At 57.6% G+C, this 835,961-nt stretch carries 758 protein-coding genes, 12 tRNA genes, 3 rRNA genes and 73 pseudogenes (1 of these 846 only partly in view); 411 read left to right on the top strand and 435 right to left on the bottom strand.

The window, feature by feature from the left end; translation table 11 throughout:
* Positions 1 to 14: 14 nt before the first annotated feature.
* The 8 genes and pseudogenes from RBB80_RS33420 to RBB80_RS33385 form a co-directional block, all read right to left on the bottom strand.
* Positions 15 to 1,586 carry a CRTAC1 family protein gene (locus RBB80_RS33420; protein ID WP_433966351.1) on the bottom strand — a complete coding sequence of 524 codons (1,572 nt, stop codon included), beginning with the start codon at positions 1,584 to 1,586 and terminating at the stop codon, positions 15 to 17.
* 65 nt (positions 1,587 to 1,651) lie between these two features.
* Positions 1,652 to 1,900, bottom strand: coding sequence for a hypothetical protein (locus tag RBB80_RS33415; protein ID WP_433966350.1), 249 nt, complete (start codon positions 1,898 to 1,900; stop codon positions 1,652 to 1,654).
* Between the two features lie 144 nt (positions 1,901 to 2,044).
* Entirely contained in the window at positions 2,045 to 3,658 is a 1,614-nt protein-coding gene (locus RBB80_RS33410) for a CRTAC1 family protein (protein ID WP_433966349.1), read from the bottom strand.
* 121 nt (positions 3,659 to 3,779) lie between these two features.
* Positions 3,780 to 4,907 (bottom strand): CRTAC1 family protein, encoded by a 1,128-nt coding sequence (locus tag RBB80_RS33405; protein ID WP_433966348.1) that lies wholly within the window; start codon positions 4,905 to 4,907, stop codon positions 3,780 to 3,782.
* A 237-nt stretch (positions 4,908 to 5,144) separates the two neighbouring features.
* Positions 5,145 to 5,306: pseudogene (locus RBB80_RS33400) on the bottom strand (FG-GAP repeat domain-containing protein); the annotation flags it as partial.
* 59 nt (positions 5,307 to 5,365) lie between these two features.
* Positions 5,366 to 5,668: a hypothetical protein gene (locus RBB80_RS33395; protein WP_433966347.1), complete on the bottom strand. Its 303-nt coding sequence runs from the start codon at positions 5,666 to 5,668 to the stop codon at positions 5,366 to 5,368.
* 171 nt (positions 5,669 to 5,839) lie between these two features.
* Positions 5,840 to 7,669, bottom strand: coding sequence for a tetratricopeptide repeat protein (locus RBB80_RS33390; RefSeq protein ID WP_433966346.1), 1,830 nt, complete (start codon positions 7,667 to 7,669; stop codon positions 5,840 to 5,842).
* A gap of 16 nt (positions 7,670 to 7,685) precedes the next feature.
* A complete protein-coding gene (locus RBB80_RS33385) occupies positions 7,686 to 8,057 on the bottom strand; it encodes a hypothetical protein (protein WP_433966345.1) in 372 nt (123 codons plus the stop codon).
* A 299-nt stretch (positions 8,058 to 8,356) separates the two neighbouring features.
* On the opposite strand from RBB80_RS33385, the gene RBB80_RS33380 reads away from it, so the two are divergent.
* Together RBB80_RS33380 and RBB80_RS33375 are read left to right on the top strand one after the other, a co-directional pair.
* Entirely contained in the window at positions 8,357 to 10,717 is a 2,361-nt protein-coding gene (locus RBB80_RS33380; RefSeq protein ID WP_433966344.1) for an amylo-alpha-1,6-glucosidase, read from the top strand.
* A 14-nt stretch (positions 10,718 to 10,731) separates the two neighbouring features.
* Positions 10,732 to 10,872: a hypothetical protein gene (locus tag RBB80_RS33375; RefSeq protein WP_433966343.1), complete on the top strand. Its 141-nt coding sequence runs from the start codon at positions 10,732 to 10,734 to the stop codon at positions 10,870 to 10,872.
* Between the two features lie 335 nt (positions 10,873 to 11,207).
* Here the strand turns inward: RBB80_RS33375 and RBB80_RS33370 are convergent, their stop codons facing one another.
* The 9 genes and pseudogenes from RBB80_RS33370 to RBB80_RS33330 form a co-directional block, all read right to left on the bottom strand.
* Positions 11,208 to 12,080 (bottom strand): GNAT family N-acetyltransferase, encoded by an 873-nt coding sequence (locus tag RBB80_RS33370; RefSeq protein ID WP_433966342.1) that lies wholly within the window; start codon positions 12,078 to 12,080, stop codon positions 11,208 to 11,210.
* 266 nt (positions 12,081 to 12,346) lie between these two features.
* On the bottom strand, positions 12,347 to 12,976 hold the full coding sequence (locus RBB80_RS33365; RefSeq protein ID WP_433970013.1) for an SDR family oxidoreductase: 630 nt from the start codon (positions 12,974 to 12,976) through the stop codon (positions 12,347 to 12,349).
* Positions 12,973 to 13,101: an NAD-dependent epimerase/dehydratase family protein gene (locus tag RBB80_RS33360; protein ID WP_433966341.1), complete on the bottom strand. Its 129-nt coding sequence runs from the start codon at positions 13,099 to 13,101 to the stop codon at positions 12,973 to 12,975. The genes RBB80_RS33365 and RBB80_RS33360 overlap by 4 nt, the downstream gene beginning before the upstream one ends.
* 160 nt (positions 13,102 to 13,261) lie before the next feature.
* Positions 13,262 to 13,549: a hypothetical protein gene (locus RBB80_RS33355; RefSeq protein ID WP_433970121.1), complete on the bottom strand. Its 288-nt coding sequence runs from the start codon at positions 13,547 to 13,549 to the stop codon at positions 13,262 to 13,264.
* A 176-nt stretch (positions 13,550 to 13,725) separates the two neighbouring features.
* Positions 13,726 to 14,073 (bottom strand): annotated as a pseudogene (locus RBB80_RS33350) (sigma factor); the annotation flags it as partial.
* Between the two features lie 285 nt (positions 14,074 to 14,358).
* Complete coding sequence (locus tag RBB80_RS33345) at positions 14,359 to 14,610, bottom strand: hypothetical protein (protein ID WP_433966340.1); 252 nt, start codon at positions 14,608 to 14,610, stop codon at positions 14,359 to 14,361.
* A complete protein-coding gene (locus tag RBB80_RS33340) occupies positions 14,532 to 16,154 on the bottom strand; it encodes an alpha-amylase family glycosyl hydrolase (protein WP_433966339.1) in 1,623 nt (540 codons plus the stop codon). Before RBB80_RS33340 ends, RBB80_RS33345 begins: the two co-directional genes overlap by 79 nt.
* Before the next feature lie 27 nt (positions 16,155 to 16,181).
* A complete protein-coding gene (locus RBB80_RS33335; protein ID WP_433970012.1) occupies positions 16,182 to 17,882 on the bottom strand; it encodes a glycoside hydrolase family 13 protein in 1,701 nt (566 codons plus the stop codon).
* Between the two features lie 288 nt (positions 17,883 to 18,170).
* Positions 18,171 to 19,376 (bottom strand): GntR family transcriptional regulator, encoded by a 1,206-nt coding sequence (locus RBB80_RS33330; protein WP_433966338.1) that lies wholly within the window; start codon positions 19,374 to 19,376, stop codon positions 18,171 to 18,173.
* A 502-nt stretch (positions 19,377 to 19,878) separates the two neighbouring features.
* Between RBB80_RS33330 and RBB80_RS33325 the strand changes: the two genes are divergently transcribed.
* The 6 genes from RBB80_RS33325 (at position 19,879) to RBB80_RS33300 (ending at position 30,326) form a co-directional block, all read left to right on the top strand.
* Complete coding sequence (locus tag RBB80_RS33325; protein ID WP_433966337.1) at positions 19,879 to 23,535, top strand: TonB-dependent receptor domain-containing protein; 3,657 nt, start codon at positions 19,879 to 19,881, stop codon at positions 23,533 to 23,535.
* Between the two features lie 254 nt (positions 23,536 to 23,789).
* Complete coding sequence (locus RBB80_RS33320) at positions 23,790 to 24,707, top strand: tetratricopeptide repeat protein (protein WP_433966336.1); 918 nt, start codon at positions 23,790 to 23,792, stop codon at positions 24,705 to 24,707.
* A 261-nt stretch (positions 24,708 to 24,968) separates the two neighbouring features.
* Positions 24,969 to 26,714, top strand: coding sequence for a tetratricopeptide repeat protein (locus RBB80_RS33315; protein WP_433966335.1), 1,746 nt, complete (start codon positions 24,969 to 24,971; stop codon positions 26,712 to 26,714).
* A gap of 357 nt (positions 26,715 to 27,071) precedes the next feature.
* A complete protein-coding gene (locus RBB80_RS33310; protein ID WP_433970010.1) occupies positions 27,072 to 28,754 on the top strand; it encodes a CRTAC1 family protein in 1,683 nt (560 codons plus the stop codon).
* 57 nt (positions 28,755 to 28,811) lie between these two features.
* Positions 28,812 to 29,393, top strand: a complete 582-nt coding sequence (locus RBB80_RS33305) for a YceI family protein (protein ID WP_433966334.1) — start codon at positions 28,812 to 28,814, stop codon at positions 29,391 to 29,393.
* Between the two features lie 108 nt (positions 29,394 to 29,501).
* The gene (locus RBB80_RS33300) at positions 29,502 to 30,326 is read left to right on the top strand and encodes a hypothetical protein (protein ID WP_433966333.1); all 825 of its coding nucleotides are present in this window, start codon (positions 29,502 to 29,504) and stop codon (positions 30,324 to 30,326) included.
* A gap of 55 nt (positions 30,327 to 30,381) precedes the next feature.
* Here RBB80_RS33300 and RBB80_RS33295 read toward each other — a convergent pair whose 3' ends face one another.
* The 8 genes from RBB80_RS33295 to RBB80_RS33260 all read right to left on the bottom strand — a co-directional run bounded on the left by RBB80_RS33295 (position 30,382) and on the right by RBB80_RS33260 (position 34,183).
* Entirely contained in the window at positions 30,382 to 30,558 is a 177-nt protein-coding gene (locus RBB80_RS33295) for a hypothetical protein (protein WP_433966332.1), read from the bottom strand.
* A gap of 41 nt (positions 30,559 to 30,599) precedes the next feature.
* Entirely contained in the window at positions 30,600 to 31,142 is a 543-nt protein-coding gene (locus RBB80_RS33290; protein WP_433966331.1) for a hypothetical protein, read from the bottom strand.
* A 152-nt stretch (positions 31,143 to 31,294) separates the two neighbouring features.
* The gene (locus RBB80_RS33285; protein ID WP_433966330.1) at positions 31,295 to 31,639 is read right to left on the bottom strand and encodes a GlsB/YeaQ/YmgE family stress response membrane protein; all 345 of its coding nucleotides are present in this window, start codon (positions 31,637 to 31,639) and stop codon (positions 31,295 to 31,297) included.
* Positions 31,640 to 31,641: 2 nt separating this feature from the next.
* Positions 31,642 to 31,767, bottom strand: coding sequence for a hypothetical protein (locus RBB80_RS33280; protein WP_433966329.1), 126 nt, complete (start codon positions 31,765 to 31,767; stop codon positions 31,642 to 31,644).
* Between the two features lie 89 nt (positions 31,768 to 31,856).
* Complete coding sequence (locus RBB80_RS33275; protein WP_433966328.1) at positions 31,857 to 32,915, bottom strand: hypothetical protein; 1,059 nt, start codon at positions 32,913 to 32,915, stop codon at positions 31,857 to 31,859.
* Positions 32,916 to 33,025: 110 nt separating this feature from the next.
* Positions 33,026 to 33,181: a hypothetical protein gene (locus tag RBB80_RS33270; RefSeq protein WP_433966327.1), complete on the bottom strand. Its 156-nt coding sequence runs from the start codon at positions 33,179 to 33,181 to the stop codon at positions 33,026 to 33,028.
* A gap of 19 nt (positions 33,182 to 33,200) precedes the next feature.
* Positions 33,201 to 33,749 carry a hypothetical protein gene (locus RBB80_RS33265; protein WP_433966326.1) on the bottom strand — a complete coding sequence of 183 codons (549 nt, stop codon included), beginning with the start codon at positions 33,747 to 33,749 and terminating at the stop codon, positions 33,201 to 33,203.
* Positions 33,750 to 33,823: 74 nt separating this feature from the next.
* Positions 33,824 to 34,183 (bottom strand): hypothetical protein, encoded by a 360-nt coding sequence (locus RBB80_RS33260; protein WP_433966325.1) that lies wholly within the window; start codon positions 34,181 to 34,183, stop codon positions 33,824 to 33,826.
* A gap of 763 nt (positions 34,184 to 34,946) precedes the next feature.
* Between RBB80_RS33260 and RBB80_RS33255 the strand changes: the two genes are divergently transcribed.
* Complete coding sequence (locus tag RBB80_RS33255) at positions 34,947 to 36,215, top strand: hypothetical protein (RefSeq protein ID WP_433966324.1); 1,269 nt, start codon at positions 34,947 to 34,949, stop codon at positions 36,213 to 36,215.
* A gap of 913 nt (positions 36,216 to 37,128) precedes the next feature.
* Here RBB80_RS33255 and RBB80_RS33250 read toward each other — a convergent pair.
* Together RBB80_RS33250 and RBB80_RS33245 are read right to left on the bottom strand one after the other, a co-directional pair.
* A complete protein-coding gene (locus RBB80_RS33250) occupies positions 37,129 to 38,088 on the bottom strand; it encodes an IS5 family transposase (RefSeq protein WP_433964127.1) in 960 nt (319 codons plus the stop codon).
* Between the two features lie 210 nt (positions 38,089 to 38,298).
* A complete protein-coding gene (locus tag RBB80_RS33245; RefSeq protein ID WP_433966323.1) occupies positions 38,299 to 38,865 on the bottom strand; it encodes a cupredoxin domain-containing protein in 567 nt (188 codons plus the stop codon).
* Between the two features lie 215 nt (positions 38,866 to 39,080).
* Here RBB80_RS33245 and RBB80_RS33240 point away from each other — a divergent pair, with 215 nt between their 5' ends.
* From RBB80_RS33240 to RBB80_RS33225, 4 genes and pseudogenes are all read left to right on the top strand, one after another.
* A complete protein-coding gene (locus tag RBB80_RS33240; protein ID WP_433966322.1) occupies positions 39,081 to 41,024 on the top strand; it encodes a winged helix-turn-helix domain-containing protein in 1,944 nt (647 codons plus the stop codon).
* 361 nt (positions 41,025 to 41,385) lie between these two features.
* Complete coding sequence (locus RBB80_RS33235) at positions 41,386 to 41,583, top strand: hypothetical protein (protein ID WP_433966321.1); 198 nt, start codon at positions 41,386 to 41,388, stop codon at positions 41,581 to 41,583.
* A gap of 418 nt (positions 41,584 to 42,001) precedes the next feature.
* The gene (locus RBB80_RS33230; RefSeq protein WP_433965123.1) at positions 42,002 to 42,859 is read left to right on the top strand and encodes a tyrosine-type recombinase/integrase; all 858 of its coding nucleotides are present in this window, start codon (positions 42,002 to 42,004) and stop codon (positions 42,857 to 42,859) included.
* A pseudogene (locus RBB80_RS33225) lies at positions 42,856 to 44,030 on the top strand (IS91 family transposase). Before RBB80_RS33230 ends, RBB80_RS33225 begins: the two are co-directional and overlap by 4 nt.
* Positions 44,031 to 44,477: 447 nt before the next feature.
* Here RBB80_RS33225 and RBB80_RS33220 read toward each other — a convergent pair.
* Both RBB80_RS33220 and RBB80_RS33215 read right to left on the bottom strand, forming a co-directional pair.
* On the bottom strand, positions 44,478 to 44,753 hold the full coding sequence (locus tag RBB80_RS33220; protein ID WP_433966320.1) for a hypothetical protein: 276 nt from the start codon (positions 44,751 to 44,753) through the stop codon (positions 44,478 to 44,480).
* 732 nt (positions 44,754 to 45,485) lie between these two features.
* A complete protein-coding gene (locus RBB80_RS33215) occupies positions 45,486 to 45,749 on the bottom strand; it encodes a hypothetical protein (protein WP_433966319.1) in 264 nt (87 codons plus the stop codon).
* Between the two features lie 609 nt (positions 45,750 to 46,358).
* On the opposite strand from RBB80_RS33215, the gene RBB80_RS33210 reads away from it, so the two are divergent.
* From RBB80_RS33210 to RBB80_RS33200, 3 genes and pseudogenes are all read left to right on the top strand, one after another.
* Positions 46,359 to 48,014: a S53 family peptidase gene (locus RBB80_RS33210; RefSeq protein ID WP_433966318.1), complete on the top strand. Its 1,656-nt coding sequence runs from the start codon at positions 46,359 to 46,361 to the stop codon at positions 48,012 to 48,014.
* Complete coding sequence (locus RBB80_RS33205; RefSeq protein WP_433966317.1) at positions 47,972 to 49,942, top strand: Ig-like domain repeat protein; 1,971 nt, start codon at positions 47,972 to 47,974, stop codon at positions 49,940 to 49,942. Before RBB80_RS33210 ends, RBB80_RS33205 begins: the two co-directional genes overlap by 43 nt.
* A gap of 171 nt (positions 49,943 to 50,113) precedes the next feature.
* Positions 50,114 to 50,811, top strand: a pseudogene (locus RBB80_RS33200) (IS6 family transposase).
* A gap of 2,131 nt (positions 50,812 to 52,942) precedes the next feature.
* Here RBB80_RS33200 and RBB80_RS33195 read toward each other — a convergent pair.
* On the bottom strand, positions 52,943 to 53,968 hold the full coding sequence (locus RBB80_RS33195; RefSeq protein WP_433966316.1) for an IS110 family transposase: 1,026 nt from the start codon (positions 53,966 to 53,968) through the stop codon (positions 52,943 to 52,945).
* 877 nt (positions 53,969 to 54,845) lie between these two features.
* On the opposite strand from RBB80_RS33195, the gene RBB80_RS33190 reads away from it, so the two are divergent.
* Positions 54,846 to 56,513, top strand: a complete 1,668-nt coding sequence (locus RBB80_RS33190; protein WP_433966315.1) for a peroxidase family protein — start codon at positions 54,846 to 54,848, stop codon at positions 56,511 to 56,513.
* A 191-nt stretch (positions 56,514 to 56,704) separates the two neighbouring features.
* Here the strand turns inward: RBB80_RS33190 and RBB80_RS33185 are convergent, their stop codons facing one another.
* Positions 56,705 to 58,828, bottom strand: coding sequence for a hypothetical protein (locus RBB80_RS33185; RefSeq protein ID WP_433966314.1), 2,124 nt, complete (start codon positions 58,826 to 58,828; stop codon positions 56,705 to 56,707).
* Positions 58,829 to 59,012: 184 nt separating this feature from the next.
* Between RBB80_RS33185 and RBB80_RS33180 the strand changes: the two genes are divergently transcribed.
* The 3 genes from RBB80_RS33180 (at position 59,013) to RBB80_RS33170 (ending at position 62,941) form a co-directional block, all read left to right on the top strand.
* Positions 59,013 to 59,645, top strand: coding sequence for a hypothetical protein (locus RBB80_RS33180; protein ID WP_433966313.1), 633 nt, complete (start codon positions 59,013 to 59,015; stop codon positions 59,643 to 59,645).
* Between the two features lie 324 nt (positions 59,646 to 59,969).
* A complete protein-coding gene (locus RBB80_RS33175) occupies positions 59,970 to 61,100 on the top strand; it encodes a TIGR03118 family protein (protein ID WP_433966312.1) in 1,131 nt (376 codons plus the stop codon).
* Between the two features lie 569 nt (positions 61,101 to 61,669).
* Positions 61,670 to 62,941, top strand: coding sequence for a carboxypeptidase regulatory-like domain-containing protein (locus RBB80_RS33170; RefSeq protein WP_433966311.1), 1,272 nt, complete (start codon positions 61,670 to 61,672; stop codon positions 62,939 to 62,941).
* 123 nt (positions 62,942 to 63,064) lie between these two features.
* On the opposite strand, the pseudogene RBB80_RS33165 reads toward RBB80_RS33170, so the two are convergent.
* Both RBB80_RS33165 and RBB80_RS33160 read right to left on the bottom strand, forming a co-directional pair.
* Positions 63,065 to 64,009, bottom strand: a pseudogene (locus tag RBB80_RS33165) (IS30 family transposase); the annotation flags it as partial.
* A gap of 295 nt (positions 64,010 to 64,304) precedes the next feature.
* Positions 64,305 to 65,357 (bottom strand): IS110 family transposase, encoded by a 1,053-nt coding sequence (locus RBB80_RS33160; protein ID WP_433968409.1) that lies wholly within the window; start codon positions 65,355 to 65,357, stop codon positions 64,305 to 64,307.
* Positions 65,358 to 65,869: 512 nt separating this feature from the next.
* Between RBB80_RS33160 and RBB80_RS33155 the strand changes: the two genes are divergently transcribed.
* Positions 65,870 to 66,571, top strand: coding sequence for a hypothetical protein (locus tag RBB80_RS33155; protein WP_433966310.1), 702 nt, complete (start codon positions 65,870 to 65,872; stop codon positions 66,569 to 66,571).
* A gap of 234 nt (positions 66,572 to 66,805) precedes the next feature.
* On the opposite strand, the gene RBB80_RS33150 is transcribed toward RBB80_RS33155, so the two are convergent.
* The gene (locus RBB80_RS33150) at positions 66,806 to 68,863 is read right to left on the bottom strand and encodes a phospholipid carrier-dependent glycosyltransferase (protein ID WP_433966309.1); all 2,058 of its coding nucleotides are present in this window, start codon (positions 68,861 to 68,863) and stop codon (positions 66,806 to 66,808) included.
* Between the two features lie 1,073 nt (positions 68,864 to 69,936).
* On the opposite strand from RBB80_RS33150, the gene RBB80_RS33145 reads away from it, so the two are divergent.
* The 5 genes from RBB80_RS33145 to RBB80_RS33125 all read left to right on the top strand — a co-directional run bounded on the left by RBB80_RS33145 (position 69,937) and on the right by RBB80_RS33125 (position 75,342).
* Positions 69,937 to 72,024, top strand: a complete 2,088-nt coding sequence (locus tag RBB80_RS33145; protein ID WP_433966308.1) for an alpha,alpha-trehalose-phosphate synthase (UDP-forming) — start codon at positions 69,937 to 69,939, stop codon at positions 72,022 to 72,024.
* Position 72,025: 1 nt separating this feature from the next.
* Positions 72,026 to 72,817 (top strand): trehalose-phosphatase, encoded by a 792-nt coding sequence (gene otsB / locus RBB80_RS33140; protein ID WP_433966307.1) that lies wholly within the window; start codon positions 72,026 to 72,028, stop codon positions 72,815 to 72,817.
* Between the two features lie 299 nt (positions 72,818 to 73,116).
* Complete coding sequence (locus RBB80_RS33135) at positions 73,117 to 73,863, top strand: hypothetical protein (RefSeq protein WP_433966306.1); 747 nt, start codon at positions 73,117 to 73,119, stop codon at positions 73,861 to 73,863.
* Positions 73,864 to 74,038: 175 nt separating this feature from the next.
* Positions 74,039 to 75,013 (top strand): SpoIIE family protein phosphatase, encoded by a 975-nt coding sequence (locus RBB80_RS33130; RefSeq protein ID WP_433966305.1) that lies wholly within the window; start codon positions 74,039 to 74,041, stop codon positions 75,011 to 75,013.
* A gap of 107 nt (positions 75,014 to 75,120) precedes the next feature.
* Entirely contained in the window at positions 75,121 to 75,342 is a 222-nt protein-coding gene (locus RBB80_RS33125) for a hypothetical protein (protein WP_433966304.1), read from the top strand.
* Between the two features lie 671 nt (positions 75,343 to 76,013).
* Here RBB80_RS33125 and RBB80_RS33120 read toward each other — a convergent pair.
* Entirely contained in the window at positions 76,014 to 77,039 is a 1,026-nt protein-coding gene (locus RBB80_RS33120; protein ID WP_433970009.1) for an IS110 family transposase, read from the bottom strand.
* Positions 77,040 to 77,842: 803 nt separating this feature from the next.
* Here RBB80_RS33120 and RBB80_RS33115 point away from each other — a divergent pair.
* The 5 genes from RBB80_RS33115 to RBB80_RS33095 all read left to right on the top strand — a co-directional run bounded on the left by RBB80_RS33115 (position 77,843) and on the right by RBB80_RS33095 (position 80,663).
* Positions 77,843 to 78,613, top strand: coding sequence for a PAS domain-containing protein (locus tag RBB80_RS33115; protein WP_433966303.1), 771 nt, complete (start codon positions 77,843 to 77,845; stop codon positions 78,611 to 78,613).
* 314 nt (positions 78,614 to 78,927) lie between these two features.
* A complete protein-coding gene (locus tag RBB80_RS33110; protein WP_433966302.1) occupies positions 78,928 to 79,161 on the top strand; it encodes a hypothetical protein in 234 nt (77 codons plus the stop codon).
* Complete coding sequence (locus RBB80_RS33105; RefSeq protein WP_433966301.1) at positions 79,143 to 79,364, top strand: PAS domain-containing protein; 222 nt, start codon at positions 79,143 to 79,145, stop codon at positions 79,362 to 79,364. Before RBB80_RS33110 ends, RBB80_RS33105 begins: the two co-directional genes overlap by 19 nt.
* A complete protein-coding gene (locus tag RBB80_RS33100) occupies positions 79,361 to 79,792 on the top strand; it encodes a PAS domain-containing protein (RefSeq protein ID WP_433966300.1) in 432 nt (143 codons plus the stop codon). The genes RBB80_RS33105 and RBB80_RS33100 overlap by 4 nt, the downstream gene beginning before the upstream one ends.
* 319 nt (positions 79,793 to 80,111) lie before the next feature.
* Positions 80,112 to 80,663, top strand: a complete 552-nt coding sequence (locus tag RBB80_RS33095; protein WP_433966299.1) for a tyrosine-type recombinase/integrase — start codon at positions 80,112 to 80,114, stop codon at positions 80,661 to 80,663.
* A gap of 318 nt (positions 80,664 to 80,981) precedes the next feature.
* Here RBB80_RS33095 and RBB80_RS33090 read toward each other — a convergent pair.
* The 7 genes and pseudogenes from RBB80_RS33090 to RBB80_RS33060 all read right to left on the bottom strand — a co-directional run bounded on the left by RBB80_RS33090 (position 80,982) and on the right by RBB80_RS33060 (position 86,673).
* Positions 80,982 to 81,574: pseudogene (locus tag RBB80_RS33090) on the bottom strand (enolase C-terminal domain-like protein).
* A gap of 444 nt (positions 81,575 to 82,018) precedes the next feature.
* Positions 82,019 to 82,585, bottom strand: coding sequence for an FtsX-like permease family protein (locus RBB80_RS33085; RefSeq protein WP_433966298.1), 567 nt, complete (start codon positions 82,583 to 82,585; stop codon positions 82,019 to 82,021).
* Positions 82,549 to 83,865 (bottom strand): FtsX-like permease family protein, encoded by a 1,317-nt coding sequence (locus RBB80_RS33080; RefSeq protein ID WP_433970008.1) that lies wholly within the window; start codon positions 83,863 to 83,865, stop codon positions 82,549 to 82,551. The genes RBB80_RS33085 and RBB80_RS33080 overlap by 37 nt, the downstream gene beginning before the upstream one ends.
* Complete coding sequence (locus RBB80_RS33075; protein WP_433966297.1) at positions 83,826 to 84,665, bottom strand: ABC transporter permease; 840 nt, start codon at positions 84,663 to 84,665, stop codon at positions 83,826 to 83,828. The genes RBB80_RS33080 and RBB80_RS33075 overlap by 40 nt, the downstream gene beginning before the upstream one ends.
* Positions 84,666 to 84,673: 8 nt before the next feature.
* Positions 84,674 to 85,024 (bottom strand): PadR family transcriptional regulator, encoded by a 351-nt coding sequence (locus RBB80_RS33070; RefSeq protein ID WP_433966296.1) that lies wholly within the window; start codon positions 85,022 to 85,024, stop codon positions 84,674 to 84,676.
* Positions 85,025 to 85,468: 444 nt separating this feature from the next.
* Complete coding sequence (locus RBB80_RS33065) at positions 85,469 to 86,248, bottom strand: hypothetical protein (protein ID WP_433966295.1); 780 nt, start codon at positions 86,246 to 86,248, stop codon at positions 85,469 to 85,471.
* A complete protein-coding gene (locus tag RBB80_RS33060; RefSeq protein WP_433966294.1) occupies positions 86,239 to 86,673 on the bottom strand; it encodes a hypothetical protein in 435 nt (144 codons plus the stop codon). The genes RBB80_RS33065 and RBB80_RS33060 overlap by 10 nt, the downstream gene beginning before the upstream one ends.
* 439 nt (positions 86,674 to 87,112) lie before the next feature.
* Here RBB80_RS33060 and RBB80_RS33055 point away from each other — a divergent pair, with 439 nt between their 5' ends.
* Complete coding sequence (locus RBB80_RS33055) at positions 87,113 to 87,409, top strand: hypothetical protein (protein WP_433966293.1); 297 nt, start codon at positions 87,113 to 87,115, stop codon at positions 87,407 to 87,409.
* A 333-nt stretch (positions 87,410 to 87,742) separates the two neighbouring features.
* Here RBB80_RS33055 and RBB80_RS33050 read toward each other — a convergent pair.
* From RBB80_RS33050 to RBB80_RS33035, 4 genes and pseudogenes are all read right to left on the bottom strand, one after another.
* Positions 87,743 to 88,233 (bottom strand): annotated as a pseudogene (locus RBB80_RS33050) (SIS domain-containing protein); the annotation flags it as partial.
* 204 nt (positions 88,234 to 88,437) lie between these two features.
* Positions 88,438 to 89,916 (bottom strand): annotated as a pseudogene (locus tag RBB80_RS33045) (glutamine--fructose-6-phosphate aminotransferase); the annotation flags it as partial.
* Complete coding sequence (locus RBB80_RS33040; protein WP_433966292.1) at positions 89,808 to 90,716, bottom strand: FkbM family methyltransferase; 909 nt, start codon at positions 90,714 to 90,716, stop codon at positions 89,808 to 89,810. The pseudogene RBB80_RS33045 and the gene RBB80_RS33040, both read right to left, overlap by 109 nt.
* On the bottom strand, positions 90,713 to 91,921 hold the full coding sequence (locus tag RBB80_RS33035; protein WP_433966291.1) for an O-antigen ligase family protein: 1,209 nt from the start codon (positions 91,919 to 91,921) through the stop codon (positions 90,713 to 90,715). The genes RBB80_RS33040 and RBB80_RS33035 overlap by 4 nt, the downstream gene beginning before the upstream one ends.
* A 258-nt stretch (positions 91,922 to 92,179) precedes the next feature.
* On the opposite strand from RBB80_RS33035, the pseudogene RBB80_RS33030 reads away from it, so the two are divergent.
* Positions 92,180 to 93,378 (top strand): annotated as a pseudogene (locus tag RBB80_RS33030) (acetate/propionate family kinase).
* A gap of 68 nt (positions 93,379 to 93,446) precedes the next feature.
* Complete coding sequence (locus RBB80_RS33025) at positions 93,447 to 95,864, top strand: phosphoketolase family protein (RefSeq protein ID WP_433966290.1); 2,418 nt, start codon at positions 93,447 to 93,449, stop codon at positions 95,862 to 95,864.
* A 70-nt stretch (positions 95,865 to 95,934) separates the two neighbouring features.
* Here the strand turns inward: RBB80_RS33025 and RBB80_RS33020 are convergent, their stop codons facing one another.
* Together RBB80_RS33020 and RBB80_RS33015 are read right to left on the bottom strand one after the other, a co-directional pair.
* The gene (locus tag RBB80_RS33020) at positions 95,935 to 97,632 is read right to left on the bottom strand and encodes a hypothetical protein (protein WP_433966289.1); all 1,698 of its coding nucleotides are present in this window, start codon (positions 97,630 to 97,632) and stop codon (positions 95,935 to 95,937) included.
* A 1,265-nt stretch (positions 97,633 to 98,897) separates the two neighbouring features.
* Positions 98,898 to 99,233 (bottom strand): annotated as a pseudogene (locus RBB80_RS33015) (carboxypeptidase-like regulatory domain-containing protein); the annotation flags it as partial.
* A gap of 552 nt (positions 99,234 to 99,785) precedes the next feature.
* Between RBB80_RS33015 and fabF the strand changes: the two are divergent.
* Positions 99,786 to 101,038: pseudogene (gene fabF, locus RBB80_RS33010) on the top strand (beta-ketoacyl-ACP synthase II).
* 2 nt (positions 101,039 to 101,040) lie between these two features.
* Here the strand turns inward: fabF and RBB80_RS33005 are convergent.
* Positions 101,041 to 101,859, bottom strand: a complete 819-nt coding sequence (locus RBB80_RS33005; RefSeq protein ID WP_433966288.1) for a glycosyltransferase family 2 protein — start codon at positions 101,857 to 101,859, stop codon at positions 101,041 to 101,043.
* A gap of 237 nt (positions 101,860 to 102,096) precedes the next feature.
* Between RBB80_RS33005 and RBB80_RS33000 the strand changes: the two are divergent.
* A pseudogene (locus RBB80_RS33000) lies at positions 102,097 to 103,643 on the top strand (MFS transporter).
* 12 nt (positions 103,644 to 103,655) lie between these two features.
* Here RBB80_RS33000 and RBB80_RS32995 read toward each other — a convergent pair.
* Entirely contained in the window at positions 103,656 to 104,891 is a 1,236-nt protein-coding gene (locus RBB80_RS32995) for a beta-ketoacyl-[acyl-carrier-protein] synthase family protein (RefSeq protein WP_433966287.1), read from the bottom strand.
* Between the two features lie 397 nt (positions 104,892 to 105,288).
* Entirely contained in the window at positions 105,289 to 105,969 is a 681-nt protein-coding gene (locus RBB80_RS32990; protein ID WP_433966286.1) for a VOC family protein, read from the bottom strand.
* Positions 105,970 to 106,281: 312 nt separating this feature from the next.
* Between RBB80_RS32990 and RBB80_RS32985 the strand changes: the two genes are divergently transcribed.
* Entirely contained in the window at positions 106,282 to 107,178 is an 897-nt protein-coding gene (locus RBB80_RS32985) for a class I SAM-dependent methyltransferase (RefSeq protein ID WP_433970006.1), read from the top strand.
* Between the two features lie 244 nt (positions 107,179 to 107,422).
* On the opposite strand, the gene RBB80_RS32980 is transcribed toward RBB80_RS32985, so the two are convergent.
* From RBB80_RS32980 to RBB80_RS32960, 5 genes are all read right to left on the bottom strand, one after another.
* Positions 107,423 to 108,838: a PP2C family protein-serine/threonine phosphatase gene (locus tag RBB80_RS32980; protein WP_433966285.1), complete on the bottom strand. Its 1,416-nt coding sequence runs from the start codon at positions 108,836 to 108,838 to the stop codon at positions 107,423 to 107,425.
* A 121-nt stretch (positions 108,839 to 108,959) separates the two neighbouring features.
* Positions 108,960 to 109,220, bottom strand: a complete 261-nt coding sequence (locus RBB80_RS32975; protein ID WP_433966284.1) for an acyl carrier protein — start codon at positions 109,218 to 109,220, stop codon at positions 108,960 to 108,962.
* Between the two features lie 89 nt (positions 109,221 to 109,309).
* Positions 109,310 to 110,500, bottom strand: a complete 1,191-nt coding sequence (locus RBB80_RS32970; RefSeq protein ID WP_433966283.1) for an NAD(P)/FAD-dependent oxidoreductase — start codon at positions 110,498 to 110,500, stop codon at positions 109,310 to 109,312.
* A 45-nt stretch (positions 110,501 to 110,545) separates the two neighbouring features.
* Positions 110,546 to 111,622, bottom strand: a complete 1,077-nt coding sequence (locus tag RBB80_RS32965; RefSeq protein WP_183764215.1) for a type III polyketide synthase — start codon at positions 111,620 to 111,622, stop codon at positions 110,546 to 110,548.
* 164 nt (positions 111,623 to 111,786) lie between these two features.
* Positions 111,787 to 112,461 carry a hypothetical protein gene (locus tag RBB80_RS32960; RefSeq protein ID WP_433966282.1) on the bottom strand — a complete coding sequence of 225 codons (675 nt, stop codon included), beginning with the start codon at positions 112,459 to 112,461 and terminating at the stop codon, positions 111,787 to 111,789.
* Positions 112,462 to 112,475: 14 nt separating this feature from the next.
* Here RBB80_RS32960 and RBB80_RS32955 point away from each other — a divergent pair, with 14 nt between their 5' ends.
* From RBB80_RS32955 to RBB80_RS32945, 3 genes are all read left to right on the top strand, one after another.
* On the top strand, positions 112,476 to 112,712 hold the full coding sequence (locus tag RBB80_RS32955; protein ID WP_433966281.1) for a hypothetical protein: 237 nt from the start codon (positions 112,476 to 112,478) through the stop codon (positions 112,710 to 112,712).
* A 432-nt stretch (positions 112,713 to 113,144) separates the two neighbouring features.
* The gene (locus RBB80_RS32950) at positions 113,145 to 113,570 is read left to right on the top strand and encodes a hypothetical protein (protein WP_433966280.1); all 426 of its coding nucleotides are present in this window, start codon (positions 113,145 to 113,147) and stop codon (positions 113,568 to 113,570) included.
* Positions 113,571 to 113,575: 5 nt separating this feature from the next.
* Positions 113,576 to 113,860 carry a PEP-CTERM sorting domain-containing protein gene (locus RBB80_RS32945; RefSeq protein WP_433966279.1) on the top strand — a complete coding sequence of 95 codons (285 nt, stop codon included), beginning with the start codon at positions 113,576 to 113,578 and terminating at the stop codon, positions 113,858 to 113,860.
* Positions 113,861 to 113,956: 96 nt separating this feature from the next.
* Here RBB80_RS32945 and RBB80_RS32940 read toward each other — a convergent pair whose 3' ends face one another.
* Positions 113,957 to 114,928 carry an SDR family oxidoreductase gene (locus tag RBB80_RS32940; RefSeq protein ID WP_433970004.1) on the bottom strand — a complete coding sequence of 324 codons (972 nt, stop codon included), beginning with the start codon at positions 114,926 to 114,928 and terminating at the stop codon, positions 113,957 to 113,959.
* Positions 114,929 to 115,321: 393 nt separating this feature from the next.
* Between RBB80_RS32940 and RBB80_RS32935 the strand changes: the two genes are divergently transcribed.
* Positions 115,322 to 116,689: a nucleotide sugar dehydrogenase gene (locus RBB80_RS32935; protein ID WP_433970003.1), complete on the top strand. Its 1,368-nt coding sequence runs from the start codon at positions 115,322 to 115,324 to the stop codon at positions 116,687 to 116,689.
* Positions 116,690 to 116,802: 113 nt separating this feature from the next.
* Here RBB80_RS32935 and RBB80_RS32930 read toward each other — a convergent pair whose 3' ends face one another.
* On the bottom strand, positions 116,803 to 117,714 hold the full coding sequence (locus RBB80_RS32930) for a hypothetical protein (protein WP_433966278.1): 912 nt from the start codon (positions 117,712 to 117,714) through the stop codon (positions 116,803 to 116,805).
* 360 nt (positions 117,715 to 118,074) lie between these two features.
* Between RBB80_RS32930 and RBB80_RS32925 the strand changes: the two genes are divergently transcribed.
* Positions 118,075 to 118,971, top strand: coding sequence for a glycosyltransferase family A protein (locus tag RBB80_RS32925; protein ID WP_433966277.1), 897 nt, complete (start codon positions 118,075 to 118,077; stop codon positions 118,969 to 118,971).
* Positions 118,972 to 118,981: 10 nt separating this feature from the next.
* Here RBB80_RS32925 and RBB80_RS32920 read toward each other — a convergent pair whose 3' ends face one another.
* From RBB80_RS32920 to RBB80_RS32840, 17 genes and pseudogenes are all read right to left on the bottom strand, one after another.
* Positions 118,982 to 119,857, bottom strand: coding sequence for an FkbM family methyltransferase (locus RBB80_RS32920; RefSeq protein WP_433966276.1), 876 nt, complete (start codon positions 119,855 to 119,857; stop codon positions 118,982 to 118,984).
* A gap of 313 nt (positions 119,858 to 120,170) precedes the next feature.
* Entirely contained in the window at positions 120,171 to 121,664 is a 1,494-nt protein-coding gene (locus RBB80_RS32915; protein ID WP_433966275.1) for a hypothetical protein, read from the bottom strand.
* Positions 121,661 to 123,136: a hypothetical protein gene (locus RBB80_RS32910; RefSeq protein ID WP_433966274.1), complete on the bottom strand. Its 1,476-nt coding sequence runs from the start codon at positions 123,134 to 123,136 to the stop codon at positions 121,661 to 121,663. Before RBB80_RS32910 ends, RBB80_RS32915 begins: the two co-directional genes overlap by 4 nt.
* Before the next feature lie 332 nt (positions 123,137 to 123,468).
* Positions 123,469 to 124,701: pseudogene (locus RBB80_RS32905) on the bottom strand (putative Ig domain-containing protein); the annotation flags it as partial.
* On the bottom strand, positions 124,602 to 125,144 hold the full coding sequence (locus RBB80_RS32900; RefSeq protein ID WP_433966273.1) for an Ig domain-containing protein: 543 nt from the start codon (positions 125,142 to 125,144) through the stop codon (positions 124,602 to 124,604). The pseudogene RBB80_RS32905 and the gene RBB80_RS32900, both read right to left, overlap by 100 nt.
* Positions 125,145 to 125,159: 15 nt before the next feature.
* Positions 125,160 to 125,549 (bottom strand): annotated as a pseudogene (locus RBB80_RS32895) (Ig domain-containing protein); the annotation flags it as partial.
* Positions 125,456 to 128,443 (bottom strand): beta strand repeat-containing protein, encoded by a 2,988-nt coding sequence (locus tag RBB80_RS32890; protein ID WP_433966272.1) that lies wholly within the window; start codon positions 128,441 to 128,443, stop codon positions 125,456 to 125,458. The pseudogene RBB80_RS32895 and the gene RBB80_RS32890, both read right to left, overlap by 94 nt.
* 873 nt (positions 128,444 to 129,316) lie before the next feature.
* Complete coding sequence (locus RBB80_RS32885; protein ID WP_433966271.1) at positions 129,317 to 130,030, bottom strand: hypothetical protein; 714 nt, start codon at positions 130,028 to 130,030, stop codon at positions 129,317 to 129,319.
* 274 nt (positions 130,031 to 130,304) lie between these two features.
* The gene (locus RBB80_RS32880; RefSeq protein WP_433966270.1) at positions 130,305 to 131,471 is read right to left on the bottom strand and encodes an Ig domain-containing protein; all 1,167 of its coding nucleotides are present in this window, start codon (positions 131,469 to 131,471) and stop codon (positions 130,305 to 130,307) included.
* Positions 131,472 to 132,036: 565 nt separating this feature from the next.
* On the bottom strand, positions 132,037 to 132,771 hold the full coding sequence (locus RBB80_RS32875) for a glycosyltransferase family 4 protein (protein ID WP_433966269.1): 735 nt from the start codon (positions 132,769 to 132,771) through the stop codon (positions 132,037 to 132,039).
* Between the two features lie 274 nt (positions 132,772 to 133,045).
* Positions 133,046 to 133,240: a hypothetical protein gene (locus RBB80_RS32870; RefSeq protein WP_433966268.1), complete on the bottom strand. Its 195-nt coding sequence runs from the start codon at positions 133,238 to 133,240 to the stop codon at positions 133,046 to 133,048.
* 99 nt (positions 133,241 to 133,339) lie between these two features.
* Complete coding sequence (locus tag RBB80_RS32865) at positions 133,340 to 134,401, bottom strand: glycosyltransferase family 4 protein (protein ID WP_433966267.1); 1,062 nt, start codon at positions 134,399 to 134,401, stop codon at positions 133,340 to 133,342.
* Positions 134,379 to 135,167, bottom strand: coding sequence for a polysaccharide deacetylase family protein (locus RBB80_RS32860; RefSeq protein WP_433966266.1), 789 nt, complete (start codon positions 135,165 to 135,167; stop codon positions 134,379 to 134,381). The genes RBB80_RS32865 and RBB80_RS32860 overlap by 23 nt, the downstream gene beginning before the upstream one ends.
* A gap of 84 nt (positions 135,168 to 135,251) precedes the next feature.
* Positions 135,252 to 135,680: a VOC family protein gene (locus RBB80_RS32855; protein WP_433966265.1), complete on the bottom strand. Its 429-nt coding sequence runs from the start codon at positions 135,678 to 135,680 to the stop codon at positions 135,252 to 135,254.
* Positions 135,677 to 135,925, bottom strand: coding sequence for an acyl carrier protein (locus RBB80_RS32850; protein WP_183789654.1), 249 nt, complete (start codon positions 135,923 to 135,925; stop codon positions 135,677 to 135,679). The genes RBB80_RS32855 and RBB80_RS32850 overlap by 4 nt, the downstream gene beginning before the upstream one ends.
* Before the next feature lie 402 nt (positions 135,926 to 136,327).
* A complete protein-coding gene (locus RBB80_RS32845; RefSeq protein WP_433966264.1) occupies positions 136,328 to 137,200 on the bottom strand; it encodes an HAD-IIIC family phosphatase in 873 nt (290 codons plus the stop codon).
* Positions 137,201 to 137,850: 650 nt separating this feature from the next.
* Positions 137,851 to 138,402 carry a serine O-acetyltransferase gene (locus RBB80_RS32840; protein WP_433966263.1) on the bottom strand — a complete coding sequence of 184 codons (552 nt, stop codon included), beginning with the start codon at positions 138,400 to 138,402 and terminating at the stop codon, positions 137,851 to 137,853.
* Between the two features lie 342 nt (positions 138,403 to 138,744).
* Between RBB80_RS32840 and RBB80_RS32835 the strand changes: the two genes are divergently transcribed.
* Positions 138,745 to 139,902, top strand: coding sequence for a glycosyltransferase (locus RBB80_RS32835; protein ID WP_433966262.1), 1,158 nt, complete (start codon positions 138,745 to 138,747; stop codon positions 139,900 to 139,902).
* A 56-nt stretch (positions 139,903 to 139,958) separates the two neighbouring features.
* Positions 139,959 to 140,927 carry a glycosyltransferase gene (locus tag RBB80_RS32830; protein WP_433966261.1) on the top strand — a complete coding sequence of 323 codons (969 nt, stop codon included), beginning with the start codon at positions 139,959 to 139,961 and terminating at the stop codon, positions 140,925 to 140,927.
* Between the two features lie 65 nt (positions 140,928 to 140,992).
* On the opposite strand, the gene RBB80_RS32825 is transcribed toward RBB80_RS32830, so the two are convergent.
* Both RBB80_RS32825 and RBB80_RS32820 read right to left on the bottom strand, forming a co-directional pair.
* A complete protein-coding gene (locus RBB80_RS32825) occupies positions 140,993 to 142,177 on the bottom strand; it encodes an oligosaccharide flippase family protein (RefSeq protein WP_433966260.1) in 1,185 nt (394 codons plus the stop codon).
* Positions 142,153 to 142,518 carry a hypothetical protein gene (locus RBB80_RS32820; protein ID WP_433966259.1) on the bottom strand — a complete coding sequence of 122 codons (366 nt, stop codon included), beginning with the start codon at positions 142,516 to 142,518 and terminating at the stop codon, positions 142,153 to 142,155. The genes RBB80_RS32825 and RBB80_RS32820 overlap by 25 nt, the downstream gene beginning before the upstream one ends.
* Before the next feature lie 481 nt (positions 142,519 to 142,999).
* On the opposite strand from RBB80_RS32820, the gene RBB80_RS32815 reads away from it, so the two are divergent.
* The 4 genes from RBB80_RS32815 (at position 143,000) to RBB80_RS32800 (ending at position 146,757) form a co-directional block, all read left to right on the top strand.
* Positions 143,000 to 143,671, top strand: a complete 672-nt coding sequence (locus RBB80_RS32815) for a glycosyltransferase (RefSeq protein ID WP_433966258.1) — start codon at positions 143,000 to 143,002, stop codon at positions 143,669 to 143,671.
* The gene (locus RBB80_RS32810; protein WP_433966257.1) at positions 143,668 to 144,114 is read left to right on the top strand and encodes a hypothetical protein; all 447 of its coding nucleotides are present in this window, start codon (positions 143,668 to 143,670) and stop codon (positions 144,112 to 144,114) included. Before RBB80_RS32815 ends, RBB80_RS32810 begins: the two co-directional genes overlap by 4 nt.
* Before the next feature lie 65 nt (positions 144,115 to 144,179).
* Positions 144,180 to 145,523 (top strand): O-antigen ligase family protein, encoded by a 1,344-nt coding sequence (locus RBB80_RS32805; RefSeq protein ID WP_433966256.1) that lies wholly within the window; start codon positions 144,180 to 144,182, stop codon positions 145,521 to 145,523.
* 61 nt (positions 145,524 to 145,584) lie between these two features.
* Positions 145,585 to 146,757, top strand: a complete 1,173-nt coding sequence (locus RBB80_RS32800) for a glycosyltransferase family 4 protein (RefSeq protein WP_433966255.1) — start codon at positions 145,585 to 145,587, stop codon at positions 146,755 to 146,757.
* 51 nt (positions 146,758 to 146,808) lie between these two features.
* Here RBB80_RS32800 and RBB80_RS32795 read toward each other — a convergent pair whose 3' ends face one another.
* The 5 genes and pseudogenes from RBB80_RS32795 to RBB80_RS32775 form a co-directional block, all read right to left on the bottom strand.
* The gene (locus RBB80_RS32795) at positions 146,809 to 148,419 is read right to left on the bottom strand and encodes a tetratricopeptide repeat protein (protein ID WP_433966254.1); all 1,611 of its coding nucleotides are present in this window, start codon (positions 148,417 to 148,419) and stop codon (positions 146,809 to 146,811) included.
* Between the two features lie 30 nt (positions 148,420 to 148,449).
* A pseudogene (locus tag RBB80_RS32790) lies at positions 148,450 to 148,503 on the bottom strand (hypothetical protein); the annotation flags it as partial.
* Positions 148,504 to 148,513: 10 nt separating this feature from the next.
* Positions 148,514 to 149,104: a tetratricopeptide repeat protein gene (locus RBB80_RS32785; protein WP_433966253.1), complete on the bottom strand. Its 591-nt coding sequence runs from the start codon at positions 149,102 to 149,104 to the stop codon at positions 148,514 to 148,516.
* Between the two features lie 120 nt (positions 149,105 to 149,224).
* Positions 149,225 to 149,890, bottom strand: coding sequence for an exosortase C-terminal domain/associated protein EpsI (locus tag RBB80_RS32780; RefSeq protein ID WP_433966252.1), 666 nt, complete (start codon positions 149,888 to 149,890; stop codon positions 149,225 to 149,227).
* Positions 149,887 to 150,797: pseudogene (locus tag RBB80_RS32775) on the bottom strand (exosortase/archaeosortase family protein). Before RBB80_RS32775 ends, RBB80_RS32780 begins: the two are co-directional and overlap by 4 nt.
* 673 nt (positions 150,798 to 151,470) lie before the next feature.
* Between RBB80_RS32775 and RBB80_RS32770 the strand changes: the two are divergent.
* The 6 genes and pseudogenes from RBB80_RS32770 to RBB80_RS32745 all read left to right on the top strand — a co-directional run.
* Positions 151,471 to 151,635 (top strand): annotated as a pseudogene (locus RBB80_RS32770) (polysaccharide biosynthesis/export family protein); the annotation flags it as partial.
* 328 nt (positions 151,636 to 151,963) lie between these two features.
* Positions 151,964 to 153,301, top strand: coding sequence for a hypothetical protein (locus tag RBB80_RS32765; protein WP_433970120.1), 1,338 nt, complete (start codon positions 151,964 to 151,966; stop codon positions 153,299 to 153,301).
* 9 nt (positions 153,302 to 153,310) lie between these two features.
* Positions 153,311 to 154,492 (top strand): GumC family protein, encoded by a 1,182-nt coding sequence (locus RBB80_RS32760; RefSeq protein WP_433966251.1) that lies wholly within the window; start codon positions 153,311 to 153,313, stop codon positions 154,490 to 154,492.
* Positions 154,493 to 154,550: 58 nt separating this feature from the next.
* A complete protein-coding gene (locus RBB80_RS32755; protein WP_433966250.1) occupies positions 154,551 to 155,849 on the top strand; it encodes an AAA family ATPase in 1,299 nt (432 codons plus the stop codon).
* Positions 155,767 to 156,717 carry a CpsD/CapB family tyrosine-protein kinase gene (locus RBB80_RS32750; RefSeq protein WP_433966249.1) on the top strand — a complete coding sequence of 317 codons (951 nt, stop codon included), beginning with the start codon at positions 155,767 to 155,769 and terminating at the stop codon, positions 156,715 to 156,717. The genes RBB80_RS32755 and RBB80_RS32750 overlap by 83 nt, the downstream gene beginning before the upstream one ends.
* Positions 156,718 to 156,788: 71 nt before the next feature.
* Complete coding sequence (locus tag RBB80_RS32745) at positions 156,789 to 158,111, top strand: TIGR03013 family XrtA/PEP-CTERM system glycosyltransferase (protein WP_433966248.1); 1,323 nt, start codon at positions 156,789 to 156,791, stop codon at positions 158,109 to 158,111.
* 165 nt (positions 158,112 to 158,276) lie between these two features.
* Here the strand turns inward: RBB80_RS32745 and RBB80_RS32740 are convergent, their stop codons facing one another.
* Entirely contained in the window at positions 158,277 to 159,200 is a 924-nt protein-coding gene (locus RBB80_RS32740; protein ID WP_433966247.1) for a sigma 54-interacting transcriptional regulator, read from the bottom strand.
* Positions 159,143 to 159,289: a sigma 54-interacting transcriptional regulator gene (locus RBB80_RS32735; RefSeq protein WP_433970002.1), complete on the bottom strand. Its 147-nt coding sequence runs from the start codon at positions 159,287 to 159,289 to the stop codon at positions 159,143 to 159,145. The genes RBB80_RS32740 and RBB80_RS32735 overlap by 58 nt, the downstream gene beginning before the upstream one ends.
* 581 nt (positions 159,290 to 159,870) lie before the next feature.
* Here RBB80_RS32735 and RBB80_RS32730 point away from each other — a divergent pair.
* From RBB80_RS32730 to RBB80_RS32710, 5 genes are all read left to right on the top strand, one after another.
* A complete protein-coding gene (locus tag RBB80_RS32730; protein WP_433966246.1) occupies positions 159,871 to 161,316 on the top strand; it encodes a sigma 54-interacting transcriptional regulator in 1,446 nt (481 codons plus the stop codon).
* Positions 161,211 to 161,822, top strand: a complete 612-nt coding sequence (locus tag RBB80_RS32725; protein WP_433966245.1) for a DUF6982 domain-containing protein — start codon at positions 161,211 to 161,213, stop codon at positions 161,820 to 161,822. The genes RBB80_RS32730 and RBB80_RS32725 overlap by 106 nt, the downstream gene beginning before the upstream one ends.
* A 31-nt stretch (positions 161,823 to 161,853) precedes the next feature.
* Positions 161,854 to 162,210 carry a cupin domain-containing protein gene (locus tag RBB80_RS32720; RefSeq protein WP_433966244.1) on the top strand — a complete coding sequence of 119 codons (357 nt, stop codon included), beginning with the start codon at positions 161,854 to 161,856 and terminating at the stop codon, positions 162,208 to 162,210.
* 363 nt (positions 162,211 to 162,573) lie between these two features.
* Complete coding sequence (locus RBB80_RS32715; RefSeq protein WP_433966243.1) at positions 162,574 to 163,854, top strand: alginate export family protein; 1,281 nt, start codon at positions 162,574 to 162,576, stop codon at positions 163,852 to 163,854.
* 144 nt (positions 163,855 to 163,998) lie between these two features.
* Positions 163,999 to 165,252, top strand: a complete 1,254-nt coding sequence (locus RBB80_RS32710; RefSeq protein ID WP_433966242.1) for a cupin domain-containing protein — start codon at positions 163,999 to 164,001, stop codon at positions 165,250 to 165,252.
* A gap of 77 nt (positions 165,253 to 165,329) precedes the next feature.
* On the opposite strand, the gene RBB80_RS32705 is transcribed toward RBB80_RS32710, so the two are convergent.
* Positions 165,330 to 166,271, bottom strand: a complete 942-nt coding sequence (locus tag RBB80_RS32705; protein WP_183789622.1) for a branched-chain amino acid transaminase — start codon at positions 166,269 to 166,271, stop codon at positions 165,330 to 165,332.
* A gap of 64 nt (positions 166,272 to 166,335) precedes the next feature.
* On the opposite strand from RBB80_RS32705, the gene RBB80_RS32700 reads away from it, so the two are divergent.
* From RBB80_RS32700 to RBB80_RS32685, 4 genes are all read left to right on the top strand, one after another.
* Positions 166,336 to 167,013 carry a MarC family protein gene (locus RBB80_RS32700; protein ID WP_433966241.1) on the top strand — a complete coding sequence of 226 codons (678 nt, stop codon included), beginning with the start codon at positions 166,336 to 166,338 and terminating at the stop codon, positions 167,011 to 167,013.
* 140 nt (positions 167,014 to 167,153) lie between these two features.
* Positions 167,154 to 167,513 carry a DinB family protein gene (locus tag RBB80_RS32695; RefSeq protein WP_433966240.1) on the top strand — a complete coding sequence of 120 codons (360 nt, stop codon included), beginning with the start codon at positions 167,154 to 167,156 and terminating at the stop codon, positions 167,511 to 167,513.
* Between the two features lie 334 nt (positions 167,514 to 167,847).
* Positions 167,848 to 168,015 (top strand): hypothetical protein, encoded by a 168-nt coding sequence (locus tag RBB80_RS32690; RefSeq protein WP_433970001.1) that lies wholly within the window; start codon positions 167,848 to 167,850, stop codon positions 168,013 to 168,015.
* Entirely contained in the window at positions 168,012 to 168,560 is a 549-nt protein-coding gene (locus RBB80_RS32685; RefSeq protein WP_433966239.1) for an SUMF1/EgtB/PvdO family nonheme iron enzyme, read from the top strand. Before RBB80_RS32690 ends, RBB80_RS32685 begins: the two co-directional genes overlap by 4 nt.
* A gap of 17 nt (positions 168,561 to 168,577) precedes the next feature.
* Here RBB80_RS32685 and RBB80_RS32680 read toward each other — a convergent pair whose 3' ends face one another.
* Positions 168,578 to 170,110 carry a glycoside hydrolase family 1 protein gene (locus RBB80_RS32680; RefSeq protein WP_433966238.1) on the bottom strand — a complete coding sequence of 511 codons (1,533 nt, stop codon included), beginning with the start codon at positions 170,108 to 170,110 and terminating at the stop codon, positions 168,578 to 168,580.
* A gap of 93 nt (positions 170,111 to 170,203) precedes the next feature.
* On the opposite strand from RBB80_RS32680, the gene RBB80_RS32675 reads away from it, so the two are divergent.
* Positions 170,204 to 170,374, top strand: a complete 171-nt coding sequence (locus RBB80_RS32675) for a DUF5522 domain-containing protein (protein WP_433966237.1) — start codon at positions 170,204 to 170,206, stop codon at positions 170,372 to 170,374.
* Positions 170,375 to 170,386: 12 nt separating this feature from the next.
* Here RBB80_RS32675 and RBB80_RS32670 read toward each other — a convergent pair whose 3' ends face one another.
* The 6 genes from RBB80_RS32670 to RBB80_RS32645 all read right to left on the bottom strand — a co-directional run bounded on the left by RBB80_RS32670 (position 170,387) and on the right by RBB80_RS32645 (position 177,961).
* Positions 170,387 to 171,298, bottom strand: coding sequence for a tetratricopeptide repeat protein (locus tag RBB80_RS32670; RefSeq protein ID WP_433966236.1), 912 nt, complete (start codon positions 171,296 to 171,298; stop codon positions 170,387 to 170,389).
* 65 nt (positions 171,299 to 171,363) lie between these two features.
* A complete protein-coding gene (locus RBB80_RS32665; protein WP_433966235.1) occupies positions 171,364 to 173,574 on the bottom strand; it encodes a VWA domain-containing protein in 2,211 nt (736 codons plus the stop codon).
* Positions 173,575 to 173,591: 17 nt separating this feature from the next.
* Complete coding sequence (locus tag RBB80_RS32660) at positions 173,592 to 173,786, bottom strand: hypothetical protein (protein WP_433966234.1); 195 nt, start codon at positions 173,784 to 173,786, stop codon at positions 173,592 to 173,594.
* A gap of 172 nt (positions 173,787 to 173,958) precedes the next feature.
* Positions 173,959 to 177,111 carry a TonB-dependent receptor gene (locus RBB80_RS32655; RefSeq protein WP_433966233.1) on the bottom strand — a complete coding sequence of 1,051 codons (3,153 nt, stop codon included), beginning with the start codon at positions 177,109 to 177,111 and terminating at the stop codon, positions 173,959 to 173,961.
* Positions 177,112 to 177,134: 23 nt separating this feature from the next.
* Positions 177,135 to 177,275 (bottom strand): hypothetical protein, encoded by a 141-nt coding sequence (locus tag RBB80_RS32650; RefSeq protein ID WP_433966232.1) that lies wholly within the window; start codon positions 177,273 to 177,275, stop codon positions 177,135 to 177,137.
* A gap of 8 nt (positions 177,276 to 177,283) precedes the next feature.
* Positions 177,284 to 177,961 carry a hypothetical protein gene (locus RBB80_RS32645; protein ID WP_433966231.1) on the bottom strand — a complete coding sequence of 226 codons (678 nt, stop codon included), beginning with the start codon at positions 177,959 to 177,961 and terminating at the stop codon, positions 177,284 to 177,286.
* 73 nt (positions 177,962 to 178,034) lie between these two features.
* Here RBB80_RS32645 and RBB80_RS32640 point away from each other — a divergent pair, with 73 nt between their 5' ends.
* Positions 178,035 to 178,850, top strand: a complete 816-nt coding sequence (locus RBB80_RS32640; RefSeq protein WP_433966230.1) for a VIT1/CCC1 transporter family protein — start codon at positions 178,035 to 178,037, stop codon at positions 178,848 to 178,850.
* Positions 178,851 to 179,295: 445 nt separating this feature from the next.
* Here the strand turns inward: RBB80_RS32640 and RBB80_RS32635 are convergent, their stop codons facing one another.
* Positions 179,296 to 179,847 carry a DUF4337 domain-containing protein gene (locus RBB80_RS32635; protein ID WP_433966229.1) on the bottom strand — a complete coding sequence of 184 codons (552 nt, stop codon included), beginning with the start codon at positions 179,845 to 179,847 and terminating at the stop codon, positions 179,296 to 179,298.
* 940 nt (positions 179,848 to 180,787) lie between these two features.
* On the opposite strand from RBB80_RS32635, the gene RBB80_RS32630 reads away from it, so the two are divergent.
* The 5 genes from RBB80_RS32630 (at position 180,788) to rrf (ending at position 186,399) form a co-directional block, all read left to right on the top strand.
* Positions 180,788 to 182,283: ribosomal RNA gene (locus RBB80_RS32630) — 16S ribosomal RNA — on the top strand.
* Between the two features lie 317 nt (positions 182,284 to 182,600).
* Positions 182,601 to 182,677 (top strand) — tRNA-Ile (locus RBB80_RS32625).
* Positions 182,678 to 182,712: 35 nt separating this feature from the next.
* Positions 182,713 to 182,788 (top strand) — tRNA-Ala (locus tag RBB80_RS32620).
* Between the two features lie 389 nt (positions 182,789 to 183,177).
* Positions 183,178 to 186,126 (top strand): 23S ribosomal RNA (locus RBB80_RS32615).
* A 156-nt stretch (positions 186,127 to 186,282) separates the two neighbouring features.
* A 5S ribosomal RNA gene (gene rrf / locus RBB80_RS32610) occupies positions 186,283 to 186,399 on the top strand.
* The 16S, 23S and 5S rRNA genes sit together here with 2 tRNA genes alongside, the layout of an rRNA operon.
* A 537-nt stretch (positions 186,400 to 186,936) precedes the next feature.
* Here the strand turns inward: rrf and RBB80_RS32605 are convergent.
* From RBB80_RS32605 to RBB80_RS32595, 3 genes are all read right to left on the bottom strand, one after another.
* Entirely contained in the window at positions 186,937 to 187,317 is a 381-nt protein-coding gene (locus RBB80_RS32605) for an MGMT family protein (protein WP_433966228.1), read from the bottom strand.
* A gap of 72 nt (positions 187,318 to 187,389) precedes the next feature.
* Complete coding sequence (locus RBB80_RS32600; protein ID WP_433966227.1) at positions 187,390 to 188,115, bottom strand: DUF899 family protein; 726 nt, start codon at positions 188,113 to 188,115, stop codon at positions 187,390 to 187,392.
* 387 nt (positions 188,116 to 188,502) lie between these two features.
* Complete coding sequence (locus RBB80_RS32595; protein WP_433966226.1) at positions 188,503 to 190,347, bottom strand: gamma-glutamyltransferase family protein; 1,845 nt, start codon at positions 190,345 to 190,347, stop codon at positions 188,503 to 188,505.
* A 326-nt stretch (positions 190,348 to 190,673) separates the two neighbouring features.
* Here RBB80_RS32595 and RBB80_RS32590 point away from each other — a divergent pair, with 326 nt between their 5' ends.
* Positions 190,674 to 191,732: an SAM hydrolase/SAM-dependent halogenase family protein gene (locus RBB80_RS32590; RefSeq protein ID WP_433969999.1), complete on the top strand. Its 1,059-nt coding sequence runs from the start codon at positions 190,674 to 190,676 to the stop codon at positions 191,730 to 191,732.
* A gap of 118 nt (positions 191,733 to 191,850) precedes the next feature.
* Here the strand turns inward: RBB80_RS32590 and RBB80_RS32585 are convergent.
* From RBB80_RS32585 to RBB80_RS32550, 8 genes and pseudogenes are all read right to left on the bottom strand, one after another.
* Positions 191,851 to 192,054, bottom strand: a pseudogene (locus tag RBB80_RS32585) (DUF4097 family beta strand repeat-containing protein); the annotation flags it as partial.
* Positions 192,055 to 192,089: 35 nt separating this feature from the next.
* A complete protein-coding gene (locus RBB80_RS32580) occupies positions 192,090 to 193,301 on the bottom strand; it encodes a LiaI-LiaF-like domain-containing protein (protein ID WP_433966225.1) in 1,212 nt (403 codons plus the stop codon).
* Between the two features lie 3 nt (positions 193,302 to 193,304).
* Complete coding sequence (locus RBB80_RS32575) at positions 193,305 to 193,571, bottom strand: LiaI-LiaF-like domain-containing protein (protein WP_433966224.1); 267 nt, start codon at positions 193,569 to 193,571, stop codon at positions 193,305 to 193,307.
* Positions 193,572 to 193,755: 184 nt separating this feature from the next.
* A complete protein-coding gene (locus RBB80_RS32570) occupies positions 193,756 to 194,553 on the bottom strand; it encodes a B-box zinc finger protein (RefSeq protein WP_433966223.1) in 798 nt (265 codons plus the stop codon).
* On the bottom strand, positions 194,531 to 195,547 hold the full coding sequence (locus RBB80_RS32565) for an anti-sigma factor family protein (protein ID WP_433966222.1): 1,017 nt from the start codon (positions 195,545 to 195,547) through the stop codon (positions 194,531 to 194,533). The genes RBB80_RS32570 and RBB80_RS32565 overlap by 23 nt, the downstream gene beginning before the upstream one ends.
* Position 195,548: 1 nt before the next feature.
* Positions 195,549 to 195,671, bottom strand: coding sequence for an RNA polymerase sigma factor (locus RBB80_RS32560; RefSeq protein WP_433966221.1), 123 nt, complete (start codon positions 195,669 to 195,671; stop codon positions 195,549 to 195,551).
* On the bottom strand, positions 195,620 to 196,168 hold the full coding sequence (locus tag RBB80_RS32555) for an RNA polymerase sigma factor (protein WP_433966220.1): 549 nt from the start codon (positions 196,166 to 196,168) through the stop codon (positions 195,620 to 195,622). The genes RBB80_RS32560 and RBB80_RS32555 overlap by 52 nt, the downstream gene beginning before the upstream one ends.
* A 7-nt stretch (positions 196,169 to 196,175) precedes the next feature.
* The gene (locus RBB80_RS32550; protein ID WP_433966219.1) at positions 196,176 to 196,958 is read right to left on the bottom strand and encodes a superoxide dismutase family protein; all 783 of its coding nucleotides are present in this window, start codon (positions 196,956 to 196,958) and stop codon (positions 196,176 to 196,178) included.
* Positions 196,959 to 197,282: 324 nt separating this feature from the next.
* Here RBB80_RS32550 and RBB80_RS32545 point away from each other — a divergent pair, with 324 nt between their 5' ends.
* Positions 197,283 to 197,741 (top strand): S10 family serine carboxypeptidase-like protein, encoded by a 459-nt coding sequence (locus RBB80_RS32545; protein ID WP_433966218.1) that lies wholly within the window; start codon positions 197,283 to 197,285, stop codon positions 197,739 to 197,741.
* 32 nt (positions 197,742 to 197,773) lie between these two features.
* The gene (locus RBB80_RS32540; protein ID WP_433966217.1) at positions 197,774 to 198,595 is read left to right on the top strand and encodes a hypothetical protein; all 822 of its coding nucleotides are present in this window, start codon (positions 197,774 to 197,776) and stop codon (positions 198,593 to 198,595) included.
* 133 nt (positions 198,596 to 198,728) lie between these two features.
* Here RBB80_RS32540 and RBB80_RS32535 read toward each other — a convergent pair whose 3' ends face one another.
* A complete protein-coding gene (locus RBB80_RS32535; RefSeq protein WP_433966216.1) occupies positions 198,729 to 199,331 on the bottom strand; it encodes a thymidine kinase in 603 nt (200 codons plus the stop codon).
* A gap of 417 nt (positions 199,332 to 199,748) precedes the next feature.
* On the opposite strand from RBB80_RS32535, the gene RBB80_RS32530 reads away from it, so the two are divergent.
* The 3 genes from RBB80_RS32530 (at position 199,749) to RBB80_RS32520 (ending at position 203,689) form a co-directional block, all read left to right on the top strand.
* Positions 199,749 to 201,308 (top strand): S53 family peptidase, encoded by a 1,560-nt coding sequence (locus tag RBB80_RS32530; protein WP_433966215.1) that lies wholly within the window; start codon positions 199,749 to 199,751, stop codon positions 201,306 to 201,308.
* A 32-nt stretch (positions 201,309 to 201,340) separates the two neighbouring features.
* The gene (locus RBB80_RS32525; protein ID WP_433966214.1) at positions 201,341 to 201,835 is read left to right on the top strand and encodes a hypothetical protein; all 495 of its coding nucleotides are present in this window, start codon (positions 201,341 to 201,343) and stop codon (positions 201,833 to 201,835) included.
* A gap of 117 nt (positions 201,836 to 201,952) precedes the next feature.
* Positions 201,953 to 203,689, top strand: coding sequence for a hypothetical protein (locus RBB80_RS32520; RefSeq protein WP_433966213.1), 1,737 nt, complete (start codon positions 201,953 to 201,955; stop codon positions 203,687 to 203,689).
* A gap of 75 nt (positions 203,690 to 203,764) precedes the next feature.
* Here RBB80_RS32520 and RBB80_RS32515 read toward each other — a convergent pair whose 3' ends face one another.
* The 3 genes from RBB80_RS32515 to RBB80_RS32505 all read right to left on the bottom strand — a co-directional run bounded on the left by RBB80_RS32515 (position 203,765) and on the right by RBB80_RS32505 (position 205,038).
* Positions 203,765 to 204,034 carry a hypothetical protein gene (locus RBB80_RS32515; RefSeq protein ID WP_433966212.1) on the bottom strand — a complete coding sequence of 90 codons (270 nt, stop codon included), beginning with the start codon at positions 204,032 to 204,034 and terminating at the stop codon, positions 203,765 to 203,767.
* A gap of 128 nt (positions 204,035 to 204,162) precedes the next feature.
* Positions 204,163 to 204,600 (bottom strand): VOC family protein, encoded by a 438-nt coding sequence (locus RBB80_RS32510; protein WP_433966211.1) that lies wholly within the window; start codon positions 204,598 to 204,600, stop codon positions 204,163 to 204,165.
* An 18-nt stretch (positions 204,601 to 204,618) separates the two neighbouring features.
* Entirely contained in the window at positions 204,619 to 205,038 is a 420-nt protein-coding gene (locus RBB80_RS32505) for a VOC family protein (protein ID WP_433966210.1), read from the bottom strand.
* Between the two features lie 243 nt (positions 205,039 to 205,281).
* Between RBB80_RS32505 and RBB80_RS32500 the strand changes: the two genes are divergently transcribed.
* The gene (locus RBB80_RS32500) at positions 205,282 to 206,373 is read left to right on the top strand and encodes a methyltransferase domain-containing protein (RefSeq protein WP_433966209.1); all 1,092 of its coding nucleotides are present in this window, start codon (positions 205,282 to 205,284) and stop codon (positions 206,371 to 206,373) included.
* Positions 206,374 to 206,416: 43 nt separating this feature from the next.
* Here RBB80_RS32500 and RBB80_RS32495 read toward each other — a convergent pair whose 3' ends face one another.
* From RBB80_RS32495 to trpD, 4 genes and pseudogenes are all read right to left on the bottom strand, one after another.
* Positions 206,417 to 206,776 (bottom strand): YbjQ family protein, encoded by a 360-nt coding sequence (locus RBB80_RS32495; RefSeq protein ID WP_433966208.1) that lies wholly within the window; start codon positions 206,774 to 206,776, stop codon positions 206,417 to 206,419.
* Between the two features lie 84 nt (positions 206,777 to 206,860).
* Positions 206,861 to 207,205 (bottom strand): L-rhamnose mutarotase, encoded by a 345-nt coding sequence (locus tag RBB80_RS32490; RefSeq protein WP_433966207.1) that lies wholly within the window; start codon positions 207,203 to 207,205, stop codon positions 206,861 to 206,863.
* 25 nt (positions 207,206 to 207,230) lie between these two features.
* Positions 207,231 to 207,527: a hypothetical protein gene (locus RBB80_RS32485; protein ID WP_433969998.1), complete on the bottom strand. Its 297-nt coding sequence runs from the start codon at positions 207,525 to 207,527 to the stop codon at positions 207,231 to 207,233.
* Positions 207,528 to 207,631: 104 nt separating this feature from the next.
* Positions 207,632 to 208,189: pseudogene (gene trpD / locus RBB80_RS32480) on the bottom strand (anthranilate phosphoribosyltransferase); the annotation flags it as partial.
* 100 nt (positions 208,190 to 208,289) lie between these two features.
* Here trpD and RBB80_RS32475 point away from each other — a divergent pair.
* Entirely contained in the window at positions 208,290 to 208,538 is a 249-nt protein-coding gene (locus RBB80_RS32475; RefSeq protein ID WP_433966206.1) for a hypothetical protein, read from the top strand.
* A gap of 103 nt (positions 208,539 to 208,641) precedes the next feature.
* Here RBB80_RS32475 and RBB80_RS32470 read toward each other — a convergent pair whose 3' ends face one another.
* From RBB80_RS32470 to RBB80_RS32460, 3 genes are all read right to left on the bottom strand, one after another.
* Positions 208,642 to 211,320, bottom strand: coding sequence for a protein kinase domain-containing protein (locus RBB80_RS32470; protein WP_433966205.1), 2,679 nt, complete (start codon positions 211,318 to 211,320; stop codon positions 208,642 to 208,644).
* A 386-nt stretch (positions 211,321 to 211,706) separates the two neighbouring features.
* Positions 211,707 to 212,078, bottom strand: coding sequence for a hypothetical protein (locus RBB80_RS32465; RefSeq protein WP_433966204.1), 372 nt, complete (start codon positions 212,076 to 212,078; stop codon positions 211,707 to 211,709).
* Positions 212,075 to 213,319 (bottom strand): B12-binding domain-containing radical SAM protein, encoded by a 1,245-nt coding sequence (locus RBB80_RS32460; RefSeq protein WP_433966203.1) that lies wholly within the window; start codon positions 213,317 to 213,319, stop codon positions 212,075 to 212,077. Before RBB80_RS32460 ends, RBB80_RS32465 begins: the two co-directional genes overlap by 4 nt.
* 264 nt (positions 213,320 to 213,583) lie before the next feature.
* Between RBB80_RS32460 and sucC the strand changes: the two genes are divergently transcribed.
* From sucC to RBB80_RS32445, 3 genes are all read left to right on the top strand, one after another.
* Positions 213,584 to 214,762: an ADP-forming succinate--CoA ligase subunit beta gene (gene sucC / locus RBB80_RS32455; protein ID WP_183789571.1), complete on the top strand. Its 1,179-nt coding sequence runs from the start codon at positions 213,584 to 213,586 to the stop codon at positions 214,760 to 214,762.
* The gene (sucD, locus tag RBB80_RS32450) at positions 214,762 to 215,652 is read left to right on the top strand and encodes a succinate--CoA ligase subunit alpha (RefSeq protein WP_433966202.1); all 891 of its coding nucleotides are present in this window, start codon (positions 214,762 to 214,764) and stop codon (positions 215,650 to 215,652) included. Before sucC ends, sucD begins: the two co-directional genes overlap by 1 nt.
* 190 nt (positions 215,653 to 215,842) lie before the next feature.
* Positions 215,843 to 216,088, top strand: coding sequence for a hypothetical protein (locus RBB80_RS32445; protein ID WP_433966201.1), 246 nt, complete (start codon positions 215,843 to 215,845; stop codon positions 216,086 to 216,088).
* Positions 216,089 to 216,175: 87 nt separating this feature from the next.
* On the opposite strand, the gene RBB80_RS32440 is transcribed toward RBB80_RS32445, so the two are convergent.
* Positions 216,176 to 216,529: a hypothetical protein gene (locus tag RBB80_RS32440; protein ID WP_433966200.1), complete on the bottom strand. Its 354-nt coding sequence runs from the start codon at positions 216,527 to 216,529 to the stop codon at positions 216,176 to 216,178.
* Positions 216,412 to 219,015 (bottom strand): M16 family metallopeptidase, encoded by a 2,604-nt coding sequence (locus RBB80_RS32435; RefSeq protein ID WP_433966199.1) that lies wholly within the window; start codon positions 219,013 to 219,015, stop codon positions 216,412 to 216,414. The genes RBB80_RS32440 and RBB80_RS32435 overlap by 118 nt, the downstream gene beginning before the upstream one ends.
* A 333-nt stretch (positions 219,016 to 219,348) precedes the next feature.
* On the opposite strand from RBB80_RS32435, the gene RBB80_RS32430 reads away from it, so the two are divergent.
* Entirely contained in the window at positions 219,349 to 220,911 is a 1,563-nt protein-coding gene (locus RBB80_RS32430; protein ID WP_433966198.1) for a hypothetical protein, read from the top strand.
* Between the two features lie 214 nt (positions 220,912 to 221,125).
* Positions 221,126 to 222,160 carry an L-histidine N(alpha)-methyltransferase gene (egtD, locus tag RBB80_RS32425; protein WP_433966197.1) on the top strand — a complete coding sequence of 345 codons (1,035 nt, stop codon included), beginning with the start codon at positions 221,126 to 221,128 and terminating at the stop codon, positions 222,158 to 222,160.
* A 1-nt stretch (position 222,161) separates the two neighbouring features.
* Here egtD and moaC read toward each other — a convergent pair whose 3' ends face one another.
* From moaC to RBB80_RS32365, 12 genes are all read right to left on the bottom strand, one after another.
* On the bottom strand, positions 222,162 to 222,722 hold the full coding sequence (moaC, locus tag RBB80_RS32420; protein ID WP_433966196.1) for a cyclic pyranopterin monophosphate synthase MoaC: 561 nt from the start codon (positions 222,720 to 222,722) through the stop codon (positions 222,162 to 222,164).
* Positions 222,723 to 222,731: 9 nt separating this feature from the next.
* Complete coding sequence (locus RBB80_RS32415; RefSeq protein WP_433966195.1) at positions 222,732 to 223,967, bottom strand: molybdopterin molybdotransferase MoeA; 1,236 nt, start codon at positions 223,965 to 223,967, stop codon at positions 222,732 to 222,734.
* A gap of 81 nt (positions 223,968 to 224,048) precedes the next feature.
* Complete coding sequence (locus tag RBB80_RS32410; protein ID WP_433966194.1) at positions 224,049 to 225,242, bottom strand: tetratricopeptide repeat protein; 1,194 nt, start codon at positions 225,240 to 225,242, stop codon at positions 224,049 to 224,051.
* 92 nt (positions 225,243 to 225,334) lie between these two features.
* Positions 225,335 to 226,030, bottom strand: coding sequence for a 7-cyano-7-deazaguanine synthase QueC (gene queC, locus RBB80_RS32405; protein WP_433966193.1), 696 nt, complete (start codon positions 226,028 to 226,030; stop codon positions 225,335 to 225,337).
* Positions 226,017 to 226,322 (bottom strand): DUF2007 domain-containing protein, encoded by a 306-nt coding sequence (locus RBB80_RS32400; protein WP_433966192.1) that lies wholly within the window; start codon positions 226,320 to 226,322, stop codon positions 226,017 to 226,019. Before RBB80_RS32400 ends, queC begins: the two co-directional genes overlap by 14 nt.
* An 18-nt stretch (positions 226,323 to 226,340) precedes the next feature.
* On the bottom strand, positions 226,341 to 226,682 hold the full coding sequence (locus tag RBB80_RS32395; RefSeq protein ID WP_433966191.1) for a DUF3108 domain-containing protein: 342 nt from the start codon (positions 226,680 to 226,682) through the stop codon (positions 226,341 to 226,343).
* Positions 226,658 to 227,170 carry a DUF3108 domain-containing protein gene (locus RBB80_RS32390; RefSeq protein ID WP_433966190.1) on the bottom strand — a complete coding sequence of 171 codons (513 nt, stop codon included), beginning with the start codon at positions 227,168 to 227,170 and terminating at the stop codon, positions 226,658 to 226,660. The genes RBB80_RS32395 and RBB80_RS32390 overlap by 25 nt, the downstream gene beginning before the upstream one ends.
* A 42-nt stretch (positions 227,171 to 227,212) precedes the next feature.
* Positions 227,213 to 227,662 carry a methyltransferase family protein gene (locus tag RBB80_RS32385; RefSeq protein ID WP_433966189.1) on the bottom strand — a complete coding sequence of 150 codons (450 nt, stop codon included), beginning with the start codon at positions 227,660 to 227,662 and terminating at the stop codon, positions 227,213 to 227,215.
* Positions 227,663 to 227,801: 139 nt separating this feature from the next.
* Complete coding sequence (locus RBB80_RS32380; protein ID WP_433969996.1) at positions 227,802 to 228,215, bottom strand: glycosyltransferase family 9 protein; 414 nt, start codon at positions 228,213 to 228,215, stop codon at positions 227,802 to 227,804.
* Positions 228,185 to 228,952, bottom strand: a complete 768-nt coding sequence (locus RBB80_RS32375; protein WP_433966188.1) for a glycosyltransferase family 9 protein — start codon at positions 228,950 to 228,952, stop codon at positions 228,185 to 228,187. Before RBB80_RS32375 ends, RBB80_RS32380 begins: the two co-directional genes overlap by 31 nt.
* Positions 228,953 to 228,982: 30 nt before the next feature.
* On the bottom strand, positions 228,983 to 230,020 hold the full coding sequence (gene lpxK, locus RBB80_RS32370; protein WP_433966187.1) for a tetraacyldisaccharide 4'-kinase: 1,038 nt from the start codon (positions 230,018 to 230,020) through the stop codon (positions 228,983 to 228,985).
* On the bottom strand, positions 230,017 to 231,303 hold the full coding sequence (locus tag RBB80_RS32365) for a 3-deoxy-D-manno-octulosonic acid transferase (protein WP_433966186.1): 1,287 nt from the start codon (positions 231,301 to 231,303) through the stop codon (positions 230,017 to 230,019). The genes lpxK and RBB80_RS32365 overlap by 4 nt, the downstream gene beginning before the upstream one ends.
* Positions 231,304 to 231,373: 70 nt before the next feature.
* Between RBB80_RS32365 and RBB80_RS32360 the strand changes: the two genes are divergently transcribed.
* From RBB80_RS32360 to RBB80_RS32345, 4 genes are all read left to right on the top strand, one after another.
* Positions 231,374 to 232,096: a hypothetical protein gene (locus tag RBB80_RS32360; protein WP_433966185.1), complete on the top strand. Its 723-nt coding sequence runs from the start codon at positions 231,374 to 231,376 to the stop codon at positions 232,094 to 232,096.
* A gap of 7 nt (positions 232,097 to 232,103) precedes the next feature.
* On the top strand, positions 232,104 to 232,628 hold the full coding sequence (locus RBB80_RS32355) for an N-acetyltransferase family protein (protein WP_433966184.1): 525 nt from the start codon (positions 232,104 to 232,106) through the stop codon (positions 232,626 to 232,628).
* A gap of 83 nt (positions 232,629 to 232,711) precedes the next feature.
* A complete protein-coding gene (gene trmFO, locus RBB80_RS32350) occupies positions 232,712 to 234,061 on the top strand; it encodes a methylenetetrahydrofolate--tRNA-(uracil(54)-C(5))-methyltransferase (FADH(2)-oxidizing) TrmFO (RefSeq protein ID WP_433966183.1) in 1,350 nt (449 codons plus the stop codon).
* 158 nt (positions 234,062 to 234,219) lie between these two features.
* Complete coding sequence (locus RBB80_RS32345) at positions 234,220 to 234,378, top strand: hypothetical protein (protein ID WP_433966182.1); 159 nt, start codon at positions 234,220 to 234,222, stop codon at positions 234,376 to 234,378.
* A 12-nt stretch (positions 234,379 to 234,390) separates the two neighbouring features.
* On the opposite strand, the gene der is transcribed toward RBB80_RS32345, so the two are convergent.
* The gene (gene der, locus RBB80_RS32340; RefSeq protein ID WP_433966181.1) at positions 234,391 to 236,142 is read right to left on the bottom strand and encodes a ribosome biogenesis GTPase Der; all 1,752 of its coding nucleotides are present in this window, start codon (positions 236,140 to 236,142) and stop codon (positions 234,391 to 234,393) included.
* Between the two features lie 289 nt (positions 236,143 to 236,431).
* On the opposite strand from der, the pseudogene RBB80_RS32335 reads away from it, so the two are divergent.
* The 9 genes and pseudogenes from RBB80_RS32335 (at position 236,432) to RBB80_RS32295 (ending at position 245,602) form a co-directional block, all read left to right on the top strand.
* Positions 236,432 to 238,478, top strand: a pseudogene (locus RBB80_RS32335) (ATP-dependent DNA helicase).
* A 148-nt stretch (positions 238,479 to 238,626) separates the two neighbouring features.
* Positions 238,627 to 239,022: a BON domain-containing protein gene (locus RBB80_RS32330; RefSeq protein ID WP_433966180.1), complete on the top strand. Its 396-nt coding sequence runs from the start codon at positions 238,627 to 238,629 to the stop codon at positions 239,020 to 239,022.
* Between the two features lie 87 nt (positions 239,023 to 239,109).
* Positions 239,110 to 239,769: a DUF3341 domain-containing protein gene (locus RBB80_RS32325; protein WP_433966179.1), complete on the top strand. Its 660-nt coding sequence runs from the start codon at positions 239,110 to 239,112 to the stop codon at positions 239,767 to 239,769.
* An 81-nt stretch (positions 239,770 to 239,850) separates the two neighbouring features.
* A complete protein-coding gene (locus tag RBB80_RS32320; RefSeq protein WP_433966178.1) occupies positions 239,851 to 241,689 on the top strand; it encodes a glycoside hydrolase family 13 protein in 1,839 nt (612 codons plus the stop codon).
* Between the two features lie 48 nt (positions 241,690 to 241,737).
* On the top strand, positions 241,738 to 241,983 hold the full coding sequence (locus RBB80_RS32315; RefSeq protein WP_433966177.1) for a hypothetical protein: 246 nt from the start codon (positions 241,738 to 241,740) through the stop codon (positions 241,981 to 241,983).
* Between the two features lie 143 nt (positions 241,984 to 242,126).
* A complete protein-coding gene (queD, locus tag RBB80_RS32310) occupies positions 242,127 to 242,507 on the top strand; it encodes a 6-carboxytetrahydropterin synthase QueD (RefSeq protein ID WP_183789534.1) in 381 nt (126 codons plus the stop codon).
* A gap of 127 nt (positions 242,508 to 242,634) precedes the next feature.
* The gene (locus tag RBB80_RS32305; RefSeq protein ID WP_433966176.1) at positions 242,635 to 243,318 is read left to right on the top strand and encodes a 7-carboxy-7-deazaguanine synthase QueE; all 684 of its coding nucleotides are present in this window, start codon (positions 242,635 to 242,637) and stop codon (positions 243,316 to 243,318) included.
* A 356-nt stretch (positions 243,319 to 243,674) separates the two neighbouring features.
* Positions 243,675 to 244,796 (top strand): purine nucleoside permease, encoded by a 1,122-nt coding sequence (locus tag RBB80_RS32300; RefSeq protein ID WP_433966175.1) that lies wholly within the window; start codon positions 243,675 to 243,677, stop codon positions 244,794 to 244,796.
* A gap of 80 nt (positions 244,797 to 244,876) precedes the next feature.
* Positions 244,877 to 245,602 carry a hypothetical protein gene (locus RBB80_RS32295; RefSeq protein ID WP_433966174.1) on the top strand — a complete coding sequence of 242 codons (726 nt, stop codon included), beginning with the start codon at positions 244,877 to 244,879 and terminating at the stop codon, positions 245,600 to 245,602.
* 54 nt (positions 245,603 to 245,656) lie between these two features.
* On the opposite strand, the gene RBB80_RS32290 is transcribed toward RBB80_RS32295, so the two are convergent.
* From RBB80_RS32290 to RBB80_RS32275, 4 genes are all read right to left on the bottom strand, one after another.
* On the bottom strand, positions 245,657 to 246,136 hold the full coding sequence (locus tag RBB80_RS32290) for a DUF1440 domain-containing protein (protein ID WP_433966173.1): 480 nt from the start codon (positions 246,134 to 246,136) through the stop codon (positions 245,657 to 245,659).
* Positions 246,137 to 246,320: 184 nt separating this feature from the next.
* Positions 246,321 to 247,310 carry a tagatose 1,6-diphosphate aldolase gene (locus tag RBB80_RS32285; protein ID WP_433969994.1) on the bottom strand — a complete coding sequence of 330 codons (990 nt, stop codon included), beginning with the start codon at positions 247,308 to 247,310 and terminating at the stop codon, positions 246,321 to 246,323.
* A 53-nt stretch (positions 247,311 to 247,363) separates the two neighbouring features.
* On the bottom strand, positions 247,364 to 247,774 hold the full coding sequence (locus RBB80_RS32280; protein WP_433966172.1) for a hypothetical protein: 411 nt from the start codon (positions 247,772 to 247,774) through the stop codon (positions 247,364 to 247,366).
* Between the two features lie 451 nt (positions 247,775 to 248,225).
* The gene (locus tag RBB80_RS32275) at positions 248,226 to 249,563 is read right to left on the bottom strand and encodes a sugar MFS transporter (RefSeq protein ID WP_433966171.1); all 1,338 of its coding nucleotides are present in this window, start codon (positions 249,561 to 249,563) and stop codon (positions 248,226 to 248,228) included.
* 213 nt (positions 249,564 to 249,776) lie between these two features.
* Between RBB80_RS32275 and RBB80_RS32270 the strand changes: the two genes are divergently transcribed.
* Complete coding sequence (locus tag RBB80_RS32270; protein ID WP_433966170.1) at positions 249,777 to 250,853, top strand: hypothetical protein; 1,077 nt, start codon at positions 249,777 to 249,779, stop codon at positions 250,851 to 250,853.
* 110 nt (positions 250,854 to 250,963) lie between these two features.
* Here the strand turns inward: RBB80_RS32270 and rph are convergent.
* Positions 250,964 to 251,692: pseudogene (rph, locus tag RBB80_RS32265) on the bottom strand (ribonuclease PH); the annotation flags it as partial.
* A 345-nt stretch (positions 251,693 to 252,037) separates the two neighbouring features.
* Here rph and RBB80_RS32260 point away from each other — a divergent pair.
* The 10 genes and pseudogenes from RBB80_RS32260 to RBB80_RS32215 all read left to right on the top strand — a co-directional run bounded on the left by RBB80_RS32260 (position 252,038) and on the right by RBB80_RS32215 (position 259,784).
* The gene (locus RBB80_RS32260) at positions 252,038 to 252,988 is read left to right on the top strand and encodes a sensor histidine kinase (RefSeq protein ID WP_433966169.1); all 951 of its coding nucleotides are present in this window, start codon (positions 252,038 to 252,040) and stop codon (positions 252,986 to 252,988) included.
* Positions 252,989 to 253,044: 56 nt separating this feature from the next.
* Positions 253,045 to 254,586, top strand: a complete 1,542-nt coding sequence (locus RBB80_RS32255) for a sigma-54-dependent transcriptional regulator (protein WP_433966168.1) — start codon at positions 253,045 to 253,047, stop codon at positions 254,584 to 254,586.
* A gap of 266 nt (positions 254,587 to 254,852) precedes the next feature.
* On the top strand, positions 254,853 to 255,113 hold the full coding sequence (locus tag RBB80_RS32250) for a ubiquitin carboxyl-terminal hydrolase 14 (protein WP_433966167.1): 261 nt from the start codon (positions 254,853 to 254,855) through the stop codon (positions 255,111 to 255,113).
* A gap of 198 nt (positions 255,114 to 255,311) precedes the next feature.
* Positions 255,312 to 255,443 (top strand): CDGSH iron-sulfur domain-containing protein, encoded by a 132-nt coding sequence (locus tag RBB80_RS32245; RefSeq protein ID WP_433966166.1) that lies wholly within the window; start codon positions 255,312 to 255,314, stop codon positions 255,441 to 255,443.
* Between the two features lie 114 nt (positions 255,444 to 255,557).
* Positions 255,558 to 256,400 (top strand): annotated as a pseudogene (locus tag RBB80_RS32240) (CocE/NonD family hydrolase); the annotation flags it as partial.
* Between the two features lie 220 nt (positions 256,401 to 256,620).
* Positions 256,621 to 256,791, top strand: a pseudogene (locus RBB80_RS32235) (CocE/NonD family hydrolase); the annotation flags it as partial.
* Positions 256,792 to 256,944: a hypothetical protein gene (locus RBB80_RS32230; protein ID WP_433970119.1), complete on the top strand. Its 153-nt coding sequence runs from the start codon at positions 256,792 to 256,794 to the stop codon at positions 256,942 to 256,944.
* Positions 256,928 to 257,734 (top strand): CocE/NonD family hydrolase, encoded by an 807-nt coding sequence (locus RBB80_RS32225; protein WP_433966165.1) that lies wholly within the window; start codon positions 256,928 to 256,930, stop codon positions 257,732 to 257,734. Before RBB80_RS32230 ends, RBB80_RS32225 begins: the two co-directional genes overlap by 17 nt.
* A 20-nt stretch (positions 257,735 to 257,754) precedes the next feature.
* A complete protein-coding gene (locus RBB80_RS32220; protein WP_433966164.1) occupies positions 257,755 to 258,318 on the top strand; it encodes an NUDIX domain-containing protein in 564 nt (187 codons plus the stop codon).
* Between the two features lie 74 nt (positions 258,319 to 258,392).
* A complete protein-coding gene (locus RBB80_RS32215) occupies positions 258,393 to 259,784 on the top strand; it encodes an amidohydrolase family protein (RefSeq protein ID WP_433966163.1) in 1,392 nt (463 codons plus the stop codon).
* A 6-nt stretch (positions 259,785 to 259,790) separates the two neighbouring features.
* On the opposite strand, the gene RBB80_RS32210 is transcribed toward RBB80_RS32215, so the two are convergent.
* Together RBB80_RS32210 and RBB80_RS32205 are read right to left on the bottom strand one after the other, a co-directional pair.
* On the bottom strand, positions 259,791 to 260,264 hold the full coding sequence (locus RBB80_RS32210; protein WP_433966162.1) for a hypothetical protein: 474 nt from the start codon (positions 260,262 to 260,264) through the stop codon (positions 259,791 to 259,793).
* A 113-nt stretch (positions 260,265 to 260,377) separates the two neighbouring features.
* Positions 260,378 to 260,668 (bottom strand): hypothetical protein, encoded by a 291-nt coding sequence (locus RBB80_RS32205; RefSeq protein WP_433966161.1) that lies wholly within the window; start codon positions 260,666 to 260,668, stop codon positions 260,378 to 260,380.
* A gap of 41 nt (positions 260,669 to 260,709) precedes the next feature.
* On the opposite strand from RBB80_RS32205, the gene RBB80_RS32200 reads away from it, so the two are divergent.
* From RBB80_RS32200 to RBB80_RS32190, 3 genes are all read left to right on the top strand, one after another.
* Positions 260,710 to 260,850: a hypothetical protein gene (locus RBB80_RS32200; protein WP_433966160.1), complete on the top strand. Its 141-nt coding sequence runs from the start codon at positions 260,710 to 260,712 to the stop codon at positions 260,848 to 260,850.
* A gap of 213 nt (positions 260,851 to 261,063) precedes the next feature.
* Entirely contained in the window at positions 261,064 to 262,533 is a 1,470-nt protein-coding gene (locus RBB80_RS32195) for a hypothetical protein (RefSeq protein WP_433966159.1), read from the top strand.
* Complete coding sequence (locus RBB80_RS32190; RefSeq protein WP_433966158.1) at positions 262,527 to 262,676, top strand: hypothetical protein; 150 nt, start codon at positions 262,527 to 262,529, stop codon at positions 262,674 to 262,676. Before RBB80_RS32195 ends, RBB80_RS32190 begins: the two co-directional genes overlap by 7 nt.
* 38 nt (positions 262,677 to 262,714) lie before the next feature.
* Here the strand turns inward: RBB80_RS32190 and RBB80_RS32185 are convergent, their stop codons facing one another.
* The 4 genes from RBB80_RS32185 to RBB80_RS32170 all read right to left on the bottom strand — a co-directional run bounded on the left by RBB80_RS32185 (position 262,715) and on the right by RBB80_RS32170 (position 266,457).
* Positions 262,715 to 263,959 carry a vWA domain-containing protein gene (locus RBB80_RS32185; protein WP_433966157.1) on the bottom strand — a complete coding sequence of 415 codons (1,245 nt, stop codon included), beginning with the start codon at positions 263,957 to 263,959 and terminating at the stop codon, positions 262,715 to 262,717.
* Between the two features lie 113 nt (positions 263,960 to 264,072).
* Positions 264,073 to 264,450 (bottom strand): hypothetical protein, encoded by a 378-nt coding sequence (locus RBB80_RS32180; RefSeq protein WP_433966156.1) that lies wholly within the window; start codon positions 264,448 to 264,450, stop codon positions 264,073 to 264,075.
* Positions 264,451 to 264,479: 29 nt separating this feature from the next.
* Positions 264,480 to 266,027, bottom strand: a complete 1,548-nt coding sequence (locus RBB80_RS32175; RefSeq protein WP_433966155.1) for a sigma 54-interacting transcriptional regulator — start codon at positions 266,025 to 266,027, stop codon at positions 264,480 to 264,482.
* 118 nt (positions 266,028 to 266,145) lie between these two features.
* On the bottom strand, positions 266,146 to 266,457 hold the full coding sequence (locus RBB80_RS32170; RefSeq protein WP_433966154.1) for a tetratricopeptide repeat protein: 312 nt from the start codon (positions 266,455 to 266,457) through the stop codon (positions 266,146 to 266,148).
* A 144-nt stretch (positions 266,458 to 266,601) separates the two neighbouring features.
* Here RBB80_RS32170 and RBB80_RS32165 point away from each other — a divergent pair, with 144 nt between their 5' ends.
* From RBB80_RS32165 to dnaJ, 5 genes and pseudogenes are all read left to right on the top strand, one after another.
* Entirely contained in the window at positions 266,602 to 267,123 is a 522-nt protein-coding gene (locus RBB80_RS32165; protein ID WP_179581726.1) for an acyl-CoA thioesterase, read from the top strand.
* Positions 267,124 to 267,223: 100 nt separating this feature from the next.
* Positions 267,224 to 268,056 (top strand): annotated as a pseudogene (locus RBB80_RS32160) (Mrp/NBP35 family ATP-binding protein).
* Positions 268,057 to 268,270: 214 nt separating this feature from the next.
* Positions 268,271 to 269,347, top strand: a complete 1,077-nt coding sequence (hrcA, locus tag RBB80_RS32155) for a heat-inducible transcriptional repressor HrcA (protein ID WP_433966153.1) — start codon at positions 268,271 to 268,273, stop codon at positions 269,345 to 269,347.
* A 330-nt stretch (positions 269,348 to 269,677) separates the two neighbouring features.
* On the top strand, positions 269,678 to 270,247 hold the full coding sequence (locus RBB80_RS32150; protein WP_433966152.1) for a nucleotide exchange factor GrpE: 570 nt from the start codon (positions 269,678 to 269,680) through the stop codon (positions 270,245 to 270,247).
* A 351-nt stretch (positions 270,248 to 270,598) separates the two neighbouring features.
* The gene (gene dnaJ, locus RBB80_RS32145; RefSeq protein ID WP_433966151.1) at positions 270,599 to 271,747 is read left to right on the top strand and encodes a molecular chaperone DnaJ; all 1,149 of its coding nucleotides are present in this window, start codon (positions 270,599 to 270,601) and stop codon (positions 271,745 to 271,747) included.
* Positions 271,748 to 271,948: 201 nt separating this feature from the next.
* On the opposite strand, the gene RBB80_RS32140 is transcribed toward dnaJ, so the two are convergent.
* From RBB80_RS32140 to RBB80_RS32095, 10 genes and pseudogenes are all read right to left on the bottom strand, one after another.
* On the bottom strand, positions 271,949 to 272,422 hold the full coding sequence (locus tag RBB80_RS32140) for a methyltransferase family protein (RefSeq protein ID WP_433966150.1): 474 nt from the start codon (positions 272,420 to 272,422) through the stop codon (positions 271,949 to 271,951).
* A gap of 106 nt (positions 272,423 to 272,528) precedes the next feature.
* Positions 272,529 to 273,335, bottom strand: coding sequence for an RsmE family RNA methyltransferase (locus RBB80_RS32135; RefSeq protein WP_433966149.1), 807 nt, complete (start codon positions 273,333 to 273,335; stop codon positions 272,529 to 272,531).
* Between the two features lie 273 nt (positions 273,336 to 273,608).
* On the bottom strand, positions 273,609 to 274,214 hold the full coding sequence (locus tag RBB80_RS32130; RefSeq protein WP_433966148.1) for a hypothetical protein: 606 nt from the start codon (positions 274,212 to 274,214) through the stop codon (positions 273,609 to 273,611).
* Positions 274,215 to 274,350: 136 nt separating this feature from the next.
* On the bottom strand, positions 274,351 to 274,872 hold the full coding sequence (locus tag RBB80_RS32125) for an AI-2E family transporter (RefSeq protein WP_433966147.1): 522 nt from the start codon (positions 274,870 to 274,872) through the stop codon (positions 274,351 to 274,353).
* A gap of 704 nt (positions 274,873 to 275,576) precedes the next feature.
* Entirely contained in the window at positions 275,577 to 276,173 is a 597-nt protein-coding gene (locus RBB80_RS32120; RefSeq protein WP_433966146.1) for a shikimate kinase, read from the bottom strand.
* 766 nt (positions 276,174 to 276,939) lie between these two features.
* On the bottom strand, positions 276,940 to 277,263 hold the full coding sequence (locus RBB80_RS32115) for a GIY-YIG nuclease family protein (RefSeq protein ID WP_433966145.1): 324 nt from the start codon (positions 277,261 to 277,263) through the stop codon (positions 276,940 to 276,942).
* Between the two features lie 607 nt (positions 277,264 to 277,870).
* Entirely contained in the window at positions 277,871 to 280,309 is a 2,439-nt protein-coding gene (locus RBB80_RS32110; RefSeq protein ID WP_433966144.1) for an ABC transporter permease, read from the bottom strand.
* A 302-nt stretch (positions 280,310 to 280,611) separates the two neighbouring features.
* Positions 280,612 to 280,920 (bottom strand): hypothetical protein, encoded by a 309-nt coding sequence (locus RBB80_RS32105; protein WP_433966143.1) that lies wholly within the window; start codon positions 280,918 to 280,920, stop codon positions 280,612 to 280,614.
* Positions 280,917 to 281,581: pseudogene (locus tag RBB80_RS32100) on the bottom strand (RNA polymerase sigma factor). The gene RBB80_RS32105 and the pseudogene RBB80_RS32100 overlap by 4 nt, the downstream one beginning before the upstream one ends.
* 173 nt (positions 281,582 to 281,754) lie before the next feature.
* Positions 281,755 to 282,849, bottom strand: coding sequence for a ThiF family adenylyltransferase (locus RBB80_RS32095; protein ID WP_433969992.1), 1,095 nt, complete (start codon positions 282,847 to 282,849; stop codon positions 281,755 to 281,757).
* A gap of 353 nt (positions 282,850 to 283,202) precedes the next feature.
* Between RBB80_RS32095 and RBB80_RS32090 the strand changes: the two genes are divergently transcribed.
* The 7 genes from RBB80_RS32090 (at position 283,203) to RBB80_RS32060 (ending at position 293,435) form a co-directional block, all read left to right on the top strand.
* The gene (locus RBB80_RS32090; protein WP_433966142.1) at positions 283,203 to 285,554 is read left to right on the top strand and encodes a POTRA domain-containing protein; all 2,352 of its coding nucleotides are present in this window, start codon (positions 283,203 to 283,205) and stop codon (positions 285,552 to 285,554) included.
* On the top strand, positions 285,551 to 286,420 hold the full coding sequence (locus RBB80_RS32085; protein WP_433966141.1) for a BamA/TamA family outer membrane protein: 870 nt from the start codon (positions 285,551 to 285,553) through the stop codon (positions 286,418 to 286,420). Before RBB80_RS32090 ends, RBB80_RS32085 begins: the two co-directional genes overlap by 4 nt.
* Entirely contained in the window at positions 286,421 to 287,215 is a 795-nt protein-coding gene (locus tag RBB80_RS32080; protein ID WP_433966140.1) for a peptidylprolyl isomerase, read from the top strand. It abuts the gene before it with no gap.
* Complete coding sequence (locus RBB80_RS32075) at positions 287,212 to 288,837, top strand: hypothetical protein (protein ID WP_433966139.1); 1,626 nt, start codon at positions 287,212 to 287,214, stop codon at positions 288,835 to 288,837. Before RBB80_RS32080 ends, RBB80_RS32075 begins: the two co-directional genes overlap by 4 nt.
* Before the next feature lie 14 nt (positions 288,838 to 288,851).
* The gene (locus RBB80_RS32070; RefSeq protein WP_433966138.1) at positions 288,852 to 291,608 is read left to right on the top strand and encodes a translocation/assembly module TamB domain-containing protein; all 2,757 of its coding nucleotides are present in this window, start codon (positions 288,852 to 288,854) and stop codon (positions 291,606 to 291,608) included.
* 95 nt (positions 291,609 to 291,703) lie between these two features.
* On the top strand, positions 291,704 to 292,501 hold the full coding sequence (locus tag RBB80_RS32065) for a BON domain-containing protein (protein ID WP_433966137.1): 798 nt from the start codon (positions 291,704 to 291,706) through the stop codon (positions 292,499 to 292,501).
* Between the two features lie 67 nt (positions 292,502 to 292,568).
* Positions 292,569 to 293,435, top strand: a complete 867-nt coding sequence (locus tag RBB80_RS32060; RefSeq protein WP_433966136.1) for a UbiA-like polyprenyltransferase — start codon at positions 292,569 to 292,571, stop codon at positions 293,433 to 293,435.
* Positions 293,436 to 293,479: 44 nt separating this feature from the next.
* On the opposite strand, the gene RBB80_RS32055 is transcribed toward RBB80_RS32060, so the two are convergent.
* Both RBB80_RS32055 and RBB80_RS32050 read right to left on the bottom strand, forming a co-directional pair.
* Positions 293,480 to 293,815: a CsbD family protein gene (locus tag RBB80_RS32055; protein WP_433966135.1), complete on the bottom strand. Its 336-nt coding sequence runs from the start codon at positions 293,813 to 293,815 to the stop codon at positions 293,480 to 293,482.
* Between the two features lie 56 nt (positions 293,816 to 293,871).
* On the bottom strand, positions 293,872 to 294,021 hold the full coding sequence (locus RBB80_RS32050; protein WP_433966134.1) for a lmo0937 family membrane protein: 150 nt from the start codon (positions 294,019 to 294,021) through the stop codon (positions 293,872 to 293,874).
* Between the two features lie 165 nt (positions 294,022 to 294,186).
* Here RBB80_RS32050 and RBB80_RS32045 point away from each other — a divergent pair, with 165 nt between their 5' ends.
* The 5 genes from RBB80_RS32045 to RBB80_RS32025 all read left to right on the top strand — a co-directional run bounded on the left by RBB80_RS32045 (position 294,187) and on the right by RBB80_RS32025 (position 300,611).
* Positions 294,187 to 295,008 carry a prephenate dehydratase gene (locus tag RBB80_RS32045; RefSeq protein ID WP_433966133.1) on the top strand — a complete coding sequence of 274 codons (822 nt, stop codon included), beginning with the start codon at positions 294,187 to 294,189 and terminating at the stop codon, positions 295,006 to 295,008.
* Between the two features lie 369 nt (positions 295,009 to 295,377).
* Positions 295,378 to 297,828 carry an endopeptidase La gene (gene lon, locus RBB80_RS32040; RefSeq protein ID WP_433966132.1) on the top strand — a complete coding sequence of 817 codons (2,451 nt, stop codon included), beginning with the start codon at positions 295,378 to 295,380 and terminating at the stop codon, positions 297,826 to 297,828.
* Positions 297,829 to 298,048: 220 nt separating this feature from the next.
* Positions 298,049 to 298,624 (top strand): DUF488 domain-containing protein, encoded by a 576-nt coding sequence (locus RBB80_RS32035; protein ID WP_433966131.1) that lies wholly within the window; start codon positions 298,049 to 298,051, stop codon positions 298,622 to 298,624.
* 449 nt (positions 298,625 to 299,073) lie between these two features.
* On the top strand, positions 299,074 to 299,457 hold the full coding sequence (locus RBB80_RS32030) for a VOC family protein (protein ID WP_433966130.1): 384 nt from the start codon (positions 299,074 to 299,076) through the stop codon (positions 299,455 to 299,457).
* A gap of 359 nt (positions 299,458 to 299,816) precedes the next feature.
* The gene (locus RBB80_RS32025) at positions 299,817 to 300,611 is read left to right on the top strand and encodes a VOC family protein (protein ID WP_433966129.1); all 795 of its coding nucleotides are present in this window, start codon (positions 299,817 to 299,819) and stop codon (positions 300,609 to 300,611) included.
* 1,397 nt (positions 300,612 to 302,008) lie between these two features.
* Here RBB80_RS32025 and RBB80_RS32020 read toward each other — a convergent pair.
* From RBB80_RS32020 to RBB80_RS32005, 4 genes are all read right to left on the bottom strand, one after another.
* Positions 302,009 to 303,034, bottom strand: coding sequence for a GGDEF domain-containing protein (locus RBB80_RS32020; RefSeq protein ID WP_433966128.1), 1,026 nt, complete (start codon positions 303,032 to 303,034; stop codon positions 302,009 to 302,011).
* 176 nt (positions 303,035 to 303,210) lie between these two features.
* The gene (locus RBB80_RS32015; protein ID WP_433966127.1) at positions 303,211 to 303,453 is read right to left on the bottom strand and encodes a helix-turn-helix domain-containing protein; all 243 of its coding nucleotides are present in this window, start codon (positions 303,451 to 303,453) and stop codon (positions 303,211 to 303,213) included.
* Positions 303,450 to 303,650 carry a hypothetical protein gene (locus tag RBB80_RS32010; RefSeq protein WP_433966126.1) on the bottom strand — a complete coding sequence of 67 codons (201 nt, stop codon included), beginning with the start codon at positions 303,648 to 303,650 and terminating at the stop codon, positions 303,450 to 303,452. Before RBB80_RS32010 ends, RBB80_RS32015 begins: the two co-directional genes overlap by 4 nt.
* 65 nt (positions 303,651 to 303,715) lie before the next feature.
* The gene (locus RBB80_RS32005; RefSeq protein ID WP_433966125.1) at positions 303,716 to 304,168 is read right to left on the bottom strand and encodes a DJ-1/PfpI family protein; all 453 of its coding nucleotides are present in this window, start codon (positions 304,166 to 304,168) and stop codon (positions 303,716 to 303,718) included.
* Positions 304,169 to 304,342: 174 nt separating this feature from the next.
* On the opposite strand from RBB80_RS32005, the gene RBB80_RS32000 reads away from it, so the two are divergent.
* From RBB80_RS32000 to RBB80_RS31975, 6 genes are all read left to right on the top strand, one after another.
* The gene (locus tag RBB80_RS32000) at positions 304,343 to 304,576 is read left to right on the top strand and encodes a hypothetical protein (RefSeq protein ID WP_433966124.1); all 234 of its coding nucleotides are present in this window, start codon (positions 304,343 to 304,345) and stop codon (positions 304,574 to 304,576) included.
* Between the two features lie 248 nt (positions 304,577 to 304,824).
* Positions 304,825 to 305,175 carry an HD domain-containing protein gene (locus tag RBB80_RS31995; protein WP_433966123.1) on the top strand — a complete coding sequence of 117 codons (351 nt, stop codon included), beginning with the start codon at positions 304,825 to 304,827 and terminating at the stop codon, positions 305,173 to 305,175.
* Complete coding sequence (locus RBB80_RS31990; RefSeq protein WP_433966122.1) at positions 305,172 to 305,480, top strand: hypothetical protein; 309 nt, start codon at positions 305,172 to 305,174, stop codon at positions 305,478 to 305,480. Before RBB80_RS31995 ends, RBB80_RS31990 begins: the two co-directional genes overlap by 4 nt.
* 93 nt (positions 305,481 to 305,573) lie before the next feature.
* Positions 305,574 to 305,813, top strand: a complete 240-nt coding sequence (locus tag RBB80_RS31985) for a MoaD/ThiS family protein (protein WP_433966121.1) — start codon at positions 305,574 to 305,576, stop codon at positions 305,811 to 305,813.
* A gap of 260 nt (positions 305,814 to 306,073) precedes the next feature.
* A complete protein-coding gene (locus tag RBB80_RS31980; protein ID WP_433966120.1) occupies positions 306,074 to 306,724 on the top strand; it encodes a molybdenum cofactor biosynthesis protein MoaE in 651 nt (216 codons plus the stop codon).
* On the top strand, positions 306,721 to 307,800 hold the full coding sequence (locus RBB80_RS31975) for a VWA domain-containing protein (RefSeq protein WP_433966119.1): 1,080 nt from the start codon (positions 306,721 to 306,723) through the stop codon (positions 307,798 to 307,800). Before RBB80_RS31980 ends, RBB80_RS31975 begins: the two co-directional genes overlap by 4 nt.
* A 3-nt stretch (positions 307,801 to 307,803) precedes the next feature.
* Here RBB80_RS31975 and RBB80_RS31970 read toward each other — a convergent pair whose 3' ends face one another.
* A complete protein-coding gene (locus RBB80_RS31970) occupies positions 307,804 to 308,079 on the bottom strand; it encodes a DUF4242 domain-containing protein (RefSeq protein ID WP_433966118.1) in 276 nt (91 codons plus the stop codon).
* Between the two features lie 93 nt (positions 308,080 to 308,172).
* Between RBB80_RS31970 and RBB80_RS31965 the strand changes: the two are divergent.
* From RBB80_RS31965 to RBB80_RS31955, 3 genes and pseudogenes are all read left to right on the top strand, one after another.
* Positions 308,173 to 309,056 (top strand): annotated as a pseudogene (locus tag RBB80_RS31965) (inositol monophosphatase family protein).
* A 1-nt stretch (position 309,057) separates the two neighbouring features.
* Positions 309,058 to 309,504: an NUDIX domain-containing protein gene (locus RBB80_RS31960; protein WP_433966117.1), complete on the top strand. Its 447-nt coding sequence runs from the start codon at positions 309,058 to 309,060 to the stop codon at positions 309,502 to 309,504.
* Between the two features lie 154 nt (positions 309,505 to 309,658).
* A complete protein-coding gene (locus RBB80_RS31955) occupies positions 309,659 to 309,919 on the top strand; it encodes a 4Fe-4S dicluster domain-containing protein (RefSeq protein ID WP_179581765.1) in 261 nt (86 codons plus the stop codon).
* Positions 309,920 to 310,008: 89 nt separating this feature from the next.
* Here the strand turns inward: RBB80_RS31955 and RBB80_RS31950 are convergent, their stop codons facing one another.
* Positions 310,009 to 310,371 (bottom strand): hypothetical protein, encoded by a 363-nt coding sequence (locus tag RBB80_RS31950; RefSeq protein WP_433966116.1) that lies wholly within the window; start codon positions 310,369 to 310,371, stop codon positions 310,009 to 310,011.
* Between the two features lie 170 nt (positions 310,372 to 310,541).
* Here RBB80_RS31950 and RBB80_RS31945 point away from each other — a divergent pair, with 170 nt between their 5' ends.
* Both RBB80_RS31945 and recO read left to right on the top strand, forming a co-directional pair.
* The gene (locus RBB80_RS31945; protein WP_433966115.1) at positions 310,542 to 311,366 is read left to right on the top strand and encodes an oxidoreductase; all 825 of its coding nucleotides are present in this window, start codon (positions 310,542 to 310,544) and stop codon (positions 311,364 to 311,366) included.
* Between the two features lie 61 nt (positions 311,367 to 311,427).
* Positions 311,428 to 312,165, top strand: a complete 738-nt coding sequence (gene recO / locus RBB80_RS31940; protein WP_433966114.1) for a DNA repair protein RecO — start codon at positions 311,428 to 311,430, stop codon at positions 312,163 to 312,165.
* 110 nt (positions 312,166 to 312,275) lie between these two features.
* Here recO and RBB80_RS31935 read toward each other — a convergent pair.
* Positions 312,276 to 312,983 (bottom strand): annotated as a pseudogene (locus RBB80_RS31935) (IS30 family transposase); the annotation flags it as partial.
* A gap of 318 nt (positions 312,984 to 313,301) precedes the next feature.
* On the opposite strand from RBB80_RS31935, the gene RBB80_RS31930 reads away from it, so the two are divergent.
* On the top strand, positions 313,302 to 314,030 hold the full coding sequence (locus RBB80_RS31930) for a DUF2971 domain-containing protein (RefSeq protein WP_433966113.1): 729 nt from the start codon (positions 313,302 to 313,304) through the stop codon (positions 314,028 to 314,030).
* Between the two features lie 69 nt (positions 314,031 to 314,099).
* Here the strand turns inward: RBB80_RS31930 and RBB80_RS31925 are convergent, their stop codons facing one another.
* The 5 genes and pseudogenes from RBB80_RS31925 to RBB80_RS31905 all read right to left on the bottom strand — a co-directional run bounded on the left by RBB80_RS31925 (position 314,100) and on the right by RBB80_RS31905 (position 317,470).
* Positions 314,100 to 314,531, bottom strand: a complete 432-nt coding sequence (locus RBB80_RS31925) for a hypothetical protein (RefSeq protein WP_433966112.1) — start codon at positions 314,529 to 314,531, stop codon at positions 314,100 to 314,102.
* Between the two features lie 98 nt (positions 314,532 to 314,629).
* Positions 314,630 to 315,328, bottom strand: a complete 699-nt coding sequence (locus tag RBB80_RS31920; RefSeq protein ID WP_433969718.1) for an IS30 family transposase — start codon at positions 315,326 to 315,328, stop codon at positions 314,630 to 314,632.
* 215 nt (positions 315,329 to 315,543) lie between these two features.
* Positions 315,544 to 315,741, bottom strand: a pseudogene (locus RBB80_RS31915) (IS30 family transposase); the annotation flags it as partial.
* Positions 315,742 to 315,908: 167 nt separating this feature from the next.
* A complete protein-coding gene (locus tag RBB80_RS31910) occupies positions 315,909 to 316,604 on the bottom strand; it encodes a hypothetical protein (RefSeq protein ID WP_433966111.1) in 696 nt (231 codons plus the stop codon).
* A gap of 89 nt (positions 316,605 to 316,693) precedes the next feature.
* A complete protein-coding gene (locus RBB80_RS31905; protein WP_433966110.1) occupies positions 316,694 to 317,470 on the bottom strand; it encodes an SDR family oxidoreductase in 777 nt (258 codons plus the stop codon).
* 116 nt (positions 317,471 to 317,586) lie between these two features.
* On the opposite strand from RBB80_RS31905, the gene RBB80_RS31900 reads away from it, so the two are divergent.
* The 3 genes from RBB80_RS31900 to RBB80_RS31890 all read left to right on the top strand — a co-directional run bounded on the left by RBB80_RS31900 (position 317,587) and on the right by RBB80_RS31890 (position 319,158).
* A complete protein-coding gene (locus tag RBB80_RS31900) occupies positions 317,587 to 318,018 on the top strand; it encodes a winged helix-turn-helix transcriptional regulator (RefSeq protein WP_433966109.1) in 432 nt (143 codons plus the stop codon).
* Between the two features lie 127 nt (positions 318,019 to 318,145).
* The gene (locus RBB80_RS31895; protein WP_433966108.1) at positions 318,146 to 318,916 is read left to right on the top strand and encodes a hypothetical protein; all 771 of its coding nucleotides are present in this window, start codon (positions 318,146 to 318,148) and stop codon (positions 318,914 to 318,916) included.
* Between the two features lie 8 nt (positions 318,917 to 318,924).
* A complete protein-coding gene (locus RBB80_RS31890) occupies positions 318,925 to 319,158 on the top strand; it encodes a hypothetical protein (RefSeq protein ID WP_433966107.1) in 234 nt (77 codons plus the stop codon).
* An 82-nt stretch (positions 319,159 to 319,240) separates the two neighbouring features.
* Here the strand turns inward: RBB80_RS31890 and RBB80_RS31885 are convergent, their stop codons facing one another.
* Positions 319,241 to 320,896: a DUF6600 domain-containing protein gene (locus RBB80_RS31885; protein WP_433966106.1), complete on the bottom strand. Its 1,656-nt coding sequence runs from the start codon at positions 320,894 to 320,896 to the stop codon at positions 319,241 to 319,243.
* 995 nt (positions 320,897 to 321,891) lie between these two features.
* Between RBB80_RS31885 and RBB80_RS31880 the strand changes: the two genes are divergently transcribed.
* Positions 321,892 to 322,860, top strand: coding sequence for a glycine--tRNA ligase subunit alpha (locus RBB80_RS31880; RefSeq protein ID WP_433966105.1), 969 nt, complete (start codon positions 321,892 to 321,894; stop codon positions 322,858 to 322,860).
* Between the two features lie 118 nt (positions 322,861 to 322,978).
* A complete protein-coding gene (gene glyS / locus RBB80_RS31875) occupies positions 322,979 to 325,090 on the top strand; it encodes a glycine--tRNA ligase subunit beta (RefSeq protein ID WP_433969991.1) in 2,112 nt (703 codons plus the stop codon).
* Here glyS and RBB80_RS31870 read toward each other — a convergent pair.
* The 3 genes from RBB80_RS31870 to RBB80_RS31860 form a co-directional block, all read right to left on the bottom strand.
* Positions 325,087 to 325,263, bottom strand: a complete 177-nt coding sequence (locus RBB80_RS31870) for a hypothetical protein (protein WP_433966104.1) — start codon at positions 325,261 to 325,263, stop codon at positions 325,087 to 325,089. The genes glyS and RBB80_RS31870 overlap by 4 nt on opposite strands.
* 221 nt (positions 325,264 to 325,484) lie before the next feature.
* Positions 325,485 to 326,177, bottom strand: coding sequence for a GNAT family N-acetyltransferase (locus RBB80_RS31865; protein WP_433966103.1), 693 nt, complete (start codon positions 326,175 to 326,177; stop codon positions 325,485 to 325,487).
* Positions 326,178 to 326,264: 87 nt separating this feature from the next.
* Positions 326,265 to 326,489 carry a hypothetical protein gene (locus RBB80_RS31860; protein WP_158943198.1) on the bottom strand — a complete coding sequence of 75 codons (225 nt, stop codon included), beginning with the start codon at positions 326,487 to 326,489 and terminating at the stop codon, positions 326,265 to 326,267.
* Between the two features lie 268 nt (positions 326,490 to 326,757).
* Here RBB80_RS31860 and opgC (RBB80_RS31855) point away from each other — a divergent pair, with 268 nt between their 5' ends.
* Positions 326,758 to 327,591 carry an OpgC domain-containing protein gene (opgC, locus tag RBB80_RS31855; RefSeq protein ID WP_433966102.1) on the top strand — a complete coding sequence of 278 codons (834 nt, stop codon included), beginning with the start codon at positions 326,758 to 326,760 and terminating at the stop codon, positions 327,589 to 327,591.
* Positions 327,585 to 327,824 (top strand): annotated as a pseudogene (gene opgC, locus RBB80_RS31850) (OpgC domain-containing protein); the annotation flags it as partial. The gene opgC (RBB80_RS31855) and the pseudogene opgC (RBB80_RS31850), both read left to right, overlap by 7 nt.
* 21 nt (positions 327,825 to 327,845) lie before the next feature.
* On the opposite strand, the gene RBB80_RS31845 reads toward opgC (RBB80_RS31850), so the two are convergent.
* The gene (locus RBB80_RS31845; RefSeq protein ID WP_433966101.1) at positions 327,846 to 328,667 is read right to left on the bottom strand and encodes a hypothetical protein; all 822 of its coding nucleotides are present in this window, start codon (positions 328,665 to 328,667) and stop codon (positions 327,846 to 327,848) included.
* 251 nt (positions 328,668 to 328,918) lie between these two features.
* Here RBB80_RS31845 and RBB80_RS31840 point away from each other — a divergent pair, with 251 nt between their 5' ends.
* The 11 genes and pseudogenes from RBB80_RS31840 (at position 328,919) to RBB80_RS31790 (ending at position 340,556) form a co-directional block, all read left to right on the top strand.
* Complete coding sequence (locus RBB80_RS31840; protein WP_433966100.1) at positions 328,919 to 330,427, top strand: hypothetical protein; 1,509 nt, start codon at positions 328,919 to 328,921, stop codon at positions 330,425 to 330,427.
* Positions 330,367 to 331,422 (top strand): LptA/OstA family protein, encoded by a 1,056-nt coding sequence (locus RBB80_RS31835; protein ID WP_433966099.1) that lies wholly within the window; start codon positions 330,367 to 330,369, stop codon positions 331,420 to 331,422. Before RBB80_RS31840 ends, RBB80_RS31835 begins: the two co-directional genes overlap by 61 nt.
* Positions 331,422 to 332,149 (top strand): annotated as a pseudogene (lptB, locus tag RBB80_RS31830) (LPS export ABC transporter ATP-binding protein). Before RBB80_RS31835 ends, lptB begins: the two are co-directional and overlap by 1 nt.
* Positions 332,150 to 332,375: 226 nt before the next feature.
* Positions 332,376 to 334,112 carry an RNA polymerase factor sigma-54 gene (gene rpoN / locus RBB80_RS31825; RefSeq protein ID WP_433966098.1) on the top strand — a complete coding sequence of 579 codons (1,737 nt, stop codon included), beginning with the start codon at positions 332,376 to 332,378 and terminating at the stop codon, positions 334,110 to 334,112.
* A gap of 45 nt (positions 334,113 to 334,157) precedes the next feature.
* Complete coding sequence (gene hpf / locus RBB80_RS31820) at positions 334,158 to 334,781, top strand: ribosome hibernation-promoting factor, HPF/YfiA family (RefSeq protein ID WP_433966097.1); 624 nt, start codon at positions 334,158 to 334,160, stop codon at positions 334,779 to 334,781.
* 37 nt (positions 334,782 to 334,818) lie between these two features.
* Positions 334,819 to 335,757, top strand: coding sequence for an RNase adapter RapZ (gene rapZ, locus RBB80_RS31815; protein ID WP_433966096.1), 939 nt, complete (start codon positions 334,819 to 334,821; stop codon positions 335,755 to 335,757).
* A 73-nt stretch (positions 335,758 to 335,830) separates the two neighbouring features.
* A complete protein-coding gene (locus RBB80_RS31810) occupies positions 335,831 to 337,708 on the top strand; it encodes an ABC transporter ATP-binding protein (RefSeq protein ID WP_433966095.1) in 1,878 nt (625 codons plus the stop codon).
* 14 nt (positions 337,709 to 337,722) lie between these two features.
* Positions 337,723 to 338,610, top strand: coding sequence for a YicC/YloC family endoribonuclease (locus RBB80_RS31805; protein WP_433966094.1), 888 nt, complete (start codon positions 337,723 to 337,725; stop codon positions 338,608 to 338,610).
* A gap of 58 nt (positions 338,611 to 338,668) precedes the next feature.
* On the top strand, positions 338,669 to 339,328 hold the full coding sequence (gmk, locus tag RBB80_RS31800; RefSeq protein WP_433966093.1) for a guanylate kinase: 660 nt from the start codon (positions 338,669 to 338,671) through the stop codon (positions 339,326 to 339,328).
* Between the two features lie 76 nt (positions 339,329 to 339,404).
* The gene (gene rpoZ, locus RBB80_RS31795; RefSeq protein WP_433966092.1) at positions 339,405 to 339,617 is read left to right on the top strand and encodes a DNA-directed RNA polymerase subunit omega; all 213 of its coding nucleotides are present in this window, start codon (positions 339,405 to 339,407) and stop codon (positions 339,615 to 339,617) included.
* A gap of 18 nt (positions 339,618 to 339,635) precedes the next feature.
* On the top strand, positions 339,636 to 340,556 hold the full coding sequence (locus tag RBB80_RS31790; protein ID WP_433966091.1) for a uracil-DNA glycosylase: 921 nt from the start codon (positions 339,636 to 339,638) through the stop codon (positions 340,554 to 340,556).
* Between the two features lie 443 nt (positions 340,557 to 340,999).
* Here RBB80_RS31790 and RBB80_RS31785 read toward each other — a convergent pair whose 3' ends face one another.
* The gene (locus RBB80_RS31785; RefSeq protein ID WP_433966090.1) at positions 341,000 to 341,548 is read right to left on the bottom strand and encodes a DUF4199 domain-containing protein; all 549 of its coding nucleotides are present in this window, start codon (positions 341,546 to 341,548) and stop codon (positions 341,000 to 341,002) included.
* A 763-nt stretch (positions 341,549 to 342,311) separates the two neighbouring features.
* Between RBB80_RS31785 and RBB80_RS31780 the strand changes: the two genes are divergently transcribed.
* Entirely contained in the window at positions 342,312 to 343,391 is a 1,080-nt protein-coding gene (locus RBB80_RS31780) for a hypothetical protein (protein WP_433966089.1), read from the top strand.
* Positions 343,392 to 343,517: 126 nt separating this feature from the next.
* Here the strand turns inward: RBB80_RS31780 and RBB80_RS31775 are convergent, their stop codons facing one another.
* Both RBB80_RS31775 and RBB80_RS31770 read right to left on the bottom strand, forming a co-directional pair.
* Complete coding sequence (locus RBB80_RS31775) at positions 343,518 to 343,853, bottom strand: response regulator transcription factor (protein ID WP_433966088.1); 336 nt, start codon at positions 343,851 to 343,853, stop codon at positions 343,518 to 343,520.
* An 86-nt stretch (positions 343,854 to 343,939) separates the two neighbouring features.
* Positions 343,940 to 344,614 (bottom strand): ribonuclease T2 family protein, encoded by a 675-nt coding sequence (locus RBB80_RS31770; RefSeq protein ID WP_433966087.1) that lies wholly within the window; start codon positions 344,612 to 344,614, stop codon positions 343,940 to 343,942.
* Positions 344,615 to 344,849: 235 nt separating this feature from the next.
* Between RBB80_RS31770 and RBB80_RS31765 the strand changes: the two genes are divergently transcribed.
* Entirely contained in the window at positions 344,850 to 345,911 is a 1,062-nt protein-coding gene (locus RBB80_RS31765; RefSeq protein ID WP_433966086.1) for an NAD(P)-dependent alcohol dehydrogenase, read from the top strand.
* 6 nt (positions 345,912 to 345,917) lie between these two features.
* Complete coding sequence (locus RBB80_RS31760; RefSeq protein WP_433966085.1) at positions 345,918 to 346,943, top strand: AraC family transcriptional regulator; 1,026 nt, start codon at positions 345,918 to 345,920, stop codon at positions 346,941 to 346,943.
* A gap of 2 nt (positions 346,944 to 346,945) precedes the next feature.
* Here RBB80_RS31760 and RBB80_RS31755 read toward each other — a convergent pair whose 3' ends face one another.
* Positions 346,946 to 347,587, bottom strand: coding sequence for an acyloxyacyl hydrolase (locus RBB80_RS31755; protein ID WP_433966084.1), 642 nt, complete (start codon positions 347,585 to 347,587; stop codon positions 346,946 to 346,948).
* Between the two features lie 304 nt (positions 347,588 to 347,891).
* On the opposite strand from RBB80_RS31755, the pseudogene priA reads away from it, so the two are divergent.
* Positions 347,892 to 350,395, top strand: a pseudogene (gene priA, locus RBB80_RS31750) (replication restart helicase PriA).
* A gap of 80 nt (positions 350,396 to 350,475) precedes the next feature.
* Here the strand turns inward: priA and RBB80_RS31745 are convergent.
* The gene (locus RBB80_RS31745; protein WP_158943184.1) at positions 350,476 to 350,745 is read right to left on the bottom strand and encodes an HU family DNA-binding protein; all 270 of its coding nucleotides are present in this window, start codon (positions 350,743 to 350,745) and stop codon (positions 350,476 to 350,478) included.
* A gap of 246 nt (positions 350,746 to 350,991) precedes the next feature.
* Here RBB80_RS31745 and dcd point away from each other — a divergent pair, with 246 nt between their 5' ends.
* From dcd to RBB80_RS31710, 7 genes and pseudogenes are all read left to right on the top strand, one after another.
* Positions 350,992 to 351,546, top strand: a complete 555-nt coding sequence (dcd, locus tag RBB80_RS31740; protein ID WP_183980989.1) for a dCTP deaminase — start codon at positions 350,992 to 350,994, stop codon at positions 351,544 to 351,546.
* Between the two features lie 84 nt (positions 351,547 to 351,630).
* Complete coding sequence (locus RBB80_RS31735) at positions 351,631 to 352,305, top strand: response regulator transcription factor (protein ID WP_433966083.1); 675 nt, start codon at positions 351,631 to 351,633, stop codon at positions 352,303 to 352,305.
* A 422-nt stretch (positions 352,306 to 352,727) separates the two neighbouring features.
* Entirely contained in the window at positions 352,728 to 353,429 is a 702-nt protein-coding gene (locus RBB80_RS31730) for a lipid-binding SYLF domain-containing protein (RefSeq protein WP_433966082.1), read from the top strand.
* Positions 353,430 to 353,614: 185 nt separating this feature from the next.
* Positions 353,615 to 354,464 (top strand): annotated as a pseudogene (locus RBB80_RS31725) (lysophospholipid acyltransferase family protein).
* Positions 354,465 to 354,489: 25 nt separating this feature from the next.
* The gene (gene lpxD / locus RBB80_RS31720) at positions 354,490 to 355,419 is read left to right on the top strand and encodes a UDP-3-O-(3-hydroxymyristoyl)glucosamine N-acyltransferase (RefSeq protein ID WP_433966081.1); all 930 of its coding nucleotides are present in this window, start codon (positions 354,490 to 354,492) and stop codon (positions 355,417 to 355,419) included.
* Between the two features lie 211 nt (positions 355,420 to 355,630).
* Positions 355,631 to 356,098: a hypothetical protein gene (locus tag RBB80_RS31715; RefSeq protein WP_433966080.1), complete on the top strand. Its 468-nt coding sequence runs from the start codon at positions 355,631 to 355,633 to the stop codon at positions 356,096 to 356,098.
* Positions 356,089 to 356,250, top strand: a complete 162-nt coding sequence (locus RBB80_RS31710) for a hypothetical protein (protein WP_433966079.1) — start codon at positions 356,089 to 356,091, stop codon at positions 356,248 to 356,250. The genes RBB80_RS31715 and RBB80_RS31710 overlap by 10 nt, the downstream gene beginning before the upstream one ends.
* 73 nt (positions 356,251 to 356,323) lie before the next feature.
* Here the strand turns inward: RBB80_RS31710 and RBB80_RS31705 are convergent, their stop codons facing one another.
* The 4 genes from RBB80_RS31705 to RBB80_RS31690 form a co-directional block, all read right to left on the bottom strand.
* Positions 356,324 to 357,346, bottom strand: a complete 1,023-nt coding sequence (locus RBB80_RS31705) for a ferritin-like domain-containing protein (RefSeq protein WP_433966078.1) — start codon at positions 357,344 to 357,346, stop codon at positions 356,324 to 356,326.
* Positions 357,347 to 357,359: 13 nt separating this feature from the next.
* Entirely contained in the window at positions 357,360 to 358,289 is a 930-nt protein-coding gene (locus tag RBB80_RS31700; RefSeq protein WP_433966077.1) for a ferritin-like domain-containing protein, read from the bottom strand.
* Positions 358,290 to 358,385: 96 nt separating this feature from the next.
* A complete protein-coding gene (gene bshB1, locus RBB80_RS31695; RefSeq protein ID WP_433966076.1) occupies positions 358,386 to 359,099 on the bottom strand; it encodes a bacillithiol biosynthesis deacetylase BshB1 in 714 nt (237 codons plus the stop codon).
* A gap of 116 nt (positions 359,100 to 359,215) precedes the next feature.
* Positions 359,216 to 360,769 (bottom strand): hypothetical protein, encoded by a 1,554-nt coding sequence (locus RBB80_RS31690; RefSeq protein ID WP_433966075.1) that lies wholly within the window; start codon positions 360,767 to 360,769, stop codon positions 359,216 to 359,218.
* Positions 360,770 to 360,949: 180 nt separating this feature from the next.
* On the opposite strand from RBB80_RS31690, the gene RBB80_RS31685 reads away from it, so the two are divergent.
* The 4 genes from RBB80_RS31685 to RBB80_RS31670 all read left to right on the top strand — a co-directional run bounded on the left by RBB80_RS31685 (position 360,950) and on the right by RBB80_RS31670 (position 365,966).
* On the top strand, positions 360,950 to 362,902 hold the full coding sequence (locus tag RBB80_RS31685) for a bifunctional homocysteine S-methyltransferase/methylenetetrahydrofolate reductase (protein ID WP_433966074.1): 1,953 nt from the start codon (positions 360,950 to 360,952) through the stop codon (positions 362,900 to 362,902).
* Complete coding sequence (locus RBB80_RS31680; protein ID WP_433966073.1) at positions 362,902 to 363,135, top strand: exodeoxyribonuclease VII small subunit; 234 nt, start codon at positions 362,902 to 362,904, stop codon at positions 363,133 to 363,135. The genes RBB80_RS31685 and RBB80_RS31680 overlap by 1 nt, the downstream gene beginning before the upstream one ends.
* A gap of 298 nt (positions 363,136 to 363,433) precedes the next feature.
* The gene (locus RBB80_RS31675; protein WP_433966072.1) at positions 363,434 to 364,564 is read left to right on the top strand and encodes a glycoside hydrolase family protein; all 1,131 of its coding nucleotides are present in this window, start codon (positions 363,434 to 363,436) and stop codon (positions 364,562 to 364,564) included.
* A gap of 181 nt (positions 364,565 to 364,745) precedes the next feature.
* The gene (locus tag RBB80_RS31670) at positions 364,746 to 365,966 is read left to right on the top strand and encodes a beta-1,3-glucanase family protein (RefSeq protein ID WP_433966071.1); all 1,221 of its coding nucleotides are present in this window, start codon (positions 364,746 to 364,748) and stop codon (positions 365,964 to 365,966) included.
* Between the two features lie 60 nt (positions 365,967 to 366,026).
* On the opposite strand, the gene RBB80_RS31665 is transcribed toward RBB80_RS31670, so the two are convergent.
* The 3 genes from RBB80_RS31665 to RBB80_RS31655 form a co-directional block, all read right to left on the bottom strand.
* Entirely contained in the window at positions 366,027 to 367,031 is a 1,005-nt protein-coding gene (locus RBB80_RS31665; RefSeq protein ID WP_433966070.1) for a polyprenyl synthetase family protein, read from the bottom strand.
* A 133-nt stretch (positions 367,032 to 367,164) separates the two neighbouring features.
* Positions 367,165 to 367,665, bottom strand: a complete 501-nt coding sequence (locus RBB80_RS31660; protein WP_183763702.1) for a YajQ family cyclic di-GMP-binding protein — start codon at positions 367,663 to 367,665, stop codon at positions 367,165 to 367,167.
* Between the two features lie 42 nt (positions 367,666 to 367,707).
* Positions 367,708 to 368,574 (bottom strand): TatD family hydrolase, encoded by an 867-nt coding sequence (locus RBB80_RS31655; protein ID WP_433966069.1) that lies wholly within the window; start codon positions 368,572 to 368,574, stop codon positions 367,708 to 367,710.
* 96 nt (positions 368,575 to 368,670) lie between these two features.
* On the opposite strand from RBB80_RS31655, the gene RBB80_RS31650 reads away from it, so the two are divergent.
* A complete protein-coding gene (locus RBB80_RS31650; RefSeq protein WP_433966068.1) occupies positions 368,671 to 369,135 on the top strand; it encodes a cupin domain-containing protein in 465 nt (154 codons plus the stop codon).
* 15 nt (positions 369,136 to 369,150) lie between these two features.
* Here RBB80_RS31650 and RBB80_RS31645 read toward each other — a convergent pair whose 3' ends face one another.
* The 4 genes and pseudogenes from RBB80_RS31645 to RBB80_RS31630 form a co-directional block, all read right to left on the bottom strand.
* Positions 369,151 to 369,702, bottom strand: a complete 552-nt coding sequence (locus RBB80_RS31645) for a PEP-CTERM sorting domain-containing protein (RefSeq protein ID WP_433966067.1) — start codon at positions 369,700 to 369,702, stop codon at positions 369,151 to 369,153.
* Between the two features lie 73 nt (positions 369,703 to 369,775).
* Positions 369,776 to 372,102, bottom strand: a pseudogene (gene metG, locus RBB80_RS31640) (methionine--tRNA ligase subunit beta).
* Between the two features lie 254 nt (positions 372,103 to 372,356).
* Entirely contained in the window at positions 372,357 to 372,935 is a 579-nt protein-coding gene (locus tag RBB80_RS31635) for a FadR/GntR family transcriptional regulator (RefSeq protein ID WP_433966066.1), read from the bottom strand.
* Positions 372,936 to 373,275: 340 nt separating this feature from the next.
* Positions 373,276 to 374,485: pseudogene (locus RBB80_RS31630) on the bottom strand (MFS transporter).
* Between the two features lie 414 nt (positions 374,486 to 374,899).
* Here RBB80_RS31630 and meaB point away from each other — a divergent pair.
* From meaB to RBB80_RS31570, 12 genes and pseudogenes are all read left to right on the top strand, one after another.
* The gene (meaB, locus tag RBB80_RS31625; protein ID WP_433966065.1) at positions 374,900 to 375,808 is read left to right on the top strand and encodes a methylmalonyl Co-A mutase-associated GTPase MeaB; all 909 of its coding nucleotides are present in this window, start codon (positions 374,900 to 374,902) and stop codon (positions 375,806 to 375,808) included.
* Positions 375,732 to 376,577 (top strand): tRNA (adenosine(37)-N6)-threonylcarbamoyltransferase complex dimerization subunit type 1 TsaB, encoded by an 846-nt coding sequence (gene tsaB, locus RBB80_RS31620; protein ID WP_433966064.1) that lies wholly within the window; start codon positions 375,732 to 375,734, stop codon positions 376,575 to 376,577. The genes meaB and tsaB overlap by 77 nt, the downstream gene beginning before the upstream one ends.
* A complete protein-coding gene (locus RBB80_RS31615) occupies positions 376,559 to 376,828 on the top strand; it encodes a hypothetical protein (RefSeq protein WP_433966063.1) in 270 nt (89 codons plus the stop codon). Before tsaB ends, RBB80_RS31615 begins: the two co-directional genes overlap by 19 nt.
* The gene (locus tag RBB80_RS31610; protein WP_433966062.1) at positions 376,825 to 377,322 is read left to right on the top strand and encodes a GNAT family N-acetyltransferase; all 498 of its coding nucleotides are present in this window, start codon (positions 376,825 to 376,827) and stop codon (positions 377,320 to 377,322) included. The genes RBB80_RS31615 and RBB80_RS31610 overlap by 4 nt, the downstream gene beginning before the upstream one ends.
* 82 nt (positions 377,323 to 377,404) lie before the next feature.
* The gene (locus RBB80_RS31605; protein ID WP_433966061.1) at positions 377,405 to 377,623 is read left to right on the top strand and encodes a DUF465 domain-containing protein; all 219 of its coding nucleotides are present in this window, start codon (positions 377,405 to 377,407) and stop codon (positions 377,621 to 377,623) included.
* A 94-nt stretch (positions 377,624 to 377,717) separates the two neighbouring features.
* Positions 377,718 to 378,368: a phosphatidylserine decarboxylase gene (locus RBB80_RS31600; protein ID WP_433966060.1), complete on the top strand. Its 651-nt coding sequence runs from the start codon at positions 377,718 to 377,720 to the stop codon at positions 378,366 to 378,368.
* On the top strand, positions 378,368 to 379,207 hold the full coding sequence (gene pssA, locus RBB80_RS31595; RefSeq protein ID WP_433966059.1) for a CDP-diacylglycerol--serine O-phosphatidyltransferase: 840 nt from the start codon (positions 378,368 to 378,370) through the stop codon (positions 379,205 to 379,207). Before RBB80_RS31600 ends, pssA begins: the two co-directional genes overlap by 1 nt.
* Before the next feature lie 75 nt (positions 379,208 to 379,282).
* Entirely contained in the window at positions 379,283 to 379,519 is a 237-nt protein-coding gene (locus RBB80_RS31590) for a hypothetical protein (protein ID WP_433966058.1), read from the top strand.
* A 10-nt stretch (positions 379,520 to 379,529) separates the two neighbouring features.
* The gene (locus RBB80_RS31585; RefSeq protein WP_433966057.1) at positions 379,530 to 380,336 is read left to right on the top strand and encodes an Asd/ArgC dimerization domain-containing protein; all 807 of its coding nucleotides are present in this window, start codon (positions 379,530 to 379,532) and stop codon (positions 380,334 to 380,336) included.
* A 51-nt stretch (positions 380,337 to 380,387) separates the two neighbouring features.
* Positions 380,388 to 381,307: pseudogene (mak, locus tag RBB80_RS31580) on the top strand (fructokinase).
* Between the two features lie 129 nt (positions 381,308 to 381,436).
* Positions 381,437 to 381,521, top strand: a tRNA-Leu gene (locus RBB80_RS31575).
* 803 nt (positions 381,522 to 382,324) lie between these two features.
* Positions 382,325 to 382,642 carry a hypothetical protein gene (locus RBB80_RS31570; RefSeq protein WP_433966056.1) on the top strand — a complete coding sequence of 106 codons (318 nt, stop codon included), beginning with the start codon at positions 382,325 to 382,327 and terminating at the stop codon, positions 382,640 to 382,642.
* Between the two features lie 265 nt (positions 382,643 to 382,907).
* On the opposite strand, the gene RBB80_RS31565 is transcribed toward RBB80_RS31570, so the two are convergent.
* The 3 genes from RBB80_RS31565 to RBB80_RS31555 form a co-directional block, all read right to left on the bottom strand.
* Positions 382,908 to 383,069, bottom strand: a complete 162-nt coding sequence (locus RBB80_RS31565; RefSeq protein WP_433969989.1) for a hypothetical protein — start codon at positions 383,067 to 383,069, stop codon at positions 382,908 to 382,910.
* A complete protein-coding gene (locus tag RBB80_RS31560) occupies positions 383,006 to 383,905 on the bottom strand; it encodes an aldo/keto reductase (protein ID WP_433966055.1) in 900 nt (299 codons plus the stop codon). Before RBB80_RS31560 ends, RBB80_RS31565 begins: the two co-directional genes overlap by 64 nt.
* Before the next feature lie 62 nt (positions 383,906 to 383,967).
* Positions 383,968 to 384,156 (bottom strand): hypothetical protein, encoded by a 189-nt coding sequence (locus tag RBB80_RS31555; protein WP_433966054.1) that lies wholly within the window; start codon positions 384,154 to 384,156, stop codon positions 383,968 to 383,970.
* A 154-nt stretch (positions 384,157 to 384,310) separates the two neighbouring features.
* Here RBB80_RS31555 and RBB80_RS31550 point away from each other — a divergent pair, with 154 nt between their 5' ends.
* Positions 384,311 to 384,646 carry an AraC family transcriptional regulator gene (locus RBB80_RS31550; protein ID WP_433966053.1) on the top strand — a complete coding sequence of 112 codons (336 nt, stop codon included), beginning with the start codon at positions 384,311 to 384,313 and terminating at the stop codon, positions 384,644 to 384,646.
* Between the two features lie 1,501 nt (positions 384,647 to 386,147).
* Here the strand turns inward: RBB80_RS31550 and RBB80_RS31545 are convergent.
* The 3 genes from RBB80_RS31545 to RBB80_RS31535 all read right to left on the bottom strand — a co-directional run bounded on the left by RBB80_RS31545 (position 386,148) and on the right by RBB80_RS31535 (position 388,841).
* On the bottom strand, positions 386,148 to 387,599 hold the full coding sequence (locus RBB80_RS31545) for a hypothetical protein (RefSeq protein WP_433966052.1): 1,452 nt from the start codon (positions 387,597 to 387,599) through the stop codon (positions 386,148 to 386,150).
* Positions 387,600 to 388,061: 462 nt separating this feature from the next.
* Positions 388,062 to 388,137 (bottom strand) — tRNA-Cys (locus tag RBB80_RS31540).
* Between the two features lie 47 nt (positions 388,138 to 388,184).
* Positions 388,185 to 388,841, bottom strand: coding sequence for a peroxiredoxin (locus RBB80_RS31535; RefSeq protein ID WP_433969987.1), 657 nt, complete (start codon positions 388,839 to 388,841; stop codon positions 388,185 to 388,187).
* Between the two features lie 319 nt (positions 388,842 to 389,160).
* Here RBB80_RS31535 and RBB80_RS31530 point away from each other — a divergent pair, with 319 nt between their 5' ends.
* Both RBB80_RS31530 and RBB80_RS31525 read left to right on the top strand, forming a co-directional pair.
* Entirely contained in the window at positions 389,161 to 390,135 is a 975-nt protein-coding gene (locus tag RBB80_RS31530) for a PhzF family phenazine biosynthesis protein (protein WP_433966051.1), read from the top strand.
* A 658-nt stretch (positions 390,136 to 390,793) separates the two neighbouring features.
* Positions 390,794 to 391,243: a response regulator gene (locus RBB80_RS31525; RefSeq protein ID WP_433966050.1), complete on the top strand. Its 450-nt coding sequence runs from the start codon at positions 390,794 to 390,796 to the stop codon at positions 391,241 to 391,243.
* A gap of 52 nt (positions 391,244 to 391,295) precedes the next feature.
* Here RBB80_RS31525 and recG read toward each other — a convergent pair.
* Positions 391,296 to 393,737: pseudogene (gene recG, locus RBB80_RS31520) on the bottom strand (ATP-dependent DNA helicase RecG).
* A 109-nt stretch (positions 393,738 to 393,846) separates the two neighbouring features.
* Here recG and RBB80_RS31515 point away from each other — a divergent pair.
* The 3 genes from RBB80_RS31515 (at position 393,847) to RBB80_RS31505 (ending at position 397,296) form a co-directional block, all read left to right on the top strand.
* Positions 393,847 to 394,986, top strand: a complete 1,140-nt coding sequence (locus tag RBB80_RS31515; RefSeq protein WP_433966049.1) for an MFS transporter — start codon at positions 393,847 to 393,849, stop codon at positions 394,984 to 394,986.
* 140 nt (positions 394,987 to 395,126) lie between these two features.
* Complete coding sequence (locus RBB80_RS31510) at positions 395,127 to 396,059, top strand: ABC transporter ATP-binding protein (RefSeq protein WP_433966048.1); 933 nt, start codon at positions 395,127 to 395,129, stop codon at positions 396,057 to 396,059.
* Complete coding sequence (locus RBB80_RS31505; RefSeq protein ID WP_433966047.1) at positions 396,052 to 397,296, top strand: ABC transporter permease; 1,245 nt, start codon at positions 396,052 to 396,054, stop codon at positions 397,294 to 397,296. Before RBB80_RS31510 ends, RBB80_RS31505 begins: the two co-directional genes overlap by 8 nt.
* Positions 397,297 to 397,374: 78 nt before the next feature.
* On the opposite strand, the gene RBB80_RS31500 is transcribed toward RBB80_RS31505, so the two are convergent.
* Positions 397,375 to 398,868 (bottom strand): porin, encoded by a 1,494-nt coding sequence (locus RBB80_RS31500; RefSeq protein WP_433966046.1) that lies wholly within the window; start codon positions 398,866 to 398,868, stop codon positions 397,375 to 397,377.
* 343 nt (positions 398,869 to 399,211) lie between these two features.
* Between RBB80_RS31500 and RBB80_RS31495 the strand changes: the two genes are divergently transcribed.
* From RBB80_RS31495 to polA, 3 genes and pseudogenes are all read left to right on the top strand, one after another.
* The gene (locus RBB80_RS31495; protein WP_433966045.1) at positions 399,212 to 400,012 is read left to right on the top strand and encodes a lysophospholipid acyltransferase family protein; all 801 of its coding nucleotides are present in this window, start codon (positions 399,212 to 399,214) and stop codon (positions 400,010 to 400,012) included.
* Positions 399,970 to 401,063 (top strand): annotated as a pseudogene (queA, locus tag RBB80_RS31490) (tRNA preQ1(34) S-adenosylmethionine ribosyltransferase-isomerase QueA). Before RBB80_RS31495 ends, queA begins: the two are co-directional and overlap by 43 nt.
* 76 nt (positions 401,064 to 401,139) lie before the next feature.
* Positions 401,140 to 403,986, top strand: coding sequence for a DNA polymerase I (polA, locus tag RBB80_RS31485; RefSeq protein WP_433966044.1), 2,847 nt, complete (start codon positions 401,140 to 401,142; stop codon positions 403,984 to 403,986).
* 332 nt (positions 403,987 to 404,318) lie between these two features.
* Here polA and RBB80_RS31480 read toward each other — a convergent pair whose 3' ends face one another.
* Positions 404,319 to 405,374 carry an AI-2E family transporter gene (locus RBB80_RS31480; RefSeq protein WP_433966043.1) on the bottom strand — a complete coding sequence of 352 codons (1,056 nt, stop codon included), beginning with the start codon at positions 405,372 to 405,374 and terminating at the stop codon, positions 404,319 to 404,321.
* A gap of 108 nt (positions 405,375 to 405,482) precedes the next feature.
* On the opposite strand from RBB80_RS31480, the gene RBB80_RS31475 reads away from it, so the two are divergent.
* Positions 405,483 to 405,770 carry a hypothetical protein gene (locus tag RBB80_RS31475; protein WP_433966042.1) on the top strand — a complete coding sequence of 96 codons (288 nt, stop codon included), beginning with the start codon at positions 405,483 to 405,485 and terminating at the stop codon, positions 405,768 to 405,770.
* A 79-nt stretch (positions 405,771 to 405,849) separates the two neighbouring features.
* Here RBB80_RS31475 and RBB80_RS31470 read toward each other — a convergent pair whose 3' ends face one another.
* The 5 genes and pseudogenes from RBB80_RS31470 to RBB80_RS31450 all read right to left on the bottom strand — a co-directional run bounded on the left by RBB80_RS31470 (position 405,850) and on the right by RBB80_RS31450 (position 407,687).
* On the bottom strand, positions 405,850 to 406,131 hold the full coding sequence (locus RBB80_RS31470) for a zinc finger domain-containing protein (RefSeq protein WP_433969986.1): 282 nt from the start codon (positions 406,129 to 406,131) through the stop codon (positions 405,850 to 405,852).
* Between the two features lie 42 nt (positions 406,132 to 406,173).
* Positions 406,174 to 406,350, bottom strand: a pseudogene (locus RBB80_RS31465) (formamidopyrimidine-DNA glycosylase); the annotation flags it as partial.
* A complete protein-coding gene (locus RBB80_RS31460) occupies positions 406,284 to 406,748 on the bottom strand; it encodes a DNA-formamidopyrimidine glycosylase family protein (RefSeq protein ID WP_433966041.1) in 465 nt (154 codons plus the stop codon). The gene RBB80_RS31460 and the pseudogene RBB80_RS31465, both read right to left, overlap by 67 nt.
* 64 nt (positions 406,749 to 406,812) lie before the next feature.
* Entirely contained in the window at positions 406,813 to 407,109 is a 297-nt protein-coding gene (locus RBB80_RS31455) for a sulfurtransferase (RefSeq protein WP_433966040.1), read from the bottom strand.
* Positions 407,110 to 407,120: 11 nt separating this feature from the next.
* On the bottom strand, positions 407,121 to 407,687 hold the full coding sequence (locus RBB80_RS31450; protein ID WP_433966039.1) for a sulfurtransferase: 567 nt from the start codon (positions 407,685 to 407,687) through the stop codon (positions 407,121 to 407,123).
* Between the two features lie 154 nt (positions 407,688 to 407,841).
* On the opposite strand from RBB80_RS31450, the gene RBB80_RS31445 reads away from it, so the two are divergent.
* Positions 407,842 to 408,300: a DsrE family protein gene (locus RBB80_RS31445; RefSeq protein WP_433966038.1), complete on the top strand. Its 459-nt coding sequence runs from the start codon at positions 407,842 to 407,844 to the stop codon at positions 408,298 to 408,300.
* 81 nt (positions 408,301 to 408,381) lie between these two features.
* On the opposite strand, the pseudogene holA reads toward RBB80_RS31445, so the two are convergent.
* The 3 genes and pseudogenes from holA to RBB80_RS31430 form a co-directional block, all read right to left on the bottom strand.
* Positions 408,382 to 409,644, bottom strand: a pseudogene (holA, locus tag RBB80_RS31440) (DNA polymerase III subunit delta).
* Positions 409,645 to 409,669: 25 nt separating this feature from the next.
* Positions 409,670 to 410,152, bottom strand: coding sequence for an LPS assembly lipoprotein LptE (gene lptE / locus RBB80_RS31435; protein ID WP_433966037.1), 483 nt, complete (start codon positions 410,150 to 410,152; stop codon positions 409,670 to 409,672).
* 215 nt (positions 410,153 to 410,367) lie between these two features.
* Complete coding sequence (locus tag RBB80_RS31430) at positions 410,368 to 410,727, bottom strand: DUF4260 domain-containing protein (protein ID WP_433966036.1); 360 nt, start codon at positions 410,725 to 410,727, stop codon at positions 410,368 to 410,370.
* Between the two features lie 149 nt (positions 410,728 to 410,876).
* On the opposite strand from RBB80_RS31430, the gene RBB80_RS31425 reads away from it, so the two are divergent.
* Positions 410,877 to 411,749 carry a manganese catalase family protein gene (locus RBB80_RS31425; RefSeq protein WP_433966035.1) on the top strand — a complete coding sequence of 291 codons (873 nt, stop codon included), beginning with the start codon at positions 410,877 to 410,879 and terminating at the stop codon, positions 411,747 to 411,749.
* Positions 411,750 to 411,911: 162 nt separating this feature from the next.
* Here RBB80_RS31425 and ftsH read toward each other — a convergent pair whose 3' ends face one another.
* Positions 411,912 to 413,831 carry an ATP-dependent zinc metalloprotease FtsH gene (gene ftsH, locus RBB80_RS31420; protein WP_433966034.1) on the bottom strand — a complete coding sequence of 640 codons (1,920 nt, stop codon included), beginning with the start codon at positions 413,829 to 413,831 and terminating at the stop codon, positions 411,912 to 411,914.
* A 471-nt stretch (positions 413,832 to 414,302) separates the two neighbouring features.
* Complete coding sequence (gene tilS / locus RBB80_RS31415) at positions 414,303 to 415,613, bottom strand: tRNA lysidine(34) synthetase TilS (protein ID WP_433966033.1); 1,311 nt, start codon at positions 415,611 to 415,613, stop codon at positions 414,303 to 414,305.
* Between the two features lie 245 nt (positions 415,614 to 415,858).
* Between tilS and RBB80_RS31410 the strand changes: the two genes are divergently transcribed.
* The 3 genes and pseudogenes from RBB80_RS31410 to ispF all read left to right on the top strand — a co-directional run bounded on the left by RBB80_RS31410 (position 415,859) and on the right by ispF (position 417,724).
* Positions 415,859 to 416,302: a GNAT family N-acetyltransferase gene (locus RBB80_RS31410; protein ID WP_433966032.1), complete on the top strand. Its 444-nt coding sequence runs from the start codon at positions 415,859 to 415,861 to the stop codon at positions 416,300 to 416,302.
* Between the two features lie 29 nt (positions 416,303 to 416,331).
* Positions 416,332 to 417,047 (top strand): annotated as a pseudogene (gene ispD / locus RBB80_RS31405) (2-C-methyl-D-erythritol 4-phosphate cytidylyltransferase).
* A 59-nt stretch (positions 417,048 to 417,106) separates the two neighbouring features.
* Positions 417,107 to 417,724 carry a 2-C-methyl-D-erythritol 2,4-cyclodiphosphate synthase gene (gene ispF / locus RBB80_RS31400; protein ID WP_433966031.1) on the top strand — a complete coding sequence of 206 codons (618 nt, stop codon included), beginning with the start codon at positions 417,107 to 417,109 and terminating at the stop codon, positions 417,722 to 417,724.
* A gap of 170 nt (positions 417,725 to 417,894) precedes the next feature.
* Here the strand turns inward: ispF and RBB80_RS31395 are convergent, their stop codons facing one another.
* The gene (locus RBB80_RS31395; protein WP_433966030.1) at positions 417,895 to 418,764 is read right to left on the bottom strand and encodes an O-methyltransferase; all 870 of its coding nucleotides are present in this window, start codon (positions 418,762 to 418,764) and stop codon (positions 417,895 to 417,897) included.
* A gap of 269 nt (positions 418,765 to 419,033) precedes the next feature.
* Here RBB80_RS31395 and RBB80_RS31390 point away from each other — a divergent pair, with 269 nt between their 5' ends.
* The 5 genes from RBB80_RS31390 (at position 419,034) to RBB80_RS31370 (ending at position 423,436) form a co-directional block, all read left to right on the top strand.
* Positions 419,034 to 419,723 (top strand): M14 family zinc carboxypeptidase, encoded by a 690-nt coding sequence (locus tag RBB80_RS31390; RefSeq protein ID WP_433966029.1) that lies wholly within the window; start codon positions 419,034 to 419,036, stop codon positions 419,721 to 419,723.
* Positions 419,708 to 420,901, top strand: coding sequence for a hypothetical protein (locus RBB80_RS31385; RefSeq protein ID WP_433966028.1), 1,194 nt, complete (start codon positions 419,708 to 419,710; stop codon positions 420,899 to 420,901). The genes RBB80_RS31390 and RBB80_RS31385 overlap by 16 nt, the downstream gene beginning before the upstream one ends.
* A gap of 76 nt (positions 420,902 to 420,977) precedes the next feature.
* Positions 420,978 to 421,409: a hypothetical protein gene (locus RBB80_RS31380; RefSeq protein WP_433966027.1), complete on the top strand. Its 432-nt coding sequence runs from the start codon at positions 420,978 to 420,980 to the stop codon at positions 421,407 to 421,409.
* 114 nt (positions 421,410 to 421,523) lie between these two features.
* Positions 421,524 to 422,231, top strand: coding sequence for a CocE/NonD family hydrolase (locus RBB80_RS31375; protein ID WP_433966026.1), 708 nt, complete (start codon positions 421,524 to 421,526; stop codon positions 422,229 to 422,231).
* Complete coding sequence (locus RBB80_RS31370; RefSeq protein WP_433966025.1) at positions 422,198 to 423,436, top strand: CocE/NonD family hydrolase; 1,239 nt, start codon at positions 422,198 to 422,200, stop codon at positions 423,434 to 423,436. The genes RBB80_RS31375 and RBB80_RS31370 overlap by 34 nt, the downstream gene beginning before the upstream one ends.
* A 62-nt stretch (positions 423,437 to 423,498) precedes the next feature.
* On the opposite strand, the pseudogene RBB80_RS31365 reads toward RBB80_RS31370, so the two are convergent.
* Positions 423,499 to 424,271: pseudogene (locus RBB80_RS31365) on the bottom strand (SDR family oxidoreductase).
* Here RBB80_RS31365 and RBB80_RS31360 point away from each other — a divergent pair.
* Together RBB80_RS31360 and RBB80_RS31355 are read left to right on the top strand one after the other, a co-directional pair.
* Positions 424,203 to 424,418 (top strand): hypothetical protein, encoded by a 216-nt coding sequence (locus tag RBB80_RS31360; protein ID WP_433970117.1) that lies wholly within the window; start codon positions 424,203 to 424,205, stop codon positions 424,416 to 424,418. The pseudogene RBB80_RS31365 and the gene RBB80_RS31360 sit on opposite strands and share 69 nt — an antisense overlap.
* Before the next feature lie 11 nt (positions 424,419 to 424,429).
* Positions 424,430 to 424,984, top strand: coding sequence for a TetR/AcrR family transcriptional regulator (locus tag RBB80_RS31355; RefSeq protein WP_433966024.1), 555 nt, complete (start codon positions 424,430 to 424,432; stop codon positions 424,982 to 424,984).
* A 179-nt stretch (positions 424,985 to 425,163) separates the two neighbouring features.
* On the opposite strand, the gene RBB80_RS31350 is transcribed toward RBB80_RS31355, so the two are convergent.
* Positions 425,164 to 426,462: a M24 family metallopeptidase gene (locus tag RBB80_RS31350; RefSeq protein WP_433966023.1), complete on the bottom strand. Its 1,299-nt coding sequence runs from the start codon at positions 426,460 to 426,462 to the stop codon at positions 425,164 to 425,166.
* A 478-nt stretch (positions 426,463 to 426,940) separates the two neighbouring features.
* Here RBB80_RS31350 and fbp point away from each other — a divergent pair.
* The 3 genes and pseudogenes from fbp (at position 426,941) to RBB80_RS31335 (ending at position 428,423) form a co-directional block, all read left to right on the top strand.
* Positions 426,941 to 427,977, top strand: a pseudogene (fbp, locus tag RBB80_RS31345) (class 1 fructose-bisphosphatase).
* Positions 427,974 to 428,237 (top strand): hypothetical protein, encoded by a 264-nt coding sequence (locus RBB80_RS31340; RefSeq protein WP_433966022.1) that lies wholly within the window; start codon positions 427,974 to 427,976, stop codon positions 428,235 to 428,237. The pseudogene fbp and the gene RBB80_RS31340 overlap by 4 nt, the downstream one beginning before the upstream one ends.
* A 110-nt stretch (positions 428,238 to 428,347) precedes the next feature.
* Positions 428,348 to 428,423 (top strand) — tRNA-Ala (locus RBB80_RS31335).
* A gap of 160 nt (positions 428,424 to 428,583) precedes the next feature.
* Here RBB80_RS31335 and RBB80_RS31330 read toward each other — a convergent pair.
* A pseudogene (locus RBB80_RS31330) lies at positions 428,584 to 429,195 on the bottom strand (tyrosine-type recombinase/integrase); the annotation flags it as partial.
* Here RBB80_RS31330 and RBB80_RS31325 point away from each other — a divergent pair.
* From RBB80_RS31325 to RBB80_RS31310, 4 genes are all read left to right on the top strand, one after another.
* Positions 429,175 to 429,678: a hypothetical protein gene (locus tag RBB80_RS31325; protein ID WP_433966021.1), complete on the top strand. Its 504-nt coding sequence runs from the start codon at positions 429,175 to 429,177 to the stop codon at positions 429,676 to 429,678. The pseudogene RBB80_RS31330 and the gene RBB80_RS31325 sit on opposite strands and share 21 nt — an antisense overlap.
* A 13-nt stretch (positions 429,679 to 429,691) precedes the next feature.
* Entirely contained in the window at positions 429,692 to 430,186 is a 495-nt protein-coding gene (locus tag RBB80_RS31320; protein ID WP_433966020.1) for a hypothetical protein, read from the top strand.
* A gap of 218 nt (positions 430,187 to 430,404) precedes the next feature.
* A complete protein-coding gene (locus RBB80_RS31315; RefSeq protein WP_433966019.1) occupies positions 430,405 to 430,617 on the top strand; it encodes a helix-turn-helix domain-containing protein in 213 nt (70 codons plus the stop codon).
* Between the two features lie 14 nt (positions 430,618 to 430,631).
* On the top strand, positions 430,632 to 430,799 hold the full coding sequence (locus RBB80_RS31310; protein ID WP_433966018.1) for a helix-turn-helix domain-containing protein: 168 nt from the start codon (positions 430,632 to 430,634) through the stop codon (positions 430,797 to 430,799).
* A 120-nt stretch (positions 430,800 to 430,919) separates the two neighbouring features.
* Here the strand turns inward: RBB80_RS31310 and RBB80_RS31305 are convergent, their stop codons facing one another.
* Entirely contained in the window at positions 430,920 to 431,408 is a 489-nt protein-coding gene (locus RBB80_RS31305; RefSeq protein WP_433966017.1) for a hypothetical protein, read from the bottom strand.
* A gap of 117 nt (positions 431,409 to 431,525) precedes the next feature.
* Between RBB80_RS31305 and RBB80_RS31300 the strand changes: the two genes are divergently transcribed.
* The 3 genes from RBB80_RS31300 to RBB80_RS31290 all read left to right on the top strand — a co-directional run bounded on the left by RBB80_RS31300 (position 431,526) and on the right by RBB80_RS31290 (position 434,010).
* Positions 431,526 to 432,416 carry a hypothetical protein gene (locus tag RBB80_RS31300; RefSeq protein WP_433966016.1) on the top strand — a complete coding sequence of 297 codons (891 nt, stop codon included), beginning with the start codon at positions 431,526 to 431,528 and terminating at the stop codon, positions 432,414 to 432,416.
* 284 nt (positions 432,417 to 432,700) lie between these two features.
* Complete coding sequence (locus RBB80_RS31295; RefSeq protein WP_433966015.1) at positions 432,701 to 433,405, top strand: hypothetical protein; 705 nt, start codon at positions 432,701 to 432,703, stop codon at positions 433,403 to 433,405.
* Positions 433,402 to 434,010 (top strand): hypothetical protein, encoded by a 609-nt coding sequence (locus tag RBB80_RS31290; protein ID WP_433966014.1) that lies wholly within the window; start codon positions 433,402 to 433,404, stop codon positions 434,008 to 434,010. The genes RBB80_RS31295 and RBB80_RS31290 overlap by 4 nt, the downstream gene beginning before the upstream one ends.
* A gap of 100 nt (positions 434,011 to 434,110) precedes the next feature.
* Here RBB80_RS31290 and RBB80_RS31285 read toward each other — a convergent pair whose 3' ends face one another.
* Positions 434,111 to 434,266, bottom strand: a complete 156-nt coding sequence (locus RBB80_RS31285; protein ID WP_433966013.1) for a hypothetical protein — start codon at positions 434,264 to 434,266, stop codon at positions 434,111 to 434,113.
* 32 nt (positions 434,267 to 434,298) lie between these two features.
* On the bottom strand, positions 434,299 to 435,378 hold the full coding sequence (locus RBB80_RS31280; RefSeq protein ID WP_433966012.1) for a tyrosine-type recombinase/integrase: 1,080 nt from the start codon (positions 435,376 to 435,378) through the stop codon (positions 434,299 to 434,301).
* 383 nt (positions 435,379 to 435,761) lie between these two features.
* On the opposite strand from RBB80_RS31280, the gene RBB80_RS31275 reads away from it, so the two are divergent.
* Positions 435,762 to 436,049 carry a hypothetical protein gene (locus tag RBB80_RS31275; protein WP_433966011.1) on the top strand — a complete coding sequence of 96 codons (288 nt, stop codon included), beginning with the start codon at positions 435,762 to 435,764 and terminating at the stop codon, positions 436,047 to 436,049.
* Between the two features lie 651 nt (positions 436,050 to 436,700).
* Here RBB80_RS31275 and RBB80_RS31270 read toward each other — a convergent pair.
* The 4 genes from RBB80_RS31270 to RBB80_RS31255 form a co-directional block, all read right to left on the bottom strand.
* Positions 436,701 to 436,919 carry a hypothetical protein gene (locus RBB80_RS31270; RefSeq protein WP_433966010.1) on the bottom strand — a complete coding sequence of 73 codons (219 nt, stop codon included), beginning with the start codon at positions 436,917 to 436,919 and terminating at the stop codon, positions 436,701 to 436,703.
* 397 nt (positions 436,920 to 437,316) lie between these two features.
* The gene (locus RBB80_RS31265) at positions 437,317 to 437,487 is read right to left on the bottom strand and encodes a hypothetical protein (protein WP_433966009.1); all 171 of its coding nucleotides are present in this window, start codon (positions 437,485 to 437,487) and stop codon (positions 437,317 to 437,319) included.
* Positions 437,488 to 437,511: 24 nt separating this feature from the next.
* A complete protein-coding gene (locus RBB80_RS31260) occupies positions 437,512 to 437,886 on the bottom strand; it encodes a hypothetical protein (RefSeq protein WP_433966008.1) in 375 nt (124 codons plus the stop codon).
* Between the two features lie 40 nt (positions 437,887 to 437,926).
* Complete coding sequence (locus tag RBB80_RS31255) at positions 437,927 to 438,454, bottom strand: hypothetical protein (RefSeq protein ID WP_433966007.1); 528 nt, start codon at positions 438,452 to 438,454, stop codon at positions 437,927 to 437,929.
* Positions 438,455 to 438,947: 493 nt separating this feature from the next.
* Here RBB80_RS31255 and RBB80_RS31250 point away from each other — a divergent pair, with 493 nt between their 5' ends.
* Both RBB80_RS31250 and RBB80_RS31245 read left to right on the top strand, forming a co-directional pair.
* Positions 438,948 to 439,406 carry a helix-turn-helix domain-containing protein gene (locus tag RBB80_RS31250; RefSeq protein WP_433966006.1) on the top strand — a complete coding sequence of 153 codons (459 nt, stop codon included), beginning with the start codon at positions 438,948 to 438,950 and terminating at the stop codon, positions 439,404 to 439,406.
* Positions 439,403 to 440,023: a PIN domain-containing protein gene (locus RBB80_RS31245; RefSeq protein ID WP_433966005.1), complete on the top strand. Its 621-nt coding sequence runs from the start codon at positions 439,403 to 439,405 to the stop codon at positions 440,021 to 440,023. The genes RBB80_RS31250 and RBB80_RS31245 overlap by 4 nt, the downstream gene beginning before the upstream one ends.
* A gap of 353 nt (positions 440,024 to 440,376) precedes the next feature.
* Here RBB80_RS31245 and RBB80_RS31240 read toward each other — a convergent pair whose 3' ends face one another.
* Entirely contained in the window at positions 440,377 to 441,000 is a 624-nt protein-coding gene (locus tag RBB80_RS31240) for a hypothetical protein (RefSeq protein WP_433966004.1), read from the bottom strand.
* Positions 441,001 to 441,327: 327 nt separating this feature from the next.
* On the opposite strand from RBB80_RS31240, the gene RBB80_RS31235 reads away from it, so the two are divergent.
* Positions 441,328 to 441,606, top strand: a complete 279-nt coding sequence (locus tag RBB80_RS31235) for a hypothetical protein (protein WP_433966003.1) — start codon at positions 441,328 to 441,330, stop codon at positions 441,604 to 441,606.
* 18 nt (positions 441,607 to 441,624) lie between these two features.
* Here RBB80_RS31235 and RBB80_RS31230 read toward each other — a convergent pair whose 3' ends face one another.
* From RBB80_RS31230 to RBB80_RS31195, 8 genes are all read right to left on the bottom strand, one after another.
* Positions 441,625 to 441,897, bottom strand: a complete 273-nt coding sequence (locus RBB80_RS31230) for an SOS response-associated peptidase family protein (protein ID WP_433966002.1) — start codon at positions 441,895 to 441,897, stop codon at positions 441,625 to 441,627.
* Complete coding sequence (locus RBB80_RS31225) at positions 441,822 to 442,100, bottom strand: hypothetical protein (RefSeq protein ID WP_433966001.1); 279 nt, start codon at positions 442,098 to 442,100, stop codon at positions 441,822 to 441,824. Before RBB80_RS31225 ends, RBB80_RS31230 begins: the two co-directional genes overlap by 76 nt.
* The gene (locus tag RBB80_RS31220) at positions 442,078 to 443,088 is read right to left on the bottom strand and encodes a hypothetical protein (protein ID WP_433966000.1); all 1,011 of its coding nucleotides are present in this window, start codon (positions 443,086 to 443,088) and stop codon (positions 442,078 to 442,080) included. The genes RBB80_RS31225 and RBB80_RS31220 overlap by 23 nt, the downstream gene beginning before the upstream one ends.
* Complete coding sequence (locus RBB80_RS31215; RefSeq protein ID WP_433965999.1) at positions 443,085 to 444,056, bottom strand: hypothetical protein; 972 nt, start codon at positions 444,054 to 444,056, stop codon at positions 443,085 to 443,087. Before RBB80_RS31215 ends, RBB80_RS31220 begins: the two co-directional genes overlap by 4 nt.
* Positions 444,057 to 444,109: 53 nt before the next feature.
* Entirely contained in the window at positions 444,110 to 445,348 is a 1,239-nt protein-coding gene (locus tag RBB80_RS31210; RefSeq protein ID WP_433965998.1) for a hypothetical protein, read from the bottom strand.
* The gene (locus RBB80_RS31205; protein WP_433965997.1) at positions 445,345 to 446,604 is read right to left on the bottom strand and encodes a hypothetical protein; all 1,260 of its coding nucleotides are present in this window, start codon (positions 446,602 to 446,604) and stop codon (positions 445,345 to 445,347) included. The genes RBB80_RS31210 and RBB80_RS31205 overlap by 4 nt, the downstream gene beginning before the upstream one ends.
* Positions 446,605 to 446,750: 146 nt before the next feature.
* On the bottom strand, positions 446,751 to 447,041 hold the full coding sequence (locus RBB80_RS31200; protein WP_433965996.1) for a hypothetical protein: 291 nt from the start codon (positions 447,039 to 447,041) through the stop codon (positions 446,751 to 446,753).
* Positions 447,041 to 447,220 (bottom strand): hypothetical protein, encoded by a 180-nt coding sequence (locus RBB80_RS31195; RefSeq protein ID WP_433965995.1) that lies wholly within the window; start codon positions 447,218 to 447,220, stop codon positions 447,041 to 447,043. The genes RBB80_RS31200 and RBB80_RS31195 overlap by 1 nt, the downstream gene beginning before the upstream one ends.
* A gap of 824 nt (positions 447,221 to 448,044) precedes the next feature.
* Between RBB80_RS31195 and RBB80_RS31190 the strand changes: the two genes are divergently transcribed.
* Positions 448,045 to 448,278: a hypothetical protein gene (locus tag RBB80_RS31190; protein ID WP_433965994.1), complete on the top strand. Its 234-nt coding sequence runs from the start codon at positions 448,045 to 448,047 to the stop codon at positions 448,276 to 448,278.
* A gap of 111 nt (positions 448,279 to 448,389) precedes the next feature.
* The gene (locus RBB80_RS31185) at positions 448,390 to 448,602 is read left to right on the top strand and encodes a hypothetical protein (RefSeq protein ID WP_433965993.1); all 213 of its coding nucleotides are present in this window, start codon (positions 448,390 to 448,392) and stop codon (positions 448,600 to 448,602) included.
* Positions 448,603 to 449,014: 412 nt separating this feature from the next.
* Here the strand turns inward: RBB80_RS31185 and RBB80_RS31180 are convergent, their stop codons facing one another.
* Entirely contained in the window at positions 449,015 to 450,181 is a 1,167-nt protein-coding gene (locus RBB80_RS31180; protein WP_433965992.1) for a tyrosine-type recombinase/integrase, read from the bottom strand.
* Positions 450,178 to 450,450: a helix-turn-helix domain-containing protein gene (locus tag RBB80_RS31175; RefSeq protein ID WP_433965991.1), complete on the bottom strand. Its 273-nt coding sequence runs from the start codon at positions 450,448 to 450,450 to the stop codon at positions 450,178 to 450,180. The genes RBB80_RS31180 and RBB80_RS31175 overlap by 4 nt, the downstream gene beginning before the upstream one ends.
* A 1,513-nt stretch (positions 450,451 to 451,963) precedes the next feature.
* On the opposite strand from RBB80_RS31175, the gene RBB80_RS31170 reads away from it, so the two are divergent.
* Positions 451,964 to 452,809 (top strand): FRG domain-containing protein, encoded by an 846-nt coding sequence (locus RBB80_RS31170; RefSeq protein ID WP_433965990.1) that lies wholly within the window; start codon positions 451,964 to 451,966, stop codon positions 452,807 to 452,809.
* Between the two features lie 1,264 nt (positions 452,810 to 454,073).
* On the opposite strand, the gene RBB80_RS31165 is transcribed toward RBB80_RS31170, so the two are convergent.
* The 8 genes from RBB80_RS31165 to RBB80_RS31130 form a co-directional block, all read right to left on the bottom strand.
* Entirely contained in the window at positions 454,074 to 454,346 is a 273-nt protein-coding gene (locus RBB80_RS31165) for a hypothetical protein (RefSeq protein WP_433965989.1), read from the bottom strand.
* A 98-nt stretch (positions 454,347 to 454,444) separates the two neighbouring features.
* Positions 454,445 to 454,723 carry a hypothetical protein gene (locus RBB80_RS31160; protein ID WP_433965988.1) on the bottom strand — a complete coding sequence of 93 codons (279 nt, stop codon included), beginning with the start codon at positions 454,721 to 454,723 and terminating at the stop codon, positions 454,445 to 454,447.
* A gap of 78 nt (positions 454,724 to 454,801) precedes the next feature.
* Positions 454,802 to 455,227, bottom strand: a complete 426-nt coding sequence (locus tag RBB80_RS31155) for a hypothetical protein (RefSeq protein ID WP_433965987.1) — start codon at positions 455,225 to 455,227, stop codon at positions 454,802 to 454,804.
* 498 nt (positions 455,228 to 455,725) lie between these two features.
* Positions 455,726 to 456,358 carry a hypothetical protein gene (locus RBB80_RS31150; RefSeq protein ID WP_433965986.1) on the bottom strand — a complete coding sequence of 211 codons (633 nt, stop codon included), beginning with the start codon at positions 456,356 to 456,358 and terminating at the stop codon, positions 455,726 to 455,728.
* Entirely contained in the window at positions 456,355 to 456,927 is a 573-nt protein-coding gene (locus RBB80_RS31145) for a hypothetical protein (RefSeq protein WP_433965985.1), read from the bottom strand. Before RBB80_RS31145 ends, RBB80_RS31150 begins: the two co-directional genes overlap by 4 nt.
* 1,070 nt (positions 456,928 to 457,997) lie before the next feature.
* Positions 457,998 to 458,462 carry an Ig-like domain-containing protein gene (locus RBB80_RS31140; protein WP_433965984.1) on the bottom strand — a complete coding sequence of 155 codons (465 nt, stop codon included), beginning with the start codon at positions 458,460 to 458,462 and terminating at the stop codon, positions 457,998 to 458,000.
* A gap of 245 nt (positions 458,463 to 458,707) precedes the next feature.
* The gene (locus tag RBB80_RS31135) at positions 458,708 to 459,373 is read right to left on the bottom strand and encodes a hypothetical protein (protein ID WP_433965983.1); all 666 of its coding nucleotides are present in this window, start codon (positions 459,371 to 459,373) and stop codon (positions 458,708 to 458,710) included.
* A 508-nt stretch (positions 459,374 to 459,881) separates the two neighbouring features.
* Entirely contained in the window at positions 459,882 to 460,952 is a 1,071-nt protein-coding gene (locus RBB80_RS31130) for an AAA family ATPase (RefSeq protein ID WP_433965982.1), read from the bottom strand.
* A gap of 854 nt (positions 460,953 to 461,806) precedes the next feature.
* On the opposite strand from RBB80_RS31130, the gene RBB80_RS31125 reads away from it, so the two are divergent.
* Complete coding sequence (locus tag RBB80_RS31125) at positions 461,807 to 462,250, top strand: hypothetical protein (protein WP_433965981.1); 444 nt, start codon at positions 461,807 to 461,809, stop codon at positions 462,248 to 462,250.
* An 18-nt stretch (positions 462,251 to 462,268) separates the two neighbouring features.
* On the opposite strand, the gene RBB80_RS31120 is transcribed toward RBB80_RS31125, so the two are convergent.
* The 3 genes from RBB80_RS31120 to RBB80_RS31110 form a co-directional block, all read right to left on the bottom strand.
* Positions 462,269 to 462,550 (bottom strand): hypothetical protein, encoded by a 282-nt coding sequence (locus RBB80_RS31120; RefSeq protein WP_433965980.1) that lies wholly within the window; start codon positions 462,548 to 462,550, stop codon positions 462,269 to 462,271.
* Complete coding sequence (locus RBB80_RS31115; protein ID WP_433965979.1) at positions 462,525 to 462,875, bottom strand: hypothetical protein; 351 nt, start codon at positions 462,873 to 462,875, stop codon at positions 462,525 to 462,527. Before RBB80_RS31115 ends, RBB80_RS31120 begins: the two co-directional genes overlap by 26 nt.
* Positions 462,876 to 463,337: 462 nt before the next feature.
* Entirely contained in the window at positions 463,338 to 463,961 is a 624-nt protein-coding gene (locus RBB80_RS31110) for a recombinase family protein (protein ID WP_433969984.1), read from the bottom strand.
* A 277-nt stretch (positions 463,962 to 464,238) separates the two neighbouring features.
* Between RBB80_RS31110 and RBB80_RS31105 the strand changes: the two genes are divergently transcribed.
* The 3 genes from RBB80_RS31105 (at position 464,239) to RBB80_RS31095 (ending at position 466,490) form a co-directional block, all read left to right on the top strand.
* Positions 464,239 to 464,886 carry a hypothetical protein gene (locus RBB80_RS31105; RefSeq protein WP_433965978.1) on the top strand — a complete coding sequence of 216 codons (648 nt, stop codon included), beginning with the start codon at positions 464,239 to 464,241 and terminating at the stop codon, positions 464,884 to 464,886.
* A gap of 66 nt (positions 464,887 to 464,952) precedes the next feature.
* Positions 464,953 to 465,699, top strand: a complete 747-nt coding sequence (locus tag RBB80_RS31100; protein ID WP_433965977.1) for an RNA-binding domain-containing protein — start codon at positions 464,953 to 464,955, stop codon at positions 465,697 to 465,699.
* Between the two features lie 521 nt (positions 465,700 to 466,220).
* On the top strand, positions 466,221 to 466,490 hold the full coding sequence (locus tag RBB80_RS31095; RefSeq protein WP_433965976.1) for a hypothetical protein: 270 nt from the start codon (positions 466,221 to 466,223) through the stop codon (positions 466,488 to 466,490).
* Between the two features lie 648 nt (positions 466,491 to 467,138).
* On the opposite strand, the gene RBB80_RS31090 is transcribed toward RBB80_RS31095, so the two are convergent.
* The 10 genes and pseudogenes from RBB80_RS31090 to dinB all read right to left on the bottom strand — a co-directional run bounded on the left by RBB80_RS31090 (position 467,139) and on the right by dinB (position 476,620).
* Entirely contained in the window at positions 467,139 to 467,969 is an 831-nt protein-coding gene (locus RBB80_RS31090; RefSeq protein ID WP_433965975.1) for a cytochrome c oxidase assembly protein, read from the bottom strand.
* 21 nt (positions 467,970 to 467,990) lie between these two features.
* Positions 467,991 to 468,365, bottom strand: a complete 375-nt coding sequence (locus RBB80_RS31085) for a c-type cytochrome (RefSeq protein ID WP_433969982.1) — start codon at positions 468,363 to 468,365, stop codon at positions 467,991 to 467,993.
* 369 nt (positions 468,366 to 468,734) lie between these two features.
* Positions 468,735 to 469,408, bottom strand: a pseudogene (locus RBB80_RS31080) (cytochrome b); the annotation flags it as partial.
* A gap of 68 nt (positions 469,409 to 469,476) precedes the next feature.
* Positions 469,477 to 470,178: a ubiquinol-cytochrome c reductase iron-sulfur subunit gene (locus tag RBB80_RS31075; protein WP_433965974.1), complete on the bottom strand. Its 702-nt coding sequence runs from the start codon at positions 470,176 to 470,178 to the stop codon at positions 469,477 to 469,479.
* A gap of 66 nt (positions 470,179 to 470,244) precedes the next feature.
* Complete coding sequence (locus tag RBB80_RS31070; protein ID WP_433965973.1) at positions 470,245 to 470,988, bottom strand: c-type cytochrome; 744 nt, start codon at positions 470,986 to 470,988, stop codon at positions 470,245 to 470,247.
* Positions 470,989 to 470,999: 11 nt separating this feature from the next.
* Positions 471,000 to 471,869, bottom strand: coding sequence for a hypothetical protein (locus tag RBB80_RS31065; RefSeq protein ID WP_433965972.1), 870 nt, complete (start codon positions 471,867 to 471,869; stop codon positions 471,000 to 471,002).
* Between the two features lie 21 nt (positions 471,870 to 471,890).
* On the bottom strand, positions 471,891 to 472,502 hold the full coding sequence (locus tag RBB80_RS31060; protein ID WP_433965971.1) for a cytochrome c oxidase subunit 3: 612 nt from the start codon (positions 472,500 to 472,502) through the stop codon (positions 471,891 to 471,893).
* The gene (gene ctaD / locus RBB80_RS31055) at positions 472,502 to 474,184 is read right to left on the bottom strand and encodes a cytochrome c oxidase subunit I (protein WP_433965970.1); all 1,683 of its coding nucleotides are present in this window, start codon (positions 474,182 to 474,184) and stop codon (positions 472,502 to 472,504) included. Before ctaD ends, RBB80_RS31060 begins: the two co-directional genes overlap by 1 nt.
* Positions 474,185 to 474,208: 24 nt before the next feature.
* On the bottom strand, positions 474,209 to 475,237 hold the full coding sequence (coxB, locus tag RBB80_RS31050; RefSeq protein ID WP_433965969.1) for a cytochrome c oxidase subunit II: 1,029 nt from the start codon (positions 475,235 to 475,237) through the stop codon (positions 474,209 to 474,211).
* A gap of 352 nt (positions 475,238 to 475,589) precedes the next feature.
* Positions 475,590 to 476,620: pseudogene (dinB, locus tag RBB80_RS31045) on the bottom strand (DNA polymerase IV).
* A gap of 442 nt (positions 476,621 to 477,062) precedes the next feature.
* Between dinB and RBB80_RS31040 the strand changes: the two are divergent.
* The 5 genes and pseudogenes from RBB80_RS31040 to RBB80_RS31020 form a co-directional block, all read left to right on the top strand.
* Positions 477,063 to 477,581, top strand: a complete 519-nt coding sequence (locus RBB80_RS31040) for a phage integrase SAM-like domain-containing protein (RefSeq protein ID WP_433965968.1) — start codon at positions 477,063 to 477,065, stop codon at positions 477,579 to 477,581.
* Positions 477,559 to 477,891, top strand: a complete 333-nt coding sequence (locus tag RBB80_RS31035; protein ID WP_433970116.1) for a hypothetical protein — start codon at positions 477,559 to 477,561, stop codon at positions 477,889 to 477,891. Before RBB80_RS31040 ends, RBB80_RS31035 begins: the two co-directional genes overlap by 23 nt.
* A 221-nt stretch (positions 477,892 to 478,112) precedes the next feature.
* A complete protein-coding gene (locus RBB80_RS31030; RefSeq protein WP_433965967.1) occupies positions 478,113 to 478,388 on the top strand; it encodes a ParB/RepB/Spo0J family partition protein in 276 nt (91 codons plus the stop codon).
* Between the two features lie 18 nt (positions 478,389 to 478,406).
* Entirely contained in the window at positions 478,407 to 478,559 is a 153-nt protein-coding gene (locus RBB80_RS31025; RefSeq protein ID WP_433965966.1) for a hypothetical protein, read from the top strand.
* 289 nt (positions 478,560 to 478,848) lie between these two features.
* Positions 478,849 to 479,043, top strand: a pseudogene (locus RBB80_RS31020) (LytTR family DNA-binding domain-containing protein); the annotation flags it as partial.
* A 46-nt stretch (positions 479,044 to 479,089) separates the two neighbouring features.
* Here RBB80_RS31020 and RBB80_RS31015 read toward each other — a convergent pair.
* Together RBB80_RS31015 and RBB80_RS31010 are read right to left on the bottom strand one after the other, a co-directional pair.
* On the bottom strand, positions 479,090 to 480,352 hold the full coding sequence (locus tag RBB80_RS31015) for an epoxide hydrolase family protein (RefSeq protein WP_433965965.1): 1,263 nt from the start codon (positions 480,350 to 480,352) through the stop codon (positions 479,090 to 479,092).
* Between the two features lie 552 nt (positions 480,353 to 480,904).
* On the bottom strand, positions 480,905 to 482,188 hold the full coding sequence (locus tag RBB80_RS31010) for a hypothetical protein (protein ID WP_433965964.1): 1,284 nt from the start codon (positions 482,186 to 482,188) through the stop codon (positions 480,905 to 480,907).
* A 321-nt stretch (positions 482,189 to 482,509) separates the two neighbouring features.
* Here RBB80_RS31010 and RBB80_RS31005 point away from each other — a divergent pair, with 321 nt between their 5' ends.
* From RBB80_RS31005 to RBB80_RS30995, 3 genes are read left to right on the top strand one after another with little or no spacing between them, the layout of a single operon-like run.
* Positions 482,510 to 483,640 (top strand): sensor histidine kinase, encoded by a 1,131-nt coding sequence (locus tag RBB80_RS31005; RefSeq protein WP_433965963.1) that lies wholly within the window; start codon positions 482,510 to 482,512, stop codon positions 483,638 to 483,640.
* Positions 483,628 to 484,386 carry a LytR/AlgR family response regulator transcription factor gene (locus RBB80_RS31000; protein ID WP_433965962.1) on the top strand — a complete coding sequence of 253 codons (759 nt, stop codon included), beginning with the start codon at positions 483,628 to 483,630 and terminating at the stop codon, positions 484,384 to 484,386. Before RBB80_RS31005 ends, RBB80_RS31000 begins: the two co-directional genes overlap by 13 nt.
* Before the next feature lie 41 nt (positions 484,387 to 484,427).
* Positions 484,428 to 484,604 carry a hypothetical protein gene (locus RBB80_RS30995; protein ID WP_433965961.1) on the top strand — a complete coding sequence of 59 codons (177 nt, stop codon included), beginning with the start codon at positions 484,428 to 484,430 and terminating at the stop codon, positions 484,602 to 484,604.
* Between the two features lie 8 nt (positions 484,605 to 484,612).
* Here RBB80_RS30995 and RBB80_RS30990 read toward each other — a convergent pair whose 3' ends face one another.
* Positions 484,613 to 484,774, bottom strand: a complete 162-nt coding sequence (locus RBB80_RS30990) for a ParB N-terminal domain-containing protein (RefSeq protein WP_433965960.1) — start codon at positions 484,772 to 484,774, stop codon at positions 484,613 to 484,615.
* Here RBB80_RS30990 and RBB80_RS30985 point away from each other — a divergent pair.
* The 3 genes from RBB80_RS30985 to RBB80_RS30975 all read left to right on the top strand — a co-directional run bounded on the left by RBB80_RS30985 (position 484,742) and on the right by RBB80_RS30975 (position 485,617).
* Positions 484,742 to 484,909, top strand: coding sequence for a helix-turn-helix domain-containing protein (locus tag RBB80_RS30985; protein WP_433965959.1), 168 nt, complete (start codon positions 484,742 to 484,744; stop codon positions 484,907 to 484,909). The genes RBB80_RS30990 and RBB80_RS30985 overlap by 33 nt on opposite strands.
* 142 nt (positions 484,910 to 485,051) lie before the next feature.
* Positions 485,052 to 485,300, top strand: a complete 249-nt coding sequence (locus tag RBB80_RS30980; protein WP_433965958.1) for a hypothetical protein — start codon at positions 485,052 to 485,054, stop codon at positions 485,298 to 485,300.
* The gene (locus RBB80_RS30975; protein WP_433965957.1) at positions 485,297 to 485,617 is read left to right on the top strand and encodes an integrase core domain-containing protein; all 321 of its coding nucleotides are present in this window, start codon (positions 485,297 to 485,299) and stop codon (positions 485,615 to 485,617) included. The genes RBB80_RS30980 and RBB80_RS30975 overlap by 4 nt, the downstream gene beginning before the upstream one ends.
* A gap of 639 nt (positions 485,618 to 486,256) precedes the next feature.
* Here RBB80_RS30975 and RBB80_RS30970 read toward each other — a convergent pair.
* The 4 genes from RBB80_RS30970 to RBB80_RS30955 form a co-directional block, all read right to left on the bottom strand.
* Positions 486,257 to 486,493: a hypothetical protein gene (locus tag RBB80_RS30970; RefSeq protein ID WP_433965956.1), complete on the bottom strand. Its 237-nt coding sequence runs from the start codon at positions 486,491 to 486,493 to the stop codon at positions 486,257 to 486,259.
* A gap of 491 nt (positions 486,494 to 486,984) precedes the next feature.
* Positions 486,985 to 487,176, bottom strand: coding sequence for a winged helix-turn-helix domain-containing protein (locus tag RBB80_RS30965; protein WP_433969980.1), 192 nt, complete (start codon positions 487,174 to 487,176; stop codon positions 486,985 to 486,987).
* Positions 487,176 to 487,679 (bottom strand): response regulator transcription factor, encoded by a 504-nt coding sequence (locus RBB80_RS30960; protein WP_433965955.1) that lies wholly within the window; start codon positions 487,677 to 487,679, stop codon positions 487,176 to 487,178. Before RBB80_RS30960 ends, RBB80_RS30965 begins: the two co-directional genes overlap by 1 nt.
* Positions 487,676 to 489,121 carry a sensor histidine kinase gene (locus RBB80_RS30955; protein ID WP_433965954.1) on the bottom strand — a complete coding sequence of 482 codons (1,446 nt, stop codon included), beginning with the start codon at positions 489,119 to 489,121 and terminating at the stop codon, positions 487,676 to 487,678. The genes RBB80_RS30960 and RBB80_RS30955 overlap by 4 nt, the downstream gene beginning before the upstream one ends.
* A 240-nt stretch (positions 489,122 to 489,361) precedes the next feature.
* On the opposite strand from RBB80_RS30955, the gene RBB80_RS30950 reads away from it, so the two are divergent.
* Entirely contained in the window at positions 489,362 to 492,781 is a 3,420-nt protein-coding gene (locus RBB80_RS30950) for a carboxypeptidase regulatory-like domain-containing protein (protein WP_433965953.1), read from the top strand.
* 523 nt (positions 492,782 to 493,304) lie between these two features.
* On the opposite strand, the gene RBB80_RS30945 is transcribed toward RBB80_RS30950, so the two are convergent.
* The 7 genes from RBB80_RS30945 to RBB80_RS30915 all read right to left on the bottom strand — a co-directional run bounded on the left by RBB80_RS30945 (position 493,305) and on the right by RBB80_RS30915 (position 500,056).
* Positions 493,305 to 493,586 carry a metal-sensing transcriptional repressor gene (locus tag RBB80_RS30945; protein ID WP_433965952.1) on the bottom strand — a complete coding sequence of 94 codons (282 nt, stop codon included), beginning with the start codon at positions 493,584 to 493,586 and terminating at the stop codon, positions 493,305 to 493,307.
* A 4-nt stretch (positions 493,587 to 493,590) separates the two neighbouring features.
* Positions 493,591 to 494,301 (bottom strand): MgtC/SapB family protein, encoded by a 711-nt coding sequence (locus RBB80_RS30940; protein WP_433965951.1) that lies wholly within the window; start codon positions 494,299 to 494,301, stop codon positions 493,591 to 493,593.
* Positions 494,302 to 494,359: 58 nt separating this feature from the next.
* Positions 494,360 to 497,833 (bottom strand): carboxypeptidase regulatory-like domain-containing protein, encoded by a 3,474-nt coding sequence (locus tag RBB80_RS30935; protein WP_433965950.1) that lies wholly within the window; start codon positions 497,831 to 497,833, stop codon positions 494,360 to 494,362.
* 502 nt (positions 497,834 to 498,335) lie between these two features.
* The gene (locus RBB80_RS30930; protein ID WP_433965949.1) at positions 498,336 to 498,533 is read right to left on the bottom strand and encodes a hypothetical protein; all 198 of its coding nucleotides are present in this window, start codon (positions 498,531 to 498,533) and stop codon (positions 498,336 to 498,338) included.
* Positions 498,534 to 498,547: 14 nt separating this feature from the next.
* Positions 498,548 to 498,808, bottom strand: a complete 261-nt coding sequence (locus RBB80_RS30925; protein ID WP_433965948.1) for a hypothetical protein — start codon at positions 498,806 to 498,808, stop codon at positions 498,548 to 498,550.
* A complete protein-coding gene (locus RBB80_RS30920; protein ID WP_433965947.1) occupies positions 498,802 to 499,848 on the bottom strand; it encodes an Nramp family divalent metal transporter in 1,047 nt (348 codons plus the stop codon). Before RBB80_RS30920 ends, RBB80_RS30925 begins: the two co-directional genes overlap by 7 nt.
* A 31-nt stretch (positions 499,849 to 499,879) precedes the next feature.
* Positions 499,880 to 500,056 carry a hypothetical protein gene (locus RBB80_RS30915; protein WP_433965946.1) on the bottom strand — a complete coding sequence of 59 codons (177 nt, stop codon included), beginning with the start codon at positions 500,054 to 500,056 and terminating at the stop codon, positions 499,880 to 499,882.
* 200 nt (positions 500,057 to 500,256) lie between these two features.
* Between RBB80_RS30915 and RBB80_RS30910 the strand changes: the two genes are divergently transcribed.
* Positions 500,257 to 500,649: a metal/formaldehyde-sensitive transcriptional repressor gene (locus tag RBB80_RS30910; RefSeq protein ID WP_433965945.1), complete on the top strand. Its 393-nt coding sequence runs from the start codon at positions 500,257 to 500,259 to the stop codon at positions 500,647 to 500,649.
* An 87-nt stretch (positions 500,650 to 500,736) separates the two neighbouring features.
* Here RBB80_RS30910 and RBB80_RS30905 read toward each other — a convergent pair whose 3' ends face one another.
* Positions 500,737 to 501,009, bottom strand: coding sequence for a hypothetical protein (locus tag RBB80_RS30905; RefSeq protein ID WP_433965944.1), 273 nt, complete (start codon positions 501,007 to 501,009; stop codon positions 500,737 to 500,739).
* Positions 501,010 to 501,114: 105 nt separating this feature from the next.
* On the opposite strand from RBB80_RS30905, the gene RBB80_RS30900 reads away from it, so the two are divergent.
* Complete coding sequence (locus tag RBB80_RS30900; RefSeq protein ID WP_433965943.1) at positions 501,115 to 502,308, top strand: VIT1/CCC1 transporter family protein; 1,194 nt, start codon at positions 501,115 to 501,117, stop codon at positions 502,306 to 502,308.
* A gap of 202 nt (positions 502,309 to 502,510) precedes the next feature.
* Here the strand turns inward: RBB80_RS30900 and RBB80_RS30895 are convergent, their stop codons facing one another.
* The 11 genes and pseudogenes from RBB80_RS30895 to arsM all read right to left on the bottom strand — a co-directional run bounded on the left by RBB80_RS30895 (position 502,511) and on the right by arsM (position 508,094).
* The gene (locus RBB80_RS30895; RefSeq protein ID WP_433965942.1) at positions 502,511 to 502,843 is read right to left on the bottom strand and encodes a hypothetical protein; all 333 of its coding nucleotides are present in this window, start codon (positions 502,841 to 502,843) and stop codon (positions 502,511 to 502,513) included.
* Positions 502,844 to 503,032: 189 nt separating this feature from the next.
* Positions 503,033 to 503,380 (bottom strand): LysR substrate-binding domain-containing protein, encoded by a 348-nt coding sequence (locus RBB80_RS30890; RefSeq protein ID WP_433969979.1) that lies wholly within the window; start codon positions 503,378 to 503,380, stop codon positions 503,033 to 503,035.
* Entirely contained in the window at positions 503,302 to 503,595 is a 294-nt protein-coding gene (locus RBB80_RS30885) for a LysR substrate-binding domain-containing protein (RefSeq protein WP_433965941.1), read from the bottom strand. The genes RBB80_RS30890 and RBB80_RS30885 overlap by 79 nt, the downstream gene beginning before the upstream one ends.
* A 39-nt stretch (positions 503,596 to 503,634) precedes the next feature.
* Entirely contained in the window at positions 503,635 to 503,805 is a 171-nt protein-coding gene (locus RBB80_RS30880) for a LysR family transcriptional regulator (protein WP_433969977.1), read from the bottom strand.
* A gap of 59 nt (positions 503,806 to 503,864) precedes the next feature.
* The gene (locus tag RBB80_RS30875) at positions 503,865 to 504,563 is read right to left on the bottom strand and encodes an IS30 family transposase (RefSeq protein WP_433969976.1); all 699 of its coding nucleotides are present in this window, start codon (positions 504,561 to 504,563) and stop codon (positions 503,865 to 503,867) included.
* Between the two features lie 215 nt (positions 504,564 to 504,778).
* Positions 504,779 to 504,976 (bottom strand): annotated as a pseudogene (locus RBB80_RS30870) (IS30 family transposase); the annotation flags it as partial.
* Positions 504,977 to 505,448: 472 nt separating this feature from the next.
* A complete protein-coding gene (locus RBB80_RS30865) occupies positions 505,449 to 505,859 on the bottom strand; it encodes an arsenate reductase ArsC (protein ID WP_433965940.1) in 411 nt (136 codons plus the stop codon).
* A gap of 52 nt (positions 505,860 to 505,911) precedes the next feature.
* The gene (locus RBB80_RS30860) at positions 505,912 to 506,097 is read right to left on the bottom strand and encodes a hypothetical protein (protein ID WP_433965939.1); all 186 of its coding nucleotides are present in this window, start codon (positions 506,095 to 506,097) and stop codon (positions 505,912 to 505,914) included.
* A 99-nt stretch (positions 506,098 to 506,196) separates the two neighbouring features.
* Positions 506,197 to 506,382, bottom strand: a complete 186-nt coding sequence (locus RBB80_RS30855; protein WP_433965938.1) for a hypothetical protein — start codon at positions 506,380 to 506,382, stop codon at positions 506,197 to 506,199.
* Between the two features lie 21 nt (positions 506,383 to 506,403).
* Positions 506,404 to 507,201 (bottom strand): PP2C family protein-serine/threonine phosphatase, encoded by a 798-nt coding sequence (locus RBB80_RS30850; RefSeq protein ID WP_433965937.1) that lies wholly within the window; start codon positions 507,199 to 507,201, stop codon positions 506,404 to 506,406.
* The gene (arsM, locus tag RBB80_RS30845; protein WP_433965936.1) at positions 507,159 to 508,094 is read right to left on the bottom strand and encodes an arsenite methyltransferase; all 936 of its coding nucleotides are present in this window, start codon (positions 508,092 to 508,094) and stop codon (positions 507,159 to 507,161) included. The genes RBB80_RS30850 and arsM overlap by 43 nt, the downstream gene beginning before the upstream one ends.
* Positions 508,095 to 508,166: 72 nt before the next feature.
* On the opposite strand from arsM, the gene RBB80_RS30840 reads away from it, so the two are divergent.
* The 4 genes from RBB80_RS30840 to RBB80_RS30825 all read left to right on the top strand — a co-directional run bounded on the left by RBB80_RS30840 (position 508,167) and on the right by RBB80_RS30825 (position 510,750).
* Positions 508,167 to 508,580: an ArsR/SmtB family transcription factor gene (locus tag RBB80_RS30840; RefSeq protein ID WP_433965935.1), complete on the top strand. Its 414-nt coding sequence runs from the start codon at positions 508,167 to 508,169 to the stop codon at positions 508,578 to 508,580.
* Positions 508,580 to 509,701: an ACR3 family arsenite efflux transporter gene (gene arsB, locus RBB80_RS30835; protein WP_433965934.1), complete on the top strand. Its 1,122-nt coding sequence runs from the start codon at positions 508,580 to 508,582 to the stop codon at positions 509,699 to 509,701. Before RBB80_RS30840 ends, arsB begins: the two co-directional genes overlap by 1 nt.
* A gap of 274 nt (positions 509,702 to 509,975) precedes the next feature.
* Entirely contained in the window at positions 509,976 to 510,122 is a 147-nt protein-coding gene (locus RBB80_RS30830) for an efflux RND transporter permease subunit (RefSeq protein WP_433965933.1), read from the top strand.
* A complete protein-coding gene (locus RBB80_RS30825) occupies positions 510,112 to 510,750 on the top strand; it encodes a cation transporter (RefSeq protein ID WP_433965932.1) in 639 nt (212 codons plus the stop codon). Before RBB80_RS30830 ends, RBB80_RS30825 begins: the two co-directional genes overlap by 11 nt.
* Here RBB80_RS30825 and RBB80_RS30820 read toward each other — a convergent pair.
* The 6 genes from RBB80_RS30820 to RBB80_RS30795 all read right to left on the bottom strand — a co-directional run bounded on the left by RBB80_RS30820 (position 510,747) and on the right by RBB80_RS30795 (position 516,302).
* Positions 510,747 to 511,928, bottom strand: coding sequence for a permease (locus RBB80_RS30820; RefSeq protein ID WP_433965931.1), 1,182 nt, complete (start codon positions 511,926 to 511,928; stop codon positions 510,747 to 510,749). The genes RBB80_RS30825 and RBB80_RS30820 overlap by 4 nt on opposite strands.
* 314 nt (positions 511,929 to 512,242) lie before the next feature.
* A complete protein-coding gene (locus tag RBB80_RS30815; RefSeq protein ID WP_433965930.1) occupies positions 512,243 to 514,804 on the bottom strand; it encodes an efflux RND transporter permease subunit in 2,562 nt (853 codons plus the stop codon).
* Between the two features lie 2 nt (positions 514,805 to 514,806).
* Entirely contained in the window at positions 514,807 to 515,388 is a 582-nt protein-coding gene (locus RBB80_RS30810) for a TolC family protein (protein ID WP_433965929.1), read from the bottom strand.
* A 97-nt stretch (positions 515,389 to 515,485) separates the two neighbouring features.
* Positions 515,486 to 515,857, bottom strand: a complete 372-nt coding sequence (locus RBB80_RS30805; RefSeq protein ID WP_433965928.1) for a hypothetical protein — start codon at positions 515,855 to 515,857, stop codon at positions 515,486 to 515,488.
* 75 nt (positions 515,858 to 515,932) lie between these two features.
* Positions 515,933 to 516,133 carry a cation transporter gene (locus tag RBB80_RS30800; protein ID WP_433965927.1) on the bottom strand — a complete coding sequence of 67 codons (201 nt, stop codon included), beginning with the start codon at positions 516,131 to 516,133 and terminating at the stop codon, positions 515,933 to 515,935.
* Positions 516,036 to 516,302 (bottom strand): mercuric transporter MerT family protein, encoded by a 267-nt coding sequence (locus tag RBB80_RS30795; protein WP_433965926.1) that lies wholly within the window; start codon positions 516,300 to 516,302, stop codon positions 516,036 to 516,038. The genes RBB80_RS30800 and RBB80_RS30795 overlap by 98 nt, the downstream gene beginning before the upstream one ends.
* A gap of 209 nt (positions 516,303 to 516,511) precedes the next feature.
* Here RBB80_RS30795 and RBB80_RS30790 point away from each other — a divergent pair, with 209 nt between their 5' ends.
* From RBB80_RS30790 to RBB80_RS30780, 3 genes are all read left to right on the top strand, one after another.
* Positions 516,512 to 517,408, top strand: a complete 897-nt coding sequence (locus tag RBB80_RS30790; RefSeq protein ID WP_433965925.1) for an IS110 family transposase — start codon at positions 516,512 to 516,514, stop codon at positions 517,406 to 517,408.
* Between the two features lie 304 nt (positions 517,409 to 517,712).
* Positions 517,713 to 518,948, top strand: coding sequence for an MFS transporter (locus RBB80_RS30785; RefSeq protein ID WP_433965924.1), 1,236 nt, complete (start codon positions 517,713 to 517,715; stop codon positions 518,946 to 518,948).
* 24 nt (positions 518,949 to 518,972) lie between these two features.
* Complete coding sequence (locus RBB80_RS30780) at positions 518,973 to 519,791, top strand: methyltransferase domain-containing protein (protein ID WP_433965923.1); 819 nt, start codon at positions 518,973 to 518,975, stop codon at positions 519,789 to 519,791.
* 462 nt (positions 519,792 to 520,253) lie between these two features.
* Here the strand turns inward: RBB80_RS30780 and RBB80_RS30775 are convergent.
* The 6 genes and pseudogenes from RBB80_RS30775 to RBB80_RS30750 form a co-directional block, all read right to left on the bottom strand.
* A pseudogene (locus tag RBB80_RS30775) lies at positions 520,254 to 521,848 on the bottom strand (carboxylesterase/lipase family protein).
* A 243-nt stretch (positions 521,849 to 522,091) separates the two neighbouring features.
* Positions 522,092 to 522,745 (bottom strand): DUF305 domain-containing protein, encoded by a 654-nt coding sequence (locus RBB80_RS30770; RefSeq protein WP_433965922.1) that lies wholly within the window; start codon positions 522,743 to 522,745, stop codon positions 522,092 to 522,094.
* 163 nt (positions 522,746 to 522,908) lie between these two features.
* Positions 522,909 to 523,229, bottom strand: coding sequence for a hypothetical protein (locus tag RBB80_RS30765; protein WP_433970114.1), 321 nt, complete (start codon positions 523,227 to 523,229; stop codon positions 522,909 to 522,911).
* On the bottom strand, positions 523,141 to 523,467 hold the full coding sequence (locus RBB80_RS30760; RefSeq protein WP_433965921.1) for a hypothetical protein: 327 nt from the start codon (positions 523,465 to 523,467) through the stop codon (positions 523,141 to 523,143). The genes RBB80_RS30765 and RBB80_RS30760 overlap by 89 nt, the downstream gene beginning before the upstream one ends.
* Before the next feature lie 118 nt (positions 523,468 to 523,585).
* Positions 523,586 to 524,017: pseudogene (locus RBB80_RS30755) on the bottom strand (hypothetical protein).
* A gap of 19 nt (positions 524,018 to 524,036) precedes the next feature.
* The gene (locus RBB80_RS30750) at positions 524,037 to 524,198 is read right to left on the bottom strand and encodes a hypothetical protein (protein WP_433965920.1); all 162 of its coding nucleotides are present in this window, start codon (positions 524,196 to 524,198) and stop codon (positions 524,037 to 524,039) included.
* Between the two features lie 301 nt (positions 524,199 to 524,499).
* Here RBB80_RS30750 and RBB80_RS30745 point away from each other — a divergent pair, with 301 nt between their 5' ends.
* The 3 genes from RBB80_RS30745 (at position 524,500) to RBB80_RS30735 (ending at position 525,836) form a co-directional block, all read left to right on the top strand.
* The gene (locus RBB80_RS30745) at positions 524,500 to 524,814 is read left to right on the top strand and encodes a hypothetical protein (protein WP_433965919.1); all 315 of its coding nucleotides are present in this window, start codon (positions 524,500 to 524,502) and stop codon (positions 524,812 to 524,814) included.
* Between the two features lie 236 nt (positions 524,815 to 525,050).
* Positions 525,051 to 525,521, top strand: coding sequence for a hypothetical protein (locus RBB80_RS30740; RefSeq protein ID WP_433965918.1), 471 nt, complete (start codon positions 525,051 to 525,053; stop codon positions 525,519 to 525,521).
* Positions 525,522 to 525,761: 240 nt separating this feature from the next.
* Positions 525,762 to 525,836 (top strand) — tRNA-Gly (locus tag RBB80_RS30735).
* A gap of 325 nt (positions 525,837 to 526,161) precedes the next feature.
* Here the strand turns inward: RBB80_RS30735 and RBB80_RS30730 are convergent.
* On the bottom strand, positions 526,162 to 527,775 hold the full coding sequence (locus RBB80_RS30730; protein ID WP_433965917.1) for a S41 family peptidase: 1,614 nt from the start codon (positions 527,773 to 527,775) through the stop codon (positions 526,162 to 526,164).
* 276 nt (positions 527,776 to 528,051) lie between these two features.
* On the opposite strand from RBB80_RS30730, the gene RBB80_RS30725 reads away from it, so the two are divergent.
* The 3 genes from RBB80_RS30725 to RBB80_RS30715 all read left to right on the top strand — a co-directional run bounded on the left by RBB80_RS30725 (position 528,052) and on the right by RBB80_RS30715 (position 531,075).
* Positions 528,052 to 528,951 (top strand): peptidylprolyl isomerase, encoded by a 900-nt coding sequence (locus RBB80_RS30725; protein WP_433965916.1) that lies wholly within the window; start codon positions 528,052 to 528,054, stop codon positions 528,949 to 528,951.
* A 2-nt stretch (positions 528,952 to 528,953) separates the two neighbouring features.
* Positions 528,954 to 529,763, top strand: a complete 810-nt coding sequence (locus RBB80_RS30720; RefSeq protein WP_433965915.1) for a hypothetical protein — start codon at positions 528,954 to 528,956, stop codon at positions 529,761 to 529,763.
* Positions 529,764 to 530,016: 253 nt separating this feature from the next.
* Positions 530,017 to 531,075 carry a 3'-5' exoribonuclease YhaM family protein gene (locus tag RBB80_RS30715; protein WP_433965914.1) on the top strand — a complete coding sequence of 353 codons (1,059 nt, stop codon included), beginning with the start codon at positions 530,017 to 530,019 and terminating at the stop codon, positions 531,073 to 531,075.
* A 245-nt stretch (positions 531,076 to 531,320) separates the two neighbouring features.
* Here RBB80_RS30715 and RBB80_RS30710 read toward each other — a convergent pair whose 3' ends face one another.
* From RBB80_RS30710 to RBB80_RS30695, 4 genes are all read right to left on the bottom strand, one after another.
* Positions 531,321 to 532,046, bottom strand: coding sequence for a 3-keto-5-aminohexanoate cleavage protein (locus RBB80_RS30710; protein ID WP_433965913.1), 726 nt, complete (start codon positions 532,044 to 532,046; stop codon positions 531,321 to 531,323).
* Between the two features lie 281 nt (positions 532,047 to 532,327).
* Complete coding sequence (locus tag RBB80_RS30705; RefSeq protein ID WP_433965912.1) at positions 532,328 to 533,134, bottom strand: hypothetical protein; 807 nt, start codon at positions 533,132 to 533,134, stop codon at positions 532,328 to 532,330.
* 282 nt (positions 533,135 to 533,416) lie between these two features.
* Positions 533,417 to 533,722 carry a putative quinol monooxygenase gene (locus RBB80_RS30700; protein WP_433965911.1) on the bottom strand — a complete coding sequence of 102 codons (306 nt, stop codon included), beginning with the start codon at positions 533,720 to 533,722 and terminating at the stop codon, positions 533,417 to 533,419.
* A gap of 413 nt (positions 533,723 to 534,135) precedes the next feature.
* On the bottom strand, positions 534,136 to 534,720 hold the full coding sequence (locus RBB80_RS30695) for a CGNR zinc finger domain-containing protein (protein ID WP_433965910.1): 585 nt from the start codon (positions 534,718 to 534,720) through the stop codon (positions 534,136 to 534,138).
* Between the two features lie 379 nt (positions 534,721 to 535,099).
* On the opposite strand from RBB80_RS30695, the gene RBB80_RS30690 reads away from it, so the two are divergent.
* The 9 genes from RBB80_RS30690 (at position 535,100) to RBB80_RS30650 (ending at position 541,197) form a co-directional block, all read left to right on the top strand.
* On the top strand, positions 535,100 to 535,828 hold the full coding sequence (locus tag RBB80_RS30690) for an SDR family NAD(P)-dependent oxidoreductase (protein ID WP_433965909.1): 729 nt from the start codon (positions 535,100 to 535,102) through the stop codon (positions 535,826 to 535,828).
* Positions 535,822 to 536,310, top strand: a complete 489-nt coding sequence (locus tag RBB80_RS30685) for a RidA family protein (protein ID WP_433965908.1) — start codon at positions 535,822 to 535,824, stop codon at positions 536,308 to 536,310. The genes RBB80_RS30690 and RBB80_RS30685 overlap by 7 nt, the downstream gene beginning before the upstream one ends.
* A gap of 35 nt (positions 536,311 to 536,345) precedes the next feature.
* Positions 536,346 to 537,500, top strand: a complete 1,155-nt coding sequence (locus RBB80_RS30680; protein ID WP_433965907.1) for an NAD(P)H-dependent flavin oxidoreductase — start codon at positions 536,346 to 536,348, stop codon at positions 537,498 to 537,500.
* Between the two features lie 179 nt (positions 537,501 to 537,679).
* A complete protein-coding gene (locus RBB80_RS30675; protein ID WP_433965906.1) occupies positions 537,680 to 538,468 on the top strand; it encodes a helix-turn-helix domain-containing protein in 789 nt (262 codons plus the stop codon).
* A gap of 234 nt (positions 538,469 to 538,702) precedes the next feature.
* Positions 538,703 to 538,936, top strand: coding sequence for a hypothetical protein (locus RBB80_RS30670; RefSeq protein WP_433965905.1), 234 nt, complete (start codon positions 538,703 to 538,705; stop codon positions 538,934 to 538,936).
* A 2-nt stretch (positions 538,937 to 538,938) separates the two neighbouring features.
* The gene (locus RBB80_RS30665) at positions 538,939 to 539,187 is read left to right on the top strand and encodes a hypothetical protein (protein ID WP_433965904.1); all 249 of its coding nucleotides are present in this window, start codon (positions 538,939 to 538,941) and stop codon (positions 539,185 to 539,187) included.
* Between the two features lie 125 nt (positions 539,188 to 539,312).
* Positions 539,313 to 539,774 (top strand): organic hydroperoxide resistance protein, encoded by a 462-nt coding sequence (locus RBB80_RS30660; RefSeq protein ID WP_433965903.1) that lies wholly within the window; start codon positions 539,313 to 539,315, stop codon positions 539,772 to 539,774.
* A gap of 278 nt (positions 539,775 to 540,052) precedes the next feature.
* Positions 540,053 to 540,682, top strand: coding sequence for an alpha/beta hydrolase (locus tag RBB80_RS30655; RefSeq protein ID WP_433965902.1), 630 nt, complete (start codon positions 540,053 to 540,055; stop codon positions 540,680 to 540,682).
* 83 nt (positions 540,683 to 540,765) lie between these two features.
* Positions 540,766 to 541,197 carry a hypothetical protein gene (locus RBB80_RS30650; protein ID WP_433965901.1) on the top strand — a complete coding sequence of 144 codons (432 nt, stop codon included), beginning with the start codon at positions 540,766 to 540,768 and terminating at the stop codon, positions 541,195 to 541,197.
* Positions 541,198 to 541,428: 231 nt separating this feature from the next.
* On the opposite strand, the gene RBB80_RS30645 is transcribed toward RBB80_RS30650, so the two are convergent.
* Positions 541,429 to 542,283 (bottom strand): SDR family NAD(P)-dependent oxidoreductase, encoded by an 855-nt coding sequence (locus tag RBB80_RS30645; RefSeq protein WP_433965900.1) that lies wholly within the window; start codon positions 542,281 to 542,283, stop codon positions 541,429 to 541,431.
* 407 nt (positions 542,284 to 542,690) lie between these two features.
* Here RBB80_RS30645 and RBB80_RS30640 point away from each other — a divergent pair, with 407 nt between their 5' ends.
* From RBB80_RS30640 to RBB80_RS30615, 6 genes and pseudogenes are all read left to right on the top strand, one after another.
* On the top strand, positions 542,691 to 543,290 hold the full coding sequence (locus RBB80_RS30640) for a DUF3455 domain-containing protein (protein ID WP_433965899.1): 600 nt from the start codon (positions 542,691 to 542,693) through the stop codon (positions 543,288 to 543,290).
* 473 nt (positions 543,291 to 543,763) lie between these two features.
* Positions 543,764 to 545,038, top strand: coding sequence for a glycosyltransferase (locus RBB80_RS30635; RefSeq protein WP_433965898.1), 1,275 nt, complete (start codon positions 543,764 to 543,766; stop codon positions 545,036 to 545,038).
* An 86-nt stretch (positions 545,039 to 545,124) separates the two neighbouring features.
* Positions 545,125 to 546,372, top strand: coding sequence for a phthiocerol/phthiodiolone dimycocerosyl transferase family protein (locus RBB80_RS30630; protein WP_433965897.1), 1,248 nt, complete (start codon positions 545,125 to 545,127; stop codon positions 546,370 to 546,372).
* A 603-nt stretch (positions 546,373 to 546,975) separates the two neighbouring features.
* The gene (locus RBB80_RS30625; RefSeq protein ID WP_433965896.1) at positions 546,976 to 547,542 is read left to right on the top strand and encodes a sigma-70 family RNA polymerase sigma factor; all 567 of its coding nucleotides are present in this window, start codon (positions 546,976 to 546,978) and stop codon (positions 547,540 to 547,542) included.
* Positions 547,539 to 547,640 (top strand): annotated as a pseudogene (locus tag RBB80_RS30620) (zf-HC2 domain-containing protein); the annotation flags it as partial. The gene RBB80_RS30625 and the pseudogene RBB80_RS30620, both read left to right, overlap by 4 nt.
* 108 nt (positions 547,641 to 547,748) lie before the next feature.
* Positions 547,749 to 548,264: a hypothetical protein gene (locus RBB80_RS30615; protein ID WP_433970112.1), complete on the top strand. Its 516-nt coding sequence runs from the start codon at positions 547,749 to 547,751 to the stop codon at positions 548,262 to 548,264.
* 508 nt (positions 548,265 to 548,772) lie between these two features.
* Here the strand turns inward: RBB80_RS30615 and RBB80_RS30610 are convergent.
* Positions 548,773 to 549,471: a response regulator transcription factor gene (locus RBB80_RS30610; RefSeq protein WP_433965895.1), complete on the bottom strand. Its 699-nt coding sequence runs from the start codon at positions 549,469 to 549,471 to the stop codon at positions 548,773 to 548,775.
* 3 nt (positions 549,472 to 549,474) lie between these two features.
* Positions 549,475 to 550,929: a sensor histidine kinase gene (locus tag RBB80_RS30605; RefSeq protein ID WP_433965894.1), complete on the bottom strand. Its 1,455-nt coding sequence runs from the start codon at positions 550,927 to 550,929 to the stop codon at positions 549,475 to 549,477.
* 367 nt (positions 550,930 to 551,296) lie between these two features.
* On the opposite strand from RBB80_RS30605, the gene RBB80_RS30600 reads away from it, so the two are divergent.
* Together RBB80_RS30600 and RBB80_RS30595 are read left to right on the top strand one after the other, a co-directional pair.
* Positions 551,297 to 554,551, top strand: a complete 3,255-nt coding sequence (locus RBB80_RS30600) for a carboxypeptidase regulatory-like domain-containing protein (RefSeq protein ID WP_433965893.1) — start codon at positions 551,297 to 551,299, stop codon at positions 554,549 to 554,551.
* A 240-nt stretch (positions 554,552 to 554,791) separates the two neighbouring features.
* Complete coding sequence (locus RBB80_RS30595) at positions 554,792 to 555,091, top strand: hypothetical protein (RefSeq protein ID WP_433965892.1); 300 nt, start codon at positions 554,792 to 554,794, stop codon at positions 555,089 to 555,091.
* Positions 555,092 to 555,356: 265 nt separating this feature from the next.
* On the opposite strand, the gene RBB80_RS30590 is transcribed toward RBB80_RS30595, so the two are convergent.
* Complete coding sequence (locus tag RBB80_RS30590) at positions 555,357 to 555,818, bottom strand: MarR family winged helix-turn-helix transcriptional regulator (RefSeq protein WP_433965891.1); 462 nt, start codon at positions 555,816 to 555,818, stop codon at positions 555,357 to 555,359.
* Positions 555,819 to 555,972: 154 nt separating this feature from the next.
* On the opposite strand from RBB80_RS30590, the gene RBB80_RS30585 reads away from it, so the two are divergent.
* Positions 555,973 to 556,338, top strand: coding sequence for a nuclear transport factor 2 family protein (locus RBB80_RS30585; RefSeq protein ID WP_433965890.1), 366 nt, complete (start codon positions 555,973 to 555,975; stop codon positions 556,336 to 556,338).
* 77 nt (positions 556,339 to 556,415) lie between these two features.
* Positions 556,416 to 556,952, top strand: a complete 537-nt coding sequence (locus RBB80_RS30580; RefSeq protein ID WP_433965889.1) for a cupin domain-containing protein — start codon at positions 556,416 to 556,418, stop codon at positions 556,950 to 556,952.
* 183 nt (positions 556,953 to 557,135) lie between these two features.
* On the opposite strand, the gene RBB80_RS30575 is transcribed toward RBB80_RS30580, so the two are convergent.
* Complete coding sequence (locus RBB80_RS30575; protein WP_433965888.1) at positions 557,136 to 559,877, bottom strand: MGH1-like glycoside hydrolase domain-containing protein; 2,742 nt, start codon at positions 559,875 to 559,877, stop codon at positions 557,136 to 557,138.
* Positions 559,878 to 560,459: 582 nt separating this feature from the next.
* Complete coding sequence (locus tag RBB80_RS30570; RefSeq protein ID WP_433965887.1) at positions 560,460 to 561,149, bottom strand: hypothetical protein; 690 nt, start codon at positions 561,147 to 561,149, stop codon at positions 560,460 to 560,462.
* 294 nt (positions 561,150 to 561,443) lie between these two features.
* Here RBB80_RS30570 and RBB80_RS30565 point away from each other — a divergent pair, with 294 nt between their 5' ends.
* Together RBB80_RS30565 and RBB80_RS30560 are read left to right on the top strand one after the other, a co-directional pair.
* Complete coding sequence (locus RBB80_RS30565) at positions 561,444 to 563,378, top strand: winged helix-turn-helix domain-containing tetratricopeptide repeat protein (RefSeq protein WP_433965886.1); 1,935 nt, start codon at positions 561,444 to 561,446, stop codon at positions 563,376 to 563,378.
* Positions 563,379 to 563,950: 572 nt separating this feature from the next.
* Positions 563,951 to 564,745, top strand: a complete 795-nt coding sequence (locus tag RBB80_RS30560) for a hypothetical protein (protein ID WP_433965885.1) — start codon at positions 563,951 to 563,953, stop codon at positions 564,743 to 564,745.
* Positions 564,746 to 565,319: 574 nt separating this feature from the next.
* Here the strand turns inward: RBB80_RS30560 and RBB80_RS30555 are convergent.
* Positions 565,320 to 566,075 (bottom strand): hypothetical protein, encoded by a 756-nt coding sequence (locus tag RBB80_RS30555; RefSeq protein ID WP_433965884.1) that lies wholly within the window; start codon positions 566,073 to 566,075, stop codon positions 565,320 to 565,322.
* A 378-nt stretch (positions 566,076 to 566,453) separates the two neighbouring features.
* Positions 566,454 to 568,469: a DnaJ domain-containing protein gene (locus RBB80_RS30550; RefSeq protein WP_433969975.1), complete on the bottom strand. Its 2,016-nt coding sequence runs from the start codon at positions 568,467 to 568,469 to the stop codon at positions 566,454 to 566,456.
* Positions 568,470 to 569,174: 705 nt separating this feature from the next.
* Between RBB80_RS30550 and RBB80_RS30545 the strand changes: the two genes are divergently transcribed.
* Complete coding sequence (locus RBB80_RS30545) at positions 569,175 to 570,143, top strand: MBL fold metallo-hydrolase (RefSeq protein WP_433965883.1); 969 nt, start codon at positions 569,175 to 569,177, stop codon at positions 570,141 to 570,143.
* A gap of 11 nt (positions 570,144 to 570,154) precedes the next feature.
* Here the strand turns inward: RBB80_RS30545 and RBB80_RS30540 are convergent, their stop codons facing one another.
* On the bottom strand, positions 570,155 to 570,979 hold the full coding sequence (locus tag RBB80_RS30540; protein WP_433965882.1) for an alpha/beta fold hydrolase: 825 nt from the start codon (positions 570,977 to 570,979) through the stop codon (positions 570,155 to 570,157).
* 158 nt (positions 570,980 to 571,137) lie between these two features.
* Here RBB80_RS30540 and RBB80_RS30535 point away from each other — a divergent pair, with 158 nt between their 5' ends.
* Positions 571,138 to 572,097 (top strand): IS5 family transposase, encoded by a 960-nt coding sequence (locus tag RBB80_RS30535; protein ID WP_433964127.1) that lies wholly within the window; start codon positions 571,138 to 571,140, stop codon positions 572,095 to 572,097.
* 408 nt (positions 572,098 to 572,505) lie between these two features.
* On the opposite strand, the gene RBB80_RS30530 is transcribed toward RBB80_RS30535, so the two are convergent.
* Positions 572,506 to 572,940: a YgjP-like metallopeptidase domain-containing protein gene (locus tag RBB80_RS30530; protein ID WP_433965881.1), complete on the bottom strand. Its 435-nt coding sequence runs from the start codon at positions 572,938 to 572,940 to the stop codon at positions 572,506 to 572,508.
* Here RBB80_RS30530 and RBB80_RS30525 point away from each other — a divergent pair.
* The gene (locus RBB80_RS30525) at positions 572,892 to 573,149 is read left to right on the top strand and encodes an integrase core domain-containing protein (protein ID WP_433965880.1); all 258 of its coding nucleotides are present in this window, start codon (positions 572,892 to 572,894) and stop codon (positions 573,147 to 573,149) included. The two genes, RBB80_RS30530 and RBB80_RS30525, sit on opposite strands and share 49 nt — an antisense overlap.
* Positions 573,150 to 573,196: 47 nt before the next feature.
* On the opposite strand, the gene RBB80_RS30520 is transcribed toward RBB80_RS30525, so the two are convergent.
* Complete coding sequence (locus tag RBB80_RS30520; protein WP_433965879.1) at positions 573,197 to 573,493, bottom strand: hypothetical protein; 297 nt, start codon at positions 573,491 to 573,493, stop codon at positions 573,197 to 573,199.
* A gap of 645 nt (positions 573,494 to 574,138) precedes the next feature.
* Between RBB80_RS30520 and RBB80_RS30515 the strand changes: the two genes are divergently transcribed.
* A complete protein-coding gene (locus tag RBB80_RS30515; RefSeq protein WP_433965878.1) occupies positions 574,139 to 574,348 on the top strand; it encodes a hypothetical protein in 210 nt (69 codons plus the stop codon).
* Complete coding sequence (locus RBB80_RS30510) at positions 574,345 to 575,220, top strand: hypothetical protein (protein ID WP_433965877.1); 876 nt, start codon at positions 574,345 to 574,347, stop codon at positions 575,218 to 575,220. The genes RBB80_RS30515 and RBB80_RS30510 overlap by 4 nt, the downstream gene beginning before the upstream one ends.
* A 552-nt stretch (positions 575,221 to 575,772) precedes the next feature.
* On the opposite strand, the gene RBB80_RS30505 is transcribed toward RBB80_RS30510, so the two are convergent.
* On the bottom strand, positions 575,773 to 576,147 hold the full coding sequence (locus RBB80_RS30505; protein WP_433965876.1) for a hypothetical protein: 375 nt from the start codon (positions 576,145 to 576,147) through the stop codon (positions 575,773 to 575,775).
* A gap of 611 nt (positions 576,148 to 576,758) precedes the next feature.
* On the opposite strand from RBB80_RS30505, the gene RBB80_RS30500 reads away from it, so the two are divergent.
* Positions 576,759 to 579,020 carry a winged helix-turn-helix domain-containing protein gene (locus tag RBB80_RS30500; RefSeq protein WP_433965875.1) on the top strand — a complete coding sequence of 754 codons (2,262 nt, stop codon included), beginning with the start codon at positions 576,759 to 576,761 and terminating at the stop codon, positions 579,018 to 579,020.
* Positions 579,021 to 579,282: 262 nt separating this feature from the next.
* Here RBB80_RS30500 and RBB80_RS30495 read toward each other — a convergent pair.
* Positions 579,283 to 579,542 (bottom strand): annotated as a pseudogene (locus RBB80_RS30495) (winged helix-turn-helix transcriptional regulator).
* Between the two features lie 201 nt (positions 579,543 to 579,743).
* Between RBB80_RS30495 and RBB80_RS30490 the strand changes: the two are divergent.
* Both RBB80_RS30490 and RBB80_RS30485 read left to right on the top strand, forming a co-directional pair.
* Positions 579,744 to 580,439, top strand: coding sequence for a DsbA family oxidoreductase (locus RBB80_RS30490; RefSeq protein WP_433965874.1), 696 nt, complete (start codon positions 579,744 to 579,746; stop codon positions 580,437 to 580,439).
* A gap of 11 nt (positions 580,440 to 580,450) precedes the next feature.
* On the top strand, positions 580,451 to 581,557 hold the full coding sequence (locus RBB80_RS30485; RefSeq protein ID WP_433965873.1) for an FAD-dependent monooxygenase: 1,107 nt from the start codon (positions 580,451 to 580,453) through the stop codon (positions 581,555 to 581,557).
* 370 nt (positions 581,558 to 581,927) lie between these two features.
* On the opposite strand, the gene RBB80_RS30480 is transcribed toward RBB80_RS30485, so the two are convergent.
* The 4 genes from RBB80_RS30480 to RBB80_RS30465 form a co-directional block, all read right to left on the bottom strand.
* Positions 581,928 to 583,172, bottom strand: coding sequence for an MFS transporter (locus RBB80_RS30480; RefSeq protein ID WP_433965872.1), 1,245 nt, complete (start codon positions 583,170 to 583,172; stop codon positions 581,928 to 581,930).
* 340 nt (positions 583,173 to 583,512) lie between these two features.
* On the bottom strand, positions 583,513 to 584,646 hold the full coding sequence (locus RBB80_RS30475) for a hypothetical protein (RefSeq protein WP_433965871.1): 1,134 nt from the start codon (positions 584,644 to 584,646) through the stop codon (positions 583,513 to 583,515).
* A 2-nt stretch (positions 584,647 to 584,648) separates the two neighbouring features.
* Positions 584,649 to 586,619 carry a hypothetical protein gene (locus tag RBB80_RS30470; protein WP_433965870.1) on the bottom strand — a complete coding sequence of 657 codons (1,971 nt, stop codon included), beginning with the start codon at positions 586,617 to 586,619 and terminating at the stop codon, positions 584,649 to 584,651.
* Positions 586,620 to 586,660: 41 nt separating this feature from the next.
* Complete coding sequence (locus tag RBB80_RS30465) at positions 586,661 to 586,948, bottom strand: carboxypeptidase-like regulatory domain-containing protein (RefSeq protein ID WP_433969973.1); 288 nt, start codon at positions 586,946 to 586,948, stop codon at positions 586,661 to 586,663.
* 181 nt (positions 586,949 to 587,129) lie between these two features.
* On the opposite strand from RBB80_RS30465, the gene RBB80_RS30460 reads away from it, so the two are divergent.
* Positions 587,130 to 587,816, top strand: a complete 687-nt coding sequence (locus RBB80_RS30460; RefSeq protein ID WP_433965869.1) for a metal-dependent transcriptional regulator — start codon at positions 587,130 to 587,132, stop codon at positions 587,814 to 587,816.
* 279 nt (positions 587,817 to 588,095) lie between these two features.
* Here the strand turns inward: RBB80_RS30460 and RBB80_RS30455 are convergent, their stop codons facing one another.
* From RBB80_RS30455 to RBB80_RS30440, 4 genes are all read right to left on the bottom strand, one after another.
* Positions 588,096 to 588,665 (bottom strand): hypothetical protein, encoded by a 570-nt coding sequence (locus RBB80_RS30455; protein WP_433965868.1) that lies wholly within the window; start codon positions 588,663 to 588,665, stop codon positions 588,096 to 588,098.
* A gap of 551 nt (positions 588,666 to 589,216) precedes the next feature.
* The gene (locus tag RBB80_RS30450) at positions 589,217 to 590,005 is read right to left on the bottom strand and encodes a hypothetical protein (protein ID WP_433965867.1); all 789 of its coding nucleotides are present in this window, start codon (positions 590,003 to 590,005) and stop codon (positions 589,217 to 589,219) included.
* 248 nt (positions 590,006 to 590,253) lie between these two features.
* Positions 590,254 to 591,123 carry a cysteine hydrolase gene (locus RBB80_RS30445; protein WP_433965866.1) on the bottom strand — a complete coding sequence of 290 codons (870 nt, stop codon included), beginning with the start codon at positions 591,121 to 591,123 and terminating at the stop codon, positions 590,254 to 590,256.
* Between the two features lie 353 nt (positions 591,124 to 591,476).
* The gene (locus RBB80_RS30440) at positions 591,477 to 592,100 is read right to left on the bottom strand and encodes a DinB family protein (RefSeq protein ID WP_433965865.1); all 624 of its coding nucleotides are present in this window, start codon (positions 592,098 to 592,100) and stop codon (positions 591,477 to 591,479) included.
* Between the two features lie 66 nt (positions 592,101 to 592,166).
* Between RBB80_RS30440 and RBB80_RS30435 the strand changes: the two genes are divergently transcribed.
* The 5 genes from RBB80_RS30435 to RBB80_RS30415 all read left to right on the top strand — a co-directional run bounded on the left by RBB80_RS30435 (position 592,167) and on the right by RBB80_RS30415 (position 595,543).
* A complete protein-coding gene (locus RBB80_RS30435; RefSeq protein WP_433965864.1) occupies positions 592,167 to 592,784 on the top strand; it encodes a TetR/AcrR family transcriptional regulator in 618 nt (205 codons plus the stop codon).
* 44 nt (positions 592,785 to 592,828) lie between these two features.
* On the top strand, positions 592,829 to 593,314 hold the full coding sequence (locus RBB80_RS30430; protein ID WP_433965863.1) for a tetratricopeptide repeat protein: 486 nt from the start codon (positions 592,829 to 592,831) through the stop codon (positions 593,312 to 593,314).
* Positions 593,315 to 593,510: 196 nt separating this feature from the next.
* Positions 593,511 to 594,035 carry an IS110 family transposase gene (locus tag RBB80_RS30425; protein ID WP_433964100.1) on the top strand — a complete coding sequence of 175 codons (525 nt, stop codon included), beginning with the start codon at positions 593,511 to 593,513 and terminating at the stop codon, positions 594,033 to 594,035.
* Positions 594,036 to 594,058: 23 nt separating this feature from the next.
* The gene (locus tag RBB80_RS30420) at positions 594,059 to 594,493 is read left to right on the top strand and encodes a transposase (RefSeq protein WP_433964099.1); all 435 of its coding nucleotides are present in this window, start codon (positions 594,059 to 594,061) and stop codon (positions 594,491 to 594,493) included.
* A gap of 678 nt (positions 594,494 to 595,171) precedes the next feature.
* A complete protein-coding gene (locus RBB80_RS30415; protein ID WP_433965862.1) occupies positions 595,172 to 595,543 on the top strand; it encodes a hypothetical protein in 372 nt (123 codons plus the stop codon).
* Between the two features lie 264 nt (positions 595,544 to 595,807).
* Here the strand turns inward: RBB80_RS30415 and RBB80_RS30410 are convergent, their stop codons facing one another.
* A complete protein-coding gene (locus RBB80_RS30410) occupies positions 595,808 to 596,008 on the bottom strand; it encodes a hypothetical protein (protein ID WP_433965861.1) in 201 nt (66 codons plus the stop codon).
* A gap of 176 nt (positions 596,009 to 596,184) precedes the next feature.
* Positions 596,185 to 598,245 (bottom strand): P-loop ATPase, Sll1717 family, encoded by a 2,061-nt coding sequence (locus RBB80_RS30405; protein WP_433965860.1) that lies wholly within the window; start codon positions 598,243 to 598,245, stop codon positions 596,185 to 596,187.
* A gap of 699 nt (positions 598,246 to 598,944) precedes the next feature.
* On the opposite strand from RBB80_RS30405, the pseudogene RBB80_RS30400 reads away from it, so the two are divergent.
* Positions 598,945 to 599,865, top strand: a pseudogene (locus RBB80_RS30400) (recombinase family protein); the annotation flags it as partial.
* Positions 599,866 to 600,367: 502 nt separating this feature from the next.
* Here the strand turns inward: RBB80_RS30400 and RBB80_RS30395 are convergent.
* From RBB80_RS30395 to RBB80_RS30380, 4 genes are all read right to left on the bottom strand, one after another.
* Positions 600,368 to 600,444: transfer RNA gene (locus RBB80_RS30395), tRNA-Pro, on the bottom strand.
* Positions 600,445 to 600,820: 376 nt separating this feature from the next.
* Positions 600,821 to 602,461, bottom strand: a complete 1,641-nt coding sequence (locus tag RBB80_RS30390; RefSeq protein ID WP_433965859.1) for a hypothetical protein — start codon at positions 602,459 to 602,461, stop codon at positions 600,821 to 600,823.
* A 91-nt stretch (positions 602,462 to 602,552) separates the two neighbouring features.
* On the bottom strand, positions 602,553 to 605,375 hold the full coding sequence (locus RBB80_RS30385; protein WP_433965858.1) for a beta strand repeat-containing protein: 2,823 nt from the start codon (positions 605,373 to 605,375) through the stop codon (positions 602,553 to 602,555).
* Complete coding sequence (locus RBB80_RS30380) at positions 605,372 to 607,789, bottom strand: hypothetical protein (RefSeq protein ID WP_433965857.1); 2,418 nt, start codon at positions 607,787 to 607,789, stop codon at positions 605,372 to 605,374. Before RBB80_RS30380 ends, RBB80_RS30385 begins: the two co-directional genes overlap by 4 nt.
* A 430-nt stretch (positions 607,790 to 608,219) precedes the next feature.
* Here RBB80_RS30380 and RBB80_RS30375 point away from each other — a divergent pair, with 430 nt between their 5' ends.
* From RBB80_RS30375 to RBB80_RS30365, 3 genes are read left to right on the top strand one after another with little or no spacing between them, the layout of a single operon-like run.
* Positions 608,220 to 608,513, top strand: coding sequence for an XdhC family protein (locus RBB80_RS30375; protein ID WP_433965856.1), 294 nt, complete (start codon positions 608,220 to 608,222; stop codon positions 608,511 to 608,513).
* A complete protein-coding gene (locus RBB80_RS30370) occupies positions 608,498 to 609,343 on the top strand; it encodes an XdhC family protein (RefSeq protein ID WP_433965855.1) in 846 nt (281 codons plus the stop codon). The genes RBB80_RS30375 and RBB80_RS30370 overlap by 16 nt, the downstream gene beginning before the upstream one ends.
* Positions 609,340 to 609,897: a nucleotidyltransferase family protein gene (locus tag RBB80_RS30365; RefSeq protein ID WP_433965854.1), complete on the top strand. Its 558-nt coding sequence runs from the start codon at positions 609,340 to 609,342 to the stop codon at positions 609,895 to 609,897. Before RBB80_RS30370 ends, RBB80_RS30365 begins: the two co-directional genes overlap by 4 nt.
* An 18-nt stretch (positions 609,898 to 609,915) precedes the next feature.
* Here RBB80_RS30365 and RBB80_RS30360 read toward each other — a convergent pair whose 3' ends face one another.
* The 5 genes and pseudogenes from RBB80_RS30360 to RBB80_RS30340 all read right to left on the bottom strand — a co-directional run.
* Positions 609,916 to 610,773, bottom strand: coding sequence for an FAD binding domain-containing protein (locus tag RBB80_RS30360; protein WP_433965853.1), 858 nt, complete (start codon positions 610,771 to 610,773; stop codon positions 609,916 to 609,918).
* Entirely contained in the window at positions 610,773 to 610,928 is a 156-nt protein-coding gene (locus RBB80_RS30355; RefSeq protein ID WP_433965852.1) for a 2Fe-2S iron-sulfur cluster-binding protein, read from the bottom strand. The genes RBB80_RS30360 and RBB80_RS30355 overlap by 1 nt, the downstream gene beginning before the upstream one ends.
* Complete coding sequence (locus RBB80_RS30350) at positions 610,925 to 611,242, bottom strand: (2Fe-2S)-binding protein (RefSeq protein WP_433965851.1); 318 nt, start codon at positions 611,240 to 611,242, stop codon at positions 610,925 to 610,927. The genes RBB80_RS30355 and RBB80_RS30350 overlap by 4 nt, the downstream gene beginning before the upstream one ends.
* Positions 611,239 to 613,083 (bottom strand): xanthine dehydrogenase family protein molybdopterin-binding subunit, encoded by a 1,845-nt coding sequence (locus tag RBB80_RS30345; protein WP_433965850.1) that lies wholly within the window; start codon positions 613,081 to 613,083, stop codon positions 611,239 to 611,241. Before RBB80_RS30345 ends, RBB80_RS30350 begins: the two co-directional genes overlap by 4 nt.
* A 146-nt stretch (positions 613,084 to 613,229) precedes the next feature.
* Positions 613,230 to 613,445 (bottom strand): annotated as a pseudogene (locus RBB80_RS30340) (hypothetical protein); the annotation flags it as partial.
* 639 nt (positions 613,446 to 614,084) lie between these two features.
* On the opposite strand from RBB80_RS30340, the gene RBB80_RS30335 reads away from it, so the two are divergent.
* The gene (locus tag RBB80_RS30335; protein WP_433965849.1) at positions 614,085 to 614,399 is read left to right on the top strand and encodes a carboxymuconolactone decarboxylase family protein; all 315 of its coding nucleotides are present in this window, start codon (positions 614,085 to 614,087) and stop codon (positions 614,397 to 614,399) included.
* A gap of 332 nt (positions 614,400 to 614,731) precedes the next feature.
* Here the strand turns inward: RBB80_RS30335 and RBB80_RS30330 are convergent, their stop codons facing one another.
* Entirely contained in the window at positions 614,732 to 615,616 is an 885-nt protein-coding gene (locus RBB80_RS30330; RefSeq protein WP_433965848.1) for a hypothetical protein, read from the bottom strand.
* Between the two features lie 587 nt (positions 615,617 to 616,203).
* Here RBB80_RS30330 and RBB80_RS30325 point away from each other — a divergent pair.
* The 3 genes from RBB80_RS30325 to RBB80_RS30315 all read left to right on the top strand — a co-directional run bounded on the left by RBB80_RS30325 (position 616,204) and on the right by RBB80_RS30315 (position 618,346).
* Positions 616,204 to 617,310, top strand: a complete 1,107-nt coding sequence (locus RBB80_RS30325) for a hypothetical protein (protein ID WP_433965847.1) — start codon at positions 616,204 to 616,206, stop codon at positions 617,308 to 617,310.
* 173 nt (positions 617,311 to 617,483) lie between these two features.
* Positions 617,484 to 617,855 (top strand): SnoaL-like domain-containing protein, encoded by a 372-nt coding sequence (locus tag RBB80_RS30320; protein WP_433965846.1) that lies wholly within the window; start codon positions 617,484 to 617,486, stop codon positions 617,853 to 617,855.
* A 20-nt stretch (positions 617,856 to 617,875) separates the two neighbouring features.
* Complete coding sequence (locus RBB80_RS30315) at positions 617,876 to 618,346, top strand: hypothetical protein (RefSeq protein WP_433965845.1); 471 nt, start codon at positions 617,876 to 617,878, stop codon at positions 618,344 to 618,346.
* Here the strand turns inward: RBB80_RS30315 and RBB80_RS30310 are convergent.
* Together RBB80_RS30310 and RBB80_RS30305 are read right to left on the bottom strand one after the other, a co-directional pair.
* On the bottom strand, positions 618,265 to 619,671 hold the full coding sequence (locus tag RBB80_RS30310; RefSeq protein ID WP_433965844.1) for a S53 family peptidase: 1,407 nt from the start codon (positions 619,669 to 619,671) through the stop codon (positions 618,265 to 618,267). The two genes, RBB80_RS30315 and RBB80_RS30310, sit on opposite strands and share 82 nt — an antisense overlap.
* Before the next feature lie 440 nt (positions 619,672 to 620,111).
* The gene (locus RBB80_RS30305; protein WP_433965843.1) at positions 620,112 to 620,339 is read right to left on the bottom strand and encodes a hypothetical protein; all 228 of its coding nucleotides are present in this window, start codon (positions 620,337 to 620,339) and stop codon (positions 620,112 to 620,114) included.
* On the opposite strand from RBB80_RS30305, the gene RBB80_RS30300 reads away from it, so the two are divergent.
* Positions 620,325 to 620,807 (top strand): hypothetical protein, encoded by a 483-nt coding sequence (locus RBB80_RS30300; protein ID WP_433965842.1) that lies wholly within the window; start codon positions 620,325 to 620,327, stop codon positions 620,805 to 620,807. The two genes, RBB80_RS30305 and RBB80_RS30300, sit on opposite strands and share 15 nt — an antisense overlap.
* A 240-nt stretch (positions 620,808 to 621,047) precedes the next feature.
* Here the strand turns inward: RBB80_RS30300 and RBB80_RS30295 are convergent, their stop codons facing one another.
* Both RBB80_RS30295 and RBB80_RS30290 read right to left on the bottom strand, forming a co-directional pair.
* On the bottom strand, positions 621,048 to 621,545 hold the full coding sequence (locus RBB80_RS30295; RefSeq protein ID WP_433965841.1) for a hypothetical protein: 498 nt from the start codon (positions 621,543 to 621,545) through the stop codon (positions 621,048 to 621,050).
* Entirely contained in the window at positions 621,491 to 622,144 is a 654-nt protein-coding gene (locus RBB80_RS30290) for a hypothetical protein (protein ID WP_433965840.1), read from the bottom strand. The genes RBB80_RS30295 and RBB80_RS30290 overlap by 55 nt, the downstream gene beginning before the upstream one ends.
* A 297-nt stretch (positions 622,145 to 622,441) precedes the next feature.
* Here RBB80_RS30290 and RBB80_RS30285 point away from each other — a divergent pair, with 297 nt between their 5' ends.
* From RBB80_RS30285 to RBB80_RS30255, 7 genes are all read left to right on the top strand, one after another.
* A complete protein-coding gene (locus RBB80_RS30285; protein WP_433965839.1) occupies positions 622,442 to 622,834 on the top strand; it encodes a trehalase-like domain-containing protein in 393 nt (130 codons plus the stop codon).
* Entirely contained in the window at positions 622,825 to 624,399 is a 1,575-nt protein-coding gene (locus RBB80_RS30280; RefSeq protein WP_433965838.1) for a glycoside hydrolase family 15 protein, read from the top strand. Before RBB80_RS30285 ends, RBB80_RS30280 begins: the two co-directional genes overlap by 10 nt.
* Before the next feature lie 188 nt (positions 624,400 to 624,587).
* A complete protein-coding gene (gene treY / locus RBB80_RS30275; RefSeq protein ID WP_433965837.1) occupies positions 624,588 to 627,278 on the top strand; it encodes a malto-oligosyltrehalose synthase in 2,691 nt (896 codons plus the stop codon).
* Positions 627,278 to 629,029 (top strand): malto-oligosyltrehalose trehalohydrolase, encoded by a 1,752-nt coding sequence (gene treZ / locus RBB80_RS30270; protein ID WP_433965836.1) that lies wholly within the window; start codon positions 627,278 to 627,280, stop codon positions 629,027 to 629,029. The genes treY and treZ overlap by 1 nt, the downstream gene beginning before the upstream one ends.
* A gap of 328 nt (positions 629,030 to 629,357) precedes the next feature.
* Positions 629,358 to 630,527 carry a hypothetical protein gene (locus tag RBB80_RS30265; protein ID WP_433965835.1) on the top strand — a complete coding sequence of 390 codons (1,170 nt, stop codon included), beginning with the start codon at positions 629,358 to 629,360 and terminating at the stop codon, positions 630,525 to 630,527.
* A gap of 105 nt (positions 630,528 to 630,632) precedes the next feature.
* Positions 630,633 to 632,993: a carboxypeptidase regulatory-like domain-containing protein gene (locus tag RBB80_RS30260; RefSeq protein ID WP_433965834.1), complete on the top strand. Its 2,361-nt coding sequence runs from the start codon at positions 630,633 to 630,635 to the stop codon at positions 632,991 to 632,993.
* Positions 632,966 to 633,424 (top strand): hypothetical protein, encoded by a 459-nt coding sequence (locus RBB80_RS30255; RefSeq protein ID WP_433965833.1) that lies wholly within the window; start codon positions 632,966 to 632,968, stop codon positions 633,422 to 633,424. The genes RBB80_RS30260 and RBB80_RS30255 overlap by 28 nt, the downstream gene beginning before the upstream one ends.
* A 243-nt stretch (positions 633,425 to 633,667) precedes the next feature.
* On the opposite strand, the pseudogene RBB80_RS30250 reads toward RBB80_RS30255, so the two are convergent.
* From RBB80_RS30250 to RBB80_RS30195, 12 genes and pseudogenes are all read right to left on the bottom strand, one after another.
* A pseudogene (locus RBB80_RS30250) lies at positions 633,668 to 634,083 on the bottom strand (homogentisate 1,2-dioxygenase domain-containing protein).
* The gene (locus tag RBB80_RS30245; RefSeq protein ID WP_433965832.1) at positions 634,032 to 634,958 is read right to left on the bottom strand and encodes a homogentisate 1,2-dioxygenase; all 927 of its coding nucleotides are present in this window, start codon (positions 634,956 to 634,958) and stop codon (positions 634,032 to 634,034) included. The pseudogene RBB80_RS30250 and the gene RBB80_RS30245 overlap by 52 nt, the downstream one beginning before the upstream one ends.
* A 368-nt stretch (positions 634,959 to 635,326) precedes the next feature.
* Positions 635,327 to 636,762 (bottom strand): annotated as a pseudogene (locus RBB80_RS30240) (NAD-dependent succinate-semialdehyde dehydrogenase).
* A gap of 13 nt (positions 636,763 to 636,775) precedes the next feature.
* Positions 636,776 to 638,035, bottom strand: a complete 1,260-nt coding sequence (locus RBB80_RS30235) for a M20 family metallo-hydrolase (RefSeq protein WP_433965831.1) — start codon at positions 638,033 to 638,035, stop codon at positions 636,776 to 636,778.
* Between the two features lie 38 nt (positions 638,036 to 638,073).
* On the bottom strand, positions 638,074 to 638,706 hold the full coding sequence (gene allE, locus RBB80_RS30230) for a (S)-ureidoglycine aminohydrolase (RefSeq protein WP_433969971.1): 633 nt from the start codon (positions 638,704 to 638,706) through the stop codon (positions 638,074 to 638,076).
* On the bottom strand, positions 638,625 to 638,807 hold the full coding sequence (locus RBB80_RS30225) for a hypothetical protein (RefSeq protein WP_433965830.1): 183 nt from the start codon (positions 638,805 to 638,807) through the stop codon (positions 638,625 to 638,627). Before RBB80_RS30225 ends, allE begins: the two co-directional genes overlap by 82 nt.
* Positions 638,800 to 640,050, bottom strand: a complete 1,251-nt coding sequence (locus RBB80_RS30220) for an allantoate amidohydrolase (protein ID WP_433965829.1) — start codon at positions 640,048 to 640,050, stop codon at positions 638,800 to 638,802. The genes RBB80_RS30225 and RBB80_RS30220 overlap by 8 nt, the downstream gene beginning before the upstream one ends.
* Positions 640,051 to 640,069: 19 nt before the next feature.
* Positions 640,070 to 640,918, bottom strand: a complete 849-nt coding sequence (pucL, locus tag RBB80_RS30215) for a factor-independent urate hydroxylase (RefSeq protein ID WP_433965828.1) — start codon at positions 640,916 to 640,918, stop codon at positions 640,070 to 640,072.
* A gap of 4 nt (positions 640,919 to 640,922) precedes the next feature.
* Positions 640,923 to 641,261, bottom strand: coding sequence for a hydroxyisourate hydrolase (gene uraH, locus RBB80_RS30210; RefSeq protein WP_433965827.1), 339 nt, complete (start codon positions 641,259 to 641,261; stop codon positions 640,923 to 640,925).
* Positions 641,262 to 641,263: 2 nt separating this feature from the next.
* The gene (gene uraD, locus RBB80_RS30205) at positions 641,264 to 641,779 is read right to left on the bottom strand and encodes a 2-oxo-4-hydroxy-4-carboxy-5-ureidoimidazoline decarboxylase (RefSeq protein WP_433965826.1); all 516 of its coding nucleotides are present in this window, start codon (positions 641,777 to 641,779) and stop codon (positions 641,264 to 641,266) included.
* A gap of 96 nt (positions 641,780 to 641,875) precedes the next feature.
* The gene (locus RBB80_RS30200; protein ID WP_433965825.1) at positions 641,876 to 642,220 is read right to left on the bottom strand and encodes a hypothetical protein; all 345 of its coding nucleotides are present in this window, start codon (positions 642,218 to 642,220) and stop codon (positions 641,876 to 641,878) included.
* A 250-nt stretch (positions 642,221 to 642,470) separates the two neighbouring features.
* Positions 642,471 to 643,136: an amidohydrolase family protein gene (locus RBB80_RS30195; protein ID WP_433965824.1), complete on the bottom strand. Its 666-nt coding sequence runs from the start codon at positions 643,134 to 643,136 to the stop codon at positions 642,471 to 642,473.
* 58 nt (positions 643,137 to 643,194) lie between these two features.
* On the opposite strand from RBB80_RS30195, the gene RBB80_RS30190 reads away from it, so the two are divergent.
* Genes RBB80_RS30190 through RBB80_RS30180 form a run of 3 tightly spaced genes read left to right on the top strand, consistent with a single transcriptional unit; the run spans position 643,195 to position 644,973 of the window.
* Positions 643,195 to 643,668, top strand: a complete 474-nt coding sequence (locus tag RBB80_RS30190; protein WP_433965823.1) for a nucleoside deaminase — start codon at positions 643,195 to 643,197, stop codon at positions 643,666 to 643,668.
* A gap of 47 nt (positions 643,669 to 643,715) precedes the next feature.
* Complete coding sequence (locus RBB80_RS30185) at positions 643,716 to 644,693, top strand: homoserine dehydrogenase (protein ID WP_433965822.1); 978 nt, start codon at positions 643,716 to 643,718, stop codon at positions 644,691 to 644,693.
* A 25-nt stretch (positions 644,694 to 644,718) separates the two neighbouring features.
* Positions 644,719 to 644,973, top strand: coding sequence for an ACT domain-containing protein (locus tag RBB80_RS30180; RefSeq protein ID WP_433969969.1), 255 nt, complete (start codon positions 644,719 to 644,721; stop codon positions 644,971 to 644,973).
* Positions 644,974 to 645,020: 47 nt separating this feature from the next.
* Here the strand turns inward: RBB80_RS30180 and moeB are convergent, their stop codons facing one another.
* The 6 genes and pseudogenes from moeB to RBB80_RS30150 all read right to left on the bottom strand — a co-directional run bounded on the left by moeB (position 645,021) and on the right by RBB80_RS30150 (position 650,603).
* Entirely contained in the window at positions 645,021 to 646,244 is a 1,224-nt protein-coding gene (moeB, locus tag RBB80_RS30175; RefSeq protein ID WP_433965821.1) for a molybdopterin-synthase adenylyltransferase MoeB, read from the bottom strand.
* A 93-nt stretch (positions 646,245 to 646,337) separates the two neighbouring features.
* Positions 646,338 to 646,625: a MoaD/ThiS family protein gene (locus RBB80_RS30170; RefSeq protein WP_433965820.1), complete on the bottom strand. Its 288-nt coding sequence runs from the start codon at positions 646,623 to 646,625 to the stop codon at positions 646,338 to 646,340.
* Positions 646,622 to 647,125 (bottom strand): Mov34/MPN/PAD-1 family protein, encoded by a 504-nt coding sequence (locus RBB80_RS30165; RefSeq protein ID WP_433965819.1) that lies wholly within the window; start codon positions 647,123 to 647,125, stop codon positions 646,622 to 646,624. The genes RBB80_RS30170 and RBB80_RS30165 overlap by 4 nt, the downstream gene beginning before the upstream one ends.
* A 4-nt stretch (positions 647,126 to 647,129) precedes the next feature.
* Positions 647,130 to 648,064, bottom strand: a pseudogene (locus RBB80_RS30160) (PLP-dependent cysteine synthase family protein).
* Positions 648,065 to 648,613: 549 nt separating this feature from the next.
* Positions 648,614 to 649,497, bottom strand: a pseudogene (rsmI, locus tag RBB80_RS30155) (16S rRNA (cytidine(1402)-2'-O)-methyltransferase).
* On the bottom strand, positions 649,497 to 650,603 hold the full coding sequence (locus tag RBB80_RS30150) for a CBS domain-containing protein (protein ID WP_433965818.1): 1,107 nt from the start codon (positions 650,601 to 650,603) through the stop codon (positions 649,497 to 649,499). Before RBB80_RS30150 ends, rsmI begins: the two are co-directional and overlap by 1 nt.
* A 62-nt stretch (positions 650,604 to 650,665) precedes the next feature.
* On the opposite strand from RBB80_RS30150, the gene rsmD reads away from it, so the two are divergent.
* Entirely contained in the window at positions 650,666 to 651,265 is a 600-nt protein-coding gene (gene rsmD, locus RBB80_RS30145) for a 16S rRNA (guanine(966)-N(2))-methyltransferase RsmD (protein WP_433965817.1), read from the top strand.
* On the opposite strand, the gene RBB80_RS30140 is transcribed toward rsmD, so the two are convergent.
* Genes RBB80_RS30140 through thiL form a run of 3 tightly spaced genes read right to left on the bottom strand, consistent with a single transcriptional unit; the run spans position 651,207 to position 654,031 of the window.
* A complete protein-coding gene (locus RBB80_RS30140; protein ID WP_433965816.1) occupies positions 651,207 to 651,821 on the bottom strand; it encodes a hypothetical protein in 615 nt (204 codons plus the stop codon). The two genes, rsmD and RBB80_RS30140, sit on opposite strands and share 59 nt — an antisense overlap.
* Positions 651,821 to 652,957 (bottom strand): cystathionine gamma-lyase, encoded by a 1,137-nt coding sequence (locus tag RBB80_RS30135; RefSeq protein ID WP_433965815.1) that lies wholly within the window; start codon positions 652,955 to 652,957, stop codon positions 651,821 to 651,823. Before RBB80_RS30135 ends, RBB80_RS30140 begins: the two co-directional genes overlap by 1 nt.
* Before the next feature lie 45 nt (positions 652,958 to 653,002).
* Complete coding sequence (thiL, locus tag RBB80_RS30130; protein WP_433969967.1) at positions 653,003 to 654,031, bottom strand: thiamine-phosphate kinase; 1,029 nt, start codon at positions 654,029 to 654,031, stop codon at positions 653,003 to 653,005.
* A gap of 283 nt (positions 654,032 to 654,314) precedes the next feature.
* On the opposite strand from thiL, the gene RBB80_RS30125 reads away from it, so the two are divergent.
* The 3 genes from RBB80_RS30125 to RBB80_RS30115 all read left to right on the top strand — a co-directional run bounded on the left by RBB80_RS30125 (position 654,315) and on the right by RBB80_RS30115 (position 657,125).
* Complete coding sequence (locus tag RBB80_RS30125; RefSeq protein WP_433965814.1) at positions 654,315 to 655,349, top strand: M23 family metallopeptidase; 1,035 nt, start codon at positions 654,315 to 654,317, stop codon at positions 655,347 to 655,349.
* A gap of 277 nt (positions 655,350 to 655,626) precedes the next feature.
* The gene (locus tag RBB80_RS30120; protein WP_433965813.1) at positions 655,627 to 656,688 is read left to right on the top strand and encodes an HD-GYP domain-containing protein; all 1,062 of its coding nucleotides are present in this window, start codon (positions 655,627 to 655,629) and stop codon (positions 656,686 to 656,688) included.
* Positions 656,580 to 657,125, top strand: coding sequence for an HD-GYP domain-containing protein (locus RBB80_RS30115; protein ID WP_433965812.1), 546 nt, complete (start codon positions 656,580 to 656,582; stop codon positions 657,123 to 657,125). The genes RBB80_RS30120 and RBB80_RS30115 overlap by 109 nt, the downstream gene beginning before the upstream one ends.
* An 86-nt stretch (positions 657,126 to 657,211) precedes the next feature.
* Here RBB80_RS30115 and RBB80_RS30110 read toward each other — a convergent pair whose 3' ends face one another.
* The 4 genes from RBB80_RS30110 to RBB80_RS30095 form a co-directional block, all read right to left on the bottom strand.
* Positions 657,212 to 658,531, bottom strand: coding sequence for a PQQ-dependent sugar dehydrogenase (locus RBB80_RS30110; RefSeq protein ID WP_433965811.1), 1,320 nt, complete (start codon positions 658,529 to 658,531; stop codon positions 657,212 to 657,214).
* Positions 658,524 to 659,201, bottom strand: a complete 678-nt coding sequence (locus tag RBB80_RS30105) for a histidine phosphatase family protein (RefSeq protein ID WP_433965810.1) — start codon at positions 659,199 to 659,201, stop codon at positions 658,524 to 658,526. Before RBB80_RS30105 ends, RBB80_RS30110 begins: the two co-directional genes overlap by 8 nt.
* The gene (locus tag RBB80_RS30100; protein ID WP_433965809.1) at positions 659,198 to 660,199 is read right to left on the bottom strand and encodes a hypothetical protein; all 1,002 of its coding nucleotides are present in this window, start codon (positions 660,197 to 660,199) and stop codon (positions 659,198 to 659,200) included. Before RBB80_RS30100 ends, RBB80_RS30105 begins: the two co-directional genes overlap by 4 nt.
* Before the next feature lie 158 nt (positions 660,200 to 660,357).
* The gene (locus RBB80_RS30095; protein ID WP_433965808.1) at positions 660,358 to 661,056 is read right to left on the bottom strand and encodes a hypothetical protein; all 699 of its coding nucleotides are present in this window, start codon (positions 661,054 to 661,056) and stop codon (positions 660,358 to 660,360) included.
* Between the two features lie 365 nt (positions 661,057 to 661,421).
* Here RBB80_RS30095 and RBB80_RS30090 point away from each other — a divergent pair.
* The 13 genes from RBB80_RS30090 to rplK all read left to right on the top strand — a co-directional run bounded on the left by RBB80_RS30090 (position 661,422) and on the right by rplK (position 666,818).
* Positions 661,422 to 661,497, top strand: a tRNA-Thr gene (locus tag RBB80_RS30090).
* A 178-nt stretch (positions 661,498 to 661,675) separates the two neighbouring features.
* Positions 661,676 to 661,762, top strand: a tRNA-Tyr gene (locus RBB80_RS30085).
* 34 nt (positions 661,763 to 661,796) lie between these two features.
* Complete coding sequence (locus RBB80_RS30080; RefSeq protein WP_183792551.1) at positions 661,797 to 661,979, top strand: hypothetical protein; 183 nt, start codon at positions 661,797 to 661,799, stop codon at positions 661,977 to 661,979.
* A gap of 22 nt (positions 661,980 to 662,001) precedes the next feature.
* Positions 662,002 to 662,076, top strand: a tRNA-Thr gene (locus tag RBB80_RS30075).
* Positions 662,077 to 662,147: 71 nt separating this feature from the next.
* Positions 662,148 to 662,222, top strand: a tRNA-Gly gene (locus tag RBB80_RS30070).
* 47 nt (positions 662,223 to 662,269) lie between these two features.
* Positions 662,270 to 662,587 carry a hypothetical protein gene (locus tag RBB80_RS30065; RefSeq protein WP_433965807.1) on the top strand — a complete coding sequence of 106 codons (318 nt, stop codon included), beginning with the start codon at positions 662,270 to 662,272 and terminating at the stop codon, positions 662,585 to 662,587.
* 6 nt (positions 662,588 to 662,593) lie between these two features.
* On the top strand, positions 662,594 to 662,962 hold the full coding sequence (locus tag RBB80_RS30060) for a hypothetical protein (RefSeq protein ID WP_433965806.1): 369 nt from the start codon (positions 662,594 to 662,596) through the stop codon (positions 662,960 to 662,962).
* A complete protein-coding gene (locus RBB80_RS30055; RefSeq protein ID WP_433965805.1) occupies positions 662,962 to 663,516 on the top strand; it encodes a hypothetical protein in 555 nt (184 codons plus the stop codon). Before RBB80_RS30060 ends, RBB80_RS30055 begins: the two co-directional genes overlap by 1 nt.
* A gap of 33 nt (positions 663,517 to 663,549) precedes the next feature.
* The gene (gene tuf, locus RBB80_RS30050) at positions 663,550 to 664,737 is read left to right on the top strand and encodes an elongation factor Tu (protein ID WP_433965804.1); all 1,188 of its coding nucleotides are present in this window, start codon (positions 663,550 to 663,552) and stop codon (positions 664,735 to 664,737) included.
* Positions 664,738 to 665,017: 280 nt separating this feature from the next.
* Entirely contained in the window at positions 665,018 to 665,167 is a 150-nt protein-coding gene (rpmG, locus tag RBB80_RS30045) for a 50S ribosomal protein L33 (RefSeq protein WP_013579310.1), read from the top strand.
* A gap of 188 nt (positions 665,168 to 665,355) precedes the next feature.
* Complete coding sequence (gene secE, locus RBB80_RS30040; RefSeq protein ID WP_433965803.1) at positions 665,356 to 665,616, top strand: preprotein translocase subunit SecE; 261 nt, start codon at positions 665,356 to 665,358, stop codon at positions 665,614 to 665,616.
* A 42-nt stretch (positions 665,617 to 665,658) separates the two neighbouring features.
* Positions 665,659 to 666,297, top strand: coding sequence for a transcription termination/antitermination protein NusG (nusG, locus tag RBB80_RS30035; protein ID WP_433965802.1), 639 nt, complete (start codon positions 665,659 to 665,661; stop codon positions 666,295 to 666,297).
* An 86-nt stretch (positions 666,298 to 666,383) separates the two neighbouring features.
* Positions 666,384 to 666,818, top strand: coding sequence for a 50S ribosomal protein L11 (gene rplK, locus RBB80_RS30030; protein ID WP_179585113.1), 435 nt, complete (start codon positions 666,384 to 666,386; stop codon positions 666,816 to 666,818).
* Positions 666,819 to 666,948: 130 nt separating this feature from the next.
* On the opposite strand, the gene RBB80_RS30025 is transcribed toward rplK, so the two are convergent.
* Positions 666,949 to 668,046, bottom strand: coding sequence for an SPL family radical SAM protein (locus RBB80_RS30025; protein ID WP_433965801.1), 1,098 nt, complete (start codon positions 668,044 to 668,046; stop codon positions 666,949 to 666,951).
* A gap of 376 nt (positions 668,047 to 668,422) precedes the next feature.
* Between RBB80_RS30025 and RBB80_RS30020 the strand changes: the two genes are divergently transcribed.
* The 8 genes and pseudogenes from RBB80_RS30020 (at position 668,423) to RBB80_RS29985 (ending at position 682,604) form a co-directional block, all read left to right on the top strand.
* Positions 668,423 to 668,719 carry a hypothetical protein gene (locus RBB80_RS30020; protein WP_433965800.1) on the top strand — a complete coding sequence of 99 codons (297 nt, stop codon included), beginning with the start codon at positions 668,423 to 668,425 and terminating at the stop codon, positions 668,717 to 668,719.
* A gap of 162 nt (positions 668,720 to 668,881) precedes the next feature.
* Positions 668,882 to 669,592, top strand: coding sequence for a 50S ribosomal protein L1 (rplA, locus tag RBB80_RS30015; RefSeq protein WP_179585107.1), 711 nt, complete (start codon positions 668,882 to 668,884; stop codon positions 669,590 to 669,592).
* A 78-nt stretch (positions 669,593 to 669,670) separates the two neighbouring features.
* The gene (gene rplJ / locus RBB80_RS30010; RefSeq protein ID WP_433965799.1) at positions 669,671 to 670,384 is read left to right on the top strand and encodes a 50S ribosomal protein L10; all 714 of its coding nucleotides are present in this window, start codon (positions 669,671 to 669,673) and stop codon (positions 670,382 to 670,384) included.
* A 138-nt stretch (positions 670,385 to 670,522) separates the two neighbouring features.
* Positions 670,523 to 670,897, top strand: a complete 375-nt coding sequence (gene rplL, locus RBB80_RS30005; protein ID WP_179585103.1) for a 50S ribosomal protein L7/L12 — start codon at positions 670,523 to 670,525, stop codon at positions 670,895 to 670,897.
* 635 nt (positions 670,898 to 671,532) lie between these two features.
* A pseudogene (gene rpoB, locus RBB80_RS30000) lies at positions 671,533 to 676,019 on the top strand (DNA-directed RNA polymerase subunit beta).
* Positions 676,020 to 676,216: 197 nt separating this feature from the next.
* A pseudogene (gene rpoC / locus RBB80_RS29995) lies at positions 676,217 to 680,406 on the top strand (DNA-directed RNA polymerase subunit beta').
* Between the two features lie 670 nt (positions 680,407 to 681,076).
* Positions 681,077 to 682,036 (top strand): IS5 family transposase, encoded by a 960-nt coding sequence (locus tag RBB80_RS29990; protein ID WP_433964127.1) that lies wholly within the window; start codon positions 681,077 to 681,079, stop codon positions 682,034 to 682,036.
* 172 nt (positions 682,037 to 682,208) lie between these two features.
* Positions 682,209 to 682,604, top strand: coding sequence for a hypothetical protein (locus tag RBB80_RS29985; protein WP_433965798.1), 396 nt, complete (start codon positions 682,209 to 682,211; stop codon positions 682,602 to 682,604).
* Positions 682,605 to 682,638: 34 nt separating this feature from the next.
* Here the strand turns inward: RBB80_RS29985 and RBB80_RS29980 are convergent, their stop codons facing one another.
* The 6 genes from RBB80_RS29980 to RBB80_RS29955 form a co-directional block, all read right to left on the bottom strand.
* A complete protein-coding gene (locus tag RBB80_RS29980) occupies positions 682,639 to 682,962 on the bottom strand; it encodes a hypothetical protein (RefSeq protein ID WP_433965797.1) in 324 nt (107 codons plus the stop codon).
* A gap of 516 nt (positions 682,963 to 683,478) precedes the next feature.
* Positions 683,479 to 683,964 carry a hypothetical protein gene (locus RBB80_RS29975; RefSeq protein ID WP_433965796.1) on the bottom strand — a complete coding sequence of 162 codons (486 nt, stop codon included), beginning with the start codon at positions 683,962 to 683,964 and terminating at the stop codon, positions 683,479 to 683,481.
* 553 nt (positions 683,965 to 684,517) lie between these two features.
* Complete coding sequence (locus RBB80_RS29970) at positions 684,518 to 685,084, bottom strand: DUF417 family protein (RefSeq protein ID WP_433965795.1); 567 nt, start codon at positions 685,082 to 685,084, stop codon at positions 684,518 to 684,520.
* A 42-nt stretch (positions 685,085 to 685,126) separates the two neighbouring features.
* A complete protein-coding gene (locus RBB80_RS29965; RefSeq protein WP_433965794.1) occupies positions 685,127 to 686,014 on the bottom strand; it encodes a class II fructose-bisphosphate aldolase in 888 nt (295 codons plus the stop codon).
* Between the two features lie 137 nt (positions 686,015 to 686,151).
* Positions 686,152 to 686,733, bottom strand: a complete 582-nt coding sequence (locus RBB80_RS29960) for a PEP-CTERM sorting domain-containing protein (protein WP_433965793.1) — start codon at positions 686,731 to 686,733, stop codon at positions 686,152 to 686,154.
* 110 nt (positions 686,734 to 686,843) lie between these two features.
* Positions 686,844 to 687,875: an alcohol dehydrogenase gene (locus RBB80_RS29955; protein WP_433965792.1), complete on the bottom strand. Its 1,032-nt coding sequence runs from the start codon at positions 687,873 to 687,875 to the stop codon at positions 686,844 to 686,846.
* Between the two features lie 244 nt (positions 687,876 to 688,119).
* Here RBB80_RS29955 and RBB80_RS29950 point away from each other — a divergent pair, with 244 nt between their 5' ends.
* The 5 genes from RBB80_RS29950 to RBB80_RS29930 all read left to right on the top strand — a co-directional run bounded on the left by RBB80_RS29950 (position 688,120) and on the right by RBB80_RS29930 (position 691,775).
* Positions 688,120 to 688,650 carry an SRPBCC family protein gene (locus tag RBB80_RS29950; RefSeq protein WP_433965791.1) on the top strand — a complete coding sequence of 177 codons (531 nt, stop codon included), beginning with the start codon at positions 688,120 to 688,122 and terminating at the stop codon, positions 688,648 to 688,650.
* Between the two features lie 433 nt (positions 688,651 to 689,083).
* Positions 689,084 to 690,583, top strand: coding sequence for a vanadium-dependent haloperoxidase (locus RBB80_RS29945; protein ID WP_433965790.1), 1,500 nt, complete (start codon positions 689,084 to 689,086; stop codon positions 690,581 to 690,583).
* Between the two features lie 78 nt (positions 690,584 to 690,661).
* On the top strand, positions 690,662 to 690,871 hold the full coding sequence (locus tag RBB80_RS29940; RefSeq protein WP_433965789.1) for a hypothetical protein: 210 nt from the start codon (positions 690,662 to 690,664) through the stop codon (positions 690,869 to 690,871).
* 104 nt (positions 690,872 to 690,975) lie between these two features.
* Positions 690,976 to 691,314: an ArsR/SmtB family transcription factor gene (locus RBB80_RS29935; protein WP_433965788.1), complete on the top strand. Its 339-nt coding sequence runs from the start codon at positions 690,976 to 690,978 to the stop codon at positions 691,312 to 691,314.
* Positions 691,311 to 691,775, top strand: a complete 465-nt coding sequence (locus RBB80_RS29930) for an SRPBCC domain-containing protein (RefSeq protein WP_433965787.1) — start codon at positions 691,311 to 691,313, stop codon at positions 691,773 to 691,775. Before RBB80_RS29935 ends, RBB80_RS29930 begins: the two co-directional genes overlap by 4 nt.
* Positions 691,776 to 691,855: 80 nt before the next feature.
* Here RBB80_RS29930 and RBB80_RS29925 read toward each other — a convergent pair whose 3' ends face one another.
* The 4 genes from RBB80_RS29925 to RBB80_RS29910 form a co-directional block, all read right to left on the bottom strand.
* Positions 691,856 to 692,446 (bottom strand): DinB family protein, encoded by a 591-nt coding sequence (locus RBB80_RS29925; protein WP_433965786.1) that lies wholly within the window; start codon positions 692,444 to 692,446, stop codon positions 691,856 to 691,858.
* A 2-nt stretch (positions 692,447 to 692,448) separates the two neighbouring features.
* On the bottom strand, positions 692,449 to 693,006 hold the full coding sequence (locus RBB80_RS29920; RefSeq protein ID WP_433969965.1) for a DUF418 domain-containing protein: 558 nt from the start codon (positions 693,004 to 693,006) through the stop codon (positions 692,449 to 692,451).
* 206 nt (positions 693,007 to 693,212) lie between these two features.
* A complete protein-coding gene (locus RBB80_RS29915; RefSeq protein WP_433965785.1) occupies positions 693,213 to 693,950 on the bottom strand; it encodes a DUF418 domain-containing protein in 738 nt (245 codons plus the stop codon).
* A 647-nt stretch (positions 693,951 to 694,597) separates the two neighbouring features.
* On the bottom strand, positions 694,598 to 695,059 hold the full coding sequence (locus tag RBB80_RS29910; RefSeq protein ID WP_433965784.1) for a TonB family protein: 462 nt from the start codon (positions 695,057 to 695,059) through the stop codon (positions 694,598 to 694,600).
* Between the two features lie 721 nt (positions 695,060 to 695,780).
* On the opposite strand from RBB80_RS29910, the gene RBB80_RS29905 reads away from it, so the two are divergent.
* From RBB80_RS29905 to RBB80_RS29895, 3 genes are all read left to right on the top strand, one after another.
* Positions 695,781 to 696,389 (top strand): ROK family protein, encoded by a 609-nt coding sequence (locus RBB80_RS29905; RefSeq protein ID WP_433965783.1) that lies wholly within the window; start codon positions 695,781 to 695,783, stop codon positions 696,387 to 696,389.
* 133 nt (positions 696,390 to 696,522) lie between these two features.
* The gene (locus RBB80_RS29900; protein WP_433965782.1) at positions 696,523 to 696,912 is read left to right on the top strand and encodes a DUF6979 family protein; all 390 of its coding nucleotides are present in this window, start codon (positions 696,523 to 696,525) and stop codon (positions 696,910 to 696,912) included.
* A 307-nt stretch (positions 696,913 to 697,219) separates the two neighbouring features.
* Positions 697,220 to 697,480: a GlsB/YeaQ/YmgE family stress response membrane protein gene (locus RBB80_RS29895; protein WP_179585077.1), complete on the top strand. Its 261-nt coding sequence runs from the start codon at positions 697,220 to 697,222 to the stop codon at positions 697,478 to 697,480.
* Between the two features lie 82 nt (positions 697,481 to 697,562).
* Here the strand turns inward: RBB80_RS29895 and RBB80_RS29890 are convergent, their stop codons facing one another.
* From RBB80_RS29890 to RBB80_RS29880, 3 genes are all read right to left on the bottom strand, one after another.
* The gene (locus RBB80_RS29890; RefSeq protein WP_433965781.1) at positions 697,563 to 699,929 is read right to left on the bottom strand and encodes an EAL domain-containing protein; all 2,367 of its coding nucleotides are present in this window, start codon (positions 699,927 to 699,929) and stop codon (positions 697,563 to 697,565) included.
* Positions 699,930 to 700,175: 246 nt separating this feature from the next.
* A complete protein-coding gene (locus RBB80_RS29885) occupies positions 700,176 to 701,135 on the bottom strand; it encodes an alpha/beta hydrolase (protein ID WP_433965780.1) in 960 nt (319 codons plus the stop codon).
* 67 nt (positions 701,136 to 701,202) lie between these two features.
* Positions 701,203 to 702,648: a diguanylate cyclase gene (locus RBB80_RS29880; RefSeq protein ID WP_433969963.1), complete on the bottom strand. Its 1,446-nt coding sequence runs from the start codon at positions 702,646 to 702,648 to the stop codon at positions 701,203 to 701,205.
* A 695-nt stretch (positions 702,649 to 703,343) separates the two neighbouring features.
* On the opposite strand from RBB80_RS29880, the gene RBB80_RS29875 reads away from it, so the two are divergent.
* The 7 genes and pseudogenes from RBB80_RS29875 to pyk all read left to right on the top strand — a co-directional run bounded on the left by RBB80_RS29875 (position 703,344) and on the right by pyk (position 707,442).
* The gene (locus RBB80_RS29875; RefSeq protein WP_433965779.1) at positions 703,344 to 703,706 is read left to right on the top strand and encodes a VWA domain-containing protein; all 363 of its coding nucleotides are present in this window, start codon (positions 703,344 to 703,346) and stop codon (positions 703,704 to 703,706) included.
* Entirely contained in the window at positions 703,706 to 704,077 is a 372-nt protein-coding gene (locus tag RBB80_RS29870; RefSeq protein WP_433965778.1) for a hypothetical protein, read from the top strand. Before RBB80_RS29875 ends, RBB80_RS29870 begins: the two co-directional genes overlap by 1 nt.
* Positions 704,041 to 704,259, top strand: a complete 219-nt coding sequence (locus RBB80_RS29865) for a hypothetical protein (RefSeq protein WP_433965777.1) — start codon at positions 704,041 to 704,043, stop codon at positions 704,257 to 704,259. The genes RBB80_RS29870 and RBB80_RS29865 overlap by 37 nt, the downstream gene beginning before the upstream one ends.
* A 134-nt stretch (positions 704,260 to 704,393) precedes the next feature.
* Positions 704,394 to 704,882, top strand: coding sequence for a thioredoxin family protein (locus RBB80_RS29860; RefSeq protein ID WP_433965776.1), 489 nt, complete (start codon positions 704,394 to 704,396; stop codon positions 704,880 to 704,882).
* 30 nt (positions 704,883 to 704,912) lie between these two features.
* The gene (locus tag RBB80_RS29855) at positions 704,913 to 705,197 is read left to right on the top strand and encodes a hypothetical protein (RefSeq protein ID WP_433965775.1); all 285 of its coding nucleotides are present in this window, start codon (positions 704,913 to 704,915) and stop codon (positions 705,195 to 705,197) included.
* Positions 705,095 to 705,811 carry a YihY/virulence factor BrkB family protein gene (locus RBB80_RS29850; RefSeq protein WP_433969961.1) on the top strand — a complete coding sequence of 239 codons (717 nt, stop codon included), beginning with the start codon at positions 705,095 to 705,097 and terminating at the stop codon, positions 705,809 to 705,811. Before RBB80_RS29855 ends, RBB80_RS29850 begins: the two co-directional genes overlap by 103 nt.
* A 129-nt stretch (positions 705,812 to 705,940) precedes the next feature.
* Positions 705,941 to 707,442 (top strand): annotated as a pseudogene (gene pyk / locus RBB80_RS29845) (pyruvate kinase).
* 76 nt (positions 707,443 to 707,518) lie between these two features.
* Here the strand turns inward: pyk and RBB80_RS29840 are convergent.
* A complete protein-coding gene (locus RBB80_RS29840) occupies positions 707,519 to 708,046 on the bottom strand; it encodes a PEP-CTERM sorting domain-containing protein (RefSeq protein ID WP_433965774.1) in 528 nt (175 codons plus the stop codon).
* A gap of 289 nt (positions 708,047 to 708,335) precedes the next feature.
* Here RBB80_RS29840 and mutL point away from each other — a divergent pair, with 289 nt between their 5' ends.
* The 6 genes from mutL (at position 708,336) to RBB80_RS29810 (ending at position 715,328) form a co-directional block, all read left to right on the top strand.
* Positions 708,336 to 710,393 (top strand): DNA mismatch repair endonuclease MutL, encoded by a 2,058-nt coding sequence (gene mutL / locus RBB80_RS29835; RefSeq protein ID WP_433965773.1) that lies wholly within the window; start codon positions 708,336 to 708,338, stop codon positions 710,391 to 710,393.
* A 97-nt stretch (positions 710,394 to 710,490) separates the two neighbouring features.
* Entirely contained in the window at positions 710,491 to 711,591 is a 1,101-nt protein-coding gene (pstS, locus tag RBB80_RS29830) for a phosphate ABC transporter substrate-binding protein PstS (RefSeq protein ID WP_433965772.1), read from the top strand.
* Positions 711,592 to 711,852: 261 nt separating this feature from the next.
* A complete protein-coding gene (locus RBB80_RS29825) occupies positions 711,853 to 714,063 on the top strand; it encodes a hypothetical protein (RefSeq protein ID WP_433965771.1) in 2,211 nt (736 codons plus the stop codon).
* The gene (cmk, locus tag RBB80_RS29820) at positions 714,047 to 714,718 is read left to right on the top strand and encodes a (d)CMP kinase (protein ID WP_433965770.1); all 672 of its coding nucleotides are present in this window, start codon (positions 714,047 to 714,049) and stop codon (positions 714,716 to 714,718) included. The genes RBB80_RS29825 and cmk overlap by 17 nt, the downstream gene beginning before the upstream one ends.
* A complete protein-coding gene (locus tag RBB80_RS29815) occupies positions 714,715 to 714,864 on the top strand; it encodes a (d)CMP kinase (protein WP_433965769.1) in 150 nt (49 codons plus the stop codon). Before cmk ends, RBB80_RS29815 begins: the two co-directional genes overlap by 4 nt.
* Positions 714,865 to 715,127: 263 nt before the next feature.
* The gene (locus RBB80_RS29810) at positions 715,128 to 715,328 is read left to right on the top strand and encodes a cold-shock protein (RefSeq protein ID WP_013581125.1); all 201 of its coding nucleotides are present in this window, start codon (positions 715,128 to 715,130) and stop codon (positions 715,326 to 715,328) included.
* A 140-nt stretch (positions 715,329 to 715,468) separates the two neighbouring features.
* Here RBB80_RS29810 and RBB80_RS29805 read toward each other — a convergent pair whose 3' ends face one another.
* Positions 715,469 to 716,422 carry a hypothetical protein gene (locus RBB80_RS29805; RefSeq protein WP_433965768.1) on the bottom strand — a complete coding sequence of 318 codons (954 nt, stop codon included), beginning with the start codon at positions 716,420 to 716,422 and terminating at the stop codon, positions 715,469 to 715,471.
* 373 nt (positions 716,423 to 716,795) lie between these two features.
* Between RBB80_RS29805 and RBB80_RS29800 the strand changes: the two genes are divergently transcribed.
* Positions 716,796 to 719,339, top strand: a complete 2,544-nt coding sequence (locus tag RBB80_RS29800) for a 2-oxoglutarate dehydrogenase E1 component (protein ID WP_433965767.1) — start codon at positions 716,796 to 716,798, stop codon at positions 719,337 to 719,339.
* A gap of 7 nt (positions 719,340 to 719,346) precedes the next feature.
* On the opposite strand, the gene RBB80_RS29795 is transcribed toward RBB80_RS29800, so the two are convergent.
* The 3 genes from RBB80_RS29795 to RBB80_RS29785 all read right to left on the bottom strand — a co-directional run bounded on the left by RBB80_RS29795 (position 719,347) and on the right by RBB80_RS29785 (position 722,672).
* Positions 719,347 to 719,586, bottom strand: a complete 240-nt coding sequence (locus RBB80_RS29795) for a hypothetical protein (protein WP_433965766.1) — start codon at positions 719,584 to 719,586, stop codon at positions 719,347 to 719,349.
* A gap of 356 nt (positions 719,587 to 719,942) precedes the next feature.
* Positions 719,943 to 721,637 carry an MFS transporter gene (locus RBB80_RS29790; RefSeq protein ID WP_433965765.1) on the bottom strand — a complete coding sequence of 565 codons (1,695 nt, stop codon included), beginning with the start codon at positions 721,635 to 721,637 and terminating at the stop codon, positions 719,943 to 719,945.
* A 228-nt stretch (positions 721,638 to 721,865) separates the two neighbouring features.
* Positions 721,866 to 722,672, bottom strand: coding sequence for a HugZ family protein (locus tag RBB80_RS29785; RefSeq protein ID WP_433965764.1), 807 nt, complete (start codon positions 722,670 to 722,672; stop codon positions 721,866 to 721,868).
* A 582-nt stretch (positions 722,673 to 723,254) separates the two neighbouring features.
* Here RBB80_RS29785 and RBB80_RS29780 point away from each other — a divergent pair.
* A complete protein-coding gene (locus tag RBB80_RS29780; RefSeq protein WP_433965763.1) occupies positions 723,255 to 723,389 on the top strand; it encodes a hypothetical protein in 135 nt (44 codons plus the stop codon).
* A 49-nt stretch (positions 723,390 to 723,438) separates the two neighbouring features.
* Positions 723,439 to 723,573, top strand: a complete 135-nt coding sequence (locus RBB80_RS29775; protein WP_433965762.1) for a hypothetical protein — start codon at positions 723,439 to 723,441, stop codon at positions 723,571 to 723,573.
* A 495-nt stretch (positions 723,574 to 724,068) separates the two neighbouring features.
* Here the strand turns inward: RBB80_RS29775 and RBB80_RS29770 are convergent, their stop codons facing one another.
* The 4 genes and pseudogenes from RBB80_RS29770 to RBB80_RS29755 all read right to left on the bottom strand — a co-directional run.
* Entirely contained in the window at positions 724,069 to 724,671 is a 603-nt protein-coding gene (locus RBB80_RS29770; RefSeq protein WP_433965761.1) for a hypothetical protein, read from the bottom strand.
* A gap of 183 nt (positions 724,672 to 724,854) precedes the next feature.
* Positions 724,855 to 725,816 (bottom strand): annotated as a pseudogene (locus RBB80_RS29765) (phosphoenolpyruvate carboxykinase domain-containing protein).
* On the bottom strand, positions 725,753 to 725,986 hold the full coding sequence (locus RBB80_RS29760) for a phosphoenolpyruvate carboxykinase domain-containing protein (RefSeq protein ID WP_433969959.1): 234 nt from the start codon (positions 725,984 to 725,986) through the stop codon (positions 725,753 to 725,755). The pseudogene RBB80_RS29765 and the gene RBB80_RS29760 overlap by 64 nt, the downstream one beginning before the upstream one ends.
* A gap of 84 nt (positions 725,987 to 726,070) precedes the next feature.
* Positions 726,071 to 726,660, bottom strand: a pseudogene (locus RBB80_RS29755) (phosphoenolpyruvate carboxykinase (GTP)); the annotation flags it as partial.
* A gap of 403 nt (positions 726,661 to 727,063) precedes the next feature.
* On the opposite strand from RBB80_RS29755, the gene RBB80_RS29750 reads away from it, so the two are divergent.
* Complete coding sequence (locus tag RBB80_RS29750) at positions 727,064 to 727,795, top strand: tetratricopeptide repeat protein (RefSeq protein ID WP_433965760.1); 732 nt, start codon at positions 727,064 to 727,066, stop codon at positions 727,793 to 727,795.
* A gap of 76 nt (positions 727,796 to 727,871) precedes the next feature.
* Here the strand turns inward: RBB80_RS29750 and RBB80_RS29745 are convergent, their stop codons facing one another.
* A complete protein-coding gene (locus RBB80_RS29745) occupies positions 727,872 to 729,062 on the bottom strand; it encodes a potassium channel family protein (RefSeq protein WP_433965759.1) in 1,191 nt (396 codons plus the stop codon).
* 271 nt (positions 729,063 to 729,333) lie between these two features.
* Between RBB80_RS29745 and RBB80_RS29740 the strand changes: the two genes are divergently transcribed.
* From RBB80_RS29740 to zwf, 7 genes are all read left to right on the top strand, one after another.
* Complete coding sequence (locus RBB80_RS29740; protein ID WP_433965758.1) at positions 729,334 to 729,705, top strand: response regulator; 372 nt, start codon at positions 729,334 to 729,336, stop codon at positions 729,703 to 729,705.
* Between the two features lie 13 nt (positions 729,706 to 729,718).
* The gene (locus RBB80_RS29735; RefSeq protein WP_433965757.1) at positions 729,719 to 729,943 is read left to right on the top strand and encodes a DUF2905 domain-containing protein; all 225 of its coding nucleotides are present in this window, start codon (positions 729,719 to 729,721) and stop codon (positions 729,941 to 729,943) included.
* A 291-nt stretch (positions 729,944 to 730,234) separates the two neighbouring features.
* Positions 730,235 to 731,629: an exodeoxyribonuclease VII large subunit gene (xseA, locus tag RBB80_RS29730; RefSeq protein WP_433965756.1), complete on the top strand. Its 1,395-nt coding sequence runs from the start codon at positions 730,235 to 730,237 to the stop codon at positions 731,627 to 731,629.
* On the top strand, positions 731,626 to 732,972 hold the full coding sequence (gene glmM / locus RBB80_RS29725) for a phosphoglucosamine mutase (protein WP_433965755.1): 1,347 nt from the start codon (positions 731,626 to 731,628) through the stop codon (positions 732,970 to 732,972). Before xseA ends, glmM begins: the two co-directional genes overlap by 4 nt.
* Positions 732,973 to 733,314: 342 nt before the next feature.
* On the top strand, positions 733,315 to 734,949 hold the full coding sequence (pgi, locus tag RBB80_RS29720; protein WP_433965754.1) for a glucose-6-phosphate isomerase: 1,635 nt from the start codon (positions 733,315 to 733,317) through the stop codon (positions 734,947 to 734,949).
* An 80-nt stretch (positions 734,950 to 735,029) separates the two neighbouring features.
* Complete coding sequence (gnd, locus tag RBB80_RS29715) at positions 735,030 to 736,052, top strand: phosphogluconate dehydrogenase (NAD(+)-dependent, decarboxylating) (RefSeq protein ID WP_433965753.1); 1,023 nt, start codon at positions 735,030 to 735,032, stop codon at positions 736,050 to 736,052.
* Positions 736,053 to 736,077: 25 nt separating this feature from the next.
* Positions 736,078 to 737,481, top strand: a complete 1,404-nt coding sequence (zwf, locus tag RBB80_RS29710) for a glucose-6-phosphate dehydrogenase (RefSeq protein ID WP_433965752.1) — start codon at positions 736,078 to 736,080, stop codon at positions 737,479 to 737,481.
* Here the strand turns inward: zwf and RBB80_RS29705 are convergent.
* Positions 737,376 to 738,290, bottom strand: a complete 915-nt coding sequence (locus RBB80_RS29705; protein ID WP_433965751.1) for a DeoR/GlpR family DNA-binding transcription regulator — start codon at positions 738,288 to 738,290, stop codon at positions 737,376 to 737,378. The genes zwf and RBB80_RS29705 overlap by 106 nt on opposite strands.
* Positions 738,291 to 738,335: 45 nt before the next feature.
* Between RBB80_RS29705 and RBB80_RS29700 the strand changes: the two are divergent.
* From RBB80_RS29700 to RBB80_RS29685, 4 genes and pseudogenes are all read left to right on the top strand, one after another.
* Positions 738,336 to 738,746, top strand: a pseudogene (locus tag RBB80_RS29700) (hypothetical protein); the annotation flags it as partial.
* A gap of 35 nt (positions 738,747 to 738,781) precedes the next feature.
* On the top strand, positions 738,782 to 738,967 hold the full coding sequence (locus RBB80_RS29695; protein ID WP_433970110.1) for a hypothetical protein: 186 nt from the start codon (positions 738,782 to 738,784) through the stop codon (positions 738,965 to 738,967).
* 76 nt (positions 738,968 to 739,043) lie between these two features.
* A complete protein-coding gene (adh, locus tag RBB80_RS29690; protein ID WP_433965750.1) occupies positions 739,044 to 740,573 on the top strand; it encodes an aldehyde dehydrogenase in 1,530 nt (509 codons plus the stop codon).
* Positions 740,574 to 740,792: 219 nt separating this feature from the next.
* Positions 740,793 to 741,107 (top strand): DUF779 domain-containing protein, encoded by a 315-nt coding sequence (locus tag RBB80_RS29685; protein ID WP_433965749.1) that lies wholly within the window; start codon positions 740,793 to 740,795, stop codon positions 741,105 to 741,107.
* Positions 741,108 to 741,188: 81 nt separating this feature from the next.
* On the opposite strand, the gene RBB80_RS29680 is transcribed toward RBB80_RS29685, so the two are convergent.
* From RBB80_RS29680 to RBB80_RS29670, 3 genes are all read right to left on the bottom strand, one after another.
* Complete coding sequence (locus RBB80_RS29680) at positions 741,189 to 741,428, bottom strand: anti-sigma factor family protein (RefSeq protein WP_183762834.1); 240 nt, start codon at positions 741,426 to 741,428, stop codon at positions 741,189 to 741,191.
* Positions 741,425 to 742,051, bottom strand: coding sequence for an RNA polymerase sigma factor (locus RBB80_RS29675; RefSeq protein WP_433965748.1), 627 nt, complete (start codon positions 742,049 to 742,051; stop codon positions 741,425 to 741,427). Before RBB80_RS29675 ends, RBB80_RS29680 begins: the two co-directional genes overlap by 4 nt.
* Before the next feature lie 207 nt (positions 742,052 to 742,258).
* Positions 742,259 to 742,897 (bottom strand): PEP-CTERM sorting domain-containing protein, encoded by a 639-nt coding sequence (locus tag RBB80_RS29670; protein WP_433965747.1) that lies wholly within the window; start codon positions 742,895 to 742,897, stop codon positions 742,259 to 742,261.
* A gap of 2,215 nt (positions 742,898 to 745,112) precedes the next feature.
* Between RBB80_RS29670 and RBB80_RS29665 the strand changes: the two genes are divergently transcribed.
* Together RBB80_RS29665 and RBB80_RS29660 are read left to right on the top strand one after the other, a co-directional pair.
* Positions 745,113 to 745,640 (top strand): lytic transglycosylase domain-containing protein, encoded by a 528-nt coding sequence (locus RBB80_RS29665; RefSeq protein WP_433965746.1) that lies wholly within the window; start codon positions 745,113 to 745,115, stop codon positions 745,638 to 745,640.
* 213 nt (positions 745,641 to 745,853) lie between these two features.
* Entirely contained in the window at positions 745,854 to 746,117 is a 264-nt protein-coding gene (locus RBB80_RS29660; RefSeq protein WP_183787614.1) for a hypothetical protein, read from the top strand.
* 138 nt (positions 746,118 to 746,255) lie between these two features.
* On the opposite strand, the gene RBB80_RS29655 is transcribed toward RBB80_RS29660, so the two are convergent.
* Genes RBB80_RS29655 through RBB80_RS29640 form a run of 4 tightly spaced genes read right to left on the bottom strand, consistent with a single transcriptional unit; the run spans position 746,256 to position 748,748 of the window.
* Complete coding sequence (locus RBB80_RS29655; protein WP_433965745.1) at positions 746,256 to 746,879, bottom strand: ABC transporter permease; 624 nt, start codon at positions 746,877 to 746,879, stop codon at positions 746,256 to 746,258.
* Positions 746,876 to 747,229: an ABC transporter permease gene (locus RBB80_RS29650; RefSeq protein ID WP_433969957.1), complete on the bottom strand. Its 354-nt coding sequence runs from the start codon at positions 747,227 to 747,229 to the stop codon at positions 746,876 to 746,878. Before RBB80_RS29650 ends, RBB80_RS29655 begins: the two co-directional genes overlap by 4 nt.
* Before the next feature lie 38 nt (positions 747,230 to 747,267).
* On the bottom strand, positions 747,268 to 747,510 hold the full coding sequence (locus RBB80_RS29645; protein ID WP_433965744.1) for an ABC transporter permease: 243 nt from the start codon (positions 747,508 to 747,510) through the stop codon (positions 747,268 to 747,270).
* Positions 747,511 to 747,512: 2 nt separating this feature from the next.
* On the bottom strand, positions 747,513 to 748,748 hold the full coding sequence (locus RBB80_RS29640) for an ABC transporter permease (protein WP_433965743.1): 1,236 nt from the start codon (positions 748,746 to 748,748) through the stop codon (positions 747,513 to 747,515).
* 151 nt (positions 748,749 to 748,899) lie between these two features.
* On the opposite strand from RBB80_RS29640, the gene RBB80_RS29635 reads away from it, so the two are divergent.
* From RBB80_RS29635 to RBB80_RS29610, 6 genes and pseudogenes are all read left to right on the top strand, one after another.
* A tRNA-Leu gene (locus tag RBB80_RS29635) sits at positions 748,900 to 748,987 on the top strand.
* Positions 748,988 to 749,652: 665 nt separating this feature from the next.
* Positions 749,653 to 750,609 carry a carboxypeptidase regulatory-like domain-containing protein gene (locus RBB80_RS29630; protein ID WP_433965742.1) on the top strand — a complete coding sequence of 319 codons (957 nt, stop codon included), beginning with the start codon at positions 749,653 to 749,655 and terminating at the stop codon, positions 750,607 to 750,609.
* Positions 750,522 to 753,134: a hypothetical protein gene (locus tag RBB80_RS29625; protein ID WP_433965741.1), complete on the top strand. Its 2,613-nt coding sequence runs from the start codon at positions 750,522 to 750,524 to the stop codon at positions 753,132 to 753,134. Before RBB80_RS29630 ends, RBB80_RS29625 begins: the two co-directional genes overlap by 88 nt.
* Positions 753,135 to 753,387: 253 nt before the next feature.
* Positions 753,388 to 755,141, top strand: a pseudogene (locus RBB80_RS29620) (glycoside hydrolase family 3 protein); the annotation flags it as partial.
* Positions 755,115 to 755,564: a fibronectin type III-like domain-contianing protein gene (locus RBB80_RS29615; RefSeq protein ID WP_433969955.1), complete on the top strand. Its 450-nt coding sequence runs from the start codon at positions 755,115 to 755,117 to the stop codon at positions 755,562 to 755,564. The pseudogene RBB80_RS29620 and the gene RBB80_RS29615, both read left to right, overlap by 27 nt.
* 42 nt (positions 755,565 to 755,606) lie before the next feature.
* Entirely contained in the window at positions 755,607 to 757,985 is a 2,379-nt protein-coding gene (locus tag RBB80_RS29610) for a TIM-barrel domain-containing protein (RefSeq protein WP_433965740.1), read from the top strand.
* Between the two features lie 38 nt (positions 757,986 to 758,023).
* Here RBB80_RS29610 and RBB80_RS29605 read toward each other — a convergent pair whose 3' ends face one another.
* From RBB80_RS29605 to RBB80_RS29575, 7 genes and pseudogenes are all read right to left on the bottom strand, one after another.
* The gene (locus RBB80_RS29605) at positions 758,024 to 758,287 is read right to left on the bottom strand and encodes a glycoside hydrolase family 95-like protein (RefSeq protein WP_433969953.1); all 264 of its coding nucleotides are present in this window, start codon (positions 758,285 to 758,287) and stop codon (positions 758,024 to 758,026) included.
* Positions 758,288 to 758,293: 6 nt separating this feature from the next.
* Positions 758,294 to 760,297, bottom strand: a pseudogene (locus tag RBB80_RS29600) (glycosyl hydrolase family 95 catalytic domain-containing protein); the annotation flags it as partial.
* Positions 760,298 to 760,435: 138 nt separating this feature from the next.
* The gene (locus RBB80_RS29595) at positions 760,436 to 762,511 is read right to left on the bottom strand and encodes a beta-galactosidase (protein WP_433965739.1); all 2,076 of its coding nucleotides are present in this window, start codon (positions 762,509 to 762,511) and stop codon (positions 760,436 to 760,438) included.
* Positions 762,512 to 762,572: 61 nt separating this feature from the next.
* A complete protein-coding gene (locus tag RBB80_RS29590; protein WP_433965738.1) occupies positions 762,573 to 762,881 on the bottom strand; it encodes a hypothetical protein in 309 nt (102 codons plus the stop codon).
* Entirely contained in the window at positions 762,878 to 763,888 is a 1,011-nt protein-coding gene (locus RBB80_RS29585) for a xylose isomerase (RefSeq protein WP_433965737.1), read from the bottom strand. The genes RBB80_RS29590 and RBB80_RS29585 overlap by 4 nt, the downstream gene beginning before the upstream one ends.
* Positions 763,889 to 763,936: 48 nt before the next feature.
* Complete coding sequence (locus RBB80_RS29580; protein WP_433965736.1) at positions 763,937 to 764,191, bottom strand: hypothetical protein; 255 nt, start codon at positions 764,189 to 764,191, stop codon at positions 763,937 to 763,939.
* A 22-nt stretch (positions 764,192 to 764,213) separates the two neighbouring features.
* Positions 764,214 to 765,902 carry a sodium:solute symporter family protein gene (locus RBB80_RS29575; RefSeq protein WP_433965735.1) on the bottom strand — a complete coding sequence of 563 codons (1,689 nt, stop codon included), beginning with the start codon at positions 765,900 to 765,902 and terminating at the stop codon, positions 764,214 to 764,216.
* Positions 765,903 to 766,330: 428 nt separating this feature from the next.
* Here RBB80_RS29575 and RBB80_RS29570 point away from each other — a divergent pair, with 428 nt between their 5' ends.
* The 3 genes from RBB80_RS29570 to RBB80_RS29560 all read left to right on the top strand — a co-directional run bounded on the left by RBB80_RS29570 (position 766,331) and on the right by RBB80_RS29560 (position 770,916).
* Positions 766,331 to 767,599: an ROK family protein gene (locus tag RBB80_RS29570; RefSeq protein WP_433965734.1), complete on the top strand. Its 1,269-nt coding sequence runs from the start codon at positions 766,331 to 766,333 to the stop codon at positions 767,597 to 767,599.
* A gap of 37 nt (positions 767,600 to 767,636) precedes the next feature.
* On the top strand, positions 767,637 to 769,118 hold the full coding sequence (gene xylB / locus RBB80_RS29565; RefSeq protein WP_433965733.1) for a xylulokinase: 1,482 nt from the start codon (positions 767,637 to 767,639) through the stop codon (positions 769,116 to 769,118).
* Between the two features lie 730 nt (positions 769,119 to 769,848).
* Positions 769,849 to 770,916, top strand: a complete 1,068-nt coding sequence (locus RBB80_RS29560) for an ATP-dependent DNA ligase (RefSeq protein ID WP_433965732.1) — start codon at positions 769,849 to 769,851, stop codon at positions 770,914 to 770,916.
* Positions 770,917 to 771,085: 169 nt separating this feature from the next.
* On the opposite strand, the gene ligD is transcribed toward RBB80_RS29560, so the two are convergent.
* The 5 genes from ligD to RBB80_RS29535 form a co-directional block, all read right to left on the bottom strand.
* On the bottom strand, positions 771,086 to 772,207 hold the full coding sequence (gene ligD / locus RBB80_RS29555; protein ID WP_433965731.1) for a non-homologous end-joining DNA ligase: 1,122 nt from the start codon (positions 772,205 to 772,207) through the stop codon (positions 771,086 to 771,088).
* 869 nt (positions 772,208 to 773,076) lie between these two features.
* Positions 773,077 to 774,444 carry a TolC family protein gene (locus tag RBB80_RS29550; RefSeq protein ID WP_433965730.1) on the bottom strand — a complete coding sequence of 456 codons (1,368 nt, stop codon included), beginning with the start codon at positions 774,442 to 774,444 and terminating at the stop codon, positions 773,077 to 773,079.
* Positions 774,445 to 774,579: 135 nt separating this feature from the next.
* Positions 774,580 to 775,089, bottom strand: coding sequence for a hypothetical protein (locus RBB80_RS29545; RefSeq protein ID WP_433965729.1), 510 nt, complete (start codon positions 775,087 to 775,089; stop codon positions 774,580 to 774,582).
* Positions 775,090 to 775,097: 8 nt separating this feature from the next.
* Positions 775,098 to 776,252: an HlyD family secretion protein gene (locus tag RBB80_RS29540; RefSeq protein ID WP_433965728.1), complete on the bottom strand. Its 1,155-nt coding sequence runs from the start codon at positions 776,250 to 776,252 to the stop codon at positions 775,098 to 775,100.
* Positions 776,253 to 776,471: 219 nt separating this feature from the next.
* Positions 776,472 to 778,127 carry a hypothetical protein gene (locus RBB80_RS29535; RefSeq protein ID WP_433965727.1) on the bottom strand — a complete coding sequence of 552 codons (1,656 nt, stop codon included), beginning with the start codon at positions 778,125 to 778,127 and terminating at the stop codon, positions 776,472 to 776,474.
* A gap of 276 nt (positions 778,128 to 778,403) precedes the next feature.
* Between RBB80_RS29535 and RBB80_RS29530 the strand changes: the two genes are divergently transcribed.
* From RBB80_RS29530 to RBB80_RS29510, 5 genes are all read left to right on the top strand, one after another.
* A complete protein-coding gene (locus RBB80_RS29530; RefSeq protein ID WP_433965726.1) occupies positions 778,404 to 778,796 on the top strand; it encodes a hypothetical protein in 393 nt (130 codons plus the stop codon).
* A 167-nt stretch (positions 778,797 to 778,963) separates the two neighbouring features.
* The gene (locus tag RBB80_RS29525) at positions 778,964 to 779,746 is read left to right on the top strand and encodes a hypothetical protein (protein WP_433965725.1); all 783 of its coding nucleotides are present in this window, start codon (positions 778,964 to 778,966) and stop codon (positions 779,744 to 779,746) included.
* Entirely contained in the window at positions 779,736 to 780,299 is a 564-nt protein-coding gene (locus RBB80_RS29520) for a tetratricopeptide repeat protein (protein ID WP_433965724.1), read from the top strand. The genes RBB80_RS29525 and RBB80_RS29520 overlap by 11 nt, the downstream gene beginning before the upstream one ends.
* Complete coding sequence (locus RBB80_RS29515) at positions 780,182 to 780,541, top strand: tetratricopeptide repeat protein (protein ID WP_433969951.1); 360 nt, start codon at positions 780,182 to 780,184, stop codon at positions 780,539 to 780,541. The genes RBB80_RS29520 and RBB80_RS29515 overlap by 118 nt, the downstream gene beginning before the upstream one ends.
* A gap of 135 nt (positions 780,542 to 780,676) precedes the next feature.
* The gene (locus RBB80_RS29510; RefSeq protein WP_433965723.1) at positions 780,677 to 781,795 is read left to right on the top strand and encodes a hypothetical protein; all 1,119 of its coding nucleotides are present in this window, start codon (positions 780,677 to 780,679) and stop codon (positions 781,793 to 781,795) included.
* Positions 781,796 to 782,055: 260 nt separating this feature from the next.
* On the opposite strand, the gene RBB80_RS29505 is transcribed toward RBB80_RS29510, so the two are convergent.
* A complete protein-coding gene (locus RBB80_RS29505) occupies positions 782,056 to 782,697 on the bottom strand; it encodes a TetR/AcrR family transcriptional regulator (RefSeq protein ID WP_433965722.1) in 642 nt (213 codons plus the stop codon).
* A gap of 120 nt (positions 782,698 to 782,817) precedes the next feature.
* On the opposite strand from RBB80_RS29505, the gene RBB80_RS29500 reads away from it, so the two are divergent.
* Positions 782,818 to 783,597 carry a VOC family protein gene (locus RBB80_RS29500; protein ID WP_433965721.1) on the top strand — a complete coding sequence of 260 codons (780 nt, stop codon included), beginning with the start codon at positions 782,818 to 782,820 and terminating at the stop codon, positions 783,595 to 783,597.
* A 543-nt stretch (positions 783,598 to 784,140) separates the two neighbouring features.
* Here RBB80_RS29500 and RBB80_RS29495 read toward each other — a convergent pair.
* Entirely contained in the window at positions 784,141 to 785,907 is a 1,767-nt protein-coding gene (locus tag RBB80_RS29495) for an ABC transporter ATP-binding protein (protein ID WP_433965720.1), read from the bottom strand.
* 32 nt (positions 785,908 to 785,939) lie between these two features.
* Positions 785,940 to 786,641 (bottom strand): FKBP-type peptidyl-prolyl cis-trans isomerase, encoded by a 702-nt coding sequence (locus RBB80_RS29490; protein ID WP_433965719.1) that lies wholly within the window; start codon positions 786,639 to 786,641, stop codon positions 785,940 to 785,942.
* Between the two features lie 153 nt (positions 786,642 to 786,794).
* Between RBB80_RS29490 and RBB80_RS29485 the strand changes: the two genes are divergently transcribed.
* The gene (locus RBB80_RS29485) at positions 786,795 to 787,157 is read left to right on the top strand and encodes an ArsR/SmtB family transcription factor (protein ID WP_433965718.1); all 363 of its coding nucleotides are present in this window, start codon (positions 786,795 to 786,797) and stop codon (positions 787,155 to 787,157) included.
* Complete coding sequence (locus tag RBB80_RS29480; protein WP_433965717.1) at positions 787,111 to 787,629, top strand: SRPBCC family protein; 519 nt, start codon at positions 787,111 to 787,113, stop codon at positions 787,627 to 787,629. The genes RBB80_RS29485 and RBB80_RS29480 overlap by 47 nt, the downstream gene beginning before the upstream one ends.
* A 104-nt stretch (positions 787,630 to 787,733) precedes the next feature.
* On the opposite strand, the gene RBB80_RS29475 is transcribed toward RBB80_RS29480, so the two are convergent.
* Both RBB80_RS29475 and lptF read right to left on the bottom strand, forming a co-directional pair.
* Positions 787,734 to 787,856: a hypothetical protein gene (locus RBB80_RS29475; RefSeq protein ID WP_433969949.1), complete on the bottom strand. Its 123-nt coding sequence runs from the start codon at positions 787,854 to 787,856 to the stop codon at positions 787,734 to 787,736.
* 122 nt (positions 787,857 to 787,978) lie between these two features.
* A pseudogene (gene lptF / locus RBB80_RS29470) lies at positions 787,979 to 790,120 on the bottom strand (LPS export ABC transporter permease LptF); the annotation flags it as partial.
* Positions 790,121 to 790,362: 242 nt separating this feature from the next.
* Between lptF and RBB80_RS29465 the strand changes: the two are divergent.
* Positions 790,363 to 790,803 (top strand): response regulator, encoded by a 441-nt coding sequence (locus RBB80_RS29465; RefSeq protein WP_433965716.1) that lies wholly within the window; start codon positions 790,363 to 790,365, stop codon positions 790,801 to 790,803.
* A 33-nt stretch (positions 790,804 to 790,836) separates the two neighbouring features.
* Here the strand turns inward: RBB80_RS29465 and RBB80_RS29460 are convergent, their stop codons facing one another.
* The 10 genes and pseudogenes from RBB80_RS29460 to RBB80_RS29415 form a co-directional block, all read right to left on the bottom strand.
* A complete protein-coding gene (locus RBB80_RS29460) occupies positions 790,837 to 791,364 on the bottom strand; it encodes a GNAT family N-acetyltransferase (protein ID WP_433965715.1) in 528 nt (175 codons plus the stop codon).
* 108 nt (positions 791,365 to 791,472) lie between these two features.
* A complete protein-coding gene (locus RBB80_RS29455) occupies positions 791,473 to 792,228 on the bottom strand; it encodes a response regulator transcription factor (RefSeq protein ID WP_433965714.1) in 756 nt (251 codons plus the stop codon).
* 46 nt (positions 792,229 to 792,274) lie between these two features.
* Positions 792,275 to 792,958, bottom strand: a complete 684-nt coding sequence (locus RBB80_RS29450; protein WP_433965713.1) for a MarC family protein — start codon at positions 792,956 to 792,958, stop codon at positions 792,275 to 792,277.
* Between the two features lie 100 nt (positions 792,959 to 793,058).
* A complete protein-coding gene (locus RBB80_RS29445) occupies positions 793,059 to 793,985 on the bottom strand; it encodes a sensor histidine kinase (protein ID WP_433965712.1) in 927 nt (308 codons plus the stop codon).
* Positions 793,986 to 794,013: 28 nt separating this feature from the next.
* The gene (locus tag RBB80_RS29440) at positions 794,014 to 794,394 is read right to left on the bottom strand and encodes a DUF3037 domain-containing protein (protein WP_433965711.1); all 381 of its coding nucleotides are present in this window, start codon (positions 794,392 to 794,394) and stop codon (positions 794,014 to 794,016) included.
* Positions 794,372 to 795,148 carry a HipA family kinase gene (locus RBB80_RS29435; protein ID WP_433965710.1) on the bottom strand — a complete coding sequence of 259 codons (777 nt, stop codon included), beginning with the start codon at positions 795,146 to 795,148 and terminating at the stop codon, positions 794,372 to 794,374. Before RBB80_RS29435 ends, RBB80_RS29440 begins: the two co-directional genes overlap by 23 nt.
* A 62-nt stretch (positions 795,149 to 795,210) precedes the next feature.
* Positions 795,211 to 795,708: a DUF3011 domain-containing protein gene (locus RBB80_RS29430; RefSeq protein ID WP_433965709.1), complete on the bottom strand. Its 498-nt coding sequence runs from the start codon at positions 795,706 to 795,708 to the stop codon at positions 795,211 to 795,213.
* 186 nt (positions 795,709 to 795,894) lie between these two features.
* Positions 795,895 to 796,329 carry a DUF3011 domain-containing protein gene (locus RBB80_RS29425; RefSeq protein WP_433969947.1) on the bottom strand — a complete coding sequence of 145 codons (435 nt, stop codon included), beginning with the start codon at positions 796,327 to 796,329 and terminating at the stop codon, positions 795,895 to 795,897.
* Positions 796,326 to 796,586 (bottom strand): annotated as a pseudogene (locus RBB80_RS29420) (DUF3011 domain-containing protein); the annotation flags it as partial. The pseudogene RBB80_RS29420 and the gene RBB80_RS29425, both read right to left, overlap by 4 nt.
* 160 nt (positions 796,587 to 796,746) lie before the next feature.
* Complete coding sequence (locus tag RBB80_RS29415; protein ID WP_433965708.1) at positions 796,747 to 797,736, bottom strand: acyl-CoA desaturase; 990 nt, start codon at positions 797,734 to 797,736, stop codon at positions 796,747 to 796,749.
* Between the two features lie 128 nt (positions 797,737 to 797,864).
* Here RBB80_RS29415 and RBB80_RS29410 point away from each other — a divergent pair, with 128 nt between their 5' ends.
* Genes RBB80_RS29410 through RBB80_RS29400 form a run of 3 tightly spaced genes read left to right on the top strand, consistent with a single transcriptional unit; the run spans position 797,865 to position 799,353 of the window.
* On the top strand, positions 797,865 to 798,776 hold the full coding sequence (locus RBB80_RS29410; RefSeq protein WP_433965707.1) for a type I phosphomannose isomerase catalytic subunit: 912 nt from the start codon (positions 797,865 to 797,867) through the stop codon (positions 798,774 to 798,776).
* 9 nt (positions 798,777 to 798,785) lie between these two features.
* Positions 798,786 to 799,235, top strand: a complete 450-nt coding sequence (locus RBB80_RS29405; protein ID WP_433965706.1) for a DUF1697 domain-containing protein — start codon at positions 798,786 to 798,788, stop codon at positions 799,233 to 799,235.
* Positions 799,222 to 799,353, top strand: a complete 132-nt coding sequence (locus RBB80_RS29400; RefSeq protein ID WP_433965705.1) for a hypothetical protein — start codon at positions 799,222 to 799,224, stop codon at positions 799,351 to 799,353. Before RBB80_RS29405 ends, RBB80_RS29400 begins: the two co-directional genes overlap by 14 nt.
* Positions 799,354 to 799,380: 27 nt before the next feature.
* Here the strand turns inward: RBB80_RS29400 and RBB80_RS29395 are convergent, their stop codons facing one another.
* The 4 genes from RBB80_RS29395 to RBB80_RS29380 form a co-directional block, all read right to left on the bottom strand.
* Positions 799,381 to 800,244, bottom strand: a complete 864-nt coding sequence (locus RBB80_RS29395; protein ID WP_433965704.1) for an IclR family transcriptional regulator domain-containing protein — start codon at positions 800,242 to 800,244, stop codon at positions 799,381 to 799,383.
* A 154-nt stretch (positions 800,245 to 800,398) separates the two neighbouring features.
* On the bottom strand, positions 800,399 to 801,088 hold the full coding sequence (locus RBB80_RS29390) for a peroxiredoxin family protein (protein ID WP_433965703.1): 690 nt from the start codon (positions 801,086 to 801,088) through the stop codon (positions 800,399 to 800,401).
* Positions 801,089 to 801,090: 2 nt separating this feature from the next.
* Positions 801,091 to 802,035, bottom strand: a complete 945-nt coding sequence (locus RBB80_RS29385; RefSeq protein WP_433965702.1) for a dienelactone hydrolase family protein — start codon at positions 802,033 to 802,035, stop codon at positions 801,091 to 801,093.
* 54 nt (positions 802,036 to 802,089) lie between these two features.
* Positions 802,090 to 803,091: an NAD-dependent epimerase/dehydratase family protein gene (locus RBB80_RS29380; protein WP_433965701.1), complete on the bottom strand. Its 1,002-nt coding sequence runs from the start codon at positions 803,089 to 803,091 to the stop codon at positions 802,090 to 802,092.
* Positions 803,092 to 803,226: 135 nt separating this feature from the next.
* Here RBB80_RS29380 and RBB80_RS29375 point away from each other — a divergent pair, with 135 nt between their 5' ends.
* Positions 803,227 to 803,808 carry a GNAT family N-acetyltransferase gene (locus RBB80_RS29375; RefSeq protein WP_433965700.1) on the top strand — a complete coding sequence of 194 codons (582 nt, stop codon included), beginning with the start codon at positions 803,227 to 803,229 and terminating at the stop codon, positions 803,806 to 803,808.
* A 52-nt stretch (positions 803,809 to 803,860) separates the two neighbouring features.
* Positions 803,861 to 805,367, top strand: a pseudogene (locus tag RBB80_RS29370) (helicase HerA-like C-terminal domain-containing protein).
* Positions 805,368 to 805,504: 137 nt separating this feature from the next.
* On the opposite strand, the pseudogene RBB80_RS29365 reads toward RBB80_RS29370, so the two are convergent.
* From RBB80_RS29365 to RBB80_RS29355, 3 genes and pseudogenes are all read right to left on the bottom strand, one after another.
* A pseudogene (locus RBB80_RS29365) lies at positions 805,505 to 805,759 on the bottom strand (Fur family transcriptional regulator); the annotation flags it as partial.
* A gap of 104 nt (positions 805,760 to 805,863) precedes the next feature.
* Positions 805,864 to 806,007: a DUF3309 family protein gene (locus tag RBB80_RS29360; protein WP_433965699.1), complete on the bottom strand. Its 144-nt coding sequence runs from the start codon at positions 806,005 to 806,007 to the stop codon at positions 805,864 to 805,866.
* A 431-nt stretch (positions 806,008 to 806,438) separates the two neighbouring features.
* Positions 806,439 to 806,720, bottom strand: coding sequence for a hypothetical protein (locus RBB80_RS29355; protein ID WP_433965698.1), 282 nt, complete (start codon positions 806,718 to 806,720; stop codon positions 806,439 to 806,441).
* 240 nt (positions 806,721 to 806,960) lie between these two features.
* Between RBB80_RS29355 and RBB80_RS29350 the strand changes: the two genes are divergently transcribed.
* The gene (locus tag RBB80_RS29350; RefSeq protein ID WP_433965697.1) at positions 806,961 to 807,497 is read left to right on the top strand and encodes a cytochrome P460 family protein; all 537 of its coding nucleotides are present in this window, start codon (positions 806,961 to 806,963) and stop codon (positions 807,495 to 807,497) included.
* 64 nt (positions 807,498 to 807,561) lie between these two features.
* Here the strand turns inward: RBB80_RS29350 and RBB80_RS29345 are convergent, their stop codons facing one another.
* From RBB80_RS29345 to RBB80_RS29320, 6 genes and pseudogenes are all read right to left on the bottom strand, one after another.
* Positions 807,562 to 808,050, bottom strand: coding sequence for a GNAT family N-acetyltransferase (locus RBB80_RS29345; RefSeq protein WP_433965696.1), 489 nt, complete (start codon positions 808,048 to 808,050; stop codon positions 807,562 to 807,564).
* Positions 808,051 to 808,146: 96 nt separating this feature from the next.
* A complete protein-coding gene (locus RBB80_RS29340) occupies positions 808,147 to 808,470 on the bottom strand; it encodes a transposase (protein ID WP_433965695.1) in 324 nt (107 codons plus the stop codon).
* Between the two features lie 2 nt (positions 808,471 to 808,472).
* On the bottom strand, positions 808,473 to 808,679 hold the full coding sequence (locus RBB80_RS29335; RefSeq protein WP_433965694.1) for a hypothetical protein: 207 nt from the start codon (positions 808,677 to 808,679) through the stop codon (positions 808,473 to 808,475).
* Between the two features lie 201 nt (positions 808,680 to 808,880).
* Entirely contained in the window at positions 808,881 to 809,969 is a 1,089-nt protein-coding gene (locus RBB80_RS29330) for an acyltransferase family protein (protein ID WP_433965693.1), read from the bottom strand.
* A 48-nt stretch (positions 809,970 to 810,017) separates the two neighbouring features.
* A pseudogene (ffh, locus tag RBB80_RS29325) lies at positions 810,018 to 811,399 on the bottom strand (signal recognition particle protein).
* A 204-nt stretch (positions 811,400 to 811,603) separates the two neighbouring features.
* The gene (locus RBB80_RS29320; RefSeq protein ID WP_433965692.1) at positions 811,604 to 812,890 is read right to left on the bottom strand and encodes a POTRA domain-containing protein; all 1,287 of its coding nucleotides are present in this window, start codon (positions 812,888 to 812,890) and stop codon (positions 811,604 to 811,606) included.
* 364 nt (positions 812,891 to 813,254) lie between these two features.
* Here RBB80_RS29320 and RBB80_RS29315 point away from each other — a divergent pair, with 364 nt between their 5' ends.
* Together RBB80_RS29315 and RBB80_RS29310 are read left to right on the top strand one after the other, a co-directional pair.
* The gene (locus RBB80_RS29315) at positions 813,255 to 814,211 is read left to right on the top strand and encodes a site-specific tyrosine recombinase (protein WP_433965691.1); all 957 of its coding nucleotides are present in this window, start codon (positions 813,255 to 813,257) and stop codon (positions 814,209 to 814,211) included.
* A 175-nt stretch (positions 814,212 to 814,386) separates the two neighbouring features.
* Positions 814,387 to 815,430 (top strand): tyrosine-type recombinase/integrase, encoded by a 1,044-nt coding sequence (locus tag RBB80_RS29310; protein ID WP_433965690.1) that lies wholly within the window; start codon positions 814,387 to 814,389, stop codon positions 815,428 to 815,430.
* A 315-nt stretch (positions 815,431 to 815,745) separates the two neighbouring features.
* On the opposite strand, the gene RBB80_RS29305 is transcribed toward RBB80_RS29310, so the two are convergent.
* Positions 815,746 to 816,423, bottom strand: a complete 678-nt coding sequence (locus RBB80_RS29305) for a class I SAM-dependent methyltransferase (RefSeq protein ID WP_433965689.1) — start codon at positions 816,421 to 816,423, stop codon at positions 815,746 to 815,748.
* Between the two features lie 302 nt (positions 816,424 to 816,725).
* On the opposite strand from RBB80_RS29305, the gene RBB80_RS29300 reads away from it, so the two are divergent.
* The gene (locus tag RBB80_RS29300; protein WP_433965688.1) at positions 816,726 to 817,304 is read left to right on the top strand and encodes a hypothetical protein; all 579 of its coding nucleotides are present in this window, start codon (positions 816,726 to 816,728) and stop codon (positions 817,302 to 817,304) included.
* A gap of 16 nt (positions 817,305 to 817,320) precedes the next feature.
* Here RBB80_RS29300 and RBB80_RS29295 read toward each other — a convergent pair whose 3' ends face one another.
* Positions 817,321 to 818,091 carry a hypothetical protein gene (locus RBB80_RS29295; protein ID WP_433965687.1) on the bottom strand — a complete coding sequence of 257 codons (771 nt, stop codon included), beginning with the start codon at positions 818,089 to 818,091 and terminating at the stop codon, positions 817,321 to 817,323.
* Between the two features lie 18 nt (positions 818,092 to 818,109).
* Here RBB80_RS29295 and RBB80_RS29290 point away from each other — a divergent pair, with 18 nt between their 5' ends.
* Positions 818,110 to 818,331 carry a hypothetical protein gene (locus RBB80_RS29290; protein WP_433965686.1) on the top strand — a complete coding sequence of 74 codons (222 nt, stop codon included), beginning with the start codon at positions 818,110 to 818,112 and terminating at the stop codon, positions 818,329 to 818,331.
* 66 nt (positions 818,332 to 818,397) lie between these two features.
* Here the strand turns inward: RBB80_RS29290 and RBB80_RS29285 are convergent.
* Positions 818,398 to 818,610 (bottom strand): annotated as a pseudogene (locus RBB80_RS29285) (rhodanese-like domain-containing protein); the annotation flags it as partial.
* A 329-nt stretch (positions 818,611 to 818,939) separates the two neighbouring features.
* Between RBB80_RS29285 and RBB80_RS29280 the strand changes: the two are divergent.
* From RBB80_RS29280 to RBB80_RS29250, 7 genes are all read left to right on the top strand, one after another.
* Positions 818,940 to 820,205 carry a sigma-54-dependent transcriptional regulator gene (locus RBB80_RS29280; RefSeq protein ID WP_433965685.1) on the top strand — a complete coding sequence of 422 codons (1,266 nt, stop codon included), beginning with the start codon at positions 818,940 to 818,942 and terminating at the stop codon, positions 820,203 to 820,205.
* The gene (locus RBB80_RS29275) at positions 820,198 to 820,389 is read left to right on the top strand and encodes a helix-turn-helix domain-containing protein (protein WP_433965684.1); all 192 of its coding nucleotides are present in this window, start codon (positions 820,198 to 820,200) and stop codon (positions 820,387 to 820,389) included. Before RBB80_RS29280 ends, RBB80_RS29275 begins: the two co-directional genes overlap by 8 nt.
* Before the next feature lie 2 nt (positions 820,390 to 820,391).
* Entirely contained in the window at positions 820,392 to 821,147 is a 756-nt protein-coding gene (locus tag RBB80_RS29270; protein ID WP_433965683.1) for a hypothetical protein, read from the top strand.
* Positions 821,135 to 821,434, top strand: coding sequence for a hypothetical protein (locus tag RBB80_RS29265; protein WP_433965682.1), 300 nt, complete (start codon positions 821,135 to 821,137; stop codon positions 821,432 to 821,434). Before RBB80_RS29270 ends, RBB80_RS29265 begins: the two co-directional genes overlap by 13 nt.
* A complete protein-coding gene (locus tag RBB80_RS29260) occupies positions 821,431 to 822,342 on the top strand; it encodes a sensor histidine kinase (RefSeq protein WP_433965681.1) in 912 nt (303 codons plus the stop codon). Before RBB80_RS29265 ends, RBB80_RS29260 begins: the two co-directional genes overlap by 4 nt.
* Complete coding sequence (locus RBB80_RS29255; RefSeq protein WP_433965680.1) at positions 822,339 to 822,917, top strand: hypothetical protein; 579 nt, start codon at positions 822,339 to 822,341, stop codon at positions 822,915 to 822,917. Before RBB80_RS29260 ends, RBB80_RS29255 begins: the two co-directional genes overlap by 4 nt.
* Positions 822,918 to 823,090: 173 nt before the next feature.
* On the top strand, positions 823,091 to 824,095 hold the full coding sequence (locus RBB80_RS29250; protein WP_433965679.1) for a cupredoxin domain-containing protein: 1,005 nt from the start codon (positions 823,091 to 823,093) through the stop codon (positions 824,093 to 824,095).
* 121 nt (positions 824,096 to 824,216) lie between these two features.
* Here the strand turns inward: RBB80_RS29250 and secA are convergent, their stop codons facing one another.
* Both secA and RBB80_RS29240 read right to left on the bottom strand, forming a co-directional pair.
* Positions 824,217 to 827,264 (bottom strand): preprotein translocase subunit SecA, encoded by a 3,048-nt coding sequence (gene secA / locus RBB80_RS29245; protein ID WP_433965678.1) that lies wholly within the window; start codon positions 827,262 to 827,264, stop codon positions 824,217 to 824,219.
* A 115-nt stretch (positions 827,265 to 827,379) separates the two neighbouring features.
* A complete protein-coding gene (locus RBB80_RS29240; protein ID WP_433965677.1) occupies positions 827,380 to 827,934 on the bottom strand; it encodes a DUF4232 domain-containing protein in 555 nt (184 codons plus the stop codon).
* Positions 827,935 to 828,063: 129 nt separating this feature from the next.
* Between RBB80_RS29240 and RBB80_RS29235 the strand changes: the two genes are divergently transcribed.
* Both RBB80_RS29235 and RBB80_RS29230 read left to right on the top strand, forming a co-directional pair.
* Positions 828,064 to 828,942 carry a lysostaphin resistance A-like protein gene (locus RBB80_RS29235; protein ID WP_433965676.1) on the top strand — a complete coding sequence of 293 codons (879 nt, stop codon included), beginning with the start codon at positions 828,064 to 828,066 and terminating at the stop codon, positions 828,940 to 828,942.
* A gap of 89 nt (positions 828,943 to 829,031) precedes the next feature.
* A complete protein-coding gene (locus RBB80_RS29230; RefSeq protein WP_433965675.1) occupies positions 829,032 to 829,799 on the top strand; it encodes a DUF4239 domain-containing protein in 768 nt (255 codons plus the stop codon).
* A 122-nt stretch (positions 829,800 to 829,921) separates the two neighbouring features.
* On the opposite strand, the pseudogene RBB80_RS29225 reads toward RBB80_RS29230, so the two are convergent.
* Positions 829,922 to 831,552: pseudogene (locus tag RBB80_RS29225) on the bottom strand (DHA2 family efflux MFS transporter permease subunit).
* A 42-nt stretch (positions 831,553 to 831,594) separates the two neighbouring features.
* On the opposite strand from RBB80_RS29225, the gene RBB80_RS29220 reads away from it, so the two are divergent.
* Positions 831,595 to 832,008: a MarR family winged helix-turn-helix transcriptional regulator gene (locus RBB80_RS29220; RefSeq protein WP_433965674.1), complete on the top strand. Its 414-nt coding sequence runs from the start codon at positions 831,595 to 831,597 to the stop codon at positions 832,006 to 832,008.
* Between the two features lie 104 nt (positions 832,009 to 832,112).
* Here the strand turns inward: RBB80_RS29220 and RBB80_RS29215 are convergent, their stop codons facing one another.
* The 4 genes from RBB80_RS29215 to RBB80_RS29200 all read right to left on the bottom strand — a co-directional run bounded on the left by RBB80_RS29215 (position 832,113) and on the right by RBB80_RS29200 (position 834,780).
* Positions 832,113 to 832,937: a hypothetical protein gene (locus RBB80_RS29215; protein WP_433965673.1), complete on the bottom strand. Its 825-nt coding sequence runs from the start codon at positions 832,935 to 832,937 to the stop codon at positions 832,113 to 832,115.
* A 149-nt stretch (positions 832,938 to 833,086) separates the two neighbouring features.
* The gene (locus RBB80_RS29210) at positions 833,087 to 833,824 is read right to left on the bottom strand and encodes a class I SAM-dependent methyltransferase (protein ID WP_433969945.1); all 738 of its coding nucleotides are present in this window, start codon (positions 833,822 to 833,824) and stop codon (positions 833,087 to 833,089) included.
* A 157-nt stretch (positions 833,825 to 833,981) separates the two neighbouring features.
* Positions 833,982 to 834,344 carry a DUF488 domain-containing protein gene (locus RBB80_RS29205; protein ID WP_433965672.1) on the bottom strand — a complete coding sequence of 121 codons (363 nt, stop codon included), beginning with the start codon at positions 834,342 to 834,344 and terminating at the stop codon, positions 833,982 to 833,984.
* Positions 834,345 to 834,372: 28 nt separating this feature from the next.
* The gene (locus RBB80_RS29200; RefSeq protein WP_433965671.1) at positions 834,373 to 834,780 is read right to left on the bottom strand and encodes a cupin domain-containing protein; all 408 of its coding nucleotides are present in this window, start codon (positions 834,778 to 834,780) and stop codon (positions 834,373 to 834,375) included.
* Between the two features lie 156 nt (positions 834,781 to 834,936).
* Between RBB80_RS29200 and RBB80_RS29195 the strand changes: the two are divergent.
* Positions 834,937 to 835,961 (top strand): annotated as a pseudogene (locus RBB80_RS29195) (dipeptidase) (it continues 376 nt past the right edge of the window).

Genomic DNA, 835,961 nt, shown 5'->3' with positions numbered 1-835,961 from the left:
AAAATTGAAACCCGTTAGAATCTCGTTCCATTACCTTCTATCAGAGTGACGATCTGGTCAACTTTGGCGATGGCGAATCTTTCCTTTGTGCCGCTGGGCCAGTGAACTTCGATTGAGTCGATGGTCGTGACGTCCCCGAGCCCGAAGTGAACACGAGGGTCGTGAGTGGAGGCGAAGCTGCCTCCTGAAGTAACGTCTCCGCGCTGTTTCTGGCCGCCCGCGGTGAGATAGACCGTGGAACCGATGGCGTCTCTGGGACTCTTTGGACCTCCTACAAGTTTCAGTTCGATCCAATGATGATGGTCTGGGTAGACGTTGCGGAGCAGGCCAGGGTGACCGTCCAGGCCATTGATGACAACATCCAGTTTGCCGTCGTTGAAGAGGTCGCCGACGGCCATGCCGCGGCCGACGTAAAGGTTTGCGAGAGCTGTGCCTTCGACGGCGGGCTCGAGATCAAATTTTTTGCCTTCGATATTGTGAAAGAGGAGTGGGCGTTGCGCCCAACTGGTTCCCCAGGATGTGTGGTCGACCTGCGGATAGACGTGGCCGTTCGCGATGATGAGATCCTTCCATCCGTCATTGTCGAAGTCAAAGAACGCTGTGCCCCATCCCAGGAATGGAATTGTAGGCTCGGCAATTCCCATCTGGTAGCTGATATCGGTGAAGTTGGCGTCGCCATCGTTGCGGTAGAGCGGGTTGTAATCGTCCGAAAATGTTGTGTTGTAGATATCGAGCAGGCCGTTGTTTCGATAGTCGCCGACTGCGATGCCCATCGAGGCTGTTTCGCGGCCGTTCTCGTTGAGAGCGTATCCGGAGGCGTAACTTGCGTCTTCGAACGTGCCGTCTCCCTTATTGATGTAGAGATAGTTTGGAGTCGAATCGTTTGCGACAAGAAGGTCCGGCTTGCCGTCGTTATTGATATCAACGAAGACAGAGGCGAATCCGTAGTAGCCGTTCTTGTCGGAGACTCCGGCTTTTTCGCTCACGTCGGTGAAGGTGCCGTCGCCGTTGTTGTGGAAGAGGTGATCCGGTTCGCCTTTGAGACCACGTGGGCCGCACATGACTTTTTCGCCGCGAAACTGGCAGAAGCTGTAGGAAACTTCTTTGCCGCCGGATCCGGGCTGATTCGCGAGGTCGTAATGAACGTAGCCGGGAACGAAGAGATCCAGCCGTCCATCGCCGTCGTAGTCACCCCAGGTGGCGCCGGTGGACCAGTTGCCGAGAGTGACCCCGGCTTTCTCGGCGACGTCAGTGAAGGTTCCGTCGTGGTTGTTGTGGTAGAGGCGGTTCCTGCCGAAGTTGGTAACGTAGATGTCGGGCCAGCCGTCGTTGTCGTAGTCGGCTATGGCGACGCCGATTCCCCAGCGGTCATTGGTGACGTGTGCCTTCGCGGCGACGTCGGTGAAAGTTCCGTCGTGGTTGTTGTGGAAGAGCGCAGCATGGGGCGGTGTTGCTTTGCCACTCATGGCGTCATAGGTTGAACCGTTGACGAGGTAGATGTCGAGCCAGCCGTCGTTGTCATAGTCGATGAGTCCGACGCCAGATCCGTTTGTTTCGATAATGAATTTCTTTTCCGGAGTTCCCATTGCGTGGGTCCATGTGGTTAGTCCGGCTCTTCCCGCAATGTCCTGAAAGATGATGGGACCACTCTTTACGAAACCTCCAGCGGTGATGGGCCTTTTCTCTTCATCGAGGACTGCGGGGTGGGCGCCTGCGGTGTTGGCTCCCCCATTGCTGACGCCTGGCCGCCCTCTTGAGGCTTGTCAGACTGTGTGTCGGTTGAACGGGAGTTTGGGGCGGTGGATTGTGCGACCGATGCCGCAGTGTTGCAGAAGAGCGTTGCGGAGAGAGCAGCGACGACAGACAGCGAACCGAAACGGGAGCGATGAGGAAGGGTCACTAGCGTGTCCTTGAAGTTCAGATTACGAGTTCGCAGGAGTGAGGTGCAGGTATTCATCGATTTCCCGGAAGGTTGCAGCCTCATGTTTACCATACGAACCCGTAGACGTGATTGAGAGTGTTGTTTGCACTGACGCTACTCTGTTTAATTTGCTGGTGACGAGGATCGGCCCTTTCCTTCGGTGAGGTCGAGGATGCGATCGACTGAGGCAGGAGGGTCGAAGAGTTCCGTCTGACCGTTGGGCCAGCGAATCTGAATGCTCGTGAGGTGCGTCTCCTGGCCGAGGCCGAAGTGGAGACGGAGATCGCTTGACGAGTTATAGCTGGAGCCGTCGCGAACCTCGTCGACCCAGAGACGTTTTGCAGATTTCATGGTGACGCGAGCGCCGATGGCATCGCGATTGGAGGATGTACCGATGAGATGAAGGCCGAGCCAGTGGTCCTGATTTTGCGCGAGGTTGACTAGAAGCATCGGTCGGTCGCTGAGGTTGTTGATTACGGCTTCGAGGCGTCCGTCGTTGAAGAGATCCGCGATTGCAAGTCCGCGGCTGGAGCGTGGCTCGACGAGCCCGGGGCCTGAGATCTTGCTGATGTCGCGGAACTTGCCGTTGCCTAGATTGTTGTAGAGGAAACGAGGTTCGCGGTAGGAGGAACCTAGTTTGGCGGAGTCGACCTCGGGATAGACATGGCCGTTGGCGATGAGAAGGTCCGGCCATCCGTCGTTGTCGATGTCGGCGAACATAGCTCCCCAGCCGAGAGCATCGGTGTTGATGCCGAGTCCAGCGGCGAAGGTCATGTCGGTATAGGTGCCGTCGCCATTGTTGCGATAGAGGGTGGAGGTGTCGTCGGAGAAGTTGGTTTTGAAGAGGTCAAGCTTGCCGTCGCCGTCGTAGTCGGCGGTGGTTGAGCCCATGCCGGCCTGTTCGCGGCCGTCTTCGTTGAAGGCTACACCGGCGTCGGCGGCGGTGTCCTTGAAGGTTCCATCATGGTTGTTTCGATAGAGGATGGCGGGGGTGGAGTCGCAGGCGACGTAGAGGTCGGGCCAGCCGTCGTCATCGTAGTCGAGTGTGGTGATGGAGAAGCAGTAGTGGCCTTGAGTGCGCTCGAATCCGCTGGGCTTGCTGACGTCTTCAAACTTTCCGCCACCGAGGTTGTGGTAGAGGATGTTGGGTGCGCTCTCGAGACCGCGAGGGCCGCACATGACGGGGACTCCCTTCCAGATGCATCCCGAGGTCTGGCCGGGTGTTGGGGTGCGAGCGAGGTCGAAGTGCACGTAGTTGGCGACAGCCAGGTCCAACTTGCCGTCGCGATCGTAGTCGATGAAGGCGCAGCCGGTGCCCCACTCTTTGCCTGTACCGGCGACGCCTGACTGCTCCGCCACCTCCTTGAACGTCCCATTGCCCTGGTTGTGGAAGAGGCGGTTTTTGCCATAGCCGGTGACGTAGATGTCGTCGAATCCATCGTTGTCATAATCTCCAACGCATGCTCCCTGGCCCCATCCTGTGGAAACCAGGCCAGCCTTTACGGTGACGTCGGTGAAGGTTCCGTCGTGATTGTTATGAAAGAGATGATTGGTGGGCTTTGCCTGGCCGGCTGCGGAGGTTGTGCCAGGCAGATTGGTGCCGTTGACGAGAAAGATGTCGGGCCAGCCGTCGTTGTCGTAGTCGAGGATGGCAACGCCGGAGCCGGTAGCCTCGATGATGTAACGCTTGGATTCAACGCTTCCGTTGACATCGCGAACCGTAATGCCAGCCTTCAAGGCGACATCCACAAACCACGCCGGGGGCGGATGATCGGTCGTTGGTGGATAGGGCTGCTGCGCTCCGAATGCGGTCGAAGCAAAGAGGATGATGACCGCGTTTCGAAGAAGGAGCTAAACTTCATGGCTTTGGGGCCGTCGCCGGAGTGGTCGACGCTTTAGATTGCGAAGAGGTTCCCATGGCAACTGTCTTCAGAATCTTTCCACCCTCTTGAATGACATAAAGATGGTTTGCGGGGAGGTCAGTAAGTCTGTCTGTCGTGCCGGACGGCCACTTGATTTCCACCGAATCTGCTTTGGCAGAGTGATCGAGGCCGAAGTGGATTCGGAGATCGTTCTGCGAGTAGTAACTGCCGCCGCTTCGAACTTCGTCGATTTGAATAAAGGGTTTGGCGTTGTCTGGTATCGGCGTTGTGACGCTGATCTTTGCGCCGATGCCAGAGCGGTTGGATTTTGTACCGACGGTGCGGATCTTGATCCAGTTGCGGCCCGTCGTCGATTCGCAGCGGAGCAGCTGGGGAAGGCTATTGATGCAGTTGACGACGACGTCCACTACGCCGTCGTTGTCGTAGTCGCCGAAGGCGCAACCTCTGCCGGGGGCGGGTGTTGTGATGCCGGGCCCACCTTGCGCGGTCACCTCTTCGAACTGCCCATTGCGCAGATTGCGGTAGAGGTACTTGTGTTCGGCGTAAGGCGCGTCGATGGCGGTTCCGTCGACTTCAGGATAGACGTGTCCGTTACAGATGAAGATGTCGGGCCAGCCGTCGTTGTCCATGTCGAAGAAGCCGACGCCCCAGCCGAGATAGCGGGTATTGACGCCGAGTCCGGACATGTAGGTATGGTCGTCGAAGTTTCCGTCGCCGAGATTGACGTAGAGCGAATCGGTGTCGCCGGCGAAGTTTGTTTTGACGATGTCGAAGCGGCCGTCGCGATTGAAATCGCCAATGGATACACCCATACCGGCTTGCGGCTTGCCGTCAGGAGAGTATGCGATGCCAGCCTCGATGGCTACATCTTTGAAGGTGCCGTCTTTTTGGTTTTGGTAGAAGGTGGCAGCGGTGGAGTCGTTGGCGACGTAGATGTCGGGCCAGCCGTCGCCGTCGATGTCGGAGACAGCTACGGAGAGTCCGTAGGTGCCGATGGTGTCCCACATGCCGGATTTTTGTGAGACGTCTGTGAAGGTGCCGTCGCCGTTGTTGCGGTAGAGAATGTTTTTGCCGCCCTGGAGGCCGGGAGGACCGCATGCCACCTGAATTCCCTTATAGGCGCAGCCGGCGGCTTCGGGGAGAGGAGCTGTTTTGATGTCGAAGTCGATGTAGTTGGCGACAAAGAGGTCGAGATGGCCGTCGCGGTCGTAGTCAAGAAAGGCACAGCCGGAGTTCCAGCGCGTCTTTGACTGGAGCAGGCCAGCCTTCTCTGTAACGTCGGTGAAGGTGCCGTTGCCATTGTTGCGATAGAGGACGTTCTGCCCGTAGTAGCTGACGAAGAGGTCGTTCCAGCCGTCATTGTTGTAGTCACCAACACAGCAGCCCTGTCCCCATCCGGCGCGACCAACCCCGGCTTTGAGGGTGACGTCGGTGAAGGTGCCGTCACGATTATTTTTGAAGAGGCGGGAGAGGGGCTCCTGACCTTTGGGGAAGCCTTCCAGTCGAGTGCCGTTGACAAGGAAGATGTCGATCCAGTCATCGTGATCGTAGTCGTAGAAGGCTACGCCGCAGCCGGTGGTTTCGAGCAGGTATCGATTTTTGTGTTCGCCGCCGTAGATCGTCTTTGCGTTGAGTCCGGACTGGCGTGCGACGTCGATGAAGCTGATGTCGAGAGGAGTGCCTGTGACGGGAGAGGAAGTCCCTTAGGGGCAGGACGGGGCACGGCGTCATAGGTGGGGCGCGATCCCATCTGCTGGGCCGTCTGAGAGGTCTGCGGCGAGGCCAGAGCCAGAACGTCGTCAAACGAAAGAACCAGTGCAGTGGTGGAGAGCGAGGTAAGAAAGTTACGGCGAGACCAATTCAAATGGACACTCCTAAGGCAATGGCCCGGCACTGACGTTCGAGACTCTCTTCGCCGTGGTAATTGTAATCACAAAATTGGAATGGGTTGAAGTAGTCTCGAAATCGGTACACGGTGTAGAGAAACCTGACCTCCAGAGATAAAAACGGCTCGAACGCACTGTAGTCCCGCCATCTATGGATGAGCGGAAGGAACATCTGCTGCGGTGGAAGTATTCGAGAGAAGCTTCTTAGCTTTTTGTCGTTCGAGAGCGGCATCGGCGCCTCGTCCTTGTCTGTCGAGAGCGTCGGCCAACGCGGAGTGTGCCTCGCTGTAGTTTGGGTCTGCTTCAACTGCAGTTTGCAATTGAAATATCGCATCGGCCGTCTTGCCTTGCTTCAGGAGGGCCTTGCCGCTATCGAGGGCAAAGTTGGCACGTTGTCGACTGACAGCGATACGGCTGAGGGATGCGGCCTTTTTGCGTTCGGCGGCGGCGCCTTCAGAGTCTCCCTGCTGAATGAGGATTGCGGCAAGGCTGATGTGTGGACTTGGTTGGTTGGGTATAAGATCGATGGCACGTCGCAGGGCTGATGCGGCCTTTTCGGGCTCGTTATTATTTTTGTAGACATTGCCAAGTAGGGCCCAGGCCTCGCCGTTGTTGGGGCGTAGTGCGGTGGCGTTCTCAAGTTCGGCCTGGGATTCTGCGAAACGTCCGAGCTGCATGTAGAGTACGCCAAGTGTGTAGGGCGGATCAGGCAAACTGGGATCTAATCGCTCCGCGCGGAGGAACTCCGCGACCGCTGCGGTTGGATCGTCTTTCAACTTCAGGGCCAGTCCGAGATCGTAGTGGAGATGTGAGTTATCAGGTTCGATCAGGAGACCTGCACGAAATTGCTCTATGGCGTGGTTGAGATCGCTCTGCTGAAGATATGCGACGCCGAGGTCTTGCCGCAGGGTAGGATTGTCCGCGTCCAGCGCGAGGGCTCGCAGGTAGAAGATGATGGCTCCCTTTGCGTCGCCCGTTTGTACGAGAGCGAGTCCGAGGTTCGTGAGTACGGCAGAGTCCTGGGGTCGCGCGGCGACGACCTGTTGAAAGAGAGGTATAGCTTCACGAGGGTTGTCGTTCGCTTGCAGGGTGAGGGCGATTTCGTATTTGATGTCCGTCGATCCAGGATCAATGACCAGCGCATGTCGCAGTACCGTAAGTGCCATCTCTTCCTGCTCGTTCGCGCGCAGGGCACGACCAAGTTGCAGCGCATACTCCACGTTTTCTTTGACCAGGTCATTCGCTTTGGTGAGTTCGCTGACCGCGTCTGCGAGGTCCCCGTGATTTAGAAAGACGGAGCCGAGGTGATAGTGCGCGGATGCTAGTGACGGCTCTAGTGAGATAGCACGTTGAAATTGGACTGAGGCGTCACTGTAAGTCTGTTGTTGTGCGAGGATCGTGCCCAGACTATCGTGCAGAGCGGCATTGTCAGGCGAATTGGAGAGAGCTAACTCCAACTGCTTTTGTGCGGTGGCCGGCTCTCCTGTTGCTGCGAGGGCGGCAGCGTAGGCGATGGAGGCCTGGGGCGTGAGTGGCTGTGATGCATCGCTCTTCGTTTCGTCGAGCAGTTGAAACATTTGCACCGATTTCTGATATTCGCGAAGCTGAGAGTACACGATCGCCAAGTTGAGTATGGCGTCTGAATTCTGCGGATCGAGTTTGTGGGCCAGTTCGAGTTGGTCCGCAGCGTATGCGAGATCTCCCTCAGCGAGTAGTACAGTGCCAAAGGCACTGTGGCCTGCGGCAACCTCGGGGGCTAGTTTTACGACTTTTGCAAATTGAATGTGTGCGGAAAGTAGATCATTCTGACGATACGCTACGGAACCGGCCCGAAACGCTTCGTCGGCTTCCTTTACTCTGTCGGGTGTAGCGGTCTGTGAAGAAGCTGCTGGCATGGAGGCAGTTTGTGCCTGCGCTAGCGGAGTGATCGTCGTAAGGACGCTGCACAGCAGAAGCGAACGTGTCTGGAAGAGTTGCATGTCAGCACGATTGTAATCATGGATGGAGGGGATGGGGATTGCTCGTCTGAGCTGGGGCCTGCGCAAAGTCCACATAGTCGCGGCCGATGTAGAGTCGATATCTGGTGGTGTAGGGACCTGGCAAGATCTGCAGAGGAGTTGGACGGCGGAGGGTGACGTCTTTGGCGGAGTGGACGGAGAGGAGATCGTGGCCTCCGATGTCCATGACGACGAAGGTATTGCCAGCCACGAAGCCGCAACCGTATGCACCTGGTTGTAGCCTATGCCCTTCGATGTCGATGGATTCCTCAGTGATTAGATAAGCCTGATATTTCTCCTGGACCGAACTGGAGTAGCCTGCCGTATCCACCAGGGCGACTAGAAGGAGCGCGTCCTTCGTGAATTGCACTCCCCGGAGTTTCTGGCTTGAACTGGCGCACTCTGACCTCGGAAAAAGACCGTTGTCGGCAGGAACTTCGTTGCTTCAGTGGCGGTCAGAACTCTCGTTCCGATCACAGGCGCCGAATCGATCTGATATGGTCCGAGGGCTGGAGCCGCTGCGTGTAAAGAAGGAGTTGCAATGGTGAACAGCAGGATGGAGCGCAACGATTTACGGATCATGAGCGGCATCTTATCAGCCGCATCGGACTTCGTCGTGAGAGCGGGTGTCAGCATGTAGACTGGTGATCTTTTGGAGAGGGAGATACCATGCGGGCTGCTTTTTCTTTGGTCGCAATGCTTGGCGGGATCGCGGCCGCCCAGACTGGAGCGCTGCGGCCAGTCGATGCTTTTCCGGTGAGCGAAGACGGGCCGGCGATTCGACGTCATGTTGAAGCAGGAAAGCCATTTACTGTCGCGGGATCGCGCGGCGTCATGCCTGGACAGCAGGAGGGGACATTTGAGGCGTGGGTGTTGCCCGTGAAATTGCTCAGCCACTTCGCGATTCGGGCGAATGTGGAAGGCTATGCGGTGCCGATCGACCTGAACGCGGATGCAGCGGAGATCGAGGTGTTCCCCGATCACACGGTGATTACTTATTCGCATATCGCCTTCACCGTGAGGCAGATTATGTTTTCGCCTGATGATGCAGAAGACGGTACAGGTGCGGTTGTTTTGTTCCAGATCGATTCGACGCGGCCGATGGATCTGACGTTCAGCTTTACGCCGGAGATGCGGCCGATGTGGCCACAGCGTAGCCAGGGCGTTCCATCCGCGGAGTGGGTTAAGCGACAGGATGGCGGGTTTTATGTGCTTCATACCGACTTCCCTGACTTGGCGGGAGCTGTGGCGATGCCGAATACACAGCCGGGAGTTTTGGCTCCGTATCAGGAGAAGCCGAAGTTCTATCCGCTGGAGCTGAGGCTGCAGTACGATCCCAAGCGAGATACGAACCGGTATTTTCCGCTGCTGATGGCGATGGGAAACACCGTCGAGATGGCGACCAACACGGTGCTGCAAGGCAAGCTGGAACGTCTGAATGCTGAGTTGCCGCAGATCTATGCGAAGCACGCTGAGCGATATCGGCAAATGAGGGATAGTTTGACGGCGATTCGCACTCCAGATGCTGGGTTGAACGATGACTTCGGTTGGGCCGCAATGTCGATTGAGCAGTTGCGGGCGAAGGCGCAACCTAGCGGCGAGATTGGGTTGGTTGCGGGATATTACTCGTCTGGCGATTCGGCTCGGCCTGGATTTGGCTGGTACTTTGGGCGCGACAGCTTGTATACGCTTTATGCGGTGAATGGCTTTGGCGACTTCGGATTGGTCCGCGACGAGCTTGAGTTCCTGATGAAGAGGCAGCGTGATGATGGGAAGATCATGCACGAGTATCCGCAGACTGCGGCTTATTTCGAGTGGAAGAACTTCTCTTACGCTTATGCTGCTGCTGATTCGACGCCGTTGTTTCTGACTGCAATGCTGGACTACGTTCGGACCAGCGGCGATGTCGATTTTCTACGGAAACATCGAGAGATTGTTGAAAAAGCCTGGCGTTTTGAGACGACCCATGACACCGATGGTGACGGGATCTACGACAATTCGCAGGGGACTGGGTGGGTGGAGAGTTGGCCGAGCGGGATGCCGCATCAGGAGGTCTATCTTGCGCTGCTTGATCAGCAGGCTTCGGCTGCGATGTCGAAGCTGGCTGGGTTGCTGGAGGATAAGGCTACGGCTGATGCTGCCAGCGCTCGTGCTGCGGATCTGGCGAAGAAGATTGAGGCTGAGTATTACGATTCGGCGCGACAGGCTTATGCGTTTAGCCGGAACGCTGATGGGACTCTTGATCGTACTGCTACGGTTTATCCGGCGATTGCGTGGTGGAACGGCGGAGAAGGGCTGGCTCATCCGCAGGCGAGCTTTCGGCGGTGGGATTCGCATGATTTTTCTACCGACTGGGGGCTAAGGGATGTGGCTGAGAGCGATCCTTTCTATGATCCGATCAGTTATCACCAGGGGTCGGTCTGGCCTTTGTTTACCGGGTGGGCGTCGGTGGCGGAGTACCGTGCGGGACGCCCGCTGGCTGGCTATGCGCACCTGATGCAGAATGCGGATTTGACCACGGCGCAGGATCTGGGCGCGGTGACGGAGTTGCTGTCGGGTGCGTTCTTTCAGCCGTTCGGGAGGAGTACCAGCCATCAGCTGTGGTCATCAGCGATGGTGATTACTCCGGCGTTGCGTGGATTGTTTGGTGTTGATATCGATGGACTCGCGAGCTCGGTTCATCTTGATCCGCATCTGCCTGCCGATTGGGATCATGCTTCGGTTGAGCGGCTTCATGTGGGCGCTTCTGTTTGCTCGCTGGAGTATCAGCGTGAGGTGCGTGGTCTGGTAGTGAAGCTGAGTACGCTTTCCGGTCCGACGGTTCGGCTGGAGAGTGTCGTGAAAGATTCGCGGGTTTTGGCGGATGGTTCGTCGGTTGTTTTTGCATTGCCGGCGGTTGAAGTCGCGGTGCCGCATGGGTTGCCGCTGCCGGGAGCGCGGACGTCGCAGATGAAGGTGCTGAGCGAGGTCTCGGAGAAGCACTCGCTGAGGCTGGAGCTTGAGGCAGAGGGGGCACGGTCGTTGAACTGATCGTTCGGCGGAATGTGGCAAAGCTGAATCTCCATGTTGAAGGTGGAACGCTTGCGGGTACGGCAGCAGGCAAGGGCACCGGGTTGGAGAGGCTGGTGGTGAAGTTTCCGCAGGGCACTGGCTATCAACAGAGTCTTGTCATTTTGAGCTGGTAGGAGGGGTCCCGCCCCCGGGGGTACCCTCCTTGAAGCCTTTTATTATGAGTTATATAGAAAAATTTCCTCTTGTAAATATTTCATACTAAAGGGGTTATAGGTAAAAATTTCTTTCTAAAGGGTTTATGGGTTAAAGGGAAAGATCCCGCTGTGGAAGCGGGATCTTTCGCTGTATCTAAGTATAGCTTCCCGGGTGGAACTAATGCGCCACGCGTAACTGCTTGCGTTGGAGGTAGTTGAGTGCTTCAGAGGCTTGACAGGTTTTTCGTCCGTTCCCAAGGCGATTCTTTGGTGCGCCAGCGTTCTCGGTGGATCGTGCTAGTGCTGGGTGGAAGTTAGAACAGGATTGAAGGCAACCACGCGCCGACAGGATCGTTATACAGCCCGGTGCTCATTAGGGTCATGGGTTGAACAACGCGGAGTCCATTCTGCAGGCACCACCGCAGTAAAGCGCTGTTGCGTGAGGGGACGAGGATTCCGGGGCCGGCAAAGGAATCTACGGAAGCGATCAGCGCCTGCATATCCAGATTCGTCTCCGACGTGGAGTGGCCAAAAAAGGCGAGATGGGTTGTATATCCGGTAACGCGTTCTCCTCGTTCAACCACCAGGGCTGTGCCATCTGAGATAGCTTGTTCTAACTCGATGGCACAGTCAAAGCCATGAACGCGGCGAGAGAGTGAGTTGCAGGCGTCCAGGTCGGCTGGTGAAGCGGGCCGCACGTGGCATCCGGGAACGCTTCGTTCGCGAGTCCGTCCCTGCAGGCAGCAGAGCGGCTCACGGACGTCGAAGCCGAAAGAGGTGTAAAGCGAGAGGGAGCGATTGTGAAAGGCCGCCTGGACCAAGCGTACTCCGGCGGCGCCACGATCACGGGCGCGATCCATCACGTTCTGCATCAGCAGACGGCCAACCCCCGTGTTCTGTACCGCAGGGTCAATCGTGATCGGTCCAACTCCGCGGATGACGGAGCTTTCGTCAAGGATGTTGCTGCCGACAACCCGGCCGCCGATCTCTGCCACTACGCAATAACAGTCAGGGTCTGAGAACAGCGAGGAGATGAGAGCTATGGTCACCTCAGGTTGGGGGAAGTCGGGTGGAAAACCGTGAGCAGTGTTGATGGCCGTGAAGGCGTCGTAGCAGATTTGCCCACAGGTTGCGGCGTCCTCTGATCTGGCAGATCTGATAACGACAGGTGTATCTTTCGATGGCATCGGAAACGCTTCCTCCTGTTGAGTGCAAGAAGTCTACCAATGCGGCATCGGAGCGTACGGGCAAGCGGAGCAAGCTCGTAGTTGCTCAATCGCCGATTTACGCGAGGTGGCGACCTGAAAGCCCGGCTGCGAACGTCGGCTGCGGCGCCGCAGTCACATGGACTGCGGCGACAGCGGTCCGTCAGGAATCGATCTGCTCGCCGGGCTTTCAGGCTCGCATCCATGATTGCAGAACACGGATTGCAGAACACGCGGTTTCAGCGAGTCTAACGAGCTTGCGCCTGGGAGTGAACCAACCAATCGGAGAAACGTACTGCTCCCAACAGATCAGGGTGGTCGGGAACGAGGGCATTTTCAGACACTTGTCCTCCGTAGTAACCGAGACTCGGATCGGTCTCGACCTGGCGCGGATCGTTTCTTGCTTTGAGAAACTCTCTTGCCAACTCATCCTGCCGCAGACGATCCGGCCCGGCCACGTTGATGTAGCCGTTCTTGGGCGGCTGGACAGCAACCTTCGCGACAGCCGCTGCAATGTCCTCGGCTGCGATCGGTTGCATGAGCACATCGGATATGCGAACGGTTTTTCCCGAGGTCGCGGTATCAACTAGGGGGCCGACGAACTCGAAGAACTGCGTTGCGCGCACAATGGTGTACGGAATTCCCGAAGATTTGATTGCGTTTTCCTGCGCGACCTTGGCTCGCATATAACCGATGTTCCCCATACGGTCCACGCCTACTATGGAAAGCGCAATGTGATGCTGGACCCCTGCTGCGGCCTCCGCGGGGAATAGATTGCGCGCGGAGGTCTCAAAGAAGTTGAGCACCGCGGAGTCTTCGAAGGATGGTGAGTTTGTGAGATCAACGACTACCTGGGCGCCTCGTAAAGCTTCGGTCAGCCCCTGCCGGTCAGCAGGTCAACGGTGCTGGCCGAGGCTGCAAGTACGTCATGATCTTGTTTTTGAAGGATACGAACAACTTTGCTTCCGATGAGGCCGGTACCGCCTAACACTACTATCTTCATTGGTGTGTCCTTTCCTTATTCGCCGTGGCGAATCGTTCGACTTGCGTCACTCCGTGACGTCAGCGGCTTGTGTAAGCAAGGACAAGATAGGGACACGATCTGTGACACGGCACTGCTCTTTTTCTGTCTGGAGGGGACAAACGCCGGGAAAATCAGTGATTTACAGTGGGGGCGTGATCCGAGCAGAGATCGAAGCCAGCTTGGCGGGGTTGATCACCCACATGATCTGCTCGATCTCCGCAGCCGACGCATCGCCGGATACGAGTCCATAAGCCCGGCCTTGCCGGGAGACGAGCGCGGCGACACTTCCGTTCGCCTCGACCCAGGTGATGGTCGCGCCCGTCCACCAATGCGAGGCAAACGAGGCAATGAACTTCGCCACCTTTGCACGGCCGCGGATGGGTGCCAGCGCGGCTCGCACTGCTCCGCCGCCGTCGGAGGTTGACACCGCATCCGAGCCGAGAAGCTGTTCCAGGGCGGACAACTCCCCTGCTGGGCGGCGGTGAGGAACGCGCGCAGCAGGCGCTCCTGCTCGGCTTTCGTGGCCGGCGCTCTCCGTTCGTCCGCGATGTGTTTGCGAGCACGCGTCACGATCTGGCGAACGTTGCTCTCGGTCACGTCGAGCACTGCGGCAATCTGGCGGTGGGAGTACTCGAAGGCCTCCCGGAGCACATAGGCAGCCCGCTCGGTTGGCCGCAATTTCTCCATCAGAAGCAGGACGGCGAGTTCAAGAGCTTCGCCGCGTTCCGCTCCAAGGGTCGGGTCGGCGCTGGTATCCACCGGCTCCGGAAGCCATGGTCCGATGTAGGTTTCGCGCCGGGAACGCGCCGACTGAGCGATGTTGATCGCTATCCTGGTCGCCACGGAGACGAGGTATGCCACGGGTTCGAGCACAGCCGACCGATCGGTGGTCTGCCACCGCAACCAGGTCTCCTGCACCACGTCTTCGGCTTCTGCCACGGTGCCGAGCATACGATACGCAACGCCAAATAATCGCGAACGCGAGCCGAGGAACACCGCTGTGGCGCTGTCCAGACTGCTGACGTCGGAGGAGTGTTCTGGCGGCATGTTGATATTTTAGGACTCCGTGGTTGCGCGGTGTCAGGCATAGCGAGTCTGGATCGGGCAGGTCAGTGCCGGGGAACGCGCTTTTCGTCAGGAATGGTTCTGGATTGACGCGAAATCGCCGATGCACTCGTTGAACAGTTCGGGATAACCAGTGCACCGGTGCGTGCCGGTAAGGATTAGGGTCAGTGTTTACTGGACTTCTGCAATCCAGGTTGCGTAGGGGGCTAAGGTGATTGGTTTGGTTAGCGGTGCATGGTTGAGGGATGGGTCGTTGGTTTCGAGTGTAGTGGTTGCGCCTTTGGTGAGGCCTAGCGCGGCGTAGTCGTATTTGAGTGTTTGGGGCTGGCCGGAGAAGTTGAGCGCTACGAGGACGGAGGGTTTGCCGGCGGAACCTTTGCGCAGGTAGGAGACGACGTTTTCGTTTGGGTTGAGCATCTGCATGCTGCCTTGGTAGAGGGCAGGGTTGGTGCGGCGGAGCTCGATGAGGCGCTTGTACCAGTTGAGCATGGACTCGTGGTCGGGCGACTCGATGGCGACGTTGACGGTCTTGTAGTCGGGGGCGACGGGAAGCCAGGTTGTGATGGAGGTGCTGAAGCCTGCGTTCTTCGAGTCATTCCACTGCATGGGGTGCGTTCTCCGTCGCGGCCCTTTTGTTTTGGCCAGCCGGTGATGCCCTCGGGGTCTCGCACGTCTTCGATGCGTGTGGGGGTGGTGGTGACCATGCCGATCTCGTCGCCGTAGTACATCTGCGGGGTGGCGCGCGAGGTGAGAAGGAGGGCAGCCATCATGCGAGCGATGCGCGCTTTCATGGCTGGGTCGCTGACTCCGATGCTGTAGCGGTCCCAGATGCGGTCCTGATCGTGATTGCCGAAGAAGAAGTAGGGCTGGCCGTGAGCAGGGTTGTCTTCGACCTCGTCGAGAAGCTGGCGGAACTTGGGTGCGTTGAGTTCGTTGACGTCGGCTACCTGGAAGTCCATGGGGAGCTGGACCTCGTCGTTGTTGGCGCCGTACATCTTGGCGAGCTCGAAGATGTTGGGCTCGTCGGCTTCACTGATGAGGACGGGATTGCCGGGGTACTCGTCGACGACTTTGCGCATCTCGCGCAGCATGTCGTGAACCTCGGGGAGGTTGTCGGTGTACTTGTGCTGGATGTTGGGGTCGCCGAAGGCGTTGAGGCCGGGCTGGATGGGATCGTCGTGGAGGTTGGGATCTTCGAAGAGGCGTGAGACGGCGTCGATGCGGAAGCCGTTGACGCCTTTATTCATCCAGAAGCGAAGGACGTCCATCATGGCCTTCACGACTTCGGGGTTGCGCCAATTGAGGTCGGGTTGCTGGACGTAGAAGTGGTGGTAGTAGAACTGCTTCGTGGTTGCGTCCCACTCCCATGCGGAATGACCGAACCAACTTTGCCAGTTGTTTGGCGGGATTGGTTTGCCGTCGGCGGTGAAGCCCTTGGGATCGCGCCAGATGTACCAGTCACGTTTGGGATTGTCGCGGGAGGAGCGTGACTCTTTGAACCATGCGCTCTGGTCGGAGGTGTGGTTGGGGACGTAGTCCATGATGACGCGGATGTTGCGGCCCTTCGCTTCTGCGGTCATGTGCTCGAAGTCGGCCATGGTGCCGTATTGAGGATCGATGGCTTCGTAGTCGGCGATGTCGTAGCCGAAGTCGATCTGGGGCGAGGGGTACATGGGGGTGATCCAGATGGCGTCGATGCCGAGTTGCTTGATGTAGTCGAGGTGTGAGGTGATGCCTTTGATGTCGCCGATGCCGTCGCCGTCGGTGTCCTGAAAGCTGCGCGGGTAGATCTCGTAGATGACGCCGTGCTTCCACCATGGGTCGGCGGCGGTGTTTTTCTGATCTGCGGCGGGCGGGATTTGAGTTGCGGTCTGCGCGAAGGCGCTCGGTACGGCGATACCGAACGCCAGGGCTGCGCAGATGAGATGTTTCGCAAGAGTTAAGGTGCGATTCTGTGTCTCTTTCACGAGCTTTCCTCTTTGCGTCACACGTTTCTATTTGATGGACCCGACCCATGAAGCATAGGGCGGCAGCGTGATGTTCTGCAGGCTGCTTGCCTGCCTGAGAGCGGGTGCGTTGGTAAGCAGGGTGTTCACCGTTTTGCCGGTGGCGTTTGCTTTGCTGGGGTCAAGTGAGATTGTCTGCGGCTGATCGGTGAAGTTGAGCGCCACAACGATTGCAGGATGGCCAGCGACACCTTCGCGAACGTAGGAGAGGACCGACGGGTTTGACTCATCGAGCATGACCTGTTTTCCATCGCGGAGTGTGGGGTCGTCCCTGCGCATCGCAATTAGCTGTTTGTGCCAGTTGAGGAGCGAGTCGGGTTCGTTCTCTTCAGCCTTGACGTTGATGGTTGAGTAGTTGGATGGGACAGGTAGCCATGTGGTGGATGATTCGCTGAATCCGGCGTTCTTGGAGTCGTCCCATTGCATGGATGTGCGCTCGCCGTCTCGGCCCTTCTCCTTGGGCCAGCCGGTGACGCCGATGGGATCCTTTACGTCTTCTTTGCGTGTGGGCGTGGAGGTGACCATGCCTAGCTCTTCGCCGTAGTACATGAGGGCTGTGGCGCGTGAGGTGAGAAGCACGGTGGCGAGAAGTCTTGCGATGGCCTGATCGTGCTCACCGTCGCTGTAGCGATTCCAGCTGCGGACGTTGTCATGATTATCGAAGACGAAGAGCGGCTGCGAGCCGTTGAGCTGGGTCTCTGCTTCGTTGATGAATTTGCGAAAGCTCGTGGCGTCCAGTTTGTCGTGGTCACCGTGGAAGCCGAGGAGCATATCCATGGGGAGTTGCAGCTCATCGTGCCTGGTGCCTCCGTACCATTCGTTGAGCGCTGCGGTGTTGGGGAGATAAGTCTCGCCGATGAGGACGCGGTTGCCGGGGTATTTTTCTACCATGGCGCGCATGCGACGGATGACGCCGTGGACCTCGGAGAGGTTGCTGGTGTAGATGTCTTTGAGGTTGGGGTCACCCTGGGCGTTTATGCCGCCTGCGTCGGGCTCGTTGCGGAGTTGGGGGTCTTCGAAGAGGGTGGGGATGGCGTCGAGGCGGAAGCCGGCTACGCCACGGTCGAGCCAGAAGCGCATGGCGTCGAAGCAGGCTTTCTCGACGGCGGGGTTGCGCCAGTTGAGGTCGGGCTGCTGCTTGTAGAACTTGTGATAGTAGAACTGGTGAACGGCGGGGACCCACTCCCATGCGGAGCCGCCGAAGCCGGAGATCCAGTTATTGGGCGGTACACGGCCTTCATGCTCGAAGCGCTTTTGATATGCGGTGACGTTGGGTCCGTTGGCGGGGACGCCGTCGTTCCAGACGTACCAGTCATGCTTGGGGTTGGTGCGGGAGCTGGCGGAGTCGATGAACCACTGGTGTTTGTCTGAGGTGTGGTTGAGGACCATGTCCAGAACGACGCGAATGTTGCGCTGTTTGCCTTCGGCGATGAGATGGTCCATATCGGCGAGGGTGCCATACTGCGGGTCTACGGCCTGGTAGTCGGAGATGTCGTAACCGAAGTCGACCTGAGGCGAGGGGTACATGGGCGCGATCCAGATGGCGTCGACGCCGAGGCTTTTGAGGTAGTCGAGTCGCTGGGAGATGCCGTTGAGGTCGCCGATGCCATCGCCGTTGGAGTCCTGGAAGCTGCGGGGATAGATCTCGTAGAGGACGGCATGCTTCCACCAGGGACCGTCGTTCTGCATGGCGCCGGTTGTGGTCGATGGCTGCGGCGTCTGACTCAGTGCGATGCTTCCGGAGGTCCAGAGCGCGCTGGCGGCAAGGATTGCGAGGGTGGCGGGGAGACGCAGCCAGCTTAAAGACGAGGCGTTGCGATGATGAAACTTGTTGGTCAAAACAGCCTCCGGGGAGTTCGCAACACTATAGCATTTGGGATACCAGTTGCGACTGATCGTCATGGCATTACGGTGGGTTGAGGAGTGGAGAATTTCGCGGCATGGGTGTAGCGCGTCCATGTTTGCCTGACGGGATATCTATGTGAGTTTGTGAGTTGATGAGGTATGCGTTCCGCAAGAGCTGCGAAGAACCGTTTTTGTTTGCAAAAGGATGTCGCGTGTGGGGAGATCGGGTTTCTCCAGCCGCTGGAGCATTGTTGCAATGGCCATGGCGCCGATGTCGGCACAGTTCTGATGCTGTGTGGTGAGAGGCACGGGCAGGAGGCTCGCGTATTTCACGTCGTCGATTCCGACGATGCGGATCTCATCCGGGACGCGTATTCCGCGAGCGGCGAGGCCCTGCATGATGCGGGCTGCGGTGATGTCGTTGGCGCAGACGATTGCGTCGGGCTGGCAGTCTTTGAGCAGAGTCTGAAGGAAATGAGGATCCTCCGGATCGCCGAGGCGTACGAGATCCTGTTGCAGGTGGACTCCGCGAGCGAGGAGAGCCTCTCGGTAGCCGGCGATTCGTCCGTGAACGGTGGAGGCAGAGAGGCGTCTGGCGACAAAGACGATGCGTCTGGCTCCGTGAAGGAGCAGATGCTGGGTGATGAGGAAGCCTGCACTGCGATTGTCGATGCCGACGAGGTCATATTTTGAACGTAAGGGATAGGGCGCGAAACACCGGTCCAGCAGCACGACCGGGATGCCTGCGCGGTCGAACGCGGATGCGATGCGCCGGTTGACGATGTCTTTTTCCGGAGTGAATTCGAGTGGCGCGAAGAAGACGCCGGAGACTTTTTGCGCGATGTACTTGTGGCAGAGTTCCTCGGCCTCTTTCTGCTGCTGGGTGAGTTCGCCCATGGCGTGTCCCCATAGGAGAGAGTGGGGTTTGGAGAGAGGCGACCGCATCATGCCGTTGCAGATGGGCTCGAAGATCTCGGTTCTCCCGAGATCGGGAATCAGTAGACCGAATACATGATCGGTCGAGGCGATGGGAGCGAGCACGTGGGTGCCTGAGCCGGGTCGTCGCGATACGAGACCCTGTAGCTGGAGTTCATGGACGGCTTTGGCCACGGTGATACGTGAGGTGTTGTAGCGCTTTCCTAGCTCGGCTTCGCTTGGAAGGCGTTCGCCTCGACGAAGAGTTCCGGCTTTGATTGCGGAATGCAGATCTTCAAGGACCTGCCGGTACTTTGGCGTGACGGGATGAGCGGGAGAATCTTTTCTGCTGCGGGGGCTTGCTTGCGAATCGGCGGCTGTCGATGATCTGGTCTCGGTTCGGCGGCCCTGGGCCTTCTTCATGTAATCCATCCCGGGTGAAGATCTGTCGATAATGTATAGACAAATCTTTCATCTCACGAATGGACGCTTGATTCGCTGATTAGTAGGTGGTCAACCTTTTGGTTGAGATTCAGCTGCACCTCCGGGATCGTTTGATTTTCGGTTAAATCGAATAAGTGCTTATTTATCTATATTTTGACAGTTGGTGTCACAAAAGTAGGCGGGCTGGCTCTGGGTAATAGGTCGGACCACTTTTGGCATTTTTGTCTCGACCGTTGCCGGAGAGTCGCTATGTCAATAACTTGCAAATATTAACCGATCAAACTCGTTGACATCTTCTAGAGCTCTCGAGTACTTTTCGTTGCGATTCAAAGGGCCAACTATTTCGGATTTGTACACAGGCGATGTTTACCTGGTGTCCGTTAAAGATTTATGCCGCTAGCGAGTTGAAGCGATGTTTGGCAGCACTTAGAGATGATTGCCAACAGTAAGCAAACGTGAAGCACTTTTTTGGAGGTTTGCGATGAGATTTGTGACGCGCGTACTAGTTGGGTTGCTATTTGCCATATGTGCACTGGCGTTTTCGCCGATTGCGTATGGCCAAGCGGTTTATGGTTCGATCTTTGGATCGACCCTCGACACCACGGGTGCGGCCGTTCCAGGCGCGACGATTACTGTGACCGACGATGCGAAAGGAACGTCGGTCAATGTGCAATCAAACGCGAGCGGCGAATTTACTGTTGAACATCTCATCCCAGACCTTTACGACGTGAAGGTGAGCGCGGCGGGTTTCAAGGGGTTTGAGCAGAAGGGCATCCGGGTTACTGCAGACACGTCTATCAAGGTTGAGGCGGCTCTGACGGTCGGAGGATCCGATCAAACCATTGAAGTGGACGCAGACGCGATTCCCCAGTTGAAGACGGACCGAGCGGATGTGTCCACGACATTCGGGTCGAAGGAGATTACAGACCTTCCTATTCCGGACAGGAACTTTACGAATCTGCAGCTGCTGTTGCCAGGCGCTCAACTGCTTGGGTGGAGTCATGCGGCGAGTGAGAATCCGCAGGGTTCGAAGCAGATCGAAGTGGACGGCCAGGCGTTTGCCGGAGTCGCGTTTCAGTTGGATGGAACTGACAATCAAGACCCGATCCTAGGAATTATTGTGGTCAACCCTAACTCCGACTCGCTGTCCGAGACGAAGATTACGACACAGAACTTCGACGCCGAGTTTGGCAAGGCAGTGTCTTCAGTGGTGACGGCGCAGACGAAGTCGGGGTCTAACAGCTGGCACGGATCAGCATTCGACTACCGCGAAAGTAACGCGAACCTTGCACGCGAGCCCTTCTCGCAGGGTTCCGGCCAGCTTTCGGCGACCAACCCGTTCCCTCAGGGCTTGAAGAATCAGTTTGGCGGATCGATTGGTGGAAAGATCATCAAGGATAAGTTGTTCTTCTTTGGAGATTATCAGGGAGTAAGACAGAAGGTTGGTATCGCGAACGTGCAGACCGTTCCGACGGCGCACCTCGTCTCGACCTGCATTGGACAGGCCACAACCGTAACTGGACAGGCCGGATGCGATTTCAGCGAATATACTCCGGCAGTCGGACAGCTCTACCACCAAGTGAACGGCCAGTCTGTTGCGTACGCGAGCAATGTTATCCCCGCGTCGGACGTGTCTGTGCCGGCGCGGAACTTCCTCAAGCTTCTAGCGCCTTACGCTCCGAATACGCCTGGCTCTCCTGTGGGCCCCCCGGGACAGCAAGTCACCGGACTCAAGAACAATTATGCGGGTAGCGGGACCGGCGGCTTCAACAGCGATCAGTGGGACGTTCGAGGTGACTGGACGGCGAACGACCGGGTACACGTCTTTGGACGCTTTAGCCGCTTCACGGATACACTCACTGGTAAGACGATCTTTGGCAATGCTGGAGGATCGGGGTTTGGCCTGGGTGGTTATGGTGGCACCTCGCAGGGCGCAAACGACAGCGCAGCGGCGGGCGTAGACATCGCCGTGAATTCGAAGTTGGTTACCGACGTTCGCCTTGGGTACTTCCGCTACAACATTGGGACATCGAAGTACGACGCGGGTACAAATCTGGCTACAACCATTGGCGCACCGGGTTTGAATCTGGGAGATCCCATCACGAGTGGTTCACCGTCGTTTCAGCTAACGGAAGTCGCCAGCTTTGGACCGCCGAACAACAGCCAAACTCAGGGACCGCAATACGGTGCCGGGTTGAACGTGGACCGTTGCAACTGCCCGCTGATCGAACGCGAGGACCAGTATCAGCTTGCGAACAATTGGACCAAGACCATAGGCAACCACAGCGTTAAGTTTGGCATGGACCTGCGTTATGCACGCAACCTGCGGGTGCCAAGCGACAACGACCGCACTGGCCTTTTGTTCTTCGGTACCGGTCCGTCGGCGGCGAACGGGGCCACCGGAAAAACTGGCCTGGGATTTGCATCGTTCGTACTCGGCAGCCCAACTGAGTTTGAGCGGTATGTGAGTACGACGACGAATGCCAAGGAGTTTCAGAAACGAGACTTCTTCTACGCCCAGGATACGTGGCGTGTTACTTCGAAGCTGACGGTCAACCTGGGCTTACGCTATGAGCTGTACTTCCCGGAGAGTGTGAACGCCAAGGGAAATGGAGCGCTACTGAACCCCACCACCGGTTACCTCCAGGTGGCGGGTTATGGCAACATTGGCAGCAACATGAACTACAACCGCCCGGGTAACGCCTATAACCCACGCATCGGCGTTGCGTATCAGGCGACTCCTTTGACTGTGATCCGGGCAGGATACGGACGCAGCTTCGACATCGGTGTATTCGGTTCGATCTTCGGTCATGCGGCAACGCAGAACCTTCCAGTGCTGCAGAACCAGGCCATCACGGCCAGCGGGACGGCCTCTGCATTCGACCTGGCAGTGGGACCACCTTTGGCGACGCCGGTCGCAGTACCAGCGAGTGGTCTGCTGCCGAACCCGGGTTATCAGGTGACTTCGCGCGCGCGGCCGACGACCCTTCGTCTGCCAACTCTCGATGCCTGGAATTTGAGTGTGCAACAGTCGTTCTCACCCACATTGTCCATGACGGTCGCGTATGTCGGCAATAAAGGTACTCATACCTTCGGCGATATTTCGAGTAATACGACCAACCCGAACGAGGCCGCAATCGCTTTGCCCTCAGATCAGAGCTTTAATGGTGAGGCATTGCACTGGGATCCGAATCTGCCCACCATTGGCGGTCTGAGTCAGTATGTCAATGGTGTCGGCCCGGGTGGCGCTGTCAACAACCAGAACCTGCTGCGACGGTATTACGGCGGTAAACTGGCGGCCTGTGCCGATCCGAACTATTCGCAACCGACTGGGCAAGGGCTCGCACCAGGCGCTTGCGGATGGACGAACGATATAACGGATTTCTCTGACAATCTCGATACTCACTACAACGCGCTGCAGGTAACGGTTGCGAAGACCTATGCGCATGGTATTTCGCTCAATGCCAACTATGCCTGGCAGCAAGCGCTAAGCGACTCGGTAAACTACTCGTCGTGGGACAAGCATATCGTTGCGGGCCGTGACGGGGCGCTACGTCAGCAGCAGATTATCGTCTACGGACTGTTCGAGTTACCGTTTGGCAGGAACAAGCTGCTGCTTTCGAACGCGAACCGAGTGGTCAATCAGATCGTGAGCGGGATCCAGATCAGTCCGGTGATCAACTACTCCAGCGGCTTGCCGTTCACCTTGACCTATTCGACCTGCAGCCAGCAGGTCCCGTCTGATGCGCCCTGTCGAGTGAACGGCGATACTCGCCGTTTCCACTCCCAGGAGACAGGAATCCCGGGTAATAACCTGTTGTTTTACCAGTCTTACAATATCGATAGTGGCAACGGGCCTTTCACGCGACCGGGTCTCGACCAGATCGGCAATGTGGGACGGAACACAGTCTTCGGGCCGCATTTCTTCAACGCTGATCTGTCAATCCAGAAAAACTTCCTTATTCGTGAGAAGGTAACCTTCCAGTTGCGAGCGGATGGCTTCAACGCCTTCAACCATATCAACTGGGGCTCACCTGGCGGCAACGTGGACCAGGGAGGCTCGATTACGAACGGACCCTTCCCGAACAACTCGGCTAATCCGAGGCAATTACAGTTCTCGGGGCGTTTCCAGTTCTAGAGCTACCAGGGATGTAAAAAAGGGGGAGCTACGGCTCTCCCTTTTGTTTCGGTTACACTCGGTCCAGATCTTCTATGCGTCACGTGCTTAAAGTAGTGCTATCGGGCTGCCTGTCTTTCTTTGCGGCGCTATCCCTGCCATTTGGATTTGCACAAAGCCCGACTGAAACTTTACCTGCAGCACCGGGCCCACTGGTGTCCTCTCCGGGAGCTGCCGCTGTTGAAGCTACGCCAAGTCTCAAGCAGCTGCGAGCGATGATCGATCGTGGGCTTGCCGTAGATGCTTTGAAGCAACTGGATGTGCTGGCTGCGCAACGTCCGGTGCCGACGGGCGTCAATCGGTTGCGCGGTCTTGCTCTGTACACGACCAATGACTTTACGGATGCGGATGTGGCGTTGGCGAGTGCGTTGAAGCAGGATCCTCACGATGAAGAGTCGGCGCAGCTGCGAGGGCTGACGTTGTTTCGGATGGGGAGACCAGCGGCGGCGATCCCATTTCTTGAGTCTGCGTCTAACTGGACGTCGCAGACCAGAGTCGATCCCAATTATGTGCTCGCTCTTTGTTACGTCGATACCAACCAGTACGACAACGCACGCCGGGCGTTTGCGACTCAGTATGGTTTTGCAGCCGATTCAGCTCCGGCCTATCTGCTGGCTGCGCGAATGCTGCTGCGTCGGGACTATTTGATAGTGGCGCAGCAGTTCGCTACCAAAGCGCTGGAACTGGAGCCGCAGTTGCCGCTTGCACATTCCTTGCTTGGCGAAGTTGCGCTTGCTGGCGAGCACCTGGACACGGCGATTGCAGAGTTTGAGAAGGAACGGCTTCGTAATCCGCTCGATGGGAGCATCTACGACAGGCTGGGTGACGCTTACAGCCGAGCAGGAGACTATACGAAGGCACAGCAATCGCTGCAGCGTGCGTTGCTGCTCGAACCGACCACGACGGGGCCGTATATTCTGCTGGGGAAAGTATTGCTGAAGCGGCAAGACCCGGCGAGCGCGGTGATGTACCTGGAACGGGCCGAAAAGATGGACTCCAGCAACTACATCACACACAGTCTCTTGGGACAGGCGTACCGGTCGCTAGGCAGGGCAGAGGACGCGAGTCGAGAGACCGAGGTCTCGCACAAGATCCAGGCAGCGAATGAACCCAAACTCGAAACGCTTCATTGAAGTTGGAGCATACTTCTCAGGAACCACGCCACGGTGACTTCGTCGCGGCAAGTTCTCGTCTCTTTCCCGGGTCCTGGTCCTCAGCATTCAGGGACGACGGTGAATCTGGTGCCTCTCTGATTGCGATGCGAATCCGTTTCTGCGTTCGAACATTATTCGATCTGGTAGTTCAGCACTAAGAAGGACAAGTGGGTCTTCGAAGAGATAAGATCGGGTCGCCACAAATCCATGGATAAGCTTCCACAAGACGAGCTTTTTGTTGTGAAGGCGATATTGATTTTCTGGATGGCTCTCTCGAAGATCGCGTTTTCGCAAGAGCCTTCGGCGGCGCTGAGGAAGGCAGATGCGGCGTATCGTGCAGGTCAGGCTGCCTTGGCTCAAAAGGATTTGAGTGCGGCACAGGCTGACTTCGAGCAGGTAGTCCAGTTGGCTCCGCAGGCTGAGCAGGGGCACAGCGCGCTCGGAGCGGTTCTAGTAAGTCGCGGACGTGTGAAGGAAGGCATCCACGAGCTTGAAAAAGCGCTTGCGATAAAGAACAGTGACAGCACCGCGCAGATGAATCTCGCGATGGCGTATGAGGAGATCGGTTCGCCAGAGAAGGCGATTCCGTTATTTTCCAGATGGGAAGCGGAGGCGCGTCTCGAGAAGCGCATGCTGGCTTCGTATGTACTCGCCGCATATGCACGTTCTCTTGCGGCGAATCATCAGATAGTGCTTGCGGTCACAAAGATGAAAGCTGCGCTTGCAACAGATTCGCAGAACGCGGGGCTGCACGATGAGCTGGGTTCGCTTTATGCGCAGCAGAAGGATTGGACGGGTGCACGCGGGGAGTTTGCGACGGCCATTCGACTGAACCAGAATTTAGCGATTGCGCATTTGCATCTTGGCCTGGTGATGCAGGCCCAGGGTGAGAAGGACGGGATGACCGAGCTGATGCAGGCAGCGCAACTGGCTCCGCAGGACGCGATGATTGCGCTTGAGTTCGGCAAAGCGCTCGTGGCAGATGGGAAGGACGAGCAGGCGATTCCGGTCTTCCAGCACGCGCTGGAGTTGGAGCCAAACTCTATCGCAGCTTCGTATCAACTTGCTCTCGCTTTACAGCGATCGAACAGGGCCCCGGAAGCGATTCTGCTGTTGAAAAAAGTAGTTACCGCCGAGCCGAATAATGCCGAAGCCATGACTAATCTTGGGATGGCGCTTTGCCAGGCGCAACAGGCTAAAGATGCAGTGCCGTTGCTGCAGCGTTCCATTGCGCTCAACCCGGCGAGTGTGACGACGCATCAAAACTTAGCGGCGGCCTACGTTCAATTGAGCCAGTTTGGCGATGCGGTGGTGGAACTGCGTCGGGCGCTCAAACTGGAGCCTGACGCGCCTCAACTGCACTACAACCTGGGTCTCGCGTTCAAGCTGCAGGATGATGCAGTGGGCGCTATCCCGGAGTTAGAGACCGCTCAGAGGCTTGATCCGTCGGCGCCCGAGGCTCCTTATCTTCTGGGCGTGCTCTACATGCAAACCGGGCGGTATGAGGATGCGGCGCGTGAGATGAATATCTCGCTGAAACTTCGTCCTGGGAATGGAGACGGGTGGGCGACGTTGGGTAGTGTTTACGACAAGTTGAACAAATTACCCGAAGCCACGTCGGCGCTGCGGGAGGCTATCCGGCAACTTCCAGGTCAGCCTGATCCGCACCTAACGTTGGCGGCTGTGCTCGTAAAGCAGAACCAGCCGGGAGAGGCCTCAGCAGAACGCAGGAAAGCAGCTGAGCTTATGCGGAGCAACATGAACCGTCAGCGCGCGGAGGTCGCTACGAACGCTGGAAACTCTGCGCTGAGAAACAACGACGTGGAGAGCTCCATTACACAGTTTCAGGATGCACTGAGCTACGACGCGAATTACGCGGAGGCACATCTTGGTCTTGCAGCGGCACTGGACAGGCAGGGTAAGATCGCAGAGGCGGCGGCGGAGCGTCAGAAAGCTGAGGCAGTGAAGACCTTGGGAAATCCCTAGCCGCAAACCAAGAAATCGGCACAGAGCAGATATCAAAAGACGACGAACAGGTTGTGTACAGTGGATTGAAGCGTTCGCTATAATTCAGCGCACAGATGTAGGGATCACTCACTAAGTCTCACCTTTCATGGGACCAGGGCAACCTTGAGAAGAAAATTCACTGACTTGAATCGCCGTAAGTTCATTCGATCTCTTAGTCGCACTGCTCTTGTGCTGCCGTTCGCAGATATCCTGGCGCTGGCTTCGCCGTTGCAGCAGCAGGCGCCCCCAGCACCGAAAGGCATAGGCCCGCAGGAACGCAGCTACGATGCGAAGGCCGCTCCGCCTCCGCCTGGGGAGAAGTCTCCGATAGAAGATATGCCGCTGGGCGTGAGTTTTCTCGACGTCGCGAAGGAAGCCGGCCTTACAAGCAAGACTATCTATGGCGGGGAAGCAAAGAATAAGTATCTGTTGGAGACGACGGGTTGCGGGCTGGCTTTTTACGACTACGACAATGACGGCTGGCTTGATTTGTTTCTTGTCAATGGGTGGCGACTGGAGGGTTTCCCCGCGGGACAGGAGCCGCGATGCCATCTCTTCAAGAACAATCGAGATGGCACCTTTACTGACGTAACGGCTGGCTCCGGCCTGGAGCATAAGACCGGTTGGGGGCAGGCCTGCTGCGTGGGTGACTACAACAATGACGGCAACGATGATTTGTTTGTAACTTATTACGGGCAGAATGTACTGTATCGCAATAACGGTAAAGGAACCTTCACGGACGTGACACAACAGGCTGGCCTTATACAGCCTGGCCCGAAGGTGCGCTGGAATACGGGATGCACGTTTGTTGATTACGACCGCGACGGGCATCTTGATCTGTTCGTCGCCAATTACGTCGATTTCGATCTGAAGACAGCACCTTTGCCGGAGGATGGGCCGTGTACGTATAAGGGGATACTGGTAGCGTGCGGTCCGCCGGGACTGGCTGGCGGCAGGAATATTCTGTATCACAATAACGGCGACGGGACTTTCAGCGACGTCAGCGAGAAATCTGGTATGTGGACCGCCGTGGGGACCTATGGGCTAAGTGTTGCCGCGTCGGATCTGGACAATGATGGCTGGCCTGATATCTATGTTGCGAATGATTCTGCGCCAGCCACTCTCTATTTGAACCAGAAGGATGGAACCTTCCGCGATATCGCGATAGAAGCCGGAGCGGCGCTTTCGGCCGAGGCCAAACCGCAGGCAGGGATGGGAGTTTCGATCGGAGACTATAACCACAGCGGAAATCTCGACATTGTGAAGACTAACTTTGCGGGCGATACGGATTCGCTTTACACCAACATGGGGGATGCGACGTTTGAAGACCACACTTATCCCAGCGGATTGGGCGAGAACACGCGACTGCTTGGATGGGGTGTCGGCTTTTTTGATATGGATAACGATGGGTGGCTCGATATCCTGATGTCGAATGGCCATGTTTATCCTGAGGTGGATAAGTCGAAGGCCGATCTTAAGTACGCAGAACATAAATATCTGTACCGCAATCTGCGTAATGGCCGCTTCCAGGATGTCACTAATAAAGGTGGCCCAGGGATTCTTGAGGATGTGCCCGCTCGCGGATGTGCCTTTGGCGATTACGATAACGATGGTGATTTGGATATCGTCGTGAACTGTATTAACGCAGGGCCACAGCTTCTGCGCTGCGATTCGACATTGAATCGTAACTGGATCAAGATCAAATTAGTGGGAGTGAAGTCGAACCGTTCCGGAATTGGTAGCAGGGTGATTGTTACTGCCACAACGACACCTGATGCGACCAAGCCCTCGAGACAGCTTGATGAACTACGGAGCGGAGGTAGCTATTTTTCGCAAAACGATATGCGTATGCACTTCGGACTGGATCAAGCCAAGAAGGTAGACCTGGTGGAGATTCGGTGGCTCAGCGGTCAGGTAGATCAACTCAAGAATCTTGAAGTGAACCAGCTGTATGTCGTGCAGGAGGGTGGAAAGATCCTGAAGGCTGGTCCTCTGAAGGCAGCGGCGCGTAAGAGCTAGCATTCGCGCTTTCTTTCTATTTGACATGGCAGCGAAGAAAGTTGACACTCAAGCTCCATGCGACTAGCCCTTCTCACTCTTTTGACATTCGCCTTAATGCCGCTACCGATCCGCGCGCAGGTTCCCGTCTTTAAAACAACTCCGGAGGAAAGCAGCATCAAGTTCTTCGTGAAGGCCTCGGTCGCTCTCGTGGGGGACTTCGACAAGTGGAAGGCATCTCTGACCTTTTCTTCTCCAGATGTGACTACCGCCGTTCTGGATATCCAGATCCAAGCAGCGACGGTAAACACGGGAAGCGGAATGAAGGACAAGAAACTGAAGAGTGCGGATTTTTTTGATGTCGAGCAGGCACCCTACATTACGTTTCACTCAACAAAGATTGTGCAGACTGGACCCGAATCGTTTGACGTCCTGGGAAACTTTTCCATACGAGGTGTCTCCAAACCCGAGACGTTGAAGCTGACGGTTTCAGGCAAGGGTACGGGAACGGGTGTCATCAAAGGGATGATGGCGTTTGATCGCAAAGAGTATGGGATGACGAGCGGGATTCCCTTTGTGAAGATCGCAGACCGGGTTGAAGTGGATGTTGATCTGAAGGTAGAACAGGTTAGCGGACCACGGTTGGTCTATAAAGAATAGCCGTCTGCATCGAGCTACTGCTGCTTGCTGATAGCCCCCTTTGACATTTTGCACGTGGCTATGTGGAACCTTGCTGAGGTGGAGCTGTTCGTGGACGACGAATCGTGAATGAATGGATACGGCCATCTTCGATGGCCATGGATAGCCGTGACGGAGGTTGCGATGTTCACCATTCGTTCGATGTTTTCGGCGGCGCTGCTGGTGGAAGCTGCTTTGCTGGTGACTTTACCCGGGCGCGGATTGCAACAGGCGCAGGGGAAAGGCAACATGGCTGGCATGGACATGAGCGGGGACAAGATGGGTGACATGGCTGACATGAGGAGCATGGGGCCGAGCATGGCAGCCATGGCTGGCCACATGTCCGTCACGGCGGTGTGGCCAAAGCAGCCCGGCGATGAGGCGAAGGCGAGGGAAGTGGTTGCCGAAGCGAAGGCGACCATGGAGCGATATAAGGACTACCGCAAGGCTCTGGCGGACGGATACGTTATTGCGAACCCTAAGTTGGAACAGCCGCAGTATCACTTCAACAACGAGGCCAATGCCCGGGCGTCCGATCTACACTTTGATCCAAGCAAGCCGACTTCCTTGCTCTACCGGCACACCGAGTACAAGCAGTACAGGCTGGAGGGGGTGATGTACACGGCGCGACCGAACTCGACGGAAGAGGAGTTGAACGAGCGGATCCCACTCAGCGTGGCGCGGTGGCATGAGCACACCAACTTCTGCGAGGCTCCAGCAGATCGCATGAAAGACTATCAGGCTGCTCATCCAAAGTTCGGCATGTTTGGATCGATCCACACCAAAGATGCCTGCGAGGCCGAGGGCGGAATCTTCCATCCTTACATGTTCACCTGGATGATCCACGTCTTTCCGTATGAGGACGACTTCAAGGATGTCTTCTCGATGAATGACGACGTGGCTCATGTGCATTGATCGAGTCTCGAACCAATGATGACCAATGATGATCGTTCTTCAGGCGGTGTGAGTGCTATTCGTTGGCGATCATCTCGCGAACGTCGGCCAGGTGCTGCTTGAGCTGGGAGATCTTGTGGGGCCAGGAGCCTTCGGGGTCGGGATAAGGCTCTCCGGCGGCGTATCTGCGTTCGGCCTCGGCGAGGCCCTGGGTGATGTGGGCCAGGCGGTCTTGCAGGGTGGGGCCACTCATGATGAGAAGCCTATCACTTTGGAGGAACGGTTATGAGAGTTCTATCTTGAGAGGACCAGGGATTTGAGGTGGCTTCCGTCGTAGTAGAACTGGTTTGCGGGGCCTACTAGTTTTTCGTAGACGAACGACTCCCGTGAGATGGTCACTTTTTTGGAGCCGTATAGGTCCTGGTAGCCACCGGGGTGGAGTTTCCAGACGACCATTGGGGCTGCAACCTGGGTGGGAGGGACAACGATCAGGGTAATCGGGTTGTCTTTTTTGAGGTAGACGAGAGTGAGCTTTTCGAGCTGGTTGCTCTGCTCGCTTCCCTGTGTGGGCTCACGCCGAATGAGGGCCACGAGGTATGAGGTCTTGCCTTTGGGGTAGAAGTTTCCAGAGGTTAGTCCAGGGCATTCGCCGGGGTGATTGCCCTTCCATCTTTGAGGGTCGGTGCCTGCAAGGTCCTGCGGTTGCAGGATGGTCCAGTTGTCCTGCTCGACGGCGGAGCGGATGGATGCGGGAAGATTGTTCAGGCAGTCCTCTGCATGGACGTGCGCTGCGAGGGAGATAACGATTGCGAGGAGGATGCCTTTCCATGGGCTCATGGTACTAGCTTCGTCTGCTCTGAGGTGTTTAGCGATACGACCTTTAGGGGAGGGAGACGACAGCGCGCTTCGGACGAATGCCCATATCTCTGAATTGAGACATGGGCATGTGCGGGGTTGACCGGAAAACGTATCCGTTCGAACCAGTTGGCTTAGAGGTTTCGGGCTCTGTTGCCAGTGACGAGGCGAAGGAGCAAGGTGAGAAGGACCGCACCGACGATGGCGACGATGACTGTATAGATAAGGCCGCCGGATCCTGCATAGCCGAGCTTCTGCATAATGAAGCCGCCTACGATGGCTCCGACGATGCCGATGACGATGTCTCCGATTGCGCCATAGCCACTGCCCTTCATGAGCTTTCCGGTGAGAAGGCGCAGGGCCTGGGCTCCGTGGGGTGTGAGGACGCCGGGCTCGGTTGGCCACGCGGGCCATGGTTGCGCATTGTAGGCACCGGAGCGGGTCTCACTCTCGATTGGAGCTCGGACGCCGTGGCGCATGATCACATGACGGCTCGAAGATCGCTTTGGTCCTGTAACGGAGAGGTCTGGGCTATGGCCGTGTTGCCGCAGAGCGCGGTAAGTAGAAGGCCGAGGAGCATATATCGTTGACGTGCTACGAAGATCATCCACTCTCCCATGGGACCGTTGTTGCAGGAAGTACTGGAGCCTGGGTGGTGGATCGGACGCAGGCTCCAGCGGCAGGCTGTCGAAACGACTACTTGTCAGACTTTGCGGACGCTGCGGGGCGAAGCTCTTTCGCCTCCTGTTTCAGATACGGAGCCAGCGCTTCGTATTGATTCGTCGCGATGAAGTTGACACCGGCTGCGATCGCGGCCTTCCAGCGTAGAACAACAGCTTCGCGCGAGCCGAAGTTATAAGCAGATCCCCATCCCTGGTCGTCGGCGGGAGCAAAGCCGTCGAGTGCGTAGAAGCGTACCCAGTAGCCCATCTTGTGGGCGTGGTCGACGAGCGCATGAAGCCGCATGTTATCGGCTGGAGTCCAGTCGCCTGCGCGTGGCTCACCACCCTCCTCCACGGTGTACCAGGAGCTGTTCCACCAGCGACGGTAGTTTGTAGGCGGCTCGCTGAGGAGCTCCTCCGGTTTAACAGTGACGGCCAGATGCATGAGTTGCTCGATCGGCATGTCTTTGGGCGTGGCGTGCTCGTGCGCCGAGCCAAACAGACGCAGACGCGCACCAACGGGGAGGTCGTCATAAAAGACCTTCTGCTGTTCATCGGACTCTTCCGTGACGACGAGGATGGGTTTTTTGTCGATCGGCGAGAGGGTGGCTGTATCGTTCGTCTTTACGGCAGTCGAAAGCCAATCCTGATGCTCGCCGAGGATCTGCCAGACGGCCTGGAGCAGCGGCGTCTGATTATCCTTGAAGTCAAAGTGCAGGACGATGACCGGCCACTGGCTCCGCTTGTTTTCTCCGATAGCTTTTTCAACGACCGGGCGCACCTGCTTGAAGAAATAATCTTCAAGCGTAGGCTCATTGCCCGTTGTGTGCGGAGTATGCGAGACGACGACGCGACCCTTGCCGGCGGGATCAACATACCATGCGAGGTCCTGCTCAATTGAGACCGGATAGCCCGAGGCGAGTGCCCGCTGAATACGGTCGTTCCAGTGCCCTTCGTAGGGATAGCAGTTGTGCGCGTCCAGAAGCGGCTGATTGTGATTAAGAAAGTCCAGATCCGGGCTCTGTGCATGGGCAGGCAGAACGGAAAGGCCGAAGAGCAAGAGAGTGAAGACTGAGTGGGCCTTGGGACGCATGCTGAATTTTCCTTTGTCCTATTTTCTGCTACGTGGCGTCACTATGGCAGCCACAGAAATAGCCCGCTGGACCTCTTTGTCTTTTTGAGGTCCAGCAGCCGGTGAGGAGATTAGAAAGATAGGCGAAGCGCGAACTGCATGATGCGCGGATCGCCTGCGAGCGAGGTGATGGTGCCGACACTGCTGTCCAGAAGACCTGAGTCGGGTTGCGCGAAGAGCACACTGTTGGTGAGATTGAAGACCTCCCAACGGAATTGGAGCTTCATCTTCTCGTGTAGAGAGAAGTCACGCATCAGAGCGAAGTCGAAGACGTTCGTGTGGCCCGCGCAGGTTGTTGATGCCGCCGTTGCCGTAGGGATTCGCCGTCGTCGGGAGGACGTAGGGATCCGTGGTGTTGGGCGAAAGCGCCGGGCAGCTCTTATTGCGAGAGGTGTAGAACCAGCAGTTGACCTTGCCAACGATCTTCTGCGGGCCTGTGACGTTGGGGAGCGACGTGGCGTTTCCGTAGATATCGATGTCGTTGCTGAAGTTGCCGCCCGAAGTGACAGTGAACGGGAGTCCCGACGAGTAGGTATAGACTCCCGAGGTGCGCCAGCCACCCAGTAACGCTGCAGCAGGTCCGGAGTGCAAGAACGCCTTGTTGTGTCCGAAGGGCAGCTCGTACAAGTAGGACACCACCACCCGCTGGGGAATGTCGGATCCGCTGAGGGCATTGCTGGAGGTCTGCTTGTAGGTGGTGCCGGTGTTCTTGGACCAGGTGTAGGCGGCCTCGAACGACAGTCCGCCACTGAAGCGACGCTGCACGGAGGTCTCAAGCCCACTGTAGTTGCCCACTCCGTTTGCCTGCGAATACTCGAGATAGCCGAATTTGGGATAGGGGAAGGTTGTCGTGCCGGGGACAAACTGGTTCAGATCGCGGATGATGTCAGATTTGAGGATTTGGTGCCGACATAATCCATCGTAAGTACCATGCGTGCCGGGAGCTCCCGTTGGAAGCCGATGCTCCACTCCTGGGTGGACGGGGTGGGCGAGTTGGCCTGCATAGCGTGAATATGAAGAGTGGACAGGCTTACGTTGGCTGGGTTCAGTGTGTTCGTCGGAAAACCATTCTGAAGGAATAAGGCCGGCTTGTTGCCATTTGGATTGGTCTGGTTGTCGATGACAGTCCCTATGGAGGCATCGTCGCGCGAGAGTTGGGGGCCAGCCTCGGTACGGTATCGATAACAACACCTTCTCTGAGAATCTGCAGGAGCTCTCCGCTTCGGCATCTCGTCCCTCCGTTGACGTAATCAGCGAGTTCAAGGTCATTAGCAGCGCCTACACTGCTATGTACGGTCGCAGCCCCGGCGCACAGGTCGACGTCACAACCAAAGGCGGCACAAACAACATTCACGGCCTGCTCTTCGATTGAGTGTAACCTCTAGCAGGCCCGGCGGATTGAGGGCAAGCTGGTCCTCGCTGCCGGCACGCTTGAACAGGAGATAACAATCAGTGACGAGTCCGGACAGCGACGCGACACCTGCCTGTGAGAAGACAGCTCGTGGCAGAAGAAAAGAAAACAGCGCGAGCGCAAGAAGGCGAAAACGAAAAGAGTTCATAAGGCCAACCTGAAAATGGGATCGGAACTGTTCTTGAAACACGGCCCGCAAACGCAGAGTATGTTGCACTGCGGAACATAGGACGGAGAGTATTGGGCCGACGGCGACCGTACAAGTGATGGCCATGTGTAAACACCTCTTCTCCGCGCAGTAAATCGAATCAGAGAGGCGATTACTTCAGGAGTTAGTCTCTATGTGAAATCTCGTGACATAGAGACCGGATGGGTCTGCACTCCTCAATCGCATGGATGTGTATTCCTGCAAAACCGGTGTATACACCTCCCAATTGATGCAGGACGATGAATTTCATTCACGCACCATTCACAGCCAGGATCTAGGATCAGGCTACGCAATGCCGTTGCCATAGCGTTCAATCTCGATGGCAGGAACCTTCATCTCAACGTCTGACATGACTATTGTTGCCGCGTCCCCAATGAGCGAGGAATATGCAGCAGTAGAGCGCATCGTCGGAAGCCGGCATTTTGCAAAATCTCCATTGCTATCGTCATTTCTGACGTACGCCTCTCGTCGTGCGCTCGAAGACGGCATGGTGCGCATCTCGGAGCATGAGATTGGATTGAACGTCTTCCAGCGAAGCGCTAGCTTCGATCCGCGAGAGGACAATATTGTTCGCACTTACGCCCGGCACCTGCGGAAGCGGTTGCAGGAGTACTACGAGACGGACGGCGAGAACGATCTAATCCGCGTAGAGATTCCGAAGGGGACCTACGTTCCGGTCTTCCGGACCATTGAGGCGCCTGCGGAGTTTGAAGTAGCCGTGGCGGATTCCCTGCCGGAAAAAGGGGCGTCACAGGCAAACTTTCCAGTGGCTCGCTCGCGTTGGCGGCAGGCCTGGATGCTGTGGGCTGCAGCCCTCCTGCTTGCGGTATATTCGACCACACTATTTTGGGCAGGCCGCTGGACCGTGCATCCTCAGACGGCCACAGAACACCGGAACACGCTGCATCCACTGTGGACCCAGCTCTTTCGTCCCGACCGCGATACATTCGTCATTCCAGGGGATGTCGGGTTTGTGATCTTCCAACAAGAGAACCACCGCACCTTCTCTTTGGAGGAATATCTGAACTGGTTCTCGTCGCCAGCTTCAAACAGTCTCCTCTCCATGTCTTACCTGAGGGATCGAACCTATACGAGTATGCAGAATCTCGCCATCGTGTCGAGCCTTCAACGATTGCCCGAGACGCTTCCCGACCGCTTCATCGTTCGTGCCGCGAAAGATGTACGCTTCGACGACCTGCGCGACGGGAATGCGATTTTACTAGGGTCAAACTTCAGCAATCCATGGGATGAGATCTTTGGCGAGAAGCTAAACTTTCATTTCGTAGATCGTCCGAATGAGGATCGCGATTGGATCGTTAACCGTCACCCTGTCGAAGGAGAAGCCAGCATTTACGAGCCGACGACGACGAATACTACGCATCGAACCAATGCTGTCGTCGCCTTTGTTCAGAATCTGGACAAGAACGGTCACGTCTTACTGTTACAGGGTCTCGATGCAGCCGGCACGCAGGCTGCGGCGGACATGCTCCTCAATAGCGAAGAGATGCAAAGAGTCATCCAGGCGGCCATGAATCGCTATGGCGCAGCAGTGAGCTTCGAGTTGTTGATCGAGGCAAACAGCCTGGATGCAAACTCACATGCAACGAGCAGTCGAATTGTTGCCAGCAGATTCCACGAGTGACCCAGAACTGCCTTGGAATCATTTGAGCATCATCCCTCCGGCCAGAGTGGCTTCCTGACGATCTGTCTGACCGCAGCAAAAATGATGACTCTGGTGGTTGAAGTTCAGACTTTTTTGGAGGGTGAGTTTGTGGTGTTTTGTTGGGGTTTTTGAGAAATTGGGGTGTTTTGATGTGGTGATTTTGTGATGTGGCTGTGGTGTTTTGCGTGGTGGATGTGGTGTTTAAGTAGTCATGGTTTGTGGTGATTAAACATGTGACACGGATTCTGGGTTTATTTTTTGGGCTTCCCGTTTTTGGGAATGAAGATATGGGGTTCCCGGGTCACTCCGGAATTCTGAAGTCGTAGACCCTTCGGCGGCGGCGCCTCCCGACCTGGCTCCTCCTGTGGAACGTCAACACTGCGAAATCTGTGGGGATGTTTTTGTAGTTGTCTTTGCGTTTTCTCGAGGACAGAGCGAGCACCAGCCGGGGCAGTTTTAGGCGACGATTGATCAGTCTGATATTCGCGGGTCGGAACCGCATAATCACGATCCGTCGGGAGCTGCCTCTGACTGTTATCGCGAGTCCGGCCGAGCCTGTCGCATAGGGCAAACGAGGATTCTTCTTCGTGCTTGCCTCGGCTGCTGCTGGCTCTGTGCTCGAGATTCGCGACGATGTTCATCGATTGGGTCGTCTTTGTTTTTCACTCTTAGGATGTTTTTGCTTTTGACTTTTCTTTTGTCAGGCCGCGATCCGGAGACTCAATTGGCTGAAAAGGAAGCGTGACGACGACTTAGGGAACCTCTGCGTAGGCGTCTGACTTTCTGGGGTCAGGGAGTGGGCATGGAAGATGCGCGGGTTTTGGTTGGTTTGATGCTGTTGGAGGGCTAATTGGAACGCGCATCCGCCCGTTTTCCGGGGCTTCCAGGCGCACTACTGCCCAAGGACTGCCAGACGTTTGCGGTGCAGGTACAGGTTCACCAGCGCGAAGTTCGCGCACAGGCGGTGATGGTTCTTCGCGATGCCTCTGTATCTCACTTTGTCGAAGCCGAAGATGCGCTTCAGGATCCGGAACGGATGTTCTACCTTGGCCCGCACCCTCGACTTACTCCGGTTCTTCTTTTTCTGTAACTCGTCGACATAGTTTTTGAACTTCGTCCGCTTGCAGGTCATGTCCTGTGCCTTCGGAGCGGCCTCTTGGATGGCGTCGGTCTGGCCCTGATAGCCGCCGTCGCCCCACACCTTACGCTCTTGGCCGTGCAGCAGTTCCGGTAACATGTGGCAGTCCGCCACGCTGGCTGCGCTCGTCGCCACAGAGTGGACGATGCCCTCCCTCGCGTCCACGCCGATATGCGCCTTCAGGCCGAAGTACCACTGGTTGCCCTTCCTGGTCTGGTGCATCGCCGGGTCGCGCTCGCCACTCGCGTTCTGGGTCGACGAAGGCGCATGCAGGATGGTCGCATCGACAATCGTGCCCGTCGCGATCCGGATGCCCCTGGCATCCAGATGCACGTTCACCGCATCCAGCATCAACCCGCCCAGCTCGTGCCTCTCCAGCAGATGACGGAACCGCAGGATGGTCGTCTCATCCGGCGCAGGCGCAATCCCAAGGTCCACGCCAACGAACCGCCGCAGCGCCGCAGACTCGTACAACGCCTCTTCCACCCCAGGGTCCGACAGATTGAACCACTGCTGCACAAAGTAAGTCCGCAGCATGATCGCCAACCCTACCGGCTGCCGTCCCTTGCCCGCCTTCGCATAGTGCGGTCGTACCAGGGCTTCCAGCGCAGACCATGGAACCACCTGCTCCATCTCGTCCAGAAACAACTCCCGCCGACTCTTCCGCCCGTACTTCTCAAACACACCCTGACTCGACAGACTCTGCTGCTTCATCGCAATCTCCTCGCAGCTATCAGATTAATCAATCAGGCAAGCGATGCAGAACTTGTGCAGACTCTCCCTAGACGGCGTCACGCTGTGCTCGCGCGCTCTCCAACATATGCAGGAAGGGAAGTGCCAATTCACGGATCCAGTAGTGCTGGCGACGCTTCAATGCGTCCAGAGGTGAAGGGAGGGCTCTGAATGTTCTCGTCTACGACCGGATCATTTTACAATGACTGTCATGCGCATCCAAGGATGGATGCAGCACTGAAAGTGATGTACGCCCTTCGAAAGACCAGCGACTTGGAGCTGGCTGCCTTGAAGGATGCGTGTTCTGGCTACGGCAACACTCGAAAAACCCGCAGCACACTCGGGAGCCGCGTTTTGTCCCCCATTGAGCGGCGGTATGAACCCACCTCCGAAGTTCGCAACTTCAGTGTAAGTGTGGGGCTCGCCGCCCTGGTTCACCGCGATAATCGGGGTTCCTTCGTCCACAGTGAGCTTGTCGGGTTCGAAGTCCCACTTCGGGTCGGGGTGTCCAGAAGCGGCTTCTGCGAACAATGTAGAAAACGTCGTGGTGTAGCCCAGCCCGGTGAAGCCAAGCGCGACGTTCTTGCAGAAACCCGGCCCCACATTGCCTGGGAGATTGAAAGTCGCTGGATCGCATTCGTCCAACGCCACGACCTGTGCGGGGGTTGCGTGCTGGTCAGAGTCATGGTCATGCATCATTCCAGCAAATAGAAGAAGACAACCACCGGCTAAACCAATCTTCACGAGTGCATTCGTCATGTTCCTCTCCTTAACCGATCCGCCCGAGAATCCAGCCACGGATTCCAGGTGCGCTGAGTTCGCAAGCTGCAAAGTGATGGGCACTCTCTCATTTGCGCAGGAAGGGATCAATCCCTGCGGCCTCCTTCTCTCCCCAAAGTTTTCTCCATCCCTAACCTATTGAAGAAGAATGGCTTTCTCGCCATAGCAAAACTCTTCGCCAGCCAAAAGGAGATGTGATAGACTTTGCGAACTTTGCGGGCGTTGATATGGCCGCCTCCACACCAACCGATCGCGTACTGCGTTTCGGCGATTTCGAGCTGGATGTTTGCGCAGGTCAGCTGCGGAAACACGGTGTAAAGCTACGGCTGCAGGGCCAACCGTTGCAGGTCCTGGCCGTTTTACTCAAACATGCCGGCGATGTGGTCACTCGAGACGAACTCCGCTCGCAGATCTGGTCCGCAGACACCTTCGTCGATTTCGACCACAGTCTCCACAACGCGATTGCCCGCCTTCGCGAGACCCTCGGCGACTCAGCCGAGACTCCGCGCTACATCGAAACTCTTCCGCGGCGCGGATACAGGTTTATCGCGCCAGTGGAAAAGGAAGAGGCGCCGGATCCATCTGGTTCCGCCAACGAAGCGCCGCCCCGCGAAGTCCCTGTCGTCGCAGCACGCAGCATGCCCCGCGTATTCCTGGTCACCAGCGTCGTGGCCCTCCTCGTTGGAACGCCGGCTTTCTGGCTGGTGCGCACGGGTGCTCATCCTACGAGTGCCGCCCCTCGCCTGAATTCCATCGCGGTTCTACCCCTCGATAATTTGTCCGGTGATCCGTCAGAGGAATTCTTCGCGGATGGCTTGACCGACCAGTTGATTACCGACCTCGCGAGGGTCGGCTCGCTGCGCGTCATCTCGCGAACTTCGGTTCTGCGCTACAAGGGCACAAAAGAAGGCCTTCCTGAAATTGCACGGGAGTTGAACGTAGACGCCATCGTGGAGGGATCGGTCGTTCGTTCGGGTCAGCGAGTGCGCGTTACCGCACAACTTCTTGAGGCATCCACCGACCAACACCTCTGGGCCGAGACCTATGATCGCGATGTTGGCGATGTGCTGAAGTTACAGGGCGAGGTAGCCGGCGCCATCGCGCAACAAGTCCGTGCACAACTTACTCCGCAGCAGCAAGCTCAACTTCGCTCGGCCCAGGCGGTGAACCCTGCGGCATACGATGCCTATCTCAGGGGGCGTCTTTACTTCGTCAACGAGTTCACCAAACCTGATTCACTGAAGAAGGCGCAACAGGACTTCGAAGATTCTATCCAAAAGGATTCGAACTTCGCTCTTGCTTACGCGGGCCTGGCTGACACTTATGTCTATTTAGCCTTCACGGGAGCCCTGCAAAAGGAATCCGCCTACCGCTCTGCCAAGCAAGCGCTCGCCAAAGCACTGCAGCTGGACGACAGCATCGGCGAAGCCCACGACACCCTTGGTGTCCTGAGTTGGCGATTTGACTGGGACTGGGACGCTGCCGACCGGGAATTCAATCGCGCCATCGCTCTGGCACCGAGCTACAGTTGCGCACATGAGGATCGCGCCATATTTCTCGCATTTGCCGGCCGGCGTGCCGAAGCTCTCGCCGAGATCGCCAACATCAACCAGCTGGACTACGGCGTCAGCTCGGCTATGGCCGAATCGGCAACCTATTACGAGCTGCGTGATTATCCGGGCCTGATGGAAGCAAGCAAAAGAGCCTTGCTTTTGGACCCCAAGGATTGGTTCCAACATTACTTTCTTGGTGTCGGGTACGAAGCTACCGGCAAACTTCCGGAAGCGATCTCAGAGTATCGGAAAGCGATGGAGTTGTCGGATGGTTCCCCGATCACCGCCGTTGCGCTTGCACATGCCTATTCCGCTGCAGGCAGAAAAGCGCAAGCCAATAAGATTCTTCGCGATTTGGAGCGTAAATCAAAAGAGAGTTCTGTTCCGCCGTACACGATGGCCACCATCTACGTCGGCCTCGGCGAAAACGACAAAGCTTTCGAGTACCTCGAGAAAGCCTGCTCGGAGAAGTCTTTAGACGTCTCCATGTTCCTAAAATCCGACTTCCTCCTCGATGACCTCCGTCCCGATCCCCGTTTCCAGAACCTTCTTCACCGCATGTCTCTGCCGGCTAAACCGAAATAGCAAACCTAGATCACTGCGCCGAACTATCCAACTTTCCCTGTGCCTGGGCATCTTTATCCGGCGCTGTACAGCAGTGCCGATTCAACCCTGCGCATCTGTTCGCTCCGTGAGTACAAAATCGCCAATTCACTCATCGACAATGGAATGCGAGACGCGTGCCCGAATTGTTTGAATGTTAAGTCAGCGAGGAGCACGTGGTGTTGCATAGGCTGAACTCAGCGGCGACACTGATTCAGAGAACCCCCACGGAGGCTCCTCGAGGACATATCAAGAAGAGCATCAGTTACTGCGTGAAGGATGTGAGTGGCCGGACCAACAGGAAGGCAAGGTTGTATCGGCCCGACGCGAGCTGGACTGCTGGATGAAGACGCTACCCCAGCCGTGGACCGTGGCGATGGAGGCGACGATCTTCAGCGGCTGGATCTACGATCATCTGCTTCCGCACGCCACCCAGATCAAGGTGGCTCACCCATCGATGCTGCGAGCGAACGGATGGCAAAAGTATCTTTATGCCGAGCGTCACGTCAGAAAACAAACCGGTGATACTCAATGTCAATGAGGCGGGCAAGGCTGAGATAGTTCTGGAGGGTGACGCGAATACTAGTTTTGAGTGGCTGCTTCAGTCTCGTGACGGGCGCTATGGGATCTTGGAGGAGGAGGTGCCTGGCGAAAACAATGTCTGGATGGTCGAACAATTCTGAACAGGGTTCGCAAAGCTGGATGACCAACCTCAGACGGCTCCGCATTCGACGGGTTGATCAGTAACGAGAAAGGAGCTTTTCGTGATTGAGGGCGCAAGTCCCGTGTTGTCGGCCACTCGGACATTACCCCTCCTTGGCGGTAATTTCCGTATAGCCCGGTCAGGACTAAGCCGCTGGCGCGGCGGATGGATCGTGGTGGTGTGACGAGAGGAGAACGGCGGGGCTAGCGTTGTTGGTTATAGGAAGGAGGATCCTATGACCCCACTCCGTCGACGCATGCTGGACGATCTCCTGCGGCGCAACTATTCCCCTGATACGATCCGCGGCTACATCCGTGCTGTGCAGCAGTTTGCCGAGTACTTTCACCGTTCGCCCGAACAGATGGGTGGCGAAGAACTGCGCCGCTATCAGCTTTACCTGCTTCACGAGAGGAAGTTTGCGCTCGGCACGGTGGAGAACAACATCTCGGCTCTGCGGTTTCTTTACAAGAAGACGCTGAAGCGGCGCGATTTGGCTTTCGACGATCTGCCTTTTCCCAAGCAGCCGCGCACCTTGCCAACCGTGCTCAGCCAGGACGAGGTGACGCGACTGATCGAGGCGGCGGCGAACCGCATGCATCGCATGCTCCTGATGCTGCTCTACGCCACCGGCATGCGCCGCACCGAAGCGTCTCTGCTGAAGGTGAGCGACATCGACAGCCAGCGCATGGTCATCCACATCCACCGGGGCAAGGGCATGCGCGACCGCGATGTGCCGCTGACGCCGAAGATGCTCGAAGCGCTGCGCGACTACTGGCGCTGGAAGAAGCCCCGCGTCTATCTGTTCCCCAGCAAGAGGAGCGCAGCCGGCAGCGATCAGCCTATCTCCGATAAGACGGTGTGGAACGTCTGCCGGGCGGCGGCCACCCGCGCGGGCATTCAGAAGAAGCTTGGCCCCCATACGCTCCGGCATTGCTTCGCCACGCATCTGCTGGAAGGCGGAGCCGACCTGCGTACCATCCAGTTGCTGATGGGGCATGAGCGACTGGAAGACACGACCATCTATCTGCACCTGTCCCAGCGGCATCTGCATGCCGCCATCAACCCGCTTGACCAACTCACGATCCGCAACATGCAGGAGAAGCGACTGGGATGACGCGGCCACCTTTCGAGGTGGCCGATGTGATCCGTACAGCAGGCAGCAGGTTTCGAGAACGTGCGTCGTTGACATGGCCGCAGGCGAAGGTGCTCGACGCCATCGCCCGTTGCCGCACGGCCGCGCTCGGGGGACATCGCGATCAGTGCTCCAACTGCGGCCATCAGGCCATCTCTTACAACTCATGCCGCAACCGGCACTGCCCCAAGTGCCAGACCAACGCTCGCGAACAGTGGCTCGCCAAGCGCCAGCAGGAGCTGCTGCCCGTGGGCTACTATCACCTGGTCTTCAGTGTGCCGCACGCGCTCGTGCCGCTGATGTGGCAGAACCAGCGGCGGCTCTTCGCTCTGCTGTTCGAAGCCAGCGCAGCCACGCTGCTCGAAGTCGCAGCCGATCCGAAGCATCTCGGCGCTCAAGCCGGTTTACTCGCCGTGCTGCATACCTGGGGACAGACCCTGCAGCCTCACCCGCATGTCCACTGTGTCGTGCCCGGCGGCGGTCTGTCGCCGGATCACAGCCACTGGATCTCTTCGCGCCCTCACTTCTTTCTGCCCGTCAAGGTCCTCAGCCACGTCTTCCGCGGCAAGTTCCTTGCTGGACTACGACGCGCTTTTCATCGCGATCAGTTGCGATTCTACGGCGAGTGCTTGCCGCTGACAGAAGAGAAGAACTTCGCCGCTTTTCTGCGTACTCTGTTCCAGCAGGACTGGGTCGTCTATGCCAAGCCGCCCTTCGGCGGGCCGGAGCACGTCCTTCACTACCTGGCCCGCTATACCCACCGCGTCGCCATCTCCAACCACCGCCTGCTCTCGGTCTCAGATGCCGCGATCAGCTTCCGCTGGAAGGACTACGCGCATGGCAGCAAGCATCGCACCTTGACGCTCTCGCCGGAGGAGTTCCTGCGCCGCTTCCTCCAGCATGTGCTGCCCAGAGGCTTCCCCGCATCCGCTACTTCGGCTGGCTGACCAACCGCTCCCGTGGAAGTCTGCTTCCGCTCTGCCGCTACCTGCTCCACCAGCCGCCGCCGGCAACAGATGCGCCCTCCTCCACCCAGCCAGCCACATGGCCGTGCCCTCGCTGCCAAGGCCCCATGTATCTTATCGAGCGACTTACTGCCGCTCAGATCTTCTTCGCCGAAACTCGACCTGTAGGTGCCTATGACACGTCCTGACCTCATGTTTAACCGGACCCTTGCACCTGCCTCTGGCGATGCTCCCTGGACGTGTGTTCCACGCCTCGGACAAGGCCGTCTTGCCAGGGCGACCAACCGTACTCTGTCGCCTGCATGCCTATCGGATGCCCACTCTCCATGCCCCCGGCTCGCTATCTGCATCGCTTCTCATCAGCCACTCCAATCAGCAGCGCGATTGAAAACCCATAGCCCCAAACATCCTGCCCCGACCCCACCACCGGCTTCCTCCTCACGGCTCTATCCGAACCGCTCCCCGAAGAGGCCGTCTCGCCTTGGATCATGTGCAGGTGGAGTGGTTCCGATAGAGTCCTACCGTGATACGGCAAGAATAGATAAGTTATCGGGCCGACTGAAGGTTTGTCCGGTGCGCTTTAGGCGTTTGCTGCTCGGACGGAAAAGTGATCTTACAGAGAGCCGCGAGGTGGGTTATTCCGGCGAATCGGTGTGAAGAATGCCGAGCTTCTGTGCCTCATTCTGGCTAATTTCCAGAGACGACGCGTGGCCGTTGTGCACTTCGTCCAAAGCCTCTCTCGACCGATCAATTTTTACGCCGGCAGCCTCGAGCGCGGTTGCCATTGCTCCTTCGCTGGCGAAGCTACGTGTCAGTCCGCTAAAGCCCTCCAGGTCGGGTTGAACGGGGCATGAGGCGATCCATGGACCGTCTGGAGATTCGTGACGGAAATGGAGAGAGAATGTATGCATAAATCCTCCTGATTACTGTCATTATGATGCGTAGGAAAAGATAGGAGAATACTTAACGGAACGAACGGAACGAACTATCCGGGCTTTCCTGCTCTCTGTCCAGACTGCATTTGTGAGGGCGGCTGGCTTGTCGGGTGACATAAGCTGCTCCTTCGTACGCACGCCGTCGGGTATTGGCCGAGGGTCCTGGGGGAGACCGATGAATCCACTTTGGAACATTCCAAGAAGAGCGGTCTTGCTCAGAAATGAACTGAGGGTCTCCATAAGGCCGCTCACAGGGGGGACGTTCTGCTCTACGATTGCATTTCACCCTGGAGGACAAGAGCCGGCATCCGAATCAAACGGGAATGACGCCGGTGAATTCTGAAAGAATACGCTTATCTTCAGCCTTCGTGTCAAGCGCTCCAGGAAGTCCAGTTTTCAGTATTGGCCCACCGAATTGAAGGGAGAGCGTGGGAGTAACCGTCACCCGGCGTAACTCACCTAGATCACCGAGTTGAGAATTTTGAAGCGCCATTCCGCATGTGCTTGCGCCGCAATATGTCTGGTGGTCGCGCGCGATATTGAAGTCAGATCGAACCGAGCTCTTCGCGCCCCTGCATGAGTTGGGGCGCCGATGCAGCACTGTCCAGCCGGATTGTCGGCCACTCTTCAATAACCGGATTGGAAGAGTAGACCGTGATCCTCCCTCAATCTTCGACGAAGCGCGCTGAGGGTTGAATTTCTCTGGAATCAAAATTGAAAGACGACTGGCAGATATGGCATGAAATCCGCAATCTCTTTGCGCCAGCTGCCGTCGAATTCAATTTCGAGGAGAGATTCTTCTCCATCGTGCGATGAAAGAATTCCACTCTTGACCATGCTCTGAGACGCGGTGGAGCGAAGTGGCACGGGGGTAGTCAGAGTTAAGTTAGTGATCTCACGAATGCCAATCGGATGCTCTACAAACCGCTGTTCACGATCCAACCGTCGCATGAATCCCAGGTAGATCCACATCGGCTCCTCAACTCGGAGGATGAATGACCAAACCGCACCTTACTCTCCTGAACTCGAACGGACACCGTCCTGATCGAACCGAAACCGCGGCACCGCATCCAGACGGAGTCTGAATTCCTGACGAGTGAGAGAAACAACTCAACATCTCTAAACCTATCGGCAGGTGAAGCGTAAGCGTCCGCCAAGCACCGTGTTGACGTCATGCGAAGAGTCCTCTACCAGCTTCATGTAATAGGCCGCAGTTGCGCGCCGTGTCTATTATCACGACAAATTGTTACTGCAGATTCAAGAAATATGAGGGCGCTGCTATGCGTCTAGCGTTTCGCTTTCCCTGAGTGCCAATCTTCCGGTTTTTTCTCGCGCTAATTCGCCAGGTCCATGCATAGATTTCGTACTCCCTGATGCGCATGGACCAACCCTTAATCTACCCACGCACTCCCCCGAGGTCAGTTGATGAAAGTTAGTTCTTGTAAAGTAACGAAATTCGTTACCGGTATGGCCGGTGTTTTGCTTACTCTTGCATCTTTCGCACATGCCCAGATCAAGCCGAAGATTATGCAAGCGGTTGATCCCTCTCAGAGAAAGACGTTAGCCGGCACGGTACATCCCATGGCCAATACCGCAAGCGATCAAGGCAGAGTAGATGCGAGTTTGGCGATGAAAGACATGCTGCTCACGCTGCGGCCGTCGGCTGATCAGGCAGCTGCGCTAAAGAAATACGTTGATGATCTGCACAATCCCGACTCCCCGAACTTCCACAAGTGGATTACTCCTGCACTCTATGCAGAACAGTTTGGCGCCAACGCTGCGGACGTCGAGATAGTGAGCAGCTGGCTTACTTCGAATGGATTTTCGGTGGACGAAGTTTCACACGGCAAGAACTGGATCCGGTTCAGCGGCAATGCAGCGCAGGTCGAGAATGCATTCCAGACACAGATCCATCAATATTCCATCAGTGGCTTAAAGAAATACGCCAATGCCACGAATCTGTCGATTCCCGCTGCGCTCGAGCCTGCTGTCACCGGAGTGGTCAGCATAAACAATTTTCTCTCCAGCCCGCAGCACACACCTCCAGGCAAGGTCGCGCGCAATCAGGCGGGGAAATTGGTGCGCATGGCCGACACCAGCGCAGGGCAAACGCCATTCTCCTCGGAGTTTACGAATCCCACCCAGACCGAAGCATTCCTCATGCCGGGTGACTTTTCGAAGATCTACGATGCACAGAGTGTAGTCGCGAATGGCATCGATGGATCTGGGGTCTCGATCGCGGTCGTGGGTCGCTCCGATATCAGCATGTCGGATGTCGAAGCCTTCCGCACCATCGCAGGCTTGCCCTTTAATGACCCCACAGTGATTTACGCAACAACAGATCCCGGCGTGGTTTCGGGCGACGATGTGGAGGCCTCGCTCGACCTGGAATGGGCGGGCGCGATCGCTCCCAAAGCTAAAATCGCTTACGTCGTTGGCGCTACCACCAGCACCACGGACGGTGTAGATATATCAGCGGCCTACATCGTCGATAAGGCGCTTGCGCCCATTATGACCGTGAGCTTCGGCTTGTGCGAAGCCGATATGACGGATTCGCAAATTGGGTTCTACCATCTGCTCTGGCAGCAGGCAGCGGCGGAGGGCATTACGGTATTTGTCTCCTCAGGCGATGCCGGATCCAGCATGTGCAATAACCCATCCAATTTGAGCACGGTCTATAGCTTTGGCGTCAGCGGCCTTGCCTCTACGCCCTACAACGTTGCTGTCGGTGGCACGGAATTCAACGACGTCAACCTCGCCACCTATTGGAACGCGAGCAATACAAACGACCTATCCTCCGCCAAGGGCTACATCCCGGAAGCAGTGTGGAACGAATCCTGTGCGTTCGGCCTCCCGCAGAGCATCACCAACTGTAACTTCGCATTCCATGGCTCCTCATTTGCGGGCGGTGGTGGCGTCAGTTCCTGTGCAAGCCGTACTACAGACGATACCGAAACGGAGTTCTGTGCGGCCGGTTATGCCAAGCCCTCGTGGCAGGCAGGCCCGGGCGTTCCGCAGGACGGAGTGCGCGATCTCCCGGACGTTTCTCTTGCAGCCGCCGGTGGACATGACGGCTACATCATCTGTGTCGAAGGTAGCTGCCAGTGGACCAAGAACAGCGACGGCTCCATTACCCTGCAACAGGCCTCAATCGTCGGTGGCACCTCGGCGGCCTCCCCTCCATGGCCAGCATCATGGCTCTCATTGAGCAGAAGCACGGTCAGTTCCAGGGCGTAGCCAACTACCAGCTCTATCAGTTGGCAGCCGCAGACAAGGATCAAAGCTGCGACTCAAGCCAACTCACCAGCCCGACGCAACCCACCACCTGCATCTTCCACGACATCACCCTCGGATCGAATGCGGTGCCGTGCCTTCACGGTGCGCCAGATTGCCAGGGGCCCGATTCGCCTGTACCGGTTGGTAGATCTCTTCCGCCGGCGAAGTTCCTTCCCAACAGTTTTACGGACGGCTACGCTTCGACAGGAGGCTATGACCTTGGAACTGGCCTCGGATCGGTGGACGTCGCCAACCTCGTAGAGGGATGGGGTAAGCGCAGAACCTTCCATTCGAAGACCACGCTAAACCTCTCTCAAACCACCTTCCCGCACGGCACGTCCGTTACTCTTTCCGGTATGGTCACCGGAGCCCGCGGCGGAACTCCTTCCGGAGAAGTACTCCTTACTGCGAACACCACCACCGGAGCGCCTCAGAGTACGCCCCTGGTCTCCGGAGCTTATAGTGCAAGCACCATCAATCTGCCGGGCGGGCAATACACTCTCACTGCGGAGTACTCCGGCGACAGCGTCTTTGGCGCCAGTTCCTCGCGACCCGTCTTCGTTACAGTGACTCCCGAAAACAGCGTTCTAACCGGGACGAGCTTCGCCCAGAGAGTTCTTCTCAGACATTTTTCTCCGATCGTGGTTCCATCGACCACTGGTCTACTTGGGGAGCCGTTCTGGCTGCAGTTCCAGGTGAATGGGGTATCGGGCTCAACGGACGGGACCGGCACGATCAAGTTGTCTCAGGGAAACAAGGTAATTGGCACGTATCCCGTGAGCAGCAGCGGCCAGATCTATGTCCAGTGCGGACCTAACACACCATGCGATTACGGGCTCGGAACGTATACCTTCAAGGCAGACTATTCCGGCGGCAGCAGCTTCAACCCAAGCAGCACCACGCTCGCCTTCGAGATCGTCCCGGGCTTCGTGTTTGCCGATACCAGGGCCAACACCATTACTCCGGTTGCGGGCAGCCGGGATATCGCTTTCGTCACGTTCCGTGGCCCATTGGGGCCCACGACCATTCAGCCTACCGGAGTGGTCACTCTCACTCGCGACGATACCGGCGCCGTTCTGGGCACGGGCACGATTGACAACACCGGTACGGCAACGATTCCGTTCAACTCGCCCGCAGGAGAGTACTTCCTGACTCCGAACTACGCCGGCGATGCAAACTACATCGTTGTATACCCGGGTTCTTTGCAGTCGATCCGAACAACCGATGGCAACAGCGGAACCCAACCGGTGAACATCAGCGTCAACCTGGGTAAACCATCGTTTTCGTTGGGCGAACGGAGCTCGTTCTCTGTTGCCGTAGCGCCGGCAACTAAGGGCGGCACGGCTCTCCCCACAGGCACCGTCACGCTGTTTTCAAACAACGGCCAGCTCAGCGGCCAGGTTGTACTCGCTGGGGGCAAGGCGACTGGCATAGTCGAGTGGGACGCTGTCGGAACACAGGGCGTTTATGCGGTCTATGCGGGTGATACCAACTTTGCCGTTGGCAGCAGCGCACCAGTATCCGTCAACGTGGCGCAGGGTGTGCCAACGGTTACGGTACAACCCAGGGATAACGTTGTGGGGGTTCGGGAGGAAACAAGCATCACCGCTTTGTTGACCAGCTCCGCGGCCTCGACAAATGTCAAGGCGCCTACCGGCACCATTCAATTATTCGATGCCGAGGACGGCGGTAGACCTCGTGCGATCGGCTTCCCACAGGTCGTGATAGGTGAAAATGGCGCACTGGGTGCAACATTCGCCACCACGTTGCCGAAAGGCGTGAATGTCATCACTGCGGTCTATTCCGGTGATGCGAATTGGAAGAGTGTTGTCTCCGCTCCCTGGGTTATCGACGTCAAGAGACATAGGGGGTCAGACGACGACCAATAATCGGCGGGGCCGGCACTCGCCAGCCCTCAACAAGAAAGGTGGCAGCCCTCAAAGGGCTGCCACTTTTTTGGCTCTGGTGCAAATAGCGAGAGTGTGTGAGATGGAAGCGGTCGAGCGATTCGGCTGACCTGGCATTGTCAACTTGCGCACGAAACCTGAAACACTGGTGCCATGAAGAGTGATTGCTTTCGTTACTCCGGCTATGGTTTCCCTTCCCAGATCATCAGCTATGCGGTGTGGGCTTATCACCGCTTCTGCCTGAGTTTCCGGGATGTCGAAGATCTTCTCGCCGAGCGCGGCATCATCGTATCCTATGAAACGATCCGGCAGTGGTGTGAGAAGTTCGGTCTCGACTATGCTCGGCGGTTGAAGCGACGAGAGGGACGGCTGGGCGACCACTGGCATTTGGATGAAGTCTTCATTCGAATCAACGGCCAACAGCGGTATTTGTGGCGCGCCGTGGATCAGGACGGCGACGTGATCGACATTCTGGTCCAGCCGCATCGTGATCAGCGCGCCGCAGAGCGATTTTTTCGAAAACTCGTGCGTGGCCAGGGTTCGGAACCACTGCAGATCATCACCGACAAATTGAGAAGCTACTCCGCTGCCATGCGAAGCATCTTCAGCAACGCGACTCACAGGGTGGAGCGGTAGGCCAACAATCGCGTCGAAGCCTCGCATCAGCCGACGCGCCAACGGGAACGGCAAATGCGCCGATTCAAATCCGACAGGCACGCACAACGTTTTCTCTCCCTCCATGATGCCGTCCGAAATCTGTTCCGAGTGGGCCGACACTTATGAGGTCTAGCAATCACCGGCTCCTGCGATCGCGGTCATTCGCGGTCTGGCAGGAAGTGACCGTGGCCTAAGCCAGCGCAAGACCCGCAGCGTTCCCAGCTCAGAATGTCCCTCAACGTCTTAAGTTGACAATGCCCTGACGCAACATGAAAGGCTCCGTATCATCTGGGATAGGATCAACCCCGGTCACTTCAGCCTCAGCCACTACGTCGCGTTTTGGAAACATTACATCCTTCGTCGATTTCATCTCAAACCTCTTTGCAGCTGTCGCAGCCCTCGCCATGCTCGACGAGCGCCATGTAGCAGGCAGTTGTGTCTGTGATGCGGTCTGACGGCTCCTCGGTGCCTCGGCGGTTGACTTCCTTCACCAGAACTGATCAGGAACGCCTGAACCAGCATCGTTCCTCCGCGGAAAGCCTGTCCCGTTTTCCTTGTGTCATAAACACCACCTTTAGAAAAATGATTCATATCAGATGGTGTTGCATCGACCCGTTGGACCGCCGGACTTTGCAGGCACAACAAGATCCAACTTGACGTCTCGGCGTCACTTCCCCGTCAGCCATTGAACCGAAGAATTATACTTTTGGCGGTATGAACCCACGTCTCAGAATTGCCTTAAAGTCGCTGCTGGTGTTGCCTGTGCTGGTGGTCAACATGTTCGCGGCAATGGTGACGATGGAATTCTCTACATTGCTAGACCGTTCACTGATCGCAAGGGTCTCCACACTCGGCTTCAGGCATTCCACGCCGTTACTTCTACGGCCATTGCATCTGCTAGTTATGCTGGTTGTAGCGCTGTTGTTGGTGTTGCCTTCCACGCTAGTTGTCGGTCTTGCTCTTCGCGTTCGCCCGAGGGTGTGTTTGCCTTGGGGTTTCTCAACTGCGGCGCTATCGACTGCCATCTTCGTCTGGTTTGTGTCGCCTGGCGGAAGTCAACCCATAGCTCGGTGGGTCGCTGGTGACGTTGTCGCCGTAGTGATTGGCGGCATTGCCATTGCGCTTCTAACATCGCAGAGACCCCGAGCGCACGCTATCGCGAACGTTCTGGGAATCCTTATGTTGTTTGTCCCATCGCTTAGTGCGCTCGCACATTCCAAAAAGTACCCTCCCGAAGCACAAAAAGTATGGTCCACGGTTCTACAGGAACAGACATGGCAGGGCGTGAACACAGGATCGGAATATGCCGCAACGCGCCACGTCGTTTTTGCGGGAGACCGAGTGTTGGCAGTCTTTGATTCAGGTTCGGCAGGGTACGAAGGAAAGTGGCCCCTGTCTAACTACCGTCTTCTGTCCTTAGATCTGAGGACGGGGACAAAGAAGAACGAGATAAATTTCGCGGGGCGCTGGGGCACAATGCCGTACATCTACGCGACAAATGATGATCGCATAGATGTACAAAGCAGCCCGCCGCGCGTACTCAATCCGGACCTTAGTTCCGCTAATGGGTCTGCGTCTGCATCCGCCCCAAGTACTTCGAGCACAGACGCAACGGGGCTGAAAGCGCTTGGCAGATGCGAATTTAGTCCAGGGATTTCAGCGAAAGTAAAAAGCTGGCAGTTCGGATGCAGCACCATAAAGATCGTGGATCGCGACGGTAGGGTGTTGGCGGAACAGCCTGTAGTTGATGGATTTGGTGGGTTTGCTGGCGCAAGTAGGGACGGCAGCCGATTCGCACTTGAATCCAGCGAAGCGGAGGGTGACCCTTCGTTTCTTCTGTACGAGCACTTCACAATTTATGACGGCAACACGGCTAATGCTGTTGCGATGGTACCGATCACTAATCTTCCAGAGCGTCGGTCGTGGTCCGCATTCTCGCCCGATGGGAAGTATTTTGCAGTTGGGAATCCCAATAGTCTGAGCTTGTATCGGGTTCCATAGCGATTATTTTTGCCCTCTCCCAAAACAGGTGGTGTAGCTCACGATAAACGGGGTTTCTATGAGCAGGTCACTGGCGTCAAGTGTTTTTTGTTTTTCCCTTCATAGCGTCTTTGCCTTTGTTGATGTTTGTTGTGGTTGTTCCGCGTTGTTATTCTCCGCCGTGTTTCTATTCGCACTTTGAGTGAGCCGTTCGTGGCTCTGTGTCGGGTTGGGGTCAGAAGGAGAAGTCGATGCTGCCAGTTTTCGGCCGGCCTTGTGAAGGCCCAACCCGACACGCAGTCATCGGGACGCGGGGTTTAGCAACAGGGCACATAATTCGGATACTCAGGCAGCTACTGCATAGAACGGGATGTACGGCTCTTGCGTGACCCAGATGCGATGAAGCAGTACTGCGAGCTTGCGAGCGACGGCGACGATGGCTCGATTCCGAGACTGCTTGCTTCCACGCGATGCCAGATGCAGGCCCCACTGCCGCAGGGTTGAGTCCCGTCCATGCGGCCCGAGCACATGGTTGGCGCACTCGACTAGCAGAGACCTGAGGTAGATATTGCCAGCCTTGGTGATGCCGAGCTGCGGGTCGTGGTTCCCGGACTGCCTGCGTCTCGGCCGCAGGCCGAGATAACAGCCCACATCGCGACTTCGCGCGAAGCGTTCCTTGCTGCCCAGCGTCAGAACGTACGTCAGTGCTGTGAGCTGGCCGACGCCATAGACTTTGATCAGCGCCTGCGTCTCCGGGTACTCCGTCTCCGTCAGCTGTTGGATCAGATGGTCATAGTGCTTGATCTTTACCGTCATGGTGGCGATCTGTTCGAGCACTGGGCCGAGTGCCAGAGCCAGACCCGGGGGCAGCACGGCCATGCACCGCTTGGCGAAGCACAAGGTGGAAGAGGCTGGTAGGCGATAGCCGCAGGGCTTAGCCAACCCGCGCACCGAGTTCACCGCCGCCGTCCGCAGCCGAACGATCAGGTTGCGGGCACGGATCAAGGTCAGTGCTTCCTGCTGAGCGACCGTACGATGGGCAATCGGACGCAGGATCTTCGGATCGAGCCGCGCGTATCGAGCCAGCTTCTCCGCATCCACCTGATCGCTCTTCCGATCGCTGTGCGAGATCGCACGCAGTTCGCGCACGTTCGCAACGATCACTTCGTGACCCAGTTCCTGAAGCTGTTCGCTGATCCAGATCGAATGCGTACCAGCTTCCATCGCGATCCGCACCGGAGGCAGATCGGTAAACCACTTCTCGACTCCCGATGGGCTGGTACGAAATCGGCCCCGGCCCACAACTTCTCCATCTTCGTTGAGCGTGCAGTAATGGCTCCAGACATCCCCAAGGTCGATCCCGATCGTCATCCCGACCCTGGAGCTTCTGCGTGGTACTTCCGCGACAAGGTGCTGCGTAGGATTTTTCATGGGCAATAGTCTCTCCGATTCGCTAGACCTGCTCATCCCATTTTTCGGAAACTACGTCTTCCGGGCCCACTGGGGTGACTTGCCGAAAACTGGGATTTGTCGGGACAGTCTAGTCGGAGAAGCCAGCTGCGCTTACAGCATTCTTTGCGTGGCCTCAGGGGCCGCTCTGCCCTGCGCTCGTTGGATATTTCTACCGCATTTGTGCCGTTCATGGGGGTAATTTTTCTTCCTTCTACGAACTTTCTTCGCTAACGCTCAATGTTCCATTTTGTATATGGTCGCATCTTGTTATTTGGGATGAACTTATCTGGCGATTGCGTTTGGCTGTGTGATTGCACTGACCGCTACATTCCGAAACTCGATTGTGAGACAACTCAGAGACAGGTTGAGGCTCAGCAGAGTCGCGGCCTCGCTCTATATTCTGGACTGCATGTCTATTCAAGCAGTCCAGTCGCTTCAATGCCCTGAACGACGTTCAGGCTGCCTTATAGAGACGATTGGCTCACGTGGCCATTGAGACACTCATACGCCAGGTGGGAGATTTCAGACGATTCGAACTCCTGTGTGTTTATGGTCGCATCGCGTTCCAGAGTTTCTCCGCGTATGCACACCTTCGAACCCTTATTAGATGCCGTGGTACACGGGCAGCATCGAGCGTCTGGCGGTTGTTCCTCCACCACGCACGCTTTGATCAACTGCGCCACCACAACGCGCCAAGGATGCCTCGCGCCCTTCATGCCTTCCTCAATGTTCGTCTGACGTGCATGCAGGTCCTTAAAGCCACCGCTAACCGATTTTTGAGAGGTTGGAAATTGCCATGTCGATTAATATCCGTATTATCTATATCGCGTTCTTTTTATTATTTGCCGCAGCTGCGGATGGATTCACACAGGTTCAGCCTGCCCAACAGGGAGTTCAGACTGAGTTATTAAGCGAATTTCGGCCCATAGGGGGCATCGGAAATAACATCGTGCACTCTCGCCTGAATGCCGTTCCCAATTCGCCGGAGCTCGCACTCGCGCCTTTGAACTTCGCTCGCCGAACAAAGAACGGACTTGCCCCCGCACCCAATCCTCGCACTGTTAGCAACGTTATCGCCGGTGGTACCGGTGCGAATGGTCAAAATGCCGAGACTGAAGATCCCACTGCTTCCGCGTGGCTCTATGTCTTCGGACAGTTTGTCGATCATGACCTCGATCTCGAAGAGACGCCATTGACTTCTGCACCAATCAACATCATCGTGCCACCAGGAGATCCCGTGTTTACTGCTGGAACGACCATCGCAATGACCCGGGACACGCGAAGCCCGATCACGAACACGATCATCAATACTGTCGCCGGATACCTCGATCTTTCCCAGCTCTATGGTTCAACGACGGCGGTTGCAGCGAGCCTGATGAATGCGGACGGAACGTTAAAGAGCTCCAACAACGGACAAGCTCTTCCGATCGTGAACGATTCCTTCGTTACGGGAGATCCGCGCGTGATGGAGAATCCTGAGCTAACTGCACTCACGACTCTCTTCATGCGCGAACACAATTTCTGGGTCGGCTCCCTTAGAGCGACGCACCCTAATTGGACCGGGCAGCAGATATACAACATGGCAAAAGCGATTACAACTGCGGAGTACCAGAACATTGTGTATCAGGAGTTTGTGCCTCTTGTTGTCGGCACAGCTGTCGGACCTTACAAGGGATATGATTCGACGGTGAACGCACAGGTGACGCAGGAATTTTCGACAGCGGCCTTCCGTATGGGGCACTCGGAGGTATCCGACACCCAGGAGGGGATCGACAATAACGGGAATCTTGTCTTTAGCGAGTCCCTGGCGGAAGCGTTCTTCAACACGCCGGAGATCGATGAGGCAAACGGAATAGACCCACTGATACGCTCCATAGGAACGGACTTTTCACAAGCGACCGATGTGTACTCCGTAGGAGCTCTCCGCAACCTGTTGTTTGCTGGTTTGGTGGGCGGGGAGGTAGATCAGATGGACCTGATCGCGATCGATATTCGACGCGAGAGCGATGTAGGCCTCGGGACGCTCAACCAGACTCGGCGTGCGATCGGGTTGGCGCCCTACACCTCCTTCGCTCAACTGACCAGCGATCCGGTCCTCCAGAGGAACTTCCAGACTGTCTACGGAAATATCGGAAACGTCGACTTGTTCATGGGAGGCTTAGCCGAGAAGCACGCCGCCGGAGCCGTGGTGGGGTCTACCTTCCAGGCGATCATTGCGGACCAATTTGAAGCGCTCAGGGACGGAGATCGTTTCTTCTGGTTGAATCAAGGGTTTAATCAACAGTTGGCCGCTGCGATATCGCATACGACCCTTAGTGCGATCATCAAGCGAAACACCGACACGACGGCCACGCTCCAGCAAAATGTCTTCATCCAGAAGGCGCTTGGAACGTACGTCCATCAGCACGTCAATCCACCGAGCCATATTGATACGCATGGGCGCAAACCAGCTTTCCAAGACTGATTGACCAGAGAGGGAGGTGCGTTGTTCTAGGAACCCCGTGTCACTCGCTTTCCTGGAAGGCCTATTCGGAGTTGATCCGCTAGGCCTTCTCGGACACCTGCCCTTGGACTGCCCACGATTCGCCAGTCTGAGAGAATCTATTTTTGTGCGATGGCAGGGTTAGCATGACTGTCTGCCGGCATAAAGCAGTGCTAGAAGCGATCAAAATACATCCCACGTTTTCCCATGGTGAAGCACTCAAACCCAACCGTATTCGGCACTATCTTCGATTCAATGCCGCTCTCAAGAGACAGCATCCAGAGGCCCGGCTCGGTGGTCTTTGTATAGAAAATTTGTCTGCCGTCCGGCGACTCAAGCGCAATGGCCCCGTCATTCTTCGTCAGTCTCGTGGCTGGTCCTCCGCTTGCCGGCATTCTCCAGATCTGTTCTCCGCCTTCCCTTTCGGAACCGAAGTAGATCCACTCGCCATCATGCGACCAGCTAGGCATGTAGTTCTCTGTGAGCCCGGTGGTAAGTTGCCGGTAAGCTCCGGTTTCAACATTCACGATGTACAGATTGGCGTTCCCAGCCGGGCGGGAATGAAAGACAATCTCCTTGCCGTTTGGCGACCAATGTGCCCCCGCACTGATTGCTGCATGCAACCGGGTCAACTGGCGTTCGCCTGAGCCATCGCTGTTGGCAAGCCAAATCTCGGGATCACCCGAGCGATCGGATGTGAAGGCGATCAACCTCCCATCTGGCGAAAGCTGCGGTTGGCCGTCGGCGCGAGTTGAAGCTATGAGCCGGGTAGGCGCGGCGCTGTGATTCGGTGTCGGGGCGGAAGACGTCGAGTCGAGGCTGATGCGCCAGATGTTCAAGTCGGAAGCGCCGTTGGAATACACAAGGCGACTACTCGTCGCAGAAAACGCAATGGACCTACTGCCCTCTCCAACGCTCTCGACGAGCCGGGCGTCTGTATTGTGAAACGCCGCGATTCTCCAGATCCTCGATCCGGTGCCCGCTTCCTTTCTGATGAACAGGATTTCCTGCCCGTCCGCAGACCAGACCGGGTTTCTGGACCATCGGTTCCAGTGAGTCAGTTGCCGTGCTTCAACCCTTTCGCCCTCTTCGTTCGGAAGTTCGAGCACAAAGATATCCGCTACCGCCGGGCTGATGTACCGTGTAAAGGCCAGGTAACGTCCATCAGGAGAGAAAGATGGCTCAGCATCTGCGTCAAATTTGGAGGGCTCATAATTCAGGTTCTGCTTTAGGCCTGTCTTTACTGAGATCAGAATCAGCCGGTACATCGCCGAGAAATTGACATCCGTGGTGGCAATCCAGTTCCCATCGGGCGACCACGACACCCAGGTAGTATCCGTGTGGAGGAGATTAACTGCGATGGAGGCGAGTTTCCGCTCGTTTCCGCCTGAAGAGGGAATAATCATGACCGATGCCTCGGTCCCGGAACTGAGGCGAATGAATGCGATGCTCTCGCCGTCAGGGGACCAGGAGGGACTCATGTCGTTATACGACGCGGACGTCAGTCGAACCGCCTGTTCGGAACCGATCGCCTTCACCCAAATGTGATAGTGGCCCGCGTCTCCTTCGTTAAACGCATATGCCACCTGGTCTCCGTCGGGTGAAAAGCTGGGCTGTATCTCGTCGCCAGGATCGCTTGTCAGCGGAACCGCCGCAGGCGATGGTGATCCGAATCCGGCTGATTGGTTGCCGTAGCCTGTTCCGGCCCGAACCAGAGAACCAGACTCAGGCGAAGGTTTACGGCGAGCTTGCCATCCCCCGTAATGCAACAATGCCGCCCCTATCAGGAGAACGAATCCGGCAACAACGGCGACCCTTGCCCAGACTCGCGACTTGGTCCGCACGCTGACCTTTGCTGGCGGGTCCTCCGGCCCGTGGTCACCTCGCCGCGGGAGCATCCAGAGCAGAGAGGCAGTTAGGCGAAGCCTGAGAGATTCTCCCCATGACTTTGGGCCTGAACAGCTGGAAGGTGACTCGTAGTTTTCCTTCTCAGGTTCGGCTTCGGCTGCCACATTCGAAAAAGGTTCGCCAGCACCATTGACGCCATGTGATCCGAGATGGGATCTGGATTCCAACCAGGCGTCCAATTGGCTGGCGTATGCATAAACCGAGCCGCGCTGTTCGTGGAGCAGGCGATGAACGGGTAAGCCCTCTTTTTCCTCCCATCGCCGGACCGTCTTTTCGCTGCGATTGAGATATGAGGCGATTTCCTTCCAGGAATCCAGCCGTCTGCCGAGGGGCTCGCCGGACGAAGTTGCGTTTGAAGGATTCGATCGAGGCTGCTCGGTGTATGCCATTTCCCCATCCCCGAACAGGGGAAAGTATACATGCAAGAACGGTCATTAGCGGTCAAACGCGGTATGACCGCTTTTATCCGTTGCCGACGGCTCCATCTCCAAGTACAAACAAGCAGCTTCAAACGAGGGTATCCGTTGCCGTGTCCCTCGCCACCGGGTAGAGGCATTTTCAAAGGAGGGCACTATGAGAATCACAAAACTCAGGAAACAAATCCTAGTCAGTTTAGCGTTGATAGCGCTGTCGATCCTGGCTGTTCCTGCTGTGAAAGCCCAATGCGGGGCCTCGGCGCGTAAGGGCACTGCATTGGCTCCGGAACTGAAGAGCCTTCAAGAGCCGGCCGCACAGAATGAAGAAGATCTTTCAGACCGAGCGGGCTCACCCGAGGCGCGAACTGAGGAAAAGAACGATTCGATCGTTAGTATCCTCGGCTTTTGGAAGATAGTCGCCTACTCAGGCGGAGTGCTGAATGATGTTGGTTTCGAGCAGTTCAGTGCCGGCGGTACAGAGCTCGTAAACGATGTGGGTGCATTTAACGCGGGCAACAACTTTTGCATGGGTGCGTGGAAACAGGTTGGGCCGCGGAGCTACGACATTGTGCATCCGTTCTTTCTCTTCGACGGGACGAATGCCATCGGCGTTTCCATAGAAAAAGCACATATCGTCGTGAGCCGGGACGGTAAGAGGTTCAAGGGAACCTGGACTCAGGATAACTATGACCTCTCCGGCAATCTCACCCCGGGGACCCATTTTGATGGCACAATAACGGGCACGCGAATTGCCCCCGGATCCGAATATCCGTTCCCGTTGCCATTGTAAGACCGGGTGCGCTAAATAACACCCACATCTCAGAATCGAGATATGGGGCACCCGGCATTCTCCGGCATCCCTGCCAAAACCGGACGAAAACGGTCAAATGCGCGCCGTCCCTTTCTGTCCGTTGACGGTGGTCTCGGCAGGGGAGTAAAAAACAGCTTCATAGGTACCTTCCTCTGCGACGCCTATGGCCTTTCCCAAAAAGGGCTCGCGATTGTGCAGCAGTAATCAAGCCCTCTCCACCCCGACGGCCCGCTCAGGAAGGCTCTTTGTTGGAATCGGTTCCAACGACCGCGCGGTGAAAATCCAAAATGAAAGGAAAGCGCGATGAGAGACTCCATAACTTCGTTAGTTCTGGCGGTTGCTTTGACCGGCACGCTGACAGTGGGCGCGAAGCCCACCAACGCACAGTACAAACAGAAGAACCTGGTTTCAAATGCAGAAGGGCATGCAATCCACACCGATCCAAACTTAATCAATGGTTGGGGACTAGCGTTCTTTCCTCATGGTCCATTCTGGGTTGCGGACAATGGCACCGGAGTGTCCACCATTTACGGACGCCATGGCAAACCGAACCCCTTGGTAGTAACGATTCCTGCTGCGCCGGGTCTGGCTATCGGTTCGCCTACGGGCATAATGGCGAATCCGACCTCCGAGTTCGTCATTTCAAAAAACGGCAAGTCGGCCCCTGCACTGTTCATCTTCGACAGCGTTGACGGTACCATCAGCGGTTGGAATCCTGCAGTCGACCCCGACAATGCTGTTATCGTAGTCGACTTCTCGAAGACGAAACCGAAGAGGCGCTTTCCCGCGGCCTACTACGGCCTCACAGTTGGCACAAACGGCAAAGGACAGACGATTCTCTATGCTGCCGACGGAGGTATCAGCCTCGACATCAACAACGACGAGATTGATATGTTCGACGGCAACTTCAACTATCTAGGTTCCTTCACTGATCCGCACCCTCCTGACCAAATGGCCGTGTACGGCGTGCAAAACGTTCGCGGGAAACTCTATGTCCCGTTTGCTGGCTTCGGCCAGAATCAGGGCGGGGCAGTCGATGTTTTTGATACAGACGGCATACTACATCGACGTTTCGCAGAAAACTCTTCCGAAGGCCCATTGCAGGCACCCTGGGGTGTGGTGCTCGCTCCCCATGATTTTGGAATTTTCAGTAATGATTTGCTTATTAGCAATGTTCAGGGCGGCCGAATTAATGCCTTCGACCCGAAGACCGGTGCATTCCTCGGCGAGATGCGAAACAGGCGCGGCGACCCTATCGAGATCGATGGTGTTTGGGCGCTGGTATTCGGCACAGATCAGCACGAAAACGGCAGAACCAATCAACTCTTCTTCACTGCAGGTCCGGCCTTTCCTCCTCATACCGCGGAGTATGCTGACGGCTTGTTTGGCGTCATAACCGCCGTGGGTGATGATGACGATGATGATCGCGAGTAATGGCCGTAATTTGAAAATCTTCCGGACTCTGCTGCGTCTGCAGACCGGTTCTCCGCGAGATAGGCCTCAACCACATAATTGGCAGGGGCAGACATTCCTCACGGAGTGCTTCCGCGATTTAGCAACAGTTGAGAAGCCGGATGAACTTCCCATGTAGCAAGAGTGAGTATCGGTCCTAGCCCTGCGGACAGTACCAATAGTTGAGGTTGGAAGGCGGGGTGGAGTTGTTGGCGACCGGAGCATAGAGTCTAGAACTAGTGCAAAATCGCCACTGCAATTGTCGGAGGGTCAATCACGACCGACAAGTCGGCCAGTGTTTACAAATCCAGTCCACTTGGACGTAAAACCGGCTATCCGGAAAGGTGAACCGAACTGCGCGAAAACTCCGGCGTTTTCCGGGAACTAAGGGAGAGGCACTATACCCAGGCGCGACGAATTCAAAGCCTTCGATTGACCAGATGCAGCCTGAGAAACCCGACCTGGTCGGCACGAATCTCGAGAGCATTCTGCACTCGCCTCCGCTTAACCTTCCGTCTTGCGCTTCGCATGCAAGGACTTGATACTTTGCTATGAGCGCTCCGAGGATTCCTTGGGCTGGTTGCTTCGCCTGGATCGTAGCTGCGGCTCTGCTATGGTCATCGTCGTTCGCACACGCACAACAGAGCACGCCGGTGGCGACCGGTGGCACTGTGACGGGTCACGTCATCTGTGGGGATTCGCAGAGGCCTGCGAGGTTCGCGACGGTAGTGCTCTTCGGCGTTCCTGCAGAGATCACGCCTGCACCAAAGTCGGGAGCCACATCGGACGCCCGGATCAAGGATTCGGAAAAGGCAATGGGCGCCACTAGTATGGTGCAGTCACAAACAGACGTCGATGGAAATTTTTCCGCAGGTGGAGTCGCTCCAGGAGACTACTACGTGCTCGCCTCCGTGCCGGGATACGTGCAGCCGAAGAATATCCTACTGGCTGCGTACGAGGCTGGCGCAGATTTACGCAAGCCTATGCCCGGGATCACTGTTGTGCATGTTGTCTCGGAACGGCCTGTGCAGGCGAACTTGACCGTTGAGCGCGGCGCTGCTCTCTCAGGCAGGGTGATGTGGGATGACAGCAGCCCAGCTGCGCGGGTGCTCGTCTCCATCGTCCCAGCGAAGGCGAAGAATCAAGAGCTTCCGCCGCAGTTCGAAATGATTTCGTTTAGCGGCAGCCTAGAGGGGCTGCTCGCAGTCACCGACGACCTCGGACACTTCCGGATTGCGGGTATGCTATCGGGCGAATATTTCGTGAAAGGAACGCTACAGACAAATTCACGGATCGCGATACAGAAGGGTGTGATGAACCTGAAAGGGATGGAGTCGGACTCGCCGCTGACTGTCTTTGCGCCCGCCGCGTTTCATCTGGCCGACGCGAAGTCAGTCACCCTGCATACGGCAGAAGACCGCAACGATTTGGAGTTAACCATCAATCTCAGCGACATGCATACGGTGAGCGGGCGAGTAGCCTCAATCGAAGACCACCACGGCATCAACTCGGCAACAGTGAAGATCGAGGCGGCCCAGGATAAAGATTTTTCGCGCTATACCACTGTCGACGCTAACGGGAACTTCACCGTGACATTCGTCCCTCCGGGTACCTACAACCTTCTGGTGACCAACGCGACGGATGCGGAGCCTTCGAGAAATCAGCCCGCAGGGCCGCTCAAGGTTGCCTCAGACGCCTCGGTGCACAGCTATCAGGATGGCACGCTGGCTGTGATCGTAACCGACAGCAATTTGACGGGACAGGATTTGGAGCTCGTTCCAGCGAAGACGAGAAAGCCCGACTCCGATGACTTGAACCAGTGATAGCAGTGAAAGTACCTACGCCTATTGCAGACGCCGCTATGGTCAAAACGCAGGCTACTAGATTAGCTCGCTTCCAGTCGTCGGCAGTTTCGGTATCTGAACTGCCTGCAAAGTCAGGCGGTCTCAACCGGTCGGTGCAACCCTGGCTTGCAGTTTACTCGCCGGAGTTTCAAAGCCCAAAGTTTGTCGCGGGCGTTGATTGAGGCGCAGGGCTACCTTGTTGAGATCGGCTTGAGAGTGGACGGACAAGTCGGTCTTCTTGGGGAAGTACTGTCTTAATAGTCCGTTGGTATTTTCATTGGTGCCGCGCTGCCAAGGGCTCTGCGGATCACAGAAGTAGACCTTTACATTCGTGTCCACCGTGAAGCTCTTGTGTTTGGCCATCTCGTGGCCTCGGTCCCAGGTCAAGGAGCGCCGCAGGGTGGAGGGCAGTTTGAGCACGTGCTTGCTCAGCGCGGCGACGACCGTCGTTGTGTCTTTGCTGGGCACTTTGATGAGCATGGTAAAACGCGAATGTCGTTCCACCAGGGTTGCGATATGACTGTTTTTGCTGCCTGCGAGCAGATCGCCCTCCCAATGACCGGGAATAGCGCGGTCTTCAACCTCGGCAGGTCTTTGGCTAATAGAGATGGCATCGACGATCTGACCTCGATACTGTCCCGCAGCCCGCGAGTGCCGTGAGCGACGTATAAGCCGCTTGGACCTGAGGTGCTCAACCAGCTCTTTTTTCAGCACTCCGCGGGCCTGGATGAATAAGCTGCGGTAGATGGTTTCGTGGGACACACGCATGCTCTCGTTGCTGGAATAGTGGACCTTCAGCCATTTCGAAATCTGTTCCGGCGACCAGTCCAGGATCAGTTTACTGGCCACGATCGTCCGCAATGTCTCATGGTTCGCAAGAAGACACACCTTGGGTCGCAGAGCCGACTCCCAGGCCTGACGATCGGCTTCACTGGCTCGATAGAGTGGCCGGCCACCGTGACGCGACACCTCCCGGCTCACTGTCGACACAGCCCGTTGCAACCCGTTGGCTATCTCCCGAATCGACGAACCGGAATGTATGGTCCGCCGCCTTGTCGCAAGTGAAAAGTGAGAGTGACAGGTTGGTCTGCGCAAATGTATGCGGCCTTCGTTGGAGCAGTAGCTCCTGGCCAGGATGGAATGCGCTGCGCTCTTGTCCCCATTAGTAATGCAGCCTTGAAGGGCTTCTTCCGGTTACGGGTTTTTAGAGCGCCGGGTTCGACCGTTGTGCCATCTCATTGTTCGCCAGCAGACCTGGCAGGAAAATATAAGTGCGTAGTAGTAGCTGGGCTGGGGTTGTGGGAATCGCATACGCGATTTCCAAGCCAGGTTTAGCCGGGCGTCATCTGCAGGCCAGAGGAGCTGAACCGCTGCCGGCAAGCAAAGGAGGCCGATAGACTTCGCCCTTCGCAAGCACGGCCCACGCCATGCGCGCCAGCTTGTTCGCCAAAGCGACACCTGCGACGTTGTAGTGAGTGCGCGAAGTAAGCTGTGCCAACCACGCACTCAGGCCAGGAGACTGCTTGTCTCGAAACTGCAGGACTGCTCGTGCCCCTTGTACAAACAACCGTCGCAAATAGGAGTTCCCGCGCTTGCTAATACCGAGTAGCTTTTGCTTGCCGCCAGTTGAGTGCTCGCGCGGAACTAATCCAACCCAGGCTGCGAACTCACGACCCTTGCGAAAAGCTGCCCCGTTGCCAATGGCTGCGATGAGCGCCGTTGCTGTAAGCGGGCCGATACCGGGAATCGCATCGAGACGTCGGCAGACTTCGCTCTCCTGCGCAGTCTTCTCAACCAGCACCTCGGCCTCTTCCAGCCGTATAGCTAACTGATCCAATTCCAGCTTCAGTTGAGCCAACAGCAACCGCACTGAGCCCGACAGCTTCATCGAGGCGTCTTCCAGGAGTCCTGGCAACATGGCATCCAGATGGCACCGTCCCTTCCGCACCGTGATCCCGCGTTCCAGCAGCAAGCCGCGAATCTGATTGACGACTGCCGTGCGACGCATCACCCATCGCTCCCGCACCCGATGCAGGGACTGAAGATCCAACTGATCATCGGTCTTGATCGGCACGAACCGCATCCTGGGTCGACCCACTGCCTCGGCAATCGCCTCGGCATCGATATAGTCGCTCTTGTTCGTCTTCACGTACGGCTTCACATACTGCGCCGGGATTAGCCGAACTTCATGCCCCTGCTCTCGTAAGGCGCGGCCTAGAAAATGGGAACCACCGCAGGCTTCCATGCCGATTCGTTCCACTCGTAGGTTCGCGGTGAAGTGCAGTAGTTGCTTGCGGGAAAACTTCTTGCGCACCACAACCTCGCCGCGCAGGTTAAGGCCAACAAGATGAAATACCGTCTTGCCGAGGTCAATGCCAATCGTGTGTAGTTCCATGGGACGCCTCCTCCGTGTGCCTCTTATATCCCAACTGCTTGCTGGGTAATGGCGGCGGACCATCCCATTAGCAATCCCTCGTGAGATGTCTTCCCGCTCGGCCAGCGTCAGCGTTCGCGGTGAGCGCCGACGAGCAGCAGGAACGATACCTCCGCGCTGCGTCAACAGGAACCGAATGGAACCATGCCCCTTACCGAAGGCGCGCCCAATCTCATGCAACGACTCGCCCGACTTCCAACGGCGCCACATGTCGATCCGCTGCTCAGTGGAAAGCCTGTTCCGTTTTCCTTGTGCCATAAACACCACCTTTAGAAAATGAATTCATATCAAATGGTGTTGCACCGACCGGTTGAGACCGCCCCGGTTTCCGGCAAGTTCACCTGGCCAAAAGGTTCGGTGCGTCGAACTTGGTGAAAACCCCGTTTTCAGGGACCAGCCTCGGCTATACACTTTTCGGGGGTACTCGTTTGCAAGAAGAAGTAAGAAGAAATTGGGGCCGAGAGGCTGCAGGCGTGCTGATCTGCCTTGGCATCGGGTGGGGTGTCTACACAGAAGCTCTCAGTCTTGTGTCATGGCACTTCGCACGCATCACCGCTGACGCTCATCCAAATCTTTCGGTGATTCCACAACCAGTTCCGGATACATCCATCGTGAAGTTAGATGGTGTTCGAGTAGCTCGCTTCGGCTTTTCATTTCAAGTCCCATGGAAAGATGTTGATCAAGACCGGTCGGCAAAAGGTACCGCTGCAGTGGTGACCTTCCGAGACGGAGGAGGACTGCTCGTCTTCAACCCAGCAACTCAAACTGACAGCGCTAAGATCATGCGCGGAGCTTCGCTCAGTCAAAGGAAGATGATGGAGGAAATCTTCGGAGCACGGGCGCTCAGGTCGAACTATGAACTGATGGCAGCAGAGGTGGAGACTACGCCGAATCAGATAGCCTGGTGGAGTACGCGAAAGCAGAACACCCGAAATGCCATCCTCCTCGTTGATAAATCGGGAGACTTGCGCGATGCACATGAGATTTACAAACTCGCGTCTGGGGAACTACGGGGATTTCAGTTTGGAAGTCCGACTGTTGAGCCTTACATCGTCCAGCTTGATCTATTCGATCCGTCAGATCACCACTACCGCATACTGGTCACGCCCTCCAAGCAGAAGAAGCCCGTGATATCGCAGGCACAGATCAATGCCGTCGTGTCATCAATGCGTTAGCAATGCAGGACGATCGACCTCCCAGAAAGTCGGCTTTGCGGCAAGTTCAGATCCAAGTTTCTCAAACCCGTTTTCCGGACCTGTGCCGTCAGCACGGTTGCCCATCACTTTCGCTAAGCTGACTTATCGGTACGCGCACCCGAAGCTGTTAATTACATGACGGACGGTTTTAGGAACTTTGAAGACATATGGAACGCTCTCGCGCCAAGCCGAGTCGGTAAACTCATTCCGCGATTAGTGCGAGGCATGGGCAGTAGTCGCGAGGCCGGCACGAATCTCGGCTCTCTGAAGGAAATACCATTCCGGTTGGGAAGCCGCGATTGTCTCGGCTTGCTGGTATTCCTGATGGGCCTGATCATTCAGGCCGACTCCAGCCAACGCATTTGCAAGCGTCAGGTGTGCAAAAGCGCTAGTGGGCATCTCATGCGCTGCGGCTCTAGCTGGTCCGAGTGCCTGAGAAAACTGTTTCTCGCCATTCAGGCTCATCGCTTCAGCGAGTTGGTTGATGGCGATCACTCTGCTCATATCAAATGTCCCGGTGTAAACCATGTCCGCCCCGCCAATGACGGCGCGCGGCTTGGCTTTCTGAAACACCTCGTACGGGTTCAGATCAGGACGCTCCCACTCGATGCCGGACCAGCTAAGCCCGCTGATAATGAAGGTTCCGGACTGGACCCCGGACAACTGGGCTTCGCCCTTATCTCCATTTAGCTCGAAAAGGTTGGCGATGATGCGATTACAACCGATACCTGAATGGTTTGGCCTTGCGAAGCCGTCGTAGGCGAACGAGCAATCGGTGACTCGATTGTCTTTCAACCACGTCGCGACCTGCGGGAGAGCCTGCCCCCAATCGTTGTTTGAATCCGTGAGTAGATTGTGGTTGTTTGAAACTCCTCCAAAGATTTCGTTGCCATAAGCGAGCTCATTTGGAAATGCAGCAAGCGATGAAGCGACATGCGCCACTAACAATACTGCGATAGCGGAACGAACGAAACGCCCGTTTGTTGTTCGCCAAAGATGGACGATCGCCGCCCCTATGAGGCAACAGAGAGGTGCGATCACAGGTAGGATGTGGCGATATCCGATGTTCAGTGTGCTGACCATGCCCGCAAGTAGCCACACTAAGCTGGGAGCCAAAAAGTAGAAGGGCCGTATGTCGAAGCTGTGTTTTCTGAACGCAAGAAGAGAAAGGAGAGCGAGGCCGATCATTCCAAGCGTGGTTTTGATCAGGATGACGGAGGGGAAGTACTGGGGGACACCGTGGGGATACAGATGCCCGAACAGAAATGCAGATTGGCCAGGGTCGGAAATGCTGAGGACATCAACCAAGCCGTAGAGATACGCCTCTGGGAGTAGATGGTGATGCGCAAGAAATGGGATGGTCTTGAGGATGACGCTGTGATTTTCCTTAGCTCGTGTGTCGGCGATGAAGTCGTTCAGGGACGTGGTCATCTGGGCCCCATCTGGTCTGGCCGCATAGCGAAAGTGATACGTTGCCCAAAGAACCCCGAAGCCTAAGAAAAGAATGAAAAGGACGGCCGATGCTTCCTTCAATACTTTGCTGGTTCGCGACTGCTCACCGCTGTTCCAATCAAACGTGAGCTCCGCGATCGCCAAGAGTAGGAGTGTCGGGACGATCAGAACGCCAGAGTGCTTTACGGAGAGCGCCAAGCCACAGGAAAGACCTGCAAGAAGAAGTCCCTGAAGGGTGCGCCGCCGATGAAACAGGAAAAATGACGCCACCGCGAGAAGGCTCGTTGCTGAAAGCGCCATGTCCGTGGTGACGAGCGAGCCGTGTGCTATGAGGGTCGGCTCGAAAGCGATGAGCGCGAGGCTTACCAGAGCGCTGGGGTCACCGAACATTCTTCGGGTGAAGAAGAAGGCTGTCAGCGCCAGAAGCAACGCAAATGTCACCATCCCGCGACGCGCGAGTGGAATTACTCGATCGATCTTCGCGGCCGCACTCGGACCAGTGGAGCCGTAAAGCCACTCGGCTGAATCTGCATACCCTGAACCCTTAGCGGTGGAGACTACCGGACAAGGTCCACTCGGAGCCGGGATCTTCGCGATTCGAAGCCCCAAGCCGGCCATCATCTTCGCAAGGGGAGGGTGCTCTGGATTCACTCCAAAATCGGCGCATTGCCAGTAGCGATACCCTGCATAGGTGTGAAACCCTTCATCGTTGGTAATGACTTCCCGGTTGGTGACCGCGAGCATCTGCCAGAGAAAGGCACCCGTGAGAACCGCCGCGAGCAGCCAGATAACAGCCGGAAAAGTAGTTATTCTTGTCAATGCAGCGGACTCCAGTTCGGATAGCAATGGTACGACATCCTTCGATGGCAGGCTCTCCCGGACGAGGATTGCGGAAAACGAAACAGTATTCAGAGATGGACACTCGACTGAGGTGGTGCGCGTTCCCGTTCCTACTTGGGTTAAAAGGTATGTGGTCGGGCCACTCGTGATTCAAATACTGAGAGCCGGAACGTCCGTGGTTCTCGACTTCGGTGGAAATACCCAAGCGCAACGGAAGTGGGTCCGTTCGCTCTTTGAAGAAGCGCAAGTGAAACATGATTGCACTACTTGGACGTTCCTGAAGATGAGTGTTTGGCACGGCTAAAAATCCGGAACGAAACAAAGCCAGAAGAACTCTTTTGCGACTACATCAGAAGAAGAGTTCTCAGCTATAGCTCGCTGGTTCCAGCCTCCGGTCCCAGAAGAGGGTTTCACGTTTCCCCCGACTGATGGTCTATTCGGAAGCGACCTCAACTTCTTGTTAGCCGACCAACCGGGAGTTATCGGTGGTATCTCGAATCGGCCTGCCGGATGCGCCACTTCGCGTACGGCCTCCTCTCCACAGGACGGCAATCTTTGTAAGCGTCTGCGATTCAAGTGGTATGGTGCAGGTAAATCCTTCTCTTGAATGCCCTTTGCGGAAAGGTACCCGCGTGAAGTAATGGAGGCCGTACTGAGAACGTGCGAAGCACAACGCCCGCAGACTTCTTTGGATAAGCGATAATGATTCAGATGGGTTGATCTACGGGCTCCCTGACTGGCGACTGCAGGGCAGGTAGAGAGATTTACGGCGGCTACCTTAAAGGCTCCCCGCCGATTCTGCGACATTTGGTTTCTTAGTTTTCTGCAGAAAGACTGGCGCGCCGTCTTGTGAAGATCCTAAGCTTACGATTGATAGTTGCGTTGATCATTGGCGTGACTTTAGTTTCGCTGGCTTCGTCCTGGTACGAAGTGAGGACGACAAAGGATGCGTTGCGCCGGGATCTCGAAAGCAAAGCTGAGACACTCGGCCAAAGCTTAGCCGCAGGTACAGAGGCCCCCTGCAGGCCGGAGACACTGCCAGGCTGGAACTGATGGTACGGCGCTCCACCAACCACGACCATCTGCTGGGTATTGGCATCTATGGCAGCGACGGCGTTCCGCTGGTCCTAACCCCAGACCTGGGTTCTCTCATATCGGGCGCGCCGAAGTTCATGACGGACGCACTTCACGGCAATCGCACTGTAAGTGAATTTGTACGATCGCGCTCGAAGCGGATCCACATGCTGGTCGCTCCCATACGCGCGCCGGACAATAAAGTAATCGGGGAAGTGATCGTCGTTCATGACGCGACGTACATACGAATCGAGATCTTTCGTGCCTGGAGCCGATTCTTCCTTCGTATTGCGGTCCAGGTACTGGTGATCGCGATTATCACTCTGTTGGTTCTGCGCTGGAGCCTGACTGGCCCGATTGCGCGCATGGCACAGTGGATGAAGGCACTTCGTACAGGACGACATGCCGTTCAACCTCCGGCAGAAGATCTGAATTTTCTTTCACCTTTCGCGAATGAGTTGGCGCCGCTGGCGGAGAGCATGCGGCAGGCACGTGCAGCGGCCGAGGCAGAAGCCAGATTGCGCAACATCAACGAATCTCAGTGGACCGCCCAGCGGCTCGCCGATCATGTGCGCAACAGGTTAAACGGCAGCAATCTTTTTGTGGTCTCGAATCGCGAACCCTACCGGCACGTGCGGCAGGACAAGAAGGTAAAAGTCACGGTCCCGGCCAGTGGTCTGGTCACGGCAATTGAACCGATCCTTCGAGCGTGCCACGGAACCTGGGTGGCTCATGGAAGCGGCAATGCGGACGCAGATACCGTTGACACACATGACCGCCTCCAGGTCCCGCCAGACGATCCACGCTATACGCTTCGTCGGGTCTGGCTCAGCGGGGAGGAAGAAGATGGCTACTACAACGGATTCTCGAACGAAGGCCTGTGGCCACTCTGCCACATCGCTCATACGCGTCCGACCTTTCGCACATCAGACTGGGAGTACTACAACAAGGTCAACGAGAAGTTCGCCGATGCAGTAGCGGAAGAGATAGCGGGCGAGGAACATCCTGTGGTGCTGATCCAGGATTACCACTTCGCCCTCTTACCGCGCCTGCTCAAGGACCGGCTGCCCCACGCAAGAGTCGCTATCTTCTGGCACATTCCGTGGCCGAATGCCGAGTCATTCAGCATCTGTCCGTGGCAACGCGAGCTGCTCGACGGTTTGCTGGGAGCCGACCTGATTGGCTTTCACACCCAGGCCCATTGCAACAATTTCCTGAATACAGTGCACAACGTACTCGAGGCGAAAGTTGACTGGGAACACTTCTCTATCGAGCGCAACCAACATCGATCCTCCATCCTCCCATTCCCGATCAGTGTTGAACTCGTTGACGATCGTTCCCTGGACCGGACAGGGATGACTGCTGAGGAGGAACGTAGTGCACTGCTTCAGGAGCTGGGTCTCGAGGCGACATACCTCGGCGTAGGCGTCGACCGCGTGGACTATACCAAAGGGATACTCGAACGATTCCAGGCTGTTGAGTCGTTTCTCGAACGCTATCCAAAGTATCAGGGCAAATTCACCTTCATTCAGATTGGTGCGCCGACCCGCAGCCGTATCAAGCGCTATGCCGACTTTCAGGCCGAGGTTAAGTCTGAGGCCGAAAGGATCAATAACCGCTTCAAACGGGGAAAGTGGAAAGCTATCGTCTTTCTGAATCGAGAGCACACGCATGAGGAGGTACAGCGGTACTATCGAGCCGCTCATCTGTGCATGGTCACATCCCTGCATGACGGCATGAACCTTGTGTCAAAAGAGTACGTTGCAGCGCGACAGGACGAGCGTGGCGTATTAATCCTGAGTCGCTTCACTGGCGCCGCGAGAGAGCTGCATGACGCCCTCATCGTGAATCCGTACGACATCGAGTCGACGGCCGAGGCAATTGCGCAGGCGCTCGAGATGAATGTGAGCGAGATGGTCGATCGAATGAGGCGAATGAGACGATCCGTCAGGGAAAGAAACATCTATTGGTGGGCGGGCACTCTCATCGGCGAGCTCTGTGAACTGCGTCTGAAGAAGGGATACTCAAATGTCTCTGTCATACGCAGGGCGAAGGCGGAGAAATAGCTTGCGCGACAGCGTGACGACAAGTTTGCTCGATGCTTTTCTGCAACGGCTCAAGACAGCCCCGTCATCGGCGCTGCTGCTGGACTATGACGGCACCCTGGCGCCGTTCCACGTCGACCGCAACCGAGCCTTCCCTTATCCCGGAGCCATTTCGATTTTGGAGAAAATCGCCCAGTCCGGCAGGACAAAGGTCATCATCATCTCGGGGCGGCCCATCGTGGAGCTGCGCGCACTCCTCGCTCCGATGAACAACCTCGAAATGTGGGGGACACATGGCCTGGAGCGCCACTTGAGCAATGGAAGTTATAGTTGCATCCCGATCAACGAGGAAGACGCTGTGGCCCTAGCAAAGGCGCAGGAGTGGATCGTCACGGCAGGACTGTTGTCCAGAGCGGAGGTCAAACTCGGTGGCATCGCTATCCACTGGCGAGGACTATCCCCTGCAGAAGCGAAGAGCGTGCAATCACTCACTCTCGATGGCTGGACTAAGATAGCCGAGCAATCGCGACTCAAGCTGCTCCAATTTGAAGCGGGACTGGAGCTACGTGTCTCGCATCCTGACAAGGGCGATGCAGTCACGTCGATCCTTGCGGACCTCGAGCCGCGCGCGCCTGTCGCATATATGGGTGACGACCTGACGGATGAAGACGCTTTCTGTGTTCTAAACGGACATGGACTTACGGTGCTCGTGAGAGATACCTATCGTGAGACCAACGCAGACACGTGGATCAGACCACTGCAGGAATTGATCGATCTTCTCGAACGATGGCTAATTAATATTTCTTCGAAGTGATCTCTATCACAGCCGTTTACTGGTGACGGGCAATCCGGACGTTTATCGGGACCGGATTGGAGAAGGGGTGCCGACGATCCGGGAGTTAAGTGACGAGAACCGCATTTGTCGGAACTGATCACGCAAGGCGAATTGGTGTCACTCCTGGGAGAGCAATACCTGTCTCCCTTCCGTTGCCGATCTCCACCATCAACTCACGCCACCCTTTGGCAGCCCGTTTACAATAACCAGTGACGGCCAACCCCGCCGGACCTCCTCCGACCCGGCCCGCCCCCGGAACACCCGAGGACCATCCCCCGATGCAGCCGCCCCTTCCCACCAGCGTCCCTACACTCACCGCTCCCCGCTTCTATATCACCGGCCGCCAGCCGCTCCGCCCCGAAGCCATCCTGCTCGCTATCGTAGCCGCCGTCGCGGCGCTCTCCTCGGTCCTCTATGCTCTGGGTCACACCGAACGTGCATATCTCACCTCCGGCAGCTCCGGCGCTGCCCGTCCCGCCAGCGCCACATCTGGAGCCGCCTCGGCTGCCGACGAGAAAGATGATCCATCCCAAATCGACACCATCGTGCTCGGTGATCCTGCCGATGCTCCTGTCCCCGCCCGCCGGGGAGACCACGTCAGCCCCGTTCACCCCACCATCCTCGTTCGCCTGCCCCGCTTTGGCGACCAGGTGGGCCTCATCCCTGACACCCCCGCTGGCCGCCTCCTGTACGGCTGGCTCGCCGCCTTCAACCAGTCAAGCTACCCGGCGCTTGGCAACGCTCTGCCCAATGTCGCGCTCGCCTCCGCGGCGGCTGCACAGATCGAACTCCGGCGGCAGACCGGCGGCTTCAACCTGCTCTCTGCCAAAGAGATCCAGCCCGGCGTCCTCGTCTTCCGACTCCGCGACCAGACCCCCGCGGCGATCGAGGCCCTCGGCACCCTCCAGGTGCGTCCGAACTCCAACCCCGCCGCAATCGCGAGCTTCAGCCTCCGCGCCGTTCCCAGGCTCCGCCAGGACGCCACCACTGGGGCTGCCCCACTCTCGGCAGCCTCACCGCGATGAGTCGGCAATCGCACGCAAGCCCGACCCTCACCCCGCTGCACGTGAGCTCACACCCGGCAGTTGGTCAGTTTGAATTTATCGATTGAACTTATCCGCGCAGTGCACCGGATAAACGCGCATCGAAAACAGGCGTGGCAGAATCTAACAGCGGACACTTCGACTGAGGGAGATTCTCATGGCCACGCTGGAAGCTAGTTTCCTGCAAGGTCAACTGGAGGAGCGCAAACGCCGGTTGGAAGTTGCGGTTGCATCTGCGCCGCGAAACTCCAGCCTGGCCGGCCTCTTGCGCGAAGTAGATTCGGCGCTGGACCGGATGACCGAAGGCACCTACGGCCTATGTCTGGAGTGTCACGACTCGGTGGAACGGGACCGTTTGCTCGCGGATCCATTGGTGCGCTACTGTCTGGACCATCTGACCCAACCGCAACGCGCCGCGCTACAACGGGACCTCGACCTGGCTTCCCAGGTGCAGCGTAATTTGTTGCCGCAAAAGGGCCTGCGCGTGGGCTGCTGGGAGACGAGCTATCATTTCGCGCCTGTCGGCGCCGTCAGCGGCGACTACTGCGACTTGATCCCGTCCGATGGGCGCCTTCTCTTCCTATTGGGCGACGTCTCCGGCAAGGGCGTGGCCGCTTCCATGCTGATGGCACAGCTCCATGCATTGTTCCGCAGCCTGACCGGCATGTCCCTGCCGCTCGGCCAAATTGTCACCTACGTCAACCGCTTTTTCTGCGAATGTGCGTTGGCGGGACAGTACGCCACGCTGGTGTGCGGGCTGGCCAAGCCGACCGGAGAGATAGAGCTCCATAACGCCGGACACTGCCCCGCAATCGTCGTTGGGTGCGGCGGCGTATCTTGTATTGAACCTAACGGTTTGCCTCTGGGGATGTTCCTCGAAACAGAGTTTTCCGCCACGCCCGTGCAACTGGAAGCCGGCGACACGCTCTTCCTTTACACGGACGGTCTTTCAGAAGCCAGCAACGAGAGTGGTGAGTACGGCGTGGACCGCGTCATGACATTGGTGCACCAGCAGGCTGCGCGGCAACCTGCCGAGTTGATCGACGCTTGCCTTGACGATGTGCGGGCGTTTACCAACGGCGTCCCAAGCTTCGACGACATGACTGTGTTGGCCCTTCGGCGCTGCGACTAAGCGGATTCGTACCGAGATGTCGACTGTGGGTAGTCATGTGAATTGCTGGGGAGATGTTGCTGTTGCGCGGCAGAGGTTTTGGTTAAGATTTGCCGGTCCGGACTGTGATGTTGGACGAGCAAGACCCGCGAGATCAAAACGGCAATGTCCTCTACGACAGTGGAGGGACTTTGCTCGATACATGGAGACAATGGAAAGTCTCGTTGACGGCGACTGGTGCCGGTCCATTGCCGTCAGGCTTCAACGTCAAGCGAATTCTCGGAAAAGGTGATCTCTGGATCACGGAATACACCATCCCCTACCAGGGGGCGAACAACATACACAGTTAGCATTATGGAGTTCCGCAACGGTAAGGTTGTGCACGAGACACAGTATTTCGCGGATCCCTTCGAGGCGCCGGCCTGGCAAAGCCAATGGGTTCAGCTGATCGCATGACGCCGAATTGAGATCCAATTAGTACCGGCAAGTCGGCATAGCGGAAGTGATCGCCGGTTCGGCCCTCGAACTACCTAGTTCCTCCCGAACAACGAGCAATCGGGAAGTAACCCTCAACTGTCGAGACGAGGTCAACGCGCTCATTGAGCGCCCCTGGTCTCCTTCTTGGCCAGAACCACTTGAGTGAATAACCGGCTATCCGTTGAAGTGTTTGTGACGTAGTTCAGGGCTCCCAACTGTACGAGATGCCGACTTCCATGATAAGTCTTTGTCAAGTGGGGCAAGGCTTTCCCGTGGCGCTCAGGAGAGCGCCTGGTTGTTTCACTGAGCGTGTTCATCACTTCGCGGTTGTGCCTCTCGGCGCGGTTCCTGCGCGTGATGCAGCACCAGACATCCATTCGCTGTATCGGGCTGTTGAGACCGTCACAGAAGATTGAGTGAGTGTTTCCTGCCAGTCCCGAAACATTTCGAAGGAGGCATTGGGAGCTTAGCTCCGTCGCCCAGTCGGCTTCTGCGGGACCTGGCAGGTTGCGTTCGATGAATCTGCTCGTTCTTCGTAGCGGCTTCAGGCCGCTGCTCTTCGTTCTCCTGCCACTACGAACTCTCGTCCACTGCGGTCCACCGCAAGCAGATAGGCTACAAGCTTCCGGGCGACCGCAATCGGGGCTCGATTGGCATGGCCCTTCTGCTTTTCCGTGTCATAGACCAACGCCAGTTCGGGGCTCAAGCGCGGGGCCAGCTTAGCTGCTTCGATAAGCACCGATTGAAGATGTTTATTCCTCTGCTTGGAGATCGGCATGCGCTTGATCGTCTCCGCTGAACTTCGCTCTGCACCGCACAGACCGCAGTAACTGACAGCTTGCTTGACCGAGTGAAAGCGAGCTACATCGTCGACCTCAAGCACCCAGGTCAGAGCGGTGATCGGCCCGGCCGCAGGGATCGTCATCAGGCGTTCGACACGAGCATGAAGCAGCGGGTCACGGCGCAGGGAACGAATCAATGCACTCTCGGTCTTGCCGATCCGCACGATGGTCTCGCGGCAGATCGCCAGCAGCGGCTTCAGCTCGCAGCTGATATCCGGGTTGGTCTCCATCAGTTCCTTGAAGTAGCCGACCTTATGGAGCTTCTGCTTGTTGTAAACCACGCCTGACTCCATCAGCATCTGTGAGACCTTGTTGCGCAACTGTACGTTCTGCCGGACCAGTAGCTTGCGATAGCGTAGCGTCCTACGTCGCTCCCGAACCTCGGCGGAGACCATGTGGCACTCGGGCAGGAAATCACATCGAAGACAGTCGCAGATCTTGCTCGCATCGATGCGATCGTTCTTCTTCTTGGCCGCTGCGATCGCCCGCAGCATCAGCGGATGCGCCACCTTCACGGCTGCAGCATGAGGCAGAAGATGGTCATAGATCCATCCGGTAAACATGGTTGCTTCCATGGCCACGGTCCACGGAACTGGTAACGTCTTCACCCAATCGTCGAGCTGTGCTCTAGTCGCAGCAACGGTGCCTTCAGAAAGAACCGTACCACTCACGTCCTTCACGCAATAGCTGATCGTCTCCTTGTGGATGTCTAACCCGATGAAGTGCATACTGGTCACGAGGAGCCTCCTTGGATGTCTCTGAATCAGCAAGTAATCGCTGAGTTCAGCCCTTGTACACCAAGTCCTCCTCAACTCCGCGACTTATCCATCCAAACAATTCGTTCATGTGGAAAGTCACCCACTGGAAATCAGTAAACATTTCGTCCAAGTGGAAGTCACCCGCTGGAAATCAGCAAACACTAGCGCGTTTTTCAGGACCAATCTCACCGATTTCGCGTAAATAGCTGTCTATGAGCGGTTTGGGTTGATATCGCCAGCTGAAAGTGAACATCTATCAAGTCGACCTCCTGTGTGTCTGGTCAAAACCCGTCGTGCAGCTGTGAACGCCCTACCTTTCCCACACCAACTCCAAGAAGGTTGGAATTTGACAATCAGTTCGTGCCCGAGCGCCGGCGCTTCGCAGTCCACTCTGATCGGTACCTCGGCGGCAATGCTGCGCACGAGGCCATCGCGCTCATGTCCACGGAGTGTAGAAGTGAGTAATTTTTTGGCTCGCATCTTCCACGCGTTCCAATAATCGGGAAAGCGCAGCGGACCTTCCGACGTCAGTTCACTCAATGCCCCAGAGACTCCATACCGATGACGCCGAAGATCGGCTTTCGACGAGGATTGGCCTTTCTGCCGTTGACATTTTGGGGTCTGGAGAATTAGAAGGATCTGGACGGTTTATCATGTCCCCATGGCGAAAGTTGATCCAATTTCGGTCGACGATCAGAGCCTATTCATTCGCCAAATTGTCGAGATCGGTCGTATGTGCGGTCCCGGATGATCGTTCGAGTTGAGCGCGGCTTATGGCTGACATCACGAAAATTGGCGATTTTTTCCAAAGTTCTCCGCACCCCGCGTGGTTGGCAACAAGTCGGGGCGAATGTTTATTTGTCAACCCGGCGCTGGTGCGTCTCACTGGCCTCAAATCTGATCAGATCCAAGTTGACTGGCGCAGTTTCGTGCTGGAGGAGGATCGAGCCGCCGCTTCGGCGTCCTGGCAAAGATCTCTCGCATCAGGCACTCCCTATAGCACGCGCGTTCACCTGCGAGGATTCGACGGTGTTCCTGCAACCGTCGAACTGACCGCTTTCGGACACAAACACAATGACGGGACGGAACTCTGGTTGTTTACCGGTTCACACGTGCATCGCACCACTCAACAGTACCCACGGCTCGAAGCACAATTGCAAGCCACTCTCAATGTGATTCCGGCACATACCTGGTACGCCCTTCCGTCCGGTGCGCTCACATTCGTGAATGAACGGACCGGGGACTACCTTGGTCTGCCGAAAGACCATCCCCTTCGATTCGGCATCGACACAGGCCCAGAGTGGGATGCCCATATTCCCTTGCTGCATCCCGATGACCAAGAAGAGTCACGCAGGGTATGGTCAATCTGTCTACAAACGGGCTCCGCTAGGGAAAGCAGTATCCGAGTCCGCAACGCTGAAGGAGGATACCGCTGGTTTCAAACTCAGGTCGAACCACTCCGGGCGAGCGATGGAACCCTTCTGTATTGGATCGGGGTGAATCTCGACATTGACGAACGGAAGCGGGGCGAAGGCAGCTCGTAAAGAGCCGCCCAGGAGTTGCAGAGAAGCGAAGCCTACCTGGCCGAAGCCCAAAGACTCAGTCACACGGGCAGCTTTGGTTGGAAGCCAGGCTGCGAAGAGCATGTGTGGTCGGACGAAACCTACCGCATCTTCGAATACTCGCCGAGGGACAAGGTCACGCTCGATATGATCGTGGAACGCGTTCACCCTGAAGATCGCAACTTCGTGCTTGAGACTATAGAACGAGCTTCTATCAGCGGCGGCGCCATCGATACGAGTATCGCTTGCTCTTCCCCGACGATCGGGTCAAGAATGTTCACGTTCTGGCGCGACCATTGGAAACCAATTCCGATGACCTCGAGTTCGCAGGGGCGGTCATCGATATTACTGAGGCAAAGCGGGGAGAAGAGAAAATCCGGCTCAGCGAGAAGGAGCTTCAGATTCTCGTTGAGGCGATTCCTGCCTATGTAGGTACCAATCTGCCGGATGGATCGCTCGACTTCATCACCAAAGTTGGTTGGACTACACGGGCCTCTCCAGAGAACAGTGGATGGGCTGGGGTTGGGTGAGCACAATACACCCCGAAGACGTTGATCGAGTGGTGGCCAACTGGCAGGCCGCATTGGCCACAGGAGCGCCCGTCGAATATCAACTACGCTGCCGGGGCGCGGATGGAATCTATCACTGGTTCTTGTATCGCGGCGTCCCTTTCTGTGATGAAGGAGGAAAGTTGTTAAGTGGTACGGGACCGTCACGAACATCGACGTATTGAAGGAGACTGAAAGCGCTCTTCAAACGAGAGAGCACGAACTTGGCATTATCGAAACAATCCCCTCAATGCTTTGGTCATTGTGGCCGAACGGAGAACCAAGTCATCTCTCTAAAAGATTCCTTGATTATTTTGGCGCTCCCTTCGAAGAATTCCTTAATTGGGGGTGGGTGAAAATCATTCATCCCGATGATCGAGAGGAGACGGGGAAGCTATTCGCCCGTGCACTCGAAACTGGAGGATTATTCAACGTAATAAACCGCTGGCGACGCGCAGATGGAGAGTACAGATGGCATCACACGATGGGCGAACCTTTACGTGATCCCGACGGCAAGATCATTCAGTGGTACGGCCTCTCGGTGGACATCGATGAGTGGAAGCGAGCAGAGGAGACAGTCCGGAAGAGCGAGAGAGCTTCGGACCCTCATTGATGTAATGCCGGCCTATGTGGGGACCGCTTTGCCTGACGGAACGGCCGATTTTTTCAGCCAGCGTTGGTTGGACTACTTCGGCCAGACCAGAGTAGAAGCACGCGATTGATGAGTTTGTTGCCTGGTACTGCTCTGAACCACGACTGGCATTCAACAAAACAGTAGTTTTGCGGTATCGGTTTTATTTGGAGGAACGCGATCTTGCGCCCGGGACGATCAACGTGCGCATGGCTGCTGTGCGTCGGCTTGCTTATGAGGCAGCAGATTCTGGTCTCTTGAGTCCCGAACTCGCTGTCGGCATCCATCGAGTCAAAGGTGTTTGGGTAACTGGTTAACGGCGAGTGAGGCATTGGCGTTCTGGCAGTCGCCCGATAGCCGGACTCTTACTGGCAAGCGCAATCGAGCGATGTTGGCTATCTTGCTCGGTTGCGGGCTGCGGCGTCGCGAACTCGCTGAATTGACACTCGAGAGCCTGCAGCGCCGTGAGGAACGTTGGGCCATCGTGGATCTCGTTGGCAAAGGAAGACACATCCGAACCGTCCCCGTACCGAATTGGGTGAAAGAAACGCTTGATGCATGGTTAGCGGCTGCTGGCATCAGTAATGGTCCATTATTTCGATGTGTCTGTCGAGCAGGTAAGCTCTGGGGGCACGGCATTTCAGAAAAGACAGTCTGGCACGTCGTCAAGAAGGCTGCCACGAATATGAATATTGCACAGCTTGCGCCACGATCTTCGAAGATCATGTGCACGATTGTGCCACGACGCTGGTGGAGAGCTAGAACAGATCCAGTTCCTTCTTGGACATGTCTCAGTGCAAACGACAGAACGCTACATTGGCTGCAAGCAACATTTGAGGATCGCTGTGAATGACACGCTTGGCATAGAACCAGGCTGAGCATCTGGTCCGCGATCTGCGTGATGGCACCTCCACTCCACCCGGCTTTGACCACGCACTTCACAACGCTCGTATCATCGAGGCTATAGGCGTGCTGCCGAACGGGGCGAGCGGCAAAAGATCACACGTGTGCAAGAGACAGATCTGCGAGAGGAGCTTCTAACAAATCTGCTCAATGGTTTTTGACCGCTATGGTGTGGTCCCGATGTGTTGTGTCTGAGGAACGTGCCCGTTCCGGAGCCGCAAGATGGGGATGTCTTGATCCGGGTCGGCTGTGCGGGTACATCCGGCTACTATGCGCCGAACCGTTCCACTGCTTTCTCGTTCCAAACCACGCCTGTTCCTACAACCCCGTCGACAATGGCCATTCCGCCTGCGATCTGCAGCGGTTCGGCAACAACCGGATTCCACCAGTCTGCGTACTCGAGGAAATGGGCCGTTGGTGTTGCACACATGAGCTGTGCGCTAATCTCGGGCCAGAGATGATTCGAAAGCGGAATACTGGAAGCCTCTCCGAGGGCCGCAGCCCGAACCCATCCCGTCACACCGCCAATCTTCATCACATCCGGCATCATGTAATCTGAAGCGCGTGCTTCGATTGCCTGACACATTTCATGCGATCCCCACCAGTTCTCCCCACACTGGATCGGGGTCTTGATCTCGCGTGCTACCAGCGCGTGGCCTTGGTAGTCATGTGCCAAGACTGGCTCTTCCACCCAAGTGAGTCCTTCCTCATCAAGCACTCGGAGACGCCGTACTGCTTCTGGTGGCGTAAGGGACTGGTGTAATCCACCATGATCGCCATCTCATTACCGGTGGCCTTCCGCATCGCCCGCACTACTTCAAGGTCTTCCTCTACCGTTGCGTAGCCGATTTTCGCTTTCACTCCTTTGAAGCCACGCTTTGTCCAAGCTTCGGCCCCCTGCGCCGAACCTGCGACGCGTCGAACCCCACCGCTCCATATGCGTCCGCGAAGATGTCGGTCAAAACCAGCGGAGATTCGGAGATTATTCCACTCGCCGTCTTATGTGGCTGCACCATCGGCACGCGCACGGCACGAACGCAAAACTCGCGAATCTTCGGATAGGAAGCGAACAATTTCGCACTGGCACAAGACATATTGTAAAGATTTTCCAGTTGGCGAGTGACCGCCTAATCGGAATTAATCCACTTAGCCGTGAAACCGGCAAGTGTCCAAGTTGCCGACTATACGGCCATGTGGCTCGCGTTCCATTCGATGAGTGCGTTGGCGATTATGCAACAACTGAGAAAGGGCTGGATCTTCGCCTGCGATCCGGGTCCGGATTGCAAATTTCCCGGTGGAGCAGGATTAGTCTTCGCGCAGAAGGATCAGCGGATCCACCGACAGCGCGCGCTGCGCCGGAATCCATGTAGCCAGCAGACCGAGCAGGGCCATCGCGAGCACTACGCCGGCCAGGACGAGCGGATCGCGCGGCGTTGCCTGATAGACGATGAAGGCGAGAACGCGGGTCGCCAAGATCCCGAGGCCTAGGCCCGCGGCCGAACCAATCGCCAGCAGCTTCGCGGCGCGTCCCAGAGCGGCCTGCAGGACTTCTTTACGCTGCGCGCCGAGAGCGACGCGAATGCCCAGCTCCCGGAGGCGCTTGCTAACCGAGTAAGCGGCCATGCCGAAGATACCGGTAATCGAGAGCACCGCGCCCATGATGCCCAGCACACCCAGCGACACTGTCGCCACATGAGAAGGAAACAGTGCGAGGGCCAGTCCATCGGTCCACATCTGCAGGGTGAAGGGCAGGCCGGAATCGAGGCTCCGCAGCCTGCTCCTGATGTCTGTTGCCAGTTCTTGCGGATCGCGATCGGAGCGCACGACCAGATCGGTCAGGTGGGTAGGCCTCTGCAGCAACGGGAGAAACATCGCGGGTCGCGGATCCTCAGTGAGAAGGCCATACTTGCCGTCTTCCACAACGCCGACAACCTGAACGCGGGTTCCATCCCCCTCTTGTAGTAGCTGCCGATAGCGTTATTGACGGAACCGAAGATCCTGCGCGCAAAAGTCGCGTTTATGACGGCCACGGGCGGCGTACTCGTGGTGTTCTGCCACGAGAAGTTTCCGCCGGTCACCAGAGGTGTGCCTGCCGCACGGAAGTAATCGGGAGATACGCTGAACACCGCTACGTTAGCAGCGGCGACTTTCGATGGGCTGAGGTCTGTGGTCTGGCTGGTGAAAACATCATCGGTCGACCCACCCCCTCCAAGGGGAATCTGACTGATGTATCCGACGGACTTTACGCCGGGGATGGTCTCCAGCGTGTCGATCATGCGCCTTTGCATGGCGGGCACTCCGTCCCCGCTGTAACCGGCCATGCTGAGATCGGTGTTGACCAGCATCGAATTGCGGGGATCGAAACCGAAGCTGCTGTGGATGGAGCGTTCCAGACCGCGCAGAGCAACGAACGAAGAGGTCACCAGCACGGCGCAGATGGCAATCTGCACGGCAAGCAACACATCACGAAGAGTTATGCGGCGCCCGGTATGGCTCGCAAGGATGCCAGCCGCCCCAGCCTTGACCACCTCGTAAGGATTGGTGCGGAGTATCTGGCGAACGGGGACTGCGCCAAAGAGAAAGCCGCTAACGAGAGCCAACACCATTGCGACCAGGTAGACTTTTGCGTCGGGATAGACGGGCACATGCATGGGATATTGGGGAACCGGATGCCATACGCTCAGTTGCCGCAGGAGCGGGACGCTGCCTAACAGGCCCAAAGCGCCACCGCAGAGCGAGATCAGTACTGCTTCGGTGAACAGCGCCCGCAGGATGCGGCGGCGCGTCGATCCGAGGGCGAGGCGCAGAGCGACTTCTCGGGAGCGGTCGGCGGCACGCGCGGAAAAGAGGCTGCCCAGGTTAGCGCATGCGGCCAGGAGAATCAAAACAGCAAGCAGCATCATTCCGGTCATGAAGCCCCGCACCCCGGGACCGAGCAAGTCCCCGGCCAGACTCGGGCGGGCCAGCAAATAGGTCATCCATGCATCGTCTTTGGGGTAGGTCTTTTCGAGGTACGAGCCAACCGAGTTGAGATCGGCGATGGCCTGTGCCTGAGTCACTCCGGGCTTCAAATGCCCCAGCACCATGAAAATGTCGCGTTTCCCGCGATCGTTCAGAACATCGAATCCCTGTATCTGCTCCTGCTGCACCATGGGCACCCAGAAATCCGGAAAGAAGAAGAGCAGGGTTCCGTTGAAATCAGGGGGGCCACTCCGAGGATGGTGAACGGATGCCTGTTCACCTGAACAACGCGACCCACGATGCCGCGATCGTCCTGAAAATGGCTGTGCCAATACGCCCAGGAAAGGACTAAGTATGGAGCACTGTTGGGGCCATGCTCATCCGCGACGCTAAAGAAGCGTCCAAGATAAGGCCGAACCTCCATGGCTTCGAAATAGTTTCCTGCTACCTCGTAGCCCCAGATCTGAGATGGATTTTTGCCGGTGTCCAGACCCGCCGGAACGAGGATATAGGCTGTGAGAGCTTCGAAGGTGCGGTTTCGATCACGCAGGTCGAGATAGTCGGGATACGAGGTTGCCTGGTCTTTATCGCCTCCTCGCTCGATGGTGAAGAGGCTTTGCGGCCGAGGCACATTCAGCGGCCGAAGAATGAGGGCATTCAATACGCCAAACACCACGGCGTTGGCGCCGATGGCGAGGGCCAGCGTCAGGACGGCGGCTACGGTGAATACGGGAGAACGGCGCAGCTGGCGGAGCGCCAAACGCACGTCGGCCCAGATCGACTCGAGGGTAGGCCACTGCCACACTTCGCGGCTGCGCTCCTCAATCACAGCTTGATTGCCGAAGGCGATGCGCGCCTGCCGTTGGGCCCCCTGCGGGCTTAGGCCCTCTTGCATCAGCCGCTCCACAAGCTCATCAAGATGCAGGCGCATTTCTTCGGAGAGTTCGTCGAAGAGGCGGCGGCGACGGAAGATGCCCGGTATCCAGTTCATAGGTCCTCCTAACTGGCTGGAGATTTACCCGGATCGAGAACCAGCGTAATGCCCTCAAACATGCGCTCGAAGCTGGAGATCTGCTGCTCGAGATGGCGGAGGCCCGCAGGCCTGATCCGGTAGGTGCGCACGCGGCGATTCGTGGAGGAGACGCCCCACTCCGCCTTGACCAACTTTGCCTTGAGCAGCCTCTGGAGGGCTGGATAGAGCGAGCCCTCTTCCACCTGGAGCAGGTTGTTCGAGCGCTGCTGAATATGCTGAACGAGAGCATAGCCATGGGCCGGCTGGCGGCGGAGGGACTCGAGGATCATCATTTCGAGCGCCCCAGGAAACAGATCGCGAGCAGAAGCTTCTGGCATAGGCATGTTTGCTTCAGGCCTAGAGTAAACAGGGATCAAAGAATTTTGTCAAGTAGGATTTCTGGGCCTGCACACGTCTCACGTCCGTCGGCGCTTCGATCCGCATCCAGGCCAACTCACGCATTGAGCGATTTAGATCGATGAGCGTCTTCGGCAAGTTGCCGTAAAACCGGCTTTGCGGTGATGTGGCATACGGCTACGTCGGCAACGGATTCCAGGCGGGCACGTGTACGAGATGCCGACTTTACGCCTCACGTGGCGGCCCCGCGAGGCTGAAATCGAAGCCGCGTCAGATTATAGGGATTGGGGAGTTTGCCAGCATGCAGGCTTAATCGCCATGGTACCCGGACGTTTTACCCTACAACTTGGCGGAAGCAAGTGAACATTCAACGAGTCTCCACGCCAGTCAAGTGTGTTTGCTAATCGCTTCGGTTATCTGCTTCGTCATCTCCAATGCCAAGCCCCTGCTGACGCGTCACCGATCAATGCTGCGATGAATTCGAACTTCGGTACCAGTGGGATGTTTTCACCGACTTCCTTTGCCTTCTTGCTTTTTTCCCAGCCACGATAAGGAAAAACCAACAGCTCCTGCACACGTTTCTGACCGATGAGGTAGGGAAGCTCATTTAGCAGTATCGAGATTACAAGAACGATCGCGACGAATTTGGGGTCGCCAACCGCAAAGCCTCGCTGACCCAACAAAAACCACTCAAGAATGCCGAAAGCAAGCAATAGCGCAGTATTTAGCATTGCGTCGAAGAAAAACATCTTACGATATTCGGTCAGAATGCATCCCCAATCGCTCGCAGAAGGTAATCCAGTCCTTAGATCATCTGGGTGGAGCACCGGCAGGAGCAGCACTGGATCGCCCATCCGAATGCAGGACGAAAGCAAAAATCCAATCACAACCATTCCAGCTAAACCGAATACGCAGCTTAAGCAGATTGTGACAACTGCCAGAGGCCTGGAGAAATCTACTCCTAAGACCCAACAGCACAAGAGGCCCATCAGGGTTCCAACAGGGAGAGCCGAGTATATGGCTGACTCTCCAATAAAGTATCTGCGCATGAGCGCCAGGTGCGATTTAACCAGGTTCTTCGCTGATTCGTCTGCCTCGCGCGAGCCTGGAGATTCATCCCATTCGCGAGAAAGCCTCGCACCGATTGAGTCATGAAGCAGTTCTATGCCGTGTCCTCCTACAGAAAGCAGGAAGATTAAAAGCACCGCACATAGAGTCCATCGATGAAAAAAGGGAGGCGGAGTATGATTTTCGCAAAAAGAGTAAGGGTCAATCCTAAGACGGCCACCTCCAGCGCGATACTCAGTCGGTAGCGCGTGCGGAACGCCAATTTGGAGGCCAGCGGAAGCATTGAGACTACGGCACTCGCAGCGCAAATCCAAAAGCGCAATTGCCAGTTGACAGAGCGATTGTCCGGGAAAAACTTCAGCAACGAAAGACCGGCAAAGAGCAGTAGCATTGCCGTCGCGCCGATGTATATCAAGATAGGCCAAAACTCTTTGAAAAGGCGGCGCAGTTGAATCGTCCCGTGGTTCTTCCATTCCCTCCAAAGGGCACTAACGAGCGTCAGGAGCAAGTTCCCCAATTTATTGGGTGAGGTTGAAAGAGTCAGGATGTCGGGAAATGGCACTTGTAGATTGCTCCTTTCCACAGTTGCATATCGAGCCAATGACATCGAGGGATTGCATTAGAGTCTACAAGACAGGAATACGCAACGCTTCTGGGAAAATGATCCAAGTGGACGAGTAACCGGCTAATCGGAGAGTGAGCTTCCCTCTCGAATGAGCTACTATTTGGCAATCTAAATTTCGCTGATCTAACTATCTACCGCAGCAGAATAAATAACCCATAAGCTGGCCATTTGGCCAAATTATGGGTTATTTTTCAAAGCACACCCAATTTTTCCGGTCAAGTTGTCATCGGCATCAGGATGTAGCGACACTTCACATCTCCGAGAGCCTCGTTCCAATGCCAATCTGGCACATCCAAGAGGATGACTTCTCTCGAATTAGCGTCAGAACAAACACTGATGACGTATAGTTTTCGAAGAAATGGAACGGGAGGTCTCGATGCCGAGTCAAAAGGAATTGAATCGCATCTTCCTGAGTGCGTTCACTGACGGGATGACCCGTGCGGGTTTGTTCGTTCGTCTACGTATGCCGGGCGCTGCGCTTGACCCCAACGATAGCCAATTCATTGAAATGTTTGCGCAGGAAAAAGACCCGGTGGCGGCTATTCACGCCTATGAGGAGGGACGACGGCTATCTTATCGGTATGCGATGGCTGGCCTTACAACGGGCACAGCGGCGTTCCTCAGTGCTCTCGGGATCTTCACTTTCTTGGCGACGCGCGCGGCAGGGCACTGAGTGCTGAGGTGCGATAACTCATCAGTTAATCATCTAAGCCAGACTGCTTTGATGTGAAGATGGATTCGCGATCGGCAGCATATGCGGTGAGAATTCGAATGCAGTGTGCCAGCAGCTACTGACAGCTTCAGTTCTGGGATATTTGTCACAAATATCCGTAATCACATTGAAATTGTCTGTCCACGACGGACTGCGATATGTAGCGAATCTGGACAATTTTAAATATCCACAATATTAGTCAATTCACGCACGGCGGCTCAGTATCAAACTCTATTGTCGAGTATCAAACTTTATTGTTCGTTCACACCACCACGGTTCCTATGTTTATGTTCGCTACTCCACTGTCACGCTCTTGGCTAGGTTTCTGGGTTGGTCTACGTCGCAGCCTCGGCGGACGGCTATGTGGTAGGCGAGGAGTTGGAGGGGGACTACTTCGAGGATGGGGAGGAGTAGTTCGGGGGCCTGGGGGATGTAGATGGTCTGCTCGACGAGCTGGCTGATCTCGGTGTCGCCTTCGATGGCGATGGCGATGACGCGGCCAGAACGGGCGGTGACCTCTTGTATGTTGCTGAGGGTTTTTCGTACTTGAGGACGCTGGAGGGATCGTTGGGGTCCTTGGTGGCGATGCAGACGACGGGGAGGGATTCGTCGATGAGGGCGTTGGGGCCGTGCTTCATCTCGCCGGCGGGGTAGCCTTCGGCGTGGATGTAGGAGATCTCCTTGAGCTTGAGTGCGCCTTCGAGGGCGATGGGGTAGTGGATGCCGCGGCCGAGGAAGAGGAAGTCGTCGGAGGTGTGGAAGAGGCGGGCGAGCTCTTCGCACTGGGCGGAGAGGGGTGGGCGGGTGGTGGCGCGGCGGTCGGGTGCTGCCCAGGACGATGCCGATGCGGAGGCAAAATGCGGGGGTTTCTCCACTCCGGCGCTTTGCGCCTCCGGTCGAAATGACACATTTTTGTTATGACCAGCATTTCGGGCGTGGCCGGAGGGGCGGCGACGCCTTCGGAGGAGCCGGGGGAGTCGGGGGAGTGGATGTTGAGCAGGGAGGCGAGCTTGCCGGGGAGTTTGGAGAGCTCGGTGACGAGGTGGAGGGATTCGGCGTCGGAGATGGTGCCGCGGACCTGCGCGAGATGGAGGGCCAAGACGAAGAGGGCGGTGAGCTGGGCGGTGAAGGCCTTGGTGGAGGCGACGCCGATCTCGGGGCCGGCGTTGGTGGTGAGGGTGCCCTGGGCTTTGCGGGTGATGGCGGCGCCGACGACGTTGCAGATGGCGAGGGTTTTACTTCCTTTGGCGGCTAGTTCGGCCTGGGCGGCGAGGGTGTCGGCGGTTTCGCCGGACTGGGTGATGAGGAGGCCGATGGCGCGGGGGTCGGCGATGGGGTCGCGGTAGCGGTACTCGCTGGCGTAGTCGACTTCGACGGGGAGGCGGGCGAGGCGCTCGATCATGAACTTGCCGGCGAGGCCAGCGTGCCAGGAGGTTCCGCAGGCGGCGATGGTGATCTGGCTGGCGTTGCGGAGGTCTTCGTCGGAGATCTGCATGGCTTCGAGGAAGACTTTTCCGGTGTCGAGGGAGACGCGGCCGAGGGTGGTGTCGCGGATGGCGCGGGGCTGCTCGTTGATTTCTTTGAGCATGAAGTGCTTGTAGCCGGCTTTTTCGGCCTGGATGGGGTCCCAGGTGATGCGCTGGACTTTCAGGGCAAGGCTGCGCCTTGGAAATCCGTCAGCGAGACGCCTTCTTTGGTGAGGATGGCGAGTTCGCCGTCGGCGAGGAAGTGGATGTTGCGGGTGTGGTGGAGGATGCCGGGGACGTCGGAGGCGAGGAAGAATTCGCCGTCGCCGATGCCGATGACGGCGGGCGGGCCCATGCGGGCGGCGACGAGCTTGTTGGGCTCGAGTGCGGAGAGGACGCCGATGGCGAAGGCTCCGGTGATGCGTTTGACGGCGATGCGGACGGCCTCTTCGAGGGACATGATGGGGAGGGTGCCGTCGGGGTGGAGTGTGGTGAGTACGGCTTCGGACTCGTTGGCGGATTCGCTGGCGGTGTAGGGGCTGGCGGATTGAGCGCGGCCGTTTCCGATAAATTGCGGGCGGCCGCCTTCATAGGCGTCCTGGATGAGGTGGGCGATGATCTCTGTGTCGGTCTCGGAGACGAACTTGTGGCCCTTGGCGATGAGTTCTTTTTGAGAGCGAGGTAGTTTTCAACGATGCCGTTGTGGACGACGACGAGGGTGCCGGAGCCGTCGCGGTGGGGGTGGGCGTTTTCTTCGGTGGGGCGGCCGTGGGTGGCCCAGCGGGTGTGGCCGATTCCGAAGGTGCCGTGGATGGGGGAGTCGTGGATGACGTTTTCGAGGTTGCGGAGTTTGCCGGGGGCGCGGCGGAGTTCGAGGCCGCTGGGGCCTCCGGCTACGGCGATGCCGGCGGAGTCGTAACCGCGGTACTCGAGGCGGCGAAGGCCTTCAATAATGACGGGGACGACAGACTGAGGACCAATGTATCCAACGATTCCACACATGGATTGAGTTTAGATGGCGGCGGCGAATTTTGCGCGGGGAACGGGCTAGGACTTTTGGGGGAGGGTCTTATGCGATTGCTGTGTCGCGGACGAAGATGCCGTCGACTTGAAGGAGTCTGCCGTTGGCGGGGTCGCGGAAGGAGGGTTCGAGATCCCAGAGCTGGAAGCCGCGCTCGCACATGGCCGCGGACATCTCGGGCATCAGGGTTTCGCCCTGGTAGAGGGGAGGAGAGACATTTCCAGTTGTACGGCGAGGGCTTGCGAGAGGATTTTGGGGGCTCCGGTGAGGACCTGGAGCTCGAAGCCCTGGACGTCGAGTTTGAGGAGCGCGCGGCTGGTGAAGGCGGGGGAGGGAGGACGTCGTCGAGTCGACGGATGGAGACTTTTTCTTTGTGGAGGTAGCCGGAACGAGGGGCGGCGGATAGGTGCGAGTCGAGCATGGGGAGGATGGAGCTGCAGAAGGAGTCGGCGGAGACGTTGATCTCGGTCTCGCCGGTGGTGGCTCCGAGGGCGATGCCAGCTACGGTCCAGAGCGGATCGGAAGAGGCAGCGGCGAGAAGCTTTTGATAAGCGGTGCTGCTGGGTTCGAAGGAGAGGATGTTGCCGCGGTAGCCGATGGTTCGGCAGAGGGTTGCGAATTGGCCTGCGTTGGCGCCTACATCGAGGATGAGATTGAGATCGAGGAGAGAGAAGAGGCGACGGTAGCGGAGTTTTTGAGAGCTGTAGACGTCGGTCTTCCGAATCTGGTGGCCGGTGGCTTCTACTGCGGAGCGGATGGAGCGTCTTATGGAATGTGTCATGTGGTTGAAGTCTCGAAGAGTGCTGTCTCTGCTGGCTGAGATTGGGGAGTGCGGATTGAAAGCAGGATGGAGAGAATGGTCATCAGCCAGAGAGGAAGTGAGAGATCGTAGATCTGGGTGTCGGTGAGGCCTCGGACGAAAGCGAAGACGAGAATTGCGCTGGCGAGCGCTTTGAGATGAGATGCGGGGGCACGGCGAACCTGGCGGAAGAAGGCCCAATAAAGGGCTATCGTAAGCAGGGCGCCGACGGCTCCGAAGGCGAAGAACTGCTGAAGGAGTTCGTTGTGGGCTTGCTGGGCTTCGAAGAGTCCGAAGGGTGGGACGACGAATCGGTAGGAGTAGAAGCCATTGCCGAAGAAGGGCTTCTTGATGGCGTACTCGATGGACATGGCCCAGATGATGGTTCGGCCGGTAAGGGTTTCGGGATCGGTGCCTGCGGCGTAGGTGGCGAAGTAGGCCTCGAGAAGACCGGAGAGAGAGACAAGGACGGCCGCGGCGGCGATGCCGATTCTGATCCTTATTTTGCGGGAGAGGGTGGAATCCCGGAGGAGGTAGAAGCAGAAGGCCATGAGGAAGGCGAAGATTGCGCTTTTGCTGATGGTGCGCAGGAGGGTTGTCGCGAGGAAGAGAGCGGGCCATCGCCAGAGCCTGGTCTCGTGCGCGAGGTGGACTGCCAGCAGCGTGGCGATGGAGAAGAGAAAGCCGAGAGCGTTCGGATGCAGGAAGATCTCATCGCCGAGGCGCAGGTCGTCTCGTGCGGGGATCATCCAGGCGACGATGGCCACGATGCAGGCTCCGCAGACGAAACCTTTCATGATGGCGGCTGCCTTGATCTCGGGGTCGCCGTCACGCAGGAGAACCCAGACGGTGGCGACGTCTGCGGCCCAGGAGAGCCAGTAACCGGCGGCTGCATCGAGCGGTGCCTGGGACCAGAAGATACTCGCGAAGCTGAGGCCGAGGAGGGCGGCGGCCCAACGTATGGGTGTTGTGCGATAGGACGCCGTGGAGTTGGGTGCGCTGCCTATGGTGAAGAGCGCCGCGAGTGAGAGAAGAATCAGGCTTAGCACCAGCCAGACGATGGTTCCTGACTGAGGCTCATCCTGAAACCATAGGAAGGTTAGCGACACTCTGAAGGCGAAGACGAAGCCAGTTGCGGCGGATAGAAGAGGGAGCTCGTCGCGGGTTTTGTCGACTGTCGATGCCATAAACACTGGAGCGCGGGTGGATGCTGTGGGAACAGGTTGTGGGATGCGGTGGCCCGCTCCGTTTTCTCTGCTGTGAGTTTATGGCTTGCCGGAGGCTGCAGGTCGAGGCGGATGTGAGTGCACGCAATCTTTTTACAACAACGAGACAAATGTTCGACATCGGGCGTCCTCTATTGAAGGGAAACGCTTAGAGAGAGAATTTACGGGCCTGTGATGGGTTGGGTGTAACGTAGGGAAGGGTTTTGCGACAGGGGTGCTGTGCACATACTCGTTATCAATAGCGGATCTTCGTCGATAAAGTTTTCCCTCTTTGAAGCTCAGGGAGAGGAGCCTCGGTCGCTGTTTGAGGGTGAGGTGACCGGGATTGGCGGGGGGACGGCGAGTTTCAAATTTCGCGACGCAGGTGGGCGGGATGTGAGCGGCGGGCGTACAGAGGTGAAAGCTCTGACGGCGGTGGAGGCGATCGGGCTGGTTGTTGATGCGGTGAGTGGGCAGGGTCTGCCGAAGGTGGACGCGGTGGGATATCGGGTCGTGCATCCTGGGGCGAAGCTCGACCGACATCAGCGGATTACCGAGGAAGTGATGAAGGATCTTGAGGAGGCAGTGGTGTTTGCGCCGCTGCATGATCCTGCGGTGATTGAAGTGATCAAAGACATGATGGTGAAGTTTCCTGATGTGGCGCACTACGCCTGCTTTGATACGGTGTTTCACCAGACGATGCCCGAGGCCGCTACGACGTACCCGATTCCGGTTGAGTATCGGGAGCGAGGAGTTCGCCGGTACGGGTTTCATGGGTTGAGCTGCGAGTCGATTGTGAAGCAGCTGCGAGCGAAGAAAGAGATTTCGTTTCCGAAACGGATGGCGATTGCCCATCTGGGAAGCGGATGCAGTGTTACGGCGTTGGTGGATGGATGTTCGATCGATACGACGATGGGTTTGACGCCGACGGGTGGGGTGGTGATGGGAACGCGGCCAGGAGATCTCGATCCAGGGCTGGTGCTTTATCTGCTGCGGCAGATGAAGGGCGATCAGGTAGGGGCGTTGGAGAAGATGCTGAATCGTGATGCGGGGATGGTGGCGCTTTCCGGAATGCCGAACGATATGAAGGCCGTGCGGGATGCAGTGGGGAAAGGCGACGCACGGGCAAGCCTGGCAGTGGAGATTTTTACGCGGAGTGTGAAGAAGGCTTTGGGCGGCTTTATTGCGCTGATGGGCGGAATTGATGCTGTCGTGTTTGCGGGGGAATCGGGGAGCATGATACGCGGTCTCGGTCGGAGATACTCGCCGGGATGGCTGGTTTGGGTGTTTCAGTTAATTCTGAGTTGAACGCGGCTAAGGGCGACGCCGTACGACAGATAAGTGCATCTGACTCCGTAACGGCGGTGCTTGTCGTTCCGGCTAAAGAAGATTGGATGATCGCGATGCATGTTCATCGAATGACCCAATCTGCAAAATAGCTCTTTTCGGGTTACATATATTTCACAGTTACTTCCGGCCTTAGTGACTACGGCTGACGGAGATATTTATGAGCAACGTATCTAAGGAACTGGTTAGAGATAAGAGTCAAGGTGGTAAGCCGCTTTCGGCCGACGAGCTGCGGAAGATGGATGCCTACTGGCGGGCTTGTAACTATCTTTGTGTTGGAATGCTTTACTTGCGGGCGAATCCGCTGTTGCGGGAGCCGTTGAAGGTGGAGCATATCAAGAACCGGCTGTTAGGGCACTGGGGATCGGACCCGGGACAGACGTTTGTTTGGGTGCACCTGAATCGGCTGATTAAAAAATACGATTTGGATCTCATCTACCTTTCAGGCCCAGGACACGGAGCGCCGGCGACGCTGTCGAACAGTTATCTTGAAGGCGTGTATTCGGAGGTGTATCCAGACAAGAGCGAAGACGTTACGGGAATGCAGAAATTCTTCAAGCAATTTTCGTTTCCGGGTGGTATTGGGAGTCACTGCACGCCGGAGACGCCGGGGTCGATTCATGAAGGGGGCGAGCTGGGATACAGCTTGTCGCATGGGTTTGGCGCGGCGTTCGATAATCCTGACTTGATCGTGACCGTGGTGGTGGGAGATGGAGAGGCTGAGACAGGGCCGCTGGCTACTTCGTGGCATTCGAACAAATTCCTGAATCCGGTGCACGACGGTGCGGTTCTGCCGATACTGCACCTTAACGGTTACAAAATAGCGAATCCTACAGTGTTGGCGCGCATTTCTCCCGAAGAGCTGGAGTGGATGTTCAAGGGATATGGCTGGGAGCCGCGTGTCGTCGAAGGAGACGATCCGGCGACGATGCACCAGTTGATGGCGGGAGTGATGGAGGATTGCGTGAAGGAGATTCGCGCGATTCAGAAGAAGGCCAGGAGCGCTCCTAAGGGAACATCGCCTGAGCGGCCGCGTTGGCCGATGATTATTTTGCGCTCGCCGAAGGGATGGACTTGCCCGAAGGAGATTGATGGACACAAGCTGGAGGGATCGTGGAGAGCGCACCAGATGCCGGTTCTTGATCCGGTGACGAATCCGAAACACTTGAAGCTGGTTGAGAAGTGGATGAAGAGTTATAAACCTGAAGAATTGTTTGATGAATCGGGCAAGCTGATCGTGGAGTTGAGGGAGATGGCTCCGGTCGGGCAGCGAAGAATTACTGCGAATCCGCACGCGAATGGCGGGCTGCTGCGGATGCCGATGGAACTGCCGGACTTTCGCGACTATGCGGTGAAGGTCGACAAACCGGGGCAGTTAGAGGTTTCGCCGACTGATGTCTTGGCGCATTTTTTGCGCGATGCGATGAAAATGAATATGACGAGCTTCCGCGTCTTCGGGCCGGACGAGACGGCATCTAACAAGTTGCAGGCTATTTATGAGGCGAGTGGGAAGACGTGGATGGCGAAGCTGCTGCCGGAGGACGCTGACGGCGGGGACCTCGCGCGAGACGGTCGCGTGATGGAGATCTTGAGCGAGCATACGCTGGAGGGTTGGTTCGAGGGCTATGTGCTGACGGGGCGGCATGGCTTCTTTTCAACGTATGAGTCCTTTGTGCACATCATCGACTCAATGTTCAACCAGCATGCGAAGTGGCTGGAGAAGAGCAAGCTGGAGTTGAGGTGGCGAGCGCCGATTTCATCGATCAACCTGCTAATTACTTCGTTGGTTTGGCGGCAGGATCACAATGGATTTACGCATCAGGACCCGGGATTCCTGGATGTTGTGACGAATAAGAGTCCGGAGGTGACGCGGATCTATCTGCCGCCGGATGCGAATTGTCTGTTGAGTGTTGGGGATCACTGTCTGCGCAGTTCCAACTATGTGAATGTGATTGTTGCGGACAAGGCGCCGCATCTGCAGTACCTGAATATGGATGACGCGGTGAAGCATTGCACGAAGGGAATTGGGATATGGGACTTTGCGAGTAATGACGCGGGAGACGAGCCGGATGCGGTGCTTGCGTGTGCGGGAGATATTCCTACTGAGGAGGCACTGGCGGCGGTTTCGATTCTGCGCGAGCGATGTCCAGATGTGAAGATTCGGTTTGTGAATGTGGTGGATTTGTTCCGGTTGATGCCGGAGACGGAGCATCCGCATGGGCTTTCGGAGAAGGAGTTCGATAGCTTGTTTACGAGGAACAAACCGGTGATCTTCAACTTCCATGCGTATGCTTCCCTGGTTCACAAGCTGACGTACAAGCGGACGAACCATAAGAACTTTCATGTTCGCGGGTATAAGGAGAAGGGCAACATCAATACTCCGCTGGAGCTGGCGATCTTGAATCAGATCGATCGGTTTGATCTGGCTATCGATGTGATTGATCGAGTTCCGCGGCTGCAGATGACGGCGGCGCATACAAAGGAGTGGCTGAAGGGGCAGATCATCGAAGCGGTGAACTACGCACACGAGAACGGGATTGATAGTAAGGAGATTCGGGAGTGGAAGTGGCCTTTGTAGGGTGAACAGGCGGACGTGAAAAGCCCCATCCGGCGATGCTCTGCGGGATGGGGCTTTTTGTTGGTTTGGGTTAGAAGATGATTTTTCCACCGAATTGAGTGTTGAAGGCTTCGCCGGCTCCGATGCCGGGTGCGCCGTTGTAGTCGCCGATGGTGTCGCTGAGTTGTGAACTGCCACCGACGGAGGCGGAAGGAGGAGCGAAGTTATTTCGGTTGAGGAGGTTGAACATCTCTGCGCGCAACTGGATTGTGAGACGCTCGCCGATCTTCGTGTTTTTGAAGACGGAGAGATCGACGTCACTGTAGCCGGGAGCGTAGAAGGAATTGCGGCGTACGGTGCCGAACGTACCGGGAGTGGGATTCTCGAAGGCGCTGAGATCGATCCAGTTTGCGGTTGTGGACTGGCCTTGATAGCCCACGCGTGCCGGAGCGATTTGAACTGCGCGATCATTGCCTTCATTGGTTCCGCTGATGTCACCTGAGGCGTGAACGGTGAAGGGTTGGCCACCATGGAAGGTGAGCAGACCGTTGACCTGCCAGCCACCGGTGAGGCCCTTCAGGTGCTGCGAACCGGGAACATCGTAGCTCATGAAGCTCACGAAGGTGTTCCTGGTATCGAAGTCTGAGTTGCCGTAGTCGCCTTTGAAGTTAGTGCTGTCTTGCGGAAGGGCGCCGCGGTAGGCGGTGACTTCGTCAAGGGCGTGAGACCAGGTGTAGATGGTTTGTGTTGAGAAGTGATGCCAGTTGGTAATGCGAATTTGTGCTTGAAGCGAGTTGTAGTTCGCGGTGCCGATGCTCTCGAGCTGGTTGATGTTGCCGTACTGCTGATAGGGGCCGAAGAAGGGGCGGGTCTGCTGGCGTTGAATGTCAGCGCTATAGATGCCGGGGAGCGCCTGGTTGATGTCGAGAAGACTGAGGAGATGACGGGCTGAGGAGCCTACGTAGCCCAGTTGCAAGATCACGCTGGGTGCCAAGGTGTGCTCGAGATTGACGTTGTAGTTCTCGTTGTAAGACGGACGGAAGTTGGGGTTGACGGAGAAGACGCCGCAGGGTGATGTCGCAACGCAGGGATACCCGACCGAGGAGGGGAAGATCGGAACTCCCTGCACGATGGTGGTGTTTGATCCTCCGTTAGCAGCTGAGACCGAATAGACAGGATTCGGACCGCCTGGATTGCCTTCAACGCCGTTCGGAGCTGCGTTGCCGGGGCGGTTATCGAGGAAGGGATTCAGGTTTGGGGTGTCAGCGTACCAGCCGTAGCCGGCACGGAGGACGGTGTTGGAATCGACTGCATAGCTGAGGCCGACGCGGGGGCTGAAGTTTTTATAGTACTTGGGGTAAAGCGAGGCGATTTCGCTGCCCTGGAAGGCGAGGCCGTTGGTGGAGGTAAGACCGGGACGGAAGACCGACATATCCTTGTACGAGTTGTGGAGCGGCCCCTCGTAGTCGTAGCGGATTCCGTAGTTGACGTTGAGCTTTGGCGAGAGTTGCCATGAATCACCGGCGTTGAGGAACCAGGTGTTAACGAAGACCTGACGTTCGGGGTCTCCGATGGTGATGCTGGCGGCGGATGTTGTTCCGGCCAAAAAGTCAGCCAGGGAGTAGCGGTAACCGTCCAGACCGTCGGCATTGGGCGTTGGTGCAACGCCTCCGTTTCTGGCCGTAGCGACCGCAGTCGTCTGAGTTCCGTCGAAGGTGAAGGAGCCGGTGGCATGGCGGTGATAGAACTCATCGAGTTGCGCTTGACGATATTCTCCGCCGAAGCGCATCTGGTGCTTTCCTTTGGTCCAGGAGAGCTGGTCTGTGAGGTGGCCAGTGATGTCGTTGCGACCTTCGGGGGAGTCAGGCCGACGGGATCGAAGTTGCTGCTTGCGGCGGTTGTGCCTCCGCCTGTGGTGGCGGGCCTGCCGATGGTGATGTTCGGAGCGTTCGGGAAGGTGGCGCCGGTGATGAAGCCGAGGCTTTGAACATCCTGGCCGGTCTCGTTGTCGTTGAAGACCTGATTGAAGTAGTTGACTCCGGCGAGAACCTGGTTAGAGATGCTGGAAGATATGACCCGGTTGTAGACGACGGCGATGTTCTGTACGTGAATTGGTGCTACTTCGTAGTAAGCGAGGAGTTGGGAGCCAACGGGCGCAACCTGACTGCCTTGACCGACGAACCAGTGAGCACTGAGGTTGTCTTTGTCGCTTAGGCGATAGTCGACCTTACCTAGACCGTTCCAGCTGTAACCGTACTCGGGGTCGCTGGAATGGAAGTTGTTTACGGTCCCCACGGTGTCTTGCGCGAGGACATTTGCACCCCAGAGTCTGTTGAGTACGCTCTGCATGACGGGGTTTACTGCAAGTCCGTTTTGAGCGAGGATTGCTGCGGCTTGACTCTGCCAGCCCACGGAGGGCTCGGTTGCGTTTCCGGATTGGCCGATGGTGAAGCGCTGGTGTTCAAAGGTGGCGAAGCCGAAGAGCTTGTCCTTGAGGAAGGGGCCGCCGACGGAGAAGCCGGTGTTGTAGTTGCGAACCTTTTGTTTAACAGACGAGAAAGGGCTCTTGGCGCCGAAGAGTTCATTGCGGTTGAAGTAGTATGCGGTACCGTGAAGTTGATTGGTGCCGGAACGCAGAGTCAGGTTGACGGTACCACCTGGGTTTCGGCCGCCTTCCGGGCCCGACTGTGTCTGCGCGGAGAACTGATCGACCGCGTCCAACGGAAGGATGATGCCGGCGATACCGGAGACGCCACCCTGATTGACGGCGGGGATGTTGTGCCAGAGGTCATTGTTGTCGACACCGTCGATCTGCCAGTTCATCTGGTTGGCGCGGGTGCCGTTGAGGGAGCCGTATCCGCCGCCACTGTATCCGGCATATCCAGGCGTGAGCGAGATCATCTGGGTGAAGTCGCGGCCGTTAAGCGGGAGGTCTGCGACGACCTTGGCGTCAAGGACGGTGGTCTGCGTGGTGGTTGTTGTGTCGAGAGCTACGGCTGCTGCATCGACCTCTACAGTTGTGGCGGAACTCGAGAGTGGAAGGGAGACCGGCAGAGTGAAGATGACGCCGGCCTGGACTGCGATCTTGTCGGTCTTGACAGTCTGGAAGCCGGAGAAGCTGACGGTGACGCTGTAGTTGCCGAGGGGGAGATCCTGGAAGAGGAACTCGCCACCACTGGAGCTGGTGGCTGTGTGCTTGATGTCTGTGTCGGTTTGGACGGCGACAACGGTTGCGTTAGCGATGGCAGCGCCGGTGCGGTCCGTTACGGTGCCGTTGATTCCGCCACGGAAGGTCTGGGCGTTTGCAAACGATGTTCCGAGAATGGTTAGCAGAATGGCGGCGAGACTGTAGAGCACAGCCTGTAAGGGTCTTACCGATTGCCTACGCATAGAACCTCCGGAAAAAAGACAAAGAATCCCTGTGATCGCTTTGAAGCGATTTTTTTGGTCGTTTTAGACAACAAGCCGGCGTCGCAGCGGAATGCTGCGAATACGTCACTGTGTTCCAAGGGCCAAGCGGCTGCTAGAAGTGTGGCGAAAACGGCAAATTAAGAAAGAGTGAGCCAACCTTAAATGGCTTCTGCGAATATTGCAAGAATTTTTTGAGATATTACGCAATGCGAAGCGAGCGGCTGATATGGCCGGAAATCAGGCGCAGCCCGAAATTTGTAACTTTGAGAGTTCTGAGGGAGTCTTATTGCGGAACGATTCCGGTACGTTTCGCGTCGGGATCTGGAAGGTATGAGTCGAGAGAATTTTGCGGCGGCGATTCAAGCTTTGTGCGACGCAGCTCTCGCATATCAGGCGTTGCAGAAATAAATTATGATTGTCATGTAACTGGTGTTTCCAGGAAGTGAGCCTCTTTCCAAGGTAGGCGTTCGTCGTGGCGAGGTAATGCAGCCGTCGCGAAATAGAGGGAGCCGGATGACTTCGAGGTCAGATATGAGAGAGCAGTTTCGCGTTGTGGTGACCGGTGTCGGGCTGGTGAGTCCGGTAGGGGTTGGTACGGAGGTGACCTGGGCCGCGCTGCAGAGGGGGACTCCGGGATCGATAGAATTTCACTCTTCGATCCGGAGAGATTCAGCTGCCAGTTTGCCGGTGAGGTAAAGGGATTTGTTCCTGAGAACTTTGTTGATCGCAAAGATGTGAAGAAGATGGGGCGCTTCATTCAGTTTGCGATGGCTGCGGCGCAGTTAGCGATGGAGCAGTCGGGACTGGATATGTCGGCTGAGGATGCGGAGCGCGTGGGCGTGTACGTCGGCAGCGGGATTGGTGCGTTCGAGGTGATCGAGCGGGAGCATACGAAGCTGCAGAACGGAGGGCCTGACAGAATATCGCCGTTCTTCATTACGGCGACGATCGCAAATCTGGCGGCTGGCCAGATCTCGATACGTTACGGGGCTACCGGACCCAATCTGACGTGTGCCACCGCGTGTACGACCGGAGCGCATGGAGTCGGGGAGGCGTTTCGGATACTTCAGAGAGGCGATGCGGATGTGATGATCTGCGGCGGCAGTGAAGCAGCTGTTACGCCCCTTTCGGTGGGCGGGTTTGGCGCGATGCGGGCTCTGTCGACGCGGAATGACGATCCTGCGCGGGCGTCGCGGCCGTGGGATCGCGGGCGCGATGGGTTCGTTGTAGGCGAGGGCGCGGGGATTCTTATGCTTGAAGAGCGGGAGCATGCGCTGCGGCGTGGCGCGACGATTTTGGCTGAGGTCGTGGGCTACGCGGCGAACTCGGATGCATTTCATACCAATGCTCCGCCGGAAGATGGGCGCGGGGTTCGCCGGGTGATGCAGTTGGCGCTCAAGGATGCCGGGCTCGAGCCGAGTGCGATTCAGTATTTGAATGCGCATGCTACCTCTACTCCGCTTGGTGACAGAGCGGAGGCGACGGCGATTAGCGAGACGTTTGGCGATCATGCGTTGAGTCTTCTGGTGAGTTCGACGAAGTCGATGACGGGGCATCTGCTGGGTGGCGCGGGGAGTCTCGAGGCGGGCATTACGGTGCTGGCCTTGCGGGATCAGGTCGCTCCGCCGACCACGAACATCGAAGATCTGGATGAGTTATGTCAGTTCGGATTAGTGAGGGACCGAGCTGTCAGCGTGCGGATGGAGTATGCCATGTCGAACTCGTTCGGATTTGGAGGGACTAACGCGTCGCTGATCTTCCGGGTACATCATCCTGATGTGTGAGGCTATGCTCCGCCACGGCGAAGCTCTTTGGTCTTGAGAACGATGAGGTACTCGTAAAAAGCCTGCAGGGTGGCGTAGGTGAGGCCGGCGGCGCCATCGAGTATTGCGCCACGGAAGAAGACCATGTAGAGCCACTTGATGAGGGGACGGCCGGGAAGGCGGTAGAAGATAGCCTTCTGATGGAGGCGACGAGTGTGGAAGTCGGGGTCGCGAAGAGCTGTGCGGAAAGAAGGCTTCTGCAGGCCCTGGTTGCGGACGATCAGTTCGGCCTCCATGGTGGAGTAGAGGTTGTGCTTTTCGACCCAGCGAGCGATGCCTTTGGAAAAGGGGTAGTGATCAAGTGGGTAGCTAAGTTCAGCTACGGGGCCGTCGATCTCAAGAACTTCGTTGATGGCGCGGGTGTAGCGGGCGTGCTCTGGACGGACGAGGCGGATGTAAAAGGGTGAGATCTGGGCGTGCTTGAGCCAGGTGTCGAAGAGGAAGTCGCGGCGGCGCACGCGGAAGGCTGCGGTCTGGTCGGGGGCGGCGAGGGCGAGTTGTTGCATCTCGCGGGAGAGTTCCGGTGTGGGTCGCTCGTCGGCATCGAGGAGGAAGAGCCACGTGTGTTTGAAGGGGATGGTGGTGAGGGCGGCGTTGCGGTGCGTGGCGTAATCGTCGAAGGTGCGGGTGTGGATGTGGGCGCCGGCGGCTTTGGCAATCTCTACGGTGTTGTCCGTGGAGTGGGAGTCGAAGACGTGAATGTCGTCGGACCAGGAGACGGAGGACAGGCAGGCGGGGAGGTCGCGCTGTTCGTTGCGGGTGAGGATGAGAACGGAGATCATCTATCGGGTATGGTATCGCGATGATCTCGGGTTGAGGCTAGAAGCGTATGACGAGGCCGGTGGTGAGGCTCTGCGGGTGGCGGGTGACGCCTTGCTGAGAGATTCCGGCGGGGCAGAGGTGGCAGTCGGTGATGCGCCAGTCGAGATCGGCTGGACGGTGGTATCCAAGACTCCTGCCAGCGGTCGGGCATCGTTATTGATAGCTGGTATGATCGGCGGCTGTGAGAGTAGAGAACCATGCCAAATTTGCCTTGTGAAGAAGGTGCGATGCGCAGCGCGGCCGCTGCACCGGAGAAGACGCGAGGAGGGGTTTGGGTGCTCGCGGCTACGATCCTCGGTTCGAGCATGGTGTTCATTGATGGGACCGTGGTAAATGTTGCTCTGCCGGCGTTGCAGAGCGCTCTCAATGCGACCGTGACTGATGTGCAGTGGGTGGTTGAGGCTTACGCGTTGTTTTTGGCGGCGCTGCTGCTGGTGGGTGGGTCGCTGGGTGATCTTTATGGCCGACGGAAGATTTTCCTGGTAGGCGTGGTACTGTTTGCTGGAGCTTCGGGGTGGTGTGGGTTTGCTTCCGATGTGCGTGCGCTGATTGTTGCGCGGGGATTGCAGGGAGTGGGCGGGGCATTGCTGATACCGGGCAGCCTTGCGTTGATCAGTTCATCGTTCTGCGCGGAGGAGAGAGGAGCGCGATTGGGACCTGGTCGGGTTTTACCGCGATTACTACGGCAGTGGGACCTGTGTTGGGTGGTTGGTTGATCGAGCATCTCTCGTGGCGTTGGGTGTTCTTTATCAATCTGCCTTTGGCTGTGTTGGTTGTGCTGATTTCTTTAGTGAGGGTGCCGGAGAGCCGCGATGAGGAGATGGTTCAGAGGCTGGATGGGTGGGGCGCAGCCTTGGCTACGGCGGGATTGTGCGGGATCACGTTCGCTTTGATTGAGGCTGGTAGCGGCGGAAGGCGAGCGTGGCTCGCTGGTGTGATTGGGGTGGTGGCTCTTGTAGTTTTCTTTGTAGTGGAGTCGCGGTCCGAGGCTCCGATGCTGCCGCTGGGTCTATTTCGATCACGGACCTTCAGTGGGGCGAATCTGATGACGTTGTTTCTGTACGCGGCGTTGGGTGGGGTGTTGTTTTTTCTGCCGCTGGATCTGATTCAGGTGCAGCACTACTCGGCCACGCAGGCGGGTGGGGCGCTGCTTCCGCTGATTCTGCTGATCTTCGTGCTGTCGCGGTGGTCGGGTGGGCTGATCGTGAAGTATGGGGCGCGGCTGCCACTTATCGTTGGGCCGTTGATTGCGGGGGTGGGATTTGGTTTATTTCGGCGGGGTGGGGTGGGTGGGTCATACTGGTCGACCGTGTTTCCGGCGGTGATTGTGCTTGGGCTGGGGCTGGCGGTGAGCGTGGCTCCGTTGACGACTACGGTGATGAGCTCGATCGATCAGAGCCGGGCGGGTGTGGCTTCGGGGATCAATAATGCGGTGTCGCGCGTGGCTGGGTTGCTGGCGGTTGCGGTGATGGGGCTGGTGTTTTCGATGACCTTCAACGGGCGGTTGGGGCGGGGGCTGGATGGGCTGGGTCTGCCTGTGGCGGAGCGGCAGAGTGTGGAGGGCCAGAGGGCGAAGCTGGCGGCTGCGAGGAGCGATGATGTGCGGGTGCAGCGGTTGATTGGGGAGTCGTTTGTGAGTGCTTATGGGGTGGTGCTGTGGATTGCAGTGGGGCTGTCGGTGGCGAGTGCTTTGAGTGCGGCTTTGCTGATTGAGGGCAGGCCTACGCCGGCGCGCGTTGCGTGAGTTTGCGTCGGATTATTCGATAGGGCGGAAGGCGAGGACCGCGTTCAGACCTCCGAAGGCCAGGGAGTTGGAGAGGGCCAGCTTTGGAGAGGCATTGCGGGGGGCGCCGAGGATGATGTCGAGGTCGATCGCCGGGTCGATCTGCGTGATGCCCGTGTTGGCGGGGAGGAGACTTTCCTTCAAGGCGAGGATGGTGGCCAGGGCTTCGAGGGCTCCACTGGCTCCGATGGAGTGGCCATGCAGGGACTTGGTGGAGCTGACGGGAATCTTGGCGGCGTTGGGGCCAAAGACCTGATGGATGGCGGCGGCTTCGGTGGTGTCGTTGACCTGGGTGCCGGTGCCGTGTGCGCTGATGTAACCTACCTCGTCGGGTGAGGCGTTGGCGTCGCGGAGGGCGCTGCGCATGGCGGCGGCTGCGCCGTCGGGGTGGGGCTGGGTGACGTGGCTGGCGTCGGCGGTGCTGCCGGTGCCGACGATTTCGGCGTAGATGTGGGCGTTGCGCGCGCGGGCGGATTCGAGGGTTTCGAGGGTGAACATGGCGGCACCTTCGCCGAGGGTCATGCCGTCGCGGTCGGCGGAGAAGGGGCGGCACTGGGTGGGGGAGACGACGCGCATCGAGTCCCAGGCGCGGAGGAAGCCGAAGGTGAGCGGAGCTTCGTGGCCGCCGGTGATGGCGGCATCGATCATGCCGGAGCGGATCATCTGGAAGGCCAGGCCGATGGCGTGGGCACCGGAGGAGCAGGCGGTGGAGATGTTGAGGGCGGGGCCGGTGATCTTGAGGTCGATGGAGATGTTGCTGGCTCCGGCGGACGCCATGGTGCGGACGACGGTGAGGGGATGGACGCGGGCATCGCGGGTGTAGAGTTTGGCGGTCTCGGTCTCTTCGGCCTGACGGCCACCGCAGGCGCAGCCGACCACGATGGCGATTTTTTCCGGTGCGTAGTGGTTGGTTAGCTGGGACTCTGCGGCGGCCTGGCGGGCGGCTACGACGGCGAAGTGTACGGTGCGGTCGGTGGCGGTGAGGATGCCGGAGTCGAGGTGCTGGGTGGCGTCGAAGTCTTTGACTGCGGCGGTGCGGGTGAAGCGGAGGCCCTGTGACTTGTCGTGCGCTTCGCGGGCGGGGGCTTCGGGGTAGGGCGGGAAGGGGGCAATGCCTGTGGTGCCGGCGAAGAGGGAGGTGCGGAAGTCCGCGACGGTGTTGCCGATGGGGGTGATACATCCGAGGCCGGTGACAACGACACGATTCACTTCTTCTCCTGATGGTGCTCTGGTGATTGTAGATTCTTCGAGGGTCGGGGGACTCCCCCTCCCCTGGGTATTCTGCGGCTAAATTACTTGTTTTGAATAGGTTGCAGACGGTTGCTGTCTGTAAAATATTGCATCGAAAGGGTTTACTTGCAAAGTATTCCATCCAAGGGAGTTACGCCGCAATAAAATTGAAAAGCCCCTGTTGGCTCCAGGGGCTTTCGTATTCTGCTTCTATTATATCTGTCTGAACGGAACTCCTGCGCCACGCTAATGTGCTGGATTGACGCGGAGTTTGATGATTTCAGGGGTTGACAGGATTTTATGGGCAGGACTGGGCGTGCTGGTCATTTGTAACCGTCCGTTGTTCCGTCCGCATGCTTCACGGCGTTGTAGTCCGTTATTGCGGGGGCTCTTTGCCGGATTGCTCGCGCACCATGTACTCGGCGTACCAGTCAGGCCAGTTCTCGTCGTGCTGCCCGCCGGTGCGCTTTTCGTGCTCGCCGTGGGCGGCTCCGGCACGGCGAAGTGCTTGCGCCAGGTCGCTAGCCGACGCGTAGGTCGTGTCGCCGGTGACCCGGCCCGGAAGCCGCGTCGTGATCTCCTGCAAGAGCCAGCCGTTGCCGTCGGGATCATGGAATGGGGCGAACGAGCGGTAGCTGCGATGCTCGGGATCCGGACCGCTGACCCTGCTCCGCCCAAACAGGTAGGGCTCGTCCAGGCCAGCGTACACGCCGCCGGCGTCGTGGAACGCATCGCTGATCTCGACGCCGCGACGGAGCATCTCGTTGCGGGCGGCCGCGATGTCGGAGACGATCAGATAAAGGCCCTGGGCGGAGCCGGGTGCTGCCGCAGTGACGTTCTTGCCGAAGATAACCGAGCATCCGGAGCCGGGCGGCGTGAACTGGATTACGCGGAAGTCGGCACCGTTGTCGTAGTCGGCGTCGAGCCGCCACCCGAGCTTTCCGTAGAACTCCTTCGCGCGGTTTACATCGGAGACGGGGATGACGATTATCTCGAGCTTCGTGTCGACTCTCGCGACCCTGGCCGCGTCGTTAATGGGGACTTCGTCCGTGTTCATGGCTGCCTCCTATGTTGCGCGGGATGAAATGGTATTACGACATTTAATTGTTGATCAAGCGAGCTTGCGCATCTGAATGTTGTTACGGATGCGATTGATTCCGAAAAAAGGGAAAGATTCCATTCGACGAAGGTATCGACCCTTAGAGCCAGATGCGCTCATTGAGCCGGAATCCTGGGTTCGGTGTGTTGTTGGGGGTGGTCGGTAATGCGGAAACTCGCCGACTACGGTAGATCGGGGTTATAACCTGATGTGGAAGGCAACAGGAGACGTTTTCTTGCTTAGGAATGGAGCTTCCGACCGTTGATCGATGTGTTCGAGCGCCTTGTCTGGCAGTTGGAGAATGAGCCGTCGCTGCTGGAGCCAGGTCAGCTTCGCCAACGTCTGGAGGCGCTTGACCGGCTGGATGCTTATTTGCCGGATATTCCTCAAACGGATTTTGGGACTGGGCCTAACGACGCAGGGCTCTATCGCCGAGCGAGAGCAATTTGCGGCAGGCTGGAGGCTGTGAATTCTGAACTTTACGAAGCCATTCGATGTGAGATTCAGCGCGGGGAGCGGCCTGAGACTTTGCTTCGGTGGATCGATTCCTCATCGGTGGTGGAAGAAGCGGCGAGGCCCGGCAGTGGGGCGGCGGGCGGCCCCGGCGGCGGCATGGGTTATGACTACATGGATGAGCTGGTCAGTGGAGTGTTTCAGTTCGAAGACCCGGGTGTTGAGGATGTTCGACGGGAGGCAGAGATGGTGTTTTATCAGCCGACCCCAGCGCGTCATATCTTCAGTCTTATAGGCCTGACTGCGCTCAATGACACCGACGTTCTAGTCGATCTTGGCTCTGGATTGGGCCATGTCCCGTTGCTGGTCTCTGCCTGCACCCGTGCGCGTGGCATAGGGATCGAGTTGGAGGCGGCCTACGTCGAACGTGCCCAGCAATGTGCACAGAGGCTGAATCTGAATATGGTCACGTTCCTTCAGCAGGATGCGCGAGCGGCGGATTTGTCCACTGGCACGGTCTTCTATCTTTACACTCCTTTTGTGGGGTCCATCCTGAGCGAGGTGCTCAACCGGCTGAGGCGTGAAGCGGCTACTCGTCGAATTCGAATCTGCACGTATGGCCCTTGTACGTCTGTCGTCGCTGAAGAGCTGTGGCTTGAGGCTGCCGCAGCGCCAGAGATGGATCGGATTGTGCTCTTTCGCTCTCGCGGTTAGAGCGGATGGTCAGGAGGATGGCCTCTACCCCAGCGGGAAAGATAGTCCTGCCGGACGGGCCTCCTGCGCGGAGGGCGGTCACTTCGTGACTTGTATACCCCTTCGGCTGGTCCTCCCGTTGGTCGGGGGAAAGTTGATTTCGACCAACGGGAGAACCGTCGAGATTCATCCTGCTGTGACCGGTACACGCGTCGCGAAGTGACCGTCCCACGCGCAGTGGGCCCGTCCGGCAGGATCTTTTTCTTTAGAGTCGCGGTTGAGAGTTGTTTGCAGAGAGATAGTCGCAGACGAGGAGGGTGAGGTCGTCGTTCTGGGACCTGGACGACCACTGTTCGAGAGACGAGAGGATGCGGGCGGCTGCGTCTTCAGCGCGGAGGTTGGCGGCTTCTTTGAGGAGAGTGTGGAGGCGGCTTGATCCGAACTCTTCTCCTTGTGCGTTGGTGGCTTCGAGGATGCCGTCGGTGTAGAGAAGGAGGCGATCGCCGGGTTCGAGCGGGTGGATGGCGGTGGTGTAAGTGGCGAAGGAAAAGGCTGCGAGCATCAGGCCGTTTTCGGTGAGTTCGATGACGTCTCCCCCGCGCAGCAGCAACATGGGGGGATGGGCTGCGGCGGAGTATCGCAGGGTGGAGGACTCTGCGTCGAGATAGACGTAGGCGGCGGTGACGAACTGCTCCTGCGTGTTGCCGCAGAGGACGGAGTTCATTCCAGCGAGGAGAAGGGCGGGATCGGCTGCGTTGGCGCGCTGGGAGGTGGCAGCGAGTTTGACCATGGAGGCGATCAGTGCGGCGGGAACGCCGTGGCCGGAGACGTCGGCGATGAGGAGGCCAGCCTGGGCCTGATCGGCAACGAGGAAGTCGTAGAAGTCTCCGGCTACGGCGGTCATGGGAACGTAGCGGGCGGCTACGTGGAAGTTGGCGGATTGAGGATAGGCTGGCGGCAGAATTGAGGTTTGGATACGGCGTGCGATCTCCAGTTCCTTTTGCAGGTCGCTGAACTGCTGGTCGCGATGGAGGCTGCGCTTTGCGGCTACGTAGCCGAGGGTTGCGAGGAAGAAGGTGAAGCCTAGTGGCTCTATGAACTCACGGTGTCCCAGGGCTCCGGCGATGTTATCGAAGAGTGCGAAGAGGACGAAGACGATGATGCCGCGGCGAGCGATGACGAAGTCTTTGTCTGTCTCCTTCCGCGTGAAAGATTGGATGATGAGTGCGAACAGACTGGCGATGATGACCAGATTGTTTGTGAGCTGAAAGGCGGTTCGTTCACCGAATAACATCGTTGCGACGGCGAGACCCAGGAAGACGGCGGTGAGAACGACGGCGATCTTACGACCAGAGCGACCCAGGAAGCCTGCTGCTTCGAAGTAGAAGAATGCGGGAATTGGCACCAGATAGTTGCCTATAGCGCGCAGGTTGTCGAAGAAATGCGAGGGAGGGATGATGAGGGTCAGAAGACCTAACTGGAGCCAAAGTCTTTGACCGTAGAAGATGGCGAAGAGAGCGAGCCAGAAGAGCATGGCGTCGAACTTGCGACCGAGGAAGGCGAATGCTATCGAGACGAGCCCGACGGCGGTGAATGCGGCTCCCAGGAAGAGGTACAGCTCGTCGTGATGAAAGGTCCGCAGGACCTGACTGGCCGTCAGCTGAGGATCGCTTACGTACATACGAGCGAATGATACACGGGAGCGGGAGGGACGCTACGACGGCTGGTTTGCGGGTGGTGAGTTGCCGTTGCTGCGAGACCGTGCTGAATGATGAAGTTTTTGTCTAGTATTGGCCGGATAGTTAGCGGGTTGGGATGGGGGAAGGGGTGGCGGTGGTGAGTTTGGCGACGCCTTCGACCATGTCGCCTACGGTGCGGAGGGTACTGAGGGCTTCGTCGGGGATCTCGATGTTGAAGGCCTCTTCGACCTCGAAGGAGATGTTGATCTTGTCGAGGGAGTCGATGTTGAGCTCGTCGAAGGTGTTGGCGAGAGAGATGGAGTCCGCGGGGATGTTTTTGGATTTAGCGATGATGTCAATGCAGCGTGTGGCGATATCGTTCATGGAACTCCGGCGTCCTCGGGGATAGCCTCAACTTACAGGGAGGCGAGTACCGCTGTAAAGTTCGTTGAGACCGCCGTCCTGAATCTAGTTTAGCTTGTCAGCATGTGTAGTCCGCTTGCCAGTAGTTCGTCAATACCCGGGAAGATGCAGGCGCGGTGGTCGATGTGTACCTCGAGGAGACGCTGGAAGAGGATGGGGTAGCGCTCGAAGGCGTTGAGGACGCGGGCGCGAAGGCGGGGAGAGCGGTCCATCAGGAGCAGGCTGCGGGAGATGAGGTTGGGAAGAAGCTGGATGTCGCGATGGGCGCGCTGGTAGAGGGCGAGGTTGTCTGCGTCGAGGGCTGTGGCGAGCGCGGAGGCCTGGCGGAAGGAGAGGCAGAGGCCTTCGCCGGTGACTGCATCGACGGAGCCTGAGGCGTCGCCGATGAGGGCGATGTTGTTGGTTGTAACTCGGCGGAGGGTGCGGCCAAGGGTGATGGAGCCGCGCTGCACGCTGCTGAGGGCTGCTGTTCCGATCTGGCGTTGGAGGGTAGGGAAGTGGGTGAGGGCCTTGTCGGCGGCGGGGATTTTTTCATTTGAGATAAATGCTATGCAGACCTCGCCGGAGGAGGTTGGGGTGACGTAGGCCTGGCCGTAGTTGCTCCAGTAGACTTCGACGAAGTTGGTCCAGGGTTCCACTTCGAAGTGCTGGCGGAGGCCGATGCGGCGGGAGTGGATGGTGGCGTCGGTGAGGCCGGCCCAGGTGGCGATGCGGGAGTGGTGGCCGTCGGCGCCGATGAGGTAGCGGGTGCGGAGGGTTTGACGGTTAGTGCGGAGGAGGTGGCCGGTGGAGGTCGGCTCGGTGCTTTGGACGGAGTTTTCCCAGTGGAAGCGGACGCCGAGGGTGTGGGCACGGTCGAGCAGAAGCTGGTGGAGGATGGTGCGGCGAATGCCCCGCCCGGGACCGTCGGGGAAGGTCGCCTCCGTGGTGGTGGGGGATTCCAGTTGCCCGTCTTCGAGTCGCTGGTTTTGGAGTGGCTCGTTGAGGAAGCGGATGCCGCTTAGGGGGTGATTCTCCGAACGGCGAAGATCGCGATTGAGATCGAAGCCGAGGACAGCAAGGGCTTCGAGCGCGTCCGGCATGAGGCCTTCGCCGCAGGCCTTGTCGACGGGAGGCTGCATGGCGTCGATGACTTCGACGTGGAGACCCTTCGTTGCGGCGGCGATGGCGGCGGCGAGGCCGGCTGGGCCCGCGCCAACGACGAGAACCTCCGCGGCAGGCTGGCTGCTACGGAGGTTCACCGGGTGCTGCTTTCGTTTTGAGTCACGGCGCTGCAGAGGCGGCTGTTACCACTGCAGGAGAACGAGCTCCGAACAGAAGGCCGGGCCCATGGCAGCGAGGATGCTGTAGGTGCCGGGTTTGCCGGGTGCGTTGACGAGAACGTCTTCGAGGACGGCGAGGACAGAGGCTGCGGAGAGATTGCCGACCTCACGCAGGCTGCGCCACGAAGGTTCGAGGGCGTTGTCTGGGAGGTTGAGGGTGGTTTCCATTGCTTCGAGAACTTTGGGGCCGCCGGAGTGGAAGATGTAGCTCGAAATGTCATCGAGTGTTAGACCGTTGTCGGTGAGAAAAGACTCAACGTTTCCGCGGAGATGCTCGTTGACGACCTTGGGGACGTCGGGGGAGAGGACGATCTTGAAGCCCATGTCGCCGATGTCCCAGCCCATGATGTGTTCTGTGTGTCGATAGAATGTCGAGCGCGTGTCAAGGATTTTGGGGCCGGAGATGCAGGTGGCACAGGTGCGCTTGGCGAGAGCGGTCTCGGAGCCCGCGATGATGACGGCGGCGGCGCCGTCGCCGAAGAGGCCGCAGGAGATGAGGTTGGCGATGGACTGGTCGTTGTCCTGCCAGGTAAGGGAGCAGAGTTCGACGGAGAGGAGCAGAGCGTACTGGTTGGGGAAGGCGCGGACGTAGTCGGAGGCGCGGGAGATGCCAGCAGCACCGGCGACGCATCCGAGGCCGAAGATGGGCGTGCGCTTGATGCTGGTGGGGAAGGGCATGCGGTTGATGAGGCGCGCGTCGATGGTGGGGCTGGCGATGCCGGTCACGGAGGCGAAGAAGATAGCGGAGATGTCGGCGGGGGTGAGGCCTACGCGGGCGAGGGCGGTGTCGATGGCTTTTTCGCCGAGTTCGACGGCGGCTACGATCCAGGCATCGTTGGTGGGGCCGAATCCGGATAGGTTCTCATAGACGTCCAAAGGGAATACGAGATTGCGGAAGTCGACACCGCAGTTGACGAAGAGCCGGTTGATGAGCCGGGGCTCTTCCATGCGGTCCTGCCAGCGCGCCGTAAGTGCTTCTGAGATTTGTGCCTGGGAGTAGCGATGAGGTGGATAGGCGGTGCCGACAGATGCAATGCGCATGCTTATGAAAACCCTTTGTAGTAACGAAAATTGAACTGCGTTTTGTTGACGGTGCGTGGTAGTTGAGAGTTGCACGCCTGCGATCGTCTCTGGAGGCGTGGGCTGGAGCGATAGCTTAAGGGTACACGCTGAGAGAGATTCAGTGTTGAATTTCGACCGGGGGGCTAATGAAGGCGGGCGATCTGGCGCTGGTAGAGGGTGTTCTGGGGGAACTCCTGCGAGAGGCCGATGAGAATCTGTTTGCCTGACTGGGTACGGCCATCGCGAAGCTCACCGACGGCGAGCATGAGGCGGGCGAAGGGGGCGAGATAGTGGCCCTGTTCGGCTGTGAGTTTGAGGAGGCGGACGCCTTCGGCCTTGTTGGTGCCGGCGCCGGCCATGCCGAGGAACCAGCGGATGGGCGCGGCCTTGAGGCTTAGCATGTAGTTTTCAATGCCTACGGCGAGGTTGGCGTCGTAGAGAGTTGGATTTACGGCGAGTGCCTGTCTGGCGTATTTGCTGGCGAGTTCGCTGTATTTGAAGGCTCCATACTCGTGGCGGTCGATGAGGGAGGCCCAGTCGGCCTGCATGCCGGAGGTGACGGCCTTGCAGTAGAGGGCGTTCGAGTCGTTGGGGTTGTGCTGGAGGGCGGTGTCGGCGAGGCGATTGGACTGGTCGATGCGGTTGCTGAAGCCCTGTTTGAGCGCCGGGTCAACGGGGGGCGGGTGCGGGAGGTGAATCGGTTGTCGTCGGCGAAGAGCTCGATGTCGAGGACGCCGAGGATATTGAATTCGTTGAAGATGTAGGCGGCGGCGTCTGAGGCTGAGCCAAGGCAGTCTTCCGGGTGGGCGTTCATCCACTGACCGAAGTGGGCGTGAGCGGCGTTGAAGTCCAGGTTGTAGAGGGCGTAGTAGCCGTCGTTGAGGGGGTGCCGGTTAGCGGCGCGCTGAAGGCTAGTACGGGAGCTGCCAGGAGAAGCAGCAAGAGATATCCGGAGAGCGCGATGCGCCGAGTGATTCTGGCTGAGGCTGGGGCGGTCGGGGTTGCCGGAGACATAACATGCATTCTCTTCTTTTACCTCATTGGCTTGAAAGCGCGGTTTCGGATTTAGAGCTTTGCGAAAGGAATTTTGCCCCAAGTGACAGCGTTTGCAGCGGTTCCGTTTACTGAGATGCGAATCAAGAGGGCAGTTGGCAGGGGTGCAATCGTTACGGAATCCATTCTTAGATTCGGACGCTAGAGAGATTTGAGAGGTTCAACGCTGATGTGCAATTTCCGGCAGGCAAGTGGCAAAGATTGTCACATTCGTGGTGTGACTATGCAAATTTTTGCCGTTTGATTCTCCGTTGCGCCAATAAATGTTTGATTCTAAGCACCTCTCGTTTGGGCGCCAAGCTGCATCCAGGGTTGCATGATCGCCTTTCAGAACCGCCGCTAAATCGGCCGGCCAAATAAAAGGCAGTGACAGGCGCGCATGTACGAGATCGTGGCAGACCACGGTTCAGGATTAGCCGCGTTTAGCGGAATTCAGGAGGCCCTTTTCATGAAACTGATTTTGAAACTCTCTGCTTTGGGAGTGGTGTTCGTGGTCGCAACTACGTTCGCCTCTGCCGATACTCTGTCTCTGGGAAGCTACGGTCAGGATGCGGGCAATGGTGGCAACAATAACTCTGCTTTAGCTGTGATCGCGCCGCCGAGCTATGCGTATAGCGATGGATTACCTGACTTCACAGCACCGGTAGATCCTTTGATTGGTACACAATATCTTCCCATTACCAATAGCGCGGTGTGGAGTCTGCCGATCGGTGATTCGAGCTGGGTGTCGTATGCGCAGACCAGTCCGGAGTCGAGTCCATTCGTCAGCACGCCGAATGGCAATTATTTTTTACCAGCACGTTTGATATTGAGACCAAAGATCCATCCGACTACAGTGGTTCGATCTCAGTCCTGGCAGACGACACGGCGATAGTGTTTTTGAACGGGCAGATCTTGAACGTCCCGACGGGATCGTCTTATCCGCATTGTTCGAACGGAACGCCAACGTGCACAGGCTCTGGCACGTTGATGTACCTTCCGTCGAGTGATTTCGTAGATGGGGTCAATACGCTGACGTTCCAGGTCGTTCAGGCTGGAGGAGCGGACTTTGGAGTCGACTTCTACGGAACAGTCTCCTCGGTTCCTGAGCCCAGCTCGCTTTTACTTCTTGGGACGGGCTTGATTGGCTCTGCAGGTGTGCTGATGCTGCGGATGCGCGCGTAGGTTTCGGGCTGACTCCCCGCGAGAGGAATCGGTCTCGAACGAAGTGGTACCGATGCGTTGCTTCGATGGCTGCCAGATACTCTGGCAGCCGTTTTATCAGGCTCTGAGAGCCGTGACTTCTCTTTTCTGCTTCTCTTCGAGGTACCAGGCGACGGTCTTCTTCAGGCCTTCGTGGAAGTGTGCTTTTGGCTGGTATCCGAGCTCCTGGGTGGCGCGGGTGATGTCGGCCAGGGAGTGCTGGATGTCGCCTGCCCTGGGAGGGCCATAGATTGGCTGGGCGGTGAAGCCGAGTTGTTCGGCGATGGCGGCGTAGACCTCGTTGAGGGTGTGGCTTCTGCCGGTGCCGATGTTGAAGACGCGGCCAGTGGCTACTTCGCTGGGCGCGAGGCAGGCGAGAAGGTTGGCGCTGACGGCGTTGTCGATGTAGTTGAAGTCGCGGCTGGTGAGGCCATCGCCGAAGATGGTGGGGGTGATGCCCTCCATCATCTTGAAGGTGAACTGGGCGATGACGCCGGAGTAGGGCGAGTCGGCTGCCTGGCGGGGGCCGAAGATGTTGAAGTAGCGCAGGCAGACGCCTTCGAGGCCATAGGCGCGGTAGAAGGACTGGATGTAGTACTCGCAGGTGAGCTTCTGGACGGCGTAGGGAGAGAGCGGACGCGGCAGCATGTCTTCCTGCTTGGGCTGGGTGGGCTGGTCGCCGTAGGCAGAGGAAGAGGCCGCGTAGACGATGCGGCGAACCTTGGCGTCGCGCGCGGCGATGAGAAGGTTGAGGGTGCCGTTGATGTTGGACTCGTGCGAGGTGAGGGGATCTTTGACGGAACGAGGGACCGAGGCGAGGGCTCCCTGATGGAGGATATAGTCGACGCCTTCGCAGGCGGATTTGATGCCGGCGGCGTCCTGGAGGTCCATCTCCTGGAAGTCGATGGAGTGGCGGATATCTGCGAGGTTGTCGAGGTCTCCGGTGGAGAGATTGTCGATGCCGCGTACGTCGTGTCCCTGCTCGACGAGAGCGTGGGCCAGCGATGAACCGATGAAGCCTGCAATTCCGGTGATGAGATAACGGGCCATCATTCCTCCCCCAGACGTACCGTGCTGGGATGTTCAAAAGATGTTTCGTGACGTTATGCCTCCCTTATTATCAGGGTTTGCAGGACGAAAGCTAGTGCCGAGGGTAAATGGACGGCATGATTTAAATTTTGATGAGCGAGAAGATGCAAGTCAATGCGACTTTCGTGCGACCTGGACGACCGAAGAGGACTGATCCATTGGTATGGTGATGAGTTAGAAACTAAGAACAGTACTTTTTGAGGTTTTCGGGTGAAACTGACCTGATTGTTGCACGGGGTTTCAGTGCGGAGTAGGCAGCCAGGTCGCGAAGGCGATTAATTGATGAGGAATTCGATTGTTTTGGTCGAGTTTCTGGAGATGGAAGTGCAGAAGGTGGATGCGATAATCGAGACTATGTCTACACAAAGCCAGGTTGTTCTACCAAAGATTGCACAAGTGCGCATGGCGCGTCTGGAGAACCGTACCGCGAAGATCGGAGTGATCGGGCTCGGGTATGTGGGGTTGCCGTTGTCTCTGCTTCTGTCGGAGGCGGGTTTCAAGGTGACAGGATTTGATATTGATACTAAAAAAGTTACAGATCTCGAAGCGGGCCGGTCTTATATTTTCCGGATCGCTGCGGAGGAGATTCAGAGCGCGCGGAAGCAAGGCTTCAAGGCTACGGCGGACTTTGCGGGGCTTTCGGATCAGGATGCCATCATCATGTGTGTGCCGACGCCGCTGACCGAACATCGCGAGCCGGACCTGAGCTACGTGGAGAATACGGCGAAGGCCGCCGCCCCGTGGTTGCAGGAGGGGCAGCTGGTGGTGCTGGAGAGTACGACGTACCCGGGGACGACAGAGGATCTGATGATCCCGATCCTCGAGGCGCACAACCGCAACGGGCTGAAGGTGCAGGGCCAGGGAGCGGTGGCGGAGCGTGGAGTGTTCTATGTTGCCTTCTCGCCTGAGCGCGAAGATCCGGGCAATACTACCGTGGCGCGCCACAATATTCCGAAGGTCGTCGGCGGCCATGAAGAGATTGCTACGGAGCTGGCGGCGGTGATGTATGAGGGTATCTTTACGCGGTCGGTTAGGGTGTCGTCGACGCGCGCGGCCGAGATGACCAAGCTATTGGAGAATATCTATCGCTGCGTGAATATTGCGTTGGTGAATGAATTGAAGGTGCTGGCGCTGAAGATGGGGATGGATATCTGGGAGGTGATCGACGCTGCGGCGACGAAGCCCTTCGGCTTTCATCCGTTTTATCCGGGCCCGGGGCTGGGTGGACACTGCATTCCGATCGATCCGTTTTATTTGAGTTGGAAGGCTAAGGAGTACGACTTCAATACGCGCTTCATTGAACTGGCGGGAGAGGTGAATGAGGCGATGCCTGCGCATGTGGTGCAGTATGTCGCGAAGGGGCTGAACCAGAATAAGAAGGCTGTGAACGGGTCGCGCATTCTGATGCTGGGCATGGCTTACAAGAAGGACATCGATGACCTTCGGGAGTCGCCATCGCTGACCGTGATCGAGTTGCTTCGGGAGCAGGGGGCGGAGGTGCAGTACAACGATCCGTACTTCCCGACGGTGGGCAGAGGGCGGCACTACAACCTGAATATGACCTGTACGCCGCTCGATGATCTGGGGCAGTATGACTGCGTTCTGATCATGACGGACCACACGGACTACGACTACAAGGAAATTGTAAGCAAGTCGAAGGTGGTGGTGGACTCGCGGAATGCGACGAAGGGGATCAAGTCGGACAAGATCGTTCGTTGCTAGATGGGGCTAACGGAGGCGCGTCCTGCCGGACGGGCCCACTACGCGTGGGGCGGTCACTTCGTGACTTGTATGTCTTGACTGGTGAACTGCGTAGATCCTCCCGTTGGTCGGAGTCAGGCGGGGGCTAAAGACGCGATCGCTTTCTTTGCTTTCCTCAGGTAGAAGCCTTTGGAGAAGCGATAGGGGCCGATGAAGTGGATGAAGGCGGAGTCTTCGTAGGGGACGTCGGGGTGGGCCCAGTAGGAGAGGTACTTCGGGGCTGGAAGAGGTTTGGCTCCGCCTGAGTTTGCGATCAGGAGATTCGAGGTAAGCTGCTCGCTACCCCAGTCATTCCACTGATCCTTTGCAAGGCGCCGCATGAGTTCGGAGAACCACTCCACTTTTTCACGGTTGATCGATCCTTTGGCGAAACCGTTGAAGCCGGCGTTGCCGCGAATGTACAGAAGGGATTCGCTTTCGGGAAGCTGGTCGAAGTTTCGTTCGCAGACTGCCTGCACCATGGGATGGAGGTTGGTCTTCGAGCGCAGGCAGGCATCGGTCATGGGTTCCACCTCGGGGAAGGAACGGTCGCCGAGGAGAGTGAAGCTGCGGTTTGCGTCGATGCACTGCTGCACTTCGACGATGGAACCTGTTGTGAGGGTGTCGGAGTCGAGCTGAACGACGAAGGTGTCGGCTACGAGGTCGCTGATGAGAAGAAGACGCTCCCAGCAGCTTCCTTTCGGTGTGTTGGCCGGGGCTACTTCAGAGATGGAAACGATCTTTGCTGCAGGTATGTGTTTGCGGATCGTTGTATAGTCGGATTCGGTAAATGATCCGTCATTAAGCACGACGACCTGCGGATTTCTTCCGAGTTGATTGCAGAAGGACTTTGCGGCGAGCAGGTACATGAGGACCTCGCCGTGACAGACCATCGAGACGAGGGTCAGCGAGGGGTCACTGGAGGCGATGGGAGATGTTTTGAGGAGAGACCGACAGTTGAGATCAAACCAGGCCCTTTGAAGCGCCCGTCGTGCGCGAAAAAACATGCTGAGCCTCTCCCAATCCGTTTATTGGAGTTTATTGTTTCGTGGTTCCGATTGTTGGGCAAGTATCTTTTGGGTAGTAGCTATTCTGGGGTAGATCCTATTAGATGAATGGTGACTTAGGTTACGTCAGCCATAGGGATTTCGACGAAGCATTCCGTGACTTTCTTTGTTGTGATTCAAATCGGAAGGTACTTATTTGGATCGAGGCGAAAAGAGAGCAAACATGTATCAACCGTCTGTAATACTGCGCATATCAGGCTTTCAAGTCCTTGTGAGATCGCCGTGGCAGAATAGATCCTGAGTTTGCCGATGCAATTCGGGTTGTACGAGGCGAGCCGCTTAAGAAGAGAGATTGTGGTAATGGCGACAGTTGACATTATTGTACCGACGTACAACACCGCAAAATATCTGCCGATTGCACTTGATAGCGTTCTGGCGCAGACCTTCGAAGACTGGAGGATTCTGCTGATAGATGACGGCAGCACGGACAATACTGCCGATATCGTCGCTTCTTACCAGAAGCGATTGGGCCCTAAACTTGTGTACATCAAACAGAGCAATGGCGGGGTGTCGGCAGCGCGGAACAACGGAATACGCCACGCGACTGCGGAGTTTCTGGCGCTGCTGGATGCGGATGATGTCTGGCTGCCCTGGCGTCTGGCCGAATCGCTGCGATGTTTTGAGGACCGTCCGGAGGTTGGACTCGCGTATGGGCTCATCTCTCGTATCGATTCGGAGGGTTCGGTGATTGATACGTTTAAGGGCAATCGACGAAACGCCAAGGGAAAGATTGCCCCGTACATTTACATGAGGAGTGTGCAGCTTCCTACGTCTTCGATGATGTTTCGCAAAGCGTGTACAGATAAAGTTGGCGTGTTCGATGAGACCTTGAAGCAGACCGAGGACCGCGATCTCTGGCTCCGTATGGCGTTTCACTATGAGGTTGGGTTTGCGCCGAGAGTGATCTCTCTCTACAGAACCTCAGACGACTCGCTGACAACTGATTCCGACGGAATGCTGAAGGCTCAACTGCGATTCATTGAAAAGCATTATGGGGCTCCTGGGTGCGGGATGAAAGCTCGTCGGATCGCCTTGAGCCACATCTATCGCCAGCGAGCCGAGGCCTTTGGGCTTAGGAAACAGATGCAGGGAGCGGTACAGAGTTCGCTGCGTGCGTTGGCACTCTATCCGCTCGACTTGAGCAACGTGCGGACGGCGGGGTCGTTTCTACTGCGGTATGCGGGGCTTTACCGATGATCGGTGCGTCTCAGGATTTGGCCATCACGATCTCTTCGCGAAGAGGCTGGGCTGTCGTTGCGTCCTGACCAGCAACCTGGAAGAGGAGGAGATTCTCGCCTCGAAGGACGACATCGAAGTTATTTTCGCCGAGCCGCTTGAAGAAGTTTTTGCTGGTGCCCTGTGCCGGCATGAGCCAGTCGTGCAGTTCGATGATCAGCACCGCGGTGAGTTTCAGCCACTCCGCGGAGTCCTGAAAGACCTGCGCTTCGCCTCCCTCGATATCCATCTTTACCAGGAAGAGGCGGTTCTTCTCGGCGCGTTGAAGAACCTCGAGAACGGTGTAGGCGCGCAGCACGCTGGACGATGAGGAGTCTGAAGGGGCCGATGTCTCCTGCAGACGAAACGACGCGCTTCCGCCGAGCGGATTCTGAATCTCCAGATGGCACGGCTTGTTCCATACGCCGCCGTTCAGGCAGGTTACGTTTGGATAGGACGCGGTGTTTTGCTGGAGAAGGGCGAAGTTGCTCTTGTCGGGTTCAACGCAGTAGAGCGCAGCGTCCGGATAATGGGAGGCAAACCATACGGAGGAGAGGCCGATGTGACCGCCGCAGTCAACGATGACGGGCTGGTTGCCTTGGGACAGAATCTTCTTGTAAGTGTCCCTCACGCGCTGGGCTTGGGGTAACGATTCGAAGTCGTTCTCTTTCATGACCAGGATCTGCCAAAAGATGGGCAGGTCCTGTTGGCGGAGGTGGATTGGTGCTGGAAGGTTTGGAAGATGAAGTTGAATTAAGCCGGACTTGCGATTCGTTTGGCTGAGTAGAGAAAACCAGAGACGGATGCCCGCTGCGATGCCAAATACTCGAATGAATTTCAGGAGTTGGCGCAGACGAGATTCAGGCATGACCTAGTATGCCTGACCGCAGAAATGCTCCGCAACTACGCAAATGGGCCATTGAAGATTCCCGCGCGAACGATTTGGCGATGGTCAGTGTTGGCTGGCGCCTATGTCGTAGTTGCCGGTGGGGGCCGGGGCTTTCCTTCGTAGTCGGATTGGACCTCGGGGATGCGTACTCCGTTACCGCGGGCGGGGCTCGAGGGTGAAAGGTGAAAGTTGAAGTCGTCGAGATCTTTTTCAGAGGAGAAGTGGGGCTGTGAGACGAACTGCGGATTTTCACACTTCTCGCCAGTGTGTCCGGTCGGGCAGCGAAGCCCTCTTAGTCCATAGAAGATATTGTTGCTGCGAACGATGTGCCCGATGGTTTTTGGAAGTAGAAGCCGCCTGGGCCCTCGGGTTTTCCGCCGAGGTTGTAGGTTTTGGGATTGTCATATCCGAGGACGATGTTGTTCTTGAAGGTGAGAGTGCTATCGGAGCAGCTTGGGTCCCAGCAGTCGATGTCGAAGGTGGTGGGGGCATAGGAGACGATGGTGTTGTTGGCGAATAGAACCGTGCCACCCTGACGAAAATCGAATGGGAGAGCATCTTCGGCGCGACAAAAGTCTGCCAGGTGAGCGTTGAAGGTGACGGGCTGGCCGGGAATCGGTTCAGACATTCGGACGCAGTTTCCGATCGCGATGTTGTTGGTGAAGACGGCGGGATTCTCGTTGCCGCCCCACTTGAACGAGCCTCCTCCGTTACCGTACGCGATGGAGTTGGTGATGGTGAGCGGGCAGTCTGTTCCTTTGTCGCCGTGTCCCAGATCGAGTCCATCCTGGGTGTTGTAGATGAACTTTGAGTGATCGATATTTGTGGCGAGACACATGCCCATCGGGGTTCCGACGCCGTCTCCATATCCTCCGTTGCTCTGGCCGTAGCAGGAGATTGCGCCGGGGCCGGGATAGGCCTGATTGCAGCCGTTCCACTCGATAGTGGAGTAGTTGAAGTTCCAGGTGGCGTGAACGCTGGGGGTGCCGTTGCCGTCGTCGAAGTCCCAGCCTGCGCCACCGTTGTAGGCGATATCGCAGCGGGTGCAGGTGACGAGTCCTCCGATTGGCCCTTTGATGCCGCGACCGACGTGTCCGTGAATCCACATATCCTGCAGAAGAAGGTCGTGGGTGTGGACGTCGGTAACGACGCCGTCGGAGTCGTAGTCGTCTTTGGGGCCGCCTCGATTGCAGGGAGCGGGGACGGGGGGATCACCGAAGAAGACGCATTGCGAATGACGCGCGACGTCGATGCACTCGATATCGACGTACTGAGCGCCTTGCAGATTGAGCGGAGTCCACACTCCAAATCCGCCGAAGATCTGGGTGAGTTTTGATTTGTCGGTGGCCTCCGGGGTTCCGCAATTTGCGTAGTTTTCGCCCAGGATGCGGGTGTGCTTAGCGGGTGTTCCGGAGGGGATGGGTGGATTGCTGCAGCCAGAGGTTCCACCGCCCAGACACCAGGTGTATCCGGCGCCCTTGCCGGTTGCGGCGTCCCAGCCTACTCGCCAGGGGCCGTCGTGGATGATGACGGTGTCACCGCCGGCGATGACCCACGCGTCGCTGTTGTAGGTCTGGTCGTCCCAGAGATAACGGTAGTCGCTAAAGGCGCAATGCTGGCCTGAGCCTTTGCGATAGGGGGCGTCTGTTTTGCCGTCACACTGCCCTGAGTGTTCTTTTGAGGAGCGGGTGCCTCCATCGTGACGGATGTACCAGGTTTCTCCTGACAGTGGCAGCGAAGCTAGTAGAGCAAAGAACAAAAACAGGGCGGTGCGGCGAAGGATCATGGTTCAACGGCTCCCATGGAAGGCGGATTCGGACGGCTGACACCGTTGTAGTCGGTGGCCGGAACGCCAGTATAGGTTATTCCGGTTCCTGCTGCCGCGCTTCCAGAGGAGATGTTGAAGTTGAAGTTATCGAGTTCGGACGCGGTGAAGGTGCTGCCGGTCCCTGTGGCTTGATTGATGAAGTCCGGGGTGACGCACTTCTCGCTGGCGTAGCCGGTGGGGCAGGTGAAGCCGTGTCCCATGCCGTAGTAGATATTGTTGCTGCGGTTGATGGTGCCTATGACTGTGCCAGAGGTACTTCCACTGGGGGCCGGTTCCTGGAAGTACCAGGCTCCGGGGCCGCCTTGTTGTCCGCCGAGGTTGTAGGTTGCGGGGTTGTCGTATCCGACGACGATATTGTCGTGGAAGTTGAGCGTTGCTCCGCCGCATCCATTGCCGTTTGCTCCCTGGACGCCTGGAGCATCCCAGCAGGAGATGTCGAAGATGGTGGGCGAGTAGGTCACGATGGTGTTATTGGAGATGGTGAATTGGCTATTCTGGCGGAAGTCGAAGGGGAAGGTGTCGTCGGCGCGGCAGAAGTCGGCCAGGTTGGCGTTGTAGGTGCTCGGCGCTCCTGTAATCGGAGCGGACAGCCTCATGCAGTCTCCGATGGCGACGTTGTTGGTGATCATCGCGGTGCCGAAGTTGCCACCGATCTTGAAGCTGCCTCCGCTGTTGGAGTATGCGATGGAGTTGGTGATGCTGAGGGTATAGGGTCCGCCGGTGTCGATATGACCAAGGTCAAGTCCATCCTGAGTGTTGTAGATGAACTTGGAGTGGTCGATGGTGGCGGAGAGACCGGTGCCGTGCGGAGTTCCTACACCGTCGCCATAACCGCCATCGCTCTGGCCATAACAGGAGACGACGGGGATGGCGTGAACAGCGGGGTACTCCTGGTTGCATCCGCTCCACTCGATGGTGGAGTAGAGGAAGTGCCAGTCGCCGTTGACCATGGGAGTGGCGCTGCCATCGTCGAAGTCCCATCCTGCGCCGCCGTTAAAGGCTATGTCGCATCTGAGACAGGTGACCAGACCGCCGATGGGTCCCTTAATGCCGCGGCCGATGTGCCCGTGGATCCAAAGATCCTGCATGAGCAGATCGTGGGTGGTGTTGTCGGTGTGGATGCCGTCGGAGTCGTAGTCGTCTGCCGAGCCACTGACGCAGCCGGCAGGAACGGCGGGGCTTCCGAAGGCGATGCACTGCGAGTGTCGGGTTACTTCGAGGCACTCTACGTCGACGTACTTCGCGCCGGTGAGGTTGAGGGCTTCGGTGACGCCGAATCCGCCGAAGATCTGCGTGAGCTGCGAGCGATTGGTAACGCCGCCACTGTTGCAGGAGGCGTAGTTCTCGCCCAGGATGCGGGTGTGCTGACTGGCCGTTCCTGCCGGGATCGGGGGTTGTAGCAGCCGTAGTTGCCGCCGCCGCCGAAGCACCAGGTGTAGCCTGCGCCGCAGCCTGCGCCGCTGCAACTGCCGGGAGCCTTGTCGAAGCCGATGCGCCATGGGCCGCCGCGAAGGATGACAGTGTCGCCGCCGGCGATGACCCAGGCGTTGTTGCCGTAGCTCTGGTCATCCCAGAGATAGCGGGGATCCTTGAAGGCGCAGTGCTGGTTGGTGCCGCTGCCGGAGTACGCTACATCGGCCTTGCCATCGCACTGGCCTGCTGTCACACGCGAAGAGTAGCGAGTACCACCGTCGGGGCGGATGTACCAGGTGGTGCCAGGGTTCGGCGGTGCCGCAGCTGCGATGGTGATTGCGGCTGAAGCGGATTGGGTTTGTGCGGGGCTGCTGTTGTCGGTGACGGTTGCGGTGAAGCTGGAGGTGCCGGTGGCCGACGGCGTACCGGAGATGATGCCGGTGGTTGCGGCCAGCGTGAGGCCCGCGGGTAGAGTGCCGGAGGTGATCGACCAGGTGTAGGCCGGAGTGCCGCCAGTCGCTGTCATCGGTGCCGAGTAGGCAGTGCCGTCGGTGCCGGAGGTTAGCGTCCCGGTGGTGATCGTGAGCGCCGGAGTCGCGATGGTGAACGAGACGGATGAAGACTTCGTCTGTGCGGGGCTGGACGAGTCGGTGACTGTGACGGTGAGATTGACGGTTGCGGCTGCGGTTGGTGTGCCGGAGAGGATGCCCGTACTGGCTGCGAGGCTGAGGCCGGAGGGCAAGCTTCCCGTCGTGATGGACCAGCTGTAGGGAGTCGTGCCGCCAGTTGCGGTGAGGGTGGCGCTGTACGCCTTGTTCGTCGTGCCTGAGGCGAGAGTGGAGGAAGAGGTGATCGCGAGTGCAGGAGTACCCGCCGCGATGGTGAGTGAGAGAGTCGCAGTTGCAGTCTGCTGGGTGGAGCTTGAGTCTTTGACCGCTACGGTAACGGAGAAGCTGCCGCTGGCTGTGGGTGTACCGGAGATAATGCCGGTGCTGGCCGAGAGGCTGAGTCCCGCCGGAAGGCTGCCGGAGACGATGGACCAAGCGTAAGGGACTGTGCCGCCGGTTGCGGTGAGGGTCGAGCTGTAGGCCTTGTTCGCCGTGCCGGAGGCAAGCGTGGAGGAAGAGGTGATTGCGAGTGCAGGTGGAGCGACGGCGAGTGAGAGAGTAGCGGTGGCAGTCTGTTGGGTAGAGCTCGAGTCTTTGACCGCTACCGTGATGGAGAAGCTGCCGCTGGCTGTGGGCGTGCCGGAGATAATGCCGGTGCTGGCCGAGATGGTGAGGCCGGCCGGGAGGCTTCCCGAGGAGATCGACCAACTATAGGGAGCTGTGCCGCCTGTCGCGGTAAGGGTAGAGCTGTAGGCCTTGTTCGTCGTACCTGAGGCGAGAGTGGACGATGAGGTGATGATCAGTGCAGGCGGAGCGATGGTGAATGTGAAGGCACCGTTTGCAGTCTGCTGGGTGGAGCTTGAATCTTTGACCGCTACGGTAACGGAGAAGCTGCCGCTGGCTGTGGGCGTGCCGGAGAGGATGCCGGTGGTAGCGGAAAGGCTGAGTCCGGCGGGAAGGCTTCCAGAGACGATCGACCAGCTATAGGGGCTGTGCCGCCTGTCGCAGTGAGTGTCTTCGAGTAGCTCGTGTTTTGGGTTCCGGCGGGTAAGGATGGGGTGGTAAGCAGCAGGGCTGGAGGTGCTATGACGAGTGAGACTGCGACGGATTTTGATTGAGCAGGGTTCGATGCGTCGGTGACGGTTGCTGTGATGTTGGAGGTTCCATTTGCTGTGGGAGTACCGGAGATGACGCCCGTGCCGGCGGAGAGGCTAAGTCCTGCGGGTAAGCTGCCGGAGGTGATCGACCAGCTGTAGGGTGTGGTTCCGCCGGTCGCCAGCAGGGCGGTCGAATAGGTTGTGCCCTGAGTTCCCGAAGGCACCGACGTGGTGGTGATGGCGAGGGCAGGAGGAGCGATGACGAGTGAGAGTGCGGCAGACTTCGTCTGTGCGGGATTTGACGCGTCCGCAACGGTCACGGTGATGCTGAAGGTTCCATTTGCTGTGGGAGTACCGGAGATGAGGCCGGTACTGGAGGAGAGGCTCAGTCCGGCGGGTAAGCTGCCGGCGGTGATCGACCAGCTGTAGGGTGTGGTTCCGCCGGATGCGGCTAGGGCGTTTGAATAGGCTGCGCCTTGAGTGCCGGAGGAGAGGGCTGAGGTGTTGATGACCAGGACCGGCGCTGCGATGACGATCGACGCGGATGCAGACCTGGACTGAGCGGGGTTCTCTGCGTCGGTGACTGTGGCGGTGAAGTTGAAGGTTCCGCTGGCAGTTGGGGTGCCGGAGATCAGGCCCGTGCTGGTAGAGAGGCTGAGACCGGCAGGAAGGCTGCCGGTGCTGATCGACCAGGCATACGGCGCGGTGCCACCGGTTGCGAGCAGGGAGGCGGAGTAGGCGGTGCCTTGAGTGCCTGTAGCGAAGGACGAGGTCGTGATCGCCAGCGCAGGGGTGTGATAACGATGGAGAGCGCGACGGACTTGGTCTGTGCTGGGCTCTCCGCGTCGGTGACGGTGGCAGTGATGTTGAATATTCCGCTCGCGGTCGGGGTGCCGGAGACCAGGGCGGTGGATGTACCCAGGCTGAGTCCGGCTGGCAGAGCGCCTGAGGTGACCGACCAGCTATAGGGTGCGGTTCCTCCGGTTGCCTGGACGCCGGTTGAATAGGCCGAACCCTGTGTTCCGTAGGGCAGGGACGAGGTGATGATTGCCAGAGCCGGAGGTGCGATGGCAAACGAGATTGGGGCGGATTGTGTCTGAGCAGGACTGGAGGCGTCGGAGACGGTGGCGGTGAAGCTGACTGTGCCGCTGGCTGTCGGTGTGCCGGAGATAGTGCCGTTGGATGCGAGGGTGAACGCGCTGGGGAGGCTGCCGCCTGTGATGGACCAGCTGTAAGGAGCTGTGCCGCCGGTGGCGTTGAGAGTGGCGGTGTAGGGGGTGTTCGTTGTACCGGAGTGCAGCGTGCCGGAGGTGATCGCGAGCGGCGATCCGGCGGCGACCACAGAGAGAGGCAAGGTTACAGTTGCCGTCTGCGCTGTACTGGCTGAGTCCTTGACCATCACGGTGACGCTAAAGCTGCCGCTTGCTGTGGGTGTGCCGGAGACGATGCCGGTTGTCGCGCCAAGAGAAAGTCCGGCAGGCAGGCTGCCTCCCGTGATCGACCAGCTGAAGGGCGCGGTGCCTCCGTTGGTGCGCAATGTGCTCGAGTAGCTCGATCCTTGAGTGGCAGAGGGAAGCGTCGATGTGAGGATGTTGAGCGTTGCGGGAGCGATGGTGAGTGAAACTGTTGCGGACTTGCTCTGCGCTGGGCTGGCTGCGTCAGAGACGCTGGCGGTGAAGGTGAAGCTTCCGCTGGCGGTGGGTGTGCCGGAGACTACGCCGGTGGTTGAGCCGAGGGTGAGACCGGCCGGTAGGGCGCCTGCAGTGACCGTCCAGGTGTAGGGAGCGGTGCCTCCCGACGCCTCGAGTGCGTTGGAATAACCTGAACCGTTCGTTCCGGAGGGGAGGGTGGAAGAGGTGATTGCCAGCGTTGCCGGGGCAATGGTGAGAGAGACGGCGACGGACTTGCTCTGCGCAGGGCTGGCTGCGTCGGTGACGGTGGCGGTGAAGTTGAAGGTGCCGCTTGCGGTTGGCGTTCCGGAGACGATGCCGGTGGAGGAGACAAAGATCAGCCCTGAAGGCAGGCTTCCTGAGGAGATCGACCAGGTGTAGGGGCTCGTGCCTCCCTGCGCCTGGATGGCGACCGAATAGCCCGCGCCGACTGTTCCAGAGGGAAGGTTGGAAGAGGTGATGGCCAGTGTTGCGGGGGCGATGTTGAGCGAGACCGGAACAGACTTGCTTTGTGCGGGACTGCTCGCGTCGGTGACGGTGGCGGTGAAGTTAAAGGTTCCGGTGGTGGTGGGTGTGCCCAGGACTGAGCCGCTGGTTGCGAGGCTGAGTCCTGCGGGGAGACTGCCTGAGGAGACCGACCAGACATAAGGTGCGCTGCCTCCGGCCGCCTGAAGGGATTGAGAGTAACTTGAACCGATCGTTCCGGGCGGCAGGGTCGAGGACGTGATGGTCAACTGCGTGGGCGCGATGGTGAGCGTGACTGCGGCATGCGCCGTTTGGGTTGGACTCGAGGAGTCAGTCACGGTGACGTTGAAGGGGAAGGTCCCGCTGGTGGTCGGCGTACCTGAGATCGATCCGTTGGAGGCCAGGCTGAGTCCTGCGGGTAGAGAGCTGCCGGCGGACCAGGTGTAAGGTGCGGTGCCTCCCGCTGCGTTGAGGGCGGCGCTGTAGGGCTGGGTTGCTGCCGCTGCAGGCAGCGTGCTTGAGGTAATTGAGAGCGGTGATCCTGCGGCTACGATCGAGAGGTATAACGAGACGGTCGTGTTCTGCGGAGTTGAGGAGGAGTCTTGAACGGTTATGGTGATGGGGAAGTTGCCGCTCGTCATGGGGGTGCCGGAGATCAGGCCGCTGCCTCCGAGGGTGAGGCCAGTGGGTAAGCTGCCTCCCGTGATCGACCAGAGGTAAGGTGCGGTGCCTCCATTGGCCTGCAGAAGACCTGAATAAGACGAGCCGCTGGTGCCGGTGGGCAGAGCCGAAGAGGTAATGGTCAGGGGAGGCGTTGGCGGAACGACCGGAGCAGCTGCGGCCACCGACAGCGAGATCGTAGCGGTGGCCGATTGTGTGGGTGAACTGGAGTCGGTCACCGATAGGACAAAGGAGTAGCTGCCGCTGGTCGTTGGAGTGCCGGAGAGAGTGCCGGTGCTTGCGGATAGGCTGAGACCTGCGGGGATGTTTCCCGAAACGAAACTCCAAATGTAGGGAGAGGTTCCTCCCGTCGCCGAAAGAGTTGCAGAGTACGCGGTGCCGGAAGTAGCCAGAGGTAAGGAGTTCGCCGTGATTGCGAGGGGCGTGAGGGAGTTGCCGGTCGCGGTCGCCGAGACAACGACGGGAATGGTCTGCGACTCTGCTCTCGTGTCCTGGTTCTGCACCTGAAGCTTGGCAGTGGAGGGCGTGGCGAGATTGCTGCTCCCGATGGTGCCGGTCAGAGTTGTGGAGTTGACCAGGGAGGTGTTGAGTGGGGAGCCATTCCAGAGAATGACGGCGGCGCTGGTGAAATTGGCGCCTGTGACCTTGAGGGTCTGACTTTGAGAGCCTGCGGGGATCGTCTGCGGAGTGACCTGGCTGATGCTGGGAGCTGCCGGTCCGGTGATGCCCGATCCGCAACCGAGGCACAAGATGATGAGGGTGATGCTTAGACTCGCCGCGATCGTCTTAATTACTTTTCCCAAATTGCACCCCGAAAAATCAAACGTGTTATCCGTATAACGGCATCATTGGTAGCCAGGTTGAGGCTCTCGAGATGAACGTTATAGGTTAAAAGTGGTGACTACAGTTACCCAATGGGAGATCTGAGCTGCCACTTCCGTGTGAGTGGGCGGTATTGCTAACCGACTCATTCAGGCTTGCTTGCAGAAGAGTTGCAAAAGGAGACAGGCAATCAGGGGCGCAGTTAAAGTCGTAAATTGCACACAACAGTAACCACTTTGAAAAAGTATGGGACTCCGTGCCAAAAGGGAACATCCCACTTCTGTGGTATGTAGAGCGAAGTGTGTGTGGGCCAAACAGGAAATGGCGTATCCCTTTTGAGAGACACGCCATAGTTAGTTCCGAAATTTGTTCAGTTCGTGTTGCTTTTACGCTAGGTCGCGGGCTTGGTAGAGACTCGGGCCTGACGGCTGATGATTTGGAACGGGTGGTCGAATTGCTCCAACCACCCGTTCCGCCATCGTTGCATAATATGTAACTTGCTCGTGCTGTCGACCGTCGCCCGATACAACAGAGATCGTTGCCAGGGGCGACGGTCACGCAGAGACTTGCGATTTATGGTTCGACAGCTCCCATGGAGGGCGGGTTCGGACGACTGACTCCGTTGTAGTCAGTCGCCGGAACGCCAGAGTAGGTAACTCCAGTTCCCGCTGCCGGGCTTCCTGAGGAGATGTTGAAGTTGAAGTTGTCGAGTTCGGTAGGGGTGAAGCTCGTACCGTTTCCAGTGGGCTGCTTGTCGAAGTCTGGGTTGACGCACTTCTCGTTGGCGTAGCCGGTGGGGCAGGTGAAGCCGTGTCCGATACCGTAGTAGACGTTGTTGCTGCGGTTGATGGTGCCTATGACCGTGCCGGACTTGCTACCGCTCGGGGCTGCTTCCTGGAAGTACCAGGCTCCGGGTCCGCCCTGCTGACTGCCCAGGGGTAGGTGGCGGGGTTGTCGTATCCGACGACGATGTTGTCGTGGAAGTTGAGCGTTGCTCCGCCGCATCCATTGCCGTTTGCTCCCTGGACGCCTGGAGCATCCCAGCAGGAGATGTCGAAGATGGTGGGTGCGTAGGTCACGATGGTGTTGTTGGCGATGGTGAAGTTGCTGTTCTGGCGGAAGTCGAAGGGGAAGGCATCGCTTGCCCGGCAGAAGTCGGCCAGATTGGCGTTGTAGGTGCTTGGAGCTCCGTTGATCGGGTAAGCCATTCTGTCGCAGTCCCCGATGGCCACATTGTTGGTGATCACCGCGGTACCGAAGTTGCCTCCGATCTTGAAGGTTCCCCCGCTATTGGAGTAGGCGATGGAGTTGGTGATGCTGAGTGTGTAGGGTCCACCGGTGTCGATATGACCAAGGTCAAGTCCATCCTGAGTGTTGTAGATGAACTTGGAGTGGTCGATGGTGGCGGAGAGACCGGTGCCGTGCGGAGTTCCTACACCGTCGCCATAACCGCCATCGCTCTGGCCGTAGCAGGAGACGACGGGGATGGCGTGAACAGCGGGATACTCCTGGTTGCATCCGCTCCACTCGATGGTGGAGTAGAGGAAGTGCCAGTCGCCGTTGACCATGGGAGTGGCGCTGCCATCGTCGAAGTCCCATCCTGCGCCGCCGTTAAAGGCTATGTCGCATCTGAGACAGGTGACCAGACCGCCGATGGGTCCTTAATGCCGCGGCCGATGTGGCCGTGGATCCAAAGATCCTGCATGAGCAGATCGTGGGTGGTGTTGTCGGTGTGGATGCCGTCGGAGTCGTAGTCGTCTGCCGAGCCACTGACGCAGCCGGCAGGAACGGCGGGGCTTCCGAAGGCGATGCACTGCGAGTGTCGGGTTACTTCGAGGCACTCTACGTCGACGTACTTCGCGCCGGTGAGGTTGAGGGCTTCGGTGACGCCGAATCCGCCGAAGATCTGCGTGAGCTGCGAGCGATTGGTAACTCCGCCACTGTTGCAGGAGGCGTAGTTCTCGCCCAGGATACGGGTGTGCTGGCTGGCCGTTCCTGCCGGGATCGGGGGTTGTAGCAGCCGTAGTTGCCGCCGCCTCCGAAGCACCAGGTGTAGCCTGCGCCGCAGCCTGCGCCGCTGCAGCTGCCGGGAGCCTTGTCGAAGCCGATGCGCCATGGGCCGCCGCGAAGGATGACAGTGTCGCCGCCGGCGATGACCCAGGCGTTGTTGCCGTAGCTCTGGTCATCCCAGAGATAGCGGGGATCCTTGAAGGCGCAGTGCTGGTTGGTGCCGCTGCCGGAGTACGCTACATCGGCCTTGCCATCGCACTGGCCTGTTGTAGCCTTTGCGGAGTAACGCGATCCGCCGTCGGGGCGGATATACCAGGTCGTGCCAGGGCCGCTCTGCTGCGGTGCTTCCGTGGCAACGGCGATGGAGGTCGCAGCGGACTTGCTCTGATCTGGTTTGCTGTTGTCGGTAACGGTTGCGGTGAAGTTGGAGGTGCCGGCGACGGTTGGGGTGCCGGAGATCATGCCGGTAGTCGCAGCCAGGGTGAGTCCTGCGGGCAGTTTGCCGGAGGTGATCGACCAGGTGTAGGCGGGAGTGCCGCCACTGGCCTTCAACTGCGAGGAGTACGCAGTGCCGTCGGTGCCCGCGGCTAGCGTCGCTGAGGTGATCGAGAGTGACGACGGCGAGGAGTTGGATGTTGCGATAACAACGGTGAGGTTGACGGTCTTGGTCTGGGCTGGTTTGGAGGAGTCCGTCACAGAGAAGGTAAGCGGATACGATCCGCTCTTCACGGGTTTGCCGTAAAACCGGCCCTGGCCGGCGTCTAGAGCGAACCCTGAGGGATGAGCGCCTGCGACGACCTTCCAATTGTAGCGCCCCGTGCCGCCGCTGGCCTTGAGCAAGGTGCTATAGGTATCCCCCACTGTTGCCTGAGGCAGTGACGTGGTGCTGATGGCAAGCGCAGTGGCGGCGTTCGCTGTCTGTGACGGGGAGGTCGACTCCAGACAGAAGAAGATAAGTGCGAGAGTGATGGTTACGAGGGTTCTGAATACTTTTCGCAAAATATGCTCCGTATAAAGAGGAAATTGGTTAGTCAAATCACGCTGCCTGAGCCGAAAGTAAATCGGAGCCCGGACATCCGGATGAATATTTTGTTTTGAAATGGTTACTACAGTTACCCTCTAAAAGAAACCCGGGGCCCACTTCGTCCTATCGCGAGGCAAAGTCTCTCGTCTGCATGTCCAGCTTGGTTTGCATGCAGCGAGTTCGCAAATGACACAAAAAACAGAGCTTGGACAATCAAGGATTAATTACTAAAGTAACTTATTAGTGCAGTACATGCTATTCAGGCCGGTAGCACTATCCCACGTTCGTTGTATGCAGGACTTAACGCTCGACGAGGCAGGCGTCGTTATGTCCGTGGCAGGTCTTGAGGCCAACGAACCGAGTCCAGCGCAGCGCATGGTGGTGGTGAACAGGGAGGATGCGAATTTATAAGCTCTATGTCGAATCGGTCTTGCCCGCCTGAGAAAGATTGCTCTTGAGAGAGCGATCTCCTAACACATCAGAACCGGCAGATAGAAAGAGCGACGACTTACAGCGACGAACGCTTCAAAAAGAGATTACTTAATTTTTATACCATAGCTCGACAGGATCAACGAATTTGTAACACTCAATTGTTTGACTCGCAATTGACAACCAGGATTCATCGCCAAAGCTCATTTTCCGCACATTTTCTGCAAGTCGTTCTCGTAGAAGAGCATTTTTTAGGAGCTCAATGAGCGCGTTAGCCAGTTCGACTGGTTCTTGGGGGTTGAAGAATAATGCATTTTCGCGGTCGGTGAGCAGTTCGCGAAAGACGGGGAGATCGCTGGCAACGATAGTTTTGCCTAAGGCCAGTCCGGTTGCGAGCGCTCCGCTGGTCGTAATCGCGCGATACGGATAGACGACGATGTCTGCGGCTCGATAAAGGGCTACGAGCTCTTCCGTGGAGATGAAACGTGGGTGAAGCTGGACACGCTGGAGTTTCAGGCTGCGAATTTGTTCGCGAATCTGATCAAGTAGATCTGTTGGTCCTGTGCCTACGATCAGCAGATGGACATCCTCTACGGTTGCTTCAACCTTGTGCCAAGCCTCGAGAAGGAGATCGATTCCTTTGTAGGGAGAGATGATGCCTTGCCATAGCACGAACATCTCTCGCGGATCGAGTTCGAAGCTCTGCAATGTTTGTTCGGCAGTGGGAGGAAGGTCATAGAAAAACGGACCATGAGGGATGACCGCGACTTTTTCTCCTTTTACTAAGAACTCAACCGCAAGCCTGTCTCGGATGCTCTCTGAGTGACAAATGATGCGGTCGACCATTTGATAGAGATCGAGGAAGATCTGCTTGTGACTCTCGCCCGTGTTGTGGGGAGAAGATCGTGGACCGTTAACACGATCTTAGAGCCGCGTCGGCGGCAGAACTGAACGAACCAGAGATCAAGCGGGAGGCGCGCGGTCACCATCGGGAGAAACTGTATGTGAACGATGTCTGGACGGGAGACGAGGAAGCGCACCGATAGCGCAGCGAGATTGAGGAGTGATTCAAGGAGCTTCAGAACTCTGCGTGGGAGTCGCGGCAATCGGAACTTGCCGACTACGTCCATGAGTCCCGGTCGACCTTGACTCCTCGATTTGAAAAGCAGCCGCGGTCGAGATAATAGGAGATAGAGCCGACCATGAGATTGATGCGTTTCTTCAGGAGCGCCCTCGACAGATATGCCGTGTAATAGGGCACAGTGGCCCAGAGATCCATCATGAAAACGGTTGGTCGCCGGGTACCTTCGCTCACTTGGTCTTTCCTTGGGGGCGGCGGAGGAAACTGAGGGAGTAGGCGCGGTCTGCTTCTTGCTTGCGATCGCTTGTTCGTAGACGCGGAGATAGTCCGCTGTCATCCGCTGGGCTGAAAACTCTTTTTCAATAAGTTTTTTGCCGCGCTCCCGAGGCTCTGTCGACGCGTTTGGTTGGGCAGAAGTTTTATGATCTCCGACGCCAGGATTTCGACGTTTTCCGCGGCAATGAGCACTCCCGTGCGCCCATCGAAAACTAGAGTCGGCACGGCGCCTACCGCGGTTGCAATGATTGGCAGGCCGCTTGCCATGCCCTCAAGAATGGCAATCGGCAGACCCTCCTGTCGTGACGCGGAGACCATGATGTCGAGCGAGGCGTAGACGGAGGGCATGTCGTCTCGACGTCCGAGCATGGAGACGCTACTACTAATTTGTAACTCGTCGATGAGCAATTCAAGTTGTTCGCGATCCGGTCCCTCGCCGACTACGACGAACTTGGTTGATGGAAGCTCCACGAGGACACGCGCTGCCGCTCGAAGAAAGATGTCTACACCCTTTTCCGTGGCTAGTCTGCCAACTAGTCCGACGATGGGAGGCTGATCCAGCGAAGAGATACTTCGGAGAGAAGGAGGTGCTTTGTCAAAGGGGCGGAGGTCGATGCCATTTCGGATGATATGAATCTTCTCTCTGCAGACTCCCGCCTTAAGCAGTCGCTGTCTCACCTCTTCGGACACTGCAACTACCGCCGCGTAGCTCCGGAGCACGAAGCGGTCCGCCATACCGTACAGGGAGACTGTGAGATCGTTGTCGTACCAGGTGTGGCAGGTGGAGACCCGCGGAACGACGGATTGGCGTAAGGCGAAGTAGGAGTAGATGTCGGCCTTGTAGCCGTGGGCATGGACGATATCCGCGTTGCTGCGGGCGGCAAGGTCTCGAATGCTCGTCGACACGGTGCGGTCGATCTGCCCAGTGCAGGAGATCAGATGCGATTCGATGCCCTGGGCGGTAGCGATTTTGTGAAGCTGAAGATTCGGGTTTGCTGAGTTCGAAAAGACGCCGAGAATGCTCGAATGCGTACTCTCATTGAGAGTGCGCGACATGTTCAAGATCACGGCCTCTGCGCCGTACATTCCTCCGCTACTAATGATGTGCAGGATCTTCATGAGTAGCAGCTTCTCCGTTGTTGGTATCCGGCTCTTGTCGATTGAGGAGAGCCCAAAGTTTTTCGTAGAGTCGGTCGCCCAGCAGAGTCTTTGCGGTAGCCTTGATGTTGTGTTGTCGTTTGAGGCTGGTCAAAACGCCGCTCTCCGGTTCGAAGAGTTTTGCAATCCACTCCAGCGTCATGTCACCGCGGATGTTCAGACGGCCTATGGTCATTCCCGCTGGCTGTGGTTCTGCTTTTGGGATTGAGGTGAAAACCTTAGTGTATCCAGCCTCGCGACAAGCTTCGAGAACGCGTTGATTCGACCTTCCGCCGGGCAGTGACATCGCGGTGACGGGCCCTCCGAGCTTGTCTTCGAGAGTGAGTCGCGTTTCGACCAGCTCTTTATGTAACTGTGACGGGTCGCAATGTGTGAGAAGTGCGTGAGACCATCCGTGTGCGCCGATGTGTTGGCCTGCTCGCTGCAGTTCGCGCAACTCCTGCCATCCCATGTAGCCTGGCCTTTGGCCTGTCCAGCCTGTCGTAATGAAGAACCATGCTTCGATGGCGCGCGATTGCAGGATAGGCAAAGCGAACTCGAAGTTTGAGATGTGCCCGTCGTCGAAGGTGATCTCGGGATAGAAGCCGGGCGGCTGCCGTTTTCGAAGTTCGAGAAAAAGATTGACGTGCTTCTCAAACTGCTCTGTCTCGACGACGTAGGAGTACTCGCTTCGGCTGGGCCGCAGTTCGTGATAGAGAAGGTAGAGTCTGTCGGGCGGCTTGGTCACCGGATTTGTCTCGATTCAACGAGCAATGATTTTCTCTCAAAGAGATTGGGAAGCATTGGCTGAATCATACATAGATTACGTTGGCTAGACTGAAGCTTCGACGAGTTCGAAGAGTTGACGGGAGCGGGTGTAGATCCAGGCGATTCTGCGGCCGCTGAAGGCGACGGCGGGGACTGGTGGGCTGACGATGATGCAGCCATTATTTTTTGCGTGAGCCACAGCCTGCTCGATGTCGCTGGTCTCGAAGCAGAGGTGGTAGGCCGCGCCGCCGCCCTTGGCAAGCATCGGAGTGATGGGAGAATCTTCGCTGAGAGGCGCTATGAGCTCGATCTCGGCTACGTCGCTGTCGGACGTGGCGAGGAAGTTCACGCTGACCTTCTGGATCGGGTCGTCGAATGGGCCCGAAACGACCTTGTAACCGAACAGAGCTTCGAGCGCGTCCGTGGTTGGCCCAAGTTTGGGAACCGCTACTCCTACGTGGCGGAGTTTGAAGCCGAGATCCTCAGCGTTCAAAGTGTCGCTCCCTTGGCGACCAGCTCTGCCTGGATCAGCGAGACTGTGGTCAGCTCCGCGATGCGGGAGGGGTCGAACTGAACGCCGTACTCGCCTTCGATGGCGAGGATCGCTTGCAGATGACGGAAGGAGTCCCAGTTGTCGATGGTGCCGACACCAAGCTCAGGGGTGACCTCTTCGGGCGAAATTTCCAGGACGTCCGCGAGAATGTCACGAAGCGACGACGGCACTTGCTGAGAACTCATTCGATTCATTTCCTTCCAGGGTTAGCCACTTGGGGCTTTCGAGAGCTGCAGTGGTCAGATCAAGTTGATAAGAGGTGGAGTCAGGCGATCCATCTTTCGATGGGACATCTTTGACAAAGCCGTGATCGAGATAAAAGTCTGCGCAGGGAGCGTTTTTCTTCGTCGGAATGAATTCTCCTACCAGACGTGTGGCCCCTGCTCTGATGGCGTTCGCTCCAAGGTGCGCCAAGAGCGCGGTTTCGATGCCGCGCCCGATCACTCGACACGATAGCAGCAGGGAATCGATGGAGCAGGTATCACCTTCTGTGCGTGCGAGCGCGAGCCCTACAACGCCTGCGTCGCCGAAACGATCGCGTACGCGAACGGCGATTGCCTGGCCTGCTGCTGCGGAGGCGAACTCTTCTACCTCTGCGGCTGAGTGGCGTCGCGTGGTGAGATTGAACTGGTTTGTCTTGGCCAGGAGCTGAACCGAACGTGCGAGGGGGCGTCCAAAGCGCTGAGGAAGGTGCAGACGATCTCGAGGGAGGCGAGAAACTCATCGCGATTGCCCGCTGTACTGGCGAGCTCTGCACGTTGAGCCTGCGCTTTGTACTCGTTCAGGCGATTGACGTCGTCGTCAGTTATGACAGCGGCGTCGAAGAATGGCTGCGACGAGAGAAGCTCAAGCAGCTTCCAGGGTTCATCAATTGGCGCAGCGATGACCGCTACTTCCGGTAGTTGTTGGCGGATAGCTTCGCACTCGACTGGGTTGTCATCGACGAAGACGAAGGAGTCAAGACCGAGGGAGAGCTCTTCCGCGAGTTCACGAATAGAGGTCGCCTTTTCGTTCCAGCTGATCTTCGTTGCAACGAAGTTGTCCAGGGTTAGTCCGAGGTCGGCGGCGCGGATTTGAAATGCCTCGCGAACATCTGCGTCGTTGTTCTTTGAGACGATGGCGAGCAGGATACCGCGAGCCGATAGTTGCTTGAGATACCTCTGATACTCGAGGTAGCAGTTGCCGGGGAAAGCGCTTCCTGTTGCGATTCCCTCCGGTCCTTCTTCTCCCAGAACTCCACCCCACAGAGTGTTATCGAGGTCCGTACATAGGACCTTGCGGGGAGCGCGGAAGAGGGGGAGAACGAGCGAACCAGGCCGCGCGAATATGCTCCGAAGGAGGCCGAGGATACGGGAAGACGAGATGCCAAAAACATTCGAGCGTCGCGCCAGTTTGCACGTCCGTGACGGGCTGCAAGATGATCCACATCGAAGAAGACGCAGTCCGAGATCGTGCGGCACAAGGCGGCGAGCCTTTGGTTCAGCTGGTAGACCGCGTTGGTCAAACTGTGGGGCAGGTTCGCCTCTCCGACATCCCCAAGTGAAGATTGGTCGGGAACAACACAGCCTTGAAAGAGGATGCGCGCCGAGCTGCCGGAGCGAAAGTTTCTCAGCAGCTGTGCCACCCGCGTGACTGATTCTTCGACCTCCGCTTCAACTGCGTCGCCGACGCCACCGGCACACAGGTCTGGCAGACTGCCCGCGATGTCTTCGAGATCCAACAGGATGAAGAGGAGGTCGGGCTTGAACCTGGCGAGGGCGCTTTGAGGATTCAGCAACTCATCGACGTAGGAGCCGTAGCCACCGACGTTCAGATCGAGAACATAGTTTGACAGCACCGCTTCGGTCGTCAGGAAGGGAAGGATTGGCTCGATCGTTACGGACCGGACGATGTGAGTTTTGAGTCGTCTGGCTTGCAGTTGACTCGTAAGAGGCTTGGCGAGGCCTGTAAACGCCGAGGCGCAGAACATAACGTCGGCGGGTTTGCTGGACGTAGCGAGAAGCTTTCGCGCAACACCTACCGCGGTTGCTGCATCCTGCGCCGCCGCGGCCTCCTTGATAGCGCGGCGTAGTTCCTGTCGCTCTGTTTCATTTTGCATCTGTGGTCTCCGCTACCGGGGATGCGGGGATTCGACAGCCTTTGGCGCTCGCATGATGATGCGACCGGGTACACCCATGACCGTCGCACCGTCTGGAATATTACTCATGACGAGCGTGTTGGCTGCGATCTTCGCGCCATTGCCTACCTTGATCTTTCCCACCAGCGTCGCGCCCGTGCCGATGTAGACCCGGTCGCCAAGGACCGGCGCGCCTTTGCGGCCCATTGCCGAGGCCCCGATGGTGACGCGATGAGCGATGTCGCAGTTGCTCCCGATGACCGCCTGCGGGTTGATGTGAACGCCACCGATGTGGGCGATATAGAGGCCGCCGCCGATCGTAGCCTGAGGATCGAGACACATCTCCATGACGACCTCGGAGAACATGTAGGCGAAGAAGTAGACGATCTTCAGGGGAATCCGAATCAGGACGAAGGGGTTCGCAGAGTAGAGCCAATTACCAAACCGATAGATCGTGATCGCCCAGATCGCCGGGTTCAGCCAAAGCTGTTTCCCGCTATGGCCCATGGATCGGTAACGTGCGATATCTTCAGAGAATTTATTCATCGTCAATGCCCTGAAAAGTGGGCTTAGCTATCTATTTGCCGTACGGTACAGCGATCTTATCAGCCCTTTATCCTTACGAGGCAAACGATCTTCTCGCGTAATTATTACTGGTTGATCTTCGGTGAGATTGCGGAGAGGTGACCCAATTTGTCACAGTTCTACGGCAGAACCCACGGAACCCCGAATATTTTGTGGAGTTCGGACAACGAGTGCAATCACCTTGGCTGTATCAATGGCCCCGGCGTCCCCACACTCCCCAAAAGTACCAGCGATTGATACGAGATTGCCGAGATATCGATGTATCTTTTGTGGCCATCCTCGTAGGATTGGAGATGAGGATACATGCGAGGCGCAGATTCCAATGTGGTTGGGGCTGAAAAGCCAACAATCGCTCATTTTCTCCCATGGGACGGCATCGGAGGAGTCGAGATTGCGACTCTCCGACTCATAGGGGCGACGCGGGATCAGTTTCGTCACGTGGCGTTTTGTAAGCCAGCCGCGCTAAAGTTGAAGGAAGCCTGTGAAATAGCGGGAGTGGTAGTGGTGTCGTACATTCCGCCGGAGCCAAGCGTTCGGCATGCACTTCGTTACTTCCAACAGTCTCTGGCTGTGGCGCGAGAGATGAGGCGGCTTGGAGTAAATCTGGCCCATTGTTCGGAGACGAAGGCGACGTACCACAACAGTCTCGCCGGCTTTCTGGCTCGAGTGCCGATGATTACCCATGTGCGATCGAGATATCCGGAGATGAGCCTGCGCGATCGGCTCGGCTTTCTCGGAGTCGCAGGATATGTTTTTGTTTCGCAGGACTCAAGACGGCAGTTCGCGCTGAAGATTCCCGATGCGAAGGCGCGAGTCCTTTATGACGCAGTGGATATTACCGAACCACAAGAGGCATCTGTCAGCAAAGCTCTCCGCAGGGAATTAGGTGTGGCTGACGGCGCGACCCTGGTGGGAATGATAGCCAGGGTGAATCCACAGAAGGACTATGACACCTTGGCTGCTGCAGCGGCTGCGGTTCTTGCTCGCCGGCCTGACGTACAGTTCCTGGTGGTCGGGGACAACTCTGCAGTGGAGATGAATCGAGAGCATTATCAACATGTGAATCAGCGTCTGGTTGACTTGGGTATCGCCGATCGGTTTATCTTTACAGGCTTTCGATCGGATGTGCCGCGTATTGTTTCGGCGCTGGATCTCTTTGTGCTTTGCACTCACAGAGAGGGTCTGCCGCTCTCAATCCTCGAGGCGATGGCTTTAGGCAAGACCGTCATCGCAACCAGCGTTGATGGAATTCCTGAGGTGATAAATGATGGTGTCACGGGATATCTCCACGGGCATGAGAAGAGCGACGAGTTGGCCAAGGCAATCCTCAAATGCATCGAGCATCCTGAATTGGCGAAGAAAGTTGGAGATGCGGCACGCGAACATTGCAGGCGCACCTACAACTCTCAAGTGTTTACAGCCAATGTGGCCCAAATCTATCGTGACTTTCTTCCGAGCTGACTGATGACCGAAAGAACCTCGTCGCATAACTCCATTCGTTTTAGATCGGAACTTTCATGAGCGAACCACTCGTCACTCTGCTGATGCCAGTTCTGAACGGCATGCCGTTCCTGCCGGATACCCTGGAATCCATGGAGCGTCAGGATTATAAAAATTGGGAGATTCTTGTCTGGGACAACGGTTCGACCGATGGGACACTTGAGGAGCTACATCGCTGGATTCCGTCACGGCTCCCCGGACGAATCATCTCGGGGGAACCGCTGAAGCTTGGTCCTTCTCTGGCACGACTCGTTCTCGAGGCGAAGACGGAGCTGTGTGCCAGGATCGATGCAGATGACGTCATGTATCCACGTCGCCTCGGGATGCAAGTTGCCTTTATGCAACAACATCCTGAAGCGGGAGTTTTAGGTACCGAGGTCGAATTTATAGATTCGAAGGGTGCGATACGCCCACATCTCACACCCTATTCGACACAGGACGCAGACCTTCGCTGGCTGGTGCGGTGGCTTAATCCTATTTGCCATCCGACCGTGATGTTTCGACGCAGCATCATTTTGAAAGCTGGAAACTATCGGGATCTGAAGCCTTTTGAGGATCACGATCTATGGTTTCGCGTCAGTTTAATCTCGGAGCTGGCGAATCTGCCAGAGATACTTCTTAAGTACAGGCAGCACTCCGCAAGTACGATGGGACAGGCCAACTCGAAGTACCACACCTACTTCGATGCCATGGCGGAGCTGAATGCGGATCTCCTCTTCATCGGCTTCTCTCCGGAAAATGCGATGGATCTGAGGCGGAAAGCTATTCGCGACTCCGGTGTGAGAGTGACTTTAGCCGACTTGGCGTCCTATCGAAGAGCCGCCGTCATCACCGCGGTTGCTGCAGGCAAACCGAAGACGTACTTTCGCTCAACGAAGGCTTACGGAATGTTTCACAAAGAGATGGTACGGAATTACCTGCTGCAATATGGTCTCGTAAACACGATCATGACTGCCCGGCATAGGAGGCTGTCTAAGTCCGAATGACGGAAGTTGTCGCGCCTATCGCCCGCATTGGCGAGCTGGCGTGTCTCCAACCGGTTCCAAAAGGATCAGTGCGCGCTCGTAAACAACACAGAACGTATTCGCGGCACGACCTGCTGACGAACATAGCCTCGGAAGATAAAGGCTACAGCGAGAAAGTAGATCGGCAACGTAGCTAGAACCTGGATGAAAAAGATGGTCAAGTTATGGACCGGGAAGGCTGCCATAGCATAAGAGGCGATGACGAAGGGTACTCCCGCAAGAAACATGGGAGCCCAGACATTCCATATGACCTCAAAAGCGCTGAGTCCGACCAGCTTTGAGATGTAGCGCGGCCAGAAGACCACATGAACGATCAAGCTAGGAATCATGGTTCCGAGAGCTACGCCATAGATGCCGTACCAACGAACCAGGACGACGCTCAGCACCAGGTTTGTGACTCCCTCCGAGATGGCCCAGAGAGCCGATGCTTTATGTTTTTCTACTCCGTAAGCAATCGATGCTGCGGTTCTGTTCGCGAAAGAGAAGAAAAGCGCGGTGCAAAGAATGATCAGAACCGTTCCGGAGCTCTGCGCGTATTGCGGTCCCATCCAAAGCCCGATGAAGGTGCGACCGCGAACGACAAGGGTGATGAGTATCGGCAGGGAGACCATGATCGTCGCTCGCGTCCCGTTCCTGAAGAGCGCAAGCAGTCCGGCCGTGTCGCCAGCCGCTTCATAGGTGCTCGCTGCCGGAACGAAGGATCCTCCGATCGAGCCTACGATCTGACTGGCGTAGCGGCACAGGGAGTTGCCGATGGCATAGTACGTGACCGCAGTCGCGGAGACAAAGGCACCGACAACCAGGTTGTCCGCCTGATAGACCAACTGGACCGCAATGGTCGTCAGAAAGGCGTAAGAGCTGTAGACCCAGAGCTTCCGCAGGGTCTCCTTCTTCGGTTTTTGCAGCTTCACTCTCAACTCAGGGTAGAGACGGTGCGCGGTAAACAGCAGAAGGGCGCTGCTGACGATAATCGCGATCAGCTCGCAGAAAGCAATGGAGATAATCCCGTGCCCGGTGCGTAGTGCGTAGACAACTCCCAGAACTCGGATCGCAGTCTGCGTGAGACCGACATAATTTTGGAGATCGTAACGATTGAGCGCAGAAAGAACAGCGGAAGCGACACCGAATGTCATCCCAATGACGGTAGTTAGCCCAATCAACAGAATGGCCTTGCGAGCATCGCTAGCTAGTGCGGGGGAACTTTGAACCACAACGGGAAGATGACAGCGAGGCCGAAACTCAGCACCAGGCAGACTGCGCCTATCTGTAATCGCACCCAGAGCGCTGCTGAGATTGCTTCAGATGACCCCTGATGGTCTCCGGTCGTGTGGCCCTTTGAGACGAACCTCAACACAGAACTTTGCAGGCCCAGGTCCATCAGGCCCAGATAGCCTACGACCGAGATTGCCAGCACCCATACTCCGTAGGCGGCGTCTCCGAGGCGATGCAGAATAAATGGCGCAAAAAAGAATCCGACTGCCATATTGGCGAGTGTTCCCAGCCAATTGAACAGTACGTTCCGAGCAATGTGTCGTACACGCAACTGCGGCAAGGTAAGGCTCCAGAATGGACGTGTGGCTTGAAAGCAGAGGAACTTCGTGATGCTGATGAACTCAGAGCCCCGAAAGTCGTCGCCTCATTGAATATCGGCTACGTTACGGCCGTCGATGACTTTCGACGACCAGTTTATATCAGCAAGATGTGTTCCTCTCGGGAGTTCGGCCATGCGATCTGGCCGAATGAGACTATCGTTCACCAGAAAGCCCAGTGTGAACTTTGCGGGCAACCCTAAAGGCTTTTTACGCGATTCGAGCGAGTCCGCCAATACCACTTCGGTGTAAATCAAATTGTTGTCTGGTATGAAGATAGCAGCGTATCGTAGACCTGTGAGTCATCACATCTTTCGGTTTGTCAATGTATGTAGCCGTTGAGTTCTCGGATCAGCCAATGAGACTTCTTGAGTCCGAATCTGCGCCGTTTGTTAGCCTTAGCGTACTCCCGAGACAGTTCCACGCTTTCCGGAAGTAGAGAGTATGACAAAACTGATCTTCTGGTGCTGCTTCGCGCTGACGGTCTACGCGTATCTCGGCTATGCGATCTGGCTTTGGTTTTGTGTCCGTCTCCGCAAACGTCGTATTCCCGAAACTCTCTCCGCTGCTCCGCGCGTCTCCATCATCATGGCAGCGCGTAACGAAGAGGCTAATCTGCCAGCCAAGCTGGAGAATCTTCGTCGGTTGACCTTCCCGCGAGACCGGCTTCAGATCGTCATCGTCTCAGACGGGTCTACGGACCGCACAGCCGAAATTCTGCAGGAGCACGCGTCCGACGTCTTGCCGGTCATCCTCGAGCGATCCAGCGGCAAAGCTGCCTCCTTGAACGAGGCCGTGAGGCTGGCGCAAGGCGAAATCCTGGTATTTTTAGACGCGCGCCAGACTGTCGAGGAAGACGCCGTCTCGGAGTTGGTCGCATGCTTTGACGATCCGACGATTGGCGCGGTGAGTGGTGAGCTTTTGCTCGAAACACCTTCTGGTGCTGCCAGCGAAGAGGGGCTCGGAATCTATTGGAAGATCGAGAAAACGGTGCGCAAGCTCGAGTCTGCGTCAGGCTCCGTCGTGGGGGTTACAGGAGCGATCTACGCACTCCGGCGCGAACTGTACACGGAGATCCCCCTGGGACGATTCTTGATGACGTCTTTGTACCAATGAATGTGGCGCGGAGGGGGAAGCGGATCGTCTTTCAGCCTTCTGCGATTGCGAGAGACCGGATCTTCAATAAGAAAGGAAAGGAGTTTTCGCGCAAGGTTCGTACGTTGACAGGGAACTACCAGCTACTTCGGATTGCTCCGTGGCTGATTTCGCCGTCGAATCCTCTGCTCTTCCGCTTCGTCAGCCACAAGCTTCTGCGGCTGCTCGTTCCTTTTTTGATGGTTTTGATGCTCGTGTCCTCGGCGTTGGCCAAGGGACCCTTGTATGCGGCAATCTTCTGGATCCAGATCGTGTTTTATATCTCAGCCGCGTTTGGAATGCTTATTCCATCGGCCACAAAATTTAGACCAATCGCGATCGCCAGTACTTTCGTAATGCTTAATACTGCCGCCGCACTCGCGTTCTACAATTTCATCGTAGGGCGGAAGGAAGTTTGGAATTAGGAGATTAGGGAGTCGATCTATCAGTCGCCGGGTTAGTTCTTTATAGATCGATGACGTGAGACTGCATGTTGGGAACAGGAATTGGACATTACATTCCGTTGGTCGCTTATCTGGGCTTCTGCGTCATGATCATCGTGTCGTTGCTCAAAAGGCCTCTCTACGGGCTTTATTACATGATTCCGTTCCTGCCCTATCGCACCATGCGCGATCACTTCCTGGACTATCCACTTGGCGGCAATATGCTTACCATATTGGTAATCGCTGTGATTGTGGGGGCCCTGACAAAAGGGAAACGTCTACCCAAGGGAAAGGGAAAACTCTACCTGATCTGGCTGATCTTTGCGATCTATCTCTATCTCTCTATGTGGCTCGGCGTAGCGATGGGAAATGCGCCACCACCGATCTGGCTGCAGGACGTCAACTTCGTTACGTGGAAAGACTACATGCTGATTCCTCTAGTCTTTCTCGCGGCAGGTCTCGTTGTTGAAGACAGAAAGTCGGTGAGGATCATAATTTTTCTCACCGCATTTTCGGTAGTCGCCATTGACCGAAGCTGTTTGATGGACAGCATGTCCAGAAGTTGGTCCAACTTCGATGAAAACAAGCGCGGGGGCGGTCCCCTGGGCTTCGGATCAAATCAGACTGCCGCGTACCTCGCTCAATTTTCGATGTTCTTCTGGGGCTTTGCACAGTTTCTAAAAAGGAAGAAACTGCAGATGATCTCTTACGGAATAGTCGCTCTGACTATCTTTACGGACATGTACACTTTTTCGCGCGGCTCGTATCTTGCGATCATCTTTTCGGTCATTGTTCTCGGGTTCTTGAAGGATAGGAAACTCCTTGTAGTCGCTGCCCTCTTTTTAGTGACCTGGCAGGCCATCGTTCCGACTGCCGTTCGTGAAAGAGTCAACATGACTGAGAACTCGAATGGCCACCTTGAGTCTTCGGCCAACGAGCGCGTGAGATTGTGGCAGGATGCTGAGGATGCCATCGCAGCCGACCCGATCTTCGGGGCAGGCTTCGCCACCTATCAACTGACAGCCCACGTCGACAACCTGAGGGACACGCATAACTGGTATATCAAGGTGCTGGTGGAGACCGGCGTCGTCGGAATGCTGATTGTGCTTGCAATGCTTCAGCAGATGCTTGCGGCGGCCTATCGCCTCTTCAAAATTGCGGTAGACCCTCTTTATCGCGGTCTGGGGCTTGGGCTCTTCCTGGCGATCTGTGCCTGTCTCGTAGCGAACTGCTTTGGCGATCGATGGACGTATATTGAAATTACCTCGCCGCTGTGGCTGCTAGTCGGAACTACGCTGCGCGCCATTGAATTCACTGAGGCCGCACCGGTGACGGAGGCGGCCGCTTCGAATGCAACGATCAGTCCCAATCCCTTTCTCGCCTACAGGTAATCTGAGGGTGCGTTGAGTGTGCTGTTCTTTGTTCCTTACATGCTGCTCGGAAGATTCCTGAATGAGTATGATTAGGGCGCTACATCTGGAGGAATCGAGCGGCAGGGACGCGGCGTATTCCGAATTGCCTCACGTGCTGCTCGTGCTCGATCAGTTTCCTAAGACACTTGGCGGCGGAGAACGCATAGTACTCAGGCTCGCCGCTCTCCTTCCACAGTATGGATACCGGGTCTCGATCCTGACGTTTTCAGCCGATCCGGCAAGCGCTGGCCTTCAGTCGCCGCCATGCTCTGTGTACCTGTTGCCTTTGCGGCGAACCTACGATCTGACGGCAATGCGAGGCAGTCTTGAGCTGAGGAAGTTTCTCAAGGAGCAGCGAGTCCGGATCGTTCAGACTTTCTTTGAGAGCTCGGACATCTGGGCAGGATTCGTAACGAAAGCGATGTCCAGTGCAAAGCTCATCTGGAGTCGAAGAGATATGGGCATCCTTCGAACCGGCAAGCATCATGCAGCCTACCGCCTGATGGCAGGAGCTCCAGATAAGGTATTTGCCGTCTCCGAACAAGTGCGTCGGCATTGTATTGAGGTGGACGGCATCGATCCGTCGCGCGTGCAGACGGTCTACAACGGGCTTGATCTGGCAGACTGGAACATGGACTCAAGATCAGTAAAACGCGCTGGAGAGACTATCGTGGCGACGGTCGGCAATATTCGCCGGGTAAAAGGGCACGATGTTTTTATACGGGCCGCCGCCTCTGTCGCAGAAAAGTTTCCCCACACGTCGTTCCGTATCGCCGGCGATGTTCTGGAGCCGGAGTATTTTGCGGAATTGCAGGCACTGGTCAGCGAACTGAAACTGTCCGGCCGCTTTCACTTCGTTGGAGGCGTGGCCGATCTCCGAGATTACCTCTCCGCAGCCGAGGTCTTCGTGTTGCCATCACGGAGCGAAGGATTTTCGAATGCGATCGTCGAGGCAATGGCTGCGGCCCTTCCCGTGGTTGCCACCGACGTAGGCGGTAACGCAGAGGCAGTTCAGGATGGCGTGAGCGGAATCATCGTTCCTCCCGAGGACTCTGATGCTTTGGCGTCTGCGATCATCAGTCTGCTTTCCGATGCCGCAAAGGCGAAGCAGATGGGAGCAGAGGGAAAGAGGCTGGCCGCCGAGAAGTTCACGACCGAGGCCATGATGGGCCAGATCACCAGTGTCTACGCTAGTCTGATCCGGGGAGAGTAATTCCCATAAGCCGTTCGGAGCCGATCCAGTATTGAAGCCTCGCAAGGACGGCTAGCCGAGCAGAGCGAGTTCCTTGTCGGCGTCCTTTGCGGTCTGGGTGTTCGGCGCCAGAGCAACCGCTTTCTTCAAGTGAATCATCGCATCGGCTGTGTTGGACAGCTTGGTGTACGTCATGCCCAGATGATAGTGAATGGACGCACTGTTAGGAGCCGTCTTGACGGCATCCTCAAGTAGATCGCGCGCAGAAGCGAAGTTGCCCTTTTGATAGTAGATCCAAGCCAGAGTGTCCGCTGTATTAGGCGAAGATGGCAGGGCGCGCCGTGCTACCTGAGCCAGAGAGAGGGCAACGTCGAGGTTTTGTCCGGTGTCCACCATCAGGTACGCGAGATTATTGGCCGCAATGGGTTGTTCAGGCTGGACGGCCAGAGCCTTCTTGTAGCTGGCCATGGCTCCGTTTCGATCGCCCTGCGACTCCTGCATGGTACCCAGCATGGTCAATCCCTGAGCATCGGTGGGATGATCCGTGGTCCACTGTTGCCATTTGGCCACGGCCTTGGCGGGATCGCCAGCTGTAACTTCGGCCCGGGTGTAGGTGATGACCGCCGAATTGTCATTCGGGTTCAGCTGCATCGCTTTTTCTGACGAGGTGAGCGCATCTTTGGCGTCGCCAGTGCTCAATTGCAACTCAGCCAGCAGGTTGTACATGTCGGCGTTCTGCGGAGACTTCGTGATCTGGTCCTGCACCCGGCTGATCGCCTTAGCCGGCTCCTTCTCAAACATGAGAGCGGAGGCAAGCAGACGCAGAGCGCGGGAGGAGTTGGGGTTCAGCTCGAGCGATTGTTCGAGCAAGGTCTTGGCTTCGGGAATCTTCTGTTGGAAGAGGCGAAGCTGCGCAAGTTCCAGGTAGCCGGTGGGGCCCTTCGGATCCAGCTTGATGGCCTGATGGAAGTCCGCATCTGCCTTGTCGTACTCCTTCTGGCTGCCTTCGGCGATGCCGCGCCAGATGTAGGGTCCGGCAATCTGTGGGTTGATAGAGATGGCCGTATCGGCTACCTGATGGAGCGTGCTGAAGTCGTGGGTATCGATCGAGACTTCTGCAAGGCCAGCCTGCGCCTCCAAGCTTCCGGGACTGAGTTTTGCGGCATCGCGGAAGCTCTGCTGCGCAACGGCCATGTCGCCTTTCGCGCGGGCTGCCCGGCCGAACCAGAGTTTCACAACCAGATTGTCAGGATTGGCCTTGGCGGCCTTTTGCAGCGTGGCGAAGGCATCGGCGGTCTTGCCATCGTTGAGCAGCAGCATGCCGTTGAGAACGGCAACCTCCGGAATATTGCTGTCGGTTTTGGCTAACTCCGCTCCAACGGTCCTCGCTTTGGGCAGATCCTTGTTCAGAATCAAGAGTCGCAGATAAGCGATCTTGAGCGCCGCACTCTTTGGATGTTTGGAGACAAGGTCCGCGTAGGCGGTCTCGCCCTGGGGAAGCTGGTTGGTGCGGATGTAGTAGGTAGCAAGCATGCCTGCACCACTCTCGGAGTCCGAAAGATCCTCCGACGCCTGGTGAAGAGTCTGCTCAGCCTTGGCAGTGTCCTTTTGATGCATGTAGAGATCCGCGAGGCTGGCGCGCGCCATCACGCTCTTCGGGTCGGCCGCGACGGCTGCCTTCATCTGATCCTCTGCACCCTGAAGATCTCCCTTCTTCTGCAGAAGCGAGGCAAGGACCACACGCGCTGTTACATTCTTCCCGTCCAGCGAAACAGCTTTACGTAGCTGGTCTTCCCCGCGGCGGCGGTGGCTGGATCGTTGCTCTGCAACAGGCCGAGCGAAGCATGGAATGCGGCCCTATTCGGGTCGGCCGCGAGAGCCTGTTGAATCTGCGCCAGTGCCTCGATGCGATCCCCTTGGCTGCGGCGATGCTGGAGAGCAGAGCATGAGCGTCGGCGTTATTGTTGTCGATGGCGAGGACAGCGGTGGCCTGTGCGGTGGCGCGATCGATCTGTTTGCCGGCCAGCAGGATGTTGCCCAGATCAATGCGCGCCTGCAGGTTGCCAGGCTGCAGATCGACCGTGCGCATCAGCTCACCATACGCGGGCATAACCGATCCTTGTTTCAGGAAGACCTTAGAGAGCTGGTAGTGAGCATCGGCGTAGTTGCGGTCCACCTTGAGGGCGTTGGCGAACTGAATCGTCGCTTCCTTCAGCTTGCCCTGGTCGGCATAGCGTTTGCCGCTTTCGAGATAGCGCAACTTCTGCTTGTTGGGATCGCGATGACAGCCCGCGGTGAGTCCAATGGCAAGCGAGACTGCCAGCACTGTTGCGATTTGACGGGCTGCCTGGGAGAGGGTGGTTCGCATCGCGCATTTCCTCAACTGTTCTTCAAACGATCTTGTCATTCTCGCACTGTAATTGATACTGTCGGGGCCCGACGTGGCTCTGCGATATACAACTTAGGTGAAAGTTCGGTCTGCCGGTTCTCAGTCGGGAATAAACCGGGGCAGATTTGGCGCCATCAGCTGGGTGAATTGCGTAGCCCGTTCCCTGGCGCTGTCTAACGACTCCGACGGCAGAACCTGAGTGATGACCCGAACCAGGGCTCCATCGGTGCGGTTCATGCGAATGGCATCGGCGACCATGTAGAGCTTGGCCCTGTACTCGTTGGGGATGCTGCGGCCATGCGCCTGATACCAATAAATAACAAACTGTTTGACGTCTCCGTTGCTGATAACGTATTCGCCAACCTTATACTGCTTGCCGTTAATGTCCTGCAGGCCAGTGTATCTCTGCGAGTCGAAGGTCCAACCCGCGCCCGGCAGGCAGTTTTGCGGAGAGTGCATGGTCTGGCCCGTGCGTTGGCTGGCAAAGTAGCCAATAAAGAGGCTGACGGGGGCGAGTTTGGTCGTCGAGCTAGTGGTTGCCGCTGGCTGGCCCGTATAGATCCGATTCAGGAAGTCGCCTTTGCCTAGAACAGCAAGGGTGTCGTCGGTAAGCGGAACATCCTGCGCGGTCCAGCCACCGAAGTGTTCTGGCATCTGACTGAGCGGCTGGCTGATGGGTATGCGGTCCGCGTCGCCTCGGCTTTGGAGAATAAAGACCGTCGAGGCGAGCAGAACGATCACAAGCCAGAAGCGTGGGGATCTCATGTGGTTTGTGCCTTTACGGGGGAGATCAACTGCATGGCCCGATGAACCAGGTAGAGGCAGGCGAGAGAGATCACGAACATGACCCACCCGGAGAACTCGTGGAAGAATCCCAACGCTTTCTGCGGGTCCCAATACTGGACGCATAGGCCGGTGCCTACAATGCGCGCAACATTGGCCGCGACGGCGATGGGAATGCTTGCAAGGGCCAGAAGGACGCGCCGCCGGTTGGTCCGCTCCAGAAAATAGCCATAGAAGACCGCGAGCGTGAACAGGCTCATCAGCGAGCGGATGCCGCTGCAGGCCTCGGCGACCTCCAGCTTCATCACCGGCAACTCGATCACGTTGCCTTCGTGGAGCGTCGGCACCCCAAGCAGCGGAAGAATGTCACTGGCGATCCGCGAGGCCAACAACTGCAGCGGGAAGGTGATCTGGTTGAAGAGGATGGCGGGAAAGGGAATTGCCAGGACAAGCACAAGCAGGGGAAACGAAGCGCACGTAACATCGCCCAGCCGAAGAAGGTCCAGATCAGGCCGGTCATCAGGAATAGAAAGGACATACGCGACGTAAACAGTTCGACGCCATACACACCCAGGATTAGCACGGCGATCGAGAAGACGATCAGAGGAACTCCAAACCAGCTCTGGCGGATCGGGGTTGCCTGGAGCACCTTCCTCTTATCCCAGATTAAAAAGGCTGCGAAAACGGGAACCAGAAAGCCATGAGAGTAATCCGGAATGGTGGACCAGTCGTATACCAGTTTGATAGCGACGCGGTAGTACAGAACGACGACCAGCAGGGCAATCGAAGCGTAGGGAAGCCAGCCAAGCCGGGCGGGGGCGCCGGCAGGAGAGGTAAGCGGCAGCCCCGGGTTGGCCTCCTTTGCGTTTAAGTCCACTGCGTAGGGCATGGTGTGAGTTGTCCCCGGTATCGCTCGTATGACGTTATACTTCACCTGATCCCTGTAAGCAATTCACTTGCCTCTTCCTGAAACCCGGTGCCTTCGCCGGCTAAGAGTCTATCGACACAAAAGTGGTAGCAAAGATACCTCCTATGGGAAAAAGTTTTCACACTGGCACTGATAATCTGCATACCACAGGGAGGGCAGCGCGGTAGTTTTCGAAAGAATACTTATATTTTTCGGTTTTCTTGGGAAAAAAAGGACAAATGGTGAGTTTTGGCCCTCGCGTTGCAAGAAACGTCATATTTCGCCGATAGAACATTCGGGATCTTCACTCCGATCCTGAGGCGATGGGGTGACAGAGAGTATCCTCGGGCGTGATCTTCTAAATGGATTTCGAGGCGAAGTACTCTCGCGCGCAAGGGGATGCGTCAGAATAAAGGAGTCAATCCACGCAAACGCGCAAGGTGAAGGTTGAGGGCAATTTGATGAAGCGGTTTTGTTCCATGGGCACCATGCTGCTGCTATTACCAGTCGCGGCCAGGCCACTCGCAGCACAAGTCACGCCAGACCCTGCGGCCACAACAGGCGCAGCACCGAACGCGGCGCCAGCAAGTCAACAGACCCCGCTCCCGACACGCCGAAGGCTCCCCCAACGGCGAGTGCGAGCTATGCAGGTCCGATGGATGCAACTCGTTACGTTATCGGACCGGAAGATTCCTTGCAGATAACCGTCTGGAAGGAGCCTACGCTCTCCGGTACGATCCCGGTGCGACCAGACGGAATGATCTCCATGGTGTTGGTGGGAGATATCCCGGCGGCGGGAATGACGCCGACCGCTCTGTCGACCGATATCAGCCAGCGACTCAAAAAGTACATCCAGGATCCCGTCGTCACGGTAGTGGTTCTTGGAGTCAACAGTCAGCGAATCTTTCTTGTAGGCGAGGTGGGTAAGGTCGGTCCCGTCGCCATGTCTCCGGGAATGACCCCGCTGCAGGCGATTGTCACCGGCGGCGGTCTGACGCAGTTTGCGAACTCGAAGCGCATTTACATCCTTCGAACGGTCGGCGGCAAACAGCAGAAGATCCCGTTCAACTACAAGCAAGCGCTCAAGGGCGAAAATGCGGGGTCTCGCTTCTTCCCGGAGACACGATCGTCGTCCCATGAAGGAAGGTATGAAGATTCAAACACTGATTCTGGCCTTGTTGCTGTCGATGGTCGTCTCCATCGCCCAGGGCCAGGCCTTGCCGACCGCAGAGTCGTCGATGGCCTCCGCCTTAGGTCCAAACCTGCCCAATCTCGATGGAGTCTTTCACTACGCTCTCAGCGCATCGGAGGTTATTCAGTACGGATACTACGGGTCTGGGGAGACCTCTTACGCAACCGATCTCTCCGGAAATGCTGCTTACACCTCGCGGAGTACGGTCCGACCGTTCAGTGTGCTCTTTGCCGGGGGTGTCATCCTTGGGAACCAAGGTGGACAAGGAACCACCAGCTTCTGGAACATCGCGGCGTCACAGGGGTATGTGACTCGTCACTGGATATTCAATATCTCCGACTCGTTCAGCTTCCTTCCGCAGTCGCCCACGACAGGTCTATCAGGAATTCCAGGAGTGGGAGATCTGGGCGCGGTTCCAGTTCAGGGGCCCACCGCCGGTCCGAGCGGCGGCATCCTAACGACTACCGGCGAGCGTATCGGAAATTCAGTGTCCGGAAGTGTCGAGCGGCAGCTAGCCCGAACGACTTCCATCAGCGGCTCTGGTTCGTGGAGTGTGTTGCACTATCTTGGTTCCTCTGCTGACGGCGAAAACCTGGATAGCGCAGATGTAACAGGGGTGGTCTCTTTGAACCACCGGCTTGATGCCTTAAGCTCGGTAAGCGTCAGTGCGGTTTATTCGTCGTACTACTTCACTGGCAACAGCTCGAACCTAGACCTGCCGAGCTTTCAAACCCGCGGAATTAACATATCTTATCAGCGAGTCTTGAGCAGATCCCTCAGTGTCAACGCTACGGTTGGTCCTCAGTGGATCTCCAGCTCCAATAGTGCTCTCATTCCCAATTCAACCGACGTAGCAGTGAGCGGTGGACTCTCCTATCTCTACCGGAACACTATCCACTTCTCTGCGAGTTACTCGCGGGGTGCAACGCAGGGTTCGGGCGTTGTGCCGGGTGCATTCTCCAATGGAGTCGTTGGCTCCGCCAGTCGTGCCTACGGTCGAGACTGGGTCGTCTCTCTCTCTGGCGCGTACACCCGGACTTCGAGCCTGGCAACGTTCACGCCCGCAAATTCTCTGTTCTCTGCGACTGGCAACTACTCCACGGTCTATGGCGGTGCGCAGGTCACCCGCCGTCTCAGCACACACTTCTCCGGTTATGCCAGCTATACCGCTCAAAATCAATCTCAAGACCAATTGAGCGGGCCTTCAGCAGCAAACGTTCTGAACGGCACCTCTCAGACGTTTGGATTTGGAGTTACCTTCACTCCCCGTTCCACGAATCTGGGGCAATTTTAAGGAGACATCATGCTTGGCCATCGCGCATTGACCGTGCAGGATTACATCACCATTCTGAAACGAAGATGGTGGATGATTGCAATTCCGGCGGTCATCTTTCCCATCGTCGGATACGGTCTCACCTTCCTGGTGCAGCCACAGTATGTCTCCCAAACCCTGGTATTGGTGGAACAGCAGAAGGTCCCGGAGTCCTATGTCAAGGCTGTTGTGACCGAAGATCTGAGCGGAAGACTGGCCTCGATGAAGGAGCAGATTTTGAGCCGGTCGCGGCTGCAACCGATCATCGAACGCTTCAACCTCTTTGCCAGCGGCAAGTTGTCGATGGACGAGCGCATCGATCTGACGCGTAAAAACATCGGCATTACGCCGATTCAGTCAGAGATTGCGCGAACCAACGGGTTGCCGGGATTCTTTATCTCGTTCAAGGCGAATGACGCGCGCACGGCGCAGTTGGTCTGCGGCGAGATTCAGTCGCTCTTCGTGAGTGAAAACCTCAGCGATCGGGCGGCCTCGGCTGCAGGAACGACCGAGTTTCTAAAGAGTCAGCTGGCCGATGCCAAGGCCAAGCTGGATGAACAGGACGCAAGACTCGCCAAGTTCCAGCAGACTTACATGGGCAAGCTGCCGGCCGCGGAGGCGTCCAACATGAACATGTTGACGAGCCTGAACACGCAGCTGGAGGCCGCGACTCAGGCGCTTGCACGCATGGAGCAGGATAAGAGTTATGCGGAATCGATCCTGTCGATGCAGCAGGCGCAGCAGCCACAGACCACAGAGCGAGGCGGGGGACCGGTGGCTCCTCAGGCCCAGCAGCTTGAACTGCAGCAGCTTCAGTCTCAACTGGCGGATTTGAAGGCGCGTTACACCGACGACTATCCAGACGTGGTCAGCACGCAGAGAAAGATCAATGAGTTGGAACGCAAACTTGCCCAAGCCCCCCAACCGCGGTTGCGTCGACTTCCGCTCCGAAACCGACCGACTCCCTCAGCGTGCAGCAGACGCGTGCCCAGGTTCGTGCGATGGAACAAGGCATCGCGCAGAAGAAGCGCGACCAGGCGGCAATTCAGGCCGAGCTTCGCACCTATCAGGATCGCGTCGCCGCCAGCCCCGCCGTGGAGGAGGAGTACAAGAGCATCACACGCGACACGAGCACGGCGCAGGCCTTCTACGACGATCTACTCAACAAGTTGAATCAGTCGAAGATGGCGACTGACCTGGAGAAGCGCCAGCAGGGGAGCAGTTCCGGGTAATGGATGAGCCCAACCTTCCCGAGTCGCCCTTCTCTCCCAAGCGCTCGGTCTTCATCATCGGAGGCTTTGCCGCAGGGATGGCACTGGGCTTGTTCATCGTGGCGCTGCTCGAATATCTGGATACGGCCGTTCGTAGCGAGCGCGATATCTGGGCATTCACCAAGCTGCCCACCCTTGGCGTCATCGGTTTTACCGGCGAACCGGAGCCGGTGGCCACCAAGCGGAACCTCTTTGGCCGTCGTAGCCCTGACATAACCGCGGGCGGTAAGCCGCTGATGAATGCGGGGGCTGAGATGTATAAAACCTTTTTCAAGCTACAGAGCAGTCCGTTCGGAACCAGTCCCGACCCCCGGTTCCTCTACATGATGCCCCACACGCGCGAGGCCCTGGCCTGCCTGGAGTACGGAATCTCGGCACGAAAGGGGTTCACGGTTCTGACAGGCGAGGTGGGCACCGGCAAGACGACACTGCTCCGCCGGGCGTTGAGCTCCTTCAGCGGCCGCAAAGTCTCGACGTCGTTCGTCTTCAATCCACGCCTCGATGTGCTCGACTTCCTGGAGTTTGTGTTGACCGACTTCGGCATTGTGCCGGCGAACCGAACCAAGTCGGGCATGTTGCTGCAGTTGAATCGCTGGCTGATCGAACGCTTCCGTATGGAAGAGACCTGCGTGGTAGTTGTCGACGAGGCCCAGAATCTCTCCTGGGAGCTGTTGGAAGAGATTCGCCTGCTGACCAACCTTGAAACCTCGTCGGAGAAGCTGTTGCAGATTGTGCTATCTGGACAGCCCGAGCTCGAAGAGAAGCTGCGCCATCCGAGCGTCAGGCAGCTCCGGCAGCGCGTCTCTCTCTGGTGCCGCACGCAGGCCTTAACCGAGAGCCAGACCCATGCTTACGTCGCCGAGCGCCTGAGAATAGCCGGAGCAAGCTGGCCACTGTTCTCGATTGAGGCGCTGGACCTGGTTCATCGTGCCAGCCGCGGAATTCCGCGCATCATCAATCTGCTGTGCGAGCACTCGCTCATCGTGGCCTATGTCGAACAGGTGCAGCAGGTGACTGCGACGATCGTCGAGGGCGTGGCGGCAGAGCTTGAGCTGGAGGTGTTGCCGTTTATGCTCTCGTCTGCCGTGATTGGTAACAGCGACAAAGAGCCCGCTTTAACTCGAAAGAAGACAATTTCATGGCAGCTTTCAATAGAGAGCCGGGAAGGCACGACCGATGAGCCGCATTTACGAAGCACTCCAGAAAGCAGAGTCCGAGCGCAGATTGGAGCGGCGCGAGCCGGAGCCGCGAACTCCTGAGGAGCCATTCAACTCAGCGATTTATGCAACCGCCGTTGCCACAGCCGAGGAAGAGCAGGCAAGCTCTACCCTGGTCGCTGAGCCTTATGTCGAGCCGTCTGTCGTTCGGGTAGACCCAAACGCTCTCGATGTCAGCAAGATTTCCGTCCGTCCCTGGGCGTTATCTCTAGAGCACCTGCCGTCACTGCTTGAGCGAGGACCTGCGGTCGAGCAGTTTCGAAGCCTCCGTTCCCGGATCTTCGAGCTTCGCGACATCGCCCCGCTCAAGAGCATCATGGTGACCAGCGGGCTGCCGCAGGAGGGCAAAAGCTTCATCTCAACCAATCTAGCCATGAGCCTCGCCCGCCACAAAAACAGCAAGGTGCTGCTGATTGACGGCGACATGCGGCGCTACACCATCCATCAACTTCTTGGCTGCGAGTCGCATCCTGGCCTCGCGGACTATCTCGCCGGCAAGGCGAGCCTGGTCGAGGTGATGCAGCGGTCAGAAACATTTGAGGGAATGACCGCAGGAACTGCCGCGGTTGCGAACAACCTGACCTTTATCGCAGGCGGCAACGGCGGCGATAAGGCAGCCGATCTCTCCGGCAGTCCGCGCTTTGGCGAACTGATCCGGCTGGCGGCGCCACACTTCGACTGGATCATCATCGACTCTTCGCCCGTACTGCCTGTCTCCGATGCCGTTAACCTGGCCCGTGCCTGCGACGGCGTCCTCCTGGTGGCACGCAGCGGACAGACTAAATTCCCCGTTGCGCAGCGTGCACAGAGTGAGCTCAAAGCCTCGAACATTCTGGGGTTTGTCTTGAACGCCGTGCAGGAAGCGCCCCAGGTCGGCAGCTACTATGGGTACGACGCCGCCAAACCGTAAGAGGGAGCGATTGACCAGATGATCCGGCTTTTCAACGTGTACTATCCCACGCGTACAATCGTTCTCCTGCTGTGCGAGGCGCTGATTGTAAGCGGCTGCTTCCTGCTGGCGACGATTCTACTGCTGGGGCCGGATACCTATCTCGTGCTGAACTACGAGAATGGGGGCTGAAGATTCTCGGCCTTACGATCCTGACGCTGCTCTGCTCGTACTACTTCGATCTCTACGAGCCGCAGCGCATCTCCGCAAACTGGGAGATCTACTTTCGCCTGCTGCTGGTTCTCGGGTTTCTGTCGTTCCTGCTCTCGGCCATCATCTATCTCTTTCCCGCCGCCGACATCGCTCACTATGTTCTTCTGCTCGGTCTCATCTTTCTCACCCTGGCGCTGGTTGCATGGCGCAGTGCATACGAATGGATCATCGGCCGTGAGATGTTCCGCGAGCGGGTCTATGTCCTGGGCGCGGGCGACCGTGCGCAGACGATCGTCAACCTGCTCGAAGCACGCAAGGATGCGGGCATGGAGGTCCTGGGATGGGATGGCGTCGTTGCCGACCGGGACCAGCGCAAAGAGGCGATCCATGCTGCGTTGGAGAGATTCTCCGTACCCAAGCCGCCCGTCGACCGCGTCATCGTCGCCATCGAGGACCGTCGCGGCGAGTTTCCCGTGCGAGAGCTACTCAAGCTGCGGTTCAACGGAGTTGTCATCGAAGATGCCGGAACCCTTCTGGAGAGGCTTACCGGCAAGTTGCATCTCGATGGCCTTCATCCCAGCAGCTTTATCTACAGCGAAGGATTTCGCGTAAAACCATCCCAGCAGATCGCGCGGCGGATCGTCTCGACCTTGACGGCCGCGGTGGGTTTGCTTCTGTTCCTGCCATTCTTCCCGATCGTCTTGCTGATGGTTCGGCTGTCCTCCCCGGGGCCAATCTTCTTCCGGCAGACGCGGGTAGGTCTTGGTGGAAAGAACTTCACGGTCTATAAATTCCGTACGATGCGAACCGATGCAGAAGTCGCTGGAGCAAAGTGGGCGACCAAGAACGATCCCCGCGTGACCCGTGTCGGCATGTTTATGCGCAAGACCAGGCTCGACGAGGTGCCCCAGCTCTGGAATGTGCTGCGCGGCGATATGGGCTTCGTCGGTCCACGCCCGGAGCGGCCCGAGTTTGTGCCGTGGCTTACCGAGCAGATCCCCTACTTCAACCTTCGTCACATGATTCGCCCAGGCCTCACAGGTTGGGCGCAGGTGCGTTACGGCTACGGAGCGACGCTGGCGGAGAGCCGCGAAAAACTGGAGTTTGATCTCTACTACATCAAGCACATGACCCTTGGGCTTGATCTGTTGATCATGTTCGAGACGATAAAGACAATCATCCGGCGGCAGGGCGCGCAGTAGTCCTGCCACAGATAACAAGTCTCATTTTCTTTCCGACCAACGGGAGGGCGGGTAATGCCTATCCCGCCGAAAAAGGTATACAAGTCACGAAGTGACCGCTCCACGCGAAGTGGGCCCGTCCGGCAGGACATTTCTTTCGAACTCAACCGAATCAGTAGATGCAGCTCAGTAGATACGCGTCCGCGAGGACAGTGCAGGCTTCAACGTCCGCTCTTCCTTCTTCACCAGATGAGGTATCCGGAGAGGCCGGGGTGGCACCTCAGGCATACCGACCTCACTCAGCTTGTAGAGTAGTGACCGATAGCTGATCTGAAGCCACTTCGCTGTCTTTTGACGATTCCAGCTATTCTCCTGCAGCACTTTCAAGATGATCTGCCGCTCGAGATCCTGGGTCGCCTTTTTGGTAATGTGCTTCAGCGAGACTGGCTCGCTGAGGTCGATATCTGTAGTAATGCCACCGCGCGAGGTCTCAGGCATAAGTTCCGCGACGAGCGCCTCCTCGCTGCCGATCAACACGTAGCTGCGGATAAGGTTCTCCAGCTGGCGGATGTTTCCCGGCCAGTGATAGTTCTGCATCAGGCGGACCGCGCTCTTGGAGAGTAATTCCGGTGCACTGTGGAAAATCTTTGCATAGTGGTCGATGAAGTAATCGATCAGGATGGGGAGGTCGGCGATCCGTTGGCGCAACGGCGGCAGGTTAATAGTGACTGCATTGATGCGGAAGAGGAAGTCCAGACGGAAGGACCCATCCTCGACCTGGCTGCGAAGATCTGTATTAGAAGCCGAAACCAATCGGGTAACGATGCTCCTTGGTTCGTGCCCGCCCACGCGAACGAAGGTTCCATCCTGCAACACTTGAAGAAGCTTCGATTGGACTCCAAGGTCGAGGCTGCCCACCTCATCCAGAAACAGCGTGCCGTTGTGCGATTGTTCTACACGTCCCAGTTTCGTGGACATAGCGCCTGTAAAAGCGCCTTTTTCATAGCCAAACAGCTCTGTTTCGATTAGCGAATGTGGTATCGCCGGACAGCTTACTTTGACCAGAGAACCCCGAGCCCGCAGGAGAAAGCGTGCAACAGGCGCACGCATATCTCCTTGCCGGTACCGCTTTCGCCCTGGATCAGAACAGGGACGTCAGTCTCGGCAACTCGTTCCAACTTGTTTCGAACCGCCTGCATAACTGCTGTCTTGCCAAAGAAGATCTCGAGGGGCGGCAGATTGAGTGAGGAGGCGGACTCGACGTGGTGATCTAAGGTCATTTTTTCCTATCGGCGCTGGGCAGAAACCGCAAGTTTGCAATACTCATCACACTGCACGTCAAGCGCCATTTCCGGGATATCCGGGCAAAGAAATGAGGATTTCATGGTCTCAATCATGAAACCCAATACACGAACAAAGGCCAAAATTAGATCGAAGTCTCGCTTTTACTTTGGATTTTGAGGTCACCAAGCTCGCTTTCACCAAAGTAACCCGCAAAAAAAGATGGCATTTTTTAGTTTCACTCGTGCCAGTACCATGTAAGCTAGGCCTACTCGATAGGAGAGTGGTAAACGTTTATCTCTTTTGTCGGCAAAGTTCGTAACATTTTTGTGTAAAACGTTGTACCGGACGAGCTAGAATTTGCTGGCGCAGGGGCAGGACGCTCCCGCCGCTTTTGCAACTGTCTGGATCGAGTACAGCCTGTCCCTGGGGGGCCTACCGGGTTCAGGATCACCGCGGGTTTGGAAAACAGTCCAAACCTCAATTTGAGGTACTTCGTATGTCAGCTGCGCTTTCGTATCCCGTTCCTGCCTTGAAGTCCATTACGCGGGCGCGCGCCCAGATTCTGATTCTGGAACCGGATCTCGCCGTTCTGGATTATCTTCGATCGACGCTCGGCTCCCGGTACTCGCTCAGTCTCTTTTCGGACGAGCAGACCCTGCTCGAGCGTTTGGAGAAGGCGGAACAGCCGGATCTGCTATTGCTTGCCCTGCACACCAACCGCGACCCATTGCCCCTCTTAACACATATCCGGTGCACCAAGCCGAATCTTGCAGTGGTCGTCCTTTCCTGCTCCGCCGAACTCCGCGACCTGGAGATGGTGATCCGTCTGGGTGTCCGCGCTATCGTGATGAAGCCGTTTACCGGCAGCGATGTCGAGCAGGCCATCGAGGAGCACCTCGCCTCTGCAGAGAAAAAGGTTCCCGTCGCCGATGCGCTGAAAGAGATCCCTCTCAACGAGACTCACTCCTTTGTGAGATCCAGCAAGAGAATGCGTGAACTGGAAGCTCAGGCTGCCCTGGTAGCCCGCGCCGACATTCCACTCCTCATACTTGGAGAGAGCGGAACCGGCAAGGAGATCCTCGCCCTCTACACCCACAAGATGTCTGCCCGCAGCCAGAACATTTTCCTCAAGGTCAACTGCGCTGCAGTCCCAGCCGACCTGTTGGAGAGTGAACTCTTCGGATACGAGCAAGGAGCGTTTACCGGAGCGGTGAAGACCAAGCCCGGCAAGTTCGAAGTCTGTACCGGTGGAACAATCTTTCTCGATGAGATCGGCGAGATGCCCGCCATTCTTCAGGCCAAGCTGCTGCAGGTCTTGCAGGATGGAACTTTTTCTCGTCTGGGCAGCCGCTCGCCGATGAAGGTGGACGTGCGCGTGATCGCCGCCACCAACATCAATATGAAGGAGGCGATGGCCAACAAGACCTTCCGCGAGGACCTCTACTACCGTCTCAACGGGTTTACCCTCAGCATTCCGCCGCTGCGGGAACGCCGCGAGGAGATTCCGGTGCTGTCGGAGTACTTTATGCGCAAGGGCGCTAAGCGGTATGGCCGCGATCCTCTCCCCTTCTCGCAAAACCTGCTGAACGCGCTATCCGAGCACTCCTGGCCGGGCAACTTGCGCGAGTTGGAAAATGTAGTCAACCGTTATCTGGTGCTTGGCGAAGAAAGATCCATCGTCGACGAACTCTCCCCATCCACGGTCTATCAGGGAGGAGCAGCAACAACGACAACAGCCCAGGAGGTGCCAAATGGCGCTGGGCTCAAGGCGATGGTCCGCAACCTGAAGGGCGATGCGGAGTCGACAGCAATTGCACAGGTACTGGAGGGAACTGGATGGAACAGGAAGGCCGCGGCAAACGATCTGCAAATCAGCTACAAGGCGCTCCTGTACAAGATCAAGCAGTACGACCTGTCACCGCGGAACAACCACGCATCGTAAGGTCTCAGGCCAAATCCCAGGTCGCCGAAAAAGAGCTGTCCGAGGCGTATCGAGTCGTAGTCCGTTACGAGAATCATGCCGTTCGCGGGCTTGCTGAGCCCCATGAGCTTGGTTCGATCGAACAGCTTCTGCGCAACGATCCCATCTATCCGCTGGACTCTATCCGGTTGAAACTCCTGGACTCCGGCACTGTGGAAGATGTACCCACCAGGGACGCCAAGGCAGTCTTCTTCGTCAAAACCTTCGATGGCGATCTTCGCCACCGGGCTCTTCACTTTCACGAGCATGCACCTGTCGTGCAGGGCTTGTGGGTGCGCGTCTACTTCTACGACGGAGAGATGATCGAAGGCATTATCAGCAACACCCGGGACTTCGTGCTCGAGTCAGGCTTCTTCTTGCGACCAACCGATCCGAATGGAAACAACACTTTGGTCTACGTGCTCAAGGGCGGACTCAAGGACTTCCACGTCCTCGGAATGCGAAATGTTCCCAAAAGCCCCAACTAGTCAGCGAACGAAGAGCGGAACGATCCTCCCGATGACACAGATCATCAGCCCGCAGACGGCCGAGCATTACAAATGGGGTGGTCCTCAAGGAGAGGACTGCGACGGCTGGCATCTCGTCAGGACTCCAGATCTCAGCGTCATCGAAGAACTCATGCCGCCAGGTACGAGTGAGGTCCCACATCTCCACCTCCATTCGCGTCAGTTCTTCTACGTTCTCGCGGGAGAGTTGACCATTGACGTGGAGCAGCACAGCTTCGTTCTTCACGCCGGTGCGGGCCTCGAGGTCTCTCCCGGCCAGCGTCATCAGGTGTTCAATCGCGGCTCGGACCCTACGCGCATACTTGTCACGAGTCAACCTCCCAGCCATGGCGACAGGATCAACACCTGACTGGCAACAACCGACAACGGGAGGGGCGGCACCAGGGTTCTTCTAGACCACTGAGGCCTTCGCGCCTTCGCCTACATTCCTTCCCGTGTTGTCTTAGCCCAGAGAATTGACTGATTCCTGCTGCTGCTGATGCCGATCTATTGATTGACGCATGTTAGTCAGATTGAGTACCTTTAGGGTCCGATTGGGAATAGTTATTCGCATATCAGATCTTGCGAGAGTGAGTGGTCTTACAGTTGAGTGGAATCCTGTTGGACATTTTTTACGCGATCCGCCAGACCCGCTTCGCAAAGATTGGCCTTAGCCCTGGGGTTGTTCGCTGTTTTGTCTCAAGGAACACTGGCGTCAGCGCAAGAGGCCGCCGTGCGCTACATCGAGTATCCGCAGCTTCAGGGCGAGGTGCAGCCCTTGCAGTTGAAAGCCGTGCCGAAGTGGGCCACCATCGACTTTCAGCTTCGCGGACGATTTGAGAATCAGTCTTCGGACGACTATATCTCCGGCAACGGGCAGTCGTATCTTCTGACTCGGGTCTATGGCGGGCTGGAGATTCGTCCGACAAAATGGCTCACGGGATACATCCAGTTTATAGACACGCATGCTTTGGGACTTCCGTTGAAGTATGTAATGCCGAATCAGCGGGACGTCTTCGATGACCGACAGGCGTACCTTGAATTCCAGTTCAAGCAGGCAAAGATCCTCGCCGGACGGCAGGAGTTGAAGTATGGCGGCGAGCGACTGGTCGGTATCAGCGACTGGACCAACAACAGCCGCACCTGGGACGGCTTCCTCGGACGCTATGGAGATAAGAATCGGATCGACTTCTTCACCACCTCGGTTGTAACTGTCCATGCCTCGTCGCTCGACAACCACGGAGCGGGCCTGACCTTCCACGGCGCGGTCGGCACTATCGGAACGTGGGTACCCCATGTAGTGATTCAACCGTTTGTCTTCATCAAGGCATTTCCGCGCGTACAGGGTGCAAACAGCGTCTTCGGCACCCAGACGACAGTGACGCCGGGTGCGGAAGTCGCTGGGAACTACCGCGGATTCGACTTCGACGTCCTCGGAGCGCTGCAGCGCGGCAGCTACTCGAATGAGTCGATCGAAGCCGCTGCCGGCTACGTCAAGGCCGGTTACAGTGCCGCTCACCTCAAGTGGGAGCCGCGTCTGCAAGCAGAGTATGACTACGCCTCGGGAGACCCCCATACGAATCCCTTTCGTATGGGCACCTTCGATCAGCAGTATCCCAGCAATCACAACGCGTTTGGCCTGACCGATCTGTTCGGATACCAAAACATCAAGCAGGAGCGGATCAATCTGGACCTGACTCCGGCCAAACATCTGTCCCTGTTGATTCAGGAGGAGTCCTTGCAGGTTGCGTCCAGGTTTGACAACGTCTACAGCGGCAGCGCAGGGACCACCATCGAAGCGCCCACCGCTGGATTTCGCAGCGGAGATCTAGGACACGAGTTTGATGCCTCCGGCAAGTATGTCTTTCGTGACTATCTGGTGCTGAACGTTGGCGTTGGCCACCTATCTTCAGGCACGCTGCTGCGGGAGAATTCGCATGGAGCCCCCTTAACGCTCGCCTACTTCGGATTGACCTATCGATTCAAGGTGGATCACAAGAGTGTCGCTCCGTAGTGGGCGCCGCCCAAGGAAAACTTCGGAGCATAAAGTGTGAAGACCTGAGAATTGTTTCTCTGCCTTCAGTTATGTTTAGGTATCTAATATCTTCAAACGGCAGCACCGACTAACCCCGGGATTCGATAGCAGAGAGGATTCAAAGTGGAAGAGGAAAAAGACCAGTCAAAGGTAAGCCGGCGCAGGTTTCTCGAAGCCAGCTCGGCGATGTTGGTGGCAGCCGCAGGCATGCAGGTCGCTCAGGGGCAGGAAAAATCTGCAACTACTACCCCAAACCACCCTGGCGTCAACGAGAGCCAGCCGCTCCCCATCAACAAGGCTCTTGACGATCAGAATCCATCGTCGGTGTGGGCTCCGGAGACCGATTCCGGCGGTCAGCCTCCCTTCAAGTATCCATTTTCGTTTGCCCACAAGCGTATCGAGGAGGGCGGCTGGACCAGACAGGTGACAGTGCGCGACCTGCCGATCTCGAAGAAGATGGCCGGTGTGCAGATGCGGCTCATCAAGGGTGGCATTCGCGAACTGCATTGGCACGTCGGCTCAGAGTGGGCGTTCATGATCTCCGGCACCGCCCGCATCACCGCTGTGGACCAGCAGGGGCGCGCATTCGTAGAGGACGTAAACGCCGGTGACCTGTGGCTCTTCCCCGGTGGCATTCCTCACTCGATTCAAGGCGTCGGAGAAGATGGCGCGACCTTCCTGCTCGTCTTCGATGATGGAAACTTCAACGAGTTTCAGACGTTCCTGCTGACCGACTGGCTGACCCACACCCCGAAGGAGGTTCTGGCGAAGAACTTCGATGTGCCGGAATCCACCTTCGACAGGGTACCGAAGAAAGAGCTGTTCATCTTCGAGCGCCCGTTGCCCCGGCCGCTCGAGGAGGAGAAGCACGAAGCTTCCGCTGGCACCGGGATGGTGCCAAATACATTTGCCTTCTTTACCGGAAAGATGCAGCCGACCAAGGTTTCCAAGGGTGGTGAGGTCAAGATCGTCGATCAGAAAAACTTCCCGGCAACAAACATCGCTGCCGCGATCGTTACACTGAAGCCGGGTGGCCTGCGCGAACTCCACTGGCACCCCAATGAAGACGAGTGGCAGTACTACGTTAAAGGAAGAGGAAGAATGACCGTCTTCTCCGCCGGAGGTCATGCTCGGACGATGGACTTCGAGGAGGGAGACGTGGGCTACATCGATCGGTCTGCCCCGCACTACATCGAGAACACCGGCGACTCGGATCTCGTCTTCCTTGAGGTCTTTCCGACCGCTCACTACGAAGACATCTCTCTGGCGGAGTGGTTGGCGCATACTCCCGCGCGTCTGGTCGACCAGCACATCGCCACCGGCGAGGATTTTCTCCGGAAGATCCCGAAGAAGGAGACCGTCGTTACTCCCGAGTAAACGCGAGGGAACTCGCACTCACAAGAAAGAGGCAGCCGCCAGGGCTGCCTCTCTTCTTTTGTGACCAATTCAGTTGCTTATACGCCGACCGGTTCGCCAACCTTCACATTTACAGGCGTCAGCCAGTTGTGGCGGTCGGGAAGTGTGCCATGGACGATGCCGAAGAACTCATCGTGCAGCGCTTTGGTGATCGGGCCCATCGTGCCGTCGCCAACCATGATGCGGTCTACCGAGCGGAGATGGGTCACCTCGGCAGCTGTTCCGGTGAAGAACGCCTCATCACAGATGTAGAGCATCTCGCGGGGAAGAGCCTGCTCGACCACTTCGATGCCAAGCTGCTTCGCCAGGGTAAGAACGGAGCTGCGGGTGATGCCGTTGAGCACCGAGTTCGCCAGCGGAGTGGTGTAGAGCACGCCGCCGCGCACCAGGAAAAGGTTCTCGCCCGATCCTTCGGAGAGGTAGCCATTGGTATCGAGGCCAATGCCTTCGGAGTAGCCGTTGATCTCGGCCTCCATGCGAATTAGCTGCGAGTTCATGTAGTTTGCACCGGCCTTGGCGAGCGTCGGCATCGTGTTCGGGGCGAGCCGGCTCCAGCTCGACACGCAGACATCGGCCCCGGAGGTGCCGGGAACATATTTGCCCCAGGGGTAATTTGCGATGTAAACCTCAACCGGCGACTTCAGCGGATTAACCCCAAGCTCACCATACCCACGAAACGCGATCGGGCGAATATAGCAAGGGGCGACGCCATTGGCCTCCACCACATCGATGACCGCCGCCGAGAGCTGTTCCACGTTGTAGGGAAGCGGCATCCGATAGATCTTGGCCGAATCGACCAGCCGAGCCATATGCTCCGGCAGACGGAAGATGCTTGCAGCGTTGGGCTGGGCGTAACAGCGGATGCCCTCAAAGACGGAAGAACCGTAGTGGACGACGTGGGACATAACGTGGATCTGAGCTTTGTCCCAGGGGATGAGGCTACCGTTGTGCCAGATGTTCGTGGTGGTCTGTATGGGCATTCGTACGCTCCTAAGCGCTGAAGAACCATTATAACGGCTCGCCGTCATGGGAGAATAGAGAGTGATGTTCGATCCCCATGCCGTCAGTCTCGCGAGGCTGGAGCACTCAGCGTACGTGCAGTTTTCTGTTCTCGCGCTCAGCTCCATCTTCTTTCTCGTCGACCCGTTTGCCGCTCTGCCCACCTTTCTCGCGGTGACGGCAGGTGCGGACGCGCCGCGTCGACGAAAGATGGCGTGGAAGGCCTCCGTTACGGCATTGGTTGTTCTCAGCGCATTCGCCGTGGCCGGGCAGTACATCTTCAAGATGTTTGGCATCACCCTTCCCGCCTTCGAGATTGCGGGAGGCGTCATCCTTCTGCTCATCGGTCTGGATATGCTCGAAGCGAAACGCTCGCCCACGCAGGAGTCAACCGAGGAGACCACGGAGGCCGCTCAGAAAGAAGATGCAGGCATCGTACCGCTCGGAATTCCGATGCTGGCCGGTCCAGGCTCCATCACCAGCGTGATGGTTCTTGTCGGCCAAGCGCAGACCCGCTGGCAGATGATCGCGATTCTAGTGTCGATCTTCATCACGGCCTCCATCTGCTACCTCGTCCTCGGCAACTCCGACCGCGTCGCTCGCGCCTTGGGAGAGACCGGTGTCAGAATCCTCGTACGCATCATGGGCCTGCTGCTGGTCGCCCTTGCGGTGCAATACTTTGTCAACGGCATGGTCGATCTCGGCGTTATCACCAAACCTTAACAAACCTTAACCGTTTTTTGAGCTGTCTCTAAAGGCTGTTTGCGCATATGCTGACTTCAAGGGCCTGGTAGCCTTTCGGCAACTTTGACCTCTAACCGGGCATCACATCTCCGTCCTCGATCTCACGAAGCGAGAAGAATATGGCCCAGACCGCGCAAGCTCCCGCCGCAGCAACATCACTCCTCGCTCGCTACAAAGCCGTTCGTCAGGCGAGCAGACATCTTTGTCGTCCCTTATCCCCGGAGGACATGATGGTGCAGTCCTCTCCGGAAGCCAGCCCGGTCAAGTGGCATCTCGCCCATACCAGCTGGTTCTTCGAGACCTTTGTTCTCCGCGAGTTCGCTGCCGGCTACCAGCCCTTCCATCCCGACTTCCATTGGCTCTTCAACAGCTACTACAACTCGCTCGGCGATATGCCCGAGAAAAACTCCGCGCCTCGTTCTCCCGCCCTCCCCTCGACTCGATCCTCGCTTACCGGACTCACGTCGACGCCGCTATGACTGGCCTGATGCAGCATCCCCTCGAAGACGAAGCTGGCCGCCGCATCGCCCTCGGCCTCGAGCACGAGCAACAGCATCAGGAACTCATCGCCACTGACGTCAAGCACGCTCTCTTCACCAACCCGCTGCATCCTCCCTATCTCGAATCACCCGCAAAGCAGAAGCTTGACACCATCGCGCCGCCTCTGGACTGGATCGACTTCGCCGGCGGGCTCACCGAGATCGGTTTCAAAATCGACCCCGCCGATCCCATTCAATCCATCTCCGCCTTCGCCTTTGACAACGAGACCCCCGTCACCCGGTCTATCTTGCCCCCTACCGCCTCGCCACACGTCTGGTCACCTGCGCCGAGTACCTGGCCTTCATCGACCAGAACGGCTACAACCGCTCCGAGCTCTGGCTCTCCGAGGGCTGGACCACCAATCGCGCCGAAGGCTGGCAGGCTCCCTCTACTGGCGTCGCGACGAAGAGACAAACTCCGGCTGGTCCATCTACACCATGAACGGCTTTCGCTCGCTCGACGACCTTAGCGAAACCCCCGTCTGCCACCTCAGCTTCTTCGAGGCCGACGCCTACGCTCGCTGGGCCGGCCACCGCCTCCCAACCGAGTTCGAGTGGGAGCATGCCGCCAGCCAACTCGGTCTCCTGCGTAAAGAAGTTGAGTCACAACCCGCGGTCCTCACCTACCAGCCGGACCCCGCGCAGAAGCTCGCCGCAATTCCCGCCGTTCAAGCCAACCTCTTCGAAACCGGCAACCTCCACCCAACTCCAGCTTCGGGGCTCTCCGGCCTCCAGCAGATGTTCGGCGACGCCTGGGAGTGGACCGCCAGCGGCTACACCGGCTATCCCGGCTACAAGCCGCTTCCGGGCGCACTCGGCGAGTACAACGGCAAGTTCATGTCCTCGCAGGTCATTCTTCGCGGAGGCTCCTGCGTTACGCCAACCACCCACATCCGCCCCACCTATCGAAATTTCTTTTCGCCATCCACGCGCTGGCAGTTCTCCGGTCTCCGCCTCGCACAGGACGCCTCAAATAACACCGCATAACCACATCGACTTGCCGATCAGGTAAGCCGATTCGAACCCGCAACCCGCCCATACCAAAGTCCCGAATCCTTCACGATCCGCCTCTGATCGCGGAAGTCGACATAAGTCAATCCATATCGCTGGGTATACCCGTCCGCCCATTCGAAGTTATCAAGCAAACTCCAGGCGTGATACGCGCGAACCTGCGCTCCGTCTGCGATAGCCCGCGCCAACTCCGCCAGTATCTCCCGATGAAAGGCAATCCGCCGCGCATCAGGAACTCGCCCGCTATCATCAGGCCCATCCAGATAGCAGCAGCCATTCTCGCTGATCTCGATGATCGGATGATTGAACTCCCGCGAAATCTGCGTCACCAGGTCATAGATGCCGCGCGGCCATATCTCCAACCCGGCCTCAGTCAGCGGCCCCTCGGTCGGCATCTCTACATGCATCTGCGTCAGCGGGTCACGCGCTGCGCCTCCTCCCTCGCCCTCGGTCTCCGTGCCGAAGTGTCCTCCCACCCCCGCACTCCCGCTGGCATTTGATACGACTCGCCGCGTGTAGTAATGAAACCCAACCCAATCCAGCGGCACTTTCATGATCTTCTCATCGCCCGCTCTGAATCCCATCGCCTCATACGGCGTCGCGCCAACGAACGCCTTGGGATACTCCCCGTGCATCGCAGGATTTAGAAAGTAGAGATTATTCATGGCGTGATACCGCGCCGTAGCCGCCCGATCCGCCTCGCTGTCGGTCTTCGGATATGCCGGAGCCATCCCATAAGCGCTCCCCACCGTAGCCTTCGACGACGCAGCCTTGATCGCGCGAAACGCCTCACCCTGCGCCAGGTTCACCGTATGCGCAGCCTTCAGAAACTGATTGAAGTCAACCTTGCAAGGAGGAAAAACTCCCACGCCATACCCGTAGTAAGTAAACGTCCACGGCATATTAAACGGCGCCCATGTCGTTATCCGGTCGCCCAGATGCTTCGCAAGAATCCCCGCAAAATCCGCATAGTACGACGCCAGATCGCGGTTTGGCCACCCTCCGCGGTCTTCAAGCGCCTGCGGCAGATCCCAGTGATAGATCGTGCAGAAGGGGCGAATTCCAGCTTCCATCAACGCATCGACAAGCCGACTGTAGTGGTCGATACCCTTCTGATTTACCGGTCCCGTCCCACTTGGTTGCACCCGAGACCACGACGTAGAAAACCGATAGCTCTTCTGATTGAGCCGCTTCAGAATCGCGATGTCGTCTTTGTAGAGGTGGTATTGGTCGCAGGCAATATCTGCCGTTGCCCCGCCCTTCACCTTTCCAACCGTGTGCGCGAACCGGTCCCAGTTCGATTCGCCCTTCCCATCGACGTTCCACGCGCCCTCCACCTGGTACGCCGCCGAAGCCATCCCCCACAAAAATCCATCCGGGAAGCGCGCACCTTCGATCGCAGATTCTGTTATCGACCCCGGAACACGATCCTGCCGCATCGCCGAACTCGCCGCCAGTCCACGGCTAGAAAACAGGGCAGAGCTTGCAACGGCAAAGGAACTCCTCAAGAAAGTACGACGATCCATCCCAGACCCTCTTTGGAAAATGAGCACCGCAGTCGCCCCACCCGCAGGTCTCAAACTGATCTAGGATTATGTCAGCAATGCAGGCCTCCAGCAATGCAGGATTCCATCAAACCCGTTGTCATCCCACCCTCTGAAGACGTCTCTCCGGAGCTCCTGCCCGAAGACTTCTACTATGAAGGCCCATACCTCGTATTCACCGCCGCCTACCACCTCAAGCGGGGCTACTGTTGTAACTCAGGTTGTCGTCACTGCCCCTACAAATAGGTCAATCGCAACTCAATTAGGGATCTGTGGCAGCAGTGGCGGAACACCACCGTTGCGCGCATCGGCAACCGAGGTCTTCTGATTCCGCAGAGCAATCGCGTTCCGCACCAGGCTTATCACGCGCGGATCTTTGCGGTACTTCGCCAGCACCTCATCCGAATTCATCGATCCCAACACGTCGAATCCACCCTCACTGGAAAGCGTAAGGTAGCGAAGCATATTCTCTTCATCGCCGCGATGAGCATAGAGCCTCGCTATCTCGAAGCAGTAATGCGCATGATCCGCCGGCGAGAGCATGTGAGCCTCTATTCCGCTCGCCCCGTGGTGTTGCATCATGTCCGGATCCAGCGTCAGAGCGATATCGAACTGCTGCCGCGCCTTCTCGAAGTTCTTCTCTTCAAAATAAGCGGTCCCAAGATTGGAGTGATAGATCGCCGACTTCTTATCCAGTTTGATCGCTTTTCCGTAATCAGAGATAGCGTTTCCGTAGCGTCCTTCCACATACTCGGCCGCTCCAAGGTTGTTCCATCCCTGCGCGTTCTTCTTCTGCAGATGGACCACCCGCAGAAAATAATTGCGCGCAACCTCTATGTGTCGCAGATCAAGTTCAGTCACGCCCATTCGAATTAATAGTTCCTGTTCCGGGCCGCCGCGCTGCAGCGCATAGCCGTAATAGACCAGGGCATCTTCCGGAAAACGCCGGGCGCGCAGAACGTCTCCCGCTATTTCCAGTTTTTGCGGGCTCGCAGTCGCCGGATCGGGGAGATGGGGCTCGATTGCAAACCAGTCTGCGCTTTGATGTCGTAAGTCGCGAGCCGCGTCGGGGGTAGCGGGTGTCGCAAGCTTCTGCGACGTCAGGGGAGAGTTGGAAAGCACCAAACCGAGAACAGGGAGGAGTAGAGTCAAGCGAAGTTGCGGTCTCATACCAGGACCTCACTAATTCGCCATCATCATCGGCCTCGTAATTATCACTGTCAATAGCCACTTCGTCAGGGTTTCATAGGACCACCAGAGGTAACCGGCGCGGCAGCAGCGGCTGCGGGAGCCACCACCGGCGCGGTCCCCGGCTCCACCCTCATCGCCATCCGGGGAAAGCTGAAGCTCCCTCCGGCATCGTCGATCACATTCACCTGGCACACATAGGTTCCGGGTTTCAGCGGTGTCAACGGCACATCGAACTGGAACGCCACCGCACTCCGGTCGGGGATGTTGACAGTTTTGGCCTCAACTAGCGGCGTTTCATACACTTTCACGCCGCCAATCAGAAATTCAATGCTGGTCAGGACCCGAACCGGCCCGCCCTCACGCCGCGTCAAACCCGGAGAACTGGCGGCTGCAGGCACACCCTTCTCCTTCGCCGGGTCATACACCTCGTACAGAAAGTAGAGATGCTGGTCCTGCCGAAACACATGGGGCACATTCGGAATCCACTCCATCCCGTCCCGCACCAGCGGACTCGCGGCCTTTTTGGCGGTGTTCGGCACTCGCTGGCTCGACAGCACAATCGAACTCAGCTTCAGCGGAATCTTCTTCAGATCCGGCACCTGGAGGTCGGTCTCGAAGCTTCCCATCGCTCCCGTCTGGTTCTCCCGCACCACAAACTTCAGGTGGTACTTTCCTGGAGCCAGCGTGAATCCGGTCGAATACTGGATCTTCTTCTGCTGAACCTGCTGCGCCGCATCCAGCGCCAGCTTCACCGTATCGCGCACGTTACCGACAACGATTCCCTCAGCGTTCTTCACCTGCCCAATGATGTCGATATTTGCCTTGTCCCGGTCGCCGTTCTTCACAATATGAATCTGCGACCCCGGCACAATCAGCGATACCGGAACAAAGAACTTGTTGTCGCCCATCCGGAAGTACAGCGCCTGCAGATAGATCGCGACATCGGTCGCCGGGAGATCGCTTCGCAACTCCTCCATCAGAGCCTGCTCCCGATCCTCTGTCTTCTGGTGCTGAAAGTCGGCAGGCGCGTAGTAGCCCGGCCGGTAGTCGAGCTTCACATCGTTGCGATTCAGCTTCACCGTCAGGTGTCGGAAGCTTCCATCCCGCGCCGTATTGGTCGAGCGGAACCCGACGATGTAGTAAGCCTCCGTGTCATGCTGCACCTGCTGAAACGCGGGCGCAAAATCATTCGAATCAAAGAAAGCCTTCCCGCCCGTGTCGGACGAGAGCGTCGCCAGCGTCTCCTGCGAGCCGAAGTTCGCATCGAGCATGCTCTGCATCGCGCCGCCGCTGTAAGCCGCAGTCCCGCGCAGGCTTCCGGTCGAGGCATTTCCCACCGGCGGCAGGGCCTCCAGCCCGCGGGAGTCCACACTGTAGATCGCCATGTTCGCCTTCACAGCCTCATTCGTGGCAGCCCGCATGCTCGCCTGGTTTTCGATACCCTGTCGCGTCAGCCCACCGCTGAAGTACAACAGACTCTTCCGCTGATCCACCCTCTCAAGACTCTTCGCAATCGTCCGGATCGCATACAACTCACGATCCGTATTCAGCGCGTTGTACTCGCTGTCGTCCGAAGTAAAGCTCGAAGCATCATCCGCCGTCCCACCCGAGTTGCCCCCTTCATTCCCGTTCGCAAACCCCATGCCTTCGGTCCCGTTGTACTTGCCCAACCCCTTCAGCAGGGCCACCTTATCCGACGTAAAGTCCTGATCCATGCTCAGCCCGGTAGACATGCTCACCAGCGCAACCAGGTCCGCCGCCTGCATCTTCTTGTTCACATAGGCCTGAGCCGACTCCACCGCCCGGTCGATGTCCTCCGGCTGCATGCTGCTCAGGTCAAAGAACATCACAATCAGCCGGTGATCCCGCAGCGTAGCCGGATTCGCCGCAAACTCCCCATTCACCAGATCCGCGATCGTAGCCTTCCCGATCACGGTCGACTTCTCCCGTAGCACCGCAGCTTCATCGACATTCTGATAGTCAAAACTCTCAATCTTCTGCGGCTTGCCATTCTCCAGAATCGTGAAGTCGCTCGCCTTCAGCCCCTTCACCACCTCGCCAGTCTTCTTGTCTCGCACCACAACATTGGTCAGCACAATATCGCTCTGCACCTTCAACGTGAAGCCACCCGAAGCGTCAGGCCGCTGCGCCCGTCCAGCCACGGGCATCCCTGCAATCACACCCACCAGCATCGCAGCCAACGCCCGTCGCAAACCCAACGCTCGTCGCAAACCCAACGCCACTCGCAGACCCATGGCCTCGCTCCTCACAATCAAAACCGGTACCGCGCCAGTACCGTCAACCGCCGCATCGCCGCCGCCGAAGTTACCTGCCCGAACGTCTGCGAGTTCAACGTCGTATCAATCCCCGAGTACTGCACCGTGTTGAAGACATTGTTCGCCGTCACCCTCATCTCAAACGACCGAGTCTCCCCCAGCGCCACCGTCCGCGACAGCGAAGCATCCACCGCCACGATCCCCGGCCCTTCAATCGACCCACGCGACGCCGTCCCATACCCATTCGCGGGCGCAGTAAAAGCCGCGGTATTGAACCAGTTCAGAATATTCCCCTCCCCGGAATCGGCTGCGAAAACACCCTGTCCGGTCGCAGCGTATTGTTGGTCCCCGTAGCCGTCTCCGCTACCGTCGAAACATAGTGCGGCGTAAAGTAAGTCCCCGAAGCGAACGTAAAATCGCCCGACAGCGAAAACCCATCCAGCGCCCTCGACCAGAATCCCCCTTCGACAAGAAGGCCCGATTCGGCCCAAACGGCAGCTCCAGCACCCAGTTTCCCGTCACCTGGTGCCGCACATCAAATGAACTATTCCCCTCCTCCGCATTCAAATCCATATCGTTCTGCGCCGGAACCACCGTCGTCCCACCAATTGACGAAGCATTATCAATCGAGTGCCCATAGTGATACGTCGCCTGCAGCGAAACTCCCTTCTGCAGCCGCTTCCGCACATTCACGCTCAACTGCTGAAACCGCGAAAACCCCAGCGAATCCTCATAGTTGAACGGCTGCGCCCCAGGATTCAGCACGCCCGTCGCAGTCCGGTTCGGCGCCCGCACAATATCCAGCTCTCCACCCTTCGCCCTGTTGTATCCAACGTTCGCCACAATCCCCAGCGGAAACGTCCGTTGAATATCCACGTTCCAAACCTGTACATGCCCCAGCCTGTAGTCCAAATTCGCCGCATAGTTGTTCTGCACTGCCGTCGTCGAGCAGCCAAAACCATTCGCCAGCGTCAGCGTCCCCGGCGTGCATCCCGTCTGCCCCACCACGTTTGTCTGCGTCAGCGCAAACGGCACCTGCGCCGAAAGGTTCCTCGCCAACGTCGCATACTGCCCCGTGTTGAAGTTGATCCCATACCCTCCGCGCACCACCGTGTCCTTGAAGATCTTAAGCTTCGGCCGATAAGCAAACCCCACCCGCGGCGAGTACATATTCCTGTCCGGATTTACCAGCGATCGCACCGACCCCGTCCCACATGCTCCCGCAATCGCCACCGGACACACCGGCGCCACCACCGAGAAGTCCGCATTGTGATCCAGGTTCACCAGCCGATTATCCTTCTCCACATAAGGCGAAAAGTACTCATAGCGAATCCCATAGTTCAACGTCAGATTCGAAAGCACCCGCCAATCGTCCTGTGCATACCAATCGAAGACATTCGCGCGCAGATACGTCTTCTGCGTCGCCGCCTGAATCGCCGACTGCTGCGGCAGACCCAGCAGAAGATCAGCCAACCCATATCCACTCGGCGGTACCACCGGGCAATTCACCGTAGACGATGGCGTACACGCGCTCGCCGGATTCACCGTCGCATACCCGGTAAACGTAAACGACCCCACGACATTCGTCCCACCCACCGTGTCCGCATGCACTCGCCGAATATCCACTCCATAGCGCATATTGTGCTTCTTGTATCTGTAACTGACAAAGTCCGAGAACGAGATCGTCTGATTCACCGCATCGCTCGGCAGTGCCTGCGTCAACCCGGTAAAGTTCGACACGCTCACGCCAGGCAGCCCGTTGTAGATTCCCGTATCGCCGCCAATCACCGGCTTCGGAATGCTGATCCCTGTGCCGTCCAGCGGATCGCTGACATTCGTAAAGTAATTTCGCGCTGTAGCATGCGACCGGTTCCAGTTGATCGATGCGTTGTTGGTCAGGTTGCCATATCCGATCGTGTAACCAGCAGTCACGCCATACCCTGTCGTCTCCGTGGCGCCACCCAGCGGCAGAAAGATATTCCGGTTATCTGCAGCCGTGTGCGAGTAACTCCCATTGAAGTTGATATTCTGCCGCAACGTCGCTGGCCCGTTACCCTGTTGTTGCCTGCGTCCCCCTCCAAAGGTATTGTTCTGCCCAAAGTTCCGCACATATCGCAGCGCCGCTGTCGTAGCGTTGTTTCCCGCAGTCGTAATCGTCTGGTAGTTGTAACCTTGTCGTCCGGTAGCCGAGATGTTCGGCGCGGGATAATACTTCAACAGAGCCGCAGCCTGCGGAGTCACAGCCACCTGATTATTCACAAACGGCTGGCCAGTCGCAGGGTTATACAACGTCACCGGTGTCGTCACTCCACCCACTGTCTCTGTCAGTCCGGAAAAATCTCCGTTCCGCTCCGCCAGCGTCGGCACCGTGCCGTACAGATTCGAGGGGGTAATATTCCGCTGCCCCGTCACGTTGAAGAAGACGAACTGCTTTGTGCTCGCCTTCACCACTCCCGGAATAAACGGCGACCCTGTAAAGCTCACACCAAATCTGTTCGAGCTATAACTCGGCTTCACCACCGGAGCGCCCGTCAGTGAAAAGTTCGTTGCATCCAGCGCACCGTTGCCGCCCTGATAGAAAATCGCTCCATGCGGCTGCGTAGGATTGAATCCTCGAAACCCGCCGCCACCGCCGCCTCCTCGGCCGCCACCGCCGCCTCCTAGGTAGACCTGATTGCCGCCCCCTCCTCCACCAGGTCCGCCGCCACCCGGACCGCCAAATCCTCCACCACCCATCATCCCGCCCAGCATCCCCACTACTACATTCGCCATATCCCCGACCGCCCCACCCTGCCGTTGCGCCTGCGCAATTGCGTCCTGCACCCGCGCCCGAATATCGTCTTCGCTGTATCCCGCAAGACCATTCGTCTGTCCCACAGCGCCATTCACTGTCACCGAATCGCTCGCCGCCGCTTCACTTCCGCCAAGCCCTGACAAGGATGGAAGTTGCGCCCCCGCGTTCCCTCCACCCGCCGTCGCATCCGCAGATCCCGATGCATCTCCCGTCACACTCAACGCCTGTAGTCCCCGCGCAACACCGGCACTTGTCGCCGCCGCCTGCCGTTCCTCCTCCTGCTGCACCCGCGAAGCCAGCTGCAACCCAAACTCTGCAACCTGCGCAGGCTTGCCGCCAGTCTGTCCAGCGGCGTTGATCAGAACCTCCTTCGTCTCCGTTGCAAACGCCGCAAGCTCAGCCTTCACCACGTAGCGTCCATTGCGTGGAACCGTCATGGCAAACGCGCCATTCGCGTCCGTCGTCGTCGCATACTTCTTTCCGGTCAGCGTATTGCTCGCAGTTACGGCAACTCCGGGCAGTGGCACCGCTCCAGCCTTCACCGTTCCACTAATGGTCCCGCCACTCGCTTCAACCGCAGCAGGCGCCACCCCATTCTGAGTCACCGGCGGCGTAGCCGGTTGAGTCGGCGTCACAGTCTGCCCCCACGCGCTCCCAACCAACGCCAGACCCAACGCCATCGATCGAATTGATCCCTGCACCTTTACCTCGCCTCGCTCCATCGCCCGACAACTCATGGCTCGCATTACTGAGGAACCGCGCCGGTCTTTGCCGGAGCAGCAGCCCCAGTCGGAGTCCCTGCAGACCCGCTTCCCTCAAGCTCCCGTCTTCGCCTCCGCGCCACCGACGCAGCATCCGACACGCCAAGCTCCGTGGGAACAAACAATCCATTCTTCAGCGCCCCCGTCCGGCGACCGCATCTCCAACCTTCACATCCGCGAGCGTAATACTCTCCCCGGCTGCCCTATCTCCGGAGCCCCCTCCAGCACCGCTCCCTCTTCCACCTGGCCCCAGCTCGGTCACTCCCGCACCGCTCGCGAGAATCCCCATTCCGCGGCCGCCGCGTTTGAACGAGGTCTGCTCGTCTACGCCAATCACCTGGCTTACACCGTCCGGACGCAACACCGTCAGCTTCAACGCGTCCATATCAACCGCCGTCACCCTCCCGGTGATGTAGACCTTACCCATACCCTCCCGCGCCTTCTTCACCTGTTCGGCATCCATCACGCCGACAAACACAGCATGTACCGTCTTGGTCGCAGGGTCGAGCACACCCATCGCCCCCACACCATCGCCAGCCTTGATATCTGCAACCTTCACCGGCTGCCTGTCCTTACTCACTCTTGTATTTGCTGAGAAAACAACCTGGTACACCTCGCCCGCCTCTGTCTTCACCGTCAGATGGTCGGCGGTCGCGGCCGTAACGGTCCCGCGCACCATCTGCCCTCCCGCAAACACAGGACCGTCCCCGGGGTCGTCATTCCCCTGCTGAGCGCGCACTTGGGACGGTAGAACTGCCGCAACCATCAGCAGCATCACCGCGCCGCAACACCCAAGCCGCTGCTGTCTCATCTCGCGCCGCCCGCCTCGCCTCTTATCTCGAGTCCAATGCTCATACAGACGGTCTCCCAGCACGAAAGACTCTATGCTTCCTGCAAAACATCCGACACAACCGCCCAAGCTCTGGGGTATTCTTCCTGAGCGAAGGCTGCACTACACTACCCAAATGCATGAGGTAGCTCACCCACCCCACACCCACGCCCCCCACATCGAAGGCCACTTCGAATCCTCCGAGGCCGTTCGCGATATCGTCATCGGCTTATCCGACGGCCTCACAGTACCGTTCGCTCTCGCCGCCGGGCTCTCCGGTGCAGTCGCCTCCTCGCACATCGTTGTCCTCGCCGGTCTCGCTGAAATAGCCGCCGGCTCCATCGCCATGGGCCTCGGCGGATACCTCGCCGCCCGCGGAGATGCCGAACACTACGTCTCCGAACGCCGTCGCGAAGAGCACGAGATCGTCGAACGCACCCGCGACGAAGAAGAAGAGATCTACGAGATCTTCGAGCAATACTCGGTGAGCCGCGCCAGCGCAGAACCCGTCCTCAGTGCGCTCAAACAGAACCCAACCGCCTGGGTCGACTTCATGATGCGCTTCGAATTGGGACTCGAAGAGCCCGCAGCAAACCGCGCTCACCGCTCAGCGCTCACCATCGCAATCTCCTACATCGCCGGCGGCTTCATCCCTCTGCTGCCTTACATGCTCGTTGCAGACAATCTCACCGCACTCAAACTCTCCGTCGTCATCACGCTCATAGCTCTTGCAGTCTTCGGAGCCTTGAAGGGGAAGTTGGTAGGCACCGGGTGGCTCCGCAGCGCCCTCCAGACCGTCCTGATCGGCGGAGCCGCAGCCGCGGTCGCCTACACGCTGGCGCGTCTTCTCAACGCTCGTTCAACCGCATAGAACACGTCGTCTCGACCGAAGCAACGAACAGCTTCACAGTTCCTTGCGCAGCGGAGAGATCCCTGCATCTCGCTCTCGGCCAATACCCAGCTCGGCGCCTTCTCCCAGTGAGCCGCCCAACGCAAGTTCTAACCCTGTCAAGCCCCTCCAGACCATAAGTCCCATCCGGTCATCAACATCCACGTGGCGTACCAGTTATCACCGAACCGTTATAATGGAATTGGAAAATAAGAAAAAGCCCCGACAGCCATCGGGGTTTTTCTGCATCACCTGTAACTGCTTTAGAAAGAAGAATTTGCCAGTAAGTCTTTTGGAATGACCATTTTGCAATTTTGTGAAAAATGTAAGTAGCTGAAAATAAAAAGTTTATGGGAAAATATCCCCCGGGGGGGTGCTTCACTGTCGGAAAGCTCATGACGCTAATCAAGCTCTCGACGAGGCAAATTTAGTGAACCAACAGCCCAGACATAGCGACGATGATCCCACCTACCCCGAGTGAGAGCCCAAGAAGAAAATAGGCCCGTTTGCGGGTGAACAGCGTAATCGAGCAGAGAACCACAGCAATCTGCAACAACGCCTCTCCGAGATCGTAATGAGAGGCCTTGGCCTCAGCCCGCGTCACCTCAGCTTCGAACTCACGAGCCTTGGCCTGCTCCTCGGAGAGGTCTTCCTTCCACTTCTCGATGTGAGCCTCATACTCCTTACGCTTTGCCTCAGTAGCAGTAGCGTTGACCGTAGGCTCCATCGCAAGAAGATCCAGCGTGACCGCCAGATTATCCATGCGAATCTTCTTCGCCTGATACTCATTCCACTGATCGCCCGCGCGCGACTGCATCAGCACTGCCTCGGTGTGAGTGCGATGCCCAAGCACAGTGACCATCGCAACCAATACCGCGAGAATCGAGATGCCAAGCGAGATGCTCTTCAGCGACTCCCCACCGGACTCTCCCGATTCCTTCATCTGATTGGCAAATTCCGACACTTCATTGGCTTCCATAGTGGAACGATTCTAGACCGTGGGCCCCCGCCCTGACATTGATAAACAAAGCTCGAGGCGCAATCGCAGTCAACCCACAAATAAAATGAACATTTCTTCCCCCGTCTTTACAGGACGAAAACGACTTTTCTACAGGAAACGCAGATTATTCACAGCCTTGAGCTTGCGCTGAGGCCGAGTCGCTGATAATCTCAGGAAGTCGCAAAGAGACATACGGCAAGAAACGAAGTGGAAAGCATCAAGCTTGCACGGAAACGAAAAGCACGATACTCTAGGTGAGAAGTAAAGCAACACTGCTTCGCACCTTGGCTCTGGAATACAAGAGCAGTCAACAAGGGATGACGGAGCGCAGTCCAAGCGTTTGATATCGGTTTAGAGCCTGAGGGCCTACCGGCAATCCAAACCCAAGCCACTGCAGTTGATTTGAGATTCACCAGGAGCTAAGTGCTCCGCGCTCATTTTCGAGCGTTACGATGTTTTGACATTTTGTGCTGAGTGAATGATTGTCAACCTGTTTTCGAGGTCTTCGGGTAGAAGTAAAGCTTGAAGAAAATGAAAATAGAAGTTGACAGCCGAGATAAAGATTGATAATCTCAGAAAGTTCGCTAAAACGTCACGCGCTACTGAAGTGCTCCTCGAATGGCTGAAGTAAGGCCGTAAAAGTACCGAGAGAGATAGAGTAAGTAGCAAATACAGACGACAACAGCGCATCAAGTTCGAGGACACGAATATGGCTTATGCCGATTCAGTCCTTGATCCAAAGCTGCCCGCTTAGGTGGATGCAGTTCGGATCTTTGACAACATAGTTGAACGTGCCAGTCGTGAGATGATACGAAATTTGGTTTAGTCATTCTCACTAGTTATAAACCTCCGGTCTTTCGAGCACCGGGGGCGCTTGATCCGCACCGACCCCTGTCGATGTGCGGCAAGCAAACCAAGATTAAACGAGAGTTTGATCCTGGCTCAGAATCAACGCTGGCGGCGTGCCTAACACATGCAAGTCGCACGAGAAAGGGTAGCAATACCTGAGTAAAGTGGCGCACGGGTGAGTAACACGTGACTAATCTACCCTCGAGTGGGGAATAACTGAGAGAAATCTTAGCTAATACCGCATAACACTTACGAGTCAAAGCAGCAATGCGCTTGGGGAGGAGGTCGCGGCCGATTAGCTAGTTGGCGGGGTAATGGCCCACCAAGGCGATGATCGGTATCCGGCCTGAGAGGGCGCACGGACACACTGGAACTGAAACACGGTCCAGACTCCTACGGGAGGCAGCAGTGGGGAATTTTGCGCAATGGGGAAACCCTGACGCAGCAACGCCGCGTGGAGGATGAAATATCTTGGTATGTAAACTCCTTTCGATGGGGAAGATTATGACGGTACCCATAGAAGAAGCCCCGGCTAACTTCGTGCCAGCAGCCGCGGTAATACGAGGGGGCAAGCGTTGTTCGGATTTATTGGGCGTAAAGGGTGCGTAGGCGGTTTGATAAGTCTGATGTGAAATCTATGGGCTCAACCCATAGTCTGCATTAGAAACTGTCGGGCTTGAGTATGGGAGAGGTGAGTGGAATTTCCGGTGTAGCGGTGAAATGCGTAGATATCGGAAGGAACACCTGTGGCGAAAGCGGCTCACTGGACCATAACTGACGCTGATGCACGAAAGCTAGGGGAGCAAACAGGATTAGATACCCTGGTAGTCCTAGCCCTAAACGATGATTGCTTGATGTGGCAGGTACCCAATCCTGCCGTGTCGAAGCTAACGCGATAAGCAATCCGCCTGGGGAGTACGGTCGCAAGGCTGAAACTCAAAGGAATTGACGGGGGCCCGCACAAGCGGTGGAGCATGTGGTTTAATTCGACGCAACGCGAAGAACCTTACCTGGGCTCGAAATGTAGTGGAATCCGGCAGAAACGTCGGCGTCTAGCAATAGACCGCTATATAGGTGCTGCATGGCTGTCGTCAGCTCGTGTCGTGAGATGTTGGGTTAAGTCCCGCAACGAGCGCAACCCTTATCTTCAGTTGCTACCATTTAGTTGAGCACTCTGACGAAACCGCCTCGGATAACGGGGAGGAAGGTGGGGATGACGTCAAGTCCTCATGGCCTTTATGTCCAGGGCTACACACGTGCTACAATGGCCGGTACAAACCGCTGCAAACCCGCGAGGGGGAGCTAATCGGAAAAAGCCGGCCTCAGTTCGGATTGAGTCTGCAACTCGACTCCATGAAGCTGGAATCGCTAGTAATCGTGGATCAGCATGCCACGGTGAATACGTTCCCGGGCCTTGTACACACCGCCCGTCACATCACGAAAGTGGGTTGCACTAGAAGTCGGTGCGCTAACCGCAAGGAGCAGCCGCCCAAGGTGTAATTCATGATTGGGGTGAAGTCGTAACAAGGTAGCCGTAGGAGAACCTGCGGCTGGATCACCTCCTTTCTAAAAGAGAACGCCTCGACACACTTCAGCGCCCTGCGATTGCAGGCAACTTGGTTTTGCGACTAAGTTGAGCTTAGAGTGACGTTGTCGAGAACCATCTTGATGAGCTTCGGCAAATCTCGATGAGCCTGAACTAAACCTTCTTTTTTCGCTATCTGTCAACACCGATGGTCAATGGCGGCGTAGCTGCCATGCACGTTCAACTGTGTCCTCGAAACCTTTCGAGAGAGCTCGATTCTTGATTCTTCGGAGTCAACAACAGAGCAGCCTGCGCATCAGGCTCCTTGCTGATAAGCTGGGTCTGGTGCTGTAGAGTCGGGCCTGTAGCTCAGTTGGTTAGAGCGCACCCCTGATAAGGGTGAGGTCGGTAGTTCGAATCTACCCAGGCCCACCACCTTTATCCCGATGATCATGTAATCTGATCTTCAAGGGGCTGTAGCTCAGTTGGGAGAGCACCTGCTTTGCAAGCAGGGGGTCAACGGTTCGATCCCGTTCAGCTCCACCATAACTTCTCGATTGGCAAGTTCGATATGTAAAGCAAGCGATGTCTGCTTGAGGTTGAGTCTCTGCGCCGCAGAGGTTGAACCTTGAGCAGGAATGCTCAAGCCGCCTGAGGGCGCGAAGTGATGACGCAGCAATGCGAATCGCTCCATGATTTTTGACAACTGAATAGATTGGGTAAATATAACTACAAGGCTGAGCAGCTAGCTCTCAGGTTGTTTCTGATTGCGACGCTGTCGTCAGTATTGAGTGTCTTTAGAATAATTTTCGTGTTACCGACCTGATTCTCGCAAGTTGAGATGACGGTTGTACGACACAGGCGTGGACTATATCAAACGTAGATAGCTCTATGTTGCAGAGGTTGTCACTCTGCTGCGTGCGAGTAAATTCTATGGTCAAGCTACTAAGGGCGCACGGTGGATGCCTTGGCAGAAACAGGCGATGAAGGACGCGGCAAGCTGCGATAAGCTTCGGGGAGCGGCACACACGCGTTGATCCGGAGATTTCCGAATGGGGAAACCCACCCAGGTAAAACCTGGGTATGTCCAACTGAATTCATAGGTTGGAACAGGCGAACGGAGGGAAGTGAACCATCTCAGTACCTCCAGGAGGAGAAAGAAACCTCGATTCCGATAGTAGTGGCGAGCGAAATCGGAACAGCCCAAACCCGTACTATTTCGGTAGTTCGGGGGTTGTAGGGCCTGCAAAAGTAGAGTTACCAATCTGGTTGCTAGTCGAATCTTCTGGAAAGGAGATCCAAAGAGGGTGACAGACCCGTAGACGAAAGCGATCCAGACTCGAAGCAGGTACCTGAGTAAGGCGGGGCACGAGAAACCCTGCTTGAATCCACGGGGACCATCCCGTAAGGCTAAATACTCGTTTCTGACCGATAGTGAACCAGTACCGTGAGGGAAAGGCGAAAAGCACCCCATTGAGGGGAGTGAAAAGTACCTGAAACCGTGTGCCTACAAGCAGTGGGAGGACTATGCCCGTAAGGGAATGTCTGACCGCGTGCCTATTGCATAATGAGCCGGCTAGTTATTCTTGTCAGCAAGGTTAAGCGTGAGCGAGCCGCAGCGAAAGCGAGTCTGAATAGGGCGATAAGTTGGCAGGAATAGACGCGAAGCGGGATGATCTACCCTTGGCCAGGTTGAAGGTGAGGTAACACTCACTGGAGGACCGAACCGGTGTTTGTTGAAAAAGCTCGGATGAGCTGAGGGTAGGGGTGAAAGGCTAATCAAATTCCGTTATAGCTCGTTCTCTCCGAAATAGCTTTAGGGCTAGCCTCGGGTGATTTGGATCGGTGGTAGAGACATGGATAGACTAGGGGCTTTCCGGCTTACTGAATCTAATCAAACTTCGAATGCCGATCACAACCAGCCCGGGAGTCAGACTGTGGGGGCTAAGCTTCACAGTCGAGAGGAAAACAGTCCAGACCGCCTGCTAAGGTCCCAAAATTACAGTTAAGTGGGAAAGGAAGTCGGAACGCTCAGACAGCCAGGAGGTTGGCTTAGAAGCAGCCATCCTTTAAAGAAAGCGTAATAGCTCACTGGTCAAGCGGTCCGGTGCCGACAATACAACGGGGCTAAAACTGTATACCGAAGCAGCGGATGCACACCATTAGGTGTGCGTGGTAGGAGAGCATTCTGTCGTGGATGAAGCGCAACTGGGAAGATGCGTGGACATTACAGAAGAGACCCTGCCGGCATAAGTAGCGATAATGAAGGTGAGAACCCTTCACGCCGAAAGTCTAAGGTTTCCTGAGGAAGGTTAATCCGCTCAGGGTTAGGCGGTCCCTAAGCTGAGGCCGAAAGGCGTAAGCGATGGAAATCCGGTTAATATTCCGGACCTCCCAGTTTTTCGTTATCACGATGGGGTGACGCATAAGGATAGGCAGGACATTATATGGCTATGGTGTTCGATACGCGTAAGCTGGATTCTCTAGGCAAATCCGGAGAGTCTTAACAGTGAGGCGTAAAGCAGTAAGCCGAATGGCTGAAAGCTGCTGATTTCATGGTGCCAAGAAAAACCTCTAAGGAGAGAGATTGGGAACCGTACCACAAACCGACACAGGTAGACGAGGAGAATATCCAAAGGCGCTCGAGTGAAAGCTTGTTAAGGAACTCGGCAAATTAGACCCGTAACTTCGGGAGAAGGGTCGCCCTTCAGGGTGCAAGCCCAGAGGGGCCGCAGTGAAACGCGAACGGCGACTGTTTAACAAAAACACAGGTCTCTGCAAAGTCAAAAACGACGTATAGGGGCTGACTCCTGCCCGGTGCCGGAAGGTTAAAGGGAGAGGTTAGGGCGCAAGCTCGAAGCTTTGAACTGAAGCCCCGGTGAACGGCGGCCGTAACTATAACGGTCCTAAGGTAGCGAAATTCCTTGTCGGGTAAGTTCCGACCTGCACGAATGGAGTAACGATCGTTCGACTGTCTTAACGAGTTGCTCGGCGAACTTGTAGTACCGGTGAAGATGCCGGTTACCCGCAGCTAGACGAAAAGACCCCGTGCACCTTTACTATACTTTTACTATGAGTTACGGCCACTGCTGCGCAGGATAGGTGGGAGGCTTTGATACCGGACTTTTGGGTTCGGTGGAGCCAACGGTGAGATACCACCCTGCGGTTGTTGTGATTCTAACCTGCTCCCGTAATCCGGGAGAGGGACATAGTAAGACGGGTAGTTTGACTGGGGCGGTCGCCTCCTAAATTGTAACGGAGGCGCGCGAAGCTACACTCAGGTCGTTTGGAAATCGACCGTCGAGTGCAAAGGCATAAGTGTGGTTAACTGCGAGACCTACAAGTCGAGCAGATGCGAAAGCAGGCCTTAGTGATCCGGTGGTTCTGTATGGAAGGGCCATCGCTCAACGGATAAAAGGTACGCCGGGGATAACAGGCTGATCGAAGCCAAGAGTTCATATCGACGCTTCGGTTTGGCACCTCGATGTCGGCTCATCACATCCTGGAGCTGTAGAAGGTTCCAAGGGTTCGGCTGTTCGCCGATTAAAGTGGTACGTGAGCTGGGTTCAGAACGTCGCGAGACAGTTCGGTCTCTATCTGCTGTGGGCGTAGGAGATTTGAAGAGGGCTGTCCTTAGTACGAGAGGACCGGGATGGACGAACCTCTTGTGTTCCAGTTGTCTTGCCAAAGGCACGGCTGGGTAGCGAAGTTCGGTTGTGATAACCGCTGAATGCATATAAGCGGGAAGCACGCTCTGAGATGAGATCTCCCAACCCAAAAGGGAAATGAAGGGCCCTAGAAGACCACTAGGTTGATAGGCTGGAGGTTGAAGTGCAGTAATGCATGTAGCTTACCAGTACTAATCGCCCGTTCGGCTTGTCCATAGAATTTACTCTGCGCAGTGAGAAAGTCCACTGTTCTGGAGTCATTCAATACAAGCTTTGTAGTTATATCTTTTGGAAACTACGCAACAAGTAACAAACGTCTAATCCCAATCTATTCAGTTGTGGAAGATCGCGAGAGCGATATTTCTAAAGTTTGCCGGTGAGTTTACCGCGAGGGTCACACCCGTTCCCATCCCGAACACGGAAGTTAAGCCTCGTTGGGCCGATGGTACTGCACGCGTAAGTGTGTGGGAGATTAGGTGATCGCCGGCATAATACAAGAGCCCCATCCTTTCGAGGATGGGGCTTTTTACTGCCCGGGGCAGTCCTTTTAGGTCGCCTCCCATGCTTCTGAGGGGCCGGAAAGTCAAGAGCGGAGGACAGACCACTTGCCTGTGGATAAAACAGGTCGTAGGGGTTTGTGGTGAGTTGTGGTTGATTTTTGGTTTTAGCGGAGTCCGTTTAGGCTTTTGGGGTTGATTTGTCTGGATTTCTGAGACGAAGATTGCGGTTTAAGTGTATTAGAACGTGGTCATTAGCGTGGTATTTCGTTGGTGATTGAGTGCATTTCGGTGGTCATCTGTGGTCATTCTTTCGCTCACTGGAGAATCGGTCGCGGCTGTAAGAGCGGTTTGCGGCAATTGGACGCCTAGACGGCTTTTGGACGCCGTTCTTCAATTTCCAAGGGTGAGGGTGAGCAGCAAGAAGCTCATTAACCGAGAGGGAAGCGGGGAACCGTTCCTTCAACCGGCGGGGTAAGCCAGAGGTGGTGTCAGGGTCGTGAGAACCTCGGGCGGAGATTCTGGGGCGCTAGTCGAAGGTGTCCCAACTGCGGAGGGTGTGTTCGTAGATTTGCATGTTGACGCGCTTGCCTCGAAACTTTACGCCCTCCATGCTGAGGCGAAGGCGTTGTTCTGCTGCGCCTTCGCCTCTCAGTTTGATCTCGCCGCCTGCACCTACTACGCGTTGCCAGGGTAGTCCGTGAAGCGTGGCGCTGTGTAACAACTTGGCTACCGCTCGGTGGTAGAGCGGATAGCCTGCTGCCGCAGCAACTTTGCCGTAGGTCGAGACTTTGCCTTTGGGGATGGAACGAATGATGCGGCGAAAGGCCGCGTCCCGCGGCTCATCTTTGCGAAGCGCATCTTTCAGGATCCGTCGCTTGAGATTCTGCGGGGCGGCCGGGGTACGCATGAGCCGACTTTATCAGAGCCTGATGGCTTTCAGGAGAGCTGAAGCCATCAGGACCTAGTCATGCTTATGGACTTATCTGATCGATGTCAGTTGAGCCGGTGTGTACTCGAGTTTTGGATACCAGTCGGTGCCGCGGCCTTCGGGGTTAAGGTCGAGGAATGTCCATAGTGGGTCGATCTCCGGGGCGCCGCGGGGATCCTGGCCGAGGTCGGCCATCTCGCCGCTTATCTCGCCGCTCCAGAAGTGCCGGATGGTGCCATCGCGGCGAGTAAAGACGTTCAACCCGGGAAAATCCCCGTCGTCAGCATTGACGTATGTGCGGGTATAGTCGCCGCTCATGTCCGAGTACAGTCGCAGGTTCTGCCAGCCTCGCTCTTTACTGAATTCGAGAAGCCGCTGGATGGGGGAACGTGCGAATACAGCCAGGGCGACGCGTTCCCGGAGACTCCTCGCGGTTCCATCCCACGCGGAGAGAAAAGAGGTGCATACCGGACATGCGCGTTGGCGTTGTGGGCCGAACATCATGCTGTAGATGATCAGGGTTTGCTTGTCGCCGAAGAGTTGCGAGAGATGGACTGTTCCCTTTTCGCTTTCGAGTGTGTAGTCCTTTTCGAGTGTGCCCCCAGGCGGTAAGGCACGGCGCAGCTCAGCAACGCGTTCGATGTGTCGCCTGAGTTCGATCTCTTCGGCGAGCAGGGCATTGCGCGCCTTCCTGTATTCGGGGCTTTCATTGGGGAAGTGTGATTTGTTGTTTGCTGCAAGTTCAGTTGCCGGGATGAGAGTGGTGCTGGCGGCCATTCAGTTCTCCTTTGAGGGTCGAGCTGAGACATGGTCCTGCGGGCCCCCTGGTGAGGTGCTCGTCCTCAACAGCATATCGAGAGTTGGACGCGGGTGCCTGCGATTGGTTGGATAGGTGGACGAGTTGTTGGAGGTTGGGTGAAGGGTTCAAGCTTCCTTAGAATGCCCACTCATGTAGTGAAACTGCATGAGCGGAACAGAACCAGATCCTGCGCCTGCGGCGAAGCACGACAACAAATAGACAGAGACAAGAATGCGGGGTCTCTCCACTACGCTACAGACGATGAGTCTGTCTGTAGCTCCGGTCGAGATGACGTGTGGGTAGGAGATGTCTTTGGAAAGCTGCAACTGAATAGTAGCTTGAACTTTCGCCGCTTAGTTTCTCCGCTAGTAGGCGAGGGCGCAGCCGTCGGCGCGCATCTCTGAGGCGGCGGAGTAGAAGCGGTCGGTTCCGCTCATGCGGTGTTCGATGCATTCGTAGCGGCCGTAGCCTCCGTCGGATGGACCCATCGGCCAACCGAGGGCTATGAGGGCCTGGCGGGTGGATGGGGGGACTCCGGCTTCGAGGCGAACGATACCTTTTGAGTCGAGGTTTGGCGGATCTTCTCCCATGCTTTGGGAGGAGCCTTCGTGATGCCAGCGGGGGCTGTCTCCAGCGGCCTGGATGTCGAGTCCGTAGTCGACGCGGTTGATGATGATCTGCGCTTGTCCTTGCGGCTGCATGTCGCCGCCCATGACACCGAAGGACATCCAGGGCTTCCCGTCTTTGGTGGAGAAGCCGGGAATGATGGTCTGGAAGGGGCGCTTGCCGGGAGCGTAGATGTTTGGATGACCGTCCTCGAGCGAGAAGAGCTGGCCGCGGTCCTGGAACATGAAGCCTAAGCCGTCGGCTACCAGGCCGGAGCCCATGCCGCGGAAGTTCGATTGAATCTGCGAGATCATGAGGCCGTCTTTGTCGGCGACGGTGAAGTAGGTGGTGTCTCCGTGGCTCGGCGCGTGGCCGGGATGAACTGGTGTGAGGATACTGTCGAGCTTGATGAGTTTTGCTCGTTCGGCGGCGTAGGACTTGGAGTTGAGCCAGTCGATTGGGATCTTCGCGAAGTGAGGGTCTGCGTAGTAGCGCGCCCGATCTTCATACGCGAGGCGTTTGGCTTCGATCTGTACGTGGAGCGATGGAGCGGATTGAAAGCCCATGTTGCGCAGGTCGAAGTTCTCTGCGATGTTGAGCAACTGGAGGGTGGCGAGACCCTGGGTGTTGGCGGCCATTCCGTAGACCTCGACGCCACGGTAGGTGGTTACGAGCGGATCGCTCCACTCGGCGTGCTGGTCGCGGAGATCTTCTGCGGAGAGCCAGCCGCCGATGCGCTTGAAGTAGGCGTCGATGGTTTTGGCGATGGGGCCATCGTAGTAGGCGTCGCGACCGCCCTCGGCGATGAGGCGGTAGGTCCGGGCGAGATCAGGGTTGCGGAAGACGTCGCCTTCGCCTGGAGCTTTACCGTTTGGAGCCCAGGTGTGAAGTGCGTTCGTGGTCTCTTCCACTCCGGAGCCTGGGCGCGTGAAGGCGGCGAGGTTTCGCTTGATGTAGTACCCGATGATTTGGGGGACAGGGACACCGGATTCGGCGAGGTGAATGGCCGGTTCGAAGAGCTCGGCCCATTTGAGTTTGCCGTAGCGTTGGTGAAGCGTCCACCAGGCATCGAGGGCGCCGGGTGTGGAGACGGTTACTGCTCCGAGGGGAGGGAGTGCTCCGTTTTTGGCTCGGGCGCGTGCTGTTTCCAAGGTGAGTGACCTGGGGGAGCGGCCGGAGCCAGCCAGTCCGACGACCTTGGAGAGCTTTGGGTCCCAGATCATGGCGTAGCAGTCGCCGCCGATGCCTGAACTGGTGGGTTCGAGAAAGCCGAGACAGGCGTTGGCAGCTACGGCGGCGTCGATGGCTGAGCCGCCTTTCTTCAGAATCTCGATTGCGGTCAGGGTGGCGAGGGGATGCGCGGTGCCGGCTGCACCCGAGCAGCCCATGACGGCGGATCGGCTGGCAAAGCTGGCTCCTGAGACGCGATCGCCTGCGTGGACATCCGGACGGAGGAAACGCTCGTCGCCTGCGGGCTGAAATTTGGGAGTGGAAGCTTCCTCAGGTTTGTTGGAAGGGCTTTGACCGAGGAAAGGCGATGGATTGGAGGAGAGAGAGCCGGCAGCAGCCAACGGAAGAGAAGCGAGGAAGGAGCGACGTCGCACAGTGGTTCTCCTGAAGGGAGGTTAAGAGAAACAGAGCAGATGATGTTTAAAGTCATCTGTCGAGATATCCAATATATCAACACAGAGCATTCATATTCAGATAAGGGGCATCGCAGGATCGCTACCTCGCAGGTATCAGACCGCAGACTGGGTATGATTGAAGAGATCCCTAATTTCTTTCCGTGAGGCTGTTGGTGAGACGACCTGATTTGTTCAAGAAGATTTGTGTTCTGTTGCTGATTGCGGGCTTCTCATGGACGAGTCTTGTCCGCGAAGGGTCGGCCCAAAGCGCCTCCAATGGAAATGCGCTGCGGACGATCGGTTTCATGACGGACTTCGACGTGAAGGACGATGCTGTGGGGATTTGTAAGGCGGTGATGAATGGAGTGGCGCCCGGGGTACAGATCATTGACATCACGCATCAGGCGACGCCGTATGACATTGCGGAGGGCGCTCGATTCCTTGCAGGATCTTCGCCCTATTTTCCGAAGGATGCGGTCTTTGTTGTGGTGATCGACCCTACGGTCGGAAGTACGCGCAGGGCCATCATCGCTCATTCCAGGACGGGGCAGTATTTTGTCCTGCCGGATAACGGCCTGCTGACGTTGATTCAGGATCGGGACGGAATTGAGGGAGTGAGACAGATCACCAATCCGGAGTGGATGATCGGGGCGAAGACCTCTTCGACCTTTCACGGAAGAGATATTTTTTCGCCCGCAGGTGCGCATCTTGCGCGAGGAGATGACTGGACAAAGGCTGGTCCGGCGGTGGAGGTGGCGAGCCTGGTGAGGCTCAATCTTCGAAGCGCCGTGGTAGATGCGTCGGGCCTGCATGGCGAGGTGATTGGGACCGACGGGCCGTTTGGAAACCTGGTGCTGAACGTGCCGTCTGAGACGTTTGCGAGGCTGGGATATCACCTGGGCGATACGGTGCCGGTGCAGGTGGGCGATCATCTTTACCAGCTGCCGTTTGTAAAGACGTTCAGCGACGTCGCGGTCGGAAAGCCTTTGGCTTATATCGATTCGCGAGGGAGGCTAAGTCTCGGCATTAATCAGAATAGCTTTGCCGATACCTACGGAGTCCGGGCGTCGACTCAATCTCGATTGTTGCGAAGAGATGATGCGGCTTGCAGGGAGGTGGTGTGGGTGTCGCTGACAGTCACCCACACTATTGGTTCTGATCCTTCTGCTGTTTGGCCTCGCGCTTGGCTTCGTCGGCAGCTTGTTTGGCTTCACGCTTGGATTCGTCTGCTTCGCGTTTGGCTTCTTCGGCAGCCTGCTTTGCTTCGCGCTTCCCCTCGTCGGCAGCCTGCTTGCCTTCACGAACGGCTTCCCGCGCCTGCTCCTTCGCGTCTTGAATCGCCTGCCGCGCATCTTCCGGCATAACGGTGATTTTTGGCGGCATGGGAGGCAGAGGAGGCAGCGGCATGATGCTCCCCTTCTTCAAGGAGATATCTCCCTGGCTTGTGGAGATGTGGAGCAGGGGACCGCCTTTGCCTGCAGTGCCGTTGATGGTCTTCTTTTGCAGGCCGCCGTCGGGGATTTGAATCTCCGAAAAGTCGCTCTCGATGTCTCCGTTGGTGGCGTCGAGTTGATAGGCGAAGTTGGACTGCTCGGGCAGGGTGAGGTTGACGGAGCCGTTGCGATTTTCGACGGTGACATTGCCGAGAGGCGGCGCGCTGGTGAGATCCACTGAACCGTTGCGATTGGTTACGGTGACATCGCCGGCGACACGCTCGAGGGTTACGTTGCGGTTGCCTGCCGTGAGTGTAAGGGGCCGACGGCCTCACTGGCGGTGATGTCGGAGTGGCTGATATCGATCTCGCCGTCGAGTCGGGCAAATTGGAGATCGGTGCGGCTGGTGTGGAACTTGATGGGACCGCGAATGCGTTCGAAGTGTGTGGTACCGAAGAAGTCTCCGCTCATGGTGACGGGGCCGGTGAGGTCGGAGAGTGTTGTGTCATGACCGCGGCCTTGAATGGTGAGGGGGCCGGAGACGCTGTGGGCAGAGAGGTCGGAGTCGCTGTTGTTGACGTGCGTGATGACGGGCCCGGTGATGCCGGTGAGCTCGATGTTGCCGTGGTTGGCGGTGACCTGAAGCGGAGCCTTGAGTGCGCTTACGTGGATGTCTCCGTGATTGGCCGAGACAACTACAGGTGCAGTAGCCGGCAGGGTGATCGTAAGGTCGGCGCGGGTGCCGTCGATGGCCGGGATGGAGAGAGCCAGGTTGCCTCCGGTGTTAGTCAGATTCGGGCTAAGTTTTTGCGCTTTGCTGTCGGCGTCTGAGTCGGAACGGGTGTAGACCTCTTTGTGGACGGAGATGTGAATCTGGTTGTCGTCGCTGGTGCCGGAGATCGAGACGTCGCCGCGAGGGTTGTCGACGGTGAAACCACTGCTGGCCGGAAAGGCTTGCGAGAGCATCTGGTCGCTCTCATGTTTATCGCCGAGAAATTCGTCGAGGTTATCTTGACTGAGGTTGAGGCCATTAAGCATGTTGTGACCGTTGCCGTTGCGTACGCTGCTGAAGACAATTCCGGTGATGCCCAGGATCAGAAGCAGGGCGAAGACCCCGCCTCCGAGACGGCGACGATAGCGAGGCTGGGTGTCGTCGGACTGCATGTGCTGGTCGTAGGCCCACTCCAGGAGCATGATGACTCCGGCACCGACGAGCAGGATGGGCCAGAAGCGGGCGTACCAGTCCCAGAGAGCATGGGCTTGCAGGCGTCCGGTCTGTACGAGCAAGAAGAGGATGCCGATGGTGATCAGCAGCAGAGGTCCGAGGATGGAGCTGCGACGGAGGCTGCGTGCCTGGTAGCGGTAGGCGTCACGCTGGGCACGGGCCATGTCGCGCTGGGCACGGGCCTGCTCTTTGAGGACGCGGCGCTGATACTTCCAGTCGCCTCCGTAGGGCGGGCCGGGCGGTGGCGGGTAGGGCGGAGGAGGATAGCTTCCCATGGCCTAGCTCCCTTCCTGATCGTGCTGGCTGGAGGGGACGATGCTGGTGCTCGTCGTGGCCGGGGACGGTGGCGGGGTGACAGGGGAGGACGGAGGAACCCCATAAGGGTAGGCTACGGCTGCGGCAGATTTGAAGGACGTGTGCTGAAAGAGTGCCATGAGGCCGGCGACGACGATGAAGAGCGGCCAGCTGTGGGACCAGGACAGGATGTCGAAGGAGTCCAGCAGGAACAGGACGCCGACGAGAATGACCCAGATGGAGCCGCGCAACGCGCTGAAGAGCCGGTATTGGTAGGCGGGGTTCCGTCATCCGAGAGGCCGTTGCCTGTGCCGGTCATCTTGTGGACGAAGAGCCAGACGCCGAGGCCGATAAGGAAGAAGGGCACGATTCGGTGGATGGGAAACTGGTGGAAGAGGCCGGCGTTGCCGATCAGGAAGATGCAGCCAAGGCCAATCAACCAGAGGGCGCCGGCGGGAAAGCGGTTACGCGGTGGCGTGAGGCTGGGATCCAGCGGGTAGGCGGGAGAGCCGTAAGGCGGAATTGGGGGTACGGGTGGAGCGTAGTTCTCCCAGGGAGATCCCCAGGCGGCAGAAGGCGGCTGTTGGGGCGGATAGCCTGAGGGCGGCGGGGTGTAGGGGTGCTCGGCGGGGAGTTTGGGATGTCGGATGTGGGCGCGGTTCCTTGCGGAACGAAGGGGGCGGCTGAGCCTGATTGGCCTGCGCCGGGCCAGGATCTCCCGAAGCCGAGGCGTTCGCCGAGATCGTTGAGGCCGAAGGGATTGGGGAGCGGGGTGCCGTCTCGCCGGGCTTTGGCGGTATGGTAGGCCTCGATGACCTGGTAGCACACCCAGCCGGCGATAAAGAGCCCGAAGATACCGTGCTCGTCGGCGAGGCTGACGAGGATCGCGAAGACGACCAGATGCACGACACCTTTGGCATATTGGCCGTTGTACATTGCACCTACGCCGGGGATAAAGCCTAAGAGTGCGGCGAGGCCGGGGTTTGGTGCTCCGGGAGGGATGGGGGGCGGAATGACTCCGCTGGCAGAGTAGTTAACGCCGGCTTCGGATCCGCTATAGGCGTAAGAGCCGGCAGCGGGGGCTGGGGCTCCGGCACCTGAGAGTTTGGCGGCGAGGCAGGGTTCGCAGAAGACAGCAGAGCCAACGGTGCGGGTGCACTCCTGGCAGAGTGGCTTGCCGCAGTTCTGGCAGAAAGCAACACGTTCACGATCAGGATGGTTTGCGCAAGTCATACCAATCCCCCTTCCGACTTAATGAAACTGGGAGTAAAGACAACAAAATTCTGAGACTGGAAGGGGAGAGGGCCCGGGTGCTGAGAGACGCTACTAACTGGACATTTCCGCCGGGAGTCTCGCGACGGCTGGAGCCAGGGTTAGGTTTGGGGCTGTTCTGCTTCTGGTCATTTTTCTGGCCGGGCTTCTGATCTTTTGGATCATTCGGCTGGGTGCCAGCTGGCTTGTTTGGCTGGGACGAATCGTTGGTTGGGGTGCTGCTCGTTCCGGCAGATCCCTCATCGTCGGACGAGCGCTGCAGATCGCGGACGCGGGACTCAAGTTCGTAGACGACGCGGAGGTTGTCGGAGTAGCGGACTACTTTCGCCTTGGCCTCGTAGCAACTGCGCATGATGCTGGACGGTTTGAGGTCGCTGGCGTGAAGCTGACTGAGGCGGACCCCGGTGAGGTTCATGGTGAGGGCGATGGAGAAGAAGGCCATGGCAGCAGTCATTGCGAGACGCGGCTGCAGCATGGTCTGGCCGAAGGAGCGGAGCCCGGAGGTGACACGAGTGCGGAAGGGAAGGACCTTGGCAGAGGCAAATGGATTGGTTGCGAGGTTTCCTGTTGCGGGAAGCAGAGTCGGATGGCCGAGGAGAGTATTCGGCGTGCGAAGGTAGTCGGTTCGGCCGAGGACGATGGGGGGCTGGTCGTCTTTGGCCGGGCCGAGGGTGGTTTTGCCACTCGTTTGGGCCAGAATGCTCTCAAAAAGGGTGGCGGGAGGCTCGGGCCGGGGAGACTTGAGCATCTCCATCCAGGCGGCTCCGCGCTGGGCGTCGGCGAGCAGACCAGCGCAACTGGGGCAGCCGATCATATGGGTGTCGAAGGTGGCCTGATCTGCTGCAGAGAGCGTGCCGTCGAGTGCGTCCAGGAGCATTGCCTCGCATTGCGCGCAGTGCTGAGGATCGCCGGGTGCGCCGGGTTTGACGCTGCCGAATTGGTTGAAGTCTGCCACTTTAAACCACCTGCCCTTCTATACGTTGCAGAAGCCTTGCTAGTTCCCCGCGACCACGGCTGATGCGGCTTTTTACCGTACCTTCGGGTATGCGGAGAACCTGCGATATCTCTTTGTAATCCATATCCTCGAGATCGCGCAGGATAACAGCTTCGCGAAGCTCGGGGAGAGCTGTTTTAGCGCATTCTGGACGCGAACTTTGAGCTCGAGACCGGCCACATGATGTTCTTGAGAGGGCCGGGGGTCGGCGAGCCGATCGGCCATGGTGGGACCGTCTTCTTCGCCGTCAAAGGTGGCGTCGAGGGACTCGGAGGCGCGCTCGAGGCGGGTGCGGCGGAAGTGGTCTACCAGGAGATTGCGGGCCAGCGTGGTGATCCAGGTCTGAAAGCTGCCCTTTTGGGTGTCGAAGCTGGAGAGATTCTTGTAGAGCTTGAGGAAGACCTCCTGCGTCAGGTCTTCGGCGTCTGTACCCGAACCGGTGAAACGATAGCAGATGGCGTAGATGCGGCGATGCTGCGAGGCAACCAGCTGCTGCCAGGCCTGCGAGTCGCCGGCCATGCACTGGCGCACCAGTTTGGCGACTGCTTCCTGCGCTGCTTCCTGTTCGGGGGTACGCTCCAACTTCGCCTCAAGTGATTTTGTCGGTGGGAGAAGTGTACCGCGTGGAACGGGCGCTGGATTGATTTGTTGCTGTTGGATATGTGGGTTCTCGAGGGCCTTCGGGGCAGGCTGAGAGACATACTGGGGGGTGATTCTGGGCAGACGGCGCACCGAAAGTTTGAGCCCTGTGTGCCGGCTCACGGTGGGAATCGCCATGTGTAAAACGCCCATGCATTTGTATACGCATGGGCGTTCCGGTTTGTTCAAAGATGGACAGTGGATGTGGGTTAGGGGTAGGAGCCGAGATGACGCCGCAGGCGATCCTGTTGCCGGAGTTGCCTGCAGGGTCGGTTTTCATGTCATCCGCCTTTTCGTGAATGACGATGGAGGTTCCACCGTTGGCGAGGATGCTGTTGGCGGCGGCGGGGTCCATCGAAAGATAGTCGACGTTGAAGGTGGCATGGCCGAGATGGCCTTCGCCGATGGTGACATTGGTCGGCAGGTCGCCAGCGTGATGGCCCATCGGGTTCTGGAAGCCGTGCTGCTTATTGTCGGGGTTGAAGTGGCCGCCTGCGGTCTTGAAATCGGGTGCGTCGCAGAGCGGTTTGGCGTGGATGTGGACGCCATGCTCGCCGACGGGCAGGTTCTTGAGGTCGAGCTTGATGTGGACACCCTTCTTCGAAGGGGTGAAGGTTGCGGTACCTGCATCTTCGCCGGTGCCGGTCTTGATTGGGACGACAACATCTTTTGGTTTGGCGAAGGCTGGAACGACGAGAAGACTGAGAGTGACGGCGGCGAGGATGCTGCGCATGGCTGGTTCTCCGAATTACCTACACTTGAGAATAGCGAAGTATTTGTTTGGGTTGCGCGCTATTTCGAAACATCTATGTAAAATTTGACTCATGATTTCAGCGCGGTCCTCGATCTTGACGAAGTTGCTTGTTTTTTCGGTCCTTCCAACGATTTTTTCTGCTGCGGTTCCTGTCTCTGCGGCCGCGCAGGCTGCGCCGGATACCAAGCCAGTGGATGCGAAACCTGCAGCTACTCCTGGACTTTCGGTTACACTGCCGCCCCTGCCCGCGGATGCTCACGTGGAGCAGACGATGCAGTTTGAGGAAAGACGCTGCACTACACCGTGACTGTGGGTACGCTGCCGGTGCGGGATAGTAAAGGCGCTCTGAGCGGGGAGGTGGTCTATACCTCGTACGTTGTCGAGGGGAAGGACCGTCCGGTGACGTTTGCGTTCAATGGTGGACCCGGCGCGGCTTCGGTGTATCTGAATCTGGGTGCGATTGGGCCGAAACGCGTTGCGTTTGGTGCGGAGGGGCAGAGTGCGTCGGATCCAGCTACTCTGATGGACAATCCGGGGACGTGGCTGGACTTTACGGACCTGGTGTTTATCGACCCGATTGGGACGGGGTTTTCGCGTTCGCTGGTGTCCGAAGAGGAGTCGAAGAAGCAGTTTTATGGCCCGGACCAGGACATTGCTTACCTGTCGCGGAACATCTACGACTGGCTGGTGAAGAATGGCCGGCTGCAGTCTCGCAAGTACATTGTGGGCGAGAGCTACGGGGGTATCGCGGACCCAGGCTGACGGCTTACCTGCAGTCGCAGACGGGAGTTGCGGTGAATGGGTTGGTGCTGGTTTCGCCAGCTCTTGCTCCGCAGGCTGGCTCGCAGGATATCTCGCCGGTTCCATGGATGATCACGCTGCCTTCGATCGTTGCGGCGAACTATGAGCGGCAAGGTAAGCTCACGAACGAGAGTATGGTCGCGGTGATCGATTACACGCGCGGCGAGTATGCGGTGGACCTGATGAAGGGCAACAGCGATCCGGCTGCGACACCTCGTTTGGTGAAGAAGGTGACGGAGCTGACAGGGCTTGATCCGACGTTCGTGAAGCAGTCGGGTGGGCGGCTGGAGACGCAGGCGTTTTTGCGGGAAGAGTTTCGTGAGACGGGCAAGCTGGGCAGCAGGTACGATCCGAATGTCACGGCGTATGATCCGTTTCCGTACAACCCGACGCAGGAGACTCAGGACCCGATTTTGTTGAGCATTATTGCGCCGACGACTACGGCTATGGTGGATTTTGTGACTCGCACGGTTGGTTGGAAGACAGATGCGGGCTATAACGCGCTGTCGTTCGACGTGAACAGAATGTGGGATAACAGTGGGCGGAATGGCGCGTTTTCAGGGTCGGCTTCTGCGACAGATCTGAGGGTTGCGGTGGCTACCGATCCGAAGTTGCGCGTGGTGATTGCGCATGGATGGGCGGATCTTTCGTGTCCGTTTATGGGGTCGGTTTTGACGGTGAGCCAGATTCCGCCGATGGGTGATCCGACGCGGGTACAGGTGCATGAGTATCCCGGTGGGCACATGTACTATGCGCGGCCGGCTAGCTCGCTGGCGCTGCGCAAGGATGTGATGGAGATGGTTTCGAAGCACTGAGAGGGTCCTGCCGGACGGGCCGCCTGCGCGGCGGGCGGCCACTTCGTGGCTTGTGTACCTTGTTATGGCTGGGTGGAGGCTGTGGGCCTCGCGTTGCTCGGCGTCTTCGTTCTGGTGGCGTCTGCGTTCTGATCTAGATGGAGAGAAGTTCGAGTTGTTCGGTGTGTTGCTCGTCGAGGAAGGGCTCGAAGTGGGTGCGGCAGCGGGCTTCGTAGAGGCCGGCGGCGCCGACCAGGACGAGCTCCTGGCTCTGGCCGAGGCGCTGGGTGTGGATGGCGGGGGCACCGCAGACCATGCAGACGGCGGAGAGTTTGGTGACTTCGTCGGCGATGGCCATGAGGGCGGGAATGGGGCCGAAGGGCTCGGCGTTGAAGGTGGTGTCGAGGCCGGCGAGGATGATGCGTTTGCCGAGGTGAACGAGCTCCACGGTGAGGGGGAGGATGGTGTCGTCGAAGAACTGAGCCTCGTCGATACCGATGACGTCGATGTCGTTTAACTGCGGGAGTAGCGCGGCCTTCAGGTGTTCTACGTTGGTGACGGTGGTGGCTTCGTGGGTTTGGGAGCTGTGGCTGGCGATGGAGGTGCGGTGGTAGCGAAGATCGATGTCGGGTTTGTAGCAGGCGACGCGCTGGCGGGCGATGCGGGCGCGTTTGAGGCGGCGGATGAGTTCCTCGGATTTTCCGGAGAACATTGGGCCTACGATGGTTTCGATTCTGCCGGGGATGGGGTGGGTCATTGTGCGGAAGCCTTAGTGTGGGGGTCTGTGGCTATCCTAAACGCGGGTTGCGGTGGATTTCCGGGGAGTAATTTTTTTGCCCGAAAGAGATGTGGTTTTTGCTGGGGGTTTTGGGGAAAACGGCATTTTGAGCGTGGTTTTTTGGTGGTGAGAACGTGGTGAATTGTGTGGTGGACGAGGTGATTTGGCAGCGTGTTTTTCTGCTCTGAAAGATGTGACAGGTTGTTGGAGTTTTTTTGCCTCACGCAAAAAAGATTTTGACGCTTGACCGCAGCCTTGGGGCGACCGTAGTATCCATCCACCAACGACACAGACATCAACGACGCAGTCTCGCAATCCAACTTTGGTTGTACCCTCTTGTGCTTCTCCCACAACTGCTCCAGACAGTAAAAAACCAATTCAACGAGGATTTTTGCTATGACGCAGCACTATTTTCGTAATTATGTCTCTCCTCGCCTTACCATCGCCGCTGCGCTTGGAGTTCTGGCGCTGACGGCGGGTTCGGCATTCGCTGCCACGGCTGGCCAGACGAACCTGGGCCCAGAAGACGAGTCCAAGCAGATTTCGGTGACCGTCTGGCTGAACCCGCATAACAAGGCCGCTTTGGATACGGCGGTTCAGCAGATGTATGACAAGGAGTCAGCGAGCTATCATCACTTTCTGACGCTGAAGCAGTTCAACGAGCAGTACGCGCCGACTGCGAAGGAAGCTGGCGTGGTTCGCGATTATCTGACGGCCCACAATCTGAAGGTCACTTCGACGGAGAAGAACAACCGCTTCGTCGTGGCACAGGGCAAAGTGGGGGATGCGCAGGCTGCGTTCAATACGAAGATCAACCGCGTGATGGTGAATGGAGAGGTTCACCATGCCAACACGGCGCAGGCTTCGGTTACCGGAGAAGCGGCTCCGCTGGTGGCTACGGTGCAGGGGCTGAGCGATCTCAAATATCGAGCGCTGGTAAAGCCTTCCGTTAACCCTGAGAGCGGCGTGCCTTATGAGGGCGTTTCTCCATCCGCAGCTGGCTCCGATGGACTGTTCTTCAGCGCGGACTGTCTCCGTGGGGCTGCGTCGAAGGTTTTCAAGACGGACGGCGGATTTCCGGAGGCGTTCTACGCGGGCAACCTGTATGGGGCGAGCATTACCAATGCCAAACCGCCTAACCTGCCGCCGTGCGGCTACGATGCGGCTGAGATCCAAGAGGCGTACGGCCTGAAGCCGCTTTATAAGAAGGGCCTGGATGGGACCGGGCAGACCATCGTCATCGTCGATGCCTTTGGCTCGAACAGTATCGTGTCCGATGCCAACCTGTTTTCTCAACTGAATGGACTACCTGCGCTCACGCCATCGAACTTCCAGATTGTGGAGCCGACTGGGCCCGCGACCTGCACAGCTACGAACGGGTGCATCGCAGGAAACTGGCAGTTCGAGACGACGCTGGACGTGGAATGGGCACACGCGATTGCGCCAAATGCCAAGATCGTTCTGGTGTTGGGAGCAGACAACTCATTTACCAACCTCGATCTTTCCAACCTTGCTGCGATCCAGAATGGATTCGGCAACGTGATTTCGAACAGCTTCGGGATTTCAGAGATAGCGCTGAAGGAGCTAGATCCGTCGGAGCTGGTGGTAGAGAACGGGATTGCGCAGATCGCTGCGGCATTGGGCATCTCGCTGAACGTATCCACCGGCGACAGCGGGGATGAACTGATCACGAATAATGCCGACTTCGGCATCAACGCGGTCTCCGTCAATGCAAATGCCGACTCTCCGTATGCGACGGCGATTGGCGGTACGAGTACGTTTCTCGACGCCCACAACAACATCAAATTGCAGACGGGATGGGGTTTGAACCTTGCACGAATCGCCAACGCGAATCCGAATCCTCCGGTGATTCCTCCACTCCTCTTTGGTTTCCAGTCCGGTTCGGGGGAGGCACCAGCGTTGTCTATGCCAAGCCCAAGTTCCAAAAGAGCCTGAAGGGCAAGTTCCGCCTGCTGCCGGATATCTCTATGAATGCGGATCCGCAGACCGGCAACGAGGTCGTTGTTTCACCCGACGGCAATCCCGCGAATGTAACGGTGTTGGTATTCGGGGGTACGAGCCTTTCTTGTCCGATGTTCTCTGGCTACTGGGCGATTGCGAACCAGGCTGCCGGAGGAGGGTCGCTCGGACAGGCGGCGCCGATTCTTTATGAGTTGTCTGAGGGCGCGATCATAGACGTCAATGTGACACCAGTCGATACGCTGCTGAACGTATCGGGACTTATCATCGATCCGCCGAACAGTCCGATCTTTGAGAGTCAGTCTGCTCTGGCACAACCGTTGGAGAACACGAAGCTGTTTGTGAGTGCGTTGTACAACAGCCCGAGTTCGACTCGCTGGGATGTGTTGACGTTCGGAACGGACTCATCGCTGGTTACGGGCCCCGGTTGGGACAACGTGACTGGACTGGGTACGCCGAATGGAGCGACGTTCATCAACGACGTTGTTAAGGCTGTGCAGTAGAAACAGAATCAGATCGTTCAGGGTCGGTTTTATCTGGCCGGAGTTCTCAGGCGAAACGATCCGCCTGAGGCTCCGGCCGGAAGCACGTCCATCTTTGAATCATCAATGAGGACATTTATGAACACTTCCCGTTTGTTATCCTGGGCGATCTCTGCCCCGTTTGTCATCACACCGTTGGTACACGCCACCCAACAGAAGCACATCGATGTACACAAGAAAGGAACGACCAGTATGGCCCAGGCCAGAGCACTGGTTGAGGCCCCTGAGACTTCCGCTCTCTATTCGATGAAGCCGAGGGCGATGCGGAAGCAGATGCCGAAGCCGTCGTTGGGCAGATTGCACGCGGAACTGAATCAAGCGACGAGCGCCGGTCTGGTATTTGGCGGCTTTCCTATAGTGGCTCCCGATAAGACGTTTACCGGCTTCGACGCTCTGGATTCGAGAGACTCGGGTATAGCCAATGGATTTGTTGTGGAACCACCGGACCAGGGTCTCGCAACCAATGGCGAAGAAATTCTGGAGCCGGTGAATCTGGCGCTGCGGGTGTTTACGAAGACGGGAGCCGCGTTGACTCCGCCCGTGAGTCTGAATGCGTTCTTCGGCGTGCCGACGGCACCGAACCCGGACGGTACGACGGACCAGTTGTCGGATCCGCGTGCGTTTTACGACTGGGAGTCGAAGCGCTGGTTTGTGACGATCGTGGAGTACGCCACCACGCCTGCGGGTAACTTGAGTGGAGGGTCGGAGGTGCTGGTTGCGGTCAGCGATACGAGCGATGTTCTGGGCAGCTTCACGGTGCAGTCGGTCGATGTGTCGGACGCAAACTTTGGTCAGTGCCCGTGCCTGGGAGACCAGCCGTTGCTGGGCTTGAACAAAGATGGGGTGTATCTGAATACGAATGAGTATTCGAACAAGACGGGGTTCTTTCAGACGGCACTGCTAATCGCGCTGAGCAAGCGGGACCTGATCGCGGGTTCGTCGAGCGTCTCCGCTGCGGGCTTCGATGGTCTGCCGCTGGCCGAGGGGCAGGCGTTTTCGATTCAGCCTTCGTTCCCCTCGCCGGGGACGGTGACGACGGAGAATCGCGGGACGGAGTTGCTTGTCAGTTCGCTCGACTTCAACGGCACGGTGGACAATCGCCTGGCGGTGTGGTCTCTGACTAATACTCAGAGTTTGAATGAGAGTGTGCCCAACCTGAATCTGCAGGTGACGGTTATTCCGACGCAGGAGTATGGACAACCGGTTCCGGCGGTACAGAGAGCTGGAAGCTATCCGCTGGGTCAATCGCTGGGAGAGCCGGAGGAGGCGATCGACACGGGCGACGACCGCATGATGCAGGTGTTTTACTCGCAGGGCAAACTTTACGCGGCATTGAATACGGTCCTTCTCGATCCGAAGGGAGGCGGACCGCGTACGGGTGCTGCCTGGTTTGCGATCGAGCTGAATGCCACGTTCAGTTCTGTTTCGGCGAAGATCTGGAAGCAAGGATTGATCGGGATCGCTAACGGTACAGTGATGTATCCCGCGTTCGCGGTGAACGCCGAAGGCAACGGTGTGATCGCCTTTAGCTTTACGGGCGAGAACTACTTCCCCAGCGCGGGTTACGTGGATTTCAGCAAGGGGAGCGTTTCGCCCAAGGTGCATCTGGCCGGGATTGGTCAGACACCGGACGATGGGTTCTCCGGCTACCCGGAGTTTGGGGGCGGAGGAGTGGGTCGCTGGGGCGATTATTCCGCGGCGATGGTGAGTCCGAACGGAGACCTCTGGATGGCTGCGGAGTATATCCCGAATACGTTCTCTCGCCCACGGACCACCTTCACCAACTGGGGTACGTTCATCTACCAAGTGCATTGAGACGAGTGCGGGCGTTCTGACGGGCGCCCGCACTTTTATATTTTGGTGGGGTTTCGTTGAGAGTTTCGGATGCTGCTATTCGTGAGGCTGATGGCGGTCTTCCGGCGAGGCGTAGTGAGTCGCGATGTCAGACGCGGTGATATCGATTCTGGAGCTTGCCGTGATGGTGTGTGCGATCTGCTGATCGGTGTGCCCCTGCTTGCGGAGAGTTTCAATCTCATCACTGATCATGCCGACGAAAGACTGGATGGGAAACATCTCGGCTCCTAATCCTGCGAGTTTACGGAGCGCGTTCTGGGCGCGGAGGGCTTCTTCGATTGGGTAGCTCTTGCTTTCGACGGGCATGGGATCTCCTTCGGTTGGATTCGTTCGGGGACCAGGAAGGGCGGGCTTGTCCTGATCAGTATGGCCCGATCAGATGCAGGCGGAGGCCTTAGAGGGGCGGGTTTCGCACGATGTCAATTCTGAGGTTGCTACTTTTCGATGGGATGGAGGGATTCTTCCGGGGCGTCGGTGGGGCTCTCGAAGTCTAATTTGTAACCGTCGGGGTCCGGGAGGATGGTGACCCACATCGCGTTACCAACGAAGGGGCGTTGGGGCTGAAGACCTTGTGAGAGCGCTGCGTGGTAGATGGCGAGCGCGTCTTTGCATTGGAAGCAAAGGGAGACGCCCTCGCCTAGTTTGCCGGATGGACGTCTTTCGGGGCTGAACTGCTGGAGCATGAGGGCTGCGCCTTCGAGTTGAAGCCAGCACCAGCGCAGCTTGCCGTCGTCGATCCACTCTTTCGTCTTTTCAAAGCCCAGGCCGTCGACGTAGAAGCGGAGGGACGCTTCGAGGTTCGAGACCCAGAGGAAGGGAACTACCTGCTGGATGTTGGGAGCGAGTTTTTCCGGATAGGTTTCGACGGTCATAGGGGAGGCTCCTGTTGGTTATGCGGGAGGCTCTTCTTTCTTTTCGACGGCGAGGAGGGGTTGCCAGAGTTCGATGCGATTGCCTTCGGGGTCGGTGATCCAGGCGAAGCGGCCGTAGTCGGAGTCCTCGCGATGGGGGTCGATGGGGATGTTCTCTGCTGCGAGTTGGGCGAGGAGTTCGTCCAGGTTATCGACGCGATAGTTGACCATGGCTTGCTGTTGGCCTTTCTCGTTGCCCTTGCCGAAGTAGGGGGTGTCTTCGGGAAAGAGAGACCAGATGGTCATTCCGGTGGTGGCGGGGACCTCGTCGGTCCAGAGGAGGGTGGCGCCACCGTATTCGGAGAGGGTGAGGCCGAGGTGTTTGGCGTACCAGGCGGAGAGGGTTTTGGGATCGCGTGCACGAAGGAAGATGCCTCCAACGCCGGTGACTCGGGCCATGCTGTTGCCTCCTTGATTTGAAGACGAGTATATACATGGGAATTCCGGGGATGCGAGATGGAGGGACCAATTCGCCGAATGTTGACGCTGGGGAGAGTGTCCGAGTATGCTCCTCGCAAGTTGATGGGCCCGGGAATCTGCGCGACATCATGTGTCGGCTCGTGTGCTTGCTCTCGACTACTCCTGCGCACAACTTAGAGATGCTGTCGCGAATCCCGAATCATTTTTTCCGAGGAGATTGCGATGGCTACAACACAGCAGGCGACCCCACACGGGCGAGAGATTAATCCAGATATGTTGAATGCGCTTCTGGGGCGTGTGGTTCAGGATATGGGCGCGGCGATGCAGGCCCCGCTGATTCTGATTGGCGACAAACTTGGACTCTATCGTGCGATGGGGGATGGAAAGCCGGTGACTCCGGCGGAGTTGGCGAAGAAGACAGGCACCGCGGAGCGCTATGTGCGCGAGTGGCTGAACGGGAATGCGGCTGGAAAGCTGGTGGAGTTTGACGCTGCGAAGGGCGAGTATTTTATGACACCCGAGCAGGCGCTGGTGCTGGCGCTGGATGACACGCCGGTGCATCTGCCGGGGTTTTATCACATGCTGGCTTCGCTGATGAAGGATGAAGAGAAGCTGACGGAGATCTATCGCACGGGCAAGGGGATGGGTTGGCACGAGCATGAGAAGGGCTTGTTTGAAGGGTGTGAGCGGTTTTTTCGACCGACCTATCTTGCGAATCTTGTTTCCAGCTGGATCCCTGCTCTTGAGGGAGTGGAAGCGAAGCTGAAGGCGGGGGCGCGGGTTGCGGATATTGGCTGTGGACATGGAGCTTCGACGCTGCTGATGGCGAAGTCTTATCCAGCTTCGAAATTTTTCGGGTTTGATTATCATGGGGCGTCGATAGAGACGGCTCGTGCAAAGGCAGAGGCCGCGGGGCTCGCGGATCGGGTTACGTTTGAGGTGGCTTCTGCGAAGGCGTTTCCGGGGAAGGACTATGATCTGGTGGCTTTCTTCGATTGCCTGCACGATATGGGTGATCCGGTGGGGGCGGCCAAGCATGTGAAGACGACGCTGGCACCGGGTGGGACGTGGATGATTGTGGAGCCGTTTTCCAATGACGATGCGGCGGCGAATCATAATCCGGTGGGGCGGATCTACTACTCCGCTTCTGCGACGGTCTGCGTGCCTTGCTCGCTGGCGCAGGAGGTTGGGCTGGGGCTGGGGGCGCAGGCGGGTCCGGCGAGGATCGAGAAGGTTGTGCGGGAGGGAGGGCTTACGCACTTCCGTAAGGCTGCGGAGACGCCGTTCAATATGGTGTTTGAGGCGCGAGGTTGATGGGGAGGGCTGACGGCTTTTACTGCTTTTCTTTTGTCTTACTTTACTGCTTTTCTACGACGACCGCGGTGCCGTAGGCGAGGACTTCGGTGACGCCGTTCATGAGCTCGTTGGCGTCGTAACGGAAGGCGATGACGGCGTTGGCACCGAGCTGGGCGGCGTGGAGAGTCATCATGGCGTAGGAGTCCTGACGGGTCTTCTCGCAGAGTTCGGTGAAGAGAGTGATGTCGCCGCCGACGATCGTCTGGAGGCCCGCGCCGATGGTGGCGACGATGTTGCGCGAGCGTACGACGATGCCGCGGACGATGCCGAGGTTCTGGACGATGTTGTAGCCGGGGAGCTCGAGGGCGGAGGTGACGAAGGCCGGGTTGATGGAGTTCGCGGGGGGCGGGTAGGTCGACATTTGAAGCAGGCTCCTGAGTTGCTGGAGAAGATACGGATTGAGGTTGGATTTGGTTCCGGATCTGCCAGTCGATGGGGATGCTGACTAGTCGATGTGGAAGAGCTCGTCGATTGGCGACATGAGCTGATCGGGGTCTTTGCCGCTGGTCGCGACGAAGAAGTCTTTCATCTCAGATTGCCAGAGGGCGTTGATGGGTTCGTCGCGCATTCTGGTCTGGGCCAGCTGGAAGTTTTCGGTTTCGAGGTAGCCGATGAGCTGGCCGGTGGGCGTGAGGAAGAGGGAGTAGTTGTGCCAGCCGGTACGCTGGAGAGCGGCGATCATGTCGGGCCAGACGGCTGCGTGGCGGCGGCGGTACTCTTCGAGGCGGTCGGGATTGATTTGGAGGAGGAAACAGACTCTTTGTTTGCGGGGCTGGTCTTGTGCGTTCAAGGATTACTCCCGGTTTGTTTTCCGTTCAGGCTCGGAGGTTGGCGACGAGTTTGGTGACGGCTCCCGAGTCGATGGTTCTGGCGGCGAGGGCGATGCCGTTGGGGAGGTCGAGGGCGAGGTCTGCGGCGACGAGGACGGCGGCGGCGTTGAGCAGGACGATGTCGCGACGGGGCCCGAGTTCGCCGGAGAAGATGGCGGTGAGGATGGCGGCGTTGGTTTGTGCGTTGCCGCCCTGGAGAGTTTCGATTGGGGAACGCTGGAGGCCGAGGTCTTCGGGGGTGAGGGTGGCGATGGTGATGGCGCCGTTGTGGACTTCGGCCAGCTGGGTGGGGCCGCTGATGGAGACCTCGTCCAGGCCTTTTCGCGGAGGGTGTTGCCGTGGACGACGAAGGCGTGATGAGTGCCGAGCAGAGACATGGCTTCGGCGACGATGGGCACGAGATGCGCGGCGTATACGCCCATGACCTGCGCGGAGGCTCCTGCGGGGTTGGTGAGGGGGCCGAGGATGTTGAAGATGGTGCGGACTCCAAGAGCGCGGCGGACTGGCATGACGGCCTTCATCGCTGGATGAAGGCTGGGGGCGTGGAGGAAGGCGAAGTGATGGGTGCGCAGGGCGGTTGCGGCTTGTTCGGGGCTTAGATCGACGGGGATCCCGAGGGCCTCGAGGACGTCGGCGGAGCCGGTCTGGGAGGTGACGGCGCGGTTGCCGTGTTTGGCTACCATGAGGTTTGCGTCTGGGGTGGCTGCTGCGACCAGGGCGGCGGCGGTGGAGATGTTGAAGGTACCGCTGGCGTCGCCGCCGGTGCCGCAGGTGTCGACTAGATTGCTGCGCTCGGCGTTGGTGAGGGGGATGGGGGTGACGGCGGTGCGCATGACGTCGACGAAGCCGGCGATCTCGGAGGCGGTTTCGCCGCGGGCTGCGAGTGCTCCGAGGAGTGCGGCGATCTCGAGGTCGGTGAGGTCGCCGGCGAGGATCTGCTGCATGAGTTCGCGGGCTTGTTCGCGGGTGAGTGGGGAACGGGCTTCGATGATCTGCTTGAGATGGGGCTGGGGCGGCATCGGTTTAAAGCGTAGCAGGTGGGTGGTGACTCGCGGGCTTGATTGTTGGTCCTGGGCGATCGATGTTCTTGGTTTGCTGGCCGAGAACATCCGGGGTGAACATGATGTTGAGAAAGCCGCGGTTTCAGGGAACTACGAGGCTAAGTTTGGATCGCTGGTCGGCAAGATTGTCTCAGAATTGCCGAACTCGTTCGGAATCATCTATGCGCTGACACCGATTGGCTCACGAACTTCAGTTGCCACAGGCAAGGCTCTCGGTCATACAGCCATCTGAATTTGAAGGAGAGACGACGAGGCTGGTTTGAGGCCAGATTCGAAGCTCGCGAAATTGCCACTCGCGGCAGTCCAAGAGCGAAGCGAAGGACGGGGATTCGAGCTCACTTCATGAGCACTGTCAGGGGAGCGGCTCCGACAGACGGCATCGAGTTGATCAGGAAGCGATTTCCATCGCGGGAGACGGCATATTGGAACAGCACGATACGCGGTGCGATGATTCGCGTCTGGAAAAGGACGTGGGGAACGCCTACCACCGGCTCGTCATGCGAGGTGTCGATTGCTACCGCCATAAGCTTTTTGTCCATGGTGATATAGAAGAGTTCTTTCCCATCCGCACGCCAGCGCGGTTGTGAGCCGCCATGATTGGATATCTGGATTCGCCGGCCGGGCCTGGGGAATCGGCCTACATACACTTCAGAATCCTCCCCAGAGCCCGACGACCCAAGTCCGGTGAAGGCGATCCATTTCCCATCGGGAGAAAACTGGGCTTCTGCACCCGGTGCGTAGGCTCTCTGCGAATGGTTACTGAAGTCAAGAAAATCCAGCTCCGGCCCAATATCCTGAAAATTCATGTAGACGAGAAAACGCCCGTCCGCCGACCAGTCGTTGGGAATCAGAAAGTCGGACGCCGCGAGTCGCTCCAGTTTGCCCGAACCATCGGTAGCCGCAACGTCGATGTACTGGGAAGTCCTGGCATTGTTTCCTACATATGCCACCCTTTTGCCGTCAGGCGAGAAAACCGGAAATACTTCTGTCCCTCCATCTGAGACGCGGGTGCTTGTACCCCTGGCGAAATCGTAAATATGGATGTAATGCTTGCCGTTGCGATCATCGTCGGAGGAGATTGCGAGCAGAGCGCCATTGCGGGAGAGAGCAGGATCGCGGTACCCGGTTCTGGGTAGTTCTTCCAGTTCTTTACCAGTACGGTCAAACCAGGAGAGCCTGGAAACGCTTTCGGTTGCTGACTGGAAGACCACTACACCGTCGTTCGAGATGGAGAATCCCGCGCGGGAAAAGGCTGGTGACTGTTCCAGTTCCTGTCGCGAGACAGCCTCCGGCGGACCCGTAGTCTGCAGCCGTTTGAGATTGAACGGCTGCGCCATGAGGCTGCGGTCACGGACGTAGTAGAGGCGCGAGGACGCGAACTGAGTATTCCCGACGATCTCGGAAGAGATCAATTTGGTTTCATGCGTAGTTAGAGAGCCCACATAGATTCCCTGCTTTTGAAGGGAGTTAGAGCTCCCGAGCATGAAATATATAAAGTGGTCTCCATCCGGAAGAGCGGACGGCCAAAATATCGTGCCCTCCGGCGCGCTACCCATGGTGACCGGCTGCGGTTCTCCACCCAAGGCTGATACCTTCGAAATTCCAAGGATGGACCCACCGCCGGACGTGTTCCGATATCCAGCGAAGATAATCGTGCCCCGATTGTTCCATGCCCCGCCAGCCCCACCGGGTGCGTCGCATAGGATCTGGACGGCGCCGCTGCTCGGATCAACGCTCTTCAGTTTGGACGCCTGGAAGAAGCCTACCTGACGACTATCCGGTGACCAGAATGGGAACGTGGCGCCTTCCGTGCCAGTCAATTGCTGCGCAGCTCCAGCGGCCAGGGATCGGATCCATAAAGCGGTGCCGCCATCCAGTGCGGCAGCCACGAAGGCGAGTCGCCGGCCGTCGGGCGAGATGGAGAAATTGTAAGGAACGAACGAAGTAGAGAGCGGCGGAAGCAATGAAAGGTGAAGATGCCGACTCTCCGCCGACTGCAAGCTGCGCCAATGGGCAACTCCGAGCCAGGTCAGCAGGGCGATACACAGAGCCGCCAGTCCCCACGCAAATCGTTCGCGGCGACGCGGCGCGGGTTCAGGCGCTTTGGATAGGCCCCCTCCTCCGGAGATCCACTTCAGCTCTCTCGACAAATCTCGCGAGCTTTGCCAGCGCTCTTCAGGGTCTTTCATCAGGCAACGAAGCACCACATGTTCGAGCGCAACCGGAGTGAGAGACTGCAAACTGGCCAAGGGCTGCGGATCTTTTTCCAGAATGGCAGCCACGATACTAAGTCTTGATTCGCCGTTAAAAGCTCGCCTGCCCGATACCATCTCGTACAGTACGCAGCCAAAACTGAAGATGTCACTTCGGAAATCTGCTGGTCGGCCTTCAATCGACTCCGGAGCCATATACAAGAGTGTTCCCACGATTGTGCCGTGCTCAGTGAAAGAGGCGTAAGGCAAGGTTTGAGTGGACGCGTTCACCGTTGGGGGAGCCTGAGAGGGGATCGGCGCTGGAGTAACGCCACGTAATGTTGTGGTGACAGGCTTGGCCAGACCGAAGTCCATCAGCTTTGCGCCAGATTTGGTGAGCATGATGTTGCCAGGCTTCAAATCGCGATGGATGATTCCCTCGCGGTGAGCTTTGTCGAGAGCATCGGCGATCTCCACGCCTATCTTCAGGGACAACGGCAAGGGCAGAGGGCCAGCGCTCAATCGAACAGCGAGGGTTTCACCCTCCAAATATTCCATGACGATGAAATCGGTCCCGTCCTGAGAGCCGATGTCGTACAGACAGCAAATATTGGGATGTGTGAGCAAGCAGACGGCTCGCGCTTCGCGCTCAAAGCGTTGTTTCAGACCAGGATCGAAAGAAAGGTGAGTTGAAAGAATTTTGACGGCGACGTCTCGTCCAAGGCGCGTGTCCCGGGCGCGATACACCTCCCCCATTCCACCAGCACCGACCGGTGCGAGGATTTCGTACGGACCGAGTCTGGTGCCGGAGGTCAAGGCCATAATCTGCGAATGTGGATTATATCCTCAGGTCCAGATGAGATGCGCATGCGTTTTGGTGTTGTTGCGTGTCCCGTCGCTCTCAGGAAGTCCTTACCCCTCAACGAAAAGTCGGCTGCATGCCCGAGTGATCTCTTTGCAGACCATTGGCGGCGCCTCGCGGGGTGCTCCAATTAACGATCTGTTCGGAACCATTCGGTTATGCCCGTAAAGTCTGTGTTCTCGGAAACTTCGGTCATTCCTTCTCAACTGACCTACGACCCAGAACCCCGTTGCGTGTGGAACATTCCCTCAGCGACTGAAGCCGTATGGAGAGGATTGGGTCTTATGGCGTGGCTGAAGCCACGCCCCCTCCAAAGCCACGGCACTTCCAGTTTCAATGTTCTTCTTCAGGATTTTGAGATGACGGTGAAGGGGCTGGGTTCGTTTTGGGGGCCGAGGAAGGCTGGGCGACGAAGATTGGTGGAGGAGAAGGCGTGTGCCCATGCAGGGGATTGGAGTTCGGGCATGGGTTTGGCGGCGAAGAGTTTGCGGCATTGTTTCGCGGTCCAGCGAGCCCAGGTTTTGGATTTCTTGCGGCGGGCGCTGTCGGTGGAGATGCCGGTGCCTGCGTACATCTGGGGGTAGAGCTTGGAGAGAAACATGAAGGCTACGCGGGCACGGAGGGTGGGGGTGCAGGCGCTGCGCTGCCAGATGGAGGACCAGTCGTAGAAGCGGTCCCAGACTTTTTGGGTGCGCTGGCTGATCTCGGCGGAGCTCATGGAGGGGTGTGGGGTGAACATCTTGGGGCGGATGGCGGTGGGAATGAGCCAGTAGCGGGTGATGGGGATGTCGCCGGTTGGTGTTGCGACGACTTCGGGAGCCTTGGCTTGCTCTTTTCCCAGCGGGCGAAGTCGACGGTGCCGGGGAAGGGCGTCATCATGACGAACTGGGCGAAGGTGACGCCGGCTTTGAGGGCCATCTCGACGGTGGCGTCGAATGTGGCGGGCTTGTCGGTGGGGAGGCCGAAGATGAAGGAGCCGAGGACGTGGACGCCGTGCTTTTTGAAGGTTTGGAGCTGGCGGGCTAACGCTTCGCCGGAGTAGTTGAAGTCTTTGAAGACGGCCTTGAGGCCTTCGGGGGTGACGGCTTCTACGCCTACGAGTGCGCCTTTGATGTTGGCTTTGCGCATGGCGTCGAGGTACTCGCCGTCTTCGCCGGCTTCCATGGTGATTTGGGTGAAGAAGACCATGTCTTTGGGGAGCTTTGCGAGCTCGGCCATGAGGTGGAAGCGTTCGGCGCGGATGGCGGTGAGCTCTTCGAGCTTGGCGATGTTGTTCTGCTCGCGTGCGAGGCGGAGGTCGGTGAGGGTGACGGGGTAGAAGTTGTCGTCGGCGAGGGCAATGAAGCGGAAGCCGATCTGGCGGAGGTTGACGATCTCGTCGATGACGGACTGGAAGGGGCGCTGGCGGGGTTGCTGGCCGTCGGTGCGCCAGACGCTGCAGAAGGAGCAGTGCTTGGGGCAGCCACGGATGGTCTGGACGGAGGCCCACATGTACTTGTCGCGGGGCATGAGATCCCAGCGGGCGGCGAGGAAGTCGGTGCCGCTGATGCGGCCGCCCTCGTAGATGGGCTGGGTGGGGGCGCCGGCGAGGCAGTCGGTGACGACTTTGCCCCAGGCGATGTCGCCATCACCTTTGACGACGGCGTGAGCCTGGCCGCGTTCGAAGGCCTCTTCGGGAAAGAGGGTGGCGTGGATGCCGCCGTAGATGACCCAGGCTCCTCGCTCGCGGGCGATGCGACCGACCTCGTAGCCACGGAGGGCGTTGCCGGTGTGAACGCTGATGCCGACGATGTCGCCGGACTGGATGGATTCGGGGAGGATTTGTTCAATGGACTCGTCGATGAGGATGGGGTCGCCTGCGAGGGAGGGTGTGGCAGCGGCGAGGACGAAGAGCCAACGAGGGGTGATTACAGCGGTCCCAAAGGAGTTGTCGCTGGGATTTACGAGATGAACACTCAAGAATCCAACCTTTTCGTGCGCGTGGGTTCACACAGTGTTTGAGAGTGGAACGAATCAGCGCGTAGCTGCGGCTGGGCCCTGAGTGCCGGCCGGGAAGATTCCCGCCGGACTATGTTGTCTACCATACAGACGCGATGTAGCTGCTAAGGATAGCTTTAGCCGAAGCATTGAGTTCGATAAACGCACGGATGTGCGAGTTTGCGATTGCGGGTGATTGTTGGAGTCCGCTACACTTCTCGCGCGAGCGTAATTTCAAAGGCATTCATGAAAATTCACGAGTATCAGGCAAAAGAGATTCTGCGGAAGTACAGTGTGCCGGTTCCGGGCGGCGAGATGGCGACAACCCTGGAGCAGGCAGATACGGCTGCGAAGAGCTTGTTTGGCGCGGGGAACAAGGTCGTCGTGGTGAAGGCGCAGATTCATGCCGGTGGACGAGGCAAGGGCGGCGGCGTGAAGCTGGCGAGGACGCTCGAAGAGGCGAATGCGGCTTCGAAGGCGATTCTCGGGATGCAGCTTGTGACGCATCAGACGGGGCCTGCCGGGCAGAAGGTGCAGCGGCTGCTGATTGAAGAGGGATCGGCGATCGAGCGGGAGCTTTATCTCGGGTTGGTGCTGGACCGGGCTTCGGCGAAGGTGGTGTTTATGGCCTCGCAGTCGGGTGGGATGGAGATTGAAGAGGTGGCGCATGCTACTCCGGAGCTGATCTATAAGGAGTACATCGATCCGGCGGTGGGTTTCGCGCCTTATCAGGCGAGGAAGCTGGCGTTCAAGCTGGGGTTGAAGACGACGCAGATCAATGATGCCGTGAAGTTTATGACCGGCTTGTATAAGGCGTTTGTCGAGACGGATTCGACGTTGATGGAGATCAATCCGTTTATAACGACGAAGGATGACAAGCTGCTGGCGCTGGATTGCAAGATCAACTTTGATGACAATGCGATGTTCAGGCATAAGGATTTGAAGGAACTGCGGGATCTGGCGGAGGAGGATCCGCTGGAGGTTGAGGCGAGCAAGTTTGCGCTGAACTACATCAAGCTGGATGGCACGATCGCGTGCATGGTGAACGGCGCCGGACTGGCGATGGCGACTATGGACATCATTCAGTACGCGGGTGGGAGTGCGGCGAACTTCCTCGATGTAGGTGGCGGCGCGAACCAAGAGCAGATTGAGAATGCGTTCGGGATTTTGTTGAGTGATCCGAATGTGAAGGCGATCTTCATCAATATCTTCGGTGGGATTCTGCGCGTGGATGTGCTGGCCCAGGGCGTGGTGAATGCCGCGAAGAAGCTGGGCGTGAAGATACCGATCATTCTGCGGCTGGAAGGTACGAACGTGGAAGAGGGCCGGAAGATTCTGGCGGACTCGGGATTGAATTTTCAGGTGGGAACGACGATGAAGGAAGCCGCGGATCTTGCTGTGGCTGCTGCGAAAGGTGGCAAGTAATGGCGGTTTTGGTTGATAAGAATACGCGGCTGATTGTGCAGGGGATTACAGGGCGTGAGGGGACTTTTCACGCGAAGGGCTGCGCGGAGTATGGGACGAAGGTGGTGGGTGGGGTTACGCCGGGTAAGGGTGGGACCACGCATGAAGGCTGGCCGGTGTTCAACACCGTGGAAGAGGCGGTGAAGGAGACGGGCGCGAATGTGTCGGTGATCTTTGTGCCGCCGCCGTTTGCTGCGGATGGGATTCTGGAGGCTTCGGCTGCGGGTGTTCCCCTGGTGATCTGTATTACTGAGGGGATTCCTGTTCTCGATATGGTGAAGGTGTGGGAGTTTGTGAAGGCAGCTGCAGCAAACGGCAAGGGGACGCGGCTGATTGGTCCGAACTGCCCGGGAGTTATTTCGCCGGGTAAGGCTAAGGTCGGGATTATGCCGGGGCGGATTCATAAGGAAGGCTCGGTGGGGATCGTTTCGAAGTCGGGCACGCTGACGTATGAGGCGGTGTACCAGTTGACGACGCGGGGGATTGGGCAGTCTACGGCGATTGGGATTGGGGGCGACCCGATTATTGGGACGACTCATATCGATGCGCTGAAGCTGCTGAATGAGGATCCGGAGACTGAGGCGATCATCATGATTGGTGAGATCGGCGGGTCGGCGGAGGAGGCTGCGGCGAAGTACATCAAGGAGCATGTGAAGAAGCCGGTGGTTGGGTTTATTGCCGGGCAGACGGCTCCTCCGGGACGACGAATGGGTCATGCTGGTGCGATTATCTCTGGTGGCGAAGGGACGGCCGCGGAGAAGATGAAGGCGATGACCGAGGCGGGGATTACGGTGGTGAAGTCGCCGTCGGAGATTGGCGAGGCTATGGCGAAGGTGCTGGGGAAGGCTTAGCGTCTTCGTTTGCGATTGCAGATGTGGCAGGGAGGAGAAGCCCCTTCTGCCGCAGTTGATTTAGAGACCCAAGGCTTTGGGGTCCCTAGATGCAGAGGCGACTGCAACGGCAACTGCAAATGCAAATGCAAAATACAGGGATCTCTCCACTGCGCTGCTCACGATGAGACTGTGAGCAGCTTCGGTCGAGATGACGCGGTTTATGGTTTGCAGGAAGAAAGCAACAGCAACAGCAAAAGCAACAGCAACAGCAACAGCAAAAGCAAAAGCAACAGCAAAAGCAACGGCAACGGCAACAGCAACGGCAAAAGCAAAAGCAACAGCAAAAGCAACGGCAACGGCAACAGCAACGGCAACAGCAACGGCAACAGCAACGGCAAAGGCACAGGCAAAGGCAGGAGTTCTTCGCTCTGCTCAGAATGGCGAGATTTTATAGGGTGTCGAGAGAGATGAAAGCCGCAGAGGGAATGCTCTGCGGCCTTTCTTGTTGGTGAGTGCTGATCACTTCTTTGCTAGGGGAGTGCTATTTGACTGGATTGCCGGTGGTGTCGCGGTACTCGATGGGGCCGAGGTTGAGTTTCTTGAGGCCGGGTTCGATTTTTGCGCGGTCGCCTACGGCCATCAGGATGAGCTGGTCGGGGTGGACGTCGGTTTGGGCGGCCTTCGATACTTCGGCGGGTGTGACGGCTTCGTACCTGGCTGGTAGCTTGGCGAAGTAGTCGAGGGGGAGGCTGTAGACGAAGAGTTGACGGAGACCACCTATGGAGGCCTTGGTGGTTTCAAAGTCTCCGGGGAGTGAGTGGAGGAGCGAATCTTTTGCCAGTTTGAGTTCGGCTTCGGTGGGTGGCTCGGTGCGGATGCGGTTGAGCTCGAGCATGAGTTGCTTGGCAGCGGGTGCGGTGACGTCGGTGCGGACCTGGGCTCCGCTGTAGAAGGGCCCCCGGTGCGGTACATCATGAAGCCTGAGCTGGCGCCGTAGGTGTAGCCGTGTTCTTCGCGCAGGTTCATGTTGATGCGGCTGGCGAAGAGGCCGCCGAGTACATTGTTCATGATCATGACGGCGGGGTAGTCGGGCGTGGTGCGGGGAAGGCCGAGGCCGATGGCGAAGAGTGCGGTTTGGGGTGCGCCGGGCTTGTCGACGATGACGATCTTCAGTCCGGGCGGGGCTGGGGCGGGTGGGACTGTGGTGGTTGTGGCTGCGGAGCCGGACCAGGGAGCGAAGTATTTGTCGGTGAGGTGTTTGATTTCGGACTCGGTGACGTCGCCGGCGAGGACGAGCGCGGAGTCCTTGGGGCCGTAGTGGGCTTGCCAGAAGCTGGTGATGTCGTCGTGGGTGATGGATTTGATTCCGTCGGTGTTGCCGATGGAGCGGATGCCGTAGGGGTGGTCGCCGTAGAGGGTGCGGAAGCCTACGCGCAGGACGGAGGCTACAGGCTGGTCGCCTTCCTGGAGGATGGCGACGAGGCGTTGCTTGCGGATGCGCTCGACCTCGTCGGGGGCAAAGGCGGGGTGCTCGATGACGTCCGAGAGGAGGTCGAGGCCGGCTTCGGTGTTGTTGCTGAGCGCGCTGAGGCTGGCGTTGGCGCTGTCGACGTCGGCCGCGGAGGTGAGGGTGGTGCCGATCTGCTCGGCGTTGTCGGCGAGTGTGGTGGCGGAGCGCTGGGTGGTTCCTTCGGTGAGGAGGCGGGCGGTGAAGCCGGCGAGACCAGCTTTGGCCTGGGTGTCGGACTCGCTGCCGGCGCGGGCTACGACTGCGGCGCTGAAGACGGGGAGGGAGTGATCTTCGAGTAAGTAAACCTGAAGGCCGTTAGCGAGGGTGAAGATTTTGGGTACAGGGAGGTGGAAGGCGGTGGTTGGGCCGGGGGCGGGTGCGGTCTTGCGCCAGTTTTGTTGATCTTCGAACTGCGCGGTGTAGGGGGCGGTGAGTTTGACGTCGGCGTCGGTGTTGTCGGGACTGCGGGGGACGTCGTCGACTACCTTTTTGCCGGGGACGCAGTTTACGACGACGCTCTGATCTTTGCCGAGGTACTGCGTGGCGGCTTGCTTGACTGAGGCAACGGTTGCGGCCTGATAGCGGGCGATGTCTTTGGGGAGATAGCCGGGGTCGTCCAGGAACTGGTTGTAGCGGTCGAGGGTGTCGGCTACACCGCCGAAGCCTCCGAGACGCTGGAGACCGGTGATCTTGCCGGTGACGTCGACCGTGCGGGCCCGGTCAAGTTCGGCTTGAGTGGGGCCGTCCGATTGCAGGCTGGCTATTTCTTTCCAGAGCGCGGCTTCGAGGGTGTCGAGGGAGACGCCGGGTTTTGCGGTGATGTCACAGTCGGCGATGGAGCCTAGCTTGAGGGCGTTGAGATTGCAGGTGACGGTTTGGGCGACCTGCTGCTCGTAGACGAGCTTGCGGTAGAGACGGCTGGCTTTGCCTCCGCCGAGGATGTGAACGAGGAGATCGGTTTCGGCATCTCCCGAAGTGAAGACGGGAGGGGTGAGCCAGGCTACGGAGAGGCGCGGGAGCTGGACGGTGTCGGTGACGGTTGCGCGCTTTTGGGCAGTGATGGGTGGGGTTTTGGTGGTGACTGGCTCGACGGCCGGACCCTGCGGGATGGGGCCGAAGTACTTGGTGAGGAGTGCCTTGAGCTTTGCGGGATCGAAGTCGCCGGCGATGGCTATGCTGGCATTGTTCGGCGTGTAGAAGTGCTGGTGGAAGTCGCGGATGTCGTTGATGCGGGCGGCTTCGATGTCGGCGTGGGAGCCGATTACGGAGGCGTAGTAGGGGTGCTCGTGGGGGAAGAGCATGTGATAGGCCTGCTCGTCGGCGAGTGCGTAGGGTGTGCCTTCACCCTGGCGGCGCTCGTTGCGGACGACATCGCGTTGGTTGGTCAGCTTGATGCGGTCGAGGCCTTCGAGGAGGAAGCCCATGCGGTCGCTTTCGAGCCAGAGGCCGAGCTCGAGCTGGTTGCTGGGGAGGGTCTCGAAGTAGTTGGTGCGGTCGAAGTCGGTGGTGCCGTTGATGTCGGTGGCGCCTGCGCCTTCAAGGTATTTAATGTGGGCTTTTTCGCCGACGTGCTCGGAGCCTTCGAACATCATGTGCTCGAAGAGGTGGGCGAAGCCGGTGCGGCCTGCGCGCTCGTTAAGCGGGCCGACGTGGTACCAGAGATCGATGGCGACGAGGGGGAGGCGGTGGTCTTCGTGGGTGAGAATGACGAGGCCGTTGGGGAGAGTGTACTTTTCGTACTTGAGCTCGGGGAGTTTTAACGGCTTGGCGGCCGGCAGATTGTCGGCAGCGACTGCCATTGACGCGGTTGCGAGGCCGCAAAGAATCGCTGCTGCGGCAGTTTTCTTGAATGCGAACAGGGGTGCTTTCATCTTTTCTCCACGAAGGCTCGGCCAGGTCTTTGAGAGAGCGCCTGCTAACTCAGATTGCGACGGTGAAAGGATGATATCAACCTGGTGGGCAGATGACCTGAAGATATTGCGGTGTGGCGGCTTCCGGGTTTGTATACTGCCGCAATGCGTCTCCTTTCGATCCCTTGCGTGCTAACGTTGGCTGCTGTGTGTGTGTGTTTGAATCCTGAGGCCGGGAATGCTCAGACTGGTGTCCAGGCGGTTTCGGTTTCTTTTCCTGCTGCGCGGTCCGCAAAGCCGCTGGATGGGCGAATGTTGCTGCTGTTGTCGAATGACCCGTCGGAGGAGCCGCGGATGCAGATCGACGACACGCCGCGAAGCCAGATGGTGTTTGGCGTTACGGTGGATGCGCTGAAGCCTGGCGAGAGCGTTGTGGTGGACGAGAAGGCGGCGGGATATCCCATCAGGAGTTTGAAGGACGTGCCGGCGGGGGATTACACGGTGCAGGCGGTGCTCGATGTTTATGAGACGTTCCATCGTGCGGACGGGAGGACGATCAAGCTGTCACCGGATCGTGGTGAAGGGAAGCATTGGAATCTGGCGCCGGGGAATTTGTATAGCAAGCCGGTGAAGGTGCACGTGGGTCAGGGTGGTGCGCCGATTGCGATCTCGCTGGATCAGGTGATTCCGCCAATTGTGCCTGAAGCGGATACAAAATATGTTCGACATATACGGATTCAGAGTGTGTTGCTGACGAAGTTCTGGGGGACGCCGACGTATCTGAGTGCGGTTGTGCTGGTGCCGGAGGGGTTTGATGAACATGTAGAGGCGCACTATCCGTTGATGATCTTTCATGATCACTTTGTGACGGGGTTCGACGATTTTCGAACGACACCTCCGGATCCGAACTTGAAGCCAAATTATTCGGAGCGGTTTCATCTTGCGGGGTATAACCGGATTCAGCAGGAGGAAGCTTACAGGGAGTATCAGCAGTGGACCAGTCCGAAGTTTCCCCGCGTTTTGATTATGAAGATCCAACATGCGAATCCTTACTATGACGACTCGTATGCGGTGAACTCGGCGAACCTGGGGCCGTATGGCGACGCTATTGAGACCGAGCTGGTTCCTGCGGTGGAGAAGCAGTTTCGCGGGATCGGACAGAGCTGGGCGCGGTTTATGTATGGCGGCTCGACGGGCGGATGGGAGTCACTGGCGGTGCAGATCTTTTATCCGGACCACTACAACGGGGCGTTTGTAGCATGCCCGGACCCGGTGGACTTTCATGCCTACATGACGCGGGATCTTTATAAAGACGAAAACATGTTTTATCTGCAGGGAGCGAACAAGCGAGTGGAACAGCCGGCGATGCGGGACTATCTGGGGCATACGCTGATCTCGATGAGGGACAACATTGCGTATGAGGCAGCGCTGGGGGATCATGGGCGGTCGGGCGAACAGTTTGATATCTGGCAGGCGGTGTATTCGCCGCAGGGGAAGGATGGGTATCCGGAGCCGATCTTCGATAAGGAGACGGGAGAGATCGACCATAAGGTCGCAGAGTATTGGAAGGAACATTACGATCTGAATGCGAAGCTGCAGCGGGATTGGGAGACGCTGGGGCCTAAGCTGCAGGGAAAAATCCACCTGTTTGTGGGCAGCGACGACACCTATTTTTTGAACGATGCGGTTTATCTGATGGAGGACTTTCTGAAGACGACTGGGACGTCTGGGCATGGCGTGGCCTATGGGGGCGAGGTGCTTTATGGGCCGAGAGCCGAGCACTGCTGGAACGGGGATCCGACGCTGCCGAATGCGTTGTCGCGGCTGCATTACAACACGATGTACCTGCCGAAGATCATGGATCGCATCGAGAAGACGGCACCGGCGGGGGCCGATGTCAGGAGTTGGCGGTATTAGGATCGAGAATACGTTTTTGCAAACTTAGCTTTGAAATCAGCAAAGAAGTCGGGATTTTTTCTGTTTCGATTGCTTTCAGGCTGCGCAGTATTCAGGTCAACGAAGATTAAAATGCACAGAAGTCGGCTCACATGCATCCAATTGAGGCAGCGGTGGAGATCGATTCTTGAGGCACGCCTTCCACTAAGCTATCCAATACGCCGGGGGACAAGACGTGCCACCAACCATCTTCGCTCCAGACGCACCGCTGATCAGTACTACTGATGCAGTCGCCTTCGAAGCACGCGTAGGGCTGACTGCCACACCTAAAACCCTCTCCCCGTGGCTCTTCTACGACGAGGCAGGATCGCGTCTTTTCGAACAGATCACGGAGCTGCCGGAGTACTATCTGACCCGGACTGAGCGTGGCATCTTTGCGGCCAATGCCGATGAGATCCTTTGCGAGGCTGCGCTTGGGCAGGGGCCGAGCGGAAAGCTTACCTTGATCGAGCTAGGTGCTGGAACTGCAACCAAAACCGGCATACTTCTGGCGGAAGCCGTTCGCCAACAGGGGAGTGTGGTCTACCAGCCTGTGGATGTGTCCGAGACGGCTCTTGCCGAGGCTAGTGAAAATATTCTCGCCAATATTCCTGGGGTTACCGTCCGCTCTCAGGTCGCTGACTATACTCGTGAGGCCCTTCCGCTCAACCGTCTCCCCGAGACGCGGACGCTGGCTCTTTACATTGGATCGAGTATTGGCAATTTCATGCCGGAGGATGCAAGGGATGTTCTTCGGAATCTTCGTGCCCAGTTGCTTCCCGGCGATACTCTTTTGCTGGGCACGGATTTGGCGCCCAACGGTGGCCCAAATGGGAATAAGACCGCAGCTACTCTGCTTGCCGCTTATGACGACGCCGCTGGAGTGACTGCGGCTTTCAATCTGAACGTGCTTACGCGGCTCAATCGTGACTTGAAGGCAGATTTCGCGTTGGCAAACTTCAAGCATCGGGTTTGTTGGAATCCCACTCAGTCACGCATTGAGATGCACCTGGAGTCGGTGATCGCTCAGCGGGTGCACATTCCTGCCAACTCCAGCGGTCCTGCGTTCGTGGTGGACTTCGCACGCGGCGAGACTATTCACACCGAAAACAGTTACAAATTCAACTCGGCTGCGGTGGAAGAGCTTCTATCATCGGCGAACTTCAAGAAGACCAAGTCCTGGGAGGATCCGCAGCATCTGTTTGCGGTCACGTTGGCGACTGCGGTCTGACTCAGAGGCTTCCGCGCCTGTACTCGCCGCTCTTCCCGCCGGTTTTGCGCATCAGTACCACTTCGCGGATTCGTATTCCTTTGTCGAGCGCCTTGGTCATGTCGTAGACGGTTAGCGCTGCGATTGAGGCTGCCACCATCGCTTCCATCTCGACGCCTGTCCCTGCGACTGTCGCTGCTGTGGCTTCGATCGCGACGCCACCTTCGACGATCTTTGTCTGTACGTCTACAAGGCTCAGGGCGATTTGATGGCACATCGGGATCAGGGTGGAGGTTTGTTTTGCCGCTTGAATTCCCGCGAACCGCGCTACTTCGAGGGGATTTCCTTTGGGATTTCGGGGCAGCGCCTCGAGCACCGTGTCGGACAGCTCGACGAACGCTGATGCCACGGCCTCGCGTCTTGTTGCCAACTTGTCGCTGACATCCACCATTTGCGCTTCGCCGGCCTGATCGTAGTGCGAGAGATGCAGCGGCACGGGCGAGCGGGGGAAGTCCGCATCGTTGCCGAGAGGTTCGGGGGCGTCATCCATGAGCTGTTCGGAGGTGTAATCAACGTCGTCCATCCCACAAGCCTACCGCAGGAGAATAGTAATGACATCCCCGGTCGCAAACTGATCTTTGTCAGGTGGGAGCACCGCATAGCAGTTCGCCCGCGCATTCGCGGCCAGGTCGCCTGACCCCTGCCACCCCACGAGCCGTACTTCTGGCCGGATCCGGTCCGGGGTCCATTTGGCGGGGAGCACACGCATCAGGCCAGCCTTTCCAGCAACCTCCTCTGCCAGCGTCGCTTGAAGAAAGCGCGGGCCTTGTACTCCGGCTCCGCCCATCGCACGGAGCATCGGTTCGACGAAACAATGGAAGGTCACTTGAGTCGAGACAGGGTTTCCGGGCAGGCCGAAGAAAAATTGCGCGGGGAATTGGTCGTTGGCTGGTAACCGTCCGAAGACGAGGGGTTTGCCCGGCTGCATCTTTACGCCAGTGAAGAAAAACTCTGCGCCGAGTCCTTGCAGCACCTCCTCCCCCAGGTCGTACTTGCCCATGGAAACGCCTCCGGAGAGCAGCAGAAGTTCACAATGGCGTGCCGAGCGAATGGTTTGTTCCAGATCAGGTCGCCGGTCCGGAGCAATCGGAAGCTGGATAGGTTCTCCGCCAGCTCGCCTGATCAGCTCGGCCAGACCGTAGCTATTCGAGTTTCTGATCTGGTGCGGCCCGGGCGTCGCTGCGAGGTCCACAAGCTCGTCTCCGGTTGCGACGATGGCTACTTTCGGCCTGCGAAAGATCTGTAGTTCTGCGTATCCACAGGAGGCGGCGAGAGCTATCTCCGCGCCCTCGATCCTAGAGCCAGAGGCCAATATTGTTTGGCCGGCCCGGGCCTCGCTTCCCTGGGGAACGATGTTGTCTCCGCTTCGAATCGTGTGTCCAGCAAGTAGGCGAATCGAGTTGTTGGTGCGTTCCACATGTTCGATCATCACGACAGCGTCGGCGCCTGCTGGAACTGGTGCGCCGGTCATGATTTCAATCGCGGCATTTCGTTCGAGCGTGTCGCCCTGCCACTGCTCACCGGCCCTAACCTGGCCGACTACCTTCAATGGGCCGAACGTGTCGGACGCCCGCACAGCAAACCCGTCCCGGGTTGACCGATTGAACGGCGGCTGATCGCGATCCGCGAGCACGGGCTCGGCCAGTACGCGGTCTCCGCAAGCCAGCAGCGCGAGCGGTTCGCCTGGCGGACGTGGAAGATCGGTTGCGTGTTGAAGCACCTTCGTCAGAGCCTCATCGAAACCGAGAACTGCGGCCGCTGACTGCATCCTCTTCTCCTTCAGCTATCAGCGTGACAAACGGAAAGGCCCCGAGCAGCGTCGCCCGGGGCCTTCCGCGTTTTCCGGCGATTATTTCTTTCCAGCTTTGAAGGTCGACTTTACCGGTGCACCGATGCCTTCGAGGATGCCCTTCACGTCCGCAGCATGCGATCCGTCCGGAGCCAGTTCAAGATACTGCTGATAGGCTTCGATGCAACCCGGAGGCGCTACGATCTTTTGGGTCTTGGGGTCGACGGTTGCCTGTGGAATGAGCGCCTGCCCCTTGATGTAATAAGCATCAGCTTTCTTCGGGTCAGCTGCAATTGCCTTGTCGGCAGCAGCACCTGCCTCGGTCAGTTTGCCTGAGTTGTAGAGGGTTGCGGCCTCGTTGAAGTAGTACATTCCGGCCTTTTCCGGTTGGGCCTTGGCAGCCTGCTCGTAGGCGTCGGAGGAGGCCTTGGCGTCACCCAGGCGGGCCTCTGCCTGTCCCAACTGGTTGTAAGCCACGCCGGCGGTTTCCGGGTTGGGCTTCTTGGCGGCAGCGTTCAGATCCGCAGCCTTCTTGTAGGAGGCAGCTGCGTCGGTGTACTTCTGCAGAATGGCCGGATCAGTCGGCGAGGTGCCAGCCGCTTTGGCTGCTTTTGCTGCGGTCTCTCCGCTACCAAGTTGAGCATCGCCAAGGGTGACCCACAGGATTCCCTCGTCTGGCTTGGTTTCGGTGGCCTGCTTCATGGCGGTGATTGCGGAGTCGTAGTTGCCTGCCTTATTGTCGGCGCGCGCCTGAGTTAGAAGAGCATTGAGGTTTTGAATCTTCGCGTTGCCGGCGACTACTTCTGCATTCTTCTTCTTGTACTCTTCGAGCGCCTTGCGATCTTCCGGGCTCATCTTGCTGAGGTACTCCGCGCGCGACATGTCGAAGTCGAGCAGCTTGTCCTCGTCCTTCGCAATCGGAACATTCTCGTTGAAGTCCAAGCTCTTATCTTCCTGGAAGACGAATACGACATAGGTCCCCGCGACGATGCCGGTTCCCTTGTAGTTTCCATCTTGATCGATCGGAAATTTGTAAGGGTACTTTCGATCCTTGGCGTCTGACGAACGATCCGTCGTGAGCCTGACTTCGCCCTTTGTAATGGGGAGGCCGGCGGGATTGAGAATGTGGCCGTGAATACTTGAGGTTCCCACTGGCGGAGCTGCTTGTGCTTTCAAGCGTGTGGGCTGCGCCATCGCCAGGATCGCCAGCAGAGAGGCTGCCAGGGTGCTTATCTTCCATCCGATACGTTTCATGCTCTTATCTTCTCCTGGCCCATTGATGCGGGCGTAAGTCTTCGTTGCAAAACAGGTCTTGCTTCCTCAAAATTTGATGCAAAATGCAGCGGTCACGCGACCGCATACGGTATGGGATCGACCGCTCCGGCCTCACGAAATGCCCGCAGTCGCAGAACGCAGCTCTCGCAAACGCCGCAAGCTTCGGTCTCGCCGGAATAGCATGACCAACTTACATGGAACGGTGCACCGAGTTCAACTCCCAACCGGACGATCTCGCTCTTGCGCATCTGGATCAGAGGTGTCACGACCTGAATCTGTCCGTCTTTGGTGCCCATCCTGATTAACTGATTGAACGCTTCATAGTAGGCTGGGCGGCAGTCAGGATACCCCGAACTGTCCTGTTCGACCGCCCCGATAAAGACCTTTTCCGCGCCCAGAACCTCGGCCCAGCTTACCGCGGCGGAGAGAAAATGCGCATTTCGGAAGGGAACATAAGTGATTGGGACTTCGTTTCCGATCGTCGCTTCCTTGCCCGCCGCCGGTACGGCAATTGAGGCATCGGTCAGCGCCGATCCTCCGATCCGGCGAAACAGGTCGATCTTGAGATGCAGAAGCTCTTTCACTCCGACGATGCGGGCTACATCCTGGGCGGAGTGCAGTTCCCTTGATTCCGTCCTCTGGCCGTAGCTGAAGTGGACGGCGAAGACGTCGTAGTCCCGGGCTGTGAGCGCGGCGCAGACGCTGGAGTCCATTCCGCCTGACAGGCAGAGTACGGCACGCGGGCGGCTCGGTTCAGCCTTCGTCATCGCCCGCCTCCAACTCGTGCTGTTCCGCTGGGGTCAGTTCATCCCCGGTCAACTCGCCGACGGACTCGCCGAGAATCTCCCTTGCGGTTTCTTCGTCCTGCTTGTGCACCAGTAAACGAGCTCGGAACGCGAGTGCGAGCAGGCTGTTCGCGTTCTCCCCTTGCAGGAAACATTCGATTCCCGCCGACTCGAGCATCCCTTTTGCCATCTGGGCGTTTACGGGCTCGAGAAACTTGCCTACCGTAACGAACTTGTCCGGATCGATTGCTGCATCGTGCTTTGAATCTGCCATCAAAAGCCGTCTTTCTTCTTACTTCGTATCGTACGACTGTAGGTGGAAGGTGATCGTTCCCCAGAACAGTCGTGCCTGAATCTGCACCGGCATGTGGCGTGCGTCGTCGGTATACCAGACCCAGATGTGTCCGCGATTTTTTACGATGCCCTCATCCGCGGTTGGCTCTACTTTTAGCGTCTGGAAGGTTCCGGCTGGAGTCTTGATCTCTTCTTTGGATTCAACCTTCATTGCCACTGTTACGGTACGCATTGAGTCCGCCAGGGGGAACGGGATACTTTGGCCGACCGCCATTGGCTGCGACGCCGCATAAAAGATTGCGGAGAGGGAGTCGGTTACGCAGGCCGGAATCGAGGCCATTTGTTCTTTCGAGGTTCCCTTGACCAGATTTTTTCGATCTGTTTCTGCTTGCCCTGGGAGTAGTCGAAGCTCAGCTCGCTGGAGACTTTTCGACGCCCCTCCTGCAATTGTTTGCTGAATCCGGTGGAGCAGCCGGTCTTCGTGTCGAACCCGGCCTCGAATTTGTCTACGACGGGGAAGAGCATGGTTACGGCGCCGGTTGAGTCCGCGGTGGCTGTAATCTTTTGCACGGTTCCTTGTTTCTCGAGCTGAAACACTGCTGTGCCCGCCGTAAAGACACGCCAGTCAACGGTAAAGGTCAGAGTCTGTTTTTCGGGGAAGGTAAAACCGGGCTGCGGAGTTTGCAGGGTTGGGATGACCACCGGCGCTGGCTTTGCGCCTAACCCCAGAAGCTGCGCACTCGCCGTCAGCGAACCTATGGAACACGACATCAGGAAGAAAAGTGCGAGAAAAACCGTTCCGGCTTCAGCAAAGGGCAGCACTCTCACGAGTTGAAGTTTGTGGGCGATTCCGCCCCAGCCTCCACGCCTTCAGCGCAGACCACCTGTCACCTCGCGGTGATGGAGAAAAAGCCGGACCGCCAGCGCCAGATAGATGGCGCCGGCACCCATTAAAGCATTGTACTCGCGGTGGTGTTGCCACTGCTGCCAGGAGAATCTACCCCCGCTGGCGTTCTGGTTCGCCGGAAATGTCGCAGGGGTCAGTCGTGGCAACAGACGCGGCACCTTGGCGGAGTAGTCGTTGAAGTCTGCAAAGTGTTCTCGCAGATAGGCTTCCTCGCTGAAAATTGTCGGTATGTAGATGGCCGCAAAGAGTGCGGTCAGCGCAATCAGGATCACCCAATTGCTTGCTGCTGCCGCGAATCCGAAGGCGATGAGCATCGAGCCCAGGTAGAGGGGATTTCGCGTGTAGGCGTAGGGGCCGGTGAAGGTCAGCTCAGCGTTTTTGCGTACGTAGCCGGCCGCGTAGGCTCGAGCCACACGCCCGGCACTACGAGCAGGAGGCTGAACAGCATGGTTTTACCGGTCGGTCGGGCTAGCCACAGGAATACTGCGGCAAAGGCGAATCCCAGCGGTACGCGAATCCGTCGCGCGATCTTTTGCCATGTTGTTCGTTCGCTCACAGCTTTACCTTATCTTGTCCGCTGCGGAGTAGCTCCAGCGCTGCTTCCACAACTTCTTCCGTTGATATCTGCATAAGCCCGGGCTCCGTCTCTGCGTGCCGGGAGTGATCTGTTCGGCTGGACTCGTGTCGCAACACTCGCGCTTTTGAATTGTCGCCTATGTAGGGGCCGTTTCGGGAGGGGTCGGTGGGTCCGTATAAACCGACGATCGGACGCTCCAGCGTGGCTGCGAGGTGCAGTGGTCCGGTATCTCCGGCTATTACCAATCCGGCTCGGCGTATAAGCGCAATCATCTGCTCGACGGAGCAGGGAACGGAGATCGCAAAACCTTCACTTGCGTCAACGACTGCATCTGCAAATCGATGGCCGGGAGCTTCGTTCACAAGCGAGCGATACCCGGCACGGCCCAGATCTGCAGCGACGGCGGCGTATCTCTCCGCGGGCCATTGCTTGGCCCCCAGCCGGCTGTAGGAGCGAGGAAGGCGAATCTGTCTCTGATCAATGAGGTCTGGGCTAGAAGTCTGTTACACCATAACTCCGCCTTCGGGTCTACAGGAAGCGTTACTGCTGCTGGCTTCAGAATTTCGCCCACTGCGGCGCCTAGCAGCTCGCACGCCTGCTCCACTACATGTGTAGAGGTGGTTGCTATCCGATGTCGATAGAGCCAGCTCGCAGGTGTCTCCCTGGGCTTCGCTGGGCCGGAGAAGACCGGTGTGGCTGCCATTCGCCCCACGAGTGCGGACTTCATCGACCCCTGCATGTCGACGCAGACGTCGTACCGGGCTCTTCGGAGTTCACGACGCGTCGTATTGATCTCCGACAGGGTGGAGAGAGCAAAGGGGCGGTTGCTCCAAGCTTTGGCAGGCACGGGGTGCCATCGATCGATCAATGGCTTGCTCTCGGTGCGTCCGGTTTTGTGGGGGATACGGTTGAAGTCCGTTGAAGCCTGCAGTAATCCACTCCAGGCCGGCTCGATCGCCCAACCGATAAGCCACTCGGGATGCTTCTCACGCAACGCAGCGACCGCGGGCATCGCGTGAAGCACATCTCCCATCGCCCCGATTCGAACGATCAGGACGCTTCGCGAATAATCCGACGCGTGGGATCCTACATTGCGCGACGGTGAGGGCGTGAGTTCGGTAGCCAAGGCTTCATTTTCTCACGCAGGATTCGATTTCTAGCGACCCTGGCGTCGGCGGCGATCCAGCCGTCCCACCATCGCTACCAATTGCTCCAGAGCCTGCTTCTCGTCCAGCAGTTCGACGCAGAGACGCGCCACGACAATGGGGCCTACTGTTTCCAGCCGGTCTCGCAAGATCGGTGTGAGCTTCACGGCGTCCTTCTCCGTGGTTACGAATCCATTGGCTTCAACAGCGCGCGCCTGCTGCATCAGACGCGTAATATCATCTTCGTTGTAGGCATGGTGATCTTCAAAGGCCAAGGTCTTCATGGCCTCATAACCCTGTGCCGCAAGCATTCGGGTAAAGTTGTCAGGTCTTGCAATTCCGCAAAAAGCAAAGGGCATTGTTGGCAGCGCCACCTCGCCACCCTCCCCCAGGCTCAACCTCCTGCGAATGACCCAGATTGAGGGCCTGCCCTTGGAGTGGCTCAGTCCGTTGACTACGCTTCTGAGTGTGTCCGCCTCGTCCTCCCGGAGAACCACAACATCCGCCTGCGCTATCGCCTCGAGCGGTTCTCTTAGGTTCCCCGCCGGCAGCAACGTGTCCTCGACATCTTCCTGGGTCAGCAAAACGATATCTATGTCGCGGGCGAGTCGTCTGTGCTGGAATCCGTCATCGAGCAGATGAACTACCAATTTTTCCGAGGGCTCACCCTGCTCCGCCATTATGCCGGCCTGATAGCGGTCTGCTCCCACGTACACCGGCACTCCGGAGCGCTGTGCCAGCAGGACGGGTTCATCACCATGCCAGCGGGCATCGTCGAAGGGTTCGACCCTTGCAATCATCTCCGAGCTACGCTTATACCCTCGCGTAAGGATTCGGACCGCGTAGCCGCGGTGGCGCAGAATGCCAGCCAGCATTAACACAACGGGTGTTTTGCCTGCGCCGCCCGCCGAGACGCTGCCTACGCTGATCACGGTGCTCTCGAGATGATTGCGCTTCAACCAGCCCCAGGCAAACAGCTGCTTTTTGAGCGCAAGCGCAGCCCCGTACAGGGGAGCCATCGGAAGCAGCCATGGTCGTCGCACACTCATCGCGCGGTCCTCACCCTCTCCTCCAACAGTGAGACGACGGCCTGTGCCGTTCGTGCTATTGCTCCCGCCTGAGCTTCAAACACTGCTCGTCCGCGTTCCCCAAGCGCCCGAGAGTCGTCCTTCTCCCGCAACATACTGATCAGCGTCTCAGCCAGCCTGTCCTCTCCGACGATACGAATCGCTTCTGCTTCCTGCATGGTCTTCACGATCTCACGAAAGTTCTCAAAGGAAGACCCCATCAGCACCGGCACCCCGAACTGCGCCGGTTCCAGCGGGTTATGTCCACCCTTTGGAACCAGACTGCCTCCAATGAAGGCCACTGACGCCAATCCGTAGACCGATGCAAGATCTCCGATCGTGTCAAGCAGAAGAATCGTTCCGCCGACAATGGGCTTAGGATTCTGCGTGAGCTGGCTGCACCGGAAGAATGGAGTTCCACTTCTTCGAATCAGCTGCAAAACTTCCTCAAAGCGGTCCTTATGCCGCGGAGCTATCAGGAGCGACGCATCTGGAATAGCCTGCCGGATCGAAAGCCATGCAGCGAGGAGGATCTCCTCTTCGCCGGCAAGGGTGCTGCCGACGACCATCAGTCTTGTGCCGGACAGCTTCGACGCGATCAGCCTTGTCATCTCGTTGTCGGTCCTTGCCTGCACGTCATACTTCAGATTCCCGGTTACCCGTACACTGGTCTCGGGAGCGCCAATTTTTATTAACCTGTCAGCGGTCTCGGTGCTCTGCGCAAGAAACAGAGCAATCATCTCCAGGAATGGCCGCCAAAGGCGCCGGAGTCGCATGTACCGCGGAAACGATCGATCCGAGATTCGCGCATTCACCACTACAACTGGTATTCCATCCCTTGTGCACTCCACGATCAGCCGCGGCCACAGTTCGCTCTCCATAAGCACCAGCATCTGCGGCCGCAGTACGTGCAGATACCTCCTTACGGAAAATTTGAGGTCCAGCGGCAGATAAAACACCGGCGAATCGGGCAGTCTCTCCTTTGCAAGCCTCTGCCCTGTCTCTGTGGTCGTCGAAACCGCCAGCAGCCAACCCGGCAGCCTCTCCTTCAGTTCGCCTATCAACCGCGTTGCGGCCATAACCTCACCCACGCTGACCGCATGCACCCAGACCACACTTCGTCCGGCCGCCTCCGCGTGCAACCCGTTCGGCACCAGTCCCAGTCGTTCCCGCAGCCCTGCCCTGTATCGCCCGATGGTTGCCATTCGCACCAGCCAGTAAGGAGCGCCGACCACAAGCACGGCCAGCAGCAACGAGCTATACATCACCATCATCACTGTCGCCGAGCCCTCGCTTTACGTTGTACGCCAGCGGAGATGATAATCAACCTTGGCTATGAAGTCCCACCGGTTCTCCACAACTTCGATCCTACTAGTAACCATTTTCTGCTTTCTGGCCGCGAATGCCAGGGCCGCCGACAAGAAAGCGCCTCCTGTAAAACCCGCTGACCAATATGCAGCGTTTGAGGCGCATCCGAATGAAAAGGTCACCGTTGCGGCTGAACCTTGCGACGATCCCAAAGACTGCGACTTCTTTCGTCTCCCCTACCTACAGCACGGCTTCGTCGCGATCCGTGTGATCTTCACCAACGAAAGCGACGCTGCGATTTCTCTCGATGACGCCCGCATCCAGTTCATCTCCATCAATAATGACAAGATTCCTGCCGCTACCGACGATGATCTTCAGCGCCGACTCTTTTCCACCAAAGGCGCAGCCGGCCGGAAGATTCCGCTTCCGCTTCCCTTGCCACCTGTCACCGTCCACGATAAACCTGTCGATAAACAGATCACTAAAGACGACAACGACTTCGGGTTTAACGGGACGACGGTCAACCCCCACAGCACTCTCGCTGGCTATCTCTTCTACGACGTTCGTCAGCTACCCGACCGGCCACTGAAGGGCGCCGAACTCTACGTCAAGATGGTCCACACCCTGGATGGCAAGAAACAGCTCTTCGACTTCAATATTCCTTTCGACAAATGGCTCTCCGCTCAACCGGGAGCGAAGTCGGCTGAGAAGTCCTCCGATAGCGCGCCTAAACTACGAGCACAGGAATAATTCAGCGATGATCGATCCACTCCGGAACCGCAACCACGAGCTCAATCTGCGCGCTGCTACGCCTGCCGACGTTTCGCAGATTCTCGAGTTCATCCGCGACCTCGCGACTTATGAACGCGAACCGGATGCCGTTCTTACTACGGAAGCCGATCTGCTCCGCGACGGTTTCGGAACTGACAAACGTTTCGATTGCATCATCGCCGAGTTGACCGATGGAGACACGACGGCCGCTGCAGGCTTTGCACTGTATTTCTACAACTACTCGACCTGGCGCGGACACGCCGGGATCTATCTCGAAGATCTTTACGTCAGCCCGGAGCATCGAGGGAAGGGAATTGGGAAAGCTCTACTCACTCGCGTCGCTGCAATCGCTGTGTCCGAAGGGTGTCCTCGGTTTGAGTGGAGCGTGTTGGATTGGAACACTCCATCGATCGACTTCTACCATCAACTGGGAGCCGTCATGAAGTCCGAGTGGAAGGGCATGCAGGTCTCCGGCGAAGCCCTTGCTGCTCTCGCCGCACAATCCAAATAGATTGGAAAAGTCTGTGAGCCGCTAGCAAGCATAGCTCCCTTGCGACAAAAGAGTTCTGCAACTTCCTCTATGCTGGAAGGAGCATGAAAAAGATAAGAATAATCGGTGGCGGGTTGGCCGGCCCCGAAGCAGCACTTCAGGCGGCAAAACGTGGCTGCGAGGTCGATCTTTACGAGATGCGGCCGACGCGTTCCACTGAAGCTCATCAAACTTCTGACTTTGCCGAACTCGTCTGCTCCAACTCACTAAAGTCCGAGTCTGAAAATTCCGCTCCCTGGTTGCTCAAGCAGGAGATGCGTCGAGCAGGCAGCATCCTTCTGGCTGAGGCGGATGCTACCGCTGTCCCTGCGGGACACGCCCTTGCGGTTGACCGCGTCGAATTCTCCAAACGCGTCGCCGAACGAATTGAGTCACAGCCTCGGATTCGTGTTCATCGTGAGGAAGTGACTACTCTCAACGAGGCCGATCCTGACACTCTCACAATCCTCGCGTCAGGTCCGCTGACCAGCGCGGCGCTTGCTGGCGAACTCCAGCGTCTGACCGGGTCCGACCATCTAGCTTTCTACGACTCCATCTCTCCAATTGTTGACGCGTCAACCATCGATATGTCGAAGGTCTACTTCGCAGCGCGATATGACAAAGGCACCGCCGACTACATCAACTGTCCCTTCACCAAAGAAGAGTACGAGCGTTTTATGGAGGCTCTGAGTACAGCCGAGGCTGTGGAATCGAAGGACTGGGAAAGGTTTCCTGTCAGCGGTACAGCCGAAAAGCTTCAGTACTTCGAAGGCTGCCTCCCGATCGAAGAGACAGCACGTCGCGGCCGCGACACGCTTCGCTTCGGTCCCATGAAGCCCGTCGGCCTCACTGATCCGAAGACAGGCCGTTGGCCTTATGCGGTGGTCCAGCTCCGCCAGGAAAACCTTCGCGCGGACTCCTACAATCTTGTTGGCTTCCAGAATCACCTCAAGTACGGCGAACAGAATCGCATCCTCAAACTCATCCCTGGCCTTGAGAACGCAACGTTTCTGCGTTATGGTCAAATTCACCGCAACACTTACATTCACGCGCCCTCATTGCTCAGCGGGACTCTCCAACTCAAGGCTCAACCCTGCATCTTAATCGCGGGTCAGCTCAGCGGTGTTGAGGGCTATACAGAGTCGATGGCCTCGGGCATGCTGGCGGGGATCTACGCCGCATCTATCGCGAAAGGCAACACACCTGCAATCGCACCGCGCTTGAGTGCGAACGGATCTCTCATCCACTACATCACCCATGCTGATACGAAGAAGTTCCAACCGGCCAATATTACCTTCGACCTTCTGCCACCTCTGGAAGAAGATCTTCGCAAAAAAATCCGCGACAAAAAAGAGCGTCACAAGCTCCAGTGTGACCGTGCACTCGCGGCCTGGACGGAGTGGCTCGCCCCATAAATTAGTGAAGGCGACTGATAATTCGATTCTGAAATTGAGAGAGCTAAGATACCCTCATCGCATCCATCTATGCGAATACTCTCAGCCACCGAAGCTATCACGCCCGCTATCGAACGCGCAGCCTCGGGCTACTCGGCTGGATCTTCTTCGCGTGTCTTATGCTTTCGGTCATTTGTATCGTAGGGGCGATACTCGTCTTCTATCAGCCCTACGCGCTCTATTTCCTCGGCGGACGTATTTCTGCGGTGGGAGATCTGCTGGAGCCACCGCCTCCTCCGTTCCCGGAAGCGGCTCCCCAGCCGTTCAGTCCAATCTAGCTTTCGCCAGGCTTATTCCGTCTTTTTCTTGTTTCGAGCTTTGATCTTGAACCAGATCGGGCTTCCGATAAACCCGAAGTTCTCCCGGATCTGGTTGCCCAGAAATCGCTCGAACGAGAAGTGCATCTTCACATCCTTGTCAGTGAAAAGCACAAACGTCGGAGGAGCAACCGCAGCCTGCGTCATGTAGTAGATCCGAACGCGCTTGTTCATAGGCACACTCGCCTTTTGGAAGTCCACCTTCTCCAGAAAACGGTTCATCTGGCCGGTGGTCACACGCTTGCGTCTCTCACGCGCGACCAGCTCTACTTTTTTGAACACGGATTCTATATTCTTTCCATCGGCTGCAGAGATAAACAGTAGCGGCGCGTAGTCGAGGTACTTCAACTTATCCCGAACGTCCTGCTCATAGAGCTTTTGATCGGCCGGCGGCTTACCATCGTAGAGGCGCATGCCATCCTTGCCGGTGCGAGTCATTAGATCCCACTTGTTGACGACGATAATTACACTACGGCCGCTCTCGTGTGCATAGCCGCCGATATTTGCGTCGAGTGCAGCAACGCCTTCCGCTGCGTCGATGATCAGCAAAGAAACGTCTGCAGCCTCTAAATGCTTTCGGGCCATGATGACTGAGAGCTTTTCGGCCATCAACTTGGTCTTGCCTTTTCGGCGAATTCCAGCCGTATCGACGAAGCGGAACGCGTGGCCACCGCGCTCTACCACTTCATCGACTGCATCGCGAGTGGTTCCAGCGATTGGAGAGACGATGGCTCGCTGGGTTCCTGTGAGGGCGTTCAGGAGCGTACTCTTGCCGACGTTGGGGCGGCCGATGATCGCGATCTTCGTCTCACGACTCTCGTACTCGCCGTGTGATCGAAGCATCCGCGGGCGTTTCGGTGTTGCGACCTCTGAGCTCTCCGTCGAGAGGGTGGCACCGGGAGAGACGGAAAAGTCCGGGCCCGTTTCATCTTCTTGAGCTTCGTCGTTTTCTGTGAGCATCACCTCAGGCTCTTCGATTATCTCCGCCGACTCGGGGAGTATCTCGAATACCGCATCCAGCAGATCGCCCATTCCTGAACCGTGTTCCGCCGAGATGGGGAGCACATTCCTGAATCCGAGCCGACGGAAGTTCTCCGCCTGTGACTGCATTGCGTCCGTATCCATTTTGTTTACGGCGAGAAACACTGGCTTTCCGCCGCGTAACAGCAATCGCGCAAGTTCCAGATCAGGCGAGGCGAGCTCAGTGCGACCATCGACGACCATCACAATTGCATCGGCCTCTTCCAATCCAACCTTCGCCTGCCGGAAGATCTCCGCTGGAATCAGAGCCTCGTCGTCGGGTACCACGCCCCCGGTGTCGACGATTCTCGCCGCACGGTTCATCCACTCGATCTCGCCGTAGATGCGGTCGCGTGTGATTCCCGGCTCATCGCCTACGATCGATCGGCGCGAACCGGTCAGCCGGTTGAAGAGGGTGCTCTTACCCACGTTGGGCCGACCACAGATCGCAATCAACGGCAGTTCACGCGCATCGGCGCTTACCGTTTCGGTGACCATCTGGGACGCCAGCAGCTCGATGTCCCGCCAATCGTCCTCAATTCGTTCGCGCCCTGCGACATTCTCCGAACGCGGCGTCTGCCGTCCGACAATGCCGTCGGTGGGTCTCTCCAGCTTTGGGCGAACTGCGGTCGCGGGTTTCCTGGGAGGTGGCCCGTCGGGGCGGATCGCCTTTCGCTTCTCCCGTTCCGGAGACTGCTTTGTCACTCGCGAAGCTCTGTCGACGGCAGCGCGCTTGCTCGAAAGGATTTTCCTCTTCCGCGGATCTACCGCACCTGTTGTCGGGGTAGATTTCGGAGCTCGGCCTTTTTAGGCCGCGTGCTGGCCTGCCTGTGCTTTTTGCCTAACCGCTTTCTATCGTCTTTCTGAGCCACGGACGTCCAACTTTCTCCCGCGCACGCATCAGGCGGCCAGGCTTATTACGCTAATTCTTCGCTTCCCCCTCTATTATAGAAATTGCAAAGCCTCTGTGCCGCCGATCCTCAAGCAAATCACCTTGTCTACGACCGCTCCCATCTCGATTACGCCCGCGAAGCCAGAGAATCTACCGAATCTCCATGATTTCTTCGCTCCTGGTGGCATTCTTTCCCGGTCCGCGCTGGCTTTTGAGCATCGTCGAGGGCAGTACGACATGGCACGGGCCATTGAGTCCGCTCTCAGGAGAAGCGTCATCTCATCGTTGAAGCAGGTACGGGGACGGGGAAGACGCTTGCGTACCTTCTGCCTGCCCTTCGCCTTGCCCGTGAGCGAAACCAACGCGTCATCATCTCCACCGGCACGAAGAATTTGCAGGAGCAGCTTTATTTCAAAGATGTTCCTTTCCTTGAATCTCTTCTGGGTCCGCTCAAGGTTTGTTACATGAAGGGCCGTGCCAACTACCTTTGCCGGCACAAGCTCTATGCGCTCCGCGACAACCCTCTTCTCAATGGCCTCGAAGAGATCGATCAGTTTCATCAGATTGCTAAGTGGGAGAAGACGACTGAAACCGGAGATCGCGCTGAACTCGATCATCTTCCGGAGTCGTCCGCTTTGTGGCACAAGCTCGATGCCCGAACCGAGGTGTGCCTGGGCCAGACTTGCCCGGACTGGGAGCGCTGCTTCGTCACAGCGATGCGACGCAAGGCTCTCGAGTCGGACATTGTCATCGTGAACCATCATCTTTTCTTCGCGGACCTGAACATCAAACAGCAGGCAGCGGGCGCGCCCGATGCAGGCATCCTGCCCGAGGCTGCGTGTGTGATCTTTGACGAGGCTCACGAGTTGGAAGAGGTTGCCTCCAACTACTTTGGCATCGGCCTCTCCACTCAACGGGTCGACGAACTCGCGCGAGATGTCGAAATGATGCTCAAGGCGAAACAAGCGAGCACGTCAGCGATCGAGAGCGCCTGCGCTACTCTCAAAGACCGCTCTCGTCTGTTTTTCTCTGTTCTTCCGACCGATCCCATGGGGATGCCGAATGGCGGAGGACGCATGCCCTTCCTTCATCGCGAAGCCTTTCTGGAGGAGAGCGGCGATACCTATACTGCTACCCTCAATGCTCTTACTCGACTTGAAAGCGAACTCGATTATCTGAAGAACGTCGAAGAGGCATCTGGGCTTCGTAAACGTGCAGCCGACATTCGGGCTCATCTGGCTTTTTTGCTTGAATCGACGGATCGCAACACGGTGTTCTGGATTGAGCGGCGCATCGCAGGTGGAGTACGGAACTTCGCGCGGGGAGCCGGGAACGCGAGCTTTCACACGCATCTGCAAGCGACCCCTATCGACGTCTCCGAGCTACTGACAACCTCGCTCTTCGATAGCTATAGCTCTGTGATTCTCACCTCTGCGACCCTTACCGTATCCGGAGGCTTCGACCACATCCGCAAGCGCCTCGGCCTTACTACCGCTCGAGAACTGATCGTTCCGTCTCACTTTAATTACGAAAAGCAGGCGCTTCTCTACCTTCCGCCCAATATGCCGGATCCGCGCGAGCCGGATTTTCCCGAGCGGGCGGCAGAGCGTATCCGCCGCGTGCTCGAGATCACCAAGGGTCGCGCGTTCTGTCTTTTTACCAGCCACTCACAGATGCGCAACACGTACGAACGACTGCTCGCGGAACTCCCCTACCCACTGTTATTGCACGGCACCGCGCCCCGCCACGTTCTGTTGCAACAGTTTCGCGATACGCCTCATGCCGTTCTCTTCGGGACCTCGAGCTTCTGGCAGGGGTAGACGTCCAGGGCGAACAACTATCGTGTGTCATCATCGACCGTCTGCCGTTTGCTGTTCCTTCCGATCCGATCGTCGAAGCGCGTATGGAGGCTATCGAAGCCCTTGGTGGCAAGCCCTTCTTCGATTATCAGATTCCCAACGCCGTTATTACCCTCAAGCAGGGTTTCGGCCGGCTCATCCGATCGCTCAATGACCGCGGAGTTCTCATGCTGCTCGACCCCCGCATTCAACGGCAGCGCTACGGCCGCATCTTCCTAGAGTCCCTGCCCCCATATCGCCTGACGCAAGAGATCGCCGACGTCGAGAGCTTCTTCAAAGAGCTTGCGTGACATCGCAAAGATCGTGATGCGTTGAACAACTAAGCGGCGACCGATCCCATCTGACCTTCTGACTGCGTATGTACGAACGGCTTCGATGCCACGCAATCATGCGGCCCTGCCTTCAAATTGTGGTTACCGCAGAAAGGGATCCTCCCCCATGAGAGCTTTACGTTTCACCTTCTTAGCCCCGGCCGCGCTCGCCTGTGCTTTTCTCACAACTACCCTTCCCACGTGTCGGGCTATTGCGCAATCGTCAGATCAGACGACACCGCCCGATAACTCCAAACAAAACAAAGCCCAGCAACCGACTGCTGACAACCAGACCCACGGCGGCACCTCGGACAGGCAGACGACTGCTCAGATTCGCAAGGCGATCATCGCCGACAAATCTCTATCAACCTACGCCCACAACGTCAAAATCGTCACTGTCAACGGCGCTGTCACCCTAAAGGGTCCAGTTTCATCCGACGACGAGAAGCAGAAAGTAGCTTCCGCAGCGGCAAGCGTGGTCTCTGCCGACAAGGTGACGAACGACCTCACCGTCAAGCAGTAAGCCACCGTAGGAACAAGTCAAGAAGACCAAACGACTAAACCTTCCACTCACTTCACTAGTGCTGCGTTCCGCAGCAAAGGAGCATTCATGTCCAGCAAAAACACCGCAGTCTTCGGTATCTACGCGACACCAAATACCGCCGAATCCGCAGTCGATCACATACTCGCCAAGGGTTTCCAGAATTCGGCGATCTCTGTTCTTCTTCCCGATGACGAGAGCACACGCGCGTTCGCTCACGAGAAGCATACGAAGGCTCCCGAAGGCACGGCCACGGGCGTAACGGCTGGAGGCGTCATCGGCGGATCCCTTGGCCTGCTAGCCGGTATCGGAGCACTCGCCATCCCCGGCGTAGGCCCGCTCATCGCCGCTGGCCCCATCATGGCGTCGCTCGCCGGTCTCGGCATTGGCGGAGCCGTAGGTGGGCTCGTCGGAGCCCTCGTCGGCATGGGCATCCCTGAATACGAAGCCAAGCGTTACGAAGGCGCCGTCAAAGGCGGAGGAACACTGCTCTCCATCCACTGCGAAACCTCTGACCAGATCGACACCGCCAAAGCTGCCCTCAAGGAGACCGGCGCAACGGACATCTCTTCTACCGGCGAAGCAGGGTCGAAGGATACAACCGGCGGCCGCGGCACCTTCGGCAACCTTTCTGACAGGGAGCCGATTGCTACACGCACAATCGACGACGAGCCGGTTGATCGAGAACGCGACCTCGTAACCGGGGACCGAACTGTCACAAAGTACTGACTTCTCTTCTGATGGATGGTTGAACCGAAGAGCCTGTGTCCACTCGATACAGGCTCTCTTTTTGTGTGATCGTGGAGTGGCTTGCTTGACGCGCGAGAGGCTTCCGTAGACGATAGTGCGGTGAAGCCATCTACCCTCATCGCGGCTCTTGCTCTGGCGTATCTCGCTCCCTGCGTCCCGCTCCAGTCACAAACCGCCGCCCCTCCTCAAGCAGCTCTGGTCAATGGCTATCAGCCCACCTGGTGGAAGGAGGCCGTCGTCTATCAGGTCTACCCTCGCTCCTTTAAAGACTCCAACGGCGACGGCATCGGCGACATTCCTGGCATCACTTCCAAGCTCGACTATCTCCAGAAGCTCGGCGTCAATGTCATCTGGCTCAGCCCCCACTATGACTCCCCCAACGCCGACAACGGTTACGACATCCGCGATTACCGCAAAGTTATGGCCGAGTTCGGCACAATGGCCGATTTCGACGCCATGCTTGCCGGCATCAAGCAGCGCCACATGCGGCTTATCATCGACCTCGTCGTCAATCACACCTCCGACGAGCATCACTGGTTCGTCGAAAGCAGAAAATCAAAAGAGAATCCGTACCGCGACTACTACTTTTGGCGTGACGGCAAGCCCGGTCCCGCGGGCCCTGACGGCAAACCCACCACGCTGCCGCCCAACAACGATCCATCGTTCTTCTCCGGTTCGGCATGGCAGTTCGACCCCAATACCAGCCAATACTACCTCCACTATTTCGCCGTAAAGCAGCCCGACCTCAACTGGGACAATCCCAAGGTTCGCGAAGAGGTCTATAGCCTCATGCGCTTCTGGCTCGACAAGGGGGTCGACGGCTTCCGCATGGACGTTATTCCCCTCATCTCGAAGAATCCGACCTTCCCCGAACTGACGCCTGACCAACTTCACAACTACGGCAATGCCTACGCCAACGGCCCCCACATGCATGATTATCTCCAGGAGATGAACCGTAACGTCATGGCGAAGTACGATGTCATGACTGTCGGCGAGGCTCTCGGCATCTCCCTCGAACAAACCCCGCTTATTGTCGGCGAGAACCGCCGCGAGCTGAACATGATCTTCAACTTTGACGCCATCCGCTCCAACCGCGACGGCATCAAGCTCAAGCCCTTCGACCTTGCCACTATCAAATCTATCTATACCCGCCACTCCGAAGTGCTTGGCACCCACGACTGGGATACCATCTTTCTCTCCAACCACGACAACCCCCGCCTTGTCTCCACGTTCGGCGACGACTCGCCCGAGTTCCGAATCCCCTCTGCCAAGCTTCTCGCCACGATGCTCCTCACTCTCCGTGGCACGCCCTTCCTCTATCAGGGCGACGAACTCGGCATGACCAACTACCCCTTCAAAAGCATCGCCGACTTCGACGACATTGAAGTAAAGAACGCCTACAAGGCGGAGGTTCTCACCGGGAAGATCCCCGAGGACACCTTTATCGCCAACCTCCGCCACACCAGTCGCGACAACTCGCGCACTCCCATGCAGTGGGACACCTCCGCTAACGGAGGCTTCACCACCGCAACCAAGCCCTGGCTAGCCGAAAACCCCAACTACGCGCAGATCAACGCCGCCGCTGAGGTCGCCGATCCGAACTCGATCTACAACTACACCAGCAAGCTGATCGCACTCCGCCACGCCCACCAGGTCTTTGTCTACGGGGACTATAAGGACCTTGACCCTGAGAACAAATCCATCTTCGTCTATACCCGGACTCTTGGCTCTGAGCGTTATCTCGTCGTCCTCAACTTCAGCTCAGGCCCAGTCGCGTATACCCTGCCAGCCGGCGTCAAAGTTGATTCGCTCATCATGTCGAACATCGGCACCACCGATCTCGTCACCGCCACTCTCAACCTTGCCGGCTGGGAGGCCCGTATCTACAAGCTGAAGTAAAGCTGAAGTCCGTTCGGATGCTACTCGCCGTAAAATAAGACCATCCGCATGGGCCGCAACCTTTACATCCTCGCCAGCAGCCTCATCGTCTTCGCACTCATATCCTGCGGTGTCGCCTACACCAACATTGCCCAGCAGCCCGGCTCACCCGGCGACGCCGCCCTATGGCGCACTATGGGTCTCGGACTGTTCGTCGTCGGCCTTCTCGTAGCCCTTGCAGGTGTTCTCTCTTCGCTCTTCGAGCAGGCAGAGCGTCGCAACGAAGAGGCGCGCAGGGCAAAACGCCGACACTAGCCCCGCGAGCCGTTTCCACCGCAAAACGGTACAATCAAAGCAGGCTGCTGCCGCGTCCGCGAGCCCACCCACACCCAATCCAGACGCGGCCCGATCTTTTCGAAGTATCGAACGATCGAACTACCGAAGGGACTTCCAGACTCATGTTCGAAGTAACCGTAGAAGCCGGCTTCTCCTCCGGCCACTACCTCCGCAACTATCGCGGCAAGTGCGAGAACCCGCACGGCCACAACTACAAAGTCTTCGTGACACTTATCGGCGAAGAGCTCGACGAAGCCGGCATGCTCCTCGACTTCAAACTTCTAAAGCAAGTCATGCGCCCCACCGTCGACTACCTCGACCACTTTATGATCAACGACCTTCCGCCCTTCGACAAAGAGATGAATCCCAGCGCCGAAAACCTCGCCAAATACTTCTACGATCAGACCAGCGCCCAACTCCACGAGATGACCAGCGGCCGCGTCCGGGTCAAAGACTGCACCCTTTACGAGACCGACACCAGCTTCGCCCGTTACTACAAGTAGGGGCCGCAGCTGGCCGGCTGCGCTCTGTACAGGGTCTGGTGGAGGGTTTCCTGTTTAGAACACAGCTATTTTGACCGAAGCGGCGAACGGTTCCGTCCTGACGTCCTTTTCGTTAGCGAGATAAAAAATGCATCTAATCGAGCTCTACAAATCTGTCCAGGGTGAGTCGTCCTTCGCCGGCCTCCCCTGCATCTTCGTCCGCCTTGCGGGTTGCAATCTGCGCTGCGCATGGTGTGACTCTGAGTACACCTTTGCCGGTGGTAAGGCGCACACCTCCGATGAGATCGTCGCGCAAATTGAGGCCCTCGCCCCGTGCCGTCTCATCGAATTCACCGGCGGTGAGCCGATGCTTCAGGCCAAGGAACTCTTGCCGCTGATGGAGCGACTGCTGGCGGACGACTACACCTTGATGATGGAAACCAGTGGAGAGCGTCCTTTGGCGGAAGTTCCCAAACTTGTCCACAAGATTGTCGACGTCAAATGCCCCGGCGCCGGCAGTGCAGCCAACAGCTTTCGCATGGAAAACCTCGAAGCGCTCACTAAGAATGATGAGGTGAAGTTCGTTATCTCGCATCGCGAAGACTATGATTTTGCGCGCGACTTTATCCGTGCCCATGCGCTCCACGAGAAGGCTGGTCAAGTCCTGCTGAGTCCAGCCTTCAACAAAGCTCCTAGCGTGCTGCGAACAACCGACAACGCCCTCCTCGACCCTCGCGTGCTCGTTGAGTGGATGATGGCCGATGGAATCGACGCTCGTTTGTCTCTCCAGATCCACAAGTTCATCTGGGAGCCGGTGAAGAAGGGTGTCTAGCTCGAATTAGTTCAGCAGGCCCAGAGAGCAGACAGACGCGACCATCGTAATCAACACGACCGCCTCGTAACCTCGCCCTTTTTTTCGTGCACTTTAGGTTTCATCTCGACGACCCGGCGACCCTTGCTTTGTCGTTCACGTTCTGGTTGTTTTCGCATAGCCCGTCCACAACATTCGACTAAAGGAATCCAAGCGGCCATCACGACAAAGAATGCGATGGTCACTGCAACTGCAGCAGTATCTTCAGACATGTCAGTCTCCTTTCTTGACTTTGCGCATATAGTGCTGGCGTTCGCTCACGCGTTACAGAGTTTTCGGCTGCCGCTACGCTACCATTGCCTATGCGCCTCTTTTTTATGCTTCTCGTGTTCGCTGTGTCGAGCGTGGCTGCAAATGCCTGTTGTCCGCCTCCCCTCGCGCCAATCTCCAGCGTCGACCGGCACCTGACTGATCTCACCGGCGCTTCGGACAAGACTTCCAAGCCGATCGAGATCAAAGTCGTGGTGATCAATATGTTTGAAGTAGGAGCTGATATCGGCGATGCACCAGGTGAGTATCAGTATTGGGTTGAGCGAGAACACCTCGACACGGTTATCCCTTTTGCCGCGGGCTATCACGAGCTCCGACTCAATGAAGAAAAAGGGATTCTCGGCGTGCTTACTGGCGTGGGGACCGCCCGCACTGCCGCCACTATGATGGCGCTGGGCCTCGATCCGCGATTCGACCTTACACATGCCTACTTTCTCGTTGCTGGTATCGGCGGCATCGACCCTCGCATGGGCTCGCTCGGCTCTGCAGTCTGGTCCGATTACATCGTCGACGGAGACCTTGCTCATGAGATCGATGCGCGCGAAATTCCCAAAGACTGGTCGACGGGATACGTGCCACTTGGCAAGTCCACTCCGTATGAGCAGCCCCGAGCTGCCAGGTTTGGCGACGACGGCAACATCTATCACCTCAACACCTCTCTTGTTGACTGGGCGTTCGCACTTACCAAGGACACGCCGCTTCCCGATACACCAGCAATGGCGACTCGCCGCCAGCAGTACGCCGAAGAAGCGGCTCACCACCCTCCCTTCGTTCTGCGGGGTGATAATCTCTCCGCCTCAACCTTCTGGCACGGCAAGCTCCTCAACCAATGGGCCCGCGACTGGGTGAAGTATCAGACCGATGGCCATGGCACCTACGCGATCTGTGGCATGGAGGATACCGGCACCATGCAGTCCCTCACCTGGCTTGCGCACGCGCATCGGCTCGATATCAACCGTGTCCTTGTACTCCGAACGGCGTCCAACTTCGATCAGCAGCGCCCAGGCGCTACCGCCGCCGAAAGCCTCGGCGAAACGAAAATTCGGCAGTACAGCGCGTACCTTCCGGCACTCGATGCTGCTTATCGCGTTGGCCACCTGGTCGTGGATCACTTGGTTGCGAACTGGCCCCAGACCCGCGACCACATCCCGTCGGCGCCGCCCCGGTAAAATAGGCTCTGGAGCCCACACTGAAGATCCTCATTCTCTCCCCGCACCGCGATGATGCTGCCTTCTCCCTCGCGCTTGCCATGACTCACTGGCTTACTGCCCGCCACACGGTTACGCTTCTCAACGTCTTCACCCGAAGCCGCTACGCTCCCTACTCAGACGCTGCGTTCGTTCACGAAAACGACGAGCTTTCGTATGTCTCGGCCATGCGTTTGCGTGAAGATGAGCTGTTTCTCCAGCGGATGAAAGAGTCTTTGCCGAAGGGTCTCAAGAATAATCTGCAGATGCTTGACCTGAACCTCAAAGATGCGCCCATTCGTCGTAGAGTGCCGATTGATCAGCTTTACAGCACACCCGTCAACTCCCTCGACCCCTCGCTCGAAAAGATCCGCAGAGCCCTCACGCGCCAATCGGAGCTAGGAACGATGGAGGCAATGGTCGTTCCTGCCGGACTGGGCAATCATGTTGACCACCTGACCGTCCGGGAAGCCTCCATACCTTTTACCGCGTCGCTGCCCACCGCCTTCTATGAAGATCTTCCAGAGGTGGCTATCCATTCCTCGGCTTCCGCCGACCTCGAGGTTCTGAACTCGTCTGCCGCCGAACGAAACGATCCACTCACTGAGATCGTCTGCCGCACCGACGAGCCCGCAGCAGATGCCATTGTTCGCAAGCGCAGACTGGTTCTCAACTATGCATCGCAGATTGACGAAGACGCTGGTGTTCTCATCAGTAACTTCGCTAACCGATACGAAGGCGGAGAACGTCTGTGGGCAAACAAACTGTGGCACTCCTCCTTCTCTTAGTCCATTTAGAGACCAAGGGAGAGTGCCACGGTTCTGACAAATCGTGCGTGGTCTCTATCCCAATATCTTTCTTACGGTCCGACGGACGGTCTCTGTGACCATTCCGTAGACTACGTGGGTGGCCAGCTCGCTGGTACGTTCGCGGGTTGTCTGCTCTTCTGGCTCTGCCGAAATACCAAGCGCAGGAAGTGTTGTTCCATGGGTCAGGGAAGATAGTGCCATTCCGAATCCCGCACCATCCTTGGCCGTGGCTTGCGGATAGTACTCTGCCAACGCTCCATAAGCAGCGCCAGCCGCAGCTCCGAATCCCCAGTGAAGTGTCTCCGTCGCGATGACCCTTTCGGTTCCCACAAGCTCGTGCCCGACGAGCTTCTCCGCCAGCACTGTGAATGGTTCTGGTTCTCCGTGAGTACGCGGCGGATAGATCTTTTCTGCAAGTGTCTTTGCTGCTGTTGCCACCAAGCCACCAATTAACCCTGCCAGCAGGCCCTTCGCCAGCGACCTTGTAACTGTCTTCCCTTGCGACCGATTCATTTTGTTCAACCCTTTTCTCAATTTATCTAGCTTACGATGCGGCCCAGCGTCCTTAGGGTGTTTGCACGAAAGCCGTTTTACGATAGGGCGAGTCTGTTGTCACTAAGGTTTAGTGAACAATTTTGTTGTCAATGAAAAGGCGCTGCACGAATGCAGCGCCTTTATTGTTGTCACGGGCGGAGGTCTATTTGGATTCGACCTTGGCGTGCCAGGAGTGGGCGGATTTGAGGGCGTTGTTGACGTTGGTGATGTTTTCTACGCCGGTGGTGTTGAGCCAGTCTTCGAAGGCTTTGGGGCCTTGCTTGGCGTAGATGGGGATGCCGTCTTTCCAGGTGGCGCGGCCGCAGAGAACGCCGTTGAAGGTGGTTCCGGACTCGACCGCCAATTCGAGGGTCTCGATGAAGACGGGGTTGGAGACGCCGGCTGAGAGATAGATGAAGGGCTTGTGGGTCATGGTGGCGGCGTCGCGGAAGTGTTGCAGGGCCTCGGCGCGGGTGTAGGCTTTCTCGCCCTTGAAGGACTTGGTGCCTTCGACGAAGGCCATCTCTACGGGGACTTCGACCTTGAGGACGTCGACGTTGTAGTGTGCCTTGCCGAACTCGGCCATGGAGCCGGAGACGATCTCGGGCTTTTTCTTGGCGTAGGCAACCGACTTCTCATCACCGCCCTCGGCGTCGTAGCCGACGAACTCGAGGAAGAAGGGGATGTCGTTAGCGACGCACTCGGCGCCGATGCGTTCGATCCAGGCTTGTTTGAGATCGTTGACCGGGGTCTTCTCGAAAGGGGTGTAGTAGAGGAGAATTTTGATACAGTCGGCTCCGGCCTCTTTCAAGCGGCGGACGCTCCACACGTCGAGGAGATCGGGCAGGCGGCCGGGGGTGGTGGCGTCGTATCCGGTCTTCTCGTAGGCGAGCAGGAGGCCCTTGCCGTTGCGGTGCTTGGAGGCTGGGAGGCCGAACTCGGGGTCGAGGAGGATGGCGGAGGCGTGTTTGGTGAGGACGGAGGTGACGAGGGTCTTGAACTCCTCGAGGTCGTGGGCGTCGGCGGCTGCTCCGCGCTCCTTAGCGAGGGACTTCTGGAGGGATCCGCGCTGGTCCATGGCGGCGGCGGCGATCACGCCACGATGGTCGGAGACGGCTTTGAGGCCGGCTAGCTTTCCTGGTGTCAACTTGATCATGGGGTGCTTGTCTCCTGATACGGTTTGAGTGATGGAAGGACTACGAAGGGTCATTTTACACAGCGGACGATACGTTCGGTGTGAAGTGGGTGGATGGGTTGAGGGGAGGTGCCGGGCTGAGGATGAGATGCGGCGCTGTTGCGTTTGGCGTCAGGCGGTGCGGCGGCTTCGAGGAGCGAGGCATTGCCCGAGGCCATCTGCAGTGCGGTGAGCAGTTGTCCGGCGCGCCTGGTGCAGAGCTCTCCGTTGGCGAGGGCGGTGATGACGAGAGACAGAGCGGACTGAACGGACCTGCGGTCTGGCACGGGCGGCAGCTTGAAGTTGCGGTTGGTGCTGGATAGGGCCGGCCGGCGGCGCTGGTGGAGGTGTTGATGGAAGTAGCACCAGACTTTGCCGGTGAGGGCTGGCGACTGGCACCGGCTTCCGGTGGACTTGAGGTGACGGCAGGTGGGGTATGGCATGTGTCCTCCGGGGGGACCCCCTCCTATTACCCGCGTGTAAGTTGCGTCTTTTGCTGGAGATACGGGGTGTAGGGGGAGGTAAAAATAAGCTGGCAAAGGGGTTAGCTGCAGATTCCTCTTAACAAAGGAGTTAGGGTTGAGGTTTAAATAGAAAAAGCCCCGGGTGCGCCCCGAGGCTTTGTGTTTCTGATGCTCTTTCTAGTTTATCAAATGCGAGGAAACTCATACGCCACGTGTAAGTTGTTGTGCGGTTTTGGTTTAGCTGGAATTGGCACTTGACAGGATCTTTCTGGTTTTCCCTTTGGGGGGTCCTTCGCGGCGGCGAAAGGCTGAGATCCATCTCTCCCACCCATTGCAGAGAACGCGATGGATGGGGCACCCGATCGGTTTGGGTTGGGTGAGGGAGAACGGGCTCAGGGCTGGTCAGTGTTTCACTTTGCGAGTATGTCTGCTAGTGACCGGCTGCGGTGTGGGAGGGGTGCCTGGGGTCCTGGTCGATGTCTTTACGGCGTGATGCGAGGAAGCCGAAGACTGCGATGTAGATGTAGCACACGGCGGGAATGATGAAGGCGTGCTGAACTCCTACGCGGTCGGCGAGATGTCCTTCGGCGAGCGGGAGGATGGCGCCGCCTACGATGGCCTGGACGAGGAGGCTTGAGCCTTTGCTGGTGAGCTCGCCTAGTCCGGCGAGCCCGAGGCTGAAGATGCTGGGGAACATGATGGAGTTGAAGAAGCCGATGGCGAGGACGGTGTAGAGGGCGACTGGACCTCCTGTGGCCATGGTGGTGAGGACGAGGCAGAAGGCGATGAAGGCTGCTGCTGCCAGGGCTTTTCCGGTGCTGACGTAACGCAGAACGTAGGAGCCGATGAAACGGCCGATCATGGCTCCGCCCCAGTAGAAGGAGACGTAGTGGGCGGCGGTGCGCTCGGGGAAGCTCATGATGTGGGGCAGGCCGAGATAGTTGATGAGGAAGCTGCCGATGGAGACCTCGGCGCCTACGTAGACGAAGATGCCGAGAGTTGCCATTAGAAGATACGGCTGATGCCAGATGCTGCCGGCGGGGCGGCTGGCGAGCTCTCCTGGGCGGAAGTCTCGGGTGAAGTCGGTGGTCGGAAGCTTGATGAGGCCGATGGCTACGGCGAGGACGAGAAGGGTGAGAGCGATGCCGAGATAGGGCAGGCGGACCGAGGAGGCCTGCTGCTCACGGTAGGTCTGGAGGGCTGCGGTGGAGAAGGATTTGAGCGTCTCGGGAGAGGCCTGGATGGCGCCGAGGATGAGCGCTCCGCCGAAGAAGGGAGCGATGGTGGTTCCGAAGGAGTTGAAGGCCTGAGCGAGGTTGAGGCGGCTGGCGGCGGTGGCCTGCGGGCCCAGGTTGGTGACGTAAGGGTTGGCCGATACCTGAAGGCAGGTGATTCCGGCAGCCAGGATTACGAGCGCGGAGAGGAAGAGGGGAAAGGATGCAGTGCTGGCGGCAGGAAGAAAGAGCAGTGCTCCGGCGGCCATGACGATGAGGCCGATGACCATGGCTTGTTTGTAACCGCGCCAGTCGACGAGTTTGCCGGAGGGCATTGCGAAGATGAAGTAGGACGAGAAGAAGGCGAACTGGACGAGCAGGGCCTGGCCGTAGTTGAGACTGAAGATGCCTTTGAGATGGGGGATGAGGATGTCGTTGAGGCAGGTGAGGAAGCCCCACATGAAGAAGAGCACGGTGGCGATGCTCATGGCGCGAACGTCAGTGGCCTGGGGGTCGCGGGTGGAGGCGGTCTGCTGGGTCGTGGTTATGTTCAAAGGATTTCCCTGCCTCTGCAAGCTAGTTAATGTCAGCGTCACAGATTCTACAGGTTTGGAGTGCGGGCTTGAGCATCTGGTTGCAAGAGAGGTGTTATCTGTTGCAACCCGTAGTAAGGATCGGGTCATCGTAGGAGGTGATTGCGGCCGAACGGGGGCTGCACATTCCCTTGCCGAAAGCCAGTGGCATGCGGTTTTTGACGAGGTGAGCCTATGTCCAGGCACAAGCGACTTTATCTGATGGTGGTGTATGTCTTCGCGACTGTGCAGTTTGTGTGGTGCTATCTATGGCTGGCAAGGCCCTATGTGAACACTCTGCTATACGAAGAGGGCCGGGAGCGGATGCCGTTCCAGGGTCGAAGCCTGATGATGCTGCCGCTGCGGTGGGCTCATGAGAGCAGCATCCTTGGGTGGTTAGCGAGACCGCTGTCGAAGTCACACTTCTGGTTTCCTAAACCGGTGTCTCCTGAGGTGCTGGTGCAGGCGGGGATCAATGTGGGCTGCCTGCTGGTGGCCGGATATATGACGACGAAGATCTACCAGGCGAGTTCGCGGAGGCGGCTGCTGACGCCGATGGTCTATCCGCTGCTGCTGGCAGCCTGTGCCGCGACCTATGTGATGCATACGGTGCAGAACTTTCGATTCGTCTACGATCTGCCGAGCCTGGCGTTCTTCGCGACGGCGATGTACCTGATGTACTTTCGGCGGCACTGGATTTATTTTGCGGGACTGTTTGTGATCGCGACGCTGAACCGGGAGACGACGCTGCTGTTGCTGCCGTTGTTTTTGCTGAATGAAGCGGTGGAGGGTGGGCGGCTGCGATGGTCTCGAATGCTGCGCGTACAGAGTCTGGGCGTAGTCGTGCCGTTAGCTTTATTTTGGGCGGGGTGGCAGATCTTTCTTCGGCATGTGTTCGCGGGAAATGTGTCGGAATTCTATCCGCGGATCGACTGGAATGTGAAGTCGCTGCTGTTTCCGCAGGCGTGGCCGCAGTTGATGAGCGCCTGCGGATATCTGCTGGTGTTCGTGGTGGTGATGCGGCGGAGGATTCGCGATCCGCGGCTGGAGACTTGGCTGTGGCTTCTGCCTGTCTGGTTCGGGTTCATGTTCGTGTATGGGATTTTGGTCGAGACGAGGGTGTTTGGCGAATTGATTCCGCTGATTGTGTGTGCGACGGTTTTGATCGTTGAAGAGGGTCTGCTGGTGCAGATGATGATGGCGAATAGGCAGCCTGCGCTGGAGTTGGCGGCCTCGGCTGGTACTTCGATGGGAGCTCGTGAGGCGGCTTGATGCGGGCGGTCCTGCCGGACGGGCTCCCTGCGCGGGAGGCGGTCACTTCGTGACTCTTGTACCGGTCCTGGCTGGGTAGAGCCCGGGTCCTCCCGTTGGTCGGGGCGGGCTTAGACGGCTTGGTCGAGGATGGTTCGCTGCGCGGCGAGGAGCTCGTGAATGCCCTTTTCGGCGAAGTCGAGCATCTGGCCAAGCTGGGCGCGGGTGTAGGAGTCGTGCTCAGCGGTGGCCTGGGTCTCGACGAGGCCTCCGTTGGCAAGCATCACGACGTTCATGTCGACGGCGGCGCGGGAGTCTTCTTCGTAGGCGAGGTCGAGCAGGACGTTGCCGTCGACGATGCCGACGGAGGTGGCGGCTACCATTTGCTTGAGTGGGGATGTCTTGAGGGTGCCGGCTTTGACTAGCTTGCCGAGAGCGAGCGCCAGGGCAACGCAGGCTCCGGTGATGGCTGCGGTACGGGTTCCGCCGTCGGCCTGGAGGACGTCGCAGTCGAGGATGATGGTGCGCTCGCCGAGAGCCTTCATGTCCACCACGCTGCGGAGGCTGCGGCCGATGAGGCGCTGGATCTCGTGGGTGCGGCCGCCTACCTTGCCGCGTTCGCTCTCGCGTGCGGTGCGGGTGAGGGTGGCTCGGGGGAGCATGCCATACTCGGCTGTGACCCAGCCACGGCCGGAGTTGCGGAGCCAGCCGGGAACGCCCTGCTCGATGGTGGCGTTGCAGAGGACGCGGGTGTTGCCAGACTCCATGAGGACGGAGCCCTCGGCCATAGCGACGTAGTGCGGGGTGATGCGGATGGTGCGGAGGGCGTCGGCGGGGCGGTGGTCGGGGCGGAAGAGCTGGGGGAGGGTGTGGCGGTGGTTACTGACATGAGGGAATTATAGTTGTGGGGTTCCGGGAGCGATGGGTTGGGTGTTATGTGAGCCATTTGTGGGAGTGTTCCGAAATGGGACTTGTCCCACAATGGGAAGACTGATTTGAATTGGTGTTTTGTTGAGGGTTTTGTGGGAGCGGCTTGATCTTGGTTCCATATTGGGACTGTGTCCGAATTGGGCGGGGAGGTGAATTGGAGGAGTTTTCGCTTGATGTGTAATCACTTAGGGAGGGAGTTCCAGTTTGGCACTTGAAGTGATTACAGAAGTGCACCTGCTGTAAGTTACTAAGCAGGAGAATGGTGGATTTACGGAATGCAGGCAATGCAGAGTGGTACTGCCTCGGGGCCAGAGATTTATTCAGGGAAGTTTGCGGCACTTCGCCATGTGACCCGCCAGAGGGGTCTTGGTGGCTCGGCGATGCCGACGGTGCGGACGACGGCGGATGCGCCTGCTGCCGAGGTGGCGGCGATTGCGGGGGTGGCAGAGGGTGCGGGGCTGGCGCATGATGCGGGGAATTTGCTGGGGGCGCTGAGTCTTTACTCTGATCTGCTGGCCTTGCCTGGAGTGCTTCATGAAGAGCACAAGGAATATGCCAACGAGCTTAGGATGTTGAGCGATCGCAGCTGGGCGATGATTGACCGGCTGGTGAATCATGCGCGTGCTGGAAGGTCGACGAAGGTTCAGGGAGAGTTTGCTGTGCTGCCGGATGTGGTGGATCGGTGCAGGGGCCTGCTGAGCCGGGTGGCCGGGCGCACTGTTGAGATCTCATATGGCGTGGGGGCGTTTCAGGCGGTGAAGGTGCCGGTGGAGTCGGTGGAGCGGATACTGACGAACCTCGTGAAGAATGCAGCAGAGGCGACGCCGTGGGTGGGAGCGATCTCGATCCATGTGGAGGGCGTGCTGCAGCAGGTGGAGAACGAAGGCGAGGATGTGCGGCGCAAAGTGGTGATGACGGTGACCGACCGCGGCTGCGGGATGGATCAGGCGGCGGTGCGACGGTTGATGCAGACCGGTGGGATCTCCTCTTCGAATGGGCGCGGGCTTGGCTTTCGCGTGGTGCGGGAGCTGGTGGCTATCTCGGGCGGATGTCTGAATGTTGAGAGCCAGCCGGAGGTGGGGACGAGCATCTCGGTGGAGTGGAGCGCGATGAAACGGTTGGACGCGGTGGTCGAGCTGGAGGAGTTGGAGATGGAGAGGACGAGAATGAACGATTCCGGAGTGAAGATGGTCGTACGGGGAGAAGCAGGATGGATCGCATGCTAAGGATCACGGGTTTTGAAACAGCGGGAACGAGAACGAACGGTGCAGGAGGTGTTTCTGTGTTGAACGAGGGAGTGAATGGTGAGCGGAGGAGCGGGGAAGGAGGCGGGGACTCGCCGTCGGGAGTGCTGGTGGGCTTGTCGCCGGTCTTTGCGCCGCACGCGGTGAGCTCTGCGGAACATCTGGGGCTGCTGCATGTGCTGGTGGTCGATGACGATGAGGCGGTGCGGAAGGCTTGCTGCCAGATCGCCGCGGGGATGGGGTTTGAAGTGGTTGGCGCTGAGAGTGCGACGGCAGCGCGGACCATATTGAAGCAGAGGCGGATCGATCTGTTGCTGCTGGACCTGAAGTTGCCGGGTGGCGGTGGTCTGCCGTTGTTGGAGCAGGTGAAGGCGCTGCATCCGGACACGGCGGTGATTGTGATGACGGCGTTTGCGACGGTGTCGTCTGCGGTAGAGGCGATGCGGATTGGTGCGGGAGATTATCTGACCAAGCCGTTTGCGCTGGAGGAGTTGACGGCGGTGCTGGAGCGGACGGGGCAGCAACTGCATATGGACGTACAGAGCCGACAGCTGCGCGAAAGGCTGCGGACGCAGCAGGGCCTGGGCGGGTTGGTAGGCCGTTCTCCTGAGATGGAGAAGCTGTATCGGATTCTGTCGAAGGTGGCTTTTTCGACGCATCCGGTTTTGATCCTGGGAGAGAGCGGGACGGGCAAGGAGCTGGTGGCGCGATCGATTCACTTCAATGGGCCGAACGCGGCGAAGCCGTTTGTGCCGGTGGACTGCGGATCGCTGGTGCCGACGCTGATTGAGAGCGAGTTGTTCGGGCATGTGAAGGGCGCTTTCACGGGCGCTGATCGAGCGAAGGAAGGGCTGCTGGCCTCGGCTGAAGGCGGGACAGTTTTTCTGGACGAGATTGGTGAACTGCCGCTGGATCTGCAGGCGAAGCTGCTGCGAGCGCTCCAGGAGAAGGAGGTTCGGCCAGTGGGAGCGACGCAGGCTAGACCGATCTCGGCGAGGGTGCTGGCGGCGACCAATCGTGACCTTTCGACGATGGTGGAGCAGGGACGGTTTCGCAAGGATCTCTACTTCCGCTTGAACGTGGTGAACCTGCGGATTCCTCCATTGCGGGATCGGCGAGAGGACATTGCTGTTCTGGCGACGCACTTTCTGAAGCAGATGGAGAAGGAGACAGGCGTGGAGCGCAGCTTCTCGGACTCGATGCTGCGGACGATGGCAGAGTATGACTGGCCGGGCAATGTTCGTGAGCTTGAGAATGCGATCGAGCGAGCGTGTGCGCTGTCGTCGGGGCCGGTGCTGCATCTGGGCGACCTGCCGACACAGTTACAGAACTTTCGCATGCAGCAGGGACCGGCGATCCACGCAGCTGAGGAAGATGGGGTGGAACGGGGTGAGACGATGAGCGCGTCGCAGGGCGGCGGGATCGTTTCGATTGCGGAGATGGAGAAGCACGCCATTCTTGGGACGATCCGGCAGCTGAAGGGCGATAAGCTGATGGCGGCGAAGCTGCTTGGGATCGGCAAGACTACGCTTTATCGGAAGCTGAAGGAGTACGGGATTACGGAGGGGATGGGGGATTAGAAGACCAGTCCTGCCGGACGGGCCTCCTGCGCGGAGGGCGGTCACTTCGTGACTTGTGTACCTTGTGGTGGTTAGTGAACGACGATGGTCCTCCCGCTGGTCGGAAGAGAGATGATGCCGACCAGCGGGAGGACCTTTGCTGAATGACGGTGACACGACCGGTATACGCGTCACGAAGTGACCGCCCTCCGCGCAGGAGGCCCGTCCGGCAGGACAGTTTCCAAGCAGCCTCCTAGAGATAGAATCAGGCGAAGGCAGGTGCGCGAATGGAATGTACTCATCTGGATCAGATTCGTAAGGTGAAGCCGTCGGCGAAGGGCTGCGAAGAGTGCTTGAAGATTGGCAGTACCTGGGTGCATCTGCGGATGTGCCTTGAATGTGGGCATGTGGGGTGCTGCGATTCTTCTCTGCACAAGCACGCGACTAAGCACTTTCATAAGACACAGCATGCGATTATGCGATCCATTGAGCCTGGGGAGAGCTGGGGGTGGTGCTATGTGGATGAGATGGAAGTCGATGCTGTGTGATTGATATTGGAAGAGAGGCAGCCGACAAATGAAGTTGGCTCGTACTCCGATCATTCTGATTTTGCTATGCTGAACGCATCCTTAGCAAAAGAGAGAGTAATTAACGATGTCAGAAGAGGCAGTAAAGATTACAGTTCGGCCTAATGGTCCGCTACGGGTTGAGGGTCACATCCTTTTGAAGGACGCGGATGGCAAGGAGTGGGATCTGACGGGAAACCGGCGATTTCGCTTTGCCGGTGCGGGGCCAGCGAGAAGCGTCCGTTTTGCGACGGGTCGCACAATCGAGTGGGTTTCCAGTGTGTGGCTAGCCCTGAAGTAATTCTTACCTAAGAAGGAGACCGCAGATTTCATAGACAGAGAGGGGCCCTGAGTACTACTCAACCCGTTTCTTCTTGAGTACCTGCGGTCTCTTTTGTTTCACGGCGTGATGATTCAACTGTGAGGATGAGCTTGATGAAGATTAGCGGCTGCTGCGCGATGATTCTCTCCGGATGGTTGACGGCTTCGGTGGCTGTGCTGGGTGCGCAGGAGGCTCAGGCCGCGCACAAGCTGCATGCGATTACGCTTTCCGCCGGGGCGCTTGACGAGTATGTGGGACAGTATCGGGATGAGGCGGAGCCGGATGTGCTGAGTTCGGTCTATCGTGAGGGCGACAGACTCTACATCGAAGGCGAGCGCTCACCGCGATATGAGTTGCAGGCTGAGTCGGCCGATCACTTCTTTGCGCACCAGCTTCGGGTTGTTTTTGTGCGGGACGCCGCGGGGAAGGTCTCCGGATTGGCGAGCACGTTTGGCGAACGGGGCGAGCCAGGCGTCGAGAGCAAGGAAGGTCGCGTCAGCCTGGTGGGAGAGCGGCTGAATCACTTTCGGGAGTACACACGTAGCGAGGCGATGATTCCGATGCGTGACGGGGTGAAGCTGCATGTTGTGATTCTGCGGCCGGCGGGGTCAGAGACGAGTGGGGAGGCGTTGCCGTTTTTGATGCAGAGGACGCCGTATGGGACTTCGTGGGTTTCGTCGGCAGCGGTAAACGGCAGTAAGCCGGAGCTGGCGGCGAGTGGGTACGTCTTTGTGTTTGGAGATATTCGCGGGCGGTATGTGTCGGAGGGAAGGTTTGTGATGAACCGACCGATCGTGGCGCATACGACGAAGAATGATGTGGACGAGACGACCGATACGCGGGACACGATCGACTGGCTGCTGAAGAATGTTCCGAATAATAACGGCAAGGTGGGAGTGCTGGGGGTGTCGTATCCGGGATTTCTGGCGATGTCGGCTGGGATTGATGCGCACCCGGCGGTGAAGGCGATCTCGCCGCAGGCTCCGATGACGAATGTGTGGATGGGGGATGATTTTTTCATAATGGCGCGTTCCGCGAGACGTATGGCTTTGACTATGTGCAACAGTTGGAGGCACAAAAGACGGATGCGCGGGTGGAGAGTAAAGAAGACACCTTCGATTTTTTCTGCGCAATGTGAACTTCGCCGGGGCTGCGGATGCGGCGAAGATGGAGGATCTGCCGACGGCGAAGATATTTCTGACGCAGCCTGCTTATACGAAGTTCTGGCAGGATATGGCGGTGGAGAAACATCTGACGAAGGTGGAGGTGCCGACGCTCGAGGTGGGTGGATGGTGGGACCAGGAGGACCTGTGGGGAACGCAGGCCGAGTATGCTGCGTTGAAGCCACATGACTCGCAGAACCAAACGTTTATGGTGCTGGGGCCGTGGAATCATGGTGGGTGGGGACCGACGACGCGGCATCTTGGCGTGCTCGACTTTGGAGCGGCGACTGGGGATCAGTACAGGAAGACGATTGAAGCTTCTTTTTGAGAAGTACCTGAAGGGGCGGGCTGGTTTCGATTTGACTGGCGTGGCGAGCTTCAGGACTGGCGTGAACAGGTGGGAGCGGTATGAGGCGTGGCCTCCGAAGAAGGGATTCAAAGAGTCGAAGCTATTTCTGACGACGGATGGCGGATTGGGGATGACCGCACCTGCAGCAGGCGGGAAGGCGGCGGTTAGTTATAGTGCAGATCCCGCGAATCCGGTGCCGTATCGGAATCGGCCGATTCAGTCGACGTATGGCGATGGGTCGAAGTGGCGGACGTGGCTGGTGGAGGATCAGAGGTTTGTGAGTGGGCGGAAGGATTTGGCGAACTTTTCATCGTCGGTGCTGGAGAAGGATGTCACTGTGACGGGAGACGTCGTTGCGGATCTGTTTGCTTCTACGACGGGTACAGATGGGGACTTTGTCGTAAAGCTGATCGATGTTTATCCGGACGACACGCCGGCGCCGATGGCGGGGTACCAGCTGATGATTGTGGATGAGATCTTTCGCGGACGATACCAGAAGAGTTTTGAGGTACCCGAGGCGTTGACGCCGGGGAAGGTGACTGAGTACAAGTGGAGTTTGCATGGAGCGGATCATACGTTTCTGAAGGGACACCGGATGATGGTGGAGGTGCAGTCGAGCTGGTTTCCGCTGTACGACCGGAATCCGCAGACGTTTGTGCCGAATATCATGACGGCTCCAACGGGGGCGTACCAGGAACAGACGGTGTCGATCTATGGGTCGGAGAAGTATCCGTCGCATCTTGAATTTCTGGTTCCTGACGGGGATTGAGTGGTGGAGGACGCTGGGTTGTGAAGATCAAAACGATTAGCAGTCGGGAAGTCTATCGGAATCCATGGACGAGCGTGCGCGAAGATGTGATCGAGCGCGCGAACGGCAAGCGCGGGATTTATGGGGTTGTCGACAAGCATCCGGCTTGTATTGTTATTCCGCTGGAGGCGGGAGCGGATGGCGAGTTTGTTTATCTGATTGAGCAGTTCCGGTATACGGTGGGGGCGCGCCACTGGGAGTTTCCGCAGGGCGGGTGGGAGCTGGCGGAGGTAGCGCCGGAGGAGTTGGCGCGGGGAGAGCTGCGGGAGGAGACGGGGTTGACGGCGGAGCGTTTGACGCTTCTGTCGACGCTGAAGATCGCGTATGGAGTGATGAATCAGATGCAGCATGTGTTTCTGGCTGAGGGGCTGACGATGGGGAAGCCAGAACCGGATGCAGAGGAGAGCGATCTGGTGGTGAGGCGGGTGAGTGTGGGGGCGTTCGAGGAGATGATTCTCGACGGGACGATCGTGGACAACTGCTCGGTGGCGGCGTGGGGGTTGTACCGGCTTTGGCGGGAGCGTGGGCAGGTGGTTTCGCGGTAATAGGCGCCTTGCTGACAGGTTGCTGTCGTCGTAGCTGGTTTCCTGGTGGAGCGTTCTGCATCTAAGGATGGCATATGGCACTGCGGTGGAACCTCGTTCTGATCACGATCCTTCTCGGCGGCTCCCTTGCTCGGGCGCAGAATGCGGCGGTGCAGCAGGTGCCAGGGCGGCAGACGCCTGTGCAACAAGTCGTTGTGTTGCGGAATGCGCGGGTGATTGATGGTACGGGTGCGCCGCCGCAGGAGCATGTTTCGTTGCTGCTGCGTAACGGAAGGATTGAGCAGGTTGGCGGGGCGGAGACGGCAGCGCCGGCGGGAGCGCAGGTTCGTGATTTGACGGGAAAGACGGTGATTCCAGGGTTGATCAGCGCGCACTCGCATCTGGGTTTACTTGTGGATGATGCTGAGTCTTCCGCGACGGGGTATACACGGGAGAATGTGACCGCGCAGCTGATGCAGTATGAGCGATATGGCGTGACGACGATCTTGTCGCTGGGATTGAATCGCGATCTTGTGTTTGTGCTGCGTGATGAGCAACAGGCGGGTCGCCTGGGTGGGGCTTCTATCTTTACGGCGGGGAGGGGGATCGGAGTGCCGGACGGCGCGCCTCCTCTGCTTGCGGCGGCGGATCAGATCTATCGTCCAACGACGGAGAAGGACGCGAGGCGCGATGTGAATGAGATGGCGGCGCAGCGCGTGGACATCATCAAGATCTGGGTGGACAAACTGCATGGCAAGGTGCCGGAGATGACACCGGAGATCTACAAAGCCGTGATCGACGAGGCGCATAAACGGCATGTGCGAGTCGCGGCGCATGAGTATGCGCTGGAGGATGCGAAGCAACTGGTGGCGGACGGGGTGGATGTGCTGGCGCATTCGGTGCGGGACCAAGTGGTGGATGATGCTTTTGTGCGGTCGATGAAGCAGCACCATGTCTGGTATGTGCCGACGTTTACGGTGGACGAGTCGGCGTACATTTACGCGCAGAATGCTGCGTTCATGCAGACTCCTTTCTTTCAGCAGGCCGCGGGTCCGAAGTTGATGGCGAAGTTTAGCGCGCCTGGGTATGCGGAGAAGATCATGCAGGATCCACAGACAGCGCAGCATCAGAAAGACTTCGAAGTGGGTCAACAGAATTTGAAGAAGCTGTTTGATGCGGGCGTGAGCGTTGGGTTCGGAACCGACTCGGGCGCTTTGCCCGGACGCATCCCAGGGTTTGCCGAGCATCACGAGCTTACGTTGATGGTGAGGGCGGGACTTACTCCGTTGCAGGCGATTACAGTGGCGACGGGAGAGAATGCGAAGCTGCTGCACGCGGGTGATCGTGGAACCATTGCGGCTGGGAAGCGAGCGGATCTGTTGATACTGGACGCCGATCCGTTGGTTGACATCGGCAACACGCAGAGGATCTTTGCGGTGTACCACGATGGACATAACATCGTCGGTCTGCCGGGCCGTACGAAATAGCAGGTCTCACTGCGCGGGTGAGTTCTCTTCAAAGACGACGGTGCAGGTTTCTTTGTCAGGCGCGGCGAGACGGTTGCAGTTTTTGAGCGCGTCTTTGCGTGCATCCTCTGAGGTCATCTGCGCTACGGAGGATGCGTAGTGATGGGCAGAGATCGCGAAGGCCTTGTGCGGGCCGAGGGTGAGATAGCTGCGGAAGGCTTGCTGGCCGCGGTCGGAGAGGTCTGTAGGGGGTGGGATGTCGGGCGGATTTACGTCGGGAAGTGGTTGCGGCAGAAGCACAAGGTCGTGGGCTTTGAGGAAGTCGTCGACCATAGGCGACCAGATGGGAATGCCGTGGCTGAAGAGAGTATGCCCGTCTTCGCCGAAGGCTGGTGCGTGGAGGAACTGGTCTTGACCTCCAGTGGAGCGAAAGGCGGTGTCGAACTGTTGAGCGATCTCTGGCCAGAAGTACCTGTCGTTATCGGCATAGATCCAGAGCATGGGTGTGCGCGAGTGGCTGCCGAAGTCGCGAAAGGCGGCAATAAGAGCGTCGGAGTTGCAGATCTCGTGATCGGCGTTTGAGCCGCGCCCTCCTGCGAAGTTGATGGCTGCGGCTAGATTTTGGGAGCCTCGGCGGTGAGTGCGACGGTGGCCATGCCGCCTGTGGAGATGCCGACCGCGAGGACACGGGTTGGATCGACCTGGGGGAGCCTGCTGCCGAAGGTGATGGCGATGCGAAGATCTTCGGCGGATTTGCGGGCTGCACCCTCGTAGTCGGTGTGGGGCAGCGGCCGTTGCCGAGGTAGTCGGGCTTGCCGCTGGAGGAGCCGTAGCCGCGGCGCACGACGACGAGCGCAACGAAGCCGCGACGCGCGAACCAACGTGCCTGGGGAAGAAACAGCCAAGGGGTGACGTTGTTGCGCGGTTCGAGCTCGCGGGAGGTCCCGTGGGTGATGACGACGAGAGGATGTTTGCCGGGAAGGTCAGCGTAGACGAGAAGAGCGCTAAGACCATTGGGCGTTGCCTGAGCCCAGGGAATGCGCGTGGGTTCCTCGTGCATCTGCACGGCGTGAACAGTAAGCGGTAGCAAAAGGAGCAGGATACCGACGATAATGTGTGGCTTTGGCGACACGGATAAACGTAACTCAATCTCTGATGTATGAGTATTTTTTGTTTACAAGCGCTCTTTGGCGGACGGAGTTGACCGCGCTGGGTTGCCTTCATTTGGTCATTGCCCCGTAACCGTCTTGCAGCTTTTTGGCATCAAAAAAATAGCACTGAAGTTGTGAATGACGAAAACATGAACGAAACAATAAGTGACTTGAAGACTCCGAAGCATCGTGGTGTGTGGGGTTGGATTTTGGTCTCTTTGCTGATTGCGGTCGTTGTTCTCGTGGTGATCGGCGGGATCGTGGTGCATCGGGCCATGCCGATTTTGAAGGGGCGCGTGATCGAGACGCTGAGTACTCGCTTTGACAGCAGGGTGGAGATGGATGGGTTTTCTGTTTCAGTGCGGAAGGGGTTTGAGGTCTCTGGAGAGGGGCTGCGCATCTATCCCGAGGACGAGGTGATTGCGGCAGGGGCGCAAGATCCTCTGATTGCGCTTGATCATTTTTCGTTTCATGCGAATTGGTCGGGTTTGTTTGTGAAGCCGATGCGCGTTGGGGCGGTACATGTCACCGGTATGGCGATTCACATTCCGCCTCGGGAGATGCGACAGCAGGCGCCGAAGGGACGCAGGCATCTGGGCAAGATCAAGATTGTGGTGGATGAGATTGTGTTCGACGATTCGAAGCTGATCATCGGGACGCTCAAGCCGGGTAAGGAGCCGAAGGACTTCGAGATGAGCCGCATTGTGATGCGGAATGTTGGGCCGGATGCGCCGTGGAGGTATGACGCAACGCTGGTCAATGCAATTCCGAAGGGCGATATCCATGCGACGGGAACGTTCGGGCCGTGGAATAACGAGAGCCCGGGCGACTCGACAGTGACGGGGAACTACACGTTCGATCATGTGGACCTGAATACGATCAAGGGTATTGGTGGGATGCTGACTTCAGTGGGAGAGTTTAGCGGGCAATTGAACAAGATTGTTGTGGATGGGACGACGGAGACGCCGAATTTTTCGCTCGATACGGCAGATCATCCTGTGCCGTTGCATACGAAGTTTCACGCGATTGTGGATGGGACCAGCGGAGATACGTATCTACAGCCGGTGCAGGCGCGGTTGGGTAGATCGGAGTTTATCTGCAGTGGAGCCGTGATGAATGTGAAGGGCAAGGGGCACGTCATCGACTTGGATGTTAACGTACCCGCGGGAGAGATTCAGGACTTTCTGCAGCTTGCCGTGAAGACGAAGCCAGTGGTGATGACGGGGCGGCTGCAGATGAGGACGAAGCTGCATATTCGCCCGGGACCGGAGAGCGTGTCGAAGAAGATTGGATTGAAGGGGGAACTTACGTTGCAGCAGATTCATTTCACCAATCCCGAGGTGGAGGATAAGGTGGATATGTTGAGTCTGCGGGCGCAGGGTGATCCTAAGGCTGCGAAGCCTGGTGCGGAAGATGTGCAGTCCCAGATGGCGGGACAGTTTGTGCTGGATGGGGGACGGCTAAGTTTCAGTAAGCTTAACTACACTTTGCCGGGAGCCGATGTGATGCTCGCGGGGAGTACACGCTGGATAGAGAGCGCTTCGAGTTCGAAGGAAAGATACGGACCGAAGCGAAGGTGTCACAGATGGTGGCTTCGAGGTGGAAGTCGATTTTGCTGAAGCCTGTCGATCCGTTCTTCAAGAAAGATGGTGCCGGCGCGGTGATTCCGGTGAAGGTGAGTGGGACGAAGTCTGCGCCGAAGTTTGGGCTGGATCTTGGGCACAAGGGAAAGAAGGACGAGGAAGATCAGGGCGGCAAGTAGGTTTGCCGCGGGCGTGAAAATTCAGCAGCGTTGCCGGTTCAGTGTACGGTTTTCATTCGGCGGGACATGAAGTCCATGAGGAGATAGTTGCCGAGGTTTTGTGGTGTGGTGAAGTATGCTTTGCCACGGCACATCGCGCTGACCTGCTGGACGAACTGCATGAGGGAGAAGTCGCTGGCGAGCATGAAGGTGTTGATCATGATGTTGGAGCGCTTACAGCGGGCGACTTCTTCGAGGGTTTCGGAGATGACGAGCGGGTCGAGGCCGAAGGCGTTCTTGTAGATGCGGCCGTCGGGGAGGGTGAGGGCTGAGGGCTTGCCGTCGGTGATCATGACGATCTGCTTCATGTCTTTGTTCTGGCGGGCGAGGATGCGTTGCGCCATGCGGAGGCCTTCGCGGGTGTTGGTGTAGTGCGGGCCGACTTTGACGCGGGAGAGTTGAGAGACGGGGATCTCTTCGGCGGTGTCGTGGAAGAGGACGAGGTTGAGGGTGTCGCCGGGGAACTGGGTGCGGATGAGATGCGAGAGGGCCATGGCGACGCGCTTGGCGGGGGTGAAGCGGTCTTCGCCGTAGAGGATCATGGAGTGGGAGCAGTCGAGCAGGACCACGGTCGCGCAGGAGGATTGGTAGTCGGACTGGTGGACGTGGACGTCGGAGTACTCGATGTTGAGCGGCGTGTGCTCTTCGCCTTCGATGGCGGTGCGGATGCCCTCGCGGGCGAAGACGCTGGAGAGGGTGGCGGTGATGTCGAGGTTGAGGGTGTCGCCGAACTCGTAGAGCTTGCTGCTGCCGTTGGTCTCGACCCCGGCGGCTTCGTGGCGAGTGTCGTGGCGGCCGAGGTTGGATTTGCCGAGCGGGCCGAGGAGTTCGCGGAGGGCTTTGTAACCGAGGAAGTCCATGCCCTTGTCGGTGACCTCGAAGCGGGCTTCGGTGTTGCTGCCATCCTGGTGTCCCTGCCCTTGTTCGGGCATCTCGGCGTTGATGAAGTTCTGCTCCTGCATCTTCTGGATGATCTGATCGATGAGTTCTTCGACTTGGTCTTCGGAGAGGGCTTCGTACTTTTCCTGGGCTTCGTCGTCGAAGAGTTCGCCGGAGTCGAGAGCCTGGCGGATGGCTTCGCGGAGGTTCTCCATGGTCTGATCGCCGTCGAACTCCTGAAAGCGGGACATGGGGTCGTTGAAGCCGGAGTCGAGCAGGAAGTCGGAGAGGGCTTGCATGAGGTCTTCGAGGCCGAAGGAGGAGGCGAGGTCGCCGGTGAACTTTGTGTATCGGACGCGCTTCATAGTGTGGACCTAGTGGACCCAGCGGGTGTTGACGACGGTGAGTTTCGGGCAGCCGGCCTTGGCTGCGAGCTGTTTGTCGGTGAGAACTGGTGCTTGTGATTGTTGTCTGATCGTCAATTGGAACGACTTGATGTCGTCGAAGCGGAAGACCTGGCAGCCGCGGAGGAAGTCGACGACTTCGCCGGAGGTGGGGTCGATGGAGTACATGCGGACGAGGTGGGCTTTTTGTAGATGCCGATGGAGTCGAAGCCGTCGTCGGTGTCTGGATGCATGGGGTCGAGAGTGTAGTCTGGGTCGCTCATGGGCCAGCCTTCGTCGTGGGCGAGGATGGTGGCGATGTCATTGAGCTGGTCTGCGGGGATGTGCGAGCGCGGCTTCCCGGGGATGGCGGCAAGGGCGAGCAGCGCGAGAGTGGAGGTCAGGAGCATAGAAGTCAGGCTGTAATAACGGATTCCTTCCCCTTCGGCTTCGCTCAGGGTGCGGAATGACAACAAAAATGCAACTCGATGCCCGGCGCAGGTTAGTTGAAGCCGCGACGGGTACGGCTTTTGGCGTAGTCGTCGCGTTCGATCTCGCGTTCGCGCATCTTCTCGGCGTATTGCGAGGCCTGATCGTTGCGGGATTTCTTTTCGGCGGCGCTGAAGGCGCGCTCTTCGGTTCGGCTGAGGCGCTTGTGGGCGTACATTCCTTCGAGGAGAAACTCCGCGGCGCTCACGGCGATCTCGGGTTTGGACTTTGAGTTGATCTCGAGCGGTGAGAGTTTTTCAATGAGGCCCTGGATCTGTTTCAGCTCTTCGAGGGATCCGCTGGAGGGTTGCTCGTCGTTGAGTTGTACGGTGCCGCCGAGGTTGAACCACTGCTCGATCTGTTGGGTGTTGGTAGAGGCGAAGTATTTGTCGAAGACGTTCGCTACGCTTGCGCGAATGATCTCGCGGATGACGGTGTCGGCTCCACGCATCTCGCCTTCGTACTCGAGTTCGATCTTGCCGCTGATGCCTGGGAGTGCGGTGTAGATATCGCCTACGCGGGGAACGGCCACTGCTTCGTCGTGGAGCAGGGCGCGACGTTCGGCGTTTGAAAGAACCAACTCCATGGTGCTGATGGGGAGTCGCTGGGAGACCCCGCTGCGCTTGTCGACCTTCTTGTCTTCGCGTGCAGTGAAGGCGATTTGCTCAACGATCTGGCGGATGTAGTGGGGGATTTCGATTTTGGAGGCTGGACGAGTGGACCAGGCTTCCTGCGCGGTGATCGCTATGCCTTCTTCTACGTTCTCTGGATAGTGGGTGCGAATCTCACTGCCGATGCGGTCTTTGAGCGGTGTTACGATCTTGCCGCGGGCGGTGTAGTCCTCGGGGTTGGCGGAGAAGACGATGGCCACGTCGAGAGGCAGACGGACGGGATAGCCCTTAATCTGTACGTCGCCTTCCTGCATGATGTTGAAGAGAGCGACCTGAATTTTGCCGGCGAGGTCGGGAATTTCGTTAATGGCGAAGATGCCGCGGTTGGCGCGGGGAAGCAAGCCGTAGTGCATGGTGAGCTCGCTGCCGAGGTCCTGGTTGCTGCGTGCGGCCTTGATGGGGTCGATGTCGCCGACCAGATCGGCTACGGTGACGTCAGGGGTGGCGAGCTTTTCGACGAAGCGGTCGTCGGGGGTCATCCAGGCGATGGGGGTGTCGTCGCCCATCTTCGCGATGAGGTCGCGGCTGAACTTGGAGATGGGGGCGTAGGGGTTGTCGCGGATCTCGGAGCCGGCGATGTAGGGGCAGTGCGGGTCGAGGAGGGTGGTGAGGGAGCGCAGGATGCGGGATTTTGCCTGACCGCGGAGGCCGAGGAGGATGAAGTTGTGCTTCGAGAGGACGGCGTTGACGATCTGGGGGACTACCGTGTCCTCGTAGCCAACGATGCCGGGGAAGAGTGGCGCTTTGTTGCCGTCCTTGGATTGGGCGGAGGCGCGAAGTTTGGCGATCAGATTTTCGCGGAGCTCGTCTTTTACGCTGCGAGCGAGCCGGGCTGGAGTGAATTCGCTGGCGCGGAGAGAGCCTAGGGTGGTCGGGAGTAAGGTCGCCATGTCTAAGTATAGATGTTTGGCGGCGACGAAGGGTTCGGAGAGAGGCCCGCGTGTAGGTGGAGTTGAAACTAATCCCGATATTTTTCAGTATCAAATGCGGATTCGTTTGGACGCAACTCTAGGTTGTGAGGTCGTCGCGGAGGGCCTCCATCTCGGCGAGGGCGTGCTGGTTGTTGGTGCGGTTTGCGGTGGCGATGCCGTGATGGAGGCGATCGAGGGCTTCCTCGGTGCGGCCTAGTTTGGCCAGTGTCTGGGCGGACATCTGGTAGGCGGGGACGTAGTCGGGGCTGTGCTGGATGAGGGCGGTGAATTCGGTGAGGGCGGTGTCGGTGTTGCCCTGGCTGACGTGTTCCATGGCGAGGCCGTAGCGGGCGAAGGCGTTGGTGGGGTCGGCGGTGAGGATTTCGGTGAGAGCGGCGATCTTGTCCATGAATCGATGGTGCGTTGTTCGGGGTTGCGTTGGCAAGTTTTTGCGATTCGTTGACGCGAGAGTTTGCAGTCGATCTGACAGTGCTGTGGTGTTGCAGGTGTCTGCGTTCGGCACGTGGCTTTGTGGCGATTTAGACTTGTAGGAATGAGTGATTTGGTTTTGGAACGGACGGTGGCTGAGTCGCAGTCGGAGCGGAGCGAGATTGTGTTGCCGGCAGACTCGAACGCGCTGGGAAGCCTGTTTGGCGGGCGTTTGATGCAGTACATCGATCTGGTTGGCGCTATGGCTGCCAGCCGGCATGCGCGGGCGTTTACGGTGACGGCGAGTATGGATCATCTGGATTTTGTGGCTCCCGTGCGGGTTGGAGAGTTGCTGATTTTGAAGGCGAGCGTGAACCGTGCGTTTCGGACTTCGATGGAGATTGGTGTACGGGTGATGGTAGAGGATGTGCGGGAGCAGAGACTGCGGCATGTCTCTTCGGCTTATCTGACGTTTGTGGCGGTGGATCGCGAGGGGAATAGGCTGGTTGTGCCGCAGGTGGTGCCGGAGACTGAGCATCAGAAGCGCAGGTTTGAAGATGCCGGGCGGCGGCGCGAGATGCGAGCGGGAGAGACGCAGAGGAAGAAAGAGATGCGGGCGGCGCTGGGAGCAGGCTGGCACGTTTAGCGCTCCGCGGAGTAGCAAATTGCGAAGCTCGGGGTGAGATGCGGGTCTCTTCGCTGCGCTCGGAATGACAATGAATGGATTAGTCAGATAGGAGAAGGTTATGGGACACACAGGAGCAGGAGTACCGCAGGGGCCGCAGCCTTTGCCGGGTGTGGCGCATGTAGTGGCTATTGGGAGCGGTAAGGGTGGTGTGGGGAAGACGACCGTTGCGGTGAATCTGGCGGTTGCGCTGGGGAAGCTGGGATATCGGGTCGGGCTGATCGACGCGGACATCTATGGGCCGAATGTACCGATGATGCTGGGCGTGACGCGGCAGCCGAATATTGTGGGGGAGAACCGGATCGAGCCGATTCTGTCGCATGGGGTGAAGTTTATTTCGGTGGGTCTGATCTCGCCGGGGGACAAGCCCATGGTGATGCGTGGGCCGATGTTGCACCAGATCATCCGGCAGTTTTTGCAGCAGGTGGAGTGGGGGAGCTTGATTATCTGATTGTCGATCTGCCTCCGGGGACGGGCGATGTAGTGATTTCGCTGGTGCAGACGGTGCCTTTGACGGGGGCGGTGGTGGTTTCGACGGGGTCGGGCGTGGCGCTGCAGGATGCGCGGAAGGCGCTGGAGATGTTCCACCAGGTGAAGGTGGAGGTGATTGGGCTGGTGGAGAATATGTCGCAGATGACGCTGCCGGATGGTCAGGTGATCGACGTGTTTGGGGCGGGTGGAACGGAGAGGACAGCGGCGCAGTTTGGGCTCGCGTTTCTTGGGGCGGTGGAGCTTGATCCGCAGATTCGCGAGGGTGGAGATAAGGGCCTGCCGGTGGCGTTGGCGGGGCCGGATTCGAAGTTGGCGAAGGATTTCTACCTGATCGCGGCTAGGGTGGCGGAGAAGGCGAAGGAGATTGCCTCGAAAAGTGAGGATGTGTTGGAGATCTCGTAAGTGGTTGTCCTGCCGGACGGGCCCGCTGCGCGCGGGGCGGTCACTTCGTGACTTGTGTACCTTTGTCTCGGCTGGTTATCGGCCGGTGCTGCTGGATGGGCAAGGACAGGTATACGCGTCACGAAGTGACCGCCCTCCGCGCAGGAGGCCCGTCCGGCAGGACATGGGGTTGGGTGCTTGACGGCTGGCGTAGAGTTAATGGTGGAGGGGACGAATGGCGGATGCGGAGCGGGTCACGGCGCGGCAGAGAGCTATTCTGACCGCCATCATTGAGAGCTATATCGAGACGGGCGAGCCGGTCGGTTCGGGCACGATTGCACGGTTGCAAAGTGGTGAGGGTGCTGGGCTTAGTCCTGCAACCGTGCGGAACGAGATGGTGGAGTTGGCTGATGCGGGGCTGCTGGAACAGCCTCATACGTCGGCAGGGCGGGTGCCTACGGCGCGGGCGTTTCGGATGTTTGTGGAGCAGTTGAGCGGCGGGGCTAATCCGCGAATCGATGCGGCGCGGCTGTCGGCGCGGTCACGGTCGCAGATTGATTCGAGTTTTGTTGGAGTTGCGGGGACGCAGGCGGTGTTGGAGCGAACGTCGCATGTGCTGGCTACGCTGTCGAGTGGGGTAGGGGTTGCGATTGCTGCGGCGGCGGATGGAGACATGCTGGAGCACGTGCATTTTTCGCGTCTGGCTCCGGCGAGGGTGCTGGCCGTGGTGGTGACACGGAGCGGGCTGGTACGGGACCGGGTGTTGGCGCTTGATAAAGACTTGACGGTGCGGGAGTTAGAGGTTGCGGCGAATTTCCTGAATGAGAACTTTCGTGGGTGGAGCGTTGAGCGAGTGCGGGCGGAGATTGCCCGGTTGGTGGAGCGGGAGAAGAGTGAATATCAGCGGTTGCTGAACTCTGTGCACCAGCTTTGGGTGAAGGCGGTGCCGGAGTCTGGAGTGCCGGTGCAGACGGTCTATGTCGATGGAGTGGCGAATCTCGTTGGTTCTCAAGAGGATAGGGAGAGATTGCGGGAGGTTTTGACGGCGCTCGAGGCGAAGCAGAGGTTGGTGGAGTTGCTGAATGCCTACATCGATGCGCGGCAGGAGAGTGTGCGGGTGGTGTTTGACCTGGAGGAGCAAGCTCCTGAAATGGCGGGACTTGTGCTGATTGCGGCTCCGGCGCGGATGGGTGGGGAGAATCGCGGGACGGTGGGGGTAATTGGGCCGAAGCGGATGCACTACGAGAACACGATGAATGCGGTGAGCTATATCGCGCAGGTTTTTGACCGGATGCTGCATCCGGAGGATTGATTTTGGGGGGCGAATTTTTTCTGGACGTGGTGAGGTGTGGTTTTTGTTGGGGTTTTTGAGAAAATAGGGTGTTGGGGCGTGGCGAATTTGTGGTGTGGATGTGGTGATTTGCGTGGTGGATGTGGTGTTTTGGATGTCGTTTTTCGGGGCGCAAAACATACGCCAAGTTTTTGAGATTTATTTTTCCAGGAGTGAGCGGGGTGGGACTTTGGGAGTTCGAGAGGGTGGGACGTTCGGAGTTGGGACGGCAGCAAGAGGATTTTCGCGATGAACGCCAGGGAGCAGTTCGCGCGATGGGCCCGGATGGGCAACAATAGAAGAGGTAACACAATGAGGAGTTCTAAAGAGATGCAGGATGAGATGAACGGGCAAGGAGTTGTTGACCCGGAGGTGGTTGTGGGTTCTGACATTGAGCCGATAAATGAGATGAGCCCCGCACAGGCGGAGCTGGAGCAGGTGAAGGGCGAGCGGGACCAGTTGCTGGACCGTCTGGTACGACTGCAGGCCGAGTTCGATAACGCGCGGAAGCGTGAGGCGAAGGAGCGGGCTGATTCGCGGGACTATACGATCTCGAATACGGTTGAGCCGTTTCTGGGCGTGATGGATAACTTTCAGCTGGCTTTGAAGGCAAACGGCACGGCGGAGCAGCTGAGGGGTGGCGTGGAGTTGATTCTGAAGCAGATGGAAGACGCGCTGAAGGGGTTGAATGTTCAGGCGGTCGAGACGGTTGGGACGCAGTTCGACCCTCGAATCCATGAGGCTCTGGGAAGCATCGAAACTAAGGAGTTCCCTGACCATCAGGTGCTGGAGGAGATTCGGCGGGGTTACAAGATCCGCGAGAAATTGTTGCGGCCGGCGCTGGTGAGGATTGCGGCGAATCCGGATCAGGTTGCGGATTGATGGTTTTGGCTGATTGGCCGTGTGGTTTTCGTCCACTGCACACCAAGTGCTCCACCTCCGGTCGAGATATCGGCAAAAGTGTTGGGTACAGATTTACGAGGAGATGCAAGGTCTGAAGCAGATGCGAGGCGAAGGCGAAATACGGGGGTCTCTCCACTGCGCCGTTCACGATGAGACCGTGAACGGCTTCGGTCGAGATGACGTTTTCTTCTTTGTATGAAACTTGCTTTGTATGAAACTTGCTTTGTTGTTTGAACGTAGCTTTGTGGGTTGAAGGTCGTCGTTTTTGAGGTTCAACCGAAGTGGAAGACGGATTTTTGAAGTAAGGATTCAGAAAGAGATTTCAGGGATATGGCGACGGCAAACGTGACGAAGGTTGACTACTACGAAGTATTGAGTGTTTCGCGGGATGCGAGCGACCAGGAGTTGAAGACGGCGTATCGCAAGCTTGCGATGCAGTATCACCCGGACCGGAACCCGAACGATCCTGCTGCGGAGGAGAAGTTCAAGGAGTGCGGCGAGGCCTACTCGGTGCTGAGCGATGCGGAGAAGCGCGCGGCGTACGACCGGTATGGACATGCGGCGTTTCAGAACGGCGGCGGCGCTGGTGGTCCATTTGGGGGCGGGTTCAGCGGCAATCCGCAGGACCTGGGGGATATCTTCGGCGATCTGTTCGGCGAGATGTTCAACATGGGCGGCAATGGGCGTCAGCAGGCTTCGCGCGTGCAGCGTGGGCGCGATCTGCGGTACGACATGAAGCTCGAGTTTGAGGAAGCGGTCTTCGGCAAGGAGAAGGAGATCACGATTCGGCGCATGGAGAACTGCATCGATTGCAGGGGTACGGGCGCGGCGAAGGGCAAGGCTCCGGTGACTTGTACGCAGTGCGGCGGGCGGGGGCAGCAGAGATTCCAGCAAGGGTTCTTTTCGGTGGCTCGGAGCTGCTCGGTGTGCGGAGGGACGGGGACGCTGATCGTTGACCCGTGCCAGACGTGCAAGGGGGAGACGCGGGTACAGCGTGAGCACACGATTATGGTGAAGGTGCCGGCTGGCGTGGAGCAGGATACGCGGATTCGCTACTCGGGCGAGGGTGAGGCGGGCAAGTTTGCCGGGCCTGCTGGTGATCTGTACGTTGTGTTGAGTGTGAAGGCGCACAAGTTCTTTGAGCGCGATGGCGATGACCTGCATTGCGTGATGCCGATCTCGTTTCCGCAGGCGGCGCTGGGGACGGAGCTGGAGATTCAGACGCTGGAGGGTGCGGCGACGATCAAGGTTCCCGAAGGAACGCAGAATGGGAAGGCGTTCAAGCTGAAGGGCAAGGGCGTGCCGCATCTGAACTCGCATGGGAAGGGCGATCTGATCGTGGAGATTCGGGTGCAGACGCCGGGCAAGCTGAATAAGCAACAGCGGGAGTTGTTGAAGCAGTTGAGCGAGACGATGGTGGTGGAGAATACGCCTACGTCGCGTGGGCTGTTCGATAAGGTGAAGGATATGTTCAGCTAGTGCTGCCGGACGGGCGCCCTGCGCGGGCGGCGGTCACTTCGTGACGCGTGTACCTTGTCTGGGTTGGACTAACTCTTGGGGCCTTCCGTTGGTCGGCGCGGATTTTTGCTTGCGACCAACGGGAGCACCTTGCGCAGCGATTTACATGTCACGAAGTGACCGCCCCACGCGTAGTGGGCCCGTCCGGCAGGACTATCAGGTCTAAAGATAGCGGCTGACTCGAGTGCAGTATTCGGAGTATTGCTGGCCGTAGTGACCTCTCAGGTATTGTTCTTCACGTGATACCTGGCGGTGGAAGAGCCAGATGGCGGCGAGCAGATAGACCAGGAGAATCCAGTTTGAGAAGAGCAGGAACTGGCCCATCAGGACCGACGCAAAGGCCACGTAGATTGGGTTGCGGCTGAAGGCAAAGATGCCGGTGGTTACGAGCTTGTCCGGGTGGGTCTGGTCAATGCCGACGCGGAAGCTCCTGCCGAAGGAGATGAGACTCAGGAGCAGCAGGAGCAGACCTGCCAGACAAAGCAGAACTCCAGCCCAGGAGGCTATTCGGGAGTGAAAGAGTTCTTGCCTGCTTACGGTCGGAAGATGGAATGCAGCGGCAAAGACGAGGTAGAAGTAGAAGAAGGCGAACGGCGGAATCAGGTAGTCCTTTTTGTCGATTTTGCCGAAGTTCATCGCTTTGATTCCTCTGCTTCTCAACAGCAGGACGCGGCTCCCTACCAGGCCAAGCAGAAGCACAATGGTCAGAGGTCCGAAGTACTTTTGCATGGAGGTCGTCCGTTCAGGTGATATGGGTGGAGGCGATGGCGATGGCGGCGATGGCGGCGGTTTCGGCGCGGAGGATGCGGGGGCCGAGGGTTACGGGCTGCCATTGATGGGTGGTGAAGAGGCTCATCTCTTCGGGGGTCCAGCCGCCTTCGGGGCCTATGGCGAGGGCGTGGGTGGTTTGGATTGAGGAGGGGTCTTCATCCCGCGCTTCGCGATGAGACTGCGAAGGATGGGGCACCCGGTCTTTCGTGGTTGATTGGGAGTCCTCTAAGGCGTCGGTAAGGGTGGTGGATTGTTCGGTTTCGCTTAAGAGGATGCGGGTGGGAGAGCTTTCTTCGGCGAGGGCCTGCTTGAGTGGGATGGGGTCGGCGATGTTGGGGATGTCGGTGCGGCGGGATTGCTTGCTGGCTTCGAGGGCTATGCGGCGCCAGCGTTCGGCACGTTTGAGGGCGGATTGGGCGAGGTGCTTTTCGGTGCGGCGCGCGAGGACGGGGGTGATCTTCGCGATGCCTAGTTCGGTGGCTTTTTCGATGGCCCACTCCATGTGGTCGAACTTGAAGACGGCGAGGAGGAGATGGAGGGGAAGGGCGGCGTCGGAGGAGAGCTCTTCGTGGAGGGTGAAGAGGACTTCGTTGTCTTGATCGTTGGCCCCGGCGGTGACGTGGGTGATCTCGGCGCGGTGGAGGAAGCCGTTGGCGACGACGTCGTAGATCTGGCCGGGTTCGGCGCGGAGGACGCGGGCGAGGTGGGCGGCCTGGTCGCCGGTGAGAGATGCGGTGGTGGCGGTCCAGGCGTCGGCGATCCAGCGGCGGCGGGTCATGGAGTTAGTTTACGGGTTGGTGGAGGGTGGATTCTCACGGAGGCTTGGGCGCTTCGGGCGAAATGCGGGGGTCCCTCCACTGCCCCTTCGACTCGCTTTGCTCGCTCAGGACCCGGTCGGGATGACGGGATTTGTGGTTGGTTTCAAGAGCACGTCATCGATTTGTGTTGCGTCCGGGACGTGAGTCGTCGATTCGGGGGTGCGGCCGAAGGTCAGTTGAGTCGGTTGAGCGCGTCCCAAAAGTTTGTGGGCTGCGTCTCAGGGTCAGTTGAATCAGTTGGCGAGTTTGGAAGCGGGGGTAGGGACGGCTTCGCTGGCACGGCTGATCATGACGCCTTGTTGACCCTGGTGGTAGAGGTCGACGTTGAGAATGGCGGTGCGGCGGTGATCCCACACGGCCTGGGTGACGGGGAAGTGGAGGAGGATCATGCCTTCGGCGGACTGGCCGGGGTTGATCATGGTCTCGCGGAGGAGGGGTTCGGAGGCGAGGGGCTTGAGCGCGGGGAAGGTGGTGTAGAGGTTGGCGAAGTCGTCTTTTTCTACGGCGCTGGTGGTGATCTCCTGACCGTCGCCGGTGGTGAGGGTGGCGGTGAAGTCTTTGAGGAAGAGGGGGAGACGGAGGCCGTCGGTGATGCGGAGGGTGGTGAGGACGTAGAGGTCGTCCTGGCCCTGATCGTGGCCGACGAGGATGGACTCGCCTTTGAAGACGGTGTGGGCGGGGTAGACGGCGGTGTGGAGGATGTCGAGGTCGGCTGTTCTGTGCGGTGTGAAGCGCATGACCAGGGCGAGCGTGATGCCAAGGATCAGAAACGCCAGGAGGACCGGTGCCAGTAGGTTGCTGCGAGCGGGTTGGGCAAACTTTAGGTCGGACACTGGCATGAGAATAGCAAGGGTGATTGGTTTTCAGAAGGTTAAAAAAGCTGAAATTTAACGCAATCGATTGCCCGCTGGGATTTGTAAGCATTGGTAGAGGTGAAAATGCGGGTTCCGGGAAGAGGGAGCTGGAGGCGGTGAATCATTCTTTCTGGACGGCGTACTCCTGGAGGAGGACGGTGATGAGGGCGGCGGTGGGGACTGAGACGAGGGCGCCGACGATGCCGGCCAAGGCAGTGCCCAGAAGCAGGGCTACGAGCACGGTGAGGCCCATGAGATTGACGCTGGAACGCATGATGCGCGGGGTGAGGATGGCGTTTTCGATGTTGATGTAGATGGCGTAGAAGATGAGGACGCCGGCCATCTTGGTCCAGGAGTCGAGCGCGGCGACCCCGGCGGCGACGACGATGGTGATGACTCCGCCGGCGATGGGGATGATGTTGAAGAGGCCCATGAGGAAGCCGAGGAGGAGAAAGTATCGGACGTGAAGGAGGCCGAAGACGATGGTGCTGCAGACTCCGAGGATCAGCATGAGGAGTCCCTGGCCGACGAGCCACTTGCTGATCTTGCGCTCGGCTTTTTTGAGAGTGTTGTTGAGGCGGTGACGTTCGGCGTCGGGGAAGAGGGAGAGGAAGAAGTGATAGGCGTGCTCGCCTTCGAGCATGAAGTAGATGCAGAGGAAGGCGGCGGTGAGGATGTCGAAGAGATGGGAGAGCCAGAGGGGAGGGAGGTGAAGAGATAGGTGGCGGTGGCGTCGAAGGCTCCGGCGGCGCGCTGGGCGAGAGAGTCGATGCCGAACTTGTCGGCGAGGGGGAGCTTCTTGATGCGGGCGACGACCTCGGGGATGCGCTGGGGGAGTTCGGCGGAGAAGTTACGAAGGTCGCTGAGGACAGGGGGAGGCCGGTGGTGAAGAAGATGCCGAGGATTCCAGCGACGGCGGCTATGAGGATGACGATCGCGACGCCGCGGGAGGGCTGGTAGTTGCGGATCTTCAACTGGCGGATGCGCGCGACTGCGGGCATGAGGACGACGGCGAAGAGACCGCTGACGTAGATGATCAGCAACTCTTTCTGAAGGGTCCAGGCGAGGGCGAGCAGGACAATGACGACGAAGAAGAAGACGATGTTGCCGCGGACCTGGGCGCGGTTTTTTTCTCGTACGGGGTGAGGTCGTCGGGTGTGGGGTTGGTCAGCCGATTTCTCCTGGGGTGCTGACGTTGAGATGCAGATAGTGTGCGCTTCCACTGCTTAGGGGCGGGAGTGCGGAGTTTGAGTCTCGGGTGTGGGGCGCGGGTTTCTGCGCTACGGCGGCGGATGCGCCAGCCCGTTCGACTTCGCGCAGGGTCGAGGTGACGGTTTTTTGCGGCTATTACGTTTTTCTGTCAGCCAGGGCCAGAAGGAGGGCTTCTACGGTTTGAGCTGGGGTTTGGTTCGAGGTGGCGATGGTGAGGCCGGCCATGCGGCGGTAGAGGGGGTGGCGGCGCTCGAAGCGGAGTTGGGCGGCGGCGGGGTCCTCGAGGACGGGGCGGGCTATGTCCTGCAGCATGCAGCGGTCGAAGAGGGTGGGGAAGGGTGCGTCGAGGAAGATGGTGAAGGTGGCTGGGGTTTGTTCGAGGAGGAGGCGGTTGGTGAGGTCTTCGGGGGTTCCTCCGCCGAGGGCGAGGACGATGTTGCTGTAGCCGAGGGCAGAGGCGAGGGCGGTGGACTCGAGGCGGCGGAAGCGGGCTTCTCCGTGCTGCTCGAAGAGCTGGGGGATGGTGGCGCTGGTGCGGGCTTCGAGGTGGGCGTCGAGGTCGAGGAAGTTCCAGCCGATGCGGGCGGCGAGGAGGCGGCCGATGGTGGATTTGCCTGCTCCCATGAAGCCGGTGAGGACGAGACGTTTGAGGTGGGCTGGGGCTTGAGTCATGGTTTCTGTTTGGGTCTTGATTTGGGTCTGGGATTCGGTTTGGGGTTCGGTGGACGTCATTGCCTCTCCTTAGTGTGCCTGTAAACGTGTGCAGAAGACGAAAGAGCCGCAACCTGGTGTGGGTTGCGGCTCGGGAAGGTCGAAGACTCTGAAGTTTTTTAGGTGTTTTCAGAGATGCATGCGAGGACTCCACTGGCCGCGGGGTGGCGCCAATAGGAGCAGGTAAAAAAGCGAACTGGAAGCGGCTCGACATGCTGGTACGACGATACACCGGGGGTTTGGGGGATTGCAAGGGGGTCAGTTAGTTGGGTCTTGACGATGGCGGAGCGAGCGAGACCAGCAGATTGCAAATCCCACAGCGACTGCTAAACCTAAAATGCGCTCGAGAAGATTTGCAGATAAGGAATACTCGAATGGATTGAGGGAATTCATAAGAAAGAAGACAAAGCCGAATCCAAAAAGCCAAAGGCGTACTACCCGGCGAATCTCAGCCATCCTCTGGACGCTCACGTTGTGATGTTCTCACCTCTATTACGACCGTACAAGCTCTCCAACGGTTCATTGGTGGTTCAATTTGACGAACAGAAGAACAGGCACAGCAAAAGCGAAATGCGGGAGTCTCTCCACTGCGCGACGGACGATGAGACTGTCCGTCGCTTCGGTCGAGATGACGATTTTTTGGGGGTGTTATGACGCTTCGGCCGCGATGATGAGTTCTGGGGGTGTTATGACGCTTCGGTCGAGATGACGATTTCTGGGGTGTTAGGACGCTTCGGTCGAGTGATGATTTCTGAGGGTGTTCTGATGGTATTCGGTGTTCTGGGTGTTATGTAGTTGGTTCGGTGAAGGGTGCGATGGGTTTGCCCCATTCCTCGCTTAGATCTTTCCAGGTTGGATTTTGCGCGACAATCAGGCGGATCTTCTTGATGCGAGACCAGCGTTTGAGCTGTTTCTCTCGTGCAATGGCGGCGGTGATTTCAGTGTAGCGCTCGAAGTAGACGAGTTTGTCGATCTTGTACTTCGAGGTAAAGCTGCTTTCGTACCTTCCTGCTTTGTGTTGGGTGGTACGGAGTTCGATTTGTGTCGTCACGCCTATGTAGAGTTTTTGAAAGGTGCTGGAGAGGATGTACACGTAGGCTTGCTCGAGCATAGCGGGATTATTGCAGGGTTCGATGGAGAACAGACAACAACAAAGGCAAATGCGGGGGTCTCTCCACTTCGCGACGGACGATGAGACCGTCCGTCGCTTCGGTCGAGATGACGATTTCTGGGGGTGGACGCTTCGGTCGAGAGGACGATTTCTTGGGGGGTGTAATGGCGCTGTGGTCAAGATGACGATTTTTGGGGTGTTAGGACGCTTCGGTCGAGAGGATGATTTTTGCGGAGGGGCGGAGCTGGTTTCGGATCTGGTGGTAGAGGGCTTGAGGATGGCCTTTCCGCGATGCGACCGCGTAGACCTGTGAGGGCTTTGGGACGAAGACAAAATGCGGGGGTCTCTCCACTGCGCGACGGACGATGAGACTGTCCGTCGCTTCGGTCGAGATGACGATTCTTTGGGGGGTGTAATGGCGCTGTGGTCAAGATGACGATTTTTGGGGTGTTAGGACGCTTCGGTCGAGATGACGATTTCTGGGGGTGGACGCTTCGGTCGAGATGACGATTTTTGCGGAGGGGCGGGGCTGGTTTCGGATCTGGTTTGGTAGTGGGTTTGAGGATGGCGTTTCCGATTCGGACAGTGGTAAGGTGCCGTGGGCGGGTTACTCGTAGCGCAGTGCCTCCATCGGTTCTATTCGCGTGGCGCGGCGGGCTGGGATGCCGCTGGCGATGAGGACGACCGATGCGAGGATCGCGATGGCGCAGAGCAGTGGACCAGAACTCTGGATGGTTACGGTTGCCCAGTGCGCCAACCCTCTTTGAAGCAGAATCGTGAGCAAGACGCCGAGCGCTACACCCGCGCAGACGCTGGTGGTCGCTGAGCGAGCGACTAATTCGAGGACGCTGCTGCGAGGCGCACCGAGTGCCATCCGAATGCCGAACTCGTTGGTTCGCTGATTGACGGTGTAGGAGACGACGCTGTAGAGGCCGACTGCCGCGAGGAGAAGAGCAAGCAAAGCGAACGAGGTGAAGAGCCAGGAGAGGAGCTGGCCCAGCGCGTATTCGGGTTGGGTGCTGACCCAGTGTTCGAGGTCTCGAACCTCTCCGCCTATCTGTTGATCTGGATCGACGGAGGCGAGCTTCTGGGCGATGGTGTGGGTCATTGCGGTGGGCGCTCCGTCGGTACGGATCAGGAATTGGGTGTAAGCCCACATTGCCATCGTGTAAGGGATAAATACCTCGGGTACCACTGGATTTCTAAGGCCATCGTCGAGCTTGTCTTCAACGACGCCGATGATCTGAAGCCAATCACCTGCTCCGGGTTGAGTGGTTACATAGGGAGGGACATTTTTGAGGACCGTCATTTGAATGGAGTGGCCGACTGCATCTCCGTTGGGGAAGTATTTGCGGGCGAGCGAGTCATTGATGACTGCGACATGGTTGGCGTTGTGGTTTTCGGCTACTGTCCAGATTCTGCCCTTCAACAGAGGAATCCTGAGCAACGGGAAGTACCCCTCGCTCACAAAGTTGAGCCGAGCTGTTCTGTCGTTGGACGAAGGTTGACCCAAGAGCTCAATCGGCGAGTTGAGGCCGTTGTTTGGTGGAGTGGCGTTCGCAGAGAGGGCTGCCATGTTGACGCCGGGGATCTCTGCAATCTTGTTGCGGAGCAGTTCGGCATAGGCGATGCGCGCGGCGAGGGAGGGGTAGGCTGACTCCCGCAGTGGAACGCCGATCGACATGCTGTTGTGCGGATCGTATCCGAGGTGAGTGTGGGCGAGCTTGAGAAAACTTTGAACGGCTGCTGTAGCGGCGGACAAGAGCAGAAGCGTTAGAGCGATTTGACCTGCGATGAGGGTGTTGTGGAGCATTCGGCCGCTGACTGTGCCGGCGACTTTGCGCGCGCCGGTTTGCATGGCTTCGCGGACATCGGGCCGGGAGAGTCGGAGCGCGGGCCACAGACCGAAGAGGATGCCAGTCAGCAAAGCGACTGCGACAGAGAAGGACAGTACGGGAAGGTTAATCGCGAAGGAGGCTTCGTGGGGAAACGCGTCCTTTGGCAGCAGCGCGACGATTCCGGCCAGTAGTTTGTAAGCGAGGAGCACTCCAAGTCCGGCGCCGGTGACTGAGATCAGCAGGGCTTCGGTAAGGAGCTGACGGATGATGCGCGCGCGGGAGGCACCGATGGCTGCGCGCACGGCAAACTCATGCTCCCGCGCGACGCCACGTGCGAGGAGAAGGATCGACACGTTTCCGCAACCTATGGCGAGGAGCAGGAGTACGGCGCCGAAGAGGAGCGCGAGTGAGGGGCCGATCGCTTTCAGGAACTGTTCGTTCAGGCCGATGATGGTCAAAGGCCCTGGTTTGAGCGGAAAGTTACGAGGCGTGTCTTTTTCGAACTGTGCGATGAGGCTTTGCATCTGCTGTTCGGCGAGATGGTGGCTGACTCCTGGTTTCAAGCGTGCTTCCAGTGCGTAGGCGTCGGCGCCTGAGGTTGTCTTGAGGGGGAGATAGACGTCTGCGTCGTTCCAGACGAATCGCTTTGCGGCAACGCCTACTACGTTGTACGGCTGGTGATCAAATTGAATGGTTTTGCCGATGATGGCGGGGTCACCGTTGAAGCGGCGCTGCCAGAACTTGTAGCCGAGCACGACGACTGGTTGCGGGTCGTGGCCTTCGATGGCGTCGGACGGTAGAATCACACGGCCGAGCAGTGCGGGTACGCCGAAGAAGTTGAAGGCATTAGAAGTCATCTGGGTGCCCTGGACGTCTTCGGGCAGGTCGCTGCCAGTGATGGTCATGCGTTTAAAGCTCAGGAGGATCGAGTCCTCTATGGCTGGGAGCTGGCGCAGTTGTTGCCATTGCGCTGCTGTGATCGCTAAGCCGTTGTAGCCGCCGGCGGTGGTGCCTCCTAGGGCGAAGTGCACCATGCGGTCGGGGGCGGCGTAGGGATAGGGGTTCATCACTACTCCCCAGACCACGCTAAAGACGGCGGAGGTCGCTGCGATTCCACAGGCGAGAGAGAGGATGGATGTGATCGCGAAGCCGGGGCTCTTCAGGAGCTGGCGTAGGGCGTAGCGCAGGTCTTGGACGAGAGATCTCATGCAGACTCCGGGGGAGCAGCGATTGAATCTATCGGTATTGGAGCATGTGGGTGCCCAAATCGTGGAGGCGATTTTGAGTCAACGATCTGGCTGTGTTTGTCGGTTTTGGGATTTTGCGGTGCGTGATTTGCCGGAGACTGTGTCCGCAAATGGACGCGAGAGTCCACGGATGTACACCTTACCGGGTGTGCGTGAGGGTTGAGCGGGGGATTGGGGTTCTTTTTCGAGGCTCGACTGTCGAAGTGAAATCGCCCAGCTCGCTTGTCGTGCGGAGGCTGGGCTATTCGAGTTGATGCTATGGGCTAGACGGTATTTCGAATCGGGAGGTCGTCTTTTCCGGCGGCGCCCTGCTTGAGCTTGTTCTGGATGTTGCTCCAGACAGCGTCGCTGGGGTCCTGGTCCTCGGTGGGTTCGAAGAGGCTGCGGGCCTGGTCGGCGATGGCTTCGAGATCGCGAACGAGGGCGGCGCAGTCGGGGTTGTTCTTGAGAAAGGTTTGGAGGCGAGGATCGGTGCTGACGTGGCCGTCTCCGTTGGCAAAGAACTCAGGCAGATAAGTCTCGAAGTCAGCTGGAGTCATGGCGTCGAAGTCAAGAGATTTGAACTCAGTCATACCGCTACCTCCTTGAGGCCGTTTGGCTGGGCAGCTGGGTCGGGCTGGCGGAGGAGTTCGCGGAGTTTGAGGCGGGCCTTGTGGAGCTGCGACTTGCTGTTTCCGGTGGAGCACTCGAGCATGGTGGCGATCTCGTTGTGTTCGAAGCCTTCGACATCGTGGAGGACAAAGACCATGCGATAGCCGGGGGCAGGGAGGCTACGGCACGCTCGAGGGCTACGCGATCGACTGAGCCGGTGAGTGCAAGGTCGCGGCTGCCGAAGTCGCGCTTGGGTGCGTCTTCTTCCGAGGGGTTGATGGTCTCTTCGAGAGAGACGAGGTTAAGACCTTTCTTGCGCAGGTGCATGAGCACCAAGTTTACCGTGAGTCTGTGAAGCCAGGTGGAGAAGGCGGACTCTCCGCGGAAGCTGCCGATCTTGCGGAAGAGATGCAGGAACGCCTCCTGAGTCATGTCTTCGGCTTCTGAGACGTTGCCGAGCATGCGGAGGCAGAGGGTGTAGACGCGGCGTTTATGGAGGGCATAGAGGCGGGAGAACGCTTCTGCATCTCCATTCTTCGCTGCTTCGATGGCTTCGGCTTCGCCTGCGATGGGCGGGTTGCGCTTGAAAACGCCGGGAGTAGGTGGTGTTGGTTGGGTCATTCGTAAGCCTTGGACGTCCATAGCTAGACTCCGGATTAAATAAATCATTCACCGTTAAGTTTTCGCCTGCATCGAGCCTACCGCAAACGGAGATTAAGTTCTGTACAGCTAACTTGGATGGAAGATAGGTGGGAAGGGTTGTGTGAGTGGAAGACGTGAGTGATGAGAGGTTTGGCGCTGGGAGAAGCCGATGATTATGAGCCGATGAAGCGGGCGTAGAGGGAGCGTGCGAGGGTGATGTCGGTGGTGCCCTGAATGAGGGCGCGGCCGTCGGGAAAGAGAGTGAAGGTGTGTGGGCCGCGTTTGAAGCGGAGGAGAAGTTCGTTGAAGCGGAGGTCGTGAATATCGGCGTGAGGCGCGAGGCGGTCGCGCATGGCGGCGAAGTCTACGGGGCGGTGATGCTCGTGGATCTGCACGGAGTTGCGGCCGCAGAGAGTGATGTGGGGGCGGCCTTCGCCGGCGAGGTGGGTGAAGATGCGCTGGCCGCAGACGGTGCAGGAGGGGTTGGGTTTGGTGGCGGTGATCTCGGTGCGCTCATTGGACCAGAGGTCGTGGGAGAGAAGAGTACGGCGCATCAGGTGGGGCTGGTTGGTGAGGAGTTTGAGGGCTTCGGTGGTTTGGATGGAGGCGGCGAGGTTGACGGCGGTGGAGAGGATGCCGGCGGTATCGCAGGTCTCGACGGGGCCGGTGGGGGGCTTGGGGAAGATGCAGGCCAGGCAGGCGGTCGGGGCGTAGTTGTCTGTTGCCGGTTCTCCGTTGTCAGTATCAGCTTGCATGCGACGCGGGAGGATGTTCATGGTGGCGGCGTAGGCACCTATGGCGGCGGCGTAGATCCAGGGTTTGGATTGCTGGACGCAGTAGTCGTTGAGAAGGTAGCGGGTCTCGAAGTTGTCGGTGGCGTCGAGGATGAGATGGGCGGGTGCGAGGAGCTCGTGGATGTTGGCAGGGATGAGGTCTGCGATGTGAGAGTGAACGGTGACGTTGGAGTTGAAGAGGGAGATTTTGCGTCGGGCAGCCTCGGCTTTTGGAAGAGAGTCGCGGGCGTCGGCCTCGTCGAAGAGGATTTGGCGCTGGAGGTTGGAGGGCTCGACGAAGTCGCGGTCGATGAGGGTGAGGGTGGCGACGCCGGCACGGGCGAGGAGCGAGGCGGTGGCGGCTCCGGTGGCTCCGACGCCGATGATGGCGACGTGGGCGGAGGCGAGGAGACGCTGGCCGGAGGCTCCTATGCCAGGGAAGAGAATTTGGCGGGAGTAGCGGTCGGTATCGAGAATGCCGGGATCTGAAGCGATGTGATCGGGAGTGGCTCGGTTAGGGGTGTCGGTTTTGAAGGGCGCGTCCCTGGGGGTGCCGATGTGGATGCTCGCGGTCGGTTCTTCGAAGGGGGTGCTGGATGCTTTGACATGATGGAGGTCGCACCGTCAAAAAAAGGCGGCTGTTTCGTAGTATAGGGAAGGACGGATGTGCAGGGAACCGGCTGACAAGCCATTGGCTTTCGGCATCCTACGGTAGAACGGGTTTGCGGGCTGGATGCGGGCTTGCTGCACATCATGAAAGACTTGCTGGGCTCCTCAAAATTAGATAAGGAATGATGGGTGGTTTTTTGGGTCAGGTGCTTCGAGGTCGCGCGCGAATACCACGGTGGATGAGGTACGGGTGTGTCGTTGCGGCGGTGTGGGTCGGGTTGTCGCTGATGGCGGGTGCGGCCCTGGGGCAGGAGGTGCCGGCTGCGTCAACTCCGGCGCGTACGCCGGGTACAGTGCAGAGTGGAGCGACGCCCGCGCAGGGTCAGCAGACCAAGCCAGTTGAGGAGAAGCCGGATTCGGTTGACGAAAAGAATGCGGGGCTGACGACTTCGGTGTGGAAGTGGAAGGGGCTGATCGTCGAGAAGATTCTGTTTGAGGGTGTGAGGTTCGATGCAACGGATACGCTGCCGAAGGAGTTGACGCAGAAGGTGGGCGTGCCGCTGGATCCGCAGGAGGTGCGGGCGAGTCTGCGGCGGCTCTATGCAAGCGGGCGATATCGGGATATTGCGGTTCGAGGGATTCGGCAGGGCGACCAGGTGACGCTGATCTTTGCGGGGACGGCTCGGTACTATGTGGGACGGGTGACGATTGCGGGGGTGAAGAGCGAACGGCTGACCTCGCTGCTGGAGTTTGCCACGAAGCTTTCTCCGGGGACCGCGTTTACCGATTCGCAGATACCGGCGGGGACGGCAGGAATCAAGGAGATTCTGCAGCAGCAGGGGTTCTACGAGCCGACGGTCGCGGTGAAGTCGGAGGTGGATGAAGCAGGCGATCAGGTTAATGTAACGTATACGGTTGCAATTGGACCGCAGGCTCGCGTGGGACAGATAAAGCTGGTGGGTGACGATACAGGGTTGACGACGGAAGAGTTTCGCAAGAAGTCGAAGCTGAAAGAGAACAGCAAGATAAGGCGGGATACGACGAGCAACGCGCTCGATCGATTGCGGAAGCTGTATCAGAAGAAGAACCGGCTGGAGGCGACGGTTACGCTGCAGAAACAGACGTACGACGATGCGCGGGACAAGGTGGACTACGAATTTCATGCTAACCAGGGACCGGAGGTGAAGGTGTCGGTGGAGGGGGCGAAGATTTCTACGAGCCGTCTGCATCTCCTGGTTCCGATCTTCGAAGAAGGCACGATTGATAACGACCTGCTGAACGAGGGTGTGTTCAATATTCGCGACTTCGAACAGCAGCAGGGATTCTTCGACGCGAAGGTGGATGTGAGGGTAGTGGGGAACGGTACGACGGCGGAGCAGGTGGTGTTTACTGTGGATCGCGGGGTGAAGCATAAGGTAGTGGCGGTGGACTTGAAGGGCAACAAGTACTTCACAGATGATCTGCTGCGGGAGCGGATGCGTGTGCAGAAGTCGAATGCGTACCAGCGGAGTGGGCGGTACAGTCCGGCGCTGGTGTCGGGCGATGTGAGTGCGATTCAGGCGCTCTATCGGGCGAATGGCTTTGATCAAGCCAAAGTGACGACGGATGTGAAGGATGTTACGACTGCGAAGAACGGCAAGACGATGAAGGTGGGGGAGATTGCGGTGACCTTCACTATTGTCGAGGGGCCGCAGCAGAAGTTTGGCAAGGTGGACCTGACGGGTGTGAATGCGAGCCGCGTGCAGGATGTGCGGGGATTGATGAATGCGCAGGCTGGCCAGCCGTTTTCGTTGGTAACGGTATCCGGCGACCGCGACACGGTTCTGCAGTACTACCTGGCGCATGGGTTCGACCAGGTGAAGGTGGAGATAAGGCAGACGAAGGAGACGGCGGACGCGGATAAGACGGATGTGTCGCTGAACGTGACCGAGGGGCAGCAGGTGTTCGTCAATCGCGTGCTGCTATCGGGAGTGGAGAAGACGAGGCCGAGTGTTGTCGCATCGCAGATTCTGGTGCATGCGGGGGACCCGCTGGATCAGACGGCGTTGCTGCAGACGCAGAGGAATTTGTACAACATTGCTTTGTTCAATGAGGTTGTGGCGGCGGTACAGAACCCTGCGGGAGACGCACCGCAGAAGAATGTGGTGCTGCAGTTGACGGAGGCGAAGCGGTGGAACGTTACGTATGGGTTCGGGTTTGAGGCACAGACTGGAACGCCGCAACAAGGCATGATCTCGGAGGCCTCGTGCATCCAGTTGATGCTGAACCCATGCAACCAGTTGACGCAGGAGGGGAGGGCTGGAGTGAGCCCGCGGGTGTCGCTGGATGTGTCGCGAATTAATCTGCGGGGGTCGGAGGATTCGCTGACGCTGCACACGTCGTATGGATTATTGGAGCAGGTGGCGATTTTGACGCTGCAGAATCCTCATGTGCATGGGAGCAAGAACTTCAGTGCGGCGATTTCAGGTGGCTACTCGAACATCCAGGACATTTCGACGTTTCAGGCGTCGACGCTGCAGGGGACTTTCGAATTACGGAAAAGCTACGGCGGCGGGATACGTTTATCTACGACTTTCTGTATCGCCGGGTGAAGGTGAACCCGAACAGCCTGCAGGTCTCGGCGGATTTGATTCCGTTGCTGTCTCAGCCTGTGCGCGTAGGCGGGCCGAGCGTTACGTGGTTTCACGATACGCGGTCGCCGGGGCCGCTGAACGCGGTGAAGGGACAGTACTCGACGGTGCAGGGCTTTGTCGCTTCGTCGAAGTTTGGGTCGCAGACGGACTTCTGGAAGCTGGATGGAACGAACTCGACGTACTACCAGTTCGGCAAGCTGAAGTACGTGTTGGCACGCGAGACTCGGATTGGCTACGAGCGTGCGTCGGGTGTGAATCCAAACGTAGGAAACGAAGCGTGCCTTGGAGTGTTGCTTACGACGAATCCCAGCTGCAATGCGATTCCGCTGCCGGAGCGGCTGTATGCAGGCGGCGCGAATTCGCATCGCGGATTTCCGATCAACGGAGCCGGGCCCAGGGACTTGCAGACCGGCTTTCCTGTGGGCGGGTCGGCGGCGTTCGTGAATACGCTTGAGATGAGGCTACCGCCGCAGACTTTGCCGTTAGTGGGGAATAGCGTGAACTTCGTGATCTTTCACGATATGGGCAATGTGTTTCAGAATGCGAGTGATATGTTTCCGAGTTTTACGCGGTTCCATCAGCCGAACAAGCAGACTTGCGCGAACGTTTCGGGGATAATCGGGACCTGCAACTTCAATTATTTTTCACACGCGGTTGGGCTTGGCGCGCGCTACAGGACGCCGGTTGGACCGATTCGTGTGGACTTCAGCTATAACCTTAATCCGCCGGTGTATCCGATCATTTACGACTTCAACAACAGTCCTCCGCATGAGGGGCAGGCTTCGCACTTCAACTTTTTCTTTAGCATCGGAGAGAGCTTTTAGATGCGTTGGATAACGCACAATACGTGCTTGTTGCTGGTTGCGCTTGCGTTGACGCCTGCGTGGCCAAGCGGGCAGGTTTTGGCTGCTTTGCAATCGCCTGCCGGGCAGAAGACGACACCACCGGTTGGTGCTGCAAGTTCCGCGCCTGAGGCTACGCCTGGTTCGGTTGCCCAGCAGGGTGTGGTGCTGGATCGCCTGGTCGCGGTGGTGAATGGCGATGTGATTCTGGAGAGCGATGTCGATGAAGAACGGCGATTTGAGGACATTCAACCTTATCGCAGGACTGCAGGGGACCGTTCGAGGGACAGTACGATCGAACGATTGATCGATCGCGATTTGATCTTGCAGCAGGCGGAACTGGAGCCGGAAGATGCTATCTCCGATAAGGCGTTGGATGACCAGTTGACGATGCTGCGGAAGGATATTCCGGACTGCAAAGAGTATCACTGCGAGTCGGATGAGGGCTGGAAGAAGTATCTCGGCGACCATGGATTTACGGTGGAGGAGTTCCGCGAGCGGTGGCGGCTGCGGATGCAACTGCTGAGGTTTATTGAGGTGCGGTTCCGGAATGGAATCAAGGTTTCGGACGCTGAGATCAAAGAGTTTTACGAGAAGAGAATGGCGCCGGAGTATGCGAAGCGAAATGTAACTCCGCCCAAGCTGGATACGATCTCGAAGAGGATTGAAGAGGTGCTGCTGCAGCAGCAGGTGGGGACGCTGCTGGTGGATTGGTTGAAGTCGCTGCGGGTGCAGGGCAGCGTGAAGATTATGAATCCAGGTGAGGTGGCGCCATGAGCGACCTGGAGAAAAAACTTAGTGACAAAAAAGACGAGCTCGAGGCGAAAGTTGCCGGTGAGATTGCGAAGGTGAAGAGGTCGCTGGCGAAGCGGATGATGATCTGGATCGGCTGGACTGTGGCCGCGTTGCTGGTGCTGGTGGTGGTGCTGTTTGTGGCGTTCGCCTGGTATTCGAAGACGAACGACTTCAATCGTCGCGTGGGGAAGGAGGTTGTTAAAGTTCTGGAGGACGCCACTGGCGGAAGAGTGGAGCTGGCGAAGATCAGCTTCGATCTTTGGCACCTTGCCGTAGAGGCCGATGGGCTGGTGATCCATGGGCTTGAAGGACCGGGAGAGGCTCCTTATCTCGCGGTGGATAAGGTTCTGCTTCGTGTAGAGATCTTCGACTTCTTCACGCATGTAACGGGCAGCGGGATTTCTTCGCATGTGAGGTTGAACTACCTGGGAGTGGAGCATCCTCAGTTCCATTTGATCGTTGATAAAGATGGAAAGACGAATCAACCGGTGCCGAAGCATCCTAGTACGAGCAAGGAGTCGGTTACAGATACGCTACTGGACCTGAAGGCGCAGGAGGTGGTGCTGTCGAATGGAGTGGCGGTGGTGAATAACCGGGCGATTCCGTTCAACGTTGCTGCGCGAGATCTGGATGCGGAGGTACATTACCTTGCTGCGACGGACCGGTATGGCGCAACGGTCGACATGAAGGATCTTCGGACGAAGATGGGGAAGCAGGCGGAGGCGCAGTCGGCGTTGAGCCTTACGCTGGAGTTGGGAAGAGACACGATTGAGTTGCAGCGGCTGAACTTCACTACAGGCAAGAGTTCCAAGCTGGATGCGACCGGGAGCTTGAAGAACTTCGCTAAACCAGAGTGGCAGGCGACCGTGAAGGGAACGGTCGAGATAAAGCAGATTTCGGTGCTGGCCGATGTGGACGGTCTGAATGCAGGCACGGTGGATCTGGATTTGAATGGGCACAACTGCACGACCTCACCCTCGGTGGCGCAGAAGCATCCGCCGTTCTGGCGACGAAGCCATCCTGCGGAGACTGCGAAGCCTCCGCGGCCGCTGCCTCCTGATCCGGATTGTGTGGCTGGATATCTTCTGGTGGGGACGGCGAAGATTCACAAGGCGGCTTACAGGGATGAGAATGTTCGATTGCACGATATCGATGGCGGCGGGACGTTGCATGTGACGCCTACGGAGTTGTTGTTGACTGCGCTGACGGGATATCTGCCTGGCGGAGGCAGCGCGGCGGGTGAGTTGCGAATTGCGAACTGGCTAGGGGAGGTACCGCCGCAGGATGTTGCGGTGAGTTCGTCTTCGACCAAGGCTGCGATCACAACGGCGAATACCACTGCAAAGACGATCGGGGCGAAGGCTCCGATTACGGAGCCGGTGAAGGTGCCGCCGGTGCAGGTTGCGCACGCCTATTTGACTGCGACGGTTACGAAGATTCCGCTGCGAACGATTATGGACGTGACGGCACCGGAGGACTATGGCGATCTGGGATTTGATACGGCTGTGAGCGGGCCGGTGAAGGTGGAGTGGGGCGGCCCGGCGAAGAATATCTCCGATACGGTGGAGGTAGATGGAAATTTGACGTTTGCTCCGACGGGGTGAAACGGCGTGGCGCGTTGAACGATGTTCCCGTGACGGGGCAGACTCAGGCTCACTACACGGGTCGTAACGAGACGGTGATGATTCAGCGGATTTCGTTGCAGATGCCCGAGACGAACTTTGAGGCGTCTGGAGTTTTGGGAGTGAATCAAGGTGATCCACTGACGGATCTGCGGGTGGACATGACGGTGCGGGATCTGTCGGAGTACAACCAGCTGCTGACGACACTGGATCTTGAAGGAAATGGAAAGAAGGGTACCGCCGCAATCCCTGTTGTGTTGCATGGCGCAATGCAGTTCAACGGTACAGCGAAGGGGAAGATTGCGGATCTTGATGTGAAGGGGCATCTGCAGGCTGCGAATGCGGAGTTCGCACTGGGAACGACCGATGTGTTGATCGATTCTCTCGTGACGGATGCGGAGTATTCGCCGAACACCGGGGTGGTGGTGGCGAGTTCGACGATCAAGCGAGGGACTGCGGTGCTGAATGTTGAGGGCAAGATTGCGCCGCGGAAGGTGGTGTCGCGACGTGGTGTGCTGACTTATTTGTGGGACGACGGGATGGCTCTGGACGCGAAGGTGCAGCTCGCCAATGCGCAGGTCGTCGATGTATTGCAGATTGCAGGGCAGCAGGAGAAGGTTTCACTGACAGGAACGGTGGCGCTGAACGGACATGCGGTGGGGACACTGAGGAGTCTGAGTGGAGGAGGACATCTTTCGTTGATGAACGGTGTGGCCTACGGGGAGCCGTATGAGTCGGCGGTGGCGGATTTGACGGTACAGGGGAGGGATGTGGAGGCGAACAATGTCGTGCTGCGGCTGCACGGGATGCAGATTGCGGGCAATGGTGGGTATGACATGAGCACGGATCGCCTGCATGGGCATATAGAAGGGCATGACATTCTGCTGTCGAAGTTTGAGACGGTGAAGAAGGCGAAGAACGATGTCGATGGAAGGGTGACCCTGGTTGCGGATGCGAATGGGACGGTGACGCAGCCCGGGTTGAAGGCGAATGTGACGTTGAGCGGCGTCTCTTATCGGGGGCAGATGATTGGCGACGCGACGGTGGAGGCGCATAGTCAGGGAGAAGTGATGTACTTCACCGCCAACTCGACGCTGGTGGGATCGAAGTTGAATGCTTCGGGACAGACGCGGTTAACGGGTGACTATCAGACAGAGGCGAAGATGACCGTAGCGGATCTTGATATCGGCAAGCCGCTAGCGATGTTTGGGCCGGGAACCATGAAGGCGCAGTCGGCGATTAATGGCAGTGCGACTGTGAGCGGGCCGCTGAAGACACCGAAGGCGTTGCGAGGTGAGGCGGAGTTCAGCCAGGTCGATATAAAGCTGCAGGGGGTGGAACTGAAAGCTGCTGAACCCTTGCGGGTGGGACTGCGCGATGGTTTGGCTACGCTCGAGCAAGTTCACATCACGGGGCAGGATACAGATATGCGTGCGAGTGGGACGGCGCAGTTGTTTGGAGCGACGGACCCGAAGGGAGGCAAGCTGGATGTGAAAGCGACCGGGAGCGTGAGCACGACGCTGCTGCATACCTTCGACTCGGATGTTATTTCGACCGGCAAGGTGGAGTTCACCGTGGGCGCCGGCGGGTATGTGACGAATCCGGAGCTGACGGGAAAGGTTCAGTTTGACAAGGTGAATGTTGCGATCGATGGCGTGCCGAATGGGTTGAGCAATATGAACGGCACACTGGTGTTCAACGGCGACCGGCTGCAGGTGCAGAGTCTAACTGCGACGACTGGTGGAGGAACACTGAAGATCGGCGGGTTCATTCGCTACAAAAATGGTTTGTATGCGGACCTGTCGGCGACGGGCGACGTGGTGAGGGTGCGGCTGTACGGGCTAAGTGCGACGGCGAACGCGAATCTGAAGTTGCAGGGAGGGCCGGAGAGCTCGCTGTTCAGTGGAACAATCTTGATTACTCGATTCGGCGTGGGGGCTGATGTGGATTTTGCAGCGTTCGGTTCTGCAGGAGGAGTGAGTCCGCCTCCCGATCCGAATGCGCCGGCGAACAAGATTCGTTTGGATGTGCATGTGACAAGTGCGCCACAGCTCGATTTTCAGAACTCGTATGCAAAGCTGGCGGGGACCGTTGATTTGCAGATTCGCGGGACGGCTGCGGTGCCTTCCATGCTGGGACGGATTGAGATCAATGAGGGAAGCGCGACGTTTGCGGGGACGAAGTATCAATTGCAGCGGGGTGAGATCTACTTTACGAACCCAGTGCGCATTGATCCGATCATCGACCTGGATGCGACGGCGCAGGTGGAGAACTACGACATTACGATTGGGCTGCATGGGACTTCGACGAATTTGAAGCCGACGTATCGGTCGGAGCCGCCACTGAGCGAGTCGGATGTGTTTGCCCTGCTGGCGCTGGGACGGACGCAGGAGGAGGCGCAGCTCTACCAGGAGCGGCAGGTGCAGCAGGGGACCGATCCGACGACGAGCGCGTTGTTGGGTGGAGCGTTGAATGCTACGGTGAGCAATCGCGTGGAGAAGTTGTTTGGCGTGGGCAGCGTGAAGATCGATCCGGCGTTTGTGGGGACGCTGGGTGGCTCGTCGGCGAGGATCACGGTGCAGCAACAGTTGTCTCGGCAGATTACGGCTACGTTTGCGACGAATGTGAATACTTCGGCGCAGCAGTTAATCCAGGTGCAGTATGACCTGAACCATGACAACTCGATTGTGGTGGCGCGTGACGAGTCGGGCGTATTCAGCATTGTCTACAAGCTGCGGAGGAGATATCGTTAGCGCGCTGAGACAGATGTTGCATCGTACTAAGTGCGGATGACGGTGCTTCGCGCGGTTACGCGACGCAATATTTTCGGAGGAAAGATATGAGCAGGATGAAAAATTTTGCACGCGTCGGCGTGTTGGGTTTTGCTGGTCTGGTGATGTTGGGCGGGACATCGAACGGTGTGGCCCAGAGCGCGACCAGCAATGTCGGATCGGGGACAAACGATGCGCAGATTCAGGCGGATGTAACGAAGGCGCTGGATAACAAGCGATTCAAAGATGTGAAGAGTTCGGTGCAGAATGGCGTGGTGACGCTGACGGGTACCGTTGAGCTTTACAGCGCGAAGGTCGACGCGGATGATCGCGCGCACCACCGCAAGAATGTGAAGGGCGTTGAAAATCAGATTGAGGTTGCGGGGCCGGAGGTCGATGACGTGATGCTTCGGAACAAGCTGGCGGAAAAGCTGGCGTATGACCGGGTTGGGTATGGAACGACGGCGTTCAATGCGTTTACGATCGGCGTCGAGAAGGGCGTCGTGACGCTCGGCGGAACTGCGTATGGTCCCACGGATAAAGATTCAGGGTTGAGCCTGGTTGAGAACTATCCGGGTGTAAAGGATGTAATTGACAATGTGGAGGTGGCGCCGGTGTCGCCGATCGATGACCGGATTCGATTGGCAGAGGCGCGGTCGATCTATGGGTTTCCGCAGTTGAACAAGTACGCGATTGATCCGGCAAAGCCGATTCGGATCACGGTGGTGAATGGGAATGTGACCCTGTCGGGTGTGGTGGACAGCCAGTCGGATAAGGATGTGGCGAATATACGGGCTAATGCGGTTTCGGGAGTGTTCAAGGTGGTGAACAACCTGGAGGTGGTTGGTGGTGAGGCGGAGAAATCGGCTAAATAGAGCTTGTTTTGGGCGTTTAGACCGCTCCGGTTAGGTCGGCGGGGCTCAGGTCTTTTACGATGGAAGGATGGCATCGTTGTGGAAGAGTACGGTTGTAACACTTGAGATGATCAAGTGGGAGCATTCGGTGTTTGCGCTGCCGTTTGCGTTGACGGGAGCTGTGCTGGCTGCGGGTGGCTGGCCGACACTGCGAGTTCTGAGCTGGATTATTGTCTGCATGGTAGCGGCGCGGTCTGCGGCGATGGCCTTCAACCGGCTGGCGGATGCACAGTTGGATGCAGCCAACCCGCGTACGGCGATGAGGGCACTGCCTGCGGGGACGCTGAGTAATGGGTTCGTCGCAGGATTTGTGGTGGTGTCGATCGCGCTGTTCATGCTGGGTGCGGCGATGTTGAACCGGTTGACGCTGGAACTTGCTCCTGTGGCGCTGGCGGTCGTGCTGGCCTATAGCTACATGAAGCGAGTGACGCGGTGGTCGCATGTTGTGCTGGGGCTGGCCTTGGGAATTGCGCCTTCAGCGGCGTGGATTGCGGTGAGGGGATCGCTCGATATCAGGATTGTGGTGCTAACGGCGGCGGTGCTTTTGTGGGTCGGCGGTTTCGATGTGTTGTACGCGTGTCAGGATTTCGAGCACGACCGCAAGGTGGGTTTGAACAGTGTGCCGCAGGCTTTTGGCATAACCGCGGCGTTCTGGATTGCGCGCGCAATGCATGTGGGAATGCTGCTTATGCTGTGCTGGCTGATGGAGTTGTTTGGACTGGGAAGGGTCGCCATGTTGGGGGTTGGACTGGTTGCGATCCTGTTGCTGTATGAGCACTCGATTGTTTCGCCCAAGGATCTACGGCGCATGAACGCAGCGTTCTTTACGTTGAACGGGGTGATCTCAGTGGTGTTCTTTGGGTTTGTGGCAGCGGATGTGTTGTTGCGCAAATAAAAAGGCCCGCTCGATGGCGGACCTTTGATGGCTTGCAGGTTGGTTTAGCTGCGGTGCTCTCTTTTGAAATTGTCCAGCTTTTCGTTCACGCTGTCCTTTACATTGTGGGCTGCGTTCGCGATCCTCTCACGCATGTTGTGGGCGGTGTCTTGCGCGCCGGCTTTGAAGTTTTCGCTATTGACGTCGGCGCGAGCGCGGACATCATCATTTGCAACCGCCGCGGCATCTTTGGCGTGGCCCCAGGTCTCTTTAGCGGCACCTTTTACCTGATCCGCAACGCCTGAGTTGGCGAGTTTTTGATTGCCGACAGCTTCGCCGACGCTCTGCTTGATCTTCCCTGCTACCTGGTCAAACTTACCTTCTGCTTTTTCGGTGTTCATGGGTTGCTCCTTACTTACAAGTGAAGCGGGAGGGCTGCGCTTGAATTGTGGATTGGTTAGAGTGCTCGTCTACCGGACATCAGGTTGAAGATGAGCACGATGATGGCGAGGACCAGAAGGATGTGAATCCATCCACCGAGGGTGTAGCTGCTAACAAGACCAACGATCCAGAGGATGAAAAGAATAATTGTGATTGTCCAAAGCATTTCGTTCTCCTAAACGATTGCCGGTCTTGCGTCTCCGGTTCGCTGTGATGGTATTCAAACTCAGGCCCTTCTTGTGGTTAAGTTGCCGGGTTCGCCGAGGGGGTTGCCAATGAGCATAAAATATGAACCTGATGAGAACGAATATGCGGGGTGTATGGATTGAAGGTGGCAATTCAAGGAGAGTTGGGCTCGAATAGCCACATGGCGGCAGTCGAGATGCTTGGGAGTCCTAAGGATTTAGACATAGTTGCGTGTACCGTGTCCGCCCACGTGTTGGCGAAGGTCATCGCGGGTGAGGTTGACGCGGCTGTGCTGCCGATTGAGAACAGCCTTCACGGATCGGTTGCTGAACACTACGATCTGTTGCTGGATCTGCCGGTGCACATAGAGCGGGAGAGCCTGCTGAGAATTCGACACAATGTAATTACGATGCCTGGGGTGAAGCTGCAGGAGGTGAAGAGAGTGATGTCACATCCCGTTGCGTTGTCGCAGTGCAGGAGATTTCTGGCCTCGCATCCGGAGTGGGAGGTAGTCCCCTTCTACGATACGGCGGGAAGTGTGAAGCGTCTGATGGCTGAAGGTTTGCGGGATGTGGCTGGGATCGCTCCTGCGCTTGCCGCCTCGGAGTACGATGCTGAAGTGGCGGTGGCTGGCGTCGAGGACCATGCGGAAAACTACACAAGGTTTCACCTGGTTCGTCGAGACGGCAGGGTTTCGGGTGAAGCCGGAGCGGACGAGAACAAGATGAGTCTCGCCTTTGCCATCGAGCATCGCCCCGGAACGCTGGTAGCGGCTTTGCAGCGACTGGCTGAGGCGGGGGTGGATCTGACTAAGATTGAATCGAGGCCGGTCCCGGGCAGCCCGTGGGAGTATGTCTTCTATGTGGATGTGCGGTTCAATTCACCGGAGCAGGCCAAGACTGCTTTGATTGCGCTGCGCGAACACTGCCGGATGGTCAAGGTGCTGGGGCGGTACCGGGCGGCTTAGGCGGTAGCGCCGGGGGCAGCGATGCAGGAACTGTGCGGCTTTTAGCCTTGGGGGCAGTGGCCAAGTGGCAGGTGGAGGCGTAATATGCCGAGTACTGTGAGCCGTTGGGCGGTCTCGCCATGGCGGTCTGTGGGCCAGGGTCTGCGTCGACATAGGGCGAATGATGGTTTGGCGGCGCTCCGGCGCGACCTCTCCTATTTGGAACTGAGCCTCGCATTCTCTCTATTAGATAGTTACTCACTGATGTGAAGGGGGTTATGGCCGATGACGGAGTGTGAAGAGACACGTTTTCCGGAGAGGGGCCATAGTTTGCGACCAGACGAAGACTTGCTGCATCGAATAGTGGATAATCTGATAGAGGTACACTCAATGCCAAGCGACTTTGTAAGTGTGATTCAACCGACCTCAACCAAGGGTAGCGAAGGACCAGGCGCGGAGGTGGTTGGAAAACGTCCTGTTCCGGTGTTGCCGGTGCGGGATACCGTTCTGTTTCCTCATGCAGTGCTTCCCCTAACGGTGGGACGCGATAGCTCGATCCAGTTGATTCAATCTCTGGGTGAGGAGAAGACCATTCTGGTTGTGGCGCAACGGGATGCGCGGCAGGATGCTCCGCAGGCTGCAGATCTGTTTGCGACTGGCACCAGAGCTACAGTGCACAAGGTCGTCAAGATGCCGAACCAGAGCCTGTTTGTGTTCACCGAGGGCAATGAGCGGGTACATCTTGGCGATTTTGCGCAGATGACGCCCTTTATGACGGCCGAATATGAGGCCATTCCCGACGTGGATCCGCAGCAGACACCAGAGGCGGAGGCGCTGCAACGGAATGTGGTCAGCCAGTTCCAGCAGATTGTGACCTCGTCTCCTACGCTGAGCGACGATCTGCAGACCATTGCGATCAACATCGACGAACCCGGGCGGTTGGCGGACTTTATCGCCTCCTCGCTTCCGTTTTTGACGACGACTGACAAGCAGGAGCTACTGGAGACGCCAGATGTTTCGGCGCGTCTGGAGCGAATCAACAAGCACCTCGCGAAGGAGCTTGAGGTGCAGCAACTGCGCAACAAGATCCAGACCGAGGTTCAGGATTCGGTGCAGTCGTCGCAGCGGGACTACTACCTGCGCGAGCAGTTGAAGGCGATTCAGAAGGAACTGGGTGACCAGGACGACACTCAGAAGGACATCGCTGAACTAAGGGAAAAGATCGAAACCGCTGGGATGCCGGAGGATGTGAAGAAGGATGCGCTGAAGGAGCTTGGCCGTTTGAGCCGGATGAATCCTGCGGCGGCGGACTACTCGCTGACCCGGAATTATGTGGAGTGGCTGGCGGTGCTGCCGTGGTCGAAGACTTCTTCCGGTGGAGTGGACATTTTGAAGGCGAAGGCGATTCTCGACGAGGATCACTATGGCTTGAAGAAGGTGAAGGATCGCATCCTGGACTACCTTTCGGTGCGGCGTTTGAAGCCTGATATGAAGGGCCCGATTCTCTGCTTCGTTGGGCCTCCTGGCGTGGGTAAGACCTCGCTGGGACGTTCGATCGCGAAGGCACTCGATCGGAAGTTCTCACGCATCTCGCTGGGCGGTATGCATGATGAGGCGGAGATTCGCGGACATCGGAGGACGTACATCGGCGCGCTGCCTGGGCAGATTATTCAGCATCTGAAGCGGGTTGAGGTGAAGGACCCGGTGTTCATGCTGGATGAGATCGATAAGCTGGGGCGCGATTTTAGAGGCGATCCTGCTAGCGCGTTGCTTGAGACGCTTGATCCGGAGCAGAACAATACGTTCCGCGACAACTATCTCGATCAGCCGTTTGATCTGAGCAAGGTGCTGTTTATCTGTACCGCGAACCAACTGGATACGATTCCCGGGCCGCTGCTTGATCGTATGGAGATCATTGAACTGACCGGTTATACGGAAGAGGAGAAGGTGAACATCGCCATCAAATACCTCATTCCGCGGCAGATCAAAGAGAACGGAATTACAGAAGAGCAAATTGAATTTCCGAAGGACAGCGTGCATCTGATCGCGCGGCACTACACGCGGGAGGCTGGTGTTCGTAGGCTTGAGCAGCAGATTGGTACCGTTTGCCGTAAGGTCGCGCGCAAGATTGCGGAGGGTCAGACAGAGAAGGTTGTGATTACTCCTGAGATCGTGCACGAGTTTCTTGGTGGCATCAAGGTGCGCGTGGACACCGAGATTGCAGAGCGGACAAAACGCGCTGGCGTTGCAGTTGGGCTTGCCTGGACACCGGCGGGCGGCGATGTTTTGTTCATCGAAGCGAACCGGATGAAGGGTAAAGGCGGGTTCACGATCACTGGTCAGATTGGCGATGTGATGAAGGAGAGCATGCAGGCTGCGTTGACCTGGGTGCGCTCGAATGCCGCGTCGTTAGGGCTCGAGGAGGACTTTACCAAGGATATGGACCTGCACATTCACGTGCCTGCGGGTGCGATTCCGAAGGATGGTCCTTCGGCTGGCGTGACGATGGCGACTGCGCTGGTGAGCCTGTTGACGGACACTCCGGTGCATCCGCTGACGGCGATGACGGGCGAGATTACGCTGAGCGGCAATGTGCTGCCGGTTGGCGGAATCAAGGAGAAGTTCCTTGCGGCGAAACGGGCCGGCGTGCGCGATGTGATTCTGCCGACGGACTGCAAACAGCAGGTAGATGAGGACTTAACGCCGGATCAGATAGAGGGCGTGACGCTTCATTACGCTGCTCGGATTGAGGATGTGTTGGCGGTTGCGCTGCCTAAGACTCGAGAAGAGAAGGTCGAGGACGAGGTGGTTCGCGAAGAGGTTCTTCACGCTGCGGTGTAGGTTGGAGCGGGAAAGAAGGGCGGTTCGGCGGTTGCCGGATCGCCTTTTTTTGTTTTTGCGGAGAGATTTTTTTGTTTTGTGGTGGAGGGCGTTTTTGCAGGGGTTTTTGCAGAAAATGGGTGTTTTAGTGTGGTGTTTTTGTGGTGAGGATGTGGTGATTTGCGTGGCTGGTGTGGTGATTTAGCGGTCGTGTTTTGAGCGTCTAAAAATGTGACACGTTTTGGAACTTTATTTTCGGGTGGTGGCTGGGATGATGACGGTTGGACATTCGACGCTGGAGTTGGAGGCGTTTCTGGGGGCGCTCGCCGAGAATGGCTGCTCGACGCTGGTGGATGTGAGGCGGTATCCGGGGTCGAAGAGGCATCCGCAGTTTGGGCAGGAGAGGTTGTTCGGTTCGCTTGCGGGGGTTGGAATTCGCGGAGTGGGGAGGGTGGGGTTGGGTGGGCGGAGGGCGGCGAAGAAGGACAGCGTGAATACCGGCTGGCGAAATGAGAGTTTCCGGGGGTACGCGGACTATATGCAGACTCCTGAGTTTGCTGCGGAGATTGACTGGTTGATGGGGTTGCCGGATCTGAAGACTGCGGTGGTGATGTGTGCGGAGGCGGTGCCCTGGCGGTGTCATCGGTCGCTGATTGGGGATGCGGTGCTTGCTCGAGGCGGGGAGGTGGAGGATATCTTTGTGACTCCTGATGGCCGAAGCTCACGGAAGCCACATCAGATGATCGAGTTTGCGCGGGTGGAAGGTGGAAGGGTGTGGTATCCGAGGGCGGCGGATGTCAGGTTGTTGTTCGATTAGGTGGTTCGTTTCCGGCTTTCTTGAATGCAGCCAGGCAAACTCGGGTTTCTTGCGCGAGGCCAAGGGCGAGATATATTTTGACATCCACATGAGGGGACATTTACAAGATGTTTAGTGCTGTAGGGCGCAACGAACCTTCGGGCCGAACGGGCTACGCTCGCCTACGATCTCAATCGACGCGCGCCCTATGCCCAATCTCGAAAATCTTAGAAAGCAAGCGAAGCTCTACCTGCGTTGGCATCGTGAGGGTTATTTCCCGGTCGCGGCGCAGATTCGAGCGGTGCTGCCGCGCTTCCTGCATTTGACCGATCGGGCTGTGCTTGCGCACAGCTTCAGGCTGTCTGACGCTCAAGAGTTGATTGCGAAAAAGGCCGGATTCGAGAGTTGGGAGGCGTTCCTTAAAGGAATCAGGGGGGCCACAAAGGAGTTCAAACGAAGGGGTCGACACGATGCAAGAGCTAAACGCCGAAACCTTATCCAGACCAACAATTCTCGCCGCCGAACCTCAGCTCTTTGTCGCGGATGTTGAAGCCTCGTGTGAGTTCTACACGAAAAAGCTGGGGTTCCAGGTTGCTTTCACCTACGGGGCGCCACCCTTCTATGGGCAAGTGTTCCGCGATGGAGCGAGTTTGAATCTCCGGCATGTCGACGAACCAGCAATGAATACGGAGCTTCGGGACAGAGAACACCTACTCTCAGCATGCATCACGGTCGATGAGGCAAAGCTGCTCTTTCTTGAATTTCAAGCTGCGGGCGTGGCATTTCATCAGGCGCTGAAGACAGAACCGTGGGGGCGCGCACCCTCATCCTTCGTGACCCTGACGGCAATCTGATTCTTTTTGCCGGGCGAGGGCGGTAGTACGAGGAAGGTTAGCTGGCTCAGGCCCGCCGACACGGGCCGATGCTGCTACACGGTGTGGTGATCTGACGGTCGAGGCGGCAAGGTTGCCGAAGCTCGTGGGGCGATTTGTGTCAGGAGATGGCAGGTGAGTCCTGAAGACAGGTTGACCAAGTACCAACCGGTGGGTAGGGTGATCTGTCAGAATTTCTTCGCCGAATATTTTTGCATTTTCGTAAGTGAACTTGATTGGTTCTGCAGAGCGGCGGGTGCTTGCTGGATGATTTTCGGCCGGGCCGGTGTTGCGGCGGCCGTAGAGATGCTTTCTGTTCGATCAACCTAAGGAGGAAGACGATGACGCTAGAGAATGGGAAGGGCGGGCCCTCGAACTTTGTCTGGTATGAACTGGTGACTTCGGATGCGAAAGCTGCTGAGGCCTTCTATCGCGGCGTGGTGGGATGGGAGGCGGATGTGCAGGCAGGCGTGACTTCGGGAGAGCCCTACACGATTTTGAAGGCAGGAAAGGTGCCGGTGGCGGGGATGATGGCGATGCCGAAGGAGTTCTTTACCGGTGAAACCAAGCCGGGATGGATTGGCTACATCGGCGTGGAGGATGTGGAGGCGTACACGAAGCGAGTGCAGGAGGCGGGCGGGAAGGTGCACCGGCCTGTGCGGGAGATTCCAGAGGTTGGGCGTTTTTCTGTGGTGGCCGATCCGCAGGGGACGGTGTTTGTGCTGTTTCAGGCGAAGGAGGGAGCGGAGAGGCCGCCTGAGCCGGCGGTGGGAACACCGGGTTATGCGAGTTGGCATGAACTGCATGCGGTGGATGGGAAGTCGGCGTTCGAGTTTTATTCGGGGATGTTCGGCTGGAAGAAGACTGAGGCGATGGATATGGGGCCGATGGGGGTGTATCAGATGTTTGCGACGGATGGGCCTCCGATCGGCGGGATGATGACTGCTGAGAATCAGGCGAATCGTCCGGGTTGGATTTATTACTTCAACGTGGAGAGCGCGGATGCGGCGGCGGGAAGAATAGGGGAGAGGGGCGGCAAGGTTCTGATGGGGCCGCATGAGGTTCCCGGTGGGAGCTGGATTGTGCAGGGGTTTGATCCGCAGGGGGCACTGTTTGCGGTGGTGGGGCCTAAGTAGTTTCTGCCCTTGGAAGAGAGCGAAGACGAGGGCAGATTTTGCGCAGTGACAGAAAGAAAGATAAAGGCAAAAGCAAAGACGAAATGCGGGGTTTCTCCGCTGCGCTGCTCACGATGAGACCGTGAGCAGCTTCGGTCGAAATGACGTTTTTTGTTGATTGGAAGAGAGCGGAGACGACGGCAGATTTTGCGGGAGTGACAGAAAGAAAGATAAAGGCAAAAGCAAAGACGAAACGCGGGGGTTTCTCCGCTGCGCTGCTCACGATGAGACCGTGAGCAGCTTCGGTCGAAATGACGTTTTTTGTTGGTTGGAAGAGGGCGGAGACGAGGGCAGATTTGCGGAGTGACAGAAAGAAAGATAAAGGCAAAAGCAAAGACGAAACGCGGGGTTTCTCCGCTGCGCTGCTCACGATGAGACCGTGAGCAGCTTCGGTCGAAATGACGTTTTTTGTTGGTTGGAAGAGGGCGGAGACGAGGGCAGATTTGCGGAGTGACAGAAAGAAAGATAAAGGCAAAAGCAAAGACGAAACGCGGGGGTTTCTCCGCTGCGCTGCTCACGATGAGACCCGTGAGCAGCTTCGGTCGAAATGACGTTTTTTGTTGGTTGGAAGAGAGCGAAGACGAGGGCAGATTTGCGGAGTGACAGAAAGAAAGATAAAGGCAAAAGCAAAGACGAAACGCGGGGGTTTCTCCGCTGCGCTGCTCACGATGAGACCCCCGTGAGCAGCTTCGGTCGAAATGACGTTTTTTGTTGGTTGGAAGAGAGCGAAGACGAGGGCAGATTTGCGGAGTGACAGAAAGAAAGATAAAGGCAAAAGCAAAGACGAAACGCGGGGTTTCTCCGCTGCGCTGCTCACGATGAGACCCCCGTGAGCAGCTTCGGTCGAAATGACGTTTTTTGTTGGTTGGAAGAGGGCGGAGACGAGGGCAGATTTGCGGAGTGACAGAAAGAAAGATAAAGGCAAAAGCAAAGACGAAACGCGGGGGTTTCTCCGCTGCGCTGCTCACGATGAGACCCCCGTGAGCAGCTTCGGTCGAAATGACGTTTTTTGTTGGTTGGAAGAGAGCGAAGACGAGGGCAGATTTGCGGAGTGACAGAAAGAAAGATAAAGGCAAAAGCAAAGACCAAACGCGGGAGTTTCTCCGCTGCGCTGCTCACGATGAGACCCGTGAGCAGCTTCGGTCGAAATGACGTTTTTTGTTGGTTGGAAGAGAGCGAAGACGAGGGCAGATTTGCGCAGGAGGGAAGACGATGTTCGAAGGGCTGGAGAAGAAGTTGAAGTTGAAGCTGACCAAACATCGCGTGTTTGGGAATGGGTGTGTGCTGCTGCATTTATGAGCCGGTGCGTGGGTGAGCCGGTGAAACTTGAGCCGGCGACGTGATGGCTGCTATTGCATTTATTGCGTTGCTGAGACGACGGTAAATCTCGAGCCAAGTGGTCTTCCAGAAGATTCGAAGGCGTGGCAGATGCGATTACGGCCGGTAGCTTTGGCGGAGTAGAGCGCTTCGTCGGCGATCTCTATCAGGTCTTCGGAGGTCTCCTTCCATCCAAAGGCGGTGGCGATGCCGATGCTGATGGTGGGGGAGTTGATGGGTCTTCCTTCGTACGTAACCGTTGTTGACTGGACTGCTGCGCGGAGAAGTTCGGCGACGGCCCATGCCTCACTTGATGCGGACTGAGGGAGGATAATCAGAAACTCCTCTCCGCCGTATCGTCCGATGTATCTGGAGTCGGGGATGATGTGTGCGATGACGCGGCCGAGTTCTTTGAGGACGATGTCTCCGGCGCGGTGGCCGAAGGTGTCGTTGATGGTTTTGAAGTTGTCGATGTCGATGAGGAGGATGGAGAAGGGTGAGTTGTGGTCGCTGGAGAGCTGGCACTGCGCATCGAGAAGCGCCATGATGTGACGGCGGTTGAAGAGTTCGGTGACGGGATCGACGATGGCTGCAAACTCGAGAGCCGCAATCTTCGAGAGGTCTTTGGCGGTGTGAAGGGCCAGGGTGCATACAGTGACGACGAAGATGGATGCGGCGAGGAAGACCAGGCTGACCAGCCAATCTTCGTAGTGGTTTGGGCCTTCTGTGCTGTTGATGTGCAGGAACACGGCGACGCCTGCGGCAGAGAGAAGGATGAGTATGCTCATGGAGCGCCAGGTGGAACGTGCGCGGCCGAGAGGAAGCATCGCGCAGATCCACTGGATGGGGAAGAGAGCCGAGAGAAGTAATGCGACGGAGATGCTTAGTATGAGTTGAACTATCAGGTTTGGGATAGATGGAATGGTCATGGCCGGTGCGGCGGGGTTGATGTTGGTTTGATGCTGAAAGGCGCATGGATGTTGGTCCATCTGGCTTTGTTTGAACGGTCTGTGGGCAAGTGACGCTATCGCAGCGGTTACGGAGAGATCGACGAAATGTGTAGACAAAGGCCGCTTCTGACTTGAACTGTGGCTGGTGCAATTTGCGCACTGCTGGGATTGATGGAGTCAATGGCGATAAATGCGGAAGAAACCTGTTGCGAGTGAAGCGATTCTCACTGGTGGAGGGTTTGTGATGCCAAATGAAGAGAAGAGTGATGTGAAGAAGAGAGCGGCGAAGAAGGCTAGCTCGAAGTCCATGCCGGCGAAGGGGAAGGATCCGAAGGGCGGACTGGGGTGGGGCGTTTGAAGCGGTGGATGTATTCGGTGGGGGTGATGCCGAGGATGCGGGAGAAGGTGCGGCGCATGGCGTCTGCGGTGCTGAAGCCGGTGGCATCGGCTATTTCTTTGAGGCCCATGTTGGAGCTGTCGATCATCTGCTGAGCGGCTTCGACGCGCATGCGATCGACGAACTGGCCTGGGTTCATGCGGGTTTCGCGGAGGCATATGCGGGTGAAGTGGCGGGGCTGACGCCCATGCGTTCGGCCAGGCTGTCGACGGTGAGATGATCGCGGAGGTGTTCGAGCATCCAGACCTGTAGCTCGCGCAGGGGCTGTGAGGCTACGGACTGGTGGGAGAGCATGTGGCTGTATTGGGCCTGGCCTCCGGGGCGGACCAGGAACATGACGAGCTTGCGGGCGATGGCGAGGGCAGTGGCGTGGCCGTGGTCTTCTTCGACGAGGGCGAGGGCTAGGTCGATGCCGGCGGTGATGCCGGCGGAGGTGTAGACGGAGCCGTCGCGGAGGTAAATGGGGTCGGGCTTGACGTGGACGGCGGGGAACTCGCGGGCGAGACGGTCGCAGAAGTCCCAGTGGGTGACGGCCTGGCGGTTGTTGAGGAGGCCGGCGGCGGCGAGGGGAAGGCTCCGGTGCAGATGGAGGCGACGCGGCGGGAGCGGGTGGAGGCTTCGGCGATCCAGGTGAGGTAGGCGGGGTCGTAGGTGCCGGACTCGGCTCCGGGGCCGCCGGTGACGAGGAGGGTGTCGATCTTGCCGGTGATTTGGTTGAGGGGGACGGCGTTGGTGAGGGCGAAGCCTCGGTTGGTCTGGAGGAGGTGGGTGGTGTCGGGTGTTGCGATGGTGATGTTGTAGCCGGGGGAGTGGGCGAAGACCTCGAGGGGGCCGGCGATGTCGAGGATCTGCACGGGGGAGGGCCGGTGATGACGATCTTTCGCATGCGTTTCAGGGTACGACAAGTGCAAAGGCGAGATGCGGGGTCTCTCCACTGCGCTGCTCACGATGAACCGTGAGCAACTTCGGTCGAGATGACGATGTTTTTCTGGAGGGTGGGAGCTGCTGGGCAACGGACGAAGGCAAAAATGCGGGGTCTCTCCACTACGCGACGGACGGTGAAGCTGTCCGTCGCTTCGGTCGAGATGACGATGTTCTTGCGGAGGGTGGGAGCTGCTGGGCAACGGACGAAGGCAAATGCGGGGTCTCTCCACTGCGCGACGGACGATGAAACTGTCCGCCGCTTCGGTCGAGATGACGATGTTTTTTGCGGAGGGTGGGAGATGCTGGGCAACGGACGATGGCGAGATGCGGGGTCTTGACGGATACCGCAACATGAATCGGTTCGCTGCAACTGAGGGCTGTGGCCGCAATCCACTGCGCGACGGACGGTGAGGCTGTCCGCCGCTTCGGTCGAGATGACGATGTTTTTCTATGGCCGAAAGCCAAGCAAAGACGAGCTGGTGGAGTGCGGTGGGGATGTCCGAATTTGCTGTATCTGTGTCGTGGCGGTGCGGGCGGGGAGGCGGAGGATTAAAGCTGTGAGTAAGTAATTCAAAAGGAGAGTGCCATGAGCCTTACGATTTCTGCTACTGCGATTCCTGATACCAAGCTTGCCAAAGAGGCTACCGCTATTTTGCGTGAGCAGGGTACGGATCTGTTGTTCAACCATTCGAACCGGGTTTATTTGTTTGCTGCTGAGCTGGGGCGGCAGAAGAAGCTGCGATTCGATCCTGAGCTGCTGTATGTGAGCGCGGCGTTTCACGATCTTGGGCTGGTGAAGAAATACATCAGTGAGACGGAGCGGTTTGAAGTGGATGGTGCGAATGCGGTGCGGCAGTTTTTGACTGCGCATAACGTGCCGGAGGAGGAGGTGCAGACGGCCTGGACGGCGATCGCGCTGCATACGACTCCGGGGTGACGCAGTACATGAAGCCGGAGGTGGCGCTGCTGTTTTCGGGCGTTGGGCTGGATGTGCTGGGGGAGGGATTTGAGAGTTTTCCGGCGGACGTTCGTGAGGCGATTGTGGCGGAGTATCCGCGGGTGAACTTCAAGGACGGGATTGTGAAGGCTTTCTTTGGCGGGTTTGAGCAGAAGCCGGGGACGACGTGGGGGACGGTGAAGGCGGATGTCTGCGAGAGGTTTATTGCTGGTTATAAGAGCCCGAACTTCTGCGATTTGATTGCGAATTCTCCGTTTCCGGACTCGGTTTCGCGGAAGGGTTGATGCTTAGAAGGGCGACGTTGCTCCTTTAAAGGTGATGTTGAGGTTGGCTGGACGTCAAAGACTCGTGCTCGCGTATTCTGATTGGATATGCGGGTGCGAGTTCTTTATTTTGGCGTGCTGAAGGATGTCTTTGGCGGGAGTGGTGAGGACGTGGAGCTGGCGGATAAGGCCTCTGTGGCGGATTTGATTTCGGTCTGCCGAGGGCGTGCTGCGGGCGCTGCGGGAGTTTGGGATTCGATGGCTGTGGCGGTGAATCAGGAGTATGCGCGGGGCGTGGATGTGTTGAAGGATGGTGATGAGGTGGCTTTGTTGCCGCCGGTGAGTGGCGGTTGATTAGGCGGTGAGCGAGGGCAGGAGGAAGATACTGCAACCGCAGATCCCCTTCGGGGATGACAACCAAAAGGAGGCAACGGCAAAAGCAACCGCAGATCCCCTTAGGGGATGACAAACAAAAAGGACAGGCAACGGCAAAAGCAACCGCAGATCCCCTTCGGGGATGACAACAAGAAATGCAAGGGCAAGGGCAGAAGCAACGGCAACGGCGAGAGCAAAAGCAGGTAAAGGCGACAGTGAGGGTTGGGAGACGAAAGCCGATGCGGGTTGAGATTACAGATGATGTGATTGAGGCGGCGGAGATTGCGGCAGAGATCAAGGGCGGCGCGGATGGCGCGGTGTGCGTGTTCGATGGAATCGTACGGGATAATACGCGGGGACGGAAGACGCTGTATCTCGACTATGAGGCCTATCGGGAGATTGCGCTGGAGAAGATGCGCGGGCTGGCGGGTGAGGCGGTGGAGCGGTTCGGCGTGAGGGATGTGGCGCTGGTGCACAGGCTGGGGCGGCTGATGGTGGGCGAGACGAGCGTGCTGATTGTGGTGGCTTCGGCGCATCGGGGTGCGGCGTTCGATGCTTGCCGGTGGCTGATCGATACGTTAAAGAAGACGGTGCCGATATGGAAGAAGGAGCAGTTTGTGGATGGGGCGATCTGGGCAGATGGGGAGCCGTTTCCGGAGGCTGTGGCGTTGGGTTTGAGGGATGGGGAGGACGGTGGTCGTCCTTTGGACGATGCCCACATCTCAGAATCGAGACATGGGGCACCCGGCGAGAAGGGGGATCTTTCTGAGGCTTTGAATTCGGGAGGTGGGAAGAAGAGCGGTCATGCTGCGCATGATGCCCCTACATCAGAAGCGATGGATGGGGCACACGGTTCTTTGGCGAAGGTTGAAGGCGGAGGCGGTCGGTGAGATTGCTGGTCGGGGCTCTGGTTGGATTGCTGATGGTGCAGGGTGATCTGCTCTCGCAGGCTCCGGTGGTGCGGCAACCTCCTCCTGCGGTCGGGGCGCAGGCTCCTGAGGATCCGGATGATGTGCAGAGTCCGCCGGTGGCTGATGCGCAGACGAATGGGTCTGGCGGTAAGACGAATGGCACTTCCGCGAATGGTGGTTCTGCAGGAACTCCAACGGGTGGGTTTCCTACGATCAAGGTGGAGACGCGGCTGGTGAATGTGGCGTTGAACGTGGTGGATGCGAAGGGGTCGCCTGTGGGTGGATTGGGGCGGGAGGACTTCGAGATCCTTGAGGATGGGAAGCTGCAGAAGATCGCTGTTTTTGAGAAGGAGGCTACGACGCCGCTGTCGATCGTGCTTGCCATTGATGCGAGCGAGACCGTGTTGAGCAGTGAGCGGCTGGAGAAGGAGGCGGCGAAACACTTTGTGCGGGCGCTGCTGCGGGAGCAGGATGAGCTGGACCTGATGGAATTTTCGGATGTGGTGCGGGAGATTGTGCCGTTTACGAATCAGCCGAAGAGGATTGAGAGTGGGTTGAACGCGATTCAGCATGGAGACGCTACGGCGTTGTATGACGCGATTTACCTGGCGTCGGATCGGCTTGCAGGGACCTCGGCTGCGAATGGGCGGAGGCGCGTGATTGTGCTGATTACTGATGGTGGAGATACGGTGAAGGGGGCGCGTTATACCCAGGCGCTGGAGGAGGCGCAGAGGGCGGGTGCGATGGTGTACTCGATCATCATCGTGCCGATCTATGCGGATGCGGGCAGGAATACGGGTGGGGAGCATGCGCTGATTCAGATGGCGGAAGATACTGGCGGGAAGTACTACTACGTGGTGGACCCGAAGGATCTGGAGCCGGCGTTTGCGCATGTGTCGGATGATCTGAGGACGCAGTATCTGCTGGGGTACTATGCGCCGAAGCGGGGGCCGGATAGTTCGTTTCGGCAGATCAAGGTGCGTTTGACGGATGCGGAGTTGAAGGGGAAGTACGATCTTCGCTACAGGTCTGGGTACTATGCGGATGCGAGGTAGGGATCATGCGTCGGCGAAGCTGGGGTCGATGGTGGATTGGATGAGGGTGATGACGTTGGCGGGGAAGCCGCCTTCGAAGGCGTTGCGGCGGATCACCTCTGCGTCGGGGGCGATGTAGATGCAGAAGATCTTGTCGGCGGTGACGAAGGAGGTGATCCACTTCACTTCGGGATCGATGCCGCGGAGAGTGGAGCAGGAACTCCTGGAGATGGCGAGGAGTTGCTCGGGTGTGAACTGACCAGCGCCGGGGATATCGCGTTCGATCAGAAACTTGGGCATGACTGACCTCGAGAGGAGTGGAGTTTCGAGCAGGCTCGGCGTGGCGCAGGATACTCTGGAGGACAACGATAGCACTGGAGACAGCTGCGGTCGATGGAGGTTACCGTGAAGAAGTTTGAGTTTGCGCATCTTGCTGAAGGGATCGCACGGCAGGCGGGGGCGTTGCTGCGTGGGTTTTATGCGAAGGGGTGGCGACCGAGTACAAGGGCGATGTGGACCTGGTGACCGAGGCTGATCGTGCGAGCGAGCAGTTGATTACGGAGAAGCTGAAGGTGGCGTTTCCAGCGCATGGGGTGTATGGCGAGGAGGGGACGCGGAGTGGGCTGGAGAGCGAGTACCGGTGGTATGTCGATCCGCTGGATGGGACGACGAACTTTGCGCATGGGTTTCCGGCGTTTTGCGTGGTGCTGGGGCTGGAGAGGCGTTCGGCTGGGCTGTCTGCGGATGCTGATGGCGAGATGATGGCTGGAGTGATCTACGATCCGCTGCGGGATGAGATGTTTTCTGCGGAGCGGGGTAAAGGCGCGTGGCTGAATGGACGGAAGATTTCGGTGTCGAAGACGGCTTCGTTGCAGGAGTCGCTGACGGCTACGGGGTTTCCGAGCAGGAAGAGGCATGAGAGCCCGAACATTCACTTTTATAACGAGATCACGCTGCGGTCGCATGGGGTGCGGCGGGCGGGGAGTGCGGCGTTGGATATGGCCTATGTGGCGGCGGGGCGGTTGGATGGATTTTGGGAGTTCAATCTAAATCCCTGGGATACTTCGGCTGGGTATCTGCTGGTGGAGGAGGCTGGGGGAACGGTGACCCACTTCGATGGAGGGAAGTTCACGCTGGATAGTCGCGAGGTGTTGGCGACGAATGGGTTGATCAAGCAGGAGATTGTGCATTTGTTTACGGAGATGTTTGCGGGGCGGGAGATCGATGCGATTCCTACACCGGCGGAGTTTGCGGCTAGGCGGATGGCGGGGAAGTAGCGTGCGGAAGAGGCGGACGGCTCGGGTGATGTTGTTTGATGAGGCTGGAGAGGTTTTGCTTATTCGATTTGTGGTGCCGCGGGGGGATGGGGAGTTTGTCTTCTGGGCTTTGCCGGGTGGAGAGATCGAGACTGGTGAGACGGAGGCTGAGGCGGCGGCGCGCGAGGTGAGGGAGGAGCTGGGGCTTGAGCTGGCGGTGACGGGGCCGGTGTATTGCGACAGGAATCAGTTTCTGCATCAAGGGGAGATGCAGGACAATACGGATTTTCTCTTCAGGGCGAGGTGTGGGCGCGAGGAGCCTCAACTGATGGGAGTTACGGCTGATGAGAAGGAGATTATGAAGGAGATTCGCTGGTGGAGTGAAGATGAGATTGCGGAATCGCGGGAGAGAATCTTTCCCGAAAACCTGGCGGAGCGGGTGCGGGAACAGAGCGGCGTAGTGAAGTAAATCGAGCCTGACGCGGTCGTAGTTGCATTGGGCGGCGAGTTGCGAAGGAGTGTGGTTGTGCTGCTAGAATCTGGGTACGAGCTTATTTTTGCGCGGCGAATTTAGACGGTGAATTTAGACGTGACTTTACACGTAAATAAGGGAGATTTTTGAGATGGCTTATGTGATTGCGGAACCGTGCATCGGGACGAAGGATTCGGCTTGCGTGGATGCCTGCCCGGTGGACTGTATCCATCCGAAGAAGGATGAGTCCGGGTTCGGCGAGTCGGAGCAGTTGTTTATCGATCCGGTGGAGTGCATTGACTGTGGCGCGTGCGTGCCTGTGTGCCCGGTGTCGGCGATCTATGCCGGCGATGATCTGCCTGAGAAGTGGGCGGAGTATCAGACGAAGAATGCGGCTCACTTCGGGCGGTAAGTTTAGTGGGTGTGATGGACGCGCGGCTTCAGGGCTGCGCGTTTTTCTTTGGTTGGCGGCTCAGTTCAGTTGAAGATGAGGCTGGCCGCTCATCTTGTGATGGTGTCGATGACCAGGCCGTGCGAGCCGTTTCTTGCGTAGTCCTTGCCGGTGATTGTGACGTGCTCTCCGGCGTAGGGCAGTAGTTTGGTGTTCTGCGATGCGGAGGGTGTGTTGCTGTCGATCGGCAGATAGATGGTTCCGTCATCCTGCAGAATGACCAGAGGCGAACCGTTTTTGGCGCAGGCTTTCGCGCACGCCACTCCGATGGGTTTGCTCAAACCCTTGGTGTACGCACATGCTGAGTCGATGACCCAGCCAGTGACTTTGATGCTTGACCCGGGTTCTTCTGCCATTGCGATTAAGGAAACCGTCATTGCGGCTGCGACAAAGAATCGTTGTGTCGTGTTCACGCTATTCCTCCAGGAGTGTTGCTGGCGGCTGAGGGTTTGCTCGCCGAACGCAATCCTACACCTCGCATGGCCGGAACACAGGTTTTTTCGAAACCTCATTCGGTCAATTGAATCAATTACACGGGCGAGCATTTCGGGAAGCTGGCGATTTGTCCGTCCGGAGAGGTTTTATGTCGAAGGTTTGGTTGATTACGGGGAGTTCTCGAGGGCTTGGCCGCGCGTTTGTTGAAGCGGCGCTTGAAGCGGGGGATCGGGTGGTTGCGACGGCGCGGAATCGGGCGCATCTTGCCGATCTCGGGGAGAAGTATGGGGATCGGGTTCGTGCGGTCTCTCTGGATGTGACGAGCGAGGCACAGGCGAAGAGCGCTGTGGATGCGGCGGTGGAGAGCTTCGGGGGACTGGATGTGCTCGTCAATAATGCGGGATACGGGAATGTGAGCCCGGTGGAAGATACGACGCTCGAGGAGTTTCGTGCTCAGATCGAGACGAATCTGTTTGGCGTGATCATCATGACGAAGGCTGTTATTCCTTACTTTCGAGAGCGCAGGGCTGGACATATCGTTCAGGTGACTTCGATCGCTGGACGGCTCGGACCCGTTGGGCGTGCGCCGTACGCGGCGGCGAAGTTTGGGGTGGAGGGGTTTTCGGAGTCGCTATCGCGAGAGCTTGGACCGCTTGGAGTGAAGGTGACGATTGTGGAACCGGGTGGATTTCGCACAGACTTCGCGGGTTCGTCGACTGAGCTTCGGGAGGGTCGCGTGGAGTATGACTCCACCGTTGGGGCTACGGTGCGGTTTCAGCGAGAGTACAGCGGGAAGCAGCCGGGTGATCCGGCGAAGGCGGCTAAGGCTCTTTTGCAGCTTGTGTCGCTGCCGGAGCCTCCGTTGCGGCTTTTGCTGGGAAGCGATTGCTATGCGGCGGCTGAGAAGAGCGCTCTTTCGACGCTTGAGTCCGATAGGAGATGGAAGGATCTCAGCGTCTCGACTGACTTCTAGAGATCAGGTTGTGCGCATGGATGGGCGCGACGGATGTTGCGCGTGGATTAGTCTTGGAGGGATGACAGAGCGGCAGGGAGAGGCGATCGTGTTGCGGGTGTGGCCGTTCCAGGAGGCTGATCTGCTGGTGAGCCTGTTTACGCGGGAGCAGGGGCGGGTGAAGGGGGTGGCCCGTCATGCGATGCGGTCGCGGCGGCGGTTTGGCGGGGCTCTGGAGCCGATGACCTATGTGCGGGCGACGTATGCGGAGAGGCCTAAGCAGGAGCTGGTGCGGCTGGATGCGTTTGAGATTTTGAGTTCGCCCCTGTCGCGGCCGATTGATTATGCGCGGACGGCGGCTCTGCAGTTTGTTGCGGAGGTGGTGGAGGAGGCACTGCCGGAGCAGGCTCCTGAGGATGCGGTGTTTCGGCTGGTGCTGGCGGTGCTCGACCAGATACAGGTGGGAAGGGTGTGGATGCCGGTGACTTACTTTTCGTTGTGGATGAGCAGGCTGATGGGGTGGATGCCGGAGCTGGGGCATTGTGTTGTTTGTGGCCTGGATCTGCGCGGGGGGACAGTTTGGTATTCGGCGACGAGCGATGGGGTGACCTGCGAGGATGACCGGCGGCCGGGGAGTGTGGCGCTGTCGGCGGTTTCGGTGGGGGAGGCGGTTAGGATCTTTCGCGGGACCGTGGGGGAGCTGGCGAAGGAGGATTGGCCTAAGGGGCGGGCGGTGGATCTGCGGAGGTTTGCGGTGGAGACGCTGGAGAGGCATCTGGAAAGGAGATTGGTGAGTGCGAGGGCTTTGGGGCGAGCTTAAGAGTTAGTTAGGGAAGGCGGTTCGCGCGTGGCGCGAATGCCCACATCTCAGAATCGAGATATGGGGCACCCGGCTGTCTGACCATGACGTTTCCGAAAATCCCGGCGGGCTCAACCGGTCGATGCAACACTGGCTTGCAGTTTACTCGCCGGAGTTTCAAAGCCCAAAGTTTGTCGCGGGCGTTGATTGAGGCGCAGGGCTACCTTGTTGAGATCGGCTTGAGAGTAGACGGACAAGTCGGTCTTCTTGGGGAAGTACTGCCTTAGTAGGCCGTTGGTATTTTCATTGGTGCCGCGCTGCCAGGGGCTCTGCGGATCACAGAAGTAGACCTTTACATTCGTGTCTACCGTGAAGCTCTTGTGTTTGGCCATCTCGTGGCCTCGGTCCCAGGTCAAGGAGCGCCGCAGCGTCGCAGGGAGTTTGAGCACGTGCTTGCTCAGCGCGGCGACGACCGTCGTAGTGTCTTTGCTGGGCACTATGATGAGCATGGTGAAACGCGAGTGTCGTTCCACCAGGGTTGCGATATGACTATTTTTGCTGCCTGCGAGCAGGTCCCCCTCCCAATGACCGGGAATAGCGCGGTCTTCAACCTCGGCAGGTCTTTGGCGAATAGAGATGGCATCGACGATCTGACCTCGAGACTGTCCCGCAGCGCGCGAGTGCCGTGAGCGACGTATAAGCCGCTTGGACCTGAGGTGCTCAACCAGCTCTTTTTCAGTACTCCGCGGGCCTGGATGAATAAGCTGCGGTAGAGATTTCGAAATCTGTTCCGGCGACCAGTCCAGGATCAGTTTACTGGCCACGATCGTCCGCAACTTCTCTTCGATCCTGAGAAAGTTCACTGAAAGATAGCGTCCGCGCACTCATGTGACAAACCTGTTGCTTCCCGTCAAGTTCGAACGCAGCCAGCGAAGTACATTCACACAAAAGCCCAACGATTCCTGTGCTCCCTTGCCAACGGGCCGAACCCTATAATTCCGTTGTACTCAATTCAGCTCGAAAGGTCGTAGATGAGCACGGAACAGCCGACGGTCCCGGAGTGGATGCTAGACCCCGTTATCTACCACTACACCACGCTGGATGCACTGCTCTCGATTGTGCAACATAGCGCCCTTTGGGCAACCCACATCCGTTACATGAACGACACTAGTGAGCAGAATGTTCTGTGGGATCGTTTGCGCGAGACAGCGGAATTACGCCTCAAAAATGAGCATGGCCCCAATCGAGAGTGGCTGTCCGAGGTGCTGCAAGCAACAGAAGACCCTGAACAAACAGAGGTCTTTGCTGTGTGCTTTTCTGCGGATGGTGGCAATCGGTTGAGCCAATGGAGGGGATATTCTCAGGGCCGTGGAGTCTCCATTGGATTCAATATTGACACGTTAAAACGGTGCTGTAGTGCATTCACTGCGCGTTGGTACTTATCAGCTCCTGAAAGAGCGCATGGCGGGGCCATGCTCCTTCCCGTCATTTATGTAGGACCCGAAGCCGAAGCCCATCTCGACAGTGTGATTGAAGGCTTTCTTGGAGGGCGATCCTCCATTGGGGATGATAGGCATCAGTCACTGAGTAAGAATGTTTCGTTCTTTGCGGCGAACACGAAACACCCGGCCTTCGTTGAAGAGAAGGAGTGGCGCATCATGCTATTTGACCATGTTGCCCCACAGCCGATGAAGTTCAGGACTCGCGGGTCGATGGTTGTCCCTTATCGCGAACTCGATTTCCAACCCTCAATAGTTCCCGCAATCCACAACATCATCGTTGGTCCCAGTCCACATCAGAGGAAGAATCGAGAAAGCATCAAGAGGTTGACCGGACTTTCTGATGAGCAGATTCTACTGTCAGACACCCCATATCGCGATTGGTAGCAGTTGCGAGGTAGTGCGGCTTGCTGATGCAATGGAGCCGTTTTGGTTAGTTCAACCGTGGCTCTAGTCTCAGCTACAAGCGTTATACGGCATGAGTAGGAGTAGCCGTACAGGCATCTCCTGGGCGGGTGGGCATGTCGCCTCACCACCCTGCCACCTCAACGGTCGCTGCGGATCATACAGATGTAAGTAGGCCGCGAACCTGAGCGGTCCCGTTCCGTGAACGCAGTTCATCTTTCGCTGGATCAGCGTCTCGCCGTCAATCGAGAGTAGACCCTCGTCGTACCCCACTTGCATGCGCTTCGGATCATCGGGAAACTCGGCCTGCATTTGTCCAAACGCGCCCATTTGAAAGGGCCCGTCTAAACCCTCGACCAATGCCTCGATCAACACGAGCTTTTCGAAGTGTTCCCTCGTATATGCCTCATCGTTGGTCACTTGAAATTGCTCTTGCCAAGTCTCCGCGCTGATCTGCGGCTGATACACACCAATTATCGTCAACTTCTGTCCTGTCATCTGATCAATATAGCCGTGGGCCCCCTATAGACCGAGCCGTATCAAGGGAACGCGAGACGCAACTCCCGCAAAGTCAGGCGGGCTCAACCGGTCGATGCAACACTGGCTTGCAGTTTACTCGCCGGAGTTTCAAAGCCCAAGGTCTTTCGCGGGCGTTGATTGAGGCGCAGGGCTACCTTGTTGAGATCGGCTTGAGAGTGGACGGACAAGTCGGTCTTCTTGGGGAAGTACTGTCTTAATAGTCCGTTGGTATTTTCATTGGTGCCGCGCTGCCAGGGGCTCTGCGGATCACAGAAGTAGACCTTTACATTCGTGTCTACCGTGAAGCTCTTGTGTTTGGCCATCTCGTGCCCCCGGTCCCAGGTCAAGGAGCGCCGCAGGGTGGAGGGCAGTTTGAGCACGTGCTTGCTCAGCGCGGCGACGACCGTCGTTGTGTCTTTGCTGGGCACTTTGACCAGCATGGTGAAACACGAATGTCGTTCCACCAGGGTTGCGATATGACTGTTTTTGCTGCCTGCGAGCAGATCGCCCTCCCAATGACCGGGAATAGCGCGGTCTTCAACCTCGGCAGGTCTTTCGCTAATAGAGATGGCATCGACGATCTGACCTCGAGACTGTCCCGCAGCGCGCGAGTGCCGTGAGCGACGTATAAGCCGCTTGGACCTGAGGTGCTCAACCAGCTCTTTTTCAGCACTCCGCGGGCCTGGATGAATAAGCTGCGGTAGATGGTTTCGTGGGACACACGCATGCTCTCGTTGCTGGGATAGTGGACCTTCAGCCATTTCGAAATCTGTTCCGGCGACCAGTCCAGGATCAGTTTACTGGCCACGATCGTCCGCAACTTCTCTTCGATGGCAAGAAGGCACACCTTGGGTCGCAGAGCCGACTCCCAGGCCTGACGATCGGCTTCACTGGCTCGATAGAGTGGCCGCCCGCCATGACGCACCACCTCCCGGCTCACTGTCGACACAGCCCGTTGCAACCCGCTGGCTATCTCCCGAATCGACGAACCGGATGCAATTCCACGTGAGATGTCTTCCCGCTCGGCCAGCGTCAACGTTCGCGGTGAGCGCCGACGAGCAGCAGGAACGATCCCGCCGCGCTGCGTCAACAGGAACCGAATGGAACCATGCCCCTTACCGAAGGCACGCCCAATCTCATGCAACGACTCGCCCGACTTCCAGCGGCGCCACATCTCCGTCCGCTGCTCAGTGGAAAGCCTGTTCCGTTTTCCTTGTGCCATAAACACCACCTTTAGAAAATGAATTCATATCAGATGGTGTTGCACCGACCGGTTGAGACCGCCTGACTTATCGGAAAGTTCGATTGCATTGCTGCGCAGTGGCCATTTTGCGGTTTTGATCAGGGTTGTTTGAAGTTGAGCCAGGCTAGGTTCATGTTGCCTCCGGTGAGGATGTGGATGGTGAGGAGGCTTTTGCCGGCGGGTAGGTTGAGTTTGACGAGGTTTGGGGCGAGGTTCCAGTGGTGCCATTGGCGCCAGGCTAGTGGGTCGGCTTTGTTGAAGGTGGATTGGATGGTGAGGGGGCCGGTGGCGGGTTTGCCGTTGAGGTCGATGGAGATGGTTCCTCCGCGGTTGGAGGTGTAGAGGAGATCGGCGGGGTAGAGGCCGGCGTGGGCGACTTCGACGGTGATGTTGAACCACTCGCCGGGCTCGGTCCAGCCGACGTAGAGTTGGTCTTCGGGCGGCAGGACGAGGGAGTACGGGCTGTTGTCGGTGGGGTCGGGCGTCGAGTGGAACTTGGTGTAGGAGGTGTCGACGCCCTCGTGGATGCGGAACTCGTGGAGGTAGGAGCCGTCGGCGGGGTTGAGTTCGCCGGAGCCGTGGTTGACGGGGTCGGTGTCGTGGTAGGCGATTCCTTCGCCGCCGCTGTCGTAGAAGGCGCACTCGACTTTGCCCGGGATGGACTGCGGCGCGTTTTTGCGGCGGTCGTCGTGGTAGGGCGTGCCCTTGTAGTCGCTGGGCAGGTTGTTTTGAAAGGCGAAGGCGGTGGTGGTGAGGAGCGTGGCGAGGAGGGCTGCGAGCGATCTTCTGGGCAAGAGGATGGTGCCTTTCGGGGAAGGGTTCGGTGTGAGAGACGAGATGATGGTACACCGACCCTTCGTGGGGATTGTTTAGTGACGGCGGGTTAGTGGGGGTTTGCAGCCATGGCGTCGTTGAACTGCTTGAAGAAGGCGGTGTATTTTTCGGGGCCGTTTTGTTCGGAGAAGCGGAGGGGCTTGACGCGTTCGACGAGGACTTCGGTGACGTCCGGTTGGGTTTTGAGGATTTCGATGGTTTCGTTGAGGTAATCGGCGAGTGGCATGGCGCGGGGGTCTGAGGCTTGCTGGCTGCCCATAAGCTCGGTCTGGACGTAGGGTGGGATTAGTTCGATGACTTGAATGTTGGTCGATTTGAGTTGATAGCGCAGGGCCTGGGTGTAGGAGTGAATCGCGGCCTTGGTGGCGTTGTAGGTGGGCGTCATCGCCAAGGGGATGAAGGCGAGGCCGGAGGAGACGGTGAGGATGGCGGCGTTGGGTTGCTTTTGAAGGTGAGGGAGCAGAGCTGCGGTGAGGCGGATGGGGCCGAGGAGGTTGGTGGTGATGATGGCCTCGGCGTCGGGGAGGTCTTCTGGTTGAGCGAGAAGGTTTTCGGGGCGCATGATGCCGGCGTTGTGGATGACGGCGTTGAGGGCGGGGAAGTCGGCGATGAGTTTTGTGGCGAAGGCGCGAATGCTGGCGGCGTTTTCGATGTCGAGTACGGCGGAGGACATGCCGGGGTTGGCGGCGACGGTTTCGTCGAGGACTTGTTTGCGGCGGCCGGCGATGATGACGTGGTTGCCGAGTTTGTGAAAGGCCTCTGCCAGGCCGCGGCCGATTCCGGAGCCGCCGCCGGTGATGAGGATCGTGTTTCCAGTGGTATTCATGGTGTTGAGTTCTCCTGAATTAATAGTGATTGTCTGTATCTATTGGGAAGTAGGCACCTGAAATATCTATACTTACCTTAAGGAGAGTGGCAAAATTTATGGGAAAAATGAAGGTTATGGTTAAGAGACCCGTTCGGAAGTCGGCGACGAAGGAGAGGGTGAAGTATGCGGCAGAGAACGATCCGAAGGTCGAGGCGCTGGTGCGAGAGATTATTGCACGCGTGGCGGACAAGTGGACGATGCTGGTGCTGGAGGTTTTGGAGGAGCATGGCGTGGTGCGGTTCACGCGGCTGGGTGAGTTGGTGGGCGGTGTGAGCCAGAAGATGCTGACCAAGACGGTGCGGCAGATGGAGAGAGACGGGCTGGTAACGCGGAAGGTGCATCCTGTGATTCCGCCGCGAGTGGAGTATGAGTTGACGTCGCTTGGTTCGAGCCTTGGGGCGGCGTTTTGCGGGGTGTGGATGTGGGCGGAGAAACATGGTGAGGAGATCGAGCGGGCGCGGGTCGCGTTCGAGAAAGACGCGGTCAAACGACAGGATTCCGTATAGATGATTGTTGCCAACTAAGTTCTGGCATACTGCTGGGATGACGAGAGCGGGTGGGTTCGCGTTTGGGTGGGGTACGGTGGGCCGGTTTGCAAAAGTGTGTGTCTGGATATTCGTCTGGACTTTGTGGATGGCGGGGTGGGGACAGGGCTTGCCGGTCAGGGCACAGGATGCGGATATACCAACGTTGCATGTTTATGCGAATACGATTCAGATCCCAGTGCTGGTGCTGGGGGAGGATCGGAAGAAGATTGCGCCGATCGCGCCGAACAGGTTCAGCGTGAGCTTTGACGGAGGACCGCCGTTCCGCGTGTCGCATGTTCGTCTGGAGGGGGATGATCCGATCTCTCTTGCGATTTTGCTGGATATGAGTGGGGCGGAGGCGGAGTTATCGTCGAAGCTTGAGGATGCGATTGCGGGGCTTTCGCCGTTGTCTCTGCGTGCCCAGGATCATGTCTCGGTCTACGGGCTGGATTGCGAGCTTACTCGCTATGTGAGTGACGTGCCGGCCGACCAGGCGCATTTGAAGAAGTTGGTCCATGAAGCGCTACAGTCATGGGTCGACCGGAGGCGCGATAAACAAGGGTCGAAGTGCGAACAGCAGGTGCAGCTATGGGACGCGCTGGCCTTCGCTACCCATCAACTGTCGGCGCTTCCTGGCCGGCGAGTGATTCTTGCGGTAACCGATGGGAAGGATAAGGGAAGCAAGCATCGATGGAACGAGGTGAGGGTGTTTGCGCAGGCTAATGCGGTTGCGGTCTTTGGCATGACGTATGTGCCCTGGCTTCCGGTTGGATCCCCCAGCGTGGGCAACGCATTAGAAGATCCCTTTCGTTCGATCTGTGAGTTGAGTGGGGGTTGGTGTTTTCGGCGAACAGAAGTGATGTGGCGAAGAGGTTGAAAGGGTTTATGGAACTGGTGAGAGGACGCTACATCCTGGAGTTTCCTCGACCGTACAACTCGACGGTGGGACAACACGAGCTGGTGGTGGCTATCGATAAGAGTAAGGCGTTTATTCGCTCGACGGGGATCTCGGTACCTGTGCAGGATGCGAAGGTGCTGGCCGATCCGACGACGGTACATACGGATCCTGCATTAGCCCCGGAGGTGGGGACGCATCATATTCTGACGCCGCCGCAGTGATGTCGTGAAGGCGATGAGGCCGATGTAAACCTACCCCGCACCTCTTGAGGTGGTGCGGGGTAGGTTTGAAGGAGAGTGGTGCCTATTTGGGAGGCGGCTGCTTCGACTCTGGTTTGGGTTGTGGGGGATGGGCGACTGGATGAGGAATAGGCTCGGGCTGCTCATGTGGACCGGCTGGTCGTCCGTTGCGGAGATTTTCGACCTGCTGCGGACCAAGAGGCCGGCCGGGATCGGTCTTCTGGATGGCCTGTCGCTGCTGGACGAAGGTGGGTTGCGCGGGCGGGGGCTCGCTTCGGTTGATGAGCGGACGAGGTTGATCGACGGGGCGTGGCTGCGGCTTTGGCTGTGCCGCTTGCGCTGGAGGTTCGGGCCTTGGCTGGTTGACCGGAGCGGTAGGTTGAGGTCTTGGCTGGCTAACCGGAGCTGGCGGCTGTGGTCTAGGTTGTGCTGCTTGCGCTGGAGGTTCGGGCCTTGGCTGGTTGACCGGAGCGGTAGGTTGAGGTCTTGGCTGGCTAACCGGAGCTGGCGGCTGTGGTCTAGGTTGTGCTGCTTGCGCTGGAGGTTCGGGCTTTGGTTGGTTGATGGGAGCCACGGGTTGCGGCTTCGGCTGGATGACAGGAGACGGCGGCTGCGGCTTTGGTTGAGCGGCTTGCGCCGGAGGTTCGGGCCTTGGCTGGTTGACGGGAACCGGTTGCTGCGGTTTTGGTTGGATGACAGGAGATGGGGGCTGCGGTTTTGGTTGGGCCACTTGCACCGGAGGCTCGGGCTTTGGTTGGTTGATGGGAGCTACCGGTTGAGGCCGTGCCGGATTGGACTGGGCTGTTGGCTGGACGGGTTGTGCTGGAACGGGGCGCGCGGGCTGGTTTGGAGTGGGGGTGGGTCGTTCTACGATTGCTTGTCGTTGAACGGGTGCGGGTGCGGGCTGCTGGATCGGTTTCTGGCCGCCGGGCAGAGGTTGAAGTTTGACTGCCTGCTGCTGTTGCGGCGTGAGGGTATGGACTGGGACGGGGTGGGCCTGCGCTCCGGGTACAGCCTGCGCGAGGCCGGTGCGGGTTTGCAGGACGGGCCGTGCGAGGTTGACGGGAACGGCCCGGGCGTGCACCGGAGCCACAATCTCGTGGGTGGGCGTGATCATGGGGTGAGGCATGACCTGGGCCTGGACGAGCTGCTTCGGATCTACGTGGACGGCTGATGACGCTACCGGGCGTCCGGCAGCGAAGGCGCGCTGGGGAACGACGGTGGTGGCGACGGTGCGGTTGACGTAGGTAATGTTGTTGACGGTTGTGTTGTTGATGTAGGTGTTGCTGGTGCGGTTGTTGTAGATGTTGCGGATCTCGGTGTCGTTGCGGCTATAGATGTTGGTGACGTTGACGCGGTTCACGTAGCCGGGGCTCGCGTGATACCAGGGAACGTAGGTTTCGCGGGGACCGAGTGGGAACCATGCGGCGAGGCCTCCCCCGTTGCCAACGCTAATGGAGAGGCTGGATCCTCCGACGAAGGCTACGAGTGCGGGAGAGTAGACCGGGCGGACGATGGTGGGTCCGGGGATCCATCCCCAGCGTCCGTTGAAGCTGGCCCAGCGGCCGTAGTGGAAGGGCGCGAATCCCCAGGGCTCGGCTTCAACCCAGGTCCAGCCCCAGGGGGCGATCCAGGCCCAGTGACCGTTGTGGTAGGGGTCCAGCCGGCGTCGACGTTGCGGGGATACCAGACCTGACCGTAGTCCGATTGAGAGGACCATTCGCCGTACTCTTGAAGGTCGCTGTATCCGATCATGTCGGGGTTGACATACTGCTGCTGGGCGGCGCGGTCAGCCGTCTGGCGGCGGTCGCGATCCTGATCGAAGCGGTCGAGGTTGTCGCCTGGGGCGAGTTCAACGTATTCGACGTAGATGGGGTTGGAACCGGTGAGGCGGAGGGCCTGGCCGGGATTGATGGCTTGAGAGAGATTGGGGCCAGTGGCTTCGGCCTCTCCGGAGTTAACGGTGACGACGGTGGTGTCGTCCTGGGGGTAGCTGTCGATGCGTACGTCGCCTGGCCGGACGATGGTGATGGTGCCGTTGGGGGTGTCAATTTCGATGGTGGCACCGTTCTGGAGGTTCCAGCTGCGGATGTGGATTGAGCCCTGGGCAAGGCCGAGTTGGGCGACCTGGTCGGTCATGCTGGTGAGGGAGAGGTCGGCGCCGAGACCCATGCGGATGGCGAGGGCATCGCTTTGGAGTTCGGCGAAGCTGGAGTTGTCGACGTAGATGCGGTCGCCGTTGGTGAGGGGATAGTTGGGCTCGGCCTGACTGAACTGATCGACGCGGGCGGGCTGGAGGGAGACGTTGCCTTGAAGGATGCTGAGGCGGGCGACGCGCTCCGGCGGATCTGCGTCCTGGGGATAGCTCTGGGCGTGCAGGGGGAGGGTGTTGAGGAGGGAGAAGGCGAATGAGGCGATGATGCTCTTCTTAAAGAAGCCCCTGATGGCGGTGGGTGTGAGTGGGGTTTTCATGGTCGTTCCTCGGTACTAGGTTGTATGAACCCGGCTTTTCCCGGATGGTGTTGGCAAAGGCTGAATTTGTGTTCGTGCAGCCCCGGTCATCATAGAGGGAAAGGTCGCCGGGAGGGGGAAGAAAGACGCAGGAGTTGTTTGCGAGGTGTGATTCGGGCAAGATGTCGGGTTGCGTGGGTATCTTGAGGCTGGGCCATTGGTTCCGTTTAGAATCGAATGATTGCCGTTTGTGAAGAGAGATGCATGACTGAGATAGCTGGAAAGAAGCGTGCGCTGACGTTTCAGGAGCTTTTGTTTACGCTGCAGCGTTTTTGGGCGGATCGGGGTTGCGTGCTGCAGCAGCCTTACGATGTTGAGGTTGGTGCGGGGACGATGTCTCCGGATACGTTTCTGCGGGTGCTGGGTCCGAAGCCGGTGCGCATTGCGTATGCGCAGCCCTCGCGGAGGCCGGCGGATGGCCGGTATGGAGAGAATCCGAATCGGCTGTTTCGTCATACGCAGCTGCAGGTGATTCTGAAGCCGCCACCGGTGAGGATTCAGGAGATGTATCTCGAGTCACTGGCGGCGATTGGGATAGATCTGAAGGAACATGACATCAAGTTCGAAGAGGACAACTGGGAGTGGCCGGTGGGCGGCGCCTGGGGCGTGGGCTGGCAGGTGATGCTGGATGGGCTGGAGATTACGCAGTTCACTTACTTTCAGCAGTGCGGCGGAATGGATCTGGATCCGATCTGTGGAGAGATTACGTATGGGCTGGAGCGGATCGCTGGGTTCCTGCAGGATGTGGATTCGATCTACGACATTGTGTGGGCGGTGGAGCCGGATACCGGGCGCAAGGTGACCTATGGAGAGATGCGGCTGGCCGAGGAGGAGCAGTTTTCGGCTTACAGCTTCGACTATGCGGATGTGGGGAAGCTCTGGGAGCATTTGAATTTGTATGAGAGTGAGTGTTTGGGGCTGCTCGCGCAGGTGAAGGACTTTGGCGAGATGGATGAGTTGAAGCTGAAGCGGTTTCCGGTGATGGGGGCCTATGAGCTGGCGTTGAAGTGCTCGCATCTGTTCAATCTGCTGGATGCTCGCGGTGCGATCTCTGTGACCGAGCGGGTTGGTGTGATGGCGCGGATTCGGACGCTGGTGGTGGGAGTGGCGAAGGCGTATGCGGCGCAGGGCGAGACGTTGGCTGGCGCGAACGAGGAAGTTGTGGCGGGTTGAGTCTGCGTTCCCCAATCTTCGTTGATGTGGTGGCGATGGTTGGGAGTCCAGTTTTGTTTCGGTTCAGGTACAGATTTGAGTGCGATGCGCCTTTGCGGCGGGATTTGAGTTGAGGACGATGGCTGAGTTTTTGTTCGAGATTGGATTGGAAGAGGTTCCGGCGCGGATGATTGCGGGAGCGCAGGCGGAGCTGGAGCAGCGCGTGGTGAAGATGCTGGAGCGCGAGCGGCTGGTGCGGTCGGGTGCGGTAACGAAGAGTTTTGCTACGCCGCGACGGCTGGCGGTGTGGGTTGAAGGCGTTGCAGAGCAGCAGGAGGATGTGGCGGAGGAGTTGGTGGGTCCTTCCGTGAAGGTGGCTTACAAGGATGGGGTGGCGACTCCGGCGGCGGCGGCGTTTGCGAAGAAGGCTGGCGTGGACCTCTCAGCGCTCAAGACGATCACGAATGCCAAGGGGGAGTATCTTGCGGCGACTTTGGTGAAGGCGGGGCGTGGTGCGGCGGAGGTGATTGCTGCGGAGATGCCGAAGGAACTGGCGGGGATCTATTGGGCGAAGAATATGTACTGGCGTGCGGGGAGGCCGGAGCGGTTTGTGAGGCCGGTGCGGTGGATGGTGGCGATGCTGGGGGAGAAGACGGTCCCGGTGGAGTTCGGCGGATATGTCGCTGGGGGTGTTACGTATGGGCACCGGGTTTTGTTTGGGGAGCAGGCGATTGAGCTGAAGGCCCCTGCGGACTATGAGGATGCGCTGCTGGGCGGCTATGTGATTGCGAATGTGGAGGTGCGGAGGCAGCGGATTCGGAAGGCTTTGGATAAGGTGACGCGGGCTGGTGATCCCCAGGGGTCGGGGCTGCGGTGGCGTGAGGACCATGAGTTGGTGGACAAGCTGACGCAGCTGACGGAGTGGCCTTCGGTGCTGCTGGGTGGGTTTGAGAAAGAGTATCTGGCGCTGCCGGAGGAGGTTCTGGTGACGGTGATGCGCGATCATCAGAACTACTTTGCAGTGGAGGAAAGAGACGGGAAGCTTGCTCCGTATTTTCTGGCGGTGCTGAATACTGAGGCCGATGAGGCTGGGGTTGCGGTGATTCGGCATGGCAATGAGCGCGTGCTGAGAGCGCGGTTTAATGATGCTCGGTTCTTCTGGGAGTTTGATCAGCGAGTCTCTCTAAACGAGCGGTTTATGTTGCTCGAAAATGTGACCTTTCAGAAAGACCTGGGAAGTTATGCTGTCAAGACAGGTAAAGTACGGAAGGTTGCGGCCGCGCTTGCGGGACGCGTTGTGGAACGCGGCTTGGAAGTGGATGTTTTAGCACTGGATGACGCGGCGCGATTAGCGAAAGCGGACCTCACGGCAGAGCTGGTGAAGGAGTTTACGGAACTGCAGGGCGTGGTGGGCGGCCTCTATGCGCGGGCTCAGGAGTTTCCTACATCTGTGGGAGATGCCATCTATGACCAGTACAAGCCTGAGTCGATGGAAGATGGCGTACCTCGGACAACGGAAGGTGCGCTGCTGGCGATAGCAGATAAGACGGATACGATTGCGGGAATGTTCGGGTTGGGATTGGAGCCTACGGGGTCGAAGGATCCATTTGCGCTGCGACGGGCGGCGAATGGGATTGTGAAGATTCTGGCCGAGACGAAGGTGACGCTGCCGTTGAAGCTGGATGAGATCGCGGAGATGGGTAGCTACGATTCTGCGGTGGTTGCGAAGGTGCGAGGATTTTTTGTCGAGCGGCTAGAGTTTTATCTGCGCGAGGCACGCGGGCAGGCTTATGACGTCGTGAAGGCGGTGTTGGCGGCTGGGGCAAGCGATGTGCGGGATTCGGTTGCCCGGGCGGAGGCTGTTACTGCGATGCGTGGGTCGGATGACTTTGTTGCTGTGATTTCGGCGTTCAAGCGGATGAAGAATATTCTTGCGCAGGCCAGGGAGAAGGGGATTGCGGCGGGAGTTGCTATGAACGCTGCGCTGCTGACGGAGCCTACAGAAAAAGCGCTGGCGGATCGGTCGGCGGAGTTGGCTGATCGCGTTTACACGCTGCGGGCGGAGAAGAGCTACAAGGCAGCGCTGGAGCAGATTGCTACGCTGCGGCCGCAGGTGGATGCGTTCTTCGAGGCGGTGATGGTGATGGCGCCCGATAAGGCAGTGCGGGCAAACCGGTTGGCGCTGCTCGAAAAGGTGCTCGGGGATTTCTCCGGAATCGCTGACTTTTCGGAGATTGTGATTGCCGGCTAGGTGGTGATGAGCATGACGCCGAGCATAAAGAGAAAGACCGCGAAGAGGGAGGCCAGTGGGATGAGGACGCCTTCGCAGAGGCTGTTCCAGCGGCTGCGGCAGAGCAGGCCATCTTCAGCGCGAGAGTTGGATTGGAAGGTTGGTGCTATGTCTTTCGATTCGATGTAGTTCATCTTGTTTTCCTGGGCGATGTGTCGCTAAGCATCCGGCAAACATTTGTGCAGGTGCTGCTTTGGTTCTGCTACGCATAGGATGCTGGATGTGAAGGAGGCAAGGGGGTGACATCCCTTGCCGGCCGTTGTTTTGTTGTTCGTCATCATGCATGACGAAAACTGTTGACGGCAAGGGTAACGTGAGGGAGCGGTGCCTTGAATGACACTTCCTGGTGAGGCGTTCAGAGCTGAAGTTGTACCAGCTCTGAGTGTTGCTGTAGCAGGAAGGGGTCGTTCTGCGGCTTGTCTCGCGAGGCGGGAAGCTCGCCGAGGGCCATCGCGGTCTCGTCGCAGGCGTTGCGGCGGGCGCAGTGGGAGCAATCTTTTAGCACCTTGTCGTTGAAAGCGTGACGCTCGGCAACGTAGAAGTGAAAGTGCTTGAAGAAGGATGGGATGCGAGTGAAGAGGCAGACGCATGTGATGCCACGGGCGTTGGCCTGACGCAGGAGCTCGTGGACGAGCTGGCCTCCTGCTCCGCAGCCTTTTATGTCGGGACGGACGACGATGGAACGAATCTCGGCGAGGTGCGGTCCGTAGATGTGGAGGGCAGCACAGCCGAGGAACTGGTGGGTGTGGGTTTCGACGACGGTGAAGGTGCGGATGTTGGCGCAGATTTCAGCGTACGAGCGGGGAAGAAGAGTGCCGTCGTGGGAGAAGCTGTCGATCAGCTGATGGATGGAGCGAGCGTCCTGCAGCTGCGCCTTACGTGTTCGCAGGAAGATTGCTTTGGGTTCGTTGGGGAGGGTGGCGGAGCAGGCTTGCGATGGGGCGATGCGGGGCTTCGGGAAGAGGGGTGAGGCTGTGGGGGTGATCGGTGTTGTCGGTAAGAAGGGGAACGGGGAGGCCGGAGGTTCTAGTACAGGGGACAATGCCATAGGACACTGCGCTTTTCTCTCTTTGAGGATCGTGGGCCGGGGGCCGGTTGGTGGAGGTTTCGGATGGACTTTTGACGGGAAGATGGCTTAGCTGCCGTAGTGGCGGCCTTCGCTGGAGGACTCCCATGGAATAGGGGCGAAGGTGCGCTGGAAGAAGGTGTTGTCGACGATGTAACGCTCGCGGTTTTCGCCTTCGATGATCCAGTCGCCGGGATAGGCTTTGCGCTGGCCTGAGTCGGTGAGGATGAGGGTGGGGTGGAGGCACTGAGTGGCGTTTACCAGGAGCGGTCTGCGGGTGCGAAAGGTGTTCATCTAACTCTCCTGTCGGTCATTGCTTTCAGCCGACTTTTCTATTTCAGCACTGCATTCGTAAAGAAGGCATAAGAGATTTCAATGAAGTTCGTAAAGACGCTTCGTCTTTGTTTTCTGCGTTTCCTGGTGGCTTCCGGGGTTTGAGAGTCGGTCTGGAATCTTCGGCGCGGCTGCAGCGGATCTGTTGTTCGGGACGTCTGTAGTAGTGGAGAGGGCCTTTAATGCTTGTCCCTGGGGAGCGAATCGCGACACCGTTGCTGGTGGCTTTGTGGCCTATGCTGAAGGTGCGCCTTTTCCAGCGAAGGGATTACCGGTGACGCTCAGTAGTCCAAAGACGCAGAGGAGACCGGAGCTGGATGCTCTGCGTGGGCTGTTTCTGGTGTGGATGACGTTCACCCACATGCCGACGCACTTCAGCGACTTCGTGAATCAGCCGGTTGGATTTGTGTCTTCGGCGGAGGGGTTTGTGTTTTTGTCGGCGATGCTGGTAGGCCAGCTGTACCTGCGGGACGCGTTGCAGGATGTATCTGGCGTGATTGTGAGGCTGTGGCGACGAACGCTGAAGATTTATGGTTATCACCTGTTGATGGTGGCGTTCGCGTTTACCATCGCAGCTGCCCTTGCGGCGAAGACTCACCGGTCGGCGATCTACAACCTGATCAACTTCTACCTGGGTCATCCGAAGGTGGCGATACTTGGCGGAGTGCTGCTGATCTACTGTCCTCCGCTGCTGGATATCCTGCCGATGTATGTGATCTTCATGTTTCTGACGCCGGTTGCGCTGGCGGTGGGTGTGCGTTATGGGTGGAGATGGGTGCTCGGCGGTAGCGCTGTACTTTGGGTTTGGGCACAGTTTGGATTGCGGGAGCTGGTGCATGCGTGGATTGTGCGGGTGACGCATCTGCCGATTCCGCTGCAGGAGACGGGTGCGTTCAACCTGTTTGCGTGGCAGGGAGTGTGGATTGCGGGGCTGTGGCTGGGGGCAAAGAGCGCTCAGCAGGAGATGCCGTTGAAGCGGGTTCCGGGGTATGTCGTGGCAGGGTGCGGGACGGTGTGCCTGTTTTTCTTGGGGTGCGGCATCATTGGCTGGGGCCGATGTTGACGCAGGAGTCGCTGGGGATTGGGCTGGATAAGTGGCAGATTGGACCGATGCGGTTGGTGAATCTGGCGGCGTTTCTAGTCGTCGGCTACTGGATGCGGCGGTATCTGGTGAAGCTAATCTCGGTTGAGCCGTTTCTGACGCTGGGAAAGGCCTCGTTGCAGGTTTTTTGCGCGCACGTCTTCTTTGTGTTCGTCGGACTGACGCTGTTGTACGAAGATACTCCGCAGCTGCATGGTGCTCGAGCGTATGGGGTGCTATCGCTGACCTTTGCGGGGCTGATGCTGGTGGCGATGAGGGAGGCGAGGTTGCGCAGAGAGGCGAGGGCGGCTGCGAAGGCGACGGGTCAAGGCGAGAGGGCTGTGAGTGAAAGCGCTAGTTGACGCGCTGCAGGCGGTCGATGAGCTTCTGGGCGAGGGGCTCGCCGGATTCGGTCCAGAGGAGACGGCTGCTGATGCCGCAGTTTTTTCCACGGAGAGGGTGAAGGCTAAGAGCATCTCTACGTTCTGCTGGATGTGTTTTGTGGCGGCCTCGTCGAGTTGCTCGTCCTCGAGGGTCTCGGCGAGCCAAGGTGTGTCTAGACCGAAGTCGATGCGGATGTGGCCGTTCTGGTCGAAGCTGGCGTCGTCGAACTTGGGGCCGAAGCCGAGGATGCGGACGGTGGCGGGCTGGAGCTTCCAGAGAGGATCGAGGGCGGCGGACTCGTACTCGGGGTCGATGTCGGAGTCGGGATCGATGTCGGGATTAGGGTAGTTGGGGTCGACCTCTGGGGACCAGAGCTTCCAACGCATCTCGAACTCGTAGGCCATGTCGTCGTGGAGCTGTTCGGTGGCTTCGGCGACAGCGTTTTCGATGATGGAGCCAGAGGTGTCCTGATTTTCTTCGGCGCGGTCGTCGTTGACGTAGATGCGCTGGTAGGTGGGAGCTTCGGTGAAGCTGATGGGATAGACGCTGGCTGCCGCGACGCGCTTTTCTCCGCTGATGAGCGCGAACTGACGCATGACCGAGACCATGGTCGCCGGGAGGGTTTCGAAGCGGAAGTTGGGGAACCAGAGACTGAGGTAGAGCTGATCGGCCATGGTTCTAGTTTAGACCTTTTGGTTCGATGACTGGTCCTGCCGGACGGGCCCACTGCGCGTGGGGCGGGCGTTCGCACGCCTTTTTAGAGCTTCGCGTGGTCCTCCCGTTGGTCGGTGGAAGATGATTCCGACCAACGGGAGGATCTGTGCTGCTCATCTTGCCGAGACCGGTATACGCGTCACGAAGTGACCGCCCCACGCGCAGTGGGCCCGTCTGGGAGGACAGGTCGGGATGAGAAGATAGAAGGGGAATGAACGTTTCGGTAGAACGGCTGCGGGTCTGGTTGCTGGCGGGTGCTGGCTTGCTGGTGATCGTGATCGCCTCTTTTCTGGGATATGCCCACTACCGGGCGCATCGGTTTCTGACGAATCTGCCGAAGAAGCTGGGGGTGAATGTTCGGCGGGAGACCAACGGGTTTACTTACTCGCAGTCGGTGCAGGGGCGGACGATCTATACGGTTCATGCGGCCAAGGCAGTGGAACGTGCTGATGGCAAGGTGACGCTGCACGATGTGGGGATTGTGCTCTATGGACGCAAGGAGGATCGGGCCGACAGGATCTACGGGAAAGAGTTTGAGTATGACCAGAAGAACCAGGTGATCCGTGCGGATGGGGAGGTGCACATCGACCTGCAGGCACCGGAGGCAGCGGATGCGAGCGCAAAGATGGACTATGCCGCAGGAAAAGATCTGCATGCCGCGGGAGCGGCTGAGACTAAGGATGTGCGACTGATCCATGTGACGACCAGTGGGCTGGTGTTTTTGCAGAAGCTGGGAGTGGCGGCGACGGATAACGAGATTGAGTTCGAGTCTGGTGGGCTGACAGGACATGCGGTGGGGGCGGATTACAGCGCGGATACAGGCGTAGTGGTGCTGCATTCGGCCGTGCGGGTGAATGGGCTGGAGCATGACCGGCCGGTGATGTTGACGGCGTCGCGGGCGGAGTTGGATCGGCAGAATCAAAGAGCGGTGCTGACTCAGGCGAAGTATGTGGCGGTGGGCGGCAACGGAGGCGCGGGACAGACCGCGCAGGCGAGAGATGTTGTCGTGCACCTAAGGCCGGATGGAACGGCTGAGCGGATTGAGGCGGAAGGAGAGGTAACGCTGACCAATGGATTGGGCGGGACGGTGGCGGCTCCGCGAGGTGAGATGACGTTGAATGCGCAGAATCAGCCGTCGTCGGCGGTGATGCAGGGCGGGGTGAAGTACTCGGTGGATGAGCCGCTGCGACAGGCCAAGGGCGAGGCATTGGAGGCGCGGGCGACGTTCGATAAGGCGGGGCGACCGGAGCATGTGGTGACGAAGGGCGCGGTGCATTTGAGCGAGCGAGTTCGGACAGATGCGTCGTTTGAAGCCTGGGGAGAGCGTGAGTTGAACGCCGGGCAGATGGAGGTGGCCTTGTCTGCAGATCGCACTGGGAGGGCACAGTTGCGCGATGCGAAGGCTATGGGGGATGCGCGGCTTAAGGTGATCAATCCGGCTGTCAAGGGTGGGGGGACGACCAGCAGTGCGTTAGCGGGGGATGTCTTGACGGCACACTTTATGCGTGTGGGGAACGCAGACCATCTTGCGGAGGTGCATGGCGATGGGCACACGTCGATGCGTCGGGTGAATGGAAAGGAGTCGTCGATACGAGTTCGGGGGATTCGTTGGTTGCACATTTTCGGCCTGGTGCGGGAGTGGCGCACGGTTCGAACGCTGTGGGCAAAGGGCAAGGGGCGGATGAGATTACGAGTGCAATCGAGCAGGGGCATGTGGTGATGACAGAGTTACCGGTGAAGAAGCCGGGCGATTCTGCTGCGCCGGTAGAGGAGCGAGTGACAGCGGAGCGAGCTGCTTATGACGGCGAATTGGAACGGACTACGTTGACAGGCAATGTTCAGGTAAGTAATGGGACGAGTGTGTTGTGGGCGGATCGGGTGGTGACTGAGCAGCAGACGGGAGATGCTACGGCGGACGGCTCGGTGAAGGCGAGCTTTAGTCAGCTGGGCAGTGAGGCTGAGCCCGTGCATGTGCTTGCGTCGCGTGCGGAGCTGAAACATGATTCGCAGGTAGCGATATTTTATGGAGCGAGGTCTCGGGCTGAGAGTACGCCGGCACGGTTGTGGCAGGGTGCTTCGCAGGTGGATGCTCCAGTGATTGAATTTGAACAGAAGCAGAAGAGGCTGCGGGCGCATGGCGAGGGACAGGGCGCTCCCGCCGCTGTTCGTACTGTGCTGGTGAGTGTCGGGACTGGTACCAAAACGGATTTAGTAAAGAAGGGCAAGCAGGTGGGCGGCGGTAAGACCAGCGTGGTGCGGGTGATCAGCCGTGAGCTGGTTTATTCGGATGAGGCACGCAAGGCGGACTTTACGGGTGGGGTTCAGGTGGATAGTACGGATGGAAGTATGCGAGGACAGCAGGCGGTCGTTTATCTGCAGGCGGCTCCGACTAATGGCGCGAAGAAACCTGATGGTGCGGCCGGCGGATTTATGGGCGGCAGCGTGGAGAGGGTCGTGGCGAGTGGGCATATTGAGATGCAACAGCCGGGCCGACATGCGAGCGGGGAGCAGCTGGTGTACACCGCGAGTAATGGCATGTTTGTTTTGACTGGGACGACGGGGGCGTTACCGAAGGTTGTGGACGATCAGCGGGGGACCGTGACTGGTACGTCTCTGCAATTCCACACCGGAGATGAGAACGTCGTGGTTTCTAATGAAGGAGAGAGTGGCGCGGGACAACGAGTGCGCACGGAGACGCGGGTGAAGAACAAGTAATGAAGACCTTATCGACGGAGGAGATTGGCAAGTCGTACGGCGGCCGCCAGGTGGTGAAGGAGGTCAGCCTGGAGATCGAACAGGGTGAGGTGGTTGGGCTGCTGGGGCCGAACGGCGCGGGGAAGACGACGAGTTTCTACATGATTGTTGGGCTGGTGCGTCCGGATACGGGGCGCGTGCTTGCGGATGGGCATGACATTAGCCGGCTGCCGATGTATCTGCGGGCGAGGAACTATGGCATCAGTTATCTACCGCAGGAGCCTTCGGTGTTTCGCAAGCTGACGGTGCAGGACAATATCCTGGCGGTGCTGGAGGCGCAGCAGTTGAGCTGGGAGAGCCGTCGGACGCGCACGGAAAAGCTGATTGAACAGCTGAACCTGGGGCATGTGCGGAAGACTCGAGGCTATGCGTTGAGCGGGGAGAACGCAGGCGCGTGGAGATTGCGCGGTGCCTGGCGATCGAACCGGCGTTCATCCTGCTGGACGAGCCGTTTTCGGGTATCGATCCGATTGCGGTGTTGGATCTCCAGGAGATTATCTTCGGATTGAAGAAGAGCGGGATCGGAGTGCTGATTACGGACCACAATGTGAGAGAGACTTTGTCCGTGACAGATAGGGCCTATATCATCGCCGAAGGGAAGATTTTTAAGACGGGAACGCCGGGTGAACTGGGGCGCGATCCCGAGGTACGGCGAATCTACCTGGGCGAGAACTTCTCGATGGGCTGAGGATCCGCAACGTTACAACTTCTGTTGTAAGACGGAGATGCTATCTGTGCAGGGCGCGCAGCTTTTGACAGCGTTAGACTTACAGCGAGATCGAGGCAGGGCGTGTAGACTGTGGCCAAGCAAGGGATTGGCATTCTGTTTGTAATTAATTGCACAATGAGCACGAGACGTGCCAAACGGCACATCTACACCAAAGTTAAAGTAATCGAGTCGTGAGGGAATAAACGTGCTGCTGCAACCGAAGCTGAACTTGAAAGTCTCGCAACGACAGGTATTGACGCCTGGCCTGGTGCAGATGGTCAGCGTGCTGGCGCTGAACAAGCTCGAGCTGAGAGAGATGATCAACACCGAGATGGTGGAGAATCCGGTCCTTGAGGAGTTGGAAGAGTCGGTTGCCACGCTGGATGAAAGAGCGGGCCTTGAAGGGGATCGGGAGCGTTCTGCGGAAGATGTCGCTGCGGAGAGCGAGAGGGTAGAAAAGGACCCGTTCGATGAGATCGACTTCGGCAGCTACTTTCAGGATTATCTCGATCCTGGTTTTCGTACGGCCTCCAATTTTGAAGAGTACGACAAGCCATCGTTCGAGAACTTTCTTTCGCAACCGAGCACGCTGAGCGATCATCTGGCGTGGCAGTTGGGTTCGCTGACGCTGAGCCCGGAGGTTCGAGCCGCTGCGGACTTGGTGGTGGGAAATCTGAATGAGAATGGTTATCTGACGGCGAGCGATGAGGAGCTGGTGGCGGCCCTGATGCAGATGCAGGAGCCGGAGCGGTCGGAGCCGATTCCATTTGAACGGGGGACCAAGAGCCGGTCTGCGCATGTGTGGGATCTTCCGGAGACGAGCGAGGGAGAAGACGGCTCGGTGCAGGGTGAGTCGCTGGATTTAGCGGCTGCATCCGATGAGGCCGTCGGGGTGTTTTTGGCCGCGGTCCGCGAGGCGCGGAAGGTGGTGAATTTTCTTGACCCGGTGGGAGTGGGGTCGAGGGATTTGCGTGAGTGTCTACTGATTCAGATTTGCGCGCAGCAGGGTGAGGCGGCGATAGTGCTTCGACGCCATCAGATGCACGCTGCAGAGGCAGCTGCAAAAAATGGTACCGCCAGCGACGAAGATTATGGTGCAGTAGAGGTGGTTGCAACCTCCGATCATCCGGTGCGCGAAGATGTCTTTAGTATCGCGACGCACATTGTGACGAACTGTCTGCCGCTGTTGCAGAAGAAGGATATGCGCGAACTGACGCGGAGCTGCGGGCGCACGGCAGATGAAGTGAATGCGGCGGTGGACTTTATCCGCACGTTGGATCCGCGGCCGGGGCAGCGATATAACCACAGCGAAACGCGGCTGATTGAGCCGGATGTGGCGTTTGTAAAGCGCGATGATGTTTATGTCGTGTTGATGAACGAAGAGGATATGCCGACGCTTCGGTTGAATCAGGGTTATCGCAAGATGCTGCAGCAGAAGCAGACGGAAAAGGAAGTCAAAGAGTATGTGAAGGAGCGGTACAAGTCGGCGATTCAGCTGCTGCGGAATATCGAGCAGAGGAAGAACACGATTGTGCGGACTTGCGAGGTGATCGTCAGGCGGCAGCAGGAGTTTCTGGAACATGGCGTCAATGCATTGAAGCCGATGATGATCAAAGAGGTTGCAGAGGAGATTGGGGTGCATCCTTCCACGGTGAGTCGGGCGGTCGCGAACAAGTACGTTCATACCTCGCAGGGCGTGTTCGAGCTGCGGTTTTTCTTCTCTGAGGGAGTAAACGGGCCGGAGGGTGGCGATTTGCCGTTGGTGCTGCTGAAGCGCAAGGTGAAGAAGCTGATCGAGGAAGAGGATGAGCGGAAGCCGCTGACGGACGATCAACTGGCTGCTGAGTTGCAGCGGCAGGGTATTCAGGTGACCCGAAGGACGGTGGCGAAGTACCGGGAAGATATGCAGATTCCAAGCACGCACCAGCGTCGTGTACGCTGATCGTCTGCGAAAGATCCGAACCGATCGCGGGGACGAGGTGAACGTATGGACGTGGAGTACACCGGCAGACAGACAACGATTACAAAAAAACTGAAGTCACAGACCGAGGAAGGCGTGGAGGCGATTGCGAAGATCGTCGGCAACGCCGGCAGCGTGCATGTGATTTTATCCACGGACAAGTATCGACAGATCGCTGAGGTGACGGTGCAGACCAGGCATCAGAAGATGGTGGCACGGTGCGAGGCTACGGATATGATCGTCGCGTTGCACGATGCGCTGGCGAAGATTGAACAGCAGGCGATCCGGCACAAGAAGAGATACGGGACGATCAAGCGGCATCCTAAGTCAGGTTTGAAGGGAGCTGCGGCCGAGGTTGCGGCACCTGCGGCACGGAAGACTGCCGCGGTGAAGGTGGCGGCGAAGAGCAGCGCTGGCCGTAAAGCAGTGCCGATGCTGGTGCACTCTTTTCCGTCGCATTCGCCGCTTGCGGAGCCGCATGTGGTGCGCTCGAATGATTCAGTCGCGCTGCGGCCGATGTCGATCGAAGAGGCCGTGAAGGAGGCTGCATTCCGAGACCGCGAGGTGTTTGTATTTCGCGACCATGGGGGGCAGGCGATGGTGCTCTATCGTAAGCGTGACGGAAAGATGGAACTGATCGAAGTTCCTTAGAGTGAGGATCCTTAGGCCGGGGTGCTAGGATTTCTGCATGAGGAAGCAGGTCACGAAGAGTTCTGTGAAGTCATCCACTAAGACGCGCAGGAAGAGAGTCGTGGAGGTCGTGCTTCCGGAGCATCGGGGCGAACTGGTCATTTTGACTGGACTCTCGGGGTCGGGGAAGTTGTCGGCGCTGAAGGCGTTTGAGGATTTGGGGTATTACTCAGTCGATAATTTGCCGCTGGAGCTGGTGCCGAGTTTTGCGGATCTTGTGCGACAGTCCGCGGAGATCGAACGTGCGGCGCTGGTGGTCGACGTGCGCGAGGGGATGCGGCTGGACGAGTTTCCGGCGATTCTGAAGAAGGTTCGCAAGGTGCTTCCGACGCGGGTGGTATTTTTGGAGGCGAGTGAGGATGCACTGATTCGGCGTTTCTCCGAGACGCGGCGGCCTCATCCGATGGGACGCAGCGATACAGTGGTGAAGTCGATTCGAGCGGAGCGCAAGCGACTGGATCCGATTCGTAATGTCGCCGACATCGTGTTGGATACGACAAAGTTCAACGTGCACGATCTGCGGGCGCACATCAACTCACAGTTCGAGCGCGAGGAGAGCGGACGGGCTCTGATGATCTCGTCAAATAGTTTTGGGTTCAAGAATGGCGTACCTACCGAGGCTGATCTGGTGTTCGATGTGCGCTTTCTGCCGAATCCTCACTTTGTGCCGGAGTTTCGCAAACTGACTGGCAAGCATCCTAAGGTCGCGAAGTATGTTCTTCAATTCCCGCAGACGAAAGAGTTTTTGGATAAGACGGCGGAGATGTTGAAGTTTCTTCTGCCTCATTACATCAAGGAAGGGAAGAGCTATCTGACGGTGGCGTTTGGATGCACCGGAGGGCAACATCGGTCGGTCTTTATCGCGGAAGAGATGAAGAAGCGGCTGGCGGAAGAGGGATATCGGGTGAAGACCGCTCACAGGGATATGCCGAAGTAGCTGCCGCGCGCGGTCTGGCGCAATAGAATAGTAAGATGCGCAATGCGATGGAAACAACCGGGAGAGTGACGGCTTGAAGCGCATCTGGCGGTTGCTGCTGTACGTTCGTCCGTACGCGCTGTACTCAATGGCGTCGGTCGTACTGATGGCGGTGGTGGGCGCGATGGCGGCGTTTCGCGTGCTGCTGGTCAAGCCTATCTTCGACAATGTGCTGAGTCCCGATGCCTATACGCATGACGTGCTGGTGTTCCCTCATGTGCCTATTCTTGGAAGGCCGTCGAACCTTCACTTTCTGGTTCCGAGCTCCCTTCATAATGCGTGGACGGTGGTGGCGTATGCGCTGGTGGTCTCTGCGCTGGTGAAGTCGGTATGCGACTACGCGGGGACGTATCTCGTGAACTACGCAGGCTTCGGAATGATTACCGATCTGCGGAACGACCTGTACAACGCCGTGCTGCGACGTTCGGTCGGCTTCTTTCAGAAGCATACGACGGGGACTTTGTTGTCGACGCTGATCAACGATATCGAACGGGTGCAGACGGCGATGTCTAGTGTGCTGGGGGAGTTTCTGCAGCAAATCTTCACGCTGATTTTCATGATCGGTGTGGCGATTTTTTACGGTGGGAAGCTGGCCTGGGTGCTTCTACTGTTCGTTCCTGTGGTGATTTCTTCGGCGCGGCGTATTGGGCGAAGGGTACGGCAGACGACGCGCAAGGGACAGGACAAGCTGGCAGAGATACAGAACATTCTTCACGAGACCATCACGGGCAATCGAATCGTCAAGGCTTTTGGGATGGAGTTGTGGGAGATGAATCGCTTTCGCCGCGCGGCGCGGAGGTTGTTCAGCGCGAATCTGCGGTCGGTTAGCGTTCAGGCGATCAGTTCCCCTTTGATGGACGGGCTCGGCTCGGTTGCGATTGCTTTACTGTTGCTGCTTGGCCGCGACCGCATCAAGAGCGGTTCGATGACGATCGGCTCGTTTATTTCTTTCCTGATCGCGGTGTTTACGCTGTACGATCCCGTTCGGAAATTTGCGTTGTTTTACAACAGCTTTCAGCAAGCGCTCGGAGCGAGCGAAGAGATCTTCAAGTTTATGGACGCGCAGGACGATGTTCAGGAGAAGAAGCGTGCGTTTGTGTTGAAGGGGTTCAGGGAGGAGATCCGTTTTGAAGAGGTAGGCTTTGCTTATGAGAGTGACGGCGAGGTGAGGCAGGTTCTGCATGGAATCAATTTGAACGTGCGGCCCGGTGAGGTCATTGCGTTCGTAGGTCCGAGCGGCGCGGGCAAGTCTTCTCTAGTGAACCTGATTCCTCGTTTTTTTGATGTGAATGAAGGAAGGATCCTGCTGGATGGGCATGATCTGCGCGACGTGACGATCGCTTCTCTGCGACAGCAGATCGGGAAGGTGACGCAGGAGACGGTGCTGTTCAACGATACGGTACGGAACAACATCGCTTACGGTCAGCCGGATGTTCCGATGAGTAAGGTGGAGGAGGCGGCGCGGATGGCGCTGGCGCATGAGTTCATTCTCAACATGCCCGACGGGTATAACACAATGATAGGCGAGAAGGGGACTCGGCTGAGCGGGGGAGAACGTCAGAGGCTGGCAATTGCGCGGGCGATTTTGAAGAACGCCCCGATCTTGATTTTGGATGAGGCGACATCGGCGCTCGATATGGAGAGCGAACAGTTTGTGCAGGCCGCGTTGGCGAATTTGATGCAGGGCCGGACGGTGTTTGTGATCGCTCATCGACTGTCGACAGTGCGGCGAGCCTCTCGGATCGCGGTGATCGAAGGTGGGCGGATCACGGAGATCGGCACGCACGACGAGCTGATGCAGCACTCGGGGACCTATCGGCGGCTTTACAACATGCAGTTCAGTGAGGACGATGTTGTGCCGGTGGGTAGCAACGAAACTGCGCTACCGGTGGGGCTGGAGGGGATCGCGTGAGGAGTATTTATTCGATGACTGGGTACGCCAGTCTTCGCGGTGCAGTGCGCGATAGCATCTCTTTCACTTTGACGATGAAGAGCGTGAACCATCGGTTTCTCGATCTGCATCTGCGGTTGCCAGCGTCCTGCGATGGGCTGGAGGTGCAGATGCGGAGGATGTTGAAGGAGAATCTGAGGCGGGGGCATATCGAGGTAACGCTACAGTTGGAGCGCAGGGCGAATGTTGAGATCCAACTGAACACGGGATTGCTGGAGGCTTATGTGCAGGCGTTTCGCGAGGCTGCTTTGACGCATGGCGTGTCGAGCGATCCGGACTTGAATGCGATGCTGCGCATACCGGGTGTGATGAGTACTGAGAGCGTCGCGGGTCCGGCTGATATTGAGGGGCTTGATGCAGCGGTGCTCTCGCAGATCGTGCCGCTTGTAGCGAAGCTGAATGAAGGGCGGGCTCAGGAAGGAGCGATGTTGTCTGCTGAACTCGAGGCTTCGATGCTGCGGCTGCAGGCTTTTGGGGAAGAGATGGCTGGGCTAAGGAACGGCGTGCGCGAGGTGCAGTTCGAGCGGCTGCGGAGTCGGCTGATGGAACTGACGCAGGGCGTTCCGGTGAGCGAGGAGCGGCTGCTGACTGAGGCAGCGGTGCTGGCGGAGAAGAGCGATATCGAGGAGGAGATTGTTCGGTTACGGACGCATGTGGAGCGCTTTGTGGCGATGCTGGAGGAGGGCGGAGAGTTGGGCAAGCGGTTGGACTTTCTGCTGCAGGAGCTGAACCGCGAGGCGAATACGATGTTGTCGAAGACCAGTGGAGCAGCGGGCGAGAATAGCTTGCGGATTACGGAGTTGGGACTCGAGATGAAGGCTGAGATCGAGAAGGCTCGGGAGCAGGTTCAGAACATCGAGTAGTTCTTGTGAGTTCGGTTGTTAGACTGGCAGAGACAAATTGATTAGGTGATTGAGGCGCATGGCAGGAATTCTTTTTATCATTTCGGCGCCTTCGGGTTCGGGGAAGTCGACGCTGGTGAGTCAGCTTCGGACGTTGGTGGAGGGGTTGGACTTTTCGATTTCGTATACGACGCGGGCGCCACGGGGGTCGGAGACGGATGGCCGGGAGTACCACTTCACTACCCGGGAGGAGTTCGAGCGGATGATCGCAGCGGGTGACTTTCTGGAGTGGGCGGAGGTCTTTGGCAACTACTACGGGACGGCGATGTCGGCGCTGGGACATGCGAAGGACGCGGGTAAGGACCTGTTGCTGGACATCGATGTGCAGGGCGCGGTGCAAGTGATGAAGAAGATGCCGCAGGCTGTGTCTATCTTCATTCTGCCGCCAAGTCCGCAGGTTTTGGAGATGCGGCTGCGCAACCGAAGCGAGGCCGAGCATGTTACCTCTGAGAAGGTGATTCAGAGTCGGCTGGCGGAGGCTCGGACTGAGTTGAAGCAGATGTGGGACTACAAGTATGCGCTGGTGAACGATGTGCTGGACCAGGCTGTGGCGGAGTTGCGGGCGATTGTTTTGTGCGAGCGCGGCGAGCGGGATGGGGTGCAGGTGCTGGCTTCGAGCTGCAGAACCGATGCTGCTTCACCTCGTCTGAAGAACGCATTGAGTACCTTTCACGATTAAGGACGTTTTATTCACTACGAATTGTGTATGGCTTTTCGCCGGGGTGAGTTATAACTTCTGCATCGGGGTGAAACGCATGACGATTGAGAATGCTTTCCACAATAAATACAGTCTGGTCAAAGGTGCGGCGCGACGTGCGCGGCAGCTACAGTCTGGCGCCTCTCCTCTGATCGTGGCCAAGTCGATGAAGGCTTGTCGCGTGGCGCAGGACGAGATCAAGCAGGGACACGTGAAGTTTGTTCTGCCGGAGAAGGTTGTAGAGCCTGCTCTTGATGTTCCTGTGCACTAAGCGCGATACCATAGAGCCATGGCAGGTGAAGCAGAGCAGCAGCTGCGGGCTTACGTGGAATATCTTCGCGATATGGGCGTCCATGACTTCTATCGTCAGGGCGAGCCGGTGTATGCCGAGGCTGCTTCGTTCGCCGCTGTCGACGCTGTCACTGTCGTCGAGGATGTAGTTGCAACGCAATCGTTGCCGACGAAGCCGTCTGTTGTGGAGCGTCAAGTTGCTTCTGTTCCAATTGCTGTTCCGGTTGCGCCTGGTCCAACTGCCTCTGTCCCAAGTCGACCACAATTTCTGGAGCCCCCTATCGCGAAGCTTGTGAGTTTCGATGATCTTGTTCCCCTGCCTGCGACCCGGGTGGACGCGGCGCATAAGGCTGAGGCGCTGATTGGAATCAAAGCTGAGATTGGCGATTGCACGCGGTGTCCGCTGGCGTATGCGGGCCGGCGGACGATCGTGTTCGGCGATGGCGATGCCAATGCGCGGTTGATGTTTGTTGGCGAGGGGCCGGGGGCGGATGAAGACGCCTCGGGGATTCCGTTCGTCGGGAAGGCCGGGCAGCTGCTCAACAACATGATCCAGGCGATGGGCCTCAAGCGCGAGGAGGTTTACATCGCCAACATCGTGAAGTGCAGGCCGCCGGCGAACCGGGTTCCTGAGCCGGTGGAGGCCAATACCTGCGACGAGTTCCTGCTGCAGCAGATCGATGTGGTGCAGCCGCAGGTGATCGTAGCGCTGGGGTCTACGGCGGCGATGTACCTGCTCGGGGTGAAGCAGTCCCTGAGCGCTCTGCGGGGCAGGTGGCATAGCTGCAGAGGGGCGAAGCTGGCGGTGACCTACCATCCGGCGTTTCTGCTGCGGGATCCGCGGATGAAGGGTGACGCGTGGAAGGATCTGCAGATGGTGATGGGGGAGATGGGGTTGAAGGGCGCGACGCGAGGCTGACAAAGCTGTAATCCTTTGGGAAGTGTGGGGGCACCCCCCTGGGGGGTATCTCCGCGCAAGTTGTTTATTTATAAGTACTTGAATTTTTAGGCCTCTTCCAAAATTGTCTAAACAAAAGGGTTACGGGTAAATTCGTCTTTGCAAAGGGCTTACGGATTTAATGGCGAAAAGCCCGGCTGCATGCCGGGCCTTTTTTCTTCTCTTTCTTTATTTTACCGGATTAGGGATAACTCATACGCCACACGCATCTCGTTGATTGTGGATGGTTTTGGCTGTTTCGGGGCTTGACAGCGAATTTCTGGACTCTTGTGACCTTCTCCGCTGAGCGTTGATGAGATACCGGGATCTCTTGACCGGGCAACGAACGATGATGCTGTGCGCTACTCAGGTCGAGATGGTGTGGTGTATGAGCTGAGGCTTGTACGCATTCAACGCAAAGCTTTTCAAGCTGTCGGTTGAAGTGAAGTGGGTTGGGGTTGGGGCTTCCTGCGGAGGGTGGCGGCGGAGATCAGGGTGATGACGAGGCCGACGGGGAAGGGTTCTATGAAGGTGTAGAGGGCGTTGACGAAGGGATTCTCGTAGAGCTGCTGCGAGTGGCGGATGGCGGCGACTTTGGCCTGGATGGCTTCGGGGGTGCCGGGTGTGGATTGAACCTTCTGGATTTGGTGAGCGAAGTAGCTGTCCATGAAGCCGTGGAGAAAGTTGAAGTAGATGATCTCCCACGTGACGACGTAGAAGACGCAGGAGATGAGGGTGATGCCGATGCCGATGGTGAAGGCGCGGCCGAAGGTGATGGCGCCGTTGGCGAGGTTATCCCGGTAGGAGCGGATGCCGAAGAAGACAAGGAGGAAGGAGAGGATGATGGCGGTGTAGCCGAGGTAATAGCCTTTGTTGCCGTGGTTGAGGTCGCGGAGGAAGGGGACGGTGCCGCACATCATGACGGAGGAGAGAACGCCGGAGATGATGCCGAAGGTGAGGATGGTCTTCTTCATTGGAAGGCTCCTGTGGGGTGACTTGGAGACACTTTGCAAGGTGGAGGCTGTGTTTGTCGTCATGCTTTTGGGTGATTTTGGGGTGGGTAGGGGAAATCATGTTTTGGGGTGAGGGTTTAGAGCAGTTTCACTGTCACTACGGCCAATCCTAAGGTATGCGAGTGTCGTTTTGTTTGGGAAACTGTAGTGAGTCAGTTTGATGTGAACGACTCAACTTGCCGAAAGCCGACTTTGTAGGCACAACGGGATAGTTTCCGGATAGCCGGTAAGAAGTGCCTCCCATCGTGAAGATCGGCACCCTTGTCGATGATCGAATGCGCCCGGCTTTAAGGATTGCGTATCGCCCCAGCCATTTGCAGACCTTATACTCCTGAGTTAAGGGACGTATGTCTAAGCTGAAGCTCGCGGTGCCGGCTCTCCTTTTCGTCGGGTTTCTTCTTCCGTCTTTTGCGCAAGACGCACCTGCATCCATGTTTGCCAGGCAGGTGGAGCACGATATTGTGGCTCTGTCGTCTCAGCCATCCGTGGGTGCATGGCAAGAGCTCCACCCCGACGAGAAGCTCGAACTGATGCATTACAACGGTAGCAAGGATCACTATGCAGACGATCTTCGCCTGGATTTTGACAGTTGGTGCGCAGCGTCGCCTAGCCGGTCGCCTTCAACTTTCGGACGCGTCGCCTTGTTTTTTTGCCCAGCGTGAAGGCAGGCGCGTTGCCGCCCCTGCCCAGCCCTGGACACGCGTCCATCAAGGAAGGCTGCCGGATGCAGGCGCTCCATTACACCGCTTCGCCTGAAATCCCGGCGGAGGACCTTGTTCGCGAACTCTCCTCTGTATGGGGCACACCAGATCGAAGCCAAGCCAGTTCGGGGAAAGAATACGGTCATCCGGAGAACATCTACGGTGACTTTGCCGTTTGGAAACATGATGGGGTAAGTGCTCGATTGAGCTACTTATATACGCTGGAAGGAGTAAGCGCACAGCGAACCGGCATAATGCTCTATGTGAAACGTGACGCGCTTCCAGCCGCACCATGCTCTGAATGCACGAGTTCTTTAATGTATTCGCTGAATAGCGATCTGACTCCGTTTTTGCAGAAAGCCGCTCAGATTGCCGCCCAAGATCCTGCGCTTACCCGGCAGATTGTCGCATGGGCGGGTCAGATGCACAATCCAAAATGGGTGGTGGACCCTGCTCTTGCGCGTAACAATCTCGGGAAATGGTTGGAAGTGGCCAAGCAGCGATCTCCTCATCAGAGAGCGGCTGCGTTGCTGCTCGCAGACCTCTATGTGGAAGGCACCCATTTGGATTATGTTGCGAAGCCTGATGGGCCTATTGACCAACATCCCGAATTCTACAAGGGGCTTGGAGCGGAGTATGACAAACAAGGAAACTACCTTAACAATTTCATTAAACAGGCAGAGAAGATGGATCAAGGCGGAGAAGTGAGCGAGCTGGCGGCCCTCTGGACCGTGAGTGGAGAGTGTCCCGGTTTCGACAAGCGTCCCTGGCCCGATCTTGCGACTGAACACGTTGAAAGCTTTCTCTCGCGTTTTCCTTCGGACCAGTGGACTCCCTATGTCAACTTCGCGCTCGCCAGGGCTCATAGTGCAAAGCTGCTCTGGACCTACCCAGGTGGGAGCACAGATGATTATAGTACCGAGGGTTCCCCGCTCTCACCCGCGGGGAAAGAGCACGAGCGCGCCGCCGCTATTCAATACTTCAAGGCGTTCATTGACGCCAGGCCTGGCGGTCGTGAGGGCGCGTTCGCATGGCTGGAAGCGTGGCGGTTACTCGCGGGCCTTCCACCGAGCAGGATTGGTTGGGGTTGCACTGGTGAGTAGAACGTAAACGAACGCCGATGCACCTCCGCGCAGGTTAACTGGCCGATGCCTGACTGCTCTTCCTGATTGCCTACCGAAAACGGCCATTGCACCTGAAGCCTAGGGTACAGCGAGAGTGAGACGGCTCTAGGGGAGGAGGCCTAGTTGTTTGCCTAGCTGGACGGCCTGGGTGCGGCGCCGGGCGCCGAGTTTGTCGAAGGCTCGGCTGCAGTGGGTTTTGACGGTGTTCTCGCTGACGAAGAGGCGGTCGGCGATCTCGCGGTTGCTGAGGCCCTGAGCGATGAGGGTGAGGATTTCGAGCTCGCGGGGGTGATGCCGAGGGCGTCGAGCTGGACCTGGTTGAGGGTGAAGGTGGCCGGTGGGGCTGGTTCGTCTGGCGCGGCTGGTTCGGCTGGCGCGGGCGATGAGGACGCCGCCGACGAGGCCGAGAATGAGGACATGGCTGAGGACGTGGAGCTTCATGGGGGTTGGGTGGATTTTACTGCGGTGGCCGATTCGAGGGAGAGTCGCGATGCGGGACCCGGGGGACCAATGCCTTGCGGGGGCATTTACGGTGGGGTGATGCGGACGGCGTTGGCTCGGCAGGAGCGGATGGGGCCGCATGGGGTTGGGTGGGCGCTTTTGTCGAGGCAGACCTCTACGGCGGTGAGGTAGTTGTTGCCGCAGCTGATGGCGAGGCTGGCGGCGGGTATGCGGGGGTTCGCGGTCTGGAAGGAGTCGATGAGCTGGGCGGGTGTGAGCGAGATGGGGTGATCGAGTTGGGCTAGCGTCGGCGGGATGGTGACGGCGTGGTATGCGGTGCGGGCGAGGGTGAAGAAGGCGTCGGGAGAGAGGCCGGAGCAGGTGCCGTGGGTGCGCCACTCGTGACGAAGGAGGCCGGGGTCGGGATAGATGTCGCTGTAGGCTGAGGGGTCGCGTGGGCCGGAGGCGGTGGAGCAGTTTTGCGGGTAGCCGCCGCTGGTGTTCTGGGGCCAAAGGCCGTGGAGGACGAAGGCGGGGTGCTGGGCGCACTCGGTTGCGTTGGGATGCGAGTGGCAGAACTCGGGGGACCAGGAGAGGTTGAGGAGGTAGTAGTCGAAGGGCTGGGTGGCGGTCGCAGGTTCGATCGTCTGCGCACCTGCTGCGGTGGGGCGAGGGGTAGGCTCAGGCGTTGGCCGAGGGGGCGGATTGCAGGCGGCGAGGAGAAGAAGGATCAGAAGCGAGGGTGCGGCTTTCTTCTTCATAGTGGGAGAAGGATAGCGTTTGCGGAGGGATGACGCCAGAGAACATTGGCCGTGCTTGTTTCGTCATTGGAAGGGCACAGCGGAGCACCTTGTGATTGTGCGTCTTTAGTGATCATTGACGCGTTCGACTGTGGTTAGCCAAATATTTTTGAATCGAAATGTGTGGGCGTATTCTGCATAGAGAATGGCGTGTTTTGCATATCAGAGAGACATGACGACGGTCTACATTTGAACCATGTACAACGCAAAAGCATTCTCTGCTGCCAGTGCGTCATCGCCGCTTGCATCCACTACGATCGCGCGGCGCGATCCAACCGAAACAGACGTGCAGATCGAGATTCTCTTCTGTGGAATCTGTCACTCTGATCTGCACCAGGCCCGTAATGAGTGGAGCGGTGTGATGCCCACGGTCTACCCCTGCGTTCCGGGCCACGAGATTGTAGGGCGTGTGACCAAGACCGGCTCCGCTGTAAAGAAGTTCAAGACCGGCGACGTTGTGGCTGTGGGCTGCATGGTCGACTCCGATGGCACGTGCGAGGAGTGCAAGGCGGGCCTGGAGCAGTTCTGCCCAAATCTAACGCTCACTTATAACTTTCCAGACAAGCACACCGGCGGAGTCACGTATGGCGGCTACTCGGATAGTGTTGTTGTGGACGAGAGATTTGTTCTGAAGGTTCCGAGCAATCTTGATCCTGCGGGGGCTGCTCCTCTGCTCTGCGCCGGCATTACCACCTACTCGCCGATGCATCACTGGGGCGTGACGAAGGGCAAGAAGGTTGGTGTTGTGGGCCTTGGCGGTCTTGGCCACATGGGAGTGAAGTTCGCTCATGCGCTGGGTGCGCACGTGGTGCTGTTTACGACTTCGCCGAACAAGAAGGACGACGCTCTTCGCCTGGGAGCGGATGAGGTTGTGATCTCTCGCAACGCCGATGAGATGGCGAAGCATGCGGGTAGCTTTGACTTCATCCTCGATGCGGTGTCGGCTGATCACGACATCAATGCGTATTTGAATCTGCTGCGCCGGGATGGGAATCTCTGCCTGGTGGGCGCGCCGGAGAAGCCATTGTCTGTGGCTGCGTTCGGCCTGTTGTTCGGTCGCAAGAGCCTGTCGGGTTCGCCGATCGGAGGCGTTGCGGAGACACAGGAGATGCTTGATTTCTGTGGCAAACATAACATCACCTCCGAAGTGGAGATCATTCCGATTCAGAAGGTGAATGACGCTTACGAGAGGTTGTTGAAGGCGGATGTGAAGTATCGATTCGTCATCGATATGGCCTCTCTGAAAGGTGCAGCGTAGTTTTCGATGAGTAAGCATTTTCGAGTTTCCGGCCATCTGTCAACGAAGTTGAACGAGTCGGGAGTTCGTGTGTCTTCTGTGTTGGAACGTGCGGGGTTGCCTTCGGGACTGCTCGATCAACCTCGAATTCTCGTAACGACAGAGGAGTTCTTTGCGCTGTGGCGGGGGATTGGGCAGGTGAGCCCAGATCCCGCCATTGGGCTCGTGTTGGGTACGGCGGCGAAGTCGGAGCACTTCGATCCTATGGTGCTTGCGGCTCTTTCGACGGGCAGCTTTGGTGACGCGATGCGGCAGCTCGCCCGGTACAAACAACTCTCCTGCCCGGAGGAGGTTGTGCTTGAGCGGGATGATGCAGAGTGGGCGATTCAGTTTCGATGGCTGCTGGCGAACGAGGTTGAGCCTGCGGTGCTGACCGATCTGTGCTTCGCGTGGGTGCTTTCGATTGCGCGGCATGGGACGGGGATGCGGATCTCGCCGGTGCGTCTTGAACTGCAGCGACCGCGTGCGAATGCAAGGATTCTCGAGCGGCACTTTGGCTGTCCAGTTGTGTTTGGCGCGGCGCGGAATGCGATTGTGTTTCGTGCGTCGGATGCTGAGCTTCGCTTTGTGACTCGCAACGCGGAGTTGCTGGCGATGCTGGCGCCGCAACTGGATGAGGAGTTGAAGCAGTACAAAGGCGAGGAGAGTTTTACTGAGGGTGTTCGCGCGACGATCCAGCGGAAGCTAACGGGGAGCCGTCCGAAGATGCAGGAGATCGCGCGTGAGCTTCATATCAGCTCTCGTACCCTGCAGCGGCGGTTGCAGGATGCGGGCTCGAGTTTTCAGAAGGCTCTGGAAGAGGCGCGGCATCAACTGGCGCGGCACTATTTGACCAATTCGCTGCTGGAATTGAGTGAGACGGCGCATCTGTTGGGGTATGAGGATTCGAACTCGTTTGTGCGGGCGTTTCGGATCTGGGAGGGTGTTCCGCCGGCACATTGGCGGGGGCGCAGCGGGAGAAGGCGGCGTCGTAGATATCGAAGTTCCATGTAAGGCTAGCGGCCAAAGGCAAACGTAACCTGGAAAAGTCCACTATCGATGCCCGGGTTGGATGTTGCGGTGAAGGCATTCGAGATGTGGTGATATCGGTACTCGGTGCGGAGGGAACGGTTGCCGAAGATGCTGCCGGAGCTCGTCCGTTGCCGATAGAGTTCCAGCCCCGCCCCGAACTCTAAGGTGAAGTTGAACGAGCCCGCAGTCGGAATGGGAATCGGACGCGTCGAGAACATATATCCGGCGGCCATGATGAACACAGGTTGCAGGCGATGGTGCGGGAAGAGATTGACCTTTAATCCGAGTGGACTGAGTCCCTGGCCATAGGTCCACCTTCGGCTGCAGGTATAGGTGAAGACGGCGGTGAACGGCGAACCGGCGTAAGGTCCGCTCGAATACGTTCCATTCAAAGTGAATGGTTTTGTGGGACAGGGCGATATGTAGACAGTGCTGAAGGAGAGGGTGGTATCTGCAGGCGGTCCAAAGTAGTTTTGGGTTGTATTTGTAACTGGGTCGCTCACCAATAGCACAGGACGGACTTCCGCCAGATATTGCATATCTACGGAGTGATTCAGAGTGATCCTATGGTTGTAGGTCGCGCCGAGAGTTGCCAGCTTGCGGTTTCTGGCGTTCCCGATAAGCATGTGGCTTGAGTCGTTGGAGGATTCGGTGAAGATGCCGAAGCTGTTTTTCGGCTGAAGTAGAGGCTACCGCCGTCAGACGACGCGACTGTTTGTGCGTGAAGAGCGAGGAACGCGTGCGTCAGAAGGATGCACAGGGAAGCGCAGCGAAGCCCGATCATTGCAACCGACTCTAACACACGCCGCATGCGCGCTCTGCGTCTGGCAGATGAGTGCTCGCGGCAAGCGGTGGCTGGTTCTCTGTTCAGGTGGAGGAGCCACGCGATGCGGTAAAGATCCGTCGTAGCGAATCCGCTAAGCTGGTGGGATGGCTTTGTTTTGTGATGTTGCTTTGCCGGTGCCGCTGGACAGGACGTTTACCTATTCGGTGAATGGAGCTATGCCTGGAGATGGTCCAGTGGTGGGGGCGCGGGTGCTGGTGCCGTTCAGTGGGCAGAGGCTGATGGGTGTGGTGGTGAGGGTGCATGAGGATGCTCCGGGGAGGAGTTTGAGATCAAGCCGGTGCAGCAGGTGTTGGATGAGGCTGCGCTGCTGCCGGAGGAGTTGATGAAGCTGGCGGCGTGGATCGCGCAATATTATGTCGCGCCTTTGGGTGAGGTGTTGCGTGGGATGCTGCCGCTGGCGGCGGAGGTGAAGCGGCATTTTTCTTATCGGATCGCTGAGGCTGGGAGGAAGGTGTTGTATGAGGGCGCGGTGAAGGGGTCTTCGCGGCGATCGAAGCTGACGGTGGAGGAGCAGAATCGCGAGTACGCGGTGCTGAATTATCTGGAGGGTGGCGAGGCGGCGAAGATGTCTGCGCTGCGGTCGGCAACGGGGGCGAATAAGGGGCTGCTGGAGGGGATGGTCAAGAAGAAGTGGCTGGTGCGCGAGGCGGTGGCGGAAGAGAGAGACGCGCGGCGGTTGGAGAAGGTGGCGGTGCTGGTGGTGGAGGCTCGGCTGCCGAAGCTGAATGAGAATCAGACGGCGATTCTGGCGGAGCTTGCGGCGGTGGGCGGGCGGATGCGGGTGCGGGATCTGCGGCTTAGCCTGACGCGCGCTGAAGTGCCGGAGTCTACGCTGGGGACTCTGGTGAAGCGTGGGCTGGTGAGGATTGAAGAGGTTGCGGAGGAGTTTCATCTGGGTGGTGTGGGCGCGGAGGGAAAGAAGCATGCGCATGAACATGCTTTGAATGAAGCGCAGATGGAGGCGCTGGGTACCATTGCGGCGGCGATGGAGAAGGGTGGGTTTCGGCCGCATCTGTTGTACGGGATTACGGGAAGCGGGAAGACTTCGGTTTATTTTGCCGCGATGCAGAGGGCGCTGGACGCGGGGAAGAGCGCGTTGCTGCTGGTGCCGGAGATTGGGTTGACGCCGGCGATGGCAGGGCAGATGGTGGCGGCGTTTGGAGGTGAGGTGGCGCTGCTGCACTCGCAGTTGACGCCGGATGAGCGGGCAGAGCAGTGGCACAGGATCCGGCGAGGGGAGGCGAGGATCGTGGTGGGGACGCGGTCGGCGGTGTTTGCGCCGATGGTGGATCTGGGACTGATCATCGTGGATGAGGAGCATGACTCGAGCTACAAGCAGGAGGAGACGCCGCGGTATCACGGGCGCGATGTGGCGGTGATGCGGGCGAAGTTCAATGAGGCGGTGGTGGTTTTGGGGTCGGCGACGCCGTCGCTCGAGAGCTGGGCGAATGCGGAGAAGGGGCGGTATACGCGGATCGAGATGCGCGCTCGCGTGGCGGACAGGCCGATGCCTCTGGTGGAACTGGTGGATATGCGGGAGGAGTTTCGCGAGACCGGGCAGGAGCAGATCTTTTCGCGAAGGCTGATGGAGGAGACGCAGGCTACGCTGGATCGTGGGGAGCAGGTGATTTTGCTGCTGAATCGGCGGGGGTACTCGTCTACCGTGCTTTGCCGGAGCTGCGGGGAGAAGATTGAGTGCGAGAACTGCGCGGTGTCGATGACTTATCACAAGCCGGTGAGTGGGAACGATGCGATTGCGCAGCCGGGACAGCGATTGGAGTGTCACTACTGCGGGTCGCGACGGTCAGTGCCGACAAAGTGCCCGAAGTGCGAGAGTGAGCATCTTTATTTTCTTGGGGTGGGCTCGCAGCAAGGTGAGGAGAGGCTGCAGGAGCTTTTTCCGACGGCGCGGATTGGGCGTATGGATCGGGATACCGTGCGCGGGCGCTCAGATATGGAACGGTTGCTGGCGCGGCTGCATGGGGGCGAGATCAACCTTTTGGTGGGGACCCAGATGATCGCGAAGGGACATGACATTCATGGGGTGACGCTGGTTGGAGTGATTGGGGCGGACTTCCAACTCGGGCTGCCTGATTTTCGCGCGGCGGAGAGGGTGTTTCAGTTGCTGACGCAGGTGTCGGGCAGGGCGGGGCGCGGAGATCTGATTGGGAAGGTGCTGGTGCAGACGTATCATCCGGATCACTACGCGATTCAGTTCGCGGCGAAGCATGACTATCCGGGGTTTGTGGCGAAGGAGATGCAGTATCGGCGGTGGATGCACTACCCGCCGTTTGCGGTGCTGGCTAATGTGGTGATTCAGAGCGAGAAGTTGGAGGAGGCTACGGGGTGGGCAGGGACGCTGGGGCGATGGTTTCAGAAGTCCCGGCTGGATAAGGTGCGCGTGCTGGGACCGGCGGCGGCACCGATTGTGCGGTTGAAGCGGATCTACCGCTACCATTTCGTGCTGAAGGCGGAGCGGCGGCAGACGCTGGGCGAGACGCTGCGGGCGATGCTTGCCTATGCGGAGACGCAAGGGATTTTGCGCCGGAACCTGGTGGTCGACGTGGACGCGGTGCACCTGATGTGACGCATCGTTGGCGAGAAATGCTGGGGAGGATGTTGCAAACAAGTCGCGACTGCTGGTGCGTCAAGACTTAGTCAAATGCTCTAGTCGAGCAGGTGAAGCTCTTTGCCTGGCTTGAAGCGAACTGCTTTGCCTGGGGCAATGGTGACTTCGGCGCCGGTCCTGGGATTGCGGCCGATTCCGGTTTTGCGCGGCTTGACGGTAAATACACCAAATCCGCGGAGTTCAATGCGGTCGCCCGCGATGAGAGTAGCTTTCATGCTTTCAAAGATCGCATCGACAGCCGACTCTGCTTTTGTCCTTGGAAGGCCGGTTCTTTCTACCACCCTCTGTATGAGATCCTGCTTAATCATCTGGGCCGCCGTCCTTGGGCTGTAATTTTTAGAAAACTGGTGCTGACCTGGTAGTACGGTGATGTTAGAAACTCGAACTCAGATTGTCAACGAAAGAACGCTACCGTAAGATGAAGAATCTAATGATGCAATGGGACCTGGGACACTACCGCACCCAATTTACACCCTTCTGCGACAATTAGGGATATCACCTTCTGCGAGAATTGAAGAAATTTCAAAAAAGCAGTACCAAAGGGGAACACCAGAGTGGCAATAAAAAGCGACCGTTGGATTCGCCAACAGGCGAACGAACACGGAATGATCTCTCCGTTTAGCGAAAAACAGGTTCGAGAGGGTGTTATTTCGTATGGACTCTCCTCTTATGGCTACGATCTGCGGGTCTCGGACGAGTTCAAGATCTTTACCAACGTCAACAGCGCCATCATCGATCCCAAGGCTTTCGACGAGCGCTCGTTTGTGACCGTGCAGGCCGATAGCGTGATCGTTCCGCCGAACTCTTTTGCGCTGGCGCGGTCGATTGAGTACTTCAAGATTCCTCGCGATGTGCTGACGATCTGCGTAGGCAAATCGACGTATGCGCGGTGCGGGATTATTGTGAACGTGACGCCGTTCGAGCCGGAGTGGGAGGGTTTTGTGACTCTCGAGATCTCGAACACAACGCCTCTGCCGGCGCGGGTGTATGCCAATGAAGGGCTCTGCCAGATCCTGTTCTTCCAGTCCGACGAGGTCTGTGAGGTCAGCTACGCGGATCGTAAAGGAAAGTATCAGAATCAACAGGGGATCGTTCTGCCGAAGTTGTAGATTCGTGGCGGGTGTCATGATTTTCTGAAGCGCTTAAGTCGGCCTACTAAATGCACGATGCTGAGTAAAGGGGCTGCGCAGGCGATGAAGGATGCAAAAGACAAGAAGGCTAAGAAGGTCAAGGGATCTGTGCGCGTTGGTCTGGTGGCCGCGGATCCGTTACGGATTCTGGGATTGCAGACGATTTTTCCTGACGGCGGACCGGTGGAAGTTGTTCCTCTGTCGGTTCCGGGTGCGCTGGATGCGTCGGGGGTGTCGTTGATCCTGATCGATTCGGCGTGTACGGAACATATCTTTGAGCTGCTGGCGACGTTTCGCAGAACCCGTCCGCGGTTTCGGCTGATGGTGCTTGGGCTTGAGGAGGACCACGATCACATCCAGCGCATTATCGGCGCGGGAGCGAAGGGCTACCTGGCGCACTCGGCGAAGGAGAGTGAGATTCGAATGGCGATCGAGGTCGTGCAGGATGGGTCGGTGTGGGCTCCGCGCAAGGTATTGGCGCGGTTGCTTGAGTCGACTTCAGTTGGAGCGGAGACGGCGACCAAACCAGCCAAGGAGCCGAAGTTCACGAAACGGGAGCTGCAGGTGCTGCGCCTGCTGGCTGCTGGACATCCTAATCCGGCGATCGGCCGGGAACTTGGCATAGACGTGGGCACGGTGAAGAAGCACGTGGGCAACCTGATGCGGAAGGTGGGGGTTGATAACCGCATTGCGCTGTCTGTTCAGGCCGTCAACCAAAAGCTGTTGATGAAGCGGTAACGTCAGATTTGATACAGAATTCAGGGCGACGAAAACCGGCTGCTTGTCCCAACCCGGAACATCTGATGATAGAGATGGATTTAGCTCGCCTTCATTCGCCAAAATGTGTTAACTACTAAGTTAGCAAAAACTGCTCAAAGGTATACCCACCTTCGTACCGTTGTGAGCGAAGGTAATGTGGAGCAAAGTACTACCAAGCAACACAGACCTGGGAGAGGGGTTGTAGAGATAGCGTCGGAGTTCTGCCGACATTATCTCTACAACCCCCATTTTTGGTGTGTGGGCCGTATCGGCAAATGCGGTTCCCGTTTTATTGGCGGGACAACTTAGATCGGTTTCCCTCCATCTTATATAGTGTTGGAAATAGGCAGCTTGCTGAGTCCTCTCCAAATACATATAAGAACTCGAAAGGGATAACGAAAATGTTGAAGAAGATTTCAGTTGCTCTGTGCGGTTTGGCGATGATCGCCGGTTCTCTGTCGGCACGGGCCGAGGGTGATAAGGCGAAGATTGGAGAACGATTTTCGGCTGCCGGCCTGGTACTCAACGAGATTATGGCGACACCCGATAAAGGCATTCCAAGCGGTATTCTGTCGGGCGCATCGTGCGTGGTCGTGATTCCGAGCTTTAAGAAGGGCGCCTTTGTTGTGGGAGCACAGTATGGGCAGGGCGTCGCGACCTGTCGTACGCCCAGCGGGAAGTGGAGCGCTCCGGTTTGCGTTCAACTGGCCGGAGGCAGCTTCGGGTTCCAGATTGGCGGACAGGCGACGGATCTTGTGTTGATCGCGATGAATCAGCAGGGTCTGCAGTCCATGCTAAAGAACAAGTTCAAGCTGGGAGCAGATGCAGCAGCCTCTGCCGGCCCGGTGGGACGCAATGCCCAGGCTGGGACGGACTGGAAGTTGAATGCAGAGTTCCTGAGCTACTCGCGTAGCAAAGGGCTGTTCGCCGGCATCGATCTCGATGGCACCGTGCTGTCACAGAATCAGGAGGACACCCGCGCGCTGTATGGTTCCGATATTCAGTTCGAACAGATTCTTGGTGGCAAGGAAGTGACGCCGGTTGAGGCTCGTCCGTTTGTGCGGACGGTGGCGAAGTATTTTGTGGTTGCCAAGAACCAGTAGTCGCATCGTTGTTTGATCGTGAAAGGGCGGGCTGATTTTGCCGCCCTTTCTGATTTTAAGGCGACGAGGGTTGAAATCGGTAGACTAGAGGCTTGAGCCAGGTTCCACAAAAAGAGGCAGTTGACGCGGAGGTGAGCTTCCGCGAACGAGTTGAGTTTGCCGTTGTGTGGTTGGCGGTTCACGGGATGGGTTTGCTTCCGCGGGGATTGGCCAGAGCGGCGGGCAAGGGAATTGCGGCAATTGCGCTTTACGGGTTGGGACGGCTGCGTGCGGTCGGCGTACGAAACTTGAAGCTTGCTTTTCCTGAGATGCCGGAGCTGGAGCGGGAGAGGATTCTACGATCCTTGTACCGGAATCTGGGTTGGTTACTGGCTGAGTTTTGCCTGATGCCGGCATATACGCAGGCGGAAGCCAGCCAATTTATACGTTATGACGGGTTGGAAAACTATCTGGCGGCTCGCGAGCGCGGAAAGGGTGTGCTGGTGTTGACCGGACATCTGGGAGCGTGGGAGTTGTCGAGCTTCTACCACTCGCTGATGGGCATGCCGATGGGGATGGTGATACGCCGGCTGGATAACCCGCTGGTGGACGAGTTTGTAAACCGCATTCGGTGCCTGCATGGAAATCGAGTGATTCATAAGGACGATTTTGCGCGGGGGTTGATTGCGTCGATGCGCGGGGGAGACGGTTGGGATTCTGATGGACACGAACATGACTCCGCCTCAGGGTGTGTTTGTGCCGTTCTTTGGAGTGCAGGCGTGCACGGCCTCGGGGATGGCCCGGATTGCGGGGAAGACCGGAGCGGCGGTGGTGCCGGGGTTTCTTCTGTGGGAGGAGAGCGAGCAGAAGTATGTGCTTCGCTTCGGCAGAGAGCTTGAGGTGACGCATACGGGAGATTCTGAAACCGACGCGGTTACAAATACGGCGGCGTTCACGGCGGCGATTGAAGCAACGATTCGGCAGTATCCTGATCAGTGGCTGTGGATGCATCGACGATGGAAGACGCGGCCTCCGGGGGAAGAGGGGATCTATTGATGGCGGGGATCTACGGATGACAACGATGAGTACGATAGCGGACTGGGTTGGGGTGAGCGCGCCTCTGTTGGAGGTGGAGGTAACGTCGGTGTCGAGTATCGAGGACGCTGGGGAGAACTCGGTTGTGTTTGCGGTCGATGGGGAGGCGCTGGGCAGGGCGCTGCGGTCGAGGGCTGGGGTGATTCTGGCGAACAGGAAGCTGGAGTCGGCAGAACTGCCGCCCAATCGGACGCCGGACCCGCGGGTTTTGTGGGTGGCCGATGCGAAGTATGCGTTTGCTCTGGTGGCGCGGAGGTTGAGCGTCGACGAGGTTCGGGCGGGAGTGCATGCCTCGGCCGTGGTGGGGCAGAAGGTGGCGATTGGCGTGGGGTCTGCGGTTGGGCCGGGTGCTGTGCTCGGCGACGGTGTGGTGATTGGGAGTGGATGTGAGATTGGGGCGCGAGTGACGATTTACGCGGGGACGCTCCTGGGGGACCGCGTGGTGGTGCAGGCGGGGGCGGTGCTGGGGTCGACGGGGTTTGGGTATGTGCGGAGTGCCGAGACGGGAGAGTATCTGATCTTTCCTCAGCAGGGGCGGCTGGTGGTGGAGGATGATGTCGAGATTGGCGCGAATACGACGATCGATCGCGGTGCGCTGGGGGAGACACGGATCGGGCGCGGGACGAAGATCGATAACCTCGTGCATATCGGCCATAACTGCGTGATTGGGAAGAACGTGATTATTGCGGCGCAGACGGGGATCTCGGGTTCGAGTGTGGTGGAGGATGGCGCGATTCTGGGTGGGCAGGTGGGGATTGGAGAGCACGCGACGGTGGGGGCGGGTGTGATTCTTGGTGGTGGGGCTGGAGTGCTGAGTGGGAAGAAGATGCGAGGGGCTGGGGAGGTGTTCTGGGGGCGGCCGGCTCGGCCTTTGAAGGAGTATCTGCGGGATCTTGCCAGGTTGAAGCGGCTCTGAGGGGTGTCCTGCCGGACGGGCCCACTGCGCGTGGGGCGGTCACTTCGTGACTTGTATACCGCTTCGCATGGCGCTCCCGTTGGTCGCGAAGGAAGATGATTCCGACCAACGGGAGGACCACGCGAAGCTCTAAAATGGCGTGCGAACGCCCGCCCCACGCGCAGTGGGCTCGTCCGGCAGGACTAAAATCAGTGGGAATGTGCGGTGAGTGATGGCGATTGTGGTGGTTGGCGGACACACGAGAAATATCGGAAAGACCAGTGTGGTGGCCGGGCTGATCGCGGCGATGCCGGAGATGCATTGGACCGCGTTCAAAATTACGCAGTTCGGGCATGGGATGTGCTCGGCCAATGGTGAGCCCTGCGACTGCGAGACGGCCGAACATGCGGTCGCGGTCAGTGAGGAGCGGGTGGGGGGCGATGCTACGACGGATTCGGGAAGATACTTGGCAGCAGGGGCGGTGCGGTCGTTCTGGGTGAGGACGCGCCAGGGCGATCTGTCGGAGGCGATGCCGCGCATTCGGAAGGAGATGGAGCGAGCGGAGAATGTGGTGATCGAGTCGAACAGCATCCTGCGGTTTCTGAGGCCAGATCTTTATCTGAGCGTGCTCGATCCGGAGACTGCAGACTTCAAAGATTCGGCTAAGTATTTTTGGATCGCGCGGACGCCGTGCTGGTAGCAGATGGTGTGTTGCGAAGGCCGGAGTGGAAGGGAGTCTCGCTGAAGCTGGTGGAGGGGACGCCGGTGCTTGCGATGCAGCCGCCCGTCTATGTGACGGAGGAGGTTGTGGAGTTCGTGAGGGGGAGGCTTCGAGCGGGGGCCGCCGTTTGATGAATCGGTTCCAGATGGAAAGAGCCGCAGGCTGAATCGCCTGCGGCTCTTTTTGATGCGGGGTAGTTGAAGTTTATGCGATGTTGCCGTTGAGGCCACTGGGGAAGAAGCCTCCCTGAAAGGACGTGGCGGTCGCGGGGTTTCCGGTGACGATTGCCAGGATCTGGGTCGAGTTGCGCGACCAGCCCAGAGCGTTGAGGTCAGTATTAGCGATGGTGGACGACGGGAAGGTGGTTGTCGTGCTGCTGCTGTTGAGACCGACCGCCGCGCTTTGTACCCCTAGATCGTCTGCTGTTGTTCCTGCAAACGTGGTGAAGGGGACGGTGATGGCGTTCTTGGGATCGGGATCGGGATTCGCCAGCTTGGAGCGTGCCGCCGAGATCGCCTGGGTCATCGTGCTGAGAGGTCCTGTGCTGACGCCGTTATCAAAAACGCTGATTACGGTGCGGACCAGACCAGCGTGGTAGGCTTCGACCGCATGAATCCCCACAGCCGCTGGGAGGACATTTGTCTTGTCTGTGATGAGAGGAGCAGCGCCGTGGTAGGCCGAGACTCCAACGTCTTCGAAGATGTATGCGCCGATGAGGAAGTTCGCGTCACTGGCGAAGGGATCGAAGGCGGTGCCGATGTTTGCAAGGGCTGCGAGCGCATTGAAGGAGGTGAACAGATCGATGTCGGGCATCGAGACTGCGACCTTGCCCAGGGTCTTCTGCAGGAAGATGACATGCTTGCCTTCTTCGATGGCCGTCTCCGCAGCATAGGCCGCTACGATGGACGATGCGAATGGTACCTTGGCGAAGCTGGGCTTGAGTGTGACGCTACCGGCGGTTCCTCCGTTGACAGCGACGGGAATCGGTGTCGGGAGTTGGTCGATGGTGACGCCGGAGACTGCGAGGTTGTAGTACTGTGCTTCGAGGTACTCGAGGTTGAGAGCGAAGTTGAGGATGTCCTGGTCGCCAGTGGTGGTCGACTGCGCCTCTGCTTTGGTTGTACCGCCGAAGGCGAGCGCAGCGAGTGCAGCGCCTCCCATGGTGAGCATCTTACGGCGGGTATTTACGATGATTTCGTCAAGCTGCTGTGTCTCTAAAGTTGCCATGATCTCTCCGTCCTTAGGATGCCGTTGTTGTGATGGTGCCATTTAGACCATTGGGGAAGAAGCCGCCTTTGGACAGGCCTGCACCCAGAGCGCCGTAGACAATATGCAGAACCTGATCGGTTGTGCGGCCGAAGGCGATGGCGTAAGTGGGATCAGCAGCAACGATGCTGGAGATGCTGAGTTGGGTCTCTTTTCCTCCGCCAAGCATAGCGCGCACTGCGGAGATCTTGTTCGCGTCGTTGAGGAAGGTTGCGTCGCCGGAGTTGGCCGCACCACCTGCGATGAGGGTGCGGATGGCGGCTGCATGATAGGCCTCAGCGGCCTGGAGGCCTGCCGCGCCCGAGAGGATGATATTGCTGGCGAGCAAGGGAGCCGCACCGCCGTAAGCGGTCACGCCCACATCCTCAAACGTGAAGGCGCCGACGAGGAAGCTGTTGGGGTCTGCAAACGGGTTGAATGGCGTGGTGATGCCGGCGGCCACCCCGAGAGGACCGAAGGCGGTTAGATCGATCGTGGGGCGCGGAACGGGGGTGCCACTGTTTTTTCCGATCACAGCCTGGAGATAGCGAACGTGATCCAGTTCTGTCTGGGCGAGCTCTGCGGCGAATTGTGCCTGGGCTGGAGTCGTCCAGGGAACGGCCGCGATGTTGGCCGGGACCTTGGTGGTTCCTGCGCCTGTCAGCGCATCGGCTGTGGAGAGGCCAGATCCGGTGGCGGCATACAGATAGAACTCGGCCTCAAGATATTCGAGGTTGAGGGCGAAGTTCAGAATGTCGTTGTCGGGAATGTCGAGCGGTGTTGGCGTTGGTGTCGGTGTCGGGGAGGGTGTGGTTGTACTGTTGTTGCACCCAACTACGAGGGCTGCAGCTGCTGTCGTTCCTCCTGCCAGAAACTGGCGGCGGGACAGAGCCTTGTCTATAAGGTCGTTTAGCTTTTTCTCCACAATTAACCTCTCCTTGAAACGCATTGCGAACAACATCTATAGTTTTGGTGACGTACCGAGGAGTGTAATGGATTTATCGAATCTTGAAAACATTACTTATATCGACTGAACCGGAAGAAGTACGAGGTCATCGATCAGGCCGACTTCTTTTTGAACGAAGGGCTCTGCATAGCGGACGCCAGCCAGCAAACCATAGTGACGCGCAGTGGCGAAGGTTCGCTCGCGAATCTCATCTTCGGGAACGAAGAGGCCGGTGCCCTCGGGTTGCGTGCCGTATTGGGATCGATAGGCCAGCAGAGACTGCAGGCGCTGCTCGGCGAAGGGTGTGATGTCGACGACGAAGGTGGGGCGCACATCAGCGTAGAGGCTTGCGTAGAGGATCTTGTAGGGCCGATGCGGTGGGTGGGGATCGCCGGGAGTTACGACCTTGGCGAGGCCGCTGACGAAGCAGGCTTCATAGCCTAACGTGGCCGAGGTGTAGTGGTCGGGGTGACGACCTTGCCAATAAGGAAGGATGACCACGCGGGGCCGCAGGCGGCGAAGGACGGCGGCGAGCTTGAGACGGTTGGCGAAGGTGTTCTCTACGTTGCCGTCGGGAAGGTCGAGAGCCTCGCGATGGGCTACGTTGAGTATGCGGGCTGCGGCGGTGGCTTCGGCTTCGCGGTCGGCTGCGGTGCCGCGGGTGCCGGACTCTCCCTGGGTGAGATCGAGGATGCCTGTGGTCCAGCCGCGAGCGTGCATGGCAAGGAGAGTGCCGCCGCAGGTCTGTTCGACGTCGTCGCGATGGGCTGCAATGGCGAGGATATCCAAAGGGGCGGCTCCTGGTGCAGCTCTTAGCTGTTAGCTCTTAGCCTTTAGCTAAGGGCGAGATCAAAACATACTTCGTTGAGACTGCTTGCTTTTGCTTCTGGCTAAGAGCTAAGAGCTTAGTTGGCTGCGTCGGTGACGGCGTCCATGTAGGCAACATCGAGGGCTGTGCCCTGAACGGTGATGTTCGCGTTGTTGATCTCGGAGCCGTCTGCAGTGTTGAAGGCATGGACCTGTCCACCGTAGGCGGTGTAGACCTTGTGGAAGCCCTGGACCCAGCAGAGTCCTGTCAGGTCGCCATAGTAGAACTGGTTCTGGTTCGTGTTTGGATAAGCGACGACGACGGGCGACGTTGTACTTTGCGTGACGGCAGGAATGACCGATGCGCTGGGGCCGGTTGAACCTGAAGGAAGAGCAACGCGGGTGAGGCAGTTGTAGTTGGCGCTTTGGTCAGTGGGCTGGCCTGCTGCGATCTGCTGCGCTGCGCGGGCTGCGCGTTCGCCGGTGGCGCAGAACTGAGAGCCGATCCACAGAGTGTTGTCGTCGGCGAAGAGGATCTTGGTGTGAGTGCCGTCGGAGATGGAGGTGGTGCTGGTGACGGCATTGGTCGCGAGGCTGATGATGGAGAGATTGCCCGCGAAGAGGCCGTCGGGTTGTCGCTGCTGGCCGGCGACGTAGAGATTATTTCCATCGGAGACCGCCGTTGTGACGCCTCCTGTAACCGGGAGATTCGAGAGGAAGGCGTTCGGGTTCTGTTGTGCAGGCACGGTGCTGTTGGTGTAGCTGTTGACTTGAAGCGCACCCGGCGAGAGATAGGTGACGCTGGAGGTGTTTCCACCGCACTCTGCGCCACAGTTGAGAACGTAGACGGTGTTGCCGTCTAGGGAGAAGTAGGCACCGGTGGGGCGGTCGAAGGCGTTTGCGTTGGTTCCGGTGTTGACCGGGACGACGCAGTAGATGGGAAGGTTGAAGGGCTGACAGTCCACCGCGGCGATGGCGGCGATGGCGGCGGTCGAGGTGAGGTACTGGTTGGCGTTCAGCCTGATGAGTCGGTAGATCGCGTTGGAGTTGCGGACCATCGCAAGTATGACGGTGTCGCCCTGGTTGACGACGACCTGGAAGACGTTCGGGAGGTTGAGCGGGAGTGTCAGTCCAGTGGTGTTGTCTTTGACGCCGAGCAGACCGGCGCCCTCCTCGGCGGAGTAGACGTGGGCGAAGGTCGGAGGGACAGCGACGCTGGTGGACTTGGCCGGGAAGGCTGCGGCAGAGCCGGTGGCAGATTCGGTACCGTAGTTGATGATCTGCACGTCGCCCAACGTGTTGGAGTAGACGTAGCCGGTGATCTCAGAGGGGAAGTTGAGGATGAGATTGGGAAAACCGGAGGAGTATCCGCTGATGGAGAACGAAGTCTTGGTGTTCTGAACGTTGTTGCGGAGGTCGCGAAACGCATCGAGGATCTGCAGGCTGCCGGTGGTGCCGCCGTTGGCAGTGACGCCAACCATAACCCGTTGGGCGAGCCTGCTGGGCGGAATGGGCCGGTTGGCGAAGGTAAACTGGGGAAACTTGTAGAAGTGCGTGCTGCAGGCTGTGAGGCCCAGCGTGACAGCGGCGATCAGGAAGCCGCAGAAGATCTGGGCACGGAGAGACTGGGTAAAGAGACTTCGATTCGTCAACGGTAACTAACTCCAACCTGAGCGCTGCGGCATGATTTTGGCGGCCACGGCTATCTGCCGAGTATAACAAAGGACTCGGCCAGACCACGGTTTGGGAGCAGTCAGCAAAGGGTTGAATTTTATTGGTTTGGAGCGGATCCGCCGGGTGGCTTAAGATGGTGAGAACACTTGGAGACGGATATGGCGGATGGTGTAGGTGGTGCGGAATTGGTGTCTGTTGCAGGATATGCTGCGGCCGACCGGCTGTTTGACGGCGGGACTGTGCTGTGCGATGGAGCCATGGGCACGATGCTGTACGCGCGCGGCGTCTTCATCAACCGGTGTTACGACGAACTGAACCTGTCGCAGCCGGAGTTGGTGCGGGAGATTCATGCGGAGTACCTGCAGGCGGGTGCGGAGGTCGTCGAGACCAATACCTTTGGGGGAAACAGGTTTCGCCTGGGCCAGCATGGGTTGCAGGATCAGGTGCGCGCGGTCAACGTGGCGGGCGTCAAGCTGGCGCGGGAGTGCGTGAACCAGATCCAGGAGAAGCAGGCCTGCGAGGCGTTTGTGGCGGGGTCGATCGGGCCGCTGGGCGTAAGGCTGGAACCGCTGGGCAAGGTTGGACTCGAAGAGGCGCAGGAGGCCTTTGCGGAGCAGATTCGTGCGCTGGTAGAGGGTGGGCCGGGCGTAGGCGTGGATCTGCTGATCGTAGAGACAATGACGTCGCTGACCGAGGCGGAGCAGGCGATTCTGGCGGCGCGCAGTGTGGCTCCCGGAGTTCGCGTCGTCGTGATGATGACTGTCGATGAAGATGGGAACTGCCTGGATGGTGCATCGGCGGAGACTGCCGCAATTAAGCTGACGGAGTGGGGCGCGGACGCTGTGGGATGCAACTGCAGCGCGGGTCCGGCAACGGTGTTGAGCGTGATCGAGCGTATGCGTCCGGTGACGACGCTGCCGCTGGCTGCGATGCCGAACGCGGGAATTCCACGGGCCGTCGAGGGGCGCACGATCTACCTCACCTCGCCAGAGTACATGGCCAGCTTCACACGCAAGCTGGTGAAGGCGGGCGCGAGCATCGTTGGCGGATGTTGCGGAACTACTCCGAGCTACACGCGGGCGATGAAGAGTTCGCTGCGGGCGTTGGGAGCGATGGAGGGCGGCATCGAGGTGATGCAGCGCAACGGTACAGGCAAAGCCACGACCATCAAGGAGAGCAAGGTTTCGCCGCCCCCGCTGGCCGAACGATCGAAGATTGGCTCGATGGTAGCGGCGGGCGAGTTTGTCACGATGGTGGAGATCGTGCCGCCCAAGGGGATTGATTGCAGCAAGGAACTCGATGGCGCAGCGCAGTTGCACCGGCTGGGCGTTGACGCGATCAATGTGCCGGATTCGCCGCGGGCCAGCGCCAGGATGAGCGCGCAGAGCCTGTGCGTACAGATTCAGCAGCACGTCGGCATCGAGACGATTCTGCACTACACCTGCCGCGACAGGAACGTGCTGAGCATTCAGAGCGATCTGCTGGGCGCGTCGTCGATCGGGCTGAAGAATATTCTTTGCCTGACGGGCGATCCGCCGAAGCTAGGTAACTATCCGAACGCGACGGCGGTGTTTGACGTCGATGCGATCGGTCTGGTGAATGTGGTGAGGAACCTGAACTACGGACTCGACATCGGCAACAACTCCATCGGCGAGTCGACGGGCTTCTCCATCGCGGTGGCTGCGAACCCTGGAGTGCAGGATATGGATCAGGAGGTTCGCCGGTTCGCGTTCAAGGTAGAGGCCGGGGCGGAGTACGCCATCACGCAACCCGTCTTCGATATGCGCGTGCTCGAAGAGTTTTTGCGCCGGATCGAAGGCTTCCGGATTCCGGTGATTGCAGGCATCTGGCCGTTGACTAGTCTGCGCAACGCAGAGTTTATGAAGAACGATCTGCGCGTGAGTATGCCGGATGAGATTATGGCGCGGATGGCCACGGCGTTGACGCCTGAGGCAGGCAGGCTGGAGGGCGTCAAGATCGCGCAGGAGATGCTGGCCGAGGCAAAGCCGATGGTGCAGGGCGTGCAGGTGAGCGCGCCGTTTGGACGCTACGGCGTCGCCGCGGACGTGCTGGGTCTGAGTGGGGATGACGAGGAAGGTCTGGTCGCATAATGGCAAATTTTGAAGAGCAGTTAACGGCGCTGGAGAGTGTGGTCGAAAAGCTGGAGCGCGGAGACCTCTCGCTCGACGAGTCGGTGCATTTGTTCGAGGAGGGTCTGAAGCTCTCAAACGCCTGCAAGAAGGAGTTGGAGGCGGCAGAGGGTAGGATCCAGGTGCTGGTCGAACAGGGCAGAAATGCGATGCGGGTGGTGGACCTGGATGTGGAAACGAGTGGGGAAGAGTAGAAGCTGCCGAGACCGGTCGGACTGCGGCTTCGCGCTGCGCCATAGGACGTAAGCTCATAAAAATAAAGAGGCCGAAGAACTTTGCGCCTGCAACTTCCGAGTCAGTGACCCGGAGGAGATGGCGTGATTTTCTAAAGTCGCGGGCTTGAATCGGGAAGCCGCGACCAGTGGCGAAGCCGCATGGTGTGAATGCCTTGCTGTCGGGTGCATTGATCCGTAAAGCAATGGAATCGGGAAGTGCAATTAGATCGGTGATCGCTCTCGTTTTTTGAACAGGAAACTTTCAAGAGGAGGAGTTTTGAAGGCTCTGCGTGTGCCTGTACGGATTAATCGCGCAATGATGTTGCTTGCGCGTAGCGCTAGTCTTGCTGCCTGCGGTTGCGGCGGCGGGAGAGCTGCGACGCTTGCATCCACAAGTGATCCGAACTCTGGTTCGCCGACGACCCCGACTCCGACGCCATCGCCAACTCCCACACCAACACCTGATCCCACTCCTACTCCTGCACCAACCCCAACTCCTCCACCGACTCCCACCCCGACACCGACACCTATTCCTACCCCGCCCCCAACACCCACTCCCACTCCAACACCAACACCCACACCCACACCCACTCCAACTCCAACTCCTACACCGACACCACCACCAACGGCGTCGAAGAGCGCAAAGCGAGGAATCGCTTATGATCTGGCATCGGCGACCGATCTGTCTGCGCTCTCGGCGGGTGTGAGCTGGTGGTACAACTGGAGCCCGAGTCCGAACGCGGCCGTGCCGACCGACTATGCGACGCGCTACGGGATGGACTTCTATCCCATGCTCTGGAATGGAAGCTTCAACGCGGCCGATGTTGTGACGTACTTGAAGGCAAATCCAGGGATCAAATACATGCTGGTCTTGAATGAACCGAACCTGGTGAGCCAGTCGAATCTGACGCCGCAACAGGCCGCTCAGCTGTGGCCGCAGTACGAGGCAGTCGCCGCGCAGACTGGTGTGAAGATCGTGGGGCCTGCTATCACCTGGGGGACGATGACGAACTACGAAGACCCAGTCCTGTGGCTCGATGCGTTCTACGCCGCCTATGAAGCGGCGAACAGCAACCGCGCGCCGCAGATCGACTACCTCGCCTTCCACTGGTATGACTACGGTCTGGATGCGCAACTCGATCGGCTGACAAAGTACAACAAGCCGTTCTGGGTAACGGAGTTTGCGAATTGGCACAGCCAGCATGACGGCGCACAGATCGACACGCTGGCAAAACAGGAGGCGCAGATGACCAGCATGGTCGCAACCTGCGAGAGCCGCGCGGATGTCTTTCGCTATGCATGGTTCACGGGACGCGTGAGCCCCGACCCACACTTCTCAAGCCTGCTGGGTGCGACCGGCGTGCTGACCGATCTGGGGACGCTGTATTTGTCGTTGCCCGTGCAGTGACGACGTTGTTTCAAGTGATGTGCGACTTCGGTCGCGAGCGGTTTTGTTGTGCAGTTCCGTAGTAGGCGTATCGGTTTGAACCGTTGTAAGACTGACGAATTGATATTGGTAAAGCTGCATCAACTCTAACCGGTGGAATCGTTGCCTTCGTGCATTCGCCGAACTCTTACAGGAACTTGAGATGACAATTTTTTCCAGAGCTGCAATCTCTCTTTTGCTTGTGCCGGGAATCTTTCTCTTCGGCTGCGGATCCGGCGGGACCGCTCCGGTTTCAATCGTGTCGCCCACTACACCACCTGTCACCACCCCTACGCCTCCGCCAACTTCCACGCCGACACCGCCTTCAAGTCCGACGCCGCCCACACCGCCCGTCACCACCCCGACCCCGCCTTCAACTCCGGCACCTCCCACACCGCCCGTTACCACCCCGACACCGCCTTCAACTCCGACTCCGCCCGCACCGCCTCCATCCACGCCTACGCCTCCGACCACTCCGGTCGATTTCCCTCCCGGGTTCTGGGTTCCGAGTACCGATATACCGCCTGCTCAGAATGTAATGATGTTCAAGTTTCTCAATCGGACCAATGGCAAGTATCCTGACAGCCAGGTCTGGTGGAAGGTCAGCATCAACGGAGTCAACACCGTTCATTCGATTGCAGAGCAGGATACCTTCGATATGCCTGCCAACAACTCAGGAAGGATCTACGTTTATCTCGGGCCCTACACTGACGCCACCGCGACGACCAGCCCATACTACGACTTCATGGAGTACACCATCGGCAACGATCCACCTGCGTTCCACGGCAACACGACACGCGTCGATGCCTTCGGAATCAAGCTCACGATGCAAATGCTGTGTGCCGATGGCTACCAGGCGACGGTGGGCGAAAACGCAGCAACCTTCGCGGAGGATCGTTCGGTAACCTTTCAGCGATTCCTTGCGCAGGTTCCGGCGGAGTATCAGCATCTCGCGCAGCCGCCCTACGCTCCCTATAGGATCGTCAGTCCGGATGCGGCGTTTAATACGGGCGGCCAGTATGCGAACTACTACCAGAGCTACATCGACCAGATCTGGCAGGAGAATGGGCTGACGATTACGAAGGCGGGGTCGAATGGGTCAGGGTTGGGGAGTTATCCCGATCTCTCGGCGGCTATCTACAGGCACGTCGCCGTGGCGGGGATGTTCCAGCCTGACGGGAAACTGGTCGATCCGAAGTTCTGGTCAAAGACGCCGAGCTCGTCGTTTTACCAGAGTGCTCCGGCAAACTACTACGCGCAGTTCTGGCACCAGAACGCGCTCAACGGCCAGGCCTATGGGTTTCCCTATGACGATGTAGGCGGATATTCCACCTATATCTCGCACAATAATCCGCTGTACATCCAGATCGCGATCGGCTGGTAAGGAGCCTGGTAAGAGACAGCGCGTGCTTCTACAGTGAGCGTAGTTTTTCTTCGACTAGCTTTAGCGGTCGCGCGAGGTGACGAAGCCGGGGACCCAGAGCAGGGCGCGCTTGGCTTCGGAGTCGGGCAGGTCGGCGATGGTGAGGCGGGCTGCTTCGGCGTAGGCGCAGGCTGTGTCCATGGCGTAGTCGATGGAACCGTGGCGCTGCAGAATCTCGAGGATCTGAGGGTGAGAGACGCGGGTGAAGCTGCGGTCTGCGAGGACGGTGCGGATGGCCTCGCGGTCGGCTCCTGTGCCGCGCTCGAGCGCGTGGATGACGGCGAGGGTGGCTTTGCCTTCGCGGAGGTCTGAGGCGACGGGTTTGCCAAGGATATCTTCGGCTGCGGTCAGGTCGAGGACGTCGTCGACGATCTGGAAGGCGAGGCCCAGGTTGCGACCGTACTCGCCAAGCTGAGCCTCAAGTTCCTCCGGCCCGCCGAAGCCGTGAACAGGCGTGATTGCGGCGCCGAGCTGCATGGAGACCTTGAAGAGGCAGGCTGTCTTGCGGAAGATGAGATCGAAGTACTCCTCTTCGTTGATGAGGTGGCCGAGCTTTTCAATCTGGAGGAGCTCGCCTTCGACCATCTGCTGGGTGAGCGAGATGAGCAGTTCCAGAACCCGAAAGTTGCGCTCCTCAAGAGCCGTCGAGAACGACTGCATGTAGAGCCAGTCGCCGGCGAGGACGCACTTGGCGTTTCCCCAGGTGGTGTTGGAAGATGGCCGCCCGCGCCGTGTATCGGCTTCGTCGATGATGTCGTCGTGGACAAGGGTTGCGGTGTGAAGCATCTCGACTACGGCACCGAGACGGATCCGGCTCTCGCTGGTGCAGCCCAGAGCCTTGGCCGAGAGCAGCAGCAGAAGAGGTCGAATGCGCTTGCCACCACCCGCGATCAGGTACCGCGCGATGTCGGTGATGACCTCGACGTTCGAGGCCGACTGGCGGGAGAACTCCTGCTCGATGGCGGCTAGATCGTCACGGAGGAGGTCGAACACCTCGGCTGCGGTCGCGATGGAGAGCGTGCTCACTTAGTAGTCAGAGTATCAGGATGTGGATTTGGCTTCAGAATAGGCTCGAAAAAGTGAGTCAGAATTTTGATCGCAGCAATGGTTTGGTGAGGCGGCAGCGAAACGCGGCTCTCCGCCGCCTGGAGGATGCAGGTTAGTTGGAGCGGAAGTTGGTGAACTGAAGCTCGACGCCGATGTCTTTACCTTTCAGAAGCGCCATGACCTCCTGCAGAACGTCGCGGTCCTTGCTGACGACGCGGACGGTGTCGCCCTGAATGCTGGCCTGCGCCTTCTTCTTGGAGTCCTTGATGGCGGCAACGATGATCTTGGCCTTCTCGGAGGGGATCCCCTGCACGAGCTTGATCTTCTGCCGCACACTGGAGTTTGCGGCCGGCTCGATCTTCTCGAACTCGAGGTTCTTGAGCGAGACGCCACGCTTGACCAACTTCTGCGAAAGGATCTCGGTCACCGCCTGCAGCTTGTACTCGTCCTGCGAGGCGAGCTGGATGGTGTCGGTGCCTTCGAGCTCGATCTTCGACTTCGAGTCCTTGAGGTCGAAGCGGGCATGAACCTCTTTCGAGGCCTGATCGATGGCGTTCTTCACTTCCTGAATCTCTACTTTGCTCACTACGTCGAAGCTGTTATCGGATGCCATGGGTGTGTTCCTTCTTGTGTAACTTTGTCGCTCTCTATTATGTCAGCGCTTGAGAGTTTCGCGGGTTGTGGGGAACAGATTTTTGAAGTTCTCTGTCGTCCGGGTGGCGAGTTCTTCTGGTGAGATGCCGCGAAGTTCCGCCAGGGCTGCCGCCGTATGCGTGACAAAAGCGGGCTCGTTGCGTTGGCCACGAAGCGGGATCGGAGCAAGAAACGGCGCATCGGTTTCGACCAAGATGCGGTCGCTCGGAGCGGCAATGGAAGCATCGCGGATCGCCTGTGCCTTCGGATACGTCAGGTTGCCCGCGAAGGAGAGATAAAAGCCTGCGGCGAGAGACCGTTCCGCCTGATCGACGGTGCCGGAGAAGCAGTGCATGATGCCGCCCAGCGCATAAGGCGTCCAGTGCTCATCGATCAGCGCAAGAAGGTCCTCCCAGGCGTCAGCCTCTCCAAACTTCTCCTTGGCCTGCGGTGTTGCCAGCTCGCTGGTGCGGCAGTGGATCAGGATTGGCTTCCGTATCTTCGCCGCGAGTCGCATCTGGGCGATGAAAACTTGCTTCTGCGTAGCGGTGTCCGGGTTGTCGAAGTGGTAGTAGTCGAGCCCGATTTCGCCGACAGCGATGCATCGTTCGTGTGCACCCAGCGTGGCCAGCTTGTCGAGTGCCTCGGGGGTAGCGTGAGCAGCCTCCTGCGGGTGAATCCCTGCGCTAGCGTAGACCTGCGGAAACCCAGCGCCTGCGGTCGAAGTGGCGATCTCGAGCGCCTGGTGCATGGTCGCAGGGCCATCGCCGATGCCGATCGCGAGGATGGCATGGACCCCCGCGGCATAGGCACGGCGCAGCACTTCATCGCGCTCTGTTGGGGTCTCGTTGTAGAAGTCGAGGTGGGCGTGAGAGTCGATCAGAGACATCTCTTTCAGGGTATCCCATCGGGCGCGACACAAGGTGGCGAGGGATGTGGAGAAGAGTGCGTGACTGGTATAGTTCGGACCGCGTAGTATGTCGGCATGAAAAATCTCAACCGGCGTGATCTTTGTGTAGCGCTCTCGGCCTTTGCGGCGATGGGCAATGGGATGGCAGAAGGCCAGAGCGGGACGGGAACCACGGAGCCGGTGCTTGCGCACTCTGAGATCTTCTCCTTCGACAAGCTGCCGGTGCACGCCTCAGCCAACGGAGGCGCCAGCCGCGCAGTGATTCAGGGCCGTCTGGCCACGGGCGAGTTTGTGGAGGTGCACGAGACCGCGCTGCCGCCGGGTCAGATGCCGCATCAGCCCCATCGCCACACGCACTCCGAGTTTCTGATGATTCGCGAAGGGAAGCTCGAAGTGACCAGTGACGGCAAGACCGGCATCGTCGAACCCGGCGGGGTCATCTTCACGGCATCGGGCGTGCTGCATGGACTGAAGAACGTCGGCGATGTGATGGCAAACTACTTCGTCGTCGCCATCGGCGTGCAGAAGGCAATCATTTAGGGAAGGCGGATTCTCTCAGAGCGACACTCTGCCTCTTTTGCTTCGCACAAAACCAATCAGCCCCAGCATGCCTGTGCCTAACAGGCCAAGAGTTGATGGTTCAGGTGTGGAGGAGATGGTGCTTCCGGGCGTGATCTGTAAGGTGTAATCCAGAAAGGGCGGACCTTCCCCGAGGTTGCGTGCGTACAGTTGATATGTGCCGAGGAGGAACGTCGGTGTCGCCGCGTTGGGTGTGAACAGCACATTCCCGTAGAGTCGTCCTGGATTATCGCCAATGCTGACTCCGCCAGCAAAGCGCCCCGTGGGGAATGCAAGACTGTCTTCGCTGGTAACGCCATTGATCGTCACCAGCGTAGTGAGATAGAAAGCTGTCTCAGAACCCGGAAGGCAGGCGCTGATGATGTTTGGTGGGCAAGTACTCTCATTGCCGGGAGGCGAGGCAGGGAGGGAGAAGGTAAGATCGAGGCCGTTGCCGGTCACGACAAAGTCGTCGATCCCATCGGCTCGGGCAGTTGAAGGCAAAATGAAGGCAGAGCAGAGAAGAAAAGGTAAAACAAGACCTTTCATCGGTAGGGCCATCCTTCCGTAGGTCTAAATCAAGGTAAGGATGGGCCGCCCTGAGAGTATTGTCAAGCCAATCTTATTTCAGCCGCGAGCCGACAGCGATCTCTTCGCCGAAGGTCGCAAGCACCGGTTTGCCGTCTTCGCCGTGCGATGCGGCGAGGAGCATGCCGTGCGATTCGAGGCCGCGCATCTTGCGCGGGGCGAGGTTGGCGATGACGACGATTTTTTTGCCGAGGAGTTCTTCGGGGTGTACCACTCGGCGATGCCGGAGAGGATCTGGCGCTTCTCGTAGCCGAGATCGACCTCGAGGCGGAGGAGTTTGTCGGCTTTCGGGATGCGTTCGGCGACGGTGATCTGGGCGACGCGAAGGTCGATCTTGACGAAGTCGTCGATGGCGATCTGCGGAGTGTCGGGCGCAGTGCCGGAGATGTTCGACTGCGCGGCAGAGTTGGCGAAGATGCCCGAGGCGGGGGCTTGGGTGTGCGAGGGCGTGCTGGTGCGCTCGGTGCTTATCGCGTGGCTTCCACCGACGGTGGTGCCGGGGGCGGCTTCGGCGAGGTAGGAGGTGCGAGGGGCGGCGGCGGGATCGGTTGGGTCGATTGGGGCGGCGGAGGTGTGGGTGGTGGTCTCGTCGACAAACTTGGAGGGCTTCGGGTGCTCGGGCTTCTGAGAAGTAGAGTTGGGATTTTCCATGTCAATCATGATCTGCGCGAGTCCTTTGTCTGCTCGGGGGAAGATGGGGGCAAGGGGGCCTAATTCTGTCTCTGTCCATTTGGGTTCGGTTCCCGGGAGTCTTTCGGAGGGAATTCCTAGCTGAGCGAATACCTTAGCCGCTGTGAATGGCAGAACTGGCTCAATAAAACTGGTAACTATTCGAATGGATTCGAGCGCAGTGTACAAAACATCTCTTAGCTCTTCAGTTTGCGAGTCATCTGCGGCGATTTTCCATGGTGCCGAAGCCGTGATGTATTGATCTGCCGCGCGGATCATGTTCGACACATTATGAAGAACACTGGAAAAATCATATTCCTGATAGTTGTTCGGGATCGCGGCGTTACCCAGTAGGATTCCGGAACCAACATGTCCGTCCATTTTCCCAAATGGAATGCGACCGTCGAAGTACTTTTGAACCATGCTCAATGTGCGGCTGACTAGGTTGCCGTAGCCGTTTGCGAGATCCGCGTTGTACCGGGTGATCATTGCGTCGAAGCTGAAGCTGCCGTCTTGCCCGAAGGGAATCTCGCGGAGAAGGAAGTAACGGAGAACATCGGCGGCGAAGAGGTCTTGTTCCTTCTTCGTGCTGTCTGGGAACTGCTTCTTGTAGACTTCGGTGCCGAAGGCGTCGAGGATGGTCTCGGTGCGAACGATGTTGCCTTTGGACTTCGACATCTTGCTGTCGTCGAAGAGCAGCCAGCCGTGGGCGGTGACGGCTTTGGGCAGCATCTTGCGATTCCACTCGTCCTGCGCGATCTCGCTTGGTTTGAGCGCGAGGAGGAAGGCGGGCCAGTAGATGCAGTGCTGGCGGGTGATCTCCTTGGCCATGAGGTGGAGGTCGGCGGGCCAGTAGCGCTCGAACTTTGCGATGTCTTCGGGGGCGTCGCTGCCATAGCCGATGGCGGTCATGTAGTTGGCGAGGGCGTCCAGCCAGACGTAGATGACGTGTTTTTGCTGCGTCTCGGAGGCGGCGGGCTCGGGGACGGGGATGCCCCAGGTGAAGCTGGAACGGGAGACCGAGAGATCGCGAAGATTGCCGGGGACATAGGACTTGCCCTGCGCCGAAAGGGCGATGACTTCGTCGCGATCGGTGGCTTCAGCGACGTTGCCGCGAAGGAAGCTGAGGATCTCGTTCTTGCGGGAATCGGGCTGGATGTGGAAGGTGTCGGACTCGATGAGGTCGATGAGGGGGAGCTGATATTGGCTGAGGCGGAAGAAGAAGTTCTCTTCAGTGACGGTCTCGGTGGGCTTGCCGTCGGGGCCGAGGACGCCCGGAGGTCCATCGACGAAGATCTCCTCCCCGATGGAGTATTGGCCGGTGTAGGAGCTGAGGTAGATCTGCCCGCGCTGGTGGAGGTCGGCGAAGAGACGCTGGGCGCCGCGCTGGTGGCGGGGTTCGGTGGTGCGGATGTAGTCGTCATAGGTAAGGCCCATGCGGTCCCAGAGGGTGCGGAACTCGGCGGAGACCTGGTCGGTGAACTGCTGGGGCGGAATGCCGGCTGCTGCGGCGCTGCGCTCGATCTTCTGGCCGTGCTCGTCGGTACCTGTGAGGAAGAAGGTGTCTTCCCCAAGCAGGCGATGGCGGCGCGCGACGACGTCGGCCGCAATGGTCGAGTACGCATGGCCGATGTGGGGGCGTGCGTTGACGTAGTAGATAGGGGTAGTGAGATAGAACTTTTGCTCGGGCATGGGCCAGAGCCCAGTTTAGCAGGGTGGCGAGGGCTGTCTCCTGCCGGCAATCGCATTCACGAGGCCGCCGCCCAAAAATAAATCTCGAAAAGTTGGCGTATCTTTCGCAGCTGAAAAGATCACTGCTGAAACACCACGTTCACCACGCAGATCACCACAGTCACACCATCAAAAAACCACGTCCAGAACAGGTTTTTTGCCAAAAACCCCGCAAAAGCCCCGCTCCACCACAGATTTAAAAATCAGGGGAAAGTCTACCGATCCGGATGGGTCGCCTCGGCGAAAGCAGGTGGAGTCTGCTCGGCGGGAGACTGAGCAGGCTGGCTTTCGGCGGCTTGAGCGATGCGGGCGAGGTTGAGGTGCTGCTCCATGGAGCGGCGAGCCTGCGCGGGGTTGTGGGAGCGGATGGCGCGATAGATCTCGCGGTGCATCTCGGAGGATTCTTTTAGATCTACGGCGTTTTGGATGGTCTTGCTGCGGATCTCATAGAGATTGGCGATAAGCGTCTCCATGATGGCGGCCAGGATGGGGTTGGCTGCTGCGCGGGCGATGGCGCGATGGAAGCGGACGTCATGGATGAGGTACTCGTGGGGATCGTCGAGCGCGGCGTACATCTCGGCGACCTCTTCGGCCAGCTCTGTGACCTGTTCCTCGGTGGCGCGTTCGGCGGCGAGAGCGGCGAGGTTGGATTCAATGATGATGCGGGCTTCGAACATCTGTCCGGGAAGGAAGCCGTGGAGAGCACCGAGGACAGAGAAAGAGCTGGAGTCGAACGAAGGGGGCCCGGAGGCGACGAAGGTGCCTGCGCCGTGACGGCTTTTGAGGACCCCCATGGCTGCGAGAAAGCCGATGCCGGAGCGCAGACTGGAGCGGCTGATCTTGAGCTGGCGGGCCAGGTCGCGCTCCGGGGGAGACGGTCGCCGGGCCGAACCTCTCCTGAGCTGATGAGCGAGCGGATGTGTTCAACGACCTGCATGGTGAGGTGGCTGTGGCTGGAGACGTCGTCGAACTGTTCTTTGGCCTCTTTTTTCATGCTGAACGAAGCTCCCTTGCGCCTGATTTGATGAAGGGTAACACGGCTGTGTGGCGCGTGTTCCAGTGGATCAAGAAGAGGAGCGATACGTTTCTGACTCTGTTCGAAGCTGCTGGTTTTTGTGACCTAGAAGACTGGATTCAGGCGGTTTGTCGGCCGCCGAGACGTGGCACCAAAAGCTGGAAGATCAAGAGGGCGGTGACGTAGGCTAGGCCTCCCATGGTGAAGATCAGCAGAGGGTGGAGGGAGAAGTAGTGAGAGACAAGCCAGGTGAAGCACGCGCCGCCGAGGGCTCCGGCAGCGCCACCGATGCCGACGACGGTGCTGACGCTGGTCGAGGGAAACATGTCTGTTGGCGTGGAGAAGAGGTTGGCAGACCAGCCTTGATGCGCGGCGGTGGCGAGACAGAAGAGCGCGATAGCGGGCCAGGCGTTGTATGGGGAGATGGAGTGCATGTGCGGGACGAGCATGATGGGAAGAACGCAAAGGGCACAGATGAGAAGGGCGAACTTGCGACCGGAGTTGACGCTGTGGCCGTGTTTCATGCGGAAGCCGGAGAGCCAGCCACCGGCGATGGAACCGATGCTCGCGGCGGTGTAGATGACGATCAACGGATACTTTACGTGGCTCAGGTTGAGGCCGTAGTTATCGTTGAGGAACTTAGGGAGATAGAAGAGATAGAACCACCAGATGGGGTCCGTGATGCCTTTGGCGATGCAGAAGGCCCAAAAGCCGCGGTGGCGGAGGAGGATCGGGTAGATGGAGCCGCCCTGGGTAATGGGGGCCAGGTCAGCCTGGGTCTGGGTGGCGGCGCGGCGGAGTTTGTTGTAAGGAAAAAAGCCAGATGACCGCCCAGACGAGCCCCATGGAGCCGGTACAGATAAAGGCTGCGTGCCATCCCCAACGGGCGGCGACAGCTGCGATGAGAACTGGTGCGATAAAGGCGGAGGCGTTGGAGCCAGAGTTGAAGAGTCCGGTGGCGAGAGCGCGCTCTTCGGAGGGGAACCATTCGGTGGTGGCCTTGATGGCGGCGGGGAAGTTGCCGGATTCGCCGAGGCCGAGGAAGACGCGGGCGATACAGAAGCCGGCAACGCTGGCCACCATGGAGTGGCTGATCGAGGCACAACCCCAGATCAGGATGGCGAGGGCGTATCCGGTTTTGGTTCCGAGCTTGTCGATGATGCGGCCGGCGAAGAGGAAGCCCACGCCATAGGCGATCTGGAAGCAGATGAGGACTCGGCCGTAGTTGATGTTGTAGGCGGTCTGATGAGCGGCATCGACGCCAGGAATCCAACCCATGAAGTCGAGATGAAGGAGCGGCTCGATCAGAGAGAAGACCGAGCGGTCCATGTAGTTAATGGTGGTGGCGAGGAAGAGAAGACCGCATACGAGCCAGCGGACGTTGGACTTCTCCGGGGCGGCGGTGGTGAAGCCCGAGTCAGGGAGGCTGGCAGTGTTGATCGACATTAGTTGCAACTCCAGCGTAAATGTTGGTCTGACGAATGCCCCGGATTGAGCCTGATGCGGCAGATTCGGGGCAAGGGGTGTCGAGGATGAGGATAGTCTGTGCCGGGCAGTAGGTGTCAAGAGCCATCTCCGATGATCTGGAAAGAACATTTTTGATTACAAAATGAATGCGTCGGAGTGTTCGCAAATGAAGGAAGGTGGGCGACCGGGTTTTGAGGACGGTCCATTTGTAGAGTTCAAGCTCAAGAATGCTGAGGGCGCTTTGCCGGGAAGGAAGTTGGGCATGGGAGATGCGAGATGGAGCACGATATCATCGCTGACGTGACTAAGGATTTCAGGACGAATGAGGTTGAAGTTGCCCAGATGATGGCGCGGGTGCAGACGGGCGATGTTCGTGCTCTGGCTCGGGCCTTATCTCTCGTGGAGGATGGCGGGGGAGCGGAGGTGCTTGCGGCTTGCCGGGAGTTTGTGGGCAGAGCGCTGCGGGTGGGAGTAACGGGGCCTCCCGGGGCGGGGAAGAGCACGCTGGTGGACCAGATGGTGAGGTGGCTTCGGCAGGAGGGGCAGAGGGTGGGGGTGGTGGCGGTCGATCCGTCGAGTCCTTACACGGGTGGGGCGTTGCTGGGGGACAGGATTCGGATGCAGGCCTTTGCCGGGGATGATGGCGTGTTTATTCGCAGCATGGCTTCGCGTGGGGCGATGGGAGGCGTTGCGCGTGCGGCTGCTGATGTCTGCCTGGTGATGGAGGCCGCGGGGCGGGGAACAATCGTCATTGAGACGGTGGGTGTGGGACAGGATGAGGTGGATGTGGTTGGCCTGGCGGATGTTACGGTGCTGGTGCTTGTACCCGGAATGGGCGATGAGGTGCAGAGTCTGAAGGCTGGCGTGATGGAGGTCGCGGATGTGTTTGTTGTGAACAAGAGCGACCGTGGAGGCGCGGAGCTGGTGGAGCAGGAGATTGTTGCGATGCAGGGTTTGGCGCTTGCGCGGGGTGAGTGGGTACCTCCTGTTGTGCGGACGGTCGCGACGACGGGGAGGGGTGCAGGAGTTGATGGAAACGGTGAGACGATGTGCAGTGGAGAAGGGTTCGCGAAGAATAATGATCGAGGACTCTGCTCGGGCGGATTTGATGGGGCAGAGCGGGCTGCGGCTGGATCATCTGGGTGTCGCGGTGAAGAGCATTGCGGGGGCGCGTGGATTTTATGAGGCGCTGGGGTTGGTGGTGAGTCATGAAGAGACCGTGGAGCATGAGCAGGTGAAGACGGCGATGTTGCCGCTGGGAGAAAGCCGGATCGAGTTGTTGGAGGCGACCGAGGCAGATTCCACGATTGGGAGATTTTTAGCGAAGCGAGGTGAAGGACTGCATCATATCGCTGTCCATGTGGATGGGATCGACGCGATGTTTGCGCGGCTGACAAAGCAAGGGGTGAAGTTGGCGAGCGATGCGGTGAGAGTGGGTGCCGGGGGCATCGCTATTTCTTTGTGCATCCGGCCAGCACGGGGGCGTGCTACTGGAGATTGTTGGAGACGCTGTCGAGCCGCGGGAGGCTCGGGCGTAATGCGGTTTCTGATGATTCATACGGCGGGTGGAGAGGGAAGCGTTGCGCTGGCGGATAGTGAGATGGCGCCAGCGATCGTTGCGGCTGAGGTGTTGCCGGGAAGGAGTTCGTCGGAGCTGCTGGTCCCGACTGTGCGGCGGCTGATGGCGGCGAGTGGATGGCTGTCGAGCGAGTTGGCGGCCGTCGTAGTGGTGCACGGACCGGGATCGTTTACAGGGGTACGTGTGGGGGTGAGTGCGGCGAAGGGGCTGAGCGAGGCCTGGGCTGTGCCGTTGATTGCGTTGTCGCGACTGGCGCTGCTTGCTGGCGCCGTCGATGGCGGGGAGCAGATGGTGCATGCAGTTCTGGATGCCGGTCGGGGGAGTTTTATTACGGGGAGTATATGGGGAAGAGATGCGTGCGGGAGACCCTGGTAAGCGCGCAGGATGTGAGAGTCGCGGCTTCGGGCGGGCTGGTGGTGGTGTGTGAATTGAAGGTGGCGGAGGCTTTGCCGGAGTTGGGTCCGAAGTTGGTGGATGAGCCGTTGGCTGGGGATGCTCTGCCGTTTGCGGTAGAGCGGGTTGTGTCGGGGCGATTTGAGGATGCGGCTGCGCTGGATGCGAATTATCTGAGACGAACAGACGCAGAGATATTTGCTAAGCCTGTTGCTCCGCGAGCCGTTGGATGAGTTTCGCCAAGTATCGGATTCGCGCGGGTCGGACTGAGGATCTTATTGGTGTGATGCTGCTTGAGAGGGCCACGCCTGAGGCTCCGCATTGGGCAGAGTCGGCGTATGCGGCGATTGTGAATGTGGATGGAAGCGTTGAGGTTGCGGTGAGGCGGTGCTTGTACGTTGCGGAGTCAGAGGCTGGGTTGTTGGGTTTTGCCGTCGGGAAGCTTCTTGTTTCTGGCGCAGTGAGGCTGGCGGAGCTTGAAAGCGTGGCGGTGAATGCGTTGGCGCGACGAATGGGTCTGGGACGGGCATTGTGCGCGGCGGTGATCCGTTGGTGCAGCGAGGAGGGTGGGGAGGAGATGGAACTCGAGGTGAGGGCGGGGAGTGCAGGGGCAGTTGCGCTTTATAGTGGGTTAGGGTTCGCCGTCGTTGGACAGCGCGATAACTACTACCGCGATCCGACAGAGGATGCGTTGCTGATGCAGTTGAGGTTAGCGGTAGACAAGTAATCCACATTGCCGGTGTTGATTGAGCTGTGATAGCTTGTCGGCCATCAGTGCGAATGTCGTCTGTTGCTGGAGGTACTCTCACGTGCAAACTGGCAAGTTCACCGAGCTGCCCCATCCTGCGTCGTTTCCTTCCATTCAACAACTAATGCAAGAACATAGCCTTTACGATCGCAGGCTGGACACGCTGCGGTCCAAGTTATTTCTTACCGATTCGGAACAGTTGGAAGAGGTGAGACTGAAGAAGCTGAAGCTCAGTTTGAAGGATGAGATCGAGCGGCTTCGACGCTTGGGGGTCTCCTGAGGCCAAGCCGCAAGGTTTGATGGCAGGGAATCAAAGGCCAGAGTGACGCTGCGCTCAGGTCTGAGGTGTGCGTGGCCTTATAATCGAGTCACTTATGGTGCGAGACGGGTTTTTCTATGCCTTAGGGCTTGGGTTTGTGGCGGCGGCGCTTTGGTATCTAAATATGCCGATTGCGTTGGTGGCGCTGCCGGTGATTCTGGCGGTCTTCTTTTTGTGGTTTTTTCGTGATCCGAACAGAACGATTCCGCAGGCGCCGGGACAGATTGTGTCTCCTGGGGACGGTGTAGTTACAGAAGCTGAGTGGATCGAGACCATTAGCGGGAGCCGATTGCGGCTTAGCATCTTTTTAAATGTTTTTGATGTACATGTGAACCGGTCGCCGGTGGGCGGAGTCGTGAAGGTGTGCGAGTTTCGCAAGGGCGAATTCATGAATGCGATGAAGCCGGAGTCGGTGTTGAACAATGAGCAGACTCTGATTACGATCGACGCCGGTGGCTATGAAGTCAGCTTCAAACAGATAGCAGGTCTGCTGGCTCGGCGTATTGTCTGCAACCTGAAAGTAGGTGACCGCGTGGAGCGTGGACAGAGGATCGGCCTCATCAAATTTGGGTCGCGGGTGGATGTGCTGATGCCGGCGGCGGCGAATCTGAAGGTGAAGACAGGGGCTCGCGTGAAGGGTGGGTCGACCGTGCTGGCCGTGCTTCCCGAGCAGTCGCTAATTGACGCAACCGCAGTGGTGGCCTAATGGAGGATTCGCAGATCGGGACCGACGAGAAGGTGAGGCGTCAACCTAGTCGGGGGATGTACGTGCTGCCGTCGCTATTTACAGCGGGAAACATGGCCGCTGGATACTACGCAATTACGCAGAGTATTCAGGGGTCGGTGACGGATCAGAGCCACTTCGATCGAGCTGCGCTGGCGCTTGGGATTGCCGTCTTGTTCGATGGTCTCGATGGCATCATCGCACGGCTGACCCACACGACGAGCGACTTTGGAAAAGAGCTCGACTCGCTGGCGGACGTGATTACCTTTGGTGTGGCGCCGAGTCTGCTGGCGTATATCTGGGGTTTCCGGATGCTACCGTTGATGGCACATCCGGAGGCGCGACAGCAAATTGTGCATATCGGGGTATTTGTCTGCTTCATCTTTTTGATATGCGGCGCCAGTCGGCTGGCGAGATTTAATATCAGCATCAATCCGCAGCCTCGCAACCCGGGGCGGCCGGGCAAGAAGTATTTTGTCGGCATGCCGATTCCGGCAGGCGCGGGCGTGATCAGCTCGGTGATTCATTTTCAGCATGGATCGCCGATCGACAGTCCATGGATAGCGCTGGTGTGGCTTTGTCTCCTGCTATTCACCAGCTTCTTGATGGTGAGCAACTGGCGGTTCTGGAGTGCGAAGGAGATCACGCTTGGTAAGCGTCATCCGTTTCAACTGGTGGCAGTGATAGCGTTTGTAGGAGCGCTGATTGTGCTCTATTCGGAGTACATGTTGATCATCCTGGCAATGGCGTATCTGGTGTCTGGCGTGGTGGCTCGGCTTGCGTACTCTTGGGGTAGAGAGCGGCGGCACTCCGCTGTGTAGTCAGTGGTGCGCAATGAACAGATAAGATAATAATCTGGCGCTCAGACCTTATGTCTCGACGACTTTCAGGAAAATATGGCAGAAAGAATGTATCGAATCGGGATCGTAGGGGCGTCTTCGCTCGCGGGGAAAGAGCTGAGCGAGGAATTGGGCGAGTCGTCGCTGGGGGCATCGGACTTCGTACTGCTCGACGAAGAAGAAGCCGCAGGACAAGTGACTGCCGCTGGCGATGAGGTTGCTTTCATACAACGGTTGGAGGCATCTTCCTTCGATCGAATGGACTTTGTTTTTTTGCGGGCAGTGCAGCGGTGACGAAGAAGTATTGGCAGGCCGCACGCCGCGCGGGGCGAGCATTGTCGACCTGACGTATGCGTTGGAAGGCGAGAAGGATGTTCTGGTGCGGGCGCCGTGGGTGGCTGAGGTGCTTGCAGATAAGAGCGAGCGCGGTGGCGTGGAGCCAGATTTGAAGACGCCTGCTCTTGTAGCTGCGCATCCGGTCGCTGTGATGCTTGCCCTGGTCGCTGGAAGACTTCAGGCGAAGATGGCTCTGAAGAGCGTTGCTGCGACGGTTATGGAACCGGCGTCGGAGTATGGCCGCGCCGCGATGGACGAGTTGCATCAGCAGACCGTTACTCTACTTTCGTTTCAAACGCTGCCACGGGAACAGTACGATGCGCAGGTGGCATTTAATTTGTTGCCTTCGCTGGGTGATGCCGCGAAGGTGAAGTTGAGCACCACGCAACGGCGCATCGGCCAACACTATGCTGGGCTTGCTGACTTGCTGCTACCTGAGCTGGCACTGCTGGTCATTCAGGCTCCGGTGTTTCATGGATATGTCGTTTCGATGCTGGTGGATCTCGATGCTGAAGCGACGCAGGAGGAAGTAGAGTCAGCCCTTGTCGGGGAACATATAGACGTCGTAAATGAGGGCTCCGACCCGCCGAGCAACCTGAGTGCGGCAGGGCAGGAAGACATCATGGTACGAGTGAACGGAGACTTCGGTCAGAGTGCGCGAGGAAGACGCTTCTGGCTTTGGCTCGCTGCGGACAACCTGAAGCTTGCTGCGCTGAACGCGATTGCATGCGGCGCGGAACTTCGCAGGTTGCGTCCCCGCGGCAAGGTGCAGTAGGTTCGGTGTGGCCACTTTTTTGAATGGCAAGTGAAAGGACTGGAAGGCTCAATGACGGAGATGGAGATGCGCATCGGGATTGATCTTGGTGGGACAAAAATCGAGGCACTCGCTATCGATGATCGCGGTACAGAGTTGGCTCGGCATCGTGTCGATACTCCGCGGGACGATTATGAAGCGACGGTCAAGGCAATTGTTGCGCTGGTTCACCGCCTAGAGACGGAGACTGGAAAGACAGGCACTGTGGGTGCCGGTATTCCAGGTACCATCTCGAGAATTACCGGGCTAGTTAAAAACGCCAATTCAACGTGGTTGAATGGCAAACCATTTCATAGAGATCTGATCGCGACGCTTGGTCGCGAAGTACGGGTCGCCAACGATGCAAATTGCCTTGCGGTATCAGAGGCAACAGACGGCGCGGCCGCCGGTGTGCGTTTTGTGTATGGCGTCATTCTAGGTACCGGATGTGGAGGCGGAGTCGCCTTGGAGGGGCGTGTCCACGACGGGCCGAATGGAGTTGCGGGCGAATGGGGTCACAATCCGCTGCCGTGGCCGAAGCCGGAGGAATCCCCTGGACCCGCCTGCTACTGCGGGAAGAGAGGGTGCATGGAGATGTGGGTCTCGGGCACGGGAATTGCGCGGGATTACAAAAATGTGACCGGCAGAGCGCGGACTACGCGCGAGATAATTGCTGACTTCGCCGCGGGAGATCGGGTGGCCGCGGAGACCGTGGAGCGGTTCGAAGATCGCTTAGCGCGCGGTTTGGCTAACGTGATCAACATACTGGATCCAGATGTCATTGTGGTTGGTGGGGGGTATCAAGAGTGGAGCATATCTACGAGGCACTGCCTAAGTTGCTGCCGAAATATGTCTTTGGAGGGGAGGCATCCACGCCCGTAGTGAAAGCAAAATATGGAGACTCCAGTGGTGTCCGCGGCGCGGCGTGGCTTTGGCCTAATAAGCGAATTTGATAGGATGCGAGTCAGCAAATGCTATGCGATACTTAAAACAAAGCCGCTGATTCGATCATCGATCTCAGTGCGCCGGTATTTGCGATTTGACTACTGGCGAAGTGGAATAGCCTCTGCTTGCAAGTAAAAGCCGGGATGGCGGAACTGGCAGACGCAGCGGACTCAAAATCCGCCGAGGGCAACCTCGTGGGGGTTCGACCCCCTCCCGGCACCATAATGAAAGAAGTGTAAGTCGAGTTAAATTATGGGTTTAGAGCGGACGAATCGTGGCAGCGAATTCGCCGCGATCCACTCGAAAATCGCTGTACCGCTCGCCCTTCGGTACAATTTCGGTACACTGCCAGTCTCAGGAAACTGTACCGGAGACATATGGCAACCCTCGTAAAGACACCATCTTCCACCTGGAAAGCAGTCATTCGTAAGGCGGGATGGCCCACAACGGCAAAGACGTTCCGCACAAAGCGGGATGCTGAAGATTGGTCACGGCGTCCCGAAGATGAAATGGGTTCGGGGTGCCTATATTCAGGGGCTACCGCAGACCGCATGACTGTTGAGGTCGCACTCAGCGCTATTTCGCCGAGATCGTTCCGACCAAGCGACCAACATCTCAGATTGCAGATATAAAAGCGCGCGACAATCCTGACTAAGCATCAAGGCAAATACTCGTAGCTGCCCTAACGCCTGAGATTGTGGCGAAGTTTCGTGATGCGCGTTTGGCAGGTGATGACCGCAAGAACCTGAAGGTAAACCACAGCCGCGAGCAAACAATACATTTCGACTGGATCTTGCGCTTCTGGGCCATCTTTTCACCGTGGCAAGCAAGGAATGGGGCGTAGGTCTCCCTCGAATCCGGTAATGAACATACGAAGACCAGCTCCAGGTTCGGGACGCAACCGTCGAATAACGGCAGAAAAGGAACACAGCATTCTGGCACTGTTGATCGGCATTCCAACCCGATGCTCGGTTGGATCGTACCGGACACAGCAGAGATCAGATCAGAAGATGTACACATGGATAGTGAACGTCAAGCGCAGGATGATTTCGGCAGAACTGAAACAAACAAAAACGGCTATCAGGACCGAAAACATCCCTTGGCAGGAAAAACGCTCACGGTTATCAGAGGCTGTTGCGCGATCTGTTATGGAGCAAAGGGTCGTGAAATCTGAAGTAATGCGTGACCGTCTGAGCCAGAAGGCTTTGACTTATCAGGAGTGGGTCATTCGCGAGGCTCAAGCTGGCGACCTAGCCGCCGCATCTCAGATCCGAGGTTGGCGCTACACGGATCAACGGAATGTGAATACAGCCGACTTGCAGGAAGTTGATTGCTGGCGGTGATCGATGATCACAGGATAACAGTGGGATAAGTTCTGGATACGTTAGATATCATGCGCTGTTCAGCGTCTCTGGACCGTTATTGCGAACATTCCCAACTAGCCTATTCGCCGGCGTCATCGTCATCCCATCTGACTCATATCCCCATCGTCCCGGTTATGCTCAACGGCCACGGCCCGTACGAGTTCATGCTCGATAGCCGGTTATTCGTCCATGTGAAAGGACGATTAATAAACAGAAGCCGGCCTTACCGGGAGTAATCACATCCCTATCGATACGTCATGCGCTCAAGGTCCGGAGGATAGCGGTCGCCCTCGACGGTAATCTTCGCGGTCGCGCTATCCAGTTCCTGAAGATCGTTCGCTGTCAGTTCGACGAGAGTCGACCCGATGTTCTCCTCCAGTCGGTGCAGTTTTGTAGTGCCTGGAATGGGGACGATCCAAGGTTTCTGGGCAAGCAGCCAGGCGAGAGCGATCTGAGCGGGGGCGCGTGTTTCTGCGCCGCGAATGTTTGAATAATATCCACCAAACCACGATTCGCCTTTATAGACTGCGGAGAGAACCGTGGGAACGTGCCACGGTTGTCGCCCGCATCGAACTTCGTGTTCTCCGTAATTGTTCCGGCGAGATAGCCTTTTCCCAGAGGGCTGTAAGGAACGAGACCGATGCCCAGTTCCTCCAGCGTCGGGATAATCTCTTCCTCGGGACGTTTCCACCATAGCGAATACTCGCTCTGCAGCGCGGTAACCGGCTGAACTGCATGTGCTCGTCGGATGGTCTGCGCGCCGGCTTCAGAGAGCCCAAAATGTTTGACCTTACCCTGCTGGATCAGATCACGTACCGCTCCGGCAACCTCTTCAATCGGCACATCTGGGTCAACGCGGTGCTGATAGAGTAAGTCGATCGCGTCGACTCGGAGTCTCTTGAGTGAACCTTCTACGGTAAGCCGGACGTATTCAGGGCGGCTACACAACCCCTGCGACTTGGAGTCTGCCTCCGGCCCAAAGTCGAAGCCAAACTTGGTTGCGAGGACCACCTGGTCCCGCAACGGGGCAAGCGCTTCGCCAACAAGTTCTTCGTTCACGAACGGACCGTACACCTGAGCCGTGTCGAAAAAGGTGATGCCAAGTTCGACAGATGTTCGAAGGAGCGCAATCATCTCCTCTTTAGTTGCCGCGACTTCTCCGTGACCAGCGCTCATGCGCATGCACCCCAGCCCGATAGCTGAGACCTCGAGCCCACTACTTCCTAGCACTCTTGTTTGCATTGTGTTCTTCTCCCCGGGGCTACCGGTACCGCCCGTCCTTCAGCTCTTGATGGGTTCGATCTTCACTGTTGCGGAACGGCTAGCGATTGCACGCGAACGGAACCCGTAAATCGTTTGGGGGAGCCGGTAATAACGTTTTGCGCAGCGGTCGGCGTGATCGTGATCTGCGGAGCGCTCGTCTGGGCAGCAGTAACGTCATTCATCACTGCAGAAGCCAGCAAGAGTGCTGAAACGGTAATCGCGTTTCGCATGTTCAAACCTTTCCTCCTATTTATTCAAAGGTAGTGAGGTTAGCTGTGTCGCCGCTTTCCCGATCCTGCCAATTCTTTGCACGATCCTGTCTGCTTCTTGGATTTCGTGCACATGTTTGGTTGCCTGGAGTTACGCTATTTTTGGAGGCAAAGGATGCTGAAGCCAAAAAGAGACGCGGGATCGCCAGATTTGGCCGTGGTCGAAATGAGACGCTCCCTTGCGCAAAGAATTAGAGAGCTTGCACAGAAGCCTGGAGAACATCTGACGCCGATTCCGGGACTGTCGCTCTATCACCGGACGAGTCCAACCCATTGCTTCCGGGCTTCATATGAGCCGGGTCTAAGCATCTTTGCCCAGGGACGGAAGCGCATCCTGCTCGGCGGAACGGAGTACCTATGCGACAGCTCCTCGTTCCTGCTCTCGTCCATTGACGTATCCGAACAACTAAACGACCATCGCGTGCAGGCGCTTGCATTGAAAACGATTTGATTTTCAGCCCTTAACTAATGTCGCGCGCGCCCGCGCGCGTACTGCTCCGCTAATAATTAATACCGTTTATTTTCAGTGACTTAGGAGCCAAAAAAGGGAAACTTATCCCGCGCGGGATATGGATTGAATTTCGTTTGATTGACTGGAGGCAAATTCAGATGCAGTCAGTTATCCGCGTTCTCTCACGCTGGTCACCTCGGTTGCCCAAAATAAGGCATTTTCAACCGCACTAGAGACTTACCGCTCCGGACTTCGCGCCCACCGGAGAAGATCCAGAGCTAGTCAAAGAGGCTATCGACGGGGCTGCGGAAGGACTCGTTTAACCGCAAGATATGCGGACTCGGCTAAGAAAATGGTGTAGAAACCAAGGACAATAATTGCAGATACTGATCGCTTAATAATGGCGTGCTCCAGCCCCGATCCTGCTCATTGGGGAATCGTTCTTAGTACTGAAAATCCTGCCAGTGATCGTGAGCTTCCTGTTCGTCGCAGTGATAGCCCCAATAGTCCTTTATACCAGTCTTCTGTGAAGAACCTCCTGAGACATTCCGTACTTTTCACGCAGCCTTACGATCTTGGCACCGAATGTCTGCTGAATGGTCACAACTCAGGATCACTTCTGGAGTGGTTTTGCGCCATAGCCCATAGGCCAAGTTTTAAAACGTCAGGAATGCAGCGGCCAACAGAGGAAGTCTGTCGGCCCACGTCTATATATCCCCGTCTGCAACCAACTGATGGCAGACTCTGAAACATTTGCCGCTAGTCAGAGAATTGGAGGCTTACGTAGACTCGGAGTGCATGGCGAAATTGCTTCAAAGGTTCTCCGTAAAGCAAGGCCTATCTAACCCAAGGGGATGCACGGGCGGACCTACCAACGCCACATGGAACGGCAGGAAGCGGAATCTGGATCGTTTCCGCCCTGGCTCTTGAGGCGCCTTAATTTACTCTGACCGCCTTTCGGCGGCCAACTCTTCGGTGATGCGCAGTCTTGATCTTTGCCAGCATCGTCAAGGATGTGAACGTGGTCTCCTACATGACCGTCTTTCTCGAATCCGAACTTTAGAGTTTATCGCCGGAACCAATACTTGAACAGGGTTCTCAGGGATGAGAGCACTGGACGCGCAAAGATGCAGACTCCCACCAGCAGGATAAACAATACGTTGAGGTTCACTCCATCGAGCCAAGATAGATCAAATGCTGGCGGGGGTAGGTCTGGATGTTCCATTACGAAGCAATCGCCTGCTGATACTTCCTTGCCTCTTCCTGGTCGCAGAACCATTCGAACGAGCTCTGACGGAACATCTCCTCTTTGGGTTTGACAGAGTCACGCAGAGAGCAATTTCGGTATCCCATGAATCGCTTCCATCTCTCGATAATAGTCATGCTTCACAACCTCATAAGTCCATTTTTACCGATTGGTTTGTTCAGTCAAGCTGACCATCGCGAGGGACTGCTGACTGCATCATAAATTGCATCCAGATGGCTGTTATACAAACGGAATTCACTTCATAGTCACGGGATAATTTGCTCTTTTTCGACTCCTACGGCAATGAAAATAAGAGGGATTAATCATTTGTGGAGCAGTACGCGCGGGGGATCCATAACAACACGTGAATGGGAGTTTGAACCTAGTCGGCCATATCACAGAGGTTGCAGGAGCAGAGTCTGATTCCTCGCGAAATCTTACCGGTGGGCTTTTGCGCCAGGAGTGCGACGGCCCCAGAACTGATAGCGCGAGCGAGATGTAGTTCCCAACTGTGTAGCCACCAAATCGGAATTCGTCGGGGCGTGAGTGGGGAAGGTGCCAGCTAAGGGCATAGAAGGCAACAAACAGGACGGTCGCTGTGTGGGTTTGCCAGACGTGGGTGCGGGATGCCCGTTGGCATTCGTCCGCCTCGCGTTGGGATGGATCAGATTGACGAATGTTTTCAATCATCATCAAGAGCAAAGCGATGGCGAATACGCCGATGTAAACCCAACGACCCCAATCAATCGTCATGTAAAAGAGCACGCCGGTTGCACATATGGTTAGGGCGGTCATCGAGAGCAATATCTTCAGCAAGGGTCTGCCTGCTTTCCATCTCCAAAGCGTGGCGAATGCCATGATCAATGGCACAAAAGCCACAAACGTGTAGACCAGATATCGACGGGTGTAATGCAACAGCGGATGCTCATAACGAGCCTCGGCACGCTCTTCCTGGAGGGTCAGACCGATCTGCGCTATTTCGCCCTTGCATGGTGCAGGGAGGATTAGCTGTTCGACGTTGTAGCCCAAAGATCCGCAAACCCGCTTTGCGGTGTTTGAGTCGCCATGATGCGTTAGCGTCAACGCCAGCATGCAGAACATGCAGATGAGAGGACATATCAAGACGTTGAGCAAGCGCCGGTTGAGCCCGAATCCAATGGCGAGCGCGGCTAGGACCAATCCGCCGTAGAGTATGGGCGCGTCATGGCTGAGAATGCAGATGGCGACGAAGACTGTCGTGTATGCGCTGATCCACGCGTCACATATTGAACTGCGGAGGAGGGCGAGAATGAGTAGGCCAAGACCACCGAGGAAGATGGTTTCCTTTCGGAAGCCGCTTTGATACTCCAACAACTGAAAGGCCAATGTCGCCGGTGAGACGAGTACCAGTATTGTCCAGAGCTTAGGGCGCAGGCCGCTCAACAAGCGATAGAAAGAGTAAAACATCGCTGCGTAGCACGCGAGCTGCATGATGAGAACGAAGACGTCCGGCGACACGTGCATCATTCGCCCTAGACGAAAAGCTGCTTCGCCAGGTAGCCCTCGACGCACGAAGCCGCCTTGATAGTTGACCAGCCAGTCGCCCATGGACCAGATGTTTCTCTCGCGCATCTGCCTGATTCCGACGAGGATGGTTGCCATGGCCATCACAGTGATGTAGAGAGAAACCCACGGGCGAAATCGTTCAGATGGGCGGAGCCTATTCACGTAATCCTCACAGGTCGCGAGCCAAGCTGAAGCAACGATTGATGCTCGAGAAACTCTAGTCTAATTCAAGTAATCCTCACAGCTCGCGAGCCAAGCTGAAGCAACGATTGATAGTCGAGAAACTGTAGTCTAGCGGAATGCAAGGCGCGAGAAATGATCGGAGATGGTGCTGCGATGGCTCAAGAGTGATCTTGGCTCTGTGAGTGTGTTGGCCTGTGGCGCCAACTGCACTGAAGTTGCCGATAACCCGGCGTTCGAGGAATCGTGCTGGCGATGATCACCCACTGTCCGGGCCACCATTTCCGCTTGGAAAGGCAAGTCTTAAGTTGTCTTGGGCGGTTCGTGGGCAAGTCGCATTCAGCAGAGCAGGGCAGAGCCGCAGAATAGGGTGGCACTCGCTACAGTTTCCGCTACAGTAGTCTATTCCACATGCCTGAATTGGCCTTTAAGCTGTTGAGTTTTTGGAGCACCGAATGGGATTTGAACCCATGAATACTGGTTTTGCAGACCAGCGCGTTAGCCACTTCGCCATCGGTGCCCGTGTTCGCCGCGAAACAGAAGTGTAGCGGCAACCTCGGTCTCACTCTACTCGGGTTGTGCCACCGTACGCAGATACGGCTTCACCGTTTTGTAACCGGGGAAGATCTTATCTGCATCTTCATTGGAGACCGCTCCGGTGATGATGACATCATCGCCTTGCTTCCAGTTGGCTGGTGTCGCCACCTTATGCTTGGTCGTTAGCTGCATCGAGTCAAGCACGCGAATGATCTCATCGAAGTTGCGCCCTGTCGTCATCGGATAAGCAAGCGTCAGTTTGATCCTCTTATCTGGTCCAATCACAAAGACAGTTCGCACCGGCGCGTTGTTCGCCGGCGTCCGTCCTTCTGAACTCTCGCCCGCATCGGCCGCAAGCATGTCATAGAGCTTCGCAATCTTCAACTCGGGATCGCCAATCATTGGATAGGTCACCTTCGCGCCTCCGACCTCTTCAATATCCACCGCCCACTTCTGGTGGTTGACGACCGGGTCCACGCTGAGCCCAATCACCTTGGCGCCGCGCTTTGCGAAGTCGCTCTCCAGGTTCGCTACCGCACCGAGTTCGGTTGTACACACCGGAGTAAAATCCTTCGGGTGCGAGAAGAGAACAGCCCAGTTGTCGCCAATCCAGTCATGGAAATGAATCGTGCCCTGGGTAGTTTCGGCAGTGAAATCGGGAGCAATATCATTGATGCGGAGTGACATGGTCGATTCGCCTTCTTTGGGGTTCACCCAATCTTCCTTTACACAAAATAATTGCGCGTCCAACTTTGACTCGAGTTGCCGGGCTCAACGTAGAAAACCCACCCGGCTCGTTCGCTCTGGGTGGGTATCTGTGCTGCTCGAAGATGTCTGCTTCGATTAGCTCATCCACACACAGGGCTACAGCAACAGCAGCAGAGTGTGGACATCGTGTTGGGCATCATCTTCATAGCTGAATGTTGTGTACCGCAGCCAGCTAAGCTAGCATGAGGCCGGTTTGCCCCATCGCGGTCTTTTCAAACCATACTTCCGAGGAGCCTCTATGTCAAATGACGATCCCATCGCCGCCCCTGCAGCCTTCGCCGCAGACCAGCCCGCGTCCTCTCGCATCTACGACTTCGCTCAGGTGGACGTCTTCGCAGAACGCCCTCTTGAAGGCAACGCACTCGCCATCTTTACGGACGCTCGCGGCCTTTCCACCCACGAGATGCAAGCCCTTGCACGCGAGACGAACCTGAGTGAAACCACCTTCATCTTTCCCCGCGACCCGCAGATCGAGCGCGAACGTGGTATTCAGGTACGCATCTTCCTCACCACCGAAGAGGTTCCCTTCGCTGGCCACCCAACCCTCGGCACCGCCAGCTGGCTCTACTTCAATCATCCAATCTTCCGTGGCGCGGAGCAGATCACTCTTGATCTCGGCATCGGTCCAATCCCGGTTCGCTTCCAGACTCCCCCGCCTCAAGCGATCGGAGTCTTCGGCACCATGCGGCAGAACGATCCCATCTTCGGCGAAGTGATCAGCAGCCCCGACGATCGCACAGCTCTGGCCAACGCGCTCAGCCTCTCCGTCGACGACCTGGACCCGCATCTACCCGCGCAGGTCGTCTCCACCGGCATGGCGTTCTGCATAGTGCCCTTGCGATCGCTCGAGGTCGCGAGCCGGCTCCGTATTACTGCGCAAAACTCCCGTCCATTTCTTGACCGAGTCGGCGCCAAATTTTTTCACTGCATTACTCCTGCTAATGAGAACTCAACAGCGCAATGGCACGCACGCATGCAGTTCGACTCGGGTGAAGATCCTGCGACCGGCTCTGCCTCTGGTTGCACGATCGCCTACCTCGTCCGTCATGGCCTCATTGCGACTGGACAGCAGATCATCATTGAACAGGGAATCGAGATGTTTCGTCCTAGTCGCATTCATGTCAGTGCGTCAGAGGAAAACGGAATCGTCACAAAAGTGTTCGTCGGCGGCCGCACCATTCCTGTTGCAATGGGACGCTTTTTCCTGCCGTGATGCACTCGATTTCAACAGGGGCCCGTCGTGAATCGTCAATGAATACGGCGCCTTCCGCGCGTCGGTGGATGTGCAAGCTCTAATATTGTCAGTCTTCGCTCAAACTTCGCCGCTTGCCAAGTGACCGGCTCGTTCGTACTGTTGGAAAGCGTTGACGACGACCTTGCATGGAATATGTAGCGTTGTTGGAGATGAGTGCTTTCGCCTGTTATCTGACAATTTGAGTTGAGAGAAGCTCGACTGCCTCGCAGTCGCGACTCCCAGCGCAGTCTCGCTGTCTGCACACGCAGTGAGGCCGATGCGGCATCCCCGTCGTCGGCACTCACAGTATCCGCAACAGAAGGATCTCTTGCGTTCCTGGAGTCGCGTGGCAACCTGCGGCGGCCGACAGCCTCTCTCGCACCCCGCGGTTCGGCAGCTTAGCTCGCTGGACAGTTGGCCCTGATCCCGAGTGGAGAAGACAGGAGAGCCTTGCTCATTCCGTCTTCTCCGCTCCGGGAGCAGCGGACCCACTACGCGCCGAAGAGCCGCATCCGGCTGGACCACGGGGAAGTTTTAAACATCACCAGACTAGCGGACCTGCAAACCAGCAGACACGCCAGACTGGCCCATCAGCCGCGAGCCACCAGAAGGTGGTGTCCGGCAGAAGCGAGACTGCATGCGACCCAAGAAGACGATTCTCTGTGTAGATGACAACGAACAAGTACTCTCCGTCCGCACCTTCCTGCTCGAAACCCGTGGCTATCGGGTCGTCGCTGCCCACAGCGCACAGCAGGCGCTGACCATCCTCGATCAATATCTCCCCGGCACGCTGGATCTCATCCTCTGCGATCTCATCATGCCGCAGATGGACGGCAACGAGTTGGTCCGCCGCGCCAAACAACTCCATCCCGGTTTGCCCGCGATGATCGTCTCCGGCACCGTCAATGCCTTCGATCGTGCAGTCCATGCCGACGTCTTCCTCCCCAAAGGAGCTTCGTCCCCAGCGGAGATGATCGAACGTATTCGCGTCCTCGTAGCCCGGAAACGTGGCCCGAAGAAGGCCCTCATTGCGTCGCCATCTCAGACACCGCAGCTTGGTTCTTTTACCCACGCCACAGCAAGCTGAAACCGCCCGCAACGGGGAGCGTTATCTGGATTCGCATTCAGGTCAAGGAAAGTCAAGCTTCGACTAGCCCATACTTTCTCTGCCACTGCATCTTCAGCCGCCCCCACACCGCTTGCTTCTCTTCACTTGAAACGGCTGGATCGGGCTCTGATGCAAAGCGGGCTGCTTCTGTCTTCGCCAACTCCAACAGCGCACGATCGCGTATCAGATTCGCGACACGAAACTCCGGCATTCCGGCCTGGCGTGTTCCAAAGAACTCTCCTGGCCCGCGCTGCTGAAGATCGAGCTCTGCCAGCTCAAACCCATTCTGAGTGCGAACCATTGCATCCAGCCGAGCCTCAGCCTGCTCACTCACCGTTCCGCCTGTCATCAACACGCAAAAACTCTTCGCCGCGCCGCGTCCAACACGTCCGCGCAGCTGATGCATCTGCGCCAACCCAAACCGCTCGGCATGCTCGATCACCATCACAGAAGCATTGGGCACATCGACGCCCACTTCAATAACGGTGGTAGCGATCAATACATCGAGGTCGCCTCGCTGAAACCGCCGCATGGTTACGTCCTTGTCGTCCGCGCTCAAGCGTCCATGCAGTAGTCCAAGGCGAAGTCCACCCAGTGGACCCGTCCGCAACTCCTCATACATATCTGTAGCAGCTCGGAGCGCCCTCTTCGGTTCAAACAGCTTCTCCATCTTCAGAGAGGTCTTTGCTCCCTTGGCTTTCGAACTTCCATCCTTCAAAACTCTCGTCTTCTTTCCCGACGTTTTTTGCTGTCATTCCGCAGCGTAGCGGTGGAATCGGTTTTTGCTTTCAAGCTTGCCTCACCCGCGGCCGGTTCAACATCCTGCGGAAAATCCAGCTCCGGCTGATCGTCCTTCGCACCTTCAATCACCGGATACACGATGTAAGCCTGCCGGCCCGCCTCGACTTGCTTGCGTACAAAAGCCCACACATCCTCTGCCCGTTCCTCGGTCGTTCGCCTGGTCACAATCGGAGTTCGTCCGGGCGGCAACTCATCGATCACGCTCGCCTCGAGATCGCCGTACAACGTCAGAGCAAGCGTTCGCGGAATCGGCGTAGCCGTCATCACCAGCACATCCGGATCGAGCGCTCCCGGCTTCTTCATCAATCGAAATCGCTGCTGCACGCCGAACCTGTGCTGCTCATCAACGATCACGAGGCCAAGGTTTTCAAAGTCGACTTTATCCTCAATCAGCGCGTGAGTCCCAATCGCAAGATCGGTCTCGCCGCGAAAAATTCTCCCGCGCGCCTCCCGTTTCGTCGCCTCATCGAGCGATCCGGTCAAAAGCGTCACCCGATACGGCCTTCCGGTTCGCTGCGACAGTACATCGCCCAGCAATTTTCGCGCAGAAAGATAATGTTGGGTCGCCAGGATCTCCGTCGGAACCATCAGAGCCGTCTGGTAACCATTCTCAATCGCCACCAGCGCAGCCTGCATCGCGACGATCGTCTTGCCCGATCCCACGTCACCCTGCAACAATCGCCGCATTGGTTGTGGCCTGCGCATATCACTCGCAATCTCGCCCAGCACGCGCTTCTGCGCCGCAGTCGGATGGAAGGGAAGCACCTGCTTGATCGCCTCTCGAACCTTTACATTTGTCACGAACGCAGTGCCCTGCCGCTCCCGCATTCGGCGTCTCTTCAACTCCAGCCCCAGCTCAAGATAAAAAACTCCTCGAAGATCAACCGCCGATGTCCAGGCGTCGTCGCCGACATCAATTCCACCATCGGCGTTCCAGCCTCAGGAAAATGCACAGCCTTCAGGGCCTTCAACCGCTCCGGAAACGAATGCCTGTTGAGCATCGACGCGGGAAGAGTTTCGGTCTGTTGCTGCGGTGTAGTATTTTGCTTTTCACTCGGCGGCTTTTGCTTGCTATTCCGCAGCGCAGCGGCTTTTAGCTTCTCCCCGCCCTCCAACTCTTCAAAGAGAGCCCAAATCACACGCCGGAGCCACTTCGATCCAAGCTTTGCGCCCCACGCCGTAGTACCCCCAGCGATTCATACACTGGCACAATCCGCCCGACTTCAAGCATGGAAAACTCACTATCCGCCGCACCACCTGAAGGCAGCACTTCAAACTGCGGCTGAATCATCTTGAACCTTCCCGCGCTGCTGCGTGACGGTTCAAGCTTTCCATACAGCGCAACCATCTGCCCTACGTGAAATTTGTCTCTCAAATATGTCCCGCGAAACCACATGCACTTCACCGTGCTGAGTCCCTGTCCCACCGTCATCTCAAACAGCGGCATGCTCCGCGTCTGGAGCAGCACCGTCCCCCTCACCTCACCGATCACCGACGCCATCGTCCCCGCCTTCAGTTCACTCATTGGAACCGGGTTCAGCCGGTCTTCGTAGCGAAATGGCAGGTGGTACAGCAGATCCTCGACGGTCTCGACGCCGCGTTTGGCCAACTCGACCGCAATCCGCTCCCCAACGAGCTTCACAAACTTGATAGGTGTAGAAAGTTCCAGCACAGACCGATGCTACCAAGAACCGGCCGTGGCCAATTGCCGCCGCACTTCCACTACAGCCTTTCAGTATTGACTGCAGATATGTTGCAATAAAAGAATGCCTGCCTTGGAAGTGAACTCAGCAACGACCGCCGAGCGCAAAAACATCCTGCGGCACACGCCCCTCATGGCGCTTGCGGTAGCCGCCTTCGGAATCGGCACCTCCGAGTTCATCATCATGGGCCTGCTGCCCAACCTTGCCGACGACTTCCACGTCAGCATCCCCAAAGCCGGCGTCCTCGTCACCGGGTACGCGCTCTCGGTCACCATCGGTGCTCCCATCGTGGCCATCGCGACCGCCCGTCTCGAGCGCAAACTCGCTCTCCTTCTCCTCATGGGCGTCTTTACTCTCGGTAACCTGGCCTGCGCCATAGCTCCGACCTATAACCTCCTCTTCGCCGCCCGCGTCCTCACCGCCCTCTGTCACGGAGCCTTCTTCGGCATCGGCAGCGTCGTCGCTGCAAATCTCGTTCCCCGCAACCAGCGCGCCCAGGCTATCGCGCTCATGTTCTCCGGCCTGACGCTCGCCAATGTCCTCGGAGTCCCAGCTGGAACCGCACTAGGCCAGGCCTACGGCTGGAGATTCGCCTTCTGGGCCATCGTCCCGATCGGCCTCCTGGCCGCCACCGCCGTCTTCTTCCTTGTTCCCAAACAAGCCCCAGGCTCAGGCGGTCTGCTCCACGAGTTCCGCGTCCTCCGCAAGCCACAGGTCCTGCTCGTCCTCGCCATGAGCGTCCTCACCTCAGCATCGCTCTTCTGCGTCTTCACCTACATCGCCCCAACCCTCGAAGCCGTCACGCTCGTCTCTCCGCACACCGTCACTCTCACGCTCCTGCTCTTCGGAGTCGGCATCACCGCAGGCAACTTCCTAGGCGGCACCCTCAGCGATTGGCGCCCCATGGCCTTCCTCATCGGGGCACTCTTCACCCTGCTGGCCTCCCTCTGCGCTCTCTACTACGCCGAACCCCACGTCATCCCCGCCATCACTATGATCCTCCTCTGGGGAGCCATCCAGTTCGCTGCCGGAGCCCTGCTCCAATCCCGCATCGTCGACCAGGCCGCCGCCGCACCCAACCTCGCCTCTACCCTCAACCAGGGCGCCTTCAACTTCGGCAACGCCACCGGAGCCTCTCTCGGCGGCATGATGCTCACCGCCGGCTACACCTACCGCCAACTCCCCTCGCCAGCATCATCGTCACCCTCGTCACCCTGATCCTCGCCATCTTCTCCGCTCGTCTCGATCGCAAACATCGCGACGCGCGCATCGCCGAGGAGCTATCCGTACTTTGACGCCACACAAACCACCCACAAACCCCCTGATAAACTGGCCTTGACACAACAACACGAGAACCCATGCCCATCGTAGAACTGCAACATGTCCGCAAGGCCTACGACACCAAGATCGCCGTAGCAGACCTCAGCTTCATCATCGAGCCTGGCAGCATGTTCGGCCTCCTCGGCCCCAACGGCTCCGGCAAAACCTCCTCCATCCGCATGATGATCGGCATCACGGTCCCCGACTCCGGCACCGTCAGCCTCTTCGGTCAGCCCTTCAACCGCGACCTCCTCAAGCGCGTCGGCTATCTCCCCGAAGAGCGCGGCCTCTACAAGAAGATGAAAGTCATGGATCAGCTCATCTTCCTCGGCCAGCTCCGCGGACTCGACGCCACCACCGCATCCAGGCGCGCACACGACTGGTGCGACCGCCTCGGAATCACCCCATCCATCGACAAGAAGACCGAAGAGCTCTCCAAGGGCATGCAGCAGAAGATCCAGTTCATCTCCACGCTCCTCCACGAGCCCGAGCTCATCATCATGGACGAGCCCTTCAGCGGCCTCGATCCCGTCAACGCCGTCCTCCTCATGGACACTCTCGTCGACCTCCGCAAACAAGGCCGCACCATCCTCTTCTCCACCCATCGCATGGACCAGGTTGAAAAGATCTGCGACAACATCTGCCTCATCCATAACAGCCACCTCGTCCTCTCCGGCTCCATGCGCGAGATCAAATCCCGCTACCCCGTCAACCGCGTCCTCATCAACTTCACCGGCAACGACTCCTTCCTCAACCACCCCACCATCCACTCTGCGAAGAACTACGGAGGCCACGCCGAAATCCGCCTCAACGAAGGAGCCGACGCTCAGGCCCTCCTCGCCGACGCCATACGCACCGGTGCCCGTATCACCCGCTTCGAAGTCATGGAGCCGACACTCGAAGAGATCTTCATCGAGAAAGTTACCGAAGAATCTACCGGCGTCCCGGGTGGAGAAAAAGTTCATGCATAACATCTGGCTCATCGCCAAACGCGAGTACCTCGAACGCATCCGCACCAAGGCTTTCCTCATCGCCACCATTCTCATTCCGCTTTTTATGGGAGCCTTCGTCTTCGGCAGCGGCTATCTCGCCTCTCGCACAAAATCTTCGGCCCACCTCGCCATACTCTCGACCGACACCTCCTTCTCCGCCGACCTCAAGCACGAACTCCAGACCGGAAAAAACAGCGGCATGACCGTTGAAGTTCTTGCACCGACCTCTCCATCCAACAACGACGAGATCCGCGACAACCTCGACCGAAATCTGCACAGCAAGTCAGGAGACCTCACCGGCTATCTCGTCGTCACGCCTGCCGCACAGGCGAACGCACGTCCCACCTTCGCCTACGTTCCACGCTCAGCCGGCGACATCAGCACCGAAGACACCCTCTCCACCGCCATCCAGAACGTGCTCACCCGCGAAGGCCTCACGCATCAGGGCATGGGGCCGTCTGACATCGCGGCCCTCATGGCTCCCGTCGCCATCGACACCAGCAAGACCGGCGACAGCCGCGCCGCCTTTGGCGCTGCCTATCTCCTCTTCTTCCTCATGTACATGGTCATCATGCTCTACGGCATGAACACCGCGCGCTCCATCATCGAAGAAAAGACCAGCCGAGTCTTCGAGGTGATGCTCTCCACCATCAAGCCCGACGAGATGCTCGCCGGCAAGATCCTCGGCGTCGGCGCAGTCGGCATTACGCAAGTAGGTGTCTGGATGCTGGCCGCCGCCGCCCTCGGTTCAACCTCGCTCGCAACCGGCCTGATCGGCAGCGGCCACGCGTTCATCAGCGCCACGCAGATCGTCTTCTTCGTCGCCTACTTCATCTTCGGCTTTCTGGTCTACTCCAGCATCGCCGCCGCTCTCGGCGCCATGACGAACTCCGAGCAGGAACTCCAGCAGCTCAACATGTTCCTCGTCATTCCGCTCGCCTTCTGTTTCCTCATGATCTTCGTCATCGTGCGCGCACCGAACTCCACCCTCGCGCAGATCGTCTCGCTCATCCCCTTCTGCAGCCCCTTGCTGATGAACTTCCGCATCTCCCTCACCACGGTTCCGCCCTGGCAGATTGGCCTCTCCTTCGTGCTCATGAGCCTGACCATCTTCGCCATCCTCTGGGTTGCGAGCCGGATCTATCGCGTCGGCATTCTCATGTACGGCAAAAAACCCAACCTCCCCGAGATCCTCCGCTGGCTCAAGTACAGTTAGCTTCGCCGAGAAAAGGTACACACGTCACGAAGTGACCGCCCCACGCGAAGTGGACCCGTCCGGCAGGACAGGAGCATCTCACCAAGGCCCCTGCTTCCCGCCAACCCACCACACCATTCCCACGGTCAGCGTAGGCTGATCCGACGACAGCACTCCAGGCTTATTCGTCAAAAAGAACGGAACGTTGCTCCAGTCTCTGCGATACTCCAAACGCGTCAAAAAGCCCTCGCCAAACTTGTACTCATAGGTCCCGGTGAACTCCTTCAAAGCCTGCGTGGTTCCGGTGAAGAGCCCTCCGCGATCCGATAGATACTCGAAGCGCCCGCCCAGCGCCATCTTCGGCGTCAGCTGATAGCGCGCGTAGGCCGCACCTCCGTCGACGTGCGAAGGCGCAGAAGACTCGGCAGGAGCCGCATTGGCCCACTCCCGCGAGATCACATAATCCCCCTCCAGCGATAACGTCAGCTTCGGCGTCGCGTTCCACGTCACGTAGCTGTCGAAGATATGCTGCTTGCCATCTGGCGCAGGACGGATAGCCTGCAGACACAGCCCAGGCTGCACCGGAGCAGTGCAGTTCGTTGCCGGCGCAGCATCCGGATGGTCCTGCCCCAGGTAGTAGTTGAAGTTCCAAAGAAGGCTCTTCGCAGGCTGCGCCGTAAATCCAAATAGCTCGTCCTTGAACGAGTTCGTAGGCTCCGACTGATTGGTTCCATTCACCAGCCAGTAGTTCACCGCCAGCTTGTCGTTCACCTTGTAGCTGGTCCGAACGCCCGCATGGTAAAACGGCAGATAGTCGAAGAAGAACGACCGCGAGTAGTTCACCTGATCCTTTGTATAGTTGCCTTCGATCCCGAGCGAACTCGCCCACTTGCCCATGTCCACCGTCAGTCCCTTGCCCAAGGGAACGACATACGTCCCATACACCTGAAAGATATTCCGGTAGATATCCGGTCGAGGCTCATTCTGCGGATTGCCTTGCAGTGTCTCTGTCGCCTGCCCAAACTGCAGATCCAGCCGAACTCCATACCGCCTACCCGCCGCGACATCAGGGTCCAGCGCAAACACGACATCGGCCTGATTGATGCTGAACGCGTTGCTCAGCACATCGTAGGCCCGCAGATACTGCACGCGCCCAATGGGATGATTGAAGTCGTAGTCGTAGTAACCGTCAAAGGTGTAGTTAATCGTAGCGCCGCCGGACAGTTGTGTCGGCAGAATCGAAGCCACAGGAGAACTCGGCGTTGACGTGACCTGCTGACTCACAGCCGCCGATGCCGGAACAGACGCGACGCTACTGCTCGACACAGCTTCCACGCTGCTTCGGATCTCCGGTCCCGGTGCTGTCAGCACAGCCGGCTTCAGACTCGCCATCTCCGTGGTCGAGACAGGGCGTTCCTTGTGCAGCTCGGCCTCCAGCGCGCTTACCCTCAGTGCCAGATCGCGCACCGTCTGCCTCAGCTCTTGAACGTCGGCATTCGTAGGCGCAGTCGCCATTGTCTGCGCGGCGCCTTCAAACCCGGAGAACACAACAAGGAAAAGAGAGAAAAGGAGGAGTCGATTGAAGCAACGCATAGGGCACGCCTCTCGCGAACGCAGTACGCAAATCACGTTTGCAGTAGATTCATCGTAAAGGGCAGAACTTCTTCTCGAGTCTTTTTCTGAAGATCTGTCCTGCCGGACGGGCCTCCTGCGCGGAGGGCGGTCACTTCGTGACTCGTATACCTTTCTTGCAGCCGACGATCTGCGGTGGCCCTCCCGTTGGTCGGGATCCTCTTCCTTCCGACCAGCGGGAGGACCTATGCTGCTCGCGTGCCCAGACCGGTACACCCGTCACGAAGTGACCGCTCCACGCGCAGTGGGCCCGTCCGGCAGGACAGATGGCCTGTCAACGCGCCTGATAGGTAAACTGAATTAAGTGGCCTCCACCTACACCCTGAAGCAACGGCTCGTACTCGCTATCGTCCCGCGCCTCGCGAGCGCGACCATCCGCATCCTCGGCATGACCCTCCGCTTCGAAGAGGTTCGTGATCCAGGTGCTCACCTGGCCTTCGACTCGCCTCCGCCAGCCGTCTACGCCTTCTGGCACCGCTGCCTTCTCACCAGCGCCTGGCACTTTCGCAACCACGACATCGCCATCCTCATCAGCCCCAGCTTCGATGGCGAACTGATCGCCCGCACCGTAGAACGCCTTGGCTACATGGCTATTCGAGGCTCCAGCTCGCGGTCAGGATCTTTCGGTCTGCGCAACATGCATCGCGCCTATCTGGACGGTCACTACTGTGCCATCACCGCCGACGGCCCCCGCGGCCCTGCCATGGTCGCCAAACCCGGCGTCACCCAGCTCGCCCAGCTCGTCGACAGCCCCGTCGGAACCTTCTACGTCCTACCCGAGCGAGCCTGGCAGCTTCGCTCCTGGGACCGCTTCCTCATCCCCAAGCCCTTCTCAAGAGTCTTCATAGGCTGGCCACTCTTGACAGCCGCTAACGAGGAAGCAGTTCAGGCCGCCCTCAATCGCGCCGTCGAGCTGGCCGAATCCCGAATCAGCAGACTACGAAAAAAAGTTGAAAAACGTGGCGTATTTTTCAGCGCCAAAATCAACCACGCAAAACGCCACATCATCACCACGTTTCACCACACAACTCACCACGATTTCACCACTAAAATTGACATAGATTGCTCGTATCCGACTTCAATTTCGACCTCCCCGAAGAGCTGATAGCCCAGTCCCCACCGGCGATTCGCGGCTCCAGCCGCATGCTGCTCTTCGATCGCGCCACCGGCCGGTACCACGACAATTTTTTCGCAACCTCCCACAAATTCTCAAACCCGGCGATCTTCTTATCCTCAATGACAGCCGTGTTTTACCCGCCCGCCTCTACGCCACCCGCGCCCGCAGCCAACAAACGCAGCACAACTCGCCCGATCCCACAGGCCGCATTGAAGTTCTTCTAACCCAGCAACTTGCCGCCAACGACTGGACCGCATTGGTACGCCCGAGCCGCAAGATTCAACCTGGCGAACGCCTCCTCTTCCACGCCCCCAGCGAAGAAAAACCTCTGCTGGAAGCAGAAATCATCGCAGCCTCCCAGTTCGGCGAACGCACCCTCCGCTTCTCTCCCACTAATGATTTCCACGCGATCCTAAACAAAATAGGCCACATGCCGCTCCCTCCGTACATCCACCGCGAGGACAGCGAAGCCGACCGCGATCGCTACCAGACCGTTTTCTCACAACAACCCGGCAGCGCCGCTGCTCCGACCGCGGGTCTCCACTTCACCCCCGAAATCCTGACTCAACTCAAGCAAAACGGAATCCAGATTGAGACCATCACCCTCCACGTGGGACTCGGCACCTTCCAGCCAGTAAGAGCGGAAAAGCTTGAAGACATTCGCCTCCATGCCGAACATTACACGCTGCCTCCCGCAACTGCTCAAGCTATCAACAACGCGCTGAAGGAGGGTCGCAGAATCCTCGCAGCCGGCACCACGACCACCCGTACGCTCGAACACTGTGCCGAGGTATCTGCGGGCAATTCTCTTGAGCCTCACTCTGGCCAGACCTCCATCTTCATTAGCCCGGGTTATAGGTTTAGGATCGTGACCGGTCTCCTAACAAACTTCCATCTTCCACAATCCACGTTGCTTATGCTAGTCAGCGCATTTGCAGGAAGTGAAAACGGAAAAGAATTAATGCTGTCCGCCTATGCTCACGCCATTCGGGAAAAATACCAATTCTTCAGCTATGGTGACTGCGTGCTTCTCCTCTAAAAATAGAGTTCCGCAGTCACCGCGTCTCCTTGGTCGAACTCGTACCACCCGCGCACGCGCTACCATCTAACAAGACATGTCGAACTCAACAAATCAAGAAAAATCAGCCACATCGCCCGAAAATAAGCCTCCTGTTTACTTGCTTGATAGCATGGCGTTCATCTTTCGCGCATACCACGCAATGCAGCGCCAGCGTCCGATGTCCACGCGGACCGGCATTCCTACTGCGGCGACGTATGTGTTCGTCAACATGATCAACAAGCTTCGCAAGGATTTTTCTCCACACTATCTCGCAGCAATCTACGACCTATCCGGTCCCGTTTTTCGTGATGAGCGTGCTCGCGAGATGAAGTCGGTCAAGAAATTCAACATTAAGACCCAGCAGTTCGAAGAGATCGACTACCTCGGTTACAAAGCCAACCGAACTGAGATGCCGGCCGACCTCACACAACAGCTTCCCTTCATTCGCCGCGCCCTTGAGGCCTTTCGCATTCCGATTCTTAGTTACGAGGGGTTCGAGGCGGACGACGTAATCGGAACGCTATCTTGTAAGCTCTCTGCTCTGGGCCACAAGGTCTACGTAGTCTCTTCCGACAAGGATATGATGCAGCTCGTCAACGAAGATGTGTTCATTCTCAATCCAACGAAGGACAACCTAATTCTCAACAGCGCCGGAGTAGAAGCTGCGCTCGGTGTCCCGCCCGAACGCGTCATTGATGTGATGGCCCTCCGCGGCGATTCCATCGATAACATTCCCGGCGCTCCAGGCATCGGCGATAAGGGATCCGTCGAACTCATTCAGCAATTTGGCACCGTCGAGGCCGCGCTCGACCGCGCCGATGAGGTAAAACGTAAAACGTATCGCGAATCGTTGCAAAACAATCGCGACAATATTCTCCTTTCAAAAGAACTCGTCACGATCCACACAGGCGTGCCTATCGACTTCGAGCTAGACGACATGCTTACCCAGCCCTCCGATAATGCTGCGTGTCGTGAACTCTTCTCGGAGTTGGAGTTTACAACTTTGCTGAAGGAACTTGCTCCTTCTACCGCCAACACTCCGATCACATACAATCTGCTACCGACATCAGAGCAAATAGATGAATTGCTGGCCAACGCCCGCTCGGTCGATCTTTCTGGAGAGATCAAGGGACTAACTATAGCCGTCTTTGAAGATGCCCGTGCTCTCGCGGAAGAGGTCTGCGCGGACGCGCCCACGGAGGAAGACGCTGAGTTCGAGCCATCGCCATCCACGTCCATGTCCCTCTTCGCAACCCAGGAACCGGAGCCGCCAGAGCAGCGGAGACCAGCTGCCTCGACGGCTCTTCAGATCGGCCTAACTACGTCTGCGACCTCGGCGACGGTCGTATCCCTTCAGGCGCACGGCCTAAGAGAGGCGCTTGAAGACGCAACACTTCCCAAGCACGTTCATGATCTCAAAGCGGTCCTCCGTGCGTTCGAGCCTCATCAGATCAACTTGGCTGGCGTTCGCGACGATGTCATGCTCTACAGCTATCTCATCAACCCGACGCATGGCTCTCACATTCTTCCTGACGTTACAGCCCGCTTCACCGACCGCGCCCTTCCTCACGCTTCAAAGACGCCTAGCGATGCCGAGATTTCCAATCTCCTTCCTGAAGCCGCGAATGCAGTCCATCGCCTCTCCGGCATCCTTCGCAGCCAGATCGAATCCGCTCACCTCACACATATCTACGAGACGATGGATCTTCCGCTGGTTCCTGTGCTATTGCGGATGGAGCAGGCTGGTGTTCGGATTGACTCCGCTGTTCTGGGCGAGATGTCCACTCGACTCGCTGTTGATATGGATAATCTCGCCGATCGGATTTATACGGATTCGGGCCATCGGTTCAATATCAACTCGCCTAAACAGCTCGGCGACGTTCTCTTCAACAAGATGCTCCTTCCTAAGCCGATGAAGTATGGCAAGGGCAAAGTCGTTTCTACGGCTCAGGATGTGCTTGAGGAACTTGCCGAACATCATGCCGTTCCAGCATTGGTGCTCGAATACCGCCAGCTCGCGAAGCTGAAGTCCACTTACATCGACTCGCTTCCGCAGCTTACGGATGCTATGGGCCGTGTCCACACCACCTTCAACCAAGTCGGCACAGCGACTGGTCGCCTTTCCAGCACGAATCCGAATCTGCAGAACATTCCGGTCCGTACCGCACTTGGTCGCGAGATTCGCGCCGCATTTATTCCTGCTCCAGGTAATGTTCTGATGTCTGCGGACTACTCGCAGATCGAGTTGCGCTTGATGGCACACTTCTCGCAAGACCCTTTGTTACTCGATGCTTACCGAACGGGCAAAGACATTCATACGTTGACCGCAAGCGAGGTCTTCGGCGTCGACGCTGCCACCATGGATAAAGAGACCCGTGCTCGGGCCAAGGCTGTTAATTTCGGGATCGTATATGGCATCAGTCCGTTTGGACTGGCGGCGCAGTTGAGCATCGATCAAAGAACGGCCAAAACCTACATTGAGACCTATTTTGAGCGCTACAAAGGTGTCCAGCGCTTCATTGAGGAGACGCTCGGGACAGTGCGTCGGGATCAGTCTGTGAAGACTTATTTTGGCCGCATCCGGCCAATCCCGGATATTCAATCCCGCAACCCCAACATGCGCGGTTTTGCGGAGCGGACTGCGATCAATACTCCTTTACAAGGTACCGCTGCCGATCTCATCAAACTGGCCATGCTCAGAATCGACCAGCTTATCCGCGATCGCAAACTCAAATCGCAGATGACTCTGCAGGTTCACGACGAGCTGCTGTTTGACGTCGTGCCGGAAGAGGTTGAAGAGCTTCAGAAACTTGTGAAACACGAGATGGAGCATGTCGCCGAGTTCTCCATTCCAATCGTCGCTGAGGTGGGCGTCGGGCAAAACTGGCGTGACATAAAGTAGTCAATAGGCTACCGGTAGGCACGAGGTATAGGGGTCCCCTGGGAGTATACCATGCTTAAGTTGTCTGTAATCATATACTTGCAAATTTAGGCGCTTGCAAAATCGTCTTAACAAAGGGGTTACGGGCAAAATCGTCATTTCAAAAGAGTTATGTTCGTTCGCGGTTACAAGGGAAACGCCTCGCTGCTGCGAGGCGTTTTTCTGTTCATTGATCTAAGTCTAAAGGACCGAGCAGAACTTATGCGCAACGTGAATTCCCGCGAATGACGCGGGTTTCAGGAGTTTGGGGGCTTGACATGTGATTTTGCAGGGAAATTTAACGTTTTTGGAGGTTAAATTTGCGTCGTGATGCCGGACGTGCGCGCGTGCCAGATGTCCAGCAGGGTGGATGCGATGGTGAAGATGACGGGGCCGAGGATGATGCCGAGGGGACCGAAGACTGCGATGCCTCCGAGGATGGTGAGGAGGATGATGGCGGTGTGGGCGCGAAGGTGACCGCCGATGAGGATGGGGTAGAGGATGTTGTCGATGGTGCTGACGATGAATCCACCCCAGATGACGAGCAGGGCTGCCTTGCCCCAGTGGCCGTTGAGACCGAGGTAGATGGCGACTGGTCCCCAGACGAGGAAGGCTCCAAAAGCGGGGATCATGGCGAAGGCGGTGAGGGTGATGGACCAGAGGATGATGCCGGGGACGCCGAGAACCCAGAAGGCGAGACCAGCGAGGACTCCCTGTACGAGAGCGATGGCGAGCCTTCCGAGGAAGGTGGCGTAGATGGTGTCGTCGATGCGTTCGAGGAGTTCGCTGGTCTCGTCTTCGCGAAGGGGGATGATGGAGCGGAGCGCCGCGAGGGCCAGCTGGCGGTCGCGAAAGAGAAAGAAGAGAAGGAAGAGCATCACGACCATCTCGGTGATGAGATGGACGGAGTTCCCGAGGATCATTGCGGCTTTGCTGCCTACGTAGGCGGCGGTGGTGCGGGCGGCGTTGTTGATGTCAATGGAGGCGGAGAAGGCTTCGATGCGATTGGCGATGGCGGGATGATTGCCGATGTAGTCGGTAATCATGTTCTGCGCGTTGGGATTGCGGAGGGAGACGATGGCCTTGAGTGCTTGCTCGCCGAGTTCCTGCGCCAGGAAGAAGCCGGGGACGATGACGGCGAGGATGACGAGAATGAGAGCTACGGTGGCGCAGGTGGTGCGGTGGAGGATGCGGGTGGAGAGCCAGTTATACGGGATCTCGGTGACGACCGCGAGCACGATAGCACCGACGATAGCGGAGAAGAAGGGCTGAAGGATGAAGGCGCAAAGGATGAGGACGGCGAGGGTGAGAAGGTAGAGGGTGATCTGTCTCCAGGGCGGGAGTTCTCGGTCGTCTCGGCCTTCTTGCATGAGGTAAGCGCTCCGGTGGTTGGGTTAGATGCGAATGTATCTGGTATTGGCTGAGATTAGAATACGTGTTCGATTGAGGAATCGATTCGTGTTCGAGGAGGTTGGCTGATGGCGCATCTTGAACCCTGGCTGGCAGTTGGGGTGTTGTTGTCCACCGCTGCTACGGATGCTGTATACGTGATGTTCAACGCGGCGGTTTCTTCGCAGCGGCGGGTGCCGGCGGCTACGTGGAGCAGCGTCTGGTATCTGCTGTCGGCGTTTGCCGTGATTAGTTATACGAAGAACTGGGTTTATGTTTGCTTCGCGGCAGTGGGGTCGTGGATTGGGGCTTATGTGTCGATGACGGTGTTGCGGCGGGCGAAGGGGCCTCGGGGGCCGGAGGCTGTTTCGTCGTGAGAGTGCAAAGCTGAAGGCAGACCCATTTGGGGATGACAACAGGAGAGGCAACGGCGAAGACGCTTGAACTAGTCACGGGTCAGCGTTTTTTGAGGGCTTCGAGTTCGTCGAGGGTGCGGGGCCAGTCTTTGCCGAGGAGGCGGGAGAGGCTGCGGTCGGCGAGGACTTTGCCGCCGGTCTGGCATTGGGCGCAGTAGTTGGTTTCGTTGTCGGCGTAGCGGATGCGTTGGATGGGTTGGCCGCAAGTGGGGCAGGGCTGGGCGAAGCGTCCGTGGACGGCCATGTCTTTGCGGAAGGCTGTCACTTTTTCGGGGAAGGCTTGTGCGGCTTCAGAGTTGAGGCGGTCGATCCAGAGTTGCATGGTGTCGCGGGTGGCGTTGTGGAGGCGCTGCCATTGCTCGGTAGTGAGTTTGTGGGTCTGCAGGATGGGCGAGAGTTGGGCGGCGTGGAGGATCTCGTCGGAGTAGGCGTTGCCGATGCCGGAGAGAATGCGTGGGTCGGTGAGGGCTCGCTTTAGGGTGCGGTTTTCTGCGGTAAGGGCGGCGCGGAAGCCGTCGAGGTCGGTGGTGAAGACGTCGATTCCGCCGGGGTCGATTTCCTGAGCGAAGGCTTCGTTGGCGAAGAGGTGAAGGAGGCTCGGCGCTTGGAGCCGGCTTCGGTTAGGACGAGGGAACCAGTGGGGAAGTCGAAGGCGGCGAGGTTGTTTCGTCCGCCGAGTTTGGCTTCGAGGGGCCGCCAGTGGAGACGTCCGGCGATCATGAGGTGAAGGACGAGCCAGAGGCCGTTGTCGAACTCGAAGGCGATGCGTTTGCCGATGCGGTGGAGGGCGGTTACGGTGTGGTTTTCGATCTCTTCGATAGATGGCCGGGCCGTGCGCAGGAGGAATGGGCTGGCGATGCGGAGGTGGGTTAGCGGCTGGCCGAGGATGCGTGGCTCGAGTGCAGAGAGGTAGGCCGAGATGTCGGGGAGTTCGGGCATGGGTCTCAGCCTCGGATGAATTGTAGCGGAGGAGAGCGGTCGTCCTTCGGACGATTCCCACATCTCAAAGTCGAGATATTGGGCGCACCCGGGCCCGGCAACGGTCAGTTTTTTCGATGATGGAGTCGGGTTGCTGAGCGTACTCGGACCAGGAGCCGTCGTAGAGGCTTACGTCTTTTGCGCCGGCGAGTTCGAGGCCGAGGGCGATGACGGCAGCGGTGACGCCGGAGCCGCAGGTGGTGGTGATTGGCTGTTGCAGGTCTATCTTTTTTGCGGCGAAATGTTCCTGAAGTTTGTCTGCGGGTTTTAGGCGGCCGTCTTCTACAAGTTCGGTGAAGGGGACGCTGGTGGCTCCGGGCATGTGGCCGGAGCTTAGGCCTGGGCGCGGCTCGGGCGCTGTGCCGTTGAAGCGGGGGTGGAGCGGGCGTCGAGGATTTGTTGGTGGGTGGTGATCTTTTCTTTGATTTGGGTGAGGTCTGCTACGGCTTCGTGGTTGAGCTTGGTATGGAAGCTGGCCGGGGCGTGATGGACGGGGCCGGATTCGATGGGGAGGTTGGAGTCGGTCCAGGCGCGGAGGCCTCCGTCGAGGAGGTAGACGTTTTCTGCGCCCATGGTGCGGAGCATCCACCATGCTCGCGGGGCGGAGAAGACTCCTTGCTGCTCGTAGACGATGATGGTGGCGGTGTCGGAGACGCCGAGGGCGGACATGCTGCGGGAGAAGGCTTCGGCTGTGGGCAGCATATGAGGGAGTGGGGTGGAGTGGTCGGAGAGGTCTTCGATGTCGAAGAAGATGGCGCCGGGGATGTGCTTGTCGAGGTAGCGGGCGTGGGTGTCGATGGGTGGGGTGACTCCTACGGGAGGGAGGGTGGCGTCGAGGATGATGGTGTTGGAATTGTGGAGGCGGGCGGACAGCCATGAGGGGGTGACTAGGGGGTTCATGTGACTAGATTACTGCGTGCGTGGTTGAGAGAAGCTGGAGGCAAGTGCGGTCGTCCTTTGGACGATGTCCGCATTTGGAGAATCGAGATTTGGGCACCTAGCTAATGCTGTCGACGAGGGTTAGGTATAAGATTCTCCGCCAAAGGAGAAACTCATGGTGCGTCGACTCTTCCTGTCACGATTTGCGCAATTGGCAGCTATGCCCTTCGCATTGGGTGGTGGTTCTCTTGGGGGCCAAGTTTCGCACAAGACGCTGAAGATCATGATGAAGAGCGCGTGGGGTTCCGACGATCCGACCAAGGCGGCGTTTCCGTTTCTGCATGGGCTGGCGCTTGCGGAAGCTGGACACGAGGTGCAGTTTTTCCTGCTTGGAGAGGCAGTTGGACTAATGCGAAAGACGCTTGCGAATGCGGTTACGCCAGTCGGATGGCCGCCCGTGGGGGAGACGCTGGATAAGCTTGCTGCGAAGCATATTCAGATCTACGCTTGTGGGGCGTGCTCCCGTGCCAGAGGAGTGATTGAGGCGGATCTGAATAACTATGGGGCGAAGTTTGGTAACCCGACGATATTTGTATCGCTGGTTGAGTGGGCGGATCGGGTGATCACGGAGTAGTGTTAATGCGGTCGTCCTTCGGACGATGCCCACATCTCAAAATCGAGATATGGGGCACCCTACTCTGTGGGGCGTTAGAGCTTAGAGTTCCATGGCGAATTGGTGGGTGGGGTCGTAAGGGGTGGGTTTGGGTTCGGTGGAGAGGTCGAGGATGAGGCGCTCGAGGACTAGCAGTTTGTTCGCGGGGGAGCTGCGAAGTTCGAGGTCGGCGCGGGCTACGAGGCGGATGGCGCGGGTTAGTTCGCGGCGGGATTTGTAGCGGCGGGCTTGTTTGATGAGGTCTTCGGCGGCGAAGGGAGGCATGCGGAAGCCCTGCCATAGGACCTGCCAGATGGCGCGGGGGTCGCGCACGTTTTTTTCGGAGATGATGAGCATCTGGCGGAAGGTGCGGGCGAGCATGTAGAGATGGCCGATGGCGGCGTCTTCGCCACCGTCGGAGGCGTTGAGGAGGCCGTGTAGGAGGAGGAGAGCGCGGGGGCGGTCCTTGGCGGAGATGGCGTCGGTGAGCTCGTAGAGGAGCGCTGCTTGGCGGCGAGGACCATGGTTTCGACGTCGCCGAGGGTGACGCGGTTTTTGGTGAGGAGGTTTGTGTTTGTTTCCGGTGAGGTTCGTCGCGCTTCGGACGAAATACGGGGTCCCTCCACTGCGCGCTGCGCTCTTCGGTCGGGATGACGCCTTCTGTTGGCTGGACGGCGGGGGCGGAGACGTAGAGGAGGAGTTTTTCGAACTCGCTGGCGATGAGCATCATGTCGGCGCCGAGGGAGTCGACGAGCTCGCGGGCGGCGTCGGGGTCGAACTTTATGTTGCGGGATTCGGCGGTGGTGGTGACCCACTTGATGGCGTCGTTTTCGTCGACGCGGGCCAGCTCGACGGTGCCGCACCAGTCGCCTAGAGTTTCCCGGATTTTTTCGAAACGCTCTTTGTCCTGGTAGTCCATCTTGCGGAGGTCGGTGGGGATGCGGAGATGGTCGGCGACGAAGAGAATGAGGGCCGAGGGGTTGGGCGAGCGGAAGTAGGCGTCGATGGCGGCGAACTCTTCTTTTTGCTGCCGCGGCCGTAGAGGGTTTTGAGGTTGCGGACGAAGAGGACTTGGAAGGGCGCCATCAGGGAGGGGGTCTGGGCGCGGTCGAGGACCTCGAAGATGCTGGTCTCGGCGAGGTCGAGATCGTGGAGGCAGAAGTCGCGGGTGTCCTCGGGGGCGAGGGTGGCGAGGACGGCTTTGCGGGAGCGGTCGTAGAGGAACACCTCATCGCCGACGAGGACGTAGGCGGGGCGGAGGGTAGCTGGGGAGGCGATCTCTGTGATGAAGCGATCGACGGAGGCGAAGGACTTGAGAGGGGCCATTAGAACGACTCCAGCATATCGCTTACTACGGCCTGGGCGAAGTCTTTTGCGACACGGTTGACGGCGTGGTTATCTTCCTGGATGAAGCCGCTGAGGTCCTGAGTGGATTGGTACTGCTCGCGGTAGACGAAGGCGTCGTTGCGGTAGAGGGTGTGGCCGTCGTGGGCGGTGAGGAGGACTTTGGCGGTGATGGTGATGAGGTAGCTGGAGGACTGGCCGGTGGCTCCGTCGTAGGTGAGGGGGCGACGGTCTGGGTGAGGATGGTGCCGTGGAGGGTGGCGTCGGCGGAGTCAGAGTCGGAGGTGAGGATGTGGTATTTGGTGCGGGTGTTGAGTTCGCGGATGGTGGCCTGGGTGAAGGCCGTCTCGGTGCGGAAGGCCTGCGCGTTGGTGGCGAAGACGGGGACGGCGAGGGTGCGGACGCTGGCGGGGATGTTGGTTGCGGAGCCAGCTTGATGGTAGCCACAGCCGGTGAGCGTGAGGAGGAGGATCGGGGTGAGGAGGCGCATGCGTCTGTCTTCTATTGTCGCATTGGCGGGTGGGGATTTTTCGGGGGGGGTGGTGGGGTGAAAAAGGCGGTTTTTATTGGGGGTTTGTGAAAAAAATGGGTGTCTGGACGTGGTGTTTTGCTGGTGAGAACGTGGTGGGATGCGTGGTGAATGTGGTGTTTTGGATGGTGAGTTTTGAGGGGCGAAAGATGTGACAGGTTTTTGAACTTTATTTTTCAGGGGATGTGCTGGAGGTGGGTGTCCTTGAAGAAGGTTGGGTATTTGAGTCCGAAGCCGAGGAGGCGATCCATCGCGATATGTGCGATCCAGATGAGGGCGATGGCTGGGGCCGCTTGCCAGTGCAGGAGATAGCCTGCGAATAAAAGGGCGATGGGGAGCCAGAGGCTGTGGACGAGGTTATAGGTTGTCGAGCCGAGGCGCGGGTTGAGAAGGTAGCCGAGCATGAAGAGATCGGGAGCGAGGAAGAAGATGGCAAAGAGAAGCCAGCTGTAGTGCAGGTGTTGATAGAGGAAGAGGGCGAGCAGGAGGAGAGCTGCTTCTTCGATGCGGAGAAGGATGGATGGGCGGGTCAGCATGATAAGGACATCGTATGACATCGACAAATAGGGGGAACGAAGTTTGTGGAGCGTGAAGTTCTCAGAGGGAGCGTTCGAGGGCCGAACGATTGCATCTTACGGAAGGTACGCAGAACGGAAGAACGATAAATCTGAGTCAAGGACTTCCTATGTACCACCATGTCAAGAAGCTGATGTATACGGTCAATATCGGGGAACCGGATGTGAAGTTCGGGAACATGCTGCTGGAGCAGTTTGGCGGCGCGAACGGAGAGCTTGCGGCTGCGATGCAGTACACGATTCAAGGGTGGAACTGTGTCGACGATCTGGGGCGGAGAGATCTGTTGTTGGATATCGGGACGGAGGAGTTGAGCCATCTTGAGGTAGTAGGGGCGCTGATTCGAATGCACCTGAAGCCGATGAAGACGAATCGAGAGGCGGCCGAGGCCGATCCGCTGGTAACGATTGCCGGCGGTGGAGGAGTTGGGCTTTTTGATTCGATGGGAAATGCGTGGACGGCGAACTATCTGAAGGTGACCGGCGAGCTGGATGTGGATCTGCGAAGCAATATTGCTGCAGAGGCTCGGGCGAAGATTGTGTATGAGAGGCTGATTGACCATACGGACGATCCCGGGACGATCGATACACTGCAGTTCCTGATGACACGTGAGATTACGCATATGAAGGCGTTTCAAGCGGCGCTGGACAGCATGGAGAAGTCGCCGTTCTCGGTTGGATTGCTGAAGCCTACGCCGGGAATCGTGGATGAATATTTCAACGGATCGACTGGAGATGGGAACGAGGGAGACACGGATATGCGCGGGCCGTGGACTTCTTCGTTTGGACTGCATCCGGTGGAGTCGCAGATGAATGGCGGCAAAGGGCTGTCTGTTGGCGACGTCAATGGCAAGATCAACGGCGAGGATCGGGGCAAGCAGGATGAGGCTCAGAAGGCTACGACGTCGGTGGCTGACGAGTCGCTTGGGAAGCAACTGGCTGGGGTCGGGAGTAACGGGCATCACTCCGGCTCGCGGAGCCGGTAAGACAAAAGCAACGGCGTGCTGCGCGCACGGCGCGATCTGCCATCGAGGCAGACGCGCCTTCGGCGCCATTTTCGCGGTGAGGGTGACAAACAAAAATGGCAGCCTTTGCGGCTGCCATTTTCTTGTTGTGTCTGCTGACTTGCTAACTAGCTGACTTGCTGCTTAAGCGGGGCTCGGTTGACCTTCGCCGAAGCCGGGCTTGCGACCGCTTTCGGGTTTGAGGATCTTCTGGGTTTCGCCGCCGTTGCCTGGGTCTACGCCGGAGAGCGCGGACTTGGCTGCGGGGAGTTCCTTGCCTTCGATGATCAGCTTGATCTCGGCGGCATCCAGGGTCTCGCGCTCGAGCAGGGCGGCTGCCATGCGGTGCATGATGTCCTGATTCGACTCGAGGATGGTGTAGGCAGACTTGTAGCCGGCGTCGACGAAGAAGCGAACCTCAGCGTCGATCTGCTTGGCGGTGTCGTCGGAGAAGTCGCGGTGCTGAGCGATCTCGCGGCCGAGGAAGATCTGCTCTTCCTTCTTGCCGAAGGTCATGGGACCCATCTTGGACATACCGAACTCGCAGACCATCTTGCGGGCGAGCTCCGTGGCGCGCTCGATGTCGTTGCCGGCACCGGTGGTCATCTGCTTGAGGAAGATCTCTTCGGCGCAGCGTCCGCCCATGAGGGTGGCCATGCGGGTTTCGAGATAGTCCTTGGTGACGGTGTGCTGGTCTTCCTCGGGGAGGTACACGGTGACTCCGAGGGCCATTCCGCGGGGGATGATGGTGACCTTGTGGAGCGGGTCGGAGTGTTCGCGCAACGCGGAGACGAGCGTATGACCGGCTTCGTGATAGGCGGTGACGCGCTTTTCTTCGTCGGTGAGGAGCATGGATTTGCGCTCGGCACCCATCATGACCTTGTCCTTGGCTACTTCGAAGTCATACATGTGGACTGACTTTCTGTTGTAGCGGGCGGCGGTGAGGGCGGCCTCGTTGACCATGTTGGCCAGGTCGGCGCCGGAGAAGCCAGGGGTTCCTCGAGCGAGGATGTTGAGGTTCACATCTTCGGCCATGGGGACCTTCTTGGAGTGGACCTTGAGGACTTCTTCGCGGCCACGGATATCGGGACGATCGACGATGACGCGACGATCGAAGCGGCCGGGGCGAAGGAGAGCTGGGTCGAGAACGTCGGGGCGGTTGGTTGCGGCGACGAGGATGACGCCGTCGTTGGACTCGAAGCCGTCCATCTCGACGAGAAGCTGGTTGAGGGTCTGCTCGCGCTCGTCGTGTCCGCCGCCGAGGCCTGCGCCGCGGTGACGACCGACTGCGTCGATTTCGTCGATGAAGATGATGCAGGGGGCGTTCTTCTTGCCCTGCTCGAAGAGGTCGCGAACGCGGCTTGCGCCGACGCCGACGAACATCTCAACGAAGTCAGAACCGGAGATGGAGAAGAAGGGGACGTTGGCTTCGCCGGCTACTGCGCGGGCGAGAAGAGTCTTGCCGGTTCCCGGAGGTCCGACGAGGAGAACGCCCTTGGGGATGCGGCCACCGAGGCGCTGGAACTTCTGCGCTTCGCGGAGGAACTCGATGATCTCTTTGAGCTCTTCCTTGGCTTCATCAACACCGGCGACATCTTTGAAGGTGATCTTCTTCTGCTGCATGGAGAGCAGACGGGCGCGCGACTTGCCGAAGCTCATGGCCTTGTTTCCACCGGACTGCATCTGGCGAAGCAGGAAGAACCAGAGGCCGAGGAGGAGGGCGAAGGGCGCGATCGAGATCAACAGGCTGAGCCACTGGTTGGGGCTCTGATCCTTGATGGTGATGTTGACGCCGTGATCGCGGAGCGTCTTGTACATGTCGGGGTAGTTGCCCGGGATGGTGGTGTGGAACTGATTCTTGTCGTCACGGTAGTGGCCGGTGACTTCAGCGCCGTTGACCACGACGTCCTGGATCTTGCCCTGGTCGGCGTCGTTGAGCAACTGGGTCAGGCTGATGTTCTTCTCCTGAGTTCCGCCAGTTGTTTTTACGACGACCTGCCAGAGGAAGACTAAGCAGGTGATCATGAAGACCCAGATCAGAATTTGTTTGACGGTCGAGTTCAATCGAATTTCCTCATTTTTCTAGTCTGCAGCGGCCTCGAAATCGACTGGCGCTTGTCAGATCCTGGCCTTCGCAAGCGAAGGCCGTACTACGGTTAGACGACGACGGTGAGGGAAGGTTCTGTGCTGTGGGGTCACCCTGATTGTCAGCAAAAAGCCCTGCCTCGGTCAAGTAGTTAGATTCTACTCTTGGTCCGATGGATTCGTGGGTTCGGAGCAGGAAATAATGATGTGACTTTAGGGTGATGGGAGGAGGCGGGGTTTGGGGGTGTTCGTGCCTGATTGCCTCGTTCGGGCGAGGGGCGCAGATGGGGGCAACTGCTTGGAGGGTTTGGGGATAGGGTTTTGTTGTGTCCTTTGCGGGTGATGGAAAGGTGAAACAGGCGGCTACGAAGTGCAGGGTTCCTTCCCCTTCGACTTTGCCTGGGGTCAGGATGACGACGTAAAAAGACAGCGGCGGAAGATGTAAGGCGGTCAACGGCGAAGGCGTAAAACGGGCAACAGCAAATGCGAAATGCGGGGGTCTCTCCACTCCGCCGTGCGATAAAACCGCACGGCTCCGGTCGAGATGACGCATTTCAGGGGCCGCGATGACGCAATTGAGGGGCCGCGATGACGCAATTGAGGGGTCGAAAATGACGCATTGTAGGGGGCGAGATGACGCAATTGAGGGGGTCGAGATGACGCATTGTAGAGGTGGAGATAACGCGTTGTTCGGGGGAGATGACTACACCTGGCGGTAGAGGCGGAGCTCGCGGGGGAGCGGTCGGCGCGGAGGCCGCTGGGCAGGTGCAGGATTGAGCCGGTGCGGGCGGCTACGGTTGGATCGGGACGAAAGCCGCAGAGAGCGAGGAGGCGTGCGGTCTCGTCGAAGGTGAGGCGGGCGCCTAGTTGACGGGCGGCGGCGCGGAGGACTCGGCGGCGGAGGGCTGGGTCGAGGGTGCGGAGGCGGTCGAGTTCGATGGAGACGGCGGATTGGGATTGGCCGGGGGTGGTGCTGACGGCTCGGCCTCCGCCTCGGACGGGTTTGCCGGGGAGGAGGAGTTGGGGGAGGAGACGGTTGAGTTCGGCTTGCCAGCGCGTCTCTTCTTCGCGGGCGAGCTCGGCCATATTGGCGAGGGTCTGGTCGAGATTCGGATTGTAGGTGCGGAGCTGGGGCAGGAGTTCGTGGCGGATTTTGTTTCGGGTGTAGGTGGTGTCGGTGTTGGTGGAGTCGTTGCGCCAGGTTTGGTTGAGTTGGGTGAGGTAGGCTTCGATTTCGGCGCGGCGGGTGTTGAGGAAGGGGCGGAGGATCTTCCCTTTTGCGAGGGTGATGGTGGGGTGGATGGCGCTGAGGCCTTCGGTCCATGCTCCTCGGAGGAGTTTCATGAGGACGGTCTCGGCCTGATCGTCGAGGGTGTGGGCGGTGAGGATGGCGTCGGCGTGGCCGGAGGTGAGGAGGGTGGTGAAGAACTCGTAGCGGAGGTTGCGGGCGGCCTCTTCGATGGTTTCGGTGTTGCCTGCGGCGCGGGAGTCCGCTACGCGGTTCGGGACGCTGGCCTGGTGGAGATGCAGGGGGATGTCGTGGGCGATGCAGAGGTCTTCGACGAAGCGCTGGTCGGCGTCGGCTTCGGCGCCGCGGAGGCCGTGGTGGACGTGGACTGCGGAGAGGCCGATGCCGAGGGACTCGCGTGTGGCGTGGAGGGTGAGGAGGAGGGCTACGGAGTCTGCTCCGCCGGAGAGGGCTGCGCAGAGACGATCGCCGGGTTGGATTTGGGTGCGGTCGAAGGGGAGCGTGGGGGGCATTGTGTCTATGTTAGTTGCCTGAAGGAACCATGTCCTGCGGGACAGGCCCACTGCGCGTGGGGCGGCCACTTCGTGGCGTGTATACCGGTCTGGGCTGGGCTAATCGCATGCGACCTCCCGCTGGTCGGCTTGATCTTCCTCTTCTTGCGCTGGGCAGGACCGTTTACTTGCCACAATGGGGGAGACGAGCTGCGAAGTGATCGCTCCGCGCGTCTTTATATACTGATTTGATGTTCGAGACGAGATTGGCTACGGTTGAGGATGCGGAGTTGATTGCCCGGCATCGACGGCAGATGTTTGTGGATGCGGGACAGGCGGAGGATGCGGGACTGCAGGCTATGATGGAGAACTTTGTTGCGTGGGTTCGGCCGCGGTTGAACGATGGCAGCTACGTTGGGTGGATGGTGGAGGAAGAGGGCCGCGTGGTGGCCGGGGCGGGGATGTGGATGATGGATTTTCCTCCGCACTGGATGGATGCGAAACCGATGCGGGCTTATCTGCTTAACTTTTATGTCGATCCCGCGTTTCGAGGGTGTGGGCTGGCTTATCGGCTGTTGAAGATGTCGGTGGAGGAGGCGCGTGGTCGCGGGGTGAAGGTGGTCTCACTGCATGCTTCGAAGTTCGGCAGACCGATTTATGAGCGGAATGGATTTGAGCAGTCGACGGAGATGATGCTGCGTCTGGAGTAGGTGCGCGTATCTTGTATACTTCGCAGGTTATGCGAGTCTTTGTGATTCTTCCAGCAGCAGGTATCGGGACGCGGATGGCCGCGGGGGTGCGTCGACGGCGGCGCCGAAACAGTTTCTTGCGATTGGCGGAGTGCCGGTGCTGGTCCGGTCGGTGCGGGCGTTTCTTGCTGTGCCAAGAGTGGATGCGGTTTGCGTGGCGGTGCGGGCCCATGAGCGGGAGCGGATGGAGGCTCAGATGGTTGAATACAAGCTGGGGCCGCGGGTGCATCTGGTGGAGGGCGGAGACGATCGGCAGCATTCGGTGGGGAATGCGCTGGCCGCGCTGGAGTGCGATGCGGATGATGTGGTGCTGGTGCATGATGCGGTGAGACCGCTGATCGATCCGGCGACGATTGAGCGGACGATTGATGCAGTCGTGAAGCACGGCGCGGCGATTGTTGGGTTGCCGGCGGTGGATACGATCAAACAGGTGGAGCGGACGGCGGATGGGGCAATTGTGACGGCGACGATTCCAAGAGAGCGGATTGTGCAGGCGCAGACGCCTCAGGGTGCGCGGTTTGGGTTGCTGAGGGCGGCGTTTGTGGAGGCCGAGGCGGATGGGTTTTCGGGGACCGATGAGGCTAGTCTGCTGGAGCGGGCCGGGGTGGAGGTGGCCGTGGTGCAGGGGTCGGCGAGAAACTTCAAGATTACGCAGCCGGGAGATATTGAACTGGCGGAGTTTTACCTGGGGCAGACGAAGGCTTGATGGATTTGCACGGTACACGTGGCCGCTCCGCGATTGATGGAAGCATGGGAAGATAGCTTATGGGTATGAGGATTGGTTACGGATTCGACTCGCACTCGTTTAAGGCGGGCGTGCCGCTGGTGATTGGCGGACTTGCGATTGAACATCCTGAGGGGCTGGCTGGGCACTCGGATGGCGATGTATTGCTGCATGCGATTACGGATGCGCTGCTGGGTGCGGTGAGCGCGGGGGATATTGGCACGTTTTTTCCGCCGAGCGATCCGCGGTGGAAGGGTGCGGCTTCGAGTGTGTTTCTGCAGACGGCGCTGGAAGAGGTGGCGACGGCTGGATACAAGATCGTGAATATCGATACGGTGCTGGTGATGGCGAAGCCGAAGATTGTGCCGATTGCGGGGGAGTTGCGGGAGAGTGTCGCTGCGCTGCTGGGCGTGAAGCCGGGTGAGGTGGGGATCAAGGCGAAGACGCCGGAGGGATTGGACCAGGACCATGTTGCGGTGGCCCATGCGACGGTGCTTTTGGAGAGCCTGGGAATTCCGGAGCCTGTTGGCGCGATGGCTGCTACGGCTGAGGTTGATGATGAGATTGATGTGGTGGTGAAGACGCTGGTGGGGGATTCGCGCGATGTTTCGGCGCTGGGGCGGAAGGTGACTCCTTTTGATACGGATGATCTTACTTAGCTGCTGATCGAGAGAAGAGTGCGTCCTGCCGGACGGGCCCACTGCGCTCAGTCACCCCGCAAACCAAGACCTGTTTGCGGGGACCCCGATCCGGGCGGTCACTTCGTGACTTGTTTACCTTTGTATTGGTCCTCCCGTTGGTCGGGTGGATCTCTTCAGTCAACGCGTGGCTATTCGTTGACTATCGCGATGGCGAATCCGTCGTAGCCTCTGCTGCCGACGGTCTGGAGTGCGGTCGCGTCGAGGCGGGGATGGGTGCCGAGGCGCTCGACGAATGTGCGCGTGCCTGAGACGACGGGGTCGGTACTGTTTGGATCGAGGATGGCGCCGTCGCGAATTACGTTGTCTCCGATGATGACCGTGCCGGGACGCGAGAGTTTGATCGCCCACTCGAGGTAGACGGGATTGTTGGGTTTGTCGGCGTCGAGAAAGATGAGGTCGAAGGGGAAGGCGTGCTCTTCGTGGAGGCTGGCCAGCGACTCGAGCGCAGGGCCTACTCTAATGTCGACCAGTGAAGACAGGCCCGCGCGGTTGATGTTCGCCGCGGCTACCTGGGCGTGGGTGGGGTTGAGTTCGAGGGTGACGAGTTTACCGTCCGGCGGCAGAGCACGCGCCAGCCAGATGGTGCTGTATCCGCCGAGGGTTCCTACTTCCAGGATGCGCTTCGCTTTATGGATACGGGCGACCAGATGAAGCAGCTTGCCCTGATTGGGAGCGACGTCGATCGCGGGAAGTCCGGCGTCTCTGTTTGCGCGCATCGCTTCGTCGAGCGCTTGATCGGGATGAATGAGCGTGTCAGTGAGGAAGCGGTCGACTGATGTCCAGAGATCCTGGTTCATATGGAGATGAGGATAATGGCGCGTGGCTGGAGGGGCAAGTTGGGTGCGGAGTCCGGTAGTGGTGCAGTTTGAAACTTGGGCTTGCGCCTCTCCCAATGGCCTGAGACGATGAATTGTCATGGCGAGATGGCCAAAGTCTAGAGGCGTACAGACGACAATCGCTGCTGTTGTCGCGCTTCTCGCTGCAATCTGTGTGTTCATACAGATCGCGATGACATCTTTCAATAACTTCTACTTCGGTCCTCATAAAGCATACCCATACCCCTACCCTGACTCTCATACTGCTCAAATGGCGCTTTACCGTGATTGTGGCCTAACCATGCTCGGCGTTTTTGTCGTCGTGTTTACGATCCAGCGCGTGTTCACTGCGTCACATCGCAGCTAATCAAAACTGCACCATTACCCAAGTCCGGTTGCTTCGCGGGAATGTTAGCGTGTTCGTAGAGAGTTGATCGTACGAGGAGTCCTAGATGCGAATTGGTTCCAGCTTTGGTCTGGTTTTTATGGCGGCTTTGGTATGGGGTGGAGTGGTTAACGGGCAGACGGTGGGGGACGTTAGTTTGCAGCCGCATGCAGTGGGTAGTGTGCCGTGCGTTCCCAGCGGCGATGCAGCGTGGATGACGCCGGCGGAGAAGAGTTGCTATGCGACGACTCCGGATTATGCGGAGACGATGGCTTATCTGAATCGCGTGCAGGGTGCGGCGCCGGGGCAGGTGAAGATTGAAGGGTTTGGAAAGACAGGTGAGGGGCGCGAGTTGGATGTGGTGGTGGTTTCGCGGGATGGGGTGTTCGATCCGGCGGCGATTCATGCGGCGAAGAGGCCGATTGTGTTGGTGCAGAACTCGATTCATGCGGGGGAGATGGACGGGAAGGATGCCTGCCTTGCGCTGCTGCGGGATATGGTGATCTCGAAGACAAAGGCGAGCTTGCTGGAGCGGGCGGTGTTTGTGTTCATTCCGATCTACAACGCGGATGGGCATGAGCGGAGGAGCGCTTATAACCGCATCAACCAGGCTGGACCCGCACAGATGGGCTGGCGCGGCAATGGGACGAATCTGAATTTGAACCGCGATTACTTGAAGCTGGATACGCCGGAGGCCCGGGCGTTTATGGCGATGTTTCATCACTGGCTGCCGGATTTTTTGTGGACGATCATGTGACCGATGGCGCGGACTATCAGTATGACGTGACGTTTACGATTGATGATGGGCCGAATGTGCCGAAGGGAACGGCGAAGTGGGTAGATGAGGTTGCCACACCGACGCTTGAGAAGTACGTGGACTCGCATGGGCATCTGGCTTCGCCTACCTATATCAATTTTGTGAATGATAATGATCCGGCAGATGGGCTTGGGTTCAATGATGATCCGCCACGATTTTCGACGGGGTATGTGATTCTTGAGGGCCGGCCCGGGATGCTGGTCGAGCTGCATATGTTGAAGGACTATAAGACGCGGGTTACGGGAAACTATGAGATTCTTGCCGGGCTGATGGAGTTGATGAATCGCGATGCGGACAAGGTGATTGCGCTGAATGCTGCGGCGGATAAGGAGGCAGAGACGCTGGGCGCGCATCCGCTTGGGAATGTCACGTATCCGCTGGCGCTGGGATGGAGTGGGGAAACGACACCGTTTCTGTTTCGCGGGTACAAGTACACGCGGGAGTTGAGTGAGGTTTCGGGGGCGATGCGGGTGGAGTATACGCATGAGCCCTGGAATGTTTCGCTGCCGTTCCAGACGGGCTTCAAGGTGAAGGCAGAGACGAGGGTGCCGGCTGCTTACATTGTTCCCGCGCAGTGGGTGAAGGTGATTGATGTGCTGACGGCGCATCAGGTGGACATTGAGCGAACGACGGCGGCGTGGACGGGGGATGTGGAGACGTATCAGTGCGCGGGGATGGCCTGGCAGGAGCCTCCTTTCGAAGGACGTCATCCGACGTTCAATGGCGAAGCGATGCATGATGCGGGCAAGTATGGGAGCTGTGTGCTGGTGCGGGAGAAGAGGAGCTTTCCGGCGGGGTCGGCGGTGGTGCGGCTGAATCAGCGGCTGTCGAAGGTAGCGCTCGAGTGGCTGGAGCCGGCGGCGCCTGACTCTGCGCTTCAATGGGGATTCTTCGATTCGATCTTTGAGCAGAAGGAGTATGGCGAGGCATATGTGCTGGAGTCGCTGGCGCGGGAGATGATGGCGAAGGACCCGAAGCTGAAGACGGAGTTCGAGAAGAAGGTGGCGAGTGATCCGGTGTTTGCGGGGAACCCATATACCCGGTTGGAGTTTTTTATGAGCGGACGCCGTGGTTTGCGGCTAATCAGGTGGGACAGTATCCGGTGGGGCGTTTGCTGAGCGTTGAGGGAGTCCCGCTGGGGCGATAGCCGGGGCGATGTTCTATGATGGTGGGCTTCCGAAGAGAGGGTGAGCTATGCACGATCTTGTCGTCGATCTTATGGCTGTTGCTGTGTGCGGAGCGCTGGGCGGCTTCGTCAATGTGTTCATCGGTGACTCGGGACTTCACCTGCCGGTGATAGAGCAAGGGGTCTTTCGTCCGGGCTACATCGGCGTGGTGATAGTGGGCATCGTTGCGTCGGTTGGGGCGTGGCTTGCGACGCAGACGTCGGTGCTTATGGGGAATTTTGCGGCGTCGCCACCGGTTACGTTGAGGCTGTCTGAGTTGAGTACGGCGATTCTTGTCGGTTTCGGCGGGGCGCGGTGGTTCAAGTCGGAGGTCGAGACGACGATCTTTCGCAAGACGGCGACTGTCGCTGCGAGCAAGTCGGCGGATAGTGAAGCGGCTGCCACCATCGCTGCGGGAACGCCTATTCAGGCACTAACGGCGGCGAACAAGATGCGGTGAATGGCATAGGTGGAAGGCTCTTTGAACGTTCCCACGGATGGCGTGAAATATCGTATGTCAGCAACGGCCTGGTCGCGATAGACTTCCACTATTCCGTTTTCCCCTCGAGGTTAGATGAAAAGTAAGATCGCGTTTGTGCTGTGTTTGCTGACGATGGTTGGTGGTGGAGTTCTGGCGCAGGCTCCAGCGGCGAGCCAGGAAGAGTTCATCAAGACCCATTATGCGAAGTTTGAATATCGCATTCCAATGCGGGATGGGGTGAAGCTGTTTGTGTCGGTGTATACGCCACAGGCGGGAGCGTTCAAGGATGCGGGGCCATATCCATTTCTGATGACACGGACGCCGTACAGCTGCGGCCCCTATGGTGAGGACAAGATGCCAACGCGGCTGGGTGCGAGCCAGGAGTTATTGGAGTCGGGCTACATCTTTGTGTGTGGCGATGCTCGCGGGCGGTATGAGAGCGAGGGTGTGTTTCAGGAGATGAGTCCGCATATCGACGATAAGAAATCGAATAGAGATGTGGATGAGTCGACGGATACGTACGACACGGTGGAGTTTCTGCTGAAGCATGTAGAGAACAATAATGGCAGGGTGGGGATTACGGGGATTTCGTATCCGGGATTCTATACGTCGGCCAGCATTATTGACTCGCATCCGGCGATCAAGGCGGCTAGTCCGCAAGCTCCGATGACGAATTTGTTTTTCAACGATGATGGGTACCACGGCGGCGCGTTTATGTTGTCGGCCAACTATGGGTTTTACATCCTTTTAAGCCACAGAAAACTCCTGTGCTGCCTGAGAAGCGGGCTACGTACGACTTAGGTGTTCCAGATAGTTACAAATTTTATTTGAAGGCCGGATCAACGGAGAGTTTGGATAAGGCTTTCGACGGATCGAACTTCTTGTTTCACGATCAATTGGTGCATACAACGTATGACGACTACTGGAAGAAGCGTGATCTTTCGCGGCATATGAAGAACGTTCATGCGGCGGTGATGACGGTGGGTGGATGGTTCGATGCGGAGGATCTGTCGGGGCCGTTCAAGACGTTTCACGCGATCGATGAGTTCAATCCCGGTGCGGTGAATACGCTGGTGGTGGGACCGTGGACACATGGCGGTTGGTCTCGCAACGACGGCGATCGTCTTGGCGATGTGACGTTCAATTCGAAGACTTCGCTGTTCTATCGGGAGAACATCGAGTATCCGTTTTTTGAGCATTATTTGAAGGAGCGTGATGGCGGAGTGCTGCCAAAGGCCTATGTGTTCGAGACAGGAAGTAATGTTTGGAAGAAGTATGACGCGTGGCCTCCAAAGGCTGCGGCGGCAAGGATGCTCTATTTTCATGCGGAGGGTAAGCTCAGCTTCGATGCTCCTAACGAGAAGGCTGGTGTGGATGAGTATGTGAGTGATCCGGCGCATCCTGTGCCGTTTGTGGATTACACAACGGACACGGTGCCGCAACGGTATATGGATGACGATCAGCGATTTGCTTCGCGGCGGCCTGATGTGTTGACGTATGAGACGGAGCCGCTAACGGAGGATGTGACGATTGCAGGGCCGGTGCGGCCGAAGCTAAAGGTGTCTTCCAGCGGGACGGACGCGGATTTTGTGGTGAAGCTAATTGATGTTTACCCGGATGATTATCCTGATCCTCCAAGCGACGCTATGGGTAAGCGAGTGGTTGGTGCTGCGCCGGTTCTGATGGGTGGGTATGAGCAGCTGGTGCGGGGAGAGCCGATGCGAGCGAAGTTTCGTGATAGCTGGGAGAAGCCTACTGCGCTTACGCCGGGAAAGATGGTGGAGGTGAATGCGGAGATGCCGGATATCAATCACACGTTCCGCGCGGGGCATCGGATTATGGTTCAGGTGCAGAGCTCGTGGTTTCCGTTGGTGGACAGGAATCCGCAGACGTTTGTGGATATACCGTTTGCGAAGCCTGAGCAGTTCGTGAAGGCGACGGAGAGTGTTTACCGAAACGCGGGCGCGGCTAGTGGGGTTGAGGTGCTGGTTGTGCCGCAGCACTAATCCTCTGTGATGACAAAGAAGGTGCGGGCGATCATGAGTAAGTTCGCGATCGCCCGTAGTGTTTAGCCGCGGAAGGCTGGTCCGCCGAAGGGTGTGCCTACGGCGCCGCCGTCGACGAAGAACTCGATTGCGTTGACGTAGGAGGAGTCGTCGGAGGCGAGGAAGATGACGGCTTTTGCAAGCTCCTCCGCTTCACCGAAGCGGCCTAGCGGAATTGTGGAGGCGATGCGTTTTGCCAGTCCGTCGTTCTCTTCGGCGGTGCGGGTGCCACGGCTCCAGATGGGGGTGTTGATTGGGCCGGGCGCGACGATGTTGACGCGAATGCCGCGAGGGGCGAGATCGGCGGCCATGGAGCGGGACAGACCACGGAGGCCGGCTTTGCTTGCGGCGTACGCGGCGTAGCCTGGCTGGCCGAGCGATCCGATGACGGAGCCGTTGAAGATGACGGAAGAGCCGTCTTTGAGGATGGGGAGAGCCTCTTGGACCGTGAAGAAGGCGCCGGTGAGGTTGATGCGGATGATGTTCTCGAAGGTCGCTTCGTCGGTGTTGCCAGTGGGTGTTTGTCCGGCGATGCCTGCGTTGGCAAAGACGATGTCGAGATGGCCGAAGTCTTTTTGATTTTGGCGAAGAGGTCTTTGCGGGCAGCGGAGTCGGTGACGTCGGCGCGATAGGCGGTTGCGTTTGAGCCGAGGAGGTTGGCGGCTTCGTCGAGGGTCTTCTGGTCGCGACCCGTGATGGCGACTTGTGCGCCTTCCTTGACAAAGAGTTGGGCGGTGGCGAGTCCGATGCCGCTGTTGCCGCCGGTGATGAGAGCTTTTTTGCCTTCGAGTTTCATGTTGTTTTCCTCTTGTCGTGCTCGCTGTTTTTGATTGCGGACTGCCTGGGTTGGGAGCAGCCTTTATGCGTCAAATACTTTAAGCATGATGATTGTCATGCTCACTCTTGTTTAAGCATGATGTGTATCATGTATAAAGTCAAGTGAGGGTTTTTGGGATGAGATATCCGGCAGCAGAGACGGCGGAGAAGCATCGGCGGATTCTGGAAGAGGCGTCGCGCCTATTTCGCGAGAAGGGATTTTCCGGGGTGAGTGTCAGCGAGATTATGAAGGCGACGGGTTTGACGCATGGGCCTTTTTATAATCACTTCGACTCGAAGGAAGAGTTGATGGCGGAGAGTGTGCTGCATGGTTTCAAGAACACGCTGGACGGCTTGCATGCGACGGAGGGGACTGCCAAAGGCAGAGCGGAGTATGTGAAGAGATATTTGAGCGCGGCCCATCGCGATGCTCCCGGTGCGGGATGCACGATGGCCGGGCTGGCTTCAGAGATTCGGCATGAGTCGCAGGTACGGGGACCGTTTTCGGACCGGCTGAAGGCTGTGATTGAGGCGGTGGCGACTCACTTTCCGTGGCCGTCAAAGCGGTCGGCACGGGGAGATGCGATTCGGATGACGGCTTCGATGGTGGGGGCAATGATTCTGGCGCGTGCGGTGGAGGATGAGAGATTTTCGGACGAGATTTTGAGTGAGGTGCGGAAGGGGCTGGTGTAGAGGTTTCCGCGGCTTCGGAATTGTCGGAGACGGAATGCGTAAGGGAGTTGGGTGGGGACGGGTTGAAGAAGAGGCAACGGCAAGTGCGAGAGCGAAATACAGGGATCCTTCACTCTGTTCAGGATGACGACGTAAAACAAACAACAACAAGACTTTGATTTTTTAGAGAGATTTCAGGCTTATGCGAAGGGGTGTTCGAGGCTGGGGCTTTGCGCGGTGAACATCTTGCCGCCGTCTTCGGTGACGTGCCAGTCGTCTTCGAGACGTACGCCGAACTCGCCGGGGAGGTAGATGCCGGGTTCGTCGGAGAAGCACATGCCTGCGGCTAGTGGTGTGGTATTGCCGCGGACGAGATAGGGCCACTCGTGGCCATCCATACCGATGCCGTGGCCGAGGCGGTGGGTGAAGTGTTTGTAGTCGGGGCCATAGCCTGCGGCGGTGATGAGGTCGCGTGCGGCGGCGTCGATGGTGTGGCAGGGTGCTCCGGGATGGGCTGCGGCTAGAGCTGCGGATTGGGCTTTGAGGACGATGTCGAAGACCTTGCGGGCTTTGTCGAGTTTGGGGATGGTGGGATCGCCGAGGACGAAGGTGCGGGAGATGTCGGATTGATAGCCTTCGACGGTGCAGCCGTCGTCGATGAGGATGATCTGGCCTTCGCGGATGACTTGCGGTTGGAGGGAGCCGTGGGGGAGCGCGGAGTACTCGCCTACCTGACAACTGGCGTCGCCGGTGACGCCGGAGCGGGTGTAGGCGAGGTCGACCATCTGGCTGAACTGGCGGTTGGTCATGCCGGGTTGCGCGGATTGGTAGCAGGCTTTATAGACCGCTAGGGTGATGTTGTTGGCTAGCTGCATGAGGGCCAGTTCGGCGGGGGATTTGATGGCGCGACAGCCGAAGGTGACAGGAGTTGCGCTGGTGGTGGTGAGGGCGGGGCTGGCGTGGGCAATTCCGTCTGCGAAGACGAACTGGGTGCGCTCCTCGATGCCGATCTTTCCGGTGGCGAGGCCGGATTCGTTGAGTGCTTTGGCGAGGAGCTGGTAGGGATCTTCGTCTTCGTTCCAGGTGTAGACGTGGGTGGTGGAGGCGGAGGGGAGGGAGGCGGGTTTGGCTTCCATGCGTTCGCGTACGCGGCCCTCTTCGAAGACGGGGCAGACGATGAAGGGGGCGCCGGTGGCGGGGAGGGTCCAGGCGAAGAGGCGCTCGGACTGGCCCCAGCGGAGGCCGGTGAAGTAGGTGAGGGAGGTGCCGGTGGTGATGACGATGGCGTCGATGCTGTTCTGGTGCATGAGGGCACGGGCGCGTTCGAGGCGGTGTTCGCGCTCGGCGAGGGTGATGGGGACAGCTTCGGCGCGGCGGTTGGTGAGGGCGGCGATGGCAGGTGGGAGTTTTTCGGTTGGGGATTGTGCTGCGAGGGTAAGGGATGGGGCGGCGGCTGCGGCGGCGGCTGAGGACAGGAGAAAGCGGCGGCGGGTGGGCATGAGTGGAGTGATTGTAACTTGAAGCGACGAGCGATTTGTAGAGTTGCTCCTCAATAACCAGGATGGGAAAGTCAAAAGCGCAAAGCGTTTCGAAGTCCGAGAAGGCCAGAGACTAGAAGAAAAAGTCCTGCCGCGATTGCACAAACGGCTCCCAAAGTATCGATAGAGATCAGATCTCCGTTGCGGATCGAGTTGATTGCCCACGTTTCAAAGAGTAGGCCCGACGAGAAAAAACAAACGAAATTATTGCGAAGCCGATTCGCTGCGCCCAAGTCAGGTTGTGGCCGTTCTTCAGCCATTGGGAATAGAAAGTATGGCTTTCCCGCCAGCTCTTGCGCATCGGATCGTAGTCTGGAACGTGCGTCATTCCAGTCATCCTTTCACACGCGCCAGCGTAACCACAAAGTGTTCGACTAATGGCTTCGGATTGATTAGCTACTGACCCTGCATAGCAATCGATGGTTAGAGGATATGATTAATGGGTTCCATGGAGAGCGCGATGGCGATGATTACGACGGTTCAGCAGCATATTTTGCAGGAGCAGCAGGCTGCCTTGAAGGCTACGGGGCGGGAGGCTTCGGGGACGTTCAGCTGGTTGCTGAGCGGGATTACGCTGGCCGCGAAGATGGTGGAGGCGAAGATTCGCTCGGCTGGGTTGAGCGATGTGTATGGCGCGTTTGGCGCGGAGAATGTGCAGGGGAGCAGCAGCAGAAGCTGGATGTTTATGCGAATCAGGCGCTGCTGCATTGCCTGGGGCTGCGCGATAGCGTTGCGGCGCTGGTGAGCGAAGAGGATGAGGAGCCGGTGACGTTCAACCGCGATGCGGAGACGGGGAAGTACATTATTGTTTTTGATCCGCTGGATGGGTCGAGCAACATTGACGTGAATGTGAATGTGGGGACGATCTTCAGTGTGCTGCGGAGGATGCCGGCGGAGTTGGGGACGCTGGAGGAATCGATTCTGCAGCCGGGGTTTCGGCAGGTGGCGGCGGGGTATGTGGTGTATGGGCCGTCGACGGTGCTGGTGTATACGACGGGTAATGGCGTGCATGGATTTACGCTCGATCCGACGATTGGAGCGTTTGTGCTGAGCAACGAGAAGATGAGGATGCCGGAGCAGGGAAGCTACTACTCGGTGAATGAGGCGAATGCGGCGGGATGGCCGGAGGAGTATCGCGCGTATGTGGAGATGCTACGCACAGGTGGATTGCAGAAGGAGTATAGCTCGCGGTATATCGGGAGTTTGGTTGCGGACTTTCATCGGACGCTGCTGAAGGGCGGGGTGTTTTTGTATCCGCCTACGCTGAAGCAGCCGAAGGGGAAGCTGCGGCTGCTGTATGAGGCGAACCCGCTGGCGTTTATTGCGGAGCAGGCGGGTGGGATGGCTGCGCATGGTGCTGGACGGATTCTGGATATCAAGCCGGAGGGGATCCATCAGCGGACGCCGTTTTGTGTGGGGAGCAGGCGGGAGATGGAGGCGCTGGTGGCGGCGGTGAGTCCGGCGGTGGTGCGGTGAGTTCATTTGCTGCTGAGGTGATTGATATTCGCGAGGAGTCTCGCGTGGCAGGGCGTCAGCGATGGCAGATGGCTCTGGATCGGACTGAGTTTGCGGCTGGGGACGTTGGCGTGCTGGAGGCGGTGGCTCGGAGTGGGGCGCGGCTGGTGGTTCCGGTGCTTGGGGTGGTGATGGATGGGGGCGAGGTGTGGCATGTGGTGGAGAAGCCGCTGGCTGCGGGGACGGCGGTAACGGGGCGGGTGGGCGTGCCGGTGGAGTGATGCAGATCGGAGGCTCAAGGTTGAGTCGGAGTGTGGTTGCTGGTACACTCGGAGATGTTGTTTCGGCTGCGTTGGGCCTGCGAAAGCGGTGCGCGATGCGGGTTTGGTGGGGGGCTGTAGCTCAGTTGGGAGAGCGCCTCGTTCGCAACGAGGAGGTCAGCGGTTCGATCCCGCTCAGCTCCACCATAGAAACAGCAACTTGCGGCATACCTTCCATCTCCTCACTCAGTTTTGTGTCGTTGTTTGTGTCGTAACCCTTCGATGTGCCCTCCGAATCGCTCCGTTTTCCGCTTCCCATCGTCAGGGCGTCCAGCGCGGTTCTCTTGGCGTCCAGCCGAACGTGCGAGTAGTGGGCCAGCATCTTTCGTGAGACATGCCCCGCAATCGACATGATCGTTTGGTCGCTGGCTTTCGACTCGGCAAGCTCTGTGATTGCCTGATGCCGGAGGTCATGGAAGCGGAAGCCCTCAAACGGACTCTTGAGCTTCGCAATGCTGGCGTCGCAACCTGTACAGGTCTCGCCGGGATTCTGGAGCAGACCACACCCGGCACACTGTACGGCCCGCGTCAGCCGCCGCCATGCTGTCCGCCAGCTCTTAATGCCGCGCGTGGGGTCGAAATGGGCTGTTTCGCAAGCGGGGAAGAGGAAATGGCTCGGCTCGCTCGCCACGAGGTCCCGAGAGCGTCTGTAAAGCTCCAGAATCACAGCCCAGGCATCCGCGTTCAAAGGGATCACGCGCTCCCCGGCCTCCGTCTTGCTCTTCCGCACCGTCAGCGAGCGCCCCATCATGTCCACGTCGCGCCAGCGCATTTCCTTGATCTCGCACCCACGCATTGTTGTGTTCAAGGCGAGCCGTGCGGCACACGCGACCGTTTGCCACTCAGGGCGGGCAGCGGCCCTGTGTAGCAGCTTTACTTTCTCCTCATAAGTCAGCGCTTGCCCGATGCTCTGGCGCACGGGCAAAGGGTGAATCTCCTCTGCGAAGTGGTGCCAGCGCTTGGCCCTCTTGAGAACACCGCGGATAATGTCCAGTTCACGGTTGATCGTCGCATTCGCCCTTCCTGCTGTCTTGCGTTCGCGGATGTAGCCGACAACCTGCGCGGGAGTCATGCGCCACACGGCAACCACTCCGAGACTCTTGTTGATTGGCTTCACACGCTCCCGCTCCGTTTGAATGCTGCGAGGCGCAAGGTGCGGGATGCGATCCGCGAGGAACCGCTCCGCCGCCTCGGAGAAGGGAAGCCGGGAGAAGTCGTCTTTGGTGGCAGCGAGCTTGCCAGCTTTCGCCTCTCCGATCAGCACACGTTCCTTGCGTTGCGCTTCGCGCCAGTCGCTAGTGTCGAGAGAGAATCGGAACCGCTCGCCGTCCACAAAGAAATGCGTGTGCCAGGTGCTACCGCGCTTTTTGAGTGCCATGCTTTCTCCTCGTGGTCTCTTTAACCTTTCCATTCCGATGCTGCTGATAACGTTCCTTGTCCTTCTTTCGTCGCTCGGCCTTGAACTCTTCAGAGGACTGGTGCTCTTTCACGCGACATTTCACGCCGCAATGGCGGTTATCGCTCCTCTTGGGCACGAAGAACATCCCACACGCACACTCGCGCACATCATCGATTTGGCTCCGATCCGCGAGTTGAAGTGCGCACATCAACGCCGCAATCTCGCTCTGCGCATCCGGTCGGACGTTTGCCTGACTTGGACGGAAATAGAGCAGGGGACCATCGCCAACGGGATGGATCTGGGGTACCAAAGTGTAGCGGCTGAGCATGTCATTCAACTCACTGTTGCACTTGAGGAGGCTGGTGAAGTAAACGTCCGCGAGCACGCCATCCGGGTCGCTGCCCATGAACTGCGACCCGTATCCTCTCTGAAATCGAAGAAGCCGAATGATCGTTTCGACGCGGACTCTACCCTCACCGGCCAGTGCTTCGCCATTCAACAATTCAACTAGCAGCTCAGGCAGCGACGGTAAGCGGCCCTCTTTCGCAATCCGTTCTGACCATTCGGGAATAGTCGCGTGGACTGCCCAGAGTCCGTCGTCCCTTCCTCTCCGCATACGGTTCGTCGCCATCTTCACCACCTACATTTCCGGTTCGTCCTGCACAATACGTACTATTCTTACGTAATACTAATAACAAACGCAAGTGTTATCGTATTAGGAGTGACGGAATGCCAATAGATACAACATCGCTGGAGACACTCTACTCGGTGCAGGAAGCCGCCAGAAAGCTGGGAGGCGTTTCAAAATTCACGGTCTACGCATGGATGAGGCGGGGGATGTTGGAACGGACGCGCGTTGGTGGCCGCGTTATGGTTCGAGAATCGTCGCTTCTGAAGCTGCTTGAACAGAGCGCCGCCAAGACTCACAGGGGTGCCCAGTGAACACAGAGCGGCTAATGACATTGGAAGAAGTTGCCGATGCGCTCAGACTCTCCAAGCACACGGTCAGGGCATTCGTGAAAAGAGGCAAGCTCTCGCCGGTGAGAATCTGCCGACGACTCCTCTTCCGTCCGTCCGACCTTCAATTGCTCATCACGGCGAGCTGCACAACGGAGCAGCGGTAATGACCATCGCTTCGCTGACAGCCCTCGGTGTCGTTGCAAATGAGAAAGCCCACATTGCAGTGTGGGCCAAGGAAGGGATACCGTTTTGCCTGATCGAAGTGTAGCAGAAAATTTCCCAGCCTACGTCGGGTCCATCGATTCGGACACCCGCACAGAGAAGCACGCGGGCCCGGCGAGCATCTGGCCATACGAAGAGCCGGCGAGGCCGGATGGGTGGCCGGAGCCGGAGAAGCTTGGCGAAGAACTGCCCCCGTTCCGCCCAAGGCGCGCAGGCCCCGCGCAATCCAGTCTGCGTTGAGTGACGACCGGCCGAAGGTTCTGCTTCCTGGAGACAACCGGCTCCTGTCCGACGTAGCGGCGGATTGCGGCCACTTCCTGCGGGAGGCGTTCTTCTATCGGAATGGTGAAGCGCTTCTCGTCGATGACGGCGACGCGAAGCGGATCAGCGCGCAGCAGTTCCGAACGGAGGCAGAGCGGCACCTTGTTTTCTTCCGGCAAAAGCACACCAGTAACGGGGCCATCCACGCGGACGCCACCATGTACGAGTCGGAGGCCCGGGGAATTATGGCAGCAACGCAATTTACCGAGAAACTCCGCCAGCTCGAGCAAATCTCCTCCCCACGCTTGCCTGTGCTCCGCGGCAATGGGTCCATCGAACTGCTTCCTAAGGGATACGATCCGGAGACAAAGATTCTCACTCTCGGCAGTCCTGAATTTCGGGAGGATATGAGTCTCGACGAGGGTCGCGCTGTTCTCGGCAACCTCTTTGGCGAGTTCGAATTTGCCGACGACGGACGTAGCTTGGCCGTCTCTGTCGCCGCACTAGTGGGGATGGTGGGATTTCGCCTGATGCCGAGAGCCAGCCTGAGACCGGCGTTCGTTATCACGAAGAATGCCGAAGGGAGCGGCGCCAGCACCTTGGCGGACTGCATCGTTTGGCCGCTTCTCGGAAGCGCTCCCAAGCTAACGCTGCCCGAAGACGACGCCGAGACAAGAAAGATCCTGCTCACGGTGGTGCGCGATGCCCGAGCGGCGATCATCTTCGACAACGTAAAGCACGTAATCGGAGGCGCGTCCCTTGAGGCTTTTATTTCGTCAGCCGTCTACGAAGGCAGATTGCTAGGCGCCAATCAATCGCTCGCGGGCCCGAACTACACAACTGTCATTTGCACCGCGAACGGCGGGCGCGTGAGCCCCGACATGCGCCGCAGGTCTCTTTTAGTCGTGCTACATCTTAACGTCGAGCGCGCCGAGGACCGCCAGTTTAAGCGACCAATCAGCGGCTCGGTTCTGGCCGAATTGCGTCCAAGGGTTCTCGCGGCGGTGTGGGCATTGATTCGCCATTGGGAAGGTTTGGGCAGGCCGGGGCCAAGTCGCTCGCATTCTGCCTTCCCTGAATGGGCTCATACCGTTGGCGGCATCGTCGAGCACGCGGGATATCGGTGCCCGTTCGAGACTCCGCGGATCGTCGAGTCAGTCGATGCGGACGCGGAAGCTATGCGCAGCATGGTGGCCGCGATGGAGCCGGGACGGAGGTACACCAACCGCGAGCTTATGGATCTGGCCCGACACGAGGAGCTTTTCCGGGACTTGTCGGACGCTCCGACGATGAAATGACCACTTCCCATCGAAGTACCTGGGGGAGGATGCTCTCCAGGTATCACGACCGCAGCATTGGCGAGCACCGCTTCTTTTCCGATGGGAAGGAACACAAAAAGCGCTTTTGGGCGGAGGGAATCCGTGGATAGCAACATGGTTGCATGGTCCAACATGGTTTTTCACTCCGTTCAGATATATATACGCGTAACCCTCAACCTACTGAAAGACCATGCAGACCATGCGACCATGTCAGGTTCTTGCTTAAAGGATTTCCCACGAAGGGCTAACCAGGAAAGGACTATATGGGCACAGATGTAACGCTGACGCTAGCTGAAGAAACTACATTCGCTGAGTTGGAAGCCGTTGTCGAACGGAACCGCTGGGCATTCGTTCAAGCGGGCCTTGCGCTGGCGGAGATTCACCTCCGGCGACTATACCGCGTCACGCATGCCACCTTCGGGAGTTACTGCCAAGAACGATGGGGGTTCAAGCGCAGTACGGCTTATGCCTATCTGGAAGCTTCGACCGTAGCCGTGAATGTCCACTCAAGTGGACAAACTCCACCATCTCTAACGCAGGCCCGCGAGCTTGCTGTCCTGGAGCCTGAGCAACAGCGCGCTGTCGCCGCCACAACCGACTTTGCCCACACAACGGTGAAACAACTAAAGGGGCGCATCGACGGGGTGCGCAATCCGAAGGCAAAGCGAGCGGCTGGAAATGTCCACTCAAGTGCACAAAATCCACGTGGAGAAATTCTTCCGCCTGCCAATGAAGCTCCAAGGCCGGAGCCCGGTATGTCCATGGTCCGGGCAGACGCCCTGTGCCTGATGTGCCGGGAACGGCTTTTTCCGCAGGAAGCTCCTAAGCAGGATTCCGCAGTCGACGTTGAGCCCACGCCAATTCAAACCCCCGTCGTGGAGCGCAAGTATGTCGCCGATGATGCTGTCCCCGTCGATGCTTATGGCGATGAGCACTGGCCGCCAGCCGATGAGGAGATTGTCTTTTGAGCACGGATGAGATGGTCGACACTATTCGGAAGTTGGGAGGCGTCCTGAAACTCGAAGGCGCCAATGTGCGGTGCTCGCTTCCCGCGGCCGCTGCGCATCTTGCCGGTGAGCTGCGGGAGCGCAAGCCAGAATTGATATCGCTGCTCAAGGCGCGGGGCGGCCGGATTGCGAACCTTCCTCACTGCCCGACTTGCGCCAGTTACGCGCTCTATCGGGGGCGGCATCGGCGCCTACGAGTGCCTCACCTGCGGACTGCTGGAGATCGAAGAGACAACGGCCCGGAGGCTGGTATGAATAACATCGAAGTAATGATGAGGGAGTTTGTGAGGTCATCGGTGCATCTGAAGCGCAAGCTCTATCGCAGGGATGAGGCAGCATCAACGACTCCGGAAGGCATGGAAGGCCCGCGCATCGCAGTCCACACCTGCCGTCTCTGTAACCGTGCCGCCGCTGGAGACGGGGCGCAGGTGCGTCACAAAGCCGATTGCCCGCTCCCAAGGCTACAGAAGGCGCAGACGGCTCTTCGTGAGGCATGGCCTGAGCTGTTCGCGGGGAAATCGGCTCCGGAGAAGAAGGCAGCAGCACAAGTGCGCGCACGCACCTGAGCAGAACGGGCCAGCGAGTCAGTCCTCGGCTTGGTTCCCGGCTTTCTTTCCACCACCACCACCATGCTCGAAGGAGGGGATCGTCCTCGGGCGGGACGGCCTACGGGGACTCAGCCGGTCGCGTTCTCTTCGGACTCAGCAGCGCGCCGAGTGCATCGGCTGCCGCCATGTCGTCAGCGTCTACTGCGTGAATGTAATGCTCTGATGTCACATCAGAGCCGATGGAGTGGCCGACGCGGTGCTGGATGGTTTTCATGGGCACTCCGATCCGAGACATGGTGGTTATATTCATGTGGCGGAAGGCGTAGTTACCGCACCGGACACCGAGCGCTTCCACCTTGGCACGGATGCCAAGCTCGTCGAGGATCGGGTTGAGCACGCGCTGACGGAAGTTGTCCATCGAGAGCGGCTTTCCCCCGTGTTGCGCTTGCGTCCCGGCTCCGTGACGAACACTAGACCGTAGCTGTTCGGCTCCGACTCGGCGATGAGCTGCCGAACCTCTTCCGCCAGCGATCCGCTGATGGCGAACGTCCGGGTAGCGTTGACCGTCTTCGGTGTCTGCACCTGCTGTTGCCACACCGACTGAGCAACCCGCAGAGTCTGCACGCCGACGTCTTCGACCCTCAACCCCGCCAGCTCCCCCGGCCGCATCCCCGTCTCAGCCAGGATGCGGAAGAACGTCTTCCATCTCCCCTGCGCCTTGTCGATGATCGCCAGGGCCTCCTCCACGGTGAAGTGATACGTCTTGCCCTTCACGATCATCGGCAGCTTCAGGAGCAGGTGCCCATTCGTACCGCGCGGGAAAGGGTTGTGCTGCGCGTAGCCCCAAGCCCTTGCCATGTCCCACATCACTATAAGCACCGAAACCGCGTTCTTGACCGTCTTCGGCGATTTTTCCGAAGTGTTCACGAACCGCTGAATCATCTCCAGGTTGATGTTCCGCAGTTGGTGCTCCCCGAAGAACGGCACCAGCTGGACGTTGATGACGCTCTTCTCGCTGCTCCGGGACGATGGCTTGTGGTGGATCATGATCTCCTTCATCCACTTCTCTGCGAACAGCCCAAAGCTGACCATGGACGTGGGCCGGTACTCCACGTTGTTGATGGGCTCCAGGCGCTTCGCCAAAGCACGCTCTGCCAGTTTCTTTGTCGGCAGGTCCGTAACGGTTCCAATAACCTGTTTTTTGTGTATGCGTTTCACTTCGCCCGATGGAAGGGCGACGTCTTCCCGCCAGCGAGCGATCCAACGGTCTCCATCCCTTGTGAGAGAGCCGTGCTGATAGCGACGACGAGCCATTGAGTGGAACCGTCCCCACTCGCCTATAGAGTTCGCTTGATCGTTCGCGAATCCATCTTTGGATTGCACCACAAGCGCGTCCTTGTTGGAGTTTGTACGCCGCATATGCAGCAGATCATAACGGTGCCGGCAGGCAAGAGGTTGGTCTTTCTGAAGGAAAGTACGGTCTGCATCCGGAAAATTATCAGGGTAATTTTCACGATTCAGTGGAGGGATTTCAGATTGACATCGTGCCACATCGTGGCACCTTGCGGATGTCCTTCCGCACGCTCGGCCACAGCAAGTGAGCAAGGTTCAGACGCACCTTTGCCTCGCCACGAATGTAACTAAGCTACATCGTTCCCGAGTAGTGTTTAGCCGGCTCGTCAAAGCAGCCACCCCAGAACATAAAGTGGGCTTTTCTCTTGCGTCTTCATTTTTTGAGGGAGAGTATGGCGGACAGGAGAATTCCACCGATGGGCAAGTTGGCGTTTCTGCTGGTTGTTGTGGTGATCCTGTACTTCGTCTTCAGAGGTGACGATCCCAAGCCCGTTGCACCATCACCTTCGGTTTCATCCGAAGCAGCTACCCCTGAGCCTTCCTATTCGGGTTCGAGCGATCAGGGTAGTGGCCATCAGGCCGGATACGATTGGGCCGAGGAAAAGGGCATAGACGATGAGGATGCCTGTGACGAGGCGGGAGACCATTCAAACTCGCCTTCGTTCGCGGAGGGCTGCAAAGCCTACGTGGAAGAGCAGCGGTAGATTGGTTTGCCAAGGTATTTATTGCTCATCGCTCGCTGGGTAGAATGCTGAAATCCGTGAATAACTTCAGAAAGGTTGTTCCTATGAATTGGAAGCTGATACTGGCTGTAACTGCAGGAGTGATCCTTGGGGTACTTGTTGCGCCACGCCTGGGAGGGGTCGTACAGGCAGCGCCTCTAACATCGGGAGCACGCTACCAGATCCAAGGCGCCACGGCAGATGAGACGAGCGAGGATGGCCGGGCGATGGTAGCTCACGAAGTATTCTTGGTAGATACCGAAGGCGGAAGAGTGTGGGAGTTTCAAGGAACTGTGAAAGTCAAGCAGGACGACGGGAAAACAACTTACCTCCCAGCGTCATTCGAGCCAATAGGGATCTCCAGAGTCTTACCTCCACAGCCATGACAGAGCCGGACATTGCATCGACAAAGGTAAATAGACTTACCCATCGTTTCTAAGTGCGTGCGCGCACCTGTGTCTTTCTGCCTTGGCGATAGCTGCGTCCGATTTGTGAAGGGGCGTCAGGATGTCGAGCAGTTTAGAACGATCATTGCCTCATCGTCTCGGGCGTTTCTCCCGCTACGGCAAATGAGCCGCACTCTGGAAAATGACGCCATAAAGTGTACGAAGTTGCGAGAAACATCAGGGGAAGTTATGAAACCACTGTGCCAGTTGCGAGAAACATCAGGTTGAAGTGATGAAACCACTGTGCGGTTTTCTGGAGTTGGTTTGTGCCCATCTTTCCTGCTGAATAGGCAAAAACAATCTGAGACGTTTGGGGATCGAGCATGGCGATACTAGCGCTCGTTTCTCCAAGGGCGCGCCGCTGGGCGGCACCGGCAGCATATCCCTGTTGCATGACATTCCGCACGCTTGCGCCTGGAGTATCACCCGTTGCGTTGCCGATACCGACATTCGTATTGCTGTTATTGACCAGGCAATAAATACGTTGGCTAACCCAAATTGCTACCTGTCCGGCACATCCCGCTGAATTCGCTGAACATCAAGCTGTCCCCGCTTCCATGATCGCTCCACAGGCGCGCGGAAGCAGCTCTGCAAGGTAGCCGACTGACATCGGACCAACCTTGCAGAGGTCGAAAAACCACGGGTTTAGCAGCTGCTATCAGGTCTTCTGTTATGAATGGCTTGAGGTTGTCAGCACTCAAGAATAGGGGCAGTTCGAAGCTGCTAGCTGTGGGGTCTAGTGGCACTGCGCTAGTCCGTGCGCGACCCGTCCGTCCGAGTGCCCTCAAGTCCAAAAAAGTGGCCTAGGACTGGCCCTCTTCGGGGACGTACTTGTATCTCGTATGCGGAGAAGGCTTCTCGCTTTTGGCTTGAGCGAGCTTATCCTGGATTTGCTTTGGAGAAGCAGAGAGGACGGAAGCCAAAGCCTTCGTAAACTTCTCGTGCTCTAGAGACGATAGATTGCTTTTCTTCATTGGTTATGCCCGCATCCGCAATCTCTACGCGTTTACAAACATACGGTCTGTTATACGTTGGACACTCTCGGCTTCACGCTGAAGCTCAAGTTCGTATGCGCTCTGCCAGCTGCGAGCAAGGGAGGGTTCACGCAATTCTCCGCCAAACAACCGCTTGCGCTCAGCGTGGACCAGTTTTTCAGCTTCATTCAAACCTGCCGGGCATGGCCCGACTGTTACCTTGCCGGTGATCACCTTGAAAAGGAGACTGAAGACTGACAACACCGCAAGCACAGGCGACAAGACTGCAACGATAGCAAATGCTAAGCGGTCACGCGTACCTAATCGGAACACTGTCCAAACAATACCGGTTACGAATAGAAACAGGACAACGATGATATCGATAGCTGTATGGCTCATGGTAAGACTCGATTCCAATTCAATTAGACACCAAATTGCATCAAACGTTTGCTAAAACCTTGGCAATCCAAGCAAGCCAGCGAATCGTCAGTACAATCTGAATCAGGTACAAAAGCGCCGCAAGAGCTATATGGCGGGTTTGAATGAGGCGAATGTTAGCGTCGGCAGGTTGAAGTTCCAACTCGCCCTGAAGAGGGTTAGAAGAGGTCGACCTGAGTCGAACATTTGAGGCTGCCTGCCAACTACGGACATTATCATTCGTCCATTTCGCAAGAACATGGACACAGATTGCGACAAACACGCCGATGCCAACGGTAACCGCGAGGTCCATCGGTACATGTGGGGAACCGGCGAACCAGCGGCGAAAGGCACCGCCAGAGGTAGCAAAATCTCCGAGCAATAGACCGAGAGAGACATAGACTAAATCCTCAGGAATCGACAGGAAAGCTGACCTTTGAGCTTCTCCATCTCCACATAGCCGGAGAATCCCTAGCTTCATCGGCACTAAAACAACCGCCAGCAGAACAATCAGGTTGTGCTGTAGAAATCCGCTTACACTCTCAATCATTATCGGTCGCAAGTGTACGCGGCGAAATGTTTCTTGTCACAAAATTCGTGCACTTTAGTGTCATGGGGCAGAATTACTCCGCGTGGCCCCTTGGAACTGACATTGGGTTAGCCAACGTATTTATTGCCGTTAGGTTCTTGTAGTTCTCTTATTCCTCGTAGTCGGTGACGCCGGCGCCGGTGGATAAAAGTCCAGAGCGAAACAAACAACGACAGATGCTTCTCTGAGACGGCGGTGCCTGGGGGCTGCCGAATGGTGCGGACCGACGGATTCATAACCCGTCGGTCCATGAATCGGCTATTTGAAGGTGACGGTCAGACCGAGCGCCGCCACATTCCCGTCAGACTTGATCCGAAAAGACGATCTGTTGCAAATAATAGACTTACCTTTGTTCAGTGTTACTACTGAACAAAGACGTGATTCGTTTATTTCGTTTGGAGCGTCAAATCCATGTATAAAGGTGACGCGCATCCGCGTACCCAGAGGAGTTCCCATGGCCACGTCGACGCTTGATCCAGTCACACTTCCACACGCCCAAGAGGAGCAGGTTAGCGAGCTCCACGAGCTTCTCCAGAAGCAGGGCAGCGCTCGTCTTGTTGGGAAGGGCGGTGAACCCGCGATGTTGTTGCCGGATGCTATCTATGGCATGCTCCTGCAGATTCTTGATCTCATGCAACAAGGCAAGGCTGTTTCGATCGTTCCTGTGACTCAGGAACTCACGACCCAACAGGCGGCAGAGCTTGTCGGTGTCTCTCGTCCCTTTTTAGTGAAGCTTCTCGAGAATGGAAAGATCCCCTATCACAGCGCCGGCACTCACCGGCGTGTCTATCTAAAGGATCTGCTCGAATACAAGCAGCAACGTGATGAAGATCGCCACGCAGCCCTGGACCGTATGGCCCAAGAAGCGCAGGACGCCGGGTTGTACGATAAGGTGATCCTTCCCGACGAATGACCTCTGGCTACCAAGCTGTTCTTGATGCATGTGTCCTCGTAAACGCTGCTCTTCGCGATACTCTGCTGCGGCTAGCCGAACCGCCTCATTTATTCCTGCCGCGCTGGTCGAGCAACATCATGGAAGAGACGACGCGAACGATGGAGCTCAAGCTTGGATATACGCGCGAGCAAACCCAACACCTGGAAGAAGAGCTGCGCAAACACTTCGAAGATGCGTGGGTCGAAGGGTACGAGCCGCTGATTCCTGCGATGACAAATCACCCCAAAGACTGGCATGTGGTGGCGGCCGCGGTGAAGACTGGTGCTCAAACGATCGTCACCTTCAACCTTAAGGACTTTCGGAAAGAAGCCCTCGCGCCGTGGGATATACAGGCCCAGACCCCGGACGCCTTCCTGATCGATCAGTATCACCTCGATCCAACAGTGGTAGTCGCTAAACTCGAAGAGCAATGCTCCAAGATCCACAACGGGGATCTCTCTCAATTGTTGAGCATTCACGATAAAACGGTCCCTGACTTTGTCGCCATTGTGCGCAAGCATCTCGCAGCACGAGCGGTCGAGACTGTAACGGAAGACCAACAGATCTCGCTTTTACGTGGGTCGGATCCTCAGTAGGTCGAGTGCTAGACTTCGGCCTATGGAAGCCAAAACCGAACACGCAGAGTATCTCTTCCGCGCGTCAGAATACAGCGATGGAACTGCCTTCATCTCAACCGAGTTGATCAGATCGCCGGGACTGACGGTCCTGCCAGGAGGATCCTTTCTCTCATTTTAGCTGTACGACAATTCTCTAGAAAACGTCGAACGATTCGCTAAATTGCTCAACGAATACATCAAAAACACCGGCGTTACCGCCTTTCCGGGGCATCCGATGTTTACCCAAATGCGAGGTCAAAAAGGCTAAAGGGGCAGTGAGGATTCGAACCCCCAAAATGGGAAGCCCATGGACATCCGCTGGCCGTCGAGCTTCATAGTCGACGCTCCTTACCCCTCTTCAGCCACCACCAATGCCTCAGACGGTCCCGGATCGGCAGGGATCTTATGAGGTCGGGGTGGTAGGCGGGAATCGCGAGTTTAGGGTCAAGGACCGTCCATCCAGGTCGAGTAATCGCAGCTCCTTGTTTTACGACGTGGTTGTTGGTGACCACACCGGAGGAAGAATCGACGGTGACATAGGTGAGGATCTCGTCGCGGTTGGCAGTGGAGTTATAAGAGAGAACGAGGCCCCTATGCCAATCGAGGCCGGCCTGCAGTATGCCCTCCTCTTGTGCCGCAATAATGTTTGTTCTGTAGGCCCGCCACCGCTCAGGTAACACGTTGTCGCGCCACCTGAAGTTGAGCGCCGATCCGTTCCCCTTGTTCACGAAGCCCATGTCGCAAGCCGCCGCGAGCTGCTCCGTTCCGATCACCTCGATGATAGGTCGGAAGGTCTCGGTTGTCGTCGATATCGAAGCTTCAGTCTGACGCTTCAATGCCTTCAAGGACGACACTGCGTAGATGAGAGCGGCGGCGGCAATCACCACGCTCCCGATGGCTGCGATTGCCTGCGTAAGGGCGGCGTGCGCCTCAATAGCCTTCAACAAAGAGTGCATCAAATCCCTCCGGTTCAACCCTGGACCCCAACGGGCTCGTTTCCGGAAACCGGAAATCTGAACCCACGCCGACGACGGAGAAAATGTGCCTCGCGCGCGTGTTCCATTACTCTCTGTTTTTGGTGAGTACTGACATCTTCTGTTTGTTCCTATGGAGAAATCGTCGCGGCCACCCCAAAGGCGCATCCCCCTTACCCCTTCGCCAGATTCTAACAAGGGCCAATTTTCCACTGAGAACAGTGGGAGGAACAGTGAAGACCGCAGCTTTGAGAGCACCCAGCTCTGAGGTCGAATCAATTGATTATTCGAAGGTGATAGCCTTCGGAAATGCTCTACCGGCTGGCTTTCAACATCACGGATGATGGATATCTTCGAGTGACGGCGGTCGCCAAAGAATTGCCTCCGGTCTCTGCGATTCATCTGAACGATGAAGTTTTCGCGGCGGCAGTCAAAGTGGCTAAGATGGCACCATTTCAAATGATCCGAATATTGGAAGCGGCAAGAGAGGCGAGGCGTCACCCGACAGTTGAGATCTGCTGTGAAGCCATCGAACTTACACAGGGAGAGGTTGATGCGATGTATCTCCGGAGAGACGAACTGGCCTGATGCAGACTTTCTAATCTTCTAGGCGCTATTTAGCATCTCGGGCCCATTGTTCCGGACATTCCCCACGGCCCGATTTGCTGGTGTCATGCGCATGCCCTCCGATTCGTAAGGGCGCAGCAGATCGAGCGGCGGTCGGGCCTCGTCGTAGTCGTTGAGCCAGCGATCGTAGTCGCGCGGGTGCAAGATCACCGGCATGCGATCGTGGATTGGGTCCGTCAGTTCGTTGGCTTCGGTGGTGACGATGGAGAAGGTATCCAGGGAGGGTGCGTGCTTCCCGTCCGCGGGCGCCACTCTGAGAACAAGCCGGCGAGGGCGTACGGCGCTCCATCAGGCATCTCAAACTTGTAAACAGGTCTGGACCCTGCCTTTGGCTTAGCCGGTTGTTTCGGCTTCGCCTGGATGTCACCGAACAACCCATGCTCTCCCGGCTCTATCGGCGGCGGCTGTGGGAGGCTGGGGCGCTGCAGCCACTCATAGAAGCCGTCGACCGGCACGAGACAGCGGATTACTCAATCGAGAAATCTTCGCACGGGGACTTGAATTGAGTCTTCCATTCCCCGCATCGTTCGAGAAATGAGCCAACTGATACGGTGGGCCAATTTCATCTCTGGAATCAAAATTTACTGCATGATTGTTACTCATTTCCGCAAATTGATTTTCATCCTGCAGCAATAGTGACTCCAATTTTTCGACGCCAATATTCGGATAAGCCAACTTTGAATTTATCGAGTTCATAGCGATAGATTCCGCCGGTGTTGGCTGAACTGGGGCTGGAAATCCATTTACCTGAATGAAGTTTCTACAACTTCCGGATGATACTTGCTGAATCATTCCCTCTGGGATGTCGAGCCTCGGCGAGTCCGTAAAGTCTCGGATAGCTTGACCATGAGATTGAATGATTCGCTCCTTGTAAATGTGAGCATTTTTACCTGTTTTGAAAATCACAAAGAGTGAGCCGATCTCCCCGTCGGGCTCTGAGGAAGAGTTGCGAACATGCGACTGAGCATCAATGAGTTCTCTTCCCCAACCACGCATAGCCTGATCGATGTCCGCAGGTGTCGAGCTTTTCGTCAAACTTGCGAGCCACCTTTTACCACTGTTTTGCGCACCCCATCTGCCATTTTCACTTTGAACTTCTATTAACCCCGTAGTGGAAGCAAGCATATTGGCTGTAGGAGACCAAACTTTGCACTCTGAAATTCTTTGTGAAAGATGGGTGTAAATACTGGAAACACCTCGGTTCATAGTTTGTATGACGGCGCTGTCTATGACGAATGCCAAGTTCTCGCCGTTCGCAACGGCAATGGCACAAGTCCCGTGCGATGTCGAATCGAGGACCTCTGCATTTGCTGGGATCTGCCAGTTCTGATAGTGCGAGGGAGGGACATTCAAGCCAAGGTTCGGCGTGTTGGTGATCTGCGCCGAGAGAGGCGTGACAAGAATACTGCCGAGGAGCCAACGGATTACTTGACTTCGTCTCATATTTTAGTCACCCAAGCCGTACCGTTACAGAAAGTGGAGTGACCATCCTGCGAGAAGACCCATTCGACCACTGTACAAGCACCACTTGGTGCTGTAGCTACCCCCGTAATAGGAGCCGTTATTAGCGCGGCCTTGACCGTACCGAGACCGTTGCCTATGGTCGTGGTATCGAAGCTGAAGCTTCCGGCAGTCGTCGAACTGATGCAGCCAACGGGAGTAGGAGCCGGCGAGGAGTTAAGGGAGAAGAGACTGGACGACGTGTAGCAGTAGCCCTCGCCCGCGCCGTTGACCAACGCACTGCCTAGGTTCATCGTTCCGCCCAGACTGATAACTTCGTTGAACGCGGGGGTTGGATGCGGAGATAGCTGATCGTTCACCACTCCGGCTGAGCTAGAGCAAGTGCCTAGGTTAGTAAACCCACTTGGCCCACCCGCGATCTGGTAGTTGTAGATCGTTGCCGTGGTTCCTGTTGGTAATGCGCTGCACGATATCTGGTTGAAGTTGGATGTGCTCAGCGTGGCATTGCCGGTGAAGATGTCAGTAATTGGACCCCACGTTGTCGTTCCGTTAGGGTTATTCACCTGCATGAAGTAGACATAGTGCGTAGAGCCCGGAGTCCCTACCTGTGTGATCACCAACGGAGTCACGAAATAGTTATCAAAACACACGCTGCCCGAGGGGTCTTTTATAGAGCACTCCCTGAAGGTAGTTTGAGGAGTGGGTACAAAAGTGGAGGGATTTGTTCCCGACAAAATCAACGAAGCCGGCGAGAAGGGTTCGACCGTAGCCACTTGGCTGTTGCTGATAGTCAAAAGGTTCTTCCCGTTACTCCCCACGAACGACCATTGGCCGCCGTCGATAGTGTTATCGAAGTGGAGGAAATTAATACCATTGTTGATGCTGAGTGGGTTGAAGTTCTGCATTCCCGGACTGCTGAACGCCGAACCGCCCCAGCAGATACCGCACACGACCGGCTGCACATTTGAATTTAGGTTTGTGTTGAAAATTCCAATTGCATCCATCAAGTCGGCGGGGATTTGGTTTCCCCGGTGCCAATTGAACCAAAGTTGTCTACAGTTGAAGGAAAATTTTGGACCGTTATGGATGCATTACCGAACGCCGAATATCCCAAATTCGAGATAACGAGAGCACCGATACTGCTTGGTTGACCTATCGCTTGCTGTAGGTTGAGTGAATCTCCCATAGCTGCGTAATTAGTGGGAAGGGCGAGATTATCACCAACGTGAAACATCGGCTGGTAGGAACCAATAAAATGTCCGTTGGCAAGCATGGCATTCGGCAAGACGCCAGGGGTGTGGTCAGATACATCATAAATTTCAGATGCCCACTGCACGCTCGCCTGAAGATTACGAACGGGAAGCCTAAGAACCGCACCACTGGAGCATGTGGTATCAGGTCCAGTCTGTGATGCCGTGAAGGTGCCTCCATCGGTAAATATTACCCCCGCTCCACCGATACCCGTGTTCACGCTTGAATCAGAGCACCCAGACACGGTAACTACGAAAGTATTAACAAGAGAAAACTTGTTCTCGTCTCCATCAATGGTTCCGGTAAGGACGTTATTGGTTCTGCTGACGTTGGTGGCCTGAAACGATCCCGGCGCTACGCCTACGTTCGGCACCCCAAAGATAGCCTCGGTTCTCGCCGAACTTCCCGGTGCTACGGCAGAACTCCATAACTGGCTGGAATTGTAGTGTGCGTAGCCAACCGTATGCGGACTTGGGGAAACAATGACGGGAATCACAGAACCGTTTAATGTGCCATCTGACTTAGTATCCCCATTCAAACTAACGACAGTACCGCAAGCACCACCCTGCGCGGCCATTGTCGGATTAGAACCTACGCCCAAGGCATGGACGCTACGATGAGCCATCAGTGTTAATATTTGGTTCCCACTGCCATCCTTGGCTGTTGCACTCAATACCTGAGCACCGAAGATCATATTTCCACCGGTATTCTGAGCTGCACAGAATAGCCCCTGATCTCCTCCTGGGCCTGCTCCCGTAGCGGTAAAAGTTCCGGTTGTTGCGTGGACTGTGCACATAGTCTGGGCTACAGTGCCTTCCTGAATCGGCACAACGCAATCATTGACTAAGCTACCCTGCGCATAGCTGACCGGAAGTGCGGGAGTGGAAGCATCGAATACTACGGTTCCATAGAAGGGGGCTGTATTGGTTGGTGAAAAGATATTCGCCATCAACTGTAGGGACAAAAGAGGAGTTGCCGTCCGGTCTATCATGTACCGTCCGACGCCCTGAGTATTTGCCGAGGCCGTCTGATTGGCGACAAAGTGGCTAGGATCAGTAAGAGAGGTAATTGTTCCTTGCCAATCTGCTGGTGTTGAGATGTTCGACTCTCCAAGTCCGTGTATACCTTCGTCGGAAGCTGAGATTGCACCCCGGCATAGAGATTATTAAAGTGCATCACGCTGGCATCACCTATGCCCGTGAAATTATTGGTTTGCCCCCAGATTCCACGAACACCAGCACCTGGGAAGAAGTTATTCTGTGTCAGGACATTCTGGATCTGCCACTGAGCCGTGCTTGTATACCCGGCAGAGGGACAGTTGAAGGGGCATCCCTCTCCGCTGGTCACATAACCAGGATTGATAAAGAGGGCCTGCTCAAACCGCATGTCCTGCTCTGCGCCCTGGATAGCGCTCTTACTTCCTGTGGTGTAGGCAGTTTCTGCGGGGAAGCCTGACTGAATCACAAAGTTGAATCCGAACCCACTTGGCAGAGGGTTGGTGTTGTACATCCCGAAGGCGTTGTAGCGGAAGTCGAATAGCGCTGAGGAATTGGTGGTGGAATTTCCAGCCTGATTGATTCCGATAGAAGTATCGGTCGACGTTGAAGGGGTTCCAGCAGCGCAAGACAGGGCATTGCAACTTGAACTGGCGAAGAAGTTAGGGATTCCGTTGTTTCCCGCGCCAGTAATAAAAGTGTCAGTCAAGGGGAATGGACCGCCCCCACCGCCCGTAGAGTTGATGGTTACGGTGCCTAGCCCGTCGGTGGGGGAGAGCGTTACACCTGTTCCCGCAATAATCTGCGCTACACCGCCCCCGCTAAACTGGAATCCAGGGAATCCTCCCGTCACCAGAGGAACAGGCGAGGAGTAGGTGTTGGGAGCTACACCGCCACTGCCAACCACGTCGTATCCCTGATTGACCGCCACCCAGAACGTCCACTGCCCCGACGTCAAGCTGCTCGACGCATTTGCGGTGAAGGGGTTCGACAGAGGCGTACCGTTCGTATCCGCGAAGAGCGTAGCCTTCGTCTGCGTCCCCGTCAGGAACACGGTCACAGTACACGACGGAATGATGGTCTGCTGGAAGTTGGTCGACTTCATCCCAGAGACCGACGCCTGTGTGCCGCCATGATTGCAATAGCCGGTCAGTGCCGCCGTCTGTGCAAACGCCGCGAGCGGCAACACGAGAAGGCCGAGGAACACCAGTGCGGCCAGTTTAGCGACATTCCTACAGACATTCTTTCGCATAAGTCTTCTTCCCCCTTGCAGGTTCTGAAGACCCTCGCGACATTCGCCTTACAGGCGACTCAACAGGTGTTCTCCGATTGCCTAAATCAAATCACCCCGAAAAACTACGCTCCGCAGCCTAACTGGAACGCTGGTGTACTCATATCTTATCCTCCCGTATCCGCCAGATAGTCCGCAGCGGATCGGCTTCCTCTCAGGTGCGCGCACGCACTCAGAAAGTGATCGGCGGCATTTGGCAGACCGGGCGCCATCTCGACAGGTGCGCGGCAAAGCTCGCCGGCCAGCACCAGAGTCATCCGGGAGGGATTGCGCTTGCCGGAGAGCCAATGGGCCACGGTCACATGGGACACGCCAAAGCTCGCGCCGATTGCCTTCAGCGTTTCGCCTGCATCCCGGCGTGCCTGCAACCATGCCGCGAATTGGGAGGGAGTGAGCATTACACGGTCCAGGGTTCCAACTGCCAACGCAAGATAACTGCCATCGTCTCGCTGCTCATCGTGCCTTCTTTCTCGATTCTGGCAAGGTTGCTCGGGGGAATGCCGATGCGTTCGGCCGCTCCGCGAATGCTCAGTTGGTGATGGTGACGCCATGCTGTGAGCAGTTCTGCAATTATCACGTCCTCACCTCTCCGTCTGGCGATTGGAACGTTCCACCACCACCACCATGATGCTCATTCGCTCTCAACTGGCGAGATCGGGGCGAACCCGCTTTGCGGTCCACTTCGAGTCTGCGCCTCATCGCCCAACTCATACCGCACCCCATCGCTTCGCCTTCGCTGCGAAGCGCATCCACAAGCTCGGATGGCAATCGAACCGATATGTGCTCCATGCGCGCCATGTCTGCATAGTTCCACACTGTCACACGCAAGGCAATAGATTGTCCCACACTTATCCTGTCTTTTCTCGGCTGCCTATTGGCGAAAAGGAGTCTTAGACTCCACCGACAACCCCTTAGCGACAACTAAGTCAACGCGAGAGAGCGGCGCACAGTGGGGTTGCAAGCCGACAGCGGACGCTGAGGCTGTCTGTTGCGCAGCGGTGCTCTGGAGGGCGATTCTGCGCGATTGCTGGCAGTTGTGGCGAGCCGAGTGCAGAGGGGGAAGAGAGGGAAGAGAGGGAAGAGAATGAGACGATGAGGGTGGCCACGAAAGAGACAAAACTTACCTCAAATATTTCCTCTTGACAACGTAGTGCGATTGCACTACAGTTACATTCATGAACGCACCTACCAGCTTTCGGTTGAGCGATACCGCTCTTACTCTTCTGGGTAGTCTCTGCTCCGCGTTGGGGCTGAAGCGATCCGGAGTGATGGAGTTGGCACTTCGTGAACTGGCAAAGAAACATAACGTGCGGGGGTAATGTTCCCGTAAAACCACAACGCGCCCGCTAGGTGCTGAAACACCAGACGAGCGCTAACCTGATCGCCTTATAAGGAGACGATATGGCTACCACTAAGAATACTCGCAAATCCACCCGCAAGGCCACTCACCGTAACGGCGCAGCCGCCCTGGCTGACTTTAAGAAGTTCGCGGCCACCATCGAAGATGAGGAAATCGCTTCCTCTGGCGCCCTGTCCCTCATGGCCTGGATCGCGTCCCTGTGCAAAGAGAGCGCGCGTGAGGAGATGGCTCGCGTCGATGCCGAAATCCGCTACCTGGATCCCTCAGCAGCATAAGACCATTCTGTCCTGGGGCGGTGCCAAACGGGGCCGCCCTGCAACTTTCAGCGCGCCCGCCAGGTGCTGCTAACAGGCGGGCGCGCACCTGACCGTCTTAAGGAGACGACAATGAATGCTAATCAGAATGCCCTCGTTGTAATCGGTGACTCGATTTCCACTTCTTCACTCAACTCTGACCATGTCCGCGAACTGATGCAGTTCTCACGGGCAACGGGATACTCCCTATCCACGATCCTGAACCGGGCTGCCGAGAACTGGCTTGCCATCGAAGCTCCCGTCTATCTGGCCCATGCAAGAGAGGCCCAGAGCCAACGGGTCTAGCGCACCAAAAACCGAACCGGCACCGAGGGCGGCTCCAGAGCGGGCCGCCCTTTCCGTTGCTGGGCGGGAGACGTGCGGGCCCAGGTGCGCGCACGCACTTACTGGAGGTCGAGCGTTTGTGTCGTAGTTTGTGTCCTAACCCTGCCGTCCCTGCTCGTGTCGTTCCGTCTCGCTCTGTATCGCTCGGCAACACATGAAAAGCAGTGAACATACCTCAAACCCGCATGAACACTGCCTCTCCGTGTCACTTCGTATCGTTCGGTGTCTTGCCGTCATACTTCACCCGCTGAATTCGCAACGAGGAGGTCAGCGGTTCGATCCCGCTCAGCTCCACCATAGAAATCAAATACTTAGCTCGAATCCAAGGGAACAATAAGCAAGTATAAAGATGCGAAGGAACAATAAGGGAACATTAGGCAGCGTTCCCTCCTTGCAAGACAAGCAGAGCGACCTTTGCCCCTGCTTCTCGTTTCTCATCTCCAACTGTCTGTGCGTATGTGCCTAGCGTCATCTCTGGTGTGGAGTGCCGCATCAGCTCCATGCTTACGCGCAGACTTGCTCCGCTGGAAAGAAGAAGGGAAGCGTAAGAACGACGCAACGTGTGCCATCCGAGTTTAGGCTTGGTGATCCCTGCTCGGGTGATCGCTGGCGTTACGTTCCTCTGCCAGAGGGTTCCAGGCCAGAGCGGTTGCTTGCCGAAGTGGTACTCGGACGCAAACACCCAATCGTCGGCATGGGAGAACAGGGTCTTACCCTTCCATGCTGTCAGTGCTTTAACGACTGGCGGCGGAATGGGAAGTGGACGGCGTGAGGACTCCGTCTTAGGTGGTCCCACGACACCATCCACATACGACCGTCGAACGTGCAGAAAAGCACGCTCCAGGTCTATGTCTGCCCACTTGAGGCCGAAGATTTCTCCTCGTCTCATTCCCATCACAGCAGCGATTAGGAAGGCCGTCCGTACAGGCTCGACTCCCTCCAACTCATTCATGATTGCCATGATTTCAGCGGGTTCGAGGATTTCAGGATCGATTGTCCGCTTTCGTACCTGTCGAACGTTGGCGATGGGGTTGATTGGATACAGCTCATACCGCATCGCATGACGAAACGCAGCTCCGAACACCTCTCGCACTTTGGCCTTTGACCCGTTAGCCAGAGGCAGGGTCTTGAGCCAATCTTCGACAGCAACCGCCTTCACTGCTTTGAGTGGGAGAGTACCCCACTTCGGAATGATGTAGTTGGCGAAGATGTACAGGTACGCCTTACGGGGCTTTGTTGCTTTGCCAGAGCTGTCTCCAAGTTCGCGCTCTGTGTAGTGCTCAACTAGTTGCGCTACGGTCAGGTCACCGTTTGTGACGAGCGGTTCTGGAGCATTCGCCCGCCCACGGTATTCCTCTGCCTTTCGTTGGGCCTGTGTCTTGGTCAGTTTGTTGACTGGTCCGATTGTGACTTTGCGCTGTTTAGTCCTACCGTGCGTCGAAGGTTCACGCCAGCGGAAAATCCAGACCTTACCATTGGTTCTCTCTTCGATTGTCAAAGAGCCGTTTTGTAAGCGTATGCGCTTGTGTTTCAGGTTCATGCCGCCTTCCTTTCTTCAGGTGAGGCGACACAGCTAACTGGCTCAGTGTATGCGTAAACCGAATTGGAAGCGAGCCATGCATTGATCTCGCTCGGAAGAAATATGATTTTGCGGGCGCTTAGGCGTCGGTGTGGGATGCGACCTTCCCGCGCCCATCTGAGAATGGTGACGGGGTGCAAAGGGACTAGGCGCGATAGTTCTTGCGCGGTTACAGGTGTTTCGATTGAAGACGTACGGAATACGGTTGGTTCAGTTGTAGTGATGTCCAACGTTGGACCTTATGTGCCTGGGCATTCACAGGCTTGCGCTCATCCGCGATGATGCCGCCCCGTGCTTCCTGACGCGGTAACCATGTTGTGTGATGAGGTCAAAGACTCAACCGTGAAGGGCGAACTATGACCTATTGAGTCTATCTTCTAGAGGCTGCGGGGTAAAGGGAAATAGTAATGCAGACATCGCAAGTGGAGAAGAGGCTGGGCACCGTAGGTGACAGCAAGACAGATAGGTTAATCATCTAGGTTCCACTGGAAAGGAGATATCGAAGTGCAAGCAGGTACCTATGAGTGCCTATGAGTACCTACGAGTGTGTATGAGTACATCTCGTTTCGTAAGAGCCAAGCTTGCAATCGACTCAATCTAGTTTCTAGGCGAATATTGGACTTGTCTCTTACGCAGCGATGCCCTATTCTCTGGACTAGGAGAAGTCCTATAGTCCAATCGGATAGGGCATCGTGCTACTGAGGCTGTCGGGCCGAGGTAATGCTTCCACGGAGATGCAGGTTCAAGTCCTGCTAGTGGCTTCTCCATAATCTTTATCAACCTACGTCATCTAGCTACGGTAGGTTGTTGCGGTGACTAACCCCGCCCAATGTCAACAAATCAATTGCTGTATAGCTGCTGACAAAATGTTAGTACGACGACGAGTGTAAACACTTGTGTGCCATTATTCAACAAAATTATTGGATACCCTTGCTTGCATTAATTACGTGCAGCTTGCTAAGCGTTACCCTTGGGGTCATGCTACGACAACCATTGCGGTAAATAATTTTGATCAAATTAATACGGTAGTGCTTCCTATGTCCATTTTCTGGACGATTACGAACTGATCATCCCCGCAAACGCCTGCACTTCCAGCGGGAAAAGCGGGTAATAACAACATGGACTTTTCCCGAGCAGGTCTTCGAACTGTCTAGCGCAACGCTGGCAGTACCGATCAGGATCAGAGCATTGAGTTTCTGAAAAATTAGGGATTCGAGGTTGGATATGGTTCGTCATGGTGCCGCAGACTATACCAATAAAGGGACGGCTCATGGCTTGCTCTATATTCGGTGAGTTATCTATCTAGAGTCCTAGTACGACTTCGCTTATCCGAACAGTCCGAGTTGGGGCGGTTCGGGTTTGCCTTCTGGCGTTGGGCCGAGCGGTTCAATCTCCAGGTCTTCGTCAGGGAGAATCCGCAACAGGTGAAGAGGTGGTCTTTCCCTCTCCTTCAACCATTCCATATACTCACGCGGCTCTAAAATGACAGCCTGTCTTTCGTGAATCCTGCCAAGCTCTCTTTTGCTCGAACGAAACATAACATGTCTCACAGGGGGCTTGCACTTGTCACAGTACCGCTCTCCTCGTATGTGAGGAGGTGGCAAGAGATTCTTGCAGGAACAGCAAATCTCTCCAGCCAGCCTTTTTTCTGTTGTCGATCCGCGCTCCCTGCCCATAGGCGAATAATAAGCGAAAATAAACGCAGTGTCATTCCACAGAAAAAGATTGAGCTACAGTGGACCTATGGCCAACACTCTGGACGAATACTTGTCGCAAATTGCGTTTTTGCGCGACGACCATTGGGACGTAGATGATCACAAAGAGCTGTGGTTTCGGGCGGAAGATGAGGCTCACCATGCGACACATCTCCAGCCTGGTTTATATCGACCACGCGACGGGGCCGCACTGAAACCGATCAAAGAATTGTTAGCACTCGAAAACGATCTTTACGAAGAATTCAATAGATGCGCTCCTCAGTTGAGCGACAGACCAATCGGCGAAGACTGGGATGCTTACTTCCTCATGCAGCATCACGGAGTTCCAACACGCCTTCTCGACTGGACGGATGGGGCATTGATCGCATTGCATTTTGCGGTGAAGAATAAGACACCACCGTTTAAGTCAGGTGCAGTAATTCATGTAATGGACCCGCACTGGCTTGTAGACCGACTGAACAAGAATCCCGAGAGAAAAGATATAGAGAAGCGATGGGCTGCCTTCAACAAGAAACACCCTTTCGACACCGATGAGTTTACGTGGGAAAATCTATACCTACCTGAAGACGAGTGGGATGCAAGTACAAAGAAATTACGCACCCCAAAGATACCCTTGCTCTGGGATTCTCCTCACGTATCTCGCCGAATCGCCGCTCAGCGAAGTCGATTCATGATCTTCGGCTCGGACCCGCTTTGGCTATCTAAACTAGCCGCGAAAAAATCCTCCCGAATTCACACGATTAACATTCCAGCCTCCGCATTGGGCCAAATGAAAAGTGCGCTTCGTGATGCAGGCATAACCGAGTCTGTCATCTTTCCTGATTTGGATGGGCTTGGGCGAGAACTGAGGCAGGTTTGGGACGCTCGCCACTGAGTAACTAGGGCAGTGGAAAGGCGTGGCTGGACAAGGGGTATTCAAACGGATACCAGGAGCATCTAGCTTGGTACGAACGTGAAAAGATTTCGAGCTTGGAGGGAGACAATTAGGACAGAAAAGATGCGGCCCAGGTAAGGGCCGTACGAGAGAACATTATGAATGATCAGAGATGGGAAAGTCAGAGAGAAAGGCTGCACCAAATCGCGCTCCAAACGTATCCAGACGGACGCGGAGTCATCGTTGGCACTCAGCATAAACCCGTGGCGATGTCGGTTTGGGTACTAGATTCGATTGGCCAACCCATTTGCGGATTTCCTCAAGCAACCGCTTTAGTCGAGATAGAGCAGATGAGTGATGAACGCATTGTCGCGCGGTTTAGAGAAGGCCAACGCCCCACTGGGCAAATATAAACGCGCAGTAGAACGTAAGCGTTATTTGCTGCCCAGAAGGTCGTGTGCGAACTTCGTAGCCTCATAGCCCAGACCGCCCAGGCCAAGAGTCTTCGCAGCGTTGCCGATGAATTTGTTACGGTTCGCGATTCGTTTGCGCTGTCAGATACCTGACGCGAGAAGCGAGAGAGTGAAGTTTTTGGGAGAACTGCCGACAGGTTTGCTATGACACTCTCACTTAAAGAGATATCCAAATACGCAGGTATTTTATCGATTTCTTTCTTTGCATTTGCGCTGCTGATACAACCACCCAATTACGGACACATGCCATGGTCCCGTGCATTTCCCTGATCTCGATTGCCTTTGGGACTCACAGTGCTCTGCAAGATCGAAGGGGCTGATATTTTTCCTTCGGTGAATCAATTTTGGCGCTATGGATTTCTCGCGTACGGCTTTTCTTTCTATGCAGAGGGTGAGAACCGCGAAGACTAATTCAGTAGGCTGAAGGATATGGCGAACAGCGCCATATCAGTCGGAAAAAGTGGGTATGAGCAGCAAGGGCTTTTCCCCTCAGACATTCAAGCCCCTTGCGCATCGTTGGCAGTAGCTGTCAGCGGTTGAACATTCATATTCGATGTAATCGGGGTTTAGCGGTGAGATAGTGTTCGTCATAGTGTGTCGAACTCTACCATTTTCGGGAACCGTTTACTGAACAGAGCGGGCCTTGCGTTGCTGATGATGGTTCGTTCCCCCAAAGTTACCAACCCTGGTTCGTATCTCGTATAGCAAGATCAAGGGACGGAGACGCTCAATTAACGGTTGGACAGCCCTTAAGGGCTGCGTCTCTTTGTCAAACACGTAGGCAAAATGCTCTATTGACCAGCGAATAACTGGTGGTACTGAAATTCTTCTATCTCTTTGGTAAGGATATAGCCGCCTTTATCTTCGAGCGAGGTTTCGACTTCGGACCAGTCCATGCCTCCGAACGCGGACTGAATCTTGTAGTGGAGTTCCACTAAGCTTTCTACACCTGTCCACTTCGATTTCGTTGTTCCAAACTGGTGGACCTGAGCAATGTACCGATCACCCAAGGCGGAATCGACAAATTCTCGTTGAACTTTAAATATGTAAAGCGTGACATTCATACAGAAGACGTCCTAACGTGAGCAATTTTACGAAAGACGATTGGACGCGATGTCTCCATGATATCGCGTCCAATCCAGACGGAATGAAAATCAAACAATCAACTCAAAGGCTTTCTGCTTAAAAGATCTGTCAAGAAATCAATCGAGTTTTGCTTAATCTCTTCTCTCATTTTTTTCTGTCGTGAGAAGTTGCCAAGATCACGCTCTAGGATACGTTTATCGTTCGCATTAGTGCACAACTGAATATCGGTTTCTAAGCCCGTTGTTACTCTATCGAGTTCTTCGATTTGCTTTTCATCTCCAGCAATGGAGTTTTCTAGCATCTTTACGAATAGCAGGTTTGGAAGCTCACGCATTTCTGCAATCAAATCGTCCATGAAATTCAGCTTACCATTTCAGAGCACTCAGGCGGCGTAGTGAAGCCATGCAGGACACTGTCCTTAAATAGCAAATGTTTAGTTCTTTTGGTCCCAGGCCACGACGACATCGTCGTCCAAGGTGATTCGGAGACGATAGCGGTTCCTGCCACTGGGATGATACTTCCATACTTCGCGCTTTCTCGTCTTGAGCAGGTTGTCATCCTTTGACGGAGGATTCCCTAACGAGTCTCGCAACTGCTCCGTCGTCTGTCCCGCCCAAAAGTTGCGGCGCATTATCTTCTGTACAACGTCTTCATTCTGGTATTTAGCACGCAGATACGACAGACGGGCGGCTCTCTTCCAAATGAGATAGAAGGTAATCAACGCCACAATGCCCACGACCCCCGCAACAAGAGCACCAGAGCCAACGCTATCCGATAATTTTGAAATGATCCAGATTGGCACGCCTACCAAAATCAGCAGTGCAATCCCTCTAGCTTCGATCTGAGTCTTCCTTGCCATGCGAGGATTTTACTGTTGACGGGGGCAGGATTGCGCCTGTTGTCGGTACACGATGGTGGTATTGCGAGATGACACGCTCAGGTCTGCTTAAACAACAAATGCCCCAGCCGATGCGCGGGTGAGCAAAGGGCTGGAGCATAGGTCTTTCTAATTTTAGAAAGTGATTCACCAAAGGTCGAATTGACTTTGCGAATAGGTCTGTTAAGTTTTCAGTCGGCCCACAACTTCGCCTTCCCCTGCAAGTAGAGAGAAGGGTCGGAGCGGAGCCATCCCTTAACAAGAGGAGGTAAGGGGGAAAGGACACCAAATGAGACTACCTCAGACGGCGTTGGACTACACCTTGAAAGCACTTCAGATTTTAGAAGCTGTCGTAAAGCTGTGGCCCATCGTTAAGACTGCGTTCGCATACCTATTCAATTAGGAAACGCAGTTTTGTCCCTCGTCGTAGCAGCTAACTATGACGAGGGACTTTTATCCGATGGTCAAATGTCTTTATGATTACCAGTGTCTACGCACAATGGCCCGATCTTCGGGACGCAACCGAGTGAACCGCTTGAAATCTTCTGAAGACATCCTGTCAACTTCGTAACGACTGAGAGTCTTTGGTTCACCTGTCTGCAAGTCGAACCCTTCATACTGTTCTGGCTTAGGCTCGGCTTCATTGACCTGTACAGGTGCGAGAGCGGGTTCACGGACGGGTTCGGGTTTGGGTGGTTCTGGCAACATGCCAACATCCCGCATTCGATCTACTACAGCCTTAATCATGGAGGCGGTAACAAGGTTCAAACCGTTCTTAGAGAAGTAACGCCCCAACAGTTCAACAAGCTCGGGGCACCAGTAGACATCGGGATTCGCGCTTATGAATAACGCGGCCTGTCGTTGGGTGAACTCTTTCAGTTCGGAATGCGGGATAGTGATTCCAGGCTTCACGACATCGTCAATGAATCTATCAGAATCGGGCACCTCACCTGAAAGCCTTGCCCGTTCCATCTTTGCTATCTCCCTATGCGTGGCGTTCAATTTCGCCTCAAGCTCTCGGATGGGACGCTCACGCACCTCACGCTTTCGTTCTTCTTCCGCTGCATACTCCTCACGAAACTTTTTCAATTCACGGCGTTCTCTATCTCTCATCGCAATCTCTTTCCCGCAAGTAACATCCCCGAACGATTCAGACGGAATGTCCTCGCGTATTCGTCTCCGCTCATCCTGTCCACCTCGAATCGTGAGAACTCTCTGGGTTGACCCGTTGCGATATCCCAGCCCGCGAACGTTTCAGCGTTTGGTTGTGCGGTGACAACCGTTGTCGATATTTCTGTCGGTGATGGCGCTGGTGTGGTTTGTATGACGGGCGGTTGAGGGACTGAACGCTCTTTCAAAAATCCAAACCTTTGCATCCGCTTCGCTGCCGACTCTAGCAGTTCACGGGTTATCGAATGGGAGCGACCATTCCGCGTAACATAGTCCGTCAATAGCTTCGCGTTATAGGGATGCTCGTAAAACCAAGGGTTATAGATCAAAAACCACTCGGTCTCACGTTCACCAGTGACCAACGCCTCCAACTCGGTCAGGGTTGGGTCTTCAACGTGATTGACAATCTCTGGGTCACGCCCATGTAACAGCCGTTCGGCCTGTATAGCGGCCTCCTGTGCCGCGTGTGCTTCACGGAACTCACGGAGGCTAATTCTGTCTCTTTCTCTCATCCTCTCCTCAACTTTTCCTTCTGTGCATCCATGTAATCTAGGTAACTGCGCAATCCGTCAGGGTCCACATCGCGGAAATCTGCCTCCGTGAGTTCACGTTGAACTTGTTGCTGTCTCCGCAAGTCCTCTGTGTATTGCCTTGCGTTGGCCGTGTCGAACGAACGAATGGCCATCACTCTCTGCCCTGCACTCCCGCTGGGTGACGGGGTCTGACGGGTGATTTACCACATGAGACATTGGGACATTTGAAACTACCGTTCACCAATGCGGTGTGTTGTGCAATGCCAGAGGTGCCACATCGACATTTGAAATGCCACGCTAAGGTTGGAGTTCGTCGTGCGATTTGTGAAATTTTGACCGTGCCGAAGGTGCGACCAGTTAGATCAAGAAACGTATCGTTTGCGTACATCAATTCAATCTCCAACGGTCTTCAGAGTCCGCATCGCTGTCTCGCGGGAACAATGTGTTGCCGACCACTGTTATAGGTTTAAGGTGCTCCAGGCTGATTTTCCCTTCTGTTAGAGGAAGAAGGGCTGCTGTTCGTTTATGTCCGCAGGCCAACAGGACAGTCGCGCCATTTACCTCTGTTACTCGCCGCAAGACACCGCACCCAGCTACAGGACAGAAGAGCCGAGAACGGATGTTCACTGGCATCCGTCCTCCCTGCGTCGTCCTCTGCGAATAGTCCTGAAGTAAAGGGCTGGGTCCAGGTCTCGTTTTCTGTAGACTTCACTTGCGAGAGTGATAACTTGCCGTGCAGTGTGCTCGTCTACGTCGGCATCTTCCGTCACAAGTTGAAACCATGCCAGTTGTAGAGCGGCTTGGGTGTGTCCCTTGAAAGCGAACGCATTTGCGTGATCTACATCCGTCGCAAATTCAATACTGGTGAACGTCAATCGTTTGTTGGGCGGCGAGTCTCGGTCAGGGTTTGATGCAGCTAGGGGGTGTGAGCTGCGCGCGGCTCGGTAGGCTTTGGTTACTGCGTCAAACAAGTCTTTCTGGTAACGAAACTCGGTGAAATTTGATGTACTCATGACTCCTTTCGATTTGGATTTGTTACTTTTCTGGCATTAGCCCAACAACGATTCTGGAATGTTTTTCCAACCGTTGCTCCACAAGTTCGCACCAGGCCAGTTTTCGGCTTCAGCTACGTCAGTTGCACCTTGCGACTGTGCCTGGCTGTAGATCGTGACAGCGGGTGTGGCTAGGACGGTGACCGTTGCGGTTGCGCGGATGGTGTCGCCGTTAGTGTTATTTGCAAAGGGATAGGCCACGGAGATACTGACCTGACCCCCAGGGTTCAAGACATTCGGGTCACTCGGCGTGTACGCGGTCACAAGTCCGTTCGCGTCCACCGTGGCCAATGACGCGTTTGAAGTTGACCATGCAAACGGATACAGGGGATTTTGCTTTGCTCCCGTTACATCGGTCAGGATGGCAGTGAGTTGTAACGTTCCACCGAGTGAAAGTGTTTCACTGGCAGGCGTGATGGAGATGTTGACGGGAAGTCCTACCCCGCTAGGTTGAATTGGCATTATGAATCCTCGGACGTACAAAGTGCGGACGTATAGATGCGCACGGCTCCCACGGCCATGCTGGCAGGTGTGTCAGTGAGGTGCTGATGCCGTTGGCACTCGGGTTCGTGACTCACTGCGACTCTTGGTGCATGGCCGCTCCACATACCACCAACGATGCGGACTGTGCCGCGTGGCCTTTGGCTCGTTCGTGTGGTGGTGTGGATGGGTGCTCTGTTGTATAGAGCGTGGCGTGGGACGGAGGGTTACGTCACGAACGTGGCGTTGTGTGCGAATGAATCTGGCTCTAACAACGATGCGCGTTCTGCTGCCAATTCTTCATCTGACATCACTTCACACTTCAACTCACCACCTTGATTCAGGTGTTTCGTGAGTGAATTAAGACGGCGTTGATTGCGTGTGTTGTGGTAAAACCAGCAATGCCGTTTTACGAGCGCGTAGACTCGGGTGGACAACTTAGCGGTTCCGCTTTTGTTCAAAGCGTGTGCTTTCGAGAAAATCAAGTTTGTAATTTCCCAAAACACGTCATGGTGTTGTGTCGCACGATCTTCCACTGAGGTCATCCACAGATTGTCATTAATTGCTCCGTGAATGATTCGACTGTGCTCATGAAGAATGGCCTCGGTTATCCGATGACGTTGCGCTTCTTTCATCACCCAGCGTCTTGCCCATCGCACAAAAGGTTCATCAGTTGACGGACCTTCGTACTTGTAAAGATTTGCGCGTAGTCGATTGAGGATGTGGTCTACATCGAACGTGTACAGGTCGCGGTGCGCCTTATACATCGCGGCGGTGAGTGTGGCTTGATGGTCTGATACTAGCTGGCTAAGCTTGGTCATGCGGTTGTGAGAGTCGATATTCGCAGGGGTTCCGCTGGCCCTCTGCAAGGCGTCGAAGTTGCTATGTTCCATTGTTCCTTTCTCTAGATTTGTGGTGTAGTCCTATGCTGCGCCGTCAATCTTTCGGCTATCCACAACGCACGGCGGTTCTCAATCTCCCGTTCCGTAAGGTGGAACGTCACGCGGGTACTTCGTTGCAAGAGAGAAACGAAGTGTTCCAACCTCTCACCGCTGGCATCTTGGCCGATGAAGTCGGTGAAGAATTTTAGCGTTTCTTGCGTGGGTGCCGTTCCGAAGACTGCCGTCCAGCAATGATTAAGCTGATTGTGATTCATGCTCTGTTCTCCAGGGTGTTCTACTCTCGCGCTCACGGGTAATCCGATTCATCACGGACGAAGCAAATTTGAGCATGTAGGTGTGATCCATCTCCCCTTGCAGGCGTTGGTACTTTGCCGCAAGTTCGCATAGACCCTTCCTGACGGTTAGCCCGTTATGCCTTATGAGCCACAAAGCCCATTGATCGTCGGTTGGCGACGGCACCCGTGGGAAGAGTGCCTGCCAGGTTTCTTTAACTTCATCGTCAGTTAGGTGTGACGTACTCATTAATCATCTCCTCCGCTTCTCTCTGTGCGGTTGGCAAAGTTTCTGCTTGTACTGACGGTGGGTGCGTATCATCTAGCGGTCTGAGGAAGTATTTGAGTGGGTCACCTTTGACTCCCCTGCCTGTCCTGTAGATCAACCCGTCGATTGTGGCGAGGAGTTGTAAGAGATGCGCCTTAGACATGGCCAGTTTGACCATGATCTCCTCCGTTTCCGAACCAGGATTTACTTCGAGAAACTTCAACAGACGTTGGATGTCACTCTCACGCTTTGCCCGTTTGTTCCCACTCTCCAATTCGGCGAACGATTGGCCAAGGGAAAGGGTGCCATCTGCATTCCGTTCGATTACGGTTTCATCAAGTTCACCCCACGGCGCTTCACGCTCAGTTTGATCGGACATGATGGTGTACTTCTGTTCGCGCCGATACTGAGTCAACATGAGTAACGTTGAGAAGCTACCCCGTTGTCCCGTGCTGCCGAGAACATCGTCAAAGGGCTGGTCTGGGTTAGTGGCTTTACGGCCATGTATGGCTACAACGAGTGCGCCTTCATAGGCCACTTGGTTCAAAGCGTCCTGTAACGCATTAATGCCGTCAAGCGTAGCTTTGTAATCGTTGGCATTCGTGGCGCAAACGAACTGCCAGAGCAGGTCAATAACAATGAGGTGAGGTTTCGCGTCAGTGATTCTTGACTTGAGCCAGTCCAGACGGTCTTGAAATGATCCACTCGGGAGGTCTTCCGCTACCATGAGATGAAGGCGCGATACCTCATCTGGGGACGTAATGCCCAAGGTCTTCAGTTCGGCGACAACCCGTGCGGGTTTGTCCTTACGGTCAAGGTGTACGTATAGGACACGTCCACCAGACTCGGGGACGTTTACGGGTCTACCCAGGAATGGGCGAGACTTTACGACAGATGCAATGAGGTTGCGAATCGCTGTGCTCTTGCCAGCTTTAGGCTTGCCGCAGAGTGCGGAGTATCCGTCGGCTGGTAGTAGACCATCAACAAGCCATTTCACAGGCGTGTGAGGAATCAGGTGCCAATCGTTCACTAGTTTACTTTTCGTTCATTAGGTCAGCTTTGTGCTGACAGGTTGCTCTTGCTGGGGCAACCGATCCAGTTTCCTCGTCAGTCCTAGCCGCTGAGTAGTGCGGGCAGTCTACGACTCGACAAAATCCATATTATCAAAATTGCTTGAATGTGTCAACCATCTCCAGGTCTTCCAGTCCAAAGGAGATTCTGTTCGGCGGCTTCGATCTACACAGTGCTGTCACGTATGCATTCGCAATCTCGGTCCTCAAGCCCACACTCAAGAAAACGGAAACCGGAAACGGCTTGATTGCATTCTCCGTTTTATATATATAGATTTTTACTTCAAGGGACTTCTCTTTATTCCGTTTCCGTTTTCTGTTTTTCTGCTTGTGTTGATCTCCCGAAGGAGTGACCGCGCAAGTAAGCGGAAGCAGAGTTTGAACTCAAGTGTAGATCGAAGCCCACTGACACGATGTAGCTACGGAGGCACGGTGCGGGGTAAGCGGTCACGCATCACATTTTGCCAATTTGTCAAAATATCCTGGCGAATTATTTGTAACCACACAGCGCACATAATTCGTTTGAATATCGTGTGGATATCCTGCAAGTCTAGCTCCATCAGAGGGTTACAAGGGGTATTCTCCTGAGTAGATTTTGATGTTACGGTCTCAGCAATGGCAACTGCCAGGTGAGGAGATGAGTGATGACGGCAACGAAAACGAAGCGGATGGATCGATTTGACTACATGTACATCTGCTGTGCAGAAGTGCTTGCCCAGAGAGGTGATGATCAAACTCCCCGCGATTTTGCTGGGAACTTTACCAAGGATTCGAGCAGGACGTCCAGGACGAAGTGACCCGTATGGTGGATGAGATGTTTGAGCGTTCAACATTCGGTTGCTTCACGACTGGCATTGAATCCTTAACTCAGAAGCAAAGCCGCATCGCGGAGAGGACTGACATCCGACACAGTGAGAAGATGGACCTCATAGGTCCTATCAGGTCCGCGCATAAAGCCACCATCGACAAGCGATATACAACGCAACAGACCGCACACATCAAACGCCTAGCCGCTATCCAAGCCGCTAAGACTCCAGAGCAACGTGCCGAGGAGAGGCGAAAGAGAGAACGTGACGTACAAAGAGATGACAGATTTCGTCAGTCCTATGTGAAGCTGCTGACTGAGACGGCGCTTCTGTTGGACTCTCACCCTGTCATCACACCAGAGAAAGTTGAGGTGATAGAACGGCCTTTCGAGGAGCACATCACCAAAGACGATGCTGAGTGGATGAGGGGGCTAAACATTCGCATCGACTGATGCGTATCGGATGCGGGGTCAACCCCACACGTCACGCAAACCAGTTGGAGGCCGTGACACTTTGCCTATGCGCGGCCTCTCTCTCTTCACCAGGTAGGTGCGGGTTCCCCACGGCGGCAACACTCGCTCTAAGAGTTCGGACGGTTCCTCACCGCGAAGCGGATTCGTATCTGGCAACAACTGTTGAATCTCTCGGATGGCAGCTTCGCGGATGTAGTCGGGGCGTGACAGGTCAACAATCACCGCGAGACGGTTCAATAATTTTGTTTGATGTTCACTCTGTTGCGTCGGCGCCGTCATTGGTCTTCTCCTTCGGGTTCATGAACCGACTAAACATCTCTCGCGTCCGTTCATCGGCTTCTTTCTCTGACGTTGATACCTGCTCTGTAATAGCCCGTTCCTGCAACCGCTGGGCTTCTGCCAAGGATTCGGCTTGTACTTTCAACCTACGTAGTTCTATGCGGTCTTGTCTCCTTAGTGCCTCTTGTTCGGCCAGTTCGTGACGCGCATAAATTCCATCCAGACGCTCGGCGGCCTGCATTCGGACTCGTTCAGATTTGGCAGTGGCCATCATCTCGCGTAAGAACTTTATCAACGCGTCATATTTCCTTCGATTCAATTTCATGCAAACTCCTTTCTGCATGTATAGAGCGTGGCGTGTCCGTAGCTTGCACAGAAAGGGGCACGTTTCTGGTACGGAGCACGTACGCAACGTGTACAGAGGAACGAAGGCGGGAGGTAAAGGAGGTAGGGCGTATACGATACAGGCGAATCAGGGGCGGGAGGTAGGGACTCCTAGAAGGGGTACCTACAGGGAGAGGAAAGGAGAGGGGGAGGTGGGGACTCCTAGCATTATCGGGTCGCTGGCCGCACCAGCATCGGCGGCGGGCGGGTAGGGTACGGAGACTCTGCCGCCCTGGCTTCTGAGAGGGTTGGTTTGACCCCCTAGTTATGGTACCTAGAACGCGATCTCTCGCCGAGACCCGTTACCCAGAGCACTAGCCTGTTACCCCTAGCTGCTACCAGTCGAGTTGAGACCGAACTCAGGGTTGACGACGGTCAGAAGTAGCATAGGACGGCTCCCCGATTACTGCGGACCTTCTGCCGTTTCTAACGCGTTGTAGACCGTCATGCGCGTGACGCCATACTCAGCAGCAAGCGCAGACTTCTTCGCACCAGCAGCAACGCGCTTGCGAATGTCCGCGATGCTCTCTGCGGTTAATGAAGGCTTGCGCCCTTTGTAGACGCCATTTTTCTTCGCAATAGCAATACCCTCACGCTGACGCTCCTTGATAAGTTCGCGCTCGAACTCCGCAAAAGCACCCATCACGTTCAGCAACAGCTTCGCCATCGCGCTGTCTTCCCCTGAGAAGGTCAAAGCCTCTTTGAGGAACTGAACATGCACTCCGCGACCCGTCAGGTCGTTGACAAGCTTGCGTAGATCGTCCAGGTTGCGTCCAAGTCGGTCCAATGAATGAACGACAACCGTATCTCCCTCGCGTACGTGCTTGAGGAGTGCAGCAAGCTGCGGACGGTTCATGTCTTTGCCTGACAGTTTGTCCTCGAACACGCGGTCCAGTTCGATTCCCTCAAGCTGTCTGCTGGTGTTCTGATCCAGCGTGGAAACCCTACAATACCCGATGACTTGCCCGTGTGCTGTTGCGCGTCTGACCATCCCGACCTCCAATGTATAAATAGAGTCTAAGACCATCACGCGAGAATGTCAAACAAATAATTTATCAACCCTATTTATACGCAAATAGTGTCAACACGCGCGGTAAATCAGGAGTGCACCTCAGATTTACATAGCATTCGTTGGCAAACCACTGGCTAAGCAAAAGTTATCCCATTTTCAGTGGGTACATATGATTATTGGTATTTATTTTGCATTAGCAAGAGCAGAGGCGGGATCGGCCTAGCCTACTCTTCCCTGACAGAGAGCTAACGTATTTGATACGCACATGAGTTGGGGATACGCTGACGAAGGTATGTCGAACCGTAAACCTAATCCCCTTTGTCCCGTCCTTGGTTGTGACACCGATAAACCTCACACTGATGATCCCGTAGTTCTCGCCATGCTCCAGGTGTTCTCTCAGCCTAAAGACTTAGCGTACTGGTCTCTTGCTGCGATGGTGGACCTGCGTAACTCAATGATCGCCGACATGGATGCCAACAGGCTATTTGCATGGCAAACGCGTCTGCGTCAGGTGGAGGAGATTTACATCCGTGCTCTGTACGTTCTATTCATCGCTGAATCTACGGAGCTGCCTCACATCATCTCAGGAGAGCTACCCAACAGCATTGTTCGTCTATACCGTGAAGTGAACAGCCTGGTTTTCGAGGGTCGGGGAAACTGGGAAACACCTCAGCAGGGAGAGGCTGTCGGTCAATACACCCCTCTACAGTTCCTTCATAGCAGTGCTCACGCCTCATACAGCGCTATGCATACTGCCATCTTGTTTGCTCGGTACCCTGAAGAAACCCAGAATAATGACGGTTACCTAAAGCATCTGGACACGTACTGTGATCGGTTGCATTACATGCATGAGATGTTCAAGGCGGGAAAGAGTAAAGAGGATGTGCTGGGCGGGATGATATCGATGCATAGACCAGCAAGCTACTGGACGAACCTCTGACGGGCTGTGACGTTTCTATACGCTAAGCTGGAATACAGATGTACCGAACGCGGCACGAAAGAGAATATGCTCCCTCTAAATCTTGACCAACTTGCTCATACCGATATTCAACGTCTGATCGATTCTGAAGTGGCTGAAAGTCTCACCCTTGAGTACAAAGAGAAATTGCCTAGTGGTCAGAGTGAAGAGAAGCGCGAATTTCTCTATGATGTTGCAGCAATGGCGAACGAGGCAGGTGGAGATATTGTTTACGGAATCATCGACCGCCGAGCAGGAGTAAGCAATCAGGCGACGGGCATTGCTGACCGATTAGCGGGGATGAAAATCGACAGTTTGCAAGCTGAGATCACTCGCCTTTCTAATTACATCAGAGACGGAATTAGTCCCCGAATTGTTGGGGTAAGGATGCAGGCCATCGTGTCTCCAGAGGGCGACACCCTAGTCATCCGTGTTCCGAGAAGCTGGAACAAGCCTCACATGGTCATCTTTGGCGGAGCGGACAGATTTTACGGGAGAAGTAGCACGGGGAAATTTCCAATGAATGTTGAGCAGATTGGCAGAGCTTTTTCTGAAGAGCAGGAATTGAGTGAAAAAATTAAGAGTTGGAGGGAACATAGGGCGGAACTGATCGAAGAGAAGCGGGGTCCAGTCGCAGTCACAGGTCCAGTGACAATGCTATTTCACGTCATTCCTGCATCCGCTTTTTTAGACAGAATCTTCGTACGAGTTGGGTTGTCTCTGACAATGACCAACTCCATTTGTACGTACCACATGAGCGCACCAATTTTCGTTATAACGCGGATGGTGGCTTAGGTTTATCTGGCTACGGGCCTGAATCAGCGAACGGTTATACCCAATTATTTAGATCAGGTTCGATTGAGTATGCCGATAGTGGCTGTTTCAGGGCAGTCTCCAACGACGGTCCGAAACTGATTCTCGGCCAATTGCTAGAGAGAGAAATGGTTAATTGTTTTTCTCATGCATTGCAGTTTCTTCGTAATCGTGCAGAAGTCGAAGCGGTGTATGTAGGGTTTTCGCTGATAGGCGTTAAGGACAAAGAGTTCTTCACGACCACAATGAATTACTATCCGACCCTTCAAAATCCGATCAAGGACAACGTCTTCACTTCGCCTGAAGTCTTCGTAAACATCAACGAAACTGAAGAATCCCCATATCCCGCTAGTTTACTGCCTCTCGTTGACACAATGTGGCAGGTAGCGGGACGCAAAGGTTCGCCATTCTATTTGGGAGATGTCTGGAGTCCGTTCCGTAATTATTAGCTGCTCCGATGTGTGTTGCATTGACCTTTGTCTGAAGCCGACAGGAGAATCAGTTTGGAGACCACGAGAGTGAAAACACGGAAGAGCACCGAAGAGCAACTCGAAGATGCAATTAAGCAGGTTCAAGTAGCGGTCCTCGGTTCTGAAATGTTGCACTTAACCCATGGATTCACGGGTGACCCAGGCCAATATGGGTTGGTGTCCTGCTTTGTGGTTCTACCCGACGCCGAAGTAGAAGAGCTAAGAGGAAGGCTTGACGTTGAGATTGCACGGTTCATGGAGGAGAAGGGGCATCAGATACTTACCGATCCGCCCGTGCAATAGTCGTTCCGTCGGTAGTTTCGCCTTTACTGAACTCGGCTCTCTACGATGAAGCTCTCCAGCGTCTCACGGGGGATTCGCAGAACGCGATATCGCCGCTTGAAGTGTGACTCTGAACTGCCCAGGTCGAATACGCCTTTGCGTCTCTCGAATCGTCGGATGGCTGTATCGAGGGATACGCGCAGAATGGCTGCGACCTCTTGTGAGGTGAGGTATTCAGGTATGTGCATAGGCGGGACGGTATCACAAACTTGGTGAGCAGATTTGAAGAGAGTGAATGCTGGCTGTTAGCTGTGTCGCGGGGAACAAGATGCCAGCAATTCAGATTTGAGGGAACAATAAGGGAACATTGAGGGAACAATAAGGATTTTCATCCGTTGTATCCCGCTGTTTTGAGCCTTTGTTTGCTTTACTAAATTGTTGAAAGTTCGTCTCGCAGCATTTTCGCAACGAGGAGGTCAGCGGTTCGATCCCGCTCAGCTCCACCATAGAAATGATCCCACAGACACTTTTTGATTTTTCTAAGGCAGATGTCCTGCCGGACGGGCCCGCTGCGCGCGGGGCGGTCACTTCGTGACTTGTATACCTTGTCTTGGCTAGATGAGCTTCTGGTCCTCCCGTTGGTCGGAGACGCGCTTAGGTGCGCTTCACCTAAGAAGGGCGTGTCTTCTCTTGGTGGAGGAGGCGGAAGGTTACGAAGACCGCGGGGACAAGGAAGATAAGCGATCCTAGAACCCACATGATGACGGCTCCTGCGCGCTGGTCGGCGATGGGGTCGATGTGGAAGGGATTTGGACGCTCGAGGTAGTAGATGTATACGGGACGGTCGCAGAAGGCGAGGAAGGCGGAGAGTGCGGTGTTGACGATGTCTGCCAGGACCAGGTAGGGCAGCATGATCCAACCGGGGTAGCGGGAGGTGGTGGGCCAGGGGCGGATGAGCGGCCACCAGAAGAGGATCGACGTGGCGAGGAAGCAGATGTGCTCGAACTCGTGCCAATGCTCGTGCTCCAGGGCGAAGTCGTAGGCGGCGGGGATGTGCCAGAGGAGGAAGGTGAGGTTCATTGCGAGCCACGCTACGACGGGGCGGATGAGGAAATGGCCAAGGGTGCGGAGCCACTTCATGCGCAGGAATGGGGCGAGCAGGTTGACGGTGAATGCGTGCGGGAGACCGCGGAGGAGAGGGACTTGCGGGTAGCCGAGGAGGAGCAATGGCGGGACGAAGGACATCAGGAGGAGATGCTCAACCATGTGGGCGCTTAGTAGGGCGTCAGCGAAGCCGTCCATGGGGGAGGCGATGGCGAGCCAGATGGTTGCGATGCCGAGGTTGAAGCAGACGAGGCGCCAGGTGGGGAAGAGCGCGGGCCTTGTCTTGCGGATGGCGTACCAACCGCGGGTGTAGAGAATGACGCTGAGGAGCAGCGCCGTGGTGAGAAAGAGCGGAGGGGACCATTCGTCGAAGATGGCCCTGTATTCAGGCGGCATTAGGATCGAGTATCTGCGTTTTTAGTGTCCGCGGGTGGTTGCTGACGTTCCTTCGCCGGTAAGGGCCAGGTGGCGTGAGGCATCGACGGCGGGCTGCTGGTCATTGCCGCGAAGGGTGGTGAGGAACTTGACGAGAGCGGTGGTCTCGGAGGGGTTGAGGGCGTTGCCGTAGGCGGGCATGTTGCCGCCTCCCTGCAGGACCTGGCGGATGATCTGGTCTTCAGTCATGTGCGAGGCTACGGCGTCGAGTGCCGGGCCGCGAAGACCGCCTTCGCCGCCGATGGAGTGGCAGTTGCGGCACTGTTTGTTCTGGAGGACGAGAGCGCCTTCGCGTTCGAGCGGGGTGCGGTTGTGCAGGTAGGACACAGGGATGGGATCGCTGGTCCAGGCGTTCATGATGGGGCTCCACGGCGTGTAGGTACCGAGGTGGGTGAAGACGCCGAGCGCGACGGCGAGGACGGTTACGATCAGAACCGCTGCGGGTCGGCGGGAGACATGCTTTTCGCCTTCACCGGAGAGGAGCGGGAGCAGGATGAGAGCCGCGATGCCGACGACCGGCATGATGAAGAGGACGGGAGTTTCAAGGGCAGGCGGGAGATAGGCGAGGACGGCGTAGAGCCAGAGGAAGAAGTAGTCGGGCTTGGGGGCGGTCTCGATGATAGTGGGGTCGGGCTGGCCGGAAGGGCCGAAGGGGCCAAACCAGAGGGCGCAGGCGATGACGGCGAGCATGATGGCTGCAGCGAAGGCGGCGTCTTTCCAGGCGGCGTCGGGGACGAAGGGGATGCCGGTCTTCTTTTCGAGCTCGTGGTACTCGCGCTGGTAAGTCGATTTTTTGACGAGGCGGCCTGGCATGGGCCAATCGTTGATGCCGAGACGAAGGACCATCCACACGTGCATGCCGACTAACGCAAGCAGGATGCCGGGGATGACGAAGACGTGGAGGGCGAAGAAGCGGGAGAGGGTGTTGCCGGCGATGATGGGACCGCCGAGCATGAGGCCGACGAGTGGCCCGCCGATGAGAGGACGCGGCTGAGGATGGAGGCGCCGATTCCGAGGCCCCAGTAGGCGTCCTGGTCGAAGCGCAGGACCTGGCCGGTGAAGGCCATGCCGAGGGTGAGTAGAAGGAGGAAGACGCCGATGATCCAGGTGAGTTCGCGGGGGAACTTGTAGGCTCCGAAGAGGAAGACCTGCACCATGTGGATGAGGACGATGGCGACCATGAAGTCCGAGCCCCAGCCGTGCATGGCGCGCAGGAACCAGCCGAGCTTGACGTTGTGGTCGAGGAACTGGAGGCTGTTCCAGGCGTTGCTGGCGGTGGGGGCGTAGACGAGCGCGAGGAGAACGCCTGTCATGATCTGGAGGATGAGGATGACGGTGGCGGCGCTGCCGAAGACGTACCACCAGCTGGCGGTGTTCGAGGGGACTTCGTGCTCGGCCATTTCGATGACGGGTGTTCCGAGTCCGAGACGGGATTCGAACCAGTTGTAGACCTCGAGGCTGCGTTGCTTTAGGTCTGGCATGAGCTGCACCTCGGCTGGGGTTGGTCGGTGGTTTTGAGGCGGGCGGCGATCCGGGCTGCGGAGCCACCATCGATCTGGGTTTCGATTTGGGTTAGGGGAGTGACGGCCTTTGCTTCGTTGGCCAGGGTTGGCATTCTGCCGGCGCTGATCAGGAGGGTGCCGTTGGAGACTTTGTGGTCGTACTCGAATAGGCCGCGCTCGGGTGGGCCGGAGGCGCGGGCGCCATCGGCGTAGTAGGCACCGCCGTGGCAGGGGCAGAGGAAGAGCTTGGACTGGGCGAACCAGCGGACGGGGCAGCCGAGGTGGGCGCAGTTGATGGCGAAGACCTGGAAGGTGTTGCCGGAGACGCGGCGGACCCAGCAGGGAATGTCGCCTGTCTGGCCGTCCCACTCGTTGGTGATGGGGTTGCGGTAGTTGACGAGGCGTGTCTCGCCTTCGGGGAAGTCGGAGAGTGGGCCGAGGTTGATCCACGAGTTGTCGGCGGAGGTCTTTTTGAGCGCGGGGCCGAGGAGGTAGCCGACGATTGGGATGGCAAGAACGAAGCCGACCACTCCGTTGACCGCGAGGGCGAGTTTGAAGAGGAAGACGCGGCGCGAGTGGCCCGCGGCGATGCTCGGGTCTTTGACTGAGTCGGGGTTCGGCTCGGTTAGAGTTTGATCGGTTGGTGGGAGCTGCTCACTCGGTATCATTGCTTCCTGCTCCTGCGGTGCGCTTCGTTTTCACTGTCTGAGGTGTTGCGTGTTTAGAGCGCTGGGTTAGTGATATGGCTGGCCAGGTTCGGCGGTGCGCTTGGAGGCCAGCCAGGCGACGATGTCGGTGATCTGTTGATCGGTGAGTGGCTGCGTGGCGTCAGAACGCCAATCGGGCATGCCCTGGTCTGGACGGCCCGCGATGACGATGCTGCGCAGGTCCTGGTTGCTGATGAGTGCGAGATAAGCGGGGTTGACGATGGAGCCGAGTTTGCCGGCGCCGGTCTTTGGATCGCCGGGATTGCCTTCTCCGTCCTCTCCGTGGCATCGCGCACAGGCCGTGGCGTAGGCTTGCTGGCCGCGGTTGGCATCGGCCGGTAGTGTAGCTGCGTAGGGTGGGGGATTTGTTCCGGCGAGCAGGTTTGGGGTGCTCCACTGCTGCATGATGCCTTGGGCCAGGAGGGTGACCTGCTTCTCGGTGAGTGCTCCGCCAGAGGTTCGGGCGAAGGCGGGCATGAGGCCGCCGGGAACTCCTTTGGTGATGGTCTGCTGGATGGTCTGCTCGCCGGCTACTGCGGGATAGACTGGGTTGGCGAGCGAGATAGCTGCACCGTTCTTGCCGTTGCTTCCGTGGCAGGCCGCGCAGTTCTCTTTGTAGAGAGTCGCGAAGTCGAAAACTTCATCGGGGCGAATGACTTCGGGTCCTGGTCCGGGGCGGCCGGGGATGCGACTGCAGCCGAAGGTGGCGATGCAGGCAGCCGACAGCATGAGAGTGCCGAACACTGCGAGTCTGTGAGGGGCTGATCTCATTGTTTCTTTGCTCATTGTTCGTCGTCTTTCGTGAGAGGTACATCGCTGTGGATACCGGCGCGAACAGCGAAGGGCAGAGATCGAAACTGCGGAGTGCGCACCTTGACCTGGAGGTTAACGATGAAGCCGCAGACGAGGCCGAAGGCGATCTGTGAGATGACAAACCACAGCCAGTTGATCCGGGCGTTGAGGACAGGACTGATGATTCCGAGCGCCGAATAGAGGAGGCCGGTCCAGAGCAAAGGAGCGACGAAGCCGGCGGTGAGGATCGGCTTTCTAGGGAACATCGGCAGCATGGCTCCGTAGAGAAGACCGATCAGGAGGGAGGTGAAGATGTGGATGCCGGTTGCAGCGAGAAGGCCTTCGAGGTGAAACTGGGCGAGGAAGGCGGTGCTTTCTCCACCCCAGCTGACGAAGCCGCCCGCAGCCAGAAGGTTCACAGCGTACCAGATGCTGTGATATTTGAGGAGGCCGAAGAGAGCTGCGGGAACAATCATAGCGATGCCGCCTCCGATGCCGCCCTTGATACCGGAGGTGATGCTGAAGGTTTCGACCGGCAGCAGCGTGCGATGCCTTGCGCTGACAGGAAGCTGCTCGCGGGTGGTGCGGGTGCTCGAGATCTTCATGACGCCGGTTTGAACCGGGACCGCGACGTGAAGCTCGTGCGGGAAGATATCGAAGAACCATCCGAAGATGGATCGTAGCGTGAGGAGGAGACCTAACAGGCTCATGACCCAGTGCGTGACCATTCCGGTGATCACTAGTGAGAGACCGAGCGCGAGGACCATGGGCCAGGGTGTCGGTGCCGGGAGGATGACGGTGTCGGACCGGTGCTCGTGCTGGTGGCCTTGTGCGGATTGCGTGAATTGTTCTTCCTGCATCGTGCTCCTCCTTTCCGGAAGTTATCTGCCTATGACGTAGACGACGAGAAATACGACGACCCAGACTGCGTCGACGAAGTGCCAGTAGAGGGAGAGGACTTCGAGCTTCTCCGAGTGCTCTTCTCTTACGTGGCCGGTTAGCGAGAGCCCGAGGGTGAGAGAGAGCATGATGAGGCCCACGACTACGTGGGTCGCGTGCAGGCCGACCAGGGAGTAGTAGGTGGTGCCGAAGAGATTGGTCTTGATGGTGAGACCTTCGTCGTGAATGAGGTGATACCACTCCTGGGCGGTGGTGGCGAGAAAGATGGTTCCCAGGAGAACGGTGATCGCGAGATGGAGGGTGCAGCCTCGAAGGTTATCTTTGCGCAGATTGCTTACGGCGAAGTGAACGAAGATGCTGCTGGAGAGCAGACAGATGGTGCCGAAGATGGGTAGCTCGAGTACCTGCGCGGGGGTTGGGCCGCTGAGGCTCTTGCCGATGTAGTAGATGTAGGCGACGACAAAGATGATGAAGATCGCGGACTCGGCGATGATGAGGCAGGCCATGCCGACGTTGCCGCGATAGGGCAGCTTCCACGGGGTTTCGATCGCGCCATCGATTGGGATTCTGCTTGCTGTCGTGATGGTTGTCATTATTCGTAGTCCGTGTCTGGATCTTCAGGGTGCTTCAGATCCCATAGGGGCCGGCGGCTGTTGACGGTGGGCTCGATGGCGAAGTTATAGGACGGCGGCGGCGAAGGGACGGACCATTCGAGGGTCCAGGCGTCCCATGGATCGTGGCCGGCCTCTTTGCCTTTGAAGTAGGAGTGGATCATGTTGTAGACCAAGATCAGAGTGCCTATGGCCTGGAAGATTGCGCCGATGCCGATGATGAGGTTCAAGGTATTCCAGCCGCGGCCATCTTCGTAGGTGTAGATACGTCGGGGCATGCCCAGCAGGCCCGGAACGTGCATGAAGTCGAAGGTGAGGTGGAAGCCGATGAGGAAGAGCCAGAAGTGCCACTTGCCGAGAGTTTCGTCCATCATCTTACCGGTGACCTTGGGGTACCAGAAGTAGAAGGCGCCAAAGAGAGAGAAGACGATCGCTCCGACCAGAACGTAGTGGAAGTGTGCGACGACAAAGTAAGAGGCGCTGAGCTGCCAGTTGAATGGAGCCGCCGCCAGCATGATGCCGGTAAGGCCAGCGATGAGGAATTGGAAGAGAAAGCCAATCATGAAAATCATGGGAACGGCGAAGATGATTTTTCCGCCCCATATGGTCGCAAGCCAATTGAAGATCTTGATGCCGGTCGGCACCGAGATGACCATGGTGGCGAAGACGAAGAAGGTGTTACCCGCGGGACCGAGCCCAACGGTGAACATATGGTGCGCCCAGACGCTGAGGCTGATGAAGCCGATGGAGACTGAGGCCGCCACCATTGCGGGGTAGCCGAACATGGCCTTGCGGGAGAAGACGGGGATGATCTCGTTGGCGAAGGCGAAGGCTGGCAGGACGAGGACGTAGACTTCGGGGTGGCCGAAGATCCAGAAGAAGTGCATCCACAATATTGCGGAGCCGCCGGCTTGTGTGTCGAAGAAGTGTGCGCCGAGGTAGCGGTCGAGCGTGAGCATGATCTGCGCTGCGGTGAGCGGGCTGACGGCAACGAAGACGATGCCGGCCATGACGAGGTACAGCCAGGGCAGCAGAGGCATGCGGCTCATCTTCATGCCCTTGCAACGCATGCAGAGGATGGTGGTGACGATGTTGAGTGCAGTGCCGATGCTGCCTACCCCGCTGAGAAAGACGGCGAGGGTCCAGTAGTCAGTGCTGTGGCCGGGCGAGAAGACCCTTGAGGTGAGAGGGGCGTAGGCGAACCATCCAACATCGGGCGCAGAGCCGGCGGCGCAGAGGCCGCTGCCGCCGATGTAACTGAAGTAAAGCAGGAAGCCGGCGAAGGCGGAGATCCAGAAGCTGAAGGCGTTCAGCCGCGGGAAAGCCATGTCGCGCGCGCCGATCATGAGGGGAACAAGATAGTTTCCCATGCCGAAGAGTATGGGCATTCCCATGAAGAAGACCATGGTGGTGCCGTGCATGGTGAAGAGCTGGTTGAAGACCTGGGGTGAGACGAAGTGGTTGTTGGGAACGGCGAGCTGAATTCGCATCAGGATCGCTTCGAAGCCAGCGATGACCAGAAAGATGAGGGCGTAGACGATATACATCAGCCCGATCTTTTTATGATCGACCGTTGTCAGCCACTCGTAGATGACGTTGAGCGGCGGGCGGGCCTGCGTCTCCAGTGTCTCGTCGATTGCTTCCAATACAGGAGTTGTGGTCATGCTTCGCTTCTTTCCGGTAAAGGGTTAGTGAAGCTGAGAGAGATAAGCGGTGATGACGTCGAGATCGTGATCATTCAAATGCATTGCCGGCATTAATGAGCCGGGCTTCATGGAGTTCGGGTCTTCTACCCACTTCCTTAGATTCTCCGGCGTGTTTTGAATCGGCCCGGAGGCGATAGTGTCCCGGCTGGCGAGGTGGGTCAGGTCTGGGCCGAATCGGCCGGTGGCGACGGTTCCTTTGATGGCGTGGCAGTTGATGCAGGCGTTTTTCATGAAGACGGTCTGGCCCTCAACTGCGGCAGCGTTGCCGGGGAAGTCCTGCTGGGCGGGCTTGTTCTGCTGCTCGATCCATGCGGCGAAGTCCTGCGGGGATTGGGCGTAGACGCGGAGGAGCATCTTTGCGTGCTGGGTTCCGCAGTATTGGGCGCACTGGCCGAGGTAGAGGCCAGCCGCTTCAGGGTCGATCCACATGGTGTTGACGCGGTTTGGAATCAGGTCCGTCTTGCCGGCCAGACGAGGCACCCAGAAGCTGTGGGAGACGTCGGCGGAGGACATGGTGAGATAGGTTGGGGTCGGCGATGCGGGATCGCTGATGGGGACGTGGAGCTCGTTGGCGGTGACGACGCCGGACTTGGGATAGCGATACTCCCACCAGAACTGATGGCCGATGATGGTTATGTCCATGGCGCTTGCTGGCTTGGGAATTGCCTCGGTCCCGAGGATGACGCGCGTGGTGGTGAGGAAGAGCGTTACGACGATCAGAATGGGGATGACGGTCCAAGAGAGTTCGATCTGGTTGCTGCCGTAAATCTGGGCGGGTTCACGATTTGAGTCGGTCGGGCGATGTCGGAAACGTATCAACGCGTAGAGCAAAAGGCCGGCTACGATGAGAAATATGACCAGCGTGATGGAAAGAACCAGCATCGACAGGCCAAAGGCAGAGCGCGCCGGGGTGCCGGCAGGATCGAAGATGTTGGTCGGGGATTGGGCGCAGGCTGTGCCGGCAACCAAAGACACGCTGCACACCGCGCTGCTTAAGATCCAGGCAGGCATGGTCCTGCTTTCAGGGATGTCTGCCGGCGACGGTTTGGTAAAAGGAGACAAGGCGGTATGACCTCGATACGCAACAGGTTGAAGGAGCATCACTAGGGCCAAGGGTCTGAGTAGGATGTTAAACCAATCTGGCCATTGTTGATTGACCTTGCGAAACATTTTCTTTCGTTTATGACATTCACCGCGTTAGATGGAGATGACATTCAAATGGCGGCAGGTTTATAGGAAGAAATTTTTGTAGATTCAACCCTGCCGCTGCGGGTACTATATGGCAGCTAAGTGAAGCCTGGTTAGGAGAACGCTGCCGTCCATAGCCACAGCCACAGCCACGCTTCCTTCGATTGAGAAGGCTCTACTCGAACAGGGGAGATTGCAGGCCTTCGGGGTCTCGAAAGTTACTGAGGCCGACCCCCACCAAACGAAAGCGCTGGCCGGGTTCGAGGTTTATACGCTCTCTGAGGAATAGAGCGATTGCGGTGAGTTCCTCGCACGATTCGGGAGGCTTGGACGGAGTGTGGCTGCGCGTGAGGATGTTAAACTCACTCGTTTTCAGTTTCAAAACCACGGTGCGAGCGACGCGGCCGTCCTTGCGGGAGGCCGTCCACACTTTTTCTGCGAGGCGTCGGACCAACTCGTCGGTTTGGGACAGTGGGATATCGCGCTCGAAGGTGTCCTCGGCAGAGATGGATTTTGTTGGCCGGTCTGGAATGACCTTGCTGTGATCGATTCCTCGGCCGAGCTCGTAGAGGCGTATTCCGTAGCGTCCGAAGTGTGCTTCAAGTTGGCTCGACTCCAAAGCCTGCAGGTCAGCGATGGTGAGAACAGCGATCTGTTTGAGCCGGGCTTCGGTGACCTTTCCGACGCCGGGAATACGTGCGACGGGGAGTGGTGGCAGGAAGGTTTGAACCTCTTTGGGTTGGATGACGAAGAGACCGTTCGGTTTGCGCCAGTCGGAGGCGATCTTGGCGAGGAACTTATTCTGCGCCACGCCGGCGGATGCGGTCAGGTGTAACTCGTCGTGAATCTGCTGCCGAATGGTAATTGCTACTCGCGTTGCGGTGGGCAGGCCCGTCTTGTTTTCGGTGACGTCGAGATAGGCTTCGTCGAGGAGAGAGGCTCGATCAAATCGGTGTGTCGCTGGAAGATGTCGCGGACCGCCCGTGAGACGGCACGGTAACGAGTGAAGTCCGGTGGTACGAAGATGGCATCCGGGCATAGTCGCTCGGCGCGGGTGGCGGGCATTGCAGAGTGGACTCCGAAGCGTCGCGCCTCGTAGGAGGCGGCACATACTACCGACCGGTTGCCGCGCCATGCTACGACGACGGGTCTTCCGCGCAGCCCCGGCTCGTCACGCTGCTCGACTGAAGCATAGAACGCGTCCATATCTACGTGAACGATCTTGCGAATCATGATTCAGTTTCCATGATAGGCCTCGATCTTGAGATCGACGAGGTCGTGCGAACCAGCGACCTCTTGATGAATCCCGAGAGGTGGGTCATCTCTGTGCTTTGTGCAGTTGATTGTGAGAGGGGGACGGATGCCCGGACGTCTTGCGTAAATCTTTTGCGCTTGATGGAACCCGATGCGGGAGTAGTTCAGTGGCAGATCGTCAGCTTCCCAAATCCCAAAAAACCATCCCTTTATTTTCAACAATTTAGATGTTTTTTACCCCCCTTACTGTCCACGTAAGCAGTCGAGGTGGACAGTATGGCGAGCAAGACGTACTCAGAGCGCGTCAACATCATCAAGTACGTCAAGGCCAACCAAAGGTTGGCGCTTTGCCCCGGTCGTAAAGCGTCCGAATGGGAGCATTCGTTGGGATCATGTGCTGATCGGTGGAAGAGCTCAGGCCCATCCCGAAGGCAAATACTTCATCGAGTGGCGTGAGGATGGAGTTCGCAGACGCAGGAGTGTGGGAATCATTCCATCCGACATTCTGGCCGACGCCCAACGGCAACGTGCCCTACTCATTGCAAAGGCAGCGGCCGTTGAAATTGCGGAATCTGAATCCAAGCCAGCGACGCGGCAGCTCCTAGTCGCTGACGCGGCGGAGCGATTTCTCCGCGACACCAAGATGAACAAGGAACCATCTACGTTCAGTCATTACAGCCATTGCCTCCGACTCTTCAAACAATCGCTGACCAAGGCCTCCATAGATGCCATCGACCGAGACGACATGATGGACTTTCAGGCCTATCTCTACAAGCTCGGGCTATCGCCGAGGACCGTGAAACACAAGACTGTGATCGTGATGTCATTCCTGAAAGTGAATGGCGTAGGTACCCTTTTCGATCGCAAAGGACATCAAGCGGCGCAAGCAGATGAAGTACGGACGGTTGCTTAAAGGGCCGCTCATGCTCACTCCGAAGGAGTTCAACGAGACGGTTCTGGGTGACGGGATCGGCTTCAAAACCACCGAAGCCAAGGAGATGATGCGGATACCGTTGCAAGCCGAGGCGCAACACATTCAACTGATGGGCGACACCGGGGCCGGCAAGACGACACTCATCCACCTATACAACGGCAACGCGGCACTCCTCACCGAGAGCCTTGAAGTGATTCAGAAAACCTCAGCCGTCATCCTCTCCGCGCTCGAAAACCCCGCCGAGATCGCCGCAAACGCAACAGAACCCGAACTGGCGCAAGCCAGCTAACGCTCTCTATGGGCGAACGGCCTCACGCCGTTCGCTCAAACGCCCCCGAACGCCCAACAGCAGAAGGAGAATCACCATGAACCCGAACACCGCCACAGAGTACCGCAACCTTCCCCTCAACGTACTTAAAGAGTCCACCACCAACCCGCGCCGAATCTTCGAGGATGCAGCCCTCAAGGAGCTTGCCGAATTAATTCGAGTCCAAGGGCGTTCTATCGCCCTTGCTCGTTCGTCCTCTCACCGGGCAAAGCTTCGAGATCGTGGCCGGAGCGAGACGCTATCGCGCCGCACAGATGGCCGAAGCCGCAACCGTTCCCGTTCGCATCGTCAACCTCACGGATGCCGAGGCGATGGAGGCCACTTTGATCAAAAACCTGCAACGCCGCGACGTTCATCCGCTGGAGGAGGCGCAGGGCTTTCATGCGCTCTTGAATCTGGAGGAGCCAAAGTACAGCATCGAGCGGATCGGCGCGAAGGTCGGCAAGGCACCCGCCTAGGCCGCCAGCCGCGCCCGATTGGCGGAACTAATCCCGCCAGCCGTCGAGGCTTTCTACGCTGAAGAGATTGGCGTCGGCCACGCCTTACTTCTGGCGAAGCTCCAGCCAGCCCAACAGGAAGCGGCCCTCAATAACTGTTTCCGCGAGGAGTGGAGCAGCCCGGCTGTATAGGCCTGTGCGGCCTTGTTTGCAATAGCCTGCGCCTGCAGCCAGTTCACAGAGAGACTCGCCAACTTGTAGTAGTTACCAAGAGTCCCGGTCAGCGTGCAAATTGCTAGGTATGGTTCCAACTCAGTGAACTGCAACACCGACGCGGGAGAATAATGTGGATGCAATCTTGTTCCCCGGGAAGATCGCGGTCACACTCTTCTGCCTCGCTGCTGCTGGTAGCGAAACAGCGCAGCATAGCGTGGAAGCTGCGGGTATCTGATAAGGGAACCTCTCTCAAAGCGTTGCTGAGAAACTTAGTGCGTTTGGATTGGTACGGATTCATCGCAGTGTTGTTGTGAACGTAGCTCATATCGAAGAAATTAGGCGATGTGTCACCGGCGTGTACTTGGTTCGAGTCAGTGGCGGCAAGAAGTACACGATAACCCGCACCTACAAAAACAATCTGAGATTTCTTGCGGACATATGGCTTGGCACCGAGATTTAGACGGCCAATCTGTCTCGTATGCATTTCGTATCGGGTCAATTTCGGCTTACTTCTGATCAAGCTTTGCAAAGAACTTCCGTATATCGGCAACCAAGAGATCGGGCTGCTCCAGAGCCGCGAAGTGTCCGCCCTTCGGCATGTCAGTTTTTTGTACTATGTTGTGTGTTTGAGTAATCCAGCTAAACGGCGGGACAGCCACCTCCTTCGGAAAATCCGCATACCCCACAGGAGTCTCCAGGCGTGGCGTTGGCACCATTTCCTCTATGGTGAGCCGGTTCTCACGATAAATTCGCATGGCGGAGCCGATCGTGCCGGTCGCCCAATAGAGCGTAACATCGGTTAAAAATGTGTCGCGATCCACAGCCGTAAGAAAATCGCCGTTGTTGTCAGTAAGCAGTTGAAATTTGCCAATCATCCAGGCCAGCCACCCCACTGCGGAGTCAGTAAGGGCGTATGCAAGAGTCTGCGGTTCACTGGCCTGGAGGAAAAAGAAGCTGCTCTCTTCCCGGTCAAAGTAGGAATACCGCTTCCGCTCAGCATCGCTCATTTTCGCAACGGCTTCATGGTTCGGCGGTGGCACGTAAATCAGGTTCAGATGCAACCCGATCACGTGCGTGGGCGCCTGGTAAGCCATGTCTTGGGCTATTGCCGAACCCCAGTCACCACCCTGTATGCCGTACTTGGAATAGCCCAAACGATCCATCAGAACAACTAAAGCCTTCGCCATACGCTGTGGGCCCCAGCCACGGGTTGTGGTGGGTCCGGAATATCCAAAGCCAGGAAGCGAAGGAATAATGACGTCAAATGCCGGACTATTTTTGTCCTTGGGATGGGTGAGCGGCGCGATGAGCTTCTCAAATTCCAAAATCGACCCGGGCCATCCGTGAATCAGCATCAACGGTACGGCGTCCGCGCGGGGAGAGCGCTGATGGATAAAATAAATCTGCTGTCCATCAATTTCGGTTGTGAACTGGTCAAACTGATTGATCTTCGCTTCTTGCGCACGCCAGTTGTAGCCGTTCTGCCAATAGTCCGCGAGTTCCCGAACTTTCTTGATGTCGACGCCGTACTCCCACGTCGTGCCCGGAAGTTGATCGGGCCATTTGGCTTCCGCCAAACGGCGGCGAAGATCGATTAGAACTCGGTCGGGAACATGCATCTTAAACGGCCGGATTGGAGAAGGTTCAAGCTTCTTCGTCGCTTGAATTTGTCCAAGTGCAATTACTGAGTGTAAAAGCAACGCGGCCAGCAGTAGCTTCTCACACTGCCAACCTGTCCTTTTCGTTTTCTCGAATCCAGTTTTCATCATGCTCTTGCTTCACTCAATGATTTTGAGGTTGCTCTCAAATGGCCATCCTTAAATCTGATGCGACGTTCCATCCCACGACGCGCCGGTGAGAATGACGAAGATCCATCGGTTCTGGCTTATCTAGGAGCTGTGAACCGAAATATAGGCGTGGTCGAGAACTTAGACGAGACATAGATTTATGTCGTATGTCGGATTTGCACCAGATATTGCGCCACGCATGACCCGACGTTCGGTTGTTGGCGATTCAGGGTTAGGTCGATATTCGACGTGACCCATCTTGTCCCGCACATTCTCCGGCCTTGCGCCTTCGCGCGGCATACAGTTGAAATGCAAGGTCCGAAGGTGTCTTTAGCCCGTGGTTGGCGGAGTCCGACGTTTCCTCGACAACAGCTGCTGGCGAGCATTCGCGGGCATCGTCGGTGCGGTCATTGAAAAGCCGTGAGGCGTGCCGTTTGACACGTCTCACGGGCTCGTGTTCCCACCCCTGCGTGCCGTCGCGTCTGGGGGTAAACCTGGGAGAGTTCAGACACATACGCAAGGGAAAGAATGCCTTTATCGTTGGAGTCGGGCAGGTCCGAATCTCTGCGAGGAGTGATTGCAAGCATTCGCGGGTAAAGCAGAATGCGGGTGTGTACGTGCGTAATCTGCCATCGAGGCGCCGATGCGTATGTCTGCCGGTGTCAAAAGGAAGGCATGAATTTCGCCCTTATGGGGGCCGTTTTGCACCGTTGCCATGCCTGAGATTTGTCCGAGCTCATTGATATTGCTAGCTGCGATTATGAGGAGGTTGGAATCGTCGGGAATTACCGCATTAAGGTCGGTGATCACATCGTCCTGCCAGATGAAGCCGTGGGACCAGTCGCCATTCGAGTCAAAGGTGCTTCCCACCACCTGGCCCCGGTTGTTGATGCCGGTGGCAAAGGCGGCAGAATCTCCCGGAAGAAGTTTGAGGCTTTTGACTTCGCCATCTGCGCCCTGCGGCCAAACTGCGGCAAAGTAGCCCGCAGCACTGCCGATTTGCCCGACGATCTGACCGCTGTTGTTAATGGCGTATGCGGAACTGAAAACTCCGTAATCCTTAAGCGGGAAGACAGTCTTGTCTTTCCACACTACGGCGTGAGCCTCGTTGCAGTTTCCGGAGTAGCCTACGGCGTGGCCTCGTTCGTTAATCCCGTTTGCAAAACCGTCTACATCGCTTCTACTTGCCAGAGGAAGAGCTTTGACGTTGCCTCTTTCCCATAACGCCGGCAACGTAATTCGATTGTTCTTCACGGTGTCTCCGCATGTGGAGTCCAGGGCACCGTCTTCTGAAAATCCGACGATTTGTTCGCGGTTATTGATGGCGTTGGCCCACCCATTAATTCCGCCGAGCGTGGGAAGAGCACTCATGTGGCCTTCTCGCCAAAGAAACGGAACGCACTCAAGATGTGTGCCAAAGCCGCAAAGGTCTTCGCCGTTCGGATCCGTCTCAGCTGTTTCGGAGAAACCAACGGCTTCCCCGAGGTCGTTGATCCCGCCATAGTCAGTCCAACTGTTGGCGTCGGGTTTTCCAAGCGTGCCCAGGTCGATGTTGAATCCGTAGATGCTGATCACGGCGCGGCCACTTGCAATTGTCGTAGACGTACTTGTCTCAGGAGGGTTCACGATCCCATCCATGTTCTCCGCCCAACCTAGATTGTTGAGGCCCATGACCATGGCGAAGTTGTTCGTGTTCTTGTTATTGCCCAAGTCGGTCATTTTGTAGCTCTGTTGAGCGAACGCATTGCCGAAGCAGGCCAAAGCAATCGTTGTCACCCACAGTGTCCGGAAATTCCGCAACTGTATAAGCATGTTCATATCTCCTTTTTCCTCCAGTAAAGTTGTGTTGCCGAGATGATTGGCGTATTACGTCAGGTACCAGTCGGCGCTCTGACAGTTAGCGTGCAATTGACAGCAGAATTGGCTCACAACTGCACGGATTCCTGTTGAGTGAGAAGTGCATGTGTGTTCCACGTTCAGAACAATTACGTGAGACTACAGGCCCAGCTCTTCAGAGTCCGAAAACGACTGGCGAACTAACAACCTCGTTCAAATTGTGTTCAGAGCCTAGCTCAATGAAGTTGATAAGCCAGGCCTAATCTGCTCGGCGATTGAGAAATGCGATGAGCCGAGGGTTTCGTGCGTCAGGCCGTGGAATGCCGATTCACACTTTTAGCTAAAATGCTATGCATGAATCGAGAGAATGTCCTGAACTTGCGGTCGTTCTGGCAAATCCAGATCATTGGATGGTGCTGCTTTTATCTTTTCCACCTTCTGGAATCCATTCATGCGTTCTTGACTAAGCGTGTGTTCTTCCGTGAAGAGACGGTGCCTGTCTTCTTCATGTTCCTGGGAAGTTTTGTCCTCCGCCCTTTTTGCCGTTGGCTGCTGCGACAATCGCGGTCCTGGATCGCTTTTGAATTGAAAGCAGCCGCGGCGGCCATGGTCACATCCATTCCCGTAGCCTGCGCAGCCGGCCTCATTTTGCAGAATTTCAATCATGTGCCCTGGCACGCTTTGGTTACAGTTTGGGCGTGGTCTTTTTTCATGCTCTTCATGTGGTGCAGTCTGTACTTCAGCATTAAGCAATGGCAGCAATCGAGCATGGAGAAGGAGCGGCTACTTCGCGCCGAGTCTGAGCTGAGAGAGGCGCGCCTGCTTGCACTTCGCTATCAGTTGAATCCACACTTCCTATTCAATTCGCTCAATGCCGTCTCCACTCTCGTTCTGGATGGAAATGCGCCTGCGGCCACGCGGATGCTGGCACAGATCGGAGATCTTCTCCGCACAAGCCTGGATTCCGAAGTCACAGCAGAGGTGACGCTTTCTCAGGAACTGGCCTTTACCGAAGGGTACCTGGCGATCGAGCAAACAAGGCTGGGGGAGCGGCTAAAAATCGATATGGCTGTTCCATTGGAAACGCGGGATGCCCTAGTGCCGAACATGTTGCTGCAACCGCTCGTTGAGAACGCAGTGCGCTACGGAGTGGCGCCATTGATCGAAGGTGGGTGGATTGCGATCAAGAGCGCGCTCGATGCCGACAGGTTGCGAATTGTCATCGGGAACTCCGGACGGCGTGGTGAGGGTGAGCAGAAGAAGAATGGAAATGGAATCGGACTCGGAAACACGGCGGAGCGCCTGAAAACACTTTACGGGGCGAATTTTGAGTTCTCGCTTGGTTGGCCTGAAGCGGGCGGTTGCGAGGTCGTGCTGGAATTGCCGTTACGCAGGACTCGGAACCTGCTGGAGGCTTCGCCGTGCGCGCTCTAATCGTCGACGACGAGCCCTTGGCGCGTCGTGGCGTCGTTCTCAGGCTACGCAAATTCAGGGATGTCGAGATTGTTGGGGAATGCGCAGATGGGCATTCCGCAGTGGAAAGAATTCTGGAACGATCTCCCGATGTTGTGTTCCTCGACATCCAGATGCCCGGAATGGACGGTTTTGAGGTGCTGCGGGCGTTGCCTGGAGAAAGGCTGCCCGCATTCATTTTTCTGACAGCGTATGAGCAACATGTTTTGCGGGCATTCGATGTTCATGCGCTGCATTACTTGTTGAAACCGGTGGACGACACACGCTTCGCGGCAGCGGTTAGTCGAGCTCGTGATCTGGTCGACTCCGCATTAAAGGCCGACATGGCACAGCGGGTCATGAAAATGCTGGACCGCACCTCAGGTGGATTCGCGTCCCGGTTTACGGTGCAAGCTGGATCCCGCATTCAAATCGTCATTGCGGAGGATGTTGAGTGGATTGGGGCTGCTGGTGACTATGTTGAACTCCACGTCAACGGTCGTTCTTGCCTGTTACGCGAGACGATGGCGTCTCTCGAACAGAGGCTCGACCCGGCAAAGTTTATCCGCATACACCGCTCCCGAATTGTGCAGTCCAAAGGCATACTGGAGCTGCGATCCATCGAGAACCGCGAGTTCACGGTGAAGCTTTCGGACGGCTCGGAGCATCGCTCGAGCCGCACCTACGCGGATCGACTTGAGCGCTGGTTGTCATCAGGTAGGATCTGACAAAAATAGGCTAACTCTGAGTCGACTGTCCAACGGCAGCGATGGGACGTCACGACTACCGGGATAAGCTCCGTCAATCGGGCGCGGCTGGCGGCATAGGCGGGTGCCTTGCCGACCTTCGCGCCGATCCGCTCGATGCTGTACTTTGGCTCCTCCAGATTCAAGAGCGCATGAAAGCCCTGCGCCTCCTCCAGCGGATGAACGTCGCGGCGTTGTAGGTTTTCGATCAAAGGGCCTCCATCGCCTCGGCATCCGTGAGGTTGACGATGCGAACGGGAACGGTTGCGGCTTCGGCCATCTGCGCGGCGCGATAGCGTCTCGCTCCGGCCACGATCTCGAAGCTCTGCTCGGTTGTATGCCCTGGAAAGAGAGTCGCATATTGGATCAACGTCTGCAGTTTTTGGCGAGTTATCAGAAAGAACAGATGTCGGTAGCAGACCTGTTTCGCGCGTATGGAATCTCGCGTTCTACGGCCTACCGCTGGATCAATCGCTACAACAGAAGGGGCCGGAAGGGCCCGTAGATCGGAGTCGCCGGCCACATAGCTGTTCCCATGCGACGTTGGAGCCGATTGAAAACGCGATTCTCGCGCTGCGAGCCAACCATCCATCCTGGGGCGCACGAAAGCTCAAGGCAAGATTGGAGATGTTACAGCCCGAGGCAGTGTGGCCTGCGGCCAGTACCTTTGGCAATATCGTGAGTCGTTCAGGATTGACCAGTCCGCAGAGGAAGAGAAACGCACCGCGCCGTGTTCAGAGCCGTTCTCGCTGGTCACGGGTCCGAATCAGCTATGGTGCATGGACTTCAAAGGCTACTTCGCCACTGGCGACGGTGAGCGCTGCGATCCATTCACCATCACCGATGCGTACAGTCGTTATTTGATTCGCTGCCAGACGTCTCGCGCATGGATGTGAGTCAGGTCCGGGCGATCTGCGAAGCAGCCATCCGCGAGTACGGAGTGCCCGCAAGGATCAGAACCGACAACGGCGCGCCTTTCGCGGGTACCGGGCTACTAGGACTGTCGAAGCTCTCGCTCGGCTGGATGAAGCTCGGGATCGTGCATGAGCGCATTCAAGCAGGCCGACCGCAACAAAACGGCCGCCATGAGCGGATGCATCGGACACTGAAGGAGGACACGACGAAACCGCCTGCGCATCGCTTCGCGCACAGCGGAGCCGCTTCGATAACTTTCGCTACGTGTTCAACAATGAGCGACCGCATGAGGGCCTAAATAACCAGGTCCCAGCGAGTCTCTACCACCACAGCTCCGTCCGACTGCCACGCAAGTTGCCGGAGTTCGCGTACTCGAAGGGTTTCCTTCTGCGACGGGTGAACAATAGTGGAGACATCAGCTGGCGCAAAAACAGAGTCTTCATCAGCGAGGTATTCCGCTTCGAAGAGTTGGCGTTCGAATTGATCACGCCAGGGTTTTATAGAGTCTTCTTTCGAGACATGGAGATCGGAGAACTCAATGTAGAAGAGCTTCGTTTTAGAGTTGCGCGGCGAGTGGTCTGAAGTTGCCGCTGGACACGACCATTCCGCACCCCTGACCCTTATATAGCCAACGAATGCAATGTAATGCCCTCGGCTGAGTGCTCACAATCGCAACCACGCTAGTGCGTGTGTGTGGCACTAACTTGCCTCAAACAACGGCCTTCGTGCACTGCTACAACTGGCCGTTCGAACTAGCCCGAACCAGACAGCTCCGGACGGTTCGCAATCGATCCGGAACTCACAGGGCTCTCGGCTCAGGACTCAATAAGTGAATTGGCCTGATAGCGCCATAAGCGCTCAACTCGACGGAAACCGGCTTTGCAGGCAATTCGACAGTCGCTCCCGATAGCCTTCTAAGGCATCCGGAGGGTGTCTGTCACGTTGTTGAATTTCTGCTCCAACCGGACAACCGGTACAAAAATGATATTAGGGTTTCCAAAAAGTCATGATCAAATCCGCCAACCACAACAAAGGCTCCGCCAAGATAAATCGGCTTCGTCGGTGATTGATGAAATTGCAGTTTCGCCATGATTTGAGCGACAAGAAAGAACAGCACAACGTAGATGTCAAGGAGCTTTCCGAAATCAACGGTGGTCTCAATGGGTCGACGCAACACTCCAGCTCAGACCCACATTCATTGAAAACAAAATCTGAAAGCGCTGGCTAGGGTTAGATCAGCCGGAACCTTACCCTGGCTAGGTTTGGCCACATCAGCCAAACAGATCGATTCTTCAGGGTAAGCATTTGTGGATCAGCTGATTAGATAGTGTTGCATCGACCGGTTGAGCTGGCAACCGTTGGAAGAGTTGAGAAACAAGCTGTAGCACACTAGGACTGCCGCGCCCACAAGAAACCACCCGGCGCGTCTCATTCCTGAGGCATGGTAAAGACCAGATTGAAAACATGCATCGCCCTGGACCTCGAGATACGCTGCGAGGGCAAGAACTGCGAATGTACCGGCAGGGGTGGAGACCATCTGGTAAGTTGATTCATTCTGCTCCTTGGAAACCGCTGTTTGATGTCTCTGTATCACCTGGATGAAGTGACATTACCAATCGACTCGCTGCCGTTTGCCTTCTCGCGTCAACATAGACATCGGGTTAGTTATTCTTCACGGAAGCGATAGCCGATATGGCTCTCGGTCAAGATATAAACGGGGCGAGCAGGATCGTCTTCAATTTTCTTTCGCAATTGATTGATGACAACTCGCAGATATTCACGCTCGTTGCCATAAGGCGGTCCCCAAATGGATCGCAGTAGATTTTCATGCCTGACGGGTCTACCGGCATGCTCCATCAAACAACGGAGGGTCTCGTATTCTTTTGGAGCGAGGTGGATCTGTTCACCTTTTTCTCAACGAGGCGGCGATTGGCGTCGAGCGTGATGTCGCCCACGATTCTGATTAGATCTGTTTCTCCCATCGGTGCGTGGCGACGCCGGATGACTGATCGTAACCTTGCGGTGAGCTCACGAATCTGAAACGGCTTCGTGACATAGTCAAATGCGCCCGCGTCCAACGACTCGACGATATCCTCTTCATCGTCATGAACAGTGAGCATAACGATTGGCAGTCCGGGAAAGGTATGACAGATTCTTCGACACGTCTCCTTGCCTCCCATACCTGGCATGTTGATATCGAGGAGAACCGCGTCATAGCTGACCATGCGCAGTTGCACGAGGGCCTCTTCCCCGTTGTGAGCTTCCCCGACCGCAAATCCTAGCGCTCCCAACGTTTCGAACAGACTCTGACGTATTCCTGCATCGTCTTCAACGACGAGCACCTTGCTTTTCTGATTCACGCTTTCTCCTTTGCCATGCGGGGTAGTGCGATAGCGAAGGTGGTTCCATTCACTTGATCGCTTTCAACCCAGGTTCGCCCGCTATGCGCTTCAGCGATGCGCCTAACTACGGAGAGACCGATCCCGGTGCCTGAGATCGTCTTCACAGACCCAGAGCAACGATAAAAACGTTGAAATACCTTCTCTTTTTCGTCATCCGGAATAAACGAGCCTTCGTTTTTAATCCTGATAACCAGTTCCGCTTCTTCTTCCTGAACCGCGATGGCCACCTGAGAGTTGGGACGACCATACTTTGCAGCATTGTCGAGGACCTGAAAGAGTGCCATTTGAAGAAGCTTTACATCTCCATATACGGCGTTGTGCCCCGAGCTCATCTGGAAGTCAATCGAATGCCCATCCAGTTCCTGTGATGATCCCGTGATGGCGCGTTCGATCAACTGAGCTACGTCGACTTGCTCACGCTTGACCTTCAGATCGCCACCATCCAGCTTCGCAGTAAGGAGAAGATGATTGGAGAGGTCGCTAAGGTGTCCCGCATGGCGGTCAATCAAGCCGACCAGTTTTTCTTCAGTGCCCGACAGGGTGTTCATCGCGAGGAGGCCGGAGCTTGAGGCTCTGATCGTCGTAAGCGGGCTCTTGAAAGCATGTGCGAGGCCATCCAATATGGCGGAGCGCAGTTGCTCACTTTGTTTTGCCGCTACTGCATTTGCTTCGGTTGAAAACGAGCGCGCCCTTTCGATTGCAACTGCGGTAAGCGAAGAGGCTGCGTCAATTGAGACTGGGTCGAGCGAATGCCCGCAGAGGATGAGAGATCCTATAGGCCGGGTCCCTAGCCGAAGGACGCGCTTGGAAATACCAGTGCTCAAGTCATCCTCATTTGTTTCGAGCAAGTAAGCGGAGCGAGCCTCGTCATCTGAGATATCACAATCTCCACTCTGCCACTGATGCACCTCATGGGCCTTCCAAAGGGCTATTCCTCTCACCCCTAGGCTTGAACGTAAGAGGTCGACGAGTTGTTGATCGACCGCTGCTTCCCGATTGAGGAGCAGAATATGCTGACTGAGTTCGTAAAGCTTCTGCTGTTGAGCTTGACGCCGCTCTAACTCGCGAGCGTGGTGGCTCACTCGGTCTGAGAGGCTGCTGACGATCAGGGCCGTTGCTTCAAAGATGAGGAGAGCGATCCAATCGTGTGAATCTGTGATGTAGAAGTGGAACAAAGGTTGGGTGAAGAAGTAGTCGAGGCAGGCAACGGACAGAATTGAAACGACGCTCGCTTCGAATAAGCCCCAACGAAGCGCGATGACCACCACTAGAAAAAGGTGGATGGAGGTGGCTGCGGAGAGATTAAAGTGAAGGCGGTAGGAGAGAAGCGTCAACAGCATTCCAGCGGCACAGCCGCCCGCAATCCTGCGTAGGACCAACTGGATTGGTCTGGCAATCATTCGGTCGCCCCTGCCGGAACTATAGCGATTCAGGCATAAACAAACCGTTAAGAAGAACCTTATGCATTGCTAACGATGTACACGGTTCACTGAAAGTGTCGCTCTTTTCCGACATATGAGGTGATTCGACATGAACTTACTTAGAGGCCTTCTTTCACTAGACAGAGCAGCACGTACGTCCCTTGTAGAGGATATGGTCGTGTCCCTTCAACAGCAGAACGAGGGCCAGCACACTCACAGGTGGGGGGACAGAGCGTCCTGGGATCTGTTTTATCTAGCGTCATCTGCCCAATCATGTGCGGTCTGTTGCTGGTTGCGGGGCAGTTGGCCCATGCCCAGTCGACGTTTGGGAGCGTCAGAGGCAACGTCTTAGACGCTAGCGGAGCGGCGATTCCAGACGCGCAGATCGTGCTGCACAGCACAGATGAAAATACGGAACGCAGAGTCGATACGGATGCTTCAGGAGCCTTCATCTTTGAGAACGTGAAGGCCGGCAAGTACACGCTACGTGCCTATCGCGATGGCTTTGCCGACACAGTCGTGTCGGGAATTTCAGTGGAAGCGCGACAGGATTTGAGACTTGGAGCTACACTCAACGTCGCGGCACAGTCGACAACTGTGGAAGTATCGGGCGCAGCCGACCAAATCAATACGGAAAATGGAACGATCAGCGATTCGAAAACTAATATCGAAATGGCGCAGCTGCCCCTGAATAACCGTGCGACTACTACAAGTCCGCTCGGCGCGCTTGGCCTGTCTCCCAACGTTCAGACGGATAGCTCCGGCAATATCGCTCTGGGCGGAGCGAGCTCCTCGATGGTGAATTTCTCCGTCGATGGTATTTCAACTGCCAACGTGCGGCAGAATGGAGCGCTTCAGGACGCCTATCCATCGCAGGAAGGAATTGCTGGGGTTAGAGTTACCGCATTCAACAATAGTGCGGAGTTCTCCCAGGTTGGCGATGTAACATTCACCACCAAGAACGGGACAAGCCAATATCACGGGAGTGTCTTCGAGTATTTGCAAAACCAAGCGTTGGATGCCGATCCATATGGCTCCAGCGGGAAAGCCCCCAAGAAATTCAATACGTTTGGCTTCTCGTTGAGCGGGCCGATTGTGATTCCACATGTCTATGACGGGCACAACAAGACGTTTTTCTTTGCGGACTATGAAGGCAATCGGCGTAGCACTGCGGTGTTTCAGCAATATGTCGTTCCAACGGTCGCGGATAGGAACGGCAACCTCTCAGATATAGGTGGTCCTACGATTCCATCTACCCAGATTAGCCAGACTGCCAGGGCGCTGCTCGCTTACTATCCATTGCCAAACGTGGCAGGGGCCCTTAACCAGACGCAGGCCATCAACTACCAGAACTTTCAAGCGACTCCTGCCCGCACCGACGGTGCGGACATCCGGGTTGATCAGACGATCTCGTCCAAGCAATCGATTTACGCGCGCTTCAGCCGCAAGAACATCACCACGGACTTCGCGAACCTCTTTCTGCCGGATGACTCGGATTCCATTCACAATCGGAGCCTGTTGATTTCGCATACCTACACGATTACCCAGAAGCTACTGAATGAGTTTCGCTACGGCTTCACGAATGTTACGACCAGTGTCGACTTCCCGATTCAAGGTTCCACTGCGCTGAGCCAGTTGGATCTTACTGGAGTGGATATCAGTCAGCACCCACTAACCCACGCATTCCCCACCTTCAATTTCAGCGCGGGAACCCCGTTTCCAGTGATTGGAAGAGATAAGGCAGGAGTCACGCAATCGAAGACGACGCAGTTCAGCGATAACCTGACTTACAGCTTCGGCAAGCACACGGTGAAGGGTGGGATCGATATCCGTCGTGTTCGGTACTTCGATCTGGAGAGCTTTGCCCCACAGTTTGCCTCAGATGATTTCGGGGCCTTCATATTTCAACCATCGTATGGGAACGCCCAAGGTGATCAGTTTACGGGCAATGCCTTTGGCGACTTCCTCGAAGGCGCGCCGACCACACTTTACTTCGCTGTTTCCAGCCCTGATGTCGGAGGAACCGCCAAGCAATATAGTTTCTTCGCACAGGATGAGTTCCAGGTAAACGATCGTTTGACGCTCAGCTATGGTCTTCGCTGGCAGGTTCTCCCCGGCTTTCAGGAGGACGGCGGTAATCTGGCAAACTTCGATCAACGGAATAACTCGATCGTTGTTCCTGATGCTTTGGCTGGATACCTGACCAGCCAGAACATTACCTCTTCCAATGTCGCTTTCCAGCAGTCCTTCAATGCGTGCCCGTCCGGCACGGCTGCGGGGTCGACCATTCACGGGATACCGTGCACTGGATATATCACGGCCAGCCAGGATGGATTGCCGCAGAGTCTGCGCCAGACCTATAAAGGAGACTTCCAGCCGCGCATCGCGATTGCCTATCGCCCGTTCAATGACACAAAGACGGTGGTGCGTGCCGGATTTGGCATCTATACGATGACCAACCTGGGACCGCTTTCGTTCAACAACAGCGGCAACCCAACCTCGAATCTGCACATTTATTCCAACTCCAACACGGCGGGGCCTAACACTCCACAGATCGTTTTCCCAAATACTGCGCCTGCCACTTCCGGCGGCCCGACCTTTGGCGGTGGCGGATTGGATCAAGGAGTCGATCCCACATACCGCGATCCCCAGTCGAACCAGTGGAACGTGACTGTGGAGCGGCAACTGTCAAATGCTACATCGCTTCGTGCTAGCTACGTCGGGATGCACACCTACCGGTTGAACATTACCGAGGATCTTAACCAGATTCTCGCCAGCACGACTCCGTACAACACGGGAGCGACGGCTGGAGCTTTCGTGGATTCCCGCGCGCCATATCAGAATTGGACTACGCTGCTCAGCACGTTCAATGCAGGTGAGGCAAACTATCACGCGTTCGAACTGCAGGCGACGCATCGTTTGGAGCGTGGACTCTATGTGGATGCAAACTACACCTACGCAAAAAGTGAGGCTGACAATCAGGGTGATGCGCCAAGCGCGTTCGCCGGTGAGGTCAATTACGGACTTCCCATTGCCGATCGGTTTCATATCAAGCAAAACCTCGGCAATGTTTCCGGCACACGTCGCAACCGCATGTTGCTCACGGGTATGTATCAGCTGCCTTTTGGCAAGGGCCGACAGTACATGAATACCAGCACAGTCAAGGACCTATTTCTGGGTGGCTGGGATCTGACAACTATAACACTGCTTGAGACGGGCCCCTGGCTTACTCCCAGCATCAGCGGCTCTGCCGATCAGTCGAACACGAACGTCGTCAATCGCAGCGCTGTGCTGCGTCCGGATAGGGTACCGAAGGGGACGGCCGGAGCTGTGACCTACAACAACCTTTCTTTCCTGGCGACCCCGGCAGGAGCAGGTCGCTTCGGAAATGCAGGAGTTGGGATCATTCAAGGTCCTGGCACAGCTACGGTTAGTCTTGGTGTAGCGAAGCGGTTCGCTGTCACCGAGAAGATCCATGCGCGGTTCGAGACAACCTTCACGAATGTTCTGAACCACACAAACCTTGCGCCACCCGTTACGGCGATCGACAACTCGCTATTTGGGCAGCTGACTGGACCGCAAACGGCGGAGAACGCGGGAAATCGGACGGGACAGGCGGCGTTCAGAATCGATTTTTAATTGGATTGCCGCTTAGGGAGGCGTAGAGATTCTTATCGTCTCCCATTTATTCATATCCAGCATTTGCCGCGCGAAAAGCAGGCCACGGAAATGATAGAGCGTGGAAAGCATGGAAAGCCATAAGACGGCTTCCCACCCTTTCCACACTCTTTGGAAATCCCTTCGGGATTCCCACATTCCCACGGCCTCGACGCCGGGATATATGTTTTGTCGTACTCCTCAGCTCGAATCATCGGCAGCGCAAGGGGCCAGGAACGGATGTCTCAGGTCCACAACGTAACGCATGTCCCGGTACACTCACCCCTTAGCGTTTTGTCCTACTCGGCGTTGCGGGGAGGGTGGACCGCCCCGCAGAGATTCGCTCTCAATTTGCAAGACTTTTCTCTTTAGGGGGCACAGAGGGGATATTTCTCTTTTGCTTGTTGGGACTCTTCGGCGTTTCAGAGTAGCGACGTGTGACCGCGCTAAACGCTAAAAACACACAGCACCTAGGAGCTGGTGAAACGTCAGATCGCGAACAGGATCAGATGAGATAACCGTGGACGATATCGATCATCTCTGCAACTTCGGCACGAGCCTCGTCGCTCTCGGCGATCACCTGAAGGCTGCGCAGACGTTCCTCCATGAGGTCTGCTATCAAACCGCTCATTGCCCCCCGAGCCGCGGCCGCTCTTTGAAGGAGAACAGTAAACTCCGGCTCCTTTGCAAGGGAGCGCTCCAGCGCGACGATCTGCCCCTGGATACGGCGCAGCCGCGCGGAAATACGTTGATTGCGGCGCTCAATGGGTGAAGATGTTCCATTCATTCGCTTACTCCATTGCCGATTCAATGATCGACCAGCTCAGGGTTGAGACGTCATCTTCGATAGAGAGGCGCATCACCACCTGTTCAATAGCTTCGTTGTTCCGGCCTGCTGTCGTTATCTCGGCGCGGATGTGTGCTTGCTCGTTCGTGTCGTTTGGTTCCCCATGGATGGAATGCAACATAACGGGGAGCGGCGTGATGGTGGAAAGTAGTAAAGCGCGGATGTGGGCGGCAGCGGAAACTTTGCAGTCAAGCTTCAACTCATAGAGCGTCTCGGCAGGAATTGCTTCGGGGAGGACGGGGTGGAGGCGATAGGCCAGCGGCCGGAGGATCATATTGGTGAAGAGAACCGCGAAGGCAAGCACAAGCGCCAGATGAAAAGAACCGAGCCCAGTAAGTGCGCCAATGGCGGCGGAACACCAGATCGTGGCAGCCGTATTGAGCCCACGCACGCTTGCGCCATCCTTGAAGATGACCCCTGCGCCGAGAAAGCCCACTCCCGATACGATGTAAGAGACGATCCGTCCACGCGCGGAAGGATCATTGTCGAGCAGGAGTCCGCACATGACGAAAGCCGCAGCTCCTGCGGCAACGAGCGCGTTGGTGCGTGTGCCAGCCATGCGCTGCCGCCATTGCCGTTCCAAACCAACCGTCGCGCCCATTGCAATTGCGAGCAACAAGCGAATGGCAAACTGAAGTGTACTGATTCCGATCATGTCTTTCTCCGTTCAGGTGGCATGAAAGACGAGGGAGGCTGTCAGTCTCCCTCATCCACTAAAACCGGAACTTTGCTGCGATCTGACCGATACGCGGATCGGCTGCTTTGGTGACGAAACCAAAAGTACTGCCCTGGTTGCCGATGTTCCCGTCAACCGAGTTGCCCCCGAAAAACTGCGCGTGGTTGAAGACATTGAACATCTCCAAACGAAGCTCCAACGAGCGGGCCTCGGTGAGGTTCGTCACTTTGTGGAGAGCCATGTCGAAGTTGTCGATGCCGGGGCCGTAGAAGTCGCGGCGTTTGGAGTTGCCCTGCGTTCCGAGTGCATTTGGGGTGAAGGCCAGATTGTTGAAGAACGGCTTGCCGCTCCGTGGGTCGCGATTGATCTTGTAGCCGGTGCCGTCGTAGTTCGGCATGTCGATGCTCGTCGCATTGACGCTGTTGTTCTGCACTTGTACCAGGTAGTTGTCACCGAAGCTGGCAAACGTCACCGGCACGCCAGTAGCGAAACGAGTAATGCCGGACAGTGCCCATCCGCTGGTCAGCCGATTCGGATGCCACAGACGAGCAACAGGAAGATCGTAGTTGTAGCTGACGACGAAGTTATGTTTCAGATCGAAGGCGGATATTCCATCCAACCGGTGATAGTCATACGGATCGACTTGCTCCTGGATGCTTGAGGTCTGATCGTAAGACTTAGAGTAGGTGTAGCTGGCGAGTAAGGACAGTGGTCCTGCGGTTCGCTTGAGGGTCAGCTCAAGCCCGTTGTAGTGCGAGTTGCCCATGTTCTCGTAGTACGCATCGGTTCCGATCTGATTCGGAAAGGGGCCGCGCGTTCCATTGACCACTGTGCCATCAGCTCGCGTGTAGACGAGATTCTCTCCAAGCGGTCCGCAGGTTGGCGAACCAGGCGCGACCTCCGATGGCTGACTCAGGCTGAGGCAGAGGCCAGGACTGCCGGGATTGGCTCCATGTACGGTCAACAGGTGCCTCCCAAGCGAACCGACGTAGGCAATGCTGAAGAGGGTGTTCGCACTCATCTGCCGGTCGATGGAGAGGGTGTACTGCATCGAGTAGCTGGTTTTGTTTTTGTAGTACACGCTGCCGGCTCCGCTGATGGGGAAGTAACGGTTCCAATCAACAGCGTTGTCGGGATTGCGGGTTGAGACGTTGTACGAAGGCACATTTACAGGAAACTGTTGGAGATACTGCGTGCCCGAGAGAGAGCCAATGAAGGGTGTCTCCATGACCGGCGATTCCGGGCTGGTGTAGGTCAGGCCGTAAGGAGGATTCCCCGTTGGGTAGGCGACAGTGAGTCCCTGAGGCGAAGTGAAGAACCGGCCACCTCCGACTCGGATGCTGGTCTTGCCTGGGCCACCGGTCAATTTACCGATCAGCCCATCCGAAAAGTTCGGGGAGTAGGCTAGTCCAAATCGTGGAGAAAAGTTATTGAGCGGTGTAGGTGCAATCGCGTTCGGAATCTTACCCCCGCCTGGAAGCGGATCTCCCGGCACGAGATAACCCAATGGCGCGCCCGGGAACGTAGCCGACTCTACGCCTGCCACGAAGGTCGTCGTCTGGTGATATTTCTCTGCCCAGGGAGTTACATAATCCCAGCGCAGGCCGTAGTTGAGAGTAAGATTCGGGCGGATACGAAAGCTGTCCTGAGCGAACAAGTCACCATCGGCCGCACTCTCGTAAAACACCGGCGTGGACTGCTGCGAATAGAAGTCAGGCGTACCCAGGAGGAAGTCGGCGAAGCCGTTTCCAGTTGTCTGGTTGCCGGTGCCAAAGAAAGAGAACGTCCCGTTCGCGACCAGGTTGGGGTTCTGTTTGACCTTGTACCAGATGTAGCGTCCGCCCACCTTGAGGGTATGGTTGCCGATGGTCCGCGAGAGACTGTCTCCCAGATCGTATGTGGTGTTCACCTGAGCGATGGAGAACGGATTCGTTCCTACCGAAAAGCTGTTGAAGAACATCTCTTCAACGCCGGCCTGCTGCGGGAAGCCCTGGACGATACCTTGGCCGCCCGCCTGAATGCCCTGATCGGCAAGCGTGACCCCGACTCCGCCCTGGGGTGTTCCAATGTGGTTGTCAAGACGAGTGATGCCGAACCGGGCCTCATTGACGGTATTCACGCCGAAGGTATGGATGTTGCTAAAGATGACAGTCTGGCCTACGCCTACCGAGGTCACATCGTAAGCGAAGCCGTTGCCGGGTAGAGTGGCGCCCCCAAGGCCGCTCGGATATGGATCGTCGAGGTTGTAGCGGTCGTTGAAGTAGTAGATAGAGGATGTCCCGAATCGATTGGAGCTAAAGTCGAGACGGCCACCGAACTTGTTGTCATTGATGCCGCGTTTATAGGCGCCGGAAGAGAAGGTTCCATCCGCGATGTTGCCCGTGGGAATGTATTGCAGCATGCGTTTCGGCGCCGTGCCCCACGCACTCATGGGTATGATCGCGTTTGGAAAGACGCATTGACTCGAAGTTGTGCAGCCGTTTGTATAGAAGGATTCGTTCAGCCTGACCTGATAGCCGAGGCGCTGGCTCAGAGTCTGCGCAAGGTAGGGTCCGTTCACAGTCCCAGTGAGGCTGTCTGCGGAATCCGTGAAATCCCCATTGCGATTCGCGTTCGTGGGAACGCTGACGGAGCCGGTCTCAATGCCCTGGATGAAGCGTTGGCCCTGATAGTCGCCGAAGAAGAAGATCTTGTCCTTACGAATCGGTCCACCGATGGTGCCACCGTCCTGGTTTTGATGGAAGGCCGCGCGCTCGGGCGAGAAGTAGTTCCGTGCGTCCAGATGCGTGTTGCGAAAGAATTCGAATAGATTTCCATGAAAGGTATTGGACCCGGACTTCGTCACCAGGTTGATGATGCCACCCGTGAAGCTACCGTACTCTGCATCCACATTGCTCGATAGAATGCGGAACTCGGCAATCGAATCAAGGTTCGGGATGATCCCGGCCTGCTGGCCGATGGTCTCCTGAACGCTTGCGCCGTTGAGGTAGTAGGCGTTATCGGATTCACGCTGCCCATGAATGGAGAACTGGCCTGTGTTGGTCTCGCCTGCGGCAGGTACTGTCCCAAAGCCGCCGCCAGAACTTGTGTTGGCCGCACCACTGGTCGTAATCGGGGAGACACCGGCCTGAACCGCGAGCAGGTCCGTGTAGCTCCGCCCGTTGAGTGGAATATCGACCACCTGCTTGCTCTCGATGGTCTGGCCTATCTGCGTGTCAGTGGTGCGGACCTCAGCGGTGTTCTCAGTGACTGTGACGACTGAAGATGCCTGTGCAATCTGCAACGGAACATCAATCGCGAGGGCCGTGTTCACATCGATCTTGATCTTGCTCGTCTGTTTGTACGGGGTGAATCCGTCCGCCGTTACATCAAGCTCGTATTGACCAACCGGGACCACAGGAAAGGCGAATACACCCTCTCCATTGCTGATCGTCTTCTGCGTTACTCCAGTCGCAGTGTTGATCAGAGACACGCTGCTGCCGGAGATGAGGGCACCGCTCGCATCTTTCACCGATCCGGTTATCCTTCCGCTTCCTGTTTGAGCACGAGCAGAATGACTCATCAATAAGGAAAGCTGGACTAGAGCAAGAATGAATCCGACTGGAATCAAAAGGGTATCCAACAGAGCTCTCCACCCACGGGGCGGCTGCAGCCCATCCTCAGCGCGGATATTTGCGTTATACGTCCAGGTATCATTAATCAGTTTGCGATGGTTCATCGTAGCCTCCGATGTAGCGTGTCCCAGCCATTGATGCCGGCACACGTCTACCGTTCTGGACGGAGCAGGCATTCGGCTCGCCAGTGAGTCTTTCGTCTGCGTCTGTCTAATACGCAGGCACTCAGTTGTTACGGAGCTTTGTTCTATAAGCTCGCGCAGTGGGCGGAGATCCCCTGCTGCGAGCGGAGAGCATCATGCGATGTCGTGCTCAGAGAGGATTGCCGCTGGCCTCCGGCTATGCGGAGGCTCACTTGGAACCGGGTCGTCCATACTTCCTCCTTCGTATTGCGAGCGCTTAGTGGATCTTGTGCAGAAGACCCGAGAGATCGAGGACGTGGTAGCTGAGCATCAGCGTCATCAAAATCAGGTAGGCCCGCAGGAACCCAAGCGAAACACGCACCGCCCGCGTCATGCGAATCTTGCCAAGCCCTTCCGTAGAACACTTCTGCTCTGCAACGTCATCCAGGGGATGGATAACGCGGAATCCGTTCATATCAGGGGATACTCCTATAGTTGCCATGACTCACCTCTACTGAAAAAGTTCGGAAGAATCACCTGCGCCGCAAGCAGCAGCGACAGGGCAAAAAGGACGACGATGATCGTCCAGTTGATGTAGTTGTTCCATGGCCGGTTAACCCAGCGATCGCCGAGCAACTCCCGATCATTGAGCAGTAGTTGGAGAAAGATGATGGCGGAGGGCAGGATGAGTCCTGCGAACACCTGCACGCTGATAATGACTAGTTGCAGCGGCACATGAGGAATCAGCACGATGGCCGCAGCAGCTCCGACACACAGGATGTAAGTTGCATAGAACCCGGGGCTTCCCATAATTTCTTGTGCAACGAGTGCTCCCAACCCTTTACCTCGCCATAGGCCCATGCGCTCGCGAGTGAGATGGCCGTCGTTCCCAGCACGGCAGCGTTGACCATCAGCAGCAGAACCCCATTGCGAACGAAGGTGCCGGCAATCGGGCCGAGTGCCAGGGCGATCTGTGCCGGGTCTTGGAAAACGATCTTGTGTTCAAAGCCGTAGTTCCCAACCAGCATCATCGCGCCGGCGACACAGACGGTAAAGGTTGCTCCAATGAGAGTGTCCAGTCGTGCCCACTTCAGGTCGGCAAACCGAAGCCGTTTCTCGGCAACGCAACTCTGCTGAAAGAAGAGCTGCCAGGGGGCGATGGTTGTACCGACGATAGCGATCACCAGGAATACCAAGCTATTTGTGATGCCCCCTGCTGGCATCGTCGGAACGACGGAGTGGTGAGCAGCAGTCTCCCAATGCGGATGCACCATGAAGGCGAGGACGAACCAGGTCAGATCCATCAGGCACAGGGCAATTACGATTCGCTCCCAACGGAGGTAGCTTCCGGTCACAACCATCAACGTCAAGCCGACGGCGGAGACGGGCACAGAGATGTAAGGGCTTATTCCGAGCGCGCTAAGAGCGAGCGAGATAGCGGCAAACTCCGTGATGAGCGTGAGGAAGTTGACTGCGAGCAGGTCAAGCAGTGAAAAGTGCCCCCACCACTTGCCGAACCGCTCATAGATCATTGCGGCATGGCCTTTACCCGTCGCAATGCCCAGCCGGGCAACCATCTCTTGGATGAAGTAGCAGATGGGCAAGAGTACGACTAGCAGCCAAAGCAAATGCAGGCCGTACTGACCACCGGCCTGCATATAGGTGGACACAGCCCCAGCGTCATTGTCCGCTTCCATGACGATCAGGCCGGGGCCAAAGACCATCAGGAAGGTCACAATGCGCCGCTGCCACGCACTTCGGACCACGACCCCCGCTGCGGGAGTGGTCACGGCATCCTCTGGTTCCATCACGCGCATAGGCCTAATCCCCTATTTCGTCGCTTGATGCGTCGACGGGACTTGAACGCAGTCTTGCGGTGTCGGCCTGCACCCAGATTCCTACCAGGGGCATTCCGGGATCACCGGTGGAACGCCATACACGGACGAGAGGGCTCGGCCTGCGGACAGCAAGAATCTTGTTGTTCTGGATCTTGTTCATGATTCCTCCTTGCGCGATTCATGCAAGAGTCGGCGATGGCCGCGCGGAAGCGCAGCCATCGAAAGCTCTTTCGGATCGTCGGTTCGGGAGGTGTGAGGTTGGCCCTATAGGCCACAGTCTCACGCGCTCAAATCTCAAGTCGTATGCTGAGATGAGCGGTGAGAAATCGCCGATAGCGAAGGCTAAAAGCGGGTTCCAGAATGCTCATCGCAGCACAAGCGGGCTCTCCGAATACTTGGAGGCTCTTGTGCGGAATTTATACTCATAGGGTGTTCTGTTTCTCCTGCGAGAATGGAATCTCTCGTTTAAATTTTCTATCATACCCCCATAGGATATACAAGGAGATTATGTCTCACATCGACAAAGAAAAGCAGAAGCTCGTTGCCCGTATCAAACGCATTCGAGGGCAGGTCGATTCCATCGAACGTTCGCTCACTGCAGAGGACGATTGTGCGGATGTTCTTATGCTTCTTGCGAACGTCCGCGGCGGTGTCAACAGCCTTATGGCTGAAGTGCTTGAAGACCACATACGGCATCACTTGCTCTCCCGGAGCGTAGTGCCGCTCCACCACACGAACTTGCCGAAGACATGATTGATTTGGTGCGGGCGTATCTGAAATAAATGGTCAGAAACGATAGGTGCATAAATCTTCGTGCGATGCGCCACACGGCCCCAGCTTTTAGCCGTGCGCCACGACCGCCTCCCGGCCGGCAACGTTCGTCTTCTCGCGTCGTGGAAGCAGGCGCGTTGAGTTGAGAATGAAGGTTAACTCCGAGGCGACGTGAATGAACGTGGCTAGCAGCGGGTTGAGAATACCGGCTGCGGCCATGCGAGATAGGCGAGTTATGTCGAGCGCCAGTCTGAATTTGGATTCGGAAGTGATTGTGGCCGATACCATCAAAGGAACACCGCTGGCGGGAGAGGACTCATTCTGCTTTGTGACCAAGGCCAAGCTAGGCGACTCAGTTGTGATCAAAAGGGTAGCCCATATCAAGTTAAGTTCGGTACGCTAGCCGACCGCACGCGGCATCGGTCCAACAATCGAAAGGCACAAGAGATGACGAGTTCCGACAATAAGAGGCTGCTCGCTGCACTGGCGGCCAACTGGCAAGCTGAGATGGAGGGTTACTACACCTACACAGCCTTTGCCAAAGACGAAGTCGATCCGCAACGCAGGAACGCTTTGCGTGGTCTAGCCGCTGCCGAGAAACATCATGCCGCTCTGTGGGCTGGACGTATCCAAGAGCTAGGCGCACCGGTACCCCAGTACGTCGGCGATCCATCGGGTGAGGCACACTCGTTGGCGAATCGAGTGGGCGGGGCTGATCTGGCCCTGCGCCGACTCGAGATCGACGAAGGCCGAGATATCGCCAAGTATGGAAAGCAGTTGAAAGCTCTTGGCGACCAATCTAGCGTTGCAATCCTGAAAGAGGTCATTGCCGACGAGCGGGAACACTATCAGACGCTAGGCAATCTGATTCGTTCGCGCCGACCTCTGCCGACAATGCCTCCCGAGCAGGCGCAGGAGGCGCTCGACGATCTGCTGACCGCCCGCGACAAGGGTCACACGCAAGCGGCAGCTTGGGTTGGGGACGCAATCTACGGCGTCAATGATGGACTGGGGTCGATCTTCGGCATCGTCTCCGGTGTCTCGGGAGCAACACTGGGCAATAGCCACTTTGTTCTCATTGCAGGCTTGGCCGGTATGGTTGCCAGTGCATTATCGATGGGCTCAGGAGCGTATCTTGCTGCGAAAAGCGAACGAGAGATATTTGAGGCAGAGTTTGCAAGGGAGCGGGAAGCCGTAGAGGACAACGAAGCCGAAGCTCGTGAGGTGCTCTCCCTCAGCTTTCAAATCCGAGGCCTTCCGGAAGAAGACGCCGAGCGTTTCGCCGATCACCTCGCCAGAGACAAAGAACAACTCGTCAAAGCACTCGCGCGGGAGCGTCTCAGCACGACAGAAGAGGGGTTGAGTAAACCCATAGTCTCCGCCGTCTCCGGAGCCGTGTCCACAGCCATTGGGGCCCTAATCCCGATCGTTCCCTTCTTCTTTATGACAGGTATCCCAGCAGTGATTACCGCCGCCATCGTCTCCCTCATCGCGCATTTCGCCGTAGGAGCCGCAAAGTCCCTCATCACCATCCGCTCATGGTGGAGCAGCGGATTCGAGATGACTTGGATTGGTGCACTCGAAGGAGCGGTCACCTACATCATCGGTATCGGTCTGGGGCGAATTGGAGGAGCCTCATAAGCTTCGTCGGGACGACCTGCTGAGGCCTTTTCCTGCTGAGGCCTTTTCCTGCTGAGAAGATGCGGGCTGGGAAGGCGAACTCTCCTGTCGGGAATGTACGGAATGATGAGGAGCCCTGTTGGTCTGCGACGATGCGCCGACGCTCTGGGGTTGAGAAGACATTGAGCGGGGTCTGCCGTTAGGCAAACCCCGCCCCCGCTAGCTAGGCAGATTTCTTCGCCTTCGCTGCTGCTGGCTTCGCCTCGACTTTCTGCGGCAACTTGGCTTTGGCTTTCGCGGCGAACTCATGCTTTACCTTGAGTGCAATCGCATCGGTGTCCACTTTGTAGGCCTGGGCTGCTGCGCGGAGAACCTTGCCTCCATCATTCTGCGTTCTTGCTGAAAGCAGGATGACGGTTTCAACGATCAGCCTCCCGATGAGGACTTCCTCGGCCTTGCGGAGAAAGGCGGTTAGCAGCTTGGCTGCAGTTTCGCCTGCCTTCGCCCTGATGCCTCGGTTCCGTGCGACTATCTCGACGCGCTTCTCGTCAAGCAATCTGTGACTGCAACCGAGATCGTTGCCTGGTGGACGTCCATGCCGACATACTTCTCTTGGCTCATAAACGACGCTCCTTTTCGGTAAGTGGTGATGCCAATAACCACAACCTACCGCAAAGTGGCGCCTTTTATATTGCGTGGATTGGCCTGTTGGCGACAGTCGTGAATGCCGCACGCGCGTGAGTATTTAATTTTCTACCGAGAATTGCTGGCGAATGATCCTGAGAAATGCTTCTGCCACTGGGGATTGGAAATCGCGACGGATGCCAATGTCGACAGATGTTCTGTGCGTCGAACGCAAGCGCTTGTAAACGACGTTGGGCGTTGCAAGGCTTGCAACACATGCCGGCGCGATGGAGACGCCAAGTCCGGCAGCGATTAAGCGGACGGCCGTGGGCCATTGTTGCGTGTCCTGCACGATTCTTGGCCGAAACCCATCCGTTTCGCAGCGTGCGATCATGCTTTCTCGCGTAGAAGACGAACGGCTCCTCTCGCAGATCGGCGGGACGCAACGAAGTTCTGGCGGCGAGTGGATGCTGTTTTTGGCAGAATGGCCACGAACCGCTCGCTCAGCAGGGGTTCAATCGTAATTGCACTGTCCGGTTCTCCATCGCGCATGAATCCCAGATCGAGCGCTCCCTCCCTCAACGCGCACATCAGTTCCGTAGTCACGAGTTCTTGCAATTGCAATTCAACCTTCGGGTGCAGGCGCCTGTAGCGCTTGATTAGGAACGGCAGCCGGGTGAACATGATTCAGCCCGAGAAGCCGACGGAAAGGACACCCTCCTGTCATCTACCGAGACGGCGTGCCATTTCGACGTCCTGGTCGACCCGTTCCAGTGTTTTACGCGCACGCTCCGGCAGGTACTGACCCACGCCAGTCAAGCGGACCCCGCGAGTGGTCCTGTCGAACAAGCGATATCCAACAATATTTTCCAGCGTTTTAATCTGCTGGCTCAGGACGGGTTTTCGGCAACTTCAACCTGTCGGCCCCGAACTTTCCGATGACGTGGGCGGGCTCAACCGGTCGATGCAACACTGGCTTGCAGTTTACTCGCCGGAGTTTCAAAGCCCAAAGTTTGTCGCGGGCGTTGATTGAGGCGCAGAGCTACCTTGTTGAGATCGGCTTGAGAGTGGACGGACAAGTCGGTCTTCTTGGGGAAGTACTGTCTTAGTAGGCCGTTGGTATTTTCATTGGTGCCGCGCTGCCAAGGGCTCTGCGGATCACAGAAGTAGACCTTTACATTGGTGTCTACCGTGAAGCTCTTGTGTTTTGCCATCTCGTGCCCCCGGTCCCAGGTCAAGGAGCGCCGCAGGGTCGCGGGGAGTTTAAGCACATGCTTGCTCAGCGCGGCGACGACCGTCGCGGTGTCTTTGCTGGGCACTTTGACCAGCATGGTGAAACGCGAATGCCGTTCCACCAGGGTTGCGATATGACTGTTTTTGCTGCCTGCGAGCAGATCGCCCTCCCAATGACCGGGAATAGCGCGGTCTTCAACCTCGGCAGGTCTTTCGCTAATAGAGATGGCATCGACGATCTGACCTCGATACTGTCCCGCAGCCCGCGAGTGCCGTGAGCGACGTATAAGCCGCTTGGACCTGAGGTGCTCAACCAGCTCTTTTTCAGCACTCCGCGGGCCTGGATGAATAAGCTGCGGTAGATGGTTTCGTGGGACACACGCATGCTCTCGTTGCTGGAATAGTGGACCTTCAGCCATTTCGAAATCTGTTCCGGCGACCAGTCCAGGATCAGTTTACTGGCCACGATCGTCCGCAACTTCTCTTCGATGGCAAGAAGGCACACCTTGGGTCGCAGAGCCGACTCCCAGGCCTGACGATCGGCTTCACTGGCTCGATAGAGTGGCCGCCCGCCATGACGCACCACCTCCCGGCTCACTGTCGACACAGGCCGTTGCAACCCGCTGGCTATCTCCCGAATCGACGAACCGGATGCAATTCCACGTGAGATGTCTTCCCGCTCGGCCAGCGTCAACGTTCGCGGTGAGCGCCGACGAGCAGCAGGAACGATCCCGCCGCGCTGCGTCAACAGGAACCGAATGGAACCATGCCCCTTACCGAAGGCACGCCCAATCTCATGCAACGACTCGCCCGACTTCCAGCGGCGCCACATCTCCGTCCGCTGCTCAGTGGAAAGCCTGTTCCGTTTTCCTTGTGCCATAAACACCACCTTTAGAAAATGAATTCATATCAGATGGTGTTGCACCGACCGGTTGAGACCGCCAGCGTTCCAGCCACAGCAAGGAAATACCGTAAATGGCAGAGTTCGATTCTGCCTTTTCATATCACATTCATCTCAATCTATCGACTGGGCCTACTGGCTCAAACCGAACCTCGTATCCAAATCGTTCTGCAACTCCATTTGCCCAGTCTTCAAACTCAGCCCGTTTCCACTCAAAGCGGTGGTCGCCATGTCGGAACTCGTGTAGGTTGGCGGAAAAAGTGTCTGTTACAGCCGTTGATTTATCCCAATTTGGGAGTGCCCAAAACACTCCTCTGGCAATTGTGGCGGAATTTGTGCGGTGAATCCCACGGATTGGCGCAGAAGTTGTCACTTCATCATCGCGGCGTAGCTGGGTGGACAGTCACGCTGCCTCCTTTTCCAATCCCTCAGCTTGAATGAGTTCTGCAACACGAACCTTGATATCGTCGCGCACTGCACGAACCTCATCCATGGGACGGCCTTTTGGATCGGACAATGGCCAGTCATCTCGGCGAAGGCCCGGAACGTAGGGACATTTGTCGCCGCAACCCATTGTGATGAGCAGGGCCGCATCGTTTGCAAGCTCCTGGGTCAGCTTTTGTGGTGTGGCGGCGCTGAGATCAATGCCAATCTCCTGCATGACGGCAAGAACCTCTGGATGCACTCTCAAACCTGGCTCGGTGCCTGCGGAGACAGCTTCAGCCTTGGTTCGGTCGGCAAGCTGGTTGAAGAAAGCTGCGGCCATCTGTGAACGGCCAGCATTGTGTACGCAGGCGAAAATTACCTTAAGCATCGTGTCTCCCGGTTGTAATCGTGTTGAGTAGGTGAAATCGCATCGCGAGCGTCTACCGCTTCCCAATGTTGTCGATTTCCTTCTGCAAAGAGAATGTGTCGAGCGTCGCGAGCGGAAGACAGAGAAAAAGGCTAATACGTCGGTCGAGCATGGTGAAAGCCTGACTAAAAGCATGTTCGATCTCTTCTGGCGTTCCTTGGACGGCGGCGGGGTCGGGGATTCCCCAGTGCGCCGTCATGGGCTGACCAGGCCACAAAGGACAGACCTCGTTCGCTGCGTTATCGCAGACTGTGAAGACGAAATCAAGCGAGGCGGAATCCGGTTTAGAGAACTCATTTCAGGACTTGCTGCGGAAATTCTCAGCGCTCAAACCCGCGTTCTCGATCTGGCTGAGAGCCTCGGGACGCACAGAACCGGAAGGGTGACTTCCGGCACTGTAGGCGGTGAAGGTCGGCATCCCTTTCCGATTCATGATTGCCTCGGCCATGATCGATCGTGCGGAATTTCCTGTGCAGAGGAACAAGACATTGTAGTGTGGTATTGTTCAAATTCCTTTCGGCGACCAGCGAAGCGCAAGCATTGTGCGGTCATCGCTTGGTTGCGCACCGTTGGTATAACGACCGATGGTGCGTTGGATCGTTTCCACAACCGCAGTTGGGGGCAGATTTCTCGATTGAAGGAGTGTCTTGGAAAGGCGGTTCTGGTCAAACTCATTTCCGGACTCATTGGTCGATTCTGTAATTCCGTCCGAGTACAAGAACAGCGTGCTCTCCGGGCTAACCCTTCGCCTTACGCTTGCGAACTCGGTCGAGCAAAACATCCCGAGCGGAAGGCTCGCAGCCCCAATAACCTCAACTTCAGCGCCTTCGACAAGTAGCACCGGGTTATGGCCGGCGTTGACCAACTCCACATTCCCGCTACGATCTGCTTTGCCCAACACTAATGTCGCAAATTGGGCAGGAAGTGCGCTCTGACAAAAGGTGCTGCTCGCGATGGTCACTACTTCTTCAATCGTCCGGTTTGAAGGTAGCAAAGTCCGCAGCGTGGCATGCAGATGAGACATCAGCATCGACGCTGCCACTCCTTTGCCCGACACATCGCCGAGAGCAAAATAGAACGCGTCGGCTCCCGCCGGAATCAAATCGACATAGTCGCCGCTTACAAATCCAGCAGATTCGTAAGAAAACGCTACCTCCCAGTCGCTAAGGCAGCAGCGCCGGTCCGGAAGTAAGCGCAGCTGAACCTGCCGGGCCAGTTCCAACTGAGCTTGCAATCCGACGTCGATTTGAGGGGCGATAGTCACAGTGCCGCCGTTGGAGCGCAGCAGGTCGGGCCACAGCAAGCCGCTTGAGCGTTCTTGACCGGCTTTATGGCATATACCTTGACGCTGGCGGCCGCGGCGTTCACGTCATATTGCGAGAGAAGCGTCGTCAACTCTTCGTGCAACGATGGCTCGCTGGCTGCTGGGGTGCAGCAAGCCGCCTCGATCACTTGGAACGGACTGCCAGCTTCCATGCTGGGAGAGCAGCAAGCCGCCTGATTTTCAACCTTTGCGTATGCGTTTAGGTCTGCCCCACTATCCACGATCTCGACGTGCTGAAATCCTGCTCCAAGCAGCCCTGCGCGGTAGTCGTCTATGAGGATGGCCCCTGCGATACAGCCGACGTACGCCGCCATGCTTTGAGCAACGGCTTCTGGCAACTCATGTTTCAGTGCAATATCACTGAGGGCGACACGGCCACCTGGCTTCAGGACGCGCGCGATCTCGCGGAAGACAGCAGGCTTGTCCGGCGCCAGATTCACGACGCAGTTCGAAATGACGCAATCGACGGAAGCATCCGGGAGCGGAATCTGGTCGATGGTGGACTGGTAGAACTCCACATTGGTGTAGTCGCCCTGCTGCGCGTTCTCACGCGAGCGCTCGATCATCGCGGTGGTCATATCGATGCCGATCGCGCGGCCCTCTGGCCCAACCATCTTCGACGCTAGAAAAACGTCAAGACCGCCGCCTGAGCCAAGATCCACCACAACCTCTCCGGCTCTCAGGTGGGCTGTAGCTGTGGGATTGCCGCAGGAGAGGCCCATATTAGCCCCTGCCGGAATGGAAGTGAGCTCTTCGGCGCTGTAACCAAACGCCTCCGCAACCGACTTCACACCCGCGTGGTCGTTCGATAAGGTGCTCTCCGCAACCGCTCCGTACTTCGACTTCACCGAATCTAATAGCTGCTCTGACATATTCCCTCCAAACATTCGCTTAGGCGACTATATGGCTTGCTTTCGCATACGTCAAGGCGTATACATAAATATATGGCAGCGAAGCAGACCTTCAACGTGGAACGGTTCTTTCAGGCTCTCGGGGATAACACCCGGCTCCGGATCCTGAATCTCATTGGCGATCAGGAGATTTGTGTTTGCTATTTTGTTGAGATCCTGGGCGGACCTCAACCGAAGATCTCTCGTCACCTGGCTTACCTCCGCAGCGCCGGTATCGTCGCTGTGCGACGGGAGGGGAAGTGGATGCATTATCGGATCGTCATGCCTCCGCATATCGGAGCGGCACAGATCCTGCGCCAGACGCTCGGCTGGCTGAAAGAAGAAAAGACAATGCAGGCCGACAGGGCGCGGCTAACAAAGGCCTGTTGCTCCCCGGCGAAGTACGCCCTCCTCGAAGGCGCTCCATTACCCACAACGATCCAGGAAACATCCTGCGAGGCCTGCTAATGTCCACCGCCCCCGTTACTCAAGGTCGTGTCTGTGCCCCTGCCGTTCGAAAGAAGCTCTCGTTTCTCGACCGATTTCTGACGGTGTGGATCTTTCTTGCTATGGCGATCGGCGTTGCCATCGGCCACTTCATTCCGTCGTCTGCCGGCTTCGTCAACCATTTTCAGACTGGGACAACAAACATCCCTATCGCAATCGGCCTCATCATCATGATGTTTCCGCCTCTGGCGAAGGTGCGATACGAAAAGCTGGGAGAGGTATTCCGCAACAAGCGCGTTCTCGGGCTGTCGCTCGTGCAGAACTGGCTTATTGGCCCGGTGCTGATGTTCCTCTTGGCGATAGTTTTCCTCCGGGACGAGCCCGCCTATATGCGCGGGCTGATCCTGATCGGCATAGCCCGCTGCATCGCAATGGTGCTGGTCTGGAATGAACTCGCGGAAGGCGACACGGATTATGTTGCTGGACTCGTTGCCATCAACAGCGTCTTTCAGGTGCTCTTCTACAGCCTCTATGCCTGGGTCTTCCTGACGGTCCTGCCGAAATGGTTCGGGCTTGAGGGAAGCATTGTTCCTATTGGCATCGGCCAGATTGCGAAGAGTGTGGGACTTTATCTGGGCGTGCCGTTTGTCGCTGGGTTCATAACTCGCTACGTTCTAATCCGCGTGAAGGGAGAGGAGTGGTATCGGACTCGCTTCATTCCTCGCATCAGCCCTCTGACCCTCGTTGCGCTGCTGTTCACGATTCTCGTTATGTTTTCCCTCAAGGGCGATTTGATTGTGCGACTCCCGCTCGATGTGGTCAAGATAGCGATCCCGCTTGTCATCTACTTCCTCGTCATGTTCATGGTCAGTTTTTGGATGGGCAAGAAGCTGGGCGCGGACTACGCACAATCGGCAACTCTATCCTTCACAGCAGCCGGCAACAATTTCGAGCTGGCGATAGCGGTGGCAGTGGCCGTCTTCGGATTGAAATCCGGCGAGGCCTTCGTCGGTGTCGTCGGGCCGCTGATAGAAGTTCCGGCACTCATCGGGCTGGTCAATGTGGCCTTCTGGATGAGGCGGCGGTACTTCAGCTCAGAGATGAAGGAGTTCCACGTTCATCCGGTCGAGGACGCGCCATAGCCGAATCAGTGCCGCTCATCTTGCGAACTGGGAAGGGAAGCCAACTGCTGCAGTTGATTTCATGGTGGCATCCGGTATTGTCTTCGCATCGTCGAAAACTCAATGACCGGAGATGGAATGTGGCAAGATAGATCGTTCTGCTGAAATACATTCGGGAACTGCGACAGAAGGGATCGCCGATTGAAACGGCTGTCGAACAGGGTGTTGAAACACGTTTGCCGTTGCCAGTTTGGGATCCATCCCTATGGCTGTCTCTCATGGAGCTGGTGCGGAAGTGCAGCGTCCTCTCGCAACAGTTGTCATCGGCGGGCTGGTGACATCGACGCTGCTGACCCTGCTCGTTCTTCCTGCGCTTTACCAATGGATAGAAAAGCGGCGAGAGAGGTCTGTTGGGGCTAAGAAGGAGAGTTATGGAGACTAGCCAACGGATCGCTGGAAGCAATGATTACGGCTGCACTCCTCCAGGCAGGGTGCCTACAGCCGTCGTGTGGCTCCAAGGCATCACACTCGTCTGGATGCTGGTGGAAACCGCTGTGTCTCTCTATTCCGCTCAGCAGGCCAGGAGTGTAGCACTTCTGGCCTTCGGGTCCGACAGTTTAGTGGAATTGCTTTCCGCGAGTGTGGTGCTCCTATCATTCACCCCTACCGTTACGTTCAGTAAAGAGCGTGCTGAGCGATGGGCCGGAATTTTACTCTTTGTATTGGCGGGAGTCGTCACGTTGATCGCGGCAGGGGCGCTGCTCTTCCGCGTTCAACCAGAACCAAGTTGCCTCGGACTTGGAATCACGGTGGCTGCCCTCTTCGTCATGCCTCTGCTCGCCTGGGGCAAGCGCCGCGTTGCGAAGGCCACCAGTAACCGACCACTGGCGGCAGACGCGGTGCAGTCCGCGACCTGCGCTTACCTCGCTGCCTTGACCATCGCAGGGCTTGGCATCAATGCCCTTTTTCATATCCATTGGGTAGATTCAGCAGCAGCGCTGGCCGCGGTCCCCATTCTGATCGTTGAAGGGCGAAGAGCGATGCGCGGTGAAGGCTGCGGTTGCCACTAAGTGTGACCGTGATGCCGGTGGGCATCTTCTGCATGACCATGTTCTTGCTGACCGGCACCGCTCATCATGCGCAGCATAGCGGGACCTCCGGTTCGTAGAAAGCGAATGACCAGAAGCATCGCAAGAGCAAGAAAAACGATGTTGAGGATCGTGGTGTAATTCCAACGAACAGCCTCCTCCACGATCTGCGCTTTTCGCTGCTGTGGAACCAGATGCAATGCTCCAAAGAGGAATTCCACCGCAAGCGCGGCTAACGCCATCGAGATATAGAAGATTAGGAGCAAAAACCCGCTGATCTTCAGCCCATAATATTTGCGATAGATATTCAGGATGGGCAGCACAATAAGATCTGCAAAAAGGAATGCAAGCACTCCGCCAAAGCTGATGCCGCCATTCCAGAGAACCGCAGCTAGCGGAACATTTCCCACCGAGCATACAAAGGAGAGGATGGCGACGATCGGTCCCACAACGGGTCCCCATAACTTCGTCAGAATCGGATGTTCCTGCAGGAAGAATGCCTGCCAAAAGTGATTCGGCACCCAAGCTGCCAGTGCTCCAGCGATCAGCAAGCCCGCTCCGATATCGATCCAAATAGCGACCCAGTCCATCACGAAGAAGTGGCTGATGGCCGTCCGGCCCTTGTCTGAAGTCATTCGCTGCCAGATCGTGCCTTCATGGACGGACATATCCATTGCGGCATGCCCTTCCATGCGTCCCTGAAGACCTTTCTCCGCTTGTTGTCGTGTCGCTTCGACGATCCGGGGCGTAAGGAATGCTTTGAAGAGCAGCACCATGATGACGATCATGAGTGGCCCTCCAGTAAATTCAGCCAGGGTGAACTGCCACCCCATGAGCACGACGAGCAAGATGCCCAGTTCGAGAACAAGATTGGTGGAGGCGAATTGAAAAGCCATTGCCGCCGTAAAGTTCGCTCCTTTGCGAAACATCGAGCGAGCGAGGGCGACGGCAGCGTAGGAGCAGGAAGACGATGCAGCTCCCAGGCCACATGCCACGGCAATGGTCCTGGGCGAGTCGTCGGGCAGCAAACGGCTCATCTCTTCCTTGGACACCACGGCCTGGATGATTGCCGAAAGCCAAAACCCGAGAATCAGCGCCCAAAGAATCTCCCAGGCCATCGTGAACGACATCATCAGAGCGTGACCGATCGCTGCCACCATACCGAACGTCTCCTCGCGACTCTTTACTATTTGGATGCTGTGATGGAATTCACTGAAATTGTTGTGCCGGATTCCTCGCCTTTCACAACTTCTCCCCAGCGAATCTGTCGAACTGTGTTTTGTTTCCCTTCAAGGTGTAGACCTTACTTCCGCTGACCAAAGCGAAGTCAGAGCCTTGTTTGACGCATTCCCGTGTGCATTGAGCTGGCGTCGCGTCCTTCATCATATGGTGAGCTCCGCACAGGGCGTCGCTCACCGTTCCGGTAATGGTTTGCGACGCTTGGGCGAAGAGGCCTGTGCGCCCAGGGATCTCCTTAAAACGAATGTTGAACAACTGAGTCGTTGCTGGTTGAGGCGGAGTCCTTGTCCCGCGGAACGAGTGTTCCACGCTTCAGTGCCCGTTCCTTCATCATTACGAAGAAGACAGGCACCAGAATCAGGACGTGGATAGTGGAAGTAATCATGCCGCCAACGATAGGCGCGGCAATTGGCTTCATTACATCGGACCCGATACCGGATTCCCATAGAATCGGGACCAGGCTGGCAAGCACAGCGCAGACCGTCATCAGCTTTGGCCGCAAACGATGAACAGCGCCTTCAATGGCTGCCTCTTCAACGTCGGCATTCGTCAACGCTTTTCCACTTTGTAGCTTGTGTTCGAGAGCTTCATGGAGATAAACGACCATGACGACGCCCGTCTCTACAGCGATTCCAAAGAGCGCAATGTAACCGACCGCCACGGCGACGCTGAAGTTATAGTGAAGAAACCATTGCAGGAGCAATCCTCCACTCATCGCATAGATGGTTGGAAAGATGAGAACAAGCGCTTCGGCAACTGAGTGGAAGACCAGATAGAGCAAGAGGAAAATCACGAAGAAGACAACCGGAAGAATCAGTTCCAACCGCTGTTTAGCACGCAGTTCGAGCTCATATTCTCCCGACCACTGGAAGGTGTAGTTTGCAGGCAGTGCAAGCTTCTCATGAATGAGTTTGTTTGCCTGTGCAACGAAGCCGCCATAATCGGAGTTTTTGAGATCGATGTAGATGTATCCCGTCAGCGCACCGTCTTCATCCCGGATCATGGCCGGACCATGCGTGAAGGAGATCTTCGCTACTTGTGCCAGCGGAATCTGCGCGCCAGATGAAGTGCCGATCAGCACCCCGCGCATTTTCTCGACATTGTCGCGGAAATCTCTCTGGTAGCGAACATTGATCGGATAGCGCTCGCGGCCCTCAATGTTTTCGGCGACGTTCTGTCCGCCGATGCCGGATGAAACAGCAGTCTGAATATCCGCGATCGTCAGACCGTAGCGCGCCGCCTCCTCTCGCTTGACTTCGACATTGACATAGAAACCCTGCGCGACCTTCTCAGCAAAGACAGATCGCACCTGCGGAAGTCCGGAGAGAACAGTCTGAAGCTGCGAAGCCAATTGCTGGATACCATCGACATTCGGCCCCTGCACCTTCATGCCCAGCGGTGTCTTGATGCCGGTCAATTCCATGTCCAGGCGGTTTTCGACCGGACTTGTCCAGGTATTCGAGAGTCCCGGAAATTGGAGCTTCTCATCCATTTGCTGAATGAGCTTTTCGTAGGTCATCCCGGCAGGCCATTGCTCGCGCGGCTTGAGCATGACCGTGGTGTCGTACATATCGAGCGGTGCGTTGTCGGTTGCGCTGTCTGACCGCCCAACCGCGCCGAATACGCTGGCAACTTCCGGAAAGCTGCGCAGAACGCGGTCCTGCTGCTGGAGAAGCACCTTCGCCTGTTCAATGGAGATGCCGGGAAGAGCTGTCGGCATGTAGAGAGTGGAGCCTTCAAAGAGAGCGGGCATAAACTGGCTGCCCAAACGTGTTGCAAGCGGGAACGTGACCAACAGAAAGATCAGGTTGACCACAATGGTGAGCCAGCGGTGTCGCAGGCAGAATTTTAGGATAGGCAGGTAAATCGCCTGCGTGATGCGCGAGATTGGATTGGCACGCTCCGGCCGTAGACGGCCTCGAATCAGCATCACCATCAGGACCGGCACAAGGGTGATCGCAAGAATGGAGGAAGAGCCAACCGCAAGGGTCTTCGTCCATGCCAGCGGGCGGAACATGCGTCCTTCCTGCGCTTCGAGCAGGAAGACCGGCATGAATGAAACGACGATGATAATCAGTGAAAAGAAGAGCGCAGGGCCAACCTGCTTGGCTGCGTTGATAAGGATGGTGTGCCGCTCCGGTTCCGATACCGGGCTGGCATCCTTATCCTGCCGCTCCGACAGATGGCGGTAGCCATTTTCTACCATCACAATGGAGGCATCGACGAGCACACCTATTGCCAGTGCGATGCCGCCCAGCGACATAATGTTTGAACTCACTCCCAGCCAGTACATCGGGATGAAAGACATCAACACCGCAATGGGCAAGGCCAGGATGGCAATGAGCGCGGATCGAAAATGGAACAGGAAGACGATGATTACCAGGCTGACGATGATCGCTTCTTCGATCAGATCGCGCTGCAGGGTTTTGATCGACGCATCGATCAAATCAGAACGATCGTACCCTGTCATGATCTGGACGCCGGGCGGTAGAGAGGGTGCGATCTCGTGGAGCTTCTGCTTGACTCCATTGATGACATTCAGCGCATTCATGCCCTGACGCATGACGATGATTCCACCGACGGTTTCTCCGTCTCCATGCCACTCTGCAACCCCTTCGCGGATATCCGGGCCAAAGCTCACCGTTCCCAAATCGCGCACCAGGATAGGTGTCCCATTTTTGCTGCCGACGGCAACCGTAGCGAGATCATCGAGCGAGCGCAGATAGCCGAGACCACGGATCATGTAGTCCGCGCCGCTCAAGTTAAGAACGCGGCCACCAACTTCATTCGTGCTCATCTTTACTTTGTCGATGACGGTAGAAAGCGGGATGCCAAGACATCCTGCTGCATTCCCTGTCCGACTTGATAATGGGCCGTTGCATCCTGAATGAGCTGGTGAAGAACCGATTCGTTTTGCCGCAGGATTCCAAGCGTCTGTTGCAGGTAGGCCAACTGAAGATAGTCGGCTTTTACCGCGTCAGCGATGCTGGTTTTCGTGACTTCAACCTCAGCTTGCTTCGTGTCGGCATCGCGCTCGGCGACTTCTCCGCGCGCCCGTAACTTCCCAGGATAGGGAAGCTCCAGTGACGCCCCGATGCCAATGTAGGCAAAGTCGCTGTTGGTATATCCCGCAAACGGATTCGGGCTGCCTGCACTTAACTGTTGGTAGGTGAACTTGGGGTCCGGCAATGTAGTCACCTGCGGTGCCATTTGCCGAGCAGCCCGCACGCCGTAATTGGCTGCGGAGATTTGTGGGTTGTTCCCCCCGGCCTCAGTCAAAAGCTGGGACAAGGGCGTGGGCGTACTCGCCGCCGGCGTCTGCCCGAAAGCAGAAAACACGGTGACCAGCACGAGCGCGGCGGTCAAAGAGACCATGCTCATACGGAAACTCCAATCTCAAAGGCAGTTCAAGGCATTTGCCAGAGCACGCAGACACGCGCTTGCATTCGACAAAAGAAGAGTGTGAGAGAGGAGCTGACTAGATTCTTAGGATTGAAATGGTCGAAGGAGGAGACTTCAGAGGCGAGTAGTCGGGGCGTTCAACCCATCCAGTGATGGCGGAGGTTGGATTCACCAGCTCTAAGGCAGCCAACCAGATAATCGGAACCACTACCGGGTGGAAGGTCATTGACTTAGTGTCAAGCGCGCTATCGTGAACGCTTGCCGAGGTCTTCTGGCAGCAGCCATGTGACGCCGGCATCTCCATCTGCCCGCACTGGTTCTTCATCATGCGGCAGCAGGCACGCTCTTGAGTGCTCATCTCCGCACTCGGAACCATGCAGGCCATCGCCGGGGCCAGGCACGACACCAGGAGCAGGACCAGCACACCGAATTGGCGGAGAACACGCATTCCTGTAGTTAGACTACGTCTCCCTGACGAATGGAGCAAACGCCGATTCAGTGAGTATGAATGAATCAGTGCTGCTCATCTTGCGATCTGGGAAGGGAAGCCAACTGCCGCAGTTGATTTCATGATGGCATCCGTTGTTGTCTTCACATCGTCGAACGACACAATAAGTTCTTTCCTCTCATAACGAACCGTGACATTCGCAACGCCTTGTTCCTTCATCAATGCCTTCTTGATGGTGATGGGGCAGGTTGGGCAGGTCATCCCCGGTACGGCCAAGGTCACGGACTTGGCGGTAGGGTTCCAAGGCCGATAGGCTTCCGATCCATGTACCGCTGAAACCCATCATTACGAGAATAAGTGGGCCCAGGCAGCAGGAAGATGCGAGGACGGCGGCAACACCGCCGACTGCAAGAAATCCCGAACTGCTTGCTGGTTTTGAGTTCATGCGCTTCTTCTTTCACGCGCTGCCTGTTGAATGAGGCCGACGGGAGGCAGGCCGGACCGCCTTCCCTCGTCATCGGAGTACGTGCGGCAACCAAACCCGAATGTTTTTATCTCCCGGGCACCTGGCTCCACGTCAATCCCGTCGATACGAAGACTTGGCGATCCGAGAAATGGAATGAGCAGGTCTTCCAGAAGTAGGAGACTGTTCTCATGAAAAAACCAGCGCAGCACCTCATTGCAGAAGTCCCGCGCAGACAGGCCAGGGTGGAGATGACGATTGGCATCGACCTTGGCGATGTTTGGAGCCATTACTGCACCCTTAACCGGGACGGCGAAGTAGTCGACCGAGGCCGATTCCGAACTACACCGAAGGCGATCGAGAAGTGGTTTACAGATGTTCCGCAGGCTCGCGTGGCGATGGAAGCTGGGACCCATTCGATCTGGATCAGCGAGCAGCTACAGGAGCTTGGGCACGAAGTGATCGTTGCGAACGTCCGGGAGCTGCGGGCGATCTCGCACAGTGATCGGAAGAGCGATCAGATCGATGCTGAGAAGCTGGCACGCTACGCTTGCCTTGACCCGGAGATCCTACGTCCCATCGCGCACCGCACCGTTGAACAGCAGGAAGCCCTCACACTGATCCGCGCTCGCGATCTCATGGTCCGACTGCGTACAGCGGCGGTGAACGCGGTGCGCGGGCTGACGAAGTCCTGCGGCCACCGCATGCCGGCCTCAACGACGAGCTGCTTTGCCAAGCGGAGCCTGGCTGTGATGCCGCCAGGGCTAGCGCAGGCACTCGGTCCGGTGCTCGAACAGATCGCGGCGATGACGCTCAAGATCAAGCACTACGACCAGCAGATCCAGCAGCTCGGTCGAGCCAAGTATCCAGAGACACAAGCTTTGTTGAAGGTCCACGGAGTGGGCCACATCACCGCCCTGACCTTTGTTCTCACTCTAGGGAACAAGGAGCGATTTGGACGAAGTCGCGATGTCGGCTGCTACCTCGGCCTGAGACCGCGACGCAGTCAGTCAGGTGATCGTGATCCGCAACTCCGCATTACCAAGGCCGGCAACGTTTATCTCCGAAGTCTGCTGATCGAAGGCTAGTCCCGAGAAGCTGCTAATTGGCTGCGAAGGAGGTCTTCTTTCTACAGGTGGCCGACCACACTTCCTACCCCCACGGGAAACGGCGCTCGACAGGGGATTGAATTGACAACTGGGTGGTCCCAGGGCTAGACATCACCCAGCCCCGATTCCCGAGTCAGTTTGACGCAACGCCGGGCAATCGCGGCGCACTACTCCACATATGCTAAGGGAAGCGATCCCCGGTGCTCCTCGCCTCACGCCGATCCAGTGGCTGACCTGTGCTGTCGCCTGTCTTGGTTTTGCCTTTGATCTTTACGAAACTTTGATGCTGGCTCTTATTGTGCGGCCTGCGCTGACCAGTCTCGGAGACCTGAAACCGGGGACTTCAGCGTTCAACCTCTGGGTTGGGCTGTTGTTCTTTATTCCCGTTGCGATTGGTGGCGTCTTCGGGCTCCTCGGTGGTTATCTGGCAGACCTTGTTGGCCGCCGCCGCGTGCTGGTCTGGAGCATCTTGCTGTATGCCTTCTCGGCGAGCGCGGCAAGTTATGCCACTTCGGTGCCGGAGCTCGTGGTCTTTCGCTGCACTACGATGATCGGCGTGAGCGTCGAATATGTGGCAGCGCTCGCGTGGCTGGCGGAGCTGTTTCCGTATCCCAAACAGCGAGAGTCCGTCCTGGCCTACACCCAGTCCTTCTACGCATTAGGAGGCCTGTTGGTAGTAGGCGCCTATTACCTCGCCGTCACCTACGCGGAACGATTCCCCACCATCCGCGGAGGCCATGAGGCCTGGCGTTACACTCTGCTCTCCGGAATCATTCCTGCGATTCCGCTGATCTTCGTTCGGCCATTCCTGCCCGAATCGCCGGTCTGGCGAGAGAAGAAATCCCAGGGAACTTTAAAGCGGCCCCGCATCCGGGAGCTCTTCCGCCCCGCACTCCGAAGGACCACCCTGATCACGACATTATTGGTGGCGTGTACGATTGCCCTGGGGTATGGGGCGCTACAGCATACCGTTCGCATTGTCCCCGGGCTTGCCGAAGTGCGAAATCTCGCACCGCGACAGGTAGAGCAAACGGTCAGCAATGTGCAAATGTTTCAAGAGCTCGGCAGCTTGACTGGCCGCGCGATCTTCGCCCTGCTGGTCGTCCGAATCGTGACGCAACGCCGTCGTCTGCGCATCTGCTTTGGGCCAATGCTGATTGCTATCTGGTGGCTTTTTTCTATGCGGCAACCCACAGCCTGGCTTTACTCCGACTTGGAGTTTTCCTCGCCACCCTGCTCTTTTAACGGACTCCACAGCTTTTGGGGAAACTATTTGCCCAGAGTTTATCCAACACATTTGCGAGGCACAGGCGAGAGTTTCGCCGTGAACATCGGAGGCAAAACGATCGGGGTCTCTGCCGCCCTCCTCACAACCCAGCTCGCCAACGTAATGCCCGGCTCAGGCGCAGGCGTTCGTCTTTCCCATGCAGCCGGCACAGTCGCTCTGCTTGCCTGCGTGGCTGGTTTGATTGGGAGTTTCTGGTTGCCTGAGCCTGAAGGTGAGCAACTGCCCGACTGACGCGGCCAATCTAATGGAGTACCTATGGAACATAACGAATCAGGTGGCACAGGATGTCCTGCAGGCCAGACCTACCTGCTGGACAATGCCGGTAAAGAGGCCTCGGCGCGATTCGCCGCGCTAGCAGCGATTTTTGATCCGGGAACTATTCGTCATCTGGAGGAGCGCGGCCTCACCTCCGGTTGGCACTGCTTGGAGGTCGGCGGCGGTGGCGGCTCCATCGCTGCGTGGCTCGCGGCCCGCGTGGGTTCTACCGGACGCGTCCTTGTTACCGATATTGACCCGCGCTTTCTTGAATCCTTACAGGTCACCAACCTCGAGGTGCGCCGCCACAATATCGTCAACGATGCCTTGCCCGAAGCCGCCTTCGATCTCGTGCATTCACGCCTGGTGTTGCTGCACCTTCCCGAACGCGAAAGAGCCCTGGCGCGCATGGTCGCCGCTCTGAAGCCCGGAGGCTGGCTCGTCGACGAAGAGTTCGACAGCTCCATCGATCTGGTTTCCTCTGCAAATCCCGGAGAGGTTTATTCAAAGACCTACGTTGCGATGGCGCGGACCATGGATAGCCGTGGAGTCGATCGGAGATTCGGACGCCGGCTCTTTGGACGGCTGCGCGCCCATGGATTTGTTGACGTAGCTGCAGAGGGACGCACTTTCATGTGGCATAGCGGATCCCCGGGCGTCTCTCTTCTGCGCTCGAACTATGAACAGCTTCGCAGTGCGATGATCGATGCAGGTTACATCACTGAGCGTGAGTTTAATGAAGACCTCGCGGGTCTGGACGATCCAGGCTTCATGATGCCATCGCCGATCCTCTGGACCGTCTGGGGACGTCGGCCTTAACGCTCGCCATACCTCATGCGGGGGCAGGATGGCTCTACCGTGTCTCTGTTCCCTTCGCTCTCGGGCCTGCGTCTGTCGCAAATCGTCTTCACATGGATTGAAGCTACGTCGAGAATTCCCTCGCCTAGGAGGACATCTCGGGCTACTCAGCCGTTCGGTCCCGAGTGACGGGCAAACCAGGAGTTATTCACTTGGAATTAAAACCGGCTAACCTGAAACGTGGATCCCAGCGTTGGTCTGGCTGGCAGGTGTCCGACAAGCCCACAATCCGACCGGAACTCAGAAAACAGAAAGAGCCCGGCTCGATTGGCACGTCGGTCTCTACTCGGCAATGGAGAACGACCCGCGTTCAATTGCTCAGAAAACCCGAACCAGGGCACAACTGAAGTAGAGCCTCATCACATTGCAAGGTGCGGCACCGATCGCGATAGCGGAGTTCTTGATGCTGTACCCCGATGCCAATCAACGTTCGCGGCTTTTGTACAACTGATCAATAAGGTCAAAGGCCCCCGGGTGCAGAGACACTGATGCGTGGATCGGCTCTCCGATTTCCAGATATGAGCCCCTGGCTGCATCGTACCCGGGCCACTTGGGTTGGTCCGGCACGTTTGGATCTCCGGTCTTTGCAAACTGAATCCAATACTGGCGCATTGCTCGAGCCAAGGCGTCCCCCGATTTATTCCTGGGGATGCCCGGTGTATCAAACAACAGGGTTAGGTCGCTGCCGTGGAACGCTCCCCACCGAGCGCCGCCGGGGCTGTCGAAGCTGAAGGTAGAGTGGTAAAGATAGGCTTTGCTCTTCTTGTTGCTCATCGATTGCGCGAGCCACCGAGCAGGAGCAGTAAAGTCCAGGTCGCTCCCGGCGCGGATGAATTCGGCGGAGGCGTCGCCGGTGCCGGGTGCCGGGTAAACGCGCAAGCCTTCCTCGGCCAGCGAACCGAGAGTGTCTTTGATCCAGCTACGGTACGCATTGGCGGAGAGGTCCGGGTTGAAACTGATCAGGTTTGCCATTTCCCGTTCAGTGCTGCCCACGATAACCGGAATGTCCAGCTCCCGCCCGCGCGCAAATAGCGCAAGCGGTTGATCGGTAACCACCCAGCCATCGACGATGGTGTCCGACGACATGTTTGTATTGATCAGCTTTTCAGCCGGGATGGAGCGCAGTTTGGCGAGCGTGTCGGTACCGTCGGCCCCGAGAGAACGGGCAACTTTTACCCCGGACTCTTCAGCGGACGCCAGATTTCCGTACGAATCATGAAGCCGCGGTTGCGGGTCAAAGGGCACGCCGCTTTGCAGGATTGCCCGATGAAACAGCCCGCGCGCTAACGGCGAAATCATTAAGATGCCTACGTAATAGCCCCCGAGGAATGTCCCCAGATCGTGACGTTATTGGGATCGCCTCCGAATTGCGCGATGTTGCGACGCACCCACTGCAAAGCAGCGATCTGGTCCAGCAGGCCATAGTTGCCGGAGGAGTGGTGTTCCGATTCAGCCGTGAGCGCAGGATGGGAGAGCCATCCCAACGCGCCGATTCGGTAATTGATGGTGACGACCACGACTTGGCCGGTTGCGGCCAGTGAGGCTCCGCCGTCATCGCCGCGGCCAATGGTCCCGCTGCCGCCGTGGATGTAGAACATGACGGGAAGGCGTTGGCTTGAACCAGGATGGGGCGTCATCACGTTCAGATAGAGACAGTCTTCGCTTGTCTTATCCGCGGGCCGAGCTTTGGATGGGTCGCCTCCCAGTTGGCTGAGCAGTCGCTGGCGAATCCTGAACCATGTGTCCGATTGCGGGCAGGCTGGACTGAGTTCCTCTGCTTTGCGAACGCCCGCCCATCGGGCCAGCGGTTGCGGAGGTCTCCATCGGAGATCTCCGACTGGCGGAGTCGCATACGGGATGCCACGGAAAAAAATCAAATTGGGATACTCAGGAGATTGAGCCCCTTGGACGATGCCGCCTTCGATTGCAACAACGAGATCGCGTGATGGTGTCTGAGCTGACGCGAGCACGCAAGTGGAAGCACAAGCAAGAGCAATGATTTTGACTAGACGGATCATTTCCGCTCCGTTCGCTCAAGAGACCTGTCCCAATTTAGGGCCTCAGTATATGCGCGACATGCTGCGCCTGGACAACTCCAGAACAGTTGGATCGACAAAACGCCTATATCCGGCTGTGATCAGACGGGATTGTCCAGGCTGGTGATGTCTACATCGAAGCAATTCGGCATACCGGACGGATTACCGGCAAGTGTCCCAGTTGGCGACTTTTCGGCCAAGTGGAGTCAACCTCTGCCGTGACCGTTATGCAATGTGACCCTGATGGTGCGGCACCATCATCGCGACGAAATCGCGGTCGATATTGCCGGTCGGCTTGATCGTCATGTCATTCATCATCTTCGTCATCGCGGCAGCGTTCCCTGCCAGGAAGGGCCGCTCCGTCTTGAGGGACGGGGATACATTGTCCGCTGGTATGGGTGAAGAGAAACCTGGTCCCGCCGCGGTGCCCGCGAAGTTCGCCGCAAGCGTTGCCTCCGTCGGCGTCAGCTTCTCGCCCGAGGCGGCGCGCATCGCCGCGATCTCCTGGAGCTCCTCAACAACAATGTCCTGGGCAATGCGGATAAGTTGCTCGTTGTGGCCGTAGCGGAGCTCCGCTTCGGACATGTCGATAGCGCCTTGATGATGCGGCGCCATCATCGCTACGAAGTCATGGTCGACATCAATCGTGGGCTTCACGGCCATGTCATTCATCATTTTTGTCATGGCGGCGTCGTTCTCTTTCAGGAACGCGACTTCCGTAGCGCTGGGCCGTCGCGATAGGTTCTGGGCCGAAGCTAGAGAGGCCGAACCGATGGCGAACGCCGCGGCTGTGATCGCGGCGGCCGCAACAAGCGAAGTGAGTAATTCCTTTCTGCTTTTCAAAATCGGGGCTTTTGAATCTAGCCATTTGAATCTCATTTGTTTCTCCTTCCAAAATCGCGCTGACGGGGAGCCGCCCCCAAGCACCGTGGAGCCGTTGATCGCAGGCGGGCGGCCGTTCGTCATTGGACCTGCACCTGCACCGGAGCGCCAAGCTCCGTATCGTTTGCTGGCACGATCGCCAGATAGCGACGCTGTGCTTTCACATCGCTCTCCACGAGCTGCCGGATCGGACCGATGGCGTTGACGATCGCCGCGCCAGCGGGTTCGCCTTGAAGGGTTGCAGCGGCTGCAGCGCGCCTGTGTCATCCGGGTTCTCGGCGAGGACAAGCTCGTAGGACTGCTTCGGCTGCAATCCGGACACCGCAGCTTCCAGCACCTGGATCAGCCCCTGATTGAACAGAGAGATGGTGGTGGGCGCATTGCCTGCCTCCTCAGCGGAAGCGGCGAGCGAAAGATGTGCGACTGGCCTGCGACGCCGAGCGGTTCCAGGTTCTGCGTTCCGGGCCCGACGGCACCGCATCGGACGCATAGGTGAGAGCTTGGGGTGCCTGACCGGTGGGAATCGTCGCGATCACCTTGTTGGTAAGCGTATCGATGGCAGCGACGCCGTCGCCGTTCTCAAGCCCAACATAAATGCGGCTGCCGTCGCCAGACGGCCACAGCCCAAAACGAAGTGAAAGTCTTCCGGACCATCGATTTCTCGCAAGTGGCCACCATTCCGGTTGGCGGTGGTGGCGACTCAGCGGCAACGCTTTCATGTCGATGATGTGCGTGGAGAAAAATGAATACCAGAACGATCGCGATCAGCAGACAAGGCACGAGGATGTTTAGGCGCCTGGAGCGCATGGGATTTCTTTCTTCTAAACAGGGTGGTTTTTAGAGGCGAGACCGGCCATCCCACGGCTCCACTTGGCTGTCGTGGGCGCCCGAAGTCCGGGGCGCCCGATTTCTGTCGGCGGCCACCAATGTCAACAGATCTTGTAGCCGTACCGTCCCCGAGATTGTAAGCGAGACATAGGGAGACTCGCCCCATTCAGGGAAATTGTCGTCAAGCTGTGATCCCTTCAATTCGACCGCGTAGCCAAGCGGCTCAAACAGACGCCTCACCAAATCCTCACCGCCCCGAGCGGAGCCGTCAACGGAATCGCCATCTCCGCAAGTTCAGGGCGATCTTTTACTCCGACCGCTTATTGCCGTGCTGAATATCCGCCCCAGTGCGACGCTAAGGAACGAGTTTGCGGCGTAGGGACGGTCATTCACATACTGCTCAAGCTGCCCACCTTCACCCGCAGGTCCTCGACCCCGCACGAGAGCAACCGGGTCAATCTCAACCAGCAGAGCCGCGTGCAATGGTCAACAGAGGCTTCGGGATAGAAGACATAGGCTTTGCCGAACGAAAGCTCTCCGTTTGGAGGCGCGCCGGATTCTTGTGCAACAAATAGCTGAGGTCAGTGGCGGGTTGGTGAGTTGTGGAAATGGTGAGGAGCATCAGCCGTCTAGTTGATTCGACGCGACGTACCGTTGGGGCGAGAGAAGGCGTTGTCTCTGCATATCTCCTGTTCGCGCGTTCACTCGGCCACCGGTTCGGTGCAGGAGTTGCGCCCTTCGGCTCTGCGTTCAAAACTCGCGTATCGCGCCCTTCGGCTGTTGGACTCCTCCCCCTCGCAGGCTCCGGTCCCTTTCCAAAAACTTCTGCCCTTGGCAACGCGGCCATGCCGCGACTTGGGAGCAGCGCACCTTCGCGCCCTTTGGGATGTGTCCCGATTGACCGGGCAAAAAGGAGAAACACCATGCAGAACCAATCCATCACCTTCTTCGGCACCGTCAGCAACTCAGCCACCAGCCGCACTTCCAAGACCGGACGGAGGTACACCGCTTTCGGAGTCTCCATCATCTCTGACCGCGACCATCAGGCCTTTCACTACAACGTCGTTGCCTTCGGCAAGCAGGGCCACTTTGCCCCGCAGCTCCAGGCAGGCACCCGCATCAAGCTAGTCGTCCAAGCGCAGTCGCAGCCAGACAACATTGCCAGCATCCCACTCCTCACCGCAACCTTCGTGCGACCGGTTCATCCGGTCGCAGTTGCACCGTTAGCGGGGTTGTAGCTTTCGTCCCTTTGAGGTATGTCTATGGATGTTCTCTTGGCGACACACCGAACCGACGTTGCTCGGCAGTTCGTCAGCGGTGCTCTCCGCGAGGGCCTGCTCAACAGTGCTGAGGCAAGCAGCCTTCGGAGATCCATTACCCGGACTTCATCTGCACCTTCACAATCAACGAACGGAAGCCAGGTGAAGGTATTTGAAACCGCAAGCAGTTGAACGCCTCGAAAAGACATTAGCCCGTGTCGCCAAAGAGCAGGGAGTGGCGCAGGAGCGTCTTCGTCGGTTGGGTTTCGTTTCTGGCGCTCTGCGGCGTTCCCGAACGGGCGGTGAGCGAGGGCATTCTAGACAGCTACGACCTGAAAGGCGGCGTCGCCCTAGAACTCAGGTTCGCGGAGGGAGCACGAGCCACCAAGGATATCGACATCGGTGTACCGGTCGAACCGACGAAGCGGTTGCGAGTATTTCAGGATGCAGTTGCGCTCGGCTTCGATGACTTCACCTTTCTCTTGAAAGGAAGCCAATTGAACATGGACAAGGTGGCCGCAGTTCGACTGGAACTTGCCATCCGATACCGAACCGCGCGTGGCAAACCATCGACGTTGATCTGGGACCGTCTGGCCGGGGTGCGGTGGAACTTGTGGTGCCAACTATTCGAGGACTTGCCACGATGGGGTTGCGCGTCCCGGCACCCGTCCGATGCCTCAATCTGAGCGAACAGATTGCCCAAAAGCTGCACGCCTGCACCGGGCCCTACTCGGCAGGCCATGCCTTTCCGCCGGTCGTCCGGATCGCGACGGAGTGGCAACCGGAACTTGAAGTGCTAGCGAAGGAACCTGGCTACCCGACGACTTCGGCTACGGAGATCGAGGCAAGGTTTCGGGCCTTCGTTGAGTCGCTGGCGAAAGCATCGGTCGATTCGCCTTGGTTCGCGGGGTATAATTACGAACGAAGCGGGAGTAGCTCAATGGTAGAGTAGCGGCTTCCCAAGCCGTTGGTTGCGGGTTCGATCCCCGTCTCCCGCTCCAGATTTTGAAGCAAATTACACAACTTCCCCCACTGAAAAACTCACAGCATTCTTCAAAATGCCATACTGTCCATACTGTCCATACTGTCCAAAACCGACTGAAAACGTGGAACAGTATATGCAAAACGCCGGAGTATATGCACTCTGGTCAATCGCTCCATACTGGTGATAAGGAACGATTTACGGCATGAATAGTTAATTTGAAAAGAGATCGATCGGTCAGCTTCCCGGTTCGATCCCGGTCTCCCGCTCCAGAGTTTTGAAGCATAGAAAAGGCGCTCAAGCTGATGCTTGAACGCCTTTTTCTATTTGTGATGAGTTGAAGTTCAGCGGCTGGCGGTGTTCTTCTGGGCCAGTTTGGAGTGATCTTCGAGCGTCTGGGCTTCGGGCAGGAAGGTAACAGCTTTGGCGATCTGCGGATCCCACTCGGCGCGCACCTTGAGGCCTTCGAGTTGACCGAACTGCGAGGTGAAGAGTTCGCTCTTGATGCTCTCTCTGACCCAGTCGTTGACTCCTGCGATGTCGGAGTCGGTGTAGTCGATCTGATTGTCCTTCAGGAAGGCCTTGAACTGCTGAAGGACTGCATCGTCGACCGCGAAGTCTTTGGTGACGGTGTGGCTGGCGAGATAGTGCTTGCTGAAGTTGAAGAAGGCGTAGTGGATGAGGAGATTGTCCTGGAAGTGGTTTAGCTTCTGGTTGTCGATCTTCTCGTCTGGGGTGATGCCGCCGCCGCCGTATACGGTACGTCCGGAGTCGGTGAGTTTGACCTCAAGGTTGTTCTTGTTCTTCGCTTTGTCGGAGTCCTCGCGCACATAGTAGTAGTCATAGAGCGAGACGTGGTCGTAGTTGCGCTGGATGAGACGGCCCGAGGGCGTGTAGTAGTGATACGTGGTGAGGGCGAGGCCGGTGTTCTCGGTGATCTGAAAGACAGTCTGCACGAGTCCCTTTCCGAAGGTGGTCTCGCCGACGATCAAGGCGCGGTCGTGATCCTGGAGAGCGCCGGAGACGATCTCAGCGGCTGAAGCGGTGTTGCGGTTGACCAAAACGACGATGGGGAACTTCGGACCTTCTTCGCCGCGGGTGGCGCGGTAGACCTGGTCAGGGAAGGCGCGACCGCGTTGGGAGACGACGATCTGTCCCTTTTGCAGGAATTTGTCGGACATGTTGACGGCTTCGTTGAGCAGGCCGCCGGGGTTGCCGCGCAGGTCGAGGACCAGACCGTGGATGTCGCCGAACTTGTCGAGCGCGTCGCCGACCTCGTGGCTGGTGGTTTCGATGAAGCTGGAGACGTGGATGTAGCCGACGCCTGGGCTCAGCAGGAAGGCTAGATCGACCGATGGACGGGGGATCTCATCGCGGACGAGATCGAAGACCAGGGGACGGGCGGCGCCTTCGCGAATCATGGTGACTGAGACGTGGGTTCCGCGCGCGCCTTTGAGGAGGGTGGCGACTGCGGCGGAGTCCATCCCTTCGGTGGATTTTCCGTCGACGGTGAGGATCTCGTCGCCGGGGCGGATGCCGGCCTTATAGGAGGGAGTTCCTTCGAAGGGATAGAGGACGACGATCTTGGTCTTGCCGCTGGTAGTTGGCTGGGGCTGGATGGTCATGCCGACGCCGTAGTACTTGCCGTGCTGGTCCTCGCGCATCTGGGCGAAGGCCTTGGGGTCGTAAAAATTAGAGTGGGGATCGAGGACGTGGAGCATGCCGGGAATTGCGCCGTCGTAGATGGCCTTGTCGGTCTTGTCGGTGTTGAGGGGCTCGGCGTAGTTCTGCTCGACCAGGGAGTAGACGTTGGTGAAGGAGTGAAGCGAGTCGCGCAGGGTGGACTCATCGCTGGCGGACTGGGCGGCAACTTTCTGGTTGATGAAGGAGCCGATGACGGCGCAGGTGGCCAGAAAGACGGTAGCAGAGAAGAGGGCGCGGCGGGTACGGGGAGCCATGGGCTTGGGTTACCTCAAAAGGGTGGAGACGGCGCTTAAGGATGCGCTGGGACAGATGTCCTATCTTGGACGGAGTATAGCATCCTAGGGTGAGCCTGGGCTTCGCGCGAAAGAGGGATTCGCTTGTTCGGGGCATGGCAGTTAGAATTGGGTACGGATACCGTCCAATCTTGGGTTGAGTCTAAAAAGCCGGGGCGGACGTGTTGGCGCTAAGGGTTCGGACCCGGGATGTGGCTGGGATTTGAAGTTGGGATGTTGATAAAGATACGAGTGACGATGACCTTGAGAATTTCGCAGTTTGCGGTGGTGTGCGGCCTAGGTTTGCTGACACTACCGGGAGTGGTGCAAGCACAAGCGCCGCGGTACCAGAGCCCTTTGAGCGTTCCGAACGCGCCGCAACCTGTGCTGACGCTGCCAGTTACCCAGCCCATTACGCCGAATGGAACAGTGGTGGAGGATGTGGTCGTGCATGTCAACGACCAGATCATCAGCCGGAGCGACGTGGAGCGGGCGGAACAACAGCTTGCGGAAGAGGCCCGGCAAACGGGGCCAGGCGCCGCTGACATTGCCGAGAGGCAGAAGAACCTGCTGCGCGACATGATCGACAAGCAGTTGCTGCTCTCGCGAGGCAAGGAACTGGGGATCAACGCGGACGCTGACGTGATTCGGCGGTTGGACGAGATTCGCAAACAGAATCACATGGATACGATGGAGGACCTGGAGAAGGCGGCGCGGCAACAGGGGGTCTCCTTCGAGGACTTCAAGGCGGGGATTCGCGATAGCGTGATTACCCAGCAGGTGGTGCGGGACGAGGTAGGCCGCCGACTGCAGATCACGCAGGGTCAGGAGCAGGCTTACTACGACGCGCACAAGCAGGAGTTCACCCAGCCGGAGCAGATAAAACTCAGCGAGATTTTGATTCCGACACCCGCGGATGCAGATGACGCTGCGGTCGCCCAGGCGAAGGCGAAGGCGGACTCAGTTGAGGCGAAGCTGAAAGCAGGCAGTAAGTTCGAGGATTTGGCTGAGGCTTATTCGGGTGGGCCCACGGCGGATAAGGGTGGGGATCTGGGACTTTACAAGCGCGGTGCGCTGGCGAAGGTGTTAGAAGACCAGACGTTCGATCTGAAGGCGGGGAGTGGACGGCACCGATTCGGACACGACAGGGATTTGTGATTTTGAAGGTCACCGACCATGTATCTCCCGGTGTGCCGCCGCTGAAGCAGGTAGAGCCGCAGATACAAGAGGCGATGTATTCGGAGCAGATGCAACCTGCGTTGCGCGCGTACCTGACGAAGCTGCGGGAAGAGGCTTATATCGACATTCGCGCTGGGTATGTGGATTCGGGCGCGAGCGCGAAGCAGACCAAGCCGGTGTTTACGGCGTACGCTCCGCCAGTCGCGAAGAAGAAGGCGGTTCAGCAGAAGAAGAGATTTGATCGAGGTACGAAGTTCTCCACTGCCGCGAAGACGACGGCGGCGCCGGTGGCTACGCCGGTTGCGGCGGTAACGGCTCCGACGACGACTACCACGACGAAGAAAGGCAAGGCTGTTAAACCGGCGAAGGTGAAACGGGAGAAGGTCCGGTTTGGTCAGGCTCCGCGCAACTCTTTGCCGGCAGGCCCCGAGGAGACGGCTTCGGGATCCGATGTAGGTGCTGGCGCGGCGTCGGCATCAGCTGCCCCTGCGCAGGCCGCTGCTCCCGGAACGGCGATTGCACCACTGGACACGGGTGCGCAGGAGTCGAGCTCCGATACGGGGCCGAATCCCCTGGTAGCAACTGCGCCGGTGGTTGGTAAGACCCGCATGAGTGACCGCGCGAAGGTTGATGCGGCGGCGAAGAAGACGGCAAAGGTGAAGAAGGTGAAGGAGAAGGCGGCAGCTGCGCCTGCCCCTGCGAGTGCCGAAGAGAAGGCGACTCAGCAGACTCAGGCTGCACCTCTGGGACTGAACGGAGATACAGCCAAGAAGAAGAAAAGAAGAAGGTGAAGGGCGCGAAGAAGGAGCGGCTTCAGGATAAGCCTGCTGCGCCGAAGCCTGCCGCGCCAGAGGAGACGCCGTCGAAGGCTCCTGACCGAGGTACTCCGTTGGAGGGAGTTCATGGGACGGGCACACCTGCCCCGAAGGCGAGTGATAAGACGACGCTGCCTCCGGCGGCTGCGCCTCCGACCAGTAATCCTCCAGACGGGGGCAGCCTCCGGCTACGCCGGGATCGCCGATTCCGACCCCGCCTCCTCAGTAGATGGGTGGGTTGCTTTATAGCGCGAGGGCTCCGGCTCTCGCGCTTCTGTTTGCGGCGGTGCGCGGTATTCTGGTTGAGATGAAAGACTTTTTTATTGAAGATGCGGCGCGGTTCGATAACGCGACAGTGACGACTTACTTTGTTCTGACGTCGATGCAGGTGAGAGATAAGAAGCAGGGTGGACAGTTCCTTGCGTTGACGGTGAGTGATAAGACGGGGACGCTCGAAGCGCGTATGTGGGATGACGTGACGGAGGCGATAGCGACCTGCGATGAAGGTTGCTATGTGAAGGTGCAGGGGGATATCTCCAAGTATCAAGGGAAGTTTCAGATCACGCTGAAGAAGCTGCGGCTGGCTGCGGAGTCGGAGGTCGATCCGAAGGATTTTCAGCCTTCGACAAAGTTCGATGTGGAGCAGATGTGGGGGGAGTTGCGCGGGTATGTCTCTGCTTTCAAGAACGTGGAGTTGCGGCGGCTGGTGTTTTCGTTTCTTGATGATGAGCAGATTGGGCCTGCGTTCAAAGCGGCTCCTGCGGCGAAGCGGCTGCATCATGCGTGGCTGGGAGGGTTGCTGGAGCATGTGGTGACACTGGTGAGAGTGTGTCTGGGGACGGCTCCGTTTTATCCTGAGGTCGATGCGGATCTGCTGGTTACGGGCGCGATTTTGCACGATATTGGGAAGATTCGCGAGCTGGAGTGGAGGTCAAGCTTCAGCTATACGCTGGAGGGCCAGATGATTGGGCATATCAGCATTGCGCAGGGGATGCTGCGAGAGAAAGTGCAGCAGCTGGCGCCGTTTCCGGAGAAGCTGCGGGTGTTGGTCGAGCATATGATCTTGAGTCACCATGGGAAGTATGAATTTGGTTCGCCGAAGTTGCCGATGACGCCGGAGGCTATTGTTTTGAGCGCTTTGGATGATCTTGAGGCGAAGATGCAGGCGATGCGGAATGAGTTTGCGGCGGCGGTGGCGAGTGGGAAGAGCAGCGGTGAGGTGACTGATTGGGTGAGGAGTATGGACCGGCCGCTACTTAATACGCAGGGGTATTTGAAGGACGAGTAGGTGGTTTTTTAGATTTGAATCGGGAAAAAATATGGCACGTGGCGGAGAGGCGTTTTTGCTAGGTTTTTTGCGAGAAATGGGTGTTTTGGTGGTGGTAAATCGTGGTGTGGTTGTGGTGGATTGCGGGTAAGAACGTGGTGTTCCGCAGTCATTTTTTCGGGTCTGAAAAATACGCCACGGTTTGGGAGATTATTTTTCGTCAGGATCGGTCGCGCGATGGATTTAGCGCTGCTCGCATTCGCGATCTATCGCAGGCGCGCAGTTGCAATCATTGCGACAGCGATCCTGACCAATTGCGCGTTGCTCTCGGCCGCGCGGCCGTCCGGGAGTACGGCGACGTCCTCCAGGCCCGTGCGAATCCCATATCCTCTGGTGATGGCCCGTTGATTGACCGCCCAGCACGCGATGCCGTATCCGTGATGAACCTGTTCCAACGTAATCCCTGCGGCCAATACGATGTCTTCCATCTCGGCCGCATGACGGACCGCTTGATTTGGATCAGCATCGAGCGGTTCGATAAGCACCCGGCGCCAGCGAAGATGAGTTGGTGCAGCAACAAACTTTCCAGCATCACTAACGCTCAACAGGCCCGCTTCGATCTCCACTCCGCGCGACATTAGCACCTCGCACAGCTGGATGATGCCTTCCTCGCCCTGATTTGCGGTAACTAAGTCAGGTAATTCGGTCCAGGACGAGATGATCGCCAGACGCTTCGCCGGGTCCTCTACTATCGCCGCAGATGTCGTGAGTGATATCGGGATGCCGGGGCATTGACGCCGAGTGGCACGCAGCGCTCTGGCGCAAGCATCGCTATCAAGTGTCTCAGCGCCATGGTCATTGAAGGCGTGAATGTGAACAGATTGAGCTCCCGCGGCGGCGGCAGCCTTGGCGTCCTGCGCAATCTGGTTGGCCGTGCGTGGGACCGCCGGATGCTTGCTGTCGCCATTGAGGGCAGCCTGGATGAATAACATGCTCACGACTCCACTCCAACCAGGACGGCTGCTTTGCGCTACAGAGTATCAGCTGGAACAGTCGCTAATCATTAGCCTGCAATTTTGATGTCTGGTGTGGTGAGCCCTGTGTCTCTCTAGAACTTGTAGAGGGACTCGACGTTTTTGTGGAGGACCATGTTGGCTGGTTCGGTTGGCCAGTTCGGTGGCGCGGGTGTCTGTGATCTCGTTGCCGCGGAGCATGAGAAGGAGCGGAATGATAAGTCAATGACTGATCCGTACTAAGATGTGGTGCCGGCAGACTATGAGCGCGGGGTTCCTGGGAGCCCGCGCGCCTGTAGCCATTCCTTCACTTTGGTTTTGTCTGCTGGGATGACACGACACAGCCTCCGGCTGTTACCTGGTATCTCCCGAGGGGGTCCGCCGATCACGAGGATCATATACGTGGTGAGCGTGCCGTCCGCTTGTTTATCGGTCTTCGCGTAGGCCGTCTCTCCCGCCGCTAGTTGAACCTCGCCGGGAACAACACTTACGACCGCAACGTTTGCCGGCACAGAAATGGTCTGTGCTCCATCCTGATAGTGAACGACCAGTGTTGTTCCACTCCCCTTCTGCACGACGCCGTTGGTCATTCGAGACTGTGACTCAGCCGGGCGCCGCAAGGAAACAGATCCGTTGGTCATCCAATTCTGAGTCGCAGCGCCGGGCTGCGCATCCATGACAACGCTGCCTTCCACGGCGCCTCGGAGTTCCGACGGAAATATGAAGATCTGCTTTGCCACCTCCGTTCCGTCCGGCAGCTCCGTTGATGCGACACCAATGTATGCATTGTCCGCGATGTGGTTCAGGTCCGAGGGAACTACCTTATACGTTGTGAGAGGCTGCGTGATGTCGATATGGAAAAGCCCCGATTTGTTCTGGATTGTGATCGAGTGATCCCCGACAGACTGAACCTGCCCCAGGGCACCCGAGATAGGTGGTGCAACATCCTGAGCGCGAGCTCCCGAGTTGAATCCAAAAGCGACTGCCTGTAGAGCGACCATCGCAAGAGGAAACATGCGCTGACGGCTTGCGCCGAGCGGATGTTGATTCGTGGTTTTGACACTCATTGACCCAGAGTGTCCGTTTGCATTGGAAAGAAGCGTGGCGCTTCCTTGCTTTTTATTGCGAACCGTGACGTATGACACTTCATATCTCCTTGTTGTTCCGGCAATCAAGCATCAGTTGATCCTGGCCGGTGGGTTGACGTTGTTGAGCGCGCGGCATTCTCCGCGCGAATTCGTCGGGTTTTTAGCGAAATCACGCCGAGGCCAAGAACGATTGGCGCAGGTCTTCTAAGTGGCGGGCACGAATACCGCAATCAACGGAGTTGCGATTCGAATTGCTCCCACCTAGTTCTTCAAAGGTGTGCTTGCAAGGATCTCGACTTTATCGACCTGCGGGGGAGTGGCGAACAATTCGTTGGCCCGCGCCCCCAATGCCTTCGCAATCTCGCCAGTCAGGTGGGCATGGCGGCCCGCTTCATTTGCAAAGGTGTCGAAGATGCCGTACTTCCCCGGCCCAAGCTTGATCGCATACCACTTCAGGGTGCCATTTTCATTGAGCGCGAGGGACTGAGCCGACTTTAGAAATGCTTCGGCATCAGCCTCCTTACCCGGACGTGCTTCGAGCTTCACTAACAATCCAATTGCTTCCATTGGGTTACGCTCCTGTGTTGAGTTGTTCCCGACCGATTGGAACCGACCTCTGCTCACAATTGTGAGTAAACTGCACATCGCATACGGAGTTGTGCGGGTTTCTGCTGGGATGGTCGGAATCTTGCGACATTCATGCACCCAGAGGCAGAACTCCAACGACTTGCAACCAGGTTTGCAGGCTTGTTTGGTGCGGGGAATTTCTATGTAGCTTTCGGGGGAGGAGATCTCTCCGGTGCATTGAATGCACTTACGGACGATGTGGTGTTGGACACGTGACCGTTCGCTCTCAACGAGCGAGAAAAGGCTCTCAAGTGGACTGAGCCGATAGACGGTTCCCGCATTGGTAAGCGGAAGCTAGTAACGTGCCGTCCTTGGCGAATGCGTCCGGCATCTACCGGATCAATATGAAGTAATCAGATTTTGCTCGCTCTCGCTCGAAACGCAGCTACTTTGGCTCGATTCCCGCAACCTGTCGACGTGCACCATCTTCTGCGGTGGCCTTTCGTACGGTCATAGAACCACATGACACAAGCGTTGCCTTCGCAATGCCGGACGAAGTTGAAGTCACCATCCGCCAGCAAGTCTGCGACCGCTTCCGCGACCGGAGCCAGGAACGCCTCTACTGTCTCTTTGCCGTAGACACGAGTGACGCGAATGTTCCTCGTATCGTCTGTCGTAAGCACCGCATGACTCGGCGCGTCCGCCAGGAATCTGTTGAGCGCGGCCAGCGAGGGTTTCTTCCCGGACTTTCGATCCTGAACGGCCGCGAGCGCGATCTCACGAAGTTGTCTTGTCCGTTTGAGTAGCACACCGTCGCTGAAAGGAAGTGATCCTGTCGTGACGGGGACTTCGAGCCTCCTGAGCCAGGCTTTGACGTCGCTGTCGCTCTGCAGTGTGTCTGTCAGTTGCCCCTCGACCATTCGACGAGTGTTGATGAAGTTGATCGCCAGATTGTCGCCCACAAAATCGAGATGGTTCTCGTTCGTCGTGTCTTTCATGGCCCTCTCCAGTCGTAACCGCAGACCTCGCGTTTACACGTTACTTTGATTCTCTTCTATGTGAACCCGATTCAACCTGTCGTTTTGAGAAATCCCTGCCTTCCACACGGAGTCCATTCAGTTTCGAGGCAGACCAAAGTTGATCTGAAGTACTATCGTCCGAAGCTGATTGCCAACACCAAGTTGTCAGCTGCGCCTGGGAGGGCCCTCAAGGACAACGATGTCATCTTTAGGTTTTGTGTAACGTTTTATGAATCGTTTATCTAGTTACCACAATCTATTTTGATGTAACGAAGACCAAGCAACACACGTTACGCGGCAAGGCTCGCAGATCGTTTTTGATTCGCAGTCACCCGCACATAAGCAATAGGAGCTATATATGGCAAGCAATCAAAAGACGGTAATCGTGACGGGCGCTTCCCAGGGAATCGGCGCTGCAGTAGTAAAAGCCTTTCTGGAACGTGGCTATAACGTAGTAGGCACCTCTCGCAGCGCGACAAAGTCGGCTGAGTTGAAGGCTTCCGACAAGCTTGCGTTGGTGGATGGAGACATCGGCCAGGCGGCCACTGCGCAGAAGGTGGTCGACACCGCTGTTCAGAAGTTTGGCTCGATTGATGTCGTTGTCAACAACGCTGGCATCTTCTCGGTGAAGCCCTTCACTGACTACAGCGCTGATGATTTCCGTGCCCTCGTATCGACGAATCTCGAAGGCTACATCTACATCACCCAACTTGCGGTGAAGCAGATGCTCGCTCAGAAGTCGGGCGGAAGCGTTGTGGGCATTACGTCATCGCTGGTTGCAAACCCCAACGGTGGTTTGCCGGTGTCCCTGCCGATGATTACGAAGGGCGGTATCGAGGCCATCACGCGTAGCCTGGCCGCGGAGTATGCGAAGGAGCACATCCGCTTCAATACGGTCGCGCCTGGCGTTGTTGACACTCCTCTTCACAAGGACAACCCAAAAGACTTCCTGAAGACCTTGTCGCCGATGGGCACGATCTCCACTTCGGAGGACATTGCAAGCGCGGTGGTCTATCTCGCCGAATCGCGCCAGATCACCGGGGAGGTGCTGCACGTGGACGGCGGTGCGCACAACGGCAAATGGTAAGCCCGAGCAGTTCGCAGCATGCCAGCGCGGAGCGTCGGCTGCAGGATCTCGGGATCGTGCTCCCCAACGCTCCCCATCCGCTTGGCGCATACGTCGAGGCAGTGCAATCAGGCAGCCTGCTCTTCCTCAGTGGAATGTTGCCGATCAAGGATGGCAAGCCTCAATACGTCGGGCGTCTGGGCAAGGAACTCGATGCAGATGCTGGCCGTGATGCTCTGCGAACCGCGACCCTGAATGCTCTATCCGCTGCGAAGGAGCACATCGGTTCTCTGGATCGCGTGAGTAAGGTCGTCCGCGTTGGAGTCTATCTGGCTACGTATGGAGACTTCTACAACCAGCCCATCGTCGCGGACGCAGCATCGGAGCTTCTTCGGGATGTATTCGGAGAGAGCAAGACGTCCGTGCGGTCCGTCTTCGGAGTAGCCAGCTTGCCACTCGGCCTACCGGTCATGCTAGAGGTGACGTTCGAAGTCAATAACTGAGAAGGAGGGGCGATGCTCCCTCCTTTTTAGAACACATGGGGATCACGATGACAAAACAAGCGGGCTCACAATCGTGGAGAGAAAATCGACTGACTTCTCGTTTGGGACTCCAATATCCAATCATTCAAGGCCCGCTCGGAGGCTTGTCTTCGCAGCGGCTTACGGCAGATGTTTCGAACTATGGGGGACTCGGGTCGTTCGGTGCTCATGGACTCAAACCGGAGGCTATCCGCAAAGTCATTCGCGAGATCAAGGACCTCACGTCAAAGCCATTTGCGATGAACCTATGGGTTTCCATGGAAGAGGAAGGAGCCTTTACCTCGACGGAAGAGGCGTTCCATCGCAGCCTCTCTCCTCTGGCAAAGCATATTGAAAGCGTCGGAGGAGCCAAGCCCTCCTACCGCCCCTACGAACCGATTCGTTTCGAAGATCAGGCAGGGGCTCTCCTGGAGGAGGGGATTTCCGTATTCAGCTTTATTTATGGCGTTCCCTCCAAAGAGATTTTGGATGAGTTTCGCCGCCAGGGAACCGTGCTGATTGGAACGGCGACCACCGTGGACGAAGCGATTGCCTTGGAGCAAGCGGGCGTCGACGTGATTGCGGCCTCCGGCTTTGAGGCAGGCGGCCATCGCGGCTCCTTTCTGCAGCCGCCCGAAGATTCTCTGACTGGAACGATGGCACTGGTGCCGCAGGTCGTCGATGCCGTGAGGCTCCCGGTTGTCGCCGCAGGAGGAATTGGAGACGCGCGCGGAATCGTGGCAGCCTTCGCCCTGGGAGCGGAAGGCGTGCAGATGGGTACCGCCTTTCTTGCGTGCGAGGAGTCGGGAGCGAACTCGCTTCATCGTAAGGCGCTCCTGAGCGGTCAAGCTAAGCAGACTGCTCTTACGCGCGGGTTCACTGGAAGACTTGCTCGCGGCATCAAGAACCGCCTGCTCGACGAACTCAACCAAAAGGATATAGAGATCCTGCCTTACCCACTTCAACGTGCACTCGTGCGGCACTTATCGATTCCGGCCGAGAAGGCAGGGAGACCCGAATTCCTTCCTCTCTGGGCGGGACAGAGTGCCAACCTATCGCGGTGTACAGACGTGCACGCACTGCTCGACACGCTTGTAAACGAAGTTTCTGAGATCGGCGGTGCTGTACAGAGTTGGAGCGCACATCGTCAGCCCACGAACACGCAAGAGTGATTGATCCGCTAACAAGAGAAAGCAGATGGAAAACAGGGTGAGACGAATGCATCGCGGATCCCAAGGTCTAATTGGGTCGTTTCGGTGCGTGCGGTTTTATTCACACCACGAAGACATGGAGTACAAGAATGAGAGTTGAACTTTTTCCACCCGACTCTGACACGGGGCCGCGTCACTGGGTGCGGCATGATCAGGCTTTCGCGATGATGTGGGGGCCCGGCTCAATCGAGTGGGGCTCAAAGCGTTCCGCGCTGGAAAAGTTCGACTACACGGCGGGCGACTTAGCACTGTGCCATCGTCATGAGGGGGAGTGGGTTGGACTTATGAACGTACCGCATCTGCAAATCGGTATTTCCGATGCGGCCCTGATGGCCAGCTCTGACGGAGCTTACGGCGAGGTAGAACTGCGCCCTTCACGCAAGTTTGCTGACTCTCGCCTGAGTGCGCTGGTTGCGGCCGCTCGTGCGGAGATGGTTGCTGGCTTTCCGAGCGGGCGGCTGTTTCTAGATTCTGTCGAACAGGCGATGGCCGTAGCGCTGGTCAATGGTCATGCAGTAAGGCACCGTCCTGTGCAGGTATCCCGAGGCGGACTGGGCTCAGCGCGCTTGCGAAGGATTAAAGAGTTGGTCCATGCGCAGATGGAAGACGACCTGAGTCTCGACGAGATGGCGCAATCGGTAGGATTGAGCACAGCTCATTTCGCGCGGATGTTTCGCAAGTCAACGGGCGAGACCCCGCATCAATTTGTTCTGCGCCAAAGGGTCGAGCGTGCTAAAGCGATGTTGCGTGCTCCGGGTGCGCGAGTATTGGACGTGGCCGTGGCCTGTGGCTTCAAAACTCAGCAGCACTTTGCGCAGGTCTTTTGTGACGTGTGTGGAGTTAGTCCGACCCAGTATCGCCAGGATTTTCTGAACTCCGAAGTGATTTGGGCTTCGGAAACCCATTCCGAAGATGCGCTACGCCTGTGATTTGGAGTTCTGCCTCTGTGTGCATGAATTAGCAAGATTCCGACCATCCCAGCAGAAATCCGCACAACTCCTTATACGATGTGCAGTTTACTGATAGTTGTGAGCAGAGGTCGGTGCCAATCGGTCGGAACTTACGCAACACAGAACACTCTTAAAAGGCTGAGTGTGAGGTTCCAGGAATTCTATGAGCCGCATAGACTCGCGAGACTAAATCACGAGCAAAAGGAGAATCACATGAGTCAAACAGCCAGTAGCTTTAGGCAACAGAAGTATGACGCCGGTGTAACGAGAGTCGCCATGAACCTGGAGGCCGACGTCATCCCCGTGTCTGACGTCGAGCGATCCAAGCAGTTCTACCAACTCTTGGGTTGGAGGCTCGACGCGGATGACGCCCCGGCAAAGAACGTTCGCATCGTCCAGTTCACGCCCCCGGCTCTGGGTGCTCGGTTACCTTCGGCAATGGACTAACGGTGGCAGCGCCCGGCTCGGCCGCGGCGGCGCTGATTGTCTCCGACATCGAAGCGGTTCATGTCGAACTCATCCGCCGTGGCATCGACGCGAGTGAGATGTGGCACGGCGCGCCGTTCTCGCCGGAGGCACGGCTTCCCGGCCCCGATCCCAAGCACACGAGCTACGGGTCGTTCTTCTCCTTCAATGATCCCGACGGTAATACGTGGCTGGTCCAGGAGGTCACAACGCGGCACCCCGGTCGAATCTGATACGGCATTCGCATCGACGGCACACCAAGTGACTCAGGGCGTTCTGGCTCGATAATCCTTCAACATATGAAACTTTCATTCACTACACCTGCCGGTTTTGGACCGGCGTACGGAGAAAAATAAGGATGACCACTTCTCAAACAATCAACGCAGTGGCTGGTTCAACCCAGGAAGGCACGAAGGTGCAGTACACCGCCAAGACCCATACTGCGGGCGGTCGGCGCGGCGGCGTTTCGCGCAGTAATGATGGCCGCTTAGACGTTAAATTCTCGTCTCCCATAGTCCCGGGAACTGGTACGAATCCGGAGCAGTTGTTTGCTGCTGGTTGGTCAGCCTGTTTCATTAGCGCGATGGGGGTTGTGGCCAGCAAGATGAAGGTCAAACTTCCGGCTGAAGTAGCCGTAGACGCCGAAATAGACCTGTGCAATTCTGGCGACGTTTACTTCCTCCGAGCACGGCTTGACGTCAGCCTGCCGGGCTTGGAGCGCGAAGTCGCCCAGGCCATTGTGGACGCCACGCACGGCGAGACATGTGCCTATTCCAACGCTACTCGGGGCAACATCGACGTGACGATCAACGTGGTGTAAGCCGGACCTGTAGCAGACCGTTTTACAAGGACTGCGTCGGCTCTTGCGGGCTGTGATTGCTGCAAGAGCGTGACGAACTATGACTTCAATCTTGATGCAACGAAGGAGAAAAATATGAAACTGTCGCAAACATACCGAACGGCTTTGATCGCAATTGCAGGATTCCTACTGACACCGATGTTTTACAGGGAGCGGTTGCCCAGACGAACTCCCCTCAAGGGGCTAGAAACATTGTCATTGTTCACGGCGCGTGGGCCGATGGATCAAGCTGGTCCAAGGTGATTCCGCTGCTTCAAGCCAAGGGATTGCATGTGGTCGCCGTGCAGAACCCATTGACCTCGCTGACTGACGACGTCGCCGCCACCAAGCGCGCCATCGCATTGCAGGATGGCCCTGTACTGCTAGTGGGCCATTCCTATGGGGGAGTGGTTATCACGGAAGCAGGAAACGATCCCAAGGTAGTCGGGTTGGTCTATGTGGCTGCGCTTCCGCCTTCGGATGGTGAGTCGGTTGCTTCGATCTCCAAGCCGTATCCGCCGACTCCGCTAGGCAGCGAAATTCATGCGGATGCTGATGGCTTTCTGACGCTGACTCCAAAGGGAATCGCTGAAGACTTAGCCCAGGATCTGCCAGACAAGGAGAAGCAGCTGTTGATGGCGACACAGGGTCCTACGGCAGCAGCTGTTTTTGGGGCCACAATCACGACCGCCGCGTGGAAGACCAAGCCATCGTGGAGCGTGATTGCCACCAACGATCGCGCTGTTTCTCCGGAGCTTGAGAAGGCCGGAGCGGCTGCAATGAAGGCTACCTCGATCACTGTTTCATCCAGTCACGTGCCAATGCTTTCTCAGCCGAAAGCAGTCGCAGACCTGATCGAGCAAGCTGCAGCAAAAGCCGGGAGCCGATGATCCCCGTTCATGAAGACGCAGAAATGAGTACTGCCACTCGCGGAGCATTAGCCGGTTCGAGGTGGTCAAGGAGGCACGATTTTATGGCTAAAAAACTAGCTCTACTGGCAATTCGCCTGTTTGTATCCGTGAACCTTTTGTATGCAGCCATCTTTCTCAAGTTTGCAGGGGTGCCAGGTTCGGTGGCCCTGTTCACGCAGATGTCGCGAGCGGTCCACGGGTTAGTATCTCAGCCGGTGTTCCGGCTAGGGTCGGGGGTATTCGAGACGGTTGTGGCGGCTCTACTCCTGATTCCAAAGACAGCCAGATTGGGAGCGGGATTGACTGTTGTGTGGATGAGTGCCGTAATTCTTAGTCACATTTTCGTGTTGGGATATGGCTGGTTCTTTGTCGATGCTCTCATGGTGATGGTACTGGCTGTCATTTATCTCATGCTGACACGTAGGCACCCCCATTGGGGAGAACCCGAATTTTTTCCGAAAACAAAAGGCAATAACACAAGGAGTGTCTTATGAGCAGTTCCAGCACAGGATCGACACAGAGCCGCCGCTCGTTCTGAGATAGATAAGGATGTGCCAGTATCTCCTTCTGAACGGGATGAGCATCCTTGCGCGATAAGGACTGATCTCATCTCAGTTCCACCGAGTCCGAGATGGGTCGAAGAGGGTAAATCGCCGTTGCTTGATTTGAGAGAGGTCGACTCTGGAAACGTGCTACGGCCTGTTAGCGACATTCGAGATCATTAGTCATCGAAGATCAGCGAGACCCACTCGCCATTTCTGATCGCGGGCATTCTGAAGGAGTTTGTCGCCGGCGGGTTGCGTCACGTATGGGCGCTGTGCGGTGAGACCGCCGTCAAGGGTCAAGGACTGTCCTGTGTAATAAGACGATCGGTCCGAAAATAGCCATGCCACTGCATCGGCGATCTCCTCCGGGCGTCCAATCCGGCCAATGGGATGCACCGCACTCATTTCGTCGAGCGCCTCTTGAGTGCCAAATACGTCGAGCAACATGTCAGTTCTAATCGCACCAGGACTCACTGCGTTAACCCGAATACCATATCTCCCGCATTCGATCGCGGCAGTCTTGGTCAAGCCGAGCACAGCGTGTTTGCTGGCCACGTAGGGTCCAGCGGTTGGAAATGCTAGCAGGCCGCCAACTGAGGCAGTATTGACGATTGAGCCCCCATGCCCTTGCGCCATCATCTGTTTGACCTCATCCTGAAGCAGCAGAAACAGGGCTTTTACATTCACAGCGAAGATGCGGTCAAAACTTTTCTCGGTCTGATCTGTGAGCAGCCGGTTTTCACCGGAGATCCCGGCATTGTTAAATACGTAGTCGAGCCGTCCGAAGGCTTCGAGAGCGAACGGTACGATACGCTTCACCTGCTCGGGTTGGCTGAGATCTGCCTGGATGAACGCCGCAGATCCGCTGTTGCGTTTGATGTCATTGACGAGCAGTCGCCCCTCGCTTTGCCGCCTTCCCGTGAGGACTACCTGAGCGCCTAGTTCAGCTACACGCCTTGCAGCAGCAGCGCCAATGCCACTGTTTCCACCGGTGATGAGTGCCACCTTTCCAGCAAATTCCAACTTGTTTCCCATTTTCTTGTCTAACACTCCTCGAACTTGTTTTTCATTTGGCGCCAAGTGACAGATGGGCATGTCGGGGCGGATGATTGTCGTCGACCAAGGCAAACTTCAATGCCGAATGGCCCTTCGTTCAACGATCCACCTCTGGCTTGATGGATATCGTCTGCAGCATCTGCAGCAATCGGAATAACACGCAGGAAGAAGATTTATTCCCACATCCAGGCTGGACACAAGGAACGCATCTTGCGAAGCGAGGTAATAGGGCGACGGAGCGACGCTCACAAGAACGAGGTGTAATTATTTAGGACTATTCCGGTATATCGCGGAATAAGCCGCTTGTGACGGTGTTCTGCTTCCAAGAGGCCGGCCCTGCTCTTCGCTCAAATGCGTGCTGGCCGGTCGTCACGGACGGTGTAACCATGTTTCTCGATGTACTTCTCATGCCAGCGACGCAGCCTCTTGGAAATATCAACCCCTCTCGAGATGTCGGGAATGGCCGAAAAACATCCGATAAAACTCAGTCTCCTTATGCCAAGCGATTGGGGATGGTTGCGTTGGTCCTCGCCGTTGCGTGTATGGCCCGAGACTCTATTGCCCAAACGGGGAAAGAGTCGATCGATGTGCCTCCGCACTCCAGGCTTCTGCTACGGGCCGTCGGAAGTGGAGATCAAGTTTACGGCTGCGTCAATGGCCGTTGGGCATTGGAGGCCCCGGATGCCAGGCTCCTCAATCAGGAGGGATCTGTCATTGGACGACACTTTGCAGGTCCTACGTGGCAGCTCAATGATGGTAGTTGGGTAAAGGGAAGGGCCGTCGCCAAACAGATTGCTTCCGATGCGACCGCGGTGCCGTGGTTGTTGCTTGAGTCGGTCGGCGGTGCAGGGAGGTTGGGGGCGGTACGATTTATCCAGCGTACTGGGACACACGGGGGAAATGCGCCTGACGGTAGTTGCAGCCAGAGCGCAATGCGCAGAGTTCCTTACACAGCGACATATTTTTTCTATGAAGCGGGGCAATGATCAAAAAAATGGCGCTCATAGCTACAAAGGACACGGCATCGGCAACGGCCTCCATCGGGAATGAGATTCAGAGTCGTCGAAGCTATTTATTCGCACGGGAATAAAAACAGTGCCGCCGTGTTCTTTCTTATAGGGAAGCCAGTGAGGCTCCTCTCCGCTCTTCGCGGAAACGACGTATGTCGGGTCTACAACTTAGATCAAAAACCTTCCGCTGCAGGAACGTCACTGGAAATCGGGTATCCCCCGTGCGGATCGAAACTCAAAGCATTTCACCTTCGCAGAGGAATTTATTCGCGAGCGCAATGGATCAAGTGGTATTTCGAGGACAAATAACTTCCCCAATTTGAATGGACTTCGCCTATGAGTCAGCTGCTGTTGTTTGTTTTGTTTCTCGTCGTTCGGGCCGCTTGTATCGCTGACCCGCCCCTCCAGAAACCTGCTTCAATTTCTCTCGCTAACCGACGAAAGGTTTTATGAAAATTCTTATCGCTTGTATACCGGCACCCGGACACCTCAATCCACTTCTGTCCATTGCCTCGCTCTTGGTGGAGTTCGGCCACGAGGTCGCCGTCCAGGTCAACGAAGAGCTGCGTCCCGCCGTCGAAGCCGCCGGCCATGGCTTTCTCTCAGAGATTCCCAACGCTCAAACCTCAGGAGGCTATTACTTCGAGACGCACCCCGAGCGTATGCAGAAGTCGCCCGGTATGGAGATGACCGGTTACGATCTCGTCCACTTCTTTGCCCGCAACATCGCCGCTCAGTCCGCCAGCCTCAAGATGGCGCTTTACGACTTCCAAGCCGATCTCATTCTCGCTGACTCCCTCTACTGGGGTACGCTCCCCATGCTCGTCGGCCCCCGCGACAAACGCCCGGCCATCGCGCACCTTGGGGTCACCGTCATCAATATCGGCAGCGGTAAGAACATTCCCATGCGTCCCGACGAGACTCCGGAGGAACGCGATGCAGAACTGCAACTCCGGGAGAGCTTGATACTTCAGCCCGCGCAGCAGGCAGTCAATGCCGCCCTCGCCAATCTTGGTTATCCCGCGCTTCCATGGCCCATTCTCGAAGCCATGACCACACTACCCGATCTCTATCTGCACCCTGGCATCGAGAGCTTCGAGTATCCTGACTTCAAGTCGAAGGTGCAATACATCGGCGCGTTGCCCATGCCGGCGGGCCAGCCCAAACTGCCCGAGTGGTGGCAGCAGATCGACCGCACCAAACGCCTTGTATTGGTCACGCAGGGCACCGTTGCCAACCGCGACTTCGGCCAGGTCATCGCCCCGGCGCTCGTCGCGCTCGGTGGCAGGGAAGACGTGACCATCATCGTTACCACGGGTGGGCAGCCAGTCGAGTCCATTCCTGTTGCCATCCCCTCCAACGCCCGCATCGCCTCGTTCCTGCCCTACGCGCAGATCATGCCGGAGATCGACCTCCTTATCACTAACGGTGGCTACGGCACTGTAAACATGGCGATCTCGCACGGCATTCCGATTATCTCCGCTGGCCTCACCGAAGATAAGGAAGAGGTATCCGCTCACGTCCAGTGGTCCGGCGCAGGGATCGATCTGCGCACCAACCAGGCGACCCCTGAGGCCATCAGGCACGCGGTCGACGAGATCTTCACGCAGCCTGGTTACCGTGAACGCGCTCAGCAACTCTCGCTCGAGTTCGCCAGCCACGACCTCGAAGCCGAACTGCTCAGCCTTATCGAGGAGTGCGTCCGCGACACCGTCAGCGCGTAACTCCACGCCAGACGCGCCCTCGTCGCTGCACAACTTCCCGTGCAGAGCGAGTCTCCATCTCTTGCCTCGAACCTAGAAAGGAAAGCATGATGTCTTCGACCTCCCTTGAGCTTCAGCCTCTCGAACTCCCGCGCTGCGATCTACTCCGTCCCCTCGGCGCTTTTGAAGAGCTCTTCTGCCTCTTCGACCAGAGCTTTCCCACTAATGGCGCACTTGCGGCCCAGATCACCGGCCACACAACCGTCGAGCAGTGGCACGATGCGCTCGACGCAGTACAGCGACGCCACCCACTGCTCTCTGCCTGCATCGACACCAACTTCAACCGCGTCCCTCACTTCCGTCGCGTCGCCGGCCAGCGTATCCCGCTCCGCGTGGTTAGATCGCCCAATGCCCGGTGGCAGCGGGAGATTGCCGAAGAAGTAAACGAACCATTCACTCCCGATCAGGCTCCTCTCTTCCGTGCTGTACTGCTCCATCAGGAGACGCACTGCACCTTCATCCTCTCCTCTCATCACGCTGTCTGCGACGGCTCCTCCCGTATCTTTCTCCTGCGTGATACGCTCCTCGCTCTCAACGGACATGTGCTCGAGGCTTTGCCACTGGCGCCTTCTCGCGAAACTCTCTTCGGGGCTCAACAGCGTATCTCCACCGAACCCGGCCTGCCATCCTTCGCCGCTCAGCGCCCTCTCCTACCGCATGTGGAAGGAATTAAGCTCGCGCCAGAACAGACCACCGCACTCCAGCGCCGTGCTCGCGAGGAAGGCGTCACCATCCACGCCGCCATCTCCGTCGCGCTTGCTATCGCGGGCAGAGCCGTCGATGAAAGCTGGCGCAATAACCCGGTACGCATCATGTCGCCGGCTGAGATCCGCGACATGCTCGGCCTCAAAGATCAATGTATGGTCTCCTTCGGCGGCGGTGAGATCTCCATCGCGCCAAGCGCCTCGATGACCTTCTGGGAACTCGCACGGTTCGCGAAAGATGGCCTCTCTGCCGTCAAGAGCAGAGAGAATATATCCAGGATGATCGATCTCCAATCCAGAGCCGTTTCCTCCAACCTCACCGTCGAACAGGCGTTTCAACTCAAACGAAATGCGTTCAACGCACAGGTCATGTTCTCCAACCTCGGACGTCTACCATTCGACAGCAATTTCGGACCGCTAAAACTTGAGACCCTCTGGGCACCGTGTGCACTCCGTGGCGTCGAAGGAGAGCAGACCCTTGGAGCAGTCAGCGTCAACGGCTCGCTGCACCTTACGCACACCAGCCCCGCGCCAATCCCCGGCCTGCTAGCTGGCCTGGAAGAGGTACTCCGCAAAGCCTGCGTAGTCTAACCCGATTCCCAAACATGACATCGGTAGTAGATCAAGCCGTTACGTCTGCCTAGGATGCGATATATCTATGCAATCAATGACGATTGACCATCTATGATGCGGACCCCGAATTTCCAGGAACGACCCATCCTCGACGGACTATTTCCAACGAAGAGAGAGAGTGAGAGACGTATCAGTGCACCTTTTAATGAAGCTATCCGGCGTATCGTGGCATCTGCAATTATTAGCAATTAATCCCGGCTTCTTGATTTGCGGAGAGCAGAGAGTGGAATGTCGAACGGTATCGTGCAGGATAGAAGGTCTGTGAAACACCTTTGTCGCGAAGAAATGAAGATGTGATCAACACCGCCTTCGAGCACACGGAGCGCGGTCACCGTTTCACCTCCCCTCTCTGTTAAAGCGAGTCTCGCGAATACATCCATTTACCGCCTCTGGCCCAGCAAATTATGTTCCTGGCCCATCTCCGAACTAGTTCTTAGAGGGCTCAGCAAACTGAGATGGGCGCACTCGAGGAAATACAGAAATTGTGTATGACGCTGACGAACAGTTCCTCCGGATGGGAATAGATTCTGCGGTTTGGTGTTTAGTAGAGAGTGAACAAATATGTCATGGAATCACGACGGTATAGACCAGGCCGACACAGCCGGCATCGAGCATCTCGACGGGCTGTACAGCTACGCGCGGGTCTTGACCCGCAATCACGCAGAAGCAGAGGATCTGGTACAGGAAACATACGTTCGCGCCATGCAGGCAATGGGGAGACTACGAGCGGATAGCAACATGAAGAGCTGGCTTTTCACTATCTTGAGAAACGTCTGGTTTAACAAGTTGAGGAAATGGCGAAATGGTCCGCAAATGGTCGAGATCGAAGTTGAGGATGGCGTCTCCAACGGCATCGTAGAGCCTTCCAAAAATGCCTACGATCTTTACGTTAGCAAGTTGGAGACCGCGCAAGTGCGAGCGGCGATTCAGGAGCTGCCAGTAGAATTTCGCGAGATTATCCTACTGCGGGAATATGAAGATCTCTCTTATCTGGAGATTGCGAGTGTATTGGACTGTCCGGTCGGAACAGTGATGTCGCGTTTAGGGAGAGCGCGCGCAAAGCTTCGTACCTTGCTTTCAGAAACGCTGAAAGGGTCTGATTCGCCGCCACTGAGAGGTGCAAAATGACGGGTTGCAATGATTACGGCGCTAACGTTCAGCTCTTCCATGACAGGGAATTGAGCGGTCGGGAGCTTGAAGAGTTTCGAGCTCATCTAGAAGAATGCGAAAACTGCAGGGCAGAGCTTGAAGCGGTAGAGGAGTTGTCCCATCTCCTCCATCGGTCTCGGCCGCTGTACAGTGCTTCGGACGATCTGCGCAGGCGGGTTATGCAAATGAAGGAACTGCTCCCTGCTTCAGCACCTAACGCATCTCCCCGCCTCCGAAAGCGTGTCTTGAAGCTTTTAGCGCATCCATTGCAACCTGCCGGGCGTAGCGTTCTCCGTTGGCCGATGTTGGTGGCTGCAATTCTTCTCATTGTTGCAGGACTTCTGCCAATACCAGGCATTCTGCGGCAGGCGAGCGCTAACAGTTACATCGAAGCGGCAGTTGCGGCCCACCGCAGTTCTCTGAACGGCAGTCTCCCACTTGAGATCAAGTCCGAATCGCCCAACTCAGTCACCGCATGGTTTGCGGGTAAAGTGCCTTTCAACTTTCGGCTTCCCGAGGCCGCGGAGGAAGTGGGACACGAGCAGGTCTACCGGCTAACCGGAGGACGCCTGGTCAACTACAAAGACGGATATGCTGCGCTGGTTTCTTATCAGATGCAGCAGCAAAGGATCAGCCTTCTGGTTTCCTCAAGCAAATCTGCCACAGCTGCCGGGGGGAAGAAGTCCATTCCGGTGGAATAGTTTTCCACTACAGCAAGCAGATGGGCTTTGCTGTCATTACCTGGAGCACTCACGGGCTCACGTACGCTCTTGTGTCGTCTTTACCTGGCTCTGGACGGCAGTCCTGCATGGTGTGCCACCAAAATATGGCGAGTGGCGATCACTTTTAGCGCGCATTATTGTGTCGTTCGAGGGCTACCGGCGCTATGTATGGGAGTACCATCTGCTGGAGTATATCCAGGCTGGGTCAAAACCGCTCTTGGCTCGGACGCGGCGCGCCTTTTCGTGCACGAGAGCATCTATCGAGTTCTACGGAAGCACTGATATCGTGTGCTCAACGTCAGAAACTCGGCGATGGGTTTGATCCCGAGACCACCCCGGCCCCTAACACACCCCTTGGCCAGCGGGGACATAGGTCTCGAAAATCCATGTGGTCTCGAATTGCGCCATGCTATATCGGTAAACGCAGTAAGACCTGCAGCCTTTATGTGAAGGCTTTGCCGGCATGAATTAATGGCCACCCCACTGGCTATGGCTCGCGAAAGCGGTAACCGATGTAGCTGTCAGTCAGAATGTAAATTGGGTTGGCAGCGTCGTCTTCGAGTTTCTTGCGGATCTGACCGATCAGAACCCGAAGGTAGGCGCGTTCGTTTCCAAAGCCAGAACCTCGCAGAGCACAGAGCAGTCGAGCATACGTAATCGGCCTGCCAGCATGCGTCATCAGAAGCTGCACAGCATCAAATTCGCGCGGCGTCAGGTGTATCTCGACCCCAGCCCGTTCGACGCGCCGCCGGACCGGATCGAGCATGATGGCGCCGTTCGAGATAGGCATCTCGGCGGGAGTTTCCGGGGCGCGAAATCGTCGAACAGCAGCACGGATTCTGGCCGTTAGCTCACGTGTCTGAAACGGCTTGGTCACGTAGTCGTCGGCACCAGCCTCCAATGCCTCGACTTTGTCATCTTCACTGTCGCGGACCGTGAGCATAAGAATCGGCAGTTTTGTGTAGATGCGCCTGATGCGCCGGCAGGTTTCTATCCCTCCGATTCCAGGCATATTAATATCGAGCAGGACTGCCTCATAGTCAACCATGCGGAGCCGGACGAGGCTATCCTCTCCGTTGCTGGCCTCACCTACATCGAATCCTAGGAGATCAAGGGTCGTGCGCAAACTGCGCCGCAACGGGGAGTCATCTTCTACAATCAGCAATCGTCCTTGTGAGTCGTCCATATGTCAGGCTTCCTTGTGTATGCGTGGCAGCGCGAAAAAGAACGTTGTACTTGCCTCCAAATCGCTCTCAACCCACACTCTGCCGGTGTGAGCTTCAGCAATTCGTTTGGCCACTGAGAGGCCGATGCCGGTTCCAGGAGCTTTATGTTGAGAGCCGGGAGACCGATAGAAGCGCTGAAAGATCCGTAATCTTTCTTCAGGTGCAATGTAAGAACCCTCATTTTGTATGTTGAACACGACCTCTGCATCGTTCGATGTGACGCGCAGCGTGATTGGCGAACTGGGGCTTGCATATTTCGAAGCATTATCGAGCAGCTGTAAAAGAGCCATCTCCAGCAAACGGCGATCCGCCCATACGTAGTTATCTGAGGTCTCGTCAACCACGCGCAAAGGATGGTCCGTCAAAGTATCAGCGGCCTCCGCTCGACAGAACTGGAACAATCGATCCAGGCCAATCCTTTCGTGATCTACCTCAAGTTGGCACTGGTCCAAATCTGCAGTCCGGAGTACCAGATTGGTCAGCTTGGCCAGACGCGTCGCTTGTTGATCGATCAGTGACACGAGTTCTTTCGCTGGATATTCAAGACGGCTGATTTCCAGCAATCCCGAGCTTGCACTTTGGATAGTTGCCAGGGGCGTTTTGAAGGCGTGGGCCAGTCCATCGAGAACAGTGGACCGGAGTTGTTCGCTCCGTTTCGCAGCCTCCGCATTACTCTCCGCGGCAAAAGAATGCGCTCTCTCCAGGGCCATGGCCGAAAGGGAAGCGATCGCGTCCATAGAACGAGCATCCAGGCTGCCGTGGGGAGCATGACCTGCAATGCAGATCGAGCCGACAGGTCTTGTTCCTAGTCTCAAGACACGCTTGAATTTGCAAGCTACCAGATCGTTCTCAGAAAGCTCATGAAAATAAGTTGCGCGAACTTCATCGTCAGGGATGGCACCTTCTCCCGCCTTGTCCATTCGTACCTCGCGTGCGTCCCAAAGGGACACGGCATCAACTTGAAAAGTGTCAGCAATCAACCTTGTCAGTTGCGCACCCACTTCGTCGCGCCGGTCCAGCATGAGGATGTCGCGGCTTGTCAAATAGAGCTTCTCCAGTCTCATCCGTTCGCTCTCGGTCTGAATTGCTTTTCTTTTAATGCGGTCCGCGAAGTGACCCGCCGTCAAAGCGACCGTCGCAAATATTCCTGATGAGATCCAGTCCTGCGGGTCCCGCTCGTAAAGAGAGAAGATCGGCGCCATGTAGAAATAGTCCAGGCATGCGACGGCCAATAGGGAGGCGACCACCGCTTCAGGAAACCCCCATCGGAACGCGATGAGCATCACGAGAACCATTTCGGTGAGGCCCGCGGTCAATGCTTTGCCGTGGCTCAGATAGATGGTGCCTGTGAGTAGTGGAACAACGGGAACGATGGCGACGATTTGCAGCAGGCGCCTGGTCACATGCGAGTACTTCATCTCTAAACATTAGGATACTGCTGATTTATCGATGATTCGCCTCGGCACTCTATCTGGAATCAAGAAAGTTGTAAGCAAACCATAAATGTTTTGTACGTAGTTAGGCCCCAGTTATCGGAAGTGATCTTTCATGAGACATGGCAGCCGTTGTGCTGACAGATTGGAGAACAACCATGGCCTCTCACGGAGGAACCATACGTCCCGCTTCACCCTTAGCTTCACCTATTTCGGAGACCTTGCTTTCGCTTGAGCATCAAACTGCCGCATCGTTTCAGAAAAACAGTGAATTCTTTTTTCACATCGTTCGCAAACTTTCCGGAGCCGTTATCTTTCCGGTGCGATTGCTGTCTTATTTGTGCTGTTCTCCTTGAGCGGCCTTCGCCTCGACGCGCAATCTACGTTTGGAAGCATTCGCGGAACGGTCGAGGATAGCTCAGGCGCTGCTATCCCGGATACGCAGATTACGCTGCACAGCATCGACGAAAATACCGACCGCACGGTGACGTCGGATGCAACAGGTAGCTATGGTTTTGAAAACGTACTAGCGAACAGGTACAGCATCCGGGCGCGGCACGACGGATTCGCCGAGACTGTGGTTGGTGGAATCACCCTGGCAGCCAGGCAGGATCTCCGGTACACCGTCCAGATGAAAATCTCCGAACAGGCGACCACCGTAGAGGTGACCTCTTCTGCGAATCAGATCAACACAGAGAATGGCGTTATCGGAGACTCGAAGGGAACGGGCGATATCGGCCAATTGCCGCTTAATTTTCGTGCTTCGACCACCAGCCCCCTTGCTGCACTGGCCACTTCTTCAAACGTGCAACAGGATAGTCAGGGAAATATCGCCATTGGCGGCGCAACCTCAAATATGATCGGCTTCTCGGTCGACGGCATCTCAACGACGAATGTCTTCAACAGCGCCGCTGGTGCGAATCCGTATCCTTCTCCCGAGGGAATCGCGGAACTGAAAGTTACAGCATTCAACAACAATGCTGAGTTTGCGCAGGTCGGTGATGTCACATTCACGACCAGGGGCGGAACGAACAACTTTCATGGAAGCCTCTTCGAATATCTTCAGAACGATGCACTCGATGCTCGCGTGTTGAACTTTGCGGAGAAGGCGCCGAAACATTTCAATACATTTGGCGGCAGCATCGGTGGTCCGGTAGTTATTCCGCATCTCTATAACGGCCACGACAAAACATTCTTCTTCCTTGACTACGAGGGTAATAGGAGACGGACATCGCAAGCAGAGCAATACACGGTACCGACTCCACTCGAAAGAACTGGAAACTTAGGTGAGCTTGCGTCCACTCTTCCAAACGGGGTTTTGACTAACCCGTCCACTGGACAGCCGTACCAGAACTTCACCATTCCGAATATCAGCCCATTCGCAACGGCGCTGCTCAATAAGTATTACCCGCTTCCGAACGCCACTCTCAGCGGCGGCGCCAACTACCAGACACTGGTTCCGATTCCATCGAATACAGATGGGTTTGACGCTCGTCTTGACCAGGTTCTTACGTCGAAGCAGCAGGTATATGCGCGCTTCAACCGAAAGAATCTTACTGTCAACGTTGTAAATCCGCTATTGCCAAACGATGTGGATAGCGAACATGATCGTAGCTTCCTCATCTCCCACAACTATGTGATCAGCGGTCGATTTCTGAATGAGTTTCGCTATGGCTTCACGGACACGATTCTATCCCCGAACTTCGGAATTGAAGGTGCGGCAGCTCTTCAAAGCCTGAATCTTCAGGTGGGTGGTGCCCAGGGCGTAAACGTTTCCAACCATCCGACAGATCAGGGATTCCCCAGCATCGTCTTCTCCGACGGAACTAATTTCACTCCAATCGGCAGAGACCACGTCGGACCCACTCAGTCTACGACCAAACAAATTGCGGACAATTTCACTTACAGCCGTGGCAGGCACACCATTCGTGCCGGTGTGGATGTTCGTTGGGTGCGCTTCGCTGTGCCTGAGATCGAGACGCCCTCTGATGATTATGGTCTATTCACCTTCAATCAAAAGACGTTTACCGGAAGCTCCTTTGGTGATCTTCTGCTTGGCGCTCCCAACACCACCTACTTCGCAGTAACTGGGCCGAGAGATGATGCAGGCGGCGCTCAGACGGGCATCTATGGGCAGGATCAGTGGCAGGTGAATGATCGCTTGACGCTTAGCTTCGGCCTGCGGTGGGAATTGCTTCCTCCCTTTGTCGACAAGAATGGTATCCAGGCCAACTTCGATCCCAACTACAAGGGGAAGGGCGCGAACGGTCAGGGTGCGGTCGTCGTCAATAACATCTTGCTGAACGGGCTTAAGCCGGCTCCCGACTTTCTGGCTTCGTTCAACGCCTGTGGTTTGGCCGGTATCAATCCCAACTACAACGCGACTACTTGTACTCCTGTGGTGACCAATGGGCAGGACGGGGTGTCGACAGGGCTTCGGCAGACTTATCTCCGTAACTTCGACCCGCGTGTGAGCCTTGCTTATCGTCCATTCAAGGACAATAAGACGGTAGTTCGCGCCGGCTTCGGGATATTCACTGTGACTGCTCTGGGGCAGCTCCAAAACAATAATGAGAGCAACCCGCAGGCTGCAGTGAACACCTGGCAAAACAACAACAACGGCGTGCCGCTCTTCACCCTTCCCCAGGTCACGCCACCGGGCGCAGGGCTGCAGTTTGGCGGCGGAACACTCGAGCAGGCTACGAATCCCCGCTATCGCGATGCACAGTCTGCACAGTGGAACCTCACGGTGGAACGGGAGATTACCTCCAACACCTCGGTGCGTGTCAGTTACGTGGGCATGAACTCCTACCGGCTCAACGTTTCGGAGAACCTGAATCAGACCAGACCCAGCACCACAACCTATAACCCCGCCAACGCTCCATTCCAGAATTGGGGAGTCATCTTCTCGACGAATAACCTTGGCGGCCAGAACTACCAGGGGCTTGAGTTGGAAGCTACTCACCGAATGGGAAGGGGGCTGTCTTATCAGGCCAACTACGCCTGGACCCACAATATCAGCGACGCTCAGGGCGATGCTCCTACCGCGTTCCAGGGCGAGACTCGCTATGGTCTTGCGGATCTCAATCGCTTCGACATCAGTGCAAACCGTGGCAATGTTGTCGGAACGCGGCGTCAGCGTCTTCTTGTAGTAGGGACCCACGAGCTGCCATTCGGCAAGGGACGACAGTGGTTGAACTCTTCACCCGTTGTCGGCGGCATCCTCGGCGGTTGGAATCTCAACACAATCACGCTGCTGCAAACAGGGCCGTACCTGACTCCAACCGACAGCATTTCCGCTGACCAGACCAACACCGATCCGGCAGGAGATGGATCGATTGTCCGCCCTGATAGGGTCGGCAATCCAATTCCCGCCAATCGGTCTGCGAGTAATTATTTCAACTTCAGTGCGTTTGCCCACACGCCGCTCAATGCGGGACGGGTTGGCAACGCTGGTGTCGGTACTCTCGAGGCGCCCGGAACGATCGCAGTCAGCGCTGGCCTGGCCAAGCTGATCGCTGTCAGAGACAACTGGCGTCTGCGCTTCGAATCGACGTTTACCAATGTGCTGAACCGCACGAACTATGCCCCCCACCGACGAACATAAGCAACGGAACGTCCTTTGGCGTGCTCGGTGTTAATGGTCCTCAGACGGCGGAAAACGCTGGTAACCGTACGGGTCAGATCGCACTGCGGGTTGAATTCTAGTTATCGATTGGAGGCAAAGCCAGTCGTCATCGGGCAGGGCGGAGCATCACGATACTCCGCCCTGCCTGAGGCCGCCCCTCCCAAAAGTGGAGTTCGCATTCTGGATGGATCGAACTGCCCAAATCAATCGAGGTAAACCGTGGTTTTGTTATGGAAGGGAGTATGCCGGATATATTTTACCGGTTTTGAAGACGCCCCTTTGTTTTGGTCGGTTGATAACGGAGACAGGGGCACGAAGATCAAATGTCAGCGCGTAGTGATGGCAGGAAGCTTTGAGACCGTTGTGGTGCCTGAGCAACAAGCGCAGCCGCGTGCCTGGCTTTCCTTTAAGAGGGCGAACGTCTACAAGCAAAACGACGGAGTTGTTGTGGTGATCGACTGGACACCGGCGGCTTTGCGTAATCGGGAACTGCATGGAGCATTTGCAGGAGAACTCTAGATGACAACGACAGGCCTTATATGAAGCATGTTTGAACGTCGAAGCGCTTTCGGGCAACTCGGAAGTTGAGTCTTGGTTGGTGATAAGGGGCTTTGCACTCATCTGAACCGGTTATCGAGAGAAGCACGTGGGCGGAACCCGCACGGTAGCAAATAGCACCGATTGTGCCAGTTTTTCGGACTAATCCGACTTCTAAGCCCTTTACTGCTAATAAAATACGTGTGGAGCGGACATACGGTGTGGGTGTGGGTTCTAAAAACCGGCCCTAACGGTGGCCCTCTCGTCCGCCCAATTCTTCGGCACGTCTTCCGATTCTCTTGAGCACCTCTTCCATCTGGCGCTGCTCCTCGGGCGAGACATCCTGAAATGCACGTTTGATGAGAACTGCGTGTTGGCGGAAGATCGGAGCGAATACTCGGCGTCCCTTCTCCGTAAGCGAAACCGTGCGAACGCGGCGATCGCTCTCGCTCTCCACACGACTGACCAACCCCTTCTTGTACAGTCGATCGACTGCTACGCTGACGGATCCGGGGTTGAGGTCTACCTCCGGGCCAAGGGCGTTGACGGGCATTGGCCCTTTGTCCAGTAGAACGTCAAGGACCCGGAAATCCGAGTCCCCCAAGCCCTGCTCGAGGATGGGAGGGAGAGCCAGGTAACGGATCGCCCGTAAAGCCTTCAACATCATGGACCAGGTGTGAACCGCTTCCGGCGTTTTTCTGCGTTGCATAAAAATGAATCCCTTCTCAGTATAGTCGACATCATATATATCGACATCGATAGAAACGACATCGATAGTGACGCCTTTGAAGAGCGCAAATCGATGGCGACTTTACTTCGTATCAGATTCAGAAGCGACAGGTGACCGCGGAAGGAGCTGGGCTATGTCGGACAAAATTCATGAACTGCTAAACCGCAACCTCCAGGAGGTTTTCGGTGAAGGCGACGCCGCCCGCCGTCGTGCGGCAATCGAGGAGCTCTACACCGATGACTGCGTCCTCTATGTGCCTCCCGGCGTTTTCGTCGGGCACAACGCATTGGACAAGTTCGCGGGCGACCTGCGTGCGACTCACCCTCACTTCGTGTACTCGCCTCACGGCGAACCGCAGGCGCTCCATAACGCCGGCCGTCTGGCGTGGGGATCTGGTCCGCGTGGCGAGAAGCCCGACTACGCCGGCCTGGACGTGATCATCGTGCGCGACGACAAGATCGCTGCGCTCTATGTGTTCCTCGATTCGGTGCCATCATGACACAGCGGAGTGTTCTCGCTGGGCTCGACCAGGTCGGACAGCTAGAGCATTCCTCAATTTCAAACAAGGAGCAGAAGATGTCTACGATATCAGACACGGTAGCGATTCCGGCCGACGACCCACGACGGAATCTAGTGGTTGCCAACTCCGATAACAGCAATGCCCTGCATCTCGCACTCGCTGGCGACACCTACACGATCCTGCTGTCCGGAATGGATACTGCAGGGCGATTCACTTTGATCGATATGCATGTTCCTCCCGGAGGCGGCCCTCCCCCGCACCGCCATGATTTCGAGGAAACCTTTATTCTTCTCGACGGTGAACTGCAAGCGACCTTCCGAGGAGAGAAGCGTGTTGTTCGCGCTGGAGAAACGATCCATATTCCAGCGAACGCTCCACATCAATTCCATAACTCCTCGTCGGAGCCGGTGAGGATGCTTTGCATCTGCTCGCCGGCAGGGCAGGAGGAGTTCTTCAAAGAGTTGGGAACCGTGGTTGCAACGCGTACCACTCCGCCTCCCAAGGTTGATGCAGCGCAGGAAGCAACGTTAATCAAGAAAGTGATGGAACTAGCTCCGAAGTACCGAACCGAGCTACTCAAAGAGGCAAAGTAGGCCGTTTCGAGGGGAAGCACCGGCCTGAAATCGACCAGTGCTCGCCCAGGTGCCCAAGGGACTAAAGTATGTACCCGACGAATCGGCTTGCTTAGATGTTGGTGTTATCTTTCGTTGTGAGAAGTGGGTTGTCATACAAAAGGTAGTCGATAAGAGGACTCCAGAAGGCAATCCGCCTTTATTTCACCGCACCGTTTCTTTCAGACGATGCATCTTCTCCATGCAGGTGGCTGCCAATGCCGTCCAACCCGTCTGATGACTCGCTCCGGTACCTCGACCGCTGTCACCACAGAAGTATTCACTGAAGAGCACGAGGTTTTTCCAGTGTGGGTCATCAATGTAACGTTGTTCGTTGCCATGGGATGGGCGACGACCGTCGGCATCACGCAAAAAGAGGCCGACCAGCCTGCGCGCTATCTCTTCCTGGACTTCCTGCAGCGTGAGCATTTTCCCGCTTCCAGTGGGACACTCCACTGTGAAGTCGTCGCCATAGACAGCGTGATAAGACGACAGGGAATTCAAGAGCAAGATGTTCATGGGGAACCAGACGGGTCCGCGCCAGTTACTGTTTCCGCCGAACATGCCACTGTCTCCTTCTCCCGGAACATACTTGACTACCAGAGTCTTTCCGGCTAATTCGACCTGATACGGATTGCCTTCATGGTATCTGGAAAGGCCCCGGACGCCATGGTCTGAGAGAAATGCAGTTTCATCGAGAAGCCGTGTGAAGATCCGTAAAAGACGTTCCTTGGGAACAAGAGCAATAAATTTAGAGCCAGCGAGTAATGGATCCGAGGTCTCTACGTCGGAAACATGTTTCGCAAGTTCAGGCTTGTTTGCAAGAAACCATTGCATCCGCTTGCGAAACCCCGGTAGCCGATCAACATCTTCTTTGTGAAGGATGCAGATGGCATACAGAGGAACGATGCCAACGATCGAGTGGACCTTGAGCGCCCTCGGCGGCTGATTCGCCGTAGTTAATTGGTCGAAGTAGAAGCCCTCCTCTTCGTTCCACAGGCCGGTTCCGCCAAGTCCATTGATGGCATCGATGATGGCAATATAGTGCTCAAAAAATTTGCTGGCGATGTCTTCGTACGCAGGGCGAGTCTGTGCGAGTTCGAGTGCGATGAGCAGCATAGATGAGCAGTAAAGTCCCATCCATGCCGTGCCGTCTGCCTGATTGAGGCTGGTTCCATCGGGCATCTTGATCGAACGATCGAAAACCCCGATGTTATCCAATCCGAGAAATCCGCCGCCAAAGAGATTGTGACCCTTCTGATCGTTACGATTGACCCACCAGGTAAAGTTCAACAGCAACTTCTGGAAGGCACGTTCCAAAAACTCAATGTCCTTCACTCCTTCATTCCGCCGAGCGTCTATCAAGTAAACGTGCATTACGGCCCATGCATGTACAGGCGGATTGACGTCTCCAAAAGCAAACTCGTAAGCGGGCATCTGACCGTTCGGATGCATGTACCACTCACGCAAAAGGACAAGAAGCTGGTTTTTTGCGAAAACTGGATCGATCTCCGCCATGGGAATCATATGGAATGCAGTGTCCCATGCAGCGAACCATGGATACTCCCACTTGTCTGGCATAGAGAGGATGTCGCGGCAGTATAGATGCCGCCAATCAGCATTCTTGCCCATGAGGCGTTCTTTTGGAGGAGCCGGCTGAGCAGGGTCTCCTTCAAGCCAGCGCTCTGAGATGTAGTAATAGAACTGCTTCGTCCAGAGCAGTCCCGCGTAGGCCTGGCGCGAGACGTTGCGTTCATCATCGGTAAAGCTCTCCGGAATACGCTCTGCGTAAAATGCGTCCGCTTCTCTCTGACGCGCGGCGAAAACTTCATCGAACGCTAACTGGTTGATATAGGACGGCTCTTCGTTGTCTTCACGAACTAGCCGTAGCCGCAGCACAGAAGAGTCCCCCGCACCCAGCCGCAGACGATATACGAATGCCGACTTTGTACCTTTCAATTCTTTATTGACGGCCTCCATCTCTCCTCCGACCAAATACCGATCGAAGCCGTCTTTCGAATATCGGGGTGAGCCCTGATAATTCGAAACAAGTCGATGAAAGTTGGTGTCATTTTCCGTAAAGATGACCTCTTCCATCTTTGGTCCAGATCCATCAATCGCACAAAAGCGAAATCTACCAAGTATCTTGTGATTCGCAATCACGATACGGTCGCTCCCCTCCTGCATGCGCATCCAAGGGCGTGTCTCTTCGCCCGGTTCCAAGTTGCGCCATGACCAGTTATTTCGAAAGGTAAGGGTGGGTGCGATAGTAAGGTCAGCCGCAGCGGGGCCGCGGTTCGAAATTGTCAGTTTGATAAATGTATCTTCGGGGCCGGCCTTCGCATACTCCACTTGTATGTCGAAGTAGCGTTCCTGATCGAAGATGCCTGTATCCAAAAGCTCGTACTCCGGCTGATCATATCCGCGCTTGCGATTGGTCTCGACGAGGTCATCGTAAGGAAAAGCCCGTTGAGGATATTTATATAGACCCTTGCAGTAGGAGTGCGTTGGTGTGGCGTCAAGATAGTAATATTGCTCCTTGACGTCCTCGCCGTGGTTACCCTCAGGATTTCCCAGGCCGAAGAGACGTTCCTTCAGGATGGGGTCGTTTCCGTTCCATAGCGACGTGGCAAAGCATAGCCGACACTCACGATCGGTCCAACCGAGGATTCCATCTTCGCCCCACCGATAGGCACGATATCTCGCCATGTCATGAGTAAAGTTCCATGCATTTCCATCGGGCGAATAGTCCTCCCGGACGGTGCCCCATTGCCGCTCTGGAAGATAGGTTCCCCAACGCTGCCAGTTCTCCTCGCGAGAATTGGATTTCGCAAGTCTCGCATCTTCTGTCGTGCCCGGTAATTGACTGAATGCTCGCTGCTGTTTTGACGTCGCACTATCAGTCATGATCTTCACACCGTTTCGCTTGAAGTCTGAATGCTGAAAAATAAACGATTCTGAATTTTGCGGTACTTCATCAAAGCAGGCTATCTAATAATCCAAAGGCTGTGCCCAGCTACTCATAATGTAGCGCACAACGCTTCCCATGCCAGTTGCTCATCTTACTCCTGATACAAAAATTCCAGCACTCGGGCGCGGTGTCGCCTCCAGTCGCGAAATGCGGCGGGTGGGATAGAAGAGTCGGCGATTGGGACCAGATCAGGGAATGCCGATCCGAGGTGACCCACAAAGGAATGCAGAGAGATGTCGATGCATCCCCAGTCAATTCTGGGCCTTCCTCTGACTTGCAACCCGCCCTGCGTCGTTCCGTCCCAGGGCACCTCGCCACTATTGTTGACAGCGCGGATATCCACGAATGGCAAAGGTACACCTTGCCCGGCACCGAAGCTGGGCCATTTCCAGGAACTCTCGACTGTTCCGGATCGGCGAATATATTCACTGTCGTTGCTTCTTACGCGTGAAATAGGTGCCCTCAAAGGAAGAGCGGGCCGCATTGAATGCAGCCCGCTCCCAACTGCAGGCCTGGGTCTAGGGATTGCAACTACCCGGATGAGAGTCATCGGGATCGGTGCAGAGCGGGCCCAACTGTGTTTTCTGATCCGGCACACTGATCATCGCGAAGGGGCCAGCCTTGTGTTCGCCGTTGAACGGAGTGAACTTGGTGGGGTCGTTGGCGGGGAAACCACAGGCGGCAGCGTCTTGAGGATTGTTGAACCAGAACCCTACGTGGAAGGTGTTCGTAGGTGGAAGCGATGCATCCGGATCGAAGCCGAAGATCTGATCGAGCAGGATTGTCTTGATGCGAACATGGCCGTCGTCGCTGTGATTTCCGATCTGAATGTCCGACTGATACCACGCGAGGCCGAAGCTGCCCTTGAAGTTCGGATCGGGCAATTTATCCGACAGGAACGGACTACGTTGTACCGTGAAGAGGTCGAAGGCAAGGCCCGGCTTGAATCCATCGAGGTCCAGAATCATAGTGTCATTGAGTTTGCCGCGAATCACCGTAGCCCGGGCCTTGGGCTCTTCATACGAGGACTTGCGAAGGCAATCGACAAACTTTGGATTTGCCACCAGATCAAAACTGATTTCATCTTTCTTGTCCTGTGCGGAAGCTGCGATCGGAGCGACAACTGCCCCCATGACGGTCGCCAAAGCAAAGATGATCGTGCCCGACTCCAGATACCTGCAGCACTGCGCGAACTTGTCGTTTTTCATTGCATCTTCTCCATTTCATTTAGAATTAGACCGAACCACGAGGCTCGACCGGTTCGCCCTCTTTGATGGGAGGGGGATGATTGAACGCGGGTCGTGGTAGACGGAGATCCACTGGCAACGAGGAAGTTGTGATCGACCACTTCCAGACTTTCGCCGCCCGGGCCCTGCAACGCGACCAGCAATGTGATCACACTACGGAATCGGGGTTCGCGCGTCCCTAAGGTTCATCAAGAGTTTTGCAAGGAATTTCCAAAGGATATGCAAATCCAGCTAAGGCCTTTGGAGGTCAATCACTTGTACCAATTCTGCACATTCCGCTTCGACCCCGAAAATCACTTGCTGGAGAGTGAAGGGAATCCTATTTCGCTTACTCCGAAGGCGTTTGAAGTTCTTTTGGTGCTGGTGCAGAACGGCAGTCGCCTAACAACCAAAGAAGAACTCATGCGTAAGGTCTGGCCCGACAGCTTTGTGGAAGAGGCCAACCTGACGGTCAACATATCTGCACTCCGCAGGCATCTGGGTGAAACCCCGAGTGGTCAACAATATATAGAGACCGTGCCGAAAAAGGGCTACCGCTTTGCGGTGCCGGTGTCGCAACTGTCGGTGAACAATCACGCAGACTGCCCGCCGCTCGTTCCCGCGGCCAACCCACTACACGTGGCTTCGGTTCCGCGTACAGATCCTTTCGCCGGGAACCTGCCGATATCCGGCAACGCCCGCGAAGATCGGAGACGGTTTCGCTCAACCGTCATGATGCTAGGCCTGATAGCAATTTTTGTGTTGGCCGCGCTGGGCTATCGGGCTTATCGGAACAAGTCCAATCCTCGACAACTCTCGCAGGTCCCCCGCCGTCTTGCGGTCCTTCCATTCCAAAACCTGCAGGAAAATGTAAATACGGACTATCTTGGATTCTCACTCGCCGACGCCATCATCACAAAACTCGGTTACGTCAGTGAACTCACGGTTCGTCCTTCCTATGCTGTTCAGAAATATAGGTCTCAGACGATCGACATTGCGAAAGTGGCCGCGGAGCTGAATGTGGATACGCTGCTCACCGGAACTTTTCTCCGCGAAGGTGACGATCTTCGAATTGCGTGTCAATTGATCGATGTCAAGACGGAGAACCTTCTTTGGAAGGGAGCGCTCGATCTCAAATACGACAAACTTCTCTCAGTTCAGGACCAGGTGGCCCAGCAGATCATTCGAGGACTGGAAGTGACGCTTTCCGCCTCCGAAGCCGGGCGATTGAAGGCCGATGAAACTGTTAGTCCGCTTGCCTACGAATATTACTTGCGCGGAGTTGACCTCTACTCGAAAGGCGACTTCCCCATGGCCATCAAGATGTTGGAGAAGTCGACCCAGCTCGCGCAGCAATTCGCCCTTGCCTGGGCCCATCTCGGCAGGTCTTATACCGCGAATGCTTCGTTTCAGTTTGGCGGCGCGGAGCACTACCGCAAGGCTGAGGCGGCCTTTGCGAAAGCCCTTTCTCTGCAACCCGATGAGATCGATGCTCGGATCTACTTGGCCAACATGTACACCGACACGGGCAGAGTGGAAAAGGCCGTTCCACTCTTGCGCGAAGCTCTCAAAACAAATCCAAATCAGGCGGAGATTCACTGGGAATTAGGCTATGCCTATCGGTTCGCAGGCATGTTGTCCGAATCTGTCTCCGAGTGTGAACGGGCCAGGCAACTCGACCCGGGCGTGAAGCTCAACAGCTCCACTCCGAATGGCTATCTCTATCTCGGACAATACGACCAGTTTCTACAAAGTCTTCCCAAGACCGAGGATGCGGCTCTCATTGTTTTCTACCGTGGTCTCGGCGAGTACTACAAGAAGAACCTGGAGCAGGCAAAAGCGAATTTCGATCATGCGTTTGAGCTTGATCACACTCTACTCCAAGCGGAAGTTGGAAGGGCCCTTAGCTTTGGAATTCAGCAACAAAATTTCGAGGCCGTTAGAGTTCTCCATGCATTGGAAGCCAAGATCAACGAACATGGCGTGGTCGATCCCGAGGCGATGTACAAGATCGCTCAAGCATATGCATTGACCGGGGACAAACCTTCAGCACTTCGAGTCTTGCGTCACAGCATTGAGAATGGATTTTTCCCTTATCCCTACTTTGCGACCGATCCGCTTCTCGATTCGCTTCGCAGCGAAGCGGAATTTTCTAAACTTATGGACGCGGCACGCCAACGCCACGAAGAGTTCAAGCGCAGATTCCTATAGTGCGTTCGGCTCGAATGAATGTAGATAACGCTCTTGGGCACAAACCGGCACGGGTGGATAACTGAAATACATTTTCTATACAGTCAGTAACTCGAACTTTCAGACCTTTTCTGCCTTATCAATTGGCGAAAAATCCAGAGGCACGCGCCGCTAGGCTTTCCTTCAAAACGAACGCATCAAGAGAGTCGCTCGTGAGGAGTCAGAAATAAAAATGGGTTCTGCTGTAAGCAGCTAAAAACAGAGGAACTAAAGAATGGTCGGCCCTGTTGGACGATTTTAGAACTTTTTATGCCTCTGGTCTGGCTGACGAGGCCCCTCTATCTGTCCCCCAACAAAGGCTGGTTGCTGACTGCCCGAAACCTGACGAATTTCCAGTTGGAATCGAGCGGGAAGACGCGAGTGCGCAGCCGGTCGCACCTGACGAAAAGCAAACTAATATTCATTCGGGCCCGCTACCTTCGTCCCTAAGCCCCCGGCGACGACGTGGCAAGTCGATTCAGGCGGCGAATTGCTCAAGATCCCAGCATTCAGTGAGGATAGATCAGTCCGATTCCGATGCGGCGAGTGAGCTAATGACGGTCAGAATTAGCGAAGCATGGTCGTCGGACGAAACGCCTATTATCAATGGCGTACTGCCTATCGAGGGAGGGGGCAAGCGGACGGATTTTGCTCAACCGGAGGACGGAGCGGATCAGGAGACAATCGGTGCGGCCCCAGACACCCCGGTTACCGCCGCACACCTGCCCAAGCCTGAACTGGCGTTGTCGCAGAGCTTGAAAGACGCAGCTTCTGAGCCTCTCGAGCTATCGCATCGTGCGGAGACCAGCCAGGCACCTATGCCGAGAAAGATCCCTGCCTTCGAGGAATCTCCGCAGGTGTCCCCTCTTCTCGTGGCCCGTTACGATCGCGAGAAATTGTACGAAAAGGTCTGGACCGTGACTATGCAGAAGGCCGCTAGAGAGTATGGGGTGTCCGACGTGGCACTCGGCAAGATATGCAGAAAGCTCTATATTCCAGTCCCAGGTAGAGGCTATTGGAACAAAAAGGTCGCGAATCAGCCTGTGGGGCCTCGACCTTCCCTCCCCGTGATTCGCATCAGGTCGCAGCAGCGTAAGGAGAGCCCTCACCGGGCGGTTGCAAAGACTGCTTCCACTGAAATCCCTCAGCCCGCCCAGGTGGAGTTGCAACACGTCGAAGGCACAAGGGGTAACAACCAAATTGCAGTACATCGCGCCGGAACCAATCAGGCACCAAAGCCAAGCACGCCTCCTGTTGTCGAGAAATCCCAGCAGGTCTCCCTTTTCTCATGGCCCGTTACGATCGCGAGAAATTGTACGAAAAGGTGTGGACGATGCCTGTCCGGTTAGCTGCCAGAGAGTACGGCGTATCCGATGTCGCAATCGCCAAGACATGCAGAAAGCTCAACATTCCAGTCCCAGGCAGAGGGTACTGGGCGAAGAAAGCAGCCAACCGGCCTGTGGAGCCTCGCCCGCCGTTACCCCAGCTTCCCGCCCGAATTTAATGTGCATCAGCGTGGGACATCTTCTGGATTCACTGATGCCCTTTCATCGGTGATATGGCGCAATGCAACCGTGATGCGCCGGTAAGGTGACCAGATCGGCGTTTCCCGGTACCGATCCGTGGGCGGTTGCTGAAAGTTAACTTCCGAATAAGCGACCATAAGATCGATCCCTTCCGGTTCCAGATGGGGAGCCACCCATTAAGGCGGGGCCGGTGGTGGAGCTTCGCCACGCAGTCTTATTAGGAATCCAGCGACAAGACATACGAGATGGCGCATTCCCTAGTGGCACTCCGAGAAGCTATGAAGGCGTCGATTGCCGCATTTCCGACTAGCGCTGCAGCAGGCCCCGCCAACGCGATTAGATGTGGCCAGGATAGTGCGCCAAAAAGCGTCAGTCCTACGGCTCCAACCGGCATAGTTCAGACCGCCGTCCACGCTCCCTTTGCAAGGGAGCCGAAAAGTGTCTCTCCGATTCCTTCAAGCTTTTTCCTGTAAGTTGTCGCGGCTGGCACAATCTCTGTCGTTACTATCTTCGAGACCGCCGCGTTGTAGTCATCGTCTGGTTTTATCGCACCCTGCTTCGCCTGGAGAACCGATAGGTGTTCGAGAAATTCCTCCCGAGCATTTGTCGAGTCCCTTCTATAACTGATCACTTCGGGAATGGTCATCTCCATGAGCACTTCCGAGGGAATCAATTCGTCAAAGACCCTGAAACTGAGATCAGTCAACTGGACTGCCGGAACTGACTTGTAGGCTGCCGAAATAGCCCGGTGGTATTTGGTGCCGAGAAGTTCACCGAAGGGCGGTGCATCGGCAAACGGTGTCATTCCGTTCTTACTGCTTGCTTGGAGAGCAACGTTGATATTGACCGAGCACCTGGCAGCAGAGTGAACCAACACTCTGGCCTTCTCGACTGCGGTCCTAGTTTTAAATGCTTGCACCGTTCCGTCGATCAACAAAGCCATTGCATTCTCATGCTGACTTAGGCCTTCAGCTAGGTTTAGGTCGACGAGAGTCTGAACCAAGTCTTCCTGCATTCCCGATTCACCATAGTTGCCCGGTGTTATCTCAATGTCGCGAAAATTAATGGATGTCCCCAATCCCGTTTGGAAACGCGACAGAAATGTCGAATCGTTTATGTCTGCGGCGACCTGTTCAAGTATTTCGGTGGGCAACTTCGTATTCGGGGCTCCATGGACAAAAAGGGCACGCCATTTTCGCGGAAACTTGCTTCATACGAACGAAGCGGCGATGCGCATCCGATCGTCATGATTTGACCTTGACCGCCCCCGCCAAAAGAGTATGAGGCTCGATCGACGAAGTGAAGTTCATCGAAGAACAAAATTGCCTTCTTCAAGGTCACTTCGGACGAAATCATGTCGGGGTAATAGAACGCGTTCACCGGTATTCTCATCTGGGTTCCTCAAATCACAGTGTATTTTCGGATCTGAACGTATCACCGCCTATGGGGAAATTACTACTCGATTAATGCTTTGCCCAAGCAAAAGCGAGATGACCCACACGAAGTCGGCTTATCGTCAGCTATCGTCGCGTCACCACCACGGTGGTAGGCCTTCGATCACAGCACGATGGATCCGGGTCTCAACACATAAGCCGCGGCTTCCATAGAAAACTCTACGTATAGGATCTTTGGTTACAATGTCCCCGAGTTCACGACCGTCCGGGGAAAACCATCGGAAAGACTTCGATTGTAAGAGACCAAAACCGTTATGCGTGACGACGATCCGTCCTTGATCGAATACATCCACAAGGGCTAGCAGGCGATCTTCCTGAAGAACGTAGAGACGGGTGGGCGTCAGAATGTAAAGATGCGATGGCGTTTCAGTGATCTGCGTCGGAACTGTGCCAACGTCGTAAACGCGCACCGGGCGACCTCGAGGATCGACCTTTACCACCCTACCGCTATATCCCGCCAAGAAGGAGCCGCAACCTTCATAGGCAAAGTTCGCAGCATAAATCCAGTCGGTGCCGAATGAACCGCCGACTTGAAGAGATATGGTGAAGGTCACAGATTGGCCATTTTTCAAAGGCACGGTAACGCGATGGAGCATCTGTTCATACGACGATGTCTCGATCTCCGACCTTGAGAGCCGCGACAGGTCCATCCCCGTAAGCATCTCCATGGCTGCATTGAGATCTTGAAACTTGCGAGTGAATTCAGGTAACTGTTGGTTTTTGTCGGGATGCCATTGCTTCGCTAACGTTTTGTACTGACGAGTCACTTCTTCGGGACTCACCGGCAACCTCAGTTCCATTAGATCCAGAGCTGCATATATCTCGGAGCTGACTCCAGAACGTCCTGAGCGTTCAGTGGCCACTTCGCTCCAGCCTTCCTTGCTCGGGAACCTCAGACCCCAGATTGGCTTGCCAGTCTCCACGTCGTAACACCAGGCTTCATCAACGATAGTGACCAGGAATCTTGTCCTGTCCGCGGAAAGCGCGACGCAGCGGGTGTGATTCTTCAGCTGTGTTTCCGAGATGCCAAACCTCTTGGCCTGAGCTTCGTATTCGGGCAAAGACGACACTTGATCGATAAACATGGTTTCCAGCGTGCCGGAGTAGGCATGCAACAACCCATCGCTGGACATGAAGACCATTCCCGAACCATCACTGTTTACATCGGAACGGTAGACGTCAAACGGAAGGGCCTGTTCTGCAATCTTCCGTCCATCCCGTCCGGTGGTCATAACAATGCTGCGTGCCTCAGGAAAATCTTCCCGTCTTCCTTTGCGGTCTAACCAGACCGTAGAGCCGCCCGTCGGAAACATCGTCCGATAGGCAGGGTTGGGCTTCTCTCCTGGGGTCAGTTTTTGCTCCTCCAGAATCCGCCAGCCGGTAGAGGAGACTGCGAAACGTTGCTGAGTCGCTCGGTCGCTGTCATCATCGGAGCTAGACAGAGCCCGTTCCCCCAAATCGTTTGGTTGTGCTTTTTCCTCCCACGAGGGTGGCGCTTTGGGTAGGCGAACATACGGAAGGTTGTTCAGTTCCAGCTTGGTGGCATGACTAGCTGATCGAGCGGACCGTCTTCTCGCGGTCGGTACATGCAACGATGTCGAAGTCTGACCGGTCAATTGTTGTGGCTGGCTCTCTCTAGGTGGAGCATCGATGAACAACGCATAGGTCGGAGGCCGGCTGACCCGATGAAGCCGTCCGCCTTTGTCGAGCCACGAGACCAGGGTGCTGAGCCGTCGGCCATCCCCATCAACGAATCGTTTCAGTTCATTTTGCTTGACGCCCGGATTGGCGGTGACTGCTGCTAAGACAGCTTTGACCGATCTCAGATCACTTTCCGCTTGATCAGCGCTTTCCAGCCATTTATGCAGGTCAACAGTCTTGTCCAGAGTTTGCCGCAGTTCGCTAATTCCCTCAGCATCTTCCATAACGGCCATCAATGTACCGCCCGTATGAATCGCGTGCGATGTTGCGATGTCAAACCTTCCGAACTCTTTCTTCATCTGTGCGACGACCGCTGGCATCAACGGGAAGCTGTTTCGTGCGGCTCGGACGGCCTTCTTGTAGTCACCTGCAGCTTTTGCGGATTCGATCACCGCGCTCAATTTGAAATACTCGTCAACGGCGGCACGTCCAGACAGAGCTCTATCCTTCGGTCGCACGGGATCTGCAGCCTTCGCGCGATCTTGTTGCTTCTCAGGCACCCGACGGACGGGTTCTGCGGCCGGAACCTTGATTGCGGGGCTGGTGGCGCTTCGCGTCGAACCACCGAACACTCTTCGCAAGAACTCAAACATTGGGGCTCTTCTATCGGAATGATTGCTATTGGGAACTCAACCATTATCGACCAGGATCACTAGGCCCGCTAGGTGAAAGAACACTCCGGAATGGTCTCTTCCATATCACCGACCGTCACATCTCGGCAGAATCGTCGGTCGGCTTCGTGAAATTGAAGCCCATACGTCTCGGAGCGGTCGTATCAGAGCACGTCTTCGGCCGCACTTTAGCCGGGAAGCCTCATTAACAAAGTTGGTTCATGGTCTGTGAATTACACAAGCGGGCGACCGCGCCCAGTTTGATCGGCTGCGTTCGTCGATCCGTAAGAGAGCTGAGGGCTGCGCGGGTTCTGGGCAGGAGACCTTCTTCGTTGACCATCCTGATATGTCGGCCAGTGTCCGCCGAATCGGATTGCGCATGATTCTCGATTGGAGAGATCAGACAATAATTTTGTTTTCAGATTTAGACCAAAGGCCAAAGATGTGGACTAAACTCAAGGCGAAAAGCGACAGGAGAATCTTAGGATGGTTCCCGAAGCGTCACTCGACATTTCACGTCGTCAGTTTCTCGTTGCCGGAGGTCTGACGCTCGCCGCAGCTTGCTTTGCTCCAAGTTACCTGATGGCCCAGACAGAAGGCATCGTTGTAGGAGCGTTCAAAGAAGCCGCCACAGCGAAAGTCACGGTTCAAAACCTTCGCCGCAACATCAGCGTCCTCTTAGGTCCTGGCGGAAATATCGCCGTTCTCACTGGCCCTGACGGAAAGCTGCTGGTTGATGCGGAAATCATTACCGCACGTCCGCACGTCTCTGGAGCCCTCGCGAGCATCAACGCAGATCCCATCAAACAATTGATCAACACCCACTGGCATTTCGACCACACCGGCGGCAACGAGTGGGTCCATGAAGCCGGAGCCAGTATCCTGGCGCACGAGAACACGCGTAAACATCTTTCCCAGGCCACGCGCGTCGAAGGCAACTTTAGGTACACTTTCCAAGCCGCGCCGGCGGGTGCGATCCCCTCCACCGTCTTTAAAGACGAACACACTCTACATGCCAACAACACCACTCTGATGCTGAAGCACTACCAGCCTGCCCACACAGACTCTGATATCTCCGTGCACTTTGTTGAGGACGACATTCTCCACACCGGAGACACCTTCTGGAACCGCGATTACCCTTTTATCGACTACTGGACGGGAGGCAGCATCGACGGCCAGATACGCGCGGCAGAAGCGAACATTGCAAAAGTGTCCGACAAGACGATCGTCATTCCCGGGCACGGAGCCGTGGGCGGCAAAGCCGATCTGATTCTATTCCGAGATGTATTGGTTGAGATCCGCGACAAGGTTGCAGCCCTCAAAAACAGGGTAAGTCCTTGCCTGAAGTTGTCGCGGTTAAGCCTGGGGCGCGATATGACGCAGTATGGGGCAACCTGTTCCAGAACCCGAGTAACTTTGTTGCACTCGGGTACCAGGGCGTTTGAGACCATCTAGAAGCTATATCTTCAGCTCTTGAGGAATGCCAGCAGGTCCGCATTGATCTTCTCCGCATGCGTAGTAGGCATCCCATGCGGAAAATCCTTGTATGTAATCAGCGTCCCATTCTTCAGCAGCTTTGCCGACTTCGGCCCCGCCGCAACATACGGAACAATCTGGTCGTCCTCGCTATGCATCACCAGCACCGGAATTGTGATCTTCTTCAGGTCCTCAGTGAAGTCGGTCTGCGAGAAGGCCACAATCCCGTCATAATGCGCCTTGGCCCCGCCTATCATCCCCTGCCGCCACCAGTTCGCAATCACCGCCTCCGAGGACTTCGCCCCCGGGCGGTTATATCCATAGAAAGGCCCCTCCGGCACGTCGCGATAGAACTTCGACCGATTAGCCGCAAGCTGCGCCTGCAGGTCATCGAACGCGGACTTTGGTAGTCCCTCCGGATTGGCCGCCGTCTTCACCATCAGCGGCGGTACCGCGCTGATAATCGCAGCCTTGTACACATCTTGTTGCCCACGACGAGCCAGATAGTGCACTACCTCACCGCCGCCCGTCGAGTGCCCCACATGGATCGCGTCCTTCAATCCGAGATGCGCCGTAAGCGCGGCCAGATCATCCGCATAATGATCCATATCGTGCCCGTCCGCCACCTGCGACGAGCGCCCATGCCCACGCCGGTCATGCGCTATCACGCGATAGCCTTTATCCAGAAAGAACAGCATCTGGTTGTCCCAGTCATCGGCCGAAAGCGGCCATCCATGGCTGAACACAATCGGCTGCCCCGAACCCCAGTCCTTGTAAAAGATCTCAACGCCGTCTTTGGTTGTGATGGTGGGCATACGGACTCTCCTTTGACAATTGGCAGTTAACGCCCGCCAATTAGATCACAATTCGCGTCCTTATGGCTGCCGTTTCCAAAGCACACTCTAAGGAGAGTCTGCACAAGTTCTGCATCGCTTGCCTGATTGATTAATCTGATAGCTGCGAGGAGATTGCGATGAAGCAGCAGAGTCTGTCGAGTCAGGGTGTGTTTGAGAAGTACGGGCGGAAGAGTCGGCGGGAGTTGTTTCTGGACGAGATGGAGCAGGTGGTTCCATGGTCTGCGCTGGAAGCCCTGGTACGACCGCACTATGCGAAGGCGGGCAAGGGACGGCAGCCGGTAGGGTTGGCGATCATGCTGCGGACTTACTTTGTGCAGCAGTGGTTCAATCTGTCGGACCCTGGGGTGGAAGAGGCGTTGTACGAGTCTGCGGCGCTGCGGCGGTTCGTTGGCGTGGACCTTGGGATTGCGCCTGCGCCGGATGAGACGACCATCCTGCGGTTCCGTCATCTGCTGGAGAGGCACGAGCTGGGCGGGTTGATGCTGGATGCGGTGAACGTGCATCTGGATGCCAGGGGCATCCGGATCGCGACGGGCACGATTGTCGATGCGACCATCCTGCATGCGCCTTCGTCGACCCAGAACGCGAGTGGCGAGCGCGACCCGGCGATGCACCAGACCAGGAAGGGCAACCAGTGGTACTTCGGCCTGAAGGCGCATATCGGCGTGGACGCGAGGGAGGGCATCGTCCACTCTGTGGCGACGAGCGCAGCCAGCGTGGCGGACTGCCACATGTTACCGGAACTGCTGCACGGCCAAGAGCGTAAGGTGTGGGGCGACGGCGGCTATCAGGGCCAGACCGACGCCATCCAAGAGGCCGCTCCGAAGGCACAGGACATGACCTGCAAGCGGACGAAGTTCAAAAACTATGTCGACGAGTTACAGAAAAAGAAGAACCGGAGTAAGTCGAGGGTGCGGGCCAAGGTAGAACATCCGTTCCGGATCCTGAAGCGCATCTTCGGCTTCGACAAAGTGAGATACAGAGGCATCGCGAAGAACCATCACCGCCTGTGCGCGAACTTCGCGCTGGTGAACCTGTACCTGCACCGCAAACGTCTGGCAGTCCTTGGGCAGTAGTGCGCCTGGAAGCCCCGGAAAACGGGCGGATGCGCGTTCCAATTAGCCCTCCAACAGCATCAAACCAACCAAAACCCGCGCATCTTCCATGCCCACTCCCTGACCCCAGAAAGTCAGACGCCTACGCAGAGGTTCCCTAAGTCCCGAGTCACGGGCATTCAGGAAGCAACCCCTGAATGGTGCGCTAACAGGGCTCATTCAGGGCGTGTGAATTGCCGCCTGTCACTTTGCACCTTCGCCGTCCGGCGTCCAATACCAAACCGATCTCCCGGAGTTCCAACACACGCCCGGTGATCCTGTTCACTGGCATTGCATTTGAGCGTCGAGTTCCGCGCGTTTGTGACATCCGGGAAGAACCGTAGCCTGTCGAGATCCGCTTTCTGCCTTCCGATGAGTCGATGATTTCTTTTAAAGGATGGAAGTTGACTCCAAATGTTTCTTCGCAAGTTCCCAGTCCGGAATCGATCGTGTCAGGAGCCTCCAAAACTTTCTACTATGGTCGTGGAAGCTCAGGTGACATATCTCATGCACGATCACATAGTCGATGCACCGGATGGGAGCCTGAACTAAAGACGTATTCAGGACGATGAGATTCTGATTGGCACAGCTTCCCCACCGACGTATCATGCGTTGAACGCGAAGAGTCGGTTTAGATGGTAATTGTCCTTTTGTCTCGTCGTATATGGTGTCTAGACGGCTACCAAACACCGCCTTAGCTCTTTCCTGGTACCACTGTCTGATCAGGGACTCAACCGCGCCCGCATTCTTGGGATCGGGAAGGTAGACCATAACGAATGGACGACTCAGGTGGACTCGCCGTTCCTTGCAAGAGACAATCTTCAAGCGATACTGACGTCCCAGATACCGACGGAACCCTGCGAAGTGAATGTCTGAATATCCACTGGTTCCTCGATTTGAAGGAGGCAAGACACCTGATCGAAGCATGGCGGCAGGAATATAATGAGAGTCGTCCTCACGCATCTCTCGATGACAGGACGCCGAGCGAGTTCGCCAGCCAGATCGCGGCTAGCCGCGATCTGGCTGGAACCTAAACAGGTCGAAGACTAACTCTGACCTTGGTACAGGAAAATTAGGCCCTTCAACCTCCCCGCAACGCCTCGATCTCTTGGATCTGTTGTTCGAGCAGCTTCTCATAGGCCACCACTCGCTGCTCGTCGACGGAACCAGCAACGAAATCATCTGTGAGCCGCAGGATCGCCTCGCCTCGCACGCATACTTCCTGTAGGGCCGTTACGCAACGCGCTAGTTCTTCCGCAACGGCGGTGTCGGTTCCTACCATCCTTTTGTTAAGGAATCTCGTAAAATATGTGGACAGAATCTCCGCGACCTTTGCTAGCAACGTAAACACGTCGTCGGTCTCCTTAGCTGAACTCATTCGAGGGTATCAGCGCTGGGTTAGCGTCGGCAATCTGTCCGGGGCGAAGCAACCTAATAAGCTGTTGCTAGGTTACACATAGCCCGACCCTGGGATCCCATCTGATGTCTCCCGCACAAGCGCCGACTGCCACGTCGGCACAGTTCTGGTATCAGTTCGCGAATCCGGTGCGACTGGATACGACGGCGTCACCGGTTCTTGGCACGTCTCCCTCGCTCGTTTGCGATGGCAGCACCCTCTCAAGTCCCCTCGGCCAATTTTCCGGCATCGAAGGTCTTTGCATCAGAAAATCTGCGTACACCCAAATCGTCGCCTGATCATAAAGCCTCACCAGCGGCTCCTTCGCTTCTCCTGCCTTATCCCAGGGCTGAAGGTCGGAATCTGCTTCACAAAACGCGAAGCGATCAACTCCCTGCTTTTGAAGCTTCAGGCCTTCGAGCCAGCTGTGGACATGACGTTCGAACCCTGCTAAACGCCGTTCTCTTCACCAAGCTCCTGTGTCATCGGCAAACCGCACCTTACTCTCCAGCGCCTGACTCCGACCGCGTCCTGTGGACCCGGAATCGCCTGAACCATCGAAGTTGCCGATAACCCGGGCGGTCTCAACCGGTCGATGCAACACCATCTGATGTGAAGGTGGTGATTATGAGACAAGGCAGACGGTACGGGCTTTCTGCGGCGCAGAGTATTGACATCTGGCGCCTTTGGAAGGCGGGCGAGTCGTTGCATGAGATTGGCCGGGCCTTCGGCAAGTTGCCAAATGACCCGACATTTCAGGAGGTAGACTGGCATCGCATATGGAAGGGTGAATTCGGAATGCCGACGACGAAGGTAAAGAAGAGAAAAAGCAAATGACTGCAATTGAACCATTCCTGAACAGATTGATAGATTACGCGGGGCTCTTTCCTCCCGCAGGCCTCGATATGCTAACGTCGACCCGGAACTATGCCAGTTACCGCTCTGGTAAATATGCATGGGCTCTGGGACGCTTGATCGTCCCAGTTGCGAGGCTGACAGAATTCAGCGCGGCATTGATGGAGGTTGGCAGCGACGAGCAGCTGACACCATGGCTCCTGGGCGCACTCAGCACGGGCAATGCGCAGCAAGATGCTCGCCTGATATCTGGGCTCGATAAGAGGGTCGCAGTTGTTGACGTCCTCGAGTCCAAGGCTGCAAATCTGGCTGAGGTGCATAAGCTGCTCTCAGCCACACCCCCAAAGACAACTCTCTACGTCGAATTTCCCCTGAAGAATTGCAGGCAAATGATTCCTGCACTGAAGGAAGGTAACGCCCGCGCAAAGATTCGCACCGGAGGAGTTACTGCCGATGCCATCCCCAGCGTCGAGCAGGTCGCGGAATTTCTCGCGGCCTGCGCCGAAGCAAAGGTTCCCTTCAAGGCAACGGCTGGACTGCATCATCCTTTGCGTTCCGTTCAACAGCTCACGTATGAACCGGGGAGCGCATCCGCTCTGATGAACGGTTTCATCAATGTCTTCGTCGCGGCAATCATCGCCTATTACGGAGCAACAGAAGAGAAGGTTTTAGCGGTGTTAAATGAACACGATCCTACGGCCTTTCGCTGGAGCAGGCACGCTCTTGCATGGCGTGATCAGGAACTATCCGCGGAACAAATCAGAGAAGCGCGAGAGAACGTCGCTATCGGCTTCGGCTCCTGTTCGTTTACTGAACCTATCGCCGACCTTTTGGATCTCGGATGGCTCTCATGAAACAAAAACGAGCTGGGTTGAATCAACTAACAAACCGCGTTATCTGCTTGGCCATATGTCAGTTCAGACAACGGAGCGTTACCTAGGGTGCAAGCTGCGGATTCATAATGCCGTGAATGATCGAATTGGCCTCGAGCAATCGAAGTCTGCTGTTCTGAATAGCCGACCTCTCCAAGTTCCCAGCGAACCTATGAACATGCGATGACCGGTCACTCTGTTTGGTCATTCACTTCCGGGTCGTCGGCAAACCTTCCGTTACGCGCCCGAACGGCCAACGACGGGTAAGGTGCGGGTTGCCCGTAATTCGCCCAGAACTCAGAAATCTGCAAAGTCTCGTGTCCGCACGGCTCGGTGAGTGAGTTGGCGATTTACCACTCATCGAGAAGGACACTCAGGGTTTCGCGAGCATGCTCTGGAAACCCTAAGCTTCCCACATCGGTCAGGTCTTCTAGTGTTACCAGCGACCTTCCAGGAATTGCTTCCTGTAAATATAGGTCTCAATCTCCCCTGGGTCTGTAGCGATGGTCCGAAGCTCTAACCCGTCGTCGTCAATCACAAGGTCATCGTGTGCTGTAACACCCAAGGAGACACGTTGCGTGTCATGGAGCCTGTACAGTCCGGATTCACCGTATACGTGCCTTCAATGGTTACATTTACGATGTTTCCGTTTGCGTTTATTGTCGCGGTTGCGGTTGTATGCCCATTCCCGTCGAAGGTTTGCCTACCGATCTCACCAAAAGGACCGGCGAGTGCGGCCGGGACAGCGGTAGGGAGAAGAGTGCCTGTGGCGGTGTATCCAAAGCTGCCGCGCAGGGTAGCGTTTGAGCAAACTTTATTCTCACCAGCCTGAGCCCTGGGCGCGATGCCCAGAACGAACACGATGGCGAAAGCAATGAAGAGTCTCGTCGGTGCAATGCTGCGTTTCATAACCGCCTCCTTGAGGCATCCAGTGGGCTCTCATTGGAAGGGCAACCAATCCGAACGTCTTCCAACTCGAGGCAATGCAAAAGCGATGCGACGCAAATCTGGGCTGGTCCATCGACCGTCTGCCAAAAGTGAAGCCTCCCTGTCTTAATCCATTCCCGGATCTGTTCCGCCGTAAACGGGTCGGCCAGGCTGTCGCTGTCGAGCGTGATGACCTCAACTTCGGTACGGCACTCTGGACATAAGGCCAAAGCTACCTTTGCCCGTCGAATGATCATGAGGGTCTCAGTCTCGACAGTGATTCTTGTTGTCTTCACGGCAACGGCACTCCCATGCGTCGATCGTTTTTGAGTTACGACTGGCCGCATCCTGCGCGCAATCCGGATTACAAGTCTTTAGAGAGCGCTGTAATACTTCTTACAAAATCTTTCATCCTTTGTTCTGAGTGAAAGCGAAGGGTTTACGAGACGCTCCAGCCAGCGCGTGGCCCATTCAGTTCTCACCCATGAGTGGTAGAATCGCTGCCAAATCGAAGATGCACTCGGTACATATAGGTTGAGAACGCCGCCGATGCCTACATCCAGCCCGAAACGGCGTTCAAGATCGGTCGAGGCATGGCAACCGGACTCAAAGTACTCTACGAATTCGGCCCCTTTCAGGTCGACCCCGATAGACAGGTCCTACTGCGCGAAAATCAACCCGTCGCGATCACCCCTAAGGCCTTCGAAACGCTGCTCATCCTTGTTCGCCACAGCCGGGAGGTCGTCTCCAAGGACGAACTGATGAAGGCGGTATGGCCGGATTCCTTCGTCGAGGAAGCGAACCTGAGCCAGAACATCTTCAGGATTCGCAAGGCGCTGGGTGTCGCCCCCGGAGACGAGCGATACATCGTGACGCTTCCTGGACGCGGGTATCGTTTCGCTGCGCAAGTGCGCGAAGTTGTGCTGGACGGCGAGGACCTGATCATAGACACCCGCTCCCTCACGCAGATCGTGGTTGAGCAGACGGACTTAGTGCCAAATGGCACCCCAGACAAATTTCCGGACGCGTCGCTGGATACACTCCTATCCGGTCCGCCGCGCAAATCAATCTGGAAGTATCCGTTGCTAATTGCCGCAGTCGTCTTGGTTACCACCGTCGCCGCCGGGGTCTACTTTTTCTACTCCGGAAGCAGAAGAGCCCATCAGGCTGGGCTAAAGTTCACGCAGCTCACCGATTTCACGGATTCCGCGACGGCTCCCGCCTTGTCGAGGGACGGTCGCATGCTTGCGTTCATTCGCGGCAGCAGCGGTTTCCTTACGGCCGATCAAATCTACGTGAAAGTGCTCCCCAACGGCGAAGCCAAGCGCCTGACTGACGACCCGCGGCCGAAATACAATTTGGCCTTCTCCCCGGATGGGTCCCAGATCGCCTACACCGTGCTGGAAGTTCCCACTTTTGCAACCTACACTGTCTCGGTACTGGGAGGCGACTCCCATCTTTTCCTGCGCAACGCGGCTGGGCTTACCTGGCTGGACGAACGCCAATTGCTCTTCTCCGAAATCCGCTCGGGTCTGCATATGGGGATCGTTACCGGAACGATTACGCGCGGGAACTTCCGCGAACTATATTTTCCGTTACCGGAACGGGCGATGGCGCATTATTCCTTCGCTTCTCCCGATCGCAGATCGGCTTTGGTGGCCGAGATGGACGAAACAGGGGCGTGGGTCTCTTGTCGGCTCATCTCTCTCGACGGCCGCTCTGAGACTCGATCCATAGGGCCGACGGGCGCGTGCAAATCCGCAGGCTGGTCTTCCGATGGTTCATGGATGTATTTCACCGCGGCGGTCGAAGGGCAGAGTCATCTGTGGCGCCAGCGTTTTCCGAACGGGCAGCCGGAGCAAGTCACTTTTGGCCCCACCGAGGAGGAAGGAGTGGCTGTGGAGCAGGATGGCCGGTCTGTCATCACCTCAATGGGAGTTCATGAAAGCGCCATCTGGATTCATGACACCGATGGAGATCGATCTTTGTCTTCGGAAGGAGAAATAGTCGAGGACATTAGCACCTTGCCGACGCCTACCGGTGGCCTTTCACCTCCCTCCTTTAGCGCGGACGGCAAGACCCTTTACTACCTTCTGCGGCGGCATCAACCGGCGGGCTCGGGCCCGGAGCTTTGGCGCCTGATAGTTGAGTCTGGCAAAAGTGAAGCGGTGTTCCCCGGCGTTTCTATGCTTGCCTACGATGTATCGCCGGATGGTAAACAAGCAGTCTATGCCACCGCGGCGTCCGCCGGAAAATCCCAATTGTGGCTAGCTCCTATCGACAGAAGCTCCCCGGCCAAACGAATCGGTCATTCGGGCGACACGTCGCCGCATTTTGGCCCGCGGGGGCAAATCTTGTTTCAATTCACGGAGGGGAACGTCAACTACATGGGGCAGATGAACCAGGACGGTTCTGGGCGTTCGAGAGCCGTCCCATACCCGATTAGTGTTGTCCAAGGCATCTCGCCCGGCCGGCGATGGGTTATGGCAGTTGCTCCCCTTCCAGATGGCACAAGCGTAAGACCCATGGCGATTCCAATCGACGGTGGACCTCCGCGGATCATGTGCGATGGCCCTTGCACTCCAACATGGTCGTCGAACGGAAAGTTCCTTTTCATCTCCGTCGAAGCGCCGTCGCGCACGAGCACCGGACGAAGTCTGGCGATCCCGGTTGGCCCGGGAGAAAGCTTGCCGAGATTTCCGCCGAGAGGAATCAGGCCGTTCGCAGACCCGAGCGTCGTGCCAGGCTCGCGATCAGTCAACCGCGCCGGGCTTGTGCCTGGCTCGGACCTCTCGCATTTCGCATACGTGAATACCACGGTGCACCGAAATTTGTATCGAATCTCGTTCCCCTGAGGGTCCTGTTTCCTTCACGACGGCCTCACGCTAACGCGCCCAGGCCGCCGGAGAGTTCCAGGAAAACTCTGGACAAGGCCGGATCGTGATCCGAGATCCCAAACGAAGCCAGGTGCATTTGTATAGACAGAATCTCGATAAGCGATAACAGGGCGATGCGCTCATTGAGCCGGAATTTTGGGGGTTCTCTCTGTCCTGGGTGGTTGGTCGGCCATCCGGAAGTTGCCGGTCCTCTATTCACAGTTGGTGCTAGATCGACTACTCAGTGAGTGCCTCTGGCGGCAACCTGCTTGAGCAAAGCCTTATTCTGCACGGCCCATTCGCAGAGCAATGCGACGGCTTCGGCGAACTTGTTGCCGGCTGGCGTGAGGCTGTAGTCAACATGAGGGGGACAACTGGATGAACCAGTCGGTTGAGCAGTCCGCGTTTCTCCAACTTCCGCAGCGTCTGAGTGAGCATCTTTTTGGAGATGTCTGGGATCGAACGCTGCAGCTCGTTGAAACGACGCGTGCGGCCTCTCATGCAAAACAGGACGATTGGGGTCCAGGTATCGGCGATGATCTGCAACACCTGTCTGGCTGGGTACTGCGGATCGTAAAGCGGTTCTGCGACTTCTGATCGGGTCTTTGTTTTCATAGTCCTTCGACAGTCACCTTTTAGTGACTACTTGTTTGCTGGTTACTTAGTCTCTAGAGTAAATGAAGATGCGCGGGAGCGCCCTTTATGAATGATGTCTTGGAGACAGGTACACAGCAGACAAATTCGTTGGTGGTTGATATGGTGTCCGATTTGATCTGTCCATGGTGCTTTGTGGCGAAGCGGCGGGTAGAGAAAGCGGCGGCGATCCTTGGGGAAAAGGTCGAGATGCATTGGCTTCCCTTCGAGCTGAATGCCGATATGCCAGTCGATGGCCTCGACCGGCGAGTGTACCGCTCGGCGAAGTTCGGCAGTTGGGAGCAATCACGGCGGCTCGATGCACAAGTCGCGGCTGCCGGCGCGGAGGTTGGAATCACCTTCCGTCACGACCGAATGAAGCGGACACCGAACACTTTTCGCGGTCATGTCCTGCTTGCGGCGGCCCTGAAACAGGGTTTGGAGATGCAGGGCAAAGTCGCGGAGCGGTTGTTCCAAGCCTACTTCGTCAATGGTGAGGACGTGGGCGATCCGGCGGTGCTGCTAAGCATTGCTCGCGAGTTCGGCGTCTCGGCGATCTCGCGCGTGGAAGACTTCGACAGCTCGGAGTTGGTGGCCGAGGTCAAGGCTGCCGAGCGCCAAGTCTCCGCCGGCGTCCAGGGAGTTCCTCAGATCTCTTTTAGTGGACGAGTTCTTGCGAGCGGTGCACAACATGAAGAGCTGCTAGCGTCAGCAATTCAGAAGATTCAGGGTGGTCAATGTGAGAACGGCGTCTGCACGGTCTGATGGAGAGCACGATGAAACGAGCGACGGTTGTTGGAGGCTCGCTTACCGGTTTGGCTGCAGGAATCCTGCTTCGGAAGATCGGATGGGAGGTCAATATCTTCGAGCGGAGCCCGCAAAGCCTTTCCGATCGCGGAGCCGGGATCGTTCTGCAACAGGAGACGTTAGAACTACTTCAGCTCTGCGGAGCCAAGGGCGATGTCGGCGTCGCGCTCAACTATCGTAAGTATCTTGATGCAAGCGGATCGGCTGCCTCGTCTGACAGGATGCCGCAGTTGATGACATCCTGGGGCCTCCTCTACTCATGGTTTGAGCGGAGCTTCCCGGCTGAGCACTATCACCTGGGAAATGAGTTCGACAGTATGCGGCAAGATGGCTCCTCCGTCACCTCACATTTCAAGGGTGGCATGGAAAGCAAAGCCGATCTTCTTGTCGCCGCCGATGGCTTCCGGTCGAGCATCCGAGGTCTACTCTTGCCGGAAGTTCAACCGGAGTATGCGGGCTACGTCGCTTGGCGGGGCGTGGTCCAAGAGAGTGACCTTTCGCCTGATGTCCTCAAAGTCTTCGAGGACAACTTCACCTTTTTCAGGATGGCAGAGAGCCATATCCTCTGTTATCTGATCCCCAGCGAAACGGGAGATACGGGCGTTGGACAACGCCGTCTGAACTGGGTGTGGTACTGGAACCTGACTGAAGCCGGGCTCGATTCGGTGCTTACGGACGCGAATGGCGTTCGCCGAGCCTACGCGATTCCGCCCGGGGCACTCCATCCTGAGCAGGAAAGTAGGCAGCGCAAGATCGCGGAGCGGGTATTGCCGCCTGCCTTCAAGGAATTGCTAAGGGCGACGAAGGAGCCGTTTGTGCAGGCAATCATGGACTTGGCCTGTCCGCAGTTGGTCTTCAACCGCACGATCCTGATGGGAGATGCTTCTTTCGTGATCCGGCCACACACGGCGGCAAGCACCTCGAAGGGCATTGCGAACGCCTTCGCGCTTGTGGGAGAACTGGCCGGAAAGCAGGAATTATCCGAATCGCTCGATCATTGGCAGCGGTCGGAGTTGAATCGAGGCCAGCGACTGATGAGCTATGGGCAAGGTCTCGGTAGGTCGCAAGGGCGCTAAACAATCAAAAGAAACGGGAGATCGATCCAACGGCACCTGCTTTCGCCCCACGCTCCAAGTGTGTCTGGACTTGGACAGATTAGTGCTGACAAATGAACATCTCGTCATTCACTTCTGGATTGTCGGCAACCCTTCCGTTACACGCCCGAACGGCCAACGACGGGTAAGGTGCGGGTTGCCCGTGATCCGCTCGGAACTGCGGCACTTGATTTCGCTTTTTGAGGATCAGACCTCGCGAAGCCCTGAACTAGGCTTGTGACTGCGGGCTTCTGCAGGACAAGCCCGTCATAACTCCTGAACGAGAATCCCCGCGATAGACTGCACCTTTCTGCCGATGGACCGGCAATTCCTTCAGGCGGGTTTTCATACCTTATTGCGATAATCGATGTGATGGAGAATGGACCAGGAGAGCCGTAACTACAATCGCAAAGACAAGGAGATTTCCGGCGGCGTCCGTCCAAAGCAGGCCGTGTGCGCCGAAATAGTGGTACATCTGGCCTTCCAGCCAGATCATGGACACGACTGCCATCACACTAAGGGCGGTGAGGGCGCTGAACCAGGTGCTTGCATCACCGATGTCGTTCCCTACCACATCCAGCGTGAGCGCTACAGCCCGGGCCTGACAGAAGCCGGCGGTCAGGAGGTAGATCAAACTCCCCGCGAAATAGGAGGACGGGCGGCTGGGAGCGAGCAGAACCATCGCGCCCACTGCGTTGGTTAGCCCCGCGCCCACGTAGGTGAGACGGCGGTCCCAATCGCCTGGGACGAGGAGACCTAACAAGGAACCGGCAGCGAGCAGTATTCCGCCCGCAACGCCGTTATTCCAGAGTACGCCCTGGGCGTCTACTCCATAGCGGGAGGCAAGAGCGGGAAGCAAAGGTTGCGCGGCGCAGGTGCAAGCAGGCGAAATCATCAGCAAAATACTCCACCGCCTGCGCGGCGACCGGAGCACGGCCCGCGCTTCCCGACCCATCTCCGCAAACCGGCCGCGAAACCAGTACGACGAGATGGGCGGCGGTTCGGAGATGGTTAAGGCAAGTAGCGCGGGCAGCAGCATCAGGGCTGCCATGGCAATTCCTATCGAGGGCAGGGAGACTCGTTGAGCCAGCCACAACACCAGGGCTGCCCCGAGTACGCCGCCGCCGAAGTTTCCTGCCTGATTCCAGGCCGCCGCCTTTCCTTGGCCCGTGGCCGAAAGGGTTGTCGCCATTAATCCGCCGCAACTGGCATAGACCAAAGCGAGCACAGCGCCGCTAAGGAAGAGAAGCACAACTAGCACGTTGAAATTGGAAGCGCCTATAAGCGGGCATGCGATGAAGACGAGAGCAGCGGCGCTCAGTGCTGCCAGCACCAGCCAGGTACGGCGGCGCAACCTGACGTCGACGACGGGTGTCCAGAGGAACATCAACATTGGTGGAATCTGCAGAATCGCCGCCATTCGCGAAATCTGTTCAACGCTGACGCCGGACTTGCTCAGTAGAAACGGCAGAGCCGTCCAGATGAAGCCGATGAACATTCCCAACGGGAGGATGAGCACGCCAAATGCCCACGGAGCCGGCCATCTTCGTTCCGTGGAAAGTTCATTCTGGTGTCCCCCGTTGGCAAGGTCGTTCATCGCTAATCCGCACTCCCGGCCGGATTTTGCAATCTTATCTCGATTTGTGCCCGTTCCTAGCGCACGCGGTTAAGCGTGTGAATGCGTCGATTCATCCATTTCCCAAATTCTACCTTGCATCTATATTTGTTGGCGGTTTGTCGGCAAACCTTCCGTCACGCGCCCGAACGGCCAACGACGGGTAAAGTGCGGGTTGCCCTTCATCCGGGAGGTTTAGGCTATTCGGCACATCTGAAGTGTTCACTGAGTAATCGGCGATCGTGCGCTCGTTGACTGTCATTTCTCCCAGTGACGCTCATAAAGGAGAGGATTAAACGAACCCGACCATGTCGGGCTGTTTTTAGAATTCGATCCGTCCTTGAAATGCGATCATCCGCGGTGAGCTATCGCCACCAAGACCTACACCAAGTAAGCCTGTGGGCGGGGAGATGGTGCTTTGAAGAGTTCCGAACCGAGCCGGGATTGAACCGCCAGGCACGCCGGCTTCGGCCTGGCTGGGCAGTGCGAAGTTGGGATGGTTGAAAGCATTGAACATCTGTGCGTCCAGGCGGAACGTTATGCCCTCTCGAATGGGGAACGTCTTGGTGATGTAGATGTCCGAGCTTGTGTAGTGCGGCCCGCGAACGGAGTTGCGTCCCGAGTCGCCGAACTGACAGTTCACTGGCGAGTCTCCTCCAGTGCACGCTCCGGTTGCGGGATCGACTACAGAGACGAACGCATTGGGATTGAGCCATTGTTTCGTGCCTGCCACGGTCACGCCTGTGACCGCATTTTTGCTGTATACGGATACGCCGGGCAACCGGTTGGCGTAAGCAGGCGCGTTGAACTGGACTGTGCTCGCTCCATTTGCCTGGAAGACGCCGTTACCATTTGCGATGTAAGGCTGGCTTAGTACGCTGAACGGTAGCCCGGAGTGCAGGAAGGCAGTCTCGGAGAAGGACCAGCCTCCGAAGATCTGCCGCAAAACAGCGCGGCTGGAATGGAACGGCACCTGGTAAAGGCCAAAAGCCGAGACATTGTGTCGCACATCATAGTCACAATTTGCGTACTGCCGACGCAGCTCTCCAGGCAGAGGGGACAAGAGGCCCTGTGTGGAGAACGCAAGCAAACCGCCATTCGACACCTCATCGAGACAATGGCTGAGCGTGTAATTGCCGCGCAGAGTCAGGCCGCCCCACTGCTGGGTATAGACGGTCTGCAAGCCTGCATAGCTGCTGTTGGCATCGGTGCGGAACTCGTTCACATTGCCGGAGCGCTGGTCGAGCGGTTGCTGGTAAGGAAAGGGCGCGAAGCATCCATCGCAGACCGTTTGATAGCCGTTGAGTTGCACCTGGAAAGGCTCATGCAGTCCGCGGGTGCCAACGAAATCTGCACGCAGATTGCCGCGTGTCCCGATCTGCTGCTCGATGCCAAGGTTGTACTGATAGTAGTACGGGGTCTTGAGCGTTCCACTTGGGAAGGTGTTGAGACTCACCGCTAGCGGACAGGTGGGAGCACCAGGCTGAATGCCAACACAGGAGCCCCGCCGGAGCGGAAGGTTGTCTGAAAGGAGTTGTTGGCATTTATGGCGGCATCAATGGCGCTTCCTGGAACACCGGGCGCAATAGCGATGCCACCGACCTGTCCGCCGATGCCACCCACAAACGTAGGATCGTTGGGAGCGTTCATCGCCGCAAGATCGGCGATCTGCATGGGAATGATGTCATTGAAGACTCCAAACCCACCATGAACAGCAGTATGGGAGAGAAGCTGGTAGGCAAAGGACACCCTTGGCTGGTAAACAAACAGCGGCGTTCCCGGAAACAGGTTGTGAACATTACCGAGGACTACCTGATTGAGCGGTGTATTGGTTTCATGCGACGTATCAAGAAAGGACCCGGCTGTTCGGGAGAAGAGATCCTTTGCGCTGGTGACGTTGGTGTTCCAGGTTACGCGCATTCCAGCGGTGAGCGTTGCTTTCGGCGACGGTTTGTACGTGTCCATCGCGTAGTATTCGAGGTTTCCTGACGAAACTCTCTCTTTCAGCGAAACCGGAAAGCTCCGACTGGCTGTATAGGCAGCGCCATAGGTGAACTGCGCAAGATCGTTGTAGGTCACAGTCGGCACGGTGCCTTCACCAAGGTCATAGTTGCTTACGTCGAGGCGGCGAGTGTTGATGCCGAACTTCCACGTGTGCTTCCCATGAGTCCAGGTCAGGTTGTCATTGATCTGCCACTGGGTGACCTTGCGGCCTTGTGGGTACGTATTGTTATTGCCGCCGATCGTTGTGAAAGGGACGCTACTGCTCCCGGATGCGAGCACGATGGGAAAGGTCTGCTGCACCTCAGAGTAGTTGTTTGGCTCGAAGATGCTGGCATACCAGCTTGCACCGGGATTGAACTGGTTCACTAGCCTAGGGCTGAACAGATGGGTGTAGCCGACGACCAGGGTGCGCTGTGGCTGGGGCGAATAGGAGTTGAAGATAGGGTTGATCGGATCGGTGTACGCCGCCTGAAGTCCTGTGTCCTGCTGGAAGCGATACCAGATGCTGTCCTTCGCGCTAATCGTATGGTCGATCTTTACCACGATGAGGTTCTCACCGTCGCTGTTGTTGAGTGATGCCTGGCGCTGGCTGGCGCATCCGTCACCGTTGGTTCCGAGGGGGCATCCGACGATGGGCACGGGTGACCCGCCCTGCGCCGGCAACAGAGAAAACATCTTCTGATAGAACGGAATCTCTGATGGCTGCGCCGGAAGAGAAGTCCCCGTGACCGGATCGGTTCCACCAATGGCTAGTTGCCTCAGGACATACTGCTGATAGGCGGGAGTTGGCAGAGTGATCTGGGAGACGATCGGCAAGGCGATGCGGATGCCTTCATAATGTCCGAAGAAGAAGAGCTTGTCTCTGCGAATCGGCCCACCGACACTGACGCCAAACTCATTTACTGTGGACCGGGGCTTTTTGGCGATGTTGTCTGCCGTGTCGTTTGCGTGAAGGAAGTAGTTCTCAGCATTGAACAGCGACCCGTTCCATATCTCGTACGCATCCCCATGAAATGCGTTCGTGCCGGACTTTGTGAAGTAGTTGACCTGGGCCACGGCATAGCGCCCCTGATCGACGGAGAAGGAGTTCGTGTTCACCGTCGCTTCCTGGACCGCGTCCAAGCCGATGACAAGATTGGTTGAGAGCCCTATGTTCAGTCCGAGCCAGGGATCGTTCGTATCGTAGCCATCGAGAATGTACCCGTTCGATGTCGCGGGCAAACCATTGAATTCGACATTGCCATACCCACCCGCAGCCTTGGCATCGTTCGATGACCCTGCTGTATTCATTAGTGCACCCTGCGCAAACTGGGCCAGATAAGTCAGATCCTGTCCGGGGTTGGGCAGGTTCTTGATTGTCTTAGCGTCGATAGTAGTGGTGGTATTTGGATTGTCGAGGCTGAGTAGGCCCTGCTGAGCCGTCACTTCGACGGTCTGACCATTTGATTGAATCCGAAGCGAGAAGTTCAGCGTGACCGTTCGACCAACACCGACAGGAGTAGGTTCCGATTTGGAAATTGCGAAGCCGTTGGACTCGACCGTGACCTGATAGGTGCCGGGATTAACTTGGGAAAAAGAAAATGGCCGACTGCGTCCGTTCCGCCGGTGCGAGTCGCCTTCGTGTTCACGTCGGTAGCAGTGACCGTCGCATTGGGCACTGCAGCGCCACTCGCATCTGTCACCCCGCCGGAGAGGGCACTGCTGGTTCCGCTCTGCGCTTGAAGCAAGCATGGGTTAATCGCTGTTAATACCATCAAGAGAATGAGGTTGTTGTATCTCCATTCTCGAATTGCACGCATATCGGTCTCCGGTTGTCCTGGTGGGGCCTTGGAGGAATTCAGGAAGCACATTCTTCGACAGTAATTTAGGCCTACCTAAATATATTAGGTACGCCTAAAATAGAACCATGTCAAACCGAAAACGGGAAATTGAGGCATGACAACTCGTCGCGTCAACTTGAACACGGAGTCTGTGGACAACTATCTGAAGGCGATCTTTGCGATAGGCGGGCAAGAAGAGGAGCGAGTGACGAGCAACGCACTGGCGGAGCGGCTTGGGGTCGCCCCAGCGTCGATTACTAATATGCTGCAAAAGCTAGCGGCCTCTTCTCCTCCCCTCGTGGAATACGAGCGGCATAGAGGTGTTCGCCTATCGGCTGCGGGCAGACGGCGAGCGCTTGAGGTGCTGCGCCATCATCGCTTGCTCGAAACATTCCTCTACGAAGTCCTGGAGTACCCTCTCGAAGAGGTCCACGACGAAGCTGAGCGCCTGGAACATTTCATCTCAGAGCGGTTCGAAGAACGCATTGCCGCAAAGCTTGGTCACCCAAAGTTTGATCCCCACGGGCATTGCATTCCTGAGATGGACGGCAGAATGCCAAAGCAAGTATCTAGACCGTTGACAGACATTGAACAAGACGGGAAGTTTCTTGTGGACAGCGTTTCGGATCAGGACCCACTTTTATTGAAGCAACTAAAGGCTCATGGCATCACTCCAGGCGCGCGTTTACAGGTCACTAGTCTGTCCCAGGAAGAATTTGTTCTACGCGCAGGCAACAATTCGAGGGCCTTACGCCTCTCTCGTACTCTCGCGGGTGCGGTCCGAATCCGTTCCGCGGATTAAAGAAGCCAAGCGGGATTTATGTCTTTCAATAGACGCTTGATTCCAACAATCAAACGTGAATTGTTGTAAACAGGACAATGCGCGCCCATTGAGACGGACTCTGCCCTTGATGTCCGAATTCTGGGCGGATGGTCGGCAACCCTTCCGTTACTCGCCCCGAACGGCCAACGACGGGTTAAGGTGCGGTTTGCCCGTAATTCGACCCCAATTGGCCTGTTCACCGTGGAAGGAGATGCCATGAACCTTCATGGTCGGACGAGACTTGTCATCGCCGAATCGCTATCGGGCCTTTGCGAGTATGCCGGCGATCATCTTTCCCAAGTCAAATTTAAAACCGAAGAACCCTGGTTTCATTTCGACGTACTCCCTCATCCAAGACCATTCCCTTTCAATCTCTGATTCGTCGAGCCTATCCAGTGCGTAGCTCGCCTTGTTCGAGTGGAGGGCCGCAAGCAGCTTGCCGAAAAAGATGGAGATGTCGTTGTGTTTTTTATAAATCTCCCTCAGAGGGAAGATCATGACTTTTGCCTGATCTAACCCGTTAGGCGTTTTAATTGCTGTCGGCAGCGCATCAGTCACGACAATCGCTGGTAGGAAAGTGCTCTTCCAATCGTCAGGGACGTCGAACGAACGAGAGTAGAGTGCAGCAGATTCAAAGGAATCTCGGAATGCGGTTGCATCATAGCCCCGAACCACCAAAATGTCGGGTCCAGCTTCCTTACCTAGCGTCATGAAGTACTTGTCGATCTGTTCGCGGATCGCATCACCAAAAGGACCCTCAAGAAGGACGATGTACCAATCGAATCCAATCGTAGGAACTGTTCCGATCTTGCTCGCACACATTGTCATGACAGATCTCCTGGGATATCAAACTCCGAGGTGAGGGGCGGTCTTTAGGCCCGAATCGAGCCGACCAACGGATCGGAGCCAAGTTCCCCTGCCCCTCGGGCCACCTTTGCTCGATACGCCCATGCAGCCGGCATGAACGTGTTTACTGGGAATTATAGTCGGCTGAATAGTTGCCACACGTCAACGCGAAGGAGTAGTAGGAGGCAACGCGGCCAACCGGGTGGGCTATCGGTCCGAAGCAGCCTTCTCCATCGCATTCAAGCGTTGGGCCGGGATCTCGCCCAGCGGATATCGCCGCAGGATGCTTCGTGCTGAAGCGTGAGAACCTGCGAGCACCCGCTCAGTACTTCGTGTGAACTGAAGCGGCGCCGGTCTTGCCAACTCCCGGATGGTCGGCTACACGGAAATAACCAGATGGTGGCGAGGCACAAGATGTTCTTTGGAAGGTCGAAGAGTGTAAGGTGCGGATTGCCCGTGACTCGGGAGATGGACCGCGAACTTATATCTGGCATCGGCCAGCCGGCAACGCCAAAAGCACAGGAGGCCCAACACTAAATGCGCGAAGGACGCGGGATGCCCAGAAGATGGGTAAGGTGTCCGGCTTGGCCGCGAACTCCAATGCGATCGGCTTTCCAATCGTAGTCATCGAAACCTTGCGTCATTGCCAACATCTCTGTGACCGTGTACGCGCGGCATGCGGATACCAGACCATCCCACCAGCATGTGAGCGGAATCAAGGGAACCACATAGGTCCAGAGCAAGCGCTTCCATCGGAATGGTCGTATGAACGGCGTCGCCAATGCGACAAAAATCGGCGTGAATAGGAACGGGACCATCATGAGTAAGCTGCGTTCCGGAATTTCAAATATGCCGACTGGCTGTCGCGCTTGAACTGCGCTCTCCAGCACCAGCCGGGCTGACCTCGGTGCAAAGTGATGGAACGCGTTGAACATGGTACGCAGCCCCACTAGGTTCTTTGGCACGTTTGTGGCATCGACCGGATCAGCGATGTATCGAATGCCAGATGGGTACTTCGAGGAAAGGCGCTGAAACGCAGTGATATTGGGGAATTTGTCAGTCAATGTGAATTGCACATGGATTTCTTCCGCAGCCAGAGCTTCGTATATGGCCAGCACAGGGCCGCCTGCGCCCGTACACAGATCCACTATGCATGATGTCTTCGAGTTTTCGAGCATCGTCCGCAGCAGGGGAACGACTGGCTTGTGCAGAGCGAAGCGGGTCTCCATAAACTGGAGATAGTCTGTCGCAAGGTCCCGGATCGTATGCGGGAACCAGGTCAGATCTTCAAGTTCTACCAGTTGCAAGCGCGGCAGGGGCATGCTCCTCAGATCCTCGTAGATTCGGCGACGAACTCAACATACAGCACTGGCGATCCATTGCGAACGTATTGTAGGCAACCCTTCCGTTACGCGCCCGAACGGCCAACGACGGGTAAGGTGCGGGTTGCCCGTTATCCGCCCGCAACTCGGAAAGTCGGGGGATTTCTCCAAACGTGGTAGTCGATGAGTGAATAGGCGATTTTTCGCCAACTATGCTCTAACCGCGCACAAATCGGCTGCCGCTCATACTAAGGCGCGACCGCTTGCGGTTGAACGGCTGTCATAAATTGCTCCGACTTTGAGACCCAACCGAAATACGCTTCCGCGAGTACGAGCGAGGCATCGTGATTACTTCCCGGCACGCCATGGGGAGGCGTGGGTTGGCTCATGCAATCCTCCAGCAAGACACACGAATAATCTCTATACATAGCGTCTCGGACCGTCGCCTCAACGCAGACACTCGTAGTGCAGCCCGCGATGATGAGGTATTGGATTCCCAGCTTTCTGAGCGTGGCATCCAGATCGGTCTGATAAAAACCGCTGAATCTATGTTTGTAGATGGCTAGGTCATCGGCCTGAGGCTTGAGCTCGTCAACGATATCCGTATTCCATGTGTCGCGGATCAGAATCCGACTTTCCCTACCGTCAGGCGCGGGAGTGATCTTCCCGACGAACGGCGGGTGTTTCAAGCGATTCGGAGAATCGGAAGCACCGAAATCCGAGAGGTCCGGACGAAACGCCATTTTGAGATAAACAATCTTGATGCCCGCATGGCGAGCTGAGGCTAGTACTTTTGCGATTGGGGCGATCGCCTTTCGAATGCCCGAAATGTCAACTCCTGCCAAGTCGAGCATGCCACCCTTAGAACCAAAATCGTTTTGCATATCTACGACAATTACCGCAGTCTTGCTAGTATCTATCGCAATTGTCTCAGGCTTCGCATCGATTCTGACAATCCGGCTGTTCGCGTTCTGAGTCTGTGCCGAGGCTGATTCTGCGCCGCGGCCTCCTACCAATGACGCGGCTGCTGTTGCGCCAAGCAGCCCGAGCACTTCCCGGCGGCCAAAATTGTGCGCTTGCGTCGGTTCTCTTTCAGTGTTTTGAATGTCCCGCGTCATAGCACCTCCGATGGCCTGCCCGCTGAGTGTCTCACAATCAGCCCCCATGTCGTGGAACTCTCAATTGTGTGGTTGACCGGCTCCTCGGAAGGCGAACTGTTGTAAACAGGCGATTACACTCAAAACCCCGCCGACTGGGGGTCGATGAGTGACTTGGCGATTTAGCGACAATTGACACCCCGAGAAAGCACCTCACCCCGATGACTGAAGTGAGGGCCATTTTCGGTGCAATTCGGCGGCACAACGTTAGACTGCGAGACCCACGTCCGTTTTGATGACGGTGACAATCATTTAACGCTGGAATCGCGTGAGGCAAGCTATTTGCACTTCCTACGGAGATTTCAGACTGCGCATCAATTCCTGTGGCTCGAACTGTCTAGAGTATTTTCTACCCGGGAGCGTTCGCCTGCCGCGCCCTCCGCAGCACGACGCACGCGCCAAGCTTGCCACATGTGGCGCCTCTCGTGAGCGGTGATAACGTGAAGTCCGGTGGCCAGGCTAAACCGGATGCCGGGTACCAACGGATTCGGGAATCGAATCCCCGCAAGGTCTAGGTCGGCGTTAGTACGGAGGTAGTCCCGTATTTCGTCCTGTGATGTCGCGAAGCGGGCGAAAGCATCAGCGAGCGAAGGCGACGTTCCCGGCTTGATGTTTCGCGGCGCCTTCATCTTGAACGATGCCTTGACGGGCGGCTCCATCTTTGTCGCAAACCATCGGCCCACGAATCCGGGAAGCGCCGGGCGTCGCCTCAACCGACCTGCCGCGCGGGCACGGATCGCAGGTTCTTTCATCGCACGCAGGTAGACCTGGTTCGTTGTAGCCAGGTGGTCGAGGCATTGCGCCACGCTCCACGAATTTACTTCAGCACGCCAGCACCCTCGCTCTTCGGCGAGGTTTTCCACGAGCAACCGTGCGTCGCGCTCCGCTGCGTCGAGTTGGTCGCGCAGATTTCCGATGTCCGGCAACAATTCTGTCATGGCTCCATACTGTAGGGTATGGAAACGGAGACTGTCAATACTCTTGCGTATGGGAAAATGTCTACTATGGTGCGCAAGGGTACTGGTGCGAAGCGACTCGACGAGCCTACTCTAACTTCATCCGACTGGGTGGAGGGTGCGCTTCAACTCATATCGGAGGCCGGTCTGCGGGCACTTACAGTAGAGGCGCTCGCCGCTCGTCTAGGGGTCACCAAGGGCAGCTTTTATTGGCATTTCAAGGGCCGGTCAGAGCTCTTAGCTGATGCGCTCAGGCGCTGGGAGCATCGCGCCACAACGGAGGCCATCGTAGGATTGTCGGCAGTCACCGACGCTCGTCAGCGGCTCATTCTCATGTTGGAGGCTGCCGCCCAGCCACCAAGGTCACGCTCCCTATATGCAGCGCTTGCCGAGGCCGCAGACGATCCGATTGTGAGACGCGTGCTGAACCGCGTGGCTTCAGCACGAATTGGATTCCTAGAAACTTGTTACCGCGAGCTTGGGCTCCCGGTATCACAGGCTAAAGCGAAGGCTGTGCTTGCGTACGCGGCATACCGTGGGCTTCTGCAGTTGGCGCACGAGGTACCGGCCGTGCTATCTGATGACTGGTCCTCATATGCCGAGGCAGTCCTCCAAGCTCTGGGCCCGGCACCGCGCGTGAAACGCAGGCCCCGACAGCCCGGCTAATTTGGTTCTGCCCCGGTCCGGGGAGTTTTCCGGAAGACACCATTGTGCAGTTCAACTATCTGCCGAGCGTCCGCGGAAAGCTCGCACTCAACAAGGGAGATGCTTCCGGCGCCATTGCGAGTCTTGCGGCCGCCGCACCTTATGAGCTTGGGGCGACGAGAGCCATTGGTTTGGATTGGACGCCTATGTTTCCAGTCTTTGTGCGTGGCGAAGCCTATCTGGCTGCGCGCCGGGGTAGCGAGGCTGCTGCCGAGTTCCAGAAGATCCTCGATCATCGAGGCCTCGTCCTGAACCAACCCATCGGTGCGCTTGCCCATCTTGGCCTCGGTCGCGCTTATGTGTTGCAGGGCGACACCGTCAAGGCTAAGGCGGCTTATCAGGATTTCCTTACTCTATGGAAGGACGCTGACCAGGATATTCCTGTACTGCAGCAGGCCAAAGCTGAGTACGCGAAAATTGCAGCAACAAAGGATTTCGCATCAAACGTTGGGCTTTATCGCTTGTCGCGCCGAAAGTCGCACTGTCGATAACCCCTGACTTAGATTCTCACTCCATATCAGGGCTTAGCACGCAATATAAAAGGCGCCCACTTTGCTGTAGGTTGTGGTTATTCGTATCACCACCTACCGAAAGGAGCGGCGTTATGAGCCAAGAGAAATATATCGGCATGGACGTCCACCAAGCAACGATCTCGGCTGCAGTCACAGATTCCCGGGGAAGTTGATCATGGAAAGTATTCTGGAGACGAAAGCGGCCACGATCCTTGAGTTCCTCCAAGGGCTACACGGAAGTTTATCGGTGACCTTCGAAGAAGGAGTCTCTGCGGCCTGGTTACATGACCTGCTGAAACCTCACGTCACCCATCTCGTGGTCTGCGATCCGCGCAAGAACGCCCTGTTGAAAGACGGCAGCAAGAGTGACCGAATCGATGCGCGAAAGCTGGCGGAGCTGCTGCGTGGCAACCAGCTCACGTCGGTTTACCATGGCGAGCACGGGATGCGCACCATAAAAGAATTAGGTCGCAGCTACCTAACCATTACGAAGGATCTCACACGAGTCATGAATCGGATCAAAGCCCTCTACCGAAGCTGGGCCATTCCCTGTAGCGGTACCAGCGTCTATGCACCGCGGCATCGCACAGAATGGTTAGACAAGATCCGGAACCCGGAGTTCGTCTCCGGGCCGAACGGCTCTATCAGCAACTGGATCTGCTGCAACCAGTGCGTCAGCAAGCGCGACGCGACTTGCTGACCGAGAGCCGCAAGCATCATGCCGTGAAATTGCTTCGCCAGATTCCTTCGATCGGTCCGATTCGTGCAGCCTTGCTGGTTGCGCAGCTGCAGACGCCCCACCGTTTCCGTAGCAAGCGCCAGCTGTGGGCTTACAGTGGTTTCGCGCTGGAGACCCACGACAGCGGCGAGTATCGCTACGTCCGAGGGAAACTGCAACGAAACCGGGAGCGCATGACCGTGCGTGGCCTGAGTAACAACCATAATCCCGATGTGAAGAATCTCTTCAAAGGGGCTGCGATCTCCGCTAGCACTCACCCTGGCCCCCTGTACGATTTCTATGTTGCTCTTCTTGAAAAAGGAATGCGACCGACGATGGCGCGTCTCACCCTGGCACGCAAGATTGCCAGCATCACTCTAACGATTTGGAAGAAAGGAGTGGATTTCGACGCCACACAATTGCATCGGCAAGAAGCTTGAGCGTCTCTGATAAGGAGGCCTTTCCATCTCCGGCCATTCTCTTAGGTGGTGGTCGGTCGGGTTCTCGAGACGCTCGGTTCGAGGTGAGTATCAGTCAATGAGTTCGGCCTTGTGTGCTTCGGCACCGAGTCACTAATGCACGCTATGCCTCCTCGGATAACCAGAAATAGCGATAGGCCACGAGCCTCAAATAGAACCATGGTTGACATTCAAATACCAGGTCCGCTTGCCCAAGTCTAAGACTCGATTGGCGTCGTCACCACCGGAAGATGCAAGCCACGGAATGGCAAACAAGCCAAGACAAACCTCTCGAGCGAATCGAGGGGCACGTTCACAGGCAGTGGGCTGGATCTCGAGACAAAAATCTTCTCGGCGTCCGGTCGAGGGAGAAACTTTTTCTTGACATCCCTTTTTATAGAACTCATTGAGCAGAGTCTACTGCCATACATTTCGCGTTCTGTCCGGTTGGTCGGCCACTCGTCAATAACCCGTCTGCTAACCCCTCCGGACCGATTCGAATCGGAAGACGACCGGTAAGGTGCGGGTGGCCCGTCATCCGCCCGCACTGCTTGATGAGTGATTCGGCGATTTGCAGTTATTGGGATGTATCATTGCACTTCACGAGCATCTGCATGGTTCCGAAACCTGACTCTCTGATTTCCACTTGAGGTAACAAAGATGGAGGACAAAGACTGGATCAACGCGGCGACGCAAGTCCAGGGGCTCGTCATGACGTTGTGGACTGTTTATGTCGCTATTGTGGGTGCCACATTGGCCTTTGTTACGTCTGGCCGAATAATGCTTCAGCGGCCTCATGTAAGATTGTTGGTCATCGCGGCTTATTGGATTGCATCTTCCGTAAACCTCTGGGCTATGTTGAACTTGCGGAAACAGCACGACCTAATGGCTTTTTCGATCAAGGATTCTTCACTCTCTACCCTCAAGCACTATATGTTGCGCCCAAAGCCGCGGGTGTACATCGCAATTCATCTGGGCGTCGATATCGGGATGACAGTTGTAGCTTGGAATCTGCCCAGATTTCCTGCCTAGCTATCGCCAGGGTCGATAGATCGCGCTCTCGTTTAGAAAACAGATGTAAAGTAGCCGCTTGGTCGCAAGATCGACATCTCCCACAGGCGGCTTCAACTTGGCTAAACAAGCCGAGTCCCTAATCGAGCCGCGATATTGCCCTCTCGTTCCCCGCCCGTGGTGGATCGCCGGTAATCCGGAAGTTGACCGGAGCGAAATCAACGTGCTGGGCACGACCACATGGCGCGGAGCCGGGTCGCTTCCGGATGGTCGGCAAACCGCACCTTACTCTCCATCGCCTGACTCCGACCACGTCCTGATCGAACTGCGGCTGCGCCACCGCACGCCTTCGGCGTGGATGAGATTTTGGACACCCTTTGGTAATCGCCGAAGGTGGCAGCATTCCGTTGCAATGGGTGTCAGCATAGCTAGACTCACAGCGCCGCTGATTCCTGCCACGAGGAATGTGACCGTTTGAGTCTGCATTCTTCACTCCTTGACGTGTCCCTGCACCATTGTACGATTAGAAGTAATCTCTCTCATCAAGCTCGGCATCATCTGCCCGAAGAGCAAGCAACGATATTGCGGGATCGATGAGTGATTCGGCGACAGTGCGCTGATTGAGATTCAATCCCAAACCAAAACTGATTAGAGCGACAGTGTCACGAAATCTCGCGGACGGTTCTGTCGAAGATGTCCTGCAAGTGCCCTTCACTCTTCTTACCGTTCAGCGCCTGCCGAAGGAAAATTTCTAAATCTCGCTCGCCGAGCAAGAGTACGATTCCCCGCTTTTCGCTGCTGATGCGTCGGATATGCTCCAGATAAGTCCTCTTAAGCTCTGAGCCGCCACGATGAATCAAGAGCGCAGCTCTTCCAATCTTGTCGTTCATGTAGTACGAGACCTGATGGAAATCATCAGAGGTCAAATCCTTGTAGTTCTTGCACTCGCAAATGATCTGCGTCGCCCCATACTGCTGTCGAAGCATCTGCCAGAACGGGATACTCGAGTGATTGGCGACAATGATGTCGCGGATAACTTTGCCGGAAACGTCGCGGGATTTCGCTTCGAGGTTGGTGAGCGCCTTGTAGAAGCAGAGCCGTAGAATGTCTTCAACAAGCTTTTCGTAGTCGGCTGCACCCTTATCGCCATATTCCAATTCTCGGAGCTTCGTTTGTAGGACAGCCAACTTGGCGTTGTAAACACCAAGCGATGTGGATTCCGGTAATTCCGCAACGATGCCTGACTGCCTTAAGAGAACGTCATCCCCAATTCGGTTGACCAGTGCGCTTTGGAGGCCCAGCGCGTCCACGTAAGTCGGATGAATCACTATAATGCTGTCGTCGGCGATTGTTGGCATCATCGCCAACGGCGATTCGCTGGATTTGAACACGACCCCGTCAGCTCTCTTGAGACCCGCGAAACCCAAATTATAGAGAAGCCTGATAAGGAGTTCCGGCGAACTGTAGCTATAGATCCAACTTTGACAGCTGTCCTTAATCTCACCGTCCAGAAGCAATCGTTTGGTCAGGTCGTCGATCGCCGCAACCGTATATTCAGTGCCAAGCCCATAGAATTTGGACAAAACGATTCCTAGTCGTGGATAGTTGTCTGAATACTCGTCGGAAAGATCCTTGAGCCGCCCTTCCGAAAACTTCTTCTTAGCTGCCTGCAAATCCTGGTACGAGATTCGCGAACGCAGGTGCGCTTGAGGCGACTCCAGGGCAGAGGCCACGTAGATCAACACGTCACGGGGTCGGTACTGACAATAGCCGAAAACCTCGTCCTCGCTAGTTCCGGTTGAGGGCTCTTCGAAGAACACGTTCCACGTTGGTCCCCCGAGTGCTGGCTTTGCGAGCAGATTGCGATTCAGGCGGCGCTCGATGAACTCTCGCAGCATTTCCCGAGTCCATTCCAGCGAGACAACTGCGGTTTCTAACCTGGCCGACTCGCGGTCCATATTCCGAACTTTCTCGAAGACATTCTCGCGGATAAATACTAGTGGTCGCACGCAGCAAACTGTGGCGTTTAGCTCCAGACATGCGTGCATCAAAGCCATCACGAGTACCGCAGCCTTATCGGACCCATTCCATGAATCGTCAAGGCGATCAATCAGTACCGTGACCTCATGACGTTGTGTGGTCGCCTCCTCTGCCATCTCGTCAGCAAGTTGCTTGGACCTGGCAACAAACTTCAGCCACTCCTTGGGCTTGCCTTCCAGACATTCGAATCCTTCAGAAATGAAGTTCAGCAACCTGAGATCGAAGTCGTACTGCTCAACGTCATTCCTCTCCCGAGTGATGGCCGTTGTTGAGCGGAAACGGTATAGGCTCTGCTTAAACCACACCGCAAGAACCTCATCGAGAATCGCGCGTTTGAAGCTGCACACGAGAGTCTTGAAAGGCTGTTGATGCACATCTGGTGACCAATCAGTCGGGATGTACTCGTCGGCTGCCGCAAGGAGCTGGGGAATTAGCAAAAGTGTGTTTTTCGAGTTCTTGGATTGCAGATAGAAGGTAATCGCCGTCTTTCCGGTGCCTCGCCGACCCACAAAGAACGACTTTGGCCGATTCGGGTCCAGTGCCGCCCGCATTGCGGGAGTTTCGACAAACAGGGAGGGGTGCGCCCGGATGAGATCGTATTCAGCAAAGGACTGCCCGACGCTTGCCTTCTTAAGTGCATCCTTAGGGAGTTGGAATGGGGCATTGGACTGTCCTTTCGCCACGTCGACCTCGAATCTTGGAATATCGCCAACGTAACCCCCTTGGCGACTCGCAACAGTTTGCTCTAGCGTCCAGCGTAACAGGCCGCCGAATCAATGCGATGCACCCTTTCGGTGTAAGTACAGTTCTGATTGCTCGACCACTCGCAGGTGTAATCGCCATATGCTCGATCCGACAAGGACATTGTGGGACCCGAAACGGAGCGAGACGTCAAGATCGGGGAGCGCGGGAACGCATCCGAGCGCGTCGAGGCTCTTACGTAACTCATAAAGATCCCGCCTCGACGCCGGGGAGTTGTGAGACATCCAACTTCGCGGCATGCTCGGCAGTCCCGGTTGTTGCAATGTAGTATCTGCCCATACGGTGGAGAGGAGCCAACCCAAGTTACATAAGTAGTTGAACAGCGAGCCTTTTGATGGTCACCGAGAATGCCAGGTTGCTGCGGTCCGGTGCCGTGCGGGGTTTCGCCTGACAAACGTGGGTCTTTACTGTGGTTCCAGAGGGCGGCGGATCTCGGCTACTCGGCGGAGGACCGATCGATTTCATGAACTGAGAGCTGATGTGTTATGTAAAACGGCGTTTTACGGCAAGTATCGGCTAGAGTCTGTCGGAGAGATAATAGGCTGGAGCGGTCGCGCTTCGGGCACCGACTCCCCGGCTGGAGTTCATCAGCACCGTTCAAAGCCTCATTGGAGACAAGTATGAAAGACGCCGCAATCTATACCCGTGTATCGAGCCGCGAGCAGGAGCAGGAGGGCTTCTCGCTCGGAGCGCAAGCGAGAGGGCTGCGCGAGTACGCCGAACGCAACGGGTTCAAAATCATCAGGTCATTCGAGGATGTGGAAACTGCGAAGGCGTCGGGAAGAACACAGTTTTCGGCGATGATGACGTGGTTTCGACGGAACCGGTCTTGTCGCATCCTGCTGGTCGAAAAGACAGACCGGCTCTACCGGAACCTTCGGGATGCCGTGACGTTAGAGGATTTGGATATCGAGACCCATCTGGTCAAGGAAGGGCAGATCATCTCGAAGGATGCTAAGTCCCAGGCGAAACTGATCCATGGAATTCACCTCGTCATGGCGAAGAACTACTCAGAGAACCTTCGCGAAGAGGTCAAGAAGGGTTTGCGCGAGAAGGCGCTCACAGGAGTCTATCCGGGTAATCCGCCGTTCGGTTACAAGGTCAACAAAGCCGAGCGAATCGTCGAAGTACACCCTGTGAAATCGGCGATCGTGTCTCGCATGTTTGAGCTGTACGCAACGGGAACACATTCTACGAAGTCCCTCTCCAAAGCTATCCATCTTGAAACCGGAATTCGCATCTGCAAAGGGAACATCCACCACATCCTGCGGAATTCTTTCTATGTGGGGTCGTTCACATGGTCCGGATACAGCTATTCGGGCACACATCCCCTTTTCTTGCGGCCCGGTCTTTTTGAGCGAGTCCAATCTGTTCTGAACGGCCACAATCGAGGACACCACACGAAGCGTGATCTGGCGTTTCGTGGCCTGATGAAGTGCGCCTATGACGGCTGTGTGGTGACTGCGGAGATCAAAAAGGAGAAATACGTCTACTACCGATGCTCGGGATATCGCGGCAAGTGCGACCTTCCCCGGTTCCGGGAGGAAGACATCGCAAACCGGTTAGGCGAGCCGCTCAAAGGGCTCCAGGTGCCGCCGGAGGTGGTTTCTGACATTGTCGCCACGCTACGCGACGACCAGAAGCAAGCGGCAGGCAAGGTCAGCGCCGATCGGACGGCCCTTGAGTCAAAGTTGACCGGCATCCGCAATCGGATGGACGCGGCATATGCGGACAAACTGGACGGCAAGATCCCAGAAGACTTCTGGGAACGCAGGATGAGCGACTGGCGAATGGAAGAGCAGCAAGTCAAAATGGCAATCCAAGGCTTGAGCGGAGTGGAAACCGGCGACTTGGCGCTGAACGCGCAACAGACTTTAGAACTCGCGAATAACGCCTATTTACGGTATCTTTCGCATAATTTCGCCGAAAAGGCCAAATTGTTGAAAATGGTGCTTTGGAACTGCTCCGTCAACGCCGTAAGTGTAACGCCTATATACAGAAAGCCCTTTGACATGATTGCTGAAAGGGCCAAAACTGAAAAATTGGTCGGGGCGAGAGGATTCGAACCTCCGACCCCCTGGTCCCGAACCAGGTGCGCTACCAGACTGCGCTACGCCCCGAATGTGCTGCGGTGAGATGTCGATTAGAGTGCTTTCCATAAGGCTCAGGCGCGCGGGTGCACCTGCAGGATCGCTGTACCGACTCAGGTAGTTTAGCAGATTTGGCGGCGGGGTGGCGAAGGAGCCGGGAGGGATTTTAGCTGTGCTCGGTTCGAAGTGAGTTGTGGCGTATGGAAGAGAGGGAGCAACGAAGGAGAAGACAAGACGCGGGCGCTGAATTGCGCAGTCAGGCGATGATATTGAGCTGGTACGGTCGAGATGAGTATGCTCGAGGGTGCGCTGGCGAATGGGCGTCAGGTTTACCAGGGGCGGATTAAGGAGGAGTCTGGAGCTCCTCCTCTCAGGGTTGAGACAAAGCTGATCGGGTTCGTAACTGTCAGTGATTCATAGGGGCTTTTGGCTTGGCGTAAGGTTGGCCCTCCCGTTTCACGGAGTTTGCGTCGAAGGTAGCGGTGTCGCCGGGGGTAAATGAGGCTCCGTCGGGAACGAGTGTGTTGTCGAGGCGGCGGCCAGGTTGGCCGCTGGTGCGCATCGAGATGCGTGCTGGGTCGATCCCTTTTTCGTCGATGAGGTACTGCTCTACGTTGAGGTCACGCTGGGCTGCGGCATCAGGCGTTTCATCCTCGGAGTGTCTGCCGACGATTACGAGTTTTGAGGTGGTGTCGCGGTTCAGGGTGAGGGCAATCTCGTCCAGGCAAGCCTTTCCTTCGTTGTCGACGCGTACGGGACGCTTCAGATCGCGCTCAAACGAGACGCTGCAGAGGGGGCGTACCTGCGGGACTGGTGGAGGTGGAGGGGTGACGATTGTGACTGTGGTGTCGGCGGAGGCGTGTTTGCCGAGATCATCGACAACGTTGCAGGTGACGGTGACGACACCTGACGGAGCGCCGCTGGTAACGAGCATGGCGGTAGGTGTGGTTCCGGAGATCTGGCCGGCGGAGGCGGAGTAGGAGTAACTGAGGGTGAGTCCCTCCAGACTGCTCGCGACGGCGGTGATGGTCGAGGGGTCACCGGGCATAACTGTGCTGGGGTTGGCGGAGCAGGCGATGGTGGGTGGAGCGGGGTTATGGATGCGGAAGCCGGCGGTGCAGTTCGCGCTCTCGCCGGGGCGTTTACCTTCGCTGACGCGGCCGGAGACGGTGTAGTCGCCTGGTGCGAGGCCTGTCGTGTTGATGTTGGCTGTTGCATCGTTGTTCGTGAGTTCACCACCGCTGGCGGTCCAGGTGTACGAGAGCTTCTTCTTCGCTTCGAGGTTTGTCGCAGTGGCGGTGACGGTTACGGGGTCGCCAGGGAAGATGTTGGTTGGTTGAGCGGTGCAGCCTAGTTGGACAGGTGGTGGAGGCGTCTGCTGGCCGAAGCGCAGAACCACGCCAGCGGAGAGGCGGTAGGCAGTGATGTCCCCGACGCCTCCGGTTACCTGGGCCGGGTCGACTGGACCGTAGTCGACGTGGGAGTAGTTGAAGTCGGCTTGGACTATGCGAAGGGCGACGTGATTGTTGAAAACTGGGAGGACGAGGTCGAGACCTGCTCCGGCGGTGACGCCCCAGCCCCAGGTGCAGGGTTGGAAGGCTGGTCCGCCTGCTTTGGCTCCGCCGCCGAGAACGTGGGCGAAGGGGATGAAACGGCCTTTTTGATAGCGGAGGACAGGGCCGGCCTGGGCTGTGTAATAGCAATCGTTGGTACCGTTCGGGAAGAAGCTGCCCTCGGCTTGGACACCTAAGTAACGATTGAAATAGGCAGTGGCACTTGCAACCGCACCGGCATTGATGGGCTGATAGACGAAGGGGGTAATTTCGCTGTTGAAGGGATGGAAGTAGGCGTAGCCGCCGTAGAGGTCGAGGCGCGAAAAATCGGGTGGGGGCGTGGAGGCGGTTTTGACCGCCTGCGCTAAAACGGACCATGGCGAGGCTGCAATGCACAGGGCGACCAGGAGTTTGGTCACGGAATCGAGTAGGGCACGCGTGAGGCGCACGGTGTGAGAGCTCAATCTATCGGGGCTCACGGGGCGGAGATGCATAAGGATGAAACCTCCAACTACGGTGCTTCCTGATTTTTCTTGACTCCCATATGCTCCGTGAGACTGCCCGGACATACGGGTGGCATCGCTACTACTTCCCGACGGACAGAAAGACCGAGGTGGATTGAGCCGGCGTCGTGAAGTTGACGCTGGTGCCGGTGACGCTGACGGTGTAGGTCTGGAATGTGGTGTTGAAGCAGCAACCCGCCAGGCCAAGGATACCGAAGGAAAGGAGGAGAAATGTGAGAAGACGAATCTCTTGAGTACCTAGCTTCCTGCGACGTCGGAGACCGGCAAAGAAGATGCCAAGTCCGGTGAGTTCGACCGGGAAGACGGCGGCAGCGGTGATCGGCGTGAGATCCGTGAGTTTGAGATTGGGGATTGATGGATTGCTTAGTTTGGCATCGGCCGAAGTAGTGTTGATGGTCAGCGCGACGGTAGCGGTGCCTCCGGCGGTGAGTGTCGGGTTGCTGGCGAAGGCGCATGTAGCGTCCGCAGGAAGGCCAGAGCAGGAGAGATTGATCTGTCCGGCGAAGGCTCCGACTGAAGTGAGTACAACCTGATAGTTCGTTGCACCGGGACCGCGAATGAGCTGAGTGGGAGGCGTGGCGGAGATCGTGAAGCTGCCCACGGGAGCGTTGATGACCTGGGTGAGGGTAGCCGAGCTGGTGGAAAAGTTTGTGTTGGCCTGGAAGATGGCGGTGATGGTGTGGCTGCCTGAGGTGAGAGCGCTGGTGGCGAATGTGGCGACACCGCTGCTGTTCAGGGTGCCGGTACCGAGGAGATTGCCGCCATCAGAGAAGTTGACGGTGCCGGTGGGCGTGCCGGTTGTGGTGGTGACCGTGGCGGTGAAGGTGACGGTGGCGCCAGCGGCTGCGGGCGAACCGGAGCTTGTAATCGTGGTGACGGTGTCGATGGGACTGACGGCGAGCGTGCCTGGATGGATGGTTGCGATGTAGTTGGCGGCGGAGGTTCCCGAGACGCTTGCGCCGATGGGATATTGGCCCGCTGGGGACGCGGGGGTTGCGACGGTCGTATAGCTGACGACTACGTCGTCGCCGGGGACGATACCGGTGACCGTTCCGGAGAAGGCGGGGTTGGGTGCTCCGTAGAGACGGCTAGCGCTATTGACGTTGATAACGAGAGCTGCCTGAATTTGGGTGATAGTGAGCGAGCCGTTGACGAGGTTCACGGAATAGTTGGAGAGAGCCGCACCGGAGACCGTGGGAATGATCGGGTAGGTGCCCACAGGGGAGTTCAGAACGGCGGAACTGGTGAAGGCGGTGGCGACAGAGTCGCCTTTGAGCAGGCCGGTGGTCGTTCCGGTGAAGACAGGGTTCGCTGTGTCGTAGGTGCGAGTGGCATTCGTCGCCGTGACGGTAAGTGTGGCTGGGGTGACGGTGAGAGTTCCGTTTGTCGTTGTGATGGTGCTGTAGTTGGCGGCGGCAGCGCCGGAGACCGAGGGGATGATCGTGTAGGTGCCGATCGGCGATGTCGCTGTCCCCGTGGTGGTGTAGGTAATTGTGAAAGTATCGCCGTTGAGCGTGCCGCTGACCGTGCTGGTGAAAGTAGGATCGGTTGCGCCGTAGCTGCGTGTGGCATTGTTAGCCGCCACATTGACAGCGATGGAAGTCTGAGTGATCACGAGAGTGCCGGGAGTGACCTGGACTGTGTAGTTGGAGGCTGCAGGACCGCCGACTGCGTCGTTAATGGGGTAGGAGCCGACCGGTGATGCCACAGTTGCTATGGTCGAGTAAGAGTTTGTGAAGGTGTCTCCGTTGAGCGCGCCACTGACGGTGCTGCTGAAGATAGGGTTGGCTGCTCCGTAGATCCTGGTCGCGTTGTTGACCGTGATGGTGAGGACTGCGGGCGTGACGGTGAGGGTCCCGGCGGTGATGGTGATGGCGTAGTTGCCGGCGTTTGCTCCGGTTACGGTCGCGTTGATGGGATAGGTCCCAGCTGGCGAGGTGACGGTGGCTGGTGAGGAGTAGGTGATTGTAAGTACGTCGCCGTTGAAGGTTCCCCCACTGACGGTATTGCCGTTCAGAATGCCAAGGGTGGTGCTGTTGAAGATAGGATTGGCTTGGCCGTACTGACGGCTTGGGTTGAGAACTGTAACGCCGATGGGAGCCTGAGTGATGGTGAGGGTTCCGGGTGTGTTCGTCACCGTGTAGTTCGAAAGGTTCGTGGTTCCGGCTGTGGTGAGAGTCGCGATGATCGGGTAGGTGTTTACAGGAGAGGTGGCGGTGGCAGTGCTGGAGTAGGCGACGAGAATAGTGTCGCCTGAGGCAACTCCGGTCAGTAAGCCGGTGAAGGTGGGGTTCGGCGCTCCGTACAGGCGGGTGAAGTTATTGACGGCGACGGTGAGCGGAGCTGGAGTGACCGTGAGGTTCACGTTACCGGTGGCGGGCGAGTAGTTGGCGTCGCCGGAGTAGTTGAAGGTGACTCCATAGCTGCCGACGGCAAGGCCGCTGTTGGGAGCGCTGCAGATGGAACCAACTCCGAGGGTCGCACTGACGGTGCAAAGAGTCCGTGCACCGACGCTGAAGGTGATGGTGCCAGTTGGCGCAGGGCTGCCATTGGTGACATTGACGGTTTGAGAGAAGGGTTGACCGTAAACTTCAGTTTCGACTGGCAACGTGAACTGAAGCGGCGCAATGACCTTTCCGGTTCCGGTAAGAGTGATTGTCTGAGGGCTGTTGTAGGAGTTGGAGATGATGGTGACGGCGGCGGTCAGCGAGCCCTTGGCAGTTGGAGTGAAGACGAAGCCCAGGTTGCAGGTGGAGCCTGAGATGATCGTGGTGCCGCAGGTGGTAGTGCCCGGATCGATCGTGAAGTGAGGATCGGAAGTGATAATAGCACCGTTGAGGGTGAAGGGAGCTGAGCCAAAGTTGCTTAGGCTTTGCTGGATCACCTGTGAGCTTTGGCCCACCAGGACGTTACCGAAGGCGAGGGTGGGATTGGGATAGGTGATCTCGCGGAGGGAGTTGTTGCCGTTGTCGACCTCGAAGAGATCGCTCTTGCCTTCAACGGCGATGCTGAGAGGATTGTTGATCTGGGCGAGGTTGGCGAAGCCGCCGTCGCCTGAGCTTCCTGCGGTCCCGGTGCCAAGGGTGGTGGAGATATTGCTACCGCTGCTCGTGGTGGAGACGAAGACGGTGTAGACGGTGTTGGCAGTAGCATCGGCGATGTAAAGGTCTCCGGCCGCATCGAAGGCGAGGAGGACGGAGAGATGATGGCGGTGCCCGTGGCTTGGCCAGGAACTGTTGTAGTCGCGGTTCCGTTTCCGGCGACCTGGTGAATGATGCCGAACTTATCGACTGCGTAGACGAGGTGGCCGCCTGTGTCGGCGATGTAAAGGATGCCAGTGGCGTCGAGAATAAGGCCGCCAGGCGATACGAAACTGGCAGTGGTGGCGAGGACGCCGTCGGCCGAGGAGTTGTTTCCGCTTCCTGCAATGGTTCGGCTGCCGCCGCCGGCAAAGACCTCAATCACATTGTGAGTCGAGCCAGCCTGGGCGATGAAGAGATTGTCGAAGCCATCTACGTAGATAGAGGTTGGCGTATCAAGGCCGGTCACATAGCCGGTGTTCAGGCTGCCGTCGACGCCAAAGCGGGAGACGGTGCCGTGAACGGCGTCTGTGATGAAGTAATTTCCGGTGGAGTCAATCGTGATGGCTGAGGAGGTGAGCAGACCTGAACCTCCTGGAATGATGGGAGAAGGCGATCCGCCGCCAACAGGAAGCTTTAGGAGGTTGCCCGAGCCGGGAGTTGCGCCAGTTTCGAGGATGTACGCGTTGCCGGCTGGGTCTACCGTTACAGCAGAAGGGGCGGAAAGTGAACTCACCACAGTCTTGACGATGCCGGGGGTGAAAACACCGAGCGAGCCGGTTGCCCTGCCTTCGAGCCCTTGGGAGATGCTGTTTCCGGAGACCGAGTCAGCGAGCTTGATAGGAGCGCTGCGCAATCCGAGAAGAGTCGGTGTGAAGCGGACAAAGACCTGGCAGGTGACAGGCGGGGTGCCTGGAGTGGAAGGGGTAAGGACACCGGTGCAGGTGTTTGTGATGATGTTGAAGTCTGGCCCTGAAATAACAGACAGATTTACCTTTTGGTTGACGACGAAGGTGACCGGAAGGCCGGCGCTGAGACTGCCGACTGGGGTCGGCGGGAAGATGATGTTGCTGCTGAGTTTGCGAAGGATGCTGTTGCTGGAGTCGGCGAGGGAGAAGTTGCCTAGGCTATCGACGGCGATTCCGCGAGGGCCGTTGAGAGGGAAGTTGAGGGCGGAAGTTCCGTCCTGAACCGGGCTGTAAGAGCCGGAGGCGCCATTGGGAAGGCCCGCGGTGATAGTCACGCTGGACGAGCCAAGGACATAACTGACTACGACGTCGGGACTGGTCTCCGTGATATAGATCGACTGCGTGGGCGAGAAGGCCAAACCGTACGGCTTGTTCAGTGCCGTCGCGAGCGTGCCTGAGTTGTCATTGGAGCACTGTCCCACGGCTGTTTGAAACGTTGAGAGACCAACGACCTGGCGGACGCAGTTGTTGCCGGTATCTGCGATAAAGAGATCCCCCGCTCCATTGATTGCGAGACCTGAGGGGGCGTTCAGCGTGACATTGCCGGTGATGCCGGGGCAGGTTGTAGGAACGAGTGCGGACGGTGCACCGGCCAGGACGCAGAGGCTCGAGGAGGGAGCCTGAAGCAGGACCTGATAGGTACTGAGAGCGGCGGGGACTTCAGTATCTTGAATGGCGATGTAGAGGTTGTTGCTGGCGTCAAGGACGAGGCCGTTGGGGTTCGGCGTCGCTGACATGGCCGAGCCGCAGGTGCCTGCGACGGTAGTGAGCGAGGCAACTCCAGAGGCTCCTGCGGCGAGTTTGCGGACGCAGTTATGACTGCTGTCTGCAATGTAGAGGTTGTTGGAGCTGTCCACCGCGAGACCCGTGGGTTGATATAGACCCTGGGAGGGGGTTGGGGTGCTGTTAGAAGAAGTGGAACAGGTGTCTCCCTTGCCGGAGACGGCGAGTCCGACCAGGGTACTCATCGAACCCGAGCTATCGATCTTGCGGACGCAGTTGTTCAAGGTATCCGAAAGATATTGGTTGCCGTTCGAATCAAAGACGATATAGGATGGAGTGTTAAGGCTGACCGTTGTCGCGGGTCCGAAGTCTCCGTTGAAGCCTGGAGTAATGGTTCCGGCATATCGGGTGCCGCTCTGCACCAAAGTAAGAGCCTGGGCGGGTGAGAGAGACGGAACGAGGGCGAATGCAACGAGAACGACCACGGCAGAGAGGATCTGGACACCAGAGATACGGCTGAGATGCATGGGTGAAGCTCCTAGGTTCGTGCTACAAAGTGAATCAGGACGGACGCGCAAGTGCCGGGGAAGCGGTTCTGCGGAGTTGTAACGCTCCATTAAAGGTAGGTATCCGGTCTCCTGCGCCAAAAGTATTGCATATAGAGGATTTGGGGGAACTACCTATAAAGTGGCAGTTGCAAACGCCTCAGGACGATTGAGTTTTTGAGAGATTCGAGCAATCTTCGCGTAGGAGTACGTGAACGCGCGCGCACTGTAGGAGGAAGTGTGCCTCTATCCGGAGATACCTAATGTCTTCGCGGCGGCCAACCCTATTTGTAGCGGCATCTCTCATGACTTGGGTCCGATTCCCGAGTCTCTGGCGTCTGCCGTTTCGATAGACAGATGAGACTCCGGGCGCGGAGAATGGAGTCAGGGTTGATGGAGACATACTTCCGGCATGAAAGAAATTCGACAGATTGTTCGGATGTGGCGGCAAGGAGGAGCAGCTGCGATGGTGACGCTCGTGCGGGCCGAGGGATCGAGTTATCGACGGCCTGGAGCTCGCCTACTGCTCGGCAAGCAAGGTGAATACACCGGGACAATTAGTGGAGGGTGCCTGGAGGCCGAGGTCGTGCGCAAGGCAGCGTGGCTGGTTCGGGAGGGCGCCGTAGTGGAACGGTACTCGACGATGTTTGATGACACGGCCGAAGTGCCTTTGGGTTGGGGTGCGGGGGCGTGGTCGATCTGCTGATCGAACCGATCGATACTCCCGAGTGCCGAGCTTTACTTGCGGCACTGAACGCTGCGCTTGCCGGGATTGAGGTGACGGTGCTGACCTGGCTACCGCGGGCGGGAAAGAGCCTGGAACGCGCCGTGCTTGCGGCGAGTGGGGATTTTACGTTTGCTACCGCGGGGCTGAGAGAGCCTGAACTAATGGAGGCGAGGGCAGCCGTACTACTTCGAGGCGTTGTTGCGAACATGCCCCCTGATGTTTTTGTGGAGCGAATCACGGCTCCGCAGCGATTGTTCGTTTTGGGCGCTGGCGATGATGCGAAACCAGTGGTGAGTATGGCGGCGTTGCTGGGTTGGAGCGTTTCGGTGATGGATGGACGAGCGCAGATGGCTCGTGCGGATCGATTCCCCGAGGCGGAGCGGGTGATCGTGGCGTCTGCTGCGTCGAGCGAGGTTCTGGCGATTCGTCCTGACGATGCAGTAGTGCTGATGACACACAGTTATGAGCAGGACAGGGATCTGCTCGCGGCGGTGCTTCCGTTGCATCCCAGGTACCTCGGTCTGCTGGGGGCGCGGCACCGGAGTTCGCTGCTGGTAAGCGAGGCGGCAGCGATGTTGGGATGGACTATAGATGCGTGCTGCGACCGGATCTATGCGCCGGTGGGATTGGACCTTGGTGGGGACGGCCCTGAGGCGATTGCCCTCGCAGTTATCGCCGAAGCGCAAGCGTGCTGCATGGGGAAGTTGGGAGCTTCGCGCAGGTTGACGCCGCAGGATGTTGAGAGACACCTGCAAGAGGGTAGCGCGGCGCGATATCTGCAACAACAATGTGCGCTGGATCTTGCGTGAGGCGAATTGGTGCGGTGATTCTCGCGGCCGGGGCTTCGAGGCGGTTGGGGCAGCCGAAGCAACTGGTGAAGGTAGGAGCGGAAAATCTGTTGGAACGATCGGTGAGGGTTGCTCATGAGGCTGGATTCTCGCCGGTGATCGTGGTGTTGGGGGCTTCGGCGGAATCGATCGAGGCGGCGTGTGAGTTGGGTGACGCTGGTGTTTTGATAAATGAAAGCTGGAGCGAGGGGATGGGTGCTTCTGTGCGCGTCGGAGTGGGGGCGCTGCGAGACGTGGACGGTTGCGTGTTGATGACTTGCGATATGCCGGGTGTGACTGCTGCGCATCTGCGGAACTTGTCGGCTTCGGGAGAGGTTGCAGGGTCTGCGTATGATGGGCGGCGAGGAGTGCCGGCTTATTTTCCGGCGTCATTATTTAAGGATCTGATGGAGTTGCGGGGCGATGCGGGGGCAAAAGATTTGTTGCGGTCGGCACAGTGCGTAGCGTTGGCTGGTGGGCAATTGGATGTGGACACGATGGAAGATCTGGAACGTGCGCGTACATTGTTTGGGTAAAGGTTCCCGTCCATGGTGCTAGAGGGTGTGCAGAAATTCTTCGAGGAGATTGGCGGCAACTGCGGCGCGGTATTTTGCGGTGCTGCGGATGTCGTCGATGGGAAGGGTCTCGCTCAATAAAGCGCCGCGGGCGGCGGCGATAGTAGCGGGCGTTACCGGTTGGTTGAGGAGAGACTGTTCCGTGGCTACGAGGCGGGCAGGAGTCTCGCGCAGGCTGGCGGCTCCGATGCGGATAGCTTCGATCACGCCGTGTCTGGTACGGGCGATTGCGGCGATAGCGACCTTCGAGATGGCCTGGGCGTTTCGAGTCCCTACCTTGCGGATGTAGGTTTTGTAACCGATCACGTTACGTGAGAGTGTGATGCTGTGGAGGAGCTCGTCAGGGGCGAGAGCGGTTTTCTTGTAGCTGAGGTGGAAGTCGCGGTAAGGAATTGTGCGACTGCCGCGAGTTGAGACCAGGGTGACGGTGGCGTCGTAAGCGAGAAGGGCTGGAGGGGAGTCGGCGGCGGGGCTGGCATTGACGATGTTGCCGCCGAGGGTGCCGCGGTTCTGGTTCGCAATGGAGCCGGTCCAGCTGGCGGCCTGAGGGAGGAGGCAGAGTTCGCTTGCAATGGTGGGGTGATTGCGAACATCAGTGAAAGTAGTGCCGGCACCGATGCGGATTGCGTCAGGAGTGACTTCAATGAAACGCAGCTCGTCGAGGTTCCAAAGAGATAGGAGCTTTTTGGGCTGAAGACGCCCAGCGCCTAGAGCCACCATTAACTCGGTGCCGCCGGCGATGGGGCTATAGCGGTCGGGCGAGTCTGCGAGGATTTGAAGAACGACGTCGAGCGATTTTGGGGCGATGAGATCGTATTCCGTTATGTTGGAGCGCATTATTCGGCGGCTCCGACGAGAGCTGCGGCCTGGACAGCGTTGAAGATGCGAATGTAGCCAGTGCAGCGGCACAGATTGCCGGAGAGACCCTCCTGAATTTGTAACAGTGTTGGTTTCGGATATTTTTCAAGCAGATGATGCGTGGCGAGAATCATGCCCGGGGTGCAGATGCCGCACTGTGCCCCCCGTTCTCGAGGAAGCATTGCTGGATTGGGTGAAGTTTTTCGTTGATTGCGACGCCTTCGATCGTGGTAATCTCCGCCCCTTCTACTTGCAGGATAGGAATGAGGCATGAGTTGACCAGGTCGCCGTTCATCAGGACCGAACAGGAGCCGCATTCGCCCTCACCGCAGCCTTCCTTTGCTCCCGTTAGGCCGAGGTCTTCGCGGAGAACGTCGAGGAGTCGCTTCATCGGCGGGGCTTCGATGGTCTTTGACTGTCCGTTGATAGTAAGTTGAATCGTGGTCACGCGGTGGCCTCGCTGAAGATTGGGCCAGCGACCGCAGGATCGAGGGATTCGCTGCCTGCTTGGGGCGCGCGGGTCATTCGCTCGAACATGTCTTCGGGAAGGAGCGGGATTTCTGTGAAGGCGATGCCGGTGGCGTGCTCGGTGGCGTTGAGGATAGCGGGTGCGGGCCCGTCCATCGGGAGTTCGCCAATGCCTTTTGCCCCGAAGGCTCCGTGGGGAGACGGAATTTCTTCGAAGGTGACATGGATAGGCGGCACATCGGCGCTGGTGGGCATGATGTAGTTCGTCATCTGGTTGTTCGCGAAATGGCCGTTTTGCCAGAGACATTTCTCGTAGAGGGCGTAACCGATGCCCTGAGCGACTCCACCTTCGATCTGGCCGGCGGCGAGGATCGGGTGAAGAACTTTGCCTACTTCCTGCAGGGCGTAGAAGTTTGTCACGCTTGCGGAGTAGGTGGTGGTATCGACGGCAACTTCGGCTACGTAGACGGCCCAGGCGTAGGCGGGATAGGCTTCGCCTCGGTAGTTGTCGTCATCCCAGAAGATGTCGCCGGGGGATTGGTAGCGGGCCTCGGACTTGAGGGAGCCGCGCTCGGCAAGGTAGAGGAGCGCGGCGCGGCGGAAGTCTTCAGGGGTGTAGTCAGGCGCGAGATAGCCGCTGTGGACGAGGGTGCCGCAGAGAGTCTGCGCGGCACGTTCGACGAGTTTGCCGACGACCATGGCGGTGCGGCTGGCAACGGTGGGGCCGGAGTTGGGGACGTGACCGGTGTCGGGTTGGGCGATGAAGATCTGATCGTAAGGGAGTCGGAGGGTTTGGGCGGCGATCTGGCAGAGGATGGTGTTGGTGCCTTGGCCGAACTCGGTGGAGGAGACGAGGAGGCGCGGATGGCCTTCGGGTGTGAGCTCGATTTCGACCAGGGAGTTGAGGCGGCGCTCTCCGGATCCGGTGAAGCCTGCGCCGTGGAAGAAGGTGGCGAAGCCGATACCGCGCTTGATGATGCTGGTTGGATTCTCGCGGTCGAATTGCTCGCGTTTGGAGTAATAGTCGGACTGGTAAAGAGCTCGGGTGAGTAGGTGCTGCATGTCGACGGGATCTTTGAGGAGTTGGCCGGTTGCGGTGTGGTCGCCGGTGGCGAGGAAGTTGCGGCGGCGGAACTCTTCGGGGCTGAGGCCGACAACCCTGGCGATCTTGTCCATGTGACGTTCGAGGGCGAAGATGCTTTGCGGTGCGCCGAAACCTCGGAAGGCCCCGTGGGGCGGAATATTTGTCGCCATTGCTTTAGCTCGGACGGTGAGGTGGGGCCAGAGGTAGGGGCCGGGGGCGTGGATGGTTCCGCGGGAGAGGACGACCGGTGAGAGGGTGGCGTAGGCTCCGCCGTCGATGGCGAAGTCTATCTCACCCGCGAGGAGCTTGCCGTCCTTGCTGACGGCTGTGCGGTGGCGGGTGCGTGATGGGTGACGCTTGGTGGTGGCGGCCATGTCTTCGGCGCGGTCGTAGCAGAGCTTGACCGGGTGGCCTGACTTCATGGCCAGGAGTGCGGCGTGGCTGCCGATGACGGAGGGGAAGTCCTCCTTGCCACCGAAGGCTCCGCCGGTCTCGGTCTGGATGACTCGGCACTTTTCGGAGGGGAGGTTGAAGACTAGTTCGAGAGCGTGGACGAGGTAGTACGGGCACTGCATGGAGCCGCGGACTGTGACTCCGGCTTCGGGCGAGTATTCGGCGATGACTCCGTTGTTCTCGATGTAGAGCTGCTCCTGGGCTCCGGTGCGGTACTCGCCTTCGACGATGTAGTCGGCGGTCTGCCAGATCTCGTCGGGGATCGGCTTTTGATCCTTCTGCATGAGGTAGGTCTTGAAGGTGTTGGCGTTCTCACCTTCGCCCCAAATGATCTGCTCTTTTTTTCGGAGTCTTCGATGGTGTAGATGGCGGGGAGTTCTTCGTAGGTGATGTGGACCGCGGCTACGGCGGCAGGGAGTACGGCCCGGTCGGGGTGGGCGAGGAGGAGGATGGGTTCTTCGCAGTGGTTGACGTGGGTGACGGCGAGGCAGGGGTGGTCTTTGGTGAGGTGGACGATGCAGTTTTCGCCGGGGATGTCGGTGGCCGAGACGATGGTGTATTCGTGCCAGGGGATGGCGGGGTCGAAGGCGATTGAGGTGATGCGGCCGCGAGGGATGGTGCTGCGGACGGTGGCTCCGAACCACATGCCGGGGAGGCTGATGTCATCGACGTACTGGGCGCGGCCCATGACCTTGTCTCTGCCCTCTTTGCGGATGGGCGAGCTACCAACGATCTGGGGATGGCTGGTCATGGAGGTGTTGCATAAGAATAGACGAAGTCTGGCGGATTTCGACGAATCATTGGGGTTCGGGGTACCCCTCCCCTCGGGGTATTTTGGGAGCAAGTCGTTTTATTTGAGCGGTTTGCAGACGGATACTGGCTGCAAAAAATTCAATACAAAGGGGTTGCGTACAAAATACTTGTTTTCAATAGGATGCTAGGCGGTTCCGGTTGCGCCGGGAGAATAGCAGCCCGTACTGCCTTTCATCTTGACTCTCCGTATTCAGTATAGAAGGTTGAGAGTAACTCATGCGCCACGCGATTCCGCTGGATTGACGCGGGGTTTTGCGATTAAGGGGCTTGACAGAGATTTTCGTGGCAGGTTCGCGTTGGTTTCTGAATCGACTTGTCAGGCGACCGGTTTCTGGTCGAAGGCACGACCTACGGTTGACGATATTGGGTTGCGAGCTGACACTGGCTAAGACTCGAGTGACAGTCAAATGGGGCCAACTGTGGACGGAGGTATTCCGGTCGGCAGATATTTCAAAGAATAGGAGAGTATGCGATGTATGACATGGCGAATTTGAAGAAGCTGAGCTCACTTGGGGATGGGGCTTCGGAGGCAACGAAGGCTTTCTGGGCGTTCGATAAGGCAGCGATGGCTGAGGGGGCTATTCCTAAAAAGTACAAAGAGTTGATTGCGGTGGCGGTGGCGTTGACGACGCAGTGTCCTTACTGTCTGGAGGTGCACCGCTCCGGGGCGCAGGCTGCGGGGGCGAGTCAGGAGGAGCTGGCTGAGACGGCGTTGGTTGCTGCTGCGCTTCGTGCGGGTGCGGCGATTACGCATGCGGCTCATGTGATGGGCGGGGCGAAGAGTTAGGTGCTGCGGGTGCTCGTTGTGTGAGGCGCCGGGGTGTGGGGTGAAGCTGAACGGAAAGCGGGTTTCGACTGCGGTCGAAATGACAGTGTTCAAGAGGCTCTGTGATGGATGCGCTGAGTCTTAACGCCTTGTGGCGGGCGTGTTGGGTTGAACGGTGTCAGGGCGACCGCAGATTCCTCCGCTGCGCTGCGGAATGACAACAAAAGGACAGGCAACGACAAGGGTCACAGCGACGACAACGGCAACAAGGACACGGACCTTCGCAGCAGCAACAGCTAGGACGAGGACGACTACAGCGGAAGGGCAACGGTTCTTGGCGGGTTCTTGGTGGGTTAGTGGTGGGTGACGGTGGCGAGGGCTTGATGGGTGAAGCTGTCGTAGAAGAGTTTGTAGCCGGATTCGTTGCCGCCTTGAACCTGGAAGAGTAACTCGGAGTGCCCTTCGTGGGCGAAGTCTGCGGCGCCGGCGAGGTGCATGAGGCGGCCGAGGTGGTGAACTTCGCCCATGGGGGAGATGGCGAACCAATGGTTGACCCAGGCGTTGTCGGGTGGGCCGTCGCAGAGGTAGCCGTTGAGCGTGACCTCAAGGATGCGCCAGTTTTTGTTCGAGACGAAGGAGGAGCCGGGGGCGATCTGGTCGTCTGCGATGGTGGAGTCGTGGTAGTTCGATGGTGAGTTGCTGGTGGTTTGCGTGCAGTTCTTTGGGTGAGGGTAGAGTTTGTGGAAGGCCTGCCGGACGTTGGTGAGGTCGAGCGGGAATGGAGAGGCGGGTTGCCAGTTGTCGGGGTCGGTGAGGGTGGGGAGGGTGGTGGCGAGGATGGTGTGGGGTGGGTCGGGGCGGTCGGGCGTGGGGCGGGGTTCGAGGTGGAGTACGGCGGCGGGGTTAGTGATGGCCTGCACGCCGATCTCGGAGTAGAAGTGGTAGGCGGCGGGCGTGGTGGCGGCTACTTTCGCGACGGGTTTGCCTTGTTTGATGAGGGTCCAGGTGGTGACCAGAGGATACGCGTGGACGACGGTTTTGAGGCAGGCTTCGTCCTGACAGTTGGCGTTGTAGGAGCGCCACTCCCGGCCGGATTGGTGGAAGAGGACACGGACTCCGGGCTGGCCCTGGTTGTCGCCTCTGCCGGAGGAGGTGGACTCGAAGATGCCGATGAGGGGTCTTTGTGCTGAGGCTGTGAGGGTGGAGAGAAGCAGGAGGGTGAGGGCTGGGGGCTTCATGGTGGGGTTAGTTTACTCATGAGAGGAGACTGCGCTGCGGTCGGAATGAGGATTTTTGGGTGGTCGTGGGAGTTGGGGGAGTGGCTTAGCGAACCTGGAAGCGAGGGGTAAGAGAAGAAGCAATAGGAAGCAGCAATCGCAAAAGCAACGACAACTGCGAAACGAACCATGACGCAAAAGCAACCGCAGATCCCCTTCGGGGATGACAACAAAAGGGCAAACAACGGCAAGTGCAACCGGACAGCAAGCTCGACTGCAACCGCAGATCCCCCTCGGGGATTACAACAAAAGGGCAAACAACGGCAAGTGCAACTGCACACAGCAAGTTCGACTGCAACCGCGATCCCCTTCGGGGATGACAACAAGAACTGCGGAAGCAGCGGTGACAATAGGACTGCAAAAGCGACGGCAAGGAGGGAACGCGCGGCGGAAGGGCGGCGACATTTGCACAATCTCGTGAGGACTACACGGGTCACGAAGAATTCATCTGGCAGTCATACTGCGTTGCATTCTTCGGAGGAGTATCGCCTTGAACCTAGTTAGTTCTGTTTTAGCCAACTCTTCCGCCCAGTTCAGGAGGTTTCACCATGTCGACCGCACTGTTTCCAGTGATCTCGCGCAATGCTCTTGTTGCGTCCGCTGCCATGCTGTTCAGCGTTGCACCGGCGTTTGGCCAGGCCAGCACGCCTACCGCTGTTGATGGTTATCACGTCAGCGTCTTCGCAAGAGGGTACAAGGGGAAGTTCACAGCTCCCGACTCGATCGCCGTATACAAGGATCATGTTTATATCGGCTACGGCGATGGGAATGATCCGACGGGCGACGATGGGAAGTCGAACATGATCGTCGAATATAACCGGGCGGGGCAGATGGTTTATAGCTTTACGGTGAAGGGACACAATGATGGTCTGAAGTTGAACCCCTACACGCACAAGCTTTGGGTGATGCAGAATGAGGATGCAAATCCTAGTCTGGTGATCTTCGATCCGGATACTCGGGTGAAACAGACGGTTCCGTTTGCGGCTGCGCCCGCGGCGGGAGGCGGATATGACGACATCACGTTTCTGAAGGGCAAGACCTATCTGAGCGCTTCGAATCCGGCTCATAATCCGAACGCGGAGCCAGCGATCGTCGAGGCCAAGATTGAAGGCGGCCAGGTGGTGGTGACGCCTGTGTTGGAAGGCAATTCGACGGCAAAGAACGTCCTGACCGGGCAGCCTGTGACGTTGAACCTGCAGGATCCGGACTCGATGACGACATCGCCGACCGGAGATATCGTGCTGGATAGCCAGGGCGACTCTGAGTTGATCTTGGTGCGATATCCCGGGAGCGCGGCCCAGAGTGCACTGCAGATTCCGTTGAGCTCTCCGTATGGGCAGCCGCAGGTGGATGACACGCTGTTCGCGCCGTCGGCCGATGGATTCCTGCTGGTGTCGGATGAGCCTGCCAACGTCATCTATAAAATCACCAAGGATGTTTTTATTCCGGGCGCCGCTTACTCGGCGGGAGTTGCGGGTGCAAGCTCTGCTCCGGGATTTGTGGGACGGCTGGACCTGGAGTTTGGGCAGCTGACTCCGATTGTGAGCGGCATGCAGAGTCCGCATGGGCTTGGTTTTGTGAGCACGAATGATAAAGAAGACGAGACGAAGCTGGAGGAGATGAAGGAAGCCTGCCAGATTCTGCTTGCTAACTAGCGGGTCGGGGCGGGTTGTTGCATGGTGATGGAGGCCGCTCGGGATGATTGTGATCTGGATCCTGGCCGGACTCGCGTAGCAGGAAAATTGGCCAGAGTTTGGCAGAACAGCCGTGTGCCTTTTGCCTTATGCTGGTGGCGGCTGGAATACACAGTTTAGAAAAGGAGACGCAGATGACGACGCAGGAATTGGCCGAGAAGTTGGTGAAGATGTGCCGGGAGGGCAAATTCAAGGAGGCAACGGAGAGCCTGTACTCCGAGGAGATCGTGAGCATGGAGGCGGGAGCGCCGCCGGGACAGTCGCGCGAATCAAAGGGACTGGAGGCGGTCAAGGCAAAGGGCGAGTGGTGGGCGGCCAATCATGAGGTTCATGCGGCTACGGTGGAGGGCCCGCTGGTCGCGGGCTCCCATTTTGCATGCACCTTCAAACTGGATGTCACGTTCAAACCGGAGAACCGGCGCTTCACCCTGGAAGAGGTTGCGGTGTACAAGGTCGTAGATGGCAAGGTCGTCTACGAGGAGTTCTTCTACAACATGGGCGCTTAGCTCCTCCTGCGGCTTTGGTGTTGGTCGCTTCGCGGCGGCTGGTTAGACTATCGACGTTTGCCAGCCGCAGCTTTTCCACGGTTGGCTGCCGCTTGAGTCTTGCGGGCGGGCCGAGTGCGGGTGGGTTTCTTCTTGCTGCCCTTGCTCTTTCCACCTTTGGACGCGCCGGCGGAGGTGGAGGGGTTGACGATGGTGATGACCCTGGTGCCGATGGGGGAGCCGAGGCCGGTGCAGGCGTCCCACCCGGGGCCGGCGGTGAAGCCGGTGGGAGAGCCGGAGTAGTTGGTGCCGGAGGTGATGTCGTTGAATGCGGCTTTGCCTTTGGCGGCGTAGATGGCGGGTTGTATGAAGCCGGCGGAGGTTCCATTCTGTGCGTTGGCTACGGCGATGAGGCCGGCCCAGAGAGGCGCTACGGCGCTGGTGCCGCCGATGGGCAGGGTCTTGCCGTCGACGCGGATGATGTAGCCGGTGGAGGGGTCGGCGTCGCCTGAGACATCGGGGACGCCTCGGCCTCCGGCTGAGTTGGTGGGCGCGGGAACTCCTGCGTTGGCTTGCCACGAGGGCAGGGGAAGAAGTTGCTGACGCCGCCTCCGGTTGCGCCTTCGTTGTTGGCGATTTCGTTCCAGACGACCTCGGAGGTGATGGACGAGCCGGTGCCGATGAGCTTGGTTCCTCCACAGGCGAGGACGTGGGGGCTGGAGGCGGGGAAGTCGACGTGGTTGCTGCCGTCGGTGAGGCCGTCGGTGGAGCCGTTGTCTCCTGAGGCTACCGTGATGGTGATGCCGAGGGCGGCGGCGGACTGGCAGGCGGCGTCGAGGGCGTTGAGGGATTGGGTGGTCCAACTGGATTCTGGACCGCCCCAGCTGATGGAGATGACGCTGGGTTTGTTGGTGGTGTCGTGGACGGCGGTGGCGATGGCGTCGATGAAGCCCTGGTCGGTGTTGGGGGCGAAGTAGACGACGATGTTTGCGCCGGGGGCGACGGAGGCGGCGACCTCGATGTCGAGCATGACTTCGCCGTCGGCGCTGTTGGCGTTGCTGGGGCTGTTCTTGCCGCCGTCGACGGAGACGGTTTTGACGCTGGGCGTTTTCTGCCCGAGGGTTTTGAAGTAGGCGGTAAGGTCGGCGGTTTTGTAGCCTCCGCCTAGCTCGACGATGCCGATGGTTTGGCCTGCGGCGGAGGCGTTGGGTGGGAACTGGTAGAGCGCGGCGATTTGAGGTGGCGTGTAGGAGATGCTGGTGCCGGAGGCGTGGGGATGGGCGAAGCCTCCGGCCTGGGCGATGTTGGCGGTGAGGTCGCCGGCTTCGCCTGCGATGCGAAAGTGGGGCTGGGCCTGGGGGCGGTTGTCGAGGCCGAGGACGGCTTCGACGGGGCCGACGAGGTCGGTGGGGAGGGTGATACTGCCCTCGCGGACGCGGTAGGTGGTGCCGTCGTGAGTTTTGTGGACGAGGGTGACGCCGAAGGCCTTCTGCATGGCGGCTACGGTGCCGGTGAGCTTGATGGTGCGGCGTTCGGGGCCGGGCGTATCGGGCGCGACGGTGAGGCCGAACTCTTTGGCAAAGGTACGGACGAGTTTGACGGCGGCGGGGTCGGCTCCGTGAGTCTTTCTGTATTGCGCGTGGGTGAGGCGCTGCTTGCCGAGGCGGTTGGCGACTTTGAGGGGGTCTTGCGGCGGACGACGACCGAGACGGTGATCCTTGCCCCGGAGGGCGCGGCCTTTTCGCCGGCGGTTTGCACGAAGGCAGATTTTTCGCTGCCCGGAAGGACGGTGCGGGGGAGGCTGAGATGTGCGGAGTGGATGTTTTTTGGTTGCCATTGAGTGGTCCTCGAAATTTGGGGATGAATTTGTGTGAGGGGGCCGGATTAGTTAGGGAGTCTCGCGAAGACCAATAGTATGCCTGCTCCGTGGAGGAAGGAAGCTGTTGGAGATGAAAATTCGCGATGCCTGCGGGATAGTGCGCAGAGGCGAAGGATCGTATCGCCGTCTTCGCACGAGCGCGTGCGGGGGTGTCGCTCGATTGAGCTGGACAAATTTCGAGTTGATGTAGAGATACCGAACGGAGGGCAAAAGCAGATTCCTCCCCTTCGACTTCGCTCAGGGTGCGGAATGACAACAAAAGGGCAAGCAGGGGCAAGTGCGAGTGCGACCGCAGCTGCAACCGCAACCGCAACCGCAACCGCAAATTCCTCCGCTTCGCTGCGGAATGACAACAAAAATGCGCGGTAGAACACCTCTATCGCAACAGGAAATTTGCTTTAGAAGTGACGCAGGGGCTCAGAGGGTGTTGAGGATTTGTAGTCGGGATCGCCCGGGATGGGGTCGAGGTTGGAGCGTAGGTCGGCGCTGCGTTCGAGGGAGCGGCTGACGATGTCTCGGGAGCCCAGGCCGACAGCGAGGGCGAGGGTGAGGACAATGCCGCCGAACAGAATTCCGAAGGCGAGTTCGACGACGGCGCCGCCGATCTGCAGATGGTCGAGGACCATGGCGGCGGTGAGGACCAGGACGAGCCACTTGATGCCGAGAGAGAGAAAGCGGGCGTACTGGAGTTTGGCGTTGACGGCTCCGATGAGGACGGAGCGCTCGAGGAAGCGGGCGATGAGGGTGCCGGCGATCAGGAGGAGGACGGCTCCGATGGAGTGGGTGAGATAGGGGAGGACGAAGATGGAGATCTGGGATTCGCCGGGGAAGGCAGCGTCGAAGGCGGAGATGCCGATGAAGCAGCCGATGGCGACGCAGCCCCAGAAGACGACGCGGGCGAGGAGCGCTGTCGGGCTATGGGCGGGGACCAGTCGGAGATGGTGGCCGAGGAGTTGCGGGCGAGTCGCTCGTCGAACTTGGCGGCGGTGAGTGAGCGGCGAAGGAGTGCGGCGAGGCCCATTCCGATCGCCGTCATGATGACGAGGGCGAGTAGAAGTGCTATGAGTGCCGGGAGAAAGCTCGCCAGCTTATAGAGGACCTGCTGGGCGGATTGGCGGAGTGCCTGTTCGACTTGTTGCCACATGAGAGGGTCTCCTTACGGGTTTGCTGGCCTATTTTGATTTGCCGCTGCTCAGTAGAGATTTTGCTGAAGAGCTTTTCTCTAGGGATTGAAGCGGTCGGGCCAGCGCCAGCGCGATACGAGATAGGGTTTGTCGGTTTCAAAGGCTACGGCGAGATCCTGAATGTGCTTTTCGGGGGCGTGCCCGCGCTGATCAAGGTGAGATGAGAGGCAACCCATGCGAGATAGAGCGGGGTGAGCGCCCCGAGAAGGTGACCGCGGTTGATGGTGCGGAGGCGGTAGGCGAGGATGAAGTCGTAGACGATGCGTGCCCAGAGATTGTCGGGCATGCGGAAGTTTTCCGGTTGGAGCACGGAGAGTTTTTGAGGCCAAGGAGCGAGTTGGGCGGAAGCACGAGAGACCAGATCTCGTGAAGGTTCGTGTAGGCGAGACGGAAGGCATCAAGCATGGAGGCGGTTTCGGGTGGCTCGGCGAGGTGAGGGGTTTGCGGAAGGGCCTGTGCGGGTTGGGTGCCGCGGGCACGCTGCCAGAAGGAGGCCTTGGCGTCGACGTCGGCGAAGAGGGAGCTGGCGATGAGGGCGAGTAGGCTGTTGAGGTCGCGATTCGCGGGTTGAGGAATGGTGCGAGGGGCGACCTCTACCTCGGCGATGGTGAAGTTGGCGGTTGCTGCTTCTGCGAGCGGCCAGAGCAAGGAGTCGTCTTGTGATGTTGCAGTAAAACGTTGAGCAGTGGCGGCGAGTCGACCGGCCATTCGAAGGGAGAGGCCGAGGTCGACGGCGAGGGGTAGCGCGGGCGGGTACCGAAGAGGGCGCGGTTGACTGGGTAGAGGATTGCGGAGTTGACGAGACCTTCGCGGGGGCCAAGATCGTAGTGCGCGACGGAGAGGTCGTTGGTGAGTGTGGATTGTGCCAGAGCGCGGATGGTTTCGGGATGCAGAGACTGGCACTCGGCGCCGAGGAGAAGGCAGCTGGTGGCGCGGTTTTCCTGCGCGAGTTTATAGGTGTTGAGATAGTCGGCTGCGGTGAGGACCCAGGGGGTCGCAGAGACGGCGGTGGGGGTGTAGGGGATGAGGCGTAAGGGGCTGCCGGGTGGGAGTTGAGGCGCGGTGTCCGGGGTGGCGACCAGGACCGTGTCGTTTGGAAAAGCGAGGGCAAGGTTTGAGAGGGTGGTTTCGAAGGCCTCTTGAGAGAGGGGAACGAGGCTGACGAGCATGCTGCTGGTTGCGGTCGTCGCGGGCGTCGGGTTCATGGCGTTGGAGGTGAGGTCGATATTTGTCTGCGCGGAGGCCATCGTGCGATGTGGACTTTCTCGGTTCGGTTAGCGGCGGCTCGGGTTGTGGATATCCGCCGGAAGGTACTTATTGCCTGAAGAGGCGTTCCTGCCGTGAGTGTACTGCCGATTCTGACGCTGCGCGAGAGCAAGGGTGGCAGCGGCGAAAGATTTTTCATGGGCTCAGTTGCTCGAAGAGTAATTTCGCTGGCATACTTCATTGCCTTGCCCCGGAGTCGCGGTGTTGTGCATCTGATGGGATAAATCCATTCCTGAAAGAGATGCCGGATGTGGCGTAAGTGGTTGCAGGCGGGCTGAATGCACCGGGAAGTTGGAGGCTTTGTGGCGAAGGCGAAGAAGAAAGTCGCGGGTGACTTGCATGGGGCTGTAGACGGGGCGGCGCACGGGGCCTTACAGGGGGCGTTGCACGGATCGTTACATGGGGCGTTACATGGATCAAGGATTGAAGACTACGCCATGATCGGGGACTGCGAGACTGCGGCGCTGGTGTCGAAAGAGGGGTCGATCGACTGGTTGTGCTGGCCCACATTTTCGGGTGCCGCTTGCTTTGCTGCGCTGCTGGGGACGCGTGATCACGGCTTCTGGCAGATCGCTCCGAAGGGTAAGGTGAAGGCGACGAGGCGGGAGTATGAAGGGCACACGTTGATCGTTGAGACTACTTTTGAGACGAGAGAGGGGAGGTGTGCCTGATCGACTTTATGCCGCCGCGCGAGACGCACTCTCATGTTGTGCGGATCGTGCGTGGTATTCGCGGCAGGGTGTCGATGCAGATGGATCTGGCGATCCGGTTTGACTACGGAAGGACGATTCCCTGGGTGACGCGCACCGAGGATGGGGTGCGGGCGATCGCCGGCATGGACATGGTGACGCTGAGAACGAAGGCGCGATTGCGTGGGGAGGGGATGACGACGCGGAGCGAGTTTACGGTGCGGAAGGGCGAGACGATGAGTTTTACGCTGACTAGTTCTTCGTCTCTCGAGAAGAGTCCACCTGAACTCTCGGTGGATAAAGCGCTTGCGGAGACGCAGAGGTTCTGGAGCAAGTGGAGCCGGAAGAACGCGTACACCGGGCCTTACGCGGAGGCGGTGGAGCGTTCGCTGATTACTTTGAAGGCGATGACGTATAGACCGTCCGGGGGAATTGTGGCGGCTGTAACGACCTCTTTGCCGGAGAGGATTGGCGGGGAGCGCAACTGGGACTATCGCTATTGCTGGCTGCGGGATACGGCTTTCACTTTATTGATCCTGATGCAGGCCGGTTATGTTGAGGAGGCGGTGGAGTGGCGGAAGTGGCTGCTGCGCGCCATCGCTGGGGCACCCGATCAGGTGCAGACGATCTATGGCATCTGCGGCGAGCGACAGTTGGTGGAGTGGCAGGCAGATTGGCTGCCGGGCTATGAGAATTCGAGTCCGGTTCGGATAGGGAATGCGGCGGTGGACCAGTTTCAGTTGGACGTTTTTGGCGAGGTTTCCACTGCTCTGTCCAGGGTTCCGCAGGCTGAAGATGAGATACGTGTGTCGGCGGCTTCGGTGCAGGCGGCGCTGACCGACCATCTGTGCAAGGTGTGGCCGAACCCGGATGAAGGGATCTGGGAGGTACGCGGCGGCGCGGAGCACTTTACGCACTCGAAGGTGATGGCGTGGGTGGCTCTTGATCAGGCGATCAGGCACCACGAACAGTTTCGCGGCAAGGGTGATGTCAAGCGATGGAAGAAGAACCGCGAGATGTTGCATCGCGAGATCTGCAGGAAGGGGTTCGATAAGAAGTTGAACAGCTTTGTGCAGTCGTATGGATCAAAACAGCTCGACGCGTCGTGTCTGCGAATTGGGCTGGTGGGATTTTTGCCGATGGACGATCCGCGGATTGTTGGCACGGTGGAGGCGATCGAGAGACGGTTAATGAAGAATGGTTTTGTGGAACGGTACGAGACGAAGAAGACCAAGGATGGGCTTGCTGGAACTGAAGGAGCATTTCTGGCTTGCAGCTTCTGGCTGGTTACGAACTTGTGGCTGATCGGGCGAAAGGAAGATGCGAAGGCGATGTTTGAACGACTGCTTGCGCTGCGCAATGATGTCGGTCTCTTGTCGGAGGAGTACGATCCTGTTGGAAGGCGTATGGTGGGAAATTTCCCCCAGGCGTTCTCGCATATTGCGTTGGTTCATTCCGCTTTCGCGATGTCGGGTTTGTGGTCGCCTGAGCGGCAGGTCGCGAAAAAGGTGGATCGCCTCGAAAGAAGTAGATTGAGCTTCGTATAACGCCTATAGCCACCAGCATTCTCGCGATTTTCCAGTAGCCGGAGCTGGCTGGATCGTTCGGTTGGCGATTGGAATGCAACCTACGAGAGCTTCTGTGTCTCTAACGAGTTACCTGGATTTTTTTGTGCGGGATATCTGCGTGATTTTTACTGCCTCGTTTTCTGAACGCTACTTTCGATTGGTTGATAATGCTACGAATTCCAGGTTCTACTTACAGACTGCAACTGCATAAAGACTTCACCTTCGACGATGCGGCGAAGATAGCCGAATATCTGCATGAACTCGGGATCTCGCATGTGTACAGCTCTCCTTATCTTCAGGCTGCGCCGGGGAGTATGCATGGATATGACGTGGTCGATCATCAGAAGGTGAATAAAGAGCTGGGTGGCGCGGCGGCGCATGAACGCTTTTGCAGGAGGCTGGGTGAGGCGGGGTTGGGGCAGGTGCTGGATATCGTGCCGAACCATATGTCGCTCGGCAAGGAGAACCGCTTCTGGTGGGATGTGCTGGAGAACGGGACGTCGAGCCGGTACGCTTCGTTCTTCGATATCGACTGGCAGCCGCAGGAGGAGCGGCTGCGGGACAAGGTGCTGGTGCCGATCCTGGGAGACCAGTATGGGCGGGTGTTGCAGGCAGGCGGCATCAAGGTGGTGAGACGTGGAGTGAAGTTTCAGGTGGAGTGTTCGGGGCAGTCGCTGCCGGTGTCTCCGCAGTCGTTGCCGGTGATTTTGACTCGAGCGGCGGAGTATGCGAAGTCGGATACGCTGAGCTTTCTTGCCGCTTCGTTTGGCCGTTTGCCCGCGCCCGAATATGTAGATCGTAGGACGATTCTGGCTCGCCATCGCGACAAGGTGGTGCTATTTACGCTGCTGGAACGGCTATGCAAGGAGGAGCCGGGAGTCTTCGATGCCATGGACCGGGCTATGGCGGATTTGAATGAGAACCTGGATGCTCTGGATGATTTTTTGAATCAGCAGAACTACCGGTTGGCCTATTGGAAGACGGCGGATCAGCAGCTGAGCTATCGGCGATTCTTTGATGTGAACACACTGATTGGTCTGCGGGTGGAGCGCGAGTATGTGTTCGAAGAGACGCATGCGCTGGTGGTGGATTGGTTGAAGCGCGGTGTATTGGATGGTTTGCGGGTGGATCATCCGGATGGTTTGCGTGATCCGAAGGAGTACTTCAAACGGCTGCGAGAGCATGCTCCGGATGCGTGGGTGATCGGAGAAAAGATTCTTGAGCCCGGCGAGTTTCTGCGGGAAGACTGGCCGATTGAAGGCACCAGTGGCTATGACTTTTTGAATGTTGTTGCGGGTGTGCTGGTGGCTCCCGAGGGGATGATGGAGTTGAGTTCGGTGTATGCGGATTTTACGGAGCAGCCCACGGACTTTCATGCGATTGCGCATGAGAAGAAGATCAACGTTTCGCAGGAGGCCCTGGGCAGCGATGTAAATCGGCTGACGTCGATCTTCGTGGAGATATGCGAGGCGAATCGTGACCGGCGCGACTACACGAGGGCCGAGGTGAGGCGCGCGATTCGCGAGGTGGCGGCGTGCTTTGCGATCTATCGGACGTATGTTGTGCCGGAGCGCGAGGAGATTACGGAGGAAGATCGCGAGTACATTACGCAGGCTGCGGAGTGCGCGAAGGAGAAGCGGCAGGATATCGATGGAGGGCTCTTCGACTTTCTTCGGGATGTGTTGACGATGGAGGTGAAGGGGAAGCTGGAGAGCGAGTTCTTGCTGAGGTTCCAGCAGTTCACGGGGCCGGTGATGGCGAAGGGCGTGGAGGACACGGCGTTTTATTGCTTCAACCGGTTGACGGGAATGAATGAGGTGGGGAGTGATCCGGGGCGCAATGGATTGAGCGTTGAGGAGTTTCATTCGTATTGCAGGAAGATGCAGGAGACGCATCCTTGCACGATGACTACGCTGTCGACGCATGACACCAAGCGCAGCGATGATGTGAGGGCGCGGTTGGCGGTGCTGTCGGAGATACCGGGAAAGTTTGGTGCGGCGATACAGCGCTGGTCACGGATGAACAATGCGTTTCGCGCACGCAAGCCTGGGGTGGATCCTTTGCCGGACCGGAATACGGAGTACTTCTACTATCAGACATTGATTGGAGCCTGGCCGCTCCCGATGGATCGCGCGCAGGCCTATATGTTGAAGGCGATGCGCGAGGCGAAGCAGCAGACGACCTGGGTGGCGAACAATAAAGAGTTTGAAGACGCGCTGAATTTATTCATTGAATTTACTTATAGCTATGCTCCGTTTCAGCGAGAGTTGCAGCAGTTTGTGGAGAGGATTCTGGAAGCAGGCCGCGTGAATTCGCTGGTGCAGACGCTGTTGAAGTACACCGCTCCGGGTGTGCCGGATCTTTACCAGGGAACAGAGATCTGGGATTTGAGCCTTGTGGATCCGGATAATCGGAGGCCGGTGGACTATGCGTTGCGGCAGCGGTTGCTGCATGAGTTGAAACAGATGAACGGCAGCGATGCGGCGGCGCAGGTGATGGCAAAGGCTGAGGAAGGGCTGCCGAAGATGTGGACAATCCATAAGGCGCTTCAACTGAGACGTGAGAGGCCGAAGTCGTTTGGTGCGGAGGCCGACTATGTACCGTTGATGGTGGATGGAGCGAAGCATGACCACGTGATTGCGTATCTGCGGGGCGAGGATGTGGTGACGATGGCGCCGCGGCTGACTTTGAAGCTCGACGGAGCATGGAAGGACACAGTGGTGACATTGCCGGAAGGACGATGGAGAAATCGTCTGACGGGAGTGACTGTCGAGGGTGGCGAGATCGAAATCAAAGGGTTGCTGAAGGATTTTCCGGTGGCGCTACTGGCGCGCGAAGATGTCGGGGGAGAGCGCTGATGCATGAGTTCACGGTTTGGGCGCCTGGGGCGTCGAAGATTGGCGTGAAGATTGGTGATGTTACGCACCCAATGAACGGGCCTGACGAGCGCGGATGGTGGCGTGCTTCCGTGGAGCAGGCGGGACCGGGGACCGATTATGGGTTTGTGATCGGAGACGATCCAAAGGCCTGGCCTGATCCGAGGTCGGAGTGGCAGCCGGATGGAGTGCATGGACTGTCGCGGGTGTATGACCAGAGAGCTTTCAAGTGGAGTGATAGAGGGTGGAATTCGCTTGCGCTTGCGCATGCAGTGATCTATGAGCTGCATGTGGGAACGTTTACGCCGCAGGGGACTTTCGATTCGGCGATAGAGAAGCTTGGATATTTAGTGGAGCTTGGCATTACGCATGTGGAGTTGATGCCGGTGGCTGCGTTTCCCGGTGGGCAGGGGTGGGGGTACGACGGGGCTGCGCTGTTTGCGGTGACCGAACAGTATGGTGGGCCGGATGGGTTGAAGCGGCTGGTGGATGCCTGCCATGCGCGTGGGCTCGCGGTGTTGCTGGATGTGGTTTATAACCACTTTGGACCGGTGGGGAACTACTCGGGAAAGTATGGACCGTACATCACCGAGAGACACCACACTCCCTGGGGAGGGGCGATCAACTTTGAAGGCGAAGGAAGCGACGAGGTGCGGAGGTTTTTCTGCGACAACGCGCTGATGTGGATGAGGGATTATCACATCGATGGACTTCGTCTGGATGCGGTGCATGAGTATGTCGACCGGTCGGCGATTCATTTTATGGAGCAGCTGTCGTCTGAGGTGAAGACGTTGTCTGCGAAGGTGGGACGACGGCTTGTGTTGATTGCCGAGAGTGATCTGAACGATCCCCGAGTTGTTACTCCTGCGAGCAACGGCGGATACGGGATGGATGCGCAGTGGAGCGATGATTTTCATCATGCGTTGTTTACGGTGCTGACGAACGAAGGAACGGGGAAGGGATACTACTCGGACTTCGGCACGTTGGAGAAGCTGGCGAAGTCTCTCGCGAAGAACTTTGTACAGGACGGGAGCTACTCGAAGTATCGGAGGCGATCGCATGGGCGCCCGGCCGATGAGTTGTCGCCGCATCATTTTTTGGGATACATCCAGAATCACGACCAGGTGGGCAATCGGGCGGTTGGCGACAGGGTAGATCAGACGGTCGGATTCGACCGCGCGAAGGTGGCGGCGTCGATCGTGATGACGGCGCCATTTATTCCGATGATCTTTCAAGGCGAGGAGTATGCCGCGTCGACTCCGTTTCAATACTTCGCGGACCATGAGGATCCAGAGATGGCGAAGTCGGTAAAGAACGGGCGTCGAGGCGAGTTTGCGGCGTTCGGATGGAACCCGGAGGACATTCCTGATCCGGAAGATGTTGAGACGTTTCTGCGTTCGAAGTTGAATTGGGAGGAGGTTGAGCAAGGGCGCCATGGGGAGATGTTGGATTGGTACCGGAGACTGATTCAGTTGCGGCACGGATCTGTGGCGTTGAACGACGGCGCGGTGGGACACGTGAAGGCGACCTTCGATGAGAAGCGGCGTTGGCTGATGTTCGAGCGGGGCGTGGTGATGGTGATGTGCAATTTGGGATCGGAGAAGGTGGAGCTTCCGTGTGTAAAGAGGGCTGCCTTGTTGCTGGCTTCGAAGGATGGGGTCGTGGTCAGGGGTGGTTCTGTGGAGTTGCCTGCGGAGAGCGCGGCGATCCTCTCGAGTGAGACGATCAGGTAGCCGTCCTAGAGGGAGCTTGTTCCGTTCGATCCTGGATTTGAATCGGATCCGTTAGGTGCGGAGGTCTTCGCCATGAGTGTTATTGTCCCAAGTTGAGTCACTTATGAGAGACTGACGGGCGATAGTTCCGCGGGCAGGGAACCACAAAGCGTTTAGCATGGAGCAGTGGGTGGGAGCCGGTTTGCTCGGGTCCGCCTTCTTCTAGACAGGGCTTTTCCCAGGAAACTTTTGCGCTGCTAACTCGTCTTCCTTAGTGGATGGCGACCTGGAGGAGTAAATGCCAGGCGACCGACGAGAATATGGCGGTATTTCACTTGAGGAAGAGACCATGCTGAAAAATTCTGGGGTTTTCCGGGCAGTTGTATTGGGTGCCGGTTTGATCGTTCCGATCGCCGCATTGTCTGGCGGGGACTTCGCTGCTTTGGCGCAGAATGCGGCTGCGGCGTCTGCAGCTGTGCGGCAGATTGGCACGGTGAAGGCGATAGCGGGGAACAGCCTGACGCTGACGACGGATGCGGGGCAGGAGGTTGTCGTGAGTGTGGCCGATGGGGCTCGCATTCTGCAACTGACGCCGGGAAGCACCGATTTGAAGACGGCACAGACGATTACGCTGGCTGATATTGCGGCAGGGGACCGGGTGCTGGTGAGTGGCAAGGCTGGCGATGCCGGTGTGGGGCTTACGGCGTCGCGCGTGATTCTGATGAAGTCGTCGGATATTGCGCAGAAGCACGTGGCGGAGCAGGGTGACTGGCAGAAGCGGGGGATGGGCGGGATTGTGAGCGCGGTGGATGCAGGAAGCGGTGCGGTGACGGTGTCTCAAGGCGTCAGGAAGATCGTGGTGAATACTTCGAGTACGACGAAGTATCGCCGGTATGCGGGGGACTCGGTGAAGTTTGAAGATGCGAAGGCGGGGACGCTGGCACAGATACAGGTGGGAGATCAGCTGCGTGTGCGCGGCGCGACGTCCGATGATGGGTCGTCGATCCAGGCGGAAGAGGTGGTGAGCGGCTCGTTCAGGAATCTCGCTGGTCTGATCGCAACGATCGATGCGGCTGGCGGAACGCTGACGCTGAAGGACCTGGCGACCAAGAAGACGGTGACGGTGAAGATTACAGACAACTCCAGCCTGAAAGCGTGGCCGGCTCAGGCTGCAGCAAGATTTGCGGCTCGTGCAAAGGGCGGGGGCGGCGACACGCAGGCTCCTGCGCAGGGTGCAGGACAGGCTGCAAGCGGCGGGGAGCGGGCGAGCGGTACGGGCCACTCTGCAGGAACGGATCTCTCTCAACTGGTGAGCCGGCTGCCGAGCCAGGGGGTTGCCGATCTCAAGGTTGGAGATGCGGTGATGATCGTCGCATCGCAGCCGGAGGCGGGCAATAGCAATGTGACGTGTGTGACTTTGCTCTCGGGGGTAGAACCGATTCTGGCGGCAACTCCTAGCGGTGGGCCGGCGTTGACGCTGTCTCCGTGGAGCCTCGGCTCTGATGGCAGCGCGCAGTAACTCGATCGCGAGTTGCAACGATGGAAATTTTTTAGGAGAAGGAATGTCATTCCGCGCAGGGTTGAAGTTTGTTTTGCTTTTTTTATCGCATTGATGCCGGTGGTTTTGAGCGCACAGCAGACGGGTGCGATCGTGCATGGGGTGGTAGCGGATCCTGAAAGTGCTGTGATTCCAGGGGCGACGGTGACGCTCACTCCGGCTTCTGGCAAGGCTTTGATCACGCAGTCGCAGAGTGATGGAAGCTATGTGCTGCGCGGTGTTCCTGCGGGGACCTATTCCCTGACGGTGACGATTTCGGGATTCGCGTCGTACGTAAAGCTGGGGGTGAGAATTGCGGCGGGGCAGAGTCTGACTATGGATGCAAAGATGGCGATCCAGGAACAGAAGCAGGAGGTGAACGTCAACGCGCAGGGGGCACAGGTGAGCGTGGACTCCGACAGTAATGCTAGTAGCACTGTCATCAAGGGGAAGGATCTGGATGCGCTTTCGGATGACCCGGATGAGTTGTCTTCGGAGTTGACCGCGTTGGCGGGCCCCGCTGCTGGACCGAACGGCGGGCAAATTTATGTGGATGGGTTTACCGGCGGGCAGCTTCCTCCAAAGTCTTCGATTCGCGAGATTCGCATCAATCAGAATCCGTTTTCGGCGCAGTACGACAAGCTTGGCTATGGACGCGTTGAGGTCTTTACGAAGCCGGGCACGGACAAGTATCACGGCAGCCTGAGTGTGCAGGGCGGGGATAATGCCTTCAATACTTCAAACCCGTTCCTGGGGTCGTCGAACACGCAGCCTCCGTACCACACAATCTTTATTCTGGGGAGCGTGAGTGGCCCTATCAGCCGGATCGCGTCGTTTACGGTCGGCGGATCGCACCGGACGATTCAAGACAACAATATCGTCAATCCGAGCGGGTTTTATGCAAGTTCTGCAGATTCGACTACGCCTTGCCCGCCCGGGGTTTTGACGATCTCCTCCTGCTCGTATTTTTCTTCTTACCCGGAGTCGGCGCGCGCTGTGTCGCATCCGCAGACACGGAGTGATGTGAGCCCGCGCGTGGACCTTGCGCTGGGAGAGAAGAACACGCTGACTGTGCGGTACCAGTACAACGTGAATGGGCAGCAGAACAACGGCATCGGAAATACGAATCTTCCGACCGCGGGCTACAACACGGAGACTACGGAGAATACGGTTCAGATCAGCGATACGCAGATTTTGAGTCCTCGCGTAATCAATGAGACGCGGTTCGAGTATCAACGGGACTATTCGACGCAGGATCCGTTGAGCACCGACCCGACGGTGTCTGTGCAGGGAATCTTTACGTCGGGTGGATCGAGCCAGGGGACGCAGAGGAGCACCAGCACTCACTTTGAGGTGCAGAACTACAGTTCGATTGCGCTGGCGAAGAACTTCATCCGCTTTGGCGGCAGGCTGCGTACGACGAACGAATCGCTCTTGTCGAATGCGGGATCGAATGGGACCTTTACTTACTCTTATCTGCTCGATCCTTGTTTCGATTCAAATCCTGGTATCAAGCGGCCGAGCACTTGTAATCCTGCGGCGACCAGGCCGTGCGATGCGCTGAATGCAGGGATTTCGTCGTACCAGTGTGGGCTGCCAGGGCAGTATGCGGAGACGGCGATCAATAAGCTGCAGGTGGCTGGACGCCTGACCGATGTTGGGTTTTATGCGGAGGATGACTGGAAGCCCAGGGGAAACCTGACCATTACCTATGGCCTTCGTTTGGAGGCGCAGAACGTTATCAATAGTGGGCATGATTTTGCGCCGCGTATATCGTTCGCGTATGGGATTCCGCGTGGAGGCAATAAGGCGCCGGTGACGGTGGTGCGAGGCGGATTCGGCATCTTTTATGATCGCTTTACGCTGGCGAATTATCTGACGACGCTGCAGGAGAATGGCTTCAATCAGGTGACCTCGACGGTCATCACTCCCGGGGCTGTGTGCACGCCGGATAATCCTGGGAACTGCGGCGCGTCGGTCGCGAACAAAATTACAACTTACGGACTCGGCGATGGGATACGGAGCTCGTACACGATGCAGGAGGCAGTTGGGGTCGATCAGCAGCTTGGGCGGGCGGCCACGATGTCGGTGAACTACCTTTATGCGCGTGGCGATCATCAGTATCTGAGCAGAAACTTTATTGTCGATACGGGCTTCGATCAGCAGTTTCAGTCGGGCGGCGTCTATAAAGAAAATCAGTTGTTGATCAACGGCAACGCTCGATTGAAGAAGCTCACGCTATTTGGTTTTTATTCGCTGAATCTTGCAGACGCGAATACTTCGGGGCGGGATTCTTTCCGACCAGCAATACGGATACGAAGGTGGACTACGGCCGCGCTTCGTTCAGCCATGCGAGCTTTGCGGTTGTCGGTGGGAGCTGGCAGCTTCCGTATAGTTTCTCTGCGAGTCCGTTCATTATCGTGCAGTCGGGAACGCCGTATAACCTGACGACCGGTCTCGATCCTACGGGCTCCTCGATCTATAACCAGCGGCCTTTCTTTACGAGCGGAGATAGCGGGAGTTGCAGGGTTTCGGGTGACTTCAGCTCTACGCAGAGTGGAAGCCTGACGCCTGTGCCGATCAACTACTGTAACGGCCCTGCGAACTTTACGTTCAATCTTCGCGCTTCGCGGACGTTTGGGTTTGGGGAGCGTACCGGCGGGTCCAATGCTCAGGAAGCGGTTCGGGGCGCAATAACGGCGCTGGCGGTGGTCCTGGAGGCCCTGGTGGTGGTACTCGTGCCGGTGGGCCGGGTGGTGTTCGTGGAGGGTTCGGGCCACAGGGCGCAAGTTCGGGTCATCGGTATACGTTTACCCTGGGAGCGCAGGCCTTCAACTTGTTCAACGTCATTCCCTATGGGACGCCGACGAGTAGCTTGAGTTCGCCACGGTTCGGTCAGTTCACTACTTTGGCTGCAGGGCCATTCAGCTCTACCACGGCTTCGCGTCGGATTACGTTGCAGGCTACGTTCAACTTTTAGGAGCCGGAAGAGACGTCCTGCCGGACGGGCCCACTTCGCGTGGCGCGGTCACTTCGTGACTTGTATACCTTTTTTGGGCGCGTAAAATTCTTCGTCCTCCCGTTGGTCGGAGGTTGGATGTGGTTTTCGGCTTGCGTGTGTGCTACGGTTTGAAGTTTTTCTTCAGGGTCTGCCAGCAGGTGTAGTACTCGTGCTGGCGGGCCGCGGTATCCATCGCGAACTTCGTGGGTCGGCAGACGAAGCGGGTCTCGAACATGAAGGCGAGGGTGCCTTCTAGTTTAACGGGCTTGAGATCTGCTTTGCTGGCGCGGTCGAAGGTTTCGGCGTCGGGGCCGTGGCCGCTCATGCAGTTGTGCAGGCTGGCTCCGCCGGGGACGAAACCCTCGGCCTTGGCGTCGTACTCGCCGGTGACGAGGCCCATGAACTCGTTCATGAAGTTGCGGTGGAACCAGGGTGGGCGGAAGGTGTGCTCGGCGACGATCCAACGTGGGGGAAGATGGCGAAGTCTACATTTGCTGTGCCGGGGATCTCGCTGGGCGAGGTGAGGACGGTGTAGATGGAGGGGTCAGGGTGGTCGAAGCTGACGGAGTTGATGCAGTTGAAGCGGGCGAGGTCATACTTGCAGGGGGCGTAGTTGCCGTGCCAGGCGACGACGTCGAGGGGGAGTGGTCGAAGTCGGAGGCCCAGAGGTTGCCCTGGAACTTCGCGACGACCTGGAAGGTGGCGTTGTCACGGTCGTCGTAGGCGGCGTGCGGGGTGAGGAAGTCGCGGCTGTTGGCGAGGCCGTTGGCGCCGATTGCACCGAGCTCTGGCAGGCGGAAGCTGGCGCCGTAGTTTTCGAGAAGGTAGCCGCGGGCTTGCGGGTCGAGCAGCTCGACGCGGAACTTGATGCCGCGGGGGATGAGAGCAATTTCGCCTGGGGTGAGGTCGAGGATGCCTAGTTCGGTGTGGAGCATGAGGCGACCGAGTTGGGGGACGAAGAGAAGCTCGCCGTCAGCGGAGTAGAAGAAGCGATCGGTCATGCTTTTGGTTGCGGCGTAGATGTGGATGGCGACGCCGGAGTGCATGCTGAGGTCGCCGTTGCCGGCCAGGGTGGTGAGGCCGTCTACAAAGTCGACTGATGTTGAAGGCAGAGGTAACGGGTCCCAGCGGAGTTGGCTGGGTGTGGTCTCAACTTCGTTGAAGGGAGTGGAACGGACCATGCCGTTTGCGATGCGCTCATAGGGTTTGTGCATGACGGAGGGGCGGATGCGGTAGGTCCAGGTGCGGCGGTTGAGCAGGCGCGGCGCGGTGAAGGGGCTGCCGCTGAGCTGCTCGGTGTAGAGGCCGAGCGGGGCCTTTTGTGGGGCGTTCTGGCCGACGGGGAGGGCGCCGGGATGGGCCTCGGTAGCAAACTCATTTCCGAAGCCGCTGGAGTACTTGAGATCGGGCATGGTGATCCTTTGGTAAAAGTGTGTCTGGTCGGCGAGGGCTTCACGACGAGCGGAGACGGCTTCTCGACGACACAGAAGCTTAGCCGAAAACGGGTGTCTCGTGTTGGGGGAGGGAAGCGCTGGTGTTTTGAATCTGAAGTTCACGACAGACGAACTGCGTCCATCAGTATCTTGCACGTGGGCGATAAGGAACAGAGAACGGCGTGAAGAGGATGGGTGGAAAGGGACGAGAGGTCTGGGCAGCACGGAGGTCGTCGGGATCCTTCGCTGCGCTCAGGATGACAGCAAAGACCAAATGCGCCAGGATGACAGCAAAGACCTAATGCACCAGGATGACGGCAAATGCCTAAATATAGGGCTTCGCCAGGCTAGCGGGTGGGGGTGGGGTCGGCGGTAGAGACCAGGTATGGCTTGTTGGCGGGTTCGTTGGGGGTGGTTGCGGAGGATATGACGACGGTCTTCGCATTGAGGAACTCGCGCATGCCCGCGGCGGAGAGTTCGCGGCCGTAGCCGGAGCGCTTGATGCCGCCGAAGGGCAGGCGCGGGTCGCTGGCGACCATGGCGTTGAGGAAGACGCCGCCGCACTGCAGCTCGGAGATGAAGCGCTGCTGCTCGGCGGGGTCGCGAGTCCAGGCGGAGGCGCTGAGGCCGAAGGGGGTGTCGTTGGCGATCTCGATGGCCTCGGCGATGTCCTGTACGCGGAAGAGCATGGCGACGGGGCCGAAGAGCTCTTCGCGATAGACGGCGGAGGTGCGCGGAACGCCGGTGAGGACGGTGGGTTCGAAGTAGTTGCCTGTGCCGAGCATGCGCTCGCCGCCGGTGAGGATACGTGCTCCGACGCGGGTGGCGGCCTGCACTTGTTGTTCGAGCAGGTCGACGGCGCGGGCGGTGGCGAGCGGGCCGATGTCGGTGCCGTCTTTCATGGGGTCGCCTACGCGCATGGCTTCCATGCCTGCGACGAAGCGGGATTCGAAGACGTCGTAGATCTCGTCGGCGACGATGAAGCGTTTGGCTGCGATGCAGGATTGTCCGGAGTTGACGCAGCGGGCGCGGACTGCGGTTTCGATGGCGGCGTCGAGATCGGCGGAGGGCGTGATGATAAAGGGATCGCTGCCGCCGAGTTCGAGGACGGATTTTTTGATGAGCCATCCGGCCTGTGCGCCGATGGCTCGACCTGCGGTCTCGCTGCCGGTGACGGTTACCGCGGCTACGCGCTCGTCGCCAAGGACTGTTTCTACTTGATGGATTTCGAGGAGAAGGCTTTGAAAGGTGCCGCGGGGAAGCCGGCGCGACGGACGAGGGATTCGATGGCGAGCGCGCACTGGGGGACATTGTTGGCGTGCTTGAGGAGAGCGACGTTGCCGGCCATGAGCGCGGGTGCAAGGAAGCGGAAGACCTGCCAGAAGGGAAAGTTCCACGGCATGACGGCCAGTACGATACCGATCGGATCCCACCGCACATAGCTGTAGTTGTCTTCGGTGGGGATGGACTCGGGTGCGAGGATGCGTGCGGCGTGCTCGGCGTAGTAGCGGCAGGCGTCGGCACATTTGAGGATCTCGAAGCGTGCGGCCTCGAGGGGCTTGCCCATCTCCTGGGTGATGAGGATGGAGAGGTCGTCGATTTCGTGTTCGAGGATCGATGCGAGCTTGCGCATCCACAGGGCGCGGTGTTCTAGCGGTACGAGAGAGTAGGTGCGAAACGAGTCGGCGGCAAGAGCGATCTTCTGGCGCGCGGCTTCGTCGGTGAGCGGGTCGAAGCTGCGCAACAGCTTGCCGGTGGCGGGATTGATGGACTCGATGGCCATGCCGAATGCGGAGTTACTCTGACGCTAGTTTAGCAAGGACTGAGGCAAGCACCTGTACCCCGAGAGTGGTATCCGCCGGGGTGGCGTATTCGTCCGGTCTGTGGCTTACGCCGTTGCGGCAGGGGATGAAGAGCATGGCGATGGGGGCGATGCGGGCCATGAAGAGCGAGTCGTGATAGGCACGGCTGACCATCTTTTTGGCGGAGATGCCGTTGCTGGCGCAAACCTCTTCGAGGACGTTGACGATGTGTGGCGAGGATTGTGCCGGGGCATCGGCATTGACTAGTTGCTCGATGATGGTGACGCTGCGGCGTTGGCGAAGCTCTTCGATGTCGCGACGGACGGCTTGCATGACGGACTCGCGGCGGGCGGGGTCGGTGTCGCGTATATCGAGTTGGAGGACGACGCGGCTGGGGACGCTGTTGACCGCGCCGGGATGGACGTCGCAGGTGCCGACGGTGGCGACGGTGTCGATGGCATGTGTGGCGAGGGTGTGTTTTTCGATAGAGAGAATAAGTTCGGCTGCGGCGCAGAGTGCGTCTTTGCGGTCGGGCATCAGGAGAGCACCTGCGTGACCGCCGAGGCCACTGATGGTGAAGCGATATCCAGCGGGTGCGGCGATGCTCGTGACGATGCCGAGAGGTATGCCTTCGCGTTCGAGGAGCGGGCCTTGTTCGATGTGGAGTTCTAGCCAGGCGTGGTAGTGGTTCGGCTGGAGTTGCACTGAGGCAAGTGAGCCAGAGTAACCGGCGGCGGTGCGGACCGCGGCGAGGGTCGCTTCGTCTTTGTCCTGCATGGCGTCGGCGCGAACGGGGTCGAGGGTTCCGGAGATCAATCTGCTGCCGAGACAGCCGATGCCGAAGCGGGTGGGCTCTTCGGAGGTGAACATGACGAGCTCGATGGAGCGGCGAGGATGCAGGCCGCTGCTTTTGAGCGCGCGCATCGCTTCGAGGCCGCCGAGGACGCCGACGGTGCCGTCGTACATGCCGGCGTGAGGGATGGCGTCGGTGTGTGAGCCGGTGGCGACGGCGGGTAAGTCAGGTTCAGTGCCTGTCCAGCGGATGAAGATGTTGCCTACGGCGTCGTCGCGGACCTCGAAGCCTTCGGCGGTGGCTAATCCTTTCAGCCATGCGCGGGCGCGGAGATCGTCCGGGGAGAAGACGACGCGGGTGACCGATGTGCCGTTGCTGACAGGCTCGGCGTTGGTGAAGGTGGCGAGAGTTTGGAGTTCGCTCATCAGTCTCGCCTGATCGATCTGAATCTGATCTGTCAAAACTCCTGCCTCCAGTGAGTCGAGTGTGGCCGTGAATGTTAGACCAGTGGGTGACGGTTCCAGTCTTTGTAGATGAGGTACTTTGCGGGACGTTTTCCGATGGCTCCAAACCACTGCGGACAGAAGGGTCCCATCCAGATGAAGTCGCCGGCTGTGACTGGATACCAGCTTTCGCCCAGGCGGTAGATGCCGCCGCCTTCGAGCATCAACAGGCCGTGCTCCATGATGTGGACCTCGACCATGCTGAGCGCGGCGCCGGGCTGGTAGGTCATCGTGTTCACGGCGAAGTCAAAGGATGCTAAGCCGGGAAGCAGGCTGCGAACCTGGAGGTCGGGATCGTCGTTGAGGGGTACTGAGAGCGTCTTGTCTTCGTGGCCTGTGAGTAGCTCTGGTGGAGGGACGGAGGCGATTGCGTCGTAGGGCTTTTCGATGATGGCGAGCCGCGTGGCCTGTTGTGCGGTGAGGGTGTGTGCGGCGTCTTCGGGGATGTAAGCGAAGCTCCCCGGCATGAGCGATTGAAACGTGGTGTTGGTGGCGAGATCGGCTGCGCCTTCGAGGGTGTAGATGAAACGCTGGTTGGAGGTGGGCCCTAGCTTGCCGCCGGGTTCGAGCTCTGCTGTGTACTGGGTGAAGGCCGCGCCTGCTGCGGGGAGATGTGGACGATAGCGGATGCGAGTTCCATGCCGGGGAGCACCGTGCGGACGAAGGTGTCCGGGGTGTGGAGAAGATGATCGCGCTGATTGGTACTGCGGGTGTGTCCCAGCTTATGCATGTCTGTCCTTGGTTTTATCATTACTCAGGAGCGCGAGGAACTCCATTGCGGTTACGAGTGCGGCTTCGACATCCTGCGGAAGTACTGCCTCGTTGGGGTGGTGGCTGAGGCCACCGGGGCTGCGGAGGAAGAGCATAGTGGACGGGATGGTTGGGGCGAGAATCATCGCATCGTGACCGGCTCCGCTGGTCATTCTGTTGCTGTGGAAGCCAGCTTTCGTGGCGGCGGTTTGCAGTAAGGCGGTGAGGTGCAGATCGAGCGGGACGGCGGATTGTTCCATCTCGGTGCGGAGGGTGAGGGTTACGCCTCGTTTGGTGGCTGCGGTCTTTGCGATTTGCGTTAGCGCGTCGACTGCAGCGTGGCGGATGTTGTCGTCTGCGTGGCGAATGTCGAGCGACGTCTTTACTCTGCCGGCGATGACGTTTCCAGCGCCGGGTGAGGCCTCCAGCTTGCCGACGGTTGCAACGAGGCCTTGGTGGGAGTTGGCGTACTCTTCGACGGCGACGATCCATTCGGCAGCGGCAGCCATCGCGTCGTGTCGGAGGAGCATTGGCGTGGTCCCGGCGTGGTTCGACTGGCCGCCAAAGAGGAGTTGCATGCGGGTCTGTCCCACGAGTGCCTCGACGATCCCTAGCGATGCTCGCTCGCTCTCGAGTATGGGGCCCTGTTCGATATGAAACTCGAGATAAGCGAAGGCGTCGCGCGATAGGAGTGCTGCGGGGAGCTGCGCAGGGTCGAGGCCGTAGTTGCCTATGGCTTCTGCGATGCTTATGCCATGCTCATCGGTGAGCTGCAGTGTCTCAGAATCTAGCTTTCCCACAACGGCGAGGCTGCCGAGGAAGGCTTTGCTGAAGCGGACACCTTCCTCTTCTGAAAAGCCGATGACTTCGATGGAGAAGGGAAGTTGGCGCTGCTGTAACTGTTCGACAACGGCGACGCCAAGGATAACTCCGAGGATGCCGTCGAAGGCTCCGGCGTTGGGTACGGTGTCGAGATGCGAGCCGATGATCAGGCGGGGGGCGTTCGGGATCCCGGAGAGCCAAAGTCCGCGAAGATTGCCGATGGCGTCGACCTGTACCGTCATTCCGGCAGCCTCCATCCACTGACGCAGCAACGAGTGGACGGCGTGCATGGGAGGGGTAAGGAAGCGGCGCGTGATCTCGCCGGGGACTTCGGTGTGAGTGGCGATCTCACGGCAGCGGGCGATGATGCGGGTGGCGCCATCTCTTTTTGTGCCTGTCATGGTTGCTTATTTGCCGTGCTCATGATTTGCGGCGGACGCGCGCCTCGATGTATCCGTGGGGTTCGTCGGTTGGGACGAAGATCTCGTTTGGATTGTCCTGGCCAAAGCGTGATAAGTCGACGAGGAGGCAGTGCTTGTTGGGCATGGTGATCTCAATCTCGTCGATGTCGAGTACGTCCGTAAGTGCACTCTCGGCCATGGCGTAGAGAGTCTGCTGTACGGACTTGCTGTCGTGATTGGCGAAGGTGCGCAACATCGTCTCACGAAGCTTTGTGCGTACCGCGTCGAAGTCGAGGTCAGTTGAGGTGTAGCGCCACTTGGCAGTGACGGCGGTTCCGAAGAGGCGGTCTTTGGTCTCGGGCAATGTGGTGAGCGAGTCTTTGATGTAGCCTTCGAAGCCGGAGTTTGCAGTCTTGAGCAGGACGAGGTTGTCGAGGCCCGACAGGATGTGAAAGCTCGCGCTCTGCGCACGTTCTACGGTGGTTGTTTGAAGTTCGCCGCTGCCACGCATGAAGGCATTTGGGTGTGGTTCGCCGTCTACCGTGAGGCGTTTCCACATGGTGCTTTCGACGCGAACGGAGGCAGAGGAGACTTGCGAATTTCTTCCCAGGAGAAAGTCGACCAACTCTTTGGCGTAGTCCTCCATGGCGGTTGCCTTTGAAGTTCGTGCGAGGGAGTAGACGGTGTTCTTCATCGTGTCTGTCGGCAGGATCCTGCTGTTGTCTCCGTCAAGGTGAGCGGCGTCGAAGTCGCCTTTCAGTAAGACTTGAACCGTCCATTCGCGCAGGTCGTGGCCATGAGCGTGGCGAGTCACCTTCATCAAGCGGACTCGGGATTTTCCGTAACGATTTTCAGCCAGCTCAATCATCGGGTCAGCTTCCTCGATAGGTGGTGTAGCCGTTCGCAGTCAGGAGTAGCGGGATATGGTAGTGCTGTTCGCCTTCGGCGACTGTAAAGACGATTTCGATATACGGGTACAGGCCGCGCAGCTGATGTTGGTTGTAGTAGGCGATGGTTTCGAAGTGAACGCGATATGTGCCCTGCTGCAGGGCTTCGGTTGCAGGCAGGAGATGTTTGCAGCGACCGTCTGAATCGGTGATTGCTTCGTTGAGAGAGGACCATTGTCCATTCGTCATGCGAGCGAGCGTGACGGGTACGCCTGTGGCCGGACGCCCGAGCGCCGTGTCGAGAATATGTGTGGAGATGCCCATGGTTACTCCGACTCCAGCCAGCGATGAAGGCGAAGCTGTGTGATCTGGCGTTGTTGTTCGGCTGCTTCATGTAGCTCTGTGGTCGCGTCGTTTTGAATCCGGCGTTTGAGGATGGCGAGGATCTCCGCGGATGTCTTGCCTGTGGCGCAGACGATGAAGATTCTGCCGAAGCGCTGTTCGTAGAGGAGATTCGCGGCGTCGAGAGCTAGTTTGGCGGCTTGGTCGTCGGAGCGGGCTGCGCGTTGCTCCTGTGCCGACCAGCGTAGAGACTCTTCGGTTGCCAGGCTCTGTGCATGCTTTTGGCCGATGCGGGGATGGCTGTCGAAAGCCTCCTGCCATGCCTGCTCCGGAAGATTAAGCCAGATGGAAGCGGAGGTTTCGAGGAGGGAAGTTTCGTCGGCGATGGGGCGCGCGGAGGCCAGCGCCTCTGACCATGCATGCGAGCCGCAGCAGGGAAGTGCCTCGCGGGCGGCGGTGGCGAGGTCGAGCGAGTTCCATCGGGCCAGAACTTTGTTCATGCGTGTCTGCCTACTATAACTTGACCTCACGGCCCTGAGGCGTTGGGGCGAAGGTGCCTTCGAGGTAGGCTGGTTCCCCTCGAAGATAGGTGGCCTTTACAAGGCCGCGCAGCGTCTCCCCATGTACGGTGAAATGGTGTGTCGATAGTGTAGTTTGTCGGGAGTTACGGTGAACTCTGCCTCGGTGTCGAAGACAACGAAGTTGGCGTCACGGTCGGATTGGAGTGAGCCCGCCTCATTCGCCAGGCCTGCGAGAGTTGCAGGGGCTGTGCTCATCCAGCGCGCGATGTCTTCGAGCGTATGGCCGCGAAGAGCTGCCTCGGTGTGGATGACAGGGAGCGCAAGGGAGAGGCTGGCGATGCCTCCCCAGGCTTGATCAAAGCGGCCGGTGTCTGTGCGCTTCATGTCGGGTGGGCAAGGGGAGTGGTCGGTGACGATCATGTCGATGGTTCCGTCATTTAGTCCGCGCCAGAGCCCTCGTTGATTTTCCTTACTGCGAATGGGGGCGCGCACTTGAGCAGGGTGTTACCGTCCGGGATCTCTTCCGCTGCGAAGTGCAGATAGTGCGGGCAGGTCTCGACCGTGATTGGAAGGCCTTCTTTGCGAGCGGATTTCAACTCGGCGAGAGCTAGCGCAGTAGAGAGGTGAACAATGTGCAGACGGAAGCTGTATTGACGACAGAGGCGGATCATCAAACGGATGGCCTGGAGTTCGGCTTGGTCGGGGCGGGATGCGAGATAGGTTTGGTATTGACGCCAGTCCGCGTTGCGCAGTGATTGGGTCGCAGCGTCGATCGGGGCAGCCAACTCGGCGTGTACAAGAAGGGGAGGCCGGACTGCGCGATGGACGGGAGAGCGGCTTCCAGTTGCTGTTGGTCGATCATGGTGAAACCGTCGCAGCCGGGATAGATGAGAAAGCATTTGAAGCCACGGACTCCGGCTTGCGCCAGGGGCAGGATGTGCTGCTGATTGTTGGCGACTGCTCCACCCCAGGGGGCCCAATCGACGAAACACTCGCCGTTGGCGGCCTCTCGCTTCTGTTCGAGCGCGGCTACGGTGGTGGTCTCGGGGAGACAATTGAGCGGCATGTCGATCAGGGTGGTGTAGCCTCCCGCTGCTGCTGCACGGGTCGCGGTGCGGAAGCCCTCCCATTCGGTGCGTCCCGGCTGGTTGATGTGTACGTGTGTGTCGACGAGCCCGGGAAGGAGAGCATCGTTGCCGCAGTCGTGAACGATGGCGTCAGTGGGTACCTCGGCCTGGCGGCAGACGGCATGTATGGTTCCGTCCTCTACGAGGAGTGCGCCGGGCTGTGTGCCCTGCGGGGTGACGATGCGTTTGGAGAGAAAGGCATGTGCCATAATCTGATTATTCCGTTACTTCCGCCGCACAGATTGTTCCATAAGGATACCGAGCCGAATGCAGGGCAACCCAATCTTCATGCAGAGAGCGATCGCGCTGGCGACGGAGAACGTCACGTCGGGCCGCGGAGGACCGTTTGGCGCGGTGATTGTTCGCGATGATGAGATCGTCGCTACGGGCGCGAATCTTGTCACTGCGACGAACGATCCAACGGCGCACGGCGAGATTGTAGCAATCCGCAACGCTTGTACGGCGCTTGCGAGCTATCAGCTGACAGGATGCCATATCTATACCAGCTGCGAGCCTTGCCCAATGTGCCTCGCCGCGATCTACTGGGCGCGTTGCGAGGCGATCTTTTACGGGAGTAGCGCCGCCGATGCTGCAGCGGCTGGTTTTGACGATGCTTTTCTCTACGAGGAGATGAAGCTGCCGCTCGACCAGCGGAAGATGCCTATGGTAAATCTTCTGCCGGAACAGGCGATTTCGAGCTTTGAGGCCTGGCGCGAGCACGCCGGCAGAATCGACTATTGAGACATGGCGACAAAACAACAAACCAAAAAACAAAGGCGGATCCTGTTGTGAAGGTTGCTCTGCTTGGATTTGGCACGGTTGGGGGATCGGTGGCGCGGGTGCTTGCTGCGTCGAGGTTTCCCGGTGTGCAGTTGACACATATCTTCAATCGCAATGTGGATCGGAAGCGTAGTTCTGAAGCCGCAAAGTTGGTGCCGGCTTCGGTGGTGTGGACCGATAGCATCGATGTGATTCTGCGGTCGGATGTTGATGTTGTTGTTGAGTTGATGGGTGGCCTGAACCCGGTGGAGGGTTGGTTGCGCAAGGCTCTGGTCGCAGGCAAGTCGGTGGTGACGGCGAATAAGCAGCTCATCGCGTATCGAGGCACAGGTCTGGCGAAGCTTGCCGCGCAGCATGACGTTCATTTGCTGCATGGAGCTGCCGTTGCAGGAGGCGTGCCGGTGATTCCCGGGATGCTGCAGGGGTTGTGCAGTGACCAGGTAACGAGGCTCAGCGGCATCGTGAACGGCACTTGCAACTACATTCTAAGCCGGATGGAAGCAGGGGCCGACTACGCGACCGTTCTGGAGGATGCGCAGCAGCTCGGCTATGCGGAGTCTGATCCGTCTGCCGATGTTGACGGTTACGATGCGCGGGCGAAGCTCTGTATCCTGTCGCGCATCGCGATGCATGCTGAGTTAGACCCGGATGCGGTTGCAATACAGACCATCTCGGCGATTGAGGCAATCGATTTTTCTTACGCGAAGGAGTTGAACTGCACCATTCGACAGGTTTCGCGCGCGGAGCTTGATGGAAGGCTTGTGCATGCGCGGGTGGCGCCGATGCTGGTCCCGCTGGTCTCGCCGATGGCCTGGTCGCACGGCACTCAGAATATGGTGGTGGTGAGTGGAAGGTTTGGCGGAGATGTTGTTTTTCGGGACACGGCGCGGGTGGCGAGCCGACGGCGGTTGCGGTTGTGTCGGATCTGCTGGCCGTTGCGCAGGATTGTAAGACGGTTCAGCTGCCGGTGCGCAAGCGCGAGGTGACAGGAGATTTTTTGCGCCGCACTATCTGCGATTTGTTGTCGACGACAAGCCGGGGATTGTCTCAGCGATTTCAGGGGCGCTTTCGAAGGTGGGCGCTAATATCGATTCGCTGCTGCAGCGGAGGGGATATCCGAAGCATCGGCTGCCCTTTGTAGTGACGACTGAGCCTTGCCTGAGCTCGACGATTGAGCGGGCGTTGGCTTCGGTGGCTCGCATGGATTGCATGCTCGAGAAGCCTTTGTGTTTGCAGATGCTTGAGGTGGAAGACAAGGCGGAATAAAGAAGCGGCGCATGAGGTGTGCGCCGCTTCTGTCGTTGCTGGTTGGTTTAGTACTTTGGCAGGGAGGGATCGATCTTCTCGGCCCAGGCGAGGATGCCGCCGGTTAGATTCGACACGTTAGTGAAGCCGGCTTGCTTGAGGGCAAGGGCCGCTCTCTGGCTGCGTGCGCCGGACTTGCAGTGGACGACGATCTCGCGATCTTTCTTGTCGGCCAGTTCGGCGGTGCGAAGCGCGATCTCGCCGACGGGGATGAGTGGCGCGCCGAGATTTACGATCTTGTATTCGTGCGGTTCGCGAACGTCGAGGACGAAGACGTCTTCCTTCGCATCGAGCTTGCGCTTCAACTCCTGGACAGATATTTGAGGGATGCCATCGACCACGGGAAGATCGCTGACAGCTTTGTCGCGCGCGACTTCGAGTGGGCCGACGTCGCTCGGCGGGGTGATGCCGCAGAACTGGTCGTAGTCGATAAGTTCAGTGACTGTCGGGTTGGGACCGCAGACCGGGCACCCGGGATTTTTGCGCAGCTTCAGGGTGCGGAAGCTCATGCCGAGAGCGTCGACCAGGAGCAGACGGCCGATGAGCGGCTCGCCGATGCCAAGGATCAGCTTGATGGTCTCGGTCGCCTGAATAACTCCCACGAGGCCAGGGAGAATGCCGAGCACGCCGCCTTCTGCGCAGGAGGGAACGAGGCCAGGCGGTGGCGGCTCGGGGTAAAGGCAGCGGTAGCATGGGCCTTCCTTGGTGCCAAACACGCTGGCCTGACCCTCGAAGCGGAAGATGGAGCCGTAGGCATTGGGCTTACCGAGCAGAACGCAAGCGTCGTTGACGAGGTAGCGGGTCTGGAAGTTGTCGGTGCCATCGGCGATGACGTCGTAGTCTTTCAAGATCTCGAGCGCGTTGGCGCTGGTGAGCATGGTGTTGTGTTTGATCACGTTGACGGTGGGGTTGAGCCCCTTGAGCATGATCTCGGCGGAGTCGACCTTGAGCTTGCCGACGGTCGCGGTGGAGTGAATGATCTGGCGCTGCAGGTTGCTGGCGTCGACGGTGTCGAAATCGACGAGGCCGATGGTGCCTACACCTGCGGCAGCAAGATAAAGCGCTAGGGGCGCGCCAAGACCGCCGGTGCCGACGCAGAGCACCTTCGCGGCTTTGAGCTTCTGCTGGCCCTCCATTCCGACCTCGGGGAGTATGAGGTGCCGGGAGTAACGAGCGATCTCATCGTTGGAGAGCTTTGGGAGTTCTACTGTCTCTTCTATAGCTGCTGGCATTGTCTTTTCCTCTGCCTCGCATGGAGGCGTCAAAATCTTCATCTCGTGAAACCGCGTTCAAAGCTTCCTCAGACGGTTACAAATAGGAAAATTTTAGAGTCGACAGTTCGTTCCGCCGGCGATGGACGGAATGATGGTGAGCTCGTCAGTAGCTTTGGCCGCGGTCTCCTCCTTGTTCGGGAGGTAGCGGATGTCGTCATCGTTCAAATAGACGTTGACGAACGAGCGCAGCTTGCCTTCCGGGGTAAACAGGTGCGGCTTCAGTTCGGGGTATTGGACGGTGAGCTGCTGAAACACGCTGCTGACGGTTGTTCCCGCGACGCTGACGGTCTCGAGTCCGCCTGTATAGGCGCGCAGCGGGGTGGGAATGTGAATGTTCATGCCGGACCTTTCTGGGTTTGCGCCGCTGCTTCGGCGACGTTGGGGGCGATGTCGATCTGGATTGGTTCGTCCTCGAAGGTTTTGTCCTCTTCCATCGTCCCGCTCAGCAGGAAAGAGTTTGTCAGCGAAGCTTTGCCTTGTTGGACGCTGGTGATGATGTAAGAGCAACCGAGCCAGTGGGCTTCGGCGAAGTCGGTCTTCGACCATTGTGCAGGGTGGTCGGGATGCGAGTGGTAGAAGCCGACGATGTCCAGGCCGAGGCCGCGCGCCTGCCGCTGAATCTTGACGAGTTCCTGCGGGGCGATGTGGTAGCGGTTGTGAGCGGAGTCGGTGCGGGTGTTGCCGGCGCGGACGATTTGCTGGACGTGATTGACCGCCGCAGGGTCATTGCCCTCACCGGCGATGTTCTTGCCGAGCAGCACACCGCAGCACTCGTTCGGGTAGGTCTCTTCGCCGTGCGCGCGTAGGGCTTCATAGTCAGCGTAGTGGATGCGAAGCATCTGGTTAGCCCTCCTGCCAGAAGCGTTCGCTCATGTATTTTTCTGCGGAGTCGCACAGGATGGTAACGATGACAGCCTCGCGGCCGGCGTTGGCCTCCTGCTCGCCAACTTTAAGCGATGCTGCGACGGCTGCGGCAGCGGAGATTCCGACGAGCAGGCCCTGACTGCGGGCTAGATTTTTTACCATGTCGTACGCGGTTTCAGTAGGCATGTCGATGTTCGCGTCAGCGAGTGAGGGTCGTAGATGCGCGGAACGATTGCGGTTGCCATGTGCTTGAGGCCTTCGAGGCCGTTGAAGGGCGAGTCCGGCTGCATGGAGATGCATCGGATCGACGGGTTCAGCTCCTTGAGGCGGCGGGTTGTTCCCATGAAGGTGCCGCTGGTTCCGAGACCCGCGACGAAGTGGGTTACCTGGCCTTCGGTCTGCTCCCAGATCTCGTTTGCGGTGGTGCGGTAGTGCGCCTTCCAGTTCTCGTCGTTGGAGTACTGGTCGGCGTAGTAGTACTTGTCGGGCTCGGCTGCGGCCAGCTCTCTGGCTTTGCGAATTGCGCCGTCGGAGCCGTTGGCGGGATCGGTCCAGAAGACCTCTGCTCCGTAGGCCGCGAGATAACGTTTGCGCTCTGGCGAGACGTTGGACGGCATGCAGAGGGTGACGCGGAAGCCCAATGCAGCGCCGAGCATGGCGTAGGCGATGCCGGTGTTGCCGCTGGTTGCATCGAGCAGGCCGCGACCGTCGTTGAGGAGACCTCTCCGCTGCGCGTCGGTGACGATGGCGGAGGCCGCACGATCTTTAACGGAGCCGCCGGGGTTCGCCCATTCGGCTTTGCCTAAGATTTGGATTCCGGGCAGATGGGCGCTGAGGCGGTCGAGCCTCACCAGGGGAGTGTGGCCGACGCGCTCGAGGATGGTTGTTCCAAACGATTTGACGGTGGTAATCATGCAGTTTCCATCTTCTTTTGATTCATTTGAATCGTTCTGCGCCGCGATGATTGAAGGACTTCCGCGGATGTGCGACAGTTAATCGAGTCTAACGTACTGCACTTATGGCGAAAAAGATCCCACAACGAAGCTTCAATGACGTTCTTGGCCTCCTTGGGGGCAGAGATTCGATGTTGCCCCGGCTCAGGAGGGTGCAAAGCGAACGCCAAATGCTGTTCAGGTAAGGAAATACGGCTGTGCGGCTGAGATTGCCGCGGCGCCGGATGGAACGGTTGAGATCCTTGCCCGTCCGGGCTGGCTGCTGAATGGCGAGATCGCGCGCCTGCTCGACCGGGGATACCAGAAGTTCATCAAGACGAGCAAGCTGGAGATTCCAGCGTCGGCGGATCATCTGCGGGCGATCCATGAGTTCACCGCAGAGTTGAACGAGGCGATTGGCGCGACCAGCCTTTATAACCAGGCCCTGGGAACTACCAGCAACGTTTATCACTACGATCGGGTCAAGGGGCGGGATTAGGTTTGGGTGGGGAACGGCGGGGCGGACGAGGCTTAGCGTCGCCGGTTCTGCTCGCGCTGCAGCTCGCGATAGGCTTCGCTTTTGCCGATGCCGCGTTCGCGAGCGACTCGCTTCAGTGCGTCCATCTCGTTGATTCCGTCTGCCTTCATCATGGCGGCGACCTCGGCGGCGAGAGTGCTTTTCTTGTCTGCGGAGGTGCCCTCGAGTGCGGCGGGCGCGAGCAGCAGCACGATCTCTCCACGGACACTTGCGCGCGCGATTAGCTGGGACCGCAGATCGGCGACCGCGCCACGCAAAAACTCTTCATGCAGCTTTGTCAGTTCGCGCGCGATGACGATGTTCTGCTCGGAGCCGAAGACGGCGTCGATGTCGGCTAACGTGTCGAGGATACGGTGCGGGGCTTCGTAGAAGACGTGGGTTACATCGCCTCGTACCAGGTCTTCGAGAGCGGTCTTCCGCTGGCCTGCCTTGGCGGGGAGGAAGCCGTGGAAGGTGAATCGCTCGGTAGCTAGGCCGCTCGCGATCAGCGCGCTGATTGCGGCGTTGGCGCCGGGGATGGGGAAGACATCAATCCCGGCGGCGAGGGCGGCGGCGACGACCTGTCCTCCGGGGTCGGCGATGCCGGGAGTTCCGGCGTCGCTGACGACTGCGATGCGTGCACCGTTTTTTAGTTCGGCTATGAGCTCTTCGGTTCGCGACCCCTCGTTGTGCATGTGATAGCTGACGGTCGGGGTGCGGATCTCGAAGTGATTGAGGAGCTTTGCGTCTGACGCGTGTCTTCGCAGGCGATGCGGTCTGCCTGGCGCAGTACTCGCAGTGCACGCAGCGTGATGTCTTCGAGGTTGCCGATGGGTGTGGCTACGAGATAAAGCCCCGGCGCCAGCGGCCGGTCGTCATTGTCGTGGAGTGCGGCCATTATTCCGGTTGGCGCAGCTTACGGCGCTGGTTCAGCATTCCCATCGACAGGGCGAGATTCTGAGGTGTAATGATGCCGACGATACGGTCGCCTTCGAGGACCGGAACCATCTGCGCGCCCTGGCCGGCCATGATACGACGGAGAGTCTTGACGAGCGAATCGTCGGGCTGGGCGGTTTGGAAGGAGCGCGTCATCACGCCTTGTACGTAGCCGTTGCCGTCACTTTGCAGGGCATCGACGATGCTTTGCCGAGATACCGCACCGACCAGGTTTGCTCCGCGCACTACGGGAAAGACATCCTGCAGGGTGTGGACCGAGCGTTGCAGTGCGTCTTCGAGGGTATCCGAGGCTGAAAGCATGCTGAACTGCGTCAGCATGACGTCGCGCATCCGCACCGCGTCCACATCGGTTTGCAGCAGAAGGCCCTGATCTTCCATGTGGGCGCCGATCATGAGGAAGGCTCCGATCATCACCAGCCACATGTTCGGGACAAGAAGGCCGGCGACTATGAGCGCAATGGCAATGAACTGCCCCAGTCCGGCGGCGGCTCGAGAACTCTTCATGACGCCTTTAGTCTTGGCGAACTCGCCGCGAAAGACACGGCCACCGTCAAGCGGCGATGCTGGCAGCAGGTTCACGACACCCAGCAGGATGTTCATCCATACCGCCGCCCTCAGCAGATGCGCAGGCGACATCCAGGGGCGTTCGAGGAGATTGACCTCGGGCGCGATGGTTAATGTCATCGCGGCCAGCAGCAGGCCGAATCCGATGTTTGCGCTCGGCCCGATGACGGCCATGCGCTTCTGCATCTCCGGCGTTGTAGCTTTTTCGGTCGCCTCGCTGCTTGCATAACTCATCAGGCCGCCTACGGGGAGAAGAAGCACACTGCGGAGTTCAAGCCCGAACCACGCGGCGCCGATGGCGCGAGCTACCTCGCGAACGACGACTGCGAGAAGGAGGAGCAACCAGAGTGCAAATCCTCGGCCCCCGGTTGCTCCCGTCATCGAGGCATAGCTGATTGACAACCCAAGAATGAGGAGGAAGAAGGTGTGGATGCGGACATCCACGCCGAGAAATCTGCCGATCGGAAAAGACCACCCACGCATATCCTCCATTGTATGCGCTGCGGTTTACCAATTCGCGCGCCTGCGGCTTACCATAGGAAAAGATGCGCGTCATTGCAGGTACTTACCGCTCCCGTCAGCTCTTAGCTCCACCCGGTTTGAAGACGCGTCCGACCAGCGACCGTCTGCGCGAGACACTCTTCAACATCCTCGCGCCTCGGCTGGGCGGCTGCCGGTTCGTCGATCTCTACGCCGGTACCGGCGCGGTTGGAATCGAAGCGATAAGTCGCGGCGCCGCGTACGTATGGTTTGCTGAGAACGCCGAACCGGCCCTGACTTCGCTGCGGCAGAATCTTGCCTCGTTGAAGATCGGTCGCGGATTCACCTTGGAGGATCGTGGTGTGGGAGCGATGCTGCAGCGGCTCGGCAAACTGCCACAGCCGGTGGATATCGTCTATCTTGACCCACCGTACGAGGCTGAGGACGAATACTCGGGCACGCTCAATTTTTTCGGAAGCGTACGTGGTCGTGCGATCCTCAGCGCGAATGCCCTGGTCATCGCCGAACATGGGAGTAAGTCGAAGCTTGCTTCGCGCTATGGCGTGCTCGAACACACTCGGCTCTTGAAGCAGGGCGATGCTGCACTCAGCTTTTTTGTGGCTGCGACGGCTGAGCGAACCCTCCACCCTGATGGTGACCAGTAAGAAGATCTACCTGGAAGGCAACCTCGCGATCGGTCAGCAGGTTCCAGCCCATGCCGTGCAGCGTGTTGCCTTCAACGCCGGTGACACGCACGCCTTCCCAGCTAAGCCGCGCCGTCTCCCACGCTATCCCGCTTGCGCTCCAGGCGATCATCGAGTGAAAGCCAACAAATAAGAGGAGTCCCTGCGCAACGATGGGGCGCACCTCGACTACCGGCTTCATTTCGATGTGAGTGCAACGCTCAGGTTGAATGGTATCGACGATATAGGCGTAGCCGCCGGCGACCGCGCACATCTGCTGCAGGTTGGGACAGGCGAAGACACCAGTCGGCATCGTGGAGTTTGTAAAGCCCAGGGCGCAGGTTGCTAGGAAGGTGTCTCCGCCGGTGGGATGAACCATCAACTGCAACGCGCCCCGAGCCAATGTGTCTTCTTCGCCTGCAATCCGTTGTGGATAGATAAACTGCCGGGTGGGCGCGATCAATGGAGGCGTCTTCAGGATCTCAGCAGTCCAGTTCTGAGCAAATTTTCCGGTGTCATTTGTCGACGGATCAAGCATTATCGAATCGCGTCCAAAGCCTGCGCCATATCTTCGAGGAGGTCCTCGATAGCTTCGCAGCCGGCGCTCATGCGGATGAACCCATCGGAGACTATATCGCCGCCCCACTTCGCTCGCCGCTCCGCGGTCGTTGTCACACCGCCGAAGCTGGTCGCTTCCGTTAGCAGGATCGACTTGGAGAGAAACGTGTCGGCGGATCCCTTATCTCGCAAGACGAAGCTCAACACCGGGCCGAAGTAGCGCATCTGCTTCTTCGCGATCGTGTGGCCGGGATGCGATGGTAAGCCGGGATAGAAGACGCTTGTCACCTCTTTCCTTGACGTGAGAAATTCGGCGATACGTTGAGCGTTCTCGCAGGAGCGCTCGAGGCGCAGGGGCAGTGTTGCAATGGAACGAAGCGCGAGCCAGGCCTCCATTGGGCCCAGGGCGGCTCCGGTAAGGGTGCGCCATTGGTCGATCTTTGCACGCAGTTCCGGGTCTCGCACTGCGACGTGACCGAGCAGGAGATCGCTGTGCCCGGTCATTGATTTCGTGTCCGAGGAGACGGAAAAGTCTGCGCCGAGCGCCAGGGGAAGCTGTCCCAGGGGTGTCGGCGTGGTGTTGTCTACCGCGACCAGAGCACCTGCGCGATGTGCCGCTTCGCTCAACAGGGCGACGTCGCATATCTCCATGCCGGGATTGCTTGGCGACTCCAGCCAGAGAAGTCGTGCGCCTTCGAGCAGCTCGGCCTGCGCGTTACCGGCGGTGGGCGACATGCGCAGCGTGATCCCCATGGGAGCGAAGTACTCCTGCAAAAGCACGCGCGCGGTGTAGTAGGCGTTCGAAGGAAGAACGACTATATCTCCGGGTCGCAACACCGCTCCAAAGACGGCGGCACATGCGGCCATGCCGGAGGCGAAGACTAACGCGTTTGCCCGGTAGCTTTCGCCTGTAGCGAGCTGCCCCGACTCCATCTGACCGATAGCCTTTTCGAGTGCGGTCCAGGTTGGATTATGCGAGCGTGCGTAGGTGTAGGGAGTATCCGATGGGTCGCCAGGCGTGTGATACGGCGCTGCGAATACTGGACCCGTGTGCAGCGGCTCGCCGGGGACGGTCCCGCTCAGCGTGGAACGAATGATTCTGGTGGAGTCGCGCATAGTTTCAAGGTGCTCATCGGACTGAACCGATTGATGGTAGCAGGCTCAGCGGGGTGTCTTTTTTGGTGTCTTCTTTTCTGTCCTGGAGGGTTTGGAGAAGTGTTCCCATCCGCCCGGTTTCAACTCCGTACGGCTGCCGTCTGGTGCCAGCAGAGTCATCAGAGGGTGCCCGGTGCGGCGAGGTTTGAGAGTTCCGATTCGCGTAAGTGGTACTCCTGCGAGAGAGGATGGCATTCGGCCTGATGGCGCGGCGAAGAGTAACTCGTAGTCCTCACCCCCGTGCAGCGCTGCATGCAGGGCGGATCGCGCACCCAGTCTGGCGGCGAGGGGATGGATTGGCAGCGCCTCCTGTTCGATCTCCGCGTTCACTCCGGAGGCCCGGCAAAGGTGGGCGAGGTCAGTGGACAGGCCGTCGCTGATATCGAGACACGCCGTGGCCAGACCCCGCCTCTGGAGAGCTTCGCCCACATCCAGACGCGGTTCGGGAAACATGTGGGGATGGTCTTCGCTGGTCTTTACGTTGAGGATTCGTTTTCTTCGCGCCAGCAAAGTGGTCAACTCCGCCGCGGCGCCGCCGAGTTGGCCGGTGACATAGAGGGCGTCTCCCGGGGAGGCTCCAGAGCGTTGCAGAGCTTTGCCCCTTGGGGCGGAGCCGATCAAAACGATGTCGGCGAGGATCAGGGCCTGTTTACCGCCCGGCGACTCCGAGGTGTCTCCGCCCGCGAGCGGTACGTCGTGCAACTCCGCTAGCGAACGCAGGCCGGCAAAGAAGCGTGTCGTCCAGGCTCGGCCAGCGGCCTCAGTAAGCATGGTCGAAGGAAGCGCCAGGGAGAGGAAGGCCGCCAGTGGGGTCGCGCCCATGGCTGCGAGGTCGCTCAGTCCGCGAGCGAGGCAGCGATGGCCAACCGATTCCGGCGGATGAGAGTCGCGCCGGAAGTGGCGGTCTTCAAGTGTAAAGTCTGTGGTCACAAGGACTTCACATCCGGACGGAGGCCGCAGAATCGCGCAATCGTCGCCAATACCGAGCTTGACGGCCCTGTTGTTTGTGGCGAAATCGCGGCGGATATGCTCGATCAGGCCTAGCTCTCCGAAGGATGAGGGAGTTTTTTCATGTTGATGGCAGCATAAACGGTAAGCACAATGTGACTCTTTTGTGGTAGTTACGGGATGAAGATCAGGACTATGCTCGTTTGCACGGCGGGTAACTGCTTTGGTACCCTCTAAGAGGAAGCTCAAGAGAGATGTTCAATTGGAAATGGCGATTGTTGAAGTCGATTTACATCGCGTAATTCATTTGACTGCAATCTCTCCGAGCCGCGATTTCGCTTCGCGGTCAAATCTGGGCCAGGGATTCTGATTGAAGCTGAAAAAACGCCATTACATCATGCTCGTCAGCCGCGACGAAGAAGGCAACCTTAGCAAGGTACCTGTTCCTCTGCACTACGCTTATCTGTTTGTGGCTGCTGCGATTATCGGCATGTTTACCATCACTGGGCTGGCCGGGTCCTACTCCCGGATGTTGATCAAGACCGCCCGATTCAATCAGCTGCGGCAGGACCACAACTCGCTCCAGAAGGACTACGCGCACCTAGAGAAGGCAGCGCATGAAAAAGACATTCAGGCGGCTTCACTGGGTTCGCTCGCGAGCGAAGTATCCGTACTGTACGGTCTGACGGCGAGCAAACTGGCGTCTCCCATGGGTAAAGTCAGCGGCGGCCATCACGGCAAGTCGTCGGGAGTGGCTGAAGCGATCGCTACAACGCCGGTGGCCGGCGGCTCGGATTCTTCAGATACGTCGGAGCAGGCCTACTACAGGTCTATCGATGCCTTCTACTCGCTCCGCAGCTCTGCGATGAGCGGAACGGCGACCCGGGCGATCTCGAGTCTCAACGGTCCTGGATTCGTCACCACCGATCTGCTGGGAGCCAGCAGCCTGGAAGTCGCGTCGTATGTCCCGACGCTCTGGCCGATCATGGGGCCGATCACCAGCAGCTTTGGTCAGCGCGAAGATCCCGTCCTGGGTAACGGAGAAGGTGAGTTCCACACCGGCATCGATATCAGCGCTCCAAACGGAATACCCATTCGTGCAACCGGGGACGGCATCGTGAAGCAGGCCGAGATGTCCAATGGCTACGGCCGGGAGGTTGTGATCGACCATGGGCATGGGGTTGAGACAGTCTATGGACACATGTCCGGCTTCGCCTGCGTCGCGGGGCAGACGGTGGTTCGCGGCCAGGTGATCGGCTACGTCGGTCACAGCGGCCGCACCACAGGCTCACACCTGCACTACGAGGTTCGCATCAGGAATACCCCGGTGAATCCGCACAAATATCTGCGGACGACGTTGGCGGATCTGGGCACGGAGTCAGCGACGGGGCAGAAGGGGCAATAGAACAAAAGGAAATCCAGACGGCAGGGCTGATGCGGGTGGTCGGCTCTGCCGTTTTTTTGCGTCCTGAAACAGGGTGGGATGAACCGGCATTCAAAGGTCCATTCCCGTAACGGGAGAACGCTTTGGTCGATTCCTCCTGTGCACCATTTGGGTAATATCAACCGATCTTTGCCGCCGATATATTCACCATGAACACTGAAGTTCTGCTATAGATCGCGTCTGTCAGCCCTGGAAAAGACACTATTCCAATCTGGCTTTACGAGAGAACGAGACCCACATGGCGCAGACCTCGGCTGCTTTTCGACGTAACACGCAGGACTTTGACGGATCCATCTCCCTGTCGGAGATTATTTCGGCGCTCTCCTACGCGCTCGACCTGACCGAGGGCGCGGTCCATGGGCATGCGCTCCGCAGCTGCCTGCTGGGCATGCGCATCGCCGAAGAGGTGAACCTTCCGACCGACCAGACCAGCAGCCTCTACTTTGCACTCCTGTTGAAAGATATCGGCTGCAGCCGCAGCGCCGGCCGGGTCAGCCAAATTATCGGCGGAGATGATCACGCGGCAAGCGCAGCGCTGACTCTTGAAGACTGGAGCAAACCGCACAAGCCGAGTCTCTCGACCCTGAAGCTCCTCTGGAGCCAGGTTCTTCCCGATGCGGGTCGGGTCGTCAGGGCCGCCAGATCCTTCAAGAACGGAATCACACGTCACCACAATAGTTTAGACAGGATCGGACCTCGTTACGACCGGGGAGCCAGCATTCTCAACGAGCTCGGCATGGGACCTATCGCTGCCGAGGCCGTCCGCAGCGTGGACGAACGATGGGACGGGAGCGGCTATCCGGACAGCCTGAAGGGAGAGCAGATTCCCCTGTTGGCCCGCATCTGCGCCATTGCGCAGCACCTGGATCTTACCTCTGCGGCAGCCGGGATGAAGAGTGCGATCGACACCCTTGATGAGCGGAGCGGCACCTGGTTCGATCCGCAGCTGGTGCGCATCGCACGATCGCTCGATCGCCGTGGGGAGCTCTGGAACAATTGTTCCCCCGCCGATGCGGAGCAGGACACGCGACAGGCTGTTCTCGACCTGGACTCCGGCAAGCGGCACCAATTGGAGTCAAACCAGATCGACCGGATCTGCGAGGCCTTCGCAGGCGTGGTTGACGCCAAGTCTCACTTTACCTTTCGCCACTCGCAGGGGTTGCGGACGCCGCCTTCGGCATCGCGCAGGCTATGGGCCTCGCGGCAGACCGCGCACAGCTGGTTCGCCGGGCCGCGTTGCTGCATGACATCGGCAAACTCGGTGTCGCCAACGCCATCCTCGACAAGAAGAGCCAGTTGAGCCCGGAGGAGTGGAAGGCGGTCTACGAGCATCCGCGCATTACACGACGCATCCTGGAGCGGATTGCGCCCTTCCACGAGATGGCCGTTATAGCAGGGGAGCACCATGAAAAGCTTGATGGTTCGGGTTACCCGGATCATCTGAAGGGTTCCGATCTATCGATTGAGTCTCGCATCGTCGCGGTTGCGGATGTGTACGCGGCGCTCTCGGAAGATCGTCCCTATCGGGCTGGTATCGAGCTCGATGAGACTCTGTCGATCATGTCGAAGTTGATTCCTGTACAGCTCGACGCTGACTGCTTCGAGGCGTTGGTCTCGGTGGTTTCGAGCAGGCGCGATGACGCCACGGCGCCGATGCCACAGATTATTGGTTCGCCGCTTGGCTATTCGTTCAAAAACAGGGGCTTCAAAAGTGCCGCCTTTGAAAGCGCTCTCTGACACAACAGCTCAGAGATGCCTACAAAACAAGAACGGCCGAAGATCTCGGCCGTTCTTTTTATTTTGAGGCAGATGTTGAGACGGTCCTACTTCCCGGTGTAGCTGACGTGCCAGACCGTATTCGAGCCATCGTCCGTTACGAAGAGTGAACCGTCCTTCGCCACGGTGACGCCGACAGGCCTGCCCCAGACCTTGCCGTCAGAGGTGACGAATCCGGTCAGGAAATCCTCATACTCGCCGGTCGCCTGGCCGTCGTGCATGGGGATGCGGATGACCTCGTAGCCGGAGCGGTGGGCGCGATTCCAGGAGCCGTGTTCGGCTGCAAATCCGTCACCCTCATACGCCGAGGGGAACTGCTTGCCGGTGTAGAAGGTCATTTCGAGCGACGCAAAGTGCGACTGCAGGAGGACGTCGGGCGTGATGACCTTGTTCTTCAGCTCCGGGTGGGTGCCCATCAGACGCGGGTCCTGATGGCCGCCCATGTAGTACCAGGGCCAGCCGTAAAAGCCGTCCTCCTTCACGCTGGTGATGTAGTCGGGGACGAGGTTGTCGCCGAGGCGGTCACGCTCGTTGGTGGAGCACCAGAGCTGGCCGGTCGTCGGGTTGATGGCCTCGCCGACGCAGTTGCGAATGCCGCTCGCGAAGATCTTCACGAACTTGCCTTCAGGAGAAAACTCAAGGACATCGGCGCGGTGCAACTCGTTGGGGTGCGTGTCCGGATCGTCAGCGTTAGAGGCCGAACCGACGGAGATGAACATCCGCTTGCCGTCCTGCGAGAAAGCGACGTCGCGTGTCCAGTGGCCGCCGCCGCGGAGCTGCGCGTAACCTGGAAGTACTGGCACAATGACCGCAGGCGCAGCGCTCGCCTTCAGATCGCCGTCTTTGTAGGCGAAGCGGACGACGCTCGTCGTGTTAGCGACGTAAACCCACTTCGGGTGCTCTCCCAGGGGATAGAAGGCGATGCCGAAGGGGTGGTCGAGTCCGGTGGCGAAGACCTCGGTGGTAGTTGCTTTTCCGTCGGCTCCGACGCCGCGCAGCACCTTCACCTGGCCCGCCTTGCTATCGGCGAGAAAGAGATCGCCATTCGGTGCGGTGCGGATCAGGCGTGGCTCAGTAAAGCCCTGCGCGTACATTTCGACCTTGAAGCCTGTGGGCGCGACTGGCCATGCACCCTCAGGCCGCGGAACGACGCTGGGCCCATTGTCGACCGACTCGTCGGGCTTTGGCTCCGGCAGGTCGGCAAGGGTGATCTTGCGGCGGACCCCGGGGTGCTCCTGCGTGTAGTCGGCGAAGGCTGCCTGCCCGGTGATGACTGCGCCAGATTGCGCGAACGCAGAGGACGGCAGTATCGACACCATGGAGGCAAGAGCCAGGACTCGAAGAACGGAGGGACTTGAGCTATGCATGAGACGTTTCTCCTTGGAGCGTGAAAGCGGTTAGATGCTGCTGCCCGATCATTAGAAGTTGACTGTTGACCACCTCGAGTTCGACTGCATCGAGGTTTTTAATAAAGTTGACGAAATGAAACCGCCGAAAGTTTGACATCAGCTGCTGATCGGTTGCATTGGGGAAGAGTAAGAGAATGCGAATGGCCTGCATGAAGAAGCCGTGGGTGAAGACGGCGATGCATCCTTCTGATTTCAATTGGGCAAGTCGTTTGATTACGTTGCGGGCGCGCCTGACAAAATCGCTGAATGATTCAGCGCCGGGTCCGTCGGAGTAGGACGGATCGTCCCGCTCCCAGAACCCTAGAATGTGCGGCATCTGCTGCTCTTCGCTTGTACCGTTGTGTTGTGCAGGGTTTAGATAGTGGAACTCCTGGATCGGCCACTCTTCAATTGGCACCTCGGGATAGCGTTGGCGCAGCGGTACCGAGGTCTGCTGAGCACGGAGATAAGGCGATAGGAGAAACAGTGTCGGCGCGCAGGGGAAGCCGTCGGCGAAGGCCTTCGCCTGGGCGCGGCCCAGTTCCGTCAGGGGATTTGTGATGTGGTCTGGTGGAATGCCGCCTGCATTCGCAACGCTCTGGCCGTGGCGAATGAGCAGGATCCGGGTGGGCGGGTGCGGGTCAGTCATGGCTGGAGATCGGGGTTTGGCGCTGCGAGCTGCTTGACCAGTTCAAGCGGAATGTTCGCCGTTAGAACGGCACGATCTTTACGCTGTTCGATCTTCGTCGAGTCGGTCAATTCGCGGAATGCGGCATCGGTAGTGGGGTGAGGCTGGATCTGTGCCTGCGCCAGTTGAACGGACTTCATCAGCGTGAGCAGCGACGTAAGAGTTTCGGTCGCGCGAGCTGCGTCTGCATCGGTGGGGGCGATCTGTTCGAGGCGCAGGTGAATCGTGCCGAGATAGCGCAGGCTGGCGACGAAGGTAGAGTCCTCCGGCAGAGGGAGTTGCAAGCCGAAGATGCTGATCGAGCCTCGCTCGGAGAACGGAAGACCGATGTGGCCGATCGCCCAGGCGCTCGAAAATGCGGGCACATCCCGATAGCGTGCGGATAAGAGCGACGAGCCTGAAAACGGCGAGGCCGCGGAGCGATGCCGATCGAGAATGGAGTGAATCTGCTCGGCCGTAGGCATGTTCGAGGCGGCGATGGTGTCGTAGCCGAGCTGCGAAATCCGCAAGGGCCGCGTAGCCTTCTCGTCGCCGACGCGGACGGTAAAGATATCGTGGTCCGCGTAGGTCTCCTTCGCCGTAGCGATCGAGGCGAGGTAGCGTGCCAGGCGATCACCATCAAAACGGCCCTCGAAGACCTCGGAGTAGCCGACCGGGCCATTGGGACCCGTTGGGTCGTCCATGCGGTGCAGAGCGAAGGCGACAGAATCGAGATCGCGCTCGGGCATGATGCCGGTTGCGTCGATAAACTGCTGATACTCCGGGGTGCGATCTACCGGCGAACGATCAAAGTGAGTGGCAGCCCGCAGCGGTTTCAGGTTGGCGTAGACGATCGCGTCGGACTCGGGGAGCAGTCGCGCGACCTCCGGCGGAGCGGCCTTTCGCAGCACCAGCGCGACAACCAGCGCAGCCATCAAGGCCAGCATCAGCAACAAAGAGTAGCGTGTGCGCCTACGCATCAGGGATATAGCCGTTCGGGCAAAGTGTCAGCATGGTCAGTACGATTCACGAACTGCAGCGCCTCAAGCAATAAGCATAGCCCATCTTGGGCCAAAGACTTCGGTTATGGCTCGTCCTCGCGCGAGTTGAAGAAGAGTCGCGAGGCCGCGACGCGAATTTATTCCACGATTGCGAAGGTGTAGATCTTTCCGCCGTTGGTGACGTTGCCCGTGCCGGGTGGCAGAATGCCGAACTCGCCGCCCGCGACCTTGTTTTCCACGGTAAATTCGTAGGTGCGCGGGGCAGTTCGCACCGGCTTGAAGGGGACCTCGTCTCGGTCCGCTCCTCCGCTGGAGTGGAAGACGCCGCCAGTAAAGATGCGGAACTCACGGTTGCTGGAGTTGAGGCGGAAGCGAACGAAGGTGTATTCGCTGGCAGCGACGCCCTCCGGCGTATAGAGCAGAATTTCTATCGGACGCTTCAGCTCGAGCGCCGATTCACGGCCATTAACGCGGCCGTTCCGATCCTGCTTGATAATGCCGTTGGTCACGGTTGACTTGATGAATCCGCCGGACTTGATATGAACGATCTCTGGATCGATCGCGGTCCACTTTCCTGCGCGATCCTTGTAATAGACGCCAATCTCGTTGACGTCGGAGAGCACGACGGGCTTTTCGGTCTCCGCCACATTGGTAATCTGCCGTCGGCTTTTGTTCATCATCGCGGCGATGACGCGGTCGGAGAGACCGGCGGTCTTGAGCGTGACCAGGGCATCAGCATCGGTGATGTATTTCCCAGGCTGAGTGTTGATGGTCTGAAGGATCAGGTCATCCCCGAGGCCCGCCTTCACCATCTTCACCACCGAATCATTGTTCATGATTGCGGACCTGGGCGACGCAGTTGTCTGCGAAGTTGTCTGGGGGCCTTCAATCAACTGGGGGCGTCGCCTGTGCTCTGCGCCACTACCGGCAAGGTGCTGAAGAGAAGAGAGAGTAGAAGCAAAAAGCGCATGAATTTGATCCGACCTGGGTCCCGGGAGTGAAACTGAAAACGCTCGCATAGCCTAGCACGGAGGCGATGTTTGGACGCATATTCCGATGGCCCAGTAAGCTGAGGAAATCGCGGGCTGCAACCCATTGCTCCCATGTGTCCGCTATGCTAAAGTTAGGTCTGCGGCGCACTCTGCGCGGGCACTGCTGCGCGTCGGGCGGCTGAGCTTACAGAGAGCAAATTGCTGTTTGGGCTGGCGTAGCTCAGCTGGTAGAGCATCTGATTTGTAATCAGAGGGTCGGGGGTTCAAGTCCCTTCGCCAGCTCCAGTTTCAAGCAGCAGGAAAAAGAAAGATGGTTTTGGTTGTACTGCTTGCCGTTCTGGCTTTGCAGAACCTCCTGGTCATTCCTTCAAGGGTGAGTACCCGCCCGATTCGCGGTTAGAATCGAAGTGCGGGCTTGACAGGCTTGAGATGAGGGCTGCGCGCTGGAGTTCAAGCAGGATGTGCACAGGTGGCCGAGTGGTTAATGGCAGCAGACTGTAAATCTGCCACTCTTCGAGTTACGGAGGTTCGAATCCTCCCCTGTGCACCACTTATTTTGCAGGGCGGTTTGGTTGCAGGAGTTGGTGAGTGTTGTGGATCTAAGCCCGGCAGGCAGCGGAAGGATGGTTATTGCGCTGGTTGTGCTGGGATTGCTGGCGGTAGCTGTCTGGCAGACGATGGAGCCGGGCAAGTACCAACAGTTGACTTGGATCCTGTTAGGTTTTTTTGCCTTCCGTGTCATACTCGGACGGCTGCGTTCGCGGTAAGATTGGTAGGTTGGTTTTATAGGCTGGCGTAGCTCAGTGGTAGAGCACTCCCTTGGTAAGGGAGAGGTCGAGAGTTCAAGCCTCTCCGTCAGCTCCAGAGATTGATTGCAGGGCAGTTGTCCTTCGATGCCCGTAGTAGGAAGTAAAAGGGCTCGGCCCTGCAGGGTAGCGGGAGTAACTCAGTGGTAGAGTCACAGCCTTCCAAGCTGTTGGTCGCGGGTCCGATTCCCGTCTCCCGCTCCAAAGATTGATAGACGCGGTCAGGCAGTGAGAGATCGCAGGAGAGTGTGTTGAGCAGTCTGTATCAGCAACCCGTACTTACCGTCTCTGATCCCGAGATCTTCAACAAGGTGAAGTCAGCAGTTGAGGTTTCGTTCTCTTCCAGCCGGGTCGCGGACTTCCTGAAGTCGCTGGAGCGGTCGAAGCTGCGAATTCGCGACTTCGAGTCGGTTCTCGGCAAAGGGAACCTCGGAGCTGCCACAGAGGCGGAGTACAACAAGATGGGCAACTCCGACCAGGGCCAGATTCGCGAACTGTATCTCGCCAGCCTGGAGCAGATCGCGCCGGAGCTGCGAGAGAAGTTTTTCAAGCTGTACGCGTATTACTGAGAAGAAATGGCACTAGACGAGAAACAAAAAGCAAGACTGCTGCTTGCTGAGCGATTGCTGGAATTGGCGGAACACTCCTCCGAAATCGAGATGCGAAACTCGCTTTCACGAATTTATTATGCGGTTTACCATGTGGCTATCGTACTTGTGGGAAATATGTCACACGGGGAGATTCCGTCAGCTTTAGAGAAACAAGAAAGAGGATTGGGTGGACGCTTTCGAAGGCTCCTTGAACTCCGGCAGGGAGCAGACTACAACCTGAATTTCGTAAAGAGTGAGTTCGACGGACTAGAGAATTTCAAAGTTCAGTTCCCACAGGAAATAGAAAGTGCTAGGGGACTCTACGAGCGGCTTTTGCAAATGAGTACGGTGTAATGATGAGTGTGGAGCAGGTACAACTCGAGATGAAAGATCAGTTCGCGCGTGCCGGACTGTTGCCTTTCCTTATTGAGGAGTCATCCCAAGTGCTCGATCTTGGAGACGAATTTTTTGCAGAGGTAGTGCTTTCAGATAGGGCAAAATTGGGCGAAGCTAATGACTTGATGAGGGAAATCCTCTCTAGTTCCGCTTTAGGTGGTAAGAGTTATACGCTTGTTGTAAGGTCGAAATGGTTGGTCGAAAGCGTTGGTGATCCCGCTCCGGCCTATGGGCAGGATGGAGGCTTGAGAGCCGCTGTTCTTATTCCGATCATCTTGCAAAGTGGCAGCGAGCGGACACCTGTTACGGTGGCCGTCACCAAGTTGGCTGAGATGGAGTTTGATCGAATCTTAGGGCGGAAGACGGATCTTAAGCAGGTTGCGAAGCTTGTAATAGACAGTGCGTTGCGTCGGGGTGGCCGGAGTTTTTGGGATCCTACCACGGAGAATTATTTGGAAGTGGCGTCGGGTGCAGTAGCTAATATCAGCCGCCTGCTGAAGCAGACGGCCTAACGAGATTGTAGTTAGAACAGGAGACGAGCAGTCATGGGCAAGGAAAAGTTTGACCGGTCAAAGCCGCACGTAAACATCGGGACGATCGGGCACATCGATCATGGCAAGACGACGCTGACGGCGGCGATTACGAAGGTGTTGTCGAAGCACAACCCGAAGAACACGTTCCGTTCGTTCGACACGATCGACAACGCACCAGAGGAGCGCGAGCGCGGTATTACGATTGCGACCTCGCACGTTGAGTATGAGACCCCGAACCGTCACTATGCGCACGTCGACTGCCCGGGTCACGCGGACTACATCAAGAACATGATCACCGGTGCAGCGCAGATGGACGGCGCGATCCTGGTGGTTGCAGCGACCGACGGCCCGATGCCCCAGACCAAGGAGCACGTGCTGCTGGCGCGTCAGGTTGGCGTTCCCTTCATCGTGGTGTTTTTGAATAAGTGCGATGCAGTGGAAGACGCCGAGCTGATCGAGTTGGTTGAGATGGAGGTTCGCGAGCTGTTGTCGAAGTACGACTACCCTGGCGACGACACTCCGATCATCCGCGGCTCTGCGCTGGGCGCGCTCAACGGCGAAGCTCAGTGGGAGACCAAGATCGACGAGCTGATGGAGGCGGTGGACAAGTACATTCCGCAGCCTGAGCGTGCGGTGGACCAGCCGTTCCTGATGCCGATCGAAGACATCTTCTCGATCTCTGGTCGTGGAACCGTGGTGACGGGCCGTATCGAGCGTGGCAAGGTGAAGGTCGGCGAGGCCTGCGAGATCGTGGGCTTCCGCGAGACCCGTCAGACGGTCTGCACTGGCGTCGAGATGTTCAAGAAGCAGCTGGACGAAGGTCTGGCGGGCGATAACGCGGGGCTTCTGCTGCGCGGTATTGCGAAGGAAGATGTGGAGCGCGGGATGGTGTTGGCCAAGCCTGGTTCGATCAAGCCCCACACCGACTTCAAGGGCGAGGTTTACGTGCTCTCGAAGGAAGAGGGCGGACGTCACACTCCGTTCTTCAACGGCTACCGTCCCCAGTTCTACTTCCGCACGACGGACGTGACGGGTTCGGCGAAGCTTCCTGCGGGCACCGAGATGTGCATGCCCGGCGACAACATCCAGCTGGAGATCACGCTGCACACGCCAGTGGCGATGGAGAAGGGTCTGCGCTTCGCTATCCGCGAAGGCGGACGCACCGTCGGAGCCGGCACCATCAGCGAGATCATCAAGTAAAGAACGGTTGGCGGCGGGAATGATTCCCTGCCGCCTTCGTTTTCTGGGTTTTGCCGTTTCATTGTTCTACTTTGGCGACCATCGTTCTGGCACCTTAGAGCTATGGCTTTCCCGAAACACTGTTTTAAGAGATAATTTTGAGAGGACGAGCGTGCCTGACCGCTTTTCTTCCGTCTCACAATCAGGATTTGGTTGCAGGGGCCATTGCCCTGTGTCGCGGCGTGTCACTACGCTGCTTGCCAGCCGAGGTGGCTGGCCACGTTAGAAGGAGAAATCAACAATGCGCGAGATCATTACTCTTCAGTGCCCGGAGTGCAAGAACCGGAACTACTCCACCACGAAGAACAAGAAGACGACCACGGGCCGTCTCGAGTTCTCAAAGTTCTGCAACACCTGCCGGAAGCATACGGACCACAAGGAAACGAAGTAGTCTCCAGCCGGATTCTGGAGTGAGGCGACAAGTCTCACTCCGCACCACGGGGAGTAAGCTCAACGGTTAAACTGTCGGTCTCCAAAACCGAACTTCTCGGTTCGAATCCGAGCTCCCCCGCCAGTTTGCCCGGTCCCTCAAGTCCGGGAACAGACAACATAACGCAACACGAAGACTGAGGCAGCATTATGGCCAAGACAATAGCGGTAACCGAACAGCCCAGCACCGGATTGCAGCAGTTGAAGTCGCAGCCAGCACGTCTCGGCGAGTTCCTAAAAGATGTTCGCAGCGAGATGCGTAAGGTGATCTCGCCCTCGCGCGCCGAGGTTCAGTCGACTACGATCGTTGTCCTCATCACCGTCTTCATCTTCGCCGCCTACTTCTGGCTGATCGACAGCATCATCGGCCGGGCGATCGAAGCCCTGCTACACCGGCTGACCCAGCACTAAAAGATTCGACTCCGAGTAAAGAGCGGTAGAGAGAAGTACACGATGCGTGAAAAAGGCACAACGATGGCGGCAGAAGAGCAAAATCCGGAAGAGCAGAATCCTCAGGGAGAACACTCTGAGCAGCTCGCTCCACCGGTCAATGAGAACTTCAAGTGGTACATCATTCACGCCTACTCGGGCTTTGAGCGCAAGGTGCGCGAGTCCCTCGAGAGCCGTATCACTGCCTTCGGTCTGCAGAACCGCATCGGCCGCATCATGATCCCGACCGAGCCGGTCACCGAGCTGCGCAACGGCAAGAAGTATACCATCGAGCGCGTCTTCCTTCCTGGCTACGTGCTGGTCGAGATGGATCTCGATAACGACCTGTGGCACGTGATCAAGAACACGCCACGCGTCACCGGATTTTTGGGCACGGGCGACAACCCGGTAGCGCTCTCCGAGCAGGAAGTCAGCTCCATCCTCTTCCGTACCGAGACCGCAGGCAACAAGCCGACCATGAAGGTCAAGTACGAGAAGGGCGAGCAGGTTCGCATCAACGAGGGCCCCTTCGCCAACTTCACCGGTGCGGTCGACGATATCAACGAGGACAAGCAGACCCTCAAGGTCATGGTCAGCATCTTTGGTCGTTCCACCCCGGTCGAGATTGAGTTTTCCAAGGTCGACAAGGTTGTCGACGAGTAGTTTGAGAGTTTTGAAATAACATTAAGCAGCAGGCGTTCGGAGGTAACAACGCCCGCCGCTGGAAGAGTAAAGAGGATTTACCCCGAATGGCACCGAAGAAGATCACTGGATACGTCAAGCTTCAGATTATGGCCGGCAAGGCCACCCCTGCACCTCCGGTCGGCCCCGCGCTCGGCCAGGCTCAGGTCAACATCATGGAGTTCTGCAAGCAGTTCAACGAGCGCACCAAGGCGCCTGACATGGCCGGACTCACCATCCCCGTTGTCATCAGCGTCTACGCGGACCGCACCTTCAGCTTCATCACCAAGACTCCTCCGGCTCCAGTCCTCCTGCTCAAGGCCGCTGGCATTGAGAAGGGCTCCGGTACTCCGAACAAGGAGAAGAAGGGCAAGGTGACCGAGAAGCAGATCATCGCAATCGCCACCCAAAAGATGCCCGACATGAACGCAACCACGGTCGAGGCCGCAGCGAAGACCATTCGCGGCACTGCACGTTCGATGGGCATTGAAGTAGTAGGCTAACTCAGGGCTGTTCGCAACTTTCTTCAAGCGAGGACGCAAGGAACTCATCACCGACACTGTCTGTCGATGATGAGTTCCGGGCGTCCTCTGTCAGCGTTAACCGGGCCTTTGGCCTGGCCTTCCTTGTGGCCTAAGCAAATAGTCTTTGCTGTCTCGAAGTCGTGCGCGAACTTTGGACCGGTCTCCTGCCTCCGCCCTCTTCGTCCCGAGTGAGCAGGGCATCGCTCGAACGCTTCCCCAGGCCGTATCTCCGGCAGGCACCGTCGACCATCTTCGCCAACCGCTCTCGATACTCTCTTCCGGCAAAGTCCGCGGTGGCGAAGCGTTTGGCGTAGTCGGCCTGAAGGGCAGGGAAGTGCTCACGAACGAAGCTCAGGTAAGTAGGACGTGAGCACGGCTTGAGGAAGAGTGGGTGCGCGGCGAAGAAGCTCGCTCCCACTGCCGCGGAGCGACGAGCCATGTTGTCCAGCGCCTCTTGGTTATCCGTGATGCCAGGCAGGAGCGGCGAGCCGAAGACTCCGGCGACGATCCCCGCCTCCCGCAGTCGCTTGACCGCCTGAAAGCGTAGATCAGGCCGGGGCGCGCGCGGCTCCAGCAGACGCGCCAGCGCCGCATCCGGTGTCGTAATCGTCACGTGCACCACCAAGGTATTGCGTCGAGCAACCTCTACCAGCAGATCGATATCGCGTTCGATCAGGCGCGACTTCGTCACAATCCCAAGGCGGTAACCCTCTTTTCGCGCAAACACCTCCAGAAGACTGCGTGTGATCCTCGCCCGCCGCTCGATCGGCTGGTAGGGATCGGTGGCGGTACCCAGTGCGACTTCGTCCGCCGGATCGATCTTCTTCAACTCCTGCTCCAGCAGCCACGCTGCGTTCTGCTTCAGGAAGATCATTCGCTCGAACGCCAACGGATCTCGCAAATCCATCGCGTTCGTCGCGACCGCTGGGCTCGTCTCAGCCGCAGTTTTTGGAGCCATAAACTCATGCGTATACCGTGCATAGCAGTACTTGCAGCCGAACTCGCACCCGCGGTACGGGTTGATGCTGTAGGCCAGTGACAGCTGTCTCTTCGACACCGATTTATTCAGGATGCTTCGCACTTCCAGCGTCTTGAATTCGATCTGGTGGCCGTCATCGGCGTGCTTTGCCTGAGCCGCCATACGAGCGATCCCCACAGGGCTCGGGGGAAGAATCGGGAACAACGACGCGCCATTTATTTTCGCCATTTATTCGCCTAATGGTGTTGACAATAGGCGCACATTCCGAATCCGTCAAGGGCCAATTAGTAGGTGCTTAACTCTGTGAAGAAATTGTTGAGGTGCGCAATGAAAATGCCGCACAATTAGCTCGGGAGTTGTCCATGAAAATCAATTGTTTGCCGCTCTTAGCTCTTCTCTTCACAGGGATCGTAGGAGCACAGGATCTTCGAACCACTTCAGCAGCCCAGGCAGCCTGTGGACCTTCGGACACTAAGTTCACAACAAATTTGGTCTCACCGACTCCGACCTCACCTTCACCCGATAAAGCGCTAATTTACATAACGCAGATTAGCGATTTGACGGCCATTGCCTTGGCCGTTGCGGGCCGCTCAGCAAGGTGGGAATGGATGCCAAGTGGGTTGGCGCAACTCAAGGCAACTCCTTTTTGGTTTTCCCAGTAATGCCTGGAGTTCATCATTTGTGTGCTGCTTGGGATTCGAATGATCAAAAGCTGTCTAAACTCGTTGCGCTGAATCTTCTAACAGCTGAACCTAACAAGGTTTACTTCTTTGCTCTCGATACACTTAGCAGCTCCGTGCAAGGCGGAGGGTCCGTACAGTTTTCCCTGACGGCTATCAATGAGGATGAGGGGCGGATGTTAATCGCTGCATATCCGGAGAGTCACGCGACGACGAAGTAAGCCGTTCCGAATATTTTGACCACCAGAACTATAAATGTGGCTTATTGTTGACGTTTCCTTGAGTTCTAGGCATACTCATAAGAGTGCCTCAATGTCCAGTTGGGGCCAGTCGATAACCACGCCCGGAGAGATCAGCTCCAGAGGGGTGGGAGACGAGGGAAAATGGCAAGGAAACTCTCTAAGAATCTAGTAAAGGCGCGTGCGCTCGTAGAGCCCCGTCCTTATCTGTTGGCGGACGCAGTTCCGCTCCTGCAAAAAGCAAAGTATGCGAAGTTCGACGAGACCGTCGACCTGACGATGCGCCTCGGGGTTGATCCCCGCCACGCGGACCAGATGGTTCGTGGCACCGTGGTCCTCCCGCACGGCCTTGGCAAGTCCAAGATTGTTGCCGTCATCACCTCGGGCGATCGCATCAAGGAAGCAGAGGCCGCTGGCGCTGAGTTCTTCGGTGGCGAAGAGCTGGTTGAGAAGATTCAGAAAGAAGGCTGGACCGCCTTCGATGCTCTGATTGCAACCCCCGACATGATGCGTTCGGTCGGACGTCTCGGCAAGGTGCTCGGCCCCAAGGGTCTGATGCCGAACCCGAAGACGGGCACGGTCACCACCGACGTTGCTGCTGCCGTCAAGGAGATCAAGGCCGGTAAGATCGAGTTCCGCACCGACAAGACAGCTTTGGTGCACGTTCCGGTTGGCAAGCTCTCGTTCGATCCGCAGAAGCTGGTCGACAACGCGATGACCGTCATTACGAGCGTTGTGAAAGCCAAGCCGTCGGCCGCCAAGGGCAAGTACATCAAGGGCGTCACGCTGAGCTCGTCGATGGGTCCCGGCATCCAGCTCGACTACGCCGCTGCCGAACTGGCAGGCAAGGCCTAATTAATTTTAGTTAGCAGGAAACCCCCTCTGGCCGCGGAAGCGAGGAGCAGGGGGAGCGAAAGCGAAGAGGATTCAGTCATGGCATTGTCCAGAGCATCAAAAACGGAGAAGGTGAAGCAGCTCGCGACCGAGCTCGAGCACTCGACCTCCGCTATCATCGGCACCTTCAAGGGCCTCACCGCCGCGAAGGACTTCGAGCTGCGTAAGACTGTTCGCGCGGCCGGCGGAAACTACCACGTCGTCAAGAATAAGCTGGCTGCACGCGCCAGCGAAGGCACCAAGATCGAGTCGGCGCTGCAGGGGCTCAAGGGCGTATCGGCTGTCGCCTACACCTCGGGCGACCCGGTTGCTCTGGCCAAGGCCCTTTCGACCTGGGTCAAGGACAACGCCGAGTTCACCTTCAAGTTGGGCATCGTTGACGGCAAGGTGATCGACGTCCGCGAGATTGGCGATCTTGCCACCATGCCAGGCAAGGAAGAGCTCTTCTCGAAGCTTCTCTTCCTCATTCAGTCGCCTGCGCAGCGTTTGGCCACAGTTATCAACGCCACCGGCCGCGATCTCGCCGTTGTCATCAACCAGGGCGTCGAGAAGGGCAAGTTCGCCGGCGCAGCCGCTCCGGCAGCTGCAGTCGAAGTGCCCAAGGCAGAAGCCGCGGTTGCCGAAGCACCCGCCGCTGAAGGTCAGCTCGTTGCCGAGGCCCACGTTGTTGAAGCTGCAGCCACTGAGCAGCCCGAGAACTCCACCGCGTCGCAGGGTGGGGAAGCCGCGACCACGGACCCGGTCGAAGGCTAAAACAAGTTTCGCCTGGTCTTCCCGGGGGCGCTGGTCTGGGCGCAACGGAAACCCTGGAAGGCATAGGCAGCCGAAGCGCAGTCAGGCTTTGGAAGAGCAATAAGCACCACAAAGTTCAGTTCTAATTGGAGAAATAACATGGCAGACATCCAGCAGTTGGAAGATTCAATCGTTAGCCTCAGCCTCCTCGAGGCTTCGGCTCTGGTCAAGAAGCTCGAAGAGCGTCTCGGCGTTTCGGCAGCAGCAGCAGTTGCAGCCCCGGCAGCGGGCGGCGGCGCAGCGGCAGCGGCTCCGGTCGAAGAGAAGACCGAATTCACCGTCATCCTCAAGGATGCGGGCGCGAATAAGATCAACACCATCAAGGCTGTACGCGAAGTCACCGCTCTTGGGCTGAAGGAAGCCAAGGACCTGGTCGATGCCGCTCCCAAGCCCTTGAAGGAGAACATTTCGAAGGATGATGCAGCAGCCATCGCCAAGAAGTTCGAAGGCGTTGCCACTATCGAAATCAAGTAGTTAACTGTTAGCTTGCACTATAAGGCGGAACGCGATATTCTTGACGTTAGAGAAAATTCGTTCCGCCTTGACGTGCTCGTAGGCGGTCAGCGGTATCCCGAAAAAACTTCGTTGTACCCGGATCATCCTGTCTTCACAGGTTAAGGAACCGGCCACTATACGCTTCGAGCGGCGGATGCGCATAGTGCAATAAGAATCATGCGAGCGGCACAACTTTGGGGTAGGCGAACCTCAATGGCGGCAGGCATTACTAGTACTCATATAGAAACAGTGCACAAGTCGACCTTTGCGCTCATGGGGCATGCTGTCCCCGCGAGCGCTTTGCCGTGTTTATCGGCATTGTCTCCGCTATAGGAGCCAACAGTACGCTGCACGCGTTCTTTATAGCAGCTTCGAACGCCGGCAGGTAGTAAAAGTTTCAAGATTTATCCGCGCCGCGGACCATTACGGCAAGACATTTTGCGCACGGGACTCGCTGCCATCGAGGACAGCAAGACCCGAAGATCTTCAAGACTGCGCGATCAGAACCAAACCCGGAGGGCCTGACCGATGCCCTCCCCTAACGAGTGAAGCCAGCAATAGGATGCAGGCAGACACACTCGGGAGGCCTCGAAGGTCAGTTTTCAGGAGAGAGCATGTCTGGCGAGTCCAACAACAGCGAAATGCGCGCGATCCGTAGTCGTCTTGATTTTTCGAAGATCCCCACATCCATTCAGATCCCCAACCTCATCGAAGTGCAGCGCCGCAGCTACGAGCGCTTCCTGCAGATGGACAAGCTCCCGCAGGAACGCGAGGACAATGGCCTGCAGTCGGTCTTTACCTCGGTCTTCCCCATCACAGACTTCCGTAACGTCTCCGAGCTAGAGTTCGTCGACTTCTCCATCGGCAACTGGGAGTGCAAGTGCGGCTACCTCAAGGGCCTCAACCACCTGCGCACCGCCTGCACCAACTGCGGCCACATGGTCATCACCGACCCCTTCCACCCGGGCGATGTGCTCTGCAACTTCTGCGGAACCTACAACAAGAACACCCCTGACTTCTGCACCAAGTGCGGCGACCCTGTCGGCCTGCAGCTGAAGTACGACCAGGCAGAGTGCGAAGAGCGCGGCATGACCTACTCTGCCCCTCTCAAGGTCACCATCCGCCTGAAGATCTACGACAAGGACCCCGAGACCGGCGTCAAGAGCCTCCGCGACATGAAGGAGCAGGAGGTCTTCTTCGGCGACATTCCGCTGATGAGCCAGAACGGCACCTTCATCGTCAACGGTACCGAGCGCGTCATCGTCTCGCAGCTCCATCGTTCGCCCGGCGTCTTCTTCGAGACCGCGAACAACCGCACCTACTTCCTCGGTAAGATCATTCCGTACCGCGGCAGCTGGGTCGAGTTCGAGTACGACCAGAAAAACACCCTTTACGTCCGCATCGACCGCAAGCGCAAGTTCCTCGGCACCATCTTCCTGCGCGCGCTCGGCCTGCGCACCGACGAGGAGATCCTCAAGACCTTCTACACCGTCGACACCATCAACGTAGCCGACGGCAAACTTCATTGGAAGGTCGCTCCCGAGGGTCAGCTCAGCAACCTGCAGGGCACCCGTCCGGCCCACGCCGTCACCGTCAAGGGTGAAGAGATCGCACCGGCCACACGCAAGATCTCCGCTCACACGATGAAGGGTCTGCGCAGCCACAAGATCGACGCAGTGGAAGTCGAGACCAGCGAGTTTGACGGTGCCATGACTGCCGCCGACGTCGTTGATCTCACCACAGGCGAGCTGCTCTACGAAGCCAACCAGGAGCTGACCGCCGACAAGCTGCACAAGATCATCCAGTCCGGCGTCACCAACCTCGAGGTCTTCTTCCCCGAGCGCGACGACGTGGGCAACATCATCACCAACACCCTTCGCCGCGACTCTGTGCGCAAGCCCGAAGAAGCTCTCATCGAGATCTACCGCAAGCTGCGTCCCGGCGATCCACCGACCCTCGACACCGCGACGGCGCTCTTTGAAGGTATGTTCTTCGATCCGCGCAAGTACGACTTCTCGCGTGTCGGCCGCCTCAAGTTCAACATCAAGCTCTACGAGAACCAGGATCCCTCTGGCCTCGACAAGCGCACGTTGACCCTCGAGGACTTCTACGGCACCATTCGCTACCTGCTCAAGCTGCGCAAGAACATCGGCGTAGTTGACGATATCGATCACCTTGGCAACCGCCGCGTCCGCGCCGTCGGTGAACTGATGGAGAATCAGTTCCGCATCGGCCTCGTCCGTATGGAGCGCGCCATCAAGGAAAAGATGTCGGTCTATCAGGAGATGTCGACCGCGATGCCGCACGACCTCATCAACGCCAAGCCAGTCATGGCCGCGATTCGTGAGTTCTTCGGCTCCTCGCAGCTCTCGCAGTTCATGGACCAGACCAACCCCCTGTCGGAGATCACGCACAAGCGCCGCCTCTCCGCCCTTGGGCCCGGTGGTCTGTCCCGTGAGCGCGCAGGCTTCGAAGTCCGCGACGTGCACCCCACTCACTACGGCCGCATCTGCCCGATTGAGACGCCCGAAGGCCCGAACATCGGTCTTATCTCGTCACTCTCCTGCTTTGCACGCATCAACGAGTACGGCTTCATCGAGTCTCCCTACCGCCGCGTGAAGGATGGCCGTGCGCTCGACTATGTCTCTGTCTCGAACGCCGGCGAGTCCGGTCTGCGTCAAGGTGACTACCTCGAGATCGAAGAGGCCCGTGCCAAGAATGCAGAGCTGAAAAGGGCCGGCAAGCGAACCATGGACCTCGCCCCCTTCAGCTTCTACCTCTCGGCCTGGGAAGAAGATCGCCACACGATCGCGCAGGCGAACATCGAGCTCGATGAGAAGTTGAACATCGTGCAGGATGTCGTCGACGCTCGTCGTCAGGGCAACTTCGTCCTCGTCAACAAGTCTGAAGTGGACTACGTCGACGTCTCGCCGAAGCAGCTCGTCTCGGTCGCCGCAAGCTTGGTTCCGTTCCTCGAGCACGACGACGCCAACCGCGCACTGATGGGCGCCAACATGCAACGGCAGTCGGTTCCTCTGCTCGTCGCTGAGGCTCCGTTCGTCGGTACCGGTATGGAGGGCGTCACCGCCCGCGACTCCGGCGCCGTCATTCTGGCCAAGCGTAACGGCATCATCGACTCGGTCGACTCTGAGCGCATCATCGTGCGCGTAGAAGGCGAGCATCACCCCACGCAGCTCTCGCGTGAGGTTGGCTCGGACATCTACCAGCTCACGAAGTTCAAGCGCTCCAACCAGAACACCTGCATCAACCAGAAGCCGATCGTCCGCAAGGGTGATCGCGTGGTCAAGGGTCAGGTTATCGCCGACGGTCCTTGCACCGAGCAGGGCGAACTCGGCCTCGGCCGTAACGTCCTGGTCGCCTTCATGCCGTGGCGCGGTTACAACTTCGAGGACGCGATCCTCATCTCGGAGAAGCTGGTCCGCGAGGACTACTACACCTCGATCCACATCGAGGAGTTCGAGATCGAAGCCCGCGACACGAAGCTTGGGCCGGAAGAGATCACGCGCGATATCCCCAACGTCAGCGAGCACGCACTCCGCGATCTCGACGACTCGGGCATCATCCGCATCGGCGCGAAGATCGGTCACAACGACATCCTCGTCGGCAAGGTAACGCCGAAGGGTGAAACTCAACTGACGCCGGAAGAGAAGCTCCTCCGCGCCATCTTCGGCGAAAAAGCCGGCGATGTTCGCGACGCTTCGCTCACGTGCCCTCCGGGTATCGAAGGCACCGTCGTCGACGTCCGCATCTTCTCTCGCAAGGGTCAGGAGAAGGACGAGCGCGCCAAGCAGATCGAGCAGGAGATGATCGAGAAGCTCGAGCGCAATCTTGCGGATGAAATCCGCATTTTGACGGATGAACGCCTCAAGCGCCTCGAAGCGATCCTCGGAGCGAAGGAAGTTCTCGCCGACCTCCACGACGAGCGCACCAACAAGAAGCTGCTCAACAAGGGCGACGTCCTCGACCGCGACGCCATCGAGCTCATCAGCACTCGTAACCTCAAGCGCATCCGCTACGCCGACAAGGACCCCGCGTCAACGAGCAGATCGATGAGATCGAGGAGATGACCTCACGCCAGATCGATGTTCTCCGCAAGATCACCAACGAGAAGATCGGCAAGATGCAGAAGGGCGACGAGCTCTCGCCTGGCGTCATCAAGATGGTCAAGGTCTACATCGCCATGAAGCGCAAGCTCTCTGTCGGTGACAAGATGGCCGGCCGCCACGGCAACAAGGGTGTTATCGCACGTATCCTCCCTGAGGAAGACATGCCGTACCTCCCCGATGGAACCCCGGTCGAGATCGTCCTCAACCCGCTCGGTGTGCCTTCGCGTATGAACGTCGGTCAGATCCTCGAGACACACCTTGGCTGGGCTGCACATGAGCTTGGTCAGCAGGTCGCCGAACTCGCCGCAACCATGCAGTCGGCCAACGAAGTACGCGAGCTCTTCAAGGCGCGCTTCGCCGGTACCGCCGCACTCAACCAGCTTCTTGACCTCGACGACGAGCAGACCCTGCGCGTTGCCGCCGGCATGAAGCGTGGTATCTGGTTCGGCACGGCAGTCTTCGACGGCGCACGCGAGACCGAGATCAAGGCGCTTCTCAAGGCCGCTGGTCTTCCCAGCTCGGGCAAGTCGCAGCTCTACGATGGAATGGTCGGAGAACCCTTCGAGCAGCCCGCCACCGTTGGCTACATCTACATGCTCAAGCTGTCGCACCTTGTCGACGACAAGATCCACGCTCGTTCCATCGGACCGTACTCGCTCATCACTCAGCAGCCGCTGGGCGGTAAGGCGCAGTTCGGCGGACAGCGCTTCGGTGAGATGGAGGTCTGGGCCCTTGAAGCTTACGGCGCCGCCTACATCCTGCAGGAGCTGCTCACCGCCAAGTCCGACGACGTCTTCGGCCGTACCAAGATCTACGAAGCCATCGTCAAGGGCGAAGCTGCCATCGAGCCGGGTGTTCCCGAGTCGTTCAACGTTCTTATCCGCGAACTGCAGTCCCTCTGCCTCGACGTCGAACTGATCAAACAGGCCGACCAGAAGAAGCAGCCGCTGCCAGCCATCGCCGCAGCAGATTAGTCGATACCGCTCCACCCCAGGCACGGTCCTTCTGAATGAGGCTCACGCTCAACATTCACGAAGGGCCGGCCGAAGGGAAGAGCAATAAAGAGAAGCAGGCGACGGACCTAACCACCCACCGCCCAGCAGAAGTAAAGCAGCAGTAACCAGCAGCAAGGCGCAACAAACGCCAGACACTGCATACGGAGACGTCAAATATGTTTCGCTCCAGCCCATTTGAACTGACCGGACCCATCGCCGACTTCGACGCCATCAAGATCCAGCTCGCCAGCCCCGAGAAGATCCGCAGCTGGTCGCATGGCGAGGTCACCAAGCCGGAAACCATCAACTACCGCACCTTCAAGCCCGAGCGCGACGGCCTCTTCTGCGCCCGCATCTTTGGCCCCATCACCGACTGGGAGTGCCTCTGCGGCAAGTACAAGCGCATGAAGCACCGCGGCGTCATCTGCGACAAGTGCGGCGTCGAAGTCACCCTCTCGAAGGTCCGCCGCGAGCGCCTCGGCCACATCGAGCTCGCCAGCCCTGCTCGCACGTCTGGTTCTTCAAGGGCCTTCCCTCGCGTATCGGCCACCTGCTCGACATCAGCCTGCGTGAGCTCGAAGCCGTCCTCTACTTCGAGTCCTACGTCGTCGTCGATCCAGGCGACGCGCCCGTCAAAGAGCGTGAAGTCATCAAGGACGAGACCAAGTTCCGCGAGCTCGACCAGCAGTACCGCCCCTCCGGCTTCAAGGCCATGATGGGCGCCGAGGCCATCAAGGAACTCCTCAAGCGCGTTGAAGTCACCGAGCTCGCCATTGAGCTGCGCGAGCGCATGAAGACCGAGACCTCGCTGCAGAAGAAGCTCAAGTACTCCAAGCGTCTCAAGATCGTCGAAGCCTTCCGCAAGTCCGACAACCTGCCGCAGTGGATGATCCTCGACGTGATCCCCGTGATCCCGCCAGAGCTTCGTCCCCTCGTTCCGCTCGACGGCGGCCGCTTCGCCACGTCCGACTTGAACGACCTCTATCGCCGCGTCATCAACCGCAACAACCGCCTCAAGAAGCTGATGGACCTTCACGCACCTGAGGTCATCGTCCGCAATGAGAAGCGCATGTTGCAGGAAGCCGTCGATGCTCTCTTCGACAACGGCCGTCGTGGTCGCGTGCTCCGTGGCGCGAACAACCGTCCGCTGAAGTCGCTCTCCGACACCCTCAAGGGCAAGCAGGGACGCTTCCGTCAGAACCTCCTCGGCAAGCGCGTCGACTACTCCGGCCGTTCGGTCATCGTCGTTGGTCCCGAACTCAAGCTGCACCAGTGCGGTCTTCCCAAGAAGATGGCGCTCGAGCTCTTCAAGCCCTTCATCTATCACCGTCTCGAGCAGACCGGCCACTGCACCACCATCAAGCAGGCCAAAGAGATGGTCGAGATGCAGGAGCCCATCGTCTGGGACATCCTCGAAGAGGTCATCAAGGATCACCCGGTCCTTCTAAACCGCGCCCCGACTCTTCACCGTCTCGGCATCCAGGCCTTCGAGCCCGTGCTCGTCGAAGGTAAGGCGATCAAGATTCATCCGCTCGTCTGCACCGCCTTCAACGCGGACTTCGACGGCGACCAGATGGCCGTTCACATCCCGCTCTCGCCCGAGGCCCAGATCGAAGCCAGCGTTCTCATGCTCGCTTCGCACAACATCTTGTCCCCGGCGTCTGGGCAACCGATCACCGTCCCGACGCAGGACCTCGTCCTCGGCCTCTACTACCTCACCAAGGCGAAGGTTAACGCCAAGGGTGAAGGCCGCGTCTTCGCCAACATCGAAGAGGTCTTCATGGCTCTCGAAGCGAAGCAGGTCGAGACCCTCACCCCGATCCGTCTGCGCTACACCGGCCCTGTCCTCGACATGACCACCGCGTACGACGATCAGGACCTCACCCACACCGAGCCGGTCGAGTTCAACAAGCAGTACATCAACACGACCGTCGGCCGCGCCATCCTCAACGATGCGCTCCCCGAGGGCATGCCTTACGTCAACGGCCTGCTCAAGAAGAAGGGCATCGGCCAGCTCATCAACTACTGCTACCTGAACCTCGGCCTCGAAGTCACCGTCAAGACCCTCGACCGCGTCAAGGATCTCGGCTTCACCTATGCCACGCGCTCCGGCCTCTCTGTGGGCTTGGACGACATGGTCATCCCCGACTCCAAGTACACCGTCGTGGGCGAAGCCGAAAAGCAGGTTCTCGCCATGCAGCAGCAGTACCTCGACGGAGCCATCACCAACGGTGAGCGCTCCAACAAGGTCATCCAGATGTGGTCCGGAGTCACCGAGCGCGTCGCCGACGAGATGTTCAACAACATGAAGCGTGCCGACAAGGAAGGAGCCATGAACCCGATCTACATCATGGCCGACTCCGGTGCTCGTGGATCCAAACAGCAGATCCGCCAGCTCTCCGGCATGCGTGGTTTGATGGCCAAGCCCTCCGGCGAGATCATCGAAACCCCCATCACGGCGAACTTCCGCGAAGGCCTCACCGTGCTGCAGTACTTCATCTCGACGCACGGCGCACGTAAGGGCCTCGCCGACACCGCACTCAAGACCGCCGACTCGGGTTACCTCACCCGCCGTCTGGTCGACGTTGCGCAGGATGTCATCATCTCGCACAACGACTGCGGCACCGTCGAAGGCATCTACGTCACCCCCATCATCGAAGCCGGCGAGACCATCGAGCCTCTGCGCGACCGCATCATCGGCCGCGTCTCGCTCGAGAAGCTCAAGGACTTCGAGGGCAAGACCATCGTCGACGTCAACCAGGAGATCGACGAAGATCTCGCCAGCGCCGTTCAGGCCGCGGGTATCGAGCGCGTCAAGATCCGCTCGGTCCTCACCTGCGAATCCAAGCGCGGCGTCTGCATCCTCTGCTACGGCCGTAACCTCGGCTCCGGCAAGATGGTCGAGATGGGCGAAGCCGTCGGCGTCATCGCGGCGCAGTCCATCGGCGAGCCCGGCACCCAGCTCACCATGCGTACCTTCCACATCGGCGGTACGGCATCGCGCGTATCCGACGCCTCGCACCTCGAGGCCAAGAACATCGGCACCGTGCGCTTCATCAACCTCGTCACCGTTCGCTCCAAGGACGGCGGCCTGGTCGCCTTCAACCGCAACGGTTCGCTCGCCATTGTTGACGAGAAGGGCCGCGAGAAGGAGCGTTACGCTGTCGTCTACGGCGCCAAGCTCAAGGTCGAAGAGGGCCAGCAGGTACAGCAGGGCACGCGCCTCGGCGAGTGGGATCCCTACACCTTCTCCCTCCTCACCGAGATCGCTGGAACCGTCCAGTTCAAGGACCTCCAGGAAGGCCTCACGCTCAACGAAGAAGTCGACGAAGTCACCGGCCTCAGCCGTCTTGTCGTCACCGACTCCTCCGACGAGAAGCGTCAGCCCGCGATCATCATCAAGTCCGCTCACGGCAACAAGCGTTACCTCATGCCTTCACGCGCTCACCTCATGGTGGCCGACGGCGACGAGATCTACCCCGGCGACATCCTTGCCAAGATCCCACGCGAAACAACGCGTACCAAGGACATCACCGGCGGTCTCCCACGCGTCGTCGAACTCTTCGAGGCCCGCAAGCCGCGCGACCCGGCAATCATCAGCAAGATCGATGGTGTCGTTCGCTTCGGCGAAGTTTCGAAGGGCCAGCGCAAGGTCTACGTCACTGCCGACAACGGTCAGGAAGAGGAGTACAGCGTTCCCCGCGGTACGTACGTCAACGTGCAGGAAGGCGAACGCCTCCGTGCCGGTGATGCACTCATCGACGGTCCTCGCAACCCGCACGACATTCTGGAAGTTCTCGGCGAGCGCGCACTCCAGCAGTACCTCGTCAACGAAATCCAGGAAGTCTACCGGCTCCAGGGCGTTACCATCTCCGACAAGCACATCGAAACCATCGTTCGTCAGATGCTTCGCTGGGTCAAGATCGAAGAAGTCGGTGACACCAGCTTCCTCGTCGATCAGCAGACCGACCGCTTCCGCTTCAACGCCGAGAACCAGCGCGTGTTGATGTCCGGCGGCAAGCCTGCCATCGGTCGTTCGCTCCTCCTCGGCATCACCAAGGCGTCGCTCTCGACCGACAGCTTCATCTCGGCCGCCAGCTTCCAGGAGACCACCCGCGTACTCACGGAAGCCAGCATCAACGGCTCCATCGACACGCTCCGTGGCCTCAAGGAAAACGTCATCGTAGGCCGCCTCATCCCCGCCGGCACGGGCATGGAGTACTACCGCAACGTCCAGCTCTCACCAGAGCTGGAAGAAGCGGCAGCCCAGGTCCAGCAGGAAGTGGCATCCGCCATCGAAGCCGAAGAGCGCGAGCTAGAGCAGATGCGCATGGAAGGCGAACAAGAAGAACTAGCCGCCGAGTAACTTCGCGTTATGGCGAAACGCGCTTCGCCCAAAAACAAACAACGGCAGAGCTTCGGCTCTGCCGTTGTTTGTTGGAAATTATCCTTTGAACATGAATTGTCATCCGGTACAAATTAGGGATGAGTTTTTGGAAAGTTGTCCAAAATATAGTCACTCTTGGTGGTAGGGGCCCCCTTGACAAGGCAAAGAGCCGTTTCGACGTTTGTAAGTCAGCATATGATCAAGGGATTTACCAACTAAATGAGGCCAACTCTGACATTGAAGCGACCATAGAACGTCTGAGAGTCGCGTTTGATAGAACCAAGAAGCAGCTTTGGATTGCACATAATATGCTTTATCCACAGTGCCTGAGCACTCGGACTCCCAAAGAAATTGAACATGACGCAGTTTCGCCCCGAAGTGTATCTACGTTTGCCTTATCTAAGCAGGAGTCGAAGCTTGACATAGGCTCCGCCGGATACACGTTGATAGGTGCTTCCGCCGGAGCGTCAGCTGCGATCCTCGCATGGCAGGGAGTTCAGATTTTAGGTATCGCATCGACAGGCACAGCCATCTACGGCATTTCCGGCGCAGCTGCTTCAAATGCAGGGTGGGCGGCTTTAGGGAGAGTCTGCACAAGTTCTGCATCGCTTGCCTGATTGATTAATCTGATAGCTGCGAGGAGATTGCGATGAAGCAGCAGAGTCTGTCGAGTCAGGGTGTGTTTGAGAAGTACGGGCGGAAGAGTCGGCGGGAGTTGTTTCTGGACGAGATGGAGCAGGTGGTTCCATGGTCTGCGCTGGAAGCCCTGGTACGACCGCACTATGCGAAGGCGGGCAAGGGACGGCAGCCGGTAGGGTTGGCGATCATGCTGCGGACTTACTTTGTGCAGCAGTGGTTCAATCTGTCGGACCCTGGGGTGGAAGAGGCGTTGTACGAGTCTGCGGCGCTGCGGCGGTTCGTTGGCGTGGACCTTGGGATTGCGCCTGCGCCGGATGAGACGACCATCCTGCGGTTCCGTCATCTGCTGGAGAGGCACGAGCTGGGCGGGTTGATGCTGGATGCGGTGAACGTGCATCTGGATGCCAGGGGCATCCGGATCGCGACGGGCACGATTGTCGATGCGACCATCCTGCATGCGCCTTCGTCGACCCAGAACGCGAGTGGCGAGCGCGACCCGGCGATGCACCAGACCAGGAAGGGCAACCAGTGGTACTTCGGCCTGAAGGCGCATATCGGCGTGGACGCGAGGGAGGGCATCGTCCACTCTGTGGCGACGAGCGCAGCCAGCGTGGCGGACTGCCACATGTTACCGGAACTGCTGCACGGCCAAGAGCGTAAGGTGTGGGGCGACGGCGGCTATCAGGGCCAGACCGACGCCATCCAAGAGGCCGCTCCGAAGGCACAGGACATGACCTGCAAGCGGACGAAGTTCAAAAACTATGTCGACGAGTTACAGAAAAAGAAGAACCGGAGTAAGTCGAGGGTGCGGGCCAAGGTAGAACATCCGTTCCGGATCCTGAAGCGCATCTTCGGCTTCGACAAAGTGAGATACAGAGGCATCGCGAAGAACCATCACCGCCTGTGCGCGAACTTCGCGCTGGTGAACCTGTACCTGCACCGCAAACGTCTGGCAGTCCTTGGGCAGTAGTGCGCCTGGAAGCCCCGGAAAACGGGCGGATGCGCGTTCCAATTAGCCCTCCAACAGCATCAAACCAACCAAAACCCGCGCATCTTCCATGCCCACTCCCTGACCCCAGAAAGTCAGACGCCTACGCAGAGGTTCCTTAGGCGGTGGATCGCTTGCTACAGGAGGCGGCGGCATGGCCCTTGGCCATCTTGTTCTTCCGGGTGTGGGCATTCTAGTCGCAATTGGTATAGGTGCCTACGCAACCTATTCCAAAGCCTCCGAGATCAATAGGGTATGTGATGAAATAGATGAAGCCGCAAAGAAGAATGAGACGGCATTGGTCGCCATAAATAAAAATAAAAGGAAACTAGACCAAGCCAAAGAATTGTTCATCACTGCAGATGCTGAACTTAATGTGGAAATCCAAATAGCGACGCGAAAACTTCGCGGATTTGGTTGGCTTAGCGACTTATATCGCTATCTTAGATTCAAAATTAATGGTGTCTACTACACTTCAAGTGACCAGATTTATGTTCAACAACTCGAAGGTGCGGTAGATCAATTTATGAGCAAGTTCGGTACGCGCTAAATCAAGCGCAACGTTCGAGATTCCAGACTTTAAGTCAGACTTTGTTTTGTACACCGATAACCACGATTGTGATTCCACGGTTCCACTTCTCTAGATCAGAATCGCTGCGCAATTGTGGAATCATCTCCATCGCTCTTTGCGAATTTAGTTCGAAGATTGACCACTTCTCGCCAGTCACAAAAAAAGAGATCAGGCCCTCTTTCTGTCGTAGCAGGAGTGATTTTCTAATTCCATCACGAAGCACGCCGCCCTTTCCCGACGATCCGTAACCGTGAATTAGCTTTAGGGCTACTGGAGTGCTGCTCTCAAACTTCAGCACTTGCGCCAGTCGTACACGAGCCTCTTCAAGGGTAGGCATGCCCTCTTCTAGATTCAATGTTTTGATAGAACTCGGCATTTGGGAACTTTACCAAATTATTTGGAGCGACTATCTAATTTTCGGGCCCCTGACCCATACATGAAAACTCCAATGACGGGTGCCCCGTATCTCGATTTTGAGATGTGGGCATTCGCGCCACGCGCCGAACCCTCTTGGCTCAGTGCGCAGATCGTTCATCCTTCGCGCACTTTGCGAAGGGTGGGAGTGTAGTCAGTTCAAGAACCCAAGGCGGGTGGCCCATATCTGAATCTGCCGGGTGCCCCATATCTCGATTTTGAGATGTGGGCATTCGCGCCACGCGCGAACCGTTTCCGCCGCAAAAGTAGCCGAGATCTTGAGCAGATCAAGTTTCTGCTGGGCACTTCTTGATCCGGACGACCAAATGCTACCTTCGTTCCGAGCGAGCGATTGCGATTGCTTGGCGAGTGATTCGCCCTGCATAAAGTTGGAATCTAGCGAGTTCGCTCGAAAGACGGCAATGACTAACGTCGGCGATTACTCGACTTTGTTAAATACGGTGGAGACCGCGTCTGAGTTGAGTATCATGTGTATCTCCGTGCCATGCTTGACCACCACGAAGAAGAGATTAAGCGGAACAGGGCTATTGGGGGTATTCACCGTAGCCATTCCAGTGCAATCCGAATTGACGGTGTATGTTCCACGGGCTGGCGTCCAGCCTGGGCCTGCGGGCGTACCGTTGATAACGGTGTGCTCCATCCACGTCAGATTGCCCCTGCCATCGAAACGAGTCATCTGCACGCTTCTAAACTGCAGGACAACCCCGGGTGCAGGGAGCAACACACCTTGGCTGGCAGATCCGTAAGCGCCAAAGATCGATCGATTCGAGCAGTCCCGGTCGCCTGACTGTGTCTTGGCGGACTCAGTATCAGCAGATTGAGCGATGGCAGACGAGCCTGAAATCACTCCGAAGCAAATTGTAACTACGGGAATCGTGAGCATCGAAATTAGGCGGTGTTTCATAGAGACCTCCTTGTAGGTCTGAGCCAAGCCTGTAGGTTTTCCGGCGGATCGCTTACGAACTGCCAGCAATTCGCAGGAGTGAATGACAAGCGGTCACGGGCACCGTGAGCCGAGGCACTATCTCGGAGCCAAGTCCAGAATGCTTCACTAATCAAGGATGGGACACAGCTTGGATTGGAGCAATTCCAATTGACCGTTGAGGCCCAAACTGCGCACTTGGTGACGCAAGCATCACCTCCAGAGGGCCCGGTGCAGGAACAGATTGTCGTGTCACGGTAATCAAACAGGACGCTGAGGCAGATGATGTTGCTCCAGCTCACTCAAAAATGTCAACGAAATAACGTCGGCGGGTGGCTAATACATGAAGTTCCAATGCACTCGGGTGCCCCATTCATACACTCTCATTGCATGAACGGGCACTCGCGCCAAGCGGCGGGTGGCCCATATCTGAATCTGCCGGGCGCCCCATATCTCGATTTTGAGATGTGGGCATTCGCGCAGTGCGCGAACCTCCGCGTCACGAGTTATAGAACAGATTGTTCCCCGCAGACCATCATCTCTGATTCTCAGCCGCGATCGCTTTCCGGCCATAGTAGCTGATCAGATAGAACGCAACTCCGAAAGAGATAATGTCCTTGAAGAGAAACAGGCCAAGATTGTTCATGTAATGGATGCCGTGAACCACGACGGTGTCATCCGGAGTCGTGATCAACATGGAGCTTGTGGTGAAGAACATGCCGACCAGAATGATCCCGGCCACGATGCCTGCTTTCGGTTTAAAGTAGCCAATGATCAGGAGTATTGCCGCCGTCCATTCCGTGGCCCCGATCATATCCCCCAGAACATATGGTCCAAAGACCTTGAACTGCCAACTGGTAAGTGGGCTGTTACTGACGAGCGGGATGATGCCCTCTGCTCCAGGTGCTGTCATCTTGAACTTGCCTGCCCACAGCAGCATCACGATCATTCCAATGCTGCAGACAAGGAAAGGGATATTTCGCTCTGCGACAAACGCCGCAATCTTCGTTAGAACACTCTTCGCCTGCAGTTCGTTACCTGTGTTCGCTTGAGATCCGCGCACACCATCGCCCGACGCCCCAGCGGATGTGGTTTCAGTCATAAATGGACTCCTTCATGGGATGATCAATCCTTAAGATGCGAGCTACGCCCTTTGACCAACTGGGGCAGCGCTATTGAACAGCACCATGCGAGAGCTAGCCACTTCCTTCACCGCCTCAATCACCGGCGGAAGGATCTTATAGGGAACGACCTCGTCTGGTTTTTTGGCCAGACTGGCCTCGAGGCCGCGTCTCCAGGCAACGCGCAACTCCGTATTGATATGGATGATGTTGATCCCGGCGACAATGGCCTTGCGAAAATCGTCATCATCCGTTCCTGAGCCGCCGTGCAGGGTCAAGGGCACCTGTGTCGCTTTTTTGATGGCGGCAATTCTCTCGATATCCAGCCGTTTCTTCACCTCTCCCCGAACCATACTGCTTATCATTCCGTGCATGTTGCCGACGGCGGGGGCCAAAATATCGACGCCTGTCTCCTCGACGAATTGCTTTGCCTGTTCCGGGCTTGTCAGCCCTTTGGACAGGTCAGGCACCGATTCGTGGATCTCAGAGCCTGTACCGATATCGCCAATCTCTCCTTCAATAAGGATCGAAGGATTGATTGCTTTCAGCGCGGCGACAGCCTCCCGGGTTTGGCGCACATTCTCTTCCCAGGGCAATGCGGAGAGGTCGAAGACGATTGAATCGAACCCCGCCCGTGCCACCTCCTCCGCGTGAGCGAGGGAGTGCGTATGATCCGCGTTCAGAAAGATTGGCACATCAAATTCGTCACGCAGGCTGCTTACCAGAGCCACGATCTGGTGAACTCCCATAAAGGCGCGCTCGCCCTCGGAAGCACCAACGATCACGGGAACACTCAGCTCTTGCGCCGCGGCGAAGACCGCCTTCAACAGAACCAGGTCGGAGACATTGAAGTGACCGATCGCCACTCCGCGTTGTCGCGCCTGCTGTAGAACCTTCTCTAGTGTCTGCATGGAATGCACACCTCTTTCATGGTCGAGACTGGCCGGTGCCCCATATCTCGATTTTGAGATGTGGGCATTCGCGCCATAGCGCGAACCGTCTTCCGCCGCAAAAGTGTGTAAGCTCTCGTCAAAGGGCATGCGCCCCGCTACGAAGCCCTCCGGGCAGCTCGCATGCGGCAGAAGCCAATTTGCAAGAAACCGGCAAGCCCAGTGCCGAGCAGGACAAGACTCGACGGCTCAGGTGTGGCCGCGTCTCCCGTCACCACGTATTCGAGCGAGTCAATTCCCACGACCTCCGAATGGGGGTCCCCGCCGCCGCCGAAGCTATCGTAAACGCCGCCACCGTGGCAGGTCGTTGTTACGAAGGTTGGTACCGCCCCGGTGTCGTTGAGAGGAGGGATGTTCTGGCAGCTGTCGTCGATGATGAAATCGTAAATGAAATTTGGTTCACTGCTGAAGGCGATGGATCCGCTAAAGAAATCTACTGTGGCGAAGCTGCCCCCGTCCGAAAATATGGGAGACTGAATGAGGGGGTAAATGAAATCGAACTGAAAGTTCGGTTGGGGATAGAAGAACACCTTGTCGGGATCGAACGAGAACGTAGTCGAGCCCGTATCGTCACCGAAGTGGAAAATATAGTTGACGGTAACCGTCACCAGAGGATCGGCTCGGGCCGCCAGGTAAGAACCAAAGAGCAGAAGACACAGAAGACAAAGGGATCGACGCATGAACGCCTCCTAAATTCCTCTTCTAAGGCACGCTTACTCTAGACCCGAAACGGCGCCGGGTCAATCTATAAGTTCACGACATCTATCCCGCCAGACCCCCTGGTTCGCAGTCACATCGTTAAAACCACGCGGAACTGTGCGTTCCCGCTCATCATCCGCGCATAAGCCTCGGCTGCTTTTTCGAGCGGATAAGTTTCGATCATAGGACGCACGCCAGTCAGTTCCGCGAAGCGCAGTGTGTCCTCGGAGTCCGTCGGTATCCCCGAAGCCCAGCCTTGAATCGTTCGAGCTCCAGTGATCAGCTGTATCGGTGTCACCTCAATGGGGTCGAACGATGCGCCGATCACCACAAGCTTACCGTTCGGTCCCAGGCCGTTGATCAGCTCGGACATCGCCTTTGAGCTTGGCGCTGTCGCCAGAATAACCTTTGCCCCGCCCAGCTTCTGCAACTCCTCGGCCGCGTTCGTCGCTTTGCTGTCAATGAACACATTTGCCCCGAGCTTCTTCGCGAGCGCCGCGTTCTCCGGCCCGCGCCCGATCGCTGCAACGTTATAACCAAATTTGCTTGCGAACTGGATTCCAAGATGACCCAGACCACCGATACCCTGCACCGCAACCAGGTCACTAGGGAGCGCACCGCTGTGCCGCAGCGCGTTGAACGTAGTAATTCCAGCGCAGAGCAACGGTGCCGCTTCAACGTCACTCAGACTATCCGGCATCGCCACCAGAGCCTCCACGGGAGCCACCATGTATTGCTGGTATCCGCCGTCATAACTGATGCCCGGAATCTTCATATTCTGGCAGTTGTTGTAGTCTCCCCGCCGACACGAGAGACACGTCCCGTCATGGCCGCCATGCCAGCCGACACCCACGCGCTGCCCCTTCTTCCACTCCGATACACCCGCCCCCACCTCATCAATAACGCCGGCCACCTCGTGTCCCGGTACGCGCGGATACTGAATTCCAGGCCACGCACCTTCTTTCGTCAGCGCGTCACTATGACACACACCACAGGCAAGCACCTTGATTCGCACATGTCCCGCATCTGGGTTAGGAATTGTGCGCTCCACGATTTGGAAGTCACCGCCGGGCGCGGGAACCTCAGCCACCTTCATCGTTGCTACTGCGACTGCTGCTGCCATAAATCCTCCTGTAAGCTCTCATCACAAAAACGCTTTGCTGGGGATGCGACGGAATCCGCTCGCCCATAGTGCCGCCTTCGCGCGAACAGATCATCAAACAAAAACTTCGATGCTACGGCCGACATTCGCGGATCGAAAAAATTCCGACAAATTGGTCCTCCCCCAGCCCCCCACGGAAGTAGGCATTCGCTGGCGCAAACCATCTTCGCGCCCCTATACTGGCGGCTCACTCCCAGGAGCCACTATGTTCAAAGCAATTGGCCTCATCGTCGTTCTGGCTGTCGCTGCGATCCTTCTCCTCACGTTTACCAGGCCGAGCAGCTTCCGAGTCGAGCGCTCCACCACCATCGCCGCTCCGCCCGAAAAGATCTCCGCACTCATCGACGACTTCCATCAATGGAACGCCTGGTCGCCCTGGGCGCACCTCGATCCCGACATGAAGACCACCTACTCTGGCCCATCCAGTGCCGTCGGTTCCGTCTACGAGTGGGAAGGGAACAGCAAAGTAGGCAAGGGCCGCATGGAGATCCTCGCCATCGAACCCGCAAAAACCACCATCAAAATCGACTTCCTCAAACCCTTCGAAAGCCACAGCACAGCCGACTTCGTGCTCGAACCGCAAGGCTCCGACACCCGCGTCAACTGGATCATGAACGGCCCGATGAGGTTCTTCCCCGGCAGAGTGATGAGCGTCTTCACCTCGATGGACAAGGTGGTAGGCCCCGACTTCGACAAAGGTCTCGCCAACATGAAAGCCGCGGCGGAACACCCATAATCAGCAGCAGCTTCAGATAGGACTAGCCCCAATGTCTGACAAGATCCGCTCAGCTCAGCTGCTCTGATCGCGCAGCGCCATTTTTTGGTGCAACTCTGTTTTTTCGATTGTGCCTTACCCGAGCCGGTGCTACAACGTCGCATGCATGACACACCTGTTATCCCGCCTCCCTTACAGGACCTCGCGTCCTCGCATGCCAACTCTCAACCCAACCTCAACCAACATAACCGCCGCAAGTTTCTGAGCCAGATCGGGGGAACACTGGCCGCCGGGGCGCTCGCATCCCCTGTCTTTGCGTCGGCGCAGTCCGGCTCCGAAGAGTCTCCCACATCAGCGAAGGTCCAGACTACGTCGAACACCTTCGGCATACCAGGCAATCCGCGCGTTCAAGCGTCGTTCGCAATCCGTCTTAAGGCGGCGATCGCTCAGGCTCTTGTTCCGCTCCTCCCATCAAACCAACGGCGATCAGCACCTTTATTCCGATGCCTCGGCAACCTACACCAAAGTTGTCCTTCAGGATTCGATCGGCCTGGTAAATCCCGCCGCATATCGAACCTTCACGACCGCTCTGGCCAGCGGCAAACCATCGGACTTCGAGAACATCATCATCGGAGGAACCCGCCCCCTGAACGGGCCGCAGGGCGGATTAGCCTTCACGCTCGAGGGAACCGACTCGCATCAGTTTGGCAGTTCGCCCTCTCCTCACAACCAGGAGACTCAAGTCGTCGTCCCAGCTCCACCTGCCTTCTCCAGCCCTGCCTGGGGTACAGAGCTTGCCGAACTCTACTGGTGTTCGCTGCTGCGCGACACAGCATTCACCGACTACCCCACAAGCCCCATAGCCGCCGCGGCCTGCGCCGAGCTGACCAGCATGCCCAGCTATGCGGGCCCACGAACCCATTCCGGTCAGGTCACTCCGAATCTACTCTTCCGCGGCCACTATCCGGGCGAGACACTTGGGCCTTACATCTCGCAGCTCATCATCACGCCCAGCTTCTTCGGAGCGATGCCACTTACCAATCAGTTCATCACCTATCAGGCCGGTCTCAACTACATGCTGGACCCTGTTTCATTCCTGCAAGTCCAGAATGGGATCACTACCGGCTTGTCCAATCAGCCCGACCCCACCCTGCGTTTCCTGCACGATGGCCGCGGACTCTGTGCCTGGACGCGCGTTGACGTACTCTTCCAGGCATACTTCATCGCGTTTCTCGTAATGAACACACTCGGTGTGCCACTGAACCCGGGCAATCCCTACGTAACCTCCCGCACCCAGACCGGATTCGACACCCTCGGCGGACCAGACATCTCCGCAACCATCGGCGAAGTCTCGGCGCGTGTTCTCGACACCGTCTGGTATCAAAAGTGGTTCGTTCATCTGCGTCCACGGCCTGAGTCCAGCGGTGGCATCGCCTACCTCACCAAGACCGACCAGTTGGGCAGCATTCAGGCTCGACTCAACAACAACTTCCTCAACTCGCAGGCGCTCAAAGCCAGCTATGACGCCAACAACAGCTGGTTTCTCTCGCAGCCCTTCCCCGAGGGAGCACCCGCTCATCCCGCCTACCCCACCGGTCACGGCGTGGTCGCCGGAGCCTGCATCACCGTTCTGAAGTTCTTCTACGATGGACACTTCGTCATTCCCAATCCGCTGGTGCCTGCACCCGACGGTCTTTCCGTCAACCCCTACACCGGCCCTGACGCAGGCAGTCTCACCATCAACGGTGAGCTCAACAAACTCGCGCACAACATCAGCTTCGGCCACGGCATTCACGCCGGCATCCACTGGCGCAGCGATAGCGATGACTCCATCCTCCTCGGAGAGGCCTTCGCCATCAGCTTCCTGCAGGACAAGATCCGCGTCTATAACGAAAAACTAACAGTGCACTTCACCAAGCTGGACGGATCCATCGCCACCATCTCCAATCAATAGGCGGGTCCGCGAAGACAACGCCGATTTGCATCCCGTAGCATCACAAGCCACTGAGTTAGAACAATCAGAGAGGATGCTATGGCCACTGCGTCAGGAACAAACATCGTGCTTGTTCACCGCACATTCGCGGACGCATCGAGCTGGTCGAAGGTCATCCCGCTCCCGCACGAGACGGGCTATCACACCGTCGCGGTACAGAATCCGATGACCTCACTGCCCGACGAAACGGCCTTCTCCAAAAGAATCATCGCGCTGCAGGCACACCGCAGCACCGTCACCTCGATTTGAAATTCGTCCTCCCTCCAAAATCTAAAGATTGTGCAATCACGCGAGCTCAAACTTTTCAAAACTCGCACTATACAATAAGTAACCTATTATATAAGCTATTACCTATGCAAGAACTCGACACAAAATTCGCGGCCCTGGCGGATCCAACGCGTCGAGCGATTCTGGCGAGACTCTCGCAGGGCGAGGCGACCGTCAACGAACTGGCACGACCCTTCGAGATGACGCAGCCGGCGATCTCACAACATCTCAAAGTGCTCGAAGATGCCGGGCTGATCACCCAACGGGTGGAAGGCACCAGGCGCCCGCGTCGCCTCGCAAAGCAGGGAATCGAGGCCATGGATCAGTGGCTCGGAATGCTTCGCACCGCGTTTGAGAAGAACTACGACCGGCTGGACGGAGTTCTGGCCGACATAACCAAACAGAAGAAAGGAAGAAAACGATGAGCAAAATGACGTTGACCACCGAAGGCGACACCCATGTAATCGTGACAAGGCGCTTCGCTGCGCCGCCGGAAGCCTTGTATCGCGCACACACCGATCCCGAGTTGATCCGGAAATGGCTGCTCGGCCCTGAAGGCTGGAGCATGCCCGTCTGCATCAACGAAGCCAGGCCCGGAGGGAAGTTCCGTTACGAATGGACGAACGGCAAAGGCGCCGGATTCCATATCACTGGCGAGCTTCTTGAAATGAACCCCTACAGCAGAATCGTCCATGTCGAGCGTATGCATCTGCCGGATCCGACGCCGGACAACCACGTCGAAACCACCTTCGACCGAGACGGCGAAGGAACCTTGATGAAGATGCGGATGACTCTGCCTGACGAGAAAACGCGAGCCATGATGCTTGCGACCGGCATGGAGAGCGGGATGGAAGCGAGCTACGTGCGCCTCGACGCAATGATCTAGTGTGCTTGCTGCGCGAACCCACGGGCAAGGAACAAAACGAGCTTCCCAGTCCCGTGGGGATACGCGTTTCTGCCCTGGGTCTATAACCCAAACAAGCAGGTCGCACAGCCACTTGAACTAACCCCGCAGCCGGGACCTCCAGGCGACCCGCACTCTCTCCAAAGCTTCTCCCAGTTCCAGATCCCATCCGACACCCCGTGCGTCAACGGAAATCCGAGCTGATGCGCCAGCATGCAAACCTGCCCGCGGTGATGAGCTTCATGAGCGATCATGTAGCAAAGCATCTCCACGCCAACCGGCCACGCCGGAGCCCACCCGTCCCTGCGAAACTTCTCGATGCGGCCGCCCTCACCACCCAGCGCTTCGGCCAGCATCTCCTCGCAACGTGCCGCGCTCTCGGCCAATCCCTCACGCGCCTGCTGGGGTGTGCAGTGCGCGCGGTTCAGCTGCAGTGGAACCTTCAGATGCGGAGCCGTAAGCCTCACCCACTTGCAGCGGACGTTATGCATGTGCGTGAAAATCGCCACAAGAGTGCGAGTCTTGGCAGGAGGCTTGGCCCTCCACGCCGCAGGATCAAGATGTTCGATCAGCATCTGGTTCATGCGATCGTTGGCCGCAAAGATCTGCACCGGCGCCCGGCCAGGCTGTGTGTGAACTTCGTGTTCACGCATGGTCAAACAACTGCGTTCGCGACCGCCGGTGCCGGAGTCGCCGCACGGATCCGCATCGGCTGCCGCTTCCAGTACGTCAGCGAACGCCACACCCACTCCATCGGGCCAAACTCGAAGTACCGCAGCCAGATCGAGCTGAATGCCATATTGAAGATCCACATTCCCAGCACTGCATAGTAGATCTTGTAGTACTCCACATAGCCGTACCAGTGCCAGGTGCCCCACACGAAGATCGTCTTCATCGTGAGGCTCGTCAGCAGATAGTTCGACAACGCCATCTGCCCCACCGACGCAACCCGCGCCAGCAGCCACTTGAACACTCCCGTCTTCAACAAAATCAGCAGCAGCGCCGCATTCCCCAATGCTCCTACAATCCTCCCTATGTCATACGGAGCCTGCATCCAGATCAAAGTTTTGAACATGTCGAAGTGTCCCGCCCAGGCCCTCCATGCGCCTATCCCCGTCACAGCCCATCCCACCCCAAGTCCGATCACAGCGATCCACGCGTAGGTCTTGATGCTCAAGCGGCCAGGCAAAAATCCATTCTTGTACAGAGCCATGCCGAGAAGCATCAACCCAACCCAGTCGCCGAATCCGAAGTACGCTCCCTTCAACTCGCCCATCAAAACGTTGCCGGCCACGTGCCCCTGCGCCTTCCAATACCCCTTCTGCATCGCGGCGATATCTTCGTACTTCTTCTTGTCAGGTGCACGCCATCTGTCCTGCGTACTCTGCCACTTCTTCAGATCGCCGATCTCGTCCTCGGTCAGCGTCTGGTGTTGCGCCAGCTTCGCATTGGCCTTCGCCGCCGCCTGCTTCGCACTATACGAGCTGCCATACTGCCCCCCATCATCAACACGGAGTTGAGAAACAGAATGATTCCCGCCGTCCACATCAGCCGCTTCACCCGAACATTGCGGAAGGGGAACAGGAACAGCAGCGCCGCCACGCCGTAGTAAAACAGGATGTCGCCGTCCCAGATCAAATATCCGTGCAGCATCCCAATCAGCACCAGCCATATGTTCCGCCGCGTAAAGATGTCTGCCGCCTTGATCCCCGCCCCACGCGCCAAAGCCCGCTCCGTCAACAGGATTACACCGGCGCCGAACAGCATCGAAAACAGCGCACGCATCTTGCCCTCGGCAAAGATCCAGCGCAGAAACCACACGGCGGTGTTGATCTTCCAGTGTGGCCCACTGAAGACAGGCTTCACCGTGCTCAGAGGATACGCATAGTTATGAAATCCATAAGCGAATTCACAGATGTTCATCACCAAAATGCCCATCAGCGAAAAGCCCCGCAGCACATCCATGCTGCTGATCCGCTCCCCACGCGCTACGGGCCTCGTCGCGCTTAGCTCAGCGTGCGCCGGGCCAGCCAACTCCTCGGCAGCCCCGGGAGCAATCATGCCCTCATCAACACCCACTCCAGCAACACTCGCCATGCTTCCCTCCGGGAGCACTCGCAGTTCCTCTCGGCCCAGGCCGCGCGCGCGTCGATTCATCGCATTTTCACCCGAAGTATCCCACCCCGCCCCCGCCAATCAAGCGAAAAATCGCTTGCAAGAGCCCCTCAAACCCGCGATTTCAGGCACGGAACCACCGAGAAGCCTCTCGCCACCAACGAAGCGCAACCGGTTCGCACCACCAATCAATAGAAGAAAATACATTCGAAAAACTGGCGTATTTTTCATCTGCCTTTTTGATGGCGTTTATTCACCACGTTTACCACGCATTCCACCACGATTACGCCATCAAAAAACCACACTCAGCCGCCACGTTTTCGCAAAAACCCCCGCAAAATACACTCTTTCAGCTCCATAAAAAAATCGCTGACCGCCACATTTTGCATCCAACTACCCATGGCCTCCTCCCCCACCCCGCCGCCTGAAAAAAGACAGGCCTTCTGCAGCCCCTCCTGCTAATCGTCATCGCCTGCGTCATCGCTGGAGCGATCGCTGTCTTTCTCATCCTGCGCCCAAATCCGAATGGCAAAGGGCAGACCAACCCCACCGCCACCCCGGCAGCCCAGCAATGACGCCCCCTTTCGCAACGCAAACAAAAGGCAGACTCAAAAGAGTCTGCCTTTCAGCTTGAACCAGGTCCACATCAACGATCTCCGCCGAAGAGGGCCCGTCAGTGAAACAGGGAACTAGCGGGCGCCACGCAGAACAACAGCCAGATTGACCGGAACCGCAGCAGGCTGGTCATCCAATGTGCCCGGAGTGAAGCGATACTGACTGACCGCGGCCAAAACATTGCGATCCATCACTGGGTTGACCGACTGAACGATCTTCAGATCCGTCGGCTTACCGCTCGGGTCGACCGTCATCGCAACAACAGCGGTTCGCTCAAACTGGGTCAAGGGCGAGAAGTCAGCGTCTGATGCGACCCCGACGGTGTAAACCAACTTGGGAGCATTGACTCCGGTGGAGATCCGCACAGGGGTAACGGTTGAAGTAGACCCGCGATCCGACTCGGAGGCAGTAGGCGTTGGGGCAACCAGTTCAGCGCGCAGGGTGACGGCAGAGGTCTGGGTTTTTGCAGGCGAATTTGCCTGCGCGTGAAGCAACATGGGGGACAGGGCGAGGGTGGCCACAATGATTCGACGCATATTATCAATTCCTAGGGCATGTGTGCCCATCACCACAATAAAGCAAATCAAATACGATTGTCAATAAAAATGTCTGCCAAAATACAAGCCATTTATATGCAGAGACTTACTTGGGCATAAAACACAAAACAAAAAAAGATTCACAATGTTCGCATTAATCTATATTCGCTCTATATTCGATTCATGACTTGGAAAGCTATTGAAAACCCTTGTAGCGCCGCAAAAAGAACCTCCGCCACCTTGTACAGGGGCAAAAGACATGCATTTGGCGGGAAAAATGGATGTCAACCCCCAAACGCCCTAAAACCCGCGTCCAGTAAGGCTTTTCGCGTGGCGTATAAGTTATGTGCCATCCTGTAAAATTGAACTTAGGGTGAAGAACCAAAGACGTCGCGCACTGGTGCCAAAGCTATAACCCAAATGGAATGAAATATTTGCCTGTAAGCCCTTTGCTATGAATATTTTATAGTGGGGTTAAATCGTAAGTAGCTGAAAAAGCGATACTTGAGTGGTACAACCCCCGGAGGTACCCCCGCGGGAGTCTCGGGCGTCCATTTGTATCGCTTCCGCCAAAGTACCCAAAGGTTTCCGCAACGCTGCTAACATCCAATTCAATGAAAGTTCTGGTCATCGACATCGGGGGCACCAATATAAAGGTCGCCTCGACAGATATGCGCGTCCCTATCAAGATCCCTCCGGTCCTGCCATGACCGCCGAACAGATGACGAAGGATGTCCTTGCCGCTACCGCCGGCTGGACCTACGACTGCGTCTCCATCGGCTACCCGGGTCCGGTCGTCCACCATCGTCCGATCGCCGAGCCCCATAACCTCGGCCCAGGCTGGATCGATTTTCCTTACGAGAAGGCATTCGGCAGGCCCCTCCGCTTCATCAACGACGCCGCGATGCAGGCTCTCGGTGGCTACAAGGGCGGCCGCATGCTCTTCCTCGGTACCGGCACCGGGCTGGGCTCGGCAATGATCTTCGATGACATTGTCATTCCGCTCGAACTCGCTCATCTGCCTTACAAAAAGGGGCTGACCTACGAACAGTACATCGGTCTCGTGGGCCTCGAACGTCGTGGAGTCAGGCGCTGGAGAAAGTCCGTCCTCGACATCATTAGCCGCCTCAAGGCCGCGATGGTCTGCGACACCGTGCTCCTCGGCGGTGGCAATGCCAAGATGATGAAGTCCCTGCCCAACCACGTGATCCTGGGTGCGAACACCAACGCGATCGACGGTGGCATCAAGCTTTGGCAAGACACCCCGCTTGACCCATCAGGCAACGGTCCCGCGCAACAACGTTCGACCAAGCCAACGTCAAAGGCCTGATCAGACTGGGAGCGTCGCAGGACGATTCGGCAATCGATCGTCAGGTTTCGGCGAGACCGCCTCGGCCGAACGCGTGCGAGCGGCGATCACGCCTGCTACCGGAGTCTGAAACAATCTTCACAGGAGAGATACCATGGCGAACAAGTATGGCGAGGCCGCTCTGATCGCGGCCCGCATGGATACTTACGGCAAGTCCATCACGCCCGCAGCTCGCTGGGAACAGGCGACCGCAAAACTCTATCCGACCAGCCCCTCGGCCCAGCGAAAGGGAGGCCCCCGGTTCGCCTTCCTCAGTCTTTGCGAAGCCGGCTTGGTTAAAGGAATTCCTGCCGGGCAATATGCTCCATCCAACAAGGCCAAGGCATATGCTCTTCGTGCGGTAGCGCTTCTCAATGCAGGCCAGCACAAAACTGTCTCTACGCTCTGGGCTGAGGTCACCGACGGCGAGGACATCGCACACAACAGCCAGATGGACGTCGTTCTGGCTCTCTGGAAGAATGACCTGATCGTCCGCAGCGCTTAGGTCATCATTCGACGCTCCACAAGCCGATCGGATCGAACGTGTGGGTCTCCGTCGGAAAATGGAGGATCCTCCGGCATGTGGCAAGTGTCAATACCAGGTGAAATTAGCCGTCACCTGACCAGTGTCAGCTTCGTGGTCGTCTTTTTGATTGGATGAAGAGAATTTCCGCGTCGCATGCTCTCGCCAGAAGAGAAATTCCCGTATGCCGCAAGATCAAACTCTTGCGTCGGCGAAAAGTAAGAGTATCCTTCTCCCATCCAGCGAGACGTATCCGGCCACCCGGAAACCCAAACACGGAGGATCAGCTATGTTTCATCTGCTTTGGACGGCTCTCATCGGTCTCATTGTCGGCGCGCTTGCCAAGCTCATCATTCCAGGCAAAGAGCCCGGCGGCATCTTCATTACCATGTTGATCGGTATAGCAGGGTCTTTCCTCGGAACCTTCCTCGGCCGCGCTATTGGTCACTATGAGCCTGATCAGTCCGCTGGCTTTCTGATGTCGCTTGTCGGCGCCCTTATCTTGTTGGGCATCTATCACCTGATCAAACGTAGCCGGGCAACGACCTAGCAATCACAAGCAGTTTGAAGATTCAGCAGTTGTCGCGATCAGGGATACCTCCCTCGCGGATCGTCGTTGTGTCAAAAGTCCTCTACCGAACCAATCCGGTAACGGGCTCCGAGGCACGAGCGGCAGGGCCGTTGGCGTACTGCCGTATCACGTCACTGAACTCCGCCATCGCCACTGGTTTCGCAATGAAGTTGCCCTGCGCTTCGTCGCACTTCCTTCGCAACAAAAATCGCATCTGTTCATCGGTCTCGACCCCTTCGGCGACTACTTTAATATTTAGTCCGTGAGACATCGCGATGATAGTTCGAACTACAGCTGCGGCATTGGCGTCGGTTCCAGCCTTCTTCACGAAGCTCTGATCGATCTTCAGCCGGTCGACCTGATATTCGAGCAGGTACGAGAAGCTGCAGAATCCAGTGCCGAAGTCGTCAATGGAGATACGGACTCCCAGCTCCCTCATTCTCTGCAACTTGTCCAGAACATGCTCGGAGCTGACCATCAACATATTTTCCGTGATCTCGATCTGCAGTTTCTCGGGAGAGAGACCGCTCTTCGACAGCGAATGTTCGACAACAGCAACGAGATTCTTTTGTTGAAACTGCCGTGGTGACAGATTGATTGAAACCGTTAGATCCATGCCGAGCTCGTCCTGCAACGCCTTCCCCTCGCAACATGCGGTCATAAAGGCCCACTCCCCGATCGGCACAATCAGTCCAGTCTCTTCTGCCAATGGAATAAATTGCGATGGCGAGATGCTTCCCAATCTCGGATGATTCCAGCGGAGTAACGCTTCCATGCCGGTAACGGCTCCGGTGGTCAGCGAGATCTGTGGCTGATAATGCATGCTGAGTTCTTTATTGGTCAATGCGTGGCGCAGTGCATGCTCCATCGTCAGTCGCTCTGCGGTCTCCTTCAGCATGCTCTGGCTGAAGATCTGGAACTGGCTCCGTCCATTCTCCTTTGCCGCGTACATTGCCGAATCTGCCCGTTTAAGCAGGTGCTTGGCATCGCTTGCGAAGTCGGGGTAAATGCAGACTCCGACACTCGCGGTCACACGCACCAGGTGCTCTTCGATTGAGATCTCCGGAGATAACGCGGCTACTAGATTGGCTGCGCATTGTTCGACGTCGTCCACGTTGGTGATGTCCGGCATCACAACCACAAACTCGTCTCCACCTACCCGCGCCACCACATCGGTGCTGCGCACGGAGCGGCGCAGTCTCTGTGCAGCCTCGATCAAAATCGAGTCCCCAGCCGAATGTCCCAAGGAGTCGTTAATACGTTTAAAGTGATCTAGATCGATGACAAAGACCGCGACCTTGGTTCCATAGCGTCGTGCCAGTTCCACCGTTTGGACAGTCTTGTCCTGCAAAAGCGCGCGCCCTGTCAGTCCCGTCAATTGATCATGCGTGGCCAGATGGGTGACATACTCCATCATCTGGCGTCTATCCGTGATATCGAATGCGATGCTCACAAAGCCGCTTACCTCTCCGGCCTCGGTGGTTACCGCTCTCATGGCCAGATTGATTGGCGTTCGTGCGCCGTCGCGTCTGACCAGTGTCCACTCTTGCTGCTCCATCTTTCCCGCTGCTGTCCTCGTCGTCAGAACTTCGAACCCATACTTTTCCAATGTCGCGGCAGAGTCGATCGCGACCGCCCTACCCAATAGCTCTCGCTCGTCGTGCAGCACCGTCAGTGAAGCCTTCCCGACTAATTCCTCGCGGCGATACCCAGTCAGCTTCTCTGCTTCCCCGTTCATTGCCGTAATCATTCCGGCGATATCGGTCGCGACGATGCTGAAGGGTGCGTTCTGAAAGACAGAGTCCGTGTACTCCGCCAGGTGGGCATATCGCTCCTGGGTCGCCTTGGCTTCGCTGATATCGCTGAAGGTGATAGCCAGTCCATCTCCGAGCTTGACGACCTGGGTTCGCAACCAGGTTGCCTTGACGGTCGCGTAACTTACAGGAAACTCTTCATTGAGTGATTCTCCTGTCTCGACAACCCTGCAAAACCTCGCGAACATCGGTCCCGTGGCCTTAATCGGAGTTACTGAACACAGAGTCTGTCCCAGGAGCTCGGAACGTGATCGTTGTAACAGTCCCTCGACGTTGGCATTGACGTACAGAATTCGGAAGTCTACGATCCTGCCTACTTCATCTCGTACGGATTCAAAGAGCCCGAAGGCATCCAGGCTGGTCTCAGCGGCTGCCAGAAACTGCGAATGCGCCTGCTCGGCCCCTCTTAGCTTATCGAGGCGACTATATTCGCGCCACAGCGCCCAAACTGCAACGGCAGTGCCAGACATCGCAATAAAGATAGCGCTCAACTTTCCGAACTCGGCCCCATGGTCGACTCGCCAGAGCTGTGCCACCGCCAGCGAAATCGGCGCCGCTGAGAGAATTGTCTTCCAAATCCAGGACCGCTGGGATTCGAGCGCAGAAGCCTTCAAGAAATACCTCGAAATACAAGCCAGAATAGTGCCAGCATCGTGCTTCTAAACTCCGACCGCCAACGTAACCGGACGAAACAACTTCTTTCGCGATCAAAATGAGTGATCCATCTGCCCGTTGTAAACGTTTGACTTCGACTTTTATACCGCAGCGATACCAAATGCAGTCTATTCGTTCCTCGCAGCCTGGGATCAACTTTTTTGATTCCATCTCGATTGAAAGAGCGCAACGATCTCTCCGTCACACTAATCCTGAGACATCCAGCCATGCATTTCCATCCAGTTCGCAAGCAGCGTCGGATAGATGGCTAGCTCTGACATTCCTTTCATTCCCTGAGCCATTCCCGTTCCATGCTGCCCGCGTTCGAAGATGTGCAGCTCCACCGGCACGCCGGCGTGCTTTAATGCGTCGTAGAATGCCGTCGCATTCATAGGATTGACTGTCTGGTCGGCCGTAGTGGAGAAGATGAAGCAGGGAGAGGTATTCTTCGTTACCAGCTTCACTACGGAGACTGAGTCCAACATTGCCTTCGTCGGATGGTCGCCCAGTAGCCCTTCCATATTCGTCTTTCTCGGTATCGAATCGTCCATCGTGAATCGCCCATAGGACACAATCGCGAAGTCCGGCCGGTCGCTGACTCTATCAATAGGATCCTCAGCGCCTGAAGAGCCGTTATCATTCACCGCTGCCAGATAGCCCGCCAGGTGACCGCCCGCCGAGAAGCCCCACAGGCCAATCTTGTCCTTCGCAACTCCCAGCTCTGCTGCGTGGCTGCGCACATAGCGCATGGACCGTGCGCCATCGAGCATCGGAGAAGGGAAGTGGTATCGCGGCCCTAGCCGGTATTCCAACACGAAAGCTGTCACGCCATGCGCATTCAGCCAACGGGCCTCCTCCCCACCTTCCTTTTCGATCGCCAGATGGACATATCCGCCCCCTGGCATCACGATTACTGCCGAATGCAAGCCAGCCCCCGGTGCTGGATACACATACATCTTTGGAACGTCTCCGTCGCCGTCTCCTAATGCACCGGGCGCTCCGTTTGGCCATAGCACGACAGTCTTTGCGAATCCCAAGGGAGGCTTCGTCACGGTTGCTGCGACCGAGGAGTGACCAGGTGTAGCAGCCGTAGCCGAGTTTGAGGCGCACCCCACTCCGAGGAGCGCACAGAAACAACCAGCTGCCGGCCAAAGAAGTTGTCTCATCGTTCCGTCAAGATACATGCTTCAACCCACTGCCGTTGGCAAAATACGAGATGGCGGAGCTGCATCGTCAGGCCTTAGAATCTGCGGTGGACATCTCGGTTCTCGATTTCACCGCCGTCGACGACTCTACTCGGTTTCGTCCCAGATACTTGGCACGATACAGCGCGTGATCGGAGGCCGTTAGTAAAGATATCACCGCAGTGTTCCGGTTCGGTACCTCCGCCGCCACACCCACGCTGATGGTTTGGATTCCGAGTTGGTTTCCCGAGTGCGGCACCTTCAGGGTTGCGACAGCCTCGCGGACATTCTCAGCCACTCGCAATGCAACTTCGATCGTCGTGTTCGGCAGGATCACGGCAAACTCTTCGCCCCCAAAACGTGCTGCGATCTCAGCTTTACCTTGTAATGCACTTGCAATCACCTTCGCGATGCAGCGCAGACATTCATCCCCGCCAACATGTCCATAGAGGTCGTTATACGCTTTGAAAAGATCCACATCGATCAGCAGCAGCGCCAGCGGTTGCTCATTGCGCATTGCCCGGTACCATGCCTCCTCGAGCCTTTCATCAAAGGCACGTCGGTTCGCGAGACCGGTGAGGGAATCCGCGTTGGCCAGCTCGCGGTATCGCAGTTCGCTCTTCTGCAACGAAATCTCGAGCGCTTTGCGCTCCTCGAGCAGAGCTGCCACCGGGAAGAAGGTGAATAGCGCCACGGCAAGAAAGATTTGCTCAATCACAATCTTGTGGAGCAGATTTGTACCGGTGATCAGCATCAACGGCCCGTGTCCGGTGACAGTGAACCAGATCGAGATCAGTGCAATCACAAACACCGCTAGCACCGTGCCTGGGAAACCCAATCGGAACACCACAAGCAACAGCGCGGGAAAGATAAAGAAGATGAGCGGGTCTTTGCTGTGGCTGAACACTAGCGCCGTAGCGGCCGCCGGAACCATTAGTAACAACAGTGTTCTCGGCAGCTCCTGACTTCGCAGCATCGTAAAGAAGCCTGGCCGCTGCAAGATAAAGACTAGGGGCGCGATGATCGCCATCCCTAACACATCACCCAGGTACCAGGTGCGAAACAGCATCCACCAGGGGCCCGCCTTCACAAAGAGCAACGTCCACGAAGCTCCCAAAGCACTGGTCAGCGCCGTCGCCGCAACGACCGCGACGCCAAGAAAGCCCAGCAGGGGAAGGCGCTTCGTCAGCTGCAGAGGATTGCCGAACCAGCGCGTCAACAGCACAGATGAGGTGATCACTTCCACGGAGTTGGCTACTGACACGCCGATCGCCAGCCGCAACGGGTCGCCGTAGATCACATCGGCCAGAGTATCGGCCAGGAAACCGGCAATGAAATAAGGAATCCAGGTATTTTTCGGCCGCGTAACCACCAGCGCAAATAAAAGTCCGTTGGTAAACCAGATCGTCGCAACTCCGTCCGACTGTCGCGAAAGCACGATTCCCAGCCAGGAAAAAGCAGCAGAGTAAAGAACGTGGCGGTCAGGTGTCGCCAGCGAATAGGCCCGGAGCGCGGATGTGCATCAGCGACTTCAGGAGCAGCACAATGAGCCAGCTCTACATCGAGTGACGCTTCGCCAACGCTCTTGCTTATGTCCATTGCATTCTCGTTCCAGCATTTTCCCAACGCTGTCAGCATACTGCAAGGAGAGCTGTCTAACACTTTATTGCCCAGAGCAACCCTTTCTTTCGCCTGCTTCTTCGGGGAATACGGCCTTTCAATTCCGAAGATCCGCCGGTGATTGCGAACGGCTCCAGAGACCGATGACGCAAAGATCACCCAAGCCGAAAATCTTCGTTCTGCAAGCGGTTCACTTGACTCCGACAAACCGGAATGCGGAAGCGCAGATTGAAACGATGACTCGATAGTAGCAAGTCAGAGATTTCTCGTCAGCAAAAACGTCAGGTCAAACGACTCCAGATTGAAACCCCACCAACCCGGTGTCGTCTAAACTCACATGACCGCCTCCCAACTACTCCGGCCTCTTGTGATGGTCGTTGTCTTACTCGCGTCCGGCCTGCGTGTTCCCAGCCTCGCCGCCCAACAAAAAATCTCTGCACCCGATCAGTCGCCTTCCACAGCGGCGGCGACGATCGCCGTCGACGCCCGGCTGGTCAATCTTCCCGTTGTCGTACGTGACAAAAGGGAGCACTTATCCAGAACCTTACAAAGGATGACTTCACCCTTGAGGTGGACAGTAAGCCCGAGACCATCCGGTACTTCGACAAGGACACTAACCTCCCGCTCACCCTCGGTCTCCTCGTCGACACCAGCCAGTCCCAGCGTAATGTTCTGGACGAAGAACGCACCGCCAGCAGTACCTTCCTGGACCAGATGCTGACCAAGCCGAAGGATCAGGCCTTCATCGTCCAGTTTGCGCGTCAAACGGAGCTGTTGCAGGACTTGACGACTTCGCGCCCGCTTCTCCAGAAGGCGCTCAAAGAGATCGATACTCCAAGCCCCGCATCCGCTGATGATGATAGCGACAGCCGGAGCCACAGCCGGGGAGGGACCGTTCTTTATGATGCTCTCTTTTGGCTTCCGACGAGTTGATGAGCAAGCAGACTGGCCGCAAAGCCGTGATCATCCTCTCCGACGGTGTCGACCGAAACAGCAAGGAAAATCTCGTCCGATCCATCGAAGCGGCCCAGCGAGCCGATACCATCATCTACGCCATTTACTTCAAAGGGGAAGAGTCCCATCCGCAGAACAATAACCCCCAGCGCGGCCACGGTGGCTACCCTGGCGGTGGCTTCCCCGGGGGTGGGTATCCTGGTGGTGGCTACCCAGGGGGCCGTGGCGGCTATCCGGGAGGAGGCAATGGTGGCAGCAACGGGGGAACTATCCCAGCCAAAGCCACGTCGACGGAAAGAAGATCCTCGAACGCATGGCACAGGAGACCGGCGGCCGCCTCTTTGAGGTAAAGAAAAATCAAGACGTCGCTCAGATCTATAACCAGATAGCGGAAGAGCTTCGAGCGCAGTACCGCCTTGGTTATACCCCGACCCAGAACGCGGCTTCGAACGGCTACCATCAGGTCGCAGTAGACATCCATCAGAAGGGTCTGGTCGTCCAGACCCGCGATGGTTACTATGCTGGAAAGTAATTCTCACCACCTCTCTCCCGCATACTTTTGCGTTCCTGCGTGATCTTCATGCATCATTTGTAGATATTGCATTGCATGTATATCCGGATCGCAGCCGGCGTCCTCACATGTCCTATTCTGCGAACAAGGTCTCTATGAACACGATACGTCGCATCACTAGCCGCACTGTCGGGGCAGTCCTTCTGGCGCTCATGATGACCTCACTTATTCCGGCCTCTGCACAGTCTGTCTTCATGGTCAACAGGAACCTCTACTCAGAGACCGCCAACGCCAGTGCTGACATTGCCGCCGCAATGATCACCGCCCATCGCGAGCACAAGCGCATCATCCTCGACTTCGGTGCAAATTGGTGCGGTGACTGTCAGGTCCTGGACTACTACTACCGCCAAAGTCCTAATGCGGAACTCCTCGCCAAGCACTTCCTTGTTGTGCACATCGATACCGGCCATGTAGACCATAACGTGGATGTGGCAAAGAAGTATCATGTTCCCATCGCTCATGGCATTCCTTCTCTCGCTGTCATCGACGCCCGCGGCAACCTCCTCTACGCCGAACACGAGAAGGAGTTCGAGCACACCAGCGTTGAAGCTGTTACAGCCTTCCTCAACCGGTGGAAGGCGTAATCTGTCTCTTTCGCTCTTCGGACGACTCCTATGAGAAGACTTCTCCGTCTTCCCAAGATCCTCCACGGAACGCTGCTGCGGGCAATGAGGCACGATAGTCTCAACCTGGCCCAATCCACCGCCTACTCTGCGATGGTCTCATTGTTTCCGGCCCTCATCGTCGCCGCCGCCGCTATCAGCCTGGTTCCGGACACAACGCCTTTTCGCTTTCAATTCGCTCTCTTCTTCGATCGCATCCTCCCCCAGATGTCAGCCCCCTGCTCCAAAGTTATTTCGTCGCATCCCCACAAACGACCCGTTCCACTCATGCTCTGAGCCTTGCGGCGATCGTCAGCCTCCTTGGAGCCTCCAGCGTGCTGGCCACCATCATGGAAGGCCTGCGTCGCGCGAACGACCTCCCCTTTGACTGCTGGACCTTTTGGCAGCGGCGAATCCGAGCACTCATTCTGGTTCCGCTTTCGCTCATTCCCTTCGCACTCGCCAGCGTGCTGGTAGTCTTCGGTCACTTCATCACGACATGGCTGGCTCTGCACATTGCACCCTCTGCCCGGACTCCGGTTTTTTTGCTTGCTCTCGTCCTCCGTTGGAGCGTTGCGCTTACTGGCAGCATCGGCGTTACTGCCCTCATCTATCACATGGGAACTCCCATGCAGCAGTCGTGGAAGCGTACCCTCCCCGGAGCATTCGTCTCCACCGCCATGTGGTTTTTAGCAACCGTCATCTTCGGCTGGTATGTCACACGTTTCGCCAACTACTCTCAGGTGTATGGATCTCTGGGCGCCGGCATAGCGCTTCTCTTCTGGCTCTATATCATCTCGCTCTGTGTTCTGTGCGGAGCCGAGTTCAACGCCGAATTTCACTCTCGTTTTTTCCACCCGCATCGCCCTCATTCCACGCCCACGCCCCCAAACACCCTCCTGCCCGGTTAGAATTGCGACGGCAGTTAAATAAAACTCACTGGTCATACCATCGTTAATCCGCGATGGTGAGAAAGTTTCCGCAAGCGACCCATGAAGAAATCTTTGAACTCAACGCCCAACGTTGCCCCCTTTGCCGCGATGGAACGTGGTCGCCGCGCCAAGATCGTCGCCACCCTCGGCCCCGCTTCCAATACTCCGGAGATATTTCGCCAGCTTGTCCGCGCTGGACTCGACGTCGCCCGCCTCAATTTTTCTCACGGCAGCCACGAGCAAAAGGCCGAACTCATCCGCATGGTCCGCACCATCTCTAAAGAGGAGGGCAAGCCAATCTGCATCCTCGCCGACCTGCAGGGCCCCAAGATTCGCACCGGGAAGCTTAAAAGCCATAAGCCCGTGCAGCTTATCGCCGGCAAGCGCCTGACCATCACCCCGCGCGAGATCGAAGGGACAGCCGCTCTGGTGGGCACTACTTTCAAGACGCTGGCCGAAAATCTCGAGCCCGGCTCCCGCATCCTGCTCTCGGACGGCCTTATCGAGCTGCGCGTCGAAGTCGTGAAGGGCTTAGACGTCACCTGCGAGATCATCAATGGCGGTATGCTCGGCGAAAACAAAGGAATTAACCTACCAGGCATCGCTGTCAATGTTCCCTCCTGACCGAAAAAGACGAAGAGGATCTCATCTTTGCCATCGCTCAGGGTGTAGATACGGTCGCCGTCTCCTTCGTTCGCACCGCCGACGACGTACGCCACGTGAAGAATCGTCTGGCCGCTCTGAAATCCGACGCATGGGTGGTCGCGAAGCTCGAAAAACCACAAGCCATCGAGCATCTCGATAGCATCCTCGAAGTCACCGATGCCATCATGGTCGCCCGCGGCGACTTGGGCGTAGAAGTTCCACCAGAAAAGGTCCCGGCTCTCCAAAAGCACATCATTCGCCGCGCAGCCGAGTTCCGCAAGCCCGTCATCACCGCTACCCAGATGCTCGAGTCGATGATCGACAACCCGCGCCCTACCCGCGCCGAAGCGTCAGATGTAGCTAACGCAATCTATGACGGCACCGACTCTGTCATGCTCTCCGCCGAGAGCGCCGCTGGCAAGTACCCTGTCGAAGCGGTTGCCATGATGGCCAAGATCATCACCGAGACCGAGCATCAGATCCGCCTCGATCCTCGCCCTGCACTCGGTCATCACCCCAGCGTCCGTCTCTCCATCGCAGAGACTATCTGCGAGTGCATGTCGCACGCGGCCGACGACCTGGACGTAGCGGCCATTGCCATTTTCACTGAAAGCGGCATGACGGCTCGCCTTCTTTCCAAATACCACCCCGACCCGCCCATCTTCGCGCTCTCGCCGTTCGAGAAGGTCATCAACCGCTGCATGCTCCTTTGGGGCACGTATCCTATCCTCTGCGCTCGCTTTCGCGATACGGACAAACTCGTCAACATGGCCGAACAGATCCTTGAAATGCAGGGCCATGTTCATCAGCGTCAGATCGTTGGCATCGTCGCCGGGACTCGCACCAAATCCGGGGCGACGAACTTCATGCGTCTCCACATGGTAGGCGACCGCGATACCGAAACCCACAAATCCAAAACTGCAATAAAGAAAAAGTCAGATGATGAGGTAGACGTCATCGAATGACGCCTATTCCTACACAAAAGAGAAGAGCCGCTTCATTGGTGCGAAGCGGCTCTTCTGCGATTTATGACGGAGCGAATCAGCCAAAGCGCAACTTGAGGCGAAGCGCGCCGGCGATACCGAAGATGCCCGTACCAAATAGCGCAAGGCTGCTGGGCTCGGGAACTGTCGAACTCTTGCTGATGTCGATGGTTTCGAATTCGGGAATGGTTAGTCCCTTCGGCGCTCCCATCGTTGCCTTCTCAACGCCCCCGACATCGTTCAGATTGACATCGTCTCCATCGGCGAGCCCGAACGACACACCTTTGGCATCAAAGTAGTTGGTTGGAAATAAGAATCCAGGGACGATTCCTGGGTAGGTAAGCTTGTTGTCACCCAGTCCTTCGAGAGAAATAATCTGCGAGGAACCCGCCCAACTTTTGACGGTGCCCGTAACGCCGGTAATGTCATAGATATCTGAAGCGCCTCTCTCGGTAGCGGTAAATGTGCCCGAGCCAGAGAAGAAAGGGCCAGAAAAACTAAAATTGAAGGTATCGGCGTGGGCGGCAGAAGTGATGGCGAGAGTAACCAAGGCGAGAATGCAGAGTCCCAGTGATCTTTGTTTCATAAGGCTCCTAAAGGTCGCAGGAAGAATACTTGCAACACGTACGTGCATTCTGATGGCCAATCGCAACCTACGAAATTGGTTCGTAATCGCTTGTCAAACCACTTTGGCCCGATCCTTTACCGAAAAATGTGCAATGAGATGCATGTTAAAGTGGCATTCATTTACCTCACCAAGGCATCAATTGGGAATCTATTTCCCACAATCAGCTGAAAGCGTCCGCTACTACGGGCGAATGCCTTCGTAGGCCCCGTCAATCATCAGGCGCACCGAATCACCTACAATCGATTTCATGGGCCGCATCCATATCCTCTCCGATCTTGTGGCGAACCAGATCGCTGCCGGCGAAGTTGTCGAACGACCCGCATCCGTTGTCAAAGAACTCCTCGAAAACTCCCTTGACGCCCAGGCCACCCGCATCCGAATTGAGGTCGAGGCCGGCGGCCGCAAGCTGATCCGCATCACCGACAACGGTCACGGCATGGTACGCGACGACGCCCTCCTCGCCTTTGAGCGCCACGCTACCTCCAAGCTCCGCAGTGCCGACGACCTGCTTTCCATCGCGACCTTAGGCTTTCGCGGCGAGGCTCTGCCTTCGATCGCCAGTGTCTCCCGCCTACAGCTGGAAACCCGCGTCGCTGAAGAGGTCTCAGGCACCCTCGTAGAGATCTCCGGCGGCGACATTCTTCGCGTCGAAGACGCCGGTCTCCCAGTCGGGACCACAATCACCCTTCGCGATCTCTTCTTCAACACCCCGGCCCGCCGCAAATTCCTCAAGTCCGAGCAGACCGAGCTCTCCCATATCGCCGCCCTCGTCACCCACTATGCCCTCGTCCACCCCACAAAACACTTCGAACTTCACTCCTCCACGCAGGCTCTTCTTGTCGCCCCCGCCGTTGCCAACGCCGCCGACCGCCTCTTCCAGATTTTCGGCAAAGACACCAGCAATTACATGCTCCCCACTACCGCTGAACTTGACTTCACTCGCGCCGGCCTTCCCGAGCCCCCGCCTTGGAAGCGCGATGAGGATTACGTCGCGCCCGACCCTGGTTACCTGCGCCTGACTGGCTTCGTCTCCAAACCCGAACTACAAAAGCTCAATCGCAACTCCATCTACGTCTTCGTCAATCAGCGTCTCATCCGCGACAAGCTTATCCTCCACGCACTCTCGGAGGCCTATCGCAACATCCTCCCTCCGACCTCCTACCCGGTCGTCCTCCTATACCTCGAGATGCCGCCGCAAGAGGTAGACGTCAACGTCCATCCAGCCAAGACCGAGGTCCGCTTCCGCCAGCCAAGCTTCGTCCACGACTTCGTCCGCGACACTATCCGCACCACGCTCATCCAGGCCCGTCCCGCAGCCAGCTTCGCCACCGCACTTCAAAATGGTCCGCACGGCGTTTCTAGCTCGCTTCTCATCGACGTAAGCCCGCTCCCAGGCCCTCCAGACGGCAGCGACGCCATACCCCAACCGGTCTTCGCCCCAACCCATCAACCCTCAACCTTTGCAGGTCATCCCCTTACTCCGATGAGCGCCGATGGGGAAGGTGCTCGTTATTTTTCGAATGGTTCCGAGATCGCGCAATGGGATTTTCCAACTTCGACCGAGACAGTAAAATCTTCCACCTTCCAACTTGCCGCCCCAATCGTTTCCCCGTCTCCCGGCCGCTTCGCTTTCTCCGGACACTCGATCCCCGCGGGTTACGATTCCATCGAGACTGAGTCTGGATATGAACCAGTTTCGCCGCAGCAAGCCGACACCCTCACCGCGCTCTCAACGCTCAAGCCGCTTGGTCAGCTTCGCGACTCCTTCATTCTGGCAACCAACGAAGAGGGCCTTTGGATCATCGATCAGCATGTGGCTCATGAGCGCATCCTCTTCGAAAAAGTTCTGCGCGATCGCGACACCGAACAGATCCAACGTCAGCGCCTCCTCATGCCGCTGCTCGTCGACCTACTCCCCGCTCAAATGATTACCTTCGCCGAGATCGCCGAAGAGTTAGAGGGTAATGGCTTCGAAGCAGAACCCTTCGGCCCCCGCACTCTCGCAGTCAAAGCTGCCCCGGTTGGTCTCGAAGGTCGCGAGCTTGAACACCTGCTAGAAGAGGTTCTCGCCATCCCAGACCGCAATCGCCAAACTGAGAACTCCGAAGCCCGCCGTCGCCGCATCGCGGCCTCCATCGCCTGCCACGCTGCAATCAAGATCAATCAGCCACTCGATCACTCGAAGATCGAGTGGCTGCTCGACGCCCTCGGAAAGACCGAGCATCCCACGGCCTGTCCCCACGGCAGACCCATCGCGTTGCGTTACTCCTACAAAGACATACAAAAAGCATTTCAACGCATTTGATTCTGTAAGGACTCTGCGAATATGCCGTCTGGCTGCAACCATCTCTCCATGGTCGCGCAACCAACCTATATAAATCTTCGCTTCACTGGAGAAGCCTTTGCGAAAATCCGTCGATAGCCCGGGCGTCAGTTTCCGGTCAGCATATGTTCTCTATCTTGCGTCCGCCCTTTTCATCGTTTTCCTAGCGGGCTGCAGATCAACCTCCAGCGGCAGCGGAGCCCAAAGCGTAGAGCTAAACGGTGCGGGAAGCACCTTCGTTTATCCCGTAATGTCCCGATGGACCTCCGTTTTCTCGACCGCACACTCCAATCTACGCATCAACTATCAATCCATCGGCTCTGGGGGTGGCGTCCAGCAGGTCAAGAACGGCACAGTCGACTTCGGAGCCTCCGATGCCGCACTCAATGACGATCAACTCAGTGGCATGAAGCCCGTAATCCAGATCCCCGAATCTGCTGGTCCCGTTTGCATCACCTACTCGCTATCAGGCCTCGACAAGCCGGTCCAGCTCTCCTCCGACGCCATCGCGGGAATCTTCCTCGGCAAGATTACCTCTTGGCGCGATTCGCTCCTGGTAAACGACAACCCCGGTGTCACTCTGCCCAACACGAAGATTGTCGTCTCCCATCGCACCGATGGCAGCGGCACCACCAACGCGTTCACCACCTATCTTTCGGCCGTCAGTCCGGAGTGGCAGCAGAAGGTCGGCAAAGGCAACTCCGTCAACTGGCCCGTCGGCATGGGAGGCAAGGGAAGTGAGGGCGTCACAGGGCAGGTCCGTCAAACTCCCGGAGCCATCGGGTACGTCGAGCTTACCTTCGCGCAGCTGAACAAGCTGCCCGTGGCCGCCGTCAAGAATCTTGCCGGCAAATACGTCCTGCCAGACACCTCCAGCACCACCGCCGCCATTTCAGCCTTCACCGATCAGCTCTCGAAGGATCCACGAACTCCAATCGTCAACGCTCCAGCCTCGGCTCCCGAAGCTTACCCGATCTCCACCCTCACGTTCCTTATCATCCCGAAGGACGGCCCGGACGTGGCCAAACGAACCGCACTTAGAAACTTTGTCCAGTACATCATCACCGACGGGCAGGCCGCTGCGGCCACGCTCAACTACGCACCTCTTCCCGACGGCGTCAAGAGCTACGACCGCCAGCAGCTCCAACAGATGACGGCAGCGGGCCAGCCCATTCCCTAAAGAGCCTCACTGATCGCGTCTTCACCGCGTAGACGAAGACGCGATGAGCGGTTTCTCCTTGTGGCGCAGAAACCTCAGATTCTCCTATCTCCTCCACGGCAGACTGTCGCTTTGCGGTATTCTTATAAAGACATACAAAAAAGCATTTCAGCGCATCTAGCCGCCCATCGCTCGAATCCAATCGTTAGTGTCATCCTTTTAGCCCAGGCTAGGGATATGTTGTAGCGCGAGCACCGCTCCGCCCAGCAGGAAGGCAACACCTTGAGTAACCTAAGCACTCCCACGGCTGACCAGCTCGCCGCCGCCCGCCTCGCGCATTGGCATCAAAACACCGATCCCATCCTCACCATCAACATGCTTCGCGACTGGCTCAACATCTCAGGCCTGGTCTTCTTTACGCCTCGCGCCGCGCAGATTCCCGCGCCCGCACCATCCTTCGTCGAAGCCATCCTCGGCACGGCGAACGCCACCCCGAACTTGGCCGACACGGATCAGTCCCGCAGCCTCCTCTCCCGTCTCATCCTCGACGGCGGCGCAATCCCCCTCAATCTTCTTGGTTCGCCCACCGGTACCGGCAGCGAAACTCCCGACTTCATCGTCTCTCCGCTTGCCTTTCCTTACGTCTTTACTTTGCGCGGCGACAAGGCTTGGAAGCAGCCACCCACCACTAGCGGCGCCACCAAGGTCTCCCCGCTCGCCCTCAACGCCTACACCCTCCTCTCCGAACGCGCTAAAGACCACGCCACCGGCATGAGCTCCTACGACCTCACCACGCAGCTAGGCAAAGAGGTCACCGAGACTGCCGTCCTCCGCTCTCTCACCGAGCTCTGGCAACATCTCCGCGTCATTCCCGTCCCGCAGCCCGATGGAGCCGCCACACTCTGGGAGCTCACGACCACCCGTTTTACCAAGCAGATCAAAGCCGGAGCCAACGCCGGACAGCCCACGGCCCTCTCGGCCCTCATCTCCCTCTATCTCGGCCAGGCCATCGTAGCCTCTGAAGAGGACATCGAAACCTTCCTATCGCCTATCGCTGCCCGCTCGCGCATCCGGGATGTCATTCACGCGCTCATCTCCGCGCGCCAACTGGAGACCATCGCAGTAGAAGGCCGCACGGTCCTTCACGTCGCCGGTGAACTTCCCGCCTTCCTCGAAGTCGCGACCCTGGCATCGGACGATATCGATTCCCTTGTCGTCACCACCGAAGGTGAAAGCATTGAAGCCACCAACGAAACACCAAGAATCACAAAGTTCGTGCCCAAGCCTCGCAAGGTCGGCACAGGATTTGTAACCAAACCTGGTCGCACCTCCGAATCCACTTCTGCGTCGCGCGAACGTCGACCCTTCACCCGCGAATCCAATCGCCCCGACCGCCCCAGCTTCACCAAGCCTTGGGAAGAAGAGAAGGCCGATCGCCTCGCAGCGGCAAAATCCCCTCCGAGGTTTCGAACGAAGGCGAAACCGCAGAAGCTGCCCGAACTCCGCGCACCTACGATCGCAAGCCCAGCTTCGATCGGACAACGAAGCGGCCGTCCTTCGGTTCGAAACCATCGTTCGGCTCAAAGCCCTCCTTCGGATCGAAGCCATCCTTCGGCAGCCGACCCAGTTTCGGCAGCAAGCCCCGCTTCGGTAGCGATCGTTCCTCTGCCGGCGGCGACCGTCCCACCTTCCGTCGCAGCGCAGACACTGGCGACAGCCGCCCGCCACGCCGTGAATATACTCCGCGCCCCTACAACGACGCCTCAGCAGGAGAAGGCGACCGTCCGCGCAAGACCTTCTCCAAGCCAGGTACCTTCGGGCGCAAACGTGAAGGCTTGGCAGGCAAGCCAAGCTTTGGCCGCGACAGCAGCGACTCCCGTCCACCCCGCCGCGACTCCGGCGACTCTCGCGCCCCGCGCCGCGATTTCGCACCTCGTCCTGACGCAGACTCGGGAGACGCTCGTCCTCCCCGTCGCATCTTTGGCGATAAACCCAGCTTCGGTGCCAAGTCTAGTTTCGGCGGCCCGCGCAAACCCGGCAGCTTCTCCGCCCGCCCGCAACGCAGCTTTGACGGTGGCGACCGCACCAACGGCTTCGCGCCGCGCAAAACCTTTTCCCGGGACACCGAAGATCGCCCCAGCCGCGGAGAGAGCCGCGCACGTCCCGAGGGACCACCCTTCCGCAAATTCGACGCACCACGCACGCCTCGTCCTAAAGGCGCTTTCGAAGCCAAATCCAGTGGTGGATTCGGTGAGAAAAGCCGTACAGCAAGACCGGCAGCAGCTTTGGAGCAAAAAACCGTATAGCAAATCAAGCACTGGCCATGCCGGAAAATCTACGGGTGGCAGCTTTGGAGCCAAAAAGCCCTACGGCAAATCTTCATCCATCGGGACAGGCAAACCCGCTAGCACCTTCGACAAGTTCAAGGGCAACAAAAAGCCCTTCGGCAACCGGCCTCCCGCGCGCAAGTTCAAACGTGAGGAAGGGGAATAAGCAGGATGACGCAGCCGCACGAGGACTCCGCACCCCCACGCAACCTGAAACCAAAAAGCGCCAGCGCCCTGTCATCGCCATCGACGGGCCTGCTGGCGCCGGCAAACGCACTCTCGCCGCTCATCTCGCCCGTCGCTTCGGATTCCTCAACCTTGAGACCGGTGCCATGTACCGCGCTCTCGCCCTCAAAGCTATCGACAACGACTACGACTTCGAGGAAGAAGCGCCCCTCATGGACCTCGCCGTCCACACCCGCATCACCCTTGAGCCACAACTCGAAGGCAACCGTGTCCTGCTCGATGGCATGGACGTCTCTCGCCGGATTCGCGAGACCGACGTCACCAACGCCGCCTCTAAAGTTTCCGTCCACCCTCAACTTCGCGCCTGGATGGTCCAACAGCAGCGCGCGTTAGGCGAAGCTGGTGGAGTCGTCATGGAAGGCCGCGATATCGGCACTGCTGTCTTTCCGGACGCTGAAGTCAAAATCTTCCTCGACGCGGCCCCCGAGGTTCGGGGAGCCGCCGTTATCGTCAAGCTGCGCCCGCGTCCGAGTCCATTGGGCCAACTGTCAGGCAGAACTCCGCGCGTCAGTCTCCTGATCCCGTCACCGCCGAGCAGCAGCGCCTCTCCGAAGAGGCCGTCCTTCGCGAGTTGAAAGACCGCGACTACCGCGATCGCAATCGGGCCGAATCACCCCTTAGGCCCGCCGCCGATGCAGTGATTCTGGACTCGACCTCTATGACACTTGAAGATGTTCTGAATCAAGCCGAAGAGATCGTCCGAACCCATCTAAAGGCGTAACGCTGCGTGATATCTAACATTGTCGATGTACGTTTGTCGAATCCATCGAACCCCAATATCCTCAAACAGGGTCCGAATATTCACATTTTATGCACTATAAACGGTGCAACTGTAACTATTTAGGAGAATAAGTAAAAAAACTTGGCAACTGTGCTAACCTTCACACATCGTTTGAAACAGATTGGATTTCTGCAAAGCTCGTACTGTACGAACCCCGATTTGGATCTAGCGGCAAATTCAATAGCAATAAGGAAATAGCGAACATGGAACAGGGAACAGTGAAGTGGTTTAACGATGCCAAGGGGTTTGGCTTTATCAGCCGTCAGAACGGCGAGGATGTATTCGTACACTACTCGGCGATCAATTCGAACGGTTTCAAGAGCCTTCAAGAGGGCCAGGCTGTACAGTTCAACGTGGTAAAGGGACCCAAGGGTTGGCAGGCGTCTGACGTTCAGCCTCTCTAGTCTTTAGCACTACGACTACAGCGACAACCAAGTTTTGCGGAAGGGATGGCCTCGGCTATCCCTTTGCGCGTTTCCGCCTGCATTGCTGCAAGTCGCCCATCTTTCCCGCGAGAGTTCATGTCGCCACTCCCGCCTGAAGATCACTTAGGTATCGACTCCGGCGTGACCAAACCGTCCACCGGCACAATCTTCGAAGTCGCCTTGAACTTCCGATAGTCGGATTCGACGGCTTCAATGTGCCCATTGAAACCCAAAAACAGCAACGCTCGTGCAGACCCCTGGCCTTCGAATCTCGCCGGCAGCCACACCTCGCCATTAACCTTTCTCTGCTCCATTGAGAAGTTTGTCCCCTTCTGAATATTCGCCACCAGCCCCCCGCCAATCTTGAAGTTATTCACGAAGTGTCCTTCAGCCTTCACCAGCACACGGTCCTGTTCATCAACCCACACCGTGCCCATCATGTCTCGAACCACCTCTTCAAATCTGGTTCGTGTCTTGGCCTTCGGGTCGCCTACATAGTCCGCCACAATCGTGTCCCTGCCATTTAACTGCACGCGTCGCGGATTAGTAAAGCTTCCCAACTCCAACGCCCGCGAAGCCGTCATCAACTCGTGGCCCCGCGCATCGGACTCTTTCCCCTCCTCATCCGCCTTCTGTCGTCTCTCCTTGGCCTTCTCGGAGTCCTTATCAATCCGTTCACTCTCTTTCTTCTGCTCGTCTGGGCTTAGCTCTCGCCCATCCTTCTTCATCAGGCGTCCGACCGGCACGCCATTCGCCCAAAAGACCTCATACTCCATGGTCTCGGTCTTCTTCAGTCCACCATGCGAATCCAGTCGCTGTTCAGTCACCAGAGACCGATACAGATAGTCCTTCTCAATCGATTCTGCAGATCTTTGATTCGTCTCTACGTCATGCATTAGAGCCGCAATATCCGGCAGGGGTCGTTCCCCAGCCATCCCGTCCTCCGTTGCCGGAGCAGAAGGAGTGACTGGAGTAGAAGGGGTGACAGTTTGTGCAGGCTCCTGGGCCGATGGCTGCGCGACTGTGTTTGCCTGGCCCGGAAGGGTCAGAGCAAATCCTTCGGACAAGCCCATCAAACCCACCACTCCGAGCAAAACCAAAACCCTGCGAGCCTCAACCACCATAACTTCCCACTATAAGCGGCAAATCGCGACTCCGCTCCCCGAGACTTGTCCCATCGTCCTGAATCCAGGCCTAACCCGCTGGGAAAAATGGCTTACAACATCTCTGCCAACAGTGGAGACGTGTCCTGACGAGCCTCCAAGCCTGAGCCTAGAAGCATTGGCGGTTGGCACCATCGTCCTTTCCGCTCGCTGATTTCAGAGGGTGCAACTTAATGGTCATAGCCCGTCGCAGGCCGTTCAAGAGCGTGCACCTGACCTCCGAAAGGTCTAGCATAGAAGGAGAACGCGCACTACTCGCGAATAGATCTGAAGTGAGGAAGCAATGGCCACGAAGGCAGAGGCACTGACTGTAACAACTTCCGCAGTTGAACAACACGAACGAGAGACAATCTTCGACATCTTCCGCCGCTGGGGCTACCTCCAGGCGTCACTTGACCCACTCGGCCAGTACCTTCCTCCCGAGCCATTTCCAACCCCCGCACCCGAAGGCGATATCGCGAAAGAAGCCCGCAGCTACTACTGCGGAACCATCGCCGCCGAGTTCATGCACCTGCCCAGCAACGAGCAGCGGCAGTGGCTGCAGGAGCGCATCGAGCAGATCCCTGCCAAGCCCGATCAAGCGCTCATCCTCACCCAACTCATTCGCGCCGACCTCTTCGAGCAGGTCATTCAGTCACGCTACCTCGGCACCAAGCGCTTCTCTCTCGAAGGCATCACAGCGCTGATCCCATTCCTCGATCGCGTCTTCGCCGTCAGCGCCGGCACCGGCGTCACCAGGGCCATGATCGCCATGAGCCATCGCGGCCGCCTCAACGTGATGACCAACACCATCGGCCGTTCTCCCTCCGAGATCTTCACCAAGTTCGAAGACGTCGATCCCCGCAGCACTATGGGCGGTGGCGATGTTAAGTATCACGTCGGCGCAACCGGCGAATACCACGCGCCCGATGGCAAAGTCATCTCGCTCCATCTCGCCTCCAACCCAAGCCACCTCGAGGCAGTCGACCCCGTAGTCCTCGGACGCACCCGCGCCAAACAGGAGCGCATCGGCAAAGACGGCAACGACCAGGTTCTGCCGCTGATCATCCACGGCGACGCCGCCTTCGCAGGTCAAGGCATCCTCGCCGAGACGCTCAACATGGCCACCCTGCACGGCTACAATGTAGGCGGCACCATCCACGTCATCGTCAACAACCTCCTCGGCTTCACCGCCGTCCCCGAAGAGTCGAACTCCTCACGCTTCGCCACCGACATCGCAAAGCGCCTTCCCATTCCGATCTTCCACGTCAACGCCGAAGATCCAGACGCCGTCGTGCGAGTCGCCGCAATCGCCGCCGAGTATCGCAATCGCTTCCACTCCGACATCGTGGTCGATCTCGTAGGCTATCGCAAACACGGACACAGCGAAGTCGATGACCCCACCGTCACCCAGCCCCGCCGCTACGCCATCATCAAGGATCGCCCAGCGCTCTACCAGCTCTACGCCAAGCAGATCGGCGTCGACCCTAAGGCCGAAGTGCAGGCAATTCAGCAAGAGCTCCTCGACGATCAGAAGACCGCGACCCAGGCCGACCACAAGCCGCAGCTGGCCCGGCTGCCCTCCTACTGGGCCCCCTACAAAGGCGGCGAATGCGAGCCTGAGTACAACGTCCCCACCGGCCTCCCTGCCGAGCGCATCCACCAACTCGTCACCTCGCTCACCTCCTACCCGAACGACTTTCACATCCATCCCAAGGTGAAGAAACTCTTCGAGCAGCGCCAGGAGATGGGCGCAGGCTCACGCCTCTTCGACTACGGCATGGCAGAACTCGTCGCCTTCGCTTCGCTACTGGAAGCCGGTGTTCCCGTGCGTCTCAGCGGACAGGACTCGCAACGCGGAACCTTCAATCAGCGCCACGCCGTCATGGTCGATACCGAAACCGAAGTCCGCTACATTCCTCTCGCTCACCTCACGGAGAAGCAGGGTAAGTTCGAGGTCTACAACTCGCTCCTCTCCGAAGCCGCGGTCCTCGGCTTCGAGTACGGCTTCTCCCGTGACTTTCCCGAAGCTCTCGTCCTGTGGGAGGCGCAATTCGGCGACTTCGCCAATGGCGCGCAGATCATCATGGATCAATTCATCGCTGCCAGCGAAGCGAAGTGGGGTCTTCTCTCCGGCCTCGTCCTGCTTCTCCCTCACGGCTACGAAGGCCAGGGCCCAGAGCACTCCAGCGCACGCATTGAGCGTTATCTGCAGCTCGCCGCCAACGACAACATCCAGATCTGCCAGCCCTCGAACGCAGCGCAGTACTTCCATCTCTTGCGCCGACAGGCTCTCAGGCCCTGGCGAAAGCCGCTCGTCGTCTTCACCCCGAAGAGCATGCTTCGCCACCCCGATGCCTCCTCAACCCTCGCCGACTTCGCCATCGAGTACTTCCAGAATGTCCTTCCCGACAACGATGTAAAGAACCCTCGCCGCCTGCTCGTCTGCAGCGGAAAGATCGGTCACAACCTCCGTATCGAGCGCGAGAAGCGCAAGGACTTCAGTGTCGGCATCATCTTCCTCGAGCAGATGTACCCCTGGCCCGAGCAGGAACTCCAGGCCGCTCTCGACCAGCACCCGCACGCACAAGAGATCATCTGGGTCCAGGAGGAACCAGCCAACATGGGAGCCTTCTCCTACGTGATGCCGTTGCTACGGCGCATGTCCGGCGACCGCGCTGTACTCAGCGTCAAGCGCAGTGCAAGTGCAACGCCAGCGACCGGTTCCGCCAAGGCTCACGAGATCGAGGAAAAACCCTGGTCGACTTGGCGCTCGGCGCAGCCGTCTAATCAACTTGAAAATAACGGGCACAGCCTTGGTTTTGGTTGTGCCCGTCGTCATTCGTAGCAACAGTTTATTCGGCGACCTGTACCGCGACCTTTCTGCGGCGAATGAATCCTGCAGCTGTTAGCAGCCCGCTACCCAGCAATACAAAGTTGCGGGTCTCCGGTGTAGCAGGAGAAGCAGCCTTCCTGAAAACAACGGCGTCATCGTAGTCTTCGTCAGAGATCGGAATGAAAGAATCTTCCGCCTCAAGGTATCCATTGGAAGTGGTATGGACCGCGGCGCCGTTTGGCACGGAGTAAGTCATCATCGAGCCGCTGCTCAACATTGTGGATGCGTTGTTCCGCAACTCGATAAACGGGTTAGGGATGCTGTCGGCAGAAGCGAATCTGGCAGAAAACAGCGCGACAACCAACGAGGATGTAGCGCAAAACACACGTAGCGTTAACCTCATGGCGAGACCTCGGGAAAGTTTTCGGAGAAGGGCCTGCCCAGGTAAGCAGCACGCTGACGGCCAAACATCTTTTCGGCGCTCTCGGAAACCTGACAACTCGCTACGCTATTATTTTCAGAGGTTTGCGGACTTGCCCCATCTTGGTTCCGTCCTGCATCTTCTGAACAACCGCAAAAAGCTGCAGGAACGAAAGAAAACTCTTCGATCCAATATTACGGCTTTGTTTCAATAGTGCTCGCAGGAGGCTGCGACGGTACCGGATTCGCAATCTCTCGTGCATAGATCTGGTAGCTCGTCTTCGGCGGATTATCGTGCTGATGCAATGCGCGCACGCGAGCGCGAATCGTCTCATCTGCCGCGGTGATGCGTTCGCGGGAACGCAGGTAATCAAGCCACGACTCCATCACGAAGGTCTCGTTCAGGTGCTTCGGATCAATCGCATCTCGATAGATGCCCCATCGCATCGCCCCATCACGCAGACGCACGCCTCGAAGTTGGTGGATCGCAGAGGTAAACTCTGCGTAGTTTTCGATAGGCACGCAGTACTCAATCGAGATTCGGACCGGCCCGTCAGTAGGCTCCGTATCGAGTGCAAGCTGCGGCGCCGGATGCTTCCACTCATACGGCGTGTGATCGGGAAGCGGACCCTGCAGGATATGAAACCGTCGCGCGAAAGGGAAAGTGATCAGCAAACCACACGCCGCTGTGGTCAGAGAGACTGTCGTCGAGGTGTGTTCCGCAATGTATCCCCACAGAATCGCGCCGAACGCCATGCCTCCCTGAAACGTCGTCATGTAGGTTCCCAGCGCGCGAGCCTGTACCCACGCCGGCACCGAAAGCTGAACCGAGACGTTGATCGTTGACATGGTGCTGGTCCAGGCCGCGCCCGACAAGATGAGCGTCGCGATCAGTATCGAAGGGCTACGCACGAACGCCAGCACCAGCAGCACAACGACGTTGTAGAGCGTTGAAGTTGCCAGGATCTGGTCTGCGGAAAATCGTCGTCGAATACGATGAAGCGTCGTGGCCGCGATGACGGCTCCAAGACCGAGCGAGCCGTTTAAAATTCCATAGCCCAGTGGACCCTGCTTCAGATCACGCTTTGCGACGACGGCCAGCAACGACCAGATCGCGGAGATGAAGAAGGTGTAGATGAAGGCGCGCACCAGCGAGGACTGCAGATCCGGCGCGTATCGCACATAGCGCAGTCCCGAGCGGATCGAACCGGCGATGCGCTCCGACGGCAGCGCGGACTTGAACAGTGGAATTCTCTTCCAGTTCACCAGCACCCAGATGACGCCTGCGAACGAGAGTGCGTTGAGCGCGAACACTGAGCCAGCCCCCGTGTAAACCCTCTGGAAGCCGGCTACCATCAATCCGCCGAGCGCCGGGCCCACCGCACGGGCCAGGTTGTTGCTCGCGGCATTTAGCGACACCGTATCCGGAATCAGTTCGCGAGGCACCAACTCCGGCACAATAGCCTGCCAAGCTGGGTTGTTCATCGCTGAACCGATGTTGAGCAAGAATGTAAAGGCGAGCAGAGCCCACGGCGAGATGTGGCCTATGAACGTAAGGATCGCAAGAACGCCTACTGAACCGAGCATCCAGGCCTGCCAGAAGATCAAGAGCTTGCGCCTGTCGAAGATGTCTGCGGTTGCCCCGGCCAGCAGTCCCAGTAGCAACACCGGCAGACTGGCCGCGGTCTGCATCAGGGCAATCAGCAGAGGCGACGCGGTCAGGGATGTCATCAGCCATGTGCCTGCAGTGTCCTGCATCCACGTTCCGACGGAAGAGATTGTGCTGGCGATCCACCGATCTCGAAACAGAGGAATCTTCAGAGGTGCGAAGCCGTTGGAACTTGCCGCAATCGAGGCTTCAGGGGCGGTGGTGGAAGATTCAAGGGGCATCGCTTCGATTAGTTTACGGCGTGAGTGTCACGCTTCCAGGATTGCAAAGAACGTAATGAGAAAGATGAGCCTAAATAGTTCATGGTTAAAAGGAAACCCACGCAGCGCGGTGGGGGCTGTTGCGTGGGTATTCCAGTAAAGCAACGAAGTGGGTGGACTTCGTTATGACTGACTCAACCCGAAGGGAGTCTTGCCACTAGTTAAAGATAAGGGCAAAGGGGATAGGAGTCAATAGGCATTTGTGGGGAGTGCGTGGTTGTCTCGGGCGTGTTTGACCATCTCGACCAAAACGGAACGGGTGTCACCGGGCGTGGTTGCCTCGCGTGGGAAGGCGATGCGGGCACCCTTAATTCCCGCTGAGGTCACACACCGGACATGGAAGCCCAGACGGTCGACCGAGGTCATGGTTGCGGACTCGGCTTCGAGGTTGGCGTGGGCTTTGGTGAGCAGGATGAGGGCATCGCCGTGGTCGGCGTTCATGTGGTCAAGAATGCCCTGCGCTGCCTCTGCGAGGGGGTCAGGAGACGCTGCGGAGTAGTCGGAGGCAGTGACCCAGCCCATGACGCCGAAGCCGCCGACGTAGTAGACGTCTACGGGTTCGAGGCGGAAGAAGGCGAAGTCGTTGAAGTCGACCCAGTAGAGGCTGTTGGGGTGGGCCTTGAGGTAGAGTTCGCGCGCCTGTGGTTTCTCCTCGTCGGCGATCTGGTGGACGTTTCCGACCAGGGTGACGCGAGCTGCACCGAGGACGTCTCCATCTGGAGCGGGCTGGGTGACGAAGAGGCTGGCACGTGGGTCCGCTTTGAGGTTCTGGGTGTGCATGGCCATGGTGCTGATGAGGAACAGAGGGCGGCCGGCGGCGTCGAGTGCGTAGGGCATTAGGGAGCCGAAGGGGAAGCCTGGCTGCTTGCGGGAGACGGTGGAGAGGGTGGCGACGCTGGCCAGATGGAGCAGGGTGCGGGCACGCTCCGCGTGGGTGGGCTCGGGGATGGGCGGCTGCGGGTTGGGGTTGGACGGTGCTGCGTGCTGATTCGACATTCGTTTGCTCGGTTTCCGGTCACGGTGGCCACTGCTTGGGGTACCCCCTGGGGGTACCCATGCATAAATGTATTAGAATGAATGACTTGACAAAATCGAAGATTGTAAAATATTCATAACAAATGGGTTGTAGCTAAATATTTCCATCGAAAGGAGTTAGTGATGCGTTAACTGGGAGAAGCCCCGGGCCCGCCGGAGCTTCTTCTCTGTTTCTAGTTTACAGGATTGATGGAAACTCATACGCAACACGTTTGTGCAGGATTGGCGCGGGTTTTGGCTCGTTGGGGGCTTGACAGGTTTTTGGGGAAGGGTTTTGAGAGAGCGTGGAAGCAGATTCCTCCTCCCTTTGGCTTCGCTCAGGGTGTGGAATGACACGACAACGGCAACAGCAACGACAGATGCGGGGGTCTCTCCACTGCGCTGTTCACGATGAGACTGTGAACAGCTTCGGTCGAGATGACGATTTGGGGGTGAGGGAGGAGGAGGGCAGATGCGGGGGTCTCTCCACTGCGCTGTTCACGATGAGACTGTGAACAGCTTCGGTCGAGATGACGATTTGGGGGTGAGGGAGGAGGAGGGCAGATGCGGGGGTCTCTCCACTGCGCTGTTCACGATGAGACTGTGAACAGCTTCGGTCGAGATGACGATTTTGGGGTGAGGGAGGAGGAGGGCAAATGCGGGGGTCTCTCCACTGCGCTGTTCACGATGAGACTGTGAACAGCTTCGGTCGAGATGACGATTTTGGGGTGAGGGAGGAGGAGAGCAAATGCGGGGGTCTCTCCACTGCGCTGTTCACGATGAGACTGTGAACAGCTTCGGTCGAGATGACGATTTTGGGGTGAGGGAGGAGGAGGGCAAATGCGAGGGTCTCTCCACTGCGCTGCTCACGATGAGACTGTGAACAGCTTCGGTCGAGATGACGATTTTGGGGTGAGGGAGGAGGAGAGCAAATGCGGGGGTCTCTCCACTGCGCTGTTCACGATGAGACTGTGAACAGCTTCGGTCGAGATGACGATTTTGGGGTGAGGGAGGAGGAGGGCAGATGCGGGGGTCTCTCCACTGCGCTGTTCACGATGAGACTGTGAACAGCTTCGGTCGAGATGACGATTTTGGGGTGAGGGAGGAGGAGGGCAGATGCGGGGGCTCTCCACTGCGCTGTTCACGATGAGACTGTGAACAGCTTCGGTCGAGATGACGATTTGGGGGTGAGGGAGGAGGAGGGCAAATGCGGGGTCTCTCCACTGCGCTGTTCACGATGAGACTGTGAACAGCTTCGGTCGAGATGACGATTTTGAGGGTATGCAGGACGCGGAGCTTTGGGGGTGTGCAGGACACAGAGCTTTGGGGTATGCAGGGACGCGGTGATGTTGGTCGACACTTAGCGCGGATGGGTGAATTACGCTCGCGAAAGCTCACAGACCCAATTCACTTCCCAGGTCTTGCCGCCGTCAGGCGGGAACGACTGCTCCATCCGCGCCGATCGCAGCGAGATGTTTAGCCAGACATAGCGAACAAGAATAACGCGCCCCTTGAAGTCCTCCTGGTGAAAAAATTCACCTCGATTCCCCGTGAACTGTCCGACGACTGGCGGGTGACTGATTTCGCCTTTATCGAGATCGAGCAAATAGATGCTCCACTGATGGGATTCCGGATTGTAAAGTCTGAGGGTCTGCGCCTTGATATGAAGGTGCTTCTCGGGACTGTCAACTTCGAACTGCTCGAAGTTGGCGTTGCTATCGAGGAGTTTCTTGTGGTTCGATATGCCGTCATATACGTCCCAGACGTCTGAGCCGTTTAGCCGGTCAGGGAGCCGCCGAACATGCGCCTTCCAATCTCCGATGAGGAAGTCAAAGTCATGGGCTCCATCATGCTCTGACTTGGCGGGAGGCGATGAACTCGTTGACGATGTCTGGTAGGCCCGCGCCTGAACGAGACACGGCAAACAAACTGCTGCCAACAGCATCATGCACCCAAGCGAGGTCAACCGCTTTGACGTCATACCTTCCTCCACGAACCGTTCGGGATTGTACGCTCATTGTTCCCCATCGGGGATAACACTGGAATTCAAGGCACGGACCAGATTTGGGTTGACTACTCGGAACGCTGGTTCCAGGAATAAGTACCGTGAAACGCGCTTTTAATTCTGGTGTGAGCGAGCCTGATAGACATCTCGGCAAGTCGGTCACTGGCATAGAGGTTTTGGCGCCTCTATGCCGTTGACTGTTAGAGGCGGCAGATTAGGAGTTCGCGCTCGTAGATCATCTCGGGGGAGATGGTCGTGGAGGGCGAGGAAGAGTTCTTCGTGGCCCATGACTTCTTGTTTCCATTGCGCTCGGTCGACGGTTTGGAGGGTGTCGAAGGTTTCGCGGGGGAAGTCGATGCCCTTCCAGTTCATGTCGTCGAAGTGTGGGGTCCAGCCGATGGGGGTTTCTTTGCCCTGGGCGCGGCCGCGGACACGGTCGACGACCCACTTGAGGACGCGCATGTTTTCGCTGTAGCCGGGCCAGAGGAACTGGCCGTCCGGGCCCTTGCGGAACCAGTTGACGTGGAAGACGCGGGGGTGGCGGAGAGGTTGCGCTGCATCTTGAGCCAGTGACGGAAGTAGTCGCCCATGTGGTAGCCGCAGAAGGGAAGCATGGCCATGGGGTCGCGGCGGACTTTGCCGATGGCGCCGCCGGCTGCTGCGGTGGTCTCGGAGCCCATGGTGGCGCCGATGTAGACGCCGGCGGACCAGTTGAAGGCCTGATAGACGAGGGGCATGGTGGTGGGGCGACGGCCGCCGAAGATGAAGGCGGAGATGGGGACGCCGTTGGGATTCTCCCAGTCGGGGTCGATGGTGGGGCACTGGGCGGCGGGGGCGGTGAAGCGGCCGTTGGGATGGGCGGCGGGTTGTCCGGTTTCTTTGGCGATGGCCGGGGTCCAGCGGTTGCCGCGCCAGTCGATGAGTTCGGCGGGTGGGGTGTCGGTCATGCCCTCCCACCAGACGCCGCCGTCGGGGGTGAGGGCTACGTTGGTGAAGATAGTGTTTTTGGCGAGGGCGGCCATGGCGTTGGGGTTGGTTTTGGCGCTGGTGCCTGGGGCTACGCCGAAGAAGCCGTATTCGGGGTTGATGGCGCGGAGCTGGCCGGTGGCGTCGGGTTTGATCCAGGCGATGTCGTCGCCGACGGTCCAGACCTTCCAGCCTTCGAAGCCGGCGGGGGGATCATCATGGCGAAGTTGGTTTTGCCGCAGGCGCTGGGGAAGGCGGCGGCTACGTAGGTTTTTTCGGTGGTGCCGTCGGAGCGTTTCGGGGATTCGACGCCGACGATGAGCATGTGCTCGGCCATCCAGCCTTCGTCGCGGGCGATGTTGGAGGCGATGCGGAGGGCGAAGCACTTTTTGCCGAGGAGCGCGTTGCCGCCGTAGCCGCTGCCGTAGGACCAGATCTCGCGGGTTTCGGGGAAGTGGACGATGTATTTTTCGTCGTTGCAGGGCCAGGGCACGTCCTGCTGGCCGGGTGCGAGGGGGCGCCGACGGTGTGCATGCAGGGGACGACGCGCTTTTCGTCTTTGTCGATTTCGGCGAAGACGGGGGCGCCGATGCGGGCCATGATGCGCATGTTGACGACGGCGTAGGCGGAGTCGGTGAGCTGGACGCCTATCTGGGACATGGGCGAGCCGATGGGGCCCATGGAGTAGGGAAGGACGTACATGGTGCGGCCGCGCATGGCTCCTTTGAAGAGGGCCTTGAGCTTTTTGCGCATGACGAAGGGGTCTTCCCAGTTGTTGGTGGGGCCGGCGGTGTCCTTGGAGAGGGAGCAGATGAAGGTGCGGTCTTCTACGCGGGCTACGTCGTTGGGGGCGGAGCGGGCGAGGAAGCAGCCGGGCCAGAGCTTTTCGTTGAGCCTGGTGAAGGTTCCGGCGTGGACGAGCTGGTTGCAGAGGAAGTCGTATTCGGCCTGGGAGCCGTCGATCCAGTGGATGCTGTCGGGCTGGCAGAGGTCGGCCATCTTTTCGACCCAGCGGATGAGATGTTTGTTGGTGGTGGGTGGGGTTGCGATGGCGGTTTCGACGGCTGTGGTCTTCATAGGTTGGCGCGATTTCCTTCGGGTACAAGTCTTCGCTTCAACCGTGGGGCTGTCAACCCTCGGTTCCGGGTCGGGGAGATGCGCCGCGAATTCCGATGATCTGGAAGGTCGCGCCGGGCGATCTGATGGGGTGGATTTTGGAAGATTTATCGGCGATTCGTTCGTTTTGAGAGGGTTTTGCGTGGTGGTCGACCTGAGATTGGGGTTTAGGCCACACTGCGGTTGCCGGCGCTGATAGACTTAAAGTTCTGCGCTGTGACTTCGCGCAACCAGTTCTCTCAAAGCGGCAAAACCGCGACGAGCAAAAAAGGAAGAACAAGACAAAGTGGACCAGCAGACCAAACAAGCTCTCAAGCATGACCAGTTCGTCGATACGACCCAACATGGCCTGGACTGGGCCAAAGAAAACCGCCGCTCCGTGATCGCTACCAGCGCTATTGTGCTTGCGGCGATTCTGATCGTGGTGGGTGGATTTCTGATCTATAGCAGCCGCGCGAATCAGGCTTCGGTCGCCTTCGGCGCAGCTATGCAGGCTTATCAGACGCCGCTCGCCGCGCCAGGGCAGCAGGTGCCTGCGGGGGTGAAGACTTTCACGTCGCCGACGGAGCGCGCCAGGGCAGCCAATAGTCTATTTATGGGCGTTGCGGACAAGTACGGCATGACTCCGGATGGAAGGGTGGCTCGCTACTTTGGCGGGCTGACGTATATGGAGCAGGGGCAGAACGGCCCGGCGGAGAGCACGCTGAAGCAGGTGGCGAGTGGTTGGAATGGAGATCTTGCGGCGCTCGCGAAGCTGTCGCTGGCGCAGCTTTACCGCCAGACGGGACGGGACTCTCAGGCTGTGGATATTTACAACGAGCTGACTGCTAAGCCGACGACCACCGTGCCTTCGGGGCTGGCGCAACTGCAGCTGGCGGAGTTGTATGAAGCACAGGGGAAGCCGGAGCTGGCGAAGAAGATCTACGCGCAGCTGAAGGATAAAGATGCCAAGGGTGCTGCGGGGTCGCTGGCTGCTCAGAAGCTGAATCCTACGCCAACGGGACCTCCTGGACAGTAGTTCCTGAATGTAATTTGGAAGTAAGTTCGGGATGCCGGGGATTCAGCCCTGCATCCCGAATCTGCGTTGGGGGAGATCAGCCGTGGTCTTCGTCGTGAAAGAAGGGTGTGCGATCGCCTGCTGACTTCATGGCTGTGGCTGCGTCGGTACGCATTCTCGTCAGGATGCTCCACTGATCGTTGAGTTTTGGGGGCGCGACCCAGACCGGGAGCGGAAGGCGCAGATAATCGGACAGGCCGTGGGCGGCAGGCTCGTAGAGCGCGCGAATGGTGTGGAGACGTTTTGCTGCGGCGGGATCGCCACAGAGCCGGAGTTGATTTTCGCCGAGCGCTTCGCAGAGATGGTAGAAGTCTTTGGAGGGGAGGCGGTCGGGGTCGGTGCGGGGCTTGCCGTCTTTTCGTTCGAGGACTTCGAAGACTTCGCCGATGTCGATGAGGGCGTGGCGGGACATGACGAAGGTGAGTTGAGCCTGTCGGGAGTGGTTCCCTTCGATGACTGAGATGAGGAGCGCGCAGGTGTCCAGGATCGAGACAAGGGCGGCGAGCCAGCTTTGGGTGTCGTGCTGGGAGCGGTAGTAGCAAAGAATTGGGTAGGAGATGTGGGACTCGAGGATCTCGGCCGACCAGCGCTCCCACTCCTCCAAGAGGTCGATGAGGGCTTCTTCGCTTCCTTCGAAGGCGTGGCGGCGGAGGAGCTCGGCCGCGTTGGGTGGGGAGCCGGCGCGCGCGTCGAGCAGGGCAACGTTGATCTCTCGGCGGGAGAAGGATTGATAGAGAACGGGAAGATAGCCGATGACGAGGGCGACGAAGCCGAGGCCTACGCCTGACTCGAGGATGATGAAGGCTCGTGCGAGCAGGCTGTGTGGGACGACGTCGCCGAGGCCAAGGGTGAAGAGGGTTGTGCCGCTGACGTAGAGATCTGTGCCGAACTGTGCCCAGGCGCTGTTGGTGTGGATCATCATGGCGTCGCCCAAGGGGGAACCCATGGAGAAGAAGAACATTGCGAAGCCGAAGATGAGAAGAATCGCCCAGAGGAGGAGAAGCAGAAGAAGGGAGAGCGGGCCGTAGATACTGTAGATCTGCCCGCGGAGTTTTTTGTCGGTGATGCGATCGGCCATCAGGACCCAGGGAACCCATGTGGCGATGAAGAAGATGCGGGTGATTCGAAATCGTCCGGTTGGGCGGCGGGGGAGGATGATGGTCTGGAAGGCGTCCAGGGCGACGCCCAGGCAAAAGAGTAGACCAGCGATGAATGCGGCGACGCGCAAAATTGGTATCCTCAATCCAGTCGAGTCAGCGTTCTGTCGTAAACCTTACCAGAGATGTAGTTGCGATTCTCTGCGGATGGAATCGCAGTTCGTTGTTGGCAAGCTTTTTTTGCACAGCCTGGCTCGTGGTGTTGTCTGGAGAGTTGAGTCTAAATCTTCAGAACAAAATCATTGAATTTTGATTCGACAAAAATGCATTTTGAGGCCTAATCTTGACCCATCAAGCATGTGTTGACGCGCACACCCCAAACGATTCGCACGGAGGGCCCCGATGAATCGAGTCCTGGTGGTTGATGATGATCGTCTCGTGGCCGACACGCTGACTCTTATCTTTGAGAAGAGTGGTTTCAAGGCGAAGGCCGCTTACTCCGCCGATCAGGGGCTGGAGTGTTCTCGGGAGTTTGTGCCGAACCTGCTGTTGTGCGACGTATCGATGCCCGGACGAGATGGACTTTCGTTGGCAAATGATGTGACGCGGGAGCTGCCCGCGTGTCGCATTCTCATGATGACTGGTTTTTATTCCAATCTGAAGAACGTGCGTGAGCATGCGTGTAGGTGGTCGAGGCCTGTAGGCATACTTACAAAACCGTGTCAGCCTTCGGAGCTTCTGCGTGAGGCTGCGGTGCTGCTGGCCAGTGCTTAGCGGGTGATGCGGCATGCCTGAGCTGGGCCGTACTCTTCTCATTCTCGGGTTGCTGCTGGCTTTGGCGGGGGGAATCATTCTCGGGTTGAATCGGCTGAATCTGCCTCTTGGACGCCTTCCTGGGGACCTAAGCTGGCGTGGGCGGGGATGGTCGGTTTCGTTTCCAATCGCGACTTCGATTCTGATCAGTGTAGTTCTGAGTGTGATTCTTTGGGTTGTGGGACGGCTGCGCCGGTGAGCGTTCGATAAGCCGGGTCACGATGCTAGACTCAGGCAAGATGTCCGAAAGGGAAGACAATCCGCCGACACTGGCCAGCCTTCGAGCGCGGCGCGGGAAGGTCCGGACCGAAAGACGGTCAACGTCGAAGACCCCGACAATTGCGGCGCCTGACCTGCTGCTTCAAACGGATTTTTTTCTTTCTTTGAGAAAGACACCGCGATCGCGGTTGCTGCTTCTGTTGATTCAGTCCCTCGCAGCGAAGGGTCCAGCGAGATTGTGATAAAGCCCTCGCCTCGAAGTGTTCCGGGCATGAGGGAGCCGGTGACGGAGCGTCGCATCTGGAGCGTTCGCTCTCTGGTGACGAACGTTAGACAACAGATCGAGATGACCTATACCGACCTCTGGGTCGAAGGTGAGATCTCCAACTGCCGGCCGGCACCCTCTGGCCACATCTACTTCACTTTGAAGGATGGCGAGGCTCAGTTGCCGGTTGTGCTCTTTCGCCGCCAGGCGGGTTTGTTACGCTTTCGGCCTGCGGATGGGCTTGCCGTTCTGGTTCGCGGCCGCATCTCGGTGTACGAGAGCCGCGGTCAGCTGCAGCTCATCGCGGAGACGATGGAACCTCGCGGCGCTGGTGCATTGCAGCTTGCGTTCGAGCAGCTTAAGGCGCGACTACTTGCGGAAGGACTCTTCGACGCGTCTCGTAAACGACAGCTGCCGTCGTTCCCCAAGTGCGTTGGCATCGTTACTTCAATCTCCGGGGCAGTGATCCGCGACATCGTTATTGTTGTTCGCCGTCGTCATGCGCGGCTCAATCTGCTGGTGTATCCCGCTACGATGCAAGGTGTGTCCAGTCCGGAGTCTGTTGCTGCAGGGATTCGGTGGTTCAATAACAATTCTTCGTTGGTGGATGTCATCGTGGTTGCCAGAGGCGGCGGATCGATGGAAGATCTCGCCGGCTTCAACGATGAGGCGTTGGCACGTACTATCGCAGCGTCTGCACTCCCTGTCGTTACCGCAATCGGCCATGAGACGGACTCTACGATTGCCGATTTCGTCGCGGATGTTCGCGCGCCGACGCCTTCGGCTGCTGCAGAGATGATTACGTCTGCACAGCATCGCATCGAGGAGCGCGTGGCTGCGTTGAGTGCGAGAGTGCAACGTGCTGGAAGATTCCACTTGATGCACGCGCGACAGCGCTACGCACGACTTTCTGCAGAGTCGGTTTTGAACCGACTTCGAGATGCAGTTAACCGCAGGGACCAACGGCTCGACGAGCTTCGGCTACGTCTTGAGGCGGCAGCGCAAGGGCGGCTTCGCGTCCCGATCCAACGGCTGAATTCGATGAGTGATCGTCTCCGGCGCCAGGATATTTCTATTCGCATTGCCGCAACGGATCATCGTCTGCAGGCTGTGACCGTGCGGTTGCAGCGCGCCGCGGTTCAGACTGTTGCGAGTCGGCATACACGTCTCGAAAGGACTTCGGGGAGGCTCGACGCGCTGTCGCCGCTCGCAGTTTTGTCGCGTGGCTATGCTCTCGTTTATCTGCAAGGCGGCGCCGCAGACGGTACGTTGCTGCGTTCCTCCGCAGATGCCGCGGCCGGACAGACGATACGCGCGCGGCTTGCACAGGGGACGCTGGAGGCCAAAATAACTCAGACTCATATGGAAGACGCAAAGATAATGGAGACCAGGAAGTCATGAAGAAGCTCTTTGGAACCGACGGCATTCGCGCTGTCGCAGGGCAGTCCCCACTCGATGCGACCACGGTATACGCTATCGGACGTGCACTTGCACATATTCTCGGTACGAAGACAGCAACGCCGCGTGTTTTACTCGGAATGGATACTCGCGAATCCAGCGAATGGATTGCCGCAACCTTGACCGCCGGGCTGGACGCGGGCGGAGCTTCTGTTGAAAGCGCTGGTGTGATCACAACGCCGGCGGTTGCGTTTCTGACGCATACTCATGGGTTCGCTACCGGCGTCGTCATCTCGGCCTCGCACAATCCGTGGCAGGACAACGGCATTAAACTCTTTGGACCAGATGGTTATAAGCTTCCGGATGCCGTTGAGCTTGCGATCGAAGAGGAGATCTTCCGTCAACTTGCTGCATCGACGACTGCGCCGCAAAGGACGGTGCCGCCTGCTGTAAATGAGGCCGACCGCGCTGAGTATGTTCGCTTTCTGCTGGCGTCGGTTGCTGAGCTTTCACTGGATGGGAAGCGGATCGTGATCGACTGCGCCAATGGAGCTGCTTCGTCGGTTGCACCACAGCTGTTTTCTGATCTTGGCGGAGAGGTTTTGATTACTCACGCCAGTCCGGATGGGAGAAATATCAATGAGGCCTGCGGGGCATTGCATCCGGAGATCGTTGCCGAACAGGTGAAGAGGTGCAAGGCGTCGATGGGGATTACGTTCGATGGCGACGCCGACCGTGCGCTCTTTGCAGATGAACATGGTCGCGTTGTGAATGGGGATGCCGTACTTCTGCTGGCAGCACGCGATCTACAATGTCGTGGGCTTTTGACGAACTCGACGGTGGTTGCGACGACGATGTCCAACATGGGGCTTGAGGCAGCGCTGAAACGCAGCGGAATCGAGATGCTTCGCGCCGCTGTCGGCGACAAGTACGTTCTTGAGCAGATGATTGCGACCGGTGCAGCGCTGGGCGGCGAACAGTCCGGCCACATTATCTTTAGCGGACGCAGCACGACGGGAGATGGACTGCTGACTGCATTGCTGCTGCTGGATGTCGTACACAGGAGCGGGAAGTCTTTGGCGGAACTTGTGGCAGATCTGAAGGTTTTTCCGCAGGTGATTGTGAACGTCAAGGTGCGCGAGAAGAGACCGCTTGAAGGGATTCCAAATGTGGCTGCTGCCGTTCGCGCTGCCGAGGTGGAACTTGCTGAGTCGGGCCGAGTTGTGATTCGTTATAGTGGCACGGAGGCTTTGGCGCGGGTAATGATCGAGGCCGAATCAGAGCCGCTCATGCGGCATCATGCCGACACGATTGCTGCGGCTATTCGTACTGAGATCGGTGTTTGAAAAAACCGCACCTAACTGATTTGCGGGGGTTGCGTGCGGAAGCCATCTGCACTGATCATCTTCCTAAAAGTGGTAACTTTTATGCGGCCGGTCTTCTCTCCTAGACGATGGAACGGGTCCGATATTTTTCAGGAATAACTATTTGCCTTTCGCCATCTAATGCAGAGAGAGGTTGAACGATGAGGGAGCGGGAAGGAATGCAGGTCGCGGTCAGAAGTATTTTCGTTAATTTTGTGGGAATGTTTTGAGTTTTTTCGGCTTACTCCTTCCACAAGGTACTTGTAACAGGAATGGATAGTAGTCTGGTTTTGCGGAACAAACAGAGATGCGAGGAGCACTTAGATGACTACGAAATTGACGCCGCTTGGCGAGCGTTCGGCATGGAAGGCGCTGGGTGCGCACTATCAGCAGATTCACGACACGACGCTCCGCCAGCTGTTTGCGGATGATCCGGCGCGCGGGGAGCGGTTCAACCTTGAGGCTGCGGGGATCTTTCTCGACTACTCGAAGAATCGGATTACAAACGAGACGCTGAAGCTTCTGATTCAGCTGGCGGAGGAGTCGGGGTTACGAGCGCGGATCGACGCGATGTTCAGTGGAGAGAAGATCAATATCACCGAGAATCGGGCTGTGCTGCATGTTGCTTTGCGCGCGCCGAAGGGCGAGAAGATCGTCGTCGATGGTGAGGACGTTGTGCCGGCTGTTCATGCGGTGTTGGACAAGATGGCCGCCTTCGCGGAACGTGTCCGAAGCGGAGCGTGGAAGGGACACACTGGAAAGCGGATCAAGAATGTCATCAATATTGGGATTGGCGGCTCGGATCTTGGGCCAGTGATGGCGTATGAAGCGCTAAAGCACTATAGCCAGCGCGATATGACCTTCCGCTTTGTGTCGAATGTCGATGGCACGGACTTTGCGGAGGCAGTGCAGGATCTAAATGCAGATGAGACGCTTTTTCTTGTCGCTTCGAAGACGTTTACGACGCTGGAGACGATGACGAATGCGCACTCGGCCCGGGACTGGTCGCTCGCTGGACTGGGTGGGGATGAGAAGGCGGTTGCGAAGCACTTTGTGGCGATCTCGACGAACGCGAAGGAGGTCGCGAAGTTCGGCATTGATACGGCGAACATGTTTGAGTTCTGGGACTGGGTGGGTGGACGCTATTCCATGGATTCGGCGATCGGGCTGTCGACGATGCTGGCGATTGGGCCGGATAACTTTCGCTCGATGCTGGATGGCTTTCATCAAATGGATGAGCACTTCCGTACTGCACCGTTCGCTAGCAATCTGCCGGTTCTGCTAGGGCTGCTGACGGTGTGGTATACAGATTTCTTCGACGCGCAGACGGTTGCTGTTCTGCCGTATGAGCAGTACCTGAAGCGGTTTCCGGCGTACCTGCAGCAGTTGACGATGGAGAGCAACGGCAAGCACGTAACGCTTGATGGAACGCATGTTGCGACCGAGACGGGACCGATCTATTGGGGCGAGCCCGGGACGAATGGACAGCACTCGTTTTATCAGCTGATCCACCAGGGGACACGTTTGATTCCTTGCGATTTTATTGGGTTTTACAAGACGCTTAATCCGCTGGGGCAGCATCATGACATGCTGATGGCGAATGTGTTTGCGCAGGCTGAGGCGCTGGCGTTCGGAAAGACGGCGGAGCAGGTGAAGGCGGAGGGTACGCCTGATTGGCTGGTACCGCATCGGGTGTTCGAGGGCAATCGTCCGTCGAATACGATCCTCGCGGATCACCTGACTCCGGAGGTGTTGGGAAAATTGATTGCACTGTACGAGCATGCGGTGTTCACGCAGGGTACTATCTGGAGCATCGACTCGTTCGATCAATGGGGCGTTGAGCTTGGCAAGGTGCTGGCGCAGAAGATTATCGGAGAGCTGGAGAGTAAGACGGAACCTGAGCTTTCGCACGATACTTCTACTACGAATTTGATTCGGAGATACAGGAAGAACAAATAGCCCGGCGGCTAACGGATGCGAGAAGACTCTGCGCCGTTTTTGATGTTAGTGAATCAGCAACTTTGGAAAGGGAGCGTTCAATGCAACTTGGAATGGTAGGCCTGGGCAGGATGGGTGCCAACATGGTGAAACGGTTGGCGAAGAATGGACATGAATGCATTGTCTTCGACAGGTCGCAACAGGTTGTCTCTGACCTTGCAAAGGAAAAGGGGGTTACGGGAGGGTCTTCTCTTGAGGACTTTGTCAGCAAACTTTCCAAGCCGCGAGCAATCTGGCTGATGATTCCTGCGGGAGTTGTGGATCAGACGATCGCTGAACTGGTGCCTCACCTGGAAAAGGACGATATTTTGATCGACGGTGGAAACTCGTATTACATCGACGATATTCGCCGTTCCAAAGAGCTTGAGCCCAAGGGAATCCGCTATGTCGATGTGGGCACGAGCGGAGGCGTCTGGGGACTGGAGCGCGGGTACTGCATGATGATTGGCGGACCGAAGTCGGTCGTGGAGCATCTGGATCCGATCTTCAAGACGATTGCTCCTGGAGTGGGGGACATTCCCAAGACTCCGGGGCGCGAGAAGGTTGGCGGGACGGCGGAACTGGGATATCTGCACTGTGGGGAGACCGGCGGCGGCCACTTCGTCAAGATGGTACATAACGGGATCGAGTACGGGATGATGGCGGCCTATGCCGAGGGTCTGGGCGTACTGAAGGCGGCCGATATCGGCAAGCACGCGGCTGAGATCGATGCTGAGACGACACCGCTGCGAGATCCGGAGCATTATCTGTACGACTTCAACCTTCCTGATGTCGCCGAGGTCTGGCGCCGCGGAAGCGTGATTGCATCTTGGCTGCTGGATCTGACAGCGTCTGCGTTGGTTGTTGATCCGGAGCTCTCGAAGTTTGGCGGAAGGGTCTCGGATTCGGGGGAAGGACGCTGGACGATCAAGGCTGCGATCGACGAAGGCGTTCCGACTCCTGTGCTGACGACGGCGCTCTATACGCGGTTCAGTTCGCGAGGAGAGGCCGACTTTTCCAATAAGCTGTTGTCTGCGATGCGCTTCGCGTTTGGCGGGCATCTTGAGAAGCCGCACGAAAAATAGTCTTGGAACTTGAAGGAGAAAACTCGTGAGTCAATCTCATTCCGATGCGCTGGTCTTCTTTGGCGCGACCGGCGACCTTGCTTATAAGAAGATATTTCCTGCTCTCCAGTCGATGGTCAAGCGGGGCACGCTCAACGTACCTGTGATTGGTGTGGCGAAGGCCGGCTGGAACCTTGATCAGTTCAAGGCGCGTGCCCAGGATAGTCTTGAAAAACATGGAGGGCTCGATCCCGAAGCGTGGGCGAAGATGAGTTCGCTGCTGCGGTATGTGGATGGAGATTATGTGGACCCGGCGACGTTCGTTGCGGTGCGGAAGGCGCTGGGTTCGTCGGAGAGGCCGTCCCACTATCTGGCGATTCCTCCTTCGCTGTTCGAGGAGGTGGTCGAACAGTTGGTGAAGTCCGGCTCGGCCAAAGGCGCGCGAATGATTGTCGAGAAGCCGTTCGGACATGATCTCGCTTCGGCGCAGGAGCTGAACCGGATTCTGTTGTCGGCCTTTCCCGAGTCGTCGATCTTTCGCATCGATCACTACCTGGCGAAGGGGCCGGTTCATAACATGGTGTCCTTTCGTTTTTCGAATGCGTTCCTGGAGCCAATCTGGAATCGTGATTATGTTGAGACGGTTCAGATCACGATGGCGGAGGACTTTGGGGTTCAGGGCCGGGGAGCTTTTTACGACCAGACTGGCGCGATTCGCGATGTGATTCAAAACCACATCTTTCAGGTGATGTGCAATCTTGCGATGGAGTGTCCGGCGCGAGGCGATGCGGAGTCGATGCGTGATGAGAAGGTGAAGGTGCTCAAGGCCATTCCACCGATCGAGTCGAAAGATCTGGTTCGCGGCCAGTTTCACGGCTATCTGGATGAGAAGGGTGTTGCGCCGAACTCGAAGGTCGAGACGTTTGCTTGTCTGAAGCTTGAGATCAAGTCGTGGCGGTGGGATGGCGTTCCCTTCTACATTCGTGCGGGAAAGAATCTTCCGGTGACTTGCATGGAGGTGATGGCGCGGTTCCGCAAACCACCGACAACCAACATCACGGAGCCGAATACGGCGCAGAACTATATGCGCTTCCGCATAAGCCCCGAGATGACGGTGGCGATGTCGGTTTCTGTTGCCGACGAGCTTGGGGGTGGGCGTGAGGCGGTGGAGTTGATTGCGAGCCGTCATCCGAGTCCGGAGGAGATGGAGGCGTATGAGCGGGTGTTGACGGATGCGATGGCCGGCGACGCTACGCTGTTTGCGCGACAGGATTACGTTGAAGAGGCCTGGCGGATTGTCGATCCAGTTCTGAAGGAAGACACGCCGGTGTATGCTTACGAGCCTCACACGTGGGGTCCGCCAGAGGCAGGGAAGAATATTGTTCCTTGCTGCGGATGGGATACGCCGCGTGCGCAGGAGCCGGACGACTTCAGAATTGTCGGAAGATAGAGGAAGAGCCTCGGCGATGGCCGGGGCTTTTCAGGCTCGTGTGACGGTGATTCCGAGCTTCTCGTAAGGGCGTAAGAGAGTTTTTCCGCAGAGCGTTCTGTGATGATGCCGCTGATCTCCGAAAGGGGGACGACGACGTAGGGAGAGGCTGCGTTGAGCTTTTCGGAGGAGGCGAGGACGATGGTTTCAGCAGCCGCGTGGCTCAATGCTCGCTTCACGGCGGCCTCTTCGTAGTCGCCTGTGGTGAGGCCTGTCTTTGGGTGCACGCCGGTTACTCCCATGAAGTAGATGTCTGCGTGGACCTGAGTGATTGCCTCGATCGCTGCGGCCCCCACGGCGACTACGGAGTGCTTGAAGAAGCGGCCGCCAATGAGAATCACCTCGACATTCAGGTGGTTTACGAGTTCGAGAGCGATGGTCGGACTGTGGGTGATGATGGTCGCTTTGAGGTCGGGAGGGATGTGCCGTGCCACCTGGCTTGCCGTGGTGCCGCCGTCGAGGATTACGACTTGTCCGGGTTGAATCATCTTTGCAGCAGCGCGGCCGATGGCTAGCTTTCCGTCGGGAGTGATTCGCTCCCGTCCGGCAAAATCTGCGACTGCAGGGGAAGCAGGCAGGGCTCCGCCGTGAACGCGCTGAAGAAGTCCCTGCTGGGCCATCTCGCGCAGATCGCGCCGTATGGTGTCTTCTGAGACGCCCATTGCGTGACTTATTTCTTTGGCGATGACCTGGCCGTGCTGTTTGAGGATCGAGAGAATCTGCTGTTTTCGGTGATCGGTCAACATAAATTGGCGGAAGAACTGATTCACGATATTACTTGACTTTGCACGAAATTGCACGATATTGTTTTCGTCATGATTGACTTCCTTGAAACGCCTTCCATGAAAGACCGCGTCCGGATCAAGAAGGTTGAGACGCTATCCGATGACTGGTACGTGTTGAAGAAGACTACGTTCGAACTGCAACGGAGCGATGGAACCTGGCAACAGCAGAGCAGGGAGACCTACGACCGGGGCAATGGTGCAACGATCCTGCTATATAACCTCGAGCGGCGTACGGTTGTGCTTACGAGGCAGTTTCGCTTTCCTGCATTTGTTAATGGCCACACGGGCTTGCTGATTGAGACGGCGGCGGGGCTTCTGGATATGGCCAGCCCTGAGGACCGGATTAAGGCTGAGGTTGAGGAAGAGACGGGGTATCGCGTCGATCATGTTCGGAAGATCTTTGAGGCCTTTATGAGTCCGGGCTCGGTGACCGAAAAGCTTTACTTTTTCTGGCGGAGTATGACTGCGGGAGCAGGGTGGCGGCCGGCGGCGGCAACTTCCATGAGGGCGAAGACATTGAGGTGCTGGAGCTGTCTATTGAAGACGCAATGGTGGCGATCGAGAGGGGCAATATCGCAGATGGCAAGACGATCATGTTGCTGCAGTATGCCTTTATTCATATGTTCAGTGGCGCAGGACGAGCGATTTCAACTGTTTGCTGAGCGCTGTGACATTTTTCGGCTGAGAGGATTACAATTTCGGGCGCGGTGAAGGTAACGATTTCAGGGAGTGGATGCTATGGCTACGATGACAGCGCTGCAGCCGGGGACCTACGGGTTTCCTGTATCGATCAAGAAGCGGTATGACAATTACATCGGCGGGGAGTGGGTGGCGCCGCTGTCGGGGCAATATTTTGAGAACGTGACGCCGGTGACAGGACAGGTGCTGTGCGAGATTGCTCGCTCGAATGCTGCGGATGTCGATCGGGCGCTGGATGCGGCGCATGCGGCGAAGAAGGCGTGGGGGAAGACTTCGACTACTGAGCGCGGGCGGATGCTGGAGAAGATCGCGCAACGCATCGAGGACAATCTTGAGATGCTGGCGACGGTGGAGACGTGGGACAACGGCAAGCCGATTCGCGAGACGATGGCGGCGGATATGCCTCTGGCGGTTGATCACTTCCGTTATTTTGCCGGAGTGATTCGGGCGCAGGAGGGATCGATCTCGGAGATCGATAAAGATACGATTGCGTACCACTATCATGAGCCGCTGGGTGTGATTGGGCTGATCATTCCATGGAACTTTCCGATTTTGATGGCGACGTGGAAGCTTGCGCCGGCGCTGGCGGCAGGGAACTGCGTGGTGCTGAAGCCGGCAGAGCAGACGCCTATGTCGATTCTTGTTTTGATGGAGTTGATTCAGGATATTTTGCCGCCGGGCGTGGTGAATATCGTCAATGGGTTCGGGCTGGAGGCGGGAAAGCCGCTGGCGTCGAGTAAACGGATTAACAAGATTGCGTTTACGGGTGAGACGACTACCGGCCGGTTGATTATGCAGTATGCGTCGCAGAACATTATTCCGGTGACGCTGGAGCTTGGCGGAAAGAGTCCGAATATCTTCTTCAAGGATGTTGCCAGCGCCGACGATGCGTTTTTCGACAAGGCATTGGAAGGCTTTACGATGTTCGCTTTGAATCAGGGCGAGGTATGTACTTGCCCTTCGCGCGCACTGATTCAGGACACGCTCTATGACAACTTCATGGAGCGTGCCCTGAAGCGCGTGGGTGCGATCAAGCAGGGCAATCCGCTGGATAAGACGACGATGATCGGAGCTCAGGCTTCGAGCGAGCAGATGGAGAAGATTCTTTCTTACTTCGACATCGGCAAGCAGGAGGGTGCGGAGGTGCTGGCGGGCGGGAAGCGCGCTGCGCAGACGGGCGATCTGGCGGAGGGGTTCTATGTTGAACCTACGGTCTTCAAGGGCAATAACAAGATGCGCATCTTCCAGGAGGAGATTTTTGGACCGGTGGTTTCGGTGACGACGTTCCACGACGAGGATGAGGCGCTGGCGCTGGCGAACGACACGTTGTATGGGCTGGGCGCGGGCGTTTGGACAAGGGATATGAATCGGGCTTACCACTTTGGGCGGGCGATTGAGGCGGGACGGGTGTGGACGAACTGCTATCACCTGTATCCGGCACATGCGGCGTTTGGAGGGTATAAGCAGTCGGGCGTCGGGCGAGAGAATCACAAGATGATGCTGGAGCATTATCAGCAGACGAAGAATCAACTGGTGAGCTATAGCCCGAATGCGATGGGATTTTTCTAGAGAGAGGCGTCCTCCGGACGGGCCCACTACGCGTGGGGCGGTCACTTCGTGACTTGTAAACCGCTTCGCCGGGCCTCCCGCTGGTCGGCGGTGAGATTTTGATCTCGACCAACGGGAGGATCTGTGATCTTCGGAGTGGCGCGACCGGTACACTTGTCACGAAGTGACCGCCCTCCGCGCAGGAGGCTCGTCCGGCATGACATGGTGGGAGGAGGCACGGTGAACGAGTTGCCGGAACAGGTTGTGACGACGCCCGCTGCTGAGGAGTTGATGAGCAGGTTGTCGAGCAAACATGGGGAGCTGATGTTTCATCAGTCGGGAGGTTGCTGTGACGGCAGCTCCCCCATGTGCTATCCGCGTGGTGAGTTCCTCGTCGGGGATGGGGATGTGCTGTTGGCGACTCTAGGCGAGACCCCGTTTTATATGAGCGGGAGTCAGTTTGAGTATTGGAAGCATACGCAACTGATCCTGGACGTGGTGCCAGGGCGCGGGGGATGTTTTCTCTGGAGAACGGGGAAGGGGTGCGATTTCTGATCAGGTCGAGAGTGTTCTCAGACACAGAGATCAGCTCGCTCCGAGCTGCGGGGCGGATTTAGATGGCATCTAACGGATGATTTATTTTTTAACGGCGAGACACTTTGCCATGATGGCGGAGTGAAGGCGCTCACGTAGTCCGGGAGAGACTTCGTAGATCTCGTTACCCTTATAGACCTCGATGGTCTGGTGGGTGGTGTTGAGCACTACGCGGCAGTGCTGGCAGCCAGCGGTGTGTTCGCTGATCTCTTCGCGGAGCTCGGTGGTGAGCTGATCGTCGAAGTAGTCGGAAAGATGGCTCAATAGGTCCGTGCAGTTCATGCTGGCTGGCCCTCCTGCTTCTGCCGGAAGTATCGGCTGAGGCGTTCGCGCAGTTGAAGACGCGCACGCAACAATCTGGATTTCACCGCGGGGACGCTCAAGCCGAGTGCCTCCGCAGTCTCTTCCGTGGAGAGATTTTCAACGTCGCGAAGAGTGAAGACGGTCCGAAATCCGGGAGGGAGACCCTGAATAGTCTTGCGGAGGATATCGGCGAGCTCAGCCTGGTTGTACTGCTGCTCGGGATTTGGCCGCCACTCGGCGAAGTCGCGAGGGATGGATCCTTCGTCGGTCTGCACGTCTTCGTCCATGGAGACGGTCTTGTTGGTTTTGCGCTTGCGCAGCCGCATGAGGCTCTCATTGACCGCGATGCGGACGAGCCAGGTCGAGAACTTCGAGTTTCCCTGGAATTGGTCCAGCTTCTCGTAGGCCTTGAGGAATGCGTCCTGCGTGATGTCTTCAGCGTCTTCACGGTTTTGCGTTATATGCTGCGCGACCCGAAAGATCTGGCGCTCATACTGACGAACCAGCTGCTCAAATGCTGCAGTGTCCCCTTGTTTCGCGCGCGCTACAAGCGCTACGTCGGGGTGTACCTCTTCCGTGGCTGGAGATTGGATGGCGGCCATGAGTGAAAAGGTGCGGAAACTCGCCCAATGAAGGAGCGCGGAGATTCAGCATCTACAACATAGTAAATGTCTGTGGGGTAGAGAGCAAAGTTACGGACGGAAGGCAGCTTTGCGGAGAGGGATTTTGTTGCCGGTAGAGCGGTTACCGGATAACACGACCCAGGAGGTTCCTGTTCTCCGGTGTTGCCGAACATTGAGGGCGCGGGTTTAGCCGCGGGCGAACTTGCGACGGAGTGCGCTGGCTGCTCCGACGAGACCGGTCCCGAAGAGGATGATGGTGCTCGGCTCGGGGGTCGGGGTCGGGGTGACGTTGGTGACGACAATGTTGTCATCGTTGTAGTCGAGGTCGGAGCCTGTAAGTGGCCTGAGGCTGGTGACTCCGAGGTCTTCCATCCCGACATAGGTGCCTGCGGGAATTCCGCTGATCCCTCCGGAGTATAGGGTGGAGTAGGCATGGTTGTACCCGTCGTCGTTATAGTTGGCCGGTGAGGCGACACCGAAGTAGTCGACCGAGCTGAAGTATTGGCCGGTGGTCACGTCGTCGAGGACGAAGACCAGGGTGTCGCCGGCGGTGACCGCGAGGGAGACGGAGGAGCCAACCGCAGAGCTGTGGTCGTCGAGAGAGGGAGCGGTCTTTGCGCTGGAGGTCTTATCCCAGAGGATGATCCTGTCGTCGTTGCCTGCGTCCGAGGAGTAGAAGTAGGCGGTTACCTTCCCGGAGGTCGTCGCTGTAAACGTATGATCTGGAGCTAGTTGGCCGACGTTTGCGTAGGAGATTGAATCAGCGAGAAGAGGGATAGAACCAAGAGCAAGGATGGAAGCAAAGGTGATCAGTGCTAAACGCATAGAATTCCTTTAGAACGGGTCTGGAGACCTCTTTCTGGAGTTGAAGAAAGCAATCGTGGGCCCGAAGCGGAACATGCATTTTCCTGCATATTTGCATGTCTATTTGTCTATTCGGCGGGAAGCGTTAATTGTTTACTCTCCGTATGGAAAATGATTGGCAAAGTGGTTACTTTAGATGGCTTCGTGGCCGATAAAAGAACGAGGACGGTCAAGTCGAACTCATTTTATGAAGTATCTGTGGTGGTTCGTGTTCGATTGGTGCTGCGGAGCGGGAGTGGCTCAGCTTAGAGTGGAGATGTGGGTTGGAGAAACAAGCGAACGATGTTGACCATCAGGGGTAAGGTTTGGTCGGCGGTGGTTGCCGCCGCTTTGATGGGGATGAGCGCGCCGTTTTGGGCAGGATTTGCGATGGGGCAGGCGCAGACCGCGGAGCCGAAGACGCCGCAGACTAAGACGCCGCAGACTAAGCAGACTAAGAAGCCACCGCCCAAATCCGACACGCCTTCTGGAAGCGCAGGGAAGTCTTCGGGCTCTAAGACGAAGGGCTCGACCGGTAAGGCGAAGGCCGGATCTTCCAGTAAGGCGAAGGGGAAGAAGGGTAGTACGACTCGGAAGGGTCACGTGGCTTCACGGAAGCCGACGGCGCAGACCATCCACCTGACGAGCGCGTTCAAGGCATCGGAGCAGCTTCGTCCAATGGCGCAGCAGTTGGCGGCCACTCGCTCAGTAGCGGCGTACAGCGGAGTGGAAGCGTATGCGCGGCAGCATCCGGGAGAAGGTGCGGCGGCGGCTTATCTGGCGCTTGGACATGCCGAGTTGATGGACCACCGTTATGACGATGCGGTGCGCAGCTATCGGCAGGCGAATGCGAGCGGCACGGCTCTGGATGATTACGCCGACTATCTGGGCGCGCAGGCCGCGGTGCAGGCGGGGCATGGAGCCGATGCGTACGGTTTGCTGGATCGGTTTGAGGAAAGGCATCCGGAGAGCATCTTCGATGCGAGTGCGCCGGTGTTGCTGGCGAATGCTTATCTTCAACAAAATGATCCGCAGGGCGCCCTGAAGGTTCTGGTGCCTCTGGCAGATTCAGCGCAGGCGTCGCATGTGGATTTTCGCTATGCGCTGGCGCGAGCTTACCAGAACTCCGGCGACACGACCCATGCTGCCGCGATTTACAACAGTATTTATGTTGGATTTCCGCTGAGCGTTGAGGCGGCAGAGGCGCGCACGCAGTTGCAGGCGATGAATGCACCTCCCAGCGCGGCGGAACGGAAGATTCATGCGGACCAGTTGTTCAACGCCAAGCGATATGCCGAGGCTGGTGAGGAGTATCACTCCATCGAGCACGATCGCTCGGGTTTGAGCGCGGCGGACCACGATGCTCTGTTGATCTACGCAGCGGCGTGCGATATGAGGTTGAAGAAGATCAGCCGGCGAGAGGTGGAGAAGCTACCGGACACCAAGGACGACAGCGCGGCGCTGAAGCTGTATCTGCTGGCGGAGTTGTCGCGCACGGAGAACGACCAGGTTGCGCATGACGCTTTGATTGCACAGATGGTCAGGGATTTTCCGACGAGCCGATGGCTGGAGGAGGCACTCTATTCAGGCGGAAATATGTACCTGTTGAAGCATGATCCGCAACAGGCGACTTATCACTACGCGCTGCTGGTGAAGCTGTTCCCGAAGAGCGTGTATGGGCCTTCGGCACACTGGCGGGCGGCGTGGATGAATTATCGGCAGCATAACTATGCCGAAGCTGCTCGCTTGATGGAGGAGCAGATCGAGATGTTTGGCGGAGGAATTGAGATTCCGGGGGCTCTTTACTGGCGCGGACGAATCTACGAGGACGAAGAGAAGGACTTTGGGCAGGCGGTGAACTACTATCGCGCGGTGACGGCCTCTTACGTGAACTCCTACTATGCGGGGCTGGCGAGGCAGCGGTTGAACGTACTGAAGACGCAGGCGGCGAGCGTCGCTCCTGCTGCAGCTTTGAGTGCGGTGCATGTGTCTGCCGTTCCCGACCTGACCGGGGAGTTGCCTGAGAATGAGCCACATCTGATCAAGGCGAGGCTGCTGGCGAATGCTGCGCTGAATGAATATATCGGTCCCGAGATCCAGGCGAGTTCGACCTCGAGCGAATGGGGCGCGCTGGCCCAGGCTGAGATCTACTCGTCGTATGGGGAGACGACGCGGGCGATTCAATCGATGAAGCACAGTGGAATCTCTTTTTTCGCTGCCGCTGGACCAGGTTCCGACGATCTATTGGAAGCTTCTGTTTCCGCAGCCCTACTGGGTGGATTTGACCGCGTACTCGCAGAAGAATGGGTTGGATCCTTTCCTGGTGGCGTCGCTGATTCGGCAAGAGTCCGAGTTCAATGCAGGAGTCGTGAGCCATGCGAATGCCTGGGGGCTGATGCAATTGCTGCCTTCGGTAGGAAAGGCTGCAGCGAAGAAGCAGGGGATCAAACACTTCGATGCGAATATGCTGTTGAACCCGGCGACGAACCTGCAATTGGGAACACTGAATCTGCGGGAGGTGATGGACAGGTTCGGCGGACAGGCTGAGTATGCGCTGGCAGCTTACAACGCGGGGGATGTGCCGGTGCGACAGTGGATGGCGATCGGAGACTACAAAGATATCGCCGAGTTTGTCGAGTCGATTCCTTATACCGAGACACGGGAGTATGTGCAGGCGATTCTGCGGAATCGTGAGATCTATCGCGCGCTCTATTCGGTCCGGTAGAAGAGAACCAGCGAGGCGTCCCCCCAGTGCAAAATTGTGCAAAACGCGGGATTGACAGCGGCGGGAAATCCGTTATGCTTTGCACCAGAAGTAGTGCATAGTGCGATAAGGCACAAAGCCATCCAGGAGGTCTCTTCCGCAGCCTGACAAATCGGTATTGGCGCTAGAACGTGAGTCATGAATCGCAGACAACCGTTGGAAGAAGAGGCAAGCATGGTAGCGGAATTGAACCTACTTGACGTGTGGATCCCGGAACAGATGCAGCCGGGTACGTTGTTTCTGCTGGAGCAGGCGGGCGAACTGGGTAAGGCGGATAACCCTTACTGGGCGGTGCTTGCGTGTCCATCGTGCGGGTCGCTGGGGCTGATCACGAAGCAGCAATGCGCGGGGCTGCAGGCTATGATCTGCGGAGGTTCAGATTGTTCGGCGGAGTATTTTCTTGAGGACCAGACGATTCGGTATCGTTTGGCCAATTAGACGCACCGAAGGTCCTCGACGCAATGAGAGTGCTCGCCGTTGCTGCTCAATTGGTTATTTAGATATTGATCGCTTTCGGTTGTTTTCGATCGGAGATGGCCCGAGTCGGATATTCGGCCACCGTTATTCTGACGGACGCTATTCGTGTCGAAGAGCGACAACGGGGTCCATCCGTGAGGCGCGCACTGCGGGGAGGAGTCCAGAGATGACGCCGACAGCGGCGAGGATTGCGAACGAGACGAGCATGATAGTTGGAGAGGCGCGGAGAAGGATGTCGCCCTCGTGGTTGGCGGTCTTGTAGATGTCGGAGTAGAGCGGCATAGGCGGGATGAGGTATGCGACGATGACGGCTACGATCATTCCGATGAAGCCTGCGAGGAAGGTCAGCGTCAGGCTTTCGAGAAGAAACTGCGTGAGGATGTCTTTTCGGCGTGCTCCGAGAGCTTTGAGCAGGCCGATCTCTCGCGTGCGCTCCGTCACAGAGACGAGCATGATGTTCATGACGCCAACTCCTCCGACGCCGAGGGTCATGGCTCCGATGATGCCGAGGAGAAGATCGAGTGCGGTGCTGAACTGCATGATCTCGGCTGAGTCGGCGACTGTGTCCCAACTGGGGACGGCTTTATCGTCTTTGGGGTCGAAGTGGTGCCGTTGCGCGAGAACGGCGCGCACTGCCTGCAGTGCTTTGAGATGGAGTTCAGGCGCGCTGGGCTGAAAGACGATGCTGTCGGGGTCGCGCTGGTTGCGGAGCAGACGCATCATGTCGAAGGGGACGAAGGCGTTTTCATTGTCGGGCCCGTTGTTGGAGGAGTCCTGGATTTTGTTTTTAGAACGCCTATCACTTGGAAGACGTGTCCTTCGATCTCGACCGACTCGCCTACGGGAGGGTAACCGTTGAAGAGCTTTTGCGCGGCGTGCGGACCGAAGATGACGACCTGGCGATGATCGGTAAAGTCAGCGGCTTCGAAGTAGCGGCCCTGATCGACGTTGAGCCTGCGCATTCCGCCGTAAGGGAAGTCGACTGCTTTGCTCTGGATGTTGACCACCTTCGAGCCGTACTTGAAGCTGAAGCCATCGTCGGTCTCTGAGCTGACGGCTTTGAGGAAGGGGATTGCGTCGCGGACGGCTTCGGTGTCGCCGTCGAGGAACTTTACTTTTTACCGGATCGTTCGCCGCCTGCTTGCATACTGGTTTGTCCGCCCCACACCATGATGACGTTGTCGCCAAGGCCCATGAAGCCGTTGAGGACGCCCTCTCCTAGGCTCTTGCCATAGCTGAGCAGAAGGACGACGGTGACCAGGCCCCAGATGATTCCGAGCATGGTGAGGCCGGAGCGGAGACGGTTTCGGAGGAGCGAATCGAGGCTTTGGCGGATGATCTCACTAAGGTTCATCGCTATTCGGTCCTCAGGCATTCCATGGGGCTAAGATTTGCGGCTCGCAGCGCGGGATACATTCCTGCGAAGACTGTGATCGCTGCAAGGGTGGTGAGTGATGCGGCGATGGCCAGGGGAGAGATTACTGGATGTGGAACGAAGTCCGGAAGTGGAACGTAGCGCATGGCTATGCAGACACCGACTCCGATGGCAAGGCCACCGAAACCGCTTACCAGCGTGATGATTGCGGACTCGACGAGAAATTGGCGCTTGATGTCGATGGCCGTGGCGCCGAGCGCTTTGCGGACACCGATTTCACGAGTGCGTTCGGTGACCGCTACCAGCATGATATTCATGACGCCGATACCACCCAGAGCGAGGGTGAGGAGCGCTACTGCTCCGAAGAAGAACGTCATGACGCTGAAGATGCGCTCGGTAAACTTCGAGCCTTCGAGTGTGTCCAAGATCCACAACGCCTCTTTGTCGTTAGGATCGTAGTGATGGCGCTCCGCGATGATTCTTGTGACCTGGGCTAATGCTTTTTCGTGCATCTCTGGCGACACCGGTTCCACGACGATGTTGTTTACATATCCCCGGATGACGCCGGGGCCTTCGGTGGGTGGGAAGTCCCGGGCCATGGCGGAGTATGTTGTGAAGAGTTGTGTGTTGTCCGGGCCGCTACCGTAGCTGCCATTCTGCTTCTTTTTGGCGAGCACACCGATGACTGTGTATTGGTAGCCGCTAACCATCAGCGGTTGTCCGATGACCGGTTTCCCAGGGAAGAGCTGCCGATTTGCTTCGGCTCCGAGCAGAATGACTCGTGCTCCCTCGGCCTCGTCCTGCTCAGTCATGAGGCGTCCTTGCTCGACGGTGAGGGAGCGGAATCGCTGATACTCCGGCCATACTCCGCGCACGGCTCGGTTGGATGCGTTCCACTGGCTGACCTCAGAGACGCTGCGTCGTAGTTCGGGGCTAACGGTCTTTACCAGCGTGGCCTGCTGCTGGATTGCGATGGCGTCATCGACGGTGAGATGGATGTCGCGACCGGCAGCGTATCCTCCCGCCTGGGCACCGGTCTTGCCGGCGAAGATGATGGCGATGTCGGTGCCGATCGTGCGGAGATGTTCCTTTTGGTCCACGTTGAATCCGATGCCGAGACCGACGAGCAGGATAACCGAGGTGATGCCCCAGACGATGCCGAACATGGTCAGAAAGCTGCGGAGCTTGGTGTCCCAGAGCGCAGATAGGGTTTGCATCAGGATTTCGTTGAATGGCATAGCTGGGACCGACCCCGGATAAGATGCGAACCTCGTCCCGAAGATACGCACAAATGCTCGCTGAGGTTCCGTAACCGAGAATCGTTCGGGAATGCGTTAAGATGGTGCATGCGAGACTTCTCTCTCGCGAGCCCGGATGGTGAAATCGGCAGACACAGCGGACTTAAAATCCGCAGACCCTTATCAGGTCGTGGGGTTCAAGTCCCCTCCGGGCACCATAAACTAATGAATGGACAGCGTAAGCGCCACGAGAGCCAGAACTTTTGCTGCTTGCCAATTTCGGCAACGCGACTCTTAGAAATCGAAGTCCCCATCACGTAAGAATGTGGCGCAAATCAGGCAACCTGGAGTTCCTCTCGGTATTGCTGCGTTGGCTTGTAGTGGGAAGAACTCGCCCTGAAAGGTCATGCCTACGCTGGGTTTGTGCATCGTTTGAGTCGAGGTTGAAACGGCCGCGGCCAAGCTCGATGCGCTCGTGGAATACATAACGGCGCAGGTTGACCTGTAATGATTCTGAGTTTCGCACGGAACACTCTGCGATTCCGCCTCGATTTTGCAGGCCCCTTCAATTTATTCCTTGTTCCCTACTTACCACGTTGTTGTTCCACGGCGGGTCTTTGAAAGTCCATTGCCGTAACAATATACGTAGCCACACCCACTCCATCCGTGCTTCGTTTCGCCCCTCCGCCCATCAGGCCGCATAGATGTCTCGAAAACCCAGAAAATGCGGATTTATCTTTCCAATTTCATGGTTGACTGTTTTTGTTCGCGTGTACTATGCTCATTCCGATTTCGTACAAGACTAAATCTATTCCTTGACAGAGAGCTATCCATCAACAATTAGTTCGGGTCAACAAAAAACTTAAGTGAAAGAGGCCGCACCATGCTTTACACAATGTCCAACCTTCAACTCAAGCGGAGACTCGCTTTACTCCTCTTCCTGACCGTCAGCTTGCTCGGCACAGCTACACATCTAGAGGCGCAGACCACTGCCAGTCTCTCGGGCAACGTCGTCGATACGACCGGAGCTGTCATCCCGGGAGCCACGGTCACTCTCACCAACGCGGCAAGCAGAGACCAACGCGACGTGACTTCGAACTCATCCGGCTATTTCACCTTCGCCGGTGTTGTCCCCGGGACTTATAGCGTGCAGATTGCAGCACCCGGCTTTCGCGGGTTCCGGCAGGATAACGTGACGGTTGATCCGGGAGATGTGCGCAACCTCAACAACCTTAGCCTCTCTATCGGGGGCACAACGGACACGGTCACTGTAGAGAGCGCTGCCAACGAGATCGCTCCTCAGGACTCCGGCGAGCGCTCGGCACTCTTGAGCGCGAAAGACATTGAGCGGCTTCCTATCGAGAGCCGCAACCTCTCTGAGTTACTTAAAATTCTTCCTGGAACCACGACCACCGCTAGCGGCACCGGCAACGGTCCAGGCTTCGACTTCAGTGATAACGGATCTTCAGGCTCGGCGGTTGGAGTAGGACTCAACACCAACGGCGCTCCCTATCGTGGAGGCACCGCCTATCTGCTGGATGGCGCGAGCATCATCGATCCTGGCTGTGCCTGCTGGTCCATCGCAACCGTGAATCCGGATATGACACAGGAGGTTAAGGTTCAGACCTCCAACTTCGGCGCTGATGCGGCACAGGGCCCTGTCGTCATCAATGTGATCAGCCGCTCCGGTTCATCAGAGTTCCACGGACAGGGGTATTTCTACGCGCGTAACAGTGTGCTGAACGCTAATACTTGGCAAGACAAACACAGCACAACTCCAACGGCGCGACCGGAAGCCTCTTACTACTATCCGGGCGGAAGCGTGGGGGCCCCATCCTGATTCCTCACACCAACTTCAATCACAGCCGCAAACTGCTTTTCTGGGCTGGGTTCGAAGATTTTCGTCAGACTCTGCCAGCGGCCTCACCCTTAACCTCCTATGTGCCGACTGCGGCCATGCGCGCCGGCAACTTCAGCCTCAGCGACCCGGACAACGCCGCACTCTGTGCAACAAGCACAGGAAACGATTTCTGCCAGTCATTGAACGGCGGATCCGCTCCGGATGGAACGAAGCTGAGCGGCACGCAGATTCCTACGCAGTATCTCGATCCAGGTGCGCTGGCGTTACTGAAGCTCTTCCCTCAGCCCAATACGAATCCCTCGAGCAACGGCAGCGGCTACAACTACTTTCTGCAGACGACCAATGTTCACAATGGATATATCTATCGCGGCCGTGTGGACTACAACCTCAGCGACAAAAACAAGTTGTTTGTGAGCTACCAATATGGCAGCGACTCCGAGACCAGCCTCGCGCATATCTATTACACCCCTTCCAATGCGATCGCCTATCCTGGTGGTCCGCTCGTAAGCGCTGTTCACTCTCACGTGTTGAGCGGCAGCTACATTCATGTGTTTAATTCCGCGGCGACCAACGAAATACGCGTCGCCGTGGGCTGGCTCGACAACCCGTTCTCCGCCAGCAATCTGAAGGCGATGGAGATCTCTGCTCTCGGTTATCCCTACGGCACCGTTTACAACAACGCTTCGCAGCTTGTGCCGTCAATCAACTCGCCGGGAGCCCGTACGCTGCCCGACATCTCTCAGCCGGACCTGTTTGGAAATGGCGGAGTCTACAACACCAACAAGAAGGCCCCGTCTGTTGCCGATGACGTGACGCTCGTGTACAGAACTCATACTTTTAAGATGGGTGGGTATTGGAGTAGGTCAGGTAACAAGCAGGAGACATACGGCTCTCCCAACGGCTCGCTCTCGTTTGCAAGTGGCGCAAAGACCGATCAGGTTACAGGCCTGACCATTGGCACGGTCAATCCGCTGGCAAACTTTCTGATGGGCATCACCAGCGGTTTCACGCAGAATAATAGTAATCCCACCGACGACATGGCCTATACCACCGGAGCCGGCTACTTCCTGGATAACTGGAAGACGACCCGCCACCTGACTCTCAACCTCGGACTTCGCCTCGAACACCTCGGTCGATGGCAGGACAATACCGGTAATGGCCTTGCAGTGTGGGAGCCGAATCGCTACGCTGCGGACGTCGGCGCAGGTAAGGTCTACCCAGGTGTCTATTGGCATGCGGTCGATGGGTCCGTCCCTAACGGAGGATCTCCCGTTCAGACGATCTTCTTCGAGCCTCGCCTCGGACTCGCCTACGACGTCAGAGGTAACGGTGAGACTGTTGTGCGCGGCGGGTGGGCGGCTTATCGCTGGAACGATCAGTACAACGACTATGCTGGTCCGCTTCAGACCTCACTTGGGGTCAAAACGTACAATTCCAGCAATAGCGATGCAATTACTCTCAAGGAGATCGCAGCTCTCGGGTCAAACTCCGCATCGCTCGGTTCTTTGCCTTCGAGCGTATACGCGACAGACCAGGCTGACGATAAGGTGGGCGTGACCTATGCTTACAACCTGACTATCTCGCAGCGCATTCCCCGCAATATGCTGCTTGAGGTCGCTTATGTTGGTAACCAAACCCAGAACATTCTGATGGGTGGACAGAGCAATGGTTCCGGAGTAGGCGGCGCAAACTTCGTCAACCAGAACAAGATTCCTCTCGGAGGACTCTTCAAAGCAGATCCGGTCACTGGAGCTCCTGCTCCGGTCGATCCCGAGAACGTTCCCAACATCGTGGACTACTTTCCGTATTACAAGGGCTACGGAACAAACGCAATCTCGGTGAACACACACTCTGGTTACGCGAACTATAACGGTGCGCAGGTCAGTCTGCTTCGCCAGACGGGCCGTGCAACTTTCAATGTTAACTACACCTACTCGAAGTCGCTCGGCATCGTCGGGAGCACACTCGATGCATTCAACGTCGCCAATAACTACGGCGTCCTGAACATCGATCGTCCACACGTCATTAATACTTCCTACGCGTTCGATCTGGGCTCGCCCATTCATGGTCATCTCTTCGCGGGTGGATTTGTGAACGGTTGGACGCTCTCCGGGACTACTACTTGGCAGTCGGGTGGCAACTTGCAGGCAAACACAAGCCAGAACCTTGGTTTGACGATCGAGAACACCACACTTGGCCACACCGTAGGATCATCCACTTTCTACGGGACACCATTCAACAGCGTGCTTCCCGTCACCATCTGCAATCCCACAGCAGGCCTCAAGAGCAATCAGCACGTCAACCTCGATTGCTTCACCGCGCCGCAGATAGGGCAGGTCGGAGACCGTCAAGCTCCGTATCTCAGTGGACCGTCGTTCTTCGATACGGACCTCGGCATCTACAAGAGTTTTCACATCACCGAACATCAGGCGCTGCAGATTCGCGGATCGGCGTTCAACTTCCTCAACCACCCCTACCCGGTTACAGTACCTCGGATCTGGTGACGTTGAAGCTGCAGACTCCCAATAACAGCTCCTTCGCGTCGCAGGTGTCTAATGTCGACCGAGGTATCACTGACGCGAAGTACACACAACGCACCTTGTTGCTCGCAATCAAATACAACTTCTAACGGAGTGCTCTTTGGTTGCACCACTGGACGACGGGCTCTGTCGCCACCTGCCCTGGCGGCAGGGCTCGTATCATGTTCCGCTTTAGTTCCTCCGCAAATCACACAGAACGATTGGGAGTAGCGCTGTCATGTACTGGTTCAACCGATCCTTCCTTATTGTGTCTGCTCTCGCTGTCGTCTTCTTCTCGCAGCTTTTGTCGGCGCAACAGACCTATCGCTTTCAGGACACCCGCCTCCCTGTCGAAGAGCGCATCACTGACCTGCTCTCGCACATGACGCTTGAGGAGAAGGTGCAAGCGCTCAGCACGAACCCAACCATTCCTCGGCTCGGCGTCGTCGGAACCCAGCACGTCGAAGGGCTGCATGGGCTCGCCCTTGGAGGTCCTGCCGGATGGGAGGGCAAGAACCTGCCCGTCATTCCCACGACACAGTTTCCTCAGTCGCGGGGACTCGGCCAGACGTGGGACCCAGCGCTCATCCAGAAGGCTGCCGCGGCTGAAGGCTATGAAACTCGCTATGCCTATGGCAAATACCATCGCGGCGGTATGGTCGTTCGCGCACCCAACGCCGACCTTAGCCGCGATCCTCGCTGGGGTCGCAGTGAAGAGTCTTACGGCGAAGACCCATTCCTTGTTGGAACGATGGCCACCGCTTTTACTCGTGGCCTGCAGGGCGACGATCCGCACGTCTGGCTCACTTCCTCTCTCCTCAAGCACTTCCTCGCCAACAGCAACGAAGACGGCCGCGACGGCTCCTCCTCGAACTTCGACGAGCGCCTCTTCCGCGAGTACTACTCTGTACCGTTCCGTATGGCCATCCAACTAGGTGGCGCCAACGCCATGATGACGGCCTACAACGGATGGAACGGTGTGCCGATGATCGAGAATCCGGTGCTTCGCTCAACGGTCATCAAGGAGTGGGGCTTCGACGGCATCATTTGCACCGACGGCGGGGCTCTCACCAATCTTGTCACCCATCATCACGCCTTCAAAACCATGTCTGAGGCCGCTGCCGCCGCGATTCACGCGGGTATCAACCAGTTCCTTGATGACTACCGTCAGCCTGTCATGGACGCGCTCAAACAAAACCTCATCACCGAGAAGGAGATCGACGCCAACATCCGCGGCGTCTTTCGCGTCATGCTGCGACTGGGCATGCTGGACCCTGCAGAACAAATTCCCTATGCCAAAATCGGCACAGTCGATCAGGTAAAGGGGGATCCATGGAACTGGCCCGAACGACAGGGTCTCGTACGTCAGGTCACCGATGAGTCCATCGTGCTTTTGAAGAACGAAAACAACATCCTTCCCCTTCGTGCCGACAACGCAAAGAGCATCGCAGTCATCGGCCCACTCGCCGACCGCGTAGCGCTTGGTTGGTACAGCGGTACTCCCCCTTTGTCGTGACGCCGCTCGGTGGAATCCGCGCACGCGCTGGATCTTCCTCCTCCGTCACCTTCTCCAAAGGCGATGATGCAAATGAAGCCGCCGCTCTCGCCGCCAAAGCAGATGTGGCCATCGTAATCGTGGGCAACCACCCAACCTGTGACGCAGGCTGGTTCAAGTGCGTGCTACCGAGCGAGGGCAAAGAAGCGATTGACCGCAAAAGCCTCACGTTGGAGCAGGAAGAGCTCGTCAAGTCCGTCTACTCCGCGAATCCTAAGACCGTCGTTGTCCTGCAAACAAGCTTCCCTTACACAACCAACTGGACCCAGGAGCATATACCAGCGATCGTCCAGATGACTCACAACAGCGAAGAGCAGGGGACCGCCCTCGCCGACGTGCTCTTCGGTGACTACAACCCAGCGGGACGTCTAACCCAGACATGGGTCAGCTCCATCGATCAGCTTCCTCCCATGATGGACTACGATCTTCGCCACGGACGTACTTACCTTTATCTGAAGCAGAAACCTCTGTATGCCTTCGGTTTCGGTCTCAGTTATACGACCTTCGCCTATTCGAATCTGCGAGTCAGCACATCCAGCGTCGCGCCGAACGGCGACTTGACCATCACCGCCGACATACGCAACACAGGCGCGCGAGATGGTGACGAAGTCGTTCAACTCTACGTCGCCTATCCTCACTCCGCCGTCTCGCGTCCCATCGAAGAGCTGAAAGGCTTCGAACGCACACACCTTCTCGCTGGTGAATCCAAAACCGTCACTCTTCGCCTGCCCGCGCAATCGCTCGGCTATTGGGACGAGACACAACACGCCTTTGTTGTTGAACCCGGCCCCATCGAACTTCGAATTGGTGCGAGCTCGGACGATATCAAGCTAAGCAAAACCGTGAACGTCGCCCGTTAGTTACGGACCCACTGGTAGATACTGAACGAAGAAGAGAAAATTATGTACAGGCACCTTCGCCCCGCTATCCACTTCATTCCGCTCTCTTGTCTTTGCGCGCTCATAGCCACTCCGGCTATTCGCGCCCAGCAGCTTTCGCTCTCTCGTGATAGTGCTACCGTGCTCGTCGAGCCTTACGCGCCAAATATCGTTCGTGTCTCCATTAGCCTGCGACGCGAGGATGCGCTCGCTGCACCGGGATATGGCATCGTAGCGACGCCAGTTCTTGCGGGATGGACGACCGGTAGCGATACATCAGGTGACACCTTGCGTTCCAACCGCCTTGTCGTCACGGTCTCACCCCAGGGGCCAAAGTGGGTTCCCACCGGAACCAGCGCCGACATAGCGAAGTTTTTCAACGGCTCTACTACAGGCGTCGGCCTCTCCATCAAAAGCCCCGATAATGCTGACCTCGTTCGCATGCAGGGCTGGCAGATGTCGGTCCCCAACCACAAGGATGGCAACGCCGACATCCTATACGACCGCCGCCCCACTGACGCACCCTTCTTCCAGGTCGGGGCCAGCTTTGCTTCTCCTCCTGATGAACACTACTATGGCCTGGGTCAGAATCAGGAAGGCTACCTCGACCATCGCAACCATGTACTCCGTTGTGCTCATGACTACAACGCACCCTCTGGCCAAACTGTATGTGTACCATTCATAGTTACAAATAAAGGTTATGGCATTCTTTGGGACAATCCATCCGCTACTACCGTTGCCTTTGGATTCAACGATCAGGTGCGTTGGACGTCAGACGTCGGCCAGCGAGTATCTTTTTTCGTCATTGCCGGTACAACCTACGATGAGATCTACGCCGGTTATCGTCTGCTGACGGGCTCAACCCCTATGCTCCCAAAATCGGCATACGGATACATTCAAAGTAAGCAGCGCTACACGAGCCAAGCAGAACTCCTCGGTGTGGCGCACGGATATCGCGAACGCCACTACCCGATCGACGACCTCGTCATCGACTGGTTTCACTACACCATCATGGGTCAGATGGACATGGATCCCGCTAAGTGGCCAGACCCGACGGCGATGAACAAAGAACTGCACGCCATGAACTTCCACACCATGATCAGTATCTGGCCACGCTTTGTCCCCGAGGGCCGTTACTACAACACAGTGCTAAAGAACGGATGGTTCGAGCACCTCGCCGACGGTACACCCACCAACGGACTGCCTTACGACCGCGCAGGATCAGACATCGACACCACCAATCCGGATGCCGCGAAGTGGTACTGGAGCGTCGTCAAAGAGAACTATGTCAGCAAAGGGTTCGACGCCTTCTGGGCCGACGAGACCGAGCCAGATCTTCCTCCTAATGGAAGCTACTTCCACATCGGCCCTGGCACGCAATTCTTCAACACGTACCCTCTCTTCCACACTGCGGCCTTCTACAAAGGCTTTCGCGAAAACCTTCCGACTCGCGCACTCATCCTCGCTCGCGACGCCTATCTCGGCGCGCAGCATAACGGCGCCATTTTCTGGTCCTCCGACATTAGCGGAAATTGGGACACCTTGAAACGTCAGGTTCCAACCGGCATCAACTTTGTGGCATCGGGTACACCCTACTGGAGCACAGACATCGGCGGCTGGCAGTATCTTCCCTCGCACCACACTCCGCTGCACACTCCGCTCATCGACCCTTCTGAGGCACGCGGAAACGTCGGCCACTACGATGACTATCCCGAGCTCTACGTGCGCTGGTTCGAGTACGGAGCCTTTCAGCCAAACTTCCGCAGCCACGGAAGTCGCGCCCAGAATGAGGTGTGGTCCTACGGCAGGCAGGCCGAGCCAATTCTCGTGAAGTATCTCCGCCTTCGCTATCAGCTCATGCCGTACATTTACAGCCTTGGCCACATGACCAACCAGACTGGCGCTCCTTTCATGCGCGGTCTGTTCATGGACTTCGGAAGCGACCCCAAGGTCTCCAACATCGGCGACGAATACATGTTCGGCCCCGCCCTCCTTGTTGCTCCAGTCACAGAACAGGGAAGCACGTCACGCGAGGTTTACCTGCCCGCTGGAACCGACTGGTACAACTTCTGGACGAACGCGAAAGCGCATGGTGGACAGACCATCACTGTCGATGCTCCTATCGACACGATTCCTCTCTTCGTTCGTGCCGGGTCGATCATTCCTCTCGGCAGCGCTGTTGAAAACACCAACGAAGACCAGAAGATCGATCGCATTCGCGTCTATCCTGGCGCCGACGGCGACTTCGACCTCTATCGGGACGATGGCAACACCTACAACTATGAGAAGGGCCAGTTCCAAATCACGCATCTCCACTGGTCCAACGCTACAGGCAAGCTAACCCACAGCGGTCCAGACGCATGGAGTGCGCCCGACGCCTCGATCCTCGAGGTAGAAAACTGATAGATAGATTCGCACCTTCTGAGTCACTCGAACGCGCTCTAGCCAACCGTTCGCAGCAACCCGTCGAGAACCTTCTTCGCTCCAGCCCTCATCTGCAACTCCCTCACAACCGATCCGTAGCGGACTCTGACGACCCCATGGCGCTTTGACTTTAGCCTCAACTCAGTCATCCGCCTAGCCTTCCATGTCACTCCAACGGTTACTCCTCCCATTGCCCGTAGCCCGTCGACCCGCCCCTCGGGCAATGCGGAGGGCAATGCAGGTAGCACGCGAACTTCATTCGGGCGGCTATCGAGCAACATCTCCGCAATCGCTGCGGTAGCGCCAAAGTTGCCATCGATCTGGAACGGCGGATGCGAATCCCACAAATTCGGAAAGCTTCCGGCCGAGCTCTGTTTAATCGGATCGACGGGATTCCAGAGGTTTCGTAGCAAGGCATACGCACGGTCCCCGTCTCCGAGCCGCGCCCACAGCAACATCTTGTAAGCAAGCGACCAACCCGTTGCGGCATCGCCTCTTACCTCCAGCGACTGTCGCGCAGCCCCAGCCAACTTCGGAGTTGTTTCAGGATCGATCTCTCCTCCGGGATACACAGCCCACAGATGCGAAACATGACGGTGATGTGGATCAACCTCACGATATGGTTCAAGCCACTCCATCACGCGGCCGTCGCCGCCAATCTGGATCGGAGCAAGCTGCGCCCGCGTTTGGATCAGCCTCGCTCGCAGGTCTCCGTCCAGGCCAATCTTCGCCTCCGCCTCTGCCGTCGCGTCAAACAGATAACGCAAATTCTCCTCGTCGATCGCAGGTCCCATGCACACGCTGGCCTTCCGTCCATCGGGCATGTAAAAGGTGTTCTCCGGCGAATTGGAGGGCGCGGTGACAAACCATCCATGCTTCGGCTCCTCGACCAGCATCGACAGATAAAACTCCGAAGCGCTCTTCATCACGGGATACATGCGCCGTAAAAACTCCACGTCGCCCGTGTAGAGATAGTGCTCCCATATGTGTTGGCACAGCCACGCCGAACCGATAATAGTCGAACCCCACGAAGCCTCTTCTCCGGGTGATGTGAAGCCCCACGCATTCGTCATCACATGTGCGACCCATCCATCGGCGCCGTAGTAGCTCCGTGCGGTATGTCCGCCGGGCACCTGCAGACCTTCCATCAGAGCAAACAGCGGATCCGTAAGATCTCCTAGCCCCGTCGGCTCCGCAGGCCAATAGTTCATCTGAACATTGACGTTCAGGTGCCAGTCGCCCTTCCACGCAGGATGAATCCCCTCTGCCCAAAGCCCTTGAAGATTTGCCGGCAAGCCACCGGGACGAGACGACGAAATCAACAGGTAGCGCCCGAATTGAAAGTCGAGCGCCGCCAACCCAGGATCGTCCGCTCCCTTATGAGCCGCCGCTAAGCGGTCCGCGGCCGTGCGCCGCTCCAGCCCTGCGTCGCCGCCTCCCATCGCAAGCGATACTCGGCGGAAGTAGCTGCGATAGTCTGCCTGGTGGCGGGCCAGCAACGACGCATAAGGCCGCTGTGCTGCTGCGCGCATGTCCTGCAAAGCGGCGGCCTCGGCGTCATTGCTGCGACGGCCCGCGAAACCCCTATAGTTAGTTGCCGCGGTCACCAGCAACGTAATCTCGTCAGCGCGAGAGATCAAAAGAGAATCGCCATCGACCGGTTTTATCTTGCCACCACGATTGAACGCTCGCACACGGGTGGCATACCGAAGACCAGTTATGTCGTACGCGCCCGAATCTAGCGCGCCGGTCATCACCAAGCCATCGTTACCGTGGGCCTTCGTCTGGAAACGCTCCACTCTGCCGAGACGAACGCGCAACGATAGCGAACGTGATCGGCTCGCGCTCAAGTGCACCACAATCACCTGATCCGGGGCGCTTGTGAACACTTCGCGTGTATAGCGTAATCCATTTGCAACGAAACTCGTCGTTGCCACGGCCCCGTCGAGATCAAGCCATCTGCGATATTCGCTGGCGTTCGCGTCCTTCAACTCGTCAAACGAGAGCAGCAGCTTTCCCAGCTCCTCGTACGAACCATAGCGAGGATCGCCGCTCCCTGCATCAGCCGATGTAAAGCTCTTATTTACCAGCGTCTCGGCGGCCACATTGTCACCTGCAAGCAGAAGCCTTCGAATCTCTGGAAGCTCCCTGGCAGCGTCGGTGCGATCCGAGTCGTGGGGTGAGCCGGACCACATTGAACTCTCATTCAAATCCACTCGCTCCTCGGAGACGCCGCCATACATCGTCGCTCCTAGCCGCCCATTGCCCGTTGGCATGGCCTCTTCGAAGACGCGCGCCGGGGCGGGAAGCGCACCAGCAGGTCCCCGGAAGGCACGAAGCTCTGGGCGGCAAGCATTGAACTAAAGCCTAACAACAACGTGAGCGCGCCACATCGTTCCGCCTTCGCGAAGCCAGACAAAGCGATCCTCCTACTTACTACCGGCCGATTCCTGAAGCACCACAACGCCAAACCGCGGAAGTGAAACGCTTGTTGTGTGCCCACCCTTGAGCACATCGTGCATTGTATGCGGCAGCTTGATGGCGCGCATCTCTGATCCGTAGTTCGTCAGAATGACAACCCGCGTCTTTTCGTTCGACCGTATCGCCACATCCACGTCTGCCGGAATCTCAGGCAATACCGTTGCGACGCCGCTCTCCTTGAGCATCCACTCCGCAGCACGTTTCATCGCAGCTGCATCAAGCCCCGTACCAATGTATGTAATCGTTCCTCGCCCGACTTTCCGTGTCACAGCCGCGGGTTGTCCGTCCAACCAGCCGTTGCTCTTTCCGTAACGCATCAGAACCTGGGTAGCCTGATCCGTTACGCCAAGCTGTTCGGCCCAGGTCGTATCCTGCGCATCCCCCCACACGCCGCTTACCGGCACAGGTTGATCCAGTGCGTAAAACTGCTCAACTTTCGCTCCCAGCAATGCGGCGAATGGACCCGGCTGCCGCTCTGGAAAGAGACTATTGTCTTCGTCCTTCATGGCACTCCGCTGCCCCAGCACGAGATTGCCACCCATACGAACGTAAGTCTCCAAATTCTTTGCAGCCTCCGGTGTCAGTACGTTCAACGCCGGAGCCACGACCAGCTTGTACTGCGTCAGAGGGGCTGTATCCGCAACCACGTCCACCGAACCAGCAAGTTTATGCAGAGGAGTGTAGTAACTCAACAGAGCATCGACAGGATCGAATGCCTTATTGTGCCTCTGCCAATTGACGGCCCATCGACTTGAGTAGTCTTGCAGCACCGCAACCTGCGACCTCACGGTCGTTCCGGCGAGCACTGGAGCGGCCTTCTCAAACTCCGCCCCAATCTGCTTCACCTCGTCGTATAGGGGGACGGGCGTTCCATCGGCTCCAACCAGCGTACCGTGGTACTGCTCCTGTCCGTTCAGCGCGCTCCGCCACTGCCAGTACTGGACTGCCTCCGAGCCGTGTCCAATCGCATTCCACGCCATAGCCCGCACTTCGCCCTTGTCGAGCGCATTGTTGTCCGTCTGCCAGTTCACAAAGCCCGGCTGGGTTTCCATCACCCAGAAATTCTTCCGCAATAATCCTCGGGTCAAATCGTGGGTAGCGCCATTGCGAACTGGATCCAGATGTCCGGTCCCTACGTAGTCGTCCCACGAGGCAAAGTCCAGATCCTGCGCCACGGTGTAGTGATCGTATGCGTCGAACCATCCCATCATGTTCGTCGTGATCATCTGTCGAGGGTCAGCATGCGCACGAATCGCATCCAACTGATTCTTCTGATAACTCCGCCATGTATCGGAGACGAACTCCTTCCAGTTGAGCATCAGGCCTGGGTTGCCCCCATGTTCGGCGATCGGAATCTGGCTCCAGTCCTGGTAGGTCTCACTCCAATAAGCGGTAGTCCACCGCGCATTTAGATTCTCAAGCGTTCCATACTTGGCGCGAAGCCAGCTTTGAAACTGCGCTTGCGTGGTTGCCCCGTAGCTCTCATTGGCATATTCGTTATCAATCTGCCAGCCGATCACGTTGGGGTCATGGCCGAAGGTTTCCGCCATCTTTTCGGCGACTGTCCGGCTCAGCTCACGATACTTTGGATCGCTCCAGTCGAACTGTTGGCGATTTCCATGCCCGTCCTTCCTGCCGTTTTCCATGGTGCGCAGGGTCTCCGGATACTTCTGTGTAAGCCACGCTGGCGGCGCGGCGGATGGTGTGCCCATTACAACCGCGATGTGATGCCGTTCCGCCGCACGCACTGCATGTTGCAACCACTCCAAATGAAATTCGCTCTCGTGAGGCTCGATGGTGCTCCACGCAAACTCACCAACACGCACAAAATTTACATGCGCCTGTTCCATGAGCGTGAGGTCCGCATCCCATCGGCTCTGCGGCCACTGCTCGGGATACCACGCCGCTCCGAGCCCCAATGCGGGGCGTCGTGAATCTGTCGGCAACGGAACCTGCGAAAGAGCAGGGACAGCCGAGATCAACAGAACAAATGCAGATCGTGTAACCCAACGCCGGAAAATCATCGAAACTCCTTCACTGCAGGACCACACCGGTGTTCGCTGTCCGATGCGGCCCTTGCCTCGACTACAGATAACGGTTGATAAGATTTTCTAACTGCTCTTGCCGCCCCGATCGTGGCTGGGGATTGATGTTGCGCTCTTCGCTTCGGGCAGCGATCGCGTCCAGCGACTCCTTGCCCGCAAGCATCGCAGTGTTCTCCGGCAGCTTCCAACCCGCATAGCGCGCTTCCACAATCTCGGCGAGACGTCCTTCTTCATGGATCTTCGCCGCGGTCAGGAACGCACGAGCACACATATCCACACCACCAATATGCGCGTGTAGCAGATCCTCGGGCTCGATCGACTGCCTACGCACCTTTGCATCGAAGTTCATGCCGCCCTGTCCGAGCCCCCAGCCTGGATCACGTGATACATCGCAAGGGTCATCGAGTACCGATCTACCGGAAACTGATCCGTGTCCCAGCCAAGTAACGGGTCGCCGCGGTTGATATCGAGCGAACCGAGAATCCCCAGGTCAGCGGCCGTGGCAATCTCATGCTCGAAGGTGTGTCCCGCCAGCAATGCATGATTAGCCTCAAGATTCACCTTCACCTCGCTCTCAAGGCCAAACCTCTTCAGAAACCCAAATACCGTCGCCGTATCGAAGTCGTATTGATGCACGGTCGGCTCCTTCGGCTTCGGTTCAAGCAGTATCTGGCCGCTGAATCCGATCTTGTGTTTGTACTCCACAACCAAAGCAAGCATGCGGCCCATCTGCTCCAGCTCGCGCTTCAGATTGGTGTTCAATAGCGTCTCGTATCCCTCGCGGCCGCCCCACAAGACGTAGTTCTCTCCGCGCAGCTTTTTCGTCACATCCATGCAATGCTTGATCGTCGTCGCACTGTATGCAAATATCTCTGGGTCCGGATTAGTCGCCGCACCGGACATGAATCGCGGATGAGTGAACAGGTTCGCGGTACCCCACAGCAGCCGAGTCTTTGACGACTCCATCTTCTTCGCCATGTAATCCGACATGCTGTGAAGATTCGCAATAGACTCGCGCAGGGTCGCCCCGTCGGGAGTGATATCGCGATCATGGAACGTATAGAAGGGGAGATCGAGAACACGAAAAAGATCGAATGCAGCGTCAGCCTTATCCTGCGCGGCCTGCATCGCATCGATGCGGTCCATCCACGGACGGCGAATCGTCGGCGCGCCAAATGGGTCGCTACCGTTCATCGCGAGACTGTGCCAATAAGCGACTGCAAAACGCAAATGCTCGCGGAGCGGCTTTCCCAACACTGTTCGGTCCGCATCGTACCAGCGGTAAGCCAGATCGGAAACGCTCTCGGCTCCCTCATATCGGACGGTCGGAAAGTTTCCAAAAATCGATTGACCCATATATCCCCCAAATAAACGTGTGTTTTGCGCTTTGTACTGCACAAAAACTCAATTCACCGAATGCGTCGCAGGCCGGAACCGCACGGTGTAGAACGCTCCAAAGAGAGTCAGAAGAACTCCCCACCAGAGCGTCGGTTGCAGATTCGCCAAAACTGTTGCGGGCGCATGCCCGAAGCGCTCGAAAATACCTTGACCCAATAGAACCATGCCATCAGCCAGCATTAGGATGCCGCAGAAAAACCAGATGGAGAGCTTCGCTCTGCCTGTCCGCCCTTTCAATTCGTGAGAACGATCCTCTGTCATCGCAGTTCCTCGCATTTCGCTTTTAAAAGAACACTATATTCAGGATGAAAAACACAACGATCACGACGACCGCCCAGAATACGGGCTTTTGCCAAAGGTTTTCAGCCCCATCGCTCGGCAGCGGAGTGACGCCGTACACGAGCCCAGCAAGTTGCGCGGTAGGTATCGGCTTTGTCATCAGGCTTACGATCACTGTAACTCCGACACAGATAAGCCAACTCCACAGCGCGCGATAGAGATTCTCCGCCATGGGACGTGCGTCGGAACTCATCGCGATGTAGCGCAGACCGTCGGCGTTTACACGGACCCACACAAACATCCCTATTGAAGCCAGCGTCCCGGCCAGCAGCCCCCAGAATCCTCCGGCCCTCGTCGCCCTCTTCCACAGCATCCCCAAGATCACAGTGCCAAAGAGCGGCGCTATAAAAAAGCTGAATAGAGCCTGCACATAATCCATAATCGACGCTGCGTTCATCACAAGGTACGCTGTTGCAATCGACACCAGCATGCCGATGACCGTTGACCATCGCCCCATCGCTACGTAGTGCCTGTCCGACGCTCTTTTGTTGATGAAGGCGCCGTAGAGGTCATAGGTCCAGACGGTCGAGAACGCGCTGATATTTCCCGCCATGCCGCTCATAAAGCCCGCTATTAACGCCGTGATTCCAAGTCCTAAAAGTCCCGGGCCGCAATAGCGAATTAACATCAACGGCAGCACGTCGTCGTAGCTATGCTGTCCGGTCGCCTTCGCTATACTCCCGGGCACCAAGTGAAACACCATAGAGCCATCCGCATTGTGCAGTCCAAGCGCGATCAGGCCAGGCAGGATCACGATCAACGGAACTGCCATCTTGAACGCCGCACCGATCACAGGCGCCATCTTTGCGGAGCGCAGACTGTTCGCACTCAACACACGCTGCACCACAAGGAAATCCGTCGTCCAGTAGCCGAAGCTGATGACAAACCCCAGGCCAAACACGATACCTGTCCAGTGCACGCCCATCGGATTGTCCCTGAATCCTCCAAGTGTGTTCCACAGGTGCGTATAGTTGGCGTTGCCTACGTTCGCCGCAATCTGCGCCTTCAGGTTGGTCCAGCCATGGGCTTCGATCAACCCCAAAATCGGAATTGTCGCGGCCCCCGCCCATATCAAAACAAACTGGAGCACCTCGTTGATGATGGCTGAGCGTAAGCCCCCAAGCATCACGTACAGCGCTACTGTCCCCGCGCCCACCCAGATCGAGAACGTCAGATTCCAGCCAAGCACTGTCTGCATCACGACAGCCATGGCGTACATATTCACCCCGCTCATAAGGATCGTCATCAAGGCAAACGACACGGCGCTCACTGCTCTTGCGCCCTCGCCAAACCTCAGATGAAGATAACCCGGCACAGAGTGGGTTTTCGAGATGTAGTAGAACGGCATCATTACGATGCCGAGGAACAGCATCGCTGGAATTGCGCCGATCCAGTACCAGTGAGTCGCCAACATCCCATACTGATATGCGGCCCCCGCCCATCCCATTAGCTCCAGTGATCCCAGATTTGCTGACACGAAGCTAAGCCCAGCCACCCATGCCGACATCTCTCTTCCAGCAAGGAAGAACTCTTCGCTGGTGTTCGTTGCCCCCTTCACATAAAACCCAATGAAGATGACCAAAGCGAGGTAGAGCAGCAGGATCAGGACGTCGACTGGATTAAGTCGCGTCATCTGGGCGCCGAGTAGAGGAGAGTTGGAAGCGACAGAAAGCATCATGTACTACGGAAGGCCTTCCAAGAAAGTAGATAAAGCGTCAGGGCACATCAAGAGCTACATTTTACTCGCGACCCGAACTATATCCACTACTCCGCAAAGTTGTCAATGAAGATCGCACCGGCTCCAAGATCCATATCAACGCTCTGGCCGCACATAATTAGGTGTTTGTGAGATTTTTACACACCGCTTTCGAGTTCATTTCACTTATCTCTATAAATAGAAGCGGCACGCCGCTATACTGGACGTCGAAGAAATAGTTCCTGCGATTTATTAACTCAGGGATTCTCACGCACATCCCTGCAAAGTCGAGATACGGCAATTTGTGGGACAGCACCTCTCCCACTATGGAGGACTGATGAACTCTCAGATCGTGCGAGCGCACCATGTCTGCTAAAGAAAGAACAGAGCACGTCGACAAAGGCTTCCGGCGGATCGACCTCGCCTATGTAGAGCTCGCATCAAGCGAGATCGCTCGCGACATCAACCGCGACATCGTGTTGGAGATCGTTCGTTCCAAGCAGCCCATCTCGCGTGCCGATCTCTCACGCATCTCTGGCTTGCAGCCAAGCACCGTCTCCAATATCGTCGAGCAGCTCCTCCAGGAGACATGGATTGTTGAGGGCGCCGTCGCCCGCAGACCGCGCGGCCGCCGCCCGACTATGCTCTCTCTTAATGACAACCTCGTGATGTTGGTCGCCGACCTTCGGCCCCGCAGAGCAATACTCGCCATTATCGACCTCAATGGCCGCATGCTTGCCCACGAGGAGATCAGCATCTTCTCTGATCCGGAGCGATCGGTCGCCGGAATGATCGAAACCATGCAGGCCATGCGCGATCGCTTCCCCCACAAAACCTTCGAAGGCGTTGGGATTAGCGTACCGGGCCGCGTTCATCCAAAGACAAATCATCTCATCCACGCCCCGAATCTCAAATGGACGGACTACGACATCAAAGGAGCGATTCAGAAAAAGCTTCGCCTTCAGGTCGAACTCGACAACGACGCGACAGCGTGCCTTCTCTCCGAACTCTGGTTCGGCCGCATGGACAAGACGCGCAACGCAGTTCTCATCAGCCTCTCCGAAGGCCTTGGCACTGCAATCTTTGCCAACGGGCAGATCGTCTCGGGCCTAAACGGCCTCGCGGGTGAGTTCGGTCACATCCCGGTTGATCCTGCCGGCCCTCTCTGCGGCTGCGGCAAGCGCGGTTGCTGGGAGACGTTCGCTTCATCCGACGCAGCCCTGCGCTTCTATTCCGAATTCAATCCAAACGCAAACGTCACCTCCATTCAAAACCTCATGCACCTCGCCGAAGAAGGTGATCTTCTCGCAATCAAGGCGATAAAGAAGCAGGCCCTGCATCTCGGACAAGGCCTCCGCCTCGTCACCGCGGCTCTTTCTCCGGAACTCATCCTCATCACCGGCGCGCTCACCACAGCTTGGTCCACCTATGGTTCCATTGTGCAGGACGAGTTAGTATCAGGCATTCTCGCAGGCTTGCCACCCCGCCTCGAGGTCACAACGGGAGGGGAGATGGCGCGCCTTCGCGGAGCTGCCGCGATCGCACTCCAGCGTCACTCCGGCTATCACAGCTCATCGCGACGCGGCACGAAAGACAAATTGAATGCAAGCAAGCGCTCCGAGGCTAGTAATTAAACCGCAAGCAACGCACATAATCACGAGACTTACATCTATGTATTTAGGTATCGACTGCGGCACTCAAGGGACAAAGGCTCTCCTGATCGATGAACAGGGCATCGCGTACGGTCGAGGACATGCCACGCATCAGGTCATCCAGCGTTCCTCCGGCGCCCGCGAGCAGGAACCTCAATGGTGGATTGACGCGCTCCGCCTCTCAGTGAAGCAAGCGATATCACAGGCTCCTGCCTGTCAAATCGAGGCTCTCGCGGTCTCTGGCCAGCAGCACGGCCTTGTCGTTCTCGACGAGCGTATGCAGGTCATTCGTCCCGCCAAGCTCTGGAACGACACCGAAACAGCACCGCAGAATGCCGAACTCATCGCTCGCTTCGGAGGGCAGCAAGCTTTCTTCGAGCGCTTCGGTATCATCCCCCTCACCGGCTACACCGTATCAAAGCTGCTTTGGTTACAGCAGCAGGAACCAGAAAACTTCGCCAGAATCCGTCACATTCTTCTTCCCCACGAGTACCTGAATTTCTGGCTTACGGGCAATCTCTGCGCGGAGTACGGAGATGCCTCCGGAACCGGATACTTCGATGTCCGCAATCGTACCTGGGCCGCCGAGGTCCTCGCCTCCATCGATCACGGCACCGGTCATCTCCTTCGCGCGCTTTCGCCTCTCGTTCCAGTGCAGCGAATCATTGGCACCGTAAAGCCGGATGTAGCCGCCGATCTCTGCATCTCCAACTCCTGTCTCGTCGCCAGCGGCGGGGGCGACAACATGATGGGAGCCATTGGCACAGGCAATGTTACCGAAGGCGTCGTCACCATGAGCGTTGGTACCTCTGCCACGGTCTACTCCTTTCGCAACGAGCTCGCAGCTAAGCAGAATCCGAGCGTCGCTCCCTTTTGTTCCTCTTCTGACGGCTGGCTTCCGCTCGTATGTACTATGAATGCAACCAACGTCGTCACTCAGATTCTGGACACCCTTGGCCGTACCGTCGCCGATATAGAATTTGCCCTTGCCACCACCAACCCCGGGTCAAACGCATTGACCTTCATTCCCTTTCTGAACGGCGAGCGCACCCCTGATCTGCCCTACGCGCACGGCTCTCTCATCGGAATCTCCGCATCCAACTTCGGGGCTGAAAATTTTATCCGCGCAACAATCGAAGGAGTCAGCTTCGGCATTCTAGACGGTCTCGATCTTATCCTCGAAGGCACCAACGCCAAACGCATTCTGCTCATCGGCGGCGGGTCAAGATCCGCGCAATGGCGTCAGCTCCTCGCCGATGCCAGCGGTACAGCTGTTCATATCCCTCGTGAAGAGGAGGCAGGCTGTCTCGGCGCCTGCATCCAGGCTATCTTCGCCGCTCGCAGCGAAATCGGCTCGCCGGAGACTTTCATCGAAATCTGTGATCGTTGCGTCAAAATAGATGACAAGAGAACGGCCTCACCGAATCCTGCCCTAGCATCGCAATACTCTCAAGCGCGCGCAGCTTACAAGCACCACCGGGCCATTCAATACGGCGTTTAGCCGGGGCTAGGGATTTCGCGCCCAACTATTGTCATGGAAATTCAGGTTCCAAACACATCTGGAATCTCCCCGTCCCTCTGTTAACCGTCAAAGAGCTGTCGAGTCTCTCGGATAGCTCTAAAACACTGTGCGGACTGACGGCTCTCTTTCCCAGATGCGTCCCATTGCAGCTCGGCCAAGGAACGGATCTGGCGCACCATTCTTGCTCGTAACTACTCCTTTGTCGGGCACCACTCCTGCCTTGTCTAGGAGAGGCTGTGCTTCGGAAGTAGCGCCAATCACTTCAGATGGGCGAACGCGTCTTAAACAAAAGCAACGGCCTCGCCAGAGAGCGTTGATGCACCGGCCGCTGATAGAGCCAGGAAAATGCAGTCGAAAAGTACGACGGTCGACCGGCCAGGTGTAAGCCGGCTTCTATGGATTTACTGAGAATCAAAATAATGCTTCCATAAAAAGCCGGGTTCGACCCTAACGCGAGATGTAGGGCAACCTCTGACACTGTCTACACATCCTTGAAAATTGACGGTTTGTCGTAACCAAAAAGGGACAGCGGAATGAAGGAGATAAGGACAGTAAAAGCCGAATGCTTGACGTCGCGAAACGTTCCTAATGGACTAGGGGAGACGTCAGGTACAGATAAGCTGGTGGACGGCGGCGTCCTCGCCAAGGCACAAACGCAAAGAAATCTGCGCACAGAAAGACCGCTTATTAGCCAGGATAGGATGTATTCGTGAATCTGCCCGTCAACCCCTCAGTGCTGCCGATGCTTGCGAAACGAGTCGCACAGATCCCGGAATCCGGCGAATGGGTTTTCGAGCCGAAATGGGATGGTTTTCGTACTCTGGTGTTTCGTGACCATAACGAAATTCTCATCCAGAGTAGAGACTGCAAGTCATTAAATCGCTATTTTCCTGAGCTGGTAGCAACGCTACTGCAGCAGCTGCCCATGAAGTGCGTGTTGGACGGCGAAATTGTAATCGCCGCGCAAGGTCGGCTTGAGTTCGACGCACTTCAACTTCGCATCCATCCAGCCGCATCTCGGATCAAGCTTCTTGCAGAGCAGAAACCTGCCGCGATCGTATTCTTCGATCTTCTCTGTCTCGGCGAGCTAGATCTGCGCGCTGAGCCTTTGGGGAAAGAAAAAGAGACTTTCCGAGTTGCTTCGGGAGGTAAGTCCGCCAATCCACCAGACTCCTCTACGCGAGATCGAGACATCGCACAGGATTGGTTCCGACGTTTCGAGGGTGCGGGCCTGGACGGCGTAATGGCCAAGCCTATCGGTGGCCAATACGAGCCGGGCAAGCGATCCATGCTGAAGATCAAACATGTACGGGATTGCGATTGTGTCGTAGCAGGATTTCGCTGGCACAAGGGCGGGGAGGGTATAGCGGTGGGCTCGCTTCTGCTTGGCCTCTACAATGCCACCTCGGTGCTACATCATGTCGGAGTGTGTGCGAGTTTCACAGTGGCGAAGCGCCGGGAACTGGTTGAGTTTCTCGCGCCCTTTCGTCACAACGCATCAAATGGCCATCCGTGGTGTGACGGGGCTGAGGGAAGTACGCAGCAAATGCCGGGCGGTCCAAGCAGGTGGAATGCCAAGAAAGATCTCTCATGGGTAGCGCTACGACCGGAGCTGGTCGTTGAAGTCGCATACGAACATATGCAGGGAGATCGTTTTCGACATATGGCACAGTTTAGAAGATGGCGCCCGGACAAGCGACCAGAAGATTGTACCTACGTGCAGTTGGAGATCGTTCCGCCAGAGGAATTAGGGGTTGTGTTTGCAACGGGTAGATGAGCTGAAGATAAAATCGGCTATCGGGTTGGGTCATCGTCTGGATCTGGTATCTGCTGGGACGGGCGAAGTGTTTCTGGGACGTTTCTCAAGTTGATCCGGACTCGATACCAGATTGAAGAGTGCCCGCGCATGCGGTCAACTAACACATCGTCTTCCGCAAGGGAAAATGCTACTTCCGGGTACTTCGCCTTCCAGCGCTCAAGCCCATCAAGAGCGGCAGTCTTATCGGGAGAGTTAGCCACGGTAATAAGCGGCATCTTTGTACGTGTAGATTTCGCCACCGCCTTGCGCGCACGTGATGGAGCAACACGGGATGCTTCCCCTCTGCTTTGCGGAAGTGTGGTGGCCATGGGGCGTCCCCCAGCCCTTCCATCTCATCTTTGGCCGCCAACCCAAGGAGACTTTCCAGCGATCCAGCATTGTCGCCTAAATCGACAAACGGGTCTCCGAAATCCGCGAAGCGCATTGCCATCGTGAATACTGTGAAGTCGGCCGGATTACAGGCTGGAACTTCATGCCAATGCAACGGTGCTGAGACACGGGCGTCCGGTGAAGGCCGGACCGAATAGGCAGCGGCGGTGGTGCGGTCCTTGGCGTTTTGATTGTAGTCAAGAAATACGCCATGTCGTTCCTCCTTCCACCATTTGGAGCTTGCTAACGCGGGAATACGTCGCTCGACCGCTCGGGCAAGAGCCAATGCCGCGCGGCGAACCTCGGTGAAGCTCCATCTGGGTTCGATCGGAACGGTGATATGCATGCCGCGAGACCCGCTGGTCTTCGGAAATGACGTCAAATTATGTTCGTCCAGGAGGGCTTTGGTTTCAAGCGCAACACGACGGACGGTAGGGAAGTCGACACCAGGGTTTGGGTCCAGATCAACTCTCAATTGATCCGGATGATCGAGATCGGCGGTGCGGATCGGATGAGGATGCAGTTCGATGCAACCAAGATTGACGATCCAAATCAGTCCACTTTCTGAGTCGACGACAACCTCTTCAGCAGTGCGCCCCGAAGGAAACGAGAGGGTCGCGGTGCGAATAAAAGAAGGAAGTCCGGCTGGTGCGCGCTTTTGATAAAAGGGTTCGGCCTCTGCTCCATTTACGAACCGTTTAAGAACGATGGGACGATCCTTGATACCCGCTAGCGCTCCGGGTGCAACTGCCATGAAGTAACGGATCAGGTCCAACTTTGTAATCTGCACATCGCGAGAAAAGTAAAGCTTGTTCGGATGGGATATACGGACTTCGTGTCCGTCAATTAGCAACATCTCGGCGTCATCTGGCTTCGGCATGGACCGGGAAACCCTCTAAAAAGACAAGTTATAGTTGCACTCACTAGAAGCAAGCGAGATAAATCGTTAAGATCTTCTTCTCCATCAATCTTACCGGTAGTGGCAGTCGTAGGGCGAGACCGAAGAGATGCAGTTCTTGACGTCGATTTCATACAACTTAGAGTTGGATGCAGAGTCGGCGCGCAGAATTCATGCGCAGATAATTTCTTGCTGGCCGCAGCTGATTTATCTTGAGCGTCGGTTGATTTTCCGTGAGCGTCAGTGGACCACTCGTGGGCCTTCTTCGAGTGCTCATGCGCTCCTTAGTGAACTCCAGATTAGTGCTTTCGTGTTCTCGTTGACCAATAGCCAGAGGACCTAGCTTGCAAATTCAACAAATCACAGTCCTTTAAACGAAGAAAAGGGTGATTTTGTGACGAACCAAGTCAAAACATTCGCTTAGAATCTGGTTCGTTGATATATCTTCCAAGCGCTTGTCTCTCCCGCGAATTAGGCGCGATTTTGCCGCGGCGACAGAAATTCCTGCTTTCTGCGCAATATCCTGGATTGACCCGTCGGAGGACATGCGAATTCCGAGAGGGAGGCCTATCAAGGGACGATTAGCTGGGATTGCAACTGGCTTGCGGTCTCGCATTAGATTATTGCGTGGGCGTTCGATAGGACGAGGGCCTGCGGAGGCTACGTTTTGCGCTTGGGTAAAGGTCACGTCACATGACCGGAACGATCCAACCAGCAGTGCTCGAAAAATTTACCCACAAAGACGGGCACTTTCTTGATTCATTTCGAATGGAAACGCGTGAGACGCACGGAGTCTTGAATATCTTCCGCTCTGCCGCGCCGTTCTTGATGACTCGTGATCGAGGTATCTGTCATTCCGGTCGCGCTCCCAGGAGCCGCCGAATGCTGTTTCGGGCGAGAGACAGGTTCAATTGAGAGTTCAGTACGTTCATATGCGCGGAGGTCAGCGCTGCGTGAGCTGCTGCCACTCCAGAGGCGAGTTCAGCGTTAACTTTTGCTCGCTCACTTTGAATGCGAAAACTTTCCTCGCGAGCCTCGAGAGATTGAGTTGCCACGCCAACTAGTTGTTCAAGCTGTTCTGCTTTGTCATAGGCAGACGACAATTCAATGCTCACGTCTGCCTCTACCTGCTTCAATTGCGTCTGCGCCATCGTGAGCTTGATGCGTGCGTCTTGGAGCTTGGCTTCGCGTTCACCGCCATCGAACAGATTGTAAGTGAAGATCGCTCCAAAGGTTCCGAAGTTATGAGCCAGAAAAGGCAGGCCACTTTGATAGCTGTAGCGCGCTACTCCAGTTAGTTCGGGGATGTATTCGTCCCGTGCCGCGGCGACACCAGCATTCGCTTTGTCTACCGTCTGCCTCGCCGACAATATCGCAGGGCTCTTGTTGAGCAGAAGTGCAATTGCCTCGGCACGCGTGGGAAGAACTGAGGCGTCGCCCAGTGAGTCCGGGTCCACGAAAAGCGGAGTGCCAAGCGGCAGGCCGAGTGCGTCGTCGAGTTGCAACGTAAGGTCGTCAAGGTTGAGGTGCGAGACCAAGGCAGCTTGCTGCTTATCGAGCAAATCTGTGCGACTCATGAGTTCAGCTTCGGCCAGGAGCTTCCCTTCATCAACACCCCGCTTTGTTTCTTGCTCAACCACTGTTGCGGCGTCGACGGCGTCCTTTGCGGCCGTGCCGCGTAACTGCTCGACAAGAATGCCGTAATAGAGTTTGTGGACAAGGAGGGCGACGCCGTGTTCCGCGTCATCAGATTGAATGTGCGCCGAGCTCAGATCGGCATCGGCAGCCTTCACGCCCGCCCGGATCTTAAAGATTTGCGTGATGGGTTGGGCCAGTTCGGTCCCACTGGTATAGCTGGTTAGGGCACCCTGACCGATATTGAGTGTCTCTGCTGGCAGGAAGCCCGAAGAGGTTTCCCCAAGGACGCCGGCAGGAATTTTTACTCCCTCAAGTTGCGTAATGTGCAGGACCGCCGACTGGTTCCTGATGGTCGGATATAAGTGCGACTCGGCCAGTCTCTTCTGCGCTTCGCTATCCGTCACCGCCAGATGGGCCAGCTCAATGTGGCGGTTGTGCGCGAGCGCCATCTCGACGGCTTTAGGGAGCGTAAGGTGCACACTGGCCGCACTAGGCGACTCCTTAAAAGAACGAGCGTTAGACTGCTGAGCGAAGAGCAGTAGCGGCGAGACGAGCACGACCGGCCCGACGGAGGCCGCCACCAGTAGTCTCTTGCAAATACGGTATGCTGCTCTTCGCAAAGATGTATTTTCTCTTGCCATTCAACTGTTCCTCTGAAGCAGACTTTCTATGAAGCAGATTTGGCCGAAGAGGCGATAATTTGGCGGAAGCCAATCTTAGGACCTTGCAGACATGCGACGATCAAGAGGCAGACTGTTGCGACGTAGGCAATGAGGGTGAAGGCGTCCATGATCGATAGTTGGCTTGCTGAAGTGCCGGACAGACGTTGCCAAAATAAGGAATGAACCAGAAACGATAAGGGCGACAAAGGTGCCGGAACGCCACCAGTCGAGTCGCTGTCCTTGGTCGATCGCTCCGTAAAGTGAGGCTGCCCCGAGACTGAAGTAGAGGAAGCCACGCCAGCTTCGCGAAGTCTGTCCCGGTTTAGGCTTCGGCATCGGCTGTGGTGGAATGCCAAAGACACTAAGGAGGTAGACAGAGAAGGGACCGATGAACATCAAGCCCATGTTGTAAGTGGTGCCGATCAGCGCTCCGCGCTGATCGGGCGCGCCGACGCTTAGAAGCCTTCCGAAAAAGGTAGCCAGCGAGGCACCCAACAGCACGCCCAGTATCCCAAGAATAGGTCGGATGCGTTGGACAGATTCGGTTTGTGGACCTGTCGTCATGTCTTCCATCAGCGGGTTGGTGCTGGACGAGTTGCTTCTGTTGTTTCCTGCCGATCAGTATGAACCGTGACCTCGGCCGACAGTCCTGGACGGAGGATGTCACCTGAGGGGTTGCCGTCGAAAAGGATCTTCACCGGGATCCGCTGAACGACCTTGGTGAAATTGCCGGTAGCGTTATCGGGTGGCAAGAGTGCTGTTGCCGACCCGCTCGCGGGTGCTATCTCGCTTACATGGCCGTGAAGGATCTGGGAAGGATAGGCGTCTATCTTGATGTCCGCGGTATCACCAACACGAACATGAGCAAGCTGCGTCTCGAGAAAGTTGGCCTGGACCCATGCGCCGTCCTGAACAAAATCAACGACCTGAACGCCCGCTCCCACGAGCTGCCCCGGATGAACCCGTAGTCGACCAACTCGACCGTCAGCGGGCGCAGCGATCTTTGTGTAAGCAAGACTAACTTGCGCAATCGTTAAGCCTGCGGTCTTGGCTGCTATCTGTGCCTGCAGGGCTGCATCTTTTGCGTTGAGAGCAGCTCTCTGTTGGAGGGCCCCAGCGACCGACGCTCGACTGCTCGCTACTGCGGCCTTAGCGCGCATAAGATCGGCGCGGTGGCTTTGCAAGGCAGCGTGAGCACCGTCCCGGGCCTCCTGAACCTGCTCGAACTGCTGTTGAGTCGCAGCCCGGCTCGCCAGCAACGTCTCCTGCCGCTTATATTCGCTGACGGACTGTGTAAGCTGAGCTTGTGCTGCATCGATCCCAGCTTGTGCGGCATCGGCGGCAGCCTCTGCCTGCTCAACGGACGCCTTTGCGGCATCTACGCTCGCGTCAGCGGCCCGCTTTGCATCCTGGTTTGCGCTGAGTTCAGCATGTGCGGCGCTAATAGCGGCTCGCGCCTCATCGACGCTTGCCTGATAATCCGAGTGGTCCAATTCAACGATTGACTGCCCAGCTCTGACCGTCTGATAATCCTGCACGCCCACTCGCTGCACAGTACCGCTGATGCGAGTGCTTAGAGGAATCTGATCACCTGTCACATAGGCGTCGTTTGTCTTTTGAAGGACTGCATTACTCTTCCACGAGTCCCAATGACCTCGAATGGCGAAGATGAGAAAGATGGCTAGGGCCAGCACCGATATCGGAATCGCAATAGACCACTTCGTCACAGCCGGACCTCATCAGGGAATCTCCAAAGCAGGCCACTCGAATGAACAGCTTCCAAGCCAGGAACCGTCAGATCTGACTTTTGTTCGAGAAGACCCATTTCGATTGAAGCAGGCGATACAATCCTTCGAAAGTGAGCGGGAGGTGAGATCACCGTGAGCAAGGCCATGACTTTACCATGCATCGAACCTTCAGGGAAGCCAAAATAGAGGGGTAAGTCCCTAGAGAACTGCGCGGACGATAGACCGATAAGTAGCATCTTCGCGGATTTTATCGAAGCGTGGATCTGCAGCGATCCAGGGCAGTTCTGCCTCTCTTCGCTTGAACGATTCGCTTAGAAACTCTAACGACTTTGCAGGTTCGTTCAGCGCTAAAGCAAGGCAAGCTTTACGGAAAGAGCTCAGAGGCGCCTGTTCTGTCAGCAACCCCGCGCTGGCGGTAAGTGACCGCGCTTGATCCACCTCATTCGAAAGCGCAAAGATCTCCGCGATTGTGGCTAGATAGAGCTGCACGGTTCCTACTTTGCGGCGAACTCCCTGTGCCAGGGCCACTGCATTCTTCGGCTCACCCATCTGTATGTCAGTGAACGCGCGAATCAGTGTGGCTTCGATCGGTAACGGACCATACTGCAACACTTTGGCATAGTATTCCTTCGCTTCTCCATGCCAACGGCTGTAATAAAAGAAGCGAGCTATGGACGACTTCTGCCGCGCAGAGAAGGGGTCCATCCCCTCCGCGATCTGAAAGTGCTTCCAGGATTCATCGAAGCGCGAATGAATCAGTAAGAATTGTGCGAACTGCCGATGCGCTGCGTGCTGGTCTCCGAGCCATAGAGCTTTGCGAAAACTCTCTTCCGCGGTCTTCCACTTCCATTCCTGAGCGAGAATGCACCCCTGCGTTGAATGCGCGTCAATAGCGTCAGGATCGATTGCAATGGCACGCTTGCAAGCCTCACCTGCTCGTAAGACAAATTCTTTTGAAGCGGATGCACCTCTCTGCGCTAAAGCCATATAACACTGAGCAACACCACAATGCAGCCGCCCATATTCCGGGGCTTCCAAGACCAGTTCCTCAAACTTTTTAAGAGAATCTGAAATCGTGACAACGGTACCCTCTTCGAGAAGGGACTCCGCCGCAAGAGCCTTCGAATAGAACTGATAGAGCGTTTGCGTTGGAGTTCCAAGATAACGACGGACGATAGAGGCTCTGGGAGCGATGCGGCTTAGCAGGGCTGCGGAGACTGCATCGTTCAGCTTCAACACAGAGTCTTCATCCGTTGCCGCATCAAACCGTTGCGACCAAAGCAATAAACCCTGGGTGGTTGCAACACGCGCAGAAACACGCAGGCGATTGGATTCGCTGCGAACAGTTCCATTGAGGACAATCTGCGCCTGCAGTTCTCCGTTGCCCTGGTGAGAATCAGAATCCTGCGGGTGCGACCGGGTCGCCGTCTCAGAAACAACTCGAATACCTGGAACCTGAACTAATCTGTGCAGCAAATCATCGGTAATTCCAAACGCACATGCAGAGGCGAGGGGATCGTTAGCATGCGCCTTGAAGGCGGTCAGAGCGACCCGCACTCCATCGCCCTCTACCCAGAGCTCATCCGCTGTTCGTGTTGATACTTGAGGCCCGCCATCCAGGCTCGCCCTCCACCGGATGGCGGGAACATAGCTTCCCGATCGCAAAAAAATCACAATATCGTCGGATTTGCCCTCAGTCTCGTAATACTCCTTCAGTTTGCTTCTGAGTCGCCGCGCCTCCGTTCTTACGATGGTGTCCTGGCCCGGATCGAAGTCCGCCTTTCGCCCGTAGGCCTCGGTTCCAATGGTGTATTCCTTAAGATTGCCTTCGTGACCGTGCAGCGTCTGTTCCACCACAAATCTGAGGAACTGGGACAGGCGATTGGAACGCGCAAAGATCTCACTGGCGAGAACTAGTGATAATGCGTTCCTCGCGGCATCTGTGGGAACTGTATCGGGTCGTCGATGGGCCGGGGTATTTGTCATAGCAAAACGTGTCCGCTGTCTAATCCCATTCTAAGACAGAGATGAACCTGACCTTGATTTGCCCCTCGCGCTCACGGTTAGCTCACTCCCGTCGGAAACTCTAAGAGAATATTGTTTGTTTTTGATCCCAGCGGAGGTGCGCCGATGACCGAGAACTCCATTGGAGATGTTCTGGCACTCATACCTTTCGATATGCAACGGAATATGCGGCATCTGGTGAACGCCGTTGTTGGCGTCCTGACAATTTGCAGCAATGTCGATGACTTCGCGCAACACTCACGACAAAAGATTTATGCTGTTGCGCTCATACCGGCTAGCTTACCGACTCACGAGTGGTGGACCTTGTGGGGATTGCTCTCTACTATGGAGCCGCAGCCGTCGATTCTCGTATACACGCTGAGCAGCGACTTTCCTATGTGGTCGGGTGTGCTTGAGGCAGGAGGATTCGACGTGCTTGTCGCGCCATTCACAGAAGCGAATTTACAAAGAGCAGTCGAGTCGGCCACGAATTATTTCTATCAACGGCTAACGCACTAATTTTGCGTCATCCGATGTAAATGTGGTCGTTAGCTATCGTTGCAGCGCTCTCGTTAGATGCGGAATCTGGAGACGATACACCAATGATCTCGTCGAGAACCGTCAAAGTTATTGCTGAGGAAAGAACTCGCTCAGCTAAACTAGAACTTCTCCTCACGGGAAGCCGTATGCCAGCCGAAATCATTCTCCAGCAAACCCCGGACGCCGCCGCCCTTCTCGGCAAGCGCGAGCAACTTGCCACTGTCCGGACGACGCTCGCCGAACGTGAATCCGAGCTTGCCCAACTACGAGCCCAGCTGAAGACCTTCGAAGGTCGATACCTCCGCCAGGTCGGCATTCTGTACGCCGAACTCGACGACCTTGAAGCGCGCATCGCCGAGCGCGAAGTCGATCTCTACAATTCCGACTCCGCCAGGCGCCGAGCCGAGGAAACCCGCCAGCGCGCGCAGGACACCTATGATGCCGCATTTGGCGATGCCCGCGAAGCCGAAGAGTTCGACCCACCGCCGAGCCTTAAGACACTCTTCCGCGACATTGCCAAGCGCATACACCCCGACTTCGCGCGCGACGGCGCCGAGCAGAAGCACTTCACCCTGTTGATGGCTCGCGCCAATCAGGCGTACAGCCGGGGCGACGCCGAAACCCTGCAGCGCTTGCTTGACGATCACCGCGAAATCAACGCCTCCATCGCGGGCGAAGGCGCTGCTGCCGAGCTTCTCCGCATCACGCGCCAGATCCAGCACGCTGAGCGCGATATTGCCACGCTCGATGCCGAGCGGCACACGCTGCTCGCCGGTGAACTCGCCCAACTGTATCTCGAGGCTGATACATCTGCCCGGGAACACCGCGACCTCCTCACTGAACTGGCTACCAGCCTCCGCGAGCAGATCGCCGATGCTCGGCGCCGCTTCGAGCTTATCGACCGCCAGATCAGCGCTCATGGAAGGTAAAGCGGCGATGGACGATAAACCCAAGGCCGCCCTGCAGCACATCCCCTCCGGGGCCGCGTTGTCGCTCCATTCCACACGCTCCGGCATCATCGCCCGCGGCCGGCGCGACGCCGCCAATGCAGCCTCCAACCCGCACTACCGGCAGGCTGTCGCCGACTACAATGCCCACAACTTTACCGAAGCGGCTGCCGGTTTTCGCCTCGCCGCCGAGCAAGCCCATGCCGACTCGCAGTACCTCCTCAGCACGATGTACGACGCGGGTGAGGGGCTGCCCCAGGACGACGCGCAGGCCGCCTACTGGGAGCGCAAGGCAGCCGAGCAGGGCCACGCTTACGCGCAGGCCAACCTCAGCTTCCGCTTCTATGCGGCCGAGAAGTTCCCTGAAGCTTTCGCATGGTGCGAGCGCGCGGCCCACAGTAACCTCGCCTGGGCCCAATACAATCTCGGCCTTATGTATCGCAAGGGGAAGGGGTACCGCAAAGCGACATCGAAGCTTTCCATTGGTATCGCCTGGCCGCCACCCAGGACTTTCCCGAAGCCCAGCAGAAGCTAGCCGACCTCTATTACACCGGCCGGGGCGTCCCAACTAGCTACACGCAGGCCGCCGCGTGGTATCGCAAGGCCGCCGATCATGGGAACGCAGAAGCCCAGTTTCAGCTTGGCCACCTGTACGCCGTCGGCCAGGGCGTAGAGCACGACTACACTCAGTCCCGCCACCTGATTCGTCAGGCCGCTCTTCAAGGCCACGAACAGGCGCTACGCGAACTCAAGCGCCGCGAATACCGCGACCCATAACTCACGCCTCAACACTCGACGATATTCACCGCCGCCCGCCCACCCGCAGGACTCAGGCGTACCTGATTTGACGCGGCTTCTATGGCGTTCCTATACTTCATCACGCTCGAAATGGCGGTTCAAGGAGGAAGCCCAATGTCAAAGCGTTTGCTGTTGTTCGTTCTCTTGATTGCCGCCGCTACTGGCGGCTCTGCACAAGACACAGGGAAAGGTCATCATCCACCCACTCTCGTTCCGCAGCAGAGCGGCACGACGCAGCTCCTGATTGCCGTGAGTCCGGTGAACTCCCGCGTTGTCTGGGCGGCTGGAGCCGGAGGTACGTATGTGGTTACGACCGATGGTGGTTCAACCTGGAGATCAGGAGTCGTGCCGGGAGCCGAGAGTCTGCAATTCCGTGATGTGCAAGGCGTAAGCGATCGGGTCGCTTATCTCATGTCGATCGGGAACAACACCGGCGATTTTCGCATCTACAAGACGGAAGACGCTGGCGCCCACTGGACTGTTCAGTTTACGAATAAGACGGCAAATGCTTTCTATGACTGCTTTGCGTTCTGGGGGCCGGATCGCGGCATCGCGCACAGCGATTCAGTCAACGGCGTATTTCCCGACATTCGCACCAACGATGGCACGACCTGGCACTCGATCGCCCGCAGTATGCCACCTGCCTTGCCCGGCGAAGCGTCGTTCTCTTCCAGCGGGACCTGCATCACTACGGAAGGATGGCAAAACGCCTGGATTGCTACAGGCGGCTCAAGCATAGCTCGGATCCTGGCGACTCGGGATGGCGGCTACACCTGGAATGCGTATGACACTCCGCTGGTGAGCAACGCCAGTGCGGGCGGTTTCTCGGTGGCGTTCCGCGATCCCTGGCATGGCATTGTTGGGGGCGGCGACTTGACCTCGAATAGCTCTGCCCAGGCTGCAACTTCGGATAATGGTGGCCAACGATGGACGCTTACCACCAAGCCCCCGATTGCAGGATCGATCTTCTGTCTCGCCTATGTGCGTGGCGTTGAACACCGCGATGATTGGCGCCATCGCGACGACTTTAGTCATGAACACGACCGGAGTGTGGTGATCACAACTGAGACTGAGCCGCACTTTACTTCAGGCGCAGCCGCCTGGAGTCCGGATGAAGGACAAACCTGGTTCGAACTGCCAAAAGTGAGCGGTTATTGGGCGGTCGCTTTTGCGAACCCAGAATCCGGGTGGTTCGTCGGCAACAACGGCCGGATTTTGAAGATTAGCTTCTAGTCCCCTGGTTCTTTCACTCGAGACAATAATGCGTTGCTTTCTCCACTGTAGGGTGTCCATTCTGCTTGGCTGAAGTTCCATCGTAGTTCGACTCGAAATCCAAGACGCCCTACACGCCAGCCGTTGGGGATGCAGTCGCCGAACGTGTAGTTCTTCACCCTTTTTTCAGCGAAGCCCGCTCGAGCATCATCGATAGTGCCGCCATTCCCGTGCCGGTGCGCTCCGGCCGGGTGATCGCCGCATTAGCTTTGTGAAAACGTCTAGCTGAGACCTCGTTCCACCATAACCACCAGCCGCTCGCCCAGCGCCCGCACCATCTTCTGTGGCATCTTGTGCAGCGGTCCTTCCAGCGCCAGAAGTGCCAACCCGTGAACTGTCGACCACGCAAGATACTCCGCATCTTTGCGATCTTTCTTGCTGACCAAACCACTCTCCTGCATGCGATCCAGAGCTAGCGAAAGCAGTTGAAACGGATTCAGCCCCAGGGACGCCATATTCGCCGGGTTCGGGGAATTAACCGCTGGTGGAACCGAGAAGGCCGTGCGAAACATGCCTGGCTCGCTGAGTGCAAATCCCAAATACCCCATGCCCACCGCACGCAGACTCTCTCGTGCAAACGCTTGCGGATCGCGTCCTGGACGAGGCTTTTTCATCTCATATTCGATCGCAGCGGCTAGCCGCGACAGACATGCTGACCGTACCGCATCCAGCAGTTCAGCCTGGCTGGCAAAGTGCCTGTATGCCGCATTTGGAGAAACGCCTGCCCGTCGTGTGGCTACACGCAGGATGACTGCATCGGGCCCTCCAGCTCGCGCCATTTCTAGCCCAGCCGTTACGAGCGCGTTGCGCAGATCGCCATGCCGAAAGGTTTTACGTTTCTCAATGGGGACGTTCTTTTTCATTGTCTCTTCAAGAGAGTGTAACGCGGAAAAGTTGATTGTGGACAGCATCCACATTTCGGTGATAGTGTATGTGGACAGTGTTTACTTTGTAGCGATACGTCGCGAAATGGAAGGTACAAAATGGCAGACGGATTCATCTGGTACGAACTTGTAACCAACGACATTGACAAGGCAGTCAACTTCTATAAGAAGGTAGTCGGGTGGGACGTCAGGGACGCCGGCATGCCCGGTTTTACCTACATGCTCTTCGGCAAAGACAGCAAAGACGTCGGCGGCATGATGACCTGGGCTGGCGCAGGCGCGCCAGAGCTCTCTCCTGAGTGGTTGGGCCACATCCACACCGCAAAGCTTGATGAAGAGCTAAAGGCTTTGACAGCCGATGGCGGAACCATTGTGAAGCCCGCTCAGGACATCCCTGGCGTCGGCCGTTTCTCCATCGTGCTGGACCCGCAAAAGGTAAAATACCTGCTCTTCGAACCTGGCAAGAAAGATGCTCAGCCACGTCTGGATCAAATGGCGGTGGCCAACGTGGGCTGGCACGAACTGCTCACCGACGACCCAGCAAAAGCCTTCGATTACTACTCCGGTCATTACGGCTGGCAGAAGGACTACGCGCACGACATGGGAGCCATGGGCACCTACCAGACCTTCCGCACCGACAAGCCCATCTACACCGGCGGAATAATGAATCGCAAAGGCCCCGGCATTCCTGAAGGTATTCCGCCGCACTGGAAGTTTTACTTCACCGTTGGTGACATCGAGGCCGCGCAAAAACGTGTGATCGACGCCGGCGGTAAAGTACTTCTGCCTCCCATGGACGTACCCGGAGGCTCACGCATCCTGCAGGCCACTGACGACCAGGGCGGCCACTTTGCTTTGATGCAGGGACCAAAATCGTAACAGCGGTTGACTTCATGCTCGGTAAATCTGGTAATCGTTTGCAGGAGGTTGGCCGTTGAAACTTTGTATCGAAGTTTCGACGGCCGGTAACCGCATAGGCATTGAGTGCTAACCATGGCCACGACCGAAATCAAACCCGTAGACGATTACATCGCTGCTCAATCCGACCCTACGGCTCACCGTCTGCAAACAAACATCGGGGAGTCTATCCCTGATGAAGCGATTGTTAGCCACAGCATACCGGGTTGGTAATGCGACGACGGCTTGTGTACACCGATGACTGAATTGGCGATTGAACGGATCCTCGAAAGCGCATTACACGGCTGATGCGCGTCGGACAGAAGTTCTGCTACGGCGCCAGTAACTAACCCAGGCGCGATCAGGGACAAATATATTGCGTAGCAGTGGGATGAAGTCTGATATAGATGCTTCCGATAACTATGCTCACCAGAGCCTCGAGAAAGGAGATGACAATTGGGTTGAAGTGCCAGCACCCTATAGCGCTGGCAATATGAACCACCATAATTGGGTCGCGGTACTCGGCTAGGTGGCTACGGCGAGTTCTTCTTCGAGACGCTGCTTTTCGAAGAGGCTGGTGTAGTAACCGTTGCGCGCGATGAGTTCTTCGTGGGTTCCTAGCTCCGCGATGCGGCCGGCTACGAGAACGGCGATTTGGTCGGCGTTGCGGGCTGTCGAGATTCGATGGGAGATGAAGACGGTGGTGCGGTTGCCCATGCCTTGACGCAGGCCGTTGAGAATGCGCTCTTCGGTGTAGGTGTCGACGCTGGCCAAAGCGTCGTCGAGGATGAGAATGCGGGGTTCGCGGATGACAGCGCGAGCGATAGCGGTGCGTTGCTTCTGACCGCCGGAGAGGGTGATTCCGCGCTCTCCTACCATGGTCTCGAAGCCTTTGGGGAACTCGAGAATTTCGTTGCCGATGTGGGCGATGCTGGCGGCGTCCTGGACCTGCTCCTCGGAGGCGTCGGGTTTGCCGAAGGCGATGTTCTGACGGATGGTGTCGGAGAAGAGGAAGGTTTCTTGCGGGACGAAGCCGATTTGGCGGCGGATGTCGGCGAGTGGGTACGAGCGGATGGGTTCGCCGTCTACGAGGACCATGCCGGGAGCTGCGTCATGCAGGCGTGGGATAAGGCCGACGAGGGTTGATTTTCCGGAGCCGGTGGGACCGACGATGGCTAGCGAGGAGCCGGCCGGGATGCGGAGGTTGATGTTCTTCAGGACCGCTGGGGCGTTCGGATAGGCGAAGGTGAGATCGCGGAACTCGATTTCGCCGGCGATCTCTTCGGCGCTTTCGAAGCGATGTACTTGCTGTGGGGTGACGTCTTGATCGGTGATGGCGGGTTTCTGCTTGAGGAGCTCGTCGATGCGGACCACCGAGGCAGTGCCGCGCTGGAAGAGATTGACGACCCAGCCTACTGCGATCATGGGCCAGGTAAGCTGCACCATGTACACGTTGAAGGAGGTGAACTGGCCGACGGAGATGTGATGCGAGACGACCTCGTGGCCGCCTACCAGCAACGTGATCATCAGCGAGAGGCCGAGGACGAACTCGAGGGTGGGCCAGAGCATGGCCATGAGGCGGACGAGATGCAGGCTGCGCTTGATGTACTCAAGGTTGGCCGTCTCGAAAGAGTCGATCTCGGCATCTTCTTGGGCAAAGGCTCGGATGAGACGGGCACCGGAGAAGTTCTCCTGGGCTTTGGCGGAGATGTCGGAGAACATGGCCTGGATGCGCTCGAAGCGGCGGTGAATGCGGTTGCCGAAGTATTGGACCAGCACCGAGGCCATGGGGAGGGGGACGAAGGCGAAGAAGGTCAGCCGGGGGCTGATGCGGTACATGAAGGGCAGCGCGGCTGCGGTGAAGACGATGGTGTTGGCGCTGTACATGATTGCCGGACCGAGGAGTTGGCGGACGGCGTTGAGGTCGTTGGTGGTGCGCGCCATGATGTCGCCGGTGCGGGTGGTGTGGTAAAAGCTGGGGGCCTGGCGCTCGAGGTTGCTGAAGAGATCGTTGCGCAGGTCGAACTCGATCTCGCGCGAGGCTCCGATGATGACCTGGCGGGTGATGTATAGGAAGATTGCGGACAGGATTGCGATGAGAAGAAGGCGAAGGGTGTGATGGATGACCTTGGCTTCGGTGATGCCGTGCTGCATATCGTCGATGGCGTGGCCAATGACGATGGGGATGAGCACCTTGATGGTGTTATAGAGGATGACTGCGACCCCACCCCAGGCAAGATTCTTCCAGTATCGCCGGAGGTAGGGTGCTAGCGGTTTAAGTCGTTCCAACATATTGATTTGGGTGTCCTCTGGATGAGATGAGACTAGAGGGTTTCCGGATGCGGCGGAGTATTGGGTGGAGTGGTTGGTGTCGTGGAGTTTGCGGGTGGCGTATCGGTTGCCGGCTTCGTTGGAGGAGTGGCTGGGGCTTCTGCAGGCGGAGTGGCGGATGGCTGTGTGGGTGTCTCAGATGGCTTTGGCGTTGCGTTCGGGGGAACGGGAGCCTGCTTTGGCTGCGGTGGAGTGTCGGACATCGAGACCAGTTCGACGTCAAAGATGAGGTCCGCTTTAGCGGGGATGACGGGAGGGCGGCCGGATTCGCCGTAGGCCAGTTGGTAGGGGACGAAGAGACGGCGCTTCCCACCGACGTGCATGCCCTGAAAACCTGTGTCCCAGCCCATGATGACGCGGTGCGCGCCGTAAGGGAAGGTTATCGGCTCGCCTCCTGGGTGATCGAAGGAGGAGTCGAACTTGGTGCCGTTGGTGAGCCATCCGGTGTAGTGGACGGTGTAGTACTTGCGCTCTTCAGCGGGTCCGCCGGTGCCGATTTTGGTGTCGATATACCTGAGCGTGTAGAGAGGCCTGGGGAGGCCGACCACTTTGGGGATGTTCGGGGGCGTGGTTGCGGTCTTTGCGGCGGTGGTGGCGTGGTGCGGAGTGGTGGTTGTTGCCTTAGGAGTGGTTTGGGCGGTGGCGGCGGTAGTTAGTGCGGCCAGGAGAGCGATCGAGGGGAGCTTTGCAATCATTGTGGTTCCAGTTTAGGACGTTTGGACGTGTCGGAGGTGAACTGAGGGATTTTAGTGCTGTCGCTCAACCTATTTAATTATTTAGTTGAATAGTTTTTGTGTTCGGATATATTCAACCATATGGTTGAATTTGCAGTTGCATCTTTGGATTCCGTGTTTCATGCTCTGTCGGACGCTACGCGTCGCGCCATTCTGCGGGACGTTAGCCGGGAGGCCAAGACAGTAGGGGAGATTGCGGGGCCATACAGCATGTCCCTGGCGGCCGTTTCGAAGCATCTGCAGGTGCTGGAACGGGCGGAGCTGGTTAGGCGGGAGAAGAAGGGCAACTACCGGATAGTGCGGTTGAACGCGGACACTTTGCGGGCGGCACAGGAGTGGCTTGCCTACTACGAGACCTTCTGGACGGGCCAGTTGGATGCCCTTCAGAATTACCTGGAGACGGCGGAGACGCCGGGAGAGGATGTGCGGAATGGCAACTGGAATGGCGACTCTGGAGATAGATCGGAAGAAGGTTGATGTGAGTGAGTTGGGCACTCCGATGCTGGAGCTTACGCGAGTAATTCGGGCGAGCCGGGCACGGGTTTATGAGGCGTGGACGCGGCCGGAGATGCTGAAGCATTGGCATGCGCCCGGAGATATGAATTTTGTGAGTGCCGTGCTGGATGTGCGCGAGGGTGGCACCTATGAGGTTCGGTCGCGGGGCATGATGTGCAACTCGGAAGGGATGAGTGAGGAGGACAGAAATCGACAGGTTACTGTACGCGGAGAGTATCGGAGAGTGATTCCGAATGAACTGCTGCAGTTCACGTGGTCCGGTAGCTGGGCTCCGATGGAGATTTCGATGGTAACGGTGTCGCTGAGAGATATCGAGGGCGGGACCGAGATTACGCTGCGGCATGAACAGTTCGCGACGGAGAGCTCGCGGGATGGCCATGTGCTGGGATGGGATAGCTTGTTTGGGAAGCTGGCCACGGCGCTGGAGGGCTGATGGGAGAACGGCGCGTGGCGGACGGGGTGGGTCCGCTGCCGCCGGCTGCTTGCGAAGGATTGCTGACGGCGCGGAGCTGGAGGCGAATTTTGTTCGAACGACGGCTAGGTCGGTGTGCGGAGGAGAAGATAGGCGCCGGTGATGCCGAAGAGGAGATCGGGCGTCCAGGCGGCGAGGACCGCGGGGAGGGTGTTGACGTTGCCGAGGGATTCGAAGATGAGGGCGATGACCCAGTAGGTGATGGCGAGGCCGATGGCCGTGGCGATGCCGGTGAGGGATCCTTTTTTCCCATGGACAAAGCGAAGGGGATGGCGAGGATGGCCATAACCAGAGTGATGAGGGGGTATGCGATCTTTTTGTTGAGCTGGACGCTGAGTCGCTTGGTGTCGAAGCCGGACTGCTTGAGGTCGGTAATGTAGTGGGAGAGTTCGGTGTAGCTCATCTCCTGCGAGGGGATGTACTCCTTCTTGAAGTAGACGGGCTGTTCGCGGATCTCGGGGAAGGTGGCTACGGTGAAGGGTTGGTAGCTGGCGATGGTTTCGCCGGAGAAGGTGCGCTGCCAGCCGTTGTCGAAGACCCAGTTGTTGACTTTGGGGTCCCATTGGGCGGTGGCGGCGAAGATGCGGCGTTGCAGGGTGAAGGAAGCGGGGTCGAACTCGAAGACGGTGAGGTTGGCGAAGGTGTCTTTTTCCGCGTTGAAGTACTGGTAGTAGAAGATGCGGGAGGGTTCGCCGGCGTTGTTGGTCTGGCCGGAGATCCACTGGCGGTCGGGGCGCGAGAAGGTCTGGGTGGGCTTGTCTTTGATGATGGAGAGGAGAGCCTCCTGGCGGCGGTTGGCGGCGGGGAGGTAGAGCTCGTCGAAGAAGAAGAGGCCAGCGGAGATGAATATGGTGACGACCAGGACCGGCGTGATGATGCGGTAGAGGCTGATGCCGCTGGACTTCATCGCGGTGAGCTCTGAGGTGCGGCTGAGCGAGCCGAAGGTGACGAGAACCGCGACGAGAGCGCAGAGGGGCGTGATGTTGTAAAGGATGTAGGGGATGAGGGTGACGAGATATTCGCCTACTGTGATGAGGGGCGTACGGTTTTTGAAGATGGGGCCGATGAGCTCGAAGAAGGTGAAGATGAGGAAGAGGGTGGAGAAGGAGCTGAGTACGATGGCGAAGTTGGTGGCGTACTCGCGCATGACGTAGTCGTCGAGCAGGAGAGGGAACTGAATGCGGATGATGCTGCGGAAGCGGCGGAGCAGCGTGGCGACGTCGTGGTTGGAGCGGATGTTGGCGTTTTCGTGGCCGTTGCTGGTGAGGCGGGTGATGAGCTTGCTGAGCCAGACGCCGATGGTGGAGACGAGGCTGAGCGCGATGCCTCCGCGGGACATTTGATAGAGGAGGGTGGCTCCGGCGGCGGCGAAGAGAAGGTTGGCGCCCCAGACGCCGAGGAATGGCGAAAGCCTGCCTGATTGCGCGAAGGCGACTCCGACCGAAGAGAGGAAGTAATAGATGAAGACGAGCAGGATTGTGAGGACGAAGCCGGTGGACTTGCCCCCGCGTTTGGAGGAGATTCCTAGCGGAACGCCGACAAGCATGAGGACCAGACAGGCGAAGGGGTAGGAGAAGCGCTTGTTGAACTCGATGCGGTAGACGGAGGATTCGCGGCCGCTGGAGGCCTTGATGGCGTTGGCGCGGCGCCAGAGTTCGGGTAGCGAGAGCGCCTGTATGGGCGTGTTGACGCGGCCGAGATGAGCCTCTTCGGGAGCTTCGGTCTCGATGGGGACGTCGGTGCTGGTGAAGGTGGAGATGTTGTATTGGTTGGGATCGCTGGAGGAGGTGTCGTGCTGGCCGCCATTGAGCAGATGGAGGCGGATAATTTGGGCGTCCTGCGTGTTGGGCGCGCCGTTGACGACGACGGCCTGGTCGGCGGTGGTGATGTGGGGATCGGCTGGTTCGGTGAGGTCGGCGAGGAAGACGTGATGCCAGAGAGCGGCTCCGGCTGCGGGGCTGACGTCTTGAACGTAGAGGACGCGGTCCTTGAACTCTTCGTAGAAGACGCGGGGCTGAACCTCGAAGGAGGCCTGTGAGGACTTCAAAGACTCTCCGAGGGCGATTAGGCCGGATGCGGCGCGCGGGGCGAGATAGAGCGAGTTGAAGAGGCCCAGCGCGAGGGCGACGGCGGAGACGATGGAGACGATGCGGACGAAGTCGATGGCTCCCATGCCGCTGGCGCGCATCGCGGTGATTTCGCTGTCGGCAGCGAGCCGGGACAAACCCAGAAGGATGCCGACCAGAACGGCCATCGGGATGGTGACGGTGAGAGCGGGTGGAAGGGTGAAGGCGATGATGCGGGCGACGTCGCCCATCGTGGCGGAGTCGCGTACGACGAAGTCAAGGATGCGCCCGAGGTCGCGCATGAAGATGATGAAGGTAAAGAGGGCTCCGCCGAGGAGAGCGTGTGAGGTGACTTCGCGGAGAATGTAGCGGGTGATGATGCGCATTTGTTTGCTGCTTGAGGTGGCTGATTCAAGTGTATCGCGCTCGGGGCGAATCGCTGTTGAGAGCGAAGGAGTTAGGTTTCGAGTTTGGACCCAGGCAACTCGAAGAGAGGTTGTGCACTCCATCTTCAGAGAGCAACATGTTGGATGCGGGGACTTAGCGTGTCAGTTTATGCCGAATGTGAGCCGAGAGTTGAGACGGGATTGAAGTCAGAACCGAGATTCAGAGCTATGATGATTCTCCGATGTCGCTAGATATTTTTGCCTCTGAGCATCGTGGCGCTGAGCTTTCGCCGAGCAGGATTTTGCTGGTGGATGACGATCCGGATATGCGCGCTTTGACGCGGACGTTTCTGGAACATGAAGGTTATGGGGTTTTTAGTTCGGGGAACGCGGAAAGGGCAGCGCAGATCTTTCGCAGCGTGCCGGAGATCGATCTGTTGGTGACGGATCTGTACATGCCGGGGAGATCGGGCATGGACCTGGCGCGAGAGCTGAAGGTGATTCGTAGTGGGTTGCCGGTCCTGATGATATCGGGAGGGATGGTAGATAGTGCGCAGAAGTTGCGGTTGGAGCAGGAGGGTTGGAGTTTCCTGGCGAAGCCGTTCCGGTTACCGGAGCTGTTGAGCAGAGTGCATCGGATTCTTGCGCCGATGGAGGCGCGAAGGTGGAGAGAGGCGCGATAAGCATCGCTTCCTGCTAGGCTTTCGCGACGAGTCTCAGCGTTCTCGGTCGTTGGGTCGGAGTTCTTTTTCCATCAAGATGAAGTGGCATGGCAGTATGAGAACTTCAGGGCGTATGTAGGGGGCTTCGCCAACGATTTTGTAACCTTGTCTCTGATACCACGCGATGAGTTCTGGCCTGCGATCGATAACAGAGATCTCGATGAGGCGGCAGTCGTGGTCGCGACAGAGTTGCTCGCCTGCCTCCATCAACTCTCTACCAACTCCTCTGGTTTGCCGGTCGGGATCGACGGCAACCATGCCAATGTAGCCGTGGCCGTTATCGCGCAGCTCGATGTATATCAAACCGAGCAATCCATCTGCATCTTCCTTGAGGAGAAAGGTGCCTTTCAGAAGATACTCCGCGATCTGTTCGGCGTTGGTCCGTTCGGTGCGCTTGAAATAATTGTCGCGGGCGAAGGCGCGATTGATGAAGGGCACAAGGCGAGCGGCGTCTTCCGGCGTCGCCGTCCTAAGCTGAGGGGCGAAGTCTGACCCGAGTGCCGGCGTGGATGTATGGGACAAGGCTATGTGTTTTCCTTCGATCGAATGATGGAATAGGTCAGAAACTGCTCAGCGGTCCCACAATTGGATAGCCTGGTGATGCGAGGTCTTCCTTGATTCTAAATACGCCTAGGGGTTGGCGAGGAACCGGTAGCCGACACCGCGGACGGTGACCAAGTGTTGTGGATCGGCTGGATCGTCCTCGATGTAACGACGGAGGCGGACGATGAAATTGTCGATGGCGCGGGTATCGGTGTCTTCGTGAACTCGCCAGACGTCTTCGAGGATGGCGGATCGCGACACGATCTGGCCTTCGCGCTCGGTGAGATAACGGAGGAGATCGGCTTCCATGAGGGTGAGGTGGGTGATGCGGTTGGGGGCGACGAGTTCGAGGGTGTCGAAGCGGATTGTGCGGTGATTGAAAGCATATTCGTCGGTTTGCTCCGCGATGGCGGGCAGCGGAGTCTCCAGGGTTGCGGCGTTCTGCCAGGCAGTGCGTCGGAGGAGTGATTTTAGGCGGACCAGAAGAATGTTCAGGTCGAACGGCTTGGCGAGGTAGTCGTCCGCGCCGGCTTCAATGCCTTCAAGAACCTCTTCGGGGCGGGAGCGGGCGGTGAGCATGAGGACGGGAGTGTAGTGGTGGGCTTCGCGAAGAGCGCGGACGATGGTGAAGCCGTCGGCGCCGGGCAGCATGCCGTCGAGGATTATGGCGGCGATGTGTTCTTCGGGGTTGATTTTTTCGGCTAGGAGATAGGCGAGGGCGGCGTCGCCGTCGGATTCGTGACGGGTGCGGTAGCCTTCAGCCTGAAGGTTGAAGAGGAGGCCTTGGGCGAGATGCTCTTCGTCTTCGACGAGAACGATGAGTGGGACGGTGGGTTCGGTCATGGCGTTTCCGGTCCAGATGTTCGTTGTCGTTTTGTAACCTGTGACATTACGATTTTTGCAAAAGCTTTGAGAACAGATTGCTGAGGCCGTTCCATGCTATCTGGACTCCGATGCAGAGCAGAATGAACGCGACGACGCGAAGGATGCCGTGCGCGGTCGCGGGCGAGATGGTACGTGCAATCTTGGGAGCATAGGCATAACAGAGATAGATGAGAGCGCTGAGCAGGAGGACCGCGATGAGGAGTCCTACGTGGGCGAGGACTTTGTCTTCGAGGGTTGTCTGGTCCGTGTGCACGCTGAGGGTGAGCATGACGACGATACAGCCGGGGCCAGCGGTGATGGGGAAGGTGAAGGGATAGAAGGCTTTCTGCTGGAGGCTGGCGATCTCTGCGGGTGTCACCGCGGGGACGGCGGCCGCCGTCTTCTCTGGGCTGGGTGTGCTGTCAGGCTGATTCAGGAGAGCCCAGCCAATCATCGCGATGACGATGCCTCCAGAGACCTGGACGATGGGCAGAGAGATTCCAAAGAACCCCAAGAGGTACGAACCGATGAGTTGGATAACGGCGAAGAAGATGACGGTGTTGATGGCGATGCGGCGGGCGAGGCCACGATAGATGTCGATGGGCGCAGCGCCGACCAGACCGAGGAAGATAAGCGCGGAGCCGAGGGGGTTGATGAGCGGGAGGAGCGCGCTGAATCCCAGGGCGAAGTATTTCCAGAGCAGAAACATGGAGATCACGAAGTCGAGTGAGATTAACTACGAGCTTTGAAATGATTGTACGTCTCGTACCCTCGAAGGAGTTCCTCTGCAGGAGAGCTACAAGGTTGCGCTAGTTGTTGACCGTTGAAGAAGCTGGCGGGGCGAGGGGAAGGGTGATCGAGATGGTCGTGCCGAGGCCAGGGCCGGGGCTTATGGCTGTTGCCTCGCCCCCGTGTTGACGGGCGATGTTGCGAACGAGAAAGAGGCCGAGGCCAGTGCCTTTGATCTTGGCCACGGCCCGTCCGGGGACTCGGTAGAAGCGAGTGAAGATGCGTTTGAACTGGTTGGCGGGCAGACCGACGCCGGTGTCCGTGACGCGGAGGGCGACCCAGGTGTAGTCAGATATGGCGAGTGAGCAGCGAATGTGAACTCCTTCAGGGGAGTACTTGACAGCGTTGTCGAGGACATTAAGGACTGCGGTGCGAAGGTCTTCGGCGATGCCTTGGGTGTAAAGGCGGACGATGCCGGGAGTCGGTTCGAGGACGATGGTTTCGGCGGGAAGGTGGTGGCGCTGGAGGGTGATGGCGATGCAGTCGGATACGAGGGACTGCATGTCGATGAGTGTGCGGTTTTGTTGGCGGTGGCGCTGTCCAAGTTGGCCGGCTTTGAGGACCTGCTCCACGGTGGCGAGGAGACGGTCGGAGTCGGAGAGCATGATCTTGTAGAATTCTTGGCGCTGTGACTCCTCGACGGGGCGTCGCTGGAGGGTTTCGAGATAGAGGCGGATGCTGGCGATGGGGGTTTTGAGTTCGTGTGTGACGGCGTTGAGAAAGGAGTCCTGACGCTCGTTGCGGCGGATCTCGCGGACGAGGAAGACGGTGTTAAGGACGACGCCGGCGATGAGCGCGGCAAAGAGGATGACGCCAAGAACCGCGATGGCGAGGGTGCGCTTGTTGAGAATGATCCAGGTGATGTTGAGGGTGATGGCGAGGCCGACGGTGAGGACGCCCAGGGTGATGAAGGTGGCGATGGCTCCGCGGCGTCGGGTGATGTTCATGGCTTGCTGAAAGTATAGCGGGGAAGATTTAGAGATAACGCCGGGCGAGATTGGCCATGAGCTCTTCGGGCGCATCGCAGAGGCCTGTGTGGACGGGGGAGACTTGAATGATGGTGCTGCGAGGAGAGACAAGCCAGTGGAAGCGTTCGCGTTGGCTCAGGTGCGAGATGGGGCCGCCCGTAGGATCTGCGGCGCAGATTCGAGGGAAGGCTTCGAGGTGGTTGCGAACCAGATCGAGATCGATCTCCGGCCAGAGCGCGCGGAGGCGTTGATTGTCAATGTGGATGCGGGCATCAAGGAAGCGTTGCTGGAGACAGAAGACGACAACGCCTGCGTTAACGAACTCTTCGCGCTCGACGCGGGGAACGACGCGAATAACCGCGTAGTCAAATGAAATTGGCGCGAGCACGGGTGGCCTCCTGGGTGAAGATGGGGGACGCTGCTAGACGCCGGGTGAGGAGATTAAGATAGGCTGAGCGTGCGTCGGCGGGAGTGGGATGGCTGGACTGAAGCCACTGGTCGGGAATCTGCGCGAGGATCTCGGTAAGAATCTCGCGGTCGAGGCAGCTGGCCGTATGAACGGCGGCTTGTTCAAGATCGGTGGCCCAGGGCAGAAGGATGTGGTTGCGGATTTCGGCGAAGGGAGATTCGGCGAGACGGCTGGCGTCGGGCCAGTTGTGGTGAAAGTAGAGCGCTGCGCCGTGATCGATGAAGTAAAGCTGGCTGTGCCAGTTGAGCAGATTGGCATTGCGGGCGGTGCGGTCGACGTTGAGGATGAACGCGTCGAACCAGACGGCGAGTGAGGCGGTGTGGGGGTCGGCTTTGTCGCCCGCGGCTCGGTCGAACATGGAGGATCCCGGAAGATAGTCGAGGGCGAGGTTGAGCCCCGCACTAGCGCGAAGAAGGTCGCGGATCTCCTGGTCGGGTTCGTTGCGTCCTAGCGCGGGGTCCACTTGAGCGAAGACGAGTTCAGGAATGTTGAGGCCGAGGGCACGACCGATTTCGCCGGCGACGAGTTCGGCGACGAGTGCGAGTGGACCCTGGCCTGCGCCGCGGAATTTGACGACGTAGAGACCAAGGTCGTCGGCCTCGATAATTGCGGGGAGAGAGCCGCCTTCACGAAGGGCAGTGACGTACTGGGTGGCGCGGATGGTACGAAGCATTGGTGCTTAGTGTAGCTGGGCGGGAGTCACCTGGAGCGGACGACTCCTGCCGAGTTCGGAGATTAGTAGCGGACCCGGAAGTCGGCGCGACAGCCGCGGTCGACCCAGAGGCCGCGACGGTCGAGGTCCCAGGTGCTGTCTCGGACACAGGGGGAGCCGCTGATCTGTCGACTCAGTCGGACGTCACGACTGGGTCCGATGTCGCACCAGTTTCGCCTGCCATCATTCGAAGAGCAGGTGACGATGCGGGCTGGCGGCGGCGGTGGTGAACCGCCCCGGCCGATGATGAACTCTGCGCGGCATCCGCGGTCGACCCAGAGGCCGCGACGGTCTACGCCCCAGGTGCTGTCGCGGACACAGGGAGAGCCGCTGATCTGTCGCGCCATGCGGACATCGCGAGAGGGGCCGATATCGCACCAGTTTCTCCGGCCATCGTTGGAGGAGCAGGTGATCCTCGGTGGGCCGCCGTAACCAGGTTGTGCTATCGCAGGTGCGGTAATGGCGGAGGCGCCGGCGATAAGCAGGGTGCCTATCAGTAGGAGCTTGATTGTGCGCGTCATCTTTCCTCTTTCGAGTTGAAGATTGCCACTGGTGTTGAAACGTGCGGTTCCGGATGAGGATAGCGCGGAGTGGAATGCTTGTCGAGAGTGGATGCAAAGATCTAAACCGTTCACCCCTTTGGAAGACGGCCTCTTTGGTTGCTGATGTCCGGTTAGAGGCACTGTGCGAAGTATTGATGCTTAGTGCTAGCGAGCCTCGAAGTCTGCGCGGCAGCCTTGGTCTACCCAGAGGCCGCGATTGTCGATGTTCCAGGTCTGGCCGCGAACGCAGGGAGATCCGCTGATCTGTCGGATGAGTCGGACTTCGGTTCGAGGCCCAATGTCACACCAGTTTCTGTCTCCGTTATTGGAGGAGCAGGTAACAGTAATGGGAGGAGGAGGTGGTGGTCCTGAGCGAACGATGAAGTCGGCGCGGCATCCGCGGTCGACCCAGAGGCCGCGTGGATCGACGCCCCAAGTCTCATCCTGGATACAGGGCGAGCCGCTGATCTGTCGCGCCATGCGGACATCGCGAGAGGGGCCGATATCGCACCAGTTTCTGCGGCCATCGTTGGAGGAGCAGGTGACGGTAATGGGGGAGGAGGTGGTTCGCGGCGGCCGAGGATGAACTCGGCGCGGCATCCGCGGTCGACCCAGAGGCCCCGGCGATCGACGCCCCAGGTGTCGTCCTGGATACAAGGGGAGCCGCTGATCTGCCGCGCCATGCGGACATCGCGAGAGGGGCCGATATCGCACCAGTTTCTGCGGCCGTCGTCGGAGGAGCAGGTTATTCTCGGGGGACCGCCGTAATCAGGTTGCGCCGCAGCGGTTGCGGGTATGGCGCAGATGCCGGCGATGAGAGTCGTGCCTGTGAGGAGGAGCTTGAATGTGCGTTTCATCTTGCCTCTTTCGAGATAAAGATTGTCACCAAGGCCCTTGAAGCGGTTGCGATTCCGGATGAGAATAGCGCGGAGTCGGATGCTTGTCGATATTGGATGCAGAAAATAAGAATGGCCGTCACCTTTTTGGATGACGGCCATTCTTTTTCCGAATGTTGGACTAGATGACGCCCGCTGGTTTGGGATTCTTCGGGTCGAACTTGGCGATCTGGATCTTTTCTGCCAGACCGACTTTGCTGAGAACCCAGATGCAGTAGTAGTTGATGTCGAACTCATACCATTCGAGGCCGTGGCGCGCGCTGACGGGATGGGCGTGGTGATTGTTGTGCCAGCCCTCGCCGCCGGTGAGCATAGCGACCCACCAGTTGTTGCGGGAGTCGTCCTTGGTCTCGAAGCGGCGCTTGCCCCAGAGGTGGGTGGCGGAGTTCACGAGCCAAGTGGCGTGGAGACCGATGGTGACGCGGAGGAAGGTTCCCCAAAGGACCATGCCGAGAGCGCCTACAAAGTGGTGGCCCGCAGGTGCGAGGGCTGCGCCGAGTGCGACCTGAAGGACGCCGGTGATGACGAGGGGAACGTAGTGGTATTTGCTGAGCCAGACGTGGACCGGGTCCTTGGTGAGGTCGGGAGCGTAACGGCCGAGGAGGGCGGTTTCGGAGTGAAGCGCGCGGCCAGAGAGGATCCAGCCGGCGTGAGCCCACCAGGTACCGTCATGCGGCGTATGTGGGTCGCCTTCCTGGTCGGAGTTCTGATGATGAACGCGGTGGGTGGCTACCCAAAAGATCGGACCGCCCTCAAGTGCGAGACAGCCGCACATGGTCACGAAGTACTCGACCCACTTGGGAACTTTGTAACCGCGATGGGTCAGCAGCCGGTGATAGGCCACTCCGATGCCAACGTTGATCGCAAAGAAGTACATGACCAGGAAGACGGCCAGATTCTTCCAGGAGAAGAAAAAGAGGGAAGCGATGGCTCCAACGTGGAAGAGCCCCATGGCGATGGTGGTGATCCAGTTGATGCGGCCTTCCTGGTGCTCGCGGCCCATGCGGAGATCCTGTTTGATCTTCTGGGTAACTTCGGCGACGGCTGGAACGACGGCGGCGAGCTTGGGCGCCTTTACCGGGGCTTCTTCGATGGTGCTAAGGGGAGTCATAGGGTATCGCTGTCCTTGTGCTTCGGGTGCTGGTGAACTACTAATACTGACGCTATCAGGGGTGACGAGAGACGTGGTGTAAGACTTTTGTAATGCCACCCAAAGGTGGGAGTTGATAGGCTTGAAGTATGACAATTGGGACCAAAGTTGCACCGTTTAGCCTGAAGCCGTGGTTTAGCGAAAGAGTATGGGGAAAGAGCGATCTGAAGCCCTGGTATGAGGAGACTGGAACGACTGAGTTGGTAGGGGAAGCATGGCTGACCGGGCCGCAGTGTCTGGTGGAGACTGGGCCGTTTATAGGACAGACGCTGGATTCCGTTGCGGAGAAGATGGGTGGTGAGTTTCCGCTACTGGTAAAGATTTTGTTTCCGGCGGATAAGCTTTCGGTGCAGGTGCATCCGGATGATGCGCAGGCGAAGGCTATGGGCGAGACGCGGGGAAAGACCGAGTGCTGGTATGTGCTGGAGGCGGAGCCGGGTGCGACGGTCGCGCTAGGGTTGAAGCCGGGCGTGGGTGCGAAGGAGGTTGCGGCTTCTGTGGAGAGCGGGACTATGGAGTTGCTGCTGGAGCAGATTCCTGTGTCCGTGGGGGATATGTTGTTTGTGGATGCCGGGACTGTGCATGCGATCGGACCTGGAGTAGTGCTGCTGGAGACGCAACAGACGAGCGATGTGACCTATCGGCTGTATGACTATGGCCGGCCGCGGGAGCTGCATCTGGAGAAAGGCTTGCAGGTGATGAAATCTAAAACACAGGCGGGGAAGGTTGCGCCGCGTGTAATGGATGGATTTATCAGGTTGATTGAGCAGAGATATTTTGCCGTGGATCGATTTGAGATCTCCGCGACGAGTGAACGAACCGTTAGTTTCGAGGGAGCGGGATGTCTTGTCGGTTTGGCGGGGAGTGGAGTGGTCAGGACTCCTGATGGCGAGTTGGCGTTGATTCCCGGGAAGGCCGTGGTGGTGCCGCGGGGAGATGGTGACGTTGTTGTAGAGACGGGGGCCGGAGTTTCCTTTGTTCGGTGTGTGGCTCCGGCTTAGAGGAGTGGCATGATGAAGGATCGAGCTGGCGAGACGGCTTTGCGATATGTCGCATTGATGCGTGGCGTCAACGTGGGCGGTAAGAACATGGTGCCGATGAAAGATCTGGTGGGCATCTTTGCAGCGGCTGGGTGTGGAGACGTGGTGACCTACATTCAGAGCGGAAACGTGGTCTTCCGCGCCGACGACAAAGTGGTGAAGCGATTGGAGAGCGTGATTGCGAAGAAGGTCGAGGAGCGGTTTGGGTTTAAGGTGCCGGTGGTGTTGCGGACCGCTTCGGAGATGGAGGCTGTGGTTCGGGGAATCCCTTTTGAAGGTGCGAGTTGCGGAAGAGACGCTGCATGTTTCTTTTCTGGCGGATCATCCAGCAAAGAATTTGGTGGCGGAACTGGACGAAATGCGATCACCGCCGGACGAGTTTGCAGTGATCGGGCGAGAGATCTATTTGAAGTTGGTTAACGGTGCGGCAAGGACGAAGCTGACGAACGCCTATTTTGACTCGAAGCTGAAGACGGTCAGCACCATGCGGAACTGGCGAACGGTTTTGAAGCTCGCGGAGATGATGGTTGAGACGTGATTCTCGTTCGCATGAATTTTGCTGATGCTAGTTGAGAAAGGCGCTTAGCTCATTAGCGGCACTGCGAAGGTGATTGAGGAATCGGCTTTGCATCTCGAGGACGGAGAGGCGGGGAGCGTTGCCGCTGAGGTTCAGCGTGGCGACGACTCGGCCCGATGAGGCAAAGACGGGGACGGCCAGGGAGCGGAGGCCGACCTCGTACTCCTGATCGACGAGGGCGTAGCCGTTGCGACGCACGTTGCGCAGGGTGAGGCGGAGCTTGTCGGGGGACGTGATGGTGCGGGTGGTGTGGGGGGTGAGGACGGCTTTTGCGAGGTACTGCTCGAGCTGCTCGGACGGGAGGTAGGCGAGGAGAATGCGGCCCATGCTGGTGCAGTAGGCGGGCAGGCGGCTGCCGATGTGGAGGTCGACGGCCATGACGCGGTTGACCTGGGTGCGGGCGATGTAGACGATGTCTTCGCCGTCGAGTGTGGCGACGGAGAAGGACTCGCGGAGTGCGGCGGACATGCGCTCGAGGATGGGCTGGGCGGCGGTGGAGAGGGTGTTGGAAGTGGTGTATGTCTGGGAGAGGGTGAGCATGCGCGGACGAAGGGAGTAGCGTGAGCCATCCTCCGCTCCGGCAAACCCGAGCTTGGTGAGGGTGTAGAGGCAGCGGCGGACCGCGGCGCGGGATAGCCCGGTCTTTACGCTAAGTTGCGAGATTGTCATCTGCGGGGATTGCTGGGTGAACGCCTGGATAACGATAAGGCCACGGGCGAGCGAGGTCATAAAGTTGGGATCGCCTGTAAAGATGTCTAGTGACGATGCGGGGGTGGGTTTGGGAGCTGCGGGCGGCGCTGGCGGAAGGGAGGTTTCCGATGATGCGAGGGGTTGGCGGGGAGTAATGCTCATACGAGTCCCTTTCCGTGACGTTATCGAGCAAGACTGTTCGATAGACGGACTATCACTACGATAAACGCACGCCTAGGATATCGCAAGATATTGCCCGATCGGGCTTCAAATTTGCCGAAGATTTCAAGGAATTTGCTGGACAATCCGAGCGGATTTATCTCCGATTGAGAGTCGCGAGGACGTCGGCAGGTTCGGGGCGGACTCGGAAGTCGGCGTGGCCTTCAGCGAAGATGACGGTATTGGCCCGGTCGATGATGAAGACGGCAGGGATCGGGAGGCGCCAGCTGGCTTCAGTAGCGTTGTGATAGCTTAGGCCGGCGTTGTTGAAAGGGATATTGATGAGGATGGACTGATAGTAGCTGCGGAGATTTTGCGGAATGGTGTGGGCTATGCCGAATTTCCCTGCAATGGTTGCGCCGGGGTCGGAGAGTAAAGGGTATTGCAGGCGATGTTGCTCAAGGGTGAAGCTGTTTTGGCGTGTCGTTTGCGGGGAGATTGCGACGAAGATAGCACCACGTTTGCGGAGATCGGTGTGAAGGTCGCGCCAGGCTTCGAGTTCGGTGACGCAGTAGGGATCCCAGCGCCCACGAAAGAAGTTGATGACGAGCGGTCCGAGGGCGAGCAGATCAGTTGAACTGACCGGCTTATGGGTGAGGGCGTCTTCGAGTATGAAGGCCGGCGCTTGCGCCCCGGCCTTCAGCATACGGTCTTCGATGCCGGTGTTGAAGAGATCTTCGGTCGCCTTTTCGGAGACAGCGAGGCGCTCGGGCTGGACGAGAGCACGGGTGTTTTGCGTGATACGGTCCAGTTGATCCTGAAGCGAGATGTTGAGAGCAGCGGCCACGACTACATTATTGCAGCTGTCTCTGTGGGTTGGCTTGTGGAGCTAGCCTTCGCAACTTTCGTGTTGGTGTGGCAGGAGATGGCGGGCTGTGATCTTTGCGCTACGGTTTTATTGCGGTTTGCGTTGCTGGCAACCGGAGCTGCCTTCATCTCCTTGATAAGAGTTACCAGACGGGTAAAGGCCTGTTCGCGTGCGGTTTTATTGCCGGGAACGGTGTTGCCGGGATCTTCTCCAGCGCGCATGAAGCCATGGCCTGCGCCGTCGTAGGTGATGGGCTCGTATTTCTTTCCGGCAGCCTTCATCGCATCGATAGTAGCGGGCAGGGTTGCGCCGATCCGGGCGTCGTTGCCAGCGTAGAAGCCGTAGACGGGAGCGGTGACGGTGGTCACGTCCGACGGGCCGGGGCCATAGAAGACGAAGGCGGCGGAGAGATCTTTGCGGTGAGCAGCAAAGGCGAAGGATTTACCACCTCCCCAGCAGAAGCCCGTCACGGCGATCTTGCCGTTGGCTGCGGGCAGCTTCTTGCCGTAGTCCGCTGCGGCGTCGAGGTCGGCATTGACGACGGCGGGATCCAGGCCGGAGATGGCTTTGATGGTGGCGTCCTGATTGGGGAAGGCGTCGGAGCCGCTGCCGTTGGGGCCGAAGCCGGTGAGCAGGTCCGGAGCGATGACGATGAAGCCCTGGGCGGCTAACTCGTCGGCCATCTCTTTAGCCCAGTCGCTGAGACCAAAGATCTCGTGGATGAGAATGACGACGGGGGCCTTCGTCTTGACCTCTGGGTAGACGACAAAGGCCTGGACGGTGCGGTCGCCGTGCTTGAGAGGGACGTATTCGTGGTGGCGGGGAGAGGCTTCGAGGCGGGTCTTGGCCCAGTCCTGCGCTTGGATTGTTGATGTGAGGGGGAGGAGCAGAGCAAAGGCTAGGAGGAGCAGAGCAGGTCGGCGCATGGAAGGAGTTTAGTCCTGCCGTAAGGACTCGACAAGGCGCACGGAAAGTTTTAGTCAGTCTTTGATGGACACCTGGCCCACAGGATATGGTCCCTGAGAGAAGACTTCGTTGTGATAGCCCTTGGCTCCGACCGCTCTTGCGAGAGGACTTTGAAAATCAACCCCCGCGTTGAGGCTACTTATGACAGAGCTGAAGTCATATTGTGGCAACCATCCCAGTTCGTTACGTGCACGTTCGTTCACGTAAACCCGTTCAATACCGGGAAACATAATCCAGCCCCGATGACTGTATGTGATCTCGTAGCCCGGAACCCGCTTCCCTATGACTCCGGGTGCGTCGTCTCGGAGGCGTTCGAGATCGTCCCGGTGGAGTGGGGTTGTTGCGCTGACAATATATCTTCGGAAACCGAGATCCGGTGCGCGTTCTGCAGCCAGCAAATGTGCACTCACGACGTCTTCGATATCGACACGACGGTAGAGGTACTCGTTCGCCTTCGCATTCAAATCCGAAAAAGCTTCACGCACTTCCCGATTGTCATCCTCCTCGGGAAAGAATCGAGACGTCCTGAGCACGATGCATGGGAGATCTTGATTGCGGTGGAATAACTGACAGAGATCCTCGGCGGCTGCTTTGGTCGCGCCGTAGATGTTTTTGGGCACGGGCGTAACATCTTCCGTGATCCATGCCGCAGGAAGTCCGGGAGGGGGCACAAGAGCGTCACCAAACACGCTGGTTGTGCTTGTGTAGACAAAGGATTTCACGCCTGCGGAGACAGCAGCTTCCAGCAGATTGAGCGTGCCGGTGATATTGGTGGCGACAAACTCGTGTCGGCTATGGGTTGCAAGGTGGGGCTTGTGCAGCGTGGCAGCGTGGAAGACTACTTGCACCCCGCTCATGCAATCCGTTACGACAGACCGCTCTGATATCGAGCCGATGTGAGTCGTAAAAGGAGATTTCAAAATATCCAGTCCCACAACTTCTTGATCCAAACTGTGCAGAGTTCGAACCAGAGCCTCACCCAGGTGACCTGAACTGCCCGTGACTAGAATTTTCATAAAGTGCCGTTCGATGTAATGCCCGGGATTGGTCGGCGATGCGACTGTTTCCAACATGGTAAATGGAACTAACTAAGCTACCCGATCGCAAAACCAATCATTGAAGATCGTCACGCGGGACTCTACTGCAGTGACATGGGTTGCCGTCTGGGCTTTTATACTTTGCTGACCATGCGATTTCAATTGAGAGTGGCTACAGCGAAGGATTTGGCGGCGATCCGCGAACTGATCGAGGCTTCGGTGCGTGGGCTTCAGGTGGCGGATTATTCGGCGGCGCAGAGGGAGGGCGCGCTGGCAACAGTGTTCACGGTGGACAGCCAATTGATTGCGGACGGGACTTACTTCGTCGCGATTGCTGACTCCGGTGAGATTGCCGGGTGCGGTGGATGGAGCTTTCGGAGGACCCTGTATGGTGGAGATCACCAGGTAGAGAAGATCGCTCCAGAGAGGTTGAATCCTATGGTGGATGCGGCGAAGATTCGAGCGATCTTTGTACATCCCGATTTTGCGCGGAAAGGTGTGGGGAGTTTGATCCTAGCGGCTGCGGAGGAGGCGGCGATCGCGGAAGGGTTTACGCACTTCGAGATGGGCAGTACGTTGACGGGCGTGGGACTCTATGCTCGGAAGGGGTATTTGGAGGTGGATCGGTGGAAGGTTCCGGTAGGTGGTGGGGATACGATCGAGGTGGTGCGGATGGTAAAGCGTCTATTGCTTTGATGTTGACGTCACGCCGTGTAGTCTTCACGCAGATTAAGAGCTGGGGGAACAGATGATTGAGACGCCAATGATTGCCAAAGGTGCCGACGAGCTTTATTTGCTGCCGGGAATGACGAATCGACATGGTCTGGTGGCAGGGGCCACAGGTACGGGCAAGACCGTTACGCTGCAGGTAATGGCGGAGGTGCTGAGTTCGATTGGTGTGCCGGTGTTTGCTGCGGATGTGAAGGGAGATCTGTCGGGAATCTCGCAGGCGGGGAAGAGTTCACCAAAGTTCGATGCACGAGTGGCGGCGATGGGGCTCGGAGAGTGGAGCTTTGCGGCCTGTCCTGTAGTGTTCTGGGATGTCTTCGGGAAACAGGGACATCCTGTGAGAGCTACCGTCAGTGAGATGGGCCCTTTGCTGTTGAGCAGGATCCTTAATCTGAACGATACGCAGACGGGCGTGTTGACATTGGTTTTCAAGATCGCCGATGACAGTGGATTGCTGCTGTTAGATATGAAAGATATGCAGGCGATGCTGCAGCATGTGGGTGAAGGTGCGAAAGAGTATCAGACGCAGTATGGAAATATTTCGGCGGCGAGTATCGGCGCTATTCAGCGTGGCTTGGTGGCGTTGGAGCAGCAAGGGGGCGATCTTTTCTTCGGCGAGCCGGCGTTGAATATCGATGACTTGCTGCAAGTAGATTCCAGCGGCAAAGGTGTGGTGAATATTTTGGCGGCGGATCGGTTGCTGCAATCGCCGCAGTTGTACGCGACGTTTCTGCTTTGGTTGATGAGTGAATTGTTTGAGAAACTACCGGAGGTTGGAGATCAGGAGAAGCCGAAGCTGGTTTTTTCTTCGATGAAGCTCACCTGTTGTTTAACGATCTGCCCTCGGTTTTGCAGAATCGTATTGAGCAGGTGGTGCGGTTGATTCGGTCCAAGGGGTCGGCGTGTTTTTCGTGACGCAGAATCCAATTGATGTTCCTGATACGGTTTTGAGTCAGTTGGGCAACCGCGTTCAGCATGCGCTCCGCGCGTTTTCGCCCAGGGATCAGAAGGCAGTGAAGGCGGCGGCCCAGACGTTTCGTGCGAATCCGAAGGTGAATGTGGAGGCTGTGATTACAGAGATGGGTGTGGGGGAGGCTTTGGTCTCGTTTCTGGATGAGAAGGGGATTCCGGCGATGGTGGAACGGGCAATGGTGTGTCCGCCGCATAGCCAGATTGGGCCGATCACGCCGGAGCAGAGGGCGGAGATTATCAAAAATTCTGTACTGGCGGGGGTGTATGAGACGGTGGTAGATCGGGAGTCGGCGTATGAGCGATTGAAGGGGAAGGCTGTGGCTTCTGGGGGTGGGGCCACCGGTCCAGCGGGGTCTCCTGCGGGTTCGGGACCAGGTTGGATGGAAGCGGCTGGGACGGCGTTGGGTGGGGTGCTCGGACAGGGGAGTTCACGGCGGGGAGATACTGTGTTGCAGGCGGCGGTAAAGAGCGCGGCGCGGACGATGGGGAGTACGGTGGGGCGGCAGCTAATCCGCGGGGTGCTGGGATCGTTGCTGGGAGGATCGAAGAGGTAAGGTCGGTTACTTGGCGCAGGAGGAGCAGGTGCCGTAGACGAAGAACTCGTGGCTGGCGTACTTGAAGCCGCGGGGAGCTTGGGTCTGGACTGCATCTCGCAACCTTCGAGTTCGTGGACGGTGCCGCAGGTGTTGCATTGGAAGTGGTGGTGGTGGGCCTTGCCGGCTACCTCGTAGCGGGTGGATTGGCCGGGGACGTCCACTGGGGCAAGCCACTTGTCGTCGACCAGGCTGCCGATGTTGCGGTAGACGGTGGCGATGCTGAGCGCGTCGACCTCTTTCTGGGCGAGGACCAGAGCTTCGTCGGGAGACAAGGGGCGATTCGCCTCCAGGAAGGCGGCGCGAATAGCGTCCTTCTGGCGGGTGTTGCGAGTCTGGATGGTGGATGGCATGAACACGCTTATCGTAGCGTGTTGCGAAGATAGTCTCAACTAGCTGAGCGAGGCTGAGTGGCCCGTCCGCTGCGATGTGGCTTGCGCGGAGCGGGCCTGCGCAGCTAGATAACCTTCATAAGAAGCAGGATGAGAACGATGAGCAGGATGAGGCTGATGCCGCCGCCCCCGTAGTAGCCGAGGCCAGGTCCCAAACGATAGCCGCCAAAGCCGAACACCAGAATCAGAATGATCAAAAGGATAAGCATCTTTAGTTTTTCTCCGTTCGGCGAAGTCTCGCCAGATGGAGGGTGTGATGCAAATTTTGTTACGGACGCAATAACAATTTCTCCCGTGCGCGGCTGATTGTCACTGAGCCGAGGTCGATTTCGTTCGTTCCGCTCCCCTCCCCCTGGGGTACCTTGCAGCTAAGTGATTTACTTCCAGCAGCTTACAAACGGGGAGGGGTCTGCAAAATATTCTAAATAAGAGAGTTACGCACAAAATGCTTGTTTTGAGCAAGTTGCAGCCAGTTTTCGTCCCGTCAATCGCTCACCTCCCCTTTTCAGCCTCATCGAGGCCGCGGTCCAGCGCTGTTAACAGGATAGCGGTTTGAAGCGGGTGTATACGCCACGCGAATAGCCGCGTCTGGAGCGGGTTTTCGCGTGCAGGGGCTTGACATGAGATTTATGGGCTGTTTTCAGGTACGCTGCAGGCTATTTTTCTGGTGTTGCCGTGGAGGATCGGGATGCAGGCTGATTGCGTCGGATCTTCTGCTGGCCATCAGGTTGCGACACGCCGGGCAGTGGACGAGGTGGTCGGCGGCGTGACGGTATGCGGCCTGGAGGGCTTCTGCTGTGTCCATCTCCAGGGCGATCTCGTAGCTTGATCTGGTTCTGCCGGGGAGTTCGCACTGGCGGCGGAGCGACTCCACCAGGTTTCCTATGAGCAGCGCGCCGTCGGGACAGGAGAGGATCGACATATCGTGGCTCCTTCTTCGAAAGAGACTTGCGATAGGGGTACGACGTGGCGAGGTTCCCGGATGGGTGACTGCGGGAGTTTTCTTCTCTAAATGGGGAACGTCGGTGGGTACCCGAGCTTTTGTGGTTGGTTGAGAGGTTGAGAGGGGCCCCCGCCGTTTATGAATCAGGAATCAGGAGTGTGTTATGCTCTGCTGCATTCAGCGGCCCAAATGGAAATTCTGGTTAAGAAGGGATCAGCCATGCAGCGCAAAAGGAAGCCCACGGTTGCGATAGCCACAGCGGTGCTCGCCGTATTCACCGCCACGGGTTTTTACGCTGAGGACAAGTACTCGCTGATATCGCCGGGAGGAGTTGCGTTCTCTGACTTCAAGGGATACGAGGACTGGGCGGTGGTCTCCTCCGCCCGGACCGACGAAGTGCTCAAGGTGATCGTCGCGAATCCGATCATGATTCAGGCGTTCAAGGATGGTTTTCCGGGCAACGGCAAGCCTTTCCCGGATGGCTCCAAGATCGCGAAGCTTCAGTGGAAGCCGAAGAAGAGCACAGAGGCTCCTTTCGTGGTGGATGTGCCGGATATCTATAAACAGGCTTTCGTTATCGAGAAGGACAGCAAGAGATTTTCGAAGGACGACGGCGGATGGGGATACGCGGTGTTCAACTACGAAGCCGCATCGGACAAGTTCACGGCGGATCCCAGCCCGGTAAACTGCGGGACCAAGTGCCATGTGGCCGTGAAGGCGAAGGACTACATCTTCCATCCTTATCAGAAGCGTTGAACCACACCTGCCTCCGACATCGATTGCCCCCGGAGACTCCACCGGCCCTTCACCACCGCCTCGCTTAATCCAGATTCTTTGCGAAGTAGTTCACGGTCTTTGCCCCGTTGTACAGAACGGCTTGTCCGACTTTTTCGAAGCCCATCGCAATGTGGAACGCGTCCGATGCTGGGTTGGGTGGCTCCGAGTTCACTTCGCAGACGATCCGGTGTATTCCGGTGCGACGCGTGGCAGAAAACAAATCTTCGTAGAGTAGCCTGGCAATTCCCTGACCGCGCACAGACTCTGCGACGACGACGCGATCTATGTATACGAATGATTGATACGCGCTTTTGAACCAGGCGAAGTTGGGATTCTGGTATGGAGCGGTGTGGTCAAGCGCGATCAAGAAAGCGGTTTTGCCCTGATCTATGCCTCTCGCATAGCAAGCCATGTCAAGGAGCGTGTTGAGGTGCCCCAGGTCTAACTCGGATGTTTCCTTGGCGTGAGCATTGTTGAGTTGCAGGGTGATGCTTGCATCGAGGCTACCGAGATCTCCGTTAGTTCTCACCATCGACTGCGTACACACCTATCTACTGGCATCGGCCAGTTTCAACCGTTGACGGATGGGGCGGCGGGTCTTCTTGGGCGTTGAACTTATTGTAGATGGTCAAGAGTTGGTCGTGGGGCACCGCGGAGCCGCCTTAAGTGGTGATGAGGACTGAAGTGGTTTGTCGAGGTGATAGTGGCGATAGGAGGACCAAGGCCAGTCTTCCGGCTTTTCGACCAGGCCGCGTGTGACCGAGTTGCGGTGCATGTACTTTAGCTTTTCGATGCGCTTGTTGTGAGTGAAGACGCTGAAGTCGTAATAACGAGTCTGCCAAAAGGGACGCTCGGGTAGTCGTCTGGAGACTGAAATCTTTAGAGCTTGAAGGGTCTTCGAGAGAGGTTCGTTTGGAGGCTCATTGATGAGGAGATGAACGTGCTCGGGCATGACTACGTAGCAACTGGTAGTTCGTGCGCGTGCGTTCGAGGGAGTCGAGGAAGATCTCTTTTGAGGTTGGGGGTGTTCAGGTAGGGTTTGCGGTTGTTGCAGCTGAAGGTGATGAAGTGGTCGTCGCCTTCTTGTTGGTAGCGCTTGAGGCCGAGCGGCATGGGTGATTTTAGGGTATCGGGTTCGCGCTTCCGCGCGAATGCCCACATCTCAGAATCGAGATATGGGGCACCCGAGTTTTGTGGATTCACTTTAGATCTGGGCCACCCGCCACCCAAGTCTATGGCTCAATTTTGATCTGGGCCATCCGCCTCATCATTCGTTGCTGAGCCTTTTATGCCACCACCACCGCCGAGTGACTTGAACATCTTGCGCATCTGGAATGGTCGAGACGCTCTTTTTGGTTGGTTCTAAGCGAGGATGGTTTTAGGTTGCTTCTGAAAGATGCGATCTTTGAGGACGATCGAGGGCCGCTCGAGAAGGCGAAAACTGAGAGTCGAGATTAAGGTATTGAAAGCCAAGAAGCCAAGCATCAACAAGAGACCGCCAGGCTGCAACCATGAGATGAGGCGCAGACGATGAAAGATATGCACGAAGAGGATGATACTTGCGGCGTGCCATACGTAAAAGCCATATGAGATACGTCCGAGGTAGCGAAGGGGAGTCCACTCCAGAATAGAAACAAGCGGCGCCCCGCAGATGCATTCGATGATCATCGCCGCAGCGAGCAGATCAATGAGAGTGTATCCCCAAGTCCAGGACGCATGTCCGTTGGGCATAAGCCAGAGCAGTCCAAACCATAGGATATGCGCGTTCCACAGTAAAGAGCAGGCAACAGCGGCGGCGAGGACCACAGCGAACGGTTTTCGCAGGACCATAAGTTGAGAAATAGATAGAGTCGAAAGCACGGCGCCGGCAGCAAAGCCGTCGAGCTGATAGGGAGTGAGAAAGTATGCGTCCAGGTGTGGGTCGTGACTGGTCAGCACGAGTGTAGCCCTGAGAAGAGGAGAGAGGGCGACGACCGTCATCGCGAAGATGCGGAAGTGCTTGGTGGACATGAAAAAAACAATGAATGGCCAACCAAAGTAAAACTGCTCTTCGATAGAGAGCGACCACAGGTGAGTGCAAAGACTAAATGCATCCGTCGGGTGAAGGACACGATGAATGTTGTAGGTATAAGTGGCTAGTGACCACAGTAAAGCTCGTTGATCTCGAAATTCGGAATTTAGATAGGAGGCCACAAAAACGAAGAATAGATACGCAAAATAGAGAGGAAGTATGCGGAGCGAGCGGCGAGCATAGAAATGTTTTAGACGCTCGCTGAATGAGGCGATCTCGTCTTTCGAGCTAAGCAAGATGCCAGTAATGAGGAAACCGGAGAGAACGTAGAAGACCTGTACGCCGATCCAACCGATGGGCAGTACGCCAAGATGCCTGAGCGCGACACCAACCGCACTAAGGGCTCGAAGCCCGTCAAGGCCCGGGATACGTCTATTCATTGAGCTCATACTCTGCTTTAAGCTCTGGTCATTTCAACCGAGGCGGTTCTATCTGCCGAATTTCTGTTTGCCTTGCATTTGGCTCATCATTCGTTGCTGAGCCTTTATACCACCACCACCGCCGAGGGACTTGAACATCTTGCGCATCTGGGCGTACTGGCGGAGGAGGTTGTTTACGTCTTGCACGGAGGTTCCGCTGCCGCGGGCGATGCGCTTGCGGCGGTTGCCGTTGATGATCTCGTGGTCGAGGCGCTCTTTTTGCGTCATCGAGTTGATGATGGATTCGACGCGGGTGAACTGGCCTTCGTCTACGTTTTCGACGGCCTGCTGCATGCCGGCGAAGGGGCCGACGGAGGGAGCATCTTGAGGATGGACTTCATGGAGCCCATCTTTTTGATCTGACGGAGCTGGTCGCGGAAGTCGTCGAGAGTGAAGCCGTCGCCGGAGAGGGCTTTCTTGGCGAACTGCTCGGCTTTGCCGCGGTCGAGGGTGGATTCGGCGCGCTCGAGGAGGGTGGCGATGTCGCCGTGACCCATGATGCGGGAGACGATGCGGTCGGGGTGGAAGGGCTCGAAGGCGTCGGGCTTTTCGCCGGTGCCGAGGAACTTGATGGGTGCTCCCGTCACGTGGCGGATGGAGAGGGCAGCGCCGCCTCGTGCGTCGCCGTCCATCTTGGTGAGGATGGCGCCGGTGATGGTGAGGAGATCGTTGAAGGCCTTGGCGGAGTTGACGGCGTCCTGGCCGGTCATGGCGTCGGCGACGAAGAGGATCTCGGAGGGGTTGAGGAGCTTTTGAGCTGCGCCATCTCGTCCATCAGCGACGCGTCGATCTGGTTGCGGCCTGCGGTGTCGACGATGAGCATGTCGCAGCCGAAGTTGGCGGCTTCGCGCTTGGCCTCTTTGGCTAGGCGGAGGACGGCGTCGGTGCCGGGTTTTTCTTCGGTGAGTTTGCCCTCGTAGAGCTGGGCGGAGATGGAGCGGGCTACGATGGCGAGCTGCTCGCGGGCGGCGGGACGGTAGACGTCGACCGAGACGAGCATGGGGCGGTGGCCGGCTTTTTAGCCACTGGGCTAGCTTTCCGCTCGTCGTAGTTTTGCCGGAGCCTTGCAGGCCGGCCATGAGGATGACGCTTGGGGGCTGGGAGGCTTTCTGGAAGCGGGCGGTGTCGCGGCCGAGGAGATTCACGAGCTCGTCGTGGACGATTTTGACGATCTGCTCGGAGGGCGAGAGGGCGGTGGCGACCTTTTCGCCGATGGCGCGGGTGCGGATGTGCTCGACGAGCTCGTTGACGACGGTGAGGTTGACGTCGGACTCGAGGAGGGCGAGGCGGATCTCGCGGATGGCGTCGGAGATGTTCTCGTCGGAGATGGTGCCCTGGCCGCGGAGGGTCTTGAAGGAACGCTGGAGTTTGTCGCTTAGGTTTTCAAACATGTCTGCTACAAGTTTACAGGGAATGGCGGCGGTGGCGGAAATGCCCGCTGCGCGCGGGGCGGTCACTTCGTGATTTGTATACCCCTTCGGTTGGCGCTCCCGTTGGTCGCGATGGGATGTCTTTTGCCGACCATCGGGAGGCCGGGGCGAAGCCGGTATACACCCCACGAAGTGGGCGCTGCCCACGTAGGGCGCCTCTTGGCTTTAGTTGAGAACGCCGCCTTTGGCGAAGGTGATGGTGAGATCGACGAGGTGGGTGTCGGGGTCGGAGGAGGCGTTGTAGGTGGCGGAGTAGCCAGCGAGGGACTGGAGGGCGCTGTTGTTGTGGAGGAAGTTGGTGAGGTAGGTGGTGTCGTAGAAGTCGCCGGGATTCATGTGCCAGGCAGAGTCGAATTGCTTCTGCTGCTCGGCGGAGAGGCCGAGGGCTTTGACGCTGTGGATGTGGTATTGCGGGCCGGGGTCGACGGTGATGGTGTAGGAGACGTGGTGGCCGAGATGGTCGAAGGTGGCTGGGGCCTTGACCTTGGCGTCCTGAAAGCCTTTGGCGAAGTACGCGCCGGCGATGATCGACAGGCTTTGGCGAAGGGCTGCTTCGGAGGCCATGTCACCGGGCTTCATCTTGGCCTGTTTGTAGAAGTCGGCGGTGCTGATGATGTCGGAGCCTGGCCAGTTGAGCTGGAAGAGCTGGTAGGGCTGGCCTTCGCTGAGCGTGGCGGTGAAGGCAAGATCGATGCCGTTGGGGGTGACCTGAGGCGGGGCCTGGGTGAGGTTGAGCACGGCCATGTCGAGGTAGCCCGCGTCGTGGTAGGCGGAGGTGAGTGCGGTGGTGATGGAGGTATGGGTGGTGGTAGTGTCGAAGGGTTGATTGGTCTGGTCTTTGATTACGCTGTCGAGCCTGGGCTGCATGGCGGGAGAGGCGTGAATCAGGGTGATGGTTTGGACGCGGACCGCGGGGGACTCAATTTTGAACGCGATAGAAGATGGGGTGGCGCCTGGCTGGGCGCTGTGGGGGATGGCCACGATGCTGGCGGTGGTGCCTTTTTCGGCGACCATGGCTTTGAGGGCGGAGGCGATGGTGTCCTGGAGGTTGCCGGCGGTGGGGACTACGCCGGTGTAGAGAGGGACTCGGGCCTTGAGCGCGGTGGTGAGTTCAGTGGGAGACCACCAGACGAAGTTGGTGAAGGAGGCGCGGAGTAGATGTTCTGGCGGCATCGGCTTGAGATCGTAGACCAGGCCGGTTGCGTTGGACTCGAAGCGGATGTCGGAGAAGAGGCCGGTGTCGCTGAGGTGCTGGGCGGCGGCTTGAACATCTGCCTGGGTGGCGGTTGCGCCTGGCTGGAGGCCGCTGACTTTGAGGAGGTCTGCCTGTGAGAAGGCGGGGGCACCGGTGAAGGTGATCGGGGGCAGTTTGAAGGTCTGTGCGGAGAGTTGGAGGGTGGGGACAGAGAGGCAGAGAGCGAGGAGAGCAGGCCTGAGAGTGGTCGAGCGCATTTGAAAGGAAGATACCCCATGCCGCGATGGGAGAGAAGATCATTTTTCGAAAGAGACTTTTAGGGAAGCTTGTCCTGCCGGACGGGCTCCCTGCGCGGGAGGCGGTCACTTCGTGACTTGTGATTGCTTTGCGTGGTCCTCCCGTTGGTCGGAAGATGAAGTTGATTCCGACCAACGGGAGGACCGGGCGTCGATAACCTGCCAAGACAAGGTATACGCGTCACGAAGTGACCGCTCTCCGCGCAGGAGGCCTGTCCGGCAGGACTCCCTCGCCTTGGCAAGTGGCGGCCTTGGTGCGTGGCCAGGTTGGTTCGGGTTGTGAGTCGGCAGGCACAGAGGATTGGGGGCGGGATAATCGACTTCTATGCACGAGATTGGTCAGGCTGGCGGGAACGCGCGGACGGTGAGGGAGTTTGTGGCGTATCTGCGGGTCGAAAAGGGTCTGAGACCAGCTAGCTGCGAGGCGTATCAACGGGATCTGGAGCAGTTTGCGGAGCATGTTGAGGGACGGAATGGGTTGCTTGTGGGGGCGACCCAGGCGGATGTGAGCGGGTTTATGGAGGGGCTGCGGGGCCATGGAGTGGAGTCGCGGTCGATTGCGCGAAAGTTGAGCTGTTTGCGGGGATTCTATCGCTGGCTGCTGATGGATAAGCGGATTGCGCATGATCCGACAGTGAACGTGGAGACTCCTGCGAGTTGGAAGGTGCTGCCTAAGTCTCTGGCCGAGGGCGAGGTGGCCGAGATGCTGGAGCGGACCGGCGTTGCCGCTCGAAGTGCCGATGCGGATGGGCTGGCGCTGCGCGATCATGCGATTTTGGAGTTGCTTTATGCGGGCGGGCTGCGGGTGGGGGAGATCTGCGCGCTGCGGGTGGAGGATGTGCATCTGGACCAGGCGCGGGCGCAGGTTAGGGGCAAGGGCGATAAGGAGAGGATCGTGCCGCTGGGGCGGTCGGCGGTGGAGGCTTTGGAGAGGTATCTGGCGGTGGGAAGGCCGGGATTGGTGAAGGGCGGCCTGGAGCGGGGAAGTCATGCGGTGCAGAGGGCACTGTTTCTGAGTGTGCGCGGACATGCGCTGACACGGCAGTGGGTTTGGGAGATGGTGCGGTCGGCTTCGGGGACGGGAAGTAAGGCTAGTCCGCATATGCTGCGGCATAGCTGTGCGACGCACATGGTGGAGCATGGTGCGGATCTGAGAAGTGTGCAGACTTTGCTGGGGCATGCGGATATTGCGACGACGCAGGTTTATACGCATGTGGCGCTCGGGCATTTGAAGAAGGTGCATCGGGAGCATCATCCGCGGGGGAAGAGACGGGTGGTTTGAAGGGTTGGGTTGAAAGGTTTGGTTTGTCGGGGCGGGTGAGGGGCGTCGGGATCCTTCGCTGCGCTCAGGATGACGGCAACGACAAATGCAAAGGCAGCGGCACCTACAAAGGCAAAGACAGCGGCAAGAACAAAGGCAAGGGCAGCGGCGAAAAACAAGGCAGAGGCAGATGCAGATGCGGGATAAGGCTGACGAGATCGAGGGTTTGGCCGAAACATTTCTGGCGATGCTCACGAATGAGCGGGGTGCGTCGGAGCATACACTGCGGGCTTATGCGCGCGAGGTGAGGAGCTTTGCGGCTTATCTGAATGAGACTTTGGGGAAGGGTGCGAAGGTGGGCGCGGTGGAGCATCTGCATATTCGCGCTTACCTGGGAGCGCTGTATGAGCGGGGGCTGACCAAGGCGAGTGCGGCGCGGGCGCTGGCGGCGGTGAGGAGCTGGTTCAAGTGGCTGGCGAAGGAGGGCAAGGTGGCGCAGAATCCTGCGCTGCTGGTGAGTACGCCTAAGCTGCCGAAGCATCTGCCGCGCGTGCCGAGTATGGAAGAGGTGAATCGGGTTTTGAATTCGCTGGATGGTTCGACCGAGAAGAGGGCTGGGGGCGGTATCGTCTCCCACCCTTCGCAAGGTGCGCGAAGGATGGGGCACCCCGACGGTCGTGGCGATTCGGAGGAGGGAGATGCTTCGGCGTGGCCTGAGCGGGACCGGGTGATCTTCGAGTTGTTGTACGGGTGCGGGATTCGAAACTCGGAGCTGGTGGGGCTGAATATGGGCAGCGTGAAGTGGCGCGATGATGCTGTGCTGGTGCGTGGCAAGGGCCGAAAGGAGCGTCTGGTGCCGCTGGGAGATGAAGCTGCGGTGGCGCTACGGGCTTATCTGCCGCTGCGCGAGACGAAGCTGTTGGCGGCAGGGAAGGGCGCGCTGGTGCATGATGGGCCGTTGATGATGAACCTGCGAATGCGTGGGGATTGCAGGCTGACGACGCGGAGTGTGGGGCGGATTGTGAAGGCGATTGCGCTGAGCCGCGGGCTGGCGGCGGATGTGCATCCGCATACGCTGCGGCATGCGTTTGGGACGCACATGTTGGAGGAGGGCGCGGATTTGCGCGCAATCCAGGAGATGCTGGGGCATGAGCGGCTGTCGACGACGCAGAGGTATACGCAGCTGACTGTGGGTCAGGTGCAGAAGGTGTATGACGAGACACATCCTCGCGCCAAGTGAGATTTTCCTTCAAATAATTTTGGATTGCCGGGAGATTTTTTATTTCCTGTGGCTGTGGGCGTTTTTGCTGGGGGTTTTGCTGAAAGTGGTGTGTTGAGCGTGGTTTTTCGATGGTGAGATCGTGGTGGATTGTGGTGAGTTGGTGGTCGGTTGATGTTGTTTTTTCTGGTGGGAAAAAAGTGACAGTTTTTTTGAGATTTTTTGGGGGGTTTGGAATCTGTTGGGGCTGGGATCGGGGTCTGGGATCCGCTCCGGATTGGGGTGATCGGATTCGCGGAATTTTGCGGTGGGGTTTTCTGGTTGCGATGGCGCTTCCTAGCTGCTGGCTGCGAAGACGTAAAAGTCGGCGAAGGAGGTTTCGTCGGGATTGGCCGGGTCGTAGGGATAGACGTTGGGCGTTTTGGACAGCAGAGACCACTGCGTTTGGTTTCGGCTCACCCAGTCGGTGAACTTGCGATGGTGGATGTGCTTGTAGGGCCAGTCCCGCTCCATATCGCTGGAGTAGACGATGACGAAGCGGCTCGCGGAGGCGAAGAGTTTTTGCATGTAAGCGTCGAAGGCTTGGTCCTCGACGACGTGGTAGATCACGTCGAGTGACAGCGCCAGATCGGCCACGGTGCCTGCGGGGAGGAGATTGGCTTCGAAGAAGCGTTTGGTGGGATCGCCGGCGAAGAGAGTGCGACAGATCTCAACGGCTTTGGGGGAGATGTCGACGCCGGTGTAGTTGGGATAGCGAGCGAGTTTGAGTTGGGCACCGTCGCCGGAGCCGTGCTCGATGACAGAGGAGACGTTGTGCTGCTCGACGAATGTGTTCAGGAAGTTGGCTTTGAACTCGGCCAGCCGGTTATAGCTGCCTGCGCCTGAGTCGCCGCCCTGGCGATAGCGCTGATCCCAATAGTCGACCGAACTCCTGAACTGTGCTCTGCGAAGTTGAAGGAGACCCTGGCCTAAAACCGGGAAGTTTTTCAGGAAGGACTTGACGCTTCCTAGCATTCCCCTACCTCGTTCTCCGGCAGAAGAAAGCCACCTCAAAATGTGGACGGGAGAAGTAAAAGAAATCGGTGCAGCAAGGTGGTTTTCGTCGGATTTTCACAAAGCTTAGCATGCCTTTCGGTGAGGTGTTCAAGTCCTCTAAGTGAAGAGCTTGAGGGGGTACCGTTGTCGGTTCCTAAGCGGCCGGTTCTGGGGCGACGAGTGCGACGGCTCGCGGCAGGGCGACACCATTTGGGTATTCTGCAGGGAGATTCGAGGTTCGGCGCAGGGGGAGCCTGCATCCAATGGGAACGAGGTTCGGGATGCTGGCACGATTGGCGAAGAGTGCGGGGTTGGTGGCGGTGGGGTTGGCGTTGATCGTGGGACAGGGATGCAAGAAGAAGCAGGCTCCGGCGCCGGTGCAGCCTGTGGTTCGCACGGTGCCCCGGCCTGCAGAGCCGGATTTTCCTGATGATGCGCCGCCGTTGCCGGTGGTCGCGGATCAGGTCGCGCATCACGCGGTACGGCGAGTGGCGCCACCTGTGGTTCAGGCTTCGGCGCCGGTGGTTGACCCGGAGGCGTTGGCTGAGGCGCAGAGGCAGAGGGATGCGAGTCTTTTGCAACGGCAGCAGACGGCTTCGCAGAGGCAGCAGCAGGAGCTGAATGGGGTGGTGCAGAGGAGCTTGAAGATTCAGCAGGAGCAGCAGGCGGAGCCGCGGATTCAGGATGCGCCGGAGGTTCCGATCACACAACAGCCTGTGCCGGGGCAGGAGGAGCAGCGGATTCAGGATAATCCGAATATGCCGGCTCCGGAGCAGGCTGAGCCCGAACAGCCGGAGCAGCCGGATGCGAATCCTGCGCCGGAGCAGACGAATCCAGGGCAGATGCCGCCGGAGAGTTAGCGGGGATTTTGGCCGATCAGTGTCTTGAGATGAGCAGAATGTGGGCGGGCTCCGAGGTAATCGGAGAGATCTTGAAGGATTGGTTGGGAGCTATGGGGAGGACGGTGCCTGCGCCGATCTTTGTAGTTTGACCGTCGTGTGTGAGCGATGTGGAGGAGAAGGCGATCAGGACGGATGGGGCTGCCGTGGGTGGGACGTCGCAGGGCGCCGGGTTAACGCAGACGACGCGGAGAACGGTGACGTGCGGGGAGGAGAACTCGGTCTCGTTGATGTTGTGGGTCAGGTCGGTGGGGGCAGGGCCACGGAAGTCGGGTGGGTTGTCGGGCAGGTTGAGGTTGGGGAGTTCGACACGGAGAAAAAGCGAGGGCAGGTCGCTGAGGTTTTCGATGGAGTGGCGCTCGATCAGGCCTCGGTTGAAGCGGAAGGCTCCGAGTTGGGTGGGGGGACGGGTGACGGTGGAGGGTGGATTCCCGTCGTGGATGATGTTTACGGGGCCTGAGTTGTTGAGGTAGACGAAGACGGTTGGGGTGGCGGGGTGGTCGTGGACGGGGACCTTTTCGTGTGGGCCGTACTGGACGCTGATGACTTTGAAGGCGTCGTTGGTGAGGACGGTTTGGTAGCTGGGCGGGAGGGGGGCTGCTGGGCTCTGAGGGGCAAGGAGCTTGAGAGAAGAAGAATCAGGGGGAGAAGCTTGTTCAATCGGGGCCTCCTGTTGTTGGATACTTTGAGGGCGTTTTCGTTTGGTTTTGAGAAGCAGTGGGAGTTGGTCAGTTCTGCGGAACGGCAACCGCAGATCCCTTCGGGGATGACAACAAAAGGACGGGTAACGGCAAAGGCTACGACAACGGCAGCGGCAACGGCAACGGCAACCGCAACCGCAACCGCAACCGCAACCGCAACCGCAACCGCAACCGCAACCGCAGATCCCTTCGGGGATGACAACAAAAGGACGGGCAACGGCAAAGGCTACGACAACGGCAGCGACAGCGGCAGCGGCAGCGGCAACCGCAGATCCCTTCGGGGATGACAACAAAAGGACGGGCAACGGCAAACAAGAATTACAAAATCATTGGCAAAGACGAAATGTGGAGGGTTAGTACCGGGGGATGGTGGGGTCGATGGAACGGGACCAGGCGTCGATGCCGCCGGCCAGGGACTGAACGTGCTCGAAGCCTTGATTACGCAACCACATCGTGACGCTGAGGGAACGGGCTCCGTGATGGCAGAGGACGACGATGGGGGCGTCGGGGTCGAGTTCGGTGTGGGCTCGGGAGGGGATCTCGCCCATGGGGATGAGGGTGGAGTCGGGGAGGTGGGTGGTCTGGTACTCCCAGGGCTCGCGGACGTCTAATAAGAGGGGGCGTTGGGCTGCTGGCGGAGGGTGGAGAAGGCTTCTGCGGTAATTTCGGGCTCTAACATGGTTTCAAGGATATCCTTAGAGATGGCATCAGGCACAGGTCCCGGGACGGGGCTTGGGCGAGGACTGAGTTAATTCCCGCGGTTCCGCGAAGCGTGCCGGGCTGAGGATGTGATTGAGCAGGGTGCATCCTGTTTGGTAAGCTCACGAATTTAATTGCGGACGGTGGCTGTTTTGGAGACTGTCTTGAGTTCGACTACTGGTTTGGTTTGGAGAGTGTGTTGGAGAAAGTACTGATCGTTGAAGATGAGGTTCATGCAAGGAGTGGCCTGACGGAGCTGATTGAGAGCTGGGGCTATAGGGCGGAGTGTGCGGCGGATGGGATGGAGGGTCTGGAGAAGGCGGTGTCGTGGGCTCCTGCGATTGTTGTGACCGACCTGAAGATGCCGCGGATGGATGGGATGGAGTTGCTGAATCGAATCGGCGAGCTGCCGCAGAGGATTGCTGTAGTGATGCTGACGGCGCAGGGGTCGATTGAGTCTGCCGTCGACGCGATGCGGATGGGCGCGTACGACTATATTCCTAAGCCCGTGGAGCCGAATCGGCTGAAGACGATTCTGCATAATGCGAGCCGGCAGCGGGAAGCGGATGCGGAGCTGGAGGCGACCGGGCGGCAGCTGAGAGATACGGGCGTGCTGGGGCCGATGGTGGGCTCTTCGCCGCAGATGGTGGATATCTTCTCGATGATCGAGAGGATTGCTCCGTCGAATGTGTCGGTGCTGGTGACGGGTGAGAGTGGAACGGGAAAAGAGCTGGTGGCGCGGGCGCTGCATGATCTCAGTGCGCGCAGGCTGAAGCCGTTTGTGGCGGTGAACTGCGCGGCGATTCCGGAGACGCTGATTGAGAGCGAGATCTTCGGGCATGAGAAGGGCGCGTTTACCGGTGCGTTGGAGCGTCGTGCGGGATGCTTTGAGTTGGCGGAGGAGGGTACGCTGCTGCTCGATGAGATCGGCGAGATGCCGATGGCGACACAGGCGAAGCTGCTGCGGGTGCTGGAGGACAGGAAGCTGCGAAGGCTGGGCAGCAAGATTGAGACGCCGGTGGATGTGCGGGTGGTGGCGGCGACAAATAAAGATCCGGAAAAGGCTGTGTCGAGTGGGGAGTTGCGTGGAGATCTTTACTACCGGCTGAATGTTTTTAATATCCAGATGCCTCCGCTGCGGGATCATCTGATGGATGTTTCGGCGATTGCGGAGAAGATGATCGACGATATGAATGAGCGTCATCACTGCACGGTTGCCGGGCTGAAGGATTCGCTGATGACGCGGCTGGAGGGGTATAAGTGGCCGGGCAATGTGCGAGAGCTGCGGAACACGATTGAGCGGGCGGTGATTCTGGCGGGTTCGGGGATGCTGGGGATTGAGCATCTGCCGCCGCACTTTGGAGAGCCGGGGTTTGCTCCCCCCGAACAGAGTTGGCGGAGTGGAGGCGTTTGCTGCTTCGCAAGCGGCGCACTTCGAGGATGCTCAGCGACGTTTGGATGAGTCGAACTCTGTGCGGGTTGAGGTAGGAACGACGGTGGATGAGGCAGAGAAGCAGCTGATTCTGAAGACGCTGGTGGCGACCCACAACAACAAGACCAAGGCCGCTGAGATTCTGGGAATCAGTTCGAAGACGCTGCAGAATAAGCTGAAGGAGTACTCGAACGCTGCTGCTGTGACGGAGTAACGATGCGGCTGAAGACGAAGCTGGTGCTCGCGGCAACCGGGTTGACGTTTGCGATCGTGCTGGTGCTCTCGGCGCTGTTCGTAAGCGAACTTCTGCGGCAGAGGATCGAGCAGACGGCCGCGGCGAACGATGTGCTGGTGCACGAGGTCTGGCTGGATATGCGGAAGGCAGTCGAGACGGGACTGCGGGCGAATCCGCCGGTGGACCGAAGCGACGAGGCGCTGCACGCGGCGGTGGTGGATGCGCTGAGGAGTCATACGGCGCTAACTGAGGTGATGAATACGATCGTGCGGTACTCGCCTACGGTGCAGGACGTGAGTGTGACGGATGCCCACGGATTGACGCTGCTGAGTACGGATCCGGACGCGGTAGATCAGCCGGCGGTGTTTCGATTCAGTCTGGCGAGTGTGCAGAACGGGCCGATCCCACGGCAGATGAGAGTGGTGTTTGGCAAGCCGCGGGTGCTGGATATTTCGCAGGCGTTGCAGCGGAACGGGGCTCCGTTTCTGGTGGTGCACGTTGGGGTGCGATCGACGTTTTTGAAGAACTCGTATGAGCCGTGGCTGCTGGATGCGCTGATCTTTGCGGCACTGGCGGCGCTGGCGGCGATGCTGTCGGCTGGTTTGCTGGCGAATGTGGCGTTGCGTCCGCTGGAGGCGATCAGTGCGCGGCTGGAGAGCTTGACGCTGGCGGGGGAGCGATTCCTGAGAGGCTGCTGGAGAGTCGGAATACCAGAAGCGACGCGGTGGTTCGGGTGACGCGGACGCTGGATCGCCTGGGAGAACAGATGCGGACGCAGGAGGCCGGCTATACGGCGCTGCAGGCGAATCTGAACCAGATGCTGGATACGCTGCGCGATGGAGTAATGCTTTTTACGGCGGATCGGCGGGCGGTGATGGTGTCGGATGCGGTGGCTTATTTTTTGGGAGCCCCGTTGAACCAGGATCACGAAAAGCTGGTGGGGATGCGGCTGGAAGAGATCTTTGCTCCGGATAGCGTGCTTGGAGAGGCAGTGCTGGAGGCGTTCGCCGAGGGGGCCAGGTGAGTGCGCAGGCGGTGACGCTGGAGGACGGGCGGCAGGTGCAATTCTCGCTGGACCGGATCGACGATCGGATGAGCGGGGTGGGGAGCGTGGCGACGCTGTTGACGCTGCGCGACATGGAGTCGGTGGCGCAGTTGGGGCAGGAACTGGAGGTCGCGAGGAGGCTGGGGGCGATTGGGAGGCTGACGGCTGGGGTGGGGCATGAGGTGAAGAACCCGATCAACGCGATGGTGCTGCACCTGGAGCTGTTGCGCGGGAAGCTGGCGCCGGGCGGGGCCGAGGCGTTTGGCGGGGCCCAGCGGCATGTGGAGATTCTGGCGGGCGAGATGCAGCGGCTGGACAGGGTGGTGCAGACGCTGGCGGACTTTTCGCGACCGATGGAGCTGCATCTGCGGGAACATGATCTGCGGCAGGTGGTTGCGGTTGTGATGGATCTGACCACCGCCGAGATGCAGGAGAATCGGGTGCAGGTGGTGGTGAATGCTCCGAAAGATCCGTTGATGGTGAGGGTGGATGCGCAGCTGATGCAGCAGGCGCTGCTGAACCTGTTGCTGAACGGTATGCAGGCGATGCCCGAGGGCGGGGCGATGGTGGTGAGGATGCGGCGGGACCACCAGTTCGCGGTGGTTGAGGTAATTGATGAAGGAGTAGGTATACCTCCGGAGCTATTACCGCGTATCTTCGAACTGTACTTCACCACCAAACCAAAGGGCAGCGGAATTGGGCTGGCGATGACGTACAGGATTTTGCAGCTGCATGGCGGAGCGATGGAGGTGCGATCCAATGCCGACCCGGATTCAGTCGAACGAGGGACGACCTTTACGTTTCGGCTGCCGGCTGCGGCGGGAGTTGGCGGCGAGAGCAGGAAGGCCGCAGGAGCAGTTCACAAAGAGCTAGGGGAACGGGTTTGAAGGGTACGAGCAACATTACGCAGAAGATCGCATGGACGGCTCTCTGGTTTGGTTTGGCGATGGGGATGGCGGGCTGCCGGCATAAGCAGCAGCTTGCGCCTTTGCCTCCGGTGATGGCTCCGGTGGCACTTGAGGAGATTCCGCAGCCGGATGATCTGCCGATGGTAGAGGCTCCGACGGAGAAGCTGCCGCCGGTGCCGGTTTCGACAGAAGCAGGGAAGCCGAAGAAGAGGAAGAAGCAGCCGCCGAAGGTTGTTGCGCCGCCTGAACCGACTCCCGAGACACAGATTGCCAATGCTGCTGGACCGCCGTCACCAGATGCTGCGGTGGGTGCCCTGACGGCTGGTGGAGAGACGAATCCGCAGACCAAGCAGGAGGCGGAGGATCTGATCGCTTCCATTGATAAGAGGTTGAATGCGCTGCCGTCGCAAAAAGCAGAGGAGCAGAAGGCCCAGGTGAGCAAGGTGCGGAACTTCTGGAAGGATGCGCAGGATGCGTTGAAGTCCGGGGATGCCGAGGGGGCTAAGACTCTGGCGACTAAGGCCAAGCTGCTGCTGGATGATCTGGAGAAGTAAGGCTTCGTAACTCCTCTGATTCTCAGAGGTTGCAAAGGTAGCGTCCTTTCGACGCCGGCATCGCCTCTGTGCGCTGTCCCATGATGAAGTTGACACACGTGGGACAAGGCCTATAATTCCTGCCGGGCTCCGGGCCTGCTCCCCCAAAATCTATATTTTCCTAAGAGGCGATCATGAAATCGAGAATCTCGATGTTTCTGTCGCTGGCGGCGCTGACGGCGCTGTCGGTTTGTATTCCAGGTAGCGTTTATGCCCAACAAAACTGGAAAGCCGAGTTGGGGGCTCAAAGTAAAGATATGGGCAAGCAGGCCATCGCTTTTCTTCCCAACGAGCTCTGGATCCACGAGGGCGACAGCATCACCTGGACCTCCGGCAGCGGCGACATTCATACGGTGTCCTTCTTCATCGCCGGTCAGCCTTATAACGATTTCACGGTGGGCTGTCCTGGGTTCTCACCAAGTGGCACGAGTTTCGACGGCACCAAGTGCGTGAGCGCGCCTCCGTTGGTGGAGGGGCAGACGTTTACCGTGAGCTTTCCTAAACCCGGCAACTATAGCCTGATCTGCCTGGTCCATCCGCATATGACCGGAGTCATACACGTGCTCCCCGTGTCGGCGACTCTACCGCACGATCAGGCCTTCTATAACGAGCAGGCGGCGGACCAGCGGAATAGTCTGCTCACCGATACAGACAAGCACAGGGACATGGATGACATGCTCTCTGCGCACTTGCTTGCAAACAAGAACGGCGTGACTGCCGGCATTGGAGAGATGAACGTGACCGGCGCAGGATTTGAGTCGCTTTCCGTTGTGCGTTTTCTGAAGGGAACGATTGAAATCCATAAGGGAGACACGATCGAGTGGACCAATCTGGACCCGGCTTTGCCGCATACGATCACCTTCGGCCAGGATCCGGCGAATCCCATTCCTCCGTCCGGCAATGTGCCCTTGACTCTGGATGCGGATGGTGTGTTGCATGCAACGATCAGTTCGCATCGGGACAACGTGCATTCGGGCCTTATTCTCGCGTCGCCGGAAAACCAGGTTGGCGTGCCACAGTCTCCTCCGGGCAACACGCGTTTCCGCATTACCTTCACGGAGGCGGGGACGTACAACTACATATGCGCGCTGCACGATAATCTTGGCATGGTTGGCAAGGTGATTGTCCGGTCCTATTAGTAAACGACCAACGGGGCGGCCTCTATAGGCGTCGCCCCTCAACCCTGCGTGGTTGGGGCAAAGAGCCACAATCCTGGTGGTGCATGGCATGTTTGTTTGCAGCGGCGAAACTGCTGCTGGTTCAGGCGGTGGCTCCGTGGCATTTTTTGTACTTCTTGCCGGAGCCGCAGGGGCACTCGTCGTTGCGGCCGACCTTTTCGCCGGCGTGACGGGGGCCGGAGCCGTTGGCGGCGGATGAGGAGGAGCTGACGGAGCGGGCTTGCTCGAGTTCGCGCTGCTTCTTCTTCTGGAACTCGCGCTCCAAGGCGTCGATGGTGGTGGAGGGTGCGCGGTTGGCAGGCGGTGCCGGCGGATTTTGACGCGCGGCTGGCGCGTTGGTGTGTTGCGGCGGGCCGGAGGGTGGGAGTGCGTGTTGGGCGTTGGCTGCAGCTAGCTGCTGGGCTTGTTGGGCCTGCGCTAGAGCCTGCGCGTGGGCCTGGGCTTGCGCCAGCTGCTCAGCGGATTCGATGGGAGTGCCGTCGGGGCCGATGATCTGCATGCGGAAGAGGTGGCGCGCGGTGTCTTCCTGGAAGCGCATCATCATGCCTTCGAACATCTCGAAGGATTCTTTCTTGTAGGCGACGAGCGGATCCTGCTGCGCGTAGCCGCGGAGGCCGATGCCCTCTTTGAGATGGTCCATGGCGAGGAGATGATCTTTCCAGAGGCCGTCGAGGACGGAGAGCATGACGATGCGCTCGTGGTAGCGCATGGCTTCGGCGCCGAGGATCTGCTCCTTGATGTCGTAGCGGGCGCGAAGATTCTGGAAGATGGCTTCGCCTAGCTCGTGGCGATTGAGTGCGGTCGCGTCGACTTCTTTTTCGAGATGGGCGCCGAAGATGTCGTAGATCTGCGAGAAGAGGGGTTCAAGCTTCCACTCGTCGGCGTGAACTTTTTCCGGGGCGTTTTCGTCGAGGATGTTGGAGAGGATGGTGGAGGTGTAGTCCTCGGTGATGAGCTGCTTCTGGTCTACTCCTTCCATGAGCTGGCGGCGGAGACCGTAGACGGCTTCGCGCTGCTTGTTCATGACATCGTCGTACTCGAGGACGTGTTTGCGGGATTCGAAGTTCTGAGTTTCGACGGCCTTCTGCGCGGCTTCGATGCGGCGGGAGATCATGCCGGATTCGATGGGGACGCCCTCTTCCATGCCGAGGCGCTGGAGGAGTGTCGAGACCCACTCGCGGGCGAAGATGCGCATGAGGTCGTCTTCGAGCGAGAGGAAGAAGCGGGAGGAGCCGGGGTCGCCCTGACGGCCGGCGCGTCCGCGGAGCTGGTTGTCGACGCGGCGGGATTCGTGGCGTTCGGTGCCGAGGATGTGGAGGCCGCCTGCGCCGATGACGCTCTCGTGTTCGGTTTTGGCTGCGCCCTCGTGAGCGGCGGTGGCGGCGTCCCAGTTGGCTTGCGTGGTTTCGAACTCCTGGCCGGTGTAGTAGAAGCGGACCATGCCGGGGCCGGCTACGGGATTGATTGCGCCTTCGGCTGCGCTGACCGCGCGCGCTTGCTGTTTGCGCACGAGATCCTGACGGGCCATGAACTCGGCGTTGCCGCCGAGGAGGATGTCGGTGCCGCGGCCTGCCATGTTGGTGGCGATGGTGACCATGCCGAGACGACCGGCTTGTGCGACGATCTCGGCTTCCTTCTCGTGGAACTTTGCGTTGAGGACGACGTGGCGAACGCCTTTGCGCTTGAGAATCTCGGAGAGGAGCTCGGATTTTTCGATCGACGTGGTGCCAACGAGGACCGGCTGCTTTTCGCCGTGGAGACGGGCGATCTCGTCGGCGACGGCGAAGTATTTTTCTTTCGCGGTGCGGTAGACGACGTCGGGGTTTTCGATGCGGAGCATCTTGCGGTTGGTCGGTGTGACGACGATGTCGAGCTTGTAGATCTTGTCGAACTCGGCGGCTTCGGTCTCGGCGGTGCCGGTCATTCCGCTGAGTTTCTTGTACATGCGGAAGTAGTTCTGGAAGGTGATGGTGGCGAGCGTCTGGTCTTCCTTGCGGATGGCCACGCCTTCCTTGGCTTCGACGGCCTGATGGAGTCCGTCGGACCAGCGGCGGCCGGGCATGAGACGGCCGGTGAACTCGTCGACGATGATGACCTCGCCCTCTTTGACGACATACTCTACGTCGCGCTTGTAGAGGGAGTGGGCCTTGATGGCGACTTCGACGTGGTGCTTGAGGTCCCAGTTCTCGGGGTCGGCGATGTTGCCGATGCCGAGAAGGCCTTCGATCTTTTCCCAGCCCTCGTCGGTGACAGTGATGGAGCGGGTCTTTTCGTCTACGACGTAGTCGCCGGACCATGTTTTGGTTTCGACGGTTTCGATGAGTTCGCCTAGCTCGAGCTTGGGGATGATGACGTTGACGCGAGCGTACTTGTCGGTGGTCTGGTCGGTGGGGCCGGAGATGATGAGCGGGGTGCGGGCCTCGTCGATGAGGATGGAGTCCACTTCGTCGACGATGCAGTAGTAGTGGCCGCGCTGGACCTGATCCTTGAGCTCGAACTTCATGTTGTCGCGGAGGTAGTCGAAGCCGAACTCGTTGTTGGTGCCGTAGGTGATGTCGGAGGCGTAGGCGTCGCGGCGCTGCTGGTCGTCGAGGTCGTGGACGATGACGCCGACGGTGAGGCCGAGGAAGCCGTAGATCTTGCCCATCCATTCGGCGTCGCGTTTGGCGAGGTAGTCGTTGACGGTGACGACGTGTACGCCGCGGCCGGCGAGGGCGTTGAGGTAGCAGGGAAGGGTGGCTACGAGGGTTTTTCCTTCGCCGGTCTTCATCTCTGCGATCTTGCCGGAGTGGAGGACGATGCCGCCCATAAGCTGGACGTCAAAGTGGCGCATGCCTACGGCGCGCTTGCCGGCTTCGCGGACGACGGCGAAGGCTTCGGGCAGGATAACGTTGAGTGCTTCCTTTTCGGCGGCGATGCGCTCGTCGGCGTTCTCTGGGGTGTCGGGGATGTTTGCGATGGCCGCGGCGATGCGCTGGCGGAACTCGGCGGTCTTATTGCGCAGAGCCTCGTCGGAGAGCGCCTGAATGGTCGGCTCGAGCGCGTTGATCTGCGCGACCGTGGGCTGAATGCGCTTGACGGCGCGTTCGTTACTGGTGCCAAAGACTTTTGCAATGACTGAGTTGAGCAAAACGGTATCCTTCGGGGCGCACTTTGTCCCAAATACTAGTGTAACTGGTATGGGTGGCGCGGTTGGAAGTGAAGTTGGCCGTTGGAGATACGGCGGATCTGGGCGCGCGGTAAAGCTAGGATTTCGAGCGGACGTAGACCGGGTCGCGTTTGAGGTAGGCGAAGCGGTACTTGGCGTCTTGGCCTGAAGGCGCACAGAGATGGCCGGTGAAGGGAGCGCGAAGGGTTTCGGCGCCGAAGGTTATGGCTACAAAGGCCGGGGTGAAGCACTTGCTGTTGTCGAAGACTTCGCCGGAGACCCAGTGAAGTTCGCCTGTGGCCTCGGCGTTTGCAGGGATCGCGACGGGGAGAATCACTGGGCCGGGGTGCATGCCGGGTGGGGTTTCGAGGGAGATTGGGAGTCTGGTGTTGGAGGCGTCTTCGAAGGTGAGCGCGGGGCGGCCGGGGACGGTGCAGGTCTGGGAGCCGATGTTGCGCAGCACAAGCAGGGTGCCGGACTGCGACATGCCGTCGAAGTTGCCGCCTTCGCCGTCGAAGGAGAGCGAGAGTTGGGCGGCGGTGCAGGCAAGCAGGGTGGATGCGGAGGGCAGCGGGGTCGCACTTGCCGAAGATGCGAGGATGAGCACTACGGCGACGACTACATAGACCGCGTTTGAGGCTGGTTTGTTCACTGCGAGAATTTTAGTCTTTCTTTGCTGATCTGTTGAGATGTTTTCGTTGCGGTTGGTGAAGGGGGCGGCGCCACTTTGATTGGTGGGTCATGTAGGATCATTGCCTCCTGTTTTTCCGAGGCTTGCAAGATGGCAACGCAAGACCGCGCGCTCGGCCCATGGGCAAAGCTGCCTGTTGCGATTCGAGCTATCATCTCCGGACTTCTGATTGCACTTGTGGCGGCCAACCTGTGGCCGTTGTTTCTTCTCCACCTTGGCGTGCCGTTGGCGGCTGTCGTCGAGGTGATCTTCCTTGCGGTTTATCTCTGGTGGGCTTCTGGAGGAGGGCGTCCACACTCGACACAGACGGTTCGGGCTGCGGCGTTTCGTCGCTGCAGGATGTCGCCGAGGCAGTGGTTATGGGGAATTGTTGCGGCTGTCTTTTTTGCGGCGACAATACATGCTTCGATTGTTTTGTTGTTTCGTTTCGTGCCTTTTCCGATGGCGGATTTCCGGCGCGGTTATGATTTTTCGTTTACTTCGTCTCTGCCATTGAAGTGGTTGGCGATTGTAGTTTCGGCGACGTCGGCGGGGACGTGCGAGGAGACCGGCTTTCGCGGGTATATGCAACGGCCCATTGAACAGCGGCACGGCGTGCCGGTCGCGATTCTGATCTCCTCATTCTTCTTTACGGTGGTGCATCTGACGAAGGGTTGGGCAATGGCCGGGATTGTGCCGATTGTGTTTGGCGCAGGGGTATTGCTGGGGCTTCTGGCGTGGGCTTCCGGATCGCTCATTCCGTGCATGATTGGCCACGTGATGATGGACGTTGGGCTGTTCGCTTATTGGTGGACGGGAGTTGCCGGCGACTTTACCTCCCGTCCGATCAGCGAGACTGGTGTGGATGGACCGTTTCTTGTCGCGTGCGCGGTGTTTGCGGTTTCACTTTTTGCGGTGCTCTATTCGATATCGCGATTGAGGCTGGTGGCGAAGGGCTACTTTGCCGGGATTCCTGAGGATTTGAGATAAGCGGCCTTTAGATAAAGAGAAATGGAGAGAAGCGGACGCACGATGTAAGCTGGCTTGGCAGTCCGGGTTTTCCGTTCAGGTGGAGTTCTATGCTGAGTTATGTGCAGAGTGGCTTGCTGGTTGGGTTAGCGCTGCTGGTGTCAGTGGTGCTGGTGCTTTTGCTGAATCGGGCGTGGCCGATTCCCAATCGCAAGCTGATCAACGATGTAACGGGATGGCAATTGGGGATTCTGGGGACGACGTATGGGGTGATTCTGGGCTTCATGCTGTACACGGTGTGGATTGACTTTCGCGCGGCCGAGATCAATGCGACGCAGGAGGCTAGCTCTCTGTTAACCGTGACGCGGATTGCGTCGGCATTGCCGGTTGAGGCGCGGGAGCAGTTTCGTACGCTGGGCATGAAGTATGCCGATGCCGTGGTGCATCAGGAGTGGCCGGCGATGCAGCACCAGGAGGAGAGTCGCGCGGGAGAGTTGATCGAGGTAGATATGTGGAAGCTGCTTGCGGCGGTGAAGGACAATGCCGGCACGGCGAATAGCGTGGACCACCTGACCCAGGTGCTGAGCGAGCTTTCGGAGAGGCGGAGCCTGCGGGAAGAGCAGCTTCGTGTACGGCTGCCGGCTGTGTTGTGGATTCTGCTGCTGGCGGGCGGGGGAGCGACGGTGGGGTCTTCGTGCCTGTTGGGGAACGACAACAAATGGCTGCACTATTGCCAGGTTCTGGCGCTGACGTTTGTGGTGGCGGTGACGCTGTCGGCGATTGCGGATCTGGCACGGCCGTTTGAGGGGGCGGTGTCGGTGAGCCCGGTTGCGTTTGAGCGTGTGCAGACGATGATGCAGCTGGATTCGGCTCGTTAGCGCTTTTCTGGCGATGCACAAGTGTGGCGTAAAACCCACATCTCAAAATCGAGATGTGGGGCGCCCGCTTTTTGCCGCTGTTGAGTCCACCGCTTTAGATCGCTTTGGTCAATGGAACGACGTTAGTGTCCGCCCATGGCTTCGGGGTCGGGTTTTGCGGCCTTGGAGGGGAGACGCATGATGAAGGGCAGCGGCGTGAGCAGGAAGATAGTGCAGGCGAGGATGGCGAAGGCGTTTTTGTAGCTGAGCATGGAGGCCTGGCGAAGCATCTGCTGATAGGCCTGACCGATGGCCATCTGTGATGCGCTGGCGGCAGACATACCCTGCGACATCAGCATCTCTTTCATGCGGTCCATGTAGAGGTTGTAAGGGACACTTCCGCGAACGACGTTGGCGGAGAGGGCGACCTGCTGAACCTGGGAGTTGCGTGCGAGATAGGTGGTGAGGAGTGCCGTGCCTGCGCTGCCTCCGAGGTTGCGGGCGAAGTTCGAGAGGCTGGAGATCTGGTTGGTCTTGTTGGCCGGAACGCCGACATAGTTGAGGGTGCTGATGGGGATGAAGATGAAGGCGAGGCCGAGCATCTGCATCATGCGCCAAAGGGTGACGGTGCCGAAGGCTGCGTTGAGGTCCAGGCGCGTGAGGTTGAAGATGCCGATGGCGGTGACGAGATAGCCCATACAGACCATGAGGCGGGGGTCGAATTTGCCCAGGCTGCGACCTGCGACGAACATCATGATCATCATCATGAAGCCTGCGGGGAGAGGACCATGCCGGCGCGTTCGGCGGTGTAGCCGAGCAGGCCCTGAAGGTATTGCGGGATGAGGACGGTCGAGCCGAAGAGGACCATGCCGAGGATGAGTTGGAGAAAGACGGCGGTGCCGAAGTTGCGATTCTTGAGGAGCTTCAGGTCGACGATTGGGTCGGGATGGTGCCACTCCCACCAGGTGAAGAAGATAAGGGTCGCTGCGGCGAGGATTGCGAAGGTGCGGATCATGGGGTCGCCGAACCAGTCCTTCTCCTGGCCTTTGTCGAGGGTGAATTCGAGGCAGCCAACGCCGAAGGCTACGAGGCCGAGACCGAGGAAGTCGATCTTGAGGTGCTTGGCCTGTTCCCTGCGCTCCTTGAGATGGGGCGGGTCTTCGACCATGCGGTTGCTGAGAAAGAGCGAGATGAGGCCGATGGGGATGTTGATGAAGAAGATCCAGTGCCAGTTGAAGTTGTCTGTGATCCAGCCGCCAAGCGTAGGGCCGATGGCGGGCGCCACGACGACAGCCATTCCGTAGACGGCGAAGGCCTGACCGCGTTTTTCGACGGGGAAGGTGTCGGCGAGGATGGCTTGTTCGCTGGGGGCGAGGCCGCCGCCGCCCGCGCCCTGAAGGATGCGCGCGATGATGAGCAGGGGAAGCGTGTTTGCGATGCCGCAGAGGAAGGAGCAGATGGTGAAGAGGGCGACGCAGACCATGTAGAAGCGCTTGCGGCCGAAGCGGTTGGAGAGCCAGCCGGAGATGGGCAGGACGATAGCGCTTGAGACGAGATAGCTGGTGAGAACCCAGGTGGCCTCTTCGGAACTGGCGCCGAGAGTCCCGGCGATGTGGGGCAGAGCGACGTTGGCGATGGAGGTGTCTAGGACCTCCATGAAGGTGGCGAGTGTGACGGTAAGCGCGACGGCCCATGGGTTGTGGTGTGGCTTCCACGCGGCGGGTGCGGCGGCGATGGGCGTGAGCCGGGCGAGCGTCGGCGAAGGTGCGGTCATTGTTGCCATATCAGTCTCCTGATATGATATCAGGAGACTGATATGGCTTCTTTAAATTCGAACGGTACGAAGAAACAGGCTGAAAGACGGCGGGCTGCGCAGATGATGAAGCGCATCCTGGTCCACTTTCGCGGCCAGATGGACGAGGCGCTGCGGCCTCAGGGTGTGACGACGGCCCAGTTACACATATTGAAGACGATTCGGGACGAGCCGGGGGTGTCGGGGGCTCAGTTGGCGCGGTTGTGCTATGTGACGCCGCAGTCGGCGCAGTCAATGTTGACGGGGCTTGAAAGAGGCGGGTGGATCGTACGGAATAAAGGGCGGGGGAATGACCGGATTCTTGCGGCGCGGCTGACAGCTGAGGGGGAAAAGCTGCTTCAGACGGCGGAGAAGATGGTGAAGGTGATTGAAGGGAAGCTGTGGCGGGGGTGGCTGAGAGTTCGATTGAGGCTTTGAATGGGGTGTTGGAGCAGTGCCTTGCGAATCTTGGGCCGGAGTCGGACGCCCGCTAGTGTCTGAGATGATTGGGCGGCCTGCCTCGGTGAAGGCAGGCCTTTGGTTTACTGGCTGGGCTGTTTACCGTGGAAGAGCTTGCGGTTGATATCGGGCCAGAACTCGTGAAAGAGGAAGGTACCGGCGTCGATCCCGACGCTCGTACCCCATCTGCTTGCGGTATTGCCGAAGGTACGCTGGGACTGTGGGTAATATAAGTTGGATATCCCGGCGGCGGCGCCAGCACCCAGGATTTCGCTGATGTTGAAGGTATTGTTCCCGGCGTCGTTTCGAGTAATGACGGCGCGGCTTAGGGAGTACTCGGCGCGCTTCATAAAACCGCCGCTGCCGAGGGTGTAGTAGCGTGTGTCTTCGTGAGTGATAGTGGGCACAATGAACTCGACGAAGTAATTTTCACTGGTCTGGTCGACGAAGGTGTGCCAGAAGTAGCGGCCGTACCCGGCTGCTCCCTGATGAAATTCCGGTACGTTATTCGTAGCCTGGTTGATACCTGCGACAGCGGCGGGAAGAAAGACGGAAGAGTAGTCGAAGCTGTCGTGAGTCGCAGTGACGAACTTTTCCTTGACCGACTGAGGGGGCAGATGGACGTTGGCACTGACTGCTCGGAAGTTGGGAATGATTCCGAGGATGCGCTTGGTTTGAACGCCTTCCTGCTCTGCGACCGGGCCCGAGATGGGGGCCTGAGGAGCATCGGGAAGATCGGAGTTGTCGAGCGAGGATGACGAGGTTGTATCGGCACTGACTGTTTTGAATGTGACTGGCGTATCCGAGAGGGAGTTCAGCCTGTTCTGTGCCTCTGCGTTTCCGCAGAAAAGATACAGTGACAGGAACAAATTGGTGGCGCAGAGGGCGTGGCTTGATTTTATTTTCATAGGCTGATTGTTTTGTTGATTCATTAGACGCAAAAGTATGATGTTTCGTCTGACTGAGACGATTCATCCACTATCATTTGATTCTTCCACATGAGAAGTGATGGCGGAGATGAGGTAAGATGCGCGATTTTGCGGTGGGATGATGGGGCTTAGCGGATCGTGGCGTGGAAGCGGAGCCGAACGTAGTCGGCGGTCCAGTTTCCGTCGGCATCGCGGAGGATGGGCTCGAGCAGGGCGATGGTCGCAGTGAGTGCGGCTGCACGATCTCGTGGATTGAGGCGGTCGAGGACTCCGTTGCGGAAGGTGTTGAGCCAGGACTCCATGCCGTTGGGAAGGGGCGTGGGGCGAGGGATGAGTTGTATGGATTGAATCGTGAAGCCGGCGGATTCAAGCAGGCGGCGATAGATCGCGGGTGACGGAAAGAAGCTGGCCGCTGCTGCTTCGGCGTCGATGTGGAAGGGGGCAAGGGCGGCCTGGAGTGCGGTACGAATGGCGGCGATGTTGCCGTGGCCGCCCATCTCGGCGACGAAGCGGGCTTGTGGATTTTTGCTGCGGAGGGCGCGGTGAACGCCTGCGAGCGTGGCCTGATGGCCGGAGATGCCGGAGATCCAGTGGAGGGCCGCGTTGGAGAAGACTGCGTCGAACTGGTTGTCGTAGGGGAGTGCGGTCGCGTCATGCTGCTCGACGACAAATTTGACGGCGCTGTGAAGGCTGCGCTCACGGGCGGCGGTGAGCATGGCAGGTGAGGCGTCGACGCCGGTGAGGATGGCGCCGGTGGCGGCGAGTTGTTCGGTGAGGGCGCCATCGCCGCAGCCGAGATCGAGGACGTGTTCGCCGGGTTGGGGGCGAGGAGAGCGACGACCTCCGAGGCGAGGGTGGCGACGAATCGGCCGTTGGCGGCGTAGGCTTCGGTGTTCCAGGTTCGGCCGGTTTTGGATGGGGCTATGTCAGCGGGGGCGTGGTCGTCATAGAGGCATTGTGCGCCACTGAAGTAAGGGACGCTACGAAGATAAGAATTTTCGAAACGACAATAAGCGAGACGATTTAGCTTCGGTGGGTTCTTTCGTGGCGCAACAGTTCTTGAAGCACGACGGCCTCATTGTGTTCTGTGTCTCGGGCGCCGTACAGCAGGGTGGATCGACCACGACCTGTGGCTCGTCTAAGGAGAGCTAACTGCACGGCGTTATGTTTTAGCTCCCTCTTGTAACGCGCTTTGAATTCTGGCCACTTTGCGGGGTCGTGGGCGAACCATCTTCGAAGTTCGTCACTCGGCGCGATCTCTTTGAGCCAGAGGTCGACGCGAGCCTTCTCCTTGCTTAAACCTCGCGGCCAGAGTCTGTCGACCAAGATGCGAGCGCCATCTTCGGGGGCGGCTTCTTCGTAGACGCGCTTGAGTTCCGGTTCCATTGTGTCCTGGACTTTACTTTGCGAGGCTTTAGGTGCCGTAGCCGCGGTGTTTCATTGCGAGTAGATCCTGATTGCTCGGCCAGGAGAGGGTGAGGAGGAAGGCGGAGTCCTGAAGGGCTTCTACTTCGTGCCGGATGGAGGCGCTGAGCGTGATGAGGTTTCCTTCCTTAAGGTCGTGGGGCTTGCCGTGAACGGTGAAACGTATTTGCCCCTTGAGTACGTGGACGGAGAGGGTTCCGTCTGCGTGATGCTCCTTCATCCTGGCTGCGTTCTCCATGACGAAGAGGACAACTCGGAGGTCGTGCTTCTTGAAGAGGGTTTTGGCGTAGTGGCCGGACTGCCAGGGCTTCTTCTGCTGGGAGTCGGCGATCTCCTGATGGAGGTCAAACTGCGCCAGCTTATCGATCATGGTGCCGTCTTTCAGGGAGGTGGTCATTTTGTTTTTCCTCTCAGCCCGCATTAATTACGCTTTGTGATGGAGAGATGCAAGGGGAATGATTGGAGAGTCGGGGCGGACATATACTTGTGTTTTGCCGGGCGGGGATTTGCCGGCGGGAGAATCCTTTCTGGGAGTGGATCGGTGACGACGAAGATGATGACGGCGATTGCGTTTGCGCGGGAGAACAAAGAGCGGTTCGTCGAAGAGTTGAAGGCGCTTCTGCGGATTCCTTCGGTGTCAACGGCTCCTGAGCATGTGGGGGATGTGAGGCGTGCGGCGGAGTTTGTCGCGTCGGAGTTGAAGAGGATCGGGATGGAGAACGTCCGCCTGATTGAGACGACTACGCCGAAGCGGAAGGGGCATCCGTTGGTGAATGCGGACTGGCTGCATGCGGGGGCGGGAGCTGATGGGAAGGCTAAGCCTACGGTGCTTTGCTACGGGCACTACGATGTTCAGCCAGCGGAGCCGTTGGATGAGTGGAAGTCGCCGCCGTTTGAGCCCACGGAGCGCAATGGGAACATCTACGCTCGCGGTGCGGTGGATGACAAGGGTCAGATGTGGATGCATGTGAAGGCGCTGGAGTCGCTGATGACGGCGGGTGGGGGACGCTGCCGGTGAATGTAAGGGTGATCGTTGAAGGCGAGGAGGAGGTCGGCGGCGAGGGGATCGCTGCGTTTGTGCGGGAGCATGGAGAGCAGCTGAAGGCCGATGTGGCCCTGGTGAGCGATACAGAGATGTTTGCGCCTGAGCTGCCGACGTTGTGCGTGGGACTGCGCGGGATGATCTATACGGAGATCGAGGCTCGCGGGGCTAAGACGGATCTGCATTCGGGGATGTACGGCGGGGCGGCTCCGAATCCTTTTGTGGCGCTGGCGCAGGTGATTGCGAAGCTGAAGGATGAGAATGGGAAGATTTTGATTCCGGGATTTTATGACGAGGTTCAGAAGCCGACGGCGGATGAGTTGAAGGCGTGGAAGGCGCTGCCTTTTGATGAAGAGCACTATCGGGCGACTGAGGTTGGGTCGAACGTGCTGACGGGAGAGCCGGGTTTGAGTGTGCAGGAGCGGACGTGGGCGAGGCCGACGCTTGATGTGCATGGAATGCCGGGTGGGTTCGTTGGGGTTGGGGCTAAGACTGTTATTCCTGCGAAGGCAGTGGCGAAGGTGAGCATGCGGCTG

The organism is Tunturiibacter gelidiferens (genome assembly GCF_051013345.1).
Taxonomy (GTDB): domain Bacteria; phylum Acidobacteriota; class Terriglobia; order Terriglobales; family Acidobacteriaceae; genus Edaphobacter; species Edaphobacter gelidiferens_A.
The sequence above is the reverse complement of the archived record's forward strand: the minus strand, read 5'-3'. Positions and strand labels throughout refer to the sequence as shown.

Excerpts from the sequence above, each read along its gene's own strand:
- RBB80_RS29525 (WP_433965725.1), top strand. The coding sequence starts at position 778,964 with ATGCCAGCCGAAATCATTCTCCAGCAAACCCCGGACGCCGCCGCCCTT.
- RBB80_RS33210 (WP_433966318.1), top strand. The coding sequence starts at position 46,359 with ATGGCCAATACCGCAAGCGATCAAGGCAGAGTAGATGCGAGTTTGGCG.
- RBB80_RS31905 (WP_433966110.1), bottom strand. The coding sequence starts at position 317,470 with ATGAATACCACTGGAAACACGATCCTCATCACCGGCGGCGGCTCCGGA.
- RBB80_RS32185 (WP_433966157.1), bottom strand. The coding sequence starts at position 263,959 with ATGAAGCGCGTCCGATACACAAAGTTCACCGGCGACCTCGCCTCCTCC.
- RBB80_RS29575 (WP_433965735.1), bottom strand. The coding sequence starts at position 765,902 with ATGACGCGACTTAATCCAGTCGACGTCCTGATCCTGCTGCTCTACCTC.
- RBB80_RS33160 (WP_433968409.1), bottom strand. The coding sequence starts at position 65,357 with ATGGAACTACACACGATTGGCATTGACCTCGGCAAGACGGTATTTCAT.
- RBB80_RS31880 (WP_433966105.1), top strand. The coding sequence starts at position 321,892 with ATGACTGAGATAGCTGGAAAGAAGCGTGCGCTGACGTTTCAGGAGCTT.
- RBB80_RS30885 (WP_433965941.1), bottom strand. The coding sequence starts at position 503,595 with ATGTTCACCCGGCTGCCGTTCCTAATCAAGCGCTACAGGCGCCTGCAC.
- RBB80_RS29520 (WP_433965724.1), top strand. The coding sequence starts at position 779,736 with ATGGAAGGTAAAGCGGCGATGGACGATAAACCCAAGGCCGCCCTGCAG.
- RBB80_RS30705 (WP_433965912.1), bottom strand. The coding sequence starts at position 533,134 with ATGAGTGTCAAAACCACGAATCAACATCCGCTCGGCGCAAGCCGTCAG.
- RBB80_RS33020 (WP_433966289.1), bottom strand. The coding sequence starts at position 97,632 with ATGCGCTTCGGCGGAGAATATCGTCAAGCGCAACTCGATGAGTTCTAT.
- RBB80_RS29790 (WP_433965765.1), bottom strand. The coding sequence starts at position 721,637 with ATGCCCCTTGAATCTTCCACCACCGCCCCTGAAGCCTCGATTGCGGCA.
- RBB80_RS32525 (WP_433966214.1), top strand. The coding sequence starts at position 201,341 with ATGAATGCGGATCCGCAGACCGGCAACGAGGTCGTTGTTTCACCCGAC.
- RBB80_RS30220 (WP_433965829.1), bottom strand. The coding sequence starts at position 640,050 with ATGACAGGCACAAAAAGAGATGGCGCCACCCGCATCATCGCCCGCTGC.
- RBB80_RS30615 (WP_433970112.1), top strand. The coding sequence starts at position 547,749 with ATGAAGGAACTGCTCCCTGCTTCAGCACCTAACGCATCTCCCCGCCTC.
- RBB80_RS31035 (WP_433970116.1), top strand. The coding sequence starts at position 477,559 with ATGAAGTACGGACGGTTGCTTAAAGGGCCGCTCATGCTCACTCCGAAG.
- RBB80_RS31140 (WP_433965984.1), bottom strand. The coding sequence starts at position 458,462 with ATGCCAATTCAACCTAGCGGGGTAGGACTTCCCGTCAACATCTCCATC.
- RBB80_RS31100 (WP_433965977.1), top strand. The coding sequence starts at position 464,953 with ATGCTCCCTCTAAATCTTGACCAACTTGCTCATACCGATATTCAACGT.
- RBB80_RS30590 (WP_433965891.1), bottom strand. The coding sequence starts at position 555,818 with ATGCAACGCAGAAAAACGCCGGAAGCGGTTCACACCTGGTCCATGATG.
- RBB80_RS31265 (WP_433966009.1), bottom strand. The coding sequence starts at position 437,487 with ATGAAGAAAAGCAATCTATCGTCTCTAGAGCACGAGAAGTTTACGAAG.
- RBB80_RS30290 (WP_433965840.1), bottom strand. The coding sequence starts at position 622,144 with ATGGCCTCCGCGCAGACAAATATCGACCTCACCTCCAACGCCATGAAC.
- sucD (WP_433966202.1), top strand. The coding sequence starts at position 214,762 with ATGGCGGTTTTGGTTGATAAGAATACGCGGCTGATTGTGCAGGGGATT.
- RBB80_RS29975 (WP_433965796.1), bottom strand. The coding sequence starts at position 683,964 with ATGAAACACCGCCTAATTTCGATGCTCACGATTCCCGTAGTTACAATT.
- RBB80_RS30645 (WP_433965900.1), bottom strand. The coding sequence starts at position 542,283 with ATGGGAAACAAGTTGGAATTTGCTGGAAAGGTGGCACTCATCACCGGT.
- RBB80_RS31245 (WP_433966005.1), top strand. The coding sequence starts at position 439,403 with ATGACCTCTGGCTACCAAGCTGTTCTTGATGCATGTGTCCTCGTAAAC.
- RBB80_RS29305 (WP_433965689.1), bottom strand. The coding sequence starts at position 816,423 with ATGCTAGGAAGCGTCAAGTCCTTCCTGAAAAACTTCCCGGTTTTAGGC.
- RBB80_RS32550 (WP_433966219.1), bottom strand. The coding sequence starts at position 196,958 with ATGCGCAGCATCCTCGCCGCCGTCACTCTCAGTCTTCTCGTCGTTCCA.
- RBB80_RS30560 (WP_433965885.1), top strand. The coding sequence starts at position 563,951 with ATGACGGTCAGAATTAGCGAAGCATGGTCGTCGGACGAAACGCCTATT.
- uraH (WP_433965827.1), bottom strand. The coding sequence starts at position 641,261 with ATGGGCATCTCCACACATATTCTCGACACGGCGCTCGGGCGTCCGGCC.
- RBB80_RS31285 (WP_433966013.1), bottom strand. The coding sequence starts at position 434,266 with ATGAAAACCATCCAGCACCGCGTCGGCCACTCCATCGGCTCTGATGTG.
- RBB80_RS31010 (WP_433965964.1), bottom strand. The coding sequence starts at position 482,188 with ATGAACATGCTTATACAGTTGCGGAATTTCCGGACACTGTGGGTGACA.
- RBB80_RS29490 (WP_433965719.1), bottom strand. The coding sequence starts at position 786,641 with ATGATTGCAAAGCTCCCCTCGATCGCTCTCCTGGCCGCACTAACTACC.
- RBB80_RS31885 (WP_433966106.1), bottom strand. The coding sequence starts at position 320,896 with ATGGTCCTCTCAATCGGACTACGGTCAGGTCTGGTATCCCCGCAACGT.
- RBB80_RS33075 (WP_433966297.1), bottom strand. The coding sequence starts at position 84,665 with ATGAACTGGATACCGGGCATCTTCCGTCGCCGCCGCCTCTTCGACGAA.
- RBB80_RS32780 (WP_433966252.1), bottom strand. The coding sequence starts at position 149,890 with ATGAGATCCCCACGCTTCTGGCTTGTGATCGTTCTGCTCGCCTCGACG.
- RBB80_RS32920 (WP_433966276.1), bottom strand. The coding sequence starts at position 119,857 with ATGCCTGAATCTCGTCTGCGCCAACTCCTGAAATTCATTCGAGTATTT.
- RBB80_RS32500 (WP_433966209.1), top strand. The coding sequence starts at position 205,282 with ATGGCTACAACACAGCAGGCGACCCCACACGGGCGAGAGATTAATCCA.
- RBB80_RS30540 (WP_433965882.1), bottom strand. The coding sequence starts at position 570,979 with ATGCCCACCATCACAACCAAAGACGGCGTTGAGATCTTTTACAAGGAC.
- RBB80_RS32250 (WP_433966167.1), top strand. The coding sequence starts at position 254,853 with ATGGAATGTACTCATCTGGATCAGATTCGTAAGGTGAAGCCGTCGGCG.
- RBB80_RS30630 (WP_433965897.1), top strand. The coding sequence starts at position 545,125 with ATGATGTCTTCGACCTCCCTTGAGCTTCAGCCTCTCGAACTCCCGCGC.
- RBB80_RS30170 (WP_433965820.1), bottom strand. The coding sequence starts at position 646,625 with ATGAACATTCACATTCCCACCCCGCTGCGCGCCTATACAGGCGGACTC.
- RBB80_RS31480 (WP_433966043.1), bottom strand. The coding sequence starts at position 405,374 with ATGCAAGAAGGCCGAGACGACCGAGAACTCCCGCCCTGGAGACAGATC.
- RBB80_RS32495 (WP_433966208.1), bottom strand. The coding sequence starts at position 206,776 with ATGTCGACCTACCCGCCCCCCGCGAACTCCATCAACCCGGCCTTCGTC.
- pucL (WP_433965828.1), bottom strand. The coding sequence starts at position 640,918 with ATGATTGAGCTGGCTGAAAATCGTTACGGAAAATCCCGAGTCCGCTTG.
- RBB80_RS29510 (WP_433965723.1), top strand. The coding sequence starts at position 780,677 with ATGTCAAAGCGTTTGCTGTTGTTCGTTCTCTTGATTGCCGCCGCTACT.
- RBB80_RS31715 (WP_433966080.1), top strand. The coding sequence starts at position 355,631 with ATGGCGATTGTGGTGGTTGGCGGACACACGAGAAATATCGGAAAGACC.
- RBB80_RS29465 (WP_433965716.1), top strand. The coding sequence starts at position 790,363 with ATGTCGCTAGATATTTTTGCCTCTGAGCATCGTGGCGCTGAGCTTTCG.
- RBB80_RS32115 (WP_433966145.1), bottom strand. The coding sequence starts at position 277,263 with ATGCTCGAGCAAGCCTACGTGTACATCCTCTCCAGCACCTTTCAAAAA.
- RBB80_RS33310 (WP_433970010.1), top strand. The coding sequence starts at position 27,072 with ATGCCGCTGGGCGTGAGTTTTCTCGACGTCGCGAAGGAAGCCGGCCTT.
- RBB80_RS33185 (WP_433966314.1), bottom strand. The coding sequence starts at position 58,828 with ATGGCATACACCGAGCAGCCTCGATCGAATCCTTCAAACGCAACTTCG.
- RBB80_RS32120 (WP_433966146.1), bottom strand. The coding sequence starts at position 276,173 with ATGACGTCCACCGAACCCCAAACCGAATCCCAGACCCAAATCAAGACC.
- RBB80_RS30095 (WP_433965808.1), bottom strand. The coding sequence starts at position 661,056 with ATGAACAATGATTCGGTGGTGAAGATGGTGAAGGCGGGCCTCGGGGAT.
- RBB80_RS31530 (WP_433966051.1), top strand. The coding sequence starts at position 389,161 with ATGTCAAATGACGATCCCATCGCCGCCCCTGCAGCCTTCGCCGCAGAC.
- RBB80_RS32875 (WP_433966269.1), bottom strand. The coding sequence starts at position 132,771 with ATGGTCGACCGCATCATTTGTCACTCAGAGAGCATCCGAGACAGGCTT.
- RBB80_RS29605 (WP_433969953.1), bottom strand. The coding sequence starts at position 758,287 with ATGTTGCTCGATAGCCGCCCGAATGAAGTTCGCGTGCTACCTGCATTG.
- RBB80_RS30805 (WP_433965928.1), bottom strand. The coding sequence starts at position 515,857 with ATGCGTGTTCTCCGCCAATTCGGTGTGCTGGTCCTGCTCCTGGTGTCG.
- RBB80_RS29455 (WP_433965714.1), bottom strand. The coding sequence starts at position 792,228 with ATGACCGAACCCACCGTCCCACTCATCGTTCTCGTCGAAGACGAAGAG.
- tsaB (WP_433966064.1), top strand. The coding sequence starts at position 375,732 with ATGGGGCAGAGCGGGCTGCGGCTGGATCATCTGGGTGTCGCGGTGAAG.
- RBB80_RS31650 (WP_433966068.1), top strand. The coding sequence starts at position 368,671 with ATGAAAAATCTCAACCGGCGTGATCTTTGTGTAGCGCTCTCGGCCTTT.
- rpoZ (WP_433966092.1), top strand. The coding sequence starts at position 339,405 with ATGACGATTGAGAATGCTTTCCACAATAAATACAGTCTGGTCAAAGGT.
- RBB80_RS32515 (WP_433966212.1), bottom strand. The coding sequence starts at position 204,034 with ATGCCCGTCGAAAGCAAGAGCTACCCAATCGAAGAAGCCCTCCGCGCC.
- RBB80_RS31770 (WP_433966087.1), bottom strand. The coding sequence starts at position 344,614 with ATGAAGAAGAAAGCCGCACCCTCGCTTCTGATCCTTCTTCTCCTCGCC.
- RBB80_RS30345 (WP_433965850.1), bottom strand. The coding sequence starts at position 613,083 with ATGCAGAAGGATCAAAAGCCGATCCCCGACGAGATCTGGCAGACCGCC.
- RBB80_RS30585 (WP_433965890.1), top strand. The coding sequence starts at position 555,973 with ATGTCGGACAAAATTCATGAACTGCTAAACCGCAACCTCCAGGAGGTT.
- RBB80_RS31505 (WP_433966047.1), top strand. The coding sequence starts at position 396,052 with ATGCATAACATCTGGCTCATCGCCAAACGCGAGTACCTCGAACGCATC.
- RBB80_RS29985 (WP_433965798.1), top strand. The coding sequence starts at position 682,209 with ATGGCCCTTGGCCATCTTGTTCTTCCGGGTGTGGGCATTCTAGTCGCA.
- RBB80_RS32140 (WP_433966150.1), bottom strand. The coding sequence starts at position 272,422 with ATGAACTTCGGCAAAATCGACAAAAAGGACTACCTGATTCCGCCGTTC.
- tuf (WP_433965804.1), top strand. The coding sequence starts at position 663,550 with ATGGGCAAGGAAAAGTTTGACCGGTCAAAGCCGCACGTAAACATCGGG.
- RBB80_RS32865 (WP_433966267.1), bottom strand. The coding sequence starts at position 134,401 with ATGAAGATCCTGCACATCATTAGTAGCGGAGGAATGTACGGCGCAGAG.
- RBB80_RS29860 (WP_433965776.1), top strand. The coding sequence starts at position 704,394 with ATGAACACGATACGTCGCATCACTAGCCGCACTGTCGGGGCAGTCCTT.
- RBB80_RS29735 (WP_433965757.1), top strand. The coding sequence starts at position 729,719 with ATGCCTGAGCTGGGCCGTACTCTTCTCATTCTCGGGTTGCTGCTGGCT.
- RBB80_RS32000 (WP_433966124.1), top strand. The coding sequence starts at position 304,343 with ATGCGGGGTCTCTCCACTACGCGACGGACGGTGAAGCTGTCCGTCGCT.
- RBB80_RS30375 (WP_433965856.1), top strand. The coding sequence starts at position 608,220 with ATGAAAGAAATTCGACAGATTGTTCGGATGTGGCGGCAAGGAGGAGCA.
- RBB80_RS32635 (WP_433966229.1), bottom strand. The coding sequence starts at position 179,847 with ATGGAAGCCAATGAAGTGTCGGAATTTGCCAATCAGATGAAGGAATCG.
- RBB80_RS30515 (WP_433965878.1), top strand. The coding sequence starts at position 574,139 with ATGAGACAAGGCAGACGGTACGGGCTTTCTGCGGCGCAGAGTATTGAC.
- RBB80_RS29585 (WP_433965737.1), bottom strand. The coding sequence starts at position 763,888 with ATGGGTCAATCGATTTTTGGAAACTTTCCGACCGTCCGATATGAGGGA.
- RBB80_RS30150 (WP_433965818.1), bottom strand. The coding sequence starts at position 650,603 with ATGCGTGGGTGGTCTTTTCCGATCGGCAGATTTCTCGGCGTGGATGTC.
- RBB80_RS32215 (WP_433966163.1), top strand. The coding sequence starts at position 258,393 with ATGGCACTGCGGTGGAACCTCGTTCTGATCACGATCCTTCTCGGCGGC.
- RBB80_RS32510 (WP_433966211.1), bottom strand. The coding sequence starts at position 204,600 with ATGACCGTCGAAACCTATCCGGAAAAACTCGCTCCCAACATCCAGCAG.
- RBB80_RS29360 (WP_433965699.1), bottom strand. The coding sequence starts at position 806,007 with ATGCTTATCCTTTTGATCATTCTGATTCTGGTGTTCGGCTTTGGCGGC.
- RBB80_RS29935 (WP_433965788.1), top strand. The coding sequence starts at position 690,976 with ATGCAAGAACTCGACACAAAATTCGCGGCCCTGGCGGATCCAACGCGT.
- RBB80_RS31610 (WP_433966062.1), top strand. The coding sequence starts at position 376,825 with ATGAGTTTCGCCAAGTATCGGATTCGCGCGGGTCGGACTGAGGATCTT.
- RBB80_RS30725 (WP_433965916.1), top strand. The coding sequence starts at position 528,052 with ATGACCTTGAGAATTTCGCAGTTTGCGGTGGTGTGCGGCCTAGGTTTG.
- RBB80_RS29450 (WP_433965713.1), bottom strand. The coding sequence starts at position 792,958 with ATGTTTCTGCTCTGGAAATACTTCGCCCTGGGATTCAGCGCGCTCCTC.
- RBB80_RS32755 (WP_433966250.1), top strand. The coding sequence starts at position 154,551 with ATGGATGAGCCCAACCTTCCCGAGTCGCCCTTCTCTCCCAAGCGCTCG.
- rplL (WP_179585103.1), top strand. The coding sequence starts at position 670,523 with ATGGCAGACATCCAGCAGTTGGAAGATTCAATCGTTAGCCTCAGCCTC.
- RBB80_RS32605 (WP_433966228.1), bottom strand. The coding sequence starts at position 187,317 with ATGCGTACCCCGGCCGCCCCGCAGAATCTCAAGCGACGGATCCTGAAA.
- RBB80_RS29355 (WP_433965698.1), bottom strand. The coding sequence starts at position 806,720 with ATGTCGATCCTCTCCTGTCCCGACGGCGCGCTGCTCATAGGAAACCTG.
- RBB80_RS33250 (WP_433964127.1), bottom strand. The coding sequence starts at position 38,088 with ATGAAGCAGCAGAGTCTGTCGAGTCAGGGTGTGTTTGAGAAGTACGGG.
- RBB80_RS31310 (WP_433966018.1), top strand. The coding sequence starts at position 430,632 with ATGACATTGGAAGAAGTTGCCGATGCGCTCAGACTCTCCAAGCACACG.
- RBB80_RS32430 (WP_433966198.1), top strand. The coding sequence starts at position 219,349 with ATGCAGATCGACGACACGCCGCGAAGCCAGATGGTGTTTGGCGTTACG.
- RBB80_RS31590 (WP_433966058.1), top strand. The coding sequence starts at position 379,283 with ATGGCAGAAAGAATGTATCGAATCGGGATCGTAGGGGCGTCTTCGCTC.
- RBB80_RS33300 (WP_433966333.1), top strand. The coding sequence starts at position 29,502 with ATGAATGGATACGGCCATCTTCGATGGCCATGGATAGCCGTGACGGAG.
- RBB80_RS31645 (WP_433966067.1), bottom strand. The coding sequence starts at position 369,702 with ATGAAAGGTCTTGTTTTACCTTTTCTTCTCTGCTCTGCCTTCATTTTG.
- RBB80_RS30510 (WP_433965877.1), top strand. The coding sequence starts at position 574,345 with ATGACTGCAATTGAACCATTCCTGAACAGATTGATAGATTACGCGGGG.
- RBB80_RS32075 (WP_433966139.1), top strand. The coding sequence starts at position 287,212 with ATGAGCGACCTGGAGAAAAAACTTAGTGACAAAAAAGACGAGCTCGAG.
- RBB80_RS30790 (WP_433965925.1), top strand. The coding sequence starts at position 516,512 with ATGAAAAAACCAGCGCAGCACCTCATTGCAGAAGTCCCGCGCAGACAG.
- mutL (WP_433965773.1), top strand. The coding sequence starts at position 708,336 with ATGGGCCGCATCCATATCCTCTCCGATCTTGTGGCGAACCAGATCGCT.
- RBB80_RS29805 (WP_433965768.1), bottom strand. The coding sequence starts at position 716,422 with ATGGGCTTGTCCGAAGGATTTGCTCTGACCCTTCCGGGCCAGGCAAAC.
- RBB80_RS30425 (WP_433964100.1), top strand. The coding sequence starts at position 593,511 with ATGGAAAGTATTCTGGAGACGAAAGCGGCCACGATCCTTGAGTTCCTC.
- RBB80_RS31525 (WP_433966050.1), top strand. The coding sequence starts at position 390,794 with ATGCGACCCAAGAAGACGATTCTCTGTGTAGATGACAACGAACAAGTA.
- RBB80_RS30310 (WP_433965844.1), bottom strand. The coding sequence starts at position 619,671 with ATGGCAACCAAAAAACATCCACTCCGCACATCTCAGCCTCCCCCGCAC.
- RBB80_RS31475 (WP_433966042.1), top strand. The coding sequence starts at position 405,483 with ATGGCGCATCTTGAACCCTGGCTGGCAGTTGGGGTGTTGTTGTCCACC.
- RBB80_RS31845 (WP_433966101.1), bottom strand. The coding sequence starts at position 328,667 with ATGGCCGATCAGCTCTACCTCAGTCTCTGGTTCCCCAACTTCCGCTTC.
- RBB80_RS31110 (WP_433969984.1), bottom strand. The coding sequence starts at position 463,961 with ATGGTCTTAGACTCTATTTATACATTGGAGGTCGGGATGGTCAGACGC.
- RBB80_RS32505 (WP_433966210.1), bottom strand. The coding sequence starts at position 205,038 with ATGGCCCGAGTCACCGGCGTTGGAGGCATCTTCCTTCGTGCACGCGAT.
- RBB80_RS29310 (WP_433965690.1), top strand. The coding sequence starts at position 814,387 with ATGCGGGATAAGGCTGACGAGATCGAGGGTTTGGCCGAAACATTTCTG.
- RBB80_RS30410 (WP_433965861.1), bottom strand. The coding sequence starts at position 596,008 with ATGCAGACTCAAACGGTCACATTCCTCGTGGCAGGAATCAGCGGCGCT.
- RBB80_RS30690 (WP_433965909.1), top strand. The coding sequence starts at position 535,100 with ATGGCAAGCAATCAAAAGACGGTAATCGTGACGGGCGCTTCCCAGGGA.
- RBB80_RS29645 (WP_433965744.1), bottom strand. The coding sequence starts at position 747,510 with ATGAACCTTAGTGAGATCATCCGCCAAAGCCTCGATTCGCTCCTCCGA.
- lptE (WP_433966037.1), bottom strand. The coding sequence starts at position 410,152 with ATGCGCCTCCTCACCCCGATCCTCCTCCTCACGCTCACCGGCTGTGGC.
- RBB80_RS30910 (WP_433965945.1), top strand. The coding sequence starts at position 500,257 with ATGCTCATCGCAGCACAAGCGGGCTCTCCGAATACTTGGAGGCTCTTG.
- RBB80_RS29640 (WP_433965743.1), bottom strand. The coding sequence starts at position 748,748 with ATGCAAACCCTATCTGCGCTCTGGGACACCAAGCTCCGCAGCTTTCTG.
- RBB80_RS29320 (WP_433965692.1), bottom strand. The coding sequence starts at position 812,890 with ATGCGCTCGACCACTCTCAGGCCTGCTCTCCTCGCTCTCTGCCTCTCT.
- RBB80_RS32290 (WP_433966173.1), bottom strand. The coding sequence starts at position 246,136 with ATGAATCGGTCGCAAGGGAAGACAGTTACAAGGTCGCTGGCGAAGGGC.
- RBB80_RS29610 (WP_433965740.1), top strand. The coding sequence starts at position 755,607 with ATGTACAGGCACCTTCGCCCCGCTATCCACTTCATTCCGCTCTCTTGT.
- rsmD (WP_433965817.1), top strand. The coding sequence starts at position 650,666 with ATGCGCGTCATTGCAGGTACTTACCGCTCCCGTCAGCTCTTAGCTCCA.
- RBB80_RS30680 (WP_433965907.1), top strand. The coding sequence starts at position 536,346 with ATGGGGATCACGATGACAAAACAAGCGGGCTCACAATCGTGGAGAGAA.
- RBB80_RS29965 (WP_433965794.1), bottom strand. The coding sequence starts at position 686,014 with ATGCAGACACTAGAGAAGGTTCTACAGCAGGCGCGACAACGCGGAGTG.
- RBB80_RS30100 (WP_433965809.1), bottom strand. The coding sequence starts at position 660,199 with ATGCGTAGGCGCACACGCTACTCTTTGTTGCTGATGCTGGCCTTGATG.
- RBB80_RS31190 (WP_433965994.1), top strand. The coding sequence starts at position 448,045 with ATGGCTACCACTAAGAATACTCGCAAATCCACCCGCAAGGCCACTCAC.
- RBB80_RS31660 (WP_183763702.1), bottom strand. The coding sequence starts at position 367,665 with ATGGCATCCGATAACAGCTTCGACGTAGTGAGCAAAGTAGAGATTCAG.
- RBB80_RS33215 (WP_433966319.1), bottom strand. The coding sequence starts at position 45,749 with ATGTGGATCTACCTGGGATTCATGCGACGGTTGGATCGTGAACAGCGG.
- RBB80_RS31235 (WP_433966003.1), top strand. The coding sequence starts at position 441,328 with ATGCTCTACCGGCTGGCTTTCAACATCACGGATGATGGATATCTTCGA.
- RBB80_RS32980 (WP_433966285.1), bottom strand. The coding sequence starts at position 108,838 with ATGTACGTAAGCGATCCTCAGCTGACGGCCAGTCAGGTCCTGCGGACC.
- RBB80_RS31860 (WP_158943198.1), bottom strand. The coding sequence starts at position 326,489 with ATGAACACCTTTCGCACCCGCAGACCGCTCCTGGTAAACGCCACTCAG.
- RBB80_RS31730 (WP_433966082.1), top strand. The coding sequence starts at position 352,728 with ATGTTGAAGAAGATTTCAGTTGCTCTGTGCGGTTTGGCGATGATCGCC.
- RBB80_RS31655 (WP_433966069.1), bottom strand. The coding sequence starts at position 368,574 with ATGTCTCTGATCGACTCTCACGCCCACCTCGACTTCTACAACGAGACC.
- RBB80_RS31120 (WP_433965980.1), bottom strand. The coding sequence starts at position 462,550 with ATGACGGCGCCGACGCAACAGAGTGAACATCAAACAAAATTATTGAAC.
- RBB80_RS31205 (WP_433965997.1), bottom strand. The coding sequence starts at position 446,604 with ATGCGAAAGAATGTCTGTAGGAATGTCGCTAAACTGGCCGCACTGGTG.
- RBB80_RS30780 (WP_433965923.1), top strand. The coding sequence starts at position 518,973 with ATGGAACATAACGAATCAGGTGGCACAGGATGTCCTGCAGGCCAGACC.
- RBB80_RS29760 (WP_433969959.1), bottom strand. The coding sequence starts at position 725,986 with ATGCTCATCGTCGGCGTCGAATCCCCGAAACGCTCCGACGGCACCACC.
- RBB80_RS31535 (WP_433969987.1), bottom strand. The coding sequence starts at position 388,841 with ATGTCACTCCGCATCAATGATATTGCTCCCGATTTCACTGCCGAAACT.
- RBB80_RS31450 (WP_433966039.1), bottom strand. The coding sequence starts at position 407,687 with ATGAACCCCCTAGTCACCCCCTCATGGCTGTCCGCCCGCCTCCACAAT.
- RBB80_RS32400 (WP_433966192.1), bottom strand. The coding sequence starts at position 226,322 with ATGGCAGATTCAAAGCACGATGCAGCAATCGATCCGGACAAGTTCGTT.
- RBB80_RS31260 (WP_433966008.1), bottom strand. The coding sequence starts at position 437,886 with ATGAGCCATACAGCTATCGATATCATCGTTGTCCTGTTTCTATTCGTA.
- RBB80_RS33360 (WP_433966341.1), bottom strand. The coding sequence starts at position 13,101 with ATGAAGATAGTAGTGTTAGGCGGTACCGGCCTCATCGGAAGCAAAGTT.
- RBB80_RS29410 (WP_433965707.1), top strand. The coding sequence starts at position 797,865 with ATGACAATTGGGACCAAAGTTGCACCGTTTAGCCTGAAGCCGTGGTTT.
- RBB80_RS30995 (WP_433965961.1), top strand. The coding sequence starts at position 484,428 with ATGGGACGTCACGACTACCGGGATAAGCTCCGTCAATCGGGCGCGGCT.
- RBB80_RS32530 (WP_433966215.1), top strand. The coding sequence starts at position 199,749 with ATGACGCAGCACTATTTTCGTAATTATGTCTCTCCTCGCCTTACCATC.
- RBB80_RS32535 (WP_433966216.1), bottom strand. The coding sequence starts at position 199,331 with ATGACCCACCCCATCCCCGGCAGAATCGAAACCATCGTAGGCCCAATG.
- RBB80_RS30445 (WP_433965866.1), bottom strand. The coding sequence starts at position 591,123 with ATGACGCGGGACATTCAAAACACTGAAAGAGAACCGACGCAAGCGCAC.
- RBB80_RS32580 (WP_433966225.1), bottom strand. The coding sequence starts at position 193,301 with ATGGGAAGCTATCCTCCTCCGCCCTACCCGCCACCGCCCGGCCCGCCC.
- queD (WP_183789534.1), top strand. The coding sequence starts at position 242,127 with ATGTTCGAAGTAACCGTAGAAGCCGGCTTCTCCTCCGGCCACTACCTC.
- RBB80_RS29775 (WP_433965762.1), top strand. The coding sequence starts at position 723,439 with ATGCGGGGGTCTCTCCACTGCGCTGTTCACGATGAGACTGTGAACAGC.
- RBB80_RS33175 (WP_433966312.1), top strand. The coding sequence starts at position 59,970 with ATGAGAGACTCCATAACTTCGTTAGTTCTGGCGGTTGCTTTGACCGGC.
- RBB80_RS31635 (WP_433966066.1), bottom strand. The coding sequence starts at position 372,935 with ATGGGGGTCCTCAAAAGCCGTCACGGCGCAGGCACCTTCGTCGCCTCC.
- RBB80_RS32025 (WP_433966129.1), top strand. The coding sequence starts at position 299,817 with ATGACGCTAGAGAATGGGAAGGGCGGGCCCTCGAACTTTGTCTGGTAT.
- RBB80_RS29530 (WP_433965726.1), top strand. The coding sequence starts at position 778,404 with ATGACCGAGAACTCCATTGGAGATGTTCTGGCACTCATACCTTTCGAT.
- RBB80_RS32805 (WP_433966256.1), top strand. The coding sequence starts at position 144,180 with ATGTTGGGAACAGGAATTGGACATTACATTCCGTTGGTCGCTTATCTG.
- moeB (WP_433965821.1), bottom strand. The coding sequence starts at position 646,244 with ATGCCAGCAGCTATAGAAGAGACAGTAGAACTCCCAAAGCTCTCCAAC.
- RBB80_RS32435 (WP_433966199.1), bottom strand. The coding sequence starts at position 219,015 with ATGAAAGCACCCCTGTTCGCATTCAAGAAAACTGCCGCAGCAGCGATT.
- RBB80_RS29350 (WP_433965697.1), top strand. The coding sequence starts at position 806,961 with ATGCAGCGCAAAAGGAAGCCCACGGTTGCGATAGCCACAGCGGTGCTC.
- ligD (WP_433965731.1), bottom strand. The coding sequence starts at position 772,207 with ATGCCGAAGCCAGATGACGCCGAGATGTTGCTAATTGACGGACACGAA.
- RBB80_RS29380 (WP_433965701.1), bottom strand. The coding sequence starts at position 803,091 with ATGAAAATTCTAGTCACGGGCAGTTCAGGTCACCTGGGTGAGGCTCTG.
- lpxK (WP_433966187.1), bottom strand. The coding sequence starts at position 230,020 with ATGAGTGTGCGACGACCATGGCTGCTTCCGATGGCTCCCCTGTACGGG.
- RBB80_RS29675 (WP_433965748.1), bottom strand. The coding sequence starts at position 742,051 with ATGGCCGCCATCCAATCTCCAGCCACGGAAGAGGTACACCCCGACGTA.
- rplA (WP_179585107.1), top strand. The coding sequence starts at position 668,882 with ATGGCAAGGAAACTCTCTAAGAATCTAGTAAAGGCGCGTGCGCTCGTA.
- RBB80_RS30930 (WP_433965949.1), bottom strand. The coding sequence starts at position 498,533 with ATGAACGGATTCCGCGTTATCCATCCCCTGGATGACGTTGCAGAGCAG.
- RBB80_RS32195 (WP_433966159.1), top strand. The coding sequence starts at position 261,064 with ATGAACGAAACAATAAGTGACTTGAAGACTCCGAAGCATCGTGGTGTG.
- RBB80_RS29670 (WP_433965747.1), bottom strand. The coding sequence starts at position 742,897 with ATGCGTTTAGCACTGATCACCTTTGCTTCCATCCTTGCTCTTGGTTCT.
- RBB80_RS31350 (WP_433966023.1), bottom strand. The coding sequence starts at position 426,462 with ATGCCCACCCGCCGCCGCTTTCTCCTGTCCTCAGCCGCCGCCGCAGCC.
- RBB80_RS33025 (WP_433966290.1), top strand. The coding sequence starts at position 93,447 with ATGAGCAACGTATCTAAGGAACTGGTTAGAGATAAGAGTCAAGGTGGT.
- RBB80_RS30820 (WP_433965931.1), bottom strand. The coding sequence starts at position 511,928 with ATGGTGGCAGCGATCGGTCACGCTCTGATGATGTCGTTCACGATGGCC.
- RBB80_RS32050 (WP_433966134.1), bottom strand. The coding sequence starts at position 294,021 with ATGCTTTGGACAATCACAATTATTCTTTTCATCCTCTGGATCGTTGGT.
- RBB80_RS30580 (WP_433965889.1), top strand. The coding sequence starts at position 556,416 with ATGTCTACGATATCAGACACGGTAGCGATTCCGGCCGACGACCCACGA.
- RBB80_RS31170 (WP_433965990.1), top strand. The coding sequence starts at position 451,964 with ATGGCCAACACTCTGGACGAATACTTGTCGCAAATTGCGTTTTTGCGC.
- RBB80_RS29800 (WP_433965767.1), top strand. The coding sequence starts at position 716,796 with ATGGCCACGAAGGCAGAGGCACTGACTGTAACAACTTCCGCAGTTGAA.
- RBB80_RS33205 (WP_433966317.1), top strand. The coding sequence starts at position 47,972 with ATGGCTCTCATTGAGCAGAAGCACGGTCAGTTCCAGGGCGTAGCCAAC.
- RBB80_RS31685 (WP_433966074.1), top strand. The coding sequence starts at position 360,950 with ATGGCGGATGGTGTAGGTGGTGCGGAATTGGTGTCTGTTGCAGGATAT.
- RBB80_RS30305 (WP_433965843.1), bottom strand. The coding sequence starts at position 620,339 with ATGGTCCTCGACCATCTGCAGATCGGCGGCGCCGTCGTCGAACTCGCC.
- RBB80_RS33320 (WP_433966336.1), top strand. The coding sequence starts at position 23,790 with ATGATCGATCGTGGGCTTGCCGTAGATGCTTTGAAGCAACTGGATGTG.
- RBB80_RS29930 (WP_433965787.1), top strand. The coding sequence starts at position 691,311 with ATGAGCAAAATGACGTTGACCACCGAAGGCGACACCCATGTAATCGTG.
- RBB80_RS33370 (WP_433966342.1), bottom strand. The coding sequence starts at position 12,080 with ATGCCATCGAAAGATACACCTGTCGTTATCAGATCTGCCAGATCAGAG.
- tilS (WP_433966033.1), bottom strand. The coding sequence starts at position 415,613 with ATGCCCCCCACGCTCCCCTTCGACCGCACCCAAATCCAACCCGGCGAT.
- RBB80_RS29250 (WP_433965679.1), top strand. The coding sequence starts at position 823,091 with ATGAAATCGAGAATCTCGATGTTTCTGTCGCTGGCGGCGCTGACGGCG.
- xylB (WP_433965733.1), top strand. The coding sequence starts at position 767,637 with ATGTATTTAGGTATCGACTGCGGCACTCAAGGGACAAAGGCTCTCCTG.
- RBB80_RS29590 (WP_433965738.1), bottom strand. The coding sequence starts at position 762,881 with ATGAACTTCGATGCAAAGGTGCGTAGGCAGTCGATCGAGCCCGAGGAT.
- RBB80_RS31930 (WP_433966113.1), top strand. The coding sequence starts at position 313,302 with ATGAACGACACTAGTGAGCAGAATGTTCTGTGGGATCGTTTGCGCGAG.
- RBB80_RS29785 (WP_433965764.1), bottom strand. The coding sequence starts at position 722,672 with ATGTCGAATCAGCACGCAGCACCGTCCAACCCCAACCCGCAGCCGCCC.
- hrcA (WP_433966153.1), top strand. The coding sequence starts at position 268,271 with ATGGCGGATGCGGAGCGGGTCACGGCGCGGCAGAGAGCTATTCTGACC.
- RBB80_RS30335 (WP_433965849.1), top strand. The coding sequence starts at position 614,085 with ATGTATGACATGGCGAATTTGAAGAAGCTGAGCTCACTTGGGGATGGG.
- RBB80_RS30245 (WP_433965832.1), bottom strand. The coding sequence starts at position 634,958 with ATGCCCGATCTCAAGTACTCCAGCGGCTTCGGAAATGAGTTTGCTACC.
- RBB80_RS30730 (WP_433965917.1), bottom strand. The coding sequence starts at position 527,775 with ATGGCTCCCCGTACCCGCCGCGCCCTCTTCTCTGCTACCGTCTTTCTG.
- RBB80_RS30685 (WP_433965908.1), top strand. The coding sequence starts at position 535,822 with ATGGTAAGCCCGAGCAGTTCGCAGCATGCCAGCGCGGAGCGTCGGCTG.
- RBB80_RS29335 (WP_433965694.1), bottom strand. The coding sequence starts at position 808,679 with ATGTGGGCATTCGCGCGGAAGCGCGAACCCGATACCCTAAAATCACCC.
- RBB80_RS32940 (WP_433970004.1), bottom strand. The coding sequence starts at position 114,928 with ATGGCCCGTTATCTCATCACCGGAATTGCAGGCTTCATCGGTTCATCG.
- RBB80_RS32885 (WP_433966271.1), bottom strand. The coding sequence starts at position 130,030 with ATGGTCAACGGCGACTGGCACTTCCTCTACTCCACCATCGAGTGGAGC.
- moaC (WP_433966196.1), bottom strand. The coding sequence starts at position 222,722 with ATGGACGACGTTGATTACACCTCCGAACAGCTCATGGATGACGCCCCC.
- RBB80_RS30440 (WP_433965865.1), bottom strand. The coding sequence starts at position 592,100 with ATGACAGAATTGTTGCCGGACATCGGAAATCTGCGCGACCAACTCGAC.
- treY (WP_433965837.1), top strand. The coding sequence starts at position 624,588 with ATGCTACGAATTCCAGGTTCTACTTACAGACTGCAACTGCATAAAGAC.
- RBB80_RS29495 (WP_433965720.1), bottom strand. The coding sequence starts at position 785,907 with ATGTTGGAACGACTTAAACCGCTAGCACCCTACCTCCGGCGATACTGG.
- RBB80_RS31275 (WP_433966011.1), top strand. The coding sequence starts at position 435,762 with ATGGGCAAGTTGGCGTTTCTGCTGGTTGTTGTGGTGATCCTGTACTTC.
- RBB80_RS31735 (WP_433966083.1), top strand. The coding sequence starts at position 351,631 with ATGAAGGATGCAAAAGACAAGAAGGCTAAGAAGGTCAAGGGATCTGTG.
- RBB80_RS32735 (WP_433970002.1), bottom strand. The coding sequence starts at position 159,289 with ATGCAGGCGGTTCGAAACAAGTTGGAACGAGTTGCCGAGACTGACGTC.
- RBB80_RS33080 (WP_433970008.1), bottom strand. The coding sequence starts at position 83,865 with ATGGTGCAGCAGGAGCAGATACAGGGATTCGATGTTCTGAACGATCGC.
- RBB80_RS30605 (WP_433965894.1), bottom strand. The coding sequence starts at position 550,929 with ATGAAGTACTCGCATGTGACCAGGCGCCTGCTGCAAATCGTCGCCATC.
- RBB80_RS29970 (WP_433965795.1), bottom strand. The coding sequence starts at position 685,084 with ATGACTGAAACCACATCCGCTGGGGCGTCGGGCGATGGTGTGCGCGGA.
- RBB80_RS29680 (WP_183762834.1), bottom strand. The coding sequence starts at position 741,428 with ATGAACTGCACGGACCTATTGAGCCATCTTTCCGACTACTTCGACGAT.
- RBB80_RS33115 (WP_433966303.1), top strand. The coding sequence starts at position 77,843 with ATGGCTGACATCACGAAAATTGGCGATTTTTTCCAAAGTTCTCCGCAC.
- RBB80_RS29425 (WP_433969947.1), bottom strand. The coding sequence starts at position 796,329 with ATGCCGCGCCGAGTTCATCCTCGGCCGCCGCGAACCACCTCCTCCCCC.
- hpf (WP_433966097.1), top strand. The coding sequence starts at position 334,158 with ATGGACGTGGAGTACACCGGCAGACAGACAACGATTACAAAAAAACTG.
- RBB80_RS32665 (WP_433966235.1), bottom strand. The coding sequence starts at position 173,574 with ATGGGTCTGCGAGTGGCGTTGGGTTTGCGACGAGCGTTGGGTTTGCGA.
- arsM (WP_433965936.1), bottom strand. The coding sequence starts at position 508,094 with ATGTCAGAGCAGCTATTAGATTCGGTGAAGTCGAAGTACGGAGCGGTT.
- RBB80_RS32560 (WP_433966221.1), bottom strand. The coding sequence starts at position 195,671 with ATGGATTACAAAGAGATATCGCAGGTTCTCCGCATACCCGAAGGTACG.
- RBB80_RS32950 (WP_433966280.1), top strand. The coding sequence starts at position 113,145 with ATGAAACTGATTTTGAAACTCTCTGCTTTGGGAGTGGTGTTCGTGGTC.
- RBB80_RS33345 (WP_433966340.1), bottom strand. The coding sequence starts at position 14,610 with ATGCAGATGCTCAACCCAAACGAAAACGTCGTCTCCTACCTGCGCAAA.
- RBB80_RS31995 (WP_433966123.1), top strand. The coding sequence starts at position 304,825 with ATGAGCCTTACGATTTCTGCTACTGCGATTCCTGATACCAAGCTTGCC.
- RBB80_RS31555 (WP_433966054.1), bottom strand. The coding sequence starts at position 384,156 with ATGCGAAACGCGATTACCGTTTCAGCACTCTTGCTGGCTTCTGCAGTG.
- xseA (WP_433965756.1), top strand. The coding sequence starts at position 730,235 with ATGAGGGAGCCGGTGACGGAGCGTCGCATCTGGAGCGTTCGCTCTCTG.
- RBB80_RS32695 (WP_433966240.1), top strand. The coding sequence starts at position 167,154 with ATGGCCCAGACCGCGCAAGCTCCCGCCGCAGCAACATCACTCCTCGCT.
- RBB80_RS32725 (WP_433966245.1), top strand. The coding sequence starts at position 161,211 with ATGGAACAGGAAGGCCGCGGCAAACGATCTGCAAATCAGCTACAAGGC.
- RBB80_RS32080 (WP_433966140.1), top strand. The coding sequence starts at position 286,421 with ATGCGTTGGATAACGCACAATACGTGCTTGTTGCTGGTTGCGCTTGCG.
- RBB80_RS30355 (WP_433965852.1), bottom strand. The coding sequence starts at position 610,928 with ATGATTCTCGCCACGCATCATCTGCTTGAAAAATATCCGAAACCAACA.
- RBB80_RS30545 (WP_433965883.1), top strand. The coding sequence starts at position 569,175 with ATGGTTCCCGAAGCGTCACTCGACATTTCACGTCGTCAGTTTCTCGTT.
- RBB80_RS30190 (WP_433965823.1), top strand. The coding sequence starts at position 643,195 with ATGCAGGGCAACCCAATCTTCATGCAGAGAGCGATCGCGCTGGCGACG.
- RBB80_RS31895 (WP_433966108.1), top strand. The coding sequence starts at position 318,146 with ATGGCGGGGTGGGGACAGGGCTTGCCGGTCAGGGCACAGGATGCGGAT.
- RBB80_RS33420 (WP_433966351.1), bottom strand. The coding sequence starts at position 1,586 with ATGGGAACTCCGGAAAAGAAATTCATTATCGAAACAAACGGATCTGGC.
- RBB80_RS33120 (WP_433970009.1), bottom strand. The coding sequence starts at position 77,039 with ATGCACTTCATCGGGTTAGACATCCACAAGGAGACGATCAGCTATTGC.
- RBB80_RS30860 (WP_433965939.1), bottom strand. The coding sequence starts at position 506,097 with ATGACGGCGCACTGGGGAATCCCCGACCCCGCCGCCGTCCAAGGAACG.
- RBB80_RS32975 (WP_433966284.1), bottom strand. The coding sequence starts at position 109,220 with ATGAACGATATCGCCACACGCTGCATTGACATCATCGCTAAATCCAAA.
- RBB80_RS32090 (WP_433966142.1), top strand. The coding sequence starts at position 283,203 with ATGAGGTACGGGTGTGTCGTTGCGGCGGTGTGGGTCGGGTTGTCGCTG.
- treZ (WP_433965836.1), top strand. The coding sequence starts at position 627,278 with ATGCATGAGTTCACGGTTTGGGCGCCTGGGGCGTCGAAGATTGGCGTG.
- RBB80_RS31240 (WP_433966004.1), bottom strand. The coding sequence starts at position 441,000 with ATGCACTCTTTGTTGAAGGCTATTGAGGCGCACGCCGCCCTTACGCAG.
- RBB80_RS30660 (WP_433965903.1), top strand. The coding sequence starts at position 539,313 with ATGACCACTTCTCAAACAATCAACGCAGTGGCTGGTTCAACCCAGGAA.
- RBB80_RS29235 (WP_433965676.1), top strand. The coding sequence starts at position 828,064 with ATGGCAACGCAAGACCGCGCGCTCGGCCCATGGGCAAAGCTGCCTGTT.
- RBB80_RS32990 (WP_433966286.1), bottom strand. The coding sequence starts at position 105,969 with ATGAACACGGACGAAGTCCCCATTAACGACGCGGCCAGGGTCGCGAGA.
- RBB80_RS30695 (WP_433965910.1), bottom strand. The coding sequence starts at position 534,720 with ATGAAAGACACGACGAACGAGAACCATCTCGATTTTGTGGGCGACAAT.
- RBB80_RS33135 (WP_433966306.1), top strand. The coding sequence starts at position 73,117 with ATGCAGCCGCCCCTTCCCACCAGCGTCCCTACACTCACCGCTCCCCGC.
- RBB80_RS30875 (WP_433969976.1), bottom strand. The coding sequence starts at position 504,563 with ATGGCTGAAGGTCCACTATTCCAGCAACGAGAGCATGCGTGTGTCCCA.
- RBB80_RS29415 (WP_433965708.1), bottom strand. The coding sequence starts at position 797,736 with ATGACTCCCCTTAGCACCATCGAAGAAGCCCCGGTAAAGGCGCCCAAG.
- RBB80_RS30865 (WP_433965940.1), bottom strand. The coding sequence starts at position 505,859 with ATGCTTAAGGTAATTTTCGCCTGCGTACACAATGCTGGCCGTTCACAG.
- RBB80_RS32445 (WP_433966201.1), top strand. The coding sequence starts at position 215,843 with ATGACGCGGTTTATGGTTTGCAGGAAGAAAGCAACAGCAACAGCAAAA.
- RBB80_RS29655 (WP_433965745.1), bottom strand. The coding sequence starts at position 746,879 with ATGATGCGTCTGCTCCGCAACCAGCGCGACCCCGACAGCATCGTCTTT.
- coxB (WP_433965969.1), bottom strand. The coding sequence starts at position 475,237 with ATGCCTGCCTGGATCTTAAGCAGCGCGGTGTGCAGCGTGTCTTTGGTT.
- RBB80_RS29580 (WP_433965736.1), bottom strand. The coding sequence starts at position 764,191 with ATGACAGAGGATCGTTCTCACGAATTGAAAGGGCGGACAGGCAGAGCG.
- RBB80_RS31455 (WP_433966040.1), bottom strand. The coding sequence starts at position 407,109 with ATGCCCGGAGCCACCAGCGTCCCCTTCACCGAACTTGTAGAAGACGGC.
- rplJ (WP_433965799.1), top strand. The coding sequence starts at position 669,671 with ATGGCATTGTCCAGAGCATCAAAAACGGAGAAGGTGAAGCAGCTCGCG.
- RBB80_RS29480 (WP_433965717.1), top strand. The coding sequence starts at position 787,111 with ATGGCAACTGGAATGGCGACTCTGGAGATAGATCGGAAGAAGGTTGAT.
- RBB80_RS30520 (WP_433965879.1), bottom strand. The coding sequence starts at position 573,493 with ATGAGTTCAGCTAAGGAGACCGACGACGTGTTTACGTTGCTAGCAAAG.
- RBB80_RS32315 (WP_433966177.1), top strand. The coding sequence starts at position 241,738 with ATGGGCCGCAACCTTTACATCCTCGCCAGCAGCCTCATCGTCTTCGCA.
- RBB80_RS33255 (WP_433966324.1), top strand. The coding sequence starts at position 34,947 with ATGAGCGAGGAATATGCAGCAGTAGAGCGCATCGTCGGAAGCCGGCAT.
- RBB80_RS30505 (WP_433965876.1), bottom strand. The coding sequence starts at position 576,147 with ATGAAACGCAGCATTGCACCGACGAGACTCTTCATTGCTTTCGCCATC.
- RBB80_RS31805 (WP_433966094.1), top strand. The coding sequence starts at position 337,723 with ATGACTGGGTACGCCAGTCTTCGCGGTGCAGTGCGCGATAGCATCTCT.
- RBB80_RS31870 (WP_433966104.1), bottom strand. The coding sequence starts at position 325,263 with ATGAACTACATCGAATCGAAAGACATAGCACCAACCTTCCAATCCAAC.
- RBB80_RS32345 (WP_433966182.1), top strand. The coding sequence starts at position 234,220 with ATGCTTTCGGTCATTTGTATCGTAGGGGCGATACTCGTCTTCTATCAG.
- RBB80_RS29215 (WP_433965673.1), bottom strand. The coding sequence starts at position 832,937 with ATGAAAATAAAATCAAGCCACGCCCTCTGCGCCACCAATTTGTTCCTG.
- RBB80_RS32675 (WP_433966237.1), top strand. The coding sequence starts at position 170,204 with ATGCAGGATTCCATCAAACCCGTTGTCATCCCACCCTCTGAAGACGTC.
- RBB80_RS31255 (WP_433966007.1), bottom strand. The coding sequence starts at position 438,454 with ATGATTGAGAGTGTAAGCGGATTTCTACAGCACAACCTGATTGTTCTG.
- RBB80_RS29230 (WP_433965675.1), top strand. The coding sequence starts at position 829,032 with ATGCTGAGTTATGTGCAGAGTGGCTTGCTGGTTGGGTTAGCGCTGCTG.
- RBB80_RS30635 (WP_433965898.1), top strand. The coding sequence starts at position 543,764 with ATGAAAATTCTTATCGCTTGTATACCGGCACCCGGACACCTCAATCCA.
- RBB80_RS32395 (WP_433966191.1), bottom strand. The coding sequence starts at position 226,682 with ATGGCCTCGATTCCGGCCTGCGTAACCGACTCCCTCTCCGCAATCTTT.
- sucC (WP_183789571.1), top strand. The coding sequence starts at position 213,584 with ATGAAAATTCACGAGTATCAGGCAAAAGAGATTCTGCGGAAGTACAGT.
- RBB80_RS31890 (WP_433966107.1), top strand. The coding sequence starts at position 318,925 with ATGGAACTGGTGAGAGGACGCTACATCCTGGAGTTTCCTCGACCGTAC.
- RBB80_RS32520 (WP_433966213.1), top strand. The coding sequence starts at position 201,953 with ATGAACACTTCCCGTTTGTTATCCTGGGCGATCTCTGCCCCGTTTGTC.
- RBB80_RS29870 (WP_433965778.1), top strand. The coding sequence starts at position 703,706 with ATGAGCAAGCAGACTGGCCGCAAAGCCGTGATCATCCTCTCCGACGGT.
- RBB80_RS32170 (WP_433966154.1), bottom strand. The coding sequence starts at position 266,457 with ATGGACAAGATCGCCGCTCTCACCGAAATCCTCACCGCCGACCCCACC.
- RBB80_RS32705 (WP_183789622.1), bottom strand. The coding sequence starts at position 166,271 with ATGCCCATACAGACCACCACGAACATCTGGCACAACGGTAGCCTCATC.
- rapZ (WP_433966096.1), top strand. The coding sequence starts at position 334,819 with ATGAGGAAGCAGGTCACGAAGAGTTCTGTGAAGTCATCCACTAAGACG.
- RBB80_RS33040 (WP_433966292.1), bottom strand. The coding sequence starts at position 90,716 with ATGACACATTCCATAAGACGCTCCATCCGCTCCGCAGTAGAAGCCACC.
- ctaD (WP_433965970.1), bottom strand. The coding sequence starts at position 474,184 with ATGACCACAACTCCTGTATTGGAAGCAATCGACGAGACACTGGAGACG.
- RBB80_RS30825 (WP_433965932.1), top strand. The coding sequence starts at position 510,112 with ATGGAGACTAGCCAACGGATCGCTGGAAGCAATGATTACGGCTGCACT.
- RBB80_RS30165 (WP_433965819.1), bottom strand. The coding sequence starts at position 647,125 with ATGCTTCGCATCCACTACGCTGACTATGAAGCCCTACGCGCGCACGGC.
- RBB80_RS30115 (WP_433965812.1), top strand. The coding sequence starts at position 656,580 with ATGGGCCTCGCGGCAGACCGCGCACAGCTGGTTCGCCGGGCCGCGTTG.
- RBB80_RS30915 (WP_433965946.1), bottom strand. The coding sequence starts at position 500,056 with ATGAACAAGATCCAGAACAACAAGATTCTTGCTGTCCGCAGGCCGAGC.
- RBB80_RS32015 (WP_433966127.1), bottom strand. The coding sequence starts at position 303,453 with ATGAACCCAGGCCAGTTCGTCGATCGCATGCGCGTCGAAGCCGCTCAG.
- RBB80_RS31060 (WP_433965971.1), bottom strand. The coding sequence starts at position 472,502 with ATGACAACCATCACGACAGCAAGCAGAATCCCAATCGATGGCGCGATC.
- RBB80_RS32030 (WP_433966130.1), top strand. The coding sequence starts at position 299,074 with ATGCAAGAGCTAAACGCCGAAACCTTATCCAGACCAACAATTCTCGCC.
- recO (WP_433966114.1), top strand. The coding sequence starts at position 311,428 with ATGACAGAGCGGCAGGGAGAGGCGATCGTGTTGCGGGTGTGGCCGTTC.
- RBB80_RS32965 (WP_183764215.1), bottom strand. The coding sequence starts at position 111,622 with ATGCGCATTGCATCTGTCGGCACCGCCTATCCACCTCATCGCTACTCC.
- RBB80_RS33245 (WP_433966323.1), bottom strand. The coding sequence starts at position 38,865 with ATGACGAATGCACTCGTGAAGATTGGTTTAGCCGGTGGTTGTCTTCTT.
- RBB80_RS29910 (WP_433965784.1), bottom strand. The coding sequence starts at position 695,059 with ATGCGTCGAATCATTGTGGCCACCCTCGCCCTGTCCCCCATGTTGCTT.
- polA (WP_433966044.1), top strand. The coding sequence starts at position 401,140 with ATGTCGAACTCAACAAATCAAGAAAAATCAGCCACATCGCCCGAAAAT.
- RBB80_RS29375 (WP_433965700.1), top strand. The coding sequence starts at position 803,227 with ATGGGTTGCCGTCTGGGCTTTTATACTTTGCTGACCATGCGATTTCAA.
- RBB80_RS33290 (WP_433966331.1), bottom strand. The coding sequence starts at position 31,142 with ATGAGCCCATGGAAAGGCATCCTCCTCGCAATCGTTATCTCCCTCGCA.
- RBB80_RS33220 (WP_433966320.1), bottom strand. The coding sequence starts at position 44,753 with ATGCATACATTCTCTCTCCATTTCCGTCACGAATCTCCAGACGGTCCA.
- RBB80_RS32840 (WP_433966263.1), bottom strand. The coding sequence starts at position 138,402 with ATGAATAAATTCTCTGAAGATATCGCACGTTACCGATCCATGGGCCAT.
- RBB80_RS32590 (WP_433969999.1), top strand. The coding sequence starts at position 190,674 with ATGACGGACTTCGACGTGAAGGACGATGCTGTGGGGATTTGTAAGGCG.
- RBB80_RS33275 (WP_433966328.1), bottom strand. The coding sequence starts at position 32,915 with ATGCGTCCCAAGGCCCACTCAGTCTTCACTCTCTTGCTCTTCGGCCTT.
- RBB80_RS29340 (WP_433965695.1), bottom strand. The coding sequence starts at position 808,470 with ATGCCCGAGCACGTTCATCTCCTCATCAATGAGCCTCCAAACGAACCT.
- RBB80_RS30360 (WP_433965853.1), bottom strand. The coding sequence starts at position 610,773 with ATGCGCTCCAACATAACGGAATACGATCTCATCGCCCCAAAATCGCTC.
- RBB80_RS31510 (WP_433966048.1), top strand. The coding sequence starts at position 395,127 with ATGCCCATCGTAGAACTGCAACATGTCCGCAAGGCCTACGACACCAAG.
- RBB80_RS32330 (WP_433966180.1), top strand. The coding sequence starts at position 238,627 with ATGAGAGCTTTACGTTTCACCTTCTTAGCCCCGGCCGCGCTCGCCTGT.
- RBB80_RS32670 (WP_433966236.1), bottom strand. The coding sequence starts at position 171,298 with ATGAGACCGCAACTTCGCTTGACTCTACTCCTCCCTGTTCTCGGTTTG.
- RBB80_RS29915 (WP_433965785.1), bottom strand. The coding sequence starts at position 693,950 with ATGAATCGACGCGCGCGCGGCCTGGGCCGAGAGGAACTGCGAGTGCTC.
- RBB80_RS30135 (WP_433965815.1), bottom strand. The coding sequence starts at position 652,957 with ATGCGCGACTCCACCAGAATCATTCGTTCCACGCTGAGCGGGACCGTC.
- RBB80_RS29300 (WP_433965688.1), top strand. The coding sequence starts at position 816,726 with ATGCTGGCACGATTGGCGAAGAGTGCGGGGTTGGTGGCGGTGGGGTTG.
- RBB80_RS31300 (WP_433966016.1), top strand. The coding sequence starts at position 431,526 with ATGAGTCTCGACGAGGGTCGCGCTGTTCTCGGCAACCTCTTTGGCGAG.
- RBB80_RS32270 (WP_433966170.1), top strand. The coding sequence starts at position 249,777 with ATGTCCAGGCACAAGCGACTTTATCTGATGGTGGTGTATGTCTTCGCG.
- RBB80_RS32835 (WP_433966262.1), top strand. The coding sequence starts at position 138,745 with ATGCGAGGCGCAGATTCCAATGTGGTTGGGGCTGAAAAGCCAACAATC.
- RBB80_RS30285 (WP_433965839.1), top strand. The coding sequence starts at position 622,442 with ATGCACCGGGAAGTTGGAGGCTTTGTGGCGAAGGCGAAGAAGAAAGTC.
- RBB80_RS31550 (WP_433966053.1), top strand. The coding sequence starts at position 384,311 with ATGCTGAAGCCAAAAAGAGACGCGGGATCGCCAGATTTGGCCGTGGTC.
- RBB80_RS30325 (WP_433965847.1), top strand. The coding sequence starts at position 616,204 with ATGTCGACCGCACTGTTTCCAGTGATCTCGCGCAATGCTCTTGTTGCG.
- RBB80_RS31865 (WP_433966103.1), bottom strand. The coding sequence starts at position 326,177 with ATGGCATTGTCCCCTGTACTAGAACCTCCGGCCTCCCCGTTCCCCTTC.
- RBB80_RS30810 (WP_433965929.1), bottom strand. The coding sequence starts at position 515,388 with ATGAGCATGGTCTCTTTGACCGCCGCGCTCGTGCTGGTCACCGTGTTT.
- RBB80_RS30330 (WP_433965848.1), bottom strand. The coding sequence starts at position 615,616 with ATGAAGCCCCCAGCCCTCACCCTCCTGCTTCTCTCCACCCTCACAGCC.
- rplK (WP_179585113.1), top strand. The coding sequence starts at position 666,384 with ATGGCACCGAAGAAGATCACTGGATACGTCAAGCTTCAGATTATGGCC.
- RBB80_RS31015 (WP_433965965.1), bottom strand. The coding sequence starts at position 480,352 with ATGATGAAAACTGGATTCGAGAAAACGAAAAGGACAGGTTGGCAGTGT.
- RBB80_RS30770 (WP_433965922.1), bottom strand. The coding sequence starts at position 522,745 with ATGAGATTCAAATGGCTAGATTCAAAAGCCCCGATTTTGAAAAGCAGA.
- RBB80_RS30815 (WP_433965930.1), bottom strand. The coding sequence starts at position 514,804 with ATGAGCACGAATGAAGTTGGTGGCCGCGTTCTTAACTTGAGCGGCGCG.
- RBB80_RS31705 (WP_433966078.1), bottom strand. The coding sequence starts at position 357,346 with ATGGCAACTTTAGAGACACAGCAGCTTGACGAAATCATCGTAAATACC.
- RBB80_RS31785 (WP_433966090.1), bottom strand. The coding sequence starts at position 341,548 with ATGAAGAAGACCATCCTCACCTTCGGCATCATCTCCGGCGTTCTCTCC.
- RBB80_RS31125 (WP_433965981.1), top strand. The coding sequence starts at position 461,807 with ATGTTTGAGCGTTCAACATTCGGTTGCTTCACGACTGGCATTGAATCC.
- RBB80_RS31760 (WP_433966085.1), top strand. The coding sequence starts at position 345,918 with ATGAGTAAGCATTTTCGAGTTTCCGGCCATCTGTCAACGAAGTTGAAC.
- RBB80_RS29330 (WP_433965693.1), bottom strand. The coding sequence starts at position 809,969 with ATGAATAGACGTATCCCGGGCCTTGACGGGCTTCGAGCCCTTAGTGCG.
- RBB80_RS32175 (WP_433966155.1), bottom strand. The coding sequence starts at position 266,027 with ATGGCGACCTTACTCCCGACCACCCTAGGCTCTCTCCGCGCCAGCGAA.
- RBB80_RS33305 (WP_433966334.1), top strand. The coding sequence starts at position 28,812 with ATGCGACTAGCCCTTCTCACTCTTTTGACATTCGCCTTAATGCCGCTA.
- RBB80_RS31315 (WP_433966019.1), top strand. The coding sequence starts at position 430,405 with ATGCCAATAGATACAACATCGCTGGAGACACTCTACTCGGTGCAGGAA.
- RBB80_RS29810 (WP_013581125.1), top strand. The coding sequence starts at position 715,128 with ATGGAACAGGGAACAGTGAAGTGGTTTAACGATGCCAAGGGGTTTGGC.
- RBB80_RS32815 (WP_433966258.1), top strand. The coding sequence starts at position 143,000 with ATGACAAAACTGATCTTCTGGTGCTGCTTCGCGCTGACGGTCTACGCG.
- RBB80_RS29940 (WP_433965789.1), top strand. The coding sequence starts at position 690,662 with ATGGCCACTGCGTCAGGAACAAACATCGTGCTTGTTCACCGCACATTC.
- RBB80_RS29200 (WP_433965671.1), bottom strand. The coding sequence starts at position 834,780 with ATGACCACCTCCCTGAAAGACGGCACCATGATCGATAAGCTGGCGCAG.
- RBB80_RS30320 (WP_433965846.1), top strand. The coding sequence starts at position 617,484 with ATGACGACGCAGGAATTGGCCGAGAAGTTGGTGAAGATGTGCCGGGAG.
- RBB80_RS30750 (WP_433965920.1), bottom strand. The coding sequence starts at position 524,198 with ATGCTCCTCACCATTTCCACAACTCACCAACCCGCCACTGACCTCAGC.
- RBB80_RS30020 (WP_433965800.1), top strand. The coding sequence starts at position 668,423 with ATGGATGCCAAGTGGGTTGGCGCAACTCAAGGCAACTCCTTTTTGGTT.
- RBB80_RS31560 (WP_433966055.1), bottom strand. The coding sequence starts at position 383,905 with ATGCAAACAAGAGTGCTAGGAAGTAGTGGGCTCGAGGTCTCAGCTATC.
- RBB80_RS30525 (WP_433965880.1), top strand. The coding sequence starts at position 572,892 with ATGGACGACTCAGGTGGACTCGCCGTTCCTTGCAAGAGACAATCTTCA.
- RBB80_RS32295 (WP_433966174.1), top strand. The coding sequence starts at position 244,877 with ATGACTCACTGGCTTACTGCCCGCCACACGGTTACGCTTCTCAACGTC.
- RBB80_RS30640 (WP_433965899.1), top strand. The coding sequence starts at position 542,691 with ATGTTTCTCGATGTACTTCTCATGCCAGCGACGCAGCCTCTTGGAAAT.
- RBB80_RS33105 (WP_433966301.1), top strand. The coding sequence starts at position 79,143 with ATGGGCTGGGGTTGGGTGAGCACAATACACCCCGAAGACGTTGATCGA.
- RBB80_RS29955 (WP_433965792.1), bottom strand. The coding sequence starts at position 687,875 with ATGGCAGCAGCAGTCGCAGTAGCAACGATGAAGGTGGCTGAGGTTCCC.
- RBB80_RS32440 (WP_433966200.1), bottom strand. The coding sequence starts at position 216,529 with ATGCTCGAGCTCAACCGCATCCGCACCGAGCCACCCACCGAAGCCGAA.
- RBB80_RS32810 (WP_433966257.1), top strand. The coding sequence starts at position 143,668 with ATGAATGTGGCGCGGAGGGGGAAGCGGATCGTCTTTCAGCCTTCTGCG.
- RBB80_RS33380 (WP_433966344.1), top strand. The coding sequence starts at position 8,357 with ATGCGGGCTGCTTTTTCTTTGGTCGCAATGCTTGGCGGGATCGCGGCC.
- RBB80_RS33230 (WP_433965123.1), top strand. The coding sequence starts at position 42,002 with ATGCTGGACGATCTCCTGCGGCGCAACTATTCCCCTGATACGATCCGC.
- RBB80_RS30120 (WP_433965813.1), top strand. The coding sequence starts at position 655,627 with ATGGCGCAGACCTCGGCTGCTTTTCGACGTAACACGCAGGACTTTGAC.
- RBB80_RS31955 (WP_179581765.1), top strand. The coding sequence starts at position 309,659 with ATGGCTTATGTGATTGCGGAACCGTGCATCGGGACGAAGGATTCGGCT.
- RBB80_RS32010 (WP_433966126.1), bottom strand. The coding sequence starts at position 303,650 with ATGTTCCTGGTCCGCCCCGGAGGCCAGGCCCAATACAGCCACATGCTC.
- nusG (WP_433965802.1), top strand. The coding sequence starts at position 665,659 with ATGCGTGAAAAAGGCACAACGATGGCGGCAGAAGAGCAAAATCCGGAA.
- RBB80_RS31375 (WP_433966026.1), top strand. The coding sequence starts at position 421,524 with ATGAAAAGTAAGATCGCGTTTGTGCTGTGTTTGCTGACGATGGTTGGT.
- RBB80_RS30300 (WP_433965842.1), top strand. The coding sequence starts at position 620,325 with ATGGTCGAGGACCATGGCGGCGGTGAGGACCAGGACGAGCCACTTGAT.
- RBB80_RS30985 (WP_433965959.1), top strand. The coding sequence starts at position 484,742 with ATGCCCTGGAAAGAGAGTCGCATATTGGATCAACGTCTGCAGTTTTTG.
- RBB80_RS32935 (WP_433970003.1), top strand. The coding sequence starts at position 115,322 with ATGTCTACACAAAGCCAGGTTGTTCTACCAAAGATTGCACAAGTGCGC.
- RBB80_RS30575 (WP_433965888.1), bottom strand. The coding sequence starts at position 559,877 with ATGACTGATAGTGCGACGTCAAAACAGCAGCGAGCATTCAGTCAATTA.
- RBB80_RS29900 (WP_433965782.1), top strand. The coding sequence starts at position 696,523 with ATGGCGAACAAGTATGGCGAGGCCGCTCTGATCGCGGCCCGCATGGAT.
- RBB80_RS29270 (WP_433965683.1), top strand. The coding sequence starts at position 820,392 with ATGCGGCTGAAGACGAAGCTGGTGCTCGCGGCAACCGGGTTGACGTTT.
- RBB80_RS32260 (WP_433966169.1), top strand. The coding sequence starts at position 252,038 with ATGCAGGCAATGCAGAGTGGTACTGCCTCGGGGCCAGAGATTTATTCA.
- gmk (WP_433966093.1), top strand. The coding sequence starts at position 338,669 with ATGGCAGGAATTCTTTTTATCATTTCGGCGCCTTCGGGTTCGGGGAAG.
- RBB80_RS31135 (WP_433965983.1), bottom strand. The coding sequence starts at position 459,373 with ATGGAACATAGCAACTTCGACGCCTTGCAGAGGGCCAGCGGAACCCCT.
- RBB80_RS31075 (WP_433965974.1), bottom strand. The coding sequence starts at position 470,178 with ATGATACCGAGTGAGCAGCTCCCACCAACCGATCAAACTCTAACCGAG.
- RBB80_RS29505 (WP_433965722.1), bottom strand. The coding sequence starts at position 782,697 with ATGAAAAAGAACGTCCCCATTGAGAAACGTAAAACCTTTCGGCATGGC.
- RBB80_RS29205 (WP_433965672.1), bottom strand. The coding sequence starts at position 834,344 with ATGGAACCGGAACTCAAGCGCGTCTACGAAGAAGCCGCCCCCGAAGAT.
- RBB80_RS33325 (WP_433966337.1), top strand. The coding sequence starts at position 19,879 with ATGAGATTTGTGACGCGCGTACTAGTTGGGTTGCTATTTGCCATATGT.
- RBB80_RS31900 (WP_433966109.1), top strand. The coding sequence starts at position 317,587 with ATGGTTAAGAGACCCGTTCGGAAGTCGGCGACGAAGGAGAGGGTGAAG.
- pgi (WP_433965754.1), top strand. The coding sequence starts at position 733,315 with ATGACTACGAAATTGACGCCGCTTGGCGAGCGTTCGGCATGGAAGGCG.
- RBB80_RS29595 (WP_433965739.1), bottom strand. The coding sequence starts at position 762,511 with ATGATTTTCCGGCGTTGGGTTACACGATCTGCATTTGTTCTGTTGATC.
- RBB80_RS31980 (WP_433966120.1), top strand. The coding sequence starts at position 306,074 with ATGCGGGTTGAGATTACAGATGATGTGATTGAGGCGGCGGAGATTGCG.
- RBB80_RS30745 (WP_433965919.1), top strand. The coding sequence starts at position 524,500 with ATGCAGAACCAATCCATCACCTTCTTCGGCACCGTCAGCAACTCAGCC.
- RBB80_RS29905 (WP_433965783.1), top strand. The coding sequence starts at position 695,781 with ATGACGAAGGATGTCCTTGCCGCTACCGCCGGCTGGACCTACGACTGC.
- RBB80_RS31210 (WP_433965998.1), bottom strand. The coding sequence starts at position 445,348 with ATGATAGACCGGACGGCAACTCCTCTTTTGTCCCTACAGTTGATGGCG.
- RBB80_RS31470 (WP_433969986.1), bottom strand. The coding sequence starts at position 406,131 with ATGCAACTCTGGATCGACCGCCTCAACTCTGAAGCCGCACAAGCCTTC.
- ispF (WP_433966031.1), top strand. The coding sequence starts at position 417,107 with ATGGGTATGAGGATTGGTTACGGATTCGACTCGCACTCGTTTAAGGCG.
- RBB80_RS30465 (WP_433969973.1), bottom strand. The coding sequence starts at position 586,948 with ATGGTATTAACAGCGATTAACCCATGCTTGCTTCAAGCGCAGAGCGGA.
- RBB80_RS31185 (WP_433965993.1), top strand. The coding sequence starts at position 448,390 with ATGAATGCTAATCAGAATGCCCTCGTTGTAATCGGTGACTCGATTTCC.
- RBB80_RS30785 (WP_433965924.1), top strand. The coding sequence starts at position 517,713 with ATGCTGGCTCTTATTGTGCGGCCTGCGCTGACCAGTCTCGGAGACCTG.
- RBB80_RS31145 (WP_433965985.1), bottom strand. The coding sequence starts at position 456,927 with ATGAGAGAAAGAGACAGAATTAGCCTCCGTGAGTTCCGTGAAGCACAC.
- RBB80_RS33170 (WP_433966311.1), top strand. The coding sequence starts at position 61,670 with ATGAGCGCTCCGAGGATTCCTTGGGCTGGTTGCTTCGCCTGGATCGTA.
- RBB80_RS31945 (WP_433966115.1), top strand. The coding sequence starts at position 310,542 with ATGTCGAAGGTTTGGTTGATTACGGGGAGTTCTCGAGGGCTTGGCCGC.
- RBB80_RS30105 (WP_433965810.1), bottom strand. The coding sequence starts at position 659,201 with ATGACTGACCCGCACCCGCCCACCCGGATCCTGCTCATTCGCCACGGC.
- RBB80_RS33055 (WP_433966293.1), top strand. The coding sequence starts at position 87,113 with ATGCCGAGTCAAAAGGAATTGAATCGCATCTTCCTGAGTGCGTTCACT.
- RBB80_RS30650 (WP_433965901.1), top strand. The coding sequence starts at position 540,766 with ATGGCTAAAAAACTAGCTCTACTGGCAATTCGCCTGTTTGTATCCGTG.
- RBB80_RS32280 (WP_433966172.1), bottom strand. The coding sequence starts at position 247,774 with ATGCCATACCCCACCTGCCGTCACCTCAAGTCCACCGGAAGCCGGTGC.
- RBB80_RS33330 (WP_433966338.1), bottom strand. The coding sequence starts at position 19,376 with ATGAAGAAGGCCCAGGGCCGCCGAACCGAGACCAGATCATCGACAGCC.
- RBB80_RS32720 (WP_433966244.1), top strand. The coding sequence starts at position 161,854 with ATGACACAGATCATCAGCCCGCAGACGGCCGAGCATTACAAATGGGGT.
- RBB80_RS32060 (WP_433966136.1), top strand. The coding sequence starts at position 292,569 with ATGGCATCGTTGTGGAAGAGTACGGTTGTAACACTTGAGATGATCAAG.
- RBB80_RS31355 (WP_433966024.1), top strand. The coding sequence starts at position 424,430 with ATGAGATATCCGGCAGCAGAGACGGCGGAGAAGCATCGGCGGATTCTG.
- RBB80_RS32930 (WP_433966278.1), bottom strand. The coding sequence starts at position 117,714 with ATGTTTTTTCGCGCACGACGGGCGCTTCAAAGGGCCTGGTTTGATCTC.
- RBB80_RS32360 (WP_433966185.1), top strand. The coding sequence starts at position 231,374 with ATGAAGTCCCACCGGTTCTCCACAACTTCGATCCTACTAGTAACCATT.
- RBB80_RS32760 (WP_433966251.1), top strand. The coding sequence starts at position 153,311 with ATGCTTGGCCATCGCGCATTGACCGTGCAGGATTACATCACCATTCTG.
- RBB80_RS32110 (WP_433966144.1), bottom strand. The coding sequence starts at position 280,309 with ATGAGATCTCTCGTCCAAGACCTGCGCTACGCCCTACGCCAGCTCCTG.
- RBB80_RS29345 (WP_433965696.1), bottom strand. The coding sequence starts at position 808,050 with ATGGTGAGAACTAACGGAGATCTCGGTAGCCTCGATGCAAGCATCACC.
- lon (WP_433966132.1), top strand. The coding sequence starts at position 295,378 with ATGCCAAGCGACTTTGTAAGTGTGATTCAACCGACCTCAACCAAGGGT.
- RBB80_RS31295 (WP_433966015.1), top strand. The coding sequence starts at position 432,701 with ATGGGCACAGATGTAACGCTGACGCTAGCTGAAGAAACTACATTCGCT.
- RBB80_RS33195 (WP_433966316.1), bottom strand. The coding sequence starts at position 53,968 with ATGACGATCGGGATCGACCTTGGGGATGTCTGGAGCCATTACTGCACG.
- RBB80_RS30945 (WP_433965952.1), bottom strand. The coding sequence starts at position 493,586 with ATGAATGGAACATCTTCACCCATTGAGCGCCGCAATCAACGTATTTCC.
- RBB80_RS29740 (WP_433965758.1), top strand. The coding sequence starts at position 729,334 with ATGAATCGAGTCCTGGTGGTTGATGATGATCGTCTCGTGGCCGACACG.
- RBB80_RS29770 (WP_433965761.1), bottom strand. The coding sequence starts at position 724,671 with ATGACGTCAAAGCGGTTGACCTCGCTTGGGTGCATGATGCTGTTGGCA.
- RBB80_RS32570 (WP_433966223.1), bottom strand. The coding sequence starts at position 194,553 with ATGACTTGCGCAAACCATCCTGATCGTGAACGTGTTGCTTTCTGCCAG.
- RBB80_RS31680 (WP_433966073.1), top strand. The coding sequence starts at position 362,902 with ATGGCAAATTTTGAAGAGCAGTTAACGGCGCTGGAGAGTGTGGTCGAA.
- RBB80_RS31445 (WP_433966038.1), top strand. The coding sequence starts at position 407,842 with ATGGTGCGTCGACTCTTCCTGTCACGATTTGCGCAATTGGCAGCTATG.
- RBB80_RS29445 (WP_433965712.1), bottom strand. The coding sequence starts at position 793,985 with ATGAACATCACCCGACGCCGCGGAGCCATCGCCACCTTCATCACCCTG.
- RBB80_RS30570 (WP_433965887.1), bottom strand. The coding sequence starts at position 561,149 with ATGAAAAACGACAAGTTCGCGCAGTGCTGCAGGTATCTGGAGTCGGGC.
- RBB80_RS31920 (WP_433969718.1), bottom strand. The coding sequence starts at position 315,328 with ATGGCTGAAGGTCCACTATCCCAGCAACGAGAGCATGCGTGTGTCCCA.
- RBB80_RS30140 (WP_433965816.1), bottom strand. The coding sequence starts at position 651,821 with ATGCTTGATCCGTCGACAAATGACACCGGAAAATTTGCTCAGAACTGG.
- RBB80_RS31755 (WP_433966084.1), bottom strand. The coding sequence starts at position 347,587 with ATGCTTATCGGGAACGCCAGAAACCGCAAGCTGGCAACTCTCGGCGCG.
- RBB80_RS31970 (WP_433966118.1), bottom strand. The coding sequence starts at position 308,079 with ATGCCCAAGTTTCTGATCGAACGCGATATCCCCGGCGCTGGTCAGTTC.
- RBB80_RS30390 (WP_433965859.1), bottom strand. The coding sequence starts at position 602,461 with ATGCATCTCCGCCCCGTGAGCCCCGATAGATTGAGCTCTCACACCGTG.
- RBB80_RS33005 (WP_433966288.1), bottom strand. The coding sequence starts at position 101,859 with ATGATCTCCGTTCTCATCCTCACCCGCAACGAACAGCGCGACCTCCCC.
- pssA (WP_433966059.1), top strand. The coding sequence starts at position 378,368 with ATGGAGGATTCGCAGATCGGGACCGACGAGAAGGTGAGGCGTCAACCT.
- adh (WP_433965750.1), top strand. The coding sequence starts at position 739,044 with ATGGCTACGATGACAGCGCTGCAGCCGGGGACCTACGGGTTTCCTGTA.
- arsB (WP_433965934.1), top strand. The coding sequence starts at position 508,580 with ATGTCCACCGCCCCCGTTACTCAAGGTCGTGTCTGTGCCCCTGCCGTT.
- glmM (WP_433965755.1), top strand. The coding sequence starts at position 731,626 with ATGAAGAAGCTCTTTGGAACCGACGGCATTCGCGCTGTCGCAGGGCAG.
- RBB80_RS29405 (WP_433965706.1), top strand. The coding sequence starts at position 798,786 with ATGATGAAGGATCGAGCTGGCGAGACGGCTTTGCGATATGTCGCATTG.
- RBB80_RS29795 (WP_433965766.1), bottom strand. The coding sequence starts at position 719,586 with ATGATGACTTACTCCGTGCCAAACGGCGCCGCGGTCCATACCACTTCC.
- RBB80_RS32730 (WP_433966246.1), top strand. The coding sequence starts at position 159,871 with ATGTCAGCTGCGCTTTCGTATCCCGTTCCTGCCTTGAAGTCCATTACG.
- RBB80_RS31085 (WP_433969982.1), bottom strand. The coding sequence starts at position 468,365 with ATGAACGCCTGGACCAGCGATCCCATCCCTGTGTCCTACCTGCACAAC.
- RBB80_RS33295 (WP_433966332.1), bottom strand. The coding sequence starts at position 30,558 with ATGAGTGGCCCCACCCTGCAAGACCGCCTGGCCCACATCACCCAGGGC.
- RBB80_RS32785 (WP_433966253.1), bottom strand. The coding sequence starts at position 149,104 with ATGCGAACCACCCTCTCCCAGGCAGCCCGTCAAATCGCAACAGTGCTG.
- RBB80_RS29220 (WP_433965674.1), top strand. The coding sequence starts at position 831,595 with ATGGCTTCTTTAAATTCGAACGGTACGAAGAAACAGGCTGAAAGACGG.
- RBB80_RS29430 (WP_433965709.1), bottom strand. The coding sequence starts at position 795,708 with ATGACGCGCACAATCAAGCTCCTACTGATAGGCACCCTGCTTATCGCC.
- rpmG (WP_013579310.1), top strand. The coding sequence starts at position 665,018 with ATGCGCGAGATCATTACTCTTCAGTGCCCGGAGTGCAAGAACCGGAAC.
- RBB80_RS30490 (WP_433965874.1), top strand. The coding sequence starts at position 579,744 with ATGAATGATGTCTTGGAGACAGGTACACAGCAGACAAATTCGTTGGTG.
- RBB80_RS32640 (WP_433966230.1), top strand. The coding sequence starts at position 178,035 with ATGCTTCCTGCAAAACATCCGACACAACCGCCCAAGCTCTGGGGTATT.
- RBB80_RS32645 (WP_433966231.1), bottom strand. The coding sequence starts at position 177,961 with ATGAGACAGCAGCGGCTTGGGTGTTGCGGCGCGGTGATGCTGCTGATG.
- RBB80_RS32700 (WP_433966241.1), top strand. The coding sequence starts at position 166,336 with ATGTTCGATCCCCATGCCGTCAGTCTCGCGAGGCTGGAGCACTCAGCG.
- dnaJ (WP_433966151.1), top strand. The coding sequence starts at position 270,599 with ATGGCGACGGCAAACGTGACGAAGGTTGACTACTACGAAGTATTGAGT.
- RBB80_RS29290 (WP_433965686.1), top strand. The coding sequence starts at position 818,110 with ATGACAACAAAAGGACGGGTAACGGCAAAGGCTACGACAACGGCAGCG.
- RBB80_RS32055 (WP_433966135.1), bottom strand. The coding sequence starts at position 293,815 with ATGAACACCGAAAAAGCAGAAGGTAAGTTTGACCAGGTAGCAGGGAAG.
- RBB80_RS30940 (WP_433965951.1), bottom strand. The coding sequence starts at position 494,301 with ATGATCGGAATCAGTACACTTCAGTTTGCCATTCGCTTGTTGCTCGCA.
- RBB80_RS32105 (WP_433966143.1), bottom strand. The coding sequence starts at position 280,920 with ATGACTGAGTTCAAATCTCTTGACTTCGACGCCATGACTCCAGCTGAC.
- RBB80_RS30610 (WP_433965895.1), bottom strand. The coding sequence starts at position 549,471 with ATGGACGACTCACAAGGACGATTGCTGATTGTAGAAGATGACTCCCCG.
- RBB80_RS29615 (WP_433969955.1), top strand. The coding sequence starts at position 755,115 with ATGATGGACTACGATCTTCGCCACGGACGTACTTACCTTTATCTGAAG.
- RBB80_RS32210 (WP_433966162.1), bottom strand. The coding sequence starts at position 260,264 with ATGCTCTGGATCTATGCCGATAACGACAGGTACTTCTGGCCAGAGATC.
- RBB80_RS29630 (WP_433965742.1), top strand. The coding sequence starts at position 749,653 with ATGCTTTACACAATGTCCAACCTTCAACTCAAGCGGAGACTCGCTTTA.
- RBB80_RS31790 (WP_433966091.1), top strand. The coding sequence starts at position 339,636 with ATGGCAGGTGAAGCAGAGCAGCAGCTGCGGGCTTACGTGGAATATCTT.
- RBB80_RS33085 (WP_433966298.1), bottom strand. The coding sequence starts at position 82,585 with ATGTTTCTCCCGTTGCTGCAGAGGCCTACCCACCTGACCGATCTGGTC.
- RBB80_RS32740 (WP_433966247.1), bottom strand. The coding sequence starts at position 159,200 with ATGCGTGCGCCTGTTGCACGCTTTCTCCTGCGGGCTCGGGGTTCTCTG.
- RBB80_RS32465 (WP_433966204.1), bottom strand. The coding sequence starts at position 212,078 with ATGAGCTCCGCCGAGATCAGCCAGCGCACCCAAAAAGTCTGGGACCGC.
- RBB80_RS30795 (WP_433965926.1), bottom strand. The coding sequence starts at position 516,302 with ATGAACTCAAAACCAGCAAGCAGTTCGGGATTTCTTGCAGTCGGCGGT.
- RBB80_RS32750 (WP_433966249.1), top strand. The coding sequence starts at position 155,767 with ATGAGCCGCATTTACGAAGCACTCCAGAAAGCAGAGTCCGAGCGCAGA.
- RBB80_RS32470 (WP_433966205.1), bottom strand. The coding sequence starts at position 211,320 with ATGGCCTTGACCTCCGGCACCAGACTCGGTCCGTACGAAATCCTCGCA.
- glyS (WP_433969991.1), top strand. The coding sequence starts at position 322,979 with ATGGCTGAGTTTTTGTTCGAGATTGGATTGGAAGAGGTTCCGGCGCGG.
- queC (WP_433966193.1), bottom strand. The coding sequence starts at position 226,030 with ATGACGAAGGCTGAACCGAGCCGCCCGCGTGCCGTACTCTGCCTGTCA.
- RBB80_RS29865 (WP_433965777.1), top strand. The coding sequence starts at position 704,041 with ATGGCACAGGAGACCGGCGGCCGCCTCTTTGAGGTAAAGAAAAATCAA.
- RBB80_RS29950 (WP_433965791.1), top strand. The coding sequence starts at position 688,120 with ATGTTCAAAGCAATTGGCCTCATCGTCGTTCTGGCTGTCGCTGCGATC.
- RBB80_RS31390 (WP_433966029.1), top strand. The coding sequence starts at position 419,034 with ATGCGAATTGGTTCCAGCTTTGGTCTGGTTTTTATGGCGGCTTTGGTA.
- RBB80_RS30455 (WP_433965868.1), bottom strand. The coding sequence starts at position 588,665 with ATGACAATGTGTGCGAGCAAGATCGGAACAGTTCCTACGATTGGATTC.
- RBB80_RS33130 (WP_433966305.1), top strand. The coding sequence starts at position 74,039 with ATGGCCACGCTGGAAGCTAGTTTCCTGCAAGGTCAACTGGAGGAGCGC.
- RBB80_RS32125 (WP_433966147.1), bottom strand. The coding sequence starts at position 274,872 with ATGCTCGAAGGCGAGCACGCCTATCACTTCTTCCTCTCCCTCTTCCCC.
- uraD (WP_433965826.1), bottom strand. The coding sequence starts at position 641,779 with ATGAACAAAGTTCTGGCCCGATGGAACTCGCTCGACCTCGCCACCGCC.
- RBB80_RS33035 (WP_433966291.1), bottom strand. The coding sequence starts at position 91,921 with ATGGCATCGACAGTCGACAAAACCCGCGACGAGCTCCCTCTTCTATCC.
- RBB80_RS30060 (WP_433965806.1), top strand. The coding sequence starts at position 662,594 with ATGGCACTAGACGAGAAACAAAAAGCAAGACTGCTGCTTGCTGAGCGA.
- RBB80_RS30110 (WP_433965811.1), bottom strand. The coding sequence starts at position 658,531 with ATGCATAGCTCAAGTCCCTCCGTTCTTCGAGTCCTGGCTCTTGCCTCC.
- RBB80_RS32600 (WP_433966227.1), bottom strand. The coding sequence starts at position 188,115 with ATGGCCGCCAGCACCACTCTCATCCCGGCAACTGAACTTGCAGCAAAC.
- RBB80_RS29925 (WP_433965786.1), bottom strand. The coding sequence starts at position 692,446 with ATGCGTGAACACGAAGTTCACACACAGCCTGGCCGGGCGCCGGTGCAG.
- RBB80_RS30200 (WP_433965825.1), bottom strand. The coding sequence starts at position 642,220 with ATGATCGTCACCGACCACTCCCCTTGCCCACCCGACATGAAGCGCACA.
- RBB80_RS32680 (WP_433966238.1), bottom strand. The coding sequence starts at position 170,110 with ATGGATCGTCGTACTTTCTTGAGGAGTTCCTTTGCCGTTGCAAGCTCT.
- RBB80_RS32850 (WP_183789654.1), bottom strand. The coding sequence starts at position 135,925 with ATGAGTTCTCAGCAAGTGCCGTCGTCGCTTCGTGACATTCTCGCGGAC.
- RBB80_RS31775 (WP_433966088.1), bottom strand. The coding sequence starts at position 343,853 with ATGAAGCTCCACGTCCTCAGCCATGTCCTCATTCTCGGCCTCGTCGGC.
- RBB80_RS30380 (WP_433965857.1), bottom strand. The coding sequence starts at position 607,789 with ATGCATCTCAGCCGTATCTCTGGTGTCCAGATCCTCTCTGCCGTGGTC.
- RBB80_RS29395 (WP_433965704.1), bottom strand. The coding sequence starts at position 800,244 with ATGAGCATTACTCCCCGCCAACCCCTCGCATCATCGGAAACCTCCCTT.
- RBB80_RS30265 (WP_433965835.1), top strand. The coding sequence starts at position 629,358 with ATGCTGAAAAATTCTGGGGTTTTCCGGGCAGTTGTATTGGGTGCCGGT.
- RBB80_RS33285 (WP_433966330.1), bottom strand. The coding sequence starts at position 31,639 with ATGCGCCACGGCGTCCGAGCTCCAATCGAGAGTGAGACCCGCTCCGGT.
- RBB80_RS32915 (WP_433966275.1), bottom strand. The coding sequence starts at position 121,664 with ATGATCCTTCGCCGCACCGCCCTGTTTTTGTTCTTTGCTCTACTAGCT.
- RBB80_RS30460 (WP_433965869.1), top strand. The coding sequence starts at position 587,130 with ATGACAACTCGTCGCGTCAACTTGAACACGGAGTCTGTGGACAACTAT.
- RBB80_RS30195 (WP_433965824.1), bottom strand. The coding sequence starts at position 643,136 with ATGGCACATGCCTTTCTCTCCAAACGCATCGTCACCCCGCAGGGCACA.
- RBB80_RS29840 (WP_433965774.1), bottom strand. The coding sequence starts at position 708,046 with ATGAAACAAAGATCACTGGGACTCTGCATTCTCGCCTTGGTTACTCTC.
- RBB80_RS29895 (WP_179585077.1), top strand. The coding sequence starts at position 697,220 with ATGTTTCATCTGCTTTGGACGGCTCTCATCGGTCTCATTGTCGGCGCG.
- RBB80_RS30025 (WP_433965801.1), bottom strand. The coding sequence starts at position 668,046 with ATGGCGAAAATAAATGGCGCGTCGTTGTTCCCGATTCTTCCCCCGAGC.
- RBB80_RS32410 (WP_433966194.1), bottom strand. The coding sequence starts at position 225,242 with ATGAAACGTATCGGATGGAAGATAAGCACCCTGGCAGCCTCTCTGCTG.
- RBB80_RS30535 (WP_433964127.1), top strand. The coding sequence starts at position 571,138 with ATGAAGCAGCAGAGTCTGTCGAGTCAGGGTGTGTTTGAGAAGTACGGG.
- RBB80_RS32685 (WP_433966239.1), top strand. The coding sequence starts at position 168,012 with ATGAACGGCTTTCGCTCGCTCGACGACCTTAGCGAAACCCCCGTCTGC.
- RBB80_RS29960 (WP_433965793.1), bottom strand. The coding sequence starts at position 686,733 with ATGCGTCGATCCCTTTGTCTTCTGTGTCTTCTGCTCTTTGGTTCTTAC.
- RBB80_RS32300 (WP_433966175.1), top strand. The coding sequence starts at position 243,675 with ATGCTTCTCGTGTTCGCTGTGTCGAGCGTGGCTGCAAATGCCTGTTGT.
- RBB80_RS31150 (WP_433965986.1), bottom strand. The coding sequence starts at position 456,358 with ATGAGAGATAGAGAACGCCGTGAATTGAAAAAGTTTCGTGAGGAGTAT.
- RBB80_RS29855 (WP_433965775.1), top strand. The coding sequence starts at position 704,913 with ATGAGAAGACTTCTCCGTCTTCCCAAGATCCTCCACGGAACGCTGCTG.
- RBB80_RS29570 (WP_433965734.1), top strand. The coding sequence starts at position 766,331 with ATGTCTGCTAAAGAAAGAACAGAGCACGTCGACAAAGGCTTCCGGCGG.
- RBB80_RS33235 (WP_433966321.1), top strand. The coding sequence starts at position 41,386 with ATGAAGACGCTACCCCAGCCGTGGACCGTGGCGATGGAGGCGACGATC.
- RBB80_RS31460 (WP_433966041.1), bottom strand. The coding sequence starts at position 406,748 with ATGCCCGAACTCCCCGACATCTCGGCCTACCTCTCTGCACTCGAGCCA.
- RBB80_RS30435 (WP_433965864.1), top strand. The coding sequence starts at position 592,167 with ATGGTGCGCAAGGGTACTGGTGCGAAGCGACTCGACGAGCCTACTCTA.
- RBB80_RS29545 (WP_433965729.1), bottom strand. The coding sequence starts at position 775,089 with ATGACGACAGGTCCACAAACCGAATCTGTCCAACGCATCCGACCTATT.
- RBB80_RS33335 (WP_433970012.1), bottom strand. The coding sequence starts at position 17,882 with ATGCAGAACGACGGTCCCTGGTGGAAGCATGCCGTCCTCTACGAGATC.
- RBB80_RS32415 (WP_433966195.1), bottom strand. The coding sequence starts at position 223,967 with ATGCAGTCAGCGGCCGCAGTTCTCGGTTTCGATGAGGCTCTGACGAAG.
- RBB80_RS30415 (WP_433965862.1), top strand. The coding sequence starts at position 595,172 with ATGGAGGACAAAGACTGGATCAACGCGGCGACGCAAGTCCAGGGGCTC.
- RBB80_RS31395 (WP_433966030.1), bottom strand. The coding sequence starts at position 418,764 with ATGAACACACAGATTGCAGCGAGAAGCGCGACAACAGCAGCGATTGTC.
- RBB80_RS29385 (WP_433965702.1), bottom strand. The coding sequence starts at position 802,035 with ATGCGCCGACCTGCTCTGCTCCTCCTAGCCTTTGCTCTGCTCCTCCCC.
- RBB80_RS31430 (WP_433966036.1), bottom strand. The coding sequence starts at position 410,727 with ATGCTGACCCGCCCATCCATCCTTCTCCGCATCGAAGAAGCAGCTCTC.
- RBB80_RS31165 (WP_433965989.1), bottom strand. The coding sequence starts at position 454,346 with ATGAATGTCACGCTTTACATATTTAAAGTTCAACGAGAATTTGTCGAT.
- RBB80_RS31090 (WP_433965975.1), bottom strand. The coding sequence starts at position 467,969 with ATGCCGCCTGAATACAGGGCCATCTTCGACGAATGGTCCCCTCCGCTC.
- RBB80_RS31600 (WP_433966060.1), top strand. The coding sequence starts at position 377,718 with ATGGTGCGAGACGGGTTTTTCTATGCCTTAGGGCTTGGGTTTGTGGCG.
- RBB80_RS31200 (WP_433965996.1), bottom strand. The coding sequence starts at position 447,041 with ATGCTCACTCCCTCCCAATTCGCGGCATGGTTGCAGGCACGCCGGGAT.
- RBB80_RS30965 (WP_433969980.1), bottom strand. The coding sequence starts at position 487,176 with ATGGAGCATGCCGGTAGACCCGTCAGGCATGAAAATCTACTGCGATCC.
- RBB80_RS30840 (WP_433965935.1), top strand. The coding sequence starts at position 508,167 with ATGGCAGCGAAGCAGACCTTCAACGTGGAACGGTTCTTTCAGGCTCTC.
- RBB80_RS32150 (WP_433966152.1), top strand. The coding sequence starts at position 269,678 with ATGAGGAGTTCTAAAGAGATGCAGGATGAGATGAACGGGCAAGGAGTT.
- RBB80_RS31425 (WP_433966035.1), top strand. The coding sequence starts at position 410,877 with ATGTACCACCATGTCAAGAAGCTGATGTATACGGTCAATATCGGGGAA.
- RBB80_RS30670 (WP_433965905.1), top strand. The coding sequence starts at position 538,703 with ATGAGTCAAACAGCCAGTAGCTTTAGGCAACAGAAGTATGACGCCGGT.
- RBB80_RS30710 (WP_433965913.1), bottom strand. The coding sequence starts at position 532,046 with ATGTTATTCATCCAGGCTGCCCTCAATGGCGACAGCAAGCATCCGGCG.
- RBB80_RS30625 (WP_433965896.1), top strand. The coding sequence starts at position 546,976 with ATGTCATGGAATCACGACGGTATAGACCAGGCCGACACAGCCGGCATC.
- RBB80_RS30700 (WP_433965911.1), bottom strand. The coding sequence starts at position 533,722 with ATGGAAGCAATTGGATTGTTAGTGAAGCTCGAAGCACGTCCGGGTAAG.
- RBB80_RS30500 (WP_433965875.1), top strand. The coding sequence starts at position 576,759 with ATGGCAACCGGACTCAAAGTACTCTACGAATTCGGCCCCTTTCAGGTC.
- RBB80_RS31765 (WP_433966086.1), top strand. The coding sequence starts at position 344,850 with ATGTACAACGCAAAAGCATTCTCTGCTGCCAGTGCGTCATCGCCGCTT.
- RBB80_RS32800 (WP_433966255.1), top strand. The coding sequence starts at position 145,585 with ATGAGTATGATTAGGGCGCTACATCTGGAGGAATCGAGCGGCAGGGAC.
- RBB80_RS32065 (WP_433966137.1), top strand. The coding sequence starts at position 291,704 with ATGAAAAATTTTGCACGCGTCGGCGTGTTGGGTTTTGCTGGTCTGGTG.
- gnd (WP_433965753.1), top strand. The coding sequence starts at position 735,030 with ATGCAACTTGGAATGGTAGGCCTGGGCAGGATGGGTGCCAACATGGTG.
- RBB80_RS30715 (WP_433965914.1), top strand. The coding sequence starts at position 530,017 with ATGGGTGGGTTGCTTTATAGCGCGAGGGCTCCGGCTCTCGCGCTTCTG.
- RBB80_RS32830 (WP_433966261.1), top strand. The coding sequence starts at position 139,959 with ATGAGCGAACCACTCGTCACTCTGCTGATGCCAGTTCTGAACGGCATG.
- RBB80_RS30760 (WP_433965921.1), bottom strand. The coding sequence starts at position 523,467 with ATGAAAGCGTTGCCGCTGAGTCGCCACCACCGCCAACCGGAATGGTGG.
- RBB80_RS33070 (WP_433966296.1), bottom strand. The coding sequence starts at position 85,024 with ATGCCAGAAGCTTCTGCTCGCGATCTGTTTCCTGGGGCGCTCGAAATG.
- trmFO (WP_433966183.1), top strand. The coding sequence starts at position 232,712 with ATGAAAAAGATAAGAATAATCGGTGGCGGGTTGGCCGGCCCCGAAGCA.
- RBB80_RS33125 (WP_433966304.1), top strand. The coding sequence starts at position 75,121 with ATGTTGGACGAGCAAGACCCGCGAGATCAAAACGGCAATGTCCTCTAC.
- RBB80_RS32365 (WP_433966186.1), bottom strand. The coding sequence starts at position 231,303 with ATGTATAGCTCGTTGCTGCTGGCCGTGCTTGTGGTCGGCGCTCCTTAC.
- RBB80_RS29885 (WP_433965780.1), bottom strand. The coding sequence starts at position 701,135 with ATGAGACAACTTCTTTGGCCGGCAGCTGGTTGTTTCTGTGCGCTCCTC.
- RBB80_RS33390 (WP_433966346.1), bottom strand. The coding sequence starts at position 7,669 with ATGCAACTCTTCCAGACACGTTCGCTTCTGCTGTGCAGCGTCCTTACG.
- RBB80_RS31105 (WP_433965978.1), top strand. The coding sequence starts at position 464,239 with ATGTCGAACCGTAAACCTAATCCCCTTTGTCCCGTCCTTGGTTGTGAC.
- RBB80_RS29980 (WP_433965797.1), bottom strand. The coding sequence starts at position 682,962 with ATGCCTACCCTTGAAGAGGCTCGTGTACGACTGGCGCAAGTGCTGAAG.
- RBB80_RS33190 (WP_433966315.1), top strand. The coding sequence starts at position 54,846 with ATGTCGATTAATATCCGTATTATCTATATCGCGTTCTTTTTATTATTT.
- RBB80_RS31380 (WP_433966027.1), top strand. The coding sequence starts at position 420,978 with ATGCACGATCTTGTCGTCGATCTTATGGCTGTTGCTGTGTGCGGAGCG.
- RBB80_RS29435 (WP_433965710.1), bottom strand. The coding sequence starts at position 795,148 with ATGCTTCGTACCATCCGCGCCACCCAGTACGTCACTGCCCTTCGTGAA.
- RBB80_RS33180 (WP_433966313.1), top strand. The coding sequence starts at position 59,013 with ATGAGAATCACAAAACTCAGGAAACAAATCCTAGTCAGTTTAGCGTTG.
- RBB80_RS31070 (WP_433965973.1), bottom strand. The coding sequence starts at position 470,988 with ATGAGATCAGCCCCTCACAGACTCGCAGTGTTCGGCACTCTCATGCTG.
- RBB80_RS30955 (WP_433965954.1), bottom strand. The coding sequence starts at position 489,121 with ATGATTGCCAGACCAATCCAGTTGGTCCTACGCAGGATTGCGGGCGGC.
- RBB80_RS31500 (WP_433966046.1), bottom strand. The coding sequence starts at position 398,868 with ATGCGTTGCTTCAATCGACTCCTCCTTTTCTCTCTTTTCCTTGTTGTG.
- RBB80_RS31670 (WP_433966071.1), top strand. The coding sequence starts at position 364,746 with ATGACAATTTTTTCCAGAGCTGCAATCTCTCTTTTGCTTGTGCCGGGA.
- RBB80_RS30450 (WP_433965867.1), bottom strand. The coding sequence starts at position 590,005 with ATGCCCCTGCCGCGCTTGCAACTGGTAGAACTTGAAGATCTGACCTGG.
- meaB (WP_433966065.1), top strand. The coding sequence starts at position 374,900 with ATGGAGCACGATATCATCGCTGACGTGACTAAGGATTTCAGGACGAAT.
- RBB80_RS31320 (WP_433966020.1), top strand. The coding sequence starts at position 429,692 with ATGCTGCTGATAACGTTCCTTGTCCTTCTTTCGTCGCTCGGCCTTGAA.
- RBB80_RS32165 (WP_179581726.1), top strand. The coding sequence starts at position 266,602 with ATGAGTGATTTGGTTTTGGAACGGACGGTGGCTGAGTCGCAGTCGGAG.
- RBB80_RS30765 (WP_433970114.1), bottom strand. The coding sequence starts at position 523,229 with ATGCGGTGCCGTCGGGCCCGGAACGCAGAACCTGGAACCGCTCGGCGT.
- RBB80_RS30900 (WP_433965943.1), top strand. The coding sequence starts at position 501,115 with ATGACGAGTTCCGACAATAAGAGGCTGCTCGCTGCACTGGCGGCCAAC.
- RBB80_RS32130 (WP_433966148.1), bottom strand. The coding sequence starts at position 274,214 with ATGCCAGTGTCCGACCTAAAGTTTGCCCAACCCGCTCGCAGCAACCTA.
- RBB80_RS33270 (WP_433966327.1), bottom strand. The coding sequence starts at position 33,181 with ATGAAGCTCCAATTCCGTTGGGAGGTCTTCAATCTCACCAACAGTGTG.
- RBB80_RS32925 (WP_433966277.1), top strand. The coding sequence starts at position 118,075 with ATGGCGACAGTTGACATTATTGTACCGACGTACAACACCGCAAAATAT.
- RBB80_RS31745 (WP_158943184.1), bottom strand. The coding sequence starts at position 350,745 with ATGATTAAGCAGGATCTCATACAGAGGGTGGTAGAAAGAACCGGCCTT.
- RBB80_RS30225 (WP_433965830.1), bottom strand. The coding sequence starts at position 638,807 with ATGCATAAGCTGGGACACACCCGCAGTACCAATCAGCGCGATCATCTT.
- RBB80_RS29780 (WP_433965763.1), top strand. The coding sequence starts at position 723,255 with ATGCGGGGGTCTCTCCACTGCGCTGTTCACGATGAGACTGTGAACAGC.
- RBB80_RS31155 (WP_433965987.1), bottom strand. The coding sequence starts at position 455,227 with ATGGCAAGGAAGACTCAGATCGAAGCTAGAGGGATTGCACTGCTGATT.
- RBB80_RS31780 (WP_433966089.1), top strand. The coding sequence starts at position 342,312 with ATGCAGGCGCTCCATTACACCGCTTCGCCTGAAATCCCGGCGGAGGAC.
- RBB80_RS31180 (WP_433965992.1), bottom strand. The coding sequence starts at position 450,181 with ATGAACCTGAAACACAAGCGCATACGCTTACAAAACGGCTCTTTGACA.
- RBB80_RS30485 (WP_433965873.1), top strand. The coding sequence starts at position 580,451 with ATGAAACGAGCGACGGTTGTTGGAGGCTCGCTTACCGGTTTGGCTGCA.
- RBB80_RS32655 (WP_433966233.1), bottom strand. The coding sequence starts at position 177,111 with ATGGAGCGAGGCGAGGTAAAGGTGCAGGGATCAATTCGATCGATGGCG.
- RBB80_RS33260 (WP_433966325.1), bottom strand. The coding sequence starts at position 34,183 with ATGCCGAAGCGGAGAGCTCCTGCAGATTCTCAGAGAAGGTGTTGTTAT.
- RBB80_RS31160 (WP_433965988.1), bottom strand. The coding sequence starts at position 454,723 with ATGGACGATTTGATTGCAGAAATGCGTGAGCTTCCAAACCTGCTATTC.
- RBB80_RS29500 (WP_433965721.1), top strand. The coding sequence starts at position 782,818 with ATGGCAGACGGATTCATCTGGTACGAACTTGTAACCAACGACATTGAC.
- RBB80_RS29920 (WP_433969965.1), bottom strand. The coding sequence starts at position 693,006 with ATGGCTCTGTACAAGAATGGATTTTTGCCTGGCCGCTTGAGCATCAAG.
- RBB80_RS32765 (WP_433970120.1), top strand. The coding sequence starts at position 151,964 with ATGAAGATTCAAACACTGATTCTGGCCTTGTTGCTGTCGATGGTCGTC.
- RBB80_RS31220 (WP_433966000.1), bottom strand. The coding sequence starts at position 443,088 with ATGAGACGAAGTCAAGTAATCCGTTGGCTCCTCGGCAGTATTCTTGTC.
- RBB80_RS31115 (WP_433965979.1), bottom strand. The coding sequence starts at position 462,875 with ATGAAATTGAATCGAAGGAAATATGACGCGTTGATAAAGTTCTTACGC.
- RBB80_RS33145 (WP_433966308.1), top strand. The coding sequence starts at position 69,937 with ATGGTACGGCGCTCCACCAACCACGACCATCTGCTGGGTATTGGCATC.
- RBB80_RS32305 (WP_433966176.1), top strand. The coding sequence starts at position 242,635 with ATGCATCTAATCGAGCTCTACAAATCTGTCCAGGGTGAGTCGTCCTTC.
- lpxD (WP_433966081.1), top strand. The coding sequence starts at position 354,490 with ATGAGTACGATAGCGGACTGGGTTGGGGTGAGCGCGCCTCTGTTGGAG.
- RBB80_RS31250 (WP_433966006.1), top strand. The coding sequence starts at position 438,948 with ATGGCCACGTCGACGCTTGATCCAGTCACACTTCCACACGCCCAAGAG.
- RBB80_RS30480 (WP_433965872.1), bottom strand. The coding sequence starts at position 583,172 with ATGAACGACCTTGCCAACGGGGGACACCAGAATGAACTTTCCACGGAA.
- RBB80_RS32795 (WP_433966254.1), bottom strand. The coding sequence starts at position 148,419 with ATGAAGGCAGCCGTCGCGGCCGACCCGAAGAGCGTGATGGCGCGCGCC.
- RBB80_RS32355 (WP_433966184.1), top strand. The coding sequence starts at position 232,104 with ATGATCGATCCACTCCGGAACCGCAACCACGAGCTCAATCTGCGCGCT.
- RBB80_RS29660 (WP_183787614.1), top strand. The coding sequence starts at position 745,854 with ATGGTAGCGGAATTGAACCTACTTGACGTGTGGATCCCGGAACAGATG.
- RBB80_RS32325 (WP_433966179.1), top strand. The coding sequence starts at position 239,110 with ATGTCCAGCAAAAACACCGCAGTCTTCGGTATCTACGCGACACCAAAT.
- RBB80_RS33280 (WP_433966329.1), bottom strand. The coding sequence starts at position 31,767 with ATGATCTTCGTAGCACGTCAACGATATATGCTCCTCGGCCTTCTACTT.
- RBB80_RS29315 (WP_433965691.1), top strand. The coding sequence starts at position 813,255 with ATGCACGAGATTGGTCAGGCTGGCGGGAACGCGCGGACGGTGAGGGAG.
- secE (WP_433965803.1), top strand. The coding sequence starts at position 665,356 with ATGGCCAAGACAATAGCGGTAACCGAACAGCCCAGCACCGGATTGCAG.
- RBB80_RS30055 (WP_433965805.1), top strand. The coding sequence starts at position 662,962 with ATGATGAGTGTGGAGCAGGTACAACTCGAGATGAAAGATCAGTTCGCG.
- RBB80_RS31840 (WP_433966100.1), top strand. The coding sequence starts at position 328,919 with ATGAACGTTTCGGTAGAACGGCTGCGGGTCTGGTTGCTGGCGGGTGCT.
- RBB80_RS29990 (WP_433964127.1), top strand. The coding sequence starts at position 681,077 with ATGAAGCAGCAGAGTCTGTCGAGTCAGGGTGTGTTTGAGAAGTACGGG.
- RBB80_RS32135 (WP_433966149.1), bottom strand. The coding sequence starts at position 273,335 with ATGACCCGCCGCCGCTGGATCGCCGACGCCTGGACCGCCACCACCGCA.
- RBB80_RS31065 (WP_433965972.1), bottom strand. The coding sequence starts at position 471,869 with ATGCAGGAAGAACAATTCACGCAATCCGCACAAGGCCACCAGCACGAG.